General features: G+C 35.8%; 764 protein-coding genes, 3 tRNA genes, 1 other RNA gene and 15 pseudogenes (2 of these 783 running past the window's edge). 309 read left to right on the top strand and 474 right to left on the bottom strand.

The window, feature by feature from the left end:
• From IPM14_06285 to IPM14_06190, 20 genes are all read right to left on the bottom strand, one after another.
• Positions 1-1,305, bottom strand: the 5' portion of a protein-coding gene (locus tag IPM14_06285; protein MBK9097730.1) for a M28 family peptidase. 1,269 nt of this gene lie to the left of the window's left edge; only the first 1,305 of its 2,574 coding nucleotides appear in the window; its start codon is at positions 1,303-1,305; its stop codon lies off the left edge, out of view.
• A gap of 430 nt (positions 1,306-1,735) precedes the next feature.
• Complete coding sequence (locus IPM14_06280) at positions 1,736-2,929, bottom strand: T9SS type A sorting domain-containing protein (protein ID MBK9097729.1); 1,194 nt, start codon at positions 2,927-2,929, stop codon at positions 1,736-1,738.
• A gap of 599 nt (positions 2,930-3,528) precedes the next feature.
• Positions 3,529-4,446: a hypothetical protein gene (locus IPM14_06275; GenBank protein ID MBK9097728.1), complete on the bottom strand. Its 918-nt coding sequence runs from the start codon at positions 4,444-4,446 to the stop codon at positions 3,529-3,531.
• A 496-nt stretch (positions 4,447-4,942) separates the two neighbouring features.
• Entirely contained in the window at positions 4,943-8,269 is a 3,327-nt protein-coding gene (locus IPM14_06270) for a right-handed parallel beta-helix repeat-containing protein (GenBank protein ID MBK9097727.1), read from the bottom strand.
• 88 nt (positions 8,270-8,357) lie between these two features.
• Positions 8,358-11,228 carry a T9SS type A sorting domain-containing protein gene (locus IPM14_06265; GenBank protein ID MBK9097726.1) on the bottom strand — a complete coding sequence of 957 codons (2,871 nt, stop codon included), beginning with the start codon at positions 11,226-11,228 and terminating at the stop codon, positions 8,358-8,360.
• Between the two features lie 178 nt (positions 11,229-11,406).
• Positions 11,407-11,640 carry a KH domain-containing protein gene (locus IPM14_06260; GenBank protein ID MBK9097725.1) on the bottom strand — a complete coding sequence of 78 codons (234 nt, stop codon included), beginning with the start codon at positions 11,638-11,640 and terminating at the stop codon, positions 11,407-11,409.
• A 613-nt stretch (positions 11,641-12,253) separates the two neighbouring features.
• Positions 12,254-12,559 carry a hypothetical protein gene (locus tag IPM14_06255; GenBank protein ID MBK9097724.1) on the bottom strand — a complete coding sequence of 102 codons (306 nt, stop codon included), beginning with the start codon at positions 12,557-12,559 and terminating at the stop codon, positions 12,254-12,256.
• Positions 12,560-12,594: 35 nt separating this feature from the next.
• Complete coding sequence (locus IPM14_06250) at positions 12,595-13,077, bottom strand: hypothetical protein (protein MBK9097723.1); 483 nt, start codon at positions 13,075-13,077, stop codon at positions 12,595-12,597.
• 22 nt (positions 13,078-13,099) lie between these two features.
• The gene (locus tag IPM14_06245) at positions 13,100-13,696 is read right to left on the bottom strand and encodes a hypothetical protein (GenBank protein ID MBK9097722.1); all 597 of its coding nucleotides are present in this window, start codon (positions 13,694-13,696) and stop codon (positions 13,100-13,102) included.
• Between the two features lie 161 nt (positions 13,697-13,857).
• Positions 13,858-17,988, bottom strand: a complete 4,131-nt coding sequence (locus tag IPM14_06240; GenBank protein MBK9097721.1) for a response regulator — start codon at positions 17,986-17,988, stop codon at positions 13,858-13,860.
• Between the two features lie 69 nt (positions 17,989-18,057).
• On the bottom strand, positions 18,058-18,375 hold the full coding sequence (locus tag IPM14_06235; GenBank protein MBK9097720.1) for a hypothetical protein: 318 nt from the start codon (positions 18,373-18,375) through the stop codon (positions 18,058-18,060).
• A 443-nt stretch (positions 18,376-18,818) separates the two neighbouring features.
• Positions 18,819-21,401 (bottom strand): M20/M25/M40 family metallo-hydrolase, encoded by a 2,583-nt coding sequence (locus IPM14_06230; protein ID MBK9097719.1) that lies wholly within the window; start codon positions 21,399-21,401, stop codon positions 18,819-18,821.
• 541 nt (positions 21,402-21,942) lie between these two features.
• On the bottom strand, positions 21,943-22,845 hold the full coding sequence (locus tag IPM14_06225) for a T9SS type A sorting domain-containing protein (protein ID MBK9097718.1): 903 nt from the start codon (positions 22,843-22,845) through the stop codon (positions 21,943-21,945).
• Between the two features lie 2 nt (positions 22,846-22,847).
• Positions 22,848-24,740 carry an exo-alpha-sialidase gene (locus IPM14_06220; protein ID MBK9097717.1) on the bottom strand — a complete coding sequence of 631 codons (1,893 nt, stop codon included), beginning with the start codon at positions 24,738-24,740 and terminating at the stop codon, positions 22,848-22,850.
• Between the two features lie 314 nt (positions 24,741-25,054).
• Entirely contained in the window at positions 25,055-26,647 is a 1,593-nt protein-coding gene (locus tag IPM14_06215; GenBank protein MBK9097716.1) for a T9SS type A sorting domain-containing protein, read from the bottom strand.
• Between the two features lie 17 nt (positions 26,648-26,664).
• The gene (locus IPM14_06210) at positions 26,665-27,849 is read right to left on the bottom strand and encodes an exo-alpha-sialidase (protein MBK9097715.1); all 1,185 of its coding nucleotides are present in this window, start codon (positions 27,847-27,849) and stop codon (positions 26,665-26,667) included.
• Positions 27,850-28,230: 381 nt separating this feature from the next.
• Positions 28,231-29,517, bottom strand: a complete 1,287-nt coding sequence (locus IPM14_06205) for a T9SS type A sorting domain-containing protein (protein ID MBK9097714.1) — start codon at positions 29,515-29,517, stop codon at positions 28,231-28,233.
• Positions 29,518-29,616: 99 nt separating this feature from the next.
• The gene (locus IPM14_06200) at positions 29,617-32,430 is read right to left on the bottom strand and encodes a T9SS type A sorting domain-containing protein (protein MBK9097713.1); all 2,814 of its coding nucleotides are present in this window, start codon (positions 32,428-32,430) and stop codon (positions 29,617-29,619) included.
• A 297-nt stretch (positions 32,431-32,727) separates the two neighbouring features.
• Entirely contained in the window at positions 32,728-34,839 is a 2,112-nt protein-coding gene (locus tag IPM14_06195) for a T9SS type A sorting domain-containing protein (protein ID MBK9097712.1), read from the bottom strand.
• Between the two features lie 156 nt (positions 34,840-34,995).
• A complete protein-coding gene (locus IPM14_06190; protein MBK9097711.1) occupies positions 34,996-36,234 on the bottom strand; it encodes a T9SS type A sorting domain-containing protein in 1,239 nt (412 codons plus the stop codon).
• A 290-nt stretch (positions 36,235-36,524) separates the two neighbouring features.
• Between IPM14_06190 and IPM14_06185 the strand changes: the two genes are divergently transcribed.
• The 9 genes and pseudogenes from IPM14_06185 (at position 36,525) to IPM14_06145 (ending at position 45,243) form a co-directional block, all read left to right on the top strand.
• Entirely contained in the window at positions 36,525-37,601 is a 1,077-nt protein-coding gene (locus tag IPM14_06185; protein ID MBK9097710.1) for a glycosyltransferase, read from the top strand.
• Positions 37,592-38,413: a class I SAM-dependent methyltransferase gene (locus tag IPM14_06180; GenBank protein MBK9097709.1), complete on the top strand. Its 822-nt coding sequence runs from the start codon at positions 37,592-37,594 to the stop codon at positions 38,411-38,413. Before IPM14_06185 ends, IPM14_06180 begins: the two co-directional genes overlap by 10 nt.
• Positions 38,414-38,468: 55 nt before the next feature.
• Positions 38,469-38,861 carry a cytidine deaminase gene (cdd, locus tag IPM14_06175; GenBank protein MBK9097708.1) on the top strand — a complete coding sequence of 131 codons (393 nt, stop codon included), beginning with the start codon at positions 38,469-38,471 and terminating at the stop codon, positions 38,859-38,861.
• Positions 38,862-38,903: 42 nt separating this feature from the next.
• Positions 38,904-39,482 carry a thymidine kinase gene (locus tag IPM14_06170; protein MBK9097707.1) on the top strand — a complete coding sequence of 193 codons (579 nt, stop codon included), beginning with the start codon at positions 38,904-38,906 and terminating at the stop codon, positions 39,480-39,482.
• Positions 39,483-39,491: 9 nt separating this feature from the next.
• Positions 39,492-40,807 (top strand): annotated as a pseudogene (locus IPM14_06165) (NupC/NupG family nucleoside CNT transporter).
• Position 40,808: 1 nt separating this feature from the next.
• Positions 40,809-41,628, top strand: a pseudogene (locus IPM14_06160) (purine-nucleoside phosphorylase).
• Positions 41,629-41,728: 100 nt separating this feature from the next.
• The gene (gene secD / locus IPM14_06155) at positions 41,729-43,669 is read left to right on the top strand and encodes a protein translocase subunit SecD (GenBank protein MBK9097706.1); all 1,941 of its coding nucleotides are present in this window, start codon (positions 41,729-41,731) and stop codon (positions 43,667-43,669) included.
• Between the two features lie 31 nt (positions 43,670-43,700).
• Positions 43,701-44,840, top strand: a complete 1,140-nt coding sequence (gene secF, locus IPM14_06150) for a protein translocase subunit SecF (GenBank protein MBK9097705.1) — start codon at positions 43,701-43,703, stop codon at positions 44,838-44,840.
• A gap of 154 nt (positions 44,841-44,994) precedes the next feature.
• The gene (locus IPM14_06145; protein ID MBK9097704.1) at positions 44,995-45,243 is read left to right on the top strand and encodes an RNA-binding protein; all 249 of its coding nucleotides are present in this window, start codon (positions 44,995-44,997) and stop codon (positions 45,241-45,243) included.
• 88 nt (positions 45,244-45,331) lie between these two features.
• Here the strand turns inward: IPM14_06145 and IPM14_06140 are convergent, their stop codons facing one another.
• The 11 genes from IPM14_06140 to IPM14_06090 all read right to left on the bottom strand — a co-directional run bounded on the left by IPM14_06140 (position 45,332) and on the right by IPM14_06090 (position 58,095).
• On the bottom strand, positions 45,332-46,759 hold the full coding sequence (locus IPM14_06140; protein MBK9097703.1) for an MBL fold metallo-hydrolase: 1,428 nt from the start codon (positions 46,757-46,759) through the stop codon (positions 45,332-45,334).
• Positions 46,760-46,783: 24 nt separating this feature from the next.
• A complete protein-coding gene (locus tag IPM14_06135) occupies positions 46,784-47,107 on the bottom strand; it encodes a rhodanese-like domain-containing protein (GenBank protein ID MBK9097702.1) in 324 nt (107 codons plus the stop codon).
• Between the two features lie 130 nt (positions 47,108-47,237).
• Positions 47,238-47,960 (bottom strand): hypothetical protein, encoded by a 723-nt coding sequence (locus IPM14_06130; GenBank protein MBK9097701.1) that lies wholly within the window; start codon positions 47,958-47,960, stop codon positions 47,238-47,240.
• Positions 47,961-48,084: 124 nt separating this feature from the next.
• Positions 48,085-48,498, bottom strand: coding sequence for an STAS domain-containing protein (locus tag IPM14_06125; GenBank protein MBK9097700.1), 414 nt, complete (start codon positions 48,496-48,498; stop codon positions 48,085-48,087).
• Positions 48,499-48,687: 189 nt separating this feature from the next.
• Positions 48,688-51,243: a SpoIIE family protein phosphatase gene (locus IPM14_06120; GenBank protein ID MBK9097699.1), complete on the bottom strand. Its 2,556-nt coding sequence runs from the start codon at positions 51,241-51,243 to the stop codon at positions 48,688-48,690.
• Between the two features lie 4 nt (positions 51,244-51,247).
• On the bottom strand, positions 51,248-52,927 hold the full coding sequence (locus IPM14_06115; protein ID MBK9097698.1) for a PP2C family protein-serine/threonine phosphatase: 1,680 nt from the start codon (positions 52,925-52,927) through the stop codon (positions 51,248-51,250).
• Between the two features lie 5 nt (positions 52,928-52,932).
• Positions 52,933-53,367 carry an ATP-binding protein gene (locus tag IPM14_06110; GenBank protein MBK9097697.1) on the bottom strand — a complete coding sequence of 145 codons (435 nt, stop codon included), beginning with the start codon at positions 53,365-53,367 and terminating at the stop codon, positions 52,933-52,935.
• A gap of 8 nt (positions 53,368-53,375) precedes the next feature.
• Entirely contained in the window at positions 53,376-53,726 is a 351-nt protein-coding gene (locus IPM14_06105) for an STAS domain-containing protein (GenBank protein ID MBK9097696.1), read from the bottom strand.
• Positions 53,727-53,750: 24 nt separating this feature from the next.
• The gene (locus tag IPM14_06100) at positions 53,751-55,835 is read right to left on the bottom strand and encodes a PP2C family protein-serine/threonine phosphatase (GenBank protein MBK9097695.1); all 2,085 of its coding nucleotides are present in this window, start codon (positions 55,833-55,835) and stop codon (positions 53,751-53,753) included.
• Positions 55,836-55,966: 131 nt separating this feature from the next.
• Complete coding sequence (locus IPM14_06095; protein MBK9097694.1) at positions 55,967-57,502, bottom strand: hypothetical protein; 1,536 nt, start codon at positions 57,500-57,502, stop codon at positions 55,967-55,969.
• The gene (locus tag IPM14_06090) at positions 57,499-58,095 is read right to left on the bottom strand and encodes a sigma-70 family RNA polymerase sigma factor (GenBank protein MBK9097693.1); all 597 of its coding nucleotides are present in this window, start codon (positions 58,093-58,095) and stop codon (positions 57,499-57,501) included. The genes IPM14_06095 and IPM14_06090 overlap by 4 nt, the downstream gene beginning before the upstream one ends.
• 149 nt (positions 58,096-58,244) lie before the next feature.
• Here IPM14_06090 and IPM14_06085 point away from each other — a divergent pair, with 149 nt between their 5' ends.
• The 4 genes from IPM14_06085 to IPM14_06070 all read left to right on the top strand — a co-directional run bounded on the left by IPM14_06085 (position 58,245) and on the right by IPM14_06070 (position 60,598).
• Positions 58,245-58,586: an STAS domain-containing protein gene (locus tag IPM14_06085; protein ID MBK9097692.1), complete on the top strand. Its 342-nt coding sequence runs from the start codon at positions 58,245-58,247 to the stop codon at positions 58,584-58,586.
• 94 nt (positions 58,587-58,680) lie between these two features.
• A complete protein-coding gene (locus IPM14_06080; GenBank protein ID MBK9097691.1) occupies positions 58,681-59,955 on the top strand; it encodes an adenylosuccinate synthase in 1,275 nt (424 codons plus the stop codon).
• Positions 59,956-60,083: 128 nt separating this feature from the next.
• A complete protein-coding gene (locus IPM14_06075; protein MBK9097690.1) occupies positions 60,084-60,308 on the top strand; it encodes an addiction module protein in 225 nt (74 codons plus the stop codon).
• Positions 60,305-60,598, top strand: a complete 294-nt coding sequence (locus IPM14_06070) for a type II toxin-antitoxin system RelE/ParE family toxin (protein MBK9097689.1) — start codon at positions 60,305-60,307, stop codon at positions 60,596-60,598. The genes IPM14_06075 and IPM14_06070 overlap by 4 nt, the downstream gene beginning before the upstream one ends.
• 66 nt (positions 60,599-60,664) lie before the next feature.
• Here the strand turns inward: IPM14_06070 and IPM14_06065 are convergent, their stop codons facing one another.
• The 9 genes from IPM14_06065 to IPM14_06025 form a co-directional block, all read right to left on the bottom strand.
• A complete protein-coding gene (locus IPM14_06065) occupies positions 60,665-62,905 on the bottom strand; it encodes a T9SS type A sorting domain-containing protein (GenBank protein MBK9097688.1) in 2,241 nt (746 codons plus the stop codon).
• Between the two features lie 32 nt (positions 62,906-62,937).
• On the bottom strand, positions 62,938-64,167 hold the full coding sequence (locus IPM14_06060) for a T9SS type A sorting domain-containing protein (protein ID MBK9097687.1): 1,230 nt from the start codon (positions 64,165-64,167) through the stop codon (positions 62,938-62,940).
• A 277-nt stretch (positions 64,168-64,444) separates the two neighbouring features.
• Positions 64,445-66,412, bottom strand: coding sequence for a T9SS type A sorting domain-containing protein (locus IPM14_06055; protein ID MBK9097686.1), 1,968 nt, complete (start codon positions 66,410-66,412; stop codon positions 64,445-64,447).
• A gap of 215 nt (positions 66,413-66,627) precedes the next feature.
• Positions 66,628-68,886: a T9SS type A sorting domain-containing protein gene (locus IPM14_06050; protein MBK9097685.1), complete on the bottom strand. Its 2,259-nt coding sequence runs from the start codon at positions 68,884-68,886 to the stop codon at positions 66,628-66,630.
• A 289-nt stretch (positions 68,887-69,175) separates the two neighbouring features.
• Positions 69,176-69,595: a T9SS type A sorting domain-containing protein gene (locus IPM14_06045; GenBank protein MBK9097684.1), complete on the bottom strand. Its 420-nt coding sequence runs from the start codon at positions 69,593-69,595 to the stop codon at positions 69,176-69,178.
• A 907-nt stretch (positions 69,596-70,502) separates the two neighbouring features.
• On the bottom strand, positions 70,503-72,143 hold the full coding sequence (locus IPM14_06040) for a T9SS type A sorting domain-containing protein (protein ID MBK9097683.1): 1,641 nt from the start codon (positions 72,141-72,143) through the stop codon (positions 70,503-70,505).
• 105 nt (positions 72,144-72,248) lie between these two features.
• Positions 72,249-72,818, bottom strand: coding sequence for a T9SS type A sorting domain-containing protein (locus IPM14_06035; protein ID MBK9097682.1), 570 nt, complete (start codon positions 72,816-72,818; stop codon positions 72,249-72,251).
• A 1,161-nt stretch (positions 72,819-73,979) separates the two neighbouring features.
• Positions 73,980-75,431 (bottom strand): T9SS type A sorting domain-containing protein, encoded by a 1,452-nt coding sequence (locus tag IPM14_06030; GenBank protein ID MBK9097681.1) that lies wholly within the window; start codon positions 75,429-75,431, stop codon positions 73,980-73,982.
• 61 nt (positions 75,432-75,492) lie between these two features.
• Positions 75,493-76,782 (bottom strand): T9SS type A sorting domain-containing protein, encoded by a 1,290-nt coding sequence (locus IPM14_06025; GenBank protein ID MBK9097680.1) that lies wholly within the window; start codon positions 76,780-76,782, stop codon positions 75,493-75,495.
• Between the two features lie 316 nt (positions 76,783-77,098).
• Here IPM14_06025 and IPM14_06020 point away from each other — a divergent pair.
• The 6 genes and pseudogenes from IPM14_06020 to fbp all read left to right on the top strand — a co-directional run bounded on the left by IPM14_06020 (position 77,099) and on the right by fbp (position 85,832).
• A pseudogene (locus tag IPM14_06020) lies at positions 77,099-79,365 on the top strand (leucine--tRNA ligase).
• Between the two features lie 50 nt (positions 79,366-79,415).
• Positions 79,416-79,814: a GxxExxY protein gene (locus tag IPM14_06015; protein MBK9097679.1), complete on the top strand. Its 399-nt coding sequence runs from the start codon at positions 79,416-79,418 to the stop codon at positions 79,812-79,814.
• 46 nt (positions 79,815-79,860) lie between these two features.
• Complete coding sequence (gene serS, locus IPM14_06010; protein ID MBK9097678.1) at positions 79,861-81,138, top strand: serine--tRNA ligase; 1,278 nt, start codon at positions 79,861-79,863, stop codon at positions 81,136-81,138.
• Between the two features lie 99 nt (positions 81,139-81,237).
• Positions 81,238-82,983: an ABC transporter ATP-binding protein gene (locus IPM14_06005; GenBank protein MBK9097677.1), complete on the top strand. Its 1,746-nt coding sequence runs from the start codon at positions 81,238-81,240 to the stop codon at positions 82,981-82,983.
• 7 nt (positions 82,984-82,990) lie between these two features.
• Entirely contained in the window at positions 82,991-84,781 is a 1,791-nt protein-coding gene (locus tag IPM14_06000) for an ABC transporter ATP-binding protein (protein MBK9097676.1), read from the top strand.
• A 28-nt stretch (positions 84,782-84,809) separates the two neighbouring features.
• Positions 84,810-85,832 carry a class 1 fructose-bisphosphatase gene (gene fbp, locus IPM14_05995; GenBank protein ID MBK9097675.1) on the top strand — a complete coding sequence of 341 codons (1,023 nt, stop codon included), beginning with the start codon at positions 84,810-84,812 and terminating at the stop codon, positions 85,830-85,832.
• Positions 85,833-85,838: 6 nt separating this feature from the next.
• Here fbp and IPM14_05990 read toward each other — a convergent pair whose 3' ends face one another.
• Entirely contained in the window at positions 85,839-86,105 is a 267-nt protein-coding gene (locus IPM14_05990; GenBank protein MBK9097674.1) for a hypothetical protein, read from the bottom strand.
• A gap of 113 nt (positions 86,106-86,218) precedes the next feature.
• Between IPM14_05990 and waaF the strand changes: the two genes are divergently transcribed.
• The gene (waaF, locus tag IPM14_05985) at positions 86,219-87,214 is read left to right on the top strand and encodes a lipopolysaccharide heptosyltransferase II (GenBank protein ID MBK9097673.1); all 996 of its coding nucleotides are present in this window, start codon (positions 86,219-86,221) and stop codon (positions 87,212-87,214) included.
• Positions 87,211-88,485: a 3-deoxy-D-manno-octulosonic acid transferase gene (locus tag IPM14_05980; protein ID MBK9097672.1), complete on the top strand. Its 1,275-nt coding sequence runs from the start codon at positions 87,211-87,213 to the stop codon at positions 88,483-88,485. The genes waaF and IPM14_05980 overlap by 4 nt, the downstream gene beginning before the upstream one ends.
• 5 nt (positions 88,486-88,490) lie before the next feature.
• Here the strand turns inward: IPM14_05980 and IPM14_05975 are convergent, their stop codons facing one another.
• Together IPM14_05975 and IPM14_05970 are read right to left on the bottom strand one after the other, a co-directional pair.
• Positions 88,491-88,997 carry a DinB family protein gene (locus IPM14_05975; protein MBK9097671.1) on the bottom strand — a complete coding sequence of 169 codons (507 nt, stop codon included), beginning with the start codon at positions 88,995-88,997 and terminating at the stop codon, positions 88,491-88,493.
• A gap of 16 nt (positions 88,998-89,013) precedes the next feature.
• Positions 89,014-89,961 (bottom strand): isoaspartyl peptidase/L-asparaginase, encoded by a 948-nt coding sequence (locus IPM14_05970; GenBank protein MBK9097670.1) that lies wholly within the window; start codon positions 89,959-89,961, stop codon positions 89,014-89,016.
• Positions 89,962-90,040: 79 nt separating this feature from the next.
• Between IPM14_05970 and IPM14_05965 the strand changes: the two genes are divergently transcribed.
• Positions 90,041-90,730, top strand: a complete 690-nt coding sequence (locus tag IPM14_05965; protein ID MBK9097669.1) for a DUF2459 domain-containing protein — start codon at positions 90,041-90,043, stop codon at positions 90,728-90,730.
• Between the two features lie 7 nt (positions 90,731-90,737).
• Here IPM14_05965 and IPM14_05960 read toward each other — a convergent pair whose 3' ends face one another.
• The 4 genes from IPM14_05960 to IPM14_05945 are packed head-to-tail and all read right to left on the bottom strand — an operon-like array spanning position 90,738 to position 95,411.
• Positions 90,738-91,946 carry a kynureninase gene (locus IPM14_05960; protein MBK9097668.1) on the bottom strand — a complete coding sequence of 403 codons (1,209 nt, stop codon included), beginning with the start codon at positions 91,944-91,946 and terminating at the stop codon, positions 90,738-90,740.
• A complete protein-coding gene (locus tag IPM14_05955) occupies positions 91,943-92,716 on the bottom strand; it encodes a tryptophan 2,3-dioxygenase (protein ID MBK9097667.1) in 774 nt (257 codons plus the stop codon). The genes IPM14_05960 and IPM14_05955 overlap by 4 nt, the downstream gene beginning before the upstream one ends.
• A gap of 2 nt (positions 92,717-92,718) precedes the next feature.
• Positions 92,719-93,267, bottom strand: coding sequence for a DUF4476 domain-containing protein (locus tag IPM14_05950; GenBank protein MBK9097666.1), 549 nt, complete (start codon positions 93,265-93,267; stop codon positions 92,719-92,721).
• A 14-nt stretch (positions 93,268-93,281) separates the two neighbouring features.
• Complete coding sequence (locus IPM14_05945) at positions 93,282-95,411, bottom strand: S46 family peptidase (GenBank protein MBK9097665.1); 2,130 nt, start codon at positions 95,409-95,411, stop codon at positions 93,282-93,284.
• Between the two features lie 89 nt (positions 95,412-95,500).
• Between IPM14_05945 and IPM14_05940 the strand changes: the two genes are divergently transcribed.
• Complete coding sequence (locus tag IPM14_05940) at positions 95,501-96,541, top strand: zinc-binding dehydrogenase (GenBank protein MBK9097664.1); 1,041 nt, start codon at positions 95,501-95,503, stop codon at positions 96,539-96,541.
• 99 nt (positions 96,542-96,640) lie between these two features.
• On the opposite strand, the pseudogene uvrA reads toward IPM14_05940, so the two are convergent.
• From uvrA to IPM14_05915, 5 genes and pseudogenes are all read right to left on the bottom strand, one after another.
• A pseudogene (gene uvrA / locus IPM14_05935) lies at positions 96,641-99,429 on the bottom strand (excinuclease ABC subunit UvrA).
• A gap of 239 nt (positions 99,430-99,668) precedes the next feature.
• Entirely contained in the window at positions 99,669-99,923 is a 255-nt protein-coding gene (locus IPM14_05930) for a septation protein SpoVG family protein (GenBank protein MBK9097663.1), read from the bottom strand.
• A 105-nt stretch (positions 99,924-100,028) separates the two neighbouring features.
• Positions 100,029-101,060, bottom strand: coding sequence for an MCE family protein (locus IPM14_05925; GenBank protein MBK9097662.1), 1,032 nt, complete (start codon positions 101,058-101,060; stop codon positions 100,029-100,031).
• Positions 101,057-101,806: an ATP-binding cassette domain-containing protein gene (locus IPM14_05920; protein MBK9097661.1), complete on the bottom strand. Its 750-nt coding sequence runs from the start codon at positions 101,804-101,806 to the stop codon at positions 101,057-101,059. Before IPM14_05920 ends, IPM14_05925 begins: the two co-directional genes overlap by 4 nt.
• Positions 101,806-102,546 carry an ABC transporter permease gene (locus IPM14_05915; protein MBK9097660.1) on the bottom strand — a complete coding sequence of 247 codons (741 nt, stop codon included), beginning with the start codon at positions 102,544-102,546 and terminating at the stop codon, positions 101,806-101,808. The genes IPM14_05920 and IPM14_05915 overlap by 1 nt, the downstream gene beginning before the upstream one ends.
• A gap of 264 nt (positions 102,547-102,810) precedes the next feature.
• On the opposite strand from IPM14_05915, the gene IPM14_05910 reads away from it, so the two are divergent.
• Complete coding sequence (locus IPM14_05910; protein MBK9097659.1) at positions 102,811-104,340, top strand: AbgT family transporter; 1,530 nt, start codon at positions 102,811-102,813, stop codon at positions 104,338-104,340.
• A gap of 36 nt (positions 104,341-104,376) precedes the next feature.
• Here IPM14_05910 and IPM14_05905 read toward each other — a convergent pair whose 3' ends face one another.
• The 6 genes from IPM14_05905 to IPM14_05880 all read right to left on the bottom strand — a co-directional run bounded on the left by IPM14_05905 (position 104,377) and on the right by IPM14_05880 (position 109,576).
• Positions 104,377-104,742 carry a YraN family protein gene (locus tag IPM14_05905; GenBank protein ID MBK9097658.1) on the bottom strand — a complete coding sequence of 122 codons (366 nt, stop codon included), beginning with the start codon at positions 104,740-104,742 and terminating at the stop codon, positions 104,377-104,379.
• Positions 104,739-105,383, bottom strand: a complete 645-nt coding sequence (locus tag IPM14_05900) for a ribonuclease HII (protein ID MBK9097657.1) — start codon at positions 105,381-105,383, stop codon at positions 104,739-104,741. The genes IPM14_05905 and IPM14_05900 overlap by 4 nt, the downstream gene beginning before the upstream one ends.
• Before the next feature lie 15 nt (positions 105,384-105,398).
• Positions 105,399-106,238, bottom strand: coding sequence for a geranylgeranylglycerol-phosphate geranylgeranyltransferase (locus IPM14_05895; protein MBK9097656.1), 840 nt, complete (start codon positions 106,236-106,238; stop codon positions 105,399-105,401).
• Positions 106,239-106,393: 155 nt separating this feature from the next.
• Positions 106,394-106,837 carry a (4Fe-4S)-binding protein gene (locus tag IPM14_05890; protein ID MBK9097655.1) on the bottom strand — a complete coding sequence of 148 codons (444 nt, stop codon included), beginning with the start codon at positions 106,835-106,837 and terminating at the stop codon, positions 106,394-106,396.
• Between the two features lie 23 nt (positions 106,838-106,860).
• Entirely contained in the window at positions 106,861-108,627 is a 1,767-nt protein-coding gene (locus IPM14_05885) for a BamA/TamA family outer membrane protein (GenBank protein ID MBK9097654.1), read from the bottom strand.
• Positions 108,611-109,576, bottom strand: a complete 966-nt coding sequence (locus IPM14_05880) for a 1-phosphofructokinase (protein ID MBK9097653.1) — start codon at positions 109,574-109,576, stop codon at positions 108,611-108,613. The genes IPM14_05885 and IPM14_05880 overlap by 17 nt, the downstream gene beginning before the upstream one ends.
• A gap of 121 nt (positions 109,577-109,697) precedes the next feature.
• Between IPM14_05880 and IPM14_05875 the strand changes: the two genes are divergently transcribed.
• Positions 109,698-110,924, top strand: a complete 1,227-nt coding sequence (locus IPM14_05875) for a glycosyltransferase family 39 protein (GenBank protein ID MBK9097652.1) — start codon at positions 109,698-109,700, stop codon at positions 110,922-110,924.
• Complete coding sequence (locus IPM14_05870) at positions 110,921-111,136, top strand: hypothetical protein (protein MBK9097651.1); 216 nt, start codon at positions 110,921-110,923, stop codon at positions 111,134-111,136. The genes IPM14_05875 and IPM14_05870 overlap by 4 nt, the downstream gene beginning before the upstream one ends.
• 70 nt (positions 111,137-111,206) lie before the next feature.
• On the opposite strand, the gene IPM14_05865 is transcribed toward IPM14_05870, so the two are convergent.
• The 19 genes from IPM14_05865 to IPM14_05775 form a co-directional block, all read right to left on the bottom strand.
• Complete coding sequence (locus IPM14_05865) at positions 111,207-112,484, bottom strand: GWxTD domain-containing protein (GenBank protein MBK9097650.1); 1,278 nt, start codon at positions 112,482-112,484, stop codon at positions 111,207-111,209.
• A gap of 14 nt (positions 112,485-112,498) precedes the next feature.
• Positions 112,499-113,794, bottom strand: a complete 1,296-nt coding sequence (rimO, locus tag IPM14_05860; GenBank protein MBK9097649.1) for a 30S ribosomal protein S12 methylthiotransferase RimO — start codon at positions 113,792-113,794, stop codon at positions 112,499-112,501.
• A gap of 11 nt (positions 113,795-113,805) precedes the next feature.
• A complete protein-coding gene (locus IPM14_05855; GenBank protein MBK9097648.1) occupies positions 113,806-114,627 on the bottom strand; it encodes a phosphatidate cytidylyltransferase in 822 nt (273 codons plus the stop codon).
• Entirely contained in the window at positions 114,614-114,973 is a 360-nt protein-coding gene (locus IPM14_05850; GenBank protein MBK9097647.1) for a DUF2007 domain-containing protein, read from the bottom strand. Before IPM14_05850 ends, IPM14_05855 begins: the two co-directional genes overlap by 14 nt.
• The gene (locus IPM14_05845) at positions 114,973-115,968 is read right to left on the bottom strand and encodes a CPBP family intramembrane metalloprotease (GenBank protein MBK9097646.1); all 996 of its coding nucleotides are present in this window, start codon (positions 115,966-115,968) and stop codon (positions 114,973-114,975) included. The genes IPM14_05850 and IPM14_05845 overlap by 1 nt, the downstream gene beginning before the upstream one ends.
• Positions 115,969-116,062: 94 nt before the next feature.
• Positions 116,063-116,842, bottom strand: a complete 780-nt coding sequence (locus tag IPM14_05840; protein MBK9097645.1) for a DUF3108 domain-containing protein — start codon at positions 116,840-116,842, stop codon at positions 116,063-116,065.
• Positions 116,843-116,876: 34 nt separating this feature from the next.
• Positions 116,877-117,908: a glycosyltransferase family 9 protein gene (locus IPM14_05835; protein MBK9097644.1), complete on the bottom strand. Its 1,032-nt coding sequence runs from the start codon at positions 117,906-117,908 to the stop codon at positions 116,877-116,879.
• On the bottom strand, positions 117,905-118,519 hold the full coding sequence (locus tag IPM14_05830) for a DNA-3-methyladenine glycosylase (protein ID MBK9097643.1): 615 nt from the start codon (positions 118,517-118,519) through the stop codon (positions 117,905-117,907). The genes IPM14_05835 and IPM14_05830 overlap by 4 nt, the downstream gene beginning before the upstream one ends.
• A 38-nt stretch (positions 118,520-118,557) precedes the next feature.
• Positions 118,558-119,220, bottom strand: a complete 663-nt coding sequence (locus tag IPM14_05825) for a tetratricopeptide repeat protein (protein ID MBK9097642.1) — start codon at positions 119,218-119,220, stop codon at positions 118,558-118,560.
• Positions 119,221-119,233: 13 nt separating this feature from the next.
• Positions 119,234-120,694, bottom strand: coding sequence for a glycosyltransferase (locus IPM14_05820; GenBank protein MBK9097641.1), 1,461 nt, complete (start codon positions 120,692-120,694; stop codon positions 119,234-119,236).
• Between the two features lie 15 nt (positions 120,695-120,709).
• Positions 120,710-121,249 carry an LptE family protein gene (locus IPM14_05815; protein ID MBK9097640.1) on the bottom strand — a complete coding sequence of 180 codons (540 nt, stop codon included), beginning with the start codon at positions 121,247-121,249 and terminating at the stop codon, positions 120,710-120,712.
• On the bottom strand, positions 121,246-122,361 hold the full coding sequence (locus IPM14_05810; protein ID MBK9097639.1) for a sigma-54-dependent Fis family transcriptional regulator: 1,116 nt from the start codon (positions 122,359-122,361) through the stop codon (positions 121,246-121,248). Before IPM14_05810 ends, IPM14_05815 begins: the two co-directional genes overlap by 4 nt.
• A gap of 104 nt (positions 122,362-122,465) precedes the next feature.
• Positions 122,466-123,236: an MBL fold metallo-hydrolase gene (locus IPM14_05805; GenBank protein MBK9097638.1), complete on the bottom strand. Its 771-nt coding sequence runs from the start codon at positions 123,234-123,236 to the stop codon at positions 122,466-122,468.
• On the bottom strand, positions 123,237-123,968 hold the full coding sequence (locus IPM14_05800) for an SPOR domain-containing protein (protein MBK9097637.1): 732 nt from the start codon (positions 123,966-123,968) through the stop codon (positions 123,237-123,239). It abuts the gene before it with no gap.
• Positions 123,969-124,006: 38 nt separating this feature from the next.
• Positions 124,007-125,368, bottom strand: coding sequence for a tRNA (N6-isopentenyl adenosine(37)-C2)-methylthiotransferase MiaB (miaB, locus tag IPM14_05795; GenBank protein MBK9097636.1), 1,362 nt, complete (start codon positions 125,366-125,368; stop codon positions 124,007-124,009).
• A 505-nt stretch (positions 125,369-125,873) separates the two neighbouring features.
• Positions 125,874-127,166 (bottom strand): T9SS type A sorting domain-containing protein, encoded by a 1,293-nt coding sequence (locus IPM14_05790; GenBank protein ID MBK9097635.1) that lies wholly within the window; start codon positions 127,164-127,166, stop codon positions 125,874-125,876.
• A gap of 142 nt (positions 127,167-127,308) precedes the next feature.
• Positions 127,309-128,535 (bottom strand): T9SS type A sorting domain-containing protein, encoded by a 1,227-nt coding sequence (locus tag IPM14_05785; protein ID MBK9097634.1) that lies wholly within the window; start codon positions 128,533-128,535, stop codon positions 127,309-127,311.
• Between the two features lie 291 nt (positions 128,536-128,826).
• Complete coding sequence (locus tag IPM14_05780) at positions 128,827-130,035, bottom strand: lamin tail domain-containing protein (GenBank protein MBK9097633.1); 1,209 nt, start codon at positions 130,033-130,035, stop codon at positions 128,827-128,829.
• Positions 130,036-130,268: 233 nt separating this feature from the next.
• Positions 130,269-133,250, bottom strand: a complete 2,982-nt coding sequence (locus IPM14_05775; protein ID MBK9097632.1) for a hypothetical protein — start codon at positions 133,248-133,250, stop codon at positions 130,269-130,271.
• Between the two features lie 267 nt (positions 133,251-133,517).
• Here IPM14_05775 and IPM14_05770 point away from each other — a divergent pair, with 267 nt between their 5' ends.
• Positions 133,518-134,423, top strand: a complete 906-nt coding sequence (locus IPM14_05770; GenBank protein MBK9097631.1) for a TIGR01777 family protein — start codon at positions 133,518-133,520, stop codon at positions 134,421-134,423.
• 35 nt (positions 134,424-134,458) lie between these two features.
• Here the strand turns inward: IPM14_05770 and IPM14_05765 are convergent, their stop codons facing one another.
• Together IPM14_05765 and IPM14_05760 are read right to left on the bottom strand one after the other, a co-directional pair.
• The gene (locus IPM14_05765) at positions 134,459-135,787 is read right to left on the bottom strand and encodes an adenosylhomocysteinase (GenBank protein ID MBK9097630.1); all 1,329 of its coding nucleotides are present in this window, start codon (positions 135,785-135,787) and stop codon (positions 134,459-134,461) included.
• A gap of 28 nt (positions 135,788-135,815) precedes the next feature.
• On the bottom strand, positions 135,816-136,958 hold the full coding sequence (locus tag IPM14_05760; GenBank protein ID MBK9097629.1) for a methionine adenosyltransferase: 1,143 nt from the start codon (positions 136,956-136,958) through the stop codon (positions 135,816-135,818).
• Between the two features lie 167 nt (positions 136,959-137,125).
• Between IPM14_05760 and IPM14_05755 the strand changes: the two genes are divergently transcribed.
• The gene (locus tag IPM14_05755; protein ID MBK9097628.1) at positions 137,126-138,079 is read left to right on the top strand and encodes a nitronate monooxygenase; all 954 of its coding nucleotides are present in this window, start codon (positions 137,126-137,128) and stop codon (positions 138,077-138,079) included.
• 4 nt (positions 138,080-138,083) lie between these two features.
• Here IPM14_05755 and IPM14_05750 read toward each other — a convergent pair whose 3' ends face one another.
• Positions 138,084-139,316: a 4-hydroxy-3-methylbut-2-enyl diphosphate reductase gene (locus tag IPM14_05750; GenBank protein ID MBK9097627.1), complete on the bottom strand. Its 1,233-nt coding sequence runs from the start codon at positions 139,314-139,316 to the stop codon at positions 138,084-138,086.
• A 2-nt stretch (positions 139,317-139,318) separates the two neighbouring features.
• Positions 139,319-139,801: a hypothetical protein gene (locus IPM14_05745; GenBank protein MBK9097626.1), complete on the bottom strand. Its 483-nt coding sequence runs from the start codon at positions 139,799-139,801 to the stop codon at positions 139,319-139,321.
• A 76-nt stretch (positions 139,802-139,877) separates the two neighbouring features.
• Between IPM14_05745 and prfA the strand changes: the two are divergent.
• A pseudogene (gene prfA, locus IPM14_05740) lies at positions 139,878-140,949 on the top strand (peptide chain release factor 1).
• Between the two features lie 17 nt (positions 140,950-140,966).
• Here the strand turns inward: prfA and IPM14_05735 are convergent.
• From IPM14_05735 to IPM14_05695, 9 genes are all read right to left on the bottom strand, one after another.
• On the bottom strand, positions 140,967-142,532 hold the full coding sequence (locus tag IPM14_05735) for a response regulator (GenBank protein MBK9097625.1): 1,566 nt from the start codon (positions 142,530-142,532) through the stop codon (positions 140,967-140,969).
• A 136-nt stretch (positions 142,533-142,668) separates the two neighbouring features.
• Positions 142,669-144,039, bottom strand: coding sequence for a sigma-54-dependent Fis family transcriptional regulator (locus IPM14_05730; GenBank protein ID MBK9097624.1), 1,371 nt, complete (start codon positions 144,037-144,039; stop codon positions 142,669-142,671).
• Positions 144,032-145,684 (bottom strand): PAS domain S-box protein, encoded by a 1,653-nt coding sequence (locus IPM14_05725; protein ID MBK9097623.1) that lies wholly within the window; start codon positions 145,682-145,684, stop codon positions 144,032-144,034. Before IPM14_05725 ends, IPM14_05730 begins: the two co-directional genes overlap by 8 nt.
• Before the next feature lie 114 nt (positions 145,685-145,798).
• Positions 145,799-146,587 (bottom strand): hypothetical protein, encoded by a 789-nt coding sequence (locus IPM14_05720; protein MBK9097622.1) that lies wholly within the window; start codon positions 146,585-146,587, stop codon positions 145,799-145,801.
• Positions 146,588-146,688: 101 nt separating this feature from the next.
• Positions 146,689-149,190 (bottom strand): hypothetical protein, encoded by a 2,502-nt coding sequence (locus tag IPM14_05715; GenBank protein ID MBK9097621.1) that lies wholly within the window; start codon positions 149,188-149,190, stop codon positions 146,689-146,691.
• A 3-nt stretch (positions 149,191-149,193) separates the two neighbouring features.
• Positions 149,194-149,853 carry a DUF4159 domain-containing protein gene (locus tag IPM14_05710; protein ID MBK9097620.1) on the bottom strand — a complete coding sequence of 220 codons (660 nt, stop codon included), beginning with the start codon at positions 149,851-149,853 and terminating at the stop codon, positions 149,194-149,196.
• A gap of 131 nt (positions 149,854-149,984) precedes the next feature.
• Entirely contained in the window at positions 149,985-150,593 is a 609-nt protein-coding gene (locus tag IPM14_05705; GenBank protein MBK9097619.1) for a T9SS type A sorting domain-containing protein, read from the bottom strand.
• Positions 150,530-151,006: a hypothetical protein gene (locus IPM14_05700; GenBank protein ID MBK9097618.1), complete on the bottom strand. Its 477-nt coding sequence runs from the start codon at positions 151,004-151,006 to the stop codon at positions 150,530-150,532. The genes IPM14_05705 and IPM14_05700 overlap by 64 nt, the downstream gene beginning before the upstream one ends.
• Positions 151,007-151,556: 550 nt before the next feature.
• On the bottom strand, positions 151,557-154,547 hold the full coding sequence (locus tag IPM14_05695; GenBank protein ID MBK9097617.1) for a T9SS type A sorting domain-containing protein: 2,991 nt from the start codon (positions 154,545-154,547) through the stop codon (positions 151,557-151,559).
• Between the two features lie 197 nt (positions 154,548-154,744).
• Between IPM14_05695 and IPM14_05690 the strand changes: the two genes are divergently transcribed.
• Both IPM14_05690 and IPM14_05685 read left to right on the top strand, forming a co-directional pair.
• Positions 154,745-155,206 carry an EVE domain-containing protein gene (locus IPM14_05690; GenBank protein ID MBK9097616.1) on the top strand — a complete coding sequence of 154 codons (462 nt, stop codon included), beginning with the start codon at positions 154,745-154,747 and terminating at the stop codon, positions 155,204-155,206.
• A tRNA-Ala gene (locus IPM14_05685) sits at positions 155,197-155,269 on the top strand. The genes IPM14_05690 and IPM14_05685 overlap by 10 nt, the downstream gene beginning before the upstream one ends.
• Positions 155,270-155,274: 5 nt before the next feature.
• Here the strand turns inward: IPM14_05685 and IPM14_05680 are convergent.
• The 5 genes from IPM14_05680 to IPM14_05660 form a co-directional block, all read right to left on the bottom strand.
• Positions 155,275-155,709: a GNAT family N-acetyltransferase gene (locus IPM14_05680; protein ID MBK9097615.1), complete on the bottom strand. Its 435-nt coding sequence runs from the start codon at positions 155,707-155,709 to the stop codon at positions 155,275-155,277.
• A gap of 12 nt (positions 155,710-155,721) precedes the next feature.
• Positions 155,722-157,002, bottom strand: a complete 1,281-nt coding sequence (rmuC, locus tag IPM14_05675; GenBank protein MBK9097614.1) for a DNA recombination protein RmuC — start codon at positions 157,000-157,002, stop codon at positions 155,722-155,724.
• A 91-nt stretch (positions 157,003-157,093) separates the two neighbouring features.
• Entirely contained in the window at positions 157,094-158,617 is a 1,524-nt protein-coding gene (locus IPM14_05670; GenBank protein ID MBK9097613.1) for an aromatic amino acid lyase, read from the bottom strand.
• Positions 158,618-158,724: 107 nt separating this feature from the next.
• On the bottom strand, positions 158,725-160,029 hold the full coding sequence (hflX, locus tag IPM14_05665) for a GTPase HflX (GenBank protein ID MBK9097612.1): 1,305 nt from the start codon (positions 160,027-160,029) through the stop codon (positions 158,725-158,727).
• Positions 160,030-160,134: 105 nt separating this feature from the next.
• Positions 160,135-162,234, bottom strand: coding sequence for a BatA and WFA domain-containing protein (locus IPM14_05660; GenBank protein MBK9097611.1), 2,100 nt, complete (start codon positions 162,232-162,234; stop codon positions 160,135-160,137).
• A 151-nt stretch (positions 162,235-162,385) separates the two neighbouring features.
• Between IPM14_05660 and IPM14_05655 the strand changes: the two genes are divergently transcribed.
• Positions 162,386-162,859: a MarR family transcriptional regulator gene (locus IPM14_05655; GenBank protein ID MBK9097610.1), complete on the top strand. Its 474-nt coding sequence runs from the start codon at positions 162,386-162,388 to the stop codon at positions 162,857-162,859.
• Between the two features lie 8 nt (positions 162,860-162,867).
• On the opposite strand, the gene aspA is transcribed toward IPM14_05655, so the two are convergent.
• Together aspA and IPM14_05645 are read right to left on the bottom strand one after the other, a co-directional pair.
• Positions 162,868-164,724, bottom strand: a complete 1,857-nt coding sequence (gene aspA, locus IPM14_05650; GenBank protein MBK9097609.1) for an aspartate ammonia-lyase — start codon at positions 164,722-164,724, stop codon at positions 162,868-162,870.
• Positions 164,725-164,808: 84 nt separating this feature from the next.
• Positions 164,809-167,070: an aconitate hydratase gene (locus tag IPM14_05645; protein ID MBK9097608.1), complete on the bottom strand. Its 2,262-nt coding sequence runs from the start codon at positions 167,068-167,070 to the stop codon at positions 164,809-164,811.
• Positions 167,071-167,160: 90 nt separating this feature from the next.
• Here IPM14_05645 and IPM14_05640 point away from each other — a divergent pair, with 90 nt between their 5' ends.
• From IPM14_05640 to IPM14_05625, 4 genes are all read left to right on the top strand, one after another.
• Positions 167,161-168,618: a sigma-54-dependent Fis family transcriptional regulator gene (locus tag IPM14_05640; protein MBK9097607.1), complete on the top strand. Its 1,458-nt coding sequence runs from the start codon at positions 167,161-167,163 to the stop codon at positions 168,616-168,618.
• Between the two features lie 198 nt (positions 168,619-168,816).
• Positions 168,817-169,302 carry a hypothetical protein gene (locus IPM14_05635; GenBank protein ID MBK9097606.1) on the top strand — a complete coding sequence of 162 codons (486 nt, stop codon included), beginning with the start codon at positions 168,817-168,819 and terminating at the stop codon, positions 169,300-169,302.
• 2 nt (positions 169,303-169,304) lie between these two features.
• Complete coding sequence (locus IPM14_05630; GenBank protein ID MBK9097605.1) at positions 169,305-169,853, top strand: hypothetical protein; 549 nt, start codon at positions 169,305-169,307, stop codon at positions 169,851-169,853.
• Positions 169,853-170,863, top strand: a complete 1,011-nt coding sequence (locus tag IPM14_05625; GenBank protein MBK9097604.1) for a hypothetical protein — start codon at positions 169,853-169,855, stop codon at positions 170,861-170,863. Before IPM14_05630 ends, IPM14_05625 begins: the two co-directional genes overlap by 1 nt.
• Positions 170,864-170,963: 100 nt before the next feature.
• On the opposite strand, the gene IPM14_05620 is transcribed toward IPM14_05625, so the two are convergent.
• Complete coding sequence (locus tag IPM14_05620) at positions 170,964-171,392, bottom strand: cyclic nucleotide-binding domain-containing protein (GenBank protein ID MBK9097603.1); 429 nt, start codon at positions 171,390-171,392, stop codon at positions 170,964-170,966.
• A 980-nt stretch (positions 171,393-172,372) separates the two neighbouring features.
• Here IPM14_05620 and IPM14_05615 point away from each other — a divergent pair.
• The 4 genes from IPM14_05615 (at position 172,373) to IPM14_05600 (ending at position 175,321) form a co-directional block, all read left to right on the top strand.
• Complete coding sequence (locus IPM14_05615) at positions 172,373-172,525, top strand: hypothetical protein (protein MBK9097602.1); 153 nt, start codon at positions 172,373-172,375, stop codon at positions 172,523-172,525.
• Positions 172,526-172,864: 339 nt separating this feature from the next.
• The gene (locus IPM14_05610) at positions 172,865-173,383 is read left to right on the top strand and encodes a hypothetical protein (GenBank protein ID MBK9097601.1); all 519 of its coding nucleotides are present in this window, start codon (positions 172,865-172,867) and stop codon (positions 173,381-173,383) included.
• An 18-nt stretch (positions 173,384-173,401) separates the two neighbouring features.
• Positions 173,402-174,037 (top strand): hypothetical protein, encoded by a 636-nt coding sequence (locus IPM14_05605; GenBank protein ID MBK9097600.1) that lies wholly within the window; start codon positions 173,402-173,404, stop codon positions 174,035-174,037.
• A gap of 33 nt (positions 174,038-174,070) precedes the next feature.
• Entirely contained in the window at positions 174,071-175,321 is a 1,251-nt protein-coding gene (locus IPM14_05600) for a hypothetical protein (GenBank protein ID MBK9097599.1), read from the top strand.
• Between the two features lie 36 nt (positions 175,322-175,357).
• Here IPM14_05600 and IPM14_05595 read toward each other — a convergent pair whose 3' ends face one another.
• Positions 175,358-175,528: a hypothetical protein gene (locus IPM14_05595; protein MBK9097598.1), complete on the bottom strand. Its 171-nt coding sequence runs from the start codon at positions 175,526-175,528 to the stop codon at positions 175,358-175,360.
• Positions 175,529-175,793: 265 nt separating this feature from the next.
• On the opposite strand from IPM14_05595, the gene IPM14_05590 reads away from it, so the two are divergent.
• Complete coding sequence (locus IPM14_05590; protein MBK9097597.1) at positions 175,794-176,597, top strand: STAS domain-containing protein; 804 nt, start codon at positions 175,794-175,796, stop codon at positions 176,595-176,597.
• Positions 176,598-176,622: 25 nt separating this feature from the next.
• On the opposite strand, the gene IPM14_05585 is transcribed toward IPM14_05590, so the two are convergent.
• A complete protein-coding gene (locus tag IPM14_05585; GenBank protein ID MBK9097596.1) occupies positions 176,623-176,997 on the bottom strand; it encodes a co-chaperone GroES in 375 nt (124 codons plus the stop codon).
• A gap of 154 nt (positions 176,998-177,151) precedes the next feature.
• Between IPM14_05585 and IPM14_05580 the strand changes: the two genes are divergently transcribed.
• On the top strand, positions 177,152-177,766 hold the full coding sequence (locus IPM14_05580) for a class I SAM-dependent methyltransferase (GenBank protein MBK9097595.1): 615 nt from the start codon (positions 177,152-177,154) through the stop codon (positions 177,764-177,766).
• A gap of 7 nt (positions 177,767-177,773) precedes the next feature.
• Positions 177,774-179,054, top strand: coding sequence for a glycosyltransferase (locus tag IPM14_05575; GenBank protein ID MBK9097594.1), 1,281 nt, complete (start codon positions 177,774-177,776; stop codon positions 179,052-179,054).
• A 13-nt stretch (positions 179,055-179,067) separates the two neighbouring features.
• Here IPM14_05575 and IPM14_05570 read toward each other — a convergent pair whose 3' ends face one another.
• The gene (locus IPM14_05570) at positions 179,068-180,051 is read right to left on the bottom strand and encodes an NAD-dependent epimerase/dehydratase family protein (protein ID MBK9097593.1); all 984 of its coding nucleotides are present in this window, start codon (positions 180,049-180,051) and stop codon (positions 179,068-179,070) included.
• Between the two features lie 73 nt (positions 180,052-180,124).
• On the opposite strand from IPM14_05570, the gene IPM14_05565 reads away from it, so the two are divergent.
• Positions 180,125-181,102 (top strand): glycosyl transferase, encoded by a 978-nt coding sequence (locus IPM14_05565; protein MBK9097592.1) that lies wholly within the window; start codon positions 180,125-180,127, stop codon positions 181,100-181,102.
• Positions 181,103-181,105: 3 nt separating this feature from the next.
• On the opposite strand, the gene IPM14_05560 is transcribed toward IPM14_05565, so the two are convergent.
• From IPM14_05560 to IPM14_05520, 9 genes are all read right to left on the bottom strand, one after another.
• Positions 181,106-181,921 (bottom strand): FkbM family methyltransferase, encoded by an 816-nt coding sequence (locus IPM14_05560; GenBank protein ID MBK9097591.1) that lies wholly within the window; start codon positions 181,919-181,921, stop codon positions 181,106-181,108.
• Positions 181,918-182,871, bottom strand: a complete 954-nt coding sequence (locus IPM14_05555; GenBank protein MBK9097590.1) for an FkbM family methyltransferase — start codon at positions 182,869-182,871, stop codon at positions 181,918-181,920. The genes IPM14_05560 and IPM14_05555 overlap by 4 nt, the downstream gene beginning before the upstream one ends.
• Positions 182,872-182,907: 36 nt before the next feature.
• Positions 182,908-184,347: a hypothetical protein gene (locus tag IPM14_05550; GenBank protein ID MBK9097589.1), complete on the bottom strand. Its 1,440-nt coding sequence runs from the start codon at positions 184,345-184,347 to the stop codon at positions 182,908-182,910.
• A gap of 31 nt (positions 184,348-184,378) precedes the next feature.
• Complete coding sequence (locus tag IPM14_05545) at positions 184,379-185,899, bottom strand: polysaccharide biosynthesis C-terminal domain-containing protein (GenBank protein MBK9097588.1); 1,521 nt, start codon at positions 185,897-185,899, stop codon at positions 184,379-184,381.
• A gap of 217 nt (positions 185,900-186,116) precedes the next feature.
• Positions 186,117-188,867, bottom strand: a complete 2,751-nt coding sequence (locus IPM14_05540) for a T9SS type A sorting domain-containing protein (GenBank protein MBK9097587.1) — start codon at positions 188,865-188,867, stop codon at positions 186,117-186,119.
• 95 nt (positions 188,868-188,962) lie between these two features.
• Positions 188,963-190,204, bottom strand: coding sequence for a flippase (locus tag IPM14_05535; protein ID MBK9097586.1), 1,242 nt, complete (start codon positions 190,202-190,204; stop codon positions 188,963-188,965).
• Positions 190,205-190,304: 100 nt separating this feature from the next.
• Positions 190,305-192,899, bottom strand: coding sequence for a YfhO family protein (locus tag IPM14_05530; protein MBK9097585.1), 2,595 nt, complete (start codon positions 192,897-192,899; stop codon positions 190,305-190,307).
• Positions 192,900-192,913: 14 nt separating this feature from the next.
• Complete coding sequence (locus IPM14_05525) at positions 192,914-193,726, bottom strand: class I SAM-dependent methyltransferase (protein ID MBK9097584.1); 813 nt, start codon at positions 193,724-193,726, stop codon at positions 192,914-192,916.
• A gap of 163 nt (positions 193,727-193,889) precedes the next feature.
• Positions 193,890-194,945, bottom strand: coding sequence for a glycosyltransferase family 2 protein (locus IPM14_05520; GenBank protein MBK9097583.1), 1,056 nt, complete (start codon positions 194,943-194,945; stop codon positions 193,890-193,892).
• Positions 194,946-195,195: 250 nt separating this feature from the next.
• Between IPM14_05520 and sufB the strand changes: the two genes are divergently transcribed.
• The 8 genes from sufB to IPM14_05480 all read left to right on the top strand — a co-directional run bounded on the left by sufB (position 195,196) and on the right by IPM14_05480 (position 202,065).
• A complete protein-coding gene (gene sufB, locus IPM14_05515) occupies positions 195,196-196,644 on the top strand; it encodes a Fe-S cluster assembly protein SufB (protein MBK9097582.1) in 1,449 nt (482 codons plus the stop codon).
• Between the two features lie 35 nt (positions 196,645-196,679).
• The gene (gene sufC, locus IPM14_05510) at positions 196,680-197,447 is read left to right on the top strand and encodes a Fe-S cluster assembly ATPase SufC (GenBank protein MBK9097581.1); all 768 of its coding nucleotides are present in this window, start codon (positions 196,680-196,682) and stop codon (positions 197,445-197,447) included.
• On the top strand, positions 197,447-198,763 hold the full coding sequence (gene sufD / locus IPM14_05505) for a Fe-S cluster assembly protein SufD (protein ID MBK9097580.1): 1,317 nt from the start codon (positions 197,447-197,449) through the stop codon (positions 198,761-198,763). Before sufC ends, sufD begins: the two co-directional genes overlap by 1 nt.
• A gap of 8 nt (positions 198,764-198,771) precedes the next feature.
• On the top strand, positions 198,772-200,031 hold the full coding sequence (locus tag IPM14_05500; GenBank protein ID MBK9097579.1) for a cysteine desulfurase: 1,260 nt from the start codon (positions 198,772-198,774) through the stop codon (positions 200,029-200,031).
• Positions 200,028-200,489 (top strand): SUF system NifU family Fe-S cluster assembly protein, encoded by a 462-nt coding sequence (locus IPM14_05495; GenBank protein ID MBK9097578.1) that lies wholly within the window; start codon positions 200,028-200,030, stop codon positions 200,487-200,489. Before IPM14_05500 ends, IPM14_05495 begins: the two co-directional genes overlap by 4 nt.
• 24 nt (positions 200,490-200,513) lie before the next feature.
• A complete protein-coding gene (locus IPM14_05490) occupies positions 200,514-200,834 on the top strand; it encodes an SUF system Fe-S cluster assembly protein (GenBank protein ID MBK9097577.1) in 321 nt (106 codons plus the stop codon).
• 111 nt (positions 200,835-200,945) lie between these two features.
• Positions 200,946-201,479 carry a BrxA/BrxB family bacilliredoxin gene (locus IPM14_05485; protein MBK9097576.1) on the top strand — a complete coding sequence of 178 codons (534 nt, stop codon included), beginning with the start codon at positions 200,946-200,948 and terminating at the stop codon, positions 201,477-201,479.
• A 106-nt stretch (positions 201,480-201,585) separates the two neighbouring features.
• Entirely contained in the window at positions 201,586-202,065 is a 480-nt protein-coding gene (locus IPM14_05480) for an Rrf2 family transcriptional regulator (GenBank protein ID MBK9097575.1), read from the top strand.
• 6 nt (positions 202,066-202,071) lie between these two features.
• Here the strand turns inward: IPM14_05480 and IPM14_05475 are convergent, their stop codons facing one another.
• Positions 202,072-202,416: a hypothetical protein gene (locus IPM14_05475; GenBank protein MBK9097574.1), complete on the bottom strand. Its 345-nt coding sequence runs from the start codon at positions 202,414-202,416 to the stop codon at positions 202,072-202,074.
• Between the two features lie 161 nt (positions 202,417-202,577).
• Between IPM14_05475 and IPM14_05470 the strand changes: the two genes are divergently transcribed.
• From IPM14_05470 to IPM14_05440, 7 genes are all read left to right on the top strand, one after another.
• Positions 202,578-203,186: a TetR/AcrR family transcriptional regulator gene (locus IPM14_05470; GenBank protein ID MBK9097573.1), complete on the top strand. Its 609-nt coding sequence runs from the start codon at positions 202,578-202,580 to the stop codon at positions 203,184-203,186.
• Positions 203,183-204,148, top strand: coding sequence for an efflux RND transporter periplasmic adaptor subunit (locus IPM14_05465; protein ID MBK9097572.1), 966 nt, complete (start codon positions 203,183-203,185; stop codon positions 204,146-204,148). The genes IPM14_05470 and IPM14_05465 overlap by 4 nt, the downstream gene beginning before the upstream one ends.
• Positions 204,149-204,155: 7 nt before the next feature.
• Positions 204,156-205,088 (top strand): ABC transporter ATP-binding protein, encoded by a 933-nt coding sequence (locus IPM14_05460; GenBank protein ID MBK9097571.1) that lies wholly within the window; start codon positions 204,156-204,158, stop codon positions 205,086-205,088.
• Positions 205,089-205,099: 11 nt separating this feature from the next.
• Complete coding sequence (locus IPM14_05455; GenBank protein ID MBK9097570.1) at positions 205,100-206,404, top strand: TolC family protein; 1,305 nt, start codon at positions 205,100-205,102, stop codon at positions 206,402-206,404.
• A 19-nt stretch (positions 206,405-206,423) separates the two neighbouring features.
• Positions 206,424-207,362: an ABC transporter ATP-binding protein gene (locus IPM14_05450; protein ID MBK9097569.1), complete on the top strand. Its 939-nt coding sequence runs from the start codon at positions 206,424-206,426 to the stop codon at positions 207,360-207,362.
• Positions 207,352-208,485, top strand: a complete 1,134-nt coding sequence (locus IPM14_05445; protein MBK9097568.1) for an ABC transporter permease — start codon at positions 207,352-207,354, stop codon at positions 208,483-208,485. The genes IPM14_05450 and IPM14_05445 overlap by 11 nt, the downstream gene beginning before the upstream one ends.
• Before the next feature lie 82 nt (positions 208,486-208,567).
• Complete coding sequence (locus tag IPM14_05440; protein MBK9097567.1) at positions 208,568-209,698, top strand: ABC transporter permease; 1,131 nt, start codon at positions 208,568-208,570, stop codon at positions 209,696-209,698.
• 8 nt (positions 209,699-209,706) lie between these two features.
• Here the strand turns inward: IPM14_05440 and IPM14_05435 are convergent, their stop codons facing one another.
• Positions 209,707-209,889, bottom strand: a complete 183-nt coding sequence (locus tag IPM14_05435) for a hypothetical protein (protein ID MBK9097566.1) — start codon at positions 209,887-209,889, stop codon at positions 209,707-209,709.
• 1,536 nt (positions 209,890-211,425) lie between these two features.
• On the opposite strand from IPM14_05435, the gene IPM14_05430 reads away from it, so the two are divergent.
• Together IPM14_05430 and IPM14_05425 are read left to right on the top strand one after the other, a co-directional pair.
• The gene (locus tag IPM14_05430) at positions 211,426-211,917 is read left to right on the top strand and encodes a T9SS type A sorting domain-containing protein (protein ID MBK9097565.1); all 492 of its coding nucleotides are present in this window, start codon (positions 211,426-211,428) and stop codon (positions 211,915-211,917) included.
• A gap of 49 nt (positions 211,918-211,966) precedes the next feature.
• Positions 211,967-212,551 carry a hypothetical protein gene (locus IPM14_05425; protein MBK9097564.1) on the top strand — a complete coding sequence of 195 codons (585 nt, stop codon included), beginning with the start codon at positions 211,967-211,969 and terminating at the stop codon, positions 212,549-212,551.
• Between the two features lie 84 nt (positions 212,552-212,635).
• Here the strand turns inward: IPM14_05425 and IPM14_05420 are convergent, their stop codons facing one another.
• Together IPM14_05420 and IPM14_05415 are read right to left on the bottom strand one after the other, a co-directional pair.
• Positions 212,636-215,707 (bottom strand): Eco57I restriction-modification methylase domain-containing protein, encoded by a 3,072-nt coding sequence (locus tag IPM14_05420; GenBank protein MBK9097563.1) that lies wholly within the window; start codon positions 215,705-215,707, stop codon positions 212,636-212,638.
• A gap of 131 nt (positions 215,708-215,838) precedes the next feature.
• Complete coding sequence (locus tag IPM14_05415; GenBank protein ID MBK9097562.1) at positions 215,839-216,762, bottom strand: hypothetical protein; 924 nt, start codon at positions 216,760-216,762, stop codon at positions 215,839-215,841.
• A gap of 141 nt (positions 216,763-216,903) precedes the next feature.
• Between IPM14_05415 and IPM14_05410 the strand changes: the two genes are divergently transcribed.
• The 8 genes from IPM14_05410 to IPM14_05375 all read left to right on the top strand — a co-directional run bounded on the left by IPM14_05410 (position 216,904) and on the right by IPM14_05375 (position 223,100).
• The gene (locus IPM14_05410) at positions 216,904-217,335 is read left to right on the top strand and encodes a thioesterase family protein (protein MBK9097561.1); all 432 of its coding nucleotides are present in this window, start codon (positions 216,904-216,906) and stop codon (positions 217,333-217,335) included.
• A complete protein-coding gene (locus IPM14_05405) occupies positions 217,335-217,952 on the top strand; it encodes a class I SAM-dependent methyltransferase (GenBank protein MBK9097560.1) in 618 nt (205 codons plus the stop codon). Before IPM14_05410 ends, IPM14_05405 begins: the two co-directional genes overlap by 1 nt.
• Positions 217,949-218,896 carry an AEC family transporter gene (locus IPM14_05400; GenBank protein ID MBK9097559.1) on the top strand — a complete coding sequence of 316 codons (948 nt, stop codon included), beginning with the start codon at positions 217,949-217,951 and terminating at the stop codon, positions 218,894-218,896. The genes IPM14_05405 and IPM14_05400 overlap by 4 nt, the downstream gene beginning before the upstream one ends.
• 23 nt (positions 218,897-218,919) lie before the next feature.
• Positions 218,920-219,462 (top strand): SRPBCC domain-containing protein, encoded by a 543-nt coding sequence (locus IPM14_05395; protein MBK9097558.1) that lies wholly within the window; start codon positions 218,920-218,922, stop codon positions 219,460-219,462.
• 8 nt (positions 219,463-219,470) lie between these two features.
• Positions 219,471-219,776 carry an MTH1187 family thiamine-binding protein gene (locus IPM14_05390; protein MBK9097557.1) on the top strand — a complete coding sequence of 102 codons (306 nt, stop codon included), beginning with the start codon at positions 219,471-219,473 and terminating at the stop codon, positions 219,774-219,776.
• A gap of 35 nt (positions 219,777-219,811) precedes the next feature.
• Positions 219,812-221,134, top strand: coding sequence for a Na+/H+ antiporter NhaA (gene nhaA / locus IPM14_05385; protein ID MBK9097556.1), 1,323 nt, complete (start codon positions 219,812-219,814; stop codon positions 221,132-221,134).
• A gap of 45 nt (positions 221,135-221,179) precedes the next feature.
• A complete protein-coding gene (gpmA, locus tag IPM14_05380; GenBank protein MBK9097555.1) occupies positions 221,180-221,923 on the top strand; it encodes a 2,3-diphosphoglycerate-dependent phosphoglycerate mutase in 744 nt (247 codons plus the stop codon).
• A gap of 121 nt (positions 221,924-222,044) precedes the next feature.
• Entirely contained in the window at positions 222,045-223,100 is a 1,056-nt protein-coding gene (locus IPM14_05375; protein MBK9097554.1) for a PorV/PorQ family protein, read from the top strand.
• A gap of 1 nt (position 223,101) precedes the next feature.
• Here IPM14_05375 and IPM14_05370 read toward each other — a convergent pair whose 3' ends face one another.
• Both IPM14_05370 and IPM14_05365 read right to left on the bottom strand, forming a co-directional pair.
• Positions 223,102-223,509, bottom strand: a complete 408-nt coding sequence (locus IPM14_05370) for a response regulator (protein MBK9097553.1) — start codon at positions 223,507-223,509, stop codon at positions 223,102-223,104.
• A gap of 69 nt (positions 223,510-223,578) precedes the next feature.
• Positions 223,579-223,824, bottom strand: coding sequence for a hypothetical protein (locus IPM14_05365; protein MBK9097552.1), 246 nt, complete (start codon positions 223,822-223,824; stop codon positions 223,579-223,581).
• Between the two features lie 640 nt (positions 223,825-224,464).
• On the opposite strand from IPM14_05365, the gene IPM14_05360 reads away from it, so the two are divergent.
• From IPM14_05360 to IPM14_05345, 4 genes are all read left to right on the top strand, one after another.
• Positions 224,465-225,442 carry a hypothetical protein gene (locus IPM14_05360; protein ID MBK9097551.1) on the top strand — a complete coding sequence of 326 codons (978 nt, stop codon included), beginning with the start codon at positions 224,465-224,467 and terminating at the stop codon, positions 225,440-225,442.
• Between the two features lie 10 nt (positions 225,443-225,452).
• On the top strand, positions 225,453-226,400 hold the full coding sequence (locus tag IPM14_05355; GenBank protein MBK9097550.1) for a hypothetical protein: 948 nt from the start codon (positions 225,453-225,455) through the stop codon (positions 226,398-226,400).
• A gap of 17 nt (positions 226,401-226,417) precedes the next feature.
• Positions 226,418-227,581 carry a hypothetical protein gene (locus IPM14_05350; GenBank protein MBK9097549.1) on the top strand — a complete coding sequence of 388 codons (1,164 nt, stop codon included), beginning with the start codon at positions 226,418-226,420 and terminating at the stop codon, positions 227,579-227,581.
• Positions 227,582-227,676: 95 nt separating this feature from the next.
• On the top strand, positions 227,677-228,426 hold the full coding sequence (locus IPM14_05345; GenBank protein ID MBK9097548.1) for a hypothetical protein: 750 nt from the start codon (positions 227,677-227,679) through the stop codon (positions 228,424-228,426).
• Positions 228,427-228,430: 4 nt separating this feature from the next.
• Here IPM14_05345 and hisN read toward each other — a convergent pair whose 3' ends face one another.
• On the bottom strand, positions 228,431-229,195 hold the full coding sequence (hisN, locus tag IPM14_05340; GenBank protein ID MBK9097547.1) for a histidinol-phosphatase: 765 nt from the start codon (positions 229,193-229,195) through the stop codon (positions 228,431-228,433).
• A gap of 178 nt (positions 229,196-229,373) precedes the next feature.
• Here hisN and IPM14_05335 point away from each other — a divergent pair, with 178 nt between their 5' ends.
• From IPM14_05335 to IPM14_05325, 3 genes are all read left to right on the top strand, one after another.
• Positions 229,374-229,634: a GIY-YIG nuclease family protein gene (locus IPM14_05335; GenBank protein MBK9097546.1), complete on the top strand. Its 261-nt coding sequence runs from the start codon at positions 229,374-229,376 to the stop codon at positions 229,632-229,634.
• Positions 229,613-229,699, top strand: a tRNA-Ser gene (locus tag IPM14_05330). Before IPM14_05335 ends, IPM14_05330 begins: the two co-directional genes overlap by 22 nt.
• 135 nt (positions 229,700-229,834) lie before the next feature.
• Positions 229,835-230,296, top strand: coding sequence for a hypothetical protein (locus IPM14_05325; GenBank protein ID MBK9097545.1), 462 nt, complete (start codon positions 229,835-229,837; stop codon positions 230,294-230,296).
• A 124-nt stretch (positions 230,297-230,420) separates the two neighbouring features.
• On the opposite strand, the gene IPM14_05320 is transcribed toward IPM14_05325, so the two are convergent.
• From IPM14_05320 to IPM14_05295, 6 genes are all read right to left on the bottom strand, one after another.
• Entirely contained in the window at positions 230,421-231,047 is a 627-nt protein-coding gene (locus IPM14_05320) for a 3'-5' exonuclease (GenBank protein MBK9097544.1), read from the bottom strand.
• A 401-nt stretch (positions 231,048-231,448) separates the two neighbouring features.
• The gene (locus tag IPM14_05315) at positions 231,449-231,844 is read right to left on the bottom strand and encodes a hypothetical protein (GenBank protein MBK9097543.1); all 396 of its coding nucleotides are present in this window, start codon (positions 231,842-231,844) and stop codon (positions 231,449-231,451) included.
• On the bottom strand, positions 231,844-234,852 hold the full coding sequence (locus IPM14_05310; protein MBK9097542.1) for a type I restriction endonuclease subunit R: 3,009 nt from the start codon (positions 234,850-234,852) through the stop codon (positions 231,844-231,846). The genes IPM14_05315 and IPM14_05310 overlap by 1 nt, the downstream gene beginning before the upstream one ends.
• A gap of 2 nt (positions 234,853-234,854) precedes the next feature.
• Positions 234,855-235,250, bottom strand: a complete 396-nt coding sequence (locus tag IPM14_05305; protein ID MBK9097541.1) for a hypothetical protein — start codon at positions 235,248-235,250, stop codon at positions 234,855-234,857.
• Positions 235,250-235,924 (bottom strand): DUF433 domain-containing protein, encoded by a 675-nt coding sequence (locus IPM14_05300; protein MBK9097540.1) that lies wholly within the window; start codon positions 235,922-235,924, stop codon positions 235,250-235,252. Before IPM14_05300 ends, IPM14_05305 begins: the two co-directional genes overlap by 1 nt.
• A gap of 102 nt (positions 235,925-236,026) precedes the next feature.
• On the bottom strand, positions 236,027-236,995 hold the full coding sequence (locus IPM14_05295; GenBank protein ID MBK9097539.1) for a restriction endonuclease subunit S: 969 nt from the start codon (positions 236,993-236,995) through the stop codon (positions 236,027-236,029).
• Positions 236,996-237,312: 317 nt separating this feature from the next.
• Between IPM14_05295 and IPM14_05290 the strand changes: the two genes are divergently transcribed.
• Positions 237,313-237,474: a hypothetical protein gene (locus IPM14_05290; GenBank protein MBK9097538.1), complete on the top strand. Its 162-nt coding sequence runs from the start codon at positions 237,313-237,315 to the stop codon at positions 237,472-237,474.
• A gap of 191 nt (positions 237,475-237,665) precedes the next feature.
• On the opposite strand, the gene IPM14_05285 is transcribed toward IPM14_05290, so the two are convergent.
• From IPM14_05285 to IPM14_05150, 28 genes are all read right to left on the bottom strand, one after another.
• On the bottom strand, positions 237,666-239,156 hold the full coding sequence (locus tag IPM14_05285) for a hypothetical protein (protein ID MBK9097537.1): 1,491 nt from the start codon (positions 239,154-239,156) through the stop codon (positions 237,666-237,668).
• A gap of 6 nt (positions 239,157-239,162) precedes the next feature.
• Entirely contained in the window at positions 239,163-240,929 is a 1,767-nt protein-coding gene (locus IPM14_05280) for an SAM-dependent DNA methyltransferase (protein ID MBK9097536.1), read from the bottom strand.
• 1 nt (position 240,930) lies between these two features.
• The gene (locus IPM14_05275; protein MBK9097535.1) at positions 240,931-241,236 is read right to left on the bottom strand and encodes a hypothetical protein; all 306 of its coding nucleotides are present in this window, start codon (positions 241,234-241,236) and stop codon (positions 240,931-240,933) included.
• A 341-nt stretch (positions 241,237-241,577) separates the two neighbouring features.
• Positions 241,578-241,793 (bottom strand): hypothetical protein, encoded by a 216-nt coding sequence (locus IPM14_05270; GenBank protein MBK9097534.1) that lies wholly within the window; start codon positions 241,791-241,793, stop codon positions 241,578-241,580.
• Positions 241,783-242,064 carry a hypothetical protein gene (locus IPM14_05265; protein MBK9097533.1) on the bottom strand — a complete coding sequence of 94 codons (282 nt, stop codon included), beginning with the start codon at positions 242,062-242,064 and terminating at the stop codon, positions 241,783-241,785. Before IPM14_05265 ends, IPM14_05270 begins: the two co-directional genes overlap by 11 nt.
• Positions 242,065-242,141: 77 nt before the next feature.
• Entirely contained in the window at positions 242,142-243,563 is a 1,422-nt protein-coding gene (locus IPM14_05260) for a hypothetical protein (protein MBK9097532.1), read from the bottom strand.
• A complete protein-coding gene (locus tag IPM14_05255; GenBank protein ID MBK9097531.1) occupies positions 243,560-243,844 on the bottom strand; it encodes a helix-turn-helix domain-containing protein in 285 nt (94 codons plus the stop codon). The genes IPM14_05260 and IPM14_05255 overlap by 4 nt, the downstream gene beginning before the upstream one ends.
• 689 nt (positions 243,845-244,533) lie before the next feature.
• Positions 244,534-245,391 (bottom strand): hypothetical protein, encoded by an 858-nt coding sequence (locus IPM14_05250; GenBank protein MBK9097530.1) that lies wholly within the window; start codon positions 245,389-245,391, stop codon positions 244,534-244,536.
• A 308-nt stretch (positions 245,392-245,699) separates the two neighbouring features.
• On the bottom strand, positions 245,700-246,947 hold the full coding sequence (locus IPM14_05245; GenBank protein ID MBK9097529.1) for a tyrosine-type recombinase/integrase: 1,248 nt from the start codon (positions 246,945-246,947) through the stop codon (positions 245,700-245,702).
• On the bottom strand, positions 246,944-247,180 hold the full coding sequence (locus IPM14_05240) for a hypothetical protein (GenBank protein MBK9097528.1): 237 nt from the start codon (positions 247,178-247,180) through the stop codon (positions 246,944-246,946). Before IPM14_05240 ends, IPM14_05245 begins: the two co-directional genes overlap by 4 nt.
• A 434-nt stretch (positions 247,181-247,614) precedes the next feature.
• On the bottom strand, positions 247,615-248,700 hold the full coding sequence (locus tag IPM14_05235; GenBank protein MBK9097527.1) for a tyrosine-type recombinase/integrase: 1,086 nt from the start codon (positions 248,698-248,700) through the stop codon (positions 247,615-247,617).
• Position 248,701: 1 nt separating this feature from the next.
• Positions 248,702-249,025, bottom strand: coding sequence for a hypothetical protein (locus IPM14_05230; protein ID MBK9097526.1), 324 nt, complete (start codon positions 249,023-249,025; stop codon positions 248,702-248,704).
• 11 nt (positions 249,026-249,036) lie between these two features.
• Complete coding sequence (locus IPM14_05225) at positions 249,037-249,312, bottom strand: hypothetical protein (protein ID MBK9097525.1); 276 nt, start codon at positions 249,310-249,312, stop codon at positions 249,037-249,039.
• Between the two features lie 125 nt (positions 249,313-249,437).
• The gene (locus tag IPM14_05220; protein MBK9097524.1) at positions 249,438-249,662 is read right to left on the bottom strand and encodes a hypothetical protein; all 225 of its coding nucleotides are present in this window, start codon (positions 249,660-249,662) and stop codon (positions 249,438-249,440) included.
• Positions 249,663-249,702: 40 nt separating this feature from the next.
• Positions 249,703-249,996, bottom strand: a complete 294-nt coding sequence (locus IPM14_05215; GenBank protein ID MBK9097523.1) for a hypothetical protein — start codon at positions 249,994-249,996, stop codon at positions 249,703-249,705.
• Between the two features lie 63 nt (positions 249,997-250,059).
• Positions 250,060-250,878 (bottom strand): hypothetical protein, encoded by an 819-nt coding sequence (locus IPM14_05210; GenBank protein ID MBK9097522.1) that lies wholly within the window; start codon positions 250,876-250,878, stop codon positions 250,060-250,062.
• A 134-nt stretch (positions 250,879-251,012) separates the two neighbouring features.
• Positions 251,013-252,566, bottom strand: a complete 1,554-nt coding sequence (locus IPM14_05205) for a hypothetical protein (protein MBK9097521.1) — start codon at positions 252,564-252,566, stop codon at positions 251,013-251,015.
• 86 nt (positions 252,567-252,652) lie between these two features.
• Complete coding sequence (locus IPM14_05200; protein ID MBK9097520.1) at positions 252,653-252,898, bottom strand: hypothetical protein; 246 nt, start codon at positions 252,896-252,898, stop codon at positions 252,653-252,655.
• A gap of 274 nt (positions 252,899-253,172) precedes the next feature.
• On the bottom strand, positions 253,173-253,568 hold the full coding sequence (locus IPM14_05195) for a hypothetical protein (GenBank protein ID MBK9097519.1): 396 nt from the start codon (positions 253,566-253,568) through the stop codon (positions 253,173-253,175).
• 169 nt (positions 253,569-253,737) lie between these two features.
• A complete protein-coding gene (locus IPM14_05190) occupies positions 253,738-254,907 on the bottom strand; it encodes a hypothetical protein (protein ID MBK9097518.1) in 1,170 nt (389 codons plus the stop codon).
• A gap of 11 nt (positions 254,908-254,918) precedes the next feature.
• Complete coding sequence (locus IPM14_05185; GenBank protein ID MBK9097517.1) at positions 254,919-256,112, bottom strand: hypothetical protein; 1,194 nt, start codon at positions 256,110-256,112, stop codon at positions 254,919-254,921.
• A gap of 4 nt (positions 256,113-256,116) precedes the next feature.
• Positions 256,117-257,199 carry a hypothetical protein gene (locus tag IPM14_05180; protein MBK9097516.1) on the bottom strand — a complete coding sequence of 361 codons (1,083 nt, stop codon included), beginning with the start codon at positions 257,197-257,199 and terminating at the stop codon, positions 256,117-256,119.
• Positions 257,200-257,240: 41 nt separating this feature from the next.
• Positions 257,241-258,545 carry an Hsp70 family protein gene (locus tag IPM14_05175; protein ID MBK9097515.1) on the bottom strand — a complete coding sequence of 435 codons (1,305 nt, stop codon included), beginning with the start codon at positions 258,543-258,545 and terminating at the stop codon, positions 257,241-257,243.
• A 23-nt stretch (positions 258,546-258,568) separates the two neighbouring features.
• On the bottom strand, positions 258,569-259,432 hold the full coding sequence (locus tag IPM14_05170; GenBank protein MBK9097514.1) for a hypothetical protein: 864 nt from the start codon (positions 259,430-259,432) through the stop codon (positions 258,569-258,571).
• A 30-nt stretch (positions 259,433-259,462) separates the two neighbouring features.
• The gene (locus IPM14_05165; protein ID MBK9097513.1) at positions 259,463-259,948 is read right to left on the bottom strand and encodes a hypothetical protein; all 486 of its coding nucleotides are present in this window, start codon (positions 259,946-259,948) and stop codon (positions 259,463-259,465) included.
• Position 259,949: 1 nt separating this feature from the next.
• The gene (locus tag IPM14_05160; GenBank protein ID MBK9097512.1) at positions 259,950-263,693 is read right to left on the bottom strand and encodes an Eco57I restriction-modification methylase domain-containing protein; all 3,744 of its coding nucleotides are present in this window, start codon (positions 263,691-263,693) and stop codon (positions 259,950-259,952) included.
• 2 nt (positions 263,694-263,695) lie between these two features.
• A complete protein-coding gene (locus IPM14_05155) occupies positions 263,696-267,055 on the bottom strand; it encodes a restriction endonuclease subunit R (protein ID MBK9097511.1) in 3,360 nt (1,119 codons plus the stop codon).
• A 37-nt stretch (positions 267,056-267,092) separates the two neighbouring features.
• On the bottom strand, positions 267,093-269,591 hold the full coding sequence (locus tag IPM14_05150; GenBank protein MBK9097510.1) for a UvrD-helicase domain-containing protein: 2,499 nt from the start codon (positions 269,589-269,591) through the stop codon (positions 267,093-267,095).
• A 252-nt stretch (positions 269,592-269,843) separates the two neighbouring features.
• Between IPM14_05150 and IPM14_05145 the strand changes: the two genes are divergently transcribed.
• The 13 genes from IPM14_05145 (at position 269,844) to IPM14_05085 (ending at position 279,964) form a co-directional block, all read left to right on the top strand.
• Complete coding sequence (locus IPM14_05145) at positions 269,844-270,731, top strand: NERD domain-containing protein (GenBank protein MBK9097509.1); 888 nt, start codon at positions 269,844-269,846, stop codon at positions 270,729-270,731.
• 81 nt (positions 270,732-270,812) lie between these two features.
• The gene (locus IPM14_05140) at positions 270,813-271,520 is read left to right on the top strand and encodes a hypothetical protein (GenBank protein MBK9097508.1); all 708 of its coding nucleotides are present in this window, start codon (positions 270,813-270,815) and stop codon (positions 271,518-271,520) included.
• A 1-nt stretch (position 271,521) separates the two neighbouring features.
• On the top strand, positions 271,522-272,121 hold the full coding sequence (locus IPM14_05135) for a hypothetical protein (protein MBK9097507.1): 600 nt from the start codon (positions 271,522-271,524) through the stop codon (positions 272,119-272,121).
• A 45-nt stretch (positions 272,122-272,166) separates the two neighbouring features.
• Complete coding sequence (locus IPM14_05130) at positions 272,167-273,066, top strand: hypothetical protein (GenBank protein ID MBK9097506.1); 900 nt, start codon at positions 272,167-272,169, stop codon at positions 273,064-273,066.
• Complete coding sequence (locus IPM14_05125; protein MBK9097505.1) at positions 273,056-273,250, top strand: hypothetical protein; 195 nt, start codon at positions 273,056-273,058, stop codon at positions 273,248-273,250. Before IPM14_05130 ends, IPM14_05125 begins: the two co-directional genes overlap by 11 nt.
• Positions 273,251-273,404: 154 nt before the next feature.
• Positions 273,405-273,944, top strand: coding sequence for a host-nuclease inhibitor Gam family protein (locus IPM14_05120; GenBank protein ID MBK9097504.1), 540 nt, complete (start codon positions 273,405-273,407; stop codon positions 273,942-273,944).
• The gene (locus IPM14_05115; protein ID MBK9097503.1) at positions 273,895-274,359 is read left to right on the top strand and encodes a hypothetical protein; all 465 of its coding nucleotides are present in this window, start codon (positions 273,895-273,897) and stop codon (positions 274,357-274,359) included. The genes IPM14_05120 and IPM14_05115 overlap by 50 nt, the downstream gene beginning before the upstream one ends.
• 11 nt (positions 274,360-274,370) lie before the next feature.
• On the top strand, positions 274,371-274,544 hold the full coding sequence (locus IPM14_05110) for a hypothetical protein (GenBank protein ID MBK9097502.1): 174 nt from the start codon (positions 274,371-274,373) through the stop codon (positions 274,542-274,544).
• A 296-nt stretch (positions 274,545-274,840) separates the two neighbouring features.
• Positions 274,841-275,176: a helix-turn-helix transcriptional regulator gene (locus IPM14_05105; protein ID MBK9097501.1), complete on the top strand. Its 336-nt coding sequence runs from the start codon at positions 274,841-274,843 to the stop codon at positions 275,174-275,176.
• Positions 275,173-276,111 (top strand): PD-(D/E)XK nuclease family protein, encoded by a 939-nt coding sequence (locus IPM14_05100; protein ID MBK9097500.1) that lies wholly within the window; start codon positions 275,173-275,175, stop codon positions 276,109-276,111. Before IPM14_05105 ends, IPM14_05100 begins: the two co-directional genes overlap by 4 nt.
• A complete protein-coding gene (locus IPM14_05095; protein MBK9097499.1) occupies positions 276,104-278,488 on the top strand; it encodes a hypothetical protein in 2,385 nt (794 codons plus the stop codon). The genes IPM14_05100 and IPM14_05095 overlap by 8 nt, the downstream gene beginning before the upstream one ends.
• Positions 278,481-278,843 carry a hypothetical protein gene (locus IPM14_05090; GenBank protein ID MBK9097498.1) on the top strand — a complete coding sequence of 121 codons (363 nt, stop codon included), beginning with the start codon at positions 278,481-278,483 and terminating at the stop codon, positions 278,841-278,843. The genes IPM14_05095 and IPM14_05090 overlap by 8 nt, the downstream gene beginning before the upstream one ends.
• Positions 278,843-279,964 carry a hypothetical protein gene (locus IPM14_05085; protein MBK9097497.1) on the top strand — a complete coding sequence of 374 codons (1,122 nt, stop codon included), beginning with the start codon at positions 278,843-278,845 and terminating at the stop codon, positions 279,962-279,964. The genes IPM14_05090 and IPM14_05085 overlap by 1 nt, the downstream gene beginning before the upstream one ends.
• A gap of 124 nt (positions 279,965-280,088) precedes the next feature.
• Here the strand turns inward: IPM14_05085 and IPM14_05080 are convergent, their stop codons facing one another.
• Both IPM14_05080 and IPM14_05075 read right to left on the bottom strand, forming a co-directional pair.
• Entirely contained in the window at positions 280,089-281,057 is a 969-nt protein-coding gene (locus IPM14_05080) for a hypothetical protein (protein MBK9097496.1), read from the bottom strand.
• Positions 281,058-281,258: 201 nt separating this feature from the next.
• Positions 281,259-282,011, bottom strand: coding sequence for an HNH endonuclease (locus tag IPM14_05075; GenBank protein ID MBK9097495.1), 753 nt, complete (start codon positions 282,009-282,011; stop codon positions 281,259-281,261).
• A gap of 273 nt (positions 282,012-282,284) precedes the next feature.
• Between IPM14_05075 and IPM14_05070 the strand changes: the two genes are divergently transcribed.
• Positions 282,285-283,403, top strand: a complete 1,119-nt coding sequence (locus IPM14_05070; protein MBK9097494.1) for a hypothetical protein — start codon at positions 282,285-282,287, stop codon at positions 283,401-283,403.
• Between the two features lie 179 nt (positions 283,404-283,582).
• Here IPM14_05070 and IPM14_05065 read toward each other — a convergent pair whose 3' ends face one another.
• The 3 genes from IPM14_05065 to IPM14_05055 form a co-directional block, all read right to left on the bottom strand.
• Positions 283,583-284,404: a WYL domain-containing transcriptional regulator gene (locus IPM14_05065; protein MBK9097493.1), complete on the bottom strand. Its 822-nt coding sequence runs from the start codon at positions 284,402-284,404 to the stop codon at positions 283,583-283,585.
• Between the two features lie 167 nt (positions 284,405-284,571).
• Positions 284,572-285,276: a hypothetical protein gene (locus IPM14_05060; protein MBK9097492.1), complete on the bottom strand. Its 705-nt coding sequence runs from the start codon at positions 285,274-285,276 to the stop codon at positions 284,572-284,574.
• A gap of 25 nt (positions 285,277-285,301) precedes the next feature.
• Positions 285,302-286,480 carry a leucine-rich repeat domain-containing protein gene (locus tag IPM14_05055; protein MBK9097491.1) on the bottom strand — a complete coding sequence of 393 codons (1,179 nt, stop codon included), beginning with the start codon at positions 286,478-286,480 and terminating at the stop codon, positions 285,302-285,304.
• A gap of 281 nt (positions 286,481-286,761) precedes the next feature.
• On the opposite strand from IPM14_05055, the gene IPM14_05050 reads away from it, so the two are divergent.
• Together IPM14_05050 and IPM14_05045 are read left to right on the top strand one after the other, a co-directional pair.
• A complete protein-coding gene (locus tag IPM14_05050; GenBank protein ID MBK9097490.1) occupies positions 286,762-287,031 on the top strand; it encodes a hypothetical protein in 270 nt (89 codons plus the stop codon).
• The gene (locus IPM14_05045) at positions 287,009-287,905 is read left to right on the top strand and encodes a hypothetical protein (GenBank protein ID MBK9097489.1); all 897 of its coding nucleotides are present in this window, start codon (positions 287,009-287,011) and stop codon (positions 287,903-287,905) included. The genes IPM14_05050 and IPM14_05045 overlap by 23 nt, the downstream gene beginning before the upstream one ends.
• Before the next feature lie 24 nt (positions 287,906-287,929).
• Here IPM14_05045 and IPM14_05040 read toward each other — a convergent pair whose 3' ends face one another.
• From IPM14_05040 to IPM14_04940, 21 genes are all read right to left on the bottom strand, one after another.
• A complete protein-coding gene (locus tag IPM14_05040; GenBank protein MBK9097488.1) occupies positions 287,930-288,358 on the bottom strand; it encodes a hypothetical protein in 429 nt (142 codons plus the stop codon).
• Entirely contained in the window at positions 288,351-288,533 is a 183-nt protein-coding gene (locus tag IPM14_05035) for a hypothetical protein (GenBank protein ID MBK9097487.1), read from the bottom strand. Before IPM14_05035 ends, IPM14_05040 begins: the two co-directional genes overlap by 8 nt.
• 419 nt (positions 288,534-288,952) lie before the next feature.
• Entirely contained in the window at positions 288,953-289,246 is a 294-nt protein-coding gene (locus tag IPM14_05030; GenBank protein MBK9097486.1) for a hypothetical protein, read from the bottom strand.
• A 310-nt stretch (positions 289,247-289,556) separates the two neighbouring features.
• Complete coding sequence (locus IPM14_05025) at positions 289,557-292,151, bottom strand: hypothetical protein (protein MBK9097485.1); 2,595 nt, start codon at positions 292,149-292,151, stop codon at positions 289,557-289,559.
• Positions 292,120-292,410, bottom strand: a complete 291-nt coding sequence (locus tag IPM14_05020) for a hypothetical protein (GenBank protein MBK9097484.1) — start codon at positions 292,408-292,410, stop codon at positions 292,120-292,122. Before IPM14_05020 ends, IPM14_05025 begins: the two co-directional genes overlap by 32 nt.
• 172 nt (positions 292,411-292,582) lie before the next feature.
• Complete coding sequence (locus tag IPM14_05015; protein ID MBK9097483.1) at positions 292,583-292,942, bottom strand: hypothetical protein; 360 nt, start codon at positions 292,940-292,942, stop codon at positions 292,583-292,585.
• Between the two features lie 574 nt (positions 292,943-293,516).
• A complete protein-coding gene (locus IPM14_05010; protein ID MBK9097482.1) occupies positions 293,517-294,029 on the bottom strand; it encodes an adenylate/guanylate cyclase domain-containing protein in 513 nt (170 codons plus the stop codon).
• Positions 293,950-294,432 (bottom strand): hypothetical protein, encoded by a 483-nt coding sequence (locus IPM14_05005; GenBank protein ID MBK9097481.1) that lies wholly within the window; start codon positions 294,430-294,432, stop codon positions 293,950-293,952. The genes IPM14_05010 and IPM14_05005 overlap by 80 nt, the downstream gene beginning before the upstream one ends.
• 44 nt (positions 294,433-294,476) lie before the next feature.
• Positions 294,477-294,827 (bottom strand): hypothetical protein, encoded by a 351-nt coding sequence (locus IPM14_05000; protein MBK9097480.1) that lies wholly within the window; start codon positions 294,825-294,827, stop codon positions 294,477-294,479.
• Positions 294,828-294,868: 41 nt separating this feature from the next.
• The gene (locus tag IPM14_04995) at positions 294,869-296,719 is read right to left on the bottom strand and encodes a hypothetical protein (GenBank protein MBK9097479.1); all 1,851 of its coding nucleotides are present in this window, start codon (positions 296,717-296,719) and stop codon (positions 294,869-294,871) included.
• A gap of 478 nt (positions 296,720-297,197) precedes the next feature.
• Positions 297,198-297,881, bottom strand: coding sequence for an energy transducer TonB (locus tag IPM14_04990; protein ID MBK9097478.1), 684 nt, complete (start codon positions 297,879-297,881; stop codon positions 297,198-297,200).
• A 628-nt stretch (positions 297,882-298,509) separates the two neighbouring features.
• Positions 298,510-299,424, bottom strand: a complete 915-nt coding sequence (locus IPM14_04985) for a pirin family protein (protein ID MBK9097477.1) — start codon at positions 299,422-299,424, stop codon at positions 298,510-298,512.
• A 5-nt stretch (positions 299,425-299,429) separates the two neighbouring features.
• A complete protein-coding gene (gene ygiD, locus IPM14_04980; GenBank protein ID MBK9097476.1) occupies positions 299,430-300,257 on the bottom strand; it encodes a 4,5-DOPA dioxygenase extradiol in 828 nt (275 codons plus the stop codon).
• Positions 300,258-300,340: 83 nt separating this feature from the next.
• On the bottom strand, positions 300,341-300,688 hold the full coding sequence (locus tag IPM14_04975) for a nuclear transport factor 2 family protein (GenBank protein MBK9097475.1): 348 nt from the start codon (positions 300,686-300,688) through the stop codon (positions 300,341-300,343).
• Positions 300,689-300,992: 304 nt separating this feature from the next.
• Complete coding sequence (locus IPM14_04970; protein ID MBK9097474.1) at positions 300,993-301,613, bottom strand: trimeric intracellular cation channel family protein; 621 nt, start codon at positions 301,611-301,613, stop codon at positions 300,993-300,995.
• Positions 301,614-301,656: 43 nt separating this feature from the next.
• A complete protein-coding gene (locus IPM14_04965; GenBank protein ID MBK9097473.1) occupies positions 301,657-301,962 on the bottom strand; it encodes a phosphoribosylpyrophosphate synthetase in 306 nt (101 codons plus the stop codon).
• 355 nt (positions 301,963-302,317) lie between these two features.
• Complete coding sequence (locus tag IPM14_04960; protein MBK9097472.1) at positions 302,318-303,067, bottom strand: SDR family oxidoreductase; 750 nt, start codon at positions 303,065-303,067, stop codon at positions 302,318-302,320.
• A 420-nt stretch (positions 303,068-303,487) separates the two neighbouring features.
• Positions 303,488-304,939 (bottom strand): dihydrolipoyl dehydrogenase, encoded by a 1,452-nt coding sequence (gene lpdA, locus IPM14_04955; protein MBK9097471.1) that lies wholly within the window; start codon positions 304,937-304,939, stop codon positions 303,488-303,490.
• A 26-nt stretch (positions 304,940-304,965) separates the two neighbouring features.
• Positions 304,966-306,258 (bottom strand): 2-oxo acid dehydrogenase subunit E2, encoded by a 1,293-nt coding sequence (locus tag IPM14_04950; protein MBK9097470.1) that lies wholly within the window; start codon positions 306,256-306,258, stop codon positions 304,966-304,968.
• Positions 306,259-306,376: 118 nt separating this feature from the next.
• The gene (aceE, locus tag IPM14_04945) at positions 306,377-309,052 is read right to left on the bottom strand and encodes a pyruvate dehydrogenase (acetyl-transferring), homodimeric type (GenBank protein MBK9097469.1); all 2,676 of its coding nucleotides are present in this window, start codon (positions 309,050-309,052) and stop codon (positions 306,377-306,379) included.
• 44 nt (positions 309,053-309,096) lie between these two features.
• Complete coding sequence (locus tag IPM14_04940; GenBank protein ID MBK9097468.1) at positions 309,097-309,477, bottom strand: cupin domain-containing protein; 381 nt, start codon at positions 309,475-309,477, stop codon at positions 309,097-309,099.
• Positions 309,478-310,103: 626 nt separating this feature from the next.
• On the opposite strand from IPM14_04940, the gene IPM14_04935 reads away from it, so the two are divergent.
• Entirely contained in the window at positions 310,104-310,445 is a 342-nt protein-coding gene (locus tag IPM14_04935) for a NifB/NifX family molybdenum-iron cluster-binding protein (protein ID MBK9097467.1), read from the top strand.
• A 367-nt stretch (positions 310,446-310,812) separates the two neighbouring features.
• Here the strand turns inward: IPM14_04935 and IPM14_04930 are convergent, their stop codons facing one another.
• From IPM14_04930 to IPM14_04915, 4 genes are all read right to left on the bottom strand, one after another.
• Positions 310,813-311,154 carry a hypothetical protein gene (locus IPM14_04930; GenBank protein ID MBK9097466.1) on the bottom strand — a complete coding sequence of 114 codons (342 nt, stop codon included), beginning with the start codon at positions 311,152-311,154 and terminating at the stop codon, positions 310,813-310,815.
• Positions 311,155-311,220: 66 nt separating this feature from the next.
• Positions 311,221-311,328, bottom strand: coding sequence for a hypothetical protein (locus IPM14_04925; protein ID MBK9097465.1), 108 nt, complete (start codon positions 311,326-311,328; stop codon positions 311,221-311,223).
• Positions 311,329-311,414: 86 nt separating this feature from the next.
• Positions 311,415-312,509 carry a sigma 54-interacting transcriptional regulator gene (locus IPM14_04920; protein ID MBK9097464.1) on the bottom strand — a complete coding sequence of 365 codons (1,095 nt, stop codon included), beginning with the start codon at positions 312,507-312,509 and terminating at the stop codon, positions 311,415-311,417.
• Between the two features lie 161 nt (positions 312,510-312,670).
• Positions 312,671-312,949: a PAS domain-containing protein gene (locus IPM14_04915; GenBank protein MBK9097463.1), complete on the bottom strand. Its 279-nt coding sequence runs from the start codon at positions 312,947-312,949 to the stop codon at positions 312,671-312,673.
• 325 nt (positions 312,950-313,274) lie between these two features.
• Here IPM14_04915 and IPM14_04910 point away from each other — a divergent pair, with 325 nt between their 5' ends.
• The 8 genes and pseudogenes from IPM14_04910 (at position 313,275) to IPM14_04875 (ending at position 318,173) form a co-directional block, all read left to right on the top strand.
• Positions 313,275-313,454 carry a YfhL family 4Fe-4S dicluster ferredoxin gene (locus tag IPM14_04910; protein ID MBK9097462.1) on the top strand — a complete coding sequence of 60 codons (180 nt, stop codon included), beginning with the start codon at positions 313,275-313,277 and terminating at the stop codon, positions 313,452-313,454.
• Positions 313,421-314,137: an SDR family oxidoreductase gene (locus IPM14_04905; GenBank protein MBK9097461.1), complete on the top strand. Its 717-nt coding sequence runs from the start codon at positions 313,421-313,423 to the stop codon at positions 314,135-314,137. The genes IPM14_04910 and IPM14_04905 overlap by 34 nt, the downstream gene beginning before the upstream one ends.
• A gap of 51 nt (positions 314,138-314,188) precedes the next feature.
• Complete coding sequence (locus IPM14_04900) at positions 314,189-314,710, top strand: DUF2179 domain-containing protein (protein ID MBK9097460.1); 522 nt, start codon at positions 314,189-314,191, stop codon at positions 314,708-314,710.
• Positions 314,711-314,743: 33 nt separating this feature from the next.
• Positions 314,744-315,190 (top strand): annotated as a pseudogene (rnk, locus tag IPM14_04895) (nucleoside diphosphate kinase regulator).
• Positions 315,191-315,394: 204 nt separating this feature from the next.
• On the top strand, positions 315,395-316,033 hold the full coding sequence (locus tag IPM14_04890) for a hypothetical protein (protein ID MBK9097459.1): 639 nt from the start codon (positions 315,395-315,397) through the stop codon (positions 316,031-316,033).
• A gap of 24 nt (positions 316,034-316,057) precedes the next feature.
• Entirely contained in the window at positions 316,058-316,294 is a 237-nt protein-coding gene (locus IPM14_04885; GenBank protein ID MBK9097458.1) for a hypothetical protein, read from the top strand.
• Positions 316,295-316,429: 135 nt separating this feature from the next.
• Positions 316,430-317,509 (top strand): hypothetical protein, encoded by a 1,080-nt coding sequence (locus tag IPM14_04880; protein ID MBK9097457.1) that lies wholly within the window; start codon positions 316,430-316,432, stop codon positions 317,507-317,509.
• Positions 317,510-317,831: 322 nt separating this feature from the next.
• On the top strand, positions 317,832-318,173 hold the full coding sequence (locus IPM14_04875) for a P-II family nitrogen regulator (GenBank protein MBK9097456.1): 342 nt from the start codon (positions 317,832-317,834) through the stop codon (positions 318,171-318,173).
• Here the strand turns inward: IPM14_04875 and IPM14_04870 are convergent.
• Together IPM14_04870 and IPM14_04865 are read right to left on the bottom strand one after the other, a co-directional pair.
• The gene (locus tag IPM14_04870; GenBank protein MBK9097455.1) at positions 318,054-319,721 is read right to left on the bottom strand and encodes a formate--tetrahydrofolate ligase; all 1,668 of its coding nucleotides are present in this window, start codon (positions 319,719-319,721) and stop codon (positions 318,054-318,056) included. The two genes, IPM14_04875 and IPM14_04870, sit on opposite strands and share 120 nt — an antisense overlap.
• A gap of 146 nt (positions 319,722-319,867) precedes the next feature.
• Entirely contained in the window at positions 319,868-320,209 is a 342-nt protein-coding gene (locus IPM14_04865) for a hypothetical protein (protein ID MBK9097454.1), read from the bottom strand.
• 92 nt (positions 320,210-320,301) lie between these two features.
• On the opposite strand from IPM14_04865, the gene IPM14_04860 reads away from it, so the two are divergent.
• The 3 genes from IPM14_04860 (at position 320,302) to folE (ending at position 322,450) form a co-directional block, all read left to right on the top strand.
• Positions 320,302-320,979: an RNA polymerase sigma factor gene (locus tag IPM14_04860; GenBank protein ID MBK9097453.1), complete on the top strand. Its 678-nt coding sequence runs from the start codon at positions 320,302-320,304 to the stop codon at positions 320,977-320,979.
• A 107-nt stretch (positions 320,980-321,086) separates the two neighbouring features.
• Entirely contained in the window at positions 321,087-321,761 is a 675-nt protein-coding gene (locus tag IPM14_04855; GenBank protein MBK9097452.1) for a flavodoxin reductase, read from the top strand.
• A 20-nt stretch (positions 321,762-321,781) separates the two neighbouring features.
• Positions 321,782-322,450 (top strand): GTP cyclohydrolase I FolE, encoded by a 669-nt coding sequence (gene folE / locus IPM14_04850; protein MBK9097451.1) that lies wholly within the window; start codon positions 321,782-321,784, stop codon positions 322,448-322,450.
• A 4-nt stretch (positions 322,451-322,454) separates the two neighbouring features.
• On the opposite strand, the gene IPM14_04845 is transcribed toward folE, so the two are convergent.
• From IPM14_04845 to IPM14_04655, 39 genes are all read right to left on the bottom strand, one after another.
• The gene (locus IPM14_04845) at positions 322,455-322,775 is read right to left on the bottom strand and encodes a DUF2231 domain-containing protein (protein ID MBK9097450.1); all 321 of its coding nucleotides are present in this window, start codon (positions 322,773-322,775) and stop codon (positions 322,455-322,457) included.
• A 307-nt stretch (positions 322,776-323,082) separates the two neighbouring features.
• Positions 323,083-323,319 carry a tetratricopeptide repeat protein gene (locus IPM14_04840; protein ID MBK9097449.1) on the bottom strand — a complete coding sequence of 79 codons (237 nt, stop codon included), beginning with the start codon at positions 323,317-323,319 and terminating at the stop codon, positions 323,083-323,085.
• 201 nt (positions 323,320-323,520) lie between these two features.
• On the bottom strand, positions 323,521-323,874 hold the full coding sequence (locus IPM14_04835) for a DUF488 family protein (protein ID MBK9097448.1): 354 nt from the start codon (positions 323,872-323,874) through the stop codon (positions 323,521-323,523).
• Positions 323,874-324,092 (bottom strand): hypothetical protein, encoded by a 219-nt coding sequence (locus tag IPM14_04830; protein MBK9097447.1) that lies wholly within the window; start codon positions 324,090-324,092, stop codon positions 323,874-323,876. Before IPM14_04830 ends, IPM14_04835 begins: the two co-directional genes overlap by 1 nt.
• An 11-nt stretch (positions 324,093-324,103) precedes the next feature.
• Positions 324,104-324,847 (bottom strand): flavodoxin reductase, encoded by a 744-nt coding sequence (locus IPM14_04825; protein ID MBK9097446.1) that lies wholly within the window; start codon positions 324,845-324,847, stop codon positions 324,104-324,106.
• A 38-nt stretch (positions 324,848-324,885) separates the two neighbouring features.
• The gene (locus tag IPM14_04820) at positions 324,886-325,221 is read right to left on the bottom strand and encodes a carboxymuconolactone decarboxylase family protein (GenBank protein ID MBK9097445.1); all 336 of its coding nucleotides are present in this window, start codon (positions 325,219-325,221) and stop codon (positions 324,886-324,888) included.
• A gap of 45 nt (positions 325,222-325,266) precedes the next feature.
• On the bottom strand, positions 325,267-326,256 hold the full coding sequence (gap, locus tag IPM14_04815) for a type I glyceraldehyde-3-phosphate dehydrogenase (protein MBK9097444.1): 990 nt from the start codon (positions 326,254-326,256) through the stop codon (positions 325,267-325,269).
• Position 326,257: 1 nt separating this feature from the next.
• Entirely contained in the window at positions 326,258-327,358 is a 1,101-nt protein-coding gene (gene tal, locus IPM14_04810; GenBank protein MBK9097443.1) for a transaldolase, read from the bottom strand.
• Positions 327,359-327,547: 189 nt separating this feature from the next.
• Entirely contained in the window at positions 327,548-328,009 is a 462-nt protein-coding gene (locus IPM14_04805) for a carboxymuconolactone decarboxylase family protein (protein ID MBK9097442.1), read from the bottom strand.
• Between the two features lie 57 nt (positions 328,010-328,066).
• Positions 328,067-328,882: a cytochrome c gene (locus tag IPM14_04800; protein ID MBK9097441.1), complete on the bottom strand. Its 816-nt coding sequence runs from the start codon at positions 328,880-328,882 to the stop codon at positions 328,067-328,069.
• Between the two features lie 5 nt (positions 328,883-328,887).
• On the bottom strand, positions 328,888-329,127 hold the full coding sequence (locus IPM14_04795; protein MBK9097440.1) for a hypothetical protein: 240 nt from the start codon (positions 329,125-329,127) through the stop codon (positions 328,888-328,890).
• Positions 329,124-330,095 (bottom strand): cbb3-type cytochrome c oxidase subunit II, encoded by a 972-nt coding sequence (locus IPM14_04790; GenBank protein MBK9097439.1) that lies wholly within the window; start codon positions 330,093-330,095, stop codon positions 329,124-329,126. Before IPM14_04790 ends, IPM14_04795 begins: the two co-directional genes overlap by 4 nt.
• Positions 330,095-331,504 carry a cbb3-type cytochrome c oxidase subunit I gene (locus tag IPM14_04785; protein ID MBK9097438.1) on the bottom strand — a complete coding sequence of 470 codons (1,410 nt, stop codon included), beginning with the start codon at positions 331,502-331,504 and terminating at the stop codon, positions 330,095-330,097. Before IPM14_04785 ends, IPM14_04790 begins: the two co-directional genes overlap by 1 nt.
• Positions 331,505-331,584: 80 nt before the next feature.
• Positions 331,585-331,791, bottom strand: a complete 207-nt coding sequence (locus IPM14_04780) for a hypothetical protein (protein MBK9097437.1) — start codon at positions 331,789-331,791, stop codon at positions 331,585-331,587.
• A gap of 53 nt (positions 331,792-331,844) precedes the next feature.
• Positions 331,845-332,309, bottom strand: a complete 465-nt coding sequence (locus tag IPM14_04775; GenBank protein ID MBK9097436.1) for a DUF542 domain-containing protein — start codon at positions 332,307-332,309, stop codon at positions 331,845-331,847.
• A gap of 6 nt (positions 332,310-332,315) precedes the next feature.
• On the bottom strand, positions 332,316-332,624 hold the full coding sequence (locus IPM14_04770) for a cupin domain-containing protein (protein MBK9097435.1): 309 nt from the start codon (positions 332,622-332,624) through the stop codon (positions 332,316-332,318).
• 36 nt (positions 332,625-332,660) lie between these two features.
• Positions 332,661-333,104: a hypothetical protein gene (locus IPM14_04765; protein MBK9097434.1), complete on the bottom strand. Its 444-nt coding sequence runs from the start codon at positions 333,102-333,104 to the stop codon at positions 332,661-332,663.
• 47 nt (positions 333,105-333,151) lie between these two features.
• The gene (locus tag IPM14_04760; protein MBK9097433.1) at positions 333,152-334,507 is read right to left on the bottom strand and encodes an NAD(P)/FAD-dependent oxidoreductase; all 1,356 of its coding nucleotides are present in this window, start codon (positions 334,505-334,507) and stop codon (positions 333,152-333,154) included.
• 232 nt (positions 334,508-334,739) lie between these two features.
• Positions 334,740-334,976: a 4Fe-4S dicluster domain-containing protein gene (locus IPM14_04755; protein MBK9097432.1), complete on the bottom strand. Its 237-nt coding sequence runs from the start codon at positions 334,974-334,976 to the stop codon at positions 334,740-334,742.
• A complete protein-coding gene (locus IPM14_04750; GenBank protein ID MBK9097431.1) occupies positions 334,976-335,431 on the bottom strand; it encodes a cbb3-type cytochrome c oxidase subunit I in 456 nt (151 codons plus the stop codon). Before IPM14_04750 ends, IPM14_04755 begins: the two co-directional genes overlap by 1 nt.
• The gene (locus IPM14_04745; protein ID MBK9097430.1) at positions 335,432-335,737 is read right to left on the bottom strand and encodes a metal-sulfur cluster assembly factor; all 306 of its coding nucleotides are present in this window, start codon (positions 335,735-335,737) and stop codon (positions 335,432-335,434) included.
• 5 nt (positions 335,738-335,742) lie between these two features.
• Positions 335,743-337,008, bottom strand: a complete 1,266-nt coding sequence (locus IPM14_04740) for a hypothetical protein (protein MBK9097429.1) — start codon at positions 337,006-337,008, stop codon at positions 335,743-335,745.
• Positions 337,009-337,818 carry a DUF2249 domain-containing protein gene (locus IPM14_04735; protein ID MBK9097428.1) on the bottom strand — a complete coding sequence of 270 codons (810 nt, stop codon included), beginning with the start codon at positions 337,816-337,818 and terminating at the stop codon, positions 337,009-337,011.
• Positions 337,819-337,840: 22 nt separating this feature from the next.
• The gene (locus tag IPM14_04730; protein MBK9097427.1) at positions 337,841-338,068 is read right to left on the bottom strand and encodes a DUF2249 domain-containing protein; all 228 of its coding nucleotides are present in this window, start codon (positions 338,066-338,068) and stop codon (positions 337,841-337,843) included.
• A 146-nt stretch (positions 338,069-338,214) separates the two neighbouring features.
• Positions 338,215-338,928, bottom strand: coding sequence for a Crp/Fnr family transcriptional regulator (locus IPM14_04725; GenBank protein MBK9097426.1), 714 nt, complete (start codon positions 338,926-338,928; stop codon positions 338,215-338,217).
• 1,464 nt (positions 338,929-340,392) lie between these two features.
• Positions 340,393-340,932, bottom strand: coding sequence for a T9SS type A sorting domain-containing protein (locus tag IPM14_04720; GenBank protein MBK9097425.1), 540 nt, complete (start codon positions 340,930-340,932; stop codon positions 340,393-340,395).
• 5 nt (positions 340,933-340,937) lie between these two features.
• On the bottom strand, positions 340,938-342,362 hold the full coding sequence (locus tag IPM14_04715; protein MBK9097424.1) for a hypothetical protein: 1,425 nt from the start codon (positions 342,360-342,362) through the stop codon (positions 340,938-340,940).
• Positions 342,363-342,399: 37 nt separating this feature from the next.
• Positions 342,400-343,923 (bottom strand): T9SS type A sorting domain-containing protein, encoded by a 1,524-nt coding sequence (locus IPM14_04710; protein MBK9097423.1) that lies wholly within the window; start codon positions 343,921-343,923, stop codon positions 342,400-342,402.
• 22 nt (positions 343,924-343,945) lie between these two features.
• Positions 343,946-346,147, bottom strand: coding sequence for a T9SS type A sorting domain-containing protein (locus IPM14_04705; GenBank protein MBK9097422.1), 2,202 nt, complete (start codon positions 346,145-346,147; stop codon positions 343,946-343,948).
• A 30-nt stretch (positions 346,148-346,177) separates the two neighbouring features.
• Positions 346,178-347,020 (bottom strand): T9SS type A sorting domain-containing protein, encoded by an 843-nt coding sequence (locus IPM14_04700; protein MBK9097421.1) that lies wholly within the window; start codon positions 347,018-347,020, stop codon positions 346,178-346,180.
• Between the two features lie 168 nt (positions 347,021-347,188).
• On the bottom strand, positions 347,189-347,845 hold the full coding sequence (locus IPM14_04695) for a response regulator transcription factor (protein ID MBK9097420.1): 657 nt from the start codon (positions 347,843-347,845) through the stop codon (positions 347,189-347,191).
• An 88-nt stretch (positions 347,846-347,933) separates the two neighbouring features.
• On the bottom strand, positions 347,934-349,664 hold the full coding sequence (locus IPM14_04690; protein ID MBK9097419.1) for a hypothetical protein: 1,731 nt from the start codon (positions 349,662-349,664) through the stop codon (positions 347,934-347,936).
• A 103-nt stretch (positions 349,665-349,767) separates the two neighbouring features.
• A complete protein-coding gene (locus tag IPM14_04685) occupies positions 349,768-350,655 on the bottom strand; it encodes an alpha/beta fold hydrolase (protein MBK9097418.1) in 888 nt (295 codons plus the stop codon).
• 1,273 nt (positions 350,656-351,928) lie between these two features.
• Positions 351,929-354,031 (bottom strand): copper-translocating P-type ATPase, encoded by a 2,103-nt coding sequence (locus IPM14_04680; protein MBK9097417.1) that lies wholly within the window; start codon positions 354,029-354,031, stop codon positions 351,929-351,931.
• Between the two features lie 168 nt (positions 354,032-354,199).
• Positions 354,200-354,541: a hypothetical protein gene (locus IPM14_04675; protein ID MBK9097416.1), complete on the bottom strand. Its 342-nt coding sequence runs from the start codon at positions 354,539-354,541 to the stop codon at positions 354,200-354,202.
• A gap of 17 nt (positions 354,542-354,558) precedes the next feature.
• Positions 354,559-355,827 carry an efflux RND transporter periplasmic adaptor subunit gene (locus IPM14_04670; protein ID MBK9097415.1) on the bottom strand — a complete coding sequence of 423 codons (1,269 nt, stop codon included), beginning with the start codon at positions 355,825-355,827 and terminating at the stop codon, positions 354,559-354,561.
• A 4-nt stretch (positions 355,828-355,831) separates the two neighbouring features.
• Positions 355,832-357,181, bottom strand: a complete 1,350-nt coding sequence (locus IPM14_04665) for a TolC family protein (GenBank protein ID MBK9097414.1) — start codon at positions 357,179-357,181, stop codon at positions 355,832-355,834.
• Between the two features lie 4 nt (positions 357,182-357,185).
• Entirely contained in the window at positions 357,186-360,533 is a 3,348-nt protein-coding gene (locus tag IPM14_04660) for an efflux RND transporter permease subunit (protein ID MBK9097413.1), read from the bottom strand.
• Between the two features lie 139 nt (positions 360,534-360,672).
• Positions 360,673-361,110, bottom strand: coding sequence for a hypothetical protein (locus IPM14_04655; GenBank protein ID MBK9097412.1), 438 nt, complete (start codon positions 361,108-361,110; stop codon positions 360,673-360,675).
• A 509-nt stretch (positions 361,111-361,619) separates the two neighbouring features.
• Between IPM14_04655 and IPM14_04650 the strand changes: the two genes are divergently transcribed.
• On the top strand, positions 361,620-361,961 hold the full coding sequence (locus IPM14_04650) for a hypothetical protein (protein ID MBK9097411.1): 342 nt from the start codon (positions 361,620-361,622) through the stop codon (positions 361,959-361,961).
• Between the two features lie 353 nt (positions 361,962-362,314).
• Here IPM14_04650 and IPM14_04645 read toward each other — a convergent pair whose 3' ends face one another.
• The 6 genes from IPM14_04645 to IPM14_04620 all read right to left on the bottom strand — a co-directional run bounded on the left by IPM14_04645 (position 362,315) and on the right by IPM14_04620 (position 373,226).
• Entirely contained in the window at positions 362,315-364,201 is a 1,887-nt protein-coding gene (locus IPM14_04645) for an SBBP repeat-containing protein (protein ID MBK9097410.1), read from the bottom strand.
• Between the two features lie 22 nt (positions 364,202-364,223).
• Complete coding sequence (locus IPM14_04640; protein MBK9097409.1) at positions 364,224-365,720, bottom strand: T9SS type A sorting domain-containing protein; 1,497 nt, start codon at positions 365,718-365,720, stop codon at positions 364,224-364,226.
• A gap of 137 nt (positions 365,721-365,857) precedes the next feature.
• Complete coding sequence (locus IPM14_04635; GenBank protein MBK9097408.1) at positions 365,858-368,569, bottom strand: T9SS type A sorting domain-containing protein; 2,712 nt, start codon at positions 368,567-368,569, stop codon at positions 365,858-365,860.
• A 46-nt stretch (positions 368,570-368,615) separates the two neighbouring features.
• On the bottom strand, positions 368,616-368,930 hold the full coding sequence (locus IPM14_04630; protein MBK9097407.1) for a hypothetical protein: 315 nt from the start codon (positions 368,928-368,930) through the stop codon (positions 368,616-368,618).
• A gap of 168 nt (positions 368,931-369,098) precedes the next feature.
• A complete protein-coding gene (locus IPM14_04625; GenBank protein ID MBK9097406.1) occupies positions 369,099-372,551 on the bottom strand; it encodes a sigma 54-interacting transcriptional regulator in 3,453 nt (1,150 codons plus the stop codon).
• Positions 372,552-372,626: 75 nt separating this feature from the next.
• Complete coding sequence (locus tag IPM14_04620; GenBank protein ID MBK9097405.1) at positions 372,627-373,226, bottom strand: hypothetical protein; 600 nt, start codon at positions 373,224-373,226, stop codon at positions 372,627-372,629.
• Positions 373,227-374,061: 835 nt separating this feature from the next.
• Here IPM14_04620 and IPM14_04615 point away from each other — a divergent pair.
• From IPM14_04615 to IPM14_04605, 3 genes are all read left to right on the top strand, one after another.
• Positions 374,062-374,514 (top strand): hypothetical protein, encoded by a 453-nt coding sequence (locus IPM14_04615; GenBank protein MBK9097404.1) that lies wholly within the window; start codon positions 374,062-374,064, stop codon positions 374,512-374,514.
• A gap of 53 nt (positions 374,515-374,567) precedes the next feature.
• Complete coding sequence (locus tag IPM14_04610; GenBank protein MBK9097403.1) at positions 374,568-374,975, top strand: polymer-forming cytoskeletal protein; 408 nt, start codon at positions 374,568-374,570, stop codon at positions 374,973-374,975.
• A 167-nt stretch (positions 374,976-375,142) separates the two neighbouring features.
• On the top strand, positions 375,143-375,487 hold the full coding sequence (locus tag IPM14_04605; protein ID MBK9097402.1) for a hypothetical protein: 345 nt from the start codon (positions 375,143-375,145) through the stop codon (positions 375,485-375,487).
• Between the two features lie 119 nt (positions 375,488-375,606).
• Here the strand turns inward: IPM14_04605 and IPM14_04600 are convergent, their stop codons facing one another.
• The 5 genes from IPM14_04600 to IPM14_04580 form a co-directional block, all read right to left on the bottom strand.
• The gene (locus tag IPM14_04600; GenBank protein ID MBK9097401.1) at positions 375,607-375,843 is read right to left on the bottom strand and encodes a DUF2235 domain-containing protein; all 237 of its coding nucleotides are present in this window, start codon (positions 375,841-375,843) and stop codon (positions 375,607-375,609) included.
• A gap of 209 nt (positions 375,844-376,052) precedes the next feature.
• Complete coding sequence (locus IPM14_04595) at positions 376,053-376,478, bottom strand: hypothetical protein (GenBank protein MBK9097400.1); 426 nt, start codon at positions 376,476-376,478, stop codon at positions 376,053-376,055.
• A gap of 8 nt (positions 376,479-376,486) precedes the next feature.
• Positions 376,487-377,278: a glycine zipper family protein gene (locus IPM14_04590; protein MBK9097399.1), complete on the bottom strand. Its 792-nt coding sequence runs from the start codon at positions 377,276-377,278 to the stop codon at positions 376,487-376,489.
• An 8-nt stretch (positions 377,279-377,286) separates the two neighbouring features.
• Positions 377,287-378,114 (bottom strand): hypothetical protein, encoded by an 828-nt coding sequence (locus tag IPM14_04585; GenBank protein ID MBK9097398.1) that lies wholly within the window; start codon positions 378,112-378,114, stop codon positions 377,287-377,289.
• A gap of 114 nt (positions 378,115-378,228) precedes the next feature.
• Positions 378,229-379,218 (bottom strand): hypothetical protein, encoded by a 990-nt coding sequence (locus tag IPM14_04580; GenBank protein MBK9097397.1) that lies wholly within the window; start codon positions 379,216-379,218, stop codon positions 378,229-378,231.
• Positions 379,219-379,465: 247 nt separating this feature from the next.
• Between IPM14_04580 and IPM14_04575 the strand changes: the two genes are divergently transcribed.
• The 35 genes from IPM14_04575 to IPM14_04405 all read left to right on the top strand — a co-directional run bounded on the left by IPM14_04575 (position 379,466) and on the right by IPM14_04405 (position 415,261).
• Positions 379,466-380,170, top strand: coding sequence for a hypothetical protein (locus IPM14_04575; protein ID MBK9097396.1), 705 nt, complete (start codon positions 379,466-379,468; stop codon positions 380,168-380,170).
• 285 nt (positions 380,171-380,455) lie between these two features.
• Positions 380,456-381,283 (top strand): hypothetical protein, encoded by an 828-nt coding sequence (locus tag IPM14_04570; GenBank protein MBK9097395.1) that lies wholly within the window; start codon positions 380,456-380,458, stop codon positions 381,281-381,283.
• A 284-nt stretch (positions 381,284-381,567) separates the two neighbouring features.
• The gene (locus tag IPM14_04565; protein ID MBK9097394.1) at positions 381,568-383,883 is read left to right on the top strand and encodes a 5'-nucleotidase C-terminal domain-containing protein; all 2,316 of its coding nucleotides are present in this window, start codon (positions 381,568-381,570) and stop codon (positions 383,881-383,883) included.
• 65 nt (positions 383,884-383,948) lie between these two features.
• Positions 383,949-384,470, top strand: a complete 522-nt coding sequence (locus IPM14_04560) for a hypothetical protein (GenBank protein MBK9097393.1) — start codon at positions 383,949-383,951, stop codon at positions 384,468-384,470.
• Positions 384,471-384,756: 286 nt separating this feature from the next.
• On the top strand, positions 384,757-385,119 hold the full coding sequence (locus tag IPM14_04555; GenBank protein ID MBK9097392.1) for a hypothetical protein: 363 nt from the start codon (positions 384,757-384,759) through the stop codon (positions 385,117-385,119).
• Between the two features lie 65 nt (positions 385,120-385,184).
• Entirely contained in the window at positions 385,185-385,988 is an 804-nt protein-coding gene (locus IPM14_04550; GenBank protein ID MBK9097391.1) for a hypothetical protein, read from the top strand.
• 71 nt (positions 385,989-386,059) lie between these two features.
• On the top strand, positions 386,060-386,683 hold the full coding sequence (locus tag IPM14_04545) for a hypothetical protein (GenBank protein ID MBK9097390.1): 624 nt from the start codon (positions 386,060-386,062) through the stop codon (positions 386,681-386,683).
• Between the two features lie 24 nt (positions 386,684-386,707).
• The gene (locus tag IPM14_04540) at positions 386,708-388,018 is read left to right on the top strand and encodes a tetratricopeptide repeat protein (protein MBK9097389.1); all 1,311 of its coding nucleotides are present in this window, start codon (positions 386,708-386,710) and stop codon (positions 388,016-388,018) included.
• A 44-nt stretch (positions 388,019-388,062) separates the two neighbouring features.
• Positions 388,063-388,704 (top strand): hypothetical protein, encoded by a 642-nt coding sequence (locus tag IPM14_04535; GenBank protein ID MBK9097388.1) that lies wholly within the window; start codon positions 388,063-388,065, stop codon positions 388,702-388,704.
• Between the two features lie 69 nt (positions 388,705-388,773).
• Positions 388,774-390,060 carry a tetratricopeptide repeat protein gene (locus tag IPM14_04530; GenBank protein MBK9097387.1) on the top strand — a complete coding sequence of 429 codons (1,287 nt, stop codon included), beginning with the start codon at positions 388,774-388,776 and terminating at the stop codon, positions 390,058-390,060.
• Between the two features lie 55 nt (positions 390,061-390,115).
• Entirely contained in the window at positions 390,116-391,129 is a 1,014-nt protein-coding gene (locus IPM14_04525; protein MBK9097386.1) for a hypothetical protein, read from the top strand.
• Positions 391,130-391,235: 106 nt separating this feature from the next.
• Positions 391,236-391,640, top strand: a complete 405-nt coding sequence (locus tag IPM14_04520; protein ID MBK9097385.1) for a hypothetical protein — start codon at positions 391,236-391,238, stop codon at positions 391,638-391,640.
• A 23-nt stretch (positions 391,641-391,663) separates the two neighbouring features.
• The gene (locus IPM14_04515; protein MBK9097384.1) at positions 391,664-392,062 is read left to right on the top strand and encodes a hypothetical protein; all 399 of its coding nucleotides are present in this window, start codon (positions 391,664-391,666) and stop codon (positions 392,060-392,062) included.
• A 128-nt stretch (positions 392,063-392,190) separates the two neighbouring features.
• Positions 392,191-393,324, top strand: coding sequence for a BamA/TamA family outer membrane protein (locus IPM14_04510; protein MBK9097383.1), 1,134 nt, complete (start codon positions 392,191-392,193; stop codon positions 393,322-393,324).
• Between the two features lie 316 nt (positions 393,325-393,640).
• On the top strand, positions 393,641-395,083 hold the full coding sequence (locus IPM14_04505; protein MBK9097382.1) for a T9SS type A sorting domain-containing protein: 1,443 nt from the start codon (positions 393,641-393,643) through the stop codon (positions 395,081-395,083).
• Between the two features lie 38 nt (positions 395,084-395,121).
• Complete coding sequence (locus IPM14_04500) at positions 395,122-397,110, top strand: T9SS type A sorting domain-containing protein (GenBank protein ID MBK9097381.1); 1,989 nt, start codon at positions 395,122-395,124, stop codon at positions 397,108-397,110.
• A gap of 21 nt (positions 397,111-397,131) precedes the next feature.
• Positions 397,132-398,586: a T9SS type A sorting domain-containing protein gene (locus IPM14_04495; GenBank protein ID MBK9097380.1), complete on the top strand. Its 1,455-nt coding sequence runs from the start codon at positions 397,132-397,134 to the stop codon at positions 398,584-398,586.
• Between the two features lie 25 nt (positions 398,587-398,611).
• On the top strand, positions 398,612-400,507 hold the full coding sequence (locus IPM14_04490) for a hypothetical protein (GenBank protein MBK9097379.1): 1,896 nt from the start codon (positions 398,612-398,614) through the stop codon (positions 400,505-400,507).
• Positions 400,458-400,712 carry a T9SS type A sorting domain-containing protein gene (locus IPM14_04485; GenBank protein MBK9097378.1) on the top strand — a complete coding sequence of 85 codons (255 nt, stop codon included), beginning with the start codon at positions 400,458-400,460 and terminating at the stop codon, positions 400,710-400,712. The genes IPM14_04490 and IPM14_04485 overlap by 50 nt, the downstream gene beginning before the upstream one ends.
• 38 nt (positions 400,713-400,750) lie before the next feature.
• A complete protein-coding gene (locus tag IPM14_04480; protein MBK9097377.1) occupies positions 400,751-402,352 on the top strand; it encodes a T9SS type A sorting domain-containing protein in 1,602 nt (533 codons plus the stop codon).
• A 92-nt stretch (positions 402,353-402,444) separates the two neighbouring features.
• Positions 402,445-402,954, top strand: a complete 510-nt coding sequence (locus IPM14_04475; protein MBK9097376.1) for a hypothetical protein — start codon at positions 402,445-402,447, stop codon at positions 402,952-402,954.
• A 26-nt stretch (positions 402,955-402,980) separates the two neighbouring features.
• Positions 402,981-403,385, top strand: coding sequence for a hypothetical protein (locus IPM14_04470; GenBank protein MBK9097375.1), 405 nt, complete (start codon positions 402,981-402,983; stop codon positions 403,383-403,385).
• Positions 403,386-403,473: 88 nt separating this feature from the next.
• Positions 403,474-404,310 carry a hypothetical protein gene (locus IPM14_04465; GenBank protein ID MBK9097374.1) on the top strand — a complete coding sequence of 279 codons (837 nt, stop codon included), beginning with the start codon at positions 403,474-403,476 and terminating at the stop codon, positions 404,308-404,310.
• Positions 404,297-404,722: a hypothetical protein gene (locus IPM14_04460; protein MBK9097373.1), complete on the top strand. Its 426-nt coding sequence runs from the start codon at positions 404,297-404,299 to the stop codon at positions 404,720-404,722. The genes IPM14_04465 and IPM14_04460 overlap by 14 nt, the downstream gene beginning before the upstream one ends.
• A 29-nt stretch (positions 404,723-404,751) precedes the next feature.
• Positions 404,752-404,889, top strand: a complete 138-nt coding sequence (locus tag IPM14_04455; protein ID MBK9097372.1) for a hypothetical protein — start codon at positions 404,752-404,754, stop codon at positions 404,887-404,889.
• Between the two features lie 86 nt (positions 404,890-404,975).
• Entirely contained in the window at positions 404,976-405,770 is a 795-nt protein-coding gene (locus IPM14_04450; GenBank protein ID MBK9097371.1) for a hypothetical protein, read from the top strand.
• A gap of 127 nt (positions 405,771-405,897) precedes the next feature.
• Entirely contained in the window at positions 405,898-407,628 is a 1,731-nt protein-coding gene (locus tag IPM14_04445; protein MBK9097370.1) for an AMP-binding protein, read from the top strand.
• 17 nt (positions 407,629-407,645) lie between these two features.
• The gene (locus tag IPM14_04440) at positions 407,646-408,359 is read left to right on the top strand and encodes an SDR family oxidoreductase (protein ID MBK9097369.1); all 714 of its coding nucleotides are present in this window, start codon (positions 407,646-407,648) and stop codon (positions 408,357-408,359) included.
• Between the two features lie 235 nt (positions 408,360-408,594).
• The gene (locus IPM14_04435) at positions 408,595-409,449 is read left to right on the top strand and encodes an SDR family NAD(P)-dependent oxidoreductase (protein MBK9097368.1); all 855 of its coding nucleotides are present in this window, start codon (positions 408,595-408,597) and stop codon (positions 409,447-409,449) included.
• Positions 409,430-410,419: a UbiA family prenyltransferase gene (locus IPM14_04430; GenBank protein ID MBK9097367.1), complete on the top strand. Its 990-nt coding sequence runs from the start codon at positions 409,430-409,432 to the stop codon at positions 410,417-410,419. The genes IPM14_04435 and IPM14_04430 overlap by 20 nt, the downstream gene beginning before the upstream one ends.
• Before the next feature lie 8 nt (positions 410,420-410,427).
• On the top strand, positions 410,428-411,354 hold the full coding sequence (locus IPM14_04425; protein MBK9097366.1) for a hypothetical protein: 927 nt from the start codon (positions 410,428-410,430) through the stop codon (positions 411,352-411,354).
• Entirely contained in the window at positions 411,303-412,403 is a 1,101-nt protein-coding gene (gene thiL / locus IPM14_04420) for a thiamine-phosphate kinase (protein MBK9097365.1), read from the top strand. Before IPM14_04425 ends, thiL begins: the two co-directional genes overlap by 52 nt.
• Positions 412,404-412,486: 83 nt before the next feature.
• Positions 412,487-413,446 carry a pyridoxal phosphate-dependent aminotransferase family protein gene (locus tag IPM14_04415; GenBank protein MBK9097364.1) on the top strand — a complete coding sequence of 320 codons (960 nt, stop codon included), beginning with the start codon at positions 412,487-412,489 and terminating at the stop codon, positions 413,444-413,446.
• Complete coding sequence (locus tag IPM14_04410; protein ID MBK9097363.1) at positions 413,386-413,802, top strand: aminotransferase class I/II-fold pyridoxal phosphate-dependent enzyme; 417 nt, start codon at positions 413,386-413,388, stop codon at positions 413,800-413,802. The genes IPM14_04415 and IPM14_04410 overlap by 61 nt, the downstream gene beginning before the upstream one ends.
• A 19-nt stretch (positions 413,803-413,821) precedes the next feature.
• A complete protein-coding gene (locus IPM14_04405; protein MBK9097362.1) occupies positions 413,822-415,261 on the top strand; it encodes a radical SAM protein in 1,440 nt (479 codons plus the stop codon).
• A gap of 14 nt (positions 415,262-415,275) precedes the next feature.
• On the opposite strand, the gene IPM14_04400 is transcribed toward IPM14_04405, so the two are convergent.
• From IPM14_04400 to yidD, 5 genes are all read right to left on the bottom strand, one after another.
• Positions 415,276-415,956, bottom strand: a complete 681-nt coding sequence (locus IPM14_04400) for a response regulator transcription factor (protein MBK9097361.1) — start codon at positions 415,954-415,956, stop codon at positions 415,276-415,278.
• 53 nt (positions 415,957-416,009) lie between these two features.
• Entirely contained in the window at positions 416,010-416,921 is a 912-nt protein-coding gene (locus tag IPM14_04395; GenBank protein ID MBK9097360.1) for a response regulator, read from the bottom strand.
• Positions 416,914-419,367, bottom strand: coding sequence for a hypothetical protein (locus IPM14_04390; protein ID MBK9097359.1), 2,454 nt, complete (start codon positions 419,365-419,367; stop codon positions 416,914-416,916). Before IPM14_04390 ends, IPM14_04395 begins: the two co-directional genes overlap by 8 nt.
• Positions 419,368-419,477: 110 nt before the next feature.
• Positions 419,478-420,203, bottom strand: coding sequence for a monofunctional biosynthetic peptidoglycan transglycosylase (gene mtgA, locus IPM14_04385; GenBank protein ID MBK9097358.1), 726 nt, complete (start codon positions 420,201-420,203; stop codon positions 419,478-419,480).
• A gap of 14 nt (positions 420,204-420,217) precedes the next feature.
• Positions 420,218-420,430 (bottom strand): membrane protein insertion efficiency factor YidD, encoded by a 213-nt coding sequence (yidD, locus tag IPM14_04380; GenBank protein MBK9097357.1) that lies wholly within the window; start codon positions 420,428-420,430, stop codon positions 420,218-420,220.
• A 191-nt stretch (positions 420,431-420,621) separates the two neighbouring features.
• Between yidD and topA the strand changes: the two genes are divergently transcribed.
• Together topA and lgt are read left to right on the top strand one after the other, a co-directional pair.
• Positions 420,622-422,964, top strand: coding sequence for a type I DNA topoisomerase (topA, locus tag IPM14_04375; protein ID MBK9097356.1), 2,343 nt, complete (start codon positions 420,622-420,624; stop codon positions 422,962-422,964).
• Positions 422,965-423,028: 64 nt separating this feature from the next.
• Positions 423,029-423,823, top strand: coding sequence for a prolipoprotein diacylglyceryl transferase (gene lgt, locus IPM14_04370; protein MBK9097355.1), 795 nt, complete (start codon positions 423,029-423,031; stop codon positions 423,821-423,823).
• A 1-nt stretch (position 423,824) separates the two neighbouring features.
• On the opposite strand, the gene IPM14_04365 is transcribed toward lgt, so the two are convergent.
• Positions 423,825-424,334: a TlpA family protein disulfide reductase gene (locus IPM14_04365; GenBank protein MBK9097354.1), complete on the bottom strand. Its 510-nt coding sequence runs from the start codon at positions 424,332-424,334 to the stop codon at positions 423,825-423,827.
• Position 424,335: 1 nt separating this feature from the next.
• Positions 424,336-424,917 (bottom strand): thioredoxin family protein, encoded by a 582-nt coding sequence (locus IPM14_04360; protein MBK9097353.1) that lies wholly within the window; start codon positions 424,915-424,917, stop codon positions 424,336-424,338.
• A gap of 215 nt (positions 424,918-425,132) precedes the next feature.
• On the opposite strand from IPM14_04360, the gene IPM14_04355 reads away from it, so the two are divergent.
• Genes IPM14_04355 through IPM14_04345 form a run of 3 tightly spaced genes read left to right on the top strand, consistent with a single transcriptional unit; the run spans position 425,133 to position 428,018 of the window.
• Positions 425,133-426,461 carry a nucleotide sugar dehydrogenase gene (locus tag IPM14_04355; protein ID MBK9097352.1) on the top strand — a complete coding sequence of 443 codons (1,329 nt, stop codon included), beginning with the start codon at positions 425,133-425,135 and terminating at the stop codon, positions 426,459-426,461.
• 13 nt (positions 426,462-426,474) lie between these two features.
• Positions 426,475-427,425, top strand: coding sequence for a Gfo/Idh/MocA family oxidoreductase (locus tag IPM14_04350; GenBank protein ID MBK9097351.1), 951 nt, complete (start codon positions 426,475-426,477; stop codon positions 427,423-427,425).
• 14 nt (positions 427,426-427,439) lie between these two features.
• Entirely contained in the window at positions 427,440-428,018 is a 579-nt protein-coding gene (locus tag IPM14_04345) for an N-acetyltransferase (GenBank protein MBK9097350.1), read from the top strand.
• Between the two features lie 14 nt (positions 428,019-428,032).
• Here the strand turns inward: IPM14_04345 and IPM14_04340 are convergent, their stop codons facing one another.
• A complete protein-coding gene (locus IPM14_04340) occupies positions 428,033-429,142 on the bottom strand; it encodes a glycosyltransferase family 9 protein (protein MBK9097349.1) in 1,110 nt (369 codons plus the stop codon).
• 168 nt (positions 429,143-429,310) lie between these two features.
• Positions 429,311-430,306, bottom strand: coding sequence for a DNRLRE domain-containing protein (locus IPM14_04335; GenBank protein ID MBK9097348.1), 996 nt, complete (start codon positions 430,304-430,306; stop codon positions 429,311-429,313).
• Between the two features lie 431 nt (positions 430,307-430,737).
• Between IPM14_04335 and IPM14_04330 the strand changes: the two genes are divergently transcribed.
• The 6 genes from IPM14_04330 to IPM14_04305 all read left to right on the top strand — a co-directional run bounded on the left by IPM14_04330 (position 430,738) and on the right by IPM14_04305 (position 434,826).
• Positions 430,738-431,001, top strand: coding sequence for a hypothetical protein (locus tag IPM14_04330; GenBank protein MBK9097347.1), 264 nt, complete (start codon positions 430,738-430,740; stop codon positions 430,999-431,001).
• A 537-nt stretch (positions 431,002-431,538) separates the two neighbouring features.
• The gene (locus IPM14_04325) at positions 431,539-431,799 is read left to right on the top strand and encodes a hypothetical protein (GenBank protein MBK9097346.1); all 261 of its coding nucleotides are present in this window, start codon (positions 431,539-431,541) and stop codon (positions 431,797-431,799) included.
• Positions 431,796-432,179, top strand: a complete 384-nt coding sequence (locus tag IPM14_04320; GenBank protein MBK9097345.1) for a hypothetical protein — start codon at positions 431,796-431,798, stop codon at positions 432,177-432,179. Before IPM14_04325 ends, IPM14_04320 begins: the two co-directional genes overlap by 4 nt.
• A complete protein-coding gene (locus IPM14_04315; protein MBK9097344.1) occupies positions 432,166-433,452 on the top strand; it encodes a T9SS type A sorting domain-containing protein in 1,287 nt (428 codons plus the stop codon). Before IPM14_04320 ends, IPM14_04315 begins: the two co-directional genes overlap by 14 nt.
• Before the next feature lie 280 nt (positions 433,453-433,732).
• Positions 433,733-434,287 carry a hypothetical protein gene (locus tag IPM14_04310; GenBank protein MBK9097343.1) on the top strand — a complete coding sequence of 185 codons (555 nt, stop codon included), beginning with the start codon at positions 433,733-433,735 and terminating at the stop codon, positions 434,285-434,287.
• Positions 434,224-434,826 (top strand): T9SS type A sorting domain-containing protein, encoded by a 603-nt coding sequence (locus tag IPM14_04305; protein ID MBK9097342.1) that lies wholly within the window; start codon positions 434,224-434,226, stop codon positions 434,824-434,826. The genes IPM14_04310 and IPM14_04305 overlap by 64 nt, the downstream gene beginning before the upstream one ends.
• A 132-nt stretch (positions 434,827-434,958) precedes the next feature.
• On the opposite strand, the gene IPM14_04300 is transcribed toward IPM14_04305, so the two are convergent.
• The 3 genes from IPM14_04300 to IPM14_04290 form a co-directional block, all read right to left on the bottom strand.
• Positions 434,959-435,810, bottom strand: a complete 852-nt coding sequence (locus IPM14_04300; GenBank protein MBK9097341.1) for a hypothetical protein — start codon at positions 435,808-435,810, stop codon at positions 434,959-434,961.
• Positions 435,811-436,038: 228 nt separating this feature from the next.
• The gene (locus tag IPM14_04295) at positions 436,039-437,193 is read right to left on the bottom strand and encodes a sugar transferase (GenBank protein MBK9097340.1); all 1,155 of its coding nucleotides are present in this window, start codon (positions 437,191-437,193) and stop codon (positions 436,039-436,041) included.
• Positions 437,194-437,318: 125 nt separating this feature from the next.
• A complete protein-coding gene (locus IPM14_04290) occupies positions 437,319-438,083 on the bottom strand; it encodes a hypothetical protein (protein MBK9097339.1) in 765 nt (254 codons plus the stop codon).
• A gap of 387 nt (positions 438,084-438,470) precedes the next feature.
• Here IPM14_04290 and wecB point away from each other — a divergent pair, with 387 nt between their 5' ends.
• From wecB to IPM14_04275, 3 genes are all read left to right on the top strand, one after another.
• Positions 438,471-439,562 (top strand): UDP-N-acetylglucosamine 2-epimerase (non-hydrolyzing), encoded by a 1,092-nt coding sequence (gene wecB / locus IPM14_04285; protein ID MBK9097338.1) that lies wholly within the window; start codon positions 438,471-438,473, stop codon positions 439,560-439,562.
• A gap of 579 nt (positions 439,563-440,141) precedes the next feature.
• Positions 440,142-442,271 (top strand): hypothetical protein, encoded by a 2,130-nt coding sequence (locus IPM14_04280; GenBank protein MBK9097337.1) that lies wholly within the window; start codon positions 440,142-440,144, stop codon positions 442,269-442,271.
• 561 nt (positions 442,272-442,832) lie between these two features.
• Positions 442,833-443,381: a T9SS type A sorting domain-containing protein gene (locus IPM14_04275; protein ID MBK9097336.1), complete on the top strand. Its 549-nt coding sequence runs from the start codon at positions 442,833-442,835 to the stop codon at positions 443,379-443,381.
• Between the two features lie 688 nt (positions 443,382-444,069).
• On the opposite strand, the gene IPM14_04270 is transcribed toward IPM14_04275, so the two are convergent.
• The gene (locus IPM14_04270) at positions 444,070-444,270 is read right to left on the bottom strand and encodes a hypothetical protein (protein MBK9097335.1); all 201 of its coding nucleotides are present in this window, start codon (positions 444,268-444,270) and stop codon (positions 444,070-444,072) included.
• A gap of 1,131 nt (positions 444,271-445,401) precedes the next feature.
• On the opposite strand from IPM14_04270, the gene IPM14_04265 reads away from it, so the two are divergent.
• Positions 445,402-445,857: a T9SS type A sorting domain-containing protein gene (locus IPM14_04265; protein ID MBK9097334.1), complete on the top strand. Its 456-nt coding sequence runs from the start codon at positions 445,402-445,404 to the stop codon at positions 445,855-445,857.
• Between the two features lie 690 nt (positions 445,858-446,547).
• Here the strand turns inward: IPM14_04265 and IPM14_04260 are convergent.
• Complete coding sequence (locus IPM14_04260; GenBank protein ID MBK9097333.1) at positions 446,548-447,234, bottom strand: hypothetical protein; 687 nt, start codon at positions 447,232-447,234, stop codon at positions 446,548-446,550.
• A 616-nt stretch (positions 447,235-447,850) separates the two neighbouring features.
• Between IPM14_04260 and IPM14_04255 the strand changes: the two genes are divergently transcribed.
• The 9 genes from IPM14_04255 (at position 447,851) to IPM14_04215 (ending at position 458,789) form a co-directional block, all read left to right on the top strand.
• Positions 447,851-448,447, top strand: coding sequence for a hypothetical protein (locus IPM14_04255; protein ID MBK9097332.1), 597 nt, complete (start codon positions 447,851-447,853; stop codon positions 448,445-448,447).
• Between the two features lie 29 nt (positions 448,448-448,476).
• Entirely contained in the window at positions 448,477-448,836 is a 360-nt protein-coding gene (locus IPM14_04250; GenBank protein MBK9097331.1) for a hypothetical protein, read from the top strand.
• Positions 448,826-449,641: an ImmA/IrrE family metallo-endopeptidase gene (locus tag IPM14_04245; GenBank protein ID MBK9097330.1), complete on the top strand. Its 816-nt coding sequence runs from the start codon at positions 448,826-448,828 to the stop codon at positions 449,639-449,641. Before IPM14_04250 ends, IPM14_04245 begins: the two co-directional genes overlap by 11 nt.
• Before the next feature lie 366 nt (positions 449,642-450,007).
• The gene (locus IPM14_04240) at positions 450,008-450,202 is read left to right on the top strand and encodes a T9SS type A sorting domain-containing protein (GenBank protein MBK9097329.1); all 195 of its coding nucleotides are present in this window, start codon (positions 450,008-450,010) and stop codon (positions 450,200-450,202) included.
• Positions 450,203-450,460: 258 nt separating this feature from the next.
• On the top strand, positions 450,461-452,056 hold the full coding sequence (locus IPM14_04235; protein MBK9097328.1) for a hypothetical protein: 1,596 nt from the start codon (positions 450,461-450,463) through the stop codon (positions 452,054-452,056).
• A gap of 25 nt (positions 452,057-452,081) precedes the next feature.
• Positions 452,082-453,164, top strand: coding sequence for a T9SS type A sorting domain-containing protein (locus tag IPM14_04230; protein ID MBK9097327.1), 1,083 nt, complete (start codon positions 452,082-452,084; stop codon positions 453,162-453,164).
• Between the two features lie 175 nt (positions 453,165-453,339).
• Entirely contained in the window at positions 453,340-454,869 is a 1,530-nt protein-coding gene (locus tag IPM14_04225) for a T9SS type A sorting domain-containing protein (protein MBK9097326.1), read from the top strand.
• A gap of 291 nt (positions 454,870-455,160) precedes the next feature.
• Complete coding sequence (locus IPM14_04220; GenBank protein MBK9097325.1) at positions 455,161-457,764, top strand: DUF2341 domain-containing protein; 2,604 nt, start codon at positions 455,161-455,163, stop codon at positions 457,762-457,764.
• Positions 457,765-458,126: 362 nt separating this feature from the next.
• The gene (locus IPM14_04215) at positions 458,127-458,789 is read left to right on the top strand and encodes a class I SAM-dependent methyltransferase (protein MBK9097324.1); all 663 of its coding nucleotides are present in this window, start codon (positions 458,127-458,129) and stop codon (positions 458,787-458,789) included.
• Between the two features lie 41 nt (positions 458,790-458,830).
• Here IPM14_04215 and IPM14_04210 read toward each other — a convergent pair whose 3' ends face one another.
• The 37 genes and pseudogenes from IPM14_04210 to IPM14_04030 all read right to left on the bottom strand — a co-directional run bounded on the left by IPM14_04210 (position 458,831) and on the right by IPM14_04030 (position 501,050).
• Positions 458,831-459,652 carry a polysaccharide deacetylase family protein gene (locus tag IPM14_04210; protein ID MBK9097323.1) on the bottom strand — a complete coding sequence of 274 codons (822 nt, stop codon included), beginning with the start codon at positions 459,650-459,652 and terminating at the stop codon, positions 458,831-458,833.
• Between the two features lie 295 nt (positions 459,653-459,947).
• Positions 459,948-460,940, bottom strand: coding sequence for a GNAT family N-acetyltransferase (locus IPM14_04205; protein MBK9097322.1), 993 nt, complete (start codon positions 460,938-460,940; stop codon positions 459,948-459,950).
• A 49-nt stretch (positions 460,941-460,989) separates the two neighbouring features.
• Complete coding sequence (locus IPM14_04200) at positions 460,990-462,147, bottom strand: N-acetyl sugar amidotransferase (GenBank protein MBK9097321.1); 1,158 nt, start codon at positions 462,145-462,147, stop codon at positions 460,990-460,992.
• A gap of 5 nt (positions 462,148-462,152) precedes the next feature.
• On the bottom strand, positions 462,153-463,226 hold the full coding sequence (locus IPM14_04195; GenBank protein MBK9097320.1) for a DUF354 domain-containing protein: 1,074 nt from the start codon (positions 463,224-463,226) through the stop codon (positions 462,153-462,155).
• 175 nt (positions 463,227-463,401) lie between these two features.
• Positions 463,402-464,391: a hypothetical protein gene (locus IPM14_04190; GenBank protein ID MBK9097319.1), complete on the bottom strand. Its 990-nt coding sequence runs from the start codon at positions 464,389-464,391 to the stop codon at positions 463,402-463,404.
• 40 nt (positions 464,392-464,431) lie between these two features.
• Positions 464,432-465,274 carry a DUF354 domain-containing protein gene (locus tag IPM14_04185; GenBank protein ID MBK9097318.1) on the bottom strand — a complete coding sequence of 281 codons (843 nt, stop codon included), beginning with the start codon at positions 465,272-465,274 and terminating at the stop codon, positions 464,432-464,434.
• Positions 465,258-465,506 (bottom strand): DUF354 domain-containing protein, encoded by a 249-nt coding sequence (locus IPM14_04180; protein MBK9097317.1) that lies wholly within the window; start codon positions 465,504-465,506, stop codon positions 465,258-465,260. Before IPM14_04180 ends, IPM14_04185 begins: the two co-directional genes overlap by 17 nt.
• Positions 465,490-466,668 carry an N-acetyl sugar amidotransferase gene (locus IPM14_04175; protein MBK9097316.1) on the bottom strand — a complete coding sequence of 393 codons (1,179 nt, stop codon included), beginning with the start codon at positions 466,666-466,668 and terminating at the stop codon, positions 465,490-465,492. The genes IPM14_04180 and IPM14_04175 overlap by 17 nt, the downstream gene beginning before the upstream one ends.
• Positions 466,668-467,429 (bottom strand): imidazole glycerol phosphate synthase subunit HisF, encoded by a 762-nt coding sequence (gene hisF / locus IPM14_04170; GenBank protein MBK9097315.1) that lies wholly within the window; start codon positions 467,427-467,429, stop codon positions 466,668-466,670. The genes IPM14_04175 and hisF overlap by 1 nt, the downstream gene beginning before the upstream one ends.
• Before the next feature lie 75 nt (positions 467,430-467,504).
• Positions 467,505-467,876: a four helix bundle protein gene (locus IPM14_04165; GenBank protein ID MBK9097314.1), complete on the bottom strand. Its 372-nt coding sequence runs from the start codon at positions 467,874-467,876 to the stop codon at positions 467,505-467,507.
• A 76-nt stretch (positions 467,877-467,952) separates the two neighbouring features.
• Positions 467,953-468,564, bottom strand: a complete 612-nt coding sequence (gene hisH / locus IPM14_04160; protein MBK9097313.1) for an imidazole glycerol phosphate synthase subunit HisH — start codon at positions 468,562-468,564, stop codon at positions 467,953-467,955.
• Between the two features lies 1 nt (position 468,565).
• Entirely contained in the window at positions 468,566-469,498 is a 933-nt protein-coding gene (locus IPM14_04155) for a glycosyltransferase family 4 protein (GenBank protein MBK9097312.1), read from the bottom strand.
• A gap of 322 nt (positions 469,499-469,820) precedes the next feature.
• Entirely contained in the window at positions 469,821-470,891 is a 1,071-nt protein-coding gene (locus IPM14_04150) for a GNAT family N-acetyltransferase (GenBank protein ID MBK9097311.1), read from the bottom strand.
• Positions 470,892-470,907: 16 nt separating this feature from the next.
• Positions 470,908-471,981, bottom strand: coding sequence for a hypothetical protein (locus tag IPM14_04145; GenBank protein ID MBK9097310.1), 1,074 nt, complete (start codon positions 471,979-471,981; stop codon positions 470,908-470,910).
• Between the two features lie 291 nt (positions 471,982-472,272).
• Positions 472,273-473,694: a hypothetical protein gene (locus IPM14_04140; protein ID MBK9097309.1), complete on the bottom strand. Its 1,422-nt coding sequence runs from the start codon at positions 473,692-473,694 to the stop codon at positions 472,273-472,275.
• A 35-nt stretch (positions 473,695-473,729) separates the two neighbouring features.
• Positions 473,730-475,427, bottom strand: coding sequence for a hypothetical protein (locus IPM14_04135; protein ID MBK9097308.1), 1,698 nt, complete (start codon positions 475,425-475,427; stop codon positions 473,730-473,732).
• Complete coding sequence (locus tag IPM14_04130; GenBank protein ID MBK9097307.1) at positions 475,414-476,349, bottom strand: glycosyltransferase; 936 nt, start codon at positions 476,347-476,349, stop codon at positions 475,414-475,416. Before IPM14_04130 ends, IPM14_04135 begins: the two co-directional genes overlap by 14 nt.
• Positions 476,350-476,357: 8 nt before the next feature.
• Positions 476,358-476,594, bottom strand: a complete 237-nt coding sequence (locus tag IPM14_04125; GenBank protein ID MBK9097306.1) for a hypothetical protein — start codon at positions 476,592-476,594, stop codon at positions 476,358-476,360.
• A gap of 8 nt (positions 476,595-476,602) precedes the next feature.
• Complete coding sequence (locus tag IPM14_04120) at positions 476,603-477,955, bottom strand: hypothetical protein (GenBank protein ID MBK9097305.1); 1,353 nt, start codon at positions 477,953-477,955, stop codon at positions 476,603-476,605.
• Entirely contained in the window at positions 477,952-478,821 is an 870-nt protein-coding gene (locus IPM14_04115; protein ID MBK9097304.1) for a glycosyltransferase family 2 protein, read from the bottom strand. The genes IPM14_04120 and IPM14_04115 overlap by 4 nt, the downstream gene beginning before the upstream one ends.
• Positions 478,808-479,818 carry a flippase-like domain-containing protein gene (locus tag IPM14_04110; GenBank protein ID MBK9097303.1) on the bottom strand — a complete coding sequence of 337 codons (1,011 nt, stop codon included), beginning with the start codon at positions 479,816-479,818 and terminating at the stop codon, positions 478,808-478,810. The genes IPM14_04115 and IPM14_04110 overlap by 14 nt, the downstream gene beginning before the upstream one ends.
• 536 nt (positions 479,819-480,354) lie before the next feature.
• On the bottom strand, positions 480,355-481,527 hold the full coding sequence (locus IPM14_04105) for a LegC family aminotransferase (GenBank protein MBK9097302.1): 1,173 nt from the start codon (positions 481,525-481,527) through the stop codon (positions 480,355-480,357).
• Entirely contained in the window at positions 481,520-482,656 is a 1,137-nt protein-coding gene (locus IPM14_04100; GenBank protein MBK9097301.1) for a DegT/DnrJ/EryC1/StrS family aminotransferase, read from the bottom strand. The genes IPM14_04105 and IPM14_04100 overlap by 8 nt, the downstream gene beginning before the upstream one ends.
• Before the next feature lie 5 nt (positions 482,657-482,661).
• The gene (locus IPM14_04095; GenBank protein MBK9097300.1) at positions 482,662-483,636 is read right to left on the bottom strand and encodes an SDR family NAD(P)-dependent oxidoreductase; all 975 of its coding nucleotides are present in this window, start codon (positions 483,634-483,636) and stop codon (positions 482,662-482,664) included.
• Positions 483,637-483,694: 58 nt separating this feature from the next.
• Positions 483,695-484,612: a glycosyltransferase family 2 protein gene (locus IPM14_04090; protein ID MBK9097299.1), complete on the bottom strand. Its 918-nt coding sequence runs from the start codon at positions 484,610-484,612 to the stop codon at positions 483,695-483,697.
• A 115-nt stretch (positions 484,613-484,727) separates the two neighbouring features.
• A complete protein-coding gene (locus IPM14_04085; GenBank protein MBK9097298.1) occupies positions 484,728-485,660 on the bottom strand; it encodes a polysaccharide deacetylase family protein in 933 nt (310 codons plus the stop codon).
• A gap of 347 nt (positions 485,661-486,007) precedes the next feature.
• The gene (locus IPM14_04080) at positions 486,008-486,832 is read right to left on the bottom strand and encodes a glycosyltransferase (protein ID MBK9097297.1); all 825 of its coding nucleotides are present in this window, start codon (positions 486,830-486,832) and stop codon (positions 486,008-486,010) included.
• A 492-nt stretch (positions 486,833-487,324) separates the two neighbouring features.
• Positions 487,325-488,764 carry a hypothetical protein gene (locus IPM14_04075; GenBank protein MBK9097296.1) on the bottom strand — a complete coding sequence of 480 codons (1,440 nt, stop codon included), beginning with the start codon at positions 488,762-488,764 and terminating at the stop codon, positions 487,325-487,327.
• A 145-nt stretch (positions 488,765-488,909) separates the two neighbouring features.
• Positions 488,910-489,659 (bottom strand): FkbM family methyltransferase, encoded by a 750-nt coding sequence (locus tag IPM14_04070; GenBank protein ID MBK9097295.1) that lies wholly within the window; start codon positions 489,657-489,659, stop codon positions 488,910-488,912.
• Between the two features lie 5 nt (positions 489,660-489,664).
• Positions 489,665-490,846 (bottom strand): glycosyltransferase family 4 protein, encoded by a 1,182-nt coding sequence (locus IPM14_04065; GenBank protein ID MBK9097294.1) that lies wholly within the window; start codon positions 490,844-490,846, stop codon positions 489,665-489,667.
• An 85-nt stretch (positions 490,847-490,931) separates the two neighbouring features.
• A complete protein-coding gene (locus tag IPM14_04060) occupies positions 490,932-492,407 on the bottom strand; it encodes an oligosaccharide flippase family protein (protein ID MBK9097293.1) in 1,476 nt (491 codons plus the stop codon).
• Positions 492,407-494,245: a hypothetical protein gene (locus IPM14_04055; protein MBK9097292.1), complete on the bottom strand. Its 1,839-nt coding sequence runs from the start codon at positions 494,243-494,245 to the stop codon at positions 492,407-492,409. Before IPM14_04055 ends, IPM14_04060 begins: the two co-directional genes overlap by 1 nt.
• A gap of 191 nt (positions 494,246-494,436) precedes the next feature.
• A pseudogene (locus tag IPM14_04050) lies at positions 494,437-495,595 on the bottom strand (N-acetyl sugar amidotransferase).
• Between the two features lie 40 nt (positions 495,596-495,635).
• Positions 495,636-496,880 (bottom strand): glycosyltransferase, encoded by a 1,245-nt coding sequence (locus IPM14_04045; protein MBK9097291.1) that lies wholly within the window; start codon positions 496,878-496,880, stop codon positions 495,636-495,638.
• 337 nt (positions 496,881-497,217) lie between these two features.
• A complete protein-coding gene (locus IPM14_04040) occupies positions 497,218-497,922 on the bottom strand; it encodes an NTP transferase domain-containing protein (GenBank protein ID MBK9097290.1) in 705 nt (234 codons plus the stop codon).
• A 341-nt stretch (positions 497,923-498,263) separates the two neighbouring features.
• Positions 498,264-500,477: a polysaccharide biosynthesis tyrosine autokinase gene (locus IPM14_04035; protein ID MBK9097289.1), complete on the bottom strand. Its 2,214-nt coding sequence runs from the start codon at positions 500,475-500,477 to the stop codon at positions 498,264-498,266.
• Positions 500,478-500,528: 51 nt separating this feature from the next.
• Positions 500,529-501,050 carry an SLBB domain-containing protein gene (locus IPM14_04030; GenBank protein MBK9097288.1) on the bottom strand — a complete coding sequence of 174 codons (522 nt, stop codon included), beginning with the start codon at positions 501,048-501,050 and terminating at the stop codon, positions 500,529-500,531.
• Between the two features lie 491 nt (positions 501,051-501,541).
• Between IPM14_04030 and IPM14_04025 the strand changes: the two genes are divergently transcribed.
• From IPM14_04025 to nadE, 3 genes are read left to right on the top strand one after another with little or no spacing between them, the layout of a single operon-like run.
• Entirely contained in the window at positions 501,542-501,802 is a 261-nt protein-coding gene (locus tag IPM14_04025) for an acyl carrier protein (GenBank protein MBK9097287.1), read from the top strand.
• Positions 501,802-503,778: an asparagine synthase (glutamine-hydrolyzing) gene (asnB, locus tag IPM14_04020; GenBank protein MBK9097286.1), complete on the top strand. Its 1,977-nt coding sequence runs from the start codon at positions 501,802-501,804 to the stop codon at positions 503,776-503,778. Before IPM14_04025 ends, asnB begins: the two co-directional genes overlap by 1 nt.
• A 15-nt stretch (positions 503,779-503,793) precedes the next feature.
• Positions 503,794-504,765 carry an NAD(+) synthase gene (gene nadE / locus IPM14_04015; GenBank protein MBK9097285.1) on the top strand — a complete coding sequence of 324 codons (972 nt, stop codon included), beginning with the start codon at positions 503,794-503,796 and terminating at the stop codon, positions 504,763-504,765.
• Between the two features lie 35 nt (positions 504,766-504,800).
• Here nadE and IPM14_04010 read toward each other — a convergent pair whose 3' ends face one another.
• On the bottom strand, positions 504,801-506,240 hold the full coding sequence (locus IPM14_04010; protein ID MBK9097284.1) for an AMP-binding protein: 1,440 nt from the start codon (positions 506,238-506,240) through the stop codon (positions 504,801-504,803).
• A gap of 158 nt (positions 506,241-506,398) precedes the next feature.
• Positions 506,399-508,123, bottom strand: a complete 1,725-nt coding sequence (locus tag IPM14_04005) for an OmpA family protein (GenBank protein ID MBK9097283.1) — start codon at positions 508,121-508,123, stop codon at positions 506,399-506,401.
• Between the two features lie 277 nt (positions 508,124-508,400).
• On the opposite strand from IPM14_04005, the gene IPM14_04000 reads away from it, so the two are divergent.
• The 3 genes from IPM14_04000 to IPM14_03990 all read left to right on the top strand — a co-directional run bounded on the left by IPM14_04000 (position 508,401) and on the right by IPM14_03990 (position 511,037).
• Positions 508,401-509,543: a DegT/DnrJ/EryC1/StrS family aminotransferase gene (locus tag IPM14_04000; protein ID MBK9097282.1), complete on the top strand. Its 1,143-nt coding sequence runs from the start codon at positions 508,401-508,403 to the stop codon at positions 509,541-509,543.
• A complete protein-coding gene (locus tag IPM14_03995) occupies positions 509,494-510,495 on the top strand; it encodes a Gfo/Idh/MocA family oxidoreductase (GenBank protein ID MBK9097281.1) in 1,002 nt (333 codons plus the stop codon). Before IPM14_04000 ends, IPM14_03995 begins: the two co-directional genes overlap by 50 nt.
• 62 nt (positions 510,496-510,557) lie before the next feature.
• Positions 510,558-511,037, top strand: a complete 480-nt coding sequence (locus IPM14_03990) for an N-acetyltransferase (protein MBK9097280.1) — start codon at positions 510,558-510,560, stop codon at positions 511,035-511,037.
• A gap of 36 nt (positions 511,038-511,073) precedes the next feature.
• Here IPM14_03990 and IPM14_03985 read toward each other — a convergent pair whose 3' ends face one another.
• Complete coding sequence (locus tag IPM14_03985; protein ID MBK9097279.1) at positions 511,074-512,438, bottom strand: OmpA family protein; 1,365 nt, start codon at positions 512,436-512,438, stop codon at positions 511,074-511,076.
• Between the two features lie 260 nt (positions 512,439-512,698).
• Between IPM14_03985 and IPM14_03980 the strand changes: the two genes are divergently transcribed.
• The gene (locus tag IPM14_03980; protein MBK9097278.1) at positions 512,699-514,090 is read left to right on the top strand and encodes an aminopeptidase P family protein; all 1,392 of its coding nucleotides are present in this window, start codon (positions 512,699-512,701) and stop codon (positions 514,088-514,090) included.
• 63 nt (positions 514,091-514,153) lie between these two features.
• Positions 514,154-515,185 carry a hypothetical protein gene (locus IPM14_03975; protein MBK9097277.1) on the top strand — a complete coding sequence of 344 codons (1,032 nt, stop codon included), beginning with the start codon at positions 514,154-514,156 and terminating at the stop codon, positions 515,183-515,185.
• Between the two features lie 11 nt (positions 515,186-515,196).
• Here the strand turns inward: IPM14_03975 and IPM14_03970 are convergent, their stop codons facing one another.
• From IPM14_03970 to IPM14_03960, 3 genes are all read right to left on the bottom strand, one after another.
• Positions 515,197-515,793 carry an indolepyruvate oxidoreductase subunit beta gene (locus IPM14_03970; GenBank protein ID MBK9097276.1) on the bottom strand — a complete coding sequence of 199 codons (597 nt, stop codon included), beginning with the start codon at positions 515,791-515,793 and terminating at the stop codon, positions 515,197-515,199.
• Positions 515,790-517,412, bottom strand: coding sequence for an indolepyruvate ferredoxin oxidoreductase (locus IPM14_03965; GenBank protein ID MBK9097275.1), 1,623 nt, complete (start codon positions 517,410-517,412; stop codon positions 515,790-515,792). Before IPM14_03965 ends, IPM14_03970 begins: the two co-directional genes overlap by 4 nt.
• A gap of 142 nt (positions 517,413-517,554) precedes the next feature.
• Complete coding sequence (locus IPM14_03960; GenBank protein ID MBK9097274.1) at positions 517,555-519,363, bottom strand: O-antigen ligase C-terminal domain-containing protein; 1,809 nt, start codon at positions 519,361-519,363, stop codon at positions 517,555-517,557.
• A 174-nt stretch (positions 519,364-519,537) separates the two neighbouring features.
• Here IPM14_03960 and IPM14_03955 point away from each other — a divergent pair, with 174 nt between their 5' ends.
• From IPM14_03955 to IPM14_03925, 7 genes are read left to right on the top strand one after another with little or no spacing between them, the layout of a single operon-like run.
• Entirely contained in the window at positions 519,538-520,434 is an 897-nt protein-coding gene (locus IPM14_03955) for a hypothetical protein (GenBank protein MBK9097273.1), read from the top strand.
• Complete coding sequence (locus IPM14_03950; GenBank protein MBK9097272.1) at positions 520,431-521,894, top strand: B12-binding domain-containing radical SAM protein; 1,464 nt, start codon at positions 520,431-520,433, stop codon at positions 521,892-521,894. Before IPM14_03955 ends, IPM14_03950 begins: the two co-directional genes overlap by 4 nt.
• An 8-nt stretch (positions 521,895-521,902) precedes the next feature.
• Positions 521,903-522,718 carry a class I SAM-dependent methyltransferase gene (locus IPM14_03945; protein ID MBK9097271.1) on the top strand — a complete coding sequence of 272 codons (816 nt, stop codon included), beginning with the start codon at positions 521,903-521,905 and terminating at the stop codon, positions 522,716-522,718.
• Position 522,719: 1 nt separating this feature from the next.
• Positions 522,720-523,496: a class I SAM-dependent methyltransferase gene (locus IPM14_03940; protein MBK9097270.1), complete on the top strand. Its 777-nt coding sequence runs from the start codon at positions 522,720-522,722 to the stop codon at positions 523,494-523,496.
• Complete coding sequence (locus IPM14_03935; protein ID MBK9097269.1) at positions 523,493-524,533, top strand: glycosyltransferase; 1,041 nt, start codon at positions 523,493-523,495, stop codon at positions 524,531-524,533. The genes IPM14_03940 and IPM14_03935 overlap by 4 nt, the downstream gene beginning before the upstream one ends.
• A gap of 27 nt (positions 524,534-524,560) precedes the next feature.
• A complete protein-coding gene (locus tag IPM14_03930) occupies positions 524,561-526,072 on the top strand; it encodes a B12-binding domain-containing radical SAM protein (protein ID MBK9097268.1) in 1,512 nt (503 codons plus the stop codon).
• Entirely contained in the window at positions 526,069-526,755 is a 687-nt protein-coding gene (locus IPM14_03925) for a methyltransferase (protein ID MBK9097267.1), read from the top strand. The genes IPM14_03930 and IPM14_03925 overlap by 4 nt, the downstream gene beginning before the upstream one ends.
• Before the next feature lie 29 nt (positions 526,756-526,784).
• Here IPM14_03925 and IPM14_03920 read toward each other — a convergent pair whose 3' ends face one another.
• The 3 genes from IPM14_03920 to IPM14_03910 are packed head-to-tail and all read right to left on the bottom strand — an operon-like array spanning position 526,785 to position 528,959.
• Positions 526,785-527,714, bottom strand: a complete 930-nt coding sequence (locus IPM14_03920; GenBank protein MBK9097266.1) for a DUF2029 domain-containing protein — start codon at positions 527,712-527,714, stop codon at positions 526,785-526,787.
• A complete protein-coding gene (locus tag IPM14_03915) occupies positions 527,632-528,033 on the bottom strand; it encodes a hypothetical protein (protein ID MBK9097265.1) in 402 nt (133 codons plus the stop codon). Before IPM14_03915 ends, IPM14_03920 begins: the two co-directional genes overlap by 83 nt.
• The gene (locus tag IPM14_03910; GenBank protein MBK9097264.1) at positions 528,033-528,959 is read right to left on the bottom strand and encodes a radical SAM protein; all 927 of its coding nucleotides are present in this window, start codon (positions 528,957-528,959) and stop codon (positions 528,033-528,035) included. The genes IPM14_03915 and IPM14_03910 overlap by 1 nt, the downstream gene beginning before the upstream one ends.
• Before the next feature lie 285 nt (positions 528,960-529,244).
• Here IPM14_03910 and IPM14_03905 point away from each other — a divergent pair, with 285 nt between their 5' ends.
• The 3 genes from IPM14_03905 to IPM14_03895 all read left to right on the top strand — a co-directional run bounded on the left by IPM14_03905 (position 529,245) and on the right by IPM14_03895 (position 533,594).
• Positions 529,245-532,478, top strand: coding sequence for a hypothetical protein (locus tag IPM14_03905; protein MBK9097263.1), 3,234 nt, complete (start codon positions 529,245-529,247; stop codon positions 532,476-532,478).
• 16 nt (positions 532,479-532,494) lie between these two features.
• Positions 532,495-533,133 carry a response regulator transcription factor gene (locus IPM14_03900; protein ID MBK9097262.1) on the top strand — a complete coding sequence of 213 codons (639 nt, stop codon included), beginning with the start codon at positions 532,495-532,497 and terminating at the stop codon, positions 533,131-533,133.
• A gap of 194 nt (positions 533,134-533,327) precedes the next feature.
• Positions 533,328-533,594 carry a hypothetical protein gene (locus tag IPM14_03895; GenBank protein ID MBK9097261.1) on the top strand — a complete coding sequence of 89 codons (267 nt, stop codon included), beginning with the start codon at positions 533,328-533,330 and terminating at the stop codon, positions 533,592-533,594.
• Between the two features lie 64 nt (positions 533,595-533,658).
• On the opposite strand, the gene IPM14_03890 is transcribed toward IPM14_03895, so the two are convergent.
• Positions 533,659-535,278 (bottom strand): DUF4301 family protein, encoded by a 1,620-nt coding sequence (locus IPM14_03890; protein MBK9097260.1) that lies wholly within the window; start codon positions 535,276-535,278, stop codon positions 533,659-533,661.
• An 82-nt stretch (positions 535,279-535,360) separates the two neighbouring features.
• Between IPM14_03890 and IPM14_03885 the strand changes: the two genes are divergently transcribed.
• The 5 genes from IPM14_03885 to IPM14_03865 all read left to right on the top strand — a co-directional run bounded on the left by IPM14_03885 (position 535,361) and on the right by IPM14_03865 (position 541,561).
• The gene (locus IPM14_03885) at positions 535,361-536,317 is read left to right on the top strand and encodes a 1-aminocyclopropane-1-carboxylate deaminase/D-cysteine desulfhydrase (protein MBK9097259.1); all 957 of its coding nucleotides are present in this window, start codon (positions 535,361-535,363) and stop codon (positions 536,315-536,317) included.
• 92 nt (positions 536,318-536,409) lie between these two features.
• Complete coding sequence (locus tag IPM14_03880) at positions 536,410-538,308, top strand: PAS domain S-box protein (GenBank protein MBK9097258.1); 1,899 nt, start codon at positions 536,410-536,412, stop codon at positions 538,306-538,308.
• Between the two features lie 54 nt (positions 538,309-538,362).
• On the top strand, positions 538,363-540,135 hold the full coding sequence (locus IPM14_03875; protein ID MBK9097257.1) for an MFS transporter: 1,773 nt from the start codon (positions 538,363-538,365) through the stop codon (positions 540,133-540,135).
• A gap of 39 nt (positions 540,136-540,174) precedes the next feature.
• Positions 540,175-541,227: a trypsin-like peptidase domain-containing protein gene (locus tag IPM14_03870; GenBank protein ID MBK9097256.1), complete on the top strand. Its 1,053-nt coding sequence runs from the start codon at positions 540,175-540,177 to the stop codon at positions 541,225-541,227.
• Positions 541,228-541,354: 127 nt separating this feature from the next.
• The gene (locus IPM14_03865; protein MBK9097255.1) at positions 541,355-541,561 is read left to right on the top strand and encodes a hypothetical protein; all 207 of its coding nucleotides are present in this window, start codon (positions 541,355-541,357) and stop codon (positions 541,559-541,561) included.
• Positions 541,562-541,569: 8 nt separating this feature from the next.
• Here IPM14_03865 and mnmA read toward each other — a convergent pair whose 3' ends face one another.
• Complete coding sequence (mnmA, locus tag IPM14_03860) at positions 541,570-542,655, bottom strand: tRNA 2-thiouridine(34) synthase MnmA (protein MBK9097254.1); 1,086 nt, start codon at positions 542,653-542,655, stop codon at positions 541,570-541,572.
• Positions 542,652-543,167 (bottom strand): hypothetical protein, encoded by a 516-nt coding sequence (locus IPM14_03855; protein ID MBK9097253.1) that lies wholly within the window; start codon positions 543,165-543,167, stop codon positions 542,652-542,654. The genes mnmA and IPM14_03855 overlap by 4 nt, the downstream gene beginning before the upstream one ends.
• A 115-nt stretch (positions 543,168-543,282) precedes the next feature.
• On the opposite strand from IPM14_03855, the gene IPM14_03850 reads away from it, so the two are divergent.
• Positions 543,283-544,056, top strand: a complete 774-nt coding sequence (locus tag IPM14_03850; protein ID MBK9097252.1) for a TSUP family transporter — start codon at positions 543,283-543,285, stop codon at positions 544,054-544,056.
• Positions 544,057-544,107: 51 nt separating this feature from the next.
• On the opposite strand, the gene IPM14_03845 is transcribed toward IPM14_03850, so the two are convergent.
• The gene (locus IPM14_03845; GenBank protein ID MBK9097251.1) at positions 544,108-544,572 is read right to left on the bottom strand and encodes a DUF4920 domain-containing protein; all 465 of its coding nucleotides are present in this window, start codon (positions 544,570-544,572) and stop codon (positions 544,108-544,110) included.
• Positions 544,573-544,600: 28 nt separating this feature from the next.
• Positions 544,601-545,425, bottom strand: coding sequence for a hypothetical protein (locus tag IPM14_03840; GenBank protein ID MBK9097250.1), 825 nt, complete (start codon positions 545,423-545,425; stop codon positions 544,601-544,603).
• A gap of 165 nt (positions 545,426-545,590) precedes the next feature.
• On the opposite strand from IPM14_03840, the gene IPM14_03835 reads away from it, so the two are divergent.
• Entirely contained in the window at positions 545,591-548,041 is a 2,451-nt protein-coding gene (locus IPM14_03835) for a sigma 54-interacting transcriptional regulator (GenBank protein MBK9097249.1), read from the top strand.
• 117 nt (positions 548,042-548,158) lie between these two features.
• The gene (locus IPM14_03830) at positions 548,159-549,040 is read left to right on the top strand and encodes an outer membrane beta-barrel protein (protein ID MBK9097248.1); all 882 of its coding nucleotides are present in this window, start codon (positions 548,159-548,161) and stop codon (positions 549,038-549,040) included.
• 62 nt (positions 549,041-549,102) lie between these two features.
• Here the strand turns inward: IPM14_03830 and IPM14_03825 are convergent, their stop codons facing one another.
• The 3 genes from IPM14_03825 to nifJ form a co-directional block, all read right to left on the bottom strand.
• Entirely contained in the window at positions 549,103-550,248 is a 1,146-nt protein-coding gene (locus IPM14_03825; protein MBK9097247.1) for a metallophosphoesterase, read from the bottom strand.
• 168 nt (positions 550,249-550,416) lie between these two features.
• Positions 550,417-551,406 carry a dihydroorotate dehydrogenase-like protein gene (locus tag IPM14_03820; GenBank protein MBK9097246.1) on the bottom strand — a complete coding sequence of 330 codons (990 nt, stop codon included), beginning with the start codon at positions 551,404-551,406 and terminating at the stop codon, positions 550,417-550,419.
• Positions 551,407-551,429: 23 nt separating this feature from the next.
• The gene (nifJ, locus tag IPM14_03815) at positions 551,430-555,035 is read right to left on the bottom strand and encodes a pyruvate:ferredoxin (flavodoxin) oxidoreductase (protein ID MBK9097245.1); all 3,606 of its coding nucleotides are present in this window, start codon (positions 555,033-555,035) and stop codon (positions 551,430-551,432) included.
• Positions 555,036-555,365: 330 nt separating this feature from the next.
• Between nifJ and IPM14_03810 the strand changes: the two genes are divergently transcribed.
• The 3 genes from IPM14_03810 to IPM14_03800 all read left to right on the top strand — a co-directional run bounded on the left by IPM14_03810 (position 555,366) and on the right by IPM14_03800 (position 557,878).
• A complete protein-coding gene (locus IPM14_03810; protein MBK9097244.1) occupies positions 555,366-555,638 on the top strand; it encodes a hypothetical protein in 273 nt (90 codons plus the stop codon).
• A 162-nt stretch (positions 555,639-555,800) separates the two neighbouring features.
• Entirely contained in the window at positions 555,801-556,916 is a 1,116-nt protein-coding gene (locus tag IPM14_03805; GenBank protein ID MBK9097243.1) for a DUF1624 domain-containing protein, read from the top strand.
• Positions 556,916-557,878, top strand: a complete 963-nt coding sequence (locus IPM14_03800; GenBank protein ID MBK9097242.1) for a hypothetical protein — start codon at positions 556,916-556,918, stop codon at positions 557,876-557,878. The genes IPM14_03805 and IPM14_03800 overlap by 1 nt, the downstream gene beginning before the upstream one ends.
• An 8-nt stretch (positions 557,879-557,886) precedes the next feature.
• Here IPM14_03800 and IPM14_03795 read toward each other — a convergent pair whose 3' ends face one another.
• The 9 genes and pseudogenes from IPM14_03795 to IPM14_03755 form a co-directional block, all read right to left on the bottom strand.
• Positions 557,887-558,888 carry a hypothetical protein gene (locus IPM14_03795; GenBank protein ID MBK9097241.1) on the bottom strand — a complete coding sequence of 334 codons (1,002 nt, stop codon included), beginning with the start codon at positions 558,886-558,888 and terminating at the stop codon, positions 557,887-557,889.
• A 32-nt stretch (positions 558,889-558,920) separates the two neighbouring features.
• The gene (locus IPM14_03790) at positions 558,921-560,072 is read right to left on the bottom strand and encodes a hypothetical protein (protein ID MBK9097240.1); all 1,152 of its coding nucleotides are present in this window, start codon (positions 560,070-560,072) and stop codon (positions 558,921-558,923) included.
• A complete protein-coding gene (locus tag IPM14_03785) occupies positions 560,073-560,900 on the bottom strand; it encodes a hypothetical protein (protein MBK9097239.1) in 828 nt (275 codons plus the stop codon).
• A gap of 95 nt (positions 560,901-560,995) precedes the next feature.
• Positions 560,996-562,111: a poly-gamma-glutamate system protein gene (gene pgsW, locus IPM14_03780; protein ID MBK9097238.1), complete on the bottom strand. Its 1,116-nt coding sequence runs from the start codon at positions 562,109-562,111 to the stop codon at positions 560,996-560,998.
• 61 nt (positions 562,112-562,172) lie between these two features.
• Positions 562,173-562,625: a poly-gamma-glutamate biosynthesis protein PgsC gene (pgsC, locus tag IPM14_03775; protein MBK9097237.1), complete on the bottom strand. Its 453-nt coding sequence runs from the start codon at positions 562,623-562,625 to the stop codon at positions 562,173-562,175.
• A complete protein-coding gene (gene pgsB, locus IPM14_03770; GenBank protein MBK9097236.1) occupies positions 562,618-563,805 on the bottom strand; it encodes a poly-gamma-glutamate synthase PgsB in 1,188 nt (395 codons plus the stop codon). Before pgsB ends, pgsC begins: the two co-directional genes overlap by 8 nt.
• A gap of 68 nt (positions 563,806-563,873) precedes the next feature.
• Positions 563,874-567,680 carry a T9SS type A sorting domain-containing protein gene (locus IPM14_03765; protein MBK9097235.1) on the bottom strand — a complete coding sequence of 1,269 codons (3,807 nt, stop codon included), beginning with the start codon at positions 567,678-567,680 and terminating at the stop codon, positions 563,874-563,876.
• Between the two features lie 255 nt (positions 567,681-567,935).
• Positions 567,936-569,018, bottom strand: a pseudogene (gene ychF, locus IPM14_03760) (redox-regulated ATPase YchF).
• A 120-nt stretch (positions 569,019-569,138) separates the two neighbouring features.
• Positions 569,139-569,936, bottom strand: coding sequence for a DUF4382 domain-containing protein (locus IPM14_03755; protein ID MBK9097234.1), 798 nt, complete (start codon positions 569,934-569,936; stop codon positions 569,139-569,141).
• A 164-nt stretch (positions 569,937-570,100) separates the two neighbouring features.
• Here IPM14_03755 and IPM14_03750 point away from each other — a divergent pair, with 164 nt between their 5' ends.
• Positions 570,101-570,907 (top strand): M48 family metallopeptidase, encoded by an 807-nt coding sequence (locus IPM14_03750; protein MBK9097233.1) that lies wholly within the window; start codon positions 570,101-570,103, stop codon positions 570,905-570,907.
• 71 nt (positions 570,908-570,978) lie between these two features.
• On the opposite strand, the gene IPM14_03745 is transcribed toward IPM14_03750, so the two are convergent.
• The 4 genes from IPM14_03745 to carA all read right to left on the bottom strand — a co-directional run bounded on the left by IPM14_03745 (position 570,979) and on the right by carA (position 576,586).
• Positions 570,979-571,668 (bottom strand): NAD(P)-binding domain-containing protein, encoded by a 690-nt coding sequence (locus IPM14_03745; protein MBK9097232.1) that lies wholly within the window; start codon positions 571,666-571,668, stop codon positions 570,979-570,981.
• A gap of 80 nt (positions 571,669-571,748) precedes the next feature.
• Positions 571,749-574,952, bottom strand: coding sequence for a carbamoyl-phosphate synthase (glutamine-hydrolyzing) large subunit (gene carB, locus IPM14_03740; GenBank protein ID MBK9097231.1), 3,204 nt, complete (start codon positions 574,950-574,952; stop codon positions 571,749-571,751).
• Between the two features lie 73 nt (positions 574,953-575,025).
• Positions 575,026-575,313, bottom strand: coding sequence for a GIY-YIG nuclease family protein (locus IPM14_03735; GenBank protein MBK9097230.1), 288 nt, complete (start codon positions 575,311-575,313; stop codon positions 575,026-575,028).
• 193 nt (positions 575,314-575,506) lie between these two features.
• Complete coding sequence (gene carA, locus IPM14_03730) at positions 575,507-576,586, bottom strand: glutamine-hydrolyzing carbamoyl-phosphate synthase small subunit (GenBank protein MBK9097229.1); 1,080 nt, start codon at positions 576,584-576,586, stop codon at positions 575,507-575,509.
• Positions 576,587-576,998: 412 nt separating this feature from the next.
• Between carA and IPM14_03725 the strand changes: the two genes are divergently transcribed.
• On the top strand, positions 576,999-578,336 hold the full coding sequence (locus tag IPM14_03725; protein MBK9097228.1) for a PhoH family protein: 1,338 nt from the start codon (positions 576,999-577,001) through the stop codon (positions 578,334-578,336).
• Between the two features lie 349 nt (positions 578,337-578,685).
• Here the strand turns inward: IPM14_03725 and IPM14_03720 are convergent, their stop codons facing one another.
• Positions 578,686-579,339: a T9SS type A sorting domain-containing protein gene (locus IPM14_03720; protein MBK9097227.1), complete on the bottom strand. Its 654-nt coding sequence runs from the start codon at positions 579,337-579,339 to the stop codon at positions 578,686-578,688.
• A 1,747-nt stretch (positions 579,340-581,086) separates the two neighbouring features.
• On the opposite strand from IPM14_03720, the gene aceE (IPM14_03715) reads away from it, so the two are divergent.
• The 16 genes from aceE (IPM14_03715) (at position 581,087) to IPM14_03640 (ending at position 596,826) form a co-directional block, all read left to right on the top strand.
• Positions 581,087-583,762 (top strand): pyruvate dehydrogenase (acetyl-transferring), homodimeric type, encoded by a 2,676-nt coding sequence (aceE, locus tag IPM14_03715; GenBank protein ID MBK9097226.1) that lies wholly within the window; start codon positions 581,087-581,089, stop codon positions 583,760-583,762.
• Between the two features lie 114 nt (positions 583,763-583,876).
• The gene (locus IPM14_03710; GenBank protein ID MBK9097225.1) at positions 583,877-585,526 is read left to right on the top strand and encodes a dihydrolipoyllysine-residue acetyltransferase; all 1,650 of its coding nucleotides are present in this window, start codon (positions 583,877-583,879) and stop codon (positions 585,524-585,526) included.
• 98 nt (positions 585,527-585,624) lie between these two features.
• Positions 585,625-587,052 (top strand): dihydrolipoyl dehydrogenase, encoded by a 1,428-nt coding sequence (lpdA, locus tag IPM14_03705; GenBank protein MBK9097224.1) that lies wholly within the window; start codon positions 585,625-585,627, stop codon positions 587,050-587,052.
• Positions 587,053-587,295: 243 nt separating this feature from the next.
• Positions 587,296-587,718, top strand: a complete 423-nt coding sequence (locus IPM14_03700) for a cytochrome c (protein MBK9097223.1) — start codon at positions 587,296-587,298, stop codon at positions 587,716-587,718.
• A 154-nt stretch (positions 587,719-587,872) separates the two neighbouring features.
• Positions 587,873-588,154 carry a DUF134 domain-containing protein gene (locus IPM14_03695; GenBank protein MBK9097222.1) on the top strand — a complete coding sequence of 94 codons (282 nt, stop codon included), beginning with the start codon at positions 587,873-587,875 and terminating at the stop codon, positions 588,152-588,154.
• A 76-nt stretch (positions 588,155-588,230) separates the two neighbouring features.
• Positions 588,231-588,653 carry an iron-molybdenum cofactor biosynthesis protein gene (locus tag IPM14_03690; protein MBK9097221.1) on the top strand — a complete coding sequence of 141 codons (423 nt, stop codon included), beginning with the start codon at positions 588,231-588,233 and terminating at the stop codon, positions 588,651-588,653.
• Positions 588,654-588,691: 38 nt separating this feature from the next.
• Positions 588,692-589,090, top strand: a complete 399-nt coding sequence (locus IPM14_03685) for a CGGC domain-containing protein (protein ID MBK9097220.1) — start codon at positions 588,692-588,694, stop codon at positions 589,088-589,090.
• A gap of 63 nt (positions 589,091-589,153) precedes the next feature.
• Positions 589,154-590,104 carry a radical SAM protein gene (locus IPM14_03680; protein ID MBK9097219.1) on the top strand — a complete coding sequence of 317 codons (951 nt, stop codon included), beginning with the start codon at positions 589,154-589,156 and terminating at the stop codon, positions 590,102-590,104.
• Positions 590,105-590,130: 26 nt separating this feature from the next.
• Positions 590,131-590,457, top strand: coding sequence for a hypothetical protein (locus tag IPM14_03675; protein ID MBK9097218.1), 327 nt, complete (start codon positions 590,131-590,133; stop codon positions 590,455-590,457).
• A 1-nt stretch (position 590,458) separates the two neighbouring features.
• Positions 590,459-590,902: a DNA starvation/stationary phase protection protein gene (locus IPM14_03670; protein ID MBK9097217.1), complete on the top strand. Its 444-nt coding sequence runs from the start codon at positions 590,459-590,461 to the stop codon at positions 590,900-590,902.
• Between the two features lie 78 nt (positions 590,903-590,980).
• Positions 590,981-591,526, top strand: coding sequence for an arginine decarboxylase, pyruvoyl-dependent (locus IPM14_03665; protein MBK9097216.1), 546 nt, complete (start codon positions 590,981-590,983; stop codon positions 591,524-591,526).
• Between the two features lie 2 nt (positions 591,527-591,528).
• Positions 591,529-591,789, top strand: a complete 261-nt coding sequence (locus IPM14_03660) for a hypothetical protein (protein MBK9097215.1) — start codon at positions 591,529-591,531, stop codon at positions 591,787-591,789.
• Positions 591,790-591,948: 159 nt separating this feature from the next.
• Positions 591,949-592,788 carry an arsenic efflux protein gene (locus IPM14_03655; GenBank protein ID MBK9097214.1) on the top strand — a complete coding sequence of 280 codons (840 nt, stop codon included), beginning with the start codon at positions 591,949-591,951 and terminating at the stop codon, positions 592,786-592,788.
• A 91-nt stretch (positions 592,789-592,879) separates the two neighbouring features.
• Positions 592,880-595,249 (top strand): TonB-dependent receptor, encoded by a 2,370-nt coding sequence (locus tag IPM14_03650; protein MBK9097213.1) that lies wholly within the window; start codon positions 592,880-592,882, stop codon positions 595,247-595,249.
• 127 nt (positions 595,250-595,376) lie between these two features.
• A complete protein-coding gene (locus IPM14_03645) occupies positions 595,377-596,255 on the top strand; it encodes an EamA family transporter (GenBank protein ID MBK9097212.1) in 879 nt (292 codons plus the stop codon).
• A gap of 100 nt (positions 596,256-596,355) precedes the next feature.
• Entirely contained in the window at positions 596,356-596,826 is a 471-nt protein-coding gene (locus IPM14_03640) for a PaaI family thioesterase (GenBank protein MBK9097211.1), read from the top strand.
• Positions 596,827-596,864: 38 nt separating this feature from the next.
• On the opposite strand, the gene IPM14_03635 is transcribed toward IPM14_03640, so the two are convergent.
• From IPM14_03635 to IPM14_03620, 4 genes are all read right to left on the bottom strand, one after another.
• A complete protein-coding gene (locus IPM14_03635) occupies positions 596,865-598,421 on the bottom strand; it encodes a hypothetical protein (protein ID MBK9097210.1) in 1,557 nt (518 codons plus the stop codon).
• A gap of 108 nt (positions 598,422-598,529) precedes the next feature.
• Positions 598,530-599,576, bottom strand: a complete 1,047-nt coding sequence (locus IPM14_03630) for a class I fructose-bisphosphate aldolase (GenBank protein ID MBK9097209.1) — start codon at positions 599,574-599,576, stop codon at positions 598,530-598,532.
• 240 nt (positions 599,577-599,816) lie between these two features.
• Positions 599,817-600,785, bottom strand: coding sequence for a YpdA family putative bacillithiol disulfide reductase (gene ypdA, locus IPM14_03625; GenBank protein ID MBK9097208.1), 969 nt, complete (start codon positions 600,783-600,785; stop codon positions 599,817-599,819).
• Positions 600,786-600,904: 119 nt separating this feature from the next.
• A complete protein-coding gene (locus tag IPM14_03620) occupies positions 600,905-601,327 on the bottom strand; it encodes a hypothetical protein (GenBank protein MBK9097207.1) in 423 nt (140 codons plus the stop codon).
• Positions 601,328-601,667: 340 nt separating this feature from the next.
• Between IPM14_03620 and IPM14_03615 the strand changes: the two genes are divergently transcribed.
• On the top strand, positions 601,668-601,853 hold the full coding sequence (locus tag IPM14_03615; GenBank protein ID MBK9097206.1) for a hypothetical protein: 186 nt from the start codon (positions 601,668-601,670) through the stop codon (positions 601,851-601,853).
• Positions 601,846-602,484, top strand: coding sequence for an HAD family hydrolase (locus IPM14_03610; GenBank protein ID MBK9097205.1), 639 nt, complete (start codon positions 601,846-601,848; stop codon positions 602,482-602,484). The genes IPM14_03615 and IPM14_03610 overlap by 8 nt, the downstream gene beginning before the upstream one ends.
• A 34-nt stretch (positions 602,485-602,518) precedes the next feature.
• On the opposite strand, the gene IPM14_03605 is transcribed toward IPM14_03610, so the two are convergent.
• The 15 genes and pseudogenes from IPM14_03605 to gdhA (IPM14_03535) all read right to left on the bottom strand — a co-directional run bounded on the left by IPM14_03605 (position 602,519) and on the right by gdhA (IPM14_03535) (position 626,208).
• Positions 602,519-605,227 (bottom strand): T9SS type A sorting domain-containing protein, encoded by a 2,709-nt coding sequence (locus tag IPM14_03605; protein MBK9097204.1) that lies wholly within the window; start codon positions 605,225-605,227, stop codon positions 602,519-602,521.
• A 235-nt stretch (positions 605,228-605,462) separates the two neighbouring features.
• A complete protein-coding gene (locus tag IPM14_03600; GenBank protein MBK9097203.1) occupies positions 605,463-606,116 on the bottom strand; it encodes an energy transducer TonB in 654 nt (217 codons plus the stop codon).
• 70 nt (positions 606,117-606,186) lie between these two features.
• Complete coding sequence (locus IPM14_03595) at positions 606,187-606,522, bottom strand: hypothetical protein (protein MBK9097202.1); 336 nt, start codon at positions 606,520-606,522, stop codon at positions 606,187-606,189.
• 209 nt (positions 606,523-606,731) lie between these two features.
• Positions 606,732-608,315 carry an FMN-binding glutamate synthase family protein gene (locus IPM14_03590; protein ID MBK9097201.1) on the bottom strand — a complete coding sequence of 528 codons (1,584 nt, stop codon included), beginning with the start codon at positions 608,313-608,315 and terminating at the stop codon, positions 606,732-606,734.
• 13 nt (positions 608,316-608,328) lie between these two features.
• Positions 608,329-609,006, bottom strand: a complete 678-nt coding sequence (locus tag IPM14_03585) for a (2Fe-2S)-binding protein (GenBank protein ID MBK9097200.1) — start codon at positions 609,004-609,006, stop codon at positions 608,329-608,331.
• On the bottom strand, positions 608,999-612,172 hold the full coding sequence (locus IPM14_03580) for an FAD-dependent oxidoreductase (protein ID MBK9097199.1): 3,174 nt from the start codon (positions 612,170-612,172) through the stop codon (positions 608,999-609,001). The genes IPM14_03585 and IPM14_03580 overlap by 8 nt, the downstream gene beginning before the upstream one ends.
• A 42-nt stretch (positions 612,173-612,214) precedes the next feature.
• Entirely contained in the window at positions 612,215-613,063 is an 849-nt protein-coding gene (locus IPM14_03575) for an NAD(P)H-dependent oxidoreductase subunit E (protein MBK9097198.1), read from the bottom strand.
• A 287-nt stretch (positions 613,064-613,350) separates the two neighbouring features.
• The gene (locus IPM14_03570) at positions 613,351-614,598 is read right to left on the bottom strand and encodes a Glu/Leu/Phe/Val dehydrogenase (protein MBK9097197.1); all 1,248 of its coding nucleotides are present in this window, start codon (positions 614,596-614,598) and stop codon (positions 613,351-613,353) included.
• The gene (locus IPM14_03565) at positions 614,598-614,801 is read right to left on the bottom strand and encodes a hypothetical protein (protein ID MBK9097196.1); all 204 of its coding nucleotides are present in this window, start codon (positions 614,799-614,801) and stop codon (positions 614,598-614,600) included. Before IPM14_03565 ends, IPM14_03570 begins: the two co-directional genes overlap by 1 nt.
• A gap of 23 nt (positions 614,802-614,824) precedes the next feature.
• Complete coding sequence (locus tag IPM14_03560) at positions 614,825-617,821, bottom strand: histidine kinase (protein MBK9097195.1); 2,997 nt, start codon at positions 617,819-617,821, stop codon at positions 614,825-614,827.
• 219 nt (positions 617,822-618,040) lie between these two features.
• On the bottom strand, positions 618,041-619,402 hold the full coding sequence (gene gdhA / locus IPM14_03555) for an NADP-specific glutamate dehydrogenase (GenBank protein ID MBK9097194.1): 1,362 nt from the start codon (positions 619,400-619,402) through the stop codon (positions 618,041-618,043).
• A gap of 157 nt (positions 619,403-619,559) precedes the next feature.
• A complete protein-coding gene (locus IPM14_03550; protein ID MBK9097193.1) occupies positions 619,560-620,207 on the bottom strand; it encodes a response regulator transcription factor in 648 nt (215 codons plus the stop codon).
• A gap of 6 nt (positions 620,208-620,213) precedes the next feature.
• Complete coding sequence (locus tag IPM14_03545) at positions 620,214-621,665, bottom strand: PAS domain S-box protein (GenBank protein MBK9097192.1); 1,452 nt, start codon at positions 621,663-621,665, stop codon at positions 620,214-620,216.
• Positions 621,666-621,667: 2 nt separating this feature from the next.
• Positions 621,668-624,579, bottom strand: a pseudogene (locus tag IPM14_03540) (histidine kinase).
• A gap of 288 nt (positions 624,580-624,867) precedes the next feature.
• Complete coding sequence (gene gdhA / locus IPM14_03535) at positions 624,868-626,208, bottom strand: NADP-specific glutamate dehydrogenase (GenBank protein MBK9097191.1); 1,341 nt, start codon at positions 626,206-626,208, stop codon at positions 624,868-624,870.
• Positions 626,209-626,504: 296 nt separating this feature from the next.
• Between gdhA (IPM14_03535) and IPM14_03530 the strand changes: the two genes are divergently transcribed.
• Together IPM14_03530 and IPM14_03525 are read left to right on the top strand one after the other, a co-directional pair.
• Positions 626,505-627,698 carry an aminopeptidase P family protein gene (locus tag IPM14_03530; GenBank protein MBK9097190.1) on the top strand — a complete coding sequence of 398 codons (1,194 nt, stop codon included), beginning with the start codon at positions 626,505-626,507 and terminating at the stop codon, positions 627,696-627,698.
• Positions 627,699-627,766: 68 nt separating this feature from the next.
• A complete protein-coding gene (locus IPM14_03525) occupies positions 627,767-629,089 on the top strand; it encodes a hypothetical protein (GenBank protein MBK9097189.1) in 1,323 nt (440 codons plus the stop codon).
• Positions 629,090-629,153: 64 nt separating this feature from the next.
• On the opposite strand, the gene IPM14_03520 is transcribed toward IPM14_03525, so the two are convergent.
• Positions 629,154-629,705 carry a leucyl/phenylalanyl-tRNA--protein transferase gene (locus IPM14_03520; GenBank protein MBK9097188.1) on the bottom strand — a complete coding sequence of 184 codons (552 nt, stop codon included), beginning with the start codon at positions 629,703-629,705 and terminating at the stop codon, positions 629,154-629,156.
• Positions 629,706-629,970: 265 nt separating this feature from the next.
• Between IPM14_03520 and arcC the strand changes: the two genes are divergently transcribed.
• The gene (gene arcC / locus IPM14_03515) at positions 629,971-630,921 is read left to right on the top strand and encodes a carbamate kinase (protein MBK9097187.1); all 951 of its coding nucleotides are present in this window, start codon (positions 629,971-629,973) and stop codon (positions 630,919-630,921) included.
• Positions 630,922-630,930: 9 nt separating this feature from the next.
• On the opposite strand, the gene IPM14_03510 is transcribed toward arcC, so the two are convergent.
• Complete coding sequence (locus tag IPM14_03510) at positions 630,931-631,356, bottom strand: CBS domain-containing protein (protein MBK9097186.1); 426 nt, start codon at positions 631,354-631,356, stop codon at positions 630,931-630,933.
• A gap of 153 nt (positions 631,357-631,509) precedes the next feature.
• Between IPM14_03510 and IPM14_03505 the strand changes: the two genes are divergently transcribed.
• On the top strand, positions 631,510-632,337 hold the full coding sequence (locus IPM14_03505; protein MBK9097185.1) for a hypothetical protein: 828 nt from the start codon (positions 631,510-631,512) through the stop codon (positions 632,335-632,337).
• A 49-nt stretch (positions 632,338-632,386) separates the two neighbouring features.
• Here the strand turns inward: IPM14_03505 and IPM14_03500 are convergent, their stop codons facing one another.
• The 5 genes from IPM14_03500 to IPM14_03480 all read right to left on the bottom strand — a co-directional run bounded on the left by IPM14_03500 (position 632,387) and on the right by IPM14_03480 (position 639,215).
• The gene (locus tag IPM14_03500; protein MBK9097184.1) at positions 632,387-633,115 is read right to left on the bottom strand and encodes an ABC transporter ATP-binding protein; all 729 of its coding nucleotides are present in this window, start codon (positions 633,113-633,115) and stop codon (positions 632,387-632,389) included.
• A 126-nt stretch (positions 633,116-633,241) separates the two neighbouring features.
• Positions 633,242-633,928, bottom strand: a complete 687-nt coding sequence (locus IPM14_03495) for a DUF4397 domain-containing protein (GenBank protein ID MBK9097183.1) — start codon at positions 633,926-633,928, stop codon at positions 633,242-633,244.
• Between the two features lie 163 nt (positions 633,929-634,091).
• Positions 634,092-634,553 carry a DinB family protein gene (locus IPM14_03490; GenBank protein ID MBK9097182.1) on the bottom strand — a complete coding sequence of 154 codons (462 nt, stop codon included), beginning with the start codon at positions 634,551-634,553 and terminating at the stop codon, positions 634,092-634,094.
• Between the two features lie 21 nt (positions 634,554-634,574).
• On the bottom strand, positions 634,575-638,357 hold the full coding sequence (locus IPM14_03485; protein ID MBK9097181.1) for a lamin tail domain-containing protein: 3,783 nt from the start codon (positions 638,355-638,357) through the stop codon (positions 634,575-634,577).
• Positions 638,358-638,441: 84 nt separating this feature from the next.
• Complete coding sequence (locus IPM14_03480; protein ID MBK9097180.1) at positions 638,442-639,215, bottom strand: SDR family NAD(P)-dependent oxidoreductase; 774 nt, start codon at positions 639,213-639,215, stop codon at positions 638,442-638,444.
• Between the two features lie 116 nt (positions 639,216-639,331).
• Between IPM14_03480 and IPM14_03475 the strand changes: the two genes are divergently transcribed.
• The 5 genes from IPM14_03475 to hslU are packed head-to-tail and all read left to right on the top strand — an operon-like array spanning position 639,332 to position 643,983.
• Positions 639,332-639,898, top strand: a complete 567-nt coding sequence (locus IPM14_03475) for a DUF3109 family protein (GenBank protein MBK9097179.1) — start codon at positions 639,332-639,334, stop codon at positions 639,896-639,898.
• 1 nt (position 639,899) lies between these two features.
• Complete coding sequence (gene rpoN, locus IPM14_03470) at positions 639,900-641,354, top strand: RNA polymerase factor sigma-54 (protein ID MBK9097178.1); 1,455 nt, start codon at positions 639,900-639,902, stop codon at positions 641,352-641,354.
• On the top strand, positions 641,354-642,004 hold the full coding sequence (locus IPM14_03465; protein ID MBK9097177.1) for an isoprenylcysteine carboxylmethyltransferase family protein: 651 nt from the start codon (positions 641,354-641,356) through the stop codon (positions 642,002-642,004). The genes rpoN and IPM14_03465 overlap by 1 nt, the downstream gene beginning before the upstream one ends.
• A gap of 12 nt (positions 642,005-642,016) precedes the next feature.
• Entirely contained in the window at positions 642,017-642,556 is a 540-nt protein-coding gene (gene hslV / locus IPM14_03460) for an ATP-dependent protease subunit HslV (GenBank protein ID MBK9097176.1), read from the top strand.
• Between the two features lie 14 nt (positions 642,557-642,570).
• Positions 642,571-643,983: an ATP-dependent protease ATPase subunit HslU gene (gene hslU / locus IPM14_03455; protein MBK9097175.1), complete on the top strand. Its 1,413-nt coding sequence runs from the start codon at positions 642,571-642,573 to the stop codon at positions 643,981-643,983.
• A gap of 44 nt (positions 643,984-644,027) precedes the next feature.
• Here hslU and IPM14_03450 read toward each other — a convergent pair whose 3' ends face one another.
• Complete coding sequence (locus IPM14_03450; GenBank protein ID MBK9097174.1) at positions 644,028-644,888, bottom strand: S9 family peptidase; 861 nt, start codon at positions 644,886-644,888, stop codon at positions 644,028-644,030.
• 125 nt (positions 644,889-645,013) lie between these two features.
• Between IPM14_03450 and IPM14_03445 the strand changes: the two genes are divergently transcribed.
• Entirely contained in the window at positions 645,014-645,511 is a 498-nt protein-coding gene (locus tag IPM14_03445; protein ID MBK9097173.1) for a DUF192 domain-containing protein, read from the top strand.
• Positions 645,512-645,628: 117 nt separating this feature from the next.
• On the opposite strand, the gene IPM14_03440 is transcribed toward IPM14_03445, so the two are convergent.
• Both IPM14_03440 and IPM14_03435 read right to left on the bottom strand, forming a co-directional pair.
• Positions 645,629-646,216: a D-sedoheptulose 7-phosphate isomerase gene (locus tag IPM14_03440; GenBank protein ID MBK9097172.1), complete on the bottom strand. Its 588-nt coding sequence runs from the start codon at positions 646,214-646,216 to the stop codon at positions 645,629-645,631.
• Positions 646,217-646,268: 52 nt separating this feature from the next.
• Positions 646,269-647,027: a geranylgeranylglyceryl/heptaprenylglyceryl phosphate synthase gene (locus tag IPM14_03435; protein MBK9097171.1), complete on the bottom strand. Its 759-nt coding sequence runs from the start codon at positions 647,025-647,027 to the stop codon at positions 646,269-646,271.
• A 190-nt stretch (positions 647,028-647,217) separates the two neighbouring features.
• Here IPM14_03435 and IPM14_03430 point away from each other — a divergent pair, with 190 nt between their 5' ends.
• The 6 genes from IPM14_03430 to trxA all read left to right on the top strand — a co-directional run bounded on the left by IPM14_03430 (position 647,218) and on the right by trxA (position 651,549).
• Positions 647,218-648,006 carry a ParA family protein gene (locus IPM14_03430; GenBank protein ID MBK9097170.1) on the top strand — a complete coding sequence of 263 codons (789 nt, stop codon included), beginning with the start codon at positions 647,218-647,220 and terminating at the stop codon, positions 648,004-648,006.
• Between the two features lie 20 nt (positions 648,007-648,026).
• Positions 648,027-648,377 (top strand): Spx/MgsR family RNA polymerase-binding regulatory protein, encoded by a 351-nt coding sequence (locus IPM14_03425; GenBank protein ID MBK9097169.1) that lies wholly within the window; start codon positions 648,027-648,029, stop codon positions 648,375-648,377.
• A 235-nt stretch (positions 648,378-648,612) separates the two neighbouring features.
• Positions 648,613-648,828 (top strand): hypothetical protein, encoded by a 216-nt coding sequence (locus IPM14_03420; protein ID MBK9097168.1) that lies wholly within the window; start codon positions 648,613-648,615, stop codon positions 648,826-648,828.
• Positions 648,829-648,930: 102 nt separating this feature from the next.
• Positions 648,931-649,509 (top strand): isoprenylcysteine carboxylmethyltransferase family protein, encoded by a 579-nt coding sequence (locus IPM14_03415; GenBank protein MBK9097167.1) that lies wholly within the window; start codon positions 648,931-648,933, stop codon positions 649,507-649,509.
• A 13-nt stretch (positions 649,510-649,522) separates the two neighbouring features.
• Positions 649,523-651,088, top strand: a complete 1,566-nt coding sequence (locus IPM14_03410) for an N-acetylmuramoyl-L-alanine amidase (GenBank protein MBK9097166.1) — start codon at positions 649,523-649,525, stop codon at positions 651,086-651,088.
• 125 nt (positions 651,089-651,213) lie between these two features.
• Positions 651,214-651,549: a thioredoxin gene (gene trxA / locus IPM14_03405; protein MBK9097165.1), complete on the top strand. Its 336-nt coding sequence runs from the start codon at positions 651,214-651,216 to the stop codon at positions 651,547-651,549.
• Positions 651,550-651,585: 36 nt separating this feature from the next.
• Here trxA and IPM14_03400 read toward each other — a convergent pair whose 3' ends face one another.
• Positions 651,586-652,401, bottom strand: coding sequence for a DUF4097 family beta strand repeat protein (locus IPM14_03400; GenBank protein MBK9097164.1), 816 nt, complete (start codon positions 652,399-652,401; stop codon positions 651,586-651,588).
• A gap of 178 nt (positions 652,402-652,579) precedes the next feature.
• On the opposite strand from IPM14_03400, the gene IPM14_03395 reads away from it, so the two are divergent.
• Entirely contained in the window at positions 652,580-653,248 is a 669-nt protein-coding gene (locus IPM14_03395) for a nitroreductase family protein (protein ID MBK9097163.1), read from the top strand.
• Positions 653,249-653,291: 43 nt separating this feature from the next.
• On the opposite strand, the gene IPM14_03390 is transcribed toward IPM14_03395, so the two are convergent.
• The 25 genes from IPM14_03390 to IPM14_03270 form a co-directional block, all read right to left on the bottom strand.
• On the bottom strand, positions 653,292-653,822 hold the full coding sequence (locus IPM14_03390) for a T9SS type A sorting domain-containing protein (protein MBK9097162.1): 531 nt from the start codon (positions 653,820-653,822) through the stop codon (positions 653,292-653,294).
• Positions 653,823-654,691: 869 nt separating this feature from the next.
• On the bottom strand, positions 654,692-656,266 hold the full coding sequence (locus tag IPM14_03385) for a T9SS type A sorting domain-containing protein (protein ID MBK9097161.1): 1,575 nt from the start codon (positions 656,264-656,266) through the stop codon (positions 654,692-654,694).
• 185 nt (positions 656,267-656,451) lie between these two features.
• Complete coding sequence (locus IPM14_03380; protein ID MBK9097160.1) at positions 656,452-657,525, bottom strand: T9SS type A sorting domain-containing protein; 1,074 nt, start codon at positions 657,523-657,525, stop codon at positions 656,452-656,454.
• 2,982 nt (positions 657,526-660,507) lie between these two features.
• Positions 660,508-662,085, bottom strand: a complete 1,578-nt coding sequence (locus IPM14_03375) for a T9SS type A sorting domain-containing protein (GenBank protein MBK9097159.1) — start codon at positions 662,083-662,085, stop codon at positions 660,508-660,510.
• A gap of 182 nt (positions 662,086-662,267) precedes the next feature.
• The gene (locus IPM14_03370) at positions 662,268-664,817 is read right to left on the bottom strand and encodes a right-handed parallel beta-helix repeat-containing protein (GenBank protein ID MBK9097158.1); all 2,550 of its coding nucleotides are present in this window, start codon (positions 664,815-664,817) and stop codon (positions 662,268-662,270) included.
• A 223-nt stretch (positions 664,818-665,040) separates the two neighbouring features.
• Positions 665,041-667,947, bottom strand: a complete 2,907-nt coding sequence (locus IPM14_03365) for a VCBS repeat-containing protein (GenBank protein MBK9097157.1) — start codon at positions 667,945-667,947, stop codon at positions 665,041-665,043.
• 183 nt (positions 667,948-668,130) lie between these two features.
• The gene (locus IPM14_03360; protein MBK9097156.1) at positions 668,131-668,634 is read right to left on the bottom strand and encodes a T9SS type A sorting domain-containing protein; all 504 of its coding nucleotides are present in this window, start codon (positions 668,632-668,634) and stop codon (positions 668,131-668,133) included.
• 1,430 nt (positions 668,635-670,064) lie between these two features.
• Positions 670,065-672,014, bottom strand: coding sequence for a T9SS type A sorting domain-containing protein (locus tag IPM14_03355; protein ID MBK9097155.1), 1,950 nt, complete (start codon positions 672,012-672,014; stop codon positions 670,065-670,067).
• A gap of 101 nt (positions 672,015-672,115) precedes the next feature.
• On the bottom strand, positions 672,116-672,760 hold the full coding sequence (locus IPM14_03350; GenBank protein ID MBK9097154.1) for a response regulator transcription factor: 645 nt from the start codon (positions 672,758-672,760) through the stop codon (positions 672,116-672,118).
• A 54-nt stretch (positions 672,761-672,814) separates the two neighbouring features.
• Entirely contained in the window at positions 672,815-673,351 is a 537-nt protein-coding gene (locus tag IPM14_03345) for a hypothetical protein (protein ID MBK9097153.1), read from the bottom strand.
• Complete coding sequence (locus tag IPM14_03340; protein MBK9097152.1) at positions 673,351-676,077, bottom strand: hypothetical protein; 2,727 nt, start codon at positions 676,075-676,077, stop codon at positions 673,351-673,353. The genes IPM14_03345 and IPM14_03340 overlap by 1 nt, the downstream gene beginning before the upstream one ends.
• Before the next feature lie 272 nt (positions 676,078-676,349).
• Positions 676,350-678,149, bottom strand: coding sequence for a T9SS type A sorting domain-containing protein (locus IPM14_03335; protein ID MBK9097151.1), 1,800 nt, complete (start codon positions 678,147-678,149; stop codon positions 676,350-676,352).
• A 649-nt stretch (positions 678,150-678,798) separates the two neighbouring features.
• The gene (locus IPM14_03330; GenBank protein MBK9097150.1) at positions 678,799-679,449 is read right to left on the bottom strand and encodes a T9SS type A sorting domain-containing protein; all 651 of its coding nucleotides are present in this window, start codon (positions 679,447-679,449) and stop codon (positions 678,799-678,801) included.
• Positions 679,450-680,172: 723 nt separating this feature from the next.
• Positions 680,173-681,375, bottom strand: a complete 1,203-nt coding sequence (locus IPM14_03325) for a hypothetical protein (protein ID MBK9097149.1) — start codon at positions 681,373-681,375, stop codon at positions 680,173-680,175.
• 233 nt (positions 681,376-681,608) lie between these two features.
• Entirely contained in the window at positions 681,609-685,682 is a 4,074-nt protein-coding gene (locus IPM14_03320) for a response regulator (GenBank protein MBK9097148.1), read from the bottom strand.
• Positions 685,683-685,892: 210 nt separating this feature from the next.
• The gene (locus IPM14_03315) at positions 685,893-687,803 is read right to left on the bottom strand and encodes a T9SS type A sorting domain-containing protein (GenBank protein ID MBK9097147.1); all 1,911 of its coding nucleotides are present in this window, start codon (positions 687,801-687,803) and stop codon (positions 685,893-685,895) included.
• Between the two features lie 157 nt (positions 687,804-687,960).
• The gene (locus IPM14_03310) at positions 687,961-689,169 is read right to left on the bottom strand and encodes a T9SS type A sorting domain-containing protein (GenBank protein MBK9097146.1); all 1,209 of its coding nucleotides are present in this window, start codon (positions 689,167-689,169) and stop codon (positions 687,961-687,963) included.
• A 374-nt stretch (positions 689,170-689,543) separates the two neighbouring features.
• Entirely contained in the window at positions 689,544-691,958 is a 2,415-nt protein-coding gene (locus IPM14_03305; protein MBK9097145.1) for an immune inhibitor A, read from the bottom strand.
• 40 nt (positions 691,959-691,998) lie between these two features.
• Positions 691,999-693,222, bottom strand: a complete 1,224-nt coding sequence (locus IPM14_03300) for a dicarboxylate/amino acid:cation symporter (GenBank protein MBK9097144.1) — start codon at positions 693,220-693,222, stop codon at positions 691,999-692,001.
• A 12-nt stretch (positions 693,223-693,234) separates the two neighbouring features.
• Positions 693,235-694,377, bottom strand: coding sequence for a radical SAM family heme chaperone HemW (gene hemW / locus IPM14_03295; protein ID MBK9097143.1), 1,143 nt, complete (start codon positions 694,375-694,377; stop codon positions 693,235-693,237).
• A 67-nt stretch (positions 694,378-694,444) separates the two neighbouring features.
• Positions 694,445-695,500 carry a hypothetical protein gene (locus IPM14_03290; protein ID MBK9097142.1) on the bottom strand — a complete coding sequence of 352 codons (1,056 nt, stop codon included), beginning with the start codon at positions 695,498-695,500 and terminating at the stop codon, positions 694,445-694,447.
• Between the two features lie 74 nt (positions 695,501-695,574).
• The gene (recN, locus tag IPM14_03285) at positions 695,575-697,278 is read right to left on the bottom strand and encodes a DNA repair protein RecN (GenBank protein ID MBK9097141.1); all 1,704 of its coding nucleotides are present in this window, start codon (positions 697,276-697,278) and stop codon (positions 695,575-695,577) included.
• 78 nt (positions 697,279-697,356) lie between these two features.
• Positions 697,357-697,887 (bottom strand): NUDIX hydrolase, encoded by a 531-nt coding sequence (locus IPM14_03280; protein ID MBK9097140.1) that lies wholly within the window; start codon positions 697,885-697,887, stop codon positions 697,357-697,359.
• A 60-nt stretch (positions 697,888-697,947) separates the two neighbouring features.
• The gene (locus IPM14_03275) at positions 697,948-698,361 is read right to left on the bottom strand and encodes a DUF1232 domain-containing protein (protein ID MBK9097139.1); all 414 of its coding nucleotides are present in this window, start codon (positions 698,359-698,361) and stop codon (positions 697,948-697,950) included.
• Positions 698,361-700,388, bottom strand: coding sequence for a S9 family peptidase (locus tag IPM14_03270; protein MBK9097138.1), 2,028 nt, complete (start codon positions 700,386-700,388; stop codon positions 698,361-698,363). The genes IPM14_03275 and IPM14_03270 overlap by 1 nt, the downstream gene beginning before the upstream one ends.
• A gap of 196 nt (positions 700,389-700,584) precedes the next feature.
• Here IPM14_03270 and IPM14_03265 point away from each other — a divergent pair, with 196 nt between their 5' ends.
• Together IPM14_03265 and rlmD are read left to right on the top strand one after the other, a co-directional pair.
• The gene (locus IPM14_03265; protein MBK9097137.1) at positions 700,585-701,229 is read left to right on the top strand and encodes a methyltransferase domain-containing protein; all 645 of its coding nucleotides are present in this window, start codon (positions 700,585-700,587) and stop codon (positions 701,227-701,229) included.
• A complete protein-coding gene (gene rlmD / locus IPM14_03260; GenBank protein MBK9097136.1) occupies positions 701,226-702,647 on the top strand; it encodes a 23S rRNA (uracil(1939)-C(5))-methyltransferase RlmD in 1,422 nt (473 codons plus the stop codon). Before IPM14_03265 ends, rlmD begins: the two co-directional genes overlap by 4 nt.
• Positions 702,648-702,699: 52 nt before the next feature.
• On the opposite strand, the gene IPM14_03255 is transcribed toward rlmD, so the two are convergent.
• The 4 genes from IPM14_03255 to rsmI form a co-directional block, all read right to left on the bottom strand.
• Positions 702,700-703,077: a hypothetical protein gene (locus IPM14_03255; protein MBK9097135.1), complete on the bottom strand. Its 378-nt coding sequence runs from the start codon at positions 703,075-703,077 to the stop codon at positions 702,700-702,702.
• Positions 703,078-703,432: 355 nt separating this feature from the next.
• Positions 703,433-704,146, bottom strand: a complete 714-nt coding sequence (locus IPM14_03250) for a GNAT family N-acetyltransferase (GenBank protein MBK9097134.1) — start codon at positions 704,144-704,146, stop codon at positions 703,433-703,435.
• Positions 704,147-704,258: 112 nt separating this feature from the next.
• The gene (locus IPM14_03245) at positions 704,259-705,077 is read right to left on the bottom strand and encodes a hypothetical protein (protein ID MBK9097133.1); all 819 of its coding nucleotides are present in this window, start codon (positions 705,075-705,077) and stop codon (positions 704,259-704,261) included.
• A 7-nt stretch (positions 705,078-705,084) separates the two neighbouring features.
• Positions 705,085-705,756: a 16S rRNA (cytidine(1402)-2'-O)-methyltransferase gene (gene rsmI / locus IPM14_03240; GenBank protein ID MBK9097132.1), complete on the bottom strand. Its 672-nt coding sequence runs from the start codon at positions 705,754-705,756 to the stop codon at positions 705,085-705,087.
• Positions 705,757-706,049: 293 nt separating this feature from the next.
• Between rsmI and IPM14_03235 the strand changes: the two genes are divergently transcribed.
• The gene (locus IPM14_03235; protein MBK9097131.1) at positions 706,050-708,869 is read left to right on the top strand and encodes a S8 family serine peptidase; all 2,820 of its coding nucleotides are present in this window, start codon (positions 706,050-706,052) and stop codon (positions 708,867-708,869) included.
• A gap of 11 nt (positions 708,870-708,880) precedes the next feature.
• The gene (locus IPM14_03230; protein ID MBK9097130.1) at positions 708,881-710,866 is read left to right on the top strand and encodes an oligopeptide transporter, OPT family; all 1,986 of its coding nucleotides are present in this window, start codon (positions 708,881-708,883) and stop codon (positions 710,864-710,866) included.
• Positions 710,867-711,071: 205 nt separating this feature from the next.
• On the opposite strand, the gene IPM14_03225 is transcribed toward IPM14_03230, so the two are convergent.
• Both IPM14_03225 and IPM14_03220 read right to left on the bottom strand, forming a co-directional pair.
• Entirely contained in the window at positions 711,072-711,959 is an 888-nt protein-coding gene (locus IPM14_03225) for a hypothetical protein (protein MBK9097129.1), read from the bottom strand.
• 114 nt (positions 711,960-712,073) lie between these two features.
• Complete coding sequence (locus IPM14_03220; GenBank protein MBK9097128.1) at positions 712,074-713,756, bottom strand: proline--tRNA ligase; 1,683 nt, start codon at positions 713,754-713,756, stop codon at positions 712,074-712,076.
• A 202-nt stretch (positions 713,757-713,958) separates the two neighbouring features.
• Between IPM14_03220 and IPM14_03215 the strand changes: the two genes are divergently transcribed.
• From IPM14_03215 to IPM14_03205, 3 genes are read left to right on the top strand one after another with little or no spacing between them, the layout of a single operon-like run.
• A complete protein-coding gene (locus IPM14_03215; protein ID MBK9097127.1) occupies positions 713,959-714,174 on the top strand; it encodes a hypothetical protein in 216 nt (71 codons plus the stop codon).
• Complete coding sequence (locus IPM14_03210) at positions 714,171-716,021, top strand: biotin attachment protein (protein ID MBK9097126.1); 1,851 nt, start codon at positions 714,171-714,173, stop codon at positions 716,019-716,021. Before IPM14_03215 ends, IPM14_03210 begins: the two co-directional genes overlap by 4 nt.
• A gap of 5 nt (positions 716,022-716,026) precedes the next feature.
• Positions 716,027-717,157, top strand: coding sequence for a sodium ion-translocating decarboxylase subunit beta (locus IPM14_03205; GenBank protein MBK9097125.1), 1,131 nt, complete (start codon positions 716,027-716,029; stop codon positions 717,155-717,157).
• A 32-nt stretch (positions 717,158-717,189) separates the two neighbouring features.
• Here IPM14_03205 and IPM14_03200 read toward each other — a convergent pair whose 3' ends face one another.
• The 9 genes and pseudogenes from IPM14_03200 to IPM14_03160 form a co-directional block, all read right to left on the bottom strand.
• Complete coding sequence (locus tag IPM14_03200; protein MBK9097124.1) at positions 717,190-718,191, bottom strand: hypothetical protein; 1,002 nt, start codon at positions 718,189-718,191, stop codon at positions 717,190-717,192.
• Positions 718,188-719,444 (bottom strand): annotated as a pseudogene (locus IPM14_03195) (hypothetical protein). Before IPM14_03195 ends, IPM14_03200 begins: the two are co-directional and overlap by 4 nt.
• The gene (locus tag IPM14_03190) at positions 719,441-724,537 is read right to left on the bottom strand and encodes a hypothetical protein (protein ID MBK9097123.1); all 5,097 of its coding nucleotides are present in this window, start codon (positions 724,535-724,537) and stop codon (positions 719,441-719,443) included. The pseudogene IPM14_03195 and the gene IPM14_03190 overlap by 4 nt, the downstream one beginning before the upstream one ends.
• Positions 724,538-724,680: 143 nt before the next feature.
• A complete protein-coding gene (locus tag IPM14_03185; protein ID MBK9097122.1) occupies positions 724,681-725,619 on the bottom strand; it encodes a calcium/sodium antiporter in 939 nt (312 codons plus the stop codon).
• Between the two features lie 12 nt (positions 725,620-725,631).
• Positions 725,632-725,895 (bottom strand): zf-TFIIB domain-containing protein, encoded by a 264-nt coding sequence (locus IPM14_03180; protein ID MBK9097121.1) that lies wholly within the window; start codon positions 725,893-725,895, stop codon positions 725,632-725,634.
• A 67-nt stretch (positions 725,896-725,962) separates the two neighbouring features.
• Positions 725,963-727,207, bottom strand: a complete 1,245-nt coding sequence (locus IPM14_03175) for a U32 family peptidase (GenBank protein MBK9097120.1) — start codon at positions 727,205-727,207, stop codon at positions 725,963-725,965.
• Entirely contained in the window at positions 727,204-727,470 is a 267-nt protein-coding gene (locus tag IPM14_03170) for a four helix bundle protein (protein ID MBK9097119.1), read from the bottom strand. The genes IPM14_03175 and IPM14_03170 overlap by 4 nt, the downstream gene beginning before the upstream one ends.
• Before the next feature lie 99 nt (positions 727,471-727,569).
• A complete protein-coding gene (pepT, locus tag IPM14_03165) occupies positions 727,570-728,853 on the bottom strand; it encodes a peptidase T (GenBank protein MBK9097118.1) in 1,284 nt (427 codons plus the stop codon).
• A 29-nt stretch (positions 728,854-728,882) separates the two neighbouring features.
• Complete coding sequence (locus tag IPM14_03160) at positions 728,883-730,355, bottom strand: OmpA family protein (protein ID MBK9097117.1); 1,473 nt, start codon at positions 730,353-730,355, stop codon at positions 728,883-728,885.
• A gap of 322 nt (positions 730,356-730,677) precedes the next feature.
• Here IPM14_03160 and IPM14_03155 point away from each other — a divergent pair, with 322 nt between their 5' ends.
• Positions 730,678-732,228 (top strand): PQQ-binding-like beta-propeller repeat protein, encoded by a 1,551-nt coding sequence (locus tag IPM14_03155; protein ID MBK9097116.1) that lies wholly within the window; start codon positions 730,678-730,680, stop codon positions 732,226-732,228.
• A gap of 41 nt (positions 732,229-732,269) precedes the next feature.
• Here IPM14_03155 and gmd read toward each other — a convergent pair whose 3' ends face one another.
• The 8 genes from gmd to mgtE all read right to left on the bottom strand — a co-directional run bounded on the left by gmd (position 732,270) and on the right by mgtE (position 740,604).
• Positions 732,270-733,397, bottom strand: a complete 1,128-nt coding sequence (gmd, locus tag IPM14_03150) for a GDP-mannose 4,6-dehydratase (protein MBK9097115.1) — start codon at positions 733,395-733,397, stop codon at positions 732,270-732,272.
• A 40-nt stretch (positions 733,398-733,437) separates the two neighbouring features.
• Complete coding sequence (locus tag IPM14_03145) at positions 733,438-733,776, bottom strand: four helix bundle protein (GenBank protein MBK9097114.1); 339 nt, start codon at positions 733,774-733,776, stop codon at positions 733,438-733,440.
• A 39-nt stretch (positions 733,777-733,815) separates the two neighbouring features.
• Positions 733,816-734,784 carry a GDP-L-fucose synthase gene (locus IPM14_03140; GenBank protein MBK9097113.1) on the bottom strand — a complete coding sequence of 323 codons (969 nt, stop codon included), beginning with the start codon at positions 734,782-734,784 and terminating at the stop codon, positions 733,816-733,818.
• Between the two features lie 11 nt (positions 734,785-734,795).
• The gene (locus IPM14_03135) at positions 734,796-736,460 is read right to left on the bottom strand and encodes a hypothetical protein (GenBank protein ID MBK9097112.1); all 1,665 of its coding nucleotides are present in this window, start codon (positions 736,458-736,460) and stop codon (positions 734,796-734,798) included.
• A complete protein-coding gene (locus tag IPM14_03130; protein MBK9097111.1) occupies positions 736,457-737,629 on the bottom strand; it encodes a DegT/DnrJ/EryC1/StrS family aminotransferase in 1,173 nt (390 codons plus the stop codon). Before IPM14_03130 ends, IPM14_03135 begins: the two co-directional genes overlap by 4 nt.
• 63 nt (positions 737,630-737,692) lie before the next feature.
• Complete coding sequence (gene rfbC / locus IPM14_03125) at positions 737,693-738,250, bottom strand: dTDP-4-dehydrorhamnose 3,5-epimerase (GenBank protein MBK9097110.1); 558 nt, start codon at positions 738,248-738,250, stop codon at positions 737,693-737,695.
• Positions 738,251-739,129, bottom strand: coding sequence for a glucose-1-phosphate thymidylyltransferase RfbA (gene rfbA / locus IPM14_03120; GenBank protein ID MBK9097109.1), 879 nt, complete (start codon positions 739,127-739,129; stop codon positions 738,251-738,253).
• 95 nt (positions 739,130-739,224) lie between these two features.
• On the bottom strand, positions 739,225-740,604 hold the full coding sequence (gene mgtE / locus IPM14_03115; GenBank protein ID MBK9097108.1) for a magnesium transporter: 1,380 nt from the start codon (positions 740,602-740,604) through the stop codon (positions 739,225-739,227).
• A 165-nt stretch (positions 740,605-740,769) separates the two neighbouring features.
• On the opposite strand from mgtE, the gene IPM14_03110 reads away from it, so the two are divergent.
• Positions 740,770-741,909 carry a 4-phosphoerythronate dehydrogenase gene (locus IPM14_03110; protein ID MBK9097107.1) on the top strand — a complete coding sequence of 380 codons (1,140 nt, stop codon included), beginning with the start codon at positions 740,770-740,772 and terminating at the stop codon, positions 741,907-741,909.
• On the opposite strand, the gene IPM14_03105 is transcribed toward IPM14_03110, so the two are convergent.
• Complete coding sequence (locus tag IPM14_03105; GenBank protein ID MBK9097106.1) at positions 741,906-742,724, bottom strand: TonB family protein; 819 nt, start codon at positions 742,722-742,724, stop codon at positions 741,906-741,908. The two genes, IPM14_03110 and IPM14_03105, sit on opposite strands and share 4 nt — an antisense overlap.
• A gap of 38 nt (positions 742,725-742,762) precedes the next feature.
• Positions 742,763-743,311, bottom strand: coding sequence for a hypothetical protein (locus IPM14_03100; protein MBK9097105.1), 549 nt, complete (start codon positions 743,309-743,311; stop codon positions 742,763-742,765).
• Between the two features lie 84 nt (positions 743,312-743,395).
• Between IPM14_03100 and IPM14_03095 the strand changes: the two genes are divergently transcribed.
• Positions 743,396-744,229 (top strand): DUF2911 domain-containing protein, encoded by an 834-nt coding sequence (locus tag IPM14_03095; GenBank protein ID MBK9097104.1) that lies wholly within the window; start codon positions 743,396-743,398, stop codon positions 744,227-744,229.
• A gap of 89 nt (positions 744,230-744,318) precedes the next feature.
• Here the strand turns inward: IPM14_03095 and IPM14_03090 are convergent, their stop codons facing one another.
• The 4 genes from IPM14_03090 to IPM14_03075 form a co-directional block, all read right to left on the bottom strand.
• Positions 744,319-745,218, bottom strand: a complete 900-nt coding sequence (locus IPM14_03090) for a rhodanese-related sulfurtransferase (protein MBK9097103.1) — start codon at positions 745,216-745,218, stop codon at positions 744,319-744,321.
• Positions 745,215-746,621, bottom strand: coding sequence for an NADP-dependent isocitrate dehydrogenase (locus IPM14_03085; GenBank protein ID MBK9097102.1), 1,407 nt, complete (start codon positions 746,619-746,621; stop codon positions 745,215-745,217). The genes IPM14_03090 and IPM14_03085 overlap by 4 nt, the downstream gene beginning before the upstream one ends.
• 188 nt (positions 746,622-746,809) lie before the next feature.
• A complete protein-coding gene (locus IPM14_03080; GenBank protein ID MBK9097101.1) occupies positions 746,810-748,741 on the bottom strand; it encodes a PAS domain S-box protein in 1,932 nt (643 codons plus the stop codon).
• Positions 748,742-748,899: 158 nt separating this feature from the next.
• The gene (locus IPM14_03075) at positions 748,900-750,240 is read right to left on the bottom strand and encodes a deoxyribodipyrimidine photo-lyase (protein MBK9097100.1); all 1,341 of its coding nucleotides are present in this window, start codon (positions 750,238-750,240) and stop codon (positions 748,900-748,902) included.
• Positions 750,241-750,344: 104 nt separating this feature from the next.
• Between IPM14_03075 and IPM14_03070 the strand changes: the two genes are divergently transcribed.
• Positions 750,345-752,417, top strand: coding sequence for a T9SS type A sorting domain-containing protein (locus IPM14_03070; protein MBK9097099.1), 2,073 nt, complete (start codon positions 750,345-750,347; stop codon positions 752,415-752,417).
• A 60-nt stretch (positions 752,418-752,477) separates the two neighbouring features.
• Here IPM14_03070 and IPM14_03065 read toward each other — a convergent pair whose 3' ends face one another.
• The 10 genes and pseudogenes from IPM14_03065 to IPM14_03020 form a co-directional block, all read right to left on the bottom strand.
• Positions 752,478-752,948, bottom strand: a complete 471-nt coding sequence (locus IPM14_03065) for a tryptophan-rich sensory protein (GenBank protein MBK9097098.1) — start codon at positions 752,946-752,948, stop codon at positions 752,478-752,480.
• A gap of 84 nt (positions 752,949-753,032) precedes the next feature.
• Positions 753,033-755,084 (bottom strand): thioredoxin domain-containing protein, encoded by a 2,052-nt coding sequence (locus IPM14_03060; GenBank protein ID MBK9097097.1) that lies wholly within the window; start codon positions 755,082-755,084, stop codon positions 753,033-753,035.
• Entirely contained in the window at positions 755,084-755,857 is a 774-nt protein-coding gene (gene xth, locus IPM14_03055) for an exodeoxyribonuclease III (GenBank protein ID MBK9097096.1), read from the bottom strand. The genes IPM14_03060 and xth overlap by 1 nt, the downstream gene beginning before the upstream one ends.
• An 8-nt stretch (positions 755,858-755,865) precedes the next feature.
• Positions 755,866-756,648 carry a transporter gene (locus IPM14_03050; GenBank protein ID MBK9097095.1) on the bottom strand — a complete coding sequence of 261 codons (783 nt, stop codon included), beginning with the start codon at positions 756,646-756,648 and terminating at the stop codon, positions 755,866-755,868.
• Positions 756,638-758,904: pseudogene (feoB, locus tag IPM14_03045) on the bottom strand (ferrous iron transport protein B). Before feoB ends, IPM14_03050 begins: the two are co-directional and overlap by 11 nt.
• Before the next feature lie 2 nt (positions 758,905-758,906).
• A complete protein-coding gene (locus IPM14_03040; protein MBK9097094.1) occupies positions 758,907-759,938 on the bottom strand; it encodes a metal-dependent transcriptional regulator in 1,032 nt (343 codons plus the stop codon).
• Positions 759,939-759,944: 6 nt separating this feature from the next.
• Positions 759,945-760,604, bottom strand: coding sequence for a metal-dependent transcriptional regulator (locus tag IPM14_03035; protein MBK9097093.1), 660 nt, complete (start codon positions 760,602-760,604; stop codon positions 759,945-759,947).
• 143 nt (positions 760,605-760,747) lie between these two features.
• Positions 760,748-761,281 carry a cob(I)yrinic acid a,c-diamide adenosyltransferase gene (locus IPM14_03030; protein ID MBK9097092.1) on the bottom strand — a complete coding sequence of 178 codons (534 nt, stop codon included), beginning with the start codon at positions 761,279-761,281 and terminating at the stop codon, positions 760,748-760,750.
• Between the two features lie 4 nt (positions 761,282-761,285).
• On the bottom strand, positions 761,286-761,852 hold the full coding sequence (locus IPM14_03025) for a DinB family protein (GenBank protein ID MBK9097091.1): 567 nt from the start codon (positions 761,850-761,852) through the stop codon (positions 761,286-761,288).
• Between the two features lie 138 nt (positions 761,853-761,990).
• Positions 761,991-762,944, bottom strand: coding sequence for an MBL fold metallo-hydrolase (locus IPM14_03020; GenBank protein MBK9097090.1), 954 nt, complete (start codon positions 762,942-762,944; stop codon positions 761,991-761,993).
• Between the two features lie 135 nt (positions 762,945-763,079).
• Between IPM14_03020 and IPM14_03015 the strand changes: the two genes are divergently transcribed.
• Both IPM14_03015 and IPM14_03010 read left to right on the top strand, forming a co-directional pair.
• On the top strand, positions 763,080-763,352 hold the full coding sequence (locus IPM14_03015) for a GlsB/YeaQ/YmgE family stress response membrane protein (GenBank protein ID MBK9097089.1): 273 nt from the start codon (positions 763,080-763,082) through the stop codon (positions 763,350-763,352).
• A gap of 8 nt (positions 763,353-763,360) precedes the next feature.
• On the top strand, positions 763,361-763,813 hold the full coding sequence (locus tag IPM14_03010; protein ID MBK9097088.1) for a MarR family transcriptional regulator: 453 nt from the start codon (positions 763,361-763,363) through the stop codon (positions 763,811-763,813).
• Between the two features lies 1 nt (position 763,814).
• Here IPM14_03010 and IPM14_03005 read toward each other — a convergent pair whose 3' ends face one another.
• From IPM14_03005 to IPM14_02990, 4 genes are read right to left on the bottom strand one after another with little or no spacing between them, the layout of a single operon-like run.
• Positions 763,815-764,543, bottom strand: a complete 729-nt coding sequence (locus IPM14_03005) for an NAD-dependent deacylase (protein MBK9097087.1) — start codon at positions 764,541-764,543, stop codon at positions 763,815-763,817.
• Positions 764,544-764,548: 5 nt separating this feature from the next.
• A complete protein-coding gene (locus IPM14_03000) occupies positions 764,549-765,334 on the bottom strand; it encodes a hypothetical protein (protein ID MBK9097086.1) in 786 nt (261 codons plus the stop codon).
• A 14-nt stretch (positions 765,335-765,348) separates the two neighbouring features.
• Complete coding sequence (locus tag IPM14_02995) at positions 765,349-766,344, bottom strand: HD domain-containing protein (protein MBK9097085.1); 996 nt, start codon at positions 766,342-766,344, stop codon at positions 765,349-765,351.
• Positions 766,345-766,379: 35 nt separating this feature from the next.
• Entirely contained in the window at positions 766,380-767,867 is a 1,488-nt protein-coding gene (locus IPM14_02990) for a PAS domain-containing protein (protein MBK9097084.1), read from the bottom strand.
• Between the two features lie 148 nt (positions 767,868-768,015).
• Between IPM14_02990 and IPM14_02985 the strand changes: the two genes are divergently transcribed.
• The gene (locus IPM14_02985; protein MBK9097083.1) at positions 768,016-770,301 is read left to right on the top strand and encodes a TonB-dependent receptor; all 2,286 of its coding nucleotides are present in this window, start codon (positions 768,016-768,018) and stop codon (positions 770,299-770,301) included.
• On the opposite strand, the gene IPM14_02980 is transcribed toward IPM14_02985, so the two are convergent.
• From IPM14_02980 to IPM14_02965, 4 genes are all read right to left on the bottom strand, one after another.
• Complete coding sequence (locus IPM14_02980; GenBank protein MBK9097082.1) at positions 770,298-771,473, bottom strand: NAD(P)/FAD-dependent oxidoreductase; 1,176 nt, start codon at positions 771,471-771,473, stop codon at positions 770,298-770,300. The two genes, IPM14_02985 and IPM14_02980, sit on opposite strands and share 4 nt — an antisense overlap.
• A 70-nt stretch (positions 771,474-771,543) precedes the next feature.
• Positions 771,544-771,906, bottom strand: a complete 363-nt coding sequence (locus IPM14_02975; GenBank protein MBK9097081.1) for a four helix bundle protein — start codon at positions 771,904-771,906, stop codon at positions 771,544-771,546.
• 73 nt (positions 771,907-771,979) lie between these two features.
• Positions 771,980-772,171: a 4Fe-4S binding protein gene (locus IPM14_02970; protein MBK9097080.1), complete on the bottom strand. Its 192-nt coding sequence runs from the start codon at positions 772,169-772,171 to the stop codon at positions 771,980-771,982.
• Between the two features lie 69 nt (positions 772,172-772,240).
• Positions 772,241-774,115: a DNA primase gene (locus tag IPM14_02965; protein MBK9097079.1), complete on the bottom strand. Its 1,875-nt coding sequence runs from the start codon at positions 774,113-774,115 to the stop codon at positions 772,241-772,243.
• A gap of 122 nt (positions 774,116-774,237) precedes the next feature.
• Between IPM14_02965 and IPM14_02960 the strand changes: the two genes are divergently transcribed.
• The 9 genes and pseudogenes from IPM14_02960 to ruvA all read left to right on the top strand — a co-directional run bounded on the left by IPM14_02960 (position 774,238) and on the right by ruvA (position 783,018).
• Positions 774,238-774,759: a DJ-1/PfpI family protein gene (locus IPM14_02960; GenBank protein MBK9097078.1), complete on the top strand. Its 522-nt coding sequence runs from the start codon at positions 774,238-774,240 to the stop codon at positions 774,757-774,759.
• Positions 774,760-774,770: 11 nt separating this feature from the next.
• Positions 774,771-776,768, top strand: a complete 1,998-nt coding sequence (ispG, locus tag IPM14_02955) for a (E)-4-hydroxy-3-methylbut-2-enyl-diphosphate synthase (GenBank protein MBK9097077.1) — start codon at positions 774,771-774,773, stop codon at positions 776,766-776,768.
• 181 nt (positions 776,769-776,949) lie between these two features.
• Entirely contained in the window at positions 776,950-778,074 is a 1,125-nt protein-coding gene (locus IPM14_02950; protein ID MBK9097076.1) for a Nif3-like dinuclear metal center hexameric protein, read from the top strand.
• 2 nt (positions 778,075-778,076) lie between these two features.
• Positions 778,077-778,801, top strand: a pseudogene (locus tag IPM14_02945) (hypothetical protein).
• A 135-nt stretch (positions 778,802-778,936) separates the two neighbouring features.
• Positions 778,937-779,373: RNase P RNA component class A (gene rnpB / locus IPM14_02940), an RNA gene on the top strand.
• Between the two features lie 30 nt (positions 779,374-779,403).
• Positions 779,404-781,116 (top strand): single-stranded-DNA-specific exonuclease RecJ, encoded by a 1,713-nt coding sequence (gene recJ, locus IPM14_02935; GenBank protein MBK9097075.1) that lies wholly within the window; start codon positions 779,404-779,406, stop codon positions 781,114-781,116.
• Between the two features lie 13 nt (positions 781,117-781,129).
• Positions 781,130-781,876 (top strand): YebC/PmpR family DNA-binding transcriptional regulator, encoded by a 747-nt coding sequence (locus tag IPM14_02930; protein MBK9097074.1) that lies wholly within the window; start codon positions 781,130-781,132, stop codon positions 781,874-781,876.
• A 24-nt stretch (positions 781,877-781,900) separates the two neighbouring features.
• The gene (gene ruvC, locus IPM14_02925) at positions 781,901-782,440 is read left to right on the top strand and encodes a crossover junction endodeoxyribonuclease RuvC (protein ID MBK9097073.1); all 540 of its coding nucleotides are present in this window, start codon (positions 781,901-781,903) and stop codon (positions 782,438-782,440) included.
• The gene (ruvA, locus tag IPM14_02920) at positions 782,437-783,018 is read left to right on the top strand and encodes a Holliday junction branch migration protein RuvA (GenBank protein MBK9097072.1); all 582 of its coding nucleotides are present in this window, start codon (positions 782,437-782,439) and stop codon (positions 783,016-783,018) included. Before ruvC ends, ruvA begins: the two co-directional genes overlap by 4 nt.
• Positions 783,019-783,052: 34 nt before the next feature.
• Here ruvA and IPM14_02915 read toward each other — a convergent pair whose 3' ends face one another.
• The 4 genes from IPM14_02915 to IPM14_02900 form a co-directional block, all read right to left on the bottom strand.
• Positions 783,053-783,709, bottom strand: coding sequence for a fumarylacetoacetate hydrolase family protein (locus IPM14_02915; GenBank protein MBK9097071.1), 657 nt, complete (start codon positions 783,707-783,709; stop codon positions 783,053-783,055).
• Complete coding sequence (locus tag IPM14_02910; protein ID MBK9097070.1) at positions 783,706-784,971, bottom strand: asparagine synthetase B; 1,266 nt, start codon at positions 784,969-784,971, stop codon at positions 783,706-783,708. Before IPM14_02910 ends, IPM14_02915 begins: the two co-directional genes overlap by 4 nt.
• Positions 784,972-785,055: 84 nt before the next feature.
• Complete coding sequence (gene clpX / locus IPM14_02905; protein ID MBK9097069.1) at positions 785,056-786,306, bottom strand: ATP-dependent Clp protease ATP-binding subunit ClpX; 1,251 nt, start codon at positions 786,304-786,306, stop codon at positions 785,056-785,058.
• Positions 786,307-788,151, bottom strand: coding sequence for a tetratricopeptide repeat protein (locus tag IPM14_02900; protein MBK9097068.1), 1,845 nt, complete (start codon positions 788,149-788,151; stop codon positions 786,307-786,309).
• Between the two features lie 140 nt (positions 788,152-788,291).
• Between IPM14_02900 and IPM14_02895 the strand changes: the two genes are divergently transcribed.
• The 4 genes from IPM14_02895 (at position 788,292) to IPM14_02880 (ending at position 793,255) form a co-directional block, all read left to right on the top strand.
• Entirely contained in the window at positions 788,292-789,434 is a 1,143-nt protein-coding gene (locus IPM14_02895) for a 1-deoxy-D-xylulose-5-phosphate reductoisomerase (protein MBK9097067.1), read from the top strand.
• Positions 789,435-789,587: 153 nt separating this feature from the next.
• Positions 789,588-790,943: an RIP metalloprotease RseP gene (gene rseP, locus IPM14_02890; GenBank protein ID MBK9097066.1), complete on the top strand. Its 1,356-nt coding sequence runs from the start codon at positions 789,588-789,590 to the stop codon at positions 790,941-790,943.
• A gap of 213 nt (positions 790,944-791,156) precedes the next feature.
• A complete protein-coding gene (locus tag IPM14_02885; protein ID MBK9097065.1) occupies positions 791,157-792,299 on the top strand; it encodes a histidine kinase in 1,143 nt (380 codons plus the stop codon).
• Between the two features lie 236 nt (positions 792,300-792,535).
• Positions 792,536-793,255 (top strand): response regulator, encoded by a 720-nt coding sequence (locus IPM14_02880; GenBank protein ID MBK9097064.1) that lies wholly within the window; start codon positions 792,536-792,538, stop codon positions 793,253-793,255.
• Positions 793,256-793,493: 238 nt separating this feature from the next.
• Here the strand turns inward: IPM14_02880 and IPM14_02875 are convergent, their stop codons facing one another.
• Complete coding sequence (locus IPM14_02875) at positions 793,494-795,452, bottom strand: TonB-dependent receptor plug domain-containing protein (GenBank protein MBK9097063.1); 1,959 nt, start codon at positions 795,450-795,452, stop codon at positions 793,494-793,496.
• Positions 795,453-795,684: 232 nt separating this feature from the next.
• Here IPM14_02875 and IPM14_02870 point away from each other — a divergent pair, with 232 nt between their 5' ends.
• The 6 genes from IPM14_02870 (at position 795,685) to IPM14_02845 (ending at position 801,530) form a co-directional block, all read left to right on the top strand.
• Entirely contained in the window at positions 795,685-795,966 is a 282-nt protein-coding gene (locus tag IPM14_02870; protein MBK9097062.1) for an HU family DNA-binding protein, read from the top strand.
• A 102-nt stretch (positions 795,967-796,068) separates the two neighbouring features.
• The gene (locus IPM14_02865; protein ID MBK9097061.1) at positions 796,069-796,575 is read left to right on the top strand and encodes a hypothetical protein; all 507 of its coding nucleotides are present in this window, start codon (positions 796,069-796,071) and stop codon (positions 796,573-796,575) included.
• Between the two features lie 279 nt (positions 796,576-796,854).
• Positions 796,855-799,245: an alpha-glucosidase C-terminal domain-containing protein gene (locus IPM14_02860; GenBank protein ID MBK9097060.1), complete on the top strand. Its 2,391-nt coding sequence runs from the start codon at positions 796,855-796,857 to the stop codon at positions 799,243-799,245.
• Entirely contained in the window at positions 799,245-799,787 is a 543-nt protein-coding gene (locus IPM14_02855) for a DUF1697 domain-containing protein (GenBank protein ID MBK9097059.1), read from the top strand. The genes IPM14_02860 and IPM14_02855 overlap by 1 nt, the downstream gene beginning before the upstream one ends.
• A gap of 53 nt (positions 799,788-799,840) precedes the next feature.
• The gene (locus IPM14_02850) at positions 799,841-800,212 is read left to right on the top strand and encodes a hypothetical protein (GenBank protein MBK9097058.1); all 372 of its coding nucleotides are present in this window, start codon (positions 799,841-799,843) and stop codon (positions 800,210-800,212) included.
• 88 nt (positions 800,213-800,300) lie between these two features.
• The gene (locus tag IPM14_02845; GenBank protein ID MBK9097057.1) at positions 800,301-801,530 is read left to right on the top strand and encodes a hypothetical protein; all 1,230 of its coding nucleotides are present in this window, start codon (positions 800,301-800,303) and stop codon (positions 801,528-801,530) included.
• Here IPM14_02845 and IPM14_02840 read toward each other — a convergent pair.
• From IPM14_02840 to IPM14_02825, 4 genes are read right to left on the bottom strand one after another with little or no spacing between them, the layout of a single operon-like run.
• Positions 801,527-802,546, bottom strand: coding sequence for a DUF4922 domain-containing protein (locus tag IPM14_02840; GenBank protein ID MBK9097056.1), 1,020 nt, complete (start codon positions 802,544-802,546; stop codon positions 801,527-801,529). The two genes, IPM14_02845 and IPM14_02840, sit on opposite strands and share 4 nt — an antisense overlap.
• A complete protein-coding gene (locus IPM14_02835; protein MBK9097055.1) occupies positions 802,543-804,024 on the bottom strand; it encodes a glycosyltransferase family 2 protein in 1,482 nt (493 codons plus the stop codon). The genes IPM14_02840 and IPM14_02835 overlap by 4 nt, the downstream gene beginning before the upstream one ends.
• Complete coding sequence (locus IPM14_02830; GenBank protein ID MBK9097054.1) at positions 804,025-805,143, bottom strand: glycosyltransferase family 4 protein; 1,119 nt, start codon at positions 805,141-805,143, stop codon at positions 804,025-804,027. It abuts the gene before it with no gap.
• Positions 805,144-805,152: 9 nt separating this feature from the next.
• On the bottom strand, positions 805,153-806,496 hold the full coding sequence (locus IPM14_02825; GenBank protein MBK9097053.1) for a SpoIID/LytB domain-containing protein: 1,344 nt from the start codon (positions 806,494-806,496) through the stop codon (positions 805,153-805,155).
• Positions 806,497-806,645: 149 nt separating this feature from the next.
• Here IPM14_02825 and rocF point away from each other — a divergent pair, with 149 nt between their 5' ends.
• Both rocF and IPM14_02815 read left to right on the top strand, forming a co-directional pair.
• The gene (rocF, locus tag IPM14_02820; GenBank protein ID MBK9097052.1) at positions 806,646-807,569 is read left to right on the top strand and encodes an arginase; all 924 of its coding nucleotides are present in this window, start codon (positions 806,646-806,648) and stop codon (positions 807,567-807,569) included.
• On the top strand, positions 807,569-808,063 hold the full coding sequence (locus IPM14_02815) for a hypothetical protein (GenBank protein ID MBK9097051.1): 495 nt from the start codon (positions 807,569-807,571) through the stop codon (positions 808,061-808,063). Before rocF ends, IPM14_02815 begins: the two co-directional genes overlap by 1 nt.
• A gap of 49 nt (positions 808,064-808,112) precedes the next feature.
• Here the strand turns inward: IPM14_02815 and IPM14_02810 are convergent, their stop codons facing one another.
• From IPM14_02810 to IPM14_02800, 3 genes are all read right to left on the bottom strand, one after another.
• On the bottom strand, positions 808,113-808,811 hold the full coding sequence (locus IPM14_02810; protein MBK9097050.1) for a hypothetical protein: 699 nt from the start codon (positions 808,809-808,811) through the stop codon (positions 808,113-808,115).
• Positions 808,812-808,815: 4 nt separating this feature from the next.
• On the bottom strand, positions 808,816-809,391 hold the full coding sequence (locus IPM14_02805; GenBank protein MBK9097049.1) for a sigma-70 family RNA polymerase sigma factor: 576 nt from the start codon (positions 809,389-809,391) through the stop codon (positions 808,816-808,818).
• 183 nt (positions 809,392-809,574) lie between these two features.
• Positions 809,575-810,303, bottom strand: coding sequence for an energy transducer TonB (locus IPM14_02800; protein MBK9097048.1), 729 nt, complete (start codon positions 810,301-810,303; stop codon positions 809,575-809,577).
• 987 nt (positions 810,304-811,290) lie between these two features.
• On the opposite strand from IPM14_02800, the gene alaS reads away from it, so the two are divergent.
• The 5 genes from alaS to IPM14_02775 all read left to right on the top strand — a co-directional run bounded on the left by alaS (position 811,291) and on the right by IPM14_02775 (position 821,255).
• Positions 811,291-813,912, top strand: a complete 2,622-nt coding sequence (alaS, locus tag IPM14_02795; GenBank protein ID MBK9097047.1) for an alanine--tRNA ligase — start codon at positions 811,291-811,293, stop codon at positions 813,910-813,912.
• Between the two features lie 65 nt (positions 813,913-813,977).
• Positions 813,978-815,327 carry a DNA repair protein RadA gene (radA, locus tag IPM14_02790; GenBank protein ID MBK9097046.1) on the top strand — a complete coding sequence of 450 codons (1,350 nt, stop codon included), beginning with the start codon at positions 813,978-813,980 and terminating at the stop codon, positions 815,325-815,327.
• A 200-nt stretch (positions 815,328-815,527) separates the two neighbouring features.
• Complete coding sequence (locus IPM14_02785) at positions 815,528-818,194, top strand: carbohydrate binding family 9 domain-containing protein (GenBank protein ID MBK9097045.1); 2,667 nt, start codon at positions 815,528-815,530, stop codon at positions 818,192-818,194.
• A 242-nt stretch (positions 818,195-818,436) separates the two neighbouring features.
• Entirely contained in the window at positions 818,437-820,809 is a 2,373-nt protein-coding gene (locus IPM14_02780; GenBank protein MBK9097044.1) for a SpoIIE family protein phosphatase, read from the top strand.
• A 188-nt stretch (positions 820,810-820,997) separates the two neighbouring features.
• On the top strand, positions 820,998-821,255 hold the full coding sequence (locus IPM14_02775) for an RNA-binding protein (protein ID MBK9097043.1): 258 nt from the start codon (positions 820,998-821,000) through the stop codon (positions 821,253-821,255).
• Positions 821,256-821,323: 68 nt separating this feature from the next.
• Here the strand turns inward: IPM14_02775 and IPM14_02770 are convergent, their stop codons facing one another.
• The gene (locus tag IPM14_02770; GenBank protein ID MBK9097042.1) at positions 821,324-823,738 is read right to left on the bottom strand and encodes a carboxypeptidase-like regulatory domain-containing protein; all 2,415 of its coding nucleotides are present in this window, start codon (positions 823,736-823,738) and stop codon (positions 821,324-821,326) included.
• Positions 823,739-823,866: 128 nt separating this feature from the next.
• Here IPM14_02770 and IPM14_02765 point away from each other — a divergent pair, with 128 nt between their 5' ends.
• From IPM14_02765 to IPM14_02750, 4 genes and pseudogenes are all read left to right on the top strand, one after another.
• Positions 823,867-824,598 (top strand): hypothetical protein, encoded by a 732-nt coding sequence (locus tag IPM14_02765; GenBank protein ID MBK9097041.1) that lies wholly within the window; start codon positions 823,867-823,869, stop codon positions 824,596-824,598.
• A gap of 140 nt (positions 824,599-824,738) precedes the next feature.
• Entirely contained in the window at positions 824,739-825,353 is a 615-nt protein-coding gene (locus tag IPM14_02760) for an HAD family phosphatase (GenBank protein ID MBK9097040.1), read from the top strand.
• Between the two features lie 132 nt (positions 825,354-825,485).
• Positions 825,486-826,258, top strand: a pseudogene (locus IPM14_02755) (NRDE family protein).
• 251 nt (positions 826,259-826,509) lie between these two features.
• Positions 826,510-826,788 (top strand): N-acetyltransferase, encoded by a 279-nt coding sequence (locus IPM14_02750; protein ID MBK9097039.1) that lies wholly within the window; start codon positions 826,510-826,512, stop codon positions 826,786-826,788.
• Here IPM14_02750 and IPM14_02745 read toward each other — a convergent pair whose 3' ends face one another.
• Positions 826,789-827,217: an OsmC family protein gene (locus tag IPM14_02745; GenBank protein ID MBK9097038.1), complete on the bottom strand. Its 429-nt coding sequence runs from the start codon at positions 827,215-827,217 to the stop codon at positions 826,789-826,791.
• Between the two features lie 183 nt (positions 827,218-827,400).
• On the opposite strand from IPM14_02745, the gene IPM14_02740 reads away from it, so the two are divergent.
• Positions 827,401-828,744 carry a response regulator SirA gene (locus IPM14_02740; protein MBK9097037.1) on the top strand — a complete coding sequence of 448 codons (1,344 nt, stop codon included), beginning with the start codon at positions 827,401-827,403 and terminating at the stop codon, positions 828,742-828,744.
• Positions 828,745-828,912: 168 nt separating this feature from the next.
• Positions 828,913-829,770: a matrixin family metalloprotease gene (locus IPM14_02735; protein MBK9097036.1), complete on the top strand. Its 858-nt coding sequence runs from the start codon at positions 828,913-828,915 to the stop codon at positions 829,768-829,770.
• A 73-nt stretch (positions 829,771-829,843) separates the two neighbouring features.
• Here the strand turns inward: IPM14_02735 and IPM14_02730 are convergent, their stop codons facing one another.
• Positions 829,844-831,583: a VCBS repeat-containing protein gene (locus tag IPM14_02730; protein ID MBK9097035.1), complete on the bottom strand. Its 1,740-nt coding sequence runs from the start codon at positions 831,581-831,583 to the stop codon at positions 829,844-829,846.
• A gap of 139 nt (positions 831,584-831,722) precedes the next feature.
• Here IPM14_02730 and IPM14_02725 point away from each other — a divergent pair, with 139 nt between their 5' ends.
• On the top strand, positions 831,723-832,964 hold the full coding sequence (locus IPM14_02725; protein ID MBK9097034.1) for a peptidase C1: 1,242 nt from the start codon (positions 831,723-831,725) through the stop codon (positions 832,962-832,964).
• Positions 832,965-833,062: 98 nt separating this feature from the next.
• Here the strand turns inward: IPM14_02725 and IPM14_02720 are convergent, their stop codons facing one another.
• The 6 genes and pseudogenes from IPM14_02720 to IPM14_02695 all read right to left on the bottom strand — a co-directional run bounded on the left by IPM14_02720 (position 833,063) and on the right by IPM14_02695 (position 840,793).
• On the bottom strand, positions 833,063-833,569 hold the full coding sequence (locus IPM14_02720; protein MBK9097033.1) for a hypothetical protein: 507 nt from the start codon (positions 833,567-833,569) through the stop codon (positions 833,063-833,065).
• Between the two features lie 145 nt (positions 833,570-833,714).
• The gene (locus tag IPM14_02715) at positions 833,715-836,351 is read right to left on the bottom strand and encodes a valine--tRNA ligase (protein ID MBK9097032.1); all 2,637 of its coding nucleotides are present in this window, start codon (positions 836,349-836,351) and stop codon (positions 833,715-833,717) included.
• A gap of 201 nt (positions 836,352-836,552) precedes the next feature.
• The gene (locus IPM14_02710; protein ID MBK9097031.1) at positions 836,553-837,059 is read right to left on the bottom strand and encodes a DUF4065 domain-containing protein; all 507 of its coding nucleotides are present in this window, start codon (positions 837,057-837,059) and stop codon (positions 836,553-836,555) included.
• The gene (locus IPM14_02705) at positions 837,046-838,314 is read right to left on the bottom strand and encodes an HD domain-containing protein (GenBank protein ID MBK9097030.1); all 1,269 of its coding nucleotides are present in this window, start codon (positions 838,312-838,314) and stop codon (positions 837,046-837,048) included. The genes IPM14_02710 and IPM14_02705 overlap by 14 nt, the downstream gene beginning before the upstream one ends.
• Positions 838,315-838,415: 101 nt before the next feature.
• A pseudogene (locus IPM14_02700) lies at positions 838,416-839,188 on the bottom strand (TdeIII family type II restriction endonuclease).
• A pseudogene (locus IPM14_02695) lies at positions 839,188-840,793 on the bottom strand (site-specific DNA-methyltransferase). Before IPM14_02695 ends, IPM14_02700 begins: the two co-directional pseudogenes overlap by 1 nt.
• 237 nt (positions 840,794-841,030) lie before the next feature.
• Between IPM14_02695 and IPM14_02690 the strand changes: the two are divergent.
• The 5 genes from IPM14_02690 to IPM14_02670 all read left to right on the top strand — a co-directional run bounded on the left by IPM14_02690 (position 841,031) and on the right by IPM14_02670 (position 843,860).
• The gene (locus IPM14_02690) at positions 841,031-841,558 is read left to right on the top strand and encodes a hypothetical protein (GenBank protein ID MBK9097029.1); all 528 of its coding nucleotides are present in this window, start codon (positions 841,031-841,033) and stop codon (positions 841,556-841,558) included.
• On the top strand, positions 841,552-842,190 hold the full coding sequence (locus IPM14_02685) for a hypothetical protein (protein MBK9097028.1): 639 nt from the start codon (positions 841,552-841,554) through the stop codon (positions 842,188-842,190). Before IPM14_02690 ends, IPM14_02685 begins: the two co-directional genes overlap by 7 nt.
• Before the next feature lie 191 nt (positions 842,191-842,381).
• Positions 842,382-842,609, top strand: coding sequence for a helix-turn-helix transcriptional regulator (locus IPM14_02680; protein ID MBK9097027.1), 228 nt, complete (start codon positions 842,382-842,384; stop codon positions 842,607-842,609).
• 13 nt (positions 842,610-842,622) lie between these two features.
• The gene (locus tag IPM14_02675; GenBank protein ID MBK9097026.1) at positions 842,623-842,937 is read left to right on the top strand and encodes a HipA N-terminal domain-containing protein; all 315 of its coding nucleotides are present in this window, start codon (positions 842,623-842,625) and stop codon (positions 842,935-842,937) included.
• Entirely contained in the window at positions 842,934-843,860 is a 927-nt protein-coding gene (locus IPM14_02670; GenBank protein ID MBK9097025.1) for a HipA domain-containing protein, read from the top strand. Before IPM14_02675 ends, IPM14_02670 begins: the two co-directional genes overlap by 4 nt.
• Positions 843,861-843,918: 58 nt before the next feature.
• Here IPM14_02670 and IPM14_02665 read toward each other — a convergent pair whose 3' ends face one another.
• Together IPM14_02665 and IPM14_02660 are read right to left on the bottom strand one after the other, a co-directional pair.
• Positions 843,919-844,557: a hypothetical protein gene (locus IPM14_02665; GenBank protein ID MBK9097024.1), complete on the bottom strand. Its 639-nt coding sequence runs from the start codon at positions 844,555-844,557 to the stop codon at positions 843,919-843,921.
• Positions 844,558-844,654: 97 nt separating this feature from the next.
• Positions 844,655-845,446 carry an alpha/beta hydrolase gene (locus tag IPM14_02660; protein ID MBK9097023.1) on the bottom strand — a complete coding sequence of 264 codons (792 nt, stop codon included), beginning with the start codon at positions 845,444-845,446 and terminating at the stop codon, positions 844,655-844,657.
• A 192-nt stretch (positions 845,447-845,638) separates the two neighbouring features.
• Between IPM14_02660 and IPM14_02655 the strand changes: the two genes are divergently transcribed.
• The 3 genes from IPM14_02655 (at position 845,639) to IPM14_02645 (ending at position 848,509) form a co-directional block, all read left to right on the top strand.
• A complete protein-coding gene (locus tag IPM14_02655; protein ID MBK9097022.1) occupies positions 845,639-846,886 on the top strand; it encodes a DUF1015 domain-containing protein in 1,248 nt (415 codons plus the stop codon).
• 30 nt (positions 846,887-846,916) lie between these two features.
• Complete coding sequence (gene serC / locus IPM14_02650) at positions 846,917-848,020, top strand: 3-phosphoserine/phosphohydroxythreonine transaminase (GenBank protein ID MBK9097021.1); 1,104 nt, start codon at positions 846,917-846,919, stop codon at positions 848,018-848,020.
• Between the two features lie 69 nt (positions 848,021-848,089).
• Entirely contained in the window at positions 848,090-848,509 is a 420-nt protein-coding gene (locus IPM14_02645) for a hypothetical protein (protein MBK9097020.1), read from the top strand.
• A 3-nt stretch (positions 848,510-848,512) separates the two neighbouring features.
• Here IPM14_02645 and IPM14_02640 read toward each other — a convergent pair whose 3' ends face one another.
• Positions 848,513-848,896, bottom strand: coding sequence for a DUF2203 domain-containing protein (locus IPM14_02640; protein ID MBK9097019.1), 384 nt, complete (start codon positions 848,894-848,896; stop codon positions 848,513-848,515).
• A gap of 305 nt (positions 848,897-849,201) precedes the next feature.
• Here IPM14_02640 and IPM14_02635 point away from each other — a divergent pair, with 305 nt between their 5' ends.
• From IPM14_02635 to IPM14_02625, 3 genes are all read left to right on the top strand, one after another.
• Positions 849,202-850,692: a M28 family peptidase gene (locus tag IPM14_02635; protein ID MBK9097018.1), complete on the top strand. Its 1,491-nt coding sequence runs from the start codon at positions 849,202-849,204 to the stop codon at positions 850,690-850,692.
• A gap of 90 nt (positions 850,693-850,782) precedes the next feature.
• Positions 850,783-852,276 carry a M28 family peptidase gene (locus IPM14_02630; GenBank protein ID MBK9097017.1) on the top strand — a complete coding sequence of 498 codons (1,494 nt, stop codon included), beginning with the start codon at positions 850,783-850,785 and terminating at the stop codon, positions 852,274-852,276.
• A gap of 97 nt (positions 852,277-852,373) precedes the next feature.
• The gene (locus IPM14_02625) at positions 852,374-854,455 is read left to right on the top strand and encodes a M28 family peptidase (GenBank protein ID MBK9097016.1); all 2,082 of its coding nucleotides are present in this window, start codon (positions 852,374-852,376) and stop codon (positions 854,453-854,455) included.
• Positions 854,456-854,530: 75 nt separating this feature from the next.
• Here IPM14_02625 and IPM14_02620 read toward each other — a convergent pair whose 3' ends face one another.
• Positions 854,531-855,115, bottom strand: a complete 585-nt coding sequence (locus tag IPM14_02620) for a DUF3365 domain-containing protein (protein ID MBK9097015.1) — start codon at positions 855,113-855,115, stop codon at positions 854,531-854,533.
• 1 nt (position 855,116) lies between these two features.
• Here IPM14_02620 and IPM14_02615 point away from each other — a divergent pair, with 1 nt between their 5' ends.
• Both IPM14_02615 and IPM14_02610 read left to right on the top strand, forming a co-directional pair.
• The gene (locus tag IPM14_02615; GenBank protein MBK9097014.1) at positions 855,117-856,541 is read left to right on the top strand and encodes a hypothetical protein; all 1,425 of its coding nucleotides are present in this window, start codon (positions 855,117-855,119) and stop codon (positions 856,539-856,541) included.
• A gap of 86 nt (positions 856,542-856,627) precedes the next feature.
• Positions 856,628-857,611, top strand: coding sequence for a hypothetical protein (locus IPM14_02610; GenBank protein MBK9097013.1), 984 nt, complete (start codon positions 856,628-856,630; stop codon positions 857,609-857,611).
• Positions 857,612-857,678: 67 nt separating this feature from the next.
• Here IPM14_02610 and IPM14_02605 read toward each other — a convergent pair whose 3' ends face one another.
• The 12 genes from IPM14_02605 to IPM14_02550 all read right to left on the bottom strand — a co-directional run bounded on the left by IPM14_02605 (position 857,679) and on the right by IPM14_02550 (position 876,457).
• Positions 857,679-858,740 (bottom strand): PorV/PorQ family protein, encoded by a 1,062-nt coding sequence (locus tag IPM14_02605; protein ID MBK9097012.1) that lies wholly within the window; start codon positions 858,738-858,740, stop codon positions 857,679-857,681.
• Positions 858,741-858,763: 23 nt separating this feature from the next.
• Positions 858,764-862,540, bottom strand: a complete 3,777-nt coding sequence (locus IPM14_02600; protein MBK9097011.1) for a T9SS type A sorting domain-containing protein — start codon at positions 862,538-862,540, stop codon at positions 858,764-858,766.
• A 38-nt stretch (positions 862,541-862,578) separates the two neighbouring features.
• Positions 862,579-865,620 (bottom strand): TonB-dependent receptor, encoded by a 3,042-nt coding sequence (locus IPM14_02595; GenBank protein MBK9097010.1) that lies wholly within the window; start codon positions 865,618-865,620, stop codon positions 862,579-862,581.
• A gap of 378 nt (positions 865,621-865,998) precedes the next feature.
• Positions 865,999-867,558 carry a hypothetical protein gene (locus tag IPM14_02590; GenBank protein ID MBK9097009.1) on the bottom strand — a complete coding sequence of 520 codons (1,560 nt, stop codon included), beginning with the start codon at positions 867,556-867,558 and terminating at the stop codon, positions 865,999-866,001.
• Between the two features lie 116 nt (positions 867,559-867,674).
• Positions 867,675-868,178, bottom strand: a complete 504-nt coding sequence (locus tag IPM14_02585) for a TlpA family protein disulfide reductase (GenBank protein ID MBK9097008.1) — start codon at positions 868,176-868,178, stop codon at positions 867,675-867,677.
• Positions 868,179-868,916, bottom strand: a complete 738-nt coding sequence (locus IPM14_02580) for a T9SS type A sorting domain-containing protein (protein ID MBK9097007.1) — start codon at positions 868,914-868,916, stop codon at positions 868,179-868,181. It lies immediately after the preceding gene.
• Between the two features lie 85 nt (positions 868,917-869,001).
• Complete coding sequence (locus IPM14_02575) at positions 869,002-871,089, bottom strand: Omp28-related outer membrane protein (GenBank protein ID MBK9097006.1); 2,088 nt, start codon at positions 871,087-871,089, stop codon at positions 869,002-869,004.
• Positions 871,090-871,378: 289 nt separating this feature from the next.
• Positions 871,379-873,457 carry a T9SS type A sorting domain-containing protein gene (locus IPM14_02570; protein MBK9097005.1) on the bottom strand — a complete coding sequence of 693 codons (2,079 nt, stop codon included), beginning with the start codon at positions 873,455-873,457 and terminating at the stop codon, positions 871,379-871,381.
• Positions 873,458-873,550: 93 nt separating this feature from the next.
• Positions 873,551-874,417: a hypothetical protein gene (locus IPM14_02565; protein MBK9097004.1), complete on the bottom strand. Its 867-nt coding sequence runs from the start codon at positions 874,415-874,417 to the stop codon at positions 873,551-873,553.
• Positions 874,418-874,576: 159 nt separating this feature from the next.
• The gene (locus IPM14_02560) at positions 874,577-875,404 is read right to left on the bottom strand and encodes an Omp28-related outer membrane protein (GenBank protein MBK9097003.1); all 828 of its coding nucleotides are present in this window, start codon (positions 875,402-875,404) and stop codon (positions 874,577-874,579) included.
• 203 nt (positions 875,405-875,607) lie between these two features.
• Positions 875,608-875,985, bottom strand: a complete 378-nt coding sequence (locus IPM14_02555; protein MBK9097002.1) for an H-type lectin domain-containing protein — start codon at positions 875,983-875,985, stop codon at positions 875,608-875,610.
• Positions 875,986-876,103: 118 nt separating this feature from the next.
• On the bottom strand, positions 876,104-876,457 hold the full coding sequence (locus tag IPM14_02550) for an MmcQ/YjbR family DNA-binding protein (protein MBK9097001.1): 354 nt from the start codon (positions 876,455-876,457) through the stop codon (positions 876,104-876,106).
• A gap of 120 nt (positions 876,458-876,577) precedes the next feature.
• Here IPM14_02550 and dat point away from each other — a divergent pair, with 120 nt between their 5' ends.
• From dat to IPM14_02525, 5 genes are all read left to right on the top strand, one after another.
• A complete protein-coding gene (gene dat / locus IPM14_02545; GenBank protein ID MBK9097000.1) occupies positions 876,578-877,420 on the top strand; it encodes a D-amino-acid transaminase in 843 nt (280 codons plus the stop codon).
• The gene (locus IPM14_02540; protein ID MBK9096999.1) at positions 877,420-879,732 is read left to right on the top strand and encodes a DNA polymerase II; all 2,313 of its coding nucleotides are present in this window, start codon (positions 877,420-877,422) and stop codon (positions 879,730-879,732) included. The genes dat and IPM14_02540 overlap by 1 nt, the downstream gene beginning before the upstream one ends.
• Positions 879,733-879,820: 88 nt before the next feature.
• Positions 879,821-880,270, top strand: coding sequence for a hypothetical protein (locus IPM14_02535; GenBank protein MBK9096998.1), 450 nt, complete (start codon positions 879,821-879,823; stop codon positions 880,268-880,270).
• A gap of 13 nt (positions 880,271-880,283) precedes the next feature.
• A complete protein-coding gene (locus IPM14_02530; protein ID MBK9096997.1) occupies positions 880,284-881,693 on the top strand; it encodes an MBL fold metallo-hydrolase in 1,410 nt (469 codons plus the stop codon).
• A 124-nt stretch (positions 881,694-881,817) separates the two neighbouring features.
• Positions 881,818-882,678 (top strand): sigma-70 family RNA polymerase sigma factor, encoded by an 861-nt coding sequence (locus tag IPM14_02525; protein MBK9096996.1) that lies wholly within the window; start codon positions 881,818-881,820, stop codon positions 882,676-882,678.
• Positions 882,679-882,736: 58 nt separating this feature from the next.
• Here the strand turns inward: IPM14_02525 and IPM14_02520 are convergent, their stop codons facing one another.
• Positions 882,737-883,927, bottom strand: coding sequence for a TraB/GumN family protein (locus IPM14_02520; protein MBK9096995.1), 1,191 nt, complete (start codon positions 883,925-883,927; stop codon positions 882,737-882,739).
• Positions 883,928-884,115: 188 nt separating this feature from the next.
• Here IPM14_02520 and IPM14_02515 point away from each other — a divergent pair, with 188 nt between their 5' ends.
• Positions 884,116-885,549, top strand: coding sequence for a T9SS type A sorting domain-containing protein (locus IPM14_02515; GenBank protein MBK9096994.1), 1,434 nt, complete (start codon positions 884,116-884,118; stop codon positions 885,547-885,549).
• A gap of 136 nt (positions 885,550-885,685) precedes the next feature.
• On the opposite strand, the gene IPM14_02510 is transcribed toward IPM14_02515, so the two are convergent.
• From IPM14_02510 to IPM14_02480, 7 genes are all read right to left on the bottom strand, one after another.
• Positions 885,686-886,855, bottom strand: coding sequence for a T9SS type A sorting domain-containing protein (locus tag IPM14_02510; GenBank protein MBK9096993.1), 1,170 nt, complete (start codon positions 886,853-886,855; stop codon positions 885,686-885,688).
• Positions 886,856-887,323: 468 nt separating this feature from the next.
• Positions 887,324-888,997 carry a peptidase gene (locus tag IPM14_02505; protein ID MBK9096992.1) on the bottom strand — a complete coding sequence of 558 codons (1,674 nt, stop codon included), beginning with the start codon at positions 888,995-888,997 and terminating at the stop codon, positions 887,324-887,326.
• A gap of 130 nt (positions 888,998-889,127) precedes the next feature.
• Positions 889,128-890,378 (bottom strand): SpoIIE family protein phosphatase, encoded by a 1,251-nt coding sequence (locus IPM14_02500; GenBank protein MBK9096991.1) that lies wholly within the window; start codon positions 890,376-890,378, stop codon positions 889,128-889,130.
• Positions 890,379-890,399: 21 nt separating this feature from the next.
• Positions 890,400-891,731: an aspartate aminotransferase family protein gene (locus IPM14_02495; GenBank protein ID MBK9096990.1), complete on the bottom strand. Its 1,332-nt coding sequence runs from the start codon at positions 891,729-891,731 to the stop codon at positions 890,400-890,402.
• Positions 891,732-892,050: 319 nt separating this feature from the next.
• Entirely contained in the window at positions 892,051-892,281 is a 231-nt protein-coding gene (locus IPM14_02490; GenBank protein ID MBK9096989.1) for a hypothetical protein, read from the bottom strand.
• Positions 892,282-892,426: 145 nt separating this feature from the next.
• A complete protein-coding gene (locus tag IPM14_02485) occupies positions 892,427-893,191 on the bottom strand; it encodes an isoprenylcysteine carboxylmethyltransferase family protein (protein MBK9096988.1) in 765 nt (254 codons plus the stop codon).
• A 249-nt stretch (positions 893,192-893,440) separates the two neighbouring features.
• A complete protein-coding gene (locus IPM14_02480; GenBank protein ID MBK9096987.1) occupies positions 893,441-897,604 on the bottom strand; it encodes a response regulator in 4,164 nt (1,387 codons plus the stop codon).
• A gap of 163 nt (positions 897,605-897,767) precedes the next feature.
• On the opposite strand from IPM14_02480, the gene pepF reads away from it, so the two are divergent.
• Positions 897,768-899,657, top strand: coding sequence for an oligoendopeptidase F (gene pepF / locus IPM14_02475; GenBank protein MBK9096986.1), 1,890 nt, complete (start codon positions 897,768-897,770; stop codon positions 899,655-899,657).
• Between the two features lie 75 nt (positions 899,658-899,732).
• On the opposite strand, the gene IPM14_02470 is transcribed toward pepF, so the two are convergent.
• Complete coding sequence (locus tag IPM14_02470; GenBank protein MBK9096985.1) at positions 899,733-900,005, bottom strand: hypothetical protein; 273 nt, start codon at positions 900,003-900,005, stop codon at positions 899,733-899,735.
• A 397-nt stretch (positions 900,006-900,402) separates the two neighbouring features.
• Between IPM14_02470 and IPM14_02465 the strand changes: the two genes are divergently transcribed.
• The 5 genes from IPM14_02465 to IPM14_02445 all read left to right on the top strand — a co-directional run bounded on the left by IPM14_02465 (position 900,403) and on the right by IPM14_02445 (position 907,018).
• A complete protein-coding gene (locus IPM14_02465; protein ID MBK9096984.1) occupies positions 900,403-901,968 on the top strand; it encodes a DUF3943 domain-containing protein in 1,566 nt (521 codons plus the stop codon).
• 165 nt (positions 901,969-902,133) lie between these two features.
• Positions 902,134-903,159, top strand: a complete 1,026-nt coding sequence (locus tag IPM14_02460) for an Omp28-related outer membrane protein (protein ID MBK9096983.1) — start codon at positions 902,134-902,136, stop codon at positions 903,157-903,159.
• Between the two features lie 297 nt (positions 903,160-903,456).
• Positions 903,457-903,771, top strand: coding sequence for a T9SS type A sorting domain-containing protein (locus tag IPM14_02455; protein ID MBK9096982.1), 315 nt, complete (start codon positions 903,457-903,459; stop codon positions 903,769-903,771).
• Positions 903,768-905,282: an apolipoprotein N-acyltransferase gene (lnt, locus tag IPM14_02450; GenBank protein MBK9096981.1), complete on the top strand. Its 1,515-nt coding sequence runs from the start codon at positions 903,768-903,770 to the stop codon at positions 905,280-905,282. Before IPM14_02455 ends, lnt begins: the two co-directional genes overlap by 4 nt.
• Complete coding sequence (locus tag IPM14_02445) at positions 905,279-907,018, top strand: T9SS type A sorting domain-containing protein (protein ID MBK9096980.1); 1,740 nt, start codon at positions 905,279-905,281, stop codon at positions 907,016-907,018. Before lnt ends, IPM14_02445 begins: the two co-directional genes overlap by 4 nt.
• 39 nt (positions 907,019-907,057) lie before the next feature.
• Here the strand turns inward: IPM14_02445 and IPM14_02440 are convergent, their stop codons facing one another.
• From IPM14_02440 to IPM14_02425, 4 genes are all read right to left on the bottom strand, one after another.
• Positions 907,058-908,668 carry a sodium/solute symporter gene (locus IPM14_02440; GenBank protein MBK9096979.1) on the bottom strand — a complete coding sequence of 537 codons (1,611 nt, stop codon included), beginning with the start codon at positions 908,666-908,668 and terminating at the stop codon, positions 907,058-907,060.
• Positions 908,669-908,806: 138 nt separating this feature from the next.
• The gene (locus tag IPM14_02435; GenBank protein MBK9096978.1) at positions 908,807-910,873 is read right to left on the bottom strand and encodes a glycoside hydrolase family 97 protein; all 2,067 of its coding nucleotides are present in this window, start codon (positions 910,871-910,873) and stop codon (positions 908,807-908,809) included.
• Positions 910,874-910,911: 38 nt separating this feature from the next.
• The gene (locus IPM14_02430; protein ID MBK9096977.1) at positions 910,912-911,403 is read right to left on the bottom strand and encodes a hypothetical protein; all 492 of its coding nucleotides are present in this window, start codon (positions 911,401-911,403) and stop codon (positions 910,912-910,914) included.
• A gap of 55 nt (positions 911,404-911,458) precedes the next feature.
• Positions 911,459-911,932 (bottom strand): hypothetical protein, encoded by a 474-nt coding sequence (locus IPM14_02425; protein MBK9096976.1) that lies wholly within the window; start codon positions 911,930-911,932, stop codon positions 911,459-911,461.
• 98 nt (positions 911,933-912,030) lie between these two features.
• On the opposite strand from IPM14_02425, the gene IPM14_02420 reads away from it, so the two are divergent.
• Positions 912,031-912,987 carry a lytic transglycosylase domain-containing protein gene (locus IPM14_02420; protein MBK9096975.1) on the top strand — a complete coding sequence of 319 codons (957 nt, stop codon included), beginning with the start codon at positions 912,031-912,033 and terminating at the stop codon, positions 912,985-912,987.
• 43 nt (positions 912,988-913,030) lie between these two features.
• On the opposite strand, the gene IPM14_02415 is transcribed toward IPM14_02420, so the two are convergent.
• The 3 genes from IPM14_02415 to IPM14_02405 form a co-directional block, all read right to left on the bottom strand.
• The gene (locus tag IPM14_02415; protein ID MBK9096974.1) at positions 913,031-913,696 is read right to left on the bottom strand and encodes a hypothetical protein; all 666 of its coding nucleotides are present in this window, start codon (positions 913,694-913,696) and stop codon (positions 913,031-913,033) included.
• 58 nt (positions 913,697-913,754) lie between these two features.
• Positions 913,755-914,063 (bottom strand): hypothetical protein, encoded by a 309-nt coding sequence (locus IPM14_02410; protein ID MBK9096973.1) that lies wholly within the window; start codon positions 914,061-914,063, stop codon positions 913,755-913,757.
• 213 nt (positions 914,064-914,276) lie between these two features.
• Positions 914,277-914,348: transfer RNA gene (locus IPM14_02405), tRNA-Lys, on the bottom strand.
• An 85-nt stretch (positions 914,349-914,433) separates the two neighbouring features.
• Between IPM14_02405 and IPM14_02400 the strand changes: the two genes are divergently transcribed.
• Together IPM14_02400 and IPM14_02395 are read left to right on the top strand one after the other, a co-directional pair.
• On the top strand, positions 914,434-915,801 hold the full coding sequence (locus IPM14_02400; GenBank protein MBK9096972.1) for a sigma-54-dependent Fis family transcriptional regulator: 1,368 nt from the start codon (positions 914,434-914,436) through the stop codon (positions 915,799-915,801).
• A 6-nt stretch (positions 915,802-915,807) separates the two neighbouring features.
• Entirely contained in the window at positions 915,808-917,799 is a 1,992-nt protein-coding gene (locus tag IPM14_02395) for a response regulator (protein MBK9096971.1), read from the top strand.
• Here IPM14_02395 and IPM14_02390 read toward each other — a convergent pair.
• The 4 genes in view from IPM14_02390 to IPM14_02375 are tightly spaced (at most 26 nt apart) and all read right to left on the bottom strand, a layout consistent with a single transcriptional unit that may run on beyond the window.
• The gene (locus IPM14_02390) at positions 917,792-918,466 is read right to left on the bottom strand and encodes a response regulator (protein MBK9096970.1); all 675 of its coding nucleotides are present in this window, start codon (positions 918,464-918,466) and stop codon (positions 917,792-917,794) included. The genes IPM14_02395 and IPM14_02390 overlap by 8 nt on opposite strands.
• 1 nt (position 918,467) lies before the next feature.
• Positions 918,468-921,995 carry a response regulator gene (locus IPM14_02385; protein MBK9096969.1) on the bottom strand — a complete coding sequence of 1,176 codons (3,528 nt, stop codon included), beginning with the start codon at positions 921,993-921,995 and terminating at the stop codon, positions 918,468-918,470.
• A 26-nt stretch (positions 921,996-922,021) separates the two neighbouring features.
• Positions 922,022-922,384 carry a response regulator gene (locus IPM14_02380; GenBank protein MBK9096968.1) on the bottom strand — a complete coding sequence of 121 codons (363 nt, stop codon included), beginning with the start codon at positions 922,382-922,384 and terminating at the stop codon, positions 922,022-922,024.
• A gap of 3 nt (positions 922,385-922,387) precedes the next feature.
• Positions 922,388-922,746, bottom strand: partial view of a type II and III secretion system protein gene (locus IPM14_02375; protein MBK9096967.1) — the 3' portion only. It continues 892 nt past the right edge of the window; only the last 359 of its 1,251 coding nucleotides appear in the window; its start codon lies beyond the right edge, outside the window; it ends in the stop codon at positions 922,388-922,390.

The following is a 922,746-nucleotide window of genomic DNA, read 5'->3' as shown; positions in this document are numbered from 1 at the left end:
AACAACTATTATCGCTGGTGGTGGAAGAATCTCAAATGCTTCTGCCTTGGAAATAATTCCATCAATTGAACATTCTACAATTACATCCCACAAACCGATTGCTGCTGTAGCCGGTATTTGAAATTGTGCACTCAATAATGTGTTGCTGTTTACATTAAAATTATCTGCTAAGATTGTTTCCTGATCCATTGAGAACCAAACTTGCTCTGTTCCTGTTCCTTCCTGAAAGTGTGTGTTCACTCCTTTGATCTGAACATTTACTGGATATGTTTGATATCCAAGATCTGGTGTAATAGAAGCAAGGAGTGTGTCTTGCGTTGCCTCAAGCAACGATGAAATAGTACCAATCGAAAGCTTACTTAAATTATGAAAGTAAGATAGATTGAATTTGTCTATTCGATCATCTATACTATGATAATATGGATTTAGATCACCACCATAATAAGCTTCAATAAGAAGTATAGCACCATATCCGTGATTCCAGAAAGAAGAGTGATCACTCTGCCAGGTGCCCGGATTATAGATTACAGGATTAAGTGACAATCCATACAAGTAATTAACTACAACCATCAGGTTCGCAAGATCGTTTGAGTTGCCTGTGTTCTGTGTGTGAATGTCGAGAAGGTTATCATTATTTCCATCCCAGGCTAACATATCCATATTCAATACTCCCTGTATATCATCCTGATTCGATGATGCCTGCGATGCATAATAATTGCTTCCGACTAAACCAATTTCCTCTTCATCCCAGAGTGCATAGATAAGCGTGTACTTGAAATCATATTTTGACAGAATCCTCGCAGCTTCTATTACTGCAGCAACACCAGTGGCATTATCATCAGCACAATAGACATCTACTGCATCATAGTGTGCACAGATGATATATTGTTGCTCAGGATATAGATAACCCTCTTGCATTGCATACACATTTCTTCCGGTGCTGCTATAAATTTGATCATATATTTCAAGGTTATATGATGCGAGCTTTTGAATAAGATAATCAGCAGCCAGATCACCTCCGCTGCTTCCACGATTCTGTATCAATACTTTTGTACTGCCTATCCATACTGAATCTTCTCCTGAAAGAATACGAACATAAGAGACGAGTGAATCAAGGTTTGTTTGATTTATGATGTCAGATACAATCGGATCATACATCATATTATTTTCAGGAATCACTCCGGGAGTGGAATGCCAGATTTGTGAGACGTCTACTTCTTCTAGAGGACGTGGATATTCATCTTGTCCAAGCAGTGTCGACGAACACAAAATAAGTAAGCACAAAAAAAGTAAAAACTTTTTCATAAATCCTCCTAGTTATGGATTGTTAAATATTTACCTCTCCCTTAGTCCCTCTCCTTGGTAAGCCTGCCTGCGGTAGGCAGGGAGAGGGAAACAGGGTGAGGTTATTTTTTATTTAAATAATAACATTTTCATTTCTCACATTTTATTTGTAAAGACACAAGATCGCGTGTCTCTACGATTATTCTATTTCAATAAAATTATTTTCTTTGTCTCAATTTTATTTTCAGCTTTAATTTGGAAAATATATCCTAACAAAAAAATGAGTATCATCAACAAAGTTATGTACACCATTAAATACAGTGAATTGTCCTTTTGTTTTTCACAATACATTTTTCCCTCCATTAGTATTAATTATTTCAGCAATAACATTTTCATTCTCACATTACCTTCGTAGGGGCACAAAATTTTGTGCCCCTACACTTTTGATTTATTATTTCAGCAATAACATTTTTCTTGTTTGGGTAAATTCTCCTGCTTTAAGTTGATAGAAGTAAATACCGCTCGAGAGATTCTGTGCATTCCACATCAGCTCGTATGTGCCAACAGATTTTTCTTCATCCAACAATGTTGCGATTTCATTTCCGAGTATATCAAATAATTTTATTACAACTTTTGACTGTTTTGGTATTGAGTATCTGAATGTTGTATTTGGATTAAACGGATTTGGATAATTTTGCTCAAGAGCAAATTCCGTTGGAAGTGTTTCCTCATTTTCAACACCAACTATTCCATCAAATTCATCTGCACCGATATCAGTTGAATCATTATCTCTGACATCTCCATCAATATCTGTTAATACTTCTGCAATTGGAGTTCCTCGTGATTCAAGATAAGTTGCAGTACCTTCATCAATATGTAAATCAGTTGGTGAAATAAAGTGCGGCATTTCAACATAGCTGTGAAGATCTTTCCCTGTTGCTTGCCAATCTGCAAGTGTGTGATAATCTGTGCTTCCGATTCTAACCAGACAATTGTTATTATTAGTATTATCATAGTAAAGATCGTTATAATCTGAAGTTAGGTTTGCAGAACCATAATCATAAATTGCTGACCCACAATATGGTGATTCATCTCTTGTATTTACAAAAATGTTGTTCTTTACATCTGCATTTGTAACATTGCTAAAAATATAAAGCGCAGCGGAACCAAGCTGGATTTCTCCAGTGCCAGATAAGTAAACCGAGTTATAATAGATCTTTGGATTATTCTGATATTGTACCTGTATGCCAGCTACTCTGCTGTTTGTCTGAGTTGATACACTATGAATATCATATATCATATTATTATATACATAGCTATTATTTCCCTGACCGCCGGCGATACCATATAATGCTATACCGGAGGTAGTAAAACCAGAAATTCCTCTAAGATTGCTAATAACATTGCTTCTGATAATATCATTAGAACCTACGACTGAGACTATTCCCGCCGTTAATTGGTCTGCTCCGCTGATTGTCACTTTCAAATTTTGAATTATATTATTTTCAATAATCGAATTTTCACTATGAGTAACCTGAATGCCGTAAGTGATTAAGCTATCTGTCTCCGATCCTATTCTATTTCCCCTGATGACATTCCCCTTACATCTTGTAGTTGAAGTAGGAGAAACTACATAAAATCCCATACCACCTTTTCTTACAAAATTATTTTGAATTAAGTTACTGTCTGGTGCAAAAGCTCCTGATTGATTGTACCAAAATCCAGTACCACTTGCTCTTGCATAATCCTCAACAATGAAATTAATATTCTGGATTATATTATGATCTGAGTTGTTAATAAAATCAAGTGCATCACTGTAAGCATAACTTAAGTTTTGAAGGGCATGAATAGTTAAAGTAGTCGATCCGGTTACATCAACACCATCAAATGTTACGTAACCTGTATTAATCAAATAGAGCACGCCTTCATTATTTCCTTCAATTACAACATTTTTATTCTCAGCTGGTTTGATTGTAACTCTGCTGTTTGGTCCGGCTCCGGGGATTGGTCCATTTAGTTGAAAGCCATATTGAGTTGTCGGCGCTGTGTAAAGTTCATCAATCAGTTCAAGTGTAACATTGCCTGCAACTCCATCTGCTTCAAGTTTATTAAATGCATCCTGAATTGTTGCGAAGTTGCCACCACTACCAATTGAATAAGTTCCTGCTGGGAGAGGATCCGAAATTGCAAGACCAATTCTGCCAAGATAACCGGTTGCTGAACCACCACCATCGTAATAAAGCTTTAATTCGTTATGAGCAAAAACTGCCAACCTGTTTCAATCCAGCCGTTATCCCATTGCCCGCTTGTTCCCCGTTGAATAATAGGATTGTTCTGAAACTTAGTCCACGTTATTCCCATATCAGTCGAAGATGCACCACCAATTGCAGAGCCGCTTACACCGGGATTTGTTTCACCTGTGTAGTAAATGTAAAGAGTGTTATCTAGTTCAATAACATTTCCAAGATAATTGTTTTGATCCCACTCACCTGCACCACCTGGGAGTAAAACAGGATTGTGTGCGGTATCCTTTTGCCAGCTAATTCCATCTGTAGAAAATGCTCTGCCTGTGCGTGCTATTCCGTGAGATAACTCACCTGTATAAAACATCCAGTAACCTCCAGTCACTTTAATTACAGAAGGAAATTCAACTCTTGCAGATTCCCATCCTGTGCCGGGGCTTAAGACAGGATTGCCAGCATATGGCTCCCAGGTTAATCCTCCGTCAGTTGAAGTTGCATAACCGATATATGAAGGTGTGCGTGTTGAATTTGGGTGACCTGTGTACCACATTTTATAAACATTGCCTTCTTTGATTACACTGCATTCGCCGACAGAGACAGCATCCCATCCGCTTCCACTTGGTGTCATTACTGCTGATGGATGCTTAGTCCAGGTTATTCCATCTGTTGACCAGGCAAATCCAATTCCGTTATTGGGGTAGGTACCGTCAAAAGTTCCAAACCACATTTCATACCTGTTCAGGTCCGGGTTGAAAATAACACAAGGTGTAATAACGCTTTCATCCCACGAACCGGGTGAGCCGTGGATGCTAAGTGGATTGCTTGCATACTTTTCCCACTCATACTGGGCGAATAAAGAACCATTGCTCAATGTCAAAACAGCAATGAGCAACAACAATTTGAAAAAGTTCGATTTCATAGATCCTCCTATTTATGGTTGATAAATAATTAATTAGAGAACAATTCATTTTCAAAAAACACTTTTTTCAAATTCCCCTCCTCTCTGAGGAGGGGTGGTCGAAGACCGGGGTGGTGAAAATCTCCCACCTCCCCTTAGTCCCCTACTCAGGCAGGAGGGGATAAATTATTTTTTTGTTTAATCAATAACATTTTCATTTCTCACACTACATTTGTAGAGACACGCGATCGCTTGTCTCTACTGCAATAACTATTTTATTAATATCATTTTCTTCGTTTCAATATTATTTCAAGCTTTTATTTGAAAAATATATCCTAACAAAAAAATGAGTATCATTAATAAAGTTATGTATACCATTAAATACAGAGAGTTGTCCTTTTGTTTTTCACTATACATTTTTCCCTCCATTAGTATTAATTATTTCAGCAATAACATTTTCATTCTCACATTACCTTCGTAGGGGCACAAAATTTTGTGCCCCTACACTTTTGATTTATTATTTCAGCAATAACATTTTTCTTGTTTGGGTAAATTCTCCTGCTTTAAGTTGATAGAAGTAAATACCGCTCGAGAGATTCTGTGCATTCCACATCAGCTCGTATGTGCCAACAGATTTTTCTTCATCCATCAATGTTGCTATTTCATTTCCAAGTATGTCATATATTTTTATTACAACTTTTGATTGAGTTGGTATTGAGTATCTGAAAGTTGTACTTGGATTAAATGGATTGGGGTAGTTCTGCTCAAGCGCGAATTCTGTTGGAACAGATTCTTCATCTTCAACACCAACTATTCCATCAAATTCATCTGCACCGATATCTGGAGTAGATGCATGTCGTGTGTCTCCGTCAAAGTCGTTTTCAATTCCTGCGAGTGGAGTACCGCGTGATTCAAGGTATGTTGCTATTGTTTCATCAATATGTAAATCAGTCGAGGAAATAAAATGCGGCATTTCGACATAACTGTGAAGATCATTTCCTGTTGCCTGCCAATCTGATAAAATTAAGTATTCATTGTTGAATATGCTCACAAGGCAATTGTACTGATTACTATTATCGTAGTATAAGTCATTGTAATCTGAAGAAATATTTATTGCTGTTATATCATCTAAATGAATTGCAGATGCACCATAGGTATATTCATCTCTTGTATTGATGAAGATGTTGTTCCTTACATCTAGGTTTGTAACTGACCCGGCAGTGCTAAGATATAACGCTGCAGAGCCGAACTTATTTTCTCCAGTCCCAGACAGATATACTGAGTTATAATAGACTTTAGTATTGTGTTGATTCCACATCTGTATTCCTGCAACTCTACTATCCCATCCCATTGATGAACTATTTATATCAAAAATCATATTATTGTAAATTAAATTATCATATCCCTCATGACCACCTCCTCCTGATAATAATATACCGGTACTACCACCCGTATAATCTGTGTTAATATTGTGAATAATGTTATTCCTAATTATGCATCCGGAACCCCAATAGGAATTAATTCCAAATGCGAAATCAAAAGCGAAACTGGAACCTCTTATATTTTGAATAATATTATTTTCAATAGTAGTGTTGTGATTTTTTTCAATTTGAATGCCCCAATTGATTAAACTATCAGTTTCTGATCCAATAATATTTCCGCTGATAATATTTCCTGTAGCTCGGGCAGAGGAACTATAAGAAGAAACATATATCCCTATTCCTGCTTTTTTTATGAAATTATTAAAGATATAATTGCTATCTGGGGTTACCGGTGTATTTGATTGAGTATAGACTCCAAGACCGACACTGGTTCTTAAAATATCCTCATCTACAAAAATGACATTTTGAATTACGTTGTGGTCTGAATTATCCATAAAGAGAAGACCGTTGTTCCACCCATATTGATAGTTTTCTAAAGCGTGAACGGTAAGTGTAGTAGAACCAGTGAGTGAAACACCATCAAATGTTAAACAGCTTGTGTTTATGAATGACAGAACCGCTAATCCATTTCCTTCAATAGTAACATTCTTGTTTGATGCTGGTTTTATTGTGACCCTGCTGTTCGGTCCGGCACCGGGGATTGGTCCGTTCAATTTTAAACCGAAAGAATCAGTTGGTGCTGTATAAAGTTCATCAATCAGTTCAAGAGTAACATTACCTGCAACTCCATCGGTTTCAAGTCTGTTAAATATTGTCTGAACCGAAGGAAAGAAACCATTTGTTCCAACCGAATAAGCACCTGCAGAAACAGCACCTGTTGGAATGAGACCGGCAAACTCATCAGCACCAATATCGGGCAGATAATCGTGTCTTAAATCACCATCAATATCAATATCTAATCCTGTTATCGGTGTGCCTCTTGATTCAAGGCAAGTTGCGACTGTACAATCTATGTGAAGTGCAGGAGAGCAGAAACAAGGCATCAGAGACATGCTGTGAAAATCCTTTCCAGTTGCCTGCCAATCTGCTAACGTGTAATAGTCAGTCCCTAAAATCCTCACAAGACAATTATACTGGTTGGTTTGATAATGCAGATCATTATTATCTGAAATGAAGGTCGTAATGGAACTCACAAGAAGACACATTGCTGATGCACAATATGGCGAGTCATCCCTAGTGTTAACGAAAATATTATTCTTTATATGGACATTTGTGGAAGTACCCCAAAGACCATAAATATAAAAAGCGGCCGATGGTTGCGAATGAGAATCCTCACCAGAGAGATATACAGAATTATAATAAATTTTAGGATTATCCTGCAGCCATAGTTGTATTCCTGCTACTCTACTATTACCATCCGTTGAAGCGCTATGTATATCATATACCATATTATTGTAAACCATATTATTACTTCCGCTCCCTCCAGATAACATAATACCAGTTGCGGTATAACCACTGCTTGATTTAACTCCATGTACAATATTATTTCTTATAATGTCTCCAAGACCCGAATAAGAATTTATTCCGACATTAATAACATTTGAAACATTTGTAGGAGTGTGTTTCAGATTTTGAATAATATTATTTTCAATAATTGTGTTTTGTGCGTGCTCTACTTGTATTCCCCAGCCAAGTAAACTATCAGTTTCAGAGCCAAGGAAGTTACCTCTTATAATATTTCCCATACCACGAAGAGTTGCATTATCAAAAGCAAGGTAAATTCCTCCCACACCACATTTTTTTATGAAATTGTTTTCGAAAAGATTACTATCTGCCACTGCATTAATACCCATCCGCGTGTACAATCCAGGTCCACCTCCACCTCTATCTATATCGTCACTGATAAATGTTATGTTACGGAAAATATTATGGTCTGAATTATCAATAAATTCGATGCCGGCATTCCAGCCAAATTGATTATTATAAAGTGCATGCACTGTTAAAGTACTCGGTCCTGTTAAACCGACACCATCGATAGTTACATAACTTGTATTAATTGCTGCTAATACATCCTGACCATTTCCTTCAATGACTACATTTTTATTCTCAGCAGGTTTTATTGTAACCCTGCTGGTTGGTCCTGCACCTGCGACTGGTCCATTTAGTACAAAACCAAATTGCGTTGCTGGCGCTGTGTATAGATTATCCGTTAGTTCAAGAATCACTTCTCCGGCTATACCATCAGTGCTTAGTTTGTCAAACGCAGCTTGAATTGTAGCAAAGTAACCGCCTGTACCAACAGAGTAAGTTCCAGCAGGAAGCGGATCGAGAACAGGATTCTGAATTTTTTCAGGAATTGAAACCACATAATCTTTTTTTATTGATCTAAATTCCTGAGCGACTACAGTGTAAGTGAAAAACACTGTGAAAAGAAAAACGAAAAGTAAAAGTAACTGTTTCATATAACCTCCGAGTTATGGTTGTTAAATGTTTTTTTAATTCGGGCGAGTCACGGACTCACCCTACTAAATTCTGTCTTCTTACTCCTGACTACTTCAGAAGAATCATCTTCTTCGTTTCGATATAGCTACCTGCTTTTAGTTGATAGAAATAAATACCACTTGATAATCCAACAGCATTCCACGTTAACTCATGAGTACCAACAGATTTTTCTTCATCCATTAATGTTGCAATTTCATTTCCGAGTATGTCATATACTTTTATTACAACTTTGGATTGAGTTGGTACTGAGTATCTAAAAGTTGTAGACGGATTGAATGGGTTTGGATAGTTTTGTGAAAGTGAATAACCTGTTGGTGTTAAATCAATAACTTCCTCTTCAACCGAGTTAATAATTCTTGGACCAACATACTTGTAGACAATATTTGTTGCATATTGTGAACCCCAACCGAATTGATCATTCACAAAATTAATTAAGAAAACACCGACGGTATCAATCAGAGTCCAGGACTCACCAGCATCATAAGTAACTGCGGTACCTCTCATTGTTGGAGTTCTGCCTCCAACAGCTACATAAACTGAATTCGTGCCTAGAATGTACTGTATACAGGAAGGCGCTAAGTTGTCGAGTATAGAATTTGAAAGAGTACTCCAAGTAGTACCCCCATCAGTTGTTTTCTTATAGATATGATTAGTTCCGTAACCAGCAATCTTTAATGCATAGATACCGGTTTGATTATCCTGAAAAGCGATTGACGGCAACCAGCCAAAATATTGTTGTTCATTAAAAAGAAACGTCCAAGTATATCCTTTATCTGTACTTTTGAATAAACGATAATTAGTGGAAAACCAAACCGTATTTCCAACTGCGGTAATTCGACTTTCACCGAGCCAAGTCGCTTCATCAGATAAGGGAGTAGGCATTGTAACGGGATTCCAGGTTAATCCACCATTACTCGTTGTATAAGTTTCAAGATTAGGGTCTCCTATAACTACACCATTCTGTGAATCAAAGAAATGCATAATACCCGGTCCACTCTGTGAGGAATTGAATGCATTCTGCCTGTTCCAGCTTGTTCCGCCATCAGTGGTTTTGTAAATCCCTCTTGAAGTACCGCTGGTTCCGATTAGCTTATATGCGGAAATATATGCTGTGTCCTTATCTATTGCGAAAACTTGTTGGAAATAGTCATTCGTAAGACCCGTGATGGTATCACAAACCCAATTATTTCCTCCATCAGTTGTACGAATATATCCAGCGTATGGTGTTGTGTTGCCTGGATGTACCTGACTTACAGCCCAACACACCTGTTCGTCTACTGAAGAGAAATCCACTACCAAAACATTTGACGGAAAATTTGAGTTCTGCATCTGCCATACTGTTGCATTTTGTGCAAGATCAAACTCATCTGCACCAATGTCAGGTGAAGTTGCATTACGTGTATCTCTATCAAAGTCGAAATCTATTCCTGAAATCGGAATTGCGTGTTCATCAAGTGGAGTATAAATGTTTATATCTATGTGTAGATCATTGGTTGATACAAAATTCGGCATTTCAGCATAACTGTGTAAATCTTTTCCCATTGCCTGCCAATCTGTTAAAGTTAGATAATCAGTACTACCAATTCTTACTAAACAGTTATACTGATTTGCTTGATAGAAAAGATCGTTGTAATCCGAGGTAAGATTATAAATATTGTAGTCATAAATTGCAGAGGCACAGTATTGAGATTCATCCCGTGTGTTAATAAATATGTTGTCTTTCAAATCAACACCTGTCGACGCACCCCAGCCACCATAGATATAAAAAGCAGCTGAGCCTTGTGGATTTGCACCACTTCCAGAAAGATATACTGTGTTGTAATATATTTTTGGATTAGTCTGAAGCCAGATTTGTATTCCAGCTACTCTGCTGTTGGATTGAGTTGAACTGCTTTGAATATCATAGACCATATTGTTATAAATTAAATTATTACTACCTGAACCACCTGATAGTAAAATTCCGACACTTGAATATCCAGTACTAGATTTAATATTGTGGACGATATTGCTGCGAATAATGTCTCCAGATCCGCTGTATGAATTTATTCCTGGATTGATTATTTCCCCAGAACCGAATATGGTTTTTATGTTTTGAACAGTATTGTTCTCAACTATACTATTTTGACATTTTTCTAATTGAATTCCCCAGGAAATTAAGCTGTCAGTTTCCGAACCTATTTGATTCCCTCTGATGATATTACCATTTGCTCTTGCTGATGAATTTTCACTAGAGACATACAATGCAATTCCCGCTTGTTTTACAAAGTTATTTTGAATCAGATTACTGTCGGGTGCGGTCGTAGTCCCTGCATATGGACACCAGAAACCAGAGCCACTGCCATTGGTAGTTTTTTCCACTATGAATATAATATTTTGGATTATGTCATGGTCAGAATCATTTATAAAATCTAAAGCATCATTAAAAGCATAACTTAGATTTTGGAGAGCGTGGATAGTTAAAGTAGTCGGTCCAGTTATAGCAACTCCATCAAATGTTACATAGCTTGTGTTTATCAGATATAATAAAGCTTGATTACTTCCCTCAATGATTACATTTTTATTTTCGGCTGGTTTAATAGTTACTCTGCTGTTTGGTCCTGCACCAGGAATTGGTCCGTTTAGGATATAACCATATTGTCCTGTTGTTGCGGTGTAAAGTTCATCAATTAATTCAAGAGTGACAGCACCTGCAACACCATCTGTGCTTAGTTTATCAAACGCACTTTGGATCGTTGAGAAGTAACCTCCCGTACCAATCGAGTAAGTCCCTGCTGGAAGCGGATCAAGAACAATCTTTTGAATTTTTTCAGGAATTGGAATCTCATTAGCTCTTTTTAATGAGCCAATTTCTTGTGCGATGATATTGCTGGAATAAAGAACAGCAAAAAGAATAATGAAAAGTACAAATAACCGTTTCATATAACCTCCTATTTATGGTTGTTAAAAAATGAAATTTTTGTGTATAAAAGATTTTAAAGACTGGTCAACCCACGGGTGCTGAGAATTAAACACCCGAAGGTGATTTAGAGGAAGGCGTTATTGCAGTTTGAATATATTTTATAGAAATTTAACATCGACAGGACCTAATTAATTATAATTACTCCAGGATTTGCAAAGTTGCTCTGTGTTTATCTTTTGCAGCAACTGCAGTAAGTAACGTTCGTAGTGCGTTTACGTTCTTACCCTTTTTGCCAACAACTTTACCGATATCCCCTTTATCAACTTCAACTTTTATTTCAAAGGTCTTCTGATCGTTGCTTATTTCTTCAATCATTACTTTTTCAGGTTTATCGACGAGCTGTTTAACAATAAATTCGATAAATTCTTTCATTGAAACATCCTCTTAGTTTTATTTGAGAAATGGCTGTTTGTGAATTCTATTGAATTGCAAAAGAAAGCTGATATTAAAACCGGGCGGGTTCTCCGCCCGCCCGAGCTGTCCTCCCACCCCGAATTGATACGAACATTTCGGGATGTCCTCCGGGGAGATCTGCCTCCAAAATAAATTGCATTAAGGAAATGATGTGATATAACATCACTTGTAAATGCGAAACCATCAGGTCGAATTAATCCTGATAAAGGCTTCTGATTTTTAGATTTGTATCTACTGCTACTGCACAACTTTTGGAACACTGCAATCACCGCTTCACATTTTTATAAAAATTCTTACTGCACAGATTTATTATTTATGATGCAACCCGCTGCAACCATTTAGAGGGAAGAGGGTAAAATTGTTTTATAGGAAGCGCATACCTTCTTCAACCAACTTCACCCTCCTTTTTGCTGTGCTGTGGGCAAGCTCAATAATTAATCGTACAGCTCTAAAAACTACCTCAATCATCCATTGTTAAATAAAGAGGGCGAAATTGTGTTACCGGGTGCGCTTGTTTAGTAATCAATTTCCACCCTCTCATTCATCCGTTTTAAGGAGGTAGGAATTAAAATCATTTAGTCAATTCCAGTTCTTTTGATTCAGAAAAATTATCTGCAATAGCGTGACAGAAATATGTCCCTCGCGGAAGTTCTTCTGAACTAAATTCAAGTTCATAGCAGCCAGCATTTTGAACGCTTGAAATCATCTTATCAACAACTTTTCCGTACACATTTGTAATTATTACGGTCATCCGGGTTCTATAAGGCAGGTTAATTTTTATTTTTGCCTGTTTCATGAATTGAGTAGGTTCTACCGATTCCAGAAAAAAATTTGCCCTGCTTTTCTTATTCAATTGTGTAGCTGCTGTTACAATCACTGCTGTAAACTCCTATAATGCTTTTATATAATTAATTATGGCTGCATCGGAATAATTTTTATTTCAGCTATTCCTGCGCCTTCTGTTGTAACCAGATATATTACTCTAAGTACCACATCAAACCTGTTTGTTATGTCGTAGTATTTTGTAACCAGAGCAATTCCTTCTTCACTTACATTTACAGTTTCCTGGCTGTACCCTCTTATGAGCCATTCCGGGTGCATCATCATGCACTTATCACAGAGTTTTGAAAACATGTTCAAATCCAGCTGAATTGTGTACAAACCATCTTGATTATTAGCCATTGTCAGAATTTGATGTGTGTATTCCACGCATCCATTAACTCTGCATACGCCGGAGAGAGGATCGCAGACTTCACAGCAAATCGGAATTTTATCGTGAATGATCTGAGAGTTCGTCTTAATAAGACTCGTACCCGGAGCTGTTGTTATGTTTTCCTCACATCCACAAAAAAGCAATAAACTAAGCAGTACAGCAAAAGAAAAAAAGTATTTCATAGCATCCTCCTTATAAGATGACTTATTTATTGAAATTACTGACACACCATCCTAATGCCCATCCTTCTTTAGGATTTTTATAGTACTCGGTACACTGGTGCGGGTGATTTAATAGTGAGTCAAGCTTGTCAGTCATGTAATAATAGTTTACCTCCATTGTCACTTTATTAAGAAACTCGCTTGCGACTTTGTAGCCAGTATTTTCATCTTTTAGATAAACACCGCAAAAATGTTCCTGTTTACCATCGTCGTAAGGAATCCAGGAATTACCTCCATCAGTCGTCTTCATTATCGCACAAAAGACATCAGCCTTCCAATATATTTCAGCACGGTTTGATTGTATCCCGGATGAAGCAACACTTTCTGCTTTCCAGTTTAAGCCACCATCTGATGTTACCAATACTTCACCATCTGCGGAGTTAGCCACACCGATTTGTTTGTCAATGAATGAAATCGAAAAGATTTTGCTTTTTCCAACCGCTGCGTTTTTCCAGTAAGCATTTTCCTGCGGAATCAAAGAAATGGCTGCAAAAAGTATAATAAATAAGCAAATAGGCGGAACTCGCCTCCAAATCCGGTCAACCGGAGCCAAAAATTGGGATTTTAGTGATTTTAGCATTTATACCTCCTTACAGCAAAAAGCGTTGAACATTTTTACCAGAATTCGCTTTGTAAATAAATAAAATTGAGGCTAGGGGTGGGTATTAACTATGTTGCAATCTCTTGCAGCTATGTTGCTTTTTTAACGAAGTCTTTCAGAAATGCTTAAAAATGGGTTATTTATCTTGTATGCTCGCTTGGGGCGTATCCAAATTCTTCCTTAAAACAACGGCTGAAATAGGCAGGACTAGAGAATCCAACAGCATAGCAAATATCGGAAATATTCCCCTTTTTCTGTTCAATCATTTGCTTTGCTTTTGCCAATCTTACAGTTCTTAAATATACACTTGTTGACTTACCTGTAAGGGCTTTCAATTTTCGATGAATTTGAGACCTGCTCATACCGACGTCCTTACCAAATTCTTCTATGCTGAATTGTTCTTCAGAGAGGTGCTCTTCAATTACCATCATAACTCTGCTAAGAAACTGTTCATCGAAACAGCTTATGTTGGCTTTTGCGGGTCTTTGCAACACTTCCGTTCCGCTCCCAAATTTTTCCTGCAGCATTTTCCTTGTTTCAATAAGATTTTTTATTCTGGCAAGAAGCTCTTCTGAATCGAACGGTTTGATAAGATAATCGTCTGCACCAAGACCCAAACCCTGGAGCTTGCTGTCTTTATCTGATTTAGCAGTTAAAAGAATTATGGGAATATGACTTGTCCTTTGATCCTGTCTTAATTGTCTTGTCATCTCATAGCCATCCATTTTAGGCATCATGATGTCACTTACTATTAAGTCAGGAATAATTTTTTCTGCTTTTCTAAGCCCTTGTTCGCCATTTGCTGCTTCTTCAACGTGATAATCCGCTTTCAATGCATCTTTAACATACTCCCTGACATCTGGATTATCCTCAACAATAAGTACGATGGTTTTGTCTATCAGATGTTCACTCAAAGATTCATCTTCTTCCTCTTCTGTCTGAAGATAATCCACAAGTGAATCCATTTTCCTTAATTGATAGTCTGACGGTTCAATAATATCGGTTTCCAAAAGATGCTCTTTGCCAAGTGGAAGTGAAATTTTTACTTCGGTCCAGTGTCCTTCAACACTATCAACAAAAATATTTCCTTTATGAAGCTCAACAAGTTCTTTAGTTAATGCTAATCCGATTCCGGTTCCTTCATGCTCTCTTGTTATTGACCCATCAACCTGGTAAAACCTGTCGAATATTTTTGGTAGCTCGCTTTTTGGAATTCCAATTCCCGAATCTCTGACAACAATTTCAACTTGATGAAGGATTGTCTCTTTCACTACAACAGTAACTCTTCCGCCTGCCGGTGTAAATTTAAAAGCATTCGACAAGAGATTGGTGATTATCTTTTCCATTTTTTCTCTGTCGAAATAAGCTTCTATATCCTCTTTCTCTAAAATTATTTTAAGTGTTATGTCTCTCTGTTCGGCAACGGATTCAAATTCCATTGCCAATCCTTTTACAAACTGCGAAATATTACCAAGCGCTGCATTAAGCTTAAGCCTTCCTGCCTCAAGCCGTGAAAGATCGAGCAGCTGGTTAATAAGATTAATCAAACGTTTAGCATTGCCTTTTATCAATCCGATCTGCTTTTGTCCGTCATCATCTTTCAGTTTTGAAATAAGTTTTTCTGCGGGACCCAGAATCAGCATTAATGGTGTACGGAACTCGTGAGAGATATTTGCGTAGAAGTTTGATTTCATTTTATCAACTTCTTCAAGTTTCTCTGCGTGCTCACGTTCGAGCTTAAGTTGAGTGCTTAATCTCTGACGGTTGAGATAAATTCTTGTAGAGATTGTAAATGCAATTACCAATACAAATCCATAAAGTACGTAAGACCACCACGAAGACCACCAGGGCGGGCTTATAATTATTTTGAGAGAAGTTCCTGCTTCGTTCCAGATACCATCATTATTTGAACCTCTTACCCTGAGATTATATTCTCCCGGTTCCAGATTTGTATAAGTAACCACTCTTCTGTTTGCATTGGTATGCGTCCACGATTTATCAAATCCTTCAAGAAAATAAGCATATTGATTTCTATCAGGATTATTAAAGTCGAGAGCAGAAAATTCAAAAGAAATAATGTTATCATCATAATTCAGATCAACCTGCTTAGTTTCATTTATGGATGTACTGAGGATCGTTCTTCCCCAGGCAGAATCGTAACCGATTTGAACCGGCTTATGCATAAGTTGAAAGTCTGTAATTACAATTGGCGGAATAACTAGATTATCTCCCAGACTATCAGGATGGAAGAAACTTAAACCGTTAGTACCTCCAAAGTACATTATTCCATTTCTTCTCTTGAAGAATGCCCAGTTATTAAACTCATTTCCCTGCAATCCTTCTTCGACACCGAAATTTCTAAAGCTTTCAGTTTGAGGATTAAATTTACTTAGACCCTTATATGTACTGACCCATAAATTACCATGATTATCCTCGAGTATTCCACAAATCATATCATTAGGTAAACCGTCTTTAGATTTGTAACGAATAAATTTTTTCTCGGCAGGAATGTATTTATTGAGACCTCCGCCGCTTGTACCTATCCATAGGTTTCCACTTTTATCAAGATGAATTACTGAAACTGAATTGTGGCTTAAGCTTGAGAAATTTCCGGGTTCATTTTTGAAATGAATAAACTCCTGCGTGTTCTCATCCAGCATACTTAAACCACCGCCATCACTTCCAACCCATATTTTACCATTTCTATCTTCATTAATTGCAAAAACCGTTTGTGGCATGATACTTTTAGGATTATCGGGATCAGGAATATAATGAATAAACTTTGTGCTATTTTTTTGAAGTTTATTGAGCCCGCCACTTCCAGTACCAATCCATAAATTACCTTTACGATCAAGGAACATTCGCGAAATTGCATTTTTACTTATACTGGCAGGATCACCCGGAATATTTTTAAACCGTATGAATTTGTTGTTCTTTCTGTCAAATTGGTTTAACCCATTTTCATTTGTACCTATCCATAAATTTCCCGTGCCATCCTCACAAATAGAATTAATGCCATTGCCACTCACACTATATGGATCGTTCGGTAAGTTTAAATATCTTATAATCTTGTTAGACCCTTTTTCTAATCTATTTAGTCCATTCACATCTGTTCCTATCCAAAGATCGCCATAACTATCTTCATAAATTGGAAAGATGCTGTTTCCACTTAAGCTGTTTGGGTCATCAGGATTGTGAACTAAGGTCGAGAATTTTTTGTTGAAAGGACTTAATTTATTAATACCGCTGTTCCAGGTGCCCAGCCATAAAATTCCGCTTCTATCAGTGTAAGCAGAAACAATAGTATTATCACTGAGAGATTTTGGATCACTGGAAATTTGTTTATAGGAAAAAAATTGGTGTTTCTGTCTGTCATATAAAACTAAACCGTTACTATCAGTGCCTATCCACAAATTTCCCTTCACATCTTCAATTATAGTCCAGATGAAGCTGTTTATATTAAAATCATCTGAAGAACCGGAATGGTGTTCAAATCTACCGCTTCGAAAATCATACTTATCAAGTTTACCGTTTGCAGTACCAATCCATAAATTACCTGCTTTATCTTCAAAAATAGATGTGATATAGTTACTGCTGATACTATTTAAATCATCCGGCTTACGTTTAAAAGAAGTAAAAGTATTGCTTTCTTTATTGAATCGGTTCAGTCCGCCCAGATTTGTGCCGATCCACAAAGTACCGTTTCGATCTTCATAAAGTGAGTAAATAGAATTATCACTTAAACTTAAAGGATTGTCAGGATCGTTTTTGTAATGATAAAATTTCTGATTTTTTATGTCGAATTGATTTAATCCACCACCATTCGTACCGATCCAAAGATTGCCTGTTTTATCGATGCGAAGTGAAATTATATTATTGCTACTTAGACTTGTTGGATCATCCGGATTGTGCTTGTAGCGAGTGAATTTTTCAGTAATAGGATCCAATTTATTCAATCCATCATTCCAGGTACCTATCCACAGATTACCGTCATCATCTTTACACATTGTCCGGATTTTATTGTCGCTTATACTTGTACTGTCATTTTCAATGTTTTGAAAGTGGGTAAACTTGTATCCGTCATACCTGTCCAATCCGTCGTAAGTACCAAACCAGATAAACCCTTTGTTATCCTGCAGGATACTAAATACTGTGTTGGAAGCTAATCCATCCTGTGAGGAAAGATGCTCGAATTGGATATTGCTTTCTTGAGCAAGTAAAAAGCTGGATACTAATAAAAAGCTTAAAATTATTTTATGACAGAAAATCATTTAAATCTTAATCACATAAAATAAAAAGTAATGACTATCAGAGATATATTTTATAAATGAATTAATTGATCATGACACTCTGATTATTCTAGGCGGCGCATCAATTACCGGAATTGGAGATGCACTGTCAACATGTATTTCATAAGTTTTTTCCACCTCTCCGTTACCTGCAGCGACAGTTCCCAGGACAATGTTACCACTTGCAGATGCAACATCTTCATCGATAAGACTTTCATTTAAATTAAAAAAACCATCTTTATTCGAAATAATAACTGTAAAAATTCTATTTGGTATGCTCGTTTTTATATCGACTGAGTCGTCGGCTTTAACCACAATATCATTAGCGCGATAGAAACCTCGCTCTTCGATTATTTCAATTGTTGGCATTTTCTCCTCCTTAATAATTTATAATAATTGTTTAATTGATCAGAAAAAATTTCTTCTGAAAAAAAATAATAATAGTGTTTAGAACAGATATGATTATCCGGCAAGTTAATTAAGAAAAGAAATTTTAGGTACTGATACTTCCTCACTGTCTGCCTCCTACAACATCATTAAGGAAAGTAGTGACAAAAAAACTGCACCATCCTGCCCGCCCTCAATTTTAAAATTGATTCGTTAACAATTTGCTAAATGAAAATTTAAGAATCAAGTGGAGTCTGAATATAGTTTAGCTGTTTATTTAGTCAGTGATTGTAATAATTACACGTATCCTCTGATTTCAGAAAAATTTTTAATCAGACTGAAATTGGTCTTATGTTTGATTGTAAAATAAAAAAGCCCCGTCTGAACGGGACTTTTAACTCTGTATCACGGATTATTGATCTGTATTACTTCATTAACATAAACTTCTTTGATGATGTGAAATTCGTCGTTTCTATCCTGTATACATATACTCCGCTAGATAATCCTGATGCATTGAAGTTAACTTCGTATCTTCCTGCTTTCTGTATATTGTTCACTATCGTTGCTACTTCTTCTCCAAGCATATTGTATACTGCCAGCTTCACAAATCCGTCTTCTGGTATAGAATACTGTATACTTGTACTTGGATTAAAGGGATTTGGATAATTCTGGAACAACTGGTATGCAGATGGAATTTCATTTACAAAATCATCAACTGGCATTATTTCATCAAATTTATTTGCTAAGATATATTGGATTAGTGATCTCGCCTGATTTTTATTCATATAATAAAGCGGGAAACTAAGAGTAATGGCTTTGAAATCATTCCCGATATATTCTACTCCAACTGGTTTACCTTGTAAATATCCTTGCGGTGATGTTGAATCGTAGTTTGTTCCGTAATTAAAAATTTCAGTGCCATCAGCTGATGATTTGATCATCTCAATATATTTTAAATGATAATTATTTGATGAAAATGTCTTCATTGAATCCACAAAAATATTACTATACCCGGATGCATTGCTTTTTGCTTCATTAAATAACGCAACCAGAGTTCCTTTTGTTTCTTGAATTTTTAGGTAATCGAAAATAAAATCACCACTGCTAAAAGTACTGGTAAGACTGGTAATATTTTCGAATGCTTTTGATGGTCTATAACCTGTATAAAGAAATTTTCCACCGAAGTCGAGGTACTTAATCAATTCATTTTTATACTCAAACGGAGATGTTATATGTGTAAAATCATTACCATGCCAGATAACAGTAGAGAAAGCACCGAGGTCTGCCAGACTAATCTGGCCTTCTTCAATCATATCATACTGCTTATTATTAAAATGAGTTAAAAGTCCATTGTAAAAATCATCAACTTCAGTATCTGTTGGATTCATAATTGAGCCATCTCCATCGGAAGTCTCATCAACTATTAAAATTCCCTGATCCAACGAAACTACTCGAGATCGTAATGTTATGTTATTGATACTTTCATTCAACAAACTATCTACTGCTTTAACAGTATAGTAATAATAAATTCCCTTCGACGCAGTTTCATCTATATATAATGAATCAAATAGAATATCTTGATTTAGTTTAGTTCCAAGCTGACCTTCAGTGTCTGAACGGTATAGATTATATCCATAAAAATCGTAATCTTTATTCCTATTCCAGAAGAGTTTAACCTGATGCCAGAGAGGAGTGGCAGTAAAGCCCTGTGGAGCAGTGGGAAACTCCAATGGTGTTGCTGACCTTTCAACAATCATACTTTCATAACCGTCAGTGTCAAAAGCTGAAACACCAACATAATAAAGATTTCCTTCCATTAAACCATTTACAGTAAAAGTAGTATCAGTAGTGGTCAGTACGGTATCGTAAACCCCGGATTGATTACCAATATAAATTTTGTAAAAATAAAAATCAGGGGCGGTATTCCGACTCCACGAAAGAAGAAGTGAATTGCCGGTTCCTGCATCTACAAGTTTATAATTCTGAATCATTGTCGGCATAACAATATTTAGAATTAAAGTGGCACAGGAAGATTTGATCACCTCGGCACAATATTCCATACTGTAGTTCCCGATTGTGTCAGCCGGTGAGTGATAGAATGGACTAAAATTATTTTCTTCAAAATATACTGACGGAAATCCACGTTCCCAGAATGAATAACTGTCTGAACCAGAACTGTTTTGACCACCATTGCTCGGTTCGAGTATTGAATAATTCTCAACACAATAAAAAGCAAGGTCACGCAGATATTCAAATCCACTGTATCGGTTTATATCAACCTTGCTTTGTGTGGCCGGATAATTTGTGTGGCTTATCATGTCGTGATTAATCATTATCTTAATATTCATTCCGGAGTTTAAAGCTTTCTGAGCATAATCTACACTGCCCCACAAACCATATTCCTCTGCTGCAAAAGTTATAAACTTAATAGTTGATTCCGGCTGATAATTATTTGCTTTAATGACTCTGGCTATCTCAATCACTGCTGCTGTCCCACTTGCATTATCATCAGCTCCGGGTGCAAAAACCATCGGATTGCCCGATGAGTAAGAATCGTGATGCCCTCCAACAATGTTGTATACTTGCGGTTCATAAATGCCTGGTAAAGTAGCCACAACATTTTTCTGCCACGTTCCCTGATATTGAAACGAATCAATCACTACATCTGTCATACCTATTTCCAAGAACCTGTTTTTTATCCACTCGGCTACAGCATCTCGGGTATCAGCTAGGAGAAATCGGGTTTGAAAATTTTGGAGACTCTGAATTACATACCTTACACTATCCTGATTTACAGAAGATGTTATTTGCATAATTAGCGAATCACTTAATTGAGACTTATCAAAGTTCCAGATTCTTTTCTCTTTTTTAAAAATACTGCTTCCATTCAGTTCGACAATTTTAAAACCATTAAGTAAAGCGTCTTCAGCTCTGAGGGCAGTGTTTTTGACTATTGCGAAATCAGTTCCTTTATAAACTATCTGTTCAATTCCCGGTTTTGATATCAAATCATATTCTTTCTTTGAACTGATTATGGTGAACTTATCTGATGATGTGCATTGATCCAGCTCGGAGTAACTTATTCCGTAAGATTCAAGTTTAAAAGTTTTTCTAAGGAAATGACAGTTATCAGTTTTTCATCATTAAGATAGATCACAGGAAGGCTGAGACTTTCAATCTTATTTTTAACTTGATCATTTTTTAATGATAAAGAGATGAGATAATATTCTGAATCCTGCGAAAAAAGTTTACTAAAAGAAACAATAATTATTAAAAAAAGGTAAGTATAAAATTTCATATTAGACCTCAGCTAAAATATTTATAGAACGATAAGGATACAGGGAATGACGATCGATTTGATTAAGATGGATTTTATATTTTCATCTAAGCATTCCAGTATCTATCTGGTAATGTATCTCAAAAATTAAATTACAATCTAAAATTAGAAAATCATTTGCAGATATTCTAACCCAAATAGCGGTAAATAAAAAGCCCCGGCAATGCAGGGCTTTAATGTCTTCATTCAGACTTAGAATTATCTCAATGCAATTACTTCATTAACATAAGTTTCTTTGCTGATTTGAAGTTTGCGGTTTCTATTCTGTATACATAAACGCCGCTTGATAATTCACCGGCATCGAGGCTAACTTCGTATCTTCCTGCTTTCTGTATATTGTTTACTATCGTTGCTACTTCCTCTCCCAGCATATTGTATACTGCCAGCTTTACGAATCCATCTTCTGCTATTGCATACTTTATTGTTGTCGTTGGATTGAATGGGTTCGGATAGTTCTGCTCTAATGTATACTCAAGCGGTAATTCAACTTCTACACTTACTTCTGATGAATATGTGTACGTTCCGTCGAAATCTACCTGTTTCAGTCTGTAAGTATAGTTTCCAGCCTGGAGCTTCGTATCTACAAATGAATAAGTTTGTGTTTCAGTTGTAGTACCTTTTCCTTCAATGAATCCTATTTGAACAAATTCGCCTGCTGAACTCATTCTTTCAACATTGAATCCACGGTTGTTTGTTTCTGTTGCTGTCGTCCAGTTTAATTCTACTTCATCATCATTTGCTATTGCATTAAATGATGTCAGTTCTACGGGAACTACCCAATCGAGACACATATCGTCCCAGTAAATATTATCATTATTAAATGAGTTTCCGTTAAAAGTAATTACCAATTGAGCGTTTGAAGCACCAGACGCTGGTGTTGTAAAACTGCCTGTCATTAATTGCGGACCAACATTTCCTGTTGCATTTACCTGATTATAAAGAGGAGTAACTGTAGTACCTCCATCGTATGTAATTCCAACAGTTACTGTTCCGCTTGGATCAGCATACCAATCAAAATAATAATTGAAAGAGTAATTTGTAAGTGTATTATTCAACAATGGAATTGCAACTGATCTAATCACTGATACTCCATTGAATGAAGGAGTCCAGCTCATTCTTAATTCGGGAGCTGCCCACCAGCACTTGAAGAGTTATTTGCTGACCAGTTTGTTGTTCCCAATGGGCCAACAACAGTCCAGTTATTAAAGTTAGTGAATTCATCACACCAGAAATTCAGATTAGGATCCTGCATTGTGGTAAATGTCCAGATCGGTCCTGCCACGGTACAGGTATCATTCTTTCCTTTAATCTGCCATGCATAAGTTGTGTTATAAGTCAGAGGTTCAAGCCCTGCTAATGAGAGTGAAGTTATTGGTACACCATTATAAACCTGAGTTAGATTTCCTACTGTTCCAAACCATACTTCGATCTGAGTGGCACCGGCACCGTTTGTCCAGCTTGCAGTGTTACCATTAAGTGGTAAACCAGTTGCTCCATTTGCAGGACTTGGATTTGATGGAGGATCTATTGGACACGGTGGACCAAACTCAACTGATGCAGTCCATGCCTGATAGTGATCACTACCAAGCCTGTTATCTGCCCAGAACGGAAATGCTTTGTCACCGAGAGCTGCAACACCAATATAATCTCCAGCATAACCACCAGCTAAACCACTAATTGGTGTAGGTGTATGCGACTGATCACTGACTTTAAAGTTTTCGAACGTAACTCCACCGTTAACAGATGCAGCCATATAAACATCCGCCTGATTATTGGGAACATCACGGCTGTCGTAGAAGATTATCATTAATTGACCTGTAGCCTGATCAACAGTACACCATGGGAAATATTGATCTTTACCGTTGTTTAATGCATCGTCGTTCACACGAACAGGTGCAGACCATGTTGTCCCGCCATCAGTAGATTTGATTAAAACGATATCCGGATCACTGCCAGCAGGTGCAACACCTCTTTGCGGATAAGTTATATAAATCCATCCATTACGAGGACCACCAGATCTGTCAACTGCCAGTGACGGGAATGAAGAAACTCTTATTCCATTTTTACTTGAAAGATTTCCTCTTATTCCAAAATTAACCTGGTTATAGGCACGCACGTGAGTCCACGTGGTACCACCATTGGTTGATTTGGAAAAACCGATTGCATCTTCGCCATCAGTCCAGTTAGCATCATAAATTGCATAGGTGACATAAAGTTCACCACTAGGTCCGGTTTGAATATTATTGCCTTGTGCAAAAGCGTCGCTAAGCGGAGTAAGCGTTCCGGATACATTAATATTTGCTGACCAGGTCTGCCCGAAATTTGTTGAATATCTTAAAACTACTTCTCCATCGGTAGCTCCGCCAAAATCTGTCCAGGCGCAATATGATCTATTGACATAGGGACTGGTAAGTGTTTTGTCTACCATATAATGGTTTTTGTCTGCAAGCTGTCCTGGATTTGGTGCAACTGTATATGTTGTCCAGTTTACACCATTATTTGTGGAAACAGCAACTCCCTGGCCATAGGAATTATTAATATAGTTTTCGTAAAATCGACCATCTACGCCAATAACAGAAACCGGATCACCTGAGTTTGAGCCGAATGGAGGTTGATCATAACCGATCCAATTAACACTTCCATCCAATGACCAGTAGACACCGGTTCCATAGAAAGATGAAAATGGCCAATTAGATGCATTTGATGACCCAAAGACTATGTCTGAATTAGTTGGATGAACATCAATGCTAAGCTCAGTTTGTGTTGTATTTCCAGGTTTAACTCTAAAATTTGGTCCTACAGTTGCATCTGCATTTCCAAAATATCTTGTTATTGGTTCTGCGGGAATCCAGTTGGTAGCTGGTACATCGATTTTATTAGAACCTCTGGGATCCAGTTTCACCACAGACCATATCCGTGGATCGCTTGTCTCTCCCTGAGCAAATAGAAACTTGCTGCCTGCACTTAATAACAATAAGAGTGCAAGAAGCATTATGGAACGCTTCTTCATTAGAACTCCATATAAGATTAATGATAGGTTGATTATTGAATTATTTTTTTTCAAGTTAAGATGGATTGAAACTCACTTAACTCACCCCTTAGTACATTTGGAATAAACTTAGTGACTATAGAACGAAGAGGTTAATTATTAATCGCAATTTTTAGTTAATTAAAAAATAAAGTTGGATAAACATAAATAATTCCAATGATAAAACACTAATTAATTTTGCTGCAATTTCTTGAATGCACGCATTGTTTCAGTCATAAGAAAAAGCCCCGATTAAACGGGGCTTCTAATTCTGTATCACAGATTATTAATCTGAATTACTTCATTAACATTAACTTCTTTGATGATGTGAAATTCGTCGTTTCTATCCTGTATACATATACTCCGCTCGATAATCCTGAAGCGTTGAAGTTGACTTCATATCTTCCTGCTTTCTGGATATTGTTCACTATCGTTGCTACTTCTTCTCCCAACATATTGTATACTGCCAACTTCACAAATCCGTCTTCCGCAATTGCGTACTTTATCGTAGTCGCTGGATTGAACGGGTTAGGATAGTTCTGCTCTAATGTATACTCAAGCGGTATTTCAACTTCTACACTTACTTCTGATGAATATGTGTAAGTTCCGTCGAAATCTAGCTGCTTCAGTCTATATGTATAGCTTCCTTCTTCAAGCTTCGTATCTACATATGAATATGCTTTCGGTTCTGTCGTCGTTCCGAATCCTGCAACAAATCCAACCTGTTCAAATGAACCGCCTGCTGTCATTCTTTCTACCTGGAAGCCCTGGTTGTTTAACTCTGTTGCTGTTGTCCAGCTTAGCTCGACTTCATTTCCATTTGATGAAGCTGTGAATGATGTCAGCTCAACAGGTACGATGTACGCAAGACAGAAGTCATCCCAGTAAATATTATCTGTATTGAATGAGTATCCATCGTAGCTTATTTCTAATTGAACACTTGACGAACCGGATGCAGGTGTTGTAAAGCTGCCGGTTATCTCAGTTGGACCCACATTACCTGTCGGATTGGTTTGTGTATATAATGGTATGCTGGTTGTACCACCATCATATGTTATTCCTACTGTTACGATACCACTTGGGTTAGCATACCAATCAAGGTAAAACTTAAATGAATAATTTACGATCTGGTTATTTGGAAGATTTATTACTGCGGATCTGATCTTTGAAACTCCGGTAAACGAAGGTGTCCAGCTCATTCTCAATTCAGGTGGTGTTCCGCCTGCACTGCTTGAACTATACGCAGACCAGTTCGTTGTTCCCAATGGACCAACAATTGTCCAGTTACTTAAGTTTGCAAATTCATCACACCACTCAAATAAGTTTGGATCCTGCATTGTTGTGAAAGTCCAGATTGGCCCTGAAACTGAACATGTATCATTCTTTCCTATAATCTGCCATCCGTAAGTTGTATAGTATGTAAATGGTTCGAACGAAGCCAAAGAAAGTGAAGTAATTGGGATGCCATTATAAACCCTTGTAAGATTTCCTGCAGGTCCAAACCAAACTTCAATTGAGTCCGCACCAATACCGTTTGTCCAGCTTGCTGAATTACCAGTTAATGGTAATCCTGTTGCACCATTCGTAGGGCTTGGATTTGTAGGAGGATCGATTGGGCAAGGAGGACCAAATTCAACTTTTGCCATCCATCCTTGTGCATTTCCGGTTTGTTCGCTCATCCAGTATGGATAAGCAACTTCATCATAAGCAGCGATTCCGATATAATCACCTGCGTAATTACTTGAAAAGCCGGAAATAGGATCCAGTACAAATGCTTGATCACTTACTACAAAGTTATCAAATGTAACTCCACCGTTTGCAGAACGTGCAACAAAAACTTCCGCCTGACTATTAGGAACATTACGGCTATCATAAAAAGCTAGTAGCAATTGGCCATTTGATTGATCTACAGTACTCCAGGGGAGAATTGATCTTTACCATTGCTCAATGGATCATCATTTACACGGATCGGAGTTGTCCAGGTAGTTCCACCGTTAGTAGATTTAATTAAAACTACATCAGGATCAGATCCTGCCGGTGTTACACCTCTCTGGCTCCAGGTAATATAAATTGTACCATTGTTAGGACCACCTGATCTGTCAACAGCCATAGAAGGAAATGAATTAGCTCTCATTCCTTTACCAGGTAAGCTATTAGTTCTGATTCCAAAATTTGTTGCCTGGTATGCATAGATAGGCGTTGACCAGGTTAATCCTCCGTCTGTTGATTTTGCAAATCCAATCCCATCTTCTCCTGTAGTGACTGTACCATCTATATAAACTGCCCATGTAACATAAACTTCTCCGTTAGGTCCTGTTTGAACATTAGCTCCCTGATTAAGATAAGAAGAAAGTGAATTACTTAAATTAATTGATGTACTCCAGGTTTGACCAAAATTTGTTGAATATCTTACCACTGCATCATAATTATTAGCTCCGCCAAAATCTGTCCAAACACAGTATGCTCGATGCAAGTATGGACTTGTGGGATGTTTATCAACCATAAAATGGTTTTTATCTGCTAGGCTACCAGGATTAGGTGCAACTGTATAAGTAGACCAACTCACACCATTATTAGTAGAAACAGATACTCCCTGACCACTCGAATTAGAAATATAGTTTTCATACCATCTTCCATCGAGGCCAATTACCGAAACCGGATCACCACTATTTCTGCCGAATCCAGTCAGTGTGCCAGGATCGTCAGCGCCTGCCCAACTATTTGATCCATCAGTTGACCAATAAACACCCGTTCCATAAATTAAAGACACAGGCCAGTTGGAAGCATTAGCAGATGCAAAAATAATATTATTGTTAGTCGGGTGAACATCAACACTCAATTCCGATTGCGTTGTGTTGGTTGTTGGTTTGGGTCTGAAATTAGGGAATACAGTAACACCATCGCCTAAATCAAAATATCTTATGACTGGCTCTGCTGGCTGCCAATCCGGGTTTTGCACTTTTGGTGGTGCATTTGGATCTATATGAACAATCGACCAGATTGCGTCATCCCAAGAAGTTCCTTGCGCAAACAAATTTCCTGCACTTGTTACAATGAGGAATGCAAAGAATAATGTCGTGAGTTTCTTCATTACTTCTCCACTTTAAATTGATAATATGTTAGTTATTAAATAATTTTTTATCACTTGCTAATCTGCGTTAGAGTAAGCTCTGTTCAGAATTGATTAGTACGGGGTAATCACTACTGGATGATATTAAATAAATTATCGTCAATTTTTATATACGAATTAATAATCTCTTAAATTTAATTACTTCAAAATTAAGTAATTATGTTATTTAAATACTAACCGACAAATAAGTTTTTATTTATTACTTAGTGAATTAAAGCATGATCAGGTAAAGAAAAACACTCTACGAAAAAATGAATGTTCGACTAATTAAGAACTTCCGAAATTTCTGACGTCTCTAAATAATTGATAATTTTCTTCAGGAAATACTAAATAACGATGAATTTACTTTATTAGTACAAGTTTTTTTGATGAGATGAAGTTTAATGTTTCCATAGTGTATAAATAGACTCCAGCCGATAATCCGGCAGCATTGAAATTTATTTCATATTTACCCTGATCGTGAAATGAATTTACGAGAGTTGCTATCTCTTCACCCAGTAAATTGTAGACTGCAATTTTTACAAAACCATATTTAGGCACTGAATACTTTATAGTTGTAGTGGGATTAAAAGGATTTGGAAAATTCTGTTCCAGAAAATAATCAGAGAAAGTATTCTCTCGCTCAATTACATTAGCTGGATCCTGATAAATGTATTTAACAATTGTTCCATATGGTCCAATCCCGTAACCGTGTATTGAATCAGGGAAAATAACTTTCATTACTGGCGTCGAGTCAGGTGTTTGCACAATCGACCAATTCTCTCCTGAATCAGAACTGTACAAAAAGAATCTCTGTTCACCCATCGGTACCCACCCTTCTGCATTTGTACGGAAACCGATGTTTATCGGGTAATAAAAAATTCCGAGACTCCTGTATTCCCAGGTCATACCACCATCGGTTGACATAACCTGGCTGGATCCGAATTCTGGATCACCACCCATCGCAATTATGTGAAGCGAATCAAACATATGAATATCATAAAGCGGTTCAGTTGTGAGAGTATCTACAACTGTCACCCAGCTTAATCCGGCATCAGTGGTTCTCCAGACAACACCTTTTATGTCGCGCACTCCACCACAAGCATATCCATATTCAGAACTAAAAAATTTTATTGTTATAAATGGGATACCCGAGGCAATTGAACTGTCAAGAATTACAGCGTTCCAGTTGGAGCCGCCATCAGTAGTTCTGTGGAAAACCTGCGGACCACCGACTGCAAATCCAGTCAAACTATCAAGAAAATAAAATGAATGAACTATTACTTCTCCTAATCTTAAATATTCCGAATTCCAATGATTACCGCCATCGGTTGTTCTCAGGATAAATGTTCCGTAAGGTTCATAGTATTGGCTATAGCCTGAAGCCCAACCGTTCTGTTCATCAAGGAAAAAGATGTTCACAATATTCAGCGAATCATTTTCGTATTGCTTCTGCCAATCTTTTCCACCATTTGAAGTGTGAAAAATTAATCCTGAATCTCCGGACACCCAGCCTGTCACACTATCAATGAATGATAATGAATTTAATAGAGTGGAGGTAGGGCTATCTAATTTCTCCCAGAAATTCTGTGGATAACAGAAAGCACCTGAGATCAACATCACTAAAAATATTTTTTTGATTTGATTCATATCTAACAAAATACTAATTACTGATAAAAAATGATATTGAGTAATAAAAGAAAAGGCTGCTAAAATTAGCAGCCTTTAAAATATGACTTTTAACAGAGACTATTTCATCAACATTAACTTCTTTGATGATGTGAAGTTTGTTGTTTCTATCCTGTATACATATACTCCGCTCGATAATCCTGAAGCGTTGAAGTTGACTTCATATCTTCCTGCTTTCTGGATATTGTTCACTATCGTTGCTACTTCTTCTCCCAACATATTGTATACTGCCAACTTCACAAATCCGTCTTCCGCAATTGCGTACTTTATCGTAGTCGCTGGATTGAACGGGTTAGGATAGTTCTGCTCTAATGTATACTCAAGCGGTATTTCAACTTCTACACTTACTTCTGATGAATATGTGTAAGTTCCGTCGAAATCTAGCTGCTTCAGTCTATATGTATAGCTTCCTTCTTCAAGCTTCGTATCTACATATGAATATGCTTTCGGTTCTGTCGTCGTTCCGAATCCTGCAACAAATCCAACCTGTTCAAATGAACCGCCTGCTGTCATTCTTTCTACCTGGAAGCCCTGGTTGTTTAACTCTGTTGCTGTTGTCCAGCTTAGCTCGACTTCATTTCCATTTGATGAAGCTGTGAATGATGTCAGCTCAACAGGTACGATATGCGCAAGACAGAAGTCATCCCAGTAAATATTATCTGTATTGAATGAGTATCCATCGTAGCTTATTTCTAATTGAACACTTGACGAACCGGATGCAGGTGTTGTAAAGCTGCCGGTTATCTCAGTTGGACCCACATTACCTGTCGGATTGGTTTGTGTATATAATGGTATGCTGGTTGTACCACCATCATATGTTATTCCTACTGTTACGATACCACTTGGGTTAGCATACCAATCAAGGTAAAACTTAAATGAATAATTTACGATCTGGTTATTTGGAAGATTTATTACTGCGGATCTGATCTTTGAAACTCCGGTAAACGAAGGTGTCCAGCTCATTCTCAATTCAGGTGGTGTTCCGCCTGCACTGCTTGAACTATACGCAGACCAGTTCGTTAATCCTAATGGACCTAAAATCGTCCAGTTATTTAAATTATCAAATGGTTCGCACCACTGGAATAAATTCGGATCCTGCATAGTTGTGAAGGACCATAACGGACCTGAAACAAGACAGGTATCATTTTTACCTCTGACTTGCCAACTATAAGTAGTATTGTAGGTAAATGGTTCAAATGAAGCAAGAGACAAAGTTGTAATTGGAGGCCCGTCATAAACTTTGTTTATAGTTACACCCTGACCGAACCATACTTCAATCTGATTTGCACCAACACCGTTTGTCCAGCTTGCAGAGTTACCTGTCAAAGGTAAACCAGTTGCACCATTTGCAGGACTTGGATTTGTTGGAGGATCTATTGGACACGGAGGACCGAGAGTAATTTTTTCGTAATAAACGTTTGGATCTTTACGAGGTGCACCACCAGCAAGATCATCTCTATTATCTGACCATACAACATGAAATGCGTCATTGGTAGCAGATGCATGATTATAATCGCCCATATAAACAGTGTTCACAACATTATCACGACCGAATTCCGGCAGTGAAGCAACATCGCTTATTGCAAAACTTGGATCAAAGTTAACTGTTGATCCAGAGATAACTCCTATGCGACCATAATACTTAAATAAATTATTCTCAGCAGTATCTTCCTGACGACTGTAGTAGAAAATGCCTAATCTGTTTCCATTAGGAGTTACTGCAATCGTTGGCTGCCATTGATCTGTAGTTGTAACATCATCGTTAATTCTATCTGGTGTACTCCAGGTTGCACCATTATCTGTTGAAATTGTTAAATAAATGTCTCCTTTATCAGTTCCGGCAGGATTATTATTGAAAGTTGTATAAATATGTCCACTTACCGGATTGATTGCAACATGAGGAAATGCGTTACTTCTGAAACTGGAGAATGTAGTTAAACCATTTCTTTTACCTGTTAAACCAAGGTCACCATTAACTCCCCCACTGATGCCGTTAAATATAGTGACGGCTGCACCGAATGATACTCCCAAGTCAGTAGATTTACGTACCTGAATACTTGTTGATCCATTATAATAAAAAGCATAAACAGAATGATCAGGACCAACTGCAACAAAAGCTCCTTGTCCGCCTGAGAAAATATTTACACCACCTGATGGTCCAAAAGTACTTCCTTGGTCAGTAGACCGAAAGAAATAGATACCAGGCGAGCCGCCGAAACGACGTGATATCATATAAACATTTCCATTGCCTGTTCCGGCAAAATTATCCACTGTGTGCCATTGCTTATCTTCTGAAGATCCACCGGGGGTTGCATTAACTGGTGCCTGCCAGGTAACACCGTTATCATCAGAGCGGAACATTTGTATCGTACCCGATCCGCTGAATCCAAGTGTGGAAAGATAAATTCTTCCTGTTGTTTCATTCCTTGCAAGAACCGGATCGCCTGCGTCACCAATTGCACTGGTCGGTAAGGTTCCGCCATCAACAAACGATGCACCACCATCTGAAGAATAAGACCATCCGGTAAATTTATTCGCCCCACCTGTGTATGAACCGGAATCGTTAAATCCAATCACAACATTATTACCAAAAGCTATAATTGAAGTTTCGCTCTGGGTAAAATTTGATGTTCCTGTACTTCCATTATTATTATTGACCAGTGCATCTGCAGCAGCGGTTGCATAAATAATGGAAATCTCATTTGAAATTTCCCCGCTCTTCTCCCTGAAACGGAAGAGTTCGTAATCGCTTTCAGTGTATTGTTCGCGTAACCCTTCTTTTATCGCAGGAATCTGCTCAGAATTATCTGTCTGAGCTAAACCTACATATGATAAAAAGAGTATGAGATAAGCGATCGTCAACAAATATTTCATTCATGCTCCTTTAAGTTAATTGATAGATTAATTAGTAACTGAGAATTGATTAATGGCTGGGATAAATAATAAAAGATAATTCGTTTTGGAATAGTTCATCAATAAAAATAATTCCTTGATATTTATAATTAAGTTCAAGCAAAGTTAAGAAATTTTGCTTTTAAAATACTAATGGTACCTAACAACTTTTTTCAAGACAAGACATAAAATAAAAAGCCCCGCTGTGTCGGGGCTTACGAAATTATTGTCGCTTATTTCTATTTCTGATTTACAGACTGAGAAAAATTTGAACAAAGACTATTTCATTAACACAAACTTGCGGGATGCAGAATATTTTCCAGATTCAATTTTATAGACATATACTCCACTGGAAAGTTCACTAGCATTAAACACCACTTCGTATCTGTCAGCTTTCTGATAAGTGTTAACAAAGGTTGCAACTTCCTGACCAAGTAAGTTATAGACCGCTAATTTAACAAATCCATCTTCCGGAATTGAATAACTTATTGTTGTACTCGGATTAAAAGGATTTGGATAATTTTGATCAAGAGCAAATTCAAGTGGAAGTTCAAGGACAACATTAATCTCATTTGAGTATTCAAAACTTCCGTCGAAGTCAATTTGCTTTAGTCTGTATGTATAGTTACCAGTTTCAAGTTTCGAATCAACGAAAGAATAAGATTTAGGTTCTGTTGTTGTTCCAAATCCAGCCACATATCCAGCTTCTTCAAAAGATCCTTCCTTATACTTTCTTTCAATAGAAAATCCCTGGTTATTGGTTTCAGTCGCAGTCATCCAGCTAAGTTCTACCTCATTTTCAATTACACTTGCGTTAAAAGAAACCAGTTCAACAGGAATTGTATAATCAATGTTTGCAATTCTAGTTCGCCAGTTGAAAGAACCTGTAGAAGGCTGGTATTGATTAATATACCAGAAATTCACTCCATTCGGATCAACAACCATCTGTGTATAATCGCCCCATCGATCTAATCCTGTCTGCGATCCTAAACCTGCATGTATTGTCTCTTCAGTAATTGTCATCTGTCCAAGCGGATCTGCTGGATATCTGCCAGTGAATCTTATAGAAGGAAACATAGAAGCACTTGACACAGAGTAACCTAAAGCAATCTGACCAGCTGCGTTAATCGCAATACTTCCCATCCATCTGTGTATGCCATCTGCCGGGGCATATGTACCTTCTTGATATAAACTCCATGCAGCTCCAGTATTCCGAAATTCATACCATCTCATTCCTGCACGATTAGCTCCCGCGTTAATTGTATGACAAACGACCATTGATTGGTGAGTACCAAAATTTCTGTAATCAAGGCGGTTCATAGTCATTACATCAAGGTCATCGAGCATTTGTGAGGTTCCTTGTTGAGGAATACCTGATATTCCACCGAAAGGAGATGTTGTTAAAAATGTTGGTCCGGTGAAAGTAGAATTAGCTGTAGTTACCCAATCAACATGAAATTGGAAAATGTCAAAACCATCAGTTCCTCCATATCGTGAATTATCATGTATTTGACCAAAATAATTTGGTGCACCCGCTGTTGGAGTTGTTGTACCATTCCAATCAGATGGAAGTAATGACCAGGTCGTACTTGAAGGACGGGTAAACATTACCATCTGTGCTGAATTTCCGCTCAACATTTGTGATCTTTGAAATGCAGCTACGATTGTCCCGACATATCCTGGATTGAAAGAATTCGCAGACATATAATAACCATCAGGCCAGATACCAAATTTTGGGTAATCCGGAATTCCTGTACTGAATGTAAATCCATAACGATGCCAAGAACCTGTTGGATCTCCAGTCTGTGATATTGCAACGAGAATATAAGATGGACTGCTTGGATAATTTGGTAAAGAAAATTGAGCAATGAACCATCTTCCAGCAGCTTCATCGTAAAGTACAATAGGATCCCCATCATTCAAACTACTAGACCAGGGACCAGGAAAACCGGACCAAATAGTACCAAGGTTCGAGGGACCTAAAAGTGATGTACCTGTTTTGTTCCATATCTGAAAACGAACATTTGTTGCAGCCATATAATGATTTGGGCCTACATCCCCGGACGGATCTGGAGGTGCATATCCCATAGATGCGGGACCATCCCAGGTTTGAAAAACAAAACCATCGTTTCTATTACCCATATTTTCTTGAAGAACAGGGTCATATTGATAAAAATCTTCAAACTTCGGATGATCAATTAAAAGTGGAACAACACCATCACGCCACTTTGATTGCGTAATTGGTAATTCCGGTATATCACGAAGTGGTGGAGAAGTATCATGGTTTACACTTTGCACAACTATCGGACCTGAATTCAAATCGCCTTGTGCAAAAGTGATTTCAGGGACAATTAGAAGAACTGACAACGCAAATTTGAATATTTTTTGCATTATATCTCCTTGCTTAATTAATGTATTAGAAATGTTTTAGTTAAAGAAAAAGTTATTATGTTGAAATGGAATAGTATGATCAATGTTGATTTATTTTTAAATAATGTTTATTAAATATAAAAAAGTTTTTATGTATGATAAAAATGGAAGCATTTGTCATTTTAGTAGTAACATTTTCAAAGTCTTTGTGAAATCACCTACATTCAGTTTATAGAAATAAATACCGCTTGTCTTATTCTTACCCAAGAATTCAACTTTATGGCTGCCAGCGGACAATTCCCCGTTAAATAGAGTTTCTATTTCGTTTCCGATAATATCAAAGACTTTTAAGTTAACAAAAGATTTTTCCGGTATACTGAAACTTATTGTTGTTAATGGGTTAAAAGGATTTGGATAATTCTGTTCGAGATTAAATTCTTTTGCAAATAATTTATCCGCATCAATAATACCTGATGTTGAATCAGGTCTATATTTAATAATTGCTCCTCCATTTCCCACACCGATACCATGTAATGAATCCGGAAAAGTTAATTCGAAAATAGCTAAACTATGTGGTGAAAATATTTGTGACCAGTTCTTTCCGGAATCCAGGCTGTAAATTAATTTTCCTTCTCCTCCTAGGGGAGCCCAAACTTCTTTATCTGTTCTGAAGTCAATATCCCATGCTGACCCTGCGATTCCAATATGTTCAAAATTCCAATTTAGTCCCCCATCTGAGGTTCGCACTATTTCAACACCATATCCCAATGATTCAAAATCACCACCGACAGCCAGAACTTGTAAAGAATCAATCAAGTGAAGTTGGTTGATCGGGTCTAAAGCAACCGCTGGCGTATCAATAACATACCAAAAATCTCCACCGTTATTTGTCCACCATATAATTCCACAGCAATCAATTGCTCCTCCACATGCATAACCATATTTATCATTGTAAAATTTAATATCAAAAACTGGTAACGTTGAAAAATTAGATGAATCAATTACGGCATTTCTCCAGGTTCTACCTCCATCAATTGTTTTAACAATAGGTAGTTTAACAAAGGGAGTTCCTTTTCCACCCATCCATCCATTTAATGAATCAAGAAAAACAATACACTGGCTAAAAATATCTTTTTCGGGTTCTTGAAAACTTATCCAGTTAACTCCTCCATCTGTAGTCTTCAAAACATAAGTTCCAAATGGAAAATTGTAATATTCCCAGTAAATGGCCCAGCCTAATTCCTTATTTAAAAAGTAAACATCTTTGATGTTATTCAATGTTTTACTATCCTGAATAATCCAATCGGTTCCCCCATTTGATGTATGAATAATTATTCCTGAATCTCCTACAGCCCAGCCATATGAGCTATCTACAAAAAAAACTGAATTTAGATTATAATTCGTTGGGCTACTCAAGCGTTCCCATGTTCCCTGGGCATAAATAGGAAATTGAAAAACATATAGGGACAGTATCAGAATTATATTGGGATTCACGAAAATCATTTAAAAATACATTCTCAATTAAAATCTTTTTAACTGGTATAACTTCGACTAATTTAAGAAATATTGAATCATTTCTTTAAAAGAAAGCTCATGCAAACTTAATCTTATAATTGAATGATTTCAATTAGAATACATTTGAGGGAATAAATAACTAATTTTAGAGAAAGTATTAAAAAAGAATTTTATTCTCTTCGGATTATCGAATGTTATATCTGGCACTATCAATTTTCATACTATTCCTGATTAATCTTTTGTTGATTTATTCAGCTAAAAGAGTTTTTCAAGTATGTAAAAGCGAAAATGTGGAAGTAAATATTTCCATTATAATCGCAGCTAAAAATGAATCAAGAAACATCAGGCAGTTACTGGAAGCTTTACAGAATCTCGACTATCCTTCAGAGATGTACGAAGTAATAATTGTTGATGATAACTCGACAGATAACTCTTTTAACATACTAAACTCTCAAATCGTTTCTCTCAAGAATTTTTCAGCATTTGAATTAAGGAACGAAAACAAAATCGGCAAGAGAGAGGCGTTGTCATTTGGAATAAGCAAGGCGAAGTATCCTTTTATCTTAATTACGGATGCTGATTGCCGACCTCAAACAAATTGGTTGAAAGCCTGCTCAAAAAACTTTTCACTTGGTCATTTTATGCTATTTGGAATAGCACCATTTTATCAAGACGAAGGTTTTGTAAATAAAATATCCTGCTTTGAAAATTTACGCAGCACCTTTCTTTCTATCTCAATGGCCTCAATTGGATTGCCGTACACTGCAGCAGCAAGAAATTTTGGATTTACTAAAGAAGCTTTTAATGCAATCGGAGGTTATTCCCAAACAAACGATACCATAAGCGGTGACGACGATTTGTTGCTGCGGGAAGCAGTTAAAAAAAATTTGAAGATTGGAATTGTAACAGATGCCAACTCATTCGTCTACTCAGATACAAAAAAAACATTTAAGGAATATCTTAATCAAAGAGCAAGGCACACTAAAACTTCACTGCATTATCTGAAAAAACATCAGTTAGTTCTTGGGTTCTGGCATCTGCTTAATTTATTTTTTCTTCTTTCACCAATACTAATGCTTTTTAATTTTCTTTTTGCAATTCTACTTCCTGCTAAACTCGTTATTGATTTCTTCATTAATACTGTTTTTCAAAAAATACCTGGATATAAATTTTCAATGGCAGAACGCTTTTATCTCCAGATTTTTTACGACGCACTTCTTGTTGTCCATTTTTTCAACGCTTCGTTTTCTAAAATCAAATGGAAGTAAAAGCAACAATCCAGAGAGAGTATAATCCATCGCATCCAAATTTTGAACGTTGGCAGAAAGCCCGCGATCTCTCGGAGGAGAGAGCGAAATTTGTAAAAAGTATAATTGAAAAGGTAACTGAATTATCAGGTAAAATGATCTTGGATCTCGGCTCAGGTGAAGGAAGCACTTCGCAGCTGCTTTCTAAAAATAATTTTGTTGTAAGTCTGGAAGTAAAACTTGAGCGAGTAAAAAAAATCAGCAATTCAAAATCGCTAAAACCTTTGTTGGCTGATGCTTTTCAACTTCCATTTAAAAAAAAATCTTTTGATGTTATTATTATGCAGGATGTAGTTGAACATATTGCGTTTACTGATAATCTGGCTGAGGAGTTATTTTCACTTCTGAAGAGTGGTGGAATAATTTATCTGAGTACACCTAACAGGCTATCGCTTATTAATATTATTGCTGATCCGCATTGGGGAATGCCTCTGCTTTCACTCTTCAATCGAGAGCAGATTAATAAATATTTCATGAAATATTTCAGAAAATCTGATTACAACAGGACAGATATTGCTGAATTGCTTTCGCTCAACGATATCTTTAAAATATTTAATAGGGAATTTTCTATTAATTTATTTACTAATTACTCTGTTCAATATTTATTCGATGGGGGTGAAGGATTAGTATGGAGTAATTTTCATTTGAGAATAGTAGAGATTATAAAATCTTTTGGTTTGAAGAAAATTTTATTAAAGATGGCTAATGATGAACACGGTATAATGAATAAATTCTTCACACCAACATTTTACATTGTATTTAAAAAGTTATAGCTCTTTTGATATCGCAAACTAAAAAATTATTTTTCACCAGTTAAAATGGAAGATAATGGATTACAAACAATTAGCTGAATTGGCTATCAAAGCCAAGCAGAATGCTCTGCCGGTTTACTCAAATTTTTATGTCGGCGCAGCTGTATTAACAAATGATGATAGATCATACACCGGATGCAATGTTGAGTCAAGTTCATACAGCTTAACTATTTGTGCCGAACGCAATGCAATTTTTAAAGCAATCTCTGAAGGTGAACGCGAATTTAAAGCAATCGCCGTAGCCGGTGATACGGAAGATTTTATTTCACCGTGCGGCGCCTGCAGACAGGTAATCAGCGATCTATGCGGGGAAATTGAAATTGTCCTCGTAAATGCAAACGGTGAGTACATCGTAAAGAAAACCTCTGAACTGCTTCCCTTTGCATTCGGGGATAAGGATCTTGAATAATCCAAATACAATTTTATAATTTATTTTTTATTTATTGAAACAATGAGAGACATTCCACCACATCAACTTCCGAAAGACATCGGCTGGATAGAAGTGATCACAGGATGTATGTTCAGCGGTAAAACTGAAGAGCTGATCCGCCGACTGAGAAGAGCCCAAATCGCAAAACAAAATGTGAAAATCTTTAAACCAAAAATAGATTCCAGGTACTCAGAAAAATCGATTGTATCTCATAATGAACAATCACTTCCTTCAATTTTAATCGAAGATGTTATTGAAATACTTTCCTATGCTGATGATGCCCAGGTTATTGGAATTGATGAAGCTCAGTTTTTTAATGAGGGAATTGTTCATATTTGCAATTTGCTTGCTTCGAAAGGAAAACGGGTAATTGTAGCAGGACTCGATCAGGATTACACAGGAAAACCATTTGAACCTATACCTCAACTTCTGGCAGTTGCTGAGTATATAACAAAGGAGCATGCAATCTGTGTTATATGCGGAAATCCCGCCGATAAAACACAAAGGAAAATTGCTGAATCAGAAAGAGTAATTGTCGGAGCCGCCGATATTTATGAAGCGCGCTGCCGCAAGTGTCACTATATCCCAAAAGAAGAGTAGAAGAAGCATATGGATCCTATTTCATTATTTAGAGGTATAGCAGGAATTCTACTTCTTGTAGGTATCTCATTTCTTCTTTCAAACAATAAATCAAAAATTAATTGGCGGTTGGTCGGTGGTGGACTTGCGCTGCAACTGATTTTTGCCGTACTAATTCTCAAAGGTGAATCACTACGTCAAATATTTACACCGCTTGGATGGCCAAAGGATTTTTTTAATTGGATAAGCTATTTCTTTGTGCTCGTTCTCAACTTCACTTCAGCAGGAGCGCAGTTTGTATTTGGTGATCTTGCCAAACCACCTGGTGCAGAAGGAAGTCTCGGTTCATTCTTCGCTTTTCAAGTGTTGCCGACAATTATTTTCTTTGCAAGTTTAATGTCACTTCTTTACTATCTCGGCATAATGCAATTAATAGTTAAAGGGATGGCCTGGATAATGGCAAAGACACTAGGAACAAGCGGCGCAGAGTCGCTTTCAAATTCTGCTAATGTATTTGTCGGACAAACCGAAGCTCCACTAATGATAAAACCATTCTTGAATAACATGACAAAGAGCGAGCTGCTGACAGTCATGGTTGGTGGAATGGCAACTATCGCAGGTGGAGTTATGGCTGCATACATTCAGATACTCGGATCAGCATATGCTGTTAAACATGGAATTCCACTCGAGCAGGCACAGCAATTATTTGCGACTCATCTTCTCGGTGCGAGTGTTATGGCAGCACCGGCAGGAATAGTCATATCAAAAATTATGTACCCTGAAACTGAAGAGCCGGTTACGAAAGGAACTGTTAAAATTGAAGTTGAAAAGAATGCTTCAAACATTATTGAGGCTACGGCTAACGGAGCTGCAGACGGCTGGAAGCTTGCAATTAATGTTGGTGCAATGTTAATCGCATTCATTGCGCTGATAGCATTAGTTAATTATTTATTAAATGGATTGGGAGAAATAATAAATGTAAATGAATCTCTTAAATCAAATTTCGGCCAGCCGTTAAGTTTTCAATTGTTGATTGGATTGGTATTACAATTTGTAGCATTTGGAATTGGTGTACCGTGGGAAGATGCATTGAATTTCGGTAGTCTGTTAGGGGTAAAAATTGTTCTAAGGTTGGTAAAATATTGAATGAAAAATCTGTTCTAATGCTAACATATGCATTATGTGGTTTTGCTAATTTCAGCTCGATTGCAATTCAAATCGGGGGAATAAGTCCGCTTGCACCTGACAGAAAATCTGATATCGCTGCTCTTGGGATTAAGGCAGTCATCGGAGGAGTGATTGCAACTTTAATGACTGCAACTCTGGCTGGTTTACTCTTCGGTTAGAATGATTGACTTGAATTTTAAATACAAAGATTCAATAAATTATTTAATCAGTGAATCTCCATTTACTCCAGAAGTGGCTCTTGTTCTTGGAAGCGGACTTGGAAATTTTGCTGATTCAACTGAAAAAGTTAAAACAATTGCGACAAGCTCAATTCCGAATTATCCGAAATCATCTGTTGAAGGACATAAAGGATTAATTCACTTCTCAAAAATTCAAGATAAAAAAATATTAATCTTCCAGGGACGTAATCACTTTTACGAAGGTTATGGATTAAGCGATTGTGTTTCCCGTGCTTCTTGCAAAAAAAATTGGCTGTAACAAAATTATCTTCACAAATGCTGCCGGAGGTGTGAATAAAAGTTTTAGTCCCGGCGATCTTATGCTTGCAGATTCATTCAATGGAATGAACATAAAAAAAGAATTAACGGAACTAATTGGTATTTCATCTATTGAATCAAAAAACAATTTTTCGAATTGCCCTTCTGCAAAGATGAATGAAAAAATAAAAGCTGCTGCCAAAGAGAATTCAATACATCTGCAATCAGGAATTTACTGGTACACAAAAGGTCCAAGCTATGAAACACCCGCTGAAATTAGAATGATACAGAAATTCGAAGGAGATGCCGCTGGCATGTCGACTGTTCATGAGGCTGTATTTGCATCATATCTTGGAATGGAAGTCGCAATTATTTCCTGTATCACAAATATGGCTTCAGGAATTTCAGCTCAAAAACTTTCACATCAGGAAGTGACAGAAACGGCAAACCAGGTCGCTGCAAAATTTACTTTATTATTGAAATCGGCAATTCCCAGAATATAATTCCACTCATTATTACCTTTATTTTAATTGACTTTGTAAGAGGCAACCCCTAATTTTGGCAGTTCATTTTTATAATTTCAAATCACTTCATTAATCAGGTATGAAAGAATTTAGATTTAGACTTATAATCATTATAGCTGCGATTGTTTTAGCAGTGTATCTTCTATATCCAACTTACCAGGACTACCAGAACAGCAAGGATATTAAGCAAACACTGGAATCGGAAAGACAACAGCTTATCAAAGAAAACCCGGACATCACAAAAGCACAAATCGATAAAGCTCTCCGCTCAGTGGAAGACAGCATACTCGCTTCCGATCCTGACATTGTAAAGACAAGGGAAAAAAGAATCAAGCTAGGTTTGGATTTGCAGGGCGGTATGCGCATCGTTTTAGAAGTTAATACTGCAAAGCTTCTTGAAAAGCTAGCTAAAAATCCGGATGAAACATTTAGAAATGTCTTGGCTGAAGCACAAAAAGAATCCGAAAGAACGGATGAATCTGTGGTTGACATTCTTGCAAGAAAATTTGCTGAAAGAGATATTCGTTTAAGCAGATATTATGGAACAATAAGGGATGAAGATTCTCAAATATTAACTACACTGAGTGAAAATGCTGAAGACGCTGTTACACGTGCCGTTGAAATTATTCGTAACCGTGTTGACCAGTACGGAGTAAGCGAACCATCCATTCAGCGGCAAGGCAGCCGGAGAATTATCGTTGAGCTTCCGGGTGTTGCAAGAGAAGAAGAAGCAAAAAAATTGTTGCAGGGAACGGCATTGCTTGAGTTCAGAATAGTGCGTGATGCTGATTTTACTTTCCCTATCATGCAAAAAATTGATGATGTACTAGCAGGAAAAGTTTTAGACGATACAACAAAAACCACTTCAACCGAAAACGGAACAGAGACTACACAGACTGATACTTCAATTGCATCAACCGATACAACTGAAAATCAGGAACAGCTTTCAGAAGAAGAATTTAAGAAGCAGCATCCGTTTTTCTCGATTGCATTGCTGGATCCTCAGGGAAGAAGCGCTGATGCATACGTTAAGGCACAGGATAGAAATAAACTTGAGCTAATGCTCAACCGACCTGATGTTCAAAAAGTAATTCCGAACAATGTAGAATTTAAATTCCATGCCCGACCTCAGAATGATGCTGAAGGTAATGATTTCTACATAATGTATCTTGTAAATAAAGAGCCGGAGCTTACGGGTGGTGTTATTACTGATGCAATCGCTAATATTGATCCGAACACTTCAGCACCAATTGTAAGCATGACTATGAATTCAGAAGGCGCAACCGAATGGGCAAGAATAACAGGCGCTAACGTAAATAAAAGAATTGCAATTATGCTTGATGGCGGGATTTTCTCTGCACCGGTAGTAAAAGGAAAAATTCCCGGCGGAAGATCGCAGATAGAAGGTATGGCAGATCTTAATGAAGCGAAGCTGCTCGAGATCGTGTTGAAAGCGGGTGCTCTCCCCGCTCCAGTTGATATAATTGAAGAAAGATCAGTCGGTCCATCACTAGGAGAAGATTCAATTAACAAAGGATTACTTTCTGTAATACTTGGTTACGCGTTAGTTGGAATTTTTATGATTATCTATTACCAGCGAGCCGGCACAATCGCTGCCGCAGCTTTAACATTCACAATTTTATTTATACTTGGTGTACTGTCAGGATTCAATGCAACACTCACGCTGCCAGGTATTGCAGGTATAATCTTAACAATCGGTATGGCTGTGGATGCCAACGTGCTGATCTTTGAAAGAATAAGAGAAGAATTAGGTACCGGGAAAACTGTCAGGGCATCAATAGACAGCGGATTCTCTCGTGCATATTCAGCTATCATCGACTCTAACATTACAACTTTTATTACAGGTATAATTCTTTATCAGTTTGGAACCGGCCCAATTCAAGGCTTTGCCTTAACACTGATGATAGGTATCGCAGCAAGCTTATTCAGTGCACTTGTTATTGCAAGAGTAATTATGGATGTAATGGTTTCTAAAAACGTTCCCGTAACAGTAGGTTAAAAACAAAAGTTTTAAGGAGTTCTCTTTTACTATGAGATTATTTGAAAAATTAAATTATGACTTCCTCGGAAAAAGAAAGACTGCTTACATTCTCTCAGCTTTATTATTCCTTATCGGAATAATTTCTGTGATTGTCAGAGGATTTCAATTTGGAATAGACTTTAAAGGCGGTGCCGAAATAGTTTTACAATTTGAAAAGCCGGTTAATATTGCTGAGGTTAGAGCCGATATTGACAATATCGGACTCGGTAACATTGAGGTAAAAACATTCGGCGGTGAGACCGGCGTGATGATCAGAACTGAGCTACAAGTAATACCAGCGGAAGTTTATCCAAAAGTAATCACAGCTATTGAAGATGAAATTGAAAAACTTCAAGCCGGAGTATCAAGAAAAATTATTGATTCTTCAGCCAGCTCTGTTACTTATGAATTTAATAATCCGGAAGATGCAAATAATATAATTGACGGATTATTTGAAGCAGGATTTCAATCTGGTCGTATTTCTGAAGAACCTGATAATACACAAATGATTGTTAGTGTTGGTATCGCCGATTGGATCAAAGAAAACCTGAGAGATAAAATTAAGGACAATTCATTTACGGTACTCAAAGAAGACAGGGTTGGACCAAAAATTGGCTCAGAGTTAAAACGTGATGCTGTACTTGCAATATTTTTTGCGCTTCTTGCTATCCTGGTCTATTTGGGATTCAGATTCAAATTTATTTTTGCATTCGGTGCCGTTGCAGCTTTGTTTCATGACGTTCTTATAACTCTTGGACTTTTTGCTGCGTTGTACGGTTTAATCCCGGGATTGAACCTTGATATCGATTTGACAATTGTAGCTGCATTTTTAACTCTTATCGGTTATTCAATCAACGATACCGTTATTGTATTCGATCGTATCAGAGAGAATTTAAAGATACATAAAACAAGACCATTGGTAGATGTAATAAATACGAGTATCAGTCAAACGATGAGCAGAACAGTTTTAACCGGAGGTACCACACTTTTGACAGTTCTTGTACTTATGATATTTGGCGGTGAAGTACTCAGAGCATTTGCATTCACCTTATTCTTTGGAATAATTATCGGTACTTACTCATCAATTTTCGTTGCTAGTACGCTCGTTTATGATTACGCGATGAAGTATCACAAAAAAGTAGAATTTTAATTTTTTTAGTTAGCCGGAAACCAAGCTTTCCGGCTTTTTTTTATTCGGTGGCTAACCCTCATTTCACTAAATCCTTCATTTGCAATTAATCCAATTAATATTATTTTAATTCCGAGCTAATTAACAATACTTGCTAACTATCAAAGGAATAATCTTGAGCACAAAACTTTATGTGGGCAATATTCCATGGGCATTCAATAATGAAAAGCTAATGGACACATTTAAGACTCACGGAAATATCATTTCCGCAAAAGTTGTAACCGATAGGGAGAGCGGAAAATCAAGAGGATTTGGCTTCGTTGAAATGGAAAACGAGAGCGATGCAAACAATGCAATAAAAGCCCTTAATGGTTCAGAGATAAACGGAAGAAAAATTGTTGTCTCAACTGCCAAGACCAGTTAGTTTAATTAATTTCAAATAATAATATTCAAAAAAAATCCCTGCATAACGCGTACATTAGTGCAGGGATTTGCTCTCTGATAATTTCGGCTTAAATAATATTTGCTGGCTCTGATTCTTTAATGGTTCCCCTGTTTATTTTATAACCCGCTTGGAACCAGGAGTTAATACCACCGCTTAAATTATAAACTTTGCTAAAACCTTTTTTTAACAAAAAGCTCGCAGCAATTGCAGACCTGTCACCGCTGGCACAATAAACTACAAGTTCTTCTTCCTTCGAAATTTTGTCAAGATTTTTTTCAAGCTGACCAGCGTGAATATTAACAGATTCAGGAATACTTGAAATATCGTACTCAGTATAACTTCTCACATCAATAACTTTATATTTTGAAATATCCTGATTTAATTCATTTACACTGATTTGGTTTAAGATTTCGATATCCATGCCTGAGGATTCAAGTTTATCGATATCAGAAATGTATCCCTCAAGATTATCGATACCAATTCGTATCAGTGCTCTGTTTAAAGCATCCACTCTTCGCTCTCGTGCAATCAGGATTATTGGTCTGTCATATTCAAGCATCCACCCTGCCCACGTGCTGAATGAATTGTTATCCTGAATGTTCAAACTTCCCAGGATATGACCTCCGGCGAAACTCAGCTTGTCACGTGTATCAACAATCTGATAATTATTCTGGATGGAATCTTTAAATCTAGCTACGCTTAATCTTGCAGGATGCGGAACAGAACCAAGCACCCTAGGACCGATCTTATTTAGTTTTTTCATCATCGCAAAATATTTAGGTGGTTCCGGCTGACCATCAAGCAGAGTTCTGATAAAAGTTTCTTCATCATTAATCTTCAAGGCCCAATTGGAAAGTTTTTCATATCCAATAGTTGAACTTGGAACAGCACCAAGAGATTTTCCGCAAGCAGATCCGGCGCCGTGTGCCGGCCAAACCTGCAAATGATCAGGTAGCTCTTTAAATCTTTTTAAAGACTGAAACATCTGTCTCGCACCGGCAATCATGGTTCCTTCATAACCGGCAGCTTTTTCAAGCAAGTCTGGTCTTCCGACATCACCTACAAAAACAAAATCTCCCGTGAATATCATTGATGGCTCTTTGCTTGCCGGTAAGTCAGTCAGTATGAACGAGATATGTTCAGGTGTGTGCCCGGGAGTATGCATTACTTCAAGATTTATATTCCCGATTTTTATTATATCTCCATCTTTCAATCCAATATGATCAAACTGGTACTGCCAGTCATTTCCACCTTCATTGGATAAATAAATTTTGGCACCGGTTTCATGAGCAAGTTCAAGTGAACCGCTTAAAAAATCTGCATGAATGTGCGTTTCAGCAATATGAGTGATACGAAGATTTTCTCTTTCTGCAATTTCGAAATAAGTATCAATATCTCTTTTAGGATCAATGACAATTGCTTCTTTTGTTGCCTGGCATCCGACAATGTAGCTTGCCTGTGCTAAACCTTTTTCATATATACGTTCAAAAAACATCTGTATTCCTTAATTACATTTTTGTTAGATAGATAATTCTTTTTTGCCGTTCCAGCCGATTATTCCCGGCTCAAGATTGTACACTTTTTCGAAGCCCACTTTTAGCATGTAGTTACCAGCGTGAAAGCTTCTGTTACCGCTACGACAATAAACGTAATAGCTTTTACTTTTGTCAAGCTTGTCAATTTCTTCAACGAAAGAAGGACTATTTATATCTATCAGAATAGAATTAGGAATTCGAACCATCTGATGTTCCATCGGAGTGCGTACGTCCAGCAGAACGGCATCTTTATCCTCTTCCATTTTTTTCTCAAAAGTTTTTGCATCAAGATTTTCTACTAGTTTCATAATTCCTTTTTGTGATTTTTTCTTGAAAATCAGATGAATGAAATGGTGATAGGTTTCAGGCAAAAGCCAAATAAAAAACCCCTGCTTTTGGGACAGGGGTTATAAATCAAATTATTCCGGAAAATCTGGATTAATCAAATAAAGCTTCGAGCTTTACATAGTTTGTATGAACTTCTTCCAGCGCTTTATCCAGATCGGCTGTATCTGCCTTTTCGTCTTTTAGAGCTTTTAATGTTTTTGTTGATTCGTACAGTTTATTCGCATTTTCAACGAAAGGCTCCGTTTTATCTGCTGCCCATTTTGGAAGCACACAAGTAGTAAGCTCACCAGCACGCATATCAAGATCATCAACAGCCTTACCGAACTCTTCCATATTTTTATTGGGCCAGTAGTGATGGTAGATCATATACAGCACTTTGTGGAATTCATCGACTTCTTTTGTTACCGGCCTGATAATTCTAACAAGCATTTCATAATCAGAATGAAGCTCTTCTGCAGCATTCAGCATAGCCGGTTCATCACTGCCTTCCATAGCTTTGTTATATCCTTCAACTGAAGAACGTAATTTTGCAACTCCCTTATCCCATTCACCCTGCTTGTCTCTGAGAATACCAGGTAATTCTGCATCAAAGATTTTTTCAGCACCTTCGTTCACCTGCTGCGTCATTTCTTTTAACATCGCATAATTTTTTTCAGGATAAGCTGTATGCCAGATTGGATAAATCACTTCGTGAAAATCATAAAGTTCGGGAACTGAGCTGTCAATTTCTGAGGAATGCTGGTCTTCCTGCGAAAATAACGGAAGAGATATAAGTAAAATAAATAAGAAAATTAATTGAAATTTTGTTTTCATAGTAACCCCATAATGATTGATTTTTTTCAGCACAAATTTAATCAAAATTAGGGAATCATTATGATGATAAAGAATGAGCTATGCAGTTACGAAAACATCTCCTGTTTGAAAGAGAAGAGACAAACTATTTTTTACCTTCTGAAATGGTGTGGTAAAGACTATTCTGATCTATTTCAATCCTACTGACCGAAGAATCCGGATTGAAGCTTTCAATTGCATGTTCAACGCTGTTAAAACACTCCAAGATTTTTGCAATCCCGATAACGCGGAAGGACTCAATATCTGTTATTTGCGGGAAAACCAATTTCATAACACCGTGCTTTTCATTTATTCTTTTAAATATTTTAACGATCATCCCAATAAAAGTGGAATCGATGAAAGAACAGTCGGAAAGGTCTATTATTATTTTCTCTTTGTCAAAAAGAGAATCGTTTGCAAGAGTTTCCCATAAAAATTGAGAATCCCGCATCGTTGCTGCAGGAAGATCAACTTTTACGATTACTATATCTTTTTTGTAGCTGATAGTGAAATTTTCCATATGTTTTCTCGTTACGTATTTACCGAAAGAGCTTGAACTAATAACTTTTTAATATTACCATAATAGTGCCATTCCAAATTCACATTTTAGAGAAATTTGGAAAGAAATAAATAAAAAAATGAGATTGGAGATTATTTTGAAACAAAATGAGAATTTTTAGAGGTGAGTATATGGCTCCTGAGAAATGAGTTACTTAACCTTCACCACAACCATTGTCATATCATCGTTGACCTCGGCAGAACCCCGGAAGGATTTTATTGATGCCCAGATCTCATTGACTATCTCTGAAGAGCGCGAAGTTGTTTTATTCTTAAGAATTGAATTCAGATTATCATCACCAAAAAGTTCATTGTGTTCATTCATTGCTTCGGTAACACCGTCAGTGAAGAAAGCATAAGTTTGCCCCGGGCAAAGCTTCACTTCTTCTTCAAGAAGGGATTTTTCAAAAACTATTCCTCTTTCAATGCCGACGCCAAGTCCCTGTGTTCTGTATGACTGAACAGTTCCGTTGGTTGCTTGCAGCACAGGCATATGTCCTGCACGGCAGAACTTTACGGTTCTTTTTTCCAGATCAAAGAGAGCGAGAGTAATTGTAACAAACCAGCTTTTATCAAGCTCGTCGTAAATTCTTTTGTTTATATCGACAAGTATTTCTTTGGGAGATTTATCATCCATACAGCTAAGCTTTATCATCGTCTGCAGCTTTGTCATATAAAGTGAAGCGGATAATCCTTTACCGGAAACGTCACCAACAATCACAAATAGTTTTGTATCGGAAATCTGAATCAGATCGAAATAATCACCGCCGACCTGCATTGCCGGAATCATTTCACCGCAGATATCAAGACCTCTCATATTCGGAATGCATTGCGGAAGAAGACCCTGCTGAATTTTTCTGGCAAGATCAAGATCTCTTTCAATCTTCTGCTTCTCCACTTCCGATTTGTAGAGACGAGCATTCTCGATTGAAATGGCAGCCTGGTTTGCAGCCGCCCATAAAAGTTCAAGATCCTTTCCTGCAAAATGAGACCCGGAATGCTTCAATCCGAACAGAAGCAGACCAACTATCTTTGATTTTACCATCATCGGGATAATGGTATAGATATCTTCAGATATAAGTCTTTCTGCTTTGTCATCAGGGAAGACGATCTTAAAATCCGCTTGCTCGATAGCCGGATATTTAGTTATCAGGAATTTATCTTTTAAGAATTGAATGATCCTCGACTCAGTTATCAGGCACTTGTCATTATTCATACCAACGCTGTCCACAAGAGCTAAATTTCCTTCTTTATCACGCATCATAATTCCAAAAGTTTTAATCTTAAGTGCATCAACAAAAGTCTTCTTCATCATTGTCAGAATGTTATCTAACCCAACAACTGTAGAGAGTTCATTACTCAGATCGACTAAAACTTTTTGAGAAGCAAATTGTTCAGGATAAAATCTTTTTGTGAGAAAATCCTGAAATTTATCTTTTGTGGACTGGAATACTAAGGCAAATATGATAAAAAAGATTCCAGCTATGATACCTTGATTCTCCACTCCGAAGAATGAGCTGATGCTCTGCCCGGCTATATAAATAACAAAGAAGTAGATTGCAGCAACTGTCGCTGTTGCCGTTCCATAAATGATTGTGTTTTTTACAACAATGCTGACATCCATCAATTGGTATTTAAAAATTGAGTAAGCAAAAATCAGAGGTACTAGTGCTACTAAAATTATTGGCATATAATATTCGGGAGAATTGTACATATTATCTGTAATGGCTGGTGCAATAAAACTCATGTAAACTGATATCACCATTGCAAATAAAAATGCAATAATAAAAAGCATTATTGGTCTCTTTTCTGCTTTTGTTTTAAGACCGCGATACTGAATTATCAAAAAAATAAAAGCAGTAATATTTCCGGCAATTGATATAAATCTAAAACCCTGAAGGATTAAAAAGAATGTCATATCATTAAATATATTGTAACCAATGGTAAGTATGGCAATGATTATTGCGATAACGGATAAAGTTGCGGGGATGATGAAAACAATCCCTTTTGCCCACTTCTTCTCAATAAATTTTAATGGATTAGGAAAGTTCCAGAAGAGATAAACCAGAACAAAAGGAGTAAAACTAACAGCGATAATCCAAATTGTACCAATTAATGTAGCAAGAATAGTATTCTCTTTATAAAAGCCGAGGAAGTTTGTTTGGAACGGTATTAAAACACTCAATGAACTTAAAACAATTAATACTGCGAGAGAGTAAAATATCTTTTGAACTTTACCATCTGGTTTTGCCATTAATACAATAAATCCAATTATCATCCAAAATAAAGAACCTAATGAGCCGGCAAGCCAATCGAATTGAATTAGTTTCTTTACATAGACCTTTGTAGTAAAAAATTTCCCGTCACTTAAATATTTATAATCAGCATACTCACCGGTATTGAAACTATTAAGAATGATTGTTGCTTGAATCGCATCTTTAATAGTTTTACCTCCAATTTCAATTAGCTGATCGCCATCTCTAATTCCGGCGTTCCATGTGACACCTCCGACTTTCACCGATTTAAAGAAATAAGCAACACTGTCCTTGCTAATTTTTTTCGGTGCCCAGATACATTCGTCATTGCTGGTTACTCTTACTTCGAGAGAGTAATAAATATTTAAAAATGCTACACCGATCAGAAATATTGAAAGAGCTACAATCAGTTTTGTACGATATTTTAATAATAACGCTTTAATTGGTCTCATAGCTTTACCGGACTTTGATTACAATCATTGTTATATCATCCGATTGAAGATTGCCCTGTGTGAAAATCTGCACATCTTCTTTAATTCCATTAAGTATTTCATCCGCTGATTTATGCATAATCTCTTTTGCTTTTTTCTCCAGTCTCTCTTCGGAATATTCTTCGAACTCAAGATTCAATGCTTCAGAAACTCCATCAGTGTAAAGTATCAAAACATCATCTTTCTGAAGCTTTACTTCTTCAAAAATATATGGAATAAAAGTCTTCATCACACCAAAAATCATCCCTCCCTGAGTCAGCTTTATTATTTCATCACCTCTGAGCAGATAAGGAGGATTGTGCCCCGCGTTAACATAAGTGAAAGTGTTGGTTCCGGTATTAATAAATCCCCAGAAAAATGTAATGAATCTGCCTTCGGATGAGTTAGCTGTGACGAGATCATTAATCATTGCAGTTGCTTCAGCAATTTTAAGATCCTGCCTGCAAATTACCTGTAAAAAAGCTTGTATATTCGCCATCATCAGCGAAGCAGGAACACCTTTTCCTGCAACATCGGCAATTGCTATGTAAAATTTCTCATCATTTATCGGAATTACATCATAATAATCTCCACCAACCTGCTTTGAGGAAACATTTAATGCGGCAATATCATATTTTTCATATTCAGGTAGAGTTTGAGGAAGCAGGTTCCGCTGAATATCTCTTGCAATTAAAAGATCTTCCTCCATCTTCTGTTTCTCAAGTGCTTCGAGGAAAAGCCTGTTATTCTCAAGTGAAATGATAGCAAGGTTTCCAACAGAATAAATGTATTCAATATCACTTAGTGAGTAGTTCCTGCTGCCAGCCCGAGTTCCAAGAAAAATAAGTCCGCGTGTTTTTCCCTGCATCTGCATCGGCACAATAAGTTCAACTCCGAAATCAGCCAGCTCAGCATAATGGCTTTTCAGTGTATCTTTTTTTATTGAATCTACTGTTTTTTGAAGATCATACTTTTTTATAAGTGTAAGAAGATTTGCGTTATCAAATTTTGAATCGAGGATATCAGGCTCATCATTTTCAAAAAGCATAACAGCATATTTCTGCACAAGAAACTGACCAAGGATTGAATAGACGAGAAGCTTAACTACTCTGAATGATTCATTGAACGAGCCGAACTCCTTGCTCAATTCAAAAAGCGAGCTCAGCCGCTGAACTCTTGAATCAAGCTGCCGGTTTACTTTTCTCAGCTCATCAATAACCATTGAATTTTGTACGGCAGTCGCAGAGATATTAAGAATGGTGTTGAGGAATTCAACGTCGTCCTCGGTGTAGTCTGATTTATTAAGCTTCTCACCAAGACAGACAATACCAATGCAATCTTCTGAAGCACTTATTTTTTCGGCAACTTTCAGATGTGCTGTGTTCATAAATGAAATCAATTCAGGATGGTCAACACAATTTACTGTTGCTTCAATTTCAGGAAACTGGTTTAATAGTTCAGAGGGGAGTCCTTTTGATGCCCTTAAAGTGATTTTATCATTTTCTTTTAAAGCGATAAGACCACGGGTTGCTAAAAATTTTCCAAGGCAGGTTAGTAAAACGTTGTTTGTAATGAACTCAAGATCAATGCTGGAATTAATGATTCTGCTAAAGTCAACAAGCGCAGTGAGGTTTCTTTTAACTTTTAAACTTTTTGCCTCCTGCATTTTCTTCAGCTGCTCCTGATTTTCTTTGAAAGCAGAACCTGGTTGTATTTTCCGGGTACGGTGGTGTATGTAACATCATCCATCAATGATTTCATGAGATACATTCCAAGACCGCCGACTCTGTGCTCACGGTAATACTTCTGCAGATCGGGTAGAGGAACTTTGTCAGGATCGAATGAACTTCCGTAGTCGATGATAGTAACAGTGAATTTCTCTTCATCGTACTCAACTTTTATAATAATTTCACCTTCGGGTGAATGCTTATATGCATGCTTGATAATATTTGTGCAAGCTTCATCAACAGCAAGGATTATCTTCTCAACAGTAGCTTCCGGTATTCCCGCATTCAGTGCATTCAGGCTTACAAAATCCCTTATTTCGGAAAGGTTTTCCGTTCTGCTTTTTACCCTGAGTTCCCCGGTTCTATTTTTTTTCCGGATAGACAACTTCAACTCCCGCTAAACTTATTAATTGCTTCCTGTTCATTCTTGTAAATTTCATACAGAAGAGGAAAACCAAGAAGATCAAATATGTTGAACACTTTATCGCTCATATTAGTAAGCTTGATATCTCCTTTATTATCTCTGATATTTTCTATGAATGCCATAAACACGCCCAAGCCTGCACTGCTTATGTAGGCGAGATCCTCAAAATTTACAACTATCTTGAATTTGCTGTCTTTAATTAATTGCGCAAAATTATTCTCAAGAGTTGGTGCTGTATGAGCATCAAGAAAACCCTTGAGATCGATAATGCTAACTTCCCCGCTTTCTCTAATTGATGTACTGAAATCTGCCATCCTTATTACTCCATCAAATTTTAATTATTGTTGCCACTTAAAAATAACTAAAGTTATGTCATCATACTGATCATGTGAACTGGAAAAAACAGTTATTTCTTTAATAATCTTGTTCGATAGCTCCTCAGCATTGAGCAAAACATTAGCCTGAAGAACATTCAGAAAATGCTTATCGCCAAAATCCTCCAGCCGTTCATTCTTTGCTTCGGTTACGCCATCAGTGTAGAGTACTATCGTATCGTCTTTCATCAGATCTATTGAATACTCTTCCAGAGTTTGTTCAAAATATTCTTTACTGCTTAAGCCCAATCCTAATCCGGAAGGTCTTATTTGCTTTGAATCGGCACCTCTCAGCAAGAATAAAGGACAATGCCCTGCACGTGCGAATATGAGTTTATTTTCTTTAAAATCGAAATAACCGTATGCCGCGCTGACAAATGATTTACTATCGAGAGTTTCTTTAAGAATATCATTTGCTTTAATTAAAATTTCTTTTGGTCTCTCCATCGTTTTTGAGAGAGACTCAAAAATTCCTTTAACTTCGGCCATAATGAATGCTGCGGAAATACCCTTGCCTGAAACATCCGCAATCACAAAGCCAAGCTTTGTTTCGCTTATCTTGAAAAAGTCATAATAATCTCCGCCGACTTCAAATGCAGGAATAAAGACAGATGCAATGTCCAGTGCCGGATATTTAGGAACATCCGATGGAAGAATTTTTCTCTGGATCTCTCTTGCTACGTCAAGCTCTTTTTCAAGTCTTTCTTTTTCAATTGATTCTTCAAGTAGTCGAGAATTTTCAATTGCAACGGAAGCATAATCAGAAAATGTTTCAATAGCACTTAGATCGTCCTGAGTAAAAATCTGGTCCTGCCCTTTTGCTGCAACAAGAATTCCCTGTGTTTCTCCGCGAGTTTTAATAGGAGAAACAGAAACAACCGAAAATAAATTTTCTGATGTGTTGTTTACAACTCTCTCTTTAAGACTAAAAGTTTTTGTCGATGTGAGATTTTCAAAACTGATACGTTCCAGAATTTGAGCTGTAAGCTTGTCGGATTCGATGAAACCAATATTTTTTGCTGCAAGTGTACTCGGTTTAACACCATTCTTCCAGATTATCCAGGAAGCTTTTGATCCGCTTAATTTCTGAGTGATATCAGTTACTGTTTCTGCGAGGTCATTAAAGTCAAGCACTTCGGTGATCAGTTTACTGAAATACTGAAGCGATGTAACTTCCTGAGCTTTCCTGTCGTATGCTTCTGCGGTCGGGAGATGAAAAAGTGTTGTAAAGAAAAGGAACACAAAATAAATTGAGCCGTAAATCATTATCATCTGGTTGAACTGTCTCAACGATGGAGAGAAAGCTGTAAGTATCTGACTGTAAATATTCCCTTCAGCACTATTGAGGATATTAACAATAAATAGGATTGTAATGACAAAAGAAAGAAGTAACAGGTAAGTCTTTTCTTTTTTGGAAAGAAAAGCAATCCAGGAAATCCGGATTGAATTAAATATCATCAGCAGTACAGACACAGCAAAAAACGTTGTGCTCAAAAAAGAGAGTTCTTCATCACTGAAAAAATTAATTGATAAACTTGCCAGTATGAAAAACACAAGCATTGTATTAAAATAAACTTTTACATTTTTTCGCTGATTCAAAAAAAAGAAATGTCTTAGCGTAATTAAAAAGAATGAAATAAAACCGATCATCAGCATTACGTAGATGAACGAAACTATATTGTAAACGAGTCCGGGATTGTTGAGCTTTAAATTAATGTTATCGAAAATCCCCGGCAGCAGGTAATCGGAGAAGACGAGAATGAAAAACATAATTGCTAATAGTATTCCAACATTCAGCACAAGTGAAAGAGGAGCTGCTGTGCGGCTGTTCTCGAATTTTATCAAGGCAAGCAGCAGGAAGAAGATTGAGGCGGCGATTATTACATCCAGTAAAAGAATTAAAATGAAAGTATCGGGTGTTCCAAAAAATATCTTAAACACAAACATCAATGCCGAGGCAATAAAGAAAAATTGTGCTTGTGTGCTTACGATATTTTGTTTTATGAAATTCAACTTAAGAGCAGCATGAGTGAATATTTTATAATTCATCAGTTAAAATAATACTGCTCAAACTTAAGCGAAACCTTTAAATAGTTAAAGTTTTCAGTTATGAACGGGCTTTTTTTAGGATGGCTGAATAAAAAATGGAGATTAGCTTGTCCTCAGATACCAGTCATGATTTACTTTTTAGGACTTTTTGTCACCTCTGAATGAACCCTGATCTTTCTGCTATTTAATTCCTCACTTAATTGCTGGAGTTCTTTCTGCAGCTGTTCCATTTCTTTCTTAAATTCATCATCGGAATAGTATTTGTGAAAATAATCTCTGTTAAGCTGATATTGGATCAACATTGTATCATCGTAAGGTTTTACCGGTTTAAACTTGCTTAGGTTTTCAAGGTCAATGCCCCCATTAGCTTCCGCAATTGAATCAAGATTGAGTGAATTATAATTCACAACATAGCTGTAAACTGAATCATCGTTGAAATATTCTATCTTAATTCCGCTTTTCGATTTTTCTATTTTCGGAATTTTGTATGCATAAAAATGAATGTTGTTTGTAGCTTCCTCAATCATGGGTTCAATAGCTGCAATTTCCGGTATTGGTAATTCTGGTACTTGAAGATCTGGAATATCAACCCTGCAGATGTTTGAATCAACAACCACTTTAAAAGTACGTTCCCTGTTTGATCTTGAAGTATGCGTAATAGTAGAATCAAAATTAAAATTAAGAGTAAATTGCTTTATCTGTTTTTCCTGGGCTTTCAGATGTATCTCAAGCTCTTTCATTTCTTTCTCAAAATTTTCCGCATCAAACTGATAAGAATCAGCAAAGATTGAATCGGGAGTAACAAATATGTATTTGTCACCGGAGACATTTTTAAGCTTTTCAACGGCTTTAACAAGTTCAATTTTTTCAGTACCGGAAATTCCTGCCGGAAGTATTCTATCGAACTTGGTCTTGTTAAGTTTTTCGGAAGCAACAAGCAGATCAGCAAAGATTGCTTTTCTTAAATTCCAGAGGTTTGGATTTATCGCAATAGTATTATTTTCATTAACGAGCACCTGTGCTTCAAGGGCCTTGCTGTAGCTTCCGATGATCGAATCAACGGTCTGTTTCTGTTTTTCATCGAGATTCATTGCAGAAACAAATTCATCATAACTTTGCCGCTTAATTTTTTGATCAGTTGATCTTATTTCAAAAAATTCTTTCCCGGCATCATCGTACCCAAGAAGCAGGTATTGCTGCCGCGTATCGTCCAGAGGCAGTTCATTATTAAAAGCAAAGTTGAATATATCTTCGTTTGATAAATTTGCAGCAAGCAGTACAGGCTGAAGATTCTCTTTGTAAAAACCAGCAATAGCAACTTTTTGATCTTCCCAAATTTTGTCTATCAAACCGGGATTAAATTTCAGCACAACCATCAGGATTATAGTTACAGCAACTAATGCAGCAGCGGGAATCCATTTTTTTATTCCTGATGATTCACCTTTTCGTCCTTCTATTTCTGCCATCAACCTGGTTTCAAAATACGGAGCTTCGGGTATACGGTTAACACGATTACCAAGCTGTTTGATTTTTTTCAGATCATCGAGTTGTTTTTTCATCTCAAGCGAAGTTGATAAAAGCTTTTCAACTTCAGCTTTTTCCTGCAGATTCAGTTCATCATCCAAATAGGCAGATAGTAATTCTAATTTCTGTAAATCTTTTTTCATCCCATCAGCTCCTTCTCAAAAGGCTGCAGTATCTCTTTTAGTTTTTCTCGTCCTCTGAATATTCTTGATTTAACAGTACCCATTTCACAGTTGAGTGATTCAGAAATTTCCTGGTAGCTGAATCCTTCGATATCCTTCATGATCAGAGGCATTCTAAGTTTAATCGGTAATTTGGAAATTGCATCCATAACAATTTTTGAAATATCATTGTTCTCAACCGGTGTGGAATAATCCGATACTTCAATTCCATCTTCAACCGGGAAAAATATTTTCCTTACATTCATCTTCCTTAAATAATCCTTGCACCTGTTAACCGTTATCCGGTAAAGCCAGGTGGTAAACTGTGATTCGAACCTGAAATGCTTGAGATTCCGGTAAACAGTAATAAATACGTCCTGAGCTATATCATCGACTAAAGCGCTGTTGTTCATTGTTATGTAGATAATATTCCTTACTTTTTCTTTGTGTCTTCTAACAAGAATCTGAAATGCAGCGCTATCCCCATCAAGGAAACGCCTGATAATTGAGTAATCATCATCAAATGATGCAATCTGAGGCTGCTGCAAGTCCTTTTCTTCTTCTTTTGAAATCATTTTTTTAGACGCAATATTTACAGTGTTGTTCCAATTTATTAAATAATATTCTCATCAGAAAGCTATACATATAAATTGAAATTTCAGTTCGTGTTTGCAAAAGTATGCTATACTGATTAAATTTCGATGAAAATTTAAAGGAGTAATTCATGAAAATCAAAACCACCGAAAAATATGGAGCAGTAATAGTTGAATTAAAAGGAAATGTGATGGGCGGTGATGATACCAAAGATTTCAACGATCTGCTGCATAAATTAATTGACGAAGGTAAAATAAGAGTGATCATAGACTTGAGCGACGTAAAGTTCATGAATAGCTCTGGCCTTGGTATGTTGATTGGCGGTTTAACAACTATGAAAAAAGCAAATGGTTTTTATAAGCTTGCAAATGTTACAGATAAAATTGAAAGCTTACTTATAATCACTAAACTGATAACGATATTTGAGCATTACGAATCCGTCGATAAAGCAATTGAGTCATTGCCAAAATAATTCAATCAATATTTTTATTTAAAGTGACTCCGGATTGAAAAAGTCCGGAGTTTTTATTTGCATACAAAAAACTAACCTAAAGAAAAACCAATCTATGAGTGTTACAGTTCTTGTCGGGAGCCAGTGGGGCGACGAAGGCAAAGGAAAAATTGTTGACATACTTAGTGAAAAGTATAAAATAGTCGCAAGATATCAGGGCGGTGCAAATGCCGGTCACACCGTTATCATCGGTGATCAAAAATATATTCTTCACCTAATACCTTCCGGCATATTACGGGATGATGTTATCTGCGTAATCGGCAACGGTGTTGTGATAGATCCGACTGCACTATTGGAAGAAATTGAACTCCTCGAAAAAAATGGGATCAAAGTAGAAGGTAGATTATTCATCAGTCATAATGCACACCTGATAATGCCATATCATAAACTGCTGGATAAAATAATAGAAAGCGGTGATACGAAAATCGGAACAACCGGAAGAGGAATTGGTCCTTGTTACATCGATAAGTTTGCACGGAAAGGAATACGAATAGTCGACCTTCTTGACCGAACCGAACTTGAAAAGAAAATACGGTTGAATCTCAAAGAAAAAAATGAACTGCTTAAAAAAGTTTATGAGCATGAAGGTCTGGATGTTGATGCTATTGTAAAAGAATATCTTGAGTTTGACAGAACAATTGACAAATATATTAAAGATGTTCCCTCTTTCCTGAACCAGGCAATTGCTGAAGACAAATCAGTTTTGCTTGAAGGTGCACAAGGTGCGTTACTTGATGTGGACTTCGGAACTTATCCATTTGTAACATCAAGCAGTCCTACTTCCGGAGGAGCTTGTACGGGTACTGGTATTCCTCCAACAAAAGTTGATTCAGTAATTGGTATTGTAAAGGCTTACACCACACGTGTTGGCAATGGTCCCTTCCCAACTGAACTTTTAGATGAAGAAGGTGAAAAGTTACGAACTATTGGAGCTGAGTTCGGCGCAACAACCGGACGACCGAGAAGATGCGGATGGTATGATGCATTCCTTGTTGCATATTCACAAATGGTAAATGGAATTACATCCGTCGCAATTACGAAGCTCGATGTACTCAGTAGCTTTGAAAAAATAAAAGTCTGCGTTGCATATGAACTTAATGGGAAGAAAATAAAATACTTCCCTACTTCTGTCGAACAGTTATCGGCAGTAAAACCTGTTTATGAAATTCTTGATGGTTGGAATGAAGACATAAGTAATTGTCTATCCTACAGTGACCTTCCTGCAAAAACAAAGGAGTATCTCGACTTCATTGCCAGGCATTCAGGATTCAAGATTGAAGTTATTTCGGTGGGACCGAAACGCAAACAGACATTCTACGTGCAAAAATAATTTTAACCATGGCACAAAATGTTGTGTCACGTTTTTACCCTTTCGAGTCACGACAACGAATTCTGATTTAATTAATTGTTAATTAGTGCATGAGCTAATATATTTGCATTAAAACTAGTGAGATAAATATGGACTTAAAATCTTTAGAATCTGAATTACTAAAGCTTACACCAAGAGAGAGAGCAATTGTAACATACAAGCTTTTGAATAGTTTAGAAAATGAAGAATCAGAAGATGTGGAAGATATCTGGTTAGATGAAGCACTCAGCAGGTATGAACAGATTGTTAAGACCGGCAAGTTTACTGTTGATAGTGAACTAATTATTCGGGAAGCTAAGTCAAAGTATAAGTGACCAGGATTATATTTCACGAGTTAGCAGGGAAAGAGTTTCTGGAGGCAAGGGATTACTACGATGATTTTGTTTTTGGGTTGGGCGAAAAATTTGTTATCGAAGTAGAAAGATGTTTAAACATAATCAAAACTAACCCACTCGCATATCCGGTTGCAAAACAAAATGTCCGCAAAGCTGTAATCATAAAGTTCCCTTTTTCTATTTTGTATCGGGTGGACGAAAATGTTATCTCTATTCTTCCCTTGATGCATCAAAAAAGGAAACCATTATATTGGGCTGAGAGAATTTAGAGCGTGAAGTTTCACGCCCCTGCAAATTTTTAAATGCTACTTCATCAAAACCTGTCCGCCGTAGTTTTAACGAAGGAGGATCATTTTCTTCACAGCTGTATAGTCACCTGCCCTCATTTGATAAAAATACACTCCGCTTGGTAGTCCATCTGCATGCCACGTCACTTCATAAGTGCCTGCCGGTTTTTCTTCGTTAACGAGTGTTTCAATTTCGTTACCCAACACATCATAAACTACAAGTGTGACAGGTATGTCACTCTGAGCTTGTCGAAGAGTGACCGGTGGAATTGAGTATTTTATTTTTGTTGAAGGATTGAAGGGATTTGGATAATTCTGTGAAAGTAAAAACTCAGTCGGTATTTCTTCTGTCTGTTCTTCTTCAACAAATGATACACCGCCGTTGGTAGTTCTCAAAATAACATCGAAGCCAAGTGCACTGGGGTCCCATTGTAACCCAACAACCCATCCATTTAATTCATCTGTAAAATATGCTGAACTGATCCAGTAGCACCTGCCATCTTGAGGAGTCCACGTAATACCGCCATTAGTTGTGTGTAATATAACTTCATATTGGTAAGAAGTACCCCCACCACTGTAACCAACTGACCAGCCATTATTTGTGTCTACAAAAAAGATTGAGTTTTGAAAACCAATCGTATCTGTTATTTGTGTAATCCAATCTAACCCACCATTGGTTGTTCGTAAAATTATACCCACATAACTGTAATTTAAATCACCACCGACAACCCAACCATTATTTTCATCTACGAAACAAACTGATCTTAGGCTAAAATCCGTGTTACTGATTTGTTCATTCCAATTTGCACCTCCATTTGTGGAGCAAAGAATTTTACCTTCATCCCCAACTGCCCATAGAGTGCTTTGATTAGCAAAGCAAACTGAATTTAATCCTACCGAATAATCAGTTAATTGAGTTACCCAATCTGCACCGCCACTTGTTGTCTTCAGAATCCTGCCTTTACTTTGGCTATCCTTACCAACAACCCAACCCACTTCTTCATTTAACATTTGTATCGATTTAAATACGCATTGAAAATCTGAATATTGCTCTATCCATTCCACTCCTCCATCTGTAGTAATATAGATTATTCCATCACTATTATTCCAGTTATAGCCGCCAACTACCCAGCCATTATTTGTGTCGGTGAAATTTATTGAATTTAGTTCGGGCAAATCTTGTGCTGAAATTATCCATTTTAAACCTCCATTAGTTGTCCTTATTATTTTACCATTACCCGCAGCCCAGCCAATATCGTTATTAGCAAAATATACTGAATTCAATTCTCCACGATTATTCAATTGATAAGACCAATTTATTCCACTATCTATAGTTTTTAATACTTGACCACAGTCGCCTGCCACCCAACCTAAACTATTATTTTCAAAATGAACAGAAAAGAAATTACGGTTACTTGCCTGCTGAAACTGAATTATCCAATCAGTTCCACCATTCGTTGTTTTTAATATTTGATATTCTCCAACTGCCCAACCGTTATCACGGTCTGTAAAAAAAACTGAGTGTAGCAGTCCATTTGATACAATCTGTTCCTGCCAATCCTCTCCACCATTTGAGGTTTTCAATGTTGACCCGATTAACCATCCCATACCACCAGCAACCCAACCAGTATTAGCATCTATGAAATAAACTCCAGATAACCAATTTGTTGTACCGCTTACTTGTTGATTCCAATTTATCCCTCCGTCAATTGTGGAGAGTATTAATCCTTGAGTCCCAACAATCCAACCATGATTATCATCGACAAAAGAAACAGAATTTAAATGCTTAGTAGTTCCACTATTTTGTTCACTCCAGTTAACACCACCATCTGTAGTCTTGAGAATTATTCCATTAGAACCCACCGCATATCCATTATTTAGGTTTGTAAATAATAAAGATTCAAGGTTATATCCCGAAGCTGAGTATTGCTCGTTCCAATCCTCACCACCATTGGTTGTGTGTAAAATAATTGCAGTAGCAAGTGCTAAAGTGGGATCACCACCAACTGCCCAGCCATTATTTAAATCAAGAAATATTACATCAGTAAAATTGTTTTCCTTACCACTAACCTGAGCAACCCAGTTATTTCCGCCATCAGTAGTCTTAAGAATTTTTGCATTTCCCCCAAAATAATTACCTTGGGATCCAACTATCCAACCGATATTGTCATTAACAAATTCCACATCCATAATTGCATTTGTTACTATCGGGTACTGCTGATACCATTGTGAGAGAATTGGTTGTGATAGTAGAACAAAGAAAAGAAAAAATTGTAATAATTTTTTCATTTTATCCTCCTAGTTATGGATTGATAAAAAATTTATTTCAATAACAACATTTTTTTTGTTTCGATATAATTGTTTGCTTTTAATTGATAGAAATAAACTCCGCTTGGCAGTGTTGATGCATTAAATTCAACTTCGTACTTCCCTGCTGTCTTGAATTCATCAACAAGCGTTGCAATCTCATTTCCCAAAACATCGAATACTTTTAATGTTACATCACTGCTTACTGGTAACTGATAACTGATTACTGTATTTGGATTGAAGGGATTGGGATAATTTTGTTCAAGAATAAATTCTGTTGGTTGAGTTTTCTCATCATCAACAAAAGATACACCGCCGTTTGTAGTGTGAAGAATTGTTCCCGAATAACCAACAACAGTTCCCATATTTGCATCTGTGAAGGAAACACCATGTAAATCATTTGTTGTTCCGCTTGATTGTGATGTCCAGGTAGTGCCTCCATTTATGGTCCTTAGAATTGTTCCGACTTGACCAACAGCAGTTCCGGTATTTGCATCTGTGAAGGAAGCACACCATAAATAATCATTTATTCCACTTGTTTGTGATGTCCAGATAGTGCCTCCATTTGTGGTTCTAAGTATTGTTCCACCATCACCAACAGCAGTTCCGATATTTTCATCTGTGAAGGAAACATCATATAAATTAAATGTTGTTCCGCTGGCTTGTGATGTCCATGTAGTACCTCCATTGATGGTTTTAAGCATTGTCCCACCCTCACCAACAACAGTTCCCTTATTTTCATCAGTAAAGGATACATCATATAAAGTATATATTGTTCCACTTATTTGTGAAGTCCAGTTAGCACCTCCGTCTGTGGTTCTGAGTATTGTTCCCCAACCTCCAACAGCAGTTCCAGTATTTGCATCTGTAAATGTTACACCCCTTAATTCGGCAGTCGTTCCGCTTGTTTGTGATACCCAATTAATGCCTCCATCTGTGGTTCTGAGAATAACACTTTCACCTACAGTCCAATTGCCTCCAACGACAGTTCCGGTATTTGTATCTGTGAAGCAAGCACCATATAAATTATTTGTTGTTCCGCTTGTTAGTGATGTCCAGGTAGTGCCTCCATTCGTGGTTCTAAGAATTGTTCCACCATCACCAACGGAAGTTCCGATATTTGCATCTATGAAAAAAACATCATATAACCAATTTGTTGTTCCACTATTCTGCTGATACCACTGTGCAAAACAAATTTGTGTTGAAAGCAAAAAGAAAAACAAGGTGTGTGTAAAGATTTTCATAGTGTGCCTCCTATAAGAAGTTGAAAAATAGTTATTTTCAAAACTTCTGCTTCGGGAGAGTAGTGGGTCTGCAGTCTTCAGCAGTTTATCACTGGCTGTACTCCTGCCCTCTCGGAGTAGAAAAATATTTCTATATGAAACTTGTTTTAAATTTTTATCAAAGTCAAAAACTATCGATTTGTAATTAGCAAATAAAAAAGGTCGTGTTTAATCACGACCCTTCTAAATTCTCAATTCTAACTTCTAGTTACTTCATTAAAACCTGTCCGCCGTAGTTTTAACGAAGGAGGATCATCTTCTTCGCTTCAACATACGCACCTGCTTGCAGCTGATAAAAATAAACTCCGCTCGGCAGCTTTTCAGCGTTGAATTCTATTGTATGATAGCCGGATTCTTTTTCTTCATTGACCAACGATGCGACTTCTTCACCGATTGAATTGATTACAATAATCTTAACATTACTTTTTTCTTTTAATCCATAACCAATTGTCGTTGTTGGATTGAATGGATTCGGAAAATTCTGCTCGAGAAGGTAAGAACTGAATAATCTTATATCCATTTCGATAATTTCTGAATAATCACTTTGTCCTAAATAATCAATCTGTTTAAGCCTGTAGTAATACTTTCCATCAGCGAGAATTTTATCTTTATATAGGTAATTCTGTTTCTCAGATGTCGTACCTTTACCATTAACAAAACCAATCGTAGCAAAATCACTTCCTTCAAAACTTCTCTGGACTTCAAACAACTGATTATTTAATTCGCTTGCAGTTGACCACGTGAGAATTACTTCATTACCATTTGATACTGCGTTAAATGAAATCAATTCCACAGGGACATAAGTGGTGTCGGTGATGAAACTATAGTAAACATCCTGCCCACCTGTAAAGGTTGCTGCCCACGCTAAATGCGCTCCGTTAACCTCAGAAACCATATCGAAGTAATCACCCATTTTATTTTGGTTTGGCCAGCCGACATGAGGATCGAAATCATCTGAAAGTCTTTCGTTCGGTGACCAGGTTACACCACCGTCAAAAGAGTTCGAATAATATAATGATGAAAGGTAAGTTCCGGGATTGTCACGTGTATCAAGCCAAATAACATCAATTCTTCCGTTTGGAGCTACTGACATTGTGCCAAACCATTGCCATGCTGATGTTCCCGGGTCATCATTAATTTTTATTGGTGAACTCCATGTTAGACCTCCATCTGTGCTTCGGACAAACATAATGTCAAGAGGATCAGGATTAGAATTTCTTTCAACTGAGCAAAGGAGGTAAATGTTGTTATGATAAGGACCTCCGGAAGTATCAATTGCAATTATTGTCTGACCAAGCAAACCACCCGGATTCGGACCGGTGCCAAAGTTGATACTGCCATCAAGACTGACAACTGTTGACATATCCCAGCTTACAACTTGCGCAGGATTTTTTGCATTTGAAGATTTTGCAACCAGAAAATCCCAGCCGATTGATCCACCAACAATAAGATCTCCATTGGAAGCTACTGCAAGTGTTCCCCAGTAAGGATCGCTTGGGATTGTAACACAATCTTCAAAAAAGATTCCGTCAATTGACCTTGTAAATGAACCGGGAGGACAAACACTATAAGAGCTATTCCAATAAGCATAAAAATGTCCGTTTCCCGAACTGTTTGATTTATCAATTTCCATCCATTGTTTATCTCCTCCTTGTGCATAAGCTTTATCACCCCACGCAGATCCTCCGGTAGTTGATTTGAAAACGTCACAAAAATAGTCAGGGTCTACAGCCAGACTGTTATAATAAAAATTTCCTTCAGCATCACTTTCAAGTACCGGATCTGAACGAAAAACACCGGGTTCAATAACACCAGGGAAAGTCCAGGTTTGTCCACCATTTGAGGTATATCCAAAACCTGCCTGACGAAAGTTGTTGCTTATTGTGTTGAATTGTCTCCAGCCGATTGCAATTCTGTTTGGATTATTACGATCAACTGCAATTGAAGGCTCATTCGCAGCATCACCAACTATGTTTTGTCCGTTCGCATCAACATTTACCTGGGTTGTTACAATACTATTCCGGGAATAATTATATGACGGCGATCTTTCCTGGCTTTCTCTTAAATCAGGAATATATTCATCATCCACAAATTCATTATGTAATCGTGGGTCAGGTGGATTTCCGTTTTGCTGCTTGTCTGTTTGAGAAAAAAGAAAATTTGTTGAAAGGATAGTAAATACAATTAGAATAAATATTTTATTCATAATAAATCTCCTGTAATAGATTTAAGAGGTTCGCAAATTTTTATTTTGATACTGATGAAAGTTAAATATATCACAAAGTAATTTGAACACTCAAACAGTGCCAAATTATTTTATGGCGTGCTATTATGATTTATGATTTGTTTTGAACAATCGGTTTGTAATAGGCAAATAATAAGTGGGCGAGACAGCGTCTCGCCCCTACAAATTTTTAAATGCTACTTCAACAATAACATTTTCTTTGTCTCGATAAATGAACCGGCTTTTAATTGGTAGAAATATACACCAGAGGTGTATCCGCCTTTGGTGGAAACGGGGCCCGATAGTGACGCAGCGTTAAATTCAATTTCATAAGTACCCGCTGGTTTTTCTTCATTCACGAGTGTTTCTATTTCGTTGCCAAGAATATCAAATACTGTTAACGTAACATTTGAGGTCTGGGGAATTGAGTATTTTATTTTGGTGCTCGGATTAAATGGATTAGGATAGTTCTGTGAAAGCAAAAACTCTGTTGGAATTTCATCAATTTGTTTTTCTTCAGCAAAAGATACACCGCCGTTGGTCGTTTTCATAATGCAACCATGGTAAAATCCTTCAAAATCCCAAACACCACCAACAACCCAACCGTTATGTGTGTCTATAAAATGCAAATCATTAAAATAATAATATGAATCATTTTGAACAGTCCAAGTTACTCCACCATTTGCAGTGTTTAAAATTTTTATTTGACCATATTCGCCATTGGTAGCCCATCCATTATTACTGTCAGTGAAGTATACACAAGACATACTCTCTATTGTATCAGAAATCTGCGTAATCCAGTTTTCTCCTGCATCAGTAGTATTTAATATTATCCCTTCATAATTGTCATAATCCCAACGATCACCACCCGCAATCCATCCCATAAAATCATTTATGAAAAAAACCGAATTAAGTCCAATATCTGTATTACTGTTTTGTTCGTTCCAGTTTAAACCTCCATTTGTTGTCTTCAGAATTTTTCCTTCGCTTCCTACTACCCAGCCAATATTTTGATTAATAAAATCTACTGAATTAAAACCAACCGAGTAATGCTCTAACTGAATAACCCATTCATTACCCCCATTTGTCGACTTAAGTATTCTTCCCTTATTTTCACTATCGATTCCAACAACCCACCCAACATTATTATCCAACATTTTAATTGAATAGAAACTGCACAAACTATCCGAATATTGTTCTATCCAATCTGTTCCACCATTAGTTGTTTTTAATATAGTTTGTTTACCTACAACCCAACCATTATTCGAATCATTAAAGATGATTGAATATAATTCTGGGATACCTTGGGCTGCAATATTCCAATTTAAGCCCCCATTCGTGGTTTTTAATATTTTTCCACCACCGGCTGACCAGCCAATATCGTTATCCGCAAAGTATACGGAATTTAGTTGACCGACGTTGTCCATTTGATAAATCCAATTTAATCCTCCATCCGTTGTTATTAATATACGACCGTAGTATCCAGCTGCCCACCCAATATAATTATTCTCAAAATGAACGGTATTGAGAGTAGAATAAATATCATTCGGGAAAGCTTGGTTTGTCCAGTATATTCCTCCATTTGTCGTTTTTAACAACTGACCTTCTCCTACCGCCCAACCGAGATTATTATCTTGAAAGAAAACTGAGAACAATGGACCATAAGATGAATTTTGTTCATACCAATCCTTTCCTCCATTAGATGTATGATAAATAAAACCTGCACCAGTCCACCAATAACCGCCAACAGCCCAACCGGTATTAACATCAACAAAATGTACGGAATATAATCCAAAAGTAGAATCTATCAACTGTGCAATCCAGTCCTTACCACCATTTGTAGTTTTCAGTATTATACTGTTAAGATATGTATAATAGTCACCTCCCACTATCCACCCATTATTATCATCTATAAAAAAAGCAGAATTTAATTTTTTAGTTGTTCCGCTGTTTTGTACAATCCAATTTTTACCTCCATTAGTTGTTTTAAGTATTGTTCCGTTAGAACCTACTGCATAACCTTCATAAATATTTGTAAAAAAAACGGATCGCAGATTAAAGCCAATAGTGGAATATTGTTCAAACCACTCTTCTCCTCCGTCTGATGTTCTCAAAATAATTGCAACATCAGACCAGTATTCACCAACAGCCCAACCATTATTTAAATCGAGAAATGTCACGTCGCTTAAGTTGTAATCTGAGTTTATGGATTGAATTTTCCAACTACATCCTCCGTCAGTTGTTTTGAGGATACGGGCATTTACACCTCCACCAACTCCAGGAGACGCAATAGCCCAACCAGTGTTTGCATTCACAAATTCTATATCTTGAATCTCTCCAACCATGGGGTATTGTTGAAACCACTGTCCAAAACAAATTTGCGTAAGCAGTAAAAAGAAAAACAAGGTGTGTTTTAAAATTTTCCCGGTAAAGCGGTATTTCATAAGACTCAACATAGCGTGCCTTCATATGAAGTTGAAAATAGTTAATTTCAAAACTTCTGCTTCGGGAGAGTAGGTTGGTGGGTCATCTTCCCAAGTAAAACAATAAATTAGATGGCGCTAACTATTGCCCTCTCGTAGTAGAAAAATATTTCTGGACGAAACTTGAATTATTTTTTACCAAAGTCAAAAACAATCAATTTGTAATTGGCAAGTAAAAATATTTCAAAACGTATATTAAGGATAAATTTTACATTGCACTTATAGGGGCTCAATATATTGAGCCTCTATTGCTCTGCTCAAATCATTTCAACAAAATCATCTTTTTAGTCTCTACAAAATCTCCTGCCTTCAACTGATAGAAATAAACACTGCTTGGTAGATTCCGGACGTTGCCGGAACGACTGTTGAACTCTATTTCATACTTCCCTGCTGTTTTGTATTCGTCAACGAGTGTTGCTATCTCATCTCCCAAAACATCATAAACTTTTAATGTTACATTACTGCTTACCGGCAACTGATAACTGATTACTGTACTTGGATTGAATGGATTAGGATAATTCTGCTCTAACTTAAACTCTGCTGGTATATTTGATTGTACTTCAACATCTGAAAGTAAAGTGTATTTCAGGATAGTTTTCTCTCCCCCAATGATGTAACCATTGTTTGGAGAAGTAAAAAGAACTCCTGTCAATATCTCATTGGTAAGGTTGTGCTCAAGCATAGTCCAATCATTTCCTCCATCATTGGTATATGCGATCTGTCCTTGAGTCCCGACTGCCCAGCCATTATTTTCATCAGTAAAATAGACTCCCATCATCGCGCCGGTCTGGATAAATTCAGGATCAGTCCGGTACCAGTCTATCCCCACGGTCGTTTTCAGGAACATTTCACCCACACACCAGCCTAACGTATCATTGTAAAAATAAAGCCAGTCTTTTGAAGAAAAAGGATAGCTGGCCTCAACATGCCATTCTCCATCCAGATAAAAAATGATCATCTGATAGTCCAGAATTGCATAACCCCTTCCTGCTGAAGGAAAGTCAATGCAATACACACTGCCAGCCAGCCCAAGATCAACTTGGAACACACCATCAGGAGTGATTCGTGCCATGTGTCCGTCCTTTCCACCTGCGTAACCGACTTGGGTTGGTCGGGGCGGAAATCCCAGGTCGTACAAAGGAGCCAGCAGAAGTCCGTGCAGGGTCCAGGTCTCACCACCATCAGTAGTATTATAAACGAACCCATTTATTGCGCCAAAGTACCCGTTCATTTCATCAACCATATGAATATCTGCACCGGCATAGGGTGCTGAATGTTCTAACCAAGTTTGACCACCATTGGTTGTCTCCAGTACGGCAGAAGGCTCTCCGTCAAACGGGTGGTACGTTGATAACCACCCATGATTATCATCTATGAAAGAAATTCCGCTTATATTGGCAATTATGGTATCTGCGCCTCCATTGATGATTGTCGTATCCCGATAAAACTCGGGCAATTTAGAAGAAATGTTTTGCCAAGCATATTGCTGTGCAAAGCAATTAGGAGTTAAGAACGAAAAATTAATAATTAAAAGGATTAATAGTTTTTTTCCCGCAAAGCGGGATTTCTTTTCTCTCAACATAATAACCTCATCTTAGTAAAATCATTTTTTTTGTTTCAACATAATTAGCGGCTTTTAACTGATAATAATAAATCCCACTTGCCAATTGATGGCTGCCGACTGTGGACTGAAATTCAACTTCATAAACTCCTGCTGGTTTGTATTCATCAACGAGTGTTGCAATCTCATTTCCTAATACGTCAAACACCTTTAAAGTTTGCCAACTGCCCACTGGCGACTGCCAACTTATTTTTGTGCTTGGATTAAACGGGTTTGGATAGTTTTGGAGTAGTTGATATTGTCGATTTGTAAAATCGAAATTAAAGTTATTTTCAATTCCAGTTATGGGTTCAAAGTACAAACAATTTGGTCCGCCATAAACTCCAATATCATTTCTGAGTAGTCCTTTTGATGGCCATTTCGCATATCCAGGATTGATAGGATTTTCTTTATCATTATATATTGCCTCTGGATCACCTGCATCAATGCAAGGAGAACTATCAGATAATAAAAACACAAATTCACCCTGAGAAGTGGAATCAGGATCTTCATCAATATTATTTTCATAGATACCACTATATGTAAAATAAGTTCCACCACCATACCACAGACCAAATGCTTCGGAACCTCCTTCAATATCACAATAGTAAAAATCCGGATCTGAATCTTCAGAGAAAAGATGAACCTGTGACCCATCAACATATCCAACGTTCCACCAAATAATTGTATTTCTGAAAACAGGATTTGAATTAACTTCGCAGTCAATACCGCCTCCCATCGGGGCTGCATTATAAACAATAGTATTATTAATCAACAGCGGATTACAATTATCTTCCAGATCAATACCTCCGCCCTCCAACTCGGCTACATTATCATATACTAAATTATTTATCATCGATGGATTACAATTTGTTTTCATTTGAATCCCGCCGCCGTATTTTGCTGAGTTATCTACAATGATATTATTAATTATTTTGGGATTAGCGCCAATGTTCAAACCTAAACCCCCGCCTGAACTGAGCGATACATTATTATAAATTTTGTTATGTTTTATTTGCGGGTCACAAGAAGAAATAGCAATTCCACCGCCAGCAAAACCGGCACCATTTTGATAAAAGTTATTTTCCTCAACCATTATATCAGAGTTTGAAATTGCAATACCACCACCGGTAAAAGATGCGATACAATGAATGATCAATGAATTTGAGATAACCAAATTATCATAACTTTCTACTGCAATAGCTCCACCATTATTATCAGGCGAACTTCCCACTGCTTTTCCCCATTCTAATCTGCAGAAACTAATTCTGGAAGTATCATCACCAGAGGTGGAATAGCCAAATCTTATACCATGCCAGCCTCCATCAGGTATCGATAAATTTTGAAAACCGGTTGTATCATCAATCGTAAAAATGATAGAATCATTCTCCGTCCCAACTGCCAGTAACTGTCCTTGAACATTAAATTTGTAATGATCCTGGAACTCAACCAAAACACCTGGTTCAATAGTTAAATGTTGCCCTGATAGAATCGAGATTTCGCCTTCGATAAAGTACGGTGAACCTGCGGTTGTCCAGGTCCCGTTTACATTGCCAGCCGGTATATGCGTTTGTGCAAAGGATGAAAGACTTAACAAATAGAGAATAGTGCATGTAAAAAATGTTTTCATTTTTATCCTTTTCTTTTTATGATAGAATTAAAAATCAACAAATGATCAGCGAAGTTTTTGTACAAGATTATTTTCGTTATTCTAATCACACGTAACCTCATCTTTTTAACGCAGTAATATCATTTTTCGCGTCACAACAAATGAACCCACTCTCAACTGATAGAAATAAATTCCGGATGCCAATTGCCGACTGCCGACTGTGGACTGGAACTCAACCTCATATCTTCCTGCTGGCTTGTATTCATCAACAAGAGTTGCAATTTCATTTCCCAATACATCAAACACTTTTAATGTTACACTACCACTTACAGGTAACTGATAACTGATTACTGTGCTTGGATTGAATGGATTGGGATAGTTCTGATCAAGTTCAAATGTTGTTGGAAGATCGGGTTTATTTTCATAAACATCATTTGGAGCTTGTATATATTTTATCGTTGCAACATCACTGTTGGAACTGACTCCTGCACTTGAACCAGTGATGTATACAAAACCTGAATTGTCTATGCAAATAGAACTCGTAGCATCATACCCATTGTAACCGGGTCCATCATATTTAACATTCCACTTTTCATTGCCATCATTATCATATTTAATAGTAAGGTAAGCTATGTTCGAGCTGGAGGTACCGGCAGATCCTGTTACATAAATATTTCCGAATTCATCCAATGTAATAGAATTTGCAGCATCGGGATGATAACTGTATTCAGCATAGGTTTTTACCCAAACCAGATTGCCTACCGAATTATACTTCATAGTCAGGCAGTCCATTCCGTTTCCTGTAACAAAAGTGCTTCCCGCTAAATAAATATTTCCAGCAGAATCAATTTCCATATCGTAAAGAAAATCGTCTCCATTTCCTGCCCCTTTATATCTTCGTGTCCAGATAGTATCCCCATCAATATCGTATTTAACAATTATTATATCATGATTGCCACCCGCTTTATAACTATCTCCGGCTACAATAATGTTACCATCTTCATCAGTAACTACTTTTTTTAAGTGGTCTTGACCGTTATCATGAGAATCATATTTTTTTATCCAGACCGTATCTCCTAATTGATCTATTTTTATTGTCACATAATCAATTGTACCCCAATGCCAATCTGTAGTACCCGCAACGACTACATTGTTATATTTATCCAGTACTATGTCCTTCCCCATATCAGCAGCATCTTCTAGTCCACGCCAAACGAATGACCACAATGTATCACCTGCAGGACTATATTTAATTGTCAAGAAATTATAACTTTGATTTACTTTCCAGCTAGTCCCGGTCACGTAAACATTACCAGCGTCATCCAGGAACAATGAATTAGCAATATCAATATCACCATCATCAAACCTTCTTACCCACAGAAGATTTCCGTCAGGATTAAATTTTGCTGTTAGGTAATCATCATAATTAGCTCCGCCGCATTGACCCGTCACATAAGCATTTCCAAATGAATCAATGATCATATCATTTATAGCGCTTCCATTATTAAGTGGATTATTATAATATCTTAACCATAGAGTATCACCAAACGGATTATATTTAATTACTGCTGCATCAACATATCCGGGGGTTTTCGAGATATTACAACCAACGTGTACAAATCCATCATCATCGACTTTAATAAATCTACCAGCATCAGAAGCATTTAAAGGTCCATTAAGCCTTTTTACCCAGGAGGTATCTACCTGAGCAATTGTATTAATAAAGTAAGCGCAGAAGAATGATAAAATCATCACTAAAATATTTTTCACACATCCTCCTAGTTATGGATGATAAAATTTTACCTCTCCCTTTGTCCCTCTTTTTACCAAGGAGAGGGAAACAGGGTGAGGTCATTTTTATTTTAATAACAACATCTTTTTCGTTTTAATAAAGTTGCCTGCTCTTAATTGATAGAAATAAATTCCGGATGCCAGATTTCGGTTTCCGGCTGCCGGATTAAATTCAACTTCAAAACTTCCTGCTGTTTTGTATTCGTCAACGAGTGTTGCTATCTCATCTCCCAGAACATCATAAACTTTTAATGTTACACTACTGCTTACAGGTAACTGATAACTGATTACTGTGTTTGGATTGAATGGATTGGGATAATTTTGAAGTAATTCAAAATCTTCGACAACAGGAGATTCAGAATCATTTAGTCCGGTTATTAAACCATATTGATTTGTCTTCAACAAATAAGCATCAAAAAGGCCATGCTGTGTATAGCCAGCTACAATATATCCGCCATCCGAAGTCTCTTTAATATCATAAGCCATTTCCTGCCAGTCGGTTCCGTAAGTTCTTGTCCACAGCGAATCTCCATTCGGATCAATTTTGACAAGATAGACATCAAAAAAGCCGGCCCCGAAAGTTGCTGTGTAGCCACCGACCAAATATCCGCCGTCAGAAGTTTTAATTAATGTGAACGCTCTTTCGTCTGAAGTTCCTCCGTAGGTTCTTGACCAGAGCGAATCTCCATCAGAATTAGTTTTAATAATAAAGAAGTCCGAACCGCCGGCACCGTAGTCGTCAACACGACCAGCCATAATATATCCGCCATCCGTTGTTTGCTGAACTGCATAACCAATTACCCACGTAAGTTCAGATGCATAACTTTTCGTCCACATTATATTACCATTTTCATCAAGCTTAACAAGATAAAACCCATATTGAATGATAGGAATAGCATCTTGATAAACCATTAATATATAGCCACCGTCATTTGTCTGCTCGATCCAATGAGCACGTCCATAATCGTAAGCTTTTGTCCATAGCGTATCACCCTGTCCATCAGTTTTTACGATGTAGTATTTATACTCAAAGAAATCCTCAGTATATCCGCACATTATAAAACCGCCATCTGATGTCATTCTTACTTTGTAAAGATATTCGTTATCTTCCGTGCCAATTGTCTTTGCCCAAAGTTCATTACCGTCGTCATTAATTTTTATCAAATAGAAATCACCTTCTCCTGCCCCGAAACTATGTACACAACCACCGATGAGATAATGGCTGTTGTCTACTTTTATAATTTCGCAAGCTACATCGTAAGCTGGACCGCCGAAAGTTTTCGTCCAGATTGTATCACCGTACGAATTAGTTCTTATTACATAAAAATCACGGTTCCCGGCACCGAAAGATTCAGTATAACCAACTGCAATAAATCCGCTGTCGTCTGTCTGTACCGCTGCGTTAGCTTCTTCATAATTATTTCCGCCATAAAATTTTTCGAAAGTATATTGTGAAAAGCTGCTGCTGTAAAAACATAGTACGAAGATTATTAGCGAAATTTTATTTGAGTTTATCATTGCGAATTCCTTTGTTCAGTTGTTTAAATGCTTATTCGTTTTATTTCTTTATTGATAGAGATTATTTAAGTAAAATCATTTTTTTAGTTTCAACAAACGAACCTGCCTTTCCGTCTTTGCTTTGCAAAGCCGAGACAAGCAATTGATAGAAATAAACTCCGCTTGGCAGATTATTCGGATACCAAGTCACTTCATAAGTGCCTGCTGGTTTTTCTTCGTCGACGAGTGTTTCTATTCCATTGCCCAATACATCGAAGACTTTTAGCACTAGATCACTGCTCACCGGTAACTGATAACTGATCACTGTACTTGGGTTGAATGGATTAGGATAATTCTGAAATAATTCAATTTTCTCCGGCAACAGAACAGAGTCTGATTCGAAATTTGATAATTCAGGCGTATACTCTTCGCAAGAAGAAAGGAATGATTGAGGTGGATAATGATGACCTCCTGCAACATAAATTTTATTATCAATAGTCCCCCCGGCTAATCCTACCCTGTCTTGCTGCATTGGAGCTTTAGTAACCCAAGAATCTGCAACTGGATCATAAACCTCATTCTTCGTAGAGCTGTTAGCTCCTGCACGCCCCCCAATTACATAAATTTGCCCGTCCAAAACACAGGCAACGGAACCCCAGCGACCTGTTGGCATATCTGCTTTTTGTGTCCAAATATTTGCAGCTGGGTCATACACCTCAACAACTTTATAAAATACATTTTCCCAATTTTCCGTTGTTCCACCGATTGCATATATTTTTCCGTCAATAACACAAGCCGACAGTAAAAGTCTTGCAGTTGGTAGATCAGCCTTTTGAGTCCAAGTTTCCGCTACGGGGTCATAAGCCCAAATTGTTGAAACTGGTTTAGCTGTAGGATCCCCTGAACTTGAAGCCTTATGTGTTCCTCCGATAATATAAATCAATTCACCAACAACAGCTATCCCAGCTCCACCAATATTGTCAGGCATATCAGCTTTTTGAGTCCAGTTGCCGGTCTGAAGATCAAACTCATAAACAGTTGATGAAGAAGTACCAAACTGTGCCATACTCCCGCCGAATACATAAATCTTGTTATTAAAAGAACAAGTCATCTCATAACATCTTGCTGAAGGTAGATTGTTTATACTCAGCCAGGTATCCATTATGGGATCATAGGCTTCGACTTTATTGGTTGCACTGTTTGTCGGGCAACCTCCTACGACAAATAATTTATTATCAAGAACAGTAGAACCAAGCCACGTTCTTGCTGTTGGCATCGCTGTTTTGTATTCCCATAAATTATACTGAGAATAAGAAACAGAGCAGATTAACAAGTTGGATATAAATGCAAAAAGAATAGTAGGTCTTCTCATAAATGCCTCCTATTAGAAGTTGAAAGAGTTAATTTCAAAACTTCTGCTTCGGGAGAGTATTGCGAATGCAGTCTTCAGCAGTTAATCACTGGCTGTACTCCTGCCCTCTCGGAGTAGAAAAATATTTCTGATAGAAACTTGAATTAATTTTTAACCAAAGTCAAAAACAATCGGTTTGTAATTAGCAAATAAGCAAAGGGCAGGACATCGTCTCGCTTCTACAACCTACTACTTACTATTTACTGCTTACTAAATTTGAATTCCCTCCCCTTTTGGCTAAATTTGCTCTCAATTTTTACGAAAAACGATAGAATCAATGAGATATCCTCACGAAGAAATAGAATCTAAATGGCAGAAATTCTGGGAAGAAAACCAGGTTTATAAAACTGATTTCACAAAAACAGATAAAAAACTTTATCACCTGAATATGTTCATCTATCCATCCGGTGCAAAGCTGCACACCGGGCATTGGTATCACTACGGACCTTCAGATTCGTGGGCTCGCTATAAAAGGTTTAGAGGCTACAATGTTTTTGAACCGATGGGTTACGACGCTTTCGGACTACCGGCTGAAAACAATGCAATCAAAACCGGAGTTCATCCTTTTGATAATACGATTCAGAATATTAAAGACATAAAAGTTCAGATGAAAAAAATCGGTTGTATGTATGACTGGAATGCTGAACTGATGACTTGCGTCCCTGAATATTACAAATGGAATCAATGGCTCAGTTACTTCAAGGTCTTGATACAATTAACTGGCCCGATAAAACAAAACTTATGCAGCGTAACTGGATTGGAAAAAGCATCGGTGCTGAAGTCGATTTCAAGATTGATGGAACTAATGATGTTATTAAAATATTCACAACAAGACCAGACACTCTATTCGGTGCAACTTATATGGTTCTCGCACCTGAGCATCCGCTTGTTGAGAAGTTGACTACTTCTGAATAGAAAACCAAAGTTGACGAGTATAAAGATTCGATAAAAACTTTAACTGAAATTGAAAGAACATCTACTGTGAAAGAAAAGACCGGAGTCTTCACTGGTGCATTTGCGCTCAATCCGGTCAACAACAAAAAAATTCCTATCTGGATAGCCGATTATGTTTTACTGACATACGGAACGGGTGCAATTATGGCTGTTCCAGGGCAGGATGAACGTGATTGGGAGTTTGCAGAAAAGTTTAATCTTCCAATTATCAGAACCGTTCAACCGCCGGATGATTTTACAGGCAAAGCTTATCTTGAAGATGGTCCGGCAATCAACAGTGATTTTCTGAACGGACTAAATGTTGAAGATGCAAAAAAGAAAATCAATCAGTGGCTTGAGAGCAAAGGAATCGGCAAAGCAACAGTAAATTATCGTTTGAGAGACTGGCTGATTTCGCGTCAAAGATATTGGGGAACTCCAATCCCGATTATTCATTGTGAAAAATGTGGCGAAGTTCCTGTTGATGATAAAAATTTGCCGGTTGAACTTCCATACGATGTAGATTTCAGACTTGGCGGTGAATCTCCTTTAACCAGAAACGAGAAATTTATAAATGTGAAATGCCCGAAGTGCGGCTCGAATGCAAAGCGCGATCCTGATACAATGGATACTTTTGTAGATTCATCCTGGTATTATTTCAGATATGTCAATCCAAAATTTTCAGAAGGAATTTTTGATAAATCTATTGCCGATAACTGGGTTCCTGTTGATATGTATGTCGGCGGTGCTGAACACGCAACTATGCATCTTCTCTATGCAAGATTCATCCACAAATTTTTGCGCGATCTTGGAATCGCAAAAGGTGATGAACCATTCCAGACTCTCGTTCACCAGGGAACAATTACAAATGCCGGTGCGAAGATGTCGAAGTCGAAGGGAAATGTCGTTAATCCCGATATGTTTACTTCAAAATACGGCTCTGATGTGTTCAGACTTTACCTGATGTTTATGGGTCCATACGATATGGGCGGTGATTGGAGTGATAAAGGAATTACGGGAACTGATCGTTTCGTAAATCGAGTTAATGATTTATTTAATGAATACAAAGACTTGCAAAATCAAACTTCAGCAAAAGAAATATATGATCTCAATTCGCTTTCAGATGCTGATAAATTCGTTTATAGAAAAGTAAATCAGACATTGCACAAAGTTGGTGAAGAAATAAATCATTTCCGGTTCAACACAGCAATTGCTGCGCTTATGGAACTGCTGAATAACTTTAAAGATTTATCAACTTGTTCAAAAGAAATTCAACTTTTTGCCTTGCAGAGATTAGTAATAATGATCTCTCCACTCGCACCTCATCTCGGAGAAGAATGCTGGAGTTTACTTGGAAATGCTACTTCAATTTATCAAAAGCCTTTTTGGTATGAAGTTGATAAATCAGCGTTGATTGAGGATACTGTCAGCATTGCAGTTCAGGTTAACGGAAAAGTTAGAGCAACGATTGATGTTCCGATTGATTCTGAACAAGATGCAGTTAAGAAGTTAGTCTTCAATGAAGATAAGGTGATAAAACACACAACAGATAAATCAATCGTTAAAGAGATTTACGTAAAGAATAAAATTTATAACATAGTAGTTAAGTAAAAAACAATGGAACACTGATCATTAAGATCGTTTATGATTAATTAAGATAGATGAATAATTATTTACATTCCGAAATAACAGATCAAATTATTAAGGCTTATTATATTGTTTATAATAAACTTGGTTACGGATTTTTAGAGAAAGTTTATGAATCAGCAATGATGATTGAACTGAAAAAGCTGGGATTGAATTGTGAAAGGCAGAAGCAATTGAATGTAATTTATGATGACTTAATCATCGGCGAATATTATGCTGATATACTTGTGAATGGTCTCGTTATAGTTGAACTTAAAGCTGCTGAATCATTATGTTATGAACATGAATGCCAATTGATTAATTATCTAAAAGCATCCGATTTAGAAGTAGGATTGCTTTTAAATTTTGGCAAAGAACCCAAATTCACCAGAAAAGTTTTAACATCTGAATTTAAAAATCATAAAAGATCATAACCATCATAAAAATCAGCGTTCCATTTTTTAATAATGAAATAAAAATATGCTCGATATAAAATTAATCCGTGAGAACCCTGAAGCAGTTAGACAGGGAATCAAAAATAAAAACGAAAAAGATCGTATTGACGATATTCTTTCTCTTGACGAAAAGCGAAGAAAAATAATTCTTGAAGTCGAAGAGCTGAAAGCGAAGAAGAACCAGGTATCCGCTAAAATCCCGCAGATGAAAAAAGCTGGCGAAGACACAACTCAAATTTTCGCTGAGATGAAAATGGTTTCAGATAAAATCTCAGAACTCGACAATCAACTGAAAGAAGTCGAGAATGAATTGAATGCAATCCTGATGTTCATTCCCAATCTTCCGCATTCGTCCGTGCCTGTTGGAAAGACTGCTGAACAAAATGTCGAGGCAAGAAAATGGATGCCCGAAGGATTTTCCTTTGACAAAAAAGAAAAAACTCTCGACCACATTGAACTTGGAAAGAAGTTAAACATACTCGACTTTGAAAGAGGTGCAAAAGTATCGGGTTCAGGTTTTCCTGTTTATGTGGGGAAAGGCGCAACACTTGAGAGAGCATTAATTAATTTTATGCTCGATTATCATTTAACTCATCATAATTACAAAGAAGTTTTTCCTCCGTTTCTTGTAAACAAAGAATCAATGATGGGAACCGGTCAGCTTCCGAAAATGGAAGACGATATGTATACAATCGAAAAAGATGGATTGTATCCTGTTCCCACAGCAGAGGTTCCCATTACAAATCTTCACCGTGATGAAATGCTCGCAGAAAAAGATTTGCCAATAAGATATGTTGGTTATTCAGCTTGTTTCAGAAGAGAAGCTGGTTCTTATGGAAAAGAATCAAAAGGATTTTTACGTGTTCATCAATTCAATAAAGTCGAGATGGTGAAACTTGTAAAACCAGAAACTTCATACGACGAATTGGAAAAACTTGTTAACGACGCTGAAGATATTCTTAAAGCATTAAAAATTCCGTACCGCATTCTGATGCTTTGCACAGGTGATCTTAGTTTTTCTGCAGCAAAGTGTTATGATATTGAAACCTGGTCACCGGCAGAGCAAAGATGGCTCGAAGCATCTTCCTGCAGCAACTTTGAAGATTTCCAGGCACGAAGAGCAAGCATCAGGTTTAAAAGAGAATCAACTAAAAAGCCAGAGTTCGTTCACACACTAAATGGTTCGGGATTGGCTACAAGCAGATTGATGGTATCACTACTGGAAAATTACCAGACATCAGATGGAACGATCAAAGTTCCCGAAGTGCTTCAAAAATACACTGGATTCAGTGAGATCAAATAAGCATTTTACCTTTCATAATCTTTAACTTAAAGTTATCCAATCATTATTGGTATTATTGTTTATTCGTAAAAGATTTACAAAAAATATTCTTAATATTATTTGAAAAACCTCTTTACCCTTAAAAAATATTTTCTCAGGTACAAAAAGAAACTCATATTGGGTTTTATTTTTATTGTTCTTTCCGATGTAACCGCAGTTTATGTTCCGATGATCATGAAAGACTCCATTGATGCACTCCAAAAAAATGCGACTTCTGAATTATTATTCAGATATGGATTGCTGATAATCGGAATATCTATCATATCGGGAATTTTCAGATTTATGATACGGCAAACGATCATCGTTGTATCAAGAGAAATTGAGTATGATCTGCGCGGTGATTTTTGGACGCACATACAAAAACTCCCGCTTCGATTTTTTCAGAATAACTCGACTGGAAACATAATGGCTCATGCTACAAATGATATTAATGCTGTTAGAACATTTGTTGGCCCTGCAGTAATGTACACAACCGACACTTTTGTAATTTTAATTCTGGTTTTAGCCTTGATGATTTCACTGAATCTTAGCTTAACTATCTATGCTCTACTTCCGCTTCCATTTTTATCGTATGCAGTTTATAAAGTCGGGAAGAAGATCCATCAAAAGTTTACAGTTATTCAGGAAAAGTTTTCGCAGCTCACAACAATAGCACAGGAGAATTTTTCCGGTATCAGGATAGTGAAATCATATGCACGTGAAGAAAGTGAAATGAACAGGTATGCAATAGAAAGTAAAGATTATGTTAACAAGAATATGAACCTCGTGCGGACACAAGCTTTAATAATGCCTATCCTTTTTCTTATTACGGGAATATCGACGATAATTGTTATCTGGGCTGGAGGAACAAAAGTTATAAACACTGAGATGACTCTGGGTGAGCTGACAGCATTTGTTGTTTTTCTTGGATTTCTTATCTGGCCGATGATTGCATTTGGATGGGTGACAAACATAATTCAGCAAGGTGAAGCAAGCATGAAACGTCTCAACAAAATCTTTGCTGAACCATATGAAATTGATGACTCACCCGAAACAGATTTTTCAGTCAAAGAAATTAAAGGCGATGTTGAGTTTAAAAATGTTTCGTTCACGTACGGCCCGAATCTGCCTTATGTATTGAAAGATATCAGCATTAAAATTCCAAGAAACACAACGCTTGCTATAATGGGATACACAGGTTCCGGTAAAACAACATTTGTTAATCTTATCCCGAGATTGTATGACTCTACTTCGGGCGAAATACTAATTGATGGAATGGATTTGAGAAGAATCCCATTGAGTTTACTCAGAACAAATATCGGACTTGTCCAGCAGGAATCATTTCTGTTTTCTGATACTGTAATCAATAACATTACTTATGGATTAAGAGATAACGATAATAAGCGGGTTCCTGAAGCAGCGTCAATTGCACAATTTGATGGTGATGTTCAAACATTTCCTCAAAAGTATGAAACGATTGTTGGAGAAAGAGGAATAACTTTTTCCGGCGGACAGAAACAAAGAGCATCACTTGCAAGAGCTCTTGCAATCGATCCCAAAATTCTAATTCTCGATGATTCATTTTCTGCTGTTGATACTCATACCGAAGAGGAAATTTTAAAAAGAATAAAAGAATTTATGAAATCAAGAACGACTATCATTATCAGTCATAGAATTTCAACTGTAAAGGACGCTGATAACATAATAGTGTTGAGCGATGGCAAAATTGCCGAGCAGGGAACGCACGAAGAACTCGTGGAGCTTGGCGGTATCTATTCTGATTTGAACAAGAAACAATTACTCGAAAAAGAACTGGAAGAAATATAATTAGCCGATGGCACAAGACATTTTCAGCGAAGATGAAGTTTTAGGTAAAGCGTATGACGCAAAATTGATGAAGCGTCTGCTTCGCTTTATTGAACCGTACAAGAAGTACGTAATTTTCGCGATTGTACTAAATGTATTCGTGGCAATACTCAGTGCAATCGGGCCAATGTTAACAAAAATTGCTGTTGATGATTATATCAGTAAATCTGATTACAATGGACTTCTCCTAATCAGTCTAATACTTTTAGGTTCTTTAATTCTTCAGGCAACAATACAATACTTCCTGACGTACTTTACTCAGTTTATCGGGCAAAAAACTTTGTATGATATCAGGACAAAAATCTTCAATCACATTCAAACACTCGCATTAAAATTTTTTGACAGAACACCAATCGGCAGGTTAGTAACTCGTGCCACAAATGATGTTGAAGCTCTTGCTGAACTGTTTTCTTCCGGTATTGTGATGGTATTTTATGATATCTTCGTAATTATCGGAATACTCGTGTTCATGTTTTTTATGGATGTTTCCTTGTCACTAGTTACACTTACCGTGCTTCCAATTTTAATTTACGGTACTTTCTTGTTCAGGAAAAAAGCACGCGAAAGCTATCGTGATGTACGACTGTATCTCGCAAGATTAAATGCATATATGCAGGAACACGTAACAGGAATGAGTGTTGTTCAGATTTTCAACAAGCAGAATGATGAGTTTAAAAAATTCTCATCAATAAATGATGATTACAAAAGAACAAATATCAAATCGATTTTTTATTACGCTGTATTTTATCCCGGTGTGGAGCTTTTAAGCGCAATCGCCGTTGGTCTGATAATATGGTACGGCGGAGGCGAAGTGGTACAGAATGCCCTGACAATCGGAGTTCTCTTTGCATTTATTCAATATACCGAGATGTTTTTCAGACCAATCCGTGATCTTTCCGAAAAGTACAACATAATGCAGACTGCAATGGCTTCATCCGAAAGGATATTTAAACTACTGGATAACAAGACAATAATTAAGAATCCTGATAATCCCGTAAAACTCGGAAATGTGGAAGGAAGCGTAGAGTTCAAAAATGTATGGTTTGCTTACAACGGTGAAGATTATGTTTTAAAAGATATTTCATTCAATATTAATCCGGGTGAAACGGTTGCAATTGTTGGTCATACCGGCGCAGGTAAAACAAGTATCATAAATACTTTCACAAGATTTTATGATATAAACAAAGGTAAAATTCTTTTAGATGGAATCGAAATTGAAAAGATTGATAAAAAAGAACTGCGTAAATATATCTCGATGGTGCTGCAGGATGTATTTTTGTTTTCAGGGACGATTAAATCAAACATAAATCTGAATGACGAATCAATAACTGATGAACAGGTAATTGAAGCAGCCAGAATAGTTGGTGCCGATAAATTTATTGAAATGCTTCCCAACAAATATGACGAGGAAGTAAAAGAACGTGGTGCAACTTTAAGTGTTGGTCAAAAGCAGCTGATTTCATTCGCACGCGCACTTGCTTACAATCCAAAAATCCTGATTCTCGATGAAGCAACTTCAAGTATCGACACTGAAACAGAACATCTGATTAAACAAGCTATTGAAAAACTTTTAGTAGGAAGGACTGCTATTGTAATTGCACACAGGCTTTCAACAATACAAAATGCTGATAAAATCATCGTTTTGCACAAAGGTGAGATCAGAGAAACAGGAAACCATCAACAATTGCTTGCAAAAAAGGGAATTTATTATAAATTGTACCAGCTACAATATAAAGATCAGGAAATCCTTGCTTCCTGAGATCATCAATTAATTAGAGGGTAGAATCATGCCAACCACACAATTTATGACTTTAGGTCGTCACATAATTGAGGAACAATCAAAATATGCTGGTGCAACCGGAGAACTTTCAAAATTGCTTCACGATCTTTCATTAGCTGCAAAGGTTATTTCGCTGGAAGTAAACAAAGCAGGACTTGTGGACATCATAGGTTACACGGGTGATAATAATGTTCACGGTGAACAAGTTAAAAAACTTGATATACTCGCACACGAGATGTTAATTAAGGCAATGGATCATGGCGGACATCTCTGCGTAATGGCATCGGAAGAGGAAGAAGATATTATTCAAATACCACAAAGATTTAATATTGGTAAATACGTTCTTCTCTTTGATCCACTGGATGGCTCATCAAACATCGATGCGAACATCAGCATAGGTACAATTTTTTCTATTTACAGAAGAGTTTCTCCGGATGGCGGACCGGGAACAATGGAAGATTGTTTACAGCCGGGAATCAACCAGGTAGCAGCAGGTTATGTTATTTACGGTTCAAGTACGATGCTTGTATATACAGCTGGAAGCGGTGTGCATGGTTTTACTCTCGATCCTGCCTTTGGTGAATTTCTTCTTTCTCATTCGAATATTCAAACTCCAAAGAAATCAAAAATCTACAGCATTAATGAAGGTAATTATCTTTACTGGCATCCAGGTTTAAAAAAATATATCAAGTATTTGCAGGAAGAGGACAAAGCATCTAATCGTCCCTTTTCATCAAGGTACATCGGTTCAATGGTTGCCGATATTCATCGTAATCTTTTGTATGGCGGAATATTTATGTATCCTGCTGATTCAAGAAATCCACATGGCAAATTACGATTACAATATGAATGTAATCCGATGGCATTCATTGTAGAACAAGCTGGCGGAAGAGCAACTAACGGTAAGAAAAGAATAATGGAAATTCAGCCGGAAAAACTTCATCAGCGTGTACCTGTTTTTATTGGCAGTGAAGAAGATGTGAGAACAGTCGAGAAATTTATGGCTGAAGCAGAAGTACCGGTTAACTAGGTATTTTCACACAGATATTTTTTTAAGCTCGGCATCAATTTTTTGAGCAAGCTCATCTATTGAGATGCCGACAACTTTAATCTTCGCACTTCTTAACGCAACGGCTGGCGGATCACCTTCCTTATTCATATACTTAAACAAACAGTATCCAAGTCTGTTTTTATCATTAGTAATCGGGATGTGCTCACCAAAGCTTTCAACAATGCTGTAAACTTTTTTCTCAAGCGATGTCTGAGGAAATTCAATTGTTCCGGGAGGTGTCAGAGTCGTCATATCAAATCTTTCTAATTTTAAGTGCTAAATTAATTCCAAATATGCTAAACTTCAATATTTGTTTCGGGTGTAATCAATAATTACTTATTTTTAATGCAAATTTTGCTTCAAATATGGTAATTGAATATTCAAGAATAAAAAGAATATTAATCATTCGACTCAGCTCTATCGGTGATGTTTTGTTGACATCACCTTTGGTTCGATCTATCAAAAAAAAATATCCAGCAATTCAATTAGATTTTTTATTGAGAGAAGAGTTCAATGATTTAGTTCAGAATAATCTTTACATAGATGTTATTTATAATTATCGAAGAGATAAATCGGAGAATCATTCGCTAATAAGCTCACTTCAGTCGAATAATTATGATCTCGTAATTGATTTGCAAAATAATTTCAGATCAAGAGAAATCGTCAAAAAGTTGAAATGCCCTGTTCTGAAATTCAAAAAGAACAACTTAAAAAAATTCCTGCTGGTTCATTTCAAAATCAATATGCTCAAACACGCAGATAAAATTCCTGAAAGATATGCAGCTGCTGCTCATATTCAACTTGATGAAGAAGGACTTGAATATTTTACAAACCAATCAACTGATTCCAGATTTAAAGAGAATGAATCCTACATTGGTTTGTGTTGCGGAGCAAAGCATTTCACAAAACGTTGGCCGCTGGAATATTTTATCGATCTCGGAAAGAAACTGGAATCGGCGGGATACAAAGTAATTTTGTTTGGCGGGATAGATGAATCGAAATCTGCTGATGAAATTGCAAGTCATCTCAATAGTGCAATTAATCTTTGCTGCGACAGCTTATCTCAAACAGCAGCAAATATGAAAATTTGTAAAGCAGTTTATACAAACGATTCAGGTTTAATGCATCTTGCAGCAGCTATGGAAGTTCCCGTAATTGCTTTCTTCGGTTCAACAGTAAAAGAATTTGGTTTTTATCCTTACAAAGCAAAAAGCATCGAACTTGAGATTAAAGATCTTTCCTGCAGACCGTGCACACACATTGGAAGAGCGAGCTGTCCTAAAAGTCATTTCAAATGCTTGAAGGATATAAAACCGGAACTAGCATTTCAGAGTTTGAAAAATCTTCTGGCAGTGCAATGAAGAATCTCTGGCAAATTCTATACAATATCTTCTTCATTCCATTACTCTATGTATCTCTCGTTTTCATCTCGCTATTTAATAAGAAGATACGTACTGGAATATCCGGCAGGAAAAGAATATTTGAAGATTTGATTTTAACCCGGCTCAGTTTGGACTTAACAAAAAAAATAATCTGGTTTCATTCTTCGTCGCTGGGAGAATTTGAACAGGCAAAACCGATAATTGAAAAACTTAAAAAAGAAACCAACACAAATATTGTAGTGAGCTTCTTTTCTCCCTCAGGATACGAAAATTCAAAGAAGTATCCGTATGCCGACATTATTACTTATTTACCTTTCGATTCTAAATGGAGAGCTAAAAGATTTATTGATATTGTGTCACCTGATTTAGCTGTATTCATGCGATATGATATCTGGCCGAATCATATCTGGACATTGAAGGAAAAGAAAATTCCCTGCCTTCTAGTTGATGCAACGATGAAGAAAAAATCACCGCGAAAATTTCCGCTAGCAAAATCATTTCATAAATATCTATTTGAAGATTTTTCCAAAATACTGACAGTTTCATCAGAGGATGCTGATGGTTTTAAAAGCTTCAAATGCAAAAATGTTCAGATAAAGGTTGTTGGCGACACACGATTTGACAGAGTTTATAACAGGAGTCTTGCATCAAAAAATGCAAAAATCATTAATCCTGAAATACTGAAGAACAAGCGAGTACTTGTCGCCGGAAGCACCTGGCAGCAGGATGAAGACGTTCTAATTCCTGTCTTCTTAAAATTATTGAAGAACGATAAACGTGCATTGTTGATTATCGCGCCTCATGAACCGACATTGCTTCATCTTGAAAAATTGGAGCATGAATTTTCCGGAGAAACAGATACAATCCGCTTATCGCATATAAACAACTATAACAATCAGCGGGTTATCATTGTTGATTCAATTGGAGTTTTGTCAATACTTTACAGTTACGCTGGCGCTGCATTCATCGGCGGTAGCTTTAAAATCAACGTCCACAATGTACTTGAAGCTGCTGTGTATGGTGTTCCCGTTCTGTTCGGACCCAAAATTGATAATTCACAAGAAGCAAAAAATTTGGTCGAAGCCGGCGGTGGAATATTAGTAAAAGATAAGAAGGAATTTTACCGGGAACTGCGGAAATTATTTAACGATGAAAACTTACTAAACAAATGCGGACAAAGTTCTTTTGATTTTGTCCACAAAAACGTTGGTGCTACTGACAGAATAATAAAAGAAATATTCGGAGGATAATTTCCTTACAGATATTTTTCTTTCAGTATTTTCATATGGTGTTTTTCGTGACCGGCAATCATATATAAAATCGCCAGGACAGTTACAGAAGTGTCGTTTGCGTATCCTCTTTTTCTCATCATTTCAGGAGTAAAGCTTCTGAACATAAGAATATTTGATTCTCTCAGAAGTCTGAAATCATAATTTAACTCAAACAATTCACGGCTGTTGAAATTTCCTTCCTTCACATAATCATCCTGATCAAAACCCGGCAGTGATTTCTTTTCCCCTCTTGCGATACATAAAGCACGATAAGCAAAAACTCTTTCTGTATCCAGCAGATGTCCAATAACTTCTTTGACAGTCCATTTTCCATCAGCATACCTGTAATTACCTTTGTGCTCAGAGAACGAATTTAAAATGTCTTGCGTCCGTTTGCTTTGCTCATTGAGTATTTTCAGAATATCGTCACCTTCAACAAGCTTAATATAGTTTTCGTAGTAAGTTGCGTAGTCACCAGCTTCAGGTCTCATTAAATCTCCTATTTTATTATTCCCAGATTTTGACTTCAAAAAATCCATCAGATGTTGCCACTCCACGCATCATACTTGATGTATTAAATGTAAGTTCATAATTATAATCTTTATCAACTGCAATTATTCCTCCCGAATTTTCGGGTAGAATATTAAATATTATTTCACCACAAGCTTGCTGCAATGTGTAACTCTTAAATTCCATCAGTGCAGAAATCTGATAGCATGCGGTATTCTTTATAAACAATTCACCAACTCCGGTTGCAGAAACACCACAGGTTTTGTTGTTAGCATAAGTCCCGGCATTTATTAATGGCGAATCACCAACTCTTCCCGGCATTTTACCTGTTCTTCCGCCGGTAGAAGTTGCTGCAGCAATGTTTCCGTACTGATCAATAGCAACACAGCCAACTGTTCCTTTTGTCTTCTCTCTCATTTTTTTAAGTTCTTCATATCTCTCATAAACAAAAAAGTATGAAGGATCAACTATTTCTACTCCGAGTTTGATACCAAGATCATCTGCTCCTTTTCCAGCAAATAATACGTGTGAAGTTTTTTCCATCACAAGTCTTGCCAGTGAAATTGGATTTTTAATTATCGTTACCCCGGCAACTGCACCTGTTGATAAATCTCTCCCATCCATTATCGATGCATCTAATTCATTTGTGCCTGCTGAAGTAAACACTGCACCTCTTCCTGCATTAAAGAGTGAATCGTCTTCAAAAAATCTTATAACCTGCTCAACTGCATCAAGACTTTTTCCTCCTTCTTCAAGAATTTCTTTTCCAATATTTAGTGCAGCAGTTAATGATTTCAGATACGCTTGCTTTGATGACTCTTCCATATTTGGATTCATTGATCCGGCACCACCGTGAATTACGATTGTGTATTTCCCATTCAGCTGCTGGGAAACTGCTAAATCGCAGAGTAAGAGTATGAGTATGAGTAAGATTAAGAGTAAGATTGATGGAGGTCTATTTTGAGGGAAGATTTTCACGATAATTTCTTTTATGTTAGTAAAAAGAGAACTTTTAAAAATTTACATGAATAACTTAGTAATCTTTCCGGTAATTTTCTTTTTTCTGCACACTTCTCCGAGACTCGAAGTGGAGAAATCAATCTGGGAATGTTGCGGATTTTCTAATGAGTCGGCAAAACAATTTCTTCAGGATGATTCACTTTACACTATTTATCTGATTAAGCAAAGATGGCACACCGCTATTGTTTTTCATACTGAAGATCTGGATACAACGATACTGCCTGAAGTAAAATATTTTTCCGGTGCAGAATTAATAGACATCGGCTGGGGTGATGAAGCTTTTTACCAGTATCCGGGTTTCGACTGGGATCTTGCTTACCAGGCACTTTTTCATTCAACACCAAGCACTTTACGAATTGAAGGTATCTACATTTCTATGCTGGAGTATTTTAATATTTCAGAGATAGTAATTGAATTAAAAATTAACAATGAACAATTAACAATTCTTTTAAATTATATTGCTGATACTGTTTGGAGAGATGCTGAAGAAAATATTAAAATTTTAAGCACTCAATACTTAAACAGAGTTTATTTCTTTAAAGCGAACGGAGAGTATCATTTATTTAACACCTGTAATACCTGGCTCGCAAACGGTTTGAAGAATGCCGGATTTGAAATTGAAGATAACATTATCCTTACTGAACAACTTTTTAATGAAGCAGCTAAAGTAGGGACTGTTATCAAAGCCGAATAAACGAAGGTCAAAGACTTTCAATAACATTTCCTAAAATCTTCATTGCTTCTTTAATCTGCTCATCAGAAATATATGGTGCAGGACCAAAACGCAAAACATTACCACGGTAATCTGTCCACACATTTTTTTCTTTCAGCTTTTCAGAAACTTTTCCGGCAAATTCAGAATAAAGAACAAGAAAGCCTGCAATATTTTCTGGAGAAACGGTTGTATCTCTTTTAATTATTTTTGGATCGAGATCGAGCTTATCAAATTCATCTATCAATAAACCTATTTGATGCTGACTTACTCCTCTCAAAAATTCCGGAGAAAGATTCATCTCATTGAAAAACTGAAAAACTCTGGCAGCTCTGTAATTACTAGTTGGATCATAAGTTGCACCTGCAAATAAATCACCTTTCTCTCCGTATAAAATTTCTCCCGGCTTTTTCTTTTCTGACATCACACTAAACTCACTGAACCAGCCTGTAATTACCGGTCGTAAACTGCAGTCTTTCGGAAATCTTAAAAACGCATTTCCTTCACCAAGCTGGCAGTATTTATATCCACCTCCGACGATGAAAGTATTTTGTAATTTGTTTTCTTTTACCGAAAATGGAACAACATTCAGATGATGATAAGCATCGATAATCAGAGGAATATTGTTTTTGTCACAGAATTCGGCAAGCTCTGTTAATCCACGAAGAATTAATCCGGAATTAAAAAACACAGATGACACATAAACCGCAGAAGTCTTTTCTTGTTTCGGAGGTTTGCATGCAGAAATTAATTTTTCAACAACTTCTGAAACAGGTAGCGATTGAACTCTCACTATTTCAATTCCTTCCTCACTTAAACGGTCAAGCTGGCGGCGAATAGAATGAAATTCACCATCTGTTGTAACGATTCTTGGTTTATCTTTCAGAGGTAGTCCTGAAAATAATTTTATTAACAGGTCGTGGGTGCTCGGCGCAATGGTTATGTACCCGGAATTATCACCAAGAAGTTTTGAATAGCCTGTTTTTACTTCTTCTGCTTTTTGAAAAGCTTTATCCCATTTGTCATCGACAAGATTTGCTGCATCAATCCACGCTTCCTGCTGAGCTTCAAATCCGCAGTCAGGCCAGGCTTGATGTGAATGACCTGTAAATAACATTCTCTCTTCAACTTTAAATTTGGAATAATGAGCAGCAAGTTTATTTGGAGAATTGAAGAGTTCTTCAGGTTTAAAATTCATTTGTTGAAATCCTTTCTGATTGACCAAAGCAAAGGGAAGAATTTGATCGATAAAGTTGCCATCAAATATTTAACTCCATCGGAACCGCCTGTTCCCTGCTTTGTTCCGATTGTTCTTTCAACCATTTTAACATGCCTGTAACGCCATTCCTGGAAGCCTTCATCAAGATCGACAAGCAATTCGCAAAATTGCGCAATCATATAATTGCTGTTGTATACATCAATCAGGATTTCTTTCAATCCGGTTGATTCATCTTCCTTATCAGCTTTTATCATTTCATCAGTTATTTTAAAACCGTTCAATCTCAAATATTCAAGGAAAACCTGCCACAGAGATTCCTCTTCAAATCTTTTCTGAAGTTTTACTCTTTCATCACTCAGTTCATTGAAACGATTTAATATCTGCTCATTCTTTTGTCCTAGTGCAAACTCAAGTTCACGAAACTGGAATGACTGAAATCCACTTGCAGATTCAAGCCTGTCGCGAAAAGTAAGGAATTCCAACGGTGTCATCGTTTCAAGTATATCTGTCTGATGAACAAGCACTTTTAATATTGTAAGAATTCGTTTTGTTGTATGAAGTGCTCTCGGCAAATCATTTGATAGCAAAAGTCTTCTTAAGTAATCCAGCTCGTGAAGTATCTCTTTAAACCACAACTCATACGCTTGATGAATTACAATAAAGAGCATTTCATCGTGATCATTCGATAGACATTTTTGGTTGTCGAGCAGTTCCCCAAGCTTTAGGTATTCCGAATATGTTATCGCCATATTTAATTCCTGTTGATAATTTCGGTTGCTTTTTCTTTGTCAGATGAATATGTAAATGAATTAATTATCTGGTGTGAATTGAATTTATCAAGTACGTTTGGATATAAGTATTCAAGCGTTTTCAGCTTGCCTTCGGAGAAAGAAAATAGTTCAATCACTCTTACTACCTGGTTAACCGTAAAAAAATTATAACGTGATGAAATTTGAACGATCGAAAGCTGATTTTCCTGGAAGGATTCATTTTCAATACTTTCAACAAGATCACTGAATTCTTCTTCACTTATCGGAAATGGCCCTTCTTCTATTGGTGTTGGCGGCGGCGGAAGTGGAATTGTAAGAAGCAGATCGTAAGTCTCGATTAGAATATCTTTAGCACGCACATAATCACGGTAACTAAGCTTGGTTAAATAATCCCTTTCGAGCATCTCAAGATTGTAAGAGATTCTTTCAATAATGCTTATCGGCCGGTCATTTGGTAATTGCTGATGGTCTTTAACATTCTGTGCAATCACAAATGAACTTAGCAGAATTAGGAATAGAAAAGTTTTCACGTTTGCTCCTGTTTTTATTTGATTTTACTATTTAATATTTCCGAAGATAAATTTACGGCTTTATAGAGATCACGAATGGCTTCTATCATTCCTTCAGCACTTAAACTTACGGTTCTGTTAAACTCCGTTGTGTAAATAAATCTGCCGGAATGACTTTCCATATTTCCGTCAAATGCAAGGCCAACAATTTCACCATCAATATTTATTACGGGACTCCCCGAATTGCCTCCAATGATATCGCAGGTGCTCGCAAAATTAAATGGCACAGAAAGATCAAATTCTTCAGGTAGATTTTCCCAGTAATCTGGTAGACTATAAGGAAATTTTTTATCGAATGAATAATAACGATCCAGTGATCCATAGAATGTTGTTTTGTAAGGTGCTCTTGTTCCGTTGTAATCATAACCCTGTAATATTCCGTCAGATATTCTGAGAGTTCCGGTTGCATCAGGTGGAATTGCGTCACCGAAAACTTCATATAAAGCTTCACCAAGCAGTTGATTATTAACGATATCAGAGCTTTCAAGATTTTTATTTGCTAAATCCAGTTCCTTCAATCTATCGCGTGTTGCTAAAATAAATTTGATAAATGTATCATCAGAATTGAGGATTGCTTCTGCTCCAGATTTAGCTAATGATACAACATTTTCCCTGGTTGTAATTAAAGATTTTGAGAGAATCAGTTCTGAGGATGATTTCACATCGTTTCCGAGTAACAAAATATGAGCAATCTCATTTTCCGGAGGAAGATTATTCTTCACTACCCCCAAATGAACTAAAAGCTTTCTATCTTCCACCCTCTTATCAAAATTTGCAGGAAAAATATTTTCAATCAGACTATTCAGGTTTTCCGTTTTGTACGCTTCCTCACGCTCGTTTTCTGCAAGACTTAACTGCTCTGCAAGTTTTATTAAATCTCTTGCTATAAAAAAATATTTTGGTGAATAAGTTGAGCTGATGGATAGAGCAAATATTTCATTGGCATATTTTGAAGCTTCTTTTCTGTTATCCTCAATTTTCTTCCAGATACTGCCGTACTTAATTGTCAAATCCGGATCACAATAAATGTCATGGCTGAAGTTTTTCTCAAAGTCTTTTTTCCTGGCCATAAAAAAAGGATCCTGCAACGCCAGGTTTGTTGATTCATAAACTTTCAAACCATTACCTACATTAAACAAAGTAGCTACCAGCTTCATATCTTCTGCATTGGTTTCCTTTACGAGTTCATCATAAATTTTGTACAACTCTTTCCTCATCGGTGACTGCAATCCAAATTGAAAATCTCTTATATACTCTAGCTGAGCAACTGTATACAACCGGTTCGTGCTTCCCGGATTTCCAACAACAAAAACAGGTTGGTTTTCATAAATTGGATCAGAACTCCACTTGAAATAATATTCTGTCTTAACCGGCTTATCATTTTCATAAGCACGAAGGAATGCACAATCGAATCCGTATCTTGGATAAGTAAAATTATCATAATCGCCGCCAAGCTTGGATACCATCAGCTCAGGTATAAAAACAAGTCTGATGTCATTATATCTTTTGTAACCATAGAGCGAATATTTCCCGCCGTAGTAAAGTGAGACAACTGAATACATCAATTCCGGATTTTTTTCTGAAAATCGTTTCTTGATTTCTTCGATCTTCAGGGTTTTTCTTAAAACTTTTTCGGAATCTGATGTTACTTCATTCATTGCGGTTTGAATTTCTTCAGTTACATCTTTTATCAGCATTAACTGACTCACATACAAATTTGGGATTTTCATTTCGTTTTCCTGCTTGTCAGCATAGAATCCATACTTCAGCAAATCTTTTTCGTCGGTGCTCAAATCTCTCAGCGTTCCGCGAATGCAATGGTGGTTTGTCATTATCAATCCATCTTCAGAAATAAATGAAGCAGAGCATCCGCCGCCAAACTTTAATGCTGATTTCTGTGCGTGATCCAGCCATTCCTGATCTGGTCTGAAATCGTAAGTCTCTTCAAAATAATCGAGCGGAGGATTTTCAAACGTCCACATTTTTCCCATATCGAACTTCTGCGCTTTAACTGTATCGAAATCTACTCCAAAGTAGGATTGAGCAAAGCTGAAAGAAGTGAGAATTGTTAAAAAGCCAAAGGTAAAATAATATATCTTTCTCATCACAAACACTCAGTAAAAGTTAATTGATTGTTAAAGTAATTTTATATTAGGTCTCCAAAATAATTAAAAACTTTTTTTTAGAAGGCATAATGGAAAGCAATTCAGACACTATTCTTAAAAGAAAAACATACCGGATCAAAAAAGCTGGTTCGATAGATAATTTACAGCTCTATAAAGAACACATGAAACCACCTTCAGAAAATGAAGTGACAGTGGAGGTAAAAGCTATCGGATTGAACTTCGCCGATCTTTTTGCAATACAAGGATTATACAGTGCAACACCTAAAGGAAGTTTTGTTCCTGGTCTTGAATACTCCGGAATAATTATCGACAAAGAAAAAAATGTAAACGAATACAATATAGGTGAAAAAATTATGGGTGCAATAAGATTCGGTGCTTATGCAACTCATTTAAATATTGATAAAAAATATATTCTGCATCTTCCTGATGATTACACTTTTGAAGAAGGTGCGGCGATGGTAGTACAGCCGTTAACAGCATATTATTCATTATTTGAACTTGGAAATTTAAAACCGAACCATACAGTACTTATTCATAGTGCTGCAGGAGGTGTTGGAATTTTTGCAAACAGAATCGCAAAACATTTTGGCGCTTATACAATCGGAACAATAGGTTCAGAATCAAAAAGGAATTTTTTAATCAACGAAGATTATGATGAAATAATTGTAAGGAAAGATAATTTCGGTAAACAGCTCACTCACGCTCTTGGAGAACGAAAGCCTAATCTTGTTCTTGAATCAATCGGTGGGAAAGTATTTGAAGCTAGTTTTAATGCACTTGCACCTTCAGGAAGAATAATTATTTACGGTGGTGCTCAGTTTATGTCACAATCCTCAAAGCCAAATCTATTAAAAGTTATTCCAAAATATTTATTCCGGCCAAAGATTGATCCGCTTTCTCTTTCAGATAAAAACCGTTCAGTGATGGGCTTCAATCTGATTTATTTGTGGGATCATCCGGAAGAGTTGAGAGAAATGCTCAACAAAATAATTGATATGAAGCTGAAGAAACCTCACATCGGGAAAGTTTTTACGTTTGATAAACTGATTAGTGCGTTGAAATATTTTCAATCCGGCAAAAGTATTGGGAAAGTTATTATACGGGTGTAAATCATTATGTATTTTAATGTAGGGGTTCAAAATTTTGAACCCCTACGAGATGCAAATCATAAACAACCCTCTGAAGTGGGAGCTGGATGAATATTATCGTTAATTCCCATTCAAATACTCTTTCAAATACTTCCCCGTCCACGAATCTTCGACTTCAATAATTTCTTCAGGTGTACCGGTTGCAACAACTTCGCCACCTTTTTCTCCTGCTTCGGGACCGAGATCAATTACGTAATCAGCACACTTGATTACATCGAGATTGTGCTCGATTATGACAACCGAATTTCCTCTTTCAACGAGCATATTAAAACAATTGAGCAGCTTTGAAATATCGTCGAAGTGAAGTCCGGTTGTTGGTTCATCAAAAATAAAAAGCGTGTGCTTGCTTTCCCTGCTTGAAACAAGATGCGAAGCTAGCTTTACTCTCTGTGCTTCCCCCGCCGGAAAGAGTATTCGAAGGCTGTCCAAGTTTTATGTAACCCAATCCAACATCGGAAAGAACCTGAAGGACGTTATGAATTTTTCTGTGATCTTTGAAAAATTCCAATGCTTCACTGACTGTCATTTCAAGAACATCAACAAGATTTTTCCCGTGATAAGTAATTTCTCTCGTTTCTTTTTTTGAAACGGGTTCCGCCGCAGTCATCACAGGTTAAATAAAGATCGGCAAGAAACTGCATTTCAACTTTTATGTAACCGTCGCCTTGACAGGTTTCACATCTTCCACCGGGAACATTGAAAGAAAAATATCCCGGCTTGTAACCTCTTGCTTTTGCCTGATGTGTCGATGCAAATAATTCTCTTATCAGCTCAAATGCTTTTACATAGCTGATTGGATTTGACCTTGGTGATTTACCAATCGGTGATTGATCTACAATTTCAATTCCGTCAATGTATTTTGCGCCGAGAATATCATCAAACTTTCCAATGTGCGAAGGAGCCATTCCGAAATATTTTGCTACTCCAGCATAAAGAACATCGTGAATGAGCGTACTTTTTCCCGAACCGCTGACACCGGTGATTACAACAAACCTGTTGAGAGGAATTTCGAGAGAAAGATTTTTTAAGTTGTTTTCCTTTGCACCGACAATTTCAATACTCTTTGTTTTTTTTGTGTTTCGTTTTTTTGGAAGAGGAATTTTCATTCTTCCTGAAAGATATTTTCCTGTAATTGAATTCTCGTTTTTCAAAATGTCATCGACAGTTCCGTTTGCAATAATTTCTCCGCCGTTTGTTCCTGCTTTCGGACCCATATCAAATATCAGATCAGCATTTTGCATCATTTCCGGATCGTGTTCAACAACAAGCACTGTGTTGCCAATATCACGAAGATTTTTTAGTAACCGAATTAGCCTGATATTATCCCTCGGATGAAGTCCGATTGTCGGTTCATCAAGTACATAAAGAGTTCCAACTAATGATGAACCGAGCGAAGTTGCAAGATTAATTCTTTGCGTTTCTCCTCCGGAAAGTGTACTGCTTAGTCTATCCATCGTTAAATAACCAATGCCAACATCGTTCAAAAAATTTAATCGCTTAATTATTTCTTTCAGAATTCTTTCAGCTATCAGCATATCATATTCAGAAACGTGTAGCTCTTCAAAAAACTTTAGTGAATGTTCAATCGGAAGTGCAACAACGTCATAAATGGATTTGCCTGAAATCTTCACCTGTAAAGCTTCTCTTCTTAATCGGGAACCTTTGCAAGCATTACAAATTGTATAGCCTCTAAATCGACTCAGCATAACACGAACGTGCATCTTGTAAGTTTTCTGTTCCAGCTTTTCAAAGAAGCCATCAATTCCATGATATGTTCCGAAGCCTTTTTTAACAAGCTCAACCTGGTTTTCTGTCAATTGCTTGAATGGAACGTGAAGCGGAATTTTAAATGGCTTTGCATTCTGAACCAAGTCACGAAGAAATGAACTGTACTTTGCACCACGAAAAGGTGCTATTGCTCCATCCATTATGCTGAGATTCGGATCAGGAATTACGAGATTCATATCGATACCGATTGTCTTGCTGAATCCCTGGCAAACAGGACATGCACCAAACGGATTGTTAAAAGAAAAAAATCTCGGCTCTGGTTCTTCGTATCTTATTCCGCAACATTCGTAATATTTGTTGAATTCTTTTTCTTCACCGGTATCTGCATTGATGATGATTAGTCTGTTTTCGCCTTCTTTGAATGTAACTTCAATCGAGTCAGATAATTTCTCCCGAATCTTTCCTTTTTCAGATTTAAATCTCTCAATTATCACCCGGATATCTTTTGCATTCTTTGCCGGAAATTTCTCTTCATTCAGATCAATAAGTTTATTGTTAGAATAAATTCTGAAGAATCCTCTTTTTTTAAGAAGATCAATTTCTTCTTTTAATGTATGTCCTTCGTGCTGATGCAGCGGAAAGCCGAGATAAAATTTTGTTCCATCAATTTGATTCTCAAGCCAATCAACAACTGTAGTTGTGGTTGCTCGTGTTACTTCCTTTCCACATTGAAAGCAGATTGTCTTTCCGATTCTTGCAAAAAGAAGTCGAAGATAATCATAAACTTCTGTGGTTGTTCCGACTGTCGAACGTGAATTTCGTGCAACAGTTTTCTGTTCAATTGCGACTGCGGGAGAAATTCCCTGGATGAAATCGACATCGGGTTTGTTCATTCTTTCCAGGAACTGTCGTGCGTACGATGAAAGACTTTCAACATATCTTCTTTGTCCTTCTGCATAAATTGTATCGAAGACGAGAGAAGATTTTCCGCTTCCGCTAACACCTGTAAACACAACAAGCTTGTTCCTCGGAATCTCGAAGCTGAGGTTTTTGAGGTTGTGCTCACGTGCACCTTTTACGATTATCCGTTTATTATTTATTGATGATTTATTGTAATTCATTTTAGAATATTGCCAGTAAGAAAAAGAAGAATTCTTAAATCAAGCCAGCTAATTTAAGGATTTATTGAATACACGAGAGGGGAAAATGTGAGTGCTTATTGAGAAGAGATGGCATCTTTTTATGTCAAAAATAGTACACTGAAAGATGTCATCTCTTAAATTCATTATTCATCTTGAATAAATCCAAAAGGGCGAGTCAATGACTCGCCCCTACAAATATTAACTAAAGAAAAAACTGTTCAATTACTATTTTTATTATACTCCTCAAGCGCCATCTTTTCGAGTTCGCTTTTCATTTCTTTTGGAAGGGTGACGGTTTCATAATACTTGCCGTCTTTGCCTTTCTGATCCGGAGAGGAAAGGAACAGTCCGTTTGAACCATTGATGAGCCGAAATCCTTTGATGATAATTCCATCGTTCGTTTGAATATCCAGAAATGCAGCGGTCTTTCCGCTACCATCAGATTTCAGGGGATTTATTCTGATGATTTTCATTAAGCCTCCTTGATTGGTGATGAAAAAATTTGAGAACAATTTATGACATTTATTGCCAGATGTCAACTATCTCCAATATGGTACCAAATCAAAATTCTCAAAAAATTATTTATTTGAAGATTCCAGTGATTTCAGTTCCTCTATTTTCCGGTCAAGTAATTCAATTTTTTCATCCAATTCTTTTGTTTTCCGGTCAATTACTTTTTCATATTCTGAAGCATCCCAATACCCACGTTCTTCAAAGTAACTCTTAAACAACCAGTTATGCTTTAATGCTTCCATATTTTCTGATAGACTAACTGCTGCAGTTTTTGATTCTTCTGAAATCTCTTTCAGATTAAAAATGAGGGCTTGAAGATTTGAATCTGCACTTGTTCCTTCAACTAACAGTGAACCAAGCACACCTTTTCCTTTTGAGGCATTGGAAATCAGAGTATCTATGCCGATAACAACTCTATTAATATTCTCAACAGCTGAATTCACAGAAACACCTAATGACTTATATTGTTGTGTGATTATATTAAGTTCATTGGTAATTGAATTAAGACTTTTATCGGCTGATTTTGTCAGATCAGTTGCAGCATTGTACAAAGCGTCATCAGTAAAAATTTTCCCGGCGGTCCCCTCGCCAGCATTTATTCTATTAATTATTTCAGAAAGGTCCTTCGTCATTTCTCTTGTGTACCCCATTATACCTTGAGTTTCTTCTATGATATCTGCAAAGCTTACGGGATCTTTTGCAAGAATTACTCCTCCATCTTTAATCGGTTCAGCTCCACCTTCACCAACTTTTAGAGATACAAATTTATTTCCGACCAAGCCTTCAGTCTGAATTTCAGCAACAGTCGTTACCGTAATGAAGTGCCTGATTTCATCCAGGAGTCTCATTCTAACTTCGATTAAGCTGACTGTATCACCAACCACTCGAATATCCTGAACAGCACCGGCATCAATACCACTTAGTTTTACCGGCGCACCATTGCGTAATCCTTCAATGTTATTAAAATAGGCTTTGATAGTAAAAGTCGGTTTAAATAGAGCTTCCTTATTGCCAAGCATAAAAATTCCAATTACCAGAAGAGTGCTTCCGATAAAAATAAAAATACCGAGCTTGGCACCGGATAGTCCTGCTTTCATTTTAAACTCCCGTTATTTTCAAATATCTCGTCACTAAAAAAGTTTTTGAGTAGTGGATCATCTGATGTTACTAATTCATTTATGCTGCCTTCTTTAACTATTTTCCCATCGTTAAGTACAATGGCTCTGTCGGCAATAATTTTAGCGCATAATAAATCGTGAGTAACTACTATAGAAGTCATTTTCAATCTGTGCTGCAAGTCATTAATGAGAACGCTTATTTCTTTTGCAGTGATCGGATCAAGTCCTGTAGTTGGTTCATCATATAGCATTAATTTAGGTTTGGTAATAATCGATCTGGCTAAACCAATTCTCTTCCTCATTCCACCGGATAACTCTGATGGCATTTTGTCTATTGCTTCGAGTAATGAAACCGCATCAAGTACAAAATGAACTCTTTCATCAATTTCTTTTTTTTCCAGATCGAAATTTCTAATGAGGGGGAATTCCAGATTCTCTCTAACACTCATCGAATCGTATAATGCCGCACCCTGAAAAAGAAAACCGATGTCTTTCCTTAATTCATTTAGTTCCTTAAGATCAAGCTGGAGAACTTTCTTATCCTGAATACTGATCTCCCCCGAATCAGGTTCTAAAAGTCGAATCATACATTTCAGCAAAACACTCTTCCCTGTTCCGCTTCTTCCAAATACTACCATGTTTTCAGCTTCTTTAACTTTCATTGATACTCCATCAAGTACAACGTTGCTTCCAAAGGATTTATGTAAATCTGTAATTTCAACCATTATTTCACCACGGGCCAGATCCAGAGTGATAGTTTTACAAGAACCATATCAAAAATTAAAATTAGCAATGATGAAACCACTACTGCACTTGTAGAAGCTTTGCCGACACCTTCGGTACCATTTTCAGTGGTGTATCCTTTGTAAGATCCGACGAGTCCGACAATGAATCCAAAAACGAAGGTTTTGGTTACACCGGGAATTGCATCACCGAATTCAACTGCAAAAATTACTCTGTCAATGTAATATGCCCAGGTCATATTCTGAACGAGGACAACAGCTATATAAGCGCCAATAAGAGATATGAAAATTACGTACACAATAAGAATTGGAAGGATAAATGTAGTCGCAAAAATTCTGGTAACAACGAGATACCTGAAAGGATTTACTCCTGAAACTTCCATTGCATCAATTTGTTCTGTAACTCTCATTGAACCGAGTTCCGCACCAATTCCTGAACTGACTCTTCCCGCAAAAATCAATGCACAGATTACCGGACCAAGTTCACGAACTATTGATATTCCAACTGAACCGGGTAAAAATGCTTCGGCACCAAATCTTTTGAGCACTGGGCTAAGCTGCATTGCGATAACCAATCCGATTATAAAACCAGTCACTCCAACAATCGGAAGAGTTTTCATCCCAAGCTCTATCATATGCTTTCGTATCTGTTCAATTTCGTAAGGAGGAATGAAAACTTCTTTAAAGAATCGCATAGAAAAATTTGTTAAACCGCCGAGCATTGTAAAGAATTCGGTTAGTCTTTTTTCTGTAGTATTGAAAAGTTTGCCAGATGTGATAAAATTATTCAATGTATCTTAATCAATCTAAGTTAATTGTCTTGTAAAAATATAGAAAATGGACGGTATTGTAAATTCAAAATGTTGAATTCATCAAATTAAAATGTTGCGGAAGAAATTTGGATAATTAGTACTATCCTGACATATTGAATTATAATTATATAGATTTTTTCAATTCAATTTCACATTATAAACTATAATAATCGAATGACAACAGATACTCCACCAAGAGTAAAATTACTAGATAAATTCCTTACAATTATTGAAAAAGTAGGAAATGCACTCCCACATCCTGCAACGCTATTTGCAATTTTTGCTGTTGCAATAATTTTTATTTCGGGAATTGTAAGCGCACTGAATCTTGAAGTAATTCATCCAGCCACTGGTGAATCGATTAAACCCGTAAGCTTACTAACTGTCGAAGGTTTACATATGATCATAGTCAAGATGGTTACAAACTTTACAAGTTTTGCACCGCTCGGCACAGTGTTAGTAGCAATGTTAGGAATAGGTATAGCTGAATCAAGCGGATTAATGAGTGCGGGTTTAAGGCTGCTTGTTATCAAAGCACCGAAAAGACTTTTAACTTTCGTGATAGTCTTTGCCGGGATCTTATCTAATACTGCAAGTGAAGTTGGTTATGTTTTATTAGTTCCGCTGGCTGCAATAATTTTTCTTGCTGTCGGAAGGCATCCAATTGCAGGTTTAGCCGCGGCTTTTGCCGGAGTAAGCGGTGGTTATAGTGCAAACCTCTTATTGGGAACTATCGATCCGTTACTTGCAGGCTTATCAGAAGAAGCCGCACACATAATCGATCCTACTTATAGTGTTAACGCAGCCTGTAATTATTATTTTATGTTTGTTTCAACTTTTGTTATTGCTGCAGCTGGAACCTGGGTAACAGAAAAAATTGTGGAGCCGAGGTTAGGAAAGTATGAAGGCGGAGCTGCGCCTGAAGAACTGAATCCACTGACTAAAGAAGAGAAAAAGGGATTATGGTACGCCTTAATTGCGGGAATTTTACTTACAGTTATTATTTTGATTGGTCTGGTCCCGGATAATGGCTTCCTTCGTGAATTAGGAACCGGTGATTTGCTTAATTCACCTTTTATGAAAGGGATTGTAGCATTTATTTTTATTGGGGCTGGATTGATGGGTATTGCGTTTGGGATAGGTGCAAAGACATTTAAAAACGATACAGATGTAATGAAAGGTATGGGCAAATCGATTGAATCACTTGGTGTTTACATGGTGCTCGTTTTTTTTGCGGCTCAGTTTGTAGCTTACTTTAATTGGACAAACATCGGACTGATAGTTGCGATAGAAGGTGCTGAATTTCTGAAATCGTCCGGACTTGGTGCAGTACCTTTAATGATAAGTTTTATAATCGTATCAGGATTTATAAATCTTTTCATGGGAAGTGCATCGGCTAAATGGGCAATTATGGCTCCTGTTTTTATTCCAATGTTTATGCTTCTTGGATACTCCCCGGAATTTGTTCAGGTCGCATATAGAATTGGTGACAGCACTACAAACATTATATCACCAATGATGTCCTATTTTGCTCTTATCGTAGCTTTTGTCGAAAAGTACGAAAGTAAAGCTGGCATTGGAACTGTAATAGCAACAATGCTTCCCTACTCTTTTTTCTTTTTACTTGCCTGGACTTTGTTATTTATTTTATGGATGATACTGGGTTTACCTGTTGGACCTGGTGCAGGGTTATTTATAGAATAAAAGAATATCAATTAGTTCATTTAAAGATAAAGAAAACTAAAAAGCATTCTCGTAGTGGTTCACAACAGGATTATTAAGGTCCTCGAACAGTATAGCAAACACATCAAAACGGCAATCGATTTCAGTTATTCCTTTATCATAAAGGTATAGTTCAGCGAGTTTCCTGATCTGCTTCTGTTTGTTTTTTGTGATTGAATATTCAGGTTCGCCAAATTCAAGATTTTGCCTTGCCTTCACTTCAACAAAAACTGTGAATCCATTTTTTGGATCAATGGCAATTATGTCAATCTCTCCGTGACTAAATCTATAGTTGCGCTCAAGAATTTGATAACCATTGTCGATTAATATTTTAGCAGCAAGATCTTCTCCTCTTTTTGCAAGTTCCTTCTTATCGAGTTTCATAATTCAGTATCATTAAAATAATCGGATGCAAAATTTATTTCCTGCTGTTCGGCGAAAATATTTTTCAGAAATGTTTTTCTGTGGAGCGGACTCGGACCGATTTTCAACAGGATATCCCTGTGCTGTTTTGTTGGATATCCCTTGTTCTGTTCCCAAAAATATTCCGGATACTGAGCTGCAAGATTTTTCATCAATCTGTCTCGTGTAACTTTTGCGAGAATAGACGCTGCTGCAATCGAAAATGATAATGAATCACCTTTGACTATTGGTATCAACGGAATTTCCGATTGAAATGCTCTGTTACCATCAACAAGTATCAAATCCGGTTTAATCTTTAAATCGTCGACTGCTTTTTTCATCGCTAATAGACTTGCATTGAGTATGTTTATTTCATCGATAACATAGTGATCGATTATTGAAACCGAATACGCCAAAGCTTTCGAGATAATTTTATCGAATAATTCTTCTCTTTTGCTTTCGGTCAACTGCTTTGAATCATTTACATCTTTTATAAACGTATTTTTGTTGAAGATGACAGCAGCAGCTACAACCGGACCTGCAAGCGGACCTCGTCCAGCTTCATCAACCCCGGCAAGATATTTTACTTTGCTGTTTAAATATTTTTTGTCGAATGATTTCACTTGTAAGCCTCTGGCTTATACTCCAAAGTAGATAGCAATTAAACCAAACACCATATTTAATTTTAAGAGATTACTTATTTTATTCAAACTTCCAGGCGTTTCATTCTCGAAAAGCAGTTTCATTGAGTAGACTAAAATAGGATTTACAATTAACATAACAACTATGAAATATTCTATGTTGTACATCTGAGTTAAAAAAGGATAAAGTGTAAAAAGCACAAGTAAAATAGTTATTACAAGAATCAACACCTTTGAATTCTGAAGACCAAGCTTTGTAGGAAATGTAATTACATCAGCTTTTCTGTCACCTTCAACATCTTCCATATCCTTTACAATTTCTCTGATAAGATTGATCAGAAAAGCAAACAATGCTGGAATTATCGCTACAGAAGGATTTCCAACCACAACTCCACCGAAGATGAAAACAAGTCCCGTTAAGAGTGCGACAACAATATTGCCAACAAGCAGAATCCTTTTAAAGATTTTTGAATAGAGGTACAACATCAGATTTGTCACAGCTACAATGAGAAAAGCCGGCAGATTGATAAGCCAGGTAAAGATTAAAGATAAAAGTAAAAAGATAAAATAAAGGACAATAGTTATTCTGCTTGATATTTTCCCAGATGGAAGAGGGCGCTCAGGTCTGTTTATTTTATCTATTTCAATATCAAAAATATCATTGATGATGTTTCCCGAAGCCATCACAAGAGAAGCAGCAAAAGCAGCAATGAATATATTTATTCCAAGTGATTTATCAGGAAGGCAAATAACAGCAGCTACAATTACTGAAATGAAAGTAATCAGGAAATTAATTGGTCGAATAAGTTTTATTATTGCTGTAAGTTTTTCTGTCAAAGCTGAAAAAGTTTTAATGAAAGATTCGCTTAAACTTACGAAAAGAAAAAGAAATCGTTCAGCTTGTCATTCCGAACTTGTTTCGGAATCTTCATCACAACGCGCGGAATGAATCAGAAGCTGAAACGAGTTCAGCTTGACGACTTTTACTTAATTCAACCTTGATCAAAACCAATTTTACGATGTGTGCCGTCACAGAAAGGTTTGTTGTTTGAACCACCACAACGGCAGAGTGCAATTGAACCTTCTTTTGTTTCTTCTTTTCCATCTGTTCCTACAAAAACGAATTTTCCTTTAACGAGATATGGTCCGCCTTTACTTACCTGGACGGTAGTTTGTGATTGCTGAGATTGAGCAGGTTGTGCCTTTTGTTCGCTCATTTTATTATTCCTTTCATATGCTAACGCTCCCGAAGGACAGTTATCAACTATTTTTATTATTTCTTCTGTTGAACCGCCAGACATATCAATCCACGGCCTTCTCTTTGGATTAAAAATTTTTAACGATGCTTTCCAGCATTTGGTTGAATGGATACAAACATCCGGTTTCCAGATGACTGTTATGTCGTTATTTGAGTATGTTTTTTTTCGCCCTGACATTTCATTCCTTTCATTAAGAACAATCAAAACTCATTAATAATTCCAAAATGTATTTTGCCTTCGCTGAATGTTTCACCTTCAGCAAGAGCAAAGCTGACACCGAGCAACCCGATTGCAGTTTCAATAGTAATTCCAAGACCATATCCAAAAATATAATCTTCCTGCTGCGCAATTCCCCGCTCCGGATCTGCATCCAGAAAATAATAACCAGCATCAAGAAAAAGAAAAGTGTACGATCTTGGTGTCAGCATCAATCTGTATTCAAGATTTGACCACGCAATTCGTGATGCCAAAAATTGCTCTTCCCTGTAACCACGGACTGTTCTTGTTCCTCCGAATCTCCAGAGATCACTTTGCTCAAAAAAAGGACCGTTAAGTTCCTTTCCGCTAACATTAAATGCCAAAACATTTCGGGAGAAGATTTCATAGAAAGCTCCGAATCCGATTGTGATCCTCTGCAAATTAATATTTGTCTCTGTTTGTGGAGTGATATATTCTGCAGGACCATTAATATCCTTATTGCTGAAAGAGTAGCTCGTTTCAAAAAGAAATCCGCTCGTTGTGGCAATAGGATCATTCCTGAAATCAATCCGAAGTCCAAGTCCTGTTGTCAACGAAGAAGAATTATAAACAGTAAATACAGGAACCTGTCGTTCTGTTGGAATAATTTCTTCGGTTGAGATAAAAGCAGACGCTGAAATATCTTCAGTGGCAAGAAATTCAAGTGCTCCACCAATCCTTCTTTGCACATAAGTGGAATCCTGAATTCGCTGGAATAGTTCAGCGTTCAGATTGAATGGAAAACTGAATAGCCACGGCTCCAAATATTTAAGTTCCAATTCCTGATTTGAGCGTGTGGGTTTCTGCCATCTGATTGCTGCGGCTCTTCCTGTCCCAAAAATATTTCTGAGAGTTACGTTTACCAAACCGGTAACATAACCTTTTTCATCATTTGTTGCAGGTGGAACATAGCCGATAATTCCATCAAAGTTATTTGTATTTCTTTCCTTCACATTAATCTGAAGAACACCATTATTCTGCGAGTCAATGTAAAATTGTGGTGTTGGAACCGGATCAAAGTAACGAAGCTTATTCAAACGTCTCGGCAAGTTCTCAATTTTCTGCTGCGAATATTCCTCACCAGTATCAATCCTAAGTTCACGAATAATCACATAATCCTTAGTCGACGTATTTCCTGTCACTTCAATTTTGTCAATTTTGCTTTTTCTTCCTTCTTCAAGAGTAATAAAAAGATCAGCATAATGTTCATTGCTGATGGAATCATCGTAGAAATAAACAGATTGAATTTTGACTGCGGCAAAAGGAAATCCACGGTTCTCAAAATCTGTAAGAAGATTACTTACGCTCGCTTCAATTTCAAATTGATTGAATATCTCTCCCCGCAAAAATTCCAGCGACGATTCGAATTCATTAATATCTATTGTATCACTTGAGCTGATTTCTATTTCTTTAATAAAAGTAGGCTGACCTTCAATTACATTGAATGTCAAAATTACTTTTTGTGAATCATCTGAAAACTCAGAATTCGATCCATCGAAAGAAAAATTAAAATAGCCATTTGATATAAGTCCGGTAGAAATACGAGAGAGAGATGTGTCTATAATTGGGGGAAAATAATTTTGACCTTCGTTCAGTCCTGCCCAGCTTAGAATTTCTGTATCGCTGAAAATTTCATTCTTGTTGATTTCTATTTTATCAATCTTTTGAGCATACAGAAAAGAAGTACCAATTAAAAAAAATAAAAAAATATTTTTATTGAGGAGTATCATTCAAATGTTTAAGAGTCTTTCCAATTGGTTCAATCCGAATTTCTTCCGCAAGCATTTGTGAATCCGGAAGTTCAACTTCACAAACTTCAAGAGATCTAGCATTTAATGCTCCAAGAGCGGTTGCAAATTTTAATTGCTGTTCAAATGTCAGCTTGTCATGCCATCCATAAACTATCCCGGAAACGAATGCATCGCCGCTGCCTGTAGAATCCACTGTGTCAATTTCAGGAGGATTTACTTTATAATGAAAGTCAAAATTGGAAGCATAAAATGGTTTGTTGCCATCAGTGAGATATACCTGCTTGATTCCTTTTTTGTATAAGATATTGAGAAAATCAATATAATCTGATTCATTTTTTAGTTTGATTTGAAACGAAGATTGCAGTTCGTCAACATTGTTATGCACTATTGTAGGTGAAGCTTCATAGCAAGTCGAAAGATGTTTTCCATAAGTATCACAAACAGAAATTTTATCCAGTTCATTTGCAATTTTTATTCCTTCAACAAATATTTTATCGTTTTCATCGCAGGGCGAACTTCCTGAAAATACAACCATCTCACATGCAGCAATAGCCTTTTCCATCTTCATTATAAAATCAGAAACTTCCTGTGAAGAAATCGCAGCATCTATTCCAAAGAATGAATAGACTTTTTCATTGGATTCGTCGATTATGATTGCTGAATCTCTTGTTTCGACTTTTGTAATTATTTCAGAGTAATTAATTTTTTCGTTCCGAAGTGATTCTCTTAAAAGTTTTCCATTGTTACCTCCGATAAACAGCATCGCAGTATTTTTTATGTTAAGCTTGTTCAGCTGTCTGTTTACATTTATTCCTTTACCGCCAGCTTTAATTACAAGTTTCCCTTGCCTGTTAACTTTAGATAGGTCAACCTTCGAATAATAATAGCGTCTTTCAAGAAGAGGATTGATTGTGATGGTTAGTATCATAAATACTATAACAAGTTCATTGTATTTTGAATAAATTTTCTTTGTAACTTAAAATTAAATAATTATTAATTTCTGTGAACGATTAAAGTTTCCTCTCAAATATTAATACGGTTAACTTCATATGAAAAAATTATTTTCAAGTTCATTATTACTTTTCTCTACTTCAGTATATTTTCTTTTAATGTTGCCGCGAATGTTAAGTTATGGAATGTTTTTTGATGGTGTTACGTATGCAAGCATCGCCAGGAATATGGCAGAAGGATACGGCAGCATGTGGAAACCATATTACACCGAAACTGTGTACAAAATATTTTATGAACAGCCGACGTTTGGTATATGGCTAGAATCATTTGCTTACAGGATTTTTGGAAATTCTGGTCTGATCGAACAATTCTGGGGCTTCATAGCCGGTTTGATTGTTCTGTTTCTTTTAGTATTAATATGGAAGGAAGCAGATAATGCAGAAAATAATAATCAAAGTTCATGGTCATTGGTATTATTGTTTACATCGATTCCTCTTTTTACCTGGTTATTCTCCAGTAATATGCTTGAAATTACCATGACGGTTTTTATTTTAGCAGCATCATATACTTCAATCAAATCAATTAAGGAAACAAAGAATTTCAAAATTTTTATATATGCTGCTGCGAGTGGAATTTGCATCTCGGTTGCTGTACTTTCCAAAGGCCCAGTTGGATTCTATCCATTGATTATCCCGCTAGTGGCCTTCTTCACACTCAGAGATATAAAACTCAGCAAGGCACTCGTTATAACTTCTTTTATACTTGGAACATTGGGAGCAGTAACATTAATCATTCTTTCAAACAAAGAAGCATCGACTTTTTTATCGAAATATCTTGAGACTCAGTTATTCGCAAGTCTATCAGGAACCCGGAAAAATGTTGAAACTCCTTTAGACGCATTGCGAGTAATTAACCGTGAAATTATGGTTCCTATAATTATAGCAATACTATTCTCAATTGTTTTCATTATTAAAGATAGGTTTAAGTTCTATTTAAAAGCAGATAAAGTATTTTGGTTATATTTCTTTATAGCACTTTGCGGCAGTTTACCTATTATGTTAAGTTCTAAACAGATGGGATGGTATTTATTTCCTTCCTTCCCTTTCTATACTCTGGCAATTGCCCGTTTGTTCGAAAATTATTCAATCAGATTAAACAACATTACAGTAGAGAATGCCAGAACCAGACGAATAGTTACCACAGTTGCGATTATATTTTTTATTACATCAATATCAATAATGTTTTTTGAAAATAATTCTTTGAGGAAAAACAAAGAATTTCATCATGATTTTTCTGTACAAACATTAAGCTACCGGAAAGAGTGATAATTTCAGTTTATCCAAAAGCTTTAGCAGAAGACTGGGCATTAGTAGCCAATATGCAGAGGTTCTATAAAATCAGTCTTAGTGATTCACTTGGCTTTAAATATTTATTAACAACAAAAGACAACACTCAATCCATGTTTATATCTGATAAGTACAGGAAAATTCATCCACCTGAACCATCGAGATACATCTTATTCGAGAAGAAAAATTAGCTTTAGTCTTTGGTAATAATATATCAATCGCTTTGTGTACATTTGTTATTATTTCAAATTATTACCTAAATTAGTACCGAAACCTATACAAATCTCCATAAAGTGGTGTGCTTGGGTCTAACCTGTAATCACCAAAACCTGAATAATCTGTAAATATAAACTGCTTGTTAAGATTATAATATTGCCAGACTTCGTACGGTTTAGCATAATACTCAAATGGATGACGATCGATATTATCCGGAGCTCCGAGAATAATTAAAACCATTCCACGATCAGATCTCCATCCTTCCAGCGAATAGGTTGTGAAATTCTGATTCGCATAAGCAACTCTGTTATAGTATTCGTTGAAAACGGGATTGTATTCATCTGCAGGGTTTGGATCCTGCTTTTTCCAAAATCCAACAAATCTTTTTGCTTTTTCAATACGTTCTTCCGGTTCTTTTATATAAGATAAATCTTCCGGGTTTGCCAGGTAAATCATCTGGTCGATCGCTTTATCAAGATCAGTTATGTAAACAGGTACACCTTTCCAGCGTGATACAAATGTTTTTCTGGATGAATCAATCACCTTTCCTGCTGAATCTTTCAATGTTATTGTCAGCAGATTCTTTCCAAGATCGAGTACCAGCGAATCAAGTTCGTGAAAAATCTGGTTGCTGCCAGACTTAATATTTATCTTTTCCTCCGAGTTGTATACCCGCTTTTCATTTTCATCAAATATCTCATAATCCACACGCAGTTTTGAGACGGTGTCAGAATAAATTTCATAAAACATTGAGAGTGCATCTCTATCGGTAACAATATTTCTTGAAACATTTGGAACTATTTTAGATTTTCCATCGACAACGGTCTTACCTGAAATCAGCATAATATCACTTAGCGATGGAAGCTCATTGAACTGTTTTATGTTTATTTTACTTTCAGTGCTGTATTCATTCTTCGAATCTTTGTCCAGTAAAGTTGTTTTTACAGAATAAACTCCGGGCGAAAGTTCGAAGGAACGGGAACCAAGATTAAAATTATCAGGTGAGTTGGTCAGTTCAAAACTTATTGCCACGATCTTTTCATTCCAAACTTTTTCAGTTATCAGCTTTTCGTTGTCCTGGTCGAAGACGGAAACTGTCATCATATACGAAGCTTCAAAACCCTGACCAGTTTTAACGAATTGAACAGCATTATATGGTACCTGGACAAAGTAATCAAGTCTTGCTTTGTCGTCAGTTCCCCGGAAAGAAATGAAATCCTGATAGTATTTAACTTTATTGTCAGGGATCTGGGATTTATTATCTGTCTGTGTAAAAGCGAGAACAGTAAAAACTCCAACGAAAATAATAATCAGCTTTTTCATTTTAATATTCCTTATTATTTCTTAATTCTAGCAAAAAGATCGTATTCATCAAAATCATAAACCTGCGCCACATAAAAATTACCCGGAACAATTTCGGTATCATCAGCATCTATTAAAACTTCTCCATCAACTTCGGGTGCATCCCGGTAACTTCTTCCAACATAAAAATCTCCCTCCTTAGATTCAACTAATACTTTCAGTTCTTTTCCGACCATATCATTATTTTTTTCAAGAGAAATCTCACGCTGGATTTCCATTAAAGTACTCTGACGCTCCTTTTTCACTTCTTCAGGAACAGGGTCACCAAGATCGTAACTAAAAGTATTTTCTTCCTGTGAATAAGTGAATGTTCCTACTCTTTCAAATTTAAATTCACGAACAAAATCACATAGCTCCTGAAACTCTTTTTCAGTTTCACCGGGATATCCAACAATGAAAGTTGTCCTTAGCACCAAACCGGGAATTTCATTCCTTAACTGAGTTAGTAATTCCCGAGTCTGCCGGCTTGTTATTCCTCTCCGCATTGATTTTAAGATATTATCCGATATATGCTGCAATGGAATATCAATGTATTTGCAAACCTTTTCATTAGTCTTGATTTCATCTATCAGTTTTTCCGGAAACCTTGATGGATAAGCATACATCAACCTGATCCATTTAATTCCATTAACTTCACTAAGTCTTAAGATAAGTTCCGCAATATTTCTTTTATTGTAAAGATCTTTTCCATAATCGGTTGTATCCTGTGCTATAAGCACCAATTCCTTTGTATTGTTTTTTGCAAGGAACTCGGTTTCAGCAACAAGCTCTTCAATAGATTTGGATTTATGCAGACCACGCATTATTGGTATTGCGCAAAAAGAGCAGGGATGATCGCAACCTTCGGAGATTTTTAAGTAAGCTGTATGCGAAGGAGTTGAAAGAACTCTTTCACCTAGTAGATTCTTTTTTAGTTCACCACCGAGTTCAGTGATTATTTTTTGATAATCTTCCGTCCCGAAGAAAACATCCACTTCGGGAATTTCTCTCTGAAGCTGATCTCTGTACCGCTCTGACAAACATCCAGCTACAAAAATTCTTTTAGTTATTCCTGAATTCTTGCTGGCAACCGTACTCATTATCGTATTGATTGATTCTTCTTTTGCTGCTTCAATAAATCCGCAGGTATTTATGATAACTGTATCAGCTTCGGAAGGATTTGTGCGAAGGTCAAGATTATTAAGCTGCAATTGTCTTAGCAATCTTTCTGAATCAACTGTGTTTTTGGCACAACCTAATGTAATTACACTAACTTTTTCCCGCGTCTTCATTTCTATAAATATTAATTGAAATATTTTAGATACAGCCAGATAGCAGGTGCACTGAACAACAACGAATCAAACCTATCGAAGAAACCGCCGTGACCCGGAATTATTGAAGATGAATCTTTTACTTCTGCATCTCTTTTTAAAAGTGATTCTACCAAATCGCCGATCTGTCCAATTGTTCCGATAAGTATTCCTATGATTACAACACTTTGCCAGCTCAGGAAATCCAGCACAATCACCTTCGCCAAAATCATAGTCCCGACCGAGAAAATAAAACCAAAAATTGCTCCTTCCCAGCTTTTTTTAGGACTTACACGGGGAAATAATTTATGCCTGCCAAAAGTAATACCACCATAATAAGCGGCGGAATCTCCTATCCAGATAGAAGCAAGAATTGAAATGATTAAGTACGCACCGTAAATATTTGATTCGATACCAGCTGAGTAGAATTCTCGAATGGAAATGAATGTTGTTGAAAAAATTCCGATATAGAAAATTCCGAGAAAGGTTGCACCGAGGTTCAAGATTGCTGAACCGTTATTCCTGAATAATTCTACTGCAAGCAATAGCAGTGAAACTAATATTATTAAATCAGCCTGATCATAGAACTTATGAAACCCGTTTAGCAGCAATGAAAAAATAATTAAACTGCCAAAAATCAAATTCACATTTGCATTTTTATTTTTTGCAAGCAGACTGAATTCATAAAACGAAAGTATGCTGATAATCGTAACGAACGCAAAGAAATAATAACCTCCCAAATAACTGGAGATAAGGATTATCGGAATTGCAAGAATTGAAACGATAACTCTTTTAAAGTTTTCAGTCGCTGCCATTTTCCCCGGAATCTAAATCCTTTTTTGTTACTTCCTGAATAAACTCCAGTGCTTCAGGAACATCAGCTTTTTTAACGAATAACTTTACTACTGATAAATCGCCAGGAGCGGGAAAACTTGAATCTTTCTGTGAAAGAACAGATGCAGCAATACCAGCGCTTTGAAGATTTTTCTTTAACATCTCAACCTTGATTTCACTAAACGCGGTATAAACAAGAGCCCAATCCTGCTCTGAAAGTTCTTCGTAATTCTTTAATTCAGATGCATCAACAAGCGGAGTATTACAGTCGGGACAAATTGTTATCCCGGGAACGTATTCATATTTACAATTTGGACATACAGCCATTATATCGTCTCCTCTATTTTTCTACTTTGATAATATTTTTTTATGATAAACATTAAAACGATAAACGAAACCAGCAACACGACAAAGTAAATTATGTTCGTATCCAGTGAAGCTACATCGGAAACATTGCTTTTAAATAATTCATCATCACCGATTATGAAATACAGCATTACTGCAAAAAAGTTATTCAGGAAATGAATAATTATCGGAATCACAAGCGACTGGCTTGAGTAAGCTGCAAAACCAAGATAGAATCCGATTATTGCAAGCGGTATTAATCCATAAGGATTGAAATGGTATAATGCAAAGAATATTGCAGTTAGCCAGGCAGCAATATGCGGTTTAAATTTGAAACCAAAACTCCTCTGAATAAAACCTCGGAACATCACTTCTTCACAAATTGCCGGAATGATGGAGATGGTAATTATCACAAGAAGCACTTCAACAAAATTGTCAGCACGGAGCAGATTGCCGAAAGTTTTTTCTATAAGTTCATTCAGCGAATCAAGCAGGAATTTAATCGAGTTAATGAATTCAGAGGATTGTGCCAATTGTTCAAAAAAATAGTTTTGTATATAAAGATAACTTTGAAGCAACGGAGTAAGAATTAATATTCCAATCACGAACAGCAAAACTTCCTTTATGCGCGGTACTTTTAGTGAAATAATTTTCGAAATATCACCATAAATCCATTTGCTAAATAATATTGCCGGAAGAAAAATGAAAAGTATCTGCCCGATGATTGTGACAAACCTGATTCCATTCACAGGTGCGGCTTCGATATCGAAGCCAAAAATTAAAATAGTCAGCAGTCCGCCAACAAACTGATAAAGAATAAATCCACCAATTAAGCCAAGAAAGGCTGCTGCAACAGGTGAAATTAGCGGATAAGGTGACTGCAATTCGGTTAAATTCTTTATTTCTGTCGAATTTTCTACATCCGGTTGATTTTGCTGATTATTTTGTTCTTCCAATTTACGCTTTGAGTTTTCTATGAATTTTATTTAAAGCAAAGTTAACAAATTATACAGTGATTAATAAAAAAAGAGGAAGCGATCGCTTCCTCCTGATAATCAATTTAATATGGAATTAACGCTTTGAAGTTAATTTTCCGGCGAGACCTTCATACTTCGTTAATTTTGCTTCAACGTGACCGATTATAATCTTGGTTCTGACTTTTACAGGCATTTTTAATTCATCATCGGTAAGCCAGATTATTATATTTCCTTCGTGTTTGAACAAGCCGCCTTCCTGCACCAGCGGTTCAACGATTATACATTCGAACTTACCAGCAGGCACTTCTATGGTTTCTTTACCTAAATATTTTACATCGAGATCATAAACTTCATCCTTATAAAAGTTTTGAAGGTTAATTAAGTCATTCACTTTCATACTTGAGTAATCAATTGTCCGTGCATAATAAAATGCTGAGATAATATCGTTCACATAAAGGGGTATATCGTATTCACCCTCGCTTGTTTTTGCTTTTCCTTTTCTGTGATCAAAGAATGCTGAAAAGTCCCGTGTATATCCACCTTCTCTGATATGCTGCTCAAATCTCCACGGAAATAGCCCCTCAACATCAAGATAACTTTCGTAACGATCACGTACTTTATAAAACATATCGAAGCTTGGAACTGAGTTGACTTCAAAATTAATATGATAAGCATTTCGTCCGGATATTTTTTTAATTCTCGGAATTTCCATTACGGCGATACCTGCAGTTACGAAACCATAATTCAGGTCAAAGGTCAGCTTTTCTCCTTCTTTAAATGCTTTGTTCTCAACACTTCTGAATTCATTCTTTGATAATGCAGATTGAGGAGATGTACTAATTGCGCTGAATCCTATGAACAATAAAACATACATCCACTTATTAAAATACATTTTCGATCTCCATTCATTATTGAATTTTCAATACGCTCTTAGTTTCGTCAAATACTTTGCCAATATCAATGCTATTCATACAATTGAGTTTTTCACACTGTTCGCGGGTACAATTGCTACAATCAATTGTTGGGACATAGATTGTCCTTTTATCAGTATACGGTCCCCACCTTTTTTGTGAACACGATAAAATTTTAGGGAAAAATCCGATGATATACACTCCGAATGCGGAAGCGATGTGCATCGGTCCTGTTGAATTGGAAATAAACAGGTTGGATTTTTTTATTAATGCTTTTAATAGATTAAGATCAAGCTCACCAGCAAGATTGATTACCGAATCATTAACTTCAAATTCTTTGCAGAGATCAATTTCATTTTTACTCCCGGTGATTACAACTGTTACTTTTTCTATCTTACTGATCAGTTTTGTGAGTTGAATTAATTTTTCTTTTGGAAGATCTACCGAACTCCCGCCGCTTCCGGGATGAATTACAACTATCTTGTTATTCGGTTTGTAACCATTTTCAACAAGTAATGATTCAACGTTTCTTAGACTATTTTCATTTGTAGTCAGATTGAATTTAATATCTTTAGACGAAATATCTTTTTCGATTCCAATTTGCGTGAGTAAATTAATGTTGTATTCAAGCTCGTGCTTGTCGCCGTATTTCCGGTGCTCATAAACTTTGTTGTTGAATAAAAATGAATACCAGCGATATCCTGTACCGATCCGGTTTTTTATTCCAGCAAGAAACATTATCAACGCAATCTTTGGCGTTGGATTTATCACTACACAAGTATCGAACTTCTCAAATTTTATTTTTCTGAGATTCTCACTAAAAATAATTTTGCCATCAGATTCTTCCGCGATGATTACTTCATCGACAAAAGAATTACCTTCAAGCAAAGCACTTGTGTATTCACGAATGAAATACGAGACCTTACACTGCGGATATTTTTTCTTAATAACCTCTGCCATCGGTAACGATAAAACAACGTCACCAATTCTGTCAGTCCTGACCAACAATATTTTTTCCGGCGGTTTCATTTGCGTGAAAGGTAAGGATTATTTTTAATAAAAAATCTCCAAGGTAATTCAACTGATCTTGTTATACCAATTCTTTTTGAAATACCAATCTCACTGTCATTAAGTTTTTTTTTATGAAGAAGAAAGATTTTTTCTCCAGTCAGATCAGTGCCGGAATTATATTTAGTAATATCAAAAGCTGCACAAACTTTACCAGGACCGCTTGTGATGTTAAAAATTTCTTTTTCATTTTTCAGCTTTCTACCGAAACGATTTTCTATCATTCTTTCAATTCCGGATATTGGCTCAACTGCACGAATTAAAACTGCAGTACCCTGTCCTTTTGTACCAGTTACAACATTACAACAGAAGTGTGCGCCGTATGTGAAGTAAACATACAAATAACCACCTGCTTCAAACATAATTTCATTTCTTTTGGTTTTACCGCGGAATGAATGAGACGCTTCATCTACATCGCCGTGGTAAGCTTCAACTTCCACAATTTTACCTGCCAGCACTCCACTTTTTTCTTTTTTCACCAGAATTTTACCCAATAAATCTTTCGCAACAATTAGTACATCCCTTTTGTAGAAATTCTTGGTTAGTTTTTTAGCTGATAAAATTTTCGTCATTGAATGTCGTTTACGATAAATAGAAAGGCTACCAGTACTTACTGCGATTTTATTTCCTGAATTTTTGCTTCATAATATTCTTTCTTATCGGGAAATCGTTGTATAAGTAATTCATAAATTTTAATCGCTTCCAGCTTCTGTCCCTGGGAAAGATATATATTAGCGAATGTCTCAGTTGCTAGTTTAGTTTTATCAGGGGCAATTTCATTTATAGCAGAAGGAGTGAAAGATGTGTCTTCTGAACGATCTATTTTTCTGTTCATCAACTCATCAGCAATTTCGGAAAGCCGGTCATCAACCGAATCTGTATTTTTATTTATTCTTTCCTCATACTCATCGTCATCATCGTTTTGATTTATAAAAATGCTTCCTCTCGAAGTATCGAACGGTGAAGATGGTTTATTGGATAGTTTGAACTCTGATTTATAATGTTCAAAAGTTAGGTGATTATCTAATACTTCGCTTGATTTTTTAAAGTAAGCTTCAGCTTTTTGAATATCTCCGAGCTTTAAAAAAACTTTAGCGAGCATAATAAAAGCCAGCGGATGTTCTGAAAAAATTTTTATTCCGTTTTCAAGAATTGTAAGAGCAGTCTGTGGCTCGCCAATTTGAAGATAGTATTCGGCTGTTCTTAGAAAAAGAGGAGAGTTGTTGTCCCGTTCATAAATTAATTTAGCTCTTGCTGATAATTTATCATCCACGATTCAAACAAAATTAATGAGCAGCATTTTTTGCAAAAGCATGCTTTATTGATGTAATGGATACGAACGAAAATCCTATAAAAAATAAAAGCTGAAAAGGAAGACTTGCTATCTCCATAAAGTAAATACTCGATACCACACCAATTAGACAGTAAAATGCAAGTATCAATTCAACAATAACTGCAAAGCCAATTTTATTTTTTGAATATTTCTTCCCAACCCATGTATCTTTTTCAGATACTAATTTGAATTTTGGGGTTCTTACAAATTCACTTTTACGGTTAAGCAATCCTTCAAACACAGCACGGGAATTATTCAACGCAAAGCCCATGCTTCCAGCCATGAAGATCGGGAAGAGAACAATTCTTTTCCGCCAATCGGGATGAATATCTTTCTGTGAATAAAGATAGAACATAAAAGAGCTGATGAATGCCAAAACAAAGATTGACATAAAAGCAAAATAGACTTCGTGACCACCGCTGTTTTTAACGAATATGAGCGGCACATTTAAAATTGCAGCTAAAAGAATGAACGGAAACACAATATTATTCGTCAAATGAAAAGTGCTGTATAATTTTATCCTCAGCGGAACATCAGAATTCCAAACAAGAGGAAGAATTTTCTTCGCAGTTTCAATAGCACCTTTTGTCCATCTGAACTGCTGGGATTTCAAAGCATTGATTTCCTGAGGCAGTTCTGCAGGCGAAGTAAAATCTTTTAAGAAAACAAACTTCCATCCATTTAATTGAGCACGGTAACTTAGATCAAGATCTTCAGTCAAAGTATCAGCATGCCAGTTTCCTGCATCTTCAATGCACGACTTTCTCCAGACACCTCCGGTTCCATTAAAGTTAATGAAGAAACCTGCTTTGTTTCGAACTGTTTGCTCGATAACGAAGTGTCCATCCAACGCAAGTGCCTGTGCGCGGGTAATTAGTGAGTGATCTCCATTCAAATGTTCCCAGCGCGTTTGTACCATTCCTACTTTTTCATCTGCAAAGAATTTTAAAGTCTTTTTTAGAAAATCTGGATAAGGAATAAAATCAGCATCGAAGATCGCAACATATTCACCGCTGGCAATTTTCAATCCTTCTTTCAAAGCACCGGCTTTAAATCCTTCGCGGTTGCTTCTTCTTATGTGTTCAATATTGAACCCTGCTTTTTTCTTAGTATCTACAGCTTTTGCAACAACTTCAACTGTTTCGTCAGTTGAATCATCAAGAACCTGGATTTCAAGTTTATCTTTTGGATATTCTATTTCGCAGACTTTATCAATTAATCGTTCAATTACATAAAGTTCGTTGTATAAAGGAAGTTGAATTGTCACGAGTGGAGTCACTTCAAAATCTTTTTCCGGATTGAACTTTACATCTTTATACTTTCTATGATAATAGAGAAGCACAAAACCGTGCAGTCCGAAAACGAAAAGAATAGAAAGTGAAACAAAATATCCTATTAAAACTATATTGTCCATAATTTTTCCTTTTGATTACCAGCCGGAAACTACGGCCAGCAAAATATCCTCTGAAATTTTATCTATCGCGGTTGCTATGGCGTTATCTCTGTTATTAGTTGCTTCACCCGGTACATAATCACCATGATTAGTGAAGGTATTTTCAAAAATTGTTTTTCTCTGAACCAGATCTTTGTAGACGACTTTTACATTGATTGTCAATCGTCTTGAAGTAATTTCTTCACCAGCGCTTACAATTGCAGGTGCATCAGTTACTGAAGTAATAACGCTTTCCAGAGTTGCGTCTGCAGTTGATCTTTCAGTAACCTGCAGTGAATTGTCGCTTATAAACTTCTGAATAAGCATATCGGTCAATGATTCACGTAATCCCGGAATCGCAGCCGGACTTTTATCTTCAGCAATTGGAATTGCTATTGTCTTCAAATGTTCAGGAACCGAGGCGCCGGTAAAAGAATAACTTCCGCATCCAAAATTAATTACGGCGCTTGTCCCGAACAACATAACAAATAGTGAATTTCTCACGATAGTTTTAATATTCACGTTAATTCGGTTCATAATCCTTCTTCCAATAAGTCATATTGCTTAATTTTTCTGTATAAAGTACGTTCGCTGATATTCAATAATTTGGAAGCTTTTCTCTTATTACCACGGGTTTTATCAAGTGCAGCTTTTATCGTATCGCGTTCGATGACATCCAGTGCAAAAAGATTCTTTTTTGGTTCATCTGTTTTGACTGCTGTTTCCCTGCTAGTATTCACTACAAGATCTTTAAGTTCAATCAAATCCTTTTTTATTTCGAACAGTGCTCTGTATAAAAGTTCCCTGTCAGCATCTTCAGGTGTTTTACGCAAGAATACAGGTAAGTTTCTCATTGAATTATTATTTTCAACAGGTGCTGCTAAATTCGCAAATGAATCAACATCTATAATTCCACTTCTGTTAAGTGCAAATGCAGTTTCGATGGTGTTTTTAAGCTCACGAACATTACCCGGCCAATTGTATTCAAACAAAAAATCCATCGCATCATCTGTAATTTTCGGAATAGGTAAATTATTTGCTTTTGCATATTGCTCAAGAAAATGATTCACGAGTAACGGAATATCCCCTTTTCTTTTTCGCAGCGGAGGAATATTCAGACTGACAGCTTTAAGTCTGAAGAATAAATCTTCCCTGAATTTTCTGTTGTTGACTTCTTCCTGCAAATCTTTATTTGTTGCTGCTATGATTCTTACATCAACTTTAGTAACGGTTTCAGCACCAATACGCATGAACTCTTTAAATTCTATCGCCCTCAAAACTTTCACCTGAGTGGTAAGAGGCATCTCTGCTATCTCATCTAAAAAAAGTGTACCGCCATCAGCAATTTCAAAGTAACCTTTTCTTCCTTCAAAGGCTCCGGTGAAAGCACCTTTCTTGTGTCCGAATAATTCGCTTTCCAGAATTCCCTCCGGTATCGCACCACAGTTTACACTTACGAGTTCTTTCCCGGCTCTTTTACTTGAGTTATGAATTGCACGTGCAAAAACCTCTTTCCCGACTCCGCTCTCACCATAAACTAAGATTGTAATGTCAGATGATGCTACCTGCATTACTACATCAACCAAGTCATTTATTTCACTGGATTGGCTAATAATTCCGTGTTTCTTTTTGAATTCTTCTCTGTTCACTTTGAAATAATAGATTTGAATGACAATCTGTCGCAGGTGTAAAAATAAACATTAAGACCCTGAATTGAAATAGTGTTTTTAATGGATATTAATCTAAAAAACAATCAGATTTCAAGGATTTGAGAATCCCGTGCTATCTCGATTCTATCTTTTGTCGCATTGGGAAGATTTGCCAAAATTTCACTAATGCTCTGAAATTCTTCATCCGAATAATGAGTAAGAATTATCCGGGAAGATGAAGCCTGATATTTTTCAATAATTGATTGCACGGTAATATGATTGGCTTCGCTGATTACAATATCAGGATTAATTTCATCAAATATTGAGAGGTCTTCTTCGGCACCGATATCAGAAGTATAAACAATCTTTTTACCATCTACTTCAAACAAAAAACTGCCGCTGAAAAGTTTCAGAGACGGATAAATTTTCGTATAACTTTCAAGTTTGTTCAAGTGAGAATTTTTTCTTCCAGTGAAATAGAATTCTTCGGCAACTTTGATTTTTTCGTTCTCATTAAAAGTAACGTATTCAATTTCAAAATTTTTTCTTTCAGGAAGTATGTACGAATTGAGCAAAAAATCTTGAATCACGTTTTGCAGACTTTTATATACAAAAATTTGCAGATCTTTTTTTCTTTTATTCATTTTCATCTGGATGATTAAACCCGGTAACCCTGCAGAATGATCAGGATGAAGATGAGTAAACAGGATACCATCAACGGAATCAAAAGAAATATTATTATGAATCAGAGATCTGGATATTCCTTCGCCAGCATCGACGAGCAAGTTGTATTTTCCGGAAGAAAAAAGTATGGAAGAGTAATTACGAGAAACAGAAACCTTGCCTGAGCTTGTACCTAGAAAAATAATTTTCATTTATTTTTCCGGTGTAGGAACAATGCTTCCATTTATTTTATAACGAGAACTCAAAACCTGCAAAAAATTTTCAGCGTCTTCGCGTTTTTCAAATTTACCTGCATACACAATGTGAAAAGTTGTACCTCCGACTACTTTTTCACCCAGTTGAGAGTAAATGCTCGCGCTTTCAAATTCACTCATTAAATTTTTTGCATTATCAAGATTCGTGAATGCACCCGCCTGTATAGTGAATTTATAATCAGCATCGGTTTTGGTTTGAGTTTGAGTTTCTTCGACCTTTGTTTCAGTTTTTGTCTGCTCAACTTTCTCGAGCGCTGAAATATTTTGTTCGGCAACCTGAATGTAAGGTGATGTCGGGTATGATGATTTCAACTGCTTCAGTTTTTCCTGGGATGTTTCATAAAGTCCAAGTGCATAGTAGTATGAAAAGATCCTATAGAGTGAGGCATCAGCGTATTTGCATTTTGGATGATCATTTACAATATCCTGGTAAATAGCAACGGCTTCCTGTCCGTTCTCCTTTAAAACTGCATCAAGAAACATTACTGAAGGATCTTCCGGATTTTTTTCTTTTAATTCTGTCAGAGCTTCTTTAGCACTTGCAAGATCACCATTTTCGATTGCTTTGAGGTAAGGGACAATATCTGCATCCTGGGAATAAATATTTGAAGTGAATGGTATGATATTGACGATCAGAATAAAAATGAAATTTAGTTTAAGCTTTTGCATTTTCTCACCGCCAGTTGAAAAAAAATATTTTTAAGATTTCACCCAGTCAAAGATAAGTTTTCTTTAACCAAATTTGCGAAACCCGTAAAATCTCCGAATAAAGTTGCTGAAGTCGCTCTGTTAATTCTGGCTTTAATATAATCTCCGGGTTTAATTCCGTCAGCAGCAGGAATAATTACGACTTTATTTGTATCAGATCTGCCTGATAAAAACTTATCAGACTTTTTACTGAACCCCTCAATTAACACGACTTCTTCTTTCCCTATTAAATCCTGGTTTTGCTCGAAAGATATTTGCTGCTGAAGATTAATTATTTCCTGAAGCCGTTTAGTTTTTGTTTCTTCTGTAACATCATCATTCATTCTGAAGGCTTTTGTCCCCTCCCTCGGCGAGTATTTAAACATAAACGCACCATCGAAGCGAACGAGCCTCATTACATCGAGTGTCATAATATGATCTTCAAACGTTTCAGTCGGAAATCCTGTGATGATATCAGTCGAGAAACTTACTCCGGGAATTATTTTTCTTGCTTTTTCGACTAACTGAAGGTAGTGCTCAATTGTGTAAGTACGATTCATCAGTTCAAGTATCCGGTTTGAACCAGACTGAACTGGCAAATGAATGTAGTTACAGATATTTGGATTTGCAGCAATCGTATATAATAATTTATCAGAAAGATCCTGTGGATGTGATGTTGTAAAACGAATTCTTACTGATCTGTCAACTTCTGCACAAGCCGCGAGAAGATTAGCAAAGTCTCCGCTATCAGAAAGTTCTTCATCCTTGTAAGAATTAACATTCTGTCCGAGGAGAGTAATTTCCTTGAATCCTCTTTTCAATAACTGCTTTACTTCTTCAACAACCGAATTTAAAGAACGGCTTCGCTCTCTTCCTCTTGTAAATGGAACAACACAAAAAGTACAGAACTTATCACAGCCGCGCATAACCGAAATCCACGCCTGAAGTCCGTCTTCTCTGTGGGGAATTATATCATCATAAGTTTCTGTTTTAGAAAGTTTGACTCCAATCCCTTTATCACCGTTGAAAGCAACATCAATTAGTTCAGGTAATCTTCTGTATTCATCGGGACCAACGACTACATCAACAATTTTTTTCTTATCGACAAGATCGGAACGTAGTCTTTCAGCCATGCAACCTAAAACACCAACAACAAGCTCAGGTTTTTGATCCTTAATCGTTTTGAAATTACCGAGTCTACCATAAATTCTTTGCTCGGCATTTTCCCTGATACTGCAGGTATTTACAAGAATAACATCAGCTTCTTCTGAGTGATTCGTAAGACTGTAGCCATTATTTTGCAGAATACCAAGAACTATCTCAGTATCTGCAAGATTCATCTGGCAGCCGTAAGTTTCAATATATACTTTGTTTTTACTCATAATATGATGAAATAGACGGACTAATATAAAAGATTACCGTCTGCGTTTCAATCTAAATACTTATAATTATTATCTGTTAGAGGAGATTAGCTTGTTGAGAGAGCGTAAAGGATAAAATTTAATATCAGAAATCCGATTGTTCCATAAATAACGTTGAATAGAATTCTTTTAATTTTATGATCACGACGAATATTACGCTCTATTTTTGTTTTACCGTTTATTTTTACAAATCCGAAAACCATTTCACACTAATTTTTATATATAACCTGAAGGAAAATAATCAAATTAATTTGCAATTTCAGTTACAATCAACGTGCCCTTACAAAAAGCTGCTCGAATATTTAATAGTTGGCTAAATTCAAACTTTTGAATTGAAAAAATATTTTTTCACCTCAGATTTACAAGTCAACATTTACCATCGCAGTAATATTATAAATAAAAACCCCTCCTGAAATCCGCACTGTCGTTTTGCGGAAGGAGGGGTAAAAAAATTAAAAAGATTTATTTATTTAATCAGCGTCATTTTCCTGACTTCATTGAACATACCTGCTTCTATACGATAGAAGTAAATTCCACTGTTTAGCTGAGTTGCATCAAAATTAATTGTGTGTGAACCTGCTTCCATAATCTGATCTACCAAAGTGCTTACTTCCTGTCCGAGTGCATTGAACACCTTCAGGGTTACATTTGAACTCTGAGGAATTGAAAACTTAATGGTAGTACTTGGATTGAACGGATTCGGATAATTCTGTGCAAGTTCAAATTGAACCGGTGATGTAATTTCAGCATTCACTTCATCTGAGTAAGCGAATGTTCCGTTAAAGTCAACCTGCTTCAACCTGTAAGTATAGCTTCCCGCAAGAAGATCTGCATCTACAAACCTGTACGTTTTCGCTTCGGTGGTTGTGCCGTGACCTTCAATAAAACCGATAGTCGCAAATTCATTTCCTTCAATCAAACGCTGAACTTCAAATCCTGCGTTATTTAACTCACTTGCAGTCGACCAGCTCAATATCACATCATTATCGCTGACATTGGCTGTGAAGGAAGTTAATTCAACAGGGACCACATCTGCCCAGGCGGTTCCAATTCGAATTCCATCCAATGTTAAATTAGCTGCGGAGGAACTAGAACCTTGCCTGATGTAAACGCCACCTATATTCGCGGGATCATTGCCAGTAGTTAATGTTCCGTGAGCTAAATCTGGCAGTGGTTCAATTGGACTAATAGCTGGATTGATGAACAAGTAAACACTGTCATCGGTAACATCAGGATTAAATTGATATTTAAGAACCAGCAAATAAGTCGTTCCAGTAATATAAATGGAATCACCATATACTGGTTGAACTGTCGTACTGGTGCTCGATTTAGATAATCCAAATCTCAGGTTACCATTGGCTGCAACTTTAATAAAAACTCTCCCCATATAAATAGATGTAGTATTAGCTAGTCCTAAATGGAAGAAATAATCTCCGGTTTGAGCACTCGCAATATTAACCATCAAGGAAGCGTATATAGCTCCAGAAGTAATTGGAGTAAATTGAACGTTAGCATCCTGACCACTGGTAAGAAGAGTGACTGAATTTCCGATACCAGAACCCGCATAACCTGCATAAGTTAAACCTGGAGATGTAACTAAAATAGGATTAGTAGTTACGGTGCCTGTTTGACTCCAACCGTGTGAAATTAATGTATCGCCAGCAGGATAATCAAAATCTTCTATAAAAAACTGACCGTAAGAAAAACTTAGTGGAAGTAGGAGAAAAGAAATTAATAAAAGTAAATATGATTTTTTCATATTTGCCCTCCGATTAGATATTATGAATAAATAGTTAATTACAACTGGATTGTGAGTTGAAAAATAAGTGAAAAAAAAGAGAATGAAAAGTGTCAGCCTTACATTCTCTTTAGTTTTAATAGATAAGTTTAGGAATTAACGATTATTTAACAAGAACCATCTTACGTGATTGTATAATCCCGTTTGATTCAATCTTGTAAACATACACGCCGCTGTTTAACTCCGATGCATTAAAATTGATTGTATGTATACCAGCTTCCTGGAATTCATTTATAAGATCAGTGACTTTTTCACTAAGTAAATTATAAATAGACAGCCTGACATTACCCGATTCTGGTAATGAATATTTAATTGTTGTTGATGGATTAAATGGGTTAGGATAGTTTTGTTCGAGAATAAATTCTTCCGGAAAGATCTCTCCTGAAACATTAGTAACACTACCGGTTTTAGCAAGTATAGTACCTTCTCCTCCCACAACAAATCCTGTTTCCGTATTAACAAAAAATACTGAGATCAGTGAAGTGTTAGTATTACTATTTTCAGTTATCCATGTCGCACCTGCATCTGTAGTGCTTAAAATTATTCCGCTCCATCCGACGGTTGTTCCGGTCTGTGAGTCTGTAAAATAAACATCTGACAGTGCTTCATTGGGAATACTATGTTGAAGCATCCAGTTGACACCTCCATCGGTAGTCCTGTAAATTCCCGCACCTGTTAAATTGCTTCCACCGACTACCGTCCCGGTATTAGCATCTGTAAAATAAACTCCCGCCAGACGTATCTGTATGTTATTTGGTTGTTCAACCCAGTTGGCGCCACCGTCTGTGGTACGCATAATAAGTCCGTTATCACCAACAGCAAAACCATTATTTATATCAGCAAAGTGTACTCCACGCAAAGTTGTAGGTGCATCAGGCAATTGATTCCAGTTTATACCTCCATCCGTAGTTCTAAGCATTATTCCTGCATGTCCAATGGCAGTTCCGTTGTTTTCATCAGCAAAAGAAACTGACCAAATGGCCGGAATAATTCCACTTATCTGGCTTGTCCATGTTTGGCCGCCATCAGTCGTTCTTAAAATTGTTCCGACAATACCTACTACAATTCCGGTATCTGAGTTTAAAAAAGTTACATCAAATAAATGTGAGTTAGTGCCGCTGTTCTGCTCTGTCCACATTTTCCCACCATCTGTAGTTCGCAGAATTGTACCATATATACCAACTGATGTGCCTGTATTAGCATCGGAAAAATGTATCCCATATAAAGGATTTTCTGTTCCGCTGGTTTGCTGATACCAGCCTGATTGTGCATCCATTTCAGTATTGAAATGAAGAAATATTAACACCAGTAATATGAAATGCTTTTGCATTTATTAATCCTCCTTTAAATAGTTATAAAGAGAGAATTGTGAGACAAAGATAGATGGGAATAAATATCAGCTTTGGAGCTGTCTCACTTCCGCAAATTTTATTTGATAAATAGCATCTATTGCAAAATAGAAAAAATATTTATTTATCCAAATGAAAATTTTAAAAGTTGGGATTAAGTTTTGGGAATGTATAGAAAACCCCGCTTCAGCGGGGCTAATTCTTACTTCTCTTGCTAAGAGATGACATCTTTACAGATCTGACATCGGTGAAAGATGTCATCTCTCCGCTTCTTATTTAATCAAAAGCATCTTCCTAATTTCAATTTTGCTTTCGGTTTCGAGACGATAAAAATAAATTCCGCTGCAGAGATTATCTCCACTGAATTCTGCGTCATATATTTTTCCGCCTTCGGCTGTTCCAGAAAACGGTACAGCTACTTCATTACCAAGCACATCATAAACTATCAGTTTTGCAGTCTGAGTTTCTGCCACAGCAAATTTGATTATTGTTGATGGGTTAAATGGATTAGGATAGTTCTGCTCGAGCACAATTCCATCGGGCATACCACTTGCGTCTACTTGAATCATTTTGGAATATTCGAACTTGCCATCTGTATCAATCTGCTTTAAACGATAGGAATATTTTCCACTGATCACATTATCAGTAAATGAATAATCTTTTGGTGAGTTACTATTTCCGTGTCCTTCTACAAACCCGATCTTTTTGAATTCTAGATTTTGGATTTTGGATTTCGGATTTTCAGAGCGTTCAATCTCAAAACCGTAGTTGCTTACTTCTGTTTCTGTTCTCCAGTTGAGTTCTATCCCCCCTTTCTTCAATACTTTTGCAGTGAAAGAAGAGAGTTCGACGGGGAGAGGACCGTTAACAATCAGATTTCCTTCTAAACGAAAATCAAGTAAGTTATCATTTGAATCCCAGCCGTTTCCATAAATCCCATAAGTGTTATTCCCAATGTCATCTTTTCTTCTGATGCTTTCGGTAGTTGAAGTCTGTGGTGCAGGACCTGATCCCTCGAATGCATTAGTTCCGTTTCCATAACCAACGAAATCGATTACGCCAGAACCACCTATCGGATTTGATGTTGTGATTGCTGTTTGAAAATTTGTTAAGGCAATCTTTCCTTTTATTTTGTTCAGGTTGATATTTGAGATTACATCCGGAGTAAACGGCAGCTGCGTTCTTCCTGAACCATCACCACCAAACTGTATAAAATAATATTGCCCGGCGTTAACTGAACCATTCAGGCTAACTACCTGCCAATCGAAACTTTGAAATATGGCATACTGAACAGACCAGGTTGAAAGATCAACCAATGTTTCAGTTGGATTATAAAGAAGGACATAATCATTCATCCAGTAGGATCCCTGCTCACCGCCACCGCCATAGATTTCAGCAAGGACCACATAGTTTGCTACCTGAGACTTCAGTTGATATTGGACAGATAGCAATAGAAAAACAGATAATAAAAATTTTTTCATAGCCTCTTCAGTTTTAGTTATTATTTTGAAGGTTACCACAACCGTTTTGGTCGAATATCAATTCTTTTGCCATTGCAACATCACTCAGATGATTGAAAATGTTTGATATTACAATATTTATTGGAAAAAATGAGTGATTTTAAAAGAATCCTGGAAGAAATTACGCGCAGGTATTTAACACAAAAAATTAAGCCCCGTACAGACGGGGGCAATTTCATTATTTTTTTAAGCGGTTATTTAAGAAGAAGCATTTTGCGGTTTTCAACCTTGCTTTCGGTTTCTAATCGGTAGAAAAATATTCCACTGGAAAGATTGCTACCATCAAACACCGATTCATAAATCTTACCGCCTTCGGCAGTTCCGTTAAAAGGTACAGCTACTTCATTGGCGAGGACATCGAATACTATCAGCTTTGCAGTCTGAGTTTCTACCACAGCAAATTTAATTTTAGTTGATGGGTTAAATGGATTAGGATAGTTTTGTTCGAGCACAAATCCTTCGGGCATATCACCTGCATCAACTTCAATTACTTTACTATACTCGAAAGTTCCATCTGTATCAATCTGCTTTAAACGATAAGAATACTTTCCACTGATCACATTATCTTTAAATGAATAATCCTTTGGTGAGTTACTATTTCCGTGACCTTCTACAAACCCGATAGTCTTCCATTCTAACTCCTGACTTCTGTATTCTGACTTCTGCACTTCGAATCCGTAGTTATTCACTTCCGTCTCTGTTCTCCAGCTGAGTTCTATCCCACCTTCCTTCAAAACTTTTGCAGTGAAAGAAGAGAGTTCGACGGGGAGAGCAGCATCAATATTAGTTTCCCATAATCCACGGCCATAAGTACCAGCTCTTAATTTATTATTTCCTCCTGTATAGAGGACTTCTAATTCTGTAACTACAACATTCGGTAAGCCTGTGTTGAATTGCACCCAATCACTTGTTCCATCTTTTACATAAACACCTAAATCGGTACCAACAAATAAAACATTACGATTAGTAGCTACTTTATAATGAACGATACACATAACCGGAAGATCAGGAAGCCCGGTTGATATATTTGTCCAACTTCCACCACCATTAGTTGATTCATAAACTTTTGCATCAGCAGTATAACCTCCAAAGGTAATCCAAATTGTGTTTGGATCATTATCTTTAACGGCGATATAAGTTAAGCTATTTGAATTTGCCGGAAGTGTGACTGCAGTCCAATTTGTTCCTCCATTTGTCGTTCTCCACATATTAGTTAAATCTGCTGTATAAAGATAATATGAGTTTGAAGGAGCAATTGCAAGAGAACGCAATTTTGTTGACGAACTTAAAACGGCTGAAGCACTTGTCCAAGTATTTCCGCGATTGGTTGTTTTCCAAATTCTATCATATCCGGCATAAAGAGTTGCGTTGTTATTAGGGTCAATTATATATGGAGTAACCCATGCACCTGTAGGTTGACCTCCCGGTATATTTGCAGAAATTGTAGTTGGAAATGAAGCACCACCATTTGTACTTCTGTAAATAGTCCCCCGAACGTAAGTAGCGTACATATAATTTGTTGTTGAGTAATCTACAATACATTCCATTCCGTCACCACCAGTTACATCACTCCAAAATCCACCGTTATATAATTTTGAACCGTTATCCTGCAAACCTGTTAAAACTGTCGTTGGGCTCGTTTGAGATACGCCAATTCTGTATATCTGACTTATTACCATTCCGTTTGTAAGGTCAGTCCAACTTGTTCCTCCATTTGTTGTTTTGTAAAGCCCTCCATCATTTCCCTCAAAAAGAGTTGTTCCATTTTGAAAAGCTAGAGCATGTTTATCTGCATGTGCTACTGGTGCACCCACAAAATTATAAGAAGGATGACTGGTCCACATATTACTTATAGTCCAGTTTGCACCACCATCCGTCGATTTCCAAGTATTAATTCCACCAAGATACACTATATTAGCATTGGTTGGGGAAGAAGCAATACAAAGATCATATGAGCCTTGTCCTATGTTTGAACCAGAACCATCGCTGTAATAATACAACATAGATTTTGACCCAAGGTCAACACGAGTAAAAGAAGTTCCACTATTTGTAGATTTGTAAACACCTAATAATCCACCATTTGTATTACATGCAAGAGCATAAACTATTGCTGAATTATTAGTTGAAACCGCTAGTTCAACACGATAACCTCCTGTCATACTAGCATATGACCAGTTTGTCCCTCCGTCAGTCGTCCTGAAAACATATCCTGCACTATATCCAAAACTAGATGCATAAATTGTGTTTGGATCACCAGGTTTAAATTCCATATCAATAACTAGAAATGGGCTATAAGGATGTATCAAACTCCAAGACGTTCCACTATTTGTACTTTTATATATTCCATCAAGAACTGTATTAAAATCAAGTACGGAAGCGTAAAGAATTGCTGAATTTGAAGGATGAATTAATAAGCGAGTGATCAAGACCCCAGAGCTTTTTGAGAAAGTCAAGCCTGTTGCACTCCAAGTTGAACCACCATCAGTAGATTTGTAAATCCCTGTTGTAACGTTATCAGCTGATTGTCCTCCACCTAAAGACCACATACTACCACCATCGCGATCACCTGTAGCAATATACATAGTATTTGAAGTTGAATAATCAGAAGGGATAGCGATATCGCTTACACCAAGAACCATTTCGTTATTATTTAATATCGTCCAACTGCTTCCGCCGTCAGTTGTCTTCCATAAACCACCTGAGGGACTACCTACCCAAAATGTATTTACATCAGTAGGGTGAAAAGCAATACAATTAATTCTTCCGATGCCAGCGTATCCTCCGGTCGATGAATTAGTTCCAAGATTAACCCAATTTTCATCATAAGTGATTTTACTAAGTTTTTTTGGGGAGCTTAAATATTTTTCATATTGATTGTTAGAATTGGTGTTAGGAAATTCTCCAGTTTCAATATTTACTCTATTCTCCCAGTACCACTCCCATCTTTTAAATATTTTCCATCCTGCAGCTTTTTTCTTAGCTCCATTTTCAAAATAATAGCCATCCGTAACATTATAAGCATCCCAATAATCATTAAACGATTTCTGGATATCGGGCAGAGTTAATATTCTGTTTTCGCCGTATGCAGTTAACAGTTGGTTTGGTTGAGTTTGTGCAATGGAAAATGAGATAAACAAAACTGCCAAAATAAATGTCGATGTTAAAATTCTTTTCATATTGCCTCCTAGAAGCAGATTTTTAAAGAAATAGTAACTATAATCATGCCACTAAAAAATATAGATTATCCTGATGGGTACAATTTGATTTTTGAAATATTTACACCTATTGTTTTCTTTACATATAAATTTTGAACTTTAAACCATGTTTTATGATTTAAATAATTTAACTTGATAACTAATCATTATAGATAGGTTTGTAATATCTCCACAAATATATTTATACAATTAATATTAGAATCAACAAACAATTAAGAATGAAAAAAAATAATCATAACCGGCGCAACGGGTTCAATCGGTAGAAATCTTGCACAGCAATTAATTGCAAGAGGTGATGAAGTAATTGTCTTCACACGAAATCCCGATAGTGCTAAGAAGAAAATAGCTGATGCAAGCAAGTATGTCAAGTGGGAGTATGGAAGATTGGAAGATTGGATGATTGAGGTGAATGGTGTTGATGCAGTTGTTCATCTTGCGGGAGCTAACCTCGGCGCAAAGAGATGGAATGATGAATATAAAAAACTCTCCTACGATAGTCGGATACTAAGCACTAGAAATCTTGTCGAAGCAATAAAATCAGTAAAGCAAATACCGAAAGCATTTATCTGTTCATCTGCAGTCGGGATTTACGGTAACCGCTATGATGAAATACTCGATGAAACCAGTTCATTAGGTAATGACTTTATGGCTAATATCTGTAAAGAGTGGGAAAAGGAAGCAGAAAAAGTCGAACAATATGGAGTAAGAAGAGTTTCAGTACGAACCGGTTTGGTAATGCAAAAAGATGAAGGCGTATTAAAAAAAATGCTGCTTCCATTCAAACTTTTTATCGGTGGTCCGCTCGGCAGCGGCAGGCAATGGTTTCCCTGGATTCATATTGATGATATAGTTGGAATTTATATGCAAGCAATCGACAATGAAAAAGTATCAGGCGCAATCAATGGTGCATCCCCTGGTATAGTGACGATGAAGGAGTTTTCTAAATCACTCGGTAAAATTTTAAAGCGACCATCTGTTTTTCCTGTTCCTAAGTTCATAATGAAAATTGCAGCCGGTGAGGTAGCCGAATTCGCAGTTATGAGCCAGAGAACTTCAGTCGAAAAAATAATTACTGCAGGTTATGAGTTCAAGTTTGAAAATTTGGAAGAAGCTTTGAGGAATTTAATAGAGTAGAGACGCAATAGTTTGCGTCTCTACTTTGAAGAATTTTAGTATCTGTAATAATCCGGTTTGTAGGGTCCTTCAACAGGAACACCAATGTATTCTGCCTGTTCGGGTCGTAATACATCGAGCTCAGCACCAACTTTAGCCAAATGCAATTTTGCAACCATCTCGTCAAGATGTTTTGGTAGGGTGTAAACTTTGTTTTCATATTTTTTGTGATGATTCCAAAGTTCAATTTGTGCAAGTACCTGATTTGAAAATGAATTAGACATAACATAAGATGGATGTCCCATTGCACATCCAAGGTTAACTAATCTTCCTTCAGCAAGAACAATAATATTCTTTCCATCGATAGTGTACATATCAACCTGAGGTTTGATATTATCCTTTGTGTGCCCGTAATTTTTATTCAACCATGCCATATCAATTTCGTTATCGAAGTGACCGATGTTGCAAACAACAGTTTTATCTTTCAGTAATCTGAAAATCTTTTCATCAACAACATTATAGTTACCAGTTGCTGAAACAATAATATCAGCGCGGGGAGCAGCCTTTGCCATCTTCTGAACTTCATAGCCGTCCATTGCAGCCTGCAAAGCACAAATCGGATCGATCTCAGTAACAATAACTCTTACACCCGCACCACGAAGTGACTGTGCTGAACCTTTACCAACATCACCATAACCTGCAACAACTGCAACTTTGCCAGCCATCATTAAATCTGTCGCTCTGCGAAGTGCATCAACTAAAGATTCTCGGCAGCCATACTTATTATCAAATTTAGATTTTGTAACTGAGTCATTCACATTGAATGCAGGAACAGGAAGCGTACCTTTCTTCTCTCTTTCGTAGAGACGATGTACTCCGGTAGTTGTCTCCTCAGAGATTCCTTTGATCTCTTTTATAAGTTCAGGATATTTATCAAGAACCATATTTGTTAAATCACCGCCATCGTCTAGAATCATATTTAATGGTTTTCTATCCTTGCCAAAGAATAAAGTTTGTTCGATGCACCAGTCATACTCTTCAAGCGTTTCACCCTTCCAGGCAAATACAGGAACTCCTGCTTTGGCAATTGCTGCAGCAGCATGATCCTGTGTTGAAAAAATATTACAGGATGACCACTGAACTTCAGCACCAAGATCTTTTAAAGTTTCAATTAACACAGCAGTTTGTATAGTCATATGAAGGCAGCCGGCAATTCGAGCACCTTTTAAAGGCTGCTCTTTTTTATACTTTTCCCTGATAGACATCAAGCCGGGCATTTCAGCTTCTGCTAACTTTATCTCTTTTCTTCCCCATTCAGCAAGTGAAATATCCTTCACTTTATATGGAAGAATTTTCACATCATTTTTTACAGCGACGTCGCTCATTTTTTTCCTTTTATCTGGTTGTTAAATATTATGCGTATTTCTTAAACAAATTTACCAGGTCCAATTGTTCCCAGGAAAATTCGTTTTCTGTTCTTCCGAAATGACCATATGCAGCAGTTTTCTGATAAATTGGTCTTCTCAACTTTAATCTTTCGATAATTCCTTTCGGAGTCAAGTCAACTTCTTTTGTAATCATCTTTGATATTTCCGAATCAGGAATAACTCCTGTTCCTTTAGTATCAACATAAATTGAAACAGGCTCTGCAATTCCGATTGCGTACGCGACCTGAACCATACATTCTCTTGCGAGTTTAGCTGCAACAATATTTTTCGCTATATGCCTTGCAGCATAAGCAGCGGAGCGGTCAACTTTGGAAGGATCTTTACCTGAAAATGCACCACCGCCGTGAGGTGCCCAACCACCATAGGTATCAACAATAATTTTTCTTCCGGTTAGTCCGCTGTCACCATGAGGTCCGCCAATTTCAAACCTGCCGGTTGGATTAACAAATACTTTTGTTTTACTATCAAATAAATCTGATGGAATAACTTGCTTGATTACCTGTTCAATAACATCTTCTTTAATTTTTGCCTGGCTTGCATCTGCATCGTGCTGGGTGGAAATCACAATCGTATCAACTCTCTTTGGATTTTTGTTATCATCGTACTCAACTGTTACCTGGGATTTTGCATCCGGTCTTAAATACGGCATCACTCCATTATAACCCTTTCGAATGTCTGCCAGTTTTTTTACGAGTTTATGAGCATACATAATCGGCATTGGCATTAATTCTGGTGTCTGGTCACATGCATAACCGAACATCATTCCCTGATCACCTGCACCCCCTTTATCAACACCCATTGCAATATCAGGTGACTGAGAATGTATTGCATTCAGCACTGAACAGGATTCCGAATCAAATTTATAATCAGCACTTGTGTAACCGATTTTTTTAACTGTTGCGCGAACAACATCCGGAACTTCAATGTATGCTTCGGTGGTTATTTCACCGCCGACGAGAACAAGGCCTGTAGTCACGAAAGTTTCGCAAGCTACTCTTGCATTAGGATCTTTTGCAATTATTGCATCGAGTATACCATCGGAGATCGCATCACAAACTTTATCGGGATGACCTTCAGAAACTGATTCTGATGTAAAGAAAAACGACATTATTAAACTACCTTCTGAAATGAAAAATTATCTATAAGCTCTTTTTAAAAAAAGGCTTACAAACTTAGGAAAAGGGGTTTTTAATAACAAGCTAAAGAGGGTTAACTTTCATATTATGATTATAAAATAATTCTAATCAACCAAATATTTGAGAGATATCACAAATCATGAAATTATCCACAAAAATTACTGAGCTCTTTAAGATTGAATATCCTATCATTCAAGCAGGAATGGTTTGGACTTCAGGCTGGAAATTAGCTTCAGCCGTTTCTAATGAAGGCGGACTCGGTCTAATTGGTTCAGGTTCAATGAAACCAGACTTGTTAAAAGAACACATTCAAAAATGTAGATCCGCTACCGACAAACCATTCGGAGTAAATATTCCACTACTAAGAGGTGATGCTGAAGAGCTTGTTAGAGTTACAATTGAAGAAGGAGTGAAGATTGTATTTTCATCAGCCGGACATCCAGGAAAATTTATAAACCAGTTAAAAGAAAATAATATTAAAGTCGCTCATGTGATTCCTTCAGTAAAACATGCTTTGAAAGCGGAGGAAGTTGGTTGCGATGCGGTTGTTGGTGAAGGAGTTGAAGCCGGAGGCCACAATGGAATTAATGAAACAACAACACTTGCATTAATCCCGCAGCTTGTTGATGCAGTAAAAATTCCTGTGATTGCAGCAGGTGGAATTGCTGACGGCAGAGGAATTCTCGCAGCACTTTCGCTCGGTGCTGAAGGTGTTCAAATCGGGACCAGGTTTGCAGCGACACTTGAATCTTCAGCTCACGAAAATTATAAAAGGAAAGTTGTTGAGGCTAAGGACGATGGAACAACTTTGGCGTTCAAAAAAATTGGATTGGTGAGAATGTTAAAAAATGATTTTGCGTTCCGTGCTTTAATAGCTGAAAGAGAAGGCTGGGACGAAATCAAATTAAAAGAACTGCTTGGAAGTAAACGTGAACGACTCGGTATTTTTGAAGGAGATGAAAACGAAGGTGAACTTGAAGCCGGACAAAGCTCAGGTTTGGTAAATGAAATTCTGACGGTTAAAGAATTATTTCGAAAATTATTGGATGAAATTGAAACAGCTCAAAAAAGAAACAACCAACTGATCCGATGAATATTTAAATTGCTTCAAGGACATCATTCACAACTGAATCAATGTCTTTCGAGTTTGAAAAGAATGACACAATTCTTCTGATAACAGCTTCAACGACAGCATCCGGACATGAAGCTCCGCTGGTTATCATTATCTCGACAGGATACTTGTCAGGAAGATAGTTGTTTGAAATTACAATCGACTGTTTATTTATATCAAAATGATTGATTTCATTATCTGAAATTATTCTTGCTGCTGAATCAATAAAATAGGTCATGATTTCCTCTTCACATATCTTAACTATGTTCGTAGTGTTTGAACTATTGTATCCTCCGACCACAATAGCAAAATCTGCTTCAACTTCCAGCATTCCATAAGTTGCATCCTGGTTATCGTTTGTTGCATAGCAGAGAGTGTCACGTGTGTCAGCAAAATGCTCGTTGATATTTTCGACTCCATATTTTTTTATCATCGTTTCTTTAAGAAGATCAGCAATTTCCTGAGTCTCGGTTGCAAGCATTGTGGTTTGATTCACTACTCCGATACTATTCAAAAGAATAAATGCATCAAAATCTTTTGAATATTTTCCTTTGAAGAATTCATAGAAATCTTCTTCTGTCTTATTTCCAAGAATTACGTCTGAAAGAAATTTTGTTTCTTCAAGATTACGAACAATCACTGAAGGAGAATTTTGAACAGCGTGTGAGAAAGTTGCTCGTGTTTCCTCGTGATAGTGCTTTCCATGTATAACTACAGTAAATCCCTGTTTCCCAAGGTCAAAGGAACGGTTCCAGACTTTTTCAACGAATGGACAGGTTGTGTTATATCTGTATGGATTGATACCCATCTTATTTAGTTTTTTCTCTATCTCGAGTGTTGTTCCGAAAGCCGGTATGATAACGATATCATCTACTTTAATTTCTTCCCATGCAACGAGCTGATTTCCAGAAGTATCCATAATAAACCGAACACCCATGCTTAATAAATCGTTATTCACGCCCGGATTGTGGATCATTTCACTCAACAGAAATATCCTTTTACCGGGATTTTCTTCTATTGTTTTGTAAGCAATTTCAATTGCATTTTCAACTCCATAGCAAAATCCAAAATGACGAGCGAGAAAAAACTTGACAGGACCAAAGTCAAGAACAGTGGGTGAAAAATCTTTTTTGCGTGGATCTTCGAGTTTTCTGCTGTTCTTTATTTGAGTGATGATGAAAGAACTTTTATAATGGATTGGTATATCAAACTTTTTCATAATTAACTCTTTAAAATTAAATCACTTTCTTCCGAATTTAAACGCATATCACGTATCAAAGATTCCTTCGATGGTCTCATCAGAATGAAATAACCAATGAGGAAAAGGAAAACCACAGTGTAAAGATAATTTGAAGTCAGCATAGTTGCTACTAATGCTAAAAAACAAGCTCCTTCAATCATCGCCCAGGATACAATTTTTGCCGTTCTGTAATATGTTATTTTTTGAAGAATACTTCCGCCCGAATTAAACCTGGATAACATCTGGCTATAAATCATTCTTGAAAGAAACATAATTGCTAATCCGAAGACCGGGACAATAAACAAAAATATTTTATCAATATCAGCATTTGCTGAATAATCCATATCCTGAATAATTACCATTACAACCGTAAAGAATATGAGTAACCCCGAAAGGAGTGAATAAAAAAGGATGTTCGTGATCTTTAATTGATTGTTCAATTCAGGTGTATCAGGTGTGTTCATTCAGTCAAATTCCTCTCCCGTTTAGATTTTCAGAAGGTGCTTTAATATATTTGCACACAATTTTTAGAAATACACTATGAATTTAGCAGATAAGTTAGAAAAAATAAAAATTAAGTTTGACAGCATTAACGAGCAGCTTTCTGATCCCAAGATCGCTTCGGAGCGGGAGAAAATGATTTCCCTTACGAAGGAAAGAAGCGATCTCACTGAAATTGTTGAAGCCTATTCGAAATACGCTTCGGTACTTAAAAATATAAAAGGCAATAAGGAGATAATTGATACTGTATCGGATAGTGAGCTTGTATCATTAGCCGAAGCTGAACTTGCAGATCTTAAAGTTGAGAGAGATAATCTTGAGGAAGAAATCAAAGTGCTTCTGCTTCCCAAAGATCCAAACGATGATAAAGATGTAATTATGGAAATTAGAGCCGGAACCGGAGGAGAGGAAGCAGCTCTTTTCGCCGGTGATCTATTCAGAATACAGCCGTTACGCAGAAATCCGCGGCTGGAAACTTGAGCTGATTGACATTAATGATACTGGTTTAGGTGGTGTAAAAGAAGCCATATTTTCGTTAAGCGGGAATAATGTTTACGGTGATTTAAAATTTGAAAGCGGTGTGCATAGAGTTCAGAGAGTACCTGAAACCGAAGGAAGTGGAAGAGTTCACACTTCCGCTGCATCTGTTGCAGTGCTTCCTGAAGCTGAAGATGTACAGATAGAAATAAACCAGAATGATTTGAAGATTGATATTTTCCGCTCAGGTGGTGCTGGTGGACAGAATGTTAATAAAGTCGAAACAGCTGTTAGAATAACTCATTTACCTACAGGTATTGTAGTCCAATGCCAGGATGAAAGATCACAGTTGAAAAACAGACAGAAAGCGATGAAAGTGCTTAAAGCACGATTGTATGATCTTGAGCTTAAGAAACAGAACGAAGAAATCTCCGCACAACGAAAATCAATGGTACGTAGCGGCGACCGAAGCGATAAAATAAGAACCTACAATTACCCTCAAAACAGATTAACTGATCATCGAATCGGATTAACACTTTATAATCTTTCCAACATTATGGAAGGTCACATTGATGAGATTATTGAGCAGTTAAAAATTGCAGACAAAACCGAAAAGCTTCAGGCAACAGAGTAATTTGCAGGGAACAACATTCACTTTGCAGAAATTGTTATTACGCTGACATCATCTTCAAACGTAAACTGATTAAAAGCTTGAATGTTTTCTTTTAAGACAGCGATTGGATTCAGATAAAAATTTTCATTCTGTATTGTCTTAACGAGTTTGCTCAGTCCAAACTGATTACCAGCAGTATCACGGCATTCTATCATTCCATCGGTAGATAAAATGACAATATCTCCGGAGTTCATTTTAATTAACACATCATCGAAAAGAGCATCATTGTTGAAACCCAGAAGTAATCCTTTAGACTCAATTTTATTAATCTCTCCCTTTGAGTTGTTTTTAAAGAGTATCGGCATATCACCAGCACCGGAATACCTGAGGGTCATCTCCTGTTTGTTAATGACTACTGCAGACAACGTCGAAAACACTTCCGAAATTTTAGAATCCTGATAGACTAGCTTGTTTACTTTGCTTATAATTTTTCCCGGAGATGAAAACTCTCCTTCACCAACTACTGAATGAATCGCACTCCTTATATAACCTGCATAGGCGTATGCAAAATACCACGCTCCCCATTTTTTGCCCATCACATCGCCAAGAATTAATACGAGGTTATCATCATCAAGTAGAAAATGATCTATAAAATCTCCTCCGGGAATTCCGCTAAAAGGCATATGCCAGTATTGTATGTCAAAATTTTCAAACTCAGGGAATTTTTCCGGAACAACACTTGTTTTTAATAATTCCGATGCTTCGTGAAGTTCGGTAACAACTTTATTTCTTTCCTTACTTAAACTTTTTAGTAAAGCAAGTATCTTCGCAACAACTATTTTATAGCCGTAATCTTTCTGCAGGTAGTCAACAATATCCTGAGAAAAACTTGCAAGAACCTCTTGCTCTGAATTAATGTTGCTTAGAAAAACGAAAGGAATCGAAGCTGTTTCAGGATAGTTTAAAAGCATTTCACGAAATTTATAACCGTCAATTTCCGGCATCATTACATCAGCGACAATTAAATCAGGCTGAAATGTTCTTACAATTTTCAATCCTTCCATTGCTGTTTCAGAAACTCTGCATTCAATTCCGGCTTTTGTAAGTCCGGTCTGGTAAATTGTCAACGCGGCTTTATCATCGTCAACAATAACAACTTTGTATTTTTTTGTTGAAAATACCTCCAGAAGATTTTTTCTTGTACCGTAAATACGATTTATTTCCGTTCTCCTGATCATGGATTTAATTTTCAGGATAAGTTCATCAACATTAAATGGCTTTGTGATGAAATCATCACCGCCTACTTCGAGAGCTTTTGATTTATCTTCAAGAGTATTTTTTGCAGTAACGAACACGAAAGGAATTGAACGATAGTTTTCATTCTCCCGGACAAGCTGACAGAAAGTAAATCCATCCATTTTATCCATTATAATATCGCAAAGGACAAGATCTATTTTATTTTTTTTTAACTGTGAGAAACCTTCATCGGTGTTTGCTGCTAGATGAACTTTGTAATCATTAAGATTAAGATGGTGGGAAATTAGTTTGCGAATGGTTATATCGTCATCAATGACCAGAATCGATTTTTTATCATTAGTACTCATTTAACGCATAACCCGTTTGCTTAATTTATATTTGTAATCTTTGCAACAACTGAAATATTCAACCGCAGATCATCCAAATACCCCCGAACGAATTCTATAGTCCGGCATTTAAAGAATTGTAATCAGGAATAACCCTTCAGCTTTCAATACCATATTTTTCCATTAGCCGGTATATTGTAGCTCTGCCAAGCTGAAGTTTTCTGGCTGCTTCAACGATGTTTCCACCTGTAACTTTTAAAGCATGCCTGATTGATTTCTCCTTTATTTTTTCAAACGGGACAATATTATCGTCGGTGAACATAACACTTTGGTGATCCACAACCGCTGATGTATCAGCAGCCCGAATATGCTGCGGTAAATCGTCAACATCAAGCTGGTCTTTATCGGAAATTATCATACATCGTTCGATAGTGTTCTCCATTTCCCGCACATTTCCCGGCCAATCATATTCATAAATAAGTTTGAGTGCTTTTTTAGTGAAGCCTTTTACATTCCTCTGAAGTTTTTTGTTGAACTCTTCAACAAAGTATTCTGTCAATACAAGTATATCCGCTCTTCTCTGACGTATCGGTGGAATAAAAATCGGGAATGAATTTAACCTGTAAAATAAATCTTCACGGAACTGCTTTAGTTCGACTGCATGTTTTAAATCCCTGTTTGTAGCCGAAATAATCCGAACGTTTGTCTTTATTAACTCTGTACCACCTACGCGTTCAAATTCTCTTTGCTGGATTACTCTTAAAAGTTTTGCCTGAAGCATCATCTCAAGTTCGCCGACTTCATCGAGAAATATCGTTCCGTCTTTTGCGTACTCAAATTTTCCAAGCTTTCTCTGATGGGCGCCAGTAAATGATCCTTTCTCGTGACCAAATAATTCACTCTCAAGAAGTTCTCTTGGAATGGAAGCACAATTGACAACAACGAAAGGCTTGTCTTTTCTTTTTCCGTTATAATGAATTGCTCGTGCTATTAACTCTTTTCCTGTTCCGCTTTCTCCATAAATCAAAACTGTGATATCATTATCGAGTACTTTCGAAACGAGTTTGAAGACATCCTGCATTTTACCATCGGCAGAAATTATATTATCAAAGCTGTATTCTTTCTTAACGTTTTCTTTAAGATTCTGAATCTCTTTTACGAGGTCATAATTTCGGATTGCATTCTTTACTGCTAGTTCAAGTTTCTGCTGATCGATTGGTTTGGAGAAATAATCATATGCTCCGTACTTAATTGAATCAACAGCAACATCAATTCTTCCCTGCGCAGATAACATAATAACAGGCAAATGTTCGTCTGTTTGTTTGATTCTTCTTAGAGTTTCAATTCCATCGAGTCCTGGCAGCATAATATCAAGTAAAATCAAATCGGGTTTTGAGCTCATTTTCTTGAACATCGATTCGCTGTTCGGGAAAATTTCAACATCATAACCCCACTTATCTTTTACCCAGAACGAAAGCAGCTTCGAAATGGATTGTTCATCATCAACTATGAATATGAGTTTACTCAATATTTACCTCATTTTTCTCAATTTTACTTCTTTTGGGCAATTTTACCAGAAAAGTGGTTCCGCTTCCGGCTTCACTTTGGACTGTTATTAAACCTTTATGTAAATCGATTATTTGTTTTACAAAAACCAAGCCAACTCCTGTGCTTGAAATATCACTAACTCTTCTGCTTGCTCTAAAAAAACGCTGAAATATATACGGTTGATCAGCTTCCGGAATTCCGATTCCAGTATCGCTGATGACAATTTCAACCTCTCTGACAAAATTATTTACAATTACTTTTACTCTTCCGAGTTCATCCGTAAATCGAATTGCATTATTAACAAGTGCGTTAATTACCTGGTGCAGACTTTCCTTATCAGCTTCAATAAAAACTTCTTCTTCAGGATGTTCAAAATTAATTATAATATTTTTATATGAAGCCAGATCAATATTTTCATTTACTACTTCCTGAATTAACCTGATGAGACCCACGCTTGTTTTATTGATGACTACAAGTTTTTCATCTGTCTGAGAAGTATCTAAAAAGTAATTAATTAATTTTGCTAATCGTTTACCTTCGCTCATAATAACCTGGATAAATTCTTCCTTCATGGAATCAGCCAGGTCCGGATCGGATACGATCGTTTCAGAAAACCCAATTATTGACGCGAGTGTTGTCCGGAATTCATGTGAAATCCCTGAAATAAAATCATACTTCAGTCGATTAAGTTCCTCGACAACTGATTTTTGCGGATTAGTTCTTGCTCTTTCTATTTTTAATACCCGGTTTACTTCTGTTAATTTTGGCTTCAGCTTTCGCAGTTCGGTTTCATATCTTTGCTTATCAGTCAAATCTTTACCAACTCCAAGTAAACCTATAATTTTATTTTTGCTGTAGATAGTATTACAGCTTAGCTCAACAGGAAACACCTGACCGTACTTGGTCAGCATATTCACAGTAAGCCTGAAAGGTTTATTATCAATCAGATTTTTGTTCAACGAAAGGTTAACTGCCGATAGATCTTCCTTATTTATAAAATCAATAAAGTGTTTCCCTTTCAATTCATCCGGCGAATAATCAAGATGATTTTGAACGGCATCATTTACCAGGATAAATTTTCCTGAATTATCCAGAATAAATATCAAATCAGGAGATATATTAACCAGAAGATTGAACTTGTCTTCCCATTCATCAAATATTTTTTTGTTCTGCTGATTATCAAATCTTTTTTCTGATAATTTTATATTTTGATCGGGGCGCTGCTCAAAATAAGTTTTAAGCTGATGACTGAGAATCGAGAGCACGGGCATTATTCTGCTTTTGGTTTCATCTTTGAATTCATCGGGATAATCAGAAAAGAGAAGTATGTAGACGTACAAATTTCTTTCCGAGAAAAAAATTAAATCTTTAATAAAAAATGAAGCAGCAAATCTTTCTTTAAGAAAATCAGCAACTGTAGGCAATTCAGCAAACTTTTCAGTATCAATACCGCCTGCCTTAAATAGTTTGAAGAGCAGATCATTCAATTTAATGAAGTCATCTGGTCTACCACCCCACATATTTAGCACCTCAAATCCATAATCGTTAAGTTGAAGCAGATAACCCTGTCTGCTGTAACTTATCTTAGAAATAATGTGGAGAGTATTTTCAATTAATGCGTTCATTGGTGAAATTTGACTTCTCAAAGATATGCAGATTTAACCTAAAAAATTAAATCCTGCACAAAATTAGAAACTCAAATCGTAGTGTGAGAAGGTAGCTGATAAATTAAACTTAATCTATTGTTTCTGTAAATCTTCATTCTGAAGAATTTCATAATATTTTCTTATTAATTCTTCATAATCTCTCGAGTAACCTTCTTTAACAGCCTTATTTAATTCATCGCGAATTTTATTTAAAGCATTTGGTGAAGAGAGATTTAATTCGGGCGGCTGATTTCTGCGGACGGTTTCACCTGATCTGGATTCTCTTTCTTTTTCATAATCTCGTTCATTGATTGACTTTTGTGCATCAAGCAGCTTACTGAGTATGTTTTCCTGCTTTTGCAGAAGTTCATCATCCAGTTTCTGACCTTGCATATCTGTTATTACTTCCTGCATCCTTCTCGAAATTTCATCAAGATCCGCAGGAAGTTTTTGTGACTGACCGGAGATTTTCGCTTCCTGGTTCAACTGCTCAAGTGATTTTTGTATCAACTGCTGCTGCTGTGAAAGTCTTTGCATTTCCATTTGCTGCTGTGGAGTTAGCCCTCCTTGCTGCATCTTCTGAAGCATTTGTGTGAGATTATTAAGATTCATCTGATCACCGGACATCTGCTGCAATTGCTGCATTAACGACATCATTCCTCCCTGTCCACTTCCACCTTGCATCATTGATTCCATGGAATTTTTCATCATCATTGCGGCTTCGTTCAACGACTTCATTGCTTCACCCTGCTGGTTGGAAGCCACCATACCATTTCTGCTTTTCATTGATTGAACAGATCCTTCCATCTGTTTCTTTGCGTCACCGAGTGACTTGCCCATTTCCGGACTGATTGCAAATGTTTTCTGCGATAGATCAGACATCTGCTGCATGATGTTATTCAAATTGTTAGAAAGGTTATTCTCTTCTTTTGCTAAATCATCGAGCCTTGAAGAATTTGGATCAAGGTTTTCTGCTTCACGTTTTAAATCTTCCTGTTTTTTGATAGCGAAAGAATATTATCAAGAATTTTCATCATATCTGTAAATGTCTGCATCTGGCTTTGCTGCATCATCGAATCTTTCATCTGCTGCATTTTTTGTTTCATCTGTTTCATATTTTGCGAAAGCATCTGCTGGTTCTGTTTAGCTTTCTGCTTTTTATTCTGCTGAATATCCTGCGAAGCCTGATCAGATAACTGCTGGTTCTGCTGCTGTTCAAATTCCTCCATCATCTCTTCCATTTCCTCCTGAGGCATATCAGGTATTTCACCCATTTTCTTTTCGAGATCCTGCATTTCTTTCTTAAGTTTTTCCAAATCTTTTGTTATCTCATCCTGCTTCTTGCTAAGGTTTTCATTTTCTTTTTGATTTGAAGGATCGCTTTGTTCAGTTTGTTCAGAAAGGTTTTCCTGCTTTTCAGTTAATTCCTCTGTACGTTTAAGCAGCTCATCCATCTTTTGTTCAACTTGAATTCTCTTTAATAAATTAAGTGTTCGTTCGATGCTTTTCTTAAACCTTTCTTCATCCATTTTCATATTCTGGAGTTGTTCCTGCGTCATATTCCTGTTCATATCTTTTAGAACATTCTGGAGTCTTTCCATTGCTTTTTTCATCTCATCGCTGGTCATTTCATCCATCAGTTTCTGTAGCTCCATATACTTTTCCATCGTTTCTTTTGAGAGCAAATTATTCTCCTGAAGATTTTGTTTCATATCTCCAAGCTGATCATTTACTTTATCAACTTTATCCTGCAGCTCCTGATATTTCTCAAGTGCGTTTTCAATTTTTTGTTTCTCTTCCCAGCTTAATTTCGGATCATCCTTTTTCAGCTCCTTATCGATTTCATCGAGAGTTTTCTTCAGTTCTTCTGCATCTTTAAGTATTTCTTCAAGATCTGTTTCGCTCTGTGCCTGCAGTTGATCCGCTTCGTTAAGGATTTCATCAAGTGAGGGAACACGAACTGTTAAAGTCTGAGTTCTGGCAGATTTAGGTCCGTTCACATTATCGTTATCAAAAATCTCAAGGTAGTAGGTAACAACATCATCCACAGCAAGATACATCTGGGTTAGGTTCCAGACGTAGTTGATATTTATTTCGAGCTTTGATTTATCAACAGGAATTTCAATTGAACTGAAATCAATCTGAGGCGTTTCGTATTTTGAAGCAGACAATCTGTAATTCAATACTAATTTTGAAAATCCATAATCATCTGAAGCTTTTGCAACAAGTGGGACCCTATTATCATTTGACAGACTTGTATTTTGATTTGGGGAAATTAGTTCAATCACAGGGAAAGCATCATAAAGAGCTTTTACTGAGTAGGTTATTGGAGAAAGATTATTGTTGCCATTCTCATCCATAAGTTTTATTTGATAGCTATTATCTTTCTTAACGAAAAAATTTCCTGAAACAGATTCGCCGTCAACATTCAAATTAACAATAGAAGAATCACCAAATTCAATTTTTGCTTCTTTGAGTTTTTTAGTTGAAGAAATTTTCAAATTCACTCTGCTTCCGGTTAACGCCTGGATATTACCATTATCTTTTTGAACAACTTTTGGAATTTTGGAATAAGAAGGTGATATAATTTCCAACTCAAGAGTTTTAACAATTGGTCTGTCAATCACAACAATCTCGAACACTTCACTTTCAACACCATCGGCATCAGCAAAATATTTGAAGGAACTCTTCACTGAGTTAATTGCAAATGAATAATTTCCTGATGAATCAGGGAGCAATTGCTGTTTAAGAAAATCGGCTTCTTCCTCTTTGCGAATTAAAAGCTGAAGCAACTTCGGTGTTGAGCCTTTAACTTTGATCGAAATGTCTACTCCATCACCTTTTGTTATTTCTTTATTGCCGGGATTGATTTCAAAAATAAATTTTGGTGGTGGAATAAATTCTTTATCGAAATTTAACAGTCTGAATGAAGCTGCATTTAATCCGGGAACAAACAAAATCATTATCAGGCAGAAAATTGTAATCACCGCAAAATAAGGCAGAACCTTTTTTGTTCTTTCAAAATTTATTATCGATTGAAAGTTTAAATTTTTAACCCGCTCGTAAACATTCCTGAAAGCGGCATCAATCAGATACGGTGAATAAAGAATTCCCTTTTCATTTTCGGAAACCAGCTGCATTGAGTTGATGAGTTCATCTTTCACATCTGGGAATTTTGTCCCGACTTTTATTGCAGCATCAAAGTAATTTTCTTTCCTGATTTTTCCGATGTATTTAGCAAATGGTTTTATCAGAAAGAAAAATAGTAACCCGAATGCAACAAGTAGAAAAAGAATGAATAGAACCGTCCGCACTGATGAATTGAAATTTGCAATCAATTCGAGGAAAGAATAGAAAGTAAAATTAATAAGTACGGCAGCAACGAAAGCCTGAACTCCAAAAAGAAGAAACTGCAAATAGTCCTTCCTGATGAAACCTTCAAGCTTCTTTAAAATTTCAAGATAATATTTTGAATCAGTTCCCATGCTTTATTGAGATAATGCCCATACTACTATGTTAGTCCCGAACTTCAAAGCTTCTTCTCTTTTTTCGGGAGGATCATCATGAACTTCCGCATCTGCCCAGCCATCACTGGGATTCGATTCATAAGTATAATAAACTGCTAATCTGTTATTTAAAATAATACCAAATCCTCTCGGAGTATTTTTATCGTGCTCGTGCGTTTTAGGCGGACCATCTTCAAACTTGTAAAATGAATGATAGAGTCCGTAACTGAACGGAAGCTCAACAAAATCATCCTGCGGAAAAACTTTTTTCATTTCCCGGCGAACTGCATTATCAAGTCCATAATCATCATCTATATAAAGAAAGCCGCCATTCTCCAGATAAGTCCGCAAACGGTAAACTTCATCTTTTGAAAAAACGATATTGCCGTGGCCTGTCATGAACAAAAACGGATAAGAAAAAATTTCGTCAGATGAAAGATCAACAAACTGGTAACGCGCATCAACTTTAATATTTGTATTCTGCTGAATAAAGTTAAGAAGATTCACTTCCGCAGATGGATCGTTGTACCAATCACCACCACCCTGATATTTTAATCGTGCGATTTGAAAACCATCCTTACTTTGAGCAGGAAGATCCAGATAGTTAGTCACTATAAATAATATTATTATGAGGTATTTCATTTAATAAGTAATGGCAATTCAATTGACTGCAAATATAAATTCTTGCGGGCAGAAATACAGGTATTTTAACAGTACCAATAAAAAAGGGCAGCATTTGATAATGCTGCCCCTTGACTCATAATATTCTGAATTTACTTCATCAAAACCATTTTCTTTATTTGAACATATGTGCCAGCCTGAAGTTTATACAGATACATTCCCGACGCAAGTGATGAAGCATCGAACTCAACTTCATAAACTCCGGGTTGTTTTTCTTCATTAACTAGTGTTGCGACTTCGCTGCCAATAATATCATAAACTTTCAGAGTTACGAATTGAGATTGCTTCGCTCCGCTCGCAATGACAGATGTTACAGTAAACTTGATCGTGGTTGATGGATTAAACGGATTAGGGTAATTCTGATACAGCACAAATTCCTTTGGAGTAAAATCAACTTCAATTTCTATTTCATTTGAAAATTCAAAGCTTCCATCAAAATCAATTTGCTTTAATCTGTATTTGTAAGTTCCAGTCGAAACATTCTCATCAGTGAAAGAATAAGATTTTGGTTCTATTGTAGTTCCAAATCCCGGAACAAAACCAATCGACTCCCAACCTTCTTGACGGGGCGTAGTCCTTGACGAAGCCCGTTCTACCTCAAACCCAGAGTTGTTCGTTTCCGTTACTGTTGTCCAATTCAACTGAACTGCTTTTTCATTTTGTAAAATTGAAGCTGTGAATGAAGTAAGCTCAACAGAAATAGATTTTGATAAGTCAACACTAAATTTATCCCTATAAAACCAAGTTGTAGTAAATGAGGATTAGTATATGTTCCTGAATCTGGCATTTGATAATTAAATATTAGTCCGCCAAGACCATCTTGTAATAAACCGGTTACACATTCTGGGAAATCCCAGGAGATATATATCGCCGTTGCGATACTATATGCCTGACAACAAATCTTATAAGTTCTTGTGCCTGAAAACGGAATTGTTCCATATCTGAAATCTTTCCAGCTTCCAAACTCAAAAGAATTGGGGTCTGGTTCAACCGGTATATCAAGAACGGCTTCAAAATGATCATAAGGAATGCAGTCGGTATTACTTCCCCCAATATCGAAGGGACAGAACAACCAATATTCTCCAAGAAACGAATCAATTGAATCTGTTGCCAAAGTATCAATTCCACAAGTTAAGACACGGGAATTATTTGACAAACCAGAGTTATCAAAAATAGTTATTGGTATTTCAATGTTTGCAGGTCTCTGTGCATTAACTTCAATAAAAACACAAGCTATAACAATAATATTTCTGCTTTCATTTTTCCCTCCTGATAAAAAATATTGCAGTTAACCGAAGTGCCCTGTTGGGTTTTGTGGATTGTTTTCTCCCTATGAGGTCGTAATCTAAGCGGGGCATAGGAAGAAATTCAGATGTGATTACCCTCTTCTCCAGAATTTTTCCTTTTTTATTAGTTTAAATTTAATCCATTAAAAATAAGAAACAAGCATTCATATAGTTAAGATTAATTGCTGATAGCCAAGTATTAACAGAAAGGGGCCGCATTCCGGATGATCTGATTGAATAGATGGCACAAGTAAAAAACCTAATAGAATAGATACTTATATAGCTTTTTTATTAATCCCTGCAGTAAACCAACCTGCTTGACGTTACAAAAAAAGGCGGCCTGAAGACCGCCTGAAATTTAACCGATGATTCTTAGAATTATTTAAGCAAAAGCATCTTCTTCACGGAAACAAATTTGTCCGTGCGTAATTCGTAAATATACATTCCGGTTGCAACGTTCTTTGCGTTCCATTGATATTGATACTTTCCTGCCTTCAAAGATGTATTTACAATATCGGTAACTTTCTCACCTAGCATATTATAGATTGTCAACTTCACATTGCTTACATCTTCCGGTAATGAGAACTCTATCACCGTGCTTGGGTTGAATGGATTCGGATAGTTCTGCTCTAATGAGTAGATTGTCGGTAACATTTCTCCGCTTACAATTAGTTTGTTAATCGTAAAATTATCAATCAGTACATCTTCTCCATCTTTCAGATTTACATTCACCATCTTCCCGCTTTCATCCATCAACCTAATATTCATTCCTTCCACTCTTACCGTCAATGGATATGTTACTCCACTCATATCTATCGCCTTTATCGAACTGTTTATATCTTCTGCTATCCTTCCACTGTTAAATCTGATGTCGAACATTCCTGCCGGTGGTGTCGGTGGTAAATCATATTGGCTCAGATCAACTTTACCTTTAACAGAATATAGTGTGTAGTTTGAACCTGTCGCGTCGGAGATTATTATTTTTCCCCAATCTTCAGGAAAATATTCAGTTATAGATCTCTTTGCCATTGTCTCGGGTATGATTATTTGTCCTGCACCTGTCAGCTTTATCCAGTATCCATATCCCGGATCTATTGTCGTGGCTGCGGTGTATCCGCCTGAATACTTGAAGATTGGGCCACTCTGCAATCCACCTGGAACTGTGGTTACGTTGGCTGCTGTTACACTTAGCTCATATCCACCTATCATATTCCAGCCTGAATTTCCTGCTAGTGGTGCGTGTGGTACTATCTGTATTCCTCCTGATGGCCATTCGTCTCCTGTGTTATATACTCTGGCTCCATCTTGTTTCATCCAGTATCCCTCTCCCGGGGTTGCTGTGGTTACTTGTGTATATCCACCTTGATACTTGAATACCTGTGAGCCTGCTACTCTATATGCCCACCACGTACCTACATTCTGATCTACTGGATGCAATCCAGGTATCGATACCATATTCCAGCCATCAGCAACATTAACTGATAATTGGAATGTTGATGAATTACCAACATTGCCACTGAGAATTGTTCCGTCAGTTCCAACTGCCCAAACTTTTGTACCAGCAAAACGGATATCTCTGATTGTTTGTGTTGTACCCAGGTACATTTGAGTAGGTGTCCAATTTGTACCGCCATCGGTAGTGTAATATGCAAAACCGCTTGCACCAGCCATTAAACCAAAATCATTGGTGAGAAATCGGATTGTATAAAGAGTAGCAGTGGTTGGCATTTGTATTTCAGTAAAATTAGTTCCGCCATTTGTTGTTTTAAAGAGTTTTCCACCACTTCCTGCGATGAAACCATTGTTCTCATCGAAGAAGTGCATTGAATAAAAAGTTACTGTACCAAGGCTTCCAATCTGAGTGAAGGAAACACCACCATTCGTCGATTTGCTGAACCGGTTTCCACCACCACAGAGATAAATTATATTTGAGTCCACGATAAATATTTCATAACCGGCGGCACTTCCCCATCCGGCTGAAACGGGTGTCCAGTTAACACCAGCATTTGTTGTTCTTGCAACCTGTCCACTTGAATACATTGCGAATCCAAGATTCTGATCATAAAATTTAATATCATATACTATGTTTGAGGCAGTTCCTGTACCTGTGTTCAGTTGTGCCCAGTCGGCTCCGCCATTTGTTGTTTTATAAACACCGGTAGGACCTTGAGTACCGATATAACCTGTATTTTCATCAAGGAAGAAAACAGAATAAGTTCTGTATCCGGGGTCAAAAGTGAGATTAGTCCAGGTCACACCGCTGTCGGTTGTCTTTAAAATATCACCATAAGAATTACCGGTAGTTATGCTTCCTCCAACCACATATCCGGTTGATTCAGTTGGAAATGATAAACGATGAAGGATCTCATTTGTCAAAGAAGTATTTTTTCTCTGCCATGTTGCCCCATCATCAAGAGATACAACTATCTGACCAACGTCGCCTCCGATTAGTACGGGAGTTGCAGCTTCTGAATTAACACCAAGAATTCCCAGGCCGAACAAATTTTCATTGGCATCAGTTTGAATGAGATCCCAGCTTGTTCCGCCATTTGTAGTTTTAAGAACTCTTCCGGCTGTTGTAAGTGCATAACCATCACTTGCATCAAGGAATTTAACTTCATATATGGTTGTTGATGAACCAATGTCATATATAATTCCACCTGAAGCACCGCCATTTGTAGTTTTAAATATTTTTCCAGTGCTATTTGAAATCCAACCTGTATCAGCATCAAAAAAATGAAGACCACGTACAGTTCCATCAAGACCAGTGATATTTGCAGTTATGTTATCCCATGAAGATCCTCCATTGGTTGAGCGGAGTAGTCTTCCGGTTGTTGAACTTGCAGATCCCAAAAAAATAAGAGTGTCGTTTACATAATGAACTTTGTAAATGGCAGTCGTTCCATAAGTTGATATAGACCAGTTAGTTCCACCATCGGTTGTTTTTAAAATATTTCCTGAATTACCTACTGCATATCCAACATTAGTATTAATAAAATCCACATCCCAGAGTGTAGTTGTTAATCCAGAATTTTGAACTACCCAGTTTTCTCCTCCGTCAGTGGTTTTCATAATCAATCCCAAAGTACCAACAGCATAACCAGTATTCTGATCAGGAAAGATTACATCATAAATATCCCTTGCCTGCGGATCGAAGTAAGAAATTGACCAGGTATTTCCTGCATCTGTAGATAAGCTCACAGCACTTCCGTTACCGAATAGCAGAAATTTGTTTGCTGAAAGTATTACAGCATCGTTATGATCGGCACCAGTAGGCAGCGGATTCTGCCATAGCCAATCGAAGTTCTGAGCGTAGTTAATTCCGCTTAGAACGGATAAAAATAATAAATGAAATAAAATTTTCTTCATAGCTGACTCCCTAAATGGTGATGAAATAGTTTTTACCAAAAATATAGTTATAACTTATATGAGGTTTCTGAATTAGTCAATAAGTAATGTGAAAATACTTTTCAAAGTATTCTTAAAATGGAGCAATTGAATTAGATAGATCTACTACATATTTTGTTTTAAGAAATTAGAGAAATTATAATAAACAGGGAATCAGAGTGAATTATTGGCTTTTTAAATCCGAACCTTCAGAATTTTCCTGGGATGATTTAAAGAGGAGTAAGAACCAAATTACATTCTGGGATGGAATAAGAAATTACCAGGCAAGAAATTTTCTTCGTGATGAAATTAAAAAAGGTGATGGAGTTCTGTTTTATCAAAGCAGCACTGAACCACTAGCAATTGTTGGATATAGTAAAGTTGTGAAAGAAGGATATGCAGATCACACACAATTTGATAAAAAGAACGATTACTATGATGAAAAAACTGATCCTAAAAATCCAACCTGGTTTATGGTTGATATTAAACTTGAAAAAGAATTTAAGAGGCCTGTAACACTTGATGAGATAAAAGCTAATCCGAAATTGAAAAGTATGAAACTAATTCAACGAGGACAGCGGTTATCAATTCAGCCAGTAGAAAAAAATGAGTGGGATGAAATTTTAAAGATGGGGCTGTAGCTCAGCTGGGAGAGCGGTTCGTTCGCAACGAACAGGTCGTCGGTTCGATCCCGATCAGCTCCACAAAATCAAATCTTTTTTTCCATCAGCGTATGTTCAATTTCTCCAAATAAAGTATATGATGGTTCTACTTCTTTGTATCCGTTCTTTTTATAGAATTCAATTGCACTATTACGAGAATGGATGATAATTCTTTTAGCTCCATTTTCAATCACAATTTTTTCTAATTCTTTCAGTACGATTGATCCAATCCCTTTACCTTCCCACTCCGGTTCAACAGATATTGAACGGATTTGTGCTTCTGTTTCATCAATAAAATGAGCTCTGCCGACTCCAATTGGTATCCCATCTAACTCGCAAACCATTATCGGAAAATCTTTAGTCTCTGCATCATCTTTTTCAGTTATTCTTGGCTGATTGAATGGAGCGCGCAAAACTTTCCACCGTAAATCTCTGTATCTCTGAAATTCTTCCGGAGTTTTTGGCGGTCTCACGATCATCAATTACTCAGCAAATTAATCTTCATCTGCCCGATTAACAATTGATGGTGGAAGCTGTTTACTGGTTTTAGCACCAAGCTCTCTTATTTTTTCTGCACGCCTAACCAGATTGCCCGAACCATCTGTTAGTTTTTTCATAGCGTCAACATAACTTGATTTAGCCTGATCAAGTCTGTTCCCAACAGAAATTAAGTCTTCCGTAAAAGTCACAAATTTATCGTAAAGTGCACCAGATTGTTTTGCTATTTCTAGTACGTTACGATTTTGATGTTCTTGTTTCCAGATGTTTGCAATGGTCCTTAATGTTGCTAGTAAAGTTGAAGGACTGACAATTATAATATTTTTATCATAAGCATCAACGTAAAGATTTTCACCATATTGGATAGCAAGTGAGAATGCCGGCTCGATTGGAATGAACATAAGTACGAAATCAAGTGATCCAACATCAAACAGATTCTGATATTTTTTTTCACTCAACTCCTTGATATGTTTTTTTACTGAATCAATATACGATTTGATGTGAATATTTTTTTGATCATCATCCTCTGCCGAAACAAATTTTTCATAACTAACAAGAGATACTTTTGAATCTATAATGATTTTCTTTTCTTCTGGAAGATTAACAATTACGTCAGGTCTTTTTCGTCCTTCTTCTGTTGTAAAAGATTCCTGGATAGTATACTCCTCGCCTTTTCTCAGCCCGGATCTTTCAAGAATTCTTTCAAGTTGTATTTCGCCCCAATCCCCCTGCGCTTTGGTGTCACCTTTCAATGCTTTGACAAGATTCTGCGCATCTGAGCTCATTTGCTGATTCATCTCTTTTAAAGTTTGAAGTTGTTGCCTGAGTTCGCCAAATCTGTTTATACTCTTTTCATTGGTCTCTTCAACTTTACTCTGAAATTCAGTTATCTTTTCTTTTAATGGATTTAATATATCTGATAAATTTGCCTTGCTCTGCTCTGAGAATTTTGTTGTTTTCTCTTCAAAAATTTTATTTGCAAGATTTTCAAATTCTTTTGTGAACTTTTGCTGAAGTTCTTCTACTTCTGCTTTTTGTTCTGAAAGTTTTTGTTGGAGATTATTGTAATCTGATTGAAGAGCAGAAAGTTTCGAATTTAACTCAAGAACTTTTTGTCTTTCGGAATTGAGATTATTTTCAAGATTGGATTTCTCTCTCTCGAGGATTACACTTCTTTCTTCGACCCTACCAGTTTCACCTTTGAATCTGGAAGAAGCAATAAACCAGGCAGCAATTGCACCAATTAAAATTCCAACTATTAAAAAAATTATTTCCATTATAATCCTTTTTTAATGGCACACAGATGACACAGATTATTATGATCTGCGCTGATCAGTCTCATCTGCGTAATCAGCGTTCTATTTCTTGCTACTCCAAACTACCAATTTCTTTCTCAACTTCCTCAAGTATTTCGCAGGATTTAACGAGTGCCTTCATCTTGTTGTGATCAGGATAAAGTGGTCGATCAACATCAAGATGTTCAACGTATTTTCTGATAGCTTCTTTTGCTTTTGCTACACCTTTCCCGGTCGAATGAGTTCTGAAATCCAGAGCCTGTGCAGCAGCCATAAATTCAATTCCGAGAATTCCGTAGGCGTTATCAAGTATCTGTTCGTTCTTTAAAGCGGTGTTCATTCCCATCGAAACAAAATCTTCCTGGTCTGCTGCAGCAGGAATAGATTGTATCGACGCCGGAGTTGAAAGAATTCTCTGTTCAACAATCATCATATCAGCAGTATATTGACTCAGCATTAAACCTGAAAACATTCCGGCACCTTTTGTTAAAAATGCAGGAAGCCCTACGCTCAATGCTGGATTGTTCAGCCGGTTCATTCTTCTTTCGGAAAGAACACAGATCATTGTAACAGCAGCACCGACCATATCCATAGGAAGTGAAACCGGAGATCCCTGGAAGTTTGCACCAGTTAGAGTAATTCTGTCCTCAGGAATAAATATCGGATTATCGCCAACACCATTCAGTTCAATTTCAATTTGTGATTTTGCATAAGCAACTGCATCGTGTGCAGCACCAATCACTTGTGGAGTTGAACGCATCGAGTATGCATCCTGAACTTTTATTTTCAATTTTCCTGTAAGAAGATCACTTCCTTCGATACATTTTTTTATTGCTTGCGAACTTCTAACAGCACCGGTAAATCCACGAAGTTTATGTAAACGAACATCGTATGGTTTCATGTTTGCGAGTAGTGCTTCGAGAGTCATTGCACATGCAATTTCGGCTTGCTTCAAGAATCTGTTAATATCAAATAAGTGAAGAGCAGCAATTGCTGTCATAAAATTTGATCCGTTGATTGTCGCAAGACCATCACGTGCCTGAAGACCGGGAACTTTAATTCCTGCTTTTTCAAAAGCAACTTTTCCGGGAAGTCTTTCACCTTTATAAAATGCTTCACCCTCTCCCATCATCAGCAAAGCAATTTGCGACATCGGTGCTAAATCGCCGCAAGCACCAACTGATCCTTTTGTGCAGACAACAGGGATGCAATCATTGTTCAGCATTTCAACAAGAGTTAAAGTAATTTCCGGTCTACATCCAGAATTTCCGTGAGCGTGAACATTTATTCTTCCGGCGATTGCTCCACGAACCCATTCAATTGGCATTGGATTACCAATACCTGCTGCGTGATTGTAAATAAGATATTTCTGAAAATCTTTTACCTGATCATCGTTTAAGACAACTTCGGAGAATTCTCCGATGCCGGTATTCACTCCGTACATAATTTCGTGTGCTTTGATTTTTTCTTCAAGCATTGCACGACAGGTTTTTATTCTTTCGAGTGAGTCTTTGCTGAGTTCTACTTGTTCTTTATTTCTTGCGATGCGGACTAATTTTTCAACTGTTAATCCAGATCCATTAAGTATGATAGACATTCTTTCCTTCCGTTATCCTGTGGTAGATAAAAATGATGATGAATTGTGAACACAAAATTAACTATTAAGAGTGAGAAATCAGAGGAAGAAATGGAGTCAGAGTATGATTAAGAGTAAGATTTAGAAAGTAATTTTTTAATTTTTTCCGAATTTTCTTTATTCGCACGGAACTTAAATAATACTGTATCATGGTTGTATTTTACTGAAGTTACTTCTGCAAGATCGTGAATTTGTGACGCTAGTTTCGTCTGCTCTATTCCTAAAGTTAATTCCTGCTCCACAAATGAATCTTTTATAATATTCTCAATTGACTTAATCAGTGATGAAATGTTTATCCCTTTTTGAGCTGAAATGATTACACTTCCGAGATATTTATTTCGAACATATTCAATAACACTTTTATCACTCACCGAATCAACTTTATTGAAAACTTTAATTTCTTTTTTGTGCTCACTATCGAATTCTTTTAAAGTTTCATCTACAACTTTCAGATGATCTTCATAATATGGATGGGAGAGATCAATCATATAAATTATTATATCTGAGTATCTAACTTCATTTAACGTGCTTTTAAATGATGCAACAAGATGAGCAGGGAGTTTTCTAATAAATCCTACGGTATCACTAATTAGAATTTTTTCTTTTACGGCTCCGCCTGAAGGCTTCGCCGAGGCAAGCCCATTCAAACTAACATTACGTGTTGTGGAGTCAAGTGTGGCAAATAATTTGTCTTCTGCAAACACATTTGACTTTGTGATAAGATTGAACAAAGTTGATTTACCGGCATTCGTATAACCTGCAATCGAAATTCTTACAAAATCTTTTCTCCCTTTACTCTGAGTTTGTCTCTGCGATTCAATTTCTTTCAGTTTTTCTTTCAGATGACTGATACGAGTCCGAATCATTCTTCTGTCGGTTTCAATTTGTGTTTCACCGGGACCTTTTGTCCCAATTCCTCCGTACTGTTTTGAAAGGTGTGTCCATGCACGAGTTAATCTCGGCAGCATATATTCAAGCTGAGCAAGTTCAACTTGTGTTTTTGCTTCTTTAGTTTTAGCACGAAGCGCAAAAATATCCAGTATCAATCCGCTTCTGTCGATAATTTTTCTGTTAAAAAGTCTTTCAAGATTTCTAACCTGAACTGGAGTCAAATCGTCATCAGAAATAACAAGATCGATGTCATTGAGTTCAACAAGCTGAGCCAGTTCTTCAGCTTTTCCTTTACCGATATAAAATGCAGGATCGATTGCTGACTTTGATTGTATGATTTTGAAAATAGAATCAGCACCGGCAGTGTCTGCAAGTTCTTCAAGTTCGGAAAGATGTTCTTCAACCAATTCACGATTTACGTGTCGTGTCTGAAGAGCAACAAGCATTGCCCGTTCTTTTATTTTTCTTGTTATCTCAATCATATTTTTTCTTAGTGAACCTTAGTGAACTCAGTGTCCCTGCCTACCGTCAGGCAGGTCAGTGGTGAAATGTCTTAACCACTAAGACACTAAGAGCACTTAGAAACACTAAGCAGAAACTCCTTCCATCTCCTTTTTTGCATTTCGTGCAATTGTCATTTCAACCAATGCGAGTAATATTGCTATCAAAACAAAATATCTCCAAAGCTCGGATCCAAATCTTGCCTGCAGAATCATTTGAGTCGGGTTTTCATCTTTTTGTATTCGAATATGTCTGCCATTAAAATTAATTTTTTCAAGATAATCATCAAATTCAGTTTCACTTAAATATTCAGTGACAGATTCAGCGGGATCAGTCTTTATATTCACTGAAGCTAAAAGTTTTCCACCGGAATAAAATTTATAGCTCCCTGATAACGAAGTAGAACTGTAAGAAATAAAATCAGAAGTTTGGTTTTCGTCAATATTTATGAAGTCTTCGCTCTTATCAGGTCTGACAACTTTTATTTGTGGTAGAGTTCTTTCAGAAACATTTACATTTATTGTTTCACCAGCAAGATAGTTCGATTCACTTTTATTGTATGCAGATAGATACATAACTGATTTGGTAACGAGCGGTGCGAAGATTCCTTTGATCGGAAAATCACTCCAAGAAAAAACCGGTGAAGAACCAAACAACAATACTTTTCCTTCACTAATTGAATACTCGCTGAGGAAACTGCTTTCATCTTCCAGCTTGATTATGCTCTTTCCTTTTCCAGCGGGATTAATTTTAAAGTAAGTATAGATTTCTGGCGACTCGATTTGTTTCTTCTTTTCATCCATAAAAATATTTTCGAATAATGGATGATTGAAATCTGTTTCACTGAAACTAATTAATTGACCTGCTTCCAATTTAATAAAACTTCCTGATGGAGTAATTCCAATTGAGTTCAATGAGCTATTAAATCCTGTATTACCATTTTCCGACGATGGAAATATTATTATTCCTTTTCCGGAACTCAGAAATTGATTTAATTTCACTTGTGCATTTCCAAAATCACTGCTGACTAAAATCATCACCTGAAAATTATTTATCTGAAGCCCCGAAATTTGTTCTGCTTTTTTAATGGTGATATCAAAATAATCAGATTCAGAAACAGATTTCAGTGCTGCTTCGATAAGTTTTGTATCATCAGGGTTTTCTGCAAGAATCAGAACCGGAATTTTTTCAGGAATGTAGAATGAAGAGAATCGATTGTTATCCTGCAGAATATCATCTTCTTCAATTTCAACGAGAGCTTCGCTGTAACCAAATTTTTTCGCAGGTGCTTCGAGGTTTGCAGTTTTTGATTCACCGGGGTTAAGATTCAAACTTTGCTGTGCAAGTCTTTCGCCGTCTATAAAAAGTGAGACTACAAGATTTTCTTTTATTCTGTCAGAATAATTTTTAATTGTTGCGTCAAATCTTACAGGTTTATCTTTTTCAAAAATCTGTGTGTTAATCTTCAGCTCATCAATCCCAAAATTAAAAACTTCTTTTCCCGAATAATTGAATGTGTACAATCGAACCTGCTCACCAAGCTGTTCCTTAAGATTTATTATTTCATTCTCGTTCGCAAGTCTTCCTTTTTGAAAATCCGTGAACAAATAAATTTCTTTATTGAAATTTTTTGCTTCGCCAATTAACTCAGCAGCTTTGATAATTGAATTATTCAATTTACCTGATGCGAAAGAAATATTTGCCGCTTCAATTTCCTGTTTGAACTTGCTGAGGTTTGATGTCATTTCAATTTCATCCGGCTGATGCGAAACAAGGACTAAACCGAACTCATCTCCTTCTTCAAACTGAGTGAGAATATTTTTTATTGCTTCCTTTGCCTGGTTGAAGTAAGATCCATTCTGATCAACAACCGACATACTGAATGTGTCATCGAGAATAAAGATTGCAGTAGTTTTTGCGGCAGAAGTTGTTCCACCGATTGAAACACCGACTATTGTTGGTCTTGCAAAAGCAGTTACGATAGCAAGTATTATCAAAACCCTAAGTGCAAGCAGAAGCCATTGTTTTATTTTTATTTTCCTGATTTTATTCTTTTGAAGTTCTTTAAGAAATTGAAGAGTACTGAACTCAATTTTTTTCAACTTCCTCAGATTCAGCAAGTGGATTATGATTGGAATCGATGCGGCGATCAGTCCAAATAAAACAGCAGGATTTAGAAACGTCATTCAGTGTAAATAATTATTAATGGAATTTTGACAGTTGAAAATAGCAATAAGCCGGTCCTTAATCTATACAGCATTTTTTCACAGACATTTTTTTCCTTTGGGTTTCTTTTTTCGACTGCTATAATTACATTTGTTAAAACTGAGAGTGGTTATGGGAGAAATACTTAAAAAGCGATTGAAGCAGGAAAAGTTCAGCGGGATTGAACAGGAAGGTTTGTTGAATTTGTTTATTGCATCGAGTTACCTTCATTCAAAACTCGAAGCAGTTTGTAGTTATTTTAATATTACTCTTCCTCAGTTCAATGTCTTAAGAATTCTGAAAGGTGCTCATCCGGAAGGATATCCCCGACACGAAATTATCCGAAGGATGGTTGAGCCTGCCCCGGATGTTACAAGATTAATCGATAGGTTAATAAAAGACAATTTGGTGGAAAGATATTATTCCGATGAGGACAGACGACTTTCACTTGCGCGAATAACGAAAAAAGGAATTGCTCTTCTTACAAAGATCAATCCTGAAATAGATAAATTTATTTTCAATTATTCCTCTTCGCTGACAACGGCTGAGAAAGAAATGCTTTCAAGCATTTGTGAGAAGTTGTATGCGAATGAAGTTGACGAATAAGATTTTTCTCACTTCGGCTTAATCATATTTTCTGGTTTAAGTAATTCATCCAGTTCTTTTTTTGAGAGCAAATTCTTTTCAAGCACCAATTCATAAACTCCTTTGTTGGTTTCAAGTGCTTCTTTTGCAAGTTGTGTTGATCTTTCATAACCCACAGGATTGAGCGCAGTCACAAGTCCGATACTATTTTCAACAAGCGATCTGCATCTGTCTTCGTTTACAGTTATTCCATCAACACATTTTTGCTTGAGTGTAATCATTCCGTTTTTCAGCATTTCAATTGATTCAAAAAGACTCTCGACAATTACCGGCTCAAATACATTCAACTGAAGCTGGCCGGCTTCCGCAGCGAGAGTAACAGTTAAATCATTCCCTATTACTTTAAATGCAATCTGGTTAACAACTTCCGGAATAACCGGATTTATTTTCCCCGGCATAATAGATGAACCGGGCTGCATCGGCGGTAGATTTATCTCATTAATTCCTGTTCTGGGACCGGATGAAAGAAGTCGGAGATCATTACAGATTTTTGAAAGTTTTACTGCAAGTCTTTTTACCGCAGACGAATACATTACAAAAGCTCCGGTGTCCTGAGTCGCTTCAACTAAATTATGAGCGAGGACAATTTCCATTTTTGTAATGTCACGTAAATGAGCAACAACTTTTTTACTATAATCGGGATGCGAATTTATTCCTGTTCCGATTGCAGTTGCACCCATATTAACTTCAAGAAAAAGTTTTACGTTCTGTTCAAGTCTTTCAACTTCTTCTCCCAGAGTAACTGCATAAGCTTCAAACTCCTGACCCATTGTCATCGGAACAGCATCCTGAAGCTGTGTTCTTCCCATTTTAATTATATGAGAAAATTCTTTTGCTTTGTTGTGAAATGATTGAATTAATTCCTTTAACACTTCAATTAGTTTTTGATTAGCAAGAATCAATGCAATCTTTACAGAAGTCGGATAAGCATCGTTTGTCGACTGCGATAAATTTACGTGATTATTTGGATGACAATATTTGTATTCTCCTTTTTCGTAACCGAGAATTTCAAGCGCACGATTTGCAATCACCTCGTTCGCATTCATATTTGTGGAAGTTCCGGCGCCACCCTGGATCATATCAACAATAAAATGTGTGTGAAGCTTTCCATTTATTATTTCCGAGCAAGCCTGAACAATTGCATCTGCAACTGGTTTTGAGAGAAGTCCGAGTTCGTTATTGGTTTTTGCCGCAGCCATTTTAACCATTGCCAGAGCCTGAATAATTACCGGATGAAAGTTGAGCGTAACTCCGCTGATATTAAAATTTTCAATTGCACGAAGTGTTTGAACTCCGTAATAAACTTCATTCGGCACTTCCCTATCGCCAAGCAAATCGTGCTCGCTTCTTGTTCGACCTGATTGATACTGTGCAGCAAGATTGACAGATCTTGTATTTGCAGAACTCATTCTTCGTGAAATTACCCTTGCAATCTTTGAAAGAATATCCATCGCTACATCATTGTGCTCAATCATTAATTCTTTGAACTTATCTCTCGAAAGTCGAAGGATTACCGAATTAACAGTTGCTCTTGCTGAAGTTGAATGTGGTGAATCATCCATCAACGCTCCTTCACCGAGAAAATCATACTTCCCGAAAATGGATAATCTTTTCTCACCACCGTATGGAGTAGTTTTGAAAAGTTCAACTTCGCCCTCATAAATTATTGAGAGATTTTCTCGTATGTTATTTTCTGCGAAGACCATCCCGTTTATCGGAAAGTTCACGACCGAAATTTTATCAGCCACTGTCTGAAGCTGAATGTCATCCAGGCCTTTAAATAATTCTATTCTTTTAAGAAATGACTTTATAATTGATTTTTCCATTGATTCACTCGATTTATAGTTTCAGAAATAACAAACCCAATTTCTTAAAGAAATTGGGTTTGTAAACTCTAAGTTAAAATGATATTAGTTTTTATTTTTCTCAGCAATTAAATTCAACGCACTACCGGCTTTGAACCAACCAATCTGTGTTTCATTCATCGTATGGTTGAGTATTATTTCATCTTTGCTTCCATCTGAATGTTTGACGATCATCTTCAATTGCTTGACCGGTGCAAGCTGAGTGACGAGCAAATCAACTTTATCATCTTCTTTTATTTTATCATAATCTTTCGGATCAGCAAAAGTTAAAGGCAGCATTCCCTGCTTCTTCAAATTTGTTTCGTGAATTCTTGCAAAGCTCTTTACAATAATAGCTCTTCCACCGAGAAATCTTGGTTCCATTGCTGCATGTTCACGTGAAGAACCCTCACCATAATTTTCATCACCAATAACTACCCAACCAATACCCTTCGCTTTATACTCACGCGCAACTTCCGGAACGGATTTGGTTTCATCGGTAAGAATATTTTTTACTTTTCCTGTGTCTCCGCTGTAAGCATTTGTTGCTCCGATGAACATATTGTTTGAAATATTATCAAGATGTCCTCGGAATCTCAGCCATGGACCTGCCATGGAAATATGATCTGTTGTGCATTTTCCTTTTGCTTTTAGAAGTACTGGAAGATCAGTAAAATCTCTTCCATCCCATTTTTTGAATGGTTCGAGCAACTGAAGCCGTTCACTCTTTGGATCAACTTTTACTTCGACTGAAGATCCATCTTTTGCTGGTGCAATGAATCCGCTGCTTCCTTCATCAAATCCTTTTGGCGGGAGTTCTTCTCCTGTTGGTGGATTCAATTTTACTTTTTCTCCTTTTTCATTTACAAGTTCATCGGTGACCGGATTAAATGAAAGACTTCCTGCAATCGCAAGCGCAGTTGTAATTTCTGGCGAAGCAACAAAAGCAAGTGTTTCAGGATTGCCGTCGTTTCTTTTTGCAAAATTTCTGTTGAAAGAAGTTACGATTGTATTCTTTTCACCTGTTTTTATATCCATTCTCTTCCACATTCCGATGCACGGTCCGCAAGCATTTGCAAGAATCAATCCTCCAATATCAGTTAATGCCTTAAGTTGACCGTCACGTTCAATGGTTGCTCTAACTTGTTCAGAACCCGGAGTAATTGTGAATTGAGATTTTGCTTTCAATCCTTTTGATAGTGCAAGCTTTGCAATACTTGCTGAGCGATCAATATCTTCATAACTTGAATTTGTGCAGCTTCCAATTAAAGCAACCGAAATTTTATCGGGATAATTTTCTTTTTTAACCGCTTCTTTCATTTGTGAAATCGGCCATGCTTTGTCCGGTGTGAATGGACCATTCAGATGTGGCTCAAGCTCGCTTAAATTAATTTCGATTACCTGATCAAAATACGTTTCCGGATTTTTGAAAACTGCATCATCAGATTTTAATTCATCTGCAAGACCTTCAGCGAGTGCAGCAACATCAGCACGTTTTGTAATTCTAAGATAAGATGACATCTTTTCATCAAAAGGAAATACTGAAGTTGTTGCACCAATCTCAGCACCCATATTACAAATAGTTCCTTTACCTGTACAGGAAATTGATGAAGCTCCTTCACCAAAATACTCTACTATTGCACCAGTACCGCCTTTCACAGAAAGAATTCCTGCTAGTTTAAGAATCACATCTTTGGCAGAAGTCCAGCCACTCATTTTGCCTGTTAGCTTAACACCAATAATTTTTGGCCATTTTAATTCCCAAGGCATTCCAGCCATCACATCAACAGCATCAGCACCGCCGACTCCGATTGCAATCATTCCAAGTCCACCAGCATTTGGTGTGTGAGAATCTGTTCCGATCATCATTCCACCGGGAAAAGCATAGTTTTCAAGGACTACTTGATGAATAATTCCAGCACCAGGTTTCCAGAAACCAATTCCATACTTTTGAGAAATACTTTGAAGAAAATCAAAGACTTCTTTATTCTCCTCATTTGCTCTGAGCAAATCATCCTTTGCACCAACTTGTGCTTGAATTAAATGATCACAGTGAACTGTGGATGGGACGGCTGTAGTTTTTTTCCCTGAAGACATAAATTGGAGAAGTGCCATTTGAGCAGTTGCATCCTGCATAGCAACTCTGTCTGGTGAAAGTTCAACATAATCCTTAGCTCTTTGAAATTCTTTGGTCGGATTGTCCCAGAGATGTGTGTATAAAACTTTTTCAGTATACGTTAATGGTCTGTTCAGCACCTTTCGGACTTCGGTCAATTTTTCCCGGTAATTATTATATAAGGCTTTAATCATATCGAAATTTGCAGTCATATTTGGTCCTTCGCTTTATGCATTTATAAAAATTTTCTACTCCAAAATAAACAAAATCAAAGAAATTTGCAGTATTACGACAGTATCAGATTGTCTGCACGATTTTTGACGCCGGGAGACAAATCTAAAATAGGTGCTCTTAATATTCAGATAATAACTGCGGGAATTAACAAAGTGGAGAAAAATCCGATCTTAATAGTTGATGATGAACCTTCTTATTTGGAATTAATGAAGGATTTCCTGAACCAGGAAGGCTATGCAAACGTAATTACGGAATCAAATCCTTTGAATGTGCTACCTTTGCTTGATAGAACAGACATTGATTTAATTCTTCTCGACATTTTCATGCCAGAGATGAACGGATTGGAACTGCTTGAAAAAATATATGCGGTTTATCCCGGAATCCCTGTTGTTGTAATAACTGCAGTGCACGAAGTTCAGATTGCTCTAAAAGCCATCAAACTCGGAGCTTACGAATTTATTACAAAGCCGCCGGACACAGACAGACTATTATTAACTATTCGCAGAGCAATCGATACAAAGCTTCTTGAATCTGAAAGAGATTCATTGAGGAGATCATTGTTTGAGCATAAGCCAAGCAGAAGAATATTTTCTGATATTATTACAGATTCACCGGTAATGCACAAAGTTTTTGAGCTGGTTGAAATTTTTGCACCTACAAACGAAACAGTTTTTATTGCGGGAGAAACCGGAACCGGTAAAGATATGATTGCCAGGAAAATTCATGATCTTTCACCAAGAAGAGGAAAACCTTTTGTTGCCGTTAACTTAGCTTCTATCTCACCAAGCTTATTTGAAAGTGAACTATTCGGCTATAAAAAAGGAACCTTTACTGGTGCAGTAGAAGATAAAGTCGGATATTTTGAAGCTGCAAACGGCGGAACCATTTTCCTTGATGAGGTTGGTGAACTGCCAATCGCTCTTCAGGGAAAATTGCTTCGTACAATTCAATACAACGAAATCTACAGAATCGGTGATCCACGACCGGTGCAGCTTGATATAAGAATAATATCAGCAACTAATAGGGATTTACTTCAGGCAGTTAATAATAAAGAATTCAGAGCTGATTTGTACTACAGGTTAAATCGCGGTTTTATTTTTATGCCGCCTCTTAACCGGCGTGGTGATGATGTTGTTCTTTTGGCGGAACATTTCCTTGAATTAGCCAACAGGACTTATAATAAAAGTATCCAGGGATTTTCAGATAGCGTACTCGAATCTCTTAAACATTATACATTTCCTGGTAATGTGAGAGAACTTGAAAATATAATAATGAATGCTGTTGCCAAAACTTTTGGCGAAACGCACATCAATTCAATTGACCTTCCGAAAGAATACCTGAGACCAATTGAGAATGGAAACAATCACAAACCAAAGTTGACCACTCTAAACCTTGCAGCTGAAGAACATATTTTAAGCATTATGAAAACTGTTGGTAACAGTGTTCAAAGAGCTGCACCACTACTTGGAGTAAGCGAAAGAACTCTGCAAAGAAGATTGAAAGCAATCAGAGAACGACGGAATTAACGCTCTTATCCTATATTGAATTTTCTCTTTTAATTTCTTGTAACAAATCAGGAACAACTTCGGTAATTTCTACTGCTGAACTCACCTGAAATTATTAATACTGTAAAAACAGTAAATAATTTTTTCTTTGCAAAGACATAATTGTCGCGTTGTTAGGCACAGGCGTTGCTATTTTTTTGCCAAAAAAAAGGTGAACATATGTCAAATTCGCATTCCATTATAAGCATTGGCGCGTTAACATTACTCGCTTTAGTCAACCTTCGGTTCAATACTTCACTCCTTGAAAATCAAACGATTGAAGTAGAGAATAAAATTTATCTTACAGCATTTTCCCTCGCTGATGATTTAATAGAAGAAATCAAGCAAAAAGCATTCGATGCAGTTACCGTTGATTTTCCGACTACCGACCGCACAGATCTTACACCATACAACAATTTTGGACCGGCAAGTTCGGAGACCTATCCTAACTATAATGATATAGATGATTATCAGGGGTACACAAGAACAGTATCGCTGCCTCACGCAGAAAACTATCTTGTGTCCTGTGAGGTTTGGTATGTAAATGAGGGCAATCCAGATCAAATATCGTCCGCACAGACTTTTTACAAAAAAGTAAAAGTAACTGTAACAAGTCCTTATCTGAAAAAACCAGTTAGCTTATCATTCATATTCACACTTAAATAATCATGAATATATTGCTTGATATTCTCGGTTCTGTAATTATTGCAGGCATAGTTATGCTTGCTCTTTTCAATGCAAATACTTACCAATCGAAGACTCGATTCGCTTCAGATTCCGAGTTGCAAATGCAACAAAATGCCAAAACTCTTGCCGATATGATAAATTATGATCTGCGTAAGATTGGTTACGAATATGAAAACACTCCATTTATCGAGGCTGATTCCGAGAGAATTTCTTTTTATTCAGATATCGATTTGAATGGGTCAGTAGACAGCGTTACATATTTTGTGAGTGATACTTCTGATGCCAACGGAACTCTAAATCCACATGATAAAATACTCATACGGGTAACGAATACCGATACGCTCAGAGGTCCATCGCTGGGGTTAAGCAAGATTAAATTTTCTTATTTCGATAAATCGTATAAACCATCATCTAGCTTTGAAAATATTTGTTACGTCAAGGCTGAACTTTGGATAGAATCAATTGAAGAAGTGGATGATAACTTTTTATTTACTTATTGGGAAATGACCATAAATCCGAGGAATTTATAATGGGTAAATCTTTAATCATTCTCGTACTGGGCTTTTCAATTATTACATCATATTTAATTTTAAAATTAAATGCGAACTCTAAACAGGGCTTAGCTGTAACCGTAGATCATTATTTAGATACTCAAGCCAGGTTAATCGCAAATACGGGCGTTGAAATCTACTTTGAGAAGATGAGAAGGGACAAGACACTCAAAGGAACTTTCAATAATAATCCTGTTTTAGACGGATACTACGACATTAACATAAGTGGTCCTGACTCACTTCTTGTAATAACCTCAGTGGGACATTTTAGCGATGCAACTCACCAGGCAATTGTTAAAGCAGCCCGTGATCCTGTTCATCTTCCTCCTGCACTCGGTGCGATTTACATTGTTTCAGATGTATTAGAATTGCAACTTAACGGAAATCTGGATATTGATGGCAATGATACCAATATCGATGGAAGTGCAGGGTCAGAATCGCCCGTACCAGGTGTGATTCTGGATGAACCAGTTGACAGTATATTTTTTATAGAAAATATTAAACCGAAGATAGCAAATGACATAGAAGGTTATGGAGGTTCGCCAAGTGTTCATTCTTCTAACGATACTACTGATTGGGAAGAACTAACAATGAACCTTATTTTTGCAGCTGATATTACAGTTTCCTCGGGAACCTATACGTCAGGAATGCATTTTGGTACTCCTACATCACCAAAAATAACTTTTATGAATGGTAATATTCATCTTTCAGGAACGTGTGACGGAGATGGAATTATGATCATAAATGGAAATCTAACCATGAGTGGTAAATTTACTTATCGAGGTATTATTCTTGTTTATCATGAATCCTCAATCGTATGCCAGATCACTGGCAATGGAGGTATCTACGGTGCCACAATATTAGTTGGTTCGGATGTAGATTTGCATGCAACAGGAAATGCATCATTTTATTATAGCAGTGAAGCAATAAAAAACGCTCAGCTTTATCTAAAATCATCAAGGTTTAAAATTGCAAGCTGGTGGGAATAAATAATTGAGCCTGGTTTATTTTTTAATAATTATAGCGAATTGTATTGAACCGTTCTACTGCTGATTATTAAAAATTTTAATTTCGCTCAAGCTTTAATCTTTACTTTACACTAACCGGTTCTTCAGCATCACGATGAGTAACACTCATTGCCTTTAGGTTTTCACTTATAACCGGATATTTATCAATTAATGAATTCAATTCGTCTAATTGAATACTATAAAGGACAGAGTCTCTATTTGCAATAGCAGCAGATATCCTGTTCGAATTCTCCAATATTTCTTTTTCACCAAAAAAATCTAGCAAATATCTGAATTCAATCAACTTTCCTGTTGCGAACTTTATTTTCACTTCTCCCTCAACAATTAGGTATAAAGTAGTAGACTCATCAGAATAAGTGTAAAGTAGAGTTCCTTCTTTCGCAAGAAAGAAATTTTTAGGTTTTATAAATGAATCAATAAAAGTTGGATCTACATTTTGGAAAAAATTATTTTTCTTTAAGAGCTTCGTTAAATCTTGATCAACTATCATTTTAATTCCTCAAAAAATTATACTGAATTCTAATCTTTTTTTTACTTCATCTATTTTCTCAAAATAGATACCATTGAAAATTGACTTTATTGATTTTTTTGCCAATCTCAAATCATCGATGGATGTAAATTCAAGTAAAATTTTCCATCTGTTATAAGTTCATTCATTAGAAGTTTGGAATACACTTATTATTGAAAGAATCACCTCTCAGGATAATATTTTAGCTGCGGCATATTTGTCGCTTTTATGATTTTATTTGATGATAAAGACAATACCAATCTATTTTTAATGAACATCTGAGGAGAAAAATTTTTCTCGGATTATTTTCGCTGATCTTTTGTTATCTGCTTTTGGAATAAACAACCGAGGGACAAACTCTACATCAGCTTAATGATCTATTAATTTTCTGTACTGGTTGTTACTTCAGCGTAACTTCTCTTCCATTTGAACCACGCCTGAAATTCATTTATAATAAGAACATTATATGGGTCGACTTTTAAAGATTATCATTTCTTCATAATAAAATGTTTAGTAAGTAGAAAAAATTTTTACGAGAACATAATAATGAAGAATTTATGAACTGATTGCTGAAAGAAGAAAATATTCAGAAGAAAATTTAGATCAACTTAAAGAAAATATTCATTGAAAATCATCTTAATTGTTTTTAAACTCTTATAAGATGTAATCGTTTACATAGATAAATCGCAAATAGTATTATCAATTTTTGTTAATATATTTATAAGTCCCGACGAAAATATTGGCGACGACTTTGTCGCCATTTTTACTTATGTCTTGACTGAACACGCCCTTTTCAATGCAAATCAACCTTTTCAATTTTAGCACAGCGATTGCTTTAATTATACTGTTAAAAAAAATTCAGTCGTAATCTGTGAAAGAAGAATATTACATCCAGAAAACAAAAATTCAGCATTATAGCTGAAAATAAATAATGAAAGAAAATATATTATCAGAGGGAACATATGATGCAATTTAAACCAAACAAAAACGGAACAGCAGATGTTTCTGAGTTCTCCGGATTTGTTAATGCAAAACATAACGGAGTAATCAATCTTACAAAGATCGTGGTGGTGATTTCTGTACTGCTTGCTGCTTTGATGATAATTTCAAAATAGTACTTATTTAAATAGAATTCAACTTTAGCAATAACTATTTATCGGACATGATTTTTTTAATAATAGTTTATCCGCTAATAATGACGTTAAATGGCGGGCTTCTTATTGATTAAAGAATTTTTTACTTAAATACTATAGTAATTATTGCTCTTAAACTGCTCAATTTTTGAACCTTTTGCTAAATCTGTCAGAGGTGACATATTTTACGTTTTTGAGCACTGAAATCTGAATTAAAAACATTCAAAATTTTTAAGAATAGCATCTATTAATTAATAATAAAAGTTGCATAATTCTTGCGTAGGATAATAATAATAATAATTTATAACGGAAGATAGTTTTATGAACACAGGTGAACAATTGTTTGCTATCGGAGCACTTATGCTTCTTTCCTTATCGATAGTAAGGATAAATAATAATATTCTTTTAACAGATAGCATTCTTATAGATTCAAAATATGGGATTATAGCAAATTCAATTGCAACATCATTGATTGAGAGTGCAACCGAAAAATATTATGATACTAATACGAAGGAAGGTCCTTGCTTAATTTCCTCCCTTACTTATCCTCCTAAGCCTGAGACAGGAGAAACGCACCCAGATAACTTTAATGATTTTGACGATTTCAATAGTTACACCCAGACTGACACAGTTGGCTCAGTCGTGTTCTTCTCCAACTGTAAGGTATCATATGTAAAACCAGACCCTTTTAATCCAAATAGTATAAACACTGATGTTGCAGAGAGAACCTGGAATAAGAAAATAACTGTATCAGTAACCTGGAGGCAAAATGACCAAACGATTGGATTCACCCCTGATACTGTTAAACAATCAACTATTTATAGTTATTGGTATTTTTAATTTAGATAGGAGATAGTGATGGGATTTACTACACTTATGGATATTGCAGGCTCAATGATACTCGGGGGTATTCTAATGACGATAGTATGGCGATTAAGTGATGCCAGCACTGAAAAGACTTATAACAACAGCGGTGAACTAACAATTCAACAAAATCTTTTAACCTTAGCTCAAATGATAGAATTTGATTTTAGAAAAATCGGTTATTGTAACACCTGGGATGCAATCGCTGACCCAAAAACTAAACAACCATTTGTTTCTTCACAAGCTATTTACTATGCGGATTCATCAAGCATTTCTTATTACACCGATTTATACCCTTATGATGGTTTTTTAGATTCAGTCAGATATTATCTAGGTCCAACTTCTGAATGTTCATCCACACCAAATCCACGAGACAGAATTTTGTACAGAGTAGAAAATAATCAAACTCCAGTAGCATCTAACCTGGGTGTAACAGAATTTAGAATGGTATACTATGATGTAAATGATGATATCATACCAACTCCGGTACTAACACGAGGATTAATTAAAAGTATTGAAATTAACTTGACAGTTGAGAATGTTGCAGCGTATGATGAAAAATATTCAAATGCATTCTGGAAACAAATAAGACTGGCTTCAAGGAATGTGAGCAGATCTAAAACAGAATGATATTTTTTAAATGACAACAAAAGGATTAATTATATGACTGGTAAAGCAATTCTTCTCGTAGTGATGGGGTTTACTCTAACACTTTTAATTGTAGGCCATAAGTTCGGTAATATCTCAAATCAAGCCGTTGATAACTATGTAAAATATCAGAAAGAAACTGTCGCTCATAATATCGCAATCAGCGGCGCAAACATCGCAGCCAATGCAATATATATGAATCCCACCTGGACAACCGGATACTCAAATCTACCATTTCAGGATGGCTATCTTAACGTTAATGTCCAAATTGTTGATGCAGATCTGGGCTTAAGAGAGATTACTTCTACCGGTACTTTTATGGGAAAATCCAGTCAAATTAAATTAAGAATTGCACCAAGCAATTTTTCAGAGTATGCTTATTATTCAACGTACGAAAGGTCCAGTCCTTCATCAACAGAAAAAATATGGTGGACCGGAAAAGATACGGTTTGGGGACCATTCCATACACAGGATAAATTGCGAGTTGCAAATCATCCTGCATTCCTTGGTAAACATACTTCTCATAAAGGAGCAATTGAATACTATACCAATAAATCAACAGATAAACCAACGATTACTGGTATTTATGAGCCTGGGAAAAACTTAGAGATACCACCTCAAGCTGTCGAAAATCTTGAAGCAGCTGCAGACGACAAGGGATTTAAATTTGAAAATAAAGATACAGTCTACTTATTTTTTGATAAAGACACACTTCGTTATAAACATAAATATTCAGATAAATATCTTGCTTTATATTTGCCCACAGCAGCACCTAATGGACTCATTTATGCAAAGAATATGGTGGTGCGTCTAAAAGGGACAGTGAAAGGAAAATACACAATAGGATGTTCTTCTTCAACTACCTCTACGGGAAAAGGAACGATCTGGCTAGATGATGATATTGTATATAACACCAATCCAATGGTTGATCCGAATTCAACAGATTTATTAGGTATCATTGCTGAAAACTACATCTGGATTACAGAAAACGCTGCAAATAAAAATAATATCAATATTCAAGCTTCTGTCTTCAGCGAAAAGTGGGGGTTTGGGGCTTACAATCACGCTTCGCGACCAATCAGTGGAGATATAAATCTTCTTGGCGGAATACAGCAAAATTGCAGGCAACCAGTTGGAACATTTGGTTCTAGCGGCATAAAGTCGGGCTTTACAAAACAGTACCGATATGATTGGAGATTAGCTTTTATGTCACCTCCCTTTTATCCAGGTACTGGAGGATTCAGAATAGTCTCATGGTTTGAATGATATTTTGTGTTTAATTGATAAATGCAAAACTATGATTTAAATTAAATCAATTATATCCTGAACTGTGCTGTATTTCCTCTGAATTCTTTTCAAAATTACAGGATCTTTTAATCCTTCCAATTTTGTCTGTAAAAACTCATTAATATTTTTCTTCTCAATGTTCGATAATGTAATCAAGTTTGAACTACTCTGTGTGAAAAAATTCATTTTTACTGCAACGTACCAAATCACTTTCTTTACGAAAATTTTGTCCGACACATAATTAATGGGAAGAATTAGCTTTCATTTTTCACTTTTTTATCGGAAAAATCTTCTGAATCCACTGACGATTTTGTCGTTATTACAATCATTTATTAAATAATGCTATTCATTGTGTGGCCTGAAAATTGTCAACGGTGAAGTAATTCTTATAAAGCGAGCTATTTCAGCTCATAGAATTAAATATTTAAAAATAAGTAGAGGCATAATTAAGATGGAATCAATCGAACGAAAAATTGAAAACTACGCGGTGGTATTTAATGTTAATTTACTACGCGCAACTCTAGTGGAAGCCACTGAGTTCAGAGATCTGCTTGAGGAAACCATCGCGGAGAATGATAAAGACATCATAGTTAATTTAAGTGCTTGTGAACATCTCGATTCAACTTTTCTCGGTGTCCTGGTTAGCAGCTACAAAAGACTGAAAAGCCAGAACAGAACGCTTGTAATTATTGAGCCAATAGAACAATCAAGTATTTTTCTGACACTAAATTCAATCGGGAAAATCTTTCCATTATATACAAGTGTTAAGGTTGCTCTGGAAGACATCGAAAATAAAAAACTAATAGAGAAGGAGCTTAATGAACTTGGTGAAGCTCAAAGTCACAGACATGAAAGACTATCAAAAACTACTGTACCTGTAGAATCAAATCCGTTTGTTGAATCTCCTTTACAACAGAAACAGGAAGAAGTTCAGAATTTTGAATCAAATACTAATGAAATTATAGATCAACCATCAACTGAAACTATAGAAACAACGGAATTGATCTCAGAAACTTCAGCTGACTTTACACTTGTCGAAAGTAGTGAGGACGAAGAAGTATTAAAAGCAGATACTATCAAAATAAATTCTCTCCCACAGAAAGTACTTACACCTGAGCAAGAGCTAGAAACTTCAACATTTAGGCAAGAAGAATTTAATGAAAACAACTTTGTCTCTGAAACTCAGGAAGTAATCAGACCTGATAAACACTTTCACACAGGAAAAGTTGAATGGGAATTTGGTTTTAGCTCTTAATAGACCTTACAAAACGTACGAATTGTCAAACGGAAAAATCTTCATTCCGGATTAAAAGCAGGATTGCAGATTGAGGAATTATAAGATATTTCTCTTTATCAAATTCTATTTCAACAGCCTCTTTCCTCAAAAATATTGCTAAATCCCCTTCCCTTGCTTGTAATGGAATGTACTTGACTTTGTTTGCACTCTCCTTCCAAGGTTCATCATCTACTTCAGTTGATGTAGCATAACCGGGACCAACCTTAATAACATATCCGCTTTGTACTCTCTCTTTCTCAGCAACTCCTGCAGGAAGATATAACCCGCTTGATGTTCTTGAAGATTCTTCCTGTGGTTTGATTAGCACACGATCACCTACAACGATGAACCGATCTATATTTCTCAAAATTTCTTTCACAATATTTTTAATAACTCCTGCTGAAATATATTGAAAGAAATCAGTATTGTCATCTCTGAATTTCAATCCGAATTATGATTGTATAACAAAACATATTCTTTCTAGTAGAATTCTTTATTCCTAAATTTGAGTTATTATTTGAAGAAAATGAGATATGTCATTATACGAATCAAACTTTTGGGATGAGAGATATTCTGGTGAAGAATTCATCTATGGTACAGAACCAAATCAATTCTTCAAAGAACAAATCAATAAAATTCTCAAACCAGGAAAATTAATTTTACCCGGTGAAGGTGAAGGTCGAAATGCAGTTTATGCAGCTCGTGCAGGCTGGCAGGTTGATGCGATCGATCAAAGTAAAATTGCAAAACAAAAGGCATTGATACTGGCTCAACAATATGCAGTTCAAATAAATTACAAAGTAATTGATTTAATTGATTTTTCACCCGAAAAAAATAACTACAATGTAGCGGCAGTAATTTTTGTGCATCTTCGCCCTATCGAAAGAGTGGAATTGCACAAGAAATTAATCGGTTCGCTCACTAAAGGTGGAATTCTTATACTCGAACTATTTTCAAAGAACCAATTGGGAAAAGAATCAGGCGGACCGCAGGATATTTCGATGCTAAGTTCAGTAGAAGAAATTCAAAGTGATTTTCAAAACATTAAAACAATTTTAATTGAAGAAAGAAACTTATACATTAACGAAGGAAGTAAACATAGTGGCGAAGCAAGTGTCATCAGGTTTGTTGGTAAGAAAATAGATTGAGTATTTTATGAAGAAAGTTTTATTCATAACATACTACTGGCCGCCATCCGGAAAAGCTTCACTTCACTGGCCATTAAAAATCATTAAACATCTTCCCTCACTTGGATGGCAGCCATCCGTTCTTACTATTGATGAGGATACATTCTCGCAAAAAGATGAAACTTTTGTGAATGAAATTCCGACAGATACCAAAATCATCCGGGCAAAATCGATTGAGCCTTTTAATGTCTACAAAAGATTAATTGGCAAATCAAAAAGTGACCAACTGATAGCTTCTGAAACAATATCAAAAAAGAACAAAAACTTTTCTCACAGACTGTCTGTATGGATAAGAATGAATCTTTTTATTCCGGATGCAAGAGTCGGATGGTATTTCCCGGCAGTAAAAGCTGGGACACAAAATCTGCAACGAGAAAAAGTTGATGCAATAATCTCAATTGGTCCACCCCACACCACACATTTGATTGGGAAAAAACTTTCTTCCAAATTTAGTATTCCACATATACCTGTATTCATAGATCCATGGGTCGATATTTCTTATTACAAAATTTTTCAGCGGAGCAGGTTGACTTTACGCATCGATAATCATCTTGAAAAATCTGTTTTACAAAATGCCGCTTCAGCAATCTTCGTGACTGATACGATGAAAAAAGATTATGAGTCGAAGTATCCATTCATAAAAGAAAAATCAAAATTGCTTTACTGGGGTTATAGCGAAGAAGATTTCAAGATGGATGATGGAAGATGGATGATGGATGATGCAAAACAAAAAGACGTGGAAGTAATTTTACATGCAGGAAATATATTTGATCACCAGAATCCAAAATATTTCTGGCAGACAATCCGAAGAGAAATTGAAAAAGGAAAAAAATTAAAATTATTATTTATCGGTACTGTTTCACCTGAAATTAAGCAATCAATTAAAGATACAGGGCTAGAATCACACACTGAATACAAAGGATTCTTACCTTACAAATCAATGTTGAAAGAAATGATGAAAGCTGATTACCTTTTAGTTTGTGCGACAGAACCACGCCACGTTCCGGGAAAACTTTTTGAATATCTGCGAGCCGGAAAACCGATCATCGCCTTCGGTGATGGGAATGATGAAGTTAAAAGAATTCTGAATGATGTGAATGCAGGAATTATTTTTAGTTATGATGAAGGTGCCGAGGAGTTTTTTAATGAAGCAGTAAATTATAAAACAAATCCAGAGTTCATTAAGAGATTTGAGAGGGAAAATATTAGCAAAGAGATATTTCTAATTCTTGAAAGTATTTTGAGATAAACATATCTCTTTTCTACCAATAATGTACACGATACTTTGAATAGTACTCAAAAGTTTTCAGGATCCCTATTCTTAAATCAAATTGTGGAACCCAATTTATACAACTTTTAATTTTAGTTATATCCGTAATATAATCACCAGTTTCCACGTTTAGATAATTATTCGGCCAAGAAACATAATTAATTTCCCCTTTACCAACTATCTTAATAATATTCTCAACCATATCCTTGAACTTAGTACCTGTTCCAGATCCTACATTGAATACTTCGCCAGTAGTTTTATCAGCAACTGAAGCTGAAATAAAAGCATCGGCAAGATCGTCAACAAAGATATAATCTCGCATCTGAATACCATCTCCAAAAATTGTTATATCTTTTCCCTCCATAGCATTCCGGATAAACCAGTTTATTATCGAATACTTACTATGCTTCATCTGGCATCGAGGGCCGTAAGGATTTGCTATCCTGAAAATCACTACAGGAATGTTGTACACTCTATGATAGTATAAGTATAGATTTTCAGCAGCAGTTTTATTCAATGCATAAGGTGTCAGTGGATTAAGCGGATGGTCTTCATTAACAGGATTCTTTAATATCTTTCCAAACTGAAGACGTGATCCGGAGTAAAGTACTTTAGCTTCAGGGTTAAAATTTCGAACAGCCTCAAGCACATTTAAATGACCAATATAATTTATATCTGCATCCAAAGAGGGATTCAATAAACTATCGTTATGACTAACCTGTGCCGCTAGATTGAAAATTATATTAACATCTTTAATTAATATTTTCAAGGATTCTTTATCGCGTATATCTGATATATTTATCTTGATTCTGTTCTTTATGTCTTCAACATTGAAAAAATTTCCGCCATATGGTTCAATTAATGAGTCCAAAATAGTAACCTCAGCCCCATACGTAACCAATTTGTTAGCAATGGTACTGCCAATCATTCCAAGACCACCGGTAATTAAAACCTTTTTTCCTTTAACTGCATTCATAATTTGTAAATTTGTTTTTATTAAATGAGTATATTTTCCAATTGAATTTTATTCTTAAAGAATTCACTATTTAATGATTACACAAAACCAAATATATAAATTTTGCACAATATTCGATTTAAGCTATTATTCTAAAGGATTAGCACTTTACTACTCACTTGAAAAGGTTTGTGATTTTCGATTGTTCATCTTTACACCAGATGAAAAGTGTTTTGATCTATTGATGAAAAAAAAATTATCTAAGGCTATCGTTGTGCGTTTATCTGAGATCGAAGATGAAGAATTAAAGCAGATAAAAATGGATAGAGATGTAGCAGAATACTTCTGGACAATAAAAGCTTCCTGCATTAATTTCCTCTTTAGAAAATATGATCTTGATCTCGTAACTTATATTGATGCAGACATCTTCTTTTATACTTCGCCCGATCCTATTTTTGAAGAAATGGGAAATAATTCAGTATTAATAACTCCTCACAATTTTTCACCTCAGTACAAAAATGAATTAAAGAATGGAATTTACAATGCAGGTTTTATTTCTTACAGAAATAATGAAGCAGGTTTGTCAGCTTTGAATTGGTGGAATGACCGTTGCCGAGAATGGTGCTACAAAAAAAAGGAGAATGGAAAATTTGGTGATCAAATGTATTTAAATGAATTATCTACTTTTGAAGGTGTAGATACTTTAAAGCACAAGGGGGCTCTCGCGAATTGGAATGTTCAGCAATTTGATTACCAAATTAACAACGGTAAAGTTACAGGTATTACAAAGAAAGGTGACTTGTTTGATGTAATCTTTTTTCACTTTCACTATCTGAAATTCCTAAATTCATTCGAAGTAGAGCTTGGTCGAAAATACATATCTTCAAAGGTTTTTGATATTTTTTACAAGCCGTATATAAAATATCTGCTTGATCTGGCTGGCTTTGATATGCAGGGGGCAATAAAAAAGAAATTCAGTTGGAAAACTCCAATATTATATTTATTAAGAAAACTGAGAGGCACTTATAATATTATTCCGATTAGTGAACTGAAAGAAAACGAAAGTAGCTAAACTTTAATGATTCCTGTAAGCAAAGATATTTAATTGTAATTCAATGTTGGGATTACTTTTGTTGAAACGATTTATGAAGGGGGTGTGTCTGTTTTCTGGTTGATCAATAAAATAACTGAATCCAGCTTTTTCCAGCACACTTAAAAGATCAGATAACTTTTGAGGCTGATCATTAAATGAGTGAAATTCAACAAAAATATTTTGCACGTTCGTTAAACTATTATTGCAATCCTGAATCACAGCAATTTCAGCTCCTTCGATATCCACTTTGAGCATATCTATCCGACCTTCTTTTTCCAGGTAATTTTTTAATCGAACAGAATCAACTTTTGTCTTATTTTTATTTAAAAAAATTGATGAACCATCTGCGCTCTCCATTCCCAAATCAATTCCCGATTCATCAATCCACACTGCTTTTCTGACAACTTCAACATTTTGAAATGAATTCTTATTTAGATTTTTTTCAAGGTAGTCAGCAATTTTATTATTAGGTTCAAAAGCAACAATACGCGAATTTGGATATAAATATCTGAAATATGCACAACTAGTTCCGACATTCGCACCACAATCATAAATAACAGGATTATTTGAAGTAGTATTAAATTTATAGAATTCGTCAACAAAAATTTCTTTGAATTGCCAGATAAACGAAAGTGCATCAGGAACAACAAATTCATACCGAAGAAACTTGATATTGGTTTCCAAAAATCTTTGTCTACTACCATATTTAACCGACAGCCAAAAAAATTTTCTCTCATAAGGATTAGTTATGAACTTATAGACTCCGTTCAACCTATATTTTAATGCTGGGTTAATCATAGTTTCTTTTTAATTAATTCATACACTGAAGGTAAGAATTTCAAAGAATAAACATCACTTTTAATTTTCTTTTTTGAGAAACGCTTCAATTCTGCAAACAGTGCCAGGTCAAATTTCTTCAACCCAGTTTCTGCAAGTACAAATGCAAAAGAATGGTGATTTTGCAACGTTGAAAAAAGCCAGCCAAGGAGATATTCTCGTTTCCCTAATTCTGAACTATTAAAAGTATTGAAGAATGTCATCTCTCCCCAACCGGGTGATTTTTTAAGCGATTCTTTAATTAATTTTCGGAACAATTTCCCTTTAAATTCTGTTACTAAAAATTCATTCGGAAACCTTGGTACTCCTTTTATTACTAGATCAGTTAACCAGAATTCTCTATTGGATAATTCTTGTAAGACAGAATAGAGTTTGTCCTCATATAAGTAAGCATCAATAATTCCTGGTTCAAACTCCGCAACAATTATCTTCCTTCTAATTTTTTCATCCAAAGAATTAAATAATCTTAAATCTATACCTTGCGAATCAGTTTTAAACCAATCGACATATTTCAGATTTGCTTTGTCAAGCGCTTTTTGAATATGTATAGAATTTAATTTTACTTTTTTTTCAATTTCAAATAAATTTGAATGGACATAAGGTTTCAATCTCATTAAATCCGGTTGTAATATACTAGAGCAGTACGGAGATTTTGTTAGGTAAAAATCAGTTTTGTTAATGTCTTTGTCTGAGGCTACACTATTATACACATATAATTTTTTAAATCTACTCTGCTCTTTTTCAATAAATTTGAAATCTCTTTCATCAGCATCAAATGCAAGACAAACTGAATATATTGCAATCTTTTTCCATTTAGGATGAATCTTTTCACTCGCACCTATATCAACAAGGACTGGAGGTTTTTCTTTAATTTCTGGATCGTTTAGTATTTTTGAAATTATTTTGTTCAATAATCAATTGTAATTTTTAATTTTTTGTTTTTACTTTCACAGTCTTTTTTTACCTATAAATAATATTCTACTCCCATCTTTTTCTGTTGTTAATTCTTCAATCGATTCGAAATATTTTACAAAATGTTCTCTGAACCAGTCTATAGTATACCAATCGGGAACCTTTCCTCTCCTCAGTCCAAGCGGCATAAATTCTACAAATAAATATTTGTTGGTATACATTGCCAGGGCTTCAAAAATACTATCAATTGGTGTTTTTCGGGTAAGGATTAAGTGATGAGTTAAAGCCAATGCTAATACAACGTCTGCTTTATATCTTTTGAAAACAGAATTTGTCTCAGCATAGTATAAGTTTTGATAAACTGGACTAAGAAAATCAAGAATTACTGGATAGATATTTGCTGCTCGATTTTTTGCACGAAGGTACATAAAATCAACTGCTCTTTCGTCAATATCAGAGCAGGTTACTGTTGTGACAGTGTTGCTTAACTCTTCGGCCAATAGCCCCTGATTGCCTGCAATTTCTAAGACACTTTCTATATTTAATTTCTTAACTCTTTCAATAATTAGTTGAAATCTGCTCCCCTCTTCAAAGATTTCTTGTTCGGACAGATTTGAATGATATTCCCCCCATTCGGTTGATAAAGCTGGATGATTAAATCTCTTAATACGCCTTTCTAGTTTTTCAAAATTTGTATTGTTGTTTGGTATTATACCGGCTTTGGATAAGTTCATCAAAATTTTCAACAATTTTCTTTTTTGTTTCTCTTTTTTGACGATAAGTATTTCATTGACTTTGAACTTTTGTAAATTTCTTAGCAACCTCAGGTAATAGAACAGTCTTTCTAAAAATTTTTGAGGCAGCAATCTTGCTACTGCATATCTGTAAATAAAAAATTCATAATCTTTTGTGTTATGATATTTGCCATCATTTATCAATAACTGCTTTGTTAGAACTGAATTCCCCTTTGACCACATATACAAAGAATAGAAATAGAACTCTCTGAAATTATCTTTACCAGCCCAGTATTTTTTGGTTGTCTTCTTTCCGAAGCTTCCTATATCGACATATTTCGGCTTTGAATGATGAAACATTACATTGTAACCATGTGTATCCCGCGTCTCAAAATTATATTTGCTCAATATTTTATTTATTTCAATAACCAAAAGTGCAGCATCCTTAAGCATATTGAATGACCATTCGGTGGGATAAATTACAACATCTATTTTTTCATGCTCTAAGACAAGATCAAATCCTTCAAGCTGAACTTCGGAGATTTTTGTATGAGGAATCAGGTTTGCCCTATTGAGTTCATCAATTGCACCTGAATTAAATAAATAAAGTACACCATCCTTTTCTTCGTTATTAATTGCTCTGAAAATTCTGTTGTCATAATTAAAGAGGAATCCCATAGGATCAATATTTAATCCGATGTTTTTTTTAATTTCATCTAACTTTAGATACACTTTTTGCAATGTCTACCAGAATTTACTATTTACAATACAGTTAAGAGTCATCTGACTTTTTCTTCAAAGATTCTTCGAACTTTAGGTTAACTTTCCATTTAATTGGATTCGACCATTTCTTTATTGCTCCAAAGATTGCCTTTATTTCCTTTTTACTGAAGTAACCTGATACTATAATTATGAAAGGAAATGATGCAATCAGAATGAGCTTCAAAAAGATTCTTAATATTATTGAAAAGTTATTAAAATAGTCACCAATAAGGAATATTAATATTCCAATTAAAAAAAGTTTTATAACCTTTCCATGTTCATACTCAATTTTATAGTATCTGTTGGATGCAACAGTCGAAAGAATATCAAGAGTTGCAAAAGCAATAACAGTATTAATTGCGGCCCCCATCATCCCATATAAAGGAATCAACCAAAAATTCAATCCTATGTTCAAACCTGCACAAAATATAGTTATATACGCTACGTAATAATTATTTCCAGTGAGATACATTCCGAGTGAAGAGATCATGCTAATTCCATAGATCACGTAAGCCAAAACTATTAGAGAAACTACTGAAGCTGCGGGATAATAAGATTCCTGTTGAGCAAATATCTCAACAATTTCTTTTCCGAATAAAGATAGAGCAAAACCTCCCCAAACTAGTACAAAGGATACATAAGTTTTAAGCTTTCTATAATAATCTTTGTCTCCCTCTTGCTTATAAAGTTTATATGCAAGCGGCATTAAGGTCAATCCAAATGGCATAATTATAAACATGTTGACTACGCCGGCAACCCGATATCCAAGTTCATATAATCCTAATTCAGTTTCACCTGCTAAAAATTTTAAAATAAATCTGTCACTCCCGTTTAACAAATTTATTGCCATAGCACTGAATATTAATGGAAGTCCAAACTTTAATGATTGACCAATGATAGTATATTCAAACTTTAATTGCATTTGTTTAACTATTTTAGGAAGTATCACCAAAGTTTGCAGAGCTTCACCTACAAGCTGTGCATATAATGCACCATCAATTCCAAAGCTCCTTTCAATAATAAGATAAAGACTTATAACCACCATCAGAATAACTTTTAATATCGATGAGACAGTATAAAGTAATGAATCATCATCTGCTCTGACTTTACTAAGAAATAAGTTATTAACTGTCGTAAAAGCTATAATGTAAATAGCTATTTTCAAATAATCCTTGTATTCGTTTACTTCCCCAAACCAACTTGCTATTTGTGTAAGAAAAGATTCAGAAATTAAAATGAACACTACGACGGTAAAAAAAATCAGTACAGTTAAAGTAAAAAGAATAGATTTTCTTTTTGACTTGAACTCTGACGAATTATTATAACGGATTATAGATACTCCTTGACCTAAGACCAGCGATTGAGAAAATAACACGATGATAACCAGGATTAAGCCTAGTTTGCCATATTCTTGTACAGAAAAGTAATGCGTATAAAGAGGAAGCAAAATAACGCCGGAAGCTTTTATTGCTACATTGCTTATACTATAAATCAGTGAGTGCTTTACAAGATGTTTTAGATTAGATAGCATTTGATAATTTTAACAATCCTCTGAATCTTTTTTATAGAATTGAATTTGTGAGATAAAAGCTAAGAATATAAGCCTATAGAGTTCATTCATGAAATAACTTTTTCCACTGTGTAAATATAATTTATTTAACTAAAAGCATTCTTTAATGTACATAGAAAACCCTGTATTCAAACATATTAATTTTAAATACAGGGTTTTATTGCAAGTCGTATTACTTCTATTTCAGCAGCAGCATCTTTTTTGTAATTGTATTCTTATCTGTACTTAACGAATAGAAATAGATGCCGCTTCCGAGGTTTGAAGCATCAAATACTTTTTGGTAAAAACCCGCATCCAATATTTCATCGACCAGTGTACTAACAACTCTTCCTAGCAAATCATAAACTTTTAATTTTATATGACTCTGTTCCGGAATTGAAAATTTTATTGTTGTGGAAGGATTGAAGGGATTGGGAAAATTTTGTTCTAAATTAAGAGTGCTGGGTACTTCATTCACAAACACTTCAATTTCTCCAATATTTCTTTGCGATCCATCATAATCTGTTTGTATCAACCTGTATGCATACATTCCTTGTTCCAAATTTTTATCTCTGAAAATATATTCTTTTGGTTCAGATGTTGTCCCACTTCCATCGATGAATCCAATTGAAATAAATTCGTTACCGTCATAACTTTTTTGAATTTCAAAACCAAGGTTATTGAGTTCGGAAGCAGTTGACCACTTCAATAATACATCATTACTCTCCAATTCATAGTTAAAAGATTTAAGTTCAACTGGTATTATCGCACAGGAATTATTCTCTCCTGTATTTGGATTCAAAGTTATTAGATTTGAATTTGCAGCGGAGACATAACTCAAAGTCGCCAGTGTTAAATTATTAGCTTGAAGATTTGAGATTGTAATTACATTTGGTGAATAATTTCCAAAAGCACAATTTGAGTAACCATTTTCATCTGTCTTAATCAGGTAAATATCGTCGTTTCCCAAAGTGTTCGAAGCTCTTTTCCCTAAAGCCAAAAAGCCATAATCCTGGGTTTCGAGTACATCATTCAAATAGTCAGTAGAATAACCACCATAGGTGCGAAACCATTCCAGATTACCGTCGGAGTCAACTTTCATTAGTAATCCATCATACCCACCAAATCCCGAACTGGTGGTGTGACCTACTATTATATATTTCCCATCATGAGTTAACTCGGCACCGTAAGCAATATCCTCACCTGGTCCACCGTATGATTTTGCCCATAGAACATTTCCCATTGAATCAGTTTTTATTAAATAGATGTCATTTGAAAAACCTACACTGAATGAAGTTGTAATTCCAACAATTAGATATCCACCATCAGGTGTTTCAACTAGGTCGCGACCCCAATCCTCATTATAACCTGAATAATATTTTGCCCAGATAATGTTGCCTAATGGATCCATCTTAATTAAAGTGGGTCTTATACCATAACTGCCAGTTATATCAACAGCTCCGGCTAACACAAAATTCCCATCAGAAGAAACTATTATTGATAAATTAAAATCTTCATAAGGTGTTCCGTAAGTTTTAGCCCATTCAATATTTCCATTACTGGAAAGCTTTAGAACTTGTACTTCTTTTGCTCCCACACCAAAAGATGCATTGTATCCAGCAGCGACCATACCACCATCAGATGTTATAGATAATTGCCTTAATTCGTCAGCTTCTTGACCGCCAAAATTTTTAGCCCAAATAATATTTCCACTAGCATCTATTTTCATCATGATTTGATCAAGGAATCCGTACCCACCTTCAATATAACCGGACAAATAATATCCACCAGCAGGTATTTGTTTAATTCCATGTATACGGTCAATCATGCCAGGTGAGTTGTAAACTTTTGACCATTCGATGAACGCCAAAGAATCTAATTTTATCACATACATATCCTGACTTGCATTAAAACTTTCAGTTGATCCTCCAATTATAATTCCACCATCGTTGGTTTTATCCATTACAATTCCTCGTTCAGAGTTGTACCCCCCGAAAGTTTTTTCATAAAAATTTTGTACTCCTGGTAAACCTCCGTTATCAGTATATAAAATGACTCCATCCGTTCCTATTATCCATCCGATTAGATTATCATAGAAATAGATATACAAATATTCATAAATGTACCCTGTGTGATCATGGGTCCAGTTATTACCTCCATTTAATGTTCTTAATCGCTTTTCATCCTTACCTATAACCCATCCAATATCCGGAGTGTGGAAAAAAACTGAGCGCAGATTCACCCCTGTTCCTGAATATTGTAAGTTCCAAGTTTCTCCTCCATTTGTTGTATGAGCTATTGTACCAAATTCCCCAACAACCCAACCATTGTATTCATCGACAAAATGAACCTGCCATATGCTGTAACTGCCGATAACTTGCTTTAAATTCCACGTGATTCCAGCATCAGTAGTTTTCCAGATTTGTCCGGTATATTCTGTGGTTGCAAATCCTGTAGTTTCATTTACAAAATAAATGAAAGCAAAATTTGAGGGTCCAATAACAGACGCTGTCCAAGTATTGCCTCTATTGGTTGTTTTTAATAAGATACCAGCATCACCACAGAGATATCCAACTGAATCATTTACAAAACATCCCTCTTGTAAACGGTTGTATGTGCCTCCATAAACTGATTGCCAGGTGTTGCCTCCATCGTATGATTTTTTGATTGTTCCCCCGGAGCCTGCAACAATACCCTCGTTCTGATTAAAGAAATGGACAAAGCTTATTGAATAAGTTGTGCCACTCGGCTTAGGAATCCAACTGGCGCCCTTGTTTGTTGTTTTGAGAATTACACCATTTGCACCAGTCGCCCAGGCTGTTGTTCCATCTATGGAAAAGAACGAGTATAAATTTGTGTTCACGCCGCTATACTGTTGATACCATTGTGCATTTAAGGATGTTGTCAGAAGGATTGAAAGAAAAGAGAGGCTAAAAATCAGAGATTTCATTTTGTACCCCATTTATAAAGTAAATGAATAATCTAACTAATAAATAAAATAATGAGAATAATTGCTAAAGTCAACAGATGACTAATAATATTAATTTAAATTTTAGAGTTTTTGTTCGCTGATAAGTATCTAATCATGGATACTCCAAAAATCGATTTCATCATCATTATAAATTGCAACTTGAAGTCTTTGTGAAATGCCAGAATAAAAGTGACAATTGTATACGATACGAGTGTTGCAATTGCAGAACCTATTATTCCATATAATGGGATTAATATGATATTCAGAACAACATTAACAATCATCCCGATTAAAGTTCTAAAAAAGGTAAGCTTTGTGAAGTTCTCGTTTATTAAATATTGACTGCTTGCAACATTCAGGAAGACTGCAACACCCGCCCATATGTAAATTGTTAGCACAGGAGCTGCCGAGGCAAAATCACTTCCAAATAAAACTTGTATAATTTGATCTGAAAATATTGTAACAGGAACTGCTATCCCGATTGCCAGCCAGGAAAGAAGATCGTATAATTTTTGCATTCGATTATTGTAAAATTTTTCACTGACGTTTTTTGCATTTACAATTGCCGGGAAAATAGCATTACACAAAGTAACAGGAATAAAATACCATGCTTCACACAGTCTCACCGCTGCTGAATAATATCCTACTGCTTCTTCATTCATCATATTCTTGATCATAACCTGGTCAATTCTCATGTAAATCATCACAACAACTCCTGATAATGCCAACGGCCAGGAATCTTTTAGTAATGAAGAAGCAATTTCCTTTGAATATTTCCAGTTGAATATGGACAATTTATTAAAATGATAAACTGCAACAAGTCCGATTGCTAAAGCCAGATATTCAAGTGAAGCAGCAAGAATAAAATAAATGAGCGGAGCTTTCAGAAAAATGAAAAGAATTTTTAATCCTGATGAAATTATAACCGAAGCGGATAGTGCGTACGCATTATATTTAGCTTTTACAATTCCTCTGAAGTAATACTCAATTGTGGAAAAAGATTGGAATATAAACGATCCGGAAAAAATTAAAATTAATATGGTTGTAGAAGTACTTTCACCAATGAGCAGTAATACAATTGCCGTTAAAATAATGCAGGCAACGCTTCCGGCTAATCTTAAAAAGAAGACTGTACCAATTATTTCGTCCCTCTTATTGGGATATTTTACTAATTCTCTTGTTGAAATGGATTCGAGACCAAGAGTACTTATCGCAGCAAATAACCAGGCAAAACTTATCGCATAACTATATAATCCAAAATCCTTTGGTCCAAGATATCTGACAACAAAAATTGTCACCACAAAGGAAATGCCCATTCGTAAAATTCTCTCGAAGAAGAGCCAGGAAGTATTGGTCAGATATTTCTTAAATGATTCAGAAGAAAAATCAATCTTTGTTTTTATTTTCCCTTTAGTATCATTCAACTTTTGATTTCCCCGGAAATTTTTTCCTGAAATCAATAACAATCCCAATTACCAAACCAAGTATAATTACTGAGCTAAAAATGAGAGACAGGTTTTTAGATAGCACCCAAGACTCAGGCAGATAAGTAAATTCTATTTTATGATTTCCTTCCGGGACAACAATTCCTCTGAATCCGTGATTTGCCCTATAAATTTTTGTTTCTTTACCATCGACAAGAGCTTTCCAGCCGGTGTGTACTTTTAGTAATTTATAGTCGGTTTCACCTGTCATATAAGTATCTCCGAGAAACAAAAAATTATTTCCACTTGCATAGACATCAAGCTGGATGTATTCATCTTCAAATTTTTCTATTTGAACAAAAGCAGTACTGTCCGGAGCTTCGATTGCATTTACTTCTTCATCAGTGAATGCTATAAATGCCGGATCGAACTGTGTGTTCTTTACCATATTTATAACTTCTATTCCGGATTTTTTGGCGACCTGATTTACAAAGTATGCTCTTGGTAAAGCATTTCGATTCAGATAAACAAAGGATTTATTTCCTGAGTAAACAAGCTGAAGATCGGGTGAGTTAATCTCTTTATCAAAGATAATATATTTAACATTCAGCATTCTCCAGAAAGTTGGATTAGCAGGAGAACCAAGTATATCATAATAATCTTGTATTGCACGAGGTTTTATACCGGAGTAACCGTAAATATCATACATCAAAAAGTAAGATAGATAATTCGAGTTTTGATTTAGTGAACCGATTGATCCGTCTTGTTTTAAATTCAGAACCCTGTAAATAGAATTATCACCAAGGTTTTCAATTGCTTGTATATAATCTGGTTTGTTAAAAAGCTGTTCAATGCTTGAATTGTCAGTAAAAGTTTCACCTCGATAATTAATTCTGAAAAGATCAACAACAACCAATATTGTGAGAACAATAATCATCAAATCAGCGCTAAGCTTTTTCTGCAGGAAGGCAAACGCAAGTCCGAATGTGGCAGAAGCAAAAAAGAAAGCAAAACGAATATCAGCCAGAAACATATCTCCCATATAATCGTGAATCGCCTGAAGTCTTGCACCTTTTTCAGGATCGCCAGCTGCTCTTGAAATGAACCAATCTTTAATCGGTGAACCCAGTAACAAAGTCAGAATAAAAATTCCGCCGAGGACGTAAAATGTATTTCGGATAATCTTACGAACTCGCTCATCTGGATTTTCTTTCAGAGAAATGATCTTTACTAATCCAAGTCCGGCAAGAATCGGGAAACTTAACTGCACTAGCACAAGAATCATTGAAGGGACCCTGAACTTATCAAAGAATGGGAAGTAATTGAACATTAAATCATAAACAAGCGGAAAAGTTCTTCCAAAAGAAATAAGAAGAGCAATAACTGAAAGTATCGTGAAAAATCTCACCATTGGATTTTTCCAGTTAACTACCATGGAGAAAAGTGCAAGTAAGAAAACTATTACACCCATATACATTGCAACATCTACAAAAGGCATCTGTCCAAAATAAGTATTTACCTCAACCGGCTGATTTTGCGAAAGCGGACCTTGATAGATTGATTTACCGAATCCGTAGTAAGATGGTACGATGAATGTTAAAATTTCTCCGGGAGAAAAAGACCAGTTCGTTGCGTACTGATAGAAATCTGATTCTGATTGTGCTGTTGGTCCGGTTTCCCTTTCAATGATGCTTTCAGTTCCTCTCGTAGAAAAAGGTGTGTATTCATAAACTTGTGTTAGATTATCCGATTGAATCATCAAACCAACAGCAACTGCTAACACGAAAACAAAAACGGATTTTACAAGTTGCATGCGTAAAAGTGTATCTTTCAATTTCAATGAGCGGAAGAAAAAGTAAATGAAGTAAATCATCACAGCAAAAAAGATGTAAAAAATTATCTGAACGTGCCATCCAAGAAACATCACATCCATAAAAAATATTAGAAGAAAGACTTCAAGCCACTTAATTCGTTTTTGGAAATTGAAAAGCAAAAGAAACAAAACAGGAAAGACCCATATTGATGTCAACTTGGTAACATGACCTATGAACAAAAATACAATCAAGCCAGTACTGAATGATGTTGCCAACCCAACGAACAAACTGGCAAGCCTATTTCTAGTCTGCAAATAAAAGAACATAAACATTGTGTATGCAAGTGCAAGCAAATAGAAAGTCCATCGTACATAATCACTAGCATTAAACACAGTTACAAATATGTCTTTAAAAAAATCTCTGGTTTTGACAATTGCTTGATAAACAAGATTGAATGCTTTCTCATCCACCCTAATTGCATAGGCTGGAATTCCTCCAAAGCTATATGGAAACCACAATGTATAACTTTCTTCTGAGTGATTATCTACATATGGCTGAGTGCTCTCCATAGTAATTATATCACCCGATTGGAAAGTCTTCCCTCCGAAGTAGAGTGGTGAAAAGAAAAACAGGAATAATGCTAGTATTACTAATACAAATAGAAGGACGTGATATTTCTCGGGGATGTATTTACTTAGACTAAATGTTGAAAGAAATGTTTGTTTTTCTTGTTTCGTTGGTTTGACAACCTTACTGATTTTTTTTGTTGACATAATTATCCAGAGTTTTATTCTTTTTTAGCAATAAAATTTATTCCTGAACCAATTTTGTTCTTTGACGCAAAATCAAGGTTCATCAATATTAATGTAAAAGGAAATGTTAACAGATAATATAAAGGTAAAATTAAAAGAAACAGTTTAGAAATGTTGAGTAAAACCATCGGATATTTTATTCCAAGCCGCCACGCTTTGTCTCCCCAGAAACCATATGTGTATCTGCATTTGTAAGTTGAAAAACCGAGTGGGTGAAGCTTGCTTTCTAAATCTTCCTTCGAATAACCATCTCTTGCATGTTCACCAATAAAACTTTCTTCTTCATCTTCATGAACATCGCTTCCTCCATAAATTGAGGGAGAATTAATCAACAGATAGCCTCCGGATTTTAATGCTGAGAAAAAATTATTAAAAACTGTAGTATCGTCAGCAATATGCTCCATAACATCGACACAGACAATTAAATCAAATTTTGTTTGATGAGTGATTTTCAATAAATCCTCAACAGCAAAGAAAACGCCGGCAATTTTTTTTTGTTTGAAAAATTCTCTGCAATCATTAATCCAGTCTTCCTTTACATCAACAGAGAATATTTTGCATGGCTTTAGTTTATTTGCCATAAAATATGTGTATTGCCCGAAGCCCGAACCTGCATCATAAATATCAATATTTACATTACCAAACTTTCCTCTAAGCTCCTTCAATTCCCTTCTTACATACCAGGAACGAAGAAACATTAAATCTAGAGTTTTATAGAAAACTATTCTGAGAAATGGAAACTTTCGGATGGTATTAGCAAATATGTTCTTTATTGGGTCGTAGTACATTTCAAAGTTGGAAGATGGAAAATGTGAAATGGAAGATTTTCTTTACCCTCATTCAATAATTTTATCAAATTATTAATAAAGTAATTTCAAATAGGTTTTAGGATTCATTTTTAAACTTACAGTTCATTAAACATCACACATCTTCCATCAACCATATCACATTCTAACTTTTGTCCTTAATGACGTATTCTCTATCATCCATAGAATTGTGGACGATCACTTCACCTAAAAGTCCCACAGCAAATAACTGCACACCGACTATAATTAAAAGCATACCGAGAAAAATCATCGGTCGGTTACTTAATGGATGTCCCTGAATCCACAAGACCGTCAAATAACCAAGTATGATAAAACCGATCAGGAAAGCAATTGCTCCAAAAAATCCGAAGAAATGCAATGGACGTTTGATGTATCGCGTAACAAAAGTTACGGTCAGCAAATCAATAAATCCTTTAAAGAAACGTGAGATCCCAAATTTTGTTTTTCCATATCTGCGCGGATGATGCATTACAGGAATTTCTGTGATTGAATATCCCTGCCATTTTGCAAGTACCGGAATGTACCTATGCAGTTCTCCATAGACTTTTACGTTTTCAACTACTTCTTTTCTGTAAGCTTTGAGTCCACAATTGAAATCGTGAATTTTAATTCCACTGATTAAGCGAGTAACATAGTTGAAAAATTTTGATGATATCTTTTTAATAAAAGGATCTTGACGTTTTTTCTTCCATCCCGAACATAAGTCAAATCCTTCCTCCAATTTTTTAAGAAGGTTTTGTATTTCCTGCGGATCATCCTGCAAATCAGCATCCATAGTCACAACTACATCTCCAGTTGCTGCTTTAAATCCAACTTGAAGTGCTGCAGATTTACCATAATTTTTTCTGAAACTTAAATATTTAAATCTGTTATCAGTCTTCACAATCTCTTTCAGTTTTTGCAGAGACGAATCAGTACTACCATCGTCAATCAAAATTACTTCATAGTTGGTGCTAAGTCGATAAATAGCTTTTCTGATATCGTTACATAAGGGGATTATAGATTCTTCTTCATTGAAGAGAGGGATTACTATGGAAATCTTTTTAAATGATGATTTTACGCGTTCAGCTTGTGGTGTTTGATTTGGTCTGTGATGATATCGCTTTCTTCGATTGTAATATCGTTTATATCCGACGGATTGCTGTTTTTGGGATTCCTGCCTACTTTCCTTTTCTTCCACTTGGTATGTCTTCTTTTTGGATAATTTTAATTGTTCGAAAACGTTTAATTTTCGACATTTTACACTGGTTCAAAGTTAATTCAATCCTGATTGAAATACAATTTTATAATATTCCATCAACTATCTTGAGCATAGTCACAGTCAGCCTACTTTAGAATGGTTAATCTTGACTTTTTTGTATAGATAGTGTAAGTTTGAACCCGGAAAAGATATGCTTTGTTAAAAGAAAAAAGAATTTATAAGGAAATAAATGAGTTCAACTGAAGTTAATAAAATTGAAGAATTAGCGAATAAGGAGTACAAGTACGGATTTGTAACAGATATCGAGACCGATTCTTTACCAAAAGGGTTGAACGAAGATATCATTCGTCAACTCTCTGCCAAAAAAAATGAACCGGAGTTTATGCTCGAATGGCGTTTAAAAGCGTTCCGATATTGGCAGACAATGAAAGAACCACACTGGGCTAATGTAAAATATCCTCCTGTTGACTACCAGGATTTATCATACTATTCTGCCCCAAAAAAGAAACCAACTTTAAAAAGTCTGGATGAAGTTGATCCCGAACTACTCGCAGTTTATGAGAAGCTTGGTATATCTCTCGATGAACAGAAAAGATTAACCGGCGTGGCAGTTGACGCGGTTTTTGATAGTGTTTCAGTAGCAACAACTTTTAAAGATAAGTTGAATGAACTTGGAATAATTTTTTGTTCTTTCTCAGAAGCAGTTCAAAATCATCCTGAACTGGTTAAAAAATATTTGGGAAGTGTTGTTCCTTACACAGATAATTTTTATGCAGCATTAAACTCAGCAGTGTTTAGTGATGGTTCATTTGCCTACATACCAAAAGGCGTTCGTTGTCCGATGGAGCTTTCAACTTATTTCAGAATTAATGCTGCAAATACGGGACAGTTTGAGCGTACTTTGATTATTGCAGATGAAGGCTCTTACGTCAGTTATCTCGAGGGATGTACTGCACCTGTAAGAGATGAAAATCAATTACATGCAGCAGTAGTTGAATTGATCGCCCTCGACAATGCAAAAGTAAAATATTCAACTGTACAGAATTGGTATCCCGGCGATAAGGAAGGTAAAGGTGGTATTTACAATTTTGTTACTAAGCGTGGTGCTTGCCGAGGTGTTAATTCTAAAATCTCGTGGACTCAGGTTGAAACCGGTTCAGCAATAACCTGGAAATATCCGAGCTGCATATTACAGGGTGATAACTCAATTGGGGAATTTTATTCCGTCGCTTTAACAAACAACCGTCAGCAGGCAGACACAGGAACAAAGATGATTCATCTTGGAAAAAACACAAGAAGTACGATTATATCAAAAGGTATTTCTGCCGGACAAAGCCAGAACAGCTACCGTGGTTTGGTGAAGGTTGCGAAGAAAGCTGAGAACGCTCGTAACTTTTCTCAGTGCGATTCGCTATTGCTCGGTGATAAATGCGGCGCACACACTTTCCCGTATCTTGAAATAAATAATCCCGGTGCAAAAGTAGAACACGAAGCGACCACTTCAAAGATTGGTGAAGATCAAATCTTTTATCTCAATCAAAGAGGAATTTCTACGGAAGATGCAATTGGATTAATTGTAAATGGGTATTGTAAGGAAGTGCTCGCAGAACTTCCAATGGAGTTTGCAGTCGAAGCAACAAAATTGTTGAGTGTTAGTTTAGAAGGTAGTGTCGGATAATCAAAAGTTTAAATTAAAAGAAAGAAAATAAAACAATGTTAGAAATAAAAAATTTACACGCAGGCATAGAAGGCAATGAAATTCTGAAGGGAATTGATCTGAAAGTAAATGCCGGAGAAGTTCACGCAATAATGGGACCAAACGGATCGGGCAAAAGCACGCTCGCACAGGTTCTTGCAGGTAGAGAAGGTTACGAAGTTACTCAAGGTAAAGTTTCATATAACGGAAAAAATCTTCTCGAATTAGCTCCTGAAGACAGAGCTCGTGAAGGAGTTTTTCTTGCATTCCAGTATCCGGTTGAAATTCCCGGCGTCTCTAATACTAATCTTCTTAAAACAGCATTGAACGAAATCAGAAAATATCGAGGTGAGGAAGAACTTGATACTTTAGAATTTCTTGCTCTAATAAAAGAAAAAATGAAACTTGTTGAGCTCGATCAGAAGTTTTTAAGCAGAGCTGTTAATGAAGGTTTTTCCGGTGGTGAGAAAAAGCGAAATGAAATTTTTCAAATGGCTGTGCTTCAACCAAGGCTTTCAATACTTGATGAAACAGATTCCGGACTCGATATCGATGCATTAAAAATTGTGGCAAACGGAGTAAACAAACTTCGTTCAAAAGATAACGCAACAATTCTTGTAACTCACTATCAGCGTTTACTTAATTATATAGTTCCGGATTTTGTTCACGTTCTCTATCAAGGAAAAATTGTTAAGTCTGGTGGGAAAGAATTAGCCCTCGAGCTTGAAGAGAGAGGATATGATTGGGTGAAAAACGGTAAACTTGAAGAAGTGGTAAGTAAATAATGGACAAAACAGTTGACATAAAAGATTGGTATCTCTCGAACTTTGGCGAGCTTGAGAAAAGATTAAACGGCGGAAAAGAAAATCCAATTCATCAAAAAAGAAAAGAAGCACTTTCAAATTTTAGTAAATTGGATTTTCCCACACCCAAAGATGAGGAATGGAAATATACGAGCATCGCACCGTTACTTAATTACAATTTCGTTCCAACTTACGAGAGGAAAGTTATTTCCAAAGACGTCATCAAATCTTTATTGTTTGATGAGATGGATCATAGCTTGATAGTTTTCATCAATGGGAGATTTTCTCCTGAGTACAGCGATTTATTGAATCTCCCAAAAGGTGTAACTGTCGGAAGTATTGCAGATGAAATCAAAAAGAAAAATGAAATCCTCCTAAAACATTATGGTAAATATGCCGATCATAGAAATCACATTTTCACTGCATTAAGTACAGCTTTTACAGATGATGGTGCGTTCATTTTCGTCCCTTCAGGAAAGATTATTGAAGAACCGATTCACATAATTTTCATAACTGATTCAGGAAATGAAAAAATATTGACTCAGCCGAGAAATCTTTTTGTGGCTGAGAAAAATTCTCAGGTAACAATAATTGAACATTATGTTGGTAAAAATGATCAAATCTATTTTACAAATGCTGTTACGGAGATCGTCGCAGAAGAAAATGCTGTCGTTGATCATATTAAACTCCAGGAAGAAAGTAAGAAGGCTTTTCATATTGCAAGAATGGAAGTTGATCAGGAAAGAAGCAGCCACTTTAGTTCGCATTTGATTTCAACAGGTGCAGATCTTACTCGGAATGATTTCAATGCTAAGTTCAATGATGAAGGTGGCGAGTGTACGCTGAATGGTTTGTATATGATTGATGAAACTCAACTCTTTGATGCACATACATTAATGGATCATGCAAAACCGCATTGCAACAGCCACGAGCATTACAAAGGTATTCTTGACCATAAATCACGTGGAGTTTTTAACGGTAAAATTATAGTCAGACAGGATGCACAAAAGACGAATGCATTCCAGGAAAACAATAGTATTCTTTTATCAAATGAAGCACTTGTGAATACAAAACCACAGCTGGAAATATTTGCTGATGATGTGAAATGTTCCCACGGCGCAACAATCGGTCAAATGGATGATGATGCTAAATTTTATTTGAAGTCAAGAGGCATTGGTGAAGAAGCAAGTAAAAGTATCCTGTTGCATGCATTTGCAAGCGATGTAATAACTTCAATAAAAATTGAATCAATTCGAAATTATATCGAAAAAATTATAACAGAAAAATTCAATCAATAGAGAATTAAATGAAAGCCGAAACTGAAACGGCCATACCTGTTTCAAAAAATATTTATGATGTGCACAGGATTCGTGAAGACTTTCCAATTTTAAGTAAAAAAGTTCACGACAAGGATCTCGTTTATTTAGATAATGCAGCGACGACTCAAAAACCAATTTACGTAATAGATAAGGTTAATAAATATTACACAACGATGAATGCAAATATCCATCGCGGTGTTCATGCACTCAGTCAGGAAGCAACAGAAGCATTTGAAGGTGCGCGAATTCAGATTAAGCAATTCATAAATGCTTTGGGAAAAAACCAGGTTATCTTCACACGCGGAACGACAGAAGCGATTAATCTGGTTGCAAGTTCTTATGGAAGAAAAAATATCAGGGAAGGTGATGAGATAATTATTTCTCACATGGAACATCATTCGAATATTGTTCCGTGGCAGCTTCTCTGTAAAGAGAAAAATGCAAGGCTGCGAGTAATACCTGTCAACGATGATGGCGAATTGATTCTTGAAGAATTCGAAAAGATGGTAAATCAGAAAACAAAATTTATATCTGTTGTCTATGTTTCGAATTCACTTGGAACAATTAATCCTGTAAAAAGAATAGTTGAATACGCTCACCAGTTTAATATTCCGGTTTTAGTTGATGCAGCACAAGCAGTTAATCATTTAAAAGTTGATGTTCAGGAACTTGATTGTGATTTCCTTGCTTTCTCCGGTCACAAAATTTATGGCCCGACAGGTATTGGTGCACTTTATGGTAAAGTTGAACTGCTGGAATCGATGTCACCATATCAGGGCGGAGGTGATATGATCTCAAAAGTTACTTTTGAAGAAACGACTTACAATGAACTACCCCACAAGTTTGAAGCTGGCACTCCGGATATTGCTGGTGCGATTGGTCTTGGAGCTGCAATTGAATATGTCAACAAAGTTGGAATTGAAAATATTAAAGAACACGAACAGAGTTTGTTGGATTACGCAACAAGGCAAATTGCTGAAGTACCTGGACTAAGAATAATCGGTACTGCAAAAGAGAAAACAAGTGTACTCTCTTTCGTGCTTGAAAATATTCATCCTCATGATATAGGAACATTTTTAGATTTTGAAGGTGTTGCAATTAGAACAGGACACCATTGCACTCAACCATTGATGAAGAGATTTAATATTCCGGCAACATCACGTGCATCTTTTGGAATGTATAATACAAAAGAAGAAGTCGATGTATTAGTCAACGGACTTAAAAAAATAATTGAGGTTTTCGGATGAACCAGGAATTAAGAGAACTGTACCAGCAGGTTATTCTTGATCATAACAAAAGTCCAAGAAATTTCCGGAAGATGGAAAACGCAACAAAGTTTGCTGAAGGATATAATCCACTTTGCGGTGATCACATTGATGTTTTTTTATTAATTGAAGATGGAATAGTAAAAGACGTTTCATTCAAAGGTGAAGGATGTGCAATATCAAAAGCCTCAGCATCTCTGATGACTTCGATATTAAAAGGCAAAACAGTGGCAGAAGCTGAGAAACTTTTTGAAAAATTTCACGACCTCGTTACTGGGAAGCTAGGGGAAAATCCTGATATAGATGAGTTAGGAAAGCTTGCTGTATTTGCAGGAGTTCAGGAATTTCCTGTGCGAGTAAAGTGTGCTTCACTTGCTTGGCATACGATGATAAATGCATTGCATAATAAAGATGAAAAGGTAACCACTGAAGAAGAGTAAGATTAAGAGTATGAGTAAGAAACTATGGCAGAATTAAACAAACAACAGCTTGAAGAAAAAATTATTCAGACGTTAAAAACGTGCTACGATCCGGAAATACCTGTTGATATTTTTGAGCTCGGATTGATATATGAAATTGCAATTGATGATGATTCTAATGTAAAAATTAAAATGACTCTGACATCGCCGGCCTGTCCTGTTGCAGGTTCACTTCCGCCGGAAGTTGAAGCTAAAGTAAAATCGATTCCTGAAGTGAATGACGCTAAGGTTGAAATTGTTTGGAGTCCACCATGGGATAAAGACATGATGTCGGAAGTAGCAAAAGTTGAATTGGGGTTTATGTGATAACCCCAATTATCATTCCGTGCAAGCGAAGCGCGACAAGGAATCTTAAGATTAAATTATAAATAAAAGACCCTGAAATAAATTCAGGGTAAATCAAAAAAGGAGTAAAAAATGTTCAATATAAGTTCAAGACCACCAATGTATGATCAGAATGCAGTTCAGCCCATGAGAGATGAACTAGTGGCTGTCGGATTCAAAGAACTATTAACACCAAAAGAAGTCGAAGATGCAATTAAAGTTAATAATAATGAATCCGTATTTGTTTTGATAAACTCTGTTTGTGGATGTGCAGCAGGAAGTGCAAGACCGGGAATTTCACTTGCATTACAAAATGAAATTATACCAGATAAACTTTATACAGTATTTGCAGGTCAGGAAAGAGATGCGGTTGATAAGACAAGAGAATTAGTTGGAAATGTTCCTCCATCATCTCCGAGTGCTGCATTATTTAAGAATGGACAGTTAGTTCACTTTATGCACCGATATGAAATTGAAGGTAGTATGCCGCAGCAGATCTCCGAATACTGGAGAGAAATTTTTAATGAGCACTGTTCAAGACAGGGTCCGTCCATTCCTGCTGAGCATTTTGCAAAAGTTATGTACGCAAAGCAGTGTGGTTCAAAGATACCTTTGTACCAAGGATAATAGCATTGTCATTCCGAGCGAAGCGAAGGAATCTCTAATTTAATTCGACCAACTTAGATTGCTTCGTCGTCCTAACGGACTCCTCGCAATGACATAAGGGAAGTTTATGAAATTTAGTACACAAGAAGAATATGGTTTAAGACTTTTATTGAGAATTGCTAAAAGCGATTCTCCTAATGGTCTTACTATTCCTGAGCTAAGCACAGTTGAAGGACTTTCATCGGCAAACACCGCAAAAATATTAAGAGCATTACGTCTTGCAGGTTTTGTTGATAGTGCAAGAGGTCAAACTGGTGGGTATAAGTTAAATCAACCGGCTGATAAAATTTTAATCAGCGATGTACTTACAGCTTTGGGTGGAAAATTATACGAATCTAATTTCTGCGATCTTCATGCCGGAATGGAAAACATTTGCACGAACTCTATTGACTGCAGTATCCGCTCTGTTTGGAAAACGATTCAGAATGTTCTTGATAGTGTACTAAGTAAATTTACTCTTCAGGATCTTCTTGGAAAAGAAGAAGAAGTTGAAACACTTGTCTCCTCCATTGCAATTGAGATGGAAGCAAAGTTTAATAAAAACTAACTGAACTTATTCCCAACCACTGCTCGGAACATTATACCCTTCAGCTTTCAGACTATCGTAAGATTTATAAATCGTAATTTCAACTTCGTTGGTATTATGATAACCTTTCGAGCTGACCTTTACACCCTGAACTTCCTTACTTACTTTTACTGAAGCATATAATTTATCCTCCCCGATCAAATCGTTTTCAAGTGATGCTTTCTTCCCTGGAATATTTGATAGTGCCCAGTAAATTCCTTTTTTAGCATTTTGATATGCAAGATTCATATCATCTTCAGTTTTAGATTGAGCTAAAAGGTTGGATATCCCCAGGAATCCAAATATTAATACTAATATAAGGTAGTGCTTCATAGTTTCCTCTTTTTTGAAATGAATTTTAATTATTACGAATTTCATTATCAAGCCTTCATTTTTGGTGATAAATCGCACAAATGGAAACTATTACTTGACAAACCAGTTTCCATTAATTATTTTAGAAACTAAAAAAACGATAATAGTTTCCAAGAGGAATAATGGAAGACCAAAATAAAATAATCGAACATACAGAAGAAAAATTCTTCAGAGACGGTTTTTACAAAACCACAATGGATGAAATAGCCTTCGAACTCCGGATCAGCAAGAAGACGATTTACAAATTTTTCCCTTCAAAAGATGAACTGGTGAAAGCAATTGCAAAGTACTTTATGAACAGATTGAAGAATACTATTCTACCTGCATTAAATTCGGATAAGAATGCAATCGAAAAGCTTGGCGACCTGATTAATATACTTGCAAAAGTTTCTGAAAAAATTTCTGCTGCACGCATGGAAGAACTTAAGAGACACTATCCGGCTTTGTGGAATGAAATTGATAATTTCAGAACTGAAATAATGTTTGGAAACATCACTAAAGTAATTGATCAGGGAAAGAAAGAAGGACTTTTTGTTGATCATCCGACTAACATCATTATGAATGTTCTTGTGGCTTCAGTAAGATCAATTGTTAATCCTGATTTCATTATGAACAATAACTATTCAATCATTGAAGCAGCGAGATATGCTTTCAGAATTGTGATCAGCGGGATACTCACCGATAAAGGCAAAAAAGAATTTAATAAATCATTCAATAAGGTATTACAATGAAAAGTCTAATAATACTTGCATCAATAGCACTGCTTGCACTGACTTCAGGTTGTGGCAATAACGGACAGCGCGATTCAATTGAAGCTTCAGGCACGATCGAATCAACAGACGTAGTTATCAGCTCGAAAACCTCAGGCGAAATTTTAAAATTTAATTTCAATGAAGGTGAAAGAGTCTCTGCAAATGATACAATACTCATCATAGATCATGAGCTTCTCAATATTCAACTTCAGCAATCTAATGCTTTAAGAGATGCAGCAGAAGCTCAACTAAATCTGATGCTAGCAGGCGCACGAAAAGAGGATATTATCCAGGCAGAAGAGAACCTCAAACAAGCAGAAGTAAATTTCAAACTTGCTGAAAAAGATAAAAACCGTATGCAGAGTTTGTATGAATCCCGATCAATAACTCAAAAGCAGTATGATGATGCTGTTGCAAGATATGAGCTAATGAATGCACAATTTAAAGCAGCACAGGAAAATTATTCCAAAGTAAAAAAGATTTTCAGACCGGAAGAGATTGACCAGGCAAAAGCAAATTTGAACAAGGCAATCGCCGGAGTCGAGCTTCTAAAGAAAAATATCCGTGATTGTTACGTCATGTCCCCTATCGATGGTTTCATTGTAAAAACTTTTGTTGAAAAAGGAGAAACCGTTAGTCCGATGTCTTCGCTTTTCAAAGTATCAGATCTTGAGGCAATCGAACTTGAAATTTATGTTTCCGAAGAAGAGCTCGGTTACATCAAATTAGGGCAAAAAGCTGAAATTTCAGTCGACACTTTTAAAGATAAAATCTTCGAAGGAAAGGTAACCTACATCTCCCCCGAAGCAGAATTCACTCCAAAAAATATTCAGACAAAAGATGAAAGAACAAAGCTGGTTTTTGCAGTAAAAATATCAATACCTAACAAAAATTATGAACTTAAATCCGGGATGCCGGCGGATGCAGTGATAAAATTGTAACAACAAGATGAATGATGTAATTAAAATATTAAACCTTAAGAAAAACTTTGGAACTATCGAAGCCGTGAATAACATTACTTTTTCGATTGAAAAAGGTGAAATGTTTGGACTCGTTGGACCCGACGGTGCCGGAAAGACGACTACTATCAGGATGTTAACAGGATTGATCAAACCTGACTCCGGTAATGCTGAAGTGCTTGGATATGATCTTAAAACTCAGAAGAATAAAATTAAGGATGAGATCGGTTACCTTTCACAGAAGTTTTCTCTGTACGGTGATCTAACAATTGATGAAAATATAGAGTTCTTTGCGGACATTCACGGAGTTAAAAATTTTGAGGAAAGAAGAAATGAGCTTCTCGAGTTTACCAGACTAACTCCTTTCCGCGATCGGCTTGCTGAAAAGCTTTCCGGGGGAATGAAACAGAAGCTGGCTCTTGCCTGCACGCTTATTCACAAACCAAAAATAATTTTCCTCGATGAACCAACTACAGGTGTCGATCCCGTTTCAAGAAGAGATTTCTGGAAAATACTTTCTAATCTGCTCAAAGAGGAGATTACAATTTTTATGACTACTCCATACCTCGACGAAGCAGAAAGATGCAACAATGTTGCATTAATGAATAACGGGAAAATAATCAGCTGGGATACACCCAAAAATGTAAAAGCTTCTCTGAATGAAGAAGTTGTGGAAATTGTCTGCTCGCCTATCAGGGATGCTTATAAACTCATAACGGTAAATACAGATTACGAAGTTCAGATGTACGGCGACAGATTGAATGTAGCATTAAAAAGTTATGATGTTCAATATCCCGGCTTAAAAAAACTTTTAACCGACAATAATGTTCAAATAATCGATCACAGAATTATACCGGCGTCTCTTGAAAATGTATTTATTCATTTGATAAGTAAAGAGTCATTGATAAAAAAAGATTTTTAAAGGACTTCACTATGAAAAAAATAATTTTAATGAGCTTGATTTTAATTTCAGGATTGTATTCACAGACTCAAAAACTAACTTTGCAGCAAAGTATTGAAGTAGGTCTAAAGAATAGCAGACATATTAAAATCTCTGAATCTGTTTTGAAGAGTTCTGATGCAAGGGTCACTGAATACACATCGCAAATGTTTCCGAAACTTAGCTTAAGTGCAGCATACAATTATCTGAACCTGAACGATCCGGATCAGTTAAAGCTAGGACAAATGCCCACGCAGATAAAAAATCCTTTTTATCTTTATGGAATGCAGCTATCAATCCAGCAGCCAATATTTACGGGATTCCAGTTATCCTCATTACGCAGCTCGGCGGAAAACAATTTTGAAGCTGCCAATCACGAACATCAAAAAAATATCAACAATAAAGCTCTCGAAATTCATAATTCTTTCTGGAATTTATTCAAAGCTCAAAAGCAGGTGGATTTAAGTGAAGAGTACTTGCGCTCACTCGATGAAGAGTTAAGAATAACAAAAAACTTTATGGACAATGGACTGGTTACAACAAACGATTACCTGAAGCTGCAGCTTCAATCATCAAACACAATGCTGCAATTAATAGATGCAAAAAATAATTTATCATTAGCAAAAGCAAACTTTAACAAATCACTTGGTTTGCCTCTTAACGATTCAACTGATATCGAGACAAATTTTATTTTAATCCAGGTACAAGAAGTTAACTATGACGAATTTCTTTTCGAAGCAATGGCTAACAGAGAAGAACTTAAATCATTTGAATATAAAATTAAATCATCAGAGGACAGAATAACAGCCGCAAACTCAAACTGGTGGCCAAAGCTTTATGCAGGAGGAAATTTCTATTTATATAATGTGAATGCAGAAACTTTTTCAATTGATAATGAAAAACTTCAACTCTGGTCTGTTGGATTATCTCTTAACTGGGATTTGTGGGACTGGGGTTATACTTCTTCAAAATCTGAGCAGGCAGAACAAGAAATGCTGCAAAATAAAGAGTCATTCGAGCTATTGAAAGAACAAATTGAAATCGAAGTCTACAACGCTTACCTGGTGGTGAACAGTCAATCAGAAAAAATTACAGTGAGTAAGTTAGCTGTTGAATCTGCCGAAGAAAATTTCAGAATTACAAAAGACAAGTACGATAACCAGCTGGCAACAACAAGCGATCTGATAGATGCAGAAACCGAATTGCTCAATTCTAAATCAAAACTTACAATTTCACAGGCTGATTATGAACTTGCAAAAGCGAGATTGAATTTAGCTGTTGGAAGAAAGATCTATTGAGGACTCAGGAATAGCAGAATTGAACCGCATCGAAGTAAATAATCTCACAAAAAAATTCGGAAGCTTTACCGCAGTTGATAATGTATCCTTCAATGTAAAGCAGGGCGAAATCTTCGGATTTCTCGGTGCAAACGGTGCGGGAAAATCGACTACAATCAGAATGCTCACTGGAATTCTTGAACCTACATCAGGCGATGCACTTGTCGGCGGATATAGCATAATGAAAGAGCCAGACAAAGTAAAAACACAAATCGGATATATGTCACAGAAGTTCTCACTCTACAATGATCTTACAGTTGAAGAAAATATTAGATTCTTCGCGGGAGTTTATGGTCTTGCTGGTAAAAAGTATGAAGAGCGAAAAAAGTGGGCTTTAAAAGTTGCAAATCTCGAAGGCAAAGAAAAATTAATTACCGGCTCACTACCGGGAGGAATTAAACAAAGACTTGCGCTTGGCACTGCAGTAATACACGAACCCAAAATAGTTTTTTTAGATGAACCGACAAGCGGTGTTGATCCTATTTCAAGAAGAAATTTCTGGGATCTTATAAACGACCTCTCTGCCGCTGGAATTACAATTCTTGTCACTACTCACTATCTCGATGAAGCTGAATTCTGCAACGATATCATTCTTATTAATGCTGGTAAATTGATAGCACAGGGAAATGCAAAGCAGCTAAAAACCAATTACATAAAGCATACAATTTTTGAAATTGAATCGGACAGAGTTGTTGATAGTATGGAAATCCTCGAAAAGGAAGATTGGGTTGGTGAAATATCAATTTTCGGAAACTATCTCCACATCATACTTAATGACAACTCAAAAGGTGAAGCTGACATCAGAGAAATTCTAACAAACAGAAACTCTATAGCAGTGCACAGAATTGACAAAATCGTTCCAACATTGGAAGATGTATTCATCCATCTTCTGGAAAAGGACAAAGCGAATGCTAAATAGGATTTATGCAATAGCAAAAAAAGAATTCCGGCAGTTGAAGCGAGACAAGAGATTAATGTTTGTTATCTTCTTCTTCCCAGTTATGCTGCTTGTAATGTTCGGTTATGCAGTAAACTTTGATGTAAAGCATGTAAAGATCGCGGTTTATGATCAGGAAAAATCTCAGTTGAGCAGAGACTTTGTCAATTCTTTGCTGCAATCAGAATACTTTGATCTCGTTGATATGGTAAGCAGTGAAAAAGAAATCAACAGATATCTCGATGATAAACTTGCACAATGTGTAATCGTAATTCCAAATGATTTATCCGAGCAGATTTACTCAAGTCGTGAAGTAAAAATACAATATCTGATTGATGGTGTTGATGGTAACACCGCAAACATTATAACTAACTATGCCAATCTTGCAACACTAATATTCAATCAAAAATTTTCCAATCAAGTACTCGCAGTAAAAGGAATTAAGCAATACGAACCAATAAAATTTGATCCGCAGTTCTGGTTTAATCCTGAATTAAAAACATCAAAGTTTCTTGTGCCGGGGTTGATTGCTATGATTCTGATTGTAACTGCTGTAATCACAGTTGCACTTTCTCTGGTTAGAGAGAAAGAAAGAGGTACTATTGAACAAATTAATGTCTCGCCATTAAGTTCGCTGGAACTGATTCTTGGTAAATCACTTCCTTTTGTTTTACTGGCTTTGATCAATGCAGGAATAATTCTCATCGCAAGTTATTTTCTTTTTGGTTCAGAAGTGAAAGGAAGTCTGTTATTGCTTTTCATTACAACTCTTATCTTTTTGATTGCATCAACAAGTATGGGAATATTTATCTCGGTTGTTTCAGATTCACAGCAGGTTGCTTTTACACTTGCAACGTTTATCTCTCTGCTGCCTTCGCTTATTCTTTCTGGCTTTATTTTCCCGATTGAAAGTATGCCCGAGATAATTCAAATAATTACTAATGTTACTCCTGTAAAGTTCTTCCTCAAAATTTTAAGGGCAATAATGCTTCGCGGAGTTGGTATCGAAACTTTCTGGGATCAAATAGTATATCTTTTGATTTTTACTACAATTTTGATTCTACTCGGAACGATAATTAACAAAAGAAAGACGGAGAAAGCATGATGAAAATAAGACGCTTAATAATAAACTCATATAGCCGATTGAATGGTGAATGATTGAATGATTTAAAATTTAAGAATATAGTATGAACACAATAATAAAATTTATAGCAAAAGAATTTCAGCAGTTCAGAAGAGATCCGAAGATGTTCGGAATAATTCTGATTGCACCTGTTATTCAATTATTGTTTTTAGGATATGCAGTCAATCTTGATGTTGAAAATGTAAAAATGGTCGTGTTTGACCAGGACAGAACATCAACCAGCAGAGAATTCGTCAACAGATTTACAAGCTCCGGATATTTTGAAGTTGTTGATAACGTCAGCAGTTACAAAGAACTAGAAAACAAAGTAGACTATGCCGAAGCAATTTTAGGTTTGGTCATTTCACAGGATTTTGAAAAAAATATTGCAAGAAGACAGCCAGCAGCGCTTCAGGCAATATTTGAAGGCTCGGATGGAAACCAGGCATCAATATCTGCGGGATATGTGCAATCAATTGTTGCTCAATATTCAAAAAATATTCTTATCGATTACGTTAATAGAAACGGGAAGAAAATTTCACCAGCAGGTAACCTTTCTGCTGAAATAAGAGTATGGTATAATCCTGAAATGAAGACAAGAAACTATATGGTTCCCGGCATTGTTGGGTTGCTTGTTAGTCTCGTAACTCTGGTTTTGACTTCGCTAGCGGTCGTCAAAGAAAAAGAAATCGGAACGATGGAGCAGCTGATTGTAACTCCTATCAAACCATATCAATTAATTGCCGGCAAGTTGATTCCATTTACAATACTTGGTTTGGTTTCAGTAATCATTGTGCTTGGAGCAATGAGAGTTATCTTTGCTATACCTGTAAAAGGAAGTGAATTATTTTTGTTACTATCAGCTTTTTTTTACATACTTTCAACACTTGGAATAGGATTGTTCATCTCAACAATTTCAAAAACACAGCAGCAGGCAATGATGATTGCAATCTTTGCAGTAATGATGCCGATGATATTCTTATCGGGTTTTGCATTTCCGATTGAGAATATGCCAAAGATCATTCAGTACATCTCGTATATCATCCCATTAAAATATTTTAATATTATTATAAGAGGTGTAATACTGAAAGGTTTGGGTTTTGCAGATTTGTGGTTTAACACTGTGGTGTTATTCTTAATGGGTGTTACAATTTTATTTTTAAGTTCGAGAAGATTTAAGAGTAGGTTAGAGTAATAAACTTACTAATCATTTCCTTCCACAATCTTTATTTCCTCTTCCGTTAAACCATAAAGTTGGTAAACTAGTTCGTCTATCTGCTTATCGAGTGTTTCGCATTTGCGCTCTAAATAATTTTTGTCTCCTTCTGTTCTGGCTTGCTGCAACTGCTTCTTTGCGGTGAGGACTTGATAAACAACTATGAACAGCACTAAAAAAATATTATCGATAACCTAAAATATTATTATAAATATCCCTAGCTTTTCAGTACTGAATAGCAAGTCCATTTACTTTTTTTCTTTAGTTTATAATTGCCTCTATCAACCTATCCCCTATTGCTTTTTACAAATAAATTCTTAATGTTCAGTAAGAGTAAATAATTGTTAAGTTTATTTTGATAAAACCAATTAACTGAAATAAACAAAAAAAATTATTCAATACGCCAAGGGAGGCTCAAAATGAAAAAGACAGTTGTCGCAATTTTTTTATTTCTTCTCTCCATAAACAGTTACACTCAAAACAAACCAGATGGATTTGCAGTTAAAACCTCATTTCCTGAAAATCCAATCGTGTCAATCAAGAATGATGTATACAATCCTGATGTAGCATCACTTGAAAAAAAATATTCTCCGGGGCAGAACACAAAATCCGAAGAGACTTCTTTATTTAAAAGTAATTTTGATGTGGATGCATTTCAGACCTTAATAGAAAGTGGAAACGAGCAATACCTTAGCCATTGTGTTGTAACAGAAAGAACCGGCAGCACAGCAGGCACTATCTGGGTAGTCGTTGGAATTAGATCGAGCAATGCTGGTGAAGATAGAATTGGAGTATTTAAAACCGGGATAAACGGGTGGATTTTACAAACAAGCATTTTTACTCAACGATATTTGGATTACTCTATTGATGCGGAGTTAATAGAAACTACTAGTGGCGGAAAATATTTATGGATGGTTGTAGGGAGCAAACAATCTCTATTTTCAAGAAGAGAAGTGTACTATGCCGGATTAAATACTGAAAATCCATTTGAGAGAATTACAGGTATTCTTAACTGGCCCGGTGCCGGTCCCAACGATGAATATTATAATGCCAGAATTACGACGGACAATTTCACGTACCCTGACAATTCAGAAATTTATGTTGTAGCTTCATTAGACTCACTAACATTTGATAACAAACATGTTAATGCTCAAAAGTTGGCAAGGATTGTCTTCCCACATAATCCAGTGAATGCCGCAATATTATACAGAAGAACTATTCTGCCCGTTTATTGGCCTGATGGTGGAGCAACAGAAACACACTATCTATATTCTGACATAGCATACTACAGTCTTTCTCAAGGAAATGATAAATTAATTTTCACGTATTCTAATGTACCTGATGATACCAGAATATGGCTTTCAACTTGCTATACTGTAGGACTTAATGCAGAATTCATCGGAACAATAGATGGTCATGGTAATTATAAAATCAGCAACTCTGCTATTTCTGCGCCGAGTGGCGGTTCTAGTCAACAATTAATGGTGGTATTTGAAGAAAATTATCAGAACTCTGATGATTGGGATCTTGTTTCTGCCCGATCAAATGATTTAGGCAGCACCTGGTATTTAAATTATATAGATGGCTATTCATCAAATACCGATAAACTTCCCGTATTAGGATCAGTAGTAAGTCGGAAAGGTGTTGAGGACGAATACTATGTGTCGTATGCTTCTTTTAAACCAGGTGTGTTTATCGATTCAATTATGTCAACTAAATCGAATAATGGTGTTACTAATTATTGGGATCAAAAAGTTAGGATGGATGGTATTTATCCAACAACGAATATTTTTTCATCTGTCGGAATTACAAACACCCCCGACGAAAGAGTTACAGTTTGGAGTAGCCTGATTGGCAGCTCAAATTTTTATTTGATTGGTTCCTTCTGGCCGAACTTACCCTCATCTGTTGGCAATGAAACCGAAACTGAGTTAAACTCTTTTCAATTATTTCAGAATTATCCCAATCCATTTAATCCAACAACAAAGATAAGCTGGCAGTCACCAGTCGGCGGTTTTCAATCAATAAAAGTTTATGATGTTCTCGGAAACGAAGTTGCAAGATTAATTAATGAATACAAACCTGCGGGTAGTTATGAAGTTGAATTCAATGCTTCTGCACTTTCAAGCGGAATTTATTTCTACAAATTGCAGGCGGGATCTTTTACCGAAACGAAGAAGATGATAGTTATAAAGTAAGTAAACAATCTTATTTAAAAATTTATTGAAGCGTTTAGAGGTGAATTAAATGAACACAATAAAAGCGTTATTGGTAATCTTGGTCTTTTCTCTTACCGTTTTTTTGAATTGTGCAGAGGACAATTCATCTAAAAATATATCTAAAGAAAATCCGGCAGGCAGTCTTACTGAAAAAAGCATTTGCGACCTTCTTAGTAAAGAAGAGGTCGGTCAAATAATGGGAGCCAAGTTCGAAGAGGCAACACAAACGCTGCACACTGTTGACAAAAATGCGGGCAGTTATGTGTCGCAATGTGCTTATTACACAAACAAAGGATTGCAGCACGTTGCCATCCTGGTAAGATATTTCAAAGGAACAACCTTTCCACAAACAGCCGAAGGATTTTTGTCCGCCTCTAAGGTTGGCGATGCAGAACTAGATGAGCAAGTTGATGATGCGTTAAAAAATTATATTCCTGTTGAAGGTTTGGGTGATGTTGCTTTCTGCTATTCCATGTGGGACAGCAACTCGCTTGTGGTCCACTGGGATAAGCATTATGAAATGATTATAAGTATGGACGATTTCAGTCTCGACCCGCCAACGATAGAAAAACTAAAACAGTTGGCTAAAGAAGTGATGAAGAAAATAGGTTAACGTTTCTCCACAATCTTAATTTCTTCTTCCGTTAATCCGTAAAAGCCCCCTAAATCCCCCAAAGGGGGACTTTCAAAATTTATTTTATGAACCTTCAACAATTTTAATTTCATCTTCAGTTAATCCATACAATTTATAGACAAGCTCATCTATCTGCTTATCGAGTGTTTCGCATTTGCGTTGCAGGTAGTTTTTGTCTCCTTCTGTTTTGGCTTGCTGCAATTGCTTCTTTGCTTCGAGCATTTGATCGACTAATCTTTCTAATTGTATATACGTTTCATTTTGTTTTTCTATTTGTTTAATTGGAAGTTTAGCCAAATACTGATAAATATATCTTAAATAACCACCTCGATAAGTGGATGAAATACTACCATAATAAAACGTCATCAAGTTCGAATTCAGAATACCTAGTAAATATTTCTCTGAGTTTCCAATAATATATGCTGTATTAACACAATATTTACCTCCTTCAGCATCCAAAGCAAAATTTCCACGTAAAGAAATATCAGGTAACATTATCTTCGGCTTTTTAAATTCATCATAATAATCACACGCTCTTAACTCCCACCAATAATCACCCTTGTCATATCTTTTTTTTGCTTCGCTTTCAAACTCTAATAAATGTTTTTTAATTGCTGAAAAGTTTTTCTTTAACCAATTAATTGAATCTTTATGGTTACCCACATTTTGATTTGTCATTCCTTTGGGGAACAAGATTAAATAATTCTCTCCAATCAATGGTTCATATCTTTTAATATCTCTCCCGGCTAAAAATGGTTTAATTACTTCTGCACTTTTAGGATCATCTTTAATCAATCGTTCTTTTGTTTCTTCATCTATTACAAATGCTTTATTCAAACCAGTTTTAATTCCATAAAATATTTTTTCATCAACATATTCTACCAACGGTATTCCTTGTTCAGATATTTTATTAAGCAGATTACTTTTATCGTTGCTTACCAGGTTCCAACCCGAAGGGAGTAAGTTTTCCCTTTTAATCTTGAACGAATAATTTTTTACAACTTCATTCAGGTCTTTAAATTCAAGTGAATCAATTATCGCTGTTGTAATTTCATTAGCAGTTGAGTTTTTATGTACTCTTAAAATACAAGGATAGGTAGATGCTTCGTTGAAAACCGGTAAATCCCCAAAGTCAATTATCTCAATTAGATTTTGTTTTAATATCCACTCTCGTAAAGGCATTCCATAATTAGCTCTCATCCATTTATTTGCAACTATATATGAAAAATATCCTCCTTGATTAAGAAGTGAAATTGCTTTTTCAATAAAGTAGGAATAAAGATCAGCTATACTGTGATATACTTCATACTTCTTTTCAAAATAACTTTTCATTCCACCAAGAAGTTCTTGTCTCACATACGGCGGATTTCCAATAATTGTATCAAAGCCACCATTGCGCATTACTTCAGAAAAGACGGTTTCAAAATCCATTGGTTTGAGTTTGAGTTCTTCTAACCCTCCCTCTATCCCTCCCTTTACAAAAGGGAGGGAAGTATTTTCATCCTCCCCTTTAGCAAAGGGGAGGAATGAGCCTGCCTGACCGGTAGGCAGGGTGGGGTTTAAAATATCGGTACCGATAAGAGAGTTGCCACAAACAATGTTCTTATTCAAATCAGGTAAAAGCTGTTCTTTAAACATTACCCAGCTATCGTTTGCTGTTGCTGTGGTTTCATCTTCAAGCAGCTTTAAGTAAAGAGAAAGCTGTGTTACTTCAACTGCCTGCTGGTCAATATCAACGCCGTAAACGTTGTTCAGAAGTATTTTTGTTTTCTGCTTAAGAGAAAGATGGTAAGTCCCTTCAACTAAAATACAGCCGTCCTTCTTTGCCTGTTCGGGATTATTTATATACCATCGTTTGTGATAATCAAGCAGACGTTCAAACACTGTAATAAGAAACGAACCGCTTCCGCAGGCAATATCTGCAAAACGCATCTTTGCAATTTCTTTTGGTGTCTTGCCTTCAATCAACTTTCCGACAGTGTTCTTTACAATGTAATCAACAATGTACTGCGGTGTGTAATAAACTCCGCCTGCTTTTCTTACTTCGGGCTTTTCTTCAATTGTTACTCTTTTATCGGTGGCGTTAACAACCTTTCCGAGAAACCTTTCATAGATAGAACCGAGTATGTGAATAGGAATGGCATCAAAGTTATATGGAGTATTTTCGTGAGAAAGTTCTTCACAGATAGCAGAGAAAGTTTTATCGTCGGGCTCAATAATACTTTTACTGTCGATAATGCTTTTCTTAAAAACCACACCGTTGTATTTTGCATCGAGCTTACGGGAATCAATAAGAAAATCTTCCCACGCTTTTTTCCTTCCACCAAATTCGCTTACATAATGGTCTGGTTCAATCAGCTTGTCTTCAAGAAATTTTATAAATACAAGACGGTCAATTGTTCTCTGAGTTGCTTCCGTTAGTTCTTGGCTTGATAGATGAGCATTGTTTTTCTTAAAAGATTTTGCAAGATTGTTTCTAATTTCATCAAGCTCTTCGAGGAAGGAATCATCGATAGTCTGGGTAACAGCTTTTAATCCTTTAGCTTTTTTGCCACGAGGTTTTGGGAGTGCTTCGGCGTATTTTTCAATTGAGTTATCTGAAATGGCTTCTCGTGAGAACAAATAATAAATTTCTCTAAACTTTTCCTCATCAGCATAATCCGAGTAATGAAATTTTTTCAGCTTATAGTTTAAAGCATCGTCAATCGTTGGTCGGAATCTGCAATCAATAATATGGAATTCCTCAAAGTCGGTAAGCACAGCAATTGGTGTGTTTGCGTTCCATCCATAGCGTGCAGTCTGGAAATAATAATCTTTATTCTCGAGTGCGTGGGCTGGTTTCTTCGCTTCAACAAAGAATTTTACTGTGCGGTAGTTTGGTGAAATTGAAAAAGAATAGTCTGCACGTTTTTGTGCTTTGGCAATTTGTACTGGTTTTTCAACCCATACTTCCTGTTCGTAGGGATTCTTTTGTGTTTCATGTCTAACATCCCAGCCAAGTGCAATAAAAAACTTGTTTATAAAATCGTTGCGGACATCGGCTTCGGAGTAGGAAGGATTTAGGTAGTGGTTTTCGTTTGTTTTGAAATCGTCTACTAATTCAGTAACAGTTTCGAGGGCTTTATCAAAAGACATAGAATGAAATATCCAAAATATTTTTCCAAAAATAGCCAAAAAACATTATTGATGTAACAACGCGAATAAATTAATAGCTAACAAAAAAGCCGCTACAAAGAGCGGCTTCTTTTAGAAAAATTACTTTTTTACTATTGCTGAATTCTCAGCATTACACTATTCCCATTTCTCATAGCAGTGCGAAGTTCTCCGTTTTCGTGCTGCACTTCTCCAAAATCCATTTGAGAAACTTCTGCTCTTAAACCTTCAGCATTAATTCCATTAAGTATTCGCTGGATTTGTTGAGCAGGAAAAGTGTAAGTGCCGGTATTCTCATCAAGAACAATGAAGATTACTCGATCAAAAGGAGGATGCTCTTCACCTCGTCCGTGATGACCACCACCGGGACCTCTGTGTGGTCTGATGTGAGGCATTAATCTTATTCCGACTTTACCTTCATTTCCGCCTTCCCAATTAATTGTCAGATCCTGTGAGGGATCGATGACTTCACCAAAAGCCGGACTCGTAATATCCATTAAAGCTGCTGGAGAAATCACAGTAATTGTAACAGGAGCAAAATCTTCTGAGCCTGTTACTTCAAACTGGTATTCGGTGTTTGGAATAAACTCGAGAAGATTTTCAGGATTGCAATGACCGAAAGGTCTTTCAAATAAGCTGTATGCTATTCCCCTTCTCGGATGAACATTTTTATACATTTGAATTTGATTACCTAAGTAATTGATAAATACATCACCCATATTTAAACCAAACTTTCTTAAGTGAAGAAGATCTGTTGGTTTTTCTCCAAACGCGACAGCGAAAGCCATTCCTTTTATATTTGAAGTATCTATAAACGGTCTGAAGATCTCATTCCACCCGATTGAAAATATCCCGGCTGCACTATCCATTGGCATTCCACCTGCTTTCAGCAAAGCAATATCACCATCGACTGTTTTGTAAACTGGCTGGTCTGATAAAAATCCATTTCCGTCCGGCGAGTTGGGATCCGACTGACATCCAAAAAAGAAAAGTGGCAGAACGCTGATTGCTAAAATTAGTGTTGATTTAATCTTCATAATTACCCCTGATTTTATGTTAATAAAATTAAGTTAATTATTTAGACAACTCAAGACAATAAAGGGTTTAAATTCATTTACTGATCATTCTCTCATAAATAATTTTTAATTTTACGATGAAAAAACCTTCAATTAAATTCTATGGCAAGAATTAAAATAGAAATCCCGGAAAAATTCATCTTTGAAACTGAGATTCCCATCAGAATAACTGATATTAATTATGGTGGTCATCTTGGGAATGATTCACTACTTTCAATCGTTCACGAAGCAAGAGTGAAATTTCTAAATCATCTGAATTATCCAGAATCAAATATTGAAGGTGTTGGAATAATTATGATTGATGCTGGAATTCAATATAAATCAGAAGGTTTTTATGGCGATGTTTTAGTTATAGAAATTGCCGTCACAGAATTTACCGGTATAGGATGCGATTTTATCTATAAAATAACTAATAAGGAAACAAAGAAAGAGATTGCAAATGCAAAAACCGGAATTGTTTTCTATGACTATCAAAAGAGAAAAACAGCACCTGTGCCCTCAGCATTCAGAAAAAAGATAGAGGAAATGAACTGATGGGATTTTACTCGAATGTTATCATTCCTTTCTTTTACGATTACTCAATGGATTCCTCCAAAATAAATGGAGGAAGAAAAAGCATACTTAGCAAAATAACTGAAGAAGAAATTTTAGAGATTGGTTTCGGGACAGGAATAAATCTCAAGTTTTATCCTGATAACGTAATAAAGATAATTGGTGTTGATGCAAATGAAGGAATGTTAAAACAATACAAAAAGAAATCAAAGCACAATAAGGTCGAAATAAAATTGATGCATCAAAACGGCGAATCACTCCCCTTCTCTGATGACAGAATTGATGCTGTTGTAAGTACGTACACATTGTGCAGCATAAAAAATATTAGCTCTGCATTGAAAGAAATCTTTCGTGTAATTAAACCAGGCGGTAAATATTATTTCCTTGAACATGGTCTGGCAGATAATCCCAAAACACAAAAGTGGCAGCACAGATTAAATCCAATTCAAAACATCTGGGCTGATGGATGTAACCTTAACCGCGATATGAAATTATTAATTAATAATGCAGGATTTAAAATCATTGAATTAAAAAACTACTATATGGAAAGAGATCCGAAAATTGTTGGTTATATGTATGAAGGGATCGCTGTAAAATGATAGACAACATAATCTTTACCGGGAATGTTGTCGCCCCTGTTTTTTTGTTGATTGCACTTGGGTACTTTGTAAAAAGAATAAACGTTATCAACGAAAACTTTGTTGATGTTACATCTAAATTTGTTTTTAATGTCTCACTGCCTGCTTTAGTCTTCATAAACATAGCTGAGATTGACTTAAGATCGGCTATAGACATTAATCAGATAATATACATTTATGCAGCAACACTGATTAGCTTTTTTATTGTCTGGATTTTATCCATCCCATTTATTAAGGAAGCTAAAAATTTAAGTGTTTTTGTGCAGGGTGCTTTCAGAAGCAATTTCGCTATTGTTGGTTTTGCAATTATTTCAAAGTTGTTCGGAAGTTATGCACTAGGTAAAGCTGCAATTGTTCTTGCATTTATTTTACCGCTGTATAACATACTCGCGGTGATTGTTTTAACTGTTCCATTCAGAAAGGAAAAAAAATTAAATCTGAAAAGCACATTAATAGAAATTGTGCTCAATCCATTAATAGTGGCTGTTATAGTTGGCCTGCCATTTTCATATTTCAAAATAAAGATTCCATCAGTATTAAATTTAACTGCAGGATTTCTCGCAGAACTTGCTTTACCTTTAGCACTGGTTGGAATCGGGGGATCACTAAATCTTCAAAACATTAAGAAGGCTTCAGGATTGGCATTTACCTCCTCTGCAATTAAAGTAATTCTCATTCCTTTGGTCCTGACTTTGGGAAGCTATTATTTTGGTTACAGAGGATTGGATCTTGGAATTATGTTCATACTTTTTGCATGTCCAACAGCCATAGTCAGCTTTATTATGGCAGAAGCAATGGGTGCAAACAGTAAGCTTGCAGGAAACATCGTTTTGATAAGCACTATTGCATCAGTCTTTACAATTGCAGCCGGAATTGTGATCCTTAAAGAGCTATCATTAATTTAAATCCAAAATAGGAGGTATTTTTTATGGCAAAAAAAATTAGTGATGACGCGGTCCAAAAAAGTACTGGTAAAACCTGGAAAAATTGGTTTTCATTGCTCAATAAAGCCGGTGCAAAAAAAATGGAACATAAAGATATAGCTCAGTTGTTATACAAAAAGTATGGTCTTTCAGGATGGCGGTCGCAGATGGTAACCGTTCAGTATGAGCAAGATATTAAGGGAAGGAAAAAACACGAAACAACTTCAGGATTTCAGATTAGCAAAAGTGTTACTCTTATCACTCCGGTCACTAAAGTTTTTAATACGATTAATTCTCCCCTTAAGAGAATAGTATGGTTAGAAGATCCGGCTATAACCATAAGTAAATCAACGAAAGATAAATCTATCCGTGGAAAGTGGATTGATAAAAAAACAAATATTGAATTTCAGTTTTATCCGAAAGAAAATAGCAAAACCCAGCTAGTAGTTCAGCAAAGCAAAATCAAAACAGCAAAAGAAGCTGAGAAAATGAAAACATACTGGGAGAAACAGTTAAAAAATCTTAAAAAATATTTAGAAAAACATTAGAGTATTAAATGAAAGTATTATTAGATCTTTGTGTCGTTCCAATTGGAGTTGGTGTTTCTGTTTCAGTATATATTGCGGCGTGTCAGCGTATTCTAAAAGACGCAGGCTTAAAGCACGAAATGCATATGTACGGAACCAACATCGAAGGTGAGTGGGATGAAGTGATGGCAGCAGTTAAGAAATGTCACGAAGTTGTTCACGAAATGGGTGCTCCAAGAATTTCAACAACAATCAGATTAGGTACTCGAACAGACAGAGAGCAGACTATGGAAGAAAAGATAAAAAGCGTTCATAATAAACTGACCGATGTATAATTTAATTTCAACACTCAAAACAATTACGGGATAAAATGAATAGAAAAAAAGAACCCATAGAAATTCTACTGAAACCAATCAATGAGTTCCTGCACCAGGAAGCAAGCGGCGGCATATTATTAATTATATGTACAGTCGTTGCTTTGTTCTGGGCTAACTCTCCGTGGTCGGAAACTTATAATCATTTTTGGCATACTCATCTTACAGTAAACCTTGGCAATTTTTTGAGTCTCGATTATTCGATTCATCATTGGATTAACGATGGTTTGATGGCGATATTTTTCTTTACCGTTGGACTTGAAATTAAAAGAGAATTGCTAGTCGGAGAGCTTTCCTCAATGCAAAAGGCGTCTTTACCGATTGCAGGTGCATTAGGTGGAATGATTGTGCCTGCTATAATTTATGTTCTGTTTAACTCAGGCGGTCAGGGCGAAAATGGCTGGGGAATTCCAATGGCAACAGATATTGCATTCGTTGTTGGAATAATGGCTCTTCTTGGAAATAGAATTCCTCTTACGTTGAAGATCTTTGTACTTGCATTAGCAATTGCTGATGATATTGGAGCAGTTTTGGTAATTGCAATTTTTTACACCGCTGATATATCAACCACAGCACTAATTCTCGCTGCAATAGTGCTGATCATCTTGTTTATAATGAACCGTCTTGGTGCAAAAAGTTTGATTCTTTATTCAATTCTAGGATTAATCTTTTGGTTTGCATTTCTTAAATCAGGAATCCATGCAACCATCGCCGGAGTTCTCCTTGCATTTACTATTCCAGCTTCTTCACGATATGATACGAAAAAATTTTCCGATAGAGTCAAAGAGTTAATTACTAATTTTGATACGAAGGGGGATCACTGGAAAAATGTTTTAAATAACTCTGATCGTCAACATGATGTTATGGCAATCGAGAGCAGCTGTGAGAAAGTGCTCACCCCTTTACAAAGGTTCGAACACGATCTTCACCCATGGGTTTCCTTTTTCATAATTCCAATTTTTGCATTGGCAAATGCGGGTGTTACCCTAGCCGGCATAGATGTTCTTGAATCGCTTTTGAGCCCTGTAAGTCTTGGAATAATTCTCGGTCTTTTTGTGGGAAAACAAATCGGAATATTTCTTTTTTCATTCGCAGCAGTGAAATTAAAACTCGCAAGTTTACCGGAAGGTGTTAACTTGAAAAATTTATTTGGTGCAGGAATTCTTGCAGGAATAGGATTTACAATGTCATTGTTTATTGCTGGACTTGCATTCTCTGATCCTGAATTACTTGACCTTGCAAAAATTGGGATATTGACAGGCTCACTTCTTTCCGGAATAGTAGGATTTGTATTTTTAAGATCATCATCTGTAAAATGATTTCAACTAAACATAGTTTAACACAATATTGATGCAGGAGATAAAATGTACAAAGTAGTATTGTTACGCCACGGCGAAAGCACCTGGAATAAAGAAAACCGCTTTACCGGCTGGACAGATGTTGACCTTTCTGAAAGAGGGTTACAGGAAGCAAAAAAAGCCGGTGAAGTCCTGAAAGCAGAAGAATATAAATTTGATATCGCATATACTTCCGTACTAAAAAGAGCAATCAGAACTTTATGGATAACTCTTGATGAATTAGACTTGATGTGGATTCCCGTTATCCGCCATTGGAGATTGAATGAAAGACACTACGGTGCTTTACAGGGTTTGAATAAAGCCGAAACAGCACAAAAGTTTGGAGAGGATCAGGTGAAAATCTGGAGAAGAAGCTACGATATCCAACCTCCTGCATTAGAAAAAACAGATGAAAGATTTCCGGGCAAAGATCCACGTTATGCAGAACTGAAAGAAAATGAGCTTCCATTAACTGAATGTTTGAAAGATACAGTTGCTCGTTTCGTTCCCTATTGGGAAGGGACTATCGCACCGATGGTCAAGTCAGGTAAAAAAGTATTAATTACTCAAGGAAACAGCTTGCGTGCATTAGTAAAATACCTGGATAACATTCCAGATAAAGATATTGTTGAATTAAATATTCCTACAGGAATACCATTGGTTTATGAGCTTGATAGAGATATGAAATCACTAAAAAGCTATTATCTAGGTGATCAGGAAGCAATAGAAAAAGCAGCGGCAGCAGTTGCAAATCAGGGAAAGGCTAAATAATAACATCAGACGGGAAAGATTTTCATCCCGTCATCGCATAAAATTAGCCTTGACTTTGAGAATTTCATTAACCATTTTCTTGACAGCTTTTAAACAATTAATGCATTCGGGAGTTTCTTTTATGCTGAAAAAAATATTCTTCCTTTCAATATCCATTTTAGTTACACTCACTTCTTTAAATGCTCAAGATGGCAAAACAGTATTTGGAAAATATGCCGGTGAATTTATGGCAATAGGTATCGGCGGAAGACCGCTTGGAATGGGTGGCGCATTTACCGGAATTGCAGACGACGTAACTTCAGGATATTATAATCCAGCAGGATTAGCTAATATTAATTATCCCCAGCTTTCCCTGATGCATTCGGAACAATTTGGCAATCTGGTTAATTATGATTACGGCGCAGTTGCTATTCCATTTCAAGAAGATATGAGTTTTGGATTGAGTGTAATGCGTCTTGCTGTTGACGGAATTCCCGATACAAGAAATGCTTTAATTGACGGACAAACCGGACAGCTCATCACCGATATCAACAATATGTATGCACGGCTTGATTATTCAAAGATAACTGAATTCAGCAATCAGGATTGGGCTGTCTATTTAACGTTTGCAAAAAGACAGTGGAAAGATTTTTACTGGGGTGCGAATGTAAAAATAATCAGAAGAGATATAGCTGAATTCGGAGCAACTGGAATTGGATTTGATATTGGTGCATTCTGGATGCCGATTGAAAATTTATCTGTCGGTGGAAATCTTCAGGATGCGACGACAACTTTAGTTGCATGGAGTACCGGGACAAACGAGCTCATTTCTCCAACACTAAAGTTAGGCACAGCATACAGAATTACAGAGATACTTGGTGGTTACATAATGCCCGCTGTTGATGTAGATGTTCGTTTTGAAAACCGGCAGTTCGCATCTCAATTTAACGTTGGACCAGTAAGCTTTGATGCTCACGCAGGCCTTGAGTGGAATATTAAAAATCTGGTTTATGTGCGTGGCGGTTACAGCGATGTAAAACAGTTCACAGTTGGCGCAGGTGTTAAACTGCCAAAGTTGAATATTGATTATTCATTTGCCCGCTTCAGTCAATCTGAACTTGACAGACTTCCTGACTCACACAGAATTTCTTTAATCCTAACACTTGAAGAACCGAGATTTATGAGGGATGGTTTATAAACTATTTCCCCTTTTTAGTATCTGCTACTAAAAGCTCTTCAAGAGTACTTACCAGGAGTTGACCTTTGACTGGTTTGGTGAGATAAACATCTGCACCGGCTTGCTTGGCTCTAAGTTTATCTTCATCGTACATATGTGCTGACAGACATATGATAGGAATTTCAGTTCGTGTCGAACTTCGTCTTATTTCCTTTATTAAATCAAATCCATTATTGCCATCTTTTAATGAAATATCCATTATAACAGCATCGTAAATTTTTTCTTTCAGAAGAGTATTCATCGTTCTGAGGGAATCACAGAAATCCATTTCAAATTTTTTACGAAGAATTAGTTCGAAAAATTTCTGGCTTTCGACTTCATCTTCTACTATTAATATAACTGCTTTTTTACTATTGATTTCCTTGTTCATATTGCCCTTTATTTTTTCGGGAAGAACTATGATAGAATTTGTTCTTAAAAATGATCTTAAAAGAACTAGCTATTGCATAGCTTCATTCTGTATTTTATCCTTGTGGTAGTTAGGCGGATAAGGACCTTCGTCAGGGATTTCTCTGGTGTTATTTATTATAAAAAATATAGTGAGTATAACCAGCACTATGATCGTCCAGATTGTACTTTTATGTTTTGCATAAAAGTCAGCTTCCTGTTTAGATTCAGGTTTTACAGCCTGCTTACCGATTGGATAGTTTGATTTAGTTTGAGTTGTCTTGTTTTTCTTAGCCATAAAATTAATTCTTAATTAATCAAAACCATTACTTAATTTTAATATATAATTCAGTCTTCAAAGTTAATATGAAAAAGCCAATCATCAATGAAATTATTAACGTAGGCCAACTATTCACATTTATAGATTTTACACTTCCCACTTTAATTCAAAAGTTTATTGTAAAAAGTCTTTACCAGATTTGGATGAAAACTTTATGATTCGGTAATTATTTATGTAAAAATTACAAATTTTATTAAGTGATTGAATTGTCCTCTACTATTTAAATCGTACTACACCAATGAGCCAGAATCATTTAAAAGGATAAAAAAATAATCCCTCAGAAGAGTAATATTCATTTTTAAGTAGATATGACACCCAATCAGTCTAATCCATTTCTTCAATAACAGTAAATCTTTCTATTGAACTTACGTTTCAAAAGCTGGTTATAGTAAAAAAATTAGTTACATCAAGAGGAAATTTCAAGTTAGGTGCAGAATCACTTGGTATGATAATTGTCTTTGTTTTGCAGCAATTATGGTTGTGGTTGAGCCTATTTTCAGTTTACAGAACTGATTTTTGCATTTCAATTTGGAGAATGTGTGACAAACTTATAAAATCTGGATAATTAATATTTTAAAAGAATAAATAGAGGACTTTGATGCTGAACAGAAAAAAAAATCTCGAAAACATGGGTACAGCTCTCGTAGATGCACCTGGCAGAGCTGATGACGGTCTGGAAGAAGAACTTGATAGTTATACCAGAGCGGCGGTCACCCGAATAAGATTTAATACAATAATAAAACCGGCAATTATCTCGGCGATTGCCTTAATCATATCTTTTTTTATTGATGTTGCAAATGTTCCGATTCTCGGTGAAGTGACATTTGATCTGACCCGTTCTTTATTTCCCGGCTGGCAGGCTCCGGTTGAAACTTTTGAACCATACAGTTTCTGGTGGCTGCCCATAGCAGTTTATGCACTGTTTATCTTCATTGCCTACCTTGCATATAACAGACTGAAATTAGAAATAATAAGAACTCCAGCTTCAGAGACTATAGATCGAATAATCGAAGCTTCTACGAGTGTAATTGATTCAATCTCCACAGCACTTCCTCTTATTGGTGCGGCAATTCTTCTTGTAAGTATTAAGCTTGGTGAAGAAGTATTCCTTGGTCTTTCAGTACCATTCGAAATAAAAGCCCTGATTGTTCTGGCAATTGGAAAATTATTTCAACCGGTTCTTGATCAGCTTGGAGTAGATTTCCAAAACATAGTAAACCATGTAAAAGATCTCCGTGATAAATATTTTTCAAGAATCCAGATCGAAAGTTCAAAAAGCTTAATTAAGCAGTTTAATCAATCCGGAATCGGCGGTGGAGCAGCAGTTTCTGTACAGGATCTTGAGAAATATAAAGCGCTTGTTACTGAATCTGCGAGGTTAAGTGAAATAATGCATAAAAATTTTGCGTCAGTCGGTGCTATGATGGAAAAAGTAAATTCAATGCAGCACATCACTACCGAAAAAATTCAACAATTGAACACACTTGCAAATTCGATAACTCAAGCTTCATCATCACTAACAGATGAAAAAACTCTTATTGGATTAAAGCATCTCGAAGCAATCGTAAAAAAGTAAAGGCAATAAGATGACCAGACGAGAACGTGACAGTAAATTTGTTATCTACCAGGTACTTTACATCTTTGTAATTACAGTACTTGCGCTCAAAGGGGCGGATCTCGATTTGAGGAGAGTTGCTCTTGAAGACGAAACTGTGAGAGTTAGTGTACGTGATTCATTGATGTCAGTGCTCGATTCACTATATGCTCTCGGAATAGATTTTTCAATTAAAATTGATCCGAACGTATTAGTCGAGAACGAAGAGATGAGACAACAGCTTGCAGAAATGAATAGAAAGCTTGAAGCAGTTAAGGATTACGTCCCGCCTCCGAAAGAAGAGGAAAAACTAAAAGAAGAAACCAAAGAAGAACAACTCAAAATGCAGCTTCCTATCTCATTAAAACAGACATTCATTCAACACACTTGGAATACCGCAAGGAACAGCGGAACAGTTCCAACATCAATTTTAGATCCACGAGATCGTAAGACAATTGCTACGATTCCTCCTGGACAGGAAATGAAGTTCGATTTAACTGACCAAACAGAAGTTATAGTTGCATTTGGAAGCCAGGAAGAGCGTGTTAAAGTTGTTCCGAATAAACCACCTGAGATTAAAATTGAAAGAGTTACGACTAAAATGAACAGCCGTACGATTTATGTTCAGGAACTGCAAAGAATAACAGCATTTACAGTAACCATAATTGATAACCGTCCTGAACAACTTAAAGTAACTTACTCCGGACCTATCTCTGTTACAGGACCACAGAAAGATGCAAACGGTAACTCGATTTATAATGTATCATTAAAACTCGCAGCGAATGAAAATCAATTTGATGATTGGACTGATAAGAATGAAAATCTGAGAGAATCTGATGGCAGATACAAAGCTAACTTCTTTTTCACAGTTGTTGATGATCGAACTAAGGACAGGGTTCAGGTTGGTGACTCATTCTTCTTTACAGATTTTGCTAAATAAATACTAGGTATAATAAAATGAAATTATCGCACTTTTTAATCTTAATTTTAATCCTAATCACATCTGCAACTTCGCCCTTGTTTTCGCAGGACGATGAAGAGCAAATTAACTACTTTCAAATGGAACCTTTGGATGATAGCTTGTTCATATATATTCAACAAGCATTGTTCATCGATCCACCAGATCCAAAAGCCGAAATTATTGTTGATGTTCGAGATGCAAATAATCAGACCATATCGATAAAAGGAGCTCTCTACCCTTTCCTCGCTCTTCCACCTGATATAAGAGCAAGGGTTGTCACTTATCCATTTAAGATAAATCTTGAAGAAGATATTCATTATGGAAGTGTGTTTTCGAGAGTGATTGAAAAGATAAAAATTAATAAAGTGCTTGATCCACCTTCCAAACAGCAAATATCATCTACTATGTGGTATATAAATCCTTTCTTTGAACTGTTCGGAGGCGAAAGGCTTGGAATACCGATTAAAAAAGATCTCGGTTTATCTTTTGGAATGATGACTAAATATGAAGGTCCGTTAAATACAAATTTCCTGGAAGCGAACTTTCACATACTTGGAGTATATGGCGGAGCTTATACAAATGTTGATGCGTTAATTACCTCATTCACTGACAATAACCATAATAACCTGATTTTTAGCAGCGGTTATCAGATTGGATATGTATTTCCATTCGGTAACTTTTTTGAAATAAATTATCTGGCATCAGTAGATGATTTTACAGAAGGTCAGGCTGCTCAATATCTTAACCCAGGCAGAGGAACCGTTGTATACAATGAAGACGGATCAATAAAATATCAGGCCTGGCTGGTTGATGATTCTTTTCTAAACTGGGAATTCCGCTATCCTGTTAAATTACTTGGTGCCACAAAGGGCAGAGTTTATGCCGCCAGATTTTTGAATGAATGGCACTTCGGTCTTGATTTCAGAGAAATGTCACTTGCCGGAAGTACTTTCGACTTTTTATTTGATGCTATGACAAGCAGTGAACATAGAAATCCACAGTACGTTATGACATTAACAGTTCAAAAAGTTGCTGAGAGCTGGGCATTCAGTGCTTTTTCACTTGGTCCTTCTATTATACTATCAAGGCTTGAAGATGGAGGATTTGGTGTTTATAAAATCTTCTTGAATATGAGATTTAAAATGGGCTCTTCACTTTAGAATAATTTTAATGCTTCTCTTGTACACCCCGGTCAATATAGCCGGGGTTTTTTATTATCTGAACTTTCTGATGTATTCTTTGTTAATTTATAATTATGAAAAATCAAACTATTCTTTGGCTCGGCAGTTTAGTCGTCATATTCCTGATTGGATATATTAAAAGCATCACTGATAAAGACTATCCTGTTACAGGTACTTTCGGTATTGAGGGATATAAAGTTTCGTACAAGCTTGATAAAGTCACACACGAAAAGTTAATTTATAAAAACATAGTCATTAGTGATATCAAAGGAGTATCCGGAAAAATCATTTGGTTCCATAATAACAAACGATTCGAAACTGAAATGGTTGAAATTGATCGTGGAGTAACTGGTGATATTCCTGTTTTAAAACCGGGACAAAAAATTAATTACAAAATCGTGCTTGAATACAAAAACAAAACTTATGAAATACCCAAAAATGATTTAGTAACTCTAACTTTTTGGGGGAATGTTCCTTCAGCAATCAAGATACTTCATTTCATTATTTTATATGGCGGAATGCTTCTGGCAATACGAAGTGCTTTTGAATTATTCAATCAGAATAAAAATCTTAAAAAATATTTTTTCATAACAAGTTCACTGTTTCTGATTCTTACAATAATAATTAATCCATTACGAAACAGTTACAAGCTTGGAGCTTTAAATAATTTTGTCCCGCCTGTGCTTGAACTGCTTGAACCAATCTACCTGATTCTCTCTTTATTATGGATTACTGGAACAATGTTAATATTCATCGGAAAGTATAAAAAAACAGTTGCTGTAATTACCACATTTGCAACTATAATAATTTTCTTTCTACTCTGAAATATTATTTGTTTAGAATTGAAATCACTTTGGAATGAATTTGAGATGAAGCTGCAACAGCACTCTTCCCTTCTACAGGATCCTTACCCTGGTAATCGGTAATAACTCCACCTGCACCTTTAATGATTGGAATTAATGGAAGCAAATCCCACGGTGACATAATCGGATCGATCATAATATCAACATAACCGGTTGCCAGAAGATAATAACCATAGCAATCGCCCCAGTTACGATAGAGTTTTACTTTATTTATAAGACTATTGAATTTTTCAATGTTCTGGTACTTTTCAATATTAAGATGATCTGTTGTAAGTAACACTGCTTCACTCAGATCATTACAATTTCTTAAAGATGTTTTATTTCCATTAATTACTGTTTCAAGATTATCCCCAATTAATAGATCATTTAAAACGGGCTGATTGTAAACTCCAAGAATTGGATGGCCATTATTTAATAATCCGATTAAAGTCCCAAAACTGTAAGCTCCGCAAATGAAACTTTTTGTTCCATCAATAGGATCAAGTATCCAGGTATATTCTGCACCTACATTAGTTACACCAAACTCTTCGCCATATATGCCATGTTCAGGAAATTCTTTTGTTATCAATTCACGCATAGCTTCTTCAGCTTTTTTATCAGCAATTGTAACGGGAGATTTATCTGCTTTTGACTCGACAGTAATCCCGGTTCTAAAATATTGCTTTATAATACCAGCACTAATATTTGCGAGCTCAGAGCAAAAATTTTTAAATTCAGTTAATTCACTCATTTCGTAATAGATTTTTATGAAATATGATGGGAAAATTAACTAAAAATTCTTTGTGTGAAGGGATAACAATAACTATATTTACAGCCCAAAATTAAAGAAACCGGAGAGTTGGCAGAATCCCCGCAAAGCGGGGTAAAGGTTGCTTGTCCCGTTTTGCGGGAAATGTGGCGGTCTTGATATGTACTATGTTTATATTTTATACAGTGAGCACTTTGATAGATATTATATCGGGCACACAAATGATTTGAAGAGGCGATTAGTTGAGCATAATAAAGGATTAACAAGTTCAACAAAAGCATATAGACCTTGGAAAATTGTTTACACTGAAAAATTTAGTTCACGAGTAGAAGCATATGACCGAGAAAAAGAAATTAAGAGTTATAAATCAGGTTATAAGTTTCAGGAACTTAAAAAATCGGAGAGTTGGCAGAGTGGTTGAATGCGGCGGTCTTGAAAACCGTTAAGGATGCAAGTCCTTCCGGGGTTCGAATCCCTGACTCTCCGCAAATATCCTTATATTACAATAAGTTATAGACACGTCTCACAATATTCTCACAATTTTTGTTTCTAAAATCATCAATTGTGAGAGGAATTTTCTGTGATTCAGAATCCAGATTATTAAATAGTCCGAATAAAAATATGACAAGTTATATACTCAGAGATGGAAAATCTATCCCTGCGGATGAGGTTTTTAATGCCTGGAGTTCAAATGACCTAAACAAAATGCTGTCAGTATTGGATAAAAATACACATCCAGTTGATAGGCATTTTTTACTTCAAGGTATTATTAACGAAACATATAAGCAAAGAAATGAGAAAGAGAAGCTTAATATATGTAGAAATGTGTGTGAGTTATTTTTAGAAGAGTGGCCAAAATTAGCTGATGCATTAGTGAAAGATTTTGGCGGACAACTATCGCTACCCAGAATCTCAGTATTCCAAAACTACGCAACCCTATTAGCAGAAGCTGGAGAATATGATAAAGCAATAGCAGTATGTGAAATAGCAATTAAATATAGATTGAATGATGGAACCAAAAGCGGATATAATGGAAGAATTGAAAGATTGTTAAAACAAAAATCTAAAAGCAAAATTATTTGATCTTCAATAATTTATGAATTAACGCTTTCGCTTCATCCAGAAAATCTTCTCTTAACACCCAGCCAGCAAAATCGACATTATCAACTACACGCTCACCTTCGTGCTTTCCGAAGCTGAATACGATCTAATTATTTCCATAATAGATAAGTTTAACTGTGATATCTGCAAATCGTATCTGACCTTCAGTTGAATACGCTGAGAGTTCTGAAACTGTGCCGGGAACATCTTCATATTTCTTTATTTGAGCAAGCAGAATTTTTTTTGTTGCCTCTGTATCTGCTTCGGCTGAATGTGCATCTGTTAAATCTTCATTGCAGTAGAATTTTAATGCAGCAGTCAAATCACGAGGTTCGTTTTTCATAAAGATACGCATTGGATCTATTAGGTTAATTCCCACCGTGTTGAACTCAATTTTATTTCGTGCAAATTCCATTCTGAGTAAAGGGAAATCAAATTTAAGAAGGTTGTAACCACACAAGTCTGAGTTAGAAAGAATTCCTAATAATATTTCTGATAAAGCTAAGAAGGATGGCTTGTCTTTCACATCCTCATTTGAAATACCATGAATGGCAGTAGCTTCTGGTGGAATCGGTATGCCTGGATTTATGCGAAATGTTTTTAATTCCTCCTGACCATCTGGAAAAAGTTTTAATAAACTGATTTCGACAATCCTATCGTTTGCAACATCGGTTCCAGTAGTTTCGAGATCAAAGAAGACTAACGGACGAGATAAATTTAACTTAATCATCATTTCCTTTTCAATAATACTTGTATTTTATCTAATCCCAGCATCCCAGTGAAAAAAATTTCAAGCTGAATTTTTTACACTTAGGACAATAATATTTTGTATCATATAGAATAAATGATTCCAACTTTTCAATGATATTCCATTCAAATAGAATCGAATTATCTTTGGTTTTATTCTGGACTGAAGAATCATAATAAAATGTTACGTCGGATTTACAATTTGGACACTTGTTTTTCCTTTTGAGGTAATTTAACACAAGAAATGATGAACAATTTTTACATATGGAGGGAGCTGCACATTCTGATTGAAAATTGTCGAATCCCCCACCCGCATAAATTTCATTGGACTTAAAGCCACAATTACATTCTGCTATTAAAATACTTCCCATAATAAAAAGTTTAATACTATTTTATCTTATCCCACCTGTCTTTGAAATCATCTGAACTGATTGAATAGACATTCAATATTGCTCTGTTCTCATATTCTTTTATGTGTCTTTTTGCTTCTCTTGAAGTGCAAATAAAATAATCGGGGGATGTCAATTTATCTCCATTTAGAATTACAAATACGTAGAGATGATTTCTCTTAACTTTTGATTTGAATATCGGCCAGCCAGCATTTTTCTTTTTGTAGATTGACTTTACTTGAATTGGAAATGTTCTCCCTTTCCTTTCAGCTATTAAGTCTATTGCTTTTGCGTTCCCCATTGTGATTGCAACATTAAATCCTCTTCTGAGTAATTCTCCCGCTACAAAGTATTCACCCGATAGTCCTGTGCTATTGCTTGCGATTTCTGCCATTATTTTTCCTTATTATCATTTGGTGTTCTGAATCTGTCATATATCCTTTTCGTTAACCAGTCTTTTACATCCTGCTTAAATTCATTATTAACCATTATCTTATCAAAAATCTCCTGGTTAGCATCCATTCTATCAATTAACGCTTGAATGAATACCTCATCAAATGCATACTTAAAGTTTTCTATCGGATTATTTATTGCTCTAATTTTCAAATCATCATTTTCATAAAGTGCCTGCTCGATCTGTTCAAAATACAATCTATCCTGATCAGTGAAATCAAATCCATACTTTTCGTTAAGAAGGTTAATAATATTAGAGAGTTTGTCTTTCTCTTCTTTCGGTCTATTGATTCCTGCCTCAGTAACCGGATCAAGTCCATATTCACCTTGAACTTTTAATACTAAATCTCCTTCAGCAATTTTTTGGAGTCGATAATATTCCAATGCAACCTCATTATCTAACTTTAATCTTTCTGCATAATCAACTTTAGGAAGTTTGGTTAATAAAAATCTTCCATAAGAATATAATTTTTCCAACTCAACATCCTGGAAAGGCATTATCTGTGACAGGAAGGAGTAAATACGAACAAATGAAGTTAACGCTTTTTTGAATTCATCTTGAGGGTCTTCTTCTAAACCTTTATAACGATCAACAGCCGGATCAATAAACGCATATAGTTTTCCCTGATCCCTTGAAGATACGCTTCCGGGTTTATAGAATACTTTAGAAAATCCATCCACTTCGGATTGATAATAAACCTGTGCCGCATCCGTTTTTCCTTTTAGATCATATAAATGATTCGGGTCTGTTGTTTCAGACATTGTGGTCATTTCATAGTAAGGCTGGAAGGAATCAATTATCGTTTGTCTGTCATTAGCAAAATCAAGAACAAATGTATCCTCTTTCCCTGGATAAGTCCTGTTCAATCTTGATAGAGTTTGCACAGCTCTAACACCAGATAATTTTTTATCAACATACATTGTATGAAGTAGTGGTTGGTCAAATCCATATTGATACTTATCTGCTACTAAAAGAACTTGATACTCAGCAGTTGCAAATTTTTCAGGAAGTTCTTTCTCGCCGAATTTATTCAATTGTGCTTCTGTAATGCCTTCCGGATAAAAATCATCAACCACCGAACCTGAAAACGCAACAAGTGGCCGAATATTGTCGTATCCTTTCTCTTTGATATAGTCCTTGAACTCCAAATAGTATCTTAATGCGTGTTTACGTGATGCAGTAACTACTATTGCTTTCGCTTTTCCACCAATTTTTTTCATAGTGATTTGTCGGAAGTGCTCTACCATCACTTCTGTTTTCTGGGACAGGTTTGTCGGGTGGAATGAAGCAAATCTTGCGATTGCCTTTGTCGCTTTTCTTTTATTTAATGTCGGATCATCTTCAATTGTTTTGCAAAATCTGTAATAAGTTTCGTAGGAAGTGTAATTCTTAAGAACATCGAGAATAAAACCTTCTTCAATAGCCTGTCGCATCGAGTATAAATGGAATGGTTTTGGCTTTCCCTCTCCATCTTTTGTCCCAAATACTTCTAATGTTTTAGGTTTGGGTGTAGCTGTGAATGCGAACAAGCTAATATTTTTCTGCGGACCTCTTTTCTGAATGATTTCTCTGATATAATCATCTTCATCTTCAACACTTTTCTCAATCTCACTTTCTATCTCTTCGGATTCTTCTAATGAAACTTTTTTCCCAACCAGTGCTTCAGTCATTTTCCTGCTTGCTTCACCACCTTGACTGCTATGAGCTTCATCAATGATAACTGCATAATTCTTATTTGGGATTTCTGCTAAGTGTTTTAAGGCAAAAGGAAACTTTTGCAAAGTTGTAATAATGATACTCACACCACTGGTTATAGAATCCGCTAATTGTTTTGAATCAACTTCTATCCGTTGAACAACTCCTGTCTTATGCTCAAATTGATAAATAGTATTCTGAAGCTGCTGGTCAAGAACATTTCTATCTGTAATAACTATCACAGAGTCAAAAACTTTTTTATCTTCAGCGTTGTAGAGTGCTGAAAGTCTGTAAGCCAGCCAAGCAATAGAATTACTTTTACCACTACCCGCTGAATGTTCAACTAAATACCTTTGCCCCGGCCCTTTTTGTTTTGCATCCAATATCAGTTTTCTTACTACATCCAACTGATGATAACGAGGGAAAAGCATTGTTTCTTTATAATACTTTTTCCCATCAATAGTGTATTCTTCCTTCTGAAGATGAATATAGCGGGCTATTATCTCTGTCCAGCTATCAACTGCTAAAACATTTTCCCAAAAGTATGCTGAACGGTAGGTTGTATAATCCTTTGCTGGTGGATTACCAGCTCCATTATTAAATCCCTTATTAAATGGAAAGAATCTTGTCCCTGAGCTTTCGAGTTTGGTCGTAAAATAAACTTCATCGGGGTCTACGGTAAAGTGAACTAATGCTCTTTTCTTAAACTGGAATAATAATTCTTTAGGATCTCGACTTGATTTATATTGCTCCATCGCATCATTTACTCTCTGACCAGTAAAATGATTTTTCAATTCAAGTGTAGCAACAGGCAAACCATTTAATGAAAGCAATAAGTCAATGGATTTTTCATTCTTTGTAGAAAAATGCACTTGCCTTGTTACATAATGTTTATTGCAATTGTAAAGTCTTATTGTTTCCGGGTTTAATCCGCTATCTGGTTTGAAATATGCTAACCTAAATTTGATACCGCTATCTGTTATACCGTGACGCAATACATCTAACATTCCTCTTAAATCTAATTCCTTAAACAAACGCTGAATGAATTTATTCTCAATATCTTCTCTATAATAAGATTTGAGTAACTCCCATTCTCTCGGTTGTGAATCTTTAATGAAAGAAAGAATTGCTTTTTTATCTAAAGCTAAATCACTGCTGTAGTCTGAATCACTTCCTTGAAACCACCCATTACTAATCAGATGTTCTATAATTGCAGATTCAAATGTTGCTTCTGTATGTATATCATTAGCCATAATTATAGTTTTTCCATTTTCCCCTGAACCCGAATTCTGAATGCGAAAGGTTTTCTTTCTCTTTCAGATTTATCAATTATTTCTTCCCAGTGGTTGATTAGTAATCTTACAATCTCCCAATGCTTATCCTGGCCTTTGGGTAATTTCAAAAAAAATACTCCAAGCTTATATTCTTTACATAAATCAAATTGCAGTCTTGTTTTATGAATGTTAAAATCCCTCGTAATTAAAATACCATCGGATGCTCCTATCCCTGGAATAATAACTTCATCAGCAGCGCCTTTATTATATTTTTCTTTTGTTGAATAGACTTGCACATCACGAAAATATCCCCTGTTTAGAAAATTAAGAGCGTGGGCTACATATTCCGAAAGGTTTTCGTCAAGAAAGATTTCCATTAAGCAGCAACTCTATAAAACTCAATTGCGTCATTAACTTCTTTTTGCGAGAGGTCATACAATATTCCAATTGCTTCTATCGGCTCGCCGCTTCGATACATCGAAAATAATGCTTCTGCGTTTACATTAGTTCCCCTTATTATTGGCTGACCAAATTGATGGTGAGGATCAACAATGATACTATTTTCTTTACCCGCAGGCCAGAACCTTTTTGCTAAATCATCTTCTCTAAACTCAATCTTCTCAGCAAAACTTTTTATTATTCTCACGAAATTAGTTTGACTACTTCCATCTGCACTGACAAGATCATCTTTGAATTCATACCAAATCCTTTTACCATCGGTTAATAATTGTGATGATGCGAAAGGATATTCTACACCTAATTCTTTTGAAATACTGCTTCTTGCCTTAAGAATTGTTTTAGTGTTTACTCCTTTTTCTTGTAATTGAAAGAAAGTAAATAATTCAATCAGGACATAAAAGTTTACCGCTTTGTTTCTTTTATCAGTGCTCCAGGAATAAGTATCACTGAATAGTTTTCTTCCAAGTCTCTCATCCCAATATTCAGAGATATATCTGTTAACTTTTCTTCGGTTAATTCTTAATAAACGACTGATATCAGGAATGGTATATATGCCACTTCCAAGTTCTTTTTTGTGTGATATTGCTTTCATTACATCCTCCTCTCAAATTTTGAAAAAGAAAGATTCAGAAAATCCTTAGGTGATTAAGCTGATGCTATGTAAAAATAAATAATTCTTGACTTATTAGTATAGTCAATTCCGAACATCAATTTTCCCTGTTACAACTTCACTTATTAAAGCTGTGCGATACTCTTGTAATAATTCTATTTCTTTTTCGATTTTCGTAATTGAAGAGTCAATTCTTTTTGTTTCGGTGTCAATATAATTACCAATTTCTTTTTGCTCATCAATTGGTGGATATGGAATTGATAAGTTTTGAATTCTCTCAACAGATAAACCGGGTTGTGCTGCAGAAATTGAATACTGATTGAGATTCATAGATCTTAATAATTCACCAAGCCAAAGAATATCTTCATCGTTAATCCGTGTTACAACGACAGCGTGTTCAGAGGCAAAAAATTTACCACTTGCATAATTGATATTTCCGCATAAAGCTCCTTGTCGACCAATAAGAATATATTCTCCAATATGAGTGTAACTTGAAGTGTAACCTCTCAATCCGTTTCCACCATATACTGAGAATTCATCTGATTCTCTAATATTATCTGAAGTAATTGATTCACCACTTTTGAGTTCAGCAACATACTTCAACTTCTTCACTTCCCAATGCTCTGGAATATCCCCAAGCCAATCAATTCCACTTGGTTTTAATTTTACATTTTGATTTATTCCTTTTGTAACTGTCTGGTTAATTATTGCAGTGCGTTCTTCTTTAAGTAAATCAATTAGTTTTTGTTTTTTCTCAATCAGCGAGTCAATCTTAGCTGTTTTTTCATCAAGGAAATTTGCGATGGCGGTTTGTTCTTCTGGAGGTGGAAGTAAAGAAAGTGTATTAAAAAACTCCTCCGAATACAACCTCAAACGTGATTCAATAATACCACGAGAAAAACGTCGAAAAGTCTCGGCATACAAATCGGTTCTATATAGATAATGAAAATACCTATGATCTTGTTCGATGGAACGTAATTGATAAACACAATACGAAGGACTTACAATACCCTTCTCATTTGAAGATCCCAATCCTTTTTTCCAAGCGAGCATTATATTTATAACCAAATCACCTTCCTCGACTATCTTATATTCTGATAATGATTCAGCTCTACTTAATAAATCATTACTATCAATTTTTTCTGCTCTTTTTGCAACCCCATAATACTCCGAAACAGATAGCAAATCATCTTCTCGATATTCCAAATTTCGATTTCTCGATTTGCTTTCAAAAAATATCCGTTTAGTTTTATCCAATACCCAATGTTCTGGTATATCAGAAATCCATTCGACATTGCTTGGTTTATATTTTGGATATTTGATCATACAATATTTTTTCTGACTGTCTTTCATAAATTTTTATTTCAACTTTGCAACTTGCAGCAACACCAATAATTCCAACTACAACACCAATTGCTACTCCAACTATAATTCCAACCATACCATCAACTGTTGCTGCCGCCGCCGCAGCAGCAGCAACAAAAACGTCAGCAACTTCTTCTCTAACATCAACAGCAATATCATCATCATAATCGTCGTCACCGTCATCCTTTTCTTCAGATTATCATCAACTTCATTATCTACAACATCAACAATAATTATTTTGCTTTCCGGCAGTTTTCCCGGCAAGATTGCCGGTATTGTTGCCGGATTCGGATTTTAAGGCTCAATAAATTTTCTTTCCGGCAATATAAATGCTCTGATTACCGGAATTATTGCCGGATTAGGAAATAAGAACATATTTAGTTGCCCTACCTTCACCTTCAACCTTTAATAAGCCTAAATCAACCATCTTTTTAAGATGATTACGGGCAGTTCTTTCAGAAACATCCATTGCAGACATATATTCTGGAGAGGTAATACTGCCTCTAATTCTGATAAATTCATATCCCTGCTTTTCGCTTGTTGAAAGAGATTTTAATTTTTCCTGGATTTCAATGGAAGAAGGTTGAGCACTTACTTTTGTATAAATAGTGGTAACAAAATATTGTTCAAACATTCTGAAAGAGGGTTTTGGCAGTGTTCTAACATCAGCAAGTTTTTTTAGTTCTTTCATTCCTAAACCAACCTCTTCCACTACAGCAATTTCATTAAACAAATAGGCTATTTTTGGATTTCTACTTTCTGGCGGAACATTAAAATTAACAAACTTCTCAAGTGGATGAATTGGTTTGCCGGGGCTGAATACCTCTACACGATCATCATAAATATAAATTTTTACAGTAGCACCATCTATAGTATAATCTCTATGAGTAATTGCATTGTTAATTGTTTCACGAACTACTTCAAATGGAATATCATAATATTCTTCCCGTTGTAGGGATTTCCGAGAGATATATTTTGGGTAGATCAAATTTAGATATTCCTGAATCTTCTGAGGTTGTAAAAGAACGGGACCGGCAAAAGTTTTGGGCGCTTCTTCGATACCATTTTGATTTATTATAAATTGAACACGTGCTTGAGTAAAGGATAACTGTGGATTTTTGCCTAAAAGTAAGATTCCGAGTCCAGTCGGTTTTGTAATATTAGTTTTAACATTGGTTTTAATTAACCCCAGTTGCAGTAAATATTTATTAAACTCTGGTGAACCTATCTTATAACCCAGCTCTGCACGATCTATAAGTTCTTCCTGCGCCTCAATTGAAAAATCATCGAGAGTAACATTTTGAATTGCATTATCAAGCGGATCTACACTTCCCGTAATTTCACCATCTTGTATTCTTTTAGCTTCAGCTTCAGCATACTCAATAAAGTCCTTATTAAATTCTCTGATTTCTGCTGCAAGATCATCGTCAAAAAATGCAACTTCAATATCATGCTCAAGCAATTTTTTTCTTCCTTCGCCTCTGACTGAAGGGTGTGGGTCCTGAATCCCGATATAAACTTTTTTAATTCTTGCATTTATTGCTCTTTCGAAGCATGCACTTTTAGGAGGATTTCTTTCTACACATGGTTCTAAGGTGGTATAGAGAATACAATCCGTTAAAGGCTCGGTTCGCAATTTCTTGTCCAATAAACTAAATTCAGCATGATCTCCTGATCGAATTTCCCCTCGATGTGCTACTTTAATTAGTTCTCTTCCATCTGGAGTTACAAGAATTGCCCCAACCTTTGGATCTGGTTTATCTGAATGTTCAGAAATGGATTTTTTCATTTCGGTAACTGCCATTTCCATAAATTCTCTATGCGTGAATATTTTTTTCTGCTTTCCCATATTCCATCATAATAATTCTTTTAATGAATCTTTGGTTTCTTCTTCAAGTGCTAAAATTTCTTTTTTGATTTCGTCCAGACTTCGGAGTGGTTTATACTTGTAAAAATATTTGGTGAAGTTGATTTCATAACCAACTTTAGTCTTACTGTGATCAATCCAGGCATCAGGTATATGAGGCAGAACTTCTCTTTTGAAATATTCTTCTATTTCTTCTTTCAATGGAACGTTTTCATAATCTCTTAATTCTGAATCAGGAACTTGATTACCTTTTTTATCTAATTCAATTTCTCCTTTTTCATTTCTCTTGGGTCGTTCAATGGTTATTCTGGTATATCCAAAATCATCATTGTCAAATACTTTTGAGTATTCTCCATCTTCAAATGCTTCATAAATCTCAGTAATGGTTTTTATCTGATATGGTTTTCCGTCTCTGCCATCACCAATTTCTTTTCTTTTATTTCCTAAGCTCCTGCTCATCTTTATATAAAAAGGATTATTTTTATCTCCCTCTGGCCATTCAGAACCGGTAGCATTTATAAGCTGCACTTTCCCTTTACGCTCTGGTCTTTTTCTGTCCGTTACAATCCAGATGTAAGTTGATATACCTGTATTGTAAAATAACTGATCTGGCATTGCTATTATCGCTTCGAGCATATCATTTTCAATTATCCATTTACGTATGTCACTTGGTCCGCTACCTGCACCTCCACTAAACAATGGCGATCCATTGAAGACGATTCCAATTCGGCTTCCACCAGAACCTCGTTTCATTTTACTTATCATATGCTGTAGAAACAGAAGAGAACCATCGCTGATCGAAGGAAGACCAGCACCAAATCTTCCTGCGAATCCTTTATTATCATATTCGTCTTTGATATACTTCTGAGCTTTTTTCCAATCTACACCGAAAGGTGGATTACTCAGCATATAGTCAAAATGTTCGTCCGGTAATCCATCCTGGCTAAAACTATTTCCAAATTTTATGTTGGAAGGATTTTGTCCTTTAATCAGCATATCAGATTTGCAGATTGCATATGATTCAGGATTTATTTCTTGTCCGAATAATTCTAATCTCGCTCCGGGATTTAATTCGTGTAGATATTCATCGGCAACTGAAAGCATTCCTCCTGTTCCGCAAGCAGGGTCATAGAGAGTTTTAACAATTCCTTCTTTTCTTAAAATGTTTTTATCGTTAGCAAATAGAAGATTAACCATTAAGCGTATAACCTCACGTGGAGTAAAATGTTCTCCTGCCGTTTCATTTGATATTTCCGCAAATTTTCTGATTAGTTCTTCAAAGACATAACCCATTTCCATCGGTTCTTTTACTTCAAATTTATCCTTAGCATTAGCAAAATGTTTTATTACCAGATATAACAAATCATATTCATCAAGTTTTTTAATTTGGTCTTCAAAACTGAAGTAATCAATTATTTCTTTGGCACTGATTGAGAAACCGTTTATGTAATTTCGGAGATTTGCCGCAACATTGTCGTGGTCTTTGGCGAGTTCGTTAAAATCGAACTTGCTATGGTTATGAAATTTTACTTTTGCAATTCCATTAAGAATAGGTTCTATAACTTCCGGTTTTTTTTGTTTATGCTTTTGATAGGCTTCAAGGACTTGTTTCTTGGTTGGCTCTAATACAATATCCAATCTTCTTAATACAGCAAAAGGTAGAATAACTTTCCCGTAATCAGCTTGTTTATAATGTCCTCTTAAAAGGTCTGCAATAGACCAAATGAAATTCGCTTTTTCTCTGAAGTTGTTCATATCAATAAATATCCAAAGTTACTTTTTCATATAATGTGTTATCAAGAATCTCACACTCAAACCAATCAGCTTCCTCAAAGTAATGCTGTAGATGCTTCGGAATTGATATTTCCCTACCGCTTGTTATTGAAGCAGTCCCTCTTAATTTTATTGCTGTATTGAATTTGAATGACAATAGTCTTTTTGTTCCATCATTAACATTTGTTGCTTCAAATACTTGTCTCGGCACTAAGAATAAACCCATATACTTTCTTTTTCTCAAATCCAGTTTCCATTTATTATCCGTGAGTATTGTTGGTGAAGTCATTGTATTCTCCCTATTTATGAAAAATTTATGTGGTTGATCATTATTTCAATACCAACTCTAAGTTTTGGAAGGCCTCTGTTCGATGTGTAACAAAGCGTGTCTGTAATTTTATTTGTAAAAATAAGTATTACAAAACTTTTATTCTATAAAATTCCAGAAAAAATTTGATTTAGAAAGATATGCTCAAAGCTATAGTAGTTACTATGTCTTTCACTGTTGGTGCTGTTCCCGAATAAATATACAGAGAAGTGGTCAATTCATATCAGCATCTAATAATTGAAAAGCTAACAATTCATTTTGGAAAGAATGAGACAAATAAAATCAAGTGGTTATATCAAGATTCAGAATTTCGTAATCCCTTCAATAGAGACGTATAAAACTTTATTTCTGTTTATTCTATGTCCAAGTTCTCTTTCTCTTTCAGCTATTTTTTGTTCAAGTGTTTCGCCATGATCAGGCAATACCACAATTAGTTCTCCTTTATCGTAATTCGGATTAAGTATTTTTACAATAGCTTTTTCAAGCTTTTCTAAACGTTTCTCTAAGTTACTCCTCATTGCTTATTTTCTCCTCAAGTGATTTTAATCGGTTTTCAATTTCTATCTCCTTCACAATATTTACATAACTTATTAGAAGATAAGTCAAGTCCTTGGCTTCCTGTCCTGTTATTTCACCTGTCTGAAGTTTATAAATAAGTTTTGACAGGAGTCTCTTTGCATCTGATACTTTAGTTATTTTAACAGGTTTTTCAATTCTTCCCGCAATATTACCGGTATAGGTAAGCTCATCTCTTTTATTTTCAATAAGTTGCTTTACTTTAGCTTTCATTTTGTCGCATATTTTTAAGCCAAATCTAATAATATTTTTAAGAAAATTTCTCTTTACTAACACTTTTCTCTTGGCTATTATTTTAACTTGGGTTCAAATCCAATATACTTTTTATATATAGTCTTCATTACATTTTTTAGTTCATCTTCATACTGGCTGGGAACAAGGAAAGAATCGTGAACGCATAGACATGGGATTCCCCTCCTGGTAAAGTGTTTCAATATTGTTTCTGCTATTTCGGAATCCAAATACATTAGCTCCAATCCAACTCTGCTACAGAAGAACCTTGATATTTCAGAATGAACGCTTTCAAATTTTCCTAGCAAATCTTTTTCGTCCAGTTGATATTTTTGCTTCAGTTTCTTCAACTTCCAATCTTTTCTTATGACATCCCTGAGCGCCCTCAATGCTTGAGTAGTATCTTTAGTGTTGATTACTATTAAACACAACGTTTTTAGAATATCTCTTACTTCCGGTCTATCAACGGCAGAATACGGATCTCCATCAAATTGTTTTCCAATTAAATGATAGAGCATATTGAGATGAAATCCTGAATAATCCACTTCGACAACCGGTGAATCATTTATTAAAATCTTGGCTCTGTCTGCCTCATCTAACTGCTGATAGAAACTCCCATAAAATCTTCCACCTCGTGTAAATTTTCCGTCATTAAATACACGATATAATTGTCCGTCTATTTCCTTATAGCTTAATGAGTTAGTCTCTGCTGTTATTAGTAACGGGTTACCTGAGTGCTCTGGGATAATGGTTGGGTGCTGTATGCCTGGTTGAACTTTGATCGGTGCGTAGCCCGTGTGTTGGTCTTCCGTGCCTGCCTCCAATTCGATGAGATGATAGATAGAGATAACAGAATCGAGAGATGAAAGAGAACGAGAGGAAGAAAAAAAATTCGGATCACACAGAAAAAAAATTCGGGCATCTCTTATAAATTCATTGTATTCGTCTAAAAATTTTATCTTCCCTATTAGCTTACCTGAAGGTGTGTATCTCAATAGTCCCTCTTCCTTCAAAATAATATTCTTGGAATACGGATGTGATGAAAAGCTGTCTCTTTCACTATTCTTCAGTCCTTTTGATTCTCGGAGCAATTTCTCGCTTGCATTTATTCTGCTCCTTTTCCCCTTCCCTTTTTCGTTGTCATAGAATCCAATAGCCTGATTTATGTAACCATTGCTTATTAGTATTTCAATCCATTCAATAATTGATCTGTAGGTATAATGTTTAAGTCCATACCAAGAGTAGTTTGTGTAGGTGTTTGGTGATTTTGATATAACAATGTATCTGCCGTGCCAATGCGCTATAAACAGATTGGACAGAATATTATTTAGTGCAAGTTTCCTTATCTCAATATTTCTTGTTGATCGGTTTAATTGATTAAAAAGTATATCTGTCAGCAATAATATGGAACAATAAGGAGCAACCGAGCAGATTTTTTTGTTAAAGAAGAAAAAATGTTCCAGCGAATTCTTTGGCTTCATTTTATTTCCTGAAACTTTTTGTAATTACTTTCTTTCATAGCTGCAAGTATCTCTTCCCGGTGGAACATCACCCTTTTTCCAATCTTCCGATATGGCAGTCTGTTTTCCGCCTTCCATTTGAAGAGGGCACTCGCTGAGCATCCTAAGAACTCACAAGTCTCTTTGAACGAAAGAAGTTCTCTTTCTTTTTTGAGATTCAGTTCTTGCTTTACCGCATCTTGAATAATTTCTCTTAGTTCATCATGTGAAAGTGAAATCAGAATTATTTTGTTGTTGTTCATAACTTCTATCTTTCGTTTTTAACTCTTAAAACTGAACTCAACTAACGATTTTTTTTAATAACTGCGTGCTTGTTACCAATTCCCCGGCGATTTGGATTTTTACTAAACGGAAAAAGTATAAAGGGCAGTCTGGAATTATGCAATTCTTCACTCCACCTTTATTACCAGAAGAACACTCCAGGCAATGTTTGCGAATTGCTTTTATTGGGGTAAGATTTTTCATCGTGCTAACCTTCGCAGCTGTTGTAGGTAAAGGCGAGTTAAAATGTAATTTTTTATTCGCTGGATTCTGTGATTGTTAAGTTTGTTCAGGTATTTGAACTTGCGATTCCGATAGCGGAGTTTGAGTTGCTTCTTAGAAGCTGATGAGTTAAGTTTGCGTTCGTCCATTATCATTTATCCTTTCGTCTTAAGGATTTTCGGCTCAACCTCTACTAAAGGTGCGAGCCGATTTTGTTTTATAATAGAAAAGCCGGCAAGTCTTGTTAGCGATTAGACAACCGGCTTTTCATTTATTAACAACTATTTGAAAGGACTTTTACATCTAATCGCTATTAGTAGAATATTGTTTCAGAATTGAGCTGGAAAAAGATTGGGTAATTTTGAAAATTGGATAAAGGGAAAGGATTTATAATCTTACAAGTTTCAGATTTGACTGAAACTTTTTTCAACCAATGAATAATTAAAATTCAATCAAGCTCGATGTTATCAATAAAATTGTTTGTAGTCTCTTTTTGTTCGTAGGTAGGTTTGTCCACTTCATTATCCATATTATCTGATAAAATTTCAGTGCCTCTCTTATTTTTCTTCTTTTTCTCAAGTTTGGCTATTCTGGAGACAATATTTTCCTTAACCTCTGATAATTGAACTTCTGTATTCGAATCTATTTTGCTATTAGTCAATTTTTTTTCAATATAACTCACCACACCAAACAAAAATTCTCTGCGTCGTAAACTTCTTGACCATGTTGATTTGCTACCTTTGATTCTTGCTAAATCTTTTAATTTAATTTCCTGAGGATATATCTTAATACATAATTCGGTATATATTTTGGCGAGTTCTCCATTATTTATTTTTTCGTTTTTCTTTTTTGTTTCTTCTTCAATCATCTTTTCTCTATTTTCCTTCGTCTTAGTATCAGGTTTATACTCAACAACTTCAACAAATTTTGGTTCGAGGATGCACAAAATCTCATCAAGAGTTTTATAAAATTCTTCAGCATTATTTTCAAACAATTCCCAAACCTTTACAATATATTCTTTTTCCGAAATCATAAAAGGAGCAAATTCGTTTAGCGCAAGCTTCCTCAAAACGAAAGCCGAAAATCTTTTATTGGTTTCGGTGTAGAGGGAACCTTTCTTTTCGTCCCATTCCTTTAAAGGAAGAAATTTATAGTCTGGAATTTGATGCATATAATTATCAATTCTAAATGAAATAAATGCACGTAAATTAGTCGCAATAATTACTATATCGGATTCATATTCTATTTTACTTTTCCCACTTAATAAATCCAATCTTTTACTTATTAAATTCTCTTTTTCTTTCATTACTAAATACAAAATCCTTCCTCGTGTAAGCACCCAGTAACCATCCGGGCTCCCATTTAAGGGACACAAGAGAAGGACTAAATTTTCATGAATAAATTTGGTTATTTTATTGCTAAGTTCGTATTACTTTTTAGTTAATGTGCATTCGCTTCTTTTTCGTTTTTATCTTGTATGGAACTACCACTTCACATCTTATTCCTTTTAATTTCTGTTCTGATACTGGATAAGTATCCTGAGCCTTTGTTTTATAATTAGCTTTCAACAGATGTTTATTTTGATTTTTCTTTGTCATCAACATCTTTATCAGTCTAATTATTATTAACAAGCCTCAGACTACTTCCAAATACCCTATCCATTTCATCTCGCAAATGATTGAAATCAATTTTCAAATATTTCTCCATCATACGTGCTGTAGAATGACCAGTAATTTTCCTGATATATTCGGGTTTCATTCCCCTTTGCAAAGCGATTGTAACAAACGTTCTTCGAGCAGTATGTGTTCCAATAAGTTCATATTTTTTATAAACAGTTTCAATTCGATCATTACCCTTATATCTAACTTCCTTAACCAATTCATTGATTTCTGCAAGCTCACACAGTTCTTTCAGGTAGGTATTCATTTTCTGAAGTGATATTACTGGAAGCGGTTGTGGGTAATCACTGTATTTTGCTAAAATTGAAAGTGCTTCTGAATTAAGAGGTATTTCAATTATCTGTCTTGTTTTTTGAGTTCTTACATTCCAAGTTGAGTTCTTAATATCTTCTCTTGATATATTTTTAATATCAGAATACCTGACACCAGTAAGGCATTGAAACACGAAAATATCTCTTACTCGTCTTAATCTTTCTTCCTCAAGTTCGACATTATAAAGTTTCATCAATTCAACTTCATTTAAGTAGATGACTTCAGTAGATTCTGATTTACCCTTGAATGTCTTGTAGCTATTGTTGTCACTATAACCATTATTATTTGCCCAGATAAGAAATGTTTTAAGGAACTGAATATTCTTGTTCGCAGTATTGTTCAGCATTTTTTTATTCTCGATCAAGAAAGAATAGAATTTTGAAAAGAAAAGTGGGGTGATCTTATCAAAATCTAATCGTTCACCATTTACTTTCTGATATTCTTCCAGTAAGGTTTTCATACGATTCAGTTTTTGAATAGCCGGTTTAGAAACTTCCTGTCGCTTTATTTTTAAGAACTCATCATAAATATCGAATAAGCCATCCTTTCTTTTATCAAACTGATTTTTGATAGCATCTGATACAATTCCAAATCCTGCATCGGGTTGCTTACCTCTTATAAGTCTTTCGATGTCATAAATCTTGCTTTCGAACTTATCCAAATATTGATTCAGACTTTTTAGATCACCTTTGATGATATTATTTCTGGTCATACGTGGATTACCTCTTTGCAAATTACTGTCCCATAACTCAGGTTTAATCTTTTGCCCAGTATTTAAGTATAGTGTGTCTTTAGCTTCCCGCACATAACACCAAATAAGCGATTCGCCTGTTCTCGATGGTTTTCTTTCTGGATAGAATTTCACTTTCATACTCTACCTTCAATTTCTTTCTTGATTTCAGACTTTATAATATCAACGCTTTTATTTTTTGGTCTACCCATATTTTGTCCTGGCTTCCAATTCATATTTTTTTCTGTTAAATGGATTACTGGCACTCCAGCAGTGCGGTCAATTTCTACCTCACCACGCTTTTCAGCATTGTAAACCGTTTCTCTACTGCATTTTTTCAGGACTGCAAAATGTGTAATACTTACAAACTTCATATGCTCTTAAAATTGTTTTTAATATCTACTTCAAAGATAAAAATATTTTACAGAATGTCAAGATTTTCTCACAATATTCTCACACCAAATGTAAATGACAGTGGACAAACAATATGTTTTATTATGCACTAAAAATGAGGAATAGATATGAAAAAAGTGTTAAAATTGAATAATTTAGCGGAAAATTAAAAAATGCGAAAATGAATAAAAAATACAAGGTTCGGTTCCCTGACTCTCCGCAGCCCTTTTTTCAAATGCGAGAATTGCGATTTTAAGCAGTTTTCGCATTTTTTATTCTCCCTGATACACTCAAATACCCCTTCCCAGACCCTATAGTGGAGCCTTTTTGGAGCCCTTTTGCTAGTATCAACTAATTTTAAATATAAAAAATGCCATCAACTTGATGGCATTAGTTAGAATTATTTCGAGGTGTATTATTGAGGCAATAGCCGATCTAAGTGAGATACATCTTGATGCAAATGATCCGATTTATTATGAGCATAGCGTTCAGTTTCTGACACAGACCAATGGCCTAGTAGTTCTTTTATATTCTGGATTTTTACACCATTATGGATAAGCATTGTTGCATAAGTATGTCTGAACTTATGCAGATAAGCATTTGAAGTAATACCAGCTTCCTTTGCGATTGATTTGCAAGTCTCAAGTAACCTGCGTTCACGAAGTTGAAATCCTTTAGGAGATGTAAAAACAAGATTGTCTGATAATCTATGAGGATAATATTTTTTTAATAACTCAAACATCATATTATTCATAGGTATTGCTCGTTCAGAGTTGAAGGTTTTGGTCCTAAAATTTTCGGAGGATCTGACATAGATTAATTTTCTTTCGAAGTCCACATCCTGCCAGGTGATATTTGCAAGTTCACCAAAACGCATCCCTGTAAAAAGTAGTCCCATAAATGCGAGTCGGTAAGTATCATCCATCGGTTGTGCGAAAAATGCACTCAGTTCTTCTCGAGTATAAAACTCGGGTTTTCTTCTTTCAACTTTTAAGTTTTTAATATGAAGCAAAGGATTACGTTTTATGTGTCCCTTAATATATTCTTGTTGAAAGAGTGCCTTAACAGTTGCCAGGAAAAAATTTACTGTTTTAGGCTTAGCCTTTGCCATCACTTTTTTCTTTCCTCGAATAGTTTCTTTCTCTCTTATTAGTTCATTATAAAGGAGAGTAGCGTGATCTGGTAGAAATTCATCTATATAATTTATGTTTATAGCTTTCGCAAATTTTTTTATTTCCTCAATAACGAATGAATATTTCTTTATACTCGTTTCTCTCAAATCACTTTTAGTCATAAGAAAGTCATCTGCTGCCTGTTCAAAAAGATATCTAGTTGGTTTTACTCCATTATTTACCAGGCGATTTTCATATTTCTGAAGTTTGATCGAGGTTTCAAATAATTCTGCTTCTCTTTTAGTTCTGAAAGTTCTTTTAATTCGTATTCCGGTTTGGTCTCTAATATTGACCAGATAATTACCGTTAGGTTTTTGCTTAATTGCCATATTAAACTCCTTCGATTGATATACGTGCAAGTTCCACAATGTTTATAAATGGTTTATCTCCCAAATAAATAGCATTTATTTTCCCACTCTTTACTCTGCGTCTAATGAATTCACTACCTACACCTAATAACTTCGCTGCTTCACTAATTGAAAAAACTACTTTTTGAGGATGATTTTGGATTAATACATCGAGTGTTAATTGGTATGGATTATCAACTTCAGATTTTACATTTTGGACTAAATGAGAGGTGGAAGGAGATATGACCATCCCCTTCAAGTTTGAATTTGTAGGTTTGTAATTATCGAAGTTGATTAATCTTGCCATCTACTTTATTCTTATACCTTAGAATTATCATCCTTTTTTACACCGGGATAAACATTTGGAGGCAGTTTTATTTGAAGACCACCACCTAATATTATCTGTGCAAAGCTCTTTGCTTTTTCAATCACTTCAGCGATTCGATACTCTATAGAGTAGTCGATTTCCTCAGCGTGCTCAAATAGTTCCCCTATAGTTTTGGCAGTCAACGATATTGAAAAATCGAATATAACTTCACCACTTGAGTTTATAATATGACTAATTATTTTAGGCTTTAATGAACTATCTGACATCAAAACCTGATGTTTTAATTCAAAAAAGTAAGCGGGCGTAAATTCAATATTCCATAAGTCATTGTATCCCTCTTGATTAAAGAATATCTCGATTGAACTCGTGTCTTTTCGTTCCAGTATTAAAATTATTTCGTCTGGCCAATCTTCAATGTTGGGGAACTTGGAATTATTGTATCAAATCTGTTTTTATATACACGACATCTACGATTAAGCGGAAGCTCTTGAACTGAAAAATTCTGGATGTCTTCTAAATCCATTTCAAACACGCCATCTTTATCAGCATTTAACTTTTGCTTCCCAATTAATAAATATTCCGAACCTGTTTTTTTATTTATTTTTATTTCACTCATTTAATTTTCCTTTCTTTCAATATTATTAAGAAGGCTGGAGTTAACCAGCCATCCTGTAATTAGTTTCAATGCTATCTGAATTATCCCCAGGGTAATATTTATTACAGCTACAATAATCAGCAAGGTAAGAAATTTGATAACGTTCAAACTTCAAATCATTACCCTCATACACCACGTATCCACGAATATAAAAACGCATATTTTCTTTGGTTATGTATAGATGATTTTGTGAGTGTGATTGAGCAAGAAAATAAAGGAAGTACTCAGCGTCCTGTATTGAATATGTAAAATAATTTATATCTAAAGTTTTCATATTTAATTTTTTGTTTGACATTTAATTAACCTTTAATTTAATTGAAAAATAACCGCCGCAACTGCGGCGGCGTTAACTTGAACTTTATTCCTCCTCGGGCATTACCAATTCCTCAAAAACACCTTTAAATGAGGCACTTTTTGATAGAAAAGTTAACCTTGAAGCTGAATAAAGAACGTCGCTCAAAAGACCGCTACAGAGTATGTATGTTTCGACATCTATAGCTTCTAGTATAGCACCAAACTCCTGCTTGAATAATTTTAAACCGTCAGGATCAGTAGCTCTCGCTAATCTCCGTATGTATGAAATCTCTTCTGCGCCTGAAGTTTGTCGGAAGGTATTTATAGCTTTAAGCATTTTTGCCTTGATTAAATGCTTATTGCGTTTGAGGTAGTTGTCCGCGTTTGCTTTATCATAAAGGAGACCTTTACTCTCTTTTCTTATCGCGGATCCTGTAAGGTCAGACAACCGTTTCCCTTGCTTGGCTTTTTCTTCACGAATCAAGAATAGTTGTCTTTCTATCTTCTTTCTCTCTACTCGTAAGTTTTTTCTTTCGGTTACGGTAGGAGAATTTTGTTTACCTAATCCCTGAATTTTTTTAAGCTCTCTAGATTCTGGTTTAAGCAGTGAATTAATTTCATCCAATCTTCCTGCAAGAGGTTTTTCTTTCATATTAAGTTCCCGTAGGTCCTTATTAACACTCTTGATTGCAGACGGGATATCTATCTCCGATGATATTGCTTGTCCTGCTTGAAATAGTGCAGCAACAGTAGTATCATTATCTAGAGGCTGGATATGGGGTTCAGAATCCTTTTTAGATTCCGGCTGGGGACTTTGTCCCGTGGCTTTTTCCAAAGCCGATTTCTCCTTTAAGGATGGAGCATCCTTTCTTACATTTTGCATAAGCTTTTCTCCTTTATATATTGCTTATGCAAGAAATAGCTACATATATGATATGTCAGCCTGACATGTCAAACAAAAGGTCGATTTAGAGAAAATTTTAGATCTTTAAGGGGGGGGGAGTAATTATTTAAATCTTATTGAGAGGATATTTTCCAGACTATTTTTGGTTCAGGCACATATCTATAACTTTTAGTTTGAGAATCTTCAATGATTGTTCTGTTAAAATGTCTAAGGAATTCAGCATCAATTCCAGATATTTCAGATTTCAATCTATCTATAGCCCCTTTCACGTTACGCCATTCATTATCTGATCGAGATGCAGTTGTCTTTGGTTCCCCAATCTTCTGAGGGTTGTTCTTATCAAATTTAGTAGAATTATTTATGTACTTGTACCTTTTATTAATTTCATCTTGAATCACTGTTGCCTCAAATCCATTACCAGAATCAATCTGTTCTTGCTTGTTTTTTTTCAACGCCTCAATTTCTATTAACGTTTGAACTATAGTTTGTTTATCTGTCAGATTAACACGGTCCTTCCGGTCACTATGATTTACACCAATCTTAAGTTGAAAGAGTTCTGTACCAGTTCTTACTTGATTTGGATGCTCGTAGAGATCACCTAAATACAAAAAACCATCTAGATTCTTCTTTTCAAAATGTAATTCCTTCCCATTAAAAATAACTTGGTACTTACCATTTTTCTCTCGTCTTAAAATATATAGACCTTTTTGCTGCTTTTCATATTGGTTCGTGTTTTCTGCCCATCTTAAGTTATCACTACTTGTAATTAGATCATACCAAAAATCTCGGTCTACAAGATTCTTTTGAATTTTATTGTTCTTTAAAATCCCAACTAGTATACTTTCTAACTCGGTAACCGAATTTATGGGCTCGAAAAAATTCTTTAGTAGCCCCCCACTAACCAATCGTGAGTATACTTCCTTAAACTCTTCAACCTGGATACCTAAAACCATATTCTTTTCTAAGATAATAGTATAGAAAATGACCGGAAATAATTTTTTTAAATCTTTAGAACTTGGAACGTAAACAGGATGAAATACGGGGACATCAACATCCGTCTGAGTAACCAGAAAAGCAGACTTTTCATTATACTCAGTAGTAAGAATATCAGAAACTAGTTGGGAAAGTTGAGAATGATTTAAGAGTTGCACATTTTTAAATATCAAGCCGATCTTTCCATCTTCAGGCTTTATGTAACCGTTTGAACAATCTAATAAATAAAAATTTCCCCATTCGCTTTGGAGTGCCTTTAAAAACTTATCTATTAAAAATTTATCATCTCCGATTATTTGAAGTTTCATTGGTCTGGATAGACACTGCTCAAAAGATTTAAAGAATCCTAGATGTGAAGCATTATCATATTCGACAGCTGCTAAATGTAGGAACAAACTAACATATGTGCTATCAACTGAAACTGGAAAAAAACTCCGCTTTGCATTAAAATCATTAGAAAAATAATCCTCTAAGAAATTAATGTATCTGATATCACCTGTGAAGATCTCATTCTTATATTTTTTTTCACTATTGTTAAAAAATTGTTCCCTGTAGACACTAAAATTTTTAATATGTGGGAGCAACTTTGTTATAAGTGGCGTAACGTACTCGCTTAACACAACAACTTCCTTCATATTCAGGCTTTGTATAAACTTCTCTCCCCACGTCTGCATAAAATCTTCACCCCATAAATTCTCTAAATCAATTTGATTTGCCGTTAATCCAAATATTGTGCAATTGAAGATTTTTATTTCTTTAATTATTTTTTTCTTTTGTTGAATGTCGCATTATTAAGGTTAAAATTGTTTAAATCATCATTACTTAATAGTGTTCCATCGAGATTAAGAATAAAAATGTTCGATATCCGGTTTAATAAATCTGTATCAATAATGTCAAGTGCTTGAAAAATTTTACCACACTTATCTGGGAGCGTGTACTCATCTTCCTTCTTCAATAGAGAGAGAGTCTCATATAAGAGTGTTGATATATCAATTAGTAGAATCATTGATTATATGAGTTTTTATAATTAATCTTATTTATATAATCTTCACAAAATTGGGCTTTCACTTCAATTTTCTTGGTTAAAAAATATTTTCATTTCGGCTTTGCTTCCGATAATCATCTTCCACTTCAAGTTTTTCTCCGAAATTTAACTTTCACTTAAGGAATTGCTCCGAAATTGACTATTTACTCTAAATTTTTACTAAAATATTATCTAAATATGAGCTTAAATTAAGAAAAACCTTAAATTTCTTCAAAAAATGAAGTTTTTACTAAAATTACTTTATCTTATCCCACCTACCCTTGTAATTATCATTGTTAATAAAATACATATTTAGAATTCCGCGAGTTGAATATTCTTTAATTTTTCTCTTGGCTTCGGTAGATGTACAAATGAAAAATTCGGGATGAGTTAACTTATCTCCATTCAGATTCACAAATACATAGAAATGTTTCTGTTTTATTTTTGATTTCAGAATAGGCCACCCTACATTTTTCTTTTTATAGATTGACTTTACTTGTATCGGAAATGTCTTGCCATTCTTCTCAGCAATGAGATCAATTGCTTTTGCGTTACCCATAGTAATGGCTACATTAAATCCTCTTCGCAATAATTCTCCTGCAACAAAATACTCTCCTGAGAGTCCGGTACTATTCCTTGCTATTTCTGCCAATTAAAAATTTGTCTCCAAGTTTAGTTGATAATTTTTAGTATTCATCTATAAACCACTTTAAAATATTATTCATTATATGTTTGACAATTTACACTCGAATGGATAGGTCAATCAGACCTTTAATTTCCATTATCACTATTATTAAAATCAAATTCATCTGCTTGCTCATTCAGATTTTTTTTATTCTTGTTTTTTTCACTTTTGATTCAGACTTTATTGCTTGTTGAGTCTGTTCCTTAACTTCATTTTCCTGCGAGCTTGGTTTAGCCTCATTAAGTATTATTTTCTTTTTCAATTCCGGAAAACTCGATTGAAAATTCAGAGTTTCAGGTTTTATTTTTTTGTAATACAGATCAGCAACCATTTCAAATCCAAAAAAATATCCAACTAACCAAAATGCCAGCGCAAGCTCTTCTTCAAAATTTAAAGAAAGAAACTCATTATTATATATTTCAATTAGACCACTTTTTTCAAGATCATTACCTTCGCGGATATTATTTCTTAAATAAAGATAAATAAGTGAGGAGACGAGTACATTCTCATTTATTATTTTTTCAAGGTTCACAATCATTGAAGCATTATGCAACTCCAGAATCATACTTTCGAGTTTTCTGTACTCTGAGCTAGTTTTGAATCTTTCCAAAGTATCAGCAAACTCACGCAGATTTTTTCTTTTGGATTCATCATTATTTTCATATACCTTGAGTAAGGTACCAATATCATAAAAGTATCCAAGATCATTGTTGGGGAATGGTTTGTTTCTATCATATAAAACAAGATTTGTCATAAATTGTCTTTCAGCGGAAATTTTTTCTGAATTACTTTCTCTTAATCGTAGTGCTTCGTCAACTAAATCAGATTTTGGATTGAACTGTGTTATATATCCATCTAGTTCAAATATTTTTAGTATCGATTCAGCTCCTCTTCGACCCAACTCTTTTTCTCTTTCCTTAGCTATAGGTAAGAATTGATTTTCGAATATTGGTTCCTGAACAATAATTCTATCATCTAGCTTTCCATTCAATAATTTTTTCCCACGACTGGTTATAGGATATACTTTACTTATCCATTCAAAAGGCAACATGTACTCTGTGCTCTTTTTTTTCAGTTTCGAAAGTCTTTCTACTGGTATTTCTACAATGAGAATTTCAAAATCATCATCATAATCTGGCAGGTTTTTAATTAACTTTTCGCCTACTTTATTAATTGATGAATAAATTCCTTTCTTCGATAATGTTGCACTAACCAACTTACTTTTTGTTACTTTCTTTATACCAGTCTTTAACCAAAGGTTTAATTCATTAAGGTATATTATTAGCAGATATCTTTTATTATTCATTTATATTTCCTTTAAAAAGGTAGATCGTCTTTATTGTATAAGAAATCATCTTCAGAGTCGTCTCCTGAACCAAAATCATTGTCAGTACCTTCTAACATCAACAATTCTGCTGGAATCCTCAACATCAAGTGGTGTGGATCATCACTATAGGATAAAAATAGATTTTGTCTACTCCGAGTTAATGCAACAAAAAACAAAGTCTTTTCTCGTAATGGATCGTTTCTCCATATCTCAAGCGAATCAGAAAGGAAGGGTAAAAAGACAGCTTGAAAATCTAATCCTTTCGAACTATGGTAAGTCATTACGTTTATTAAATTTTCATCATAGGCTCTTTGAAGTGAACCAAAACTATTGCCTAAATATTGTATTGGGAAACCCATTGAAGATACATAACTGTTAAATCCTTCGTACTCCTGGCTCGCATTTCTTCCTCTATGTGGGGCTGGCCAATCATAGTAGTCAATTTCTTCTATTGCACAAACCTCATCAAGAAACTTTGTTATCTCAGTATGCTTGGGTAATAATATAGCGGTACTATAACCTTGCTCAGCAAATTCTTTTGCCTTAGAATAAACAAACCTAACTTCTTCCGAAATATTTTCAGAAACATATTTGACTACATCCACATTAGCCAATCTACCTCTCGGTGCACTTAAAAGTAAATCCGGGTCATCCAAAAAGTTAGATGCAATCTGTATGATTTTATTTGTTAGTCTATGAACCGTTCTTAACTGATATGGTTTCGTATTTGTCAATTGAGATATTTGATAAGGTGGACAACCATCATCATAAATTGATTGGACTGAGTCACCAGCAACTATGAGCTGATTTGAATAATTTCTTAAATGCGAAAGCACGTCAGCTCTAATATCCTGTACCTCATCTACAAAGATGATATCGTAATTATCAGTTGTTCTACTAAATTCTGGATAAGTAAATATAGGAATTCGTGATTTTATTGCTTCAGATAATCCAGTGCGTAACATGTCAATAAGCGCATATGTAAAAACAACAATGCAAGCTTTTATTCTTGGGTTACTTTCAAATATCTTGTTTATAGTATGAACAAGTACAACTGTCTTCCCTGATCCTACTGGTCCTTGTATCCAATGATTATTCCTATCTCCATTAGTGGCATCAAACTCATTTTCAAAGAAATACCTTTGTTCAGGAATCAATTTGTTTATGTTTATCATCCACTCCATGAGGTTACTCCTTGCTTTTTAATTGTTGAAATTCTTTTTTGATAAGCAAATTATCATCTGAGTACCATTTTTCTGATTCTAATAATTTCTTGTGTTTAGTTGAAACTTCGTCTGCAAAATCGTTTTTACCCAAATGTTTTGCAGCTGTAATCAATCTATGAAAATCACTCACCTCCAGAGTCCCATCCCTGTAAAGTTTGGAGTATGCGTTAAAACCTTTTTTAACTAATTCTTCAGAACGATCTGGATCTTTATCGCTTAAATATGTGCCATACTGTATAGAGGCATAATTTGCATCCTTATCATTGGCTAAACATTCTTCCATCAGATCTTCATACTTCTGATAATTACCAGCTGCTTCAAATTTTAGTGCAAGGTTAAAGGAATTTGTAGCAGATCTAATTTGATCGTATGCCCGTTGAGCCCATTCTAAAGACTTCTTTTTATTACTAGCCATAGAATAATAATAGCAGATATTAGTAGGCATATTATTGTCAGGGCTTTTAGAATTTATTATTTCCAATATTTCCGCTGCTTTCTGATATTCTTTTGCTTGCTTATAAGCTTCAAACAATTCGTATAACGTGCCAATTTCTGGATTACCATTATTATAATAAGCACTTTCATTTACTTTCTTTTCAGCAGCTAATATAATTCTTTCAGCATTGCTTAAAGCAGAATTTGCAAATGGATTAACATATTCAGTTTTAAGTTCAGCACCATTAATACTAACACTAATCTTGAGCAATTTGTTTTCATCGATCCCATATCTCAATTTTATATATGAATCCTTTTTAATTGGGAAATGCTGAGACAAATCAACTCGGATGACAGAGAGCAATTTAGTTCGATCCGAAACACATATCGGAATCTCAAGCAGTTTTTGGTTTTCAATCTGTGTCAAGAGATTATCAACCTCAAACATTTCAGTCGGTATATTTTTGCCCGCTTTAAATAAAGTTATCGTTTCATCGTTCTTAGTTAGAATCATAATTGGCTCACTTGTAATCGGATTGATTAGATTAACAGATAAACCATGAACCAAAAATGAGTTTAGTGCTGCACCAACTGAAACATGGGATCGCAAATCTCTTGGAATTTCAATCTCAACATCTTCAAAATAGTTTCTTAATTTTTTTGTAAATATGGATTAGCAGAACTACCACCAATTAAAAGAACCATGTCAATATCTGAAGCAGGTAAGTTTGATTTTGACAATATATCATCCAATAAACTGTTTACGCACTTTCCTTCTTTTAAGCCTTCTGATAATTCTTCACTATAGCCATCAAATAATAAATCATTAATTTGATAAAAATCCTGATACATAATTGATGGCTTTGATAATATTAGAGTCTGTCTTGGCAAAGCAATTTCTACATCATATCCAAGCTTAACTTCAGTTTCACTCTTAGCTATTGGTGGTAATTCGTAACCAATGATTTGATTTGCGATAGTTTTACTGACTTTAATTTTTAGATCTTCAGCAGGTTTAAGAAGCTTAGGGATAATTCTTTTATTTAAATCAGCGGTGCTCAAATCATCTAACTGTAAATTGCTTTCCTCAAGTAACCGATTAAGTAAAAGATTTTTTGCAATAAGATAATCAATATCATCACCACCCATTTCTTCATAGCGTGAAATAGCTATGTTTTTTGAGTAGAAACTCTTATGCGTTCTGCCGATTTCAAGTAATGAAAGATCACAAGTACCTGCACCGAAATCAAAAACTAAAATATGGATAGGAGAGTTTTCAGCAATTTGAAAACTGCCAAGATTATTCTGATTTGATTCAGCAAGGTAGCTTAAAAAAGCAGCATTAGGCTCATCGATGAAACAATATGTTGATAATTCAATTCCAGCATCTTTCAATGCTTTTAGTAAGTCTGCGCGCTGATTGGATTCAAATGATGCAGGAATGCTAATAGAATACTCAATGTGCCCGGGTAGTTTTTTCTTCTTTACAAATTTTTCTACCCCCTGCTTAATAAACTTGAAAAAAACTGTTGCTGCCTGTGAAGGATTCTCAATTGTTGCAATTGGGTGATTGGAGGGTAAATCAGTGTTATAATACATCGGACCCAGGTTAATTCCAAGTTTCATCTTGAATGAAGACCAAACATTTTTATTGGGTGTCATTCCATATTTAACAAACCTAGCTCCTTCACCAATTAGTAATTTGTCTTTATACCAGGCAATAATTGATGGTACAAGATGAGATTCAAAATGTCTTCCATCGTGCATTATTTGTTCAATAGGAATTGTTTCAGTTCGAATGGGTGTTTTATTATCGCCAAGCACGGCGTAGCTGGCAACAGTTGTTGAGGTCCCAAAATCAATTCCAATAAAAGTTGTATTTTTTAATTTATCCCTGACCATTGATGTATTGGATAAGGCTGGGATAAAATTATTTAAAGTAGTTTCTGTAGCCATAGTTGAACCTTATGATTTAATTCTTAGGTTTCTGAATCCCTTTTACCATCAATCAGTACTTCCTCAATTGTATTATAGATTAAAACATAATACTTGTAAACTTTTTGAAGTTTTACTTTATAAATATGTTGTCGATGAATTTGTCTTTCTAATTCATTATCAGAGTATATTTTCATTGTCCTCCCAACAAACTCACCATCAAATATTTCGCAATTAATTTCCCATTGATAATTACCCACGTCGTCTTTCTTAAATATTCTAACTAAATATTCTTCATTCTCTTTTAATGAATTATAATTTATTTCAGGACCATCAAATATTCTCCATCCAATCTTCAAACCTTTTTTAGCAATACTATCATTAACTAACGATATATCTTTGGCACCCTTGGCAAGTTTATCAACTTTTTTGCGGAACTTACGTCTCTGATAATCTATATGCACTCTACAATAAGACCTATCTGAGAGTTTTTTCCTAGCTTTATCAATCTTTTCTAGCAAATCATAATTTTTAATCTTCTTACCATTATTATTACACCAATTATTACTTCTCCAGGATTTAATCGTATAAGGATTGGTTCTTTCCTGGTCACAAAGTTTATGCCTGTCTGTCGTAATTATTATTATTTTAATATTATTAAGTTCTTCTGGATAAGCTTCAAATAAATTCAGTGCCTCATTTAATCCTTTAATTATCGCTTCCAACTCAAGACGTTCAATATTGGCGCCTACATATTTCCCAAATTGCTTTTCAATAGGTTCAAGATTGACAAAATCAGGAAATTCGATTCTAATACCTATTCCGCCCGAGTTTTTGGAATCATAATCCATTGCGGCATCACAATGAATATAGAGAGCATATGGATTTATTTTATTATGATAATCCATTTTGCGAGCTACTTTAGCCTTGACTAATTATTACCTAAAAACCTTTGTGATCTTACTTCTTTCACCCTGAAGAATAATCTTAACTTTCTCTATAATTGCATCGTGGGCAGTTCTTAATTTATTTAGACTTGCCTCATCAAATAATTTTTCGTTGATAATGTCTTTTATTAAAACTGCGTTATTCAATATTTCTTTTTGGATCGACTTTTTTTCATCGAGTTGCAATTGTAGTTTGATAAATGCGGAGTTTATCGCATCGAACATTCGATTTATTTCTTTGGTAGCATCTTCTTTTTGATAAAATTTTGAATCTGTTACTCCACGATATTTTTCGATCCACTCCAGAGAGGCGAATAAATAGGAATGAGCTGCTTCTTCAAGTTTTTCCAGCCATTTAATCGGGACCGTTAATCTGAATTGTGATTCTAAATTCTTTTTGGTTACTATATAGGTAATTATTGGGCCAGCAATAACTGCTAAGAGTGCGATAATTAAAGAAATAATCTGGACTGCCATTTTAAGAAATCCCCTCAATAATTTTTATTTCTTCGATCTCTTTCATTTTACCAAGATTTACTCTTACAGGGTGGACATTAGCATTTAGGCTGTTAAAAACTTTTTTTATAATATCTAATTTCTTTTCATCACTCAGTTCATTATTAATTTCAGGTAGCTCGCCGAGATGTTTTATGATTTCTCGATTGTGTTTCTGTAGCAGTTGTGGCAAATATAATTCATAGACTATCCCGTCAATTATTTGTTCAAAGAACGCAGGGAGAATTTGGTCAATCAGTAAGTGGTTGTCCTGTTTTCTAAGAAATAAAATGTAATCAACTAAGCAAATAATATATTTTTCAAATATAGTGTTTGATGTCTTTAAAGGAATTTCTGAAAGTGGAGTTAAGTATAATTCAAGCATTTCACCTTTTCTTTTCCCACGATTATATAACCAAAAATAAATTAACTTTGAATTAAGTATACCAAGCACATAATATAAATGGACGGAATCAATTTTACTTGTGATAAAATAAACATCAGCTGAAGCATACCAAGGTGTAGCCGTAAATGCGAATTCATTTTGATAAGAACGTTGCGGTGAAACTAATTTAGGCTTCTCAAAATCAAAATCCCATCTTGAGGAGGAAAGAGCCCACCATTTTTTTAATCTTTTGGCCTTACTAAGTTCGCCGCTTTCATAATTACAAGACAATATCAATTTATTATACTTTTTTAAATGGTTAAAAATATTCGGGTATTTAGGTAAATCAACCTCAACACTTGTATGTATCAACCATTTATCGTTTTTCTCTTTTACTAAATATCGCTCAATATTGGAGTTTTTAAACCAAGGTTTTAGAAGAGGACTTCCGCCTATTATTTTTTTTTCTGAACTAGATATTACAAATACACCATCCCCCTCATTTTTGGCATATTCAGGAAATTTCCTTATGTGTTTTTTCGAAACTTTATCAATGCCAGTTACTATACCTTGAGATATATCGCAGTATTTATCTAAAGTTTGATTTTCATCTTTAATCATATCTAAAAGCCTAGATACACCTGTTTTGCCTGTTGTGTTAGTGTAACGTAACCTTATATAATTATTTCTACCATCAAATATTTCGGAATTTAATTGTGAATAATAAATTGATTTTTGATCAACCCCAGTCAAAATATTTCTTAGTAATGCTGGATTAGCAATTCCTGTTTGGTTAGTATTAATTATGTTACAAGATAGATCTTGCCATTTTTTAACTAGAAAGGCTATGATATTATGCTGGCCAAGCGCTGATTCAAAAATTTTTAATTCATTAAAATTTATCAGCTTATATAATTTTACACGCTCCTTAAAATCTTTACGGAGTTTTATTGCGCTATCAGCTGTTAAATAATAGTTTGTAGTGATAAATGAAATAATCCCATCAGATTTCAAAAAATCAATTGAAATATGGAAGAAATAATAAAATATATCCATCCTTTCATTGTTAAATCTCTTACCTAATGATGTACTTTTAATTAAACGGAATAACTTTTTTTGACCACCTTTATGACCGATATATGGCGGATTAGCAATAACAATATCAAAACCACCATTATCATTAACTAAATAAGGATTTAAAACTTCCGGAAAATCTAATTTCCAATCGAAATGATTGAAACTTAATGTAGTATTTTTCTTTAATGCTGTTAACTTTTTTATTAGATGGTCATAACCAGCAAGAGTAAGTTGAATCTCTGCATTCTTTACTTTTTCTTTAGCAGATAATTCAAGTCCTAAACCACTTACTTCACTGTTATAATAGTTATAAATTAATTTGTTAAGCGAAACCTGATTAATTAATAGATCGATTTTGATTCTTCTTATTTCAGCAGATAATTTCTTTTTGTCTTTATTGGAAGGATCAAAATATTCTCTTTGTTTCTCAGTGACTTCTTTTAATAAACTTTTAATATTGTTAACATATTTTTCACCACTTGGACCAACTTTGGTGCGGTTCCATTCTATCTCAACAATTTCTCCATCAAATTTGCCAATGAGACTATCACCAACAACAATTTTATAATCAAGATTTGGCAATGGCTTTGGCTTATCTTCATCTACAACAAGGCTTAACCAAAAACGAAGCCGGGCTATGTCAACAGCACCTTTTTCAATATCAACACCATAAATAGATTTTTGGATAATGTTTTCTTTAACTTCAACTGGCTTCCATTCTTTACCTAACTTATAAGCAATCAGTTCTTTAAGTGAATGGATTTCCAAAAGCAACCCCATCGGGAAGGCACCAGAACCAATTGCAGGGTCACAAATTTTTACATTATCGAGAAGTTTATCAATAAGCTTTATCTGTTCAAGAGTTAAATTTTCAATATCCTTACTCTTAACCATATTACTAACATCATTACGGTTTAGAGCTTTGTCACCAATCTCCTCAACAATTTTTAACTGCCCTGTACGGGTTTCATTCCCAAAAATCTCAACTTGATAGCTATCGATAGGACGGTAAACTGTATATTCTTTACTGAGGTGAGTACTCAGATATTCAATCAGGCTTTCCTGGCACATATAGTGAACAATTTCCTTAGGAGTGTAGAATGCACCCTTGTCTTTATTGTCCTCAAGAAGATTTTCAAAAATATGTCCGAGCATTTCAGGGTCAACGGCAACGGTCTTTTCATCAGGACTGTCTTCATAAATTGTAAAGTTAAATGCGTTAAGAAAATCCAGGAAACCCCTTTCATTAGGATCTTCATCATTATTGTGGTTGTGGAATAGCTTTGACTTGAAGGTTAACAGTTTCTCATCGTATTCTTCCTTATCAAACAGACCGCCATTCAGGAAAGGTATTTTTACTTTAGAACCATCAGGCATTTCAAAAACATCGTCTTTTCTATTGCTATTATTGAGAGTATCAAAGAATAATTTCGTAAGCCATTGAGGATAAAAATTATCACCTGCTCCAGACTGAGTAAACAAATCCATTATAAAATTTTTATTGCCATCTTTATAATCCGTATCCGAAGCACCAAGCCATCCTTTTTTCTGAACGAAGTAAAGAAATACAATTCTACCCAATAATTTTTTAGTAAAATCGCGAATCGCTTTTTCGTCACCCTTAAATACAACTTTTTTGTAATTCGATTTAGTAAGATATTCTATAAAGTTTTCGTAATGACGTGTATACTCATCAAAAAATGCTTTACTAAGTTTCTCTACTGAGAAAGCATTGACAAGAGATTCAAAATTTATTCTGGTTTGAGTACTTAAATATTCAAATCTTTCTGCGGCCGTTTTACAGCTTTCATACTTGCCAAGTAAATATGTGTAACGTTTGGAATGTGTAGTTCTTTCTTTAATTCCTTCATCTGTGAGTATACTGTCTTTTGCAACTAAAGTTAAACGCCAAAGATTTTTATTTGAGGGAGAAACAAAATTTATAAGTGCTGCCTGTCCTGCTGTGAGAAGTTTTCTAACATAATGCTGAATTGCTACTTTACTGTATTCAATCCTAACATTTGGTTGTAGATTTACTTCATAGCAAGTTATTTCTGTGCCATCTTCTAAATCGATTTGTCCATAGATATAAACATCGCTGATAACGTGAGCCTCAGATTGAGTGGGTATAATGTTAGCTTTTATCAAAGATGAGCTAAGTGAAAACCCATTATTAAAGACAGGACTTAAAACCTCTTTGGAAAATAATATGCGGTCATAAGGTTTTTGTAGCGTGTTTCTTAATTGTAAACTACTTATCGGCATATTTAAATAAAACTTTCTGAAATAATTATTTTAGGATTAACGATACCACGATTCATTTTGTCATCGGCTCGTTCATCAATATTGGCAGATAAGTCATACTTATCTAATATTTCAAAAAAGAGTTGATCAATAAATTTATTATGATTTTTCTTCATCAAGTTTTCATTTTCTTTATAAAACTCATTAATTAATTTTGGAAGACCTTTAGATGCATATGTCCCTTTCTTTAAAATATCCATTGCTCTAATTAATGCTTTACTCTTTTGTTCAGTAGGAGCAATTTTTACAAATGCTTTAATATTTTTGATAGCTTTATTTTCTACGGGGCTAAGATTACGTTTTGATATTTGCTGAAGATTTACCTGATTCTTTTCTGAAATAAAATAATCCAGACCAGCTAGTGCCTGTTTATGATGTTGATTATGAAGTGCAATAACTTTTTCAGTTTCATCAGTCTTAAAAATCTTTACTGCCTGTAGAAAATTAAGTTCTATAGAATTAAACTCAGGTGTGATTAAACAAAATATTCCAGGATGATTTTCACTTTTCAGATAAGTTAAGGTAGTGTTAACCAGTGGATATGTTATTTCGCCGGAGTCTGCATCTATTAATGTCAACTGTTGCTCTGATTCAACTTTTCTACCACATCTTGCTTTATTTGGGATTCTGGCAATCTCAACAAATCTTTTTGGTTGTTTCTTCTTAAAGTCTCTAAGCTCATTAAGATATTTAAGTATTTCACTTTCCTCTTTTTGAATCTTATTGCCAAATAATGCACCCTCTCCTTTTTCCTCAAGAAGTGAGAATATTTTATTATCCTCACCGAAAGCAGTATGGAAAGCCTGCAACTTTCTTAGAGCATTATTTACAAGATGTATCTGTTCATCGCCGTGAGCAGATGGATAGTAGTTATATACATAAATATTTTCTGCTCTTGTACCAATACGATTTACTCTTCCAATGCGCTGCATCAAACGCGTAGAATTCCAGGGGACGTCATAATTAACAACGACATTACTTCTGTGAAGATTGATTCCTTCTGCTAAAACTTCTGTTGTAATTAGTATTTCAAAATCATTCTTCCACTTATCTTCCTCAAGGTTAGCATCGAAGTTCTCTCTTATAATTGGCTCAAGGGTTTTCCTATTTTCGGAGCTGACAGTAAGAATATTTTTCTTGACAATTCCTGTAATCTGCTCAGTCAGTTTCTCTGCAGTTTCCTTTGACTCAGTAAAGATCACTAATTGACCACTAATATTTCTATGAGGTAAGAAAAATTCTGTTCTTAACTGTTCTTTGAACTCATTAAGCTTTGGGTCTTCATTAACTTTATTCCATTTTTTAACTAACTCATCGACTTTTTCTTTATCCTCTTTTAGATAGTCAATAAAATTTTTATCAAATGCAGTTTTATTGTACTCACGGTTGTTACCACCTTTATCGTTTATTTTAGCTTCAATCTCATCATAACTCAAACCTTCTTCCAGCAGTTTATTTATATCCAGATCAGGAGCTATGAAAATGCGATTGTCTTCGAACATCTGAATCATATTTTCAATAGCTTTTTGGAAACGTTTTAATGACTGAGTGAATGCAAAGAAACTACTCTCAAGCCTCTTAACCAGCAGCGTTCTCATAATTGCTGATAAACGACCCGAAATTGATCTTACATCACCATAAATATTACGGTCCTCTTGTTTTAATAAATGTTCGATTGCTCTATAACGATAATAACCAAAGCCATCAGTTTCATTTCCGTTTTCATCAAGTTTGGTAATTACTGAAACTGTATCATAGAATAGTTTGCTGAGATTTTTATCCAGGTTGTAATATAGAGCAATTGGATCACCGACTTTGGGAAATATTATACCCTGTGTATCAAGATCTTCTAAATACTCTTGATTGTTTTCAATATCCGCTCTGGTTCTTCTTATTACCAAAGGTTCAACCACATCGTCACGAAGCTTTTGAAACAGAGATTTAAGTTTTTTAATATCCAACCATTTTTCAGCAGCGAGCCTTTTATATTTTTCATTGATTGGTTTAAAATATTCTTGCAGGTTCCTAATATTTTCTAAAGTGCTATTTCTTCTATCCTGAAATAAGTAAAGTTGATTCTCAATATCCTGAGGTCTGTTGTTAAGAGGTGTGGCAGATATTAAAATAACTTTTTTCCTGGTATCACCGTTTTCAGCAGGTCTTATTCGCGGGCGCTTACAAATTTCCTGTAACTGGATGTACATTTCGGTATAATCATTTCTAAACTTATGTGATTCATCAACAACTATTAGATCGAATTCTTCAGGATTTGGATAGTGATAATTTTCAGCATCTAGTATTTTGTGCAAGCTGCCTATAGTGATAAATCTAAAATGGTTATCAAGTTCAAAGTCTTTAACTGTTCTACGCCAGTTATCTTCAATTGCTGGAGGAACAACAACTAATATTTTTGTATGTGTTCCATTTTCATAAATAAACTTCTTTATAATCATACAGGCTATGATAGTTTTACCAAGACCCACTACGTCTGCAAGGATAAAGCCGTTATGTTTCATCATAATTGCATAACCCTGATTTGCGGCATCAGATTGATACTTTAAGCGAATATATTTTGGTGGTAAGAGAAGGTCAATATTATAAGGGTCATAATCAACACGCTTACCAAAATACTCAATCATCATTTTCATATAAAGTTCAAATGGTGTGAAATCATCCTTGATATATGTGCGTTTTCTAATCCGTTCGGCTTCAGCTTTCAAAATAGGTACAGCTTGTTCCCATAGACGTTCAAATTCATCTGTAGCAAATTTAACATCCTCATAATCACGTAAACTTACATTGAATTCATAGTTGGATTCAGGATTTGCTCCAAGACCTGCATCGGTGAGATTTGATGAACCAGTTATTACTTCACACGGGGCATATTCATTGAATACGGTGGGCCGGAAAATGTAAACTTTGGCGTGAATTGTTTTTTTAGGATGAGCTCTGAGTTCAATTTTATCAGCTATTAAATCTTTAATAAACTGAATGATTCCGTTCTCTGTAATTTCATCATAATCCGCATCCTGAATATTCTTTATCATATCATCAAGCAATGAATCTTTTGTTTCTTCAGGACTTTCAAGATAGAGTTGTCCTTTATCGTGATATTTCTTGATGAGTTGATCTACATTTATTCCGACAAGGATTCTTACTTTAGGTATATTGTCAAGAAATGGACGAATCTTAAAATAACCTGATGCACGGAAATAGCCGACTAAAGCATCAAAGCATTTGATTGACTGAACGTGAGTAAAAACACCTTCAAATTTTTTAAGAAGGCTGTTGTCATCCTGGTTTGTAAAAAATTTTGTTGGCATAATTAAAAATAGCTCTATTCCTCGCTAATTGACAATATCAGCGATGCATTTTGAACCTCTTTTTACTTCTCTGAAAATTGTTATAGTTAATATTCTTTGTATAAGTACAAAGTGGGAAATTCTCACATCCCCAGAATTCACTTTTGTCTTTTGGATTATTTCTTTTTACTAACAAACCAGATTTGCATTGAGGACATCTGTCTACAGTACCATACTCAGAAAGTAATTCGTTAACAAATTTAGATGGAATATTCTGATTACAAATAATATAAATATTATTTCTGGTTCTAGTTAGTGCGACATAAAACAATCTTCTCTCTTCAGCATTTTCAATTTCATCCTGAATTTTTAATACAAGAGTGAGAATTGGATCATCTACAATTTCAGATGGGAAACCATATTTACCAGAATTTGCATTAATTATTATAACATAATCAGCTTCCAGACCTTTCGAACTATGAGCCGTCATAAAGTTTATATCCAAAGATTTATATTTTCTTTTTATAAACTGTAAAGTTTTGGGCTCATCAAAATTATAACGACCAAGAATAAAGACCTTTTCCTTTCCTGCATTTGCTTTTACTTTTATTAGATTTAGACAGCTTTCCAAAGTATCTTGATTATTATCAGAATCAATATTCTTTGTTTCATAAACAATTTTAAATGGCTCTAGTGTGGAAATATTATTTGATGTAAGATTTTTCTTTAATTGCTTCGGATTTTTAAGAATAAAATTCTGAGTAAATTCAGTTACCTTGTCATTTAAACGAAAGGTTAAATCAAGATCGACTCTTTTTGTAAATCCAAAATATTTCTCGAACTCGGTCATAATTGAAATATCACTGCCGGTGAATCGGTAAATGGATTGCCAATCATCACCCACACAGAATAAACTCTGTTCAGGATTTTGACTAATCAGATTAGAGATAAGCTTATAACGACCAACCGACATATCCTGAAATTCATCTACAAGAATGTATTCATATTGTGACCTGTATTTTGAAGTCTTGATGTATTCTGTTGCTTTTATTAACATATCACTAAAATCAATTTTATTTTTATCTCGAAGGTGCATTTGGTATTTTTTGAAAATCGGCTCAAATACTTCAAGGAATTTTTCTTCTCTAATTAATTTTCTCTCTTTTGCTATTGCATATAATTCCTTTATACCAAAACCATTCGATTTCATCAGATTTAGGAATGTAATAATAAGATTAATAAATGGCGGAAATTCATTTTTATCTTCGAAATGTTTTACAATTTGTATAGGGGTTGCATCAAACTTTACATCATGCTTTTGAAGTCTTGATTTTAAGAGATCGAGAAGATTGCCCTCCTTCTTTTCATAGGAAAATGTTTCAACTAAAATTGTTCTGTTTTTTCTATGGATTTCTCTCTTCCATTTTATTGATTCGTTGTACTCAGTCTTTGCGGAAAAACCTCTTTTCGATGAGAACCAGTGTGGGACATTACCTGCCCGATCAATCAATCCAAAGTGCTCAATATATATTTTATATTTTGGAAGGTAGAAATCAGGCTTATACTGTGCATAGTTTCTATTCGCCGTGTTAACTTCGTACTCCTTCTCATATATATAATCTATATTATTTACGAAAAGAAAATTTGCTATTTCAATTTCTTCAAAACTTCTGAGTGTTTCCCCTTTCAAAGTGCGGTGAGACTTTAGTTCCTTAAAATAATCGCCCTCATTTTTATATTTTTCTGGTGGTTTATAGGGTTTTAAATAGCTAAGGAAATATGTACTTATTAGAACTTGATACTTAGTTTGATGGAGTAGTTCTTGGTGAACAGTTTCAATAAATCGCCTCAACTCATCACCAGATTCATCAGCAAAGGCCAATGAAGGTTTTTTATCTTCCACAGAAGAAATAATGTCCAAACCAAATTTGTGAAAGGTCTTGATATCCATCTCAACATTGGTCTTGGATCTAACTCTTTCTTTAATTTCATCGGAAGCTTTACGTGTAAAGGCTAAAACAAGAATCTTGGAGGGATCAATCCTTTTTCTTTTTAGAAGGTAGATTATCTTTCCAATTAAAGTAGATGTCTTACCCGTTCCTGCACCAGCGATGATTAGATTGTTATCCTCATCTGTAACTATAGCTTCCCGTTGCTTTAGAGTTAAAGGATAATTTTCGATATTACCAAAGAGTATTTTGCAAGCATTTATTTCATCGGTGATATATTTTGCATTATGCTGATTTCTTAAATTGTCTGCATTATAATAAAATCTCTGAAATAGTTTTGAATTATTTTTTATTTCAGCTGACAGTGGGAGCCTTGAAACTTTCGATGGGACAATTTTAGCGAGTAATTGAAATTTGTCTTTCCAACTAGTGCATTTTCTATAACGAAAATATGATTTTGAATTTAACCAGCCATCAAATAAATGAACTGCTTGTTCGATCTCATCTTTTTGTTTCTCTAATTTTTGAGCAAGTTTCTTTTGATTAGTATAATAAAAAAAGTAGTAGGCGAGCAGAACTATGAATAATATAATGAATAAGTATTCCACTTAATGAAAATAGTTTTGATATAATTTTTATTGATTCATTTTCGCCTTACCCACCAACTCGGCTCTTAGGAAGGATTCTTCGCAGGACTTGCTCATAGTGTCAGCAACTTTCCAATCATTACTGTTAAAATAATAATTAGCAGTACCCAATCGCAAAGATTTTTTGATAGTTAATTCGCAATTAATATTTTCCAATTCAATCACTCTTTGACTAATTTTGAATAATATTTTATCTTCTACAAGGGAGTTCAAATGAATCCAAAACAAAAACCAGATTATCATAATATTAAAGAAATTGAGTTTGAAACAGAGTTGAAGCATAAAAAGGGGATGCTCACTGAGGACTCAGTAATTAATCGACTTACAACTATTGCAAGAAGCCTAAAGAGTGAAATACTTAGAAGAGTAGAACCACCATCCGACTCAAATGTTGGAGAGTGCGATTCAATTATTTTTGATGATAGCGGAATTTATATTGTTGAAATAAAACGATACGGAGGAAAGATCAAAATTCTTGATGAGAAGAGAGATCAAATAATAATCGAACAAAGTGATAAGGAAATTAAAATACTCAACCCAATTCCAAAATTATATACCAAGTGTTCAAAACTTCACTCCTACTTAAAGCAAGATTATGAATGGAAAGAAGTAAATAATTATTCCAGATTTGGAAATCTTGGTGCTTCAATCCCTGTTTATTCAATCCTTTGTTTTGGACCAAGTACAACTATCAATAAGTCAAACTATGATAACGACAGATTACTGGTTTGCAATACAAGAAACATTTCCAAACTTCTTCCCGAATTTGTGAAATCAAAATCATCAGTAATTGGTTTATCAATGTTAGCCAAGAAAGCAGCTTACAAATGGACAATACAAGGAAAATTAACCCTCAAAGGTAAGAAAGGTTTTTTGAGATGTTATCCTAAAAGAGCTTTTGATAAAACAGTAGTTCTCTATGGTTTAACTAAAATTGTTGGTAAAAAAGGAAGAAGACTTGAATTAACTTATGGTGATAAAGTTAAAATATTTACAAAGGAGATAACTAAAATTTATTTTAAATATAATTTCAATCACAATTGGCAAGAATCATATTTAGAAGCTGATACAAATTTTACCTGGACTTCTGGAAACAAATAAAAGTAATTAATATTTTACAAAGTACTTGATATAAATATTGTGGTATAAGAATAATAATACTAACTAATTAGGAGTGTTACTATGTCTTTTACACTTGGTGCAGACCCTGAGTTGATCTGCCAAAGAAACGGTCAGTTCGTTCCTGCTCATAATTTTTTCAAATCTAATTCAAGTTTTGGTCTAGATGGTTGCGAAAGTACAGCTGAGATCCGTCCAGGCTTTTCAGAATCTCCTGTTGATCTAACTTCAAAGATATATCAAATCTTAGATTACGGTCACGATAAAGCACCTGATCTTGAGTTCATCTCTGGTCATTACGTTAATGATTATTCAATTGGAGGTCATACACATTTTTCTATCGATCCATTGCCAGAGATTATTGATGGATTGGATATTGTACTTGGTTCACTTAGTAACTGCATTGATGATAAAGTGCAGAGACAAAAAAGAGAACGTAGTGGTTATGGTAAGAAAGGTGCTTACAGAAGAAAGTCATATGGTTTTGAATATCGTACGCCTGGATCTTTTCTTCTTTCACCTTCGGTTACTCTTGTTCATCTCACACTTGCAAAGCTTGCTGTTGTAGGGGTTCTTGAAGATAAAATGGATTTCAATGAACTTAAGAACAGACAACATTCTTGCACATTTCTCAAATCACTTAAACATTCACTGCATACAATTCCCGATGATTGCAGAGAAGGATTGAAAGAAATTGACACTCTTCTTGGTAAGCGATTAAACTGGAGTGTAGATATTCTACCAAACTGGGGATTAAGGAGGGCTGCCTGATATGCATTGTCATAATTGTGAAGATGAGCTTCACGACGATGAAGTAAGATGGGCGTTCGAGGAGCCCTATTGTGAAGATTGTTTTGATAATATGTTCAACTACTGCTGCAGGTGTGATTCTGTTATTTACAGAGAGAATGCTCATTACAACGATGAGGGTGATCCTTATTGTTCGGATTGCTACGAAAGTGATTTTGATGATGATGCTCCTGATAATCCCGACGTTACTGATTCTGACAGAGAACACGTAATAAAACTATCAAGAAGTTGGCTGCAAGGTAAAGTTGAAACAAGAAGACCGATATTCATAAATGATAAGGATATTCTTCTTAAAACAATTAAGGACAAAGTCGGATTGGTGGATAATCCAATATATATATTTGGACTTGTTGATCGGGATGAATATCAACTCTCAGCAAGCAGTGATCTATTTGATAGAGTACAGAGTTATGTCCTCTTAAATGATCTCAAAGTAATTGTTGTATCCAGTCCAGGATGTAACAGACTTGGAATATCATTATCACTTCGTAAGAACAACCAGCAACAAATCATTGAAATGATAAAGCAGATCACTACAGTTCAGGAATTGGTTACTGTTTAGCCCACCAACTACTTACTACCAACTAATAACTAAATGGAGTTTAATATGTGCGGAATAATGGGTTATTATTCCTTTGGGAATACTCTGCCCGAAAAAGAAAAAATAACAACAATGTTTTCATTACTTGAATCCCGTGGCAGAGATGCTTGCGGGTTTGCTTTTATTGAGGAAAATAATCTCATCGTTCACAAGAAGCCAATCAAATCATCTGAACTTATTAAAGAAGTGGATTGGGCAAGCCTCACTCTTCCAAAAGTTATGATACTTCATACAAGAATGAAAACACAGGGAAGTGAGAAGAATAATGCAAACAATCACCCGCTCTTCTCAAAGAATGGTATTGCAATCGTTCATAACGGAATCATTTATAATGATAAAGAGATAATCGGCAAAAAACAGAGAGACGGTGAGGTCGATAGTGAATCTATTATCCATTTGCTTTCAGCAAGAACTAAAGGTGACAGGTTAAAAAGATTATTTGATCGAATCGAAGGTTCATTTGCAGTTGCTGTTATTGACAGGAATGATCCAGAGAAACTAATTCTGATTAAGAAAGATAATCCTATCGATCTGTATTACGATTCCAGAAGTGATATTCTCTACTTCTGTAGTGAAAGAGAGATAATGCAGCAATCGCTGAACATCGAATCAGTCACTCAAAGAGGATTTAACCTGGGAGAGAAAGACTTTCATTTCTATGAGATGCAGAACAATTATGCCCTGATCATAAACAAAGATGGTGTTGAATCCTACCAGAAATACTACCCAGCGAAGAGCAGATGGTTTGACAGACAGTTTCATTACCCTGCTGCATCTGATTTCGATGAGATTATGATTGAATGTCCCTGGTGTTTCTGTCAGACAACATACTACGACGGAAAGCTGTTCAATAAATGTGAAGTCTGTGGTATGGGAATAAATGAGGAGGATCTTTATGCCATATAGTCCGAAGATAAAACCAGAACTTGTAAGAGAACTTTACCTGCTCAAGCACTCAAATGAAAGAAAGGCACCAATGACAAAATTAGTTAACGAAGCTGTTGAACAATACTTAGAAAGGATAAAAACAAAAGATGGAAAGCAAGAGAATGATACGCATAGCAATGCGCCTTACGGAAGCGATAATTGAAATATTAAAAGAAGAATTAAACGGAAAGGAATTGAAACGCAATGAGAATCAACAGAAAAAAGGTAACAGAAATCGCAAAGCTGGCAGGTAGAATAGCCCTGGAACTTATAACAGTTGTAATCTTTCGAAGACTCAGAGGTAAATAAATATGGAAATGAATTTTCTAGAAGAGCTTTTGCAGGAAGTTGAGCAAAAGGAATTTGAAAGAGATGAAGCTTATTTTGATTTACTGCTTCTGCAGATAAAACAGATCAATAATCAAATCTCTTACAACTTCTCTCAGGCAGAGAAAGAATGTTCTATGATCAACAAGTTTGTACTACAGAAAAATGCTCAACTTCAGGAAAAAGTTAAATGGCTTGAATTAAAACTGGAGGGCTTTATCAGGGAGCGAGGAGTAAAAAGCATTCCGCTTACTAACGGTACTTTGAAAATGCACAAAAAACCCGATCGTGTTGAAGTGGAAGATCTTGAACTATTTCTAAAGAATAGCCGAAAGGAATTAGTGACTGTAATACCTGAACAGCTTAAGCCAAACTTAACTGCTGTGAAAAATTTCATAAAGACCCGACCTACTCCTCCAGGAATTAAGGTTATTGAAGGCCAGGTTGAATTCAGTTATTCATTAAATAAAGAGGAAGAAAATGCCAGAGAAGAAACCCAAGCTGGAACTGGAATTAAACAAGCCAGTTAAAATCGAGATTCTTCAGGACCAGCCACTTATAGGAACTTCAAGATTCGGAGAGTACTATCTTTACAACGTACGAAATGGAAACGGAGAAGAGTACAGTTACTTTCCAGATAAGGAAGTTCACGAGAAGCTGAAAGATCTTCGAAAAGGTGATAAAGTTGAAATTTGCAAACGAGCGGAACAGAAAGGAACAAAAATTCTCACCACGTTTGATGTTAAGGTTCTGCAGAATACTGTTGAAAGTTCAGAGAAACCCAACAACAAAACTCTTGATGATAATTATTATGATCTGATGTTAACCTCTTGCAGAGATGCAGTTCGTATACAAAATGAACTTGGTGGACTAATGGATGCCAAATCATTGGCTGTAACTTTGTTCATTGCCAGGAGCAAGATCACTCCGAACGGATACAATTAAAAGGTTGAAATATGCCAGAAGAAATATATGTGTTCATTGAAGATGGCAGGATTACAGAAATCAAAACTGAAGCTAAGAATGTCAAAGTGATCATCATCAACCTGGATAAACGAAAGAAAGGTGAAGAACCTATCATCGAGTTCTATGAAACAGAGCTAAAAAAAAGAGAGTTCTCGCTAAACTGAAAAACATATTCAGCAAATAAAAAAACAGAATGCCAGTCGGGTAGTCTGGCATTTTTTTATCGAATTAGATTAAATCAACTGAAAATCTCAGCTATTTTCTTATCTGTACTTCCTCATAGAAACGTATTAACAAAAAAATGAGGATGTAAATGATTTTTCTGATATTTATATCGTTTACACCCTATTTTTGTTTTATTTTACTTCAAATCTCAAGCAATCAAAAATTTATGCTTGACAACTGTAGCATATTTAATTATTTTGCTTGCAATATTTAGCAACCTTAGGAGTTATAAAACATGTCTTTCGGAACAGATATTAAAAATATGAGAGAATCTAAAAGACTTACACTTAGAGATGTTGAAAGGGAAACCGAAATTTCAAATGCCTATCTAAGTCAACTTGAATCAGATAAGGTCAAACAACCATCACCATTAATGTTATATAAGTTAGCTCAATTATATGAGGTGCCTTATGAAACATTAATGGAGAAAGTAGGCTATCCGATACCAAAGGGAAATATTACGATAGATAAACGTAGTATGTCTACACAATCCAGATTTGGAAATCTTACTAAGAAAGAAGAACAAGAGTTATTGGAATACCTAGACTTTTTAAGGAGCAAGAAAAAATGATTTGGTCCTTCTCTGCTCATAATCAATTTAGGAGGTGTCAACGTGCTTGGTTTTATAAGAACATAGTTGCCAATGCATTATCAAAAAAAGATCCATTAAGAAGAGAGGCTTATATTTTGTCAAATTTAAAAAGCATAAGTGCTTGGAGAGGTGATATTGTAGATAAGACTATTTCAAATTTGGTAATTCCTAGTATCAGACGTAATCATTTGGTTGAGACTACTGAAGCAATAAATTATGCAAAAGATCTTGCAAGAAAACAATACAATTATGCCAAGAAAAAAAAATACAGAGAACCCGGATTCACCAAGTCAAAAACACAAGATGAATTTGCTGCTTTTTTCAATATTGAATATGGTATACAAATTTCAACTCAAGAAACAAAAATCGCCTGGGAAGAGGTAATCCAAGCCCTGAATAATTTTCTTTCCAACAAAGAGTTGATTAAATATTTACAATCAGCAGATAAACTGATAACACAACGAGCTTTGTTATTTGATTTCTATGACTTCAAAGTTCGTGGTGTTCCTGATTTGATTATTTTTTTCGATAATAAACCCCCTCATATATTTGATTGGAAAGTACATCATTTCGGTATAAAATCTTATGGAGAGCAACTATTGATTTATTGTATGGCACTAATGAAGTGTAAACCTCATATAGATTTTCCTGACCTTTCTGGAATAGAAATGGATCAAATAAATTTATCAGAATACCAATTGTTGAGCAATCAAATTAGAAACTATACTGCTTCTAATGAGTCCATATTAAATATTGAAGAATTAATAGCTGAAAGTACACAAAGAATGTCATTAGCGGGTGCTCAATTAAAATACGATCAACTTGAAGTTGATGAATTTGAAGTAACAAGCTATGCAGATAATTGTAAAACATGTTCATTTAAAAAATTATGTTGGGAGATTAATAATGAATAGCAATTATGAAACCAATATTTTTCCAATTCTTAATTTATCAGAACTTCATACTGAGTATAGTCTTTTTGAGATAATTGGTATAAATAAAGAACTCGAAGAATATGATAGTAATATTCAACACATAATAAAAAAGTTGAGTTATACATTAAGACATCCGGTAACTGTTATAAAAGTTGATGAACAGCCGCACCTCGTTATAAAAAGTGATGAAGAAGTTGCAAAGAAAGTACCAACAGAATTCGGATTAATAAGAAATCAGGTTTATTTCAAACCTATTGGTGTACCAATAAAATTAAATTATCTTGATCATAGTTCAGAGAATAAAGAAATATGTAAGCGATTTCTAGGATTTGAAATCCAATCTGCATTATATAGAGATAAAAGAATCTGGCAACCAGGAAGTGGTAAGCCATATTTTCAATATAAAAGTAAAATAGAAGACAGAACAGCGCTATTTAATGGATTTATAGTTAGAGTAGTAGAACTTCAGGATTTAGGATATGGAGTTACTATTGATACAACAAAAAAATATACTTCCTCAGTACCATTTAATCCTACTCTATCAAGAGATGATTTTAAACGTCAACAAATTAAAGGGAAACATGTCATTTATCATCATCCAAATGGTTGGTATGAAATTAAAATAGAAGAGATTAGTGATCTGAATGTTGGGAACTATAAATATCAAAGAAATTCTAAATTAGTCACTTTAATTGATGATTTAAGGTCATCCTCATTTTTACCCCACAGTCCAGAGCTAGCAAATTTACCACCAGATGCTTCGATATTCTTTTATAAGGATAATCAAGGTAATCATAAAGCTGCTCCTGCAGGTCTATGTTATGTTATTTTTGATACTCAAAATCAGAATGTGGGAAAGCTACATAGGAAATCCATTATGGAACCGTATGATCGTCGGGATGCTATTCTGGCTTGTAGAAACTATTTACAAAATATAAAGTTTGGTGACGATACTCTGATAATTGGGACAGAACCAGTTAAATGCAAAAAGACTATTTTTCTAGCTCCAGATATAAAATTTGGTAAGGATCAAATAGTTTCTGTTAGAAATTCTGAAAATGCTATATCAATCCCATTAGAAAAACTTGGAAAAACCAGAAAATTATGTTTAGAGAATAGGGAAGTAGGATTTTATAATCAAAGACTTTTCGATAGACAATTTTTTATTCTTCCCAAATCCATTCATGAAAGTATGGGTTTAAAATTTTTATCGGATTTAAAAAGAACTACAGATACTCTTTATCCATGCGGTGGTGGTTACGATCCAATAATTATTTCATATGAGGATAGAGAAAGACGAAATTATGTTGATGTTGGTTTTGAAATTATAAAAGCAGTTACTGAACAGAAAGTAAAAGCATCTACAAGTTATGGAGTTGTAATGATACCTGACTATCATAAAACAATAAGAAAGCACGATGAATTATCTGCATTGGTTGTAAGAGAATTATTAAGTCAGGATATACATGTTGGAATAATACATACATCAACTATAGAAAAATCTTATGAACATTTTAGAATAAATGGCGAAAATATTTATAAAGTTAAACCAGTAATGAAGGGGAAATTAAGGGGATACTTAAACAATGTTGCTATTAATAAAATACTACTAATAAATAACAGATGGCCATATATCTTGGCAACACCATTAAATGCAGATTTAATCATTGGTATAGATGTCAAACACAATACAGCGGGTTACACATTCATAGATAAGTATGGTGAGAATATTCGAACTGAATACCAATTATCGAAGCAGAAAGAAAAATTAAATAAAAAGCAGGTATATAATTTCTTAAAGAGAAAGATTGCAGAAGAAGCTGCCCTCTATAATTATCCAATTAAAAACATAGTTGTTCATAGAGATGGTAGAATATTCGAAACTGAACGATCTGGGATATTCCATGCTATTGACGAGCTTAAAAGTAATATGATATTACCCTCTGATTGTGAGGTAAATTTAGTAGAAATCCCGAAAAACTCAGCTATTCCATTTAGAATTTTTGATCTTAAAAAAGAAGGTAATAAAAATATTATACAAAATCCCCACGTGGGTTCCTATTACTTAATAAATAATGAAGAAGCTTTTCTTTGTAGTACCGGAAGAGAATTTCCACATTTAGGAACAGCCAATCCATTATACATAAAATACAATTATGGAAATATGGAATTCATAAAAATATTAGAAGATATCTATTTTTTAACAATACTTGCTTATTCAAAACCTGACGACTGTTCTCGGTATCCACTAACCATAAAAATAACGGACAGGAAATTGTCAGAAGTCGCAAGTGAGTACGATGAAGAAGAATTAAATCAAATATTAGAAGAAGAAAGCATAGAAAGATATGAGTAACATAGCATTAAACTCCAGTATTTATCAACTAGCAAAAAAGTATATTCAGGAAATCAATTACTACTTAATTCAAGAAAAGCATTTTGATAATCCAGAAATTGAAAGTAAGATAAAGAATTTTTTAGTGTCCCTAGTTGATGAGGAAAATCTTGATCCACATTTACAGCTCCTAACAACGGTTATTGACAGAAGCCTCAGAGATAGAAGTAGAAAAAAGAAGGAGATTGTCAATTTAGTTCTGAAAGGATTTGAAGTAAAAGATTTCGATCTAATTAAAAATAACCTATCCTTAATCACCGAGATATTAGAATCTGAAGCAATCTTTGCATTAAATAGATCACTAGGAACTAGATAATGCAAAATTACTTGGATGGTGCTTTATTAGAAGCGATAGAAAGGGGAAGAAAGCTTAAAGAAAAGATTCCTCATGAAACTCTTGCGGTATCATTTAATCCATTAGTACAGACTTGTGAGAACTTGATTGATTCAATATTATTCGAATTAAATGACGCTATTAAAAATGGTGAATTAAATCATAAGCTTTTTACTCTTAGGGACAGTATTCATAGACTGGATCTTATTGAGAATCGACCTGTTGCGGCACTTTCCAGGATAGATCAAAATGATGAATTTATTAATAAAATAATTGATAAAATCAGACGTGAAATAAAATATCCAATAACTCCTCCAGTAGGCTTGTGCTTTTCACAACCGTTTCATTACTTTTATTATGAACCATTTTTTAATATTCTTAGCGTACCCTTGCTTGAAGTCGATTTCTTACTACATTTACCTGATATTTATCACGAACTAGGACACCCCTTACTATTCACAACTAATAATCCAAAGATTGAAGGATTACAAAAAAGTTTAGGCCAGTTCAATTATCAAGTGTATAATTACTATAAGGATGAAATCACTAGAGAAACTCGCGCTGGAAATACAAATATTGTAGTTGCACTTAATAATTGGAGGGATAACTGGATTAAATCTTGGTCAATCGAACTATTCTGTGATTTATTTGCAACTTTCACACTTGGTCCCGCCTTTGTTTGGTCACATTTACATCTTTGTGCAAAAAGAGGTTCTGATCCTTTCTCTGTTCAGCTCTATCAGTTAATCGATCATCCTGCCGATCAAGTGAGAATGTTGAGTATGCTATTTGCTTTGGAATTAATTGGGTTTAATAAAGCCAAGGTGACCATTGAAAATAAATGGGATGAATTCGTTAGGCTTGGAAAGTCAAAAACTATCCCTGAATTTAATAGAGCGTACCCAACTGATCTAATACAATTGGTAACTGCTCTTGCTCATCAAGGAACCAAGAGTCTAAATTGCATATTTGCTTCAAGCAATTGTAAAGATGATTCAATACAATTTATCCTTAATAATGCTTGGGACACTTTTTGGGAAAACCCGAGGGAGTATATTAATTGGGAAAAGCAGCAAATTCTAACGCTGCGACAAACAAAATAAAACCCAAGAGATGAACTGAACAACTCTTGACATAAGATAAGGATTCCAAAAAAAGACTTTCTAATTTACTTTAAAACTAATTACAAGTGCGAAAGAAGTGATCAGTGTGTAGCAATTTCCTTTTTTAATGTGATATTTCAAAAGTAGAAACTTCTCTATTAGTTGTGGAAACAATTCTTCCAGAGTAAAATTGGAAATTATTTCTTATTAAAGTTTCTCTTTGTTCAACTTCTGAAATATTAATGCCAATTCTATTAATTAATAAATCTCTAAAAACATTATACTTTCGTAATTCTGTAGGTCTTGAATTACCGGTGCCTTGTATTACAACTTTAGCATAATTGTATGAGAAATTACAAAAAGCATCAACAACATTAATTAATGGATTATTTACTGAAGCAACAATATTTAAACTATTGATTTTACAATTGTTTTGAAAAGCTTGATTTACGTATGCATTAAAAACTTTAACTGCAACTTCGTTTAATTTGAATAATACACTAGCATTGCTTCCTTTTAGAAAAATTGATTGATTGTTTATAGTTTCAAAATTATCTTTTCTATCAATAAATACTTTTATTGAAATCCCTTCATCACAATTTTTGATTCTTCTTATTATTTCAACGGTAGGGAATGCAAAAAACGAATAAAAGTTATTATATAGTGATGGCAATGATGAAATAATCAAGTTATTTGTTGTTTGATTAAATAAATTATGATGATTATTGTATAAATTTTGATTTAAGGATTGATTTGTTAATAGGTTCACAAGAATTATAAAATTGGATTTTTCAAATTCTGTAATTACAATTTCAAATAAATCACGATAAATTCTTTCATATTCATTCATATCTAGTTGACCATCTTCAACTCCATTTATTTTTAATTCTCTAGCGTGAAGATTAATTATTGAATTCTTAATACAGAATTCTTTTACTTTTTCCGCTATATTTCTGTTTGTAAATTCATCTATCATCAAAGAAGTAAAACCAAGAAAATCTGTGTTGATGACTCCAGCATCATCTATGAAAATGTAAATATCTTCTACTGATGGTAAAAATATTCCATTTGATAATTGTAATATCTTACTCATATTTCTAATTACTATTGTAAACTAAACGAAATTGTGCATCACCTACAGCCTAGAGGACTGCCGAACAGAAACACAATGCAATTAACTTAGCAAAATAAAACCGAACAAGTTAGCTGAAACGGACCACCCAACATTAAAATTATTAAATTAAGAATGCAAAAACGTTGTTAGATTAAAACACTTATTTGAGTAATTCTCTTTTTATTCTCTATAAATTTCTGTGTTATGATAATCAATATAATTTCTTGAAACTTTATGATTTGGTGAACTTATTAATTCTTCTTCATTGATTCTGCTAGCTCCGTAATCCAATTCAGCATGGTGATTAGGGCAAACACATATTATATTTCCCGGTTCATCTGGTCCATTGTGCGGATTACCTAAAGGTTTCACATGATGTGATTCTGCATACCTCTTTCTATTTTGGAGATGTATTGTTTGTCCACAGATTTGGCATTCATAATTATGAATTAACTTAATTCGACGAGTTAAATCAGTATCTCTAATAATTCTTAAAACCAAGACTTGTTCACGTTGTGGCATTTCCACATCTATAACTTGTGTTGTAATTGGAATAATTTCTTCAGGAATAAACTCTATTGGTAAATGTATTTTCCAATCGAAATATTTTGATAATCTAATTTGATCTTGCCACCACTGAAAGTCATCCCTATCCTTTGCGAAAACTCTGTAATATCCAATTCCGGGTTGATATGTACTTCCATCTATAATTAAACCTGTAATGCCGGGAAAATTATTTTCAGCAGTCCATTCGGCTAAATTTGATAATCCTTGGGTCTTCAAACTTTCACCATATGTCTGACCTTTTAACTCAAGATGAAGCTTGTCGTGAACTTCTTTATATGTAATATAAGTTTCAGGATTTCCAGGTATTACAAATTCTAAATGATCAACAAGTACATTTAATATTTTTACTCCGTCTTCTTCAAGCATCTCTGAATCCTTAAATTTTGTAATTGTTCTAACTAACACTTATTAGAGAATAGATGCCACGCTTCAATCCAAATAAGTATGAGTTTAATTATTATAAGTTTTATTTGTATTCCTAATTTAAAGTTTTTATTCCTAACAATTTTAACTTAGATCCCTACTAAGATTAAATTATACTTTGCAAATAAGGATTCAAATTCTCCAAAAACAAAAAACTCATCTATGAGTAATTATTCAATTATTATTTTTATACTTATCAGAACTAAGGAGTTGTAAATGAGTAACAAGAAAATTATCCTCAAGAGAGAAGAACTTTACGAGAAAGTTTGGCAAACAACCATGATCAAACTAGCAGCTGAGTATAACATAAGTGGAAATGGATTAAAGAAAATTTGCAGTAAGCTCAACGTTCCAGTTCCTCCAGTGGGTTATTGGCAAAAACTAGCGTATGGCTATAAAGTTAAAAAACCTCCTCTACCCGTTATAGATGAAAATGAATTAGAACAATATGAATTAAGTACGATTAAAAAGCCAGACTTTCCTGTGGATGATAAGTATAGAATGCTAATTGAGGCTGAAAATAATCCGAATAATAAAATTCAAGTGAAGAAACATTTGAGTAGGTATCATCCTTTAATTACGTTGACTAGAAATACACTAAAAGGTGAGAAACCTGATTCTGATGGATTACTAAGAAGAATTCGAACCGAAATTTTAGCTATAGCGGTTTCACCTAAAAATTTCAATCGAGCTCTCCGAATCTTTAACACATTATTATTCGAATTGGGAAAAAGGAATTTTCAAATACGAATAGAAATGAATTACCTAGAAAGAAATGAGACTTTCATTATACGAGACAATCAAAAAATTCAGATTGAATTAAGAGAAACTCTAAATATGAATAAATCCAAAATCGACAAAACAAAATACCCCTGGAAAAGTTATGAATATGAAAGAGTTTTTGTACCGACAGGTGAATTACGACTTGAAATTAAAAACGTCTACGGTGGGTCATTAAAGAAAGTTTTAAAGGATCAGGTAGACAAACCATTAGAAGAACAATTGAATGATTTTATAATCAATATTTATAAATCTATTAACTATCACAATTTTAAGGATAAAGAACTTGAAAAAGAAAGAAGAATTGAAGATCAAAAAGAGAAGGCCAGGAATTTATTAATAAAACAAAAACAGATGGAAAAAGAGAAAACAAAACTTTTATATAAAACAGCTAAGCTTTGGAACAGAGTTAATATAATCAGAGAATATATTAAAGAATTAGAATCTAGAATGGCTAATGAGAAAGAATTGAGTGAAGAAAAGATTGATTGGATAAGTTGGGCTAAGAAGAAAGTTGATTCATTAGATCCAGTTAACAAATTCTTTGAGAAATGACATAACGAATTTTAAACTTATAAGAGCTAAAATATTTTCAACAAAAAAAATTTTATAATTGCGTTTTTCTATATGAAATTAAAAAAATGAGAATGAGTTTGCAGTGAATCTCATAAAAAGATGGGGCTTATGGGACCCTACCACCCTTATGGCAAGATTTTTTTGAGAGCTATTTAGCATTATCCCCTATTCTTACTTTGATATTCTTGTATCATCTCATCAATTTGACTTTTCAATTCAGTAGGCTTCAATATTTCAATAGTATCCCACCAACTTATACACCATGCAGCAAGTGAGTTTGTAATTGGTTGTTTGGTTTTCAGAATAATATATCCTTCATTCTCCTCAAGCTCAAATGATTCAAACCAAATCTTATCAAGTATTTCATCCCAGACTCGAAAATCAAACTTAAGTTCTATATCAAACAATTCTTCTTTATTTATTGGAAGAGATAACTTGCTGAACTTTTTATCTGTTAACTTGAATTTTTGGATTCTACTCAAGTAAAATGATTTAATCACATCCTCCTCTGCCTTGAATGCATGCAAAATCCAATTTAACCCAACATTCGTCAACCTAACTGGATACAAATTGTATTCATTTATTTTGTTGTCATAGAATCTTTTGTAAGCCAGATCCACAATCAAGCTTTCATCTACAGCTTTAGACAGGAGAACTAGCTTCGAAAAGAAATCTTTTTTATCAGACTTGCTAAAGACTTTTACTTGCTTGTGAAAGACATCAGAATTCAATTTTAATGGAAGGTAATCAGAGGCAATCGAAATGAGTTCCGAGCACCGAGGAGTTTCTTCAAGTATCAGCTTATTCTTTTTGCTAAATATACTTATCCCAAGCTCCCGCAGAGCTTTAATATCACGATTGATTGTAATCTCCGAAACTTTGAATAAGTCAGCAGCATCCGCTTTTGACAATACTTCCCCATTCATTACCCTTGCTATCATTTCTGATCTGCGTAGTATGTCATCAACATAACTTTTCATTTTTTATCATCTAATGATAAGATTTTTCGATTCGTTTGAGCTAAGTTATCAAGTGTTATGGAATTAATTGTATTTGTCTTAATATGGTATTTCTTTGGCGGGATTTTCAAGGGTTGCTTTAAGCTCATACTATCTGCAATGGTTCTCATTGGAGTTCTGATATTTTTTTAGTTATAGAGTTCATCAATTTTCCGTAGTACCTGAGATATTCCATCATATGAAAATCTACCATTTTTCATAAAAACAATCAGATGTTTACCACTTCGATAGATATCACACTGATCTTTATTATTATCATCATAAGGAAATTGAATTTCATATGGAATATTTAACCCAAGTAATTTGAAATAATATTCATTCCATCCTTTTTTTAATACAAAAATCGTTTTAGGCTTCATTAAATAATTCATTAACTGGCCTTGCCTTTGCAAAATAAAAGTCTCAGGATATAAGATATTTCTTAAAGCAGAATCAACTTCAATTTCAAAATACTCTTTAAATACCTCAAGGTATTCACCATTTCTTTCATCTTTTTCACTTGGAAATTTTAATAGAAAGAGATTTACATAAAATGCATCGCCAGTTGAGCTAAAACTAATTTTCCTTTCAGTTGGATTGATTTCGTAACTTGCTTTCAAACCTAATTCAATTAATAATGTGATAAGTTGAGTTAGGAGGCCAGGTTCAACTTTCTCATTACTATAATCTTGAGAAAACTTAACAAAATCTTTTTCATTATCGAACTTTATATGGTGCATATATTCGTTATCCAAAGGGTTTCCTCCTGGTTCAAAGCCTAAGATCCAATATTTTGCCTCTGGGTTACCTGAACCAAAATAGTTTTTATAACATTCTAACAATTTCTTTTTCAATTCAAAACTCTTTCTCGTATGTTCATTACAAAACTAAATTTATTTTATCTCTTCTGCCAGATTTCATCAGTAAATCATAAACCTCGTCAGAATTCAATGAGGGATTATTTGAAAGATCAACCTCTTCGATACTTTTCATTTCAAATAAATCATCCGGGAGTTTCTTAAATCTGTTACCTTTAAGATTTAGAACTCTTAATCCAGGCAGTGCGGTTAGCTCAGCAGGAATTTCTTCAATTTTATTATTTCCCAGATGCAGAACTTTCAGGTTCTCTAATCTGAAAATGGTCTTAGGTATTGAACTTAGATCGTTTGAGTGAAGATAAAGGAATTCTAGGTTCTTTAATCTTGAAATGATTTCTGGAATTCGTTTAAGTCCTTTGTTATTTACTATCATCAACTCCTTTAACCTATCCAATTCAAATAAGTTATCTGGTAGTTCTGTGATACTTGTCCTTTCCAATTTTAACTTCTCCAGTTCTGTTAATCTCTGTAGTGTTGATGGAAGTTTATCTAAAAATTTAAGTTTAAGTGATAAGGATTTTAGATTCTTCAATCTGGTAAAGTCTTCAGGAATATCGGAAAAAATCAATTCATATAGTTCAATCTCTTTTAGCCAGGTAAATGTTAATAAGATTTCAGGGAAGTCCGGAAAATTGTAGTCATCAATCATGAGTTTCTCAGATTTGCTCACACGGCATTCAAATATTGATTTGCAGACATAAAAGTAATCATTTATGCTTTGATAAGAAATAAGTTTTTCTTCATCAGCATCCTGGTTGTAATATTTTTTTATTTCTTTATCAGCAATCTGAAAACAAATAAACTTTTCTTTGATATTATACAATTCGTGCAAATACTCTTCAACTAAATCAATGAACACTTCTGGTCCGATGGGCATAAAACTATGAAGCACGTCATTTACCTGATAGAAAGGGGTATTTCTTACAATCTGTTTAACTTTTGCAGTAAAATCATCAGAATATCCAAACTTGGATTCGGAAGCAGTATAAGATTCATTATAATTCATTTTGGCAAAGAATGTAACAAAATGTTTATCATCCTTTGTCAAAGTTAAATCGATATAAGTTTCGTATTTTTTATCAGGAGTATAGTCAATTAAAATTACTCCGTGATAATCCCCTACCTGAAACACATACTTAGGTTCACTGTAGTTTTCTAATACTTTATTATCCTGTCTCATTTAAAAATGCCTATTTTTATTTTACAATTATAGATTTGGCATTTATTTGTTTCTTATCATTGAATGATAAAAATTGACTATTTAGGCTGGAATAAAAAACTAAATGAAATTTTGAAACTTGATTATCTTTGGGGAATCCAGGCTAACCAAAGAATGAGTTTGAAGTAAACCACGTAAAAGCCAGCGGTTCGGTTCTAGGTACCCACTTTGGTAAAGCGAGGTTTGGAATCTTTTTTTAATTCTTTTCTCTGCCCTATTTGAATAGTATTTTTTGGTTGTAAATGAAAATCTATAAACACAAATTTGGTTTTAACTACAGAAAACTATTTCCCGACTCAAAAATGATTGGCGGCTTTGAAGGCGGTGCAATTTATAAAGCATCTAAAGATGGTAAGTTCTATTTAATTATTGATGAAGGTACGTTAGCTGATTTTTTAGATGAAGATGATCAGGATATCCTAGACCAGTTGGTCAAAATAATTGAGTTTGAGAATGAGGATGAATTAAATAATTATTTAGGGGAGCGATATGGAAAATTTATTTTTAGGTGAATACTTTGAAAAGCTTGTTAATTACAATAAAATCCCTAAGCTTCAAATAGAGAGGGCTATTTCTCCTTTCTTAAGTATTTTTATAGAAGATCTGATATCTGATTTTCTTAAGAATAATCCCAAGTTAAGTGGTAAAGCAGAAATGATTTTGCCTGAGTTTCCACTTAAAAAAGAGAATAATCAATCGACCAATATAGATTGGCTGTTAATTAACCGTGAGAAAGGTCTTTTATTATTCGTTGAATTAAAAACAGCTGCCTCATCTTACAAACCAGAACAACTCGATACATATCAGGCTATACAAAAAAATATATGGAATAAAACAGCTGGTTTTTTGTATGAAGATATCATACAGATTAGGAATAATTCAAATGAGCCAAATAAATATAAATATGTACTTGATGAGCTTAAACCATTTACCGAATATTTGAATACCATCAGGGATGTTGTTGTTATATATATAGTACCTACTAAAACCAAAAAACAATTATCCCAAACAGAAGCGTTATCCTTTTCAGAGTTTCCAAAAGATCTTCCTACTAAATATCCCGATGAATGGAATCAGGTAAGGGATTTTTTGATTAGCATTGATAATCAAATTGATTCTAATTCTCGATCAAGAGCAGTAAACGAAGAAGATTTTATGAAATCATTAAAACCCAAGCTAGAAATGATTCGGAAAAAGTTTAATAAAATACCCCAGCTAATCTGGTTCGGAAGGACTGGGGAAGGGTCTAATCCAAATTTTCAGATTCAATTTACTGATGGTAGTATAAAACCATTTTATTCTTCGGGAAAAGAATATACCCTGAAAGATAGATTTGATCCGAATAAGATTCGTGGTCCGTTTAATATAGACGATTTACCTGAATAATAAAGGGGGAGTTAAATACTCCCCTTAATTAACTAAAATATTCCCAAGTAAAACATTCAAGCGATCATCAAGCTCTTCAAATTTCTGCTTAATCAATTTCTTTTCTCGAAGTGATTCATCATCGGTTTTAGTTTCCAATTCAATATATCTTTCCGTCAACTTCATTGAGGTGAATTTTATATCAAAGAATTCGGGGTAAAGATCATTAGCGATTGGAGGAAGTTTGTCGAGTTCTTCAGCAAACTCACCAAGAGTTAAATCTGTTCTGTCATACAGATTTTCTGGGATTTCAAATCCATATATAAGCTCAAGCTCCGATAGAGACTTAATAAAATCTATTTCATCCAGATCTTCATCAAACAAGTCCGATATTATTGTGTCTGGGCTGTAATGTTTTCTGATCTTTGATTTATAGTCGAGTAGGGTGGCTAATGTGAATAAATATCTAAGCATAATCTGGTCCTGGTTTGGTTTCACCGGATGGATTCCAGGTTTGGGTTCTCATCTCATCAAAAGGATTGGCTGATTTTTTCTGTTTTGCAAGCAGCTTGTTAAAAACTACATCCGCTTTTTCTTTAAATCTATTCTTTTGCTTTTCAAGCATCTGTTTATCAATATTATTTTTCATTTTAATTCCTCCATAATTTAGTTAAGCCCCAGTAAGAGGCTTAACATATTGGTTTATCTGTTCCTATATAAAATTCTATGATCCTCAAGCGGTTTTGGATGCAATCTGATATATATATTAGGATTATCGTCTTCTGTCATGTAATTATAATTTTTCATCTTATATGCAGCTATAAAAGCGCCGTTGGAGATGTACTGCTTGAAATACTTTTCAACATAATGCTTAAGTATATAACTGTTAGTTTCATCCTTTTTACGATCAGATGGGACATAAAACTATCCAACCAATCCATACATTTTACTATTTCGTCAAGACTTTCATAAAGAGCAACTCTCTGCTCCTTATACCTTGGATTATATTTATTCCTCTCTATACCATTATAGGTGAGTTCAGGATTTCTGTTTAAGAAATTTATTATGTCATATTTTAACATCTTCATTTACCTCCATATTAAAAATGAGGTGCCGGTAATGGCTTGCCGGAACTGTTCCAGCCTTAACACCCTTATATATCGGGCTATCTTTAGAAATTTTTCTTTTCCAGTTGTACTTGTTACTCATATACCTGAGAACATAGGGGCTAACATATTCATTCATTCGTTTGCTTAGTTCTTTACAGGCATACATACCTTTTTTTATCCACGCTTTTTCAACTTCTTCAATTCCCAAAGTTTTAATTAGCCTTTGCGTCATACTGTAACTAGTGTCTCTCATTTTCTAAGTCCTCCATTTTTCGGTGGTATTTTGGTAGTTTAATTAAACGTCCCTACCACGGTTTAATTTTTAGTGGCTGGGTTGTTTGTAGTAGATCTGAACTAGTTACTTGGTTACATAGTTACTGGCATTTTCTATTACCTTAAGTAAATAAAAATTCATATTAAAGTATAAGTAATTATGATTTATATATACTATCTCTTTAATTATGTAACTCTGTAACTGATTTATTATTTCTGTAATTCTAATACAATTTCTAATGATTTGTGGTTACATAGTATTAGTAACCATATGTAACCACCTGTAACTTTTAATTATTCCCAATTATTAGTTCGTCATTTTCAAATTTGGCATTACTTTCATCTGCTTCAAGTAATCCATAAATATTTAATCCCGTCGTTTTCGCTTTATCAATATCTATAACTAAACAACGCTGCGTTTTATCACCCATTTTTACCGCCATATTTTTTTGAATTACATAATTACAATCATCGAACATTTTTATATAAGATGATTTGTCGAGTAGATCTCCTTCGTAGTTAGTTTTCTTAGCATACACAACAAAGTCGGGAAAAACTTTATTAAATCTAATCGCCAAAGCATTGATTGAATTATTTGTTTTAACCTTCTTATAATCATCAGGACTCTTAATCTCTTCCTTTTCTGCCATTATTGCCAATTCCTCAATTAGCTGATCAACAGCAGATTTGACACTTCCATTATTTGATCCGGTAATTTCCTTTAATTGATAGTTAAGTAATTCTTTATAATCGATTTCTTGAATTACAATCTTATTCTCTTTAGCAAAACCAATGAACAACTCTAATCCTGTGATTAGAACGGAAAGATTATTCAGAATTCTAGGAGCAATGAATGTATTTTCAAATTGCTTGGCTACTATATTTTGTGAACTATTAAATAAAGCCTTAATGTTCTGCCCCAGGCAATAGCTAATATATCTGGGCATAAAAGCCTCAAGCTCAAGATTCTTAATAATTCTGAATGCTTCCTGAGATTCAATATTCTTCTTAACAAAATCATTAAACCGTATCAAAATTACTCTTTCCATTATAGCAGGTTGGTTAATGTTCCATTCTCCCATAACGGCCATAGGTGCGGTAATATTATAAGTTTCGACAGTCTGATCTGCCCGACCCTTGTCTTCTACCTCACCTTTATATGCTCTTCGCATATATCTCAGCAAATTATCAACATCCGTTTCCTTCATATCGGCTTTCTTAAATTCATCATACCATTGAGGGATTGCATTCGTGCTTGATAGCATCTTGAGCATAGGGAAAAGTTTCATTGTGCAGGATTTAGGATCAGGGTTTGAATATCCGACTAATCTCATAAATAGTTGTGAAAGACTTGTCTTTCCAGCTCCCTGAGATCCGTGATGAAATAGAAGTGGAAACCCGTCTGCCAAATCTGTCAATAACGGTTTAAGAGGAGTAGCGAATAGCCAGCCTAAATAAGAAGCTATTTTATTTTTTTCATTTAATCGAAAAACGTTTTCATAAAAATCAGTTAACAATCCCTGATACTCCTCATCATTTATTTTCGTGTAGTTAATGCCGTGGTAGAATGCATCCTTGCCCCTATCATAAGGAACTATTGCTTGATCCTTACTAATAATATCTTTCTTAATATTATATTTTTCTGTTACCCAGGTCTCATTATTATATAACCCAATAACTTTAGTGGCTTCTTTCCTTAATGGTATTAGAACCTGAATAAACTGACACAAGGCTTGCAGATCGTGATCTGTTCCAAGGAACACGCAATCCTGATGCCCAAGTGCTTTCTGAAATTTCTGCTTTGTATGCCAGTCCGTGTTCTCAATTTTTACATTTTCATAATGAATACCCGCAGAGGTGACTATTTCACATACTAAACAATCACTATACTCTAACACAAGCAGTTCATTGGGAATGATCATAAATGTTGTGACTTGAACTTCTTCCCATTTCCCTTTCAGAAATACTTTCTTGAAATAAGCACTACCTTTTTCTAAAAACTTCACAGGAACAGTATCTATCTGCTGCTCGTATCGATCATACATATCATTAACTGTATAGATGATTTTGTCATCTGGCAGGGGTGGGTTATTTAATTTATTCCATCCACGCAGTAATCCAATTGCAATCTCCCGTGGGATACTTCTTCCCATCATCATTCCAATCATTTTTCTGGCCATTGGTGTTCTCGGACTACTGAGACCATTTAGTGCTTCTCCAACTTCATCCCAATCGATTTTACTATGAGTTCTAAATTTATCAAGTTCCTCTTTTGAAATATTAGTTGTAAGCACTAGCGAATTTGGATGAGTGTATATCTCTGAGTCAATACTAAAATAACAGGGATTTGATGCAGCAGAAGTTTTATCAGCTTTTTCACCTAGTTCGAGGCCAAGTTGATTTGCGTAGTATTTATATATTGCTGAAAATGTTTCAGAGTCGGTTATTGGATTATCTAACTTATAACCAACTTTTAACCCGTCTCCGCTCGGTGAAGTGAATATGAAATTTACTCGTGGATCTTCAATTAACTGCTTTCTTTTTCCTTTTAGTTTTCTCCCAAGATGATCATAATCAAAAATCATATGTTGGGTAGAGATTAGATTTGCATTTTTTCTTTTGTTGTCTGTGAATTCTCCTATTACAAAATATGGTAGAATTTCAGATTTTTTATCTTGCCTTTTTTTAGCATCCTTAATCGAGCGTATTAGATCTATTTTTTTCTTTAATTCTTCATCACCTTTAATGGCTTCAAAAACATCTGCTAAAGTAACATTTTCAAATTTGGTGATACTTACCGTATCCGCCCAGGATACAATTACATTCTCAAATCCTGAGAATTCTTTTTTCTGATTAAGGTTTACTTCCCCTGTATTGTTTAACATAATTATTTACATCTCCATCTGCATTTAATTTATCGTAAGAATGCAATATCGATTTTAATGCGCGCAATGCATTCCCATAAGCGACCGGTTCAACCTGTGTCTGCATAGTAAAATATTTATCTGCTGCTTCTTTAACTTGTGGGGTATATTCAAATTCAAACAGAGTGATTTTACCAGTTCGTGAATGTGAAACCAGTTTAAAGCCCTCTGCAAGAAGGTAGCCAGCAGCATAGAAGTCTCTCGTTATGTAATTCTGCATTTTCATTTTCTCCAATATTTTTAAGGTGGAATGCCCTCTCTACTGAAAGAGCATCCCTAATAAGTTAAGTTGTTCAATGTTTTAGTTGTCGGTTTGTCTTGGGAGGTAGGTTGTCTGTTGTCAATAGAAGACTATATTTTTAATATAACCTCGCTAACGAGGATTGTCAAGTTCACTCCTCTCCTTTTTTCAAGACTACTACTTTGGGATCGCCACATTCTTTACAATAACCGATGCTTTCAGCTATTACTTCCTTTTCAGGAGTGAAAATGTAAGCATATGGAGTTAAATGATCAGGATATCTACCTATATATTCTACAGTTCCTCTAAATACAGCAAATAAGTTTTTCGGATATTCATTATAAAATACGAAAGCACATTTTTCATCAGGTCCAAATTCGCGATCACTATTATAAACTACACCCTCGCCATATGTCGCAATATCTTCAACTAGTTCTTCATAACAATAACATTCTGAAACTTCACTCCAACCTAGAATAGGAAGAGTGTTCTTCTTTTTATTTTTTTTCATAACCATTAAAATGATTTTATTTATATAAGCCTTTAAGACTTTAATGAAATGTTTTCGGTTGTGATTTTCTGGTTGGCTGTTTCGGGATGTTGTCCCTATACTTTATAATATAGATGGTGGTGGTTGGGAAGTCAAGTATAAGGGCAAAAAAATTTTAAAGCTGGTACCAAAATGGAGCCCTCCTCCCAAAAAGTTAATAATCTGGATCATAATCAACGTTTTTTATTATCGGAAAGAGTCCCTGTTTCACCGCCCCCTGTTTTCCAATACTTTTCCTAAAAGGGGTAGGTTAATGGAAAGGTTCTCGCTCAGAGTTAATGCAGCATTAACAATAAATTAGCGTCAAATTTTTTACTATCCTTTATGGAATTGAATTAATGAATTTGAAGTAAATATGAAAATTGATAGGGACTTGATAATATTTTCGACAGTTTTTTTAAGAATTTTATGGAAACCTTCATTTGACGGCTTGTAGGATTTTATGGTAAGAAGATTTTGGTTAAATGACAGAGGACAGTTGGCTCTCCTTTATAGTAAGATATTCAGAATAACTTTTTAATAAGATGAAGTAGAATTATTTGATAGTAAAAACCTCGATGGGCTTCTCAAAACCTTTTACCATTCTTTCTCCTAAAAATTGAAATTTTTCCAAATCTATTTTTGAACTATTTACAACTGCTTTGCTAATCAAGATGGATGTATCAAGCTCTTTATTCATCTGCTCAAGACGCGCAGCCACGATTACTGCATTTCCTGTGACAGAGTATTGTTTCCTGTCTATAGTACCGACATTGCCGGTTACGACTTCCCCGGAGTGCAAACCAATCCTCACACTAGTTTGCGGAATCTCTCCACTCTCGTTTTTCTTCTCCAGGGATGAAATAATTTCCATCGAGGCTATCACAGCATCCTTGCTGTAAGTCTCGCTGGGAATTGGTGCGCCGAATGTTGCCATAAATCCATCACCAAGAATCTGGTTTACAATTCCGCCGTGTATATTTACAATGTCAATCATAAATCCAAGAGTGCTGTTCTGGTATTTGTTTATTTCTTCCGGGGTTTTGCCTTCGCAGTATTTTGAAAAAATTACGGATGTCGAGAAACATTATACAAACTTCCCGGCTACGGTTTTCGATCTTCATATTATTCTTTATAAACTCGTCTACAATTTCTTTTGATACCTGCTGACCGAAAATTTTCTCAAGTTCGTTTCTTTCTTCCACTACACGGAAAGTGCTGAAAACTTTTTTTCTTATCTGAATTGAGACTATCCCTGCCAGAATTCCGGAGATAAAAAGAATTCCGCTTCGGGCTATATAAGCAACAGGCAAATCCAGCACCGGAATATCTGAATGATGTTCAGCATTATTGATATAGAAAAGAGATAATAGAATATACTCAACAGCAGCAACGGTACCGACAAAGAAACTTAGCCGGGGATCGAGTTCAAGACTTGAGATGATGATAATGGAAAAGTAAAGCAGCAGCATCGGTGAAACCAAAGCTGCAATTGGTTCAATGTGGATTGAAAGAATTAATATACCCAGAGTTGGAATCGAAACTTCAAAAAAGCATTGACATACCTGAGATAGTATGGAAGATCCTTTCCTTTCTTCATTCGTACTTTTATAATTTTTCTTACAAAAAAAGAACGTGCAGCAAGAAAGAGAAACAATAGAATAATCCATTCGAATGCATTAATCAGCTCAGGAAGTTTTTCTTTGTAATCGTTGCCGAGGAAAAAAACATTAATAAAAGAACCAAGTGCAAACAGAAGAATTACACCGCCAAGTACAAACTCACGCAGCCGTTCTGATTGCATCATTTCACGATTGAAGTGGCTTTCGTAAAATTTATTTTCATTTAATGTGTCAATGAATTTCATAACATCATACTTTATGTATTAAAGTAGCCACCCCTCAGTAATTATTTCTTCAACTTTAACTTCGGTAGCATCGGAGCCTGTTTCTCGTGGTAATCCTGCATTGAACTGATAATCACATCCAGAATTTTTATCGCTTCAAAAATGAAAGGACCTTTATTGAGCATAACTGACTCTGCTCTTCCTGCAAATGCCGCGTCAGTAATTTCTGCGCGGGATGGTCGTCCTTTTTTTGCCATTGTTTCGAGAACCTGAGTTGCCCAGATGATAGGAAGATGTGCAGCTTCACAAAGCCACATAATTTCCTCCTGGATCATTGCAAGCTCATTCCAGCCACATTCGATTGCCAGATCTCCGCGTGCAATCATTACTCCAACGGGATAATGCTGCATTGCAGTCAATAGTATCGAGGGAAGATTTTCGAATGCTTTACGTGTTTCAATCTTCAGGATTACTCCTATTTCTAAAGCGTCAAGTGTTTTCAATTCATCAAGAATATCTTTAACATCTCCTGCAGAATTCACAAAGGAATAATTTACAACATCAGCATTCTTTGCTATGAACTTTAAATCCTCTTTATCTTTCCCTGTCAATCCTTTTATCGAAAGTTTACTCTCTGGGAGATTAATTCCTTTATCCGCTCTCAGCTTCGAGCCTTCTTCCTTTGAGTAGGTTATTTCTACTTCAATTCTGTTCTGCTCAACATTTTTAATAACCCCTTCAATTTTCCCATCATCGAGAATTACTAGCTCACCCGAATTAACATCCTTGAAAATTTCAGGTAATGTGCAGGATATATGAGCCGGTTTTATCAATTCACCCTCATTGTTAAATTCTGTTGGCTCACCAGGTATTGCATCGCTGTGAATTATTAATTTATCTCCCTGTTTTAAAATGATCGATTCTTCCAGCGGAAGAAGTTCACCAACATTTGTAGTTACTCCGTTTGTATTGCGCTTATTTTTAATCGTAAATGCTGTTCCGGTTTTAATGTAAGCAGATTCAAAGCATCGGACCAATCTTCTGCCATTAAACTTTTTATCAACAATAAGTTTTCTATCCTTTCCTCTTGAGTCCGTGAAAAGAATTTCATCTTTCGGTTTCAGCGAATTCAGAAATTCATCAGACAGAGGAATAAGAATTTCCTCGTCGATTGTTTTGCTTTTTTCAAGTTGAATACTTCTATCAGTGACGAGCCAGGCTTCTGCGGGCGAAGTTACTTTACCGAGAAGGTCTCTCTCGGGAGTAAGATGAACAACTTTGGGTCCCTGCCTCATTGGCCCAGTTCTGAGTTTAGGTCCGCCAAGGTCCATACAGATTTTACAACTTCTGCCGGTTTGCTTTTTTGCTCTTTCGATATTTTTGACCATATTTCCCCAAACAGTCGTATCATCATGCGCACAGTTGATTCGTGCACTGTTCATACCCGCATTGAAAAGTTTCTTAACAAGCTTATAATCATCAGCGGCCTCGGTTGGAAGCGTAACCATTATTCTTACTTGACTGCCTTTCAGTTTTTTACCAAGAAGTGAAGTAGTATTTGCTGTTAAAATCTTTCTTCCTCTTTTAAAACTGATTTCCGCTTTTTCGGATTCAATTGGCAGTTCGTTCAGGATTCCCCTAAGAATATTCTGGACAGAAATAATACTTGCCATTACGTGGCTTTCGGCTTTACCAAGCCGTGAAATGCCAAGCTGCCAGAGTGTGTTCTGTATTTCTCGTATATCCTGGTTGCGAAGTGCGAGATAGTGAATTAAATTCTTTGCACTCTCAAGATTTGAAGAATGAACCTTTTCAAGCTCATTTGAATATTTATTTTCAAACTCCGTAGCTTGCTGTTTGATATCTTCAAGCTGTTGAAGCAGTTGTGATAATTTTTTTCTTTTGAGTTTCATCTGACGGATTTCATTTTTATCTAATTCTGATAAGCAAAATTAAACAAGATATAGGTATGGAATGAATATGTCTAATTGTGAGCTGGAGCCTCTGAGTTTACTAAGTTTAATCCAGAAATCGTCAATATGTAAATTATGATGTTGAACCGGATCTGATTTTTTACGGATCAAGTAGAATCTATTGAATGCCAAAAGGTAATGTCGAATTCAAAATACGTCCGAATAGTTGTAATCAGCAAACGATATCTTCGACTGTGTCTGATTTGAGAATCATATGAAAGCCGTCATTTGACGGCTTAAAGGATTTTATATTAAGCATATTTTGAGATTTTAAGTTATGAAAGTCTCTTTATAATTGTTAAAGTTAGCATTGGGGCTACTATGTTCTTCCTATGTAATAATTAACTCATTTATACTTTCAGTAAATCGATCAAACTTCCAAACCAGAACAACATCAGTTTTTCTCTTTCGGACATCATCAAGCCGGACCTTCTGACAATTCAAACCTGATTGGGATCATAACTTTAACCTTTACTGGCTTTCCCCTTTGTTTACCTGGTGAAAATTTAGTCTGTAGTACAGCATTGGCAGCTGCTTCATCACAACCACCACCAATACCTTTCAATACTTCTGCTTTAGTGACGTTTCCTTCCTCATCCACATAGGCCAAAAGAAATACTTTTCCCTCAACACCTGCTCTTTTAGCAATTTCAGGATATATAATTCGCTGCTGTATTGCGTTGATCCCACCAATCGGATATGGCATTTCCTCAACTGCAACAAAATAGATCGTCTCTTCCTCTATTATAGTTTTAGTTTGTTCCTGCCTCGGAGGTGGTGGAGGTGCACTCAATTCCGCATCAAAATTGATTTCCGTATCTCCTATTTCAATATCATTAACTTCATTCAATAATGTAGCTTCAATTATCACAGGAGGTTTTTCCGGTGGTGGTGGAGGCCTGTTTTCCTGCTTAGTCTGTTGGATATCTTCTACAGTAAATAATTCCTGTGGTGTTTCTAAACTGATTCTATCTTTTTCAATTTTAGGGAAATACTTAAAAGCGAGAATCATAATCATAAGCGAGAGTATTAGACTAACTTTTAATACGAGTTTGTATCTGTACCTTACTTCAGGTTTTCCTATAGTTTTCATTAAGCCCATATTATCCTCCATTCTTTAATTTAGCATCGCATTTATTTCTGTAATAATACTGATGCAACAACAAGGCCAAGATTAATATTATTTTTTAAACAGTACGCCCTCTTTTTATCATAATGCTCTGAGGTAATATTGCAATTCTGCAACCCACCAATAAAGTTCATATTAGATTTGCAACGTGATTCATATACTCAATAAATTTTGGATGAGATTAATTGGATGTTATCAACACTAGGCTAATTCTAATACAGGCATTAATAAGGCTAACTTTTCTTCGGTCTGTAAACGTGAGTGCTCTGCCCGAAGAAAACTTCAGCAGCTTCCATCATTGTCTCTGATAATGTTGGATGAGGATGTTTTGTTTGTTTAAATGCAGTTGAGTTTGCAACCTTGTCAATTATTAAGCGAATTGTTGTATTATGCAGTTCAATTGATGGTCTTCATCAAGATTGTAAACTTTAGGGAGAGTTTTTACAACAGATCTAGATGCTAACACAATTATTAATTGACCGTTAGATCAATCCATTCTTTCGAATAATTTTCTTAATAAAATGTTTATCCAGCAGTAAACAGTTTAAATTTGTCTTGTTATCCCATTAAGCCTCTTGAAGCGATGAATGACCACAGTTATTTAGGAGAGTGGTTCAGGTGGCGGGTTTGCTGCCAGTCGTGTACGATCATTCGGCAACGGAATAAATTCCTTGTTATCATTAGGTGGAAGAATAATTCTGCCTTCCTGCCAATCAGCTTTTGCCTGCTCAATTCTTTCTTTTCTTGATGAAACAAAATTCCACCAGATAAAACGTTCACCCAGAGGCTCACCGCCCAGCACCATAAGTGTCGAAAGTTCTAATGCCTTTACGGTTGGTTCTGATTTTTTTTTGAATACAAGCATCTGTCCCTCATTGAATTTTCTGCCTCCAAACTCAACACTTCCTTTTACAACATAAACAGCACGCTCTTCATGCTCTTTTGGTAATACTAAGACTGCTTGATTATCCAGCACGACATGCAAATAAAACAAAGGCGAAAGTATTTTCACATCGTTCTTCAAACCAAAAGCACTCCCGGCAATCAACCGCATCCAAACTCCCTTTTCTGAAAAAACAGGAAGTTCTGATTTTTTATAGTTAGTAAAAGCAGGATCAAACTCTTCAGCTTTTTCAGGAAGTGCTACCCACGTTTGAATCATTTCAAAACCTCCAGCAGCCCAAAGATTTGGATCTTCAAAACGTTCGGAATGTGCAATACCTTTTCCCGCTGTCATCCAGTTTACTTCACCGGGTTGTATGATCTGTTCTACTCCAAGACTGTCACGATGAGTAATCATTCCACTAAATAAATAACTGACCGTAGATAATCCTATATGCGGATGCGGAAGAACATCAAGCGATTTTACTGCAGAAGGCTTTTCTGCAACCGGACCACCATGATCCATAAAAATAAAAGGACCTACCATTCGCTTAAGTCTGAACGGAAGAATTCTGCGAACCTCTAATCCGGGAGCGATGGCAGCCTTTCTCGCTTCAATTGTTATTTCTAACATTTTACTTAAATTATTTTTACTGAGGTCATAGTAAGTGAACCACCAACTGCTTTATCATTGAACAAAGTTACATCTTCGCTTTCTTCTCTCAAAGCTAATGTATATAGTAATGGCAGATAATGTTCAGGAGTTGGAACAGCCAAGTTAAATTCTCTTCCTTGTGATTGATAATTTATTAATTGTATGTAATCACCGGACAAAATAAATTTTTTCATATTCTCGCTTGCTTCGAGCGCCCAATCGTAACCGTAATTAACTTCATCCAATCTTCTCCAGTCAACCATTCTTAAATTGTGAACCATATTCCCGCTTCCGATAATGAGCACACCTTTTTTACGTAGTAAACTTAGCTCTCTTGCAAGTTCAAAATGATATTGCGGAGACTGCCGGTAATCCAGACTCATTTGAATTACAGGAATATCAGCATTTGGATAAAGATGCTTTACAACGGACCACGCTCCGTGATCGAGTCCCCAGTTTATATCCAATCCCACTTCGGTATTTTTAACAATACTCTTAACTTCGCCTGCAAGTTCAGGATTCCCAGGTGCGGGATATTGAACTTCATAAAGTTCTTTCGGGAATCCTCCAAAGTCGTGAATGGTTTTTGGTTTTTCCATTGCAGTAACAAAAGTGCCGTTTGTTTCCCAGTGAGCAGATACAACCATAATTGCATTTGGTTTGGGGATTTCTTTACCAACTTTTCTGAATCCCTGTACAAATTCATTCTCTTCAATTGCATTCATCGGGCTGCCGTGACCAAGAAACAACACTGGCATTTTTTCTGTGTTACCGAAAGGTGCCGTAATTTTACTTAGTTCGTTCAGTTTCATAGCTACTCCTGTAAATGGTAATAATGCCAGTGTTTTTAAAAAAGACTTTCTTTGCATAATAGGTTTAATGTTTGACTATGAATTTAGTTCAACGCTTCAGATGAAGCAAATTCTTCCATTCTGATAATTAAATCGTTTTCGACATCATATACCTGAACCCATTTCTGTTTGAGTTCCTTACCCGATTTTTTTACTCGCTGATGTTCCTGTCCCAGAACAACAACGGTATTTCCTTCGACAATGAATTTTTGCGGTTCAAAACTTATCATTTCCGTGTTGTTCAGAATACTGGTTATGAACAACCTGGCACCAGTTTTCTTTTCATATATTCTTTTTGGAATGTATTGAGTTCCATGATAAATCCAAACAGTATCATCAGAAACAGTTTCGATGAACTTATTTACATCGCTACTTCCAAAAGCATCAAACATTTTTTCTACGACTTTTCTAGCTGAATTTTCCGTATGAATTTTCCTTTCATTTTATTTGATTATATTTTGAATAATCACTGAGTCAAAAGTAAGATGAAGTTTACACTTACGCATTCACATAGGTTAAATAATTGAGTTAACCTATGCAAATTTGCTTAAAGTATTATGTGTAAGATAGTTATTATGTATCATCTGCTAAGAGACTGAGGTGTTATTTGAGATAGGGAGCAGACTGATTTTTTACGGAATATATTCGGGAGATGAAATTGCGTATGCTGATGATTTTCCGTTATACCAAATTAAATTATTCTATAGATGATTTACTATATATAGCGGGAAGCCGCCAGTTGTATCGCACCGCAATCAGCCTGAGTGTCACGATTGCTGCAATACAAAATGCTTCAAGCGAAATTTCAGGTATACCTAATTTCAGCAATATAAAGTAAACTATCCCACCGAAAATACAAGCAGTAGCATAAATCTCTTTTTGAAAAATAAGCGGAATGTTATTTAAAGAAATATCTCTGAGTACACCACCAAAACAGGCAGTAATAGTTCCGAGTGCAATACAAATTGCAGGATGAAGTTCAAGGTTTATTCCCTTCTGTATACCAAGGATAGTGAAGAAACTTAGTCCCAGCGAATCAAAAACCAAAAGTATTTTATGATAGTTATGGATTACATTTGTAAACAGGATGGCTACTAAAGTACTGATCAGCACAATTATACTATAGCTTAAATCGTACATCCAGCTCACAGGAACATTCCCGATTAAAACATCACGCAATGTGCCACCACCAAGTGCAGTAATAAAGGCGATGATAAAAACTCCGAAGATATCAAGTTTTTTTTCCATCGCAGCAAAAACGCCTGAGATGCTAAAAGCTGCTATGCCCGCAATATCAATGAGTTGGAGAAGTTCCAATTGTAATCCTTTAAAAGTTCAAATACATTTTGGAGAAAAGAAATCAATTAATTTTTAATTTAGCAAGTAATTCATCTGTAAGCGGATCTGAATAAACACCATAAGCATTGACCAGCACACCTTTTATTTTATGCTTTTCAGAGGAAATAGCATACAAGACAGCTTGATCGGCAGGATCAGTTTGACCTTCAAAACGAAAATATTGATCAACCTGAAAATCAGACGGAAAAATTTTCAAATGACCACTACGGCAGTCGATGCAATCAGCTTTGAGGTTGAAATCTTCCGTATAGCCTTGTGCTTTTAAGACTTTCAAGGTTTCGGATAGAGTAGGCTCAGGATTTATCATATATTTACATTGGCTTATTGTACTAATGAAAAAGTTGTTTTGCAATATATAGAAATATATAAATATCATATTGGCTGCAGTGTGTTGGTGTATTTTCTTTCACATTTTTTGTAAACCGACTCGTTAATTAAACTAATTTAGTTTATTCTTTTTATAAATTCCATTTTCGTTATAATTACGATTATACTTATGCTGAGATAAAGTTTATACTTTTAGGTCATTAAATAAACTATTTTCTGACAGCATCTTTCATAAGTAATAATTATGTTCAATAAAAGTAGCGCAATGCTTTGGCTTCTTTATTAATCAATCCAAAAGAAATAACCAATCAGTCCACAGCACTGCGCAACAATTATTATTGAGCCAGGTATCCACCATCAGCAGGATAATAAGCACCCGTTACAAATGATGATTTAGATGATGCCAGCCAAAGTATCAGTTCAGCAATTTCTTCAGCTTCTCCTAAACGACCGATTGGATGTAATCCCACTAAAGAATTTAATGTAGCTTCATCAAGCGAATTGTAAATCAGGGGTGTTTTTATATAACCCGGTCCAACAGCATTGATACGGATTTTTTTATCGGCATATTCCAATGCAGCGGCTTTCGTCAATCCCACCACACCGTGTTTTGCAGCAACATAAGCGGGAGAAAATTTAGCACCTGTGTTTCCAAGTATGGATGCAATGTTTACAATGCTGCCGCCCTTTTCTCTCATAGCGGGAATTTGATAACGTAAACCATAAAAGACACCCGATAAATTAATGTCAATTACTTTTTGCCAGCCGTCAATAGGATATTCGCCTGTGGCGGCAACCGGACCACCGATACCAGCATTGTTTACAGCAATATCAAGCGAACCAAATTTTTCAATAGTTTGTTTTACCAACATCTCATTGTCTGATGGCTTTGAGGAATCAGCTTTGATGAAGAAAGCTTCCCCAGCTACTTTTTTAATTTCATCAACTGCCTTAATACCGTTCGCTTCACTGATGTCTGACACAATTACTTTGGCACCTTCCTTTGCAAACAATAAGGCTGAAGCTTTTCCAATGCCCGACCCAGCACCCGTAACAATAGCTACTTTATTTTCTAAGGATTTCATATAGCTGTTCCTTTCATTTTATTTTTCGTTGTTTAGTTACAAATCAAACATAACACATAAGGAAGTGTTAATCATTCACATAAGGTAAAAAATATCGTTAACATATATTTACTAAAGAAAGAAGAAAATTCAATAAAAGAAATAAAATATTCTTATTTATAGGATTGCTCCATTCGGATCCTTATAAGAGACTGCGGTGTTACAGGTCATTCTCATTCACAGGTTCTCGCATGTTATATCTTCAAGTTAGATAGCATCATTGCAGATTTGCGACCATTCGAACGAGTTCATATAAGAATTGCAATGCCATTTATGAATTCAAATAATTTTAGATGGGATTTGGCGGGTGTTATCAATGCTATATTAATTCAGGTCTTTATTTAAGGTTGGCAAACTATTAGATAACAGTTACAGACATAGCTAACTCTTCTTCGGTCTGTAAACGTGTGTGCTTTGTCCGAAGAAAACTTCAGCAGCTTCCATAATCGTTTCTGATAAAGTAGGATGAGGATGAATTGTTAACTTCAAATCTGTTAGGTTTGCACCCATTTCAATTGCAAGTACACCTTCTGCAATTAATTCACCGGCACCGGGACCGCAAATTCCTATTCCAAGAATTCTTTGTGTTGATGGATCAACTAATATTTTTGTTACGCCATCATTTCTGTCTAAGGTAACTGCTCTTCCTGAAGCAGCCCATGAAAACTTCGCAACTTCGTAATCAATCTTTTTTTCTTTTGCCTGATTTTCTGTCAATCCTGCCCACGCAATTTCCGGATCAGTGAAAACAACAGCGGGAATAGCCATCGGTTCAAAAACTGATTTATGTCCTGCAATTACTTCGACTGCAACTCGTCCTTCGTGCGAAGCTTTATGTGCAAGCATCGGTTCACCGACAATATCGCCAATTGCATATATATCAGGATCATTTGTTTTCATCTGGTTATTTACTTTTATCCAGCCACGTTCATTCACTTTTACTTTTGTGTTTTCCAATCCGAGTCCGGATGTATCTGGCTTTCTGCCGATAGACATTAAAACATAATCATAAGTTTGTTCTGTAATCCTTCCTTCAGCTCCGCCTTCGGCGGACTGAATCTTTACCTGAATTCCATCTTTAACTTCCTTCATTTCAACAACCTTTGAGTTGAGCATTATGCTTTCAAACTTTTCTTTTAATCTTTTAGAAAGATGAGAAACGAGATCGCGGTCTGCACCGGGAAGCAATCCGTCAAGCATTTCCACTACGGAAACTTTTGAGCCAAGTGCCTGGTAAACTGAACCAAGCTCGAGTCCAATATAGCCACCGCCAATTACAAGAAGTGATTTTGGAATTGCAGGAAGATCAAGTGCAGAGGTTGAGTTCAGTAATCTTTTACTTCCAATATTCAGTGATGGAATAGTAGCAATCCTTGAACCGGTTGCAATTACTATTTTATCAAATTTCATCTCTTCCTTGACGCCACCTGCCTGTCCGGCAGGCAGGTCTTTTTTATCAATGATAAGTGTTGTAGAATTTTTGAAAATAGCAGTTCCCTGCATATAATTCACTTTTCGGAATTTGGCTACTGATCCAACTCCGCTTGTAAGTTTTTCAACAACTTTGTTTTTCCAGTCACGCAGTTTATCCAGATCAATATTCGGTTTCGAAAATTCTATTCCCCAGTTTTTTGCGTGTTCAGTTTCATCGAGAAGTTTTGCAACGTGAAGCAGTGCTTTGGAGGGAATACAACCACGATAAAGACAAACACCACCGGGATTTTTATCTTTATCAATTAATGTTACGTTCATTCCAAGATCTGCTGCAAGGAAAGCCGCAGCGTATCCCCCGGGTCCGGCACCGATTACGGCAATATTTATATTATCAGACATAAATTTTCAATGGTCTCAAGTTAATTTCACATAAATATTTTCAATGGCTTTTCAAGCGCTTCACAAATCCATCTTAAAAATTGAATAGCATCAGCACCGTCAATAATTCGATGATCATAAGAAAGCGAAAGTGGAAGCATTAACCTCGGTTCAAAGTTTCCTTCTTTGTTGTAAACGAGTTCATAGTTTCCGCGTGATACACCAAGGATAGCTACTTCAGGTGAATTAATAATTGGAGTGAAGTATGTCCCCCCGATTCCACCAAGATTTGTAATTGTAAAACAACCTCCTTGCATTTCTTCCAGAGATAATTTTTTGTCACGGGCTTTTTGTGCAAGTTGATTCAATTCAACAGATATTTCAATTAGATTCTTCTTGTCAGCATTTTTAATTACCGGAACAAGCAAACCGAATTCAGTATCAACTGCAACTCCGATATTGATATATTTTTTGTAGATGACTTCCATCTTATCAATATCAATGCTGCTGTTAAACTGTGGAAACTTTTTCATTCCTTCTGCAATGATTTTAATGAGGATACCAGTTACCGTGAGCTTTGCACCGTGCTCTTCGACTTTTTTACTGAGTTCTCTTCTATCTTTTTCAAATTCTGTTATATCAGTTTTATCGAACTGAGTAACATGCGGAATTACCGACCAGGCATAACTCAAGTGAGTTGCGGTCTTCTCACGAATCTTGCTCATCGCGACTCGTTCAACTTTTCCGTACTTCGTAAAATCTAGCATAGCCTCTTTCTTTATTCCGATTCCAACTTCTTCACCTTTGACCTGCAAAATATTTTTCACATAAACTTTTACGTCATCCATCGAGATTCTTCCGTTTTCACCAGAACCGGGGACTTTGTTTATATCGACGCCAAGTTCTCTTGCAATTCTTCTAACAGATGGCGCTGCAGGCGCTGAACCGCGAAGTATCGGCAGCTGATCATCATGCTCACCAGACTTGAATTCCGGTAATTCACCTTTTAGATGTTCATCATTTATAGAAATTTCAGCAATAGGTTTTTTAGTGGATTCTAATTTTACTTTTGATGTCTCCACCATTGGCGTAGAAACAGTTACTAACGACTCAACTTTTATTAAAACATCACCCACCTTTACTTTATCACCGGTCTTTACATTAACTTCAACAACCTTTCCTTCGACTGAAGATGGAACTTCAACAGTCGCCTTATCTGTTTCAATATCAATCACACCCTGATCTTTTATGATCATGTCTCCCCTTTTCACAAGGACATTTATCACATCAGCAGATTTGATATTCTCCCCTAAATCGGGCAATTTAAATTCTATTACCATCAATCAGTTTGATTTGCTTTTTATTTTTAAGTTTATTTTTTTATTCTGAACGGATTACAAAAACACCAGGATTTTTCGAAAATTTCCATCTGATTCATTCAGAATAAAAATTTACCAACTAAGAAATCAGAGGATTTAATTTATTCGGATTTATCTCCAGATCTTTTTTTGCTTTTTCGAGATCTGTTTCTTTTATCTTTCCTTCTTTAACTAGTGCACCAAGAGTAGTATAAATAACATGCCTGTAATCAACCTCAAAGAAATCCCTGAGATCTTTTCTAGAAGCACTCCTACCAAATCCATCAGTTCCTAATGAGTGTAGTCTTCCAGGAAACCACTTTGATATTGAATCAGGAAGTGCTTTTACATAATCCGATGCAGCTACAAAAACTCCTTCTTCCTTCGAAAGAGATTGAGTGATGTACGAAGTCTTCTGCTTCTTATCAGGATTCAGCATATTCCATCTTTCAACTTCAAGAGCTTCTCTTCTCAATTCTTTATAGCTTGTAACACTCCAGACATCAGCAGCGACTTTGTAATCCTTCTCAAGAATTACCTGAGCCTTAAGTACTTCATTTAGAATTGTTCCACTGCCAAAAAGCTGTGCTTTAAGTTTTTCATCTTTCATTTTTGAAGGTTTGAATTTATACATTCCTTTAAGAATTCCTTCCTTTGCACCTTTTGGCATTTCAGGCATTGGATAGTTTTCATTCATCAAGGTGATATAGTAAAAAACTCTTTCCTGGTCTTCGAACATCCTTTTTATTCCATCGCGGATAATAACAGCAAGCTCAAATGCGAAAGCGGGATCGTATGCAACCATATTGGGAACAGCATAGGCCAGAAGATGACTATGTCCATCCTGATGCTGTAGTCCTTCACCATTCAACGTGGTTCTGCCCGATGTTCCACCAAGCATAAAACCTCTCACTCCTGCATCACCAGCAGCCCAAACAAGATCGCCAACTCTCTGCAATCCAAACATCGAGTAATAAATGAAGAACGGGATCATATTTAATCCATGATTCAGATAAGAAGTTCCCGCAGCGATGAAAGAGGACATCGAGCCAGCTTCAGTAATTCCTTCCTCGAGTATCTGTCCGTTTTTAATTTCTTTGTAGTAGAGAAGACTGTCTGCATCAACAGGTTCATACAACTGTCCTGCGTGTGCATATATTCCAACTTGACGGAAGAGAGATTCCATTCCAAACGTTCTTGCTTCATCAGGAACAATCGGGACAATATTTTTTCCAATTTCGGCATCCTTTAAAAGCTTTGCAAGAATTCTTACAAACACCATCGTTGTTGAAACTTCTCTTCCTTCAGTACCTTTGTAGAATTCTTCAAATAGTGATTCATCAGGCGTTTTTATCGGCTTCAAATTTGTTTTTCTTGAAGGCACGTATCCGCCGAGTGCTTTTCTTCTTTCAGTTAAATATTTTATTTCAGCACTGTCTTCATCAGGCCTGAAGAAAGGATCGTTATGAATCTGTTCATCAGAAATTGGAATACCAAATCGTGCACGGAATTCCTTCATCTCATCTTCATTTAATTTTTTCTGCTGATGGGTGATGTTCTTTCCCTCGCCACTTTCACCAAGTCCGTAGCCTTTTATTGTCTTGGCAAGAATAACTGTTGGCGAACCTTTATGATTTACCGCAGCACTGAAAGCAGCATAAACTTTTTCAGGATCGTGACCGCCTCTTTTCATTTTTTTCAAATCTTCATTAGACATACCAGCGACCATATCCTTTAACTCTTCATCAACTCCAAAGAAATGTTCACGGAAATAAGCGCCACTCTCAACAGTGTATTTCTGATATTGACCGTCAACGACCTCACCCATTCGCTTAACCAGCTTTCCATCTTTATCCTTCTCTAAAAGCGGATCCCAATCCTCACCCCAGATAACTTTTATCACATTCCATCCGGCACCACGGAAAGCTGCTTCAAGTTCCTGGATAATTTTTCCGTTACCGCGGACCGGTCCATCAAGTCTTTGCAAGTTGCAGTTGATTACAAAAATTAAATTATCAAGTCGTTCTCTTGATGCAAGAGTGATTGCACCCAGGGTTTCCGGCTCATCAGTTTCACCATCACCAAGAAATGCCCAGACTTTACTTCCGGTATCTTTTTTCAAGCCGCGATCTTCAAGATAACGATTGAACCTTGCCTGGTAGATTGCCATAATTGGTCCGAGCCCCATCGACACTGTAGGAAATTCCCAGAACTCAGGCATCAACCATGGATGAGGATAAGAAGATAATCCTCCGCCCTTTGCAAATTCATTTCTGAAATTTTTTAATTGTTCTTTTGAAATTCTTCCTTCAAGAAATGCACGTGCATAAATTCCGGGAGACGCATGACCCTGAAAATAAACCTGGTCGCCTTCATACCCATTTCCCCTTCCTCTGAAAAAGTGATTAAAACCGATCTCAAATAAAGTTGCAGCACTCGCATAAGTTGAAATGTGACCCCCTATACCTGCCTCCAACTTGTTTGCCTTTACAACCATTGCCATTGCATTCCAACGCAAAAGAGATTTTATTCTTCTTTCAATTTCCCTGTTGCCTGGAAAAGGAGGCTGCTTTTCTCTTGGGATTGTATTAATGTACGGAGTATTAGCTGTGAATGGAATTTGAACTCCGGCTTTGTGTGCACGAATCTGCAATTGCTGAAGTAACTCACGAACTCTTTCAGGTCCGCCGTGTTCAAAAACATAATCGAGCGAGTAAAGCCACTCGCTGGTTTCTATTTCTTCAATTTCAGGATTTCGTTTATAATCCTTGTCCATAAATTTCCTTAACTCTTAAAAAAGTTCCGTATTAGATTTAAATTCTAATCTTTGTGTTCTTTTTGATTAATTTCAAAATATTGTTGAGGCTGAATTAAAGTTAGGATGAAAGCCACATCTTCCAGAGCTTCTACATTGTGAGGGATTGCTTTCTCTAAGACAATAAATTCATTGGCTCCCACACTAACTTTTTCAAGTCCTACTATAAAATTCAGTTTACCAGATAATACAAAAAGTGTAATCGGACCAACGACTTTATGTTCATGTAAAGTAGTTCCCTTCCGTAACGATGTAAGCACGACACGCAAATTTGAATCTTTTTGCAAAGTGACGGCATTTCGATCCCCCTTAAGCCAGGCTGGTTCTTTTCTCAACTTCTCAACTTCTTCATTTATTGAAAAGTCCATAAAGGGAGCGGTCAGCACTCTCCTTCTTTAAACTCTCTCTTTTTAATTCGCTCATTTTGTGGCTCCTTCTACTTTAATTCTATGCTCAACAACAACCTAACATTCAGGCGAACAATAATCTTTGACTTAAGTCAATTAAAGACTTATATATTGTAGAACCTGAAGAACATTACTCTTTCTATTGCCGGGATCGCTTCATTCTATAGAAATAAAACTATAAGAATCATAATCAGAAGTGCTATTATTAAACACACCTCATATACAAGGCTGTATTGATCTCTTCCCTCATATTTTTCTATATTTTTCGTTAGGCTCATCTTTTCCTCCAATCCAAAATAGTTTTCGAACCTTGTATTAAATTTCTATCGTAATACTGATGCAACAACGAAGCCAACATTTATAATATTTTTTAAAATGAATCTCTCCGATTTGCCATCAAGAGTGGGGATAATATTGCAAATCTGCAACTCACAGTTCGAACTTCATATAAGAATTGCAATATGATTTTAAATTCAAAAAATTTTTAGATGAGATTAAGTAGTTGTTATCAGCACTTCGTTTATTCAAATCTTTATCTAGGGTTGGCAAACTAATTGAACTAATAGATTAAACATTCCAGCCTAAAAGATAAAAGGTAATCAGAAATGAAAATTGCTATCCCAACAAACGATAAAATTAATATAATTTATCACTTAAGGTTCGCCCTTGGATTTATGATTTTTGATATAGAAGAGGGTAAAATTCAGAATAAGCAATATAGAAAACTTGCTCAAATGAGCGGACAGGTTTTAGATTTTACTGAAGATTCATATGCTAGAGTTGCTCAAATCCTGACTGATTGTGATTTAATAATATTGTATGCAATGAATCCAAAAATAGAGCAAGAATTTAATAAAGCTAATGTTGAAATATTTTTGGCATCAGAAGCTGATATACAAAGTAGCATAAAACTGTTTTTACAGGGAAAGTTACTAAAGCTGAGTTAAGGAAAAGAATATATTTTCATTAAAATAGCTGAATAGTGTTTTAACAGTCAAACGAAGTTTTTTATGAATCTGAAAGGAACAAAGGATGAATATAATAGTTGTTACAAATGATGGGATTAATATTTCGATATATTAAAAAGATTGCAAAATGAGGAGTGGAAACATATATTACTTTCAAAAAGAGTGTAAACGAAGCTCTTTACCAATACTATTCGGATTGTTTTATAGACAATAGTTTATAATTTAGGAAAAAATAAGAGGCAAAATAAAAAGATTAATATAAGTAAGTTACTTCACCGATATGATTAATATAAATGGTAAGGTGATTGAAACAGTTTAAGAATAACCCCATAATAAATCCGGATATTTATACTGCTATACGTTTATTTTCTTTGAATTTAGCGTAAAGGAGATTTACAAATTCAGTCGGCCTCATGGAAACATTTTCAATTACATCAATATTCGCTTCATTAAAAAGATTTTTGGCATCCTTTCCACACTTACCACAAACCACAGCATTTACGCCTCTTTTTATAAGTATCTGTGCACAAAATATTTCAGAAGTAGGTGAAGATTTAAAGTGATTTGTGAACTTATCATTAAGATTTTTCTTCTCTATGTCATAAATAAAGAATTGATCTGAGTTTCCAAGCGTATCAGCAAATCTTGGATTACCGTTAATATATTTTATACAGATTGCTACTTTCATTTATACTCCGTTAGGTTAGTATATACTAAGTAACAAATTCCAGACCAATATTTATTAAATGAAAATCTAAAGCTCATACTTTTTCATTTTTCGCCATAGCGTACTTTTATTAATGCCTAGTTCAATTGCAGTTTGTGAACGATTTCCATTATGCTTCCGAAGAGTGGATTGTATTAACTGTCTTTCAGCCTGTTCAAATGGCGTTTTACTTTCGGCTTCATTCTCATTTAGGTTTAACTTTTTAAAATATCCTTGTAACTTTAAGGAAGATGTTCTGTTTTAATTGCATCTGAGTTACAAACAACAAATGAATGCTCAATTACATTTTCTAATTCTCTAATATTTCCCGGCCAATCGTAATTAGTAATCACCTTCAACGCATTCGGTGATATATAGTGGATATTTTTTTTAAATTTATTGTTAAACTTTGACATAAAATGATTGACCAGGCTGGGAATATCATCTTCTCGTTCGTGTAATGACGGTAAGTGAATATTGATTACATTGATCCTATAAAACAAGTCCTCTCTGAATTTTCCATTTATTATTTCTTTTTCTAAATCTCTGTGTGTTGCAGAAATAATTCGTGCATTGAGTTGAATTGTTTTGGTTCCACCAACTCTTTCAAACTGCCTGTTTTCCAAAACCCGTAATAATTTTACCTGTGTGGATAAAGGAATGTCGCCAATTTCATCAAGAAATAAAGTTCCGTTTGCAGCTAATTCGAACCGACCTGGTTTTGTCCGAATAGCTCCGGTAAACGCTCCTTTTTCGTGTCCAAACAGTTCACTTTCCAGTAGTGTTTCAGCAAATGCAGTACAATTAACAGCAATAAATGGTTCAGATTTTCTCGCACTATTCAAGTGAATTGCCCGTGCTATCACTTCCTTTCCTGTTCCACTATCTCCTGTAATTAGAACTGTACTATCTGTATCTAAAACATTTTCCATCATGCTGAATACCTGTAACATAGGTTTACTACGACCAATTACATTTTTAAAATGAAATCTTTCTTCAATATGATCGGAAAGGTTTTTCATTATGCTTATATCTTCGAAGGTTACGACCCTGCCGATTTTATTACTTCTTGTATCCAGTAATTGAGCTGAGTTAATTCTGACAAGCACCCTACTACCATCTTTACGAATGATTGTAGTTTCCCTTAGAAGATTCTGATGATGATCTTCAATGAATGATTTTAACAGTAGATCTTCCTTCCCAGCCTCAGAAGGAAAAACCTCCCAGTAATCTTTCCCCAATGCTTCGGAAGCCGAAAAACCTGTTATTCCTTCAGCGGCTTTATTGAATGAAGTTATTTTCCATTCAGAATCAACTGTAAAAGTCCCTTCAAGCAAACTATTGAAAATAGTCTCGAGTTTATTTTTTTGTTTAATAATTTCTTCGTTTTTTTGTTGCAGAGTAAGATGGAGTGAAACAACCTCATTGATGTCTCTGAAAACGATAATGAGTCCAATTACACCATGATCGGGCTGTATAAGGGGACTTATCGACGCGTTTACCTCAAGTTGCTTGTTACTCCTGTTTTAATTCTTAGCGATATATTTGAAAAAATCTCACCAGAATTTAAGCTGTTATTTATTATTGTGTTTTCGCCAAGTGTAGGATCAAATAAAATATTACTTTGTTTTGAAATGATCTCATCAGTACTGAATCCAGTAATCCTACTAGCGCCATCATTAAAAACAATAATTCTATGCTCTTTATTTATTGCAATAATACCATCAGAAGCAACAAACTTTTTCTTTGCTTCAAGAGTATCAACCTTAAACCTCAAATGATTAATATTGAATTTTGGTTAATATAATCAATTTAAGCGAAGTTGCGAATTAGTAGAATTCAATTCTAGATACCACAATAACTCTAATTGCAAAATGGAAATCGTCTTTCCATCGACAATGCATATCTGCAATACTATTTAAGTACAAATCGTATTTAGCACAATTCCACAATAATATTATTGGCTTCCTTTTTGAATTATCACATTCGAATGGAAGCACCAATCGAATCAAGAATTTTATTCGGTCGCATCATCTATAATGCATAGTATAAATTTTAGGACGTATCAAGTATCAAAACAAAGAAAGTAAAGGATATGAAAAATGGCTTATACGATAATGGAAGAATGTATTAATTGTCATGCTTGTGAACCTGAATGTCCGAACGAAGCAATTTCACGGGGTGATACAATATTTGTTATAGATCCTAATCTATGTTCTGAATGTGTGGGCTACCACAATGAACCACAGTGCGTATCTGTTTGTCCTGTTATATTCTATTAGCGAAAGAAGGTGCAAAAGTTGCTGTTACTGATATTCTTGAAAAAGAGGGTCAAGAAGTGGTTCAAATAATTAATGATTCTGGAGGTGTCGCGAAGTTTTGGCAACTTGATGTATTGAAAGAAAAAGAAGTTGAAAAGGTTTATTCTGAAATAGTAAATGAATTCGGACATCTCGATTCCACAGTAAACAATGCTGGAATATCAGGTGTTGATAAGCCGACACACGAATTAAGCGAGGATGAATGGGATGCTGTCATGAATATTAACGTAAAAGGTGTTTTCTTTTGCACTAAGCATGCTGTACTTCAGATGAAAAAAAATGGCAATGGTGGGAGTATCGTAAATATGTCGTCAATTTATGGACTAATAGGTGCTGGAGACATACCACATTATCATGCTTCAAAAGGTGCTGTTAGATTAATGACAAAAAATGATGCGATAATTTATGCAAAAGATAACATCCGGATTAATTCTATACATCCGGGTTTTATTTGGACACCATTAGTTGAAGAGTTTGGGAAACTAAAAACTGGGTTCAGAGAACACTTAGATAGCTTACACCCAATTGGACACATTGGCGAACCATTAGATATCGCATATGGAGTAATTTACCTTGTATCGGATGAATCTAAGTTTGTCACAGGAAGTGAATTGGTAATAGATGGCGGTTACACTGCTCAATAAAAATAAAAGTTAAAGATATAACAATAACGGATAAAGAAGGAGATTTAAAGAGTGTTACCAGAATTAATTCTTAGTGCTGGTGTAATAGCACTATTGAGAATATTTGATGTTTCCCTTGGAACTCTGAGGTCAATCTTCGTAATTCAATCAAGAAAATATATAGCCGCGATTACAGGTTTTTTTGAGGTGCTGATATGGATTTTTGCGATGCGATATATTGTTCAACATATGGATCATGAGCTTAACTTAATTGGTTATGCCAGTGGATTCGCACTTGGAACATTTTTGGGAGTTACCATGGATCAGAAACTCGGCTTCAGTTATATTCAGATCAGTATACTATCAAAAGGGAAAGGACAACTTATAGCAAATGCTTTAAGAGATGCTAACTTCGGTGCGACCATTTTACCAGGCGCAGGCGTTACTGGGGATATATTGATGGTGTTCACTGTAATTAATAGGAACAGATACATTAGGTTACTGGAGATAGTAAATAAAATTGATCCGGATGTTTTTATTAATATTCAACCAGCGTCACCATTTAAAGGATATATATCAAGAGACCATAAATAAATTGCGCTCAATTATAGTCTAACGCGCTATTACATTTACCATTTTTTAAATAGGAATTAAAATGACAAAAAGAAAATTTATATAACCGAAAAAGATAAATTAAAATTGAAAAGTCTTTTCAGAGCAACCATCGGAGTAAACAGTAATGATTTGAATAATATGAAAGAATTGCTGATTGAGCTCGAACGTGCCGAGGTGATTAATGATGACAATATAGATGAAAATGTGATTACTATGAATTCGACTGTTGTCGTAAAAGATCTTAATACTCATAGGGAGTTTGAATACACAATCGTCTACCCGGAATATGCGGATAGTTCAAAAAATAAAATTTCAGTCCTTGCCCCGGTAGGAACAGCACTTTTGGGGTATAAAGTGGGTGATATAATTGAATGGAAGGTGCCCGCAGGTAAAAGGCGATTTCTGGTTCAGCAAATTTTATTTCAACCGGAAGCAGCATTTAGATTACTTAAAAAGTAAATAAGAATATTCAGAAAAAAAACTATAATCTTGTAAAAATCTTATAGAAAATTAACTCAAAATTTGAAAGATACTAATTATGGCCACAGTCAAAAAAAATTTGCTCGAAGTTTGTATCGAAGGATTAGAATTTCCATTAAAGGTTGGTAGAAAAGCAAAGGCTGAAGGGGAAAACACTCAATAACCTGTTTATCAATCCATGCAATGATTGAAAAAATATTCGAAGAGCAATTCGAAACAAACATACTTGGAATCATATGTAATAGTGATGATTATGTTGGCTTACAGCAGTTGTCGAATAAAATAGTTAGTTATTTGAATTCAATTGATGCAAGATCAATTGATTTAATTTTTAGTTTTCCATTTTTCATTGAAAAATGCCCTCGAAATACCAGACAAAAGCATTCAATGAAATACAAATGCCAGTTCAAGGTTACAAAAAATTCATCATTTGATTATTCAAGAAATTATTTGGTCGAGATCCCTATTGTCGGAAAAGAATATATAATGCCTGGTATCCAGAAAGAAATTTTAGATATACCTGCTCTTCTTCTAATCAAGATGGAAGGCTTCGATGTATATTTTTTAGAAGACATCGTTGAGCTTGTAGAAAATCAGTTTGAAAGGCTGAACTCCAGCCCGTTATCAATTTTCGATGACGATAACAGGTTCTCTTTACTTGAAAAATTAGAGAATAAATTATCTGAAGAGTTTAATACCGATAAATGTACCGTGAAACTAATAACACGAAAAATGTTATATTCATTTTCTCTGGGATTATCAGGTGAAAGATATAAACCTGCCCTCATTAATGAGTATGAAACCGAACATATATTCGTATAAGAATTAGCTAAACAATGATACAAAATGAATAAAGAGAGGCTGGAAATCTTTAGATTAAATAATTTTAGAGAGGAAGCAATTAAATTTCTATCAGATAATAGAAGTGCGATTATATCTGAAGACGAAATAACACAAGCTGTTCAACTTATATTTTTAGGCTATTCAATTGCAGTTGAAAGTAAAATCAAAGATAAATCAAATAGTAAAATTCGAAATTTGAACCTGGGAATTATAATGTCCGAGTGGGGGCAAACTAGCTAAGAGCTTTAAGTAATCTACACTGTCCTGGATAACATAAAGCTAATTTAATCTGAACCTCTGTTATTTTCACCATGCAGGATTGAATTAAACACAATATTTAATAAAAATTATTAACAAAGAGTAGGAGGGAAGACTATGGCACTAAAAGAATTATTAATGCAATTGGGAAGTGAAAAAAATACTCCTTGCGTTACCATTTCATTCAATACACATCGTACGCATCCGGACAACGCACAGGATAAAATCATTTTAAAGAATCTGCTAAAAGAAGCAGAAAAGAGAGTAGTTAAAGAGTTTGGTAAGAAATCAAACGAAGTGCTACTAGAGAAAATCGCAACAGTGCAAAATGAAATTGATGTGAATTTTAATTTGGAGAGTCTTCACCTGTTCTTATCAAACGATACAGAAGAGATTGTAAAACTACCTTGGTCTATACGTCAAAATCGGGTACATGTTTCTAATACTTTTGCCATCCGTTCGTTGATTAAAGCTTATAACCAAAGTGAGCCTTATTTGGTGATGGTACTTTCGCAAGGCGGGGTTAATTTATACGAAGCGATAAATGACGGAATAATTGGGGAAATCATAAATGATGACTTCCCTTTTCCGGAAAACACACATAATATTTTCTTTCCGGAGAGGAAAAGCGATCCGGAATATGTAGATGATTTGATTAGAAAATATTTTAACAGGATAGATAAATCTCTTGTAAAAGTTTATAACGAGACAGGTCTGAATTGTATTGTAGTATGCACCGTTGATAATTATAGTCTGCTCATTCAGGTAGCTGATAAACCGGAAGTATATCATGGATTTGTTAAAATTGACTATAACAGAAGAGCTCCCCATCAAGTCGTTCAACAAACCTGGGGGCTGATTAATAATTTACAGCAGGAACGCATGGCTATGGCTATAGAGGAAATGAAAGAGGCGGTTGCTCAGGGCAAAGTAGTAACAGATCTTCAGGAAATTTATCAGGCGGCTATTGACGGCAGAGGTGAACTTTTGATTATACATCGAAATTTTGTACAGCCTGTATTAATGAAAACTGAAAGAACTTTTGATATAATTGAAGATCCTAGAACACAAGGCGCTATCGATGACATTACCAGCAACATAGCTTGGGAAGTACTTGCAAAGAAAGGCAGAACAATTTTTACCACACAGGATCAAATTAAAGACCTTGGTAATATTGTTCTGAAAACGAGATACTAAAAAAGTATTTTGCATAAGGTTTAATTCTGTTAACAGAGAGGTGTGAATATTATCAACGGCAAGAAAAATCGGTAATAATGATATTGCTTAAGTCGGAATTCTAATGAAATAAGTCTGCGATAAGAGTAAGCTCAGATAAAATCATTAAGAAGAAGTTGTCGAAAAATTAGTTTAAAAATATTTATTATAAGGAAAGCGTAATAAGGAATTATTGAGTCCTTAGCCAACTCAATTAAATTCTCTTTATATTCTTTTGAATATAAAACAAGTCTCTTGCTTTGCAGGAATAAACAATAATCATAAAATTCAAAAAGGGATTAAGATGAAAGAAATAAAAGCAATAATTCGACCATTTAAACTGTTAAAGGTTTTAGAAGCCTTAAAAGAGATTAAAACATTACCGGGAATTACAATCTCGGAAATAATTGGTTTTGGAAAAGCTGAGATTAACACAAAGGATATTAAAATAATTGATGACAAAATACTATCCGTTCCTCGAACAAAGCTCGAGATCGTAGTAGATGATAGTATGGTAGATAATGTATTAAATATAATTCAAAAGGTTGCTCATACAGGTAACTCCGGTGACGGAAAAATATTCGTCAGTAATGTTGATGAGGTAATAAAGATACGAACGAATGAGCGAAGTAAAGTTGCAATATAAAATTATTACCGTTAATGTCCACGCTTTTGGCACTCCAACATTGCGAGGATTATCTGAAAGTGACATCTGTGTTTTCGCAATGCAGACAGGTAAATTTCCAAATCCTAATTCAACAAATTTTTCTATTTTCTTTTTTGCACGCTTCTCAAAATAGACATCTTCTGCGCCATATATTTGAGTTGCGATAGTTTGAATTTTATCTTCGACAGACATTTCCAGATCATATAAAAATTTCTTTTGCGGATTGTTATTTTCTTCAGCGAGCCTGACCGTCTTTTCTGCAAGTTCAATCGCTCCTTCACCGCCCTTGCTGAATGCTTCATGGGCAGCACAATCCACATTAAGTTTCTCGCACAATTGAAAGATCATTTTAATTTCTTGTTGTGTATCTTTCGGAAATTTGTTGATCGTGATTATAACGGGTACTCCAAACTTTTTCATATTATTGATGTGCACTTCAAGATTTCCTAACCCTTTACTGAATGCTTCATAATTTTCTTCATACAATAAAGATTCCGGTTTTGACTTTACACCTCCGTGAAATTTAATCGCTCTGCACGTTGCAACAATAACAACTACCGATGGCCACATATCACTGCTCCTACAAACAATATCAAAGAATTTTTCGGCACCTAAATCGGAACCAAAGCCACACTCAGTCACAACATAATCAGCCAGTTTAAGAGCAATTTTATCTGCAATAATACTGTTGGTGCCATGTGCAATGTTTGCAAATGGGCCCGCGTGAACCAGTGCTGGAGTGTTTTCACTAGTTTGAACTAGGTTTGGCATAATTGCATCGTTCAGTAAAACTGCCATCGCATTATTTGCCTGAAGATCTTTTGCACGTACTAATTTCTGATCAAAATTATAACCAACTGCAATTTCTCCAAGTCTTCTTTTCAAATCAGCACGCGATTCCGCAAGTGCAAGAATGGCCATGACTTCTGACGCTGCGGTTATGACAAATCCTGATTCTCTTGGTACCCCATTTACTCTGCCCCCTAGCCCTATAACAATCTGACGCAATGATCTATCATTCATATCCATCGTTCTATTCCATAATATGTTGGTGACATCTATTCCCAGATCATTTCCTTTCATTATATGATTATCCAACATAGAAGCCAACAGATTATGCGCAGCAGTTATTGCGCTTAAGTCTCCGTTAAAATGCAGATTAATCATCTCCATAGGTAAAACCTGCGAATGCCCTCCGCCGGCCGCCCCTCCTTTCATACCAAAAACAGGTCCAACCGAAGGTTCACGGATTGCTATAATGCATTTCTTCCCAATCCTGTTTATTGCTTGCCCAAGACCAATAGATGTTAATGTCTTTCCTTCACCAAAATTAGTCGGACTCATGGCAGTAACCAGAATGAGTTTTCCATCCGGACGTGAAGCAAATTTTTCGCGGACACCTAACTTAATTTTACCAGTATAATTTCCATAAGGGACAAAATCATCCTCTGAAATATCTAATATTCCGAGTATCTCCTTAATGTTTTTCAATTTTACTTGACGTGCTAAATCTTGATCGGTTGGCATATTAATACCTTACGTCTTTGAAGAGAATAAGAGTTATTTAATTACATCAAAAGTTAAGGACTTTTTAGATGTAAAACTCCTTCAAAAAACTCCTATTATCTCAAGAGCAATTATATACCGCTATTAGTTTGAGATTATAGTTAGAGTTACAAACTAAGAGCAAATACTAATAGAATTAAGAACGCTATAACTGCCGCTGCCGCATGGATCAAAGCTAAAGCTTTAGGCCCCGGTTTATTATTTAAATCACGTACAAAAAGAATAATACCTCCGATTGCAGCAACAACAAATAAAATGAGAGATAAAATCGGGAAATCATCACCATAATTGATTGAAAAAATGATGAGAATAATTAGTGCAGTTGCGGCAAAAATTCCATGTACAACTGCTACTGGTTTAACGATCGGTTTACCTGTTAATAATGGGATTAAAATTGTTACTCCAGATACTGCTGCTAAAGCGAAAAGAATAATACTCGTAATTAACATAAAATTTTCCTTTTTAGCAGTAGATGATTTAACTAGCGAAAAGGTTACATAGATTGTAAATGTTTTATTATCTTTGAATTAAAAACAAGTAGATGTTGACGAAGCAAAACAATAAATCGTTAAAACAAATTTCCGATGAAGAACTAATTAATGAGGTAAAAAGTGGAAGAATCGAAGCTTATAGTGAAATAGTTCGTAGATATAACCAGAGACTGTACAGAATAGCAGTTTCTTACGGTGTTATGGATGATGATGCGGAGGAAGTAATACAATTAGCTTATATATCTGCTTATGAAAAATTATCCCAGTTCAGAGGCGATGCCAAATTTTCCACCTGGCTGATAAAAATCCTTATTAATGAATGCTTAATGTTGAAAAGGCAGCAAAGAAGGGTTGTAAAATTAGATGAGAGTAAAGATGTAACCTTTAGTACCGAAAGTCATCAAAACCCAGAAGAAAACTATATGGATATAGAAAGAAAGGAAATACTAGAAGAAGCAGTCAAACGGTTGCCAGAGAAATACAGGACTGTTTTCATTTTTAAAGAAATTGAAGGAATGAGTGTTGAAGAGATTTCCGATTCCCTCGGCATTTCAAAAGTAAATGTTAAAGTAAGACTGCACCGAGCGAAATCAATGTTGAAAGAGGATATTAAGGGAATCATTCATTTTGCAAGTCTATTCACATTTGGGAATGAAAGATGTGATAACATAACCGAAAATGTAATGGACTACATAAGAAGCAACCAGCAAGAGATAAATGCACAGTAAACTTTACAACTGGAACACCCATTTCAAAAATAAATATAAAATTATATCACTATAAATTGTAACCTTTCTTATTCCATTTCCTCTAATAATAAAAAGGAGATGAATTTTTGGAAAAGCACATCGTAAATATTCTGGAAATCACACAAATCACACATGATGTTAAAAGATTTGTTGTGGAAAAACCACACGGTTATGAGTTTATACCCGGGCAGGCAACCGAAGTTGCAATAAATAAACCGGGTTTTACAGAACAGAAAAGACCTTTTACTTTTACCGGCCTAAATGACTGGCCAAATCTTGAATTTACAATTAAAATATATAGTGATCACCTTGGAGTGACAAGTGAAATGGACAAGCTTGCACCAGGAGATAGTATTATTATTCATGATGTATGGGGAGAAATAGCTTATAAAGGTAAAGGTGTTTTTATTGCTGGAGGTGCAGGAATAACACCTTTTATTGCAATTCTCAGATATCTGAATAAACATCATATGCTTGGAGAAAACAAATTATTGTTTGCAAATAAAACAAAGTCGGATATTATACTGGAAGCTGAATTCCGGGCATTATTAGGAAAAAATTTTTATAATATTTTATCCGACGAAAAAGTTGAAGGATATGATTACGGTTTTATCACTACAGACTTGTTAAAGTCTTATACGGATCTCGATGATCAAAATAAGTACTATATCTGTGGACCAATTCCAATGATGGAATCGATCGAAAAACAGCTGAGCCAGTTGAACATAGACAAGAGTCATATAATAAAAGAGGGATTCTAGATCATTAGAAAGGTACTTATATGGAAAAAAATGGCTCAAATGGTAAAAGCATAGAAACTCAAGCAATGATTCAATCGTTAGGTTATTCTGAAAATGAAAATGCATTTTTATCGCATCTGGTAGACGATGAAACAAAAATAGAAATCATTGAAGATAGATTCAGAGATATTATGAGTGTCCTTGGTTTGAATCTCAATAATGACAGTTTGAAAGATACTCCAAGAAGGGTCGCCAAAATGTTTGTCAGAGAAGTATTCAGTGGATTAAATACAAATAATAAACCAAAGATATCATTATTCAAGAAGTCATTTAACTCTGATCAGATGATTGTTGAGAAAGATATTACCATTTATTCATACTGCGAACATCATTTCGTTCCTATAATTGGAAAAGCACATGTTGCATATTTTGCCAATGAATATGTAATCGGGCTTTCCAAACTTAATCGGATTGTGCAGTTTTATGCAAAACGTCCTCAACTACAGGAAAGGCTTACACATCAGATTTCTGAAGAGCTTATAACAATTCTAAATACAAAGGATGTAGCGGTGGTTATTGAGGCAGATCATCTGTGTATAAAATCCAGGGGTATAGAGGATGCAAACAGCAGAACTCTTACTTCGGAATATAATGGAAGATTTCTGGAGCCTGAAACTAGAAATGAGTTTATCAGTTATATTAAAAAATAAACAACTAATTTTTTCGACCAACGCCATAATGTAATACTAACTCACCACCAAGGAAGTTAGTGTAAAATAATCCCACCACGATCAATGTTTTCAATATTATTACCCAGTTATTTAAGATATTAATTTCTGGGAACTGCTTCAATTGAATTCCTGCAATCACACTAAATATCATAAGCCATAGCACATTTAATCCGCCGTGCAGCAAAGCTATTTTTAGAATTGTCTGCTCGTTTTTTATTTTGATTAGATCAATCGCTCCGAATCCTGCAGCAAAAAATCCTGAAGTAGTTCCCAAGACCAATGAATAAAAGGCTAATTCTGCCAAATAAAGCTTTGATATATGATTGAAAATATGTCCAGTAAAGCACTTAGTGGAAGAAATGCTATCGGAAAGTGAATCAGCATTATGTGAATGGGATGTCCCGAAATAGTAGCTTTAAACATTATTACAATTAAAATTTTTGTTTAATACTCTGATGAATAACCTAGCATAAAGGTTACAATGCAGAAAAAATAAATTTAAACTAAATATTTATTGATTTTATAAGATCCAAAAACTTCATAAACACAATCATTGTTATAATCGTTATGATATCATAGCTAATGTAAAAGGTTAAATCATTCTGCAATAATCAACTACTAAATTCCTGTGCACTATTAAAATCGGCCCTTGCTGCTTGAATATCTCCCATCTTGACAAGCAAAGTCGCCCTGTTAAAGTAAGCGTTTGGATCATTCGGATTAAGTTTAATTGCCTCAGAAAAAAACTTGATTGCAACTTGGATTTCTCCCTGATCAGCCTTTTCTACTCCTATGATATTTAATGAAGTTGAGGAAACATTAGCTGGCACATTTTCATAATTCATCATTTCCCTTTTCAAATTATTTTATATAAAATCTACTTTACCAAAGTCGATTCTAAAAAGTTTATTGTTCTTTCTTTTACTAAACTTATTTTAAGAATATGTTTATCGATAACAATTGACTTAAATCAACTTTTAGTCGATTGAATGAATTATTATTCTACATTCGGTAGATCTCTGGATATATTGTTGAACACTTTTCATATATCATTTATCCGAAGAGAAAAAGCATTTGAGCGCTACAGCATTGTTATGCTCCTCATCTTTGGCTGAATAAAGTAGCGTGACAATACCTTTTTGTTTTTGTAATTTTTTGATTTGATGAAGAAGCTCCATTTTTCCTCTGAGTTCTCTACTATACTTAGCTTTAAATGAAATCCATCTCCTGATGTCATGTGCAAACCACTTGCGCAGCTCATTAGATGGTGCAATTTCTTTCATCCAAAGATCAATTTTTACTTCCGAATTTTTCACCCCCCTTGGCCAGATTCTATCAACTAGTATCCGATACCCATCTGAATTTGATTCTTTCTCATAAATTCTTTTAACTTTTATGTTCATTACAATCTCAATAGATGATCATTATTGTTGTAAGTTTCAATCAGAGATCGGAGGGAATTATAATATGAATTCAGAGTTTCCAGGTTTATCGTTGGATTTTTAATATTTGGAATTGTTACTGGCATCTCAGACAATAATTCATATAATTCCGGATATCGTTCCTGAATTGTCATTGTAATCTTAATTATCGCCCCATTAAGCTCATCAATTTGGTTCATTGCAGATCCCTTCAGATATTTTCAATTGTTTGTTCGATATTTACAATATCTTCAGTTTTATTTTTTCTGATCGAATTACTTACAATAGCATCTTCAAAAATTATTGAATCTGATGGTATATTAAATTCTTTAAGTATCAATCGCATGTCTTGAACGAAATTTGATGAGCCACACAGATAGAAATACCTCACAGAATCTACGATTTGCATTCTTAAAAAGTTTTTATCAATTCTTCCAAAAAAGTAACCTTCATAACGTTCTTTTGTGAACACATTAATGTAATCTATACCAAGCATCTGAGATAATTCCGTATGCAGGATAACATCGTCCATTTTCCTATTCGAATAAATTAACATATTTCCCGCTAGGTCATTCTTATGTTTAAGATCTCGCAATATTGCGATAGCAGGTGTAATCCCGGTACCGGCAGCAATAAATACACCCATCCCTTTATATTTAAAAGTTCCATGCGGCTCACTTATCTTTAATTTTTTACCAACACTTGAACCAACAATTGCTTTTTTTAGTGAATCATTCTGGTTATATAATTTGATTATAAATTCCAGATGACTTGCTTCCACTAACCCAACGAAACAAAAGGATTCTTTTTCGTCGAGTTTGACACCATCTATTAATGATATGTTCGTAAATTGTCCAGGAGTATATGTATATCCCTGAGGCTTTTCCACTTTAATATTAAATGTGTTTGATGATATAGAACTTATCTCTAATATTTTTACTGAATATTCATTCATACTTTTTTCCAGTTTATCATCTTATCTAAATTTCCCAACTACCGAATATTCTCCATTTCGTCCATCGCAAGAGTCGCGTGGGCATACGCTGCTCCAGCACGCATCTCAGCCGCAATCCAAATTGCTTCCATTATTTCTTTTTTTGTTGCGCCTCTCCTAATTGCCGTCCTGGTATGTGACCTGATGCAGTATGGACATTGAGTAACGTGTGCAACGGCCACTGCGATAAGCTGCTTTATTTTTTCAGGTAATTCTCCATCCTCAAATACTGTTTTACTGAAATTCCGCCAGGCTTCAATGTTTTTTGGTGATAGATTAGCTTTTTTATCGTTCAGTTCTCTGGATGCCACTGGATACAGATTTCCATTTTCCATCATAAACCCTTTCGTAGAATTCATTTTATCATTTATTAAAAATCTTTAAATCAATTTGATTTCACGGATCATTTGATTTGTAAATCCCCATTCATTGTCATACCAGGTCATAATTTTTACTAAATCTCGATCTACAACTCTGGTCATTTTCAAGTCGACAATTGATGCATAGCTGCTATTAATAATATCTGAAGAAACCAGAGGTTCATTCGAAGTAGCCAATACTTGTTTATATCTGTCGGTTTTTGATTCTTCAATCAGGATATTATTGATTTCTTCCACAGAAGTATTTTTTGCAGGTACGAATGTTATATCCGAAATAGAACCTACAGGCACAGGAGTGCGTATCGCTATGCCATCAAATTTATTTTCTAATTGCGGCAATGCTTTGATAGTTGCTATTGCCGCACCTGTGGAAGCAGGAATTAAATTCATCATTGCCGATCTTCCCATACGAAGATCTCTTTTTGAAGGCGCATCTACCAGAGAATTTGAAGAAGTAAAGGAATGGATGGTATTTAAAATTGCTTTTTTTATTCCAATTCTTCTGTCCATAATCTCAATAACAGGACCAATATTATTAGTTGTACAACTCGCACAAGAAAATACCGAAGTTTTACCATCTCTCTTATTTACTCCATGCAGTACTGTTGGTGTGTCCTTACTTTTTGTTGGTGCAGAAATTACAACATTTTTTGCTCCGGCATAGATATGCTTCTCAGCATCTTCTCTTTTTCTAAATAATCCTGTGCTTTCAATAACCACATCAACACTCAAATTTTTCCAAGGGAGATTTGCAGGATCTTTCTCGTTAAGAAATAAAATCTTTTTACCCTTGATGAGTAAATAATTTTCCTGAATACTTACATCACTTTCATAAAATCCATATACACTATCATATTTAAATAAATATGTAGCGTTTTCAATACTCATTAAATCATTAATTGCAACTACATCTAATTCATCTTCCAATAGAATTATTTTCAATGCGGCTCTCCCAATTCTGCCAAATCCATTAATAGCTATTCTTTTCATTTTACTTAGCAATTTCCTTTCTCTTTGCTTCTATAGCATTTAATAATTTATCATAAGCTTTATCAAATTTTTCAATACCCTCTTCTTCCAGTTTTTGAGTAATATCATCTATGCTGATCCCATTATCTTTAAGCCGCTGTAAAACTTTATTTGCATGGGATAGATTATTTTCTAAACTGTTCGCTGCTTTGCCATGATCACGAAAAGCATCGATGGTTTTTAAAGGAAGAGTATTAATAGTATCTGGACCAATTAAAGGTTCTACATATTTTACATCACTATATGCTGAGTCTTTTGTGCCGGTACTTGCCCACAAAACTTTTTGTTTTTTTGCACCTTGTTTTTCAAGCTTTTTAAATCGCTCGCTTTGAAAAACTTCTTTATAAATTTGGTATGCTTCTTTTGCAGATGCAATTGCCGCTTCACCCAAAAGTTCATCAAGTCCTTTCTTTTTCAAAACAGGATCAAGAAGTACATCAATACGGCTTAAAAAGAAACTGGCTACAGACGTTATATTATCAATGGGCTGCTCAGCTTTTAACCGATCTTCCAATCCGGATAAATAAGCGTCAGTAACTTCTCTGTAACGATTCAAACCGAACAACAAAGTAATATTGATATTGACACCTTCACTAATACATTTTCGGATAGCAGGTAAGCCTTCTTTAGTGCCCGGTATTTTTATCATCGCATTTTTGCGGTTAATCATTTTCCATAATTCTTCAGCTTGTTTAATTGAACCTTCTGTATCATTGGCAAGAAGCGGTGAAACTTCCATACTTACCAAACCATCACGTCTATTTGATTTTTCATAAACAGGCTCCAGTATGTCTGCAGCACGTTTGATATCACATATAGCAAACTCGAAAAAAATATCCTCATTACTTTTTTGTTCATCCGAAAGTTTTTTAATATCATCATTATAATCCGGACTGCTGAGTACCGCACTTTCAAAAATGGATGGATTGGAAGTAATCCCGCTTAAAGAATCTTCATCGATAAGTTTTTGAAGCATCCCATTATTCATAATTTCCCTGTTGAAGAAATCAAGCCAGATACTTTGACCCAGATCATGTATTTTTTTTAGATTATTCATTGTCATATCCTCTTTCACTGTTAAAACAAATGCAATTAACTCCAAAACCATATTTCTAATTAGAATTATTACTTATACAATCTTATTCTTATGCTAAAATCCTTCTTTGATAATTGAATTTTTGTCAATGCGTAAATTTGCAAACAACTTTTCAACTGCGTCCATCATTGGAGGCGGTTCACAGAGATAGATAGACTACTTAACAGGTTTTAAATTAGAAACATAATTTCCTACGTCAGATTTAAATGCTACTGCAAGTCTATTCCACCCGTTAATAGCAACAATACCAAGCGTCAAGTCAACAATTTCTTCTTTTGTAAAGAATTTATATAATTCTTCAAAAATATTTTCAGGTGCACCTTCTGATGAAATGTTTGTCAGAGACTCACACCAGGCTAAAGCCACTCTCTCCTTTTCAGAATAAAAAGGTGCTTCTTTCCAGGCAGCTAAAAGATGTAGTCTCTGATCATTTTCACCAAGTGCAATTGCATCTTTTGTATGCATCTCTAAACAGTGTGCACAACCATTTATTTGAGAGGCTCTAATTTTAATTAGCTCCAATAGCTTATGATCTATTGCACTTTTATCCACAACAGTCTGAACAACCAACATAGCTTTATAAGCTTCGGGGGATTCTTTATACCAATCTAACCTCATTTTTACTTCCACTATAAATATTATTTAGATTATCATTCTTTTAAGCAAATGAAAGATTTACTTACCAGCCGATCTCACCTTTTTTACATCATCAGCATTTATTAAATTCGCATTGTTACCCCAAGATGTTCTTTCATAATTTATGACAGCTGCAACTTCCTCATCTGTCAACTGATCTTTCCATGCAGGCATAGGAGTGCTATATTGTATTCCATTAATTTTCTTTCCTTCAATTCCAAAGAGAACGATACTGACGTGATCAGTTGCATCGTTGGAAGTTACTACGTCTGTTTTAACAAGAGGCGGAAACAATTTTGGGATACCCTGTCCGTTTTCCTGATGACAGCTAGAGCAGCTTTTTCTGTAGATATCAGCACCATTAAATAATGATAAATTAGGAGAATCAACCGTCTGATTTTCTAGGGTTTCCATTTTATGATATGTAGGAGTATTAGCGAATTTTTCTGGAGGACTCCATTGATTTACAAAATAAAAGATTGCCCAGGCAACAATTAAAATGAAAATAATCCATATCCAGCTTGGAATTGGTGAGGGTGTTTCAGCAGTAGTAGGTTCCCACTTATCGTGCGTTCCTCCACCATATGCATTGACTAAAAGTGAAACTTTACCTTCTACAATATCGTTTTCTCTCAATCCTTCTACTGCAATACCGGGACCGTTTCGCACAACAAATTTTATTTTCCTCTTTGATTTTTTTCCATCATTAGTGTAAGCGATTATCTTTAGTGTATGCTCACCATCATCCAAACTTGTTGTATCCAAATCAAATCTTGCAGGAGGACTATAAACAGCAATCGGATTTTCATCATCATCCAGGATAACTTCAATTTTATTTTGATTATTGAGATCCATCTAACTCACTCATCATCTTTACTTTCATCTTCGAGGATTCTTCGTTTAATATGATTTTTAGATTCTTCTCTTGGTTGAACAAGATATTTTATCGTTAATCCTAATACGAGAAACACTATAAAAATTGAAAGGATGTAAAGCATGTAATACCAAAAGTCCTTATCTACTGTACCAACGAGTTCATGTTGCAAAAGAATAAAAACTGAACTTGCTAAAAGGTTCAAGTATGACTTAACTATAATCATTTCCCTTCCCCTCTGATTCTTTTCACATCCTCTACATTTATCATTTTCCCAGAGTTTCCCCAACTGCTTCGTTCATAGTTTATTATAGCAGTAATTTGTTCATCAGTAAGGATATCTTTTTGCGCAGGCATTTCCGCAGTATAAGTAACCCCATCTATTGTTCCTCCTTTTTTTCCGAATAGCACAACTCTGATGTGTGATTCAGCATCATCTGAATTTACAGTTGCAGAATTTTTTAAAGGTGGAAATGTGTTATATATACCCTCACCATTTTGTTGGTGGCAACTAGCACAATTAGAATTATATAATTTTGTGCCTTCTTCAGTACCTATGGATGGACCAGCATCTGTTAATTCTGGATCTTTGTCTAAGCCTTCCATGGGTTTTTGTTTTAAAAATAGAAGGTAAGCTACAAGATCTTTTGCTTCTTGTTTAGCTACAACTTTACCATTGGCAGGTGCATATTCATTAGGAACAGGTATAACTAAATCATTACTATCGGGTGATTCTTTGATTTCATATAACCAAGGATATGCCTGCATGATAGAGGATTTTACTACAGCGCGAGGACTATATAAATGGATATGATGCCAGATTTCACTGGGCTGTCGATTTCCTATATTACTTAAATCGGGACCGGTTCTCTCACTCCCCAATACAGCCGGCGTCATCCTGATATCATCAATCGGTTGAAGATAAGAGTAATCAAGTGGTGATGATGGTCTGCCAAATATTTTATCGAGTTTTAATGGTCTTACCTGTTGAGTGTGACAATACAAACAACCTTCCGATACATAAGTATTTAGTCCCCTGAATTCTGACAATGTTAATGTATTTACACCGCACATCGGATCGCGGTCATTTACTTGAACAGCAGGTATAATGGCAATTATTATAGATAGTGCAACAAATCCAAAAAACACTATACCGAAAAGAAGTTTATGATTTTGACTAAAATTCAATTTCATCATTCTGTACCTTCATATTCAACTTTACCGAGTTTTGGTTTCGGTTTCATCTTATACAAATTATAAGCAAAGATGATATGTGAAATAAACATGAATGTTCCACCGATTGCTCTCCACACCCAGTAAGGCATCATTAATTCTACAGAATTAATAAATGGCATTTCAGCTATCCAGCTTTTACCCTGTAAGGTACCCCCAATCATTAATGAAAATCCGTATATCAATAAACCGAGGAAAGCAAACCAGAAATGAATTCCTATAAGAATGTGAGAAGGTTCTTTCCCTGTTAGTCTTGGTAGTAATCCATAGATACCACCCCAGATTAAGAAAACTACAAATCCGTACATTGTCAGATGTGAATGAGCCACAGTATAATTTGTAAAATGCCAGATCTCATTAAATTCTCTTAGAGCTTCAAGAGAACCCTGTCCGGAGGCTAAAAAGTAAAATATAACACCAACAAGGATGAAAGGTAAAGAATAGCTTCTTGCTATTCGTCTAAAACTTCCCTTCATAGTGAGAAGAAAGTTTCCGGTACCCGCAGCGAGTGTAATAACCATTCCTACACTGAATACAATAGCAATAGTTTGCAGCCACCACGGAATAGGACTAAATACAAAATGATGTGCACCAATCATCGAATAAGACACCATTTGGGTCCAGAAAGCTAACACCCCTAACGAATAAGAATAGATTGGTTTGTTAAGCAGCATTGGGAGGAAATAATATGTCAATCCTAACACCATCGGTGTAAACCACATCCCTACACCCATATGCATATAATAACCCTGTATTATAGTCTCTCCTAGTCCATTCTGATACCAGGGCAGATAGGCAATTACGACTACAACTATTGTCCAGAGGAAAGCTGCGAGAATATACCAGTTAGAAATATAAATCTCATTCGTAACGCGAAGAGCAATCGTTTTATAAAAGTTAAGAGTGAGTGCCAATAGACCAAGCGCAAACAACATCATAACCGGCCAAATGAATTCTCGATATTCTTGACCTCCATTGTTATAACCCATGAACAAGTATAAAACTCCAGCTACTACAGATAGATTTATTACAAAGAGAGCTCTCTTTGCAAGCTTTACACTAAATAGGGGCCTCTGACTTGTTCTTGGTACTACATACAATGCTAGAGCTATCATTGAGAGAGAAGTCCAACCCCAGAAAACAACGTTTGTATGAATTGGCCTTAATCTTCCAAACGATAACCAGGGGGCGACTCCGAAATCCGGAAAAATAAATCTGAATGCTAGATACAAACCGACCAATGTCCCAAATAACAGCCAGAACGTAGCTGAATACAAATAGGAGAACACGAGATTAGTTAATCTGTTATCTTCATTAATAATCGATTCAATTTTTGTCTTACTTGGTGTTAATGGTCTATCAATTTTCATAATCCTGAGAGACCTTTAACTTAAAAAGTTTGGATAGTGAGTTGTTCGTTGAATAAAAACACCCAATATTTTATCAATGTTCATGACAATTCCTTTTCTAACTCTATTGCTTTCGGAAATAATATATTATTTTCTAAATGGATTGTTCTTATAAGTTCTTTTTTCAAGGATTTAAATAACATAAAAGCAATCCTGTAACCTTCGTCTCTATCAAAAGGCATATAAATATTAGTGATTTCGGAAATTTGATTGATATAATTAGCCTCATTATTATGTTCATCTTTCATCGCCGCAACTGCGAAATCGAGAGTAAAATAATTTAAAGGTATGTATTTGGACTTCATTTTTTTGCATCAAAAAGTTTCCTGACATAGGGAAAAAGTATTAATCTTTCTTTCATTAAGTGGACACTTGTTTCACTCGAAAAATGATTAAAAATATTAATGACATCAGACAACTCACTGTCATTTTTCCTCTGAATGCTAATAAGATTATTTAAAAAATTTTTTATCTCGGCAGTCCTATCAACAAAGAACCGACGTTGTTTAAATTCTATTTCTTCAATTAATGCATCTAGCGTCCAAGTGTTATAATCAACCTCATTGTCACCGGATACCTTTTTTAACTTCTCCAATTCATTGATAATCTTTTCTGGATTTATTCTTCTTGCTTGACAAGCATCTGCAAGTTTATCATGGCCTTTATTGTAATAGTCTATATTGTGATTATCGAATATTTCTGATGCCCGGTAATCTCTAACAACTATCTGGCCCGTCGTCATTTCCAGAATTTTATCCATATTCATAGTCTATCAGTTTGTGAATTCTATTGATGAAGTCAAATCCATTATCACCAAAGATTTAAATTTCTCTAATATTGTCAGTGAATGCACAACACAACCAGGAATTACAAAAACATCTCCTTGGTTGAGATTTTGAATAGTATTGTCAATTTCCAATTTTGCACTTCCTTCCAGCACGATTAAAATGGCTTCGTGTGTACTTATATGCTGTGGCATTCTCATTCCATTCAGTCCTGATACCTGATATACTTTATACTGTTTTCCTTTCCTTAGTAATTTCAAATCAGGTATATTTTCAATTTGAGTTGGTAAATTCATACTATATCCTTCTGTCGTTATTTGTTATAAATACTTTTAAACCCCTTTGAATAACGATAAACTAAAAATGATGAGCGATATTAGCTTGATGACTTCAGCAATGACAAATTGAGAATGGATGCTTGAATGAGGGATATTCTCAATATAGTTGTATAATTCAGCCCTTTCAATTAATGATGGTAAAATCCAGATAGATTGTATTGTGAGTATTAGCAAACTCATATGGAAACCAATAGCACGAGTAGTAATTAGTTCATCTGGCTTAGATAGTATAAAAGTTGTAATAACTGTTAACGCTAGAAACCATTCTACTTTATTAAGTGCGGAAAAAATTATTCTGCCAATGCTTAATCCGAGTTGTAAATTCATACCCGGTGCTCTAAACTTCAACCATGACTCCATGAAACTTATTGCACAAATAAAACCAATCCAGATAAATACAGCTGCAAGAATTATCAGATATTTAACTTCTAAGTACATCAATTTCTTATTCTACAAATTGTTATTAGTTAATTATCATTAATGAGTTAATAAGTAATCCAGTTGCGGCTTTCCTTTCTCAAAAGCAGTAAATGTTTTTCACGAATTGCTGCTTTTAGCAGCCTGCCAAGAAATCCTACAAACGTGATCTTCTTTATAAACGGTAGTGCAAGCCAACCAATAGCCAGATGCTTACCCAAACTGACTACTTCGCCAAAAACTTCTGGATAATACGGTGTTTTAATTTTTTCATTCAAATCAGTATATATATTTTTTGCGACCAACCTCCCTTGTTGAAGGGCGAATTGTGCTGCCGTTGGAACAGGTTTGTTAGTGACTGGATTAATTGCATTTGCACTGTCTCCAATCGCATAAATAGAATTATCACCTTTTGCCTGCAGGTATTCATTAACCATTACTCTACCTGCTGGCCCCGTAATTAAACCACTATTTTTTAGGAGATCTGAAACCCTAATTCCACCTGTCCATATAAAATTTTTAGTTTTTATTTCACTTCCATCTTTAAGATATACTTCATTGCCAGTCCTTTTTATTATGCGTGAGTTCTTTAATATTTTTATACCCTTTGCAACTAATTTTTTTTCGATTCGCATAGAAAAATCTTGATCCATAAAAGGCATCAGTCTCTCTGCCGCTTCGACAATGATAATTTCAATCAAGTGTTTACTTACATTAAAGTTGGAAACGCATTCTGAAGCATGATCGGCCAATTCACCCGCAAACTCGACACCCGAAAGCCCGCCACCACCAATGACAAACCTCAAATTGTCTCTTTGTTTGGATTCATCACTTTCAGAAGCTGCAGATGCGCATATTTTAGAAATGTGATTGTAGATAGCTTCAGCATCTTGAAGTGTTTGAAGAACAAAAGAGTTTTCTTTCATTCCCGGGATGTTGTAATAATTTACTTTACTTCCAATTGCAATGACCAAATAATCAAACCTGAGCTGTCTCTTGTCTTCATAGTCAGATAAATGAATGATTTTATTATTGACATCAATGAAACTTACTTCGCCGAGATGAAATTGAATGTTTCTTTTTCGGATTATTTTATTCAATGGAATGGTGACTATTTCATTCCGGACTGCTGCTTCATGTAATTGAGTTTTAATTGTATGATAAGGATTTTTATCAATTAAGTGGATCTTATAATCATTATGTTTTCTTAATAATTTCTCAAGTCTGAGTGCGGCTGTAAGACCCCCATAGCCAGCACCAATTATCACGAAATTCTTTGTTTGACAATAATCGCTTTCTATTTTGAAATTTGTTGTTTGAACTTTGTCATCTTTTTCGATGTACCTCGGCAATAATTCTCTAAAAACTTCTCTGTAATGTTCTCTCGCAATAATATGATTATGCCCTCCATACTCAATATTCATGAACTCATCTAAAAATCTTTCAATATTTTCTTTCAATATGTACGTCATTGTAAATCACATTAAATTAATTATTCATCATACTCTCAATTAGTTTGCCACTAAATTATTACTGGAAATCAATTAATTGATTATCCATTCTATACTCATGTTGCGTTATTGCAATCATCATTAATCAATAAGTTGCATAATTGATAATTTATTCTTTTTCAATACTCCTGTATTTAATTTTTATCTAATCCTCGGTCTGGACAATAGAGTTCATTGGACAAATTGAAATACATTTTACTTCCTCAATTCCAATACATTCATTGCATAACTCTGGAAGAATGAAATAGTGATCAGTGGATAACGGTTCGAACCAAAAACTCTGAATCAGAGACGGTTTTCCTGTAAAAAAGATTGCATGTTCAGGACATTCAACGGCGCAGGCACCACAATTAATACATTCATCTGTTATAATCACTGACATTAGAATTTTTCTCCCTTTGCTTCGCGATATTGACTTCCAACAGCTCTTATTCTCCCCCACATAGAATAAAAGAATAGTAGTATTGCAATTACTTGTACCGATGAGAAAGCGAAGATTGATTTATTGATCCAATCCAGATATATAAACGATGCTATGAGCTGAGAACAAAATCTTAATAGAGTGGCCCCGGCCATTAACCAATATGTAATCAAGATTAAATCAGGATTATATCTTTTATCGGTTTTTTCAGCTCGTGGGAAAAACCACAACGCTACTCCCATTATCATCATCATTATAGATCCAACAAGAATTATATGAGTGTGGGCAGAAATCATTTCCTGGGAGTATCCGCCGATGTTGAAATATTTTGAAAATGACATATATAATCCCGTGAGTATACCAAACATTAAAAAGATTATACTCGTTTTGACGAAATATCTGACAGTTGAAAACACTTAGTAGTTCCTTTGAGCTAATTCTTGCTTTGCTTCCGGACTCATTCTGTCAGGGGTCCAACGAGGTTCCCAAACCAAGTTGACAATAGTTTTTTTATCTGGTTCGAATTGAGTAATTATGTTTTCAACCCAACCGGTGATACTGTTGTGCATTGGACAGCCTGGAGTCGTTAGCGTCATTGTTATTTTATTCGATTCTTCCGTCGATTCAATTTCGTATACCAATCCGAGATCGACTATATTTATTCCAATTTCCGGATCGATAACCCCTTTGAGAATTTCGAGTATTTCTGCTTTGTTCACCAAACTATTTACTTTCGGAATATTGTTGTCATATTAAATGAAAAGATTAATGAGCTTAAAAGCATTAGAGAAAATGATGCTATCAGCCCAAATTCGTTTCTGAATGTGAGAGAAAAAAGTGAACCAAACAATGCAATGATCATGATGTAAAAACCGTACTGTGCAATTTTTTCACTGAACATTTCTTTCAACATTGGCACTTTTTCAATCCCAACTTTACCGCTGTATTTATGATACCACACCAGGAAAGGTACAATTTTATACATTTGACCGACTATCAGCATGGAAAAAAATCCGAATATTATCATGTAACCATATATAAGAGTAAGGTTAATGATGTTCTGGTAGTCAATAAATGCTATAAAAGTACCGAGTATGGTTGTCAATACAAGCATCAAATAAGCATAAGCAGAAAATCTTAAACCGGTATCAAGTTTTTTTCTTACCCTGTTTTTGAAAATGATGTAAACTTGGATTAAGAAAAGACATATTCCGACTGAAATCATTGGAGTAAAAATGTAATATAGAAAATTCGTTTCCTGGTAATGGAATATTGTGTTAATACCGAGTAATCCAATATTGATGAAGATGAAAGCCCAAATTGCAAACTTTAGTTTATAACCATGGGAAAGTGTAAACATAGGGATGAGCTTGAATGTAACACCCATCACAACCATAGAAACCCATCCGATGAATGCAGTATGTGCGTGAAGGTTCAGATATTGAAGATGATCAATTTTAATGAATGGACTCCCAAGGTTTATTGCAAGCAACAGTCCCGCAACTGCAGTTACAATAAGATAAAAGATTGCCGCACCAAGATATAAACCTGTTATATTCCACTTCTTCACCCGGATGAATGTCATAATAATATTGAATGAAAAAATGAACATCGCAAGATTCAGCAGTATAGCCGAAATGTTCATGTACTTTCCGGTGTTGAAATACCAGAAGCAATAGATCAGTCCAATCGCACCAACTGTATAAATCCAAAATTGAACTTCAGCAAGTTTTTCACTGAAAAGTTTTACTTCGAGCACAACTGGTATCAGTTGAAACAATGCTCCAAATATTATCATCGTTATCCACCCAAGTGTTGCGATGTGTGTAATGCCTAGTATCTTCGGATTGAAATGATGGCCAACAATATCTGAATGATTGAGAAGTAGAGACAAATTAAGCAGAACAAAAGAAATAATCGCGGCGATAAAATATTTCGAAACAATCCTGAATGGGGGCGAATAGGAGGATGCTATAGTGCTTGTCTGATTCACTTATTCTTTCCTCTTCATCATAATGACTACTTTATAATAATCATCTGTTATTTTATTTGTCATAGCAGAATATCCTCTTTCTTCTAACTTTGGATAAAGTAACACAGGATCACGATGGTGATGAACAACCATTAAAGTATTTTCATCAATCCTTGAAATGTTTTCGAGTACTTTCATCATTGGCTCTGGTGGGGCAAGTTCACGAACATCTAATTCGATCACATTATCAAAATCTTTCTCGGTGATTTTCTCTTTCGTAGTGAAATTTTCAGGTAAGTCGCTGGGTTCGCTATCTCTGAAAAAGAAGACATTAAAAGTGTTACCATCCTTTTCTGTCCAATGGTGAAATCCCCTTCCCTCTAATACTGAGTACAATGGAATTGGTTCAAATGAATTTATAAGATGAAACACTTCATCTTCTTTCAATGACTTTACAGCTGACATAATTTCCAGGAAAGGATCTTTACCGGAATCGATTATCGGTCTAACATCAAGCTGCAGAAACTTTTCAGCATTAATCTTTTTTAGTTTTTCAGGTTTTTGATTTTGCATTTTTTTGCTTTCCTTAATATTATTTTTTTTAGGAGGATTTGACTCTTCGTTGATTGACTCATTCAACTCATTCAACAAAAGAGTAAGATCAACACCAGCGATTTCTGCAGCCTGTTTAACATTAATACGTCTTGCTATAGAATTATTAATTTCAGCTTTAGCTTGATTTTTAAAGAGCGGGCTAAATTTGTTCAACACCTCTAGGGTTGAAGGGTACTCAGTCACCATCTTTAATATTCTTATATCCTCAGTAATCATTTTTTTCTACTATATAAACAAATTATGCTTTCGTGATGTTTACTTTCCAAACTTTAGGGCCTCGTTCTACGTATTCCCACCCAAACTGATTGGAACGCTCTGCATTAAATTGATAGTACAAAGGCATCGGGTCGTGATCATTAATTAATTGAAACGTCTCACCATTTTTCAGCTCATCAAAGGTTTTGAAAATTGTTGCATGTTTTTGTGCCGGTGGAACTGGTCTGATATCAAGTTGTTTTACTTCCATGAGAATTCCTTATTTGTTAAATTGTTTTACGGTTCAAACGTATGAACTGAACAGAAGAAATTCTTTGACTTAAGTCAAAATCTTGATTAATTGAACAGGAGTGTACTAATTAAAGGGGGGGAACTATTTTATAATTGACAATTAATTCATTCGGCAAGCTGCCTCAATCTTTTCATATCAATGACAAAGATCTTTTTCCCGATTACTCTGATGATATTTTCATTCTGAAATTTCCGCAATGTTCGAGACAAAGTTTCTGTAACTGTACCAAGGTATGCAGCTATTGTGGATTTGGGAACAATTAATTTAATAAATGGTTCGGGTAAATTTTCGGTACCTGAAGCAGTAACTCGTTGAAGTAAATATTTAGCCAATCTATTAGGGACTTCTTTTGATGAAATATCCTCCAATTGATTGACGAGTGCTTTTAACCTTTTTGCAAAACCCGCTAGCATTTTCAAAGAGATTTCCGGTTCCTTACTAATCAAATCCAGAAAACCTTCTTTTGGAACAAATAATGCAAGGCTATCTTCAATTGCCTCTGCATCAACGGGGTAATTACCTCCCTCAAATAATGGAATGTCAGCAAACGCTCCAAATGGTCTGACAATATGCACAACGGATTCTTTGCCCTGAGGATTGACCTTGAATACTTTTATCACTCCCTTTAGAAGAACATAAAAACCAGTATAAAAATCACCTTCGCGAAATAAAATCGTGTGCTTTGAAAAATGTTTTAACTTACTAACGGAAGTTAGACTTCTTAACTGCTGTATACTTAACTCTGAGAATAATGGTATATCCCTGAGTGTGAACTCCGACTTAAAGTAATCAGGAACTTGAGGTTTTTGGACTCTCATAAGCAATAAATATTTTTTTTATTACAATAATGTGAAAGATTTTCCAATTTTGGAAACATACTGAATACAATTGTTTACGAGTCACTTCAGTGCATCCAACCTAAATACTGATAAGCGATCTTAAATTACCTCCATATCAATTCTTGGGTTAGATTTATCAATGTGATTATAAGTATGTGATCAAATCTTGTTAAAAGGAATAGCTGGTCTCTTCTATTTAGCAATCAGCTTAAGAAGTACCTCTTGAGCTTTGGAATTATGTTTTGTGTCTCTTAAAATATTTTCCATCGCTTTAATATTTTTATTTTTCATTTATTGTCTACACGGGGATGTTATATGCTAGTAATATGATGCTCGAATAATTACTATTTGAACTCCTATATAGATAGTTGATTTTTGATAGTTGAGGATTCGATGGGAGTATGCAAGATTGAGTTTAGAATTTAACTTCTGCTGTCGATGAAAGTTCTTCAGGATTTTTTATTAAATTACTTTCACCGACTACTTCAAAAACTACTTCATTGATTTGTCATTCCTTAAGAACAAAAATTTATAGCAATAGGTACATGCCTGTTAATCAGCAGGTCACAAATAGTCCAATAAAAACTGTTAAAAACATCTTTACGATGTTCCTACAATGTTCTACCTCACTTTGCACTGAAAAAGAAAAGTTGCAAAAATGATTATCATCTGGAAAAACGATGGAGACTTTTTGGAAACCAATATGATACTGATGAAGTAAGAGAAAGAAATATTTTTTTTATGATCCCCCAATGATCGTCGGTGGGGTTTTTATATCATCATACATTAATTATATGGTACCAAAGTGGAACCCTCACTTCAAAATGTCTCGATTTCGGGCTAAATTATTAGGATTTTCTATTACGCAAATAGTCCCTGACTCTCCGCAAAAAAATAGTTGTAATTTTTAGCTAAAAACAAATGATTTTCCCCGAATGCTGAGAACACAAGACTCTCCGCAACTATTCTATTAAATTCAAGAATGACGATTTTAGCCTGTTTTGGAACCTATTATTCCCATTGATGCACTCAGATACCTTTGTCTGAATATGAAGTGGAGACTTTTTGGAGACCTTTTGCTAGTAGCAACTAATATTTAGGATCTGGTAATAACTTACAATTGACACCAGCGATTAGCAATCCAAAGTCCTCACAAATTGAAAAATGAATAGTAACACTAAGCTCAATGTCTGATCAGATTAAAGGTATTATTTAGAAGTCAATCGATATTTTTTTACCAGTAAAGAATCAGATATTCCTAAAAGGTTAATTTTATGGAGAGAGAAAAATTTGGAGATGCCCCTGTATGGAAAAGGACTGAGCAGCTAGCTTTTTTCTACCCTTTGTGGAATTCACATAGATTTCTGAAAAATGAAAAAGCAGATAAGCAATTATCTGCCTGTGATAATTACCAAAAACTCCTATCTAAATCATAATGCTTTTTTATTTTAACAGCATCATCTTCTTAGTTTCGTTAAAGTTTTCGGATTGTAGTTTGTAAAAATAAATTCCACTCGTAAGATTCCGGACAGAGCCGGAATTACTACTTGCATCAAACTCAACCTCATAACTTCCAGCGGGTTTAAATTCATCAACCAGAGTAGCAACTTCTCTTCCGAGTAAATCATAAACTTTTAATGTTACATTACCGCTTAACGGTAACTGATATTTAATCACTGTTGATGGGTTGAATGGGTTTGGATAGTTTTGATATAACACAAATGAGTTGGGTAAAATAGGATCAACAAAATCAACGTGCGTTAGGAATCCAGATCCTTGTAACGATCTGAAATATCCACTAGATGAAGAAACTGCTGACTGGCCAGCACCACCTACTAGTTTATATTCAGAATTTGAAGAATATATGGAACTAGTTTGACTGCTTGTGACTTCAGTTGTGAAAATATCTATTCTATACTGAGCGTAACTTACTTCTATAGAAGCAGAACAATAACATATTAGGATAATCAATAGTAGTTTCATAATTTTTATTTTTCTGGAAATTTTTTAATCAATTTATCGATTTGATTTTTGCGTTGATCTTGATCGCTTTCCCTATAGCCCAAGTAAGGGTCTGACCGCAATTCTAATCGTTCGTTTTCATAGCCCAATCTCTTTGCATAAATGCAATACGAAAACTCAATAGTCGAATTACCTCCTTGCTGCTCTTCGACTGTGAATGAATTGGAAGTTCTTGAGATTACCGAAAGAGTATTACAACTTCCGTACGGAGTAATTATAACGTGGTATGGCACATTCAGGTTTGCAATTTTCTGAAACAACGGATCGATGGTAATTACAGCTTTACCATTTTGTAAATTTCCAAAGCCCATTTCCTGAAACCAAACTTCGGTTCCTTCGACATTGTAAACTAATCTCCACTCTGAAGCAGAAATTGTAGATTGCACATCTTTTGGATTAGATACGTCAAGTGGAACAACTGCGGATTTTGTACCAGTTCCAACAAAATTGCCAAGTGCAAATAATGCAATAGCTGGAGCAGTTGCTATTCCCATAACACCAAAAGCATTTTGGTTTTGGCTTACAACTTCTCCAACTACACCTCGCGTTTCACCAGTAGTACCAGATTCATAACCGGTAACCCCAGTAGCATATTGACTGTTACTGAAATTTACACCTTCGACTCCAAAGTTAAAGCCTGAGCTGGAGGTTGTAATCCCCCGAACGCCTGCTGAGAATTGTCCATTACTCTGTATCTGTCCAACAACACCATAAGTTTCACCTATCGACGAAGTTGCATATCCCCAAACACCTGCTGCACCGTCACTCGAACTGTTGCTTTCGCCAAATACACCATTTGAATTTCCATTTACTACTTTTCCATAAACTCCTGCAGCCAATCCATCAGAACTTAGAGTAGTTCCCATTAATCCATGACTAGATGACGACAATCCAGAATTATTAATACTCAAGCCCGGGGAAGTTGAATTAGTTGAACCTATATAAGGTAGTGTTAAATCCCCACCTGAGTTAAGTGCATAAGTTGCTGTATCTGAATGAAAGGAGTAAAAAGTTCCTGTTAATTGAGCTCTGGGTAAAAGCTCATTCGAAGAATTACTTCCAATTTTAACCCCCATCCAAATTTGCTGATTAATATTAAAGTCGTTAAGAGGAGCATTACCTGCTTCTCCATTACCAATTATAATATTGAATAGCCCGTTGCTTGTTAATGCAGGAATAGGTCCACGAGTAGCTAATGAACTTCCACCGCTGGCAACATTATAAAAATTAATGAACAATTGATAAGTTCCATTGGGTACTGGGTTCCCACTGGTGTCTGTAAGTACACCTTGATATGACATCGTCCGAGGTGTCTGGGCAGAAACTGAAATATTAAAAATGATAACGATAAAAATTGCCACTGAAATGATTCTCAGGTATAAGTAGTTCATTGCATCTCCAATTAATGATATTGTAAATCAATTAAAGTTATTTTGACAAAACCATTTTTTTACTTTCAACAAACTCCCCCGCACTCAGTTTATACAAATAAATTCCCGAAGAAAGTTTTTCGGCGTTGAAATCAGATTCATAGTTACCGGCATTTAAATATTCATCAACAAGTATTGTTATTTTTTCACCAAGTAGATTGAATACTTCAAGCCTAACATTTCCAGAATTTGGAATAGAAAAGTTAATTCTTGTTGAAGGGTTGAAGGGGTTAGGGTAGTTTTGTTCTAGAGATATACTACTTGGAATAACTTCATTTTTTAATTCTTCTACCGAAGATATTGATGTAATATTGTAACGTGTGGTAGTGAATCCATCCGAAGACCATCCTGTAAGCACTATTTTATTGTCCGATTGGATTTCAATATCTGTTCCTTCCGAAGATAATCCAAGTGGTGTAACAACAATCCCTGAAATCCCAAAAGTTTCATCGATGGTTCCATCTGGATTAAGCCTAAGCAATCCAAAACCACTATTACCGGACAAATCAGTTATAGATGTACCAGCTATTACAATTTTTCCATCAGCTTGTAGAGCAGTTCCCCAGGTATAACTTTCAATACCTCCAAAATTACAATTAACTATTCCAGCATTACCAAATGTATTATCTAATGTTCCATTATTTAGATACCTGAATACAGCAATCTCAATATTTGCACCAACTATTTGACGCTTAATGCTGCCAACAACAATTTTTCCATCATTCTGAATCTGTAATGCGCTGCCAAATTCAAAATATGCCCCAGTTGATTCTACTACAATACCACCATTGCCAAACGTCTCATCCAACGATCCATCTGAATTATACCTGATAATAATAATGTCAGTGCTTGGAAAAAATGTCTCACCAGTAACAACAATTTTACCATCAGATTGAATAGCCATTGCACCACTAATAGTGTTAGCTCCTATTAGTGTAATCACTAAACCGTTTGTTCCAAAAGTATTGTCAATCTGCCCATTTGGGTTGTATCTTGAGACAAATAGCCCATTAGGAGTATCTCCACATATAACTATCCTGTCGTCATTTAATAATTCGAGTGCTTCTAGATAGTCAAAGCCATTTGTCAGGTCTGAGACTACACTTCCCCCATTTCCAAATGTACTGTCTAGTGTACCGTCAGAATTATACCTGACCAATACAATACCATTATTACCAGGTGAAATTTTAATAAACCCACCAACAAGAATCTTCGAATCATTTTGAATGCAAATACTTGTTCCTGAAGAGGGTTGATTGTTAATCTGAGTATTCACCCAGCCATTTATTCCAAACGAACCATCTAATGATCCATCAGAATTATATCTTGATAATACAATAGACGTACTATCATATCCCACCACAACAATTTTTCCATCCGATTGAATTTGAACCCCAAGAGCTCGTCCTTCTGGCGAAGTAACAATACCCTGATTTCCAAAACCAGTGTCTAAGGATCCATCTTGTGGGAATACATACACACTGATTAAAAAAAATAAAACTGTTATAAAAAAATTCTTCATTTCTTCTCCTATTAATATCAATTTACTTTATCAGCAGCATTTTTCTTGTTTGCACAAACCCATCTGAGCTTAACTTATACAAATAAATTCCCGACGAAAGATTTCTTGCGTTGAAATCAGATTCATAGTTACCAGCACTTAAATATTCATCAACAAGTGTTACAATTTTTTCACCAAGCAAATTGAATATCTCGAGTTTTACATTTCCATAATTTGGAATAGAGAAGTTTAGTTTAGTTGATGGATTAAATGGATTCGGATAGTTCTGTTCCAGGACTATTGTGCTTGGAATTATAGTATTTTCAGTTTCTTTTACTGATGAGATTGAATTAACATTAAACCTTGCAATCATTATAGCTGTTTCTCCAAAACCTGCAAATACTATTTTATGATCATTTTGGACTGCGAGTCCCCGTCCCGATTCAAATCCGAATTCCCCCAATGGTATTACTACTACTCCAGAATTACCAAAACTATTATCTAAATTTCCGCTGGATTCAAATCTCATCAAAGACATTCCTATTTGAGGATTATTAATTGGTGCACCAGTAGAATCAATTACAGAAAATCCGCCAGCTAATATTTTTCCATCCGTCTGCAATGAGATTGATCTTAAGTAATCAGAAATTCCAAGTGGCATTGCGTGAACAACTCCACTAGCTCCGAAGGTATTGTCAATTGAACCATCAGAATTATATTTGATTAAGACGAACTCTTGAGCTGATGAAAGTTGTTGTATACCACCAACAACTATTTTCGCATTTTGGATTGCTAGATCCCAACCCCATTGAAAACCTGTGCCAACAGTCGTTGTAACTATCCCACCCGTTCCAAATGTATTATCTAATGAGCCATCAGAATTATATCTGATAGTTAAGAAATGTTGATATCCTTGTGAATCCATCATACCACCAGCAACAATTATTTTCCCATCGTTTTGAATCTTCATTGAGTTTGAGCCACAAGAAGTACCTACCTGTGTACTAACAATTCCATTTGTTCCAAAAGTATTATCCAAGCTTCCATTAGGATTAAACCTTGCAACCATAACCCCATTAGTTTGTCCACTTATAACAATCTTTTGATCGTTTGATTGAATCTCGATTGAATTTGCATAATCATATCCACTTGTTATATCAAGTGTAACAACTCCATTGCTACCAAAAGAATTATCTAGGTTTCCGTCAGAATTGTACCGGACTAAAGCAATACCACTATTGTTAGAAGAAATCTCATAATTCCCTATTAAAACTATTTTACCATCAGACTGTAACGCAATTCCCCACGCAGAACTGTAACCACTACCAACTTGTGTAGATACAATTCCATCATTTCCAAAACTAGTATCCAAAGAGCCATCTGTATTAAATCTGGCAACCGCAAATACACCACCTCCAACTAAAATTTTTCCATCACTCTGAATCTTTATGCCTTGACCAACACCACTAGTAGTACTTGTTATCCCACCATTTCCGAATGTCAGATCTAATGAACCATCTAAGTTTTGAGGAACTTCAAAGTAGAGTGAAAGTATTTCAATTTGTGAAAGTGCTTTTGCATATATCCGGATATCATCGAGAACACCTTTGGCACCTTCTAAAGTTTGCTGATCATCCGCTACACGCAAATGACCGGTTGTATTTGCAATAGTTGAGTTTCCGGTTGTTGAATAAGCTTCTCTGATTCCGTTTACATATAGCGATATAATGTTATTGGCTGGATCATAAACTCCAACCAAATGATACCATTCGCCAACTGTCATTGAAGTTGTGGAGAAATTACTGTAGGATGTTTGGGAAGCTGAAAGATGTGCCTGAAATAAAACTTTTTGACTTCCTTCCGGACTATCATCGAGAGAAATTCCATAACAAACATATGGCGGCGCTACAGAATTCCAGGCTTTACTTAAAATCCTACCCCAGTTTTGAGGTTTGCCATCATACCTATACCACATACTTATTGTTAAAGCTCCTGTAATACTCAAGCTTTCGTTATCAGGTACTTCTACATAATCATTGTCTCCGTCAAACCAGTATGCGCTATTTGCATTTCCAAATCGATCTGTGGTAAGAATGGCTCCGCTTACAGTACCATTATTTCCATTTCCACTTTCATCATTTGCATTACCATTGAAAGGAAAATAAAGTCTGATGGAATCACTAGGAACTTGTCCAAATGAGAGTGTATTTAGAAGAGTGAACGTAAGTAAAAATAATATTTTCATTAATTACCTCCTTTATGTTTTTTGAGAAACCTACTTTAACAAAATCATTTTTTTAGATTGAATTTCTCCTTGCGAAATTAATTGATAGAAATACATCCCTGATGTAACTTGTTTACCAAAATTGTTTTTACCATCCCATACAATATCATACTCTCCGGCTGTCGTGTGTTCTTTAGTTACCTCGTTTACAAGTTGACCCGAAATGTCAAAAATCTTGATTGTAATAAGATCAGGTGAACTAATGGAATATCTTATTGTTGTCGATGGATTAAATGGATTAGGAAAATTTTGTTCAAGATTGAAATTCATAGGAAATTCAGTTTTATTATCAAAAACATTTGTAGCCGTAAGATTTGTATTATAGATGTATAATGAGTCATTTCGGTTTCTGATAACCATTTCCAAAGAAGTTCCACCATTGATATTAGCAATGGCAATTCCATTCTGATAGTGATATGCGGTTAAGCTAGCAGTGCTAGGATTGGAAGATGAGAATAGTGTTTCATTTGTTGAAGGATCTACAATTCGAATTAATTGATCATCGCCACTAAATTGCCCTAAAGTAATTAGTACTAAATCTAATATCCCATTTCCATTAAAATCGTTGAATGAAGAAAAATCCGAATAAAGGTATTCTTTATCACTGTTTTTATTTACGCTCCATTTGATGTTGTGCGTTAAACCATCATAAATATCCATTGTTAGTGAAATTGTAGGATGTGGTTCAATTATAATTTCCCCAATCTGATCATTGTCTAGGTCCCCAGCACTGTATCCGTTACCCGCTATGGCCCAGTTAAGTGTAAAACTTTGACCAAACATCGTTGATGTGTATAATATTAATGCGATATACAAAATGCTTTTGAGTTTCATAATCAGCCTCCGATTATAATGATCTTAAGTTTGGAATATTTCTTTTGTGAAATTCTTACCCATTAAGAAATCGAATTCACTAAAACCATTTTAACAATTTGATTATGCGTCATCAATCGCACGTTCGTGGTATTTTAGTGTTACGTTTTTATTAAGAAAGAAGAGAGATTAGAAAAGTTTTTCTTTGTAGGCTTTAGATACTACTGCACTACGAGTATTAACCTGCAGTTTTTCGTAAATGTTTTTTATATGGGTGTTTACTGTGTGAAAACTTAAAAATAATTTCTCAGCTATTTGCTTTTTATTTAGTCCTTCAACCAGATGTTTTAGGATTTCTTTTTCTCTACTCGTAAGATGATAATTGCTTGTGGCTGGCAAGATTTCCTTAAATCTTTCAATAACCTTTTTTGCAATCTGAGGATTTATGGAAGCACCACCAGACAAAACTTCATTAAAAGCATTTATAACTTTTTCAGGGGAAGAATCCTTTAAAAGATATCCGGAGGCCCCTGAACTGATTGCTTCAAATACAGAATTATGATCATCGTGAATCGTTAGGATTAGTATAAGAGTAGAGGGACTTATCTCTTTAAACATTTTAATTCCATCTAAACCGCTAATTCCGGGAAGTCCAATATCTAAAAGAATTATTTCGGGTGGTTCCGATTCCGAAAGAAAGTTGAATGCTTCTTCACAAGAAGAATAGAAACCAGCACATCTGTAATCTTCTGATTGATTAATTAGTTCTACTAATGTTCTTCTAAAATGCGGGTTGTCCTCTATTACCCACACCGATTTATAATCTTTGTCACTTTTAGATTTCATATGTAGTATTATTTATACTATATGAATGTAATTCTTGAACTGAAATTTTACCATAGCACATTCATGGTATTTTTTTCCAGAATTTGATTCAAACAACAATTTGCCATGTAGTACCGTGCGGGTTCAAACTTGTAACTGTGGCATTTCCGCCCAGTGATTCTGCTCTTCTGATAATATTTTTTAATCCAAGACCATCATCCGATATTTTATTTATATCGAATCCGATTCCATCATCTTCAATCTCAAGAATAATCTTGTCTGACTTTTCAAAAATATTAATCGAAACATTTGTTGCCTGTGAATGCTTAACAATATTATTTAATATTTCTTTGTAAATGAGAAACAAATTTCTTCTGAATCCCAGGTCTCTTCCATCTAAAATTTTACAATCCTTGCAAATAAAATTATAATTCGTATCGGGTAACATTTTAGTCGCAGTCTCTTTCATTTTTTGAATAATATCTACCGGATTATCATTCGAAGGATTGATAAACCATATAATATCTCTAATTGACTCAACACTTTCTTTCGCAGTTGCAGTTATATCATCGAGCTGTTGTTTTTCCTTTTCTTGCAGATTTCTACTTTGGACAAGCATCTGGCTTGCAACAGAAATACTGCTAAGATTACTTCCTATCTCATCATGAAGGTCACTAGCAATCCTGCTTCTGATTGAGGCTTTCTCTTTTTCTTCACTTCGTTTTATTTCATTTATTCTATTACCAAGGGCGAACGAAAGAATAGTCATTTCCATAAGCATTCCAATTTGAACACCATAATCTGTTAGAAAGGAAATGGAGAGTAATCCAATATTTCTCAATGCTCGAAAAATTATACCAATAATAAGAAATGATACTGCAATCGTATAGTAAATAGCATTTACGTTCCCTTTGAAAGAAAGATAGATGCACACTGTTGCCAAAAAAATAAAATAGGATAGACCCAAATAAGTTGTTAGTGATGTATCTGTTGTTTCTGTAATCAAAATTACGCTGACATATATCATTGAAAAGATTATAAAGAATATAAATATCTTATCAATTAATATTGATGTGTTTTTTACTTGCAAATATTCCCTTGAAAACAAACTTCCTAATATTATCATCATTGAAACCACCACGATACCATTTTGCATATTGTATTTGCCTAGATTTAATGACAGATACAGAAAAGCAAAACCATCCGTATTGGCCAAGTAATAACAAATAGCTAGACTATAAAAAAAATATAATAAATAGCTTATATCTCTAATGGAGAAGAAAAGAAATAAATTATACAGAGCTAGAATGATCAATCCGCCGTAAAAGACACCTCTAATTAAATATTCGTTTCCTTCATTTTTATAAAAGACTTCAGGAACAATGATATTAATATTAATAGGGATCGATCTTCCTGATTCAATTCTAATAAAATAAGTTTCTGTTTCAAACTTGTTCAAGAATATTGGAAAAACAATTAAACGATGTTCGACTTCTCTTTCATTAATTGGATAAGCTATACCTGCCCTTTTCTCAAAATAAATATTTCCCATTGATGGTACATAAAAGCATACATTATCTATGCCTCCATAATTTAAATTAAGCAACCACTTTTTATTTATTTCGGAATTATTCTTTACATTAAATCTCAACCATATTGCTTCATTCCTATACCCTAAACTTGCTTCATTATTTTCCATTGGTCTGAAATTATCAACTGCTTTTCCATACGCCACATCCTCTAATGTAAGTTTCTTTGTTTCATCAAATAATATGTCTGTATATGGATTGATAGGAAATTTATCTTCAAAATCCGTGAGAATAATTTGGCGTTGTGCCAAAGAGGGTATTGTGCAAAAACAAACACAGAAAGTTATTATTTGAAACCACTTCATAACTTGATCAGTTTAAATCATTTGTATAGTGAAAGAAAACCACTGTAGTTTACTTTCTCAGGAATACTTTACACTCACTAATAAATTTCTCTTTTACTTCTATAAAGGGAAAGTGGCCACAATTTTTTAAAACAACTAATTTGGAATTTTTCATAAGTGTTGTTAATCCCTCCGCATATTTAACAGGGATGGGATCATAATCACCATGAATGATTAGAACCTGGCTATTATTTTTTTTCAAGTTTTCTCTCAAATCAAATCGAGATAATTCTTTGCCCAACAAAATAAAAATTGGGAAAAAATTTTGTGCGGTATTTTTCGTAAAATTTAAAGTCAGGTTATTTGCTTCAGAGGGGTTAAAAAAAGTACTTTTAAAAAAATCGCCAACTAATTTTCGAAAGGTTACAATATTATTTTGAGGTGAGCCAGCTGAGATTATGAAATTTACTATTGCCAAACTGTCTTTTGGAGATCTTTTTGTTTCTGATGACGCACCTATTACACTTGTGAGAATAATTCTATCAACATTATTAGGATATTTTAGAGCGTAGCAAGTGGCAAGCAGACTACCCCATGAATGCCCAAGCAAATTCATTTTTTCTATTTTCAATTCCTTGCGGAGATTCTCGAGATCATCAACGAAATTCTCTAACGTTATTGAATTACTGTCAACGACGCATTCTGATCTTCCTGTGCCTCTTTGATCGTAAAATATTAACGTAAATTCATCAGCCAATTCACCAAGTTGAGGCAGTAAATAAGTGTGGTCCAAACCTGGTCCACCGTGAATTATTACTAATGTATCTCCCTGCCCCATAATTTCATAAAATAGCTTAACAGAATCGGCAATAAATAAATACTTTTGCTCCGGGATATTTAATTGAGCAAAACCAATTTGCAGATATACCAGTACCAGTAAATATATTTTACCAAACATAGAGTATATATTTTATTACTAATTATAAAAAAAATGTGATAAAGAATTGATCAGCCAAAGCTGGAGGTAAGTCTGTATATGGCGATCAATTTGCGGGAAGTTTTTTAAGCCTCGCTTGAACTTAATCGAAATAAGAATATTAGTCAATAGGCGCATATGAGTAAATTATTTTGTAACATATGAAAGCGAATTTCTGTGTTGATTAAGATCAGAATTTGGTAATAAAGAGTGAGTTGAAAATAATAAATACCTTGATTACCATTCTTCATCGTTACAAAGTGCCATACATAATAACCACCTTTATATATTTAATAAATAGAGTAAGTATCTGCAGACTGTATGAGACTTTTATCAGAACTTTTAGTTTTTTGTTTAATTACTATCACCAACTACTTCAAAAACTACTTCAGCGTTTTTTAAGTGCCTTAATTATAATAGGTTAAAGCGATGGGTAGATGCCTCTTAATCAGCAGGTCACTTGTCAGGAATCGACTTTCTTTCTTAAATCTTTTCAATATTACTTAAGTCTAATTATACATAAATTAATATATAGCGGTACCAAAGTGGAACCCTCACCTTAAAATGTTTTGATTTCGGGCTAAATTAAAAGGATTTTCGACATCGCAAGTAGTCCCTGACTCTCCGCAAAAAAATAGTTGTAATTTTTAGCTAGAAACAAATGATTTTCCCCGAATGCTGAGAACACAAGACTCTCCGCAACTATTCTATTAAATTCAAGAATGACGATTTTAGCCTGTTTTGGAACTTATTATTCCCATTGATGCACTCAGATACCTTTGTCTGAATATGAAGTGGAGACTTTTTGGAGACCTTTTACTAGTAGCAGCTAATATTAAATATCTGATAAGACTTACAATTGACACCAGCGATTAGCAATCCAAAGTCTTCATAGTTGGAAAGATTAATGTCGACACTCAACCCGATCAACGACTATACTACTGAAATTATTTGCAAGCTAATTGATATTTTTATGCCAGAAAAGAAGCGGGCATAACTAAAAGGTTTAGGTATACGGATAGAGAATTATGTGTGACTAATGCTAAAGTCACAATAACTTAGCAAAAGACACATATTTTTTCTTCGGGAAAGAAGTTAGAATTATTCTGATTGGTACATATGAGAATTTTAACAGGTATTGTGATATGGTAAATTGGTTCGATCTAAATATTAAAAAAGGCCAGGTGTTTAGCCTGACCTTAATAATATAACGGAGGTATTTATATTTCAAAGATGATCACCACAAACAAACTCGTCAACCAAGCCTTAATAGTTTTGCATTTATTGCAACTATTATTGTACTAAGTGACATCAAAACGGCACCGATTGCTGGACTGAGAACAATTCCTGCAGAATATAATACTCCCGCGGCAAGTGGTATTGTAAGTATATTATATCCTGTTGCCCAGACTAAATTTTGAACCATCTTTCTGTAAGTTGCTTTTGCAAATTTTATAAGTGACACCACATCTTTCGGATTGCTCTTAACCAAAATAATATCTGCTGTTTCGACGGCAACATCAGTTCCTGCACCGATAGCAATTCCAACATCAGCTTGTGCAAGTGCTGGTGCATCGTTCACCCCATCACCTATCATTGCTACGCTCATTCCTTTGCTTTGCACTTCTTTTACCTTTGCCGATTTTTTTTCAGGCAGCACTTCGGCAAAATAATCTTCTAGTCCTAATTCATCAGCAACCCATTTTGCAACTTGCTTGTTGTCTCCCGTAAGCATCATCGGTTTTATTCCCATTTCTTTCAATTGCCTTATTGCTTCTTTTGATTCTTCACGAATAATGTCAGCAAGTGCGATCGCCCCGACAACTTTATCATCAATTAAAACATAAACAACTGTTTTACCCTGTTCAGAAAGCTCTTCAACCTTCGAACTTTGTCCATCGTTTTCCGTTTTGTAACCTCGAAGGTTTTTCTCTTCAAGGTAACCGGGACTGACCACTTTCACATCCTTTCCATTTACTATTCCTTCAGCCCCTTTGCCCGGGATAGAATTAAATTCTTGTACTCTTAATTTTTCATCCGCTGAATTGATAATTCCTTTCGCAATGGGATGCTCTGATTCAGATTCAACGGCTGCTGCATATTTGAGGATTTCTTTTTCATTAAAATTGCTGTCAAATGAAATTATTTCTGTCACTCCAAATTCACCTTTGGTCAAAGTTCCGGTTTTATCAAAAATTACCGCCTGTATATTTCTTGCCTGTTCAAATGCGGTTCTGTTCCTGATCAGCAAACCGCTCTTTGCAGAAAGTGATGTTGAAACAGCTACAACAAGTGGAATTGCCAGACCAAGTGCGTGTGGACAGGTGATTACCATTACAGTTACAGTGCGTGACAATGCAAAATTAAAAGATGAACCCTCAAGCAATAACCATACGAACATTGTAATTGCACCGGCTAATATTGCAACAATCGTCAGCCAAAACGCAGCTTTATTTGCAAGGTTCTGTGTTCTCGATTTACTTTCCTGTGCTTCAGTAACAAGTTTAATTACTTGCGAGAGAAATGTTTCATCTCCCGTTTTTTCAACTTCTATTTTAATCGATCCCTCTCCATTAATCGATCCGCCTATTACTTCATCACCTTCAACTTTGGAAACCGGTTTCGATTCACCTGTAATCATCGCCTCATTAATAGAAGTTTTACCTTCATAAATTTTTCCGTCAGCGGGTATTTTTTCACCAGGTTTTATCAATAATCTATCTTTATGCTGTAAAGAAGAAACTTTAACTTCAACAACATTTCCATCATTATTAATTTTATGTGCTTCATCTGGCATCAGCTTTGCAAGTTCTTCGAGTGCTTTTGATGCACCCATAACTGACTTCATCTCAATCCAGTGACCTAATAACATTATATCGATCAGTGTTGCAAGTTCCCAGAAAAAATCTTCTCCACTCACACCAAATACTACTGAGCTGCTGTAGAAATACGCAACCGAAATTGCAAGTGCGATTAACGTCATCATTCCAGGTTGTTTACTTCTCAACTCATCTAAAAGTCCCTTGAGAAATGGCCAGCCGCCATAGAAATAAACAATTGATGATAGAACGAAAAGAACAATCATATTACCATCAAAACTTAATTTATCACCAATCCCTAACAGGTGATGGATCATTGGCGAGATGACGATTATTGGGATTGTTATGATTACTGAAATCCAGAAACGCTTACGAAAATCTTCAATCATACGACCGTGATGCTGGGAATGATCGTGTCCCTGATGACCATTCTTTGAATGATGCATTTTTTTATGCGAATGATTCATTTTGTGATGATCATGAGCTTCTACCACCTTATGATGTTCCTGATGGATATGGTTTTGATGTTCGTTTTTCATTTATTTACCTCCAAAGTATTTCATTAAATTATTTACTGGTCAAAACATAACAACATCGTAATGGCTATTCGTTACATTTAAATGAAATTGATTTACAGAATTTTGGGAGTTATAAATAATGCAATGATATGTCAAACTACTTCACAGACATATCATTGCAGAAAGATATTACTTCAGTATGTAATCGTGTTTTAGTAGATTTTCTTTTGCTTCTTTCAATGTTACCTCCTTTAATTCCATTTTACATAAAGGACAAATTCCGGCTTGATCGGAGATAACATTCCAGTCCATCGGATCCTGAAAGACTTTTGCATCTTTATTCTCATCTAAACTTATTAAATCAATCTCACCGGTGCGGATAATTGATGAGTCAATTTTGGTTTCCACCTTATTCATATTGCTATGATCATGTCCTTTGTGGTCATCGCCACAACCAGCAATACTGAGAGTTACTAATATCATACAAACAACAAATGCTATTTGCAGATAAATATTTATACCTTTTTTCATAACCTGTTTCCTTTCTTTTAGTGATTATTGTGTTCTTTTGAAATTGAATTGTTTTCATTGTCATTCATCTGATTAGGGATAGTATTATCGTGTTGGTGTCCTGTTGGCATTCCACTTTTTAATTGACTTTCAGAGTCGATTAAAAATCCGCCGCTTGCTGCAACTTCATCACCCTCATTTAATCCGGAATGAACTTGGTATTTATCTCCAAACTTTAATCCTAGTTGTACATTACGAGCTTCAAACATTCCGTCGGAAGTTTTAATCCAGACAACATTCCGGTTTCCCGAAAAAATAACAGCATCAGCGGGAACCAGTAAGCCGATTCCGGCATCATAAGAAAAAACAGTTTCGCCATACATTTGAGGTTTGAGTTTACTCTTTTGACTGCTCAACTCACTTCTTACTTTTACAGTTCTTGTCTGCGGATTAATTACGGGATAAATGAATGTTACTCTGCCTGAAAATTCTTCTCCCGGATATGCTTTTAATTTTAGTTTTACTTTACTTCCTATCTTAATTGTTGAAAGATCAGTTTCATTTACTTCTGCAATGTTCCAGAGTGTTGAAAGTTCAGCTACTTCATATATTGCAGTACCTTCATTAACATACATTCCTTCCTGCACTTTCTTTTCGATGACCGTTCCGCTAACCGGCGAATAGTATGTTAAAGTAAGATTAATTTCACCGGAATTTTTCAGTGCCTCAATCTGGCTTGGCGTTAAACCAAACAGCTCCAGTTTTTTCTTTGATGCTTCAGCCAAAGTAATATTTTCATTCTTAGAATTACCCAAAGCTATCAGGTATTCATTCTGTGCCTGCACAAGATCGGGACTATAAATCTCAAACAATGCCTCTCCCTTTTTTACATAGTCTCCGGTTTTATCAATAAATAATTTTTCGATTCTGCCGTTAAATTTTGCAGGGATCGTTTTACGGCTTTGCTCAGCAAAATCAAGATAGCTGTAAGCAGATAATTCTTTGAGCAGCTTTTCATTCTTAATCTTTACAGTTGAAACATTTGCAAGTACCTGTCTGTCGGAAGTTAAAGTCAGCATACCTTTCATATTTGATTCCGCTGTGTCATCTGTCTTTCCGTCTGTAACTTTTTTTATTAAATCCATATTGCAGATTGGACACGCACCCGGTCCATCTTTTTGAACTTCCGGATGCATTGGACAGGTCCAGTACTCTTTTTTAGCACTTGAATCATTTGAATCCGAGCAGGCAAAAGCAAATAAAAGAATTAGTATAAATGGTATTAAAAAATATTTTAGATTTTTCATTTTATTAATTTCCTTCTGTTAACAATAAATTTTTAAGATTTGCACCCACCATCATTTCTATTTCTGCAAGCGACATCTGCACATCCGCTTTTGACATATAATAATTCATCTTTTGCATCAGTAACATTCTATATGAATCAATTACCGTTGTAATACTGGTTTTTCCGTTTTGATAAGCTGTTGTCTGGGATTCAGCTGAATTAGCGTATAGTGGAATTACTTCCTGATCGTATAGATTCATCAGTTCTTTAGCAGTATTGTATTTCACCAAAGTTTCTTTAAGCTGTGCCGTCATTTCCCTTTGCATATTATTTTTCTCATACTCTATACCTTTAATCTCAGACAACAGTTCTTCTTCTTTGTTATTATATTTGCCTGATGACCATGGAACAAACGGCAGAGTAATAGAGGCCATCAACGAATACATATACTCCGTTTCCTGCGGCTCGTGTGCAAGCATCGATAAATCTGTTTTTGATGTCAGAATCATTCCTTGCGGCATTCTCATCACCATTCCTTCAACCATCAAGTCCGGAACTAGTTCGCTGTTATTGGCATTAACCATCGCTTTGTTCATTTCTATCATGCTATTCATTTTTAGAAGAGAAGGATTTTTATTGGAAAGTATCTCCTCAAGCTGTGCCTGTGAATAGCTCAACGTATCGTCATTTACATCTTCATCAATAGTTAATTCTTTTGAATCAAGTTTTCTGCCGAGAAGTTTGTTCAATTTATAAATTTCTGCTTCTCGCTGTTTCTTCAGTATAATAAGCTGAGCATTATTTGATGCTACTTCACTTTTTATTGTTAATACATCAGCCTGGTTAATCCTGTTTACCTGATAACTAATTTCAAGCGAATATGAAAGATTATTCAGCAGATCAATATTCTCAAGTTGAATTTCAATTTTCCTATCCAGCTGCCAGATATAGTAATAAGACATTTTCACCTGTGCTGTGAGATTTGTTTTGTACGAGTCATAATCTTTTTTTGTCACCTCGACATTCTGAAGTTCAACATTGTTCATTGCACTTAACTTACCGCCGAGGGGAAACATTTGAGAGATTGACAACGAATTTGAAATTGCATCGTCCCAAATATTTATTTCGTCAATTGGGACTTGGGTAAATTCAATTCCAAGTGTCGGCGGTGGAAAATTATCAACCGATCCTGCTCTGTACTCCCCGGCATAAATTCTTTGCTCTATCGATTTAAGCTGTGGATTATTCTGTAATGCCTCATTCACTAATGAATCAACTGACTGAGCTTTTACTTGCCAACTTATGACTAAAAGCAGAATTGCTGATAAAATATTTATAAGATTGTTTTTCATTTTTAATTTATAATTGTTCATCTAATTAGCCCTCCTTCATCCAATCGGACATTTTGGATAATTCTAATTTTCCTTTTTTTAATGCGTGTTCTTTCATTATTGCAAAAAGAATCGGAGTTACGACTAGTACGTGTACCGCAGAAGTTAAGAGCCCGCCAATCAGTGGAGCAGTCAGCGGTTTCATAACATCTGAACCAGTCCCGGTTGCCCACATAACTGGAATTAATCCAACCATAGAAGTTCCTACTGTCATCAGCTTGGGTCTTAGTCGCATTACAGAACCTTCAACTGTCGCTTCATAAATATCTTTTTTTGTAATTGCATCTCTTTTACCGTTTTTATGGTCCCGGATCCTTTTATCAAGAGCTTCGTGCAGATAGACGACCATCACAACTCCGGTTTCAACGGCAACACCATATAATGCAATGAAACCAACCCATACAGCGACAGAAAAATTGTATCCGAGAATGTAGATCATATACATTCCTCCAATTAATGCAAATGGTACTGACAACATCACTACACCGGCTTCCATATAATCTTTAAGTGTAAGAAAGAGCAGAACAAAAATTATTAGAAACACAACAGGCATAATTATTTGGATAGTCTGCTGTGCACGAACTTTACTTTCATATTGTCCGCTCCAGGTATAACTGTAACCAGCTGGAAGTTTAAGATTTTCTTCAATAACTTTTTTAGCATCGACCATTACACTTCCCATATCTCTACCCCTTGTATTCATAAATACTATTGATCTCAGCATCCCGTTTTCACTGCTTATCATTGGTGGACCTGTAAGTACTTTCACATCTGCTAATTCGGAAATGGGGAGATATGTAATTGCATTTTGTTCAGTGGTAAGTAATGAAAAACCGCTTTGTCCACTAGTGGGTTGAATAGTAACACCTGCATTGTTTGAATTTCCCATAGAGGACATTCCACCACTGTTATTACTAATTCCTATAGATGAATTATTATTCATTGCAGATTGAACATTCATCTGTTGAGATAATGACACTGGAATAATCAAATTTTTGATTTCCTCGACATCATCACGGTAATCTCTTTGATAACGCATTCGAATCGGGAAACGCATTCTTCCTTCAATGACTACACCTAAATTTTGTCCGCCGATAGCTGTTTCGATTATATTCTGTAAATCGCTGATGTTGACACCATATCTTGCCGCAATCTCTCTTTTAATTTGTATATCGAGATAGTATCCGTTTTGTACACGTTCAGCAACTACATCAGCAGCCCCATCAACTTTTTTTAATAGTCCTTCTGCTTTTATTGCGTATGCTTCTAATGTATCTAAGTTTTCACCGAAAATCTTAAATCCGATATCAGTTCTAACACCGGTTGACAGCATATTTATTCTGTTGATGATCGGTTGTGTCCACCCGTTTGTTACTCCGGGAATCTGAAGCTTGTGTTCGAGTTCAGCGACAATATCCTGTTTTGTTATCCTTGGTCGCCACTCATCCTTTGGTTTCAATACAATTATGGTTTCGATCATACTTAATGGTGCATTATCTGTCGCAGTTTCTGCCCTTCCGGTTTTTCCCAGTACGTGATGAACCTCGGGAACAGTTTTAATTATTTTATCCTGTTCTTGCAATATTCTGTTAACTTCAGTTATTGAAGCGCCAGGAAGTGTTGCGGGCATGTAAAGTATTGAGCCTTCGTCAAGCGGCGGCATAAATTCACTTCCGGTATTCAAAACCATCGGAACAGTAATTAACAATGCTATGATATTTATAGCAATAGTTATTTTGCGATGCTTTAAAACCCAATGAATCAATGGTTCATAGATTTGCACGAAGAGTTTTGTAACAGGATTTTTATTTTCAGGTCTGAATTTTCCCCGCATCAGCATAGTCATTAATACCGGAATTAATGTAATAACTATGACAGCAGCACCAATCATTGTAAACGATTTTGTAAAGGCTAATGGTGTGAACATTTTCTCTTCCTGTCCGGTTAATAGAAAAACAGGAATGAATGAAACTAAAATGATCAGTTCAGAAAAAAATATTGCACGTCCCACCTGTTTCGCAGAGTCGATTGAAATTTTTATGTATTCTTCTTTTGTGAGAGATCCTTTTTCTTCAATCGCCCTGGCAATATTGCGATACGCATTTTCAACCAAAACAATGGATGAATCAACAATAACACCTATTGCTAATATTATTCCTCCAAGACTCATAATATTTGATGTTATATCGAAAGTATACATCAATATGAAGGAGATAAGTACTGCGATAGGTATTTCAATCAGGATTCTTACAACACTTCTGAAATGCATGAGAAATATGGCAACCATTATTCCCACAACAATTGCTGCTTCTATTAATGCCCTGTCTAAAGTTCCGATTGCTTCTTTGATAAGAGTACTTCTATCGTATGATGGTACAATACTAACACCGGAAGGAAGACCGGAAGATATTTCCTTAATTTTTTCTTTAACTCTTTCAATCACAGTCTGAGCATTTTCACCGGATCGCATCACTATTATTCCACCAACAACTTGTCCAAGTCCATCTTTTTCTAAGGCACCTCGTCTTATATCTCCACCAATCTGAACCTTTGCAACATTTTTAAGCAGTACAGGAATTCCATTTGTAAATGATTTTACAACCGTGTTCTCAATATCTTCCTTCGATTTTATATAACCCTGTCCGCGAACAAAATATTCGGCATCGCTAACTTCTAATATTTTACCACCAACTTCGTTGTTACTCCGCTGCACTGCACCAACAACATCCGATACTGTCAGGTTGTACGCTCTTAAATCGGTAGGATTAACATCTACCTGATACTGCTTTACATATCCACCGATACTTGCAACCTCGGCTACACCTTCGACAGAAGACAACTTGTATCTGATATACCAATCCTGTATCGATCTGAGTGTTCCAAGATCATAATCTTTTCCTTCCACAGTGTACCAAAAGACGTGTCCAACACCAGTTCCATCCGGTCCTAAAGATGGAACGACTCCTGCAGGAAGTTGTGCCTGGATTGTATTCATCCTTTCAAGAACTCTTGACCGAGCAAAGTACAGATCCACATTATCTTGAAATATCACAAAGACAAAAGACATCCCGAACATTGAATTTGCTCTCACTGCTTTTACAGCTGGTAAGCCTTGTAATCCCGAGACAATCGGGAATGTTACCTGGTCCTCAATGATCTGGGGTGATCTACCCATCCATTCAGTGAAAATTATCACCTGATTTTCGGAAAGATCCGGTATTGCATCCACAGGTAGATTTATAACGCTGTAAATTCCATAACCGATTATAATAATGTATAGCAGAATTACTATGAATCTGTTATTCGCTGACCAATCAATTATTTTTTCAATCATCTTATTTCCTTTGAAATTGTTTATTGTCTTTCTGAAGACAAGTAACTTTAATACGAATCGTATTTAGTTAAGTAACAGAAAATTGTTGAAGCAAGGATAAATTTATCCTCAACTTCCCGGAAAAGAAATTAAGATATGATTAGATCAGTAGAACTGAGTTGGAGATATATAATTCAGGATTGATTAAGAATGGGGGCGAAGTATCACAGTAGAAAGATACTTCTAATGAAAAATCAAATGTATGGGGGATTAAGACAATTGGCTGTAATAAAATCTCAGAAGAAGTAAAATAGTTTACATCGGTTTTAATATTTACAAATTCATCTTCAACTTTATTGTACACAAATTCTTCCTGGCAGCAAACCGTATTCTCAGAAGATATTGTAACTCTATTTTCAAATGTTCCTAAAGAGCAACAGGAGAATACAATTTCTTCCATCTCGTTTACGCAAACATCACACTCATTCAATGATTTTTTCTGCATCATATCACAGAAGTGATAATACACAGGAAGCCCGGTTGTTGAAATCAGGAAAAAGAAAGCCAGAGTTAATATGGATATTTTTTTCTTCGTCATCTGTGAGCAAACATAAATATTTAACTAATAGCAAGCAATGATAATGTCGTGGAAAATGTTGCAGAATTTTAGATTTATTTTACAAATATTTTTTCGATGATTCCCAACGGGGTATATACTGATTCATTTTTTTGTTCGTTTTTGACGGAGTTTTAGTAAAGTAAACATAATTTACAGCACGAAAGCCTTTGCGAATAAAATATTTTTACTTTGATAGGTCACAAAATAAAGATTCGCATCATACTTCGACTCACTCTATTTTGCACTTTGCAAATCCTCCGAGTTTATAGATAACAACGAACCTTGAAAACAAAAACTTTCGTTTAGGAGTTTATTTGCTTGATGTCAAGCATTGAATCCTCATTATTATGCATCTCTGTCTAAACTTTAAGAATTGTTCAATAAATAAATTGCATTTATTCTAAATTTTAAAGGCATTATACTTGTATTAGTTTTCGTGCTAATGAATTTAGCAATAAAATATATTGTTCAATATTTATGGAGTCTTTATGAAAAACATTATGAAATTTTTTGGAGTCTTACTGCTGGTTATTTCCTTCATCGCTTGTTCGGAAGAACCACCTTCATTCAGAGTAAAAAATGATTTCACTAACAAGGCGAACGTCCAAATTAAAACTACTGCTAACACTGAAAACATTAATGATGTAGAACCTGGAACAACTACAGCTTTTAAGGATGTTGCTGAAGGAAGAGTTGAAGTAACCGCCGAAATTCAGAATGTTGTTGATGAGCCTACCGGCATTTTTAATGCAGAGCCAGACAGAAACTATACAGTTGTCATAACAAATAATAATCCACCAACTATCAGAATAGATGTATCTGAAAAATAACATTTAACATTTTAAGTAAAGCAGTAGTAGTAAAAAATTATAATTCCCTCCCCTATTCAATCCCGCTTAGCTACGGTTGAGCGGGATTTCTTATAGTCTAGATTGCTGCGTCTGATGAAATATATTTCTACTAAAAATATTTTTCTTCCTAACAAAAGGCAGATAGTCTAAAAATGATGGAGACCTTTTGGAGACCTTCTCAAAAATAATTCGTTTTTAATCAAAATTCAAAGCATTTTACATATACCGGAGCATCCCTGACTCTACGCAAACATTGTGAATTAACAAATTATTGATTTCCATAAAAAAAGCCAGCTTTGACTGAAGCTGGCCTGATTGTCATTCGGAAAATTTTACTTTATCAATATCATCTTCTTCACTGACACAAACTTCTCCGTTCTCAATTCATAGATATACATTCCGGTTGCAACATCGCTTGCATTCCATTGATAGCTGTATTTTCCTGCTGTCAATGACGTGTTAACCAATTCTGCAACTTTTTCTCCCAATGAATTGTAGATTAATAGCTTCACACTACCTACATCTTCCGGCAATGAGAACTCTATTATCGTGCAGGGGTTAAATGGATTAGGATAATTCTGAAATAATTCAAATTCATTTGGAGTAAATAGAATTTCTACTTCAAGCTCATTTGAATATTCATACGACCCATCATAATCAATCTGCCTGAGACGATTATAATATTTTCCATCTTTTAATTCAGTATCAGTAAATGCATATTGCTTTTTTTCAGTTGTTGTTCCAAAACCAGGGACAAATCCAATTTTCTCCCAAGTGCTTGAGAATCTTTCAACTTCAAATCCAGTATTATTTGTTTCAGTTGCTGTTGTCCAGCTGAGAATTACATTCTTATCCTTCTGGTGTGCGATGAATGAGCTCAGCTCAACAGGAACAGTACCAGTGTTTACTTTTATTGTACAAAAGCTAGCTGTTTGCCCACCACCTAAATAAATATTGTTATAATCGTCTAAAGCAATATCATAAGCACCAAAATCTCCCGATGGATTCCTTACCGTCCAGATATCATTTCCATTTTCATCGTACATAACCGTAGCAAAATCTCCACTGTAATACAAGGGGCTGACACTGCTTCCTCCGGTTATAAAACTATTTCCAAATTCATCCAACACTAATGCTCTGGCTTCATCCTGTGTGTAACCTGCAGGTCCGTCATAAGTTGAGTGCCACAGTACGGTTCCATCAGAAGAAAGTTTAATGGTCAGATAATCGTAATTATTGCTTCCTCCACCACCTACATATGTTCGGCCTGTTACATAAACATTTCCTTCATTGTCAACAGCAATATCTTTTGCTTCATCAGTTGAAAAGCTGTTGCTGTATCTTTTCACCCATGCTGTATCACCATTAGAGTAACACTTCATCACTAGAAAATCAACAAATGTTGAAGCTCCGCTGTAACAATGCCCGGTTGCATAAACGTTTCCATAGCTATCAACTTTTATTGCCTTTCCGTGAATCTCACCCGTAACCGACGGAATGTTGTAAAGTGTTGCCCATTGATAATCACCATCTGAATTGAACTTAACTATCATTGCTTTAATTAATCCCGATGCCTGACTATAACCAGTGACATATACATTTCCGGATTCATCAACTGTCATTGCATATGGAATTTCAACACTGCTTGAAGTCTGGTCATATCTTGCTGTCCAGATTGTATCGCCACTTGATGGGTCGTATTTCACAACTTCAACTCCCCAATCGAGTCCATTTTTATTTGCTGAGCATGCTATGTAAACGAAACCTTGCAGATCTATCCCAACTCCAATCGATCTGTTATCAGGAGTACTGTCATAAAGTTTTTCCCAAATTATATTACCAGATGGACTGTATTTAATCGTGATACTTTTTGGTTGACCAGCTACAACTGTAAAACCGGTTACGTAAATATTATCATAAGCATCTACTGCAATTCCATCAACTGAACTTTCGCCTCCATTACCATACCTCTTTAGCCAAAGCGAGTCACCAAAAGTGTTGTATTTGATTGTTACTATATCAAGTGCCACTCCACTGCCAGCATTTTTTCCCGTGACTATAATATTACCGTTATTATCGGCTATTATTTTTGTTATGCCACCACCGCTTGATGGTCCATGATAAGTTTTAGTCCACTCGACAGTTGGCTGCTGAGCAAAAGTTTGAGCAGCAAGTACCAACAGGATTAAAATATTTTTTGTGATATCTATTGTTCTCATTTTTTATGTTCAAGATTATTAATTACTTGAGCAGTATCATTTTCTTTACAGAATGATAACTTGAATTATCTGTTCCCTTCGCATCGATTGAGTAAATGTACATTCCGCTTACAAGATTGTTTGCTTTGAAGTTTATATTATGTGAACCGGCAGAAAAGTTTTTATTTACCAGCAGACAAACTTCTTCGCCAATTGAATTATAAATCCTGATAATAACCTGTGCATCAACTGGCAAAATAAAACTTATAGTTGTGCTTGGATTGAACGGATTAGGATAATTTTGTCCTAGTGAAAATGCATCAGGCGAAGATAAAATATCATCAGGCTGAACAGAGGTTAAGAGCAACCAGGTATTTGAGGCTTTGAAAGAGTTAATCCATTCAATACCATTCCAATATTGTGAAATAAGAACATCTAGGTTACCATTTTCATCGTAAGAATAATTTTCCCGACTTGTTGATAGCCAGTTACCGCCGTCCCAAACATCCATTAAATAATTCTGAAGAAGATTTGCGCCATCATAGGTTTTGACCTCTCTATATGTATTTGTCCACTCCATTGATTGCAAAATCCATTCCTGGTTTTCTACTTTTACTTCGAGACTGGTGCCTGGTAGATATTCATAAGTTGTGTGATATTTATTTTGCAGTCCAAGAATTTCACTTTCCCAGAATTTTGTAAGCTTGTCTACCACATTACCAATACCATCATATTCATAATAGATTTCAACTGATTCTTTCCAGAATGTTTCGGACCACCAAAATGAAGCAATTAACTCTAATTGATTTTGTGGATTATAACTATATTCATCTAAGAAGGATTGCTTCCAATTTCCTTCGATCCACTCTTCTGTTAACTTTTCTGAGAGGTCGTCATTACTATTATATTGATGTGTATACTTATATGCATTAATCCAGGATGCTCCATCCCATTGCTGATCGACTATTGTTTCAAGATTACCCGAACTATAATAAGTATAGATTGTTTTATTCATATTATCCCAACTTGTCCCGTTCCAATGCATTACATCGTACTCGATCAACTGGTTATCAGCGTTGTAGGTTGAAGCGTACTGGTAAGAATTTTCCCAGGCTGTCCCATTCCAATTCTGTTGTTCGTACAGAGAGACTAAATTATTTAAATAATAAGTTGTCAAAAAGCGACTTGTATTTTCCCAGTTACCATTATTCCAAAATTGATTAACCTCCTCAGTAACCAAACCTTCCGGAGTGTATGTGTATGATAGTAAACTGCTGTTTTCCCAATGTGTTCCATTCCAGAATTCGCCCATTTGGTAGACGAGGACATATCCATTATCAAGGAATTTTTTTGTAATCATCGACCGATCTGATTTAATTTCTTTTTTGGAAATATGGGAATCAATACTCATCTTTAAAATGTCATCGGATTTAGTAAATACTTTTTGTTGTAATCCTGCATTCTGTTGAGCAATCGAATTGGATTTAATAAAGATAATTACTCCGATCACAAGCAATATTTTTAATAGTTTTGTATTCATGATTTTTCTCTTTTATTTTATTTTTTAAAGTTTTTTATAAAAATGTGAGGTATTCGTCCCACAACTCTTGCCTGTAAGGAGGCTGGTCAGACAATTTTGTCACAGGACGAATACGATTATCTACAGATAAAATTTTACTACTTAAGCAGCATCATCTTTTTTACCGATCTGAAATTTGTGTTGTCAATTCCTGCTGCATCAATTGAATAAATATATAACCCACTAACAAGTTCATCTGCTTTGAAGTCAATTGAATGTGATCCTGCATTAAAATTATTGTCTGTCAGTGTGCTGACTTGCTCACCTAATGCGTTGAACACTTTTATTGTGACTTTAGAATCAACAGGCAGTGTGAAATTAATCGTCGTACTTGGATTAAATGGATTCGGATAATTTTGTTCTAAGGAATATTGAGCTGGTAAATTCATATCAACTTCAATTTCATTCGAATAAACTGTTGATCCATCAAAATCAATTTGCTTGAGACGATAAATGTTTTTACCACTATTCGCTTCCAGATCAGTGAATGAATATGAATGAGTTTCTGTAGTCGTTCCATATCCCGGAGCGAATCCAATTTGCTTCCAATTACCATTATTTTTCTTTTCGATATCGAACCCCATATTATTTGTCTCGGTTGCAGTTTTCCATATCAATTCGATACCATTCCCAACTACTGCTCCGGTAAACGATACTAACTCAACTGGTACAATAGGTTGAAATATTATGTTGTCTATAAATAATGGAATGACCGTATTCAAGTTTGCGTGTTTAAACGCTATGTGCAGATTCCCAACAGTATTAATATTGACTGAGTACTGCTCGAAATTATATGTCAAAGGAATCTGCTGAACTTCAATAAATGTTAAAGCATCATCAGGATCTGTCATCGTTCCTACAATAATAGGATTTCCACCGTTTGCCTGGAAGGTTATTTGTCCGCCTTCTGTTCCAATTTGAACTAACGGACTTACTAATGCTACAAACGCTGTCGAATCTAACTGACCATTACTTCCATCTATGCCATTCATAATAAATGTGGTATTTGGTACCGATGGTGCTGAACCGTGCATCACTGTTTTTACTTCAGCAGCTGAATTTGAAAGCAAAACTTCCAGATGACCTGTCCATCCGCCTGGTAACTCTGGTGGATTGATTGAATCAAAATATTCAGCAAAAGATACAAGCGGAGCTTGTGCCTGATTAAAAGTAATATCATCTAAAAACAACGGTGTTACTGTGGAAGTATTTGCATGTTTAAATGCAATGTAAGCTGTTCCTGCTGGTGGAAGCGTAACCGAGTATTGCTCAAAATTATAAGTTAATGGAACTTCATGGATCAATGTAAACGTGGATGTATCTGAAAGATCAGTCATCAATCCTACTTTTATGGCATTTCCGCCATTTGCTTGAAATGTAACTGTGCCGCCATTCGGCCCGATTTGGACAAGAGGACTTACCAGAGCAACAAAAGCATTATAATCTGGCTGACCATTACTACCATCCAATCCATTCATTATGAAAGTTGTATTAGGTGCAGAGGGTGCCGAACCATGCATAACTGTTTTCACCTCAGCAACTGAGTTTGAAATCAACACTTGAAGTTTTTTTGTCCATCCGGCTGGTAGATCCGGAGGAGTAACACCATCAAAATTTTCGGAGAAAGATGTAAGCGATGTAATCTCGTCTGCTTCCAATTTAACAATCATAATTTGTGCAATTGGACCACTGCTATTAGATCTTCCTCCTAATACATATCCACCATCTGTAGTCGGTTGAATCGACTGAACTATATCATCTGTATTGCTGATTGGATAAGTATGATTGTAAATTACATTTCCATTTGTATCAGTCTTTAAGAGCCATGCATCATTAAAGGTTGCCTGACTTACGAACTTCGTTCCTGCTGCAATGTAATTTCCATTTGGTGTGATTTGCAAAGACATTAAACCACCCAAGCCATACATGTTTTCCCAAATCACATTTCCATTTACATCGAACTTCATCAGCCATCCTCGATAAAATCCGGCCCAATATGGTTCTTTTTCACCGCAAACTATATAGCCACCATCATTCGTAATCTGTATTGATCTGAAGATATCAATCTGTGTACCTCCAAAATGTTTTGTCCAGAGTGTATCACCATTGCTGTTAAATTTAACCAGCCAACCATCGTGTGAGGTTGTATCACCGTAAGTATAGTGTTTATCACCTACTGCAATATATCCGCCATCAGATGTTGGCTTCATTGAATACAGTCTTTCCCAGGAATCAAAATCACCATAGCTTTTATTCCAAATTACATTTCCATTACTGTTTACCTTAAGAATCCACGCTTGAGCGAGGTAACCTTGAAAATTCCCGAAACCTAAAGCAACAAAACCGCCATCTGAGGTTTCAAGGACATCATAAAAATTATCCCACTCTGATTCAGTACTTGGATTTGGATGATATCCATGACTCCAAGTTACATTTCCGTTGGCATCGGTTTTAATAAGCCAACCTTCTCCATACCAGCCAAAGGCTGTTGATGCGCCGGCAACGATATATCCTCCGTCTGATGTTTGCTTCACAACGTAACCTTCATCAATGTAAGTGTCACCGAAATGTCTGGTCCACATTGTATCACCGTTAGCATCCGTTTTTATTAGCCAGGCATCCATATTTAGGGAACCGTTGTCTTTTCTTCCGATAGCAATATATCCGCCATCGTTTGTCTGTTCAGCGTAATAACCCCAGTCCATCCCGGAACCGCCAAAATTTTTAGTCCAGGAAACTTCAGGCGGAGTTTGAGCATTGATAACTATTGTAAGCAAAAGCAAGGATGTAGTTATTATCCATCTACTCATTATTCATTTCTCCTTTATTTTATTTATTAATTATTAGTTAAGAAATTCAATCAATTATTTTTTCTTGAAGTAATCCGTTTTCATTTAGCAGAAGTTCTACATAAAGTGAAATATTCTGAAAATTAACAGAGCATTTTTTTGAGTATTTCTTTAAAATTTCCAGGCATGGTTCTGTTATTAATTCAGTTTCTTTCATATCTAAAACTATCTGACAGCATTTCTCAGAATTTTTGTTTTCTTTTTTATAATTATTAGCTATCTCAGCTAAAAACTCGTCGAGTGTTGTTGCGGAATCCAATTTCCCGATTATGTGAACAACCGGTTTTCCGTCTACTTCAGTTCTGTAAATTCGATTCATCATACGGCGAGCTGTCTTAAAAGATATGCCATTGTATAAAGATTTGATTATCGGTAAGAAACGATGGTTTTCGTCAGAAATTGCAATTTATTGCTCGTGATATTTCGCAACTCGTGATATTTCACGAACCTTTTTTAAAGTTGTTGCTAACTTGAGGCTTGGTGAAAATTTTCAGGATCGTTCAACAAAGTCGATTCCTAATTTCTTCATTCTGGATCGAAGCGTACTTGGATTAATACCAAGCAACTCAGCTGCTCCATTCTTCCCGCTGATCTTACCTTCGGTTTTATTTAGGACTTGAATTATGTACTGCTTTTCCATTTGTTCAAGTGAAACAATCTCTCTATTAATACTATCTGCATTTTTAACCACTTCGGTACCCTGGTTCAATAAAATATTCTCGTCGGATATTACATCTGTCTTTGAAATTATAACAGCTCTGTGAATTATATTTTCCAGTTCACGGATATTTCCCGGATAAGAATGTGCTTTCAAAATATCCAGTGCACTTTTAGTTATCGCACTTATTTTTTTATTTAATAGTTTGGAGTAACGGTCTATAAAATATTTGGCGAGGTGCTCGATATCTTCTTTACATTCTCTTAGCGGAGGTGCAAGAATCGGATAAACATTTATCCGATAGAAAAGATCCTGCCTGAATTTTCCTTCTCTGACTCTCTCCTCAAGATTATGATTTGTTGCTGCAATAATTCTTACATCAACACTTATTTCCTGACTTCCTCCGATCCGAGTAATTTTTTTTGATTGAATTACATTTAAAACTTTAGCCTGAACAGTCAAATTCATATCACCAATTTCATCAAGGAATATTGTGCTTCCGTCTGCCACCTCAAACTTTCCGATATGTAATTTATCGGCGCCAGTGAAAGCTCCCTTTTCATGGCCGAATAATTCGCTCTCAACCAAGGCATCAGGAATCGCCGCACAATTCACTATAACCAGCGCCCTATCTTTTCTAAGACTTGAATTATGAATTGCTTCTGCAATTAAATTTTTACCAACACCGGTTTCTCCTGTTATCAAAACAGTTGAATCATTCTCAGCTATCTGTTGTATCTTTCTGCGTATCTCATTTATTGCAGGACTTCTTCCAATAATCGAACTTAACTCCTGAACAATTCCATGCTTTTCGCGTAAATAAATATTTTCTTTTTCAAGCCTGTCCTTTAATAACTGAATTTCTTTGTGAGCCTTTTCGAGTTCCTGCTTTTCAACAAGTTCTTTTTGAGCTTCAACCAACCGATTATACTGTTCCTCAATCTGGACCTTACTTTTCTGCAGATCACTTGTTTTTTCTTCGACGATTTTCTCGAGCTGGAGATTTCGTTTTCGTATATGTGAAAGTCTGTAAACGTAAGCTTTATATGCAATGAAAAGTATTAGCAATGATGAAATGAGAATAAACCACGGTCTTTTCCAGACAGGTGCAAGTATCGTAAATGAAATTGATTTTGGCTGGCTTGTTACTCCAAACTGATTGAGAGCTCTCATTAAAAATGTATAATTCCCTGGTTCAAGATATCCGTAAGTTATTTCCGGATTTGTTGAAACGTTTACCCACTCTTTTTCGACTCCTTCAAGGTAATACTGAAATTTCACTGCGTCTTCGTTGTAAAAAGATAATCCATCACAATAAAAACTTATTTTATTCTGTGAAGGCGAAAGTTCGGTTCCGGAAATATCATTTATTGAGTAGGTTGAATCGTTAACCTTTACTCCTGTGATATACGAAAGCGGTTGAGTCGTAATTACACGATCTTCCGCAGGATTGTAGACAGTTAAACCGTCGAACATCCCAAAATAAATTTTACCATCCGATCCTTCTGCAATTGAATTATTATATGCAAATTCATCCGATGAAATACCATCACGGAAAGTGTAATGAGAAATAATTTCATAATTCCCGTTGACTTTCTGAAGTGAGAACAACCCGGATGCATTTGAACCTGCCCAAAGTCTTCCATTACGATCAATATGTAATACTATGATATCAGAACTTTTTAGTGCATCGACAACTTTAATTTGATTTTTCTTGTTAAGAATAAAAAGGTCTTTCCCGACAGCCAGAATTATATCTCCATCTTTATCCTGAATCATCTCTTTAACAGGCAAAAGAGGAATTTTTGTTTCCTCAGGGTTGATAATTTTTCTTTTGCTAAATGGAATTGTACCGTTCTCAACTATCGCCAATCCACTGTTCGTTCCGATATATAGATCTTTATTATTCACTTCGAGCAGTTTTTGAATTTGAAAATCTGAAACATTAAAATCCTGTTCAATAAAATCCTGACCAGATTTAAGATAAACGCCTGTATTAGTTCCGACCCATACATTATCAAGATGATCTTTTAAAGTTGTAAAAATTAATTTTCTATCGAGTCCGATAAGTTTATATGATGAGAGATTGTATAGGCTTACTACTCCCGGAGTTGATCCTAATAATATTTCGGAGTTTGAATACGGGAGGACTGTAAAATACCATCGTTGTGAAAATGGTGAATTAGAATTAATTAACTCAAACCTTTTTCCATTGAATTTGAAAAGACCTTTATCAGCTGCGACGACTAAATTATAATTTACTTTTGCGACAGCGAATATTGCATCAGAGATTAGTCCTTCATTCTTTCCATAACAGCTAAACATTAGAGATGAAATTTTGGATACTCCCTTTTCTGAATGACCTATCCAAAGATTAGCTTCGTTGTCTTCGAACACTCTGTAAATTATGTTACTTCGAAGGCCATTTTTTTCTGTGATATTAACATAATCCGGAGGAGCATTCTGAATTTTTTTAAAACGGTAAATCCCATTTTCAGTTGCAAACCAATAATATCCTCTTTTTGATTGCATGCCATAGTTAGTCGGAATTATTAGTATCCAGCTTACAGCAGGCTGAGTTTCAAAAGTTTTATTTTCAATTATCCCCAGCCCCTTTTCAGAGCAAATAACAAAATTATTTTCTTCATCAAAAAAAGAATACCTGACTCTTGAATCAATCAAATCATTGATGACCATTTCTTTAATTTGATTCGCGAAATACCTGAATACTTTTCCGGCCCTTGTAATGAATATTATACCACCCTTTTTATCTTCCGTGATAGAGACAATCACCTGGTTTTTGAAGTTGTGTTCTTGAGAAAAATTTACGAGTGTTGTATCAAGAAAGTATTGCACATCACCTGGAAAGAATAGAGAGTGAACCCAGATTCTGTTATAGCTATCTCTGAATAATGTAAACTGACCTTCAGTTTCCTTTAGCTCCCAATTTTTTATTTGACCATTTGAAAATCTGGAGATGCCATAATCGTACGCAATCCATAGATATCCTTTATCATCACTTGTAACGCCGAGAGGTATTTCATCAAGAAGTCCGTCTTCGGTACCAAAAATTTTATATGTTTTTCCATTATACTTTATCAACCCGGAAGAGGTACAAAACCACATATATCCTTTATCATCTTGAAAAATTCCCCATACCTGGTTTCCAGGAAGTCCCCGGTCTTTTGTATAGTGTGTAATGGGATATTGTTGTGCGAAGAGTAGTTCAGAACTACAAGTGATTAAAACCAGAATGAAGAAAAATATCGTGTTATTTTTTTTCATAAACACATCAATTAAATAATATCATTCATTCACGTGTTGGAACATATTACATGTTCGTAAGGAATTATTCCTAAGTTAAAATTTTCCGAACTTGAGTGCAAGTACTGCTGAAAATCCATCAAAATCAGAATTTGAAAATTCAAAATGATCGATGCCTGATATTAACCTGTAGCTTGCACCAGCATTTATCCTAAAAAATGAAGTGATATTGATTTCAACATTTGCTGCCGGTTCGAAAATAAAAAAGCCATCAGTACCAAAATCATCATCGTCCCAATCTTCATCAAAATCATGAGTAAGGTTTATAGCTCCACCACCAATGAGTGAGTAAAAGGTGAAATGAACAATCTGGTCGGAAGCAAAAATATATTCAAGCTCTAATCCTCCATAACCAAAATGAATATAAGTTGGAAATTGCAGCGGATTGAAATCCGAATTGATCTCATTAGCCAAACCATAACCACCTCCGCCGAGAACAAATTTATGATCGATAATCCAACCACCTCGTCCGCCGACAAGTACTGCAGGTTCTCCATAAATTTGTGTGTACTTAACTACCGGCGCTCCAAAACCGCCATGGCTGATTTCACCATTACCAACCAAAGTTTTTTCCTGGGAAAGGATTATCGATGAGAAGAGAATTATTATTGATGTGAAATGGAATATGATTTTCATGTTGTTCCTCATTTTGAATAAATATTTAATTTATTACGATTTATTTTGTACTGAGAGGAGATTCTGCTACCCATATCAGAAAAATCCGAATCAGCTACATCAAAATTAGTGAGCAGAGTTTTTATTGCGGGGCGAAATTATTTTAACGGCAAAAATTTTGCCTAAACAATAGTTAATTTCTAAAGGAGTGGTCCCGTTTGAATTTTATTAATTACCCCAAATTTATGTGAATACTAATCATATCTTTCCAAAGAGATATATTTGCTTCAGTCAGTGTAGAATTCGTTCCTGACAATTCAATAGAAGTCTAATAATTTTGGAGACCTTTTGGAGATCAGCCCGAAAATGATTCTTTTTTAGTTAAATTTCAAAGCTTTTTACATATACCGGAGCGTCCATGACTCTCCGCATCGTTGAAAATTAATTACTACTTTTATTGAAATTTATTTTTTCAACTCATTCAATAACTTTTCAGAGAAGTCTGAATTCCTACATCTTCTCATTGATAGACACAGAACCCAGGTTGAAAAATTAATGCAGCATCCTGATTTCCATCACTATTGAAAATTCAATAGTTGAAAAGTATTTACTGTCTGGAGCCTTTACTGTTCTGATACTATAGCAAAAATAGAATCCGGCAGGTCAAAAATTTATCTCTCAAAAATTTGCTATCGCTTTTTAATCAGTATAGAAATCTTGATATACATTAAATATTGATCAATCAAATATTTTGCTTACTAATGGTGTAATTAATTTCAAGTTGTAATTTCAAAAACATATTTTTATCATAGAATGATTCAGAAGATAAAATTCATCAATTATCTTAGGAGAGAATATGAAAAAAATCATTTTGATTGCTGCAACCTTTTTCTTGCTTGCTAATTTTATTCATTCTCAAAGTCGTGGATTCGGTTTAGGTATTGTACTTGGTGAGCCAACAGGGCTAAGTGCAAAACTCTGGACAAGCAGTTCAAATGCATTCGATTTCGCTGCTGCGTGGTCATTCAAAGGTGACGGACACCTTCTTTTACAAGCAGATTACGTATGGCACAGTTTTGACCTAATCAGAGTCTCATCAGGAAGATTACCTTTGTATTATGGAATCGGAGGAAGAGTGATATTGGCTGATGACCCGCTTTTGGGAATTCGTATTCCGTTGGGACTGAACTACCAATTCGATTCCGCACCAATAGACATTTTTGCAGAGATAGTTCCAATACTTGATTTGGTTCCTTCTACTGATTTTGATTTGGGTGGTGGGATTGGAGTTCGATTCTGGTTCAATTAAATGAAAGATAATTACAAGCAAATTTAATTTATCATCAATTATAAGGAGTAACTATGTTAAAGAGTTCATACTCGGAAGGGGTTAAATCAGATGAGACAACAATCATTAGTAACGGCGTTAGGATTGAGGGGAAAGTAACAAGTGCCGGAAATATTAGAGTCGATGGTGAAATTCAAGGGGACGTATCATCGAAAAGTGATATAGTAGTCGGAGAAAGCGGACAAGTTAATGGACAGATTAATGCAGAATCAATTACAATTGGCGGAAAGGTTTCGGGCACTGTTAAAGCAAAAGATAAATTAACTTTAGAAGCAAAAGCTAATCTCAAAGGGGATTTATTCACTAAAATATTAGTTGTTGAAGCTGGTGCAAAATTCGATGGCAATAGCAAAATGGGAGACACGAAGGATTTCACTGAAATTAAATCAAGTGTGCAATCCGACATGAACAAAGCCAAATAATTCAGTAGCAAACTAAAATCAGACATAATTGATTTCGATCATCATAAATTAAAAAAACGATATTCTTTCGTTTCTCATACTTAGTTAGTAAAAGTATTGATATGATCATGTTAGGATTTGAGTAGCAGATAACTGAGATGCTCTATACAAAAACGAATTTAGATCTAATGAAAAAATTTTATTTGATATTAGCTTTAACGCTATTAAATTGTAGTGGATTGAAAGAGTATGATGATGCACCAACACCTGTTGGCGGTGATGTTAAAGTTCGTTCCGTTTTTCAGGAAGTGTTAGGAAAATCATACGATGAATTATCCGGGGTTAGTGTTACGTTTTCAGTTCGGGTCAATAAAGATGGAGTGATTGAAGAAGTAGGTTTGAGCGAATGGACGAATAATGAATACGTAAACCGAACTATCGTGTATGCAATGAAAGAACAAATCAGGTTCACATCTCCCAGCAAAAATGGTAAGAAAGTAAAAGCTAGTTTTGAATATAAATTTACTTTTTGATTCAGATATTAAGAATAATTTTTTTCTCCTAAAGAATTTAAACTTTCTTAAACATCCGGCCAGCTTAATTTAAGTACAGCTGCTGTCTGTGATCCAACGATTCCATCATCAGCATTTGTTCAGAATGATGATATCTTGAATTTCAGTAAAGCATATAGTTTAGGTAATCTAATTCCCATCCCGCTGATGTTGCCAGTAATTTTTCTAAAGCCGGTGCCAAGTCCCCTATCGTAAAAAGTGATTTGATTAGCTGTTCTGTCTTCCAGCATATTGAACAGCTTGTAAACGTTTGTGTTGTTCCCTATACCGCCTTCCTGACCTGTTCCATCAGAAAGAACAACAATGTTTTTGGGCATCAAGCTCTCCTTAGTTTGTTGCCTTGAATACTATGATATCATTTGCGAAGTGAATATAGGAAAAAATATTTAATAAATGTCAAGTGTTTTTTATAATCAATATTTTATCCGAGGAATTTTAAGTTTAGTACAAAATCTATAATTCTAAAATTAAATCATTTCCTTCAAAATATTTTAGTATAGTATTAAACGATAATAATTGGTCACCGCTACCATCCTTCCATCTCAAACTCCATAGTGCTGATACCATAAATAATCAATCCGACAAGAATTGCAGTTCCTGCGATTCCAAGAATTGTTCTGCTTTTATCAAATTCAGTAATAACTATTTTAGATATGTCCTCTTTGGGATATTGGATGGTATCTGTTACTTCCATTAAAGCTGTCGACCAAACTTTTTCAAGATGTGTGGAGTAAATAGTTAATGTATCTGAACTTTTCCACCAGTACATATAATTATTTTTTAATGAATCCGAGGTTAACTTAATAGTTTTACCATCTTTTGTATTTAATTCAGCCTCTTGCCCTTTCGGCAAAGTATAGAATTCCTCATAAGTGATTTCACGTTGCGAGTAACAGCCTCCAAACTCTAACAGCAAACAAGAAATTAAAACTGCAGAAATATATTTTTTCATTTCACACCTCATTTAATTTTTTTTAGTTCATACGGTTCACCATCAGGAAAGATGGCATATTGGCTAAGTCCTTTTATATCATCTTCAGAGAATGGTTCAATAACTATATCCGGAGTTGAAGTAACAGCACCATAAAGAAGACCTCCGAATAATTCTACAATAGGACCAATCACCAACCCGTATGCAGCGCCCATGGCAATACTAAGATCATTATCATCATAGATCGCTCCACTAATGGCTCCGATAGCCGGACCAGCACCAAGTCCAATAAGTGTACCCCAAAGTGTAGTCATACCTATGTCCGATTCACCTTCTATGATTAATTTATTTATATCTGCATTGTTGATCCGAGTAATACAATTAGTATTAAAATTATTTCCATTACAATCTTCATTAAAAAGCAAAGTCGAACTATTACTTATCGTTACAAGATTTCCGCTTTCTGTGTTTTGGTTGATAGTGTAAACTGCCACCTTCCTGGCCATTTCTATATCTACTTTGAAAAGATAAATTCTCATATTAGTAACTGATTTGTAATTATTAATTAATGTATCTCTGATCACGTTACGAGTTTTATATGATACAAGCACGTCCTGTAAGCTATCAGCATTTAAGTAAAAGATTGCAAATTGAAATTCCTTAATTGTCGGAAGCAGGTTGTAATAATCCCTTTCTTCGAGTGACAGCGTATCACCGATTAGCGGACTTACAATGAATGGCTTTTCAATTTCCTGTGCAAAGAAAGAAATACTATTTAATAGAAGCATATACACAAACAAAAAGTAAAATGTAGTTTTCATTTCACACTTCATTTAGATTGTTGACGATAAAATGGTTCAAAGTCTTTATATCGAGCTATCCTGCTCAAACCTTCTATATCATCTTCGTTTAATGGAAGAGAATACTCTTCTTCTGAAGAAATTTTAAGCGGAATTGCATAGCTCAGTCCAAAACCTACTAGTGAACCACCAATACCAACCGCAAGTCCAGTTAGAAAATTATTCATCATATTATCCAGGTTTTTATCATCAGGGGTAAGAGTACTATTATATATAATTATAGCAGCTAATCCGGTAATCGTGGGGTATAGTAACATTCCAAGATTAAAATCACTTTTAACTTTAAGTTTTTCTATATCACTAGGTCTTAGAAGCATCACACAATTAATATCAATTTGCTCTTCATCACAATCCAATGAATATACAATCAGAGAGTTGGCAGTGGCAGATAATAAATTTCCAGATGCTATTTTACCCTCATTATAAACTACGCTTACTTCATTTCCTGTGTAGTCTTCATTCTTTATCGGATTCACACTTTCAGGATTTTCAACTGCGTTTAGGTGAAGCACTAGTGATCTCAGACTTCTGTAGTTATTAATAATTGTATCCTGTTTGACAAAATTTCTTAGATGAGTGACTTTAACATTTAGTGTACTATCAGGATTTAGGAAGAAAACTGCCCACTGGAAATTTTGAATTGTTGGTAGCAGATTGTAATAATCTCTTTCTTCAAGTGACAGCGTATCACCGATTAGCGGACTTACAACAAATGGCTTTTCATTCCCTTGAGCAAATGAACAAAAAGCACTAAGATGATATAACAAAGCAAACAAAAAGTAAAATGTAGTTTTCATTTCACACCTTATTTAATTTTTTACCTCTACGAAAATGCAAAAGACCATTAAATGCAATTTGTTGTTATTTTAAATTTTCAGGAGATAAGTCCTTCCGTGCATTAAAGAATGTTTTTAAAAAGTTATTTCCAACGCCAGAAAAGGTCTTGATGTCCAAAAGTCACCTTTCTTACCATCATAAGTAAATTCATATCCGGTTTTAAATGCCATAGAATTCCCAAATGTGTAACCATCTTCATCTTCCCAATTTAATTCAAACTGCAATCCAACATCAGTTGAATAGACTATCCATTCAGGTCCAAAATAATCTGTCCTAAAAGCAATGAAAGACGATAGTGCGAATGGATCAGTTTGGTAATTACCTGGTGGATTTACAATGAACAGATGGTGTTCTGCATTTGTTAAAAGCAATGGTGAACCTAAAATCAAAGCATAGACCGTCTGACCTTTCTCACCAACATCTTCTGTGTGGATCGTTCCCATAGCTATACTTGCAGCGAGCATATAGCCAAGTGTATATAAGCCTGATGAAGAAATGCGAGTCTCTCCACCTTGAGGTAAAAACGTTGTGTTAACCTTCACTACCATTCTGTAAATGCCTATCTGCACTTGGTTAAAGATACCTACAGTAAATTCTCCGTTTCTCCAATTAACTTCTCCTCCAAATCTTGAAGGTGTTCCTTGTGATGATCCACTGCCACCTGAATATTTACTCTTATATGGTTCTTTATAAATAATTCTTTCTATTGATGCAAAGGGAATTGATAAAGTATCTGGTTTGATGAAGGTGTTGGGTTTTTGAAAGTATTCGTGGTTCCCGGCGTTATGTTGCCCTAAGGATTTTAGACTAAATTTGGATCTCTTTTTTAAATAATTCGCTCCATAATCACAAAAAACAATTGATGAATCATTTGTTTTCCAACTTGTGATTAGTTCAAATGTTGTGTCTTTAGTAACTATCGTTAAAGAACCCGCGAATGTTGCTTCCATCGTCTTTAATTCAATTAAGGATATTTCGCTGATAGCGGTCTGTCCAGTTACAAAACCATTGAAAAGACCAAAGACAGATAAATAACATACTATTTTCTTTAAGCAGTTTTTCATTTCATACCTCATCAAATAATCGCTGATATAATTGTAATAAAAAAAGGGAGGCAAATTGTCATGGAATTGTAAAAGACAGGTTTAACTTTTTTCTATCGATAGCTCTTTCTCAATAGTGTATCTATGATAAATCAAACAAACAAATTATAATTATATAAAAGAGAATCAATATTTTTTTTACAATTACTTGACAACTTTCCTCTTTGATTCGGCTATATTTGTATTGTGTCAACAAGGTATATGAAAAATGAAAAGGCTTTCTTTAATAGTTCTGGCGATTATTCTAACATTCTACATTCAGGGCTGTAAAAACTGTTTCGAGTCAGTTAGTATGTCTATTGGAGAATCAATTGGTTCATACATAGGTGAGGGACTATTTCATCCATCTGAAGTTAAAACCTCTATTGATTCAGCAATATTTGCTGAACAAATCAACTCGATAGGTTTAATAATTTTTGAAAATGCATTCTTACCATGGCAGGAATATTTAGATTCAAAACAGAAGATTGAAATAGAGAAAAGCATTATCGAAAACATCAATATTTTTGACCCTTATTTAAGAATTGAATGCTCAGACATTAAAAATGCAGTTAATCAGAATGGTTTAATGGAAGAATATGAAAAATTCCTTAAGGATTGTGATGATGAAGAAGAAATTGATTACAAATTCGTAAAAAAAATTGAAGACTTTGTTGATGTTGACTGTATCCTGATTGTTGAAATACAAAATATTACGATTGTTCCTGAATATTATAGCTATGCTTATGATGAATTAAGACTTGCCAATTCCTATGTGAACAATTATGTTTATTTATACTCTTCCAGTTCTGAAAAATTGCTCTGGAGAGCTTCAGTTTATGAAGAAGTTAATTATGAAGTTTATAAAGATAATGTAGCAAGCGAACTGATTATACCGGCATTAGCCCGGATACTTGAAAAATTTCCTCTTTAATTCTTTCTCTTAAGTCCCTTAAAAACTTGTAATAATTCAATTATTTTCTAAACGAGATATGTATTGATTGCTAATTACAAATCGATTCCGCTTGTTTTTCATTAAAATTAATGCATTTTATTAGGAGGTAATTATTCTCTACTCTGAGAGAGTTAGAGTTGCAGCGCAAGGGTGCTGAATAAATTCCTGAAGATTACATACCGAACACTCTCCCAAAGCAGACCGTAAGTATCAAATTTGCTTGTCCTCCGCTCTTTCACATTTGAAAAAATTGTGGGTGATATTATGAAAGCAAGAATACTTTTTATGGTCGTTGTTTTTTTATTGCCATCTCCCAATATGGCTCAGAATCTCGATTGTCTTTCCAATCACTTTTCAAATAACTTTCAAAAAAATAATCTCTGCATCAGAAATAATTTTTCGACTGATGATGAAAGATCACTATACTTAATCCGGATTACAGGGGTTGATAGAGAAGATAAAATTAATTTCTATGGTATTAGCATAGGATTTACTCACTCAAATCCAAAAGCAAGTTTCTCTGGTTTTTGTTTGAACCTCGGTTTGGGAAGTTTGAGACGTTACGAAACATACATTTCTATTAATGGTTTAAATTTCAGTCTTTTCGGTCTCTCTACAGAAGGGACTATTAATGGATTCTCATTGGGAACATTATTTAATTCCGCTATCCATACTAACGGAATTTTGATTGGAGCAACGGCAGGCTCAGATTACTTAAATGGGATTGTGATTGCCGGATTGATGTCGATTAGTCAATATTCAAATGCAATTCAAATAGCAGGAATATTAAATATTTACTGCAACTTTAATGGTATCGGGATAGCACTGATAAACAGCACAATGAGTGGTTTTGAGGGAACGATGAAAAGTTATTCAATAGATTATTGCACAGAAAACAAGGTGTATGGAATAATGCTAGGTTTGTATAATGCTGTAGATGTCAGAGGTATATCACTAGCATTGGTAAATAATGGTGACGGTTGGCTTCAAATAGGGATTGTTAATATCGGAGATAGCATACTGCAGATTGGATTAGTCAATTTACATTCAAACGGAAAAATTGGAATACCAATTATAAACGTAAACTTTTAAGGGAAAATTATTAGAGATCATTTATTAAAATATTTCTGTACCTGAGGGATATATCCCACTGGTTGAAAACTTCCCTGCTCTGTCAACACTCCCCCACCGAACAGAACAATGAAAAATTCAAAAGAAGTGAACTTTTAGTTTTTAATGTATGCACGATTTTTACAACAACATGACAAATAATTGACAATCAGTTGTTCTTGACATTGTAGTTTTTGATAAGAATTTACTACTCAAAATAATTTGAGCTCAAATTAATTATAAACAATCAAATCCGGAGGTTCAAAATGTTAAAGCATTTCTTCTACTGTTTTTTTCTAATAACCTTTTTTTCAACAATAACATTTTCTCAAATGGACACAATTACTGTCTTGCACTTAAATGATACTCACTCAACTTTGGCCCCGATCGGACCCCGTGACCAAAATTTGAATGGAACTCTCGGAGGAATAGCCAGAGCAGCTACAGTTATTGGTTATGAAAGAACTGTTGATCCTGATTTACTTCTGCTTCACGCAGGAGATATTTCAATAGGCGATCTTTTTTTCAATAGGTATTTTCAGGTTCCTGAATTAATGTGGATGAATATGATTGCCTTTGATGCAATGGCTTTAGGCAACCATGAATTTGATCTTACACCTGCCGCACTTTTGGGATCATTGCAAAATGTTTTTCCGATTCCAACTGATGCATTTCCGATCCTTGGTGCTAATGTGGATGCTTCTGCAATCCCGGATCTCGATGCTTACATCGATAACTACACGACTAAAAATATTGGAGCGATAAAAGTCGGGATTTTTAGTCTCATAACTCCTTCAACGAATGTTCTGTCTCAGCCGCTTCCTGTAATAATTGAAGATGATATTCAGGAAATTATGAACATAGCAGGAACAACAGCGTTCATACTTCGGAATGTTGAAAGCTGTGATGTTGTAATACTACTATCCCATCTCGGAATTGAATTCGATCAGGCAATAGCTTCAATGGTTCCCGGAATTGATATAGTTATTGGAGGTCACGACCACTATAAATACAGTTCACCGATACCGGTTCCAAATCCGCTTGGCGGAACAACCTGGATTGCACAGGCTGGTTCAAATTATATGTATGTAGGCAAGATGCAGATAGGAATAGACGCACTTGGTGCAATTTCTCTTCTCGACTATTCACTCATTCCACTCGATGAAAATGTTCCCGAAGAACCAACCGTTAAGGCAATGGTAGACGGAATGATCGCTGACATTGAAACTTTTTACAACACCCCATTTTTCACACAACCCTTTGGATACGCAGATGCATTTCACAAAGAAGAAGCACTGGACCTTTTTGATTTAGGTACCCACGATACACCAATTGGCAATCTTGTAACAGATGCTTTCAAATCTTTTACAGGAACAGATATCGCAATACATGCTGGCGGCTCAATTGCACTTCCATTGTGGGAAGGGCCATTTACGCTTGGTGATATATTCAGAATTAATGGTTACGGTTTTAATATGGTAAACACTTTAGGATTTCAGCTTGCAACTTTTAATATGACAGGTGAATCATTGTGGATGGGTCTTGAATTTGGATTAAGTCAGATTGAAAGTAACGATGAGTATATGATACAGGTTTCAGGACTGGAGTATAAATATGATGCAACTAAACCTGCTGGTGAAAGAGTTGTTTCAGTATTAATTAATGGTCAGCCAGTTGATCCGGTTGCCGTTTACTCGATAACAGCAAGTGAAATGGTTCTTGCAATTCTTGATTATACACAAATACCTTATTCTGATCCAAACATACTTACAGGTGTTACAGAATTTGAAGCTGTAACTAATTATGTAATGACACAAAATAATTTCCTGCATCCAAAAGAAATCGGAAGGATTGTAAATGTTGGCGATCAACTCATAGTAAACAGGATAGAATCTGAAGGATGGTTCTATTCTCAGCCAGGTGCATTCATTGCTGATCCGACAATAACCGGGACGCTATGCTTTAATATGAACCTGCACAACAGGAATAATCCTGGCAGTGCACAAGGTGTTGTTAAAATTAAATTCCCGGAAGCAAAAATTAATCTTACAGGAAATCGAGTAGAATTTCTTTTAATTGAAGATAACGTAATCACTATCCGTGGTGAAGGTAAAAATACCGGAAAGGGCAAGTATGGATTCCTGGTCACAGCGGTTGATGCTGGCAACTCCGGCGATCAAATAAAAATCACAATTTGGGATAAGCTTGATGGTGACAAAGTAATTTACGATAATTTAACAATGAATGAACTCGGCGGTGGTTATATAACAATCCTCAACTCACCATTTGTAAAGGAAGACAATGCAATAACTGCCCCTGAAGAATTTGCTTTGGAACAGAACTATCCGAATCCATTTAATCCGTCAACAACTATTAAATATTCTATTCCTGATAACTCGTTCGTAACATTAAAAGTATATGATATTATCGGGAACGAATTGGCAACACTAGTTAATGAAGAAAGATCACCGGGCAGTTATGAAGTATCATTCAATGCTTCCGAATATTCAAGCGGAATTTACATCTATGCACTAAGAACAGATGCCTTTACACAAACGAGGAAGATGATGCTTATTAAATAAAATATTTCAAGCCTCTCTTAACGGGAGACTTTTATTTCTTTAATTAAATCTTAAAGGAGGCCGAAATGAAAAACTTAATCAATTTTATTCTCACATTTGTTATTGTTTTAGGTGGTTTACTTCTAATTAATGGTTGTGCAACCATCTTTGGGTGGGGTGGAGAAGAATCTGTAAATATTCTCAGCACTCCGGATCAGGCAAATGTTCTTATCACTGATCAGGATAGTCTCCAAGTATTTGATGGGACAACACCAGCTATTGCATCTTTAGAGAAGTATAATGGTTATTTCAGTGGCAAAACTTATACAATAAAAATTTCTAAGGAAGGCTATTCAGATAAAATCATCATTATCGATACACAAACCAATGGATGGTACCTGGGTGGTAATTTAGTTTTTGGTGGTTTGATTGGATGGTTTCTTGTCGACCCACTTACTGGTGCAATGTGGACTTTTGATAACAATGATGTGAACGTTAATCTGGAGCAAGCCGAACAGGACTCTTTAAAAGAAAATGCATTAGGAATTATGTTATTGCAAGATGTTCCGATATCATTACAAAACAGAATGATTAAGCTTGAAGAGTAATTGTTAGCTTTTAAAAGATTAAATGTGATCTGGTATTAACTTTTTAAAATTGTATTAAGTAGACAATGTTTGTTTAAACCAGACAAACTGTCAATTAATTTTGATTGGAACTACGATGGCTAATTGTAAATATTTCTCTGTGAGCGTAGATCAAATTAAATGAATTTATTCGCTACGCCGAGAGGGTTATGTATTGTAATTAATTTATCGAGGCTTACGTGTTGACTGATAAGCTTCTTGGAGTAAATTTTTACAAGAATTATCGACCTTTATTATGGGAAGTAATGTGATACACAAAACATTTGTTCTAGTTGTAATTCAGTCTTTATTATTAAGTGGTTGTTACACGTGGGAAATAGTTAAAACTCCTGATCCTGGTTCTAAAATTAAAATTACAACAAGAGATTTCAAGGAAATTGAGTTGCCACATTGGACGGAGAAAGATGATTACTTTTCCTACTATTCTTCTAGAACTGACACTACGCAAAAAGACTCTCTTAAAGACGGAGTAAAGTTTTATAAAAAAGATATACTGGCTATTAGGGAGAAAAAGATTGATACACTTAGAACAACTCTTGTACTGGTGAGTAGTATTACAATTGTTGTATACATTGCAGCATTAATTGCTTTCCAAAATTGGGGCAATTAGTAAATATAATTTTGAACGCCTCTCTTAATGGGAGGCTTTTATGTATGTAATTTTAAGGAAGCACAATGAAAACAAGAATAACAGCTAAAAGGAAAAGTAAGCGATTATCAAATTGGTTCTTAAAGAACAAGACCAGGATTTTATTACTTAGTTTACTTTATCCAAACATCGTGTGCTTTACACCTGACTCAACGGGAACATCTTCTACATTCATTGATTTTATGATGGGACTAGGAAAATATGCAAACGTAAGCTACAACTGTGAAGGACAGGTAATGAGTATAGAAAAAAATACTTTCTTTGATTATGGAGGCTCCGTATCACATAAAATTGATGAATTCAAATTTGGATTAAGAGCAGGAGGCTTTTCATTAGATGATTCAGAATCAAATGAGTACGGATATCTCTACGATTACTATGACGCCAGTAATTCATCATTTTATTTCAATCCATTTATTGCCTTTGATCATAAATACTTTGAATTGAACGCTGGCGCACTCTTCCTGACCGAAAACATCTACGATGAAAATATTAATGATTATTTCGCTATGGATGGAAAGACTCAGTTTACTGGATTACTTCGAATCGGGAATAAAGAAGCTTTTCACTTCTCGAGCCAGTATTTAAGTAACGTCCCATTACTTTCGGGAGGAGGAATGTTTGATATGGGTTTTGGTTTTGGAAGTAAAGAGTCAAGAAACATTACCTGGCTGGGTTTATCAGCCGGTCCGTTTCAGAATGCGGGATTAGCAGTAAAGCAAAATATTCAGATAGCAGATCAGTTTGATATTCTGTTAAAAGGAAGAATAGGACAAATTGAATCTAATCTGGAAGGAAGTATAGCTGTTGGTGCTAATTATATTTTTTGATAAAAAAATTATCAAAGCCTCTCAACTAGAGAGGCTTTGATTTCTTTAATTAAAAATTAAAGGGGGATGAGATGAAAACATATTTGAAAATATTAGTCTTGCTCTTTTTGTCTATAGTATTTCTTTGCAGATGTGGATCTGGTTACAACACTTTAAACATCGAATCCGATAATCTCGTCAAACTTAAAAGCTACTCAATTCACTCCCCCATTGGTGATGGTTGGGAATACCAATATGACAAAACCTCTCAACAATTGTTTTTTTATAATCTTGAGACGGGATTTATGTATTACGTTTCCGGTGGCAAAAGAAGCGGCACTTCAATTAACATTTATCGCAAGCTGACAAATATGTCTACTAAGAATATTAACAGGCAAGAATTTGTAAACAGGTTTGTCGATAAAGAATTTCAAATAATGGAGGAGTTACAAGGGCTAACATTTGTTTACAAACCTGACATCAATAAGCGCGATACATTAATAATTAACCAAAAATTGTTTTACAAGATGAATTACGGATCGTCTGAAGCAAGTTATGGTCAACTATATATGTATCTGCCAAATAGTTTTGAGGATAATGGAATTTTTTATCTCTTCAGGATTGAAGAAGATGGTGGCGAGGATATACTTGATTCAGGAAAAGATTTTGATCAGATAAATAATGTGCTGGCAACATTTAAATGCGATGAAGATTAACAATTAACTCAAAAAGAAGGAGTTATGAAAAATACTTTTTTTCTATCAAAGTTTTTTAGAATAAAGGAAAGTATTCTTGTTACCTCATTTATACTGGTAGCAAATTATTTTACGTTTTCTCAGATTACTGCTGAAGATTCATTATTTCAACAAGCTAATTATTATTTGGGTATTGGTTATCATGAGTCGGCCGTAAAAACTCTAACCAGACTTCTTGAAGTGAATCCAAATTCAGCAATTGCTTATAGTTTGCTTGGCAATACATTTAGCTTTCAAGGTAAGTATGAACAAGCTATTAGAATGTATCGAAAATGTATAGAAATTGATTCTACCATTCTTCCGGTATATGAAAATCTTGGTAATGCCTACATTGATGCGGGTAAACTCGATTCAGCAATAACTGTACACACATTATTAATTTCCAAAGACAGCTTGTATGTTGGAAACTATGTTAACCTTGGTGACGCATATATGAAAAAGCAGGAAATCGTAAAAGCTCAGGAATGTTTTATTAAAGCTATTGATTTGAATTACTATTGCACAATGGCACACGTAAATCTTGCAATGACATACTATAATCAAAAAAAGTATAGAGAAGCCATCGATGAATTATTTCTTGTTCGAAATATGGATAGCTGGTATCCCCAATTGCAGGATCGTTTAGAAATAATTACAGAAACTGCAAAATCAGAGTTCAAAAAATGGGCTGAGACAGAACCAAACAACAGTGAAGCGCATTATTATCTTGCATTTTTTATTTGGTATCGAGATGACTGTGATGATGCAATTGATGAATTGGACGATGCAATTGAAATAAATAATAAGATAGAAAAATATTACCTCACTAAAGCCATTTGGCTACACAACCTGGAAGAATATGAAGATGCTATAGTTGAATGTAAAAAGTGTCTTGCACTAAATCCAACCAATTGGATGTGTCTCAATGAAATTGCTTATAATTATTCCAACCTAAATGATTTAGGTTCAGCTTTGACTTACTATCAAAAAGCTATTGAGGCAGATTCATTAATAATAGATTCTCACCTACATATAGGACAAATTTATGTAATGAATATAGAATATGAACAGGCGCTGAATTCATACAACCAAGCTTTAAATCTCATAATCAACTATAGTGTAAAGAATCCTGTAATTTATTTCCGAATTGCTGAAGCTGCTTACTTTTTAGAGGATTATGAAACTGCAATAGAAAATGCTATGAAAGCAAAGTATATAAATTTTCCTGAAGAAAGAACAAAAAAGCAATGGGAGGCTTACGCAGATCGCTTATTAAGATCAATAGAAACAAAAGTAAGACAAGAACCAAAAAAGTAATAAACAACAATTTGTGTTATTATTTTAATTACTGAGAAGGAGTTATGAAAAAAGGGATTGTTTACAAAATCAAACAGAAACTCTCAACGATTCTGATATTATCGGTTGGAGCAATTATTACTTCTTGTGATTTTGGCAGTGATTCAGAAACCGGTAATACTACAACTTGCTTCACTATTGTGGACGATTTAAACAATAGTCCTTTGGACTCTGTATACTTAAGGTTAACTGTTAAATCACGGGAGACGAATGTTTCCTGGCAATATGTTGGATATACGAACAGTTCAGGTGAATGCTGCTTTGAATATGAATCCGACTTCTCACTATTTTTTTTAGATATCCAAAAAAATAACTATAACCCTCTATACCGTTATGGTGAAGTTCTGGGTTATATTCCTGAGACTATTAGGTTAACACAGTTTGCATACCTTAAACTTCATACTACAAACATTCCCCCCTCTGCTGATAATGATATCATTTGGATTTCGTATCCAGGTACTGGAAGCAACAGTATGGGAACTGTTCGATTTGAAGGTGCAAACATTGACACAACAGTCACATTATCATCTCGACCTGGCTTAAGAGAAATTTTATGGACTTCAAGTCATAATGGTATACTCGTTGACTCGACATTAGCAATAAACATTCAAGCTCAAGATACAACTTATGTCGAAATTATTTATTAAATAAAAAATTGCAAAGCCTCTTACTAAGCGAGGCTTTTATTTCTTTAATTAAAAATTAAAGTTGGATTTATGAAAAATATTTTTTCTTATTTGAAATTATTTAAAATGGAGAGGATACTTTTATCCTCTTTAACTATACTGATGAATATTCATATCTCATTCTCTCAAACAAGCACATTAGATTCACTAATGAAACAAGCAATAAACTTTTCATACAATGAAGAATACGATGAAGCGATTATGTCATTAGAAAAACTGCTTAGACTAGATCCAAACAATGCATATGCCTACGGTGAACTAGGCAATGTATATTATTTGCAGGAAGAGTTTGAAGATGCTATTTCATATTATCATAAATGCATCAAATTAGATTCATCTGCTTATCCAATTATTATGAATCTTGGTAACGCTTATATTGATTCGGACAAACTTGATTCCGCAATTGCTGTACATAAATTTCTTATATCTAAGGACAGTACAAATGCAGATCATTATATCGATTTGGGAGATGCATATCAGAAAAAGGAGGATTTAGCTCAAGCTGAGCTCAACTTCAAAAAGGCTATTCAAATAAACCCTTATAACTGTCTGGCTCACTTTAATCTTGGGACAATTTATGGAATTCAAAATAAATATAAAGAAGCTGTAGATGAATTATTCTTGTTACGCAATATGTACGGCTATTTTCCAAATTTGCAAAATCAATTTTACCAGATCCTAATGAAATCAGATTCTGAATTTGAGGACTGGGTTGAAAAGGAACCAAATAATAGCGAGGCACATTACTACTATTCTTTTTATCTCTATTATGATGATGATCGTGAAGAAGCTGTGGATGAGCTAAAAGAAGCGATAAGTTTAAACAGTAACGAAGAAAGGTATTATCTGCTAAAATCAATTTGGTTATGGAATCTCGGAGATAACGAGCAAGTGATTTCTGACTGTGAAAAATGTTTGGAGCTAAATCCGCATAGTTGGAAATGCCACAATAGTATTGCTAGAAATTATGCGGATATGAATGATTTTCCAAAAGCAATTGAATACTTAAAGAAATCTGTTGAAATAGACTCACTGGTAATTGAGTCCCATTATCAGTTAGGACAATATTATCATATAAATAAAGAATATCAAAAAGCTGTTGATGAACTAAAAAAGTCCATTAATCTTGGTGACAAGAGTCCCTGGGTTTATTATTACTTAGCCTTTGCATATTACAAAATAGATGATTTTAAAATGGCAATGCACAATGTAGTAATGGCAAAAAATAGGGATGCTCTCCTACACAAGTTAACGGAGGTGGCAAAATCCGATATAGATTGGCTTATAGATAAATTGAATCAGAATATAAATCGATAGTAATTCAATCAATGAGAGCTAGCAATAAGTTAATAATTATCCTAAAGGAGGAGTTATGAAAAAGATAGTAATAGTTTGTGTTTTTTTAGCAGCCATAGTCTGGAATGCTTGTTCATCAAGTACTGAGCCTGAAGAATTTAGCGGGGAAGCATATTCTTTGGCTATTGGGAACCAGAATCAATTATTTGTTGCCACGAATGAGGGACTATGTAAATCTTCGGATGATGGTGAAACGTGGGAATATGTAAATCGTTCCCCATCCAATCTCGTTTCAATTAGTCTATCAGGCACTATTTATTGTATGAGTTATAAAAAAGACGGACCATACACGACAATGCAAACATTATGTCGTTCAACTGATGGTGGTAAAACTTTTTCATCAACGGGGTGGGTTACAAACAAAACTTTATCTCGATTGCATTTGCTTACTTTTAATAAACAGGAACATTTATTTATTTGGGCAGATGCATACCCTGGAAAATTATATAGGTCAACAAACGGTGGACAAAGCTGGGAAGAGTTATTATCCGAGATGCTATATAATATGTCAAATTTAATAGCTCCAGATTATATGTTTGCTACTCTGGGTGCAGTTATTCGCTCTGTAAACAATGGTAATAGTTGGAATACCGTTCTATCATCGCAAAATATATCAGGAGCTTCTCCTTATTCCTTTGGTGGATTAGCATTTAATTCACAAGATAGAATCTTCGCTGTTGTTAATACCTATAACCCGAGTGATTCTGTTAAAACCGGAATGATTTACTATAGTGATAATAATGGTAACAGTTGGGTGAAAACTATCGTTTCAAATAGTGACATCACTAACATTGCAGTTAATTCACAGGATCAAATTTTTGCAATTACTGAACAACACGAGGTTTATTGTTCTATAGATAATGGTATTCAATGGAGTAAGGTAAGCGTTAACTTCCCTGAAAGTTGGGTACAGCAATTTATTATCAGTCCTAATAACAAATTATACGTTAAAACCTGGGATAACACTAATTATAAAATCTACAGATCACAGGATGATGGTGCCAAATGGGAACAAATTTGGCCAAAATAATAATTGAGGTAGCATCAATACAAGAAAATAAGAGTCTGATAAAGAAATTAGCCAAGTCTCTCAATCAGGAAGAATTTAGGTTATTGATTTAACATTAGGAGGACTTATGAAAAAAATAATTATCTATATAACAATTGCTTCCCTGCTGAACTTGGTTGGCTGTTATTACCAGCAGCAAATGAGTCCAAACGATTATGACTTTAGCGAAAACAATCCGATTAAAATTATTAAAAATGATTCTACCGTTTATGTTTCTAATCCGTATGAATATCAGTTAAGAGGAGACACCTTATTTGTTATTATGAAACAGACTCTGGATAATAATAATGAGAAAGAAAAGTGGATAGGATTCCCATTAAATGATATTCAATTAATTGAAACTGATAGAATAGATTCTGGTAATACCATTTTATTGGTATCAGTCATTACTATTGGAATCATAGCTATTGCTGCTATAATCTATGCAATAGCGTTAGAGAATGCTACTTACGGCCCTATATTCGGAAAATAGTACCTAATTCATAAGGATGAGTTATGAAAAAAATAATAATTTATTTAACAATTGCTTCCCTGCTGAACTTGGTTGGCTGTTATTACCAGCAACAGATATCACCTGAGGAATATAGCTTTGATGAAAACTTGAGTTTGAATATAACGACAAAAGATACGATATACTACTTAAGTCCGGAGGATTATTATTATGATAAAGATACTCTTTTTGTTACCTCATCAAAATTTATATATAAGAATAATTATCGATTGCAAGTTCGAGATAAAATTATCGATAAAATTCCAACCATAGACATAGAAAACCTTCAAATAGAAAAAACAGATGTTGCAGGAACAGCATTGGTTATTGTAGGAACTGTAGTCTTCGTGATAGTTTTTCTCGCGTTTGTTAGTGATCCTGGTTTTTTCCTTGGAACCAAATAATAAAATGAGAATGAAAATTAATTGAATATATATTTTACGAGTGAATATCTAAGCCGTTGATTCTTGGAAGAGTTATGAAAAAAATAATTATCTATTTAACAAACGTTTTGTTTTGAATAAGAATTAAAATGTTTTGTAAGATTAAAATATCTTTATTTGCTTCAGCGTTATTTAGTACGGTTTATATTAATCTTTGTGCACAATCCGATTCCACCGAACGTGCAGGAATTGAGCCGCTGCCAATACTTAGCTACGATACTGATACAGGTCTCGGATATGGTTTGAAAGTATTTTTTTACGATCGACTGAATGCAGAAGAAAGTTTTGATCTTATTCTGTTCAACAGCACAAAAGGCGAACAGTGGTATAAGCTTGTTTTTTCTATCCCTGATTTTGAAAGTCGTCAAGGTACTGAGTTCCCCGTTGCGCTGGATATTTCTTTCGAATACGATAAATGGAAGACTTATAACTTATACTATTATGGTTTTGAAAATGAAGAAACAAATCCCGCTTACCAAAATGTTGAGTTCACGGATCAATGCAATTATGAATTAATCGAAACAAAAATATTTCTGAATCACGCTTTCCGAAAAGATCTCACCGGCTGGTTTGGGTTAAAATTCACTTCTTTAGCTACATATAATTACAGAAGAGATACTGATTTAACTTCTCCTGACGAAGTCGAAAACAAATATCTGTTAGAGCCTTCTGTAAAATTTGTATCTATGAATCTTAATGCGAAATGGGATACAAGAAACAGTTACATCAAGCCCTCCGACGGACTGGTTCTCGAAGTTGATCTTGAATACGCTCCCGACTTCTTTGAAAGTAACAGTTCTTTTTTTAAACAAGCTTTTGTTGTTCGTTATTTCACAGAAATATTTTTTAATAATCTTGTTCTTGCCAGCAGAGCAATGGAACAGGTTCTGATTTCAGAATCAGGTTCATCACAATTTCTGGCAATACCTGTCGGAGGCAGTAATACTTTGCGTGGTGTTCCGATGGATAAACTCAGATTGTTCTCGGTATTCCTTTTTAATAACGAACTAAGATTTCCCATCTGGTGGAGGTTTGGTGCAATTGCAGGTCTGGATATTGGCTATGGATCAAATAAGGATTTATATCCTGAAGATGCTATTGATTGGATTGTTAATCCTGTAGTTGGTCTTCGTTTTTTTATGGATAATTTTATCGTTCGCGCGGATGTTGGTTATTATAAAAACGATATCGGCTTTTACTTAAACTTTGGACATATTTATTAATTTTAATTACTTGCTACTTACCTATTGACACATATTTATAAAAAGACTATTTTATCCGATATACATCTATTCTCTAAGGAAAGGCATTTGATTTAACTAATCATCGCCTGCTCTCTTCTCACTGCTCTGTTCTCCTTAGACCTGGATGCAGTTCTTAAATATAAGTTCTGTGTTTATGTCAAAGTATTGATTTCGAGACTCAATCGATTGCTAATGATGAATTATTGGTTGTTATCTATTTTTTACAACTAGCTGACAATTTTATGACAATAGGTTACGAATTAGTTTTTACTATTGAACTAAAAAAAGAACAGTTATGAGAAAAATTATTTATACTTTTTTAATTATCACTTTTAGCATCGGTGTAACAGATTCGTTCATTATTTCATCACAAACATTCATAAACGGAACGAACAACGTTCAGAAAGAGTCAGATGAAATCACCCAACCATTTTATTCTGCAAGTCCCAACCACAGAGAAATCGTCCTTAAATCTTTTGAACTAGCAGTAGTGGCAGGCTTTGATGATCCATCACTTACAATTCAGGAAATTAAAGATAGATTAGAAGCCGGAGCTTATAGCGAAGATTTTGAAGCAATTCCCGGAATAATCGGGGACCATTTCCCGAATCCATGGGGTCAAGGACCTGAATTTGATTTTGGCGGGTATTATTCCTTCTCCAAAATTCCTTATGGATCATACAGAAGCACTTTGAGCGGCTGGTACCGCGGACTAAATCATGGTTATGATCCTGTACAGGAATTTAAATGGCCGGGAGCTAACTCTACAACAGTCGAATGGGCTAACTATTCATGTAATTCATATATTTGGGAAAATGCTGTTCAGTTATATCTAAGTGGTGAAAAAGCAAAAGCTTACCAATGTCTTGGTCATATACTTCATCTGCTTGCTGATCTCTCCATTCCTTCTCACGTAAAAATAGTTAACCACGGGATGGATGTGGTTGAATTGAATCAAGGTACTCCGTTGAATCCTGACAAACTTGAACTGATTGTCGACGAATATGAACATGCAATTTCAGGTGGATTAATTGTTCCATCTGTAGTTTACATTCCAAATGTATTAAACGAATTTCGATCCGCTATAAATCTTGTGGACACTAATAATATTCCCTGGTATTCTAATTGGCAGGATTATCTGATTGAACTTGTTAAGTACACTTATAATCATCCATTAGTTAATCAATTCTACTTAGCACCAGCACAGAGTGGCGGATGGGGCTCAGCTCTTGATGAAAATGGCATAATTAAAAATCCCATCACGTATGCTACCCTGCCCCTGGTTGAAATAAATAATGAATGGTTTGAATTAAAAATTAAGAGTACCGCAACTGCTACTGGACCCATCCTTCCGGAAAATAAAATGATTGTACTATGCAACGATTTTGTTCCCAAAGCAGTTGAATATGGTGCGGGATTATTATTAAAATTTTATGATACTGTAACTGATGTTGAATCAGAAATTATCTATCTAAATGAATTTGTTTTGTTCCATAACTACCCCAACCCATTCAACCCAAGCACAAAGATAAGTTGGCATTCGCCAGTAGGCAGTCATCAAACATTAATAATTTATGACGTGCTTGGAAATGAAGTTGCAACTCTTGTTGATGAATACAAACCTGTAGGTAATCATGAAGTTGAGTGGAATGCGAGCAATTATCCAAGCGGTGTGTACTTCTATCAGTTGAAGACAGAAAATTTCATTGACACGAAGAAAATGATTTTAATACAATGACTAATAACATTTATCCAAAAATATTTTAGGAGGACAAAATGAACATTAAAATATTCTCGATGGCATTTATTGTGTTTTGCGTTATTGAATTATTCCCCCAGAAAGTTGGTGAAGCGTATGCTTTAAACATCAATAACATTTATTTACCATTAAACAATAAAGGTGTTTTAGCCGATGCCAATATTCCCCCACTTGGTTCGGGCGGACAGTTTGCAGAAAATGTTTTCCTTTTTTCAGCTGGCTTCTTTTTAAGCGGATTTAGCAACGGAACTTTGTGGGCTAATGCTGTTGCTTCTGCTTCATTAGTTGAGGATTACTTAAAAGGGCCTTTCGGTGATCCTTATAATTTCAACGCAGTACTTTATAGATTGAGAAGTAATGATATTCCTTTCGGACAAAGTTGGGTGGATTGGGTAGATGCCGTAGCACTTGGTGCTGATTTTTACGATGGTGATCTGGATGGCTTTTACAATCCAGTTGATCTAAATGGAAATAATCAATGGGATCCAAATGAAGATCGTCCTGATTTGCTTGGCGATGAAATGCTCTGGTGTGTTTATCACGATGGTTTGCCAGCATTACAAAGGCGTTGGAATACAGTTGAGCCACAAGGTATTGAAATCAGACAAACGGTATTTGCTTATTCAAGCTCACCTTATTTACAGAATACTATTTTCATAAGGTACAGGATTAAGAACACTGGTGTAGTCGCTAATGAAATGACTGATGTCTACTTTGGAGTTTGGGGTGATCCTGATATCGGAAGTGCTACCGATGATCTTGTTGGCTGTGATACTTTGTTACAAAGCGGTTTTACTTATAATGATGGATCAGATCCCGTATACGGCAATAATCCACCAACATTCCTCGATAGATTTTTAGCTGGTCCAAGAATTTATATCCCTGGTGAAACTTTCATTGATATTAATGGAAATGGAAGCTACAACGAAGGAATTGATACTCCGCTTGACACAGCTTTTGTTCATCGTGGACAGTTTCTTGGTGTCACACTATATCCAGGGGCAAAAAATCAAATCCTTTCTTCATCAATTGAATATCGAAATGGCGATCCGACTTTGAATGATCCCAATACAGCTTTCGAAGCAAGAAATTATATACTGGGTCTTGATAAAATCGGGAATATGATTGATCCGTGTACTTTCCCTTACGGAGATGTGAGAGGTGGTATTAATTGTGCAGATGTCAATCCATTCTTTTGGTTATCCGGTGATCCGGTTACCAATACTGGCTGGATAAATAATTCAACAATTGATCAAAGACAAATGCAAAATATTGGCCCCTTTACTCTAAAAGCAGGAGAAGAATATGAAGTATTTGTGGCTTATGTTGTGGGTCAAGGAAGTAATGCACTAAATTCAATAACGGTAACAAAAGATCTATCAATTAGTTCTCAAATTCTTTATGATCTCAACTTTGATGCTAACAATGTACCAGTAGAACTTTCTTCCTTTACTGCAGTATCAGAATTTGGTAAAGTAAAACTGCATTGGACCACCAGTACTGAAACAAACAACCTTGGTTTTGAAATCGAAAGAAAAATAATTGGTGGAAATGAAAATAATGAGTGGGTAAGAATCGGTTTTGTTCAGGGTTCCGGGACAACAACTCAAATAATTAACTATAACTATGTTGATGATGTAAGAGAAATAAAAACTAATTCATTGGTCTACAGATTAAAACAAATTGATTACAATGGCAGCTACGAATACAGCGATGAAGTATTGATAGATAATTTAGCACCCGCTTTCTATAGACTAGATCAGAATTATCCGAATCCTTTTAATCCTGCGACAACAATTTCATATGGTATTCCGGTAAAGTCGAACGTATTAATAAAAGTATTTAATTCATTGGGCGAGGAAATTAAAACTCTTGTTAGAGAAGAAAAAGAAGCAGGTACTTATATAATTGAGTTCAATGCAAGTGGTATACCAAGTGGAGTTTATTTCTATCAGTTAAAAATTGAAAACTTTATTAAGACAAAAAAGATGATATTAATGAAGTAAAAAAAACAATAGAAGGTATGAATGAAAAAAATAATTATATCTCTGATTTTTATTTTATTACTTATTCTAATTTCTTTCTCTGACATTCAAGCTCAGGTTGATACACTTTGGACAAAAACTTTTGGAGGAAATTCTGGCGACTGGGGATATTCGGTTCAACAAACCACTGATGGAGGATATATTATCACTGGAAAAACTTTAACGTTCGGTGCGGGTGAAACTGATGTTTGGTTAATTAAAACCGATGTCTCTGGTGAAATTATTTGGACAAAGACTTATGGTGGTGTATCAATTGATGAAGGTTTAGTAGTTCAGCAGACTACAGATGGAGGATATATTGTAACCGGTATGACAACATCATTTGGTTCATACAACAATTATGTCTGGCTTATTAAAACAGATGATTCCGGTGATACACTCTGGACTAAAACTTATGAAGGAAATTATGGTAGTGCAGTCCAGCAGACAAGTGATGGTGGATATATTATAACAGGAACTACCTCATCAGGCTCTGGTAACGAAGATGCATTATTAATAAAGACTGACATTTCCGGTAATATTATTTGGATCAAAACTTTCGGAGGTGTATATACAGATGGTGCCTCCTGTGTTCAACAAACCCTTGACGGTGGTTATATAATTACCGGTAATACCTCATCGTTTGGACCCGGATTGTATAATGTTTGGTTAATTAGAACTAATGCTTCAGGAGATACACTCTGGACAAAAACTTATGGCGGAAATGATGATTATTGGAGTCATTCTATTCAGCAAACGTCTGACGGTGGTTTTATAATTGCAGGAGCTATTTTTCAAAATAGCATCGGTAACTTTGATATTTTATTGATTAGAACAGATGCCTTTGGAGATACGCTTTGGATAAAAAATTTTGGAGGTGCTTTAGATTCATATGGTCATTCTGCTCAACAGACTTCTGACGGTGGATTTATTATAATTGGAAGAATTGATTATTTTATTCCACCTCGTAATGACATTTGGTTAATTAAATCAGATGCCTTTGGTGACACGGTGTGGACAAAAACATTTGGTGGAAATTATGAGGATTGGGGATTTGCAGTTGAACAGACTCATGATAAAGGGTATATAATTACTGGACATACCAGTTCATTCGGTACTGGTAGCGAGGATATCTGGTTGATTAAAACCACAGCTGATTTAACCAACATTGAAACGACAACCGGAATAGTGCCATCAGATTTTTCTTTATCCCAAAACTACCCCAACCCGTTCAATCCTTCAACGGTAATCAGTTATCATTTACCTGTGCGCAATAATGTGACTCTAAAAGTTTACGATGTTTTAGGTAATGAAATTTCAACCCTTCTTGATGAATACAAACCTGCAGGAAGCTATGAAGTTGAGTGGCTTGCAAGGAATCAACCAAGCGGAGTTTATTTCTATCAGATAATAACTGATGAATTCATTGCGACCAGAAAAATGATTTTAATTAAATAATCTAAATTATTTAATGAAGGTTGATATGAAAATAAATCATACTGTGTCATTATTTATTATACTATTAATAAATAATAGTTATCCTCAATGGTTTTGGCAGAATCCATCTCCACAGGGTAATGGTTTAAGAGATGTTCATGTATTTAATGAAAATGAGGCCATCTCAGTTGGTGAAGTTGCAACAATATTAAAGACAACTAATGCTGGTCAAAATTGGATGGATATTTCTTTTGAAACAGGAATTCCCAGATCGTATACATCTGTATATTTTATTGATAATACTGGATGGATAAGCGCAATAGGTTTCGAAGGTCCTGGTGCTTGGTCGTTAATACTAAAAACAACAAATGGAGGAGAGAATTGGACGGTTGATAGTCTCGGTGTGTTTTGGCTTAATAGCATTTTCTTTGTTGATGAAAATACAGGTTGGAGTGTTGGATACAATGGAATCATTATTAATACTACAGACGGTGGCGAGAGCTGGAATTTTCAAAATTCTGGAACGAGTCAAAAGTTAAGCTCAATTTTTTTTAGCAATAAAAATACTGGATGGGCAGTAGGAGAATTTGGGATTATCCTAAATTCAATAGATGGAGGATTGAACTGGAATATTCAGAATAGTGGAACAACATTAAACTTAAACTCAGTCTATTTTATTGATACAATTTCAGGGTGGGCTGTTGGGCAAGTTGGTACGATCGTACACACTACCGACGGAGGTTCAATATGGAATTCACAAGAAAGTGGTGATTTTTCAAGTCTCAGTTCTGGCCATTTTAATAACATGATCGGATGGGTGTGTGGAGGAAGCACAATATTGATCACCACAAACTCTGGTGCCGATTGGAATCAGCAGCAGAGCGGAACGACTCAGGCCTTACTTTCTATTGATTTCTCGAATAGTAATACTGGATGGATAGTTGGCACATTTGGGACAATTATCCATACAACAAATGGAGGACAAAATTGGGATCCTCAGTCAAGTGGATCTATAGTACATCTAAATTCAACCTTTTTTCCTGATTTCAATAATGGTTGGGTTGTTGGTGTCGATGGCTATATCTCACATACAACCAATGGTGGAACAAATTGGAACACTCAAACAAGTGGAATCACTGAGAGTTTAAATTCTGTATGCTTCATTAATTCTAATAATGGATGGATCGTTGGAACCGATGGAGTAATAATAAATACATCTAATGGCGGATTGAATTGGCATTCACAGATGAGTGGAACGACTCACGATTTATATTCAATCTTTTTTATTAATCATAACACAGGTTGGGCAGTCGGGAATTCTGGTACTATAATAAATACAACAAATGGTGGAATTAACTGGGATTTTCAAACCAGTGGAACAACGGAATCGTTAAGCTCTACTCACTTTATTGATATTAACTATGGATGGATAGTAGGAGAATTTGGGGTAATTCTTAATACAACGAATGGTGGAATAACCTGGAATCAGCAATCAAGTGGAACAACAAATAATCTGCTTTCGGTTCAATTTGCAAATCACAATATCGGATGGGCAGTCGGCGAGGCAGGTACTATTTTAAAAACGACTGATGGAGGTCTTACATGGTTCGCTCAGAACAGCGGAACATATTGGTTGCTATCTTCAATCGATATAGTAGATAATATTACAGTTTTTGCAGATGGATATTTTGGGACTATACTCAAGACTACCGATGGTGGAATCAACTGGGAAATTCAAGCAGTTGGAACCAACTTTGACTTTGAAGAAATCTTTTTCTTGGATGAAAATACTGGCTGGACGATTGGGAAATTTGGCACGATAATGAAAACAACCAATGGTGGAGTCACATTTATCGAAAATAACTATGATGTAAAAACACCCAACTCAATACATTCTTCATCAAAACTACCCCAACCCATTCAACCCAAGCACGATAATTAGTTGGCAGTCACCTGTCGGCAGTCATCAAACATTAAAAATTTATGACGTGCTCGGTAATGAAGTTGCAACACTTGTTGATGAATACAAATCCGCAGGCAATTATGAGGTTGAATGGAACGCGGACAATTATCCTAGCGGAGTTTATTTCTATCAGTTGAAGACAGAAAACTTTATTCAAACAAAGAAAATGATTATAATTAAGTAATTTTTTATCTTACTTTTAAGAATTGGAGGCTATCCTTAATGAGAAAATTATACCGATCTCTATCGATTATTTTATTTGCTTGTTCAATCATTTTTCCTCAAAAATTCCACTCAAGGTTTAAACAATATACAATTTCGATTCCTGTCATTTATGTCCCCGGCATTATGGGCTCACCTCTCTACGATGATATCAATAATAACAATCTCTTAACAACTGATGAAAAAGCATGGGTCGGACCTCAATTTATTACACAAAGTTTGTGGCTGGCTGATAATGGAATTGATCCGATTGGAAACTTTAATATTAAAGTTGCACCACTGCGAAATGATACCGCAAATACTCTTAGAGACGAATTGATTGATGTTCCGATGGATTTATTCAAAGGATTTTTTGATAACCTTGAAGCAAATGGATATCTACTGGATGATTATGATGACATACATAATGAAGGAGAAAACCTATTTTGCTTCACTTATGACTGGAGAAAAAACAATTTGACGAATGCAGAACTTTTATCAACCTTTATTGATAGCGTTCTTACCTGGGCTAACACCTCTCAAGTAAATCTTATTGGGCACAGTATGGGTGGAATTGTTTCCAAATCCTGTATAAAAAATTTCGATAATACAAGAATTAAAAACATGATCTTTATCGGAACACCACATCTCGGTGCACCTGAAGTATTAACCGTAATGCTTAAAGGAAAGCTTTTTGAATGGATTAATTTCATAAACGAAGCTGAGTGGTGGATCATAAGATTTTTAGCAAGAAATCTTCCTGCCTGTTACCAGTTGATTCCAACATCTAGTTATTTTGATCTTTCACTTAATAATGGTGTTTCATCTGGAGTCGAAATCTACTCACAATGTTTTCAAATACCAGATGGCAGTTATCTAAATTATCCAGAATTAATTAACTATCTGAGAGATTATGAAACTTGTATTTTTCCGGTTGAAACTTTAAATGATGAACTTTTATATGCATCAGAAATCTTCAAACAATCAACTGATACTGTAGATTTTTGCGATGTTAATGTTTTCAATATTGTCGGGCACAATATTTTAACCATTGGAAAAAATAAAATAAACATTGGTGGCTTTCCAACATATTGTAACTCAGTTGAATACTCACGAAACCTGAATGGTGATTTCACCATTCCGGTTCGTAGTGCCGAACTTATCAACGGACAAATATTTGAGTACACTTATTATGTACCAAATATTCCTCAGGAAGCAATGCCTGGTTCACAAGAAACACTTGATATACTGCTTGGAATTTTTTCCGATCCACCAAATTATTACTTCCCGCAATTTGCAACACCGCCATCAAGTTATAGTGAAGTAATCCCCGGTGTAGAAAATGAAATCGAGGTTTCAAGATCTTATTATCTCTCTCAAAATTTTCCTAATCCGTTTAATCCTTATACAACTATAGTCTATTCAGTTCCACAAACTGTGTTAGTCACATTGAAAATTTATGATGTTTTAGGTAGAGAAATTGTCACTTTGGTGAACGAGGAAAAACCTGCAGGTAGTTATGAAATAACATTTTCTCCTGGAGACTTGCCAAGCGCGGCTTATTTCTATCAGCTCAAAACTGATTTTTTTATTGAAACAAAACGCATGCTCTTACTTAAATAGGACTAAGTTTTTACAAATCCATGACAATTTAAGCGCGGCAGGTACATATACTTGCTTTAAATTTTTAAGTATAAAAATAAACGGAAATAAATATGAGAGATTATCTTAAATGCGTTTTATTGCTTATCTGCTTTGCAGCAATTTTTCAGAGCAACTCTCTTGCTCAACATACCCCCAATATTCTTAAAAGTAATCAACTCTATCTGGAGTTAGGAGGTAACGGTCTGATCTATTCTATTAATTATGAAAGGTTATTATCTGAAAATGTTACACTTCGCGGAGGTTTTGGTGTGACACCGGGAATAATTTTCGCAGAGGGCACATTTATCCATATTCCGGTTACAGTTAGTTATTTAATTGGAAGTGAGACTTCAAAATTTGAAGCTGGATTAGGAGTGACATACTTCTCCGGAACTGATGTTGAAGTTTTTGGTCTGCCAGCAGGTGATCAATCACTTGTATTTTTAACGGGAATTGTTGGTTACAGATATATTAGTCCAAGTGGGTTTGTATTCCGGATCTTTTTTACTCCGTTATATAGTAAAGAAAGTGATCCTGATTTTATTCCAACCGGGGGACTGAGTTTTGGTTTTATGTTTTAATTAACAGAAAACAATAAGAGGAAAAAATGCTAAAAAAATACTTTATATCGTTTCTCATTTTATCATTTCTAAATTTAACCGGATGTTATTACTCCGCTGTAATGAGTAAAGAGGAATTAGATAAGGGGAAATATCAATTAGATTATAAAGATGAACTTTATTGTACAACTAAAGACTATACAAGATATCATTTTTCTCCGGGGAACTATTCAATTTCTAATGATTCACTCGTTGGAAATGGTGCAATCGAAAGTCATTCTCCTATTACTCCGTTCAAAGGTTCGATTCCAATTAGTGACATTACGAGCTTTGAACAGAAAAAGGTTGATACTGGAGCAACAATTGGTTTAATTGCAGGAGTTGTAGTCGTTGGTGTACTTGTATTCACCTTAATCCTGGCAGCTGAAATCGAAGACGATCTTACTCAATAGAAAGAAGTAATATTAAAATGAAAAACGTAATTAATTTTTTAAGCTTCAATATCCGACGCTTTTAATTCGGATTAGTGAAAGATGAATTATGTTTATTAAAATCATAATTGTTTTTTTTTCGATTGCACTATCATCTTATGCTCAGAAAGCTGATAGTCTGATTCAAATTTATCCTGCATTAGGTGATACTCTCTCACTTTTCGAGAGAAATTATTTCGGATTGTACAATGAAATTGAAGATTTTCATTATGCAGTATTTTACTTAAGCGAGAAAGACTCTTTTATCAGCAAATTATATTCAAGTAATAATGATACGGTGGATCAGCAAATAAGGATTCAGAATCAATCGTCACTGGATAGTCTAAAAAAAATAATTCAGTTGATCGATATAATGAATAGTGAACTCTTCAAAGATCAGCCTGATATTTTATTATCAACGAAAGATGGAAATGTAATAGAAGCTCAGCTTGAAATGTTTGATGAAAATTATCTCTATATAATTGCTAGTGATATAACTGCCGAGCACACTGGTATGAACAGATACAGGATCCCTGCAGCTCAGGTTACTGAACTTACTCTGGAAGGCAGTTCGAATGTTCTCGCCGGAATGTGCATTGGCGGTACTATCGGATTAGTTATCGGCGCACTAGTTTCTTCAAGTATTAAAAGTAATTCTCACAAAGGTCCTGATTCATTTGATAACTGTGCTGCTGATATGGATGAGTCGTTTAATGCGGCTGCTGCGTTTGTTGCAATTGCGTTAGGAGCATTCTTAGTGGGAACTTTTATTGGCGCCGGAACCTCATCGGATGACCAGGTTATTTATATTGATTCAAACATGGACGTACTGAAACTAAGAGGTCATTGTGCGTATATCCTGAACAAAGAAATTCTTAAGGATAGAAAGTACCATGATATCTATTGAAAAGTTTTTAAATATGACATTAATAAAAAAATATATCTGTGCTATTCTTACAGTTTCGTTTTTCCATTACACAGGATGCTACTCCCATCAGCAAATTCAAAGGTCAGATGTAAAAACATACCTTGATGAAAACGCCAAGGAGGAAATAACTATCAGGACTACAGATTTTAAGGAATATCATTTTGATAGATTAATGTACGCTGTTAGAAACGATACTGTTTTAGGGACTGGAGAGTTGCTATTCTTCAATAGCTCAGTTCCATTTCAGGGAAAGATTGCATTAGATGATATTGTCGAAATAAGGGTTAAGGAAACAGATGCGCTGGGTTCAATTTTTACCGCTATTGGTATCTTAACGATCGGAGTATTGACAGCCGTGATTGCATCAGTAGCAGTTGAAACAAGTAATTAAAGTAAATAACTAAATATCACAGGTGTTTTATGAAGACAAATAATCTGAAATATTATATGGCAACATTAATTCTCAGCGGAATGATCATCACAGGCTGTTCTGTAGGGAATGAAACAATAAAAACCACAACCATCTATCTGCAGGAAATCGAAATTGATGGCCTATAAATCAATCTCCTATTCATTTTACTGACAGTACAGAGACTCCATCAATTACCTTTTCACCAAGATTTTCATATACCACTAAAAATGATGTGAGCGGTAAAGTAGCCGGACATACACTTGTCAATGAGTACGGATTTTTTGAAGTGGATACAATTTTTAATCCTGATGGAACCATTAACCGATACGAAGAAGTTTCCGGAGCCAACAGATTTCAATACCAGGATAATAATCTTTTCTGGTCTGTTCCTTCCGTTAATGCAGGACTTGACATTGACATAAAGCTTACCCGAAATCTTGCTCTTTTTGGTGGTGTTAATTATTCGAGTGAGAATAATAAAAGTCTGTGGGGAGGAAATTTCGGGCTCGGTTTGTTTGGTGTCGGTAAAAATTATATTGCATTCAGACTAGATGCCGGTGCTCATATTCAATCAATCGCGTACGATGCATACACTGTTGAATCAGTAGAATATACAGGATCATCAGGTGCAGATGATTATGTTATATTTTATCATGATGTTGATGAGACATCGCATTTCAATCCATTCATCAACCTGACGATTAATTCCTGCTCTCCTGATTGGATATTTAATTTTTTCGTAAATGCAGGATACAGCTGGCAGACTCTCGCAGATTTTGAACCTGCTGAACCGGATGAAGACTACTATGATGAATACTACTACTTCGATTTTTACAGGGAAATTGTATACGACTTACGGGGAGAAACTACAATCGGGTTTTTTCATTTTACTCCGGGACTTACGTTTGATTTTGGTGAGTATACACGACTGCTCGTTGGAACAAGATTTTATTTTATTTCTCAATTAAATGAAGCCTCTTCATCACTGTTCGTTATGCCTATGATGCAAGTGGATTTTACATTGTAGCATTTAATGATAAGAATATGAATTTATTACCTTAAATATTAGAAAGAGTTTACTTTCCTTTGACAATTGAATAAATCTTGATTACTATTCTTATATCGTATTTAAAAGATTATGCAAGGAGAATGAGATGAGCGAAAATTCCTCAAAACTTAAACTATTTGATGTCCCGCAAATTGAATCAATTCAGGAAATGCTGATCAAATCAGCAAAGACCTACACAAACAAACTTGCTCTCGAAGATTTAACTGATTATCCTATTTCAAAAGTAACATATACGAAACTTTATGAATATACGATACGGTTTGGCAGCTCGCTCCAAAAGATTGGACTGAAACCTAGAGACCACGTTGCAGTGATTGGTGAGAATCGTGTACAGTGGGCAATTGCATTTTTATCATCGATGATGTTTGATTTTGTAATTGTGCCTGTTGATAAAGGTCTTCCTCACGGAGATATTTTAAATATTATACACGAATCAGATGCATCTGCACTGATCTTTTCCGGCTCGCTTATGGATTTATTCAAAGAGAAAAAAGATGTTTTGGTGAAATTAAATCACTATATCTGTATGGATACGGAAAAGCACGAGAATGATATTTATTCAATGACTGAGATGATAAAAAGTGAAAACATCACAGATATTCTACTACCAAAAATCAATCCTGACGAGGTTGCAGAGATAATCTATACTTCAGGTTCTCTTGGCAGAGCAAAAGGTGTTATGCTCACTCAAAGAAATCTTGCAGTTAATCTTGTGGCTATGAGACAAATGGTAACTATTTATCCTGAGGATAGGTTTCTTGGAGTGCTTCCGATTCATCACACATATCAATGTACCTGCGGATTATTATGTCCTTTATATTCCGGAGCTTCAGTTCACTTTGCACGTTCTCTTAAAACTATTCCTGAAGATTTAGCAAGTTCCAAACCAACTGTTCTTCTCGGTGCACCTTTGTTATACAACAAGATGTACAATAAGATTTTGAAAAAGATCCAATCAAAAAAATCATCATCGATATTAGTTAATCTTTTTATAAACATTACTGACATTGCTCAAAATTTTGGACTAAAAAGTTCAAAGAAACTTTTGTTTGGAAAAATTCATAAAACTCTTGGCGGAAATATGAGGTTACTCATTGCCGGAGGTGCTGCACCGGATCCAAAGGTATCTAAGTTTTTCCGGGAAGTTGGTTTCAATATAATTCAGGGGTATGGATTAACCGAAACATCGCCGATACTTGCTCTTAACAGATTAGATAATTTCAAAGATGCCGCTGCAGGATTACCATTACCAAATGTTGAAATAAAAATCGATAATCCTGATAAAAAAGGAGTCGGAGAACTTATTGCAAGAGGTCCCAGTGTTATGCCCGGTTATTATAAAAATCCGACAGCCACGAAAGAAACTTTTGAGAACGACTGGTTCAAAACCGGAGATTTGGGATACTTTGACGAAGAAGGATTTCTTTTCATAAACGGAAGGAAGAAAAATGTGATAATCGCAAACAACGGTGAAAATGTCTATCCTGAAGAAATAGAAGATATACTAAACCGTAACCAGTATGTTCTTGAGAGTATGGTTTATGGTGAAGAAGATGAAAAGCACGATGAAAGAATTGTCGCTCTTATAGTTCCTGATACTCCTGCATTTATCGAATACTCAACCAGTAATAGTATAGAAATAACCCCTGAATTAGTTGGACAAATGATTTCAGATGCCGTCAAAGAAACAAACAGGCAATTACCTGCATTCAAGCAAATAAAAAATTTCTATATCCATGAGCATGAACTGGAAAAAACGACGACACAGAAAGTGAAACGATATGCAGTCAACGTAAAAGAGATGACGATGGTTTGATTAACCGGGATAAGAATATGAGACTTAAAGACAAAGTAACAATTATTACAGGTGGTGGCCGTGGAATCGGTAAAGCTATTGCCCTTGGTTTTGCAAATCAGGGTTCGCACATTGTTGTTGCTGCACGTACTGAATCTGAAATAAAATTAGTTGAAGATAAAGTAAGGAACCTCGGCAGAGAAAGTCTGGGAATTACTTGCGATATTTCTGATGAAGATCAGGTGAAGAACCTGATAAGTGCTACATTAAAGAAGTTCAACAAAATTGATGTACTAATTAATAATGCAGGTATAGGCTCTATGCGCCCGGTATACGGAACACCGCTTGAATCATTTGAAAAAGTTTTAAAGGTTAATCTCACAGGAACTTTTCTCTGTACAAAACACGTCTGGCAGCCGATGAAAAATTCCGGCGGAGGTTCGATAATAAATGTTTCGTCTCTGGGTGGTTTGGTTGGTTATCCAATGCTTTCTGCTTATTGCGCAAGTAAGTGGGGACAAATAGGATTCACAAAAGCTTGTGCTGAAGAAGGAAAGAAAGATAACATTCGCGTTAACGCTATTGCACCGGGCAAAGCTGATACAGCAATTCGAGCAAAAATAAAAGAAGATAAGACCAAAATGCTCACACCAGAAGACCAGGTAGATGCATGCATCTTTCTTGCTTCGGATGAATCAAGATATATAACTGGTCAGGTGATCTCACTCGAGTGGTTCGGAGAGGAAAAGTAAATATATTTGTCATACGTTACCAAATTCCAACAAACTAGTATTGTCATTCCGTGCTTGACACGGAATCCATAACCAAATTCCAATCCTAGATTCCGGTTCTTCTCCGGCAGTTGCCGGATCGACCGGAATAACAATATAAACAAACTCTTACATCCCTTTTACAATTCCCTGACAATTCCTGACTCCTTATAATTTATTCTTCTGGTAGAAGAAAAAATTATTAACAGGTAATAAAATGTCAGGCAATTCGATAAAAAATAAAGTAATCGTAGTTACAGGTGGTTCCGGTGGAATAGGGAATTCTATCGTGAACAAACTTGCGTCATCTGATGCAAATGTTGTTGCGGTCTTCAACCAAAATCTTCCATCTTATTCCTTGAATAAAAATATTCTATGGCTCCAAGCGGATGTAACTAATCCAGATGATATTGAAAAGCTTTTATCGTTTACATTTCAGAAATTTGGAAAAATAGATGTACTTATAAATTGTGCCGGAATTCTAGAACCGGGTGAATTTTCAAATCTCGAAGTACATCAACTCAGAAAAATGATCGATGTGAATTTAATTTCGACACTCATTATTACTCAAAAATTACTCTTAATAATGAAATCTCAAGGAAGTGGTCACATAATTAATATTGGTTCACTCGGAGGAATTGTTCCGATGCCCTATTCAGCCGTTTACAGCGCAACAAAATTTGCACTGAGAGGATTTACATTTTCTCTTTTCGAAGAATTACAAGGAACTAATGTTAAAGTTAGTTTGATAACTCCCGGTTCAGTTATTACAAAAATGCTTGACAACGAAGCACAATCCGACAAATCCTCAATCTCCTTTTTAAGCAAACCTATCAGTCCAATAGATGTTGCTAATGCTGTTTTGCAGGTAATTCACAAACCGACAATTGAAAAAATAATTCCGTTCAGTCAATCATTTGCATCAAAGCTGCTGGTCTTTTCACCAAAGATTTTTTCTATCGTTTACAAATTATTGCACAAACTTGGCTTATCAGGAAAAATAAAATATCTCAACCGCTACTGCAGTTTTAGTTTGATGAAAGGAGTTCAAGATGAATACTCTATCAGTTGAACAGTACCCTGTTCTCTCGTATAAATTTTTGAAGGCTTACATTATAACAATGAGACCCTACCTGATGTTCGTTTCAGGAGCGACTACAATTGTTGGTATGTCTTTCGCACAAGAATTAGAAATAGCAAAAGCAATTCTGATTTTCCTTGCTGGATTTTTATCTTATGGATTCGGACAAGCATTCACCGATTGCTACCAGATCGATACAGATTCAATATCCTCTCCTTACAGACCGCTAACACAAGGAGTGGTAAACAGAAATTATTTTCTCATTTTCAGTTCAATTGGTTTGCTGTTTTGTATTTCTGTATTCGCATACTTCAATCCTATCAACATTGGACTTGGGACATTAGCAGGATTCGGACTTGCAACTTACACTGACTTTAAAAGAAAATGGTGGGCAGGTCCTTTCTACAATGCATGGATTCTTCTTGCTCTATTTGCAATGTCATATTTCGCTGCAGTTGGTAAAATCAAAATAGATATAGCTAATCCGATTTTCATAGTTGCTATCATCTCTGTCTTCTTTGGTTATGCAAATTTTGTTCTCACTGGATATTTCAAAGATATTTCCGCAGACAAAGCTACAAATTACAATACACTTCCTGTTAAATATGGAAGAAAAATTGCCTCTGTAGTAAGTGACGTTTTCAGTGGAATCGTAACCATATCTTTATTTGTTCTAATAGTTATTCTTGCTCTAGATTCAGTTCCATTTACGAATCTAATTATCGCTTCTGTTTTCATTTATGTTGGAATGGGAATGTCTATGGCGACTCAAATTTGCTTGCATACTGTAACTTCTGATAAAGAAGCATTCCGCGCAATCGCTCCGTGCGTACATAGTTATATTCTTACATTGTCAGGACTGGCAATCGTAAACAAGCTGGAATGGTCTGTAGGTTTGATTTTGTTCTACCTTTCTTATCTGCTTACCCTAAAGCTCAGGCCGGCTAAGGATCAGATATAGGTGATAAAATGATTGTTGTGTTAAATAAAAATTCTTGTGGTGGGACAGCATTAAAAAAGTGGGAAAGCATTTACAAACATTTGCATCTCAATGGTTCAACTGAAACTTTTATTGTTGGAAAAAACGGACCGGTCGATAAATTTATTATTGACTCGGTGAGAAGTGGCAAAACTGATTTTGTAATTGCCGGCGGTGATGGCTCGATCAATTATTTTATAAACAGATGCATTAATCTTTTGAAACCGGAAATCCTAAGCCAAATAAACCTTGGTGCTGTTGGTATTGGTTCGAGTAATGATTTTCATAAGCCATTTTCTCAACAAAATGTTCTTAATTCGATTCCATATAAATTAAACTTTAAAGAAGCCATTAGCAGGGATATTGGCTGCATTCAATACGAATGCGATGGTAAGATTTTAAATAAATATTTTCTCATCAACGCAAGCCTCGGAATAACTGCTGAAGGGAATCATTTTTTCAACAATCCGGATTTCATTTTACAATATCTTAAAAAGATTAACACTCAAGCAGCCATTATCTACACAGTACTCAAAAACATTTTCACATATAAAAATTTTCAAATAAAATTGGAGGTGAACAATGAATCCTTTACATCAAATATCTCAAACCTGGGAATACTTAAGTCACCGTATTTTACAGGCAAGCTTAGATTTCAGTCTGATCCTCTGTTTAATAACGGTTTGTTCGATGTTCATCTATATGATTCATTATCGAAAATAAAATTGCTGAAACTGTTCTATAAACTAAGCAAAGGAAAATCCGATAATGGGTTGAATAAAAAATTCTGGCAAACAAACAGAATAAAAATATCTTCTGAGAAGGAGTTTGCAGTGGAATTCGATGGTGAAGTAATCACAACAAAATGTACAGAATTTTACGTAATTCCGGAATTAATAAAAGTATGTATCAATTAAATGAAATATTGGAAAATAAAATCATCAACAACCTGATTTCAGGTTTTGAAAGATCTCCTGATCAGTTGAACAAACCACACGAAAGTGATGCGGAGATTGTTCAACTAGGTGAACTGAAACTTGCAATAACAACAGACAGCATTTCTGAAGAAATCTCAACCGAACTGTATGACGATCCATATTTAATCGGATGGATGATCGTAACTGTGAATATAAGTGATCTGGCAGCAGTCGGTGCAAAACCAATTGGAATTATTATTTCAGAAATAATCCCGAAAGATTTCAATTATGAAAAAATAAAGCAGCTTCAAAAAGGAATTTCAGATGCTTGTAAAGAATACGGCACCTACGTTTTAGGCGGTGATACGAATGAAGGCGAAAAGTTTGTGTTAACAGGAACAGCGATCGGAATAATTAACAACGAAAAGATTTTATCACGAGTTGGTTGCAAACCTGGTGACTTGCTTTACTCCTCCGGAAAATTGGGAATCGGAAATGCATATGCTATTTCAAAATTGATTTCTAAAACAAATAATCTTATAACATATAAACCTGTTGCGAGAATAAAAGAGTCTGAATTGATTTCTGAGTATGCTTCTACCTGTATGGACACAAGTGATGGACTAATTTCAACACTTGATCAGTTGATGCGATTGAACAATGTCGGATTTGAAATAACAGAAAGTCAAGAATCTTTGATTGACGATGAAGCAGTAAACTATTCTAAAAAATTTAGCATCCCATCCTGGTTATTGCTTGCTGGTCAACACGGTGAATTTGAATTAGTTTTCACAATACCCCATAACTTAAAGCACGAATTTCTGGAAGAAGCAAATGAGTATGGATTTGTACCAATTGAGCTTGGTAAAGTTATTTCAGAAAAGGAGATCAGAATCAATCTTCACGAAAAGTCTGTTGCAATCAATTCCGCATTTGTCAGAAATCTTCCATTCGAAACAAAAGGTGACGTCAATCACTATTTAAAGCTGCTTTTGGAGTATGATTCTGAACTCAGAAAATCTCACGATCTTCATTTTACATCCAAATGACAATTCCCTGACATCTGCCCCTCCCTTTCCTGTTAGATTACTGGTGGAAAGAATGAATATCTAATCACAGAAAGGAAAATAAAATGGCACAGACAAATGAATATATGGGCGGAGAAAATTTCGATCTTAGAGATATCCTAATCAGGGGAAGAAAAATGAATCTTAATGACAAAACTGAATTCTTCGATTCGTTCCTTGAAAGTTTAATGAGCAATAAGCAAATGCTGCATCTCAGATGTATTACAAGTGCTGCTGACAGAACCGTCACTGTAGTTGATGCGTACACTGGCGAAGTTAAAGATATGCTGATGTTTGGTTCGAATAATTATCTTGGTCTGGCAAATCATCCATACATAAAAGCATTTGTTCAAAAAGTTATTGAAAAGTATGGTGCAGGAATAGGTGGACCTCCTTTACTGAACGGCTACACAGGACTTCATCACGAACTTGAAGAAAGACTTGCTGAACTGAAAGGTGCAGAAGACGTTCTGTTATTCTCCAGCGGTTACGGTGCTAACGTCGGTTTAGTTTCAGCTTTAATGAACAACGAAGATCTTGTTGTTTACGATTCATACAGTCACGCTTCATTCCATGATGGAATTAAAATGTCCGGTGCACAGGCAGTTCACTTTTCACACAATGATGTCGAAATGCTCTCACAAACTCTGGAACGAACCGAATCAATGAAATTCAAAGATCGTTTCGTTGGAGTTGAAGGCGTTTATTCAATGGATGGAGATGTTGCACCGCTTGATTTAATTGTTCCGATTTGCAAAAAGAATAATGCAATCCTGATCCTCGATGATGCACACGGAACGGGAGTTATGGGTAGGAAAGGTTCCGGAACTGCAGAGCATTTTGGGCTTGATGGAAAAATTGATATCACGATGGGAACTTTCAGTAAAACTTCTGCAGTGACAGGTGGTTTCGTTGCTGCATCAAAATCAATAATCAATTATTTAAGATTTTTGCCAGATCTTACATGTTTTCTGCTTCGCTTCCGCCGACTGTTGTTGCAACAGTGCTCGCTGCACTCGATGTAATGGAAAAGGAACCTGAGCTGCATCAAAAGTTACAGGACAATATTAACTACACTGCTTCCTGCTTGAGGCAGCTTGGTTTTCCAGCAAATAATTTAACTGCAATTTTTCCGCTGATGGTTCCGGCAGAAATGAATATCAGAGATGCTTCGTATGAATTTCATCAGAAAGGAATTTTTCTTAATTCGATTGAATATCCCGCGGTTCCAAAATCACAGCAGCGTTTCAGAATAAGTGTGATGGCAACTCACACAAAGGAAGATATTGATAGATTGATGGAAGTAATTGCTGAAATCTGGAGAAAAAACAAAGCGGAAGCAAAAATGGATTCAAACTCTGTTAAAGTATTGGTTAATTAATAATGAAGGAGAAATGAAAATGAAGAAGCCAAAACTCCTGATAATCGTATTGTTTCAAAATCTGATTGACGAAAAACCATATTACGCGCGTAATCCAGCACCACCTTTGCCTGGAATTTTACTCGCAGGATTGACACCACCGATTGTTGAAGTTGAAGTTCTTCACGAAATGGTAAGACCAATCAACTACAATACTGATGCTGATTTTATTGCACTCAGTTTTATGGATTACATCTCTCCACACGCTTACCAGGTCGCAGAAAGATTCAGAGCGATGGGCAAAATTGTTGTCGGTGGCGGCAAGTTTGCATCAACATTTCCTGAAGAAGTACAGCCGCATTTTGATTCTATACTCGTTGGAGAAGCTCAAACAGTTTGGCCGCAAATGGTTTATGACATGGTCTATGGAAAGCTTAAGCCGCGTTATAAAGCTGGTTTGACTCCATCACTTGAAAATATTCCACCGCCAAGATATGATTTGGTTGAGAAGAAATATTTTTCACCAATTGTAACAGAAGCAACAAGAGGTTGTCCGCATCCCTGTACATACTGCCAATTGAATATTGTTCGTACTCCTCACAGAACAAGACCTGTAAATGATGTGATTAGAGATTTAACAAATACAGATGGTTTACCATTCTATAAAAGAAAAATGGCAATGCTGCTTGATAATAATCTTGGTGGCGATCTTAAGTATGCTAAAGAGCTTTTAAGAGAAATAGCAAAACTAAAATTTTGGGCAATTGGTGCACAATACAGTATCGAATGTTTAAGAGATGATGACTTTGTTGAAGCATTGGATGAAGCAAATTGTAGAATGTCTTTTCTGGGGATGGAATCATTAAATGAGGATAGCTTGCGTGGAGTTCAGAAAAAACAAAACAAAGTTCAGGAATACAAAGAGTACTTCGACAAACTTAATCGAAAAGGAATTTTGACGTTTACAGGATTGATGTTCGCACTTGATGAAGACACAAAAGAATATTATGAAACTCTTCCTGAAAAACTCGACGAAGTTGGCTGTAATGTTATTCTTCCATCCATTTCAATCCCTATTTATGGTACACCTTTATATGACAAAATTAAATCTGAAGGAAGGTTGGTTGATGAGAACATTACACACTACGAGGGTGATCATGTTCTTTTCAAACACAATAACCTGACTGAAGAAGAAATTTATGAAGCATACAGAAGAGTAAATAAAATATTCTATTCCTGGAAGAATATTTTCAGAAGATGGATGAAATTTTTAAGAAAGCAGTCAGTTCAGGAATCAATTCCACAGTTTATTATGAAAGTTTTGATATCGACAGTCATTTACTTCAAGCTTTCAATATTTCAAAAACATCATGCAACGGAGAGAGTTTTTAATAGAAACAAAGTGAAATCAGCAAAGGAATCACTAATTCCTTTCAAAGAATTTAGAAGTAAACAGTTCAAATCATTGCCGACAAATTGAAATGACTCAGTCAACTATTTCACAAACTTATATCCTACTCTTGGAACTTTAACAAGGTGTTTTGGTTTTGAGGGATCGTCTTCAATTTTTTTTCTGATGTTCAGAATAAAGTTATCTACGGTTCTTGTTGATGGATAATTTTCATAACCCCATACATCGTTGAGCAGAGTATTCCTGTCAATTACTTCACCTTCTCTTTCGATAAAATATTTCATTAATTTGAATTCCATTGCCGAAAGTTTTATAGAGATACTTGCTTTTTTTGCTTCCTGTTTTTTAAAATCAAAGTGAACATCACCGAATGAATACTCTTCTATATTTTTACTCATTTCTTTTGGGCGGCGTAATAAAGCTTTTACCCTCGCTAAAAGTTCCCTTGTACTGAATGGTTTGGTAACATAATCATCAGCTCCAATCTCCAATCCAATAATTTTATCAACTTCCTCTTTTCTTCCGGTGAGCATGATTATTGGCGTATTCACTCCATTTTTTCTTAAATCCCTGCAAACATCAATTCCATTTTTCTCTGGCAGCATCAAATCGAGTACGATAAGATCGAATCCATTTTCAATGGCTTTGTCATATCCCATTTGTCCGGACATTGAAGTTGAGACTTCGTAATGTTCTTCTTTGAGAGATTCTTCCAATCCAGTTATTGTTGCCGGATCATCTTCAATAATTAATATTTTTTTCATTATGCCTCCCGAAAAAATATTTATGAGAATCAGGTTAGAAATAAAATAATAAATTAAGCGATATAAATATCTATCTCTTCCTTAATATTTTTCAATTGAAATGCTCCTAATTTTTTGAACTCCGTACTGGTTTTCCCCTTCACCGTTAAGTAAAAGTTTTCTGATGCATAAATGGTTCCGGGTTCGGCGATCTGCTGGATTCTTGCAGCAACATTCAATGCGTCTCCTTTAAGACCGCCTTCAAATTCAATTACATCACCAACGTGAACTCCAATTCTCACTTTGATTTTCTGATGCTTCGGTTTTAATAAGTTATATTCACTGAATTTTTTCTGAATATTCAAACAGCAGTTCAGACAGTCTATGGCACTTTCAAAAGCAGCAAGGAATGCATCACCAATTATTTCAACAATTCTGCCATTAAATTTCCTAATTGAATTTTTCATTATATCATTATGATCTTGCAACAGCGTTAATGCAAGTTCTTCATCCCTGTTCATTTTTTTTGAGTAGTTTTTCATATCTGAAAACATTATAGCAAGTAGATGCTTTTGTAATTCTTCCTTTTTTTCGATGACTGTCTCTCTATCTGCTTCCAAACCGGAACGTCTGAGATTTGTTCTTATTCTGGCAAGTAGTTCTCTTGTGTCAAACGGTTTAGTAACATAATCATCGGCACCAACCTCTAGTCCGACTACTTTATCAATCTTTTCTCCTCTTGAAGTTAAAATAATTATCGGGTTCTGAAATCCTTTTTCGCGCAACATTCTGCAAACCTGGATGCCATCAATTGAAGGTAAATTAACATCAAGCAAGATAAGGTCAGGTATTTCTTTTAATGCAAGCTCATAACCCTGTTTTCCATCGTCGGATTTAATTACTTCAAAGTTTTCTTCTTTGAGAAATTCTTCGAGTCCTAACAAAATTGCAGGTTCATCTTCAACAACCAAAATTTTTTTATTCATTTGTTAATGGAAACCACAATGTGAATTTACTTCCTTTACCAACTTTGCTTTCAACTTCAATCTGTCCTTGATGTGCATCCATAATATGTTTTACAATCGCGAGTCCTAAGCCAGTTCCTTCAATCTTCTTTGTTTCCTGTGTCGTCACTCTCTTAAACGGTTCAAATATGTACTTTAAATCCTCTTCAGGAATTCCCCTGCCCTGGTCTTTTACTTCTACAAATGCTCTTTTGTCTGATAAACCTGCAGTCACTGATGTTTTACTTTCAGGGAAGGAATACTTGCTGGCATTTGTTAACAAATTTGTTATAGCTCTCTCAACTGCTTCTTCATCTGCATTGATAAATATTTTTTCTGATGGAATGCAAGATTCAACTGATTGCTTACTAATCATAAATTGATATTTCATTGACTCAATGGCTTTGCGGACGACCAAAGTAAGGTCTACTGGTTTTTGATTATAAGTCTTCATACCCTTTTCAATTCTTGCGTAGTCTAATATATTATCAATCAATCTTCTGAGCTTGTCGCTCTCCCCATCAATAACTTTCAATGAGAAATCAGCCTTTTCAGAATCAAGGTTCTTTTTATTCTGTAACTTTTCAGTAAACATTTTAATAGAAGTTAAAGGAGTTTTTAGCTCATGTGTTATTGTCTGCATAAAAAAGGATTTTAACTCGTTCAGTTCTTCAAGTCGTTTTGCTTCCAATTGTTCAAGAATTAATTCTTCCTGAAGTTTTATTCTGTCGATTGCAAGTGCAGCTGCCGCCGCAACTGTATTCAACAGGTCAATATCGTCTTTCAGAAATCTTTGACCGGATTTTTTTGCTCCAAGCACAAGAAATCCATGTATAATTCCTCCCGGGGATTTTACAGGAAAGACAAGCACCATTCCCCATCTTTTAAATACTTTTATATCAGCAGATTCAATTTTAAGTCCTGGTTCAACTCTATCATCAACAGCTACCGGAATAGATAAATCAGTTTTCAGATTTTCTGATTCAAACCTGATACTTCTGCTTTGCAGCATTTCCCAGCCTTTATTTGCGATTATCTTCACTCGTCCGGTTTCCTTGATCAGTTCAAAGAATCCGATTTTTTCAACCGGAATTAAATTATCTGTACGATTTACAATTAAATCAGCAAGTGAGTGAATATCGAAAATATTTTTTATTTCATCTAGAAACTTCTGCTGTTCTTCACGATAATCATACTCAACTCTGAAAAATTTTTTATCAACGAATTTCTGAATGGCATTCTTGACTGGCTGCAGCAAAGCTACAACTGCAAATGCCGTTATCACTGATGGGAAGGCAGGATTAATGTCGCTTACAAAAAGTGTAATCAGTGAAGAGATTCCGATGTATGTTAAAATTATTATACCAAGGATGATTGTGTAGACAACGCTCCTTCTTATAATCAGATTGATATTCATTAAGTGATATTTAACAATAGCTATACTGAAGGTTATCGGAATAGCTGTTAGAAATATCAAAACGAGAGATTCAGGAATGAGACTGTATCCAGTCAGGAAGATCGGAATAACCCAAAAAATTACGAAGCTGAGCGGACCGATAAAGAAACCTAGCAGCAGCCACTGAAGCCTTTTTCGTTCTTCAATTTCATTGGTAGATCTGTATGCGTAAATACATATCGATATTGCAATGACTATACAACTTATAAGGAATAATCGGAAGAATGAATTGAAGAAAGTGACATAATATTTTAAACTCTCAGTATTCCCACCAAGTGTTGAATCAAGAAAAAGATAGGTTAGAATAATTGTATTGATGAATGCACTTATATAAAAAAACCATAAAATATTTCGAATCCCTTTAATTTTTTCCTTAATGAATGAAGCAGTGAAATGAATAAATGATACAGGAGTAACACTATAAGCAAATAACCACAAGATTCTGTTAAAGTGACCATAACCAGACGGTTGAATATTAAAGTAGCCAGCTGTCATCACTATTACCATCCCCAGTCCGATGCTTGCCCAATGGAAGAACTGTGCGGAGTTATTACCCGGAGCTTTCAAACGAACAAAAACACCCATTCCAAAAAATGTAATTCCTACGAGGGAAATGATTATAAGATCGAAAAGAGTATAATAATTAGTAAGATGAACTGAAACGAGAGCAGAAGATCCATTCCTCTTTAATTCCAGATAGATACTTTCTCCGATTCTTTTACCATCAAGATACAGTTCTACTTCTTCCCATTTTGTAAAGGTGTGATAGTCGATACTTATGATTTCATCGCCAGGAATTATGTCTTTAATTTTATGAGAATTTTCGGAAACAATTAAGGAAGAGTTTTCGACTGAAGTTTTAAAAGGTAAGCCTGCTTTTAGAGTTATAAGATATAATCCTCCAACGCAGATAAAAAAAATCAGGATATCTGCGATTAGTAGTGAAACATCACCTAAAACAGACTGCTTCACTTGGTCAGTTTTCCTTACATTAATTTTTAAATTAAACTATCAGTGAATTAATGCGGACTTAATTAATCATTAAAAACAGAACAAAAATTGCCTCCACACAGCAAAAATAACTAAAGATTTTTAAGATATTCAACTCCACCGAGTGAGCTCATTTGTCCTAGTATCCAGCCTTGTCTTCTTAAAACATATCCTGATGGTCTTTTCACGGAAAAACGATTTGGATTTGGAATCGTTGCAGCAATTAAAGCCGCTTGACTTCTGTTCAGTTTCGAGGGAAGCTTCTTAAAATAGATCTGGCTTGCTGCGCCAACTCCGAATATCATATCTCCGGTTTCTATTATGTTGAGATACACTTCGAGAATTCTTTCTTTACTCCACAGCAGTTCAATCAAAACAGTGAAGTAAGCTTCAAAACCTTTTCTGATAAAACTTCTTCCTTCCCAGAGAAATAAATTTTTTGCAACTTGCTGAGTGATTGTGCTAGCACCTCGAAGTTTTCTTCCACGGTTGTGCTGCTCAATAGCTTTTTCAATCTGTTCAAAATCAAATCCAAAATGGTTCGGAAAATTTTGGTCTTCAGCTGCAACTACTGCAAGTGCCATCTGTTTTGCTATATCATCATAACTGAACCATTGATAGGCAATTATCTGTCTTTCTTTAAAAGTGATAACTGCTTCGATCTTTCTTTGAATCATAATTGATGAAGTGATCGGATTGAGCCATTTGAGGAGCAGCACAACAAAGATAGAAACGATAATGAAACCAAGAATAATTTTCAGAACAATTTTTGGTAATCTTCTGATGAATTGTTTAAACTTTGATTTTCTTTTTGCCATTTACATTTTGAAAATTATGGAACAGGATCATAACCGCTTCCTCCCCAGGGATGACATCTGATTATTCTTCTGAATCCCAGCCAGCTTCCTTTGAAGATACCGTACTTCTGTAATGCTTCAACTGAATAGTGAGAACAGGTTGGAGTGAACCTGCAGGATGGTGGAAATAATGGCGAAATCAGCAACTGATAAATTTTAATTAAAATGATCAACGGAATCGCTAAAATGCTTAAAATTCTTCCGATAAAACTTTTCACACTAGTATTCTGTTATAAAAAATATTCTTAATTCAAAAGGCAATGAAATCTTGCTAATTCAGTGAATAAGCGCACAATAAAAAAATAACTTTGAAATTCTCTTTAAATATAACTTAATTTGCGCCGTCAAAATTGAGACTTTAATTAAAATAAAAGAAAATATGGCAAAAAATGTTGTAATTGTTGAATCACCTGCAAAAGCCAGCACAATTGAAAAATTTCTTGGAGAAGACTTTTTAGTCACGTCCAGCTATGGACATGTTCGTGATCTAAAGAAAAAAGATAAAGGAATTGATGTAGAAAACAATTTTTCACCTCATTATATAATTCCTGAAGAAAAAAAATCTTTGGTGAAAGAGTTAAAAAAACTTGCTGATAAATCAGAGACTGTTTGGCTCGCAACTGACGAAGACCGTGAAGGCGAAGCAATCGCATGGCATCTTAAAGAAGTTTTAGAGTTACCTGAAAAAAAAATCAGACGGATTGTTTTCTCCGAGATTACTAAACCTGCAATCCTTGAAGCTGTAAAAAATCCGCGCGGTATCGATTACAATCTTGTAAACTCTCAGCAATCAAGAAGAATTTTAGATCGTCTGGTTGGTTTTGAATTATCCCCTATTCTCTGGCGTAAAGTAAAACCAAAATTATCCGCCGGAAGAGTACAATCGGTTGCAGTAAGATTAATTGTTGAGCGTGAAAGAGAAATTGATTCATTCAAAACTGAATCAAGATTTAAAGTAACTGGAACTTTTATTGTCACCGATAAGGATGGTAAAAAGACTGAGTTCAAAGCTGAGGTGCCTGATTACTTTGAGACACAGCAGGAAGCAGAAGAATTTCTCGAAAAATGTAAGATATCTGATTTTTTCATCGATAGTGTAGAGAAAAAACCTGCAAAGAAATCTCCTTCCCCACCATTTACAACTTCAACTTTACAGCAGGAAGCAAGCAGAAAGCTTCGTTTTTCAGTCGCACGAACAATGCTTGTTGCACAGAAATTATATGAAGCCGGCAAGATTACTTATATGCGAACAGATTCCGTCAATCTTTCTGATCTTGCTCTCGACGCAGCAGAACAGCAAATAAAAACTGAGTATGGAAAAAATTATCTTCATCGTAGACAGTTCAAAACGAAATCAAAGTCTGCACAGGAAGCACATGAAGCAATCCGTCCGACTGATTTCAGCAAAGAGAGTATAGCTGGTTCTCGTGAGGAAAAAGCTTTGTACGACTTGATCTGGAAACGGGCAATTGCCTCTCAGATGAGTGATGCTCAGCTCGAAAGAACCACGATGAAAATAAATGTCAGCAAAGCTGAAAAAATGTTCGTTGCAAAAGGTGAAGTAATAAAGTTTGATGGTTTTCTGAAAGTCTATTTTGAATCTAGCGATGATGAAAATGGTGAGAACGGTGAAGGCGGAATTCTTCCTGATATTTCAAAAGGTGAGAAAATTTCTTTCAACGAAATAACTGCAACACAGAGATTTACAAGACCACCGGCACGTTACACAGAAGCAAGTCTTGTAAAAAAACTTGAAGAACTTGGAATTGGAAGACCTTCGACATACGCTCCTACAATCAGCACAATTCAGAAAAGAGGTTACGTTCACAAAGAAGAGCGTGAAGGTACAGAACGTAAATATGCTGTGTTGACACTTAATCAATCAAAAAAAATAAAGAGTGAAACACAGACTGAGATTACCGGAGCGGATAAAGGAAAATTATTCCCGAACGATGTTGCGATGCTTGTGAATGATTTTCTGCTTGAACATTTTCCGCAGATAATGGATTTTCAATTTACAGCACATATCGAAGAAGAACTGGATGAAATAGCCAATGGTGAAATTGATTACCACGAAATGCTTGATGAGTTTTATCCCCCATTCAAAGAAAAGGTGATGCATACAATCGAAACTTCAGAAAGAGTATCAGGCGAAAGGATTCTTGGAAAAGATCCTGCAACAGGAAAGCAAGTATCTGTCCGTATGGCAAGATTTGGTCCAGTTGCTGCATTGAGCAATCCCGCTGATGAAAATGATAAACCGCATTATGCGGGATTGAGGAAAACTCAAAAACTTGAGAACATCACTCTTGAAGAAGCTCTTCATTTGTTTAAGCTACCGAGAGTTGTGGGAAAATATAATGATCACGAAGTTGTTGCTGCTATTGGAAGATTTGGTCCCTATGTGAGATACGATGGAAAATTTTATTCGATAAAAGGTCAGTACGATCCTCACGATATTGAAATTGACGAAGCTATTGAAGTTATTGAGGCTAAAAAGAAATCTGATGCAGAGAAATTAATCAAAACTTTCGAAGAGAATCCTGATTTTCAAATACTTAATGGAAGATGGGGACCTTATCTGAAAGCCGGTAAAGAGAATGTAAGGATTCCAAAAGATCTTGATCCAGCTTCTTTAACTTATGATGAATGTATAAAGCTGGCTGAAGAAGCTAAATCAAAGCCAAAGCGAAGAGGAAGATTCAGCAAAAGTAAATCCTGATGCGAAATGATTTAATAATAATCAGTATTTTATCAAATAAAATCTATAATCATTAATAAATAATATGCTGGCTTTTATAGAATGGAGTGTTAGTCCGGAAATTTTTCATCTCGGACCTGTATCGATCCGTTGGTACGGATTTTTATTTGCAATGGCATTCGTTGCCGGTTATATAATTATGTCCTGGGTTTTTAAGAAAGAAGGCAGATCCAGAACTGATCTTGAACAATTATCAGTGTATATGATATTTGGAACTGTAATCGGTGCAAGACTTGGACATTGTCTCTTCTATAATCCAGAATATTATCTTTCAAATCCAATCGAGATTTTGAAAGTTTGGGAGGGTGGTTTGGCAAGCCACGGCGCTGCAATCGGTATAATCATTTCACTTTATTTATTTTCAAACAAGAAAAAAAATTACCCGCTGATGTGGGTTCTTGATAGGGTTGTCATTGTAACTGCATTAGGTGGTTCGTTTATCCGGCTTGGTAATCTATTCAACTCAGAAATTATCGGAAAACCAACTGATGTCTCTTGGGCTTTCATATTCACAGTAGTGGATGACCTGCCAAGACATCCGGCACAGCTTTATGAATCAATAGCGTATCTAATAATCTTTTTGATTTTATTTTTCATCTACTATAAGGGAATTGAAAAGAACAGAAAAGGATTACTGTTCGGATCGTTTCTCGTATTTGTTTTTACTTTCAGATTTTTTGTAGAGTTTGTGAAGGAAAATCAATCCGGGTTTGAAGCCGGAATGGCTTTGAATATGGGTCAGATTTTAAGCATTCCTTTCGTGCTGTTGGGACTATTTTTTATACTCAAATCATTTAAGCAGGAAGCAAAAAAAAAGTGATCTAGTTGATCACTTTTTTTATAGCACTTTCAAATACCTCGTACGTTTGTTTACCGACTATCATTTCTTTTTGATTACCTTCTTTATCATAGATAAAAGTAGCAGGTATTGCCCCACCCCACTTTTCATTTAATGCATTTATGAAATCTTCAGGATCAATCACTTTTAAAAGATAATTTTGAAAAGAGGCTTTCTGGTTTTTTAAGAATGGGATTACTTTTGAGTCCAAATCTCCTTTCTCATCAACGCTGATTCCAACTACGCGAACTTTATTACTATAATCATTTGCCAGTTTGACCAGTTCGGGAAACTCTTCACGGCAAGGTGCGCACCATGTTGCCCAAACATTAATCAATAATGCCTGGTCATCATTTTCATTAATAATTTTTTCAAGATCTGATACATTAATAATTTCAACTTTATAAGAATCTTTTGCCTGTGAAAAAGTTATCGGACTGATTCCAACAAAAATCAAAACTACTATCATCAAATACTTTTGAACATCAAACATTTTATATCCTTTTTATTGTACAACCAAAAGCTTTTGTTTCTTTCTTTGAAACTTCCTTTCCGGATAGAATTTCATTTAAAGCATTTTCTAAATCTTTACTAACAACTTCAGATTCATCTCTTGCATTGTCTATTCGGCCGTGATACAGAACATCGAAATTTTTGTTTAACACATAAACTTCCGGCGTTACTGAGGCTTCGAACTTATCTGCTATCATATTTTTCTCATCTTTTAAAATAGTAAATGTCAATTGGTTGTCTTCTGCGTGTTCTTTGATCCTATCTACTGATTCGGCTTTGTTCGAATTAATTCCTAGGAAAGCAAAACCTTTTTCTTTGTAGTCATTAAATATTTTTTCCATTCGCGAGTTGTAATCATTCGACACAGGGCATTCTGTGGCAATAAACATTACCACGATTGCTTTGGAATCTTTATAATCGGATAAAGAATGTTCCTTGCCATTCGTATCACGAAGTTCGAAATCTTCTATCTTCCCCGGTGATGATGGAGCTGCACAGGCAGCAACTGAAATAAAATAGATTGCAACAATTGCGAAGAGTGAAATGATTTTTTTTACGAACATAAGATCTCCTTATTTTGTTTGGTTTAATTGAGGAATTGGCACAATAATGGCAATAATAAGGTGCTGATTCAAGATATTTATTAGGGTCTTTTTATTTAATTGAAAAGAAAAGCATATCAATAAGTTTCAGAAGTAAAAATTATTAAATAAGTAAAAGTGGATTATTTTAATACACTCAAGCAAATATCATTAAATTCACCATTTACGGACTAAAAATGAACATTTTAGACAAAATAAAAAATAAAACTGTAAAAGTGGGCATAGTGGGAATGGGATATGTAGGTTTACCACTTGGTCTAGCTTTCACTGAAAAAAAAATTAACGTTTTAGGTTTTGATCTGGATGAAAAGAAAGTCAAGCTTTTATCTCAAGGTAAAAGTTATATAAAGCATATTAATGGAAATAAAATCAAAGATGCTGTAAAATCAGGAAAGCTTAAAGCTACAACCGATTTTTCAAGACTTCCTGAAGTTGATGCAATTATAATTTGCGTTCCAACTCCTTTGGATGAACACCGTGAACCAGATATGTCTTACGTTTTTGATACAGCAAAAACAATTGCCAAGTATTTGAGAAAAGGTCAGCTGGTTACTCTTGAATCTACAACATATCCTGGAACTACCGATGAAATTCTGAAACCGCTTTTTGAAAATGCAACGAAGGCAGGTAAAAATAAATTCAAGGTGGGAAAAGATTTTTATCTCGCATTCAGTCCCGAACGTGAAGACCCGAACAATCCGGATTTTTCAACAGTAACAATTCCAAAGGTAGTTGGCGGCGTCACACCAACATGCCTTAAAATTGCACGGGCACTTTATGATTTGGTTATAATTAAAACTGTTCCGGTATCTTCTACAAAGGCTGCTGAATCCAGTAAGCTGCTTGAAAATATTTTCCGCTCAATAAACATTGCAATGGTAAATGAACTGAAGATGGTGTTTGATAGAATGGGTATTGATATCTGGGAAGTGATTGCAGCAGCTTCGACCAAACCTTTTGGATTTAAACCATTTTATCCGGGTCCCGGACTTGGAGGACACTGTATTCCTATTGATCCGTTCTACTTAACCTGGAAAGCAAGAGAATTTGAAGTAAACACCAAATTCATTGAACTTGCCGGGGAAATAAATACTCATCAGCCGTACTATGTTGTCGAGAGATCGATGGAGTTCCTGAATAAGTTTAAGAAAACATTAAATGGGTCGAAAGTATTGATTTTAGGTGCTGCATATAAAAAAGATATTGACGATATGAGAGAATCCCCTTCTCTAAAATTAATTGAAATTTATCGTGAGAAGGGTGCGACGGTTGAGTATTCCGATCCGTTCATTCCTGTACTTCCGAAAACCAGAAAATATGATTATAATATGAAATCAATTAAGTTGAGTAAAGAGAATCTTAGAAAATATGATCTTGTAGTTTTAAGCACTGATCACTCAACATTTGATTACAAATTTATTGCTCAACACTCAGAGCGTATAGTGGATTCCCGCAATGCGTTTGAAGCTAGAGGAATAAAATCAAAGAACATATTTAAAGCATAATTCATATAAGTAGATGAAAAATTTTGCAATTACTGGTGTAGCGGGATATATCGCTCCCAGACATCTGCAGGCAATTAAAGACACAGGTAATCAATTAGTTGCGGCTGTTGATCCGCATGATTCTGTTGGAATACTCGATAAATATTTTCCGGATGTCAGTTTTTTTACTGAGTTTGAAAGATTCGACAGACATCTCGAAAAATTAAGAAGAGAACACAGAGATCATAAAGTTGATTATCTCTCTATCTGCTCACCAAATAATTTACATGACGCACATATCAGACTTGCTTTGAGAGTTGGAGCTCATGCAATTTGTGAAAAACCTCTCGTGCTTAACCCATGGAACCTGGACGCTCTTCAAGAATTGGAAAATGAGTCATCAGCCCGAGTTTTCACTGTTTTGCAACTCCGGGTCCACCCTGTTCTTTTAGAATTGAAACAAAAACTTTCCAAAGAAAAATCAAAAAAGAAGCATGAAGTTGTATTGACTTATATTACTTCACGCGGTTTATGGTATTATTTTTCATGGAAAGGTATGGTCGAAAAATCAGGAGGTATTGCAACAAATATCGGCATTCATTTTTTTGATTTTCTAGTTTGGCTTTTTGGTGATGCGCAATCCTGTGTTTTGCATATTAAGGATAGCAAAAGAATGTCAGGATTTATTGAACTTCAGGATGCAACTGTCAAGTGGTTTCTCTCTACTGAAAGAGAAGACTTACCGGCAGAAGCTTCCAGTAAAGGTGCATCCACATTCAGATCAGTTACTGTAGATGGTGAGGAGGTACAATTTTCGGAAGGTTTTACTGATTTACATACTCGTGTGTATGAGGAAACTCTTAAAGGAAATGGTTTTGGAATTGAGGATGCAAGACCTTCAATTATCCTTGTCCAAAAACTCCGGTCAGCATCAGTAATCGAAAGCAAAGAAAACATCCATCCATTTGCTATTAAATATAAATAAACAAGGAATTGTAAATGAATTACTTTAAGCATGAATCTGCTTATGTTGATGAAAATTGCGTGATTGGTGAAGGAACAAAGATTTGGCACTTCAGTCATGTTCAGAGCGGTGCAAGGATTGGTAAAAAATGTGTGTTTGGTCAAAACGTTAATGTTGGAAATAATGTTTCTATCGGTGATTTCTGCAAGGTGCAGAATAACGTTTCGATTTATGAGGGTGTAACACTTGAAGATTATGTTTTTTGCGGACCTTCAATGGTGTTCACAAACATATTGGATCCAAAGTGCAAATATCCCCAGGTTGGCGCACAATTTTACGTAAAAACTCTTGTGAAAGAAGGTGCATCAATTGGTGCAAATGCTACTATTGTCTGCGGAATAACTCTCGGGAAAAATTGTTTGGTTGGTGCCGGTTCAGTAGTAACTAAAGATGTACCTGATTATGCACTCGTAGTAGGCATTCCGGGAAAAGTAATTGGCTGGGTATCAGAAGCAGGTAAACGATTAAGTTTTGATAACGATGGTTTTGCTTATTGTGAAAAATCTAAAAAGAAGTATCAGCTTAAGAATGGAATGGTTTCAGAAGTAAATTAATAAATGATAAATATTTATTTTTTTAACAACTGACCAATCGCATTTATAACCATATCACTTGTTATTTTCTCCATGCAAGAAACTCTTTCCGAACAGTATTTTTTATAATAACAGATACAACCTTCCGGTGACAATAATTTAATTCCTTTACCATACAGCTCAATTTCGCTCTGAGAAGTTGGGCCAAAAAGCGCGACTATTTTCTTCCCAAGTGCAGTTGCAATATGAAGTGCGAGTGTATCTGCTGTTATAATTAAATCGCACAAGTCAACAACAGCAGCAAATTCCAATAATGAATTATCGCATCCGGTATTTGTAATGTATGAGAATTCTTCTTTCAATTGCTTGATTATCTCAACTTCTTCAGGACCACCAAGCAAGAGTAAGTTATATTCTTCCTTCCCTAACTTTTCTATCAGTTCTTGCCATCTTTTAATTGGCCAGCCTTTACTTGGCCACTTTGTCCCAACACCAACATTTAATCCAATAACTGGTTTTGTTTTATTCAAACTCTTAATAAAATTTTTCGATATAATCCTTGTATTTTCTTTTTCTGATATTTGAATTAATGGAGGCTCAACAGGTAGTTCCAGTTCCAGTATTTCGTACATAATTTTCTGATAGGATTTTTGATTCGCTTTCTTCACATCATCAAATGCGCTCATTTCCAGCCACTTTTGAGCGGAAGACGATGCTGCTTCAACATACCCTTTTTTGTTCAGCACAAATCCGAATTTACTCTTTGCCGATGCATTCGCTGCTATAGCAGAACTGATTTTTGAAGTATCCAGATTTATTACGATATCGTATTCCTCTGCACCAATTCTGAAAAGAGCATCATCTTCAAACAAAATAACTTCATCAACAAGTGGGCTATACTTAAAAAGTTCTAAGGAATTTTTTCTTGTGCACCACTCAAAATAACTGTCCGGATATTTTTTCTTTAGAGGTTTAAGAATTGAAGTTGTTCGAAGAACATCTCCAACAGCATCAAGCTTGATGATTAATATTTTAGATTTTATAGGCTGATAAAAATTACAATTATCACACTTTACTCCCTGTTCTTTGTGAGGATCGCAGGGTCTGTCACCTTTGAAATGCCGGCAATCTGTTTTGAGAATCATATGGTTATGCGAAAGAAGGATTATTATTTTAAATGCTTATTAAATCATTTTATTTTTTATTGATCTTTAAGTGTTAAAATACTAATATACATTGTAATGATAGAATTGAGTAAATAAAAAAGGCTGCTTAATAGCAGCCTTAACAATTTTAAATATTGTTTATGAAGCCTAATCCCAATCGCTTGAGCACACAACAGCATGTGCGATTATATAAATTCCACCACTCAGACCTGTACCAATTTTATATTGGCCTGGAGCAACAGTCGGTTTACCTTTTTTATCTCTAGGTACTGGTGTATACCCTGCATAGAAATGAGTCTCTTCAGTTGAGAAACCAGGTTCGAAATCATATGTGAATGTAACTGTTCCATTAGCGTAGACAGCGGTTACATCCCCTACATATGTTCCCTTTGTAATATCACACTGCCCTGCAGCAGCGTAAACCGGAAATGTATATGTGCCAGGTGCTGGCAGATAAATACTCCAACCCCAATTACCAAAGCCTAAATCTATGAAGCAGGTACCATCCTCCTCATCAAACGCATAGGCGGTTTCACATTCTACCTGGGGTACATATTGAACGTCAAATTTAAGTAAAGCTAACTTTTCATATCCATTAACAACACCATTGTACAAATATACTGCATTACAAAAATTAAGGTCGGGATATAACTCATTAAGTTCTGTATCTGCTATATCAGCTATATCCTCGTAGGATTCATCATCAAATGTTATCCTTATAAATGGTGGATTTGTACCTTCTTTGCTATCAAATCTCTCCAGATTTGTGCCTGCACTGGTAAGAAGAATTCCGAAATTATCATATGTTCCATCTACCCATTTATAATATATTCCTGATATATCTGTTATTATCCAATCATTATTAACATCAGTTACAAACGATCCTTCAGGTCCGGGGTGGAGAGTTGGTTGAGTATTATAAGTAACTATACATTCAGCCCAATCGGAGCTAACTGCATAGATATTTACAGTTTGTAAATTAGCATTCGTATTGAAAATATGTAACCTTACTGAAGTTACAGCTTTTGATAATCGGCCACCATCAATACTTTCATTTGGATTAACTGGTGCCTCGTTACAGCCAGTAATGAAAATTACGGACAGCAAAAGTCCTGAAAAGATGAGAGATTTTATGAGCTTCATTTTAGCCCTCCATATTGTATAAATGTGTGAAATAGTTGAGTTAAATACAACCCTAGTTATGTAGCTACGAAAATAAATTATTCATTCACTCATTCAAATTTAATTCCAAGATTAATATGAATTTTCTTAGCGCTATAAAATCTATCAAACTCAAAATGAGACTGTTTATAAATAATTATCTTTTTAAAACATTCCATTACAAAACTAAACTTAGTATAATCGTCTTTTAACCATATTTGGCGTAAAAGCCATTGTTGCCAAACAATTACTCATTTTATTATCAGAATTATATACTTAGAAATTTTGCTTGCGGTTCGTTAATTAATACTTGCCTTTCACAGTTATTTTGATTTAGTTTGTTTCAGATAATAAACAAATAATGTAATGATAATTCTACTTCTTAAATTTCAAATCAAAAAATGGAGGGCAAAATGGAATTACGATTAAGGGCTTTTGGGTTATCTTTTGGGATTCTTTTCGGATTAACAATGCTATTGATGACATGGTTTTTCGTCAGCCAAGGACTATCGGATGAATATTTTTCAAAATTACAGGTGCTATTCATCGGTTACAGCATGAGCTGGGGTGGCGGCCTGATTGGATTTATTTGGGGTTTTATTCTGGGATTCATTGGAGGTGTATTAATTGCCTGGTTGTATAACAAGTTTAGCAAGATGTTATATAAAAATGAATAAAACACTGAGCTGAAATTTGAGTTGACCTAGAAAAGGGTTTATCAAATCTATTCAACTCTAGAATCATTATTTTTTCATTTTTATCTGGCTTTAATAATTCGACTTTTTACTCGTTTTCATTGTAATATTACTAATTAAACATAGTTTTACACATTGCAAATGAGAAATTTAAGATCGGGTGATTTATTATATCAGCAGAATATTGCTGATTGTTCATTATTCTTGTTTATTAAATTTTGATAAATATTAAAATCTTATTGATTTTATCAAATTAATTATTGATTTTAGGTACGAATTAATCAAGAAGTTAGGGCTGTGCTCTTTGTCCATCAACTACTGTCATTAAATATTATCTCCCAGCTGCTTAATGACTTTTTAATTACTAAACTGGCATAAATTACATTCATCTGAATATTGGTTGGCCATTTTAATCTCTCTTATGGAACTATAATTAACATATCATTATGACGTATAATTTGTTTAAGCTCTTTTTTGGTGGTTCAATTTTCAAATATTTTTAATTTAAGGAAGCTGATAATGAAGAATAAAACAATTCTTGTCTTAATCATTTTGATCGGGCTAGGCTCCAACATTTTTGGGCAGGAGAAATTTAGAAAAATGGCATACCTGGTTCAATCGGTAGGTTCTCAAATCTATACTCAAAATGGAGTAACAACTGATGTGCCTGCTGAATTGTTGGCATATAATATTGCCAATAATTATACTGGAGAAGATAGTTGCACAATTTATAATCCAACAGATGATTATCCACCTGGAGGCAATAGATTATGGGAATGAAAAGTGCGTTTTATGATGAAGGCACTTACTCATTCAAAGAAGATTATCTTGATACTGAGACTTACTCCATTATAATGATTAAACATTGTTTTGCTTCTCAATCAGATATTTGGTCTTATGGAGAGCCAAGTGATACAATAAATCGACCATATGACCAGACAATTTATAATTTTCAATGGTATGCAAGGAAGATTGCACGAAAGATGGAGCAATACCCGCAAAAATTCTTTGTGTGGTGGAATATACCTCCAATTGTTCCGACTGGGAATAATCCTGATGATGCGGCAAGATTAAGATGGTTTAATAAATGGATGGTTGATACGTTACAGACGGGACTTGATACACTGTATGGTGCTTTTCCTCCCAATGTATATATATGATTACTTTGAACTGGTTGACTCAGCTAATTTTCTTCCATTATCACTTTCTGATTCACCAACTGATTCACACCCCAATGAGGCTTGTACTGAACTTGTTGCTCCAGATTTTGTTCAGAAAGCTTTTAATGCTGCTATAAATTATGAATTGAGTGGAGTAACTTTCCAACTGACTGTCCCTATACAAGACGGCTGGAATCTAGTTTCTATACCAGGTTTACACCCCTTGAATCAAAATGTGAATACCTGGTGGATCAATAAAGATCCTTCTACCGATGTATTCAGGTATAATGGAATTTACCAGACTGTAACAGCAGTAGCTCCCGGATTGGGTTATATGATGAAACACAATAACTCGCAGGTTTATAATACCGGCGATGAATGGCCAGCTAGTGGTATACAAATAGTCCCTCACGATCCGATAGCTGGAACTGCAGGATGGAACTTATTTGGAGGATATGAGTTGAGTGTAACAGCAGCCAACGTAACAACAAATCCTCCGGGACTGCAAAGCAGCCCGATTTACAAATTTTCAGGTGGATATCAGATAGCAACGACGATAGATCCTGGATATGGATACTGGATAAATCTTACAGCGCCAGGACAGATAATTATACCGGAAACTCTGGAAAAGAATGGAAAATCAGCAGAATGGTTTCCCAATGATTGGGGCAGGTTAATAACGACAGATGCAGCTGGAAAGAGCTTTACACTTTACGCAGTAAACGGCAAAGTAAACCTCGACAACTATAAAATGCCGCCCACACCACCAACAGGAAATTTCGACATAAGATATAGTAGCGGAAGAATAGCAGAAGACATCAACAGTTCGGTAAAGGCGATAGATATGAGTGGGGTAACATATCCATTGACAGTAAGAGTAGAAGGAATGGATATCAGACTGTTGGATGAAAGCGGAAAAAGGATCAACACAAACCTGAAATCAGGTGAAGATGTAGTGATCAGTGACGCAACAATACAGAAGCTGATGGTAAGCGGCGAATTGTTACCGACAGTCTACTCATTAGAGCAGAACTATCCGAATCCATTCAACCCAAGTACGAAAATCAGTTGGCAGTCACCTGTAGGCAGTTGGCAATCATTAAAGATTTATGATGTGCTCGGTAATGAGGTCTCGACTTTTGTTGATGAATATAAGCCAGCCGGCAGTTATGAGGTTGAATGGGATGCGAGCGATTATCCAAGCGGCGTGTACTTCTATCAGCTTCGTGCTAAAAATTTTATTGAGACCAAGAAAATGATCCTCCTTCGTTAGCACTACGGCGGACAGGTTTTAATGAAGTAGAGGAATGTAATCTTATAAGATAATATTCCTGACGCGAAACAAAAGAGCTTCAATCATTGTCATTTAAGTATAGCTATAAATATTTTTATTAAGTATATTTTACCACATAAAAATTAAGATTGGAATATTTTAAACATTTTTTCCTACGTTTAATCATTCAAAAAGTAATAAATCATAGTGGCCTGTAATTTGTTTAAGCTCTTTTTTGGTGGTTCAATTTTCAAATATTTTTAATTTAAGGAAGCTGATAATGAAGAATAAAACAATTCTTGTCTTAATCATTTTGATCGGGCTAGGCTCCAACATTTTTGGGCAGGAGAAATTTAGAAAAATGGCATACCTGGTTCAATCGGTAGGTTCTCAAATCTATACTCAAAATGGAGTAACAACTGATGTGCCTGCTGAATTGTTGGCATATAATATTGCCAATAATTATACTGGAGAAGATAGTTGCACAATTTATAATCCAACAGATGATTATCCACCTGGAGGCAATAGATTATGGGAATGGAAAGGTGCGTTTTATGATGAAGGCACTTACTCATTCAAAGAAGATTATCTTGATACTGAGACTTACTCCATTATAATGATTAAACATTGTTTTGCTTCTCAATCAGATATTTGGTCTTATGGAGAGCCAAGTGATACAATAAATCGACCATATGACCAGACAATTTATAATTTTCAATGGTATGCAAGGAAGATTGCACGAAAGATGGAGCAATACCCGCAAAATTCTTTGTGTGGTGGAATATACCTCCAATTGTTCCGACTGGGAATAATCCTGATGATGCGGCAAGATTAAGATGGTTTAATAAATGGATGGTTGATACGTTACAGACGGGACTTGATACACTGTATGGTGCTTTTCCTCCCAATGTATATATATATGATTACTTTGAACTGGTTGACTCAGCTAATTTTCTTCCATTATCACTTTCTGATTCACCAACTGATTCACACCCCAATGAGGCTTGTACTGAACTTGTTGCTCCAGATTTTGTTCAGAAAGCTTTTAATGCTGCTATAAATTATGAGGTAGGGATCCCGACAGGTATACGGGAATCAATTTTGAAACCGAATAGTTATTCGCTTAATCAGAATTATCCAAATCCATTTAATCCAACCACTGAAATAAATTTTTCGCTGGCAAAATCAGGAAATATCTCATTAATAATTTACGATATTTCGGGTTCAGTCGTAGATACCCTGGTAGACGGATATATGAATGAAGGAAAACATTCAGTAATTTTTAATGCTGAGGGATTAAATTCAGGAGTATATTTTTACAGATTAAAAACTGATAACTTTACATCAACCCGAAAAATGATATTGATTAAATGACTCTCTTGCACAGATAAATATGATAATTCATATTTATCTGTGCTTCCTCAAAATGAAGTATAGAACAATTCCGGCATCAGCTGTCACCTTCCTTTGCTAATATGTCCGGTAATTAAATAAATACACGTGTAATTATTCATCCTGTTTACCAGTTAAACTCGCTGTATCCCCTCTTCCTTCAATGACATCGACTATTCTTTGGGAAAAATATGGTGCAACCGTTCCAGAGAATGTATTATTTGGATGTGAATCATCATCACTCTCCGCATAAGAATTTTTAAAAAATAATCCTCCCTCAACCTGCAATTCTCTAAAATCCCATAGGAAGATATTATCACCTTTAGTATCCCATTCATTTTTCACCCATGCTGAAAATTCGTTTGCTCGCTGAGCTTCTTCCTTATTAGTACGATTTTCCACCTGCGCGGTTGGAGTCCAGAGGATAAATTTTGTATCAGGAAATCCGAGAAGTTTTTTCTTCAAGGCCTCATATTGCAGTTTATAATTACCAAGAGTTCTACTTGCTGAATTAATATCCGGCTCTGAGTTATCTGCACCAATGTTACTAACAGGAAAGCAATGTTTAAATACTATTACATTATATTTCTTTGTTAATATTTCAAGAGTTGGTTCTTCTTTAAAAGGCTGATCACCGGCATTTTTAACCCAGATATTGTAATAATCAAAGGGATAATTACTCCATCCATAGGGGGATTTTTTAGGAAAGTCAGTTTCAATAATGTTATAATTTTTGTTTTGTTTTTCATTATAATCTTCGAACCATTTCTCAACATCACTGCTAAACCATCCTAATTTTCTTGCAATTTTTGACATCCCTCCATGCCAGATATAATTGCCCGTGCTGTGATGTAAAAAAATAATATTTACCTGATTTTCCATATTTGATTCCTCTGAATTTTTACAACTAATGAGAATAAATGAAAGTAAAATGCATAAAATAAGACCAGAATTTTTTATAAACATATTGTTATCCTTCTTCATTATTTAATATTATTAATACGACTATGCAATAATATTCTAGGACAGATAATACGTCCAAATATCAGTCATCACCAAAAGATTTATTAATTAAAGCGTGTGTATTCATAGACAGAAATTTGAATATTTTATATTATTATTACCTAAAAATAGTTATTAAGTCAATGTATGATTTTATGGATAAAAGTTAGAAAGGCTACTTTTTTAAAATACTCAGGCGCTGCGTTTTTTCCCAATCAAAATATTATCCAGTGCTTTAATGAAATACTTGAAATCTGTTTTCAAAGGATTTCTTTCATAAGCATCTAAGTATCTTTTTTCTGACTGCTCAATTTCTTCAATAGTCTTTGGCATATCAGCGTAATATGGGGGTAACAAACCAGGTTTAAAGGTTTTTCTTCGTTCCTGATGATCTTTTGAATACAAACTTAAATAATGGTTACTAATCGGGCGCACGCCTACAATTTTCAGATCACCTTTGAGCCAGTTAATTAACATTGGCAGTTCATCTATCCAGAGTTTCCTAAATAATCTTCCCCACGCCGGTACTCTAAAGTCATTCTTGAATTTACCACCAGTTTCAAGCTTGTTCTGATTATAAATGAAATCCTGTATAAACTCAGAATATGGGTACATTGTTCTAAGCTTATAAACATAAATTGGCTTTCCATTTTTACCAACACGCTTCATTTTAAAGATCGGGCTATAAAAGAATTTCTTATCCGGATTAAAGCTGCCATTTTTTGCAGCAGCAAAATAAACCACATCATCTACCACAACTAAGTCAAGAATTTTGAAACCGCAATAAACTAATCTTCCCAATCCTTCCGCTAGCGAGATTGCCCTATCTTTTTCTTTGCTGAATGTGAAATATATTTCTCTAGTAATCGGCAACTTGGGCATTACCCTCTTCCAAAGAAAGTCAAAGAAATAAAGCACATTTGCAAAATAAAATGAATATTTTTTTAAATATCTTCGATATCTGTAGTGATGTGGAAGTAATGCCCCAACAAAAACACCCTTATCTAATAAAGATTCCCTAACCTGCAGTAGATAATCATTAAGCTTGATCTGATCATTCAGAACATGTAGATTCACTAATAACTGAAAAAAGTCCTTTTTTTGATTTGATACATCAATAGGCTGGTCAGAATTGAGGATTAAAGTGCTTCTTGTATCAAATGTTTTTAAGTCAATTATGGTATCTAAAATAGAAAAAACATTTCCATAGTTTTTTAAGTAATCAAAGTCGATCTTCTTATAATCATCATTCGAATTAACTGCCTCAATGTCAGAAAAGCCGTATCTTCCATTACGATTTCTGCCATTTGACCGATTAACTGTATCATTCAGCTCATATGCTTTCAAAAAAACAACTGTTGCCTCATCACTCTTGTTCTTTATTTTTCTGGAAAATAAGATTATAGTAAGAAGTGAAGATACTAAAGCATAACCGGCGAGTGCTTTTACAAAATTGACAGCATTTGAAAATTCTAATTGTAAAAAATGATTGCGAGAATAGTTAAGAATATTATTCTTAAATAGAATTTCACCTGAAGTTCAAACGCATTCATTCTGCTGGTATAGACTTCGGCAGGTATAAATTTATGTGTGATCGCGGCAGAGACAATCCAGCTGAGATAAATAAGGACAAGTAAAAGTATTTCAGTTTTATTATCAAAAAACGGGGTCAGGTTTAATACGATTTCAAAATAGCAAAACAGACTTAAAACAATTCCATCAAGAAGTATGTATAAAAGAGGTAACTTAATATTCCTGATATAACTTCCCTTATTTTGCCTGTTATTGTGCATTAAAATGAAGTAAAACAATTCGATTGATAGGCCACTGAAAACTGCCGACAATATGTTTATTCTGGTTATGCGATTAACATCCTGAATAAAAAAGAAAATTATTAAAAATGAAAGGGTAATAAATGTGGAAGAATAAAGTGCTTTAAGAATTTGGTCGGGATTTTCCTTTCTGTTTAGCTTTAATTTTCCAGAGAAAGACGCACCGAAGAATGTAGAAATTAAAAGTAATAACAGGTTTATGAGATATCCATAATCAAAGTTAAATCTGATCTGAGAGATGGAATAAAATAAGGAAAACGACAGTGTATAGATTAGAAAATAAAACAGAACATTATAGTAATTCCCGAGGATTAAAAAAGTATTAAACTGCCTAAAAACTTTAGACCGTGGTTTACTTCCTCTAAAATCAACGAAATCTGTTTTAATGTCTAGTTCATCCCTCAAAAAAAGAGCCCTCAGTGATAAATTAGTTTATAAAGTGTAGCATTTACCATTAACCAGATTTGTACCGAGAAATATCTAATAAAATCAACTAAAAAAGCAATTTATGGATCATTTCTTATCTCATATTGGGTCTATGTTACAAAACAAAACAAGCAGAAAATAATTTATTCTTCTTGCTTTATTAAAAGCTTGATTACTTAATAGCTCAGTATAGCAACCAAATAGTAAGCTTTATTAAAATTTGTTAACAAAAAATTATATTAATTCAATGGAAGTAGCTGATTTATATTAAACAAAAAAATTAAAGATATTGAAAATTAGAGAACTCGTATCTTGTTGGTATAAATTTCGAAGTATTTAAGAAGCAATATAAAAGGAATTTTAAGAATGAAACTAACTATAGTTGCAGGGGCACGACCTAATTTTATTAAAATCGCACCAATCATAAAAGCAATTAATGATCATAAATTCAAGAAAAATGACATTCAATATCGACTTGTCCACACAGGACAACACTATGATGACAGTATGAGCAGAACATTTTTCGAAGAGCTTAATATTCCCGATCCGGATATAAATCTTGGATGCGGCGGAGGTACTCAGGCTGAACAGACTGCAGCTATTATGGTAGCATTTGAAAAAGAACTATTAACTAATTCATCTGATTTAGTTATTGTTGTAGGTGATGTGACCAGTACGATGGCTTGCAGTATAGTTGCAAAAAAACTAAATATAAAAGTTGCACATGTTGAAGCCGGGATTCGTTCTTATGATTTAACGATGCCGGAAGAAATTAACCGTATGGTTACTGATTGTCTTGCTGATTATTTTTTCACAACCACCAGATGGGCAGGATCCAATTTAGCAAAAGCCGGTATTGATAATAACCGGATTTTCTTTGTTGGCAATGTAATGATTGATTCATTACTAACAAATAAACATAGATTTAAAAAACCTTTATTATGGGATAAAATAAATCTCAAAGAAAAATCTTATTTCATCATTACGTTACATCGGCCTGCTAATGTAGATGAAGGGAAAAAACTTAAGAAATATATCAGTGAAATAGTAAATAATGTCCATGGATTACCTGTGATTTTTCCAATGCACCCAAGAACAGCAAAGATTTTTAATGATTTGAAAATTAGTGAACCAAATTTATTTATTACGGAACCTTTGAGCTATCTCGAGTTTAATTACCTGGTTGAAAGAGCAAAAGGTGTAATTACGGACTCCGGCGGTATCACAGAAGAGACAACTGTAATGGGTGTCCCCTGTTTTACTTTAAGAAATAATACTGAAAGACCGGAGACAGTTGAGCAGGGAACTAATGAATTAATAGGTACTGATCCATCCGCAATTAAGCCTGCACTAGAAAAACTTTTTCAGGGAAAATGGAAGAGAGGAACTGTTCCCGAATTATGGGATGGATGTGCTTCTCAAAGAATCGTTTCACATTTAATTGAGATATTTAATTAAGCATCTGCATGTGTCTGTTTGTAAAATAAACTCACCTATACCAAGTTAAGTGACTTTTTATTTGATATAAAGAAAAGTAACTTTCTAACCCAAGAAATGAAAAATTGTTTATGTGGAGTTAATTTCTTGTAATCATCCCTTCCAAACTCCTGTTGTCGCATTCATTTCCCCTTATTGAGAAAAAAAAGTAATTATTACCTGATTTGCAGAATTTTCTGAAGCCCGATTTCGAAAAGAGTAAAATAATATTGTTTCTTGAGGGCATATTTTTTGTTTAATTATTGAAAATTATTAAATAATAGCAAATGAGATGAAACGCTTGTACTCATTCAAACTTTTATTCAGCACATTAACACTTGACCAACTCTGGAACAAGATATTCTTCTTTTTAATTCTCGTTTATTCTGCGGTTTATGCTTTTTTATAATTGTAATTGACATAAGCCATTATCAAAGCTATTAACTCTTAAACAAACTGGATATATAGTAGAAACATAAAAACCAGAGGAATTATATAGGTTTATTGTTAATAGATACAAAATAGAAAATTTATTGTTGATGCCAATCAGGAGATGAACATATGAAAGCAATACTACTAAGCACTCTTCTTTATTTTGCAATTAACCAACTTGATGGCGATGCCATTGCACAGACAATCTGGTATGTAGATAAAGATGCCATAGGTGCAAATACTGGAAGAAGCTGGACTGATGCGTGGACGTCTATATCCGATTCTCAGCACGTTTCAGACGGTATTAACTTTGACATACTGCAAGGTGGTGATACTGTTTATGTTTCTAATGGCGATTATCGTGGAGAAGCAGGTGCATACGCACATAGGATATATCCGGCATTTGAGGTTTATGGACTGGATGGTATTGTTTATGATTCGGAAGTTGTAATAGCCCCCGCTTGGCACACAGGACATAATGGTGATGTTAATATTCTTCCGTATAATAATGATACACAATGGATTTTACAGATTGCCAATATAACCAATCTTAAACTTACAGGCTTTAATTGCACTGATGACAGAACAACTAGTGGTCTAATGTTTTATCTCGGAGGTTCTGGTGCTGATGGTCGTTATTACAGAGACAGTATGATTATAATGGATAATTGGAATATAATAGGCAATGGGCGTAATGGTATGTTTTATTTAGAGGGCAATACTATTAAGGTAACAAATTCTCACATAGAACAGCCTGAGAATGACCTTGACAATAATACAGACCCCTTTGGCATAGCAGGTGGTTTAGGCGGACATACTATTGATGGCAATACCATTATAATGAGAAATGGCAGTATGACAACAGATGCACACAGAGATGGAATACAAATATCTGATTTAGGTTTTCCTGGAAATACTGATTTTTCAAGACGAAGATTTACGATTTCAAATAACTTAATTATAGATACGAATCCAAACGGAGTGATGTGGAATAACTTAATCTACAATCATCAGAACGCAGAAGACCCCCCGATGGAGATTCTGATTTACAATAACATACTTGTTCATAGGAAGCAATATACTGGCATAGGTGCAATAGGTTTGGGCAGAGCAAGTTTAGACCCTGCTATAACAGCGAGAGTATTTAATAACACAATAATTATCAAAGGTAGAAATCCGGGCTTGTTTACAATTTGGGGTGCGGATAGTATGTTCTTTGCAAATAATCTATGCGTGGTTGATACAAATATTAACGGACATCTTAATATCAATGCCCCAACTGTTATCGGATATTGTGATTATAATTTATATGCCGAGTATGGTGGTTATGAAGATTATCTTGCTACTTACGGCGTGGTCAGAACTTTTGAGGCTTGGCAAGGGTTAGGTTATGATGTAAATAGTGATACAGCAAATTCTAATCTTATTGTATTCACTAATAAATATGGACTTGATAAAGCAGATTACTACACAACGGCAGGCAGGGATATGGGAGTTGATTTGTCTACCGAATATCCGTTTTTAGCTTATGATATTTTAGGAAATCCACGAACAGGTGCGTGGGATATTGGCGCTCTGGAATATACCGAAAGTCAATCTAATAATGTCAGAGTTAGAGGCAAGGTATATCTTCAAGGACCATTCAATAATAATCTTATGTCAACGAATTTAACTCAAGGTTCATTCCTACCGAATTCACAACCTTATAATCAGCCTCCTTGGAATTATAATGGTAATGAAAGTTTTAGCTCCGGTCCAAACTCTGCGATGGTAGATTGGGTATTAGTCGAATTAAGAAACGCAGCAAATCCATCTCAAATTATCTCCAGTCGCGCAGCTATTCTAAAAAATGATGGACTTTTATTAGAACCAAATGGCAGCGAAGGAGTATTCTTTACGAATGTCGATCCTGGTTCTTATTATATAGCAATACACCACAGGAACCATCTTGCAATAATGTCAGCAGCACCAGTTGAATTATCACTAACATCAGCTTTATACGATTTTACAAATGCAATGAATAAAGCATATGGTCAAAACCCAATGGTTGAATTAGGTACAGGAAAATATGGAATGGTTGCGACAGACGGTAATGCTGATGGAGTCGTCAATACATCTGACAGAGATAATGTATGGTTAATCCAGAATGGTAATATGGGTTATCTCGAAGGTGATTTTAATATGAACAGTGGAGTTACGATTCACGATGTTAATCAGCTTTGGAATATCAATAATGGTAAAACAACACAAGTACCGTAAGTAAAAATAAATGATGGAAGATGGTTGATGGAAGATGGGAGACGGATGATGAAAGATGTTGAGCGGAGAGAAAGATGTTAAGTAAAGAAATAAATTCATTTTAAAAAATAGAATTTTTATTAAATAAAATATAAGGAGTCATAATTACTGGTAGGATTTAAGCTATGCTATTTAAGTTCGGCAAATTCAACAACAAGCCGATGTATTATTAACGAGAGTTCGGTTAAAACCGGAATATGATGCAAACTCTTTTTTGTAATGGAGAGAAATATGAAGCTGTTTAGTTTCCTTCTGGGAGTATTATTATTATGGAATGCTTGTTCAGTAGAACCGGCAACTATTAATGGCAGATTTGTGATTGTAAGTGCTGATGCTTCAAAGACCACAGTTCTTCTACAAATTAACACCGACGCCGGTAATGCTGAGCTTGGCGGTGCGACAATTGTATTTGATTTTAATACCTCAGCTATATCCATTAATGAAAATCCAATTCAAGATGTTGATTACACCTTCCATAATTTTAGCGGCGGAAACTATTCTACTGCTACTATAACACGACCTATGGAGAATACAATTTGGGTTAACATTGATCTTCCATTCACTAACAGTAATAACGGAACAACTGTGTCAACAACACCTGAATGGACAAATATCGTAACTATTCATTTTAACACCGTGGATTTGAATGAAACTCAGGATTTAACCTGGCTTACTAACAGCTTGTTCTGGGGAATTTTTGATGATGACAATTCGACTCTTTGGGAAAATGGTGTATTTGAAGATTATCCAACCTCAGTTGAACCAAATCCAGACTTCCCAAATGCTTTTCTGCTGGAACAGAACTATCCGAATCCTTTCAATCCATCGACTAAAATAAAATTTGAGATTCCGGGTCAATCCGCCTCAGGCGGACGGAATGACAATGTCCTGGTCACATTAAAGGTTTATGATATTCTGGGAAATGAGGTCGCAACATTGGTTAATGAAGATAAAACACCCGGGGTCTATGAAGTTGAATTCGCAGCCGCTAATCTGGCATCAGGAATATATATTTATCGCCTGCAAAGTTCAGAGTTTTCTGACACCAAGAAAATGATTTTATTACGATGAGAAATTAAAATTAATGTAGTGCGAGATTCATCCCGTCAACTTTGTTTTTAAATATTTTTAAAAACCTCTACGCGAAATAAATTTCCTGATAAAAATCACAAATACTCTATTTTAAAACTTTCATTTTCTTTTATGCTTCCACTGGCCTGCTTGGGTAGAAATCCCGCTGTTACCAGGTAATATATTCGGTTCCATTTGTAAAGACGCATCGCGATGCGTCTCTACGTGGAATAAATTTCGCGACACAAATTATAAAAACTCCATTTTAAAACTTTCTTTTTCTTTTGTGCTGGAATAAAGCTATTCGAATCCATTTAATCCTTCAACTAAAATAAAATTTACTGTTCCAAATGTCATTGCGAGCGGAGCGCAGCAATCTCAATATGTTACCCTAAAAGTTTATGACATTTTAAGAAATGAGGTAACAACATTAGTCAATGAAGAGAAAGCACCGGAAACGTATGAAGTAGAATTTTCTACACACAACGAAATATCAAATCTTTCTTCAGGGATATACATTTACAGGATTGAGAGTGCTGATCCTTCGACAAGCTCCCATAATGGGCAGGCAGTACAGAGTTTTGTAGATACTAAGAAGATGGTTTTGCTTAAGTAACAAGATCCAGAATAAATTAAATTCTACTGTGTATTACTCCCCTGTTATTATATTCTAACATCATTCCTTTTTTTAATCATCATATTTTGCCAACTTACTTTTTATACCATTATAACTGTTGTTGTTCAAGATTTTCAGCTTATTAACCCACTCCGCCTTTGGCGGATCGCCGGAATGACACCCCTGCAGAACTTTAAGTGATACGTGAATATTGAAAGTGTCCTCCTGATGAATTTTCGAAAAAAGTTGCTCCATCTTTTTATTGTCGGACATTATCGTCGTCCGTCATAAGAAATAACATCACACACCGCTTTTTTAATTCATATTCGTAGAAACAATCATGGTATTTGAATTGAATAAATCTACCACCAATAATTATTCGATGATTGAGTTTAAAAAATACTAAAGATAAAAATTTAGCTAAATAACTCAAGTTGATCACTTAGTTCTTAAGGTATTGAAAAACCGATGTCCAAAGGACTCCAATGGAGAAACGGTTATAAACCATTAGTCTTTAGATAATTAACCCACGACTTAAGTCGTGGGTTAATTAGAAATATGTAAAACAATAAACCGTTTTAACGGTTTAAAAAAATATGCAGTCCATATGAGTGAATAATCAAGATTATCTGATTGGAAAAGAGTACTAAGGAATGGCTGTTAAAATCCGGTATTGATAGATACGATACCGAATTACTTTAATAATGAGCCGGGGTAAAATCTGAAATGGTGTTAACTCTTTTAACGGTGGAGTGAAATATGAAACAATTTATTCTGCTTTTAGGTGTCTTACTTTTCTTTTCTCATTCATCTTTACAATCAACAACAATTAATGGACGATTCACAGTTGTAAATATGTCTGCTTCTGAATTAACAATTCTTCTTCAGGTAAATACAGATACTGGTACAGATGATCTAGGTGGCGCAACAATTACTTTTAGCTTTGATACCACTGCTGTTGCAATAGGAGATAATCTTATCAAAAACGTGGATTATTTTTTTCACAACTTTTGTGATGGGAATTATTCGCCAGCTACAATTACAAAGCCGATGAGAAATCAATTATGGGTAAATATAGATTTACCGTTTATTAACAATAATAACGGAACAGTTGTAACTGCCAGCCCGGGATGGACTGATGTTGTTACTATTCATTTTGATATTGTTGATCCAAACGGAGCTGCACATTTAGACTGGCAGACCACAAGTCCATTCTGGGGTATATATGACGCAGATAATTCAACACTCTGGCAGACCGGAGAATTCACTGATTTATTTGGTCCTCTTCCGGTTGAACTTGTTTCATTCAGTGCTACTTTACTCTCTAACCAAAATGTTTTGCTCGAATGGAAAACTGCTTCATCCCTGAATAATAGCGGATTTGAAATTCAGAGGGCTTCGTCTATGACTACGCCCGTCCATGAATGGGAGGTAATCGGTTTTGTTGAAAGTTATGGAAATCCGAATTCATTAGTCGAATATAGTTTTACAGATATTACGCAGCACAGATTTCCAGTAGTTCAATACAGGCTGAAGATGATTGATAATGATGGTTCATTTCAATATTCACAAATAATTGAGATTAATACAGCTCCAACTAATTATGAACTATCCCAGAATTATCCCAATCCTTTCAATCCTAATACAGTAATTAGTTATAAGTTACCAGTAACTGGTAATGTCACATTGAAAGTTTATGATATTCTTGGAAATGAAGTTGGAACATTGGTTAATGAAAATAAAGAGCCGGGAACTTATGAAGTGGAATTCCAATCAAACAATCTTACGTCGGGTGTTTACATTTATCAGTTAAATTCATCTGAATTTGTTCAAACGAAAAAGATGTTGCTGCTACGATAACTGTCTTGTAATTCCGAAAATGATTGATGTGAGTTCTGCACCTTCGGGCATGGAGATATTGAAGAACTAAACCAGATGATTTAATCATTGAACAACAATAAAATTTTCCTTCACCCCGTCCCTCTCCCCAAGGGAGAGGGTGATCAATATGACCGGTGAAGTTCATCCGTAGGTCAGGTCTCCAGACCTGAAATCGCAATCGCAGTATTTTCTATCGATTGCTTGTCTCTACTCTGTTAAACAGAAACGAAAAAGCAGACGATTATGTCGAAACAAAAAAGATGATTCTTTTGAGTCAAATAAAAACCGGTAAAAGCTAATCTTAATTTTCTGTTGAGAAGGGTTTAAAGGAAGTAGTTGTTACTAACCTGTCATTCCCGCGAACCTGCCTGCTGTAGGCAGGAGCGGGAATCTATTTTCTTTAAAATGCTTTTTAAAGTTCACTTTTTTACTATAAACTACTAATATATTTCGTAATTACAGGACTTTTAAATATTGGAATAGTTTTTATTTTCTATAATTATTCTGCCTCAACCGGGATAATTATTAAAAATATTCTATTCGAAGTTATGAGGGGAAGGAAATTTTTTTTGACAGATCTGGTATTCGGAAAGAATTATGATTAGAACATCATTAATAAAATTAAAGGCACGGATTGGAATTCCCGTGCCGTTATTTGTTAGAGGATAATTAACTGTTAAAGAATGTATTGGAGTAGTTAACTGAATTTCTATCCGCATCCAACGTCAGAAGTGTCAGAAATACTTTCCTGTTCTGATATTGTGAAATTAACTGTGAAGTCTGATCAAAGAAATCCAGAGCAAAGTCCAGTCCGGTGTCAAGTACAAGCGGCTGTTCATCGAAAATCAAACGGAAGAACAGATGATCTGCACTTTCTTCAGATATTGGATTTGACAGATAAATAACACCAACCAACTGAAAATAGAGTTCTACGGTGGTATCTATACCAGAGTTTGCAGTTACACCATTTATAGTTACCCGAAGTCGATTCTCATCAAGTTCGATAGAATTAGTCTGCATCGAAAATCCGATATCCGGAACTAACTTAACCTGATTACTTACCAAATCAGATTGAACAGAAGTGTAGTTTGCTTTAACAATCTGATTGTATGGAGATAAGTCAGCAGGTGTTACAGATTTCCATAATGATTTAAGGTTATAGATAGAATTAATGGGTCTGGCAAGACGCGTAGCCATTGCAAACCGTTTCCTTCTTGCAATAGATTTTTCATCCTTACCTGGTATAAATGAGAGTGGTTTCGTACCCACATAATTTTTTCCATTCTTTGTGCGGAATAGTACATCACCAACCGCACCGCTGACAGTGCCGAGCACTTTTTTTCTTAAGTTTGCCATGATAGCATTTCCTTTCGATTTAATTAAATTTTTAAAGCATTTTTTACTTTTAGTAATGATTCTGAGTCTTTCCTGATACTTATGATCTGTTAGCAAGGATAGTTTTCAAATCATAAATATGTTTTTATACAAATGATGTCATAAAAACAGGATTTAAGTAAAATTCCGGTACCGACCCAGGATAGTTTTAGGGGGTTTAAATCCGGGGGAGAGCGAGGTTTAAGTGCTTTTATTTTTATTAATAAGGGAAGAATAATCCTGCGATTCTTCCGGTATGCTGAACGGTTCGCAACCGATAATAAAGCGAGAATCAACCGGAATACAACCGAAAGCAAACCGCAAGATAGCAGGGTTTCAATTTCAAATATTTTTATCAGCTCAATCATATTCTTCGATTTTTTATCTTCAACTGCCTTTAAATACTACACAACCGGCAATTTTGTGTAATGAATTTTTTTTTAATTAAATAACAAGATCCCCGATCTTGATAGTATTAATATTCAGAAAGGTAATTAATTGAATGAATTTTATATTTTGATAATCCAGGATGAACAGAAAGCAGATAATAGATGTCAGTACTACAATATAACAGAAACAAATTCCGGGAAACGGATTATTGATATCGCGTAAAAATGAAATCTATAATGCTTTTGAAAAAGCTTTAAATGAGAAAAAATTTGCGGATTGGACAAAACAGGCAGATATACTCCTAAAGTTTTCTGCTAACGGCATTTGTGTCAGTCATCTTGGACCGGAAGACATTGTAAGCAACATAATTAAATCGGTACTTGACGGGACAAGAACATGGGATATGGATAAAGTAAGCAGCATTGATGCTTATATGATGACAGCCATAAAAAGTGAAGTCTGGAATGCAAAACAAAAATCTAAAAGAAGCAGTTCAATAGATGATTTAATGCATCATGATATAGAAGAAGATGCTAAAAATGAATTAACACCTGAAATAGAAGATAAAAAAGCAATTGATTTAGCCAGGCATTTAGAAAATAAAAATCTTTTTGAACTCTGTTACAATGCGCTGGAAGAGAATGAGGATCATCAACTTGTATTTTTAGCGATGAAAGATTTCGGTTACAGTGACAACAAAGGAATTGCAGAATATTACGGATTGCCTGTTGAAAAGGTAGTTTATATAAAAAGAGAGATACTGAAAAAATTATATTCAATCATTTCCAGATACAAATACAACTAAAATATACTAATAAATATACTTGGTGCTTTATGAAAGAAGGGACGACTCTAATTGAGTTTTTGCTGCAATCAGCAGATGGCGGCAGCGAACTTACAGAAGAGTACATAGAAAATACGGGGATAGATATACAGGGGAAAAACGAGGAATTATCAGAATACATCAAAAAAAAGAAAGCAGAATACAGACTTGAGCGCGGAAGAAAGCTTAAAGAAAAACTTGCCGGATTTAAATCTAATTTAACATCTGAATACAATACGGCTATCAATAGACAGGAATTAATATTAGCATACCGTAACCTGGAAGGTGTGGATGAAAAAGATATTAAGGAAATTGAAGAAGACACACAGCTTCTGAAAGAATTGGAAGATTTTATTAATAATGAAAAATAGCAGACCTGCTGAACTGGCATCTCAATTAATAAACAGATACTGTATTGAACATCCCGGACAATTAAATGTTGAAGAACTTGCATTTGCAGAGAATCTTGCGATCAAAGAATCCAAGTCAAATAATTTTTACGGACGTTTGATACATAATTCAAATGCAGGAATAATCTCTATAAGTAAAAGTATAACAGACTATGGTTCGAAGCGATTTACTGTTGCGCATGAAATAGGACATTATTTTAATGAACGGAATGATAAAATTACAAATGCCTCTGGGGCTGATAATAACTACAGAAATCTGTTCAGATGCGCAGAGAATGATATTAACAGCGTAAATAAAATAAAAGCGCGTGAATCCGATGCAAACGAATTTGCCGCAGAACTGCTTATGCATCGCCCGTGGTTCAATGATTTTATTATTAAGCGCAGAATTGATTTTGAATTAATAAAAGAACTGGCGGAATATTTTAATGTTTCATTATCCGCTGCTGCTTTGCGTTATATAAATATCGGTAAATACCCGGCTGCTGTTATTTACAGCAGGGATGGGATTGTAAAATGGAGCGCCTTCCACGAATATTTTCCGCTGAAATTTTTATCACCCGGTTATAAAGTCAGAGAAGAGACTGCTGTTAGTGATTTTTTTTTAGACAGGACAATGCAGACATGTGCCGATCTGATCCCCGCTTATGTTTGGTTTGCAGAAGATTATAAATGTAAGTCGGGTACGTATTTCTATGAGCAAAGTGTAGCAATGCCCGGTTACAATGCAGTACTTACGTTGTTATGGGAGAGTGAGTTTGAATAGTGAATAGTAATCAGTAATTAGTAATTTGTAAGTAGTAAATAGTAAGCAGTTAGAAGCAAGTATTGAGATGTAGGATGTATGATGGAAGATGGGAGACGGAAGACGTTAGATGGAAAATGATGAGCGAAATGAAATGCGTCTCTGGCTGAGAAGATGGCAGAAGTTGGATAGGAAATGAAAGATGTAGGATGTATGATGGGAGATGGAAGATGGTAGAAGTGAATTAATAACCTATTTATAGATTGATTCATTTGATTATGGCCCGGGGAAGAGAAATATTAAACATTTGAAACCGAAATAAATTCAGTTTAAACTGTCCATCCGAGAACAGGCGCAAAAATAAAATTCAGTATTCCATTGATTGGAATGAAACAGAGTGTAGCTGTAAAATTACACGTGTATGATTTACTTGGCAACCAAATTGCAACTTTAGATGATGAGGTAAAAGAACAGGGAATTTATGAAGTTAAATTTTCAGCCGATGGTTTGGCCTCTGGAATATACATTTATCAGCTTTTCACTGCTGAGTTTGTTGAAACGAGAAAGATGGTACTGTTATGATAGAATATTTATTTCTTGTCATTATGAGTTAGTAATATTTAGTAATCTTTGCTATTAGAATTTAAAGAGAGAAAATTAGTTTTTCCGACCATTTCCCAGAATACGCTCAAGCATATTTAATAATTCTTATTCTTTAGAGAATTATGCCCCATTTTGAAAATGGCACAAAGTTAAAAATTTAAAAATGGGACAAAAATACCTCTCTTATTTGGCAGGATAATTGACTTTTGACCTCTAATTCTCAAGATTGTAACTCGTATGAAAAAATTTAATCTTATCTTTTTTTGGATTCTAATTACTATTTCTGCTGTTTATTCTCATAATTTTTGGGAAAAAACAAATGACCTGGATGGTTTTCCAATTTATTCACTTGCGATGAATTCTGATGGAGAAATTTTCGCTGGAAGTGACACTAGCTTTGGTTTATGGCGATCTACAGACAATGGTGTTAATTGGGTAAATCTAAATTTGGTGAATTTAAAAACTAATGGCATTGCAATTAAACCTAGCGGTGAAATTTTTTTGATTACCATAGATCATAATCAGGGCGGAGGTGTATTCCGCTCGACGGATAACGGAAGTAATTGGACTCAATCGGGATTTTTTATGGCAGGATCTTCAATTGCCATAAATCCCGGAGGAGATATTTTTGTCGGAACTTTATCTTCTGGTGTATATCGCTCAACTGATGATGGAAATAACTGGGGACCAATAAATTCTGGTTTATCTAACAACGACGGTTTGCATCCAACATCACTTTTAATAAATTCTTTAGGACATATTTTTACTGGAACTATTTTTGGCGGCGTATTTCGATCAACTGATAATGGAGATAACTGGGTTCCCGTTAACTTAGGCTTAACAACAACCTATATTCAGTCACTTGCTGTAAATGCGAATGGTCATATTTTTACCGGGACTTCCGGCGGTGGTGTGTATCGATCAACAGATAACGGTGAAAATTGGGTTCAAATCAATTCAGGGTTAGCTGGTGAAGCCCTTTATGTCTCTGCGATTGAGATAAACCAAAGTGGAGATGTTTTTATTGGAACTGCTGGTGGAATATTTCGATCTACGGATAACGGAGAAAACTGGATTGATATAACTGCTGGTTTAACAAATGATGATGTTCGTTCACTCACTATAAATACAAATGGAGATATCTTTGCAGGAACACAAGATGGTGTTTTCCGGACTATCCCTTCAGCAAATATGAAAATATTCCTGCAAGGTCCTTATGTCTCGGCTACCGGCACGATGAACACAACATTAAACACGAATGGATACATTCCACTGGCACAGCCATATAATACAGCGCCGTGGAATTATACTGGAACAGAATCAGTGGATACTATTCCTGCAGGAGTTGTTGATTGGATCCTGCTTGAGCTAAGAAGCGATTTAACAACACAGGTATCACGAAGAGCGGCATTTTTATTAAACAATGGAAGCGTTGTTGACCTTGATGGTGTAAGTAATGTAAAATTCCCGGGTGTTGCACCGGGAGATTATTATACTGTTATACGCCACCGGAACCATCTGGCAGTTATGACGGCAAATCCTGTTACATTATCTTTCAGCCCTGTTTTATATGACTTTAGTACTGCACAAACACAGGCGTATGGAACTGTGCCATTAGCGGATCTAGGAAGTGGTAGATTTGGATTGATTGCTGGTGATGGAAATGCAAATGGCGGAATAAACATAGCTGATAGAAACTTAGTGTGGAGAATTCAGAATGGGACATTAGGTTATTTAACAGGAGACTTTGATCTAAGTTCTGGTGTCAATATAGCAGATAGAAATTTGAAATGGAGAGTTAATAACGGTAAATTAACTCAAGTACCAAATTAATAGTATTAACGACTGGAGATTTTCAATGCATTACATGATTTATTCTTTTATCCTAACTTTTATTTTAGCCATTTCATCTTATTCAACTACTGTAAACGGTAGATTTTCAGTTGTTACAAATAATGGGACAAACTACTCAGTAACAGTTCAATTAAACACTGATACTGGCACTGACGATCTTGGAGGGTCCACGATAGTATTTAATTTTAATAACTTAGATCTTTCATTCCCGTTTTTAACGCAAAGTGGAGTAGATTATATCTATCACAATTTTTCTGGCGGAAATTACTCTACAGGCACTGTTACACGTCCTCTACCAAATCAAATTTGGTTAAATATTGAACTCAATGTAGATAATGGTGGAACAATTGTTCCTGCCTCGCCAAATTGGATTGATGTGGTAACTATAAATTTTACGACTCTTGATCCTTCTGGTAATGCTGGACTTGTTTGGCAGGAATCTGATGGCAATTGGTACATTTTCGATGGAGATAATGCAAACCTTTGGGACACAGGTGTGTTTGCTGATGAAAATACAACTCCGCTTCCAGTAGAACTTACATCCTTCACATCAAAATATTTACATGACAAAGTTCAACTTAACTGGGTAACAAAGACAGAAGTAAACAACTACGGATTTAATGTTGAAAGAAGAATTAACGAAGGTGAATGGAACAGCATCGGTTTTGTAGAAGGCCACGGCAATTCAAACTCACCAAAGGAATACAGCTATATTGATAAAGATTTGTTTGCAGGCGGCAGCAAGTTCCATTACAGACTTAAACAGGTCGATACCGATGGAACTTTCGAGTATTCAGATGTTGTTGAAGTAGAGGTAATGCCAACTCAATATGAACTTTCACAGAACTACCCAAATCCATTTAATCCGAGCACCACTATACGGTTTTCCCTGCCTCGGGCATCGCAGATAAAAATTGAGCTCTACAACATAGTCGGTGAACAGGTTGCAACTCTTGCTGATGGAATGTACGAGTCAGGATATCATAAAATAGAATTCAATGCAAGCGGCCTAACAAGCGGAACATATATTTACAGGCTTAGTTCGGATTCGTTTGTCCAGACAAAAAAGATGATGATTTTAAAATAGTAATTTATTTAGCTAGAATTGACACTGCATCGAATTGTCATCTTTTTTCATAGGACTACCTCTAATGGGGATGTTCACAGGTTAATCGCAGTTTTAAATTTAAAACAAATATATATGGATCTTTAAATGCTATCGAAAGCTGCGGCATTTATTACATAATAAAAAAATATTTAATATGAAATTTTACACTCTGATCATTGCTCAAATCTTTGTTGTCTTTTCAACTATTTATTCTCAGAATACCTGGGAAAGAACAAATGGTCTCAATTCTGAAAGGATTTATTCTTTAGCTGTAAATTCAAGCGGGGATATTTTTGCAGGTACTGATACTACTCACTATACTTTTCGTTCGACTGATAATGGGACATCGTGGATTAATATTGGGACAGATATTAGATTGGATACCATGATGACTACACAAATATTTATTAAACCAAGCGGTGAAATTTTAATAAGTACTTTAGATCATAAATTGAATGGTGGTATATTTCACTCTACAGACAATGGGATTACTTGGTCTAATTTAGGATACACAGGGGCGAGCACTTCAATTGCTTTGAATTCACAAGAACATATGTACATATCTACATTTAATAATTCTGTTCATCGCTCTACAAATATCGGAAACAGTTGGGTTAGATTTGGAAATGAACAGGGACTTACTGATCCAAACACCACTTCTATAATCATAAATAGTAATGATCATATTTTTGTAGGAACTATAAGTAGTGGCGTATTTCGTTCAACTAACAATGGAGACAATTGGATTCAAATAAATCAAGGAATTGATTCTAGTAGTTATCATGTACTCTCACTTGCTGTAAATTCAAGCGGTCATATTTTCGCGGGAACGTCCGGCGGTGGAGTATACCGGTCAACAAATAACGGAGATAATTGGGTCCCTATCAACCAGGGTCTAGCTGGTGAGGGCAAGTATATTCGCTCAATACTAATTAATCCAAACAGTATTATTTTTGCGGGTACCGCCGCTGGAGTGTTCCGATCAACAGATAACGGTGATAATTGGACTCAATTGATACTAGGCTTAACAAATTCGGATGTATATTCTCTTTCCGGTAATTCTGATGGCTATATCTTTGCTGGAACCGCAAACGGTGTTTTCCGATCTATTAATCCTCTGCCGGTAGAACTCTCATCTTTTACTTTAAAACAAATGACCGATAAAATCCAATTAAATTGGGTGACCAAAACTGAAGTAAATAATTATGGATTTGAGATTCTTCGCTTCGCTCAGAATGACAAGCTGGGCTGGAATAAGATTGGATTCGTACAAGGAAATGGAAACAGTAACTCACCAAAATATTATTCATTCGATGATAAAAATCTTCGATCAGGGAAATACTCATACAGATTAAAACAGATAGATACGGATGGTCAGTATGAATATTCAAAGGTTATAGAAGTAAATCTGGATTCTCCAATGAAATACGAGTTAAGCCAGAACTATCCGAATCCATTCAATCCGGTTACGACAATTCAGTTTTCGATTCCGGAAGCCGCTGAAGTAAATCTGTCAGTTTATAATATATTAGGTGAAGAAGTGGCTGTATTAATAAATGAGCTGAAGGAAGCAGGCATATATACAGTAAACTTTAATGCAACAGAATTGAACAGCGGGCTGTATGTTTATAAGCTTAGTGCCGGTAATTACAGCGAGACTAAAAAGTTAATGGTTATTAAATAAATGAAAAGATTTAATGAAGGATGACGGTAGGTTTTAACTATCCCCTTTCTTTTTTGAATTATCTTCAAGATTTTTCGAAATAATTATTACCACGTCAGCATTGTCGTTTTGGAAATTTGGAATGTCAAAAAAAAATTTCGTAGTTTAACGAAGAAATCAGGAAGAACTTTGCTCAAACAATTCTCCTTATCTCCCTGATGACTTCGTAGAGGGAAATCGAACTAAAATTAAATAATCATAACTAGATTATCTCATACGGAAATCTCTTTCTGTATGGGGGGAGAAAAAACAATGCTTAAACTTTACAAACCTCAGTGGAAAATTATCTGCTTGCTTTTCATTACTTTCGTCGCCGGTGATTTAACAACACTAAATGCACAATGGGAAGGATGGGATTGGCAGCAATCAGTCACAATAAACAACAGTACAGGAATTATTTTAACTGACTTTCAGGTAAAGATAAGTCTGAACAGCACTAACTTTGATTTCGCTCACGCTCAGAGTGATGGTAGTGATTTAAGGATAGCAGATTCTGATGAAGAAACACCATTACCATTTTGGATTGAGAGCTGGAATTCAACGAATGAGTTTGCAGTAGTCTGGGTTAAAGTCCCCAGCATTCCTATAGCTGGCTCGACTATCTACTTATATTATGGAAATATAACTGCACCAAACATATCAGACGGAATGAACACATTTCATTCTTATGATGGATTTGAATCATATACTCTTGGAACGGTACCCAGTTCCAATGCTGTAAATCCCGGAGAATGGGATCGACATATCGGTAATCCTATTCTCATCCCAGGTGCTTCCGGTTCGTGGGATGCTCAGGGAGCCACCTTTGCAAGTGTCATTTATGATGAACGTGTTGGTGAATTTAGAATGTACTATCACGGTTACAATTCACTTCATCAAGTTGGACTAGCAACAAGTTCCGATGGTATAAATTGGACTAAATATTCGGGTAATCCTATCGTTGCAGTTGGTTCTTCTGGCTCTTGGGATGCGACCGGAGTGAGAGTTCCAATGGTTTGGAAAGAAGGAACAAATGACTATCGAATGATTTACACTGGCTCTGGTACTGCTTCCGGACAAATAGGCTATGCAACATCAGCTGATGGGATTAATTGGACGAAGTATGCAGGCAACCCAGTATTCAATGATCCGACATGGGCACACAACCAGACAGAAAACTGGGGTGTGATGAAAGTTGGAAGTGAATATTTAATGTGGTACAGCACATGGGGAACACGTCAATCAGGAATTGCTGTATCAACTGATTTAATCAATTGGACTCCTCATACTCCCGGACCTATTTTTGCTACTAACGGAATACCTAGTGATGATCGCTACTCGCAATTTTGTCCTTTTAGCTTCAAGTATAATGATAACTACTATGTTCTCGTTCCATCCTATAGTTCAGTGGGTGACTATTCGAAATTCTACTTGTATAGATCATCGAGCCCGTATTTCCCCGAAGCGGATAGAACGCTGGTTCGTGTAGCTCACACACCTCAAGGTGTTGATGCAAGGGATAACGACACACCATTTGTATTAACATTAGATATTGAACGAAGTATTTTTCCAAATGATGAATTAAGAGTGTACTATGCAGCTGATCCAGGTTCAGGTAGTTGGACGTGGTCAGAATGTCTTCTAATAGAACCTGACATTGCACAAGCACTTTCCGATGCCCCATTACCATCAGCTGGAAATTTAACTTGGTCAGGGGGTACTCCCAGCACTGTTGCGGTTGTTAATAATCCCGTGCGCAGTAGTACTCAACTTGTCAGAATCACTGATCTGTCCAGCAATCCAGTTTCTCTTACAGGAACATTTGCTCAGCTAACGCAAGGTATTGTTGGTGCTTGGATGAGAAGGTCATCTACAAATTTAGATAACGACTTTGATATTTATCTTTATGATATAAGTGGAACTACTATTAATAGTCTAAATTGTGTTGCAGGATTAGGAAGAGAAAATGTTGTAGGTCAAGGCGGTCGATTTCATTATTATAATCAAACTAACAATTTTGTGTCTACGAATATTAATTGGGAAATGGATACCTGGTATCTGGTTACATTATCATTTGACTGTAATTCCAATCTCTATGATTTTGTAGTGTATGATGAATCAATGCAAGAAGTTGTTCGGGTTAATGATATTGGTTTTGGACATTCAGCTAATTCAACCGCAATTAATCGCGGTGTCTTGTACTGTGGTGGATCTTACGTGGGTTATGCTTATGCTGATGATTTCCGGGTTTGTAAATGGCCGGGAAGCGATATTACTTCATCGGTCGGTGTAGAGATTCCCAATCCACTGCCAGTTGAGCTAAATTCATTTTCCGCATCTGTCAACGGTTCAACAGTCACTTTAAACTGGATAACAGAAACAGAAGTGAATAATTACGGGTTTGAGATTCTTCGCTCCGCTCAGAATGACAACAAGGGTTGGATATTAATAGGATTTGTGCAGGGAAATGGAAACAGCAACTCACCGAAATACTATACATTTGAAGATGAGAATTTAGTTGCAGGAATATACTCATATCGATTAAAGCAAATAGATACAGATGGACAGTTTGAATATTCAAAGGTAGTAGAAGTAAATCTCGGTGCACCAAATAAATTCGAACTGAGCCAGAACTATCCGAATCCTTTTAATCCGAGCACAGTGATAGAGTTTTCACTACCTAAGGCATCTCAGATAAAAGTTGATCTTTACAACATAACAGGTGAGAAGGTGGCAACCATAACTGAAGGAATGTACGAGTCAGGTTCTCATAAGATTGAATTTTCCGACAAAGGCGGATTACCCAGTGGAACATATATTTATAGACTTATTTCGGATTCATTTGTCCAAACTAAAAAGATGATTCTGCTTAAGTGAGCAGGTTATAATTAATTTCACAGAATTGCCCTCACTTTTGTGAGGGCATTATTTTAATATATAACTGAAGTTACGCAAAGCAGTCATTCTGAATCCGGCAACTGCTGGATGAAGAATCTCAAGGCTTCCAATTTGGAACAAATTTAAGATATTTCGCTTCGCTCAATATGACAAAACAGGCATCTGCATAATTTCAGTAAATAATATACAAACAATTAATTTTCATACTCTTATAATTTGTATGAGTAAGTTTGTTTAAAAACCTTGAGCTGAATTTCACTCTGAGTATTAAACAACGAACAAAGTGTTGTCATATCTAGAGTTTCATTAAATTAGATGTAGAAAAACTCTGAATTATATAAATGCTGCAAGTAAAAAAAGTTGTCCGATCTATTAAATCCAGGGGATTAAAGGAGACTATTCTTGTAATTTTCTACGATTTTATATTTTCATTGCGATATAGCACAAAGTTTAACGAAGCAATCGAGTTAAATTCCCTACGTATCGATTCACCGAATAAAAAAAATGGTGTCCTATACCAAAGTTCCAGTTATTATTATGCTAAACTGGCATTTAAGAATCTTCCTGTTGATTTTACAAAATCTTCACTAGTTGATTTTGGTTCTGGTAAGGGCAATGTTTTAATCTTGGCCCACAAGCTGGGCTTTAGAATAATTATCGGTGTCGAATTTGCAGAAGAATTAGTACATTTTAGTAAGGAAAGAATGAACAGAATTATAAGAAGCGCTTCTTCCTCAGATATTAAAATATTACACAGCGATGCAGCTTCCTTTACTATTCCGAAAGATGCAAATGTGTTCTTTTTCTACAATCCGTTTAACAGGAATGTGTTCGAAAAAGTTTTGAATAATATAGAGGAATCACTTAGCAGAAACAAAAGAAGAATATTTATTGTCTATATAAATGCAGTGATTGGTTTAGATATGTTTTCTAAGTATGATTATTCTGAAATCTTCAAACATTCAAGCAAAGAAAAAACTGAGATACTTATATTAAGTAAGTAATAGACAAGCTTGGTCTATCAGTGCAACAGGCAGAAATTATTCTAAATTAATTTTTGGGTGATACAGTAGTCTTTAATAGTAATAAAATTGTAGCTCTTCTTCTTGTAAAACTCAATTTCTTTTCTGTAAAGTGAATCAGCTTCTAATCCCAGGTTTTTAACTTTCAGCTTAGCACGTATTAAATCTTTCAGAATATATCCCACAGGATTTTTAGAACGCTGATGGATAATCCTGCTCTCATTAGACTCATCAATAAGCTCATTCGGATGAATATCGAAAACAACCGGTTTATGATTGAACTTAGTTTCTAAGTTAACAACTCGTCTTTGTAATGCAGTTATCAAAGGGAAAATTCGCATAGTTGTACCAACATAAGGTAAAAACACTGCGGTTAATGGAATTTCTATAAGCTTACTATTCCCTCTTTTAAAAATATTATTCTCATCAGTACGATATGGAAGGCGAGGTGCAGTTATCCATTTTAGTTTATTTGTACTTCCGAAAGAAAGGAAGAAATCAAATCTCTGGGCAGCAACAGAGCTGTCGATTTTAAAACCAGTTTCTATTAACACTCTTGCAGTATGCTTATTTGTGCGAAGTGCGGGAGCTCTGAAAGTAACTACCTCCTTGCCAGAAATATCCTCCAATAATTTTTTAGAATATTCCAGGTGACTTTTTTGCTTTTCAAACGGCATAACATCAAACCCGTTCTCAGGCAGATGGGATTTCCCATGCGAGCCGACTTCATGACCATCTTTGAGAATCATTTTTACAATGTCCGGAATTAATCTTGCAATGTATCCTGTAAAGAAGAAAGTTGATTTTATTTCGTACTCCGCATAAATATCCAGCAACCGGGGCATTCCTTCTTTATAAACTTTAAAACCTGTTTCATCTCTGAGCGTGTTAAACCAAATTGAAGTTGTTTCAACATCATTTGTAAACAGACAAAATTTATTATTTGCTGAATTATTTTCTGTGCTTTTATTATGAATCATTTATTAAAATTTATTTATGCAATTGTGACTGAGTCGTAAGGTCGGATAAAATTGCTTTATTATTATGTTCGAAATACTACTAAATTATACTTTTAATTATTCCTGAGAGATAAAATATAATGTCGCTGACTAGTTTAAAACTTATGACCTCTACGATTGACTAAATTCTTGTGATCTTTCTGATGAAAGGACCAACTTTATTTGTCAAATTCAGTGGTAATTTACTCCATAAGTAGCTGAGCAGTTTTAATTTCCTGACATCGAACGAATAACTTGAGTAGTTAAAATACAACTGTAATTCACTGGCACCCCATCGGGATTTAAATTCGTGAGTGCCACTTCCCCTGGTTGATCTGCCAAACGAAAAGAATCTGATTTTATTTTCGACAGCATATTTTATCATCTCCCAGTACATAACCATATTTGGCTTTAATCTGTTATACTCATTCAATGTTGAAGCCCAGCTTACCTCAAATAAATTCATATATGACAGAACAATACTTCCGCCTATAGGGTTATTCTCATAGTTGCATATAAATACTCTGGCAAGTCCATTCTTATAATTCCTGATCAGGTTTGTGAAAAAAGTTTTTTCAATCGGGGGTGAACCTAGATGGCGCATATTAAAAGCATAGATCTCATAAAAATCATCCAGAAGTTCCTCGCCTCCGAGTTTTATAGAAAGCCCGTTTTTGTAACCTTTTCTTATATGATTTCGCTTATCAGAACTCAGCTTTTTCCACTGTGTATCAACATCTTCATCAAGTTCAAGGTAACTTAAAATCTTTTCGTCGTAAACATATTTTGAAAATTTAACCGTATCCCGAATCTCATATTTACCAAGCTGTTCAAGAATAGTATTATACAAATGAAGCTTATTGTTCGCTGAATTTGTGAAGATACCAGCAGCAGGAAACATCGGGATGGATGTATACTTATCTTTGATCCGAAAACCCGGGAGTAAGCCGATAATTTTACCTTCTTCTTTCAAAAGATGGTATTCAATTTCATAACCAAATACTTCCTTAAAAATTTCAGCTAAAGATGGGTTATGTGCAATAAAACAGTTATTTATTTCAGGTGAAGCATTGGTAAAAATAAAATTATTCCAGATGTCCGAACTTGTTTTACTATCAATTTTTTCTAATCTCATTAAACTATAATTACTTTTATCAGTTCTACATTTTTCGTTTAGATTACAACTAAAAGTTGAAGAATTTCTGGATAACTACTTCAGGGATGAGACCGAGCTTGGAACCAAAGCGGATTGGTACTTCCAGTTTCCTGATAAGATTGTAATAAGATGGGTAATCCTTAAAAGATTTATTCGGAGAATGCATAATCTCATCGAATTCAGATTCAGTTAAATCGAGTTTCTTTATATTGTAAATAATAGAGTCAATTCCGCCTCTAAAAGGATCTTCCATTAGTATATTAAAAGCATCATCTCGTGTTATTTGATTGGTCCTGATTAAAGCTGAATAATGTAGTTTACGTTTGTCGATGTTAAATTTTCTGGTCAAAACATATGACTGATAAAAAGTTGTATAAGTTGATTCAAAATGTTTACCGCCATAGTCATTCCATCCAAGTTCCGATTTTAGTATTCCCATGACTGTCTTTTCATTATACGGTATATAATATAACAGTCTTATATATTTAATGTTTTTTATAAAAAGATAATAAAGATATTTTGGCATGGTCATTATTGGAAAAGATTTGTGCACTCCCGTTCCAAATCTCTCAAATATCGACTTAATATATTTACCATCCATATAAGTCCAGGATAAAGGTGTAGTCCCTTCAGTCCTGAATGAGGAACCTTCAATGAAATATTTAACTTTTTCTTTTACAGCAGTTTGATACAGCACTGATGTTATTACCCAATCTGTGGGTACCTCACCATCCGAAACAGAGGCTTTAAGAAATGCCCTCTGTAAATCTTTAAACTCCTCCCAATCAGCGACATGAGTGTGAAGATCTACACCGAGGATTTTTGTTACATTTTTTATATTCTGAACAGCTATCTCGGAGTTCCAGCCATTGTCAAAATGGACTGCAAGGGGTCTTAAACCAAGTTTAACAGCATTATAAAGTGTGTATGTGCTATCTCTTCCACCGCTAACTCCAATAATGCAATCATATTTTTTTCCCTTTCCATCATTTTTTATTTTTTCTACCAATTCGTTCAGGATCTTCGGAGTATTTGCATTAAGTGGAAACTTTCCTTCCATGTCATCATGTATCATACAAAAAGTACATTCACCTTTTTCGTCAAAAGAAATACCTTTTACAGAATCATCCATTAAACAACGAGAACAGACTTTATTTGCTTTATATTGATAAGGAAGTATCTGCATAATCGTTATTTGAAATTAAATTGATAATCGGGATTTTCTTTCATAACATTAAAACTTTTAGGATAATTTTCAACAAACCAGACCATAAATGCTGTAACGTCTATTTTATCACGAAGCATTCTTTCCTGTTTAATTTTCCATTCAGAGGATAAATCTTCTTTCTTTAAAAGTTCTTTTATTACATCTATAACTTTCGAATCGTCCTTCAAGTGAAAAGACAGACCATATTTTTCATCCTGTTCTTTACAATAACCAACAGTGAGAGAATTGATGTAAATATTAGGTATTCCTAATATTGAGCACTCAGATGCAGTTGTAGAGCCTTCGCCAATATACAAAAATGCATTCGCCAATACTGAATGCAACTCAGCTGGGTGAATATTTAATTTATAGGATTCAAGGTTTGGAGGTAATTTGCTTTCAGAAGTAATAAATATTTTGTACTTATCTTTTAATAAGTCAACGATTTGTTGACTTGTTTCGTCTTTTATGCCGCTCTGCAAAATATCGTGATTTGCACTCCAGGCTACAAAGCGGATAATAACATAATTTTCGTTTGGTTTTAGTCCTAATTTCAATTTTACATTATTATCAGCTTTAAAGTAATTTTTATGTAATGAACATAATTCCATATAGCCGTGGAAAAATATCTGTTTAGGTCCGATTGTTTTACTAAAGCTGGTAGGAGTCAACACTACGTCCGTAAAAGGTACATACATCATATGCTCAAATCTGGCATGTTCAGTATCATCAAATGCAATATGAGGTTTATGCATAAATCTTGAGACATGGGCAGCGTAAGCGGAACCAAAACTTAAAAATACATCAGGATTAAAATTTTTTGCGAGCTTATAAATTATCCGATCAGCTTTAGCAATATAAACTAATTTAGCTGCAATACTCTTTCCGCCTTTACCTCTTGTGGTATAATCAATTTGGTAATAATTCAAAAGCGAATGAGTTACCTCTTTATCCCGTGCACAAACGAAAAAACTATGACCTTTACCTTCCATAATCTTTATAAAATTCCGGAAATAGTGGACATGTGCAGGATGACCGATATCAATAAATATTTTCATTTAATAATAATTTTGAGGTTTATTTATAATCCCAATTATTTATAAGCAGATTTCTTCAAGAATTTCTGAAAAGGTTTTCAAAAAATTTTCCTATTTTATAAAAAGCTTTCCGGTAATAACCGAATATTTATTCCATTTTTTCCGTATTGCAATAATTATTAGAAATCAATCATTTTCAATTTTGAAAGTAATCAACATCCATAAACTTTAAACCATAATGAAAAAAAGCATAATCGTCAAAATCAATTAAAATCGCAGGCTGCTTTGGATAGGAATTTATTATCCTTTTAAAGTCGTAACAAATGTATTGTTTACTTTTCATTAACTCTATGTCAAAATCATAATAAAAAAATATAGACACTGTCCTATCATTTTTATCAGGTACTTTGGAGCAAATACCAGTGAAGTAAATTTTGTAATTCTTTTGTTTTAAGTGCTTAATAAGTAATACATTTTTATCTTCAGAAAATTGAATTTCACAAGTACCAGGTTTTAAAGAGTTGAGATAATTAATTGTTATTTCTTTAATTAATTCTACTAATTCTAAATCTTCTAGTTTTTTCTTAAAAAAATAAATCGGAAATTTTTTGCGTTCGACCGGAGAGTCATACACTACCAAGTCACCCGGTATATTTTTAACAATTGATGATCCCGGCAGTATTATCGAATTTGATTCAATTTGAACACCGGGACCTATAGATGTGTTCTGCATTATCCAGCAATAATCACCTATCATAATTCCTTTATTTGTTCTTGAGTAACCGAGGGTTACAGGAAGAAACGTGCCATGAGTATAAATTGAGCTTTTAGGTGCCAATGCGGAATATTCACCTATTTCTATATTTCCTGCTCCAGCATTAATTACACATCTCGATCCTACCATAGCTCTCTTCCTAATCTTGAAATCATGATTGCCACTAATGACTGTGAATCGCTGGATTGCACTATATTCTTCCATAATCAGTTTGTCTAAACCAGCTACTATTACAAAGCTATCTATTTTTGCAAATGCACCAATATATATATCATTTACTATGATAATGGATAATAAATTTAATTTTGCTTTAGTGTTAATTTTAAATCCCAATAAGTTCAATAATCTTATTCTCAAACCAGATGGTAATATCATAGACATTATTAAAATCAGGAATTTTATTTTTTTCATTTTATCTGTTTTAATTCAATTGTATCTGGGTACTCAAACATTATTTAAAGTTATTCTGATTATCCGGATTTTTTTTCATACTGACGAAACTATCAGGATAGTTTTCTATAAACCAAACCATAAAATTAGTGAGATTAATACTTTTTTTAATGTATTCTTCCGCATTATGTAATGAAGTTATGTTCAAATCATTACTTTCTAAGAGCTCTTGAACTTTTTGGATTGCACTGTTTTCTTCGTCAAAATAGAACAGATTTCCAAACTTACTGATGTGTTCAAAAACCCCTAAATGTTTTACACTTGAATTAATAACGATTGACGGAGTTCCTAGAATTGCAGTTTCAGTAGCCATTGATCCGCTTTCTCCGATTAATAAAGATGCATGACGAAGCAATGTATGAATATCTTTTGGATCACCCTTATAAATATATCGCTTAAATTCTTCCGGAAGTTCATTTTCAGAAGAAATTACTACCGTACCGTAGTCATTTAGCATTTCGATAAGTTTACTTTTACCTTGCTGTGAAAAACCTGTATGTCCTCTGTCATGCGAGGCATCCCAATTTACAAATCTTAATAGAAAATATGATTTTGGTTTTAGCTTTTGATCATCCAGGCATTTGATGTTATCTTTAAAATATTCGGGATGCAGGTATGCCATATCCATACTTCCATTAAAGGTGACATGCTTCACACCAAAATTTTTCCTAAATGAAGAGGGTGTAATTATACAATCTGAAAATGGCACATACATCATATGCTCATACTTGGCATGCTCGGTATCATCAAACACGATGTGTGGAGCTCTTATTAATTTTGAAACATGTGCTGCATATGCCGAACCGAAGCTAAGGAATATATCCGGTTTAAATTTTCTTGCCATATTTAAAAAGTTTAAAGTCAGCTTCTAAAATATAAATCAGCTTTCCAAACAAACTTGATCGTCCAGAACCTCTTGTCACAAATTTAATATTGTACGCATTTAAGAGATCATGAGTTACTTCCTTATCCCGGGCACTAACTAAAATCTCGTGTCCTTTTGATTCCATTATTTTTATAAAATTCCTGAAATAGTGAACGTGTGCGGGATGACCTATGTCAATAAAAATTTTCATTTTTCCTGATCTCTCTTTCAATTAAAATAGTGGGAGGTGTAGGGAAAAATTTTCTGAGAAAGGTCATCGATAGCTTAAAATACTTTTCAAAGAGCGGCATATAAGAAGGATAATTCCAGTAATATTTATTTTTCTGATTCCAGATACGGTCGAATTCTCCATTTGACAAATCAAGTTTTTTTAAAACAAACTCTTTATCTCGTTCCATTTCGTCTTCATCATATGGAGGATACTTCATTCTTTCAAGAGCCTGCTCTCTGGTTAATTGACCAGTTATTACCTGTGCTGAAAGAGTAATAATTCTTTTATCTATACCGAATTTTTTTGGCATCCAATAAGCTATTGCAAATTTTGTAAAAATATTTTCGTGATGATGTCCGCCATAATATTCCCAGCCATATTGACTCATTAAAAAATCCCGGGCAGGTTTTTTTTCATATTCGATATGATTAAAAGGACGATAATCTTTTATTTTTTTTACCAGGGTTGAATTAATCATATCAACTAAAGACTGATATGGATATGTTTTTAATTTAATCCCTTCATACTTTTTTATTATATACAGCATTTGTTTAGTGTCTGTATATGTCCATTCACTTGGCTGCTTGCCCTCAGAGCGGAAATCACTTCCATTAAGAACATATTTTATTCCTTCTCTGTTTGCGATCTTAAATAGCACCGCTTTTATTGCATTATCAGTAGGTCCGTCAATCCAGGGTAAACAGGATTTAATGTAAGCACGTAGAACAGCTTTTACTTCTTCATAATCTATAACGTATGTTTCAAGATCAATATCCAATGCCCTGGTTACTTTTTTAATGTTCTGAACCGCAATTTCGGAACTCCAGCCATTATCAAGGTTTACTGCCAGAGGTCGCAAACCATACTCTTTTTTTGCAATGTACATTAAATAAGAGCTATCTGTTCCGCCACTCACTCCAATGATACAATCATACCTTTTACCTTTACCATTCTCCTTCATATTATCCACGATATTATCCCAGTATCTTTGTCCTACATCACCTTCAGGATTCAATTCAATTAATTTGTCCAGCATTTTAGCGTAATTAGAAACACCATTTTCGTCAAATGTTATACCAGGAACCGAAGTATCCCAGATCCCACGTGTACAAATTCTGTATTCTTTCTGATTATTATTCATTAATTAAATAACTGCTTCAGCTCACTTTTAGACGGATAGTTAATAAGTACCGCACGGCGTGGACCGTGAAATACAAACATACTTCCAGCAGCAAGTGCATGGGCTTTGCCATCAAAATAACATTGTTTAAGATGCTCCAGGTTTCCAGCTCCACCACAAGCGACAACAGGTATAGAAACTATCTCAGCTATAGTTTTAATGAGATCAATATTGTAGCCTGTCATCATACCGTCAAGATCAATTGAGTTAATTATGAGTTCTCCCGCACCAAGGTTTTCAGCTTTCTTTGCCATGTCAACAGGATTAGCTTTTGTATTTTCACTTCCATCTTTTATCCAGCATTCATATTTACCGAATAAAGTTTTTTTAACATCGAGAGCTACCACGATACTCTGACTACCAAAAACTTTAGAAGCTTCTTCAATCATTCCTGGATTAATTATTGCATTTGTGTTTATGATCACCTTTTCAGCACCGGCTTTTAATAATTGCTCGATCTGTTTAATATTATTTATTCCTCCGCCGACCCCAAAAGGCATAAAAGCTTCATCGCCAATATCTTTAACAAGATCAACAGAAACAGTCCTTCCTTCCTTTGATGCAGTTATATCAAGAAAGACAAGTTCGTCGGTTTTCAGATCATTGAAAATTTTTACGGCATTAATAGGATCACCGATATATTTAGGATCTTTAAACTTTACAGTCTTAACAAGACCCTTTCCTTTTAATAATAGAACCGGTATAATCCTTGGAAGAAACATTCTTAGTTGATTTTATTTACTTTATTTTTTTAGTTATCTTGTTTAAATGACTTAGGGACACAGAGACTAAGTGATTTAGTACACCCATTTTTCAGGTTGTAGTGACATATTTACTAATTTGCCAATGATATTATTATAATATTCGTATAATTTATCGCAAGATTCCTTGTCTATGTAACCACATTTGAAAGAGAAATCCATCCATACTTGTGTTTCCGCTGCCTCAGCCTCTGAATCTGATAATTTTGAAATAAATGACTTTGGATATTTCCTCTTTCTGAATGCTTCGGCTAGATTAGAACAAACAGATCTGGATGATCTTCTTATCTGATCTGTTAAAGAATATTTTTCCTCCTTCGGAAAATTTCTTGTAAGATGAAATATTTCCATTGCTGCTTCGAATGCCATATTATAAACATCCAAATCCGTATGTGATCTTATTTTCATTAATTACCTCTGTTACTTTCTCCAATACTTTCTTTCACTAAATCCCTCCATCTCTCTTTCTCCTCGTCTCTCCCTCTCAACAAATCTCCGCAAAATTCTTCAGAACCTGCAATCCCTTATCATGACTTTTCTCAGGGTGAAACTGACATCCGAAAATATTTTCTTTTTGAAAAGATGATACAAAATCATTTCCGTATACTGTTTCAGTTAATATATCTGATTCATTCTTACAAGATATAAAATATGAATGAACAAAGTAGAAAAAGTTTTCCGCAGATATTCCCTTAAAGATCGAATCAGAATTCTTTATTGACAGATTGTTCCAACCCATGTGGGGAATTTTTAGGCCGTTTGCATGAAAAGTAAATCGCTTTGTATTCGCGTTGACCCATCCGAACCCTTCACAGTTTCCTTCTTCGCTATATTCTGTCATAAGCTGCATGCCTAGGCAAATACCAAGTATTGGTTTTTTCTTTTCAATCACAGCCTCATTTAATGTGTTGAAAAGTCCCTTCTTTTTCAAGTTACTTATACCTTGAGCAAAATGCCCAACCCCCGGTAAAACCAGTTTCTCAGCATTCAGAATTTCACTAACATCAGAACTAATCTTAGCAGTCACACGAATTCTTTCGAATGCTTTCTGTACTGAACGCAGGTTTCCCATACCGTAATCAATTATTGTAATCATATTATTCTTTGGCTATTTGTTTATATACACTATATACTTTTGTAGCAATTACTTTATTATCAAAATGGCCGATTTTCTCTCTGCCATTTGTTCGCCCTTTAAATTGCAAGGCTAACTTGATCTTTTCAGTTACATCATTAGAATCAAATGAAGTAATGTAGCAGCCTTCAGTTCCGTCTACAACTTCGCGAATATCTCCGACATCTGTTGCAACAATAGGACAGTTGCATGCCATAGCTTCCTTTATTACCTGCGGAGAACCTTCAGTAAATGAGGTAAGAAGTAATAGATCGCATGCATTAAGCAGCAGGTTCACTTCTTCACGGCTTCTGTTTTTTAATTCAAGCAATTCACAATTTAATTTCAATTTATTTACTGCATCAAAAGCAAGTGAAGAATTCTTTTCTACTCTGTTGAAATGTGAGCTAAAAAGAATATATTTTTTATCAGGGTTCATATTTAGCTTTTCTCTGGCTTTTTTTATATCTATCGAATAAAAAACATCCAGATCTATTCCGCAAGGGATGACACTGCTTTTACCATTAATTTTAACTTTCTTTAATATTTTATCCGACACAAAAATATTGTGCTTAGAAAGTTTTGATGCAATTACTGAAAGAGGTCTTATACTATCCAAATTAATATCACTTCCATGGAATGTAATAATTACGGGAACTTTTCGTTGCATAACGGCCAATAGTCCTGATAAGCCAAAATGAGCATGAACAATATCAGGTTTACAACTACCAATATGCTTTTTTAATGAAGATAGATTTTTTAAATAACCCGTGATCCCCTTACCCTTTATTTGATAAATGTCAAATTCAAGATTAAAATTTTCCTTAATGGATGCGATTTGTTCATGAACAAATGCATGATGAAGCTGCATATTGAATTCCTCAATATTACCACTAACAACTATTAATACTTTCATAATATTCTACATTTAGTATTTTTCATTTTTGAATAATATATATATAAAGTATCAACACAGGTCTAGTTCTCATCTTACCAGATATCATATTTAACTATATAATATTTTGTGTTCTTTGTAGCGTTTATTCTGCTTCAAGACTTTTAAAATTTGCATAATTTCTTTGCCATAAGTAACAATCTCCACTATTAAATCGTTTTAATAATTGCTCTTGATTTCGCACCATTCTGCTCTGGTTCAGTAATGATTAAATCTACCATAGTGAAATCAAGTTTGTGTTTATCTTCATTTTGAATTATCAATTTAGGTATGTGTAATGAATCTAATGTCTATCGGATTGAAACAGCTGCCAATTCTCAATATTTCTTATGTCCTTCCCATAAATGAAAAAATGACTTTCTGATAATTTGGGATTTGTAGGACGTATTAGGACAGGAAATCTTTGTTTCTTAAAAATTTTAACATACATTTTTGATTCAACAAAAAAACCACAAGAATTAAAAGTTCGCTTATCATGATCAGAATAAATAATTGTCCTCAGAATTGGAATATTTATTTTTTTTTGGAAAGAACTAAACATGATTTTTAAAGTCCTTAAATCAACTGACAAATATTCTTCAATTGAGAATTCTTGATTCGTCATTCTTTTAATAATTGTATAGCCAACCATTCTCCCATCTTTATGGCAAATACAACAAATATATTTGTCAGACTCATAAGAATACCTCCATTTAAAGAATGCTTCATCTCTTAAGTTTGTAAATTTCGTTGTATCTCTATGCTTTTGAATAAATTCAATTATTCTCCCTGTATCTATTTGATTACTGACTTCAAATTTATAATCTGATTTAGAAAACGAGAGTCGATTAATTTTATTTTTACTTTTTGCGTGAAGCAACGCCTTCAGCATATTGAAAATCGATAAACGAAATCCATAAACTTTGTTTTTCCCAGAACAAGGATACCAGTCAAATTTTAAATATGTCGGCATTGCATGTTTACTTGTTGTTGAGTTTAAGAGAACACTTTCCTCTGGATACTCTGAATAAATCAAATCCAAGCTTTTTTTATTTAGCATTGATATGAGACCACGTCTTCTATAATCAGGATGAATAATGGTATCTGCGGGGCTGATAACAGTAAGCTGTTTTCCAGAAATACAAAAATATTGAACTAAATATGCTCTGAATCCGACCAGAAGATTTTCTGAAAACGCAAGTAATATTAATGGTTTATTCTGGTATGGATTTCTCTCGTATCTCCATTCAAAGAGCTTCATTCTTTCTGTTTCGTTCAAACCTTCCAATAGATAGCTCAACAGAGTAATAACGGAATCCTTATATTCAGGTGAATACTCTTTTACTATAATTTCGCTTGTAACCTTATCTGTCATTTTAGATTAAAATTTATCATTTTTCAAACATTTTTTTATATGCATTTAAATATTTCCCAGCAACGGATTCAATTCCAAAATGCATTCGTCCATATTCACTAATTTCATTTCGTGAAATGGAAGACAATTTATTCAAGATTTCGGTAGAAATATCATCCACAGAATTTACTAGTGAACCATAGTCTGTCATTTCAATATAGTGTTTAATTACTTCAACATTTCTATTAGAAATTACAGGTAATCCAGCGCAAACGTATTCACTGAATTTTACAGGTGAAGCAACTTTATTCACAATATTATTTTCTCGAAAAATAACAGCTATATCAGCAGCAGACATATATCCAGGGACTTCCTCATATTTTACATATTTTGTAATGATATTGGGGTGATCAAATTTCACTTTTGATAAATTTAATATTTTGAAATCTTTATTTGCTATCTTGAGCAGTTCTTGATTATTCTGCCATAGTGATTCTCCCCCTGTACTAAATACGAGCAATTTTTCATTATTTTTTATTTTTAGAACACTTCTAATTTTTTCTCGCTGCTTAACTTGAAAAGAAAACAGTCTGCCTGCTAGGCAAGGGTTTACGAATATTTTATCTTCAATCTGATTGACATGTTTTAGAACATAATCCTGCAGTGCATTAGAAATTACTGAAACCATTGTATAATTTTTTATAGTCGAATATGCTTTTAAAAAATTGATAACTTTCATTTTCTTTAGAAGCCAATTTATTTCCAGAAAATCAACTGTTTCTTCTTTAGATGCACCTCTTATATCTAACAATACTTTTGGTTTAAAAGATAAATTTTTCTGTACACTTTTGTAAACTAAGTATGATGCCGAACTCCCTCTAACATGAAAAATTGTAGATTTATCAACTGTAACTTTTGCGATAGCTTTTGAGAGGTACTCTACTGCAATGCTATTAAAAAAAGGATAATTCGGAAAAGCTCGATAATAAATCACTTCGAAATTTGATGAAGAGAGCAATGCTTCTGCTTTCTTTTTTTCTGATTCATTCCGTACACCACAAAGCAGGGTAATTTTTTTAAATAAATTCAAACTATTATAAAAATTGAGCAATTCGATCACCTGCGAAGGAAACACTGATCCGATACCTGAGCTAATGTAAACTAATTCCATTCAGATTACTTTATCAATTTGATTTAAACTGTAATACAACTAGTACCAACAATTAACAATAACTATAGTTTTAGTAACTATCTTAAATTCTTTCAATGCGAAATTATACTGCTACAATATATTAATTTTACCGAGAGTAACTAAGCCTTCCATAGCCTTTCATTAAAAATAATATAAGATGCTTTTCTATTCTTCAATGTGTAATTCATATACTCATAAGTGAAGCTAGGTTCATCTTAAACTAGTCAGCTTATATACATCAAGCGGATAACCTTCAAGCTTTTCCACGTCCAAAGTCGGATTGATCGCTAAAATTTTTTCGAGAGCAAAACCTTTAACTTTTGCGCCCTGATTTTTTGTAAATCCTTTAAACAGCAGTTTTAAATTATCATCGGGCATAACTACACCGGACTCTAACAGATAAACAGTATCATTCTCAATAAATATTTTATTTAAATCAGTTGGCATAAAATTAGAATAACGTTTTTCTGCCAGCATAGCTTGATAGTCTGAGAGCAAATTAAAAATCTGGAGATTAGCTGCATAAATATTCCTGATAGGTTTGACTGCCTGGTAAACAATAAGAACTGAATTATCTTCAAGATCATTATTGAGTTTGACGTAAGTTTCTTTTAAATCTCTGTAAAACGTTCTTTCAGTCAGGACTATATAAAAATTTAAAGAAGAAAAGATTAAAAGAATTGCAATAATCCATTTGGGCGATCTTAAAGTATTCATCAGGAAATATGCCGAAGCAATTGAAATAACCGGATAGGCAGTCACCTGGTATCCGCCATAGCGTGCTTCGGGAATGGCAAATGGCAAATGGATAAAAAGAGTTATTAGTGAGAGATAAAAAAGTTCACGGTTACTTTTTAATAAAAAATAAAAAGTAAAAGGCAGAAGCAGAATAATAATGTTAAAAGATCTGAGATAACCGTAAATTAATATTGCGACGGGACGAAGAAAATTGATCTGACCAAAAATTTCCTTATAAGCACTCAATTCACCTCCGTATGACCAATTACCGCTTACAGTTTCACTATATGTAAAGATATTTACTAAGAGAAACAGAACAATTGTGCTCAAAGCAAAAGTTATATTATGCTTTTTTAATAATTCTTTAAACGATGTGAATAGTAAAAATATTGGTATAATAAGAACTAATAATACGGATGTAAGAAGTCCCAGGGCAAACCAGATTCCCGCAATCAAGTTTTGATTCCGGGAGTAAAAGTACATACTTATAAGCCCTAAAGAAGGTACTAAGATAAGGTATTCAACCTGGCACGAGAATCTGAATATGCTGCTCGTTAAAGAATAAATTATTACAGTAATTACCGCCAGTTTTACATCATTGTATTTTTTTAATGTGATCATATATAATGCCGCAGATCCTGCAGCGCTGAAAACTGCCAGCATTATTTCAACCGATACAACTGCGCTTAAGCCAATAACTTTGGAAAAAATCAGATAAAATATTATCCCGAATAGATGAAAACCAAAATGAGAGCTACGGCTCCATAGATCTAATGAAGTTATCTGGTCGATATTTGTAACTGAATCATTTGATACGGTTACACCATAGCCAAAAAAAATGTATAGTGTTACTAGTGTAAAAAAAATTGTTAGTGACGTTTTATTTTTTATCATAATTTAAGATTAATAATATTTGGGTTTATATTATCTCAATAGTGTATGTATTTTATATAATATTTTTCAATGTCTAATTTTTGTAAATAATGTACACCAGCCCAAGTAAAGATTTTCTTATCTTTTCCTTTCTTAGAAATTATAACTGGCTTATATATTTCCTGAAATTGTTTGTCAAACCAAATTTCGTCAAGTGCTTTATTTATAAATCTTGATTTGAATATGTCATTATTAATATCAACCACAATTTCATTTGTATCCTTGACTATTTTCGCAGGGAAACCCTCATAGATAAAATCCGGTCGTTCATCAAAAAATACATTTTTATTAAATCCCTCATGATTCTTGAATCCTCTTATTTGATGTTCAGAATGGGCCATCTTTGTGCTGTTCAATCCCAGTAAATCAAGTGTCTTACCTTTATATTTATAGGCCATTCCAGCTGCAGTTACACTTATATAAGGTAGTTCTGAATCAGCAAAAAAATCATTGAATAAGATTGCAAGACGCTGCCCTTCTTCCGAGATTCTGATATACTCACTATTTTTCAAATTTTGACCTCTTAAAAGCTGATCAAGACTTTCTCTAGGGAGTAAAATAATGTAACAGAATAGTAAAGAATAAATTAGATATTTTTTAGCTTTGATAATTTCTTTAAGTGAAACCAAATTTAAAATGTATTTATCAATAAAAGATAAATTAAATAAAGGTACGTATATTACAGGTAAAAAAACGATTTGAAATCTGTTCCATTTAAAATAATCGCCACCAAGCACTACTGGAATAGCAAAAGCGACCAATATGATCAATGATAGAATTAACTGGACAATTTCCTCGTAGGAAATATTTCTAAATTTTATTTTTGCTATGGAAGCAATTGTAATTAAAGTTAACATTAAAATGGGGTTGGTATAAATTAGAAATGAAAATAAATCTTCAATACCAAGCTTGAAATTGTACCAGAAACTACCATAGACTTTTACATAATACGTGTTTGGTAGAAGATACCCGAAATAATTATATCTCCAGATTAACAGTGATGCAAGCACCAAAATAAAAGTGAATAAAAATAACCGGTTCTCTTTAAATACTTTGTTCAGAGAGTATTTATGATATATATAATTGAACAGTCCTTTTAAAAATATCAAGTAAAATGCCCAGAAATATGCCTCGGGTCTGGTAACAATCAATAATGTGATTAATAATATAAATTTCATACGATTTATTAATGTGTTCTCATCAAATACTGCAAGGGTTGTTAAGCATATAAGCATCGACCAGATACCTGACTCCAGAAGAGATAAAGTAGTCCAGAAGAAATAACCTGGCATTACTAGCAAAAGTGTAGTTAGTGTAAAAATAATACCATAAAGATTGTACTTCTTAAAATTCAAATTATAAATAAACAATGAAACTTTGTATATAGTGTATGATACAGCGATGATATTGATGATAAAAAGAGATAATTCAATTTTATCTGTAAAAAGAAAGATTGTACTCCCTATTAAAGTGTATAAAACTGATGTGAATCCTTCAACTCTTTCACCACCTGGATTATAGATAAAGCCAAGACCATCAGCTACATTACGCATATACTTGAAATAAATATTTGCATCGTCAATTCCCAGTAAAGGTAGTCTATACATAAAATAATACAGCAGAGCACTTGCTGTAGTCAGTATCAGTGTGAAAAGATAAACAATAAATGATGAATGATTTTTATTCCCTCCCATTATTCTTCCTCAATTCAAAGTTGAATTTTTCATACCGCACAATTGTATCCAGAATTACCCCGATTGCAAAAAATAACAAAGAAAAAATCATTAGCCCTGTAGCCAGTATTGCAAGAGGGACTTTATAAACATATTTATATTTTATAAAATCCTTTATTGGTTCTAAACCAAATCCCAAGCCAGCAAGGAAAAAGATTATTGATAACATAGAAAAGAATAATAATGGTCTGTAATCTTTGAATATATTAAATATTGTTATGAATACCTTTACGCCATCAGAAAAGGTATTAAGCTTTGAAATACTCCCTTCAATTCTATCCTTGAAGTTTATTGGTACTTCAATAAAATTAAACTTTTTATCAAGGCAGTGCAAAGTCATCTCAGTTTCAATTTCAAATCCTTCACACATAATGGGATAATTTTTAACAAAATTTTTGGAGAGCACCCGGTATCCGCTCATTACATCTTTAACTTCTGCATTGAATAATAAATTTATTAACTTTCTAACCAGGTTGTTCCCAAAATTGTGAAAACGTCGTTTGTTCTCTTTCTCATATCCCTCTTCTGTAAACCTGTTTCCTACAGCAAGCTCATATTCACCTGATAATACTGGAGGTAATAATTTCAATAAGTCTTCTGCTCTGTGAGATAAATCGGCATCAGCCATTACATAGATGTCAGCATTAATTTTCCCGAATGCTGCTCTCATAGCACTCGCCTTCCCCTGTCTTCTTACAAAAATGACTTCACCTTTAATCATATTCTCCTTTATAACCTTTTTGGCAATCTCATTTGTTCTATCAGATGAATTATTATCAATTACATAGATTGAAGCATTTTGCGAAAACTGATGAAAATCGAGTATTACTTTTTCAATAGTTAACTCTTCGTTATACGCAGGAAGAATAATTGCTATGTTCATAATTCAGATCAGAGTTTATTAACTTTATATAATTTTGTATTTGTATATACTATGCCAATATTCTCAAGATTAAACTTTTCACCCCACTTAAGAATCTTCTGATCTTCAGCATTGAGTTGTTCTTTAGAAGGCATAATGAAAAAGAATATCATATGCGAAGGGAACTTTTCAATGTTTAGTACTTCCCTAGAGCTTATTACAGCAGCACCTGCAAACTGGCTAATCCTGAATGATCTGACAGTCAATTCATTATCTATGAATACAGGTACATTTCCCTTGGATTGTTCAAACTTGATATTTGTAAAAAGTGATTGAAGTTCCTGGGTAGGCATATTGTAAGCATTTTTTCATAGCTGTAAATACCCCATTCTTTATACGCTATGTAAATATGAATTAATGCGCTTACTATTATCAGAGTTAGCAAAGCAATTCTAATAAATCTCCAGAATATTTTATTGAGATATTCTGTTTTAACGAACAAAAGCAGAATAATAATAACTAAGACAGATAAATAGACTGAGCTCAGATAACGCGGATCACCAATGTGTGTCCATCCGGGTCGTGGTATTTCGTGGTAATGAAGTGTAAAATAAAGTAAAAAAGAAATTGTTAATGCTGATATAACAATGAATGGTATGAACAACCATAAATTCTCATTGAATGTCCTTTGATCGTGCGTTCGTAGCTTCAGGAACAAAATGATAATAAAGAATAATATTATCAATGAACCTGAATGAAAAACTATAGTGAAGAGAGTTACAGAATTATTCGCAAACAAATAATCAAAAAAATAAGAAGTCTTGAAAAATGCATTCAGGAAAAATGGATCTGTTAGTAGCAGATGTTCGGGAAAGAATCCTGCTTCCCAGATATGAGGGTTGTCCATATAATTAATATAACCGGTATTAATGTAATTATATATTAAAACACCCGATGTGATGAACAAACTGATTACGAATGAGTATATTCCCGAAAGTAAAGAACCTTTTTCTTTCTTTAAATAGTAAATAATAAATAGTGTAATGGCAGGGAAAAATGCTACCAGGAAATAGCTGTAATGAGTCCAGAATAGTAAAGAGGCAAAGAAAGAAGCCAAGAAAAGAATTGATTTTTTTGAATCATTACTTAATAAATATGCAAAAGTAAAATATATGGAAGCAGATAACAGCAGTAAGGTAAAGACGAGAATAGTATTGATATTGTTTATAATTGATGCAGAAATAATCAGGAGTGCAATGAAATAAAAGTAAGCTTCCTCCAAAATAAAATTTTTAAACAGATTAAAAATTTTCTTCCAGATAAATATTAATAATATCAATGCTGCAACTTGTATGATAAAGCTTGAAAACAGGGTATTTGAGGTAATAAAGGTCACTAATGCGAGAAAAAAAGGATATACTGGCGGTGATTGAATATTTGTAGTATAATATATCTCGTTCACACTATTCAAATACTTAAGAGAAAATCCTTCTCCTCCCATAAAATTCTGAGCCATGGCCATTTGGAGTAAGTGATCAGAACTTAAGTCCGGCTGTGCGAAAAAGTAAAAAATCCTGATTACCAATAATGAAAAAATTAAAAGCCAGAAAAGTCGTGTCTTTTTCACTGTTTAAGCTCCGGCAGGGATGTTTCAATAATTTTTAATTTTGTTAAAGGATAATTATTCATTATCAGATAAAAACTTATATTAACTATAAGAAAAAGTAAAGCAATGAAAATTGAGAAAACTATGGAAACATAACTGGCAAATAAATAAACCAAACAAATCAGAATTAAGTTTATAACCATTAATCGCTTAAACGACAACAGTGCAAAAAAAGATTTGTAAGAAAGTTTAAGTAATCTGAAAAAACCATATTTACTTTCACCCAGTTCCCTCTCAGGAGCTTCGTATTGGATATAGCTGGTTTTAATACCCTCATTTTTTCTAAAATTTGTTCTAAATATATGCCACCAGTTTTTGTGCAGCAGAAACTTTTCCTTTGTTGATCTGTCTATTAAACGGAACATTACGTTTTGTTTAAAGAAATTTGCACCAACGATCAGGAAGTAAAAAAGATTGTATGAATAGCTCATAATAGTTCTGTAAAATTTCCTGCGTTTATAGACAATCCGATGCCCCTGCACCAATTTATTGCCTTCAAAGTAGGATCTAATCATCTTCATTGCTATTTCAACCGGATGACCTCCGTCGACATCCATTGTTATAACCGCATCTGCTTTGGAAATAGTCAGTCCATAAGTGAGTGCTGCGTACTGCCCAAATTTATTTTCAAAAGAGATGTAGTTCACATTCTCATCATTTTCTGATAGTTTCCGCAGGAGTGCTACTGTACCATCAGTACTTCCATCCTCTAAAAAGATGATATTGATTTTAACATTTTCCGGTTTATGTTCTTTCATTTTAGAAATGAATTCAGGAATACTTTTTTCTTCATTCCTTACTGCAACTAAAATATCAACCAGCTTCATTCAATCCTGCTGATTTTGCTTCCTCTGTAACACGGCTGATACCTTTTAAGGAGAAACCTTCATAGTATATAGAAAAAAATCCTAATATAACACTAATAACAATCACCGGTATCTGGTAGTAAAAAGAAAATGCAACTGCCTGGGTTTTATCCATACCAAGAATTCCGAAAGCAAGAACACAAGCGAACTGGTGCACTCCGACGTTTCCGGGTGTTGAGGGCAAAATAAATGAAACTCCCAGAAAAATAAGACTCAGCATCGAGGCATCCCAGCTAAGCGCACCGTTCAATCTTTCAATAATAATGAATCCCGCAAAAACATATAAAAACCAGATTAAAGAAGTCGTTATGGTTAAATACGCAAGATCCTTTACATTCAGATAATTTCTTATATAAAAGAAAACCGATCGGATTTTTTGCCTAATCGTATTTATCACTTTGAATTTATTTAAGTTTTCTAACTTCGAATCAAGATATTCACTCTTTTTAAGCATCAGTAAAAGTGTTGCCGTCAGAATAATTAAGACACTTATGAATATATATCCTCCTCTTAAAATATTTTCGGGTATATCATATCTTAAAACCGCTATAGCAAATAAAAATGATAAGCCTATGAGATCAAATATTCTTTCTATTATTGCAGATGTTAATACCTGTGTTTTGCTGTAATCTCTCTTTTTCGCAAGAAGGTAAGATTTAATAATATCACCAAGACGGGCAGGAAGAAAATTATTTGCAAAATAACCTATGTTAGTAAAATTAAAAGTGGTCAGAAAGTTATTCCCAGGTATGATATCGACCAGTTTGTTCCACCGGAGTGAGATAATTATCCTTAAAATTAAATTGACGAATAAAACGTAGAAAAGTATGTCAATATTTTCGAAACTGAAATAATATAAAAATTTATCCAGGTCAATATCTTTTACTGCAAGATAGAGCAGAGCAAAAGAAACAATTGCCCCTAAATAATATTTATACTTATTAAAGAATTTTTTCAATTATTTTACTTTCAAAGAAATAGAATATATCAGCATAAAAATCCGGATATATTCTTCGATGTATTTAATTATCATAAACCTTGCGCGCAGGTGAAATTTATATTGAAACCTCTGAAATCAGGAAATCAATCTATGGCAATTAGCAGGCCAATTTAATTTTGAAAACGAATAAAATAACCAATATTTAATCAAATGGAATATATTAAATATTATAATTATGTATAGAAATGAAACGTAATTCATTTATTGACACACGGGCACTTTATATCCTGCTTATTGTGAAATTTCTATGAAATGTAAACAATCCTCATTCATCAAATTTCTTTTTCTATGAGAAAGCTCTCTTAAATAAACTAATCATTCTAAAGACAGCAAATTATGCCAAAATCAAAAATATTTAGTAATCATTTAATGAAATAACCAGCTATCTTAGAAAGTTGTGCTGAAATCTGATAGTTTCAGTAGAGAATTGTTGTAGACTCCATGATTCCAATAGGATGGTAAGTTATTAACAAAAAATTTTCTTTTACGAACATTCAATGATTAGAAATTCTTAAGCTACTTGGAAGATTGACCAATCTCGATTCCAATTCGAAAGCATTTGATAGGTCCCCTCTAACGCAATCAGAATACATCTTTAAATTTGTCATTAACCTCCATGCAGGTCTGCTTTGAACATTATTTGAGTTGGAATTCACTAAAAATTTGTTTCTAAGTTCATTATCTTTAAATAAAATTGAGTTGAGCCAATAATTTGCCCTTGAAAATTTATTCTCTGAAATAAAATCAACATCTTTATCCTTAAAAAACTCCTGATAAAGTAAAGCAGTTGAGCGCTTATTGTTGATAATAAATTCGATATTTTCCATTTGTGAAACTCCGATAGCAGCATTAATATTAGGCATCCGAAAATTATAAGCAACTTCATCATGAATAAACTCGTATGGGTGAGGTATTTTTGCAGTCGTTGTTATGTGCCGTGCTTTGCTGGCAAACTGTTCATCATCCGTTATAATCATTCCTCCACCGCCAGTTGTAATTGTTTTATTTCCGTTATAACTCAGAATCCCTGCAAGTCCAAATGTTCCAGTACTCTTTTCTTTATATGTACTGCCCAATGACTCGGCAGCATCTTCAATGACCGGAATATTATATTTATTTGCTACTTCAATTATTTCATCTATTCTGCAGGGATGCCCGAATGTGTGAACAGGAACGATTGCAGAGATTGAATGACCAGTTGATTGATTGACCCGTCTCCACTTCGTTTCGCCGAGGCTAGTTGTTTTAACGTGTTTTGTTTTTTTTAAGATCCAGTCGTTTAGTTTTTCGGGAGACATTCCCAAAGTATCTTTATCAACATCTACAAAAACAGGTTTTGCACCACAATGGGAAATGGCGTTTGCTGTGGCTACAAATGTCAAAGGTTGTGTTATTACCTCTTCATCAGAACTTACGCCAGCCAATTTCAAAGCTATTTGCAGTGCAACTGTACCATTAACTACAGCCACTGCATGTTTTGCTCCTGTATATTTTGCAGTCAATTCCTCAAACTGGTTAACATATTTTCCTACATAGGAAACATAGGTGGTATCAATACAATCTGCCAGGTATTCTTTTTCCCTGCCAAAAAATACAGGTGCGTGAAGAGGAACAGGATCCTGATCAGGGTATAATTTTTTAATAAATTGTAGAATATCTTCAAACATTATCAAGAATTTTTTTTAACGAAGTTGTTATTATCTTTACTTGTTCTTGATTTAAACTTGAATACATCGGAAGCGTTATTAAATTTTCAGAGACATAATCAGTATTTGGTAAATCAACGTAATAGTTTTGATAAATGGAAAACCGGTGTACCGCCGGATAGTGAACGCTGGTTTGAATACCCGCTTCTGCCAATTTGATTCTTACTTCATCTCTTTTTTCGCTTGTAGAATTTTTCAAAACGATCGGAAAAATATAATTAGAAGAGAAATTTTTATGTTGTATAAATGGAATTATCAGTTCCTGATTATTGCTTAATTCTTTAATATACATTGCGCGTATCTCAGCCCTTTTATCCAGATCTTTGTTTAATTTATCCAGCTGAACTATACCAATTGAAGCTCTTATATCATCCATACGGTAATTGTAACCGAGATCAATTACATCATAGCTTGTAGAGTGTCCTTTTGACCTTTCATAAGATAAAGAAGTCATACCATGTGAACGAAGTAGTTTAACTCTTTCGAAAAGTTCGGTGTTATTGGAAACAAGCATTCCACCTTCGCCAGTGCTAATGTTTTTATTGGAGAAGAAACTAAAACAACCAACGTCTCCAATAGTGCCGAGTTTTTTCCCGTTATACTCAGATAGGGGACCGTGGCAAGAATCTTCAATAACTTTAAGATTGTATTTTTTTGCTATATCAACTATAGCTTCCATATCACATGCAAATCCGCCATAATGCATGACTACAATTGCTTTTGTCTTATCTGTTATTTTTCTTACTATTTCTTCAGGATCGATAGTTAAGTCATCATAATTTTTAATATCTGCAAAAACCGGTTTAGCATTTAAATATCTTAATGAATTTACTGTTGCAACAAAAGTAAGCGATGGACAAATAACTTCATCACCATCTTTTATTCCCAGCACTTTTATTGCAAGGTGAAGGGCAACTGTACAGTTTGATAAAGCAACAGCTTGCTTTACGTTTAGCATTGATGCAAATTTACTTTCAAACTCGGCTGTTTTCGGACCGGTAGAGATCCATTTAGATCGCATTGTATCTAAGACAGCTTTTTCTTCAGCCTCATCAAAATTCAAATCGAAAAGAGGAATTTTATAATCCATTTTGACTAAACATTATATATATGGTGTTTGTACATTGTTAAATTGATTTTAATCCAATTAATAGTTTCTATCAAACCGTTCTTTAAATCATACTCTGGTTTCCATCCTGTATATTTCATTACCTTTGTATTATCACATCTCAATCTTTCAACCTCACTGTTTTCGGGTCTTACTCTCTGCTTATCTTCCTGAACTGATATTTTTACATTAAGCAATTCAGCAATTGTTTTAGCAAGTTTTTTTATAGTAATTTCTTCATTCATTCCAATATTTATAACGTTGCCAATTAAATCCTCACATTTAAATATTTTAAGAAACCCATTCACAGTATCTTTTACAAATGTCAAGTCTCTCGTAGGACTAGTGTTCCCCAGTTGAAGTTCAGTTTTACCGTTTAACAATTGTGCTATTATAGTTGGAATAACTGCACGAGCTGACTGTCTTGGTCCGTAAGTATTAAAAGGTCTTACAATTTTAACAGGAAGTCCGAACGATTTATGGTAACTTAAAGCAATTTGGTCAGATGAAATTTTAGAAGCCGAGTATGGTGATTGCCCGACCAGGGGATGATCTTCATCAATCGGAACTCTTTGCGCCGTTCCGTAAGTCTCGCTGGTTGAAGTTATTATTATATTCTCAAGATTTCTTTCTTTTGCTGTCTGCAAAATATTATATGTACCTTCGATATTGGTTTTTATATAAGCAAGAGGGGATACATATGAATATGGGATACCGATCAGAGCTGCAAGATGAAATATTGCTTGACAATCCTCTGCAGCTTTACTAACAGAATCATAATCACGAATATCTCCGGTTATAACTTCAATATCATTTTTTACCGGAGAATATTCCAGCCATCCCCAGTTATTTTTTGAATTATACCGGACGAAAGCTTTTACTTCATAGCCTTCCTCAGTTAATTTCTCAACCAGATGGGAACCAATAAATCCCCCGGCACCTGTTACTAATATCTTCTTCATCGTTAAACTTTTCTCCTGAATTTTATATTACGGAAATATTGCCTTTTATATTCACTCTTTAAAAAGATTTCTTGGCAATTCCTTTCTCCCCTAATATACCATCCCATAAACCTGAATAATAAAATTTAAGGAATAATAACCCACCCTTCTTTTTTAGTGCCCATTGTATTGTGAAGGGGAAATTGAATATCTCAAATATTAGAGATAATAAAAAGTTAAAATACAAATGAAATTTTCTAAAGTATAAATACCGGTTCCGCATAATGTAATAGTACATTAAATTATTTCCACTTTTATTCTTTTTGTCAAAAATATGAAAATGTCTGATGATAGCGTCACGCATACACAGTGTTTTATAACCCGTTTTTTTAATCCTATATGCTAAATCCAGTTCATCGTTATACATAAAATAATCCTCCTCAAACAGACCTGTTTTCATTAAAAGACTACTTCTTATCATCATTGCTCCACCAATTACATAATCAACATAAATTTCAACTGGTATTTCATCAGATAGCTTCCGGTTTGCATAAGGAGCATTTTTTTTCTGAGTCCTGAAATTAGACCTAACTCCATAATTCTGTATCCTATTCCCTTCCTCATAACCAAGCAACACTATCGGGCCGATCACTCCAATTTTTTCGTCTGATACTATTCGTTCAATCAAAATTTTGATACACATTCTATCAAGCTGCATATCCGGATTTAAAATGAATACAAAATCACACTTATCATCCATTGCCTTTCTAATTCCTATATTATTCCCGCCCGCATATCCATTATTAACTTTTGTAGTAATGACACAAATTTGCAATTTGCCGTAATAGTTTGAAATTAAATCTAAAGTTCCATCACTGGAATTATTATCAACAACATAAACAGTAAAATTCTTATACTGTTGAATTATTAATGATTCAAATAAGCGAGGAATATCCTTTTGACTATTAAAAGTAACTATTATTATTCCAACTCTCATAGAAAATTGGTCAATGTATTTTAATGTAAATGTTTAATTTTATAAACATTTATGTAAATATTGAAAAAATGAAAGCACTTCAAACAAAATAAGTACGCTTCGATTATTGCAAGACCTAGGCCTCAAAATTAAGTTTATTAAAATCTATTTTCCTCTTAAGATCAATTCGCAACTCTATTTCGCTGGCTGATTTGAGATACTTTATTGAGTTCCAGTACTTGCCTAAAATAAGTTTAGTTGTCACAAATAATTGGTTACCTGTAGAAAGTCCAAATCTCGGTATTACTAAAGGATCGTCATTTACGGTAAAATTTTTAGCTTCCATAGAAAAAGCTAATCTGCAATTCATATTTCTAAGTATTTCTATTTCTCTTGTTGAGTAGTCTAGTATTATTGTTCCATTTGGATAGGCAAAATAGTTAATTTCGTGTTGAAGCACATTTTCAAGTTCTTTAAAAGAACTTATTATTTCCTTTTTACTGACATCCTCATTTTCATTTGCTAAAATAGGATGATTCATTGTATGTGCACCGATGGTGACTAATCCTTCTTTATCAATTTCCCGAAGCTGATCAATTGACATATTATACTTTTCGTCGGATGTAATTCCATAAATTGATTTATATTTGTTTATAATTGTCCATATTTGACCGATACTCATGTTTTTCAAAATCACATTAACCGGATAAATTTTTAATATATTTATGTCAAGATTATAAAAATCACAAATAATTTTTTTAACTCTATCAGAGTCAAATGATCTTATCTCCTGAAACCAAAAATTTGAATGCTTAGAACAAATTTCAGCTGATACAAAGAGCGTTGCAGGTACATTAATTTTTTTTAATACAGGATAAATAATATGATAAAAAGTTTTATCACCATCGTCAATAGTTACATGACATGCATTATTTAATGTTTTTTTGTTATAATAAAAATCTTCGATATCTTTTGTTTTAACTAATCTAAACCTGCTTTTCAAGATATTTAAGGTTTTCTCAAACCAGAGAATATTTCTGACATCATGAAAATTTATTATTTTATTCATGCTACTACCATCATTAACTTCCTTGACAATAATCATTACCGGAATATTCACATATAACAAATATGGAGTCTTTTTGATACAAAATACTTTCCCAATAGAAAATAAATTAGGTAAACACTATTTAGGTATAATTAAAACCTTTCCAGAATTCAACTTTTCCTCTGATAACACTTCTGAAATAATTTTTAACTCGTCATGGGTAATGGTTTTATTCGGTTATCTCTTAGAAGACAATATTATTTTTTTTTGAAAACTGATTGTTTATCTGAAAGGAACTAACTCTGATCAAAAATAAACCATTATATTTAACTGGTTAGCCAACCAAGCTTACAATTTCAATCAAAAAATTAATGTGATCCTCGCCTTGAATTAATATTTCGAAGTGAAGCTTTTTCGAACAAATTAATATAATAATCAGCCATTTTTTCGATGGTATGATTTTCACGTACAAAAGAAAAGGCATTTCTACCCAATCGTTCTCTCAAATCCTTGTCTAAGTAAAGTGTTTCAATTGCTTTTACTAATTCGCCTAAATACCGCTCAATTAAAATGCCGTTATTTTCATTAATGAACATCCTCGTATCACCAACATCTGTTGCGATAATTGCATTTCCACAGCCCATTGCCTCAAGTACACTTTGAGAAGGATAGTTATTTGTGGTTTGAATTGAGACGAAAACCGATGTATCTGCCAGTATTTCAGTTGGTGAGGAGTGAAATCCATGAAAAATGATATTTTCTAGCTGTTGATTGGAAATTTGTGATTGGAGATTAGCAGAAAGCCTTCCCTCTCCCATAATATGAAATATTATATCCGGATATTTCTCTGATAATATAATTGCTGCCTCAAGAAATATATCTGGATTTTTATCTTTCTCCAACCTTCCGGCAAACGCAACCTGGAAAATTCTTTTATCACCGATTTTACACTTTGAATAATCTGTAAAAGAGCAAGGTGTAATTGATATTGATTCATCTTTTACCTTTATACCCCTACCCCTTATACCATCCAGTATAAATGGGCTCAGAAAATCAATATAATCACTGTTTTCAAGGGCATAATTGAAAGTACTATATTTTTTGTACCAGTATTTCTTTTTTTTGGGAAGGATGTCTCTAAACCAGCTATCCATTTCACAAAATATAATTCCTAATTCTCGTTTCTTATTCATCAGATAAAAATATAGTGGTATTATTCCGTTATAAATACCAAGAAAACATTTAATATTTTTTTCTTTTCTTATGTGTTCGATCATTCTAAAATAATCTTTTTGAATTCTATAACTTTTAAGAAATCTGTACAACTTTTTAAGTAAACCAGGCTGGTCTAATCTATATTCTTTAACAGTCGATTTACCTTCGGACTGCAAGACTTTTTTGCCGGTCTTTGATCCTATTGGAATTAAATTATTAGTTGGGTAATCAGGAAATATTTCAAGAATTCTAGAATACAAATCCCAGGTAATTATGAAGTAATATTTGTTTGGGTGATTATCTGCTAAGTACGCAAACAATTGAGCAAATCTTCTCTCTGCTCCTCCAAAAACTCCACTAGTTAACAATATAATAGCATGATTGTTCTTTTTGCTTAATAACACAGTTGATCTTGATTATATTTATTATTGTGAAATTATGTGAATTTTTGTAATAAATAAAAGTATAAACTATTTTTTATAGTTATTAGTTAATTCTATTAAATAAATGTTTCGATATAAAGCCAATCCTATCCCCATTAAAACAGCAGAGTTGGTCATCCCCGAATAAGTGAAATCATTACTCAGATTCCATAATTTATATGTGAATATAGTTGCAATTGATAATAAAAAATAAATAGAAAAAATTATTGACAGCGGACTTTGGAAAAAATCAATCAAAGTTAATCTTAGAAGTTTTATCATTTTAAAAAATAATTTTAACATCATAAAGTATAAAGGTATCATCAAAACTGCACCTGAAATTCCATAACCAAAAAATAAGAAATATATGGGTACTTCACCGGCTGCATCTCTCGCAACACTAAATTCTTCACCCCTCGCTGAAGTTGCACGTCCATCTTTCCAGTATAAATAAGTATAACCGGTTCCTAATAATAAATTATTCTCAATATATTTCTTTACCAGCTCATAATCCTTGTTGCCCGTTACCCTTTGATCGCTCTTTCCCCTTGAATCCTTGCCGGTGGTCATTAGCAAAAAGATATCTTTGCCAACATCAGTTATATAGCTTGCATATTTGGGAAAAGTAAAGTTCATAACCAGAATAATAAGCAGAGCGGGAAAAATTATTTTTAATAATGATGACAGTTTCCCCATTCTTAACAAATATGAAATTATTAAAACTATAATTAATATCATTCCTACAATATCTATTTGTGTCCGTTTAGTGAGAGTCAATAAAAGTATGATCAGCATTATTCCACCGCTATAATACAACCAGTTTCTGTATTTTAATTTCAGCTTAATTTTTTTGGACATAATGAGAACTATCAAGGATAGGGGAAATAGCAAATCGAAAAGTCCATAACTTAGCATTGATATTCTCATCGTTTCTTCCCCGGTGTATCTTGCTGATTGGTCTATTGGAATTAATTTTGCGCCAGTAAGAAGTGAAATAATAAATAATGTCAAGCAAATAGTACCGATTAACAGTGTGGCGGTGTAAAAGTGATATAGATCTCTTAATGAGAAAGCATAGACAAGGATTATAATCATTAAACTATATAAAACTGTTCTGTTCTTCATTAAAAAGGTTTGATAATCTAAATCATTATGAATGTAGGGAGCAACGCCACCATAAACTATGAAGTAATATAAAGCAAATAGAAAAAGAAATAATAAATACTTTCTGAAGATCGGATCTTGAAAAACAGATTTCCAGTTTATATCTGCATTAAATGAACAAATTATCATCCCAGCAAGATAAACATCTGAAGCATGTAATGGTCCCAGCAGTGTGCCGCCTAAAAATCCATAAACATATCCACCCGGATCGAAGAATAGATTTAAGAATATCCAGAACCACATATCCGGCTTATTGCGAATTATTATTAAAAACGCGGATATTAAAGTTAATGCAATTATACCTGTGATGAGTAATTTCAACATTATTATTTAGTTATATCTTTTGTTATAACTCAAAATTGACCTTCCTCATCAGGTCCAAGACGACAAAGCATTTTTGTCATCGAAAGAAACTGATCAGTATAAACTCTATATTGATAATTAAATATTTCGCAGATTCCGCACATAGTTATACTAATTCCGCAACAGTATTACCTTCAGCTGGTATTATTTTGTAGCCAAAATTAATTAAAAAATTTTGACAGTTTTTCTTTATGTCCTCACTAAAATGTGAATTCTCATAAATAATTATAGTAGGTTTAATTTGCTCAAAAGGAATGGTTTTAATAATTTCAAAGTCATAACCTTCAGCATCAATCACTAGTAAATCGATTTTATTCACTCGATATTTATCAATAATATTTTTGAGAGTTTGGACTTTAACTTTCTCTTCGCTTATCCATTCTGCCTTATCAGAAGGCAAATCAATTGATTCTGCATTTGCCATTTTTTCGATATATCCGGCATCAATCAGTTTTTGAACGTCATTCTTAATAAATGAAGAAATCCCGGATGCCCATGGTGAATCAGTGAAACCAATTTTGTACAAGTTTCTCTCCCCTTCAGTAGAATCGATTGCTACATTTTCAAAAAAAAGGTTGTTTCTCTTTTTATAATTATTTAACAAGCGCTTAAAGATCACCTTTTGTGGCTCGATTAAAATACCATTCCAATTGTCACGTCTAATGAACTTATATATTTTGTCTCCCCAGTTTCCATCGTTAGCGCCAACTTGTATGAAGAATATTTTTCCTTTCTTGCTTCTGCTTAAATCATCAAGAAAAATAGAAATTTTATCAAGTGGCTTGTATATAAAATTATAATATAATCTGAATAAGATATCATACTTATAAACTATTTTTCTAAACATTTCTTTCATTATGATTAACAATAGTATTTATTTATTAATTCTTGAAAATCGACTGCTGTATTTTTACTAATTTTTTCCCACGAATAGTGTTTAACAGCAATTTCTCTTAAATTACTAAACACTACTTCCTTGTCGATAACTTTTAAAATAGCATCTTTCATCTGCTCAGTTTCTGAAACTGCAAAACCAACAGATTCTCTATCCGCCTCCGGAAAGTTTTCCAAACTTCCGCCAATTACTGGTGTATTGCATAGTAAAGATTCAACAGGAAGTAATCCTATACCTCCGAAGACATGTTCTTTGGAATACTTTGCGAGGATATATACTTCTGCAGCGGATAAATATTTATGAACATCAGTGTGTAAAATTCTTCCATAAACCATTGCACCTGCCTCTTTTGCATAATTAATCAATGGATCGCCTTCATTCGTACCTACTATCAGTAATTCAATATCTTTTCTATTTTTTTTTAATTCTTTAAAGATATCAATTAAAATATCAGGGCTTTTTGTATAATTAAGTTTTCCCACATAAAGAATATATTTTTTATTTGGATCAAGGTTTAAAAGATTTTTTGCATCATTTTTATCTAAAGGATAGAATCTTTCAGGCATTACTCCAAGTGTCTGTTTTTTTATTAAAGCTCCAGTTTCAGGAAGGAATGCCCTCAACCTATCATCAAGTATATAAAGCAAGTCTATATTCTTAAAAAATGCTTTCTGGAGTGGAATATTTAATAAATAAAAAAGTTTTTTAATCCCGCTCGAAATTTTAGATTTATAAATCGCAGATGATTCTCCATTATTTTGCACAACTACCGGATATTTTTTTAATCTTAAGAAAACATTTAAAAATAATAAATGTCGGATGCTGGTTATATGAATAATAGTTGGTTGTTTTTTTGAGAGTTCTTCTCTTAGTTGTCGTAACATATATCTGGAGAAATCCCCAAAGTATTTAATGTAAATAGCAGGAAATATTTTAAATTCAACTCCGGAAATTTCTCTTGAATAAATTTGCTCAGCTTTATAATCTGTTTTCCAGCATTCTACTGTCACTTGAGAATTAAATTCTTTGAATTTTCGAGCACTTATTCCGCCCCAACCGATAGTAAAATAATTATCACCGTCTTTTATGCTAGAAGGAATAGTCGGAGAATGCCCAGCAATTCTATCAATGTAAATTACTTTATACATAATAATAATTTATTAATAAATCCTGTAACCCATAACGTTTATTTTTTAAAATCACAAGTATGATTCAATAACTAAAAATAATGCTTCATCCTTTTATTTTTTGCATTAAATTATTGTACAAATTTGTAATTAAACCATAATCAACCATCTTAAAAATAAAAGGTAATGTTAACACCAAAATCAAAGCTGCCGTTTTAACCAGGTAAGATATATTCACTCCGCTTTTCAACTCATAGAATGGAAAAAATATTGCGATAGATAGGCATATTAAAAAGTAAATCGCTGGCTTAAAGAAATTTCTTTTTATGTAAAATACTTTTTGTGACCAGTAATATGATATCAGAAAGTAAACAACATTAGACATTATTGTTGTAATTGCTGCTCCTACAAAACCGAAGTTAGGCACAAAATAAAAATTAAGTCCAAAATTAGTCCCTGCAGCACTTAACAGTATCCAGAAATATGGTTTACTCTGTTCTTTTAGCGTCATACCGTTTCCAGTAATTTCACTACTCATAAATAAGATGTGGCTGAATAGTAAAAAAGGAATGGCCAAAATACTCCCAACATAATCTGGCGTAGTTATAAATTTTACTAAATCATAGCTGAAAACAGAAATGAATGCAGCAACAGATATTGCAATTGCAAGATATCTGTACCAAATCTTTGTTAGAAAAGCTTTGGTTTTAGGTTTCTCCTCTTCCTTTTCTTCACTATACATAGACATAAATATTACAATTGAACTCATTGATATAGCCATATTTATTAAAGTAATAGGCTGTGAAAAAGTTCCTCCTATGGAGAATAAGCCAATCTGATCCAATGTGGAATAATGAAGTATGAAAAAACGATCGGATACACTATTTACCCAGGATAAAATTCCTGTAAAAATTAAAGGGAAACCGAATTTGAGCATTTTTTTTGCCCACATCCAACTGAATTGTTTGATATATTTTTTACGTGCATAATACAAGTAACCAACGATTAAAGTAATAAGAACACTAATAAATGTTGATGAAACAGCACCAAGAACACCGAATTTAAAAACTACAACCAGCAGAACACCTGCAAGCGGGTTTATTATTGCACGGAGTAATAAGATAACAGTAAATTTCCAAACTTCACGATAATAGCGAAATAGTAGATTCTGTAAACTGGCGGTATTCGATAACGGAATCGTCATTAGAGCAATAGCAATAACCCAACTATAACCTGAACTATCAAATAATATTTGAGAAATGTTACTGCTAAAGGGCAGTAAGAACAATACAGGCAGCCAGTTTGCAACATTTTTAATAATTACTGAAGTGTACAATACTTTGCCTTTTTCTATATCCGTATCTGCAATAAAAAAGTACCTGCCAGTTGCACCCTCTAACCCAAATCCAAAAATTACGGAAATGAAGAAGCTTAGTGTAGCTAATGTATCAAGTATACCGTATTCCGACGGACTTAATGCCCGTGTATAAAATGGTAATAGTATAACGCCAATGAATTTTTGAAGGACAGAACCAAGACCATAGATAAGAGTATCTTTTCCCAGAGTTCTGATATTAGACATTAGTTTTTTATTTCCCCGATTTTATCTGGATACCTTCTCTCGATCTCACTCAAATATATTACTAGGGTTGTTAGTCTGTTATATTTTCTCCCAAGGCTGTTTATGTTTTCTTGAATTTCCTTAAGATTAAAAATAGATTTTAATTTTTCAAGCTTATTATAATATTTTAAAAATGTAGAATAAATTTCATTATCAGTCTTTCCATTTTCAGTTATCTTACTATTAATTTTTTCATATAAGTTTACTATTAACGGAATATAATAATTTGCTGTATGATAAATTTTAGCTTTTATTCCTAATTGACTTTTATTTTTTTTCTCATAGTTAATTATACTCTTTTCAGAATTAAGATTAATTTCTTTATTATATATGGCGACATTTAGTAATTTGCAATCAATTTGATTCATAAAATCGATGAAAAATTTATATCCTGTCCATTTGAGAGGCACCTCTTCAAAAATTAGCTTGATAAAATCTTTCGACCACATTGGATGAACTGTCCAATTAAATATTCTAGTCCTCTCCTCACCGGCATGTCCCACGTGGTGAAGGTAATATTCATAGTAAAATTTTCTTAATTGCTCATCAGTATTTCCGCTGTATTTACTTATAAAATAATCTCTTATTTCAGCTAAAATAGTTGTAGAAGAATTAAGAGTTTCTATGATTTTCTCTATTTTTAATGTTGAATACAATCCATTTTCTATACCATAAAAAATGGATTTAAAATACCTTCTTTGAGGATGCCTAATAAACTCACCTCCGAATCCTCCGAAATGTGCGATTTTATCTTTACGCTTGGTATATTTTAGCAGTGAAACCGCATCATTATAACAAATAGAAGTTGTTATATAATCAACTAATCCGTCAGTTTTATATACCAAATCCGTAATGCTATGCTCATCCAACATATTATCAAATTTCAATTTAATGTAGGTACCTGGTTTGCCAAGTTCATTAAATATTTTGTTTGCTTCCAAACTTTCGTCTTGGATATATTCATAAGTAAAGTATTTGATTTTTTTGTCAAATTTTGATAATGCGCCTATTAATGCCCGGCTATCAAATCCACCACTTAAATCAGAAATTATTTCATAACCATTCTCACGTAGTTTAGTAACCCTGTTTTTTGTATCATTTAAAAATTGCTTTGATAATTTATCTAATATGACTTCTCTATTAATCCTAACACTTTTTCTGTTATAAGAAATTTTATAAGTATTTATCAATCTATAATTGTTGAGTTTGTTAAAATCTTCTATGATAATTGCCTGGGAAGGTTCCAGTCTGTGAATATTTTTAAAATAAGTTTTATCTCCAAGGGTAAATCCAAACATTAAAAATTCAGCGATGCCGGTAAGGTCAAGTTCTATTTTTGGCATGAACTCCAGGTGTGTTTTAATACTTCTGCTAATAATAAGATTATTATTTGCGTTTGAGTAATAAAGTGGAAGTCTTCCCAAGTAGTTATTGAATACTAAGTATCTGCTCGATTTTTTATCATAAATCTGTATGATAAATTCACCATCGCAAAAACATGTGAACTCTTTGATTTCATCAATATAATTATCATCGTTAATAAATTTATTAGCAATTAGCTCGCATTTTAATTTTATTTCTTCATTACTTAAGTTATAAACCATACCTTCAACAGTTATTGCCCACATATCATCAGTAAAAACTGTATACGGATATCCGTAGTAATGGGTGATGAACATTGAAACGCTATCAGATGCTTCTATCTGATTAACTTGAAACCAGGACTCAAGTTTTAAAAAATTTAACTGGTTTATTTCAATCTGTAAATTTTTACCTATTAATGTGTGTGTCCCGATCATTAATTTAACTCTAAAATATCTTTATAATATTCTCTGGTTGCCAATACATTTGTGAATAGTTGGAACTGTACTCAGAAATTTGTTTTATAATATTAATAATAATTTTTACGGTTTGAAGGTTTAATAAAAGGAGGAACAATTTTGTTCTAGTGTTTATGATATTCTGGTCTTTTTTTTCATTAAGGCAAATGTTAAAAATCATATTCAGAATACTTATAATTTTGTTTTCTGATGATTTTCTTTTTAATCTTAATTAATAATCGAAATAATTTATTTTCAAGTTTATAGATAAATTTCGGGAACTGAGGTGAATAATCCTCATACCTCCTTGGGGGTGCACTCATAATTTCCTCAAATTCTTCTCGAGTCAATCCCAACTTTTTGGGTATAGATTAGATGCTCTTGAAGTTCTTTTTCATTATAAGGCGGTTCTTCAATCTCCTTTAATGCTTCTTCGCGTTTGATTTGTCCGGATAAAATTAATGAAGACAAATGAGCACGTCTTTTATCAAAACCGAATTTAGTCGGAAGTATGTATGCCTGAAAAAATTTAGTATATATTGATTCATGATGTTTACCGCCGTAATCCCTCCAGCCGAGTTCTTCGATAAGGAATTTCTTTGCCTGCTCTTTATCATAATTTATGTAGTTTAATAATTCAAAAATTCTCAAATCTTTAATTCTGTTCCAGTATATCCTCTTATAAACAGAATAGTGAGGAAAGTCTTTTAATTTTTTTGTGCCAAAAAGATTGTTTACTTTTTTAATGTAAGCCCAATCCATATGACCCTGGGACCATGTTCTTGGTAAGATAGACTCAGAACTAAAATTAACACCCCAGATAAGAGGTAAATCCTCTTTTGCAGCAATAGATTTCATTAAAGCAACTATTGCGTGATCGGATGGTATTTCAGAGTCAGGTGTAGAAGCTTTTAAAAAAGCGACCTGCAAAGAACGAAATTCCTCCCAATCAAGAACATGAGTATAAAGTTCAATTTCAAGTTTTTTTAAAACATTATGAATATTTGAAACTGCAAGCTCTGCATCCCAACCATTATCAAGATGCACAGCTAAAGGCCTTAAACCAAGTTCCTTTACTTTGTAAGCCACAAATGTGCTGTCAACACCGCCGCTAACACCTATAATACAATCGTATTTTTTGCCTTGTCCTTTTTTCTTGCAGAAATCGATTAGAGCCTGGAGTTGTCTTGGTTTCTCTTCCTCCTTAATCGTAAATATTTTTTTTCTATCCTCATAACTTCTGCAATGATTACAGACACCGTCTTTATCAAAAACTATATCCGGGTCAGAGATATCCATAACACAATTTTTACAGATTTGATATTCCATTTAAATTAAGGTATGATTGTAAAAAAGTATCGCATTCGCACTATAAGGAATCAAACATACTAATCCACGGCTGGAAATTTTGACTAAAAGCTGTAAGCTTTTTTGCCTTAACTGGATTCATAAATAAACGATTTTTAATTTGTTCAAAACTGTTTAAAACAAGAGTCACCGTCTCACCAAGCTGTTTAAAATCAGTCTCATAAAAAAAGATGTTTTCCAATCTAAGTAGCGAATAAGGCAACCACACTGCACTAATAAGTATATTATCTGCGTACAATGCTTCACGGACAGAAGTATTAAAGCCATCACTCTTATTCATCTGAATCATTATATCAGAATTTACTCTCAATTTTGCCACTTCATCTAAAGATAAATATTCTTTGAATATAGTATAACTTATTTTTGCTCGCTCAAGTCCCGATACCACTTCCTGCATATACTCTTTTGTGTAATTTCCATACGTCATTGGAACCAATAAGTGAATTTTATCTTTTAATGTTGACTCTATTTTTTCTAATTCTCCTAAGATCAGAAGATGATTACAGACCATATTGCCGCAGTAACCAACTGTAATTTTGATTTTATTATCCGGGATATTATACTTTTTAAGGAAATTCAAGTCGGGTTTTTCTTTTTTATAATTATCCATTAAATCAAAAATTTCATCTTCAATTCCTAACGCAGTATGAACAATTTTATTTTTCAATTCAGATCCAAATTTGGACAAGACAACTTTTTCCATTTCATAATTTAAAACAGCAATTTTATCTGCTTTGTTAACAGCACCTAATTGTTCATAATAGTTTTTAAGCCCACTTGTTTGATAAAGATCAGATCCCCAAAAAGACAGGATTATTTTCTTATCCCGATAAACATGTTTAATAAATGAAAGAGTACCTAAGTTAAGTGAGTGAAAGTTTATTATATCATAATTATTTAAGATAGATGAAAATATTTCCCGGGAATGCATATAGTTCAAACTGTTTTTTATTTCCTTAATAATTCTGTAATTACCTTCAAGATAATTAATAAAAATTGCTTTAATCAAATTTTGAAAAAATTCTCTTTTAACTAAATATTTTGTAGCCTGAATAAGTTTTATTTGCATACCTGATACTTTTGAGTAGTCTAACACACTTGTGTATGATTCAGTTATGCTGGGACTATTTCTTGGAACGGCTCTTAACTCCAGCAAGTCCACTCTATATCCAATATCTTTAAGTTTCCTTGCCAGTGGATTTAGAAAATCTGTAACCTCTGCTCCAATTAATAATATTTTCTTCATTTAATTTTTTTCCCCGTCTTTTCATTATTTCCGGGTTTAAGAATATCTTATGCTAAAAATTACAATCAATAACTAACATATTTTCACTTGCAGGTACACCGGCTCCTTATACCACTATAAAGACTATAAATACATTAAATTTATTTTAACAATCGAAAGTAATACCTGCTAAAATTAACTGAAATTCCAAATAATCGGTTTCTCAGATTCCCAGATTAAAATTTATACTCAAATTTTTCTCCCTAATTTAGTTTAATTAATTCCCGAGAATTTTTTTTCGGTGGAAGCGTAGTAAGATAGGAATTAGTAAATCCTCCCTCAACCGTTATTCACACATTCATTTGGCTACTTTATAAAAGTTATCATTAAAATCCTTCTGAGCAATTTCAAAATCATCTATTCTTCCGATGTCAAGCCAATATTCGCTCAATTCATATTTTGCAATCGGCAATTTATCTGACAACATATTTTTAATTAATATATCCATACCGAAATAAGTATTATCCGGAATTAAACTGAAAATACCAGGCTTCATTATGTAAATACCTGCCAATGCATAGGTTATCAGATCTGGTTTTTCCTCAATGCCCGTAACAAAATCATCTTTAAAGAAGATATTACCGAAATCATACGGCATAATGATTTTTTTAACTGAAATTGAAAGGAGAGTATCTCTGTCATTTGCAAATTTATAGAAATTAGTAAAGTTAATATTGCTCAATACATCCCCATTCATTACCACAAAAGGTTCAGTCAATTCTGATTTCAGCAGAGATAATGGTCCAACCGTACCGAGTGGTTTTTCTTCCCGGCTTATAGTAAGTTTAACTCCGTAACGTGAACCATCTCCAAAGAAATTTTGTACGTAGTCAGATTTATAATTTGTTGCCAGATAGATCTCATCGAATCCAAATTTTTTAAGATGTTCAATCTGGATTTCAAGTACTGCTTTTTCTCCGATGGGGAGTAAAGGTTTAGGTATTACCTCTGTAAAAGGTCTTAATCTTGTTCCCAGCCCTCCGGCTAGTATTACTGCTTTCATAATCTGATGCTCATAAGAATTTATAATTTATTTCATTACCATAGATTTTGTCCATAGGAAGCTTGTGAAAAACAACCTTTGATCAAATGAAAAAACCATTTCTAAGGTTGAAGGACATATGTTTTAATTTCATTTTAAGTATTTCTGCTTCTAACATTGTACCATATAAATTGCACTACTTTAGAGGAATAATAATACTTTGATTAAAATAGTGTCTCATTTGTAGATTGATGTCCGAGATGTTGAAAAATAAATATTTGAGGGTAATTCCTCAAAAAAAATTGCCTGATTATCTCATAATTGAGGAAGTGTATTCTGCAATCAATATCAAAAAAAGGATTTCAGGATTTAAATCCTATTTTCCTACCTTTCTTTTTGCTGGGATCCTTTGAATAGTTATAGTAATACTTGTAGTAGTAACCATATCCACTTTTATACTTAAAATTATTGAGTACTGTGCCAAGGAGTAAAACATTATTCTGTTTAATTAATTGAACGGCATCCTTCATTAGCCGATTTTCTGTTTTATCTGCTGAAACAACCAGAATGGTGCCATCGACTATTTTGGATAAAATTTCAGCATCTATTACAGCTATTATCGGAGCCGAGTCTATAATGATGACATCAAACCAATCTCTAACCTCCATAATAAAATCCTTTAATGCATCAGATTCTAATATTTCTGCTGGATTTGGAGATATTGACCCTGAAGTGATAAAGCTCAAATTATTATTTCTTGATACCCTTATAATTTCTTCCAAACTTGCTGTCCCGGCTAAATAATCAACAAGTCCTGGTTTTTTATCAACTCCCAGAACCTCCTGAACTCTTGGTCTTCTTAAATCGCAGTCTATAATTAATGTCCGCTTATTAGACTTAGCAAAACTTCCTGCCAGATTAACACAAACAAATGTTTTTCCTTCGTGTTCAGCAGGAGAGGTTACCAAAATAGTTTTGGGAATTTCAGAATCAAGCCTGGAATGAATTATCCGCGCTCTGATTGCCCTAAATGACTCGCTGATAGGAGAATCCTGCTCATAAAGGGTAACCAAATCTTTATAAATCTCCAGACCGTTTCCATTGGTCTTGTACTGAGGCACCCACGACAGAAAATTTATATCACTTTTTTCAATATCTTCGGGCGTTTTAATAGTACTGTTCAAATAATCTTTTATAATTATAAAACCAAATGTAATAACTGACCCGATAATTAAACTAAAAATTAGTATAATTTTTCTGTCAGGCTTTGAAGGAAAGATAGGAATCTCTCCCTCGCTGACTATTGAAACGTTTCCTGGTTGGGAAAGTTCGGTGATCATTGCTTCCTGATATCTTTCATTTATCAATAAATATAATTGCTGAGTGGTTTCCCTGTTTCTCTGAAATTGAGCAAGCTGTGTTGAAGTCTTGGGAAGCCTTTTTAGATTTCCCTCATATTTTTGTGTAATTGACTCCAATTGGCTTAATCGTACAGCTAAAGTATTGTTATTTATTTCCTCATCTATAATTTTTTGAGCAAGTTCCTGCACTCGTTGGGGGTTTCCTGAAAAAGCATCAGCCTTGATACCGCTTATCGCAGTATTCAATTTTTCCTGAAGTTCATTAATTCTTTGATCATATTCTGTTACTTTATCAGAAATATCAACATTGGGATTTTTTATAGATAATGCAATGTCCCTGTTTACCTGTAAATCTGCAATCTGCTGTTGAAGAGCATTTATATATGCCTGAGAAGTTTGATTTTCTAGATAATTGACTAGCTGCGGGTCCTGTTTCCCCAAAAAGAATTTATATTGTTTAAGAATCTCATTAGATGTCATAAGTTCCATCCTGGTCACTTCTTTTTGAGCCTCCAACTGGGAGAGTTGATTAATTAAATCAGTCGACTGAACATCTATAGAAACAATACCTCCCTTTTCCTGGAATTTCATCAGAGAATCTTCTATACCTTTTAGCTCCAATAGTTTTTCATCTCTCTGATCTTCAAGAAATTTTCTAATATTTGTCAATTTTTGTCTGTTTATAGCCAAATTTAATTCTTGATACTCACGTGCACACGTATTCGCGATTATTGCCGTCTCAATCGGTGAAGGAGATTCAGCCGAAATACGAACCATATCAGTTCCGGAAACTGGCTCCACAGATATGACTCCACCTAAGGTACCAGCTAATTCTGCAACGGATTTATGGGAAGAATTTGTTCTGCCCTTTCCCGATCGAACAAGTGAGAAAAGATTTTTGTTTTCAGTATTATTAAAGGAGTCGATAAGTGCTTGAGCAATTTTTTCTCTTACACTATAGTCTGTCATCGTAATTATTTCATTTGCAATAAATCTATCTACAAATCCGGGGTCATTTGATTGTCGCGTATCCTCGAGTACATTTTCTGTCTGTTTTGTAATCTTAATTTTAGCTGATGAGATATAAATATCCTTCGCTAATACAACATATACTATAGCAATTGATAAAATAACGGGTGGAAAAATGAAAAAGTATTTAAGATTATTTCTTAAAAGAAGAATATAATCTTTTAATGTTTTTGCGTCCCCTTTCAAGTATTTCTCGAAATTAAAATTATCCATAATCTTTAAACATATTTTTAAAATCTATTCACTCGTAAGAAGAATTATACTAATAACTAAAGCTGCGATTGATGCGAGAGAGGTTAAAATCCCCAGGTAAAATGTAACGTCCTCCCGAGCAAAATATCTCGGTTCACCAGGAACAATCACAATATCTCCTGCGTTGAGTGTAACAAACTCAATCTTATTGGTTATTTTATCCTGCCATACCAGATCATCATAGTTATACTTTACCATCGTTGTTGGAGATCCTTCCTTGATTCTCACAACCCTTATATCATCTAACGAGGCATCTTCTAGAGGTCCGCCAGCAAGTGATATAAGCTCATTGAGGCTGGTTCCTGCAGGAACTATATAATATCCTGGATTCTCAAGATATCCCCAGAGTTGGACTTTTATATTTACAGTAGATGCATTTGAATAATCGTAGAGGGCACCAGTAGCATTTGTCCTTCCACTACTACCTATCTGAATATCATCCTGAGCTTGAACGAATTCAAAAAAACATACAATTACGAATAGAGTCAAAATCGGTATTCTTTTCATAATTAGCTAAAAAATTTTATTTGAGTTTGAATAATTCATTTTAAAATTTTACTTCCATCTAATCTATAAAACAAATTGCTGATTTTTCATCCTATAAATAATGCAAAATAAAAATTACAATTAGTATTCTTTAATAATTTAATGCGAGATCAAAATTTTTAACTCTTGAGACTTAATTCTTAAATTAAGACATGAGTTCTTTCATATAAAGTCATAAAATTAACTCGTAATAGTCTTATTATGTTTAAATAATCAATAAAGACAGAACTCTAAAATCATTTTTTTTATAGGAATAATTCAAAGTCCAATAAATGTACCATTAACGTTATAATCTTATATAATGCTTTTTTCAAACAAAAATTAGATAGAGCATAGTTTAAACTTTTATTTTGTGAAATGAGTCATGTCTAAATTTTAACTAACACGGCACGGTTTTAGTGATTGTTTTCACGAAAAGTAATAATTTTAAATGTATATAATTATAATATTCTATGACTAATTACAAAGACTTACTAAAAGATTTTATTGTAGAAAATTTCCTATTTGGAGATGGAGAGAAGTTAAAAACTGAAACGCCATTATTTGAGAAGGGCATTATTGATTCTACGGGAGTTTTAGAGTTAATCGCATTCATTGAGGAGAATTTCAAAATAAAAGTTTCAGATGAAGAACTTATCCAATCTAACTTCTCTGATATTATTGCTATAGACAAATTTATCCAATCCAAGCAAAATCATACTTCTGACCAATAATGTGCGGAATAAGCGGTATCTTTAATGTAAAAAATCCCGCACCTGTTGACATTAATCATCTCAAGCGCATGACTTATGCTTTGCATCATCGGGGACCTGATGAAAATGGAGCATACATTGACGATCAGGTGGGTCTTGCGCAATCGAGACTGAGCATAATCGATTTGAGAAGCGGTTCTCAACCAATCCATAATGAAGATAGCACACTCTGGATAGTTTTTAATGGTGAAATTTTTAACTATCCTGAAATTCGTGATTCTTTACTGAAACTTGGCCACAAATTTTACACTAACACTGATACAGAGGTAATTCTTCATCTATACGAGGAGAAAAAGGAAAAGTGTCTGGATGAGCTTAACGGACAGTTTGCATTTGCGATTTGGGATTCAAATAAAAAGGATTTATTCCTGGCGAGAGATCGGGTCGGCATTCTTCCTTTGTTTTATAAAATTAACCAGGATAGATTTTATTTTGCTTCGGAAGCAAAAGCAATTATAGAGATTTCTGATTATCAAATAAACTTAGATCCTTTAGGAATGGAACAAATCTTCACTTTCTGGACCACGCTTCCGGGAAGAACTGCTTTTAAAGGTATTGAAGAATTACCTCCCGGCCATTTCATAAAATTTACTTCTGAAAAAAATATTTCGATAAATCGTTACTGGAACTTATCTTACTCAGTTGAACGTATACAAACGGATAAATCCATTCCTGAATTTACTGAAGATATTTCAGAATTAATGAAGGATTCTGTTCGCATCCGGCTTCGAGCTGATGTTCCTGTCGGTAGCTATTTAAGTGGTGGATTGGATTCTTCCGGTATAACTGCCATTGTGAAAAATAATTTTAATAACAAACTCAGAACGTTTGGTATTACCTTCCAGGAAGAAAGTTTTGATGAGAGTGACTTTCAGCATTTGATGATCAAGCATCTTAACACTAATCATTCCGAAGTTCACGCAACTAATGAAAATATTGGGAAACACTTTGCTGATGCTATTTTCTATGGTGAAAAACCAATTATACGAGCTGCACCGGTTCCTCTTTTCTTGCTATCAAAAAAGTCAGAGAAGAGGGTTTTAAAGTTACTAACTGGTGAAGGTGCCGATGAAATATTTGGTGGTTATAATATTTTCAGAGAAACCAAGGTAAGAAAATTCTGGTCAGTAAATCCTGAATCTAAATTCAGACCTTTATTACTTAAAAAACTATATCCATATATTTTCAAAGATCAAAGACTAGCAAATACTCTGCAAGCATTCTTTAAACTTGGAATTGACAATCCAAATAATGCTTTCTTTTCTCACTTAGTAAGGTGGAATAACAATACAAAGTTAAAGAATTTTTTTTCTGATGATATTAAAAGACAAATTGGAGATTATAATTGCTTTGAGGAATTGAGAAATTCACTTCCTGAAAATTTTGATAATTGGGATTATGTTTATAAAGCTCAATACCTCGAGATCATCACATTTATGAGTGGATATCTGCTTTCATCGCAAGGTGATCGTATGGCTATGGCTAATTCAGTTGAGCTTCGGGTTCCTTATCTCGATCACCGAATTATTGAATATATGGCAACTGTACCTTCTATATATAAGATCAGAGGACTTAATGAAAAATATCTGCTTAAAACCGTTTTCAAGAAAATATTACCTAAAGAGATAGTTTATCGCCCCAAGAATCCTTATCGGGCACCAATCCGAAATAGTTTTTTTAATAATAAGTTTATTGACATTAAATCTCTTCTTTCGGAGAAGGAAATTTTGGAAGCTGGAATATTCAATCCTGCCAAGGTAAAATTACTGACACAGAAGGCAGAGAAGTCACAGTCGCTTAGTGAACTTGATAATATGGCAATTGCTGGAATACTATCAACTCAGATATTGCATAATCATTTTGTTGATTATAAGAAATTAAAATTACCCTCGAATTATTCGTTCAGTACATTCATTGATAAAAGAAATAAAACATAAATTTTCGGAGAAGTTATGAGTTTCACAAAGGAATCAATTCTAATAGACGCAAAAGCAGAAACCAATCGGTTAATTGAAGAACTAAGAAACACAGTAGCATTCAAACTAAAAAAGCGTGGAGCAGTAATTGGAGTAAGTGGGGGAATTGATTCATCAGTAGTGCTTGCGTTATGTGCCAAAACGTTTGGACCAGATAAAGTGTTCGCTGTGATGATGCCTGAAAAGGATTCCAGTCCGGAAAGTAGAAAGCTTGCAACACTTTTATGTGAAAAGTTTACAGTCCCGTACGTTCTCGAAGATTTAACTGATGCTGTGAATGGATTCGGATGTTACAAAAGACGAGATAAAGCTGTAAAAAGAGTATACCCCGATTATGATCCTGTAAAACATAAAATGAAAATTGTGCTTAAAGATGACAGCGAAGCCAAAGGCAAAATAAATGTTTTTTTCTTAACTATAATTTCAAATGATGGGAAAGAGCAATCATTCAGACTTCCACTTGCTGAATACCTGCAAATAGTTGCTGCATCTAACTTCAAGCAAAGAAGCAGGATGAGTATGCTTTACTATTATGCTGACGCAAAAAATTATGCGGTAATTGGAACGGGGAATAAAAATGAACACGAGCAAGGATTCTTTGTAAAATACGGCGATGGTGGGGCTGATGTAAAACCAATTGCGCATTTGTTTAAAACCCAGGTTTATCAGATTGCTGAATTTTTAGGAGTGCCTGATGAAATTCGCTCACGAATTCCAACCACCGATACTTATAGTGCGGAACAGACTCAGGAAGAGTTTTTCTTCAAACTTCCTTTCGATAAACTTGACAGGATTTGGTATGGATGGGAAAACGGAGTTTCTGTTTCTGAAATTGCTAGTGCCTTAAATTTGACTGAGCAACAAGTAGAAGTTGCTATTACCGATATTAAACAAAAAATTCAAACTACTGAATATTTAAGACAGGATCCAATTTCTTTAAATAAATAATTACATTGTTCTGAAGCAATATTTCGTTGATGTATTTAATTCTCGAACAGAGCATTAATTCTGTTATAGTCATACTTCCCGGAGCTGGTTGTAGGAATTTCAGTCGCTGATTTTACAACTACTGTTTTAAAATTCAATTTATAGGTTTTTAAAATTTCATTTTTAACGTTCACTTCCACTATTGGATCATCCGATAGAATAAGAACTTTGAGTAAATCATCCTTCCCAGTACAAGCAACGGAAAATCCAAAACGATTTTCAATCATCTTTTGAATTTCATCCAGATTAACTCGTAAACCAAATATTTTGAGAAAGCGTTTCATTCTGCCCGTAACATAAAAGAATCCATCTTCATCTTTATATCCAAGATCACCGGTGTAAAGGATTCCATTTAATTCATCTGCTTTGGATAGATCGTTACGGTTTTCGGCATAACCGAGCATTACATTATCGCCTTTATAAACAATTTCACCGACTTCGTTTACTGAAGTTACTTCGCTTCCATCATTCACAATTTTTAATTCTCCACCAGGAATTGCAATCCCTATCGAACCAATTTTTTTTGAAAGCTGATCGGCGGGTACATATGAAATTCTTGCGGTAGCTTCCGTTTGACCATACATTACGAAGAATTTAACATTTTGTTTTTGCGAATAATTATCAAAATGTCTGATAAATTCTTCACTTAATTTTCCACCAGCTTGTGTCATTGTTTTTAAAGTTGGAAGCTCGATAGTCTCGAAATTAATTCTTTTCAGCATTGTGTACGTGTATGGAACTCCCGCAAAAGAAGTGCACTTTTGATTATTGAATAAGGACCAGAATTCTCTAAAGAAAACGGTTTTGTTTGTTAGTATAATTGAAGCACCTTTCAACAAGTGACTATTAATCACGGATAATCCAAACGAATAATTAAACGGGAGAGTTGTAATTGGTCGCTCTTTTGAATCTATTTTTAGATAATCAGAAATGGACTCTGCATTTGATTGAATGTTTTTATACGTGAGTCTCACAAGTTTAGGAGAACCGGTTGTTCCAGACGTTGAGAGGAGAACTGCGAGATCGGGATAAATTTCCCCATCAAAAAAATTATTCCTTTTTAAAAATAGTAATGATTCGTGCTTGTAGTCCTGATAATAATTCTCAATCGGCAAATCTCTTGAAGTTATAATAAGATCAGGATTATATATCTCTATTAAATTATTTCTGATCTCATTATTTAAATTTTCATCAAGTAATAAAACTGCATTACCCGATTTCAAAATTCCTATGTATGCAGCAATACAGTCATAAGAATTTGAAGTGAAAAGGAAGATGAAAGCTTTTTTAGATATTTTTATTTTATCAGCAATTTTATCTGAATCAGTTTCAAGCTCTGTGTATGTTATCGATTTGTCGATTGAAGTGTCTGTGCAAGCGATATGATCAGAAAAGTTTTTTAATTTTTGCCAGAAGTAGTTGACACTGGTGTTCATTTTATCATTTTCATTAAACGGATTTTTATAATTAAAATCAATTGTTAATGCAACATACTAAAAACCTTTTAATCAAATCATCTATTGTATACTGACTCTATTCAAGAATCTTGTGATTGATTTTAACTAAATCTATTAAAGCAATGGAGAATGGTGTATTATAATTCTCGCGAAATGATAATTCTCCTATTCGCTCTTCTTCCTTCTTCTGTATTATTATTCGCAATAGGATTAGAACTGCCAAGTCCTTCGACAGTAAATTGATCAGCAGAAAGTCCCTCAGATAATAAATAATTATAAACTGATTCAGCTCTTTCAAGCGTAATTTTCTTTTGAGTTGAAGCCGAACCTTGATTGTCTGTGTAACCTTCGATTCGCCATTTACTATCTGGGCGGACTTTAATATAATCAACAATCTCTTTCAATAAAATTTTTGCCAGATCATTTAATGTTGATGAGTTAGGTTCAAATGAGTCATCAGCTCTGAGAATGAATTGATTAAACTCTTCCTCTTCCATAGACCCAGTATCCTGCTCATTCTCCAATGATTCCGGAATTATTTCAATTCTGCGGTTTTGGCTACGACCTTCTTCTGTGTTGTTATCTCCTACCGGTTGATTGTCTCCCATTCCCATTACCTGGAAGTTCTCCCGCTTCAGTCCTCCAAAGTAACTTAAGTACTCCAGCACCGCCTTCGCTCTCTCTAATGATAAATTCCTCAGGAATCTCTTATTACCGTTCGAATCCATATGTCCCTCTATCTTCCACTTGCTTCCCTCCGGGTATCTCTGAATTTTGCTTACTACTTCATCTAACTGCTTCTTCCCTTCCACCTTTATCATCGCTGAGTTGCTCTCAAATATCTCGTCTCCCATCAGCATATATTTCTCTTCCAGTTTTACCTCCTCATACTCCGGACAGCCATCCTCATCTTCCACTCCATCTTTATCCTCGGCTTCATTTGGACACTTGTCTGCTGCATCCGGTATTCCATCTCCATCATTATCCAGATCCGGACATCCGTCCTCATCCTCATATCCATCTTTATCTTCTGCTTCATTTGGACATTTATCTACTCCATCCGGTATTCCATCCCCATCATTATCCAAGTCAGGACATCCATCCTCGTCCTCGTATCCATCATAGTCTTCTGCTTCATCTGGACACATATCTTCCGAGCCTGAAATTCCATCATTATCTGAATCTGTATTGATAAACGGTGAGATTGTTATACCCAGCATTACCGTAGTGTATGCATCATCTGAAAATGCTGCTGCTATATCATCAAGATAGTCCGTCTGCGGGATATATGGATTTGCTGACAGACTGATGCTTACCTTATCACTTACCAAATATCTCATCCCCACCTCTATGCTGTAGGCTATGCTGCTCTTTTCATACCTTCCTGCTGCATTGTATTCTCCTGCATTTCCTTCCCCATCCTTCGGATCAAACCACAAATTACTTATTCCTCCTGATACATACGGAAATACCACATCTCCTATCGATATGCTGTATGTGGCTGCTATTCCGCCCGTGAAAATGCCTGTCTTAAATGTCTCCGGTATTTCCCTGGTCCCATCCTGGCTGGATACTGTTCCCCGGCTGTCTTCTCCTGTTACCTGTTCATAGCCTAGCTTTAGTTTTAGGCCGAACAGATGTATTGAGTTTGTCTTGAAAAAATATTCTCCTGTGCCTCTGAATGCAAAGCCCATCTTGTTTGTCTGATAATCTGTCTGTGGTAAGGTTACTCCCCCATCTATACCCAAAACAAATGTGTTGTGGAAGGCGTGTGTGACTATTCCAGAATTTTGGGAATAACAATTTGATATAAAAACTATAAAACTCAATAAAATAATTTTTAATTGTATTCTCATATGCATAATGTTCTCCCTCAAAGTTGAGTGATTAAAGATTCAATTTTGTATTTATTATTGAATCATTAATTCTTTTGTTAAAGATAACAAAAATTAACACTTTTTTACCTAAAATCACCAAGTTCACTTAGCCGTTAGTTGAATTCAAATTTAATTATCGAAAGCAATTACTTAATTTTAGACATCAAAAATTAGAAATTCATTCCCTAAGAAGAAAAATATTAACCAGAATAGAGAATTTTTATGAAATACTTTCCTCGACTTAAAAGCACAGTATAAATCAATAAAAAATGAAATTGATTCCGCTATTCAAAAAGTGTTAGATAGTACTTCGTTTATTTTAGGTCCCGCCGTAACAGAATTCGAGAAAGAATTCGCTAAAATACATAATGTAAAATATTGTCTCGGAACAAGTTCAGGGACAGATGGAAATCATCTTGCTTTATGGAATCTCGGTATTCAAGTTGGTGATGAAGTAATAATTCCTGCCAACACTTTTATAGCTACTGCCTGGGGAGCTACATTATGTGGTGCGAAACCGGTCTTTGTTGATTGTCATAGTCAGAGTTATAATATTGATCCCAATAAAGTTCAAAAAGCAATTAGTAAAAAAACAAAAGCTATCGTTGCCGTTCATCTTTATGGTCAGGCTGCAGATATGGATGCATTAAGACAAATTGCTGAAAAACATAATATTCATATTGTTGAAGATGCAGCTCAAGCTCATTTATCCGAGTATAAAAGTAAAAAGGTGGGAAACTTTTCGGAAGTCACTTCTTTCAGCTTCTATCCCGGAAAGAATCTTGGTGCATATGGTGAAGCCGGTGCAATTGTTACTAATGATGAAGATATCTTTAATAGAATTAAAAAACTTCGGGAACATGGTCAGTCAAAAAAATATTATCATGACTCTTTTGGACACAATTACAGAATGGAAGGAATTCAGGGCGCTGTTTTAGGTATCAAATTAAAGTACATCGAAAAATGGACGAATGAGAGAAGAAGAGTAGCACAGAAGTATAAAGAGTTGTTGGGTAATTTAGAAGATATTATTCTACCAGTGGAAATGCCCGATCACAAGCATGTTTACCATCTTTACGTAATCAAAGTGAACAAAGGGAATCTTCAAAAAAATAAAGATGATCGGGACAAACTACAGACCTTCCTGCAAGAGCAAAAAATATCAACAGGGTTGCATTATCCTGTACCGTTGCATTTGCAGGAATGCTTTAAATTCCTTGGATACAAAAGAGGAGATTTTCCTGAAACTGAAATGCTCGCTGATAGCGGACTTTCTCTGCCGATGTACCCGGAACTTACTGATGAGCAGATTGAGTACGTATCTAATGCAATCTTAAAATATTTTAAGGATAGATATGAAAGTCGGAATAATCGGTCTGGGGTATTGGGGTCCAAATTTAGTTAGAAATTTTCTTGCACATAAAGATGTTAAGAAAGTTACCGCTTGTGATATTAGAGAAAACAGACTTCAAGTTATTAAAGAAAAATTCCCGGCTGCTGAATTAACCTCTGATAGTGAAAATTTGGTCAAAGGTGATTCTGATATCATTGTTATTGCAACACCTGTCGATACACATTATAATTTAGCTAAGAAAGCACTTGCATCTGGTAAAAACATCTGGGTAGAAAAGCCTTTCACCACTTCATCCAAGGAAGCTGAAGAATTAATTGACATCGCTGATAAAAAAAATCTGAAAATTTTTGTTGATCACACTTTTATTTATAATGGAGCAGTTATCAAGATTAAAGAACTCATAGACAAATATGAGCTTGGAAATATTATTTACTTCGATTCTGAAAGAATCAATCTCGGACTATTTCAACGAGATGTAAATGTTGTTTGGGATCTGGCTCCGCACGATCTTTCGATAATGACTTATTTACTTCAAAAGCATAAAGCCAAAGCACTTTCTGCTAACGGAATTGCAAATTTTAAAGGCAAAGAAAATCTTGCTCATATCTGCATTTATTTTGAAGATAACTGTTTCGCACATTTCCATGTCAACTGGATCTCGCCGGTAAAAATCAGGAGAATAATTGTTGGAGGAGACAAGAAAATGCTTGTGTACGATGACATGGAAAATTTTGAGAAGATAAAAGTTTATGACAGCGGAGTTGAGTTCAATTCAACTGAAAGTATTCACGAAGCACTTGTTCAATACAGAATCGGCGATATGTTTTCACCAAAAGTAAATCAAACTGAAGCTTTGGCACTTGGCACTCAGGAATTCATTTCTTCAATTAAAGAAAACAGACAACCACTGACTAATGGTGTTGATGGACTTGCTGTCATTAAATTGCTTGAAGCTGCCGATATTTCTCTTGCTAACAGGGGACAAATAGTAGAACTGAAATAAAGTTTTAAATCGTTGTAATTATTTAAGTCATCATTGTAAAAATTTTTATTGTTGGATTTCAAATGAGTAATCAAAACATAAACAATGTTAAGCTAGGAAAGGATGTAAAGATTTACGACTTTGTTAATCTTTACGGCTGCTCAATCGATGATGGAACAAAAATCGGTACTTTCGTAGAAATTCAGAAAAACGCTTTCATTGGTAAAAATTGCAAAATATCTTCTCATACTTTTATTTGTGAAGGTGTTCACATCGGGGATAATGTTTTTGTTGGACATAATGTTACTTTTATTAATGACAAACACCCCAGAGCTACAAACGTAGACGGGTCAATGCAAACTGAAAGTGACTGGAAGGTTGTGGAAACGTTTGTAAAAAAAGGAGCATCAATAGGTTCATCTTCAACTATAATGTGTGGTGTTACAATCGGTGAAAATTCAATAGTAGGTGCTGGCGCTGTGGTTACCAAAGACGTTCCGCCAAATTCTATTGTTGCCGGAGTCCCCGCCAAACTGATCAAAAACAAAAAACCGGACTTGTAATCCGGTTTTTAATGATATGATATATTATCCAATCAGTTATTTTTCCGGAATAATTTCAATTCTGCGGTTTTGTCTTCGGCCTTCTTCCGTGTTGTTATCTCCTACCGGTTGATTGTCTCCCATTCCCATTACCTGGAAGTTCTCCCGCTTCAATCCTCCAAAGTAACTTAAGTACTCCAGCACAGCCTTCGCTCTCTCTAATGATAAATTCCTCAGGAATCTCTTATTACCGTTCGAATCCATATGTCCCTCTATCTTCCACTTGCTTCCTTCCGGATATCTCTGAATTTTGCTTACTACTTCATCTAACTGCTTCTTCCCTTCCACCTTTATCATCGCTGAGTTGCTCTCAAATATCTCATCTCCCATCAGCATATATTTTTCTTCCAGCTTTACCTCCTCATACTCCGGACATCCATCCTCATCTTCTACTCCATCCTTATCCTCTGCTTCATTTGGACACTTATCCGCTACATCCGGTATCCCATCTCCATCATTATCCAGATCCGGACATCCGTCCTCATCCTCGTATCCATCTGCATCTTCCGCTTCATTCGGACATTTGTCATTTATATCCAGTATCCCATCTCCATCATTATCCAAGTCAGGACATCCATCCTCGTCCTCGTATCCATCATAGTCTTCTGCTTCATCCGGACACATATCTTCTGAGCCTGAAATTCCATCATTATCTTCATCTGTATTGATAAATGGTGAGATCGTTATTCCCAGCATTACCGTAGTGTATGCATCATCTGAAAATGCTGCTGCTACATCATCCAGGTAATCTGTCTGTGGGATATATGGATTTGCTGAGATACTTATGCTTACCTTATCACTTACCAGATATCTCATCCCCACCTCTATGCTGTAGGCTATGCTGCTCTTCTCATATCTTCCTGCTGCGTTGTATTCTCCTGCATTTCCTTCCCCATCCTTCGGATCAAACCACAAATTGCTTATTCCTCCTGATACATACGGAAATACCACATCTCCTATCGATATGCTGTATGTCGCCGCTATTCCACCACTAAATATACCTGTCTTAAATGTCTCTGGTATTTGTCTCGTTCCATCCTGTGTTGATATCTCTCCTCTGCTATCTTCTCCTGTTACCTGATCGTAGCCTAGCTTTAGTTTCAGTCCGAACAGATGTATTGAGTTTGTCTTGAAAAAATATTCTCCTGTGCCTCTGAATGCAAAGCCCATCTTGTTTGTCTGATAATCTGTCTGTGGTAAGGTTACTCCTCCATCTATACCCAATACGAATGTGTTATGAAAACCATGCGTGACATTTAACTTATTTTGCGGTAAAGAACTATTTAAAGGAAGAAGTGTAGCAACAAGAACTAGAATTAAAAAGCTGGAAAGAGGATTCCAATATTTGTATAATTTTTTCACAGTTAGAACCTATATCTATTTAGATTATTGCAAAGATTACTGTATTGTTTTAGTCCATAAACAAATCTTGTGCGAATTTTTTTACCAATATGAGTCTTGAAAAATATTGATTTTGGCCTAAAAATGGATATAATATATAACTGAGAATTACGAGCATGTAAATGCTACATTTAGATACACAAATTGTTTAATTTAGTTACTGGATATTATCTAATCTGCAATTATCATCATACTCTACAAATTTTAGAAGAGGAGCTATAATGTTTGACATAAATATTTACACCAACCGGAGAAGTTTGTTAAAAGATAAGTTTGATTCTGGATTATTACTATTCTTGGGAAATGAAGACAGTCCTGCGAACTACAAAGCTAACACATACTACTTTAGACAAGATAGTACCTTTCTCTATTATTTTGGAATCGACAGACCTGGATTTGCAGCTACAATAGATATAGATAATAATCTTGAAACACTGTTCGGGAATGATTTGAGCATGGATGATATCGTTTGGACAGGGATTCAACCAACCGTTAGTGATTTTGCTGATAAAGTAGGTATTAAACGTACTGCATCACCAGATAAGCTGGCCGAACAAATTTCAGGCGCAATTAAAAAAGGTAGAAAAATTCATTTCCTTCCTCAGTATCGTATTGAAAATATTTTAAAGCTCGCTTCAACGAGCGGGTTAAATTACGCTAATGTAAATGATTACTGTTCAGAAAAATTAATTAAAGCGGTTGTTGCACAAAGATCAATAAAATCCAGTGAAGAGATCGTTGAACTTGATGAAGCAGTTGATATTGCCGCAAAGATGCACATCGCTGCTATGAAAATGGTAAAACCAGATACTGATGAACGTAAGATTGCCGGTATGATTGAAGGTATAGCACTTTCTCTGGGTTACGGACTTTCATTCAGACCTATAGTTTCTATAAATGGGCAAACACTTCATAATCCTTATTATGATAACAAAATGAAAACCGGTGATTTACTCGTAAATGATTCAGGTGCTGAAAGCAAACTTCATTATGCAAGTGATATCACCAGAACGATTCCTGTTGGTGGAAAATTTTCAGACAATCAGAAAGAAATTTACCAGATAGTTCTTCGCGCACAAATGAACGCAATTAATTCTGTACGGCCAGGAATTACAAACAGAGAATTACACTTCAATGCTGCTAAAGATATTGCCTCTGGTTTGATTGAACTTGGTATAATGTTCGGCAATGCGGAAGAAGCAGTTAATTCAGGCGCACACACTTTGTTCTTCCCTCATGGTTTAGGTCATATGCTTGGATTGGATGTCCATGATATGGAAGGACTCGGTGAAGATTTTGTCGGATATGATGAGAGTGTGCAGAGAAGTGAAGAATTTGGGTTAAAGTATTTAAGGCTGGCCAAAACTCTCGAACCAGGTCATGTGTTTACAATTGAACCTGGAATTTATTTTATTCCGGAACTGATCGACATGTGGAAAACACAAAACAGGTTTCCAGAATATATCAACTATGATATGCTTGAAAATTACACGGGCTTTGGTGGAATCAGGATTGAAGATGATATATTGGTTACTGATGACGGATTCAGAGTATTAGGGTCAAAACCGATTCCTAAAACTATTGAAGAACTCGAGTCGATAATCGGCAGATAAAAATTAAACAGCCCGGCTAAACCGGGCTGATATATTTTAAACCATCATCGCTATTTAACCTGATTGAATTATTTCATAATAACCTCACTTGTATTTTTCATTCTTTGTGAATTTGGTCTTGCTCAATCACTTTCTTCAAAAAAATTTCATCCATTATCAAATGCTTTTGGATTGACTCTCGAAACAGGAGGAACTATTTCGAAAACTGATTACAGGGAAAGCGAACTTGATTTTAATGGCAGATTTATAATAGAATACTTTTTTCCCTCAAAATCGTTTGGAACATTTGGTTTACGAATAATTGGAGAAGGTGGTTTTATACAGGGAGAAATTTATAGCAACGATATCACTTATCCACCTGCACCAGAAAAATTCAGGACCGGATATATCAACCTTGGTGGTGGGTTAGTATATGCAGGAAGAATTGGTAATGCAGTACCTTACTTATCAGCTGGATTAAGTTATATCTTTTTCGATCCGGGAGATGGCAGCGGAAATCAATTACCTAACAATCAATTCGCGGTCTACAAAAAAAATTCTCTTGCTTATTCAGGAGAAGCAGGATTTAGATTTCCATTTCACGATTCATGGAGTTTTAACTTAGGGTTAAATTTAAATTTTACATCAACTGATTATATCGATGATATTAAAGCTGGAAAACAAAATGATACCTATATCGGTTTCTTTGCAGGAGTATCATTTTATCTGGGCAAAAATATTGATTTAGATAATGACGGAGTGGATGATGATTACGATTTATGTCCGGACTCAACTCCCGGAAATGATGTTGATAAATTTGGATGCAGCATTGCAGATTTAAATCCAACCGCTGCTGTATATGATAGCACAAAGGATATATTCATTGCTGACGGAGTTTTTACAGATGGAACACTATTCTGTTTCCAGGTTGAAGTAGTTAAAAATCCACACCGGGCCGAAATCTTAAAAAACAATTTGTTTGAAAAAGGATATCTGGCGGATATAATCAGAATGAATATTGGAAATCTTGATTGGTATTCATTGCGGGTTGGATATTTCAACACTTTGGAAAAAGCAAAAATCTACCGGGATGATTTTTTTAAGAAGATGAAATGACTTATAACAAATTATTTACTTCCAACCGGTGTGTGCTTAATAGCAAATTCTCTCCCGGCTTTTAGTGCGTCTAAGTTAAGTTGAACTATCTTCTCACCTTTTCTTCCAAATATTTTTTTAATACCAATTTCGAGACTTTCGTATGGAAGATCAAGAAATGGAGATGATGCACCAAGCATTACAATGTTTGATGAACGAGGCGATTTAACCTGTCTGGCAATTTCATCAGCATTAATAGCAATATGATGTGGGAGTTTTTCGATTTCTGCAAGAAGATCTTTCATATCCGGATAATCGGGGATGTTTACAAACGGAGTTGTGTTTGTTACAAGCCATCCGTTTTCTGATAGCCACGGCAAATAGCGGAGTGATTCCATTGGTTCGACGGAAATTATTAAGTCTGCTCTGCCAAGCGGAATAAGATCGCTTGCAATTTCTTTTTCAGAAATTCTTAAATGTGACTGAACAGCTCCGCCTCTCTGACTCATTCCGTGAACTTCGGCTTGTTTTAGTAGAAGATGATTCTCCAAAGCAGCCATACCTATTGTAGCTGCAATTGAAAGTATTCCCTGTCCGCCAACTCCAGCAAGTATAATATCTGATTTCATTCTTTAACCTCCCCGGTTCTCACTTTACCCTCTTTCTTATTTTTAGCTACCGTTTGAACTATACACTCTCTTCTTGGAATGATAACCGATACTCCGTCATACAATAATTCTTCACGTAAAACTTTTACCATTTCTTCGTGATATTTTGGAAGCGGTGTTAATACTTTTACGTGATCGGGCTTGACTCCAAGTCCGATACAAATTTCCTCCAATCTTCCGGTAGCTGGTGATTGCTGACCACCTGTCATCGCCGTAGTTGAATTATCTGAAATGATAACAGTAACGGGAGTGTTTTCGAAAACACAATCAAGTAAAGCAGTCATTCCGCTGTGAGTAAATGTTGAGTCACCAATAACCGCAACAGCCGGACGAATACCAGCATCGGAAGCGCCTTTTGCCATTGTTATTGATGCGCCCATATCAACGCAGGAATTAATCGCATTCCAGGGAGGAAGTGCACCAAGTGTGTAGCAACCAATATCTGAAAAAACTTTCTGCTTACCGAACTCTCTCATTGTTTCATTAAGTGCGTTGTATATATCACGATGACTGCATCCCGAACAGAGTTCCGGTGGTCGGTTTGCTACAATTTTTGGAACTGCTATTCCTGTCTTCACTTCTTTTCCCAATGCTTTACCAACAATATCGGGGTTCAATTCACCATCACGTGGAATGGTACCATTAAGTCTTCCAATTATTTTAGAATTTATATTTAGAAATCCTCTCAACTGCTCTTCTACAAACGGATAACCATCTTCAAGCACAAGAACTTTTTCACAATCATCAACAATTTTTTCTACTTTGGTAAATGGTAACGGATATTGATTTATCTGAAGCACAGGATGCGGGCAGCTTTTCTCCTGATAATTTTCTTTCAAATAATTATATGCTATGCCGCAGGCGATAATACCGAGTGATTTATCTCTTCCCGGAATGTATGTGTTATAAACAGAATGTTCGGATTCCTGCTCAAGCATAGATTGGATTGAGAGCAAACCCTTATATCTTTTTCGTGCATTTGAAGGAAGAAGAACAAACTGAATGGGATCTTCAGGATAAGTAACAGGATTTTCCTTTTTCAGTTCTCTTCTTTCGATACCGGAACGTGAGTGTGAAAGTCTTGTGGTAATTCTTATCATCACAGGAATTTTAAATTTCTCCGAAAGTTCAAAACCTTCATAAGCCATATCATAAGCTTCCTGCTGGTTGGCAGGTTCGAGAATAGGTATCATTGCAAATTTTCCGAAGAACCGGGAGTCCTGTTCATTCTGTGAAGAATGCATTGATGGATCATCTGCAACCGTAATAATCAATCCTCCATTGACACCAGTAATTGCTGAATTTATAAATGCATCTGCAGCAACATTTAATCCGACATGCTTCATACATACCATTGCACGCTTACCGCCATAACTCATTCCGAGTGCGGCTTCCATTGCTGTTTTTTCATTAGCAGACCACTGTCTGTGAAGATTTCGCTCTATTGCTGTTTTATTGTGCTGACCATATTCTGTGATTTCTGTTGAAGGAGTTCCGGGGTATGCGTAAATACCAGACATACCTCCATCTATAGCGCCCTGAGCGATTGCTTCGGCACCGAGAAGAAGAAGTTTTTCCATAATTCCCTTTTATTATGCTATTTGCGAACTGGCTCCCTGAACGTGGGAAAGTAAATAATTTCTAGTTTAAAAATAAGAAAATTGCTACCCTGTCCCAACAACTTTTCGTCAATTGAAATGATCTTAATCAAACAGTTCGGGCTTACCTAACAGAATGTTTGTTAAATTGATTTTGAAATGCATTTAACTCCGGATTTCCGGGAGATTTTTCATTCAGCTCTAGGTAAAGTTTTTCAGCTTTTTCAGTTTGTCCAGCATCTAAATATAACTTTAATAGTTTGAACTGTGAACCTAAATAATTCGGAAAATATTTTTTCACTTTTTCAAATTGTTCAATTGCTCTTTTTTTATCACCGGTTTCCTGATATGAAGCAGCGGCATTTCTCATTAATATTGGATTGAATGGAGCTAACTCCAGGCCTGCAAGATTATTTTGTAAAGCTTCTGAATGTCTCGACAAATATGAATTTGCTATACCCCGATAGTAATCAACCGGCTGCTTTGCAGCATCGAAGGGATAAAAAACATCTGAAACTTCATCAAGTTTTTGGGACATTAACTGATACTGTCTTCTATCTTTTAAATAAATAGCCTGACTATAACCCAACTCTGATTTCAATTTGATATAAGAAATTATTCCGCCTACTATCAGTAGAATAAACAAGATCACTTTTAAGTATTTAGCATTGAGACGAAAAGTATTCTTTTCTGAAATTGCCGGAGCTGCTAATGCGATTCCACACACTACAGCCAGATGGAAAAAAGATGCAAATTTATATGTGGGGAAAGAAACAACGGAGAAACAGAAAATTATAATTACAACAAGTATCAGTGCAAAGTATTTTTCATTCTGCTTTATTTTTTTGAATAATGCTGCTAATACTGAAATGAAGATCAGCAAATAAATCACTGGAGCTAATAAACCGCTCTCGGCAAACATTTCAAGAAAATCATTATGAGCATGTATGTTATGAACGAGAAGCAGGCTTTTATCATCAAAATAATCGCCATAATACTTGGGATAATAACCGCTCCATTTATACAAACCATGACCAACCAGCGGTTTTTCCATTATCATCTTCACAGATGCATCCCAAAAATTAAGCCTCAGCATATTGCTTTTGAATTCCTGGTCAAAGAATGTTTCCGCAGTTGATTTGAGGTCTGGCCTTTCACCAACTTTTAAAGGAATGAATGAAAGTAATAAAGAAACCGATATCACAACCAATATGGGCTTTATCTTTTTCAAAATTTCTTTTTTCGGAGTCTTCAGGAAAATAAAAATGAAGTACACTATTATCACAAAGAATAAAATCAATATTCCGGCACGGCTACGTGTGAATAAAAGGAATGATACATTCAATATGGCTGCGATCAAAAGAACTTTTCGATTCTTCAAATTGATATATTCATTTGCTATCAGGAAAAAAGGCAATGCTGATGAAAGATATTCGCTGGCAAATCCTCTGTGCCCTAACAGTGAGCCCGGAGGCATAACTGCTGGAAGATCCATTAATTTAATCTGGAATGATTCCAGTAGACCGATTATGCTGAACAATGTTGAGAAGATTACTACTGAATATGAGACAATTTTAAAAAATTTATCTTCTCCAAGAATCAAAAACATGATTGTCGATTGAATTATTATTGCAAGAGGAATCAAAAGGTCACTGAATTTTAAAATCAACAGCGAAGCTGAATCATTAAAAAATGCGGTTAAAAATGAAAACGGGAACAATAAAATCAAAATTGTAAGATATTTATTAAGTATTACTCCCTTCTCAAATTTGCTTTTTAATATGTAAACAAAAAAGAGTAAGAGGGAAATAGAAAAGTAAAATACCCTTTGTACGACATCCATTTCATATGCAAGAACAGAATATGTAATAGGAGAGATAAATGTTAACCCGAATAATAAACCTAAGCCTTGATTTGTCTTTCTGTTTGTCATATGTTTATTTTTATCTTAGTAATGTATTTCATTGATTAAAAATTATTCTTCATCTGACGTGAGAACTATAAAATTAATTCTTTAATTTAATTAATAAATTATTTATCCCTCAATCATCGCCCTATAATTATATTGGAAACGGAATTAAAGTTACAGTCTTTAAGACGAGCTGTTTTGCGGACGCTGGCATACTATGATATTTTTTCATATCCGCTGACGGCTAATGAAATTTACTATAATCTTGGAGAAAATCACACTTGCCTTCAGGAAGTCGAATCTGTGCTGGGAAAACTTTCGGACGAAAAGATAATTTATCGTAAAGGACTCTTCTATCAATTAAATGATAATGAGGAATTTATCTCAAGACGGTATAAAGGAAATCAGCTTGCTGAAAAAAGATTACAGACCGCAAGAAGAGTTTCGGGTCTTATTTCCAGGTTTCCTTTCATCCGCGGGATTATGCTTTCAGGTTCGATTTCAAAGGGCTATATGGAAGAAGATTCAGACATAGACTATTTCGTTGTGACACATCCGAACAGAGTCTGGTTTACAAGATTAATGCTGATGTTATTCAAGAAGGTATTTTTATTCAACTCGAGGAAAAATTTCTGCATAAATTATTTTGTTGACAATGAAAATCTTGAAATCCACGAAAAGAATGTATTCACTGCTACAGAAGTTGTTACGCTTCTGCCAACGTTCGGGAAAGAATGCTACGAAAATTTTTATGAACAAAACCAATGGATCAAAGAATTCTTCCCAAACTTTCCGAAGAGAGATACATCGGAAGTTCTTGACCATAAAAATGGTGTAATAAAATCTATTTTTGAGAAGATGCTCGGGAAAAAGGTTGGCAATAAGCTCGATGATTTTGCAATGCACTTGTTTGAAAAATTTTATAAAATAAGATATAAGAATTATAATCAAGATGAATTTAAGCTTGCGTTTAAATCGTCTAAAAAAGAATCAAAACATCATCCGAAATTTTTCCAGAAGTTAGTGCTCACCGAGTTTGAGAATAAAATAAAATTTTTTGAGGACAAGTTGAATATCTCTAATTATTCAGAATGAAAAAAATCTTATTCACACATTCATATTTTTACCGCTTTGATCCTAAACAATGGGATGCAAAACAACCATATCCACCGTTAGGAACAATTTACGCTGCAGCAGTAATGCGCGAAGCAGGTTACAGTGTTTCTTTATTCGATACGGCTTTGATAGAGTCTCCGGAAAAACTATCATCTGTCATTGAAAAAGAGAAACCTGATTATCTTGTAATTTATGACGATGGCTTCAACTATTTGACAAAAATGTGCCTCACCAATATGCGCGAAGCAGCATTCCGAATGGCTGAAATTGCAAAGGTGAAAGGATTAAAGGTAGTTGCTTCAAGTTCGGACGCCGCTGATCATTATGAAAAATATCTTGCACACGGTGTTGATTTTGTAATTATTGGTGAAGGTGAGATCACTCTGAAAGAATTGCTAAATGCATTGGATGAAGGTGTGATTGATTTTAATGGAATAGATGGATTAAGCTTCAAGAAAAATGGAGAAATAATACGTACACCAACCAGACAAATTGTAAAAGATCTTGATTCGTTCCCAATGCCTGCATGGGATCTTGTCGATGTTGATTCATATAAAAAGATCTGGACTGAAAATCATGGATATTTTTCTTTGAATATCGCAACAACCCGCGGATGTCCTTTCAAATGCAACTGGTGTGCAAAACCAATTTACGGAAACAGGTATAATTCACGATCACCGCAAAAAGTTATTAATGAAATTGAATTTCTTAAAAAGAAGTATGATGTACACCATTTCTGGATGTGCGATGATATTTTCGGATTGAAACCCGGATGGGTCCAGGAGTTCAGAAACGAAGTTAAATCAAAAGGATTGAAGTTTAAATACAAAATCCAATCGAGAGTTGATTTGCTTTTGCAGGAAGATACTATTGCAGCACTCGCAGAATCAGGCGCACAAACTGTTTGGGTCGGCGCTGAATCGGGTTCACAAAAAATACTTGACGCAATGGATAAGGGAACAACTGTCGGACAAATCTATAAAGCAACAAGTTTGTTAAAGAAAAATAAAATTCGTCCTGCTTTCTTCCTTCAGTTCGGTTACCTTGGTGAAGAGAAAGAAGATATTGAAAAGACGATAAATATGGTTCTCGATCTTATGCCTGAAGAAATCGGAATTTCCGTTTCATATCCATTGCCCGGTACCAAGTTCTACGAAAAAGTAAAAGAACAGCTAAAAGAAAAAGCTAACTGGACTGATTCGGATGAACTTGCAATGATGTATAAAGCAACTTTCTCTCCTTTGTATTACAAAAAACTCCACAGGTATGTACATAAAGTGTACAGGCGAAAACAAAGCATAATCAACCTGAAAAATGTTTTATCAAATCCATTTTCAGTCGATAGGAAAAAAATCCGTTCTGCAGTATCCATTCTGTATTATGTTCCAGCTTCGTTGGCTGATTCAATCGCCCTCAGAAAGCTTGAAATCGCTAAATAATTTTTAGAATGAACTCTGACACTGCCCAGCTTGCCAATGTTAACAAAGCGTTTTCCCGGCAATCATCAAATTATGATGAATATGATAAATCAAATCCAACATTAACCTGGATGCGTAATCAGGTGATGAAACACGCACTTAAATTTCTCAGACCAAATGATAAAATACTGGAGCTGAACAGCGGGACAGGAATTGATGCTCAGTTCTTTGCTGAAAGAGGATTTTCTGTTCATTGCACCGATCTTTCAGATGGAATGGTTGAACAAATGAAGAATAAATTTTCATTAGGAAGATTCTCCGAAAAAATATCTGTTCAGCAATGTTCGTTTACTGAATTGGATAAAATCGGTGATCGGAAGTTTGATTTTATATTTTCAAACTTCGGAGGATTGAATTGTATCCCGGATTTAAAAGAGGTGACTAAGTTTTTTCCTTCACTATTAAATAAAAATGGAAGAGTTTGTTTGGTGATTCTACCGCCTGTTTGTCCCTGGGAAATTGTTCAGCTCTTTAGAGGAAAATTTGATATCGCATTCAGAAGATTCAAAAAAGAAGGTGTATTGGCAAGCGTCGAAGGAGTAAAATTTCGCACATATTATTTTTCTGCCCGTCAGGTGATGAAAGCACTTGGAATGAGTTTTAAATTATTGAAGCTGGAAAGTCTCGCACTTTTTACACCTATCCCGCAGATGGAAAAAATTCCGAAAAAATTTCCTCGATTCGCAACTGCATTGAATAAGATTGATGAAATGATTTCCGTAGTTCCTCCGTTCAACAGAATCGGCGATCATATCATTGTTACTACAGAATACATGGAGAACTAAATTGCAGGACTCTATTATAAATCTTTCCAAATATAACAGTGACGAAGGTGTTTACGTACTATCACCAATCAGCGACACATTTGAAGATGTTTATCTGAAAGTTCGTCAAAAAGAAAATCGGGTATATGCTGACGCTGAACTGATTTTATTGCCTTTTGCTTCAAGCTCAAATCCACATAAGAGTGAATGGGATTTAAGATCCAAATCATTTCAACGATTCAGGGAATATCTTAAAACTAAAAAGTCAGATCTGAATATTCTCGACCTAGGCTGTGGCAACGGTTGGTTTTGCGGACAACTTTCAAAATCATTCAATCAAAATTTTTATTGTGTTGATGTTAATTTAACTGAACTGATTCAGGGAAGAAGAGTATTTAATTCTGAGCACTTACGATTTATTTATGTAAATATTTTTGAGGCGAAACTTCCTGAAAAAGGTTTCGATATTATTTTAATAAATGCAGCCATCCAATACTTCCCTGATATATCGAAGTTGTTAAATAAACTTTTAACACTGCTAAAAGTAAATGGTGAATTACATATAATTGATTCACCGATCTATTCCGTCAATGAAGCTATTAAAGCAAAAGAAAGAACGCAGAATTATTATTCATCAATTGGGTTTCCTGAAATGTCAGACAAATATCATCATCACACATGGGAAGACATCCGGCAATTCAATTATAAAATATTGTATAATCCTTTGACATTGACGAACAAGATCAAAAAGATTTTTGTTAGAGATTCTCCTTTTCCCTGGATTAGAATAACAAGATGAGTTTGGCTAAACATATTCTTTTTCTTACTCCCGGTTTTTCCTCGGATGAAAATGATTTTAACTGTATTCCTCCGCTGCAGGAATTTTTAATCAGTTTTAAATCTGAATATCCTGAAGTAAAGATTTCGGTTATCGCATTTCAGTATCCGTATCGTAATAAAAAATATCTTTGGAATGGAGTAGAAGTTTATCCATTAAATGGTAGAAATTCTGCTCTCAAAAAATTATTTGTTTGGTTGAAAGCGTTAAGAATTGCGTGGAAAATTAATAAATTCTATGCGGTTGATGTTATTCACTCGCTCTGGCTTGGTGAATGTGCATTTACAGGAAATCGACTATCTAAAAAATTTCGCTGCCAACATATTTGCACATTGATGGGACAGGATGTTAAAAATTCAAACAGGTATTTGAATCAGTCAAAAAATAACAACATTAAAATTGTTGCTCTTTCTCAAAATCAATTTGATATGTTTTTCAACCTGACTAAAAAAAAGCCGGATGAAATAATTCACTGGGGAATTGATGATCAGAATTTCGAAGCTGCTAATCGTGATATTGATCTGCTTGCGGTCGGCTCTCTTATCTCATTAAAGAATTATTCATTGTATCTAAATGCAATTGCAAAGGTTAAAACCTCTTATAGAAATATTAAGTGCAAATTGGTCGGAAGCGGACCTGAATCAAAATCACTAAAAAAACTTGCTGATCAACTGGGTATAAACGAGAATATTGATTTCACCGGATTATTAAGTCGACAGGAAATTTTTAAGCTTATGCAGCGAAGCAAGATATTTGTTCATCCTTCCAGTTTTGAAGGTTCGGGATATGTATTTGCTGAAGCATTGGTAAATGGAATGAACATATTATCGTTCAACATCGGTTATGCGCAGAGAAATCCGAAGTGGTTTATTGCAAAAGATGAAGATGACTTTGTTAATACTCTAGAAAAGTTATTATCATCTCAATTAGATTTTCAACCGACTAATCTTTTAAACTTGCCGATACAGTTGAACAGTATGCAAAAATTTATGGAATAAACTGAAATTTGTATATTAAAAGCACCGATGAAGAAAGTTATATTATTTAATCCCAGAAGCGCTAATTCTAAATACAGAATACCCAATTCTATTCTGCAGGTTGGAGCTTCAATAAATGGCAAATACGATTTCGTTTTTGTTGACGGAAATCTGGAAAAAGATCCGTGGGCTAAAATAAAAAGCTACCTTTCAACAGGTAACTTTAAATTTTTCGGATGCACTGTAATGCCTGGGTTGCAGCCGAAACAGGCAATTCCGTTCACAAAAAAAATCAGAGAAGAATTTCCTGAAATAATAAACATCTGGGGAGGTTACTTCCCTGCTAACCAGTACAAGGTCGTGCTCAATTCTGGTTTTGTTGATTATGTTATCAATGGTCCCGGCGATGAAGCTTTCCCACAATTACTTGATTCAATTTTAAATAATGACGATCCAGCTTTCATTAAAAATCTCATCTTCAAAAGAAATAGCGAGTTTGTTAAAACTCCAAAAGCTGATTTATTCGATCAGGATACTCTTCCACAATTGCCTTACGAAAAACTGAACAGTTTTTATCCGCTTGAAAGATATCTTGGGAAAACTTTTTTGGGTACGAAGACGGCTGCGTATCACTCGAGTATGGGATGTCCGTTTACTTGTTCATTCTGTGCAGTAGTACCAATTTACGAAGCTAGATGGAAAGGAAAATCTGCACCTCTTATTTACAAGGATGTCAAATATCTAAAAGACACATTCGGTGCAAATGCAATTGAGTTTCACGACAATAATTTCTTCGTTTCAGAAAAAAGAACGGTTGAGTTTTCAAAATTAATAAAGGATGAAAATATGATCTGGTGGGGTGAAGGAAGAATTGACACAATCAACAAATACAGTGATGAATCTCTTGCGATGATGAGAGAAGCTGGCTGCCGGATGATTTTCTTCGGTGCCGAAACCGGAAACGATGCAATCCTCAAACAGATGGATAAAGGTGGAACGCAATCCGGTGAACAGATAAAGGCGTTTGCCGCAAGAATGAGAAAGTTCGATATAATTCCGGAGTATTCATTTGTTCTCGGTTTGCCCGCAGAAACTCCTGAAAAAGTTATGCAGCAAATTGATGAGGACATTCAGTTCATCAAAACAATTAAAGAAATAAATCCTGATACCGAAATTATTATTTATGTTTACAGTCCAGTTCCAACCGAAGGATCCGAGCTTTACAATGAAGTTCAGAAATCGGGATTTAAATTTCCTGAGAGACTTGAAGATTGGCTTGATCCAAAATGGGCAAATTTTGATTTGCGAAAAAATCCTCTCACACCATGGCTGACTCCTGAAATGGTGAACAAGATTTTGAATTTCGAAACTGTAATTAATGCTCAGTATCCTACTGTCTCAGATTATAAATTGACTTCAATCCAGAAAAAAACGATGCGGTTTCTTTCTTCACTAAGATATAAGAAAGACTTCTACAATTATCCATACGAAATTAAAGCCTTGCAAAAATATTGGCTTAAATACCGCAGACCAGAAGTCGAAGGATTCTATACAGAATGAAGACCGAGAAAAAGAAAAGTGTTTTTAAAAAAGCTGCATTCACAATATTACATCCGCTTTCAAAAAAGTATCTATCAAAAGAAAGAACTTATAAGTATAAGAATATCAGCATTGTTGTATTTCCGGGAGTATTTCATCCGGGGTTATTTTTCAGTACAAAAATTTTATTAAAGTATATTGAAAAAATTGAATTAAACGAGAAATATGTCCTTGAACTTGGTGCGGGAACCGGATTACTTTCCATCTATGCATCGAAGAAAGGTGCATTCGTAACATCTTCAGATATAAGCTTAACTGCAGTTTACAACACAGAAAAAAATTCCAAGATGAATGATGCTGGATTAGAAGTTGTGCACTCTGATCTTTTTGATGAAATACCTCAGAGAAGATATGATTATATCATCATAAATCCTCCCTATTACAAAAAATCTCCGGCAAGTGAGAAAGAATTTGCGTGGTTCGGAGGAGATGATTTTCAATATTTCAGAAAATTATTCTCTCAGCTTGGCAATTTTATTTATGAAAACACGAATGTAATTATGGTTCTTTCGGATGATACTGATCTTGATATGATAAAAAGTATCGCACAGAACTCTTCCTTCAAAATGAACGAAATACATCACAAAAAAATGTGGGGAGAAAATCATTTCATATTTAGTGTAATAGGCTCGCAGAATTTTTAACAGAAATTCTCTTTAATTGTTCGGCGATTTTAAGTTCCACTCACTTTATTCTTTGAACTGTAGGAAAGCAATAAGCAAAGAATTAACAAACCGATTGCGCCATACAATTTCGGATAAGCAAGTATCGCTGTAATCCCTTGAGTTATTTTTGAAGAAGTATATGGCAGTTTCAAAGCGATGAGTGTGTAAGAAATAAAAAATAAAATCCACAAAAATCCCGTTGGTTTCTTTCTAATCAATTCAATAGAAATAATAATCGGAATGAGTAATAGTACGAAATGATAATCAATTGAGGCAGGATTTAATATTGTCCCGGCTATAATAAAAGAAGCAAATGTCAAATCTTGCAAATTTGATTTCAAGGCAAAAAAACCAGCAATGATCAATATTATCAAAGTGAAAATTATTGTCAGTAAAGTAGCCAGAACCGGTATATCAGCGATAGGATAAAGATTCCAGTTTTCATCAAACATAAACAGGTGATGGAAGAAACTGTAAATTGTCTGATACGCGGTGACAGCCAAAGTTGGATTTGATGAATGACCAATTACTCGATCGCTATAAGTCAACCAGCTTTCTATTCCGACAAAAGGTATCGTAATTAAAAATGTACCCACGATTGTGAGCATTATCCAGATCAGACTTTTCCATTTTTTTTGAACTGCAAGCAGTACCCAGAGAAGCACTCCGGCAGTTTTAAGCATGAAAAGAAGACCAAGTAATATTCCAAGCCATTTCTGATTATCAGATTTGTAAGCAAACCACACGAATACCATCAGAAAAAAAATTAAAATATAAACCTGCGCAAATGAGAAATTTTCATACAACGGTTGAAAAATCAGAATTATTATCAAAATAAGCGGAAGCCAGTGATTATTAAGTTTTAATTTCTTTACTATTAATACTACAGTAAAAATCAGCAGCAGAAAATTTATTGTGATCCAGATAATTCCTCGCAATATTATATTCGAATATTGATACCGGTAATGTGATAAAAACTGTTGTGGGCAAGTTCACAAGATAAATCTCATAAACTCCGGGAACATATTCTGCAACTTTTGAGCTGAACCAGTCATCATTATAAAAATTGCTGATGTTCTCTCCGCCCAGAAATAGTCTGGAAGCTGTATAGTATGCAGCAAATCCGTGCGTCGATTTGGTTGAGCTTGACAAGATGTGATAAATCAATAAAAAGAAAAGCAGCGAAGTGATTACCCAGAGAATATGATTTCCATACTTGGATATACTCTTCACAATTCTATCTTTGAAAGAGGACATTAAAGCTTAGCGAGTGGTGAAAGATTCAAATAGCAAACACACTTTCTGCAAATTGGGTCTGTACCCATATCAAGATTTTTTCTGAATGAGATTGACTCTTCCGAGTTTATTATATCTTTTAATGAATTTTTTCTGATGTCACCAACAACCTTGTGAAAAAAACAAGGCCGTACACTTCCGTCTGCTTCAATTACCGCAGATACCCAGGGCGCATTACAGCTTATTTTAGGAAAATCACTTAAGCTGTGATAGGCAGCATAGTAGTGATAAAATCTTCTGATCTTATCTGGCGATTCAGCTATGAATTTGATTTCAAAATCTTTTGAATGAGTTTTTATAAGAGATTCAATTATTTCATTAAACTTTTTCAAATCGTCTTTAGATAATTTTATTTCTCCTATCTTTTCTTCACCCCACAAGTCTGCACGGTTGAAAGCATCTGTAGTTACATCAGCAGTTAAAAAGCTGATTTGATCCAATCCGATTTCTTTTGCAGCATCAATAATGTTCGGGAAATCTTCATAGTTTGATTTTTGGATTACGCTTCTTCCTGTTACTCTGAAATCTTTTTTCAGTCTTTTAAGTTCCTGTACACCCTCTTTCAGTTTATCAAATGCGTTTGGGATGTTTCTAATCTTATCGTGAACTTCCTTTGAGCCATCCAGTGAAACAATCACTTCATCAACATTTGAAATAATTTCAGTTGCATATTTTTTCAAAAGCAGACCAGTTGATAAAAGCACAATCTTAACTTTCGCGGATTTTATTATTTCACAAAGCCTGAAAAAATTTGGATGCATTAATGCTTCACCTCCGGACATCACAACTTCCTTTGTGTTGAACTGCTTTATCGAATCCATAATCCCTCGAACATCAGATTCTTCCAATTGCTTTACATTATTATTCCCCTTCCAAATATCACACATAACACAGCGGCAATTGCATCGGCTGTGAGGCATCAGTATTAAAATCGGCAATGAATAAATCCTGTCCGATTTTAAAGTTAGATATCTTCTGAATATGTCCGGTGATAGATTCAATTTCATAAACAATAAAAAGCTTGACTTCTGAATACCAATTTAATGGTCACGATTAACTTATAAAAACATTTTTCTACAGCATTAACTGGAGGAATTTTTAACATAGATAAAATAACAATTCAATTTACTATATTTCGCCTGAGTGAATTAATGACGATGCCTTTTTCTCCAATGAAGCTACTTAACGTAATATTGCTCTCGATCTCTTTCTTCGTTTCTGCATTTTCCCAAACGTATGAATATTTTTTTAGTCAGCTTACTGATGCTGAGGGACTTTCGCAAAGTACGATTTTTTCGATGATACAGGATAGATACGGATATTTGTGGCTCGGTACAATCGACGGTTTAAATCGATATGACGGATATGAGTTCAAGGTCTATTCAAACGATCCTTCAGATCTAAATTCCATCTCTGATAATTTTATTTCATCCCTTTATGAAGACAGCGACGGATACATTTGGGTTGGTACGGTAAATGGTTATTTAAACCGCTTTGACAGGAAGTCTGAAAAATTCAAAAGATATTATATAAATGATTTCTTCTCATCTGATGTAAAATACAAAGACGACTATTATGAATATCCATTAGCATTTTCACGTAACCAGAATAATTCGATTACATCAATCGCTGAAGATTCCAATGGTGATCTATGGATTGGAACGTGGGGAAATGGATTAATTATTTTCGATAGAAAAAATAGTAATTCCGTTCACATTTTTAATGACGTAAATAATGATTATAGTCTTAGTTCAAACAGAATTACTGACATTCTGATTGAAAAAAACAATTCGATCTGGGTAGCAACGTTTGGTGGTGGATTAAATAAGCTATTTACTGGTTCATCAAAGATCAATAGCGAAGGGAAAGAAGCAGCATATAAATTTCTTCATTACAATACTAGTTCAATTAATAATTCTTCTATAAGTGACAATAAAATTACTTGCTTGCATGAGGGCAGAACCGGAAATATTTGGATTGGCACTTTTGATGGCGGGCTAAACAAGCTCGATGCAGCTAATAAAATGTCTGAGCCTGATAAAGCCAGATTTTTACAGTACACCAAGAGTAGATCATCACAATACAGCATTTCGGCAAATACTGTAATGGCAATTCAGCAGGATTCAGATGGATATTTGTGGATCGGAACTTTCGGGGGAGGAATAAACAGGTTTGATACAAAAAATAACATATTTGTAAACTTTAAAAGAATCTCTACCCGCCAGAATCCATTTATGGATGAAGAAATTTTATCATTATTTATTGATAGATCAGGTGTGTTGTGGGCAGGTTCGCATTTAGGTGAAGGTGTAACTAAAATTCAAAAATTTGATGTAAAGTTTGAAACGATAAATAGAAACTCACCCGGAAACCTACGATTAAATGACGATGTTGTTTGGGCATTGTTCAAGGACAGTAGTGAGAATCTTTGGATTGGTACATACAGAGGTGGTGCAAATCTGTTGAACTTTTCAAAACAGCAAAGTACTATTTACAGTAAACACGCAGACGGAATTCATAAAATCAGTGATAATCACATTAGATCATTTGCTGAAGATAAATCAGGAAATATCTGGATCGGGACTTACAGCGGAGGACTAAACAGAATTAACCATTCTACCAAGCGAATCGATATTTTTAAAAACGAACCTGGAAATCAGAATTCCCTCTCAGCAAACCAGGTACTGGACATTTATGTGGAATCAGAAAAAGTAATCTGGGTTGCAACATTTGGTGGAGGACTTAATAAACTTACTTTCTCAGATAATTCTTCCGGAAAACCAGATTTTAAAGCTTACAGTTATGATCCCAATGATAAAAATTCAATTTCAGAAAATCGTGTATACACAATTTTACGGGACAGCAAAAATAATTTCTGGATTGGTACTTATGGCGGAGGATTAAACAAATTTGATAATGCGTCTGAAATCTTCAGACTATTTACAAGTGAACCGAATAATCAAACACTCAAAGTCAACGAAAAAATTCTTTCAATATTTGAGTCTCCCAATGGCATAATATGGATTGGAACATCAGGCAGCGGGTTAGTCAAATACGACCCAACCGTAGAATCCTTTAAAACTTTTTCAACCACAGAAGGATTAACAAGTACAGTAATTTATGGAATACTGGAGGATAATCAGCAGAATTTATGGCTCAGTACGGATGATGGTATTTTTCTATTTAACACATCTTCTGAAAAGTTTACCCAGTTCAAAATTGAAGATGGTGTCCAAAGCCTGGAATTCAGCGGAGGTGCTTACTTTAAGGATTCGGATGGATTTATGTATTTCGGCGGTATAAATGGATTTAATTATTTTCATCCGGACAGCATCACAATCAGCAATTACGAACCATCAATCGTTATCACCAAAATTAAAGTGATGGATGTTGAAGTTAAAGGTGAACCTGAGGAGTTGATACTATCATACGATCAGAATTTTATTTCCATAGAATTTTCTGCACTCGATTTTTATTCTCCTAAGAGAAATAAATACAGCTATTTTCTTGAAGGATTTCAGAAGTCCTGGATATCAACTGACGGTTCAAACAGAACTGCTATATACACTAATCTTCCTGCCGGCGAATTTACTTTTATGGTTAAAGGAACTAATGCAGATGGTATATGGAACGAAGATGTAGCTTCAATAAAAATTATAATCAACCCGCCATTTTATCAAACCTGGTGGTTTGTTACTCTTATAATAATGGCTGTTGCTTTTTTGATTTACTACCTTGGGACTATCCGAATTAAAAGCCAACTGGAGATAGAAAGATTGAAACTTAAAATTGCGTCTGATCTTCACGATAATATCGGTGCCGGGTTAACGGAGATTTCAATACTAAGTGAAGTTGCTGAAAGGAACGAAAATAATTCTGGGAACCTGGTTAAACAGGATTTACAAAAAATCAGCAACACCGCACGTCAGCTAGTTGATTCAATGAGTGATATTGTTTGGGTAGTGAATCCTCAGAGAGATTCACTTTACGATCTGATTCTTAAATTAAAGGACTCATATAACGAATTCTTTAGTTCCATTGGCATTTCATTTCATGTTAATAACGTTGAGAAAAGCGATGATATAAAGCTGCCAATGGAATACAAACAAAATCTACTTTTGTTGTTTAAAGAAGCAATAAACAATGCTATAAAACATAGCGGCTGCAAAAAAATTACCTTGGAAGCTTTCTATGAAAATGACACAATTAAAATAACTCTAAAAGATGATGGGCAGGGATTTGATTTAAATGATATTAACTTTGGTAATGGAATAAAAAATATGGAAGAAAGGGCAAAAAAAATAAATGGCACTCTTAATTGGGAATCAAGCAACAATTCCGGGACACTAGTGAGCTTCAATGGAAAACTCGGAAAAATAAATCGTATTAAATCAATATTTGGCTGAATAAATTAAGCTGTGAATGATAAACGTAGCAATTGTTGAAGATAATGATACAATAAGAGAAGGATTAGCTGTACTAATTAACGGCACCAACGGTTACAAGTGTGTCGGCTCTTTCAGAGATTGTGAAAGCTTTCTTCTTAAACTCAACACGCTTGATGCTAATGTTGTTCTGATGGATATTGCTTTACCGGGTATTAGTGGAATTGAAGGAATTAAAGAATCAAAAAAAATAAAACCTGATATCGATATTCTTATGCTGACAATTTATGAGGACAGCGAAAAAGTTTTTGATGCACTTTGTGCCGGAGCCTGTGGTTATTTAGTAAAAAAAACACCACCAATAAAGCTTCTTGAAGCAATAAAAGAAGTTTACGAAGGTGGTTCTCCAATGAGTAGCCAGATTGCCCGGCAGGTTATTACGGCGTTCAAGGAGTCAAAAGATATAAAAGATGAAAACCAGGAATTTGAACTAAGTGCGCGGGAAAAGGAAGTAATAAATCTTCTGGCTGGAGGAAATAATTATCAGCAAATAGCTGAACAATTGTTTATAAGCGTTGATACTGTCCGGCATCATATTAAAAACATCTACAAAAAACTTCACGTCCACAATCAATCCGAAGCTGTTGCAAAGGCTATCCGCAGGAAAATTATCTGAATTAACCTGACCTACATAGATATGTAGGTAAATTCTCTTCCACATTTCAACAATTGAAATAATTACATAATTGTGTAATTGTTTGGCTGCATTTTTCTGATAGTTTTAAACCAGAGATTAAGAATACTCATTTATAGTATCCATAAAATTCTTTAAAGGGCTTAAAGAATAACTCAATAGAAAGGGTGCGCAAAATGGAAGCATTAAACACAAAAAAAGAGCTGACCAATCCCATTGCAGATTTAATCAGCGATGAAATATACGATCTGCTTGTGTCGAGAGGTTTAATAAACGAACGGGCTGTCCGTGATTATATCATCAGGAAAAAATTTAAACAGCTTCGTGCTCAGAAGCTAAGAACCGGCGATGCAATTGATTCACTTCGGGAAGAATATCCATATCTGCAATTTGATACTATAAGAAAAATAGTTCACAATCCGCCGAAAAGTTTTGCTAACTAGATAACGCCCTCCATGTGCGATCACCTCATCTGCCACGTGGGGTGATCCACTTCATTTTTCTTAATTATCTTTTGGGTTGATGCTCAGGCTTGAGCAGATCGTTTATTTCCTTCACAGGATTAAATGTACTCTTGGGTACTTCGACAAAGACGGTCAACCAGTGATACATTCCTCCATTCCAAAGTCCGGGAAGCTCGAGAGCTTTCAGTTCCCTGCCATTTTTAGATTTTATTGCTATTAATCCGGTGTTCGGATTTACAAATTTTTTTAAATCGAAAATATTTCCTTTATAATCTTTTATACTGCAGGCAATATCAACAGGATTGAAGTGAGTTGCCTGATCAAAAATTTCAGCCTGTTTCTTATCTTGCAAATTCACCTGTGCAGTTTCTACAATTTGCTTGGAAATTTCACCGCTTTCATCTTCAACCCAGAAAGGACTTCCGCCGGGATGTCCTTCCCTTTTTACCATTCCGCATACCCGTATTGGTCTATTCAAAAAATCAAACAGATAGGTTTTCTTTTCATCTAAGGATTTTGTTTTAAGTTTTGTTGATAAATCAAGTCCAAATTCGGTTTTTATTAAATCAACCGCTTCATCGATTACTGATTCAGGAATATGATCTTTATCTAATTTTAATAACAGTTCGAAAATTTTGTGTCGAAGGTAAACAAGATACCCGCCGAGATTTTTTTTGTATCTATAAGTTTCTTCTTTGAGATGATCTGGAGCAATGTTATCAATATTCTTAATTAAGATTATGTCGGATTCCAAACGATTTAGATTCATGAGCAATGCACCATGTCCTCCGGGTCTGAAAAGAATTTTTCCATCAACATCTCTGAAAATTTTATTATCCATCGTAACCGATACTGTGTTTGTTTCAGAACTTTGAAATGAAAAACTTACATCGAATTTCCAGCCTTGCTTTTCATATTTTGAAATTAATTCAGAGAATAATTTCTTCACTTCGTCTTCGTATTCGGGTGAAATGGTAAAATGAACTTTTACCGTCTTGTTCTTCCCTGCTGAGTAGTTCATAGCTTCAACAAGATGCTCCTCGAAGGCTGTTCTTGCCCCATCCGCATAAGCATGAAACAAAATTGAACCTTTCGGGAGATTTGCATAATTCAGACCTTCTTTTTCAGCAGTGAACTTCATGAGATCGATATAATTTTTCTTCTCAATTAATTCATCAGGATTTCTGCCATTATCAATTATAGTCTTCCTTAGTTCCTCATAAAACGCAAAGCTTTTAATATTATCGAAAAATTCTAGTGCGGCTCTACAATCTTCGTCCCCCGCAGCAGCTTTTTCAGATAATTTTTTATAACTGGAATTCTCTGATTTAACCACAGCGGCTAATTGTTTTTGAAACATTCTGGACGCCGCACCAGATGCAGGGACAAATTTCATCACGCGTCCTTCATCCAAAGCAGATTGAAACCTTCTTATATAATCCTCTTTTTCCAAATCATTGAATAGCTTTACGCCATCACCGATGACACATGGTTTGAATAATTTTAAACTTGGAATTCCCTTTCTAAATATTTTGATCTGTTCGATAATTGAACTTATTGGAATGTCAAGATTCTTTTCCAGACTGAGTTCATTTTGTATTTCTTGTATCTCTTTAAGCTGCATTTCGCATTGTAGTTGATGAATATTTATTCTTATTAACAAAATAATTCAGGAAATTATATAATAATTTAAGCATAAGTTTCATTTTATTTTTTATATCTCACCTCGTGACTAATTTAGAATGATGAATAAAGAACAAATATCTTTTGCTGAAACCGCTGGTATAAATGAAAACACTCCGATTGAAGAGATTAACGATCCGTTTCTTAAAGAAAGAAAAATATCTCTTTATTTGAAGAGAGAAGATCTGAATCATCCTGCTTTGTCAGGCAATAAATGGCATAAGCTTAAATACAATATCCAGGAAGCAAAGAAACTTAAAAAAAATACTTTGTTGACTTTTGGCGGAGCCTTTTCAAATCACATTTACGCAACAGCTGCAGCCGGAAAGATTTTTAACTTTAAAACTATTGGCGTAATTCGTGGTGAAGAACATTTACCATTAAATCCCACTTTATCTTTTGCAAAAGAAAACGGGATGGAACTTCATTATTTGGATAGAACTTCCTATCGAAGAAAAGATTCAGTCGAAATTATTGAAAGTTTGAAAAGTAGATTTGGAGATTTTTATCTAATTCCTGAAGGCGGCACTAATGAATTAGCAGTTATAGGATGTAGTGAGATAATAAACAAAATCAGTGTGGATTTTGATTACGTTTGCTGCGCTTGCGGAACGGGGGGAACATTAGCCGGTCTCATTAAAGGATTAGGTGGAAATAATAATGCTCTCGGTTTTGCTGTACTGAAAGGAGCTTCTTTTCTGAGGAAAAATGTTGAATGTCTTTTGAAAAATTCCGATACTGCTATATATAATAATTGGGAAATAAATCTGGATTATCACTTCGGCGGATATGCTAAATTTGACAGCACTTTAATCAATTTCATAAATAACTTTTATACAATCACAAAAATTCCAATCGAGCCCATCTATACAGGTAAAATGTTATACGGAATCTATGACCTGATTTCAAATGGATTTTTTAAGCGAGGGACAAGGATTATTGCAATACATACAGGTGGATTGCAGGGTTTAAAAGGATTGCACACTAAAACCAGAGCAACTTATAAGTTTGAATTTTGAGGATATTACAGTAAACTCAAACAAGGAAAGTATTATATTCTTTTCATAGTTAAATTGCATAAGAACTTGAAAAATTTTTCTTGAAGCAGGGAATGAAAGACATTAAACTTTTAATCGTAGAGGATGAACAGATAGTTTCAAAGTTCATGGAAAAGCAGCTTACCGGCGCTGGATATGTTGTTGCTGGTTCTGTAACTACCGGTGAAGAAGCGATTGAAAAGGTTTCAGCATTAAAACCTGATATCGTTCTGATGGATATCAAGATAATGGGCTCAATGGATGGTATAGAAACCGCTGATTACTTAAGAAAGAACTTCCACGTACCTGTTATATTCTTAACTTCTCTCTCCGATGACGAATCATTCCAACGCGCAAAAAAAACCGAACCATTCGGCTACCTGATCAAACCGATTGATTTAAAAGAATTTCACCGCGTCGTTGAAATGGCTCTTTACAAAAATAAAATTTATAAAGAGCTTCTTGACACTCGCCAGAGATTTCAGATTTCCAGTGAAGCAGCGAAAACCAGAGTTTGGGAATTATGGTCTGAAGGTGAGAAACTGATTATTGATACCGAATTGACTCCTCTTTACGATTACACTGATACTGATGTCTCAGCTATGAGTTCAGATAGAATGCAATTTGTTTATGAGGAAGACAGAGAATTTGTTGAAAAAACTATTCAGGATTGCCTTAAGGGAAAATTAAAAAATTTTGAAATTGAACACCGCATATATGACAAAAACAGAAATATTTGCTGGATATTACTTCGTGGTGTTCATGTTCCGCCGGAGAATAGTAAGCCAAACCGTATAATCGGTTCTGCCACAGATATTACCGAAAGAAAAAATTATGAAGAAGCATTAAGAAAAAGTGAAGAAAAATTTCGAAAAATATTTGAAAGCTCCGGCATAGGTATCGCTACGCTCGCACCTGATGGTCACTTCTCAAAGGTTAACAGCTCCTTCTGCGAAATACTTGGTTACACTGAAACTGAATTAGTCGGTATGAATTTCAGGAATATCACACACCCGGGTGATATTGAGAAATCACTCGAGCTTACCAAAGAACTGCTGAAAAATGAATCACTCGAAGGTAAATCTCTTGAAAAAAGATACTTGCATAAAAGTGGTGATCTAGTTTGGGCTCTTACAACTATTTCGTTAATCAGAGATTCGGATAGTAAACCTCAATTCTTCATTGCACAGGTTCAGGATATAACTAAAAGGAAAAAGTTTGAGGAACAATTAATTAAGTACACTGAAGAGTTGAAATTATTAAATGCTTCGAAGGATAAATTTTTCTCTATCATTTCTCATGACCTCAGGAGTCCTTTTAACTCTCTGCTTGGATTAACTGAATACATTAGCCAATCATACGATGAAATGACTCCGCAGGATATCAAAAGTTCAATATCGTCAATTTATAATTCCTCCCGGCAGGTGTATAGTCTCATTCTTAATTTACTTGAATGGTCGATGATTCAATCCGGAAGAATTAAAGTTGATAAAACTATAATCAATCTTAAAGAATTAGGCAACGAAATAAAAAACCTTTATGAAGAAACTGCGAAGCAAAAAACACTGGAACTATCAATCAACATAAATGAAGAAATATTTGTTTATGCAGATAAATATATGATAGATACAATCATCAGAAATTTTGTTTCAAACAGTATCAAGTTCACAAACCCCGGCGGTAAGATCATTGTAAAAGGAATTATTAATGGTGATAATGCAGAAGTATCCGTAACCGATTCCGGAATTGGCATAAGCACAGAAAACCAGAAAAACCTTTTCCGGATTGACGAGCAATTCCGCAGAGAAGGCACTGCAAAAGAGAAAGGCACTGGACTCGGATTAATTTTGTGTAAGGAATTCATTGAAAAAAATAACGGAGTTCTCTGGGTAGAAAGTGAAGAAGGTAAAGGCAGTCGGTTTTCATTTACAGTTCCGAGATATCTTGGAAATTTTAAGAGCGTAGATAAATAATTATTTCCATTAAAGAAAAATTTTTCTATTTCTAAATAATTTAGTTGAGGAATTATGAGCGACTTGCTTATAGTGTTTATCGGTCTTGCAATAATTTTCTACATCTTTTTTGTGCTAGGAACTTCCCGAACAGCAATCAAAAAGGGTTTGAACGGTCTTTTATGGTTTCTGTTTTCACTTATACTTCCGCCGATAGCTTTCATTGCAGTTTTATTGGCCTCACCAAAGAAAGCTAAAGCAAAAGAAGAATATGGGTTTGCAGATAATATAATTATGGATTTATCACAGCCATTCGTAGATCTTGCACATACCTCACGTGCGCTTCTCGGTGTCAATCTTTCATATGTATTGGAGGGACTAACTTACTTTGGTGTTGTTGGTTTGCTTGCAATATTTTTTAATGATTTTATTAAGCTTGATGATATTGATGCAGGAAGAATGGTCGGAATTCAAACAGCGGGAATAACTATCGCAATGCTTTTCCTTGGTGCTACAGTCGATTGGATCGGGTTAAGAAAATCTTTACTGATAGCTTTAAGCCTGATGTTGGTCGGAAGAGTATTACTCACAATATCACCTGAAATTGGTGTCTCTGGCCTTTGGGACTTTTCAAACTTGTTTAAATATTCACACTTCTACGCAATGCTTGGAATATTGGGAATTATCCTTGGATATGGAATATACCAGCCTGCTTGTTATGCTGGAGTTAAGCAGTTAACTAATGAAAAAACTGCTGCGATGGGGTACGCAATGCTTTATGCATTAATGAACCTTGGGGGATTTTTACCAGGTATAATTTCTCCGCCAATAAGACGTGCTTTTGGAATTACAGGTGTTTTTTGGGTTTATGTTGCTTTAACAATCTTAGGAATTGCGGTTGTTTATTTCATCATTACAAAAAAGGCAATGAAGGAAGCAATAAGAAAATTAGAAGGCGATATCGAAGGTTCAAAATTATCAAGCGATGAAAAGAAAGGTTTTTCACAATTTGCTAATGCTTTTCAATCTCAATTAAATGTAAAAAAGAAATCTGTAATCTGGTTAGGTAGTTTATTTATAATCTTCTCCATTTTAGCTTCTGTCAAAGAATTCTTCTCACCCGACATATTTCAATTAATCATTACCGAGCATAGTTTTATCTCTATCATATTCGGTTTTAATTGGTTCATCGCAGTATCGTTAATAGGATTAAGTATTGCAATTTATATAATAACAGATGTGAGATTCCTTTATTTTATATTCATCCTCATTTTTGTTCAGACTCTCTTTGCGCACAACTGGCTGACATTACCACTTTATACAAGCAGAGCTTTTGAAGGATTTGTTAGTGAAAACTTTGAGTTCTTCGTCAATCTGAACCCCATTCTAATATTCATTTTAGCTCCGATGGTGGCTGCTATCACTTCAAAGAAAGATACCTATACAATGATGATTATTGGTACTTCAGTAATGGCTGCACCAACTTTTATTCTGGCATTAGGACCCAACTTTAATACTTTAATGGCCTATTTGATAATTATGACAATCGGAGAAGCAATGTGGCAGCCAAGATTTTTACAGTGGGTTGCTGAAATCGCACCAAAGAATATGACCGGAATCTATATGGGAATTGGACAATTTCCATGGTTCCTCACAAAAGTTATTACGAGCTTGTATTCCGGTTGGTTCTTGATGAACTATTGTCCAACAGATACTCCACCATCCGAGATGAACACAGAAACAATGTGGTTGATATATGGATTTATTGCAATAATTTCTCCGATTGGTTTATTACTGGCAAAAGGTTGGATGAAGAAAGGATTTAAAGTAAAGCACGAATCCGCTTAATAGAAATTACACTTTGATGAGTTTATCTGGAGATAAAAGATGAAAAGAATAATTCATTTATTATTAAAATTATCTTTGCTTTCTATTTACTTGATGATTAATTCCTGTTCAACCGTCAGCTATCAGGAAATATATCCCATTCTCGCTGACGGAAAATACGACAGCGAATTTCCTTACAAAGGAGCCTCAAACGAACTCAGACAAATAAGTTCAACCGTTCGCCGTATTAACAGCAGTGTTATTTATAAAACTTACACTTTCGATGCAGAATCAAAACTGACTCTGAGCAATCTTAAAGACATAAAGCTTAGAGACATTGCAATTTCCGAAGGATATGCTGATCAAAATAATTCAGGAACAGGTACAGTTGTTTACTTCAATGAAGGAAAAGTAGCTATTCTTACCTGTGCGCATGTTGTTGAATTTCCTGATACGATCATTTCATATTTCCCGGCTTCTGATGGTTCATTAACTAAATTCATACAGGTCATTTTTATTAAAGAGAGACAATCAATTTATGCAGTTGGATTTCCTGAAGGCGGCGAGTTTGAATTAATTGCATCAGATAAAAAACAGGACATAGCAATAATCGGCAAAGATTACAAAGTTCTTTCTGATTTAAGATTCCCCGTTTTCAATTATCCATTTGGCAAAGGCAAAGAACTCGATTGGGGATCTTTCGTTTACATATTTGGATATCCAATTAACAACCAGATGATAACAAAAGCAATCGTCAGCAATCCAAACAAAGACGAATTCGGTTCATTCCTTGTTGATGCTGTTGTAAACAATGGAATGAGCGGCGGAGTTGTGCTTGCAATAAGAGATGGTGTCCCGAATTTTGAATTAGTAGGAATGATTCAATGGGTTCCCGAAGAAGAAGAAAATATTCTCGTTCCAAAAGCACTAAAAGATAATGAACGTTACAATCCAATCGTGCCCTACCAAGGTGAAGAATATGTGAAAAGGTTTTCATCAATCCGATATGGAATTGCGCGGGTAATCTCTGCCGAAAGAATAAGTTCATTCATCTTTGAAAACAAAGCGAAATTAAGCAATAAGAAATATTATCTGGATAGATTTTGGAATTGACCGGATGCTTGTTTTGTCCGAAATTTAGTTATAATTATCCACATCAAATAAATTTCTAATAAGCTGAATTTTTAAGTAACATTTTTGACGGCTGAGGAGTCTTAATAGTATCCGTGGAAAAGATCAGATGACTAAAGTATTACAAAAAGAAACAATAAAAATTAAATGCCCGCATTGTAAGCAGGAATCAACCGATGCATGGATTTGCCAGATGAACACTGTTCTGGGTGTGAGATATGCCTATTTATGCAGTAACTGTCAGAAGTTTCTAGGAATCTCTAAAAACCTGCTTGCAACCAACTCACAAATTAATGGCCAAATTAGCTTTGCCTAAAAGCTTTTTCAGACTAAATCCTCCAGGATTACTCCACCACCAAGACAAAAATTTTCATCCGTCATAGAGCCGGATGTTCCATCATAAAAAACTGCAAACTGACCCGGTGCAATTCCGCTGTCAGAATCCTTCAGCTTAACTTTTAAAACACCTTCATTCAACCATTCTATTACACATTCGTGCTGTTTTGCTCCGTGCCTGATTTTAACTTTCAATTCTTTTTTGGATGGTGCTTGTTCTGAAATCCAGTTTATCTTCCCAACTAAAAAATTATTGCAGTCGCGCTCTGCGAGATTCTGATTGGACACGTAGATAACATTATTTTTAACGTCCTTTCTCACGACAAACCACGGACCACCACCGAGTTTTAACCCTGACCTTTGTCCAATTGTGAAGTAATAGTAGCCGGGATGCTTTCCTAAAATTTTATTTGTATCGATATCAATAATGTCACCTTCAATTTCGCCAAGATGATGTTTTATAAATTCTTTAAATTTTATCTGTCCGAGAAAGCATATACCCTGGCTGTCTCTTCTTGCCATTGTTGGAAGTTTGTAATCTTCAGCCAGCTTTCGAATTTCTGACTTTCTGAATTTACCAATCGGGAATAATGCTCTTGATAATTGTTTTTGCGTCAGGTAAGCTAAAAAGTAAGTTTGATCTTTAATCGGGTCTGGAGAAGTTTTAAGAAGAAATTTTTTATCGACTGAAATTACATCTGCATAATGACCGCTCGCTACTTTTTCATAGGAATTATCAATCTTATCATAGAACTCACCAAACTTTATCAGGCTGTTACAGAAAATATCCGGGTTTGGAGTTCTTCCCTCTTTAATCTCGGAGATTGTGTACGAAACCACATTATCCCAGTATTCTGTCTGAAGCGGAATAACTTCAAGCGGAACATTTACTTGTTCGCAAACACCTCGCGCATACTTGAGGTCTTCTTCCCACGGACATTCACCAAGGAAAGAAAATTCATCCTGTAACCAGATCTTCAGATAAAAAGCTGTGAGGTCATGTCCTTCATCTTTTAATAAACGAAGTGCTACAGAACTATCGACACCACCGGAAAGTAATACTGCGACTTTCATTTTTTAACTTTCTTCTTCCCTTCCACAATACGCTCCAGCACTTTATCATAAAGCGGACGATTTACTTTACTTAATAATATAGTTGCAAGCCTGCTTGAATTATTCAGTCTTTGACTGAATCCAATACAAACATCCTTTTTTCCGCAGACTCGCATAATTCCGGAAAGTTTATTTTCAAATATTCCACCTGAAAGTGAATTTATACTTTCGTAGTTGATCACAATTTGCCTTCTTGAAAGAAAAAAATCTGAGCAGGTAATTTTATCATCATCTACTTCGATCTTATACGGCATAATTTTGTAGAGAGTTATATAATGCCTGTTAAGAAAATATAGAATAAAAATATTTACCAAAAGCGGAAATGCAAGGATGATTTTCTCACTAAGAAAAGTTAAAAGAGGTACAGAATAAATTAGTAAAACAGGTGTAACAATAATGTTTCCATACCGGAATATTAACCTGAAGATAAATGGGTAGGTGAATACCTGATGTTCTATTTTGTTTTCGCTCATAACTCGGATGTAAATTTACAAACGGACTGGTTAACAAAGAATTCAGCAGTGTTTACCTCAGGCTTGAATGAAACAAAGATTTTCTTACAAATACTCAGAACATTAACTTGGCATTATGGAAATTATACTAATCTGTGCTTTCGCTGCTTTCTCATCGCTGTTGACCTTTTACTCAGGTTTTGGTTTAGGAACAATTCTGCTTCCGGTTTTTGCATTGTTCTTCCCTGTTGAAATTGCAGTTGGTTTAACAGGAATCGTTCATCTGCTGAATAATCTTTTTAAACTTTTTCTGATTGGTAAATTTGCAAACAAAAAAGTTATCCTAAAGTTTGGAATACCCGCAGTTGTTGGTGCATTCCTGGGTGCTCAATTGCTCTTATTGTTGTCAGGCGTTGAGGCAATTACTTCCTATGAATTATTCAATAAAACTTTTTATATAACCCCGGTTAAGTTGGCAATAGCTGGTCTTATGATATCTTTCGCAGTATTTGAAATCGTTCCTAAATTCCAAGCGATTGAATTCAGTCAGAACAAATTAATTGTCGGCGGTTTACTTAGCGGATTTTTCGGGGGTTTATCCGGTCATCAGGGTGCATTAAGAAGCGCCTTTCTTCTGAAGTTCGGATTAGGAAAAGAAGCGTTCATTGCAACAGGTGTTGTTATCGCTTGTCTGGTGGATTTTACCAGAATATCCATTTACCTAACAAAATTTTTAAGTGCTGAAGTTCTAAGTAATTGGCTTATTATACTTGCAGCAACAATAAGCGCATTTATCGGAGCTTATTTTGGCAACAAGCTGCTAAAGAAAGTCACTTTTAAGTTTGTTCAGATTGTGGTTCTTCTACTGATATTGGTTCTCGGTGTTCTGTTAGGATTGGGAATTATATAAAATAGCCCGCAAGTATTCTGCGGGCTGAAGTGAACAATAATTCTATCTGAGTTATTGAATTACTGCTCCAAGTCCTTTAAGCTGGTAGATTGTCATCGGACCGGTGATTGTTGAAGGATCGAAAGTTTCTCCTTTTTCTTCAGCAATGTGTTCAAAGTGATTAACTGCTTGTTCCTGTGTCATTTCAATTTTGTAAACTTTACCTTCAACTAGTGCAGTTTTTCCTTTAGCTTCGACCGGAAAAACTATCTCACCATCTTTGACTTTTACTTTTATCATTCCTTCACCATCATCAGATTTTATCTCCATCCAGCAACCCATCATAGGACAGACTTCCAGAACTTCACCTTCAATCAGGACGGTTTTATCAAGATAAGATTCAGGATCTTCGAGTATAGCCGAGATGCTCGTCTTTTCAGTGAGTGTTAACTCAGCACCGTAATTTGCTTTGTCAGTTTGAGCGATTGTCATACCTAAACTTAAAAGCAAAATCGGTAAAATTAATTTTAACTGCATAGTTACTCCTTCAATTATTTATAATGAATTATTTGAATTTAACTGAAACTGGTTTCTGAATTTCGATTTTCATTCCTGGAAATTTTTCCATGAACTCTTTCATTTCTTCAATGTTTTTTGGTTCATTGTTTTTGAAATCCTTAAATGCCTCTTTATTCTTCATCATCTCACCAAGATTCATATGAAACAGCGTAATGGTTGAACCATCTACATAAGTTGCATTACTGGTGGTTATATTTCCTTCAACATTTATCGCAATATTAATTTTCATCCCTTCCATCATTTTCATAGCTTCATCACCCAATTCATCTTCATTACTCTCGACATCCTCACTGGCACTTTCTTGAGAACTCGAATCACTGTCGAATTCAATTGGAGGTCGGTCAATTATCAGTTCTGAAACATCACCTTTTTTAAACTTAAAGAAGTAGTATTCATCAGATTCTTCAACGCCGGCTTCTTCTTCACTCATCCCCATTTTTGAATCCGGGTCGGGTTGAATTCTGATTTTTGAAATATCATCGAATGAATAAACAACTTCATAACCCTCCCACTGATCGTTACTGATAAACTCGTGAGAAACATATTTAACATCGCTACCATATTCCTTTGCATCAGCCATTATTTCGTCATCTTTAAATAGTGAAAATTCTTCTTCGGCAGTAGTAGATGAATCCTGGAAAGCAGTTGCAAATTCTTTCATCATATTAACAAAAGTTTTACTCATAAAGACTTTTTCATTTATTGTCCCGCTTCCATCTTTCTTTACATTGATTGTTGTATCAACCTGAAGACAGCCGATAAATAGAACAGTTATGAGGGCTATATTCAATAAGAATATTATTTTTTTCATTGTTTTCCCAAGTTTATAAATCCGAATTACTACGATGTAAAGATACTGATTTTTTAAGTTTTTGATTGGAATTCATTTTATGTTTTACGATCTAAAACGTAATATTGATACAGATAAGAATTATCAGTTATTTATATTTCGCATAGAATTTTAAAACAATAAGAATTGCTGCAAATCAAAGATAAAAATTCCTTCTTGATCAGAATTGCTGTTCTAGTCATTATAAGCCTTATCTTATTCCTTGCTTATGATCTCAGAAAAAATATAGACAATGAAATTGAAAGTTTATTCGTCCGAACAAGAGGACAATTAGAACCTGACACGAACATTATTATCATCCATTTTTCTGAAGAGGATATTGCACGCATTGGTCCATGGCCGATAAAAAGGAACTACTATGCTCTCCTGATAAATCAGCTCACAAATCTTGAGGTTAAAAAAATTGGGCTTGAGGTTTTCCTCAGCTCACGATTAGTGACACAATCCGTATATGATAATCTGCTTCTGAAAGAAATAGAAAAATCCGGTAATGTAGTTTTAAGCTCTTTAGCGGGCAGCATAGTGGAACGAAACAATCAGTTCATAACTGATTCATTAAGTTATCCAAGTCCTAAACTGCTGAATGAAAAATTACCAACAGGTCACATAAATTTTATACAGGAAGAAGACTATTATATTCCACTTAGAATTATTAATTATAGCTTGACGGAAAGAGCTTTTGCTTTGCAACTCGCTGACACTGAAGTAAAGAAAGATGGTCTGATTGTAAATTTTGTTTCTTCATGGAATAAGATAAAAAGATACTCTTCGCTTGAATTTGCTGAACTTGTGTATAAACAAAGTGAGGAACTAAACTTCTTCAAAGATAAAATTGTTATTATCGGAATAAGTGATCCACAAATAGCAATTTCACTTCAGACTCCATTTGATGATGATGTACCTGGATTAGCACTTCATGCTTTTGCCATTGATAACATTCTGAATTCTCGTGATATAGATGGAAGTTTTTATAATTACTCTATAGTTGTCTTTTTTATCATAATGCTGGGCTTTGTTCTCTTCAGAATTTCTACTAAAAAAAATATTATCGCCATTTATTTAATCACCGGATCCATATTATTGATTTTATCTTTTATACTCACTGGATTATTGAATTATAAGATATCGGTTTCCTTTTTTGTAATACCGTTCCTATCGTTGATATTAGCAGATTCAGCAATTTACTTTGTCCGGGGAAAAGAGTTATTAAAAGGTGCTCTCGATGAATCTACTGCACTTAAAAATTTACTAAACCTTAAAGAGAATGAGCTGCTTCGGCTTCAATCTGAAATCCGGGAAACCGGAAAGGAATCCACACAGCTTCAGCAGAAAATTGATTTACTTCAAAATGATATTAAAAAGTTAAAAGGCAATGAGGATGATCGTTCAGAGGCTGTAATTACAATCAGCAATAAGATTGAAAATTTTTATGGAATGATCTACTCTTCGCGATTAATGGCGCAGGTAGTTGAACTTGTAAAAAAAGCGGCACCAACAGATTCGACAATTTTAATTACCGGTGAAAGCGGAACCGGTAAAGAACTCGTCGCTAAAGCAATACATGCATCAAGTAAAAGAAACGAGAATAATTTTATTTCTGTTAATTGTGCTGCATTAACTGATAGTTTGCTGGAAAGTGAATTATTCGGATACGAGAAAGGTGCATTTACACATGCAATATCCGACAGACTAGGTAGATTTGAACAAGCTGATCAGGGGACAATTTTTCTTGACGAAATTGGTGAGACAACTGAAAACTTTCAAGTAAAGATACTCCGGGTACTGCAATCCGGTGAAATTGAGAAAGTAGGATCAACAAAACCAAAATTTGTTGACGTCAGAATTGTTGCAGCTACAAATAAAAATCTTTCGGAATTGGTAAAAGAGAAAAAATTCCGAGAGGATCTCTATTACAGGCTGAACGTTATAAACATTGAACTTCCTCCTTTAAAAGAACGTAAAGAAGATATTAATGCATTAGCAAAAAGTTTTATCGATGCTGAAGCGGAAGGAATGCATATTTCAATATCTGCATTACAGGCGCTGAACGAATACAACTGGAAAGGAAATGTAAGAGAACTCGAATCTGTGATGAAGAGAGCGATTATTTTTGCAAAATCTGAAAATCGTAAGCTGCTACAACTTAAAGATCTGCCTGAAGAAATTGTCAAAGAATCGAGTTATAACTTTGATGACATCGTGCTTGAATCTTTAAGAAGTAAAAAATTTTCTCATTCATCCATAGTTGAAACTGCCAAAGAGCTTGGCAATGTTAACAGAACATTGATTTCAGAAAATCTCAGAGGTACTTTATTTAAATCATTGGTTGAAAGCGGGTTCGATATAGATAAAGCAGTTAAGAAAATTTCTGAATCCGATGATGAAGAAATAAATGAACGAGTTCGCACCAAATTGCGTAAGTTCATTGATAATATTGAAAGTGATGTTATTAAATTTGGAGAAAAGAATTTTGAGTCGGTTAAGAATAAATTTACATCAAAGTATAAAAACCTGCCATCAAAATTTCATACATATCTTGATAAAGTCATTCAAAATACGATTGAACATAAGCTTTGAGTAACCTTTCAGCAGGAACTTTGTCTAAATATTAAGCCGTTCATTTAATTTATTTTAGAAGAGTTCGATACATCAATTATTTTTGAGCATAGATTATAAACAAATTTCGGAGCAGCAATGAAACTTCTAAGCACTACAGTATTTTATCTAATTGTTCTTTTTGCATTACCACTCTTTGCACAGGATTCAACGGAAACCGAGGAAACATGGAAATGGGAATGGGATGAGTTCGATGAGTGGACAGACTGGCATAATAAGAGACCGGCAATTTCATTAAACTATGGCTTATCTGATATTTCGCGGACAGATGTCGATGCACCGTTCGCAGATAACAGTCTTATTGAATTAAAGCTTGGTTACACTCACAGTAAAATTTCAAAGTATGCAGATTACATCAATAAGAATTCATTCAATTATTTATTTCTGAACCGCAATACAACCGATCTTGCAGGCGGTACCGATAATGATTCTGCAATTGTAACAAGTAACTGGCAGTTTGGTGCAGGTTGGTCAGACGGTTACGGTTACAGACTTGGAGAATCTTCTTCGATAAGCCCATATTACACTTCCTCATTAACATGGACAAATCTCGACTTTTCTGATGATACACTCAGTCCGAATGACGAAAGGATAAAAGAACTCTACGATGAATCATTTCGTTTTGGCTCCAGCATTGAATCAGGAATTCGTATCCAGGCAACAGATCTAATCTCTATCGATGCCGGGTATGAAAGATCAATTGTGTTTGAACGACATTTGTTCTGGAAATGGGCAGGAAGTGCGGTCATAGAAGCTGCAGCCAACGGTGTGCTCGATGTGTTTATAAAAGAAATATTTAAGTCATCTCCATCTGCTGGACCAATTGTATTCTTTGTATTAAAGAGTGCTTTGGGATATGGTTTATATGAATTAAGACAGGAAAAAATGAACTGGCCTTTCCCAAGTGCACCGCCAATTGCAATGGATAACTTTAAGTTTGGTGTGACGTTTACATTTTAACTCTTGGATGTCTTTGCGGCTTTGCGTGATATCGTTTCGCGCTAAGTCGCAAAGACGCTAAGTTATTTTTCGAATTTTACTTTAATATTCACAATCTCAGACTTGCTTCCAGTACGAACCGGTGGTCCCCACGTTCCTGCACCTGATGTAACATAATAATGGGTATTTCCTTTTTTCTTATAACCCCAGCTAACTTCATAAATCATATTTGTGATAATGTTAAGCGGCCAGATTTGTCCGTGATGTGTGTGACCTGAAAGCTGTAAATCAATTCCGATCTTTTCAGCTTGCTCTAGTTTAACAGGTGTATGATCTAAAAGAATTTTGGGATAAGCAAAATTAATAGTGCGCATTATCTGTTCAAGTGACTTTCTTTCCTTACCCGTGAATTGTTTCATCACAACATCTTCCCTTCCGATAATATAAAAGCTGCTGTCAACCAGAACATATTCATCACGAAGAACTTTTATTCCGAGATGCTCTGCATATTCTACTGATGCTTCCACTTCATTAATAAACTCATGATTGCCATTTATATTGTAAACACCATACTTCGGATTTAATCTCCGGAATGATTCACCAATTTTTCTTTGGTCAAGTATTTCAGCTTTGTCATCAACAATATCTCCTGCTAAAAGAACAATATCAGGATTAAGTGAATTCATTTTATCAATTATTTTCGATAATAATCTTTCGCCATCAATCGGAGAAAGGTGCAAATCAGAAGCAGCAACAATGTTGATCTCTGATAATTTTCCATCACCTTTTGGAAATTGCAATTCGAGAGTTTTGACTGTGATATCTCTCTTATTCAAGTTTCCGAGAAATACAATCAAACCGACTACAGCAATAACTACCAGGGCTGTAGTCTTTTTCGTCTGCTCATAATTATTCTGAATAGATGCCGGAAGAAAATGAAACCAGGAATCGAGCAACCTCACAAGATCGATGAATAATAATGTAAGTATGAAATAAACAAGAAACGCAAACCAGATTGCCCCAACTCCAAGCCAGATATCATAAATTATTGGAGGTAAAAACTTGTAAAGCAGCTTTGAGAATACATAACCGTAAGCGACCAGTATAAATACAGCCAAATAATAAGGTCGCAGATAAGAGTACGATGCTAATGCCTGCCAGCCCCTTATAAAAATGTAATAATTAAGGGCGGTGTAAATCGTAAAGAATATTGTGAAGAATAAAGCCATTTTGCCTAATAATTTATTGAATAAACATTAAAATAGGCTTATTGGTTCAAATGGTGAATAATAGAAATATTGGTTGTGATGTGAAACAAAAAACCACTGCGGACAAAAATTAACAGGACAGTAATCAGAGGACAGCTATTTGCCCGCAATGGTAAGGAGGCTATGAAGTTATTTATAAGAGTGTAAAACCTTCATATAATTTGCACGTTCAAACTTTGCCGGGTCATCAACATTCAGATAGCTCATACTTCCGCGCATCTGGTCAACGGATTCATATTCTTTTTCTTCCATCCACATTTTCATTTTGGAAGTAACATCGGCAATGTGCCCGATCCCAAACTTTAATAAGCAGGAAAGCATCTGGGTTACTTTTGCACCAGCCATAATCATTTTGATTACATCTTCTGCAGTGTATATACCGCTTGTTGCAGCGAGGTCAGCATTTGTTCTTCCGTAAAGGATTGCAATCCACCTTAAAGGCAGTCGCATTGCAAATGGCGTACTCAATATTACATTTGGTTCTACTTCAAGAGTTTCAAGATTTATATCCGGCTGATAAAACCTGTTAAACAGAACTAATCCATCTGCACCTGCATTGCTTAACTCTTTTGCCATATGAGACACTGAGCTAAAGAAAGGATGCATCTTTACTGCAATTGGTATTTTAATTTCCGATTTTACTCTTTTAACAATATGAACATATTTCTTTTCGAGCTCTTCACTTTTCTGATCTAGATCTGTAGCAAGAAAATAAATGTTCAGCTCAAGACCATCAGCTCCGGCCTGTTCAATTTGTTTTGCATAATCGATCCATCCGCCGAGAGATTTTCCATTTAAACTTGCTATGATTGGAATCTCGACAGCTTCTTTTGCTTTCCTGATATGATTCAGATATTCCTCGGGACCCATCTTATAATCAAACGGTTCAGGAAAATAACTTGTCGCCTCAGCAAAACTTTCGCCCGAAACTTCCGTGTGATGGTAAAGCTCTAATGATTCATGCTCAAGCTGTTCTTCAAATAGAGAATAAAGAACAACAGCTCCAGCACCCGCATCTTCCATCTGTTTTATGTTTGATATCTCCTGGGACAATGGACCTGCAGAAGGAACAATCGGTGATTTAAGTTTTAATCCTAAATATGTTGTTGATAAATTCATTATTAGACCTTTGGTTTATAGTTTCAATCTGTTTTCTGTTGTTCAGCTTTACCATTTCCCGGATCCCAGGAAGCCAATCTTACGTACTCTTTCCACTTGTTAGTTACGTCTTCCTGTGCTTCTTTCATTAATTGCTCAGCAATCTTTGGATGAGATTTTGTGAGCATCTTAAATCTGGTTTCCATGTAGGTAAAATCTTTAACCGGAATCTTTGGATCCTTTGAATCAAGCTTGAATGGATTCTTACCTTCTTTTGCTAGATCAGGATGATATCTGTATAGATGCCAGTAACCGGAGTCAACAGCAGCTTTTTGATTCTGCATTCCCTTTCCCATGTTAATTCCGTGAGCTATACAATGACTGTAAGCGATAATGATCGAAGGACCGTCGTATGCTTCTGCTTCAAGGAATGCTCTTAAAGTATGCTGATCGTTTGCACCCATTGCAACTTTCGCTACATAAACATTTCCATAAGTCATCGCCATCAAGCCAAGATCTTTTTTAGCAGCAGGTTTACCGGCAGCTGCAAATTTAGCAACGGCGCCACGTTGTGTTGCCTTCGAACATTGTCCTCCAGTGTTTGAATAAACTTCAGTATCGAGTACTAAAATGTTAACATTCTTTCCTGATGCGAGAACGTGATCCAGTCCACCGTATCCGATATCGTAAGCCCATCCATCGCCGCCCATTATCCATACTGATTTTTTAACTAAATAATCTGCAAGGCTCAGAAGATGTTTCAGATCATTTGTCTTTCCATTCGAACCGGTTTTGATCATATCGTCAAGTTTCTTTTTCAGAATCTTGACTCTTTCCCGCTGTTCATAAATTTCAGCTTCATCTTTTTGGTTTGAATTAATAATTTCATTAACGAGATCACCACCTAAGTCATTGGCATATTTTGAGAGGATCGTTTTTGCCTGTGCCTTGTGTTTGTCAATTGCTAATCTGAATCCAAACCCAAACTCAGCATTGTCCTCAAAAAGCGAGTTTGACCAGGCAGGCCCTCTTCCTTCGTGATTAGCTGCCCATGGAGTAGTTGGTAAATTACCGCCGTAAATTGATGAACATCCTGTTGCATTTGCTATAAGGGTTCTATCAACAAAAAGCTGGCTTACAAGTTTAACATATGGAGTTTCACCGCATCCTGAACAAGCGCCAGAAAATTCAAACAATGGTTCAAGAAATTGTGAATCTTTTACTTTCGTAACATTGATTTTCTTTCTGTCAATATCCGGAATCGAGAGGAAATAATCCCAGTTAACTCTTTCCTGTTCACGAAGCGGAATCTGCTCTGCCATATTGATTGCTTTAAGGCGAGTTTCCTTTTTGTTCTTTGCAGGACAAACATCCACACAAAGTTCGCAGCCGGTACAATCTTCAACAGCTACCTGCAGAGAATAGTACATATTGTCGCCGTAATCTTTTGATTTGAATTTTGTGTACTTAAATGTCGGCGGCGCATTTTTAATATACTGTTCATCGAAAACTTTTGCACGGATTGTAGCATGCGGACAAACAATAACGCATTTGTTACATTGAATGCACACTTCAGTATCCCAAACAGGAACTTCCAGTGCGATGTTTCTTTTTTCCCATTTTGTAGTTGAAAGTGGAAATGTTCCGTCGACAGGAAATTTACTTACCGGTATATCATCACCTTCAAATCCGATAATCTTTGCAGTTACATCTTTTACAAATTGAGGAGCGTTTTCGCTGACAGGAGGCTGAATCTTTATTTTGCTCGTAACTTTATCAGGAACAGAAACCTCAAATAGATTTGCTAGTGTTTTATCGACAGCATCAAAATTCATTTGAACTATCTTGTCGCCTTTTGCACCGTAAGTTTTCTTAATTGAATCTTTAATCAACTTAATTGCTTCATCTTTTGGAAAGATGTTTGAGATTGCAAAGAAGCAGGTCTGCATAATGGTATTAATTCTTACTCCCATTCCGGTTTCATCGGCAACTTTATAAGCATCGATGATGAAGAACTTCATTTTTCTCTGGATAAGATCTTTCTGTACTTTTTCCGGCAACGAATCCCAAACATGCTCTTTCGATACTTTGGTGTTCAATAAAAATGTCGAACCTTCCATTGCTTCTCTCAGCATATCTAGCTTCTCAAGAAATACCTGCTGATGACAGGCAATGAAGTTTGCTTTATTAATGAGATAGGTTGATTTGATTTCCTTTGGACCAAATCGTAAATGTGAGATAGTCATCGAGCCGGATTTCTTTGAATCGTAAACAAAATAACCCTGAGCAAAATAATCTGTTCCTTCTCCAATAATTTTTATTGAGTTTTTGTTAGCTCCAACTGTTCCATCAGCACCTAATCCATAAAATTTTCCCCGGAAAGTTTCTTTTGCCTCAACTGAAAAGTTCGGATCAAAATCAAGACTTGAGTTTGTTACGTCTTCTTTGATGCCAACAGTAAAGTGGTTTTTAGGTTTATCTGATTTGAGATTATCAAATACAGCTTTAATCATTGCAGGGGTGAACTCTTTTGAGGAAAGACCATATCTTCCTCCAACAATTTTTGGATAATTGAAATTCAGTTCGCCTGCCAAATATTTTTCGGAAATAGCATTAACAATATCAAGGTAAAGAGGTTCACCTGAAGCGCCGGGTTCTTTTGTTCTATCCAATACTGAAATTGCTTTTACAGTTTTTGGCAAGGAATTAATAAAATGATCAATTGAGAAAGGTCTGTATAATCGTACTTTTATCAAACCAACCTTTTCTCCATGTTCATTCAGATACTTTACTGTTTCCTCTGCAGCATCAGCACCGGAACCCATCATTACAATTATTCTTTCTGCATCTTTCGCACCGACATAATCAAACAAATGATACTGTCTGCCGACAAGCTTAGCAAATTTATCCATCTGCTTTTGAACCTGATCAGGACAAGCAACGTAGAATGGATTTACAGTTTCTCTCGCCTGGAAAAATACATCTGGATTCTGCGCAGTTCCTCTGAGTACCGGATTATCTGGAGTGAGTGCTCTCTTCCTGTGGGCAATTATGAGTTCATCATCAATCATTGCATGCATATCATCTGTAGTAAGCTGTTCAATCTTCATAACTTCGTGCGACGTACGGAAACCATCAAAGAAATGGAGGAAAGGAATACGTGCATTAAGTGTTGCAGCCTGTGCAATTAAAGCAAAGTCCATCACTTCCTGCGGATTATTTGAAGACAGAAGTGCAAAACCTGTTTGTCTTGTTGCCATCACATCGCTGTGATCGCCGAATATCGAGAGTGCATGCGCTGCAACAGTTCTTGCAGATACATGAAATACCGTTGAAGTTAATTCACCTGCAATTTTGTACATATTTGGAATCATCAACAGCAATCCCTGCGAAGCTGTAAAGGTTGTTGTTAATGCACCACTCTGTAAGGCACCGTGTACGCTTCCTGACGCACCACCTTCACTCTGAAGTTCACTTACTGAAGGTACTATTCCCCATATATTTTTCTTACCAACCGCTGCCCAATCATCACAATGCTCACCCATATTTGATGAAGGTGTAATCGGGTAAATTGCTATTACTTCATTTGTATGAAAAGCTGTATACGCAGCGGCTTCGTTTCCATCAATTGTTACTTTGTTCCTGTTCATTTCTTTTCCGTTATATTTGTTATTAAGCGAGGAAATTTGACAATGCCTCAATCCCAACTATTATACCAGCTAAATGTGTTTATTTATCGTATTATAAAGTGTTTTTTTTTCAAAAGTGGAAATTGAACCATATATCTAAATATCATTTCCCACTTTTAAGAATGCCTGTTATCTAATTAGGTTTAAACATAATTATCCACTATACGTCCTGAAGTAGGCTTCTTTGTTATTCAATAATCATTTGTTAATAATTAGTATATTAGCAAAGCAATTTCATCTTGCTGTCAAGAAAATTTCTAATTACAATTCATCAACATATCAGGAGAATGTATGGATCAACAGAACTTACCGGGATCTTTTAGACAAGACGTTTCAATAGGTGAATGGATGGTAACCATCCTAATCACCGCTCTGCCATTAATAGGTTTGATTATGTTATTTGTATGGGCTTTTGGAGATGGCACGAATCCAAGTAAAAAGAACTGGGCTATTGCAACATTAATTTGGTACGCAATCGGCATCGTACTGTTCATTATATTCATAGCAATGTTCTGGGCTTTTATATCTGCTATGTTTAGTGGAATGGGCGGAACATATTCTTAATCCAAGCTGGTTTGATGGATTATTTGAGGGCTCTACGCCCTCTTTTTTTATTTATTTTTGAAAAGCATTCTGTAAGTTTACTTGTTGATCTTATAAAAATCTGAAAAGATTTGTTCTCTAAGTTGAAATTACTCATCATCATCCGGGGATAAGAAAATTTCTTTGACTGAAAAAAACAGTTCTTCAAAAAAACGATTTGACTTTATTGACCAATTTCGTGGATTTGTTGGCATCCTGATGCTTCTTGGACACAGTTCCTACTACTTCAACTCTATTTGGTTACACCTTGACCCCGCCGACCCATTGGCTCCGAACTTTGAACAATTTATTCTTAGATACATTGGTTACATCTGCGCACCTGGTTTTCTCATGATGAATGGCGCAATGGTTTGGTGGGCATACCAAAAAAGAATTCAAAAAGAAAATTCAGATTGGAATGCTAAGTGGCATTTAATTCAGCGCGGACTATTTCTTGTTCTTGTTCAGGTTACCTGGGTGAATTCTTCCTGGAGCGGATTCGCATCTTTTAAACCGGCTCACCTTGGTATAATTTCTACAATAGGATTTTCCATGATAATCCTTACTTTCCTTGTAAATATGAAATGGCAAATACGTCTTGGTGTTGCATTGTTAACATTGATAATTTATCCATTCCTCTTAAAGATTAGCTACAACCCTGAAGTCTACTGGCAGCAGGTTCTTATGCAGACGTTTATCGATTCAGGTGATTTTAATAAATACCCGATACTACCCTGGTTTGCATTAGCAGCGTTAGGTTCAGTGATGGCAACTGGCTGGTTAAAAGGCTGGCGTTCGGATAAAGAAAAAATAATTTATAGCCTTGCTATCGGATTTGCTTCGATAATAATTGCAACATTTATACGTATGGAAAGAGGTTTCGGTAATATTTTTTCTTTTTCGGATTTCGGTTCCTTCTCATTTTTCTTCGATCAAAAATACCCGCCAAGTCTTTATCATCATCTCTGGTTTTTCGGATGGGTCGTTGTTGGTGTTGGAGTAATTATTTTTATCAATAATATTTTCCCGAGATTGTTAAATATTCTTTCGGTTGTTGGCAAAGTACCTCTTTTCTTCTATTGTGTTCACATTGCATTACTTGGAATATTTTCCAAAAGGATTGATATCTACTACCGGGAAGGTCAGGTAACAGAGACTCTGATCGGATTTGTAATTATGCTGGTAATTATGCTGCCGCTTGCAAAATGGTTTGGTAGAGTTAAACAACGAAGCACTAATTATTTTATAAAATTGATCTGATGAAGAATAATTCGACAAAAAAGTATTTTACAATTATTCTCTCTTGCCTTGTAACTATTTTTCTGATTTTTGCATCGGGGTGTTCAAAAAGAGAAAGCAAACCAGTTGTTCTTGCCGATTCAACTCGTTACTACCAATCAACCATTGGAAAAGAAAATTTCAATGGTATACTACTCGCAAATAAAATCAGCAAAAAAACCGGTAAACCAATTAAACCAGGAACAATCTTCAAACTTGATGAAAAAGCAAAATTATATGCAATCATTGAAAACAATTTTTCAAAAGATAGAGAATTAATGTTTCATATCGATTGGATCGATTCGGAAGGAAATTCGTTTTACCGGAAGCAAATTGATATCGCACCGGAGGATTCAATATCTGCAATAACCAGTTCTATTTCAATTTCCCCACAAAAAAGATCACAGGGAAATTACACCGTTCGTCTTTATATGTTCCGCGAATTGATTGCAGAAAAAAAATTTCAGCTTCTGGATTCAGCAGCTTATTCAGAAATCAATAAGGAAAAAATCAAATCCAGTACAAAGCAGTCAGCCAAAAAAGATTCAAAGAAGAAGATTCAAAAAGTTAAAAAAGCAGCTGAACAAATCTCGGCAGAAATTATATTATGCAGGAAGATAAGCAAGAAGACAGGCAAGCCGATTGGGGCCGGTACTGAGTTCACAATAAATGAAAAAGCAAAAGTAAAAGCCGTTGTCAACTTCAACAAGTCGGATGTTAAAACAAACGAACAAATGAAATTCTATTTTGAATGGATTGGTCCAGACGGAAAATCATTTTATAAAAAAAGAATAGTATACACAACAAGCAGTCCGATATTTACACTTACAAACTCAATTTCAATTTCGCCAGAGAAGCGTAAACCCGGTATCTACGAAGTAAGGTTGATCTATAAGAAAAAAATAATTGCCGAGAAGAAATTTGAACTCATTATCAAGCAATAAAAATTTTCTCAGGGCTTTGATATAATTATCAGTCCTTCCTGCTCATCAGCTACATAAACGTATTTGTCATCAAGTGTCACGGCCATCGTATATTTTGTCTGAACAGTACCAACCCGAACAGGTGAATACAAATTAGACACATCAAAAATCTGAAGCCCTCTTAATTCCGTAGTCAGATAGACTTTATTATCATCATAAATGACTTCTTTAGCATATCCTCCCGAAGCATATATGCTGGTTATTTTCACATCCGCAGTGTCAGAATAATCAACGATAACAAGACCGCCGGTTCCACAAGCCATGAACGCAACCGGAAGGTCCGGATGAATTGTTACATCTTCAGCAAAACCGGGTGTGTCAAGCAAGTCAACTAATGGGTAGATATTATAACCATCCTGAAAATCTGATATATCAAAAATTGTGAAACCAACTTCCCCGCAAGCGATAAACAGAAAATTACTATCAGCTGAAGTGCAAACAGCCTGTGCATAACCGGGCACGAAAAATGTTTGCCTAAAATCCGGATATGTAGGCGCATCTATTTTTGTAATATTAACACCTTCTTCACTGACTGCTGTGAACAAATAATCGCCCATAATATGGAAATTTTTTGCAGGAGCGATAGCACGAATTTCCGGAGTAATTATAGGGTGCACCGGATCCGAAACATTTACGATACTAACTCCAAAAGCTCCAGCTGCAAGATAGATTACACTGTCTTTATTAGCTAATTTGTATGAGTACCCTCTCAAACCATAAATCAACTCCGACACAAACTGTGGTTCTTGTGGATCAGAAATATTAATTATGATTATTCCGCCCTGTCCTTGCGATAAGTATACCAAAGAGTCTTTCAGTATAACATCCTGCGCATATCCTGAAGTAGCAAACTTGCTCACAACTTTGTATCCGCCGTCTCCGCCAATAATTGATTCCGGATCATTAGGTGTACCACAAGCAGCTATAAACACTACAATTAAAAACAGTGTTGCAGTATAAATTTTTCTCATAATAATTCTTTCCATTAGTAGTTTTATTTCTATTAAAAATTAAGTACATAATTAAAATTTATTCCCACACGATATTGTGTGTAATCTTTTTCGTCAGATACATATTCCTTATTCTCCTCTGCAGCGGAACTGGATTCTCTTTTAAACCAATGATAAAAAGCAGTCGCTGTGAGGTTTTCAATAACGTCAATATTATAATTGACAAAAACACGATAATTATAATCGTAACGACCGGCGTGCAGAGGATCTAATTCCAGAAAATGATCAGTTGTATAAAAAGCTCTTAAGTATTGAACATCAACGCTGATGTCATTGTTACGTGAAAAAATCTTAGGCAGTGCATAGCCAATACCAGCATAATAGGCATGCTCGAAATTAGTTGCATCAGAATCGTCAGAGTCTTCTTTTGTCTCACCGGGTTCATCGTAACCTTTTGCATCTGAGGTTGAATAGAGATAACCAAAATTTAAATCCACATTATTAAACAACGATTGATAAATCCGGAAGCCATATATATAATCGTGGCTGTCATATTCGGTATTTGATTCATCAAGATAGTATCGATCATACGCAAAATAAATGCGGGCTCTTGTAGTTTTCCAATCGAAGATATGCTGAAGCCAGAAGCTGAAATCATCTTTGGAAAAAATATATGGTCTGAATGTTTCCGGTACGAAGCCATAATAGAATACCCAGTCTTCATCTCGGAAGTGGCGCACATAGAAGCCGGGTATGTAAGAATATGATGCTGAGAAGGATGTCGATGCCGAAAAATACTGGCGAAGAAAAATGTTGTATGTTTCCCAGGTTTTAATTGAATTAAGCGTATAAGCATCGGAATCAAAACCGGCACCAAGTATTGTTCTTAATTTCCCGATAATGTTATCTGTAAATGTAACTCCAATTGAGTAGCTCCAGACCAGGTCATCTACTGTTTCAATATGGAATCTTCCTTCGTCTTCCCTATTCTTGAATCTGTCAATATATTTTTCAGAATATTTCAGAATGTTGCTATCGTAATACGGCCTTACTGAAAGACTGAGCGACCACTTATTAATTTTCTTCTCTGTTTTTTTCTTCTTTTGCCCATATAGTTCATTATTCAAACTCGACAGGAAAATCAAACAGCCAATTAGAATAATACCGTACTTGGCAATACTATTTATGTCAGGTTTAATTAACAATTAATTACTTTCTAATTTAATGTCTGTTTTGGGAAATAAAATTCTGCCTAATATCTGATAATTATCCAAAGTGATAATTTCATAAATGTGTGTTCCTGAAGGCACATTGATAACAATTTCTTTTGCTTTGCCAGGAGTTTTTTTCTTTTCTTTTCTGTACCTGCTCACATCTGATGCATTGGCACATAACATAAAAGTATTCTTTAGTTTTTTATCCTCTTTGATTTCCACACGATAGTTTAGCAAACCTTTCATTTTATAATCAAACTCGATTCGATTTAATACTCTTAATGTGGTTGGACCTGTAACTCTGACCTTTAATGGCTTGCTTGCTGAGAACCGGTAATATGTAACAACATCTTCATTAGTTACAAGACTCACAGGTTGGTTTGGGTACATTGGTGACAGTGATACCCAGTCAACTTTTTTCTCTTTAGTCTCTGTAAATAAAGAACGGGTCAGTATTTTGAGATGTCCCGAACCACTCCATAGTTCAATGGAATTCTCACCACGTGATAATTCAATTATAATGTTTTCGCCGATTGTCGGTAAACCCTTCGACGCATCTTTAAATTCAGATTTATCGTCAACTCTGACATTGTTAAAATCAACTTTAATCTTGCTGCCCCCGTTAATTCTGTAATAAACATTATAATCCACATTATTTACGTTTGTATTGATTAACTGACCACGTGTAATAATTTTTAATTTCCCCGGACCTCTGGTAGTAAGCACAACTGCTTCATCATTTGACAAGGGATAATATTTATAACTTTTCCCTGATACAATTAGTGTAACCGAACCGCTTGCATTTTTTGGAATAAGCACTTTCGTTTTAGGAGCTCCAAATGTCAAAAGACTCGCTGTTAATATCAGAAGCACCATTAAGAATAACTTATATAAATATTTAAACTTCATTATTGTCAAAGTAATAAGTCTGAATTTTGATTATCAACTTCGGGAGTTTGCGGCCGCATTTGCACCTGTTCTGTTCCAAGCTGATGACGTTTTCTTTCCATGAAGTATACAAAAGCGATTGCGATTGTTAGAAATAAACTTACCCCGGCTGTAAGCAAAACACTGTATCTTTTCTGAATAAATATTTCTCCCTCACCGGGACGAGGCAGCGGTGTTGGATTCAATGGTAATCCATATTGCTGTGCGAGCTGGTTTAAATTCAACAAATGAATTATTGGAATATTCTTTTCAGCCATGTAAACAAGTAAACCTCTGACAGGGTAATTTTTCATCGGAAGAGTTTTTGATAAACCAGTCGGTATGAATTGAACATTTTCTACTGAGCCTATGCTTGAAATTCCACCGCCGACATTAATGAATGCTTTTATTCTATCTTTCTTTCTGTGATGATTATATATATCAATTCTTTTTTGAATGCTGCTTTCAAGATGTTCTTCGTTTATAAATTCTACTTTATTTCTGTTAATCGCATCAATAATTAATTGTCTTCCTTCCGGACTAAGACCTCTCCCCCTGTCAAGTCCACCACCAATAGAAGCAGCAACAGTTCTGTTTTTAAATATTCCTTTTTTATAAAGAGCGTTTTCCATATCCAGCCAGGTGTAATATGGATCGTTTGCTCCCCAATTTGAGGCACCAACGGAAGTAATTATAATCGGTCGCAGCTTTAATGTCTGAAGCGCTGAATGAACTGCAATGTTAATTCCGGGGAATGAACCAGTAAATGCGACGGCAACAACATCATTCTTTTCCAGTTCTAATTCCTTAAGCATATCGACAACAACCGCTGAGAAATTCGGATTAGTTGATGTAAGCTTTGCTTCAATGTATCCGCGATCTGTTGTTATTGGAGTAATATCCTGCCCGATTAAAGCCGTTTCATTCGGATCATTCACAACATCAACAAAAACACTTTTACGTAAACGCAAATCTTTCAGATAATCAGCTGCTTCTTTTGTGAGCTTCGATGCTTCAATTTTCTGATCATAATATTTTAGCTTTACATCTTCTTTGCCGTACTCCACAGCAAGAAATGCCATAAGCGCCAAAAGCGATAACACACTTAGCACTGTTTTAGAACCGGAATTTAAATTTTGTATCTGCAATTATTATCTGAGAATTTTATGTCGGTAATAATTCACCGTTAAAAATTAAAATCACAATTAACCTGACAAGCACTGAAGTAATGAACAGAACACAAAGGGTTCTGAATATTCCCTGCTTTCCGAACCAGTGAGCGATCAGACCGGGAACAACCCAGCCAACAGCCTGCAGTTGAACCATATTAGACGTTAAATCAATCAATAAAAACTGTCTGGAAAAATTTGCAAGCAAGCAACCGACAAGAAGACATACAACCATCTGTCTTCTTCCATAAAGAAAGGTATAATGACCTAAAATTTTTATTATCAAAAATGTTGATAAGCTAACAAGAATAATTCCGGCAAGTCTGTCCGGTTGAGATAGCTGCAAGGCGATGTAACCAGGAACCACTATTCCACCGGCAGCTAAACCAAAAACTTCATAGGAGAGCAAGCTGAAAATTAATCCGAGAGTAATTGCAAGCTCAACCATAAACAACGCTCCGGTTTTCAAAGAAGTCAACTACTTTGCCACCCATTCCGCCCATATTTCCTATTGCGACAACTGTGGATTGTTCGACTGTGTATGCAAGTATTGCTTCGAAGACAGCTTCAGGTTCAGTCCAGCCAAGGTTTACAATCTTGTTCCGCTTCACACCACTGGCAACAGCTAATTCTTCTACGATTTCAGAGGATTGTCCGATCAGGATTAAATAATCAAACTGGTCTTTCAACTCTGAGCCGATCATGGATGATAATTGTTTTGCTCTGTCCAAACGATCCTGTCTTGTATTAAGCAAAATCATTTTTACTCCGCGAAGTCCGATCTCTCTCTTTATTTTCTCCCAGATCATCAGGGTTGACTGAGGATCATTAGCTGCAAATGCATTGAAGAAAGTAATATTCTTATTAAATACATTTACTTTCGAAATTTTTAATGCACCCGCATCGGGAACTGCTTTGTACATTCCGTTTAACGCTGTTTTCCTATCAACACCAACCTGCATACTTACAGCAAGAGCAAGTGCGACATTTTCTTTGTGCTCGATATGGTTGAAGCCTTTCATTTCCTGTTCTGTTATCAGGCTCTCTTCTGCTAACTCAATCCTGCAGTTTCTTTTGTGAGCTATTTCTTCCAGCTTATTGAAAATAACTTTTTCTGCTGTTAACAGATGCTTGTTTTTAGGAATTGTATTTCCGAGTGCTGTTGCAATTTCGGGAAGAGAATAACCCATTACATCAATGTGGTCCAATCGAACATTGGTAATTACAGCAAGAGTGGAGTGCAGCATTTTGTTTTCTGTAATCCATTGGTATTGCGGTTGAACGGCCATACATTCCATCACAATTGCCTGTGCATTTCTTTTGGAAGCAAATCTTACTATTGATAACTGCTCAATAATATTAGCGCCAGCTTTCCGATAAATTCCGACTTCACAGCCATTCTCGAGGATGAGTCGCGGATAAGTTCCGGTAACTTTTGTGATGGTCTTGATGCCGCCTTCACGTAAAGCTGCACCAATCAATCGTGTGACACTGGATTTGCCTCTGGTGCCATTAACGTGAATCCTGATAGGGATTGAATAAATTCTTTTTTGATGAAAATAATATTCAATCAAACCATACAGAGAAACAATCACCAATACAATTAATAGAACAGTAAAAACGTACATACCAAGTGACTATTTCTTCTGATTCATTTACTCTTCACAATTAATTAAGAGCGTTTCTTCCAAATACATTACTTAAGAAGTATCATCTTCTTTGTCTGCACAAAACTATTTGCCTGAATTCTGTAGAAATAAACTCCTGATCCAACCTTAAACCCTGAACTATTTTCACCGTCCCATACAGCATTGTAGCTTCCAGCAGTTTGATTTCCTTCAAATAAAGTTCTCACAATTATCCCATTTATGTCGTAAATATTCAATTTGACAAATGCTGCTTCCGGTATTGAATAGCCTATACGTGTTGAAGGATTGAAAGGATTCGGATAATTTTGCTCAAGTAAAAATGCAGTGGGAACTAGTTCGTCCATTTCCCCATCATCATCAACAGAAACCACAGTCGGAGCCGCTGTTGTAAATTTAATTGCCAAACCATTAACTAGCTCATTTGCTGTAACATCATAAATCTCATTATACAAATATTGCAAACCAATATCTTCAGTGCTGTTCTCTATTCCCACAGTGCAACCTCCGGCTTCTTCAACTTCTTTAAATTGAAATATTATTTCTCCATCACCTGTTGCTGTAGGATAGTAAGCCGGATCATGAAGAATTATTTCAAAAGTCTCTTTATCTGTAATGTCTGATTTATGTGGCACCGTATCCCACTCTACAATAAATCTATGATTAACAAGGTCTGAGTAATAGTATAATTTCCCTCCTCCCTGAGGCCCATTAGAAAAGAAATCTGTCCAGAACACTGCGGTCATATTATTAAGTGTATCTAAACAAGGGAGAGGATAGTTTTGTGACTTGGTCTGTGTTCCGCTTCCGAAAGCAATCCAGCCATCACCACTGATCCTAAGTTGTGTAAATGTGTTTCCATAATATTTGAATGCGAAAGGTAAATCCACTGTTTGAGTAAAATCACTTATTCCGCCCGGTTTTGGTATTTCAGTTCCAACCGCTTCAATTTCTACCCAGTTGTATTCTGGAGACTGTTCCCAAAGAACATCATGACTTGAATAAGCATAATATCCATATAGATCAGGTCCTGTTGGGTCTGAAAGAATAGGCATTGCGATAGGTAAGGTTATAGATTCAATTGAAGTGTAAGGATACAACCCATTTTGAGTTTCAAGCTGAAGTGTGAAGCTGGCATTGTATTGAGGAGGACAATCATTGCTTACAGTTATAGTATAAGTATCAGATCCATTAAGGGAGTTGCTGTCAGCCAAAATCGTTCCGAAAACTCCGATTGAATCAAGAATTGTTATGTACGGATCGCTTGTGCTTATTATACCCGTAACATCAGGGGCAATATCGTCTCCTACATTTAATATTTTAAATGTCACTTCTACAGTCTCACCGGGATCCATCCTGTAATTACGAAGAACATTTCCTTCATCATCGACATAAAACTCACTGAAATTCAAGTCACAACCGTGAACAATTTCATTATAGGAATAATCCCAGGAATTTGTAGTGCTTGCAATGTGTATTGTAAATGGAATTACGTAGCCTACAGGGCATTCGGGTTTTATGAAAAATTGAAATGGTGAGCCGATAATTGAATCGTTAGGAGCGATATTTCCAAAAACAATTGAGTCAACAACCATCTGAACATTAGTTACAGAATCCGGAATAGAAATTACAGCATAAACGTTGCTCGAACTGATTGTTCCCCAATTTTTCAGTGTAAAAGCCATTGAACAGTTTTCATTAGGATTTATGAGCCCGTCATCATTTCCATCAAGATCGGTAAGAATAGGTTCTCCGGTAGGAGTGACATTTTCTGTCCCGAGACTAACAATAATTGAATCCAGACTTGGAATAACGTTTCCGCCTGTGACTGTAAGATAAAGCATACCTACCGAATTAGGAGTTAAATCAAGTGTGGCAATTCCAAGTCCATCTGTTATTGCCGTTTCATAAACACCATTTCCTGAAATACAGACCCGGGCATTACTAACAGGTAACCCGCTGGCTGTGTTATTCACGGTTACTTGAACCTGGTTAAATCCGACATAAATTTCATCAGGATGGAAAACAGAAACCGGATTTGGAATATCTTTCCAGATATGCATACTGGGATCTCCGAGTACGCAATATATCTTATAGTGGTATTGAACGTATGGATCAGTACCCCCAAATCGTTCATACATAAAAAGTTTTCCTGCTAAAAGTGCTTCTCCGGGACTATCAAGATTTTGTACGACGGATCCTGATTGTGTAAACATAGCAGTATAAATTCCCTTATCAATGGCATTATTGTAAGCAGTATGTGTGTTGGACGTTGGACCTATAAAAGCGCATCCGCCTCTGGGTGGTGCTGTTAATGAGCCCATCTCTATCCATGCTTCGCCGAAACAATTTCCGGCATCGAACATCGCTACACCACAGCCAATACTTGTTACGAATGTTAGCTTGTTAGCGTTATTCAAACTATTAACGTGTGAGTTGCCAAAATAATAACAGCTTGCATGCCAGCCATCATCCCAGCCTTCGCCACGGTAATTGAGAAAACTTCTTCCATTATTAAGAGCAGATACAATATCATTTACATCGTATGTACATTGTGCATTACTCATCATAGTATCTACAGAAGTAAATCCACCGAACTCCAGCATACGTTGCGCAGTAAACCTTTTTGTATCGACTTGTGAAGCATAATAATTATTTGAACAGACGGTAGCTTTTTTGTACCACCCAGTCTCAGCAGTGTATGGATCTTTTTCATATTTTAGAAACTTATTCACCATAACCTGTAATATCTGTTCTCCACCACCACTGACACCATTATAATTGGTAAACCTTCCGATCATCATTTCGGGGAAGTAATCGTTTCCCTCCAACTCAACAAAGTAATCCTCATTAACAAAAGTCCATCCGCTGCCAGTCCAATATTTTACAGGTGCATTACCTGCTGGCGATCCATAGTCTCCCACAATTAAGATATGTGTTGGAGCATCTATCCAGGAATTATAAATATTCAAAATATAATTTTTAATAATGTCGGGATTAGATTGGTTTGCCCCGATCTCACTGAATTTTGTTATATAAATTTCTGTTCCCGATTTGTGTTTCCATTCAGCATAAGGTTGGAATTCTTCAACATATATGTCAGGCATTATGCATAACATTATATCGTGACCGTTTTCCATTCCACTGTACCTGCGCTGTAATATTTCATCATAATTAAGAATGTACTTTCGGTATAGTTTAGCGAATGCCGGAGCGATTGGTTTCGGAAGAGTCATTTTTGCATTGAGTCCGGGACCCGACTGGTAATTCACTTTGATTGTAATAGATGAAACCGCATGAATTTCATGTTTTGAAGGTGAATACCGAATCGGAAAAATTGAAATGCGTGCTATTCTAAAATCCCTGAAGATCACGGGATCATCTGCTTTTGCATACGTGCTTGGGTAAATATCTTCAGAAGAATAAGCCAGCAGATTTTCTGCATACGGTGTTTCGGGTTGTCCTTCTACCCAGCTTTCTCTCGCAGGCGGAATATTTATTCCTTTGAAAACCTGAACAGGTGATGATTCAATTATTTCTATACTCAAAGTTCCATCGTCCGGGATCGCAAGCATCTTAGCTATATGAGATATTTCAGGATAACCAACTTCAGATGTTATCGCTTCACCTCCGCAGTTAATCTCGTGGTAAGTTTTCCCATCAGATGTAAATTCCCTGATGCGAAAGCCCGGCAAATCAACTTTGATTATTGTGCTATAAGCATCATCACTTATCAGTTGAACAATTGGTGGTGAATCGGGGATGGAATATTTATCGATCGATATCCATTGTGCGAAGGAAATGGAGTGAATCAAAACAATTAAAAGACAGCCAAGTGATTTTATATTAATCATCACTTATATCTCCCTATATGTATTTAATGAAAAAAGTTATTTTTCAAACGGATGCGATGTACGGATGAATCGTAATCTTAGCTTTAAAATTAGCTGGAAATTTTGTCGTTACCAACTGTTGCTAATTTTTATTTTATCTTTGTTCCAAGAGCAACTTGCATTCCTAAAAATTAAATGTATTTCAAGATGAATTAAGTCATGAAAAGTAAAATGGAAATACACGAGGTAAAAACTGTCTATAAAATTTAGTTTTAAGCGTCAGCCGTGGCGAATGATCATAATATCCCCATCTTTAACAATGTATTCTTTTCCTTCCAATCTCCAGGTACCCTGCTCTTTTGCTTTTGCGAATGTACCGGCAGAAATAAAATCATCATATCCGACAACTTCAGCACGAATGAATTTGTTGTAGAAGTCGGTGTGAATTTCTCCTGCAGCTTCTTGAGCCGTTGAACCTTTTTAAATTGTCCAGGCACGGCATTCAGTATCGCCGCAGGTGAAGAATGATTGAAGACCGAGCAGATCATAGGCTTCTCTGATTATACTGTTCAGTGCAGATTCTTTGATTCCGTACTCGTTCATAAAAATTTCTGCTTCTTTTTCAGCGAGTTCTGACATTTCCTGTTCGATCTTCCCAAAAAAGAAAAGTGCTTTTGTATTCTTGCTTAATTTTTTCTTTATGAGCTCATCAAGATACTTTGAAGTATCATTCACCTGAGATTCATCGAGATTAAGTGCAATTAGCATTGGCTTTATTGTTAGAAGCTGGAACGAATTTAATACTTTCATTTCATCATTTGTAAGATGAGCATCTCTCAATGGTTTTTCTTCCTGCAGCAGCCCATAACATTTTTCAAGAAGTGGTAATTCTCTTTTAAGCTTATCATCCTGAGTTTTCTGTACTTGCTTTTTAACTGTGTCAATTCTTTTTTCAATGATTGCCAGGTCAGAAAAAATAAATTCTGTTTCGAAGGCATCAATGTCTCTCATCATATTCACCGATCCATCAGGATGAGGAACTAGTTCATTATTAAATAATCTTACTACCTGTATCAATGCATCGTTGGTTTTAACTTTTCCGAGAAAGTTGCTTGTAAACTGGGTTGATCCGCTGTCCCCTTTGCTTAATCCAACAACATCAAGCACTTCAATTGTTGCGCTTGTCTTTTTCTTCGGGTTGAAAATTGCAGTTAGTTTATCTAGACGAGCATCCGGCACTTTGATCACTGCCTGATGAGTCTCAGTTTTTGCCATCGATGATGCATCAAGATGGGTTTTTGTGATTGTTTGAAATAACGTTGACTTGCCTGATTGTGGTAATCCAACTATACCGATTTGCATTATGGTTAATTCTGAATTTGTTTTTGTTTTTACAAACCAAATATACTAAACGCACTTTTAGTATCGTCTGTAAAATAAAAAAGCCGCTAAGAAGCGGCTCATGAAAGAAGTTTAATTAAATCATTTAGGCAGGAGAGTCACAGTATCAATGTCAGTCTCCTGATTTGCAATCACCTGAACGCCGGTAATTACAGTATCTCTGTAAACCATAGTATCCAGTGGAATAATATTAACATCGTACAAACCTTGTAACAGTCCCATTAATTTAAAGTGGCCTTGTAAATCGGTATAAGTTGTGATCGTGTCTGTTCCGTAGACAGTCCAGATCGTCGGTTGAGCATCTAAAGGTAGAACCAAGCCGGAAATACTACCAGAAATAACAATAGGAATTACTCTTATAGTTGGTTTTAGTTTATACTGGCCGTTGCCAGTGATTACAATTGATTTCTCAACATTAAAATCAAGAAGCAGTTCATATAACTTGCCTGCTTCAATTGTAAACTGATGAATTAATTTTAATCCTGATTGCGATCCACTCGGTACTTCAAGGTCGTGCTTAATTCCTTGATCGATTACATAACTTCCGTCACCAATAAAAAGCCTGATTTGTGTGTATTGACCCGCAGGTAATGAACTATCTCCTAATACTGCTGAAGCACCATTGGTTAGCTGTAATAAATCGAAATATCTGGTGGAGTCATTAATAACAATCCAACCGCTTGTTGAATCACTGCCAGCCCGATGTACTTCAACTCTGGTCACGCAAATAATCACAGAATCAAGTGCAGCCGGGGAATCAACCAAATACATCTTGAGACGACCGTTTTGTGTGACAGGATCGACGGTTGTCGATTCATCTGAACAACCCGTCCAGATCATAATACTCGATAATATTGCAAAAATTGCTAATGTTTTCATAACTCTCCTTTAATTATTGATTTCACTTTAAACTTGACAATTTTAAGACCAAATTTAAATGCAATTTTAGGTCATAAATTTCTCTCTCAAATATTATTTTTGTGATTAGAATTCAATTTGATACATTATAAAAGTTCTAAAAAAATACTTTAAAAGGAGTTGCTATGAAACAAATAATTATTTCATTCGTTTTTGCAGTTGTTACTGTTTTTCTGTTTCAGACTTGCAGTTCAGTCCCACTAACAGGCAGATCGCAGCTTAATATGATACCCAGCAGTGAAATGCTGTCAATGAGCTTTCAACAGTATGATCAATTCCTGAAAGAAAGTAAGTTAAGCACAAATCAGTCTCAGGTAAATATGGTAAAAAGTGTTGGTGGAAAAATTAAAACTGCAGTTGAAAGGTATATGGCCGATAATAAATTATCAAATAGACTAAAAGGTTATAACTGGGAATTCAATCTTGTAGAGGATGAACAGGTAAATGCATGGTGCATGCCTGGCGGTAAGGTTGTGGTTTATACAGGTATATTACCTGTCACTCAGGATGAAGTTGGTTTGGCAGTCGTAATGGGTCACGAAATTGCCCACGCAATTGCCGAGCACGGGAATGAAAGGATGAGTCAACAGCTTTTACAGCAAGTCGGCGCAGTTGGATTGATGGTTGCAATGAAAGATGAACCTGCTCAAACACAAGCAATCTGGCTTTCAGTTTACGGAGTAGGAACAACTGTAGGAATCATGCTTCCCTACAGCAGAACACACGAAAGCGAAGCTGATCATCTCGGATTAATTTTTATGGCGATGGCTGGCTACGATCCGCATGCTGCACCGGAATTCTGGAAAAGAATGGCTGCAGGGAAACAAGGTGGATCACCACCGGAATTTTTAAGTACTCACCCTTCTGACCAGACAAGAATAGAGGATATCAATTCCTGGATTCCCGAAGCAATGAAGTATTATAAGAAGTAATTGCTCTAATGAAATTGGGCTGATATAATAATCAGCCCATTCGGTTCAAATAAAAATCCTTTAAATTTATTTTACTTACCCACAACAATTTTAAAGTTAAACATCGGAGTTTGAAGAGTTCCCCATAATCTTACCCAGATAGGAAGAATTTGCTCTGTTCCTCTGGCAGTTGTAATATCTCCCATATCTATTATATCTTTTTCGTTCCAACCGAAAGTAGTTAAGAGATTTCTAACTTCGTTTTTTGCGCCTGTATCATTTCCATTCAAAAAAATATTTGTTGGCTCCGGCAGAAGTTTTGGATTCACCATCAGGTAAGCGGTTAATGTATTTAGGCTTTTCACAACCTTTAAATTTGGAAATGTTCTTTGAATCAATTCACCCAGCGAATCAGTGTTGCAGATTGTTAAAGTCGGCGGCATCCCTTTTGAAAAATCAAGCGGATTAGAAATATCCAGTAAAACTTTATTAGTAAGATTATTTTCACCCGCTAATTTAAGCGCATCCAAAGAACCTGTACCGCTTGTTGCATTGACGAGAAACTCTCCGTATGATGCAGCTTCTGAATAAGTCCCAAGCTGAACTTTTGAATTATTTTTCAGCCATTCACTGACTGGCGGTCTGCCAAAATTATCTTTTCCGGTTTTAGCAAGCGTTAATTGCTTATCTCTTGTTCCGATCATTACCTGATGACCAAGCTGTGATAATTTTTCAGTAATAGTTTGTCCGACGACACCGGTTCCGAGAATTCCGATTTTCATATTAGCTCCTTAGTTATTAAAATAATTTTTGTTTTTAATCTAATTTGAAATTCTAATTAATTATTAACGTCAGTTATAGTTTACTGATACTCATCCCAACTTTTAACTGGTAGTGTATCCGTTGTGAATTGCTGAAGTGCTTTTATAAATCTTTTTGTTGCCTGTACGTTTGTGAAAAGAGGAATGTTTAAATCAACTGCTTTCCTGCGGATAATATAATCACTATCAAGCTCGACTTTCTCTGCGGTCTTTGGAATATTAATTACCATATCAATTTCACCATTACCAAGATAAGTTAATATCGATGGTTCTTTTTCATCAAAAGGTCGGTAAAGAACTTCAACATCAATCCCATTCAACTTGTAGTAGTCTGATGTTCCTTTTGTTCCGTAGAATTTCAATCCCATTTTTTTCAGTGCAATGATGTCTTCCAGAAGTTCAGCTTTGTTTTTTGGAGTTCCTGTTGAAAGAAGAGCAGCTTTCCGTGGAATTTTTTGTCCGGTTGATAAAACAGATTTCAGAAATGCTTCATTGAAATCATCACCAAGACAAGCAACTTCTCCTGTTGAAGACATCTCAACTCCTGTAACAGGATCGGAGCCTTTCAATCTTGTAAAAGAAAATTGTGATGCTTTCACTCCGACATAATCAAGATCGAAAGATGATTTATCTATCTTCGCTACTTTTTCACCAAGCATAATTCGTGTCGCAATATCAATAAAGTTTATCTTCAAAGTTTTTGAAACAAAAGGAAAGCTTCGTGATGCACGAAGGTTGCATTCAATTACTTTCACATCATTATCTTTTGCAATAAACTGAATGTTGAATGGTCCGTTTATTTCAAACTCTTTCGCAATTTTCTTTGTGATGATTTTTATTCTTCTCATTGTTTCAAGATACGTTCTCTGCGGAGGAAGCACTATTGTTGCATCACCCGAATGAACTCCTGCATTCTCTACGTGCTCAGCAATTGCATAACAGAAAAGTTCTCCGTGATCAGAGACAGCATCTATCTCAATTTCGCGTGCGTCTGTGATAAACTTGCTGATGACAACAGGGTGTTCCCTGTTCAGCTCAGTTGCTTTTACCAGATAAGTTTCAAGTTCATCTTCGGTCAAAACAATACTCATCGCTGCACCGCTAAGAACATAACTTGGTCTTATTAAAACCGGATAGCCAACCTTCGCTGAAAACTTTTTCGCTTCATCAAGAGTTGTAACTTCACTCCATTCCGGCTGGTCTATCTCAAGCTTATCAAGTATTTGCGAAAACTTGTGTCTGCTTTCTGCGTTATCAATCTGGATTGGAGAAGTGCCGATTATTTTTACACCTGCATTGTGAAGCTTCATTGCAAGATTATTCGGAACTTGTCCACCCATTGAAACAATAACACCTTCTGGATTTTCCAAATCACAAATGTCGAGAACTCTTTCTAAAGTAAGCTGTTCGAAGTAAAGTTTGTCGCAAATATCATAATCTGTGCTAACGGTTTCCGGATTACAATTAATCATTATGGATTTGTAGCCGCTGTTATTAATTCCATTAACAGCTGTAACGCAGCACCAATCAAACTCAACTGACGAACCAATACGATAAGCACCACTTCCGATGACCGCTATTTGGTTTTTCTCTCCCACTGAGATATCGTGCTCGTTTCCGTGATAAGTCAAGTAGAGATAATTTGTTTGTGCCGGATATTCTGCAGCCATGGTATCGATTTGTTTTACAACAGGGAAAACACCAAGTGATTTTCTTTTTCCACGGACTTCATTTTCTGTTGAGCCGATTAACTCAGCTATCTGCAAATCCGAAAATCCATTTTGCTTTGCTTCTTTCATTAAAGTAGGATCAATTTCATTCGATCCGCCGACGGCGGATTGTTTCAACTTCAATTCAGTTTCGACAATGTTTTTCATTTTATGAAGGAACCAGGGAGTAATCTTTGTCAGCTGATGAATCTTCTCAATTGAGTAACCATTCTGCAAAGCAACAGCAATTGCAAAAATTCTTTTGTCAGTTGGTTGCGATAATTCTTTATCAAGATCAGCAAACTTTAGATCATTGCAGACAAGACCTTTAAGACCTACATCAAGCATTCTGATCGCTTTTTGAAGAATTTCCTCAAAGCTTCTTCCGAGTGACATCACTTCACCAACAGATTTCATTTCAGAACCAAGCTGAGTACTAACCTGCTGGAATTTCTGCAGATCCCATCTTGGAAATTTCAGCGCAACATAATCTAGTGCAGGCTCAAAACATGCAGAAGTTTCCTGTGTAATACTGTTTTCAACTTCGTTGAGTGCATAACCAAGTGCAAGCTTTGTTGCTATAAATGCTAGAGGATAGCCAGTTGCTTTTGATGCAAGTGCAGAACTTCTGCTGAGTCGAGCGTTGACTTCGATAATTCTGTAATCATCTGAGTTTGGATCAAGAGCATATTGGATATTGCATTCACCGATCACTCCGATATGTCTAATTAATTTTATTCCTATCGAGCGAAGCTTGAAATTTTCCTGTGCGGAAAGAGTTTGAACCGGAGCAATAACAACGCTGTCACCGGTGTGAATTCCCATCGGGTCAATATTTTCCATCGAGCAGGTTGTAATGCAGTTGTCATATTTATCACGCACAATTTCGTACTCAACTTCTTTCCAGCCATAGAGTGATTCTTCGATCAAGATTTGATTTGTATATCGGAATGCTTTTTCTGCTTTTTCTTTTAACTCTTTTTCATTATTGACTATTCCTGAACCAAGTCCGCCAAGTGCATAAGCGATTCTCACCATCACAGGAAAACCAATTTCATTTGCAACCCTGTTTGCTTCGTCGACACTCTTTGCTGTTTTACTTCGAGCAACTTTCAAACCGATTTCAGTACACTTATTTGCAAACAAAAGTCTATCTTCTGTATCCTTAATAGCTTCAACAGGAGTTCCGAGCACTTGAACATTATGCTTTTCGAGAATCCCTTTATCAAATAACTGAACACCAACATTCAACGCAGTCTGTCCACCAAACTGTAGCAGAATGCTGTCCGGCTGTTCTTTCTCGATTACACGTTCAACAAACTCAGCAGTGATTGGAATGAAGTAAACTTTGTCAGCAAAGTTTTCTGAAGTTTGAATCGTTGCGATGTTCGGATTTATAAGGATGGAAGTTATTCCGTCTTCCTTTAATGCTTTAATTGCCTGCGAGCCGGAATAGTCAAACTCACCAGCCTGCCCTATCTGCAAAGCACCGGAGCCGAGGATTAATACTTTTTTGGGTTTTCGTTTTTTTATCATCATAATTTATCCTGATCCTGAAATAAATTCAGGATGACATTGGCGGCTGTCATGCTGAACTTGTTTCAGCATCTCAGTTTCCAAATTCCATAGAAAGATCTTCCCAGTCCTTATTGACTGATTCGATTAAATTTACTTTCCACTGTCGATGCCAATTTTTCAACTGCTTTTCTCTTCTAATTGCATCCTCAATTCTATTAAAAGTTTCAAAGTAAACTAGCTTTGTCAGATTGTATTTTTTTGTAAAGCCGTCGATCAATTTATTTTTATGTTCATATACTCTCCTCATTAAATCATCGGTCACTCCGATATAAAGCGTTTTTGAGTTATTTGTTATTATATACACATAATAGTTTTTCATACTGATTTATCACCCGGCCAACGCAGATCCTGAAATGAATTCAGGATGACAGTTCTCTTTCTTGTCATGCTGAACCGGCATGCAGGCTTGTTCCAGCATCTTTTAAATATTAAAAAACCAGAGCTATGCTGTCATTCCTGCGAAAGCAGAATCTAGATTCCGGATGTCGCTTCGCTCCTCCGGAATGACAATACTATTTGAGAGCTCTAACAAACATATCAAATATAAACTCACAGTCATCCGGACCCGGAGAAGCTTCAGGATGAAACTGCGCTGCAAAAAATGGTTTTGATATGTGAATTATTCCTTCATTTGTTCCATCATTATCATTAATAAACCACTCGCGCCAATCCTGCGGAAGTGTATCTGACTTAACTGCATAACCATGATTCTGCGAAGTTATGTAACATCTTTTTGTTCCCATTTCATTGCATGGCTGATTGTGCCCGCGATGACCATATTTTAATTTGTAAGTATCAGCACCTGCAGCAAGCGCAAGTATTTGAGAACCAAGACAAATTCCAAGAATCGGAATATTTGTCTCCATTGCTTTCTTTGTATGTTCAATAGTTTCAACATTCATCTTAGGATCACCGGGGCCATTTGAAAGCATTATTCCGTTTGCTTTGATTGATGTAAAATCATAATCGTATGGAACACGGATTACGGAAATGTTTCTTCCGAGAAAAGCACGAATGATGTTATTCTTAGTTCCGCAATCAACTAAAATTATTTTTTTACTACCGGCGGAATACTCAACAGGTTCTTTTACTGATACTTCTTTTACCAGATCTGTAGCATTCGGATCAGTAATTTCGACTTTATCATTTTCAGCTATAACTATCTTTCCAAGCATCGTTCCCTTGTCGCGCAGTTTTCTTGTAAGCATTCGTGTGTCAATTCCAGTGATCGCAGGAATTTTTTCATCCTTCAACCAATCGCCAAGTGAACTTTTTGCACTCCAGTGTGAATATTCATCTGAATAATTTGAAACTATTAATCCACGAACATGAATGGAATCGGATTCAAAATTTTTTGAAACTCCATTAGATTTTTCTCTGTCAGGAATTCCATAGTTGCCAATTAATGGAAAAGTGCAGACAAGAATTTGTCCGCGATAGCTTGGATCAGTTAAGGTTTCCGGATAACCAACCATACCGGTATTGAAGACTACTTCCCCGTTTGTATTTCCTTCATACCCAAAGCTGATTCCTTCAAACTCGGAACCGTCTTCTAAAATTAATTTTGCTGTTTTACTTTTTAGAGATGACATCTTTTTACCTGTCCGCCTCTGGCAGAAAAGATATCATCTCTTTCGTTTCATTTTTGTTCGACATATCACTTTAAAGCAAAAAAATAGTCCGGCAATTACCGGACTGGTTCATAAAAAATTTATTCGTAAAACAATATCTGAAATTTTAACTCTTGCTCTCACTACTCAATAGAAAATTTGAGACAAATATAAGTTGTGTAGTTTTCTCATACAATTGTTAACAAACTTTAATAATAGATTAATTCTGACGGGATGTTATTTAAATCAAGATTTATTATAATTGCAATGAAAATTAATCTGTTCTTAACAATAGAGATATTTTTTTGAAGATACTCTCAATAGTTCAAATCATAGTTGCTGCACAAAATAATTCATTAAGTAAGTTCCATTTAAACCATTCATTTAACCTTTAATGAGTAAAAAACCAAAAATTTTCATTCTGGATACAAACGTCATCCTTCACGATTCTTCGTGCATAAACCAATTCCAGGAAAATGATGTTGTAATTCCTCTGACTGTTCTGGAAGAACTTGATCAATTCAAAAGAGGAAGCCAGGTAATAAACTTAAATGCAAGAGAATTCTCACGCACACTTGATTCACTTACTGGTCAGGATATTTTTAACGGCGGCGTTTCGATGGGTGAAGGTCGTGGACAATTGCGCATTGCTATTTCTCGCGGAATTTCACAAGAGATTCGCGAAGTATTCAAAGAAGATACTCCCGATCATAGAATACTTGGAACTGCACTCGAATGGCAGAAGAAGTACAAAGAAACTAATACTGTTATTCTTGTTACTAAAGATGTTAACCTTCGGATGAAAGCTAAAGCACTTGGCATTCCTGCTGAAGATTATACAACAGACCGAATAGGAAGTATTGAAGAATTATACAGCGGTAAGCAGGTAATAGAAGATTTTGACGATGATAAAATTATTGAACTCTTCCAGCCGCCGTTTGAAGTTGCGGCAGAACCTTTGCTGGACAGATTGAATGGAGAAGCTTTAGCAAATAAATATTTTATCCTTCGGAATGGAAACCGTTCTGTTCTTGCAAATCTTGATCAGAATAAAGAGCATTTAAGAAAAGTCGATAAAAACGTTATTTATGGAATTACTCCACGAAACGCAGAGCAAACTTTTGCAGTTGATGCTTTAACGAATCACGATATTCAGCTGGTTTCATTGACAGGAAAAGCAGGAACAGGAAAAACTTTACTCGCTTTAGCTAGTGCGCTTCATGTAAGAAAATATTATCGGCAGATTTTTGTTGCCAGACCGATTGTTCCACTCAGCAACAAAGATATCGGCTTTCTTCCCGGTGATGTTGAAAGCAAGCTTGCACCGTATATGACTCCTTTGTGGGACAATTTAAAAGTGATTCAGGATCAATTTCCGGAGACAGATAAAAATCATCAGTTGATCGATTCATTAATAAAAGAAGAAAAGCTTGTCATTGAACCGCTGTCATATATTCGCGGAAGAAGTTTGCAGAGAATTTTCTTTATAGTTGATGAAGCACAGAATCTAACTCCGCACGAAATAAAAACTATTATCACCCGTGCAGGTGAAGGATCGAAATTAGTTTTCACCGGAGATATTTACCAGATAGATCATCCTTATCTCGATGGACAATCAAATGGTTTATCTTATTTGATTGATCGATTCAAAGGACAGAAATTGTATGCTCACATAAATCTTGAAAAAGGTGAACGTAGCGAGCTGGCTGAGCTTGCGAGTAATTTGTTGTGATATTAATTCTTATCCCCTCCTAACTTGTGAGGAGGGGTGTCACTTTAGTGACGGGGTGGTGAAAATCTCCCTCCTCCCTTTCGTCCCCTCCTCGGTCAGGAGGGGAAAATACAAATCTATATAAGTATAATCATTGTCTAGGCAGATATTAACAATTTGCCTAACAATCGACTCATATTCTTTGGATCGAAATTACGGCAAGTTATTGGCATTGGCAGAATATTAGAACCAAATCATTTACAAAGTAAATACAACTAATCTACCTTGAAATCGAACCAAATACTTGAAAAAAATAATTGTGGCACTAATAAAAAGGGCGAGTCACCGACTCGCCCCTACTAACTTCTAACTACTTTAATAAAACCATCTTCCTCGTTTCCGAAAAGGCTCCAGCCTTTAGTCGATAAAAATAAATCCCGCTTGGGAGTGCAGAACCATCAAACTCAACTTCATACTCACCGGCAGGTTTTTCTTCGTTAACGAGTGTTGCAATTTCTCTTCCAAGCACATCATAAATTTTTAACATTACTTCTTGCTTCTCACCTCTTACGTCTTGCGGTATGCTGTATTTTATTTTCGTAACCGGATTAAACGGGTTGGGGTAGTTTTGGGAGAGGAAAAATGTTTTCGCTGGTTCGGTATTTTCAACAGAAACAACTATGCTATCTCCTTCACCAAAATAAACTCCACTTGTAGTGGCTAAGTAAATTCTATTATTTTGATTAATTGCCATTTCATTTACCCAATTATTTAGACCAGAATTATCTACAGGAATCCATGTTATACCTTTATCTGAAGAATACTGGACACCGATTCCGGCATTTCTATATATTCTACCAGAATGATCAGCTACTATCATGTCTGATTCTGGAATCGTTCTTGTAAACCAGGAAATGCCTCCGTCTTCAGATATTAAAAGTTTCGTGTCTACTAGTGCGTATAGCGTTGAATTTGCATCTTCGATAATGTGTGTAATAAAATCAATCTGATTCTCGTATATCATCTCCCATGATTGACCATGATCAGTAGATCTATAAAATCTGGAAATTTGTCCACTGGGGTAATATGTATATCTAAAGGTAGTTAGAATCACTTGATTATTTCTCGTCACGTAGATATCTAATACTGTTTGAACATAAGCTGCGATTGGAAAATCTTGAAGTAATGTCCAACTTTGTCCAAAATCACTTGAATTATAAATTCCCCAGATGCTATTAAACTCATCATATCCTCCTAAATAAACCGTTTGAGTTATTGGTTCATAAAATGAAGCGTAAGATCTATAAGGTCCAGTTTCAGTCCATGTATTACCAGTATCATTACTTAAATAGGCAGGTCCCGAACCTGAGCCTATAAATGTACTATCATTTATTGTTACCATATCGTAAAATGTTCCTGGACCATTATAATTTAATCTCTTCCAGTTTTCACCATTATTTGTTGTATACTGAAGACCCCACCAGGGTGTGGTTGCAACTATGTTCCCCCCATCAGTAATCCATAAATTATCCACTTCTACAGGTGTATAGCTTTGGTTATAAACTTGAAACCAGGTTGAATCTTCACTTACAAACCTGAATAATCCTTGACTAGAACTACAAGCGTTCAGTCTAGATTCCGAGTCCCACCCTAGTGTATTTATAGTTAAACCTAAACCTAGATGATACCAATAGTCGCCTCCATTGGTGGAACGATAAACGCCACCTCCAAATACAATACCCGCATAAATGTAATTATTTGTGTCTTTAATAATGGAACTTGCTGTTATCTCGCTAAGTCCGTTATTCTTATAAGTCCATGTTTCTCCGTAGTCAGACGAAAAGTATATTCCTAACGGAGTGCCAGTAAGAATTTGACCCGGATTAATTTCACAAAAGGATTGAGCATATCTACGTCCTTGAGAATTTGCTGGCAGACCTGTATTTGAAGCAATCCACAAATCACCCCAGTTTGTTGATTTGTAAACTCCTCCCCCAATACTTCCGACTAATATGGACCCGTCAGCAATCAAGATAATTTTATAAACACCCAGATACTGAAGTCCATTATTAACTTGGTTCCAAGTAGTTCCACCGTTGAATGTTCTTATTATACCCATATCAGAAGTCCCTAACATTATCGTATCCTTATAAGGAATAAAAATATATTTAATATCTGCAGCGTAGTTATAATTGATAAATTGCCAAGTATTACCTTGGTCGGTTGATCTGAATAATCCAGGGGAAAATATAGTGTTGCTTAACCATAAAACACCAAAATGATCTTTTGCAATACATCTAATTTTTGCATCTAAATATTGTCCATTAATTTTAGACCAAGTTTCACCATTATCTAAAGATCGGATTATTCCTTCGTCAGTGGCAAGAAAAATTGTACTGTCATCGTATTGAAGAAAATCATTTACTGCAGCACCACTGTAAGGTCCATTTGTTTGCTGCCAAAAGTTTTGTGCAGATATAGTAATCGAAAGAATAAAAACCAAGAGAGATATTTTAAGGGTTCGCATTTTACGCTCCATCAAAATTTAACTTAACAGAAACTTAAGTAATTAAAGTGAGAAAGTCACTTTAGAGTAAAAGATGTTAATTCTAATTTTTCATTTTTAATTGTTAATTTTTAATTGCCTCCACTACCTTGTATTTAACTCGTTATTCAATTAATTTGACGTCTCGATTTCTGGCTAAAACATTCAGTAAAATTCATTTTTTAAGCAGAATTCTAACATTTTTATTAGCTAACTAAGGAAATTTATGGCTAAGGATTATAAACGAAATCCTGAAATTGAAGAAATAGAAACCAGCGAGTGGCTTTACTCGCTCGATTATGTCTTTGAACACGGCGGACCTGAAAGAGTTAGAGAACTTTTACAGCAGCTTCAGATACGTGCACACAAAGCCGGAGTTCAGATTCCTTTCACTGCAAACACTCCGTACATAAATACAATCCCGAGAGAAAAGCAGCCGCCTTTCCCGGGCAACAGGGAAATTGAAAGAAGAATAAAATCTCTCATCCGCTGGAATGCAATGGCGATGGTTGTGAATGCAAACAAGATGGAAGAAGGAATCGGCGGACACATTTCAACTTATGCAAGTGCTGCAACTTTGTATGAGATCGGCTTCAATCATTTCTTCAGAGGAAAAGGTGAAGGTTACGACGGCGACCAGATTTATTTCCAGGGACACGCTTCACCGGGAATTTATGCTCGCGCTTTTCTTGAAGGAAGAATTTCAAAAGAGAAAATAAAAAATTTCAGAAGAGAGTTTGCAAAAGGCGGCGGACTTTCTTCTTATCCTCATCCGTGGCTGATGCCGGAGTTCTGGGAATTTCCGACAGTGTCAATGGGACTCGGACCAATCACTGCAATTTACCAGGCACGCTTTAATCGTTATCTCGAAGATCGAGGTTTGAAACGCGATACAGGAAGCAAGGTCTGGGCATTTCTTGGTGACGGTGAAACTGATGAACCTGAAACTCTCGGTGCAATCACTCTCGCTTCGAGAGAGCAGCTTGATAATTTAATTTTTGTAATCAACTGCAATTTGCAAAGACTTGACGGACCTGTTCGCGGTAACGGAAAAATTATACAGGAACTCGAAGCAGCTTTTCGTGGTGCAGGATGGAATGTGATAAAAGTTATCTGGGGTGAAGATTGGGATCCGCTTCTTGAAAAAGATAAAGACGGAAAACTTATTAAGCGAATGGGTGAAGTTGTTGATGGTCAATATCAGAAATACACTGTTGAAGGTGGAAGTTACATTCGCGAACATTTCTTTGGTGCTGATGAAGAGCTGAAGGAAATGGTTTCTGGTATGTCCGATGAAGAATTGAAAAAAATGAAAAGAGGCGGACACGATCCCGAAAAGGTTTATGCGGCTTTCAGTGCTGCTGTAAATCACAAAGGTTCGCCGACAGTTATTCTAGCTAAAACAATAAAAGGTTATGGGCTTGGTGAAAGCGGTGAAGGAAAAAACATTACTCACCAACAGAAAAAATTAAATGAAGATGAGATGAAAGAATTCCGTGCACGTTTTGGAATTCCAATTTCAGATGAGCAGATACATAACGATCCATTCTTCAGACCGGATGACGACAGCTCTGAAATAAAATATCTTAAAGAAAGAAGAAAAACTCTCGGTGGATTTGTTCCTTCAAGAAAGACAAATCTGAAACCGATAAAAACTCCCGATGAATCTCTCTTCGAAGAATTTTACAAAGGTACGGAAGGAAGAGAAGTTTCAACGACGATGGTGTTTGTGAGAATTCTTGCAAAGCTTTTGAAAGATGCTGAGATTGGAAAAAATATTGTTCCGATAGTTCCTGATGAAGCAAGAACTTTTGGAATGGAATCACTTTTCAGACAAGTTGGGATATATGCACACGCAGGACAGTTGTATGAACCAGTCGATGCAGACAGCCTTCTCTACTACAAAGAAATTAAGAACGGACAAATACTCGAAGAAGGAATTACAGAAGCAGGTTCAATGTCATCATTCATAGCTGCAGGAACTGCTTACTCAACTCACGGAATAAATATGATTCCTTTCTTCATTTATTATTCGATGTTTGGATTACAGAGAGTCGGCGATCTTGCCTGGGCTGCCGGTGACATCGGTGCAAAAGGATTTTTAATTGGTGGGACTGCGGGAAGAACAACTCTTAATGGAGAAGGACTTCAGCATCAGGATGGACATAGTCATTTGCTGGCTTATGCAATTCCAAATATGGTTGCCTACGATCCTGCTTTTGCTTTCGAGCTTGCGGTAATAATTCGTGATGGAATTAAAAGAATGTTTGAAGATCAGGAAAACATTTACTACTACATCACCGTGATGAATGAAAACTACGCAATGCCTGAAATGCCGAAAGGTGCGAAGGATGGCATTCTAAAAGGAATGTATAAGTTCAAACCTTCAAGTATGAAGGATGCGAAACTTAAAGCTCAACTTTTCGGAAGTGGAACAATTTTAAATGAAGTTCTTAAAGCACAGGAAATTCTTGAAAAGGATTATAAAGTAGCCGCTGATGTTTGGAGCGTTACGAGCTACAAAGAATTGAGGAGAGAAGCTCTTGATGTTGAAAGATGGAATATGCTGAACCCGGATAAGAAGCAAAAAACATCTTACATCACTCAAACTCTCTCGAAGGAAGAGGGAGTTTTTGTAGCAGCATCAGATTATGTGAAGGCACTTCCCGATTCAATTTCAAAGTGGTTCCCCGGAACACTTTATTCATTGGGAACTGATGGATTCGGAAGAAGCGGATCGAGGAAAGCACTCAGAGATTTCTTTGAGGTTGATTACAAGCACATAGTTTACGCAACTCTTGGTGCTTTAATAAAAGAAGGAAAGTTAAAAGAAACGGTTCTTGAAAAAGCAAAAAAGGATTTAGAGATAAATCCTGACAAATTAAACCCGATGGTATCGTAAATACGTACTGTCATTCTGAACGAAGTGAAGAATCTCTGAGATTCTTCGTAAATCCTTTCGGATTCACTCAGAATGACATAAGAAAGAAATTGAAATAAAAAGATAAATGAAATAATGGCAACAGAATTTAAACTACCTGAACTTGGTGAAAATATAGAATCGGCAGACATCATTAATGTACTCGTAAAAACCGGTGATGTAATCGAAAAAGAACAATCAATCATTGAAATAGAAACCGACAAAGCAACGATTGAAGTCCCCTCAAATATTTCCGGAAAGATTACCGAAGTTTTAGTCAAGCAGGGCGATTCGGTTAAAGTCGGACAGACAATTATTAAAGTTGATGAAGGTGGGAAAGAAGAGGCAAAGGCTGAGTCTAAGTCAGAGGTAAAAACAGAAAAGAAAGAAGAGACAAAGAAGGAAGAGAAAAAATCTGAAGCTAAAAAAGAAGTTAAAGAAACAGTAAAGTCAGAACCGGGGAAAATTGTTGAATTCAAAGTTCCCGACCTCGGTGAAAATATTGAATCAGCCGATGTAATTAACGTTCTTGTGAAAAATGGAGAAACAATTTCAAAAGATCAGGGTGTGATTGAAATAGAAACCGATAAAGCCACAGTTGAAGTACCATCTTCTGTTGAAGGAAAAATTGTTGAAGTCAATGTAAAGACCGGCGATAAAGTAAAAGTTGGCGATGTTCTTATTAAAGTAGAATCATCGACATCAACTCCATCAACTATAAAAGAACCTGCAAAAGTAAAAGAAGAATCGGTTAAGAAGGAAACTCCTGCAACAACTCAAACTCCAAAAGGCGAAGTGAGTGAATTGAAAGTCGGTGAACACGATGATCAACCTCCCATCTTAAGAGGCGCAGCTCCTGCAGCTCCATCCGTCAGAAGAATTGCAAGAGAACTAGGTGTCGATATAAACAAAGTTCCCGGTTCAGGTGAAGGCGGAAGAATATCGATGGATGACGTGAAGGCTTATGTAAAGAAAATTATGACTGGAAAATCAGAAGCAGTTGGATTAGGAATTCAAAAAGAAACACTGCCTGATTTCAGCAAGTATGGCAAGATAGAACGAGTTGCGATGAACAAGATCCGCGAGAAGACTGCAACTCATTTGAGCTATGCATGGTCGGTCATTCCACACGTAACTCAATTTGATAAAACCGATATCACTGAGTTTGAAAAAGACAGAAAAGAACTTAGCAAAAAAGTTGAAGAGCACGGTGCAAAGCTCACGGTAACTGGTATCCTCATTAAAATAATTGCTGAAGGAATGAAAAAGTTTCCACAGTTTAACAGCAGCATTGATATGGATAAAATGGAAGTCATCTACAAAAAATATATCAACATCGGTGTTGCGGTTGATACTGAATACGGGTTGCTAGTTCCTGTAATTAAAAATGCTGATCAGAAAAATCTTATTCAAATCTCTGTGGAATTGAATCAGCTTGCGCAAAAAGCTCGTGACAAAAAACTTTCTCTGGAAGAAATGCAAGGTGGATGTTTTACAATCACAAATCTCGGCGGAATTGGTGGAACTTATTTTACCCCGATTGTAAACTCGCCTGAAGTTGCAATTCTCGGAGTATCTCGTGGAAATTATGAACCTGTTTACAACAAAGAAGGAAAGTTTGAACCGAGATTAATGCTGCCGCTTTCACTTTCTTATGATCATCGGATCATTGATGGCGCAGATGCGATCAGATTTTTACGATGGGTTTGTGAAGCGCTTGAAGAGCCTTTGAAAATATTTATGTGATTAAAATTATAAATTGTTTTATTGTTGGATTGTTATATTGCTGAAGAAAAGAATAACAATAAAACAATATAGCAATACAACAATTCTTGGAAAGTTAAATGTCTGAAAAAATAAATATAGCTGTAATAGGTGCCGGACCCGGCGGATACGCCGCAGCATTCCTTGCCGCCGATCTTGGAATGAATGTTACTTTAATTGATAAGGATAAAAATCCCGGAGGTGTTTGTCTTTACCGTGGTTGCATTCCATCCAAAGCACTGCTTCATGTTGCAAAACTTCTTGATGAAACTGAAGAAGCAAAAAACTGGGGAATTGAATTTGGTAAACCGAAGATCGATCTTGATAAGCTTCGTGACTGGAAGAACAAAGTAGTTGAAAAACTGACGGGTGGAGTCGGCTCTGTCGCAAAATTCAGAAAAGTAAATTTTGTTCAGGGAACTGCAACTTTCAAAAATTCTACAACACTTGTTGTTGAAAAGTCCGGCGGAAAAGAAGAGTTAAAGTTTGATAAAATAGTGATTGCCACGGGCTCAAGGATTGCAACTATTCCATCACTCAATATTGGAAGCAAAAGATTGTTGAACTCAACATCTGCACTTGATCTTCCTGCAATTCCAAAATCGCTCCTCGTAATTGGTGGTGGTTATATCGGATTAGAACTCGGATCAGTTTATCAGGCACTTGGTTCAAAAGTTTCTGTTGTGGAAATGCTTGATGGATTGCTTCCCGGTGCTGATCGTGATCTTGTTTCTCATCTTTCCAAAAGATTAAAAGAAAAGTTTGAAAGCATAATGCTCAACTCAAAGGTTGTTGAAATGAAGGAAGTTAAAGATGGAATACAGGTTAAGATTCAGTCCGCCGAAGGCGGAAATGAAGGTAAAACGACAGAACAAACTTACGATTATGTTTTAATGTCTATAGGAAGAAGACCCGATACTTCCGGATTAGGACTTGAGAACACAAAAGTAAAAGTGAATGGACGCGGCTGGATAAACGTAAACAACCAGATGCAGACAGATGATTCTGACATATATGCAATTGGTGATATTGTTGGTGAACCAATGCTCGCACATAAAGCTTCACACGAAGGAAGAGTTGCAGTTGAAGTAATTGCAGGACACAAATCAGCTTTTGAACCGATGGCTATTCCCGCTGTTGTTTTCACTGATCCGGAAATTGCGTGGGCAGGATTGACAGAGAATCAAGCTAAAGAGAAAAAAATAGATTACGAAGTTGCAAAGTTTCCATGGGCCGCTTCAGGAAGAGCAGTTACCCTTGATCGAAATGATGGTGTTACAAAAATTTTAGTTGACCCGTCTTCACAAAGAATTTTAGGAATTGGTATTTGCGGTCCCGGAGCTGGAGAATTAATTGCTGAAGGTGTTCTTGCAATTGAAATGGGTGCGAACCTCATAGATTTGAAATTAACAATTCATCCTCATCCGACTTTATCTGAAACATTGATGGAAGCCGCAGAAGTTTTCTTCGGACAAAGCACGCACGTTTACAGACCAAAGAAGAATTAGTTTTGTCATCACGATCCGCCGAAGGCGGAGAAGTGATCTCACTTTTACTAACAAAACAAGAGATTGCTTCGTCGTTTCACTCCTCGCAATGACAAATTCTTTCTTCCCAAGAGAGAGATTAGACAGAGTTTGAGCTAACAAATAAACGATTTCAGAACCAGCTTTCGCATTGTATAAGAAGGCTCAATTAGATAATTTTCCACCTCAATAAATAGAAATTTTAAGAACTTATAGAAACAATTTATGACTAAACCACAGATATGGGTAGCAGCGTTTTTAGCAGCATTTATTTTACTTTTTATTCTTCAGAAAGCAACAAAAAAGGAAGAAGCTCCAACGCGTGATCTCTCCTCTCAAATGAACAATCAAATGAGCGAAGAAAATACAACTGAGTTAACAGGTGAACAATTAATAAGTAATTTTGGATGCACAAATTGCCACGGTGGTGAATTACAGGGAACTCCAATGGCACCTGCTCTGACAAATTTATCTCAGTATTGGGGCAAAGAAAGACTTCTCGCCTACTTAAGAAATCCAAATGATTTTATGAATGATCCCAGGTTCAAAGAATACAGAGAAAAATATCCGAACCAGATAATGCCTCCATATGGAACTAAAAATATTAAGGACCTCGGGAAGATTGTTGATTATCTTTTAGAACGCTAGTACGATCTGATTACAAATACATCATTACATTCAAGTGTAAATTGTAACCTTCCGATCTAATTAAATTTTCATTCTTTCATAATAAAGCGACTTGATTCTTTCTCCTATTTTAAATAGTTTTGAGCATATGCTCATAATATATTTTTAGAGAATAATGCCAAGACCAAGAAAACACAGAAGAATCTGCTGTAATCCATCAGCATATTATTTCAAACCACGGGGAATTCCAATGTATGAATTACAGGAAATAATTCTCGATCATGATGAACTGGAATCATTGAGGCTTGCTGACCTTCTCGCTTATTCTCATGAAAAAGCAGCAAAGGAAATGAAAATTTCCAGAGCTACTTTCGGACGGATTGTGGAAGCTGCACGGAAAAAAGTTACTGATGGAATCTTGAACGGAAAAGCTATCAGGATAAACGAAATAGAATAAAGGTATAGAGGTATAATCTTATAAGAAATAAAATATTCAAAAAATCAAATAAATTTTTTCATAAAAGGAGAACAAAATGTCAATAGAAGTTAAATCACAATTCACTGGTAAAATCGCAATTGCAACGAACGACCAGCACAGAGTAACAGGACACATTGGAAGGTGCAGAGCCTTTGTGGTTTATGAAATTGATGGTGAAAAAATAGTCGGCAAAGAGTTTAGAGAAAACAATTTCACAAATCACAGAAGAGGCGGTGAACATCACCATTCTCATGGAGAAGGCGGTGAACACAGACACACACACCTGATTGAAGGATTAAAGGATTGTAAATATTTAATATCGAGCAGAGGAGGCTGGCGAGTTGTCGAGGATTTAAAACAGCACAATATCTCGACTCTCTTCACAGATGTAGAAATGATTGAAGATGCTGTGAATATGTTCATAAAAGGTGAACTTAAAAATGAAACTGATTTAGTCTGTAATCATAGCGATCATTAAAAAAACTTCATCTGTTTACTAAAAGAAAGAAGGAAGCAATGGAAAATTCAGTTAAGCTAGGAATCATAATCTGCGACAGATACAAAAGCTGTGCGGGCGGAAAATGCTTCAGAGCAATTAAGGAAAGAGCCGGTGCATTTGATATTTATGATGACAAAGAAATTGAAGTTGTTGGATATACAAGCTGCGGTGGTTGTCCCGGAGGAAACATTGAATACGCTCCTGAGGAAATGAAAAGGAACGGAGCTGAAGTTATTCACTTTGCGACGGGGATGGTAGTGGGTTATCCGCCTTGTCCACGGATTAATTATTTCAAAAAATTTATCGAAACAAAATTTGGATTGAAAATAATAGTTGGCATTCATCCTATTCCGGAGAAATACTTAATCACTCATTCAGCATTAAATACCTGGGATACACCAGAATGGCAGGAATGAATTAAACCAACTATGTCGGATGAGAAAACCCGTTTAGCGTATAACTAAGAACAGATTCAAAATATGATAACTTTTGGGCCAATACCGTCACGAAGATTAGGAAGAAGTCTGGGTGTAAACAATATTCCACCGAAGATTTGCAGTTATTCATGCGTTTACTGCCAGGTTGGACTTACTGATTCATTGTCAATTCAAAGAAAAGAATTTTATTCGCTCGAAGAAATAGTTGCGGAAGTTTCAGAAAGAGTAAGTCAACTAATAAACTCAAGAAAAAAAATTGATTACATAAGTTTTGTCCCGGATGGTGAACCTACTCTCGATATAAATCTTGGCAAAGAAATTCAATTGCTAAAACCGCTGGGAATTAATATTGCCGTTATAACAAATTCATCACTGCTCTGGGATAAAGACGTGAGAGAGGATTTACTTCTGGCTGATTGGGTATCAGTAAAGATTGATACGGTTGATGAAAAGATCTGGCACAAAATAAACCGGCCTTATGGCAAACTGGATCTGCTTAAAATATTAAACGGAATTAAAAATTTCAGACATTCTTTCAGAGGAACTTTTGTAACAGAAACAATGCTGGTAAATGGAATTAACGATGACAAAGAGTCTTTAGCCAATACTAGCAAGTTCATCAAAGAAATTAATCCTGATAAAGCATATATACTTGTTCCCACTCGTCCTCCTGCCGAAGGATTTGTAAAAACTCCATCGGAAGAAAATCTGAATATGGCATATCAAATATTCAACACAGAAATAAAAAACGTTGAACTTTTAACCGGCAGCGGAGAAACAGACTTTACTTATTCTTCAGATGTCCAGAAAGAACTGGCAAGCATTCTTGCGGTTCATCCGATGAGCCTGGAAGCCGTTGATACTTTTTTACACAAAGCAAACGAAAGCTGGGGTTTAATCGAATCTTTGATTCATCAAAATATTTTGAAAGAAGTAGAGTATTCCGGAAATAAATTCTTAGTGAAAAATATTAAAAATAAAATTGATGTTTAAGCAAGTAAAAAATATGATTTGATATTATGAGAATAGCAATTCCATCAACAGGTGAAACATTAACTTCACCATTAAGTGACACTTTAGGTCGTGCTCCCTTTTTAATTATGTATGATAGCTTGACTGGAAAATACAATTCGATAGCAAATCCGGGTTTTCAATTTCAGGATGGCTCCGGTCTGAAAGCTTCAAAGATCATATTAGAAAATAATGCAGATGTTTTATTAACAATGGAGATAGGTCGTAAATCATATTCCATTTTACTGGGAGAGCATATAAAAATTGAACTTATTAAATCAGGCGGAACGGTTAAATCCGCAATAAACAAATATCTGAAAAAACAGGAGAAATAAAATGAAATCAAACAAGCTCGTTGAATTATTGAACAAGAACCTCGCAAATCTTCAGGTGCTGTATGTAAAGCTTCACAATTACCACTGGAACGTGAAAGGAATGAATTTTAAACCGGTTCACGAAATGACCGAAAAATATTACGATTACTTTGCTGAACAGTATGATGAAGTTGCTGAAAGGATTGTGCAGCTTGGTGGAAAACCTTGCGCCACATTACAGGATTATCTGAAGATTGCTTCCATAAAAGAAGAAATCAAAAAAACATTTGAAGCTAAATATGTTTTAAGGTCTTTGCTTTCAGACTTTGAACAACTGAATAAAGATTTTAAGGAAATATCGAAAGCTGCCGGTGAAGCAGGTGATGTTCCGACAGCAAACATAGCAGATGATAACGTGGTGTGGCTGGAGAAACAAATCTGGATGATCAAAGCAAGTATTGGTTAACAAATTATATAACAGCCGGTCCATCTTCGGATCGGCTTTTGTTATTAATATCTTCAGAATAAATAAGAGGAAATAAAATTGTACATACCATCAAAAATTTTTTTGACAAAAGGAGTAGGAAGACATAAAGATTACCTGAGCTCTTTTGAACTTGCCCTCAGAAGTGCAGGAATTGAAATATGTAATCTTGTCGCTGTAAGCAGCATATTCCCGCCATCCTGCAAACGAATCAGCAAAGAAGAAGGTTTGAAGGAATTAAAACCCGGACAAATTACATTTGCAGTGATGGCAAGAAACTCAACCAACGAACCGAACAGATTAATTGCTGCATCGATTGGAGGAGCAATTCCTGCAGACAACACTCAGTACGGGTATCTTTCAGAGTATCATCCTTATGGGGTAACAGAAAAGAATGCGGGAGATTATGCTGAAGACCTTGCTGCTCAGATGCTTGCAACAACTTTGGATGTTGAGTTCAATCCTGAATCGGATTGGAATGAGCGGGAACAGGTTTTTAAAATGTCCGGCAAGATTGTTAAAACGTTCAACATCACTCAATCTGCTGAAGGTGATAAAACAAGTTTGTGGACAACCGTTATTGCAGCAGCTGTTTTACTACCATGAGTATGAAAGAAAAAAATGAAACTGTTCCCGTAAATTCAGATTTAAGTGTAGAAATGACATTTGTGATTAAATCGTACAACATTGATGCTGGTGGCCATGTAAACAACGCAGTTTATATAAATTGGCTCGAAGATTTACGGACAAAAATGTTGGAAAAAATAATTCTAAATGAATTTTTAGTAGAGAATAACATGCATTTTGTCGTTGCTTCAACAAATATTGAATATAAAAAGCGCTTCATCTCTACCAAAACCAGTTGGTAAATTGAAGCTCGATAAATATAGGAAAGGAGTTTGGCATTTCTCTTGTTTAATTAGTTTAAATGAAAAAGTTGTTGCAAAAGCATTTCAGAAATGTGTTATGATCAATAAAAGCACACAAAAAATGATTAGTGAAAATGTGTTCAAGTTGCAAGAATAGCTATGGATATTCTTGTCTTAATATTACAGGAATCTATTAAAATTACGTTTTTCGTATTGCTGATGATGGTTGCAGTAGATTTTATAAATGTTAAAACAAAAGGAAAACTTGAATCAATCCTTCAGACAGGAAACAGGTGGAGGCAATATATTGTGTCATCACTGCTCGGTTCAGCGCCCGGTTGTCTTGGTTCATTTGCAGGAGTTTCACTTTATATCCACGGAATGATCAGCTTCGGTGCTCTGACAGGATTAATGCTTGCAACATCAGGTGATGAATCATTTGTCATGCTTGCGATGATTCCGGATACAGCAATCATTCTTTTTGCAATTCTTTTTGTGATTGGAATTGCTGCTGGTTATTTGACAGATGTTATAATCAAAAAATATAAAATCCAAACCTGCACTGACTGTGATTTCAAACAGTACCATCCAGATCAGGAAGGATACAAGCATTATTTCAAAGATCATATCTGGATCCACATTATTAAAGGGCATCTTATCAGAATCTTCCTGTGGACATTCGGTGCTCTGCTTATAGTTGAGTATGCAATGACTTTTATTGATCTTGAAAGCATCACTTCTGATTATACTTTTCTTCTTTTAATACTTGGAGCGTTGATCGGATTAATTCCCGAATCAGGACCACACTTTATTTTTGTGATGCTTTTTGCAAAAGGACTGATTCCTTTTTCTGTTTTATTTACAAGCTCTGTTGTGCAGGATGGACACGGTATGCTGCCGATGCTTTCTTATTCAATAAAGGATTCCATTTTGATTAAAGTTTTTAATCTTGCATTCGGACTTATTATGGGAGTAATAATTTATTTATTGGGGTTTTAACATTGAGCAATTTTTTTATTGAGTAAATAAATACTTCGAAGCATTGACTTTTATCACTAATTATAAGTTAGTATGAGACTAAATTTGAATTATGAAAACAAAATATTTTCTTCTGCTGTTTATTTTAATTAACGGATTATCCTTTGGACAAACCTTCACATTAAAGGGAAAAATCTCTAACTCTGAGAACGGATTACCAATACAGGGGGCCACAGTTTTCATTTCTTACAGCAGCTTTGCTTACTCAAACACTGATGGCTTTTATTCTTTCTCCGGTTTGAATGCCGGAAAATATCAGATAAAAATTTCCAGTCTTGGATATAAAAGCATCTCAACAGAATTAGAAATCAATTCTGATGTTATAAAGAATTTTAATTTGATTCACTCTGCCATCGAGCTCGATGAGGTTGTTGTTAGCACAAACCGTACGGAAAATTATCTTCGCAACTCCCCTTTTGCAGAATCACTGGTTGGAAAAGAAGAAATTCAAATGAGATCAACAATGTCATTGCCGGATATTTTGCAAAATGAACCTGGCGTATCACTGCTTCGTGACGGTATTTGGGGAACCGAAGTGAGCATAAGAGGATTGAACAGGGAAAATGTAATTACTTTGATCGATGGAAACAGAATAGCAACTTCAACAGATGTTGCTGCAAGATTATCAATGGTTGATCTTAATGATGTTGAAAGAGTTGAAGTTATTAAAGGTGCGTCATCATCAATTTATGGATCTGGTGCAACCGGAGGAATTGTAAACATTATTACAAAATCACCTCAGCTTTACGAGAGATTATCTTTTTCAGGAAATGTAATTGGTGAATATAATTCTGTGAATGATCTGTCCGTGTTCGGAGGCTCGGTCTATGGTGGAAGTTCATTCTGGTCGACAAAACTTTCCGGTTCATACAGAAAAGCAAACAACACACAAACACCTGAGGGCGAATTGAGCAACAGCCAGTTTGAAGATTACAGTTTTTCTGGTGCGCTTAATATTTTCCCAATTGATAATCATAAACTAAAAATTGATTACCAGTTATTCAGAGCCGATGATGTTGGAATTCCCGGTGCTTCTGTATTTCCTGATAATGCAGAAGTCCGTTATCCATTTGAAAAGCGTGAATTGATTTCTGCAGGATATGAAATTCAGAATATCAGCAAAGTGTTTTACAAGCTTTCAGCAAAATATTCTTATCAGCTTATTAACCGGGATGTTGAAAACATTCCGAACATAGTTCAAAATATCCCCCCTTCTGGTGGAAATCCTGCAAGAAGAGTAAGCGTGTTGAAAATTACTCCCAGTGCAGATCACAAAAACAACAACGCAACTTTACAAGGAAATTTCTGGTTATTCGATAGCCACAATCTTGCAGCAGGATTTGATTACTGGGACAGGAGCTACAAAGGTGAGCGCGAGCGTTATCAGTTGATTGAAGTTTTAGATTCAGCAGGAAATGTTGTCAGTACAACTAATGTCATCACCGGCGAAAAACCAGTTCCTAATTCAAAATATAAAAGCCTTGGAATTTTTGCACAGGATGAATTCAAATTGTTTGATGACAGATTATCAACTACAGTCGGATTGCGGTATGATTTTATCAACATCACTGCTGAGAAAACTTTAAACCCAGTGTACACAATTACAAACGGAGTATTGAATACAACTCCACCAAATCAAAAAGTAATCTGGGACAGCACTAATAACAATAATTCTTCTTACAGTGTAAACATCGGATTTATTTATTCTATTTTGCCTTCGATAGATTTAACGCTTGGACTTGGAGCTTCATTCCGTTCGCCATCGCTTGAAGAAAGATTCCAGTATATCGATCAGGGAAGTGTTGTGCGCGTCGGTAATCCCGAGTTAAATCCGGAGAAGGGCCAATCAATTGATTTTGGTGTTCGGCATTATTCAGATAACCTAAAAATAATTTCAAGCTTTTTCTATTCTTACTTTAATGATCTTGTTGTAGAAGTTCCCGGTACTTTTGAAGGACGAAATGCATTAATCAAAACAAATATTGGTGAAGCAAGAATTTATGGATTTGATTTTAGTGCAGACTATAATTTCTGGCGTGATTACATTTTCTACACAACTGCTTCTTATGTTAATGGAGATGATATTACAGCAGACGGAAATCTTCCTGAAATTCCACCACTGAATGGAAGAGTGGGACTTAAGCTAAGTTTTCTTGAGTACTTGCAGGCTGATGTTTCTTCAACCATTTTTGCTGAACAGAATGAAGTTGCCGAAGGTGAATTAACTACTCCGGGTTATGCTGTGTTCAATTTTTTACTGAATTCAACTTCGATAAAGTTTTCTATAATCAGTTTCAGAATTTATTCGGGAGTAGAAAATATTTTTGATAAAGCTTACAGGAATCATCTGTCAACAACAAGAGGAAGTATCACCATCGAGCCGGGCAGGAATATATTCGTTAAATTAGCTGTGGAGTTTTAATATTTATTACCCCTGTCATCACGAGCGAAGCGAAGTGATCTCATATCGAACCAGAGTTAAAGATTGCTTCGGTCATTCTTTCCTCGCAATGACAAAGCAAAAAAAATAATTAAGTAATTTATTTTCTATGACCTGGTTTTTCATTGCACTGCTATCATCTTTTCTTTCTGCGTTTGCTGCGATAACTCAGAAGAAAGTTCTATTCAATCTCAATCCTGTTCAGTTTTCGTTTTATCTTTCAATTGCAAACCTTGTTCTCTCAATCCCCTTCTTTTTCTTTATTGACTACAACGCAATAAACTTTTCAAACCTATCAGTTCTGTTCATAAAATCTCTCATTGGTGTTGCCGCATTTTTATGTGTGATGACAGCATTGAAGAATTTGCAAATCAGCAATGCATTACCTTTGCTTGCATTGACTCCCGGATTTGTTGCGGTGTTTGCTTTTATTTTTCTTGGTGAAAGTTTGAAATATTACGAAGTGCTTGGTTTGATTTCCCTGATTGCAGGCACATACATTCTCGAAAGCAAAAACCTGAAAGAAATTCTTTTCCCATTGAATGTATTTTTCAAGTCGAGGTATCATCAATACATTCTTGCTGCTTTATTACTGTTTACCGCATCTTCTGTGATGGACAAGCTGCTTGTAGCAAAAATGAATCTGACTCCAATTTCATTGACTGCATTTCAGCACGTTTATTTTGCGGTGCTGTTCTTTATCATTTACTTTGCATTTAAAGGAAAGCTTGAAAATCATTCTCCGCAAATAAATAAGGCCGATGTTCTCTGGATTTTATTGATTTCTGTTCTCACAATTGGATATCGCTATACACAAATAGTTTCTATAAGTATCGCCTCAGTTGCATTGACACTTGCTGTTAAACGAACTTCTGTTTTGTGGGCAACAGTCATTGGCGGGAAGATATTTAAAGACACTAACCTGTTGAAGAAGACAATTGCAGTTTTGTTTATTCTACTCGGTGCGATTTTGATTTTGAGAGATTAACTTAAATGATGTCAGTCTGAGCCTGTCGAAGACTGACATTCAGTTTTAGTGTCACACTTCGACGAGCTCAGTGTGACAATAAATAATCAAAGGAGAAATTATGAAATCAAAAGCAGTACAGGACTATTATCCCGATGATGTAGCTCATTGCTACGGCTGCGGAAAGTTAAATGAACATGGTCACCAGATAAAAACTTTCTGGGAAGGTGATGAAATCGTAACTCGTTTTACTCCCAAAGAATATCACACAGCAATTCCAGGTTATGTTTACGGCGGATTGATCGCTTCTTTAATTGATTGCCACGGAACCGGAACCGCAGCATTAGCTGCATACAAAGCAGAAGGTAGAGAAATTGATACTTTACCTCCTTTCCGGTTTGTTACTGCTTCGCTACAGGTTGATTACTTAAAACCAACTCCGATTGGTGTTGAGCTTGAAATACGTGGAAAAGTAATTGAGATAAAAGGAAGAAAAGTAATTTCAGAAATTACTTTATCAGCCAATGGAGAAATTACAGCCAAAGGAAAAGTTATTGCAGTCCAGATGCCGGAGAATATGGTTAAGAAATAATTAAAGACATACTAAATTAAGTAAAGTATAGTATTTTTCTATTTATTTGAATCAAGTAACAATTTCTTATACTTCTCAATGTTTGTTTTAACGGTTGAATCGTTAGGATACATAGTTTCAATTTTTTTCCAAATTAAAATTACATTCTTATAATCCTCTTTTTTCTCATAGATCTCTATGAGTATACGATATGGATTATAATACGAACTGACATCATCTGGATTTGATTCAAGTTCCATCAATGCATTTTCTTCAACAGCTGATGAGATTTCATTAAACCTATTCATATCTCCGGATTTAAAGTAAAAATTAGCTATTTCAAATAGTAATCCATTATTCATTTTTACGATGTTAAATGGGATTTTTTCATCCAAATAGTTCAGAGTATGAATTACATTCTGATATTCTTCCTTACTCTGATAATAAACAGCTAATCTTAAAAAAGGGTTATAATAGTTCTGAGAGAGAAGTTGAAAGTCATGATAATTGTACCCTTCATCCTTATAAAAATTAAAAGTATAATTTTTCAAATTACCGTTTAGAACTTCAACATTAATAAATTCTTCACCAGTTTTTCTTTTTTGTGGGACAAGCTTTGATGCTAATCCATCCTGCCTAAGATAATCCTGAAGGCCAATTTTGTTATCATCAGAACAGGTACTTGCAAAATATATCGGTCTTTCCCAATTATTTGATTCTATTATTTCTCTAACCAGGATATCCTGAACACGAATAGCTCTTACATCTTCAGAAGTCAAAGTATTATTCATAGTAAACCTTATTTCACCTTGATGAATAGTTAATGAATCTGTAACATCATATATTTTCATTAATTCTTGAGTGTCAAAAGTTGTTTTAGGAATAGGTATACTTACTTCTTTAGATCTCCATTCAATTGGTGATAATTGTTCAATTTGCTTATCTGACATATTAATAGCAACCGTATCCGTACTAAATGGATAGTAATGTTTTAATTGCTGAATGTACCAGGGTGTATTGAGAAGACTACAATTAATTATTGTTATATCTTGTCTGTAATTTTCCACTAACTGTAAAAACCAGGCAGGGAAAGTATCATTATCTCCATTAGTAAAAAGAATAGCATTGGGTGCGCAAGTCGCCAAAACATTTTTATTATACTCTAGAATCTCAGGGTAAAAACCACCTTGTTGTTCACCGAAATTAAATGCCCAAATCGCAGAATCAAGATCTCCTCTGAAAGTATAAGTTGTAGCCATACATCCCCAAATGGATGTGAGCTTTGAGTAAGGTCCCTGAATTAAGATTTTACCATTATAGTATGGTGAAATTTCTGTAACCTTTTTGAAATGTTCAGATGCTTTAAGTGTAAAATGAATTTTAGACTTGTTAACTAATGACCCATCTGAACCGTTCAGTTTATCATATGCATAACCAAGAAAATAATGTGCCTCTTGATTATTTGGATTCTTATTAGTGAATTCTTCTAGAATACTGACGGCTTCAGAATATTTTCCATCTGAAAAAAGCTTTTCTGCCTCATCTAATGCTTGTTGTGCATTAATGTTTACACGAATGAAAAAGAATAAGTGAATGAAGACAATAATATATTTCATTGCGATTATCTCCTAATTTTAATTTATTTTATATTTTTAGGAAGATGCATTACATAATTTAAAATTGCCTTTATCTAGATTCTAGACACACCGTGACAATCTAAAATCCTACGCTACAGTTATCTCTTTTTCTAAGTACACATCCTGGATAAGATTAAGCAGCTTTACACCATCCGCCATGGGTCGCTGGAAAGCTTTTCGGCCTGAGATCAATCCCATACCGCCGGCGCGTTTGTTTATTATTGCAGTTTTTGCAGCTTCAGCAAAATCATTTTCACCGGAAGCACCGCCGCTGTTTATCAATCCTGCTCTTCCCATATAATTATTTATTACCTGGTAGCGTGTCAAATCAATCGGGTGGTCAGTGGATAAATCGGAATAAACTTTTTTATGAGTCTTTCCGAATTTCAATGCATTATAGCCGCCGTTGTTTTCAGGAAGCTTCTGCTTGATGATATCCGCTTCAATAGTAACACCAAGATGGTTCGCCTGTCCGGTTAAATCTGCAGATACGTGGTAATCTTTATCCTTCTTGAATTCAGAATTTCTGAGATAGCACCAGAGCACTGTTGCCATTCCCATTTCGTGTGCATACTGGAATGCTTCACTTACTTCAATTATCTGTCGTGCACTTTCGTCAGAACCAAAATAAATTGTTGCGCCAACTGCTGCAGCTCCCATATCAAAAGCCTGCTCAACTCCAGCAAACATTATCTGGTCGTATTTGTTTGGGTAAGTCAACAGCTCATTGTGATTGAGCTTTAGTATGAAAGGAATTTTGTGAGCATATTTTCTGGAAACCATTCCAAGTACACCGAGTGTAGATGCACAAGCATTGCATCCGCCCTCAACTGCGAGCTTAACAATATTCTCAGGATCGAAATACATTGGATTAGGTGCAAACGATGCACCGGCTGAATGTTCAATTCCCTGATCAACCGGCAGAATAGAAACATAACCTGTTCCTGATAATCTGCCAGTGTGCAAAATCCAGTTTAGATTTTTCAAAACATTTGGTGTTCTGTCGCTTTGTAAAAATACTCGGTCAACAAAATCAGGACCGGGAAGGTGCAATTGTTCTTTGGGAAATTTAGCTTTATAGCTTAAGAGTTCATCAGCTTCTTTGCCTAACAACTCCTGAATCTTCTTTAACATAATTAACTCCGTTTAGATTTTTAAGTAATGATTAATTTCAATGAAAAGTAGTTTAAAAATACGGCTAAAGCAGATTAAGATAAAGCCTGATGTATGGTGGAAGTACAAATAAACGACTCAACGTAATCGTATCGCCCGCTTATTATTTAAACCGTTAAAACGGTTTGATATGTGCATCCTTCTCATTAACCCACGGATTAATCCATGGGTTAATGAAGTGGAATATAATTTATAACCGTTTCAACGGTTTTTGGATGCAATATCCTTCAAAATCTCTGCAGCCTGAAACCTTGCATTTTCAATAAACCATTTGCCCGTATCCATTCCGCCGCAGACAACCCCGGCAAGATAAATTCCCGGAATGTTTGTCTCAAATGTTTTTTCGTTGAATGAAGGAATTTGTTTTTCGTCTTCTGAAATTTTTATTCCGACTTTACTTAAGAAAGAATAATCAGGATGATAGCCTGTCATCGCAAACACAAAATCATTTTTAATAATAACTTTCCCATCAGGAGTTTTGATATCGACTTCATCGTCTCTTGTTTCAGTCACTTCAGAATTAAAATATGCTTTAATACTTCCTTCCTTAATTCTGTTTTCGATATCAGGTCGAACCCAGTACTTTATACTCTCTTTTAGATTTGGTTCACGAATTACCATAGTAACTTCAGAACCTCTACGGAAAGTTTCCAGCGCAACATCAACTGCTGAGTTTCCTCCGCCAACAACAATTAGTTTTAAATATGCATACGGATGAGCTTCATCAAAATAATGTTTCACTTTCGGTTTTTCTTCACCTGGAATGTTCAAAAGATTTGGGTAATCGAAAAATCCCGTTGCTATAATTACATTCGATGCGGAGTACACATTTTTATTAGTGATTACCTTGAATTGTTTTTCTGTTCTTTCAATGCTTTCAACGTTTTCATAAGTATTTATTTTCAATTTCCACGCATCAGCAACTCTGCGGTAATATTCGAGAGATTCTCTTCTTGTCGGTTTATCACCGTGAGATACAAAAGGTACGTCGCCAATTTCCAATCGATCTGACGTTGAAAAGAAAATCATATTCGTAGGATAATGAAAAAGTGAATTAACGAGACATCCTTTTTCAATTATCAGATAGTCAATATTTCTTTTCTCTGCTTCGATACCACAGGCAAGTCCGATAGGTCCGGCACCGATTATTATTACTTTGTAATTTTTCATTTTCTTTAGTTGAAAATACTTTACACAAAGTTAATGCTTTTATGAAAATTGTTCGAGGTAGAAATGCTTTTAAAATAAAAAAGGCGGTACTGAACCGCCTATCGAAAATGATATTCAGGTTAGTCGATGATTTCAATCAGTGCACTTGTTACAGTTTTATCGTCCTCATCGAGCAGGAACACACGATAAAATCCTGCTTCTTCAAATTCCATATCGCTTTCGTCATTTCTTGCAAAGAAAACATATTTCATATCTCTGTCAATAGTGAAATAGAATTTTTTATAATATTCAAACTTCCCTGATCTGAAATTGTACATATCATACTGTATCGCAACATCTTTAAGTCTGAGTGCGTCATCAGCTTTTACCATAACAGTGATATGACCTTTTGTAAATCTGTCGCTTACTCCGATTTCACCGTCGTAGTCGTCATACCTTTCGCAGAAATACATTACCGGTTCAGCTTGTGCGAAAACATTTGAGTTGATCACAGCGACTGAAAAGAACATCGTGAGAAGGAACAGAAAATTGATTTTTTTCATTATATCTCCTTATTAGGTTTATTTATTGAATTAGTTAATCGTTTTCCCAATGCTAAAAATCGTACCGTAAAACTATTGTCAATGATCGCTTAATTATTTCAAAAATAAAATATTTAACGCTGCCAAAAGTTATTTTTACCTGCTCAGGTCCTTATCTTCTAAGAATTACTTCCAGATACTATCAATTTTTATTTGAGTCAGAAAATTGTTTTTGCTACCCGTTTAAAAATTTCAACTTTTATTTTATAAAAGCAAATTCCCCTTGCAGCGTTTTTTTCAACTGTTATACCCTTCTCTTTCATATATTTGCAGAAAAAATTTGAATTTATAAATCGACAGGATGGATAAGAAGCAGCAAATAATCTGTAACTGGTGCAATCAGCAAACAGCAATCATCTGGGTTCACGGACATGGTCAATGTGCCGTCTGCGGAATAAACATAGACGAGTGCTGCAGAGGGGAAGAAGCTCATCCCCCGATCATTTCACAGGAGAAACGGGAGAAAGATAAATCAGAGAATGATTAAACACGTTTGTTTCGATCTGGACGGAACGCTTGTTGATTCAAGAGATACTATTCTCGAAAGCACTAAAGTTGCTCTCGATCAATTAAGTATTAATTACAAAATAGACGAAGATATTTTCACGAATATGATCGGAATGCATTTTGTTGACATCTTCGAGAAATTGAATATTGAGGTTCCGGACTTCGAGAAATTTATTACTATTTATAAAGCTTTCTACTTTGAGTATATGGATTCATCATATCTTTATCCGGAAGTTCAACATACACTTCAATATCTCTTTGAAAAAAATATTAAAGTTTCACTTCTCACTACAAAAGTACAGGATCAGGCAGAAAAAATAATTGATCACTTTAATCTTCGTCCTTCATTTAATTATTTGATGGGAAGAAGAGATGGACTTGCACACAAACCTTCACCAGAACCACTGATATTTATCTGTAACGAACTGAAAATTAAAACCTCTGAAACATTGATGGTGGGCGATACAGAACTTGATATTCAATGCGGGATAAGTGCGGGTGCAAAAACCTGCGGTGCGCTTTACGGTTACAGAACAGAAGAGCAACTTGAAAAAGAAAAGCCGGACTTTTTAATATCCGGCCTTGAAGAATTGATAAATATTTTAGAGTAAGTCTTTTTTCTTACTCTTTTTCTTAATCTTACTCTTATTTTAGAACTACCATCTTCCTTGTCTGAGTAAACGAACCAGACTTCAGTTTATAGATATATATACCTGATCCTAAGTTGTTCTTAATTTCTTCAGTTGAAAATTCAACGGAGTAATTTCCCGCTTCTTTGTATTCGTTAACAAGTACTGCTACTTCAGAACCGAGAATGTTGTAAACAACAAGTTCTACGTTTCCATCAACCGGGATAGAATAATTGATTACTGTTGATGGATTAAATGGATTTGGATAGTTCTGTTCTAAAGAATATTCTTTCACAAAAGAGAATTCAACCATTTCGGCATTAAGTATTTTGAACGTTCCATCAAAATCAATCTGCTTTAATCTATAGTATGAAACACCGCTAACTGGTGATTTATCGGTAAATGAATAGTCGCTTCTTTCTGTAGTTGTCCCCTTTCCTTCAACGTAACCGATTGTAATCCAATTCATATTATTTTGACCGGCATTTCCATCAGCTCTTTGAATCTCAAACATTCGATTGTTCATTTCAGAAGCTGTTGACCAGTTAAGTTCAACAGTATTTGATCTGACATTGGCAGAGAATGTAAGCATTTCAACGGGTATGATCTGGTAAATGATAATTCCGATATCATCAACGTACCAACCATCACGCTCGATATATCCGTCAGCATTCAGTTGAAATCTAATTTTATTCTGTGCTGCTTTATAAGATGCGAGACTAATTTCCTCCCTTACCCAATTGGTTCTTATTCCGTCATAAAGCGGTTCACCATTTGGTTGAAAACTACCAACGCCGGGTTCGGTGTACTGTCCTTGCAGCGGAAACCATGTCGTTCCGTTATTTGAGGATATATCAACCTGACCATAATCCCAGTTGCTTTCGATATCATATTTTGTCCAGAATATTAATCTTGGATTGACATAAGTCGTAAGATTGATGGCATTAGTCAGAGTCATAGTAACTACAGCACTGCTAAGGTAATTTCCTATTTTACTATCGGTATAAGAATTCGGTGCAGTATGAAATGATGTGGTTGTTGCTTCCCAGAATTTGCTGTTGTTGCTTGTAAGCGTCCATAAATTTGGAGGATTATTAGTTGTATCAGCAAACACGAATACCGGTGTGCCAATAATCAAACTAATAGTATCCTTCCTGACAACACTTGAGTTCAAGCTGATTACAAACTCAAGCTGAATTTCTTCCTCAGCAGGAGCGGTCGGAGAAATTGTAAAAGTCAACGGTACAGTAACTTGCGCAGAAGATCTTGCCTGAATAGAATCCATTGCCGTACTTCCGGAATTAATTGTTGCAAATCCACTTAAAGAGTTAACAGTTACTCCAACATTATAACCTGTTGAAAGTCCTTTGTTTCTAAACGAAGGAAGCATATTAACAACATCACCAGGATTAAAATATTGCTGTGAAAAGTTCGCATTCTCCAGATGAATTGACTCACCAGCAACCCATGCATAATATAAGTTTGGCTGCAGATTCTCTAATGCAAGAGGAATGATCTCACTCTGTGTTGGCCAAAAACCGGTTGTTCCAACCTCAGGAGTCATTGCAAAAATTTTACCTTTGTTCGCTAAGATATCTCCATCATATGCATAATCATCGCTCGTTCCTCTCACACTATATCCTACTGTTTCCATTGCAGTTCCTGCTAGGTAACCATTGTAAGCGGTAATATCACTTGCGAATTCAGAAAATGTTAACGAGTCCGCAGTTAACCACGGAAAACATCCATATGGATAAATCAGATAATTTCCATAGGTATGATAGTTAAGCACATTACTAAAGTTCTTGGACGCCAGAAAATTTTTCAAAGCTATGGTTTCAGGCTCAGAGAATGGAGCGTTGCCTCTGTAAGTATCACTGCTCGGAGTTGTACTTGAACCACCATACGATGAATTCCAGTACGGTTCAGGTCCGTAATTTCTATTTAAATCTACTCCATAGCTACCGCCGGTATTAAGTCTTCGGTTCTTTCTCCACATTCCGCCGCCACCGGGATTTGTAGTATAGTTATATTGATATCCATCAGCATTAATAACGGGAACAAAGTATAGTTCTCTGTTATTCACGAGGTAAGTTACTTCAGGATCAGTTCCATAATTTTCAAGCAGATAGAACATGAAGAAAATCATTTGTTCCATACTTTGGGGTTCTCTTGCGTGATGAAGTGCTGTATAAAGTACTTGTGGTTCACTCTCGCTCACAGAAGGATTGTCAGAAATTTTAACCATATAAATTGGTCTTCCCTCAATCGTATTGCCAATAGAAAATTTCTGTGTTATCAGATTGGGAAATAGATTATACATTTCGTCCAGCTCCGCATTAACTTCAGCGAGGGTATAAAAACCACCCATTGAGCCGTAATTAAATCCGGTTACTCCAAAATCCTGTTCAACTTTTTGTAATTCCAGATTTTTTTCTGCTTCGCTCATCGTCGGAAGATTTGCATAATGTGAGAACCAATCTTCAATCAAAACTTCATGGTTAAATCCAGTTGACTGAAGAATTGAGAAATCATTTTCATCGACGAATACATCAATCGAATTGTTTCTGTTAAAGTTAAAGTGATCGAACTGCATTCCGGCATTCATCAGAGTTTGAATATCAGATTTGCTGTTGAGATATATTCTCACTTCTTTGTAATTCTGCGGGAAAACATTAAGTGTTGTGAAAAGAAATAAAGTAAAAAGTAAAAAGTATTTAGTCATAATTGACCCCAATGAAATTAATTTTATTTATAAATCTAATTTAAGTTTTATTTTTGAATTTGTATGATTAGTTCTCAAATAACTGAAGATTGTTATTCGCTGTTTCTACTCAATTTATGTGCAAATTAAATTGCTTAATTATAAGCCATTAGGTGATAATTGTTTGAAATGGATTCGCCAATTCTGAGAATATTCTCACATTTATAAAGTGAGACAGGATAAATTACTCTTGAAACTATCCCTTCAGCACAAACTTGATAGGGATAACCATCCTTACATTTACTGCTTTACCGCGCTGTTTACCGGGAATAAACTTTGTCGATTTGACTGCATTTAATGCCTCTGCATCAAGACCTGCGCCGAGTCCCTTTTTAACAAATGCATCAACTACATTTCCATTTTTATCAATTCTTGCTTCAATGAAAACTGTACCTTCTACACCTGCTCTTCTGGCAATTTCAGTGTAGTGAACTTTTTCCTGTAGAGTTTTCAATCCACCGACTGGTGATGGAAGTTCTTCTGGAATTTCAATAAAAATCTCGTCCGACAAATCTATATCAGGTTTTGTTGGTGGTTTATCGGGGAGTTTTACAGGCTCAACATCATCAATATCAGGTAGAACAAAATCATCCGGCAGATCATCAATGGTCGCGGCAATAATTTCCGGAGCTTTTGGAGGCGGTGGAATATCAGGTTTTTGCACTGTGTTAATAATATCTTCTATCTTGATTATTTCCTGAGGATCTGTTTTCACTGATTCTATTTTAGAAATTTGAGGAGAGAATTTAAAAGCAGCTACAATTACTGCAAGTGATAAAATCAGGCTTGCTTCAAAAGTGCGATAATAAAGCTTTCTTAAATCTGCTTTGGGATTTTTTAGAGACGGCATTGTAACCTCCGGTTTAGTTAAAATCTAAACCTTTTACTTTGCCTGGAGAGAAATGTTCCTGATTAAAAAATCATTTAACAGAAAAAGTATTGGTAATTAACTCTTGTTGGAATATCTCTGGATTTATTTCTTCAAAATCATAACGATATTTTAAACGATAGGATCCGGGTAAAAAAGCTAAAGTATCAGAGTATTTATTGCTTGATTTCAACTCAAAAGAGACAAGTGGTCTGCAAACAAAAACCGTAACCCAACCACTTGAAGGTATAGAATCTAGTTTTTCAAAGTAACGATATATCTTACCACCACACTTTTGAAGATATATGTCTTTATCAAGACTATTATTTAAAGTAACTAAAACAAGTTCAGAAGAAGTATAGCTCGTTTTATTAGTTCTTGCAGTCAAACTTTTTACAGGTTCGGTTACGTCACACGAGAAAATGATACATAGAAGAAGAATGAATGAGATTTTATAAATGATTTTTGATAAAAACACTATTACTATATCCTATTAATTTCGGGAATGACTACACATTATTCTTTATTGTTTGATATATCAATAATGCAACACCGGAATGGTGTTGCATTAAAATAATAACTTGTCAATAAAATTGTCTACGCGTTCAGAATATTTTGTGCTTCTTCCTTATCTACTTCAGTAATGTATTTGATTCCACTTATCTCCGCAGCTTCATGAGTTAGTGCTGCAATATCATCACGGGTAATAAATTCAGGAGCAAATTTTCTACTGCCATTCATTAATTGTTTTAATCCCTGACCTAATCTTTCATAGTAAGTATATAATCCAATAGCTCCCGGAGGTAAGGCTTCGAATTCAGAATTACCGAGCTCTTTTCTTAACTCGCTCGCAGTTACAAATATCTCGTCGATACTGTTTCCAAATCTTTCAACATAAACAGGAAGCTGTCCTTCCTGAACAGCGCGACCAATTGTTTTCCCAACCATCGCAGCGGCGATTGGCGAACGTGCCATTCCCACAAGTTTTACAAAAGGTGCCCCAAGTGCAAGTCCTTTGAATATCTGATCTTCAAATGTAAATCCGCCGGCAACAGCTAACGCTGGAACATATTCACCTTTATCGTGAAGCTGTTTTGTATATTGATAAAGCATTGAATGAAGTTCAACCGGAGGAACACCCCATTCATTCATCATTCTCCACGGGCTCATTCCTGTTCCACCGCCGGCTCCATCAACTGTTAACAAATCAATTTTATATTTTGATGAGAATTTAACTGCACGTGCAAGATCTGCCGGACGGTAAGCACCGGTTTTTAAGAATATATACTTTGCTCCAGCTTTTCTAAGTTCATCAACTCTTTTAGCAAATCCTTCTTCGCTAACCATGCCAAGTCGTGAGTGACGCTCGAATTCTTTAAATGCACCTCTTTCGAATGCCTGAATAACATGAGGATCCGTTGGGTTTGGAAGAACTACATAACCGCGTTCGTAGAGCATCTGAGCTTTTTTCAATTCTCTTATCTTAACTTCGCCGCCAATGTCTTTTGCACCCTGTCCCCATTTAAGTTCAACAACTTCAACTCCAAGTTTATCGATTGCATATTCCTGAACCCCAAGACGTGTGTCTTCAACATTTGCCTGCACTACTATTGCACCATATCCGTTTCGTTGATGATCTTTGTACAGCTTTACTCTACGCTTCAAATCAACTGTATCAAATACTTTTCCTCTGTTTATAATTGACTCCACATCCATACCGGTTACATTTTCGCCGATTGTTAAACCGGTACCGGCAAGTGCTGAACCGATTGCTAATCCTTCCCAGTTGTTTTTCGCAATGTTAGTTGACCCGATTCCGGGAATGATCCATGGATATTTAAAGTGTATTCCTTTATCGTGACCGAATGTAACATCGATCCTGACATTTGGAAAAATAGCTTTGTCACTATCAGCTTCAATACCATAAGCACCAACTGCTGTTCCCATAATGTTGAAGTGAGAATAATCAACGGGATAGATTTTTTCTGATGCTGTGGTGATTACACCGAATGGCTGTGGATAGATTACTTCGTGACCACGATAAGCCGACTTACCGATTTCACACATACCTATGCATCCATCAACACAGGTAACGCACATTCCCGATGAAGGTGTGATTGAGCCTTCTGTTCTGTTTTTTGTGAGTGTTGCTGCTGATGAATTTACTCTTGAGTACAACATTTTTTATTCTCCTCTATTTAATTTTAATTTCGCATGCTACACAGGGATCCATGTAACACATCATATTATCAAATTTTTCTTTTTCTAAGCAAGGTGGTGTCAGGTTCATACAGCCACCACAGATTGCTTTGTCTGGTTCAGTGTAAGTGCATCTTAACTGACAGGCGGGACAGACGTAAATACACCCGCCGCACAAACGGCAAACTTCAGATTTGATGTCGAATGGTGTTCCGATGCTGCGATGATCGCCCCGCCCACGGAACCCAATTGCTTTTGCCATCATCTGCTCTTCACACATTCTTACACAGAGACCACACATAATGCAATCTTCATGTTCTTGTCTGAATCTCTGCTGTCTAACGCCAAGCTCGGAAGCAATATCCTGTATTACTTTAGATTGCGGACAGGTTGCAAGCAGAAGTTCAACTATCATCTTTCTTGCTTTTACAACACGGTTAGAAGCAGTTCTAACACTCATTCCTTCCTGAACAACAGAAGTACAGGATGTAACAAGCTTTGCTTTTACTCCTTCACCAACTTCAACAACACACAAACGGCATGCACCATAAGGTGATAAGCCTTCCATATGACATAAAGTTGGAATTGGGAATCCCATAAACTGAGCTGCTTCAAGGATAGTCGTTCCTTCTTCTACTGATATTATTAATCCGTTCAATTTAAGATTAACCATGGTAGATATCCTCGCTTTCGATGAGTGTTAATTTTTTCTCATCCTTTTGTTCGTGGATAAATTCGAGATCACATCTCATACACCGGTGTGCTTCATACTTAGCCTGATCAGCAGAAAGAGTCAGCTCTACTTCGTGCAGGCTCGACTTTCTTTCTTCTACCGGAATAGTTGGAAGTGAAACTCTCTTCGTCTCTTCTTCCGAAACCTCAACGGGTGGTACGTAAATGTTTGGTAAACGAACTTCAGGCGGCTGTCTTAATTCTTCCTGCATTAAATACCTATCAATCATTATCGCCACTTTCTTTCCTGCAGCTATCGCATCAACAACTGTGTTTGGACCTGTGACGACATCACCTCCTGCAAATACTCCATCACGATTTGTTTCAAGTGTATCTTCATCAACTATCAAAGTTCCCCATTTGCTTACGTTGATATTCATTGACGAGATATAATCAACATCAGGTGTGTCGCCGATCGTAATAATGAGTGTATCGAAGAACATAAATTCTTCAGAACCCGGAATTGGGACAGGATTTCTTCTTCCGCTTGAATCTACATCGCCAAGTTTATTCTTAATGAACTCAACTCCTGAAAGATGATTATGTTCCGAATGAATTTTTATAGGCGATACCAATGTTACAAGTTTGACACCTTCTTCAATTGCCGCATCAATTTCATGCTGAAGTGCCGGCATTTCCTGGCGTGTTCTTCTGTAAAGAAGTGTAACACTTTTGACATCCTTTTGTCTTAGTGAAACTCGTGCAGCATCAATCGCTGAATCACCACCGCCGATTACTCCAACACGTCCCTTAGCAAGATTCTTTCCGTGCAAGTTGAACTCTTTCAGAAATTCAATTGCAGGATATACTCCGGCAAGATCTTCGCCTTCAATATTCAGTAATTTACTTTTGTGAGCGCCCATTGCGAGGAATACAGCATTGTATCCCTGCTCAAATAATTCATCGACGGTAAAATCTCTGCCGAGAACAGAATTAGTTTTCAGAGTGATGTTCTTATCAATCAGCGCGTCTATTTCTTTATTGATAACATCTCTCGGAAGTCTGTACGATGGTATACCTGTGGTTAACATTCCGCCAGGAATTTCATCTTTTTCATATACAGTGATTTTATAGCCTTTAAGTGATAAGTAATGAGCAGCAGTTAATCCGGCTGGACCTGAACCAATTACAGCAACTTTAAATTTTGATTTTTTACTGTCTTTTTCTCTGACAGGTTTATAAGTTGAAGGTTCAATTCTGTCAGTTATAAATCGTTTGAGAGCGCGAATTGCAATTGCTTGTCCACCGCTCGTTCCTGACCTGCACATATATTCGCATGGATGGCTGCATACTCTTGCACAAACAGATGGGAACGGATTTGCTTCACGAATTGCTGTATAAGCTTTTTCATATTCACCAACAGCGATGTGGGCAATGTATCTCCATGCTTCTGTACCTATTGGGCAAGCCGATTGGCATGGAGCGCCTACAAGATCTCTGCAAACTCCTGCACGGCATTTTTTATGATGAATGTGTTCTAGATACTCGTGCCGATAATATTTAATCGTTGATAAAACCGGGTTGGCTGCTGTCTGACCTAAGCCGCACATTGAAGAATCTTTAACAACGTTTGCAAGCTCTTCGAGTAAATCTAATTTCTCAATTGTTCCAAGTCCCATTGAAATGTCTTCAAGCAATTCATACATTCGCTGGGTTCCTTTTCTGCACACAAAACACTTTCCGCAAGATTCATCTTTTAAGAAATGAGTAAAGTATTTTGCTACATCAACCATGCAGGTTCTTTCATCCATAACAATCATTCCACCGGAACCCATAATAGAACCGGCAGCAGACAAACTATCGTAATCTATAGGCAGATTAAATTTTTCAATCGGGATGCATCCACCTGATGGTCCACCTGTTTGCACAGCTTTAATCTTTGCTCTGGTTGATGCACCTCCACCGATATCAAAAATAATTTCTTTAATTGATATTCCCATCGGAACTTCCACTAATCCGGTGTTCTTAACTTTTCCAACAAGACTAAATATTTTCGTTCCGGAATTTTTTGGTGTTCCGATTTTTGAATATTCCTTGGCACCCAGTTTCAGAATCAGGGGAATGTTAGCCCATGTTTCTACATTATTGATTGCTGTTGGTTTTCCATAAATACCTTTTTCAATCGGGAACGGTGGTCGCTGACGTGGTTCTCCCATCTTACCTTCGACTGATCTGATGAGAGCTGTTTCTTCACCGCAAACAAAAGCACCTGCACCTCTTACAATTGTGATATCAAAAGAGAAACCAGTTCCAAGAATATTATTTCCAAGCAATCCATATTCGTGGGCAACTCTTAATGCAATTATTAAATGCTTAATTGCAAGAGGATATTCATTTCGAACATAAACTATTCCGTTTGTAGCACCTGTTGCAAATGCACCAATCAACATCCCTTCAATGATGCTATGAGGATTACCTTCAAGCAAGCTTCGATCCATATATGCACCGGGATCTCCTTCATCAGCATTGCAAACAAGATATTTTTCTCTTCCGTTTCTTTGTGTCGCAAGCATTTCCCATTTTGTTCCGGTTGCAAAACCGCCGCCGCCACGACCACGCAAGCCTGAATGCTTAACTTCCTGAACAACCCAGTTTGGATTTGCTGCTTCCAGCACTTTAACAAATGAATCGTAACCGCCTGTTTCCAGATAATCAAATAAACGAATCGGATCTATCTTTTCATTCATTGAAAGCAAAGTTCGTTTTTGTTTTTTATAAAATGGAATATCATCCTGTCTTAAAATCGGTTTGCCGGTTTCAGGATCATGAAAAAGCAGATCGTCTAAAATTTCTTCCCGGTAAATTGATTTGATGATTTTGCTCATGTTTTCTGTTGATACCTTCGGGTAAAACACACGTGATGGTTCTATCAGAACTGATGGTTCCATTTCGCAAAAGCCGTGACAACCGGTAATTCGGAGGTGAATTCTGTTAGTCAAACCGTTCGAAATTAATTCGCGCTTTGCTATTCGGATAAGGTCGTTAGCACCGCTTGCTTGTCCGCATGTTCCTGCAGAAATGACAATTGTCGGAATGCTGGTATCACGATCGGCTTTAATTCTGCTTTTAAGCTCTCTAAATTCATAAATAGATTTTAATGTTGACATAACCAAACCCCCAAGATAAATTCAGAATTTATTAAACGATTATTATCCATAAATACCTCCTGAGAGATCAAGCATATGTCCTTTACAGCCCCTCTTTGAACATATCTGAATAACGCCGCCGCCTTTCACGATCATTGGTACCATAGGCGAACCACATTCAACACAATTTGCGGCGCCTCTTAGTTCGGTGTGGCAGTGAGGACAGAAAAAATTCACAACAGTATCTTCCGGTATTTCATATTCAGATTCTATATTGTAGCTGCCATACAAACTTGACAATCTCAACCAGCCGTGCTTTCTTTCAAATGAAATTGTAACTCGTATGGAAGGATGATAATCGACCAGATGTTCTGTATCCATCAAGCTATGATTACATCGTGCACAACTTATTTCAACAGGAAATATTCTTTGATCAGTTTGAATTTCTACTTTATCTAATCCTTCGCGTGTTTTATCTAAGATTTGTTTTACTTTTGGTGTGATGACTTTGGAGAAGTAATGACCGTCTGCAACTACTATCGGTCCTAATGCACAGGCTCCGAGACAGGCTACAGTTTCAAGGGTGAATTCTTTATCAGCAGTCGTTTCACCCGGTCGAACATTCAGCCGGTGCTCAAACTCCTTCTTGATGGTTGGTCCTCCTCTGACATGGCAAGCTGTACCAAGACAAACAGAAACTACATGTTTGCCGCGAGGTTTCAGGCTGAATGATTTATAAAAAGTTGCAACTCCGTAAATATCTACGAGAGATTTTCCAGTCACCTCTGAAACAGATCTAAGCTCCTTCTCAGGCAGATATCCGTATTTAGCCTGGATATCTTCGAGAATGGAAATTATTCCTTCACGAGCTTTTATTTTTTCTTTTTCAGAGGCGGGTGTTAGAGTAGTCATAGTTTGGCCTCAGTAGTTGTGAGAGGATTTGATTAGCGCAAGAAGCATTCATCAGAAAAAACCGAAATAATTACACCCAAACTTCGTAAAAAAAATTTGTAAATAGAAAATGTTAAGAAATATTCTTAGTTGATAATCTTTTACAGATGAAAAATGTTATTTCTGAAGCGAGAACTAAATATTTTTATTTGGCAGAAAGCAAATAAACTATTGCTAATTAGAAAGGATTAATTGAAAATATTTTTCTGCAATCAAAAAAATGGTCAGATAAAAAGGATTCGATTAGTTTAAACCCATCCTCTGAGCTGACAAGCCTGTGCAACGCGAGCAACACCGACGAGCATTGCTGCAAGACGTGGATGAACTTTCTTTTCTTTTATAGCTTCCTGAACTCTTTTGTAAGCAAGAGTTAATTTTCTATCTAGTTGTTTATGAACTTCGTCTTCCTCCCAGAAGAAAAGAGACTTATCCTGAACCATCTCAAAGTATGAAACTGTTACACCTCCTGCACTTGCAAGTATATCAGGAATAACGTGAACGTTATTTTTAAATAAAATTAAATCCGCTTCAGGAGTGGTTGGACCATTCGCAAGTTCGCACACAACACGAGCTTTTATGTTTTTTGCATTTTTTATATTGATTGCATTTTCAAGAGCTGCGGGATAGAGAATTTCAACATCAAGCTCCAATAATTCTTCATGTGGAATTTCTTTGCTTCCCGGAAACTTCATTACCGATCCGGTTTTAAGCTTATGATGTACAAGTTCTTCAGGATCTAATCCGTTCTTGTTTACAATTGCTCCGCGTGAATCACTCGCAGCAATTAATTTTCCACCACCCAGCATTTCTTTGTGAAGAAGCGCAGCTCTCTGTCCGGCATCTCCAAATCCCTGTATTGCAAATTCTTTATTCGGATCGAATCCGTAAGCTTTGCATGCTTCACGAACTGTTATTATTCCTCCTCTGGCAGTTGCATCTCTTCTTCCTTCTGTACCTCCAACTTGCAAAGGTTTATCTGTGAAAACACCGGGACTATGCCGTTTTGTTATGGTTTCGTACTCATCCATCATCCATGCCATTGTTTGCGGATTTGTGTAAACATCTGTCGCGGGGACATCAATATCCACTCCGAGCATCGGGGAAATTGCACGGATATATTCTCTCGATACTCTTTCAAGTTCAGTTTCTGATAATTGTTTTGGATTGCAGCGCACACCACCTTTACTTCCGCCTAGAGGCAGATCGACAACTGCAGTCTTCCAAGTCATCCAGCAGGCAAGAGCGCGAATAGTATCGACCGTTTCTTCCGGATGAAATCGGATTCCTCCTTTTGCCGGACCTCTTGCATGGTTGTATTGAATTCTGAAAGCATAAAATATTTTTGTTTCACCCGAATCCATTTTGACCGGTATAGTGACATTTACTTCCTGCTGAGGTGTGCTTAAAAATTCTGTTGTTGCATCATCAAGGTTAAGAATTTTAGCTGCTTCTAAAACCTGCTGACGTGCGACTTTAAATGAATTGTAGGATTCCATTACTTTGAACCTTTATTCTTTTTATCTGAATCTGTTTTAGTTGAGATTGGGTTTACATCCAAAATAATTCTGTACCAGCACTTCTTGCAGACAAGCGCCCTGTCTGTTGCAAGAAGAACCTGTTGCCACGGCGATAACTTGTTGCCGCAGTGCGGACAGGCATCCGGAACTTCTTCTCTTGTTATTTTATTTTCTTCCGCCAAGTGCTACTCCAAATTTTCTAATTTCAAGTGGGTTTTATGATAATACCTTTATTTTCGTGTCCGTTCATTTTTATTACAACAGGCTTCTCAAATCTAATATGTTTAGTATATACTTTGCTTTCAACAGCATCCTGAGCAAGCAGCCAATCCCAATCTACAAAACCATTTTGCTGAGTTGAGTTCACCGTAAAATATCCAATCATAAATGAAGTTATGTTCTGAAAGAAGTGTGAACCTTGCGAAGGCTCAACGGCCATATCTTTGAAAGATGTTTCAACAATTGCTCTTGCACCTGCGATTTGTTCCCACGTAACAGGAATTCCAAGCCACGGATCAAGCGAACCCCAGCGTCCAACTCCTACAAGTAAATATGGTTTTCCTTCCGCAATCAATTTATTGTTTAAAGACGAAATCTCCGCAGCTACTTCCCTGCTTTTTGCACGATCAAACAAATTATAATCAACAACTACAGCATCGCAGATATCCTTGATGATTCCATTACCCAGCACCTGATTGCTCTGACAAATTAGTTTATCTTTCGGCATGTCGTTGAGCTTTAATTCTTCAAATTCATGACTAACAACCAGCGGTCTCATCTGCAGCAAGCCAAACTCTTTCTTTTTCCCTGAAGGTTTTGATATGTTAACCGCAAACTCAATTTCAACCGGAGTGCCCATTCCCCAGTTTCCCATCTCAAGAAGTAATTCAAGAACATTTGCGAGCGGAAAAATTTTATTTCTGAGTACTGGTCCAAACGTAACAAGTCGGATTCCGTTCCTCCCGAGTCCATCGTATATTGCATCATTCTCAGGGATGTATGTTGAACCAACAAATCTCAGCGGTCCATCTTTTTCTGCAACACTCAATGGAAATGTTTTTACTAACTTATCGTAAGTAACATTTCCGAAATCAGTTTTTTCATCAATCTGCAAAGCAAAAAATTCCATTTGGCTGCTGTTGAGAGATTCTTTTACCGAATGAAATTGAATCAGGTCAGTAGAATATTTAGGGCAGAATCTAACTGTATTACCACCTTCAACAACCCATTTACCCAAACCGAGTGCAGTTGAAACAATTCCGTCGGTGGATTTTTGTGGAGGCAATGGATAGAAATTATATGATTTCGCCACACCTGAAAAATCAGGATAAAATCTGTTCTCGTGATAATTTCCAACCGTTTTCTGAATTATTACAGCCATCTTTTCTTCTTCAGATCTGTAAGAAGTAACCTTGATGTAGTTCTTTGCATTCTGATAGAAAGTTGATGCATAAACTCTTTTGATTGTGGTGAGAAGATCGTTTAGACGAATCAGCGGATTGGCATTATCATTTGGAATCATGTAAGTCTGATAGACACCTGCAAACGGATGATACTGAGAATCCTCCAGCAAGCTTGAAGATCTTACAGCGAGCGGATTGCGGATGATATCCAGAAAAGCTGCAAGGTCGCCGAGTATATCTTCAGGGAATTTTGAAGCTTCGAGAAATTTTTGAGTTATCTCTTCATCATTTTCACAATGTAATGCAAAACTTCTCAGGTTATTCATATCAAGAAAATCATCAAAGACATTTGTCCCCAGCACAACAGCCGGCGGAACATAAATCAAAACATCTTCAAACTGATCGCGAAGCTGGTAATCATTGATAAGAGTATTAACAAAACCAAGACCTCTGGCTTTTCCACCAAGCGAACCCCCGCCGATCCTGGCAAAGCTGCTTTCGGGATCAAATGTTTCTTTGTTAAAGTCAGTAATTATTCCACGCTGACGAGCCATTCGATAATTGTGGATCGAATGAACCAGGTCTTCTCTCAATGCATCACCGGTTGAATAATCAGAAACTTTTCTGGGTCTCAGTTTATGAGCCAGCCAGAATTCCGTTCGTGCTTTAAACCAGTTGGAGAAATGATTTTTTTCTGCGTGATACTTAATACTTTCAATAGGAACAATCTTTAACTGATCTTCCAAACTTTTCAGATCGTTCGCCCTGCCGACTTCAATGCCATCTGAAGTTTTGAAAATAAAATCACCAAAACCAAAATTGTTGTTCATAAAGTGCTGGAGCCTTGTTATAAGGATTGGTGAATCCTTCAGAATAAAAGCAGCGCCTGCTTTCTTCGCGTCTTCTTCATTGGATGAATCATTAGAAGTAAGAAGTATAGGGATATCACTAACAGCTTCTTTTACAGCTTTGGCAAATTTAATTCCGGCTGTATCATCAAGCTCGTCATTTTTAGGAAATGCAATATCTGAGATAACACCAAGGACAAGCTCTTTGTATTTATCAAAATGTTCCCACGCTTCTTCGTAAGTAGTGCAAAGAAGAATTTTTGGTCTTGCTCTCATCCTTAAATATTTATGAGTGAGATTTATTCCTTCTGAAATCAACCTTTGGCTTTGTTTCAGCATCTCTGTATAAATAATGGGAAGAAAAGCAGAATAGTATCTTACACTGTCTTCTATGACAATTACATTTTGAACACCAACAATTTTACTGTCGTGTTCAACGTTGAGCTTGTCTTCAAGATATTTTATTATCCCTATGATAATTCTGAAATCGCCCGTCCATATAAAAACTTTTTCGAATACAGAACTTTCTGGGTTAGATAGAAGAGTTTTAAGTTCTCTGTTGTCATGCGCAAGCAGAACAATCGGAACATCCAGACCTGAATTCTTTACAAGCTTGGCAAAACTCAGAGCTGTCATGTCCTCGATATGCATAGTTGAGATTATCAGATCGTATCGTCCTTCTTCCTTTACACGATTGATTGCATCATAACCGCTGGAGACCCTGGTAAGTTCCGGTGAGTGACTTAGATTTAACCCCTGGTATTCATTACGGATAAGTTCGTAAAGACGACCATCTTCCTCAAAGAGATAAAGATCGTAAAGACTGGAAACAAGCAGAATATTGGTAACACGCAAACGCATAAGGTTCTGGAAACCTTGAAAACGGGTTCCATAACCATGCTCAACCCAATCGGCTTCGGGATTACTCTTAAATTCTTTTATGTAATCCATGAGTTACTGATTAAATATTTCTTTTAAAATATATTATGAATTGAAACCAGATGTAATTTACAATTTTTAATTGTCAATTTCCTTCAATAAAAAGGCGAAGCAGAGGTCGTCTGACTCAGAAGAGTCAGCCGGACTCTTCGAGAGGCTTGAACCTGCTTCGCCTATTGAATCGATGATTTAAATTATTTCGGTTTTTTCGTCATCGATGTGGGAAAGTTCTTAAACAACACCCTGATCAATCATCGCATCTGCAACTTTCAGGAAGCCGCCGATGTTTGCACCGTTTACATAATTGCCTGGTGTTCCAAATCTATCAGCCATTTCAACACAGGTCTTGTGTATGTTTTTCATAATCATCCTAAGCCTGTTATCGACTTCTTCTCTTGTCCAGGGCAGACGCATACTGTTCTGCGACATTTCAAGACCTGAAACAGAAACACCGCCGGCATTTGCTGCTTTGCCCGGTCCGTAAAGAATTTTGTTCTCAAGAAAGATGTTAACACCTTCGATAGTTGTCGGCATATTGGCGCCTTCACTCACAACATAGACACCATTCTTTACAAGATTCTGTGCATCAATCCAGTTTATTTCATTCTGAGTTGCACTCGGGAATGCGCATTGTGCTTTGTGATCCCACAATGGATTATGGTCAAGGTATGGATCGATATCTTTATAAACTGCTTTTTTGTATTTATCAACATATTCTTTTATTCTGCCGCGTCGCACATTTTTTAATTCCATAATGAAGTTAAGTTTTTCTTTGTTGATTCCTTCTTCATCATAAATATATCCGTTAGAATCTGAAAGTGTTACAGGTTTTGCACCAAGTTCAATAAGTTTCTCAATAGTATATTGTGCAACATTTCCGCTGCCAGAAACAAGACAGGTTTTTCCTTCGAGTGTTTGTCCTTTGGTTGTCAACATTTCTGCTGCAAAATAAACGGCTCCATAACCGGTGGCTTCAGGTCGAATTAATGAACCGCCCCAGTTCAAACCTTTACCTGTTAAAACACCGGTGAATTCATTTCTTAATTTTTTATACTGACCAAACAGATAACCAATTTCTCTTCCGCCAACACCGATATCTCCTGCAGGAACATCTGTATCAGGACCAATATGCCTGAACAATTCACTCATAAATGCCTGGCAGAATCTCATAATCTTTAAATCACTTTTTCCTTTGGGATCAAAATCAGATCCGCCTTTTCCACCGCCCATCGGCAATGAGGTTAAACTATTTTTGAATACCTGTTCGAATGCAAGGAATTTTAAAATTCCAAGATTTACAGATGGGTGAAATCTTAAACCACCTTTGTAAGGACCAATTGCACTGTTCATTTCAATTCTGTAACCGATGTTGATGTGGATCTCTCCCTGATCATCAACCCATGGAACTCTGAAGATTAAAACTCTTTCGGGTTCAATAATTCTTTCGAGAATTTTTGCTGAGCGGTATTCGGGATGTCTCTCCAGTACAAGTGATAACGATTCGGCAACTTCCTGTACTGCCTGGTGGAATTCCGGCTGAGCGGGATGTTTCGCCTTTAATTCAGCCATTAAGTCTTTTACGTATTCGGACATTTTACCTCCGGAAAATTTTGAATTAATAATTAGCATTGTGATTATAATTGAATAATCTTTGGTTGAAACTAATCTTTTGGATTGTGTAAGAAAAGAATAGAAACTGTGAAAGTTGTGTAACAGAATTTGTTACAAGTAGTTCTGATTCAAGAGAGGATTAAATTTCAACCAGTTTATTACTAAGTACGTATTGTGTCAGCTCAACATTTGATTTCATTGACATCTTTTCCAGTATCCGATTCCTGTAAGTATAAACTGTATTGATGCTAATTGATAATTCTTCTGCTATTTCTTCAGCCGATTTACCGAGTGCAATGTTACACATTATCTGATATTCTCTGTCAGAAAGTTTATCGTGTGGAAGTTCCTTCTCAGTCTTACCAAATTTTTCAGCAAGCTTTTCTGCAAGAGATGGATTTATGTATTTCCCTCCGGAAACAATTTTTCTAATTGCGGTTACAAGTTCATTCGGTGCACTTACTTTTTTAAGATAGCCGGACGCACCAGCTTTTATTGCTCTTATTCCGTACTGATCCTCACTGAACATACTTAAAATGAGAACGGGTAAATCAGGATAAAGCATCCTAATATCTTTCAATGCTTCTAGACCGCTTTTGCCCGGCATATTAATATCAAGAATTACTAGATTCCATCTTTCATTCTGAAGAAGTTCCATCATCTTTTCAGAATTTTCTGCTTCACCTGATACTAAAATATCTTTCTCATCGGCAACGATTTGCTTCAATCCTTCCCGGACAATTGCATGATCATCTGCAATAAGAATTTTTATTTTTTTAACAGTCATTTTAATCTAATCCACCGGAATTACTACTTTAACTGTTGTCCCTTTACCTGCAATTCCTTCAACTGAAACTTCTCCGCCAAATACCAAAGCTCTTTCTTCCATACCATGAATACCGAGTGATTTAAAATCTTTAATCTGTTCCTGAGTGATTCCAATTCCATTATCAAGAATTTCCAGCGAAATATTTGATTGGTGATTAAGCAAAGATATTGCCGCTTTGGTCGCCCGGGAATGACGCGCAATGTTTGTTAATGCTTCCTGCAATATTCTGAAGATTGCAGTGGATTTATTTTTTTCAAGAATTATTTCTTCTTTCGGAAGAACAAGTGAACATTTAATGCTTGTCATTTTCTCAAATTCTTCAGTTTGCCATTCGATTGCCGCTGCAAGTCCAAGTTCATCAAGAATCCCGGGCCTTAATTTTGATGAAATTTTCTGGACAGATTCAACTGAGGCATCAATCAATTCGGAAAGTGAATTTATTTTTTCTTTTAGCGGTTCCTGATTTTTATCAAGTTTATTTGCAAGTAGTGCAATATAGATTTTTAAAGCAGTCAGCACCTGACCCAGTTCATCGTGAATTTCCTGAGCTATCATCGTCCGTTCTTCTTCACGCACAGATTGAAGATGTGTTGCAAGTTCTCTTAACAATTTACTTGTGCGTTTTAATTTTTCTTCGGCTTGCTTCCGTTCGGTAATATCTCTCGCTATTGAGAGAACAGTAGGTTTGTCGTTATAGTAAAATAAATGTGAATTTACTTCCACCGGAATTAATTTCTTATCTTTTGCTCGATGAACTGTATCGTAAATTACATGGCTTTCTTTCAACAGCTGTTCAGTCTTCGTATTAAAATCACTTATACTTTTCTGGGAAACAATGGCCGAGGGACTCAATTGCAGAAATTCTTCTTTCGAATAACCTAATCTTTTGCAGGCAACTTGATTTACCTCAATGAAGTCACCATACGATTTTTCGTTTGAAAGCTGAGTTACAAAGACAGCATCATTCGCATTATTAAAAAGCATTTTAAACTTTGCTTCGCTTTCACGCAGCTCAATTTCTGATTTTTTTCTTTCTGAAATATCTTTAATTATACTTAGAGTGATCTTGCTGCCATCAGGCAGAGTGAGAAAGGAATTTGAAAATTCGAACCATACTTTTTTGCCATTCCAGAGTATGTTTTCACGTTCAAATAATGTCTTGAGCTCGTTCTTGTGAATGTCCCGCTGATATACTTCAAGTGCCTCTTCCTGTTCTCCATCAGCATAAACAATCGAAAAAGGTTTCCCAAGTAAATTTTCTTTTTCAATCTGAAAAATTTTACAGAAGGAATCGTTCACCAATAATATTTTACCTTTCTCGTCAATTAGTCTCATTCCGTCGACAGAAATTTCCCAGAGCTGACCAAAGAGCAGGTCAATATTCATCAAATCTTTTTTTAACAGAATGTCGTTCATTTTTATGTAATGCCCGGCTTCAAAATTATCCCGATATTTTTATGACCGTTTATTTTAACCGTCATTGGTTTTGCAAACTTTATATGTCTGGTTAACTCAAACTCTTCAACGACTGGCTGTGAGTCAAGCCAGTCCCAGTCAATAAATCCGATTTTATGCGAAGCATCTACAGTGAAATAACCTACACGGAATGAAGTAATGTTCTGGAAAAAGTGTGAACCCTGAGATGGTTCGACTTCAAAATCTTTAAAACCGGATTCAACTATCGCAGAAGCGCCTGATATCTGATCCCAGGTAACCGGTATTCCAAGCCACGGATCGAGTGAACCCCATCTACCCAAACCAATAAGAATATACGGTTTTTTTTCACTTAGAAGTTTTGTGTTCAGTTTTGCAATTTCCATTGCAACTAATTTGCTTTTTCCCCTATCGAATTTATTATGGTCAACCATAACTAGATCAAAAATTCCATCGATGGCACCGTTGCCAAGCACTTGCGTACTCTGACAGATGAGTTCATCATTCTTGACTTCGATATTAAGCTCATCTACTTCCCTGCTTATTACAAGAGGTCTCATCTGCAGCATTGCAAATTCTTTTGGTTTGTCAGAAGGAACACTCAGGTTGACAGCAAATTCAATTTCAACTGGCGAGCCCATTCCCCACGTTCCCAAACCTAAAAGCATATTCAGAATTTCTGGCAGCGGAAACATTTTATGTTTTAAAATTGGTGAGAAGGTAACAACTCTGATTCCTTCACGTGAAATTCCATCATAAACCGCCTCATCTTCAGGAGAATATGTTGAACCGACTGTATACAAAGTTCCGTCAGCTTCTGATTCTAATAAATCATATTTTTTTACAAGAGGATCTTTTGTTGATTCGGGATGATGGTCAAGCTTTCCATTAAGATCAAGAGCAAAGAAATCCTGTTGAGCATGCATAAGTGTTTCTTTTGTTGAAAAAAACTGAAGAAGGTGTTTCGGATATCTTGGACAAAAACGAACTGTGTTTCCTCCTTCGACTACGGTTTTACCAAGTCCAAGTGCAACCAGAGCAATTCCGTCATCAGATTTTTGCGGAGGAACCGGGTAAAAGTTGAATGACTTTCCTACTCCGGCAAAATCAGGATAAAATTTTCTTTTGTGTTCGGAACCCACAAGTCTTTGAACAATCACCGCCATCTTTTCTTCCTCGAGACGGTAAGCCGTTGCTTTCATATAATCTTTTGCTTTTTGATGATATGTAGAAGCATATACAGCTTTTATTGTTTGCAGCAGTTCTTCAAGACGTACATTAATATCAGGATTACTGTTCGGCAGCATATAAGTCTGATAAACGCCGGCAAATGGTTGAAACTGTGCATCTTCCAACAAGCTTGAAGACCTTACAGCAAGTGGTTCTTTAATTATTTCGAGAAAGTCATAAAGTTTCTGTTTTATTTCTTTTGGGAAATGAAATGCTTCAATAAACTTTTGTGTGATTTTAATGTCGTTGCTTTCAGTAAACGCATAGCTTTCCAGACTATTTTCAGAAATAAACTGATCAAAAACTTCAGTACCGATTACAACTGCAGAAGGAACTGAAATTTCGATGCCTTTAAAGATATATTTGATATTGTAGTTAGCAATCAGAGTATTAATGAAACCAAGCCCACGGGCTTTTCCGCCAAGCGAGCCGCCACCAATTCTAGCAAAACTGTTTTTAGGATCGAACGTTTCCTTTTTAAAATCTGAGATTACACCTTTCGTTCTTTCCTCGAGATAACTTATTATTGAATTTATGAGATCCTTCCGTAAATGTTCCGGGGATTCATAGTCTGTCACTTTTCTCGGTCTAAGTTGATGAGCAAGATAAAATTCTGTTCTTGCCTTCAGCCATCTTGAAAAGTGATTACCTTCTGCATGATGAAGAAGACTTTCCTCCGGAATTTTGCAATCTGATCGGCAAGTTCTCTCAAATTTACAGCACGACCTACAGCTGTTCCATCTTTCAATTCGAAAACAAAATCACCAAACCCAAAATGATCGAGCATAAATTCTCGCAGATCATGAAGCAGACGCGGTGAATTTTTATAGAGATATGAGGCACCGATTCTTTTTACTTTATCTTCAAGATTCTGATCACTTGTCTGAATCAGGATGGGTATATCTTTATGTCTTTCCTTGACTGCCGTTGCGAATTTAAGTCCTGCTTCAAGGTCACGCACCCCATAATGCCTGAAATTATTATCTGTAATAATTCCAAGTACATTCTCCTCGTACATTTCAAAATAATGCCACGCCTCTTCATAAGTTGTGCAAAGAAGAATCTTGGGCCTGGCTCTCATTCTCAGATATTTGTGTGTGATATTAATTCCTTCTGATATTAGCCGCTGGGACTGATTGAATATCTCAGTATAAACAAGAGGCAAATAGGAAGAATAAAATTTTACATTATCCTCAACAAGAATGATGACCTGCACACCCATATCTTTTGTGTCTTCAACTACGTTCATTCTGTCTTCAAGATATTTAATTATTCCAATAAGAAGATGATAATCGCCGCTCCAGATAAAAATTCTTTCAAACACTGAAGTGTCATAATGAGTGGTTAGTTCTTTTCTTTCTTTGTTATCATAAGCCAGAAGTACAATTGGAAGCTCAATACCATCAGCTTTTACCTGGTTAGCGAATTTAACGACATGCATGTCTTCAATGTGCAATGTGGTGATGATCAGATCAAATTCATTTTCCGCCTGGAGCAGCTGCAAAGCTTCCTCGCCGGTGGTAACGTGAGTTATTTCTGGTGCCTGACTAAGATTTAAATTCTGATATTCGCTTCTTATTAATTCATAAAGTCTTCCGTCTTCTTCAAACAGGTAATAGTCATAAATGCTGGATACAAGAAGAATATTTTGAATCTTGTAATGCATTAGTTTCTGGAACTTTTTAAGCCGGGCGTGAAAAATATTCTCGAGCTTGATTTCTTTTATTGAAAATTCTTTATTCATTTTTCAGTGTGTGATGTTAGGTTTGTTTTTTCTTACTGTCTAATATAGAAAAAGAGCAGGTGAAAAGCAGTTCCCAATTAACAATGAACAATTAAGAATGAATAATTATCAGAATCTTTTTTTTGTATTTACTATCGATTTAGGAAACTCAAAATAAAAAAGCGGTTCGAAGAACCGCTTAATTATTAATTGTAAATTGTTAATTTTTAATTAAACAAGCCCCTGATCAATCATTGCATCAGCAACTTTTAAGAATCCGGCAATGTTTGCACCGTTAACGTAATTACCCGGAGCTCCGAATCTTTCTGCTGTTGATACACAAGTGTCATGGATTCTAACCATAATCTCGTGAAGACGTTTATCAACTTCTTCTCTTGACCATGGCAGACGCATACTGTTCTGCGACATTTCCAATCCAGATGTTGCAACACCTCCGGCGTTAGAAGCTTTTCCAGGTGCATAAAGAATTTTAGCTTCTTTGAAAATATCATAAGCTTCAATTGTAGTTGGCATATTTGCACCTTCGCAAACACAGATGCAGCCGTTCTTCACTAATTCTTTTGCATCTTCTGCAAAAATTTCATTCTGTGTCGCACAAGGCAGAGCAACATCAACTTTAACTTCCCATGGTCTTTTACCAGGGAAGAATTTTACTTTGAATTCTTTTGCGTAATCTTCAACAATATCTTTATTGCTTGAACGCAGCTTTAACATATAATCTATCTTCTCACCTTTCACTCCATCAGGATCATAGATGTATCCATCCGGACCGGAAAGAGTAACAACTTTTCCACCAAGCTCGTTTACTTTCATTACAGCTCCCCATGCAACATTACCAAAACCTGAAACAGCTACAGTCTTTCCATCAAAGGAAGTCTTTTTAGTCTTCAGCATTTCCTGTGCAAAGTAAACACATCCAAATCCTGTTGCTTCCGGACGAATTAACGATCCACCCCAATTTAATCCTTTTCCGGTAAGAACTCCGGTGAATTCATTTTTCAATCGTTTGTATTGTCCATAAAGAAATCCAATTTCTCTTGCACCAACACCGATATCTCCTGCTGGTACGTCTGTATCAGGACCAATGTGTCTGAAAAGTTCAGTCATAAAGCTTTGACAGAAGCGCATAATTTCGTTATCACTTTTTCCTTTTGGATTGAAATCCGATCCGCCTTTACCGCCGCCCATTGGAAGCGTAGTTAGTGAATTTTTAAATACCTGCTCAAACGCTAAAAACTTTAATATGCCGAGAGTAACAGACGGGTGAAAACGTAATCCGCCTTTGTATGGTCCAATCGCACTGTTCATTTCAATTCTGTATCCACGGTTGATATGAATTTCTCCCTGATCATCCATCCACGGAACTCGGAACATAATAACTCTTTCCGGCTCTACCATTCTCTCAAGAATTTTTAATGATCTGTATTCGGAATGACGCTGAAGCACAACTTCAAGTGATTCGAGAACTTCCTGAACTGCCTGATGAAATTCCGGCTCGTTTGGATTTTTTGTTTTAACATCCTTTAATATTTTTTCTAAGTATTCTGACATGTAAACCTCTGTGTATTAATTGTTTGACTTGTTGGTAATGAAATTTTTTTTGTAGTTAGAATTCTAAAATCAATTTCCCCAAATGATTTAATTGATAAATAAAAAATCTTTTTATTTGTTATGAGAAACTTACGAAATAGGTCACTCAAAACCTTAATTATCAGCAAAAGCAATAGATTGTTTTGATAAATATCACCTCTGGCACTTACAGATTTCCATTGAAAAATAGAATATTCTGCGTTTAATTGATAAATTGCAATAGTCTTTCTTCCAATTATTAATGAACAGGAGTTTTCATGGATAACACTATTCTTAAAGAAAAAATCAACCAGGCAGTAGATATTCTAAAAGAAAAAAATATTGATATGTGGCTGACATTTGTCCGAGAGAGCTCGATGATGACCGATCCTGTGATGGACATGATCTCCGGGGTAAATTCAACCTGGCAGGCAGCATTGTGTATTAATAAAGATGGTGATACAACGGCAATTGTTGGTTCAATGGAAGAAGGAAATTTTAAGAAACCAGGTTTGTATAAAAATATTATTCCCTACCTTAAATCAATTCGTGAACCCTTCAGAGATTATATTGCCAGAAAGAATCCGGCCAAGATTGCAATAAATTTTTCCAAAACTTCTGTGCTTGCTGATGGTTTAACTTATGGAATGTACCAGATTCTTCTCGAGCATCTCGAAGGTACTGAATATGCAAAACGACTCGTTAGCTCAGAAGAAATTATTTCTGCTTTGAGAGGAAGAAAATCAGCAACAGAAGTCGCATTAATGAAAGAGGCAATCAAAGAGACATTAAATATTTTCGATGCAGTTACAAAATTTATGAAACCCGGAATGACGGAAATAGAGGTTGCGAACTATGTCAGAAAACTCCACACTGAAAAAGGATTTGAAGCTGCGTGGGAAGAAGGTCATTGTCCTGCTGTTTTCGCTGGTCCGAATCCAAACGGTCCGCACGAAGGTCCAAGTGATAAAGTTATCACAAATGGAACCATAGTTAATATGGATTTCGGAATTAAGTACAAAGGCTACTGTTCCGATTTGCAGAGAACATGGTACATATTAAACGACGGCGAAACAAAAGCACCTGAGGCTGTCCAAAAAGGATTTAATGTTATCCGCGATTCAATTCAAAAAGTTGCTGATGCAGTAAAACCCGGAGTAAAAGGTGTTGATATGGATACGATTGCAAGATCGTACATAACACAAAATGGTTATCCTGAATATCCTCACGGACTTGGTCACCAGGTTGGCAAAACTGTTCACGATGGAGTTGCGGGAATGTTCCCTGCGTGGGAAAGATATGGCAATGCACCTTTTATGTCTTTGGAAGAAGGACAAGTTTTTACAATTGAACCTAGACTACCGATTGAAGGTTACGGCGTTGCAACAATTGAAGAAGAAGTTTATATCACAAAAACTGGCTGCGAGTTTATATCTCCTCCGCAGAAGGAATTGATTTTAGTAGAACCTTAACAATTTGTCGAGACGCATCGCAATGCGTCTCTACTTTAACATAATTGGTTTTTAAATTTTTAAAGGAAATGAAAACCATAATAATAATTTTCTCATTCGTTATCTTAGTTTACTTTATTAGCTGCGATACAACCGAACCACCAATTCAAAACGGGGCAAGTATATCCCTAAAATTATTTGACATTTCTGTAACAGAAGCTTACCTATATATAGAAATTAATAACTCTAGCTCAAGACAAGTTGAATTGCTAAAAGACGATACTATGAATCTATCTTTTAATCTAGTTGGTAATGATACTATTCTCCTGATAACCGATTTAACCGAAGACACTAATTACAAATTTACAGCATTATTGAAACAACAGGATTATGTTGTTAGCAGGAGTGAAGAATTAACTATTAATACTCTCACACCTACTAGTCAAAATTTTACCTGGCAGGTATTTACATATGGCAATCCAAATTACGGCAATTCTGTACTAAGGGACGTTTCTGTAATTGATGAAAATTATATCTGGGTTGTTGGCGAGGTATATCTACCAGATTCTTCAGGACAAACTGATTATGAAGTTTATGGCGCAGGATTTTGGGATGGTAGCAATTGGAAATTAATTAAGGTTCCAATGAGTGATTATGGTAATCCAAGACCACCGCCTTCTCCTAAGAAAGTTTGTACAGTTCAAGAAGTTGATAATAATATTTATGTTGCTTCCTCGGCAAACCTAATGAAAAATGTAAATGGAGTTTGGATCGAAGAAGCATTCTTTATTAAAGATATGAGTTTTGATGGCCAAGTTATTCAAATGTACGCATACAATGAGGATAATATTTTCTGTGTCGGGAGGAATGGTGCAATTTATCACATAACTAATTCCGGATGGAATGAAATTGAAAGTGGAACTGAGACATATTTATCAGATATTTGGGGAACTATAGAACCAATCGATGATGAACAAATTAAATACATTACAGGATTGCATCTGCAACCTCAAGATGAAACCAAGTTATTAAGAATAAATGATCAAAATATAGTTCAGGATTTAAATTGGAGTATAAATTCTGATTTGAGTTCTGTTTGGACAAACAAATCATTTCCAATCTATGTGGCAGGGAATAAACTATTTACAAATAAGACCGGAGATTGGCAGGAAATTCCTGATATTTCATTTCAGTATTATATTTCGTGTGTTAGAGGTTCTGCATTAAATGATATTGTTGTATGTGGAACACTTGGATTAATAGCACATTATAATGGTGTTGATTGGACAACATTTGGTCAAATTTCAACCGGTGCAATTTTTAGTTCAATTGAAATTAAGGGGAACACTATTTGTGCGGTAGGGGAATTGGGGACAGATGCAATTATAGTGCTCGGTAAAAGAACTAATTAAAATTTTACTTTTTTGAAAATAAGAAATAATTAGTTAAAGTCATTCACAGTTACACTGTGATATATTAAAACTCATACACTTTCACATAAGCTCTATGCAGCAGCTTAGTGTATTCCTCAAAAGAAATTTCAATAGCACCAAACATTTTTAAGTGCTCGGTCATATACTGCACATCCAGAAGAACAAAATCTTTTTCTTTCAAATGTTTCAGCAAAGCAACAAGTGCCGCTTTGGACGCTTGCGAAATTTTTGAGAACATACTTTCACCAAAGAATGCACCACGGAATGTAACTCCGTAAAGTCCGCCGGCAAGCTTTCCGTTTTTCCACGTTTCAACTGTGTGAATGTGTCCGCGTTTTTTTAATCTTCTATAAGCATCTTTCAGTTCTTCAGATATCCAGGTTGATTCTCTGTCGGCACAACCTTCAAGAACTCCTTCAAAGTCAGTATCAAATCTTATCTCGAAATTTTTATCTTCAATTGCTTTTTTTGTGGAGCGGGGTATGTTGTAATTATCGAGTGGAATGATTGTACGAACATCAGGTAAATACCAATTAATATTTCCAGTCCCAGCATCAGCCATCGGAAACGCACCGCTCGCATACAGCCGGATCATATTTTCGGGCTTCAGAAGTTCTTTCGGATTGAAGTTTTCTTTGCTATTCACAGTTATTTTTGCTTTTGTCTAATATTAACATAAAAAATCAAACCCGCCTACCCAAATAATTCCAGTTATCATTGTCATCCTGAATTTATTTCAGAATCTGAACTAAAGACCCTGAAACAAGTTCAGGGTGACAAACACATAATCATTTTAATTGCAGTAATCCCTGCTTAAATTTACGCCTCATTTTTGAAATTGATTGTTAAGTAAATCTTATATGAATAAAAAAATAGCAGTAGTTGCACTTGGCGGAAATGCTCTCCTTAGAGGTAATGAAGTTGGTACAATCCAGCAGCAGGAAAAGAATACTTATGACACCTGTTTACATCTTCTAAAACTTCTTAAAGATGGTTATGAGCTAGTTATAACTCATGGTAACGGTCCGCAGGTTGGAAATATTATGTTAAGAAACGAAGCAGGTTATAAAGAATATAAAATTCCTCAAATGCCTCTTGATATTTGTGTTGCAGATTCGCAGGGTGGAATCGGATATATGATTGAAAGACAGGTAAAGAATATTCTCCGCGAGCATAAGATCAGAAAGAATGTAGTAACTGTAATTACCCAGGTGCTCGTAGATAAGAATGATCAGGCATTTATCGAACCAACAAAACCTGTCGGCAGATTTTATCTGAAAGAAGAAGCGGACCTTCTGGCAAAATCAGGAGGATTTATTTTCAAAGAAGATCCGAGAAAAAGAGGCTGGAGAAGAGTCGTTCCTTCACCAGATCCAATTGACATTCTAAATAAAAAGGTAATTCGTGATTTGGTTAAACGCGGCAATATCGTGATTGCTGCAGGAGGCGGCGGTGTTCCTGTTTATTTAGATGGAAAGAAAAATCTTGTTGGTGTGGAAGCTGTAATTGACAAAGATCTTGCTTCATCATTGCTTGCAGCAGAAATTAACGCAGATGCATTTTATATACTTACCGATGTTCCGAATGTTTACCTTAATTTCCACAAGCCAAATCAGCAAAAACTTGAAAAGATTACTGTGGTTGAAGCTGAGAAATATTTGGAAGAAGGTGAGTTTGCGGACGGTAGTATGGGACCAAAAATTTTATCTGCAATCCGGTTTATTAAAAACGGGGGGAAGGAAACAATAATTACTGAATCAACACAGCTCAGCAATTCCGAATGCGGAACAAGGATTGTTGCTGATGATTAATTTTATATTTTATTTTGAATATATGTAGTTGTTAAGAACTTCAACTGTTCTTCTAGCCGCGGATAAATCAAGTTCCAGCAAATCCCTCATCGCCAATACACCAACCAGCTTTTCATTTTCAATTATCAGAATGTGTCTTGTATTTGCTTCCTTCATTTTAGCAAGTACAGATTCGTTCGCTTCACCGATATCAGCAATAAGCAGCTTGGTACTCATCACATCTTCGACTTTGGTTTCGTCAAGACTTCTATTTTGTGCAATAACACGTCTGACCAGATCTCTTTCAGAAAAAACTCCAACCAGCTTTCCATCCTCCATGACAGGAACGAGACCAACTTTCTTTTCTGCCATATAGTAAACTACATCTTTGATAGTACTCCCCTTTTCAACAGTGAATATTTCACGGTTGTGCAGTATTTCTTTAATGTTTTCCATTGTTGTTCCTTCTTTTAAAGCTCAATATAAAAATTATCCTTTCAGATGCAAAGAGCCAAAAATTGTTTGACTTTTATACACTATTTCATATTTTTAACTGTTGCTAAATAATATGCAACGTTAAACTATTTATCAATAACATAGGAGGCTGTTATGAAGAAAATTTTTCTGGTTCTTTTCACATTTCTTTTTGTCTCATCTTTAACTTTCGCAGAGTTAAAACTAAAATTACCTGCTGAAATTACTGGTGAAACTACAAGTTCAATTATCAATAAAAACATCGAGCAAAACCTCAAGCTCAACATTCCTGTAACCTCAGCCCCACCAGCAGACATGAGAGAATTCGTAAAGGGAATGATAATGCTGGGAATACTTGCCGATGTTTCATTTCCAATGGGAAGTGATGATGGATTTAAACACGTCGCCGGAACAGGATTTTCCGGACACGTTGTTGGTTCATATCTAGTCTCAACTTCATTCCTGATTGCTTTACGCGTAGGTTATATAAATTTTGGTACTCAAACTGAAGAAGGTAGTGAAGCTGGATTTTCATACAAATATGAAGACACCTACTCACAGATACCGATCTTGCTTGGTGCTTATTATCTGTTTTCAACAAATGGATCATTCAAACCTTATATCGGTGCTGCACTCGGAGTTTTCTTCCAAACCTATGCGGTTAATTGGACTGAAGAATATGAATTTGGAGGAGAACCATTTGTTTTAGATGAAAGCTTCAGTAATACAGGATTCGGTGTTGTACCTGCTGTAGGTTTTTATATGATGCTTGGTTCTGTTGTATTACAGGCAGCTGTTGAGTATGCAATCTTATTCAGTGAAGGACCTACTGTTGAATACACTTATGACCCGGGTATAGTTAGTAAAGTGAGTGGGGTTGCTCAGGAGGAATATGAAGAAGAATCTGAGAAGCCAAGTTATATTTCTGTAAATATTGGTGTGAACTTTCCTTTAGGACAGTAAATAAATTATTCAGATTATTAAGTAGGGCGAAGAATTTTCTTCGCCTTTTTTATTCTGTTCTCTGTATAAACTCTTTTATAATTCTATCATTAGAAGAGATTAGCTCGGCAGGAGAACCAAGGAAATAAATTTTTCCCTCATGCATCATTGCAACATTGTTAGCAACATTTTTTACGCTGTACATATCGTGAGTTACAACTACCGAAGTTGCATTTAATTTTTCAGTCAGTTCTTTTATCAGGTCATCAATCGAGTCAGACATAATAGGATCCAGCCCTGTTGTTGGTTCGTCATAAAAAATATAATCGGGATCAGTAATAAGGGCACGAGCAAGTCCAACTCTTTTTTTCATTCCACCGGAAAGTTCGGCGGGTTTCAGGTTTTGAACTCCAGCCATTCCGACCAATTCAAGTTTTTCTGCAATTTTTTTATCAAGTTCCATTCTTGAAAATTTTTTCCCGGATTCAACCAGCGGCAGTGCAATATTTTCTTCGACTGTCATTGAATCGAAAAGCGCGGAACCCTGGAATAAAAAACCGAACTTACTTCTCAGATTATAAAGTTCCTTCATACTAAGTTCATCGACTCTCTGGCCTTCCACTTTTACATAACCTTCATCCGGATAAAGCAGACCAACAATATGCTTTATTAAAACACTCTTACCACATCCGCTTCTGCCGATAATCACTAAAGTTTCTCCGGTTTCAATTTCAAGATTTACTCCCTGAAGAACTTTGTTGCTGTTAAATGATTTGTGGAGATTCTTTATTTCTATCATAGATGTAATTAATTATCTTCTTTAAAATAGATAAAAGACAGGAGTATTATAAGCAGGATTTAAAAATAAAAATACCGGATCGCATTATTATGCAATCCGGCTTAGCTAAGTGAAAATTATTGAAAATTAATTATTAACGATGATTGCTGCACCTAATTCCTGATTACCAGTTCCGGCTACAAAACCTCTTGCATATGCTGTGTAGATATCACCAGATGTAAGTGTGATGCTACCCAAATCAAGCACAACTGTTGAAGTTCCAGCGAGTCTTACCTGCAAGTTATAAGTTCCGGCATCAAGCGGAGTAAAAGCAGTGTATCCTTTGAATGCTACATTACCGAAAACTACTGTACCATCGGCAAGAGTAATATCAACTGCTGGTGCATCAGGAGATAGGTGAATAAATCTGACATGAGCTTTCCCAGATGCTGGCGCTGCCAAATTATCTTCGAGAACTAACGGCTCAATACTTGCAACAGAGTTTACTGCGAAAATTGAATAAGATTTATCTTTTTCAAAATTGATATTGCCTTCTATTACTGTAGTAGCTGTACCTGTAACATTAACTTTAATATTCCTTGTACCGCTTGGTAAGGTCAGGTAAGGAGTATTCTGCAAGTAAGTCAAGTTTGTACCGGCAACTGTATTATCAACTAGTATATCAACACCTGGTGCATCCGGAGATGCGTGAATTACCATTGTTGAAGAATTTGATGGAACCGGCTGCATTGGATCCTCTTCATCATCACAGCCAACGAAAGTAAATGCAGTTATTGACACTGCAAGAGCTAAAATAAGATTTCTGAACTTCATTTTTTTATCCTTTTATGAATTGTTGAAACTAAATACTTAATGAACAAAAGTTATAACACAGTGTTTAGCTATGAAGTTCCGTCGTGTGAAAAAATTATTTAAAATATGGATAGAAACGTTCAGAAGTGGAAAAAATTGTGGGAATAGATTCAGAAATGCAGTTCTAGCTGAAAATCTGCTTTAAATGATGATCTATATGATCTACATAATCTTTCATCAACAAGAATAAAGTGTTAGCCTTTGCAAATGCATCCTGCGGTTTTAGTTCAATATCAAGATTTTGATCCGGAGTGTTTTGCATTATGTATATGATGTGTTCGTTATAAGTTCTCCAAAATTCGACAAGTTGTTGTGTATCTTTTTGATTATAGTTTTGGATTCTCACCCAATCATTTTGAGCATATGATTCAACTAAAAACGGAGAGGGCATAAATTGAATTTTAATAAATCTGTGATGGTTATTGGCCGCTGAGTCAATGAGGTGTCCTAATATTTCTTTCTTAGACCATTTGTCGGGTGCAGGTTTTCTTCTCAGTTCTCCTTCAGGATATTTCAGAAATTCTAATGGAACTAAATTGATGTGTTCCTGTAACCGGTCAATAACTTTTTTTAGTTCTTCTTTCAAATAAAATCCTTTTTGATTTGCTTATAACTTCCTTGCAACGACCACCACAGTTTTCATAGTCTCGACGACACCCGCACCTTCATTTATAGCTTCGAGGAAAATAATGTAAATTCCAATTCTTAATGCCTGACCGTCATCTCCAATCCCGTCAAAAATAATTGAACCGGAGGAACCGCTTGCCTGGTTGTTTGCGAGAGTTCTCACTAACCTTCCTTTGTTGTCGAAAATTTTTATACGAACCTGTGATGTTGCCTGAGTCAATTTGTAATTAATTATTGTGAAATCTTCGAAACCATCGTCATCCGGTGAAAATGGATTCGGTGAAACAGAAATGTTTAATGCGATATTCGGATTAACAGTATAAATGCTATTCTGCTTTCCCGGAGTTGCACCGATTTGTGCAACTGAACTGCTCCAGTTGTTTGCATCGTTTGCACCAAGATTGGGATTTATTCTTTCCAGCGAAATATCCTTCGTTGAAATAAAATTATCGTTATGCCATTTATCGGAATACCAAATTGAATCAATTACATTTCCTTTTACATCTTTTAAAAGAATTAATTCACCGGTATTTACAAGACCCAGACTCGAAACTCCGAGAATAGTTCGCGAGGTATTTTCATTAAGATCATATCTCACTTCGACAAGCGAATCAGCGGCAAGAATGAAGAAAGAGTTATCCGGAATTATCAGCGGGATATTCGATAAGGTAAAATTATTTCCATTCTCATCTTCAATCTTCCATCCACCGACATTTAATGAATCGCCGCTTAAGTTCAGAAATTCAATAAACTCTGAATTGTTCTCTCCCGGATCGAACATTATTTCATTGATAACAAGATCATTCCTGCTGTAATCGGGAACATTTCCAATTGAGTTCGGTTCACCCGGTGTGCATCCTTTAATACTTAGTGATGTTGTCCAGTTTGTGCTGTCGCTAGTTGATTCTTCAAGAGAAATTCTTTCAAGTGAAAGCCCTCTTCCCCCGCCCCACGATGAACGGTAAAACAAGCTGTCAATAATTCCATCTCTGAAATCGTATACCACTATTCCGTCGGAAGTATTTCCCAGTGAACCAAAATTCGCAAAGAATACTTTTGCCGTAACTCCCGGATGTGCCGAGTTAAACGATGTATCTTTTGCAATTACGATAAATTCATCCGGTTGTAAAATATAATCAGTATTAGTTATGAAACTTTTTGTTGGTGTTGTTAAAACATCGCTCACTGACCAATCTTTTATATTGATAGTATCACCCGAAACATTTACAAGCTCAAACCATTCAGGCTTGTTGGTTTCGGTATTATACATCACTTCATTAATAAGTAAAACATTCGCAGGGAATCCGGGCTCAACTGACTTCTCGTAATAATTGTTCATTGTATCTTCATCTGCCGAATAAACTATTCTAACAGCAGCTAAAACTTTCTGCGTTAAATTCTGAATCGGAGAAGATGAAATTATACTAGCGGAGTCACCAGATGAAAGATTTAAGTTTTCCTCAATACTTAATAGAAGATCAACAACATTATTAGTATCAGTATCAATGTAGAACTCAACACTAAAATTGTTTGCTGAAGTCGATCCATTATTTTTTATAGAAGCTGAAATAAAAACATCTTCACCTTCGACAGGAAATCGCGGATTGAAATTCATATCAGCCACAGAAAGATCAAACTGTTTCGGAGTCAGACTATTAATTCTTCCGGGTGTGCTTTGCTCAATATCGAATGAACTTCCCCAATTTGCGGCGAGATTCGAATTAGCGTTGACAGATAATCTTTCAAGTGAATATCCGTTTATTCCGCCCCATTGATTAAAGTAGAGAACTGAATCGATTGCCAGTCCACGGTTATCTTTAATTACAACGCCATCAACATCATTATTTAAAGAAGGGATTGGAATTATAAACACCTGTGAAGGTATGAAACGATGAAAGTTATAAATGGAACTGCTTCTGCTCAAAACAAGATATGAATTCGGTTCAATGAAAATGTCTTCTTCAATTGTAATCTCAGTTGGTGTAGTGAAAACATCATTGATACTCCAGCCATTCAGATTTATCGACAAATTTGTTCTGTTATAAATTTCAATCCATTCCGGTTCTCCACCGAGCGGTGTATACATAACTTCATTAATTACAATTGATTGTGCAGGTAAACCCGGTTCAATTGATTTGTATGATTTATTGTTCGATGTATCTTCATCTGAAATGAAAACAGCATTTGCGAGGAATGCCCTCTGTGATTGTAAATTTTCGATCAAAAAACTAAAATCAAAAATTGAGGAATCACCCGAAACAAGAGAAAGACTTTGCAATTCTTCGATAAGAATATCAGGAATCGAATCGAGATTCGTATCCTCTAAAAGCTGAAGTGAAAAGGTTGCATCGTTCAATCCTAAATTTTTTAGTTTTGCTGAGACCGAAATCGTGTCACCTTCAATCGGGTATTGCGGATTAAAAATTAGTTCTGCGAGTTCTATATCAAAATTCTTTTCAGTGATTGAGTTAATGTTTCCCGGAGTAGCTTTAAAAATATTAGTCGATGTTCCCCAGTTAGTTGGATCGAGAGAAAATCGATCCGCAGAAATTCTTTCGAGAGATTTACCGTCTTCACTGCCTCCCCAATCAGGATAGTAATAAAGTGAATCAATTTTAGTACCTATTGAATCTTTAATTACGACTGCATCTCCCGAATTATTTAATGCGGGCAAACTGAATTCAATTATTTCCGATCCAACATTATAAAAATTCAGGATTGAGGAATCTCTTGTAAGAACTATGTAACCATTTGCCGGAATAAATTTATCCGAACTGAAAATAGTAACTGAAGAAGATGCATCTGATAATTTCCATTTTTTCAGATTGATTGGATTGTTTGTTCTGTTGAACAGCTCTACCCATTCCGGTTCACCTGTCGAAGGTGCATACATAATTTCATTGATTACAACATCGTTATAATTTGTTCCCGGTGGAAACACAATAAAAGATTTTATGAGTTCATTATTCAGCAAGTTTTTATCCGGTGCATATAGTACATTTGCAATAATCTGATAGGTGCCAGCAGAAAGAGCATTCAAAATTGTAGTTGCAGTTATTGAATCACCGGCAAGAAGATTTGAATACTGCTGTGAAAAAATTATTTCACCAGGATCTGCTGTCGAGTCAAAATTTACATCGTTAAATATTTGAATCGTACAAACATCAGCAGTGTTTGCACCAATATTTTTTACTTTTGCTGAAACTGTAACGTCATCTCCTTCAATAGGAATAGCGGGTTGAAAATTCAACGAGAATAACTGTAAATCAAATTGAACCGGAGTCACTGAATTTTGAAATCCAGGTGTTCCATTAGCAGAAATAGAATTTGCCCAATTGCTTTGAGAAGTATCTTTTATCATAACTCTTTTTTCATCTGAACGACCTTGCAGATTGTCAGCAGAATAAAAATATGATTCGAGCGTATCATCAGAAGTGTTTATAAGCCATATAGGTCGGCTTGTGGTATTCGCCATACCAGAAGTGCCGAATGAATTATCTGAAATTTTCAGAACGAGGGCTTCTGGCGGAATCAGTCCATCATAAATTCCACTTCCGACTACATAATCTCCCTCAAGAATAATCGCAAAAGATTTTGGAGGAAGAATTGTTCCTTTTCCGGCGTCGATAATTATATCCGCATTCGATGTGTAGTATTTAATTTTATAAGAATTGAGATCAATGCTGATTGTTTCGCTGGAATTATACAGCTCGATAAATTCATTCGGCCCGGTCTGAGGAAAGAACATAACTTCACTGAGCATCAGCGTGGAGTCCGATTGAGGAAATATTAAAACAGATATAAGTAAAAATATTGGAGCTATTCTATAAAACATTTCAGGTAACGATTAATTCTTCCTGGCTGGTAATGGCCTGCTCATCAGAAAATCAAATAGCCAGTCAGGCATATATTTTAAAATCTTTGAACCAATTACAATTGGCAAAGGAAATTGAATTATCTTTTTCTCTTTCTTTATTCCATTCAAAATTATTTTTGCGGCTTTTTCTACATCCATCAAAAAAGGCATATGAAATTCGTTCTTGTCAGTCATCGGTGTTCTAACAAAACCGGGTTTTACTGTGAGTACTTTTACATTAAATGGTTTTAATTCGACCCGCAAGCTCTCAAGAAGCAATGATGCAGCAGCTTTGCTCGCATTGTAAAATCCACTCCTCGGAAAACCTCTCGATTCAGCAAGACTTGTAACTCCAACTATCATCCCCTCTTTTCTATTCATAAAATTCGGAAGCAGCTGTTCAACGCAATTTACTATTCCAAGAGTATTCACATCAATAATTTCCTTCGCTGTTTTGGATGAGTAATTATTAATGTCAGCTCTTGATGAAATTCCGGAATTAAGAATCACAATATCAATTTTTCCAAAATCTTTTTTTACATTTTCGAAAACATTTTTAACATCTTCAGTTTTTGCAACGTCGCATCTGTAAGCTTTGGCAATTCCTCCATAATTTTCCATTTCATCTACTAAATCCTGGAGCTTATCGATGCGTCTCGAAAGCAAAGCTAATGAGCATTTTTCCTTTGGCAGTAATTTTGCAAGTGAATAGCCTATTCCGGATGAGGCTCCGGTGATCAGTACGTTTTTATTTTTGAAATCCATCAGTGCAGGGGCATTTTATCGAAATTCGGAGAGGAATTTAATAATTTGGAAAGAGTATTAAAACTTTGTAAAAAAGAATCAATTGGTTATCTTTTCACAAAAATTATTCCACATTAATGGATAAGCAAATTTTACCGGTTGGAAATGTATTGGTCAGGCAGGAAATTGCAGAAACGCACTTCAAATGCGATTTATTAAAATGCAAGGGTGCATGCTGTACATTCGAAAGTAGGTATGGTGCCCCCGTTACCTGGGATGAGGTTTCGACCATAAATCAGATACTAACAATTGTCAAAAAGTACATTCCGAAATCACATAAAGACGAAATTGAGGAACATGGATTTTTTGAAGATAGAAGCGGCGAACCACTGCTTAGAAGCATTGATAACCGTGCATGTGTTTTTGTCTTTTATGAAAATGGAATAGCTAAATGCTCAATCGAGAAAGCCTACTTTGATGGTAAGATCGATTTCAGGAAGCCGATTTCCTGTCATCTCTTCCCTATCAGAATTTCAGATTTCGGGGGAGACGTATTAAGATTTGAGCATCTCGATGAATGTCAACCAGCATTAGAGCTTGGGAAAAAAGAAAACACTACAGTTGCAGAATTCTGTGAAGATTCTCTTAACAGAAAATATGGCAAAGAATGGTATTCACAATTTAAGGAGTTAATCAGGAAATAAAATGCTAACACTCAGTCAACGTCTATCACAACAGCAAAAATTATCACCGCAGCAGATTCAGTATCAGAAACTGCTTCAACTAAATACTCTCGCACTAGAGCAAAGAATAAAAACTGAACTCGAGCTCAATCCAATTCTTGAAGAAGAATTGGAATTGTCACAGGAAACAGATGATAAGGAAAAAGATAAAGAAGAAGAAACTGCAGCCGATGAAATAAAAGATCCAGACAATGAAGAGTTTGGTCTTGAAGATTTTATGAATGATGATGATTACGATCACGAAAGAATTTACAGAGGATCGGATGAAGAACAATTCCATCCACTTGCACCTGTCAGAGAGACTCTTTCTGAACATCTGATAGAACAATTGAACATGTTAAACCTTGACGAGAATTTAAATCGACTTGGTGAGGAAATAATTGGCAATCTTGATGATGGTGGATATTTGAAAAGAGGTCTTGGTGAAATTCTGAACGAGCTTGAGCTTTTTGATCATATTAAAATTGATCCCGAAGAAGCAGAAAACCTCCTTAAACGTATTCAGCTTTTTGATCCATTGGGAATAGCGTGCAGGGATTTGCAGGAGTGTTTGCTTGTTCAGATTCGTAACGGAAAAAATTTCGATCCTTATTACAGGTACATCGCTGAAAAAATGTTGATGGAGTTTTATGATGATTTTACGAAGAGAAGATTTGATGTGCTTCGTCAAAAAATGGATCTTACTGATGAAACGCTGAAGGAAACAGTTAATTTAATCCAGAGCCTTAATCCAAAACCCGGTGAAGGAAATATTGACTCGGCGGAAATGAATCAGATTTCTCCTGACTTCATTATAGAAAAAGTTGAGAACGATTATGTGATCACTTTGAATGACAGAAGTATGCCATCAGTTACAATTAGTAAACAATATCTTGAAATGTTTGAAAGCAACCGAAGAAGAGGAAAAAAATCAAACAGAGAAAAAGAGACATATAAATTCCTGCGGGAAAAATTTGAATCGGCAAAATGGTTCATCGCCTGTATCCAGCAGAGGAGAGATACTTTAATGAAAATTATGCAGGCAATATTCCAAAGACAGTATGAATTTTTTGAAAAAGGTCCAAAAGCTCTCCGCCCGATGATTTACAAGGACATCGCCCAGGAAATAAATATGGACATCTCAACTATCAGTCGTGTTGTTAATGGTAAGTACGTACAAAGTCCTCAAGGTATTCACGAACTGAAGTATTTCTTCAGTGAAGGTCTTGCAACTGATAATGGAGACGAAGTTTCGAACAAGCACATCAAGGAAAGATTAAAAGAAATAATCGACAAAGAAGATAAACGAAAACCTTTCAGTGATGACAAGCTTGCTGAACTGCTTAATGAAGAAGGTATTCATATCGCAAGAAGGACTGTAGCAAAGTACAGAGAACAATTAAGACTTCCGGTTGCAAGGCTCAGAAAAGAACTTTGATGGATCTCGTCGTTGATGTATTAATCATCATACTTCTGTTTGGGATTTTCGGATATACACATTCTCTTTTAGCATCTGAAAAAGTAAAAATTCAATTTAGAAAAATCTTTGGCGATTTGATTGCTTTTTACAGACTACTGTATAATCTGTTCGGATTACTCTCACTTTATTTGATTTACGAATTCTCACCAAAGCCTCACATCATCATTTATGATTTACCAAATCCTTACGATATAATTATTCTGATCCCTCAACATCTTTCACTAGCAGGTGCAATCTGGGTGTTTAAGTATATTTGCTTCAAGGAATTTTTAGGTTTTGATCAGATTAAAAGATTTTTGGAGAAAAGATACACAACTGAACTTGATGAAGAATTTACTCTTCGCATAGAAGGACCATATAAATATTCAAGACACCCGATTTATTTCTTTTCAATAACATTTTTACTGTTCAGACCAACAATGGATTTGTTTTATCTCACATTCTTCATCTGTATAGTCGTTTATTTTTACATTGGTTCTTACTATGAAGAGAAGAAATTAGTAAGGCAGTTTGGTGAGGTTTATGTAAAGTACCAGAAGGAAGTACCGAGAATATTTCCGGTAAAATTATTTAAACCTTATAACCAAAATTTCGCAACTGAAAATTGAACAGGAAATTATATGAGTAATAAAATCAGATCAACAACAATACTTGGTATTGTACATAACGGAACAGCCGCTCTCGGCGGAGACGGACAGGTTTCAATCGGCAACACAATAATGAAACACAACGCACTGAAAATCAGAAAACTTTCTGACGGGAAAGTTATTTGCGGATTTGCAGGTGGTGCAGCAGATGCATTTTCTTTAATGGAAAGATTTGAAGATAAATTACAGCAGTATCGTGGTAATGTTAACCGTGCAGCGGTCGAACTCGCAAAAGAATGGCGGACAGATAAAATTCTTCGCAGGCTCGAAGCGATGCTTGCAGTAGTTTCAAAAGACACGGCGCTGATTATTTCGGGTAACGGCGATGTAATTGAACCGGATGATAAAATCGTTGCAATTGGTTCTGGCGGAATGTATGCATTATCAGCAGCGAGAATGTTAAAAAAGTACAGTAAGCTATCTGCAAAAGAAATAGCAGAAGAATCATTAAGAACAGCAGCAGATATTTGCATTTACACAAACGACAAAATTAATGTAGAAGTAGTTGAGTAGGGAGAAGAAGTAATATGAATGATAGATCAATGCAGGAATTAACACCGAGCAAAATTGTAGAAGAGCTTGATAAATATATTATCGGGCAGACTGAAGCAAAACGAGCAGTAGCAATTGCACTTCGCAACCGATGGCGAAGACAGCAGATTGAAGATGTTCTTCGTGAAGAAATTCTTCCAAATAATATTATTCTTATTGGACCGACCGGTGTTGGTAAGACAGAAATTTCCAGAAGACTCGCAAAACTCGCCGCAGCTCCTTTTGTAAAAGTTGAAGCATCAAAATTTACAGAGGTTGGATACGTTGGTAGAGATGTTGAATCAATGGTTCGCGATCTGACAGACTTTGCCGTTAATATGGTCAAAGCTGAAAAAACGAAAGAAGTCCAATCCAAAGCTGAACATCTTGCTGAAGAAAGAATTCTTGATATACTAATTCCACCAGTACGAAAACCTCATCAACCTGCACAGCCGGTTCAGGTTCAGGCACAGACAGATGTTGAGCTAAACACAGATGAAATCAATTCGGAAGAATATCAAAACAAGAAAACACGCGAGTGGATGAAAGTAAAATTGAAAAACGGTGAAATGGATGATAAGCTGATTGAGTTCGATTCGCAGGCACCGCCGGCAATTGGTATGCAGGTAATGGGTCCGTTTGGAATGGATGATATGGGAATTAATATTCAGGAAATTGTTGGCAACCTGATGCCGAAGAAAAAGAAGAAAAGAAAAACTACAATTGCTGAAGCACGACAAATACTTGCACAGGAAGAAGCTCAGAAATTAATTGATATGGAAGCTGTTCAGCGTGAAGCAATTAAACGAGTTGAAGAATCAGGAATAATTTTTATTGATGAAATTGACAAAGTTGCAAGCAGCGGCGGTAAAGGTCACGGTCCGGATGTTTCCCGCGAAGGTGTGCAGAGAGATTTACTTCCGATTGTTGAAGGCACAAACGTAAATACAAAATACGGAATAGTAAGGACTGATCACGTTTTATTTATTGCTTCAGGTGCATTTCACGTCGCGAAGCCATCTGATTTAATTCCTGAATTGCAGGGAAGATTTCCAATTCGTGTTGAGCTGAGAAGTTTAACTGAAGAAGATTTTGTCCAGATATTAACAACCCCGCAGAACGCGTTGTTCAAACAGTATTCTGCTTTGTTGGAGACCGAGGGAGTTAAATTACACTTTACCGATGACGGAATAAGAGAAATTGCGCGCATTGCTACTGAGGTAAACGAAGCAGTAGAAAATATTGGTGCAAGAAGATTGCACACGATTTTAACAACCCTACTTGATGAAATATTATTTGATGTGCCGGACAAAATCCCAACAGAAACAATTAACATCACAGCAAAATTTGTAAAAGAAAAGCTCGATAAGATTGTAAAAGACAGGGATCTGAGTAAGTTTATTTTGTAAAGAAAAGTAAAACTATTTATAAGAGCGACCATCCGGTCGCTTTTTTATTTTAAATATTTCTCAAACCACTTCCTTCTCATCTCATCAACTTCTTTTCTGTGCTTTTTCAAAAAGTGATCTCCGCCTTCAAGTATAACAAGCCTGAATGGAATTTTTAGTTCAAGTAGTTTGTAGGAAAGATCAATTGAATCGTGCGGCAATACTCTTTCGTCATCAGTTCCGTGAATAATCAATATCGGTGTGTTCTTGGACAGCTTCTCCGGGAATTTTACAATCGAACGGCTTTCACACTTCTCATAAAATTCTTTCTCTTTGTATTTGCCCATTGTAGCTTCATACAATCTTCTCATAAAAGTGCTTTCATCTGAATTACAGCGAAGATTTGCAATCCCACCGCTGACAATTGCACACTTAAACTTATCCGTTTTTGTTAAAGCAAGATATGTCATCATTCCACCACGGCTCCAGCCCTCTATTCCCCATTTTGTTATGTCTGCATTTTCAATTTCATCAGCCAGAGAAATTAAGTTCAATACATCATTCACGTCATCACCACCGAACTCGTCGTGACCTTCACCCCCATCATTTCCACGATATTGAGTTGCAAATACAATATATCCCCAGCTTGCAAGCTGTCCGAAAATTCCTCTCGCTGTAAAGGAATCAATTGCACCTTTGTTTCCTATTCCTCCCCTGTTCCAAATTATGCACGGATATTTTTTTGAATAGTCTTTCGGATAAGAAATGTATCCTCTAACCTTCAATCCATCAGATGAATAAAAAATCTTTTCAGTTACAGTGTTATTGAGCACTTCCTGTCCCCATCCGCTAGCGATCATTTTATTTTGCGAATCAGAAAGAATTATTTCTTCTCTTTCAAGGATAGTTGATTTTTCTATGCTCATATAAATACGATTTGAATAACTATATTAATCCCTGCAAATATCGGAATTTATACTGTGGGTAAAAAGAATCGAAATAAAAGCAGGAAGAATCTGCACCATCAAGAAAAAATTATAAACCGCTCATAATGAAAATCGGAATAGCAGTCATAGCACTGGCAGTTATCTTCATATTCTTACTGAACAACTGCAGCGAGGAAACATCTGAAATGAAATTTTATTCATTTAAAAAAGAAGGTGAACTTACTTTTACTGATTCAGTTGGAAATCAAATCATTAAAATTGATATTGAAATTGCCGACAATGACTATGAAAGACAGCTTGGTTTAATGAACAGGAAAAGCATGGAAGAGATGCAAGGCATGTTATTCATTTTTCCCGAAGAAAGATTTCAATCCTTCTGGATGCTGAACACACTATTTTCGCTGGATATACTCTTCATTAATAGCAATAAAGAAATTGTTACAATTCATAAAAACACTACTCCTCTTTCACAGCAAAGTTATCCCTCATCGGAACCGGCAATTTATGTTCTTGAAGTAAATGCGGGATTCTGTGACAGGCATAAAATAAAACTTGATGATAAGATCTATTGGATTGGTGGAAGAATTTCGATTTCAAATTGAAATAAATTCCAACCCACAAATGACAAAACACAAATAATTTTCAAATTCCAAGACTCAATATCCAAACCAAATTGGAATTTGGATATTCGTAATTAGTGCTTGTTTGTAATTTGTGATTTAAGCTTTGCCGTAAAGCTTCTCTTCAACAAGCTCACAAATTATATGTGCAATTGTAATATGACCTTCCTGAATTCGCTGGACATTTGAAGAAGGAATTACGATCGGAAGATCAACTATATCTTTGAGCTTTCCACCATTTCCACCAAGAAATCCGATTACTTTCATTCCCTTTTTATGGGCTGCTTCGACAGCTTTAATAACATTTGGTGAATTTCCGCTGGTTGATATTGCCAGAAGAACATCACCTTTATTTCCTAATCCTTCAACATTTCTTGCGAAAACATTTTCAAACCCGATATCATTTCCACCGGCAGTAAGGTTTGAGGAATCAGTGGTAAGTGCGATAGCTGGAAGAGCCGGTCTCTGAATGTGATGATTAAGTCTGATCATCAACTCGGTTGCAATATGCTGGCAGTCGGCAGCGCTTCCTCCGTTACCGCACAGCAATAATTTGTTTCCTTGCTTATAGCAGTGAACCAATAACTCAATTACTTTAAATATATCTGGTTGAAGTTGATCCTTTATCTTGAGTTTCGTTTCGGAACTTTCAATTAATGAATCAACAATAAATTTATTTACATCCATATCAAATAATATTATGATTTAAAATTGGTTGAATGGAGAATTTGTAATCACACTAAACTTCAACGGGTAACTTAGTGTGAATTGCATTAGCAAAGTCTTTAATTAAATCCCAGTTGTTCTCATCTTCAAAGAAGTTCCCCGTAACAATAATACTTGCACCACTTTCAACTTTTCTTCTTGCTGTTTGTGGTGTCCTGATTCCTCCGCCAACAATTACCGGAATACTACATTCCTCTGAAACTGCTTTTACCATTTCATCTGGAACTGATTCCTGCGCTCCGGAACCTGCTTCAAGATAAATAAATTTCATTCCAAGATATTCACCTGCAAGTGCAGTTGCAGCGGCGATCTCCGGTTTATTCCTGGGAACAGGAAGGCTTCCGCTCATATACACGGCTGTCGTTGTAGTTCCTGATTCAATTAAAATATATCCGGTGGAAATTGGCTCAATATTAGCTCTCTTTATCAACGGCGAAGCGGTGACATGTTTACCAATCAGATGCTCTGGATTTCGACCGCTTATAACTGATAGAAATAATATTGCATCTGCAGCCGGTGAAACTTGGTTTACGCTTCCGGGAAAAATGATTAATGGAAGCGAGGTTTCTACTCTTACGTTTTCGATGAATGAATCCAGATCACCACTGATCATCAAACTTCCGCCAATTAAAAAACCATCGACACCGGATTTTTCGCAATGTCGGATAAAAGGTGGAATTTTTGTCTTAGTTAATTTATCGGGATCTAAGAGTACTAAGTATGCGGCTCCTTTTGAGCGAATGGTATTTAAGAGATTATTGTAGATTTTCATATAAAGTAATGTTCCCGATATAAATCGGGTTGAAATATATAAAAATTGATTTTTATTAGAAAGAAAATGTCTGAAATTCTGATTATATACTTTAATTATTATGATGAATACTAAATAGAATGGCATATTTTTGCTTTGTTAATAAGATTGTTTCCTTACAATTATTAATGATTTTTACGGCGATGGACTAATGGGCAAAATATTAGCGATAGCAAACAGACGGGGAAGAGTTGGTAAAACAACTACTTCAATTAATCTCGCTGTTGCTTTTGCAAATTCAGGCAGAAAAACTTTACTAGTAGATCTGGATTCTGCTGGTTATTGTGCAAAAGGTCTTGGACTAAATAAACGTGAAATAACGAATGACATATTCAGGGATTTTCAGAATAAAATTCCTTTAAAGCGTTCTGTTCTTAAGACAAATATCTCAAGACTGGAATTTTTATACATTAAAAAATTACCATATCTTGATGAACTCCGAATTGGAGAAATCTCACCCAATGAACTAATTCTAAAAAGCATTTTACACAACATTTCAGCGCACCATGATCATGTCGTTATAGATTGCCCACCACACTTAACAGGTAGTATTAATGCCGCTCTAATTGCTGCTGACAGTGTATTAATTCCTGCTGCACCCGGAAAATTTTCCTCCGCTGCAGTTAGAAAAATTTTAACACAGATAAACGATGTACGGGATAATTATAATCCCGAACTGAAAATTGCCGGAATATTCCTAACCAACTATGAATATAACAATGGTGATTCGTTTAATCTGAAGAAGGAATTATTCAGAGATTATCCCAAACTAATTTTAAATACATCCATACCAAAAAGTACCGCGGTTCCAAAGGCATTCGATTCAAATATTCCTTTGCTTGTTTTTGCTCCTGATGATCGTGCATCAAAAGCGTATATTAAACTGGCAGACGAATTATTTGAAAGAAAAAATTTATTTGTCTTAAAAAGAAAAGTTTAACCTTTAACCAGGAATTGAATATGCCTAAAATTACAGTTTATGAAAAACCATCGTGCACAACCTGCAGAAAAGTAGCCAAAATATTAATCGATAATGGTGTCGATTTCGAAAAGGTGAATTATTATGTAGATCCTTTCTCAAAATCCAAACTTCTGTTATTATTAAAAAAGATGAATATGAATCCATCTGATATTTTGAGGAAGAAGGAAAAGAATTATAAGGAGTTAAATTTTGCTGAAAAGAATTATACAGAAGAACAGGTTCTGGATCTGATGATAAAATATCCTGATCTTGTTCAAAGACCGATTGTTGCAAAAGGTAATAAAGCAATCCTCGCCCGTCCACCGGAAAAAATTAATGAACTTTTTTAAGAGTTTTTTGTTGTTATAATTGGTTTTAAAACCGTCCCCCCTCTTTCTCTTTGCAAAAAGAGTCCGAGTTTTACGGGGGACGTTAGGGTGAGGGACTGAATTTTAACAATAGTTTCTGAATGTTGCAAATTAATTGTGAAATGCGGCGATCATTTTATTTCGGACCCGAGAAGAATTTACCTTCTGGTAAATTTTATTTACAAGTTTTTTATCTTTGCTATGAAAGGAAATAAAAATGATTAGTAAAGAACTTTTAGATATACTCTGCTGCCCCGAAACAAAAGCAGATCTAGTACTCGATGGCACTACACTTGTATCGACAGATAAAAATACACGGCGTCGTTACAGAATCGAAGACGATATTCCTGTAATGCTTATTGATGAGTCTGAGCAGCTTTCCATAGAAGAATGGAAAGAAACTATGAAACGACATGGAAAATCGGTTGATTAGTTTTCGTCTAACGAAAATCATTAATATCAAATCTCATACTACCATTCATTTTAACTATATTTTCTTTTAAGTATTTCAGATTTAATAACAGAGGTCAGTTCAATGGATCCAATCAATATAATTATACTGCTGAATGTCATTGCAACTTTTGGTGCGAATGTTACGGGGGCAAAGCGTGGTCTTAAATCAACAGTTTCTGAAATAAAAGAAAAACCAAAGACATATCTGCAGAAGTTACCTCCTGTTATATCGATGCTATCGCTCGTTGCATTAATACTTGCAGTTTTTCAGATAGGTACGCTGGAATACATAGAAGAATATAATTTAATACGATACATTGGACTGGCAGTTTACCTTGTTTTTTCATGGATTCAGGTCTGGTCATTTAAAACACTCGGTGATAATTATTCACAGGATATAATGATCAAAAAAAATCACGAACTTGTTACAAAAGGACCTTTCTCATTGATAAGACATCCGCAATATATGTGTCAGATTTTACTTGACCTTGGTGCAGCTGCGGCAACTTTCGGATTAATTGTAGGATTATTAGCTTTGATTGAAATACCAATTTACATAATGAGAGCCTCGATGGAAGATAAGCTGCTTGCAAAATATTTTACGGAAAAGTTTTCAGATTACAAAAAGAAAAGCGGATTTATGTTTCCTTTCATTGGATAGGTTTTTATTCTCAATGAAAAAAATATTTTTACTTTTTTTATTTCTTTATCCGGTATTTGACTCATCTGCCCAACAGATCGAAAATGTATTTGTAGTTGCAGACGGTAAAACAAAATCTGTATCTGCATGGATGCGAGAAGGAATTGTCTATGTTTCAATTTCAGAGCTTGCTGAAGCTTTATCCATAAATTATTTTGAGAGTGAAGCGACAGGCAAAGTTGAGTTGAAATCAAACTACTACTCGCTAAAATCAACACCAAGAAATCCTTATTTGATTATAACTCCCCGCTCGGGTGGTTCGCCAAAAGTTTTTCAGCTTCCCACGTCTACATATTTAAAGAAAAATAAATCCTTCATTCCTCTTCCTGCATCAATTGAGGCTGTTGAAATTATAGTTGAAAGAGAAATTAAATTCGAAAAACCAAACAAGATTGTCATCGGTCAAAAAATAATTTCCCCAACTGAAGGGAAACAGTGGATGTATGATATTCCGGATTTACCTCCAACAACCGGATATGATATAACTGGTTTATCAATTACTGAAAAAGTAAATGGGACACTGATTCGTGTTCATTCAAAATCAAGAATACCATCATATTATAGTTCATATAAAGATGGTGAGCTTACTATAATTTTTAGAAAAGTGAATGCTGATATCCAAAGGACAAGCAAAGAAGGATTCAGCAGTCTCATAAAAAAAATTGAAAGTAGAAATGTAGGCTCTGATGTCGAATTTAAGTTTCAGGTTGGCAGTGATTATTCGACCAACGAAGTTATGAATGTACCGGAAAGCAATGACATTATCATTACTATTCATAATAAAGTTTTCAGCCAAACCGATCTGAATAAAAAAAACATAGACAAGTGGAATTTTGATGTTGTAGTGATTGATGCCGGACACGGTGGTAAAGATCCCGGAGCTATTGGAGTTGATAACGTTCGGGAAAAGGATATTACACTTGCGATTGCATTGAAGCTTGGAGAGCTAATGAAAAAAGAAATGCCCGATGTGAAGGTTGTTTACACAAGAAAGGATGATACATTTGTTGATTTGTATAAACGGGGAAAAATTGCAAATGAAAATGATGGAAAATTATTTATCTCAATTCATTGCAATTCAACAAAGAAAAAGCCGAGCGAACCCAGCGGTGCAGAAGTGTATCTTCTGCGACCGGGAAGAACCCAGGAAGCAATTGAAATTGCAGAAACTGAAAACAGCGTGATTAAGTATGAAGACAATCCGCAGAAATATGAAAAGCTCACAGATGAAAATTTTATTCTGGTCAGTATGGCTCATTCATCTTATATGAAATACTCTGAAAAATTTGCTGAGCTTCTGCATAAAGACTTCGATGTAAATCTCAAAATTAAATCACGCGGTGTGAAGCAAGCAGGTTTTTATGTTTTAGTCGGAGCTTCAATGCCGAGTGTTTTGGTAGAAACAGGATTCATTTCAAACAAAGCAGATGCAAAGTTCTTAAAATCTTCTGCAGGACAGAAACAAGTTGCCGAATCAATATTTAGCTCCATACGGGCATATCGAAAATTTTATGAAGAGGCAATGGATGCTGAATTGTGATTCTTTATTTAATCGTTGAAAATCAACAAAATACTGTGATTTCAGGCATAATTTAATTGAATCCAACAACGACTTTTTTTCATCTTATCAACCGTAAATATTTATTCATAATAAAAGGTCAGAGAGTGAAAAACGTAATCGAAGGAACAGACTTCAATTTTGAACAGGAAGTATTGAAATCGGATACTCCGGTACTTGTAGATTTTTGGGCGCCGTGGTGCGGTCCGTGCAGAATGGTTGCGCCGGTAGTCGAACAAATCGCCAGTGAATACGAAGGAAAGTTAAAAGTTGTAAAACTAAACACAGATGAAAATCAGAATACAGCAATTACCTATGGAATCAGAAGTATTCCTACACTTGGTATATTCAAAGATGGACAGGTTGTCGATGCTGTAATAGGTGCAGTACCTAAAAAGTACCTGGAAGAAAAAATTAAACCTTACCTGATCACAGTTAACTAAAATTATTAAGGCGGGCTTGACCCGCCTTTTTCATTTCTACTTTTCAGATACTGTTATATCTCCGCCCGAAGTATGTGCAGATAATAATTCACCGCCGCCGTTTAAGTCAGCAACCAATCTGCTTGAAGAAGTTTTTTTAACATTGCTCATAGTCAATGAGCAGGAAACATCCCCGCCGGATGTTGATAATTCCATTGATGCTTTGAAATCATTTGTCAACCTAATATCGATATCGCCACCAGAGGTCGAAATATCGATTCCCCGGTTTTCACCTTCATATTCAAGTTTAATATTTCCTCCGGAGGTCTCAGCATCAACTTTTGCATCTTTGCAGAAAAGAAAAACATCGCCTCCGGATGTTGAAGCATCAAGCATTCCTGAAAATTTATCTGCCCAAATATCTCCGCCCGAAGTATTTAATGAAGCGTTACCGTTGATTCCACCACATTTGATATCTCCGCCGGCAGTACTGATATCAAGATTAAATTGAGCCGGCACTTTAATTTCAACTTCAACTTCAACATTGCTGAACCATGAAGAGATCGATGATTTTTTCTTTCCTGTGATCTTAACATATTCATCGTTGCCATCCATAGTAAAAGTCATTTTTTCCAAAGCGTTTTCGTTTCCTAAAATTTTAACATTTACTTCATTATTGTTCCAATAAGTTACTTTCACATCACCAGAACTTAGTTCAACGTGCAGATCCTTTCCCGGTGAAATATTAAACGATTTTTCTTTTATCAGCTTCAAATCATCATCATAAGAAATTTGTGAGGATCCCAGTGCTGTAAATAATAAAATAAGTGAAATGCACAGTGAAGTGATTAAAGTTTTGAAATTGGTATTCATTTTTTTCTCCTGTTGTTTTTAATATTTGACTCACTTGAAAAGCTAATAGTTACTAACCACACAAAAATTAATCATAGTTTATTTCCGATAAGAATATTTCGTGATTAACGGTAAAAATTAGCGTTGGATGCAAGAATAAATTAACTTTGAATAAATATTCACAATAAATCAAAACACAATGAAAAAAGCCGAATTCATTCCATTAAGCAATTATCGACTATATGACCAAGCAGAAATGATAGAAAGATCGCGGGCATTTTATGATGATATAAAAAGAAGAAGAACCGTTAGAGATTTTTCTGATAAATCAGTTCCAAAAGAAATTATCGAGAATTGCATAAAAGCCGCCAGCACATCTCCAAGCGGTGCTAATCTACAACCCTGGCATTTTGTTGTTGTTTCAGATCCAATTATCAAAAAGAAAATCAGAATTGCGGCTGAAGAAGAAGAAAGAGAATTCTACAGTAAACGTGCGCCAAAAGAATGGCTTGAAACACTGGAACCATTGGGTACTGATGAACAAAAACCATTTCTTGAACTTGCACCATATCTAATTGCGATATTTTATAAAAGTTTTGAATTCTCTACAGAAGGAAGACAGCTTAAACAATATTATGCAATTGAATCGACTGGTATTGCAACCGGGATACTAATCACTGCAATTCATAATGCGGGTCTGGTTTCATTAACACATACGCCAAGCCCGATGAATTTTTTAAATGAAATTCTCAGCAGACCAAAAAATGAGCGGCCGTTTTTATTGCTTGTGGTCGGATATCCTTCTGCAGATGCGCTAGTACCAAACATAAAAAAGAAAAGCCTGCATGAGATTGCAAGCTTTATATGAAATATCCTTCTGCAAAGAATAATAGTTTATAAGAATCTTAAAATTATTTGATCAAAATCATCTTCTTAGTTTCAACAAAAGAACCCGCTTGTAGTTTATAGAAGTAAATACCGCTTGATAATCCATCAGCATTAAATTCCGTTTCATAACTTCCTGCAGGAAGATATTCATCAACGAGCGTTGACACTTCATTTCCGAGAACATCATAAATCTTTAATGTTTGATGACTGCCGACTGGCGACTGCCATCTGATTTTCGTAGTTGGGTTGAATGGGTTAGGATAGTTTTGCTCAAGTGAGAATTTTTGAGGGAGAAACTCTACCGAAACAATATCAGAATATTCAAAACTTCCATCAGTATCTATCTGCTTTAACCTGTAATAGAATTTGCTTCCGCCGAGTAAAGAGTTATCAATAAATGAATATGTTTTCGGAGTGTTGGAATTGCCGTTTCCGGAAACAAAACCGAGCTTTATCCAGCTGCTTACATTTACCTTCCGCTCCAAGTCAAAACCATAATTATTAACCTCGGATTCTGTCGTCCAGTTTATTTCCACCTTGTCAGCTAAAAGCATTGCAGTAAATGCAGATAGCTCGACAGGTAATGGGATATTCAATGCATCCTCAAATTGGCCAATATTCCAGAAGGTAGCATTATCATCATCATATATTCCCCAGAAAGGGCTATTGCACAACCAATAAATATTAATTAGTCCATCCTGGTCTAATACATCAAAATAAATGGTTGCTACATCTGTCCAGCTACTTCCTCCGGCTACAGTTGTACCTTCATTACTATTAAGGAATGGCAAATCAATATTTATCCAGATTCTGTTTTCCACAGGTCGGGTTACTGTCGCAGGGCTGTAGTTACCTTCACAAAAGTTGTGGAAAACATAGTCTGTATTCTTAATGGGATTTTGCGCGAAGCTGATCGCCGATGTATCGAAACCAATGATCATCGTTGCTCCTCCCATTGCATCTTGACCTGTGTTAGTATTTATCTGCAGAAGAACGGAAATCTTAGAACTGTTAATATTTGCAATTTCGATTTTTCCATTAACGTCAGCAGGAGCAATAAATGGAGTTGATAATGAGTACAATACAGAATAGGGAAATGCAGATATTAAGATCATTGATAAAAGAAGTGAATTGAGAGAGAAAAGTCTGGATGTTCGTATTCCTTTCATGACGAACACTCCTTTCACAATAGTTATTTGTGATTCGAAATACCGTTACGAAGGATTGGAACCAGTTAAACAGATTTGCATTTAACCAACCAATCGACACCACCACTAATTCTTCATTTCAACAATGGTACCCGAATGGATAGTATTTGTATTTTGTAAAAAAAATAGTTTGGGAAGGAATGGAAAGTATTTAACTGCCAATGTCGTCGCGGTTTCTCGACAATAATTTCGGGGATATACTTTTAAAAAAGATTCTAACGAATAAGAATCATCTTTTTAGTCTCAACAAATTGACCTGCCTGAATTCGGTAGAAATAAATTCCGCTCGATAATTGTTCACCAGAAAATTCTGTTTCATAACTTCCTGCAGGAAGATATTCATCAACTAAGATTGCAACTTCATTTCCAAGCACATCATAAATCTTTAATGTTTGATGACTGCCGACTGGCGACTGCCACCTTATTTTTGTGGTTGGATTAAAAGGATTCGGAAAGTTCTGATATAAAACAAAATTATTTGGCTGATCAGAAAAGTTATCATCCACTCCAGTTGGATTCTGGGTTAGTCTCGTTATCATAAAATCACCCGAGTTACTTGCGAAGTCAAAACCTGCAGCAAGGATATCACCATTATCTAAAGCAATACAATTAGTAAGATGATGAGAACCACTGCTATTATTTAAATTCAGAATTATTTTCCCATCAGGTGAGAATGTTGTATCGGGAGTTCCATCAGAATTGAGACGGGCAATACCTGCTCTTGTAGATGTTTCGGAGCTTCCGACTAATAAAATTCTCCCGTCTTTATCCATCTTCATATCATAACAAACATCATGGGAAGAAAATTGAATATCGGTTCTCCCTGCATTTCCAAAAGTTGTATCAATATCTCCGTTCATTAAAAATCTGAATACAGAAAATTTTGCGGGACCGGAATCCGGAGTTGTACCAGACATTATGATCTTTCCATCACTTGTGAGAGCTAACGACTCGCCACCAGAAAAATTATACTTGCCCTCAATACCAGTAAGCACCATTCCATTATTCCCGAATGTTGGAACAGGATTACCGGAACTATCTATCATGGCCATTACAAACTGAGTCAATCCGGCCGTGAAGGCAACGGTTGCCATCACCACAGCACTATCTCCAAGAAAAAGACAGCCTACAGGATGGAATGTTGCTGCTAATGGCAGAACTGCTTCTCCACCAGAACCGAATGTCATATCACGTTCGCCATCAGGTGAAAATCGCATTACACCAAATGCGCCTGAACCGGTTCTGAAACCTGCAGTTAATATTCTTCCGTCAGATAAAACTTTTACTCCATACATTTCACCTGCAAGATTGCCATTAAATCTGTGCACTGCTTTTCCATTATCTGCAAAGGTTGTATCTAATGAACCGTTGGAATTGAAACGATAGAGAGCAGGAGTAATCTGACTCACGCCATTTCCTTCTGCTTGTGTCCCTGCTACAACAATCTTTCCATCTGACTGCAGTTCAATATCGTTAGCGTGATCTCTAAGTACGAAATGGATCGAAACTTTTCCGTCAGAACCAAATCCAGATATATCCGGTTGACCATTTGGAAGCAGCTGAGTCATTGCAATAAAATAATCAAATGAGCTTGTGCTTTGCCCGGCCACTAAAATTTTTCCATCCGGCAGAACCAGTAAATCGTTTGGATAATCCCCATAGCCTGAACCAAAATTAACTCTGGTTATTCCGTTATTGCCAAAGGACGGATCGGGCACCCAGGAATTCTGTGCAAAAAGGTTTCCTAAAAATGTAAGAACAGATAAGAATTGGATAGTTAATATTTTCATGCTTATTCCTTTATTAAAATTTATCTGGAGTAAAAATATTTTCAGGAAGGTATCACTTCAATCACGCACTTGCGTGGTTTTTAAGGATGAGTTCGGTAAACGAGGTCAAATATCGCAGAGAAGGAAAACCTGTCTGAAAGAGTTGTCCGTTTTCCTTCTCTTATTTAGGAGAGAGAGCTAAAATCTTATTTCAATAAAATCATCTTCTTTGTCTCAGCAAAGTTTCCCGCCCGCAGTCTGTAGACATAAATCCCCGATGAATATATTGAAGCATCAAACTCAACTTCATAACTGCCCGAGGGTTTTTCTTCATTAACAAGTTTTGCAACTTCACTTCCAAGTATATCGTAAACGGTAAGAATTACTAGACTATTCTGAGGAATTGCATACTTGATTTTTGTAATTGGATTAAATGGATTCGGATAGTTCTGTTCGAGTGCAAACTTCACAGGAAGAACATTTCCCGAGATAAAGATTTTACTAAGATCCGATATTACAACTTGATCACCGGAATTTAATACGGCATTTAACTTTTGCCCGGTTTCATCCCGAAGAAGAATTGTAACAGCTTCTGCTTTTGCTGTTACAGGATAATCTAATCCTTGCATTATGATTGAATGAGTTAACCCTTGCAGGTTTTCAGCAAACCGATTACTTCCATATCTCACATCAAAAATTTCTGAAGGTGGTAATGGCGGTAAATCATACTCACTGAGATTTATATTTTCATTGACTGCATAGAGAGTATAACTCTTTCCGCTTGCATCAGTAAGAATAATTTTTCCCCAGCTGTCACGATTAGTTTTGGTTTTCGACCGATTGCCTATCAATGCAGTGTTCGGAATAATTATTTCTCCCGGGGCACTTAGCTTTATCCAGTATCCATAACCCGGAACTAATTGTGTGGCTTCACTGTAGCCGGAAGAATATCCGAAGACACTACCTTGCTGAAGTCCGGGAGGATTTGTCGTAATGCTATTCACAGAAACTATTTGTTCAAAAGCCCCGATTAAATTCCAGCCTGCTAAGCCATTGATTGGATCGTGAGCAACTATCTGAATTCCTTCAGCAGGCCATTCGTCTCCTGTGCTCAATGTATCTGCAGTAGAATGCTTCATCCAGTAGCCAGCTCCGGGTGCAACAGTCGTTACCTGGTTATAACCATTATTAAAATTGAAAACGCCAGCTGACGGATCTCTTTCTGCCCACCAGGTATCTATATTTTGATCAACCGGGTGTAGTCCTGGGACAGAAACCATATTCCAGCCTTCGTTAACTGCAACCGCTAGTTGAAATGTAGTTGCGCCGGTTTGATTTGCAACTTCCAGCGTATCGTCTATTGTTCCATTGTTACCCTCATCAACAAGAATTTGTAGCAAAGAATTTTCAATATTCTCCCAATCAGGAACAAAAGTATGAGAAGTATTTGAAGGAAGAGTAAGATTAAATTTTTCGAACCTCCCAATACCATTTCCATTTATATAATTTAATTCTATATCATATTCCTTGGAAGAACCATAAGAAATTAATTTTATTATGTTGCTGTCCGGGTTTTCAATTTTCACTGAATCATTTTGTGCAAGCTCAAGTGATCTTAAGAGAAATAATTTTTCTTGAGCTGCTTCACTAATTAAATTGAGAAGTTTTATTTTCTTAACCTGAGCATCATGATTTGAAGCAGAAATACCTTCGTCATAAAATAATCTGTCTGTTTGAGTTTCTTGTACATTATATCTTTCATAAAGAAAAGATTTATTACCAGTAAAAAAGAAAACTTCTGCTGTATCTTCCTGGAATTGATTAAGTATGACTGAGTAACTATCGTTAGTTAGTGTATATCCATACGGTGGTGTTTCACTTCCATTATCAACAATGATCGGAATAGAATTAGGTATTTCATCAACAACAGTATTGTTAAAGTATCCTGTAATATTCCCAGAGCTATCAATAATTCTTACTGAAGCAGTTACAGGATTATATACCTGTAATAATTCATCATCAAGAATGAATGGAGAGTTTTGATAACCCACTTTACTAATCGTAGGGTTATTTAAATAACCAACCACAGAATCCCTAAGATAAAATTTCCCGCTACCACCCCAGCCGGGCCAATTTGAATAGTTCCAGCTACCTGTTCCGCCATTTGCAGATGTATCAACTACAATCCTGATATTCGAGTTTGGGAATGAATTATCATATACCTTTATATAAAATATGTTTGGATTTAATGTATCCTTCTGTAATCCATAAGCTAAAATTGCATGTCCTCCGGATCCCGTATTATGATTGAAACTTAGAGTTCTAACCTGTGCATTATCCTGAGTAAACATATTGAGCATTTCTAAAAGAGTTTGTTTGGGTGTCTTATTCAATCCTATTGTAGCTCTATAGTTTAAATGAGGATTACCTAATTGATGTGTAAATAAATCGTTTATGGTGCTTTTAACACCATTATTTGAAGTAACATTTATGGGATTATTGAAAAAAGGAAATAAGTGATATGTTGTACGAAAAGCATCTTTATCCTGAAAAGCTAATGCATTAGCTATTGCAATACCAAAACAAGAACCACCCCAACTTTTAGCATTAGCCTTCCACTTTAATACAGCATTTGCTTTGTATATGGCAGAAGGTATACTGTGATAACAAGAATTTACTGTAAAAGCGTTAACCCATGAGATCCAGTCAGGATGCTGAGCACTTCTTGCAGTAGTAAAGGCACCACCTGCCTGCGATTGAGAGTATGGATTATTAGTAAATGGATCAATACTATTATAATTAAACTGCTGATACCAGGTAAATGGCCACATATCAGTAGAATCATTCCAGAATCCCCACTGATCTCTGTTTTTTCTAAACTCATAGTAATTTGAATCAAGAGCATTTATTCTAGTAAGTACATAGGGCTTTATCCTGAAAATACTGCTTTCAACATTAGCACTTGTATCACTGGCTTTTTGAATTTTTAAAACACATTTACGTGAAAGAATTGTATCGGGAATCTGCCATATATATGATCGTGAGTTTGCAGTATAATTCTGAACAATTGAACGGAATGTTCCGCTACCATTATGATAATCGGTGCTTATTAAAATATCAACTGTATCAGGTCCCCCAGTCCATTTAATTGTATCTGTTTCACCTGCAATCCAAAGTTCTCCGGGCTCCGGTTCAGTGATTTGAAAAGTAGGCAATTGCACTAACCAGGCCTGTGCAATTCCATTGAAAGTACCGACTCCCACAATTCTTGAACCTGTACTATCCACAGAATAAGCCTGAGTTAGATTCCAACCAGCAAGGTTTAAGTTATATTCATTTTCCAGTACTGCTTTAAGATCACGTGCCCCATTACTTTCGTCCCAGACAAAAGCCGTATTAAAAGTATTCATCCTACCGACAATAACTTTTCCATTGTCAGATATGGCAAGAGCACTACTGATTCCCGCAGTACCTTGCAAAACTTCCCATCCTCCAGACGCAGTCCATTTTGCAGCTTGAGTTCCATTAGAAAAGCTTAAAGCACCTACAATAACTTCGCCATTATTTGAAACACCATTTGCAAGACTTCCAAGTGAACCTCCTGTTCCCAGCGATTGTAATGGACCACCATTAATACTTCTAACTGCGTGAAGCGTTGTTGCATCTACCTTATCGGTTCCAACAATCACAGATCCATCAGCAGAAATATCATAAGCTGCACTACTCATCCCACTCGGTGCACCAAGATTTATAATCGATCCATTGCTCCACATTACAGCCCTGTATTGTAAATCATCATTAAATGCCCTTCCAACTACTTTAGTTCCATCGTATGAAACTTTTGCTGTCCAGGAAGCCGGATTAACTGATGACAACAGTGGTAAAGGAGAAATGCTGCTCCCAATCCAAAGCAAAGGCTGCATATTAATTCCCGATACTCCGGTTGCATTTCCGCAAATTACAGAACCATCACCCGAAACACCTGCTGGTTGGGTGCCTGTTGCACCTGGATAATTGGGTAGTAGTACTACTCCTGTTGCTTCTGTCCATTTAAACGGTCCGCTTTGTGACCCGCCTATAACCGTAGTTCCATCAGAAGATATATCATATGCAACAGTTCCCATACCAAGTGGAATAAATCGTGCAGAATCAGAAGAAGTTGATTGCGGTAAACATAGTGAGTTAAAAATCATTAGTAAGCTAACAATGCTAATAATTCTTTTAATTATTTTCATTTTAATTACCTCCAAAAATTGATGACATCACTTTATTAAAATCATTTTCTTAGTTTCAACAAAGTTGCTTGCTTGAACCTGGTAGAAGTAAATACCACTCGTTAATCCAACACCAGAAAATTCTGTTTCATAACTTCCTGACGGCAGAAAATCATTAACTAAGGTTGCTACTTCATTTCCAAGAATACCATAAACTTTTAAAGTCACATTACTGCTCACCGGTAACTGATAACTGATTACAGTACTTGGGTTAAAGGGATTCGGAAAGTTCTGATATAAAACAAAATTATTTGGTTGGATATTGTTGTAATCATTAATTCCAGTTGGATTCTGTGTTAGCCTTGTTATCATAAAATCACCCGAGTTGCTTGCGAAGTCAAAACCTGCAGCAAGAATATCACTGTTATCAAGAGGGATGCAATTAGTCAGATAATGAGTTCCACCACTATTATTTAGATTCAGAATTAATTTTCCATCAGGTGCGAATGTTGTATCAGGTGTTCCATCAGAATTGAGACGTGCAACTCCTACTCTGCTCTCAGAACTTCCTACCAACAAAATTTTTCCATTAGAATCTATTTTCATATCATAACAAACATCATGAGAGGAAAATTGAATATCAGTTCGCCCTCCATTTCCAAAAGTTGTATCAATATCCCCATTCATTAAAAACCTGAATACAGAAAATTTTCTGGGACCGGAATCCGGAGTAGTTCCGGACATAAGAATTTTTCCATCACTAGTAAGCACCAAAGATTCGCCACCTGAAAAATGATTACTACCTTCGATACCTGTAAGAACAATTCCATTGTTTCCAAAAGATGAAACCGGATTGCCGGAACTATCGATCATTCCCAATACAAACTGGCGTAAACCTGCCGTATCGGTAACTGTTGCCATTACAACTGCTGTATCTCCCAGAAACAAACATCCGACAGGATGATAGGTTACCCAGGTTAGAGGGTAAGGTAAAAGAGCTTCCCCGTTATCTCCAAAGGATAAATCACGCTCGCCATCCGGAAGAAATCTCATTACACCAAATACTGAAGAGCTGGAATTTAAGCCAGCGGTTATTATTCTGCCATCGGATAATACCTTTACTCCATACATTTCACCAGCCCGGTTTCCATTAAAGCGATGTACCGCTTTACCGCTGTCTGCAAAGGTTGTATCTAAAGAACCATCGGAATTAAAACGATAGAGTGCAGGCGTGATTTGACTTACGCCATTTCCTTCTGCCTGTGTACCTGCTACAAGAATTTTTCCGTCGGGCTGGAGTTCAATATCATTTGCATGATCTCTGAGCACGAAGTGAAGTGAAACTTTTCCGTCATTTCCGAATCCGGAAATATCAGGCTGCCCATTTGGAAGCAGCTGAGTCATTGCAATGAAGTAATCAAATGAGCTTGTGCTTTTGCCGGCTACCAATATTTTTCCATCCGGCAGAACCAGTAAGTCGTTTGGATAATCGCCATAGCCTGAGCCAAAATTAACTCTGGTTATTCCGTTATTGCCAAAGGACGGATCGGGCACCCAGGAATTCTGTGCAAAAAGGTTTCCTAAGAATGTAAGAATAGATAAGAATTGGATAGTTAATATTTTCATCTTTATTCCTTTAAAAATTTATCTTGAGTAAAAATATTTTAGGGAAGGTATCACTTCAATCACGCACTTGCGTGATTTTAAAAATTTGGTTTGGTTAGCTGTTGATAAGTATCGTCGAGAAGGAAAACCGGGTTGCAAGTTTTTTTGTTTTCCTTCTCTTATTTAGGAGAGAGTACCAAAAATCACTTCAATAGAACCATTTTCTTGGTTTCAACGAATGAGCCTGACCGCAATCTGTAGACATATATTCCAGATGATAAATGGGAAGCATTAAAACTTACTTCATAACTTCCTGCGGACTGTTCTTCATTAACAAGTGTTGCAACTTCGCTTCCAAGAATATCGTAGACTGTTAAAGTTACGATGTTATTCTGTGGAATTGAGTAACGAATAGTGGTTGTTGGATTGAAAGGGTTTGGGTAGTTGGCTTCCAAACTTACTTTCGTAGGAACTTCCTGAGACAGCTCTGTATTGCTAGGTGGAGCAAACTCATAAGCCCCGATATCAACTGTCATACTCGAACTCCCAAAACTAATTCGAACATTACCATTAAAATCGAATGGTGGAAGGTCAGAACGATTTTCTCCTGCATCAATAACAGGAGATGCCTCATCAACAGGAAAATCCGCAACTATTTTGTAGGAATTTCCAACCATTGAAACATTTCGTATATCTCCTGCAACAGTCAATGTATTATTTGTATAGTCTAGAATAAGAAATTGTTCTATTAGTGATATGTCAGGATAAACCACAAGACCCTTAACACCAAAGAACGAAGCATTTACATCAGTGAGCACTGAAGAGTTTGTGGTTGTATCATAGCTAAGAGCTGTTATCATTCCTTCCAAAATGATATTGAAGAGTGGGTCTTCTGCAATGTTATTTTCAGCATTCGGCAGAAGATTAACTTCCTCTAAAGTGAGAATGGTTCCTGCATTACGTCGAAAGATACCAGCTGTGTTATTGAAAAAATCGTTGTTGCGTGGGACAGAGTTTGTATTGGCAGCAATTTCGTTTACTCCAAATCCCATATTTTCACTGATAATATTGTTCGAAAGTTGTGGATACTGATTACTATTACTTGTACCTCTAAGCCGGACCCCATCCCTACCGTTTCCGTAAAAGTGATTATTAATGATTCTGAAATCATTCACTCCGCCTCCATTATGAGAAAACCCATCAAGTCGGTTTGCATAAATAAGATTGTTAACAACAAATGGTGAGTTTGCAGTTCCCTGGATCAGAACACCGTTGCTTCGGTTTCCTGAAATCCTGTTTCTGTAAATCACCGGAGCCACACTAGAGCCCCAAACAACTACACCATTTTCGTTTTCCACAATTGTGTTTTGTTGTATTAAAACACTATCCTTTGAATTCCCACGAACTTCAACACCAGCATGCTGATTATTATGAAAGACACAATGCTGAATAACTGCGGATCTACCGGAAGTATCTGAGCTGGATCCGCCTGCAATAAATGCTCCATCAGAATATGAGTATGCAATAGTACAACTATCTAAAAAAACAGTTGACTTCACTCCTTGCCGTAGAGAACCACTTGGCAAGCCAGAACCACGTCCATACAAGATTTGACAATTAAATAAATTCGCCCGCGCTCTTGGCGAAGAAACTGTTGTTAAACCAACAACAGATATCCCGGTCCAATCTCCAGGCTGGGGGTTGCCGTTACCTCCGGTTACGCCTCCGAGCGATGAATTATTCGATGTCATCACCGCACTTTGAGCATTTAAGATTCCATTAACGGTGATCTCCCCGCCGATTGAAAATTTTAGAATACTGCTATCAGAAATTTCAAGCGTGGCAAGAGGCGGCACATTAAGTTCACCCCGAATGACGAATGGAAATGTTGAGTGTGAACTTAATATAGCCAGCCCTGTATCGGCTGCTGAAGTCTTGTTTGCATTATGACCTAATACAATTGCGTTAAGAAAATTATTAGAGCCATGATTCTCCGCAATAGTTCTGATTCCAGCTCCAAGAATTTGAACCGGTTCTCCCTGAACATTTACAAATTCATTTGATATAAGCGTAAATTCATCTACGCTATTAACAATAATTCCAGTTCCCGCTACATTATCGAAAGTGCAACCGACTATGGATAGCGAAGCACCATCAACCGACATTAATGTTACAGGTGTTCCGGTATAGCTAAAAGTACAATTCTGGAACAGCGTAGTGGGTTGATTTTGCAGGTTCAGTCTGAAACCTCGGATTGCAGGTACCGCTGCGTCGGACAGGTTGAAAACACATTCGTCAAATGTCACATTCCACTCGCCTTGAAAGTGAAATGGCTGGTTCGATGATGTAGTAAAAGTACTCTGCATTGCATTCAGCTCACCAAATACAGTTATTTGCATGAACGGAGATACTGTTGATGATATGATATTCAACGTACCTCCTTCCTGAACTTGGATAATCACTTCGGAAGAGACTGTGACATTGATAATATTTAAAGTTGCTCCGGGATGTACAATAACGCTTCGCTCAAGTATAAAAGGAGAGCCAGGCATTAAATTCGTGCATCCACCATAAGCGTTTTGGTAGTTCACATCCCAGGTTTCAGTAGTATAAATGTCATAAATTCCCAAGCTATAATCACATTGAGGTGAAGTCAGTGTGCGGTTAATGTATACTGTTGCGAAAGAATCTCTTATCCAAGTTAGTATTAAAAAAGCAACCGCAACGATTATAAAAAAGTATCTCTGTTTCATTTTTATTCTCCTTATTAAAGTTTATTCTGTGTATAATCTATTCGGAAAGCGTTTTGGTTTCAATCACGCACTTGCGTGATTTTTAAGGAATCGTTTTGGCGATGAAATTGCATATATCGTAGAGAAGGAAAACCGGGTTGTAAATTTTGTTGTTTTCCTTCTCTTATTTAGGAGAGAGAACCAAAATCTATTTCAGCAGAACCTGTCCGCCGAAGTTAATTTATTAACGCAGGAGGATCATCTTCTTTGTTTCTACAAAGTTTCCAGCTCGTATTCTGTAGAAATAAATCCCGCTTGCCAAGGTGTTTGCGTGAAATTGAACAGAGTGTATTCCTGCTTGCCGATATTCTTCAACCAGAGTTTTTACTTCTTCGCCAAGCAGGTTGTAAATTTTAAGTGTTACATCTCCTGCCTGTGGTAATGAGAATTGAATAGTTGTAGTTGGGTTAAAGGGATTCGGATAGTTTTGTGCGAGTGAAAATGATGTCGGGATTTCTTCTGTTTCCTCATTTTGAATTCCAACAGTTCCACCACCTAAATTGTATAAAACAAAAAGTGAATCAACTCCTGCTGAAACACTTGAAACAATAGCAATATCTGTTTTGCCATCCTGATCAAAATCTGATGCAACAACACTTCTTGGCAATCCTGTGGCAAATGGGAAGAAACAGTTCTCTCTCGTAGTAAAATTTCCAATACCGTCATTCAGAAAAACAGTTATTCCGTTTTCTTCAAGTCGTTCATTCACAGTAATAAAATCAAGATCGCCATCATTCTCATAATCCATAGTGGCGATGCCCCGTGCATTTGTAACAGAAATTGATTCTGATATGAAATTCAGACTACCCTCATTTCTAATAAACTTAACTGATGAGAGAGTTTCAGTGGTGATGAGATCAAGATCAGAATCTCCGTCAAAATCTCCCATAACAATACTTGTAGCACCAACACCGCTTCCCAGTTGATATTCATTAATTGTTCCCAAAGGAATAAATCCTGTGCAATTGCCGGGATAGCCAGGAAAATCTATATCACTAATAACTATTAAAGGATGAGGAAACGGAGAACTTGTTACTGCGGCAATTTCAGGAAAATCTCCGTCTTCTGAAAACTCACCAAATACAAAATCCCGCATTGCCGCATCAACTGTGTCGGGGAAACTGAAGATGGGTGGATTAATATTAGTTTGAAACCACTGAACATCATGACAAAGATTTCGATTCCCAAGATGCATCAGATAACCAATCATACTTACGGTTGAAACAAAACCAAAGTCCTGAGTAATTGCTATAGTTCTTTTAATATCTCCGTTTATTGTTGGTCCGGGTTCAAGTGATTGCACCCGCCCAAATGTTCCAATTGTCACAGGAGTACTGAATCCACCAGCACCATCTCCCCAAAAGACAGAGACAGCACTTGTGTCCCCGCCAACTATCAAATCAAGATTATTATCTTCGTCGAGATCATAAAATTTAACTACAACCGGATTGAATGGAGTTTGAAGAATACCTGCCAGCTCAAATGATCTGGGCGGTAAATTATGATAAAGGAGAACTTGTCTATTACTATAATCCGTTACTGCAATACCATCATAAAGAATATTGTCAAAATTATCTGCAGCAATTGAAAATGCCGTACCTGTTAACGCTGTTCTGTAAGGATCTGAGAACATTTGGAATCCAGTAAAACCATTTTCATCCGCGCCGATCATTGGTGTAGTTGTAGAACGGATTTCTTCATCAATATCCACCGAAATTTCTGAAACCGGAATTCCCTTTAAATCAGGATCCTGTGACTGGCAATCTGAAATATGCAGATTGGTGCTGTCAATAAATTCAATAGCTTTTGAAATAGAATTTGTATCCAGACCGGTCGCGTTTCGATATGCGGATAGAGTAGGATAAGCTACACCGTCTCGTACTACTAAAGCTGTCGATCCCGGCATGTAGAGTACGTTATAATCAGATAGAAGATTTGGTGATTGCGCATTTCCTTGATGATAGCAGACATTATAACCACCTCCACCTGTAACTTTACCGAGAATAATATTGTTCAACACAATACAATTCGGGGAATGCAGCCTAAGACTTTCCAATCCCGCTCCACTTAACTTAATTGTATTAAACAAAATTTTTACATTTCCATTTGACTGAGCGACACTCAAACCTATTGATCCATTTATATTGATCATATTATTTGCAATTACAACTGAATCGCAGAATCCACCAATGAAACCCCACAGATAAATTCCATTTTGAACACTTCCACGAAGAGTATTTTGTTCAATTACTATAGATTCCGTACCAGTAGGGATATCGATATAAATACCCTGGTACCCTGAATTGAAACTCCCTTCAAAATCAATCAGGTTCTTTCTGATAATCAGATGCTGTCCCGTAACCTGAATCGAACCTCCCAGTGAATTTCCGGATCCACTCGTAGTACGCCATCCAGCAAGAAATTTATTATCTTCGATAGTAAGAGTTCCCTGTGTAATTCCTCCTACTTTATATATTCCATAAAGCAGGCGGAAAAAAGTATTTCCACGAATAGTTACGTCTTCCGGAGGTTGTGCGGAAAATTGAATCCCAAATTCTGTCGCATAAGGAGCTGACCCATTGAAGTTGCATCCTTCCACCAAAAGCCCATTAACATTAAGGTTACTTGAGGAATTACGAACCCGAACGAAAGTACTGCCATATCTATGCAGCGAAGTATCACTTTCCTGGAATGTCAGATTCCTGAAAGAAATAAAATCCAGCTTGACCTGAACAAGATCCTGGTCTGCGGTATTTGGATCGGTTATGTGCATCTGCAGAATTACGTTATCTACATTACCGCCTGCTGCATCATCCGGCTGAAAGGTAACACGATTCGTTTCTGACAGCCCGGCAACAACACCATCTAGAATAAGAACAGTACTATTCCCTCCGTTTTCCACATAAACTCCCGGACGGATGTTAAAAATTACGGGACTTGATATCCCATTAACATTTAATGCATCAGATGCATCCTGAAGAGTGGTAAAGTCAGGTGAGTTTCCTCCAATTGTATAAGAACCATTTAATGGTTGTGAAAAAATTTCATTGGTTATTCCAATTATGATGCAGACTGTTAATAAGATTTTCAAAATTTCTCCTGTGAATTTGTTTTTACTTGGGAAAATAGGTTCATAGTTATAGCAATGCATCACGCACTTGCGTGGTTTTTAAGGATGAGTTCGGTAAACGAGGGCCAATATCGTAGAGAAGGAAAACCTGTCTGAAAGAGTTGTCCGTTTTCCTTCTCTTATTTAGTAAAGAGAGAAAGTAAATTACTTTAATAGGATCATCTTCTTTGTTTCAACGAACGAACCTGATTGCAGTCTGTAGAAATAAATTCCGCTTGATATTGATGAAGCATCAAATTCTACTTCATAATTGCCGGCTTGAAGTTCTTCATTCACCAGTGTAGTAATTTCATTTCCCAGAATATCGTATATCTTCAATGCTATAAAACCCATTTCAGGAATTTGAAATTTTATAGTTGTAGTTGGATTAAATGGGTTAGGGTAGTTATTTGATAAATTGTATGTGCTAAGTTCGCCTTCAATCTGCTCAATGCCAGTTGGTAAATGTGAATACATAAATTTATTCACGTTCACCCAGGCCGAACCATTCCAGGTTTGATAGAGGTCCTCAATCGGGTTATTGTTTCCATCATATGTGTATGACCACTTGAAAAAATTCACCCAGGCAGAACCATTCCAATTTTGTCGGAGATATTCGACCTCACTATTGTTTGCATTATATGTGTATGAAAGCCTGTTATTATTCATCCAGGCCGAACCATTCCAGGTTTGATAAATCTGCTCAGTCAGGTTATTGCTTCCATCATAAGTGTAAGAATACTTTGAAAAATTTACCCAAGCGGAACCATTCCAACTTTGGCGGAGATATTCAAGTTGATTATTATTTCCGTCATATGTGTATGAATCCTTTGTATAATTCGCCCAAGCAGAAGCAACCCAGCGTTGTACCAGTACCTCGATCAGATTATTGTTTCCATCATATGTAAATGTGCCCTTTGCCCAATTTGCCCAGTCAAAACCATCCCACCATTGTTCTTGAGATTCAATCAGGTTATTGTTTCCGTCATAAGAGTATATAAACCTATAACTATTTTCCCAGGCAGAAACATCCCAGTTTTGATGAAGTTCTTCAGTCAGGTTACTGTTTCCATCATATGTGTATAGCCATTTAGAATCATTCTCCCAGGCGGAACCATTCCAATTTTGGCGGAGATATTCAATCTCGTTATTGTTTCCATCATATGTATATGACTGCCTTAATGAGTTCACCCAAGCAGAACCATTCCAGGTTTGCCCGATCTCCTCAATAAGGTTATTGTTTCCATCATACGTGTATAAGCGTTTACTAGCATTCACCCAGGCGGAACCAGCCCAACTTTGAATGAGATCCTCAATCAAGTTATTGTTCCCATCATAAGTGTATGAATATCTATAATTATTCACCCAGGTAGAACCATTCCAGGTTTGCCATATTAGTTCTACTAATATGAAGCCATTATCAAGTAGTGTTTTGTTAATGGTTGTCCTTGTACCCTTTGTGTCAAATCCTTCTCCTTCGTAAAACTCTCTTTGTAGATTTCCTGATGCTGTCTGCCAATCGTTACTTTTAGATTTGAATAGTAAGGGTTCTCTATAATGTAATCTTTGTAAATCACCAGCATTTGATTGGAGCAGCTCGAAAATTCTTTTTGCAGTAAGCTCCTCGGGCATTACTCCACTGTGAATTCTATCCTGAGGAAACGCTGTTATTAAAAACAACGAAAGGAAAAACAAAATGTGAAATAAATTTTTCATAACTAACTCCTATCTAATAATGTTTAAGAAATAATTTTTATTAAGCTCTTCTGTGTTCGATTTTTTTATTTCATCAGTATCATTTTTTCAATTTCAACAAAACCTTTCCCCGAGTCTGTCGAAGGAGAGCCTGCCGTAAGCTTGTATAAATAAATTCAATTTTATTCTCCTTATTAAAGTTTTTTCCGAGAATAATTTATTCGGAAAGCTTTGTGGTTTCAATCACGCATATGCGTGATTTTAAAGAGATTGGATTGGTTAATTATTGAAGGATATTGTCGAGAAGGAAAACTTATCAGAAACGGGCGGCGGTTTTCCTTCTCTAGTTCAGGAGAGAGAGACAAAATTTATTTCAGCAGAACCTGTCCGCCGAAGTTAATTTATTAACGCAGGAGGATCATCTTCTTCGTTTCAACAAATGAACCAACCTGCAATCTGTAGAAATATAACCCGGATGATAAATGGGAAGCATTAAAACTTACTTCATAACTGCCAGCTGATTTTTCTTCGTTGACAAGTGTTGTGACTTCTCTTCCGAGCGGATCATAAACCTTAATTGTTACATTACTACTCACTGGTAACTGATAACCGATAACCGTACTTGGATTAAATGGGTTAGGAAAGTTTTGAGATAAACTAAAATCGTTTAACAACCCTTCGACATCAGCATCTACATTTGTAATACTATCAGGATCAGCGAACGTGAAAATTCCATCATTATGAATATTGTTTGCTTCAACATAATTTTCACTGGTGTTGACAGTACCACCTACGTAAATCCATCCGTCATTAGTTAATCTGACTAGCTTCAGATTACTTTCATTAATTCCTTCAATATCGGCATCCGAATAATAAAGTCTGAGTGATGCATTGTAAGAAGAAGTTGTTCCGGCATTTTGCGGCGTAACATTAATTTCATAAAATCGGCTTGCTACACCAGCGGCAACAAACGAATCATTGAATGGTCCAACAAGAGTGCTATCAGAAAAAACAAGAGCTTCAACTGATGTTACCGCAGGATCACCCAAATTTGAAAAATTTATAAATCCCTGGTTCCAAAGATCATCAACTATATAAAAGGGAACATTTGGCTGAAATGGATCATTGTGATATCCAACTGCTACAAAATCTCCCGGATAGCCAGAACTTCCCGTAACTACGATTCTTCCGCTTGGTTGAATATGTATATCTCTCGCAACGTCATCCTGAATGGTGACTTCAGTTACAACCAAACCGTTGTTTCCAAAAGAGCTATCAATCTGTCCATCATAATTCAGTCTTGTAAGAACAAAATCAAAATTTGAACTATACAGAGATGTTGCAACGATTATTTTATTCCCATATAAGATTATGGAAGGACTGACACCCTGGATTTGTGTTTGACCAGAAGTGCCAAATGTATTATCGATTGTCCCGTTGTTATTGTATCTGGCAACCTGAGTAAGCTGCCCTGCCCTCCCCGCAACCAAAAATTTACCATCTGGAAGCAATGCAATATCATCCAGACGATTACCAAATGAGTGTACAACCAAACCGTTTGCTCCAAAACTATTATCAAGACTGCCATCCGGATTATACCTGGCCATTGCCCAATTATATGAAGATTGCCCAACGGCGATTATTTTCCCGCCCATTTCCACTGCCAAACCCCAAACGATATCCCTTGTATCCGGCGTACCAGTACTAAAATCAGTTGTAACCAGCCCACTATTTCCAAAGGAAAAATCTAAGTTTCCACCCAGATTATAACGGGCTAAAGCAAATATACTTGATACATCGGACTCATATATTTCACCTGCCAAAATAATTTTGTTGCCAACTACTACTCCGGTGTATGCGCCATCCAGAGATCCATTGCCAAAAAAATCTGTAACAACGATTCCGCTATCACCAAAATTCTCACTTAATTCACCGTCCCCTCCACGAAATCTGTACATCACAAAATCTCGTGGAAAATATCCGTCCTCACTATATCCCGCCAAAACTGGCCGAGTAATCTGTATTAATGCTTTCGTCCCGGTTTCGTAATAACCCGACATATTCAAAGTTTGCCAGCCATCATCAGAAAAGGTTACATCTGGGTTTCCAAGTACTCCCATCCTCAAAATACTCATACGTCTAATAGCGCCATCCACAGAAGTTCCAGCGATAACAATTTTTCCATTCCATTGTTGTACAGCTGACGAGCCCACAATATCATCATAACCATTATTATCTACGATGGAGATTCCCAAACTACCAAATGCGTAATCAAGATCACCTGCTTGTTGAGCAAAACATTCAGCGCATATTAGTACAAAAAACAAAAAAGACATTAAATCAGATTTTTTCATAACAAACACTCCCAAGTTTTTTTACTTTGAAAAATAACTTTACAGAGATAGCAATGCATCACGCAAATGCGTGATTTTTATAAAGGGACTTTAAAAGGATTTTAGAGAAGTTTTTCTTTTATTGCTTTGGAGATTGCGCTGCTACGCGAATGGACTTCCAACTTTGCATAGATGTTACGAAGGTGAGAGTCAACCGTATGGTGACTGAGAAATATTTTTTCAGCAATTTGTTTTTTACTTAAGCCTTCGACTAAGAGACTTAGTATTTCTTTTTCTCTATCAGAAAGATCATAGCCATCAGATTTTACGTTTTGGTCCCTGAACATATTTAACACTTTTTTCGCAATGTGCGAATTCATTGGTGCGCCGCCGTTCATTACTTCGCTAATTGATGCAACAATTTTTTCCGATGACAGATCTTTCAGAAGGTAACCGGAAGCACCGGCACAAATCGCATTAAATACGTTTTCATCATCATCGTGAATAGTTATGATAATTATTTTAGAGGATGGGGATAATTTTCTGAGCTCAGGTATTACTTCAATGCCGTTCATACCCGGAAGACCAATATCGAGCAGAATAATATCGGGGACTAATTCTTCCTTTCCAATAAAATCAAGAGCGGCTTCACCAGAACCAAACGAATGCTTGCAACTGATCTGACCGCTCTTACTGATAGCCTCCTTAAGCGAATCTCTTAACAGCTCATTATCTTCAATAATAATTACATCGGTTGATGATTTCATTTTATAATTTCTGTAATAATCGTGGTTTGAAAATAATGATTGTTTAAAAAGTGTTCAATCACGCACTTGCGTGATATTGGCTATTAATTCAAGCAGCGTTCCTTTTCCGGGATTGCTTTCGAATTTCAGTTGTGCATTTAGTTCCTTTGCCCGTGATTTAATGTTTTTCAATCCATTCCCCGAGCTAATTGGTTCAGTATTAAAACCTTTGCCATCATCTTTTATTGCAAGAAAGATAGATCCATTTTCAATATGGAATTTGATATCCACGCTCTTAGCTTCAGCGTGCTTTATGATATTATTCAGCGCTTCTTTATAAATGAAGAATAAATTTCTTTTCGTTTCGGGGAGAAGATTGATATCGGAAATATCTTCAGGATAATCAAAATTCAGAATGAATTTTCCTGCAGTATTGTCTGCAACCTCTTTCATTTTTGAGATGAGATCTTTAAGACTATCAGAAGAAGGATTTGTCAGCCATACAATATCACGAATTGATTGAGTTGAGCCTTTCGCTACTTTATGAATACGTTTTATTTTTTCCGATGCTTCTGCGTTTATCTTTTCATCATTCTGAATCAGCTCGCTCATCAGGAAATACTGCTCAGGTTGCTTCCTATTTCATCGTGAAGATCCTGAGCAATCCTGTTTCGTATTTTTTGTTTCTCGATTTCTTTTTCCTGTTCAATATTTTTTGCTTTTAATTCTGTTTCACGTAACCGGGCTTCTTCCCTTTCTCGTCTAAGTCTTTCTTCTTCTTTTCTTTTTCTTCTTTTTAATTCAGTATGTCTGATGAAATATAGTACACCCATCAATGATATAAAGTAAAAAGTATAAGCCCACCAGGTTGCCCAGAAAGGAGGATTGATCACTAAGAATATTTTTGCGGGTTGTTCATTCCACAATCCATCGCTGTTGGTTGCTTTGACGAGAAATGTGTAATTACCCGGATCAAGGTTTGTATAGGTTACAAATCTTCTTTTCCCGCTGTAAATCCAATCTTCATCGAATCCCTCCATCCTATAAGCATACTGGTTCATTTCCGGTGCATTATAATCCAGGGAAGCGAACTGAAATGAAAAATCGTTTTGATTATAATTCAAAATTATTTCACTGGTGTAAATTATGCTTTTCTGATGCGAAGAATTTGCTATCGGATCTGCCGGCTGATTAAAAATCTGAAAATCCGTTATTACTACCGGTGGGGTGTATGCTGATTGCCGTGTTCTTTCGGGATCGCAGTAGTTTAGTCCTGTAATACTGCCAAACAGCAATATGCTCTCTTTACTTTTAATTGTGGCATTGGAATTAAAACTACTGCCATTCAAACCATCAGCTAAACCAAAATTAGTAAACTCTTCTTTTTCAATATTAAAAAACGAAATACCGGAACTGGTTCCAATCCATAAATTACCATTATCATCTTCAAGGATACTTTCAACTGAATTATCGTGTAATCCGTCAGCAACCGTATAGTAAGTAATGCCCACATCCAGCTTGGAATAATCTTGCTGACCGGGAACATTTTTAATTGTGAATTTATTCAGACCATTTGCTGTTCCGATCCATAATATTGTTTGATCATTCGGCTTGTTACCTGCGATCGATTCGCAAATGGTGTAAATGTTATTGCTGCTTAAAGTCGACTTATCATTTTTAATATTTTTAAAATGAATGAATGAATTCTGCACAGTATCATTAAATAAATTTAATCCGCCTCCATTTGTTCCGATCCAGATTCTGCCTTTACTATCCTGAACAATTGCCCAAATATCATTGAAGCTTAAACTTGCAGGACTGTCTGTTTCATTTCGCCAATGCTCAATATTTTTATTTTCAGGATTTAATCTTGCGAGTCCACCACCCCAAAATCCAATCCATAGCATTCCTCTGTTATCCATTAAAATTGACTTAACATAATTATAAGCAGAGGGATTGAATGCCGGATTTTCAACACTCCAGGACTTTAACAAATCAGTTTTAATATTATACTCTTTTAATCCCTGGCCGTAAGTTCCAATCCATAGTTTATCTGAATTTCCCCCAGACAAAGACCAGATATTTAAAGATTGTAATTGCTTATTTCTACTAATGGAAGCGTTCCCGGTAATATTATCAAAACCAAATAAACCTCTCTCGGTTCCAAACCAAATTATATTAGCATTTGTTCGGGCGATGGCTCTTATATTTTTATTCTGAAGAATTTGTAATTCATTAAAAGCATCAGACAGTGAGAACTGAGAATTAAACTTTGCACTTTTGGGGGAATAATAATTAACGCCATTATCTGTGGCAATCCAGATCACTCCGGATTTATCAATTAAAAGATCGTGTATTGTGTTACTCAATAAACCCATCGGAGTATTTTCGCTCTGAATAATTCTTTCAATCTTTCCGGATGATAAATTGTGTCTTACTAGTCCGCCGTAAGTACCAATCCATAAAATTTTTTCTCCGAAATAATCTTCTTCAACCAATGAACTTACACTATTGGCAAATTGCAGCCCGGAATTTTGTGGTAAAATGATATCTGAATATTCATATGTTGATGGGTTAAAAAGTGACAACCCATTCAGTTTGCCAATCCAGAATGAATGTTTATTGAACGATGATTTACCGAGGTACCAAATCGGACCCATAAATTGCTTACTATGAGTGGGAGAATCTTTGAAAATTTGAGTGAAGGGCTTATGAAGGGAAACAGGATTAAATTTATCCATACCAGCATAAGTTGCTGCCCAGATATTTGAGAAATTATCTTCAAGAATAGCGAGAATAAAATTACTGCTTAATACATTCCTATCGTCGGGTGTATTTAGCCAGTGATCAAATTTGTTCCGGGATTGATTAAATCTGTAAATGCCATGCCTGTAAGTGCCGATCCATATCAAACTGTTCTTATCTTCCGTTATAAAAGTGATATTTTTTTCCGTGAGGTTAGAATCAAGATCCCAGTGAGTAAAAGTATCATTATAAGGATCGTACTTGTTGAGTTTTCCTCCTTTTGTTCCAATCCATAAAAATCCTGAGCGATCTTCAAAAAATGTCCAGATTATATTATCCGAAATTGAAGATGAATCACCCGGAATATTTCTGTAAACTTTTATTTCGTAGCCATCAAATCGGTTCAGTCCGTCATCTGTTCCGAACCAGATAAATCCAGTTCGATCCTGTAGTACGCAATTAACATAGCTATTTGATAGGCCATTCTGAACAGACAGTCGGCCAAATGGAAGTGATTGTGGAAACTCTCTGCTGAAGAAACCACCCAGTATAAAAACCCAGATATAAATTATTTTTTTTCTTCCGAATGTCATCAATACTTCATTTAAAAATTACACGGATAATAAAACAACTAATAATGATAATAACATTCATAAAGATTTTTCTTTGAGATTTATTGGTTCAAGTGATTTTCCACCCAGAAAATAAAGAAAAATTAATTAAGACAAAGTCACAGATTTAGATAATAATACTTGTCACTGAATATTATGAACAATAAAAAACCTCTGCTAAATTGCTTTAACAGAGGTTACAATAAATAGTGTTGGATAAATTCTATTTCATTAGAACTTGTCCGCCGAAGCGATTAGCGTAGGAGGATCATTTTCTTCGTTTCAAGGAATGAACCTGCTTTTAGCTGATAGAAATACGTTCCGCTTGGTAGCTGAGAAGCATTAAATTCAACCTCATAGCTTCCTGCTGGTTTGTTTTCATCTACAAGTGTGGCAATTTCGTTTCCCAATACATCATAAATTTTTAAACTGACAAATTGAGATTGCTTCGTTTCACTCGCAATGACTGATGGTATTGTATAACGAATTTTTGTTGATGGATTAAACGGGTTGGGATAGTTCTGTTCAAGTGAAAAAGTTGATGGAGATGTTACTTCAACTTCTATTACATTCGAGTATTCAAATGTCCCATCATAGTCTATTTGTTTTAATCTGTAGTTGTATTTACCAGTAATTAAATTTTTATCTATGAAAGAATAGACTTGTGTTTCTGTCGTTGTTCCGTGTCCGTCAACAAATCCTATTCTTTCCCAAATTTCGCTGTCATTCTGAGCAGAGCGAAGAATCTCAAAACCCTGGTTGTTCGTTTCTGTTGATGTTATCCAGCTTAGTTCAACATTATCATCGTTCACGAATACCGAAAATGAATTTAATTCAACGGGTGTTGTTATTTCGCTCAATGGTCTTTTCCAAACAGCTCCATTATTAAGCCCAGCAAAGAAGTATACTCCCGATACTAAAAGAGAATTGATATTTAAGTGAGGTAATCCTTCATTTACAGCATTCCAGTTAACACCGTTATCAGTTGACAAAAATACTCCGCCTTCTCTGGTACCGGCAAACAGATTCGTACCCGAAACTGTGAGACAATTGATATCGAAACTGGTTATTCCATTATTAACTCCATTCCAGGTTGTACCGTTATTGGTGCTGAGAAAAATACCTCCCCCAAGTGTACCTGCAAAAAGATTCGTACCTGAAAAAATAAGCGAAGTTATATAATGGTGAGTCAGTCCATTATTAATTCCTGTCCAGCTTGTCCCCTCATTTGTACTCAGGAAAACACCTCCACCGGGGGTGCCAGCATATAGATTCGTACCGGAAACAGCAAAAACTTTAAAACCAGCAAATAAAGGACTACCCTCGACCCAGTTGATACCATTATTTGTTGAGTTAAAAAATCCTCCATCAAAGTCGCCCGCGAATAGCTTATCGCCTATTGATCCAAAGGCAGTCACTGTCCAGCCAAAGCCGGGATTCACATTATTCCAGGTATTACCATTGTCTGAAGAACGAAAAAGGTGGCCGTAGGTTATATTTGCAAAAAGGTATGAATTATAACTTGCCAGCAATTCGATTGATCGCTCTGTAAGTCCATTATTAACTTTTATCCAGCTTTGTCCGTTATCAGAAGAGCGGAAAACGCCGCCACCTCCGGTTCCCGCAAAAAGATTTTGATTTACTTGAATAATTGAGGGAATACTTAAATGAATCAAGCCGGTACTTGCTTCAGTCCAGTTGCTGCCATTATCTGTGGAGTGAAAGACACCTTCAGAATTGCTTGCAAATAAATCTGAGTTCGAAGCCAGTAAAGACCAGATACCACTTCCAGTTAAACCCAACTGAGTCCAATTTACACCATTGTCAGCAGAATGAAATACACCATTAAGAGTACCGGCATAAATATTTGAACCTGAATTATGCAGTTCATAAACCTGAGTAAATGCTAAACCAGATTGTACCCAGGTTGTGCCGTAATTTGTTGAACGAAATACACCGTCATCAAGTGTTCCAGCAAAAATGTTAGACCCAGAGATAATTAGTCCGGTGATATAGAGTTCAGTTAGACCAGAGTTTACTGCAGTCCAATTCATCCCGTTATCAGCACTTAAAAAAACACCTCCCCCGCCTGTCCCTGCATAGATGTTACTGCCAGCGATAGCAAGAGACGCGATATTAAGATTAGTCAATCCATTATTAACAGGAATCCAGCTAGTGCCATTGTCGATGCTGAGAAAAAGTCCATCGTTATAAGTTCCGGCAAAAATATTTGTGCCTGATATAACAATAGATCCTACACTCGGGTAATTTAAACTTGTCTTCGTCCAGCTTGAACCACCATCGGTCGAGTGGAAAACTCCGCTTGAAGTTCCGGCAAAAATATTAGAACCAGAGACAGCCAAAGATCGTACCCAGTGGCCGGTCAATTCATTATTAACAGGTACCCAACTGACACCATTATTTGTTGAATGATATATACCTACTTGAGTTCCTGCAAAGAGATTATTCCCTAAATCCAAAAAACAAGAAACTCCGCCACCGTACGGTCCATTAGTTTGTAGCCATTGGGCATTTAATGAAAATGAACTGTTGAAAATGAAAATTACTATTAAGACAAAATTTAATTTGAACATAAAGCCTCCTTTATATTTTTATGTATGTTGATTGAAATTCATTTGTCAGCTAATAATTACTTCAGCAAAATCATCCCTGCCTGCCGGCAGGCAGGTTCTTCGTGCTTCATCATTTCAGTAAAATCATTTTCTTCACAGCTGTAAATTCTCCTGCTTTCAACTGATAAAAATACGTTCCGCTTGGTAGCTGTGAAGCATTAAATTTAACCTCATACTCACCTGCTGTTTTATACTCATCTACCAATCCTGCTACTTCTTTACCCAATACATCATAAATTTTTAAACTGACAAATTGAGATTGCTTCGTTTCACTCGCAATGACATTCGGTATTGTGTATCTGATTTTCGTACTTGGATTAAATGGATTAGGGTAATTTTGTTCAAGTAAGAATTGAGCTGGATAATTTTCAATATCATTTTCTATGGACGTAACCATTTCTGATAGTGGTCGTCTCCAAACACCACCATTTAGGTGAAGTGTTCCAGCGAAGATGTATTGATCCAATATTGCAAGTGAATAGATATAATCATTTTCATAAGAGAGACCTGAATTGACTTCTGTCCAGTTTGTTCCGTTATTTGTTGAGAGATAAACACCACCAAGAAAGGTACCTGCAAAGAGATTAGTTCCACTCGTTTCGTTGGCACTGCTTGCTAGTGAGTAAACACTCCTATTCAATCCTGCATTTATACTAGTCCAATCTGATCCATTGTTGGTCGATAAAAAGACAGAGAAATACGTTCCGGCAAAGATTTTCATTCCATTAGTTTCGCTGGGAATAATTGCAAAAGAACCTGCCCATAATGTGGGTGAATATGATTCAATCCAGCTTTGACCATCGTCAGTTGAACGAAATATGCAATTATTTAGATTAGTATATTCCCTGTCGATACCAGCAAGTATAATTGTGTCACCCGTTTCATCTTTAAAAACTGTCAGGGCATAAACAATCAAGTTAGTGAGACCTGATGGCATCCAACTTGCACCATTGTCAGATGAGAGGAAAACACCTTCGGTTGTTCCTGCAAGCAGAGTACTTCCTTCTGTCTCGTTGCGAATTACAGCAAGTGATCTAACCTCTCTATTCTCCAAGCCCGAGTTAACCGCTTGCCAGGTTACACCATCATCTTTGGATAAATAAACTCCACCCTGACCACCTGCAAAAAGATTTCTGTTACCAACTTCAGCAGAGTCCAATGCGAAATCCTCTACAAAAGAAAGTATTGTTGGTGGCAAGGTCAAATTCCAAGTATCCCCAAAGTCAGTAGAACGAAAAACACCATTTACGGTTCCTGCTAAAAGGCTTGTGCCGGAAACCCCAAGGCTAAAAACCGCACCAGAAGGTTCGCTTGTCTGCACCCATTGTGCTGATAATGGATGCGTAGTTGCAAACACAGCAATTAAAAGCAATGAAACACAAGTAGATTTTTTCATAGGATTATTCCTCTATGATAGTTTATTGACACAAAACACTTTTCCTTTTCAATTTCCACGAACGACCGTTACTGTATTTGTGTTATTTGGATCTTCAGGAAAACTGTTAGTTGACACCACATCAATCCACCTGCTGGTGCCATAAAGTTTTATCAAGGCGTGATTATTTGTTCCACCAAGTACAGGAGGGTTTGCAAGTGACCTGCTACCGAACGCTTGAAAATCAATATTCTGATTGCCGTATACCTTTACACCCCAAAGCCGCACAGTAACAGTGTTGGAAAATGTCATATCAGGGCCAAATGCATCAGCACCAAGCACCAATAGCCCACCGGCATCGTTGAAGTTTGGATCGATCGGTCCGGTATTGTTGATAAATTTAGTGCCATGTGCTTCAAAGGTTGTTAAATTGGAGACAGATGTACCAGTAGCTGCAGTTGCACCGATGATCAAACCGCCAAGACCATTCCCCTCAAATCGGTCACCATGAGATGTAACTTCAACCATCGCAGAAGTGCATCGGTTATTGTTCACGATTATACCAAAATAGAAATCATGTGCCCGGTTATTTCGCAGTTCGGCAAAAATTTGTCCCTGATCAGCACCGTTGGTATTAACGATTCGGATGCCCTCAACTTTACCAAAGCACTCATTATCAACAATCTCTGCGTCAATTCGTCGCCCGATCATAGTTGCCCCTATGTTTCTCACGTCAATTCCTCGCAAGCTTCCGCCCGAAACTACATGGGCAACCTTAATTTCTGTTGTCGGTGTTCCAATAAGATCGGTTTCGATCCCACCGGCAGCAAATTCATTGCCCATAATAGTAAGCCACTTAATGGTATTTTTACCGCGTCCAATGCGGATAGGCCCAGTTCGGCCAAATGAAACAACGAACGAAGAATTTGGCAAGCCAGACGCATCGATGACAACAGCAGAGCGATTATGAGTTACTCCTATGAGAGACATGTCCTCTTGAAGTTCAAGACGACCGCTATTCGGCCGTGGAGCACCAGATGAGTCATTCACTGACAGTATATAAGTTCCACAATTTAGTAAAAGTCTCTTGCCGATATTATCCGGATTATTCACGGCTTCATAAAGTTGGTCTATATTGCTTACTACAATTTTATTTCCCCCGCCTTTTTGAAGTGTTTCAATTTCATTTGTATCAACGGGAGTTTGAATTTCCTCACAGCCAATAAAAAATACCAAAATAAAAATCGAACTTAGAATCAGAGAAATTTTCATAACAGCCTCCTGAGCAGTTTATAGGTTAGGTTCAAGGCACCTTTTTTATTATCAAACCTTAAAAGCGTATACGTGGTGCTTAATAAAAGATTTTGATTAAGTTTGTCGCAAATAAACAAAAAGGAGAGAGGGGCTACATATTAAATTTGTAACAAAAACTTATGATTTTGTAACATTATAGAAAATGATAGTTTTTTTTGGGCAAGAACGAAGCTAAAAATTATAAACTGCTATTACTCTGATATTTCACTGGGAGGGTAGCCAAATTCTTCTTTGAAACATTTTGTAAAATAAGCAGGACTTCCAAAGCCTAATGAATATGCAATCTCAGAAATATTTCCGCTTTTTTCCTTAATCATCTTTCTTGCTTTATCAAGCTTAAATGTCTTAATATACTGAATTGCTGATTTTCCTGTCAGCGCTTTTAATTTTCTATGCACCTGCATCCTGCTCATTCCAAGTTCTTCACCAAATTCTTCGGTGCTGAAATCTTCATCAGATAAATGATTTTCAATTACAGTAATCACTCTTCTCATAAATTCTTCATCTATGCTGCTTAGTTTTTTATTTTCAATTCCCTGAGGATAAGTTTCCAATTTAGCATACTTTTCCTGCAGCTTTATTCTTATCGCAATTAAATTTTTTACTCTTATCCGTAGTTCTTTCAGATCAAAAGGTTTTGTAAGATAATCATCAGCACCTGTTTCTAATCCTTCAATTTTATTTTCCTGACCCGATTTTGCAGTTAACAAAATGATCGGGATATGACTGGTTTTTTCATTGTTCTTTAAAATCCTTGTCAGCTCATGACCATCCATTTTTGGCATCATCATATCTGAAATGATAAGATCGGGAATAATCTTTTCTGCTTTACTTACTCCCTGTTCGCCATTTATCGCTTCTTCAATTTGGTAACCTGGATCAAGGGAATCTTTAATGTACTCTCTCATATCATAATTGTCCTCAACGATTAAGATGATGGTTTTATCTTCACCGTCATTCTGAGTAACTCGCAGAGAATCTTCTTTTTTATTAGTCACGGTTGGGTTTTGAAGGGTGAGATTCTTCATCCCGATTTCATCGGGATTCAGAATGACATCCGTTTTTATTTCTATTTCTTCAATAATCTCTTCATCTTTTAGATGATCTCTGCCCGCAGGAAAGTTTATTGTAAATTCTGTCCATTCTCCAATTTTACTTTCTACACTGATGCTTCCATGATGTAGCTCAACTAACTCTTTTGTTAAAGCTAAGCCAATGCCAGTGCCTTCATATTCCTTAGTCAGCGAACTATCTACCTGGTAAAACCTGTCAAATAATTTTGGTATATCCTCCTGGGGAATACCTATTCCGGTGTCTTTTATTTTTATTTCAACAAACGCTTTTGTATTGTCATGCTGAACTTGATTCAGCATCTTATTAACTGACAGGGATTCCGAACCAAGTTCGGAATGACACTCTCTTAATGAAACTGTAATCTTTCCTTCCTCCGGTGTGAACTTAAATGCGTTTGACAGAATGTTTGAGAGAATTTTGATCATCTTTTCTTTGTCAAAGTAAAGTTCAATATGGTCTTTTTCTGTCTGCAGCTTTAATGTTATAGCTTTTGATTCGGATAGTGATTCAAACGATAACGTAATTCCCTTTACAAAAGAAGCAATATTTCCTTTTGAAGCTTTCAACTTGTACTTCCCTGCTTCCAATCTTGAAAGATCCAACAATTGATTTACAAGCTGAAGTAATCGTTGAGCATTTCTTTTAATAGTTTTGGCATCTTTAACTACGTTAGTTGAAACATTTGAATTGATCTTTTCGGCGGGACCAAGTATTAAAGTAAGCGGTGTTCTGAATTCATGAGATATATTAGCAAAGAAACGTGATTTCATTTTTTCTGTTTCTTCTTTTTCATCCAGTACGGCTTGATTAACTTTTACCTGATTCTTATACGATATTCTGTTCATCTCATAACGTCTTAATGCATATAATGAAAAGATGAAACAAAAAGCATAGAACGAATAAGCCCACCATGTTCTCCACCAGGGTGGAGAAATAAATATGGCTATTGAAGTGCCTGCTTCATTCCAAACACCGTCATTGTTTGATCCTTTAACTCTGAAAATATATTCGCCGGGAGGAAGATTGGGATATGATGCAAACTTTCTATTACCCGAGTAAACCCAGCCAGTATCAATTCCTTCCATCATATAAGCATATTGGTTTCTCTCCTGACTTAAGTAACTCAAAGCGACAAATTCAAATGACAAAAAGTTTTCATCGTACGATAACTGAATTTCTTCTTCAATCGGAACAGATTTATCAAGTTTTTTTACGGCAGTAATTACAACGGGAGGTATGTATGGATTGATTTTAATGCTATCGGGATGGAACCTGATAATACCAGCAGGATACCCGAAATACATTTCACCATTTTCAGTTTTACATCCATAAATATAACTTAAACCGTTTTCTGGTACTCCATACGATACGTCATAATTCTGAAATTTGTTTGTCTTCGTATCAAATTTTGATATCGTCTTCATTGTAATCAGCCAGAGATCACCATTGCTATCTATAAGCATTGAAAAAATTAGCTCGTGCGGTAACCCATCTTTCTCAGTGTAATAAGTAAGACTATCTTTTAATCTGTCATATTTGCACAATCCTTTTTCTGTGGCAATCCACAATAGATCTCTTTTATCAGGTACTATTTCAAAATAAGTACGACCTTTTGTTCTATATAAATTTTGGGAGTGCGAAGAATAATTTTTGGTAATAATGTTTTTTACAGGATCAAAACAAAACAGACCGCGTTCGAAAGTTGCGATCCATAAAACTCCTAAATCATCCATATATAAATCTTTGATGTTGCCATTAAGTTGCAAAACCTTTATAACACGATTTTGATCTGGTTCAATTTTATAAATCCCGCCTTCCCCTTTTTTAGTTCCAAGCCAAATTCTACCTTCTGAATCTTTTAAGAAACAGGAAATAGGTTTAGTAAATTCTTTTGGCGAAGAACTATAAAAATTTGTTATCCTTCCATTTGCATCGCGCTTGTAAATACCCCCAGAGGATTTACCTATCCATAAATCTCCCGATTTTTCTTCTTCGACCAAATAATCCGAGCCAAAGGAATATGATATAATCTTTTCATCTTTCGGATAAAATATTTTCCAACCCTCTGTTGTGCTTATCCAGATTTTATCCTTGCTACCTTTTATAATTTGTGTAACACCTTCGACAGGATATTTTTTGAACGGCATCTTTACACGATTTATTTTATTAACTCCGCCTATGAATGTAGTTACCCAGATCGTACCGGATCGCTCTCTGTAAACCGATGTTATTAAATTACTGCTTATGCTGCTGCGTTCTTCAGCATTATGAGTGTACCTGGAGATTATTAACTTAACTTTATCAAATGTATAAAGGCCTTTTTCACTTGTTCCAATCCAAAGAGTTCCATATTCGTCTTCACATATTGATTTGATTGAATTACCTTCTCCATTAAGATACCGGATAGAAGAAAATGTTTTAGGATCAAATTTTACCAGGCCATTTTGTGTCCCCAACCAAAAAAAACCAGCCTTATCTTCAAAAACAGTATTAACATAATAATCAGATGAAAAGGAGCCATCCATTGAGTCACACCAGAAATGTTCAAACTTTTCTGATGTTTTATTTAACCTATAAAGGCCATTACTTGTACCGAACCAAAAGAATCCTGAAATATCTTTAAATATTACATTTATGAATTGGTTGTTGCTATAATTGGAAATATTGTCATCAAGAGGAACTTTAATAAATCTGCCAGATAGTTTATTGAATTTGTGTAATCCATCAAGTGCCCCAATCCAGAGCATGTTGTTGTCATCATCTTCATAAATTGATACTACATTATTTGTCAGTTTAGATTTCGGTTCATCTGGATTTGGTTGGTAGTGAGCGAAGCTACCAGTTTTGTAATTAAATTTATCGAGTCCGTTTCTTGTACCTAACCAAATATATCCTTCTGAATCTTCGTATAATGTATTCACGATAGCATTATCAATACTATTAGTATCATCAGGATCGTTTTTATAATTAGTGAAATTGTGACCATCAAATTTTTCAAGACCACTATGCGTACCAAACCACAGAAAGCCGGTGTCATCCTGGATCATTGAAGAAATATTAGTCTCATACATACCCTGGGCAATTGAGTAATGTTCAAATACTATGCTTTCCTTCTGAGCAAAAACTTCACATACAACTGAAGAGATTATTAATTGATTGATAAATACAAAAGCAAATAAATACTTAAGCAATAGTGTGTATTTTAATTTTAGTGAACAAAATTGTTTTATAAAGATCGGACTAATTTTGGCTGATGAAAATTGACTTTTTTCTGTTCAAAAACAATAGCCTCTTGATTGTCAGAGGCAAATAAAAAACCCCTGTTAGTATTTAATTGACAGGGGCAATAAAAACTTTTGAGGCAAGGGAATTACTTCATCAAAACTTGTCCGCCGTAGCGATTAGCGTAGGAGGATCATTTTCTTAGTTTCTGAAAAACTGCCTGCTTGAAGCTTATAGAAATATATTCCGCTCGTTAATCCTTCAGCCGCAAATTCAATTTCATAACCTCCTGTCTGTTGTTCTTCATTAACAAGCGTTGCAACTTCATTGCCGAGTATATCGTAAACTTTTAGTGTTACGAAAGTCCCTTTTCCTTTGGAGAAGGGATTTAGGGATGAGGCCGGTATTGTGTATTTTATTTTCGTGCTCGGATTAAACGGATTTGGATAATTCTGCTCAAGATGAAAATCACTAATTGATTTTTTTTCATCATTAACATTAGTAACAATTTCAAGTACTTCCTGCTTCATAATAAATGGAATGTTTGGTAAAGCATCGTACATACTTACAAACCTGTTAATATCTCCATTGTTAATTGTTCTGATATGATCAACCAATTGTGTTTTTACAGTTTGATAACAAACTTCAACGGTTATTTGGTATTCAGTATTTGGTAGAGTAGGTATTAAATATGTAACACTGTCACCTCCAGTTCCCCCCTGATAGGTACCATATCTGTTAAAATTAGGATCGTCATTTGCATTACCAACTATCTTTATTGAATCATAACTTGGATGAGTCGTTATAAAACCAACTGGAGGTAAGCGATTATCTTTTATATATTCAGCCGCTCTTAACAAAGTATATGTAACCTGCTGCTCATCGTTAATGAAAACTCCTTCATAAACCTGGACTTGATTTTCCGAATCAATCAAATCATAATGCGGTTCATAATCAGAATTGTAATTAATTATTTTACCAGTTGCGTCCCATTCACCAGATTCGAAAATGACATTACTAATTCCCTGTTCAACTTTAAGATGAATCCACATTCTTCTGAAGGGAATTCCTGTTGGTATTTTATGTCCGGTTAGATTTTTGATATACAACTTTACTTCCAACAAATCATTTTGATAACTCGTTGATGCTGTCAGTTCAACAGATTGTTCTTTCAAACTGTATTCAGTTCTGGAAATAGTTGAATCAAAATGCTCTGGCTCTGCTGTAAGACCAAGCGAATCAATATTATTCTTCAAAAGATTCTGCATATAAAAATTCCCACCGACAAAAGTGTGCCGCCAGAATGGAGTTCTGGGAGGGAAGTTTCCCATTCCCGAAATTAATATCGGGTCATAAATCTTCGGCATATGACAATCCTGGCATTGAATGTTCTGCGATGGATAAACACTGTTCTTCCATTCGATGTAGGGTGTTTGTTCAGGAAAACTTCCGATAATATTTCCCTGTGCATCCATCGTTGGTGTAAATAAAGTATGACACGTTGCACAAAGTTCAGATTGATTTACATGCGGACTGAATTGTGATTTGTAACCGATAATCGCCCACATTAAAGTTGTATCTGAGTTTTCATAAGGTCCATATAAAATGCTGTCAGCTTCAATGATATAATTTCCGGAATAAGACTGCTGCGTTCCGAAATTATCCGGTTTTATCTGATGACAAGCAGTACAGCTTACTCCATCATTTGCCAGAGGATCTTGCTTTAATTCAGCCATTGAGTAACCAGTCTGTCCGTTGTAAATAGCTTGAGTATATCCCATTGGCGAATGACATTTCAGACAGGTACTTTCTATTAGCTCCTGGTGCTGAGGAAAGTTATGAACTTCTTCTGCTACCATCGCTCTCCACAATGGGTCTTTGCTTGCATTTCCCATCATCGTCGAGCGCCAGTAAGTAATTGGAGAGACATCTATCCCATTCCATGTCATTGCACTTCCATTACTGTTGTGACAAAGTATGCAATTCCCCGAACCGCTGAATAAGACTGAAGTTTCAGTTGGTAATTCTGTCTGTGGGATTATATAAACAGAGGTTATAACTAAGAAAAAAGTAGTAATCAGATTTTTCATGATAATTCCTGTGTGGTTCAATTTTTATTTGAAGCTGATTGATTGCTTAGAATTTGAAAGTTCTTAATCAATCCATTTTCTTACACTTAAAATAGTAATTTACTGACAAAAAAGACCGCCATGCGACGGTCTTCAAGTTAATAATGTTTAGAGAAAATTATTTCAACAGTAACATTTTTTTTGTTTCAGTAAATGATCCGGCTTGTATTTTATAGAAATACATTCCGCTTGATAATCCTGAAGCATCAAAATCTACTTCATAACTTCCAGCGGATTGTTCCTCGTTGACTAAAGTTGCAACTTCGTTTCCAAGAACATCATAAACTTTAAGAATCACTTGCGAGATACTAGATATTTGATACTGGATACTGGTTGAAGGATTAAATGGATTAGGAAAGTTTTGCTTTAATTCAAATGAAGCTGGTATTTCTAAATCGGAGTTGTTAACTGAAGTGATATTATTTACGTCGTAGCGATAAACGCCGCCACCAAGCGTCGCAGCATACAAGTAAGTACTATCTGTTACTATCTCAACCACCTGTCCTGCTATATTGCCATTATTAAATTCTTCCCAGGTATTTCCGGAATCTGTTGAAATAAAAACCCCTGTATTACTAGTGCCAGCGAAAAGAAAAGTGCCATACGATAAAAAAGCATAAATGGTATTGCCGCTCAGTCCTACCTGAGACCAGCTTTTACCAAAATCGGAGGAACGAAACACTCCACTGTATGCAGTTCCAATGAAGATGTGATTATTTGATGAACAAATTCTGTAAGCTACTAAATCTGTTAATCCATCATTTGATTGAACCCAGTTATTACCATTGTCAGTGGAGCGATATATCCCTGCACCCGGACCTGCAGCGAGCAAAGTATCTCCGATAGAGAAAATATCCCAAAATGTTTGGTGATTTAATCCATTATTTATTGGAGTCCAATTATCACCTCCATCGGAAGATCGGAAAATTCCACTTCCCCAGGTTGCTGCAAATAGAAAATTATTAAGAGAGATAAAACTCCGGACAGAGCTACTCAGTTGCCCGATTAAAAGAGTATCCCATGTAATTCCGTAGTCAGCTGAACGATATGCGCCGGGACCAAAAAATCCCACGAACAGAGTATCGTTGATTGAATTAACTTCCCAGGCATTTGAAGCTGGTAATCCACTATTAGCAGCAATCCAATTGTTTCCTTTATTTGATGAACGATACACTCCGGAACTGCTGGTGCCCGCATAAATGTACTGTTCGTCTGTATCCAGTCCATAGACTGAAGAGCTTGGTAATCCGGAAATGATTTGCTGCCATTGTGCAGTTACCACAGCATTGAGAGATAAAATAAGTAATAGAGATAAAACAGTTTTCACTTTTGTACCCTTATTTTTGAATTATTTATTGTTAATTAATAAAATCAAATCAATCCGAATTTTTAAATAAAACCCTCAACTTGTAATTAAATCCCTATTACGAACAGAGCCATGTATTCATTTAATTGCTAAGCATTAATTAACCAAAGCAAAAAACATAATCACCGCATCTACGCTTAGGGATATAAGAAGATTAAGATTATTGGGGGATAGCTAGTTAGGGCTATAAAACCATCTTTAAATATCAGACATTTTATTGGAGGCAAACATCAAATTAATTTTGAATAAAAACAATAGTGCCTTGCTTGTCACAAGCAAATAAAAAACCCCGCTTTATTATTCAGCGGGGTTGGAATTTCTTCGATATGATTTAATTATTTCATTAGTATCATTTTCCTGGATTCAACAAAATTTCCAACTTTTAAAGTGTAGAAGTAAATTCCGCTTGATAGCTCCCCGATTCCGGACAAGCCGGAATGACTATTGAATTCAACTTCATAACTTCCTGCAGGTTTTTCTTCATTAACCAATGTTGCAATTTCATTTCCCAAAACATCATAAACTTTTAATGTTACATTACAACTCATCGGAATTTGATAACTGACCACTGTCCTTGGATTGAATGGATTTGGATAATTCTGTTCCAATGAAAATTTATAAACCGGTTTTTCATCTTTAATAATTCCGGTAGGAATAGTGTAAATAAAAATTCCAATGTTATCAAGATACCAGCCATCTCTTGTAACTCCGCCATCTGTTTTTAACTGGAATTGAATCTTTACCAGATTACTTGTGTAAGCAGCAAGACTTATTTCTTCTTTTACCCAGTTTGAAATGTTTCCATCATAAACAGGCTGACCCACAGGTTGTGGAGAAACACCAGGCTGAGTATAGTTGCCTGCAAGTGGAATCCAGCTGGTTCCGTTATTTGTTGATACTTTTACCTGTCCATAATCATAATCACTTTCAATATCCAGTTTTGTCCAGTAACTTAATTTTGGATTAGGGTATCCTGAAAGATCGATTGGTGAAGTCAAAGTCATGGTCACTGTTGCATTATTAATGTAGTTGCCATTTTTACTATCTGTGTAAGAATTCGGCTCTGAATAGAAAGATTTATAAGTTGAGTCCCATTGAGGGCTTGTTGTCGGTGTTTTTGTAATTGTCCAGTACGCATCTGGATCATTGGCATTATCCTCAAATATAAAAACCGGAAAACCAGTAATAATATTTGTTGTGTCACTTGAGGCTGTAACTCCATTAATTTTTGTTGTTAACACTACAGGTATTTGTGTTTCAACCGGAGTTTGACTTGATATTTCAAAAAATAATGGTTGTGAAATTGCAGATGAACTTCTTGCTTCAATTGAATCCAGAGATGCACTGCCGACTATGATGCTCACATACTGACTTGGAGAACTTAATTCAAAAGTCAAGTTATATGCTGTTGCCAGTCCTTTATTCCTGAATTCGGGAGAAAGAGCAATCACATCACCGGGGAGAAAATATTCTTTACTAAAATTGGGATTGACTAGCTGTACATATTCCCCGGCAAGAAATGATTGATAAATCATCGTCCGTAAATTCTGCTGGGCAATCGGATAAATCTGACTTTGTGAGGGCCAGAATGCATCACCGATTTCAATTGTATAACCGAATGTTTTATTTTTTGTAATCTGTTCTCCGTACATCCAGTCACGAATACTTCCATTAGAATTATAACCGAGAAGCTGACCACCGGAGCCGAATGCATATCCACTGTAAGATGTAAGTAATGCTGCAAATTCTCTATATGTTAGTGAGTCCGGAGTTTCTGCATCAATATATCCCCATGGATATAAAATATATCCGCCATGTGTATGCATATTAAAATGAGTTCCATAATTATTAAGAATGGCAAAATCTCTTATTGCCTGTGCTTCAGGTTCAGAAAATGCTGAAGGACCTCTGTATGTTTCAGAACTTGGAATAGGACTGGAACCAATATCATCATAACCCCACATATAACCGAAGTTCCGGTTAAGATCTACTCCATAACTTCCGCCGTTATTTCGTCTGTTCTTTCTCCACATACCGCCGCCGTTTGGATCTGTTAGTCTGTTATATTCGTAACCATCAGGATTGAAGCATGGAACAAAATACATTTCTCTGTTATCCACAAGGTAAGTTGCTTCTGGATCAGTTCCATAATTTTCCAGTAGATACCACATATAATACATCTGCGTTGCCATCGATTGAGGCTCGCGTGCATGAACCAAAGCATCAAATCCAACCGTCGGCTCATTTTCGTTTAGGCCTGGGTTGTCTGAAATTTTAGCTGCCCAAATTGTTCTCCCTTCATGGCTTGTTCCGATAGAAAATTTTTGTGTGATAAGATTCGGATATAGCTGGAACATTTCATCAAGGTCTGCTTCAATTTCGGTAAATGTGTAGTAACCTCCCATCGAGCCGAAATCAAATCCGGTAACACCAAAATCTCGCTGACTATCCATTTTAATAAATTCTTTTTCGGCTTCGGATAACTTCGGCAGTGAGTTATAATATGCATGCCAGTCATCAATAAGTATTTGATAATTGACTCCAGAGTTTGAAATAGCAGCAAACTCTTTTTCGTTCACAAACATTGTAAAGCCGCCCTCTTTATCTACTATCGAATGCTCAAAATTTAAAGAGAGAGATTGAGCTTTCTGAACATCAATTTCATTATTGATGAATAGTTTTATCTGTTTAACGTTTTGTGAATAAATTGAGACAGACAAAAGAATAAGAATTGAAATCAAATTTTTCATTTTAACACCATAAAATTTTATAAAGCATTTTTAATTTTTATTAAATCTTTAGAGATTCACCTTCGGTTTTTGCAATAACTACCGTTCCGCATGTATCACTGAATACGTTTACTGCTGTTCTGCACATATCGAGTATTCTGTCAACTGCAAGAATTAATCCAACACCTTCAAGTGGAAGTCCAACCGCAGTTAAAACTATTGACATCATTACGAGACCTGCCATTGGAATTCCTGCGGCGCCAATTGATGCAAGCAAAGCTGTTATAACTACTATCATCTGCTGTGCAAAACTCAATTCAATTCCATATGCCTGGGCAATAAACATTGCAGCTACACATTCATACAAAGCCGTACCATCCATATTAATTGTTGCGCCAAGCGGTAAAACAAAGCTCGATATTTTATTTGATACACCGGCTTCGTTTTCCACAGCTTCAATTGTCAATGGAAGAGTTGCTGATGAAGATGCCGTTGAAAATGCAGTAAGCAAAGGAGTTGTCATCGCCTTGAAATGAAGTTTAGGGCTTACTCTCCCGATTAATTTTAAGATCAGTGGTAAAGTAATGAACGTGTGAAATGCAAGTCCCAGTATAACAGTCAACATATAAAGACCCATCCGGTGCATAATTCCAAAAAGCGCTTCTCTGTCACCAGCCTGCTGTGCAACAACTCCGGCAACTATCCCGAAGATACCAAGCGGCGCAAACTTTATTATGAATACAGTCATCTTCATCATTACTTCAAAGAAAGCATTGAAGAAATTTGTTAACTGATCTCTTGAGTTATTTTGAGTTCTCGTTATAAAGAATCCAAACAGAAGTGAAAAAAAGATTATCGCTAGCATATCTGCAGTTATGAAAGCCTGGAAAACATTTTCGGGGATAATCCTGAAAATAATATCAGCTAGTCCGCCTGATACTGTACTTAATCCTTCAACTGACTCACTGAACCCGAGATCAGCACCAACTCCAGGCTTCATAAAATTCACTAAAACTAATCCTGTCAGTATAGCAAAAAGGCTTGTCAGCACATAGTAAGTAACGGTCTTTAAACCCAATCTACCTAAACTCTGAGCCGAGCCGATACTTGTAACTCCCGAAACAATTGAGCTGAACACGAGTGGAACGATTATCATTTTGAGTGCGCGAAGGAAAATTGTCCCCATCCAGGTAACGTAATCTGCTGCCCCGGGAAAAAATAATCCATAAAGAATTCCAAGGATTAAAGCGATCAGTATTTGCCAGTGGAGTTTAAGTTTGAACATTCTTAAATTAATTTATGAAAGAATTTCTGAAAGTATTTCATCGCAGACAGCATATCCTTTTGGAGTAAGTTTAACAATATCGTTATCGATTGTTACAAAATTCTGATTCTTCAATAGTTCAAAATAAGGATATTTATTTTTTAACCATTCCTTTATTTCGATTCCAAATTGATTATTGAGTTTTTGCAGATTTAATCCTGAACTGCGCAGTTCAAGCATTACAAATTCATCAATAGCTTTTTCATTGCTTATATCTTCCGAACCTGCAACAGCATTTCCGCTATTTTCAATTTTGTCTATATACATTTTCAGACTTGAAAAATTCCACCATCGTCTTCCATTTATAAATGAATGTGCTGAAGTACCAAAACCAAAATAATCCGTGTAATGCCAGTAAGCATTATTGTGAACACACTCAAAACCAGGCTTCGAAAAATTTGAAACCTCATACTGATGAAATCCATTTGAAGTTAAATGTTCAATTGTAGTTTGATAAAGCTCAGCATCATAATCTTCATCGGCGATTTTTACTTTTCCATCGAGAACCATTTTGTTAAGTATAGTTCCTCGTTCAAGTATCAGGCTGTAAGCAGAAATGTGGTTGATTGGAAGATTGATTGATTGTTTTAAGTTCTCCAGCCATTTTTGTTTTGTTTGTCCGGGTAAATTGAAAATTAGATCTAGACTAATATTTTCAAATCCAGCTTTGGCTGCATCATTTACTGTTTGAATTGCAGTTTCCGAATTATGAATTCGCGTGAGAAATCTCAAATCATCGTCATCAAATGATTGAATGCCAACACTTATCCTATTAATTCCTGCTTGCTTGAACAATTTCAGTTTATCAAGTGAGACAGTACCAGGATTTGTCTCCAGTGAAATTTCCGCATTATTAAGTACAGAAAAATTTGATTTGATATCCCCGATAATTTCCGAAATATAATCTGCATCCATCAGTGATGGAGTTCCCCCACCGAAGTAGATTGAAATTAGTTCTCTTCCCTCTGAGTACTTTTCAGCATAATGTTCGATTTCTTTTTTCAAAGATTTCAGAAATGAATTAATATTATCCGAAGTAATTATTGAATAGAAATCACAATAAATACATTTATGATCGCAGAAAGGAATATGTATGTAGCAGGCAGTTTGTTTCAATTGCGTAAAAGTCAAATCGTTTTTACGCTAAGTTATAGGAAAGAGAAAAGAAATGAAATAAAAAAAATTAAAATCCGAATCCTATGCCTGCTGTACCGGTACTTGTTCCGCCAAATTTATAATCAAAATTCACAACAAAAATTGAAAGATTTATCGATGTCCCGATTGCGAGGTTAACACTTCGGTCACCACTATAATCGATCTGAAGTTGAAGTTCTTGTCTTCCTGCAGGACTATCAAATTCATATTTATAATCAATTTCACTGCGCGAACTTTCATAAGTCAGACTTGCGTACGGCTCTATTGAAATCCTTCCGCCTAATTTTTTACTGATGAACATTCCCAATTGGGAAGCTGTATTCTTAAAAATATCTCCAACTTTGAAATTCTGGAAATAATATCCAAAACCAATCTCGATCGGTAATGATTCCGCAAACCAGTAATTCAGATTATGAGTGAATCCAGCACCCCAGATATTTACAATACCCAAATCCTGTAGATTTATTCCGCGGAAATAACGAACTGAAACACCAGTCCCTATTACGCTACCAAGATCAAACTGGATTGCCGGTGAAGGCATGATATCAATATTGTCCAGATACCCGCGAACATCTGTTAGCTCGAGTGTGTATTGATCGATCGTGTATCCCTGAACTTCAGCGGAAGGAAAATCAACTTTGAGATAGTCATCATAATTTCCGGTGATGGTTGGTCCGTTAAATATTACTTCCCAATCTCTCGAAAGTATTTCATTCTTTACTGATTCATAATCAGGAATGGTGTTTGGGTCGTAACCGGAGGAAATAAGAATTTCATCAACTTGAGCTGATGTTAATCGTAAATTGCCTGTATGACTGAATGTCCGCAAATCATCTGAAAAGAATGATCCAACTCCAACAAATCTCAGTTTTGCATGAATTCCATTTGAAGAAGCAGGCAAACCTGTAAACCATCCCGAGTTCATGCTCGACCCAAATGCACTGATAACGGGTTCGGAATATTTCAGAACTGCATCCGAAGATAAATTAGATAGAGTTTCAGAGATTGACTGCGAATTTATTCTAGATGAAAATTGCAAGACAAGAATAGTCGCAATAAAAATTGTGTTTAATGTTTTTTTCATTCAGATCGTATTAGAAATTAAAAATGCTTCTTTAAATCAACAATGAATGATTAATTGATTACAAGAAGCAAATATTATTCCTTTTGACCGATCAATTCGCGGGCGCTTTTAAGGCTGGCTGCGGTGATTTTTTCACCGCTAAGAAGACGTGCAATTTCCGTAATTCTTTCCGATTCAGGTAACTTTTTAATGGAACTGATTACCCTCTCATTTTGAGTTATTTTTTCGATTGAAAAATGATGATCAGCAAAACCTGCTATTTGAGGTAAATGAGTGATAGAAATAACCTGATGAAACGTTGAAAGATTTTTTAACGCCTTACCAACTTTCTGAGCAACTCTTCCACTCACGCCGACATCTATTTCGTCGAATATCAGCAATGGCAATTTATCATTTTTTGCGAGTGTCGATTTCAGTGCAAGCATAATTCTAGAAACTTCACCACCTGATGCAACTTTGGACAATGGCTTCAGATCTTCGCCGGGATTTGTCGAAATGAAAAATTCTACTTCATCAATTCCCTTGGAGGTCGAATTAAAATATTTTCCATCTGCAAAAACTCCCGACTCATCATCATTTTGTTTGTTTACAATCTGTGTTTTGAATTGCGGGTATTGAATACCAAGTTCTTTTAATGTTTCTTCTATTCCTTTTTTGACAAGCTTCGCTGCCTGTTCTCTTTTTTTAGATAAACTCCTGGCCAGACTTCCGGCATTCTTTTTCAATTCAAAAATATTTTTTGACAGTTCGTGAATTTTCCCGGAAAAATTTTCGGCAAGCTCAAATTCTTCACCAATTTTTTTTCGATTTTCAAGAATGCTTTTTATCGAACCGCCATATTTTTTCTTTAAAAGATTTATTGCACCGAGTCTCTGCCGCTTTTCTTCAACTTCTTCCGGATCAAGATTAATCTTTGAATTGTAATTTCTGATGAAGCCGGAAATGTCTTCGATCTGTGCTAATGCGGATTCTGATTCATTTAAAACTTCGGAAAAAGATTTATCTATCTCATTCAGTTTTTGAAGAAGCATTTTTACTTTTGCCAATGCAGTCTGAATTGAGTTATCTGATTCGTAAAGCAGTTGATAAATTTCTGTGGTTGATTCTGCGAGCTTTTCTGAGTTCTCGAGAATTTTCAATTCGGAAATCAGCTTTTCTTCTTCGTCTTCTTCCGGTGAAATGTTATCTATCTCTTTTATCTGGAAAGAATAAAAATCTTTCTTTTCCTTGATGCTGCTTTCTTTGGATTGGAGATCCTTCAGTTCACTTTCCTTCTGGAGAAGTTCTGAATAAATCTTTCTATACTGCTGAAGCAGATCTCCATAATCACCGAATTCATCGAGATAATCTATGTGAGTTTCTGTACGAAGAAGAGATTGATGCTCGTGCTGTCCGTGAAGATCAACTAACAGATTTCCAATATCTTTTACCAGATTCAGATTTACTGGAGTATCATTGATGAAACACCGGTTTGATCCTTTGAGTGAAATTTCGCGGCGGATAATTAAATCGTCATTAAATTCAATTTCATTTTCTTTAAGGAGAGATTTTACTTTTTTATTTCCCTTTACATTGAAGATTCCTTCGACAAAAGATTTTTGCGCTCCTTTGCGAATTACTTCTGTTGAGGCTCTTTCACCGAGAAGCAGACTCATCGCATCAATCAATATTGATTTGCCTGCACCGGTTTCTCCGGTGATGATATTGAGTTCGTTTCCAAACTCAACTGTGATATGTTCAATTAAAGCGTAGTCTTTAACTTCAAAAGATTTGAGCATAAATCATTTATCAAATAAAAATGCCACATCTCAAAGATATGGCATTTTCTTTTCAAAAGAATAAGTGAAATGACAACATTAAAAAAGTGAATTTCTTGCTAAAAAGATACCACAGATTGTTTTTCCATCGACTATCTGTCCATTATAAATTTTCTCCTCAACTTCTTGAAAGGGAAATTCTAATACTTGCATACCAAACTCTCCTTCTTCACGGTTGTGAGCACCGGGTCTTAAATTTTTTGCCAGGTATATCCAGAGTTTCTCTGTTGAATATCCGGGAGTTGTATAAATACTTCCTAAAGGTGTTACATTGTCAGATTTATATCCAGTTTCTTCTTCTAATTCGCGGACAGCACAAACGAAAGGATCCTCTCCCTTGCTCAATTTTCCAGCTGGAAGTTCGAGTAAAACCTGGTTAACCGGAAAACGATGCTGGGTAACCATTACAATCTTTCCATCCTCAGTTACCGGAACGACGACTGCTCCACCGGGATGTTCTGCTACTTCACGGATTGCTTTGTTACCGCTGTTGTATTCAATCTGATCAACAAGCGTATTAAAAACTTTTCCACGATAGATTATATCACTTTTAACAATACGATAATTCATACTTCTTTCAGAAAATAATTTCAGAATTGAGATGCTGCGATGACTATAAAAATTTTGTTTTCAGGTTCTGTATCCCGAAGGATAATATTCCAATAATTCGCTTCCGAGATATTTTAACAGAGCCGTTATAACACCGAGGTCATCCAGATAACCAAATAAGGGTGTCAGATCAGGGATAGTATCAATGGGAACAATAAAATAAACAAGTGCAGCTATTACGATTGCTTTTCTGTACCACTTGACTAACGGATCTTTCATATACCTGTAAAGTGCGAGTATGTCTTTGGCGAATGAAATCCGTTTCCCTGATTTTTCAAGCTTTCCCCAGAGGTTCTCATCGACAAATTTTTCTTTCTCTTTGTATTCTTCCATTTTCTGTTCATTCATTTGACCGAAGTTCAAAGCCCCGAGATCTTCGCTGCCTTCAAATATATCGTCTTCAGTTACAAACTCATTAAAATTTTTTTCTTTCATTAGAAAGCTCCTGTTCTCTTAAATTTATTGAACCAGTCGTGAACTGTAGCCCACCACAAACGTGAGTTCTGTGGTTTGGAAATAAAATGGGTTTCGTCTGGGAAATATAAAAATTTACTTTCAACTCCCAGCCTCTGTAAGTAAGTAAAAAGCTGAAACGCCTGGTCTTCTGTAACTCTGAAATCGAGAGCACCATGAGTTATCAGTACGGGAGTTTTGCAGTTGTGGATGTATCTGTGCGGTGACCATTTCTCATAAACTTCTCTCTTTTCCCAAGGCGGTCCGCCGTATTCCCATTCGGGAAACCACAATTCTTCTGTTGTACCATATTTGCTTTCAAGATTGAAAGCTCCTGCATGGGAAACAAGTGCATTAAATCTATCAGTGTGTCCGGCAATCCAATTAATCATATAACCGCCGAAAGATGCACCGGCTGCAAAAGTGTTAATTTCATCTATGAAAGAAAAATTTACGACTGCGTGATCATATGCATTCATCAAATCAACATAGACCTTTCCTCCCCAGTCACCGGAAATTTCATCAGTAAATTTTTGTCCGTAACCGGTTGAACCTCTCGGATTTGGTGCAACAACAACATAACCCTGAGCAGCAAACATCTGATAACTCCATCTGTAGTGGAAATTATCACTCCACGAACCCTGTGGTCCGCCATGAATTAAGAATACCATCGGATATTTTTTTTCAGGATCGAAGAACGGCGGCTTAACTAAAATTGACTGCACTGGTGTTCCGTCTGCACCATCACTCCAGAATGTTTCCACTGAATTTGATTCTATTTTATCGAGCACTTCTTTATTGATGAAGGTGACCTGCTTTAATGTATTCCGTCCGTCAGTGCTGATCGAATAAATTTCAGAAGGCATGTTCGATCTTTGTTTCAGATAGAACAGTGTGCTTCCGTCATTATTAAATGCAATATTAGAATTATAATTTTCCTTATGGAATATTTCGATATCACCGGATTCAACTTCAAGACGATAAATTGATTTATAAATTTCGTTTTCTGCAGTGAAATAGATATAACGGGAGTTTGGAGTCCAGATGAATTCCTCAACGGAACGATCAAAATCTTCTGTAAGGTTTTGCATTTCGCCCGATTTTCTTTCAAAGAGAATAATATCTTTTTTATCTGACTCGAACCCAGCCCGCGTCATTGAAGTCCACGCAAGATATTTACCATCGGGAGAATAAACCGGCTGGCAATCAACTCCTTTGCTGGTTGAAATCAGTTTTGCTTCTGTAAGTTCTGCAAGACTTAAAAGATAAATTTCATTGTTTGTACTGGTTGCCGTACTGAATTCAGGATTCATAGTAAAAGCAATTTCGGTTCCGTCCGGAGCAAAATTATAATCATTAGAAGAACCGAGTGCAAGTGTGGGCACATCTTCTATAGATCCTTCTGTGAGATCTTTAAAGTTTCCTGTTTCAACATCAAGCAGGAATAAGTGGTTTCGTTTATCGCCGCGCCAGCCATCAAAATGCTTAAACATCAGTTGATCAAAAACAATTGCTTTTACTTTACTTTCTTCTTTTTGCTTATCTCTTTGCTCATTGCATTCCTGAGTTGTGCAATCCGGATAAACAGAAGAAACAAATAATATTTTCTTTCCATCATTGGACCATTCAATACCGGAAGCACCGCTGTAAACATTTGTAATCTGCTTTTCGTTTTTTCCATCAATATCAGAAATAAAAATCTGGCTGTTCATTATATAAGCTATTTTACTACCATCAGGAGAAAACTTTGGTTCGCTTTCACCACTGTCTGAATTTTTAAATACTCTAAGATTTGTTCCGTCGGAATTAATTAAATATAGATCGGAGTTTCCCTTATTTGACTCCATCAAATAGCTGGTTAAGGAAAACACTATGGTTTTTTCATCAGGTGAAATATCATAAGCACCGATACGTTTCATTGACCAAAAGTCATCAATTGTAATCGCATGTTTTGATTGTGGAATTATAGAAGCTGTTATAATTAAAATTAATAAGATGATTTTTTTCATTGGAACCCCAGAAAGAATTTGAAAAATGTGCTAAAAAATAAGCCTTAATAAGGCTAAAGACAATCTAAAAGAAATTGTATTTAATTCGGAAACATAATATTGATTAAATTTGATTGTAAGAAACAAAACTTTTGCAGAGGAATAAATCTTAACAGAAAATATTCTACTTCCGGGAGGGGTTGAGCAGCTTAAACATTTGCTCGATCAGACTGAGCTTGCGGGAAATCATGCATTAATCATCGGTCCAAACTGCGAATTTATTGCTGTCAGACTTATTGATATGTTTAGCAACATTCATATTATTTCGGATGAATACAATTCGGTTCTTCAATATAAATTGAAAGTAAAAGCTCAGGATAAAATAAAAGTCAAAATGATGGATTATGCTCACACCGACTTTGCTGATGAAAATTTTGATTTAATTTTTGCTCAGGGTTCGATTTCTATCCCGGAAAGAAAAAATATTCTCAAAGAAATAAAAAGAATTATCGGCCCGCAGGGAAAAGTTTGTATAGGGGAAATCGTTTCTCTCGCAGAACCTATTCCAAAATTTGTAACTGATATCTGGGAACAGAGCAATCTTGAACCAATTTCTGGTTCAGCCATAAACGCATTTTATGAAAGTAAAGGATTCGAAGTGCTGAGTGAGAAAGATCATTCATCTACTATGAAAGATTTTTATGAAAAAGTAATTCTTGATGTTTCGAAGACAGGTATAGAAGAAAAAGAAGACAACAAAAAATATTTTGCAAAAATAAAGCATGAAGCTAATGCCTACCTCAGACACGGCGGGAATAAATATATTGGCTTCAAATCTTTAATAATGAGGAAAGCAAATTGAACAAGGGTGACATAATTCAAATTAAAGTTGACAGGTATGCTTTTGAAGGAAAGGGCATTGGAAGAATTGATATTGAAAATCCATCAGAAAATGCTGAGCCTGATTCATTTATAGTTTTTGTTAACGGAGCTTATCCCGGAGATACTGTTTCGGCTAAAATAAAAAAGCTGAAAAAATCTTATGCTGAAGCAATTGCAGAGCAAGTATTAATGCCTTCACCGCAGAGAGTTCAGCCGCACTGCAAATATTTCGGTACCTGCGGCGGCTGCAAGCAGCAGGATCTCGATTACAATCAGCAAATCGCTTACAAGCAGGAACAGGTTGAGGATATATTTAATCACGATGGCGGGTTTAAAAATTTCGAAATGGAGAGTATTCTCCCATCGGAAAATATTTTTTACTACAGAAATAAAATGGAATTCTCTTTTTCAGATTCACAGTGGCTTCCAATTCTGGAAAATGATACAGTCCCCGACAAAGGATTTTTTCTTGGGCTGCATGTGCCAAACAATTTTGAAAAAATTCTGGATATTGAAGAATGTTTTCTCCAGTCAGAACTTAGTAATCACATACTAAATTTCGCCAGGGAGTTTTTTAAAAAACGCCATGTATCAATTTACAATACCAAAACTCAATCAGGTTACCTGCGCAATTTTGTAATCAGGCAGGCTCAGAAAACCAAAGAGATAATGTTGAACCTCGTTACGTATGAAGAGAACGAAATCCTGATGAAAGAATTTGTATCTGCTATCACCAGTAAATTTCCTGAAATTACAACCATAGTTAACAATATCAGCAAGAAGAAAGCTTCCATTGCTGTAGGTGACTATGAAATTGTTTACCACGGAAGTGGATACATTTACGATAAAATAGGAAACCACAAATTCAGGATAAGTGCAAATTCGTTTTTCCAAACCAATACAATTCAGGCAGAAAAACTTTACAGCACAGCTTTGGAATATGCGGATTTAAAAGGTGATGAAATAGTATATGATCTATATTCCGGTGCAGGGACAATCGCAATTTATATTTCAGATAACGCGAAAGAAGTTTACGGTTTTGAATCTGTTGAATCATCAATCTACGATGCAAAGGAAAATCTTGAAATCAATAAAGTTGAAAACGTTTCTTTCGTACAGGCTGATCTTTATAAAACATTTTTGCCTTTCACTAACGTACTTCCAAAACCGAATGTGGTGATTCTCGATCCGCCGCGAGGTGGAATGCATCCAACAACTGTAAAAGATGTTCTTGAATTAAGTCCGGAAAAAATTGTTTATGTTAGCTGCAATCCAACTACGCAGGTGAGAGACATAAAACTTTTTGTTGAAGGTGGCTACAAATTAGTGAAGATAAGACCGGTGGATATGTTTCCACATACCTACCACATTGAAAGCGTTGCATTACTTGTGAAATAGAGAACACTTTGGGTTTATTAAATTGTAAACGTTCAATCAGTTTGCTATTTCCTTACTTCCCAATCGTTCTGGTGGAAACAATCCCAAATACAGTTGATATGATACTGGTCAGAATATTTAATCTAAATGCCAGTTTCAGGATTTTACGATTTTTCCTTACGACGTGTTTTAGATAAGGCTGAAGTTCTTCCTGTAAAGAAGCTTTAACTTTATAAAGCGAGAATACGAAAGGTGCGGTTTTTCTTAACAGCCAAATTTTGAAATCTTCTTTTATTCTTTCGTCTTCTTTTCCCAGTTTAATTCTAAGGATAGTGTTTTCCTTCATCAACATGAAAGCTGTCACCCATCCAAGAATCAGAAAAACAAAAAGAAAAAGTGAAACAGCTGGTCTGATAAATTCATTGACCATAGCGTTATAGTCTGGATACATTAATTTTCCCTCAATTGGTCCCTAATAGATTTTTTTACGCTTTACTTTTTCTACAATTTTAACAAGCAAAGTGTGCCCTCATTTAACAAGGTAATTTGAAAACCCAATTTCCATACCAATAATGGACTAACTTTTTGCTAAGGAATGAATATCAATTTGTCTCTATTCGATAATCACATTTAAACAGTAGAAATTTGTGTTTCAAATAAATACGCCCATTGAACGATTGTTTTGCAACTATCAATTAAAGAATGAAAATGATTTTTTAAATTGTAAGGAATGCGAAAGAATAGTAGCGGAAGGAACTCTCTTCAAAAAACAGTTAAAATATTTCGGGGAAAAAGATTAATCAGTATTAATCTTCAACGATATATGCCATCCTCAATACATCATAGTATTCATTGTTTATTAAAAATTCTCTACGAAGCAGTCCTTCAATCTGAAAGCCAAGTTCCTTGTTAATTGCAACGTTCCTGAGATTGTTTTCAATTGTATTCAGGTAGATTTTTTTCAAACCTAAATTTCTGATGCCATACTGAATCCACAAGGTTGTAGCTTCCTTTGCATAACCTTTTTCCCTGTGAATTTTTTCACCGATTAATTTTCGCATTTCAGCTTTGTGGTTAATCTGGTCATAATTTAAAAATGCCATAAGTCCGATAGGTGTTTTGTCAGGAAGAGTAATAATCCCAAAAATGTTCCTCTCATTTTCGAATATCTGCAGAGATGTTTTTTCGCGGTAAGATGAGCGGTCCAGTAAAAACCATTGACCGGCACTGTCGTTTAGCCACTCCTGCACAACATCGAAATCAGTTTTCAAATTAAATAATCTTAAGTGGATGTTTTTCCCTCGTATCGGAAATTTAAATTTAGCGCCTCTTGATATGATCTCTTCTTTTTCTTTCAACTCGATTGTGTTCTCGTTATGCATTGAGATATCCAGTAAATCATTCACGAGTGAAATATAATCTGCCCGCTTAAATCCCAGCTTTGATGTTTCATCAACAATAACTTTAGAGATTGTATTCAATGTAATATTGTCTTTTAGTTTTATTTCGTAGTCATTCATATGTAATCCTTATTGATGAACTAAAATTCAGTATTTTTATCTGGAAATCATAACACAATTTTATTCTCAATTTAAGCATAACGATGTTTTAGAATTAATCTTTACTACCAATTCACTTATAGACCATTTCCTTTTTCAAAACTTCGACAGGCTCATTCAAAGAATTATAAGTTATATATTCAACCCGGACATTATTGGTATCATAAACACTTACCCAACGCTTTACTAACTTCTGATTTACGTCTAAATACAAGTGTTCAGTTTCGTTTCCGTTTTCATCGTAAGTGTATTTCCGAAGATTATCGCCCCAGTCTTCAAAAATTATATGACCCAATGAATCGAATACTGTTTTCTTATCGACAAATGGTTTGCCGTTAGCTGATTCTTTCACTCCGATGCAATAACCTTTATCATTATAAGTTTTCAAAAGAATAACTTCCGAAGTGTACCATTCATCAGATTGACCGAGATACCATTTTGAAGTCCATATTTCTTTAATTCGGTTTCCTTTGTCATCATAAAAAAATTTTCCTTGATTAATTCCGCCATTGACGTGTTCCCTGTTCCGCTCTAAAAGTTTTCCATCGACTGAGTATTTAAATTCAGTTGTTGATTCTACTTTTCCATCAGGTTTGCAATCGACAGATTTTATTTTATTACCGATTGAATCATAGAACAGTAAAGTTTTGAGATAAAGTGAACCATTTCCATCATAGTTCTCAATTACTGAATCTCTTCCAAACTTTTCATAAATGATTCTTTCAAAGAGAGTCCCTGTTGAATCTAATTTGCCGTCAACGTATTTATATTTTGTTGTTCGTGATTCAAATAAAATTTTTTTGGAAGGTTGATTTTTGTCAAAAGTACAGGATAATGTAAAAATAAGAATGAAAAGGAGAACTGTAACGAGCTTTTTAGATGGATAAAACAATTTAAATTCAATTTTTAATTATTAATACAAACTCCCCTTTTAAATTCTCTTTTTCAACGTGATTTAAAATATTCCCAGTATTTCCCCGATAAAATTTTTCCCTTTCTTTTGTAAGCTCAAACGCAAGAACACAAGGAATATTTGCACCGAGAATTTTTACTATATCTTCCATCAAAGTTTTTAAGCGGTAAGGAGTATCCATTAAAACTATTGTTTCTTTTCTCTTTTTCAGATCAAGCAATTGTTTTCTGCGGATATCTTTCTTTGGTGAAAGCCATCCATAGTAATAGAATTTTTCAAAATCCATTCCGCTGCCCACCAAAGCTGCAAGCAAAGAACTAACTCCAGGAATAGGAACAACATCAATTTTATTTTGAATCGCGAGATCAACAAGTAAATGTCCCGGATCTGAAAACAAAGGCGTTCCGCAATCGGAAATTAGTGCTGCAGATTTTCCTTCCAGTAGTTCCATCAAGATTTCATCGGATGCTTCATTTTCATTATGCTCATTCAATTCAACCAGCGGTTTGTCAATTTTATATTTCGAGAGAAGTCTTCTGGCTTCCTTAAATTCCTCGCATATAATAAAATCAACTTCTTTCAGCACTCTGAGTGCACGAAGCGTTATATCTTCATAATTACCTATTGGAGTCGAGACTATAAAAAGTGCTTTTTTCATAAAATAAAATTAGGCAATTCCAACCAAAATGAAGTTACTTTTTTCGAACATTCTGAAAAATTACCAAACTGTCATTCTGAACGAAGTGAAGAATCTCATTACCATTAACATTGAGATATTTCGCTTCGCTCAATATGACAAACCCTTATTTTTCAGAAGGTTAATTCTAACAACTTTATTAAGTTTGTTATATGCTTCATGCAGAATTTTCAAAAATCACATCAAAAATATTTTTAAAAGATTGAAGTATTTGTCAACTCTTAACTTTATTCATTTCATAAACAGAGATTTACATGAAAACAATTAATATAATTATGCTGTTATTATTTACAGCTTTCCCGATTTACACACAGGAAATCGGCCAGACTTTCCTTGAATTAAAAGACACAGGTGTTGAAGAATTTATAAGCCTTCACCCTGAATATGATGGCAGAGGAACAATAATAATAATTCTCGATACTGGTGTTGATATTGGTGTGGATGGACTAACAAAAACTTCAACCGGCGAAGTAAAGTTCATTGATGTTCAGGACTTCACTCACCAGGGTGATGTTAATTATTACGAGGCTGATGTTGAGACTGAAGAAGGTAAAACAATATTTAAATATGAAGAACTTTCAGTAACTGCATCATCAGCTTTACAATATTCACCAAAAGATAATGTTTACTACATCGGTGGTTTTGCAGAAGAGATATTGAAGAATTCCGGATCAGGTGCCGGTGATTTAAACGGAGATGGTGATCTAGAAGATGTTTTTGGTATGGTAGTTTTTGAAACGACCGAAGGAACTGAATCCGCAACGGCAGACTGGATTGTATATGCTGATCTGAATGGCAATGGAGATATCAGCGATGATAAGCCATTAAGAAATTACAAAGAGAAACAAGATGCATTTTCATTTGAATTTCCAGGTGATCTTCCTCCGCTAACAATGGGATTAAATGTTCTGCCTGAAGAAAAAATTGTCTCATTCCATTTTGATGATGGTTCACACGGAACTCATGTTGCAGGAATCGCAGGTGGAAATCAAATCGGCGGAATTGATTTTAACGGAATAGCTCCCGGTGCACAAATGATGAGTATGAAACTTGGTAATAATCTTTATTCGGGCGGCTGCACAGTTACTGAAAGTATGAAGAATGCTTACCTTTATGCTGATAAAGTATCCAAAGAAATGAAAGTGCCTGTGATAGTTAATATGAGTTTCGGTATCGGATCAGAATTAGAAGGACAGGCAGATATTGAAAAGTTTATTGATAATCTCACAAAAGAAAATCCGTACCTTTACATTTGTGTTGGAAGCGGAAATGAAGGTCCTGGTATTTCAACGGTTGGATTACCATCTGCATCCCACTCAATCTTTTCATCGGGTGCAGTTTTAACAAAAGATGTTGGTGAAGATCTTTACGGAGCGACTTTAAATAAAGATATCATTCTTTATTTTTCATCAAGAGGTGGTGAAGTACGAAAGCCGGATGTTTGCTCACCCGGTGCCAATACTTCGACAGTGCCAAACTGGACAGGTTGGGATAGATTCTGGGGAACAAGTATGGCAGCTCCATATTCTGCAGGAGTTATGTCGCTGTTACTTAGTGCCGTTTCACAAGAATATCCTGACGTAAAAATTCCATCGCAGCTATTGTTCAAAGCTGTTCGGGAAGGTGCGGTTAAAATGGATGGCTATAGTAACCTCGATCAGGGTCACGGTTACATTAACGTAATCAACGCATACAATCAATTAAAAAAATACATTGAGGATGGTGAGGTAAAGAAATTTGAATCTTATACAATCTCATCTTTGGCACCAAATGCACCATCTGGAAAAGCTCCAAATCTTTATATAAGAAATGGTTCATATCTAAAAAATGAAGACACGTTCACTTTCTCAGTCACCAGAAATGGATTTCGGGAAGGTGAAAAATTCTACAGATCATTCAAGATTGAAAGTGATAGTGAATGGTTGATTCCAATTCAGAAAAAAACTTACATCAGAAATAATCAATCAACTTTTGTAAATGTAAAATTTGATCTTGCAAAAATGCAGGAACCAGGTTTGTACACGGGAAGACTTACTGCTTTCCGTGATGATAAATCAGGTTTTCCGGAATTTGAAATGCAGGCCACAGTTGTTATGCCGTACAGATTCAGCTTTGAAGATAATTATGGTAAAAGCTGGACGGGTGAAAAGGTTGAACAGGGTTTGTTTAAAAGATATTTTATTGAATTGCCAGCAGGACAAACTGCAATGAACATTAAACTTTCTGCATCAGGAAAAGATTATGCAAGAGTCAGATACGATTTATTCACTCCTGATGGAATTGGAATAGATGTTTCTGCTCAAGTACATACGCTCGAAAGTAAAAGTGAAGTAGAAGGAACATATTGTAATCTCGAGCCCGGTGTTTATGAAGTTGTGGTTGAAGGCGTTTTTCTTGCAAAGAATATTTCTACATATGACCTTTCAATTCAGTTTTATGGAATCAACAGACTTGAAAACAAGATCATAACTGCAGATGATAATCAAATTGAAGTCGTGAATTATTTCGGTTCACCATCCACCTATAATTTAATGGGAAAATTAGATGGTTATGAAATAGGCCATGAAATTACTATTAGTGGAAGCGAAAAATTCAGAATGCCGTTTGTTTTAAGAAAAGGCGAAGCTTCAAAAGAATTCAAGATTGTAATGACAAAGACTGACTACAGCAAGTTTACAGATATGGCTCTATTGATTTGCGACACCGACGGTTATTTTGTGGAATCTGATGCATTGAGTTACAGTAAAGGCAGTATTAGTATAAATAATACATCTGATGAAGATTCAACAGAATATGTTTTAGAGATTGTTCCCGGGTTTGCGCTTGGATCAAGTTCGGCTAATATTAATATTACAGAAGTAACTACTTTCAAAACTGAATACAACTTTGATGTAACGAGTGATAAAAAATCAGCGATTGTTTTATATCCTTCTTTACCAAAACAGCTGCAGATTAATTATACAATGCCGGCTGAATTCTTCCCTGAAAATTCACAACCAGTGGGCACAATAATTTTTGAATCAGCAGCAACAAAGGAATCAGAATATGAACTTCCAATTAAATTCAAATTCTAAGAGGAAACATTATGAGTGAACATACATCTGGAGCAATTAAAGGTCTTCCGGAAAATGCTTACAAAGAGTTAAAGCCCGGCGAAGAGTATAAACCATTAATGCCGGCAAGTACAACTCCGCAGGAAATTACCGCATACTCAGTAGTTATGGGTTTGCTTATGGCTGTTCTTTTCTCTGCGGCAGCGGCTTATCTTGGCTTGAAAATAGGACAGGTGTTTGAAGCAGCAATTCCGATTGCAATTATTGCGGTTGGTGTTTCAACGCTGATGAAAATTAAAAGTCCGCTTGGGCAAAATGTGATTATTCAATCAATTGGTCAGAACTCAGGATTGATTGTTGCGGGAGCGATTTTCACAATTCCTGCTCTTTACATATTGAATCTTGAAGCTCACTTTTACCAGATATTTTTAGCATCTGCATTCGGCGGAGTTCTGGGAATACTTTTTCTGATTCCATTCAGAAAATATTTTGTTGCTGAAATGCACGGACAATTCCCATTCCCTGAAGCAACAGCTACAACTGAGATATTAGTTGCCGGTGAAAAAGGCGGTAAGCAAGCATTGGTTTTAGTCGTAAGCGGATTGATTGGCGGAATCTACGATTTCATTATCGCAACATTCGGCTGGTGGAGTGAAGTATTCACTACCAGAGTATTTGGATTTGGTGAAATGCTTGCCGATAAATTCAAACTTGTCTTCCGTTTGAATCTCGGTGCTGCAGTTATGGGACTTGGTTACATTGTTGGTTTAAAGTACGCTGCAATAATAGCTGCAGGTTCTTTTGTTTCCTGGTATTTACTGATCCCTGTAATTTCATACATTGGCGCAGGATTGACTGAAACATTCGGTACAGGAGCTACAAAATTAATTTCCGCAATGAGTGCAGAAGAAATCTTCAGGCAGTATGTTCGTCACGTTGGTATCGGCGGTATTGCAATGGCAGGAATAATCGGAATTATTCGTTCATCCAAAATTATCCGAGATGCTATCTCTCTTGGTTTCAAAGAAATTTTTGAGAAGAAGCACGTCAACAACACTCAACTCAGAACTCAGCGAGATCTTCCGATGAAGATTATTGTGATTGGAATTGTTCTCACAGCGATTCTTCTTCTTGTTTTCTTTTATATGGGAGTAGTTTATGATATCGGCTGGGCATTAGCAGGATTACTGATCGTTCTGGTTATATCGTTCTTATTTACGACTGTAGCTGCAAACGCAATTGCAATCGTCGGAACAAACCCTGTTAGCGGGATGACTTTGATGACATTAATTCTTTCTTCAATTATTCTCACCTCCGTTGGCTTAAAAGGAAGTTCAGGAATGATTGCTGCGCTTGTAATCGGTGGTGTCGTGTGCACAGCACTCTCAATGGCAGGCGGTTTTATTACGGATCTAAAAATTGGTTACTGGCTCGGTTCATCTCCAATCAAACAGGAAAGATGGAAATTTCTTGGAGTCCTTGTTTCTGCTTTGACCGTCGGTTTTGTAATTATGATTCTTAATGAAACTTACGGATTTGTTGGTGATGGTGCTTTAGTTGCACCACAAGCAAATGCAATGGCGGCGGTAATTCAACCGTTGATGGATCAACAGCCAGCGCCGTGGACACTTTACATTGTTGGTGCAATTCTCGCTTTAGTACTTACGATGATTAAAGTTCCTGCACTTGCTTTTGCACTCGGAATGTATATTCCTCTTGAACTTAACACACCTCTCTTAGTTGGTGGATTAATTGCCCACTTTGTTTCTACAAGAAGCAAAGATGAAAAAATTAACAATGCAAGAAGAGAAAGAGGAACATTAATTGCATCAGGATTTATTGCCGGCGGAGCTTTGATGGGAGTAATAAGTGCAATACTCAGATGGCAGGGATTGAACTGGGTTAACTATGAATGGGCAGAATCTCATGCTGCGGAACTAATTGGTATAGTAATGTTCGCACTTCTTTGCGTTTATATGATCTGGGATTCTTTGAGAGGAAAGCCGGATACGGAATAAAATGTTTTTTAGTAAAAAAAAAGACGCATCAACGATGCGTCTTTTTTTATTATCAGGCTGTTGACTTGATTCCTTTTTGGATACGTATTATTCTCAGCTAGATAATTCCTGCTTCACTATCGTTACAATGACAGATTCTTTCTTTTGATTGAGTTTTAAAGCAATTTGATTAGCCTGAAGCTTTGGGTATTTAATCTAAAAATTATTACGTGCTTTTTTTATTAGTTAGTTTTAGTTTTGATGCAATGGCAACAATTGCACTTCTACTTCTATTAAGTGCTGTAGATATTTCATCAATTGAAAGATGTGTATAATTTTTAATAATAAAATCTTTTTCTTCCTGAGTCCATGGACGCGGACGGGAAGCACTAACACCAAGTTTGCCGACTATTGTTATAATTGAGTTTACGGTTCTGTTCAACCTTTGAGCTAAATCTTTAGTCGGGATTTTCTTATAATTTTGCCGAATATATTCTTTTTCTTCTTCACTCCACACACGACCTTTCTCTCTCACCCTTAAATTTAATCTGCCAATTTTATGTGTTACAGCACTTACGGTCATACCAAGATCTTTTGCCATCTCACCTGCACTTTTTGTTAAGTAGTTTTCAGAGAGATAATTGATCTCATCCTTTGTCCACTCATGCTGGGGGCGTGGTCTGTTTAGTTTTAGAGTGTAAGCTTGCTGCAGTATTCCATATCGTGGTCTGTTTAGCATTTCTGCTATTTGGTCGATCGTATATTGTCTGTCAGGATACAATTGACGCAGTTTGCTTTTTTCTTCTTCCGTCCACTTTACAAAATTGGACTCCGTCAATTTCAGAATGTAAGCACGGGCAAGAATTGCAGATCTGGATCTCTTTAAAATTTTCGACAAAGATTCAATTTTTCTATCAATATAATGCCTGCGAAGATAACTATCCTCCCACTTTTCCCACCGACGTCGGTCATTATTGCCAAGTTTTAGTTTAACCGCTTTTGTTACTACTGAACTACGAGTTCTTTCTAATTTATTGGCAACATATTTAGCACCCCGAATTTTATAATGCTTCTTTAAATATTTTACTTCTTCTTCTGTCCAATTTTTAAGCATAGTAACTTCAATAATTACAGTAATGTTTGCAAAAACCACTGACAACTTAGGGATAAGTTGTCACATGATTTTCTGTTTTCTTGATAAGTGAAAGTATTAAGAACAGGTATGGTTTTAAAAAATCTCTGAAATCTTTTTATCAACCTCTCTCAACTCAACATCAAATCTTTCACCACTTCGCCTGATTTTCATTTCACACTTGCCATCTTTTATTTTCTTCTCGCCAATTACGATCTGAACAGGCATACCAAGTAAATCGGCGTCATTAAATTTAAATCCTGCTGCAGCATCACGATCATCAAATAAAACTTCATATCCGGCATTTCTTAATTCATTGTAAATTTTTTCCGCGGTTGACACCACATTTTCATTCTTCACATTCAATGCAATGAGATGAATATCGAATGGTGCGAGAGCTTTATCCCAGATTATTCCTTTATCATCGTGGTTTTGCTCGACATAACAAGCCATAATTCTTTCAACACCTATTCCATAACTTCCCATTACAATCGGACGCTCTTCTCCCTTTTCATCAAGATACAACGCCTTTAGTGCTTCAGAATATTTTGTTCCGAGCTTGAAAATGTGTCCAAGCTCAATAGCAGTAAACACTTCAAGCTTGTTGTCACAGTTGGGACAACCTTCTCCGGATTGAACAATTCTTAGATCAGCATACTCGAGAGTCGGTACGTCTCTGCTCACATCAATTCCACCGATATGATAATCATTTTTATTTGCGCCGCTGAAAAGATTGTTCCGATCTTTTAATTTTAAATCTGCAATAATTCTTCCTTTAAATCCAATTGGTCCAATTGATCCAGCATCAGCACCGGTTATTTCCATCAACTCTTCCGGATGTGCCGGACGGACGTTTCCTCCGAGCACTTTTGTGAGCTTCGATTCATTTACTTCATCATTGCCCTGCATCAGAATCAAAATTTCTTTTCCATCATTAATATAAACTCTGGATTTAGCACACACTGATTCGTCTATTTTTAAAAATTCACAAAGTTCATCAATTGATTTTACATTTGGAGTCGATATTTCGTAAACAGATTTACTTTCGTTTTCTCTTGCAATAATATCGACCCTGGATTCGGCAACTTCAACATTCGCTGCGTATCCACAAGATGAACAGTATGCAACTGTATCTTCACCTGCCTCAGATTTAACCATAAATTCTTCAGAACCTGTTCCGCCCATTGCACCGCTTGAAGCACCAACGACAAAATATTTTAATCCGCATCTGTCAAATATTTTTCTGTACGCTTTATCGTGCAATCCATACGCAACATCAAGAGCTTCATAAGAAACATCAAGTGTGTATGCATCTTTCATTAAAAATTGTCGCCCACGAATAACTCCGCTTCTTGGTCGTGGCTCGTTCCTGAATTTGGTTTGAATCTGATACCATATCTGAGGCATATCTTTGTATGATTTTACAACATTGCGTGCATGGTAAGTTATAATTTCTTCGTGAGTCGGTGCTAGAACGTATTCTCTGTTTTTAACATGAAAAAGAATATCACCAAATGCTTCAACTCTACCTGTTTCTTCCCAGATCTCTTTTGGATTGAGTGCCGGAAGATGAAATTCCTGTCCACCGATTGCGTCCATCTCTTCTCTTATTATTTGCGAAATTTTTCTTACAACTCTGTAACCAAGTGGAAGAAAAGAATAAATTCCAGCAGAGAGCATTCTGATCATCCCTGCACGAAGCATCAGAATATGGCTTGTAACAGTTGCATCGGTAGGAACTTCTTTTAAAGTAGGAACAAAATATTTACTTAATTTCATAAAAAACTTTTTTGGAATAATTTTATATAAATAGCAAAAACGGGGCTTAAAATAAGGATTTTATCTCCACTGAACAAAATATCATCGCTCAATGATCACAGGAACAATTCTTGTTAACACTAATAATTCTTTCTTTTAAGGATTTATTAAGTTAAGTTGAAAATGTAAAATTTAAGTTTGTTGAATTGTTCTCACATAGCTAGTGGAAACTTCGAACTTCTTACTTGATTGTCTCATAGCAATTGCTATTGTCTTCTTCGTGCTTGGTATCCTTTCACTTTCAATTCGTCTATTAATTTTATTCTTTGCTGCGGAAACAATGGATGCTGATGATTCAGCAGTGATGAATGCTATTACCGATCATTACAGCAAATCTTATCCTCACTTACGAATTACAAAAATTGAGGAGCAAAAATGATATTCACTGAAAAACAAAAAAAAATCAGAGTAATGTTCACACCATTCAGAGATGGACTTCAGAGTTCATTTGGGGGCAAAGTAAGGTTGAATGATTACCTGCCGGCAATGAAAGCTTCCGTTGAAGCAGGTATCAGACACTTTGAATTTGGAGGAGGCGCCCGATTCCAGGCACCGCTTTTTTATTTGGGTGAACATCCGTTTGATACAATGCAGGCTATGAGGGATGCAGTTGGTCCTGATGTTGATCTACAAATTTTAACGAGATCGGTTTCAGGAGTTACACTTACAAATCAATCTATCGAAGGATTGGATCTCCAGGCAAAATTGATGAAGAAGCACGGAACAACGTGGGATAGAAATTTTGATTACATGAATGATGTTGACAACCTGATTAAAACCGGAAAACCTATTGTTGATGCCGGAATGCATCACCAGGTTGCGATTGCATTGATGGGATTACCATTCAAATCTGACATAGTGCACACAGCTGATTTTTATATCAACATTGGTAAAAGACTTCTTGAGAGCGGGATGAAGATAGACAGCATCTGTTTGAAGGATGCAAGCGGCACTACTGATCCTAAAACGATCTATGACACTGTAATAGGTTTAAAAAAAATAATGCCTCCTGAAATGCCACTATGGCTGCATACTCATGACACAGCAAGTACAGCAGTTGCCTGTTACATGGCAGGAATTGATGCAGGTGTAAATGGAGTCGATCTTTCAGTTAGACCGATGGCAAGTGGAACAGTCCAGCCGGATGTTCGCTCTCTGGCTCATGGATTAAAAGGTACAGGTTACTCTCTTGATATTAATATTGCTAAGATGGATGAGATCGAAAATCTTTTAGATGAGGGATTAAAAGAGTACGACTTCAATCCAACTACAACAACTGCAGATGCAAGAGTATTGGGATTTCCGATGCCTGGCGGTGCAATTGGTCCGAATGTACATATGATGGTTAAAGCCGGAATACTTCATAAATACAGTGAAGTGCTTGCCGAATTTCCAGTTGTAGTTGAAGCAGGCGGAGCGTGGACAAGTGTAACTCCGGGGAGCCAGCAATACTGGCTGCAGGCATTTAACAATGTGATGTATGGCCGTTGGGAAAAAATTGATGACGGATATGGAAAAGCTGTACTTGGTTACTTCGGTAAAACACCACTACCACCTGATCCTGAAGTTGTAAAGAAAGCTTCCGAGCAGCTGAATAAACCTGTATTCACAGGTGATCCTTTGGAAGCTGCACCAAAAAATATTGAACCGGCAAAGAAAGCTCTCGAAGAGAGAAATCTTCCAATAACTGATGAAAATATTTTTATTGTGCTAGCTTCTATGGTTCCTGGAAAGAAGATGGAGTTAAATGAAGGCATCAGACTTCTTATGGGCCAAGGAAAAATTGATATTCCACTAAAGAAAAAAGAAGAACCAAAAAAAGAAGAGAAATCAAAAGAAGCTGTTGTGGAGACTATCTCTGCTGGTCCGGTCAGGACAAAATGTACGGTTGATGAGAATGGTAAAACAAGAACTTTCATCGTTACTTCAGAACCGATACAAACCGCTTCAACATTAGTTGGAAAAGTAATTATGGCTCAAACTGTTCTTGATTCGGAAACAGTAAAAAGCACTCCCATATTTCATCCTTTTGAGGGAATTGTTCAGGTAGTTGATATCCTTGTCCATGAAGGTGATGCAGTTACACAAGGACAGACGGTTGCATATGTTGAAGCTATGAAAGCAAAGCACCATATTAAATCTCAAATCAATGGAATTGTTTCAAAAGTGAATGTAAAAATTGGCGATGAAATAAATTCTTCAACTCCAATAATCATATTAAATTAAAAAATATGGTAGATGATCTAACGAAACTACTGCTTGACTCCGGTTTTGCAAACGTAAGCTGGGAAAATTGGTTTATGTTTGCAATCTCAGGTTTACTCATTTATCTGGCAATTAAAAAAGGATACGAACCTCTGCTTCTGATTCCCATAGCTTTTGGAATTGTACTGGCAAATTTTCCTCTTGCAAAAATGGGCTCCTACGATGAAGGCATTATCGTTTTAATTTACAGTCGTGGAGTTGAAACTGAACTTTTACCTCCGGTAATTTTTCTTGGTATTGGAGTTCTCACTGACTTCAGACCGCTTTTAAGCAGACCATTCACCTTCCTTTTGGGTGCAGCCGCACAATTGGGAGTATTTGTTGCAGCCATCGGATCCGTCTATTTATTCGGGTTCACTCCACAAGAAGCAGCAAGTATCGGAATCATTGGCGGTGCCGACGGTCCTACGACAATTTATCTTGCGTCCAAACTTGCACCACATCTTCTCGGTCCTGTTGCACTTGCTTCCTATAGTTATATGTCTCTTGTTCCGATAATTCAACCGCCTGTGCTGAGATTACTCACTACTCAGAAGGAAAGAGAAATCGATATGCGCCAGGTAAAACCGGTATCGGAAACCGCTGTAAAAATTTTTCCAATTTTATCCGGAGGTATCGCAACTCTAGCAATTCCGTCTAGTGCACCTTTAATTGGTATGTTAATGTTTGGAAACCTGATAAGAGAAAGTGGTGTAACTGAAAGATTAAGAAAAACAGCTGGCGGTGCATTGATAGATATTGTGACGATATTTCTGGCAACAGCGGTTGGCGCAACAATGAGCGGTAAGACTTTTTTGAGTCCTGAAGTATTAATGATTTTCGCTCTCGGTGCAATCGCTTTTATATTCAGTACTGCCGGAGGAATTCTGTTGGCTAAACTTTTTAATCTCTTTCTGCCTGAGATAAAGAAAATAAATCCGTGCATAGGTGCCGCAGGTGTTTCAGCCGTTCCAATGGCAGCAAGAGTTGTTCAGGATTTTGTATCGAAGCATACAAACGGCAAAGTAAATCCGCTAATGCCGGCAATGGGACCTAATGTAGCTGGTGTAATTGGAACTGCTGTCGCTGCCGGAGTATTTCTTGCTTTGCTAAGCTGATTCGACTATCTATAAGCGACGCAAAATAATTTCTATCTGCTCTTTTTTATTTCAGAAGCCTGAACTACTGCAACTGTTACCAGGTTTACTATTTCCTCAACCGTAGATCTGTACTGAAGAAGATGCACCGGTAATCTAGTTCCCATCAAAACAGGTCCGACAGTGACTGCCTCGCCCATATATTGCAATGACTGCATCGTTAAGTTAGCAGATTGCAGATCAGGAAAAATTAAAACATTTGCGTTTGATCTTAGCTTTGTGAAAGGAAAATAATCCTGTCTGATTACTTCATCACGTGCAGTAGCAAGCTGCATTTCACCATCAATAATTAAATCAGGGGACTTTTTCTTGACAATATCTGTGGCAATTCTAACTTTTTTGACTGAAGGATTATCTACGCTGCCAAAGTTTGAATATGACAGCATACCAACGATGGGTTCTATTCCGAGTGCACGACTTGTCCTTGCCGACAGCAGTGCAATCTCTGCAAGTTCGTCTGCGGAAGGATCAATATTAACAACACAATCAGCCAGTATCACGACATCTTTTGGCAGTAAAACAAGATAGTAACTGGAAATTCTTTTTATACCCGGTTCGGGTCCAATCACTTCTAAAAAGATTCTTAAAGTATCAACATAATGTGTTGAAAGACCTGCGAACATCATATCGGCATCTCCGCAGTGAACCATCATAGCGGCAAAATAATCCTTATGTCGAACTTTATCTATTGCATTTGCACGAATCACACCTCTCCTGTGCCGCATCTGGAAATATTCATCTACATAAGTATTAAATCGGAGACTATGATTTGGATCAATAATCTGGACTCCGCGCAGTTCAAGACCAAGCCTGTCAATTGCTTTTCCAATTTCATCTTCTGAACCAAGAAGAATGGGTTTTGCAATCCCTTCATCAAGCAGAACACTGCAAGAACGTAAAATAGTTTCGTTAGTACCTTCCGGAAAAACAACGCGGAATTTTCCTGACGGGCTCTGAGAATCAATCTGCGCATTGTGTCCCGGCCCGTACCTAATCGGACAGTTAGACTTTCCTGATAATCCTCACTTTTAATTTTCGTCTTTGCTACGTTATCCTTTATAGCCTGCAAAGCTACTGCAGTTGATTCTCTTACAAATATTCTTGGATCAATTGGTTTTGGGAGTAAATATTCCGGACCAAAACTGAAATGTTCAAAACCATAAGCACGTTCAACTTCTTCAACTACCTCATCACGAGCAAGATCAGCCAGAGCACGTGCTGCTGCAAGCAGCATTCCATCGGTAATTCGTGTAGCCTGAACATCCAATGCCCCTCTGAATATATATGGAAAACTTAAAAGATCAAGAATTGAATTTGGTGATCTTGCAGAACTGGTAGCAACAATTACATCGTGTCTGCTGCTTTTAGCTGCTTCATATTCAATTTCAGGATCTGGAGTCGCGAGAGCAAATACTATCGGGAATCTGTTCATCTTTCGTATCATTTCAAGCTTGAGTATTCCACCAACTGAAGCACCGATAAAAACATCCGCTCCTTCAAGTCCTTTATCAAAAGTCATCGCTGAATTTTTAACTACAAATGGCTGTTGATAGTTTGACAGATCATTTCGATCCGGATGGAGAAGTCCGTTCACATCATACATTAATAAATTTTCTGATTTAACTCCAAGTTGAAGAAGCAATCTTGCACAACCAATGCCGACTGTTCCTGCACCGCAAAGAACAATCCGGATTGCCTCTATTTTTTTATCTACCAGGTCAAGAGCATTAAGTAAAGCAGCAATTGCAACAACTGCAGTACCGTGCAGGTTCTCGTGAAAGACAGGAATGCTCAAACTGTCACATAATCGTTCATAAATTTCTAAACCTTCAGGTGCTTTGATATCTTTAAGATTAATTCCACCGAATGTTGGTTCAAGAACTTTTACTGTTTCTATAAATTGCTCGGGATTTTTTGTATCGAGTTCTAAATCGAATACATCGATATCAGCAAGACGTTTAAAAATACTTGCGATTCCTTCCTGCATTGGTTTTGCAGCAAGAGGACCAACATCACCCAGTCCGGGAACCGCAGAGCCATTCGTAATTACCCCGACAAGATTTCCTTTTGAGGTATATTGAAAAACATTTGCGCTATCTTTAATAATTTCCGAGGAAGGAAATGAAGCACCTGGCAGATAGCATAAACGCATTTCACGCGGAGTTAAACAAGCTTTCGTCGGATGAATTTCAATTTTGCCTTTCCGACCTGATGTATGATACTTCAATGACTCTTCACGCTTTATCATTTTATATTCTCCTGAGCAGATTTATTACTCTTTAGTGATAAAGGATAATTATTTAATGTCTCTCTAAATGCCGGTAAAAAGGTTGCAACCGGTCTTACTTGCAAAATCCACAACTTAGTACCTTCAATTCCAAATTCAATGTCGAGTGGATAGCCATAAGCAGATTCAAGTTTTGAGGCCATAGCAACAAGTTCACACAATTCAACATATTCCAATGCGGGACGAAATCTCTGATGATAAAGTGTCGGGGAAATCACGGTTCCATATCCTGCTCTTTTGTTGAACACAAACTGATGCATTTTATCGGAAGTTATATAGTTAAACTTCAGGGGACCTTTTTCAAGATTGCCTTCTTTTGAAACAATTATCTGATCTGCAGCAACAGCTCCTGAAACTACACCTTCACCCAGACCGAGTCCCGCATTGATTACAATTTCCCTCAAATCTTTTTTAGGAACATTAATGGTTTGAAGCACACCTGAAACGCGCGACCAAATAATTCGCTGAACAATTACTCCGCCAGATGCAGGAACATTCTGATGACCAAAAATTGATCGATTATGAATTGCTCTTTCAGTCCACAAACCGCTCCACGTACGTTTTAAATATTCAATAAGAAAATCTTCCCCTGTAATGAACAAGTAAGTTTCAAATTCACCTGCGCGAGCAGCAATCTCGGCATCTTCTTCACAGGAAGAGGAACGAATTGCAACATAAAATTTAGAATCGTTTACCCCAACTGAGTTTGTAAGAAATTCTTTTTCTATTTCACGGTAAGCTTCTATTACTTTAAAGTTGATTTCTTCCGGCAGCGATACACTAGCCCATAAATTTTTTATGTGCAGAGATTTTTCTCTATTACTGATGTCAGATAATAAAATAATTTTATTTATTGCTTCCCGCAGAGATATACCTTTAATCAGATTTTCTCCTGAAACAGAAATACTTTCATTCAATGGCTTATCAAGAACTGTTTGAAATGCTTTATCAGTAACAGCAAACCACGGAGGGACTCTTCCTTTTCCTCCAACAGCTTCAAGCTCCGCAAGGTTAGCTGCTTTCCAACCAATGCCCGACGACAATTCTAGCGCTCCTTCTGCAGGTTTGATTATAAATTTATCCGATAATTGTTCACTTAAAATTTTATCCCTGATCTCAAATCTTTTTTCAAGCTGTGCAATATGCTCTTTCTTTTGAGGAGATGTATCAAGCAGTAAATCAATCCTTTTTATTTGTCTGAACAGATGTCTGAGAAATTCTTTTTTCTCCGAATGTCGGGATAGATTTTCTATTTCATTAAAAATACTTTCCCGAATCACCTTCAATCGGGAAATACTTATTTCATCAATTTTATCAATTAAACTTTCAGGAATCTTAATTTCCTGTAAGACGTTTGAACCAACGGCTGCTATTACACTTTTCATCATTTTGAATATCTCAAATGCTTCCAATCTTGGCATTACAATTTCAAAAGGATGTTTTGCAAACGGAATGATCTGTTCAGCTTTAGAATACGAGAGCAGAAACTTATTTTCTATTTCATTAACCGTTTGTAAGATATATCCTTCTGCAAGACTACTGGTTTTTTCATTCGATAAAATTAATTTCAGTAGGTAAGCTTTTTCATCCGGCGAACTTTTATTTCCATCAAGAAAATTTCCAACAAGAATTTCTTCCACAACATACCTTGCGAGAACCGGTTCTGAAATCTTTCTGAGAAGTTTTTCAATCTGATGCCGTGTGTGGAGTTTCTTTCCGCGTAAAATCAGAAGCTCTTTCACATCAGTTACTTTAGAAATTTCTTCATTTGTTTTACCAAGAGATTTCAACTCTTCAAATAAAGCTATTGTATCCCGTTCCTGTCCAAGAACCTGCAGTACTCCCTGGTTTGCATCGAGAACAACCAGATCACCATCCTGCATTTGATATTCGACGTCATGCAAATCGTAATAAAGTGAGAGATTCAAATTGTTGCGAACTTTATGTTCGACTTGATACTCAGTAGTTTGATAAACAAGGATCATAGAACCATCAATGCCCTGTTTCCAATTCCCGGAAATAATAATTGCAGGTTTATTGAACTGAGTTGCTATCAGTCCGGCATGACTTAATATACCTCCTCCGGTTGCAACTATACCGGCTGAGTGATAGAGAATTGTATTTTCATCGGGAGAGACAGAAGCGGCTACAAATATATGTTCATCAAAATCTTCAGGATGTCTCCCTTCTGAACCCAGAATTACTCTTCCGGCGGCTCTGCCGGGCGATGCCCGGAGACCGGCAACAATTTTTTCACCTGTTGTACGAATCCCTGCAGAATATTTATGCGGCATATTTAATTCATCATAAAATTTCTTTACTTCCTCTTCAAGAAATTCAATTGCAGATTCAGATCCTGTGACGGTATAGTTATTCGCTCTAAGCAGAGACATAAATTCAATTGGCGATAGCTTTACATTTGTTTGCCAGGCTACATTAGTATTTATCCTTTTCTGATGAATTGAGTTTTCTGTTACAAAAAAACCTGAACGGATTATTCCTTTATTATCGCGAAGAACAAAAAGTTTCAGAGAATTCCCCACCATCGGAAGAATTGCAGATTGCACTTTAAAACTTTCCAATAATCCAGTAGTCTGAAATTTTAAAGTTTGTTCGAATGGTATTATTACTTTGGCTAGAGCGATTGAAGATTCTAATTCTTTTTCTCCCTTATTGATTATCTCCGCAAACCAATCCGCCTCGTGAATTTTCGAAAATAATTCCGGCGATACTCGTTCAAACCCTGCTCTAGTTTCAATTAGTTCACCCTCCGTAACAGCTGTTCTCAAATGGTTGAGCAAACGCTCTTCCCAATAAATTTGGCCGGGTAAGCTAAAATTTGTCTCGGAAAATTTTGGAATTCTTAATCCAAGATTATTCACAGACTTGTATATATTTTGATAAAATTCAGGTTCCACATTAACTGAAAATCTATCCTTATAATCTCCGTCACCTGTCCAAATCAATTCCTGTTCGCCTTCTGTAGTAACTAAAATATCCTGCACAATGCCTAGCCGGTCCTTTGTAATAAGTTTATCAAATGGCAATACTGCCCATTGCTTAAATAACTCTGCCCATGCAGCTGCAACTTTTTTCTTTGCGTCAGAAGGAAGATTTAAAGAGCCGATAACCCAATCAAGATCCATTAAATATGGAGAGAGACAAAAAAGATAATCAACTCTTCCGCAAAGCTGATTTAAATCAAGTGCACGTTCTTTGTCGTATCTTGCATGAATATGAGTGCCGTCAAGTTTAACATCAAACTCCAGATGTTGAAATAAATATCTTATTGCGTCAAGGTAGATGTTCGGATGATCAGCAATTTCATAATTACTCACGCCGAAATATTGCAGATCAATCATTCCGCCCTGCAAAGGAGGCGAATAATCAATTCTGATGAAGACGGGATGATTTCTGAACCAGACGAAGTAATGAACTTCGTTTCCGTAACAAAAAATATTCACAGTGGGAAATTTATCCAGTCCGTGAAGCATCTGCCTTTTAAAAGCTTCGATTACAACACTGATGGGATATGGGATTTTTGTGAACGATAATCCTTCATCCTCAATTGCTTCAAAGTTTGCAAAATTAATATTCCTGACAACTGTCAACACTCTGCTGTTCGTTGTCAAAATCAGATTTATGCTCTGGTTGGGAGACCTGGATTGATCGACAAGTTTAAATCCTAATTGAAGTCCTCTTTGATGCAGATATCTTTTTAATCCGTGAAGCGTATGAACTTCACCCAAAGAATGCGGATCTTCAAACATCTGAACAAGCCGTGTCGCGTCTGCTGATAGATGCAAGTCAGAATCATTCTTTGATAATTCATTTATCACTTTAGATTGTATTTGTCCGTACACTTCCGGAAGAATCGTGCATTCCTCTGAATATGAACTGAACAATTTTACAAAATCACTTACTATTCTATCCATTTGTTCAAGGATATGCTTAACTTTTTGCACGGTGAGAGGAGCTACATCAAGGATTTCCTGAAGCAGATTAGCGTGTACTAAATTATATGAACGAAAAAGTGCAACAGATTTGTTATCTTCACCGGATGTGCCTGATTCAAGCGGCAATCCACCATGAGCAGTGAAAAGATAAAATTCGGAGACTCGTTTTGCATCAACCGAACTTTCAAATAGTCTGGCTTCACAGTTCGTAACAAAAAGCGGAAGTGATTCCCCGATCGTGATACCAACATAAAGCTGTGCTGAAAGTCCATAGTTTAAATTCTTCCAGCCTATCTTTGATATCACTTCCCGAAGTAAATACTCTCCGCATATTTTTTCACATTCTTTAAGTGAATCAATAATAGGTGCTGGTTTTCCTATGACAGGTATTAAATAAAGTAAATCAAGATGTGTCGAGCGTGTATAGTTGAGATAAGGTGAGAGTACTTCTGCACTTTTTTTGTCGAATAATTTTTCTATGATTTTTTCGTCTGCTGTTGCATTATTTAAGTCTAACAGTTTTGCAGCCAGAACGCGGATTTTTCTTTCGTTGTTCCCAAGATAAAAATCTAGAATTATTTCATTATAAGATTTGTGAGATTTATCAGTTCCTGAACTGATGATCGATGATACTTTTTCAAGTGCTTGCGCAGTGTTAAAAACAGAATTTTCTGTCCCAAGTTTTTCAGCGAAATAGTTAATCATTTCGGAGTTAACATTCATTTGCTTTTTCTCTGCAAGTGTCTTTACCAAGTCAAGAGTTTTGAATACCGATTGTTCATCTTTACCAGATAAAAGCTCTTCTATAATACTCCATGGTTCGGGTAATTTTGGAATACCTTCTTCTAATAAAGAAAAGAGTTCCGCTTTAATATCATCGGTGTTGATATCAATGAAAGAAATAATATTTCTAAACTTTTCAGGATCGATCTGTTCATTTGATGATGATAAATATTTTTTTATCTGACTGCATTCCGGAAGAATCTCGGAAACTTGCTTGGGTAGATTTTGTAATTTGTATAGCAGTGCATTAAGGGTTGAATCTATGGAAGAAGCTTCAGCCGGTGAGTTTTGAGTGAACTTATTTTCATTTGCCATCCCCATGGCTTTTTCAGAAAATAAATTAAAGAAGCTTTAATTACATTCGAAATGTACTGAATTGAAAAGTTAAATCAACGGAATACTGTCAGTTAAAATGAATAAGAATTCACCTTTGATGTCAATTACTGACTAAAAATGACTCAAGGAAGCAAATAATAAATGTAAACTATGTATCCTGTTAGAAGAAAGAGTCCTTCCAATCTTGAAATCTTAAATCCTGTTTTGCTGAGTGGCAGAAGAATCAAAGCAGTAAAAAGCATCACTCCAAAATCAATGTAACTAATACCTTCAGAACTTAGCGGTATCACCAACGCTGTGATTCCAAGTATTCCAAGAATATTAAAAATGTTTGAACCTACAACATTTCCGATTGCTATGTCAGATTCATTTTTAAATGCTGCGACTATTGATGTTATTAGTTCAGGCAAGCTTGTTCCAACAGCGACAATGGTTAATCCGATGATTGCATCACTGACTCCAATCGCTTTTGCAATCGATATTGCACTTGTCACAAATAAGTTCGCACCTAATATCATTAATCCTAATCCGCCGATTACGAAAATTATGGAAACCTGAACACCAAGTTTGGTTTTCAATCCTTCTTTAAATTCTTCTTCTACTTCGGCATTTTTTTCTTTTCGAGCCATCGAAATATTCACAATCGTATAAGTAATTATTCCAGCAACGAAAATTATTCCATCAATTAAATTCAACTCTCCATCAAGTAAAAGAACAATCAGCAGAATACTTAGTCCTATCATAATTGGAATTTCTCTTCTGATTACATTTGCGTGAACATCAAGCGGCCTGATCAGAGCAGCAATGCCAAGTATCAATGCAATATTTGCTATGTTTGAACCGACAACATTTCCGAGTGAGATTGAACTGTTGCCGATCAACGCTGCTTTTAAACTCACCACGAGTTCAGGTGTACTTGTTCCAAAAGCAACGACAGTTAATCCAACAACTAGCGGAGTAATACCAACCCGAAGTGCAAGTGCTGAAGAGCCACGTATTAATCCTTCTGCACCAATGAAAAGAAAGATTAATCCGCCAGCGAGATAAAGCGATGTTTCTATAAAAGTCATAAATTAAAAATCGAAAATCTCACCAAGGAAAGATTTTCGCTTATTCCTCTTATAATAATCATCCGAGTATTTTTTACGGTCATCGTATTTTCTATCATTATCAAAAAACTTTTGATCGGGTTCATCAAACTTTACAGATCTTTCAATTATTTTATCGAGCTCTCCTCTGTCCAGCCACACACCACGGCATTTCGGACAATAATCGATCTCAATTCCTTGTCTTTCGGAAATTACTAATTCACTTTCTTTGCAAACGGGACAATTCATTTTTTCTCCTAATTTTTTTCAAAGAAAAACAAAAAATTGATTAAAAAAGTTCCTTTAGCTTTATCTTTTAAGCAGATTGGATGATGTTTTCAACCAGATAAACTTTATCATTTCTGCGGACAAGCTCTGAAGTAACGAAAGTCACTTCATCTCCCTTTTGAGCAGTCTTTGAAGATTTTTCTTTTACAAAAATTTTATCCAAAGTTATTTCGAGCAGACCCGTAGTTTCTCCAATGATTAATATTTTGTCTTTCAATCTGATCTTTCCGGATTCAAGAAGAATGTGTGCAGCTTTCGGCTTCTTGAAATAGTTTAGAACTTTACCAACATACACTTTTCTCGTTGTTGCTTTGCTTCCTTCAACTCCTGCATAATCGTCAGAAGATGGCTTGCCAAAATAAAATCCACTTGAGAAACCCCGGTTATAAACTGTTTCAAGTTCTTTCAGAAATTCTTTTTTCTTTTCAGATGTAAGTTTCTTTTTGAAATAAAGATCAATTGCTTTTCTATAAACTGAAATAGTCGTAGCAACATATTCGGGAGCTCTTTTTCTTCCTTCAATTTTGAATGAATCAACTTTAGCTTCAATCAGTCGATCGATGAACTCAATTGTGCAAAGATCTTTTGGAGAGAGAACATAATCATCTCCAACTAAAATTGATTTGTTTGTTGCAGTGTCATAAACCTCGTACTCTCTTCTGCAAGGCTGAATGCACTCGCCCCTGTTTGCACTTTGTCCAAACAGATGATGACTCATAAAACATCTTCCGCTGACAGCAATGCACATAGCACCGTGAATGAACGCTTCGATTTCAAGCTTAGTGTTCTTTCTTATCTTTTTTATTTCTTCAAGTGAACATTCACGTGCTAGCACAATTCTAACCGCACCAAGTTTTTTATAAACTGATGCTGAAAGTGAATTTGAAATTGAACTTTGAGTGGAAATACAGAAAGGCATTTTATTTTTTTTGCACAGCTCAGCAATGGCTAAATCTGAACAGATTATTCTATCTATCTTCGCTTTCTTTGCCCCTTTGATTATTTGTTCAGCTTCAGTAAGCTCATCTTCAAAAACAATTGTATTTAGAGTGAGATAGCTTTTTACTTTCTTTGATCTGCAAAACTTTGCTATTTCAGGAAGCTCTTCAACAGAAAAGTTTTTTGCTTTGGCACGCATATTCAGCTTATCCACACCGAAGTAAACTGCATCTGCGCCAGATTTAACAGCAGTTCGCAACATTGTCCAATCTCCGGCGGGAGCCATTAGTTCTGGTGGTTGGTGAGTAGTTGGTAGTTGGTGGTTCTTGGTCATTTTGAAGTTGAAGGCTTAGTAAGATAATTTATGTAAGCACTCAATCGAGGAAGAAGACTTTCAATTTCATCAAGAGTTTCTTTAAACTCATTATCAGACAGAAGTTTTCTTCTATGCGAAATATTAAGCCAATGCTTCGACTCGAACAAAGATCCTCTGGCTATTTTTACAAATCGAGCATTATCAACTTTGCTTCCTCTTCCATATCCTTCAGAAATATTTGCACCAACGCTATCAATTGCTCTTAAAAGTTGACCACCCATTTTTTTTTTAAAAAAAAACCAACCAACCAAAAAAAATCCCCCACTCCCACCCCCCTCCCAAAAACAATTTAAAAAACCACCAACTCCTCCATCGTTTTATCACCCCCCCCCCCCCCCCCCCCCCAACCCACAACCAACTACTCGTTTCTCCCAAATCTTCGCAATCTCAACAATAACCTTCACCGCCATTTCCATATCCTGAACAGCAACCCATTCAAGCTGTGAATGGAAACTGTGCTCGCCTGCAAAGATGTTTGGACAAGGCAGACCCATAAACGATAATCTTGAACCATCTGTTCCGCCACGGATTGGATGCATAATTGGCTTTATTCCGAGATTCTTCATCGCCTGAACTGCATACTTCGCAACCTGTGGATGCTTAACTAGTACTTCCTTCATATTTCTGTACTGGTTGACAACTTTAAACTCATACTTCGAACCAGGAAACTTTGCAACAGCTTTCTTTGCAAGTTTTTCGAGATGAGCTTCGTACTGTTTCAGCTTTGGAGTTTCGAAATCACGAATAATAATTTTTAGCGTTGTTGCTTCTTCCATACCGTTTATAGTTGTGCAGTGAACGTAACCCTGTCTCTTTTCTGTCGTCTCCGGTGAAAGAAATTTCTTTGGCAGGCTTTCCATAAATGCGGCAGCAATCTTAATTGAGTTGATCATTTGATTTTTTGCATAACCGGGATGAATATTCTTCCCGATAAACTTGAGCACAACCATATCAGCACTGAATGTTTCAGATTCAACTTCTCCTCTGCTTGAGCCGTCAACTGTGTATGCGTATTTTGCACCAAGCTTTTTCAAATCAATTTTTTCTGTTCCTCTTCCGACTTCTTCATCGGGTGTGAAACAAATTTTTATCGGACCATGCTTTACCTCAGGATGAGCCAACAAATAATTTACTGCATCCATAATTTCTGCGACACCTGCTTTGTTATCTGCACCGAGAAGTGTTGAGCCATCTGTTGTGATGATATCGAAGCCTTTCATATTCTTCAAATCTGGATTTTCACTTACTTTAATTACTCTTCCTTCTTTAGGCAGCTTTATATCTCCGCCTTTATACTTTTTATGAATGATTGGTTTTACATTTTTTCCGGTAACTGCAGGTGAAGTATCAACGTGAGCAATGAAAGCAATTGGTGGTACTTTTTTAGTTGTATTTGCTGGCAGTGTTGCCATCACGTAGCCCCACTTATCCATTGCTGCATCTTTCAAGCCCATCTTTTTTAATTCTTTTGCAAGATCGGCAGAAAGTTTTTTCTGTTTTTCCGTACTTGGAAATGAAGTTGATTCTTCATCTGATTGAGTATCGTATTTTACATAATTTAAAAAACGATCAACACAAATAAATTTATATTTTGGATCGAACATAGTTCCTCCGGGATTACTAATTAAGATTGTTATTTATCTACTCTTTTAATTTCTACTCTTCTGTTTTTTGCTCTGCCTTCAGGAGTAGCATTATCAGCAACTGGCTGTTTGCTTCCAACACCGACAACTTCAAATCTCACCTGCGGTACTCCTCTTGAAACAAAATAATTCAGAACTGACTCCGCACGCATCTTCGACATTTTAATGTTTCCTTCTTCCGAACCAACATTATCCGTGTGTCCTTCAATTCTCCATCGGGACAATGGATATTTTTTCATCTGCTCAAGCATTTTATCAAGCTCAGGATATGCTGCCGGTTTTAATTGAGCACTATTAAATTCAAAGCTCGTCTCCGAACTCAGAACAAGCTGGTTGAGATCAACCGGAGGCGGAGGTGGTGCTATTACCAGCTCGCATCCGTTTTCATCAACCTGAACTCCGGGTAAAGTTCCGGGACATTGATCCAGATGATCAGGAACGCCATCAAGATCTTCATCAACAGGACAGCCGTTTTTATCAACCTGAATTTCATAAGGAGTGTCGGTACATCTGTCAAGATGATCAGGAACGCCATCACCATCAGAATCAAACGGACAGCCGTACTCATCAACTTTTACTCCGGGAGTTGTGTCGGGACAGAGATCAGTGTAATCAGGAACTCCGTCTTTATCAGAATCCAGCGGACAACCTTTTTTATCAACAGGTGCGCCTTGCGGTGTGCCGGGACATTCATCAAGATAATCGGGAATTCCATCTTTATCTGAATCAAACGGACAGCCAAACTCATCTACCTTGACTCCCGCCGGAGTGTTTGCGCACATATCTTTTGAATCAACAACACCATCGCCATCAGTATCAAACTCCGTCAAGAAAGAATATGAAATTCCTCCCATTGCAGTGAAGAACATATCGTTACCAACACCAACTGCTTTATCATCAAGCCAATCGTTCGGGGAAATCTGCACACCTCCGTTTAAGTTGAGTGAAAGATTTTCTGTCACAGGAAAACGAATACCAAGTTCTCCAAGATAATTTACTTCGGATGTTTTGTATAATCCTGCTTCGTTGTTGGGAAGTTTGACACCGCCTTCACCTTTAGGATTGAATGATAAGCTCGCTATTCCTGCAAAGAAATATGGGAAAGCTATATCGTTTAGGCTGAAGTCAATAATTACACCTGCACCGATTGTTGAAATGTTAGTTCTGAATTCCTGCGGATCGAGATTCGGATCGCCTCCTTTAAGAAAACCTGCGTTATAAAATGCTCTAATGCCGAATCCACTCTTTGTCCAGGCAGGGAAAAAATATTCAATTGAAAGTCTGCCAAGGTAATCAACACCGAGCCCACTGTAATCTGTGCTGGCGAGAGTTGTTCCTCCTTCAACTGAAAAAACGACTGTGCCTGAGAATGGATTATATCTTTGTGTCTTTGCAGTCTGTGAGTAATTGAATTCGGATGAAAGTATAGCAATAAGTAAAATAATGAAGGTAAATTTAGTCAAGTTTGTTCCGTTAAAATTTATATAATTGTTACAAATTTAACTGGAAACGAAGAACTAAAAAAGTTAAAGTGTTGAACAAATAAAGAATTTGTAAAGAAATCAAGATGCAAGAAGATAATTTATTCTTGACTTTCCATAATTCAATTCCTAAGTTTTAAAAGAAATTAATTCGGGATTAATACCTGATGAATATTTTCGTGGCACGATATTTAACTCTCTCTCTCTCTCTCTCTCTGCGGGAGGAAGATGAAATGCTTCCCCCTCCTACAATTCTTTTATGTTATAGTAAACTTTCTCTAAAAATAAATCCGAGGCAATAATTATGAAAAAGATTTTTACAATAATTTCATTGATAATAGGAATAATAAATGCACAACAACAAGTTAATGTCCCCTGGCCAACACTTGCAGACTCACCATGGCCGATGATAAAACACGATCCTCAGTTTACTGGACGTTCACTGTATAAAGGACCTCAATCGGCATCAGTTGCTTGGACTGTCGATATGCCTTATGGTATTTTTTCCGGACCAGTAATCGGTGCTGACGAAAATTTGTACTTTGGTTCATACTATTATCTTTCTGATTTTTTTTATTCATTTAATCAAAGTGGACAAGTAAATTGGGTTTATGAAACTGGTGGTAACCGTGCACCCGAATCAGGGATTTTAATTGATTCGAGTAATACAATTTATTTCGGTTCCCGTGATGGTTATCTATATGCCATAAATTCTGACGGTTCATTAAAATGGATTTATAATACATCTGCATTTGTGACTGAAAATTCCATCCCTAATATTGATTTATTGGGAAACATATATATAACAAATTTTATATTTACCCCAGGAGAACCGGATAGAGGTGAGTTAATTTCTATCAATCCAGATGGAGTGCTTAATTGGAAAGTTATGTATGATAATGGTTTTGCATTTAAATCACCTGTATTTTCAACGGATGGAAGTACAATATATATCCCCGGTGTTGATTCAAATTTATATGCATTGAACCTTGATGGTTCAATTAAGTGGAAATTCGGCTCAGGTGAAATAATGAAAGCACCAATGGTTGATTCAAACGGAAATATTTATTTTATTCCGAGAGAAATTCCTCAATATTTTTATTCGTTATCGCCAGATGGTAATATCAGATGGCGATACTTCATTCAGGAAATAGGTTCTCTGGACTTTTATTCAATACCAACCATTGACTCGGCGGGGAATTTATATGCTATAGTACTTGATACAACGTGCTGCGAATACAATCGTATGCTACTCTCTTTAAGTCATAATGGGGCATTCAGATGGAAATATATACTCGACGAATATGAAAGCGATGATTTCTGGCAACCATTAATTTGTGATTCAGAAGGTACGGTTTATTTTGGTTCAACATTTGGTACCAGTTATTATGCTATTTCAAGTGAAGGATCATTAAAATGGAAATTACCACTTATTGAGTCTATTCAACAAGTAGATAACACAGGTGCAATTGCTTCGGATGGCACATTATTTCTAGGAGTACATTGTGTTTCAACGCAACTAGAAAATATTAAATCATTGATAGCAATACGAGACACCGTAACTTCTATTAATGATATGAATATGCAACTCAAAACCAATCAACTTTACCAAAACTACCCTAATCCATTTAATTCAACGACAAACATTAGGTATTCAATTCCACAATCAGAAAGGGTAACACTAAAAGTTTATGATTTAATGGGCAGTGAAATTGCATTAATTCTTGACAGATACCAAGAAGCTGGAAGTTACGATGTGATTTTTCAACCCAGAGATCTTGCAAGCGGTATATATTTCTACACTCTTACTTCAGGTAACTTTAAGGAAACGAAGAAATTAATTCTTCTAAAGTAAACGGCATTTAGATATGCCAGATTTCCAAAATCTGGCATATCTTAAAAACCTCTTCTAAAAACTTTTTCCATATCAGATTTAATCATCAGCTTAACAAGATCTTCAAATTTTGTTTTTGCTTTCCAGCCAAGAACTTTTTTTGCCTTCGATGGATCGCCAATCAGAAGATCAACTTCGGTTGGTCGGTAATAAACAGGATCAATAGCAACCAGCGTATCACCCTTTTTCAGCTTCGTTGTAAAATCTTTTAAATAAGATTTTTTGTTAGAAGAATAATTGATAAGCCTTTTGGCTTTTTCAAGATTGATGGATTTGATAAAGCCTTTTTCATCCTCACCTTTTCCTTTCCATTCCAACTCAATTCCAAGATTCTTAAAAGTCAACACTGCAAACTCACGAACGGTTTTTGTCTCACCTGTTGCAAGAACAAAATCATCTGCTTCTTTGTGCTGGAGAATTCTCCACATTCCTTCGCAATATTCTGGTGCAAAGCCCCAGTCACGTTTTGCATTTAGATTTCCAAGAGTTAATTCTTTCTGCAACCCAGCAACAATGCGTGAAGCAGCGCGGGTTATTTTTCTGCTAACAAAGGTTTCACCTCTTCTCGGTGATTCATGATTAAACAGAATTCCGTTTGAAGCAAAGATGTTGTAAGCCTCACGGTAGTTTACAATTATCCAGTAGCCGTAAAGCTTAGCAACTCCATAAGGAGAGCGAGGATAGAAAGGAGTTTTTTCACTCTGCGGGACTTCCTGTACCTTTCCGTAAAGTTCACTCGTCGATGCCTGATAGAACTTAACTTTCTTTAATCCGACTTCACGGATTGCATCTAAAAATCTTAGTGTACCAAGTGCATCAACCTGTGCCGTGTAGTCCGGAATCTGAAACGAAACTTTTACGTGACTTTGTGCTGCAAGATTATAAATTTCATCCGGTTCAATTTTTTCGAGTAGCCGATTCAAGTTACTTGTATCAACAAGATCGCCGTAATGCAGGAACATTCTTTTGTTCAGGATTTTCGGATCGTTATAAAGATGATCGATCCTTCCAGTATTGAAGGAACTGCTTCGACGAATTATTCCGTGGACTTCATAACCCTTTTCAAGAAGTATTTCTGTTAAATAACTTCCGTCTTGGCCAGTTATTCCAGTGATTAATGCGCGTTTCATAGGCAATTAAAAATGTTAAATTAAAAATTAAAAAAATGAACTATAGTTTACTGCAAATTGAACCAAGAATATTTTTAAGTTCACCAGATTCGGTTTTTAATTTGCCAGCTTTATTCTGATCGCCAAATTTCAAAGCAATACAAACTCTTATCCAATAATTTGACTCTCTCATTTCTCTTAAAACTATTTTCATTTTATTAGCAAAATCTGCTTTTGAGGATGCTGCTTGAGCTTCTTCATAATTTGCTCCTGATGAGCTTGAAGCTTTAGCCAATTGATATCTTATTACTTGAGATTCCGGATTCTTCGGTAATGAACCGAGGAAAGTTAACACATCAATAGTAAATCTAAATAATCTCTCACCAAGCCCTTCATCCATTAATTAAAAACCTTTTAATTTTTCATTTTTAATTTTTAATTAAGCACTTCTGCGTTCAAGGTACCACCGGTATGTTTTTTCAATTCCTTCTCGCAACTCCGTCTTGTATTTCCATCCGAGCGAATTTATCCGGGAAACATCAAGTAATTTACGCGGAGTTCCATCCGGCTTTGATGAATCGTGAACAATTTTTCCTTTAAAACCAATTATTTCAGCAACAAGCTTTGCAAGTTCCAGTATTGTCAAATCTTTACCTGTTCCGATGTTCAAATGCGAAATTCCATTTTCATAAAGAACTTTTGCATTTACTTTTTCCATTAAAAATAAGATTGCATCGGCGAGATCTTCGACGAATAGAAATTCACGAAGAGGTTTACCCGTCCCCCAGATTACTACTTCTTTTTCGTTTTTTTCTTTCGCCTCATGAAATTTTCTTATAAAAGCCGGTAAGACGTGGGACGTCTGCAAATCAAAATTATCATTTGGCCCGTAAAGATTTGTCGGCATCACTGAATAAAAGTTGGAACAATACTGTCGGAAATAATTTTCGCAGAGCTTTATTCCGGCAATCTTTGCAATCGCATATGGCTCGTTTGTGAATTCAAGATAATCTGAAAGAAGATATTCTTCCTTCAACGGCTGGGGCGCCAGCTTTGGATAAATGCAGGAGCTTCCCAGAAAAATCAATTTCTCAACTCCTGATTTGTACGAATTATGAATGATATTCGCTTCAATCATCAGATTATCATAAATAAATTCAGCTCGGTAAGTATTATTCGCAAGAATACCGCCGACTTTTGCAGCAGCTACAATCACAACTTCAGGTTTTTCTTCTTTAAAGAATTTTTCTACTTCTTCCTGTCTGATTAAATTGAGTCCGGGATAGTTTTTCAACAATAAATTTTTGTAGCCACGTTTTTCAAGCTCACGAGTGATCGCAGAACCAACCATACCTGTATGTCCCGCAACATAAATTTTTTTATTAAAATATTTTGATTGATTGGTCATTTGAACTTTAGTTACAATCCATAATAAACAGCGAAATAAAATTCATTATTACTTTCATCAACAAAGCTCAAATCTTCCTGCTGCTTCGAGGTTTTCATATACTGGTAATTCGCACGGGCAAAAAGATTATGGAGAATTTCAAATTTAACTTGACCACCGAAGTAAGTATAGTTGGTTCTCAACCCAAACAGAAACGGCGGCTGAGGCAAAACAAACTGCTGACTTTCATCTGCACGTTCGCCCTGCCGGATATATCTTGCCCAGACAAGTGCCTCGAGTCCTCTTATAAATCTGTACTTTACTGAACCAAATATCTGATCAGCATTGTTATTCATCCAGTGACCTAACACGTACGAATTACTTTCAAAAGTTGTAGTATTTATGTAATGCTGATAAACGTAGGGATATATTTTTGAATATTCAAGTTTAAGTGTGAGGTTATCAATCAGTAAATCGGTGACTGAACTTCCAAGTGTAAATCCAATTTGCATTTTCTCAGTGGCTGGATCACCTATTCCATTTATTGTGAATTCATCTATAAATAATGTACCGTAAAGGTGAGTGTTCTTTATATGTCCTTTTGAACTTAACTGAGCAAAGAACTGCGAATTACTTCCAGCCGAATTAGCCTGTCTGCTTAAATAATGATCTGCTAACCGGAAAAATGTTATCGGAATTAAGTATAAAAACTCGAGCTGATCAGCATAAACTATTGATTCACCGATTGAAAGATCCAGTCCTTTTGTCGGCTTAATTGTTAATGTATGAGAAGCGAGATATTTATTCCTGAACGAAAATGCATAGTCACCATTTTCAGTTGGATAAAAACTTGTTGTGTCGACAACATCTGAAGATAACCACGCGTGGAAGTAATTAAAGCTGAGCCACTCGACAGGATTAATATCCAATCTTATCAATGGAAATGATGGAGCCTTTTGTGACATCACAAGCAAACCGTTATCGCCATAACCCCACTCTAAAAATTCTTTCCCGACAGCTATACTTCCCCAGCTCCAATTGGTTGCGAGCATCATTTTGGCTTCGCTGTATTCCATTTTGTCCGGCGAATAATCGTAGGTATTCAAATCTGTTCGGGCGTTAACTCCAGTTTCCGGAGTGAATATTTTCATTTTATCAATCGTCGTTCCGCTCTCAGTATTATCTCTGAAGTCAAAGCTGAATCCCAGCACATCATAGATATAACCGTATGAATATATTCCATTCCAGAAGTGAGTTTGCTTTGCTTCTTTAACGGAACCAATTTCAGCACCAAGTATCAGCTCAGCATTTATTTTAAATCCATCACCGCCATAAGAAAACATTCTCCATCTGTCAGCGGGATCAAATCCAAAATAATCAAGATGTTCTGTTTGCTTATTGTTGCCATCACTCAGCCAGCGTTCGTGATGATAATCTTTTAAAAAGAATTTCAATTCATCACGTTCTAACTGTGTAAGTTGTGATGATAGTGAATCAGCTTCCAGAAGTTTGCTGCTGATATAACTTCTTGGTAATGGTCTGATAAGATCATCGAACTCAATAATACCTTTCTGACTTATCCTTCTCAAAAAATTATAAACGTCTTCATATAATGGCTCATACACAACCTGCGCTTCGGTCAAACCGGCAAATGATATAACAAGCGAAACCAAAAATATTTTTGCAAGCGACTTCATTTACTGTGAACAAATTCCTTAATTTTCTGGACAACAAACTCCTGCTGTTCCTTAGAAAGCTCGGGGTAAATTGGAATTGCAAGTGAAGTTTCACTGGCCATTTCCGATTCGGGGAAATCACCCTTTTTATGATTCAGGTTTACAAAACATTCCTGCAGATGAAATGGAACAGGATAATAAATTTCATTTCCGATTTCATTTTCAGTGAGGAATTTTTTCAATCCATCTCTGTTCTGAGCTCTGATTATATATTGATTGTAAATGTGATAATTTTTGAGGCCGGAAACATTTTTATACGATGCCTTTGGAAGAAGAACTTTATTCTTCTCATCAAACTTTGTTTTTCCTGTTTCTTCAGCCAGGCCTGCTTCTTTAAATAGCTTGTTATAATATTCAGCATTCGCTCTTCTTTTTTCTGACCATTTGTCCAGATGTGGAAGTTTCACTCTCAGAACAGCCGACTGCAAGGCATCAATCCTGAAATTTCCACCGATAACTTTATGATAATATTTCTGCTCTCCTCCGTGCACTCTTTTTATTCGAAGCATATATGCAAGATCATCGTTATTTGTTGTAACCAATCCGCCGTCGCCGTATCCGCCAAGATTCTTACTCGGGAAAAATGAAAAGCATCCGATATCTCCAATTGTTCCAACACACTTTCCATCTTTGTATTCTGTTCCGATTGCTTGTGCTGCATCTTCAATTACAAAAATGTTTTTCTCTTTTGCAATTTTAACTATTGGTTCAAGATCGGCACTCTGTCCATAAAGATGAACAGGAATGACAGCTTTGGTTTTTGGTGTTATTTTTTTCTTAAAATCTTCCGGATCAATGTTGAATGTAACGGGATCAATATCAGTTAATACCGGCACAGCATTCAATCTGGAAACAACACCGGCTGTTGCGAAGAAAGAATAAGTTGGAACGATCACTTCATCACCGGGTTTTATATCAATTGCCATTAAAGCAAGAAGAAGAGCATCCGTTCCAGAGGAAACACCAATTGCATGTTTGCACTTTAAGTATTGACAAAACTCTTTTTCCATATTCTCGACTTCGGGTCCGAGAATAAAATACTGCGACTCGGCAACACGGAGTACAGCGTCGTCAAGTTCTTTTTTAAGTGAATGATATTGTGGTTTTAAATCGAGCAGTGGGACTTTCATATACTTTCCGATTTTTAATTGTTAAAATTATTTAAAATTAGGGGGAATAACCACAGGACAGAATTATTCCTGATTATAAAAAAAATCCTTTTCAATGTCTTTAAACTTTTTAGCTTTCAAATCTTTTTCTGAAACAATAGGACTATCAACTTTCCAATCAATATTCAAATCAGCATCATTATACAGGATGGATCGTTCGTGTGCTTTGCTGTAGTAGTTGCTGCACTTATAAGCAAAGATTGCATCATCGGAAAGAACGGAGAATCCGTGTGCAAATCCTGTTGGTATCCACAGTTGAGTTTTCTTGTCTGAGTTAAGAATAATTGAAAAATATTTTCCGAAAGTCGGCGAACCAAACCTAATATCAACTGCAACATCAAGAACTTCGCCTTCTATCACCTGGCAAAGTTTTCCCTGCGCTTTATCTCCAACCTGGTAATGCAAACCTCTGACTGTACCTTTCTTTGATTTAGAATAATTATCCTGAACAAAATCATCAGGTATTCCAAAATCTTCGTACCGCTGTTTGCTGTATGACTCGAAAAAGTAGCCACGATCATCATTGAAAACATCCGGTTCGATGATAAGTAATCCGGTAATTTCTGTTTTAGAAATTTTCAACTAAGACTCCGCGACAACTTTTTCCAGGTATTCTCTGTAAAGTGATTTCGGGATTTCGCTGACTAACTTTTCAAATTGTTTTCTGTCAATGAATCCGCGCAGATACGCAATCTCTTCAATGCACGCAACTTTTAATCCCTGTCTGTCTTCAATTACACCAAAGAAATTTGAAGCAGCAAGTAATGCTTCGGGTGTTCCGGTATCCAGCCACGCAACCCCTCTTCCGATTTTTTCAACATAAAGCTCATTCATTTCAAGGTAAGCTTTATTAACGTCAGTAATTTCCAGTTCACCACGAGCAGAAGGTTTTAAATTTTTAGAAATCTCAATTACTCGGTTATCATAAATGTACAAACCGGGAACAGCATAATGAGATTTTGGTTTTGAGGGTTTTTCTTCGATGGAAATTACTTTACCGACATTATCGAATTCCACAATTCCATATCTCTCAGGATCGTTTACTTTGTAGCCGAATATTGTTGCGCCTTTTTCAGCTTGAAGTGCTTTGTAGAAAAATTCAAGCTTTCCATAAAAAATATTATCGCCGAGAATAAGACAGGACATATCCTTCCCGATAAATTTTTCACCAAGAATAAATGCCTGTGCAATTCCTTTCGGTTCGGGTTGAATTACATATTCGAAATTCATTCCGAGATTTTTCCCATCGCCAAAAAGTTTTTGATACAGAGGAATTGTTTCTGAATTTGAAATGATGAGCACATCTCTTATCCCGCCGAGCATTAAAATTGAAAGAGGATAGTAAATGAGTGGCTTATCATAAATTAGTGCAAGCTGTTTGCTGTAAACTTTGGTTATTGGATAAAGCCGGGAACCGGAGCCGCCAGCGAGAATTATCCCTTTTACGTTTGTTTTATTCATTAAGACTTTCTGCAGTTTTGATTAATCATCAGGGAACAAATATAAGAAGAAAGTTCAAGTTTTAGTTAAGATTCGCAGTATTCAATTTATAAGAATTACAGTAAAGTCCCGCTTAAAACCAATACTGCCACTGAAAAGTAAATTACAAGCCCTGTTACATCACAAAGAGTTGCTATTAATGGCGCTGAAGAAGTTGCAGGATCAGCACCGAGCTTTTTCAAAATAAACGGAAGCATTGAGCCGGAGATCGTTCCCCAGAGAACAATTCCAATAAGCGAAAAGAAAACCGTTATACCAATCAGTATCCAGTGAGAAGAAATAACGTGAAAAACATTCGTTAAAATTGCAACCTGCAGAAAACCGATAATTCCTAAAATGCTGCCAAGCATTAGACCAGATAGAATTTCACGACGCATTATCAGCCACCAATCAGACAGAGTAATTTCCCCAACAGCCATTGCTCTGATAACAAGTGTTGCTGCCTGCGAACCTGAATTTCCTCCACTGGAAATTACGAGCGGAATGAAAATCGAAAGAACCACGGCCTTGCTTATCTCATTTTCAAAAAATCCCATCGCTATTGCAGTCAGTATCTGTGCTATGAATAAAAGCGTTAACCATAGTACTCGTTTCTTAAACAAAGATAAAAGCGGAATTGTATGAAATGGCTCTTCTAATGCAGTAACACCTGCGATCTTCTGAATATCTTCGGTTGCTTCTTCTTCAGCAACATCGAGAACGTCGTCAACAGTAACAATGCCGATCAAGATTCCGTGATTATCAACTACCGGCAGAACTACGCGATCGTACTTTTTAAAAACCTCTACAGCAGTTTCCTGGTCATCGTGTACATTTAAGCTTGTGAAATTTTCGTCCATCAAATCAATTACTTTCCTATCCAATGGAGAAAGAATTACCTCTCTGATTCTGATATCATCAATCAACTTACCTTTATCATCTATCACATAAATTACATTAAGAGTTTCCTTGTCTTCACCGTTTTTGCGAATATAGTCAAGTGTCTCCCCAACCGTCCAATCCTGTTTGATAGCGATGTAATCCGGCGTCATCAATCGACCGACGCTGTTCTCCGGATAACCTAACAATGTCTGGGCAATTTTTCTCTCTTCAGCTGATAATAACTGAATTAATCTTTTTGCAGACGTACCGGGTAATTCTTCAAGTAATGCTGTTCTGTCATCGGGAGACATATCGTTAAGTATTGCAGCAACTTCTTCATTACCCATTGCTTTAAGAAGTTCTTCCTGTGTATCGAATTCAAGATGCTCGAATGTATCTGTTGCAAGATCAACGGGAAGTACGCGAAAGACTATTACTTTATCGTGTTCAGGAAGATCAATTATCAGGTCGGCAATGTCGGCAGGTGTCCAATCAGCAAGGATTTCCTTGAGTATGCTTAGTTTTCTCTCAGCAATAAGAGACTCTATTTCTGGCATTAGCAATTTGCTGAGCATGGGAAATTCCTCCCGATTGTTATTTTAAGATTATTACATTCTATAATTATAGATTTGAGTTGAGCAAAAATAATCTGATAATCAGGTAAAAACAATCAGATAATGAAACACAGCATAGGTACATTAATCTTTCTTACTAAATTTGAAAAGATTTATTGAATCTTTATGAAACTTATTGTTGATGAAAATATAGCATTTGCTCGCGAAGCATTTTCCGGTTTTGGTGATGTGATATTAGTTGATGGGCGATCTCTTACAAACAGAGATATCAAAGATGCAGATGTATTAATCGTTCGTTCTATTACCCAAGTAGATGAAAATTTATTAGCTGGAAGCAAAGTTCAATTTATCGGAACAGCAACAATCGGAACTGATCATATTGCTCTTGATTACCTGGAAAAAAGAAACATAAAATTCGCTGATGCAAGGGGTTGTAACGCAGATTCTGTCGCAGAGTATGTTTTTACAGCTTTGTTGAAGGTTGCTTCTGAAAATAACATTAGTCTGAAAGATAAAACTATTGGAATTGTCGGAATCGGAAATATCGGAAGCCGTATGGTTAGAATTGCAGAATCTTTCGGAATGAAAGTTCTGAAAAACGATCCGCCGCTGGAACGTGCAGGAATCGGGAAAGATTATGTAAGTCTGGAAGAGATTTTAAAAGCGGATATCGTTACTTTTCATGTTCCACTTACAGTTGATGGAATCGATAAAACACATCATCTGCTTAATGAAAGTAATCTGAAACTGATAAAAGAGAATGCGATAATTATTAATACTTCAAGAGGTCCTGTAATTGATAATTCAGCGCTTCTCGAAGAAACCAAGAAGAAAAAATTTCTTTTAATACTTGATGTTTGGGAAGAAGAACCTCGTGTTAATCTTGACTTGTTAGGTTTAGCTAAAGTTGCAAGTGCTCACATCGCAGGATATTCTTTTGAAGGAAAAGTTAACGGGACTAAAATGATTCATAATGCACTTTGCCAACATTTAAGGATAAAACTGGGTTGGATACCAGATCTACCATCGTTAGATAAAACGGAATTGACACTGTCGGAAGGAAATTCTGACCAAGTAAAATTATATAAACTGCTTTCGTCAATCTATAATATAGAAGAAGATGACAGACGATTAAGACGAATTTCAGATTACAAAGCCGATGAGCAGTCAGCTTATTTTGATAAGCTAAGAAAAACTTATCCAGTTCGAAGAGAGTTCAGCAATTTTACCGTTCTTCTTACTGGAAAAGATGAACACCTGAGACCGTTTCTCGAATCACTCCGCTTCAAAATACAATTAATCTAGTTGTTTTCGCTCAACTTAAATTCAATTGGAATTTCCATCTGCACTTTTACTTTTTGTCCTTTTATCAAGCCGGGTTTGAAGCGATGATACAGAATCGCAAGTCTTGCTGCTTCATCACAACCGTAACCAATTCCTTCAACAACCTGAGCGTCGATAACTTCTCCATCACGGTCAATTAAAGCTAAAATCTTAACCACGCCTTCGACTTCATTATCTTTTGCATCTTCAGGATAGCCAATTTTTTTATAGATGGCGTCCATTCCCCCATAAGGTTCCGGCATTACTTCAACTGTTTTGTAGAAAGCAGGATCATCTTCATAATTTTTTTCTTCTTCTACAGTAGGCGGTACAAAATCATCGCTGCTTTGCTTTTTTTTGTTCTGCTTTTTTTGTTTTTTCAGTTCGGCAACTTCCTCCGGTTTCTTTTCTTCCTGCTTAATTCCGGTGTCAAGAACAATTTTATCAACAACTAATATTCCTTCTTCGTAATAAATATCATCGATATATTTTCCCGTACTGTCAAATAATGAGGTTGGTCCTTCTCTTTTTCCGTTTTCAATGGTGAACATTTCCTTAAGAATTCCATTTTCATTGTACTTTCGTACCAGACCTTCAACCCGTCCATTAACGTAAGAAAGTTCTTCTTTAATATTTCCATTTTCCCAAAAGAAACGTGCATCACCATCGCGAACTTTGTCCTTTAAATGAACGATTGACTCAATCTTTCCATTATTATGATATGAAATTAGTGAGTCAATTTGCGCGTTGACGCTAATAGTAATCAGCAAAAAAGCAATTAGTAATATCCTGTACATTCTCTTCGTTTGTGTTTTTTTATTTGAAAAGATACAATTTAATCGTGAGTTAAAAGAGGCATTAGCACAGCAACAAGAAATATTGCGATTGCGATTCCAAAGAATATGTAGCCAACCAGGTAATCGTACTCGAGTATACCAACTTCTCCAAGAAGGTAATGCCAATCATGATAAACTTTGTTTCCACCGAGTAAAGGAAGCTTTCTTGCTTGTGCATCTGCAGCATATACGCTAATGTTGATAAAATTTTGTCCAAGCCAGAGTAAACCAAACTGAACTCCGGTCCTGTAACTATTCCTGAAAAAATATGCGGCAATAATTGATGGGAGAATTATCTGCATTAAAGTACCACCAAGAGTATAAATATATTTTCCGAATAGACTAAAGAAAAAGTGGCCTGCTTCGTGAATTACGAGATCGATATTATCCAGCAAACTGAACTCACCACGATTCAGAACCCAGTAAACTGAGATTGGCAGTATAATTAAGGAAGGAATCCATCTTTTGGTGTTATCCCACCCGGAGCTTGGATTCGCTTTTTTCAGGCTTAGCTCAAGATCTTTATTATTTTCTTCTTCCGATTGCATTGTTTATCTGGTAATCACTCGTTAATTTCGCAGCCAAATTTATACTTAATCAAACCTCTATCAAACTAATCTAAGGAGAAAATAATGTTTAAAACATTTCAGCTTTCACTGGCACTTATTTTTATTTTTTCATTTATTGCATTCGGACAGCAGGTTAAAACTCCGCGCCCGAGTCCCGATGCAGCCGTAACACAAATGATTGGCGTTACAGAAGTAAAGATTGATTATAGTTCACCCGGAGTGAAAGGAAGAAAAATCTGGGGGGAGCTTGTTCCATTCGGCGAGATCTGGCGCACCGGTGCAAATGAAGTTACATCGATTACTTTCAGCGATCCTGTAAAAGTGAATGGAAACGATCTTCCTTCCGGTACTTACGGAATTCACACAGTACCTGGAGAAAGCGAATGGGAATTTATTTTCAGTAAGGATACCAAAGTAGATGGCAGTTCAAATTTTGATAAAGAAAAAGAAGTACTGCGTGTTAAATCAAAACCAGAAGAGCATCATTTTATGGAAAGAATGACTTTTCTTTTCACGGATGTTACCGATAATTCTGCTAATGTAAATCTTATGTGGGACAAATTAAAAGTTTCCTTCAAGGTTGAGACAAGCACACAGGAATTATTCCTCAGCAATGCGAGACAACAGTTAAGCTGGTCACCAACTTTCCAGGCTGCTCAGTACTGCTTGAATTCAAATACAAATCTTGAAGAAGCTTTAAGATGGGCTGAAGCATCCTGCCTTATAAATGAAGTTTACTGGAATACAAGAGTTAAGGCTCAGCTTCAAAATAAACTTGGTATGAAAGACGAAGCAATAGCTACAATGGAAAAAGCAGTTGCACTTGGTGGTAAAATGGAAAGTGCCCCGTTTGATTTTGACAATATGAAAAAGATGTTGGAAGACTGGAAAAAGTAAAAAATTATAAGTCATTCTGAAGGAGCGAAGCGACTGAAGAATCTTTTTAAAACGAGATTCTTCGCTTCGCTCAGAATGACAATTAAGTTTTAGCCATGAAATACTTTTCTTTCATTCATACTGGCTCTGCACTCATCTGAACAGCAATAATCATTCATAACTTTACACTCATGACAGGAGACAATAATTTTATCGCAATCAACATTGTGGCAGTTGATGTAATATGATGTCGGTTTTCCGCAGAAGTAACACTCAGCGATATGCTTTAATTCTTCTTTCGAATTCGGATTTACAACTCTTCTTTCGTCAAAGACGAACATCCCGCCTTCCCAGTAAGTATCAGGAAATTTTTTAATGAAATTTACAATTCCGCCATTCAGTTGATAAACATCTTTAAATCCGCTTTCAACCATATATGCAGAAGCCTTTTCACATCGGATTCCACCCGTACAATACGTAATAACAGTTTTATTTTTATATTCTTGTAAATCTTCATCGACGACTTTTTTCCATTCGCGAAAATTTTTCATCGGTGGAGTAATCGCATTTTTAAATTTTCCGATTTTACTTTCGTACCAATTACGTGCATCGACAATCAAAAAGTCTTTTCCGTCCTGATACATTTGTAATAATTGCTCGGGAGAAAGTTTCTTCCCTCCGTGTTCAATCGAAACATCTTCCAAATCTCCGTGAACAATTTCATTCTTCAATCTGACATGCATTTTTCTAAATGCATGTTCATCGGCGTCATCTTCCTTGAACCATATATCAATAAATTCCGGATAGCTTGTTAGTTGAAGCTTATATTTTTTAATATTCTCAACTGTTCCTGAAACCGTTCCATTTACACCTTCTTTGGCAAAAAAGATTCTGCCTTTAATATCATTTTGCAAACACCATTGAAGATGTTCCAGAACGATTTTATCAGGATTTTCAACATTTACATATTTATAGAATAGAAGAACTTTATCACTATTCAAGATTTTCATTCTCCCTGTGCTTTGGTATAACCAGTTTCACCGTCAAACACACGCAGTTTTTCAATGTGCATCCAATTGAACCGCCTTACATACAATTCTCTAAGCAGATGGAATATTTCTTCATCACTGATCCGGAGATAATTACCATTCTCATCCTTAGCGACATAACGGCATCGGTAGTGATCAACGAGCCAGATATCAGGCTTCACTCCGGGATAAACTTTTGTTCCTCGGTTGCTGATCATCTTTAATTGCAAATGATCCACTTTCTCCGGAACTTTTGGAATACCCTCATAGCTTTCAATAAATACATCTACACCATGACAATCTTCAACTTTTTCTTTATGAGTCTGAAGAAGATCGCTTTTTATCTGTAAAGGTTTGGGATTAATAAATTCATTTTCATCTGCAGATTGCAAACGTTGAATTATTGCGTTTGTAAACTCAGCGGTGTTAGCCTTACCGCCAAGATCACGGGTTTTAATTCCATCTTTTAAAGTCTGAAGAAGAGCTTCTTCAATTCTGATTTTAGTTTTGTGAAAGCCAATATGCTGAAGCATCTGTAGTGCAGATAAAAGAAGTGCTGTTGGATTTGCCACACCCTGACCGGCAATATCCGGTGCAGAACCGTGCACTGATTCAAAAATTGCTGCTTCATCCCCGATATTTCCTCCCGGGGCAACACCAAGTCCACCCACTAATCCGGCTGATAGATCACTAACAATATCTCCGAATAAATTAGGAAGCACCAGAACATCGAATCTTTCGGGATTGGTTACAAGCTGCATACAGGTATTATCTACAATCAGATCATCAGACTTAATATCGGGATATTCTCTGGCTACTTCGTTAAAACATTCAAGGAACAAACCGTCAGTGAGTTTATGAATATTTGCTTTGTGAACTGCTGTTATTTTTTTTCTGCCATAAAGTTTTGCCATTTCAAATGCATACTTTGCAATACGCATAGAACCTGGTCTCGTAATGAGTTTTAAACATTGAGCAACATCGCCTGTTTGAATATGCTCAATACCGCCGTAAGTATCTTCAATATTCTCGCGTACGATAATTAAATCAACATTATCAAATCTTGTTCTGACTCCGGGAAGAGATTTGGCCGGACGAATATTTGCATAAAGTTCCAGCGATTTTCTCAATGTGACATTGACTGATTTATGCCCGGTCCCCACTGGTGTTGTTGTTGGTCCTTTTAGTGCAACCTTGTACTTACGGATAGCTTCAAATGTTTCCTGCGGAATTCCTGTCGGATGTTTTTCCAGAACTGAAAGACCTGCATTTTTTTCAATCCATTTAATTGGTATATCTGCCGCATCGAAAATTTGTTCAACAGCATCTGCTATTTCCGGACCGATACCATCACCTTTTATCAGTACGATTTCAAATTTCTTCATTCTATACCCTAAAAATTTTTTATCACAAAGATAATCAGAGTAAATCTACAATATAAATATTGATATGATTGAGACTGAAATTTTTCTCCGGGAAGAATTAGATGTTTCGCTTTAACGAGATTGAAAGCCAATCGATAGGTGGAAGAAATTATTTTAGTTTTGAAGGGAAAATCTTATGGAGAGGAGATTTATACTTCGTCAAGCATCAGGTTTCTATCTTCAGCCGTAACTCTGATGAGTTTCTTTTCAAAAACTACTGAGAATTCAGAACCTTTATTCTTTTGACTTTTGACAGAAATATGTCCTTTGTTCAGCGTGACATATTCTTTGACAAGCGCAAGTCCCAGACCATTGCCCTCGTATTTTCTTGTTTGTCCGGCATCTTCCTGAGAGAAAGGTGTAAAAAGATTTTTCAAATATTTTTCCGACATTCCGATTCCTGTGTCTGCAATTCTCACAATCACTTTATTTTCTTCGTAGTCCTCAATGGAAACTTTTATGTTACCTTTTTGAGTGTACTTTACAGCGTTGCCTATTAAGTTCTGGAAAACCTGACCTATGGTATATCTGTCAGCGGAGATTTCTGAACCCGCACAATCAGCACTAAAAAATATTTCCAATCCCTTTTCTTTACAAATTGTGGTAAACTCGTGTGTTAGATTTCTCAGGTCAGCCTCAAGACTAAATTTTTCAAACTTTGGTTTGTAGTTTCCACTTTGAACTGCTGACATTGATAATATCATATCTATAGTTCTATAAAGTCGTTTCCCTGCGTTATCCACCGCATGAAGAATCGATACCATTTCCTTATCCTTCTCACCCAACTCATCAGCAAGAATCGGAATTGAAGGGAGAATAACATTTAGTGGTGTTCTGATTTCATGTGACATTTGAGCAAGAAATGCGCTTTTGAGTCTGTCAGCTTCTTTTGCCTGTTCAAGTGCCTGTTCCAGCTCGCCCTGCACTCTTTTGATTTCAGAAATATCCAGAACCTGAAGAAGTGTATTTATCGGTTGACCCTCTTCATCTCTGATTTTAATTGATTTCAAAAGTGTATATAATTTTCGTCCGCTTCTCTTAGTTATCTTAGCTTCAAGGTCCAGACTTTCACTTTCCATAATTTTGTGGTAGGTTGATTTCATATTACCAATGGTCGTTCCCTCAAAAAAACTTTTAAGGTGCAGCCTTGTAATTTCAAATTCATCATATCCTACAGTATTACAAAATGCTTTATTAGCTTTTATAAGTTTTCCTTCATTAGAAACAATTAACATTCCTATTGGCGCACTCTCAAAAAGAATTTTGAACATTTCCTCGGTTTTCTTTAAGAAAATTTCCGCCTTTTTTCTGTGACTTATTTCTACATCAAGCTCATAGATTTTTTCTCTGAATAAACTTTTTAATTTTTCATTTAAATTTTCTACTTCATTCGATGACTTATCTAGCTCATTCAATATACCATAAATTCGCTGGGCAAGTATTCCAATTTCATCATTTTTAAAATTGCTTAAGAGAAGTTTTTGTTCTTCTCTGTCTGATTTACTTAACGCTGATATAAGCTTTGTAATCGGCCGGAATGAAATTGAACTCAAGAAGTATGTGAATATCATTCCCGCCAATAGAATTGTTAAGCTGAAAAGTGCGGTTAAGAGAGTCTTACTTCTTAGTTCAGAAGCGATTTTTTTAGCATTAAAACCCAGATAAACTTTTCCCAGCTGAGTCTCGCCTTGTTGGACAGGCAACACAACTTTATAAATGCTTTCATCATATGATATGTAATCTCTCTTATCTGCTGAGACGTATAAGTAATACTCAGCAAGATCCAGGTTAACAGCATCAACTAATTGCGCCTGATTGTTTTCAAGAACAAGGTAGTTGATTTCATTCAAAGACATCAGCTGAATAATTTCAGTTTTTTCGCCGAATTTATTTGAATTAAAATATTCCGGATTCTGCTCAATAAACTTTGTTATTACTTCCGCCTTGAACATAAATTTATCCAGTACTTCTTCTTCAAACTTCTGGCTAAAGTAAAAGTAGATGAATCCAGCCACAATAATGAAGAAGACAGCAAACTGAATTGTAAGACTTAATTGAAGTTTTGGCGGTTTATGAATCATTTATCCTTAGGGTATTTGTTACTTTAACTTACGATTAAAGACAAGATTCTTGCCGAAAATTCTGTCGAAAAAATGTTTTGAACGACAAAAAATTTCGTTCAGTAGGAAAAAAAGAGGAATTGAGCGGAGATTTTTGAGTCAGTTTTACTTAAATATCACTAAATGAACCGTTTTATATAGCTGCCGACGTCAAATTTGCGCGCTGCTCCATTCCGGTTCATATACCTGATTTTACCAAACACAGGTCGCTCTGTCCAAGCTCTGTCATGCACTCCACCAATAGACCAGGCACAACCAGTATAGCCATTAGGATCTCTGCCGTCAAGTTCATATTTATCATTTAAATAGATTGCAATACGCAAAGCTTCTTCAGGTGATTTACTCCACTCAAGAATTTTCTTTGCCCAGTACATTCTCATATAACCATGCATTTTACCGGAAGTAATCATTTCTTTCTGTGCTGCGTTCCAAAGGTCTTCGTGGGTTTTCGCTTGCTCGAATTCTTTTAAAGAGTAAGTAAATTCTCTTCTGTCTTTTTTATGTTGATTCAACGTCTCCTTTGCCCAGTTATGAAATCCATTAAATGAATCATACTCGGTATTGAAATAGCAGAAATTATCGGAGAGTTCCTTGCGAACGATCAACTCTTCGAGAAAAGCTTCTGTAGATGGATGACCACGGTAAAACTGTTGAACAGTTAGCGCGATTCTCTGAGCAGAAATCTGACCGAAGTGCAGGTAAGGTGAAAGATTTGAAAGTGCATTTTTATTTGGATCGTTTCTATCCTCTGCGTAACGCTCAAATCTGTTCTCCAGAAAATTCTTCAATGCATCTGAAGCTGCAGATTCACCCGGTTTTATCCAGTCAACTTCTTTTACTTCCTGATTAATTTTTAATGAAGATATTACTTTCTTCCATTCTACTTTTTCAGAATCAAGATAATCTTGCTTTCTCATCTTTTTAATTTCCGGAAACTCATCCATAAACTCCGGCAGCAGTTTATGTATTTTCGGTCGGATAGTATAAGCAGCAAACTCCAATTTGCTTGAGACTTGCAAACAAGGGACAATATTGTGGGCATCAACTTCATAAAAGGGAATTTCGATTTCCCTGGCTACGTCTCTCTTCCATCTTCGTTTTATTTTAAGCGGATCAAATTCAGATATGATTGCTGAAGCTTTTATTTCTCTCAAAAATTTTGGGATTTCAGTTTCTGGTTTGCCTTGAAATATATAGAATGGAATTTTGTAATTGATTAATACTTTTTCAATCTCCTGCAATCCTTTGATCATAAAACTGTATTGCCGTATTGTTGCTTCAAGAAAATCCGATACCAGATTAAATATCACAACCAGACTTTTTCTTTCCTTTATGGCAAGTTCTTGAGCAAATATTAAAGCCCAGTTATCATGAATCCGCTGATCCCTGCTCATCCAGTAAACGACAGGTCCGTTAGTTGACTTCCCTTGTTGAAGAATTATTATTCTGGCTTCAATCATGAATTTTTTTTATAAACCGGTTGACTTTTTCAAAATATTTTTCAAACTTGAACTTAAGATAATCAACTATCTTAATATCAATCACATATCAAGGAGGACGCTTTATGAAACAACTCTTCATTTTATTCACTCTATTTCTCTTTTGGGGAACCTCTGCATTCGCACAGGAAATTGCAGGCGATTCAGAGGAGACATTACTTGAGCAGGCGATGGCTCTAGATGCTGAAAAATACCCTGCAAAGTATCAGGTAAAAACTTTTGACAAAGAATTGGATGTAACTCACCCCCTATTCATTGGTGTTGATGACGCTACTATCCCTTCTTACGTTGGTAATGTTAATAATAACGAATGGCTGCAGGCATTTATAGGGGCACAAGTTTGGGGTGCCGCCTTCGATGTTGCAAATAATAAAATATATTTCAACAGCGGTACAACTCTTTATGAATGGCCGGTAGGTGGTACAGTTACGGAGTTAGGATTAATCACTGATACTGCAGGTACAAATCAATCATTAGTTGGTCTTGCCTTCTATAATGGTGAACTATATGGCATGAAGAATATCGCCAACGAAGCTATCTATAAAATAAATATATCCACTCGCGTTGCTACTGTTTATATTGACTATGTCGATCTTGACTTCGACTTGGGCGGATTGGCAATTGACCCCAACAATGGAAACATTTACGCAACAAATGATGATACTACTCCATTTGGTTCAGGGTTGTTCCGTATTAATAACGATGGAAGCGGAACATTGATAACAGCATATACAGCTGGTCAGACCGATATCGATGGTTTGGCTGTTAGCAATAACAGTATTGCTTATTTGATAACTGATGAACCTGGCAGCGTATATGTCTATGATCTTGTAGGTAATGCTTATCTCTCACCTCTAAATAATCCCTGGGCAACAGCCGAGACTTTTAGTGGTGGAACATGGATATACGAGACAGGTGGTGCGGGCTTCGGTTTTCCTGAAATTCTTTATTACACATTTGACGAAACCGGATCTGATTCTACTCAGAACTTTGCTTCACCAGGAAGCGGTTTTGACTGGGCTCAACTTATTGGTGGGATGACAATCGCACCAGCCGGTCAATTCGGTTCAGCTCTTAACGGTACGGGCGGAACCGGAACTACAGACTATGTGAACACTGGATGGAATATGAATTTGGGTACTTCAAGCTGGACAATATCTTTATGGCTTAATAATATAGGTACTTCTGCTTTCTGTTACCTGTTTGGTAATGATATAACAACCAGCTTCAGATGTTTCACTGCAGGTGCTGCAGGCACAGGTAATATTACATTAAGAGGAACCGGAATCGCAAATGTAAATGTGAATGGTGTTCTGCCCGGACCGAGTGTAGTTCACTTTGTGTATGATGCAACAGTACCTGAAATCAGAACATATCTTAACGGTGTATTTCAATCAGCAGTTGCCCAGTCAGCATTGAATTTAAATGCGGCTGTTCCTTTTAAAGTCGGCAGTTACGGTACTGCGGCAAGCATTCCTGCCGGCGCTTTACTTGATGAATTCAGATTCTACAACCGAGCACTTGATGCAGCAGAAGTTGCAGCCACCTGGAACATTTCTATTGTTCCTGTCGAACTGACTTCTTTCACTGCTTCTGTTATCGGCAGCGATGTTAAACTGCTCTGGGAAACTGCTTCTGAACTGAACAACAGCGGTTTCAGTGTTGAGAGAAAAATTGGTGAATCTGAATTTATGGAAGTTGCTTTTGTTCCTGGCTTCGGTACTACTTCTGAACCAAAGTCATACTCTTTCACTGACCAGAATCTTCGTTCGGGTCAGTATAATTACAGACTAAAGCAGATTGATTTCGACGGAACATTCACTTACTCAAATGAAGTTGCTGTTGATGTCGCTGCTCCTGCTTCTTTCAGCCTTGATCAGAACTACCCGAACCCGTTCAACCCAAGCACAAAGATTACATTCTCACTGGCTGTTGATTCTAAAGTTAGTCTGAAAGTATTTGATGTTCTTGGTCAACAGGTTGCTTCGTTGATTGATCAGGACCTGACACAGGGAGTTCACACTTATGACTTTAATGCTGCTGGTATTAACAGTGGTGTTTATTTCTACAAGATTGAAGCTACCGGTGTTAACGGAAATGAATTCACTGATGTAAAGAAGATGATCCTAGTTAAATAATTCTTCTCATCTGGTTCTTCTAATTAAAGGGCACATTTTCTGTGCCCTTTTTTATTTTGATTAATTCATTACCAGCACATTGTAAGTAAGTGCGGTTGAAAAAAGTATCCAGACAGAATAAGGTATCAGTAAAAAAGCGGCAATTCGGGAAAACCCCCAGATAAAAAACACCAGCAGGAATAAATTAATTATTAATAGAATAGCCTGAACAAATGCAAAAGTCATTAACTCATAGGAAAAGAACAGAACATTCCACCCAACAATGAAGAACGCATTAAGAATAAAAAGTAAGATGATTACTTTGAATTTTTTCTCGGAGGAATATTTATTCCAGATAATGAGCAGCGATATTGAGCTAAGCACAAAAATTATCGTCCAGGCTAATACCATCATAGAGCCCGATGGTGTCCACTCGGGAAGATTAATCGTTTTATACCATGCTCTACCTGTATCTGCAAAATATGATGCTGCTGATGCAGTGATTATCACAAAAAGAGGAATGAAAAAATAATTTGGCTTGAACTTTAACAATCGATCTTACCTTAAAATTTTTATTACAGGTAGTTTAATTAAGAAAGAAAATTAACTGAAGTCAAACACTCGATTTTTGCCTATCTACTCTACATCCGTAATTTGCTTAACTGCTTGGGGTAAGTCCTCAACTGGTAGCTGGCAGACACGGTTTTCACAAACATAAAATAATGTTTTATCGGTAACATATCGGCTTTTCAGAATCTCAAGCGTTCCTTCGCTTCTCCCTCCGAAAAGAATAATATTGGGTAAGAACATTTTGATGAAGTTTTCTTTTTCACGCTCACAATTATCTCCGATTATTCCAACCTCAAAGTATCGGAAGGCAACATTTAATGCTGCCATCAGCCAGTATGAATGAAATGTGGGATTCATGACGGCATATTGCTTTATTGAATTCAGCATATTGAATGCAAGTTCTTCGTATGATTCTGAATAAAAAAAGTGCGAGAGTTTAAATACTGCCGAAGCCAATGAAGAATTCGATGCCGGTGTGACGTTATCTGAGAAATCAATTTTTCGTGCAATAAGCGGTTCATCAATTTTGGAGGTATAAAAAAAGAAATCCTGGCTCTTCTCTTTGAATTGTTGAATAGCATAATCCGCTAATTTCTTTGCAGTGTAAATCCAGTTTTCATCGAAAGTGGTTTCATACAAGGAAATGAAAGCTTCGATGGTGTAAGCATAATCATCGAGGAAAGCATTGATTGTGCTTCTTCCCGGCTTCGCTGAAGTGCTTTGCCGGGGCGAGTCATTTTTATAGTTACGATTTAATCTTCCATTTTCACTCATCATCTCTTTAATAATGAATTCGCCATTCTTTAAAGCAGCATCAAGAAATTTCTTGTCGCCAAAAGCCGAATATGCATCAACATATCCTTTGAGCATTAATGCATTCCATCCAGTTAAAATTTTATCATCAAGTCCAGGTCTGATTCTTTTATTTCTTTCCTCAAAAAGAATTTGCTTTGATTCACTTATTATCACATCAAATATCTGTTCATCAATTTGATATTTATTTAATAAGTCTTCTTTCTTCTGATTGACAAACAGAATATTATTTCCTTCCCAGTTACCATCAGATGTTACGGAAAAATAATTACAGAATAGTCCTGAGTTTTCACCAAGCAAATCATCAATTTTCTTTTTTGTCCACACATAATACTTTCCTTCTTCCCCTTCAGAATCTGCATCCAGAGATGAATAGAATCCACCGGAATTATCAGTCATTTCTCTTTCGATGAATTCCAGTGTTTCATAAACCACCTTTTTATAATCCAGATTTCCTGTGAGCTTAAATGCGTTTGAGTAAAGAGAAACAAGCTGACCATTATCATAAAGCATTTTTTCGAAGTGAGGAACTTTCCATATCTCCTCCGTTGAATACCGTGCAAATCCACCGCCAATATGATCATAAATTCCTCCACTTGCCATTTTATTAAGAGTTAATTCTACTGCTTCTATCGCTTTCGGTTCTTTAGTATGAAAATGATAATTCATAAGAAACTGAAAAATGCTCGGCATTGGAAATTTTGGTGCGCCCTTTGTCCCTCCATTTGTAAAATCGATCACAGAAATTATTTTTTTGAAAGCTTCATCCAAATCATCTTTTGTGAAAGCAGATTTTTTTCCATCAAGACCCGGAACTCGAATTTGGTTGATGGCCTGCGTGAGTTTACCGGCTTCCTGATCAAAAGTTTCAGGTTCTTTTTTGTACAAATCTTTGAAGTAAAGAAGAATTCTTATCCAATCATCTTTTCTGAAGTAAGTGCCAGCGAAGACAGGTCTCTCATCCGGCAAAGCAATAACATTTAAAGGCCAGCCGCCTCTTCCCGTAATCAGATAAGCAGCATCCATATAAATCTGATCGATGTCTGGTCGTTCTTCCCTATCAACTTTTATTGAAACAAAAGAATCATTCATCACTTGTGCTACCGAAATATCTTCGAAAGATTCATGTTCCATGACATGGCACCAGTGACATGCTGCGTAGCCAATACTTATAATAATTAGTTTGTTTTCGGTTCTAGCTTTATTTAGTGCTTCGTTTCCCCACGGATACCAATCTACAGGATTGTTTGCATGCTGCAGGAGATAAGGGCTTGTTTCGTTTGCTAGCTTATTTTTGAACTTCATCAAAACTTAAGTTCAATCTCAATTGGGCAATGATCAGATCCCATTACATCAGAATGAATAGCTGCTGAGGTTATATTCTTTTTAAGATTTTCACTTATGTAAAAATAATCTATACGCCAGCCGACATTTCTTTCACGTGCGCGTGTTACCATATCCCACCAGGTATATTGTTCCGGTTCCTGGCTGAACATTCTGAATGTATCAATAAATCCGGCAGCAAGAAACTTATCAATCCATTCTCTTTCCTCTAGAAGAAATCCGGATATCACGGAGTTTTCTTTAGGTCGTGCGAGGTCAATTTCTTTGTGAGCCGTATTAACATCACCGCAGACAACTATTTTCTTTCCATCTTTGAGAAGTTTTTTACAGTGCTTGAGGAATGAATCATAAAAATCCATTTTATACTGAAGTCTTTCATCTGAGGCTTTTCCATTCGGGAAATAAATATTAAAGAGTGTAAATTCTTCAAACTCAGTGATAATAAATCTTCCTTCGCTATCGAACTTCTTTATTCCCAAGCCATTCTGAACTTCAATGGGTTTTAATTTAGTATAAGTAACAACACCGCTGTAACCCTTCTTTTCAGCAGAAGAAAAATATGATTCATAGCCATTAACATTTTTTAAAACAGCATCGAGTTGATCAGGATGAGCTTTCGTTTCCTGAAGACAGAGAATATCGGGATTTTCTTTTTCGAACCAATCTAGAAAGCCTTTTTTCTGAATCGCACGGATTCCATTAACGTTCCATGAGATAAGACGGATTTTTTTCATTTAAATATTTACCTCGGTAATCTGATAGAAAAACCTGCACCAAGATACCAAACTTTGGAATTACTGAATAGTCCATTACCGGCTGAAACATCCAATTGAAGATTAGATAGGAGTAAATATGTCAGTCCGGTATCAACTGAATAGAATGGGGACGTATCTGTAAAAACCTCAGAAAAAATTTCAATGAAACCTCCCAGTTTTTCAGTTATATCAACTCCAGCTGCTAAAGTATAAAAATAAAATGCTTTTTCATCAGAACTGGTATAATGCATCCCGAAATTTGCTCCGAAGTCTAAAAAATCTAACACAGCTTTTGAAAAAGAGAGAATCGCTTGTGGTTCAACCTTATCGGGTCTGTGTGACTCTGCACCAACTGGAAGAAATAAATGTGTTAATAAAGCAATGTCTGGTATTGTTTCATGATCTTTTGCTAATCCGAATTTAGCACCAAACATAAAATTTGTTAAGCCATCTGAACTCAACTCGTTGTTTATTGACTTTAGTTCTTGAGAGAGAAAAGCACCTGCCAATCTTAATTCAACTTCATCAAAAAGTCCAAAACGTATTAGTGTGCCTACAGCATTAATAGAAGCTAAGTCAGAATTTTCATTTGAAGCTTCTCTAACGTATTCATATCCTGTTTCAATTTGCAACCAGTCTGCCGGAATTGTAGATGCAGATTCGGTTCTGTCAGGTCTGTCAGTTACAAGCTCAGGGTTATTCTGTGGAAAGAGATTGAATGAAATAATTAGTAAAAAGAATGTTGTGAACTTTTTAAAATTAGAATTCAATAAGTCTCCAGATTTGTGTTACAAAAAAAGTAACAATTAATCCCATTGCAATCGGAAGAAATGTGGAAATAACCGTCCACTTAATACTTTTTGTTTCCTTGTAAATTGTATAGATGGTTGTTGAGCATGGATTATGCAGCAAACTAAATAACATCAAATTAATTCCTGTTAACAAAGTCCAGCCTCCAGCATGAAGAATTGCTGCTGTATCAGCAGCAGATTCAAGCTCAAACATAACTCCGGTACCGGCACCAACTCCTGCTAAACCAAGATTCGCAACCGTAAGCATCAGAATAGTTGGAATGACAATTTCATTGGCAGGAATTGCAATTATATACGCAAGGAATATCACGCCGTTCAAACCTAAAATAAACGCAAACGGATTTACCCAGTTGATGAAAATATTTGCGATTGATTCTCCATTGATTGTAACGTTTGCAACAAGCCATATAATAATGCCTGCAGGAATTGCAAAAACAATTGCTCGCCATAGAACGAAGATTGTTCTGTCTATCAACGATGTATAAAGTGTCTGAAGAATGCGCGGTGGTCTGTATGGAGGAAGTTCAAGACTAAATGCGGATGCTTCTCCCTTCAAAACAGATTTTGATAATGCCCACGATACGATTAAACTGAATACTATTCCCAACACAGCAATAAATACAACCGCAATTGCTGATACAATTCCTGCTAGATATGCCGGAACAGTTGCACCAATAAAAATTGTGGCAATCAGAATCTGTGTCGGCCATCTGCCATTACATAACGAAAAGTTGTTCGTGATGATTGCAATTAATCTTTCTCTCGGGCTATCAATAACTCTTGTTGCAATGATTCCTGCAGCATTACATCCAAATCCCATTGCCATTGTTAAAGCCTGTTTTCCATGTGCGCCAACTCTTCTGTAAAGACTATCCATATTAAAAGACACGCGAGGTAAATAGCCGAAGTCTTCAAGCAATGTAAATAGTGGAAAGAATATCGCCATAGGTGGAAGCATTACGCTTATTACCCATGCCATTGCAAGGTAAGCTCCATCAATCAAAACTCCATCCAGCCAAAAGGGTAAACCAATGCTTGCTGAAAAACCTTTTAATACCGGATGAACAGTATCAAGGAGTAGAGATGCAATCATTCCTGAAGGAACATTCGCACCTTGAATTGTCAACCAGAAAACTACTCCAAGTATTAGGAACATAATCGGGAAACCGGTGTACCTACTCGTTAATATTTTGTCGAGAGTTTTTTCCCAGCTCGGAGTTGATTTTTCATCAGGTAAAGTGACTGATCTTTTAGCAATCGATGAGGCATTTGAATAAATTGATTCCATTAATGTATCGTGAAACTGCTCACCAATCTCCCAGCGCAAATTGTTTGCTGACGACAGTATCGCTTCGCTATTTCTTTTATCATTACTCATATTATTTTTACTTAATCATTTTAATTATTGAATTCTTATCCAACGGCCAACTCAACTAATTCCTGTTTTTTAAGATTACCGAGTTCTCCATTTCTGATTGAATCGATAATGCTCTGATCACCTTCAAGTAATCTAAGCGCAACCCAATTAGCATTTGGAAGATTTGGGAATTCATCCAGAATCATTTTACTTAATTTTTCCACAGCATAATTAAGCTCTTTCGAACTGCTCTTAATACGATATGGTTTACAAACAAATTTTCCTGTTGCAACTTCAAAAATTGCATTCAGCAATTCATTCATTCCTTTATTATACCTTGCAACAACCGGGATAACCGGAATGCCCAAATCCTTTGATAGCATTCGATCGTCAATTTTTATTTGATGACGCTCTGCTTCGTCCATAAGATTCAAACACAAAACAACTCTTTCAGTAATTTCTAAAATTTGAAGAACGAGATTCAAATTTCTTTCAAGTCTTGTTGCATCAACAACTGCAACAGTAACATCCGGTTGACCAAAAAGTATAAAATCTCTTGCGACTTCTTCATCAGTGCTTGTTGAAAGAAGCGAATAAGTTCCCGGCAGATCAACAAGTTTAAATTTCTCGTTGTTATATTCGAATCCGCCTTCGGCTCGCGTAACGGTTTTTCCTGGCCAGTTACCTGTGTGCTGTTTCAGCCCTGTCAGATTATTAAACACAGTACTTTTTCCTGTATTAGGATTTCCAGCAAGAGCAACTACAAAGTCGAATGTGCTCATATCGATGCCAAGTCTTTTCAGATTGCCGGCGTTATGAACAGGACAATTATCACAATTATTAGTGTTCAGATTCATTATTAATTCATTCCTCCATTTTCTGAAAGCAGATAAATTCTATCCGCAAGTTTTTTACGAAGTGCAATTGAAGCTCCTTTTATTCTGTAAGCCGTCGGATCACCTGAAGCACTTTTCATTTCAGCAACAATTTCAGTTCCGGGAACAACTCCGAGGTCCATCAATCTTCTTCTCTGCTGACCTCTTAATGCTTTAGAAATTCCAAGGACAGTTCCCTTCTCACCAATCTTTAGTGAGGATAGACTTCTGAATTTCCCTTCGACGGTTTTTTCAAACTTTATCGGAGCGACTGTTATATTTTTTGCAAAGAGTGGAGCTAATACACATTCTTCACCGTTTGCTGTAAATCGCACTCGTTCTTTTGTTGATTCCATCATTCTTACCTGCATTCCCGGATATAATCCTTCCGCAACAAGCTGCTGATAGATTGCATCAGGTTCATCTTCAATGTGAATGATACTTGCAAACTCACCGAATTTTAGTTCAGTTAATGGTCTACCAGTTTTTGTTGGAAGATCGCCTGACGATGATGGGATAGGATCTCCGTGCGGATCAAAAACAGGATTACCTATTTGTGCAGCAAGTGCATCCGCATCAGAAGGAGTAAGCTTGTGTTCAAATTCTTCAGCTGAGTGATGCCATTGAGTTTCATCAACACCGGTTTCATCAGCGAGATATTTTTCCCATAGTCTGTGCACTCTAATGATACGAAGAGCATAACTTCTTCCTTCGTTTGAAAGCTGGAGAGTTTCTTCGTACGAGCTCAACAATCCCATATCTTCAAGCTTTGTAATCAACTCAGCAGCTTCATCCTCTGAGATGGACAACTTTCCTGCAACGCTGTTTAGAGTACAACTGATTCCGCTGTACTCACAGTTGTAGAGATGTTTCAAGGCATCTTCAATGAGAACACGTCTGGAATTTTGTTTCGTACGCTTCATTTTTGCTATCAATCCCTTTTGGGGAAGGAACGTCACTACAGCAATAAAAATTATCCCCGAACCAATTAAAAGTGTTATTAATGGATCATTCATAGTTTCTTACTTTACCTCCGTTACAAAAATATTTGCTGCAACTGTACTACTCAGGTTTGTTTCTTTTTTATCAATCTTAACTAAAATTGAATTATCAAATTCAAGTGATTCAATAACTGTAATTTCTTTGTTTAACTCAATTCCGATTTTGGATATGTATTGAAGAAAGCCGCTGTCAAAATCGTGAACCCGATTTACTTTTACCTTATTTCCTGGTTCAATTGAATTCAATGGAACACCGGATTTAGTTTTCGGCAGTTTACCATTTTTATCAGGGATTGGATCGCCGTGAGGATCATACTCGGGAAAATCAAGCATCTCTTCCATTTTATTAATTAGTTCATCTGAAGCGCTGTGCTCAAGATTGTGGGCTTCATTGTGTACTTTGTCCCACGGAAGACCAACTATCTGATGCAAGAACAATTCCCAGATCCTGTGCCGTCTTACCATGCTTCTCGCATAATCTTCACCGCTTTTTGTAAGCTTTGTTCCTTTGTAGCGTTTATAATTAACGTAACCATCCTTTGACAGCTTACGAAGCATGTCAGTAACTGCTGCTGCAGAAATGTTGAGACTCTCTGCAATCTGGTTTGCTTTTATTTCACCTTTATCATCTGCCGATTTATAGATTACACTCAGGTAATCTTCTTTAGATATATTTTTCATAGTTAAGTTTATTGTTGATTCAATTTTAAGCATACTTAAAATTAAAGTCAAGGTAGTCTAATAGTAAAAAAATTCTATTACTGCTAATATTCAAATGAAATTGTGGATTTGCTTAGAAGAGAAGATGTTAATTAAGGAGTAACTTAGCTTTCAATTCCCCTTCTCGATGTAATTCCTTTTTGATAGTAATGCTTAACTTCCCGCATCTCGGTGACGAGGTCTGCTAATTCAATTAATTCTTCGGGACAATATCTTCCAGTTAATATGAGCTCAACATTTTCAGGTTTTGATTTGATGAACTCAACAAGATTTTCTGTTGCGATAAGTTTGAAATAAATTGCAACGATTGCTTCATCGAGAATTATTATATCGTATTTACCACTAAACATTTTCTCTCTGGCTGTTTGTAATCCCTTTTTTGCTTTGTCTAATTCCTCAGTACCGGGTAATTCTTTTTTGTAAACAAACTCATCACCACCGAATTGTTCTATGGTTATCCATTGAGAAAGAAGTTTTAGACTAACTAATTCGTTGTAAGGATATTCTTTCATAAACTGTGCAATGTAAGTCTTCAAACCAAATCCGGCAGCACGAACTGCCTGCCCTATCGCAGCAGTTGATTTGCCTTTACCATTTCCCGTATATATCTGGACAAAACCCTGTTTAAGTTTATTCATTTAATTACTCTCCCGGAAAATCTTTGTGATTCATTACTCTCTCAGCTTGGTTCAAATGTCTTTCATCGTGCAAAGGAATTATAATCAGCGGATCACCTAAATTCATTCTTAATAATTTATTAACCGGTGAACTAAGTTTTATTTTCTTTAAATCAAGATGACGTAGATTATCTGCCAGTCTGATGAATTTATCCGATGATACGGCATAATCCTCAATAATACTTTTTTTAATATTGCTCGAATCGGGGAAAAACACTTTGAAAGTTTTGCTTTTCCTGACATTCTTCGGATCAACACCTTTGACAATCATTTTTCCAACTAGGCTCTGCTTATATGAAAAGTCTTTGGACTCGGTAGATTTTACTTCGCCTAAAATATTTTCAATTTTACTTAAGTATAAACTGTTTGAGTTGATCAGATGAGAAATACATTCGCCAACACTCCAGGAATCAGGATTTGGCTTCCAGTTCAACTGTTTTTCGGAAAGATGTGAAAATATACTTGTTGCTCTTTCAACATTAGCTTTTGTTGCAGTTATACATTTCTGAATTATTTGGTGTGAACTTTGCATTTTAAAGTATATTCATTTTAATCTGAAATATAATGATACTGTCATTCTGGCTTGTCCAGAATCTGATTCCGGACTCACCCGATTAATGTCTGGTTCGCCGGAATGATTTAAGTAGATTTTTTATCTTCGGGAGGAAAATTATACTTTTAATGTGAATGTTTCGCCAATATCCCAAAGCCCGACTTTTATCTGGTAATTCTTGATTGTGCGGGCTAACCAGTTCAACGGTTCGTAAATCATTTCACCGCTGTCAAAAGTTTTAGTATGAATAGGAATAAAATATTTTGCACCGAGATGGTATTCAGCCATAACTAGAGCTTCTTCGGGAGTGCAGTGATATTTTCTCCAGGGTTTGTAAGCTCCAATCGGCATGATCGCAATATCAACATTTTCATCCCGGTGTTTTTTAAACTTATCAGTAAAAGTTGTATCACCGCCGAACAAAATTTTCTTACCGTATCTTTCAAGTATAAAACCATTAAAGCTTCTGCCATCATTAATGTATCCTGCCGATCTATCTTTTTCACCGGGATAACGCCATCCGAAATGCTGAACTTCAATTCCTTTAAAATTCACTCCATTCAAACTGACTTTTTCATCCCAGTCAACAACAGTTATCGATTTCCATTTTAGTTCATCAACAATATCTTTGGTATTGTATGCAACTATGCAATCGAGTTGGTTCGGATATTTCTCTGTCAATGCTTTCAAAGTTTTATAATCCATATGATCCATATGTGCATGCGAAAGCAATACGATATCTGGTTTGGGAATATCTTCAAGCATCAATGCCGGAAGGCTGGCTCTTTTCGGTCCAAGAATGAAACCTTCAATATAAACTCCAACTGCTTCAAAGAAGACCGGGTCTGTGAGGATATATTTTCCAAAGAAATTAATCAGAACAGTAGCGTGACCTATCCAGGCAATATTAATCTCATCGTCTCCCCATTTTTCTAATTTAGGTACTGATGAAGGAACAATCATATCAGCAACAGAAGGAGATGTATTCATTCCTCTAATAATTTTAGGAGGCAGAATCAATGATCCTGCTGCAGCGATTGCACTGCTTTTTAAAAATTTTCTTCTGTCCATTTAAAACTTTATTATTATCCTCTAATATGACGCACGGTCAATTTACTAGTCACAAATTATTAACAAAACTAATTGATTCTGAGTTCGATAAAATTTAGTTTGCATTTGTTATTAAATAATAAATATTTCAATAAAATGATAGACATTCTTATTTCTCTTATTATTGCGGGAATTGCAGGCTCAATTGCGCGCTCCATTTCAGGATTCAGCCGCGGTGGATGCATAATTTCGATTGTAGTTGGGTTTATTGGCGCAATCATAGGTACCTGGCTCGCCCGGGAATTGCAGCTGCCTGATCCGCTTACTATTACAATTCGCGGAACAACTTATAATTTATTATGGACGATCATAGGTGCAGTTATATTCACAGCAGTGCTTAGCTTAATTACACCGGGAAAGAATAAGTAAAAAACTCAATGAGCAGTTATTACAAGGGTTCTAAAAAAGAAATCGAAGCTTTGAACAGCTACATTAAACTGATTCGGTCTGCAGAAACTATTAATTCCAAAATTAATCTTGAATTAAGCAATTACAGATTAAGTGAAAGTCAGTTTGGAGTTTTGGATGCTCTTTTTCATCTGGGACCACTGAAGCATCGAGAATTGGGTAAAAAAATTCTTAAAAGCGGCGGTAATATTACAATGGTCATTAATAATCTTGAAAAGCGTGAGTTAGTCCAGAGAAGAAGAAGTGAAAAGGATAAAAGAGAATTTATCATTCATCTGACACCAAAAGGGAAAATTAAAATCAAGGAATCGTTACCGATAATTGCTAAGAAAATTAAAAAGCATTTTGAGATTTTAAGTAAAGATGAACAGAGAGAATTACAGTTCCTCTGTAAAGTCGTTGGTTTGCAAGTAAGAAAATAACTTAGGTCCTTTGTTTGTATTGTTCAAATATTTTCGGAAGAATTTCCCCAGCTTTTCCAAAATAAGAATAGTTCACCGAAGACGATATTTCTGTTTCTTCCAGATTTACTTCCACGATAACTGCACCGCTGGCTTTAGCTGTATAAACTAATCCGGCAGCAGGATAAACAACTGCTGAAGTTCCGACAACAAAAAAAGCATCAGCTTTCATCGCTGCAAGTTCACCTCCACGAAACTGATCTTCGGGAAGAAATTCACCAAACCAAACGACACCCGGTCGGATCAATCCACCGCATTCACATTTCGGAACACCAGAAGAAAAATCAAGTTCTTCATTAAAATCTTTTTTACAGTTTATGCAATAATTTTTTTCGATGTTGCCGTGAAGTTCAAAAATCTTTTTACTGCCAGCTCTACGATGAAGGTTGTCGACGTTCTGCGTAACTACAGTAACATCTTTGAAGTGATTTTGCATTTCTGCGATTGTCAGGTGAGCTGCATTCGGCTGCGCATCGTGTACTATTTTTCTTCTGTAATTATACCATTCCCAAACAAGTTCGGGATTTCTCATAAACGCATCGAAGTTTGCGAGTTCTTCCGGTTTGAATTTATTCCACAAACCTTCTTTACCGCGAAAAGTAGGAATCCCGCTTTCGGCTGAAACTCCAGCCCCTGTAAAAAAAACAATTGACTCTGAATTTTTCAGAGTATCAATTAAGGTATCATCTATCCTGATCACTCGAGTTCTTTGTTTACTTCTTTCAGAAGTTGTTTTGCTTCCTTCAAATATTGTTCGTCATCTTCAAGCACTACCGGTGCGCTTTCGACTTTAAGCAGATTTTCTTTTGCAAGCTCGTATTCATCTTCCTCAATATATGCTTTGGCAAGATCGAGATAAAACATTCTCATATTTGGTCTCAGCTTAATAGCATTTTGAAATTCTCTAATTGCAACTTCCATATCACCCCAGCCAAGTCCAAGTGGAAGCCGGAGCAAATAAGATTTTTCACAAACTTTTGCATGTGTTCTTCCAAGAACATAATGCGAAAGTGCCTGAATGTAATTTCCTCCATTGTTCAATTGAATTGCTCTCTCACAATCATCTTTAACATCGTTAACGGTTCCGATTGCTGAAAAAACACCTTCGAATAAAGCAATGCGTCCTTTTACAATCGCTCGTCTAACGTAAGTGACCGACTGATCCGAGGCAAGTTTAACCGCACTATCAGCATAAGTTAGTGACTCTTTATATTTATTAAATTTTGCTTCTTCCTGCTGATCATTTCCCTCGGGCATTTTGTTTGCGATATCTACTAATGCCCTGCTTATTCGCCACATGACTTCCCAATTTGCAGGTTTCAGTTTATCAGCTTTTTTATAAGCTTCCAAAGATTTCTGATGCTGGAATTCAGTGTTGTACTTATCGCCTTCCTGAATTAATTCTTCAAAGTTTTGAGCAAAAAAATCGTGACTCAAAAAAACATATAAAAGAATTGTTAGAACAAATGTAGAAATTTTCATATCTCTCCTTTGCTTTAATCGAACAAAGATTTTTTTGTATTCTCTTCAGAATTTTCCCTGAAGTTAAATTTGTAAAGATCTGTATCTGCCAGATGAATAAACTTCGTCCAGTTGGAATCCGGTCTAAGTTCCGATTCAACGGCATTTTTATAAGCGTTCACTTTTGCACTAAGCTCGTCTGCCTGATAAAGTGCAATAGCCTCAGCGGTTTTTGGAACAACCGGTGAAGCGTGCTCAAGCTTTCCTTGATGACTTAGTATTAAATGAATCAGATTGTTTTCCAATTCCGATGGAAATCCTGAAATCTTTTTAATTTCATCCTTAACGAGATTTGCTGCGATAACAATATGACCAACAAGCTTTCCCTTATCTGTGTATTCAAATGCTGACTCAAAAGAAAGTTCCTCAATTTTACCGAGGTCATGCAGCATCGCTCCTGAGATCAAAAGATCTCTGTTCAGCTCCGGATGAAATTCACACATCAGTTCACATATTTTTATGATTTCAAGAGTGTGTTCAATCAATCCATGAATATAGGCGTGATGCCATGATTTCCCCGCGGGAGCTGTTGCAAAAAGTTCAAACCTTTCTTCATTAAAGATTTCTGACAACAATTTTTTTAAATGTTTGTTGGAAACACTTTTTATTTTCTGAGTGAACTCTTTTTTCATTTCCTCCGGATTGCGTTTGGATACTGGAAGGAAATCCTGAGGTTTCACCTTGTCTTTTTCTAACGCCAGCCTGATAGATGTTACTCTGATCTGCAATGAACCCTGATATTCTTCTATAGTCCCTGCTACTTTAACAACATCGCCGACTTTTCCTCTTGCAGCAATCTCAGAAAAACCTTCCCAGATATTAGCATTCATTGAAGTAGATTTGTCGCCGAGCTCAGTTGAAAGAAAATCATTGCCGCTTTTAGTGCTACGGAGTTCAAGTTTTCTTATGAGAAGAAAATGATCCACGCGATCATTCTTCACAAGAGTATTTAGTTCGGGCTGGTTCATCAATTATATTCTATTGGGTTATTAATTAAGTGAAAACTTTAAGTATATATTAAAGATTCAATTTTGTCATTCAATAATTCAGTAAGCGATGGCTTATCTTTGATTATTTTTACATTGAGGTCCTGATATGAACTTACAACATCATCTGAAGCTGAATCAACAAAAACTATAAAAGGAATCCTGATGCTCTTATGTTTATTCCTGGCTGATTTTATTAACTGCAAACCATCCATCAATGGAAGATCATGTTCAATAATAACAAGCGACGGGGATTTTGCTGAAATAATTTCGATTGCTTCAAATCCGTTTTCGGCTTTAAGCACCTGGAGGTTCGGATAAAATTTTGAAATTCCTTCTTCGAGCTGATTGATATCTGTCGGATCATTTACAACAAGCAAAATATAGCTTGCTGCTGAAGGAAGAGTAAAATGAAACTCACTTCCTTTTCCCTCAGTTGAAAAATACCACATCTCTCCTCCATGCTTCTCAACTATTAACCTGGATAACATAAGCCCAAGTCCGCTTCCCTTTTCACCCTTTGTCCCCTCGGTAGAAAAAAGTCTTCCAATATTAAAAATTTTTTCCTTGTTGGTTTCTGAAATACCGAAACCACGGTCTTTTACTATAAATTCAGTGAAGTTGTTGTTGTAAATATTCGCCGATATTTCAACCGATTCATTTTCATATGAATACTTTATAGCATTACTGATGAGATTCATAAATATTTTTGTTACAAGCCGTTCATCTGCATCAATAAAAAACGAGTCAGGTATGCTGACATTTGTATGAATATTTTTGCGAATAGCCTGAGCCGTTAGATACGATATGCAGCTATACGCAATACTCTGTGCATGAAGTCTTTGTATATCTGTTTTTATTTTTCCGGTTTGGATCTGCGCCCAGTCAAAAAGATGATTTATGAGCTGAAGCTGGTTGTTTGAAGAATCATAAATGAACTTCACATATTCGATTTTATCTTTTTCGGGTAGCTTAGTTTCGTTGAGTATTATTTCAGAAAAACCGAGAATACTTGTAAATGGTGCCCGAAGGTCATGTGAGAGTATAGAGAGAAAATTATCCTTTGATGAATTCATCGATTCAAGATGTTCATTCTTGCTCTTTAATTTCTCCACTAATTTTGCATGATCTGAAACATCCGACACCAACCCAATTTTATTTATGATATTTCTGTTTTGGTCACGGATTATTTTTATTTTCTCAGAAAGATGAACGACTCTGCCGTCTTTTCTTGTTATCCGGTAATTTAATTCAAGTATATCTTTCTCCGAATCCTGAAGCCATTGATCAATTGTCTTTCGATAGTAAGTCAAATCATCCTGCAGAATTAAAGATAACCATCCGCCCAGCTCATTCAACTCGGTGCTGGTGTATCCTGTAACAGCTTGCAAATTTTCGGAAAATAAAACAGCCGGATCATCACCACCTTCGATCCAGAAAAACTGCTCATTGAAGTGACTTTGAATTTCATCAAGGCTGAAACCTGCGTTTTTCTTCTTTTTACTCAAAGAACTTTGACTATCCTCTGCTTTCTTTTCTAAAACACATACTTCAATAATAAAAAATAATTCCAACTTATAATATAAATTAAGTTGGCACAGAACTTTAATAACTTTGGAGTTGTTTTTAAAAGATATTTAATTCAAGAATTAATTTATGAAATACCAATTTTTAACCATTATTATCCTTTTAATTTCGGCAATAACAACATTTGCACAGGAATTAACCGGCTCTATGTATGGAAAAGTGATTGATAAAACTTCCAATGAGCCTTTAATCGGTGCTAATATAATTATTCTGGGAACTGACCTGGGTGCTGCTACTAATGCACAAGGTGAATTTGTTATAAACAACATTCCGCCAAATACTTATCAGGTTCGGGCCTCAGTTATCGGCTACAACAGCGTTACAAAAACTGACATCAGTGTTATGCCTGGTAGACCTGCAATCGTTAACTTCGAACTTACAGTTACGACAATTGAACTGGAAGGAGTAGTTGTTCAAAGTGATTATTTTATTAGAAACCCAATTGAAGTCGGAAGTATTAAAGGTTTCAGCAATGAGGAAATAAGAAGAAGTGCCGGAGGATTTGAGGATGTGGTGAGAGCAGTTTCAATTTTACCCGGTGTAGCACAAGCTGATCCGGGAAGAAATGATTTAATTGTCCGCGGCGGTGGTCCTTCAGAAAATTTATATTTAATAGAGGGAATTCCCGTTCAGAATATTAATCACTTCGGAACACAGGGTGCAACAGGAGGTCCGCTCAGTTATATTAATCTTGATTTTGTAGATGCTACAACTTTTTCAACAGGTGGATTTTCAGTTTTGAATGGAGATAAACTTTCATCTGTTCTCACCATTGACTTTCGTGAGGGAAGAAAAGATAAAATTGGTGGGAAAGGAACTATCTCGGCAACTCAATTCGGACTTGATTTGGAAGGACCCGTAACTCAAAACTCGACCTTCATCTTTTCCGCAAGAAGAAGTTATCTTGATTTTATATTCAAAGCAGCAGATTTCTCATTCGTTCCTGAATACTACGATGGCTTTGCAAAATTTGACTGGACGATAGATAACAGAAATTCAATTTCGTTTTTACTAATCTCAGCTTTCGATAATGTAAAATATTTTAATGACACAGAAGATCAGAGATACGATAACTCGAGAATACTTGGAAGCGACCAAACACAATATGCAACAGGATTATCTTATCGCCATTTGTTCACAGATGGTTTTTTGAATCTTACTTTGAATAGAAATTATGTTGATTATAACACTCAGCAAAGCGATTCACTTCTGAATCCGATATTCACTAACAACTCATTAGAAAAAGAAAACACTTTAAAGGCTGATCTCATTTACAAGCTTTCAAAAATTACAGAAGTAAATGCTGGTATTTCAGGAAAGCTCATCAATTTTGAAGCAGATGTTTTTGTTCCTGAGTTTGTAAGTACTTTCGGGGACAGTATTCCGACAACGAGCATAAATGCAAATGAGAATTACAGCAAGTTCGCGGCTTATACAAATTTAAATTTCTTGTTGATTGACAGATTAAACTTAAATCTTGGAGTGCGTGCTGATTATTTCAGTCCCACTACAACTGCAAAAACATTTTTCAGTCCGCGTTTTTCTGCTTCTTACAGATTGACTGACATAACCTCGTTTACGTTCAGCACAGGTGTTTATCATCAATCACCTTCTTACATCTGGCTTGTTGGAAATGAAATGAATCTCGAATTAAAAAACATTCGTGTTAATCAATATGTCCTTGGAGTTGATCAATATTTTTCTGCTGATGCATTATTCAGAGTTGAAGGATTTCTGAAAGATTACTTTGATTATCCAACAAGTCTCCGGAGAACTTATCTGATTATGGCTAACACAGGTGCAGGATTTGCAGGTTCCGATGAAAACTTTGCTTCATTCGGATTAGATCCTTTAAACTCAGAAGGAACCGGCCTTGCAAAAGGATTTGAAGTATCGCTTCAGAAAAAACTTTCGGAAACTCCTTATTACGGAATTCTCAGTCTAACTTACAGTGAGGCTAATTTCACTGCACTGGACAACGTGGAGAGAATAGGAAGTTACGACCAGACATGGATATTTAACATTAGCGGTGGCTACAAAATAAATGAAGAGTGGGAAGTTGCAACCAAATTCCGTTACTCAACCGGCAAGCCTTACACACCTTACAATTCAAATGGAACACAGAGCGTCGATCAGATAAATACTTTACGCTTTCCTGTGAATCATAGTCTTGATGTGCGTGTTGATAAACGATGGTTCTTTACCGGATGGACTTTAATTACTTATGTTGATATTCAGAATATTTACAATAGAAAAAACATTACCGGAATCAGATGGGATCAGCGAACACAAGAACCTGAGTTTAATGAAACGATTGGAATACTTCCCTCTGTTGGTATAAGTGCAATGTTTTAGATTACAAAAACTTTTGCAATATCTACCAAAAGCGAAGGTTGGTTAATAAGTGCAGTTGTAAATAATCTTCCGAGGGTTCTCTTCTCATAAGGAACTTTGTTGAAGGCATGTGCAATGTTGTTAAACTTTTCATCTGAAAAATTGTATATGCCTTCTTTAATTCTGTTGAAGGTCTCGTGTCGTTTACCGAGTCTATCTGCCCATGCTTTGTCGTAATTTAAGATATGTTCGAGCTTGTTCATTTTGATTGCTTCAGCGGCAATGGTCCCTGCAATTTTTCCGCCGATCATTCCCGAAGCAATTCCTCCACCGCTTAAAGGATTAACCTGTCGTGCTGCATCTCCAACAAGCATTATTCCCGGTGCAGAAATTTTTTTTAGTGTGATTGCACAAGGAACTCCACCGGCAATTTTAGTTAACACCGGTGCATTCGGATAATGCTTGTTCATAAAGTCATCGAGAAAAGATTGTGCGGATTTTTTCTTTCCGATAATTCCACTCACTCCGAGACCAATGTTTGCTTTGTTGTGTCCTTTTGGAAAAACCCAGAAGTATCCGTTTGGCGCAACATCCTTCCCGAAATAAAAATAAAGTGTGTTTTGATCTACAGGAATATTAGCAGCAGTAATTTGAACAGCGCTTTCCATATCACGAAAATCAATATGAGTTTCAAGTCCTGCCCAACGACCAACACGTGATTCAACTCCATCAGCAGCAATTACAACTTTCGCTTTTACTTCTTTTTGTTCTCCATGAAACTCATATTTAACTCCGACTACTTTACCATCATCAAACAACAAATTATTAACATAAGCACGCGTGAGAATTTCAACTCCTGCATCAGCAGCAGTTCGCGCAAGTTCGTAGTCAAATATTCGGCGCTCAAGAACGTAACCTGCTTCACCAAAATCAAGAATTACTTCTGTGCCATCGGGAGCGTTGAATGAAAATTTACTTATCTTTGTTGCAATCCATTTATCATCGGAAGGAATAAATTCTTCAACACCTACTTTACTAATTGCTTCACCGCATCGGACAGGATAACCAACATCTCTGTCCTTTTCCAGCATTAAAACTGAAACTCCCTGCTCAGCAGCAAACCGTGCAGCCATTGATCCGGCAGGTCCAGCACCAACTACTATTATGTCGTATTCTTTTTTCATTTTACTCATTTTTTTCTGTCATGCTGATTATCATTTTAACTTTAGAGTCTACAGTCTTCAATTTACAGTCTGCAAATCTTTATAAATATTTTTCGGGATTTTCGATCATATGATTCAACATTCTACCTATTTCCTCAGATCTTTCGATGAAATTTTTGTATTTAATCTTATCGATGTACTTGCAGCTTAATGAAAAATCCAACCATACTTGTGTCTCTGAGTTTTCCATATCCGCATCAGTCATTTTTGATACGAAGTGAGCCGGATACTTTCGCTTTCTGTATCCTTCGGCTATCGAAGAACAGACACTTCGCGATGACTTTCTTATTTGAATTATTAAGCCAAATTTTTCTTCATCAGGATACGATTTAGTCAATTCAAAAATATCCATTGCCAGTTTGAATGCTTTTTGATAAACCTTTAAGTCTCTGAACGTGCTCATCCCGATACTCTAAATTAATCTGTCTTGTAGACTGCTGACTGAAGACTGCAGACCTCCAGCTTAAAATGAAAACTCATTTCACCACCACACCTTCTTTATTAAACTTGATTACCTCAATCGGACAGGACCAAACACACTTAGCACAGTTAGTACATCTTGGATCAATGATAAAAATCTCTGCTTCCTTAAGTTCAATTGCATCTTCAGGACAAACGCCGACACAACAGCCGCAAAAGTCACACTTATCCGGAAGTATTTCAATCATTAGCTTGCCTGTTTTTGCCTGACGATACATATTAATTCAGAATGGAAAATTTATAATGTAGAATGATTGTCAATTGCTCAACTCTTCTCTAATTCTCTTTTTTTCTCTTTCAAGCTCGTTATTACTTTTCATCAGCTCTAATAATTTCGATTCATCTTCTGTCAGCTCAATCTCTCTGCGATTGGATTGAATCCGTTTTTCGATTCTTTCAATTACAAATTTCATCACAGTGTCTTTTGCATATTTCATTAAAGTCATTTCGGTTGTGATACTTGGGAATCTATCTTCCCAGCTGCTGCTGACCGAATATTTATCAAAAGTAAGTTCACGAACATACACCTCTTTCTTCTCGTCTTTAAGCACACTAACCAGGTCGCTTGTTGTAAAATTAGAGTCGTTCTCAAATTCACCTTTTACCAATTCAAATAATTCTCGATTGATTGAACCGCTGAAATCTTCCGGTTGCAAGTAAGCAAAAACAAGTTCTGCGACTGGTTTCTCCGCCTCGAATAATAACTTCAGAATTTCTTTTTCCAGATTGTAAATAACGGGTGATATCTCAGTTGTCGCATCGATAAATGTTGTAGTAGTTTCTTCGAATTTTCTTTGCTGTATTACCCTCACATCAGTTTTCTCGAACCGCTTTACCTGCTTAATTTGTTTATCAAGTTCCGATTCGAGAAGCTTTTCCCGCAGATTAAACTTTTTGGCAATATTTCTAATCAGCAGATTTCTTTTTAGTTCATCGTCGATCAATGCAACCGGCTTTACTAAATCTCGAATTGCTTCTGCTGCTGTTGAAGCATCTTCAAACTTACCGAGTGATTCATAATACTTTGTTTCATATTCTAAAAAGTTTTCCGCTTGCTTAACCAGTTCTTCAAATTCTTCTTTGCCGAATTTATTCACGAATGAATCAGGGTCTTCTCCTTTCGGCAGCGAGACAATCTTTATTTCCATATCACGCTTAAGTAATATTTCGATGCTTCTCATAGAAGCTTTTATTCCGGCAACGTCAGCATCAAAAAGAAGAACAACATTTTTTGTGTATCGTGATAATAGCTGGACCTGATCATCTGTCAATGCAGTTCCTGAAACAGCAACAACGTTTTTAATTCCACTTTGATAAAGTGAAATCAAATCCATATAGCCTTCAACAATAATCGCTTTGTCAAGTCTTCGAATATCATCTTTTGCGAATGAAAGTCCGTAAAGAATTCTTCCTTTAATATAGATGAGTGACTCGGGTGAGTTTATATATTTTGCACCTGTATCTTTCGGATCGAGAACTCTGCCTGCAAACGCGACTACTCTTCCATTTGGTGAGAAAATCGGAAAGATTAATCTTCCAGGAAGTTTATCAAACAACTTTCCTTCCGAATTTTTTCCAATCAATCCAAGTTGAATGCATTTATCAATATTTAAATTTCTGCTCCTAGCATAGTTGATAAAATTTTCCCATCCCCGCAAAGTGTAACCCAAACCAAATGTTCGGAGTGTTTGTGTTTTTATGTTTCTATCGTGAAGATACTTTCGTGCAACTTCTCCCTCGGCATCATTTAAAAGATTATTCAGAAAATATCTTGCTGCTTCTGTGTTGATATCATAAAGAACTTCCTGCTCGGATTGCTGCTCAGTGAATTCCTGCTTATCAAATTCAATCGTAATTCCCTGCTGCTCCGCAAGTTCCTGCACGGCTTCAACAAAAGAAATTTTATGAAATTCGGTTAAAAACTTGAAAACATTCCCGCCAGTGTGACACCCAAAACAATGAAATATCTGTTTCTCTTCACTAACTGTAAATGAAGGAGTTTTTTCTGAATGGAACGGACAAAGTCCGATAAAATTCTTACCCCGTTTACGCAGTTGAACCTGCTGTGATATCACATCAACAATATCAACTGAGTTTCGAATTTCTTCTATTTTCGATTCGGGTATTCGCATATTTGTTTAATCAATTCAATCGTAAATATAATCGTTATTTTTATCATTTGTGAAGTATACTATACTAACTTTTTCACAGCGAATCATATTTCATATATTTGTAAGCAAATTTGAATTGAAGAATGATAAATCCCGCTAAAAATAGTTTCCTGGTTTTCCTTCCTAAAAAAGATTTTAATGAGGAAGAATACATTACTGTAAAGAGAAGATTATTGAAATCCGGCAATAATATTTTTATTACTTCTGATGATCATTTTGCTTGTGCTGGCAGCAAAGGAATGAAGGTTAAATCAGATACAAGTTTTTATAATGTGAATGTGAATAATTTCGAATCATTTATTTTGATTGGTGGGTCGGGAAGCAAAGCTTACTGGAAAAATGAAACACTACACAAAATCATAAAAAAGTTCTTTGAGGCAAAAAAAGTTGTTGCTGCAATCTGCTCATCGCCAATTACTCTGGCAAAAGCAGGCATTCTTCAAAATAAAAAGGCAACTTGTTTTGCAGAAGACAAAATGGAACTAATTAATGCTGGAATTGATTATCAGGATAAGAATGTAGTTATTGATGGAAATATAGTTACCGCAAATGATGCACGTTCAGCTCTGCAATTTGCTGAAGCTGTTCTACATCTTACAAAATAATTTTTAGGAATATGTCTGAGACAATAAAAAAATACTGTAACAGTTTGACTGAATACTCCCGATATAAAACCCGTGAAGTGAAAATCGGAGACGTTCCGCTCGGTGGAAATAATCCTATTCGTATTCAATCTATGACAATAACAGACACTATGAATACAATTGCAACCGTTGAACAAACTATCAGAATGGTTGAAGCAGGATGTGAATACGTCCGGATAACTGCACCAAGCATTAACGAAGCAAAAAATCTCGAGAACATAAAAAAGGAATTACGCGCAAGAGGGTATAAAGTTCCATTGATTGCAGATATTCATTTTACACCAAATGCAGCTGAACTTGCCGCAAGGATTGTTGAGAAAGTCAGAGTAAACCCTGGAAATTATGTTGACAAGAAAAAATTTGAGCAATTTGAATACACCGATCAGGAATACCAGGAAGAGCTTGAAAGAATAAGAGAAAGGTTCACTCCGCTTGTAAAAGTTTGTAAAGAATATGGGACAGCGATGAGAATCGGAACAAACCACGGTTCACTTTCAGACAGAATAATGAATCGCTTTGGCGACACACCGCTCGGCATGGTTGAGTCTGCATTAGAGTTTGTAAGAATTTGCGAAGATCTTAATTATCACAGCATTGTTTTGTCAATGAAAGCAAGCAATCCGCAAGTTATGGTTCAAGCTTACAGATTGTTGATACAGAAGATGGAAGAAGAAGAAATGAATTATCCAATTCATCTCGGAGTTACAGAAGCTGGTGGCGGTGAAGATGGAAGAATCAAATCTGCTGTTGGAATAGGTGCTCTTCTTGAAGATGGAATTGGAGATACTATCAGAGTTTCGCTGACTGAAGATCCTGAATATGAAGCTCCGGTTGCAATTTCTTTAGCTAATCGATACAAGAACAGAGCAGATCATAAATTAATCGTTCCTGTATCTGAAATTCCCATCGATCCGGTTACTTATAAAAGAAGAGAATCCTTTGAAGTTATGGGAATCGGAGGCAGTAACGTACCCGTTGTCATCGCTGATTACAGCTCAATAGAAATTTCTAATCAAAAGGAATTGGTAGATATTGGCTACAAGTACGATGAGCCATCTGACAAGTGGTATCTTGCAGATGCTGCAGCAGATATAATTTATCTTGGCAAACAAAATATCAAATTTGAACTGCCGGAAAATCTGAAACTGATTATTAACTATAACGCTTGGCAAAAACTTGATTCAAAAAAATTGAGATTTCCGATTTTGACAAAAGATGAATATCTGAAGAATGAAACACTGTCGGATCAAATTAACTTTTTAAAGTTGAAATTAAATGAACTCAGTGATGAAATTACAGAGAAAATTAGAAACGACAGGAAACTTATACTTGTTATCGAAACTGATAACGAACACGGAATGGCAGAACAAAGAAGATTTTTCTTTGAGTTGATCAATCGAGGGATTAAAAATCCAGTTATTGTTAAAAGAGATTACGATAATATTTCACTTGATGAAGTACGGCTTTATTCCTCAACTGATTTTGGCGGATTGTTGATTGATGGTTTTGGAGATGGAGTTTGGCTTACTGCTGACAAAGAAAAATCTGAAATTGAAAATCGAATCAAACGTACATTTGTAAAAGAATCACAAGAAAAATTTATTAATCGAACTCTTTTCGGAATTCTACAGGCAACAAGAACTAGAATTTCGAAAACAGAATACATCGCTTGTCCATCCTGCGGTAGAACATTATTTGACTTGCAGGACACAACAGAGATGATAAGAAAACGCACCGAACATCTGAAAGGCGTTAAGATCGCGATAATGGGCTGCATAGTAAATGGTCCCGGAGAAATGGCTGATGCTGATTATGGGTATGTAGGTTCCGGTGTGGATAAAATAACTCTTTACAGAGGAAAGGATATAATTAAAAGAAGTGTCCCTTCTTCTCAAGCGGTTGATGAACTGATTGGATTAATTAAAGAGGATGGAAACTGGTTAGAACCTGTGAAAGATGGTGTTTACTGACGATTTTCGCAGGTTGTTACTTCAAACTTTTTCTACTATATTTTGACACTTAAAATGATACTAATAAGAAAGACAAACTTAAAATACCTTGATATTGCCGAAATAAGGGATAATAAAATCCCGGGGGTATAAAAAAATTAACGAAATGCACTTCAAACAGAGAAGTGCATTTTTTTTTGAAATGACCGGAAAAGAGATAATTAAATATCTGGAAGATTGGGCGCCAAAAGGAATTGCCTGGGAAAAAGATAATGTTGGACTACAGGTTGGTAATCCTAATCATAAGGTTAAAAATATTTTACTTAGTCTTGATATTAATGATGAGGCAATCAAGTACGCAATAAAAGAAAACTGTAACTTTGTCATTTCACACCATCCGCTGCTTTATCATCCTCTTAAAAATCTTGATTTCTCTGGAAGTAAAAATGCTAAACTTATTGAGCTGATGATAAAAAACAATATCACATTATACTCAGCACATACAAATCTTGATTTTACAAAACACGGTGTTAGTTATCAACTTGCCAGGAGACTTGATTTAAAAAATATAAACTTCTTAAAAAACCTCAAGGAAAATCAATTTAAACTTTGTGTGTTCGTGCCATTAACTCATATTAATAATGTTGCGGATGCAATGCATCAGGCTGGCGCTGGAATAATCGGTGAATACTCTCATTGCAGTTTCCGAACTATTGGTACCGGAACATTTAAAGGCTCGGAGCTGAGTAATCCATCTGTCGGTAAAAGAGGAAGCACAGAATCTGTCGATGAGGTAAAGCTGGAAGTCTCAGTGGATGAATGGAAACTTTCCCAAGTGATTAATTCTATGAAAAAAGAGCATCCGTACGAAGAAGTTGCATACGATGTTTATCCTTTAAAGAATGATAACATTAACTATGGAATCGGTGCGATCGGGGATTTGACTACGCCAATAAAGTCAAATGATTTTTTAAAATTTGTTTCTTCCAAATTAAAAACAAACGGTTTACGTTACGCAACAGGAAAGACTCAATCAATTAAAAAAGTGGCTGTGTGCGGCGGTTCTTGCGGCGAATTGCTTGATGAAGCTATTAAGCAGAATGCCGATGCTTTTATCACAGCAGATTTGAAGTACCATACTTTCCATGATGCTGAGGGTAAAATATTATTAATCGATGCCGGGCATTATGAAACAGAAGTGCCGATACTTGATGAAATTAAAAGAAGATTAGATTCTTTTTTAAATGAAGAAAGAAAAATAAAAGTTTTAAAGTTTAAAGGTTCGACGAACCCAATAGTTTTTTTTAACAATACAGGAGCTAATTAACATTGTACGACAGACTAAAAGTGCTTTATAAGCTGCAGCAGATTGATAATCAACTCGATGAGCTTGAAGATCTTCGTGGTGATCTTCCAAACATGGTAAGAGAGCTTGAAGAAAAAATTGCTGATTTCGTTTCTGATATCGAAACAAAAGAGAAAGAACAGAAAGACTCTATCGTAAAAAGAGATGAGAACGAAAACGAAATTGAAAAACTGAAAGAGAATCAGAAAAAATTTAAAGCTCAACTATATCAGGTAAGAAATAACAAAGAATACGATGCACTTACCAAAGAAATTGATCATACCGAAGAACAAATAAATAAGCTTGAATCCGAGAACAATTCTCTTGCTGATAGAAGCAAAGTTCTGACTCTTGAGATTGAGGAAATCACACCAAAGGTTGACGAGCTAAAAAAGGAACTGAAGGAAAAAGAGGCTGACCTGAAGGACATAGTAAAAGCTAACGAACGGGAAGAATCAAAGCTTCTTGAAGAGAGAAAAAGATTGAAGCCCAAGTAAAGAAAAACGATCTATCTTCATATGTGAGAATTCGAAAAGCAAAAAAAGGAATGGCTGTTGCAACAATAAAGCGATCGGCTTGTTCCGGTTGTCATAATATTGTGCCTTCTCAAAGGCAGCTTGAAATCCGAAGAAATAACAAGCTTTTCTTTTGTGAATATTGCGGACGCATTCTGGTTTCTTCTGAAATCGCTGAAGATGCCGCTAAATAATTCAGATTTCCGAACGTTATTTGCTGATTTCGGAAAATCAATTTTGTATATTTGTCTCAGTTAATTAATAATAAGGGTTCGTTAATTTTTTCGGATTCTTAAATTGTCTAAAAAAGTTTTGAAGAAAAATAGAATAGTTCAATCCGGGCAATCGCTCACATTAAATAATTATTGTGAGAGGAAAGTCCGAGCTTCATAGAACAGGGTGCCGGGTAACGCCCGGAGTTCCGTTTTACGGAATATTGACAGTGCCACAGAAAACAAACTTCCCTGTGAGATCATAATCTCATAGTTGAGTAAAATTTTGTAAAGATTATCTCACGGGGTAAAGGTGAAAAGGCGGGGTAAGAGCCCACCGCTCCAATAGTAATATTGGAGGCATGGTAAACCACACCCGAAGCAAGATCAAATAGGGAGATCGTTTTTCCGGTTATTGCTGGAAAAGCGGGGTTGTTCGCTTCGCAGATCTTCGGGTAGATCGCTGGATTCTGTCAGTAATGGCAGAACAAGATAAATGATTGCCATCTGGCTACTGCTGGATACAGAACTCGGCTTACAGGATTGAACTTTTTATTTGTTCTTTCAGAAGATTGAAAATTCCTATGGGACGAAAACACTGGAAAATAAAAGATGTGTCTGATGAGCTTTCTATGCAAAGGCTTACAGATTCACTAAACATCTCCCCCATTCTGGCAAGACTGTTGGTTTTGAGGGATATAAAAACCTTTGGCCAGGCAAAGCAATTTTTCCGTCCTTCAATTGAATCGCTCTACGATCCTTTCCTCATGGATCAAATGGAATCAGCAACTACTCGTGTTATTACCGCACTCACAGAAAATCAAAAAATTTGCATTTACGGCGATTATGATGTTGATGGCACATGTGCTACTGCGTTGCTCTATATGTTTTTAAAGGAACTTGATGCCAATGTTGAGTTTTACATTCCCCGAAGACTTGAAGAAGGTTATGGACTCTCTACATCTGCAATAGATAGTGTTAAAGAAAAAGGAACGCAGCTGATGATTGCTGTTGATTGTGGAATCACAGCAATCGTTGAAACAGATTATGCAAATCAGCTTGGAATCGATGTTATTATATGTGATCATCACCAACCAAAGGATGAGATTCCAAAAGCATTTGCAGTTCTTGATCCTTTAAAACCCGGATGTAATTATCCATTCAAATATCTCTCGGGAGCTGGAGTTGCTTTTAAACTTGCACAAGGTTTGTGTGAAAGAATTGGTAAACGCGGACTTCCTTTAAAGTATCTTGATCTTGTTGCACTAGCTGGTGCAGCAGACATCGTTCCTCTTGTTGATGAAAACAGAATTCTTGTGAATGAAGGTTTAAATCAAGTTAATGCCAATCCTCGTCCCGGAATTGAAGCACTTATTGAAATGAGCCGACTTCAACCTGGTCAATTATCATCCGGCCAAATAGTTTTTACTGTTGCACCAAGAATAAATGCAGTAGGACGATTAGGCGATGCCGAACGGGCAGTAAATCTACTTGTTGCAACCAACAAAAAAGAAGCACTGAAACTTGCTGAAGTGCTTGAGACCGAAAATTATGAAAGAAGAAAAATTGACGTCGATACTTTTGAAGCAGCAAAGGAAATTGTTGAGTCGGAAATTGATCTCGATGAGGAACTCGCCATCGTTTTGCATAATGAAAACTGGCATCCGGGTGTAATTGGAATTGTAGCTTCACGTCTCGTTGAAAAATATTACAGACCTTCTGTACTGCTAACTACAATCGATGGAATTGCAAAAGGTTCTGCAAGAAGTATAAACGGGTTTAATATTTACGAAGCACTTCAGAAATGTGACGATCTGCTTTTACATTTTGGAGGTCATCAGGCAGCAGCAGGACTTGCAATGGAACTTGACAAAGTTGATGAATTCAGAATAAGACTTAATGAAGTTTTAAGATCATCAATTACAAGTGAAGATCTTTCAGAAGAAATTTCAATTGATTCCAAAATCAGATTTTCAGAAATAACACCAAAGTTTTTACGGATTCTTGAACAGTTTGCACCCTTCGGACCAGGAAATCTGAGACCGGTTTTTCTAAGTGAAAATGTTCGTGTCGCAGGTCTCCCCAGAATAGTCGGGAACAATCATCTGATCGCTAGCTTTAAACAGGGCGGCACTGATAAGATATTCGATTCTATCGGATTCAATATGGGTGATCATTTTGATCTGCTTAGAAATAATAACTACGAGTTTGATTTGGTATTTTCAGTAGATAAAACAATTCGAGAAAACAGAATTTATCCGCAACTAAAATTAAAAGATATAAAAGCTAGAACTTAAAGGAGATCATTCAATGTCGGGGCATTCAAAGTGGGCAACCATCAGAAGAAAAAAAGGAGCGCTAGATGCAAAAAGAGGAAAACTCTTTACAAAATTAATTAAAGAACTAACCATTGCTGCACGTGAAGGTGGAGGCGATCCTAATGGTAATCCAAGACTCCGGCTTGCAATCGATAACGCAAAAGCCGCAAATATGCCGGCAGACAATATTGATCGTGCAATAAAAAAAGCTACCGGTGAACTTGAAGGAACAACTATTAGCGAATTAACCTACGAAGGTTACGGTCCTGGCGGAATTGCAATTCTTGTGGAAGTTGCTACTGATAATAAAAACAGAACTGTTGCTGAAGTAAGACATATTTTCAGCAGACATGGCGGGAATATGGGTGAAAGCGGTTCGGTTGCATGGATGTTTGAGAAAAAAGGAATTATCTCTTTGCCAAAGCAGGGCAAATCAGAAGATGAGATAATGGAACTCGCATTGAATTCGGGTGCAGAGGACATGAAATCTGAAGATGAATATTTTGAAATTCAAACCGATCTGGAATCTTTTGAGCCGGTACGGAAAGCTCTCTCAGATAAAAAATTTACGATGGATAATGCGTCGCTACAGTGGATAGCGAAAAATACCATCAGTATTTCTGGTGAAAATGCTGAGAAGATGATGAAGCTGATTGAAGGACTAGAAGATTGCGACGATGTTCAGAATGTTTATTCCAATGCTGACTTTGACGAGGAATTCCTAAAGCAGCAGTCCTGATTTAAATAATTATCGAATTAAAGAATGATCATACTCGGTGTTGATCCGGGAACAATTGTAACCGGCTACGGATTAATTGAATACACCAATAATAAATTCAGAAGAATTGCTCACGGAATTATTCGACTGCCTTCCTCCAAATCGCTTACACAAAAACTTGAAATAATTTACAATGAACTGGACAAACTTCTCAAACTTTACAAACCGGATGAATTTGTTATTGAAACAGCTTTCTACGGAAAAAATGTTCAATCAGTTTTAAAGATCGGTTACGCACGTGGAGTTTCATTACTCGCAGCAATTCACAACAATGTTCCGACCAACGAATATTCACCGCGTGAAGTAAAGAAAGCAGTTGTTGGGAAAGGAGCTGCATCAAAGCAGCAGGTAAATTATATGGTGATGACAATTTTAAACTCAAAGAAGATTAAATTTAAACCTGACGAAAGTGATGCTCTTGCAATTGCTCTCTGCCATGCTTTCAGATTAAAAGCACCGACTTTCAAAAAAAGCAAAAGCTGGAAAGAATTTATCGAGGTAAATCCGGATCGGATAATAAAATGATAGGGTATCTAACAGGAAAAATAATTGCTGCAAAACCAACTCAAATTTTACTTGACGTAAACGGAGTTGGCTACGAAGTAAGAATTTCAATCAACACTTTTGAAAGAATCAGTGGGAAGGAATCCGTTTCTCTTTTCATTTACACCAATGTTAAGGAAGATGCAATTATTCTGTTTGGATTCTATTCCGAAGCAGAAAAAGAAATGTTTGAATTGCTGATTTCTATTAACGGCGTTGGACCAAAATCTGCACTAAGTTTACTATCGGGAATTTCAACTGATGATTTGAAGCAAGCTATTATTACAAGTAATGTTGAAAGAATGATTGCTGTTCCGGGAATAGGAAGGAAAACCGCCGAGAGGTTAATACTCGAGCTGAAGAATAAAGTGAGAGATATCAAAGAAGAAGGAATTGTGCCTGCAAAACCAAGTCTGCAAAAAGAAGCAGTTGCAGCACTAACTACACTTGGTTATAATCTTGCTTCATCCGAAAAAGCTGTCAATAAAATATTATCTGAATTACCGGATTGCAGTCTGGAAGAATTGATAAAAAAATCTTTGAAGGAATTGAATAAATAATTCGTGAACCTGTCCGCCTTTGGCGGATTCGTGGCTAAATAACCGTACAAGAAAGCATCGCAATTTCTCCAAGCTTTGCTTCTAACCTATCCCCTCTGTTTACTCTGCTGACACCGGCTGGTGTTCCTGTAAAAATCAAATCTCCCTTTTCGAGAGTCATTACTGAAGAAATATATTCAACAATTTCTGCGGGCTTAAAAAGCATACTTTTCAAAGTATCACTTTGTTTGATGACTCCATTTACTTTCAACTCAAGTTTTTCATCTGCTTTTAGTTGACAATCTTTCTTCAATACAAAATCTGAAATGGCCGCAGAAGTATCAAAGCATTTTGCAAGTGTCCACGGATGACCTTTTTTCTTCAGTCCATCTTGAACATCACGAAGGGTCATATCAAGACCGACTCCGTATCCGATGATTGCTTTTTCTGACTGAGCTTTACTTGCTTTTTTAACTGTCTCTCCAATTAAAAGCACAAGTTCAACTTCGTGATGAAGTTCGTTTCCATAATCCGGATGAATAATTTGCTCGCCGGAATAAATCAATCCAGATGCGGGTTTGAGAAACAATACCGGCTTTTCCGGAATCTCATTGCCAAGTTCTTTGGCGTGTTCAGCATAGTTTCTGCCAACGCAAATAATTTTACCAATTGTGAATTCTTCTTTTGAGTTTTTGACACGTGCTGTTTTCATGTTTTTTGTTTTTTCTTTGTTGCCGCAGGAAAAAGAATATTATTTAATATCAACCTGTAACCGGGAGAATTTTTGTAGAGATTGAGATCAGTCGGCGGATCACCGACAGCATGCTGATAATCTTCAGGATCGTGACCACCGTAGAATGTGAAAGTTCCTCTTCCAAAATTTCCGTGAATGTATTTAACCTGGTCGGTTCCTTTTCTTTCAGCAAGAATTGTTGTAGAATTTTTTATTGTGTTTCTTCTGAACATTGATGTCTGTCCCATAAATCCGCGGATAATATTTGCGTGACACTGTGTAAGCATTGTCGGTACTGGATCATATTTAGCTGAGAACTCAAACAAAGTAAAGTAATCGTTTTCAAAATTTCCAACTTCAATCGGCTGAATATCAATGTCGCTGTATTCATAAACGTATGGGTTCGTCTCAAGCCTGAAGTTTGTAAATGCTAGTGTATTGTCAAAATTCAACTTGTCCTGTGCATTCGGATCAGCTGCATCGCCGTCGTACATCTGTTCACAGATATCAACGCCAACTGCAGAAAGTGCGATGTCGTACGAATCAGTCGCAGAGCACATCGCAAAAAGAAATCCACCTTTTCCTACATAATTCTTTATGTCAACGGCGACTGCTCTCATCATCTCGGATACTTTTTTAAATCCGTTCTGTTTTGCATTTTGTTCATATAGAAGCTGCTGATCAATGTACCATTGAGCATTTGCAAAGCTTGCATAAAACTTTCCGTACTGACCCGTAAAATCTTCGTGATGAAGATGAAGCCAATCGTAATTATCCAGATCGCCTTTCAATATTTCGTCATTCCAGATTTTATCATAAGGAACCTGTGCATATTCCAGTGCAAGAGTAACTGCATCATCCCACGGCTGAAATCCCGGTGGAACATAAACCGCAACCTTTGGAGCTTTCTCAAGTCTTACAACATCCATATTGTTCTCTTCGCTTTGCACGAACGAGTAAATCTCGGTTGCCTGAGAAAGTGAAACCGTTTCAAATGCTACATTATTCACTCTGCATTCAGCAGCAAGCTCTTCACTGAAATCAATAAGGAAAGAACCTCCTTTGTAGTTGAGAAGCCAATCAGCTTTATAAGCTTTTGTTAATGCACGGTAAGTTATCCCGTAAGCCTTTAAGTGGTCAGTTTGGCTTAAATCCATGTTGATGAGGATTTTGGATTGGGGAAAAATTATTGTTACCAGGAGGAAAAAGAAAAGTGCTGTTTTTAAAATGGTTCTGTTCATAGTGCTAATGTATTGGGAATTGCTCAATTGCTTTATTGTTTTATTGCTCAAAACAATATAACAATGCAACAATAAAACATTTTTTTAAGCTGACTTCTTCTCCGCTTTAATGAAAATTGGCTCGTCACCTTTTTCAACGACATCACTCGTAATCACACATTTACTAACATCCTTGCGATTAGGAAGTTCATACATAATATCCAGCATAAAATCTTCAACTATTGAACGAAGTGCACGAGCACCTGTTTTCTTTATCATTGCTTTTTCAACAATTGCATTCAAAGCGAACTTGTCAAATTCAAGCTCCACGTTTTCCATCAAGAACAATTTTTTATACTGTTTTAGAATTGCATTTTTAGGATCGGTTAAAATACTTCTCATAGCTTCTTCATTTAGATGATGAAGTGGTGCTACAACAGGTATTCTTCCAATCAGTTCGGGAATCAATCCGTACTTAAGTAAATCTTCGGGTTGAATGAACTTGAGCAGTTCTTCTTCTTCACTTTTATCTTTTACATCTCTGGCAAAGCCCATTTTATTTTTATTGATCCTTGCGGCGATGATCTTATCAATTCCATCAAATGCACCGCCAAGAATGAAAAGGATATTCTTTGTGTTGACATTTATCAAACTCTGCTCTGGATGCTTTCTTCCTCCTTTTGGGGGAACTCCCGCAACTGTTCCTTCAAGTATTTTTAATAGTGCTTGCTGAACTCCTTCACCGGAAACGTCACGAGTAATTGATGTGCTTTCGCTCTTCCGGGCAATCTTATCTATTTCATCTATGTAAACAATTCCCTTTTGTGCTCTATCAAGATTGTAATCTGCTGCTTGAAGTAAATGCACAAGAACTGTTTCAACATCGTCACCAACATAGCCTGCTTCCGTTAATGTTGTTGCATCCGCTATTGCAAAAGGAACATCAAGAATTTTTGCGAGTGTCTGTGCAAGTAAAGTTTTACCAACACCCGTTGGACCGATCAGCATAATATTGCTCTTTTCAATTTCAACATCTTCAAGCTCAAAGAATGTTGATTTCAAACTTATTCTTTTGTAATGATTGTAAACGGCAACAGATAATACTTTCTTTGCTCTGTCCTGTCCTATCACATATTCATCAAGCTGCTTCTTAATTGATTCGGGAGTATGCGGATATTTTTCTTTTTTGTTGGTTCCTTGATACGTTGCCAGGTTGTTCTTCAAAATATCTACACTGCTTGCAATACAGATATCGCAAATGTAAACGTCAGGTCCTGCGATCATACCACCAACTTCATGACCTTCTCTTCCGCAGAAAGAACACTTAACAATTTTCTGTCCTTGTTTTTTATTCATTTATGTACCGGGTTTATTCTGTAATAATAAAATCTGTGCTCTTGCATCATCAGTATAAATTGATTTTGGATAATCAGCTAAAAGCTTCTGATAATATTCTTCCGCTTTGCTGAAATTTTTAATTCCATACTGGTTGATTTTTGCGAGCAAATATACTGCTTTGTCAGCATAAATATTTTTTTCGCCTTCGGCTGAAACTCCTTCGAGAACTGTAATGGCTTCAGTGAAATTGTCGACAGCAATGAGCATTTCGCCATATTTTATTGATGAAATAGTATGAAGAACAAATGCCTGCTTATTATCTGCCAGCTTTTTATAAATTTCTGACGCTTCTATAAACTTCTTCTGTTCTGCTAGAAACTCAGCCTGAGCATAAGTTACTAGATTAGACGAATCATTCATCTGAGGGTTCAATAAAAGCAGAAGTTCAAGCGCGTCGTTGGCTGAATTATCTTTAAGATTCATTACAACTTTGGATAAGTTCCTTTTCGCTTCTTCAAAATCTCCCTGGTAAAAATTCACTTTTGCCAGTTTATAAGTTGCTTTATTTTTTTGTTCATCATTTGCATTCATCAATTTGAATAAATGATTGAAATCTTTTTCTGCTTCATCCAGATTGCCTTCGATGATTGCAATATTGCCTAGTTCAAGATATGCATCTGCTGAATTTTTAGACAGCGGCGCCTCTTTTACAATCGTATCGAGTAGTTTCTTTGCATCATCATAATCATTTAAAAGATAAAATTTTATCACAGCACTTCTGAGCAGACTTTCATAAGACGGTTCTGAATGTTTATAAAGATCAATGACAGCATTAAATGCTTTTAGAACTTCATCTGTCTGAGCTGATTCAAATTTCAGGATTGGAAAATATGTTTTCCATACCGGGATGGTTTTCTCATATTCCTGAAATAGCGAAGCTTCAAGCGCACGCGCATAACCGAGCGAAGCCTGTGAATTTATTGGTGAATCGGGATAATCATCTGTGATTTTCTTAAACACTTCAGCAGCTAGTTTGTATTGCTTTTCAGATAACATCTGTCGCGCAAAATTGTACAGTTCTTTTCCTTTGCTTGATTGTGCTTCGTCAATAGATTGATAAATATCGTAAGCTTTCTGATAATTTTTCTTTTCTGAATATAGTCTTGCAAGAATAAATGAATAGCTGAGATTATTTTTATCAGAGCAATCCTCAATTCCTTTTATCATTGCATCAAGTGCGCCGGGTCTGTTAATAGTTTCAAAAATTTTCGCTTCAACGACTTGACGTTGTGCTGGCTGAGTAGCAAGAATCAGACAATATTCTCGCGCAGCTTTTTCAAATTGCATTGTTAATGAATATAAGTGTGCAAGATCGAAAGAATAAACCAGTTTATCTTCCGAGGTATTTTTCCCTTTTTCGTACAAGTCGATTGCTATTTCGAACGCTCTTCTTTCAAGAACATAATTACCTACTACTCTGTAAAAAACTGGATTAACATTGCCGGATTTAAAAGGCTGGTTCCAAACTTCAACCGCTTTTTCTTCATTTCCCATTAAGTAATATGTTGAGCCAAGCATTCCGTACGCTTCGATATCGTCAGGTCTTTGCTTTATTCTTTCATCGAGAATATTTACAAGTGCCGCATAATTTTTTAGCTGGGTATAAATCCTGTAAAGTGCATTAATGTACTGAGAGTTTGCGGGATCGGATTGATACAATTCTTCATAAATCTTCACTGCGGAATTGTAATCCCCGATCTGTTCATAGCTTTGTGCAAGTGAAAACTTTTGTTCGTTCCGCTGCTGAGCCTGCAGTGAAACCGCAAGTAATACTAATATTATTATCGCAATTTTCAATTTCATACTGATGCAAAATAAGAATTTATTGCCCGCTTTCAAGGTCAATTTAGGGTTTATAATTGAAGCATTTTGGAAATAAGGCACGAACCTTCCTTTGAAAATTCAACTCAATATTAAGCTGTTTTTAAGTATTTTTGATGCCAATGAAAAAGGTTTTTGTACTCGGTTCAACAGGCTCGATTGGTATTAACTGTCTAAATGTTATCAGCAATCTCAGGAATGATTTTGAAGTTGCCGCGTTAAGTGTAAACTCTAACACCGAATTACTTCTTGAACAAATAAAAATTTACAAACCCAAAGTAGTTGTCGTTAGAGATGAAAAAGCCGCAAAAAATATTTCGTCTAAAATTCCGATAGGATGCGAATTATTAATTGGGGAGGATGGATTAATCAAAGCTGCTGTTGAAGCTGAATACGATATTTTTATGGGAGCGATGGTTGGATTTGCAGGATTAGCTCCAACTATTGAAGCTGTGAAAAGAGGAAAACGGATTGCGCTTGCTAACAAAGAAACTCTTGTTGTTGCCGGTGAAATTGTAACTGATCTCTGTAGAGCAAATGGTTCTGAAATTATTCCCGTTGATTCAGAGCACAGTGCGATTTACCAATGTTTGATTGGCGAAAATTTAAATGAAGTCGAAAAATTAATTCTTACTGCTTCCGGTGGACCTTTCCGTAATAAGGATAAGTCTTTCTTTGAGAATGCAACAGTTGATGAAGCACTGAATCATCCCAATTGGAAAATGGGAAGCAAGATTACAATTGATTCAGCTACAATGATGAATAAAGGTCTTGAAGTTATTGAAGCACACTGGTTATTCGGATTGCCGGCAGACAAGATTGAGGTTGTAATTCATCCACAGTCGATTATACATTCGATGGTTCAGTTTGTTGATGGCTCAATGAAGGCACAGCTTGGCTTGCCGGATATGAAGCTGCCGATTCAGTATGCGCTAACTTTCCCGGAAAGGATGCAGAATAGTTTTGAAAGAACCGATTTGCCGTCAATCAGCTCACTGACTTTTTTTGAGCCGGACTTGACAAAATTTGAATGCCTGAAACTTGCCTTCGAAGTTTTAAATTCTGGAGGAACAGCGCCTTGCATTATGAATGCTGCAAACGAGGTGGCAGTAAGTAAATTTTTACAAAAAGAAATAAAGTTCTCACATATTCCCTTGTTAATAAACAAAGCTTTGGATAAAGTTGAGAATAATTTATCACCCGATTTGGGAACGATATTTGAATGTGACAGAGTCACCAGAGAATATGTGATGAAGCTAACCTGAAGTTAGCAAACCCGATGCCTGATACCAGATACCGGATTATTTCCAAAATTAATTTGTGCATCCGGGATCAGGTATCCGGTATCTTTATTGAATTTATTCAATCTTAAAATTGTTCTGTTAAATTTTTAATAAGAAAATGGAGTTACTTTTTTAATGGATTATATAATTTATTTTGCGATTACAATCGGAATACTTGTTTTTATTCACGAGCTTGGACATTTTCTCGCCGCAAAAATGACCGGAATGCGTGCGGATGTTTTCGCAATTGGATTCGGGAAAAGACTTTTCGGCTATAACAAAAAATCAGGATTCAGCTTTGGAAATCTTCCAAAGGATTTTGATGGTGAAGGAAATACTGATTACCGACTTTCTCTCCTTCCGCTCGGCGGTTATGTTAAAATTGCCGGAATGGTTGATGAAAGCTTCGATACTGAATTTGCAAATAAAGAACCTCAGCCGTACGAATTCCGTTCAAAAAACTTCTGGCAGAAGAGTTTTGTAATAAGTGCCGGTGTTTTGATGAACCTTCTACTTGCAGTTCTCATTTTCTGGGGAGCGAATTTTTTTAAAGGCAAACCTGTTACGCTCACAACAACTGTTGGTTATGTAAGAACTGATAGTCCCGCCGATTCAATTGGTTTTATGAAAGGTGATATCATTCAATCAGTAAACGGTGTATCTGTTGATAACTGGGATGAAATCAGAAATGAAATTTACATTAACTCTATCGGTGAAGATCTTAATGTAAAAGTTTTACGAAGCGGTGCTGAAGTAAACATTTTCGTTCCGCGCAAGATGATACCGGATATCGAAAAACAGGGCGAGATGATTGTCCCAGAAGGATTCAAACCTTACGTTGCTGATGTGATGAAAGATTCACCTGCTGAAAAAGCCGGACTTCTATCCGGTGATATTATCGTTGCGTTGAACGGACAGCCGCTTGGAAGTTCCGCTGAGTTTATTGAGATAGTTTCACAGAAAGCAGGAGTAGAACTGAATGCCGAAATTCTCAGAGGAACAGAAACTCTAAACATCTCAGTTACTCCGGGCGACGATGGAAAAATCGGAATTGCAATCAACGATATCTTTGAGGGAAAATCTGAGTATAAAACTTTTGGATTCTTTGAGTCATTTTATGTTGCAGGAGTTGATCTTGTTAATCTTACTAAAGTAACATTCAGTGTTGCTGGTAAAGTTATTGGCGGACAGGTAGAGTTTGGGAAAGCTTTCGGCGGACCGGTACGCATTGCACAACTTGCAGCCAAATCTGCTGATGTTGGTATTGAGAGTTTCCTTTTCTTCCTTGCAGTGCTAAGTCTGAGTCTTGCAATTATTAATATTCTTCCGTTCCCTGTTCTCGATGGCGGACATCTCTTGATGATAATTATCGAAACAATTGCAAGAAGAGAAATACCCGTTAAAGTTAAAATTGCAATCAACAACACAGGCTTTGTTCTCCTGTTATTGCTGATGGCGTTTATACTTTATAATGATATATTGAGCTTGTAGTTTCGTAGCACAGATTAGTAATCTGTGCTACAATATATTTCCCCACCCATCATTTAATTTAACCTGCTATAAAAATTAATCCGCCGCTCACCGGTTAACTCAATAAGTTTGATCTGTAAAATTAACAAGCCCCGTAAAGCAGACGGGGCTTATTTGTCCCGTTCGAATATGATCGGGACGGATTTATCTTGATTAGCAATAAGATTATATTTGATGAGAAAAGAGAAAAAAATACCTTCAGGTTTACAGGAAAGTTTAAAAGGGCAACAGTCTTCAAAAGAAATGAAATTAAACCGTAAACAATTATACTGGATCAGCCAGATTACCGGCTGGTACTTTTTTGTCGGGATAAATCTGTTCATCATCTCCTCATTCGAAGAAGTAAGCTGGCAGAGAGTTCTGGTGTGGGCTTTTCTCGGCATTCTTGGAATCATATTCACTCACATACTTCGTTCAATAATCCGTAAAAGGAACTGGCTCAATCTTCCGCTCAAAGAAACCATTCCGAGAGTTCTGATCGCAAGTATAATCACTGGAATAATTATTTATGCGCTTGTTCTCGCTGCGAGTTATGTTGCCGGAACATTCAAGCAGGATGAATACAATGTTGCGAGAGTAATTGCGGGAATTACAAACACAGGAATTCTTATTCTTTTATGGAGCCTGATTTACTACGTTGTTCACTATACGGAAAATTACAAGAAGAAAGAGATTGAATCTCTTATCTGGGAAGCCGCAGTCAAAGATTATGAATTGAAAACTCTCAAGTCACAGTTGAATCCTCATTTTATGTTCAATGCAATGAACAGCATCCGTGCATTGATTGAAGAAGATCCCGAATCAGCTAAAGTTGCGATAACAAAACTTTCGAACATACTCCGTTACTCATTGCAGATGGAAAGAATGGAAAGAGTTCCGCTTGAAGACGAAGTTGAAACAGTAAAGAACTATCTCGATCTTGAAAGAATCAGATTCGAAGACAGATTGAAATATAAAATTGATATCGACAGGATCACGAACAAAATTGAAATTCCTCCGATGATGATTCAGACATTGGTGGAGAATGGTATAAAGCACGGAATTGCAAAACGTACCGAAGGCGGTGAAGTTCAGTTGAAATCAAAAATGGTTACTACGTCAAATGGTCCGAAATTAAAAATTGAAATACGAAACAGCGGACACTTCAACGAAGAGCAGTTAAAAAGTTCAAATGGTTTTGGTGTGAGCAACACAAAACACAGACTCAATCTTCTCTTTGGTGATGAAGCACATTTTTCTATTATGAATGAGAATGGGAATACCGTTCTCGCAGAAATTGAAATTCCAACTGTTTCCGGAAGTAATAATTTTAGTTAATTACAGAGGTTATACAATGCTGTCATTCTGAATCCGGCAACAGCCGGATGAAGAATCTCAAGGCTTACAATTTAGAACAAATTTGAGATATTTCGCTTCGCTCAATATGACAAGACGGTAATCTGCGTAATTTTAGTTAATTACAATTAGCTAGTTTTAAATGTTAGAATTCAAATATCATTTAAACAATATATTGACAAACAGGGTCAAGCATAAACAATTAAGAGGGAAATAAAATGAAAGCTTTAATAGTTGACGACGAAAGATTAGCTCGTGCAGAATTAAAACGGCTTCTTACACCTTTCAAAGATCTGCAGGTTGTGGGTGAAGCAGTGAATGCAGAAGATGCACTCGAAAAAATAAACGAACTGAAACCGGATTTGATTTTTCTGGATATCCAGATGCCGGGCAAAACGGGATTTGAACTTCTGGAAGAACTGGACAGTGTACCAATTGTTGTATTTACTACCGCTTACGATGAGTACGCATTAAAAGCTTTTGAGTACAACGCACTCGATTATTTACTAAAACCAATCGAGCCAAAGCGCCTCGAAGAGACCGTCAACAAGTTAATTGAAAAAGGAAGAAAGAAAGCCGCTGTCGAGACCGACAAAGAAATTCTTACTGAAAGCGACCAGGTATTTGTAAAAGATGGTGATCGCTGCTGGTTTGTTAAACTTGAGAAAATCAGACTGCTTGAATCCGAAGGAAATTATGTTCGATTATTTTTTGAAGATAACAAACCACTGATTCTTCGCACACTAAATTATCTTGATGAAAGACTTGACAGTAAAGTGTTCTTCCGTGCAAACAGGAAGCACATTATCAATCTCAAATGGGTGGATTCAATTGAGCCCTGGCTGAACGGCGGCTTGCTCGTTAAATTGAAAGACGGACACAAAGTTGAGGTTAGCAGAAGACAAGCTGTTAAGTTTAAAGATATGTTGAGTCTTTAATGATTTGTCATTCCGGAGGAGCGCAGCGACATCCGGAATCTGCATTTGTCAATGTTTTCTCGATAATTTTTTCTGATTTCATCAGAAAAAAACTCGAAAACCAAACAGCATAAAAGGTTCTCGAGTAATGAAATGTATCGAGAGAACCTTTTAAAACAGTCTTGAAGCAATCTCATTTGCATATGAAGATTGCTTCGTCTCCGCCTTTGGCGGATCCTCGCAATGACAATACAGAAGGCTAATTAAACAACTCCCACGCTAAACCGAACTTGATATTTCTCTCCGGCATTGGGTAATACGGTGTGATGTAGTATTGATTGCCGAACAAATTCTCCCACTGGAAATAAAAAATGAAAACATTCTTTACCTCGCCTGCTAAATTAAAATCGAGTTTGTTGGTGGGATCAACTCCTCCAGCTGGTTGTATATTTCCACCTTCAAATGTATAATAACCTGCAGAAAATTCACCAGTATAATAAAACTTAAATCCTGCTTTTAAATCCAGATTATCATTGAAAAACATATCATTTATATAAAGTCCACCACTGAACTGCCATTCAGGAATACTCCTTGAATATTTAAAGTAATACGAGGTGTTCGTCTCCAGAAGAAGTAACCAAAATTTATATTTTAATAATAATCCTAAACCTTGTGCTTTATTAGTTTGAGTTACTTCCAACGGTACTGGACCATAAAATATTTCGGGCTTATATAAATTATAATCCGTATCATAATACTTGAAGTCAATAAATAAATTGTAATAGTTGAACATTGCCCCAGCTTCAAAGGAACCTGCATCCTGAGAATTATAATTTTCATAACTGGAGGTACCGAGATAAAATTTTAATTTATTAAGTAGTTTATAATTCAAATCTATTCCGATGCCCGATCTTCCAGAATTATAATCTCCAGCAGTTAAACTGTTGTATCTATAAAATGCTGTGGCTTGAAAGTTATCATCAAATAAATATAAAGTAAATAGTCCTCCTATATTAAATATATCTAAAACTATATTTTCATTGTTTTCATCAAATGTAAATCCATTCTGAATTTTTAAATTGTTATCCATATTGGTGTTACTCTCGTAAGATGAAAGCAATTGTAATGAAACAGAACTGATTCTTTGGTAGTAATTAATTTGCCCTCCAAAAACTTTTTCCTCTAAATCCCTTGAAATACTTATACTATCTTGTTCGTCCCTCAATTCATCCAACCCATACCTATAATAAATAGACAAATCCAACTGAGAATCATCAAACGGTTTTGCGAGTGTTCTCAATCCAACATTGTGCTGCGTTATATCGAGCTTTTGGTTTGGTGAGAACACCGGTGCAAAAATCGGATCGTAAAGATCGGCAGTTGGATCTTCGGAGCTTCTCGTGAGACTATCGTAATCAACTCCGCCGTTCAATCCCTGCTGCTTATCAACATAATAATAATACGCTTGAAGATTAATTGAGTTGGACAAAAAATATTTCAACTTTGTGTTGAACTGCCAGAGACTCAAATCGGTATTCTCGTAAGTTTCATCTTTTGATCGGTTAGTTAACTGGAAAGAATAATTCCATCTCTTCGCAACCATCGCAGAAAACTTTCCGTCAATCATTGCTTCACCGTCAGGTCCTTCATAATATCTTATTCGTGCATACGGCTGAGGCGGAATGAAATCTTTGGTTATAAAGTTTACTGTAACAGGATTGTTGTACGGTCCGTATAAAAATCCCCGCGGCGAAGGGACAATTTCTACCGAGTCAATATTTTCACTCTGGATAAGATTGAGGTCAAGCGAGTTAGTGAACCGGTTATTCCAGAAAACTCCATCCTGCAAATAGCTTATCCCGCTGCTGCCGACACCATATATAAAAGTTTCATTTGGATAACCGACAAACCCAAAATCTTTTATAAAATTCAGACTAAACGACCGAAGCAAATCTCCGGTGTACCGGTAATTCTCAAACAAAAATGTTCTTTTACTGATGATTGTACTCACATCAGTCAAAGGCATTCCCTGGATTGGAGCTAGAGTATCAGCCTTGACTTTGGTAGTGACTATTGTATCCAAAACCGCTGTTGTATCATTTATTTCAACAAAATTTGTATCCGAAACGGTCTGGTTGTTCTGATTTAATAACGAATCAACTTCCTGCGGAAAGGTAAAAACTGAGAAAAGTACGAACGATGAAAGAAGTTTTAACATTAATTGTACTGTCAGAAAAATTTCATTGTTAACATAAACAAAATAGAGAATTATTAAAGAGTAAAAAATCTTCTATGCAATATACCGAAACCTTACCGAAGCCGATTCTCATTCTGAGCCCTATTTACAAGGGTTTGAGCGTAATTAATTTTTTAAAAATAATTTTGTTTCAAATAAATATTAAGTATTTTTCACCCGTAAGTATCATTAACATTTAATCGGAGGGATCAACATGGCTAAATCAATGACGAAGAGTCAAATTATTGCTCATCTTGCTGCAAAGACAAAAACAACAAAAAAAGTTTCGGCTCAGTTCTTGGATGAGCTCGTAAAACTCTCATACAAAGAAGCAAAGAGAGAGTTTGTATTTCCAGGACTTGGAAAGCTTAAAGTCGCTCAGAGAAACCAGAGAATGGGAAGAAATCCCGCCACAGGCGAATCGATTGTAATCCCAGCAAGAAAAGTTTTGAAATTCAGAGTATCAAAAGCTGCCAAGGATGCAATCCTGAAGTAATCAAATGCTTTTTATTTTTTAAAGCGAAGAATAAGCGATTGTTCTTCGCTTTTTTATTTTATATTGATTCTTACGGTTATAAAATCAGTAGGAGTTATTAAAATGAAAAAATATTTTTTACTGGCGATTTTAGTTTTGAATTTGTTTTGGATCTCGTGCAATGTTAATACAGAGAAGAATGAATTAAAATATTTTCCGGTTAATGATTTGAACGGGATAGTTGCTCAGTCAGGAATTCAGCTGGATAAAACAAACTCAAACGATGGCAAAGGCTCAATAAAAATTGAAGCAACTGCACCAGTCATTATTCCTCTCTATATCGTGAATGATGTTCGTGTTGATGACACACAGATTATTTATGAAGCAAAAGTTAAATCAGAATCACTTAATGGGCAGGCTTTACTTGAAATGTGGTGTGTGTTCAGAGACAAAGGTGAATTTTTTTCAAGAGGATTTGATTCTGTTATCTCCGGTACATCAGATTGGAAAACGGTCAGAACAGTTTTCAATTTACAAAAAGGTGAAATGCCGGATCAGATAAAGTTGAATATTATGGTAAACGGTGTTGGTACTGTCTGGATTGATGACATACACTTATCAAAACTATAAACGACTGGTGAGTAAATATGCAAAACCAAAGGTAATGGCTTGCAAAACAAGTTCGCTGTCATTCCGTGCTTGACACGGAATCCAGTAAAAAACTTCTGTAGGATTCCGGTTCTTCGCTTCGCTCGACCGGAATGACAAGCAACGCTTATTTCATAAAAAATTAATTTGGATTAAATTATTCCAAACATCATCACTTTGAAGATTGAGGAAATTTTCCTCTCTTATCATTAACTTTACCCAGCCAATCATAATTAATTGTTCAACTTAATTCCGGTTCAAATGAAAAATATTTTTTATCTCCCAGTAGTAATTTTAATCTTTTTCAGCTGCTCACAGAATCATTCAAACAGAATTACAGATATCATCCAGCCAATAAATCTTGAAGAAGGAATTGAAAAAGAAATCGTCATCAGCGACTTATTTTATGCACCAAATTACAAGCTTACTTTTTCTCCAAATGAAAACCTGGTCTTTGATCACGACACAGTAAATAATATTCTCAAGTTAAAAGCAAAAGATGGTTTTACGGGACTGGATGTTCTGCAATTTACTTATGAGAACCAGCAGTACTATGTCCCTTTCAAAATTCAGCCAAGGAAAAAATATTTGTTTACTTACAAGCCAAAAGGCAAACCAAAACAAGTAAACCTGTTCGGACAGTTTAATAGCTGGGATAGATCGAACCTTCCGATGAGTGATGAAGATAAAAATGGAATTTATGAGATAAGCATTCCTCTCGATCCGGGAAGATATGAATACAAATTTTTTGTTGATAGGAAAGAGCTTATCGATCCGCAAAATCCGGTGAAGGTTCCGAATGGTATGGGCGATTTTAACTCGGTAATAATTATTGATTCTGATGAGGAAGAAAAAATGTATCTGAACTCACTGAATTTTGAATCCGATGAACAGATGAAAAAATATAATTACTATCTCGAAAATCATTCTTCTGAAATTATTAATGAATCGAATATCGTTGCGCTTCTTGATAATCAGTTAATCAATCCGGCTCTAATCAAAATTGACGGCAATAAAATTACTTTGATGTTCCATGATGATATAATTGAAGGTGAAAGATTGATAAGAATTGCTGTCAGGCTGGGCGGAAAGTATTCTAATATTCAATCAACAAAAATTATAGATGGTCAGCCAGTAAATAATGATTCGCCACGGAGCTGGCACGACGCAATAATTTATTCTTTGATGATCGATCGTTTTAATAATGGTGATCCTTCGAATGATAATCCCGTTAAACACGATTCGCTCTTCTCACCTGCCAATTACAATGGTGGTGATCTTCGTGGAATAATCAATAAAATAAACGAAGGATATTTCAACCATCTGGGTGTAAATACTTTCTGGATTTCACCGATTGTTGATAATACAAATAAAGCGTACCGTGAATATCCGCCGCCGCACAGATATTACACAGGTTATCACGGCTACTGGCCTGTTTCGCTACAAGGTGTTGAAGAACATTTCGGTGATTTGAATCTTGCCAAAGAACTGGTAAGCAAATCGCATCAGAATAATATTAAAGTCCTGCTTGATTTTGTTGCAAACCACGTTCACGAGGAGCATCCTTTATGGAAAGAGCATAGAGATTGGTTTGGAGTGCTTGAACTTCCTGACGGAAGAAAAAATCTTCGTCTCTGGGATGAATACCGTTTAACAACGTGGTTTGAACCATATATGCCGTCTTTTGATTATGTCGGTTCAAAAGATGCTCTTGAAACAATGACCGATAACGCAATCTGGTGGCTGAAAGAAACTGATGCTGATGGATTCAGGCACGATGCAGTAAAACATGTTCCAAATGAGTTCTGGAGATTACTAACAAAAAAGATTAAAGAACAAATCGAAGCACCTCGGCAAACCCAGGTTTACCAGATTGGTGAAACTTTCGGCGGATATGATCTTATCAGTTCGTACGTAAGTAACGGACAGCTTAGCTCACAGTTCAATTTTAATTTGTACGATACGGCAATTCCTGTTTTTCTTGATGAAGAAAATTCATTTGAACTGCTTGATAACCAGATGCAAAAAACTTTTCAGGTTTATGGTGTGAATCATTTGATGGGAAACCTTGTCAGCAGTCACGATAAAATCCGTTATTTGGCCTACGCTGATGGCGATCTTCAAATTAATGATGGAAGAGCGAGCGAAATTGCATGGACAAATCCACCGAAAGTCGATAATCCATCAAGTTATGACAAGCTCAAGCTCCATCTTGCATACATTTTAACAATTCCGGGAGTGCCTGTAATTTATTACGGCGATGAAATCGGAATGACCGGTGCTTCCGATCCGGATAACAGACGGATGATGAGATTCGATAACGATTTGAATGAATATGAAAAACAAATGTTCAAAGATGTGAGCAAAGTAATTCATTCACGAAGCGATCATCCGGCACTGCGGCACGGAGATTTTCTCACACTACAGGCAGATGAAAATATTTATGCTTATCTGAGATCAGATATGAATGAAAGAATCCTAGTTATTCTCAATAAGAGTGAAAAAGAACAGCAAGTTAATTTTACACTCCCATCAGTTTACAATATAAAAACTGCTGTTGATATTATTTCAAATGATACAATGCCTGTAAACGAAAACTTACTTTCACTGAAAATTACAGCTATTGGCTATAGGATACTGAAATTAAACTGATGAAAAAGTTTATTGCATTATTGAGGGGAATAAATGTAAGCGGACAGAAGCAAATCAAAATGTCTGAGCTAAAATCTTTGTTCGAAAAAACCGGTTTTCAAGATGTTGAGACTTACATACAAAGCGGTAATGTAATTTTTTCAACTAAAGAAACTTCAACAGAAAAGCTTTCTTTGAAAATATCGTCAGCAATTAAGAAACAATTTGGATTCGATGTTCAGGTAATTGTTGTAACTCCGGAAGAGATTGAACAAGCTCTCAAAAAGAATCCTTTCATTAAGAAGAAAAAAGACACAGATAAACTTTATGTTATTTTTCTTTCTGAAATACCATCTAAAGTCAGTGTTAATAATTTAAATAGGAATGATTACTTACCGGAAGAGTTTGTAATTGATGGGAGTTGTGTCTATTTATTTGTCCCGAATGGCTATGGTAAAGCTAAGTTAAATAATAATTTCTTCGAGAATAAGCTTAAAGTCTTCGGAACAACACGAAATCTGAAAACACTTTATGCGCTGATTGAGTTAACTAAATTGCATTAAATCATTAAAACAGTTTTGTTAACTTTACACACAAAAATTAATTCGGGAATACAATGGCAAAGTTTTCAATTATTTTAGGAATCATACTAATCGCACTTGGACTCATCAGTTACCTCGGAATCAGCAGTGAAAGTATAACCGCACTCATCCCGACATTTCTCGGAATTCCAATTCTGATTTTAGGATATCTCGCACTGAATGAAAAATATTTGAAACACGCGATGCACGGTGCTTTGGTTTTGGTAATTCTTGGATTCGGCGGAACTGTCGGAGGACTGATAAAATTTTTCAGATTGCTCGGCGGTGAAGTATTTGAAAGGCCATCCGCGATAATAGTTCAGGCTATTATGGCTGTGCTGTGTTTGGTGTTCCTGATATTTGCTATAAAATCTTTTATTGATGCAAGAAGGGGAAAAAGTGAATAAAGTAATTTTTTTATTGATAGCTGCATTGCTTGTTGTATCCTGCGGTGAAAAAAAAGAACAAAAACCAAAAAGTGATCTGGAAATAAAAATGAATGCAGTTGCCGAAGGATATGTTAAGCTGGTTCTCGAAGTCGGAAAATACGATCCGAATTTCGTTGATGCATACTATGGTCCTAAAGAATGGAGACCAAAAGAAGAAAATCTTCCATTCGATTCAACTGCAAACACAAAACTAATTAATATAGCTGATTCACTTTTAAATGAGCTTGAACTGCTCAGCGATTATAGTGCTACTGAACTTGAAACGCTTAGATACCGATACCTTTACAAGCAGCTTTTCGCGGTTAAAACTAAAATCATAGTTTTAAATGGTTCAGTACTTCCTTTCGATCTTGAATCAAGGGCTTTTTATGATGTTTCCTCGCCGGAAATAAACGAAGAAGAACTTGAGAACACACTTAATGAACTTGACAAAATTCTCCCGGGGAAAGGAGATGTTGCGGAAAGATTTATTAATCTCAGAAAGAATTTCGAGATCCCTAAAAATAAAATTGATGCGGTTCTTGATGCTGCAATTAAGGAATGTAAAAGCAGAACTAGCAAGTATGTAAATCTTCCTGCAGGCGAAAAATTTAAAGTTGAATATGTAACTCAAAAACCATGGGGAGCTTACAACTGGTATAAAGGAAATCTCTTCAGCGTGATACAAGTGGCAACAGATTTCCCTGTTTATATTGACCGAGCTGTCGGACTTGCAGCACACGAAGGTTATCCCGGACATCACGTATACAATATCCTGCTCGAAAAAAATCTGGTTAAAGATAAAGGCTGGATTGAATACACTGTTTATCCGCTTTATTCTCCTCAATCTCTTATCGCGGAAGGAACGGCTGTTGTTGGTGAAAAACTGCTGTTCCCAGGAGATGAACGAATAAAATTTGAGAAGGAAGTTTTATTCCCAATCGCAAAGCTTGATACAGCAAATGCTTATCTGTACTACAAAGCACTTGAACTTCAGAATAAGCTTGATGGCTCTTCGGTTCTCGCTGCTGAAAAATATCTCAACGAAGATTGGACGAAAGAAGAAACTGTTGCCTGGCTGCAAAGGTATCAATTGATGACGAAAGAAAGAGCCGAGAAATATCTTTCCTTTATTGAAACATACAGAAGCTACGTTGTTACTTACGATATGGGCGAAATATTAATCAACGACTATATGGAAAGAAACGGCGGAACGGAAGACAACCTCGCAAGGAAGTGGGAAATTTTTAATCAACTGATATCAACACCGCAGACACCATCGGGATTGCTTGATTAGTTTAATTTCTGTTTTAGTTTTTCCTCAATTCGGGAGAATGTTGTTTTGTCAAGTGAGACTTCGTTAAAAATTTGTCCGAGTATTTCTTTATCAATTTTGTGAAAATCTTCTTCTCTTGGAGTAACCACAACACCGCCCAAGTCGATTGCCGCGGGACTGATTAATAATTTATCAGGTTCGTTTTTATAGAAAACTTCCGGGCGATGCTTGCTTCTCAAAAAAATGATCACGCTCCAGCCAAACGCTAAATCATACGCACTTACAATATTCAACATTGGTTCTTGAGTATTACTAGAAAGCTTTTCATAAACTTTATAAATCACCCGAAATGTTTTCTCAATTTCCGATTTATCTGTCGATTCAATAAAAATTATTTTTCTTAAGCCATCGTTAATAAATGAAGTAGTTATCAGTTCTTCTTCCTGTACTATACTGCCGCAATCATTTTTCATCTGCTGGATATCATTTTCAATCGGGATGAAATTTTTTGATCCAGCTTGAAAATGAAAATGATCAGGAGCGGATGCGCCGCAAGAAGGGCCGTTGTATATGAGAGAATATTTGGGCGAAAGTAACTTTGTCATTTCCAGCAATTCTCCAAATGCTTTTGAAATCCGCTGAGGTTTATGCTCCACAGAACAAATCGTAAAGTGCTGGGGAAAAATAGGATACGGATTGCACAGCAACATAAAATCATCTGGAAGTAGCAATCCCTTTTGTTCATCCGGAAGATTTTCCACGCACAGAAAACATTTTCTATTCTTTATTGAATCCTCATCAACTTTCGCCGATGTAGATTTTATTCTTTCAAGATTAAACTGCACTTTTATCTTAAACCCTTCGTACCAAAAGGACTTTAAATGAACATTTTTTAGTGCTTCATAATTATTTTTAAGCAGTGTCCAACTTTTTAACTGCGAGTTAAACAAATATTCCGCTGCTGATGAATAGTCATTGTTATCAATAAAGAATTCAATCTGAGAATCGTTCAATATTTTTTCATCAAGTAATTTCATTTCTGCAAATTCCGATTTATTTTCTGACGTAACTGAATTTCCTTGGTACGAAGCGAGTCCTTATGAAAATTATTTGCATTCTGCTTCTCAATTGATAATGAAGCATCAGTATTCCCTTCCCATCTCCGGCAGAGATAGATGGGCTCATAAATTCTGCCAACTTTGTATTGACGCGAGATAGCTAATCCAACAGAATAGTCTTCACCATAACTTACATTAGGAAATTTTATTTCTCTGATAACAGGAGTATAAAATGCGCGGGGCGCACCAAATCCGTTTATTCTTAATGCGTTGTTATGACCGTTGTCATCTGTCCATTCACGATGATCAATCAACCCCGGTGGAATTTCATTCAGATTAAAATCGGTTAGTTTATAACTGCCGATTACCATTGCATAATTTCCTTCATAAAATTTATCAACTATTCTTTGCAATGTATTTTCATCTGAATACAGATCATCACTGTCAAGCTGAACTGCAAACTTTCCGCAGTCAGGATGAACGATTGCTTCATTCCAGCAGCCGCCGATTCCAAGATCAGTTTTCGTGGGAATTACATGAATAACTCTGTCATCACTTTCCGCAATTTTTTTTATTTTCTCGGTTGTGCCGTCAGTAGAATGATTATTAACTACAATAACATTAAAACTGAACTTAGCATTTTGATTCAATGCTGAGTGTATTGCATCTTCAATGGTATTGACTCTGTTTTTAACTGGAATTATAACGGATGCTTCAAAATTAAATTTATTCTTAAAGTTAACTGACTTTTTAATTCCGGGATCAACATATGCACCAATTTCTTTCAAATAATTTGTGAAAACTTTTTCCATTTCTATCTGCACTTCCCTGTTGCGCGGATCAACGTAAGCAAACATATTATTTGCGGATTTTTCATCGTTGACCATATTTACAGAATATAATGGGTTTGCAACTCTGGCTATTTTAGATTGATGAGAAGCTAAAAGTCTTAAATTATACAATCCCGAGTAAAGCAATTCGTTTTGCTGGGTGAATAAATTTTGTAAATGCCTTTTTACTATATCTGTCCTTACTAACGAACAGTAACCAAAATCGAAATCATCTCGGACACTTCCAGGCTGATAATCGATCAGCAGGTGAATAACTAGTTTGCTGTTTTGTTTTACATAATAATCAGAATAAATCCATCCTGAATCTGATCCTTCTGTTTCGGCTATAAAATTTGAAATTGTCTCTTCTGTAATCCCAACCTGCTGGCTTCCATTAATAAAAAATAAATATGGTGCCTCTGCGATTTCAATTATCTGATTGATGACATTACTTCCAAAAGGATGAACAGTATGATAAAGATGTGCAGGTATTTCAAACTTATCTTTTGAAACAACAAATATTTTGTCAATTGAATTAATCTCCGCAAGATCAGATAATAGCTGCTCGGTAACCTCTCTGTTAAACGAAAAGATGACCGCTGATATTTTTCTATTAGCTTTACTCATTCAGGAAATTCTTTCGGCTTCTTCGCCGTAAATTTGAAGAACTCTTTCTGTTATCTTTTCAATATCGAAATTCTTTAAAACTCTTTCTCGGGCATTTTCACCAAATCTGATCCGTGTTTCTTTGGATTCAATTAACAATTTCAATTTTTTCTTGAGATCGTCAGCGTTTTTGTTTTCGAACAGATAAGCTGTTTCTCCATCTACTGCAATATCAAGTACACCATCAGCTCTTGAACAGACGGATGACTTTTTCATTGCCATTGCTTCTACAAGTGCAATACCAAAAGCTTCCGAGTGAGATGGGAAAGCAAATATATCAATAGCAGAAAGTACTTCCGGGGTATCCGAGCGATAACCTGTGAAAATTATATTATTCAGTTTATATTCTTCAGCAAGTCCTTTAATTTTATCAGCATATTCTGATTCACCACGGCTTGGTTCTCCAACAACAAGAAAACGAAGATTGGAATATTCCTTATTTAATTCTTTTGCTGCGAAAAGAAATTCCTCATGGCCTTTACCGGGAGTGAATCTTGCAAGCATTCCAATCACTATTTCATCTTTATTTATATTGAATTCATTTCTTACTTTATGAACATCAACCTTTTCCGGATTAAACTTCTGTATGTCAATTCCATTTGGAATTATAATAACACTATCGGTTTTATAGGGTGTGGTTTCAACAATATTATTTTTAATAACAGTACTGATGGCAAATATTTTTCTTATTCTTCTGTAAAGGAATTTGTGGAGAAAATCTTTTTTAACTATAAATGAACCGACCTGCTTTGTAAGGAATAACGGAATTTTTCTATTAGCTAGTTTCAATGCAGGAACAATAAGCCACAAATCTTTTGAGGCTTGAGTGTGTACGAGACTGTAATTATTTTGTCGTATGAGAAGCGCCAGTCGGATAACAGTAAACGGATGAAAATACCCGCTGGCTTTTACCGGGTGAAGCATTATACCTAAGTTATTCGCTTCAATATGAATGCGTGAGTCTGCTGCACAAACAAGCTCAACTTTGATTTCTCTCTTGAGCAGCTGCTGAATGGAAGTAAGAGTAAACATTTCCATTCCGCCCCAGCTTTTTGATAAGCAGGAATAAAGTATCTTCATTAAAACTTATCAGTAAATTTTTTTCAACTCTGAGTTCTTGAAATAATGTAAAAGTATTTCATCGAAGTTATAACCCATTTCAGCCATAACAGCGGCACCTATCTGGCACATTCCAACTCCGTGTCCCCATCCGGCACCATGCAGAATAAATTTTTCAGGAATGTCTTTCCCAATCTTCTTTACAATAAAAGCAGAACTGTACAAATGAGTTTTTGACAGCAGTCTTCTGATTTCCAGTTCTTTACCAACAGTCAATGTTTTATTTGTCCCGACAATTTTAAGTTTCACTAACCTGGCTGACTCACCTCTTTCGACGGGAATCAAATCAATAATATCTCCAAAATCGATCCCGCTTTTTTGTTTTATGAGTGCTGATAATTCATCTTGCGAGTATTCTACTTTCCATCTGAAAAAATCTTTTGTTTCTCTGTCATAATCAACAAGAATATGAGATAGAATTTTTCGGTCAGATGTATTACAAAAAGAATTTGGTTTTGATTTAATCCATCTCTCTGCATTTGCTTCATCAGAAAAATCAAGATTAAAATTTTCCGGTTCAAATTTGTAATCAACAACTGAAGTTAGATACGGATGAATGACCGGCTCCCATACGTTTTCAAATGATTCAGTTACTCCGCCGCAGCATTTTGAATAACGTGTATCGCATACTTTGCCGCCACTCAGAAGAACAATTCCTTTTGTCTGATCGATAGCAGTAAATGATGCATCGGAAATAATTTTTGTAACTCCCTGGAAACGCTGGCAATGATCATCGGCACAGACATCAAACAAAGTATGGTCTTCCCTGTCATACCATTTTATCATTTCATCTGCAAATTTTAGAGAGGTTTCGTGAGTTTCCTCATCTTCATTTAATTTTTCTGCTCTATCGATCTGTGCAAGCACCCAACTTCTCGCAATTACTGCCTGAGCTTTCAACAATTCAATTGAGCTTTTTGCACTCATTTCGGATGAGATAACGCTTGTGAGATATCTTTCAATAGGAATGTGGTTTATTGCAACAATCTGGTCACCGGATTTTACAAGGAGTAGTGAGTATATGAACCTTTGCTTTTCTTTTCTCTCCCAGTGAAATTTGTTTCCGATAATAACATCACGAAGAAGAAATGATTCGGAAATGGGATCTGCCGGGATAAATTCAATCTGGTTGAAACCTTCTATTTCGTGCTTGCTGCTCTTACAAAATATTCTGTCGTTCTTTATTTCGGCAGTATATATTCCACTGAAAGAATCTTTCGATCCGACGACCTGAAAATCACCGTATAATTCAAACCTAATTTTTTTATCGGTAAGAATACCAACACTTATAAAAGGTTCTTCTTTGTATAACATACAATATTTATGATGCTTGCCTGAGTTAAACTTTTTATTATCCGCACAAAATATAATGAATAGTTTTGTCTGTTGAAGCGGGATTTTTGGACTATGAACGTCTTTATAATTATTTTGACAATGCATATTGAATTAAATTCAAATCTAAAATGAAAAGCATAACGAAAGAAAATGTTTCCTTGATCGGTTTCCCGATGGACCTAGGTGCGGACAGGCGTGGAGTTGATATGGGTCCTTCCGCACTTCGGATTGCAGGCCTGCAGTCAAAGCTTGAAGCACTCGGATATAAAGTGATTGACAACGGTGATATCAAAATTGAAATTATGGAAAGACAGAAGATCAGAAATCCAAAATTGAAATATCTTGATGAGATTATTAAAACTTCAAAAATGCTGGCCGATAAAGTTGAAAAGGTTTTGGAAAAAGGTGACTTCCCGCTTTGTCTCGGAGGTGACCATTCAATGGCTATTGGTACAATTTCCGGTATTGCTGATTACTGCAGGAAAAAAAAATTAAAGCTCGGAGTAATCTGGATTGATGCTCACAGCGATATGAACACTGATGAAACCAGTCCCTCGGGAAATATTCACGGAATGCCGCTTGCTTCATTATTGGGTCTAGGCTGTGATGAACTTGTCAACTTTCTTGATTTCTCACCAAAAATACTTCCTGAAAATTGTGCACTAATCGGAATAAGAAGTGTCGATGAAGCGGAAAAAAATAATATAAAGAAGTTGAAAGTTCCGATTTACACAATGACTGATATCGATAAACTTGGAATACACAGAATTATAGCAAAAGTCCTAAAGCAATTCAGGGAAAAAGTTGATCACATTCACATCAGTTTTGATGTTGATAGTGTTGATCCATCAGTTGCACCCGGAGTTGGAACACCGGTAGCTGGTGGATTGAGTTACAGGGAAGCTCATCTATTGATGGAAACAATTGCTGAATGCGGCTGCATGTCTTCACTGGAAATAGCAGAAGTAAATCCGATACTCGATCATAAAAATCAAAGCGCAGCTTTTATTGCAGAACTTATTGCATCCAGCATGGGACAGAGAATACTCTAATGCGGCTAAACCAAATTGCTCTAATTGTAATAATATTTATAATAGTTTCATTTTTGCTCACGATTTTCGGCGTGCTTCCGGTAACTCTGATTGATATCTTATCGTATTCACTATTAATAATTGGGATGGCTCTTGTTTATAGCGAGGGAATCCGCCAAAACGGATTATCTGTTTTCCTTGGATCTGTTATTTTTCTTATTGGAGTTTATGCTCTGATTTCTGAAAATTTCACACTGAATATTAACAAGGAGATTAGCGTACCGATAATTCTGATAATCTCAGGCTCTGGTTTATTAATTCTTCACATAATTACTTCAACCAGAATAATATTCCTTTTGGTTTCAATAGCTTGTTTATCATCAGGTATGACTTTGTTGATTCTTGACAGCAGATGGAGCATCAGTACATTTATTCATTCAGTAATACCTGTACTGAATTATCTCTGGCCGATAATAATTATTTTGGCAGTGTTTATTTTATTGCTTCGGAAATAGCGAGACATGAAGGAATATAATTTATCCTGAGAAAAGATCTTCAGAATTACTATTTGATAAAGAAAAGTACGGCTATTAATATCAAAGTCACTGCAAAGAAAATGTAACTCAGCATCCGGCTTTGTTTTAAAGATTGATTCATTGATTCTATTTCACGTTTCAGTTGCGAATTAATATAATCGCGGGTTATTTTCTCAATCATTTCTTTATCCGGCTGCTGTTTAGGAACAATAGATTCAACAGCCTCGCGCACTTCCTGCAGAAAATTATCCGGTGTTCTTTTCTCTTTATGACTACTAATTACTTTAAATGGATCATCCTTTGGAATTGCAGAATTAAATCCACCTAATTGAATTTCTTCTCCCACTCCAACAGCAACTTCTTCTTCTACAACAACTTTTTCCTTCACTTCAATTAGTTCACCGAATTCTTCATTTTCTGCTTGCTCAAGTTTTACTTCTACGGGTTCAGCGACAGTTTCCAGAGCCTTTTTAGCCTCAATTTTTGCTTTTATTTCTTCTCTTAAATTATAAAGCTTCATCGCAGTTTTATCTTTAAGCTCAGTCGCAGGAGTACGTATCTCAAGCACCGTTGGAAGTAAAGCAACAACAAACTGATAATCAGCCAGTTCTCTCAAGGGGAATTCCTCAGCGGTTAACCGCTGTGATTGAAGTTCTTCTCTGTTTTTTTCATTTAGACAGCCAAGAACATCAAGCTTTATTAATTCTATAATTTTTTTTCTTTCCATAAAATTATTTTGCCTCTGAATGTTTCTGCATTAGATTTCCAATCGCGACTTGCAACTTGGATTTTACAGTAACAGTTGGAATTTTCAGCTTTGCGGCAATTTCATCCTGATCCATTCCGCCGTAATAGCTTAATTCCAAAACATATTTCTGAGCATCTGTTAAGCTATTTAATGCCTTCTCCATTTTATTTTTATTATTCATTACGTCCTCAAGTTCCATCGGTTGTATTTCCGGAGATAATTTTGGTAGAATGAATTCTTTTTCATAATCGTCTGTATACTCCGGCAGACTTTTACCTAATCTCCTGTTCAGCACATCAATTGCTTTATTCCGTGAAAGTGTTATTAACCATGTATAAATATTATTTGTCGTGAAATCAAATTGATCTATCTGCCGCCAGATGATCACAAACACATCAGAAAGTAATTCTTCCGCAGTCTCTTTATCGGTAACTATTTTTTTAATCAAAGAGTAAAGAATCGGAGCATAACGGTCATACAACTGCTCTAAGGCTTTTGAGTCATAACCGGCAACTTTCAACATGATCTCAGCATCTGTTAATGTATATCCTTCGGACACTTTTTATCTCCCTTCTACAATGGTTTGTTTCTAAAATTCAATTTGTTGAAAAATTCCTGCAATTTAAGTACCACTTAATATGGCGCATTAAATCGCCAAATGGCTTGAATACAATACAAAATATTGACTAACGACCGATGAGTTGTTAAAATAACTGACAGTAAAATTTATTCCGATTTTATGTCAAAGTTTGAATAAGACTGGAACAGTTACCTGTACTTTAATAGGTTTTCCCCGTTGCTTGCCGGGAGTGAATTTTGTTTTTAGTATTGCATCAAGTGCAGCTTCATCGCAGCCACCGCCAATTCCTTTCACTACTTCTGCACTGGTCACATTTCCATTTTCATCAACAAAAGCACGAATATAAACTTTGCCCTGAACACCGGCTCTTCGGGCAAGTTCAGGGTAAACTATTTTTTGCTGAATTGCTGTTAATCCTCCTATAGGTTCTGGCATTTCTTCAACAGCTACAAAGTAGGTTGGTTCTTCACTTTCTTTAATTACCTCTTTTGGTGGAGGAGCTTTTATTTCTTCATTGGTTTTTTCTTCCTCCGTAGAGGTAACTTGAGCAGTTTCAATTAACGGTGCTTCAATTGGTTCTGGTAATTTTGGCGGTGCTTTTGGCAGAATATTTTTATTGTTTTCTTTAGTTGGATTTTCTTTTTTTGTTTCAGTTTTGGTTTCGGTATTATTCTCAGATTTATTTTCGATCTCCTCCCGCTGATCATCTGCTGCTGACTGAATACTTTCTAAACCCTGAATATTATTATAAACGAACTCTTCGACAGGTTCAGTGACTACTTTTTTATCAGGTTTGTTTTCTGCTAAAGTTTCTGATGAATTAGTTTGCCTGAAGATGAACAGATAGCCAAATAAAGAAAGAGAAATCAAAAAAAGTAATATAGAAACCATCACGTATTTTTTGAGCTTCGAAGATGAAGCGATGTTAATTTCGTTTTCCTTAATTGATTCCGTATTAGTGACTGCAATAAATTTTTCATCCTCTGTTAATTCTTCTGTTGCTTCAATATGCTTTGATTCCCTATTGACAGCAGATGCTTTCGGTTTAACCTCTTCGTACCCAGCTACTGATTTGGGTGATGGATTGGAAACGGCTAAAGATCCCCAGTCAATCTTATTTTTATTAAGAATCTCTCCCAATTGTTCTTTATGTTCAGATTTTACTCCTACTCCGGGTGAAAATTTAGCTGGTTGATCATAACTGTTTTCAGAAGAAACAGACTGATTAAGTTTGTTTACTATTCTTTCTTTTGGTGCAGACGATGGATGTTCTGGTATTTCTAAAACTGAGGGTAGAAGCGCAGATAGGTTTTGTAACTCAGCGAGAGTTTTCCACGGAAAGTTTTCGTCAGTCTCTTTAAGTAATTGAAGATTACTTCTGTCATCTTTTTCGAGACATCCAAGTACTTCAAGAATTATTAGTTCAATGCTTTTTTTACCATCCATCAGTTATGCTTCCCCAGAGTGATTTTTTGCAGTTTAAGTACGTTTGAAAATGATTTCACTAATACACAAGCCTAAATAATTCGTCAGGCCTTCCTTCAATTATGCTCAAAATATCAAGAATTGAAAGCAATTTGGGTACCACAGGAATTATTTGCGCTTTAACACAAAAAGCAAAAATTCTCAGAATAATTATCTTCTTATTACTGATTTGAAGAAAAAATGACCGCCCGGAATTGCTGAAAGTTCTTCAATTTATCTAATTGGTTATAATTGTTTGATACTGCTACGGCAGATTTTTTTAAACTTTCACCTTCAATTGACTATTAAATCTGAATATTAATAAACGAATACTTAATGAACGATATAATATGTGGTTCATGCTTACAGCCCATTTTATTATTTTTGCTGAAACGTTTAATGATAAAGGATAAAATGACATCTCGTGAAATAAGAAATCAATTCTTAAACTTTTTTAAAGGAAAAAATCATAAAATCGTGCAGTCATCGCCGGTTGTTCCCTTCGATGATCCGACACTGCTTTTTACCAATGCCGGAATGAATCAATTTAAAGATGTATTTCTTGGAAAAGGAAAGAGAGATTATACACGTGCCGTTGATACACAAAAATGTATTCGAGTGAGCGGCAAGCATAATGATCTCGAAGAAGTTGGACACGATACTTATCATCATACGTTTTTTGAAATGCTTGGCAACTGGTCATTTGGCGATTATTACAAAGCCGAGGCAATCGAATGGGCATGGGAACTTCTTACTGACGTATGGAAACTTCCTAAAGAAAGATTATGGGCTAGTGTTTACAAAGATGATGACGAAGCTTTCAATTTATGGAAAACTAAAACAGATATTAATCCAAAACACATTTTACGTTTCGGTGAAAAAGATAACTTCTGGGAAATGGGTGAAACAGGTCCGTGTGGTCCTTGCTCAGAAATTCATATTAATGTAGGTGATGATTATGATAATCCCGAGTATGTGAATGCAGGATCTCCTGAATGTATTGAAATCTGGAATCTCGTCTTTATCCAGTACAACCGGGATGAAAACGGAAAGCTTCACGAACTTCCTGCAAAGCATGTTGATACAGGAATGGGCTTTGAAAGGATTTGTGCTGTATTACAAAAAACTTATTCCAATTATGACACAGATATTTTCTATCCAATCATTGAAGAAATTATTAAGCTCAGTAAAATGAAGATAGACAAAGATATCTATGCAGAAGCAAAAGGGAAATCCGAAGAAATAAAAATCTCAACGAGAGTAATAGCAGATCATATTCGTGCATTAACTTTTGCAATCGCCGATGGTGCTGTTCCCGGAAACGAAGGAAGAGGATATGTACTCAGAAGAATTTTGAGGAGAGCTGCACGCTATGGAAGAAAAATCAATTTAAACGAACCTTTCCTTTATCTTCTTGTTGATACGCTTATTCAAACAATGGGTGATGTGTTCCCCGAAATAAAAGAGAAAAAAGAATACGTTAAAAAAGTAATTAAAGGTGAAGAAGAAAGTTTTAACGCAACACTTGACCGTGGGATTGAACTCTTCGAGGAAATAGTTGAAAAGTTGAATAAGAAAAAAGAAAAAGTAATCCCGGGCGAAGATGTTTTTAAGCTTTATGATACATTTGGTTTCCCTGTTGATCTTACAAACATAATGGCAATCGAGAAGGGATTCACAATTGATGAAGTTCGTTTCAATGAATTGATGAATCAGCAAAAAGACAGAGCCCGTGAAGCGACAAAAGAAAAGTTTGCTTCAATAAGTGTTATGCTCAATGACACAAAAGATTTTAATTTCTCAATTGACACACCAACAGAATTCAGAGGCTACGATGAGTTAAAAACCACATCGAAAGTTGTAGGTTTCAAACGTGATAAAAATACAGAACTGATAATACTGGACAAGACACCTTTCTACGTTGAAGCAGGCGGACAGGTTGATGATACAGGAAGCTTGGTTATGAATGAAAATAAATTTGATGTTGTCGACTTATTGAAAGTTGAAAATAAAATTATCCACGTAATTGAAAATGATTCTAAAAAAAATCTTCAACCCGAAGTTGAATTAGTTGCCGAAGTAGATTCTATACGTCGCTGGGATATAATGCGAAATCACTCAGTAACTCATTTCCTTCATTCTGCATTAAGAAAAATACTCGGAACACACGTTCAGCAGGCTGGTTCTTATGTTGGACCCGATCATCTCAGATTTGATTTTACTCATTTCACAAAACCAAGTCCGGAAGAATTGCACGATATTGAAATCCTTGTGAACGAACAATTACGTCGAAATCTCCCGATGTATCATCATCGTAATATTCCATTTGAGGAAGCAAAGAAGATGGGTGCATTAATGTTCTTTGGGGATAAGTACGGCGATAAAGTAAACGTGGTTCAATTCGGAGATTTCACAATGGAGTTCTGCGGCGGTACCCACGTTAGGAATTCATCGGAGATAGGATTGTTCAAAATAATAAGTGAGGCTTCTATCGCAAGCGGAGTTAGGAGAATCGAGGCTGTAACTGGTGCCGGAGTTGAGAAGTATATCCAATCACAGCTTGAACATATGAAACAGTTCAGCCACCGAATTGATGAATTACTCGACACGAAAAAGAAACTGGAAAAGGAAATTTCCGATCTTAAATTAAAAGAGAAGCTTGGGCAACTTGATCATATTCTCTCTCTGCATTCTGAGGAAAAAGGAATCAAAGTTTTTAAAGGAAGAGTTCATGCAGACAATATGGATGAGCTGAAATCTTTCGGCGATGAACTGAGAAATAAAATGGGCAGCGGTGTTGGTGTTTTGATTTCGCAGATTGAAGATAAAGTCGGGATTGTAGCAGTTGTAAGCGATGATTTAATTAAAGAAAAGAAACTTAGTGCCGGTAAAATTGTTGGAGAGTTAGCGAAGCTTGTTGGCGGCGGTGGTGGTGGTCGTCCGCATCTTGCAACTGCCGGCGGAAAAGATATTTCTGGAATTCCGTCAGCAATCAGCAAAGTTGAAAAGATTATAAATGCTTTTATTAATAATTAAAAATTCAAATTTCAAAAGTCGAAAAAATATTTTGATTTTTGACTTTTTACTTTTGACTTTGAAAAATGTCTAAAACAAGAATTAAATATATTTGCTCGCACTGCGGCTACGAATCACTCAGGTGGCTTGGGAAATGTCCTGAATGTGAAAGCTGGAATTCATTTACAGAAGAAGTAATCGAAACCTCAAAGCGCAAACCTGTAATCTCCAAATCAAAATATGAAGTAAATACAATCGATTCAATATCAGCAAATGAAGAAGACAGAATCAAAACAGGCATAAACGAATTTGATCGTGTTCTTGGCGGAGGTTTAATGCCCGGTTCTGTTGTTCTTCTTGGCGGAGATCCGGGAATTGGTAAATCAACACTCGCAATGCAGGCAACTGCAAACATAGGACAAAAAGTCCTTTATGCAACAGGAGAAGAATCAGAAAAACAGATTAAGCTGAGAGCCAGCAGACTTAAAATCACTTCTTCGGATTTTTTTGTTCAGGCAGAAACAAATCTTTCAGATATTATCGGAGCTATCAATCAACTCTCTCCTTCTGTTGTGGTTATCGATTCTATTCAAACAATGTACAGAAGTGAGCTCGATAATTCTCCCGGGACTATTACACAGATAAGAGAATGCACAGCATTGCTGATGGAAGAAGCTAAGAAAAAGCATTACAGTGTTATTATAATTGGTCACGTTACAAAAGAAGGAATGATAGCCGGACCAAAATTGCTGGAACATATGGTTGATACAGTAATTCAGTTTGAAGGCGAATCAAATTATTCTTTCCGGATACTTCGTGCACAAAAAAATCGGTTTGGAAGCACAAACGAAATTGGTGTTTTTGAAATGCATGAAGATGGTTTGAGAGAAGTAAAAAATCCAAGCGAATTATTCCTAAGTGAAAGAGAAAAACAAACACCCGGTTCTGTTGTTACGTCAAGCATTGAAGGAACCAGACCTATATTACTTGAAGTTCAAGCACTTGTTACACCTTCAAACTACGGTTACCCGCAAAGAGTAAGTAACGGTTTTGATCAGCGAAGGTTATCAATACTTCTTGCGGTGCTTGAGAAGAGAGCAAATGTTCGTGTGTCTGCTACAAATGTCTTTGTGAATATTGCCGGAGGAATCAGAATTACCGAGCCAGCCGCCGACCTTGCTGTATGCGCAGCTATTGCATCAAGCTTGTCAGATAAAGTGATTGATAACCAAACAATAATTATCGGCGAAGTTGGATTGGGTGGTGAGATAAGAAGCGTTGGACACATCGACAAACGAATCCAGGAAGCTGAAAAGCTTGGATTCAAAACCGCACTCATTCCAGCAGGAAATTTAAAGGGAGTTAAATATTCCGAAAAGATAAAAATTCAGTCTGTTGAAAACCTACATCAAGCGATAGATTCAATTCTCAAATAAAGATAGTTGTTTCTCATCAAAATATCTTCCTAATAGATTCTGTTTGACACTATAGTCCTGAATCTGGTACAAATCCGGTTCAACTTCAAAATTTTTTTTTGCCCTTCTATCAGCAGGTTTTGCCGACAAATAAAATAAGATACCTGAATGTCAGTATACGAACTATAATTCGGTAGAAATTTTTCCGGAGGTTTTAAAGTATGAAGAATTTATTTACTACACTTTTATTTATTTTAATTCAGGCATATCAGTTATTTCCAACCGTTGAGCAAAACTCAAATCTTAAAATCAATGCAGTCAGAGCTGAAGAGCAAATAGTAATTGACGGCAAGCTTGATGAAAAAATCTGGCAAAGACCTGGTTTTACAAATCTAATCCAACAAGATCCTGACCAGGGAACAAAACCTTCTCAACACACTGAGTACTGGCTCGCGTTCGACGACGAGGCATTGTATTTCGCGGGAAAATTTTTTGATAGTCGACCAGATTCAATTCTAGCAAGATTAGTCCGGCGTGATTTTATCTGGGGTGATCCTTCGGATGGATGTGTTCTTTATCTTGATTCTTACCGCGATAAAAGAAGCGGATATTTCTTTTATGTTTCAGCTGCGGGAACACTTGCCGATGGTTTGATAGAGAATGATGTGAAACAGCCGAATGACATTTCCTGGGATGCCGTTTGGGAAGGAAGTGCAAGCTTGAACGATGATGGCTGGTCTGCAGAGATGAAAATTCCATACTCACAATTACGATTTCAGGAAGGCGATAATCAGGTTTGGGGAATAAACGTTGAACGATTCATCAGCAGAAGATTTGAAACCGATATGCTGGTTTATACTCCAAGAAATGAAAGCGGCTTTACTTCAAGATTCCCTGATTTAGTTGGTATTGAAGGAATAACTCCTCCGGCTCGTATTGAATATTTACCTTATGTTGTCGGCAAAGCAGAATACATTAAAACTGCACCCGGCGATCCTTTTAATTCCGGGAGTGAATATTCACCCGGATTGGGTCTTGATGTGAGAGCAGGTCTTGGCAACAGCCTCACACTTAATGGAACAATCAATCCTGATTTTGGACAGGTTGAAGTCGATCCAGCAATAGTAAACCTCACAGATGTTGAATATACATTCCAGGAAAAAAGACCATTCTTTACAGAAGGTGCTAGCATTTACAGATTTGGTTACGGTGGAACAAACAATACTGTTTCTTTCAATTGGCCAACAACAAATATTTTTTACAGCAGAAGAATCGGAAGAGCACCACAAGGAGGGCTTCCACCTTATGATTATGCAGATGTTCCAAATGGAACGCACATTCTTGGTGCAGCAAAAATCTCGGGACAGGTTTATGATGGATGGAAGCTTGGGACAATCCAATCATTAACCAAAAAAGAATTTGCAGATATAAGTGTTGATGGAATGAATTCGAGCGTTGAAGTAGAGCCGTTAACTTACTATGGAGTACTTCGGCTGCAGAGAGATTTTAATAACGGAGAGCAGGGTTTTGGAATCCTTTCAACATTAACTAATCGATTTTTTGACGATCCGACACTTCGAGATCAGATAAACAAAAATGCTTTTGTAGTTGGTGGCGATGGCTGGACATTTTTAGATTCAGATAATACTTATGTTTTAACGGGCTGGGCTGCACTTTCAAGCATTGCAGGTACAACTGAAAGACTACTGGCTCTTCAGACGAGTCCAACTCATTATTTTCAGAGACCAGATGCTACACACGTTTCGGTTGACAGCTCGGCAACTTCCATGACCGGATACGGCGGAAGATTCATGCTCAATAAGAACCGCGGAAGATGGACATTCAATACAGCAGTAGGTTTTTTAAGCCCAAAGTTCGAACTGAATGATCTTGGCTTTGGTTCATACAGCGATTACATGAACGCTCATTTTCATACAAGCTATATCTGGAATGTTCCAACAGAATTTTATCAGTATTTCGGTTTCAATGCATCTACTTTTGTCAGTTATGATTTTGGTTGGAACAAAGTCGCGCAGGGTTACAGAGCAGGAGCTTATTATGCTTCACGCGATTATTATACAGCCAGTGTGTCTTACTTATACAATCCTTCAACATTGAATTCAAGAAGAACACGGGGAGGACCTTTAACTGTGAATCCCGAGAGACATTCGATAAACTTTGATGCAGGTACTGATAACAGAGTTTGGTGGGTGTTACAGGTTGGTGGAAATTATAATACGGGTGAAGATGGAACTTCTCGTGGTATTTATACTAATCTGGAATTTAAAGTTCTCCCAACATTAACTGTTTCATTCGGACCTGAATATTACAAGGATATTATCGAGACCCAGTGGATTCGTAATTTTACAGATGCGGTTGCTACTGATACTTATGGTAAACGCTATGTTTTTGCTCACCTTGATCAGACAACTTTTTCAGCAAACATCCGTGCAGACTGGATAATGAGTCCAAAACTGAGTTTCCAGGTTTATATTCAACCGCTAATTGCTTCAGGAAATTACAACGATTTTAAATTCCTCGAACAGCCAAGCTCATATGATTATACAATCTATGGTGAGAATGGATCAACTATCGAGCAAGGCACCAATTCAAACGGTGATGTTACTTCATACACACTTGATCCTGACGGAGAAGGACCGGCGGAACCAAAAACTATCGGCAACCCGAATTTCAATTATATTTCTCTCAGAGGAAATGCTGTTCTCAGATGGGAATATATGGCCGGCTCAACACTTTATCTTGTGTGGACACAAAGCAGAGAAGATGTAACACCAACAGGAGAATTTGAGTTTGGAAATTCATTTGATAATCTGATGAGCGTAAAACCCGATAACATTTTTATGATCAAGATTACATACTGGTTGTAAATAATTTTAACTGCATTAAAAATTTCCCCGGTGAACAAATGATTTAGCCGGGAATTTTATTTTTCTTTTTAATCAGATGCCAAATCTATCTGTTACATTTTCAAGTTCGACTTTTTTCAAATTCATTAAGAAATTTTTCCTCCAATGAGCTCATCAGCTCTGATTTATATCACACTAAGCTTACTTTTCAGAAATCATTTATCTATATTTTTGTTCGGATTATTTGAATACTATACACATTAATGAGATTCTCACTAAATAGAACATACCTTCTGCTGTTTCTTCTGCTGCCCATGCTGCTCTTCGCACAGGATAGAAAAATTCTTATCATCGCTGAATCTGATTCTCTTCCTGATAATGCTGATGTTTATATTGTTGGCGGAAGAAGTGATTTGGGCTATTGGACAAGGCATCAGAAGATGAAACGTGAGGGTGAGAATAAATGGGTTTATGAATTATCTGCAAAATCCGGTGACACACTGTTTTTCAAATTCACAAGAGGTGACTGGAGTACCGAAGCAGTTGACTCAAACGGAATGGAATTTCCAAATTTTTCTCATTTCGTTAATAATGATACAACACTAAAGTTCAGATTCACAAAATGGCGGGATCAGGTTCAACAAAAAATAATTCTAACCAAAGAACGTATATTAAATAAAGGCGGCTTTGTCGAACTGTTTGAAGGATGGAAATATAAAATCGGTGATGACACAGCCTGGGCTGATCCTGATTATGATGACAGTGACTGGAAAAATATAAATCCCCAGTTAAGCAAAGAAGATTTTGATAAACTTGACTGGACAGGGAATATCTGGTTCAGAAATGAAATTCAGGTTGATTCATCTTTGTGGAATATCGTGTTTGGATTTAACTTTTACTGCACGGGTGCAGCAGAAGTTTATTTAAACGGAAGACTTCTTTATAAATACGGAGTGGTCGGCACTTCAAAGCAAAATGAAGAAATATTTCTTGATAGAAATCCGCGGCATATTTTATTCGATAAAAAGGAAACACAGGTTCTCGCTGTAAGATATTCTAACCACTCTGCTGAAAAATTAGCAAATAGAAATATCGAGGTTGGCTTTACGGCTATGCTGGGAGATATGGAAGTTTTTTCTTACAACAGAATAAATGCAGTAAGAGAGCTCACTGTAAGTCAGATGGCTTTTGGTGCATTCATTCTTGCTTTTGCAATAATGCATTTGCTGTTATTTGTATTCTACCCGAAAGTTAAAGAGAATTTATTTTATTCGATCTCGATGTTATCTTTTGCTGCAGTCATTTATACATCAGTTCAGAATAATTTTAACAATTCCATCTTATCGAGTATAATCTTACTAACAATAAATTCTGTTGCGGTTCAGCTTTCATTGCTTTTTGGGTTACTTACTGTTTATACAAGTTCGTATGGTAGAATGCCTAAATATTACATTTTCTTTATAATTGCCACCGCACTCTTTGTAATCCATACAATCTTCTTCCCTCTCTGGATAGTCGAAGCTGCTGATATAGCTTTTTTTATTTTTGCCGGCATTATCACTGCTGAGATTGTCAGATCTGTAATCCGTTCAATTAAAAATAAGCAAGAATGGAGTTGGGGCTGGCTTATCGGTGTTGGTTTTATTGTGGCAATCTTATTAATCGGATACCAGGTACTAATACTTACAGATGTAATTACTCAACCGCTTTTCGGAATTTATCTGGTTTATGTTTATGGATTGGTTTTTCTTGCCATTACTGTCTCAATCAATCTTGCAAAGAGAATGGCAGATACTCACCTGAATCTTGAAAAACAATTAGTTCAGGTAAAAGATCTTTCACAGAAAACTATCGAGCAGGAAAGAAGAGCAAAAGAAGAAGAGTTCGCAAGAAAACTTCTTGAGGCTGATAACCAAAGAAAAACTAAAGAGCTTGAAGAAGCACGGAAACTTCAGTTATCTATGCTGCCAAATAATGTTCCTGAAGTTCCGGGATTTGAAATTGCCGTTTATATGAAAACTGCTTCAGAGGTTGGCGGTGATTATTATGATTTCAAGTATGATAATAATGGAAGACTTATTGTTGCAGTCGGTGATGCAACAGGTCACGGAATGAAAGCAGGAACTATGGTCGCAACTATCAAAGGTTTGTTCACCGCTGAAAATTCGCAGACAGATGTTGTAACCTTTTTGAATAAGAGCAATTCAATTATCAGAGATATGCGTCTCGGTAATATTTATATGGCAATGCTCGTTGCAAAGATTGAAAACGAAAAAGTTACTATCTCGTCAGCGGGAATGCCGCCGGCACTTATTCACAGAATTAAAAACAATCAGGTTGAAGAAGTAAAACTTCAGGCGATACCGCTTGGTGGTCCGGCAGATTTCACTTATCCTAAAAAAGAAACAACTCTCTCTTCAGGAGATACATTACTTCTTATGTCAGATGGCTTTCCGGAATTGTTCAATGAGAAAAAAGAAATTCTTGATTATCACATTGCAAGAGAAATATTCGCTTCAATCGAACATTCATCTGCTGATAATGTAATAAAACATCTGTTAGCAGAAGTCGAGCGCTGGAAAGGAAATGCAAAACAGGAGGATGATATTACATTCGTTGTCATTCGGAAGAATTAGCTAAAACCTTTTAATCCGGCGAATTTTGAAGAATATTCCTTTGTGTTTTCTAACTTTTGTTAGTGTTAAGTAAATATTTTTAGATGCTTTATTATCAATTCCAACCGCTATTGTGATATTCAGGAGTTTTTATATTTTTATGTGTGGCTTTTGCCATATTGTTATTTAATTATTAATTGAGGTCTCTTGTGAGCAAAAAACTTTTTGTGGGAAGTCTCCCATGGGCAGTCAACGACGAAAGTTTAAAACAAGCTTTCGCTCCATACGGTAAAGTTGTGTCTGCCACAGTTGTAACAGATCGCCGGTCCGGACGTTCGAAAGGTTTTGGTTTCGTGGAAATGGAAAATGATTCCGAAGCCAAAGCAGCTATCGAAGCACTTAATGGTTCTGAGCTTAACGGCAGGAACATTGTTGTGAACGAAGCAAAACCAAAGGAAAAAGAATAGGAATAAAACCTTTACGGCTTAATTTGTTTATTGAAGCGCTCATCTTTCGGGCGCTTTTTTATTTTAAATCAAAACGCAAACGTATTCAAACTAATCACAAAATTATTGTTTCCCCGGTAATTTAGCTTCCAGGCAAACTCAAGCTGGAATGGAATAATTCCCTGCCCCAAACCAAAACCAATTTCATAAAATGGCTTATCAAATGTTTTTATTTCAACAGGAAGAAGGGCTGCAGACTCATCTACGATTTCTGTAATTGCTGAGTTGAAGAAAACATTAAGAGTTATTTCCCAATCCTTAAATCCCGGTACTTTCAACAGTTTGAATAATTCATCACGAAAGTTGTATTCAAGATTCATTGTCGCGACTCTTTCTCCGAATATTTCATTCACTTTCAGAGTCCTGAATGTAAATGATTTTGAGAGCAGATTTATGTTGCCCGGCAAAGCGTACATATCCTGGTACGTAAGAGCACCGACATTATACATTCCGAAAAGATCAAGGTTAATGAATGAAGAACGGAAAGTCGGTATATAGTTATTTATGTACAGCTTGTAAGTTGTAAAATTAAGATCGCTGCTTAACCAGTCATTATTTGAATGAGTTACATCGCCTTCAAAAGTTGAATAATAACTTCCTGAGGAAACTCTTCTCCGGAAATAACCATCTTCAATGTAATTTCTGAAATCAAGTTTGAAACCGGCAGTTAATGCATTTATTGTTGCTTCATAAATATTCGGATTAACCGGATACTGCTTATCTTTTTTGAAGAATGAAAAGTCGGTGTTGTTCTGTGCACTTTTATCTTTTCTGTTGAGAAATCCTGCACTCAAGGCAAGCACTGGGAAAACTTCACTTTCAATTTTGAAATCAAATCCTGCAGAATAGTAATAATCCCTGAATTCTTCTTTGTTTAACAACGCTAAAAGAGAAGCTGTCAAATCAGCGTACTCATCAGAAGAGCCGAAAAGAATTTTAATTGTGTTATATGCATTAAGATTAAGTGAAGTTGTCCTGTAATCGCCGAGGAGATATTCAAACGAGAAATCTGTTTTAAATCTTTTATCCGAAAACCCGTACGCAAAATCAAGATCAGAATTTAACCTCTGATCAAAATAATCTTCGAAATAAAATCCGAGTCTGGGAGTGAAGCCTTCTACCCTGTTAAATCTCCAGAAGTTGAGAGTTCCGTTAATTGAAAAGTTTTCCGAAAAATATGTTCGCGTACTTACCCACGAAAACTGATCCCAGAAAGAAAAGGGCAGCTTTTGTAAACTATCAATTCTTTCATAAGCTGTGGTTTCTTCGTTAGTGTTGGGTATTGTTTGAGTCGTTGTCCAGTATAGCGAATCTTTTTTATCAGCATCAGGAAGTACTGTAACAATAGCTTTGTTAAAAGTATCATCGCTCAGTTCAGGATTGATTTTGTAGTCGTAGAGAATTGTATTCAGCTCAAAACCAAAATCAACCAGACCGAGAACATTTCCTTTCGCAAAAAGCCTGTAATCAACCGGCATATAAATATCGTCGTAACTCGTGAATTGCTGGAAGATGCTTATCGTATCAAATATTCCTCCGACATTTGCTGATCTATTTAGTTCAAGCTCAACCTGGATAAGTTCGTAAGTACTGTCATTAATAAAAATGCTTCCCTGGAATCCCGGATCGTCTGGATTTTCAACTCTGAAAAAGAGCTTATAAACTTTCCGGTCGTTCTTCATCACCATCCCATCGATATAATAGTAATAATAATCAAGTGCATCATCAGCAATTGGTCCGGGTAATCTTCCGCCAAAAAATCTTATATCATCTTCATAAAAATTTTGAATTAGTCTGCCACCCGTAAGTATGTTTATTGTCGGCGGAAAGTTAGCACTTTGTTTTCTTGCTATTATCGTCTCTTTAAACTGATCCGGTTTTTTAAAATATCCTTTGCTCTGGTTTTCAAGTATACCTGTGATTTTAAGTTCAGCGGAATCCGATTCCGTTCCAACTCCCGCAGAAACAGTTCTTCCTCTTGCACTTATCTCATCTGTGGTTCTGATTAGTCCTTTAGTGTAAGCTTCGAATTCATAAGTATTAAGTTTTGCATTCCGTTCATTCTTCTTCTCTATTGCTTTGCGGATTATTTCAAGCGCTGGATTTTCTCCGGGAAGAATTACAATATCCGGTAGGATTATTTCTGTTTTCTTCAGAAAGAAGTCCACATCACTAATATTCTTATTAAGATTAACTTCTATAGTGTCAGAATAATAGCCAATGTACGAAGCCACTAAAAGATAATTTCCTGCCGAGAGTTTTATTTCATAATCGCCCTTCAGGTTTGCAGCTGTACCTAGTGTTGTGTTCAGCACACGAACATTGGAATATGGTAGTGATTCATTGGTTTGACTGTCTGTTATTTTACCTGATATTATAAATGTCTGTGCAAAAATGCTGGCCTGGATCAGTAAAAAGAAAATGATAAGGTATTTAATGTTCATACAGAAAAAGATTGTTATCGTTTTTCAAAACTAAAGAAAAGTTGTTTTAGTATTAAGCGAAATTTTAGTGTTATAATTGTTTGGATAATCATTTATCTTTTTAAAGTAAATAATAAATTTGTTAGAATATGAAATACAGAACTTTAATAGCAACACTGCTCTTTTTTAATTCGATAGTATTGTTCTCACAAGAACAAACCACAACCGAGACTGACCCGGTAAACATAACCGCACAGGGAGTTATAAATAAATATATCTACGCTATCGGCGGAATTGATAAGTTTAAAAGCGTAATGGACAGAACAACGGTTATGACAGGAACAGCTATGAGTCAGCCGATTGAAATAGTTGTGATGCAGAAATATCCCGATAAATTATTTCAAGAGCTGAAAGCCGGGGAAGTAAGGCAGCTTCTTTATTACAGTAACGGAAAAGGATCAATGATAATCGGTACAGAAAAAACCGAGATTGAAAAAAAAGAACTTGAACGTCTTATGATGGATGCAACAATGCATCTTCTGCTAAGTCCGGATAGTTTTGGTGTGAAAGCTGAATACTTAGGAATTGAATGTATTGACAGTGTAGATTGTTATGCGATCAAGTTAACCTTGCCGTCAGGAATCAGATGGTTTCAATATTACAGCATGCAGAATGATCTGAAGTTCAAAGAGACAAAGGAAATTCAAACCAAACAGGGATTATTCGAACAGGAAACTTACTTCTCCGATTACCGTGAAGTTAAAGGCTTAAAATTTCCATTCACCATAACACAATATTTTGGCTTGCAGGAAATTGAACTGACTGTCAACAGCATCGAAATTAATACTGGTTTGGATGATAGCGTTTTTGAGCTGCCATAGATTTCTTCAGCCTTTATCTATGTTAAAATACTTTTTACCCACGAGCAGTCATTCCCACGAAAGTGGGAATCCAATTTTTCTACTTTTACTGAAATGGATTCCTGTTTTCACAGGAATGACATTTGAAAAAAGTTAACTCGATGAAAGTAAAAAAATACTCTGCTATTGTCTTTGACCTCGGAATGGTTCTTATACCTTTCGATTATACCATTGCTGTAAAAAGATTAAACCAGATTGAGCAAAATCTCGGCAGCAGATTCATTGAGTATTATAATTCCAATTATCACTTGCATCGGGAATTTGAAAAAGGGATGATAACCGAATCTGAATTCATAAATAAAATGCTGGCAATTGTTAATCATAAACTTGACCGGGAAACTTTTTGCAAAATTTATTCAGAGATTTTTTCCGTTAATGAGGATGTCGTTGCTTTATTGCCGGTACTTAAAAATGATTACAAATTATTTCTGCTTTCAAATACAAACTCAATTCATCAGAAGTACGGCTGGCAGAAATATGAATTCCTGAAATATTTTGATGAGCTGATTTTATCTCACGAGGTAAAATCACTAAAACCAGAAGAAGAAATCTACCGTGCAGTTGAGGCGGCATCCGGTTTTTCATCTAAAGAGCATTTTTATATTGATGACATTCCGGAATATGTCGATGCTGCAAAGAAGATTGGCTGGGATGCAGTTCAGTTTGTTGATTATGACCGGCTAATAATCGATCTTAAGAACAGAGACATATTTTAGTTTTTTGTTGGTTAGTTTTTAGTCATAGTTAATCAGTCTCTGGTTATAGTTTTGTGGTTAACGCTAAACAATAGGATTCCAATAACAAAAGACTAAAAAACTAAAACCAATAACTAATAAACTAATAACCACATGTGCCTGATAGTTTTCGCAAATAACGTTCATTCTAAATACAAGCTGATTTTTGCTGCTAACCGTGATGAATTTTATGAACGTCCAAGCGAGCAGGCTGAGTTTTGGACTGAACATCCTGACCTTCTTGCCGGAAAGGATTTACAGGCTGGCGGGACATGGATGGGAATAACTCGGCAAGGCAGATTTGCTGCTATTACTAACTACAGAGATTTGACAAATCATCGGAACGATGCACCGTCGCGGGGTAATCTTACACTTGATTTTCTAGTTAGTGATATCTCACCATTGGATGACTATAACAGTTTGAAGGAAACTTTAAATCAATTTAACGGCTTTAATCTGATCATCGGTACTGTTGATGAGCTTTGCTACTTTTCAAACAAAACAGGTGGTTTGAAAAACTTGAATCAGGAGTTCACGGAATTAGCAATGCAATTCTCGATACTCCCTGGCCAAAAGTTGAAAAGAGCAAACGAAATCTTAAGCATTTAATTGAACAACGCAATATTCATCCGTGGGAAGTGCTGAATCTGCTTGATGACACCTCGCTCGCAAAAGATGAAGAACTTCCGGATACCGGTGTAGGACTCGAACTGGAGAGGATGCTTTCACCCATCTTTATTAAATCAGAAAAATATGGGACGAGATCTTCAACCATCGTCACTGTGGATATAGATAATAAAGTTCGTTTCGTTGAGAAGACTTACTTTGCAAATACAGGCAGATATTCAAACAGAGATTTTAATTTCATTATCAATAAAAATATTTGAGCAATCACATTTGTCCAAAATAAAAGGACCTCACTCTTATCTCTCTCCGGAAAGGAGAGAGAATTATTGTCAATAAATCAATAAATGCTAAAGCACTGACAGAATATTTTTATTAGGTCATAATTTTCAATAAGCCCTTCCCCTTTCAGGGGAAGGGTTGGGATGAGGTCGAGACCTTTATATAAACACTTGAACATCATTGTTATTCAGAAGACATTTTTAATATTATTTTATAAGGGAGCGTGTATAATATGGAACAGAAAGTAATTCACGAAAAAGAAAATGAACGCTTTGTTATTTATACTGAAGGAAATGAAGTATATGTTGAGTATACGATGAGAAATAACGAAATGAATTTGTATCACACTTACACCCATCCAGCTTTGCGCGGGAAAGGTTTAGCGGCTCTGGTTGTCAAAGCCGCTTTGGAATTTGTAAAAGAAAATAATTTGAAAGTTATTCCAACGTGCTCTTATACTCAGGCATTCCTCGCAAAGAATGATGAGTATAAAAGTCTGGTCAGTGACTAATTACTTCAACTTTGCGTGAAGAATTATCATCGGACCGGTTAAAGCTCTTGATACCGGGCAGCCTGCTTTTGCCTGCTCAGCATAATTAACAAATTTTTCATTATCGATTCCTTCAACATCACCTACAGTATCAAGTTCAATTTTTGTGATCGTGAAACCAGCATCGGTTTTTTCAAGATGAACTTTTGCATCGGTTTTAATCGAATTAACTTTAAATCCGTCCTTCGATAAACCATTTGCAAGAGCCATTGAAAAACAGCCTGAGTGAGCAGCACCAATCAACTCTTCAGGATTTGTAGTTGAACCAGTTTCGAAACGTGAACTGAAATCATAAGAGGTGCTATTTAACACTTTGGTTTCAGTACTTATTGCCCCTTTTCCACCTTTTAAATCGCCTTTCCATTCGGCGTTTGCTCTTCTAATTGGCATATTTTCTCCTTTGTTTTTGTTTGATAAGATAATAGAATTTGAATGTGCTAAATTAACATTATTGCTCAAAAAATCGTTCATATTATTCAAATAAATAACAGTTTTTTAACAAAATCTTTTTAATTGCATAAATTGGTAGAGAATTTTTTAAAAGATGAGCAGAATTTCCTCCGGAGAATCAAAATGCAGAATAAAATTACACACGTAATTAAAAGAAGCGGCGCGATAGTTCCGTTCAAACATGAACGTGTTATCAACGCTATTTACCGGGCTGCAGTTGCTGTGGGCGGAAGAGATAAAGAAAAAGCCGAAGAACTTGCCGAAGAGGTAGTTAAAATATTAAATGAAAAGTTTAATGAAAAAACTTATCCGCATATCGAGGACATACAGGATATTGTTGAAAAGGTTTTAATTGAAAACGGACACGCTAAAGTTGCAAAAGAATTTATTCTTTACAGGGAAGAAGCTGCACGACGAAGAGATGAAGAAGGAAGAATAAATTCAAAGCTGAATGAAAATATTCCCTGGGCAAAAGTCTGGCGTAATCTGGATTGGGCAGTTGAACATAAACTTAATACTGTCGATTTATTGAACGAACGGGTTATAAATGGTGAATTTGCACAGATCGTACACGAGTCGGAAACTTTGTATGAAGATGATGTTGAGCTTGCTGCTAAATTAATTATCGAACGGCTGAAAGATCTACGGATGGTTATGATAAGCGGTCCGTCTTCTTCCGGAAAGACCAGCACAACAATGAAATTGGAGCAGAAGCTTATTAAAAAAGGATTTAAGTTTAAAGCACTTATAGTCGATCATTACTTTTTCGATCTTGAGTTCCATCCAAAAGATGAGTTCGGCGATTATGATTTTGAAACTCCTCAGGCTCTAGATCTTCCATTGATAAATGAGCACCTTGTCAAACTGAGCCAGGGAGAAAAGGTTCTGATTCCAAGTTATGATTTCAAAACCGGGACCCGGACTCTCGATGTTACTCCTATGAAACTTGAAAAAGATGAGTTGCTATTAATTGATAGTCTACACGGACTTTATCCTGATTTCAGCAAAGACATTTCTTCTGAAGTAAAATTCAAATTGTATCTTGAACCGCTTTTGCAGATGAAAGGTCCGGACAACAAATATATTCGATGGACAGATATCAGATTAATAAGAAGAATGCTTCGCGATTTTGCACACCGTGCATACAATCCGACACAGACGCTCGAACACTGGCATTACGTTCGTTCCAGTGAAATGAGAAATATTATTCCGTACAGCAATACGGCAGATTTTATCATCAGCAGTGCAATGCCGTACGAACTTTGTTTTTATTCGCAAAAACTCGGAAAGGATTTTATCGAATGGGAGAAAAAGTATAAAGATGATCCGCTGAAAACAGATTCTTATGAAAGAGCTTCACGATTGGCTGAATTATTAAAGCACATTACTCCGGTTGCAGATGATTCTTCTGTTCCGCATGATTCTGTATTGAGAGAGTTTATAGGAGGAAGCAGTATAGTACATTAATAATAATTGTTTCAAAATAGATACAGTCGGTCTCCAATCCTGAACAATCAGGCTTTAATGATGGCAAAAATCCCTTGATTTTTAAGCATCTAAGGAACCTTTTAAATTTTTTCGATGGGAATAGTTATTGCGAGAAAACATCAATCTATAGCAAATAGAACCTATAAAATGAAGACGAAAATCAGTTCCATCTTAATCTTAATATTCATTCTTTTAGTTGCCGCTGCAGCAAACCACCCACAACAATCCAAAAACAACAAACCGCAATCTTCGGTCAACAAGAAAATTTTTAATATTTACCGGTCACAAGATGCAACAATCAGTAAACCTTCAACAATAACGAACAATAAAAGAAAAGATTTTTCTATAAACAGAAAAGAAAAGAAGATTAACAATTCACAACGGAACAACAAGAAATATTCAGTTGACAGATTTGTATCTAAAACAAAAAGTTCAGAAAATTATTTCCGTATTGATAAATCCGGGAATTCACTCTGGGATGGCAAACACTGGGATATGGATGATTATCCACTGAAAGTTTATGTTAAAGAATCTTCTTCACTGTATTATCATTCCGATTATAAGGATTATGTTTATTATGCTTTTAAACTCTGGCAAAAAACTGACAAGAGGATTCAGTACACTTTCACCAATAACAGCAGGGATGCAGATATTCAGTTTAAGTTTGTTGAAAATCTCGGAAAGAGGTATGAGGAAAATTATCTTGGTTTGACTGACTACGATGTAAACAGCAAAAATGAAATCGAACAATCAACAGTTCAGATCAGCCTGATAAAGTTTGGTGATGAAAAAGTTAGCGCGGGTGAAATAAAAGCAACGATTATTCACGAACTTGGTCACGTATTCGGACTTGGTCATTCTGAGAATGAAAAAGATATTATGTATCCATTTATCAGTTCCGATCACACATCAAAAAAAACTTATGACGAACTTTCCATAGGCGATAAGCAGGCAATAAAAGATGCAATTGATCTAGGTAACGACGAAAAATATGTTCGGAAGTGATTTACAAGATAAAGAGTATGAGAAAGAGTAAGGTGGAACTTTCTTACCCTTAATCAGAAACCTTTTCTTATTCTTATTTTTGCAGGATCATCTTTTTCGTTTCGGAAAAAGCTCCAGTTCTCAAAGTATAAAAATACATTCCGCTTGATAATCCACCTCCATTAAAGTTCATTTCGTATGTTCCAGGGGCCTTTTCTTCATTTACTAATGTTGCAATTTCATTTCCTAAAATGTCATAGACTTTTAACGTAACATATTGCCTACTGCCGACTGCATACTGCAGACTGGTTTCCGGATTAAACGGATTGGGATAATTTTGATAAAGGACAATTTCATCTGGTATATAATCTTCATTCTTTACATTTGTCAAAGAACCATTTGTAAAAAGGATAAGTAAATCCTGTAGTTCATCAACGCCTGTCATATCCATATCACCGTCATTATCTCTGTCGTGAAAAACTGCACAGCTTCCTGCCTGGTTTGATGGAAGATCATTCCGGTTGATGAAAATTCCGTTTCCATCGTTTTCATATAGAGTAAAATTACCGCCGGTAAAATTACTCGTAACAATATCCAGATCGAGATCGCCATCTACATCGCCAAGATCAACTGACAATGGAAAATTTCCAACAGAATAATTTGTTGGAGAAGAAAGATTTCCTGCACTATCACACAGCACAACCGAAAAACTTGAACCGCTTGAGTTGGCACAAACAACATCTGGTATTCCATCATTATTCACATCGCCAGAAACCACCATCCAGGGACCATTACCAACGGCTACTTCATCTTTGAAAATAAAACCACCATTTCCATCACCAAGCCAGAGCATAACTTCGTCTGAATAAATTGCCCCGAGGAATAAATCCATAATACCATCACCGTTTACATCAGCAGATGCGGCTGCTGTTTCTCCGTTTCCATTTCCTTCAAAATTAATTGCTGATGCAAATGTTCCGTCAGTGTTATTCTTAATAATAGAAACATTACTGGCATCCCTGTTTGCTGTAACAATGTCTGGAAAACCGTCTCCATCTGCATCTAATACAACCAGTCCTCTTATACCTGTATCCGCAGTGTAATTCTGGATATCTGAAAAACTACCTGTGCCGTCTCCTTTAAAAACTGTCACCAGATTATTTGTACTGTTGCCGACAGTAAAATCCATTTTACCATCGAGGTTATAATCGAATCCCTCATTGGTACTTGGTCTGGATCCTCCGTTAATGTTGAAGATAGTAAAATCATTATAACTTCCGTTTTGATCATTCATAAAAACTCTGATGTCATTTGCATTTTCATTCGGTACAATAAAGTCGCTCCAACCATCACTATCAAGATCTCCTGCATACGTTCCATAGGTTTGAATCCATCCCTCGCCAGGTTCTCGCACATTTATTATTGAGGTTCTTGTTAAATCCATTGAACCGGGAAGCGTCCTAGTCCAGAAATTCCATGAATATCCAGTCTGCAGATAATTACCAGCAGTATCTTTAATTCCTTTTGATAGAGAGACCGTTACTTGCTCGCCATAGAAAAAGTTTTCATCGGGTGTGAAATGAATTGAGTTGTTATTATTGAAGGGAACAATTGTTCCTTTGTGGACACCCGACCATCTTCCCCAAACCTTAAACGTAGTATCATTGAAAGAAGCAATATCAACAGCACTGGAAAAGTTAATTGTTATCTCAAGCGTAGGGAGAAAATTCAATGATTGGGATTGAGGTGAAACTGTATTCACTACAAAATTTCCCTGAGCGAATACCTGCAGCCAAAGTGCAGAAAGAATAAAAAGTAAAAACACAGATTTCATCAATACCTCCTTAATTTTGAAGTGAATATAAGGCTTTTCGGATGAAAATAAACTAAATAAAAATAGTTTACCTTTGCTAACGAATGCTGTAATTTTCCAGTACAAATATTTTATATTATTGAAAAGTGCGGGGATTTATATGAAAACCACATCATTACTACTTACCATACTTATAGCTTTCTTTTTGCTGAACTCACTTTTAGCACAAGAAGAAAAAAACAAAGGAGTTTTCCAGGAAGAGAAAGATGGCTTCTACAAAAATGAAATTGAAAAAAGTTTAGATGATTTTAACGTGCCTGAAAAGGAAAAGAAGAAAGAATTTAAACTTGATTTTACCGGGATGGATCTGCCAAAATCCAAGGACGAGTTTACCAGCTTCTGGCACACTGATCCTGTTTCCCAGGGAAGAACCGGAACCTGTTGGTGTTTTTCAACTACATCGTTTTTTGAATCAGAAGTTTACAGGCTTCACCAGAAAAAGGTAAAACTTTCAGAAATGTACACCGTTTACTGGGAGTATGTTGAGAAAGCGAAACGATATATTAAAGAAAGAGGAAACTCGGCATTTGAGGAAGGTTCTGAGGCAAATGCAGTTCCCAGAATCTGGAAAATGTACGGAGTTGTTCCGGCAGAAGCTTACTCAGGAATGCTTCCAGAACAAAAATTTCACGACCACACAGCAATGCACAGGGAAATGAAATCATACCTTGAAAATATTAAATCAACTCACGCCTGGAATGAAGATGAAGCAATCAAGGTTATTAAATCAATATTAAATCACTACATGGGTGAACCACCAGCTGAGTTTTATTTTGAAGCAAAGAAATATTCACCAAAAGAATTTTTAAATGATCACATCAAAATAATCCCTGATGATTATGTTGATATTCTTTCATATATGCAGCAGCCATATTACAAGCAGGTTGAATATGAAGTGCCGGATAACTGGTGGCACAGCAACATCTATTACAACGTACCTTTAAATGTTTATATGGACGCTGTGAAGAATGCAATAAGAAATGGCTATACTATGGCAATCGGCGGAGATGTATCTGAAGCCGGTTACGATTCGTGGCATAAAGTCGGTGTCATTCCAACTTTCGATATTCCTTCAGAATATATTGATGAGAACGCGAGACAGTTCCGCTTCAGTAACGAAACCACGACTGACGATCATGGAATTCATCTTGTTGGTTATATGGAAAAGGATGGAAAGGATTGGTATTTAATTAAAGATTCAGGTGCTGGTTCGCGAAACACTGGTGATAAAGGATATTATTTTTATCACGAAGATTATGTTAAGCTGAAGATTATGGATTTTATGGTTCACAAAGATGCGGTTGAAAATATTCTGAAAAAGTTTAAAGAGCAGAACGAGTAACAGTATGTCATGCTGAACTTGTTTCAGCATCTTAAAATTTTATTAATATTTAAATACAAACTGAGATCCTGAAATAAATTCAGGATGACACAGGAGAATTATTCCTGCGGCTGCATTCCATAATTCACCCATTCCTCTTTAGCAGGACCGTAAACACCGGGAACCTTTAATCCAGCTAATCTCATTACAATAGTCAGCTGTGCACGATGATGGATTTGATGAGTAACTAAAGCACCTAATGTTTTTCCTCTCAACCACATATCTCCCTGACCTGTTATCTCATCTTCAATGGAAAGAGTATCATCATTCCATTTTTCTTTTATCTCTTTTATCAATCCATCCGAAGCACTTTTGTATTCATCAACAATCTCTTTTGCTGTTGATGGGAAGGGTGAATCTTGATCTATTTCTATAAAAGCCAATCCCATCCGATGACCTAATTCAGCTATTGCTCCTGCAATATGCCAGGCAAGCCTTCCGGATGTACGAATCTCATTATTGAATTTTACGGTGAGCACTTCATCGGTTAGGTTACTGAGAACTTTTATGGTTGCTTCGGATTCATATTTCCAGTCTTCGATGAAGTCGGATATTTTGTGATACATTTTAACCCCTTTCTGATAGCCCCGACCTTTAGGTCGGGGGAAAAAGAATAAAAAAATACTCGGCTTTAGCCCAAGACCATTTTGGTTAAAACCAAACAAGTTCATTTAATTTTTATCCACGAGCTAAAGCTCGTGGCTATTTATCTCAATTTAAATTCGCCAAAATTTCTTTTAGCTTCATCAAATTCTCCTGCCAATCTCTTTGCTTTGCTCTTTCTTTTTCAACGACTTCTGCCGGTGCACCGCTAACAAACTTTTCATTGGATAGTTTCTTTTCTATTCCTGCAAGAGAACCTTCAAGCCGTGTAATTTCTTTCTGCAATCTTTGCCTTTCAACATCAAGATCAATCAATCCTTCAAGCGGAACGTAAATCTCAGCAGATTTTACTAGTGCAGATGCACTGGCTTTGGGCTTCGTTATGTTTACACCTGCTTTCAGGTCTTCAACCTTTGCAAGCTTTTTAATATAATCGATCTGTCGTTCTTTTACTTCATTTGACTTTAGTAAAACATTTATCTTCTTGGAAGGAGGAATATTCATCTCGCCGCGAATATTTCTGAGTACTGTAACAATATGCTCAACTGTTTCCATTTCCCGATCAGCCTGAGCATTTATCGACTCCTTTTTCACTTTCGGAAACTCAGAAGTTGAAATGCTCTCTCCATCTTTTCTCTCTTTCATCAATTGATAAATCTCCTCCGTCACAAACGGCATAAACGGATGAACCATCTTCAATATATTTTCAAAGATTGATAATGCTCTTGTCAGAACAGCAGATTTAACCTCCTCATCATCAGCATACAATCTATTCTTTATCATTTCAACATACCAGTCGCAGAAGTCATTCCACACAAAAGAGTAAATGATCTTTGTTGCGTTGTTGATTTCAAAACTTTCCATTGCATTGTTGAACTCTTCAAGTGTTTCATTGAAGCGTGAAATAATCCATTCGTCCGCAAAATCAATATGAGCATCTTTCAGTTTTTCATCAACTTTAATATTCTCAGCATTCATCAGAAGGAATCTTCCGGCATTCCAGATTTTGTTTGCAAAGTTTCTTCCAAAATCACATTTGTCAGCAGAGAAAAGAACATCCTGTCCAAGCGGTGCAAGGTAAAGAACCGTAAACCGTAACGCATCAGCACCAAATTCTTTAATTACATCGAGTGGATCTGGAGAGTTGCCGAGTGACTTGCTCATCTTTCTTCCCTGCAGATCACGAATGACACTTGTGAAGTAAACGTGACTGAAAGGAATATCTTTCATAAAATGCATTCCGGACATAATCATTCTTGCAACCCAGAAGAAAATTATATCAGGAGCCGTTACAAGAATTGAGGTCGGATAATAATACTTTCTTTCCTCCTCCGTTCTGAAAATTGCGTGAGCCCAAATCCAGCTTGATGCCCAAGTATCTAGCACATCATCATCCTGTGTATAATTATCAATATCTTTCGGCGGATGAACTTCACAGTAAATTTCTTTTGTTTGCTTGTGATACCAAACAGGAATCCTGTGTCCCCACCAAAGCTGGCGAGATATGCACCAGTCACTAATGTTTTCCATCCAGTGAAAATAAGTTTTCTCCCAGTGTGCTGGATAAAATTTTACTTTTCCTTCCCGCACAACATCGAGTGCTGGTTTTGCAAGCTCAGACATTTTCATAAACCATTGTTCAGATAAATACGGCTCAATCGGAACGCCGCCTCTTTCCGAGTAACCGACTTTGTTCTGATAATCTTCAATCTTTTCCATCAAATTATTTTTCTCAAACCACTCCACGACTTTCTTTCTTGCTTCAAAGCGATCCAAACCTTGGAGCCAATCAGGAACGTTTTTGTTTGTTGTAGCATCAGGATTGAAAATGTTAACAATTTCCAGCTTGTGTCTCTGACCCATTGCATAATCATTTACATCGTGTGCGGGTGTTACCTTTACTGCACCTGTTCCGAATTCCATATCAACATATTCATCAGCAAAAATCGGAATCTCTCTTCCGACAACCTGCCTGCCGGTAGGCAAGGTCGGCAGCTTAACTTTTTTGCCGATGAGATCTTTGTATCGTTCATCATTCGGATTTACTGCAACACCCGTATCGCCGAGTATTGTTTCCGGTCGTGTCGTAGCAACAACAATATATTTATCCATTCCCACAACCGGGTAACGGAAGTACCAGAGTTTCCCGTTAACAGTTCTGTAAAGAACTTCTTCATCGGAAATAGCCGACTTGTTTGCAGGATCCCAGTTAACCATCCTGTAGCCGCGATAAATTTTTCCTTCCTTGTAAAGATCAACGAAAGCTTTTATCACTTCGCGGTAGTAATCGTCATCCATTGTGAAGCGTTCACGCCGCCAGTCGCAGCTAACGCCAAGCTTCTTCAACTGCTGGATGATTATTCCGCCGTATTCTTTTCTCCACTCCTGGCAATGCTTAAGAAATTCTTCGCGACCAATTTTATATTTATCAATTCCCTTCTCTTCAAGAAACTTTGTTACTTTTGTTTCCGTGGCGATTGATGCGTGGTCTGTTCCCGGAACCCAGCAGGAGTTGAAACCCTGCATTCTTTTCAGACGGATGTAAACATCCTGGATTGTGTTGTTGAGGATGTGTCCCATCGTAAGCATGCCGGTAATATTCGGCGGAGGAATTGCAATTGTGAACGGCGGTTTGTCATTTGGCTCCGAGTGAAAGAGTCCGTTATCGAGCCAGTATTTATACCATTTATCCTCTGTCTTTGAAGGATCGTATGCTTTGGGGATTTCGTGTTTGTTTTCTGTCATTAATCTTCTGGTTTATCAATTATGCCTGCCCGCCGAAGTCATCCTGCACTTAATTTATTGGATGACAATTACGACGAAGGCGGGAGGTGCAAATATAAGGATTTTCAGAAGTGAATCATGAATTGATGAATGGTAAGATATAAAAATGGCGGAGAAATGTTCCTAAGGAATACAGGATTATAGAAGAATATCAATCGACTATTATATTATTTCTGCAGATTGTAAAACGTTTTCAATATATTCAGGATTAAAGTTAGGCTTTATATTATGAACCTCATCTACTAAATCATAATCGTCAATTCCATAGTTATCCTTAATATATAAAGCTGTTGCAACTAATGACAAGTCTGTTGCTGTATAATGTCCGTAATTTTCTATAACATTTTTAATTTTTTCTGCTTGAAGTTTATCTAGTTTTAATTCTTGATTTTTAATTTCAATATCATAACCATATTGGTTCCACCCAATGCTGACTTCGTCAAAAAAATTTAAAATATCTAGATCGCTCTCTAAATCCACAGAATATGGCCCATAATGGTAAAGACTATAATCATAGTCGAGAATATCCTCTCTCGTCAATAAATAACATAATTTTTGTATCATTGTTTTACCTAATTGCTTATTAGGATACTCTTCTTTATAAAAATTTAAAATGCCAAGAAGTATTTTATAGTTACCAGTGAAAAGATTGAAATTATTTTTTCTCATTGATAAACTCCTTTGCTTTGTTTCTATTATCTGGCCAGACATAAAGTCTAGATTGATTAATGTAACCAATATTTTTAACAATTTCAGAGTACTCCGTTAATGGCCGTACTTCCCCTTCTTTCGAAATTATCATTATCTCTTTATTTAAATCTGTTTTATACCAAGCACTACTTGATCGTATAATATAGTTATCAATTTTGTTTTGAGTTAATTTTTCAGAAATGCCTTTAATTGGTTCATGCTTCTCATCTATTTCGTATTCTTTAGTTTTATAAATTTCCCTCATATGATCTCTATCTAAAATTGCCTTTGAATGCCTATTACCTTTTTTCAAAAGAAGATCCCAAATTTTAATATCATCATATTTCAGATATTCTTCTATTTTATCTGGTGTTGGAAATTTTTTCCCTTCTAATACTTCTAATATAGCTTCTTTTAAATGATAATCGTATATCTGTCTAGTCTTATGAAAATAAACTTGTGTAAACATTTGGTACCTAGCTAGAATAACAGATTCTGCAATATGCCAACCATCTTCTCTAACTCCTAAGATAATTTCTCCCCCTTCTTCTTTTGGTTTTTTACCTAAAGCTAATGTGTTTAACAATCTATTATAATCATATAGTCCATACCTAACTCCAATATGGTGTGAATCTCTCAATAGATAATCTCCTTTATCTGCATCGAGTTGACTAGCAATTAACTCTTTCCAAAAAAGAAAATTACGCAATATATTAGGGTTACCATCGATAAGTGCAGCAACTTTCTCGGCAGTGAATTCATAATTGCTATTTCCCTTGTGATCTTCGATTAGATGTTTCAGAGGACCTGTAATTATTGCAGTACTATATTGTTCATGTTTATAATTCTTATTGCTACCTGCTATTTGTGGAAACAATTCTTCCGCAGCGTGAGAAAAAGGAGGATGTCCAATGTCATGTAATAATGCAGCCAATCTAATTAATTTTTCGCTTTTAAGTATTCCCGCATCATTATAGCCATATTCTTGTTCTAATAATTTTCTATTCCTATCATCACTTATTATAGAATTAAACATAAGCGATGCTAAGTGCATGACTCCCAAGGAATGTTCAAATCTACTATGATTAGCACTTGGATAAATGTAATTTGTTAATGCAAGCTGTTGAATTCTTCTTAATCTTTGGAAGGGTTGGCTATCTATTAGAGATTTTTCCCACTCATCAAAAGTAATAAATCCATAAATGGGATCTCTTACTTCAAAACTATTAGCCATTTAATTGATAATTTTTATAATGATGAATAATATATATTTCTTTGTCCGAAACTAATCTAATAAATATAAAGAATCAAATATTTGATAATTATTGTTAATTACTATTTAAATCTTAAAAAGTATTTATCTATTTCTGGCCTTAGTTCAATACCAGCCTGCTCAAAACAATCAAGTAACTCATTGTATGTATTTTTACCTCCAAGAAAATCCCAAAACTCATCTGCGACCATTACTTCTTTTTAGTATCTAACATTCCTTTCATAGTCCATCTTTTATATTGTTCGGGTTCATACGGATTATACGGTATGGATATTAGCGTATGAACCTTCACGCTGGGATTTTGATAAAAATATACAGCTAACCATTCCAACATATTTCTTTTATAAGAGATAAAATCCCCTTTATTTGGTTTGACTGTTTTTAAATCAAACATAAATACTTCATCATTTTTTGAAATAAGAAACAAATCTACTTTGACAGATTTGAGTGTATTAACCGTTCCTTTCTTGGCAACTTTCCTGACTCTTTCCGTTTCTGAAAGTTTATCCACATCACCACCAACCGAAAGATCGTTCATTATGCTCTGAATTTCTTTTTGTGCTTCCGCAGTTATGAGATTTCCAAGCTTGTACTGTGTATAAACTTCCTTAAAAGTTTCTCTTGCTAACTCTTTTGCAACAGGTTCATAGATAGAAATGCCAAAGGTTGTATTTAAAGATTGTATAAAAGAGAATAGCGCCATTCTATCTTTTCCTAATAGTCTATAATGAAATGGCATATTATCCGTTTCAGGTTTATAGCTACTGAATTTTTCTCGCAGGCACTTCTTGATGGTTTCTACTATACGTTTTTTTCGCGATTCAGATTTTGGCATTAGTTCCCCTTTAGATGAAAAATTATTTCCGAATAAGCTCCTTTATCCTTTTCAGTTCTGTTTAGAACAGGTCGTTTGAATTGATTTACTATTTTCATTCCTGCTTTTTCTGCAATTAAAGGATATAAATTGGATTTATCATTAGCTACGAGAAAAACATTATAATCTTCAGTCAAATACTTTTTCAGATTTAACAATGATTTAGAAATTCCATCAACATAAGCTTCCTGTGCCACCTTTCCTTTCCCTTTAAACATTGCTCCTATTTCAAGGTCATCTTTTCTTTTAAAACCGAATAAGTCATAAGCATACGCATGCTGTTCATGGTAGTCGATCAAACCGACATAAGGTGGACTTGAAAATATCCCATTGATTTTTTTCTTTTTAACTTTTGTAGCAAACTTTTTATCAACCTTCTTTAATTCTTCAATCAGATCAATTTCTTTACTATCTCCAGTCAAACAAATTTGTTTTGTTTCCGATCTGAGCTGATTGAACTCAATTAACCTTTCAATAGTATCTATAGTATATGTTTCCCACCATCTCAGAATTGAAAATAAAGGCTTACATATTTTTCCATGCTTATGGCAATAATATGTTTTGTTAATTGGCTCAACAAGTGTGGCTAAATCTGAATGAGTCGTCGCTCTACAAGATCTGATTGTTCTACTTAAAATAAGTTTCAGAATATCCTTTGTGTTAGAGTTCCTCATTCTCTTAATCTTTGAATACACAAAGTCTATCTCATCCCTAACATGCTGAGAAAACCACTTATCGAGAAATGAATCGGAACCTATCTGATCGAGTACTATATCATATTTTTTTACAAGCCTCAAATAAATTGGAAGAAAGAGTTCTTCTTTTTCCTTACCATAATTTTTCTTCGTTAATTTGTCCCCGATTCAGTTTGTACTTAAACTCAGGACTTGGAAAATACTTATTATTAAATGTATTTAATTCTTTTAGCAGCTCTTCTTCAAATTCTAGCGTACTGTGCTGTCTCAAATATTTTTTTAATTCAAGAGTAATTACTTTAGTACGATGGAGAACTTCTTGTATATCATATTCTGCAACTTTACAATTTGAAATAAAGGAGTTGAAATAAGAAATATCTATTCCAATTGCGTGCAGTCCCAATTCATTCGCCTGAACCAATGTAGTCCCGCTTCCACAAAATGGATCGAGAACAATATCCTCGGGGTGAAAGTAGACTTCTTTTTTGAATTCATCCTTATGATCATCCAAGAAATATTCAACCAATTGCGGAATGAACTTACCCTTATAGGGATGGAGTCGATGAACGTGTTTAGTTGTTTCAGCTTCCTTATATTGGTCGAAAGATAAAGCCCAGTTTAAATCATCTCCCAACTTACTTTTATAATGAACTTCCCTTCTGCCATTAAAAGATTTATAATATTCTTTTAGTTCTTTAATTGAAATTAATGTTTCCCCGTTTTCACCATACTTTTGGATTCGTCCGTAGTTAACTAAGTAGGAAATATTTGAAGTTGAAACTTTCTTTTTTAAATGCTCAGATGCCCATTCGCTTGCTTCTTTAAGCGTTACAAAATCTCCTGGTTCGAACAGTCTTAATTGTACACTCATAATAACGATTAATAGATAATTTCATCTCTAAATTAAAAAAATCCGTTGTAAGAAATAAACACAGATCCCGAAAAAAGTTCGGGATGACAATTCCTAATTAAAAAATTCGGGGGTAAGAAGTAAACAGATTCTTCACTTCGTTCAGAATGACAGCACGATTCCTTGTCATCCTTCGACAGGCTCAGGATGACATCGATTATTATTAAATTGGGCGAGAAATTTTTCAGAAAGGATTAAATGACCGCACCAACCGTTGAAGACGTAGCGAGAATAGTAAGTATAGGCGATCCGGTTGTTCGCAATCTAAACATTACTCAAGGTTACTATGAGCTTTCGCAGGCAATGTCAAAATACACAGACGGCAATCCGAACTGGTGCACGTTTGCTGTCTGGGCATCAAAGCAGGCAGGACAATCGATCCGCAAAGAAGATTTGTCACGCACATTCGAGAACCTCTTTCACAACTCACCTGAAATTACTTTACTGCTTAATACAATTTCACAGCACTCGGATGTAATAAAAAATCTTCCGGAAGTAAAGGCGGTTTCTTCTTTCATAATCAAATTCATTAATCCAGATTCTGCGTTTGAACATTCGGCTTGGGCAGTCGCTGAAGGAAACAAAAAGTATTTGCAGAGATCGGCGGAGAGTTCGCACGTTTTCTTTCTGTCTTTAAAAGCGAAGAAGATTTCACTGATGAAAATATTTCAAAGTTCTGCTCAGCTTTCAAACCTGGCAATCCGCCGGACGGACAACAAATGCTGAAAGATGCATTCACATCTTACATCGAAGCGAGAAAGCAGTCAGATGAAAAAGTAAAAGCAGAGATGATACTCTATTCAAATCTGCTGATCGGTTACCACGAGCAGACACGACTCCAGCCTCAGATTGTGGAAGCGCTCAATGCCGCATTCACAAATGAAGATGAAATGAAAAGTAATCTGCTTCGTGAACTTCTTCCAGGTTTCTGGCTGCGAATACGTTATTACATTCAAAAACTTCTGCAGAGAAAACTTCCGCTCGATGAAGTAATTGATCAATTACTGAATCTGGCTAAACTAAAAGTACGGGAAGTTATCACGGATTGTATGATGACACTCTTCATTCCCGCAAGTGAATTACTTAAGCTTGGTGAAGATCTGAAGCATAAGTTTCCAGAAAAATTAGTGCACATATCTGATCAAAAATTAAGCGAGCTGCTGAATAAAATTGACCCTACTTCCGACAGTCTTAAGGAAAGTGGTGCAAAAGATTGGGGAGATTTATCAGACAGAATTCATTTCATCGCCGATCTTTTCCGGGCGTATTTCGAACACAAGCCGCTTTACAACCAGTCGTTTACTGATGAGCAAGTGATGGTTTTGAAGGAGGGAAAGAGACCAGCGGGAAGGTTATGATCTCTCATCAACTAAACCAATTATATTGCCGCTATAGCAGTAATTTTAGATTATTATAACTCAATTTTATTCTATTTTCATCCAAGTTATAATAATTCACTGCTATAACAGTAAATACTCTTGCTTTTGAGTTATTTGGCGAGTATGTTTGTCATAAACTAAATATTTTACTGCTATAGAAGGAAATAATTGTGGATACGGATTCATTATTTGAAATAGTCAAACTTCATAGAAAGCAAGCAGGTCTGACTCAGAAAGGATTAGCTGATTTAGCCGGAGTCGGGAAAACTGTAATCTATGATATCGAAAGCGGCAAGGAAACAGTTCAGTTGGACACAATAAAAAAAATATTAACTGTCCTCAATATCAAAATAAAATTTGAGAGTCCGTTGATGAAATTATTAAAAGCTTCTGATTAGAAGAGAGGAATAAATGAGAAAAGCCAGAGTATATAATTTCGGAATTCCTGCCGGAGAATTAATTGAGATCGAGCCGGGGAATAAATATAAATTTGTTTACTTCGATGAATATACTGCTTCACCGATTTCATTAACAATGCCTGTGAACAAAAAGGAATTTACATTTGAGGAGTTCCCTCCCTTTTTTGATGGATTGCTTCCTGAAGGTGTACAATTGGAAGCTTTGATTCGTCAAATGAAGATTGATAGAAATGATCTGTTCTCTCAACTGGTTCAGGTTGGAAAAGATTTAGTTGGCTCAGTTACAGTTGAAGAGATTGCACCATGAATACCTGTCCGATAACTTACGAACCATGCGGTGATAAGAAATATTCTGAGAAGGGATTGAAACTTCTTTCGAGAAGTCTTACTCATCTTGAAGATTTTCCGTACACACAGGAAGAGCAATTACGTGAAGCAGCATCGAGAGCACCGAAGATGTCGATACAAGGAGTTCAGCCAAAGCTGATTGCGAAGCTGAAAGTAACAGAAAGTGTTTTTGAAGTTACAGACAGAGGCGGTGAATATATTCTTAAACCACAAAATAATCTCTATCCTCAATTGCCTGAGAATGAAGATCTTACTATGCATCTCGCCGAAGAGATTGATCTAGAAATACCATTGCACGGTTTGATTTATTCAAAAGATCAGAAGCTGACATACTTCATAAAAAGATTTGACCGTTATGGTAAAGGGAAAAAATATTCAGTGGAAGATTTCGCTCAGCTCTCCGGGAAGAGTCGGGATACTAAATACAACTACAGCATGGAAAAAGTCGCAGGAATAATTGAGAGTTACTGCACATTCCCTGCTATTGAAAAAATCAAATTGTTTAAGCTTACTATTTTTAATTTTCTTACCGGGAATGAAGACCAGCACTTGAAGAACTTTTCACTGATAACAAAAGATAATAAAGTAACATTCACTCCGTTTTATGATTTAATAAACACAACGCTCTCTTTGGCAAATCCTGCAGAGGAAATTGCTTTACCGTTGAAAGGGAAAAAGAATAATTTAAATCGAAATGTACTTGTTGAATATTGGGGTAAAGAAAGGTTAGGATTAAATAACCAGATTATAGATCAGGCACTTAATTCCATAACTGAAAAATTTGAAAGATGGGCTGAACTCATCAACAAAAGTTTCATGTCAAAAGAGATGAAAGAGAAATACATTGCTTTACTTGATGAGAGAAGAAAGGTGATTTGGTGAGGGATTAATACTAGAGATTGCTTCGTCGTTTCACTCCTCGCAATGACAGTGCAAAAGATCAATCTTCTATCAAATAAAGATAATTCGGAATTTTAATTTGAATGCCGTGATATTCTCCTTCAAGATCTGTCCATTGGTCGCCAACAGTACCAACAATATCATATCCTTGTTCAGTAAGCCAAATACGTTTGCTGCTTTTAAAATCCAGTGCTTTCATTTTTGTTTCATCACCGATCTGAGTAATCAATGTATCGAAAACGGTGTATCCTTCTTTAACGAGATTTTTATATGTAACGTCGTACTCATAATAGTTTCTTCCAGTAAGAAAAATTATTTTTGCTCCTTTTGAAAGAAGAAAATCATAAAGTTCTTTTACCTGAGGAATGGCCGGAGCTTTTAGTTCGGCATTCCATTTCTTGTTCATTTCATACACATAACCGAATCCCATTTCCTTTGCTAATCCATAATTATCTAGTGCTGTTTCATCAACATCAAATATCACAACTGAATTATTTTTGAAATTTACCTTGCTGAATTTTTCTTTTGCATCTTTAATTACTTTATTCAATTCTTCATCAAACTTACCTGACTCATAATACTGCTTAACTTCCTCCCTGGCAACGGAAAGGTTAACGGGTTTCTCTGTCGCGCAGGAAAGAAGGAACAGAGTAAGAAAAAGTGTTAGAAATAATTTCATTTAAACCTCAATTGTCACCCTGAACTCGTTTCAGGGTCTTTATTAAAATTATAGAAACAAGATCCCGAAATAAATTCGGGATGACAATAAAGAATTGTCATTTCCCAAAGAAAAATATGAGTGGTCGTTCAAGCCGTTTTGCCCATTCGGATTCATTGTGTTCGGCTCCGCGTGCGTAAAAATAATCAAGATCAGTTCCGATTACATAACCCATTTGTGTCAGCTTGCAGAACATTTTTTGCCCACGAACCAATCCGTCTTCGCCGTGATCGATATAAAACTTAATTTGTTTTTTTGGTCCGGAATATACATCGAGCATTTTAAAAACTTTATCATCATTATAATAAAAAGAACTTGACAAACATCCAGCCATTGAAAAAACTTCCGGGTGATTCCAGGCTATCAGAAAAGAAGCAAGCCCTCCCATTGATGAACCCATAATTGCGGTATTCTTATTATCTGAAAGTGTTCTGTATTTTGAATCGACAAATGCTTTAAGATCTTCAATTAAAAATTTTCTATATCTCTCCCCTTTTACGCTATCACTGTATTCTTCGAGACGTTCATTGGAGTTATTAATTCCTACTATTATAATTTCTTTAATTTTGAATTCCCTTATTAACCTTGTAACTGTTTCGTCAACCTGCCAGTCCTTTCCTGCAAAAGACGTTTTTGGGTCAATTAAATTTTGACCATCGTGCATATAAAGGACAGGGTATCTCCTTGAAGGATTATCATCGTAGCTTGCCGGAAGCCAAATAAAAAAATCACGTTTGCTATCTAATATTCGCGAGTAAATCTCACGGTGATATTCGACATTTCCGATTACAGATACTTTTCCCTTACTTATCTTTTTTCGGAATTTACGTTTTCTTCTGAAGATTGCCATTTTCGAACATTATAAAATCATCTTAAATAATTGGTAAAAATAACCATCATCAATGGATTATTGAAAGATTTCCATATGTGCTTAAAAACATCTTATCACAAATTCGTAGCAATTAACGCTGACAAATAATGGATTATTAGTTCAAATTTGTGGATTTTAGCAGTAGTGTTTTAAAAATTATTCGGAAAAAATATGGCAGTTATTAAACCATTCAAAGCATTAAGACCTACAAAAGAAAAATCTCAGCTTGTTGCTAGTGTTCCTTACGATGTTGTTAACAGAGACGAAGCGGCAAGTTATTCGGAAGGAAATCCATTAAGCTATTTGCACATTACAAGATCAGAAATCGATCTGCCTGATGTTAAAGATGTTTACTCAAAAGAAGTTTATCTGAAAGCAAAAGAAAATCTTAATAGAATTATTAAAGAGGCTCCATTGAAGATGGATGATAAGCCCGCATTTTATCTTTATAGATTAATTATGGACGGAAGATCACAAACAGGAATCTGCGCAACTTTTTCTGTTGATGATTATGACAACGATGTAATTCTAAAACACGAAAAGACCAGAAAAGTAAAAGAAGACGATAGAACAAATCATATTATCACAACTGAAGCTCAAACAGGAATTGTATTTTTAACCTATCGCGGTGTCAAAAATGTTAATGACGTTGTTGATAAGACAATAACAGAAATCAAACCTGAATATGATTTTGCGGCTCCGGATGGAATCCAGCATACTGTCTGGGTTGTTCCTGAAAATTATAATCAGATAATTATAAATGAGTTTGCAAAAATTAATAAGCTGTACATTGCTGATGGACATCACAGAGCAAAGAGTGCAAGTCGTGCAAGAGAAGAGAAGAAGAAAAGCAATCCGAAGCACACGGGAAATGAGGAGTACAACTTTTTTGTTGCAGTTATCTTTCCTGCTGAGCAGTTGAAGATACTCCCGTACAATCGTGTTGTATTTGACTTGAATAAATTGAGCAAAGAAGATTTTTTGAACGAGATAAGTGAAAAGTTTGAGGTTAAACCAACTAACAGTAAACAGCCACAAACTAAAAACAATTTCTGTATGTATTTGGATAAACAGTGGTATCATCTGAAAGCAAGAGATTCGGTTCTTGCAAGTTTATCTCTTGAAAAATCTGTTGGAGAAAAGCTTGATGTAAGTATTCTTCAAAACTTTTTGCTTAATCCGGTTCTTGGAATCGATGATCCACGAACTAATAATCGTATCGATTTTATTGGTGGAATCCGCGGAACAAAAGAACTTGAAAAGCTGGTTGATTCGGGCAAAGCTGCGGTTGCATTTTCACTTTATCCGGTTGGACTTGACGATCTAATGAATATTTCGGATGCCGGAGAAGTTATGCCGCCAAAATCAACATGGTTCGAACCAAAACTTAGAGATGGACTATTAACACATTTAATCTAATAAGAAATAATCTATAAAAAGGAAAATAAAATGGAGAAAAGAATTTATAACTTCAGTGCTGGTCCGGCTATATTACCGGAAGAAGTTCTATTGGAAGCACAAAAAGATTTATTTGCACTTCCCGGTGTGGGAATGTCAATTCTTGAAATCAGTCATCGTTCAAAAACATACGATGCAATACACGCAGAAGCAAAAGAAGGTTTGAAAAAACTGCTTGATATTCCGGATGATTACCAAATTCTGTTTTTACAGGGTGGTGCAAGTCTGCAGTTTTCAATGGTTCCGTTGAATCTAATGCCACCAAAGAATAAAGCAGATTATATTTCAACCGGAAGCTGGTCAAAAAAAGCAATTAAAGAAGCAAAAAGAGTCGGCACAGTTAATATTGCTGCAACAACTGAAGAGGGTGAAGGAGATAAAAAATATTTTAAGAGAATTCCGAAACAAAACGAATTAAAACTTGATCCGGATGCAGCTTATGTTCATTTCACTTCCAACAACACAATTTTCGGAACGCAGTGGCATAAAGAACCAGAAGTTGGAAATGTTCCGCTTGTTTGTGATGCATCATCAGATATTCTTCATAAAAAAATTGATGTGAAAAAGTATGGAATGATTTACGCCGGTGCACAGAAGAATATGGGACCAGCTGGCATTACATTAGTTATAATGAGAAAAGATTTGCTTGAAAGAAGCCAGGATTCTCTGCACACAATGCTTAATTATAAAACTCATGCGGAGAATGATTCGTTGTACAATACGCCAACTACTTTCGCAATTTATATTATTATGCTTGTCACCAGATGGTTGTTAAAGAATGGCGGCTTGGATAAGATGTATGAGATCAATAAACACAAAGCCGATTTGCTTTACAAGTGTATTGATGAAAGCGGCGGTTACTATAAAGGTCATGCTGATAAAGATAGCCGTTCATTAATGAATGTTACATTTAATCTGGCAACAGCTGAACTAGAAAAGAAACTTATTGATGAAGCAACCAAAGCTGGATTCAACGGATTGAAAGGTCACAGATCAGTTGGTGGATTGCGTGCATCAATTTATAATGCTTTCCCGACCAAAGGTGTTGAAGATCTTGTAGCGTTTATGAAAGACTTCCAGAAAAAGAACGGATAAAATTACCTCTCCCTATTTCCCTCTCCTTATTAAGGAGAGGGATTAAAGGGTGAGGTTAGAAAGCAGTTTATGAATAAATTTTTATATTTATTTTTTTTCATCCTAATTACAATTTCCTGCAGTAAAAAGGAAGAGGAAAAATTCGAAGCTTTCAGTCCCGAAGCGTTTGCTTATGATATCGGTGACAGCTGGGAAATAAATGCTATGGTAAATGTAAAAGGGTTCGTCACAAAAGAATCCGGCAACGAACTATCGGCATCAATATTTTTCAGTGTTGATATGATCGGTCCGGATACTATAGAAGTAAAAAACATTTTTAGTGATGATAGAGAAATTACCAGCGATGAGATTATTGATATTCCGCTTGAAGCACAATTCGAACTTGATTACAGTTTCCCGGATGGTTTATATAAATTAATATTCAATATAGCGGATAAAAATTCAGAGGAAACTGCTTCTGCAATGGCTACATTTGAATTAAAAAGGTAAAAATCAGTCTGTAAATTCTTCAGGCGGAATTAATTTTCTGCCTGCAAAGCCTGCTTCAATTTCATGATAATAAAGGATTTCATCTTCATCACTTCTCCAGCAAAGAAAAACTTCTTTACCATCTATGATGGCCGGAAAGTCAATTAATCCTATTGCAAAATTCCAGTCCTTAAAAAAGCATCCGATCTCTTCAAGTTCTTTCATAAACTCCTCAATATCATCAGCAAGCTTTTGAATGCGCGGATCTTTCTCAACATCTCCGCCAATTTCATCGGCGATAGTTCGCATTTCACGGCTGGTATCAAGTATATCCTTTACAATTTTTCTAACCAGCGGTAAAGTTTTTTTCGCTTCAGAAGGAGTAAAATATTTTATTTCTGTTGTCATCTATTATCATCAAAATTTTCAATAACAATATTAAAACAATAAAACATTAAAAAAAGTTTAATATTTATGAACACCTTTTAAACTGAGTTTTCACGCAGGCTTTTGTTCAAAACAAAGAAGCGATTATCAATAATGAAAATCAATATCACAGATTACTTGCCGATTAGCACGTTTCTCATTTTAGCCTTAGATTTTTAACCATTATCTAACTTTAGATTTTTCAACTTATTAGCATAATTATTGCTGCTATTCTTCAAATTCGCAGCATTTGAAGTAAATATTCAATTTAAAAGAAGGGCTCTAATATGAAAAAATTGTTTCTTGTTTTTATACTACTTCTGAGTATTCAGAGCGTATCATTCGGACAAACCCCGGTAATACAAACAATAATCAACCAGACGAACCTTGATTCTCTGACACAATATGTTAAAGAACTTTCCGGCGAAGTTCAAACAATCATTAACGGCACACCATATACAATTGTATCCAGAAGATATAATCATGCTGGTAATGATATGTCAGCAACATACATAAAGCAGAAACTTCAGAGTTATGGATTGCCAACTTATGATCAATGGTGGAGCAGCACCGGAAGAAATGTCTATGCCGTGCAGTTAGGAACAACATATCCAAATAAAAAATATATTATCTGTGCTCACTATGATGATTTTACATACAGTGGTACCGTTGTACCAGGTGCGGATGATAATGCAAGCGGCACCGCAGCAGTAATTGAAGCGGCAAGAATATTTAAAAACTATAACTCAAAATACACGATCATCTACGCTCTTTGGGATGAAGAAGAAAGAGGATTATACGGAAGCGCATACTTCGCGCAACAAGCTGCTATAAACGGTGATTCCATAATGGGAGTAATTAATCTTGATATGATTTCTTACGATTCTAACAGCGACAATATCGCAGAGATCCATACGAGACCGATTGCAAACTCAATCAGCTTAAAGGATGATATGCTGACAATAAATAATTTATATAGCATTGGCTTAACACTGCAGACAATCAATCCTGGTGCAACTTACAGCGACCATGCTTCGTTCTGGAATAATAATTATGGCGCTATTTTATTAATTGAGTACGATAATGATTTTAATCCTTACTATCATTCATCAAATGATAAGATTCAATATTTTAATCTACCATACTTCCTGAAATCCAGTAAACTCGCACTTGGAGTTACAGCAACTTTGGCTCAGTTAACCGATATCGTTCCAGTTGAAATGCTTGCTTTCAATGCTTCAGTTATTGGCTCACAAGTTCAACTGCTCTGGTCTACTGCTTCTGAACTCAATAATCTTGGCTTTGAAATTCAACGCTCTGTCAATGATCAGGATAATTTCTCAACCATAGCTTTTGTTGATGGTAATGGTAATTCAACTGAAATAAATTACTATTCATTCACAGATAATCCACAGCTTACTGGTGTTAACCAGATATTCTATCGTCTCAAGCAGGTTGATCTCGATGGTTCTTTCAGCTATAGTGATGTAGTAAGTGTAACTTATGATGTTCCTGCCGAATTCGTTCTTTCTCAGAACTTCCCCAATCCTTTCAATCCTTCAACGAGGATAAATTACTTTGTACCGAAGGAAAGTTTTGTGAACATAAAAGTATATGATTTCCTTGGAAGAGAGGTAGCAGAACTGGTTAATGAGACAAAGGCAACGGGAAGCTACGAGCTGCTGTTTGATGCTTCTTCACTGCCTAGCGGAACTTATTTCTACGCAATGACTGCAGGTGAATTTTCTAAAACTATGAAGATGATACTGGTTAAGTAATATTCAGAGATTTAATTCATTTAAGGACTTGTTGTATTTTTACTCAAGTCCTTTGCATTTTATATAAAACATAAACTAAAAGAGTTATTTATGAAGAAAGCTATACTTATTTTACTCCTGCTGACTGTTTCACAATCATTTTTGCAATCTCAATCGCCGACCATTCAAACAATCATCAACAAGACCAACATCGATTCGTTGACATATTTTGTCAGAGAGTTATCCGGTGATGTTCAGACAATTATCGGCGGGACACCATACACAATCGTTTCAAGACATAAGAACAACGCAAGCAATGACAAAGCTGCTGATTATATTAAACAGAAGCTTCAGAGCTACGGGCTACCGGCTTACGATCAGGTTTTCAGCAGTACGGGAAGAAACGTTTATGCTGTTCAGTTAGGCACTCAATATCCTAATAAAAAATACATTATCTGTGCCCACTACGATGATATGCCTTCAGGAACAACTGCCCCGGGTGCTGATGATAATGCAAGCGGAACTGCTGCTGTTATTGAAGCTGCTAGAATATTCACTCAGTATAATTCAAAGTACACAATTATTTATGCGCTGTGGGATGAAGAAGAACAAGGATTAGTCGGCAGTGCTTACTATGCTCTGCAGGCTTATAATGCCGGTGATTCGATTATGGGTGTGATCAATATGGATATGATTGCTTATGATTCTGACAATGATAATGTACTGGAAATACATGTAAGACCAATAGCAAATTCTCTTACACTAAAAGATAAGATTATTGAGACGAACACCCTTTATTCTATCGGTCTAACCACTACCACAATAAATCCCGGAACTACTGCAAGTGATCAGGCTTCATTCTGGAATAGAAATTATGGTGGTCTCTTGCTAATTGAGGAGTACTATGGAGGAGATTTTAATGCATATTATCATACAGTCAATGACAAGATTATGTATTTCAATATGCCTTACTTCCTTAAAATGAGTAAAGTTGCTATCGGAACTGTTGCCACTCTTGCTGACTTAACCGATATCGTCCCAGTTGAACTGCTTGCTTTCAATGCTTCAGTTATTGGCTCACAAGTTCAACTGCTCTGGTCTACTGCTTCTGAACTCAATAATCTTGGCTTTGAAATTCAACGCTCTGTCAATGATCAGGATAATTTCTCAACCATAGCTTTTGTTGATGGTAATGGTAATTCAACTGAAATAAATTACTATTCATTCACAGATAATCCACAGCTTACTGGTGTTAACCAGATATTCTATCGTCTCAAGCAGGTTGATCTCGATGGTTCTTTCAGCTATAGTGATGTAGTAAGTGTAACTTATGATGTTCCTGCCGAATTCGTTCTTTCTCAGAACTTCCCCAATCCTTTCAATCCTTCAACGAGGATAAATTACTTTGTACCGAAGGAAAGTTTTGTGAACATAAAAGTATATGATTTCCTTGGAAGAGAGGTGGCAGAACTGGTTAATGAGACAAAGGCAACGGGAAGCTACGAGCTGCTGTTTGATGCTTCTTCACTGCCTAGCGGAACTTATTTCTACGCAATGACTGCAGGTGAATTTTCCAAAACAATGAAGATGATACTGGTTAAATAATATTCAGAGATTTAATTCATTTAAGGACTTGTTGTATTTTTACTCAAGTCCTTTGCATTTTAATTTAACTAATTAACACAAAACATACGGTTCTGTTATGAAGAAAATTATTCTTACCATGCTGTTGATAATTTCGACACAGCCCTTTTTACACTCACAATCGCCGATCATCCAGACAATAATTAATGAAACGAATTTGGATTCACTTGTTTACTTTGTCAAGGAATTATCCGGGGAGGTACCAACAATAATAAATGGCTCTCCATATACAATCGTATCAAGACATAAGAATAATGCAAGTAATGACAAAGCTGCGGACTATATAAAACAAAAATTGAACAGCTATGACTTAACCACAACTGATCAATGGTTCAGCGGCACGGGAAGAAATGTTTATGGTGTTCAATTGGGGACAGAATTCCCAAATCAAAAATATATGATTTGTGCACACTATGATGACATGCCAAGCGGTACGCTAGCTCCGGGCGCTGATGACAATGGAAGCGGAACTGCTGCTGTTATTGAAGCTGCGAGAATATTTTCTAATTATTCTTTTCCTTTCACAATCATCTATGCTCTCTGGGATGAAGAAGAACAAGGATTAGTCGGTAGCGCTTACTATGCTCAACAGGCTGCCAATGCCGGTGACTCAATTCTTGGAGTATTGAATATGGATATGATCGCATGGGATTCAAATAACGACAGTGTTGCTGAACTACACGTAAGACCTACTGCTAATTCAATGGACCTCAAAGATAAAATGGTTGAGGTAAACGTTGCATACAACCTCGGAGTAAATCTGAGTATAATTAACCCGGGACTCACTGCAAGCGATCATGCTTCTTTCTGGAATAACGGATATAGTGCGATTCTTTTAATAGAACAATACTACGGCGATTTCAACAATTACTATCATACTACGAATGATAAACTTTTATATTTCAACTTGCCATATTTTCATAAGCTAAGCAGATTGACTATTGCTACACTCGCTACTCTTGCACTTAATCTTGACCTCAGAATTGATCATACGCCGATTGCTTCAAGAGAGAATACAAATGATATTCAGACTACTGCAAATATAATTTCAGGACTTGATATTGGAACCGGAAACAATGCACCGCGATTGTATTACAGAAAAAATAATGGATCAGGCTGGTCAGATTTTTCTTCTGTCATTGGAACACCATTAGATGCAAGCGGAATTTATAATTTTACGATCCCGGGTCAAACACTCGGAACAATAGTTCAATACTATCTGGCAGCTCAGGATGAAAACTCAACCTTATCGGTAACTCTACCGTTAGGCGGAAGCGGTTTTTCACCTCCGGGAAGCACACCACCGTCTCAATTCTTCCAGTTCTATGTTGCACCTTTGAATATTGCATTTTCAGACAGCACATTTAATTTAAATAACTGGACTGCCTCGGGGGGATGGGCAACTACAAATCTAAAGTTTACCTCTGCACCGTTTTCATTTACAGATTCACCCGGTGGTAACTATACAAATAATGCCAATGCAATTTTAACTTTAACGAACAATATCAGCCTTAACGGTTTTATAGGTGCAACACTGGAATTCCAGACACAATGGGATATTGAAACTGATTGGGATTACGGACAGGTTCTCATATCAACAAACAATGGAAGCACCTGGACACCGCTTGAAGGAATGTTTACTAATCCCGGCACAGGATCATTCCAGCCGAATGGCGAACCGCTTTACGACGGTATTCAGCTAAACTGGGTGAAAGAATCAATAGATTTAAGCAGCTATCTTGATCAGCAGATCAAGCTTAGGTTTGTACTTAAATCAGATGGCTATGTTACAGAGGATGGCTGGTACATTGATGATATAATGATAACTGCTTATGAACTTGTACCAACATCAAGTGAACAACTAACAGATGTGGTTAGTGAATATTCTCTGGAACAGAATTATCCGAACCCATTTAATCCAACAACTGATATCGAATTTCAGATTCCGGAAGCAGGACAAACGACTCTGAAAGTTTTTGATTTATTAGGAAAAGAAGTTGCTGTTTTGATCAATGAACAGAAAACATCAGGAAAATATAAAGTTGCGTTTGATGCATCAAACCTGCCGAGCGGAGTTTACTTCTACACTTTGCAAGCAGGAAATTTTGTCAGTACAAAGAAGATGGTGCTTTTAAAGTAATAGTTTTCTTATCACAGATTTTTATTCTGTGCTTCAAATCATTTTTCGAAAAGGCGATCCATTGTGGTCGCTTTTTTATTGAACTGCTTTCTTCAAAGATACAACGCCACGAAGGTCACCAATTTTATATCCAATTGCTTTATCATCAGGATATGCCTGACTTATTAGCTGTTTTACTTCCGGCATAATTTCGTTTTCCGAACCGTGGCAATTAAGACATTCTGCCTGGACTAAAATCGGTTTAACGTAACGCAAGTATTTAAATTCACCTTCTTCAACAATCTCCGCATATTCAGTTTCTCCGCTCAACTCATTATTCTGCTGCATCATTGTAAACTTGTTAAGGATCATTTTTTCAAAATCATCCGGGGCGTTATTTACATTTCTGTTTTTTAATGACACCCTTTTAATATAAACTCCCTTCTGAACTCCAAAATTATTTGTAAGAACCTGTGCTGTATCTGAACAAACTGAAACGGCCTGCAAAATTCCATTTGTTTGAATCTGGCTTATGAGAATGCCTTTTAAATCCTTCATAAACTCCATTGCTGTTTTTCTCATTCCTGCAACCTGATGCTCGTTTACTTCAACTTTATTCTCAGAGCAGCTGAGCAATAAAACGCCAAATAATACTATAAAAAAATAGAATGATTTTTTCATGATGTACTCCACTTGTTTCTGCAAACATAATCAGTGTTTTAGTTTAACTCAATCTGTAAATCAGAATTTGTTTGTCCAATTATATTTAATTTTGTTTTTAATAAAATTCACAATTGTAGTGACAGACTCGTCCATCAATCTAACATATAAAAAAATTTTTTATTTCTGGGTGCCACTTGCAGCGACCTGGATTATGATGTCAGTCGAAGGTCCCTTTCTTGCATCTCTGATAGCTCGCTCATCTGAGCCAAAATTTAATCTCGCCGCTTATGGCATCGCATTCTCATTTGCATTAGTAATTGAAGCACCAATAATAATGATGATGAGTGCTGCCATTGCATTAGTAAAAAACAAGCAATCATTCCATAAGCTAAAAAACTTTACTTATGCGGTAAATGTTTTAATTACGTTGATAATGCTTGTTGCGATTATACCCTTTGTCTTCTACTTCATTACCGAAACCCTGATAGGTTTACCGGGAGAAATTTCACGGTTAACGCATATTGCCACAATTATTTTACTTCCATGGCCGGGGGCAATTGGTTACCGTCGTTTTTATCAGGGAATTCTGATCTACAACAATCTTACAAGAAGAGTTGCCTATGGAACTATTGTTAGATTAATTGCTATGTTGGTTTGTGGTTCGGTTTTATACCTTTCCGGTCTCGTAGAAGGTGTCATAATTGGTGCGGCTTCTCTTTCGTTTGCAGTTATTATGGAAGCAATTGCTGTAAGACTAATGGTCAGCAGCACGTTGAAAAAAATCAATTCGGAAGAACTCTCTTCGGTGCAGAATCTCACTTACAAACAAATACTAAATTTTTATTACCCTCTTGCTCTCACGTCAATTATAGGACTTGGTGTTCAGCCGCTGGTTACTTTTTTAGTTGGTCAAAGCCGGATGGCAATTGAATCGCTTGCTGTATTGCCGGTGGTAACATCGTTCATTTTTATTTTCAGGTCGCTTGGTTTGTCTTATCAGGAAGTAATTATTGCATTACTTGGCGAAAGGAATGAAGGGCTGAAGCCATTACTCCGATTTGCGTTTATCCTTGCTTCATTTCTTGTTGGCGGATTAGCATTGGTTGCATTTACTCCTCTGGCAGATTTTTGGTTTATTACAGTGTCAGGTTTAAGCGATTCACTTGCTGATTTCGCAAGATTGCCATTAATGATCATGTTTTTCTTTCCGGCATTAACTGTTCTTATCAGCATCCAGCGTGGATTATTGGTTGCTTCGAAGAATACAAAGCCAATAACTATGGCAACTGTATTGGAGTTCATAACCATCATAATTGTAATGTTATCTTTGATTCATAAATTTGATGCGGTAGGTGCTGTTGCTGCAATGCTCTCTTTAATAGCAGGAAGAATTGTTGCAAATATTTATTTAATCTCCGCAAGCTTTAAATCGTTAAGAAGTTAAATATTTTAATTATAAAATATTTTATTTTTCATTGACTATTCCATATATATTTCTGAGTTTTATTAATATTAAATTCAGATTTAATAATGCTTTTAAAAATTATCACGCTAATACCGATTCTCTGTTTTACAAATTCCTATGCCCAATTTGAGCAATGGCTTATTTTAAACACCTCAAATTCACCACTTCCCACAAACTCAATCCATTCGATTACTTTTGAAAACGATAGTATAATATGGATTGGCACATGGGGCGGAGGGTTAGTAAGGTTCGATGGTTCGAATTGGACTATTTATAATAAACGAAACTCAGAACTGCCAAATGATATCATTTATGAAGTGGTAATAGATAAGAACAATTCGAAATGGATAGCAACTCAGGGAGGTGGAATTGCAGTTTACAATGACTCAACCTGGGTAGTTTATGATACTTCGAATTCCGGAATTCTTCATAATACAATTTATTCTATAGCAATAGATAAGTTTGATAACAAGTGGATAGGAACCTGGGGAAGTGGTGCTCTTAAATTCGATGGAAGTGAGTGGATTAATTATAATCGGCATAATACTATTATACCTAATGTGAAAGTCCCGGAAATTTTCATTGATAGTAAAAATGTAAAATGGGTTGGCTCTGCTGCAGGACTTCTCAGATTCAATGATTCAACCTGGACTTTGTTCGATGAATCCAATTCTCCACTGGGTGGATGGGCTGTTTATTCTATAACAGAAGATAAAGAAAACAACCTCTGGGTCGGCTATAAATTTGATGGGGTTGCAAAATATGATGGTAAATCCTGGAAGCATTTCAGTTTCGAAAATTCTGATCTTCCATCAAACACCGTTTATTCAGTTGCTGTGGATACTTCAAATAATCTTTGGGTGGCCACTAATGGATCAGGTATTGCAAATTTTGATGGAGAGAATTGGACTATATATAATAAATCAAACTCCGGACTTACTGATGATTATACTTTCTGGATAGAAGTTGATAATCGGGATAACAAATGGATCGGAACATTAAAAGGGGGTCTGTTTATTTTTAATGAAAATGGTGTTCGGTCAAAATAAAAGATCCGTGCAGTTATATTTAACTGCACGGATTAATTAGAAGTCTATCTCAATCAGATATCTGTTACTAAAGTCCAAAACCGAGTGAGAAAGCATGGTTATCGCCTAAGCCATCATACTGCACAGCGCGATATGCATAATCCAGCTTAAGTTCAATACCACCGATATCGTAGTTAAGTCCAAATCCGGCATTTAATCCATATGAATTATAATCGCTGCTAGTACTGAATTCAGTACCCATATTTGTAGCAGCAAAGTAACCCAAGCGAACAAAGAATAGATTATTATAGCCGTACTCAAGACCACCTTTTAATTCATCACCGTAGAAATTGTTGTTTGCAAATACACCACCAACCTGAAGCATATTTTGCTCATCAATATTATACTGGTAACTTACACCAAGTTCCAATATTGATGGAAGTTCAAATGGTGCTGCATCTATTTTATACAATTCTCCAGAACGAGTGAAATCAGGGGTCTGTGCTTCTACGTATAAACCTGGCCCATCAAATTTCATTTCCGGACCAATATTTTTCATAACAAATGCAATGCTTAAACCTGATATATCGGCGAAATCAGAATAAGATACACCAACATTGAACGCAACGCCGGTAGCACTTACTCTGTCTATTTCTTCTGATATGAGGTTAGCAGTTAAACCAACTGCTATTCTATCACTGAGCATCCTTGCATATGTTAATCCCATAGTCAGAAATGTTGGTGAAAACAGCGCACCTGTCCCATCCGGGTTACTTACGGTAGTAACAGGAATATCACCAATTGACAAAGATTTAATACTGAATGCGAGTGAACCGAATGATTCAATATCAGTGGATATTGCACCATATTCCACACCGATATCAGCAATATGTTCCATATGAGAAATCAGGACATTTGTTGAATAATCACCAAGCCTGGCTATGTTAGCTGGATTCCAGAACAGAGCTTCTAATCCATAAGAGTTGGCCAAAGTTGAACCGCCCAAGGCGATACCACGAGCACCAACCGGAATTAATAATTCAGAAGCACCACCGGATCCATTTCTTCTGCCGCCGCCGGCAAATATTTCACTTGCAGCAAGAAGAAATACTAGGATTATGAAACCTACACTTAATATTATTTTTTTCATTTTTTATCTCCTTACTTTTTAGTTTAGAATCTATCCAGAATCTGCTGTTCCTGAATTATGGCGGCCTTTAAAATTTTGGTTCTGCCCAGATCAGGCATATCCACATAAATTATATAAAGACCACTTGCTACAGGAAGTCCGGAATCTGTTAAAAGATCCCATCTCTGGAATTGACCAGGAGTTGTTTTTTCTATTGTCCTAACCAGCTGCCCTGCAAGGTTAAATATTCTGATTTTCGCATAATCAGGTAAGTGATTTATGGTTACAAATCTCTCATATTTATTTATTTCTTGAGGGTTAACACCGTAATAAGGATTCGGGAAAACATTGATTTTATTTACATCGTCTGCTGCAAGATCACTTGAATATGCAGATGCAGTTGACTTAAATCTATAGGTGTCAACTCCAATCTGGAATGGATTTGCATATGTGATTGTTACAACATCGCCTACAGCTAATCGAGTTGAATATATTACGACAATCCAGGTTGCATCATCCCGGTATGGATGACCGCCGATAATAGGCGTATTAGGATCGTAATCATTATTAACAATTACCATATAGTTTCTGTTGTTTGGATACCAGGACCAGAATTTGTCTGAGGTTGTATCAGTGGGTAGTGCTTGTTCGCGATCCCTGAACATAATATTAACCTGCTTACCCGTGTCTTTGTTCCATACCTCAAAAGGAATTCTAATCAGGAACGGGGTGGTTGAGCCTGGATTAGGATTCAAAGGATGTCTAGCTAATCCTCCACCTCCTGCAACAGTTGAGAATATAGTCGCCATCTGACCTCCGCTACTGACGGTTATCAAGGTATCTGTATATGGACCGTTAACTATCACAGAAGTATCTAATATACCTGTGTACCTTAACTCATAATCCTGCTGCAAATCATCAACTACATCAGTACCAAATCCAAAACCATCAATAGCCCAGCTTGTGGGCAATCCGTAAAGAGTGTAGTTTGCAAATACCGTTGTCGTAGCGCTTGCCGCACTTCCGGTTCCAATTCTTGAAGGATTCGCCGGATTGATGGGTGTAATTTCGTAATCGAACGGAACTATTGGTGCATCATAACTTCCATTCAAAATCACCTCTAGTCCATCCATAACCTGACCGGAGTTAGTACCAAAGCCAGACGAGACATCATCTCTCTTTGGAAACAACGAAACACCGCTAACAACTGGCTGATTTTCAAGTTTAACAATACTGCCTGCATCCAGATCTTTTACGTTCCAATACAATGCTGTACGGGATAAGTTACCAACATCTGTAACAGTCGTGCTACCTGATGCATCGACAGGTCCACCACTATAACCATCATCATAAATAACCCAATCAACTGTTATTGGTACATCTGCATCAACGAGTATAATCCATTCTTCACCACCAATAAACGGTCCATCTTCCGTGTATGGATGACTTACGTCTCCCAAAATAACAACCGTGCTATCCAAATACTGAATAATTTCAGGAGAAATGTGACCATTGCCAGCATCGAAACCAGGTACTTCCAAAACTGTTACTCCTGCGGGGAAAGTTAATGAAATACCATCAGACCAGTTACCGTCTGGCGATACCAGATCCAACAAACAATTGAGCTGAAGTTGCCCGGCTTTTGGTCCATAAACAGCAGCAATATCAATTGAAGAACCTGTAAGTGTATCCGGATCATTTGGATTGTAATTCCTACTGACTGCGCTAGCCGGAACCCATTCGCCAGTTTCGTTTCTTATTTCCTGGCGGTCTGTAAAGAACATTTCATATTCATGTCCGGTAGTTGAGCTCGGATCAACTACTGTAACAACAGGGGCACCATCAGCTAATCCAGTTGTATGATCAACTGCTATTTCAGAGCCTGGGTCTTCACCATATGTAACACCAGGATTTTCGGATTGAGGAACTACCGTAATTACGATGAAAGGATTTTCCAGGTTGTTCGGAACCTGTACAGGATCAGGCTCGCCTGATTGGTTAAATACAGCATAGGAAGTTACTGCAAAATAGTATCTGGAGCCATTGTTTAATGGTGTATTAGTCAGATAATTTTTATCAATGGTGATCGATCTTTTAACACCATAATCACCGCCAAATTGTACAACGACTATTTCTTCTTCGCCTGAAACAGGATCAACAGTTCTGTCCTTAACTGCTTTGATTCCATCGACAAGATCAAAAGTAGCTATTCGAACCGCTTCGTCTTTTGTCGCCGTTGGATCCGGAAGTTGGTATATATTATAACCCTGGAAAGTGAAATTTTCTTTGTTAAGTGATTCTGTCTCAGCCACTCTTGCTAGATCAAAACCCCAGTTTAATACAACTTGTTGATCGAGACCGGTTGCACTAACATTTGGAGTCCTCGGCGGAGATGGAAGAACGAAGAATTTATCATATGCATCCTGGGCAATTTTATCATATGATTTCAGTAATGAAACAGAATTTATATTGTTAGAACCCTGAGCAGCAATTTCTGCAACAACAACTTCCTGCGTGTCACCGGGCGCCATTGTGAATGGACCGGAAGCCATTCCTGCTCTTCTGTCTCCTGCCGGATGCTGCTGTCCATCAAGCCAGCCGGTACCAGCCACTGGATCACCGTACAGTGCAAACACTGAGGTTCCACCAGTGAAGGGATCAGGGAATATATCGCCTGTTGTTCCAACTCTTCCCTGCATAAAGTTATACCATTCCTGAGTTCCCTGATATTGGCCCTGAGTCGGGTCTCTATAAATTGCATCAGGATTTATATAGAAATAATGTGCTGTCATTGGCAGATTTTTCTTTCCAATGACATATTTTCCATCAAATATTGCAGTATCTGTCGGCTCACCGTCAACGATTGGTCCCTGGAAAAAGTCAAAACCAGCAGCTGCAGGATTGCTTCCATAAATCGCATCAGTAGGATTAGCATTGTAAACAAATGTCATACTAAGTACTGTGTCGCATCCAGCGAAGTCATCTGTCGCATCGCCGAGGTCTGGGTCATTCCACATGGTAACATACATATCAGTGATTGGATCGCTGCTTTTATTGATAAGTTTGAATTTTCTGAATAACATACTTCCGAGCGGTCCTGCAGAGTTATATCCCCACACTGTAACCTGCTCTTCAATACCCATAGGTAAAGAACCATACATAAATTGTGTCTGATTTGGATCTGTATCATTGCACACAAACCAGATGGTTTGATCTGCACCTGGAACACCTGGGATATCAACAGCAGGATTGTAAGCACCGTCACCATCCACATCAGTAAAAGGGGCTCCGTCTGCAGCGGGCCAGTCCATCCAATCCCTTTCATAAGCTTCCCGGATTTCGGATTCGCTACCTTCATCATCGTCAATTTCAGCTTGTACGCTTCCAGTTAGATAGTCGGGTCTGACTCTGAAAGCTCTTACATTGTCGAGATTCGGATCTTCGCCGATTAATTGACTGGCAGGAACTCCGCTATTAAGAATTTTACCAGGAACTGTACCCTGACGGTATGAAGAACCACCAACACGGGTTTGGCCTCCCACTTTACCGCCCCATACTAAACCTGCCTGGAAAATAGCAGTTTTACCACTTCTTCGAGGATATTCAAATCCGGAATTACCATTCGGGTTAATGTCAGATTCACCATCATTTTTAAACCAGGTGGATATTCTGTTAATGTTGAATTTTTTATACACAGGAGATCCTGTGATTTTGTTCAGAGTATTATTCTTTTTGTCGCCCCCTTCTGCTCTGGCATCCATGAATGCAAAAGCAAAGAGCAACAAAAATATACTCAGGTATTTGATTGATTTGAGATTCATATTTCTAAACTCCTTCTTAATAAATAAAACATATTAAGTTAGTATGTTAATTTTAAGCCAAGAACAATCTGCCGCGGTGGACCATACATATAAGCATTTAATCCCTGATAGATACCGCCACCATCGCCACCTGCACCACCTGCATTTCTCCATTGTTCTGCATAATCAATGTTGATGGCACGGTAAACTGATTCATATTGAGGTCCGTAAGTTTCTAACAACTGCTGTCTAAGTTGCGGATCAGATATAAATCCATCATCAGTAGCTGAGCCGGTTCTTAAGAATACGTTCTCAACATTAGCTGCATCAAATAAATTCGTAACTCTTATATAAATGTTTGCAGCAAGCCTGTCATAAATTGTAAATGTTTTATCAACGCTCAGATCTACCTGGAAAGTAGAAGGAGTACTGGAAGAGTTTAATGGTTCAACCGGGGTTCTGTTTCGAGCATCACCTTCGAGATCGGCTCCTCCTGTTCCCTTTGTGTATGGATGTCCGGTTGTAAACAGAGCAAGCACTGATACACCGAAATCATGAAGAACTGCCGGACCATCATCGGGACCAAATCTATAATCTATATTGAAGTTGCCTCTTAATGCATTATTGTAAACTAGAGGCGATACATATGCCGGAACGAAAGCCCTGTTTTCAAGCGGTGCTCCTACAATACCTCGGTTAGAATTCGGGAATGAACCGGTTCCGCGAGCATCCTGAAATGAAAATGATGCATTAGCCGCGATTCTTTCGAATCTACGCATGTTGAATGTAAGCTCTATTCCTTTTGTTGTTGCAAAGTCACCATTTGCAAGGGTGCTATAGGACTGAAAAGATGAATTAGGATCTGTATCCTGAGAAATAAATACGACCTGATCCTTAACATCTTTGTAATACATTGTAATGTCCACAGACATAAAATCGGCGATCATTTGGGTGAACCCGATTTCATATTGTGTTGTTCTTGAGGGGTTAATTCCTTTACCAACAGGTTGTGGAATAAAGAAACCACCTTTAATTTCAAAACTGGTTCTATAATAACCCTGGTAGATATCCAATAGTCTTGACTGCTGTACAAACTGACCGTACTGTGCATGGAATACAGTGTTATCAGTTACCGGGAACGAAATGCCAAGACGCGGACTTAAATACTGTGTAGTTGGAGTTTTTTCCCAACCTTCAGCTATAAACTCACCGCTTGTCGGATCCATTCCTGCATCTGGAAATGCCGGATCTACTAACTGATAATTGTCTACATCAAAGTAGTCAAACCTCAAACCAGCATTAATAATAATGTCATTAAAATCTATCCTATCCTGAATATAAGCTCCGATAAATACTGGCTGATGAGCTCCAAAGTATTCACCATCCTGAAAATCAGTTAAAGGATCATCATAATCATCGTCTATTTCATTACCAAATACATCATAGCCATAGTTATTTATCCCGGCTGTAATAAGCAAATCTCTCTTAACCTGATTGACATCTAGGCTTGGATCTGCTTCAAGTCTTGAGGCTAACAAACTTGCCAGATCATCCTGACCAGCAACAGTCCATCTTTTTAAATTATATTGCTGGAATTCACCGCCTAATTTGAATGTGTGGTGCTTACCGGCGAAGTAAGTTAAGGCACCGCTAAAGTTAAAGCCTGTTCTGTTTCTTTTCTGATAGTTAACAGGTACTTCACCGTAACCGTTAAATCCAAAACCGAGGACGTTTCGAATAGTTGGTGTTTGATATCTTCCAACTTTTCCACCGGTAATATCTTTAACCGATCTTTCCCAAACCCAACCAGCATTTGCATTAGCTACGCTATCTCCATAACTCCAGTAATCTTCGTTAAGATATTTGTCATAATCTTCCTGATCTTCCAAGTAATAGCCGCCAAGCAATTCATAAAATACCTGCGGTGAAACAACGTGTGTTAATTTTGCACTGAAACTTCCGTTATTAATGTCTCTTTGACCGACTCTTGGATTTAGAAAACTTAAAATCGGTGTTGTATTTCTTGACTCTGCGTTATTGACCAGGTCTTGCCTTAAGTCTGAAAAAGTACCAGCTATTCTTAGAGAAACAGGACTAAAGTCAAATGTCAATGTTCCTGCATAGGACATAACGTCCCTGGAATTGTTATTAACTGGTCCGGCAGCATAATTAAGCATAACTGAATCTTTAGATACTGGGTCAACAACATTTCCAAGATTAATACCCGGATATGGTTGAGGATTTAAATCCCTGTTATAAATGTAGTTTAAGTTTAAGAAGAAACGATAACGAGGGTCTACAATTGGACCACTGATTATACCACTCATCTCGTTGTAGCCATACCAGGTTGTTCCAAGCCTTTGCTCTCCATCAAAAATATCGTCTTTGCTTTTGAAAGTAATGTTATCTGTTATGTACTCGAAACTAGCATTGAACAAATTTGAGCCGCTTTTTAATTGCTGGCGAATAATACCTGCATTGGCTCCTCCGAACTCCGCTGTATAACCACCAGCTTGAACCTGAATTTCTTCAAGAGCATCCTGTGGAATTGTTACAGCGCGGCCACCTAGTTCAGGATTTTTAATGTTGGCACCTTCGAGGTAGAAGCCAACTTCATCCTGACGTCCGCCCCTGATAAACAGTGCTTCCGATTCCTGAACAACCCCAGCTGTTAGAGATACTATATTGTCAACGCCTCTAACAGGTAAAATATCTATATCCTCACTTGTTGTAGTTCTGATTTTATTAGTGTTATCCTTTTGAATCAGCGGCTTTTCAGCAATTACTACAACATCTGCAACTGAAACCCCTTCAGCAGGTAATTGAAAATTAACCTCGTTGGTTAATCCTGTTGTCACCCGGACATCGGAAATCGTGATAGTCTGATAACCGATGTAGGAGCACTTAACTTCAACAGTTCCTGCCGGAAGGTTAATAATTAAGTATTCACCGTTAACATCCGTGGCTGCGCCTGAAGATGTTCCAACCACAAGTACGTTCGCACCTATGAGAGGTTCACCTGTTTCAAGGTCAGTCACCTTTCCGCTGATCCTTCCTTGGGCCAGCAGCAGAGATGGTAACGATAAAAACAGCAGCAACATATGGTGATTCGTTTAATCATTTCTCTCTCCTAAATTAGTGGATAATGTTGATTGAATTATAAATTTCATTTAATTAAGTCCTTCATTAAACTATTCTTACTTGATGAAAAGCAAGAAATTAATAATGATTAGAATTCCTTTGGGTGGACTAAACCCTGAGAAATTCATTACAACCCGTGAATTGATAAATAGAATGACACATTTGTGTTAAGGAAAGTGTAAAAATCGGTCAATAAACCTCCGTTTGTTTAAAGAATTTAAATTTTCGTCAGTAACCTTATAAAAAAAATTAATAAAATCAAACTATTTTTAAAATATCTACACTTACAATAATTATGCTATGTTAATTGTTTTGAGATGCTTTAAGCATCAAATTTTTTATAATCTTGTCAATAATTTCAGTTCGACACCCTGGAATGCTGGCTCATATCTGCAGACCCCACCAATACAAATATTCCCCGCCTGTCTTGTTCCAACCAGCAAACTAATATCACTGTGACCTCCAATTTTGTAACCAATCTGTGCAAAGCCCCAGAATTTTCTCACAGTTCTGCCCGGTTCAGGCTCCTTTGTTTGCAATTCCGAAACAAGAGCTATACTGAAATTAGGTGATCTTAGATATTCAATATTTAAAACATCGGTGTAATATTCTTCGGAAGTTGTTCTATCAGTCACGTGCTGATGTTCAATTATTACTTTTATAGTATTCACTTCCCCAAAATAAAACCTGTTTTCAAGTATTGGTGTTATATTTTTTGTGTTGGTCGCAAGCTCCTCATTGTAGGCGAATGCGGCGATTGTGGTTAACCCTTCATTCCAATCCTGCTGCCCTGTAATAAAAAATTCTTCAAGCTGTGTTGCTACAGGTATATTTATCTGATTTGCTCTTTGATAATATGAACCCGAAGGAAGTGATTTTGTTTGAGTGTATGCTGCAGTCAGATACGTTTCATCGCTTAAAGTATATCCTGCGACTGTCTGAAAACCCTGCTCATTTGCCTGATTTAATGGAGATGGATGTCTGTTTGGTAAAATGTATGTATACTCAAGTCTTACAGAAGGCGGCGTGTTGTAAAATATAGTCCCATCTTCTGATGTGAAAGCTATGTTGTCATAATATTTGTATTCACCAAGAAGAGAAAGTTTGCCGAGATAAAAATTCAGATTCCCGTAAAAGCCCTGGCCAACTATCGTTTCCGAGCCGTTAAAAATATTTTGTTTGATATCTTCATTGAACTTTACTGAATACTCTCCATAGATATCGATATCCCAAAAACTTGGAAGTACTCTTAGTGAAGCCATTGTAGTATTTGCAATATCTTCTGAAGGCGGAAGATTTGATGCAACCGTTACCCCGGCTTTCAGTGGTTTCCATCCTCGGTATTCCAGATCAACAGCGTGCAGAATATCATTTCTCTCGTTACTTGCATTCGCTGCAGTACCTGAAAGTCCGGTTAAGACAAAACCTTCATATCTTCCGGCTACTTTCAAACCCAATAAATTATTATCAATTCTTATGGCCCGATCTTCATAGCTTTTAAGCACCATGCCTCTGCCGAATAAAGAATAAAAATTTCCTCCTGTAATTTCCAATCCTTCTTCACGTTCACCGATGTCGGCTTTGAAATATAGAAAATCCACGCCCGCATATTTTTCTTTTCCCCTGCTGATAGACGGATCCGGATCATTCGGTTGAAAGACTTCAAGCCTCAATCCTGTTGAGAACATTCCAAGTGAGTAGTCGAGGTTAAGCCAGTTTTCTAATATTTCTTTTTCATCTTCAACATTGTAGGAATATTCAAGACGGTTTGCGAAACCTAATCCCTGCGGCCAGGTAAGTCCACCGGTCTCGCCCTGTGAAAAAAGATTCGGTGAGAAGAAGATTAGAACAAAATAGATTGAATACAGATAGTGATGTAGAGAGAAGAAATTTTTCATTTGCTGTTTACCGGATGAATTGAATTGAAAGAAAATTGAAATGATGTCAAGCGTTGATCCCAAAAAATCATTTTTCAAATTGGATAAAAACCCCGGTATGTAGCCGGGGCTCGATTTTATTTACTAACTTCAGAGGAAATAATTTCTCTAACTTTTATTTCATCACCTTTCATATAACCAAGGTGTGAATAAATTATCATCCCCTTTTTATCAAGAATTACTGAATACGGAACTGATTGTGCATAATACAATCTTGAAATATCCATGTTGGTGTCTAATAGTACAGGAAAATCATAACCTTTCGATTTGACCAATGGCTTCACTTTAGAAACTGTTCTTTCATCATCAGTCGCGATTGCGTACATCTTAAAACCTTTATCTTTAAATTCCTTATAAAGTTTTTTGTATTCACTCAGCTCGTCAAGACATGGCTTGCACCATGTTGCCCAGAAACTTAATAGTATAGGTCCGTCACCAAGTTCAGAATTAAGCTCAAATGATTCTCCATCAAGATATTCTGTTTTGAAGTTTGGTCCTTTGCGGATTCCTTCTGAACCACCCTGCGAAAAAACAGGGATTGAGAAAATTATCAGCAGGAACAGAATCGTTAGTATTTTCATTTATTTCTCCAGGATCATTTTTCTGGTTTGGGTAAAGTTATTAATGGACAGCGTGTAAAAATAGATTCCACTGGAAATGTCACGTGCTTCAAAATCAGCGAAATAATCACCGGCATTCCTGAATTCATTAACAAGCGAAGCTACCTCTACTCCTAAGACATTGTAAACTTTTAATTGAACCAAACCGGGTTCTCCAACTTTGTAATTAATTCTTGTTGAAGGATTGAATGGATTTGGGTAATTCTGATATAATTCGTATGCATTTACAATTTTATCTCCGGTTACACTGACAGTTGGATCCGTAGTACCGGTAAAATCCAGAACAAATCTGTCATCTGGATTTCTGAAAGTCCCGACTTCAATTTGAACATGAGCAGTGGCGACACTAATCTGATCTGTAAAAATATGAATGGATGTTTTAAGTGTATCACCAGGAGCAACCGGTGGTGTTTGGAAATCCGGTGTCGTTGCAACACTATCAACAAATGGGGCAAAACATAAATCACCAAAACATAAAGATGAGGACCAACCAGCAGGCATATTATCTATTGTTCTTACTTCAAATATTGTCTGTTCAAATTGAGAAATGTTAACCACTTCAAAGTCAATTACGATTTCCAGCGTGCCTACAGGTTCGTACTTGGTCATCCCGTGAGTTATAATCTGGATTTCCTGTGCATTAGCAATCGGTGCAAGGAAAAAACCAAAGATTACTAAAATTATATAAACATTTTTCATATAAGACCTTACTTTTGTATATACTTTTCAAATTAAATAAAAGAGAAGGTACACCTGTAAAGTGTACCTTCAAACAAATAAATGGTTATTTGATTAATACCATTTTCTTAACTGAAACAAAATTTCCTGCCGTCAGTTTGTAGAAATATGTTCCTGAAGCAAGAGACGATGCATCGAAATTGACATTATACATTCCTGCTAATTGTCTACCGTTAACCAGTTCAGCCACTTCGCTTCCCATCACATCATAAATTTTCAGACTTACTTGTGATTCTTCAGGAATTGAGTACGAAATTGTCGTTGCAGGATTGAATGGATTCGGATAATTCTGATCCAAAGAATATGATGTGATAATCGCTCCTTTATCTGAATTATCAAGAACGATACCATTCATCAACCAACGTACCGACCGAGCAACAATACTATCTTTAGTTGCCTGATCATTAATCTGTTCCAGTCCAAATCCCAGATATACTACTCTATTAACTCCATCATCAGCTCTTATTGAATTGTATCGTGAACTAACACCTACTTTAAATAGCGAAGCCGCATTTGCATCAAATGGTATGAATTCATCCGGATCTTTCTCGTAAACACTATTCAATTGAAAACTCAATTGATCGCTGATGGGGTCGCCTGGAAGACCATTAAAGGAAAAAGATTGAGCCCATTGAGATAAATAATTTGAATGCAAGTAATTGTTATAAAAACTTTGTGCGAACTGACTTTGACCAGAAGCATCAAAGATATCTTCTCCAATGTTTTGACCATTAATTAGTAATCGTCCACCATTGCCAAGAAAAGATATCAGTGCATCCACATTATCTTCAGTCAAGACTGGATAGGCGTTTCCAGATGACCAACAGATGAGAGTAAAATTTGTTAAATCTACGGAAGTAGTTAGTGCCTCGCGAGAGACAATACCAAATGGATATTCAAATTCTTGCTCAAGTCCGTTAGTTACTAGATCTCCATATCCTTCGCCGCTAGCATCAATTACAAGTCCTGGAACTCCAGTTGTTGTAACAACCCTGAAATTTGAACTCCCGGTAATATTGGGATCATTTTTTGATGTAAATTGAACAGTGATGTCACCAAAGCCATTTAAAATATTTGGTGAAACTGACATATCAACAACCAAAGTATCTCCTGATAATACATCAACTGAATCTCTTACACCAATTGGAAATGTTCCATTCAGAGTTGTGAAATCAGCAGTCCATCCAGCAGGTGCTGACATAGTAACATCAACATAATAAGTATCATTTAATAATCCTTCGTTTCTAACAACTGCTGTAAACTCGGCTATTCCGTTATTTTCAATGATCATGTCCTCACTCGAAGAAGTAAGTGTGATGACATAATCAGGTGATGTCAAATCCATTTCTATTGCTTGCTGAATTTCCGCATTACTTGAAAGTGGGGAACCAACTTTATAAACTAGCACGACTATTCTACAGCTATCCGGAGTAATATCGGGGCCCGAGCCACCTGGATGAGGAATGGTACGATTAACCGTTTTAGTAATTACCTCGTTTACGCTCCAACTACCATTAATTATTTCCTGTCCAAGTGCTCCATTCATCATATCTCTAACAACATGCTTATGAATATAATTTGGCCCGCCTATACAACCCGCAGAAACATTCCCAACCTGATTCCACACTAATCCATCTTCTAAAAGAATAACGTTGAAATTATATTGGCCTGTTAAATTTGCTAATGCAGTAAAATCAATTGTTGCACTAAACTCTCTTGTCAATTTATTATAACTGCGGTCTACATCAATTGCAACAGTTGCGGGAACTGAGTTCCTATTATTCATCAACCCGGACCATACACCTCTGCTTTGAATTCCAGAAACTCTATCTATCACTGCCGTAGGGTAAGAAGTGAATCCAAATGTCGAGATTATTGAGTTACCGAAAAAAAAAGAAAATGGATCTGAGGAAATGTTTGCTGGGCCGTGGTAGCCGATCATTATAGCATTTGGAATATTGGCTTTGATTTGAGCCATAACATCATGTCCACAAGGACAATATTGACACCAGGTTCCGGTAACTTCTTCAAGTACAGGATTTCTCTGGGTTTGAGCGAATGAATCTTGTGAGAGTACGATTGCAGCAAATGCTATGCTCACGATTATCGCCAGGTTACGTAGTTTTATGTTCATTACTACCTCTTTATGATTGAATGATTAGTTAATTGTTTAATGGTTAATAATTAATATCTCTTTATTATTCAACCTATTTTAATAAGTTCATCTTTTTTACGGATAAAAAATCTCCGGCAATCATTTTATAAAAATAAACTCCTGAAGCGAGATTTCCACTAGTAAAAATGAAACTTGTCAGAATTCAACGCCTATTAGGTTAAATATTGGATAATTAGCCAAAAGAGCTGAAATTATTTATGAAATGAGGCACAAACTAAATGTGCCTCATCAAACTAATTAAATCAATTTATTTCAGAATGTTCAATTTTCTTGCCGAGCTGAAATTATCAGCTGTCATCCTGTATACATAAACACCTGATGCAAGACTATGCAGATCGAATTTGATTTCGTAAGTTCCGGCTTCTTTCATTTCGTTAACTAAAGAAGAAACTTCCTGCCCGGTTAAGTCGTAAACTTTAATGGTTACGAGGCTTGTCCTTGGAACTGCATACTTAATTGTTGTAGAAGGATTAAACGGGTTTGGATAGTTTTGATGCAAAACAAAATCTTTCGGAACATCAAACACAACTTCAACAATACTGCTGTAATTAACTCTTGCATCAAGATCAACTTGTTTTAATCTGTAGAAAAAGGTTTCTCCACCTTTGTAATCAACATCATCAATATATGAATATTCTGTTGCTTCGGTGGTAGTTCCGGCACCAGGGACAAAAGCGATTGTATAGAACTCCGTTCCATTTGGAGATTTTTCTATTTCAAATCCGTGGTTATTCAATTCAGTTGCTGTGGTCCATTTAAGAGTCACACCTTCAGAAGAGGCTTGAGCAGTGAATGAAGTCAGCTCGACCGGTACTGGTTGTAATTCCGTTAACCAGACTTTATCTCCCTGCAATATTTCTTTCGTGCTCAAATTCTGAATGAATGCAGAGAGCTGACACTTTTCAGTTACCCATGCTGAATTTTTGCTGAATGACAATGGAACTTCTATATATGAATTATTAATTAAATCAACAGCAGTTCCGTTTTCATTCGGAATCATTAATCTCTGACAGTAATCAACCTGTGTCTGTCCCTGCCAGCTGAATGGAATATCGGTTTCTGTTAATACCAAATGAACAACAAGATTATTCCATGTTGGAGGTATGTTAGCTAATCTATTAAGCTTCACAAGAATATTATAATCCAACCCTGAATTTGTTCCAAAAATATCTACTGAAAATGCTGACATTAGTGCTTTTCTGTTTTCATATATTGGGAGATAATTCTGATACATACTCTGTGTATTGCTGCCGCCCACAAAATAATCTACTCCATCAAAGACGGCTGTGGGGTATCCATTTATTCCATAATAAGCATTCCTTGCATCCGAATAAGAATTTGTGAACGGATCTCCATTATGATTTTCAATCACCGCAACTGAATGACCATTGTTGACAAGATCTTCTCCGCCCATCTGAGCGCCCGGACAATAAACACACCATGTTCCCGTTCCGATTTCAAGTATTACCATCTCTCTATCGGTCGTATACGTATTGAAATATTCGGTTCTCAAGTCATTCGATGGATCCATGTCACCGGCAAGATTTGTCTTCACTGTAATTTCATAAAGATCATTTGCTGCATTCAATACATAGGACGGAAATGATACAGTCTGCTCAGCACCCGCAACTAAAGTTACCGGTGAACAGTTTTGTGAATAAACCTGGCTTCCGCCGAGTTTAATTGTGCAGGTTGCATCAAAAGTTTCAGAATTCAATCCGAAGTTTTTCAATATTGCCTGCGGCGTAAAATTAGTTGCCGGCGGATATGTGGGATCAACAAGAATATCTTTTACCATAACATCGTGTGCAAGTGGTACGAACAATTTTAAGTCGTCGATGTACCAGTAATTAAGGTTGTATGAATCACCAGAAAAGAACCAGCATATTTGAAAATCCGAAGCACCAACATTTGCATTATTAATTGTTACTACTTCGGTAGTTGCAGGTACCGAGCCTGTTGGATTTACTTTGGACCACACTGTATTCCAGGAACCACCTCCGGATCTGGTTGCAACTCCGATTGTGTATGGTCCACCATAATGGTCGAGGTTATATTTGAATTCTACAGTGACTACCGTTTTACCAGTAGTGTTAATTGCGGGACTAATTAATCTTGAATCACCAGTAAACTGCGGTGACCAGTTCAACCGAGCTTCAGGTGCGGTACCACCAGCATTGTTACTGTTGTTTGCACTCCAGTTAGCAGAATGAGCGTCAATTGTCCAGCCTGTTGGAGGAAATGTTCCACTAAAATCTACATTGAAGTAGTTCTGCGCCATTACCATAGAGGGCAGAAGAAAAAGAAAAAGTATACATTTTTTCATAAGAGCTCCATTTGTTTAATGATTTGTAGTTATTAAATAATTAACCCAAATAAACTTGGGGATGTAACGAGCTTTCAGATTTTTAAAAATATTTTAATTTGAAACGAATGAAAACGATTCAATTTTACTTGTGGAATCCTTTCCTATTTCACTGATATCAATACCCTGATCCCATAAATAATAGAACAACATACTGCAGGCTTCAGCAAGTTGTTTGTGTTCAATATAAATCATAGTCAGTTCATTCGCAGTCGGTACGGGTTGTTCAAGAGCAAACATTACCTTTTCCTGATCGAAAACAAGCATCTTTATCGGCAGCTTTTTAACTACTCTTGCCTGCTGCCCAAGCCTCAAAGATTTTTTCACTGAACTTAGCAGCCAATCAACTTCTTTAAGTTCCTGTAATTCATAAATATCTTTACAGGAGCCTCCGCGTTTCAACAGTTTAAATTCTTCATCTTCCTGCTCTTCAAGCCTGTCTGAAGTATCACACGCATATGGTCCCTTATTAAAAGTCAGCATTTCCCTTTTTGTGCTTTTCACACATGATGTATATTGTTTATGTATCTGTCCCTTTTCCTTCATCACATCAATAAACTCAAGTGGATTAATAATTGATTTGCTGCTTTGAAAAACCGGCGTGAATACCTGAGAAACCTGGTTTATTAATTCTTCTTTTCTTTCAAGGTCTTTTTTATATGATTCAAGAACACGTTCAAGGGCTATCTTTGGTTCTACTGCTTCATAGAGCTTATTCCTTCCAAGCTTTTTTTCAATGCAGATGTTTCTGCTGACGAGCTTGTTCAGTACTTCATAGATTTTTGTTCGTGGAATATTGACTGCTTCTTGAAGTTCTAAAACTGTAAACATTTTGCCGCTCAAAAGTGTCATGTATACTTTTGCCTCTCGTTCGGTAAGTCCGATTTCGACAAATGATCGAAGATATTTTGATGTATCCATAGGCCTGATTTTTATTCATTTACCTGATACGGGGGTTAAGAATTAATAATTTTACCCCGCTGGGGGTAAAAACTACAAAATGACTTTCTTTTAATCAACAAAAATTATTAATAATTGTGAATAGATGCGATATTCGGGGAATTTAAGTCTAAAAATCTTCTAATCGAAAGTAGATCCTGTTTGGTAAACTTCCTTTGTACTTTTGTTCTGAATGAAGATTACAAAGTTCAGTTTCTCCAGATTCCAGGAGGAAAGCAATGCATCCTCAAAGGAATAAGAAAGTTCTCCCTGATCAATGAATTGGCGGATAGGAATACCATCTTTGCTTGGCAGCATCAATCGGGTTACGTCATAGAATTTTGTTTCGCCATTTGATCCTGGCGCTTGCTCGAATTCAATGTCAGTCTCTGTCAGGATTGTATGAATTACCAAATCGCTCAAATTTATTGAAGAGGTATCAACAAATTTGATAGCTACATTAACAGTATAGTCACCTTCAAGAGCTGCGTCAACATTAATACCGAATCTCGGAGTGACTGCGAGTCTTGTGTCAATTGCGGATTTGACACTATTTGAATCTGTGGAAATTGGTCTTAAAGTTCCATCTATTATCGTAGTAGGAGCAGAGAAAATATTGTAATAGACTATTCTTGTATCACAAATTTCTTTGGCTGCCAGATAGAATAAATCATTTGGTGCTGGAAAGTATGTTGGAAATTTTACTGCAACCAGTTTGCTTCTGCCGTATGTTATTTCAGTCAGGCTTTCAATTATTTTATTGGATGTAACACAGGGAACGCAGCTCACATTCGCGAAATCCTCAATCAGAACAACCTTGTTTACTGCAGTAATGTTCGTAGAATTATCTATGCTCAAATTCAGTACTATATTCCCTGTTGGCAATATTTCCACAGAAGTAGGTGGATTCGTATTGCAGCTTATTAGAATTACTACACTTGATAAAAGGAAACTAAACCTCTTCAACATAATTTTTTCCCATTCTTGTAATAAAGTATCTGCCGGTTCGGCAAAACATTTTTAATAATTGTGGATAACAAATTATTCATTAATGCCGAATAAATAAAGAAACATTTTTCTACACGATGGCTAATTTTGAATAGATTTAAAATTAAAAAGCCGTTATTCATATTTCAGAATAACGGCTAAAATACTTAATTAATAACGATACCTTATTCGCCGGAACCCATTGAGTTGTCAGCATGAGCTACCCAAAAACCACCAACACTTAATATCTTCGTATCGCCCCAGGTTTTCATTTCAACTGTGAATCCATCTCTCGATACGGAAATAGGTTTAACAGCGTATTTTATAGCAGTGCCTTTATCGACATCAATCATTGTGATACCACAAACGACATCAGGCTTGTTTTCAAAAGGTTTTAAGAAATTAACTTCAACTGTGAATTTTCTTTCGCCGGTATTTTCATGCAGTGTATAATATTTTGTGTCTTTGTTACCACCCCATGTTCCACTGAGAACCTGTGTCTGGCTGAATGCAACAGCAGATATCATTAAGAATAATCCGAGTGTTAATAATAGATTTTTCATACGAACCTCCATTTGATTTATTATTGGATAGTTAATTAGTTTCAAATATTTGTTAAAAAACTTGAGGAAATATAATTATTAAATGCATTAAAAAACATTTAATTCCCTGTCAAAAATTTTATTTTTTAAGCTTTTTCAAATCTGATTTTTTCAATCCTGCTGAAACGAGGTAATATGAATCATCAATCCATTCTTTAATTTTTTGTTCGGAAATGTTCCCGTCTATTATTACGGTATTCCAATGTTTTTTATTCATATGATAACCAGGTTGAACAGAATCATATTCTTCCCTCAAATCGATAGCTTTTTCCGGATCGCATTTAAGATTTATTTGCAGTGGTACGCTTTCCAGGGAAGCAAGTAAAAATATTTTTCCACAAACTTTAAATACTAGTGTTTCTTCATCAAAGGGAAAATCTTCTGCTACACCTTTTTTCTTTAGGCAATATTCTCTTATTTGCTCTATGTTCACAAGTTATCACAATAAATGGTTTATGGACGTGATATACGTTTGCATTCAAAACAAATTATCTAATTGCCTTATCTCACGCCCTAAATTGTTAAATTGTTAGCGATAATTTATATAATTCTAATGATTTGTTACATCAACGAAAAATATCTTTCTATTTCAGATATTAAAATTTCCCCCTTCGATCGAGGCTTCCTCTTTGCCGATGGCGTTTATGAATCAATCCGAACTTACAATAAAAAGCTTTTCAGATATGGAGATCATCTTGATAGATTAAAAAGAAGTCTGAAAGAAACCAGAATCGATTTTAAAGATCTTGAAGCAATTGAAAATATCCTCTATGAACTGATGATAAAAAATGAAATTGAGAACGAAGCTTTAGCATATATTCAGATTACGCGTGGCTCAGCGATCCCAAGAACTCATCATTTCCCAGAAGAAAAAACCGAACCTACAGTTTTTATTTCAGTGAGAGAGTTAGTTGAGAATAGTGAAGAACAAAATAATGGGGTCAAAGTAATTCTTCGGGAGGATGTGCGCTGGTTGAGATGTGATATTAAATCTATTTCACTTTTGCCGGTTGTTCTTGCAAGTCAAAAAGCTACCGAGCAGGATGCTGCTGATGCAATTTTAGTACGGGATGGACTAATCACAGAAGGAACCCATACAAACTTTTTCGCTATAAAAAATGAAATTGTTTACACTGCCCCAAAATCAAGACTGATTCTTGAAGGAATAACAAGAAAATTTGTTTTGGAACTGTGTGAAAAATTCAAAGTTGATTACTGCGAAGAATTCATTAATAAGGAAGAGTTGAAAAGTTTTGATGAATTTTTTATTACCAGCACTACAAAGGAAATTACTCCTGTCGTGGAAATTGATTATTGGAAAATCAACAATGGAAAACCAGGGAAAATAACGTTATCACTTCAGTCACTTTTTAAAAAAATTGTTGAGGATTATTGATGCCCGAATCCGGTAAACAATCTGCTAAAGTATTTATTCTTACTGGCGAATGGCAGGATGTTCGTGGAAGAAATATTCTCAAATTTGTTGGTACCTCAGATGAGTTAGGAACAGTGGAGATTAGTTTTGGTAATAGTCCCGTTTTTTTCATCGAAAGTAAATCGGTCATTTCACAACTGTCAGTTCCGTTCAACAGAAAAGAAGTGGAGCTAAAGAATTTCGATGATAAAAAAGTCGATGCCCTTTATTTCAACACTCAAAGAGACTTGAAAACTGCTGTTGAAGAATTGGAGAAGACGGGAATTAAAACATTTGAATCAGATGTTGATCCTGCGAGAAGATTTTTAATGGAAAGATTTATAAATGCACAGGTAAAAGTTGAAGGAGTGTTTTATCAGAAAAATAATCTTGCTTCATTTACAAATCCCAAAATTGAACCATGTGAATTCACGCCTAAATTATTAGTTGCTTCGATCGATATTGAAACCGGTCAGAATAACCAATTGTATTCTGTTGCCGTTCATCTTTCCGGAAAAATTGACGAGAAAAAAGTATTTATAGTTTCTGAAAAGAAGGAAAAGCTTCCAGCTCATATATCAACTTACCCGGATGAAAAAGAACTTCTGCAGAATTTTCTAAGATGGTTTAACGAAAAAGATCCTGATATAGTTATTGGCTGGCATGTAATCGGTTTTGATTTGATGTTTCTTGAAAATAAGTGCAGAGAGTTAAATATTTCATTTGACATTGCTCGTGCCGACGGAAGAGTATCATTACGACAGAGAAAGCCGAGCGGATATTTTGCCTCAGTCACAGGAAGAGTAATCATAGATGGACCGCAAGCACTTCGCACTTCATTTTTTACTTTTGAGGATTACAGACTTGAAACTGTAGCTCAGGAACTACTCGCAGAAGGAAAAACAATAACAGCAGAAAAAAACAAAGTTGAAGAAATTGAAAGATTGTTTGCTGAAGACAAAGCTGCGCTTGCAGAGTACAATTTGAATGATGCGGTGCTTGTAACAAACATTTTCCAAAAAGCGGGATTGATTGAGTTGTCTGTTCGTCGTTCGCAGCTTTCGGGTTTACTAATGGATGAACTTGGTATGATGACCGCAGCATTTGATCATTTTCTTCTTCCAAAACTTCATCGGGTTGGCTATGTTGCACCGAATGTTAAAGATCTTGAAGCATCCGAACATTCTGCAGGCGGATATGTGATGGATCCTATCCCTGGAATTTATGATGATGTTATTGTGCTTGATTTCAAAAGTCTGTATCCATCAATCATTCAAACATTCAAGATCGATCCGTACTCAAATCTTAAATCTGAAGTTGATACGATAAAAACTTTGAACAATCTCCCGTTCTCATCTACAAAACATTTCCTGCCAGAGTTTATAAATCATCTTATTGAGCAAAGAAATCTCGCAAGAAAAAAGAAGGACAAACAGCTTTCGCAGGCAATAAAAATTTTAATGAATAGTTTTTACGGAGTTATGGGTTCGTTCGGTTGCAGGTTTTATCATCCAAATCTTCCGACTGCAATTACGGGAACAGGACACAAATTATTACTCGGTAGCAAAGAGTTTCTTGCCGAAAAAGGATATGAAGTTATTTACGGAGATACCGATTCTCTTTTTGTTAAGCTAAAGGAGAGCGAAGGTGAACATGCTGAAACAGTTGGGAATAAAATTGCCGATGATTTAAATAATTACTGGTCTGAAAAAATTAAAAAGGAACACGGACTCGAATCCTACCTGGAAATTGAATTTGAAAAATATTATCGCAAATTTATTCTAACCCCAGCAAGAGGAAGTGAAACGGGTGCTAAGAAAAGATATGCGGGATTATTATCTGACAATGAAAAAGAATCAATTGAGTTTGTCGGAATGGAATTCGTCCGCTCTGATTGGCCACGACTTGCAAAAGAATTCCAGGTAGAACTTTATAGCAGAATTTTTAACAATGAAGAAATTGAAAACTGGCTTCGGGAAGTAGTGAGAAAAGTTAAAGATGGCGAATACGATGACAAGCTTGTTTACAGAAAAAGATTAAGAAAAGATGTCGATGAATACACAAAAAATATTCCCCAGCACGTCAAAGCAGCAAGAATGCTTCCCGAAGCAAGTGGAACAGTTTACTATGTAATTACCAAACGAGGTCCTATTCCAGTCGAGCTAAAACATACAGATATTGATTATGAGCATTATATCGAAAAGCAACTTAAACCAATTGCTGATTCAGTATTAATATTACTTGGTGAATCATTCGATTCAATTGTTCAATCTGATCAGTTAAGCTTTTTTTGAAATCAAATAAGTTTAATAAGCAGATAGTAATTGGTTATTTTTGTATGTAAACTTTATTATTACTTTGAATATTGATTGAGGGTGTAAAATGAAACTCCACGAAATTTTAGTCAACAACCAAACAGATATTATTAATGAAGCTTTCTATTCTCTCCAGCGATCTCATTTAAAACATTATGACTCTTCCCGTGCCGATGAGAACTGGCAGCGGCTCGCAAAGCTATTCGATCTTACTTTAAATGGAGTTAAAACTAAAAGTCTTGTGGACATGGTTACATACTCCGAAAAAATAGCTAAAGAACGATACGAGTCAGGTTTTGATTTGCACGAAGTTCACTCGGCCTACAATGTTTTGGAAGAAACAATCTGGAAAGCAATTATTAAAGAAATTGATTCTACAGAACTTGCTGAATCTCTGGGACTTATAAGCACTGTGCTCGGAACAGGAAAAGAAGCATTAGCTCTTGCCTATGTTTCGCTTGCTAGCAAACAGAAAGTTAAAAGCTTAAACCTGACACAACTTTTTAAGGGCGTATAATTCGGAGGACGATTTGAAAATTCAATTCTACGGCGGTGCCAGAACTGTTACGGGCTCACAGCATCTTCTTACAGTAAACGGAAAAAAAATTCTTCTTGAGTGCGGATTATTTCAGGGAAGAAGAAAAGACACTTACGATAAGAATAAGAGCTTCGGCTTTGACCCAAAAGAAATTGATGCACTAATTCTTTCACACGCACATATTGATCACAGCGGGAATATTCCCAATCTTGTTAAGAATGGTTTTGACGGTCCGATATATGCAACATCAGCCACAATTGATTTGTGTAAAATTATGCTAAAGGATTCAGCTTATCTTCAGGAAAGGGACGTGGAGTGGCTGAACAAAAAAAGAAAAAATAATAATCATGAATCCGCTGAGGCATTGTATACTGTTGAGGATGTCGAAAATTCACTGAATAATTTTGTCCCGGTTGAATATAATTCTGCAACTGAAATTTTTCCCGGCACAATTGCTTTTTTTCAGGATGCCGGACACATTCTTGGCTCAGCAAGTATTCTGCTTGAAGTTGAAGAAGGAGGAAAGAAAATCCGCTTCGGCTTTTCAGGTGATATTGGAAGACACGAGATGCCCATTATAAAAGATCCTGATTACTTGCGTGATCTGGATGTTTTAATTATGGAAAGCACTTATGGCAACCGTATTCACACTCATTCAGATGAAGTGGAAGAGGAAGTAGCAAAAGTTGTACGTGAAGTTTATGAAAGAAGAGGAAAAATAATTATCCCTGCATTTGCAGTGGGAAGAACTCAACTGCTCGTTTACGTTCTGCATAAATTATTTGATCAGAATAGAATTCCTTCTCTACCAATTTATGTTGATAGTCCATTAGCAGTAAATGCCACAAACATATTCAGAGATCATCCAGAATGTTTCGACAGAGAGACCAACAGAATTTTTCTTGAAAGCGGTGATGATCCGTTTGGTTTTGGCAGACTCAAATACATTTCAACAGTTGATCAATCCAAAGAACTAAATGATATGCATGAGCCGATGATAATAATTTCCGCGTCCGGTATGGCAGAGGGAGGAAGAATTCTACATCACCTTGCGAATAATATTCACAATCCTAAAAATCTGGTTTTATTTGTCGGATATGCTGCTGAGCACACTTTAGCAAGAAAGATAATGGATGGAATGGAAAAAGTGAACATTCTTGGAGAAGAACATTCCGTAAAATGTCAGATAAAAACCATGGATTACTTCAGTGGTCACGCTGATCAAAATGAACTTTTAGACTATCTTAGTCTAAATCCGCAAAATCGATTAAAAAACGTCTTTTTAGTTCATGGCGAAGAAGAGCAAGCCTTGCCGCTTAGAGAAAAAATTATTCAAAAAGGTTACAAAAAAGCAGATTTCCCCATGTCGGGAGAAAAATTTGTGATCCAGGGAACTTTTTAGTATTCCTTTCATCTTATTATAGAGTTATATTTACAACTTTGAATTTGACGGTTATGTGAAAAGCATCCGTTAAATACCACAAGTTTTCAATTCACTAAAAATCCAATGAAGGAGAGCGATAAGCTTGAAAATAACAAAGCAATTTACCAATCGCGAAAGTAAATCTCTTGATCAATACTTGCAGGAAATCGGCAAAGTTGATCTATTAACTCCTGATATGGAGATTGAGTTAGCTATACTTATTAAAAAGGGCGATATGCTTGCCCAGGAAAAATTAATAAAAGCTAATTTGAGATTCGTTGTTTCGGTTGCAAAACAGTTTCAAAACCAGGGACTTTCACTCGGTGATTTAATCAACGAAGGAAATATCGGTTTGATTAAAGCTGCCCAGCGATTTGACGAAACACGTGGATTTAAATTTATCTCTTACGCAGTGTGGTGGGTAAGACAATCAATTATGCAGGCAATTGCAGATCAATCGAGAGTTGTTCGTTTACCTCTGAACAGAGTTGGTAACCTTACAAAGATCAGTAAAGCTTACAGAGATCTTGAGCAGGAATACGAAAGAAAACCAACCACAGATGAGCTCGCGAAAATTCTTGATATGACTGCTGATGAAGTCGCATATGCACTTCAGATTTCAGGTCGTCACGTTTCAATGGATGCACCATTAAAAACAGGCGATGAAAATAAAAACAGTCTTATTGATGTTCTTCCGAATGAAGAGCAGCCATTGCCGGATAAAGAATTGATGAAAGAATCTCTGAAGAAAGAAGTTCAGAATGTTCTCGGTACTCTTACAGAAAGAGAAGCAGAAGTAATAAAATTATACTTCGGAATTGAAGGAGATCATTCTGCAACGCTTGAAGAGATCGGCGAAAGATTTAATCTCACCCGCGAAAGAGTAAGACAGATTAAAGAGAAAGCCTTGAGAAACTTAAGACACTCGAAGCGAAGCGGCAGACTTAAAGCCTACCTCGGCTAGTTTTTACATAACTAATTTAATATTGAAGTCCGGTAACTGCCGGACTTTTTTATTTCAACTAGTTAAATACATTCTTTACTATCTCAAACAACCCAACATATGTTCCCAGCACACTGCCAAGACTTGCAAGAATAAAAACTAAGAGAACTTTTAGCAATTTGTTTTTCCACCACATTGAAAATTTTTTTGCATTTTCTCCAACACTCTGAAAATCTTTAACCAGTGGCGGCTGAAAATATGCCTGAACGAATGCGGCAACATATCCCGCTCCGATCAGTGGTGTTAAGCTTGTTATTGGAGCAGCAAAAAATGAAGTAATAATTGTAACCGGATGTGCAAGTGCAATTAATGCCCCAATTGCACTGGGAATTCCATTTGCAAGAATCCAGAACAACGCGTTATCGCCAGCTTCGTTTAATCCCTTGCTGTAACCGATGAAAAGAATTGAGCCAACAATGATCACCGGGATTCCCCATCCAATAATTTTTGCAACGGGAGAAGGCTTTGGAATTATTTCAATTTCCTTTAAATCAATTTTACTATCATTCTTTAAAGAATTAATAATCCCTTTTACGTGTCCAGCACCGACAACCGAAACAATTTTATTTCCTTGTGCATCTTTCATCTTTTGAGCGATGTACTTATCACGTTCATCGATAATTACTTTTTTCAGAACAGGCATTGCTTTGCCAAGTTCGTCCATCATTTCAGAAAGAACATCTTTGCTGCGAAGCTCTGCAAGTTTCTCTTCGGTTAATTCCTGCTTTTCGAAAATTCCCCCGAAACCTCCGGCAATCAATTTCATTTTCTGCCAGAAGCTCATCGAGTGCCAGGCTCTTCTTAATGTAATGCGCACTTCCCTGTCGCAAAGTTCAATTGGAATATTATTTTGTTTTGCTGTCTGCACTGCTTCTAATAATTCAGTGCCCGGTGTAACGCCTAGTTTTTCCCCAAGCTTTTTTTGATATGATGAAAGGACAAGATTAACGAGTAAAGTGCTGAGCTGCTTTTCCCTGATTATCTTCCGGATATCCAGATTTTCCCATCGGTTTTTTTCTGAAAGAGCCTGCATCCTCTTTTCATCAAGTTCAACACATACGACATCAGGTTTTTCTTTATCAATTACCTCCTTCACAAGATCAGCAGATTGCCGGGAGATGTGCGCGGTACCAACAATTAAAAACTCCCGTCCATCCTTTTTCACAAAGTGAACATCTTCATTGTAGTTATTTACTTTTATTTCTGTCATTACTCAATAAGTTCCATATTCTATTTAAAAAAATGAGTGGCAAATTTAATCAATTAACATTTAAGTGACAGGTATCACGCACTACAAAAAAGCAGATTGAATTGCAGAGAAGACGGGTCTATATTTGCCGCCCGGTAATTCATCCACAATTATCAATTCATAATTCATTAATTACATAAGGAGCGCTAATGTTTAAAAAACTTTTTCCTGTTTTGTTACTTACAGGAATTAATTTATTCGCACAAAATCCCGGTGACGTTATCTGGAACAAAATGTTTGGCGGAACCGAATATGACGAAGCTAATTCAGTTGTATATACTAATACCAATGAGTTCATTGTCGCTGGTTACACTCAATCTTACGGGCTGGGAAGATGGGGAAATGCTTATTTGTTTAAAGCCGATTCAAATGGTGACTCGGTATGGACACGAAATTACGGCTGGGACGGAAACGATGTTTTTGCAGACCTCGTTGAATCTTCAGACGGCAAGTTTGTTGCAACCGGTTTAACAGATACGGAATTTAACTTCGAAAATATTTATCTCCTTAAGGTAGATATCGACGGCAATCTTCAATGGGAGAAAAACTTCGGTGGACCAGAAAAAGAAGTTGCTCTTTCACTCGTAAATGCTGATGACGGCGGCTTGGTTATCACCGGAGTAACAAGGTCGTTTAGTGTCGGCGAAGAAGATCTGTTTATTTTCAAAACAAGTGTTGATGGCGATTCGCTTTGGTTTAAAACATACGGCACTGCAGGTAACGATGGTGGATACGGTATAACCAAAACTTCTGACGGCGGATATATTATAACAGGTCAATATGACTGGAGTTCTCTCTGGCTGTTGAAGCTTGATGAAAATGGAGATACGCTTTGGACAAAAGTTTTCGGTGGAAACAATTTTGATGAAGGCATCTCGGTTATTGAAACAGAAGACAACGGCTATATCGTCTGCGGAAACTCATCTTCGTTTGGCAACGGTGAGTTAGATGTTTATGTAGTCAAGACTGATACCGTCGGTAATATGCAGTGGCAAAAAACTTATGGCGGAGCCGGCTACGATGAAGGTAGAAGAATTTTAAAAAGAGATAACGGTTACCTGGTAATGGGCGGTACCGATTCGGGTATTGCTGGTGAGTTTAATTATTATTTAATCTGGACTAATGAAAACGGTGATACGGTTCAAACAAGAACTTATGGTGATGCCGGTGAAGACAGATGCTATGATGTAATAAACGTCGGTTATAAATATTTTCTCGTCGCAGGCTCAGATTTTAATAATGCAACATTGGGAGATGCAGGTCTTCTACTAATTGAATCCGGCAACAGCCCTTCAGATGTTACACCTGATCCTGTAATCTCCGGATATTCATTATCTGATGCTTATCCAAATCCGTTTAATCCAACAACAACGATCAAATATGAAATCGGTGAACTCGGTTTTGTATCACTGAAGGTTTATGATCTACTCGGAAGCGAAGTTGCTAGTTTAGTGAACGATGTTCAACATGCAGGAGTGTATGAAGTAAATTTCAATGCGACGGGGTTACCAAGCGGAACTTATTTTTATTCTTTGACTGCCGCTAACTACACTGAAACAAAAAAATTAGTTCTTTTAAAGTAGGAAACGGACTCCTGTCCGTTCCGCATTTATAATCCATTTTTGGCGACGGATCGATCGGGAGATCGATCCTTACAATTGTATTCTTGCATTTCCTTTGTAGGGGCTCAAAATTTTGAGCCCCTACATTCCGATAATTTTACTTTAAAAGAATCATCTTTTTCACTGCTATATAATCTTCCGTACGCAATTGATAGAAATACACTCCGCTCGTCAATGATGCTGCGTTGAACTCAACTTCATATCTTCCTGCAGGTATGTATTCATTAACAAGCGTAGCAATCTCATTTCCGAGTACGTCAAAAACTTTTAACGTTACATCACTGCTCACTGGCAACTGATAACTGATCACTGTACTTGGATTAAAGGGATTGGGGAAGTTTTGTTCAAGAATAAATTCTGTTGGTTGAGTTGGTTCGTTGTCTATGAAAGTAACCCCGCCGTTGGTTGTGTGGAGGACGGTGCCGCTGTCACCTACGACCCAGCCGATATTTTCATTCACAAAGTGTACGCCATTTAATGTTTTATCTAATTCAAAAAATTGCTCATTCCAGGTAGTTCCCCCGTCGGAAGTTTTAAGAATCGCGCCTCTTACTGGTGCTTGAGAACCTATTCCAACTACATACACAATATTTGAATTTATTGAATGGACATCCCTACACTGAGCCCAAGGATAATTTGTTGTAATCCAATCAGCACCTCCATTTGTCGTACGCTCTATAAAAAAATTCTGGCCAAATCCCCCACTATAATGATGAATTACAAAACCATTCTCCGAATCTGAAAATGAAATTCTATCAAAATGTCCGGTCATACCACCCCACAATGATTCGATCCAGTTATCTCCACCATCTGTGGATTTGTAGATAGAAGAACTGGCAAGAAAACCTTTTATTGGATCTAAAAACTGAATATCTCCACCCCCAATTGGTTTTGGTATCCAAATATTTCCACCATCTGTTGTTTTTAGAATTATTCCATCGCTGCAAAGCCATCCGATATTTTCATCGATAAAAAATACTGCATTAAAGTAAAGTGAGTCGTGAATTTGTTGACTCCAACTAATACCTCCATTTGTAGTTTTTAAAATGAAATTCTCTCCAACAACCCAACCTGTATTAGCATCTACAAAAGAAATATCTACAAGATTAAGATTGATGCCGCTTGTTTGCTGTACCCAATCAACTCCAGAATTAGTCGTGTAAAGTATTGTTCCGCTATCACCAACCGCCCACCCAGTATTCGCATCAACAAATTGTACTTTGTTAAGGTTTTGTGTTGTGCCGCTGTTCTGCGGTACACTGCCCAAAACAAATTTGCGTTACCAGCAAAAGGAAAAACAAGGTGTGTTTTAGAATAGACATATCGTGCCTCCTATTAGAAGTTGAAAAATAGTTAATTTCAAAACTTCTGCTTCGGGAGAGTATTCAGGTGTGTTGTCGCAGCAAGTTAATCAGAATTTAATCTCTACAATTCTCGCTCCCTCGGAGTAGAAATTATTTTTCTAGAATGTAAATTAAAATAATTGCTTAAAGATGCAAGCAACAGTTAGCAATCGGCAAGTAAAAAATGCGAGACATCCCCATCCATTAAATTAATTTTCATTTCGTAGGGAACGGACTCCTGTCCGTTCCTCTATTGATTTCACCTCATTATTTCGGATCGGTCAGAGACCGATCTCTACAAAAAATTTTGGGTGTATGTGATACACCCCTACAATTATCTTCTGATTTTTTAATAATTAAAGCCCTCCCCTTTGGGGAGGGTTAGGTGGGGCCTATTTCTCTATTTCATAAATTGGTTTTATATCAACCGGAAGATGTTCAAGCTTATTGCGGAGTGTTTCCATTGAGGGAGAATTAACAACATACTTTGCAATTAAATCTTTTGCACCCTGATAATCTCCTTTTGCCTGTATCATCAAAACAATATTTGCAAGCTCTTCAAGAGCAGGACCAATCTTCTCAAAATTAACTTTTACTTTCTGAGTTTGTTCGTTGTATTCGTAAGCACCTTTTTCAAGCAGGTAATTATAAATAATTGCATTGCCGCCGCCGTGAGCTTCGTTAATTCCGAATCTTACTGAGCGGAAAGTTCCGGCAAGAAATGTTACCCAGGTTTCATTTGCAAATGTTTCGGGGAAAACACCTTTTTCAATCATAAATATGTTGTTATACATTCCGAGTATATCCGCTTTACATTCTTCCATTGTTGAGTAAGTTTCTTTCAACTCTTTCTTTACTTCAGTATCTCTTCCATCAACTTTTATGAATCCGGGACCAATACCGTGTGACATTTCGTGCATCAGTGTATGCGTGAAGAATGATTCAAATGTAACATATTTCATCTGCTCAGCATTAAGTACAAGTTCGGCAATAGGTATGAGAATCTGTTTATACTTGGCTTCCTGAACATTTTTTAACAAAACTTTTTTTGAACCTTTTGCCTGACGAACTCTTTCATCATTCGGCAGATTGAATGCCAATGTTTGAACTCCTGATTTTGTATCTCCTCCGGTGAATACTTCATTTACAACTGCGAGCGGAGATTCGGAACCGCGGTTAAAATTTTTATGTTCATCCGGGATTGGAAGATGAATTTCCATATCACGTAAATATTTTTTGAAAACTTCAAGCTTTGCACTTTCGGCAGGATCTTCTATTGTTAGAAAACTTTCAAAGGCAGCTTTAAAGTTGAACATCCCATCTTCATAAACTTCATAAGGACCGATTACTATTTCTATTTTATGATCCTTCATATCCATCCAGTCCATATCGCTTTGATAATAGTCATTGCTCAGGAATGCATCTGCTCTTGAGCTAAGATATTTTTTCAGTGTTGGATTGTCAGCGTACTCAGCAGCTTCTTTTAATAATTTTGATGCTTCGGTTAGTTTGTCTTTCCAGTATTCGCTGTATGGAATTGCTGTTAATTTGCCATCAACTCTCCTGATTACAGTAAACTCAGATGTAAAAGCTTTTTCATCTGCGGGATTATTTTTAATCCAGCTTTCAAACTCTTCTTTTGTCATATCTTCGGGATAGAAGTTAGCACCGAGAGGTTTCTTCAAAGTATCAATGAATGGTGCATCGTGATCAAGTCTGTCGAAAGGACCAAACATAATTGTAAACAATTCAAGCTCGAGTCTTGCTTTCTCTGAACCAGTAGCAGCCTGTTCCATCAGACTTTTTCTTATTTCATAATTTTTTGAATACACCTGGTCGAGGAAAAGCTCATCCATAATTTTGGATGCGAGGTATAATTTTTCGACAACTACTTTCTCTCTCTCATCAAGAGTGCTTGAATCATATTTAAGTTCCGTTGGAGCAAACTTTTCAATTTTTTCTTTGAGCATTGCGATATCCTCTGCATCTTTGTTTTGTTCTTTCTTCTGTTCACATCCGAGCAGAATCAGCGAAAAGATTATACTGGTTAGTAATAAATATTTCATTTTAGATACCTGTTAATTTTGAATAGATGAAATGATAATTACGATTTATTGTAGCTGGAAATATAAGAAAAATGCCTCAGCCAAATTTGGCAAAAGTTTGGTGTTATTGATGCCAACGTTGTTATAACTGTTAAATTGCCTCTATCATTACAATCGTCATATCATCACTTAAAGGAATATTCCCTGTAAAGATTTTAACATCATTATAAAGAGAATTAATATTAGAGAAAGACTTTTGCAGGCATTGTATTAACCTTTGCTCTCCAAACATTTCTTTTTTAATATTCATCGCTTCGGTTACACCGTCCGAGTAAAGAAAAATTTTATCTCCGGAATTCATTGTAAAATTGTACTCTTTATAATCGTGCTCTCTTATTCCAAGTGGCAGTCCCGACTCCATCTTAAGTAAATTGACATTATCATTAGAAGAAATTGCCGGGAGATGATGGCCGGCATTGGCTATAGTTATAGATTTTGAAACGGGATCAATGACTCCATAAATAAGAGTTATAAATCTGTTTACGGGTAAATCGACTGTCAGAATATCATTTACTTTTTTCAATAATTTAGCCGGCGATTCTTCCTGCAAAGCGATCATCCTTATTATTGTTCTTGCAGAAGCCATCATCAAAGAAGCTGCTAAACCTTTTCCCGCAACATCGGCCAGAACAACTCCTAACTTTCCGGATGGGAGTTCAATATAATCGAACCAATCGCCTCCGACTTCAAGACAGGGTTCGCACATGCCAGTCACGTGAAAATTTTGAATCACGGGAGATTGCTTTGGAAATAAGTTTTTCTGAATTGTGCTTGCTTCCCTCATATCCCGAAGTATTATTTCTCTTTCTCTTTTTTCCTCTTCAAAAAGCATGGCATTTTGAATCGCAACTGATACGTGCTCTGCCAGAGTTTTTATCACATTTATATCGTGCTCTGAAAAGCCATTCCTCTCACTATGCTGAGCATTAATAATTCCAAAAACTTTATCTTTAGAAATCAGAGGTATATCTACATGGGAACTACTTTTAAAATCACATGGAAGTATATCCGGGTATTCACTTATATCGGGATAATAAATAATTTTGTTTTCAAAGAAAGCTTTCCAAACAATTCCCTGTCCGGGATTAAATCTGTCGCCAACCTTGTGTGTTTTATCTTCCCAGCCAGTTGCCGCAACAAGTTCCAACTGATTCGTAATTTCATCATAAAGAAGAACTCCGCATTTAGTAAAGCCAAGAGTTTTTGATGCGTCTTCAATAATTTGTTCGAGCAAGTCCTTCAAATCCAAAATGGAATTAATTTTTTTTATCACCCGTTGAACTAGCATAAAGTCTTCCATCTGGAAATCGGCTTCTTTTATTAGTGTCGAAATTTGTGTCATTCTGTTTCCCTTTAAAATTAATTATTTCTGGTGCGCATGTTTATTTGCAATTCTGATAATCACATCCAGACTTTTTTCAACGTCCTCATCTGTAGTAGCCCACGACGAAACGCTGATTCGCATTACAGTTTTCCCTTTCCATTTAGAACCACCAACCCAGCATGTTCCATCCTGTTGAATTTCGGAGATTATTTTTTCATTTATCTCTGCACTTCCAAATGAAACCAAAACCTGATTAATTATTACGTTATTCAGAATCTCAAATCCTTCCTTACGTATTCCGTCGGCAAATTTTCGTGCATAGCGGCAGGTTCTGTCAATCAGATCTGCAACACCTTTTCTTCCAAGCGAGTGAAGCGCCGCCCAGATCTCAACTGCCCTTGCTCTCCGTGAAAGTTCAGGAGTATATTGATAAGGAATTCTGCTTCCAGATTGATCGAGATAGTCTCCTTCCATTGACATTGCTGTTCTCAAATCATCAGGATGACTGCAAAGAACTATTCCACTATCGTAAGGGACATTCAACCATTTGTGCGCATCTGTTGCCCAGGAATCGGCTGATTCATATCCTTCTGTTAGATATGCTTTGTTTGGTGAAGCGCCTGCCCATAATCCAAAAGCACCATCCACATGAACCCAGGCTCCTTTACTTTTTGCAAAAGGAATAATTTCAGCGGCGGGATCAAAAGCACCAGTATTAACATTTCCTGCCTGGAGACAAACAATAGTTTTATCATCAATATCTTCTGGGAATTTACCTACAATCATTTTCCCTTGCTGATCAACCGGAACCTTTATTACTCTTTCTCTCCCGAACCCGACCAGACTCAAAGCTTTTAATAAACTTCCGTGCGCATCCTCGCTGACAATTACTTTAATTGGAGGAGCCCCAAATAATCCTTTAGCCTGAACATCCCAGCTTTGCTTTTTCAGTATCGAATGTCTTGCAGCGGCAAGTCCGCAAAAGTTTGCGACAGTAACTCCGGTTACAAATCCTGCAACTGCATTCTTTGAAACAGGAAGTATTTCAGTCAGCCATCCAGAACAAACTTTTTCAAGGGTTGCACCAATTGGACTCGTAACCTCAAGCCCGGAATTCTGATCCCACGCTCCTGCAAGCCAGTTTGCCGCAAGAGAGACAGGATTTGATCCACCGATAACAAATCCGAAATATCTTCCCCCTGCATTTGCAACTGTTCCTTTAGAACCAATTTCGTTCAGCATCCAGAGTGTAAGTTCGGGATCGCTTGGTTCTTCAGGGATGGGTTCGACAAAGCCTTTAAGTTTTTCCAGATCATCTGCGGAGGGGAATGCTCTTCTGTCATTCAAAGAATCGAGGAAATGAATCCCCATTTTTGAAGCATTGGTTAATAGTCTGCTTCTGTGCTCAGAATCAAGATTCAGCTCCTGATATAAATTTTTGAACTCCGTATTCTGCATTAGCGAGAATACTTGCTTTTCATTTTTTAAATGTCCGGGATTTTCCGTCAACATTATAACCTCCTTAGTTGATATACTATTTTTTTCTGATTACTTAATTACTAATTATTTGTTGAATAACAAGCATAATTTATTTTACCGCCCTCATTCATTTTCTGAACGGTTAATTCCTTATTTATACTGCTGTTATGTGCATTGGAAGGCAGATTTATAAGCAAGTTTATTCAGGTTATTAAAAAATTCCTCTTGCTACCAGGAATGGAATTATGATATAAAGTATTGTGTCTCTGACAGTGTAATAACCTATAACCACGGCAAATACTTTCCAGCCTCTTTTCTTCAGCAAGGCTTTGAAGCCTTCACGTTTTACTATCAAAATGCTGTCTATGATATAGTATTTGTAAAATCTTATAAGAATATTTTTTGCTGATAATCTTTCTAATGCAGCTTCTAATGTTTTCATTTTAATCTCCTTTAGGATGTGAGATAATGTTTGGCTAAAAATTATTTCTTAGTATTTGTTTATCTCACGTCCTGAATTTTTAGAGATGACATCCGGCTTTTGACGGATGTCATCTCTTTTGAACATTTTTATTTTCACTATTTAATTAAGCAGCTTTATCATAAGCTGGTGTTGATTCTTTTTGTTTTTTCCCAAAAGGAAATATCATCGGGACGCTTCTGCGATAGTTGATGTATTTTTTCCCATGTTCTCTTACCAGATCTTTTTCTTCAAAGATAATTGCAACGAAAATGTAAGCAGTTGTTGCTATCGCAAATACAAGATGTGCAATCGTCATAACCGGAGTTGACCAGAACATAATCAGCCAGCCAAAGTAAAGCGGATGCCGCACAACTTTATAAGGGCCAGGTGTTTTAAATTCCAGCGGCTTGTATTCTTTCTTTCTCCAGTACAGCCAGACCTGTCTTAATCCGAAAAGATCAAAGTGATTGATTAAGAAAGTTGTAACAAGAACTATCAGCCAGCCTGCAATCATCAAACCGTTCAGCACTGGTTCCAGAACAGAACCTTGAACATTCCATATTGCAACACCCATCGGCTTCCACAACCAGTAGAGTAGGATTACTGCAATGCTTGAGAATAGAACATATGTACTTCTCTCAGCAGCCTTCGGAATAAATTGAGTTATGAAGTTCTTAAAAGGCTTCCGTGCCATCACGCTATGTTGAATGGCAAACAATGCAAGCAGTCCGGCATTAATTAATAATGCTTCTCCAAACGGACCTGCTGCTAGCGAATCAATTGTTTTAGGAACAAGAAAGTTGCCCATAAAACCGGGCAGATATAAGAACACCCCAAAGAATATGAAGTAGCTAATCACTCCATACAAGAAAACCAGATGAAATTTCATTTCATCCTCCTTTAAGTTAGTTAATGGATTTAAGTTTACACTATCCTGAGTTATGCTGTTTGTTTAGAAACTCAGAAATTTTTCGGAGGCAAACTTAGTTTTTGTGGAGGGCGAAATATTTCAGAATTGTGTCAATGTTTTTAAGAAATGTTGCGGATAAAAATGCCGTGGTTGTGCAGCTTTAACTACTGTTGCAGTTGTTTTAAGTATTGTTGCAGAGAAGAAATTCTCTTCGATTTTAGCCTAATTTCAATTCTTTTTTTGGCTTTTTTTGTACTCAGATGGAGAGCAGCCAAACACTTCCTGAAATGATTTATTAAAATATGCCTGACTATTAAATCCTACTTTGTATGCAATTTCTCCCATGCTTCCGGCATCCTGAAGAATCAATTGAGCAGCTCTTTGCAAACGAAAATTGCGTATGAATTCAGTGGTTGATTGGTTTGTTATTGCTTTAAGCTTTCTGTGAAGTTGCGAACGGCTCATTCCGACTTCTCCAGCCAATTTATCGACACCAAAACTTTCGTCTTCAAGATTGTTTTCGATAACTCCCTGAATCTTCTTCATAAACTGCATTTGTGTTGATGGAACAATAACCTCAGCAGGCTTAAGAACCATTTCAGAGGTGAACTTTTGCCGTAACTGTTCTCTTGTTCTGATAAGATTTCTTACACGAAGTTTAAGCTCTTCCGGGTTGAATGGCTTGATTAAATAATCATCTGCACCAAGCTCAAGCCCTTCCAGCTTATCCTCTGTTGAGGCTTTTGCAGTTAGAAGAATAACAGGAATATGATTTGTCTTTGCATCTGTCTTTATCTTTTTGCAGAATGTATAGCCATCCATCTCCGGCATCATCACATCACTAATTATCAAATCCGGAATTAACTCAACTGCTTTATTAAGTCCATCTTTTCCATTTGGGGATTCAATTATGTGGTAAATTTCTGAAAGATTTTCCCGGATATATTTTCTCAAATCACTGTGATCTTCCACGATGAGAATGAATTCTTTTTCCTCATTTATTGTAGTGTCTTCAGAGTCATCAGAAATTTCTTTTGATAATTCTTCGCCAAACGCTTCATACTTTTCGGTGATGAAATCTGCAGAATCTAGTATTATTTCATCTTCCTTCAAATGAGTTTTTCCCAATGGCAGTTTTACTGTAAACTCTGTTACATCGTACTCACTTGATGCTGTTATTGTTCCTTTGTGGAGCTCAACAAGCTCCTTTACGAGTGCCAGTCCGATTCCGGTTCCTTCAAACAATTCGCTTTCTGCACGATGTACTTTGTAATACCTGTCGAACAAATGTGCGAGATCGGCTTTGGAAATTGTAATGCCTGTATTAACTACTTTTACTTCTGCAAATTTATTTTGAGATGAAATTTTTACTTCGATTTCGTTTTCCGCAGGTGTGTATTTAACCGCATTCGAAACAAGATTCGAAATTATCTTCTCCATCTTATCTTTATCAAAAAACAGATTTATTATTTCATCAGATTTTTCATTAATATCTTTACCATTGAACTGAAGCTTGATCTTTTTCTGCTCCGCGTAAGATGCAAACGAGACAAATATTCTTTTCACAAAGCTCACGATGTCATTTTCGGATGCAACCAGCTTTGATTTTCCCGATTCAATTTTTGAAAGTTCAAGCAGTTGATTTATAAGCTGCAATAGCCGAAGAGCGTTTCGTTTCATTACGCCATAATCTTCCAGCTCTTTTCTATCAGAAGATTTGCTTTCAAATTTTTGCAGAAGTCCGAGAATCAATGTTAATGGCGTTCTGAACTCGTGAGAAATGTTCGCAAAGAAATGTGATTTCAACTGATCAACTTCCTGCAGTTTCTTTGATTCAAAATCTTTTAGCTGAAGTTCATTACGCAGCTTTACTCGTTTCATTTCATATTGCCGGAGCGAGTACAAAATCGTAATAAAAAAAGCAGCATACAATAAATACGCCCACCACGTCTGCCACCACGGCGGCGCAACATACAGTTTAACAGCAATTCCTTTTTCATTCCAGATGCCGTCGCTATTTGACGCTTTCACTTTAAAAATGTAATTGCCCGGATCCAAATTAGTGTACGTTACATACCTTCTGTTGCCAGCATAAATCCAATCGTTATCAAAGCCTTCCAGCATATACGCAAACTGATTTTTCCCGGGATTCACAAAATGAAGAGCCGAGAACTCAAATGAGATTACATTATCCTGATGTCCGATCGAAATTTCATCAGCATAGCTGATGTTTTTCTGCAGATAATCCTGCTTGTTATCACCGGCATTGATCGAATTATTAAACACTTTGAAATCTGTAAGCACAACCGGTGGAACCGTTTTGTCGACAATCATTTCAGATGGATTAAAGAATGAAATTCCATTCACTCCGCCAAAAAATAGATAACCCGACTCACGATCCTTCAAAACAGTTCTTGGAGAAAAAGCATTGCCAGCAATTCCATCATACTCATCAAAGCTCTTTGCCGAAAGATTAACGGGATCGAACTCGTTTAGTCCTTTATCTGTGCTTATCCATAAATTGCCATTGTCGTCTTCCTGCATTGCGAGTATACTGTTGCTCGACAGACCATTTTCGGTAGTATAATGCTCAAAGGTTTCATCTTCATAATTGAATTTGTTAAGTCCGCCGCCAAAGGTTCCAATCCACAAATTTCCTTTTGAATCTTTGTAAAGAGAATTTATTCTGTTGGCACTGACAGAGCCGGGATTTGAATGAAGATGTTTAAACTGTTCAATTATGTTTTCTTTTCTGTCAAGGCGGAACAGACCGTCCAATGTTGTTCCGAACCAGATATCTCCGAACCTGTCTTCAATAACGCAATGGACTTCTTTTCCAAAGACCGAATAATTTTCCGATTCTGCTTCCAGGTCAGCAAAAGTATTTGTGTTTTTGTCAAATATAAAAATCCCCGCATCGCCGGTACAGATCCATATATAGCCTTTGCTGTCTTCATAAATCGAATGAATAAAATTTCCTTTGATGCCAGATGAATTTTTATCTGATTTTTTATATGCTTGATAAGAGTTTGAGTTTTGATTGATTATAAGAATCCCTTCTCCGTATGTGCCTACCCAAATATTATCGTCTCTATCTTTTAATAATGAAGTAATGCTTTTTTTATCTGTCAAGTAATACAACTTGTGATCAGTTATATTTTTACTGAGGATAATAGATTTTGATAACAGACTTTTTATTGTGGTTTGTATTATTCCAAGATTATCTGTTCCAATCCAAATTTCCCCGGGTTTATTTATTAATAATGAATTAACAGCCAATTTTCCGGAATTTAACTCATCAGAGTCAAACAATGCACTGTTGAACTTATTATCACCGCTATAGATTTTAAACAGTCCATTACCATCACTTCCAGCCCATAGTACACCGCTTCGGTCTTTCAGCAGCGAAATGATACTTGCAGCTGGAAATCTATCTACGGAAAAGAACCGTTCTATTAAACCAGTGGATGACTTGAACATCAGTAATCCATTTTCCAGGGTGGCAAAAAGAATATTTCCATACTGATCTTCTGTAATTCTCCGGATATAAATCCATCCAGGAACTCCTGCGAAAGTTTTTTCGAAAACATGCTTTTCAAATTTCGGATTATCTTCATCGTATAAATTAAGATTGATGCTGTTTACACCGACGTTTGAGCCTATCCATAAAGTATTTTTACTGTCCACATAAAGATTTACTATCCGGTTTGATAGAAGCAGTTCAGCATTTTGAAAGTCATTACGATATGTTCTGGTTTCTTTGGTTTGTGGATTAAATCTTACCAAACCATCCAGCTTTGAAATCCATAAAAATCCCTGATGATCTTCCACAACAGATGTAATATTTGTCTGCACCGGATCGAATGGATCTCCCCCGAAGTAATATCTTTCATAAATATTTTTTTCGGGAATGAATTTGTTTAAACCGGATCTTGTTGCTATCCATAAATTATTTTTGCTGTCTTCAAGAACTAACCAGATTGTGCTGCTGCTGATACTTGTTTCATCTTCAGGATTATGATGATAGTGAAAGAATTTTTCAGTCTTCGGATCAAAGCGATTTAATCCATCACGCGTTCCTATCCAGAGAGATCCTTCTTTGTCTTCTGCGATACAATGGACTGGATAATCACTGAGGCTATTTAAATCTTTGGGATTATGACGATAAACTTTGAAATTGTAACCATCGAAACGGTTTAAACCGTTCTGCGTTCCAATCCAGATAAATCCCTTACTGTCCTGAGTGATGTATTGAACCTGGTTTTGTGACAGACCGTCTTCAATGCCATAATGACTTACTCTTCCATTATTTACCTGCGGAAACAGCAACTCTACTGTTAAGAGTGATATAAAAAGTAGAAGGTATATATTTGTCCTGATTTGCCGCCTCATTAGTCTTTAATGATTTAAGATGTTCCTGAAATTACACGGGAAAATAAAGCATACAATAAAAAAGACAAAGAAATTTGTGAAAACTTTTTTCGGCAACTCTTTCTGATTATATGTAATTTTAGCCGCTTAAAATTCATCAATACAAATAATAAAAGGTAAAGTAATGAATAATATTTATAAATCTGTTTCATTCGTTCTCCTTTCATTTATAATTATCAGCTCGGTGATTGCACAATCACCCGAACGCAGCGATGTGCCTGATAAATATAAATGGAACCTTTCTGAAATTTATCCGACTACTGCTGACTGGCAGGCAGATGTTGATCTGTTAAAATCAGAAGTAGAAAAGCTCGCAGCATTTAAAGGAACACTTGGTCAAAGTGCCGATGTTCTTTACAATGCATTGAAAACTTCCTCGGATCTTGTAAAAACACTCTCGAAAGCATGGACTTATGCGAGCAATCTAAGTAACGAAAATCTGAACATATCCGAGAATCAGGCAATGATGCAGCAGATGGGTGCACTTGGAACAAAGTTTGGCGAAGTTACAGCGTACATGGAACCGGAAATCCTTCAAATCCCGAAAGAGAAAATTGATCAGTTCCTTAAAGAAAAACCCGTGCTTGCTGCTGAGTATGATATTTATATTGATAATATTCAGAGACTTCGGGAACACACTCTGAGCGAAGCGGAAGAAACAATACTCGCCAGTTTCGGATTAATTTCGGATGTTCCGGGAGATGTGTATGATATTTTCACAAACGCGGAGAAACCTTTTCAAAAAGTTACAATTTCTACCGGTGAAGAAATTGAGCTGACTCCTGCTTCTTATACAAGATACCGAACTCTTCCAAACCGTGACGACCGCTCAAAAGTTTTCGATGCTTTCTTTAATGATTATGGAAGATATAAAAACACTCTCGGTGCAAACCTCGGCGGCAAGGTTAAAAAGGATTGGGTTTATGCAAAGAATAGAAAATATGAATCATCTTTACATGCAGCTTTAAATGCAAATAATCTTCCTGTTTCGGTTTACACAACTTTGATTGAACAAGTCAATAAAAATCTTCCAACGTTACATCGTGCACTCGATTTAAAGAAAAGAATGCTTGGTGTGGACGAACTTCGTTATTATGATCTTTACGTTCCGCTTGTTGAGAAGGTTGACATGAGTTTTTCTGTTGAGCAGGGACAAAAAGCAATTCTCGACGCTTTAAAACCTCTTGGCGAAGAATATGTTTCTGTTCTCCAAAAATCTTTCAATGAAAGATGGATTGATTATATCCCAACTGTTGGTAAACGAAGCGGAGCTTATTCAACCGGCGGAGCTTATGATATTCATCCTTATATATTAATGAACTGGACAGATGATTATGAATCGGTTTCCACACTTGCACACGAACTCGGGCACACAATGCACAGTTACTTCTCGAATAAAACTCAGCCCTTCTCAAAAGCAAATTATGCAATTTTTGTTGCTGAAATTGCTTCAACAGTGAATGAAAATTTTCTCAACAATTACATGGTGCTGAATGCAAAGAGTGATGAAGAAAAACTTTATCTGCTTGGAAGCTATCTTGAATTATTGAGAACAACGATTTTCCGTCAAACATCATTTGCAGAGTTTGAATGGGAAATTCATAAAAGAGCTGAAGCCGGCGAACCTTTAACTGGTGAAGATATGTGCGCAATTTATTTTGAAATAGTTAAGAGATACTACGGACACGATAAAGGTCATTGTGTTGTGGATGATTACATTCAGTATGAATGGTCTTACATTCCTCACTTCCTCGGATATAATTATTATGTATATCAGTACGCTACTTCACTCATTTACGGAACTGCATTTGTAGAGAAGATGCTTAACAAAGGACAAATTGCGGTTGATGATTACTATAAAATCCTGAAAGGCGGTGGTTCAAAATATCCTGCTGATTTAATAAAGGAAGCCGGTATTGATCCAATGTCGCCCGAGCCTGTTGAACTCACAATGCAAAAAATGAACAAAGTGATGGATCAGATGGAAGAAATTTTGAAAAAAATGGGTAAATAAAAATTAAAGGCAGAGAAGTGTTGATACGTATCTCTGCCTTCTTCTTTTCCAATTGACAAAGTCTGAACATTTCAATTAAAAAATTCCAATTCCCATTGCGCTTGCAGAGTTATCAATTAATTCATCTTCATTTTGAACATCAGTTTCATTATTAACTTCTGTTACAACCTCCTCGATATTACTTTTCAAATCAAACTGCTCTACTTGATAATTTGAATAATCGTTATCGCTAATTATCACCTGCTCAACCTCAATAGTATTAGAATTATTAATATATCCTGGATAAATTGCTGAGTATACATTTACTGTTACAACACTAACAACTAAACAAACGAATAACTTTTTCATTTCAACACCTCTTTTATTTTAATTATACATTCTGTTTATCTCTCGATAGAAACGTAGTTAAAACAAGGTGGGAGAATGTCATTGTATTGTAATTGATGAGTAAAACTTCTTCTTAATTTGACTCAATTGTCATAGAATTGTAATAGGTTTGTAATGAATGAGTAGTATCCATCCAATAGCACAAGAAATGAAAATGCACACATCATTTGTGAATAAAATTTATAATTATTAGGTTTAATACTGAAAAGGAAGGCTAACTCTGTTCCCCCTATAAAATATATTAAATCAGACTCGAGAATTTTCCATAAATTTTTTAGTGTGCCTTCTTTATGGGTCTTGCTTTGAATTTTAAATAGATAGGATGTTCAAATCCTGATTGTAATTAGAGGATTCAAATTTGAAATCATCTAAACAATATATTAAACTGATTTTGAGTGCCGCAATTTTCGTCTCGTTTTTAAACCTGCTGACAGTATTTCCACAATCAAAAAGTAAACTGATCCTCTCGCTTAATTATAATAATCCAAATGCTGAAATTATGCTAGAGAGAGATCGACCGTTTCACAGCTATATGCCTACGATGAATTATGAAAAAAGAGATCTTTTATCTCCAATAAAAAATTCTTACCCGTTAAACAATACCGACAGTATCGATTATACCTATATCCCCTGGGAATCAGAAGAACATTTTTGGATTGCTTTTACTGAACTTGCAATCATTGAGTTTGTTCCGTGGGCTCTTGCAAAATGGGGACGAGAATGGAAGGATCCGGAAGACAATTGGGCTAATGTAAATACAGAAACCTGGTGGAGAAATATTACTTACGGCTGGGAATATGATGGCGATGCTTTTTTAACAAACTACTTTGCACACCCTTATCATGGAAATTTATACTATAATGCAGGAAGAACTAATGGATTTTCATTTTGGGAATCAAGTGTCTGGGCATTTGCCGGAAGTGCTTTCTGGGAGTACTTTGGTGAAACGTTCCGACCGTCTATTAATGATTTGATAAATACCTCGATGAATGGAATTAATCTTGGCGAAATGCTTTTCAGGCTTTCTGCTGTAGTTACAGATAACACTGAAACAGGAACTACCAGGGTTTTTCAGGAAATCGGTGGTGCTTTGCTTAATCCTGTAAGAGGTTTTAATAGACTAATGACCGGTGAGACTTACAAGGTCTTTCCAAATCCTGAGGAAGGAAATCCAACCAGCTTTGGATTTAAGCTTGATGTCGGATTAAGAAGATTAGATAAAAATGGCGATGTAAATAAAACAGAGGATATCAATGAAGGAGTTTTATCAGCGGAAATTTCATATGGAAATCTTTTTCACGGAAATATTAAAAAGCCCTTTTCCTGGTTCGGAGTTGGTGCTGCAATCTCTACAAGGGATCCTCTGCTGACAAACTTGCAATCTTTTGGAAATTTGTACGGCTGGCATATCAAAAAACAAAAAGATTTAAGACATACCATAAATGCAACTCTTAACTATAATTATTTCAACAATCCCGGTTTTACCTATGGAGGTACTTCAGTTAATGTACATCTTGTTTCATTTTATAATCTTAAATCCTCACTTGACATCTTATCGAATGTTGATATCGAGCTGATTGCGATGGGAGCAGTTCCAACCGATTATTATGTTGATGTTGAAGGAAGAAATTACGATTTTGGACCGGGTATAGGCATTAACATAGGGGGCTCTCTCATTAATGATAACTGGAATCTTGCACGAGTATATTATTCATCAAAATGGACCTGGACACAAAGTGAGCCTTCTGATTCCCGACACCATTTACATGTTGTTTGGTTTGATGTTATGTACCCATTTGTAGATTATTTGGCAGTTGGCTTGGGACTGGGAGCTTATTGGCGGAATAGTTACTATAAAAATGAGGATGATGTGTTTAAAAGAAATAGGATTATCAGACTATTCATAAGATTAGCGTTCGTTTAACTTAATTCTTTGCTGAAAGCTATTTGGCACAATCCAAATTCGTAAGATATTCAACAAAGTAGACCTGCAATTCGTACAGTTATCATTTTTTGATACACCAAATTTTTCCATTTCCTATCTTGACGGTAATTGTTATTCTGGGATTAGTATATCATAGGAGCCGCAATGAGCAAAATGAAAAACACCTTAGTAATTCTTTCACTTTTCAGCATTACTCTTTTTGCACAGGAAGAGAGAAAAGTACTGGCAGAAGTTTTCACCAACTCACACTGCCCCCTTTGTCCGCCAGCGCATAATGTAATCGAAAGCTATTTGAACGGACCAAACGGTGATAGAATAAGTTTCATCTTTTATCATATGATTTATCCGTATAGCGATGATCCGCTTTACTGGGAGAGTCAGGAAGGTTCAGATGCAAGAGATAACTTTTACAATCCGGTTAGTGCAACTCCCCAGGGTTGGTTTGATGGCACTCATCAGGGAAGCACGAATGGTTGGACGACTTCACTTAACAATCTTGTGGCCACTCAAAGTCCGTTAAAAATATTATTGAGTGGATCAAAAAGTTCAAACCAGATCTATATAAATGCTGAACTCACTAGAACTGGAAATATATCGGATAATGATCTTGTAATTCATTTTATTGTTGTTGAAGATTTGTTTTTTGATGGAAGAAACAGCATTTCACATCACAAACACGTTATGAGAAAAATGCTGCCAACACCCGCAGGACATTCATTTTCAATCGGTATAAATGAAACAACAAATATTCCTCAAACAATTGAACTTGATCCTATCTGGGATTCTGACAGCCTGAGTGTTGTTGTGTTTATTCAAAGCGCGGGATCAAAGACAGTTTATCAGTCAGATACTATTAGTTATGATGAATTGACAGTCACCAACGTAGAGAATGATAATTCTTCTCCTTCCGAATTTGAACTGAATCAGAACTACCCCAACTCTTTTAACCCAAGTACTACAATTAGTTGGCAGTCACCAGTAGGCAGTTGGCAAACTCTAATAGTTTTTGATTTGCTGGGAAGAGAAGTTGAAACTCTGGTTGATGAGTTTAAACCAGCAGGTAGTTATGAGGTTGAATGGAATGCTTATGGTTTACCAAGTGGAATCTACTTTTACAGGCTTAATGCAGATAATTATTCAAACACTAAAAAGTTAATACTGTTGAGGTAAAATTTTATTTTATCAAAACATTTATTTTTTGAAAATTTAGAGTGATTTCTTTAGAACTGTCTTTTGGTGAAGCAAACAAAAATTTTGCTGTTCGTATTTGATTCCCAAAAATTAATTGCTATCTTGCAAGAAATCTTCCAACTCCAGGTTTTTTATTCTTAGGTTTTGCCAAGAATTGAACTTCCAGCGAAATGATGCCCAAATAACTTTCCAATAAAATTGGAACTCTTATAGTATAGGAGATAAGTAGTTCTTTTTAAACGGAATAACATTTAATTATAATTTGGAGGCAAAATAATGTCAACTACATTTGGTGTGGGTTATTCAGAAAACCCAAATTCAATTCCTGCAAATTTTTACCTTTCCCAAAACTACCCAAACCCGTTCAATCCCAGCACGGTAATTGGTTATCAGTTGCCAGTAAGTGGAAATGTTACTTTAAAAGTTTATGATTCACTTGGAAGAGAGGTTGCAACGTTAGTAGATGAATATGTAGTCGCAGGAAGTTATGAGATTGAGTTTGATGCATCAAAGCTTTCAAGCGGGGTATATCTATACAAGCTTACAGCAGGTAATTTCACAAATTCAAAGAAGCTTTTACTTTTAAAATGAAAAATGATATTGAAGTAAAATATAAAATCCCGATCTTGATATTAGGCGGAATCATTACAGGAATATCTTATTTGTTCTTCCAATTCTATCTCGCATGGTTTTGCCTGATACCGCTTTTCTACTTGCTCGAAAAAGTATCAATGAAGCACTCGTTCATTTATGGCGTTTCGTTCGGTGGAATTGCTGCTTTGATATTATACTACTGGATAATACCTGTTTCCTTTAGATACTCAGGTAAGTTTACAATCTTAACCATTGTTTTCTATCTGACTGCAGTTATTTATTTCTCAATTTACTTTGGCATATTTAGCATAATTTATAAAGCTCTTCATAACAAATTAAAAAAAACAATCTTTCTGGGAATATCCACAGCATCCGCATTTGTTCTTATTGATATTTTAAAAATGCAGTTGTTCCCCGGTTTGCCCTGGTTGCATTATAATCTTGCTTTTACCCAAGCACAAAATTTCCCGACAGTTGAGTGGGGTGCCGTTGGAGGACTAAGTATAATTAATTTCTCTATAGTATTCTTTGGATATCTTTTTACTCAGTATTTGATAACAAAAAAGATATTCTTTCTAAAAACTGCTATTGTTGTCATTGTATTATTCTTTACGGGTGGATTTTTATTAACTATTACTAAATCTGAACAAAACGAAAAGAAGTACGACGTTGCACTTATCAATGAAAATATTTCTTCTGAAACCCGGTGGAATGAAACAAGCGGAGATTCCATTGCAAATATTTTTTTTGATCTGAATAAACAAGCCGCAGAATACAATCCTGATCTTATTGTTTGGTCTGAAACGGCTATCCCCTGGAAATTTAATACGGATGACCAGTTTATTCCTGCAGCATTAAATATAACACACAAAACAAAAGCTGATCATCTGATGGGTATATGGACTCCTTCCTCTAATGAAGAGCATATGTTTAACTCTGCACTGCTGATACTGCACGACGGAAGAGTAGTTGACAGATATGATAAAAATATACTATTGGATTTTCTTGAGAAACCATTAATAAACAATTCTTCACTGACACTACCGTTTGTCAATTCAAGTGTATTTAATAACATCCTGCCGGGGAAAACAAATCATTTAATTAAAAGTGGAGATGCAAGGATCGGGATTTTAATTTGTAACGAAAGCCTTTCAATGTCTTCATACAATGATTATTTAAAAGCTGGTACAAATCTGATAATAGTTATGGGGAATAATGCCTGGTTTGATAATACACCGTTGATTATGCACCATTTTTATGTAACCCAAATGTATGCAAAAATGTTTGGCATTGATGTTATTGTTAATAATAATAGAGGAATGATTGGAATTATTCGCGGAATGGACGAAGCTGAAGTACTAAATCCTTCTAGTTTACCTAGGGTAATAAACTTTCAAACGGAATTAACTACATATAAAACAAATTATTCAAAAATCTATCCTTATGACTTCATACTTTATTTATCAATTATCTTCTTATCACTTTTTTTAAGGAGGAAAAAAAAATGAAAAAGATTCTATTACTACTAACTCTCTTAATTTTCAGTTTGACTGTTATGGAGACTTTTGCTGGTCCTAATTATTATCAGGGATCCTGGAGATGGCGAAATGATGATGGAGATGTGTATACTGCAACATGGAAAAATTCTTTAGAAACACCAATAATCTTTTCTGAAGATGAAAATGTGCGACTTCGGTTAGAATTATTATTTTCCGATATACCTGGAGATACTTCTGAAACTTTTACACTAATCTATACTGACGATATTAATGATGGAGTATGGACCCCTATCAGCAATGATGAGTCGAATGCATTTGTAATGTCACCCTCAAATTTTATAGTTGATACGGCCTGGTATTTTGATAACCAGTTGCTGCCGGGAGATCCATATCTTAACTATATTAAAACGATTACATTCGATTCAACTAACCCATATAATTTTAACTTTTCAGAAAATGGTATATATGAATTAGAGTACTCAATCAGGAAGACTGCTAATTTGGAAGAAAGTACTTCTTACTATTTCACTTTAGCAAATATTTCAATTGGAGGTAATTACCCAATAATCATGACTCCGCCAATATTCTGGTGGCCCCAGCAAAGCGGTACATCTAACACACTTGAAGATGTTTTCTTCATTGATGATAAATCCGGATGGGCAGTGGGAGGTGATGGAACAATTATTCATACATCTGATGGCGGTGTCACCTGGGTAACTCAGCAGAGTGGAACGACTAATTTGCTGAATGATGTTTATTTTACAAATGCAATCACAGGTACAATTGTTGGTCAAAATGGAACAATATTAAGAACAAATGATGGAGGAAATACTTGGACAAGTCAGAATAGCGGGACATCTCATCATTTACAATCAGTTTATTTTATTGATACTAATAACGGATGGGCAGTCGGGGGTGAAGGCAGCATTCTTCACACCACGAATGGCGGAACGACCTGGAACGTTCAGTACACAGGGAATGGTGGTGTTCTTTACTCAGTATTCTTCTTTGATGAGCTAAACGGAATTACAATTGGCTCTGTCGGGTATATGTATAGAACATCAGATGGAGGAAATATTTGGATTCGTCAGCAGAATGTAACAAGTAAGACACTTTATGATATGTCATTTCCGGAACCCAGCACAGGTACAATTGTAGGAGAAGACGGAATAATTCTCCTCACTTCTGATGGCGGAGTAAGTTGGATAATTCAGCCAAGCGGAACAACAATACCATTAAGATCAGTTCATTTTATTGATAGTATGACTGGATGGGCAGTCGGCTCTACAACTTATGGAAAAATAATAAAGACCACTGATGGTGGTTCAACCTGGGTAAATCAATCAAGCGGTGCAGCAAGAGGTCTAAATGATGTTTATTTTGCAGATATTAAAAACGGGTGGATAGTTGGGGCTAATGGAACAATCCTAAGTACAAAAGACATAGCTTCATCTATTGTGGAGCATTCAACTGCCAAGCTAATAGATTTTATACTTTCTCAAAACTACCCCAATCCATTCAATCCAAGCACAACGATCAGTTGGCAGTCACCAGTTAGCAGTTGGCAAACTTTAAAAGTTTATGATTTGCTTGGAAGAGAAGTTGCTACTTTGGTGGATGAGTATAAACCAGCAGGAAGATATGAAGTAAAGTTCGACGCAAGTCATCTTACGACCGGAGTTTACTTTTACAGATTATGGGCAGAAGAGTTTACGTCAACAAAAAAATTAATTTTGATGAAGTAGATATATGTGCGACTCACTTTAAAATGAGTCGCACTTATTTTAACTAAAATAAATCCAGATTAATCCGACACAAAGAATTAACAACACCGAGAGAATAAAATCTCTTTTCTTCCAAACTTTGTCTTCATTTCCACTTTTATCTGTTACTGTATGAATTGTTAGTCCTTCAACTTTTTGAAATGATGGAACAGCGGTTAAATAACTGACCACCACCAAAACCAATGTACAAATCAGAAATAACATGAAAGCAAAGTGAAGAAAATTGAGATCAGCATAATTGAACAAAAATCCGCTCAATAATCCCTTATTCAATTCAAGTATTAATCTTGCAATTCCCAATACGAATCCTGTTGCTAGTGCGGCAATCGCTCCCTGTGAGTTAACTCTTTTTGAAAGAACCCCGATTAAAAATATTGCGGCTATTGGTGGTGAAATATATGCCTGAACGCTTTGAAGGTATTGATAAATCTGTCCGGAAATTAATTTCATCATCGGTATCCAAAGCAAACCAAATCCAACTAAAACTATTGTTGCAATTCTTCCGACAAGAACCAAAGTTTTCTCACTGGACTCAGGCTTAAGTTTTTTATAAATATCCCAAGTAATTAACGTTGAACAGGAATTAAATACAGAAGAAAGCGAACTCATCAACGCTGCAAGCAGTCCCGCAACAACGATCCCTTTTAATCCGACCGGTAATAGTGCACCAATTAATGTTGGTAATGCTTCATCTGGTTTGCTTAAGGTTATATCTCCTCTTTGAGTTAAAGCATAAGCAATCACGCCGGGAATTACAAAAAGAAAAAGCGGAAGAAGTTTTAAATAACCCGCGAAAATTGTTCCTCTCCTGGATTCATTAATATTTTTTCCTGACAGAACTCTTTGCACAATGAACTGGTCAGTACACCAGTACCATACTCCAAGTATCGGTGCACCGAAAATAATTCCCGTCCAGGGAAAATTCGGATCGCTTATTGGTTTCCAGAGACTGAAAAATCCTGCACCAGCGTGGTTGTAAAGTTCGTTGAATCCACCTAGTTCAATTAACCCAACAACTGTTACAGTAATTGCTCCGCCAATAAGAATAAACATCTGAACCATATCAGTGTAAAGAACAGCTCGAAGCCCTCCAAGCACAGTATAAATCCCGGTTATGATTACAACGATAAGCGCACCTGTCCAGAATTCAATTCCCATCAGTGATTCAAAAACAATTCCACCGGCAGCAATTGTAACAGAAATTTTTGTGAGAACATATCCCACGATTGAAATGACAGCAAGATACCAGCGGGCACCGGAAGAATATCTTCGCTCAAGAAATTCCGGCATAGTAAAAACTCCACTCTTCAGATAGAACGGAACGAACAACCAACCGAGAATTAGAAGAATTAATGATGCGAGAATTTCAAATTGTCCAACTGCAACTCCGCTTGCAGCTCCAGTTCCTGCTAGACCCACCAGATGTTCGCTTCCAATGTTCGAAGCAAAAAGTGAAGCACCAATTATAAACCAGCCGACATTTCTTCCTGCTAGAAAGTAATCGGATGAATCTTTACTCTTTCTTTTCTTGCTGAATGATGACCAGAAAGCAACAAGAAATACAATTACAAAGTATGCAGCTATTAAAATCCAATCTAAATATTCAAGCATAAAGAACCCATTATAAATTATAATTATTTACCGGGGATTGTCATTCCGGCGAAGTCTACGATTAGCGGACGAGTCCGGAATCTGAGCAGCTACACTCGAATTCCCGACAAGCGGGAGTGACAGCCACACTTTATCTATTCATTCTTCTGGTATAAAACTAATTGCAGTTCCTCCACCAGGTGCAAGTTTTAAATTCAATGTGTCTGAATTGTTAACTATCTTGTTTTCGATTTTGTATGAAGTCGGATTTTTATCCCAGTGAGAATCGGTTCCATCTGAATAAATTACGGCCGTATATTTTTTCCCAACATCTAAAAAGTTCAGTGAAATATTTATCACTCTTTCATTTTCATCAGTGATGCTTCCAAGAAACCATTTGTCTGTGTTTCGTTCTTTTCTCGCAATGGTAATAAAATCTCCGATCTCACCGTTCAATACAATTGAGGTATCCCAATCAACGCCAACATCCCTGATGAATTGAAATGTGGGATGACCCTCATAATTTTCAGGAAGATCTGCAGCCATTTGCAACGGACTATAAATTACAACATAAAGTGCAAGCTGATGGACAAGAGTTGTGTTAACCTGATTTTCTTTTTTATACTTATCTAATTTTATATCGAAGATCCCGGGCGTATAATCAATCGGACCAGCAAGCATTCTCGTAAAAGGAACTATTGTCAAATGCTCAGGCGGATTTCCACCATCAGGTGACCAGGCATTAAATTCCTGACCTCTCAAACCCTCTGCGCTGATCAAGTTCGGATAAGTTCTTCTAAGTCCCGTTGGCTTTATTGGTTCGTGAACATTGACCATCATCTGATACTCTGCTGCTTTCTCCATTACTTTTCTATAATGATTAACCATCCACTGTCCGTGATGATATTCTCCGTCAGGAAGAATTTGTCCAACGTACCCTGTTTTGACAGCGTGAATTCCTAAACTTTTACAAAGTGCAAACGCAGTATCCATTTGTTTTTCATAAGTCATTATTGCTGCAGAAGTTTCATGGTGCATAATGATCTGAACATTTCTTTCTTTTGCGTATTGAACGACTTCATACAAATTATAATCGGGATATGGAGTAACGAAATCAAAAATACCTTCCCGATCGTGAGTGCCGAACCAGTTTTCCCAACCCGTGTTCCAACCTTCAATTAACACTGCTCCAATTCCGTTGTTAGAGGCAAAGTCAACATATCTTTTTGCATTTTCTGTTGTTGCACCGTGTCTTCCGCTCTTCATATCCCATGTACTTTTACCAAGATGCATTTCCCACCATATCCCCACATACTTTGTCGGCTTGATCCAGGATACATCTTCAAGTTTATTTGGTTCATTAAGATTTAATATAGTTCTTGAGCATACAAGATCCGTTGCCTTATCAGAAATTAAAATCAATCTCCAGGGAGTAACGAAGGGAGTTTTGGTTTTTACTTTTATTCCCGAATCATTTCCAACAAGCTCACTCTGGAAGAGAAGATTTTCTTTACCAACTTTCAAAGTCATATCAGCATAGTTAGTAAGATTGGCCTCCAGAATACTGATATAAATTCCTTCGGCGGTTTTCATTGTAACAGGAAGATTTACAGCATTTTCAGGAATATATGTTTGTGCTAGCGCTTCGTTTCCTCTTTTTGAAAGCGCGTCAATATCACTGAACTTTGTTGTATTAAAAAGATGCTCATAAATATCCCAATCACCGGGAGACCACCAGGTAGTATGATCTCCGGTTAATTTAAACTGAGTATTTTCATCGAGAATTGTAACGTCTGTTAAATTTTTCTGTTCAGGAAACTCAAACCTGAAACCTACACCATCATCAAAAACTCTGAAAACGAGAAAGCAGGTTCTTCCAGTCTCATTTTTTTCATTCAATTCAATTTTCAGTTCTTTATAATTATTTCTGACGAACCTTTGTTCTCCCCAGATAGTTTCCCATGTTTCGTCAAAGGATGAAGTATATGAATTTATGATTTCAAGATTTTCGTCGAAAGATTCGGTTTCGTTAAAATCAAAGCCAACACTGGAAGTATCAATTACTCTTTGATTATTGAATTCAATGAAATAACCTGCTCTGCCTTTATCTGACAGTACAAATTTTACTTTAATTTTTCCATCAGGGGAGGCTGTTTCAATGGTATTAATATTACTATCACATCCAGTGACAATAAAAGAGATAGCAAGAATAAAGGTTGAAAGAATGTCAGATAAATATTTCAAAGTGCTTCTCCGAATTTTTTTTAATCAAAATCAAAATTAAAAAACGGAAACACCGGAAGGAATCCACCGCTTCCAATAATATTTATCAATCCAAGCTGAAGCCCTTCAAGAGTAGCAGCATAATTCACCAGGGACAATTGAAGGCCATTGAAATGTGCGCCATGGTAATTAACAAAAGCTGTTTGTAAACCCACGAAATCCCCCTTGGAAATATTTACAATCCACCCTCCTTGCCATCCGGTAAATCCACCTTCTGTTATATCAACGGCTCCCCACTGGACTCCTAACTGTTTGCCCGTGGTTACATTTACCAGTCCAACATCTAATCCGGTTATGTTTGCATTCTTTGAGTATATAAAATTAATTCTTATGCCGCTTATTGATTCATTGTTTGGTACTATTTGAATCGGGTCGAAGAGTGACAACTGAAACGGATTTTCCTGGGATAAAATTATAGTACTAAAGTTAAATATTAAAAGTGCATTCAGTAGAAGTAATTTCCCTATCTTCATTGATTTTTCCTTTCTGAGATAATTATTTAACAGGAATTTTTCTTTATTAAGTAGATTAAATATTGTTTAGCAGTTTAAATCTGATTCTCAACACTCCGTCTTCAAAACTTGTGGAAATTATTTTGAAGCTGCCAATTTCTTTTGTACGATCAACATGCAGACCACTGCAGGGACAGGTATCATAGTCTCCTATTTTAATTACTCTAACTTTATCGCCGGCATCATCGGGAAGCCTTGAAAGATTAAATATTTTCTCCGCTTCTTCTTTCAAATAAAACTCTTCTTTAACAAGTAAGTCCCCTTGAATAACTTCGTTTACTTTTAAGTTGATCTGTTCTATTTCTTCCGAAGTTAAATTTCTGTTAAAATGATAATCACATTTTGATTTTTTCTTTTCGATATGATTGCTGAATGATCTTCCACAATTAAACATTCTTACCATTGTTTGATTAAGTATGTGTTCAGCAGAGTGCATCTGAGGATTGTACTGCTTCGAAGATCTTATTTCCAGGTTGATGTTCTCATCCATGGTAAAATATGCCGATTGGTTTTTCCTTTTAGATTTAAAATCTATATAATCGCAACAGAAAACTATAACAAAAATACTAAAACACAGCGGAACTCTATATGAAAAATAATAAATCGAACTTATACTTTTTCTTTCTTGGAATTACAGTAACAATTGGTTTGGGATTCTTAATAATTACATTTTTACTTTCCAACAATATTACTAACGCTAATGGCAATCCCGATGAAACTTTTCCGCAGGGCTATAGAATTATTTCACCTGAAATACCAACATATCTTGAATTTGCCGGAGAAAAAATCCCGACTGATAACTTTGAAGTTTATGAAAGAATGGAAAGAGAGTTTTTATCAAATACATACTGGCATTCAGCAACAATACTTGCTATAAAAAGAGCATACAGATGGTTCCCGGTAATTGAGCCAATCTTAAAGAAAAATAATATTCCAGATGACTTTAAATATCTATCCGTTGCAGAAAGTAATCTGGAAAATGTTGTTTCTCCTGCGGGCGCTACCGGTTTCTGGCAGTTTATGAAAGAAGCCGGTGAAAAGTACGGACTCGAAATTAATTCACAGGTTGATGAAAGATATCACGTTGAAAAATCCACCGAAGCTGCGTGCAAATATCTGCAGGACTCCTATAATATGTTGGGAAGCTGGATAACTTCAGCAGCTTCATATAACATGGGTCAAGATGGTGTTATGAAACAGCAGGAAAGGCAGAAAGCAAAAAGTTATTTCAATTTAGTATTGAACTCTGAAACTTCCAGGTTTGTAGCAAGGATAGTATCCCTTAAATACATTCTCCAAAATCCTGAGAAGTACGGTTTTGATATAAAAGATGATGAGAAATATGAACCAATCGAGTTTACTGAAGTAACGCTTGACAGTTCTGTTGCAGATCTTGCTGATTATGCTGAAAGCCTTGGAATCAATTATTTTATTTTGAAAATGTTCAACCCGTGGCTTCGTGATAATTATCTTACCAACAAATTACGAACAGATTACACAATAAAACTGCCACCGAAAGGAAGTATTGAGATTATAGAAGACTGATAAGCTACAATAATTATCTGGTGCTTATCGTGTAAAGAATTTTTTAATTAGATAAAACTGTTATATCACCATTAACTGTTCCCGGGTGAAGCCAAAGTACAAGTGAAGAAGATTCTCCATAGAAGTTTACAATCCAGTCTGCATCGTTCCTTAAATTTAATGTGTCTATCGACTTACTCGGAATCAAAAACATATCAATTTTGCTGTCAGGATTTGCTGATCTAAAAGTTGTAACATCTGCTCTTGCCAACATAGTATTAATTATCTGCGGACTATCATCATACGAAACTGAAGCCGAAATATTTATTCCCGAAAGCTTGTTTAACGCGAGACCTAAAATATCCTTTGCCTGCTGGTTTTTTATAAATGAAAGCATATCATTAAAATTTATCGGCGATTTTACAGGGCCAGAGTTATAAACAGGAATATAAAATTCATTTGTCATTTCTGAATCAGATTGAACCACATAAACAAATGCATTCTCAGTCGGTTTAAGTAAATCAACTTCTCCTTTGTTACTAACATTTAATCCGTAAATTGATGCAAGCCTGGCATCACCTGTAAAATCACTTTGTGCTTTGTTCAACACTTCACCGACTTTGGACTTTGCCGTTATAATTGAATCTCCAAACTCACTTATTAATTCTTCCGGATCACAGGCTATAATCAGAAATAAAATAGAAACCGGAATGAGGAAATACTTTTTCATAGATGTTCTCTTTTACTAAGCTATTAAGATTTTACAATTTAATAGCAACTTTATAATATTATTTTGGTTCCCAATCAACACCCTCACAAGGGACATAGTTTTCGGTTGGATGCTTATCATACTTGATACACAAAACAGCAGAAGGATCGAAATGTTTGCAGCTTGAGCAAAGAGTTGATTCGATTACTTTTTTATTGTGTTCTTCAAACCATCTGTAGCTAACCATTGCGGGATGAACAATTAGTACATAAACCGCTGCAACACTTATCAGAAGCCAGAGTTGGAAGTCAATTTGTGCTTTCAAAATCCATAAACCCGCTATAGTAATGGCTGCCCTGATAATTGTCCAGAAAACCACTTCGCCCATAAAAAATCCGCTATAATGAAAGAAAGACTATTATTTCTAAAATAGTGCCAGAGCAATTATGTCAAAAACCCGTATTAATTCAAAATAATGCTAAAATAAAAGGAATTAGTTAAGCTTGTAAATTTTACTTATAAGTATTAATATTGAATGCTATTTAACTAATTTTTTAGAGTGGTTGATCTTTGTAAATAATTATGGGGAAATAAAATAGAGTGAGCGCGGGTGGGTTCGAACCACCGACCCTCTGCTTAAAAGGCAGATGCTCTACCCCTGAGCTACGCGCCCTTTTCAAAAAGGAATGCAAATATAGCAAGTTGATAAATCTAATACAAAATAAAGTTTTTAACACCCAAATCGATTGGCGGTAATTATGGCTTCCCTTAAAAATTCCAAAATTTTAGTATGTGATGATGATGAAACCCTCTGTTACTTATTGAAGGAACAGCTCCTTGAAGAAGGATTTGAAGTTGATGCGGTTTACGATGGTAAATATGCAATTGAATCGATAAAAAGGACAAACTATGATATTCTTCTCCTCGATTTGAATATGAAAGAGGTTCAGGGAGAAGAGGTACTCAAATTCGTAAAAGATTACAGCGCTTCTTTGCAGGTAATCATACTATCCGCACAGGGAGAAATGAGAAAAGCTATCGAATGCATTAAATCCGGAGCTTATGATTTTATAACAAAGCCTTACGAATTCGATGATCTAATGCTCACAGTCGGCAGAGCTCTTGAACACAAAGAGCTTCTAGTTAAAACTGAAATTTTAACAAAAGAAATTAGTAAAAAAGGATCTGAAAATATTATAGGAAATAGTACTCAGCTTAAGAGAGTACTAACCCTTGCAAATAAAGCAGCAATTTCAGATTCAAACATATTAATTGAAGGAGAAACAGGAACCGGTAAAGAATTACTGGCAGAATACATTCATAAACACTCTGCGAGAAAAGACAAACCATTTGTTGTAATAAACTGTGCTTCTTTACCTGATCAGCTAATCGAAAGTGAACTCTTCGGACACGAAAAAGGAGCCTTTACTGACGCTAAAAATACCAAGCAAGGTCTGGTAGAAATTGCCCATGGCGGTACTTTATTCCTTGATGAAATAGGTGAACTTAGTCTTGCCCTCCAGCCAAAGCTATTGCGATTCCTTGAGAACGGCGAGTACAGAAGAATTGGAGGAATTACTACTCTAACTTCAAACGTAAGAGTCATTGGTGCTACAAACAGAAATCTTCTTGAAGAAGCAGACAACAAAAATTTCAGGAAGGATTTACTTTTCAGACTGAATGTTATTACACTTACCATTCCGCCATTGAGAGATAGAAAAGAAGACATTCTTCTGCTTGCAAATCATTTCATTAAAGAAAAATCTCCGATTCGTTCACCAAAGCATCTCTCACAGGAAGCAGAGGATCTTCTGATTGGTTATTCATTCAACGGAAACATTAGAGAGTTGGAACACATAATCGAAAGAGCTTTAATATTTGCTGAAGGTGATATTATCTATCCTGAAGATCTGAATCTCCCGCAGTCATACCAGGTTCAAACAAGAAAGCATACTGACATCGAACATGCAGAGGAAATTTTGAGCATGGAAGAGCTTGAGCGATGGCACATCAAGAAGGTGCTGGATAAAAACAGATGGGATAGAACGCAGACTGCTAACCAGCTTGGTATAAGCCCAAAGACTCTCTACACAAAAATCAAGAAATATGAATTAAAGCCCGTTTAAACTTTAATGCCTTCGAGCATAATTGCCAAATATTCGCCTGAACTTATCTTCGGGGAAAATGTTCCGGTAGCTATAACTGATAGTAAGTTGAGAATAATTTGGTTCAACAAAAACTTTAAAGAAAATTTTACTGGGATAAGATTAAAAGGTAAAGATCTCGTTAGCCTATTAAGTTCCTTTGGGATAGAAAAATCAATCGACCCTTCTTACACAAAATCCGTTTACAGACATATACCTCAATTAAATAAAGTCCTGCATATCACACCTCTTCTAAATAAATCAAAAAAAGATACTCCTGATAACTATAAAATAGAGCTTACAGAACCCTCAACAGAATTAGAAGAGAAGATTTCTTTTCCTGATCTAAAGGCAAGCGATATAGATTTTCGCAGCGCTCTTCAGGATATATTAACATTACTTGTAAAAGAGAATTCAATTGATATTCTATCGGGGGAAATCTTATCTAAATCCGTTTCGCTCATAAAGGCTGATCTCGGGATAATCACATTCTTAAATGAAAGCTCAGGAAGAGAGTTTAAGTATCTCGATCCTAAAAATATAATACATAGGAAACACGATGTTGAGAAGGTTATTAACTCGGACTATAAATTCATTTCAAAATGGTTGCTGCATAACAAATCCTCGCTGATAGCGACTAATCAGAAAAATAATCTTGGTAGTAATTTAGCTGCTTCAATTGGCTGTGATAACCTGATAATTTCACCCTGTGTTTTTGAAAAGAAATTAATTGCATCATTAATTGTTGGCAAAAGAAAAAACACTTTTACTAATGATGAGATAAAACTGCTCGAACAATTCGCAATTCTACTAACATTCGTTATAAGCAATATTAGTACGAGGAACTTAAATACAGCACTTGAAAACAGGTTGTTGCAGGCACAGAAGCTGGAAACGATCGGAAAGCTTTCAAGCGGAATGGCGCATGATTTTGGCAATCTTCTTTCAAGCATTTTTGGGAGTGTCAATTTACTCAGGAAGCGTGTAGATCAATCCGAAAATGTTCAAAAGCTGATTGACAATATTGAAAACTGCTCAGTCAGAGCCCGTGACCTGACCAAAGGTTTGCTTTCGTTTGGAAAACCAACGCCGAAAAGAAAAGAGCTCGTTAAACCTCACCAGTTGTTGAATGAAATAACTAAAATCGTAACTCAAACATTCCCAAGAACCATCACGCTTACAGAGGATATCGATGAACATCTTTTTGATATAATTGGAAACGGAACGGAAATTTATCAGGTGCTTCTCAATCTTTGCGTAAATGCAAAGGAAGCTACCAATGAGAAAGGTCACATTAAAATCACCGCAAAGAACATTTCCATTGATGAGAACAATATTGCCTTCCTTCCTCTTTTAAAAATTGGCAGCTATGTTAAATTTTCTGTAATGGATGATGGGACCGGCATTGATGAAAAGCATCTTACAAAAATTTTCGATCCATATTTTTCAACTAAGTCTAAAGACACAGGCTCGGGATTAGGTTTGTATGTTTCTTATGGAATTATAAAAGCTCACAATGGAATTATCGATGTGACGAGCAGACCTGGTGCAGGGACTACCTTTGATGTATACATTCCGGCTTTTGAACCTCCCAAAGAAAAACAATCAGAATCAGATTCCGGGGAAAAAATAATTCTGCTTGCAGATGATGAACCAATGCTCGGGGATTTGTTAGCCGAACTTCTTGAAACAAACGGATATTCAGTTATAAAAGTTTCTTCAGGAAAGGAGGTATTGACAGTTCTTCTCGAAGAAATTAAAGTTGATCTTGCAATAATCGATTATAATATGCCGGGTATGACAGGCATTGAAACTATAGCAGAAATCAGGAAACTCAATATTGATATTCCGATTATTTTATCATCCGGTAGTATGTGGGCAAGTAATGAGTCGGAGCTATCAGTCTATAAGATTAATGGTCAGTTAAATAAACCGTACGAGTTCGAATCGATGCTGGCAACAATAAGAAAATTTATTTAATCTTATCCTCTTCTTCAACTCTAATCATTTTTACATCCTTGGCGTAGTCGGACAATTCCGGTTTGGTGATAGAGTTTAATTTATTAAGAACATCGCCAATATCTTTTATAGCTGCATCGATATATTTTAGCCTGCTTAATATGGCTTCCTTAGATATGGAGTCTTTTTCTAATTCGTTTTTAAGAGCTGCAGATGAAAGACTTAGCAGGGTAAGTGGTTGTTTTATTTTATGATTGGCGGTTACAATAGTAGCAATATAAGTTGTTTTCTTTTCGATCTCGAGGAGTTGTTTATTTGCTTCAGATAATTTTAGAGCTGATTTTACCCTTGCCATCAATTCGATTCTGTTGAATGGTTTTTTTATATAATCAAATGCACCTGACTCCAGACCCTCTTTTGTGTCTTCAGCACTTGCTTTTGCTGTAACAAGAATTATCGGTATATGCTTAGTCTTTTCGTTTGTTGAGAGAATCTTACAAACCTCAAAACCACTTATGTCCGGCATCATCACATCAAGCAGAATAAGATCCGGGAAAGTTTCATAAGCTTTTTCAATTCCTTCATTTCCATCACAGGCTGTGATTACATCATATCCTTCCTGAACAAGCCGGTCCTGAAGTATGAATACATTTTCGGGTAGGTCATCAATTACAAGAATTTTTTTCATTTCAGGTAGTCTTTAACTGAGCAATTACAGTTTGGATCTTGTGAGTAACAAGTGCAGGATTTACAGGCTTCGGTATGTAATCGGAAAAACCATGTCTGATAATTATCTCATTATCTTCTTTCATTGCTTTAGCAGTTACAGCAAATACCGGAATATCAGACCACTTTTCATTCTTCTTAATTTGTTTGATCGTTTTAAAGCCATCCATTTCAGGCATAATTATATCCAGAAATATCAGGTCGGGAATTTTATCTTCGAGAATTTCCAGGCATTCTTTTCCATTATTTGCAAGGATAGGTTTACAGTTTGCTGATCTTACAATTTCGGCAAGAGTAAACAAAGTGTTCGAATCATCATCCACAATCAAAATATTCAAATCAGCTTGCTGATTCTCTGAAGGCTCACGGATTAGTTTTTGTTTATCATTAGATCCATCCCGAATATCAGAAACACTTTCATAGGCAGCGCTCGCCAGTCTTTGTATTTCAATCCAGTTGCTAACAGAATGAAATGCATCAATAGGATGATATTCGGATTTTAAAATAATTTGTTCTAAACTTTCGTTAAGTAATCTCTTCTGGTCTTCTGTTATCTTATTATCTAAACCAATGATTACCGGGATATGCCCTGAAACTGATGTTGATTTTAGTTGATGAGTAAGTTTAATAGTATCTTTTCCTGAATTCGTTAAATTAATTATCACCACATCCGGCTGGGTTTCAACAATACGTGATATTACATTTTCGTTTGGTTTCAATAATTCAATTCTCATGTCCTCTTTCCGCACCGAATTCGCATAACTGTTGAACTCCTCCTCATTATCATCAACCACAATAATTTTATTAATCTTCTTTTTCAAAAGATTCGTCAGTCTGGAAATTGGTTGCGAAAGGGCTTCTATTGTTACCGGTTTTAATACATAGTCAAAGGCATCAAAACAATATCCAAGGTTTGCTTCGAGCATTGTTGATACTAAAATAACCGGGATGTTATTTGTATGAATATTTTTCTTCAAAGCTATCAACGTGTTCCAAACATCATTGCATGATAGGGTAGCATCAACCATAATGGCAAGAGGGATTCTGTTGCTTTCAAACGACAGAGCACCTGCCTCTTCCTCAGCAAATTCAAGTTCATATCCAATTGTAAGCAAATCCTGTTTTACAGATGCTCTTAATCTTTTCTCCTGATCAATAACCAGAATGAAATTTTTCTCCTTCGCATTAACAAAAACATTAGTTGGCCTGTAATGCTTTTTATCTATGTGTAAAACAACCTGGTTAAATGGAATTGAGAATGTAAATGTGGAGCCTTTATTAATTTCACTTTTTACAGTCAGGCTGCCGCTTAGAACATCTGCAAGTTTTTTGCTGATCGCAAGCCCTAAACCAGTTCCGCCGCGTTTCCTTGCTTTAGAATTATTTACACGCTGAAATTCTTCGAATATGAGGTCTATATCATCTTTCGGAATTCCAATTCCAGTATCAATCACTTCAAAATTAATCATTTGGTTTCCGATTGAAACCCTCAGCGTTATCTGACCCTGATCTGTATACTTGACTGCATTACCAAGCAGATTCATTAATACCTGAACTACCTTTCCCCGGTCAGTACTTATAACTGTATGAGTATCAATATTTCTTATAACATCAAAAGTTATATTTTTTTCGGCTGCGAGAGGGGCTACTGCTACAGAGACTTCGGTCAAAATCTCATCAAGCAAAACATCTTCCAGATTTAAATCAATTTTTCCCGCTTCAATCTTTGAAAGATCCAGGATATCATTTATGAGCATCATCAGTCTCTTTCCACTGCTGAGCACCACTTCTAAGCGTTCTTTGTTACGCGGTTCAAGATCAACTTTTTCCAGCATCAATTCAGTTAATCCCAGTATAGAATTCATCGGAGTTCTGAGTTCATGGGACATATTCGCAAGGAATTTAGATTTTGCATCAGTTAACTCAATAGCTTTTTGTCTTTGCTTTTCTAATTCTTCAGCCTGGGCTGTTAACTCGCTGTGGAGATATAACAGAGTTTCATTCTGCTCTTTTATTTGATTGTTCTGTTTTTGATACTCTTCATTAAGTGTCTTTAGCTCATTGACAAGTTTTTCAAGCTGCAACAAAGCTCTTGCATTGGTTATGCCAATGGCTAATTGATCTTTTATTTTTTCAAGATAATCTCTTACCTCTTCCCGTGGTTTAGTCAGCGAACCAAGTTCCAGCAGAGCTACTGGTTTATTATTGTAAACTATCGGGAGAAATAAAAGATATTTTAATTTTATTTCTACCAGGCCCGCAGATACTACCGGGAGAGTTTCTTCGTCTAACAGTTCCATACTTTGTTTCGTTTCAAGAACTTTTTTAAAGAAGGCTGAGTTTTCAGGTCGCTCAGTAAATTCCGCGTTCAATCCATATGCGGAGATCAATTTAATTTCCTCGTCAACACTGTAAAGGCCTCCAATGATAAAATCACCGGCATCCAAAATCTTCTTTAATGCTTCATCCGAGATTTCTTTCAATGTCGGGTTCTGATTTATTAAAGTTATAAACTCGGCGTATTCATTTCTTGCCACTTCTTTCTTTTTCAGTTCGTCCAGCATTTTATTAAAGGCCATCCCCAGTTTGCCAATTTCATCTTTACTTTTGATTTCAATTTTATTATCGAATTTCCCTGAATATGTTTGTTCAGTAGCTTTACTCAGTGCAGTAAACTGCTTTCTCATCTTGTCGGTAAAAACCATCGTAAAAATTAATGAGAGCGATATGCCGACTAACCCTATAATTATGAATATATTTCTCAGGGTGGATCTGAGCTCTCCGGCATCAGCGAATGTGGAAAAAATTAAATAAGAAAAATTACTTTCATTCCCCTCGATTGTTGGTTTATAAACAGTGGCAAGAATATCTTCTGATTCCGTTCCTTGCATATAAAGATCAAAATTGCTTTTCGATTTAAGATCCTCTGCAGCCAAATTCAGTACATGCAGATATTTCTGATTCATTTGTTGGTTAGAAAAATCAGCAACAAAACCATCCCAGACTAGGGCAATTTCTGAATTTACCCGCTGTGCAATATCATCAACCATTTCATTATTAATTGCCCTTCCATATAAATATTCCTTCCCATCCGGTGAAGTATAGGACATTAACAATATATATGGGTTGGAATTTGTAAAATCTCTTCTGCTGAGTTCTTTCTGAGGAAGGTAAATATTGTTTTTAACAACATAGCGAGTAACTAAATCATTTTTCAGTTCAATAACAAAATCAAGATTTCTCGATTGGAAGTTTTGACCCGACCAAACCGCATCTATCCCCTTTGTGTAAAGTGAAATAAAGTCATCTTCTATTCCGTCCTGAAGCTGCTTATTCACGTTTACCAGGCTGCTGGCAGATTGACGCAGATTTCGTGTTTGATAATTTGTTAAAACATCATAAATGATTGAATAGAATACAATAAATGAAGAGCCCAGAATCAAAGCGACTATGAGAAAGTTGATTAGCAATATTCTGAAACTGATCTTCATCTATCACTCTTTTAAAGTGTGAGAACTTATTTTTGACTTACTTTATTGATTGTTGAAAGTAGTTCTGTTAAATCATATGGTTTGCAAAGAAAATCAGAGGCACCAAGCTGTGCACATTCAATAGCACTTTTTACATCTGACTGAGCGGTTAAAACAATTACTTTAGATTTGAAGCCCGGGATGTTGCTGATTTCTTTCTGAACATCAAAACCATTTTTCCCGGGCATGTTAAGGTCAAGAAGAATGAGATCGGGATTATACTCTTTTAAGTACTCTACTGCACTTTCTCCATCTGTTAAATACCTGGTATCGTATCCGATTGCATTTAACTCATCCGACAGAAAATTGCATAAATTAATATCGTCATCAACAATCAGAATCGATTCCATTTGTTAAGGGGTTTCTTCACTGGATTCAAACTCGTACAACTTAATTTTGGTCCTGCCTCCATCCATTTCTCTTCCAAGTACATTTTCCCACTGAGGATTTTCAAATCTTTCCTGAAGTGTGGGCACAAGTTCTAATTTTAGGAGTATAACAAGTTCTTTTTTTCTGATTGTGGTCTGATCATATCCTGTGAGATATCGAATACCAAATACCCACCATGGTAAATCTTTTAAGAATGGAATTCCATTACGAACAACAGCTTCTTCATTAAGAAACAAACCGCCGATAGCTGTTTCTTCGCCATCAAGCATGAGAACCTGAGTTTGAGCCTGTGTTTTTCTAATTTCTGTGGTTAACTCACTTG

Source organism: bacterium (assembly GCA_016716565.1).
In the GTDB taxonomy this organism is placed as follows: Bacteria; Bacteroidota; Ignavibacteria; order Ignavibacteriales; family Ignavibacteriaceae; genus IGN2.
The sequence above is the reverse complement of the archived record's forward strand: the minus strand, read 5'-3'. Positions and strand labels throughout refer to the sequence as shown.

Coding starts and splice junctions, on each gene's coding strand:
- IPM14_06280 (MBK9097729.1), bottom strand. CDS start 2,929: ATGGGATTTTATGTAGTTTCTCCTACTTCAACTACAAGATGTAAGGGG.
- IPM14_06275 (MBK9097728.1), bottom strand. CDS start 4,446: ATGAAATCGAACTTTTTCAAATTGTTGTTGCTCATTGCTGTTTTGACA.
- IPM14_06270 (MBK9097727.1), bottom strand. CDS start 8,269: ATGAAACAGTTACTTTTACTTTTCGTTTTTCTTTTCACAGTGTTTTTC.
- IPM14_06265 (MBK9097726.1), bottom strand. CDS start 11,228: ATGAAACGGTTATTTGTACTTTTCATTATTCTTTTTGCTGTTCTTTAT.
- IPM14_06260 (MBK9097725.1), bottom strand. CDS start 11,640: ATGAAAGAATTTATCGAATTTATTGTTAAACAGCTCGTCGATAAACCT.
- IPM14_06250 (MBK9097723.1), bottom strand. CDS start 13,077: ATGAAATACTTTTTTTCTTTTGCTGTACTGCTTAGTTTATTGCTTTTT.
- IPM14_06245 (MBK9097722.1), bottom strand. CDS start 13,696: ATGCTAAAATCACTAAAATCCCAATTTTTGGCTCCGGTTGACCGGATT.
- IPM14_06240 (MBK9097721.1), bottom strand. CDS start 17,988: ATGATTTTCTGTCATAAAATAATTTTAAGCTTTTTATTAGTATCCAGC.
- IPM14_06235 (MBK9097720.1), bottom strand. CDS start 18,375: ATGCCAACAATTGAAATAATCGAAGAGCGAGGTTTCTATCGCGCTAAT.
- IPM14_06225 (MBK9097718.1), bottom strand. CDS start 22,845: ATGAGCTGGACTCCTTCATTCAATGGAGTATCAGTGATTAGATCAGTT.
- IPM14_06220 (MBK9097717.1), bottom strand. CDS start 24,740: ATGAAGAAGCGTTCCATAATGCTTCTTGCACTCTTATTGTTATTAAGT.
- IPM14_06210 (MBK9097715.1), bottom strand. CDS start 27,849: ATGAAGAAACTCACGACATTATTCTTTGCATTCCTCATTGTAACAAGT.
- IPM14_06205 (MBK9097714.1), bottom strand. CDS start 29,517: ATGAATCAAATCAAAAAAATATTTTTAGTGATGTTGATCTCAGGTGCT.
- IPM14_06200 (MBK9097713.1), bottom strand. CDS start 32,430: ATGAAATATTTGTTGACGATCGCTTATCTCATACTCTTTTTATCATAT.
- IPM14_06195 (MBK9097712.1), bottom strand. CDS start 34,839: ATGCAAAAAATATTCAAATTTGCGTTGTCAGTTCTTCTAATTGTCCCT.
- IPM14_06185 (MBK9097710.1), top strand. CDS start 36,525: ATGTTATATCTGGCACTATCAATTTTCATACTATTCCTGATTAATCTT.
- IPM14_06180 (MBK9097709.1), top strand. CDS start 37,592: ATGGAAGTAAAAGCAACAATCCAGAGAGAGTATAATCCATCGCATCCA.
- cdd (MBK9097708.1), top strand. CDS start 38,469: ATGGATTACAAACAATTAGCTGAATTGGCTATCAAAGCCAAGCAGAAT.
- IPM14_06170 (MBK9097707.1), top strand. CDS start 38,904: ATGAGAGACATTCCACCACATCAACTTCCGAAAGACATCGGCTGGATA.
- secD (MBK9097706.1), top strand. CDS start 41,729: ATGAAAGAATTTAGATTTAGACTTATAATCATTATAGCTGCGATTGTT.
- secF (MBK9097705.1), top strand. CDS start 43,701: ATGAGATTATTTGAAAAATTAAATTATGACTTCCTCGGAAAAAGAAAG.
- IPM14_06140 (MBK9097703.1), bottom strand. CDS start 46,759: ATGTTTTTTGAACGTATATATGAAAAAGGTTTAGCACAGGCAAGCTAC.
- IPM14_06135 (MBK9097702.1), bottom strand. CDS start 47,107: ATGAAACTAGTAGAAAATCTTGATGCAAAAACTTTTGAGAAAAAAATG.
- IPM14_06130 (MBK9097701.1), bottom strand. CDS start 47,960: ATGAAAACAAAATTTCAATTAATTTTCTTATTTATTTTACTTATATCT.
- IPM14_06125 (MBK9097700.1), bottom strand. CDS start 48,498: ATGGAAAATTTCACTATCAGCTACAAAAAAGATATAGTAATCGTAAAA.
- IPM14_06120 (MBK9097699.1), bottom strand. CDS start 51,243: ATGAGACCAATTAAAGCGTTATTATTAAAATATCGTACAAAACTGATT.
- IPM14_06115 (MBK9097698.1), bottom strand. CDS start 52,927: ATGCAGGAGGCAAAAAGTTTAAAAGTTAAAAGAAACCTCACTGCGCTT.
- IPM14_06105 (MBK9097696.1), bottom strand. CDS start 53,726: ATGGCAGATTTCAGTACATCAATTAGAGAAAGCGGGGAAGTTAGCATT.
- IPM14_06100 (MBK9097695.1), bottom strand. CDS start 55,835: ATGAATTATAAAATATTCACTCATGCTGCTCTTAAGTTGAATTTCATA.
- IPM14_06095 (MBK9097694.1), bottom strand. CDS start 57,502: ATGAAAAAAGATTTACAGAAATTAGAATTACTATCTGCCTATTTGGAT.
- IPM14_06090 (MBK9097693.1), bottom strand. CDS start 58,095: ATGATTTCAAAAGAAGAAGAAAAGGACTTGCAGCAGCCTCAGATTGCA.
- IPM14_06085 (MBK9097692.1), top strand. CDS start 58,245: ATGAAAATCAAAACCACCGAAAAATATGGAGCAGTAATAGTTGAATTA.
- IPM14_06080 (MBK9097691.1), top strand. CDS start 58,681: ATGAGTGTTACAGTTCTTGTCGGGAGCCAGTGGGGCGACGAAGGCAAA.
- IPM14_06075 (MBK9097690.1), top strand. CDS start 60,084: ATGGACTTAAAATCTTTAGAATCTGAATTACTAAAGCTTACACCAAGA.
- IPM14_06065 (MBK9097688.1), bottom strand. CDS start 62,905: ATGAAAAAATTATTACAATTTTTTCTTTTCTTTGTTCTACTATCACAA.
- IPM14_06060 (MBK9097687.1), bottom strand. CDS start 64,167: ATGAAAATCTTTACACACACCTTGTTTTTCTTTTTGCTTTCAACACAA.
- IPM14_06055 (MBK9097686.1), bottom strand. CDS start 66,412: ATGAATAAAATATTTATTCTAATTGTATTTACTATCCTTTCAACAAAT.
- IPM14_06050 (MBK9097685.1), bottom strand. CDS start 68,886: ATGTTGAGTCTTATGAAATACCGCTTTACCGGGAAAATTTTAAAACAC.
- IPM14_06045 (MBK9097684.1), bottom strand. CDS start 69,595: ATGCTTGAGCACAACCTTACCAATGAGATATTGACAGGAGTTCTTTTT.
- IPM14_06040 (MBK9097683.1), bottom strand. CDS start 72,143: ATGAAAACATTTTTTACATGCACTATTCTCTATTTGTTAAGTCTTTCA.
- IPM14_06030 (MBK9097681.1), bottom strand. CDS start 75,431: ATGATAAACTCAAATAAAATTTCGCTAATAATCTTCGTACTATGTTTT.
- IPM14_06025 (MBK9097680.1), bottom strand. CDS start 76,782: ATGAGAAGACCTACTATTCTTTTTGCATTTATATCCAACTTGTTAATC.
- IPM14_06015 (MBK9097679.1), top strand. CDS start 79,416: ATGAATAATTATTTACATTCCGAAATAACAGATCAAATTATTAAGGCT.
- serS (MBK9097678.1), top strand. CDS start 79,861: ATGCTCGATATAAAATTAATCCGTGAGAACCCTGAAGCAGTTAGACAG.
- IPM14_06000 (MBK9097676.1), top strand. CDS start 82,991: ATGGCACAAGACATTTTCAGCGAAGATGAAGTTTTAGGTAAAGCGTAT.
- fbp (MBK9097675.1), top strand. CDS start 84,810: ATGCCAACCACACAATTTATGACTTTAGGTCGTCACATAATTGAGGAA.
- IPM14_05990 (MBK9097674.1), bottom strand. CDS start 86,105: ATGACGACTCTGACACCTCCCGGAACAATTGAATTTCCTCAGACATCG.
- waaF (MBK9097673.1), top strand. CDS start 86,219: ATGGTAATTGAATATTCAAGAATAAAAAGAATATTAATCATTCGACTC.
- IPM14_05980 (MBK9097672.1), top strand. CDS start 87,211: ATGAAGAATCTCTGGCAAATTCTATACAATATCTTCTTCATTCCATTA.
- IPM14_05975 (MBK9097671.1), bottom strand. CDS start 88,997: ATGAGACCTGAAGCTGGTGACTACGCAACTTACTACGAAAACTATATT.
- IPM14_05965 (MBK9097669.1), top strand. CDS start 90,041: ATGAATAACTTAGTAATCTTTCCGGTAATTTTCTTTTTTCTGCACACT.
- IPM14_05960 (MBK9097668.1), bottom strand. CDS start 91,946: ATGAATTTTAAACCTGAAGAACTCTTCAATTCTCCAAATAAACTTGCT.
- IPM14_05955 (MBK9097667.1), bottom strand. CDS start 92,716: ATGGCGATAACATATTCGGAATACCTAAAGCTTGGGGAACTGCTCGAC.
- IPM14_05945 (MBK9097665.1), bottom strand. CDS start 95,411: ATGAGAAAGATATATTATTTTACCTTTGGCTTTTTAACAATTCTCACT.
- IPM14_05940 (MBK9097664.1), top strand. CDS start 95,501: ATGGAAAGCAATTCAGACACTATTCTTAAAAGAAAAACATACCGGATC.
- IPM14_05930 (MBK9097663.1), bottom strand. CDS start 99,923: ATGAAAATCATCAGAATAAATCCCCTGAAATCTGATGGTAGCGGAAAG.
- IPM14_05925 (MBK9097662.1), bottom strand. CDS start 101,060: ATGAAAGCAGGACTATCCGGTGCCAAGCTCGGTATTTTTATTTTTATC.
- IPM14_05920 (MBK9097661.1), bottom strand. CDS start 101,806: ATGGTTGAAATTACAGATTTACATAAATCCTTTGGAAGCAACGTTGTA.
- IPM14_05915 (MBK9097660.1), bottom strand. CDS start 102,546: ATGCTCGGCGGTTTAACAAATTTTTCTATGCGATTCTTTAAAGAAGTT.
- IPM14_05910 (MBK9097659.1), top strand. CDS start 102,811: ATGACAACAGATACTCCACCAAGAGTAAAATTACTAGATAAATTCCTT.
- IPM14_05905 (MBK9097658.1), bottom strand. CDS start 104,742: ATGAAACTCGATAAGAAGGAACTTGCAAAAAGAGGAGAAGATCTTGCT.
- IPM14_05890 (MBK9097655.1), bottom strand. CDS start 106,837: ATGTCAGGGCGAAAAAAAACATACTCAAATAACGACATAACAGTCATC.
- IPM14_05885 (MBK9097654.1), bottom strand. CDS start 108,627: ATGATACTCCTCAATAAAAATATTTTTTTATTTTTTTTAATTGGTACT.
- IPM14_05880 (MBK9097653.1), bottom strand. CDS start 109,576: ATGATACTAACCATCACAATCAATCCTCTTCTTGAAAGACGCTATTAT.
- IPM14_05875 (MBK9097652.1), top strand. CDS start 109,698: ATGAAAAAATTATTTTCAAGTTCATTATTACTTTTCTCTACTTCAGTA.
- IPM14_05865 (MBK9097650.1), bottom strand. CDS start 112,484: ATGAAAAAGCTGATTATTATTTTCGTTGGAGTTTTTACTGTTCTCGCT.
- rimO (MBK9097649.1), bottom strand. CDS start 113,794: ATGAAGACGCGGGAAAAAGTTAGTGTAATTACATTAGGTTGTGCCAAA.
- IPM14_05855 (MBK9097648.1), bottom strand. CDS start 114,627: ATGGCAGCGACTGAAAACTTTAAAAGAGTTATCGTTTCAATTCTTGCA.
- IPM14_05850 (MBK9097647.1), bottom strand. CDS start 114,973: ATGGCTGTATGTCCAAATTGTAAATATGAATACGTTCCCGGGATAACA.
- IPM14_05840 (MBK9097645.1), bottom strand. CDS start 116,842: ATGTATGTTTTATTGTTCATAGGATTCAGCGCAATTAGTACATCTCCT.
- IPM14_05835 (MBK9097644.1), bottom strand. CDS start 117,908: ATGAAACCGCCGGAAAAAATATTGTTGGTCAGGACTGACAGAATTGGT.
- IPM14_05830 (MBK9097643.1), bottom strand. CDS start 118,519: ATGACGAAAATTTTATCAGCTAAAAAACTAACCAAGAATTTCTACAAA.
- IPM14_05820 (MBK9097641.1), bottom strand. CDS start 120,694: ATGGACAATATAGTTTTAATAGGATATTTTGTTTCACTTTCTATTCTT.
- IPM14_05815 (MBK9097640.1), bottom strand. CDS start 121,249: ATGAACCGAATTAACGTGAATATTAAAACTATCGTGAGAAATTCACTA.
- IPM14_05805 (MBK9097638.1), bottom strand. CDS start 123,236: ATGAAAATTATTTTTCTAGGTACAAGCTCAGGCAAGGTTTCTGTTTCT.
- IPM14_05800 (MBK9097637.1), bottom strand. CDS start 123,968: ATGCAAAAGCTTAAACTAAATTTCATTTTTATTCTGATCGTCAATATC.
- miaB (MBK9097636.1), bottom strand. CDS start 125,368: ATGAGTAAAAACAAAGTATATATTGAAACTTACGGCTGCCAGATGAAT.
- IPM14_05790 (MBK9097635.1), bottom strand. CDS start 127,166: ATGAAAAAATCATATTTACTTTTATTAATTTCTTTTCTCCTACTTCCA.
- IPM14_05785 (MBK9097634.1), bottom strand. CDS start 128,535: ATGCAAAAGCATTTCATATTACTGGTGTTAATATTTCTTCATTTCAAT.
- IPM14_05780 (MBK9097633.1), bottom strand. CDS start 130,035: ATGAAAAAATTTTTATTATCTGTTTTTCTATTGCTATCTGTCCAATAT.
- IPM14_05775 (MBK9097632.1), bottom strand. CDS start 133,250: ATGAAAAGAATTTTAACATCGACATTTATTTTGGCAGTTTTGTTTATC.
- IPM14_05765 (MBK9097630.1), bottom strand. CDS start 135,787: ATGAGCGACGTCGCTGTAAAAAATGATGTGAAAATTCTTCCATATAAA.
- IPM14_05760 (MBK9097629.1), bottom strand. CDS start 136,958: ATGTCGTTTTTCTTTACATCAGAATCAGTTTCTGAAGGTCATCCCGAT.
- IPM14_05755 (MBK9097628.1), top strand. CDS start 137,126: ATGAAATTATCCACAAAAATTACTGAGCTCTTTAAGATTGAATATCCT.
- IPM14_05750 (MBK9097627.1), bottom strand. CDS start 139,316: ATGAAAAAGTTTGATATACCAATCCATTATAAAAGTTCTTTCATCATC.
- IPM14_05745 (MBK9097626.1), bottom strand. CDS start 139,801: ATGAACACACCTGATACACCTGAATTGAACAATCAATTAAAGATCACG.
- IPM14_05735 (MBK9097625.1), bottom strand. CDS start 142,532: ATGAGTACTAATGATAAAAAATCGATTCTGGTCATTGATGACGATATA.
- IPM14_05725 (MBK9097623.1), bottom strand. CDS start 145,684: ATGAACGCATTAATTGAAAATACTCTCCACATTATTTCTAAGATAAGT.
- IPM14_05720 (MBK9097622.1), bottom strand. CDS start 146,587: ATGTCTGATCTATCGCAGAAAACATTTGCAATCAGTCCGGAAATGGGC.
- IPM14_05715 (MBK9097621.1), bottom strand. CDS start 149,190: ATGGGAACTGATTCAAAATATTATCTTGAAATTTTAAAGAAGCTTGAA.
- IPM14_05710 (MBK9097620.1), bottom strand. CDS start 149,853: ATGAAATACCTCATAATAATATTATTTATAGTGACTAACTATCTGGAT.
- IPM14_05695 (MBK9097617.1), bottom strand. CDS start 154,547: ATGAAGAAAATTTTATTTCATTTATTATTTTTATCCGTTCTAAGCGGA.
- rmuC (MBK9097614.1), bottom strand. CDS start 157,002: ATGGAAATAATTTTTTTAATAGTTGGAATTTTAATTGGTGCAATTGCT.
- IPM14_05670 (MBK9097613.1), bottom strand. CDS start 158,617: ATGTCTATCATACTTAATGGATCTGGATTAACAGTTGAAAAATTAGTC.
- hflX (MBK9097612.1), bottom strand. CDS start 160,029: ATGATTGAGATAACAAGAAAAATAAAAGAACGGGCAATGCTTGTTGCT.
- IPM14_05660 (MBK9097611.1), bottom strand. CDS start 162,234: ATGACGTTTCTAAATCCTGCTGTTTTATTTGGACTGATCGCCGCATCG.
- IPM14_05655 (MBK9097610.1), top strand. CDS start 162,386: ATGGGAGAAATACTTAAAAAGCGATTGAAGCAGGAAAAGTTCAGCGGG.
- aspA (MBK9097609.1), bottom strand. CDS start 164,724: ATGGAAAAATCAATTATAAAGTCATTTCTTAAAAGAATAGAATTATTT.
- IPM14_05645 (MBK9097608.1), bottom strand. CDS start 167,070: ATGACTGCAAATTTCGATATGATTAAAGCCTTATATAATAATTACCGG.
- IPM14_05635 (MBK9097606.1), top strand. CDS start 168,817: ATGTCAAATTCGCATTCCATTATAAGCATTGGCGCGTTAACATTACTC.
- IPM14_05630 (MBK9097605.1), top strand. CDS start 169,305: ATGAATATATTGCTTGATATTCTCGGTTCTGTAATTATTGCAGGCATA.
- IPM14_05625 (MBK9097604.1), top strand. CDS start 169,853: ATGGGTAAATCTTTAATCATTCTCGTACTGGGCTTTTCAATTATTACA.
- IPM14_05620 (MBK9097603.1), bottom strand. CDS start 171,392: ATGATAGTTGATCAAGATTTAACGAAGCTCTTAAAGAAAAATAATTTT.
- IPM14_05615 (MBK9097602.1), top strand. CDS start 172,373: ATGATGCAATTTAAACCAAACAAAAACGGAACAGCAGATGTTTCTGAG.
- IPM14_05610 (MBK9097601.1), top strand. CDS start 172,865: ATGAACACAGGTGAACAATTGTTTGCTATCGGAGCACTTATGCTTCTT.
- IPM14_05605 (MBK9097600.1), top strand. CDS start 173,402: ATGGGATTTACTACACTTATGGATATTGCAGGCTCAATGATACTCGGG.
- IPM14_05600 (MBK9097599.1), top strand. CDS start 174,071: ATGACTGGTAAAGCAATTCTTCTCGTAGTGATGGGGTTTACTCTAACA.
- IPM14_05595 (MBK9097598.1), bottom strand. CDS start 175,528: ATGAATTTTTTCACACAGAGTAGTTCAAACTTGATTACATTATCGAAC.
- IPM14_05590 (MBK9097597.1), top strand. CDS start 175,794: ATGGAATCAATCGAACGAAAAATTGAAAACTACGCGGTGGTATTTAAT.
- IPM14_05580 (MBK9097595.1), top strand. CDS start 177,152: ATGTCATTATACGAATCAAACTTTTGGGATGAGAGATATTCTGGTGAA.
- IPM14_05575 (MBK9097594.1), top strand. CDS start 177,774: ATGAAGAAAGTTTTATTCATAACATACTACTGGCCGCCATCCGGAAAA.
- IPM14_05570 (MBK9097593.1), bottom strand. CDS start 180,051: ATGAATGCAGTTAAAGGAAAAAAGGTTTTAATTACCGGTGGTCTTGGA.
- IPM14_05565 (MBK9097592.1), top strand. CDS start 180,125: ATGATTACACAAAACCAAATATATAAATTTTGCACAATATTCGATTTA.
- IPM14_05560 (MBK9097591.1), bottom strand. CDS start 181,921: ATGATTAACCCAGCATTAAAATATAGGTTGAACGGAGTCTATAAGTTC.
- IPM14_05545 (MBK9097588.1), bottom strand. CDS start 185,899: ATGCTATCTAATCTAAAACATCTTGTAAAGCACTCACTGATTTATAGT.
- IPM14_05540 (MBK9097587.1), bottom strand. CDS start 188,867: ATGAAATCTCTGATTTTTAGCCTCTCTTTTCTTTCAATCCTTCTGACA.
- IPM14_05535 (MBK9097586.1), bottom strand. CDS start 190,204: ATGGGCATTTCCTTTGTGGTGACAATTTTTGTTGTCAGATATCTTGGA.
- IPM14_05530 (MBK9097585.1), bottom strand. CDS start 192,899: ATGTCAACAAAAAAAATCAGTAAGGTTGTCAAACCAACGAAACAAGAA.
- IPM14_05525 (MBK9097584.1), bottom strand. CDS start 193,726: ATGTACTACGACCCAATAAAGAACATATTTGCTAATACCATCCGAAAG.
- sufB (MBK9097582.1), top strand. CDS start 195,196: ATGAGTTCAACTGAAGTTAATAAAATTGAAGAATTAGCGAATAAGGAG.
- sufC (MBK9097581.1), top strand. CDS start 196,680: ATGTTAGAAATAAAAAATTTACACGCAGGCATAGAAGGCAATGAAATT.
- sufD (MBK9097580.1), top strand. CDS start 197,447: ATGGACAAAACAGTTGACATAAAAGATTGGTATCTCTCGAACTTTGGC.
- IPM14_05500 (MBK9097579.1), top strand. CDS start 198,772: ATGAAAGCCGAAACTGAAACGGCCATACCTGTTTCAAAAAATATTTAT.
- IPM14_05495 (MBK9097578.1), top strand. CDS start 200,028: ATGAACCAGGAATTAAGAGAACTGTACCAGCAGGTTATTCTTGATCAT.
- IPM14_05490 (MBK9097577.1), top strand. CDS start 200,514: ATGGCAGAATTAAACAAACAACAGCTTGAAGAAAAAATTATTCAGACG.
- IPM14_05485 (MBK9097576.1), top strand. CDS start 200,946: ATGTTCAATATAAGTTCAAGACCACCAATGTATGATCAGAATGCAGTT.
- IPM14_05480 (MBK9097575.1), top strand. CDS start 201,586: ATGAAATTTAGTACACAAGAAGAATATGGTTTAAGACTTTTATTGAGA.
- IPM14_05475 (MBK9097574.1), bottom strand. CDS start 202,416: ATGAAGCACTACCTTATATTAGTATTAATATTTGGATTCCTGGGGATA.
- IPM14_05470 (MBK9097573.1), top strand. CDS start 202,578: ATGGAAGACCAAAATAAAATAATCGAACATACAGAAGAAAAATTCTTC.
- IPM14_05465 (MBK9097572.1), top strand. CDS start 203,183: ATGAAAAGTCTAATAATACTTGCATCAATAGCACTGCTTGCACTGACT.
- IPM14_05460 (MBK9097571.1), top strand. CDS start 204,156: ATGAATGATGTAATTAAAATATTAAACCTTAAGAAAAACTTTGGAACT.
- IPM14_05455 (MBK9097570.1), top strand. CDS start 205,100: ATGAAAAAAATAATTTTAATGAGCTTGATTTTAATTTCAGGATTGTAT.
- IPM14_05445 (MBK9097568.1), top strand. CDS start 207,352: ATGCTAAATAGGATTTATGCAATAGCAAAAAAAGAATTCCGGCAGTTG.
- IPM14_05440 (MBK9097567.1), top strand. CDS start 208,568: ATGAACACAATAATAAAATTTATAGCAAAAGAATTTCAGCAGTTCAGA.
- IPM14_05430 (MBK9097565.1), top strand. CDS start 211,426: ATGTCAACTAAATCGAATAATGGTGTTACTAATTATTGGGATCAAAAA.
- IPM14_05425 (MBK9097564.1), top strand. CDS start 211,967: ATGAACACAATAAAAGCGTTATTGGTAATCTTGGTCTTTTCTCTTACC.
- IPM14_05420 (MBK9097563.1), bottom strand. CDS start 215,707: ATGTCTTTTGATAAAGCCCTCGAAACTGTTACTGAATTAGTAGACGAT.
- IPM14_05415 (MBK9097562.1), bottom strand. CDS start 216,762: ATGAAGATTAAATCAACACTAATTTTAGCAATCAGCGTTCTGCCACTT.
- IPM14_05410 (MBK9097561.1), top strand. CDS start 216,904: ATGGCAAGAATTAAAATAGAAATCCCGGAAAAATTCATCTTTGAAACT.
- IPM14_05405 (MBK9097560.1), top strand. CDS start 217,335: ATGGGATTTTACTCGAATGTTATCATTCCTTTCTTTTACGATTACTCA.
- IPM14_05400 (MBK9097559.1), top strand. CDS start 217,949: ATGATAGACAACATAATCTTTACCGGGAATGTTGTCGCCCCTGTTTTT.
- IPM14_05395 (MBK9097558.1), top strand. CDS start 218,920: ATGGCAAAAAAAATTAGTGATGACGCGGTCCAAAAAAGTACTGGTAAA.
- IPM14_05390 (MBK9097557.1), top strand. CDS start 219,471: ATGAAAGTATTATTAGATCTTTGTGTCGTTCCAATTGGAGTTGGTGTT.
- nhaA (MBK9097556.1), top strand. CDS start 219,812: ATGAATAGAAAAAAAGAACCCATAGAAATTCTACTGAAACCAATCAAT.
- gpmA (MBK9097555.1), top strand. CDS start 221,180: ATGTACAAAGTAGTATTGTTACGCCACGGCGAAAGCACCTGGAATAAA.
- IPM14_05375 (MBK9097554.1), top strand. CDS start 222,045: ATGCTGAAAAAAATATTCTTCCTTTCAATATCCATTTTAGTTACACTC.
- IPM14_05370 (MBK9097553.1), bottom strand. CDS start 223,509: ATGAACAAGGAAATCAATAGTAAAAAAGCAGTTATATTAATAGTAGAA.
- IPM14_05365 (MBK9097552.1), bottom strand. CDS start 223,824: ATGGCTAAGAAAAACAAGACAACTCAAACTAAATCAAACTATCCAATC.
- IPM14_05360 (MBK9097551.1), top strand. CDS start 224,465: ATGCTGAACAGAAAAAAAAATCTCGAAAACATGGGTACAGCTCTCGTA.
- IPM14_05355 (MBK9097550.1), top strand. CDS start 225,453: ATGACCAGACGAGAACGTGACAGTAAATTTGTTATCTACCAGGTACTT.
- IPM14_05350 (MBK9097549.1), top strand. CDS start 226,418: ATGAAATTATCGCACTTTTTAATCTTAATTTTAATCCTAATCACATCT.
- IPM14_05345 (MBK9097548.1), top strand. CDS start 227,677: ATGAAAAATCAAACTATTCTTTGGCTCGGCAGTTTAGTCGTCATATTC.
- hisN (MBK9097547.1), bottom strand. CDS start 229,195: ATGAGTGAATTAACTGAATTTAAAAATTTTTGCTCTGAGCTCGCAAAT.
- IPM14_05335 (MBK9097546.1), top strand. CDS start 229,374: ATGTACTATGTTTATATTTTATACAGTGAGCACTTTGATAGATATTAT.
- IPM14_05325 (MBK9097545.1), top strand. CDS start 229,835: ATGACAAGTTATATACTCAGAGATGGAAAATCTATCCCTGCGGATGAG.
- IPM14_05320 (MBK9097544.1), bottom strand. CDS start 231,047: ATGATGATTAAGTTAAATTTATCTCGTCCGTTAGTCTTCTTTGATCTC.
- IPM14_05315 (MBK9097543.1), bottom strand. CDS start 231,844: ATGGCAGAAATCGCAAGCAATAGCACAGGACTATCGGGTGAATACTTT.
- IPM14_05310 (MBK9097542.1), bottom strand. CDS start 234,852: ATGGCTAATGATATACATACAGAAGCAACATTTGAATCTGCAATTATA.
- IPM14_05305 (MBK9097541.1), bottom strand. CDS start 235,250: ATGGAAATCTTTCTTGACGAAAACCTTTCGGAATATGTAGCCCACGCT.
- IPM14_05300 (MBK9097540.1), bottom strand. CDS start 235,924: ATGAAAGCAATATCACACAAAAAAGAACTTGGAAGTGGCATATATACC.
- IPM14_05295 (MBK9097539.1), bottom strand. CDS start 236,995: ATGCTCGCTTGGAAAAAAGGATTGGGATCTTCAAATGAGAAGGGTATT.
- IPM14_05285 (MBK9097537.1), bottom strand. CDS start 239,156: ATGGGAAAGCAGAAAAAAATATTCACGCATAGAGAATTTATGGAAATG.
- IPM14_05280 (MBK9097536.1), bottom strand. CDS start 240,929: ATGAACAACTTCAGAGAAAAAGCGAATTTCATTTGGTCTATTGCAGAC.
- IPM14_05275 (MBK9097535.1), bottom strand. CDS start 241,236: ATGACTTCACCAACAATACTCACGGATAATAAATGGAAACTGGATTTG.
- IPM14_05270 (MBK9097534.1), bottom strand. CDS start 241,793: ATGAGGAGTAACTTAGAGAAACGTTTAGAAAAGCTTGAAAAAGCTATT.
- IPM14_05265 (MBK9097533.1), bottom strand. CDS start 242,064: ATGAAAGCTAAAGTAAAGCAACTTATTGAAAATAAAAGAGATGAGCTT.
- IPM14_05260 (MBK9097532.1), bottom strand. CDS start 243,563: ATGAAGCCAAAGAATTCGCTGGAACATTTTTTCTTCTTTAACAAAAAA.
- IPM14_05255 (MBK9097531.1), bottom strand. CDS start 243,844: ATGAACAACAACAAAATAATTCTGATTTCACTTTCACATGATGAACTA.
- IPM14_05250 (MBK9097530.1), bottom strand. CDS start 245,391: ATGAAAGAAAAAGAGAATTTAATAAGTAAAAGATTGGATTTATTAAGT.
- IPM14_05245 (MBK9097529.1), bottom strand. CDS start 246,947: ATGAAAGTGAAATTCTATCCAGAAAGAAAACCATCGAGAACAGGCGAA.
- IPM14_05240 (MBK9097528.1), bottom strand. CDS start 247,180: ATGAAGTTTGTAAGTATTACACATTTTGCAGTCCTGAAAAAATGCAGT.
- IPM14_05235 (MBK9097527.1), bottom strand. CDS start 248,700: ATGGCAATTAAGCAAAAACCTAACGGTAATTATCTGGTCAATATTAGA.
- IPM14_05230 (MBK9097526.1), bottom strand. CDS start 249,025: ATGGCAAGATTAATCAACTTCGATAATTACAAACCTACAAATTCAAAC.
- IPM14_05225 (MBK9097525.1), bottom strand. CDS start 249,312: ATGTCAGATAGTTCATTAAAGCCTAAAATAATTAGTCATATTATAAAC.
- IPM14_05220 (MBK9097524.1), bottom strand. CDS start 249,662: ATGAGTGAAATAAAAATAAATAAAAAAACAGGTTCGGAATATTTATTA.
- IPM14_05215 (MBK9097523.1), bottom strand. CDS start 249,996: ATGTCAAACAAAAAATTAAATATGAAAACTTTAGATATAAATTATTTT.
- IPM14_05210 (MBK9097522.1), bottom strand. CDS start 250,878: ATGCAAAATGTAAGAAAGGATGCTCCATCCTTAAAGGAGAAATCGGCT.
- IPM14_05205 (MBK9097521.1), bottom strand. CDS start 252,566: ATGCAGACGTGGGGAGAGAAGTTTATACAAAGCCTGAATATGAAGGAA.
- IPM14_05200 (MBK9097520.1), bottom strand. CDS start 252,898: ATGATTCTACTAATTGATATATCAACACTCTTATATGAGACTCTCTCT.
- IPM14_05190 (MBK9097518.1), bottom strand. CDS start 254,907: ATGAATAATAAAAGATATCTGCTAATAATATACCTTAATGAATTAAAC.
- IPM14_05185 (MBK9097517.1), bottom strand. CDS start 256,112: ATGGAGTGGATGATAAACATAAACAAATTGATTCCTGAACAAAGGTAT.
- IPM14_05175 (MBK9097515.1), bottom strand. CDS start 258,545: ATGGCTACAGAAACTACTTTAAATAATTTTATCCCAGCCTTATCCAAT.
- IPM14_05170 (MBK9097514.1), bottom strand. CDS start 259,432: ATGGATTATCATAATAAAATAAATCCATATGCTCTCTATATTCATTGT.
- IPM14_05165 (MBK9097513.1), bottom strand. CDS start 259,948: ATGGCAGTCCAGATTATTTCTTTAATTATCGCACTCTTAGCAGTTATT.
- IPM14_05160 (MBK9097512.1), bottom strand. CDS start 263,693: ATGCCGATAAGTAGTTTACAATTAAGAAACACGCTACAAAAACCTTAT.
- IPM14_05155 (MBK9097511.1), bottom strand. CDS start 267,055: ATGCCAACAAAATTTTTTACAAACCAGGATGACAACAGCCTTCTTAAA.
- IPM14_05145 (MBK9097509.1), top strand. CDS start 269,844: ATGAATCCAAAACAAAAACCAGATTATCATAATATTAAAGAAATTGAG.
- IPM14_05140 (MBK9097508.1), top strand. CDS start 270,813: ATGTCTTTTACACTTGGTGCAGACCCTGAGTTGATCTGCCAAAGAAAC.
- IPM14_05135 (MBK9097507.1), top strand. CDS start 271,522: ATGCATTGTCATAATTGTGAAGATGAGCTTCACGACGATGAAGTAAGA.
- IPM14_05130 (MBK9097506.1), top strand. CDS start 272,167: ATGTGCGGAATAATGGGTTATTATTCCTTTGGGAATACTCTGCCCGAA.
- IPM14_05125 (MBK9097505.1), top strand. CDS start 273,056: ATGCCATATAGTCCGAAGATAAAACCAGAACTTGTAAGAGAACTTTAC.
- IPM14_05120 (MBK9097504.1), top strand. CDS start 273,405: ATGAATTTTCTAGAAGAGCTTTTGCAGGAAGTTGAGCAAAAGGAATTT.
- IPM14_05115 (MBK9097503.1), top strand. CDS start 273,895: ATGCCAGAGAAGAAACCCAAGCTGGAACTGGAATTAAACAAGCCAGTT.
- IPM14_05110 (MBK9097502.1), top strand. CDS start 274,371: ATGCCAGAAGAAATATATGTGTTCATTGAAGATGGCAGGATTACAGAA.
- IPM14_05105 (MBK9097501.1), top strand. CDS start 274,841: ATGTCTTTCGGAACAGATATTAAAAATATGAGAGAATCTAAAAGACTT.
- IPM14_05100 (MBK9097500.1), top strand. CDS start 275,173: ATGATTTGGTCCTTCTCTGCTCATAATCAATTTAGGAGGTGTCAACGT.
- IPM14_05095 (MBK9097499.1), top strand. CDS start 276,104: ATGAATAGCAATTATGAAACCAATATTTTTCCAATTCTTAATTTATCA.
- IPM14_05090 (MBK9097498.1), top strand. CDS start 278,481: ATGAGTAACATAGCATTAAACTCCAGTATTTATCAACTAGCAAAAAAG.
- IPM14_05085 (MBK9097497.1), top strand. CDS start 278,843: ATGCAAAATTACTTGGATGGTGCTTTATTAGAAGCGATAGAAAGGGGA.
- IPM14_05080 (MBK9097496.1), bottom strand. CDS start 281,057: ATGAGTAAGATATTACAATTATCAAATGGAATATTTTTACCATCAGTA.
- IPM14_05075 (MBK9097495.1), bottom strand. CDS start 282,011: ATGCTTGAAGAAGACGGAGTAAAAATATTAAATGTACTTGTTGATCAT.
- IPM14_05070 (MBK9097494.1), top strand. CDS start 282,285: ATGAGTAACAAGAAAATTATCCTCAAGAGAGAAGAACTTTACGAGAAA.
- IPM14_05065 (MBK9097493.1), bottom strand. CDS start 284,404: ATGAAAAGTTATGTTGATGACATACTACGCAGATCAGAAATGATAGCA.
- IPM14_05055 (MBK9097491.1), bottom strand. CDS start 286,480: ATGAGACAGGATAATAAAGTATTAGAAAACTACAGTGAACCTAAGTAT.
- IPM14_05050 (MBK9097490.1), top strand. CDS start 286,762: ATGAAAATCTATAAACACAAATTTGGTTTTAACTACAGAAAACTATTT.
- IPM14_05045 (MBK9097489.1), top strand. CDS start 287,009: ATGGAAAATTTATTTTTAGGTGAATACTTTGAAAAGCTTGTTAATTAC.
- IPM14_05040 (MBK9097488.1), bottom strand. CDS start 288,358: ATGCTTAGATATTTATTCACATTAGCCACCCTACTCGACTATAAATCA.
- IPM14_05035 (MBK9097487.1), bottom strand. CDS start 288,533: ATGAAAAATAATATTGATAAACAGATGCTTGAAAAGCAAAAGAATAGA.
- IPM14_05030 (MBK9097486.1), bottom strand. CDS start 289,246: ATGAGAGACACTAGTTACAGTATGACGCAAAGGCTAATTAAAACTTTG.
- IPM14_05025 (MBK9097485.1), bottom strand. CDS start 292,151: ATGTTAAACAATACAGGGGAAGTAAACCTTAATCAGAAAAAAGAATTC.
- IPM14_05020 (MBK9097484.1), bottom strand. CDS start 292,410: ATGCAGAATTACATAACGAGAGACTTCTATGCTGCTGGCTACCTTCTT.
- IPM14_05015 (MBK9097483.1), bottom strand. CDS start 292,942: ATGAAAAAAAATAAAAAGAAGAACACTCTTCCTATTCTAGGTTGGAGT.
- IPM14_05005 (MBK9097481.1), bottom strand. CDS start 294,432: ATGCTGCTGCTTTACTTTTCCATTATCATCATCTCAAGTCTTGAACTC.
- IPM14_05000 (MBK9097480.1), bottom strand. CDS start 294,827: ATGAAATTCATTGACACATTAAATGAAAATAAATTTTACGAAAGCCAC.
- IPM14_04995 (MBK9097479.1), bottom strand. CDS start 296,719: ATGAAACTCAAAAGAAAAAAATTATCACAACTGCTTCAACAGCTTGAA.
- IPM14_04990 (MBK9097478.1), bottom strand. CDS start 297,881: ATGGGCTTAATGAAAACTATAGGAAAACCTGAAGTAAGGTACAGATAC.
- IPM14_04985 (MBK9097477.1), bottom strand. CDS start 299,424: ATGTTAGAAATAACAATTGAAGCGAGAAAGGCTGCCATCGCTCCCGGA.
- ygiD (MBK9097476.1), bottom strand. CDS start 300,257: ATGAAACTGAACGAACTAAGTAAAATTACGGCACCTTTCGGTAACACA.
- IPM14_04975 (MBK9097475.1), bottom strand. CDS start 300,688: ATGTTTGATGCTTTTGGAAGTAGCGATGTAAATAAGTTCATCGAAACT.
- IPM14_04965 (MBK9097473.1), bottom strand. CDS start 301,962: ATGATAAATCCTGAGCCTACTCTATCCGAAACCTTGAAAGTCTTAAAA.
- IPM14_04960 (MBK9097472.1), bottom strand. CDS start 303,067: ATGAAATCCTTAGAAAATAAAGTAGCTATTGTTACGGGTGCTGGGTCG.
- lpdA (MBK9097471.1), bottom strand. CDS start 304,939: ATGTCTGATAATATAAATATTGCCGTAATCGGTGCCGGACCCGGGGGA.
- IPM14_04950 (MBK9097470.1), bottom strand. CDS start 306,258: ATGGTAATAGAATTTAAATTGCCCGATTTAGGGGAGAATATCAAATCT.
- aceE (MBK9097469.1), bottom strand. CDS start 309,052: ATGGACAAGGATTATAAACGAAATCCTGAAATTGAAGAAATAGAAACC.
- IPM14_04935 (MBK9097467.1), top strand. CDS start 310,104: ATGAAAATTGCTATCCCAACAAACGATAAAATTAATATAATTTATCAC.
- IPM14_04930 (MBK9097466.1), bottom strand. CDS start 311,154: ATGAAAGTAGCAATCTGTATAAAATATATTAACGGTAATCCAAGATTT.
- IPM14_04910 (MBK9097462.1), top strand. CDS start 313,275: ATGGCTTATACGATAATGGAAGAATGTATTAATTGTCATGCTTGTGAA.
- IPM14_04890 (MBK9097459.1), top strand. CDS start 315,395: ATGATTGAAAAAATATTCGAAGAGCAATTCGAAACAAACATACTTGGA.
- IPM14_04885 (MBK9097458.1), top strand. CDS start 316,058: ATGAATAAAGAGAGGCTGGAAATCTTTAGATTAAATAATTTTAGAGAG.
- IPM14_04880 (MBK9097457.1), top strand. CDS start 316,430: ATGGCACTAAAAGAATTATTAATGCAATTGGGAAGTGAAAAAAATACT.
- IPM14_04875 (MBK9097456.1), top strand. CDS start 317,832: ATGAAAGAAATAAAAGCAATAATTCGACCATTTAAACTGTTAAAGGTT.
- IPM14_04870 (MBK9097455.1), bottom strand. CDS start 319,721: ATGCCAACCGATCAAGATTTAGCACGTCAAGTAAAATTGAAAAACATT.
- IPM14_04865 (MBK9097454.1), bottom strand. CDS start 320,209: ATGTTAATTACGAGTATTATTCTTTTCGCTTTAGCAGCAGTATCTGGA.
- IPM14_04860 (MBK9097453.1), top strand. CDS start 320,302: ATGTTGACGAAGCAAAACAATAAATCGTTAAAACAAATTTCCGATGAA.
- folE (MBK9097451.1), top strand. CDS start 321,782: ATGGAAAAAAATGGCTCAAATGGTAAAAGCATAGAAACTCAAGCAATG.
- IPM14_04840 (MBK9097449.1), bottom strand. CDS start 323,319: ATGATGAATTATGAAAATGTGCCAGCTAATGTTTCCTCAACTTCATTA.
- IPM14_04835 (MBK9097448.1), bottom strand. CDS start 323,874: ATGAACATAAAAGTTAAAAGAATTTATGAGAAAGAATCAAATTCAGAT.
- IPM14_04830 (MBK9097447.1), bottom strand. CDS start 324,092: ATGAACCAAATTGATGAGCTTAATGGGGCGATAATTAAGATTACAATG.
- IPM14_04825 (MBK9097446.1), bottom strand. CDS start 324,847: ATGAATGAATATTCAGTAAAAATATTAGAGATAAGTTCTATATCATCA.
- IPM14_04820 (MBK9097445.1), bottom strand. CDS start 325,221: ATGGAAAATGGAAATCTGTATCCAGTGGCATCCAGAGAACTGAACGAT.
- gap (MBK9097444.1), bottom strand. CDS start 326,256: ATGAAAAGAATAGCTATTAATGGATTTGGCAGAATTGGGAGAGCCGCA.
- tal (MBK9097443.1), bottom strand. CDS start 327,358: ATGACAATGAATAATCTAAAAAAAATACATGATCTGGGTCAAAGTATC.
- IPM14_04805 (MBK9097442.1), bottom strand. CDS start 328,009: ATGAGGTTAGATTGGTATAAAGAATCCCCCGAAGCTTATAAAGCTATG.
- IPM14_04800 (MBK9097441.1), bottom strand. CDS start 328,882: ATGGATCTCAATAATCAAAATAAAATTGAAGTTATCCTGGATGATGAT.
- IPM14_04795 (MBK9097440.1), bottom strand. CDS start 329,127: ATGATTATAGTTAAGTCATACTTGAACCTTTTAGCAAGTTCAGTTTTT.
- IPM14_04790 (MBK9097439.1), bottom strand. CDS start 330,095: ATGAAATTGAATTTTAGTCAAAATCATAAACTTCTTTTCGGTATAGTG.
- IPM14_04785 (MBK9097438.1), bottom strand. CDS start 331,504: ATGAAAATTGATAGACCATTAACACCAAGTAAGACAAAAATTGAATCG.
- IPM14_04780 (MBK9097437.1), bottom strand. CDS start 331,791: ATGAAAGATGAACATAATAATGAGGCTAATTATATCAATCAAATTTCC.
- IPM14_04775 (MBK9097436.1), bottom strand. CDS start 332,309: ATGAATATGGATAAAATTCTGGAAATGACGACGGGCCAGATAGTTGTT.
- IPM14_04770 (MBK9097435.1), bottom strand. CDS start 332,624: ATGAATTTACCAACTCAAATTGAAAATATACCTGATTTGAAATTACTA.
- IPM14_04765 (MBK9097434.1), bottom strand. CDS start 333,104: ATGTACTTAGAAGTTAAATATCTGATAATTCTTGCAGCTGTATTTATC.
- IPM14_04760 (MBK9097433.1), bottom strand. CDS start 334,507: ATGAATATTGAGTATGGAGGGCATAATCATATTATTGCGAGAGAACAT.
- IPM14_04755 (MBK9097432.1), bottom strand. CDS start 334,976: ATGTCAGTGATTATAACAGATGAATGTATTAATTGTGGTGCCTGCGCC.
- IPM14_04735 (MBK9097428.1), bottom strand. CDS start 337,818: ATGATTACTGAGGATATAAGAATATTAAAGATGGTGACTGAGTACCCT.
- IPM14_04730 (MBK9097427.1), bottom strand. CDS start 338,068: ATGGAAGTAAAACAACTTGATATCAGACCAGTTCCACCGGCACAAAAA.
- IPM14_04725 (MBK9097426.1), bottom strand. CDS start 338,928: ATGAGAGTCCAAAAACCTCAAGTTCCTGATTACTTTAAGTCGGAGTTC.
- IPM14_04720 (MBK9097425.1), bottom strand. CDS start 340,932: ATGAAACTACTATTGATTATCCTAATATGTTATTGTTCTGCTTCTATA.
- IPM14_04715 (MBK9097424.1), bottom strand. CDS start 342,362: ATGAACTACTTATACCTGAGAATCATTTCAGTGGCAATTTTTATCGTT.
- IPM14_04710 (MBK9097423.1), bottom strand. CDS start 343,923: ATGAAGAATTTTTTTATAACAGTTTTATTTTTTTTAATCAGTGTGTAT.
- IPM14_04705 (MBK9097422.1), bottom strand. CDS start 346,147: ATGAAAATATTATTTTTACTTACGTTCACTCTTCTAAATACACTCTCA.
- IPM14_04700 (MBK9097421.1), bottom strand. CDS start 347,020: ATGAAACTCAAAAGCATTTTGTATATCGCATTAATATTATACACATCA.
- IPM14_04695 (MBK9097420.1), bottom strand. CDS start 347,845: ATGAAATCTAAAAGTGACAAAGATTATAAATCGGTGTGGGTAATAGAG.
- IPM14_04685 (MBK9097418.1), bottom strand. CDS start 350,655: ATGTTTGGTAAAATATATTTACTGGTACTGGTATATCTGCAAATTGGT.
- IPM14_04680 (MBK9097417.1), bottom strand. CDS start 354,031: ATGAAAAACGAACATCAAAACCATATCCATCAGGAACATCATAAGGTG.
- IPM14_04675 (MBK9097416.1), bottom strand. CDS start 354,541: ATGAAAAAAGGTATAAATATTTATCTGCAAATAGCATTTGTTGTTTGT.
- IPM14_04670 (MBK9097415.1), bottom strand. CDS start 355,827: ATGAAAAATCTAAAATATTTTTTAATACCATTTATACTAATTCTTTTA.
- IPM14_04665 (MBK9097414.1), bottom strand. CDS start 357,181: ATGAACAATTATAAATTAAAAATGAAAAACAATCTTATAAATATTTTA.
- IPM14_04660 (MBK9097413.1), bottom strand. CDS start 360,533: ATGATTGAAAAAATAATTGATTGGTCAGCGAATAACAGATTCATAGTA.
- IPM14_04655 (MBK9097412.1), bottom strand. CDS start 361,110: ATGACGAAGAAAAAAATATCCATATTAACTCTGGCTTTCTTTTTCCTG.
- IPM14_04650 (MBK9097411.1), top strand. CDS start 361,620: ATGAAAAACATTATGAAATTTTTTGGAGTCTTACTGCTGGTTATTTCC.
- IPM14_04645 (MBK9097410.1), bottom strand. CDS start 364,201: ATGAGAACAATAGATATCACAAAAAATATTTTAATCCTGTTGGTACTT.
- IPM14_04640 (MBK9097409.1), bottom strand. CDS start 365,720: ATGAATACAAAACTATTAAAAATATTGCTTGTGATCGGAGTAATTATC.
- IPM14_04635 (MBK9097408.1), bottom strand. CDS start 368,569: ATGAGTAGATGGATAATAACTACATCCTTGCTTTTGCTTACAATAGTT.
- IPM14_04630 (MBK9097407.1), bottom strand. CDS start 368,930: ATGATGAATCGAATTTACAGAACTGAAGTAGACGGAAAACCGGTTGTT.
- IPM14_04625 (MBK9097406.1), bottom strand. CDS start 372,551: ATGAAAAAAAATAACACGATATTTTTCTTCATTCTGGTTTTAATCACT.
- IPM14_04620 (MBK9097405.1), bottom strand. CDS start 373,226: ATGAAAATCATATTCCATTTCACATCAATAATAATTCTCTTCTCATCG.
- IPM14_04615 (MBK9097404.1), top strand. CDS start 374,062: ATGAAAAAAATCATTTTGATTGCTGCAACCTTTTTCTTGCTTGCTAAT.
- IPM14_04610 (MBK9097403.1), top strand. CDS start 374,568: ATGTTAAAGAGTTCATACTCGGAAGGGGTTAAATCAGATGAGACAACA.
- IPM14_04605 (MBK9097402.1), top strand. CDS start 375,143: ATGAAAAAATTTTATTTGATATTAGCTTTAACGCTATTAAATTGTAGT.
- IPM14_04600 (MBK9097401.1), bottom strand. CDS start 375,843: ATGCCCAAAAACATTGTTGTTCTTTCTGATGGAACAGGTCAGGAAGGC.
- IPM14_04595 (MBK9097400.1), bottom strand. CDS start 376,478: ATGAAAAAATATATTTCTGCAGTTTTAATTTCTTGTTTGCTGTTAGAG.
- IPM14_04590 (MBK9097399.1), bottom strand. CDS start 377,278: ATGAAAACTACATTTTACTTTTTGTTTGTGTATATGCTTCTATTAAAT.
- IPM14_04585 (MBK9097398.1), bottom strand. CDS start 378,114: ATGAAAACTACATTTTACTTTTTGTTTGCTTTGTTATATCATCTTAGT.
- IPM14_04580 (MBK9097397.1), bottom strand. CDS start 379,218: ATGAAAAACTGCTTAAAGAAAATAGTATGTTATTTATCTGTCTTTGGT.
- IPM14_04575 (MBK9097396.1), top strand. CDS start 379,466: ATGAAAAGGCTTTCTTTAATAGTTCTGGCGATTATTCTAACATTCTAC.
- IPM14_04570 (MBK9097395.1), top strand. CDS start 380,456: ATGAAAGCAAGAATACTTTTTATGGTCGTTGTTTTTTTATTGCCATCT.
- IPM14_04565 (MBK9097394.1), top strand. CDS start 381,568: ATGTTAAAGCATTTCTTCTACTGTTTTTTTCTAATAACCTTTTTTTCA.
- IPM14_04560 (MBK9097393.1), top strand. CDS start 383,949: ATGAAAAACTTAATCAATTTTATTCTCACATTTGTTATTGTTTTAGGT.
- IPM14_04550 (MBK9097391.1), top strand. CDS start 385,185: ATGAAAACAAGAATAACAGCTAAAAGGAAAAGTAAGCGATTATCAAAT.
- IPM14_04545 (MBK9097390.1), top strand. CDS start 386,060: ATGAAAACATATTTGAAAATATTAGTCTTGCTCTTTTTGTCTATAGTA.
- IPM14_04540 (MBK9097389.1), top strand. CDS start 386,708: ATGAAAAATACTTTTTTTCTATCAAAGTTTTTTAGAATAAAGGAAAGT.
- IPM14_04535 (MBK9097388.1), top strand. CDS start 388,063: ATGAAAAAAGGGATTGTTTACAAAATCAAACAGAAACTCTCAACGATT.
- IPM14_04530 (MBK9097387.1), top strand. CDS start 388,774: ATGAAAAATATTTTTTCTTATTTGAAATTATTTAAAATGGAGAGGATA.
- IPM14_04525 (MBK9097386.1), top strand. CDS start 390,116: ATGAAAAAGATAGTAATAGTTTGTGTTTTTTTAGCAGCCATAGTCTGG.
- IPM14_04520 (MBK9097385.1), top strand. CDS start 391,236: ATGAAAAAAATAATTATCTATATAACAATTGCTTCCCTGCTGAACTTG.
- IPM14_04515 (MBK9097384.1), top strand. CDS start 391,664: ATGAAAAAAATAATAATTTATTTAACAATTGCTTCCCTGCTGAACTTG.
- IPM14_04510 (MBK9097383.1), top strand. CDS start 392,191: ATGTTTTGTAAGATTAAAATATCTTTATTTGCTTCAGCGTTATTTAGT.
- IPM14_04505 (MBK9097382.1), top strand. CDS start 393,641: ATGAGAAAAATTATTTATACTTTTTTAATTATCACTTTTAGCATCGGT.
- IPM14_04500 (MBK9097381.1), top strand. CDS start 395,122: ATGAACATTAAAATATTCTCGATGGCATTTATTGTGTTTTGCGTTATT.
- IPM14_04495 (MBK9097380.1), top strand. CDS start 397,132: ATGAAAAAAATAATTATATCTCTGATTTTTATTTTATTACTTATTCTA.
- IPM14_04490 (MBK9097379.1), top strand. CDS start 398,612: ATGAAAATAAATCATACTGTGTCATTATTTATTATACTATTAATAAAT.
- IPM14_04480 (MBK9097377.1), top strand. CDS start 400,751: ATGAGAAAATTATACCGATCTCTATCGATTATTTTATTTGCTTGTTCA.
- IPM14_04475 (MBK9097376.1), top strand. CDS start 402,445: ATGAGAGATTATCTTAAATGCGTTTTATTGCTTATCTGCTTTGCAGCA.
- IPM14_04470 (MBK9097375.1), top strand. CDS start 402,981: ATGCTAAAAAAATACTTTATATCGTTTCTCATTTTATCATTTCTAAAT.
- IPM14_04465 (MBK9097374.1), top strand. CDS start 403,474: ATGTTTATTAAAATCATAATTGTTTTTTTTTCGATTGCACTATCATCT.
- IPM14_04460 (MBK9097373.1), top strand. CDS start 404,297: ATGATATCTATTGAAAAGTTTTTAAATATGACATTAATAAAAAAATAT.
- IPM14_04455 (MBK9097372.1), top strand. CDS start 404,752: ATGAAGACAAATAATCTGAAATATTATATGGCAACATTAATTCTCAGC.
- IPM14_04445 (MBK9097370.1), top strand. CDS start 405,898: ATGAGCGAAAATTCCTCAAAACTTAAACTATTTGATGTCCCGCAAATT.
- IPM14_04440 (MBK9097369.1), top strand. CDS start 407,646: ATGAGACTTAAAGACAAAGTAACAATTATTACAGGTGGTGGCCGTGGA.
- IPM14_04435 (MBK9097368.1), top strand. CDS start 408,595: ATGTCAGGCAATTCGATAAAAAATAAAGTAATCGTAGTTACAGGTGGT.
- IPM14_04430 (MBK9097367.1), top strand. CDS start 409,430: ATGAATACTCTATCAGTTGAACAGTACCCTGTTCTCTCGTATAAATTT.
- IPM14_04425 (MBK9097366.1), top strand. CDS start 410,428: ATGATTGTTGTGTTAAATAAAAATTCTTGTGGTGGGACAGCATTAAAA.
- thiL (MBK9097365.1), top strand. CDS start 411,303: ATGTACAGAATTTTACGTAATTCCGGAATTAATAAAAGTATGTATCAA.
- IPM14_04415 (MBK9097364.1), top strand. CDS start 412,487: ATGGCACAGACAAATGAATATATGGGCGGAGAAAATTTCGATCTTAGA.
- IPM14_04410 (MBK9097363.1), top strand. CDS start 413,386: ATGTTTTCTGCTTCGCTTCCGCCGACTGTTGTTGCAACAGTGCTCGCT.
- IPM14_04405 (MBK9097362.1), top strand. CDS start 413,822: ATGAAGAAGCCAAAACTCCTGATAATCGTATTGTTTCAAAATCTGATT.
- IPM14_04400 (MBK9097361.1), bottom strand. CDS start 415,956: ATGAAAAAAATATTAATTATTGAAGATGATCCGGCAACAATAACTGGA.
- IPM14_04395 (MBK9097360.1), bottom strand. CDS start 416,921: ATGAATAAAAAAATTTTGGTTGTTGAAGATGAACCTGCAATTTTGTTA.
- mtgA (MBK9097358.1), bottom strand. CDS start 420,203: ATGGCAAAAAGAAAATCAAAGTTTAAACAATTCATCAGAAGATTACCA.
- topA (MBK9097356.1), top strand. CDS start 420,622: ATGGCAAAAAATGTTGTAATTGTTGAATCACCTGCAAAAGCCAGCACA.
- lgt (MBK9097355.1), top strand. CDS start 423,029: ATGCTGGCTTTTATAGAATGGAGTGTTAGTCCGGAAATTTTTCATCTC.
- IPM14_04365 (MBK9097354.1), bottom strand. CDS start 424,334: ATGTTTGATGTTCAAAAGTATTTGATGATAGTAGTTTTGATTTTTGTT.
- IPM14_04360 (MBK9097353.1), bottom strand. CDS start 424,917: ATGTTCGTAAAAAAAATCATTTCACTCTTCGCAATTGTTGCAATCTAT.
- IPM14_04355 (MBK9097352.1), top strand. CDS start 425,133: ATGAACATTTTAGACAAAATAAAAAATAAAACTGTAAAAGTGGGCATA.
- IPM14_04350 (MBK9097351.1), top strand. CDS start 426,475: ATGAAAAATTTTGCAATTACTGGTGTAGCGGGATATATCGCTCCCAGA.
- IPM14_04345 (MBK9097350.1), top strand. CDS start 427,440: ATGAATTACTTTAAGCATGAATCTGCTTATGTTGATGAAAATTGCGTG.
- IPM14_04340 (MBK9097349.1), bottom strand. CDS start 429,142: ATGATTCTCAAAACAGATTGCCGGCATTTCAAAGGTGACAGACCCTGC.
- IPM14_04335 (MBK9097348.1), bottom strand. CDS start 430,306: ATGAAGCTCATAAAATCTCTCATCTTTTCAGGACTTTTGCTGTCCGTA.
- IPM14_04330 (MBK9097347.1), top strand. CDS start 430,738: ATGGAATTACGATTAAGGGCTTTTGGGTTATCTTTTGGGATTCTTTTC.
- IPM14_04325 (MBK9097346.1), top strand. CDS start 431,539: ATGAAGAATAAAACAATTCTTGTCTTAATCATTTTGATCGGGCTAGGC.
- IPM14_04320 (MBK9097345.1), top strand. CDS start 431,796: ATGAAAAGTGCGTTTTATGATGAAGGCACTTACTCATTCAAAGAAGAT.
- IPM14_04315 (MBK9097344.1), top strand. CDS start 432,166: ATGTATATATATGATTACTTTGAACTGGTTGACTCAGCTAATTTTCTT.
- IPM14_04310 (MBK9097343.1), top strand. CDS start 433,733: ATGAAGAATAAAACAATTCTTGTCTTAATCATTTTGATCGGGCTAGGC.
- IPM14_04300 (MBK9097341.1), bottom strand. CDS start 435,810: ATGTTTATAAAAAATTCTGGTCTTATTTTATGCATTTTACTTTCATTT.
- wecB (MBK9097338.1), top strand. CDS start 438,471: ATGAAACTAACTATAGTTGCAGGGGCACGACCTAATTTTATTAAAATC.
- IPM14_04280 (MBK9097337.1), top strand. CDS start 440,142: ATGAAAGCAATACTACTAAGCACTCTTCTTTATTTTGCAATTAACCAA.
- IPM14_04275 (MBK9097336.1), top strand. CDS start 442,833: ATGGAGAATACAATTTGGGTTAACATTGATCTTCCATTCACTAACAGT.
- IPM14_04270 (MBK9097335.1), bottom strand. CDS start 444,270: ATGTCCGACAATAAAAAGATGGAGCAACTTTTTTCGAAAATTCATCAG.
- IPM14_04265 (MBK9097334.1), top strand. CDS start 445,402: ATGACTACGCCCGTCCATGAATGGGAGGTAATCGGTTTTGTTGAAAGT.
- IPM14_04260 (MBK9097333.1), bottom strand. CDS start 447,234: ATGGCAAACTTAAGAAAAAAAGTGCTCGGCACTGTCAGCGGTGCGGTT.
- IPM14_04250 (MBK9097331.1), top strand. CDS start 448,477: ATGAAAGAAGGGACGACTCTAATTGAGTTTTTGCTGCAATCAGCAGAT.
- IPM14_04245 (MBK9097330.1), top strand. CDS start 448,826: ATGAAAAATAGCAGACCTGCTGAACTGGCATCTCAATTAATAAACAGA.
- IPM14_04240 (MBK9097329.1), top strand. CDS start 450,008: ATGAAACAGAGTGTAGCTGTAAAATTACACGTGTATGATTTACTTGGC.
- IPM14_04235 (MBK9097328.1), top strand. CDS start 450,461: ATGAAAAAATTTAATCTTATCTTTTTTTGGATTCTAATTACTATTTCT.
- IPM14_04230 (MBK9097327.1), top strand. CDS start 452,082: ATGCATTACATGATTTATTCTTTTATCCTAACTTTTATTTTAGCCATT.
- IPM14_04225 (MBK9097326.1), top strand. CDS start 453,340: ATGAAATTTTACACTCTGATCATTGCTCAAATCTTTGTTGTCTTTTCA.
- IPM14_04220 (MBK9097325.1), top strand. CDS start 455,161: ATGCTTAAACTTTACAAACCTCAGTGGAAAATTATCTGCTTGCTTTTC.
- IPM14_04215 (MBK9097324.1), top strand. CDS start 458,127: ATGCTGCAAGTAAAAAAAGTTGTCCGATCTATTAAATCCAGGGGATTA.
- IPM14_04210 (MBK9097323.1), bottom strand. CDS start 459,652: ATGCCCCGGTTGCTGGATATTTATGCGGAGTACGAAATAAAATCAACT.
- IPM14_04205 (MBK9097322.1), bottom strand. CDS start 460,940: ATGAGATTAGAAAAAATTGATAGTAAAACAAGTTCGGACATCTGGAAT.
- IPM14_04200 (MBK9097321.1), bottom strand. CDS start 462,147: ATGCAGATACTTCCTTATCAATATAAAGCAAATAAAGTCTGTTCTCGT.
- IPM14_04195 (MBK9097320.1), bottom strand. CDS start 463,226: ATGAAAATATTTATTGATATCGGTCATCCTGCACATGTCCACTATTTC.
- IPM14_04190 (MBK9097319.1), bottom strand. CDS start 464,391: ATGAAAAAAATAAAATTCCTGATTTTAATAATGTCTATGATATTACCA.
- IPM14_04185 (MBK9097318.1), bottom strand. CDS start 465,274: ATGGCAAGAAAATTTAAACCGGATATATTCCTTAGCTTCGGTTCGGCA.
- IPM14_04180 (MBK9097317.1), bottom strand. CDS start 465,506: ATGAAAATTTTTATTGACATAGGTCATCCCGCACACGTTCACTATTTC.
- IPM14_04175 (MBK9097316.1), bottom strand. CDS start 466,668: ATGAATAATAATCAGAAAGAATACAGAATTTGTACACGTGGGATCTGG.
- hisF (MBK9097315.1), bottom strand. CDS start 467,429: ATGTTTCTTCCAAGGATTATACCGGTTCTATTATTAAAAGGAAAGGGT.
- IPM14_04165 (MBK9097314.1), bottom strand. CDS start 467,876: ATGAAAATAAGATCACATACGGATTTGGATGTTTATAATATGGCATTC.
- hisH (MBK9097313.1), bottom strand. CDS start 468,564: ATGATTACAATAATTGATTACGGTATGGGAAACCTGCGTTCAGTACAG.
- IPM14_04155 (MBK9097312.1), bottom strand. CDS start 469,498: ATGAAAGTATTAATAGTTGTTAGTGGTAATATTGAGGAATTCAATATG.
- IPM14_04150 (MBK9097311.1), bottom strand. CDS start 470,891: ATGACAGATAAGGTTACAAGCGAAATTATAGTAAAAGAGTATTCACCT.
- IPM14_04140 (MBK9097309.1), bottom strand. CDS start 473,694: ATGATAAAAAATAAAACGTCACTAACAATTTTTTTTACACTAGTAACA.
- IPM14_04135 (MBK9097308.1), bottom strand. CDS start 475,427: ATGGGAGGGAATAAAAATCATTCATCATTTATTGTTTATCTTTTCACA.
- IPM14_04130 (MBK9097307.1), bottom strand. CDS start 476,349: ATGAACATAGCAATTATTCTTCCTGCGTATAACGAAGAGTTAACTATT.
- IPM14_04115 (MBK9097304.1), bottom strand. CDS start 478,821: ATGAAGCTGGTTGATATTTTAGTTGCAGTAAGGAATGAAGAAAAAAGT.
- IPM14_04105 (MBK9097302.1), bottom strand. CDS start 481,527: ATGTTTGAAGATATTCTACAATTTATTAAAAAATTATACCCTGATCAG.
- IPM14_04100 (MBK9097301.1), bottom strand. CDS start 482,656: ATGGATTATAAAATTCCTCTTTTCGATTTGAATTTTGATGAGGCTGAA.
- IPM14_04095 (MBK9097300.1), bottom strand. CDS start 483,636: ATGAAGAAGATATTAGTAACAGGTGCCGGGGGATTTATTGGTTCCCAT.
- IPM14_04090 (MBK9097299.1), bottom strand. CDS start 484,612: ATGAGAGTTGGAATAATAATAGTTACTTTTAATAGTCAAAAGGATATT.
- IPM14_04085 (MBK9097298.1), bottom strand. CDS start 485,660: ATGAATAAAATAATAAATTTTCATGATGTCAGAAATATTCTCTGGTTT.
- IPM14_04080 (MBK9097297.1), bottom strand. CDS start 486,832: ATGAATAAGAAACGAGAATTAGGAATTATATTTTGTGAAATGGATAGC.
- IPM14_04075 (MBK9097296.1), bottom strand. CDS start 488,764: ATGTTGAAATTACTCATCACAGGTATAATTGCATTAACTTTAATATCC.
- IPM14_04070 (MBK9097295.1), bottom strand. CDS start 489,659: ATGAAAGAAATGTTTAGAAAAATAGTTTATAAGTATGATATCTTATTC.
- IPM14_04065 (MBK9097294.1), bottom strand. CDS start 490,846: ATGTATAAAGTAATTTACATTGATAGAATTGCTGGGCATTCTCCGACT.
- IPM14_04060 (MBK9097293.1), bottom strand. CDS start 492,407: ATGTCTAATATCAGAACTCTGGGAAAAGATACTCTTATCTATGGTCTT.
- IPM14_04055 (MBK9097292.1), bottom strand. CDS start 494,245: ATGATCGGGACACACACATTAATAGGTAAAAATTTACAGATTGAAATA.
- IPM14_04045 (MBK9097291.1), bottom strand. CDS start 496,880: ATGAAGAAAATATTATTAATTGGAGCAGAGGTTACAGATTTTCTAAAT.
- IPM14_04040 (MBK9097290.1), bottom strand. CDS start 497,922: ATGAAAGCAGTAATACTAGCCGGAGGGCTGGGAACAAGATTAAGACCT.
- IPM14_04030 (MBK9097288.1), bottom strand. CDS start 501,050: ATGAAAAGAATACCGATTTTGACTCTATTCGTAATTGTATGTTTTTTT.
- IPM14_04025 (MBK9097287.1), top strand. CDS start 501,542: ATGACTAATTACAAAGACTTACTAAAAGATTTTATTGTAGAAAATTTC.
- asnB (MBK9097286.1), top strand. CDS start 501,802: ATGTGCGGAATAAGCGGTATCTTTAATGTAAAAAATCCCGCACCTGTT.
- nadE (MBK9097285.1), top strand. CDS start 503,794: ATGAGTTTCACAAAGGAATCAATTCTAATAGACGCAAAAGCAGAAACC.
- IPM14_04010 (MBK9097284.1), bottom strand. CDS start 506,240: ATGAACACCAGTGTCAACTACTTCTGGCAAAAATTAAAAAACTTTTCT.
- IPM14_04005 (MBK9097283.1), bottom strand. CDS start 508,123: ATGCATATGAGAATACAATTAAAAATTATTTTATTGAGTTTTATAGTT.
- IPM14_03995 (MBK9097281.1), top strand. CDS start 509,494: ATGAAAGTCGGAATAATCGGTCTGGGGTATTGGGGTCCAAATTTAGTT.
- IPM14_03990 (MBK9097280.1), top strand. CDS start 510,558: ATGAGTAATCAAAACATAAACAATGTTAAGCTAGGAAAGGATGTAAAG.
- IPM14_03980 (MBK9097278.1), top strand. CDS start 512,699: ATGTTTGACATAAATATTTACACCAACCGGAGAAGTTTGTTAAAAGAT.
- IPM14_03970 (MBK9097276.1), bottom strand. CDS start 515,793: ATGAAATCAGATATTATACTTGCTGGAGTTGGCGGACAGGGAATACTT.
- IPM14_03965 (MBK9097275.1), bottom strand. CDS start 517,412: ATGGAAAAACTTCTTCTTCTCGGTGCCGAAGCAATCGCTCAGGGCGCT.
- IPM14_03960 (MBK9097274.1), bottom strand. CDS start 519,363: ATGACAAACAGAAAGACAAATCAAGGCTTAGGTTTATTATTCGGGTTA.
- IPM14_03950 (MBK9097272.1), top strand. CDS start 520,431: ATGAAAAAAATCTTATTCACACATTCATATTTTTACCGCTTTGATCCT.
- IPM14_03945 (MBK9097271.1), top strand. CDS start 521,903: ATGAACTCTGACACTGCCCAGCTTGCCAATGTTAACAAAGCGTTTTCC.
- IPM14_03935 (MBK9097269.1), top strand. CDS start 523,493: ATGAGTTTGGCTAAACATATTCTTTTTCTTACTCCCGGTTTTTCCTCG.
- IPM14_03930 (MBK9097268.1), top strand. CDS start 524,561: ATGAAGAAAGTTATATTATTTAATCCCAGAAGCGCTAATTCTAAATAC.
- IPM14_03925 (MBK9097267.1), top strand. CDS start 526,069: ATGAAGACCGAGAAAAAGAAAAGTGTTTTTAAAAAAGCTGCATTCACA.
- IPM14_03915 (MBK9097265.1), bottom strand. CDS start 528,033: ATGTCCTCTTTCAAAGATAGAATTGTGAAGAGTATATCCAAGTATGGA.
- IPM14_03910 (MBK9097264.1), bottom strand. CDS start 528,959: ATGTGTGATATTTGGAAGGGGAATAATAATGTAAAGCAATTGGAAGAA.
- IPM14_03905 (MBK9097263.1), top strand. CDS start 529,245: ATGAAGCTACTTAACGTAATATTGCTCTCGATCTCTTTCTTCGTTTCT.
- IPM14_03900 (MBK9097262.1), top strand. CDS start 532,495: ATGATAAACGTAGCAATTGTTGAAGATAATGATACAATAAGAGAAGGA.
- IPM14_03895 (MBK9097261.1), top strand. CDS start 533,328: ATGGAAGCATTAAACACAAAAAAAGAGCTGACCAATCCCATTGCAGAT.
- IPM14_03885 (MBK9097259.1), top strand. CDS start 535,361: ATGAATAAAGAACAAATATCTTTTGCTGAAACCGCTGGTATAAATGAA.
- IPM14_03880 (MBK9097258.1), top strand. CDS start 536,410: ATGAAAGACATTAAACTTTTAATCGTAGAGGATGAACAGATAGTTTCA.
- IPM14_03875 (MBK9097257.1), top strand. CDS start 538,363: ATGAGCGACTTGCTTATAGTGTTTATCGGTCTTGCAATAATTTTCTAC.
- IPM14_03870 (MBK9097256.1), top strand. CDS start 540,175: ATGAAAAGAATAATTCATTTATTATTAAAATTATCTTTGCTTTCTATT.
- IPM14_03865 (MBK9097255.1), top strand. CDS start 541,355: ATGACTAAAGTATTACAAAAAGAAACAATAAAAATTAAATGCCCGCAT.
- mnmA (MBK9097254.1), bottom strand. CDS start 542,655: ATGAAAGTCGCAGTATTACTTTCCGGTGGTGTCGATAGTTCTGTAGCA.
- IPM14_03855 (MBK9097253.1), bottom strand. CDS start 543,167: ATGAGCGAAAACAAAATAGAACATCAGGTATTCACCTACCCATTTATC.
- IPM14_03850 (MBK9097252.1), top strand. CDS start 543,283: ATGGAAATTATACTAATCTGTGCTTTCGCTGCTTTCTCATCGCTGTTG.
- IPM14_03845 (MBK9097251.1), bottom strand. CDS start 544,572: ATGCAGTTAAAATTAATTTTACCGATTTTGCTTTTAAGTTTAGGTATG.
- IPM14_03840 (MBK9097250.1), bottom strand. CDS start 545,425: ATGAAAAAAATAATATTCTTATTGAATATAGCCCTCATAACTGTTCTA.
- IPM14_03830 (MBK9097248.1), top strand. CDS start 548,159: ATGAAACTTCTAAGCACTACAGTATTTTATCTAATTGTTCTTTTTGCA.
- IPM14_03825 (MBK9097247.1), bottom strand. CDS start 550,248: ATGGCTTTATTCTTCACAATATTCTTTACGATTTACACCGCCCTTAAT.
- IPM14_03820 (MBK9097246.1), bottom strand. CDS start 551,406: ATGAATTTATCAACAACATATTTAGGATTAAAACTTAAATCACCGATT.
- nifJ (MBK9097245.1), bottom strand. CDS start 555,035: ATGAACAGGAACAAAGTAACAATTGATGGAAACGAAGCCGCTGCGTAT.
- IPM14_03810 (MBK9097244.1), top strand. CDS start 555,366: ATGGATCAACAGAACTTACCGGGATCTTTTAGACAAGACGTTTCAATA.
- IPM14_03800 (MBK9097242.1), top strand. CDS start 556,916: ATGAAGAATAATTCGACAAAAAAGTATTTTACAATTATTCTCTCTTGC.
- IPM14_03795 (MBK9097241.1), bottom strand. CDS start 558,888: ATGAGAAAAATTTATACTGCAACACTGTTTTTAATTGTAGTGTTTATA.
- pgsC (MBK9097237.1), bottom strand. CDS start 562,625: ATGGTTGAGCTTGCAATTACTCTCGGATTAATTTTCAGCTTGCTCTCC.
- pgsB (MBK9097236.1), bottom strand. CDS start 563,805: ATGTACGTTTTTACTGTTCTATTAATTGTATTGGTGATTGTTTCTCTG.
- IPM14_03755 (MBK9097234.1), bottom strand. CDS start 569,936: ATGAAAACATTAGCAATTTTTGCAATATTATCGAGTATTATGATCTGG.
- IPM14_03750 (MBK9097233.1), top strand. CDS start 570,101: ATGAAACAAATAATTATTTCATTCGTTTTTGCAGTTGTTACTGTTTTT.
- IPM14_03745 (MBK9097232.1), bottom strand. CDS start 571,668: ATGAAAATCGGAATTCTCGGAACCGGTGTCGTCGGACAAACTATTACT.
- carB (MBK9097231.1), bottom strand. CDS start 574,952: ATGATAAAAAAACGAAAACCCAAAAAAGTATTAATCCTCGGCTCCGGT.
- IPM14_03735 (MBK9097230.1), bottom strand. CDS start 575,313: ATGAAAAACTATTATGTGTATATAATAACAAATAACTCAAAAACGCTT.
- carA (MBK9097229.1), bottom strand. CDS start 576,586: ATGTCATCTCTAAAAAGTAAAACAGCAAAATTAATTTTAGAAGACGGT.
- IPM14_03725 (MBK9097228.1), top strand. CDS start 576,999: ATGAGTAAAAAACCAAAAATTTTCATTCTGGATACAAACGTCATCCTT.
- IPM14_03720 (MBK9097227.1), bottom strand. CDS start 579,339: ATGATATACGAGAATCAGATTGATTTTATTACACACATTATCGAAGAT.
- aceE (MBK9097226.1), top strand. CDS start 581,087: ATGGCTAAGGATTATAAACGAAATCCTGAAATTGAAGAAATAGAAACC.
- IPM14_03710 (MBK9097225.1), top strand. CDS start 583,877: ATGGCAACAGAATTTAAACTACCTGAACTTGGTGAAAATATAGAATCG.
- lpdA (MBK9097224.1), top strand. CDS start 585,625: ATGTCTGAAAAAATAAATATAGCTGTAATAGGTGCCGGACCCGGCGGA.
- IPM14_03700 (MBK9097223.1), top strand. CDS start 587,296: ATGACTAAACCACAGATATGGGTAGCAGCGTTTTTAGCAGCATTTATT.
- IPM14_03695 (MBK9097222.1), top strand. CDS start 587,873: ATGCCAAGACCAAGAAAACACAGAAGAATCTGCTGTAATCCATCAGCA.
- IPM14_03690 (MBK9097221.1), top strand. CDS start 588,231: ATGTCAATAGAAGTTAAATCACAATTCACTGGTAAAATCGCAATTGCA.
- IPM14_03685 (MBK9097220.1), top strand. CDS start 588,692: ATGGAAAATTCAGTTAAGCTAGGAATCATAATCTGCGACAGATACAAA.
- IPM14_03680 (MBK9097219.1), top strand. CDS start 589,154: ATGATAACTTTTGGGCCAATACCGTCACGAAGATTAGGAAGAAGTCTG.
- IPM14_03675 (MBK9097218.1), top strand. CDS start 590,131: ATGAGAATAGCAATTCCATCAACAGGTGAAACATTAACTTCACCATTA.
- IPM14_03670 (MBK9097217.1), top strand. CDS start 590,459: ATGAAATCAAACAAGCTCGTTGAATTATTGAACAAGAACCTCGCAAAT.
- IPM14_03660 (MBK9097215.1), top strand. CDS start 591,529: ATGAAAGAAAAAAATGAAACTGTTCCCGTAAATTCAGATTTAAGTGTA.
- IPM14_03655 (MBK9097214.1), top strand. CDS start 591,949: ATGGATATTCTTGTCTTAATATTACAGGAATCTATTAAAATTACGTTT.
- IPM14_03650 (MBK9097213.1), top strand. CDS start 592,880: ATGAAAACAAAATATTTTCTTCTGCTGTTTATTTTAATTAACGGATTA.
- IPM14_03645 (MBK9097212.1), top strand. CDS start 595,377: ATGACCTGGTTTTTCATTGCACTGCTATCATCTTTTCTTTCTGCGTTT.
- IPM14_03640 (MBK9097211.1), top strand. CDS start 596,356: ATGAAATCAAAAGCAGTACAGGACTATTATCCCGATGATGTAGCTCAT.
- IPM14_03635 (MBK9097210.1), bottom strand. CDS start 598,421: ATGAAATATATTATTGTCTTCATTCACTTATTCTTTTTCATTCGTGTA.
- IPM14_03630 (MBK9097209.1), bottom strand. CDS start 599,576: ATGTTAAAGAAGATTCAGGAGTTGTTAGGCAAAGAAGCTGATGAACTC.
- ypdA (MBK9097208.1), bottom strand. CDS start 600,785: ATGAAAAATTACAAAGTAATAATAATCGGTGCCGGACCTATCGGACTT.
- IPM14_03620 (MBK9097207.1), bottom strand. CDS start 601,327: ATGAAAAAAATCAATTTTCTGTTCCTTCTCACGATGTTCTTTTCAGTC.
- IPM14_03615 (MBK9097206.1), top strand. CDS start 601,668: ATGGATAAGAAGCAGCAAATAATCTGTAACTGGTGCAATCAGCAAACA.
- IPM14_03610 (MBK9097205.1), top strand. CDS start 601,846: ATGATTAAACACGTTTGTTTCGATCTGGACGGAACGCTTGTTGATTCA.
- IPM14_03605 (MBK9097204.1), bottom strand. CDS start 605,227: ATGACTAAATACTTTTTACTTTTTACTTTATTTCTTTTCACAACACTT.
- IPM14_03600 (MBK9097203.1), bottom strand. CDS start 606,116: ATGCCGTCTCTAAAAAATCCCAAAGCAGATTTAAGAAAGCTTTATTAT.
- IPM14_03590 (MBK9097201.1), bottom strand. CDS start 608,315: ATGTTGTACTCAAGAGTAAATTCATCAGCAGCAACACTCACAAAAAAC.
- IPM14_03585 (MBK9097200.1), bottom strand. CDS start 609,006: ATGGTTAATCTTAAATTGAACGGATTAATAATATCAGTAGAAGAAGGA.
- IPM14_03580 (MBK9097199.1), bottom strand. CDS start 612,172: ATGTCAACATTAAAATCTATTTATGAATTTAGAGAGCTTAAAAGCAGA.
- IPM14_03575 (MBK9097198.1), bottom strand. CDS start 613,063: ATGACTACTCTAACACCCGCCTCTGAAAAAGAAAAAATAAAAGCTCGT.
- IPM14_03570 (MBK9097197.1), bottom strand. CDS start 614,598: ATGGAATCCTACAATTCATTTAAAGTCGCACGTCAGCAGGTTTTAGAA.
- IPM14_03560 (MBK9097195.1), bottom strand. CDS start 617,821: ATGGATTACATAAAAGAATTTAAGAGTAATCCCGAAGCCGATTGGGTT.
- gdhA (MBK9097194.1), bottom strand. CDS start 619,402: ATGTCCGAATACGTAAAAGACTTAATGGCTGAATTAAAGGCGAAACAT.
- IPM14_03550 (MBK9097193.1), bottom strand. CDS start 620,207: ATGACTGTTAAAAAAATAAAAATTCTTATTGCAGATGATCATGCAATT.
- IPM14_03545 (MBK9097192.1), bottom strand. CDS start 621,665: ATGAACGACATTCTGTTAAAAAAAGATTTGATGAATATTGACCTGCTC.
- gdhA (MBK9097191.1), bottom strand. CDS start 626,208: ATGTCAGAATACTTAGAAAAAATATTAAAGGATGTTAAAACAAAAAAT.
- IPM14_03530 (MBK9097190.1), top strand. CDS start 626,505: ATGGATAACACTATTCTTAAAGAAAAAATCAACCAGGCAGTAGATATT.
- IPM14_03525 (MBK9097189.1), top strand. CDS start 627,767: ATGAAAACCATAATAATAATTTTCTCATTCGTTATCTTAGTTTACTTT.
- IPM14_03520 (MBK9097188.1), bottom strand. CDS start 629,705: ATGATCCGGCTGTATGCGAGCGGTGCGTTTCCGATGGCTGATGCTGGG.
- arcC (MBK9097187.1), top strand. CDS start 629,971: ATGAATAAAAAAATAGCAGTAGTTGCACTTGGCGGAAATGCTCTCCTT.
- IPM14_03510 (MBK9097186.1), bottom strand. CDS start 631,356: ATGGAAAACATTAAAGAAATACTGCACAACCGTGAAATATTCACTGTT.
- IPM14_03505 (MBK9097185.1), top strand. CDS start 631,510: ATGAAGAAAATTTTTCTGGTTCTTTTCACATTTCTTTTTGTCTCATCT.
- IPM14_03500 (MBK9097184.1), bottom strand. CDS start 633,115: ATGATAGAAATAAAGAATCTCCACAAATCATTTAACAGCAACAAAGTT.
- IPM14_03495 (MBK9097183.1), bottom strand. CDS start 633,928: ATGAAGTTCAGAAATCTTATTTTAGCTCTTGCAGTGTCAATAACTGCA.
- IPM14_03485 (MBK9097181.1), bottom strand. CDS start 638,357: ATGCTCAGTGAAGTTATGTTCTTTCCTCAGACCGGGCCGAATGAATTT.
- IPM14_03480 (MBK9097180.1), bottom strand. CDS start 639,215: ATGGATTTCAAAAATAAAAACGTACTGATCACCGGAGCCTCATCCGGA.
- IPM14_03475 (MBK9097179.1), top strand. CDS start 639,332: ATGGATAAGCAAATTTTACCGGTTGGAAATGTATTGGTCAGGCAGGAA.
- rpoN (MBK9097178.1), top strand. CDS start 639,900: ATGCTAACACTCAGTCAACGTCTATCACAACAGCAAAAATTATCACCG.
- IPM14_03465 (MBK9097177.1), top strand. CDS start 641,354: ATGGATCTCGTCGTTGATGTATTAATCATCATACTTCTGTTTGGGATT.
- hslV (MBK9097176.1), top strand. CDS start 642,017: ATGAGTAATAAAATCAGATCAACAACAATACTTGGTATTGTACATAAC.
- hslU (MBK9097175.1), top strand. CDS start 642,571: ATGAATGATAGATCAATGCAGGAATTAACACCGAGCAAAATTGTAGAA.
- IPM14_03450 (MBK9097174.1), bottom strand. CDS start 644,888: ATGAGCATAGAAAAATCAACTATCCTTGAAAGAGAAGAAATAATTCTT.
- IPM14_03445 (MBK9097173.1), top strand. CDS start 645,014: ATGAAAATCGGAATAGCAGTCATAGCACTGGCAGTTATCTTCATATTC.
- IPM14_03440 (MBK9097172.1), bottom strand. CDS start 646,216: ATGGATGTAAATAAATTTATTGTTGATTCATTAATTGAAAGTTCCGAA.
- IPM14_03435 (MBK9097171.1), bottom strand. CDS start 647,027: ATGAAAATCTACAATAATCTCTTAAATACCATTCGCTCAAAAGGAGCC.
- IPM14_03430 (MBK9097170.1), top strand. CDS start 647,218: ATGGGCAAAATATTAGCGATAGCAAACAGACGGGGAAGAGTTGGTAAA.
- IPM14_03425 (MBK9097169.1), top strand. CDS start 648,027: ATGCCTAAAATTACAGTTTATGAAAAACCATCGTGCACAACCTGCAGA.
- IPM14_03420 (MBK9097168.1), top strand. CDS start 648,613: ATGATTAGTAAAGAACTTTTAGATATACTCTGCTGCCCCGAAACAAAA.
- IPM14_03415 (MBK9097167.1), top strand. CDS start 648,931: ATGGATCCAATCAATATAATTATACTGCTGAATGTCATTGCAACTTTT.
- IPM14_03410 (MBK9097166.1), top strand. CDS start 649,523: ATGAAAAAAATATTTTTACTTTTTTTATTTCTTTATCCGGTATTTGAC.
- IPM14_03400 (MBK9097164.1), bottom strand. CDS start 652,401: ATGAATACCAATTTCAAAACTTTAATCACTTCACTGTGCATTTCACTT.
- IPM14_03395 (MBK9097163.1), top strand. CDS start 652,580: ATGAAAAAAGCCGAATTCATTCCATTAAGCAATTATCGACTATATGAC.
- IPM14_03390 (MBK9097162.1), bottom strand. CDS start 653,822: ATGCTTTTAGCTGACAAGGTGGAAATAAACTGGACGACAGAATCCGAG.
- IPM14_03385 (MBK9097161.1), bottom strand. CDS start 656,266: ATGAAAATATTAACTATCCAATTCTTATCTGTTCTTACATTTTTAGGA.
- IPM14_03380 (MBK9097160.1), bottom strand. CDS start 657,525: ATGGTTTCTGTCCCAGGACTACACCCGGTTGATCAAAATATAGATACC.
- IPM14_03375 (MBK9097159.1), bottom strand. CDS start 662,085: ATGAAAATATTAACTATCCAATTCTTATCTATTCTTACATTCTTAGGA.
- IPM14_03370 (MBK9097158.1), bottom strand. CDS start 664,817: ATGAAACAGAGATACTTTTTTATAATCGTTGCGGTTGCTTTTTTAATA.
- IPM14_03360 (MBK9097156.1), bottom strand. CDS start 668,634: ATGAATAATAACAGGCTTTCATACACATATAATGCAAACAATAGTGAG.
- IPM14_03355 (MBK9097155.1), bottom strand. CDS start 672,014: ATGAAAAAATCTGATTTAATGTCTTTTTTGTTTTTTGTACTAATATGC.
- IPM14_03350 (MBK9097154.1), bottom strand. CDS start 672,760: ATGAAATCATCAACCGATGTAATTATTATTGAAGATAATGAGCTGTTA.
- IPM14_03345 (MBK9097153.1), bottom strand. CDS start 673,351: ATGAGCGAGCTGATTCAGAATGATGAAAAGATAAACGCAGAAGCATCG.
- IPM14_03340 (MBK9097152.1), bottom strand. CDS start 676,077: ATGACATTCGGAAGAAAAAAAATAATTTATATCTGGGTTTTTATACTG.
- IPM14_03335 (MBK9097151.1), bottom strand. CDS start 678,149: ATGAATTGGACTGCAGTAAACTCTGGTCTAACTGAACTCTATATCACC.
- IPM14_03330 (MBK9097150.1), bottom strand. CDS start 679,449: ATGAAAATCTTTGCCGGAACGTATTTCTCTGTCTTTTTATCGACCAAC.
- IPM14_03325 (MBK9097149.1), bottom strand. CDS start 681,375: ATGAAAATTTCTCTGATTCTAAGTTCGATTTTTATTTTGGTATTTTTT.
- IPM14_03315 (MBK9097147.1), bottom strand. CDS start 687,803: ATGAAAAATCTGATTACTACTTTTTTCTTAGTTATAACCTCTGTTTAT.
- IPM14_03305 (MBK9097145.1), bottom strand. CDS start 691,958: ATGAAAAATTTGATTTCAATTCTTATTCTTTTGTCTGTCTCAATTTAT.
- IPM14_03300 (MBK9097144.1), bottom strand. CDS start 693,222: ATGTTCAAACTTAAACTCCACTGGCAAATACTGATCGCTTTAATCCTT.
- IPM14_03290 (MBK9097142.1), bottom strand. CDS start 695,500: ATGAAAAAAACATTAAACACAATTTTTATTGCGACTATTCTTGTCTTG.
- recN (MBK9097141.1), bottom strand. CDS start 697,278: ATGCTCAAATCTTTTGAAGTTAAAGACTACGCTTTAATTGAACATATC.
- IPM14_03280 (MBK9097140.1), bottom strand. CDS start 697,887: ATGAATTATCGTATTGTTAAAAGTGATATAATCTATCGTGGAAAAGTT.
- IPM14_03275 (MBK9097139.1), bottom strand. CDS start 698,361: ATGAAAGAAAAAAATTTTAATGAGTTTGTAACTGAAGACGATATATTT.
- IPM14_03270 (MBK9097138.1), bottom strand. CDS start 700,388: ATGAAAAAAATCATCTTATTAATTTTAATTATAACAGCTTCTATAATT.
- IPM14_03255 (MBK9097135.1), bottom strand. CDS start 703,077: ATGTATCCAGACTATAACGCTATGGTCAATGAATTTATCAGACCAGCT.
- IPM14_03250 (MBK9097134.1), bottom strand. CDS start 704,146: ATGAATGACTACGAAATAAAACTAAAAGACAATATTACATTGAATACA.
- rsmI (MBK9097132.1), bottom strand. CDS start 705,756: ATGAAAAAAGCACTTTTTATAGTCTCGACTCCAATAGGTAATTATGAA.
- IPM14_03235 (MBK9097131.1), top strand. CDS start 706,050: ATGAAAACAATTAATATAATTATGCTGTTATTATTTACAGCTTTCCCG.
- IPM14_03230 (MBK9097130.1), top strand. CDS start 708,881: ATGAGTGAACATACATCTGGAGCAATTAAAGGTCTTCCGGAAAATGCT.
- IPM14_03225 (MBK9097129.1), bottom strand. CDS start 711,959: ATGCTTAAAAATTGGACAGAAGAAGAAGTAAAATATTTAAAGAAGCAT.
- IPM14_03220 (MBK9097128.1), bottom strand. CDS start 713,756: ATGAAATTAAGTAAATATTTTGTTCCTACTTTAAAAGAAGTTCCTACC.
- IPM14_03210 (MBK9097126.1), top strand. CDS start 714,171: ATGATATTCACTGAAAAACAAAAAAAAATCAGAGTAATGTTCACACCA.
- IPM14_03205 (MBK9097125.1), top strand. CDS start 716,027: ATGGTAGATGATCTAACGAAACTACTGCTTGACTCCGGTTTTGCAAAC.
- IPM14_03190 (MBK9097123.1), bottom strand. CDS start 724,537: ATGGCAAATGAAAATAAGTTCACTCAAAACTCACCGGCTGAAGCTTCT.
- IPM14_03180 (MBK9097121.1), bottom strand. CDS start 725,895: ATGAATTGTCCCGTTTGCAAAGAAAGTGAATTAGTAATTTCCGAAAGA.
- IPM14_03175 (MBK9097120.1), bottom strand. CDS start 727,207: ATGACCAAGAACCACCAACTACCAACTACTCACCAACCACCAGAACTA.
- IPM14_03170 (MBK9097119.1), bottom strand. CDS start 727,470: ATGGGTGGTCAACTTTTAAGAGCAATTGATAGCGTTGGTGCAAATATT.
- pepT (MBK9097118.1), bottom strand. CDS start 728,853: ATGTTCGATCCAAAATATAAATTTATTTGTGTTGATCGTTTTTTAAAT.
- IPM14_03155 (MBK9097116.1), top strand. CDS start 730,678: ATGAAAAAGATTTTTACAATAATTTCATTGATAATAGGAATAATAAAT.
- gmd (MBK9097115.1), bottom strand. CDS start 733,397: ATGAAACGCGCATTAATCACTGGAATAACTGGCCAAGACGGAAGTTAT.
- IPM14_03145 (MBK9097114.1), bottom strand. CDS start 733,776: ATGGATGAAGGGCTTGGTGAGAGATTATTTAGATTTACTATTGATGTG.
- IPM14_03140 (MBK9097113.1), bottom strand. CDS start 734,784: ATGACCAATCAATCAAAATATTTTAATAAAAAAATTTATGTTGCGGGA.
- IPM14_03135 (MBK9097112.1), bottom strand. CDS start 736,460: ATGAAGTCGCTTGCAAAAATATTTTTGGTTTCGCTTGTTATATCATTT.
- IPM14_03130 (MBK9097111.1), bottom strand. CDS start 737,629: ATGAAAGTCCCACTGCTCGATTTAAAACCACAATATCATTCACTTAAA.
- rfbA (MBK9097109.1), bottom strand. CDS start 739,129: ATGAATAAAACAAACGTAAAAGGGATAATTCTCGCTGGCGGCTCCGGT.
- mgtE (MBK9097108.1), bottom strand. CDS start 740,604: ATGCTCAGCAAATTGCTAATGCCAGAAATAGAGTCTCTTATTGCTGAG.
- IPM14_03110 (MBK9097107.1), top strand. CDS start 740,770: ATGAAACTTATTGTTGATGAAAATATAGCATTTGCTCGCGAAGCATTT.
- IPM14_03105 (MBK9097106.1), bottom strand. CDS start 742,724: ATGTACAGGATATTACTAATTGCTTTTTTGCTGATTACTATTAGCGTC.
- IPM14_03100 (MBK9097105.1), bottom strand. CDS start 743,311: ATGCAATCGGAAGAAGAAAATAATAAAGATCTTGAGCTAAGCCTGAAA.
- IPM14_03095 (MBK9097104.1), top strand. CDS start 743,396: ATGTTTAAAACATTTCAGCTTTCACTGGCACTTATTTTTATTTTTTCA.
- IPM14_03090 (MBK9097103.1), bottom strand. CDS start 745,218: ATGAAAATCTTGAATAGTGATAAAGTTCTTCTATTCTATAAATATGTA.
- IPM14_03085 (MBK9097102.1), bottom strand. CDS start 746,621: ATGAAGAAATTTGAAATCGTACTGATAAAAGGTGATGGTATCGGTCCG.
- IPM14_03080 (MBK9097101.1), bottom strand. CDS start 748,741: ATGATTCATAAACCGCCAAAACTTCAATTAAGTCTTACAATTCAGTTT.
- IPM14_03075 (MBK9097100.1), bottom strand. CDS start 750,240: ATGATTGAAGCCAGAATAATAATTCTTCAACAAGGGAAGTCAACTAAC.
- IPM14_03070 (MBK9097099.1), top strand. CDS start 750,345: ATGAAACAACTCTTCATTTTATTCACTCTATTTCTCTTTTGGGGAACC.
- IPM14_03060 (MBK9097097.1), bottom strand. CDS start 755,084: ATGAAGTTCAAAAATAAGCTAGCAAACGAAACAAGCCCTTATCTCCTG.
- xth (MBK9097096.1), bottom strand. CDS start 755,857: ATGAAAAAAATCCGTCTTATCTCATGGAACGTTAATGGAATCCGTGCG.
- IPM14_03040 (MBK9097094.1), bottom strand. CDS start 759,938: ATGAATGATCCATTAATAACACTTTTAATTGGTTCGGGGATAATTTTT.
- IPM14_03035 (MBK9097093.1), bottom strand. CDS start 760,604: ATGAAAAATATATCTAAAGAAGATTACCTGAGTGTAATCTATAAATCG.
- IPM14_03030 (MBK9097092.1), bottom strand. CDS start 761,281: ATGAATAAACTTAAACAGGGTTTTGTCCAGATATATACGGGAAATGGT.
- IPM14_03025 (MBK9097091.1), bottom strand. CDS start 761,852: ATGCAAAGTTCACACCAAATAATTCAGAAATGTATAACTGCAACAAAA.
- IPM14_03020 (MBK9097090.1), bottom strand. CDS start 762,944: ATGGACAGAAGAAAATTTTTAAAAAGCAGTGCAATCGCTGCAGCAGGA.
- IPM14_03015 (MBK9097089.1), top strand. CDS start 763,080: ATGATAGACATTCTTATTTCTCTTATTATTGCGGGAATTGCAGGCTCA.
- IPM14_03010 (MBK9097088.1), top strand. CDS start 763,361: ATGAGCAGTTATTACAAGGGTTCTAAAAAAGAAATCGAAGCTTTGAAC.
- IPM14_03000 (MBK9097086.1), bottom strand. CDS start 765,334: ATGAAAATTTCTACATTTGTTCTAACAATTCTTTTATATGTTTTTTTG.
- IPM14_02985 (MBK9097083.1), top strand. CDS start 768,016: ATGAAATACCAATTTTTAACCATTATTATCCTTTTAATTTCGGCAATA.
- IPM14_02980 (MBK9097082.1), bottom strand. CDS start 771,473: ATGAGTAAAATGAAAAAAGAATACGACATAATAGTAGTTGGTGCTGGA.
- IPM14_02975 (MBK9097081.1), bottom strand. CDS start 771,906: ATGAGCACGTTCAGAGACTTAAAGGTTTATCAAAAAGCATTCAAACTG.
- IPM14_02970 (MBK9097080.1), bottom strand. CDS start 772,171: ATGATTGAAATACTTCCGGATAAGTGTGACTTTTGCGGCTGTTGTGTC.
- IPM14_02965 (MBK9097079.1), bottom strand. CDS start 774,115: ATGCGAATACCCGAATCGAAAATAGAAGAAATTCGAAACTCAGTTGAT.
- IPM14_02960 (MBK9097078.1), top strand. CDS start 774,238: ATGATAAATCCCGCTAAAAATAGTTTCCTGGTTTTCCTTCCTAAAAAA.
- ispG (MBK9097077.1), top strand. CDS start 774,771: ATGTCTGAGACAATAAAAAAATACTGTAACAGTTTGACTGAATACTCC.
- IPM14_02950 (MBK9097076.1), top strand. CDS start 776,950: ATGACCGGAAAAGAGATAATTAAATATCTGGAAGATTGGGCGCCAAAA.
- recJ (MBK9097075.1), top strand. CDS start 779,404: ATGGGACGAAAACACTGGAAAATAAAAGATGTGTCTGATGAGCTTTCT.
- IPM14_02930 (MBK9097074.1), top strand. CDS start 781,130: ATGTCGGGGCATTCAAAGTGGGCAACCATCAGAAGAAAAAAAGGAGCG.
- ruvC (MBK9097073.1), top strand. CDS start 781,901: ATGATCATACTCGGTGTTGATCCGGGAACAATTGTAACCGGCTACGGA.
- ruvA (MBK9097072.1), top strand. CDS start 782,437: ATGATAGGGTATCTAACAGGAAAAATAATTGCTGCAAAACCAACTCAA.
- IPM14_02915 (MBK9097071.1), bottom strand. CDS start 783,709: ATGAAAACAGCACGTGTCAAAAACTCAAAAGAAGAATTCACAATTGGT.
- IPM14_02910 (MBK9097070.1), bottom strand. CDS start 784,971: ATGAACAGAACCATTTTAAAAACAGCACTTTTCTTTTTCCTCCTGGTA.
- clpX (MBK9097069.1), bottom strand. CDS start 786,306: ATGAATAAAAAACAAGGACAGAAAATTGTTAAGTGTTCTTTCTGCGGA.
- IPM14_02900 (MBK9097068.1), bottom strand. CDS start 788,151: ATGAAATTGAAAATTGCGATAATAATATTAGTATTACTTGCGGTTTCA.
- IPM14_02895 (MBK9097067.1), top strand. CDS start 788,292: ATGAAAAAGGTTTTTGTACTCGGTTCAACAGGCTCGATTGGTATTAAC.
- rseP (MBK9097066.1), top strand. CDS start 789,588: ATGGATTATATAATTTATTTTGCGATTACAATCGGAATACTTGTTTTT.
- IPM14_02885 (MBK9097065.1), top strand. CDS start 791,157: ATGAGAAAAGAGAAAAAAATACCTTCAGGTTTACAGGAAAGTTTAAAA.
- IPM14_02880 (MBK9097064.1), top strand. CDS start 792,536: ATGAAAGCTTTAATAGTTGACGACGAAAGATTAGCTCGTGCAGAATTA.
- IPM14_02875 (MBK9097063.1), bottom strand. CDS start 795,452: ATGTTAAAACTTCTTTCATCGTTCGTACTTTTCTCAGTTTTTACCTTT.
- IPM14_02870 (MBK9097062.1), top strand. CDS start 795,685: ATGGCTAAATCAATGACGAAGAGTCAAATTATTGCTCATCTTGCTGCA.
- IPM14_02865 (MBK9097061.1), top strand. CDS start 796,069: ATGAAAAAATATTTTTTACTGGCGATTTTAGTTTTGAATTTGTTTTGG.
- IPM14_02860 (MBK9097060.1), top strand. CDS start 796,855: ATGAAAAATATTTTTTATCTCCCAGTAGTAATTTTAATCTTTTTCAGC.
- IPM14_02855 (MBK9097059.1), top strand. CDS start 799,245: ATGAAAAAGTTTATTGCATTATTGAGGGGAATAAATGTAAGCGGACAG.
- IPM14_02850 (MBK9097058.1), top strand. CDS start 799,841: ATGGCAAAGTTTTCAATTATTTTAGGAATCATACTAATCGCACTTGGA.
- IPM14_02845 (MBK9097057.1), top strand. CDS start 800,301: ATGAATGCAGTTGCCGAAGGATATGTTAAGCTGGTTCTCGAAGTCGGA.
- IPM14_02840 (MBK9097056.1), bottom strand. CDS start 802,546: ATGAAATTACTTGATGAAAAAATATTGAACGATTCTCAGATTGAATTC.
- IPM14_02835 (MBK9097055.1), bottom strand. CDS start 804,024: ATGAGTAAAGCTAATAGAAAAATATCAGCGGTCATCTTTTCGTTTAAC.
- IPM14_02830 (MBK9097054.1), bottom strand. CDS start 805,143: ATGAAGATACTTTATTCCTGCTTATCAAAAAGCTGGGGCGGAATGGAA.
- IPM14_02825 (MBK9097053.1), bottom strand. CDS start 806,496: ATGTTATACAAAGAAGAACCTTTTATAAGTGTTGGTATTCTTACCGAT.
- rocF (MBK9097052.1), top strand. CDS start 806,646: ATGAAAAGCATAACGAAAGAAAATGTTTCCTTGATCGGTTTCCCGATG.
- IPM14_02815 (MBK9097051.1), top strand. CDS start 807,569: ATGCGGCTAAACCAAATTGCTCTAATTGTAATAATATTTATAATAGTT.
- IPM14_02810 (MBK9097050.1), bottom strand. CDS start 808,811: ATGGAAAGAAAAAAAATTATAGAATTAATAAAGCTTGATGTTCTTGGC.
- IPM14_02800 (MBK9097048.1), bottom strand. CDS start 810,303: ATGGTTTCTATATTACTTTTTTTGATTTCTCTTTCTTTATTTGGCTAT.
- alaS (MBK9097047.1), top strand. CDS start 811,291: ATGACATCTCGTGAAATAAGAAATCAATTCTTAAACTTTTTTAAAGGA.
- radA (MBK9097046.1), top strand. CDS start 813,978: ATGTCTAAAACAAGAATTAAATATATTTGCTCGCACTGCGGCTACGAA.
- IPM14_02785 (MBK9097045.1), top strand. CDS start 815,528: ATGAAGAATTTATTTACTACACTTTTATTTATTTTAATTCAGGCATAT.
- IPM14_02780 (MBK9097044.1), top strand. CDS start 818,437: ATGAGATTCTCACTAAATAGAACATACCTTCTGCTGTTTCTTCTGCTG.
- IPM14_02770 (MBK9097042.1), bottom strand. CDS start 823,738: ATGAACATTAAATACCTTATCATTTTCTTTTTACTGATCCAGGCCAGC.
- IPM14_02765 (MBK9097041.1), top strand. CDS start 823,867: ATGAAATACAGAACTTTAATAGCAACACTGCTCTTTTTTAATTCGATA.
- IPM14_02760 (MBK9097040.1), top strand. CDS start 824,739: ATGAAAGTAAAAAAATACTCTGCTATTGTCTTTGACCTCGGAATGGTT.
- IPM14_02750 (MBK9097039.1), top strand. CDS start 826,510: ATGGAACAGAAAGTAATTCACGAAAAAGAAAATGAACGCTTTGTTATT.
- IPM14_02745 (MBK9097038.1), bottom strand. CDS start 827,217: ATGCCAATTAGAAGAGCAAACGCCGAATGGAAAGGCGATTTAAAAGGT.
- IPM14_02740 (MBK9097037.1), top strand. CDS start 827,401: ATGCAGAATAAAATTACACACGTAATTAAAAGAAGCGGCGCGATAGTT.
- IPM14_02735 (MBK9097036.1), top strand. CDS start 828,913: ATGAAGACGAAAATCAGTTCCATCTTAATCTTAATATTCATTCTTTTA.
- IPM14_02730 (MBK9097035.1), bottom strand. CDS start 831,583: ATGAAATCTGTGTTTTTACTTTTTATTCTTTCTGCACTTTGGCTGCAG.
- IPM14_02725 (MBK9097034.1), top strand. CDS start 831,723: ATGAAAACCACATCATTACTACTTACCATACTTATAGCTTTCTTTTTG.
- IPM14_02720 (MBK9097033.1), bottom strand. CDS start 833,569: ATGTATCACAAAATATCCGACTTCATCGAAGACTGGAAATATGAATCC.
- IPM14_02715 (MBK9097032.1), bottom strand. CDS start 836,351: ATGACAGAAAACAAACACGAAATCCCCAAAGCATACGATCCTTCAAAG.
- IPM14_02710 (MBK9097031.1), bottom strand. CDS start 837,059: ATGAGAAAAAATAATTTCAATCTTTTCACTGGTAACTATAAAATACTT.
- IPM14_02705 (MBK9097030.1), bottom strand. CDS start 838,314: ATGGCTAATAGTTTTGAAGTAAGAGATCCCATTTATGGATTTATTACT.
- IPM14_02690 (MBK9097029.1), top strand. CDS start 841,031: ATGACCGCACCAACCGTTGAAGACGTAGCGAGAATAGTAAGTATAGGC.
- IPM14_02685 (MBK9097028.1), top strand. CDS start 841,552: ATGCTGAAAGATGCATTCACATCTTACATCGAAGCGAGAAAGCAGTCA.
- IPM14_02675 (MBK9097026.1), top strand. CDS start 842,623: ATGAGAAAAGCCAGAGTATATAATTTCGGAATTCCTGCCGGAGAATTA.
- IPM14_02670 (MBK9097025.1), top strand. CDS start 842,934: ATGAATACCTGTCCGATAACTTACGAACCATGCGGTGATAAGAAATAT.
- IPM14_02665 (MBK9097024.1), bottom strand. CDS start 844,557: ATGAAATTATTTCTAACACTTTTTCTTACTCTGTTCCTTCTTTCCTGC.
- IPM14_02660 (MBK9097023.1), bottom strand. CDS start 845,446: ATGGCAATCTTCAGAAGAAAACGTAAATTCCGAAAAAAGATAAGTAAG.
- IPM14_02655 (MBK9097022.1), top strand. CDS start 845,639: ATGGCAGTTATTAAACCATTCAAAGCATTAAGACCTACAAAAGAAAAA.
- serC (MBK9097021.1), top strand. CDS start 846,917: ATGGAGAAAAGAATTTATAACTTCAGTGCTGGTCCGGCTATATTACCG.
- IPM14_02645 (MBK9097020.1), top strand. CDS start 848,090: ATGAATAAATTTTTATATTTATTTTTTTTCATCCTAATTACAATTTCC.
- IPM14_02640 (MBK9097019.1), bottom strand. CDS start 848,896: ATGACAACAGAAATAAAATATTTTACTCCTTCTGAAGCGAAAAAAACT.
- IPM14_02635 (MBK9097018.1), top strand. CDS start 849,202: ATGAAAAAATTGTTTCTTGTTTTTATACTACTTCTGAGTATTCAGAGC.
- IPM14_02630 (MBK9097017.1), top strand. CDS start 850,783: ATGAAGAAAGCTATACTTATTTTACTCCTGCTGACTGTTTCACAATCA.
- IPM14_02625 (MBK9097016.1), top strand. CDS start 852,374: ATGAAGAAAATTATTCTTACCATGCTGTTGATAATTTCGACACAGCCC.
- IPM14_02620 (MBK9097015.1), bottom strand. CDS start 855,115: ATGAAAAAATCATTCTATTTTTTTATAGTATTATTTGGCGTTTTATTG.
- IPM14_02615 (MBK9097014.1), top strand. CDS start 855,117: ATGTACTCCACTTGTTTCTGCAAACATAATCAGTGTTTTAGTTTAACT.
- IPM14_02610 (MBK9097013.1), top strand. CDS start 856,628: ATGCTTTTAAAAATTATCACGCTAATACCGATTCTCTGTTTTACAAAT.
- IPM14_02605 (MBK9097012.1), bottom strand. CDS start 858,740: ATGAAAAAAATAATATTAAGTGTAGGTTTCATAATCCTAGTATTTCTT.
- IPM14_02600 (MBK9097011.1), bottom strand. CDS start 862,540: ATGAATCTCAAATCAATCAAATACCTGAGTATATTTTTGTTGCTCTTT.
- IPM14_02595 (MBK9097010.1), bottom strand. CDS start 865,620: ATGTTGCTGCTGTTTTTATCGTTACCATCTCTGCTGCTGGCCCAAGGA.
- IPM14_02590 (MBK9097009.1), bottom strand. CDS start 867,558: ATGAAAAATTTCTTCTCTCTACATCACTATCTGTATTCAATCTATTTT.
- IPM14_02585 (MBK9097008.1), bottom strand. CDS start 868,178: ATGAAAATACTAACGATTCTGTTCCTGCTGATAATTTTCTCAATCCCT.
- IPM14_02580 (MBK9097007.1), bottom strand. CDS start 868,916: ATGAAAAATGTTTATATAATTTTAGTAATCTTTGGTTTTTTCCTTGCA.
- IPM14_02575 (MBK9097006.1), bottom strand. CDS start 871,089: ATGAACATAAAACTACGTAACCTGGCGATAATCGTGAGCATAGCATTT.
- IPM14_02570 (MBK9097005.1), bottom strand. CDS start 873,457: ATGAAAAAATGTATACTTTTTCTTTTTCTTCTGCCCTCTATGGTAATG.
- IPM14_02565 (MBK9097004.1), bottom strand. CDS start 874,417: ATGGATACATCAAAATATCTTCGATCATTTGTCGAAATCGGACTTACC.
- IPM14_02560 (MBK9097003.1), bottom strand. CDS start 875,404: ATGTTGAAGAGGTTTAGTTTCCTTTTATCAAGTGTAGTAATTCTAATA.
- IPM14_02555 (MBK9097002.1), bottom strand. CDS start 875,985: ATGAAAAATCTATTATTAACACTCGGATTATTCTTAATGATATCTGCT.
- dat (MBK9097000.1), top strand. CDS start 876,578: ATGATTTGTTACATCAACGAAAAATATCTTTCTATTTCAGATATTAAA.
- IPM14_02540 (MBK9096999.1), top strand. CDS start 877,420: ATGCCCGAATCCGGTAAACAATCTGCTAAAGTATTTATTCTTACTGGC.
- IPM14_02535 (MBK9096998.1), top strand. CDS start 879,821: ATGAAACTCCACGAAATTTTAGTCAACAACCAAACAGATATTATTAAT.
- IPM14_02520 (MBK9096995.1), bottom strand. CDS start 883,927: ATGACAGAAATAAAAGTAAATAACTACAATGAAGATGTTCACTTTGTG.
- IPM14_02515 (MBK9096994.1), top strand. CDS start 884,116: ATGTTTAAAAAACTTTTTCCTGTTTTGTTACTTACAGGAATTAATTTA.
- IPM14_02505 (MBK9096992.1), bottom strand. CDS start 888,997: ATGAAATATTTATTACTAACCAGTATAATCTTTTCGCTGATTCTGCTC.
- IPM14_02500 (MBK9096991.1), bottom strand. CDS start 890,378: ATGACACAAATTTCGACACTAATAAAAGAAGCCGATTTCCAGATGGAA.
- IPM14_02495 (MBK9096990.1), bottom strand. CDS start 891,731: ATGGGGATTCATTTCCTCGATTCTTTGAATGACAGAAGAGCATTCCCC.
- IPM14_02490 (MBK9096989.1), bottom strand. CDS start 892,281: ATGAAAACATTAGAAGCTGCATTAGAAAGATTATCAGCAAAAAATATT.
- IPM14_02485 (MBK9096988.1), bottom strand. CDS start 893,191: ATGAAATTTCATCTGGTTTTCTTGTATGGAGTGATTAGCTACTTCATA.
- IPM14_02480 (MBK9096987.1), bottom strand. CDS start 897,604: ATGAGGCGGCAAATCAGGACAAATATATACCTTCTACTTTTTATATCA.
- pepF (MBK9096986.1), top strand. CDS start 897,768: ATGAATAATATTTATAAATCTGTTTCATTCGTTCTCCTTTCATTTATA.
- IPM14_02470 (MBK9096985.1), bottom strand. CDS start 900,005: ATGAAAAAGTTATTCGTTTGTTTAGTTGTTAGTGTTGTAACAGTAAAT.
- IPM14_02460 (MBK9096983.1), top strand. CDS start 902,134: ATGAGCAAAATGAAAAACACCTTAGTAATTCTTTCACTTTTCAGCATT.
- IPM14_02455 (MBK9096982.1), top strand. CDS start 903,457: ATGTCAACTACATTTGGTGTGGGTTATTCAGAAAACCCAAATTCAATT.
- lnt (MBK9096981.1), top strand. CDS start 903,768: ATGAAAAATGATATTGAAGTAAAATATAAAATCCCGATCTTGATATTA.
- IPM14_02445 (MBK9096980.1), top strand. CDS start 905,279: ATGAAAAAGATTCTATTACTACTAACTCTCTTAATTTTCAGTTTGACT.
- IPM14_02440 (MBK9096979.1), bottom strand. CDS start 908,668: ATGCTTGAATATTTAGATTGGATTTTAATAGCTGCATACTTTGTAATT.
- IPM14_02430 (MBK9096977.1), bottom strand. CDS start 911,403: ATGAAGATAGGGAAATTACTTCTACTGAATGCACTTTTAATATTTAAC.
- IPM14_02425 (MBK9096976.1), bottom strand. CDS start 911,932: ATGGATGAGAACATCAACCTGGAAATAAGATCTTCGAAGCAGTACAAT.
- IPM14_02420 (MBK9096975.1), top strand. CDS start 912,031: ATGAAAAATAATAAATCGAACTTATACTTTTTCTTTCTTGGAATTACA.
- IPM14_02415 (MBK9096974.1), bottom strand. CDS start 913,696: ATGAAAAAGTATTTCCTCATTCCGGTTTCTATTTTATTTCTGATTATA.
- IPM14_02410 (MBK9096973.1), bottom strand. CDS start 914,063: ATGGGCGAAGTGGTTTTCTGGACAATTATCAGGGCAGCCATTACTATA.
- IPM14_02400 (MBK9096972.1), top strand. CDS start 914,434: ATGGCTTCCCTTAAAAATTCCAAAATTTTAGTATGTGATGATGATGAA.
- IPM14_02395 (MBK9096971.1), top strand. CDS start 915,808: ATGCCTTCGAGCATAATTGCCAAATATTCGCCTGAACTTATCTTCGGG.
- IPM14_02390 (MBK9096970.1), bottom strand. CDS start 918,466: ATGAAAAAAATTCTTGTAATTGATGACCTACCCGAAAATGTATTCATA.
- IPM14_02385 (MBK9096969.1), bottom strand. CDS start 921,995: ATGAAGATCAGTTTCAGAATATTGCTAATCAACTTTCTCATAGTCGCT.
- IPM14_02380 (MBK9096968.1), bottom strand. CDS start 922,384: ATGGAATCGATTCTGATTGTTGATGACGATATTAATTTATGCAATTTT.